Source organism: Actinoplanes sp. CA-142083 (assembly GCF_050942195.1).
In the GTDB taxonomy this organism is placed as follows: Bacteria; Actinomycetota; Actinomycetes; order Mycobacteriales; family Micromonosporaceae; genus Actinoplanes.
Genome location: NZ_CP192076.1, coordinates 563,219 through 1,469,932, shown reverse-complemented (window position 1 = coordinate 1,469,932; position 906,714 = coordinate 563,219). Strand labels below are relative to the sequence as shown.

Annotated in this window: 858 protein-coding genes, 10 tRNA genes, 1 other RNA gene, 14 pseudogenes and 4 riboswitches (1 of these 887 running past the window's edge); of the genes and pseudogenes, 369 read left to right on the top strand and 514 right to left on the bottom strand. The window is 70.3% G+C overall.

Features of this window, described 5'->3' with window-relative positions; translation table 11 throughout:
* Window positions 1–79: 79 nt before the first annotated feature.
* Together ACQPZX_RS07055 and serA are read left to right on the top strand one after the other, a co-directional pair.
* The gene (locus ACQPZX_RS07055) at window positions 80–994 is read left to right on the top strand and encodes an aminoglycoside phosphotransferase family protein (protein ID WP_433376022.1); all 915 of its coding nucleotides are present in this window, start codon (window positions 80–82) and stop codon (window positions 992–994) included.
* Window positions 995–1,165: 171 nt separating this feature from the next.
* The gene (serA, locus tag ACQPZX_RS07050) at window positions 1,166–2,380 is read left to right on the top strand and encodes a phosphoglycerate dehydrogenase (RefSeq protein WP_433376019.1); all 1,215 of its coding nucleotides are present in this window, start codon (window positions 1,166–1,168) and stop codon (window positions 2,378–2,380) included.
* Between the two features lie 3 nt (window positions 2,381–2,383).
* Here serA and ACQPZX_RS07045 read toward each other — a convergent pair whose 3' ends face one another.
* Window positions 2,384–3,574, bottom strand: coding sequence for a hypothetical protein (locus ACQPZX_RS07045; RefSeq protein WP_433376016.1), 1,191 nt, complete (start codon window positions 3,572–3,574; stop codon window positions 2,384–2,386).
* Between the two features lie 135 nt (window positions 3,575–3,709).
* On the bottom strand, window positions 3,710–4,366 hold the full coding sequence (locus ACQPZX_RS07040; RefSeq protein WP_378970946.1) for a response regulator: 657 nt from the start codon (window positions 4,364–4,366) through the stop codon (window positions 3,710–3,712).
* Between the two features lie 220 nt (window positions 4,367–4,586).
* Here ACQPZX_RS07040 and ACQPZX_RS07035 point away from each other — a divergent pair, with 220 nt between their 5' ends.
* From ACQPZX_RS07035 to ACQPZX_RS07015, 5 genes are all read left to right on the top strand, one after another.
* Entirely contained in the window at window positions 4,587–5,081 is a 495-nt protein-coding gene (locus tag ACQPZX_RS07035) for a hypothetical protein (RefSeq protein WP_433376013.1), read from the top strand.
* A gap of 36 nt (window positions 5,082–5,117) precedes the next feature.
* The gene (locus ACQPZX_RS07030; RefSeq protein ID WP_433376010.1) at window positions 5,118–5,708 is read left to right on the top strand and encodes a class I SAM-dependent methyltransferase; all 591 of its coding nucleotides are present in this window, start codon (window positions 5,118–5,120) and stop codon (window positions 5,706–5,708) included.
* A gap of 93 nt (window positions 5,709–5,801) precedes the next feature.
* Window positions 5,802–6,278: a MarR family winged helix-turn-helix transcriptional regulator gene (locus ACQPZX_RS07025; protein ID WP_433376007.1), complete on the top strand. Its 477-nt coding sequence runs from the start codon at window positions 5,802–5,804 to the stop codon at window positions 6,276–6,278.
* On the top strand, window positions 6,275–7,978 hold the full coding sequence (locus ACQPZX_RS07020) for an MDR family MFS transporter (protein WP_433376004.1): 1,704 nt from the start codon (window positions 6,275–6,277) through the stop codon (window positions 7,976–7,978). Before ACQPZX_RS07025 ends, ACQPZX_RS07020 begins: the two co-directional genes overlap by 4 nt.
* Before the next feature lie 55 nt (window positions 7,979–8,033).
* Window positions 8,034–8,339 (top strand): antibiotic biosynthesis monooxygenase family protein, encoded by a 306-nt coding sequence (locus ACQPZX_RS07015; RefSeq protein ID WP_433376001.1) that lies wholly within the window; start codon window positions 8,034–8,036, stop codon window positions 8,337–8,339.
* Here the strand turns inward: ACQPZX_RS07015 and ACQPZX_RS07010 are convergent.
* The 4 genes and pseudogenes from ACQPZX_RS07010 to ACQPZX_RS06995 form a co-directional block, all read right to left on the bottom strand.
* Entirely contained in the window at window positions 8,336–9,112 is a 777-nt protein-coding gene (locus ACQPZX_RS07010; protein WP_433375998.1) for an ANTAR domain-containing protein, read from the bottom strand. The genes ACQPZX_RS07015 and ACQPZX_RS07010 overlap by 4 nt on opposite strands.
* Window positions 9,113–9,160: 48 nt before the next feature.
* Window positions 9,161–9,349 carry a hypothetical protein gene (locus ACQPZX_RS07005; RefSeq protein WP_433375995.1) on the bottom strand — a complete coding sequence of 63 codons (189 nt, stop codon included), beginning with the start codon at window positions 9,347–9,349 and terminating at the stop codon, window positions 9,161–9,163.
* Window positions 9,350–9,589: 240 nt separating this feature from the next.
* Window positions 9,590–10,110 (bottom strand): annotated as a pseudogene (locus ACQPZX_RS07000) (DUF1360 domain-containing protein).
* 9 nt (window positions 10,111–10,119) lie between these two features.
* Window positions 10,120–10,347: a DUF6158 family protein gene (locus ACQPZX_RS06995; RefSeq protein WP_433375992.1), complete on the bottom strand. Its 228-nt coding sequence runs from the start codon at window positions 10,345–10,347 to the stop codon at window positions 10,120–10,122.
* A gap of 85 nt (window positions 10,348–10,432) precedes the next feature.
* Between ACQPZX_RS06995 and ACQPZX_RS06990 the strand changes: the two genes are divergently transcribed.
* From ACQPZX_RS06990 to ACQPZX_RS06980, 3 genes are all read left to right on the top strand, one after another.
* Entirely contained in the window at window positions 10,433–10,843 is a 411-nt protein-coding gene (locus ACQPZX_RS06990; protein ID WP_433375989.1) for a hypothetical protein, read from the top strand.
* Between the two features lie 14 nt (window positions 10,844–10,857).
* Entirely contained in the window at window positions 10,858–11,175 is a 318-nt protein-coding gene (locus ACQPZX_RS06985; RefSeq protein WP_433375986.1) for a DUF3817 domain-containing protein, read from the top strand.
* 210 nt (window positions 11,176–11,385) lie between these two features.
* Window positions 11,386–11,512: riboswitch (cyclic di-AMP (ydaO/yuaA leader) on the top strand.
* Between the two features lie 14 nt (window positions 11,513–11,526).
* Entirely contained in the window at window positions 11,527–12,498 is a 972-nt protein-coding gene (locus ACQPZX_RS06980; RefSeq protein ID WP_433375983.1) for an NlpC/P60 family protein, read from the top strand.
* 63 nt (window positions 12,499–12,561) lie between these two features.
* Here ACQPZX_RS06980 and ACQPZX_RS06975 read toward each other — a convergent pair whose 3' ends face one another.
* On the bottom strand, window positions 12,562–13,566 hold the full coding sequence (locus tag ACQPZX_RS06975) for a sigma-70 family RNA polymerase sigma factor (RefSeq protein ID WP_433375980.1): 1,005 nt from the start codon (window positions 13,564–13,566) through the stop codon (window positions 12,562–12,564).
* Between the two features lie 564 nt (window positions 13,567–14,130).
* Between ACQPZX_RS06975 and ACQPZX_RS06970 the strand changes: the two genes are divergently transcribed.
* Window positions 14,131–14,826, top strand: a complete 696-nt coding sequence (locus ACQPZX_RS06970) for an SDR family NAD(P)-dependent oxidoreductase (protein WP_433375977.1) — start codon at window positions 14,131–14,133, stop codon at window positions 14,824–14,826.
* Here the strand turns inward: ACQPZX_RS06970 and ACQPZX_RS06965 are convergent.
* A complete protein-coding gene (locus tag ACQPZX_RS06965) occupies window positions 14,823–15,533 on the bottom strand; it encodes a dTMP kinase (protein WP_433375974.1) in 711 nt (236 codons plus the stop codon). The genes ACQPZX_RS06970 and ACQPZX_RS06965 overlap by 4 nt on opposite strands.
* A 229-nt stretch (window positions 15,534–15,762) precedes the next feature.
* Between ACQPZX_RS06965 and ACQPZX_RS06960 the strand changes: the two genes are divergently transcribed.
* From ACQPZX_RS06960 to ACQPZX_RS06920, 9 genes are all read left to right on the top strand, one after another.
* Window positions 15,763–16,347 (top strand): nucleotidyltransferase, encoded by a 585-nt coding sequence (locus tag ACQPZX_RS06960; RefSeq protein ID WP_433375971.1) that lies wholly within the window; start codon window positions 15,763–15,765, stop codon window positions 16,345–16,347.
* A 1-nt stretch (window position 16,348) separates the two neighbouring features.
* Window positions 16,349–16,600 carry a hypothetical protein gene (locus ACQPZX_RS06955; RefSeq protein ID WP_433375969.1) on the top strand — a complete coding sequence of 84 codons (252 nt, stop codon included), beginning with the start codon at window positions 16,349–16,351 and terminating at the stop codon, window positions 16,598–16,600.
* On the top strand, window positions 16,597–17,340 hold the full coding sequence (locus ACQPZX_RS06950) for a metallophosphoesterase family protein (RefSeq protein ID WP_433375966.1): 744 nt from the start codon (window positions 16,597–16,599) through the stop codon (window positions 17,338–17,340). Before ACQPZX_RS06955 ends, ACQPZX_RS06950 begins: the two co-directional genes overlap by 4 nt.
* 39 nt (window positions 17,341–17,379) lie before the next feature.
* Entirely contained in the window at window positions 17,380–17,523 is a 144-nt protein-coding gene (locus ACQPZX_RS06945) for a GPGG-motif small membrane protein (protein WP_396030235.1), read from the top strand.
* Window positions 17,524–17,649: 126 nt separating this feature from the next.
* The gene (locus tag ACQPZX_RS06940) at window positions 17,650–18,528 is read left to right on the top strand and encodes an MHYT domain-containing protein (RefSeq protein WP_433375963.1); all 879 of its coding nucleotides are present in this window, start codon (window positions 17,650–17,652) and stop codon (window positions 18,526–18,528) included.
* Between the two features lie 16 nt (window positions 18,529–18,544).
* Window positions 18,545–19,261 carry an HD domain-containing protein gene (locus tag ACQPZX_RS06935; RefSeq protein ID WP_433375961.1) on the top strand — a complete coding sequence of 239 codons (717 nt, stop codon included), beginning with the start codon at window positions 18,545–18,547 and terminating at the stop codon, window positions 19,259–19,261.
* An 81-nt stretch (window positions 19,262–19,342) separates the two neighbouring features.
* Complete coding sequence (locus ACQPZX_RS06930) at window positions 19,343–20,407, top strand: hypothetical protein (protein WP_433375958.1); 1,065 nt, start codon at window positions 19,343–19,345, stop codon at window positions 20,405–20,407.
* Window positions 20,408–20,484: 77 nt separating this feature from the next.
* Window positions 20,485–23,136, top strand: coding sequence for an ATP-binding protein (locus ACQPZX_RS06925; RefSeq protein WP_433375955.1), 2,652 nt, complete (start codon window positions 20,485–20,487; stop codon window positions 23,134–23,136).
* Window positions 23,114–24,790, top strand: coding sequence for a glycoside hydrolase family 13 protein (locus tag ACQPZX_RS06920; RefSeq protein ID WP_433375952.1), 1,677 nt, complete (start codon window positions 23,114–23,116; stop codon window positions 24,788–24,790). Before ACQPZX_RS06925 ends, ACQPZX_RS06920 begins: the two co-directional genes overlap by 23 nt.
* On the opposite strand, the gene ACQPZX_RS06915 is transcribed toward ACQPZX_RS06920, so the two are convergent.
* The 3 genes from ACQPZX_RS06915 to xylA are packed head-to-tail and all read right to left on the bottom strand — an operon-like array spanning window position 24,719 to window position 28,802.
* On the bottom strand, window positions 24,719–26,161 hold the full coding sequence (locus ACQPZX_RS06915; RefSeq protein WP_433385063.1) for an MFS transporter: 1,443 nt from the start codon (window positions 26,159–26,161) through the stop codon (window positions 24,719–24,721). The genes ACQPZX_RS06920 and ACQPZX_RS06915 overlap by 72 nt on opposite strands.
* 27 nt (window positions 26,162–26,188) lie before the next feature.
* The gene (gene xylB / locus ACQPZX_RS06910) at window positions 26,189–27,613 is read right to left on the bottom strand and encodes a xylulokinase (RefSeq protein ID WP_433375950.1); all 1,425 of its coding nucleotides are present in this window, start codon (window positions 27,611–27,613) and stop codon (window positions 26,189–26,191) included.
* Window position 27,614: 1 nt separating this feature from the next.
* Window positions 27,615–28,802 (bottom strand): xylose isomerase, encoded by a 1,188-nt coding sequence (gene xylA, locus ACQPZX_RS06905; RefSeq protein WP_433375947.1) that lies wholly within the window; start codon window positions 28,800–28,802, stop codon window positions 27,615–27,617.
* 89 nt (window positions 28,803–28,891) lie between these two features.
* Between xylA and ACQPZX_RS06900 the strand changes: the two genes are divergently transcribed.
* Window positions 28,892–29,986: an ROK family protein gene (locus tag ACQPZX_RS06900; protein WP_433375944.1), complete on the top strand. Its 1,095-nt coding sequence runs from the start codon at window positions 28,892–28,894 to the stop codon at window positions 29,984–29,986.
* A gap of 3 nt (window positions 29,987–29,989) precedes the next feature.
* Here ACQPZX_RS06900 and ACQPZX_RS06895 read toward each other — a convergent pair whose 3' ends face one another.
* The 5 genes from ACQPZX_RS06895 to ACQPZX_RS06875 form a co-directional block, all read right to left on the bottom strand.
* Window positions 29,990–30,463 carry a MarR family winged helix-turn-helix transcriptional regulator gene (locus ACQPZX_RS06895; RefSeq protein WP_433375941.1) on the bottom strand — a complete coding sequence of 158 codons (474 nt, stop codon included), beginning with the start codon at window positions 30,461–30,463 and terminating at the stop codon, window positions 29,990–29,992.
* Between the two features lie 106 nt (window positions 30,464–30,569).
* A complete protein-coding gene (locus ACQPZX_RS06890; protein ID WP_433375938.1) occupies window positions 30,570–32,276 on the bottom strand; it encodes a VWA domain-containing protein in 1,707 nt (568 codons plus the stop codon).
* A gap of 240 nt (window positions 32,277–32,516) precedes the next feature.
* Window positions 32,517–33,569 carry a lactonase family protein gene (locus ACQPZX_RS06885; protein WP_433375936.1) on the bottom strand — a complete coding sequence of 351 codons (1,053 nt, stop codon included), beginning with the start codon at window positions 33,567–33,569 and terminating at the stop codon, window positions 32,517–32,519.
* A 45-nt stretch (window positions 33,570–33,614) separates the two neighbouring features.
* Entirely contained in the window at window positions 33,615–34,229 is a 615-nt protein-coding gene (locus tag ACQPZX_RS06880; RefSeq protein ID WP_433375933.1) for a hypothetical protein, read from the bottom strand.
* Window positions 34,230–34,304: 75 nt separating this feature from the next.
* Window positions 34,305–35,105, bottom strand: coding sequence for a hypothetical protein (locus ACQPZX_RS06875; RefSeq protein ID WP_433375930.1), 801 nt, complete (start codon window positions 35,103–35,105; stop codon window positions 34,305–34,307).
* 162 nt (window positions 35,106–35,267) lie between these two features.
* Here ACQPZX_RS06875 and ACQPZX_RS06870 point away from each other — a divergent pair, with 162 nt between their 5' ends.
* The gene (locus ACQPZX_RS06870; RefSeq protein WP_433375927.1) at window positions 35,268–36,791 is read left to right on the top strand and encodes a BTAD domain-containing putative transcriptional regulator; all 1,524 of its coding nucleotides are present in this window, start codon (window positions 35,268–35,270) and stop codon (window positions 36,789–36,791) included.
* Here ACQPZX_RS06870 and ACQPZX_RS06865 read toward each other — a convergent pair.
* From ACQPZX_RS06865 to ACQPZX_RS06850, 4 genes are read right to left on the bottom strand one after another with little or no spacing between them, the layout of a single operon-like run.
* On the bottom strand, window positions 36,764–37,363 hold the full coding sequence (locus ACQPZX_RS06865) for a GTP-binding protein (RefSeq protein WP_433375924.1): 600 nt from the start codon (window positions 37,361–37,363) through the stop codon (window positions 36,764–36,766). The genes ACQPZX_RS06870 and ACQPZX_RS06865 overlap by 28 nt on opposite strands.
* Window positions 37,344–37,730 carry a DUF742 domain-containing protein gene (locus ACQPZX_RS06860; RefSeq protein WP_433375921.1) on the bottom strand — a complete coding sequence of 129 codons (387 nt, stop codon included), beginning with the start codon at window positions 37,728–37,730 and terminating at the stop codon, window positions 37,344–37,346. The genes ACQPZX_RS06865 and ACQPZX_RS06860 overlap by 20 nt, the downstream gene beginning before the upstream one ends.
* A complete protein-coding gene (locus tag ACQPZX_RS06855; RefSeq protein ID WP_433375918.1) occupies window positions 37,720–38,142 on the bottom strand; it encodes a roadblock/LC7 domain-containing protein in 423 nt (140 codons plus the stop codon). Before ACQPZX_RS06855 ends, ACQPZX_RS06860 begins: the two co-directional genes overlap by 11 nt.
* Window positions 38,142–41,159, bottom strand: coding sequence for a sensor histidine kinase (locus ACQPZX_RS06850; protein ID WP_433375915.1), 3,018 nt, complete (start codon window positions 41,157–41,159; stop codon window positions 38,142–38,144). Before ACQPZX_RS06850 ends, ACQPZX_RS06855 begins: the two co-directional genes overlap by 1 nt.
* A 270-nt stretch (window positions 41,160–41,429) precedes the next feature.
* On the opposite strand from ACQPZX_RS06850, the gene ACQPZX_RS06845 reads away from it, so the two are divergent.
* From ACQPZX_RS06845 to ACQPZX_RS06835, 3 genes are all read left to right on the top strand, one after another.
* On the top strand, window positions 41,430–42,092 hold the full coding sequence (locus ACQPZX_RS06845) for a hypothetical protein (RefSeq protein ID WP_433375913.1): 663 nt from the start codon (window positions 41,430–41,432) through the stop codon (window positions 42,090–42,092).
* Window positions 42,093–42,106: 14 nt separating this feature from the next.
* Complete coding sequence (locus ACQPZX_RS06840; protein ID WP_433375910.1) at window positions 42,107–43,120, top strand: hypothetical protein; 1,014 nt, start codon at window positions 42,107–42,109, stop codon at window positions 43,118–43,120.
* A 66-nt stretch (window positions 43,121–43,186) separates the two neighbouring features.
* Entirely contained in the window at window positions 43,187–44,185 is a 999-nt protein-coding gene (locus ACQPZX_RS06835; protein ID WP_433375907.1) for a helix-turn-helix transcriptional regulator, read from the top strand.
* A gap of 328 nt (window positions 44,186–44,513) precedes the next feature.
* Here ACQPZX_RS06835 and ACQPZX_RS06830 read toward each other — a convergent pair whose 3' ends face one another.
* Window positions 44,514–45,047, bottom strand: a complete 534-nt coding sequence (locus ACQPZX_RS06830; RefSeq protein ID WP_433375904.1) for a hypothetical protein — start codon at window positions 45,045–45,047, stop codon at window positions 44,514–44,516.
* Between the two features lie 263 nt (window positions 45,048–45,310).
* Window positions 45,311–47,761 carry a peptidase gene (locus tag ACQPZX_RS06825; protein WP_433375901.1) on the bottom strand — a complete coding sequence of 817 codons (2,451 nt, stop codon included), beginning with the start codon at window positions 47,759–47,761 and terminating at the stop codon, window positions 45,311–45,313.
* A 144-nt stretch (window positions 47,762–47,905) separates the two neighbouring features.
* Between ACQPZX_RS06825 and ACQPZX_RS06820 the strand changes: the two genes are divergently transcribed.
* Window positions 47,906–49,114: a cytochrome P450 gene (locus ACQPZX_RS06820; protein WP_433375899.1), complete on the top strand. Its 1,209-nt coding sequence runs from the start codon at window positions 47,906–47,908 to the stop codon at window positions 49,112–49,114.
* On the opposite strand, the gene ACQPZX_RS06815 is transcribed toward ACQPZX_RS06820, so the two are convergent.
* Window positions 49,111–50,604, bottom strand: a complete 1,494-nt coding sequence (locus tag ACQPZX_RS06815; RefSeq protein ID WP_433375896.1) for a beta-N-acetylhexosaminidase — start codon at window positions 50,602–50,604, stop codon at window positions 49,111–49,113. The two genes, ACQPZX_RS06820 and ACQPZX_RS06815, sit on opposite strands and share 4 nt — an antisense overlap.
* On the opposite strand from ACQPZX_RS06815, the gene ACQPZX_RS06810 reads away from it, so the two are divergent.
* On the top strand, window positions 50,603–51,139 hold the full coding sequence (locus ACQPZX_RS06810; protein ID WP_433375893.1) for a GNAT family N-acetyltransferase: 537 nt from the start codon (window positions 50,603–50,605) through the stop codon (window positions 51,137–51,139). The genes ACQPZX_RS06815 and ACQPZX_RS06810 overlap by 2 nt on opposite strands.
* On the opposite strand, the gene ACQPZX_RS06805 is transcribed toward ACQPZX_RS06810, so the two are convergent.
* The 5 genes from ACQPZX_RS06805 to ACQPZX_RS06785 form a co-directional block, all read right to left on the bottom strand.
* Window positions 51,136–51,891, bottom strand: a complete 756-nt coding sequence (locus ACQPZX_RS06805; RefSeq protein ID WP_433375890.1) for an SGNH/GDSL hydrolase family protein — start codon at window positions 51,889–51,891, stop codon at window positions 51,136–51,138. The genes ACQPZX_RS06810 and ACQPZX_RS06805 overlap by 4 nt on opposite strands.
* Before the next feature lie 38 nt (window positions 51,892–51,929).
* A complete protein-coding gene (locus ACQPZX_RS06800; protein WP_433375887.1) occupies window positions 51,930–52,448 on the bottom strand; it encodes an NUDIX hydrolase in 519 nt (172 codons plus the stop codon).
* A gap of 19 nt (window positions 52,449–52,467) precedes the next feature.
* Window positions 52,468–53,307: an LLM class flavin-dependent oxidoreductase gene (locus ACQPZX_RS06795; protein WP_433375884.1), complete on the bottom strand. Its 840-nt coding sequence runs from the start codon at window positions 53,305–53,307 to the stop codon at window positions 52,468–52,470.
* On the bottom strand, window positions 53,304–53,870 hold the full coding sequence (locus ACQPZX_RS06790) for an NADAR family protein (protein ID WP_433375882.1): 567 nt from the start codon (window positions 53,868–53,870) through the stop codon (window positions 53,304–53,306). The genes ACQPZX_RS06795 and ACQPZX_RS06790 overlap by 4 nt, the downstream gene beginning before the upstream one ends.
* A 200-nt stretch (window positions 53,871–54,070) precedes the next feature.
* Window positions 54,071–55,180 carry a helix-turn-helix transcriptional regulator gene (locus tag ACQPZX_RS06785; RefSeq protein ID WP_433375880.1) on the bottom strand — a complete coding sequence of 370 codons (1,110 nt, stop codon included), beginning with the start codon at window positions 55,178–55,180 and terminating at the stop codon, window positions 54,071–54,073.
* Window positions 55,181–55,242: 62 nt separating this feature from the next.
* Between ACQPZX_RS06785 and ACQPZX_RS06780 the strand changes: the two genes are divergently transcribed.
* From ACQPZX_RS06780 to ACQPZX_RS06770, 3 genes are read left to right on the top strand one after another with little or no spacing between them, the layout of a single operon-like run.
* Window positions 55,243–56,214 carry an ABC transporter ATP-binding protein gene (locus tag ACQPZX_RS06780; protein WP_433375877.1) on the top strand — a complete coding sequence of 324 codons (972 nt, stop codon included), beginning with the start codon at window positions 55,243–55,245 and terminating at the stop codon, window positions 56,212–56,214.
* Window positions 56,215–56,216: 2 nt separating this feature from the next.
* Window positions 56,217–56,960 carry an ABC transporter permease gene (locus tag ACQPZX_RS06775; protein WP_433375875.1) on the top strand — a complete coding sequence of 248 codons (744 nt, stop codon included), beginning with the start codon at window positions 56,217–56,219 and terminating at the stop codon, window positions 56,958–56,960.
* Between the two features lie 49 nt (window positions 56,961–57,009).
* The gene (locus ACQPZX_RS06770; RefSeq protein ID WP_433375872.1) at window positions 57,010–58,128 is read left to right on the top strand and encodes a magnesium and cobalt transport protein CorA; all 1,119 of its coding nucleotides are present in this window, start codon (window positions 57,010–57,012) and stop codon (window positions 58,126–58,128) included.
* A gap of 460 nt (window positions 58,129–58,588) precedes the next feature.
* On the opposite strand, the gene ACQPZX_RS06765 is transcribed toward ACQPZX_RS06770, so the two are convergent.
* Window positions 58,589–59,575 carry a hypothetical protein gene (locus tag ACQPZX_RS06765; RefSeq protein WP_433375869.1) on the bottom strand — a complete coding sequence of 329 codons (987 nt, stop codon included), beginning with the start codon at window positions 59,573–59,575 and terminating at the stop codon, window positions 58,589–58,591.
* A 236-nt stretch (window positions 59,576–59,811) separates the two neighbouring features.
* On the opposite strand from ACQPZX_RS06765, the gene ACQPZX_RS06760 reads away from it, so the two are divergent.
* The 3 genes from ACQPZX_RS06760 (at window position 59,812) to ACQPZX_RS06750 (ending at window position 61,305) form a co-directional block, all read left to right on the top strand.
* Window positions 59,812–60,204, top strand: a complete 393-nt coding sequence (locus tag ACQPZX_RS06760; protein WP_433375866.1) for a DUF2750 domain-containing protein — start codon at window positions 59,812–59,814, stop codon at window positions 60,202–60,204.
* A 54-nt stretch (window positions 60,205–60,258) separates the two neighbouring features.
* Complete coding sequence (locus ACQPZX_RS06755; RefSeq protein WP_433375863.1) at window positions 60,259–60,693, top strand: response regulator; 435 nt, start codon at window positions 60,259–60,261, stop codon at window positions 60,691–60,693.
* Between the two features lie 258 nt (window positions 60,694–60,951).
* Window positions 60,952–61,305 (top strand): PRC-barrel domain-containing protein, encoded by a 354-nt coding sequence (locus ACQPZX_RS06750; RefSeq protein WP_433375860.1) that lies wholly within the window; start codon window positions 60,952–60,954, stop codon window positions 61,303–61,305.
* A 127-nt stretch (window positions 61,306–61,432) separates the two neighbouring features.
* On the opposite strand, the gene ACQPZX_RS06745 is transcribed toward ACQPZX_RS06750, so the two are convergent.
* From ACQPZX_RS06745 to ACQPZX_RS06730, 4 genes are all read right to left on the bottom strand, one after another.
* Window positions 61,433–62,320 (bottom strand): MHYT domain-containing protein, encoded by an 888-nt coding sequence (locus tag ACQPZX_RS06745; protein WP_433375857.1) that lies wholly within the window; start codon window positions 62,318–62,320, stop codon window positions 61,433–61,435.
* Window positions 62,321–62,489: 169 nt separating this feature from the next.
* A complete protein-coding gene (locus tag ACQPZX_RS06740) occupies window positions 62,490–62,873 on the bottom strand; it encodes a hypothetical protein (protein ID WP_433375854.1) in 384 nt (127 codons plus the stop codon).
* Between the two features lie 85 nt (window positions 62,874–62,958).
* Complete coding sequence (locus tag ACQPZX_RS06735; protein ID WP_433375851.1) at window positions 62,959–64,200, bottom strand: Ig-like domain-containing protein; 1,242 nt, start codon at window positions 64,198–64,200, stop codon at window positions 62,959–62,961.
* A gap of 197 nt (window positions 64,201–64,397) precedes the next feature.
* Complete coding sequence (locus ACQPZX_RS06730; RefSeq protein WP_433385061.1) at window positions 64,398–65,636, bottom strand: Ig-like domain-containing protein; 1,239 nt, start codon at window positions 65,634–65,636, stop codon at window positions 64,398–64,400.
* Window positions 65,637–65,795: 159 nt separating this feature from the next.
* Between ACQPZX_RS06730 and ACQPZX_RS06725 the strand changes: the two genes are divergently transcribed.
* Window positions 65,796–65,868 (top strand) — tRNA-Lys (locus tag ACQPZX_RS06725).
* 65 nt (window positions 65,869–65,933) lie between these two features.
* Here the strand turns inward: ACQPZX_RS06725 and ACQPZX_RS06720 are convergent.
* The 3 genes from ACQPZX_RS06720 to ACQPZX_RS06710 form a co-directional block, all read right to left on the bottom strand.
* A complete protein-coding gene (locus ACQPZX_RS06720; protein ID WP_433375848.1) occupies window positions 65,934–67,007 on the bottom strand; it encodes a hypothetical protein in 1,074 nt (357 codons plus the stop codon).
* 222 nt (window positions 67,008–67,229) lie between these two features.
* The gene (locus ACQPZX_RS06715) at window positions 67,230–68,144 is read right to left on the bottom strand and encodes an IS3 family transposase (RefSeq protein ID WP_433375845.1); all 915 of its coding nucleotides are present in this window, start codon (window positions 68,142–68,144) and stop codon (window positions 67,230–67,232) included.
* Window positions 68,141–68,452: a transposase gene (locus ACQPZX_RS06710; RefSeq protein ID WP_433375842.1), complete on the bottom strand. Its 312-nt coding sequence runs from the start codon at window positions 68,450–68,452 to the stop codon at window positions 68,141–68,143. Before ACQPZX_RS06710 ends, ACQPZX_RS06715 begins: the two co-directional genes overlap by 4 nt.
* A 101-nt stretch (window positions 68,453–68,553) precedes the next feature.
* Here ACQPZX_RS06710 and ACQPZX_RS06705 point away from each other — a divergent pair, with 101 nt between their 5' ends.
* The 3 genes from ACQPZX_RS06705 to ACQPZX_RS06695 all read left to right on the top strand — a co-directional run bounded on the left by ACQPZX_RS06705 (window position 68,554) and on the right by ACQPZX_RS06695 (window position 69,803).
* Window positions 68,554–68,718: a hypothetical protein gene (locus ACQPZX_RS06705; RefSeq protein WP_433375839.1), complete on the top strand. Its 165-nt coding sequence runs from the start codon at window positions 68,554–68,556 to the stop codon at window positions 68,716–68,718.
* Between the two features lie 251 nt (window positions 68,719–68,969).
* Window positions 68,970–69,113: a hypothetical protein gene (locus tag ACQPZX_RS06700; RefSeq protein ID WP_433375836.1), complete on the top strand. Its 144-nt coding sequence runs from the start codon at window positions 68,970–68,972 to the stop codon at window positions 69,111–69,113.
* Between the two features lie 426 nt (window positions 69,114–69,539).
* Entirely contained in the window at window positions 69,540–69,803 is a 264-nt protein-coding gene (locus tag ACQPZX_RS06695) for a GlsB/YeaQ/YmgE family stress response membrane protein (RefSeq protein WP_433375833.1), read from the top strand.
* 165 nt (window positions 69,804–69,968) lie between these two features.
* Here the strand turns inward: ACQPZX_RS06695 and ACQPZX_RS06690 are convergent, their stop codons facing one another.
* The gene (locus ACQPZX_RS06690) at window positions 69,969–70,091 is read right to left on the bottom strand and encodes a hypothetical protein (protein WP_433375830.1); all 123 of its coding nucleotides are present in this window, start codon (window positions 70,089–70,091) and stop codon (window positions 69,969–69,971) included.
* A gap of 636 nt (window positions 70,092–70,727) precedes the next feature.
* Here ACQPZX_RS06690 and ACQPZX_RS06685 point away from each other — a divergent pair.
* Window positions 70,728–71,840, top strand: coding sequence for an acyltransferase family protein (locus ACQPZX_RS06685; protein ID WP_433375827.1), 1,113 nt, complete (start codon window positions 70,728–70,730; stop codon window positions 71,838–71,840).
* Between the two features lie 123 nt (window positions 71,841–71,963).
* Entirely contained in the window at window positions 71,964–72,881 is a 918-nt protein-coding gene (locus ACQPZX_RS06680) for a cation diffusion facilitator family transporter (protein ID WP_433375824.1), read from the top strand.
* A gap of 16 nt (window positions 72,882–72,897) precedes the next feature.
* Here the strand turns inward: ACQPZX_RS06680 and ACQPZX_RS06675 are convergent, their stop codons facing one another.
* Entirely contained in the window at window positions 72,898–73,290 is a 393-nt protein-coding gene (locus tag ACQPZX_RS06675) for a hypothetical protein (RefSeq protein ID WP_433375821.1), read from the bottom strand.
* Window positions 73,291–73,336: 46 nt separating this feature from the next.
* Here ACQPZX_RS06675 and ACQPZX_RS06670 point away from each other — a divergent pair, with 46 nt between their 5' ends.
* The 3 genes from ACQPZX_RS06670 (at window position 73,337) to ACQPZX_RS06660 (ending at window position 75,661) form a co-directional block, all read left to right on the top strand.
* Window positions 73,337–73,837: a Chromate resistance protein ChrB gene (locus ACQPZX_RS06670; RefSeq protein ID WP_433375818.1), complete on the top strand. Its 501-nt coding sequence runs from the start codon at window positions 73,337–73,339 to the stop codon at window positions 73,835–73,837.
* On the top strand, window positions 73,834–74,265 hold the full coding sequence (locus ACQPZX_RS06665; protein WP_433375815.1) for a chromate resistance protein ChrB domain-containing protein: 432 nt from the start codon (window positions 73,834–73,836) through the stop codon (window positions 74,263–74,265). Before ACQPZX_RS06670 ends, ACQPZX_RS06665 begins: the two co-directional genes overlap by 4 nt.
* Window positions 74,266–74,359: 94 nt before the next feature.
* Window positions 74,360–75,661 carry a hemolysin family protein gene (locus tag ACQPZX_RS06660; RefSeq protein WP_433375812.1) on the top strand — a complete coding sequence of 434 codons (1,302 nt, stop codon included), beginning with the start codon at window positions 74,360–74,362 and terminating at the stop codon, window positions 75,659–75,661.
* On the opposite strand, the gene ACQPZX_RS06655 is transcribed toward ACQPZX_RS06660, so the two are convergent.
* Complete coding sequence (locus ACQPZX_RS06655) at window positions 75,641–75,874, bottom strand: hypothetical protein (protein WP_433375809.1); 234 nt, start codon at window positions 75,872–75,874, stop codon at window positions 75,641–75,643. The genes ACQPZX_RS06660 and ACQPZX_RS06655 overlap by 21 nt on opposite strands.
* 173 nt (window positions 75,875–76,047) lie before the next feature.
* On the opposite strand from ACQPZX_RS06655, the gene ACQPZX_RS06650 reads away from it, so the two are divergent.
* Window positions 76,048–76,692, top strand: a complete 645-nt coding sequence (locus tag ACQPZX_RS06650; protein WP_433375806.1) for a HupE/UreJ family protein — start codon at window positions 76,048–76,050, stop codon at window positions 76,690–76,692.
* A 1-nt stretch (window position 76,693) separates the two neighbouring features.
* Here the strand turns inward: ACQPZX_RS06650 and ACQPZX_RS06645 are convergent, their stop codons facing one another.
* The 3 genes from ACQPZX_RS06645 to ACQPZX_RS06635 all read right to left on the bottom strand — a co-directional run bounded on the left by ACQPZX_RS06645 (window position 76,694) and on the right by ACQPZX_RS06635 (window position 78,864).
* Window positions 76,694–77,287: an alpha/beta fold hydrolase gene (locus ACQPZX_RS06645; RefSeq protein WP_433375803.1), complete on the bottom strand. Its 594-nt coding sequence runs from the start codon at window positions 77,285–77,287 to the stop codon at window positions 76,694–76,696.
* A 156-nt stretch (window positions 77,288–77,443) separates the two neighbouring features.
* Window positions 77,444–77,845, bottom strand: a complete 402-nt coding sequence (locus tag ACQPZX_RS06640; RefSeq protein ID WP_433375800.1) for a hypothetical protein — start codon at window positions 77,843–77,845, stop codon at window positions 77,444–77,446.
* Between the two features lie 110 nt (window positions 77,846–77,955).
* Complete coding sequence (locus ACQPZX_RS06635; RefSeq protein ID WP_433375797.1) at window positions 77,956–78,864, bottom strand: HupE/UreJ family protein; 909 nt, start codon at window positions 78,862–78,864, stop codon at window positions 77,956–77,958.
* 84 nt (window positions 78,865–78,948) lie between these two features.
* Between ACQPZX_RS06635 and ACQPZX_RS06630 the strand changes: the two genes are divergently transcribed.
* From ACQPZX_RS06630 to ACQPZX_RS06595, 8 genes are all read left to right on the top strand, one after another.
* Window positions 78,949–79,518, top strand: a complete 570-nt coding sequence (locus ACQPZX_RS06630) for a copper resistance CopC family protein (protein ID WP_433375795.1) — start codon at window positions 78,949–78,951, stop codon at window positions 79,516–79,518.
* A gap of 13 nt (window positions 79,519–79,531) precedes the next feature.
* Window positions 79,532–81,520 (top strand): cytochrome c oxidase assembly protein, encoded by a 1,989-nt coding sequence (locus ACQPZX_RS06625; RefSeq protein WP_433375792.1) that lies wholly within the window; start codon window positions 79,532–79,534, stop codon window positions 81,518–81,520.
* A 163-nt stretch (window positions 81,521–81,683) separates the two neighbouring features.
* Window positions 81,684–83,570: a glycoside hydrolase family 9 protein gene (locus tag ACQPZX_RS06620; protein WP_433375789.1), complete on the top strand. Its 1,887-nt coding sequence runs from the start codon at window positions 81,684–81,686 to the stop codon at window positions 83,568–83,570.
* Complete coding sequence (locus ACQPZX_RS06615) at window positions 83,567–84,151, top strand: HupE/UreJ family protein (protein ID WP_433375786.1); 585 nt, start codon at window positions 83,567–83,569, stop codon at window positions 84,149–84,151. Before ACQPZX_RS06620 ends, ACQPZX_RS06615 begins: the two co-directional genes overlap by 4 nt.
* A 68-nt stretch (window positions 84,152–84,219) precedes the next feature.
* Complete coding sequence (locus ACQPZX_RS06610) at window positions 84,220–85,275, top strand: HupE/UreJ family protein (RefSeq protein WP_433375783.1); 1,056 nt, start codon at window positions 84,220–84,222, stop codon at window positions 85,273–85,275.
* A gap of 75 nt (window positions 85,276–85,350) precedes the next feature.
* Window positions 85,351–85,887, top strand: a complete 537-nt coding sequence (locus ACQPZX_RS06605) for a copper chaperone PCu(A)C (protein ID WP_433375780.1) — start codon at window positions 85,351–85,353, stop codon at window positions 85,885–85,887.
* A 2-nt stretch (window positions 85,888–85,889) separates the two neighbouring features.
* The gene (locus ACQPZX_RS06600) at window positions 85,890–87,065 is read left to right on the top strand and encodes a Dyp-type peroxidase (protein ID WP_433385058.1); all 1,176 of its coding nucleotides are present in this window, start codon (window positions 85,890–85,892) and stop codon (window positions 87,063–87,065) included.
* On the top strand, window positions 87,062–87,592 hold the full coding sequence (locus ACQPZX_RS06595) for a copper resistance CopC family protein (RefSeq protein ID WP_433375777.1): 531 nt from the start codon (window positions 87,062–87,064) through the stop codon (window positions 87,590–87,592). The genes ACQPZX_RS06600 and ACQPZX_RS06595 overlap by 4 nt, the downstream gene beginning before the upstream one ends.
* On the opposite strand, the gene ACQPZX_RS06590 is transcribed toward ACQPZX_RS06595, so the two are convergent.
* On the bottom strand, window positions 87,585–88,310 hold the full coding sequence (locus ACQPZX_RS06590) for a hypothetical protein (RefSeq protein ID WP_433375774.1): 726 nt from the start codon (window positions 88,308–88,310) through the stop codon (window positions 87,585–87,587). The genes ACQPZX_RS06595 and ACQPZX_RS06590 overlap by 8 nt on opposite strands.
* Entirely contained in the window at window positions 88,307–89,008 is a 702-nt protein-coding gene (locus ACQPZX_RS06585; protein ID WP_433375771.1) for an ABC transporter ATP-binding protein, read from the bottom strand. The genes ACQPZX_RS06590 and ACQPZX_RS06585 overlap by 4 nt, the downstream gene beginning before the upstream one ends.
* 112 nt (window positions 89,009–89,120) lie before the next feature.
* Between ACQPZX_RS06585 and ACQPZX_RS06580 the strand changes: the two genes are divergently transcribed.
* Together ACQPZX_RS06580 and ACQPZX_RS06575 are read left to right on the top strand one after the other, a co-directional pair.
* Window positions 89,121–90,245, top strand: coding sequence for a sensor histidine kinase (locus ACQPZX_RS06580; RefSeq protein WP_433375768.1), 1,125 nt, complete (start codon window positions 89,121–89,123; stop codon window positions 90,243–90,245).
* Window positions 90,242–90,922, top strand: coding sequence for a response regulator transcription factor (locus ACQPZX_RS06575; RefSeq protein WP_433375765.1), 681 nt, complete (start codon window positions 90,242–90,244; stop codon window positions 90,920–90,922). Before ACQPZX_RS06580 ends, ACQPZX_RS06575 begins: the two co-directional genes overlap by 4 nt.
* 568 nt (window positions 90,923–91,490) lie before the next feature.
* On the opposite strand, the gene ACQPZX_RS06570 is transcribed toward ACQPZX_RS06575, so the two are convergent.
* A complete protein-coding gene (locus ACQPZX_RS06570; RefSeq protein ID WP_433375762.1) occupies window positions 91,491–91,931 on the bottom strand; it encodes a hypothetical protein in 441 nt (146 codons plus the stop codon).
* Between the two features lie 143 nt (window positions 91,932–92,074).
* On the opposite strand from ACQPZX_RS06570, the gene ACQPZX_RS06565 reads away from it, so the two are divergent.
* Entirely contained in the window at window positions 92,075–95,119 is a 3,045-nt protein-coding gene (locus tag ACQPZX_RS06565) for an ExeM/NucH family extracellular endonuclease (RefSeq protein ID WP_433375760.1), read from the top strand.
* A gap of 59 nt (window positions 95,120–95,178) precedes the next feature.
* On the opposite strand, the gene ACQPZX_RS06560 is transcribed toward ACQPZX_RS06565, so the two are convergent.
* From ACQPZX_RS06560 to ACQPZX_RS06505, 12 genes are all read right to left on the bottom strand, one after another.
* Window positions 95,179–95,952: an ABC transporter permease gene (locus ACQPZX_RS06560; protein ID WP_433375758.1), complete on the bottom strand. Its 774-nt coding sequence runs from the start codon at window positions 95,950–95,952 to the stop codon at window positions 95,179–95,181.
* Window positions 95,949–96,953, bottom strand: coding sequence for an ATP-binding cassette domain-containing protein (locus ACQPZX_RS06555; RefSeq protein WP_433375756.1), 1,005 nt, complete (start codon window positions 96,951–96,953; stop codon window positions 95,949–95,951). The genes ACQPZX_RS06560 and ACQPZX_RS06555 overlap by 4 nt, the downstream gene beginning before the upstream one ends.
* Window positions 96,954–97,084: 131 nt before the next feature.
* The gene (locus ACQPZX_RS06550) at window positions 97,085–97,960 is read right to left on the bottom strand and encodes a permease prefix domain 1-containing protein (protein ID WP_433375755.1); all 876 of its coding nucleotides are present in this window, start codon (window positions 97,958–97,960) and stop codon (window positions 97,085–97,087) included.
* A complete protein-coding gene (locus ACQPZX_RS06545; RefSeq protein WP_433375753.1) occupies window positions 97,957–98,331 on the bottom strand; it encodes a PadR family transcriptional regulator in 375 nt (124 codons plus the stop codon). Before ACQPZX_RS06545 ends, ACQPZX_RS06550 begins: the two co-directional genes overlap by 4 nt.
* A gap of 52 nt (window positions 98,332–98,383) precedes the next feature.
* Entirely contained in the window at window positions 98,384–98,578 is a 195-nt protein-coding gene (locus ACQPZX_RS06540) for a sigma factor-like helix-turn-helix DNA-binding protein (RefSeq protein WP_433375750.1), read from the bottom strand.
* A gap of 63 nt (window positions 98,579–98,641) precedes the next feature.
* Window positions 98,642–99,442, bottom strand: coding sequence for a class I SAM-dependent methyltransferase (locus tag ACQPZX_RS06535; protein ID WP_433375747.1), 801 nt, complete (start codon window positions 99,440–99,442; stop codon window positions 98,642–98,644).
* Between the two features lie 64 nt (window positions 99,443–99,506).
* Window positions 99,507–100,493, bottom strand: coding sequence for a helix-turn-helix domain-containing protein (locus tag ACQPZX_RS06530; protein WP_433375744.1), 987 nt, complete (start codon window positions 100,491–100,493; stop codon window positions 99,507–99,509).
* A 280-nt stretch (window positions 100,494–100,773) separates the two neighbouring features.
* Window positions 100,774–102,075 (bottom strand): hypothetical protein, encoded by a 1,302-nt coding sequence (locus tag ACQPZX_RS06525; RefSeq protein ID WP_433375742.1) that lies wholly within the window; start codon window positions 102,073–102,075, stop codon window positions 100,774–100,776.
* 69 nt (window positions 102,076–102,144) lie between these two features.
* The gene (locus ACQPZX_RS06520) at window positions 102,145–102,822 is read right to left on the bottom strand and encodes an anti-sigma factor family protein (RefSeq protein ID WP_433375739.1); all 678 of its coding nucleotides are present in this window, start codon (window positions 102,820–102,822) and stop codon (window positions 102,145–102,147) included.
* Window positions 102,819–103,235: a sigma factor-like helix-turn-helix DNA-binding protein gene (locus tag ACQPZX_RS06515; RefSeq protein ID WP_433375737.1), complete on the bottom strand. Its 417-nt coding sequence runs from the start codon at window positions 103,233–103,235 to the stop codon at window positions 102,819–102,821. Before ACQPZX_RS06515 ends, ACQPZX_RS06520 begins: the two co-directional genes overlap by 4 nt.
* Window positions 103,232–104,956 carry a beta-propeller fold lactonase family protein gene (locus ACQPZX_RS06510; RefSeq protein WP_433375734.1) on the bottom strand — a complete coding sequence of 575 codons (1,725 nt, stop codon included), beginning with the start codon at window positions 104,954–104,956 and terminating at the stop codon, window positions 103,232–103,234. Before ACQPZX_RS06510 ends, ACQPZX_RS06515 begins: the two co-directional genes overlap by 4 nt.
* Window positions 104,957–104,999: 43 nt before the next feature.
* Entirely contained in the window at window positions 105,000–105,743 is a 744-nt protein-coding gene (locus ACQPZX_RS06505; protein WP_433375732.1) for a TetR/AcrR family transcriptional regulator, read from the bottom strand.
* A 63-nt stretch (window positions 105,744–105,806) separates the two neighbouring features.
* On the opposite strand from ACQPZX_RS06505, the gene ACQPZX_RS06500 reads away from it, so the two are divergent.
* From ACQPZX_RS06500 to ACQPZX_RS06470, 7 genes are all read left to right on the top strand, one after another.
* Window positions 105,807–106,733 (top strand): ATP-binding cassette domain-containing protein, encoded by a 927-nt coding sequence (locus ACQPZX_RS06500; protein WP_433375729.1) that lies wholly within the window; start codon window positions 105,807–105,809, stop codon window positions 106,731–106,733.
* Window positions 106,730–107,494, top strand: a complete 765-nt coding sequence (locus ACQPZX_RS06495) for an ABC transporter permease (RefSeq protein ID WP_433375726.1) — start codon at window positions 106,730–106,732, stop codon at window positions 107,492–107,494. Before ACQPZX_RS06500 ends, ACQPZX_RS06495 begins: the two co-directional genes overlap by 4 nt.
* 80 nt (window positions 107,495–107,574) lie before the next feature.
* Window positions 107,575–108,441, top strand: a complete 867-nt coding sequence (locus tag ACQPZX_RS06490; RefSeq protein ID WP_433375723.1) for a S1C family serine protease — start codon at window positions 107,575–107,577, stop codon at window positions 108,439–108,441.
* A gap of 15 nt (window positions 108,442–108,456) precedes the next feature.
* A complete protein-coding gene (locus ACQPZX_RS06485; RefSeq protein ID WP_433375720.1) occupies window positions 108,457–109,455 on the top strand; it encodes an AAA family ATPase in 999 nt (332 codons plus the stop codon).
* Between the two features lie 2 nt (window positions 109,456–109,457).
* Entirely contained in the window at window positions 109,458–110,339 is an 882-nt protein-coding gene (locus ACQPZX_RS06480; protein ID WP_433375717.1) for a DUF58 domain-containing protein, read from the top strand.
* Window positions 110,336–111,310, top strand: a complete 975-nt coding sequence (locus ACQPZX_RS06475; protein WP_433375715.1) for a vWA domain-containing protein — start codon at window positions 110,336–110,338, stop codon at window positions 111,308–111,310. Before ACQPZX_RS06480 ends, ACQPZX_RS06475 begins: the two co-directional genes overlap by 4 nt.
* Complete coding sequence (locus ACQPZX_RS06470) at window positions 111,310–112,398, top strand: VWA domain-containing protein (RefSeq protein WP_433375712.1); 1,089 nt, start codon at window positions 111,310–111,312, stop codon at window positions 112,396–112,398. The genes ACQPZX_RS06475 and ACQPZX_RS06470 overlap by 1 nt, the downstream gene beginning before the upstream one ends.
* Here the strand turns inward: ACQPZX_RS06470 and ACQPZX_RS06465 are convergent.
* Window positions 112,334–113,800, bottom strand: a complete 1,467-nt coding sequence (locus tag ACQPZX_RS06465) for a UbiD family decarboxylase (protein ID WP_433375709.1) — start codon at window positions 113,798–113,800, stop codon at window positions 112,334–112,336. The genes ACQPZX_RS06470 and ACQPZX_RS06465 overlap by 65 nt on opposite strands.
* A gap of 107 nt (window positions 113,801–113,907) precedes the next feature.
* Here ACQPZX_RS06465 and ACQPZX_RS06460 point away from each other — a divergent pair, with 107 nt between their 5' ends.
* Complete coding sequence (locus ACQPZX_RS06460) at window positions 113,908–114,882, top strand: ABC transporter substrate-binding protein (protein WP_433375706.1); 975 nt, start codon at window positions 113,908–113,910, stop codon at window positions 114,880–114,882.
* A gap of 6 nt (window positions 114,883–114,888) precedes the next feature.
* Here ACQPZX_RS06460 and ACQPZX_RS06455 read toward each other — a convergent pair whose 3' ends face one another.
* Entirely contained in the window at window positions 114,889–117,627 is a 2,739-nt protein-coding gene (locus ACQPZX_RS06455; protein ID WP_433375703.1) for an ATP-binding protein, read from the bottom strand.
* Between the two features lie 90 nt (window positions 117,628–117,717).
* On the opposite strand from ACQPZX_RS06455, the gene ACQPZX_RS06450 reads away from it, so the two are divergent.
* Entirely contained in the window at window positions 117,718–118,539 is an 822-nt protein-coding gene (locus ACQPZX_RS06450) for a class I SAM-dependent methyltransferase (protein WP_433375701.1), read from the top strand.
* Between the two features lie 13 nt (window positions 118,540–118,552).
* On the top strand, window positions 118,553–119,881 hold the full coding sequence (locus tag ACQPZX_RS06445) for an aminotransferase class V-fold PLP-dependent enzyme (protein WP_433375698.1): 1,329 nt from the start codon (window positions 118,553–118,555) through the stop codon (window positions 119,879–119,881).
* Here the strand turns inward: ACQPZX_RS06445 and ACQPZX_RS06440 are convergent.
* Entirely contained in the window at window positions 119,878–120,612 is a 735-nt protein-coding gene (locus tag ACQPZX_RS06440) for a Type 1 glutamine amidotransferase-like domain-containing protein (RefSeq protein WP_433375695.1), read from the bottom strand. The genes ACQPZX_RS06445 and ACQPZX_RS06440 overlap by 4 nt on opposite strands.
* A 62-nt stretch (window positions 120,613–120,674) precedes the next feature.
* Complete coding sequence (locus ACQPZX_RS06435) at window positions 120,675–122,825, bottom strand: bifunctional polysaccharide deacetylase/glycosyltransferase family 2 protein (protein ID WP_433375692.1); 2,151 nt, start codon at window positions 122,823–122,825, stop codon at window positions 120,675–120,677.
* Window positions 122,826–122,959: 134 nt separating this feature from the next.
* Between ACQPZX_RS06435 and ACQPZX_RS06430 the strand changes: the two genes are divergently transcribed.
* Window positions 122,960–123,925 carry a glycosyl hydrolase gene (locus ACQPZX_RS06430; protein WP_433375689.1) on the top strand — a complete coding sequence of 322 codons (966 nt, stop codon included), beginning with the start codon at window positions 122,960–122,962 and terminating at the stop codon, window positions 123,923–123,925.
* Here the strand turns inward: ACQPZX_RS06430 and ACQPZX_RS06425 are convergent, their stop codons facing one another.
* A complete protein-coding gene (locus ACQPZX_RS06425) occupies window positions 123,926–124,153 on the bottom strand; it encodes a hypothetical protein (RefSeq protein WP_433375686.1) in 228 nt (75 codons plus the stop codon). It lies immediately after the preceding gene.
* Window positions 124,154–124,380: 227 nt separating this feature from the next.
* Here ACQPZX_RS06425 and ACQPZX_RS06420 point away from each other — a divergent pair, with 227 nt between their 5' ends.
* On the top strand, window positions 124,381–125,598 hold the full coding sequence (locus tag ACQPZX_RS06420) for a putative acyl-CoA thioester hydrolase (protein ID WP_433375683.1): 1,218 nt from the start codon (window positions 124,381–124,383) through the stop codon (window positions 125,596–125,598).
* 142 nt (window positions 125,599–125,740) lie between these two features.
* Here ACQPZX_RS06420 and ACQPZX_RS06415 read toward each other — a convergent pair whose 3' ends face one another.
* Window positions 125,741–126,130 carry a RidA family protein gene (locus ACQPZX_RS06415; protein WP_433375680.1) on the bottom strand — a complete coding sequence of 130 codons (390 nt, stop codon included), beginning with the start codon at window positions 126,128–126,130 and terminating at the stop codon, window positions 125,741–125,743.
* A 64-nt stretch (window positions 126,131–126,194) separates the two neighbouring features.
* On the opposite strand from ACQPZX_RS06415, the gene ACQPZX_RS06410 reads away from it, so the two are divergent.
* Window positions 126,195–126,794, top strand: coding sequence for a CGNR zinc finger domain-containing protein (locus ACQPZX_RS06410; protein ID WP_433375678.1), 600 nt, complete (start codon window positions 126,195–126,197; stop codon window positions 126,792–126,794).
* A gap of 113 nt (window positions 126,795–126,907) precedes the next feature.
* Here ACQPZX_RS06410 and ACQPZX_RS06405 read toward each other — a convergent pair whose 3' ends face one another.
* Together ACQPZX_RS06405 and ACQPZX_RS06400 are read right to left on the bottom strand one after the other, a co-directional pair.
* Window positions 126,908–127,132, bottom strand: coding sequence for a hypothetical protein (locus ACQPZX_RS06405; protein WP_433386097.1), 225 nt, complete (start codon window positions 127,130–127,132; stop codon window positions 126,908–126,910).
* 166 nt (window positions 127,133–127,298) lie between these two features.
* Window positions 127,299–127,484, bottom strand: a pseudogene (locus ACQPZX_RS06400) (hypothetical protein); the annotation flags it as partial.
* A 286-nt stretch (window positions 127,485–127,770) separates the two neighbouring features.
* On the opposite strand from ACQPZX_RS06400, the gene ACQPZX_RS06395 reads away from it, so the two are divergent.
* Window positions 127,771–128,637: a ricin-type beta-trefoil lectin domain protein gene (locus ACQPZX_RS06395; protein WP_433375675.1), complete on the top strand. Its 867-nt coding sequence runs from the start codon at window positions 127,771–127,773 to the stop codon at window positions 128,635–128,637.
* A 4-nt stretch (window positions 128,638–128,641) separates the two neighbouring features.
* On the opposite strand, the gene ACQPZX_RS06390 is transcribed toward ACQPZX_RS06395, so the two are convergent.
* Together ACQPZX_RS06390 and ACQPZX_RS06385 are read right to left on the bottom strand one after the other, a co-directional pair.
* Window positions 128,642–129,049 carry a hypothetical protein gene (locus tag ACQPZX_RS06390; protein ID WP_433385055.1) on the bottom strand — a complete coding sequence of 136 codons (408 nt, stop codon included), beginning with the start codon at window positions 129,047–129,049 and terminating at the stop codon, window positions 128,642–128,644.
* Window positions 129,050–129,103: 54 nt separating this feature from the next.
* Window positions 129,104–129,439: an ArsR/SmtB family transcription factor gene (locus ACQPZX_RS06385; protein ID WP_433375673.1), complete on the bottom strand. Its 336-nt coding sequence runs from the start codon at window positions 129,437–129,439 to the stop codon at window positions 129,104–129,106.
* 222 nt (window positions 129,440–129,661) lie between these two features.
* Between ACQPZX_RS06385 and ACQPZX_RS06380 the strand changes: the two genes are divergently transcribed.
* Window positions 129,662–130,033, top strand: a complete 372-nt coding sequence (locus ACQPZX_RS06380; RefSeq protein WP_433375670.1) for a hypothetical protein — start codon at window positions 129,662–129,664, stop codon at window positions 130,031–130,033.
* Here the strand turns inward: ACQPZX_RS06380 and ACQPZX_RS06375 are convergent.
* Genes ACQPZX_RS06375 through ACQPZX_RS06365 form a run of 3 tightly spaced genes read right to left on the bottom strand, consistent with a single transcriptional unit; the run spans window position 130,030 to window position 133,233 of the window.
* Entirely contained in the window at window positions 130,030–131,001 is a 972-nt protein-coding gene (locus ACQPZX_RS06375) for a pectinesterase family protein (RefSeq protein WP_433375667.1), read from the bottom strand. The genes ACQPZX_RS06380 and ACQPZX_RS06375 overlap by 4 nt on opposite strands.
* A gap of 58 nt (window positions 131,002–131,059) precedes the next feature.
* Window positions 131,060–132,103 (bottom strand): glycoside hydrolase family 43 protein, encoded by a 1,044-nt coding sequence (locus ACQPZX_RS06370; protein WP_433375664.1) that lies wholly within the window; start codon window positions 132,101–132,103, stop codon window positions 131,060–131,062.
* A gap of 53 nt (window positions 132,104–132,156) precedes the next feature.
* Entirely contained in the window at window positions 132,157–133,233 is a 1,077-nt protein-coding gene (locus tag ACQPZX_RS06365) for a DNA glycosylase AlkZ-like family protein (protein ID WP_433375662.1), read from the bottom strand.
* 163 nt (window positions 133,234–133,396) lie between these two features.
* Here ACQPZX_RS06365 and ACQPZX_RS06360 point away from each other — a divergent pair, with 163 nt between their 5' ends.
* Together ACQPZX_RS06360 and ACQPZX_RS06355 are read left to right on the top strand one after the other, a co-directional pair.
* Window positions 133,397–134,341 (top strand): helix-turn-helix domain-containing protein, encoded by a 945-nt coding sequence (locus ACQPZX_RS06360; protein WP_433375659.1) that lies wholly within the window; start codon window positions 133,397–133,399, stop codon window positions 134,339–134,341.
* A gap of 308 nt (window positions 134,342–134,649) precedes the next feature.
* Window positions 134,650–135,288 (top strand): DinB family protein, encoded by a 639-nt coding sequence (locus tag ACQPZX_RS06355; protein WP_433375656.1) that lies wholly within the window; start codon window positions 134,650–134,652, stop codon window positions 135,286–135,288.
* On the opposite strand, the gene ACQPZX_RS06350 is transcribed toward ACQPZX_RS06355, so the two are convergent.
* Entirely contained in the window at window positions 135,269–135,685 is a 417-nt protein-coding gene (locus ACQPZX_RS06350; RefSeq protein ID WP_433375654.1) for a hypothetical protein, read from the bottom strand. The two genes, ACQPZX_RS06355 and ACQPZX_RS06350, sit on opposite strands and share 20 nt — an antisense overlap.
* Between ACQPZX_RS06350 and ACQPZX_RS06345 the strand changes: the two genes are divergently transcribed.
* Together ACQPZX_RS06345 and ACQPZX_RS06340 are read left to right on the top strand one after the other, a co-directional pair.
* On the top strand, window positions 135,672–136,511 hold the full coding sequence (locus tag ACQPZX_RS06345; RefSeq protein WP_433375651.1) for a helix-turn-helix domain-containing protein: 840 nt from the start codon (window positions 135,672–135,674) through the stop codon (window positions 136,509–136,511). The two genes, ACQPZX_RS06350 and ACQPZX_RS06345, sit on opposite strands and share 14 nt — an antisense overlap.
* A 9-nt stretch (window positions 136,512–136,520) precedes the next feature.
* Window positions 136,521–136,715, top strand: coding sequence for a DUF397 domain-containing protein (locus tag ACQPZX_RS06340; RefSeq protein WP_433375648.1), 195 nt, complete (start codon window positions 136,521–136,523; stop codon window positions 136,713–136,715).
* Here ACQPZX_RS06340 and ACQPZX_RS06335 read toward each other — a convergent pair.
* The 3 genes from ACQPZX_RS06335 to ACQPZX_RS06325 form a co-directional block, all read right to left on the bottom strand.
* Complete coding sequence (locus ACQPZX_RS06335; protein WP_433375646.1) at window positions 136,706–137,158, bottom strand: DUF6232 family protein; 453 nt, start codon at window positions 137,156–137,158, stop codon at window positions 136,706–136,708. The genes ACQPZX_RS06340 and ACQPZX_RS06335 overlap by 10 nt on opposite strands.
* A gap of 381 nt (window positions 137,159–137,539) precedes the next feature.
* Entirely contained in the window at window positions 137,540–137,749 is a 210-nt protein-coding gene (locus ACQPZX_RS06330) for a DUF397 domain-containing protein (protein WP_433375643.1), read from the bottom strand.
* Between the two features lie 7 nt (window positions 137,750–137,756).
* Complete coding sequence (locus ACQPZX_RS06325; protein WP_433375640.1) at window positions 137,757–137,960, bottom strand: DUF397 domain-containing protein; 204 nt, start codon at window positions 137,958–137,960, stop codon at window positions 137,757–137,759.
* A 219-nt stretch (window positions 137,961–138,179) separates the two neighbouring features.
* On the opposite strand from ACQPZX_RS06325, the gene ACQPZX_RS06320 reads away from it, so the two are divergent.
* The 3 genes from ACQPZX_RS06320 (at window position 138,180) to ACQPZX_RS06310 (ending at window position 141,048) form a co-directional block, all read left to right on the top strand.
* Window positions 138,180–139,052, top strand: a complete 873-nt coding sequence (locus tag ACQPZX_RS06320) for a helix-turn-helix domain-containing protein (protein WP_433375637.1) — start codon at window positions 138,180–138,182, stop codon at window positions 139,050–139,052.
* Between the two features lie 192 nt (window positions 139,053–139,244).
* Window positions 139,245–140,105: a helix-turn-helix domain-containing protein gene (locus tag ACQPZX_RS06315; protein ID WP_433375634.1), complete on the top strand. Its 861-nt coding sequence runs from the start codon at window positions 139,245–139,247 to the stop codon at window positions 140,103–140,105.
* 91 nt (window positions 140,106–140,196) lie between these two features.
* Entirely contained in the window at window positions 140,197–141,048 is an 852-nt protein-coding gene (locus ACQPZX_RS06310) for a helix-turn-helix domain-containing protein (protein ID WP_433375631.1), read from the top strand.
* A 29-nt stretch (window positions 141,049–141,077) separates the two neighbouring features.
* Here ACQPZX_RS06310 and ACQPZX_RS06305 read toward each other — a convergent pair whose 3' ends face one another.
* Together ACQPZX_RS06305 and ACQPZX_RS06300 are read right to left on the bottom strand one after the other, a co-directional pair.
* Window positions 141,078–142,175, bottom strand: coding sequence for a type III PLP-dependent enzyme (locus tag ACQPZX_RS06305; RefSeq protein WP_433375628.1), 1,098 nt, complete (start codon window positions 142,173–142,175; stop codon window positions 141,078–141,080).
* Window positions 142,175–142,711: a helix-turn-helix domain-containing protein gene (locus ACQPZX_RS06300; protein WP_433375626.1), complete on the bottom strand. Its 537-nt coding sequence runs from the start codon at window positions 142,709–142,711 to the stop codon at window positions 142,175–142,177. Before ACQPZX_RS06300 ends, ACQPZX_RS06305 begins: the two co-directional genes overlap by 1 nt.
* An 85-nt stretch (window positions 142,712–142,796) precedes the next feature.
* Between ACQPZX_RS06300 and ACQPZX_RS06295 the strand changes: the two genes are divergently transcribed.
* Both ACQPZX_RS06295 and ACQPZX_RS06290 read left to right on the top strand, forming a co-directional pair.
* Window positions 142,797–143,768 (top strand): hydrogenase expression protein HypE, encoded by a 972-nt coding sequence (locus tag ACQPZX_RS06295; protein WP_433375623.1) that lies wholly within the window; start codon window positions 142,797–142,799, stop codon window positions 143,766–143,768.
* Between the two features lie 303 nt (window positions 143,769–144,071).
* Window positions 144,072–144,542 carry a hypothetical protein gene (locus ACQPZX_RS06290; RefSeq protein WP_433375621.1) on the top strand — a complete coding sequence of 157 codons (471 nt, stop codon included), beginning with the start codon at window positions 144,072–144,074 and terminating at the stop codon, window positions 144,540–144,542.
* On the opposite strand, the gene hypB is transcribed toward ACQPZX_RS06290, so the two are convergent.
* Both hypB and ACQPZX_RS06280 read right to left on the bottom strand, forming a co-directional pair.
* Complete coding sequence (gene hypB / locus ACQPZX_RS06285; protein WP_433375618.1) at window positions 144,535–145,143, bottom strand: hydrogenase nickel incorporation protein HypB; 609 nt, start codon at window positions 145,141–145,143, stop codon at window positions 144,535–144,537. The two genes, ACQPZX_RS06290 and hypB, sit on opposite strands and share 8 nt — an antisense overlap.
* 68 nt (window positions 145,144–145,211) lie before the next feature.
* The gene (locus tag ACQPZX_RS06280) at window positions 145,212–145,541 is read right to left on the bottom strand and encodes a hydrogenase maturation nickel metallochaperone HypA (protein WP_433375615.1); all 330 of its coding nucleotides are present in this window, start codon (window positions 145,539–145,541) and stop codon (window positions 145,212–145,214) included.
* A gap of 141 nt (window positions 145,542–145,682) precedes the next feature.
* On the opposite strand from ACQPZX_RS06280, the gene ACQPZX_RS06275 reads away from it, so the two are divergent.
* From ACQPZX_RS06275 to ACQPZX_RS06210, 14 genes are read left to right on the top strand one after another with little or no spacing between them, the layout of a single operon-like run.
* Window positions 145,683–146,693 carry a hydrogenase expression protein HypE gene (locus tag ACQPZX_RS06275; protein WP_433375613.1) on the top strand — a complete coding sequence of 337 codons (1,011 nt, stop codon included), beginning with the start codon at window positions 145,683–145,685 and terminating at the stop codon, window positions 146,691–146,693.
* Window positions 146,690–148,441 (top strand): nickel-dependent hydrogenase large subunit, encoded by a 1,752-nt coding sequence (locus ACQPZX_RS06270; RefSeq protein ID WP_433375611.1) that lies wholly within the window; start codon window positions 146,690–146,692, stop codon window positions 148,439–148,441. Before ACQPZX_RS06275 ends, ACQPZX_RS06270 begins: the two co-directional genes overlap by 4 nt.
* Before the next feature lie 2 nt (window positions 148,442–148,443).
* A complete protein-coding gene (locus ACQPZX_RS06265; protein WP_433375608.1) occupies window positions 148,444–148,893 on the top strand; it encodes a hypothetical protein in 450 nt (149 codons plus the stop codon).
* On the top strand, window positions 148,890–149,456 hold the full coding sequence (locus ACQPZX_RS06260; RefSeq protein WP_433375605.1) for a DUF5947 family protein: 567 nt from the start codon (window positions 148,890–148,892) through the stop codon (window positions 149,454–149,456). Before ACQPZX_RS06265 ends, ACQPZX_RS06260 begins: the two co-directional genes overlap by 4 nt.
* Complete coding sequence (locus ACQPZX_RS06255) at window positions 149,453–150,106, top strand: DUF6084 family protein (protein WP_433375603.1); 654 nt, start codon at window positions 149,453–149,455, stop codon at window positions 150,104–150,106. Before ACQPZX_RS06260 ends, ACQPZX_RS06255 begins: the two co-directional genes overlap by 4 nt.
* Window positions 150,103–151,347 (top strand): hypothetical protein, encoded by a 1,245-nt coding sequence (locus ACQPZX_RS06250; RefSeq protein ID WP_433375600.1) that lies wholly within the window; start codon window positions 150,103–150,105, stop codon window positions 151,345–151,347. Before ACQPZX_RS06255 ends, ACQPZX_RS06250 begins: the two co-directional genes overlap by 4 nt.
* On the top strand, window positions 151,347–151,469 hold the full coding sequence (locus ACQPZX_RS06245; RefSeq protein WP_433301497.1) for a DUF6893 family small protein: 123 nt from the start codon (window positions 151,347–151,349) through the stop codon (window positions 151,467–151,469). The genes ACQPZX_RS06250 and ACQPZX_RS06245 overlap by 1 nt, the downstream gene beginning before the upstream one ends.
* Window positions 151,466–152,059: a hydrogenase maturation protease gene (locus ACQPZX_RS06240; protein ID WP_433375597.1), complete on the top strand. Its 594-nt coding sequence runs from the start codon at window positions 151,466–151,468 to the stop codon at window positions 152,057–152,059. The genes ACQPZX_RS06245 and ACQPZX_RS06240 overlap by 4 nt, the downstream gene beginning before the upstream one ends.
* A 2-nt stretch (window positions 152,060–152,061) precedes the next feature.
* Entirely contained in the window at window positions 152,062–154,614 is a 2,553-nt protein-coding gene (hypF, locus tag ACQPZX_RS06235) for a carbamoyltransferase HypF (protein ID WP_433375594.1), read from the top strand.
* Window positions 154,615–154,636: 22 nt separating this feature from the next.
* Window positions 154,637–154,891 (top strand): HypC/HybG/HupF family hydrogenase formation chaperone, encoded by a 255-nt coding sequence (locus ACQPZX_RS06230; RefSeq protein WP_433375592.1) that lies wholly within the window; start codon window positions 154,637–154,639, stop codon window positions 154,889–154,891.
* Window positions 154,875–155,978 (top strand): hydrogenase formation protein HypD, encoded by a 1,104-nt coding sequence (hypD, locus tag ACQPZX_RS06225; protein WP_433375590.1) that lies wholly within the window; start codon window positions 154,875–154,877, stop codon window positions 155,976–155,978. The genes ACQPZX_RS06230 and hypD overlap by 17 nt, the downstream gene beginning before the upstream one ends.
* Window positions 155,975–157,018: a hydrogenase expression/formation protein HypE gene (gene hypE, locus ACQPZX_RS06220; protein ID WP_433375587.1), complete on the top strand. Its 1,044-nt coding sequence runs from the start codon at window positions 155,975–155,977 to the stop codon at window positions 157,016–157,018. The genes hypD and hypE overlap by 4 nt, the downstream gene beginning before the upstream one ends.
* A 6-nt stretch (window positions 157,019–157,024) precedes the next feature.
* Window positions 157,025–157,762 (top strand): DUF6390 family protein, encoded by a 738-nt coding sequence (locus ACQPZX_RS06215; protein ID WP_433375584.1) that lies wholly within the window; start codon window positions 157,025–157,027, stop codon window positions 157,760–157,762.
* Window positions 157,759–158,316, top strand: a complete 558-nt coding sequence (locus tag ACQPZX_RS06210) for an isochorismatase family protein (RefSeq protein WP_433375581.1) — start codon at window positions 157,759–157,761, stop codon at window positions 158,314–158,316. Before ACQPZX_RS06215 ends, ACQPZX_RS06210 begins: the two co-directional genes overlap by 4 nt.
* Window positions 158,317–158,323: 7 nt before the next feature.
* On the opposite strand, the gene ACQPZX_RS06205 is transcribed toward ACQPZX_RS06210, so the two are convergent.
* Window positions 158,324–158,755 (bottom strand): cupin domain-containing protein, encoded by a 432-nt coding sequence (locus ACQPZX_RS06205; protein WP_433375578.1) that lies wholly within the window; start codon window positions 158,753–158,755, stop codon window positions 158,324–158,326.
* Window positions 158,756–158,881: 126 nt separating this feature from the next.
* Between ACQPZX_RS06205 and ACQPZX_RS06200 the strand changes: the two genes are divergently transcribed.
* Window positions 158,882–159,739 carry a WXG100 family type VII secretion target gene (locus tag ACQPZX_RS06200; RefSeq protein ID WP_433375575.1) on the top strand — a complete coding sequence of 286 codons (858 nt, stop codon included), beginning with the start codon at window positions 158,882–158,884 and terminating at the stop codon, window positions 159,737–159,739.
* A 137-nt stretch (window positions 159,740–159,876) separates the two neighbouring features.
* Window positions 159,877–161,730, top strand: a complete 1,854-nt coding sequence (locus ACQPZX_RS06195; protein WP_433375572.1) for an L-lactate permease — start codon at window positions 159,877–159,879, stop codon at window positions 161,728–161,730.
* On the opposite strand, the gene ACQPZX_RS06190 is transcribed toward ACQPZX_RS06195, so the two are convergent.
* From ACQPZX_RS06190 to ACQPZX_RS06165, 6 genes are all read right to left on the bottom strand, one after another.
* Window positions 161,727–164,474 (bottom strand): beta-galactosidase, encoded by a 2,748-nt coding sequence (locus ACQPZX_RS06190; protein ID WP_433375569.1) that lies wholly within the window; start codon window positions 164,472–164,474, stop codon window positions 161,727–161,729. The two genes, ACQPZX_RS06195 and ACQPZX_RS06190, sit on opposite strands and share 4 nt — an antisense overlap.
* Window positions 164,475–165,115: 641 nt before the next feature.
* Complete coding sequence (locus tag ACQPZX_RS06185) at window positions 165,116–166,360, bottom strand: IS256 family transposase (protein WP_433375567.1); 1,245 nt, start codon at window positions 166,358–166,360, stop codon at window positions 165,116–165,118.
* A 187-nt stretch (window positions 166,361–166,547) separates the two neighbouring features.
* Entirely contained in the window at window positions 166,548–168,431 is a 1,884-nt protein-coding gene (locus tag ACQPZX_RS06180; RefSeq protein WP_433375564.1) for a response regulator, read from the bottom strand.
* 5 nt (window positions 168,432–168,436) lie between these two features.
* Entirely contained in the window at window positions 168,437–168,871 is a 435-nt protein-coding gene (locus ACQPZX_RS06175; protein ID WP_433375561.1) for a response regulator, read from the bottom strand.
* Window positions 168,868–170,019 carry a sensor histidine kinase gene (locus tag ACQPZX_RS06170; RefSeq protein WP_433375558.1) on the bottom strand — a complete coding sequence of 384 codons (1,152 nt, stop codon included), beginning with the start codon at window positions 170,017–170,019 and terminating at the stop codon, window positions 168,868–168,870. Before ACQPZX_RS06170 ends, ACQPZX_RS06175 begins: the two co-directional genes overlap by 4 nt.
* Window positions 170,020–170,039: 20 nt before the next feature.
* Window positions 170,040–171,278, bottom strand: a complete 1,239-nt coding sequence (locus ACQPZX_RS06165) for a hypothetical protein (protein WP_433375555.1) — start codon at window positions 171,276–171,278, stop codon at window positions 170,040–170,042.
* A gap of 219 nt (window positions 171,279–171,497) precedes the next feature.
* On the opposite strand from ACQPZX_RS06165, the gene ACQPZX_RS06160 reads away from it, so the two are divergent.
* The 4 genes from ACQPZX_RS06160 (at window position 171,498) to ACQPZX_RS06145 (ending at window position 175,776) form a co-directional block, all read left to right on the top strand.
* On the top strand, window positions 171,498–172,328 hold the full coding sequence (locus ACQPZX_RS06160; RefSeq protein ID WP_433375552.1) for a S1 family peptidase: 831 nt from the start codon (window positions 171,498–171,500) through the stop codon (window positions 172,326–172,328).
* 182 nt (window positions 172,329–172,510) lie between these two features.
* Window positions 172,511–172,915 (top strand): hypothetical protein, encoded by a 405-nt coding sequence (locus ACQPZX_RS06155; RefSeq protein WP_433375549.1) that lies wholly within the window; start codon window positions 172,511–172,513, stop codon window positions 172,913–172,915.
* A gap of 191 nt (window positions 172,916–173,106) precedes the next feature.
* Complete coding sequence (locus ACQPZX_RS06150; protein ID WP_433375547.1) at window positions 173,107–175,137, top strand: cellulose binding domain-containing protein; 2,031 nt, start codon at window positions 173,107–173,109, stop codon at window positions 175,135–175,137.
* Between the two features lie 30 nt (window positions 175,138–175,167).
* Window positions 175,168–175,776 (top strand): CPBP family glutamic-type intramembrane protease, encoded by a 609-nt coding sequence (locus tag ACQPZX_RS06145; protein ID WP_433375544.1) that lies wholly within the window; start codon window positions 175,168–175,170, stop codon window positions 175,774–175,776.
* On the opposite strand, the gene ACQPZX_RS06140 is transcribed toward ACQPZX_RS06145, so the two are convergent.
* The 3 genes from ACQPZX_RS06140 to ACQPZX_RS06130 form a co-directional block, all read right to left on the bottom strand.
* On the bottom strand, window positions 175,696–176,661 hold the full coding sequence (locus ACQPZX_RS06140) for a fatty acid desaturase family protein (RefSeq protein ID WP_433375542.1): 966 nt from the start codon (window positions 176,659–176,661) through the stop codon (window positions 175,696–175,698). The genes ACQPZX_RS06145 and ACQPZX_RS06140 overlap by 81 nt on opposite strands.
* 124 nt (window positions 176,662–176,785) lie before the next feature.
* Window positions 176,786–178,198 (bottom strand): RICIN domain-containing protein, encoded by a 1,413-nt coding sequence (locus ACQPZX_RS06135; RefSeq protein WP_433375539.1) that lies wholly within the window; start codon window positions 178,196–178,198, stop codon window positions 176,786–176,788.
* Window positions 178,195–179,586 (bottom strand): pectinesterase family protein, encoded by a 1,392-nt coding sequence (locus tag ACQPZX_RS06130; RefSeq protein WP_433375537.1) that lies wholly within the window; start codon window positions 179,584–179,586, stop codon window positions 178,195–178,197. The genes ACQPZX_RS06135 and ACQPZX_RS06130 overlap by 4 nt, the downstream gene beginning before the upstream one ends.
* A gap of 231 nt (window positions 179,587–179,817) precedes the next feature.
* On the opposite strand from ACQPZX_RS06130, the gene ACQPZX_RS06125 reads away from it, so the two are divergent.
* Window positions 179,818–181,803, top strand: a complete 1,986-nt coding sequence (locus ACQPZX_RS06125; protein WP_433375534.1) for a sigma-70 family RNA polymerase sigma factor — start codon at window positions 179,818–179,820, stop codon at window positions 181,801–181,803.
* 1 nt (window position 181,804) lies between these two features.
* On the opposite strand, the gene ACQPZX_RS06120 is transcribed toward ACQPZX_RS06125, so the two are convergent.
* The 7 genes from ACQPZX_RS06120 to ACQPZX_RS06090 form a co-directional block, all read right to left on the bottom strand.
* Window positions 181,805–183,310 (bottom strand): TROVE domain-containing protein, encoded by a 1,506-nt coding sequence (locus ACQPZX_RS06120; RefSeq protein ID WP_433375531.1) that lies wholly within the window; start codon window positions 183,308–183,310, stop codon window positions 181,805–181,807.
* A 143-nt stretch (window positions 183,311–183,453) separates the two neighbouring features.
* On the bottom strand, window positions 183,454–184,494 hold the full coding sequence (locus ACQPZX_RS06115; protein ID WP_433375528.1) for a hypothetical protein: 1,041 nt from the start codon (window positions 184,492–184,494) through the stop codon (window positions 183,454–183,456).
* A 39-nt stretch (window positions 184,495–184,533) separates the two neighbouring features.
* Window positions 184,534–185,232, bottom strand: coding sequence for an alpha/beta hydrolase (locus ACQPZX_RS06110; protein WP_433375525.1), 699 nt, complete (start codon window positions 185,230–185,232; stop codon window positions 184,534–184,536).
* Between the two features lie 107 nt (window positions 185,233–185,339).
* Window positions 185,340–185,415, bottom strand: a tRNA-His gene (locus tag ACQPZX_RS06105).
* Between the two features lie 104 nt (window positions 185,416–185,519).
* Window positions 185,520–186,077: an oligoribonuclease gene (gene orn, locus ACQPZX_RS06100; protein WP_433385052.1), complete on the bottom strand. Its 558-nt coding sequence runs from the start codon at window positions 186,075–186,077 to the stop codon at window positions 185,520–185,522.
* A 293-nt stretch (window positions 186,078–186,370) separates the two neighbouring features.
* On the bottom strand, window positions 186,371–190,756 hold the full coding sequence (locus ACQPZX_RS06095) for a hypothetical protein (protein WP_433375522.1): 4,386 nt from the start codon (window positions 190,754–190,756) through the stop codon (window positions 186,371–186,373).
* Window positions 190,757–190,898: 142 nt separating this feature from the next.
* On the bottom strand, window positions 190,899–192,560 hold the full coding sequence (locus ACQPZX_RS06090; RefSeq protein ID WP_433375519.1) for a copper resistance CopC/CopD family protein: 1,662 nt from the start codon (window positions 192,558–192,560) through the stop codon (window positions 190,899–190,901).
* A 104-nt stretch (window positions 192,561–192,664) separates the two neighbouring features.
* Here ACQPZX_RS06090 and ACQPZX_RS06085 point away from each other — a divergent pair, with 104 nt between their 5' ends.
* The 14 genes from ACQPZX_RS06085 (at window position 192,665) to ACQPZX_RS06020 (ending at window position 203,983) form a co-directional block, all read left to right on the top strand.
* Window positions 192,665–193,201: a sigma-70 family RNA polymerase sigma factor gene (locus tag ACQPZX_RS06085; protein WP_433375516.1), complete on the top strand. Its 537-nt coding sequence runs from the start codon at window positions 192,665–192,667 to the stop codon at window positions 193,199–193,201.
* Window positions 193,202–193,303: 102 nt separating this feature from the next.
* The gene (locus ACQPZX_RS06080) at window positions 193,304–193,771 is read left to right on the top strand and encodes a MauE/DoxX family redox-associated membrane protein (protein ID WP_433375513.1); all 468 of its coding nucleotides are present in this window, start codon (window positions 193,304–193,306) and stop codon (window positions 193,769–193,771) included.
* Window positions 193,768–194,517, top strand: coding sequence for a DsbA family protein (locus ACQPZX_RS06075; RefSeq protein WP_433375510.1), 750 nt, complete (start codon window positions 193,768–193,770; stop codon window positions 194,515–194,517). The genes ACQPZX_RS06080 and ACQPZX_RS06075 overlap by 4 nt, the downstream gene beginning before the upstream one ends.
* Window positions 194,514–195,491 (top strand): hypothetical protein, encoded by a 978-nt coding sequence (locus tag ACQPZX_RS06070; RefSeq protein ID WP_433375508.1) that lies wholly within the window; start codon window positions 194,514–194,516, stop codon window positions 195,489–195,491. The genes ACQPZX_RS06075 and ACQPZX_RS06070 overlap by 4 nt, the downstream gene beginning before the upstream one ends.
* Complete coding sequence (bcp, locus tag ACQPZX_RS06065) at window positions 195,488–195,964, top strand: thioredoxin-dependent thiol peroxidase (RefSeq protein ID WP_433375505.1); 477 nt, start codon at window positions 195,488–195,490, stop codon at window positions 195,962–195,964. Before ACQPZX_RS06070 ends, bcp begins: the two co-directional genes overlap by 4 nt.
* A gap of 173 nt (window positions 195,965–196,137) precedes the next feature.
* A complete protein-coding gene (locus ACQPZX_RS06060) occupies window positions 196,138–196,587 on the top strand; it encodes an HNH endonuclease signature motif containing protein (protein WP_433375503.1) in 450 nt (149 codons plus the stop codon).
* A gap of 27 nt (window positions 196,588–196,614) precedes the next feature.
* On the top strand, window positions 196,615–197,037 hold the full coding sequence (locus tag ACQPZX_RS06055; RefSeq protein ID WP_433375500.1) for a helix-turn-helix domain-containing protein: 423 nt from the start codon (window positions 196,615–196,617) through the stop codon (window positions 197,035–197,037).
* Window positions 197,038–197,089: 52 nt separating this feature from the next.
* Window positions 197,090–197,176, top strand: a tRNA-Leu gene (locus tag ACQPZX_RS06050).
* 154 nt (window positions 197,177–197,330) lie between these two features.
* Window positions 197,331–198,824 carry an FGGY-family carbohydrate kinase gene (locus ACQPZX_RS06045; protein ID WP_433375497.1) on the top strand — a complete coding sequence of 498 codons (1,494 nt, stop codon included), beginning with the start codon at window positions 197,331–197,333 and terminating at the stop codon, window positions 198,822–198,824.
* The gene (locus ACQPZX_RS06040; protein ID WP_433375495.1) at window positions 198,821–199,432 is read left to right on the top strand and encodes a histidine phosphatase family protein; all 612 of its coding nucleotides are present in this window, start codon (window positions 198,821–198,823) and stop codon (window positions 199,430–199,432) included. The genes ACQPZX_RS06045 and ACQPZX_RS06040 overlap by 4 nt, the downstream gene beginning before the upstream one ends.
* Window positions 199,429–200,214 (top strand): DeoR/GlpR family DNA-binding transcription regulator, encoded by a 786-nt coding sequence (locus ACQPZX_RS06035; protein ID WP_433375492.1) that lies wholly within the window; start codon window positions 199,429–199,431, stop codon window positions 200,212–200,214. The genes ACQPZX_RS06040 and ACQPZX_RS06035 overlap by 4 nt, the downstream gene beginning before the upstream one ends.
* Window positions 200,211–201,611, top strand: a complete 1,401-nt coding sequence (locus ACQPZX_RS06030; RefSeq protein WP_433375489.1) for an FGGY family carbohydrate kinase — start codon at window positions 200,211–200,213, stop codon at window positions 201,609–201,611. Before ACQPZX_RS06035 ends, ACQPZX_RS06030 begins: the two co-directional genes overlap by 4 nt.
* A complete protein-coding gene (locus ACQPZX_RS06025; RefSeq protein ID WP_433375487.1) occupies window positions 201,608–202,609 on the top strand; it encodes a 2-hydroxyacid dehydrogenase in 1,002 nt (333 codons plus the stop codon). The genes ACQPZX_RS06030 and ACQPZX_RS06025 overlap by 4 nt, the downstream gene beginning before the upstream one ends.
* A gap of 33 nt (window positions 202,610–202,642) precedes the next feature.
* Window positions 202,643–203,983: a hypothetical protein gene (locus tag ACQPZX_RS06020; protein ID WP_433375484.1), complete on the top strand. Its 1,341-nt coding sequence runs from the start codon at window positions 202,643–202,645 to the stop codon at window positions 203,981–203,983.
* Here ACQPZX_RS06020 and ACQPZX_RS06015 read toward each other — a convergent pair.
* From ACQPZX_RS06015 to ACQPZX_RS06000, 4 genes are all read right to left on the bottom strand, one after another.
* Window positions 203,910–207,428, bottom strand: coding sequence for a hypothetical protein (locus ACQPZX_RS06015; RefSeq protein WP_433375481.1), 3,519 nt, complete (start codon window positions 207,426–207,428; stop codon window positions 203,910–203,912). The genes ACQPZX_RS06020 and ACQPZX_RS06015 overlap by 74 nt on opposite strands.
* Window positions 207,425–208,249: a carbohydrate ABC transporter permease gene (locus tag ACQPZX_RS06010; RefSeq protein WP_433375478.1), complete on the bottom strand. Its 825-nt coding sequence runs from the start codon at window positions 208,247–208,249 to the stop codon at window positions 207,425–207,427. The genes ACQPZX_RS06015 and ACQPZX_RS06010 overlap by 4 nt, the downstream gene beginning before the upstream one ends.
* Window positions 208,246–209,121, bottom strand: a complete 876-nt coding sequence (locus tag ACQPZX_RS06005; RefSeq protein WP_433375475.1) for a carbohydrate ABC transporter permease — start codon at window positions 209,119–209,121, stop codon at window positions 208,246–208,248. The genes ACQPZX_RS06010 and ACQPZX_RS06005 overlap by 4 nt, the downstream gene beginning before the upstream one ends.
* Window positions 209,122–209,200: 79 nt before the next feature.
* Window positions 209,201–210,493 carry an ABC transporter substrate-binding protein gene (locus ACQPZX_RS06000; protein WP_433375472.1) on the bottom strand — a complete coding sequence of 431 codons (1,293 nt, stop codon included), beginning with the start codon at window positions 210,491–210,493 and terminating at the stop codon, window positions 209,201–209,203.
* A 201-nt stretch (window positions 210,494–210,694) separates the two neighbouring features.
* Here ACQPZX_RS06000 and ACQPZX_RS05995 point away from each other — a divergent pair, with 201 nt between their 5' ends.
* Window positions 210,695–212,110, top strand: a complete 1,416-nt coding sequence (locus ACQPZX_RS05995) for an arabinose isomerase (RefSeq protein ID WP_433375469.1) — start codon at window positions 210,695–210,697, stop codon at window positions 212,108–212,110.
* On the opposite strand, the gene ACQPZX_RS05990 is transcribed toward ACQPZX_RS05995, so the two are convergent.
* Window positions 212,084–212,785, bottom strand: coding sequence for a TetR/AcrR family transcriptional regulator C-terminal domain-containing protein (locus ACQPZX_RS05990; RefSeq protein WP_433375466.1), 702 nt, complete (start codon window positions 212,783–212,785; stop codon window positions 212,084–212,086). The genes ACQPZX_RS05995 and ACQPZX_RS05990 overlap by 27 nt on opposite strands.
* Window positions 212,786–212,848: 63 nt before the next feature.
* On the opposite strand from ACQPZX_RS05990, the gene ACQPZX_RS05985 reads away from it, so the two are divergent.
* Window positions 212,849–214,177, top strand: a complete 1,329-nt coding sequence (locus tag ACQPZX_RS05985) for an MDR family MFS transporter (protein ID WP_433375463.1) — start codon at window positions 212,849–212,851, stop codon at window positions 214,175–214,177.
* Here ACQPZX_RS05985 and ACQPZX_RS05980 read toward each other — a convergent pair.
* Window positions 214,149–214,661 (bottom strand): TetR/AcrR family transcriptional regulator, encoded by a 513-nt coding sequence (locus tag ACQPZX_RS05980; protein WP_433375460.1) that lies wholly within the window; start codon window positions 214,659–214,661, stop codon window positions 214,149–214,151. The two genes, ACQPZX_RS05985 and ACQPZX_RS05980, sit on opposite strands and share 29 nt — an antisense overlap.
* Window positions 214,662–214,684: 23 nt before the next feature.
* On the opposite strand from ACQPZX_RS05980, the gene ACQPZX_RS05975 reads away from it, so the two are divergent.
* Window positions 214,685–215,113: an SRPBCC family protein gene (locus ACQPZX_RS05975; protein ID WP_433375458.1), complete on the top strand. Its 429-nt coding sequence runs from the start codon at window positions 214,685–214,687 to the stop codon at window positions 215,111–215,113.
* A gap of 182 nt (window positions 215,114–215,295) precedes the next feature.
* Window positions 215,296–215,817, top strand: coding sequence for an N-acetyltransferase family protein (locus ACQPZX_RS05970; RefSeq protein WP_433375455.1), 522 nt, complete (start codon window positions 215,296–215,298; stop codon window positions 215,815–215,817).
* Between the two features lie 129 nt (window positions 215,818–215,946).
* Here the strand turns inward: ACQPZX_RS05970 and ACQPZX_RS05965 are convergent, their stop codons facing one another.
* Window positions 215,947–216,861 carry an expansin EXLX1 family cellulose-binding protein gene (locus ACQPZX_RS05965; RefSeq protein WP_433375452.1) on the bottom strand — a complete coding sequence of 305 codons (915 nt, stop codon included), beginning with the start codon at window positions 216,859–216,861 and terminating at the stop codon, window positions 215,947–215,949.
* A 63-nt stretch (window positions 216,862–216,924) separates the two neighbouring features.
* Complete coding sequence (locus ACQPZX_RS05960; RefSeq protein ID WP_433375449.1) at window positions 216,925–217,719, bottom strand: MOSC domain-containing protein; 795 nt, start codon at window positions 217,717–217,719, stop codon at window positions 216,925–216,927.
* Window positions 217,720–217,846: 127 nt separating this feature from the next.
* Here ACQPZX_RS05960 and ACQPZX_RS05955 point away from each other — a divergent pair, with 127 nt between their 5' ends.
* Window positions 217,847–218,812 (top strand): alpha/beta hydrolase, encoded by a 966-nt coding sequence (locus ACQPZX_RS05955; RefSeq protein WP_433375446.1) that lies wholly within the window; start codon window positions 217,847–217,849, stop codon window positions 218,810–218,812.
* On the opposite strand, the gene ACQPZX_RS05950 is transcribed toward ACQPZX_RS05955, so the two are convergent.
* Window positions 218,763–221,723, bottom strand: a complete 2,961-nt coding sequence (locus tag ACQPZX_RS05950) for a LodA/GoxA family CTQ-dependent oxidase (protein WP_433375443.1) — start codon at window positions 221,721–221,723, stop codon at window positions 218,763–218,765. The two genes, ACQPZX_RS05955 and ACQPZX_RS05950, sit on opposite strands and share 50 nt — an antisense overlap.
* A gap of 48 nt (window positions 221,724–221,771) precedes the next feature.
* Window positions 221,772–223,379, bottom strand: a complete 1,608-nt coding sequence (locus tag ACQPZX_RS05945) for a S8 family peptidase (RefSeq protein WP_433375441.1) — start codon at window positions 223,377–223,379, stop codon at window positions 221,772–221,774.
* A gap of 83 nt (window positions 223,380–223,462) precedes the next feature.
* Here ACQPZX_RS05945 and ACQPZX_RS05940 point away from each other — a divergent pair, with 83 nt between their 5' ends.
* On the top strand, window positions 223,463–224,488 hold the full coding sequence (locus ACQPZX_RS05940) for an FAD-dependent monooxygenase (RefSeq protein ID WP_433375438.1): 1,026 nt from the start codon (window positions 223,463–223,465) through the stop codon (window positions 224,486–224,488).
* Here ACQPZX_RS05940 and ACQPZX_RS05935 read toward each other — a convergent pair.
* A complete protein-coding gene (locus tag ACQPZX_RS05935) occupies window positions 224,474–227,455 on the bottom strand; it encodes a helix-turn-helix transcriptional regulator (protein WP_433375435.1) in 2,982 nt (993 codons plus the stop codon). The genes ACQPZX_RS05940 and ACQPZX_RS05935 overlap by 15 nt on opposite strands.
* Before the next feature lie 152 nt (window positions 227,456–227,607).
* On the opposite strand from ACQPZX_RS05935, the gene ACQPZX_RS05930 reads away from it, so the two are divergent.
* The 10 genes from ACQPZX_RS05930 to ACQPZX_RS05885 all read left to right on the top strand — a co-directional run bounded on the left by ACQPZX_RS05930 (window position 227,608) and on the right by ACQPZX_RS05885 (window position 241,101).
* Window positions 227,608–228,294, top strand: a complete 687-nt coding sequence (locus ACQPZX_RS05930) for an adenylate/guanylate cyclase domain-containing protein (protein WP_433375432.1) — start codon at window positions 227,608–227,610, stop codon at window positions 228,292–228,294.
* Between the two features lie 368 nt (window positions 228,295–228,662).
* Window positions 228,663–230,360: a hypothetical protein gene (locus ACQPZX_RS05925; protein WP_433375429.1), complete on the top strand. Its 1,698-nt coding sequence runs from the start codon at window positions 228,663–228,665 to the stop codon at window positions 230,358–230,360.
* Window positions 230,361–230,509: 149 nt separating this feature from the next.
* Complete coding sequence (locus ACQPZX_RS05920; RefSeq protein WP_433375426.1) at window positions 230,510–231,346, top strand: MurR/RpiR family transcriptional regulator; 837 nt, start codon at window positions 230,510–230,512, stop codon at window positions 231,344–231,346.
* Window positions 231,347–231,359: 13 nt separating this feature from the next.
* Window positions 231,360–232,991 carry a urocanate hydratase gene (gene hutU / locus ACQPZX_RS05915; protein ID WP_433375423.1) on the top strand — a complete coding sequence of 544 codons (1,632 nt, stop codon included), beginning with the start codon at window positions 231,360–231,362 and terminating at the stop codon, window positions 232,989–232,991.
* Window positions 232,988–234,166: an allantoate amidohydrolase gene (locus ACQPZX_RS05910; protein ID WP_433375420.1), complete on the top strand. Its 1,179-nt coding sequence runs from the start codon at window positions 232,988–232,990 to the stop codon at window positions 234,164–234,166. The genes hutU and ACQPZX_RS05910 overlap by 4 nt, the downstream gene beginning before the upstream one ends.
* The gene (locus ACQPZX_RS05905) at window positions 234,163–235,461 is read left to right on the top strand and encodes a formimidoylglutamate deiminase (RefSeq protein ID WP_433375417.1); all 1,299 of its coding nucleotides are present in this window, start codon (window positions 234,163–234,165) and stop codon (window positions 235,459–235,461) included. The genes ACQPZX_RS05910 and ACQPZX_RS05905 overlap by 4 nt, the downstream gene beginning before the upstream one ends.
* Window positions 235,458–236,594 (top strand): imidazolonepropionase, encoded by a 1,137-nt coding sequence (hutI, locus tag ACQPZX_RS05900; protein WP_433375414.1) that lies wholly within the window; start codon window positions 235,458–235,460, stop codon window positions 236,592–236,594. Before ACQPZX_RS05905 ends, hutI begins: the two co-directional genes overlap by 4 nt.
* Window positions 236,591–238,126, top strand: a complete 1,536-nt coding sequence (hutH, locus tag ACQPZX_RS05895; protein WP_433375411.1) for a histidine ammonia-lyase — start codon at window positions 236,591–236,593, stop codon at window positions 238,124–238,126. Before hutI ends, hutH begins: the two co-directional genes overlap by 4 nt.
* 13 nt (window positions 238,127–238,139) lie before the next feature.
* Window positions 238,140–239,459 (top strand): NAD(P)/FAD-dependent oxidoreductase, encoded by a 1,320-nt coding sequence (locus tag ACQPZX_RS05890; protein ID WP_433375408.1) that lies wholly within the window; start codon window positions 238,140–238,142, stop codon window positions 239,457–239,459.
* Window positions 239,449–241,101: a class I tRNA ligase family protein gene (locus ACQPZX_RS05885; RefSeq protein WP_433375405.1), complete on the top strand. Its 1,653-nt coding sequence runs from the start codon at window positions 239,449–239,451 to the stop codon at window positions 241,099–241,101. Before ACQPZX_RS05890 ends, ACQPZX_RS05885 begins: the two co-directional genes overlap by 11 nt.
* A gap of 104 nt (window positions 241,102–241,205) precedes the next feature.
* Here the strand turns inward: ACQPZX_RS05885 and rdgB are convergent, their stop codons facing one another.
* The 4 genes from rdgB to ACQPZX_RS05865 form a co-directional block, all read right to left on the bottom strand.
* Window positions 241,206–241,820: an RdgB/HAM1 family non-canonical purine NTP pyrophosphatase gene (gene rdgB, locus ACQPZX_RS05880; protein WP_433375403.1), complete on the bottom strand. Its 615-nt coding sequence runs from the start codon at window positions 241,818–241,820 to the stop codon at window positions 241,206–241,208.
* Window positions 241,817–242,545 (bottom strand): ribonuclease PH, encoded by a 729-nt coding sequence (gene rph, locus ACQPZX_RS05875; RefSeq protein WP_433375401.1) that lies wholly within the window; start codon window positions 242,543–242,545, stop codon window positions 241,817–241,819. Before rph ends, rdgB begins: the two co-directional genes overlap by 4 nt.
* Window positions 242,546–242,579: 34 nt before the next feature.
* Window positions 242,580–243,776 carry a glycosyltransferase gene (locus ACQPZX_RS05870; protein ID WP_433375398.1) on the bottom strand — a complete coding sequence of 399 codons (1,197 nt, stop codon included), beginning with the start codon at window positions 243,774–243,776 and terminating at the stop codon, window positions 242,580–242,582.
* A 69-nt stretch (window positions 243,777–243,845) separates the two neighbouring features.
* On the bottom strand, window positions 243,846–244,595 hold the full coding sequence (locus tag ACQPZX_RS05865; RefSeq protein ID WP_433375395.1) for an MBL fold metallo-hydrolase: 750 nt from the start codon (window positions 244,593–244,595) through the stop codon (window positions 243,846–243,848).
* A 261-nt stretch (window positions 244,596–244,856) separates the two neighbouring features.
* Between ACQPZX_RS05865 and ACQPZX_RS05860 the strand changes: the two genes are divergently transcribed.
* Window positions 244,857–245,267: a hypothetical protein gene (locus ACQPZX_RS05860; RefSeq protein ID WP_433375392.1), complete on the top strand. Its 411-nt coding sequence runs from the start codon at window positions 244,857–244,859 to the stop codon at window positions 245,265–245,267.
* Here ACQPZX_RS05860 and ACQPZX_RS05855 read toward each other — a convergent pair.
* From ACQPZX_RS05855 to clpS, 5 genes and pseudogenes are all read right to left on the bottom strand, one after another.
* Window positions 245,264–246,229: a PLP-dependent cysteine synthase family protein gene (locus tag ACQPZX_RS05855; protein ID WP_433375389.1), complete on the bottom strand. Its 966-nt coding sequence runs from the start codon at window positions 246,227–246,229 to the stop codon at window positions 245,264–245,266. The two genes, ACQPZX_RS05860 and ACQPZX_RS05855, sit on opposite strands and share 4 nt — an antisense overlap.
* 4 nt (window positions 246,230–246,233) lie before the next feature.
* On the bottom strand, window positions 246,234–246,548 hold the full coding sequence (locus ACQPZX_RS05850) for a MoaD/ThiS family protein (protein WP_433375386.1): 315 nt from the start codon (window positions 246,546–246,548) through the stop codon (window positions 246,234–246,236).
* A 58-nt stretch (window positions 246,549–246,606) separates the two neighbouring features.
* Window positions 246,607–247,097: pseudogene (locus tag ACQPZX_RS05845) on the bottom strand (Mov34/MPN/PAD-1 family protein).
* 78 nt (window positions 247,098–247,175) lie between these two features.
* Window positions 247,176–247,718, bottom strand: coding sequence for a DUF2017 domain-containing protein (locus ACQPZX_RS05840; RefSeq protein ID WP_433385049.1), 543 nt, complete (start codon window positions 247,716–247,718; stop codon window positions 247,176–247,178).
* Window positions 247,694–247,984 (bottom strand): ATP-dependent Clp protease adapter ClpS, encoded by a 291-nt coding sequence (gene clpS, locus ACQPZX_RS05835; protein WP_378975276.1) that lies wholly within the window; start codon window positions 247,982–247,984, stop codon window positions 247,694–247,696. Before clpS ends, ACQPZX_RS05840 begins: the two co-directional genes overlap by 25 nt.
* A 129-nt stretch (window positions 247,985–248,113) precedes the next feature.
* On the opposite strand from clpS, the gene ACQPZX_RS05830 reads away from it, so the two are divergent.
* The 6 genes and pseudogenes from ACQPZX_RS05830 to ACQPZX_RS05805 form a co-directional block, all read left to right on the top strand.
* The gene (locus tag ACQPZX_RS05830) at window positions 248,114–249,376 is read left to right on the top strand and encodes a nicotinate phosphoribosyltransferase (protein ID WP_433385046.1); all 1,263 of its coding nucleotides are present in this window, start codon (window positions 248,114–248,116) and stop codon (window positions 249,374–249,376) included.
* A 10-nt stretch (window positions 249,377–249,386) separates the two neighbouring features.
* Window positions 249,387–249,962 carry an isochorismatase family protein gene (locus tag ACQPZX_RS05825; protein ID WP_433375383.1) on the top strand — a complete coding sequence of 192 codons (576 nt, stop codon included), beginning with the start codon at window positions 249,387–249,389 and terminating at the stop codon, window positions 249,960–249,962.
* A gap of 127 nt (window positions 249,963–250,089) precedes the next feature.
* Window positions 250,090–251,433, top strand: coding sequence for an MFS transporter (locus tag ACQPZX_RS05820; protein ID WP_433375380.1), 1,344 nt, complete (start codon window positions 250,090–250,092; stop codon window positions 251,431–251,433).
* A 261-nt stretch (window positions 251,434–251,694) separates the two neighbouring features.
* Complete coding sequence (locus ACQPZX_RS05815; protein ID WP_433375377.1) at window positions 251,695–252,015, top strand: DMT family transporter; 321 nt, start codon at window positions 251,695–251,697, stop codon at window positions 252,013–252,015.
* Window positions 252,012–252,593, top strand: a complete 582-nt coding sequence (locus ACQPZX_RS05810; protein ID WP_433375374.1) for a TetR/AcrR family transcriptional regulator — start codon at window positions 252,012–252,014, stop codon at window positions 252,591–252,593. The genes ACQPZX_RS05815 and ACQPZX_RS05810 overlap by 4 nt, the downstream gene beginning before the upstream one ends.
* Before the next feature lie 305 nt (window positions 252,594–252,898).
* Window positions 252,899–253,297: pseudogene (locus tag ACQPZX_RS05805) on the top strand (IS30 family transposase); the annotation flags it as partial.
* A 94-nt stretch (window positions 253,298–253,391) separates the two neighbouring features.
* On the opposite strand, the gene ctaD reads toward ACQPZX_RS05805, so the two are convergent.
* Window positions 253,392–255,134, bottom strand: coding sequence for an aa3-type cytochrome oxidase subunit I (gene ctaD, locus ACQPZX_RS05800; protein ID WP_433375371.1), 1,743 nt, complete (start codon window positions 255,132–255,134; stop codon window positions 253,392–253,394).
* A 123-nt stretch (window positions 255,135–255,257) separates the two neighbouring features.
* Complete coding sequence (locus ACQPZX_RS05795) at window positions 255,258–256,364, bottom strand: FAD-dependent monooxygenase (RefSeq protein WP_433375368.1); 1,107 nt, start codon at window positions 256,362–256,364, stop codon at window positions 255,258–255,260.
* 138 nt (window positions 256,365–256,502) lie between these two features.
* On the opposite strand from ACQPZX_RS05795, the gene ACQPZX_RS05790 reads away from it, so the two are divergent.
* A complete protein-coding gene (locus tag ACQPZX_RS05790) occupies window positions 256,503–256,901 on the top strand; it encodes a VOC family protein (protein WP_433375365.1) in 399 nt (132 codons plus the stop codon).
* Here ACQPZX_RS05790 and ACQPZX_RS05785 read toward each other — a convergent pair.
* Window positions 256,891–257,559: a helix-turn-helix domain-containing protein gene (locus ACQPZX_RS05785; protein WP_433375363.1), complete on the bottom strand. Its 669-nt coding sequence runs from the start codon at window positions 257,557–257,559 to the stop codon at window positions 256,891–256,893. The two genes, ACQPZX_RS05790 and ACQPZX_RS05785, sit on opposite strands and share 11 nt — an antisense overlap.
* Window positions 257,560–257,598: 39 nt before the next feature.
* On the opposite strand from ACQPZX_RS05785, the gene ACQPZX_RS05780 reads away from it, so the two are divergent.
* Together ACQPZX_RS05780 and ACQPZX_RS05775 are read left to right on the top strand one after the other, a co-directional pair.
* Window positions 257,599–258,630: a DNA polymerase ligase N-terminal domain-containing protein gene (locus ACQPZX_RS05780; RefSeq protein WP_433375360.1), complete on the top strand. Its 1,032-nt coding sequence runs from the start codon at window positions 257,599–257,601 to the stop codon at window positions 258,628–258,630.
* 110 nt (window positions 258,631–258,740) lie between these two features.
* On the top strand, window positions 258,741–260,096 hold the full coding sequence (locus ACQPZX_RS05775; protein WP_433375357.1) for an MGH1-like glycoside hydrolase domain-containing protein: 1,356 nt from the start codon (window positions 258,741–258,743) through the stop codon (window positions 260,094–260,096).
* Here ACQPZX_RS05775 and ACQPZX_RS05770 read toward each other — a convergent pair.
* The 4 genes from ACQPZX_RS05770 to ACQPZX_RS05755 all read right to left on the bottom strand — a co-directional run bounded on the left by ACQPZX_RS05770 (window position 260,093) and on the right by ACQPZX_RS05755 (window position 263,986).
* Complete coding sequence (locus ACQPZX_RS05770) at window positions 260,093–261,178, bottom strand: S-(hydroxymethyl)mycothiol dehydrogenase (protein WP_433375354.1); 1,086 nt, start codon at window positions 261,176–261,178, stop codon at window positions 260,093–260,095. The genes ACQPZX_RS05775 and ACQPZX_RS05770 overlap by 4 nt on opposite strands.
* Before the next feature lie 41 nt (window positions 261,179–261,219).
* Window positions 261,220–261,693, bottom strand: a complete 474-nt coding sequence (locus ACQPZX_RS05765; RefSeq protein WP_433375352.1) for a MarR family winged helix-turn-helix transcriptional regulator — start codon at window positions 261,691–261,693, stop codon at window positions 261,220–261,222.
* 177 nt (window positions 261,694–261,870) lie between these two features.
* Window positions 261,871–262,272 carry a cupin domain-containing protein gene (locus ACQPZX_RS05760; protein ID WP_433375349.1) on the bottom strand — a complete coding sequence of 134 codons (402 nt, stop codon included), beginning with the start codon at window positions 262,270–262,272 and terminating at the stop codon, window positions 261,871–261,873.
* Between the two features lie 19 nt (window positions 262,273–262,291).
* Window positions 262,292–263,986: a sensor domain-containing phosphodiesterase gene (locus ACQPZX_RS05755; RefSeq protein WP_433375346.1), complete on the bottom strand. Its 1,695-nt coding sequence runs from the start codon at window positions 263,984–263,986 to the stop codon at window positions 262,292–262,294.
* 367 nt (window positions 263,987–264,353) lie between these two features.
* Between ACQPZX_RS05755 and ACQPZX_RS05750 the strand changes: the two genes are divergently transcribed.
* Complete coding sequence (locus ACQPZX_RS05750; protein ID WP_433375343.1) at window positions 264,354–265,952, top strand: restriction endonuclease; 1,599 nt, start codon at window positions 264,354–264,356, stop codon at window positions 265,950–265,952.
* A gap of 147 nt (window positions 265,953–266,099) precedes the next feature.
* Here ACQPZX_RS05750 and ACQPZX_RS05745 read toward each other — a convergent pair whose 3' ends face one another.
* On the bottom strand, window positions 266,100–266,609 hold the full coding sequence (locus ACQPZX_RS05745) for an N-acetyltransferase family protein (RefSeq protein ID WP_433375340.1): 510 nt from the start codon (window positions 266,607–266,609) through the stop codon (window positions 266,100–266,102).
* Between the two features lie 99 nt (window positions 266,610–266,708).
* On the opposite strand from ACQPZX_RS05745, the gene ACQPZX_RS05740 reads away from it, so the two are divergent.
* On the top strand, window positions 266,709–267,716 hold the full coding sequence (locus ACQPZX_RS05740) for a septum formation family protein (protein WP_433375337.1): 1,008 nt from the start codon (window positions 266,709–266,711) through the stop codon (window positions 267,714–267,716).
* On the opposite strand, the gene ACQPZX_RS05735 is transcribed toward ACQPZX_RS05740, so the two are convergent.
* Window positions 267,702–272,771: an arginase family protein gene (locus ACQPZX_RS05735; protein ID WP_433375334.1), complete on the bottom strand. Its 5,070-nt coding sequence runs from the start codon at window positions 272,769–272,771 to the stop codon at window positions 267,702–267,704. The two genes, ACQPZX_RS05740 and ACQPZX_RS05735, sit on opposite strands and share 15 nt — an antisense overlap.
* A gap of 114 nt (window positions 272,772–272,885) precedes the next feature.
* On the opposite strand from ACQPZX_RS05735, the gene ACQPZX_RS05730 reads away from it, so the two are divergent.
* The gene (locus tag ACQPZX_RS05730; RefSeq protein WP_433375331.1) at window positions 272,886–274,289 is read left to right on the top strand and encodes a hypothetical protein; all 1,404 of its coding nucleotides are present in this window, start codon (window positions 272,886–272,888) and stop codon (window positions 274,287–274,289) included.
* Here ACQPZX_RS05730 and ACQPZX_RS05725 read toward each other — a convergent pair.
* The 7 genes from ACQPZX_RS05725 to ACQPZX_RS05695 form a co-directional block, all read right to left on the bottom strand.
* Complete coding sequence (locus ACQPZX_RS05725; protein WP_433375328.1) at window positions 274,272–274,484, bottom strand: helix-turn-helix transcriptional regulator; 213 nt, start codon at window positions 274,482–274,484, stop codon at window positions 274,272–274,274. The genes ACQPZX_RS05730 and ACQPZX_RS05725 overlap by 18 nt on opposite strands.
* 66 nt (window positions 274,485–274,550) lie before the next feature.
* The gene (locus tag ACQPZX_RS05720) at window positions 274,551–275,321 is read right to left on the bottom strand and encodes an SDR family NAD(P)-dependent oxidoreductase (protein WP_433375325.1); all 771 of its coding nucleotides are present in this window, start codon (window positions 275,319–275,321) and stop codon (window positions 274,551–274,553) included.
* Window positions 275,318–275,671 carry a DUF2795 domain-containing protein gene (locus ACQPZX_RS05715; RefSeq protein ID WP_433375322.1) on the bottom strand — a complete coding sequence of 118 codons (354 nt, stop codon included), beginning with the start codon at window positions 275,669–275,671 and terminating at the stop codon, window positions 275,318–275,320. The genes ACQPZX_RS05720 and ACQPZX_RS05715 overlap by 4 nt, the downstream gene beginning before the upstream one ends.
* Before the next feature lie 97 nt (window positions 275,672–275,768).
* A complete protein-coding gene (locus ACQPZX_RS05710; RefSeq protein ID WP_433375319.1) occupies window positions 275,769–276,437 on the bottom strand; it encodes a hypothetical protein in 669 nt (222 codons plus the stop codon).
* Window positions 276,438–277,032: 595 nt separating this feature from the next.
* Window positions 277,033–277,338 (bottom strand): hypothetical protein, encoded by a 306-nt coding sequence (locus tag ACQPZX_RS05705; protein ID WP_433375316.1) that lies wholly within the window; start codon window positions 277,336–277,338, stop codon window positions 277,033–277,035.
* Complete coding sequence (locus tag ACQPZX_RS05700) at window positions 277,338–278,519, bottom strand: WXG100 family type VII secretion target (protein WP_433375313.1); 1,182 nt, start codon at window positions 278,517–278,519, stop codon at window positions 277,338–277,340. The genes ACQPZX_RS05705 and ACQPZX_RS05700 overlap by 1 nt, the downstream gene beginning before the upstream one ends.
* On the bottom strand, window positions 278,516–278,830 hold the full coding sequence (locus tag ACQPZX_RS05695; protein ID WP_433375310.1) for a type VII secretion target: 315 nt from the start codon (window positions 278,828–278,830) through the stop codon (window positions 278,516–278,518). Before ACQPZX_RS05695 ends, ACQPZX_RS05700 begins: the two co-directional genes overlap by 4 nt.
* Window positions 278,831–278,939: 109 nt before the next feature.
* Between ACQPZX_RS05695 and ACQPZX_RS05690 the strand changes: the two genes are divergently transcribed.
* The 5 genes from ACQPZX_RS05690 (at window position 278,940) to ACQPZX_RS05670 (ending at window position 285,508) form a co-directional block, all read left to right on the top strand.
* On the top strand, window positions 278,940–280,241 hold the full coding sequence (locus ACQPZX_RS05690) for an AAA family ATPase (RefSeq protein ID WP_433375307.1): 1,302 nt from the start codon (window positions 278,940–278,942) through the stop codon (window positions 280,239–280,241).
* Window positions 280,242–280,278: 37 nt separating this feature from the next.
* Window positions 280,279–281,316 carry a beta family protein gene (locus ACQPZX_RS05685; RefSeq protein ID WP_433375305.1) on the top strand — a complete coding sequence of 346 codons (1,038 nt, stop codon included), beginning with the start codon at window positions 280,279–280,281 and terminating at the stop codon, window positions 281,314–281,316.
* Window positions 281,317–281,336: 20 nt separating this feature from the next.
* On the top strand, window positions 281,337–282,404 hold the full coding sequence (locus ACQPZX_RS05680) for a bifunctional DNA primase/polymerase (protein WP_433375302.1): 1,068 nt from the start codon (window positions 281,337–281,339) through the stop codon (window positions 282,402–282,404).
* A 27-nt stretch (window positions 282,405–282,431) separates the two neighbouring features.
* Entirely contained in the window at window positions 282,432–283,106 is a 675-nt protein-coding gene (locus ACQPZX_RS05675; RefSeq protein WP_433375300.1) for an activator of HSP90 ATPase, read from the top strand.
* Between the two features lie 596 nt (window positions 283,107–283,702).
* Window positions 283,703–285,508 (top strand): SpoIIE family protein phosphatase, encoded by a 1,806-nt coding sequence (locus tag ACQPZX_RS05670; RefSeq protein ID WP_433375297.1) that lies wholly within the window; start codon window positions 283,703–283,705, stop codon window positions 285,506–285,508.
* A gap of 23 nt (window positions 285,509–285,531) precedes the next feature.
* Here the strand turns inward: ACQPZX_RS05670 and ACQPZX_RS05665 are convergent, their stop codons facing one another.
* The 3 genes from ACQPZX_RS05665 to ACQPZX_RS05655 are packed head-to-tail and all read right to left on the bottom strand — an operon-like array spanning window position 285,532 to window position 288,511.
* Entirely contained in the window at window positions 285,532–286,941 is a 1,410-nt protein-coding gene (locus ACQPZX_RS05665; protein ID WP_433375294.1) for a hypothetical protein, read from the bottom strand.
* On the bottom strand, window positions 286,938–287,963 hold the full coding sequence (locus tag ACQPZX_RS05660) for a hypothetical protein (protein ID WP_433375291.1): 1,026 nt from the start codon (window positions 287,961–287,963) through the stop codon (window positions 286,938–286,940). The genes ACQPZX_RS05665 and ACQPZX_RS05660 overlap by 4 nt, the downstream gene beginning before the upstream one ends.
* Entirely contained in the window at window positions 287,960–288,511 is a 552-nt protein-coding gene (locus ACQPZX_RS05655; RefSeq protein WP_433375290.1) for a hypothetical protein, read from the bottom strand. Before ACQPZX_RS05655 ends, ACQPZX_RS05660 begins: the two co-directional genes overlap by 4 nt.
* Before the next feature lie 154 nt (window positions 288,512–288,665).
* Between ACQPZX_RS05655 and ACQPZX_RS05650 the strand changes: the two genes are divergently transcribed.
* Window positions 288,666–288,950, top strand: coding sequence for a DUF427 domain-containing protein (locus tag ACQPZX_RS05650; RefSeq protein ID WP_433375287.1), 285 nt, complete (start codon window positions 288,666–288,668; stop codon window positions 288,948–288,950).
* A gap of 17 nt (window positions 288,951–288,967) precedes the next feature.
* On the opposite strand, the gene ACQPZX_RS05645 is transcribed toward ACQPZX_RS05650, so the two are convergent.
* Entirely contained in the window at window positions 288,968–289,372 is a 405-nt protein-coding gene (locus tag ACQPZX_RS05645) for a hypothetical protein (RefSeq protein WP_433375284.1), read from the bottom strand.
* 352 nt (window positions 289,373–289,724) lie between these two features.
* On the opposite strand from ACQPZX_RS05645, the gene fxsA reads away from it, so the two are divergent.
* From fxsA to ACQPZX_RS05630, 3 genes are read left to right on the top strand one after another with little or no spacing between them, the layout of a single operon-like run.
* On the top strand, window positions 289,725–289,910 hold the full coding sequence (gene fxsA, locus ACQPZX_RS05640) for an FxSxx-COOH cyclophane-containing RiPP peptide (protein WP_433375283.1): 186 nt from the start codon (window positions 289,725–289,727) through the stop codon (window positions 289,908–289,910).
* A gap of 25 nt (window positions 289,911–289,935) precedes the next feature.
* Window positions 289,936–291,369, top strand: a complete 1,434-nt coding sequence (locus tag ACQPZX_RS05635) for an aKG-HExxH-type peptide beta-hydroxylase (RefSeq protein ID WP_433375280.1) — start codon at window positions 289,936–289,938, stop codon at window positions 291,367–291,369.
* A gap of 25 nt (window positions 291,370–291,394) precedes the next feature.
* The gene (locus tag ACQPZX_RS05630) at window positions 291,395–293,071 is read left to right on the top strand and encodes a putative bifunctional diguanylate cyclase/phosphodiesterase (protein ID WP_433375277.1); all 1,677 of its coding nucleotides are present in this window, start codon (window positions 291,395–291,397) and stop codon (window positions 293,069–293,071) included.
* On the opposite strand, the gene fxsT is transcribed toward ACQPZX_RS05630, so the two are convergent.
* Window positions 293,068–295,491: an FxSxx-COOH system tetratricopeptide repeat protein gene (gene fxsT, locus ACQPZX_RS05625; RefSeq protein WP_433375274.1), complete on the bottom strand. Its 2,424-nt coding sequence runs from the start codon at window positions 295,489–295,491 to the stop codon at window positions 293,068–293,070. The genes ACQPZX_RS05630 and fxsT overlap by 4 nt on opposite strands.
* A gap of 66 nt (window positions 295,492–295,557) precedes the next feature.
* Here fxsT and ACQPZX_RS05620 point away from each other — a divergent pair, with 66 nt between their 5' ends.
* Complete coding sequence (locus ACQPZX_RS05620) at window positions 295,558–295,860, top strand: STAS domain-containing protein (protein WP_433375271.1); 303 nt, start codon at window positions 295,558–295,560, stop codon at window positions 295,858–295,860.
* Here ACQPZX_RS05620 and ACQPZX_RS05615 read toward each other — a convergent pair.
* From ACQPZX_RS05615 to ACQPZX_RS05605, 3 genes are all read right to left on the bottom strand, one after another.
* Window positions 295,850–296,221 carry an NUDIX domain-containing protein gene (locus ACQPZX_RS05615; RefSeq protein ID WP_433375268.1) on the bottom strand — a complete coding sequence of 124 codons (372 nt, stop codon included), beginning with the start codon at window positions 296,219–296,221 and terminating at the stop codon, window positions 295,850–295,852. The two genes, ACQPZX_RS05620 and ACQPZX_RS05615, sit on opposite strands and share 11 nt — an antisense overlap.
* 295 nt (window positions 296,222–296,516) lie before the next feature.
* A complete protein-coding gene (locus ACQPZX_RS05610; protein WP_433375266.1) occupies window positions 296,517–297,692 on the bottom strand; it encodes an acyltransferase family protein in 1,176 nt (391 codons plus the stop codon).
* A gap of 32 nt (window positions 297,693–297,724) precedes the next feature.
* Window positions 297,725–298,909 (bottom strand): MFS transporter, encoded by a 1,185-nt coding sequence (locus ACQPZX_RS05605; protein ID WP_433375263.1) that lies wholly within the window; start codon window positions 298,907–298,909, stop codon window positions 297,725–297,727.
* 170 nt (window positions 298,910–299,079) lie between these two features.
* Here ACQPZX_RS05605 and ACQPZX_RS05600 point away from each other — a divergent pair, with 170 nt between their 5' ends.
* The 9 genes from ACQPZX_RS05600 to pilO all read left to right on the top strand — a co-directional run bounded on the left by ACQPZX_RS05600 (window position 299,080) and on the right by pilO (window position 307,930).
* Window positions 299,080–300,054: a GlxA family transcriptional regulator gene (locus ACQPZX_RS05600; RefSeq protein ID WP_433375261.1), complete on the top strand. Its 975-nt coding sequence runs from the start codon at window positions 299,080–299,082 to the stop codon at window positions 300,052–300,054.
* A 39-nt stretch (window positions 300,055–300,093) separates the two neighbouring features.
* Entirely contained in the window at window positions 300,094–301,761 is a 1,668-nt protein-coding gene (locus tag ACQPZX_RS05595) for a GspE/PulE family protein (protein ID WP_433375258.1), read from the top strand.
* Window positions 301,762–301,808: 47 nt separating this feature from the next.
* Window positions 301,809–302,945 (top strand): type IV pilus twitching motility protein PilT, encoded by a 1,137-nt coding sequence (locus ACQPZX_RS05590; protein WP_433375255.1) that lies wholly within the window; start codon window positions 301,809–301,811, stop codon window positions 302,943–302,945.
* A 4-nt stretch (window positions 302,946–302,949) separates the two neighbouring features.
* Window positions 302,950–304,182 (top strand): type II secretion system F family protein, encoded by a 1,233-nt coding sequence (locus ACQPZX_RS05585; protein WP_433375252.1) that lies wholly within the window; start codon window positions 302,950–302,952, stop codon window positions 304,180–304,182.
* 90 nt (window positions 304,183–304,272) lie between these two features.
* Window positions 304,273–304,761, top strand: coding sequence for a type II secretion system protein (locus tag ACQPZX_RS05580; protein WP_433375249.1), 489 nt, complete (start codon window positions 304,273–304,275; stop codon window positions 304,759–304,761).
* A 77-nt stretch (window positions 304,762–304,838) separates the two neighbouring features.
* Entirely contained in the window at window positions 304,839–305,627 is a 789-nt protein-coding gene (locus tag ACQPZX_RS05575; RefSeq protein WP_433375246.1) for a prepilin peptidase, read from the top strand.
* Window positions 305,628–305,643: 16 nt separating this feature from the next.
* A complete protein-coding gene (gene pilM, locus ACQPZX_RS05570) occupies window positions 305,644–306,669 on the top strand; it encodes a type IV pilus assembly protein PilM (protein ID WP_433375243.1) in 1,026 nt (341 codons plus the stop codon).
* Window positions 306,669–307,361 (top strand): PilN domain-containing protein, encoded by a 693-nt coding sequence (locus tag ACQPZX_RS05565; RefSeq protein WP_433375240.1) that lies wholly within the window; start codon window positions 306,669–306,671, stop codon window positions 307,359–307,361. Before pilM ends, ACQPZX_RS05565 begins: the two co-directional genes overlap by 1 nt.
* The gene (gene pilO / locus ACQPZX_RS05560) at window positions 307,361–307,930 is read left to right on the top strand and encodes a type 4a pilus biogenesis protein PilO (protein ID WP_433375238.1); all 570 of its coding nucleotides are present in this window, start codon (window positions 307,361–307,363) and stop codon (window positions 307,928–307,930) included. The genes ACQPZX_RS05565 and pilO overlap by 1 nt, the downstream gene beginning before the upstream one ends.
* 18 nt (window positions 307,931–307,948) lie before the next feature.
* Here pilO and ACQPZX_RS05555 read toward each other — a convergent pair whose 3' ends face one another.
* Window positions 307,949–309,205, bottom strand: coding sequence for a PQQ-binding-like beta-propeller repeat protein (locus ACQPZX_RS05555; protein ID WP_433375236.1), 1,257 nt, complete (start codon window positions 309,203–309,205; stop codon window positions 307,949–307,951).
* Between the two features lie 62 nt (window positions 309,206–309,267).
* On the opposite strand from ACQPZX_RS05555, the gene ACQPZX_RS05550 reads away from it, so the two are divergent.
* Entirely contained in the window at window positions 309,268–309,921 is a 654-nt protein-coding gene (locus tag ACQPZX_RS05550; protein ID WP_433375233.1) for a GntR family transcriptional regulator, read from the top strand.
* On the opposite strand, the gene ACQPZX_RS05545 is transcribed toward ACQPZX_RS05550, so the two are convergent.
* Window positions 309,918–310,760, bottom strand: coding sequence for an LLM class flavin-dependent oxidoreductase (locus ACQPZX_RS05545; RefSeq protein WP_433375231.1), 843 nt, complete (start codon window positions 310,758–310,760; stop codon window positions 309,918–309,920). The genes ACQPZX_RS05550 and ACQPZX_RS05545 overlap by 4 nt on opposite strands.
* A 144-nt stretch (window positions 310,761–310,904) precedes the next feature.
* Between ACQPZX_RS05545 and ACQPZX_RS05540 the strand changes: the two genes are divergently transcribed.
* Complete coding sequence (locus ACQPZX_RS05540) at window positions 310,905–311,291, top strand: response regulator transcription factor (RefSeq protein ID WP_433375228.1); 387 nt, start codon at window positions 310,905–310,907, stop codon at window positions 311,289–311,291.
* Between the two features lie 12 nt (window positions 311,292–311,303).
* Window positions 311,304–311,732, top strand: coding sequence for a response regulator (locus tag ACQPZX_RS05535; RefSeq protein ID WP_433375226.1), 429 nt, complete (start codon window positions 311,304–311,306; stop codon window positions 311,730–311,732).
* On the opposite strand, the gene ACQPZX_RS05530 is transcribed toward ACQPZX_RS05535, so the two are convergent.
* On the bottom strand, window positions 311,713–312,681 hold the full coding sequence (locus ACQPZX_RS05530) for a helix-turn-helix transcriptional regulator (RefSeq protein ID WP_433375223.1): 969 nt from the start codon (window positions 312,679–312,681) through the stop codon (window positions 311,713–311,715). The genes ACQPZX_RS05535 and ACQPZX_RS05530 overlap by 20 nt on opposite strands.
* 63 nt (window positions 312,682–312,744) lie before the next feature.
* On the opposite strand from ACQPZX_RS05530, the gene ACQPZX_RS05525 reads away from it, so the two are divergent.
* Both ACQPZX_RS05525 and ACQPZX_RS05520 read left to right on the top strand, forming a co-directional pair.
* A complete protein-coding gene (locus ACQPZX_RS05525; protein ID WP_433375220.1) occupies window positions 312,745–313,917 on the top strand; it encodes an epoxide hydrolase family protein in 1,173 nt (390 codons plus the stop codon).
* Window positions 313,917–314,993, top strand: a complete 1,077-nt coding sequence (locus tag ACQPZX_RS05520; protein ID WP_433375218.1) for a winged helix DNA-binding domain-containing protein — start codon at window positions 313,917–313,919, stop codon at window positions 314,991–314,993. Before ACQPZX_RS05525 ends, ACQPZX_RS05520 begins: the two co-directional genes overlap by 1 nt.
* A gap of 28 nt (window positions 314,994–315,021) precedes the next feature.
* Here ACQPZX_RS05520 and ACQPZX_RS05515 read toward each other — a convergent pair whose 3' ends face one another.
* From ACQPZX_RS05515 to ACQPZX_RS05505, 3 genes are all read right to left on the bottom strand, one after another.
* Window positions 315,022–315,393 carry a VOC family protein gene (locus ACQPZX_RS05515; protein ID WP_433375215.1) on the bottom strand — a complete coding sequence of 124 codons (372 nt, stop codon included), beginning with the start codon at window positions 315,391–315,393 and terminating at the stop codon, window positions 315,022–315,024.
* Window positions 315,394–315,842: 449 nt separating this feature from the next.
* A tRNA-Ala gene (locus ACQPZX_RS05510) sits at window positions 315,843–315,915 on the bottom strand.
* A 51-nt stretch (window positions 315,916–315,966) separates the two neighbouring features.
* On the bottom strand, window positions 315,967–316,524 hold the full coding sequence (locus ACQPZX_RS05505; RefSeq protein ID WP_433375212.1) for a YqgE/AlgH family protein: 558 nt from the start codon (window positions 316,522–316,524) through the stop codon (window positions 315,967–315,969).
* A 128-nt stretch (window positions 316,525–316,652) separates the two neighbouring features.
* Between ACQPZX_RS05505 and ACQPZX_RS05500 the strand changes: the two genes are divergently transcribed.
* The 4 genes from ACQPZX_RS05500 to ACQPZX_RS05485 all read left to right on the top strand — a co-directional run bounded on the left by ACQPZX_RS05500 (window position 316,653) and on the right by ACQPZX_RS05485 (window position 321,105).
* The gene (locus tag ACQPZX_RS05500; RefSeq protein ID WP_433375209.1) at window positions 316,653–317,444 is read left to right on the top strand and encodes an S-methyl-5'-thioadenosine phosphorylase; all 792 of its coding nucleotides are present in this window, start codon (window positions 316,653–316,655) and stop codon (window positions 317,442–317,444) included.
* A 69-nt stretch (window positions 317,445–317,513) separates the two neighbouring features.
* Window positions 317,514–318,890 carry a polyprenol phosphomannose-dependent alpha 1,6 mannosyltransferase MptB gene (gene mptB / locus ACQPZX_RS05495; RefSeq protein ID WP_433375206.1) on the top strand — a complete coding sequence of 459 codons (1,377 nt, stop codon included), beginning with the start codon at window positions 317,514–317,516 and terminating at the stop codon, window positions 318,888–318,890.
* The gene (locus ACQPZX_RS05490) at window positions 318,887–320,035 is read left to right on the top strand and encodes a glycosyltransferase 87 family protein (protein ID WP_433375203.1); all 1,149 of its coding nucleotides are present in this window, start codon (window positions 318,887–318,889) and stop codon (window positions 320,033–320,035) included. The genes mptB and ACQPZX_RS05490 overlap by 4 nt, the downstream gene beginning before the upstream one ends.
* Before the next feature lie 44 nt (window positions 320,036–320,079).
* A complete protein-coding gene (locus tag ACQPZX_RS05485; RefSeq protein WP_433375201.1) occupies window positions 320,080–321,105 on the top strand; it encodes an LCP family protein in 1,026 nt (341 codons plus the stop codon).
* On the opposite strand, the gene ACQPZX_RS05480 is transcribed toward ACQPZX_RS05485, so the two are convergent.
* Complete coding sequence (locus tag ACQPZX_RS05480) at window positions 321,092–321,646, bottom strand: hypothetical protein (RefSeq protein WP_433375198.1); 555 nt, start codon at window positions 321,644–321,646, stop codon at window positions 321,092–321,094. The genes ACQPZX_RS05485 and ACQPZX_RS05480 overlap by 14 nt on opposite strands.
* 74 nt (window positions 321,647–321,720) lie before the next feature.
* Window positions 321,721–322,116 (bottom strand): helix-turn-helix domain-containing protein, encoded by a 396-nt coding sequence (locus ACQPZX_RS05475; protein WP_433375195.1) that lies wholly within the window; start codon window positions 322,114–322,116, stop codon window positions 321,721–321,723.
* Between the two features lie 135 nt (window positions 322,117–322,251).
* Between ACQPZX_RS05475 and ACQPZX_RS05470 the strand changes: the two genes are divergently transcribed.
* From ACQPZX_RS05470 to ACQPZX_RS05460, 3 genes are read left to right on the top strand one after another with little or no spacing between them, the layout of a single operon-like run.
* Window positions 322,252–322,509, top strand: a complete 258-nt coding sequence (locus ACQPZX_RS05470) for a hypothetical protein (RefSeq protein ID WP_433375192.1) — start codon at window positions 322,252–322,254, stop codon at window positions 322,507–322,509.
* A gap of 44 nt (window positions 322,510–322,553) precedes the next feature.
* Window positions 322,554–323,516, top strand: coding sequence for an ATP-binding cassette domain-containing protein (locus ACQPZX_RS05465; RefSeq protein WP_433375190.1), 963 nt, complete (start codon window positions 322,554–322,556; stop codon window positions 323,514–323,516).
* A complete protein-coding gene (locus ACQPZX_RS05460; RefSeq protein ID WP_433375187.1) occupies window positions 323,513–324,355 on the top strand; it encodes an ABC transporter permease in 843 nt (280 codons plus the stop codon). Before ACQPZX_RS05465 ends, ACQPZX_RS05460 begins: the two co-directional genes overlap by 4 nt.
* Here ACQPZX_RS05460 and ACQPZX_RS05455 read toward each other — a convergent pair.
* The 4 genes from ACQPZX_RS05455 to ACQPZX_RS05440 form a co-directional block, all read right to left on the bottom strand.
* Window positions 324,302–325,222: an AraC family transcriptional regulator gene (locus tag ACQPZX_RS05455; RefSeq protein WP_433375184.1), complete on the bottom strand. Its 921-nt coding sequence runs from the start codon at window positions 325,220–325,222 to the stop codon at window positions 324,302–324,304. The two genes, ACQPZX_RS05460 and ACQPZX_RS05455, sit on opposite strands and share 54 nt — an antisense overlap.
* A 101-nt stretch (window positions 325,223–325,323) precedes the next feature.
* Window positions 325,324–326,424, bottom strand: a complete 1,101-nt coding sequence (locus tag ACQPZX_RS05450) for a CU044_5270 family protein (RefSeq protein ID WP_433375181.1) — start codon at window positions 326,422–326,424, stop codon at window positions 325,324–325,326.
* Window positions 326,414–326,998: an RNA polymerase sigma factor gene (locus ACQPZX_RS05445; RefSeq protein ID WP_433375178.1), complete on the bottom strand. Its 585-nt coding sequence runs from the start codon at window positions 326,996–326,998 to the stop codon at window positions 326,414–326,416. Before ACQPZX_RS05445 ends, ACQPZX_RS05450 begins: the two co-directional genes overlap by 11 nt.
* A gap of 60 nt (window positions 326,999–327,058) precedes the next feature.
* The gene (locus ACQPZX_RS05440; protein WP_433375175.1) at window positions 327,059–327,883 is read right to left on the bottom strand and encodes an MBL fold metallo-hydrolase; all 825 of its coding nucleotides are present in this window, start codon (window positions 327,881–327,883) and stop codon (window positions 327,059–327,061) included.
* 95 nt (window positions 327,884–327,978) lie between these two features.
* Here ACQPZX_RS05440 and ACQPZX_RS05435 point away from each other — a divergent pair, with 95 nt between their 5' ends.
* Complete coding sequence (locus ACQPZX_RS05435) at window positions 327,979–329,118, top strand: glycoside hydrolase family 88 protein (protein ID WP_433375173.1); 1,140 nt, start codon at window positions 327,979–327,981, stop codon at window positions 329,116–329,118.
* A 14-nt stretch (window positions 329,119–329,132) separates the two neighbouring features.
* Here ACQPZX_RS05435 and ACQPZX_RS05430 read toward each other — a convergent pair whose 3' ends face one another.
* Both ACQPZX_RS05430 and ACQPZX_RS05425 read right to left on the bottom strand, forming a co-directional pair.
* On the bottom strand, window positions 329,133–329,909 hold the full coding sequence (locus ACQPZX_RS05430; RefSeq protein WP_433375170.1) for a maleylpyruvate isomerase family mycothiol-dependent enzyme: 777 nt from the start codon (window positions 329,907–329,909) through the stop codon (window positions 329,133–329,135).
* A 74-nt stretch (window positions 329,910–329,983) separates the two neighbouring features.
* Entirely contained in the window at window positions 329,984–330,586 is a 603-nt protein-coding gene (locus ACQPZX_RS05425; RefSeq protein ID WP_433375167.1) for a TetR/AcrR family transcriptional regulator, read from the bottom strand.
* A gap of 31 nt (window positions 330,587–330,617) precedes the next feature.
* Between ACQPZX_RS05425 and ACQPZX_RS05420 the strand changes: the two genes are divergently transcribed.
* A complete protein-coding gene (locus tag ACQPZX_RS05420; protein ID WP_433375164.1) occupies window positions 330,618–331,505 on the top strand; it encodes an SDR family oxidoreductase in 888 nt (295 codons plus the stop codon).
* On the opposite strand, the gene ACQPZX_RS05415 is transcribed toward ACQPZX_RS05420, so the two are convergent.
* Complete coding sequence (locus ACQPZX_RS05415) at window positions 331,499–332,023, bottom strand: SRPBCC family protein (RefSeq protein ID WP_433375161.1); 525 nt, start codon at window positions 332,021–332,023, stop codon at window positions 331,499–331,501. The genes ACQPZX_RS05420 and ACQPZX_RS05415 overlap by 7 nt on opposite strands.
* On the bottom strand, window positions 332,020–332,337 hold the full coding sequence (locus tag ACQPZX_RS05410) for an ArsR/SmtB family transcription factor (protein ID WP_433375158.1): 318 nt from the start codon (window positions 332,335–332,337) through the stop codon (window positions 332,020–332,022). Before ACQPZX_RS05410 ends, ACQPZX_RS05415 begins: the two co-directional genes overlap by 4 nt.
* 53 nt (window positions 332,338–332,390) lie before the next feature.
* On the opposite strand from ACQPZX_RS05410, the gene ACQPZX_RS05405 reads away from it, so the two are divergent.
* The 4 genes from ACQPZX_RS05405 (at window position 332,391) to ACQPZX_RS05390 (ending at window position 336,740) form a co-directional block, all read left to right on the top strand.
* A complete protein-coding gene (locus ACQPZX_RS05405) occupies window positions 332,391–333,653 on the top strand; it encodes an FIST signal transduction protein (RefSeq protein ID WP_433375155.1) in 1,263 nt (420 codons plus the stop codon).
* A complete protein-coding gene (locus ACQPZX_RS05400) occupies window positions 333,640–335,916 on the top strand; it encodes a putative bifunctional diguanylate cyclase/phosphodiesterase (RefSeq protein ID WP_433375149.1) in 2,277 nt (758 codons plus the stop codon). Before ACQPZX_RS05405 ends, ACQPZX_RS05400 begins: the two co-directional genes overlap by 14 nt.
* 201 nt (window positions 335,917–336,117) lie before the next feature.
* A complete protein-coding gene (locus ACQPZX_RS05395) occupies window positions 336,118–336,369 on the top strand; it encodes a type II toxin-antitoxin system Phd/YefM family antitoxin (RefSeq protein WP_433375147.1) in 252 nt (83 codons plus the stop codon).
* Window positions 336,369–336,740, top strand: a complete 372-nt coding sequence (locus ACQPZX_RS05390) for a type II toxin-antitoxin system VapC family toxin (protein WP_433375144.1) — start codon at window positions 336,369–336,371, stop codon at window positions 336,738–336,740. The genes ACQPZX_RS05395 and ACQPZX_RS05390 overlap by 1 nt, the downstream gene beginning before the upstream one ends.
* Window positions 336,741–337,857: 1,117 nt before the next feature.
* On the opposite strand, the gene ACQPZX_RS05385 is transcribed toward ACQPZX_RS05390, so the two are convergent.
* The 8 genes from ACQPZX_RS05385 to ACQPZX_RS05350 form a co-directional block, all read right to left on the bottom strand.
* Entirely contained in the window at window positions 337,858–339,360 is a 1,503-nt protein-coding gene (locus ACQPZX_RS05385; protein WP_433375141.1) for an ATP-binding protein, read from the bottom strand.
* Between the two features lies 1 nt (window position 339,361).
* Complete coding sequence (locus ACQPZX_RS05380; RefSeq protein WP_433375139.1) at window positions 339,362–339,937, bottom strand: hypothetical protein; 576 nt, start codon at window positions 339,935–339,937, stop codon at window positions 339,362–339,364.
* Between the two features lie 224 nt (window positions 339,938–340,161).
* Window positions 340,162–341,364: a DEAD/DEAH box helicase gene (locus ACQPZX_RS05375; protein ID WP_433375136.1), complete on the bottom strand. Its 1,203-nt coding sequence runs from the start codon at window positions 341,362–341,364 to the stop codon at window positions 340,162–340,164.
* Window positions 341,365–341,442: 78 nt separating this feature from the next.
* A complete protein-coding gene (locus ACQPZX_RS05370) occupies window positions 341,443–342,444 on the bottom strand; it encodes a DNA-methyltransferase (protein WP_433375133.1) in 1,002 nt (333 codons plus the stop codon).
* Window positions 342,445–342,729: 285 nt separating this feature from the next.
* Entirely contained in the window at window positions 342,730–343,980 is a 1,251-nt protein-coding gene (locus ACQPZX_RS05365; RefSeq protein WP_433385043.1) for a DNA methyltransferase, read from the bottom strand.
* Between the two features lie 131 nt (window positions 343,981–344,111).
* On the bottom strand, window positions 344,112–345,146 hold the full coding sequence (locus ACQPZX_RS05360) for a ParB/RepB/Spo0J family partition protein (RefSeq protein ID WP_433375130.1): 1,035 nt from the start codon (window positions 345,144–345,146) through the stop codon (window positions 344,112–344,114).
* A gap of 5 nt (window positions 345,147–345,151) precedes the next feature.
* A complete protein-coding gene (locus ACQPZX_RS05355; protein ID WP_433375127.1) occupies window positions 345,152–346,036 on the bottom strand; it encodes a ParB/RepB/Spo0J family partition protein in 885 nt (294 codons plus the stop codon).
* 639 nt (window positions 346,037–346,675) lie between these two features.
* On the bottom strand, window positions 346,676–347,425 hold the full coding sequence (locus tag ACQPZX_RS05350) for an XRE family transcriptional regulator (RefSeq protein ID WP_433375124.1): 750 nt from the start codon (window positions 347,423–347,425) through the stop codon (window positions 346,676–346,678).
* A 167-nt stretch (window positions 347,426–347,592) separates the two neighbouring features.
* Between ACQPZX_RS05350 and ACQPZX_RS05345 the strand changes: the two genes are divergently transcribed.
* Both ACQPZX_RS05345 and ACQPZX_RS05340 read left to right on the top strand, forming a co-directional pair.
* Window positions 347,593–347,832, top strand: a complete 240-nt coding sequence (locus ACQPZX_RS05345; protein ID WP_433375121.1) for a hypothetical protein — start codon at window positions 347,593–347,595, stop codon at window positions 347,830–347,832.
* A 42-nt stretch (window positions 347,833–347,874) separates the two neighbouring features.
* Window positions 347,875–348,423 carry an HD domain-containing protein gene (locus ACQPZX_RS05340; protein WP_433375119.1) on the top strand — a complete coding sequence of 183 codons (549 nt, stop codon included), beginning with the start codon at window positions 347,875–347,877 and terminating at the stop codon, window positions 348,421–348,423.
* On the opposite strand, the gene ACQPZX_RS05335 is transcribed toward ACQPZX_RS05340, so the two are convergent.
* From ACQPZX_RS05335 to ACQPZX_RS05325, 3 genes are read right to left on the bottom strand one after another with little or no spacing between them, the layout of a single operon-like run.
* Window positions 348,420–348,878 (bottom strand): hypothetical protein, encoded by a 459-nt coding sequence (locus ACQPZX_RS05335; RefSeq protein ID WP_433375116.1) that lies wholly within the window; start codon window positions 348,876–348,878, stop codon window positions 348,420–348,422. The two genes, ACQPZX_RS05340 and ACQPZX_RS05335, sit on opposite strands and share 4 nt — an antisense overlap.
* A complete protein-coding gene (locus ACQPZX_RS05330) occupies window positions 348,871–349,347 on the bottom strand; it encodes an NUDIX hydrolase (protein WP_433375114.1) in 477 nt (158 codons plus the stop codon). Before ACQPZX_RS05330 ends, ACQPZX_RS05335 begins: the two co-directional genes overlap by 8 nt.
* Window positions 349,348–349,355: 8 nt before the next feature.
* Window positions 349,356–350,063 carry a DUF5919 domain-containing protein gene (locus tag ACQPZX_RS05325; protein WP_433375111.1) on the bottom strand — a complete coding sequence of 236 codons (708 nt, stop codon included), beginning with the start codon at window positions 350,061–350,063 and terminating at the stop codon, window positions 349,356–349,358.
* Between the two features lie 383 nt (window positions 350,064–350,446).
* Here ACQPZX_RS05325 and ACQPZX_RS05320 point away from each other — a divergent pair, with 383 nt between their 5' ends.
* From ACQPZX_RS05320 to ACQPZX_RS05295, 6 genes and pseudogenes are all read left to right on the top strand, one after another.
* Window positions 350,447–350,641: a hypothetical protein gene (locus ACQPZX_RS05320; protein ID WP_433375108.1), complete on the top strand. Its 195-nt coding sequence runs from the start codon at window positions 350,447–350,449 to the stop codon at window positions 350,639–350,641.
* A pseudogene (locus ACQPZX_RS05315) lies at window positions 350,595–350,813 on the top strand (DUF2637 domain-containing protein); the annotation flags it as partial. The gene ACQPZX_RS05320 and the pseudogene ACQPZX_RS05315, both read left to right, overlap by 47 nt.
* On the top strand, window positions 350,783–351,322 hold the full coding sequence (locus tag ACQPZX_RS05310) for a hypothetical protein (RefSeq protein WP_433386094.1): 540 nt from the start codon (window positions 350,783–350,785) through the stop codon (window positions 351,320–351,322). The pseudogene ACQPZX_RS05315 and the gene ACQPZX_RS05310, both read left to right, overlap by 31 nt.
* Window positions 351,319–351,642 (top strand): hypothetical protein, encoded by a 324-nt coding sequence (locus ACQPZX_RS05305; RefSeq protein ID WP_433386091.1) that lies wholly within the window; start codon window positions 351,319–351,321, stop codon window positions 351,640–351,642. The genes ACQPZX_RS05310 and ACQPZX_RS05305 overlap by 4 nt, the downstream gene beginning before the upstream one ends.
* A gap of 59 nt (window positions 351,643–351,701) precedes the next feature.
* A complete protein-coding gene (locus ACQPZX_RS05300; protein WP_433375105.1) occupies window positions 351,702–353,381 on the top strand; it encodes an FtsK/SpoIIIE domain-containing protein in 1,680 nt (559 codons plus the stop codon).
* A 431-nt stretch (window positions 353,382–353,812) separates the two neighbouring features.
* A pseudogene (locus ACQPZX_RS05295) lies at window positions 353,813–354,835 on the top strand (recombinase family protein); the annotation flags it as partial.
* 592 nt (window positions 354,836–355,427) lie between these two features.
* Here the strand turns inward: ACQPZX_RS05295 and ssrA are convergent.
* Window positions 355,428–355,802, bottom strand: a transfer-messenger RNA (tmRNA) gene (gene ssrA / locus ACQPZX_RS05290).
* A gap of 25 nt (window positions 355,803–355,827) precedes the next feature.
* The gene (locus ACQPZX_RS05285; RefSeq protein ID WP_433375102.1) at window positions 355,828–356,124 is read right to left on the bottom strand and encodes a cellulose binding domain-containing protein; all 297 of its coding nucleotides are present in this window, start codon (window positions 356,122–356,124) and stop codon (window positions 355,828–355,830) included.
* A gap of 1 nt (window position 356,125) precedes the next feature.
* Between ACQPZX_RS05285 and ACQPZX_RS05280 the strand changes: the two genes are divergently transcribed.
* Complete coding sequence (locus ACQPZX_RS05280) at window positions 356,126–356,524, top strand: hypothetical protein (protein WP_433375100.1); 399 nt, start codon at window positions 356,126–356,128, stop codon at window positions 356,522–356,524.
* 22 nt (window positions 356,525–356,546) lie between these two features.
* On the opposite strand, the gene smpB is transcribed toward ACQPZX_RS05280, so the two are convergent.
* The 7 genes from smpB to pruA all read right to left on the bottom strand — a co-directional run bounded on the left by smpB (window position 356,547) and on the right by pruA (window position 363,802).
* A complete protein-coding gene (gene smpB / locus ACQPZX_RS05275; protein ID WP_433375097.1) occupies window positions 356,547–357,023 on the bottom strand; it encodes an SsrA-binding protein SmpB in 477 nt (158 codons plus the stop codon).
* 41 nt (window positions 357,024–357,064) lie between these two features.
* Complete coding sequence (locus tag ACQPZX_RS05270; protein WP_433375095.1) at window positions 357,065–358,252, bottom strand: M23 family metallopeptidase; 1,188 nt, start codon at window positions 358,250–358,252, stop codon at window positions 357,065–357,067.
* Window positions 358,253–358,452: 200 nt separating this feature from the next.
* The gene (ftsX, locus tag ACQPZX_RS05265; protein ID WP_433375093.1) at window positions 358,453–359,328 is read right to left on the bottom strand and encodes a permease-like cell division protein FtsX; all 876 of its coding nucleotides are present in this window, start codon (window positions 359,326–359,328) and stop codon (window positions 358,453–358,455) included.
* A gap of 75 nt (window positions 359,329–359,403) precedes the next feature.
* Window positions 359,404–360,084, bottom strand: a complete 681-nt coding sequence (ftsE, locus tag ACQPZX_RS05260; protein ID WP_378971737.1) for a cell division ATP-binding protein FtsE — start codon at window positions 360,082–360,084, stop codon at window positions 359,404–359,406.
* Window positions 360,085–360,227: 143 nt separating this feature from the next.
* Complete coding sequence (prfB, locus tag ACQPZX_RS05255) at window positions 360,228–361,340, bottom strand: peptide chain release factor 2 (protein WP_433375090.1); 1,113 nt, start codon at window positions 361,338–361,340, stop codon at window positions 360,228–360,230.
* Window positions 361,341–361,397: 57 nt separating this feature from the next.
* On the bottom strand, window positions 361,398–361,913 hold the full coding sequence (locus ACQPZX_RS05250) for a PadR family transcriptional regulator (protein ID WP_433375087.1): 516 nt from the start codon (window positions 361,911–361,913) through the stop codon (window positions 361,398–361,400).
* 257 nt (window positions 361,914–362,170) lie between these two features.
* Entirely contained in the window at window positions 362,171–363,802 is a 1,632-nt protein-coding gene (gene pruA / locus ACQPZX_RS05245) for an L-glutamate gamma-semialdehyde dehydrogenase (protein WP_433375084.1), read from the bottom strand.
* Between the two features lie 98 nt (window positions 363,803–363,900).
* Here pruA and ACQPZX_RS05240 point away from each other — a divergent pair, with 98 nt between their 5' ends.
* Entirely contained in the window at window positions 363,901–365,043 is a 1,143-nt protein-coding gene (locus ACQPZX_RS05240; protein WP_433375082.1) for a hypothetical protein, read from the top strand.
* Between the two features lie 26 nt (window positions 365,044–365,069).
* On the opposite strand, the gene ACQPZX_RS05235 is transcribed toward ACQPZX_RS05240, so the two are convergent.
* Both ACQPZX_RS05235 and ACQPZX_RS05230 read right to left on the bottom strand, forming a co-directional pair.
* Complete coding sequence (locus ACQPZX_RS05235; RefSeq protein WP_433385041.1) at window positions 365,070–365,531, bottom strand: DUF6912 family protein; 462 nt, start codon at window positions 365,529–365,531, stop codon at window positions 365,070–365,072.
* A 149-nt stretch (window positions 365,532–365,680) separates the two neighbouring features.
* A complete protein-coding gene (locus ACQPZX_RS05230; protein WP_433375079.1) occupies window positions 365,681–366,205 on the bottom strand; it encodes a rhodanese-like domain-containing protein in 525 nt (174 codons plus the stop codon).
* A 93-nt stretch (window positions 366,206–366,298) separates the two neighbouring features.
* Between ACQPZX_RS05230 and ACQPZX_RS05225 the strand changes: the two genes are divergently transcribed.
* Window positions 366,299–366,781, top strand: a complete 483-nt coding sequence (locus ACQPZX_RS05225) for an Lrp/AsnC family transcriptional regulator (RefSeq protein ID WP_433375076.1) — start codon at window positions 366,299–366,301, stop codon at window positions 366,779–366,781.
* 86 nt (window positions 366,782–366,867) lie between these two features.
* Here the strand turns inward: ACQPZX_RS05225 and ACQPZX_RS05220 are convergent, their stop codons facing one another.
* The 4 genes and pseudogenes from ACQPZX_RS05220 to secA all read right to left on the bottom strand — a co-directional run.
* On the bottom strand, window positions 366,868–367,452 hold the full coding sequence (locus tag ACQPZX_RS05220; RefSeq protein ID WP_433375073.1) for an Rv3235 family protein: 585 nt from the start codon (window positions 367,450–367,452) through the stop codon (window positions 366,868–366,870).
* Window positions 367,453–367,601: 149 nt separating this feature from the next.
* Complete coding sequence (locus ACQPZX_RS05215) at window positions 367,602–367,829, bottom strand: helix-turn-helix transcriptional regulator (RefSeq protein ID WP_433375070.1); 228 nt, start codon at window positions 367,827–367,829, stop codon at window positions 367,602–367,604.
* A gap of 88 nt (window positions 367,830–367,917) precedes the next feature.
* Window positions 367,918–368,229: pseudogene (locus ACQPZX_RS05210) on the bottom strand (SEC-C metal-binding domain-containing protein); the annotation flags it as partial.
* Between the two features lie 159 nt (window positions 368,230–368,388).
* Window positions 368,389–370,788 (bottom strand): annotated as a pseudogene (gene secA / locus ACQPZX_RS05205) (preprotein translocase subunit SecA); the annotation flags it as partial.
* Window positions 370,789–371,087: 299 nt separating this feature from the next.
* Between secA and ACQPZX_RS05200 the strand changes: the two are divergent.
* Window positions 371,088–372,221 (top strand): GNAT family N-acetyltransferase, encoded by a 1,134-nt coding sequence (locus tag ACQPZX_RS05200; RefSeq protein WP_433375067.1) that lies wholly within the window; start codon window positions 371,088–371,090, stop codon window positions 372,219–372,221.
* A 167-nt stretch (window positions 372,222–372,388) separates the two neighbouring features.
* Here ACQPZX_RS05200 and hpf read toward each other — a convergent pair whose 3' ends face one another.
* The 16 genes from hpf to ACQPZX_RS05120 all read right to left on the bottom strand — a co-directional run bounded on the left by hpf (window position 372,389) and on the right by ACQPZX_RS05120 (window position 390,280).
* Window positions 372,389–373,009, bottom strand: a complete 621-nt coding sequence (gene hpf, locus ACQPZX_RS05195; protein WP_433375064.1) for a ribosome hibernation-promoting factor, HPF/YfiA family — start codon at window positions 373,007–373,009, stop codon at window positions 372,389–372,391.
* Window positions 373,010–373,231: 222 nt separating this feature from the next.
* A complete protein-coding gene (locus ACQPZX_RS05190) occupies window positions 373,232–374,032 on the bottom strand; it encodes a ComF family protein (protein ID WP_433375061.1) in 801 nt (266 codons plus the stop codon).
* 3 nt (window positions 374,033–374,035) lie between these two features.
* Entirely contained in the window at window positions 374,036–375,865 is a 1,830-nt protein-coding gene (locus ACQPZX_RS05185; protein WP_433375058.1) for an LpqB family beta-propeller domain-containing protein, read from the bottom strand.
* Window positions 375,865–377,556 (bottom strand): MtrAB system histidine kinase MtrB, encoded by a 1,692-nt coding sequence (gene mtrB, locus ACQPZX_RS05180; RefSeq protein WP_433375055.1) that lies wholly within the window; start codon window positions 377,554–377,556, stop codon window positions 375,865–375,867. The genes ACQPZX_RS05185 and mtrB overlap by 1 nt, the downstream gene beginning before the upstream one ends.
* A 30-nt stretch (window positions 377,557–377,586) precedes the next feature.
* Window positions 377,587–378,276: an MtrAB system response regulator MtrA gene (gene mtrA / locus ACQPZX_RS05175; RefSeq protein WP_433375052.1), complete on the bottom strand. Its 690-nt coding sequence runs from the start codon at window positions 378,274–378,276 to the stop codon at window positions 377,587–377,589.
* Window positions 378,277–378,343: 67 nt separating this feature from the next.
* Complete coding sequence (gene efeB / locus ACQPZX_RS05170; protein ID WP_433375049.1) at window positions 378,344–379,624, bottom strand: iron uptake transporter deferrochelatase/peroxidase subunit; 1,281 nt, start codon at window positions 379,622–379,624, stop codon at window positions 378,344–378,346.
* Window positions 379,625–379,626: 2 nt separating this feature from the next.
* Window positions 379,627–380,751 carry an iron uptake system protein EfeO gene (efeO, locus tag ACQPZX_RS05165; RefSeq protein WP_433375046.1) on the bottom strand — a complete coding sequence of 375 codons (1,125 nt, stop codon included), beginning with the start codon at window positions 380,749–380,751 and terminating at the stop codon, window positions 379,627–379,629.
* Between the two features lie 9 nt (window positions 380,752–380,760).
* Window positions 380,761–381,591, bottom strand: coding sequence for an iron uptake transporter permease EfeU (gene efeU, locus ACQPZX_RS05160; protein WP_433375043.1), 831 nt, complete (start codon window positions 381,589–381,591; stop codon window positions 380,761–380,763).
* A 137-nt stretch (window positions 381,592–381,728) separates the two neighbouring features.
* Window positions 381,729–381,929: a DUF397 domain-containing protein gene (locus ACQPZX_RS05155; RefSeq protein WP_378971696.1), complete on the bottom strand. Its 201-nt coding sequence runs from the start codon at window positions 381,927–381,929 to the stop codon at window positions 381,729–381,731.
* 39 nt (window positions 381,930–381,968) lie between these two features.
* On the bottom strand, window positions 381,969–382,829 hold the full coding sequence (locus ACQPZX_RS05150) for a helix-turn-helix domain-containing protein (protein WP_433375040.1): 861 nt from the start codon (window positions 382,827–382,829) through the stop codon (window positions 381,969–381,971).
* A gap of 178 nt (window positions 382,830–383,007) precedes the next feature.
* Window positions 383,008–384,474 (bottom strand): adenosylhomocysteinase, encoded by a 1,467-nt coding sequence (gene ahcY, locus ACQPZX_RS05145; protein ID WP_433375037.1) that lies wholly within the window; start codon window positions 384,472–384,474, stop codon window positions 383,008–383,010.
* Between the two features lie 857 nt (window positions 384,475–385,331).
* Window positions 385,332–386,486, bottom strand: a complete 1,155-nt coding sequence (manA, locus tag ACQPZX_RS05140) for a mannose-6-phosphate isomerase, class I (protein WP_433375034.1) — start codon at window positions 386,484–386,486, stop codon at window positions 385,332–385,334.
* Window positions 386,487–386,503: 17 nt separating this feature from the next.
* Window positions 386,504–387,466 (bottom strand): cation diffusion facilitator family transporter, encoded by a 963-nt coding sequence (locus tag ACQPZX_RS05135; protein ID WP_433375031.1) that lies wholly within the window; start codon window positions 387,464–387,466, stop codon window positions 386,504–386,506.
* Window positions 387,463–388,671 (bottom strand): SIS domain-containing protein, encoded by a 1,209-nt coding sequence (locus ACQPZX_RS05130; protein WP_433375028.1) that lies wholly within the window; start codon window positions 388,669–388,671, stop codon window positions 387,463–387,465. Before ACQPZX_RS05130 ends, ACQPZX_RS05135 begins: the two co-directional genes overlap by 4 nt.
* Window positions 388,671–388,856: a Trm112 family protein gene (locus ACQPZX_RS05125; RefSeq protein ID WP_433375025.1), complete on the bottom strand. Its 186-nt coding sequence runs from the start codon at window positions 388,854–388,856 to the stop codon at window positions 388,671–388,673. The genes ACQPZX_RS05130 and ACQPZX_RS05125 overlap by 1 nt, the downstream gene beginning before the upstream one ends.
* 44 nt (window positions 388,857–388,900) lie before the next feature.
* Complete coding sequence (locus tag ACQPZX_RS05120; protein WP_433375022.1) at window positions 388,901–390,280, bottom strand: phosphomannomutase/phosphoglucomutase; 1,380 nt, start codon at window positions 390,278–390,280, stop codon at window positions 388,901–388,903.
* Between the two features lie 143 nt (window positions 390,281–390,423).
* Here ACQPZX_RS05120 and ACQPZX_RS05115 point away from each other — a divergent pair, with 143 nt between their 5' ends.
* The 3 genes from ACQPZX_RS05115 (at window position 390,424) to ACQPZX_RS05105 (ending at window position 393,766) form a co-directional block, all read left to right on the top strand.
* Window positions 390,424–391,719 (top strand): GAF domain-containing protein, encoded by a 1,296-nt coding sequence (locus tag ACQPZX_RS05115; RefSeq protein ID WP_433375020.1) that lies wholly within the window; start codon window positions 390,424–390,426, stop codon window positions 391,717–391,719.
* 149 nt (window positions 391,720–391,868) lie between these two features.
* On the top strand, window positions 391,869–393,392 hold the full coding sequence (gene adh / locus ACQPZX_RS05110; protein ID WP_433375017.1) for an aldehyde dehydrogenase: 1,524 nt from the start codon (window positions 391,869–391,871) through the stop codon (window positions 393,390–393,392).
* A 2-nt stretch (window positions 393,393–393,394) separates the two neighbouring features.
* Window positions 393,395–393,766, top strand: a complete 372-nt coding sequence (locus ACQPZX_RS05105) for a DUF779 domain-containing protein (protein ID WP_433375014.1) — start codon at window positions 393,395–393,397, stop codon at window positions 393,764–393,766.
* A gap of 32 nt (window positions 393,767–393,798) precedes the next feature.
* Here the strand turns inward: ACQPZX_RS05105 and ACQPZX_RS05100 are convergent, their stop codons facing one another.
* Window positions 393,799–394,314: a GNAT family N-acetyltransferase gene (locus ACQPZX_RS05100; protein ID WP_433375011.1), complete on the bottom strand. Its 516-nt coding sequence runs from the start codon at window positions 394,312–394,314 to the stop codon at window positions 393,799–393,801.
* Between the two features lie 241 nt (window positions 394,315–394,555).
* Here ACQPZX_RS05100 and ACQPZX_RS05095 point away from each other — a divergent pair, with 241 nt between their 5' ends.
* On the top strand, window positions 394,556–395,374 hold the full coding sequence (locus ACQPZX_RS05095; protein ID WP_433375008.1) for a polysaccharide deacetylase family protein: 819 nt from the start codon (window positions 394,556–394,558) through the stop codon (window positions 395,372–395,374).
* Here the strand turns inward: ACQPZX_RS05095 and ACQPZX_RS05090 are convergent.
* On the bottom strand, window positions 395,371–395,736 hold the full coding sequence (locus ACQPZX_RS05090) for a DUF3499 domain-containing protein (RefSeq protein ID WP_433375005.1): 366 nt from the start codon (window positions 395,734–395,736) through the stop codon (window positions 395,371–395,373). The two genes, ACQPZX_RS05095 and ACQPZX_RS05090, sit on opposite strands and share 4 nt — an antisense overlap.
* A gap of 185 nt (window positions 395,737–395,921) precedes the next feature.
* Here ACQPZX_RS05090 and ACQPZX_RS05085 point away from each other — a divergent pair, with 185 nt between their 5' ends.
* On the top strand, window positions 395,922–396,395 hold the full coding sequence (locus ACQPZX_RS05085; protein ID WP_433375002.1) for a metallopeptidase family protein: 474 nt from the start codon (window positions 395,922–395,924) through the stop codon (window positions 396,393–396,395).
* A 6-nt stretch (window positions 396,396–396,401) separates the two neighbouring features.
* Here ACQPZX_RS05085 and ACQPZX_RS05080 read toward each other — a convergent pair whose 3' ends face one another.
* The 3 genes from ACQPZX_RS05080 to ACQPZX_RS05070 form a co-directional block, all read right to left on the bottom strand.
* Entirely contained in the window at window positions 396,402–396,659 is a 258-nt protein-coding gene (locus tag ACQPZX_RS05080; protein ID WP_015619224.1) for a WhiB family transcriptional regulator, read from the bottom strand.
* A 281-nt stretch (window positions 396,660–396,940) separates the two neighbouring features.
* Complete coding sequence (locus tag ACQPZX_RS05075) at window positions 396,941–399,451, bottom strand: bifunctional FO biosynthesis protein CofGH (RefSeq protein WP_433385038.1); 2,511 nt, start codon at window positions 399,449–399,451, stop codon at window positions 396,941–396,943.
* Between the two features lie 137 nt (window positions 399,452–399,588).
* A complete protein-coding gene (locus ACQPZX_RS05070) occupies window positions 399,589–400,575 on the bottom strand; it encodes a hypothetical protein (protein ID WP_433375000.1) in 987 nt (328 codons plus the stop codon).
* A 112-nt stretch (window positions 400,576–400,687) separates the two neighbouring features.
* Between ACQPZX_RS05070 and cofD the strand changes: the two genes are divergently transcribed.
* The 3 genes from cofD to ACQPZX_RS05055 all read left to right on the top strand — a co-directional run bounded on the left by cofD (window position 400,688) and on the right by ACQPZX_RS05055 (window position 403,627).
* Window positions 400,688–401,644: a 2-phospho-L-lactate transferase gene (cofD, locus tag ACQPZX_RS05065; protein WP_433374997.1), complete on the top strand. Its 957-nt coding sequence runs from the start codon at window positions 400,688–400,690 to the stop codon at window positions 401,642–401,644.
* Entirely contained in the window at window positions 401,641–402,966 is a 1,326-nt protein-coding gene (locus ACQPZX_RS05060) for a coenzyme F420-0:L-glutamate ligase (protein WP_433374994.1), read from the top strand. The genes cofD and ACQPZX_RS05060 overlap by 4 nt, the downstream gene beginning before the upstream one ends.
* Before the next feature lie 100 nt (window positions 402,967–403,066).
* A complete protein-coding gene (locus ACQPZX_RS05055; protein WP_433374991.1) occupies window positions 403,067–403,627 on the top strand; it encodes an NUDIX hydrolase in 561 nt (186 codons plus the stop codon).
* Window positions 403,628–403,657: 30 nt separating this feature from the next.
* On the opposite strand, the gene ACQPZX_RS05050 is transcribed toward ACQPZX_RS05055, so the two are convergent.
* Window positions 403,658–405,757 carry a hypothetical protein gene (locus ACQPZX_RS05050; protein WP_433374988.1) on the bottom strand — a complete coding sequence of 700 codons (2,100 nt, stop codon included), beginning with the start codon at window positions 405,755–405,757 and terminating at the stop codon, window positions 403,658–403,660.
* Window positions 405,758–406,039: 282 nt separating this feature from the next.
* On the opposite strand from ACQPZX_RS05050, the gene ACQPZX_RS05045 reads away from it, so the two are divergent.
* Entirely contained in the window at window positions 406,040–407,980 is a 1,941-nt protein-coding gene (locus ACQPZX_RS05045; RefSeq protein WP_433374985.1) for an acetoacetate--CoA ligase, read from the top strand.
* Here the strand turns inward: ACQPZX_RS05045 and ACQPZX_RS05040 are convergent.
* On the bottom strand, window positions 407,958–408,689 hold the full coding sequence (locus ACQPZX_RS05040) for a TIGR03089 family protein (RefSeq protein ID WP_433374982.1): 732 nt from the start codon (window positions 408,687–408,689) through the stop codon (window positions 407,958–407,960). The genes ACQPZX_RS05045 and ACQPZX_RS05040 overlap by 23 nt on opposite strands.
* Window positions 408,690–408,849: 160 nt before the next feature.
* Between ACQPZX_RS05040 and ACQPZX_RS05035 the strand changes: the two genes are divergently transcribed.
* Both ACQPZX_RS05035 and ACQPZX_RS05030 read left to right on the top strand, forming a co-directional pair.
* Window positions 408,850–409,998: a glycosyltransferase family 4 protein gene (locus ACQPZX_RS05035; RefSeq protein WP_433374979.1), complete on the top strand. Its 1,149-nt coding sequence runs from the start codon at window positions 408,850–408,852 to the stop codon at window positions 409,996–409,998.
* Between the two features lie 19 nt (window positions 409,999–410,017).
* Window positions 410,018–411,133, top strand: coding sequence for a mannose-1-phosphate guanylyltransferase (locus tag ACQPZX_RS05030; RefSeq protein WP_433374976.1), 1,116 nt, complete (start codon window positions 410,018–410,020; stop codon window positions 411,131–411,133).
* 62 nt (window positions 411,134–411,195) lie between these two features.
* On the opposite strand, the gene ACQPZX_RS05025 is transcribed toward ACQPZX_RS05030, so the two are convergent.
* Window positions 411,196–412,389, bottom strand: a complete 1,194-nt coding sequence (locus ACQPZX_RS05025) for a M20 metallopeptidase family protein (RefSeq protein WP_433374973.1) — start codon at window positions 412,387–412,389, stop codon at window positions 411,196–411,198.
* A 77-nt stretch (window positions 412,390–412,466) separates the two neighbouring features.
* On the opposite strand from ACQPZX_RS05025, the gene lexA reads away from it, so the two are divergent.
* From lexA to ACQPZX_RS05010, 3 genes are all read left to right on the top strand, one after another.
* Window positions 412,467–413,090 (top strand): transcriptional repressor LexA, encoded by a 624-nt coding sequence (lexA, locus tag ACQPZX_RS05020; protein ID WP_433374970.1) that lies wholly within the window; start codon window positions 412,467–412,469, stop codon window positions 413,088–413,090.
* An 88-nt stretch (window positions 413,091–413,178) separates the two neighbouring features.
* A complete protein-coding gene (locus tag ACQPZX_RS05015) occupies window positions 413,179–414,669 on the top strand; it encodes a PstS family phosphate ABC transporter substrate-binding protein (protein ID WP_433374968.1) in 1,491 nt (496 codons plus the stop codon).
* A gap of 235 nt (window positions 414,670–414,904) precedes the next feature.
* Window positions 414,905–416,266: a peroxidase family protein gene (locus ACQPZX_RS05010; RefSeq protein WP_433374965.1), complete on the top strand. Its 1,362-nt coding sequence runs from the start codon at window positions 414,905–414,907 to the stop codon at window positions 416,264–416,266.
* Here the strand turns inward: ACQPZX_RS05010 and ACQPZX_RS05005 are convergent.
* Genes ACQPZX_RS05005 through ACQPZX_RS04995 form a run of 3 tightly spaced genes read right to left on the bottom strand, consistent with a single transcriptional unit; the run spans window position 416,247 to window position 419,057 of the window.
* The gene (locus ACQPZX_RS05005; RefSeq protein WP_433374962.1) at window positions 416,247–416,633 is read right to left on the bottom strand and encodes a YbaB/EbfC family nucleoid-associated protein; all 387 of its coding nucleotides are present in this window, start codon (window positions 416,631–416,633) and stop codon (window positions 416,247–416,249) included. The genes ACQPZX_RS05010 and ACQPZX_RS05005 overlap by 20 nt on opposite strands.
* 31 nt (window positions 416,634–416,664) lie before the next feature.
* Window positions 416,665–418,245, bottom strand: a complete 1,581-nt coding sequence (locus tag ACQPZX_RS05000; RefSeq protein ID WP_433374959.1) for a putative bifunctional diguanylate cyclase/phosphodiesterase — start codon at window positions 418,243–418,245, stop codon at window positions 416,665–416,667.
* Window positions 418,242–419,057, bottom strand: coding sequence for an SAM-dependent methyltransferase (locus tag ACQPZX_RS04995; protein WP_433374956.1), 816 nt, complete (start codon window positions 419,055–419,057; stop codon window positions 418,242–418,244). Before ACQPZX_RS04995 ends, ACQPZX_RS05000 begins: the two co-directional genes overlap by 4 nt.
* 107 nt (window positions 419,058–419,164) lie before the next feature.
* Between ACQPZX_RS04995 and ACQPZX_RS04990 the strand changes: the two genes are divergently transcribed.
* Both ACQPZX_RS04990 and ACQPZX_RS04985 read left to right on the top strand, forming a co-directional pair.
* The gene (locus tag ACQPZX_RS04990) at window positions 419,165–419,833 is read left to right on the top strand and encodes a Bax inhibitor-1/YccA family protein (RefSeq protein ID WP_433374953.1); all 669 of its coding nucleotides are present in this window, start codon (window positions 419,165–419,167) and stop codon (window positions 419,831–419,833) included.
* A 79-nt stretch (window positions 419,834–419,912) separates the two neighbouring features.
* Entirely contained in the window at window positions 419,913–420,647 is a 735-nt protein-coding gene (locus tag ACQPZX_RS04985) for a DUF3152 domain-containing protein (RefSeq protein ID WP_433374950.1), read from the top strand.
* Here the strand turns inward: ACQPZX_RS04985 and ACQPZX_RS04980 are convergent.
* The gene (locus ACQPZX_RS04980) at window positions 420,644–421,447 is read right to left on the bottom strand and encodes an SAM-dependent methyltransferase (protein ID WP_433374948.1); all 804 of its coding nucleotides are present in this window, start codon (window positions 421,445–421,447) and stop codon (window positions 420,644–420,646) included. The genes ACQPZX_RS04985 and ACQPZX_RS04980 overlap by 4 nt on opposite strands.
* Before the next feature lie 39 nt (window positions 421,448–421,486).
* Between ACQPZX_RS04980 and ACQPZX_RS04975 the strand changes: the two genes are divergently transcribed.
* Entirely contained in the window at window positions 421,487–422,269 is a 783-nt protein-coding gene (locus ACQPZX_RS04975; RefSeq protein WP_433374946.1) for a helix-turn-helix domain-containing protein, read from the top strand.
* Window positions 422,270–422,324: 55 nt separating this feature from the next.
* Here the strand turns inward: ACQPZX_RS04975 and ACQPZX_RS04970 are convergent, their stop codons facing one another.
* Both ACQPZX_RS04970 and ACQPZX_RS04965 read right to left on the bottom strand, forming a co-directional pair.
* Window positions 422,325–422,864 (bottom strand): Uma2 family endonuclease, encoded by a 540-nt coding sequence (locus tag ACQPZX_RS04970; RefSeq protein ID WP_433374942.1) that lies wholly within the window; start codon window positions 422,862–422,864, stop codon window positions 422,325–422,327.
* Between the two features lie 26 nt (window positions 422,865–422,890).
* Window positions 422,891–424,045 carry an acyl-CoA dehydrogenase family protein gene (locus ACQPZX_RS04965; protein WP_433374939.1) on the bottom strand — a complete coding sequence of 385 codons (1,155 nt, stop codon included), beginning with the start codon at window positions 424,043–424,045 and terminating at the stop codon, window positions 422,891–422,893.
* 90 nt (window positions 424,046–424,135) lie between these two features.
* Here ACQPZX_RS04965 and ACQPZX_RS04960 point away from each other — a divergent pair, with 90 nt between their 5' ends.
* Both ACQPZX_RS04960 and ACQPZX_RS04955 read left to right on the top strand, forming a co-directional pair.
* Window positions 424,136–425,503, top strand: a complete 1,368-nt coding sequence (locus ACQPZX_RS04960) for a UDP-glucose dehydrogenase family protein (RefSeq protein ID WP_433374936.1) — start codon at window positions 424,136–424,138, stop codon at window positions 425,501–425,503.
* Between the two features lie 146 nt (window positions 425,504–425,649).
* A complete protein-coding gene (locus ACQPZX_RS04955; protein ID WP_433374933.1) occupies window positions 425,650–431,034 on the top strand; it encodes an SCO7613 C-terminal domain-containing membrane protein in 5,385 nt (1,794 codons plus the stop codon).
* Between the two features lie 504 nt (window positions 431,035–431,538).
* Here the strand turns inward: ACQPZX_RS04955 and ACQPZX_RS04950 are convergent.
* The 8 genes from ACQPZX_RS04950 to mca all read right to left on the bottom strand — a co-directional run bounded on the left by ACQPZX_RS04950 (window position 431,539) and on the right by mca (window position 440,240).
* Window positions 431,539–431,970 (bottom strand): glutaredoxin domain-containing protein, encoded by a 432-nt coding sequence (locus ACQPZX_RS04950; RefSeq protein WP_433374931.1) that lies wholly within the window; start codon window positions 431,968–431,970, stop codon window positions 431,539–431,541.
* A 10-nt stretch (window positions 431,971–431,980) separates the two neighbouring features.
* Window positions 431,981–432,382, bottom strand: a complete 402-nt coding sequence (locus tag ACQPZX_RS04945) for a glutaredoxin domain-containing protein (protein WP_433374929.1) — start codon at window positions 432,380–432,382, stop codon at window positions 431,981–431,983.
* A 4-nt stretch (window positions 432,383–432,386) separates the two neighbouring features.
* Window positions 432,387–432,884, bottom strand: coding sequence for a 5-(carboxyamino)imidazole ribonucleotide mutase (purE, locus tag ACQPZX_RS04940; RefSeq protein ID WP_433374926.1), 498 nt, complete (start codon window positions 432,882–432,884; stop codon window positions 432,387–432,389).
* Window positions 432,884–434,026 carry a 5-(carboxyamino)imidazole ribonucleotide synthase gene (locus tag ACQPZX_RS04935; protein ID WP_433374923.1) on the bottom strand — a complete coding sequence of 381 codons (1,143 nt, stop codon included), beginning with the start codon at window positions 434,024–434,026 and terminating at the stop codon, window positions 432,884–432,886. Before ACQPZX_RS04935 ends, purE begins: the two co-directional genes overlap by 1 nt.
* A gap of 28 nt (window positions 434,027–434,054) precedes the next feature.
* The gene (locus ACQPZX_RS04930; protein ID WP_433374920.1) at window positions 434,055–436,058 is read right to left on the bottom strand and encodes a thioredoxin domain-containing protein; all 2,004 of its coding nucleotides are present in this window, start codon (window positions 436,056–436,058) and stop codon (window positions 434,055–434,057) included.
* 24 nt (window positions 436,059–436,082) lie between these two features.
* The gene (locus ACQPZX_RS04925; protein ID WP_433374917.1) at window positions 436,083–438,626 is read right to left on the bottom strand and encodes an EAL domain-containing protein; all 2,544 of its coding nucleotides are present in this window, start codon (window positions 438,624–438,626) and stop codon (window positions 436,083–436,085) included.
* Between the two features lie 249 nt (window positions 438,627–438,875).
* Entirely contained in the window at window positions 438,876–439,232 is a 357-nt protein-coding gene (locus ACQPZX_RS04920) for a hypothetical protein (protein ID WP_433374914.1), read from the bottom strand.
* Window positions 439,233–439,361: 129 nt separating this feature from the next.
* Window positions 439,362–440,240, bottom strand: a complete 879-nt coding sequence (gene mca / locus ACQPZX_RS04915) for a mycothiol conjugate amidase Mca (protein WP_433374911.1) — start codon at window positions 440,238–440,240, stop codon at window positions 439,362–439,364.
* Between the two features lie 32 nt (window positions 440,241–440,272).
* Between mca and ACQPZX_RS04910 the strand changes: the two genes are divergently transcribed.
* Both ACQPZX_RS04910 and greA read left to right on the top strand, forming a co-directional pair.
* Window positions 440,273–440,752, top strand: a complete 480-nt coding sequence (locus ACQPZX_RS04910) for a DUF4307 domain-containing protein (RefSeq protein WP_433374908.1) — start codon at window positions 440,273–440,275, stop codon at window positions 440,750–440,752.
* Between the two features lie 139 nt (window positions 440,753–440,891).
* Window positions 440,892–441,386: a transcription elongation factor GreA gene (gene greA / locus ACQPZX_RS04905; protein WP_433374905.1), complete on the top strand. Its 495-nt coding sequence runs from the start codon at window positions 440,892–440,894 to the stop codon at window positions 441,384–441,386.
* Window positions 441,387–441,568: 182 nt separating this feature from the next.
* On the opposite strand, the gene ilvA is transcribed toward greA, so the two are convergent.
* The 3 genes from ilvA to ACQPZX_RS04890 are packed head-to-tail and all read right to left on the bottom strand — an operon-like array spanning window position 441,569 to window position 445,367.
* Complete coding sequence (gene ilvA / locus ACQPZX_RS04900; protein WP_433374902.1) at window positions 441,569–442,807, bottom strand: threonine ammonia-lyase; 1,239 nt, start codon at window positions 442,805–442,807, stop codon at window positions 441,569–441,571.
* Window positions 442,808–442,828: 21 nt separating this feature from the next.
* Window positions 442,829–444,193 (bottom strand): amidase, encoded by a 1,365-nt coding sequence (locus ACQPZX_RS04895; protein ID WP_433374899.1) that lies wholly within the window; start codon window positions 444,191–444,193, stop codon window positions 442,829–442,831.
* 22 nt (window positions 444,194–444,215) lie between these two features.
* The gene (locus ACQPZX_RS04890) at window positions 444,216–445,367 is read right to left on the bottom strand and encodes a cystathionine gamma-synthase (RefSeq protein WP_433374896.1); all 1,152 of its coding nucleotides are present in this window, start codon (window positions 445,365–445,367) and stop codon (window positions 444,216–444,218) included.
* A gap of 24 nt (window positions 445,368–445,391) precedes the next feature.
* On the opposite strand from ACQPZX_RS04890, the gene ACQPZX_RS04885 reads away from it, so the two are divergent.
* Both ACQPZX_RS04885 and msrA read left to right on the top strand, forming a co-directional pair.
* The gene (locus tag ACQPZX_RS04885) at window positions 445,392–445,805 is read left to right on the top strand and encodes an HIT family protein (protein WP_433374893.1); all 414 of its coding nucleotides are present in this window, start codon (window positions 445,392–445,394) and stop codon (window positions 445,803–445,805) included.
* Between the two features lie 48 nt (window positions 445,806–445,853).
* Window positions 445,854–446,513 carry a peptide-methionine (S)-S-oxide reductase MsrA gene (gene msrA, locus ACQPZX_RS04880; protein ID WP_433374891.1) on the top strand — a complete coding sequence of 220 codons (660 nt, stop codon included), beginning with the start codon at window positions 445,854–445,856 and terminating at the stop codon, window positions 446,511–446,513.
* A gap of 207 nt (window positions 446,514–446,720) precedes the next feature.
* Here the strand turns inward: msrA and ACQPZX_RS04875 are convergent, their stop codons facing one another.
* Complete coding sequence (locus ACQPZX_RS04875) at window positions 446,721–446,849, bottom strand: hypothetical protein (RefSeq protein WP_433374889.1); 129 nt, start codon at window positions 446,847–446,849, stop codon at window positions 446,721–446,723.
* Window positions 446,850–447,033: 184 nt separating this feature from the next.
* On the opposite strand from ACQPZX_RS04875, the gene ACQPZX_RS04870 reads away from it, so the two are divergent.
* Window positions 447,034–447,354 (top strand): hypothetical protein, encoded by a 321-nt coding sequence (locus ACQPZX_RS04870; protein ID WP_433374886.1) that lies wholly within the window; start codon window positions 447,034–447,036, stop codon window positions 447,352–447,354.
* Here ACQPZX_RS04870 and ACQPZX_RS04865 read toward each other — a convergent pair.
* On the bottom strand, window positions 447,351–447,575 hold the full coding sequence (locus ACQPZX_RS04865) for a hypothetical protein (protein ID WP_433374883.1): 225 nt from the start codon (window positions 447,573–447,575) through the stop codon (window positions 447,351–447,353). The two genes, ACQPZX_RS04870 and ACQPZX_RS04865, sit on opposite strands and share 4 nt — an antisense overlap.
* Before the next feature lie 125 nt (window positions 447,576–447,700).
* On the opposite strand from ACQPZX_RS04865, the gene ACQPZX_RS04860 reads away from it, so the two are divergent.
* The 3 genes from ACQPZX_RS04860 to ACQPZX_RS04850 all read left to right on the top strand — a co-directional run bounded on the left by ACQPZX_RS04860 (window position 447,701) and on the right by ACQPZX_RS04850 (window position 451,290).
* Entirely contained in the window at window positions 447,701–449,122 is a 1,422-nt protein-coding gene (locus ACQPZX_RS04860) for a CHAD domain-containing protein (RefSeq protein ID WP_433374880.1), read from the top strand.
* A gap of 30 nt (window positions 449,123–449,152) precedes the next feature.
* Window positions 449,153–450,103 carry a polyphosphate kinase 2 gene (gene ppk2, locus ACQPZX_RS04855; protein ID WP_433374877.1) on the top strand — a complete coding sequence of 317 codons (951 nt, stop codon included), beginning with the start codon at window positions 449,153–449,155 and terminating at the stop codon, window positions 450,101–450,103.
* A gap of 293 nt (window positions 450,104–450,396) precedes the next feature.
* Window positions 450,397–451,290 carry a ribonuclease Z gene (locus ACQPZX_RS04850; protein WP_433374874.1) on the top strand — a complete coding sequence of 298 codons (894 nt, stop codon included), beginning with the start codon at window positions 450,397–450,399 and terminating at the stop codon, window positions 451,288–451,290.
* Here ACQPZX_RS04850 and ACQPZX_RS04845 read toward each other — a convergent pair.
* Complete coding sequence (locus ACQPZX_RS04845) at window positions 451,271–451,780, bottom strand: pyridoxamine 5'-phosphate oxidase family protein (RefSeq protein WP_433374872.1); 510 nt, start codon at window positions 451,778–451,780, stop codon at window positions 451,271–451,273. The genes ACQPZX_RS04850 and ACQPZX_RS04845 overlap by 20 nt on opposite strands.
* Window positions 451,777–452,664: an RNA polymerase subunit sigma-70 gene (locus tag ACQPZX_RS04840; protein ID WP_433374869.1), complete on the bottom strand. Its 888-nt coding sequence runs from the start codon at window positions 452,662–452,664 to the stop codon at window positions 451,777–451,779. Before ACQPZX_RS04840 ends, ACQPZX_RS04845 begins: the two co-directional genes overlap by 4 nt.
* 90 nt (window positions 452,665–452,754) lie before the next feature.
* On the opposite strand from ACQPZX_RS04840, the gene ACQPZX_RS04835 reads away from it, so the two are divergent.
* Together ACQPZX_RS04835 and ACQPZX_RS04830 are read left to right on the top strand one after the other, a co-directional pair.
* Window positions 452,755–453,312, top strand: a complete 558-nt coding sequence (locus ACQPZX_RS04835; RefSeq protein WP_433374866.1) for a dihydrofolate reductase family protein — start codon at window positions 452,755–452,757, stop codon at window positions 453,310–453,312.
* Between the two features lie 24 nt (window positions 453,313–453,336).
* Window positions 453,337–453,837 (top strand): N-acetyltransferase family protein, encoded by a 501-nt coding sequence (locus ACQPZX_RS04830; RefSeq protein ID WP_433374863.1) that lies wholly within the window; start codon window positions 453,337–453,339, stop codon window positions 453,835–453,837.
* A gap of 113 nt (window positions 453,838–453,950) precedes the next feature.
* Here the strand turns inward: ACQPZX_RS04830 and ACQPZX_RS04825 are convergent, their stop codons facing one another.
* Complete coding sequence (locus tag ACQPZX_RS04825; RefSeq protein WP_433374861.1) at window positions 453,951–456,116, bottom strand: tetratricopeptide repeat protein; 2,166 nt, start codon at window positions 456,114–456,116, stop codon at window positions 453,951–453,953.
* Window positions 456,117–456,474: 358 nt separating this feature from the next.
* Window positions 456,475–456,792 (bottom strand): hypothetical protein, encoded by a 318-nt coding sequence (locus ACQPZX_RS04820; RefSeq protein ID WP_433374859.1) that lies wholly within the window; start codon window positions 456,790–456,792, stop codon window positions 456,475–456,477.
* A 176-nt stretch (window positions 456,793–456,968) separates the two neighbouring features.
* Between ACQPZX_RS04820 and ACQPZX_RS04815 the strand changes: the two genes are divergently transcribed.
* On the top strand, window positions 456,969–457,913 hold the full coding sequence (locus ACQPZX_RS04815) for a S1C family serine protease (protein WP_433374856.1): 945 nt from the start codon (window positions 456,969–456,971) through the stop codon (window positions 457,911–457,913).
* A gap of 69 nt (window positions 457,914–457,982) precedes the next feature.
* Here the strand turns inward: ACQPZX_RS04815 and ACQPZX_RS04810 are convergent, their stop codons facing one another.
* Together ACQPZX_RS04810 and ACQPZX_RS04805 are read right to left on the bottom strand one after the other, a co-directional pair.
* A complete protein-coding gene (locus ACQPZX_RS04810; RefSeq protein WP_433374853.1) occupies window positions 457,983–459,344 on the bottom strand; it encodes a cystathionine beta-synthase in 1,362 nt (453 codons plus the stop codon).
* A 3-nt stretch (window positions 459,345–459,347) separates the two neighbouring features.
* The gene (locus ACQPZX_RS04805) at window positions 459,348–459,692 is read right to left on the bottom strand and encodes a YkvA family protein (RefSeq protein WP_433385035.1); all 345 of its coding nucleotides are present in this window, start codon (window positions 459,690–459,692) and stop codon (window positions 459,348–459,350) included.
* A gap of 109 nt (window positions 459,693–459,801) precedes the next feature.
* Here ACQPZX_RS04805 and ACQPZX_RS04800 point away from each other — a divergent pair, with 109 nt between their 5' ends.
* From ACQPZX_RS04800 to ACQPZX_RS04790, 3 genes are read left to right on the top strand one after another with little or no spacing between them, the layout of a single operon-like run.
* Entirely contained in the window at window positions 459,802–460,914 is a 1,113-nt protein-coding gene (locus tag ACQPZX_RS04800) for an SGNH/GDSL hydrolase family protein (RefSeq protein ID WP_433374850.1), read from the top strand.
* Window positions 460,915–460,942: 28 nt separating this feature from the next.
* Window positions 460,943–461,731: an SGNH/GDSL hydrolase family protein gene (locus ACQPZX_RS04795; protein WP_433374848.1), complete on the top strand. Its 789-nt coding sequence runs from the start codon at window positions 460,943–460,945 to the stop codon at window positions 461,729–461,731.
* A gap of 47 nt (window positions 461,732–461,778) precedes the next feature.
* Window positions 461,779–463,023 (top strand): acetyl-CoA C-acetyltransferase, encoded by a 1,245-nt coding sequence (locus tag ACQPZX_RS04790; protein WP_433374845.1) that lies wholly within the window; start codon window positions 461,779–461,781, stop codon window positions 463,021–463,023.
* A gap of 65 nt (window positions 463,024–463,088) precedes the next feature.
* On the opposite strand, the gene ACQPZX_RS04785 is transcribed toward ACQPZX_RS04790, so the two are convergent.
* From ACQPZX_RS04785 to ACQPZX_RS04760, 6 genes are all read right to left on the bottom strand, one after another.
* Window positions 463,089–464,225, bottom strand: coding sequence for an alpha/beta hydrolase family protein (locus ACQPZX_RS04785; RefSeq protein ID WP_433374843.1), 1,137 nt, complete (start codon window positions 464,223–464,225; stop codon window positions 463,089–463,091).
* The gene (locus ACQPZX_RS04780; protein ID WP_433374841.1) at window positions 464,222–464,572 is read right to left on the bottom strand and encodes a winged helix-turn-helix domain-containing protein; all 351 of its coding nucleotides are present in this window, start codon (window positions 464,570–464,572) and stop codon (window positions 464,222–464,224) included. Before ACQPZX_RS04780 ends, ACQPZX_RS04785 begins: the two co-directional genes overlap by 4 nt.
* Window positions 464,572–465,255: a hypothetical protein gene (locus ACQPZX_RS04775; RefSeq protein ID WP_433374838.1), complete on the bottom strand. Its 684-nt coding sequence runs from the start codon at window positions 465,253–465,255 to the stop codon at window positions 464,572–464,574. Before ACQPZX_RS04775 ends, ACQPZX_RS04780 begins: the two co-directional genes overlap by 1 nt.
* Before the next feature lie 124 nt (window positions 465,256–465,379).
* Window positions 465,380–465,670: a hypothetical protein gene (locus ACQPZX_RS04770; protein WP_433374835.1), complete on the bottom strand. Its 291-nt coding sequence runs from the start codon at window positions 465,668–465,670 to the stop codon at window positions 465,380–465,382.
* Between the two features lie 94 nt (window positions 465,671–465,764).
* Window positions 465,765–466,556 (bottom strand): Bax inhibitor-1/YccA family protein, encoded by a 792-nt coding sequence (locus tag ACQPZX_RS04765; RefSeq protein ID WP_433374832.1) that lies wholly within the window; start codon window positions 466,554–466,556, stop codon window positions 465,765–465,767.
* A 109-nt stretch (window positions 466,557–466,665) separates the two neighbouring features.
* Complete coding sequence (locus ACQPZX_RS04760; RefSeq protein ID WP_433385032.1) at window positions 466,666–469,074, bottom strand: transglycosylase domain-containing protein; 2,409 nt, start codon at window positions 469,072–469,074, stop codon at window positions 466,666–466,668.
* Window positions 469,075–469,224: 150 nt separating this feature from the next.
* On the opposite strand from ACQPZX_RS04760, the gene ACQPZX_RS04755 reads away from it, so the two are divergent.
* From ACQPZX_RS04755 to ACQPZX_RS04740, 4 genes are read left to right on the top strand one after another with little or no spacing between them, the layout of a single operon-like run.
* Window positions 469,225–469,953 carry an ABC transporter ATP-binding protein gene (locus tag ACQPZX_RS04755; RefSeq protein ID WP_433374829.1) on the top strand — a complete coding sequence of 243 codons (729 nt, stop codon included), beginning with the start codon at window positions 469,225–469,227 and terminating at the stop codon, window positions 469,951–469,953.
* Window positions 469,950–472,367 carry an FtsX-like permease family protein gene (locus tag ACQPZX_RS04750; RefSeq protein ID WP_433374827.1) on the top strand — a complete coding sequence of 806 codons (2,418 nt, stop codon included), beginning with the start codon at window positions 469,950–469,952 and terminating at the stop codon, window positions 472,365–472,367. The genes ACQPZX_RS04755 and ACQPZX_RS04750 overlap by 4 nt, the downstream gene beginning before the upstream one ends.
* A 19-nt stretch (window positions 472,368–472,386) precedes the next feature.
* Window positions 472,387–473,610 carry a sensor histidine kinase gene (locus tag ACQPZX_RS04745; protein ID WP_433374824.1) on the top strand — a complete coding sequence of 408 codons (1,224 nt, stop codon included), beginning with the start codon at window positions 472,387–472,389 and terminating at the stop codon, window positions 473,608–473,610.
* Complete coding sequence (locus tag ACQPZX_RS04740) at window positions 473,598–474,233, top strand: response regulator transcription factor (protein WP_433374821.1); 636 nt, start codon at window positions 473,598–473,600, stop codon at window positions 474,231–474,233. Before ACQPZX_RS04745 ends, ACQPZX_RS04740 begins: the two co-directional genes overlap by 13 nt.
* On the opposite strand, the gene ACQPZX_RS04735 is transcribed toward ACQPZX_RS04740, so the two are convergent.
* A complete protein-coding gene (locus ACQPZX_RS04735) occupies window positions 474,223–475,176 on the bottom strand; it encodes an ArsR/SmtB family transcription factor (protein WP_433374818.1) in 954 nt (317 codons plus the stop codon). The two genes, ACQPZX_RS04740 and ACQPZX_RS04735, sit on opposite strands and share 11 nt — an antisense overlap.
* Before the next feature lie 52 nt (window positions 475,177–475,228).
* Here ACQPZX_RS04735 and ACQPZX_RS04730 point away from each other — a divergent pair, with 52 nt between their 5' ends.
* Window positions 475,229–476,191, top strand: coding sequence for an aldo/keto reductase (locus tag ACQPZX_RS04730; RefSeq protein WP_433374815.1), 963 nt, complete (start codon window positions 475,229–475,231; stop codon window positions 476,189–476,191).
* 3 nt (window positions 476,192–476,194) lie between these two features.
* Here the strand turns inward: ACQPZX_RS04730 and ACQPZX_RS04725 are convergent, their stop codons facing one another.
* The 10 genes from ACQPZX_RS04725 to ACQPZX_RS04680 form a co-directional block, all read right to left on the bottom strand.
* Window positions 476,195–476,722, bottom strand: a complete 528-nt coding sequence (locus ACQPZX_RS04725) for a hypothetical protein (protein WP_433374812.1) — start codon at window positions 476,720–476,722, stop codon at window positions 476,195–476,197.
* A gap of 13 nt (window positions 476,723–476,735) precedes the next feature.
* Entirely contained in the window at window positions 476,736–478,121 is a 1,386-nt protein-coding gene (locus ACQPZX_RS04720) for a glutamate decarboxylase (RefSeq protein WP_433374810.1), read from the bottom strand.
* 224 nt (window positions 478,122–478,345) lie between these two features.
* Window positions 478,346–478,430: transfer RNA gene (locus ACQPZX_RS04715), tRNA-Leu, on the bottom strand.
* A gap of 45 nt (window positions 478,431–478,475) precedes the next feature.
* Entirely contained in the window at window positions 478,476–479,870 is a 1,395-nt protein-coding gene (locus ACQPZX_RS04710) for an NAD(P)/FAD-dependent oxidoreductase (RefSeq protein ID WP_433374807.1), read from the bottom strand.
* Window positions 479,871–479,968: 98 nt separating this feature from the next.
* Entirely contained in the window at window positions 479,969–480,526 is a 558-nt protein-coding gene (locus ACQPZX_RS04705) for a hypothetical protein (RefSeq protein WP_433374805.1), read from the bottom strand.
* Window positions 480,526–481,893: a DUF58 domain-containing protein gene (locus ACQPZX_RS04700; protein ID WP_433374802.1), complete on the bottom strand. Its 1,368-nt coding sequence runs from the start codon at window positions 481,891–481,893 to the stop codon at window positions 480,526–480,528. The genes ACQPZX_RS04705 and ACQPZX_RS04700 overlap by 1 nt, the downstream gene beginning before the upstream one ends.
* A complete protein-coding gene (locus ACQPZX_RS04695; protein WP_433374799.1) occupies window positions 481,886–482,884 on the bottom strand; it encodes an AAA family ATPase in 999 nt (332 codons plus the stop codon). Before ACQPZX_RS04695 ends, ACQPZX_RS04700 begins: the two co-directional genes overlap by 8 nt.
* 7 nt (window positions 482,885–482,891) lie before the next feature.
* Window positions 482,892–483,467, bottom strand: coding sequence for a hypothetical protein (locus tag ACQPZX_RS04690; protein ID WP_433374796.1), 576 nt, complete (start codon window positions 483,465–483,467; stop codon window positions 482,892–482,894).
* Complete coding sequence (locus tag ACQPZX_RS04685; RefSeq protein ID WP_433374793.1) at window positions 483,464–484,159, bottom strand: DUF4129 domain-containing protein; 696 nt, start codon at window positions 484,157–484,159, stop codon at window positions 483,464–483,466. The genes ACQPZX_RS04690 and ACQPZX_RS04685 overlap by 4 nt, the downstream gene beginning before the upstream one ends.
* A 31-nt stretch (window positions 484,160–484,190) precedes the next feature.
* Window positions 484,191–484,943, bottom strand: coding sequence for a uracil-DNA glycosylase (locus tag ACQPZX_RS04680; RefSeq protein ID WP_433374790.1), 753 nt, complete (start codon window positions 484,941–484,943; stop codon window positions 484,191–484,193).
* A 50-nt stretch (window positions 484,944–484,993) separates the two neighbouring features.
* On the opposite strand from ACQPZX_RS04680, the gene ACQPZX_RS04675 reads away from it, so the two are divergent.
* Window positions 484,994–485,689, top strand: a complete 696-nt coding sequence (locus tag ACQPZX_RS04675; protein ID WP_433374788.1) for a GNAT family N-acetyltransferase — start codon at window positions 484,994–484,996, stop codon at window positions 485,687–485,689.
* A 390-nt stretch (window positions 485,690–486,079) separates the two neighbouring features.
* Here ACQPZX_RS04675 and ACQPZX_RS04670 read toward each other — a convergent pair whose 3' ends face one another.
* Entirely contained in the window at window positions 486,080–487,051 is a 972-nt protein-coding gene (locus ACQPZX_RS04670; RefSeq protein WP_433374785.1) for an HAAS signaling domain-containing protein, read from the bottom strand.
* Window positions 487,048–487,377, bottom strand: coding sequence for a PadR family transcriptional regulator (locus ACQPZX_RS04665; RefSeq protein ID WP_433374782.1), 330 nt, complete (start codon window positions 487,375–487,377; stop codon window positions 487,048–487,050). The genes ACQPZX_RS04670 and ACQPZX_RS04665 overlap by 4 nt, the downstream gene beginning before the upstream one ends.
* 60 nt (window positions 487,378–487,437) lie before the next feature.
* On the opposite strand from ACQPZX_RS04665, the gene ACQPZX_RS04660 reads away from it, so the two are divergent.
* Window positions 487,438–488,409: an NAD-dependent epimerase/dehydratase family protein gene (locus tag ACQPZX_RS04660; protein ID WP_433374779.1), complete on the top strand. Its 972-nt coding sequence runs from the start codon at window positions 487,438–487,440 to the stop codon at window positions 488,407–488,409.
* Here the strand turns inward: ACQPZX_RS04660 and ACQPZX_RS04655 are convergent.
* The 5 genes from ACQPZX_RS04655 to eno form a co-directional block, all read right to left on the bottom strand.
* Window positions 488,406–489,314, bottom strand: a complete 909-nt coding sequence (locus ACQPZX_RS04655; protein WP_433374776.1) for an exopolyphosphatase — start codon at window positions 489,312–489,314, stop codon at window positions 488,406–488,408. The two genes, ACQPZX_RS04660 and ACQPZX_RS04655, sit on opposite strands and share 4 nt — an antisense overlap.
* Window positions 489,311–489,805 carry an amino-acid N-acetyltransferase gene (locus ACQPZX_RS04650; RefSeq protein WP_433374773.1) on the bottom strand — a complete coding sequence of 165 codons (495 nt, stop codon included), beginning with the start codon at window positions 489,803–489,805 and terminating at the stop codon, window positions 489,311–489,313. Before ACQPZX_RS04650 ends, ACQPZX_RS04655 begins: the two co-directional genes overlap by 4 nt.
* Window positions 489,805–490,308, bottom strand: coding sequence for a DUF501 domain-containing protein (locus ACQPZX_RS04645; RefSeq protein WP_433374770.1), 504 nt, complete (start codon window positions 490,306–490,308; stop codon window positions 489,805–489,807). Before ACQPZX_RS04645 ends, ACQPZX_RS04650 begins: the two co-directional genes overlap by 1 nt.
* A 2-nt stretch (window positions 490,309–490,310) precedes the next feature.
* Window positions 490,311–490,865 (bottom strand): FtsB family cell division protein, encoded by a 555-nt coding sequence (locus tag ACQPZX_RS04640; protein ID WP_433374767.1) that lies wholly within the window; start codon window positions 490,863–490,865, stop codon window positions 490,311–490,313.
* Window positions 490,866–490,949: 84 nt separating this feature from the next.
* The gene (gene eno / locus ACQPZX_RS04635) at window positions 490,950–492,233 is read right to left on the bottom strand and encodes a phosphopyruvate hydratase (protein ID WP_433374764.1); all 1,284 of its coding nucleotides are present in this window, start codon (window positions 492,231–492,233) and stop codon (window positions 490,950–490,952) included.
* A gap of 166 nt (window positions 492,234–492,399) precedes the next feature.
* Here eno and ACQPZX_RS04630 point away from each other — a divergent pair, with 166 nt between their 5' ends.
* On the top strand, window positions 492,400–493,029 hold the full coding sequence (locus ACQPZX_RS04630; protein WP_433374761.1) for a hypothetical protein: 630 nt from the start codon (window positions 492,400–492,402) through the stop codon (window positions 493,027–493,029).
* Between the two features lie 52 nt (window positions 493,030–493,081).
* Entirely contained in the window at window positions 493,082–493,756 is a 675-nt protein-coding gene (locus ACQPZX_RS04625; protein WP_433374759.1) for a hypothetical protein, read from the top strand.
* A gap of 3 nt (window positions 493,757–493,759) precedes the next feature.
* Here the strand turns inward: ACQPZX_RS04625 and ACQPZX_RS04620 are convergent, their stop codons facing one another.
* From ACQPZX_RS04620 to mfd, 6 genes are all read right to left on the bottom strand, one after another.
* Window positions 493,760–494,575 (bottom strand): DUF1206 domain-containing protein, encoded by an 816-nt coding sequence (locus tag ACQPZX_RS04620; RefSeq protein WP_433374756.1) that lies wholly within the window; start codon window positions 494,573–494,575, stop codon window positions 493,760–493,762.
* Between the two features lie 45 nt (window positions 494,576–494,620).
* Window positions 494,621–496,237 (bottom strand): DUF885 domain-containing protein, encoded by a 1,617-nt coding sequence (locus ACQPZX_RS04615; RefSeq protein WP_433374753.1) that lies wholly within the window; start codon window positions 496,235–496,237, stop codon window positions 494,621–494,623.
* 10 nt (window positions 496,238–496,247) lie between these two features.
* Complete coding sequence (locus ACQPZX_RS04610) at window positions 496,248–497,213, bottom strand: MazG family protein (RefSeq protein ID WP_433374750.1); 966 nt, start codon at window positions 497,211–497,213, stop codon at window positions 496,248–496,250.
* Between the two features lie 5 nt (window positions 497,214–497,218).
* Window positions 497,219–497,917 carry a hypothetical protein gene (locus ACQPZX_RS04605; RefSeq protein ID WP_433374747.1) on the bottom strand — a complete coding sequence of 233 codons (699 nt, stop codon included), beginning with the start codon at window positions 497,915–497,917 and terminating at the stop codon, window positions 497,219–497,221.
* A gap of 78 nt (window positions 497,918–497,995) precedes the next feature.
* Window positions 497,996–498,802, bottom strand: a complete 807-nt coding sequence (locus tag ACQPZX_RS04600) for a rhomboid family intramembrane serine protease (RefSeq protein ID WP_433374744.1) — start codon at window positions 498,800–498,802, stop codon at window positions 497,996–497,998.
* Window positions 498,803–499,891: 1,089 nt separating this feature from the next.
* Entirely contained in the window at window positions 499,892–503,512 is a 3,621-nt protein-coding gene (gene mfd / locus ACQPZX_RS04595; RefSeq protein WP_433374742.1) for a transcription-repair coupling factor, read from the bottom strand.
* A 176-nt stretch (window positions 503,513–503,688) separates the two neighbouring features.
* Here mfd and ACQPZX_RS04590 point away from each other — a divergent pair, with 176 nt between their 5' ends.
* The 3 genes from ACQPZX_RS04590 to ACQPZX_RS04580 all read left to right on the top strand — a co-directional run bounded on the left by ACQPZX_RS04590 (window position 503,689) and on the right by ACQPZX_RS04580 (window position 509,642).
* Complete coding sequence (locus ACQPZX_RS04590) at window positions 503,689–505,419, top strand: hydrogenase maturation protein (RefSeq protein WP_433374740.1); 1,731 nt, start codon at window positions 503,689–503,691, stop codon at window positions 505,417–505,419.
* A gap of 122 nt (window positions 505,420–505,541) precedes the next feature.
* Window positions 505,542–508,337, top strand: coding sequence for a phosphoenolpyruvate carboxylase (ppc, locus tag ACQPZX_RS04585; protein WP_433374737.1), 2,796 nt, complete (start codon window positions 505,542–505,544; stop codon window positions 508,335–508,337).
* A gap of 159 nt (window positions 508,338–508,496) precedes the next feature.
* Entirely contained in the window at window positions 508,497–509,642 is a 1,146-nt protein-coding gene (locus ACQPZX_RS04580) for a glycoside hydrolase family 5 protein (protein ID WP_433374735.1), read from the top strand.
* Here ACQPZX_RS04580 and ACQPZX_RS04575 read toward each other — a convergent pair.
* On the bottom strand, window positions 509,626–510,213 hold the full coding sequence (locus tag ACQPZX_RS04575; protein ID WP_433374732.1) for a hypothetical protein: 588 nt from the start codon (window positions 510,211–510,213) through the stop codon (window positions 509,626–509,628). The genes ACQPZX_RS04580 and ACQPZX_RS04575 overlap by 17 nt on opposite strands.
* A complete protein-coding gene (locus tag ACQPZX_RS04570; RefSeq protein ID WP_433374729.1) occupies window positions 510,210–510,653 on the bottom strand; it encodes a hypothetical protein in 444 nt (147 codons plus the stop codon). The genes ACQPZX_RS04575 and ACQPZX_RS04570 overlap by 4 nt, the downstream gene beginning before the upstream one ends.
* Window positions 510,654–510,797: 144 nt before the next feature.
* On the opposite strand from ACQPZX_RS04570, the gene ACQPZX_RS04565 reads away from it, so the two are divergent.
* From ACQPZX_RS04565 to ACQPZX_RS04550, 4 genes are read left to right on the top strand one after another with little or no spacing between them, the layout of a single operon-like run.
* On the top strand, window positions 510,798–511,712 hold the full coding sequence (locus tag ACQPZX_RS04565; protein WP_433374726.1) for an ABC transporter ATP-binding protein: 915 nt from the start codon (window positions 510,798–510,800) through the stop codon (window positions 511,710–511,712).
* Window positions 511,705–512,568, top strand: a complete 864-nt coding sequence (locus ACQPZX_RS04560; RefSeq protein ID WP_433374723.1) for an ABC transporter permease — start codon at window positions 511,705–511,707, stop codon at window positions 512,566–512,568. Before ACQPZX_RS04565 ends, ACQPZX_RS04560 begins: the two co-directional genes overlap by 8 nt.
* 52 nt (window positions 512,569–512,620) lie before the next feature.
* The gene (locus tag ACQPZX_RS04555; RefSeq protein ID WP_433374720.1) at window positions 512,621–513,532 is read left to right on the top strand and encodes an ABC transporter ATP-binding protein; all 912 of its coding nucleotides are present in this window, start codon (window positions 512,621–512,623) and stop codon (window positions 513,530–513,532) included.
* Window positions 513,532–514,242 carry an ABC transporter permease gene (locus tag ACQPZX_RS04550; RefSeq protein ID WP_433374718.1) on the top strand — a complete coding sequence of 237 codons (711 nt, stop codon included), beginning with the start codon at window positions 513,532–513,534 and terminating at the stop codon, window positions 514,240–514,242. The genes ACQPZX_RS04555 and ACQPZX_RS04550 overlap by 1 nt, the downstream gene beginning before the upstream one ends.
* Before the next feature lie 459 nt (window positions 514,243–514,701).
* Here the strand turns inward: ACQPZX_RS04550 and ACQPZX_RS04545 are convergent, their stop codons facing one another.
* Window positions 514,702–515,133, bottom strand: coding sequence for an NUDIX domain-containing protein (locus ACQPZX_RS04545; RefSeq protein WP_433374715.1), 432 nt, complete (start codon window positions 515,131–515,133; stop codon window positions 514,702–514,704).
* A 10-nt stretch (window positions 515,134–515,143) separates the two neighbouring features.
* Window positions 515,144–516,133 carry a glycosyl hydrolase gene (locus ACQPZX_RS04540; protein ID WP_433374712.1) on the bottom strand — a complete coding sequence of 330 codons (990 nt, stop codon included), beginning with the start codon at window positions 516,131–516,133 and terminating at the stop codon, window positions 515,144–515,146.
* Between the two features lie 457 nt (window positions 516,134–516,590).
* Between ACQPZX_RS04540 and cysC the strand changes: the two genes are divergently transcribed.
* The 8 genes from cysC to ACQPZX_RS04500 all read left to right on the top strand — a co-directional run bounded on the left by cysC (window position 516,591) and on the right by ACQPZX_RS04500 (window position 526,664).
* Window positions 516,591–518,111 carry an adenylyl-sulfate kinase gene (gene cysC, locus ACQPZX_RS04535; protein WP_433374709.1) on the top strand — a complete coding sequence of 507 codons (1,521 nt, stop codon included), beginning with the start codon at window positions 516,591–516,593 and terminating at the stop codon, window positions 518,109–518,111.
* 86 nt (window positions 518,112–518,197) lie between these two features.
* Window positions 518,198–519,940, top strand: a complete 1,743-nt coding sequence (locus ACQPZX_RS04530; protein ID WP_433374706.1) for a Wzz/FepE/Etk N-terminal domain-containing protein — start codon at window positions 518,198–518,200, stop codon at window positions 519,938–519,940.
* Window positions 519,937–521,316 carry a hypothetical protein gene (locus ACQPZX_RS04525; protein ID WP_433374704.1) on the top strand — a complete coding sequence of 460 codons (1,380 nt, stop codon included), beginning with the start codon at window positions 519,937–519,939 and terminating at the stop codon, window positions 521,314–521,316. The genes ACQPZX_RS04530 and ACQPZX_RS04525 overlap by 4 nt, the downstream gene beginning before the upstream one ends.
* Complete coding sequence (locus ACQPZX_RS04520; protein WP_433374701.1) at window positions 521,313–522,542, top strand: hypothetical protein; 1,230 nt, start codon at window positions 521,313–521,315, stop codon at window positions 522,540–522,542. The genes ACQPZX_RS04525 and ACQPZX_RS04520 overlap by 4 nt, the downstream gene beginning before the upstream one ends.
* A gap of 10 nt (window positions 522,543–522,552) precedes the next feature.
* Entirely contained in the window at window positions 522,553–523,431 is an 879-nt protein-coding gene (locus ACQPZX_RS04515) for a sulfotransferase (RefSeq protein ID WP_433374698.1), read from the top strand.
* A 65-nt stretch (window positions 523,432–523,496) separates the two neighbouring features.
* Window positions 523,497–524,951: an MATE family efflux transporter gene (locus ACQPZX_RS04510; RefSeq protein ID WP_433374695.1), complete on the top strand. Its 1,455-nt coding sequence runs from the start codon at window positions 523,497–523,499 to the stop codon at window positions 524,949–524,951.
* Window positions 524,948–525,676 carry a methyltransferase domain-containing protein gene (locus ACQPZX_RS04505; protein ID WP_433374692.1) on the top strand — a complete coding sequence of 243 codons (729 nt, stop codon included), beginning with the start codon at window positions 524,948–524,950 and terminating at the stop codon, window positions 525,674–525,676. The genes ACQPZX_RS04510 and ACQPZX_RS04505 overlap by 4 nt, the downstream gene beginning before the upstream one ends.
* Window positions 525,669–526,664: a glycosyl hydrolase gene (locus ACQPZX_RS04500; protein ID WP_433374689.1), complete on the top strand. Its 996-nt coding sequence runs from the start codon at window positions 525,669–525,671 to the stop codon at window positions 526,662–526,664. The genes ACQPZX_RS04505 and ACQPZX_RS04500 overlap by 8 nt, the downstream gene beginning before the upstream one ends.
* Here the strand turns inward: ACQPZX_RS04500 and ACQPZX_RS04495 are convergent.
* Together ACQPZX_RS04495 and ACQPZX_RS04490 are read right to left on the bottom strand one after the other, a co-directional pair.
* Window positions 526,654–527,028 carry a VOC family protein gene (locus tag ACQPZX_RS04495; RefSeq protein WP_433374686.1) on the bottom strand — a complete coding sequence of 125 codons (375 nt, stop codon included), beginning with the start codon at window positions 527,026–527,028 and terminating at the stop codon, window positions 526,654–526,656. The two genes, ACQPZX_RS04500 and ACQPZX_RS04495, sit on opposite strands and share 11 nt — an antisense overlap.
* A gap of 681 nt (window positions 527,029–527,709) precedes the next feature.
* A complete protein-coding gene (locus ACQPZX_RS04490) occupies window positions 527,710–528,495 on the bottom strand; it encodes a WecB/TagA/CpsF family glycosyltransferase (protein ID WP_433374683.1) in 786 nt (261 codons plus the stop codon).
* Window positions 528,496–528,557: 62 nt separating this feature from the next.
* Here ACQPZX_RS04490 and ACQPZX_RS04485 point away from each other — a divergent pair, with 62 nt between their 5' ends.
* From ACQPZX_RS04485 to ACQPZX_RS04465, 5 genes are all read left to right on the top strand, one after another.
* A complete protein-coding gene (locus tag ACQPZX_RS04485; RefSeq protein WP_433374681.1) occupies window positions 528,558–529,493 on the top strand; it encodes a sulfotransferase in 936 nt (311 codons plus the stop codon).
* Window positions 529,490–530,404, top strand: a complete 915-nt coding sequence (locus tag ACQPZX_RS04480) for a glycosyltransferase family A protein (RefSeq protein WP_433374678.1) — start codon at window positions 529,490–529,492, stop codon at window positions 530,402–530,404. The genes ACQPZX_RS04485 and ACQPZX_RS04480 overlap by 4 nt, the downstream gene beginning before the upstream one ends.
* Window positions 530,405–530,474: 70 nt before the next feature.
* Window positions 530,475–531,251: a DeoR/GlpR family DNA-binding transcription regulator gene (locus ACQPZX_RS04475; RefSeq protein WP_433374675.1), complete on the top strand. Its 777-nt coding sequence runs from the start codon at window positions 530,475–530,477 to the stop codon at window positions 531,249–531,251.
* Window positions 531,248–532,336 carry a galactose-1-phosphate uridylyltransferase gene (galT, locus tag ACQPZX_RS04470; RefSeq protein WP_433374673.1) on the top strand — a complete coding sequence of 363 codons (1,089 nt, stop codon included), beginning with the start codon at window positions 531,248–531,250 and terminating at the stop codon, window positions 532,334–532,336. The genes ACQPZX_RS04475 and galT overlap by 4 nt, the downstream gene beginning before the upstream one ends.
* Before the next feature lie 43 nt (window positions 532,337–532,379).
* Complete coding sequence (locus tag ACQPZX_RS04465) at window positions 532,380–532,913, top strand: DinB family protein (RefSeq protein ID WP_433374670.1); 534 nt, start codon at window positions 532,380–532,382, stop codon at window positions 532,911–532,913.
* A 202-nt stretch (window positions 532,914–533,115) separates the two neighbouring features.
* On the opposite strand, the gene ACQPZX_RS04460 is transcribed toward ACQPZX_RS04465, so the two are convergent.
* From ACQPZX_RS04460 to ACQPZX_RS04450, 3 genes are read right to left on the bottom strand one after another with little or no spacing between them, the layout of a single operon-like run.
* Complete coding sequence (locus tag ACQPZX_RS04460; protein ID WP_433374667.1) at window positions 533,116–533,748, bottom strand: DJ-1/PfpI family protein; 633 nt, start codon at window positions 533,746–533,748, stop codon at window positions 533,116–533,118.
* Window positions 533,749–533,759: 11 nt separating this feature from the next.
* Window positions 533,760–534,677 carry a GlxA family transcriptional regulator gene (locus tag ACQPZX_RS04455; RefSeq protein ID WP_433374664.1) on the bottom strand — a complete coding sequence of 306 codons (918 nt, stop codon included), beginning with the start codon at window positions 534,675–534,677 and terminating at the stop codon, window positions 533,760–533,762.
* Between the two features lie 54 nt (window positions 534,678–534,731).
* Window positions 534,732–535,946 carry an NADP-dependent isocitrate dehydrogenase gene (locus ACQPZX_RS04450; RefSeq protein WP_433374661.1) on the bottom strand — a complete coding sequence of 405 codons (1,215 nt, stop codon included), beginning with the start codon at window positions 535,944–535,946 and terminating at the stop codon, window positions 534,732–534,734.
* A gap of 161 nt (window positions 535,947–536,107) precedes the next feature.
* Here ACQPZX_RS04450 and ACQPZX_RS04445 point away from each other — a divergent pair, with 161 nt between their 5' ends.
* Together ACQPZX_RS04445 and ACQPZX_RS04440 are read left to right on the top strand one after the other, a co-directional pair.
* Window positions 536,108–537,655, top strand: a complete 1,548-nt coding sequence (locus tag ACQPZX_RS04445; protein ID WP_433374658.1) for an alkaline phosphatase D family protein — start codon at window positions 536,108–536,110, stop codon at window positions 537,653–537,655.
* Between the two features lie 62 nt (window positions 537,656–537,717).
* Window positions 537,718–538,518 (top strand): MBL fold metallo-hydrolase, encoded by an 801-nt coding sequence (locus ACQPZX_RS04440; RefSeq protein WP_433374655.1) that lies wholly within the window; start codon window positions 537,718–537,720, stop codon window positions 538,516–538,518.
* Here the strand turns inward: ACQPZX_RS04440 and ACQPZX_RS04435 are convergent.
* The 11 genes from ACQPZX_RS04435 to ACQPZX_RS04385 all read right to left on the bottom strand — a co-directional run bounded on the left by ACQPZX_RS04435 (window position 538,513) and on the right by ACQPZX_RS04385 (window position 553,878).
* A complete protein-coding gene (locus ACQPZX_RS04435; RefSeq protein ID WP_433374652.1) occupies window positions 538,513–539,520 on the bottom strand; it encodes a hypothetical protein in 1,008 nt (335 codons plus the stop codon). The two genes, ACQPZX_RS04440 and ACQPZX_RS04435, sit on opposite strands and share 6 nt — an antisense overlap.
* A gap of 10 nt (window positions 539,521–539,530) precedes the next feature.
* Entirely contained in the window at window positions 539,531–544,303 is a 4,773-nt protein-coding gene (locus tag ACQPZX_RS04430) for a ricin-type beta-trefoil lectin domain protein (protein ID WP_433374649.1), read from the bottom strand.
* Window positions 544,304–544,439: 136 nt separating this feature from the next.
* The gene (gene mdh / locus ACQPZX_RS04425; protein ID WP_433374647.1) at window positions 544,440–545,390 is read right to left on the bottom strand and encodes a malate dehydrogenase; all 951 of its coding nucleotides are present in this window, start codon (window positions 545,388–545,390) and stop codon (window positions 544,440–544,442) included.
* A 78-nt stretch (window positions 545,391–545,468) separates the two neighbouring features.
* Complete coding sequence (locus tag ACQPZX_RS04420) at window positions 545,469–546,332, bottom strand: bifunctional methylenetetrahydrofolate dehydrogenase/methenyltetrahydrofolate cyclohydrolase (protein WP_433374644.1); 864 nt, start codon at window positions 546,330–546,332, stop codon at window positions 545,469–545,471.
* Between the two features lie 14 nt (window positions 546,333–546,346).
* On the bottom strand, window positions 546,347–546,937 hold the full coding sequence (locus tag ACQPZX_RS04415) for a pentapeptide repeat-containing protein (RefSeq protein ID WP_433374641.1): 591 nt from the start codon (window positions 546,935–546,937) through the stop codon (window positions 546,347–546,349).
* Complete coding sequence (gene purH / locus ACQPZX_RS04410) at window positions 546,934–548,496, bottom strand: bifunctional phosphoribosylaminoimidazolecarboxamide formyltransferase/IMP cyclohydrolase (RefSeq protein ID WP_433374638.1); 1,563 nt, start codon at window positions 548,494–548,496, stop codon at window positions 546,934–546,936. The genes ACQPZX_RS04415 and purH overlap by 4 nt, the downstream gene beginning before the upstream one ends.
* Complete coding sequence (gene purN / locus ACQPZX_RS04405) at window positions 548,493–549,110, bottom strand: phosphoribosylglycinamide formyltransferase (RefSeq protein WP_433374636.1); 618 nt, start codon at window positions 549,108–549,110, stop codon at window positions 548,493–548,495. The genes purH and purN overlap by 4 nt, the downstream gene beginning before the upstream one ends.
* A 296-nt stretch (window positions 549,111–549,406) precedes the next feature.
* The gene (locus ACQPZX_RS04400) at window positions 549,407–550,855 is read right to left on the bottom strand and encodes a cell division protein PerM (RefSeq protein WP_433374633.1); all 1,449 of its coding nucleotides are present in this window, start codon (window positions 550,853–550,855) and stop codon (window positions 549,407–549,409) included.
* A gap of 98 nt (window positions 550,856–550,953) precedes the next feature.
* A complete protein-coding gene (gene sucD / locus ACQPZX_RS04395; protein ID WP_433374630.1) occupies window positions 550,954–551,835 on the bottom strand; it encodes a succinate--CoA ligase subunit alpha in 882 nt (293 codons plus the stop codon).
* Between the two features lie 4 nt (window positions 551,836–551,839).
* Window positions 551,840–553,018 carry an ADP-forming succinate--CoA ligase subunit beta gene (gene sucC, locus ACQPZX_RS04390; RefSeq protein ID WP_433374627.1) on the bottom strand — a complete coding sequence of 393 codons (1,179 nt, stop codon included), beginning with the start codon at window positions 553,016–553,018 and terminating at the stop codon, window positions 551,840–551,842.
* A 455-nt stretch (window positions 553,019–553,473) separates the two neighbouring features.
* A complete protein-coding gene (locus tag ACQPZX_RS04385; RefSeq protein ID WP_433374625.1) occupies window positions 553,474–553,878 on the bottom strand; it encodes a cobalamin B12-binding domain-containing protein in 405 nt (134 codons plus the stop codon).
* A 333-nt stretch (window positions 553,879–554,211) separates the two neighbouring features.
* Between ACQPZX_RS04385 and ACQPZX_RS04380 the strand changes: the two genes are divergently transcribed.
* On the top strand, window positions 554,212–554,949 hold the full coding sequence (locus ACQPZX_RS04380) for a M23 family metallopeptidase (protein ID WP_433374622.1): 738 nt from the start codon (window positions 554,212–554,214) through the stop codon (window positions 554,947–554,949).
* A 258-nt stretch (window positions 554,950–555,207) separates the two neighbouring features.
* Window positions 555,208–556,200, top strand: a complete 993-nt coding sequence (locus tag ACQPZX_RS04375) for a M23 family metallopeptidase (RefSeq protein WP_433374619.1) — start codon at window positions 555,208–555,210, stop codon at window positions 556,198–556,200.
* Here the strand turns inward: ACQPZX_RS04375 and pcrA are convergent.
* On the bottom strand, window positions 556,197–558,599 hold the full coding sequence (pcrA, locus tag ACQPZX_RS04370; protein WP_433385029.1) for a DNA helicase PcrA: 2,403 nt from the start codon (window positions 558,597–558,599) through the stop codon (window positions 556,197–556,199). The genes ACQPZX_RS04375 and pcrA overlap by 4 nt on opposite strands.
* A gap of 169 nt (window positions 558,600–558,768) precedes the next feature.
* Between pcrA and ACQPZX_RS04365 the strand changes: the two genes are divergently transcribed.
* Together ACQPZX_RS04365 and ACQPZX_RS04360 are read left to right on the top strand one after the other, a co-directional pair.
* A complete protein-coding gene (locus ACQPZX_RS04365) occupies window positions 558,769–559,974 on the top strand; it encodes a hypothetical protein (RefSeq protein ID WP_433374616.1) in 1,206 nt (401 codons plus the stop codon).
* 66 nt (window positions 559,975–560,040) lie between these two features.
* Window positions 560,041–561,888 carry a bifunctional metallophosphatase/5'-nucleotidase gene (locus ACQPZX_RS04360; protein ID WP_433374613.1) on the top strand — a complete coding sequence of 616 codons (1,848 nt, stop codon included), beginning with the start codon at window positions 560,041–560,043 and terminating at the stop codon, window positions 561,886–561,888.
* 89 nt (window positions 561,889–561,977) lie between these two features.
* On the opposite strand, the gene ACQPZX_RS04355 is transcribed toward ACQPZX_RS04360, so the two are convergent.
* Window positions 561,978–563,630: a 2-isopropylmalate synthase gene (locus ACQPZX_RS04355; RefSeq protein WP_433374612.1), complete on the bottom strand. Its 1,653-nt coding sequence runs from the start codon at window positions 563,628–563,630 to the stop codon at window positions 561,978–561,980.
* A gap of 10 nt (window positions 563,631–563,640) precedes the next feature.
* On the opposite strand from ACQPZX_RS04355, the gene ACQPZX_RS04350 reads away from it, so the two are divergent.
* A complete protein-coding gene (locus ACQPZX_RS04350; protein WP_433374609.1) occupies window positions 563,641–564,081 on the top strand; it encodes a FadR/GntR family transcriptional regulator in 441 nt (146 codons plus the stop codon).
* Here ACQPZX_RS04350 and ACQPZX_RS04345 read toward each other — a convergent pair.
* Window positions 564,038–564,943 (bottom strand): TetR/AcrR family transcriptional regulator C-terminal domain-containing protein, encoded by a 906-nt coding sequence (locus ACQPZX_RS04345; RefSeq protein WP_433374607.1) that lies wholly within the window; start codon window positions 564,941–564,943, stop codon window positions 564,038–564,040. The genes ACQPZX_RS04350 and ACQPZX_RS04345 overlap by 44 nt on opposite strands.
* Before the next feature lie 126 nt (window positions 564,944–565,069).
* Here ACQPZX_RS04345 and ACQPZX_RS04340 point away from each other — a divergent pair, with 126 nt between their 5' ends.
* The 3 genes from ACQPZX_RS04340 to ACQPZX_RS04330 all read left to right on the top strand — a co-directional run bounded on the left by ACQPZX_RS04340 (window position 565,070) and on the right by ACQPZX_RS04330 (window position 567,638).
* On the top strand, window positions 565,070–565,810 hold the full coding sequence (locus tag ACQPZX_RS04340; RefSeq protein WP_433374604.1) for an ABC transporter ATP-binding protein: 741 nt from the start codon (window positions 565,070–565,072) through the stop codon (window positions 565,808–565,810).
* Window positions 565,807–567,126 (top strand): FtsX-like permease family protein, encoded by a 1,320-nt coding sequence (locus tag ACQPZX_RS04335; RefSeq protein WP_433374601.1) that lies wholly within the window; start codon window positions 565,807–565,809, stop codon window positions 567,124–567,126. The genes ACQPZX_RS04340 and ACQPZX_RS04335 overlap by 4 nt, the downstream gene beginning before the upstream one ends.
* A 221-nt stretch (window positions 567,127–567,347) precedes the next feature.
* Window positions 567,348–567,638: a chorismate mutase gene (locus tag ACQPZX_RS04330; RefSeq protein ID WP_030436599.1), complete on the top strand. Its 291-nt coding sequence runs from the start codon at window positions 567,348–567,350 to the stop codon at window positions 567,636–567,638.
* 631 nt (window positions 567,639–568,269) lie between these two features.
* Here the strand turns inward: ACQPZX_RS04330 and ACQPZX_RS04325 are convergent.
* From ACQPZX_RS04325 to ACQPZX_RS04295, 7 genes are all read right to left on the bottom strand, one after another.
* A complete protein-coding gene (locus ACQPZX_RS04325; RefSeq protein ID WP_433385026.1) occupies window positions 568,270–569,277 on the bottom strand; it encodes an ABC transporter ATP-binding protein in 1,008 nt (335 codons plus the stop codon).
* A gap of 1 nt (window position 569,278) precedes the next feature.
* Entirely contained in the window at window positions 569,279–570,286 is a 1,008-nt protein-coding gene (locus ACQPZX_RS04320) for an ABC transporter ATP-binding protein (RefSeq protein WP_433385023.1), read from the bottom strand.
* Between the two features lie 26 nt (window positions 570,287–570,312).
* Window positions 570,313–571,233: an ABC transporter permease gene (locus ACQPZX_RS04315; protein ID WP_433385020.1), complete on the bottom strand. Its 921-nt coding sequence runs from the start codon at window positions 571,231–571,233 to the stop codon at window positions 570,313–570,315.
* Window position 571,234: 1 nt separating this feature from the next.
* On the bottom strand, window positions 571,235–572,161 hold the full coding sequence (locus tag ACQPZX_RS04310; protein ID WP_433374597.1) for an ABC transporter permease: 927 nt from the start codon (window positions 572,159–572,161) through the stop codon (window positions 571,235–571,237).
* Window positions 572,162–572,247: 86 nt separating this feature from the next.
* Entirely contained in the window at window positions 572,248–573,885 is a 1,638-nt protein-coding gene (locus tag ACQPZX_RS04305; protein ID WP_433374594.1) for a peptide ABC transporter substrate-binding protein, read from the bottom strand.
* Between the two features lie 183 nt (window positions 573,886–574,068).
* Window positions 574,069–574,722 (bottom strand): response regulator, encoded by a 654-nt coding sequence (locus tag ACQPZX_RS04300; RefSeq protein WP_433374592.1) that lies wholly within the window; start codon window positions 574,720–574,722, stop codon window positions 574,069–574,071.
* Window positions 574,719–575,981 (bottom strand): PspC domain-containing protein, encoded by a 1,263-nt coding sequence (locus ACQPZX_RS04295; RefSeq protein ID WP_433385017.1) that lies wholly within the window; start codon window positions 575,979–575,981, stop codon window positions 574,719–574,721. The genes ACQPZX_RS04300 and ACQPZX_RS04295 overlap by 4 nt, the downstream gene beginning before the upstream one ends.
* Before the next feature lie 153 nt (window positions 575,982–576,134).
* Here ACQPZX_RS04295 and ACQPZX_RS04290 point away from each other — a divergent pair, with 153 nt between their 5' ends.
* The 3 genes from ACQPZX_RS04290 to ACQPZX_RS04280 are packed head-to-tail and all read left to right on the top strand — an operon-like array spanning window position 576,135 to window position 579,123.
* Window positions 576,135–577,484, top strand: coding sequence for a PspC domain-containing protein (locus ACQPZX_RS04290; RefSeq protein ID WP_433374589.1), 1,350 nt, complete (start codon window positions 576,135–576,137; stop codon window positions 577,482–577,484).
* Entirely contained in the window at window positions 577,481–577,840 is a 360-nt protein-coding gene (locus tag ACQPZX_RS04285; protein WP_433374586.1) for a phage holin family protein, read from the top strand. The genes ACQPZX_RS04290 and ACQPZX_RS04285 overlap by 4 nt, the downstream gene beginning before the upstream one ends.
* Window positions 577,841–577,878: 38 nt before the next feature.
* A complete protein-coding gene (locus ACQPZX_RS04280) occupies window positions 577,879–579,123 on the top strand; it encodes a phosphatidylserine decarboxylase (protein ID WP_433374583.1) in 1,245 nt (414 codons plus the stop codon).
* Here ACQPZX_RS04280 and ACQPZX_RS04275 read toward each other — a convergent pair.
* Complete coding sequence (locus ACQPZX_RS04275; protein ID WP_433374580.1) at window positions 579,120–579,971, bottom strand: helix-turn-helix transcriptional regulator; 852 nt, start codon at window positions 579,969–579,971, stop codon at window positions 579,120–579,122. The genes ACQPZX_RS04280 and ACQPZX_RS04275 overlap by 4 nt on opposite strands.
* Window positions 579,972–580,056: 85 nt before the next feature.
* On the opposite strand from ACQPZX_RS04275, the gene ACQPZX_RS04270 reads away from it, so the two are divergent.
* Window positions 580,057–580,803, top strand: a complete 747-nt coding sequence (locus tag ACQPZX_RS04270; protein ID WP_433374577.1) for an SDR family NAD(P)-dependent oxidoreductase — start codon at window positions 580,057–580,059, stop codon at window positions 580,801–580,803.
* A 53-nt stretch (window positions 580,804–580,856) separates the two neighbouring features.
* Here ACQPZX_RS04270 and ACQPZX_RS04265 read toward each other — a convergent pair whose 3' ends face one another.
* The 3 genes from ACQPZX_RS04265 to ACQPZX_RS04255 form a co-directional block, all read right to left on the bottom strand.
* Entirely contained in the window at window positions 580,857–581,741 is an 885-nt protein-coding gene (locus ACQPZX_RS04265; protein ID WP_433374574.1) for a CDP-alcohol phosphatidyltransferase family protein, read from the bottom strand.
* Window positions 581,742–582,018: 277 nt separating this feature from the next.
* Entirely contained in the window at window positions 582,019–582,912 is an 894-nt protein-coding gene (locus ACQPZX_RS04260; RefSeq protein ID WP_433374572.1) for an NUDIX hydrolase, read from the bottom strand.
* 4 nt (window positions 582,913–582,916) lie between these two features.
* A complete protein-coding gene (locus ACQPZX_RS04255; protein WP_433374569.1) occupies window positions 582,917–583,867 on the bottom strand; it encodes an NUDIX hydrolase in 951 nt (316 codons plus the stop codon).
* A 205-nt stretch (window positions 583,868–584,072) separates the two neighbouring features.
* On the opposite strand from ACQPZX_RS04255, the gene ACQPZX_RS04250 reads away from it, so the two are divergent.
* Window positions 584,073–584,309, top strand: a complete 237-nt coding sequence (locus ACQPZX_RS04250) for a PspC domain-containing protein (protein ID WP_433374566.1) — start codon at window positions 584,073–584,075, stop codon at window positions 584,307–584,309.
* 164 nt (window positions 584,310–584,473) lie between these two features.
* Here ACQPZX_RS04250 and guaA read toward each other — a convergent pair whose 3' ends face one another.
* From guaA to ACQPZX_RS04235, 3 genes are all read right to left on the bottom strand, one after another.
* Window positions 584,474–586,021 (bottom strand): glutamine-hydrolyzing GMP synthase, encoded by a 1,548-nt coding sequence (guaA, locus tag ACQPZX_RS04245; protein WP_433374563.1) that lies wholly within the window; start codon window positions 586,019–586,021, stop codon window positions 584,474–584,476.
* Window positions 586,022–586,031: 10 nt separating this feature from the next.
* A complete protein-coding gene (locus ACQPZX_RS04240; RefSeq protein ID WP_433374560.1) occupies window positions 586,032–587,396 on the bottom strand; it encodes a S8 family serine peptidase in 1,365 nt (454 codons plus the stop codon).
* 108 nt (window positions 587,397–587,504) lie between these two features.
* Entirely contained in the window at window positions 587,505–589,205 is a 1,701-nt protein-coding gene (locus ACQPZX_RS04235; RefSeq protein WP_433374557.1) for a S8 family serine peptidase, read from the bottom strand.
* A 97-nt stretch (window positions 589,206–589,302) separates the two neighbouring features.
* On the opposite strand from ACQPZX_RS04235, the gene ACQPZX_RS04230 reads away from it, so the two are divergent.
* Complete coding sequence (locus ACQPZX_RS04230) at window positions 589,303–590,406, top strand: LCP family protein (RefSeq protein ID WP_433374555.1); 1,104 nt, start codon at window positions 589,303–589,305, stop codon at window positions 590,404–590,406.
* Here the strand turns inward: ACQPZX_RS04230 and ACQPZX_RS04225 are convergent.
* From ACQPZX_RS04225 to guaB, 3 genes are read right to left on the bottom strand one after another with little or no spacing between them, the layout of a single operon-like run.
* Window positions 590,396–591,793: a M1 family aminopeptidase gene (locus tag ACQPZX_RS04225; protein WP_433374552.1), complete on the bottom strand. Its 1,398-nt coding sequence runs from the start codon at window positions 591,791–591,793 to the stop codon at window positions 590,396–590,398. The two genes, ACQPZX_RS04230 and ACQPZX_RS04225, sit on opposite strands and share 11 nt — an antisense overlap.
* A 21-nt stretch (window positions 591,794–591,814) precedes the next feature.
* Complete coding sequence (locus tag ACQPZX_RS04220) at window positions 591,815–592,933, bottom strand: GuaB3 family IMP dehydrogenase-related protein (RefSeq protein ID WP_433374549.1); 1,119 nt, start codon at window positions 592,931–592,933, stop codon at window positions 591,815–591,817.
* 13 nt (window positions 592,934–592,946) lie between these two features.
* The gene (gene guaB, locus ACQPZX_RS04215; RefSeq protein ID WP_433374546.1) at window positions 592,947–594,434 is read right to left on the bottom strand and encodes an IMP dehydrogenase; all 1,488 of its coding nucleotides are present in this window, start codon (window positions 594,432–594,434) and stop codon (window positions 592,947–592,949) included.
* A 122-nt stretch (window positions 594,435–594,556) separates the two neighbouring features.
* Between guaB and ACQPZX_RS04210 the strand changes: the two genes are divergently transcribed.
* Window positions 594,557–594,955 (top strand): DUF5319 domain-containing protein, encoded by a 399-nt coding sequence (locus tag ACQPZX_RS04210; protein ID WP_433374543.1) that lies wholly within the window; start codon window positions 594,557–594,559, stop codon window positions 594,953–594,955.
* A gap of 136 nt (window positions 594,956–595,091) precedes the next feature.
* Here ACQPZX_RS04210 and ACQPZX_RS04205 read toward each other — a convergent pair whose 3' ends face one another.
* On the bottom strand, window positions 595,092–595,943 hold the full coding sequence (locus ACQPZX_RS04205) for a response regulator transcription factor (protein ID WP_433374540.1): 852 nt from the start codon (window positions 595,941–595,943) through the stop codon (window positions 595,092–595,094).
* Window positions 595,944–596,153: 210 nt separating this feature from the next.
* On the opposite strand from ACQPZX_RS04205, the gene ACQPZX_RS04200 reads away from it, so the two are divergent.
* The gene (locus ACQPZX_RS04200) at window positions 596,154–596,543 is read left to right on the top strand and encodes a WhiB family transcriptional regulator (RefSeq protein ID WP_097322711.1); all 390 of its coding nucleotides are present in this window, start codon (window positions 596,154–596,156) and stop codon (window positions 596,541–596,543) included.
* Window positions 596,544–596,716: 173 nt separating this feature from the next.
* On the opposite strand, the gene ACQPZX_RS04195 is transcribed toward ACQPZX_RS04200, so the two are convergent.
* The 11 genes from ACQPZX_RS04195 to ACQPZX_RS04145 form a co-directional block, all read right to left on the bottom strand.
* Entirely contained in the window at window positions 596,717–598,324 is a 1,608-nt protein-coding gene (locus ACQPZX_RS04195) for a molybdopterin-dependent oxidoreductase (protein WP_433385014.1), read from the bottom strand.
* Between the two features lie 100 nt (window positions 598,325–598,424).
* Window positions 598,425–600,113, bottom strand: coding sequence for a M16 family metallopeptidase (locus ACQPZX_RS04190; protein WP_433374537.1), 1,689 nt, complete (start codon window positions 600,111–600,113; stop codon window positions 598,425–598,427).
* On the bottom strand, window positions 600,110–601,054 hold the full coding sequence (locus ACQPZX_RS04185; protein ID WP_433374535.1) for a hypothetical protein: 945 nt from the start codon (window positions 601,052–601,054) through the stop codon (window positions 600,110–600,112). The genes ACQPZX_RS04190 and ACQPZX_RS04185 overlap by 4 nt, the downstream gene beginning before the upstream one ends.
* 58 nt (window positions 601,055–601,112) lie before the next feature.
* Complete coding sequence (locus tag ACQPZX_RS04180; protein ID WP_433374532.1) at window positions 601,113–602,828, bottom strand: M16 family metallopeptidase; 1,716 nt, start codon at window positions 602,826–602,828, stop codon at window positions 601,113–601,115.
* Window positions 602,825–603,781, bottom strand: coding sequence for a hypothetical protein (locus ACQPZX_RS04175; protein WP_433374530.1), 957 nt, complete (start codon window positions 603,779–603,781; stop codon window positions 602,825–602,827). The genes ACQPZX_RS04180 and ACQPZX_RS04175 overlap by 4 nt, the downstream gene beginning before the upstream one ends.
* A gap of 44 nt (window positions 603,782–603,825) precedes the next feature.
* Window positions 603,826–605,007 (bottom strand): ROK family protein, encoded by a 1,182-nt coding sequence (locus tag ACQPZX_RS04170; RefSeq protein WP_433374527.1) that lies wholly within the window; start codon window positions 605,005–605,007, stop codon window positions 603,826–603,828.
* A gap of 31 nt (window positions 605,008–605,038) precedes the next feature.
* Window positions 605,039–606,295 carry a sugar ABC transporter permease gene (locus tag ACQPZX_RS04165; RefSeq protein ID WP_433374525.1) on the bottom strand — a complete coding sequence of 419 codons (1,257 nt, stop codon included), beginning with the start codon at window positions 606,293–606,295 and terminating at the stop codon, window positions 605,039–605,041.
* Window positions 606,292–607,113 (bottom strand): ATP-binding cassette domain-containing protein, encoded by an 822-nt coding sequence (locus ACQPZX_RS04160; RefSeq protein ID WP_433374522.1) that lies wholly within the window; start codon window positions 607,111–607,113, stop codon window positions 606,292–606,294. The genes ACQPZX_RS04165 and ACQPZX_RS04160 overlap by 4 nt, the downstream gene beginning before the upstream one ends.
* Window positions 607,114–607,276: 163 nt before the next feature.
* Window positions 607,277–608,377, bottom strand: coding sequence for a sugar ABC transporter substrate-binding protein (locus ACQPZX_RS04155; RefSeq protein ID WP_433374519.1), 1,101 nt, complete (start codon window positions 608,375–608,377; stop codon window positions 607,277–607,279).
* 367 nt (window positions 608,378–608,744) lie between these two features.
* Window positions 608,745–609,230 carry a Cys-tRNA(Pro) deacylase gene (gene ybaK / locus ACQPZX_RS04150; RefSeq protein ID WP_433374516.1) on the bottom strand — a complete coding sequence of 162 codons (486 nt, stop codon included), beginning with the start codon at window positions 609,228–609,230 and terminating at the stop codon, window positions 608,745–608,747.
* Between the two features lie 75 nt (window positions 609,231–609,305).
* Window positions 609,306–610,481 carry a THUMP-like domain-containing protein gene (locus tag ACQPZX_RS04145; protein ID WP_433374513.1) on the bottom strand — a complete coding sequence of 392 codons (1,176 nt, stop codon included), beginning with the start codon at window positions 610,479–610,481 and terminating at the stop codon, window positions 609,306–609,308.
* A gap of 227 nt (window positions 610,482–610,708) precedes the next feature.
* On the opposite strand from ACQPZX_RS04145, the gene groES reads away from it, so the two are divergent.
* From groES to ACQPZX_RS04130, 3 genes are all read left to right on the top strand, one after another.
* Window positions 610,709–611,023, top strand: coding sequence for a co-chaperone GroES (groES, locus tag ACQPZX_RS04140; RefSeq protein WP_084297906.1), 315 nt, complete (start codon window positions 610,709–610,711; stop codon window positions 611,021–611,023).
* 71 nt (window positions 611,024–611,094) lie between these two features.
* On the top strand, window positions 611,095–612,744 hold the full coding sequence (gene groL, locus ACQPZX_RS04135; protein ID WP_433374510.1) for a chaperonin GroEL: 1,650 nt from the start codon (window positions 611,095–611,097) through the stop codon (window positions 612,742–612,744).
* A gap of 175 nt (window positions 612,745–612,919) precedes the next feature.
* Window positions 612,920–613,702: a helix-turn-helix transcriptional regulator gene (locus tag ACQPZX_RS04130; RefSeq protein ID WP_433374507.1), complete on the top strand. Its 783-nt coding sequence runs from the start codon at window positions 612,920–612,922 to the stop codon at window positions 613,700–613,702.
* 212 nt (window positions 613,703–613,914) lie between these two features.
* On the opposite strand, the gene ACQPZX_RS04125 is transcribed toward ACQPZX_RS04130, so the two are convergent.
* The 12 genes from ACQPZX_RS04125 to ACQPZX_RS04070 all read right to left on the bottom strand — a co-directional run bounded on the left by ACQPZX_RS04125 (window position 613,915) and on the right by ACQPZX_RS04070 (window position 625,248).
* Complete coding sequence (locus ACQPZX_RS04125; RefSeq protein WP_433374504.1) at window positions 613,915–615,717, bottom strand: ABC transporter ATP-binding protein; 1,803 nt, start codon at window positions 615,715–615,717, stop codon at window positions 613,915–613,917.
* The gene (locus ACQPZX_RS04120; protein WP_433374501.1) at window positions 615,714–617,408 is read right to left on the bottom strand and encodes an ABC transporter ATP-binding protein; all 1,695 of its coding nucleotides are present in this window, start codon (window positions 617,406–617,408) and stop codon (window positions 615,714–615,716) included. The genes ACQPZX_RS04125 and ACQPZX_RS04120 overlap by 4 nt, the downstream gene beginning before the upstream one ends.
* Before the next feature lie 48 nt (window positions 617,409–617,456).
* On the bottom strand, window positions 617,457–617,711 hold the full coding sequence (locus ACQPZX_RS04115; protein WP_433374498.1) for a hypothetical protein: 255 nt from the start codon (window positions 617,709–617,711) through the stop codon (window positions 617,457–617,459).
* A gap of 9 nt (window positions 617,712–617,720) precedes the next feature.
* Complete coding sequence (gene tsaD / locus ACQPZX_RS04110; protein WP_433374495.1) at window positions 617,721–618,773, bottom strand: tRNA (adenosine(37)-N6)-threonylcarbamoyltransferase complex transferase subunit TsaD; 1,053 nt, start codon at window positions 618,771–618,773, stop codon at window positions 617,721–617,723.
* A complete protein-coding gene (rimI, locus tag ACQPZX_RS04105) occupies window positions 618,766–619,203 on the bottom strand; it encodes a ribosomal protein S18-alanine N-acetyltransferase (protein WP_433374492.1) in 438 nt (145 codons plus the stop codon). Before rimI ends, tsaD begins: the two co-directional genes overlap by 8 nt.
* Window positions 619,200–619,856, bottom strand: a complete 657-nt coding sequence (tsaB, locus tag ACQPZX_RS04100) for a tRNA (adenosine(37)-N6)-threonylcarbamoyltransferase complex dimerization subunit type 1 TsaB (RefSeq protein WP_433374490.1) — start codon at window positions 619,854–619,856, stop codon at window positions 619,200–619,202. The genes rimI and tsaB overlap by 4 nt, the downstream gene beginning before the upstream one ends.
* A 9-nt stretch (window positions 619,857–619,865) precedes the next feature.
* Window positions 619,866–620,540, bottom strand: a complete 675-nt coding sequence (gene ung, locus ACQPZX_RS04095; RefSeq protein WP_433374487.1) for a uracil-DNA glycosylase — start codon at window positions 620,538–620,540, stop codon at window positions 619,866–619,868.
* Complete coding sequence (tsaE, locus tag ACQPZX_RS04090; RefSeq protein ID WP_433374484.1) at window positions 620,541–620,996, bottom strand: tRNA (adenosine(37)-N6)-threonylcarbamoyltransferase complex ATPase subunit type 1 TsaE; 456 nt, start codon at window positions 620,994–620,996, stop codon at window positions 620,541–620,543.
* On the bottom strand, window positions 620,996–622,072 hold the full coding sequence (locus ACQPZX_RS04085; RefSeq protein WP_433374481.1) for an alpha/beta fold hydrolase: 1,077 nt from the start codon (window positions 622,070–622,072) through the stop codon (window positions 620,996–620,998). The genes tsaE and ACQPZX_RS04085 overlap by 1 nt, the downstream gene beginning before the upstream one ends.
* On the bottom strand, window positions 622,069–623,202 hold the full coding sequence (alr, locus tag ACQPZX_RS04080) for an alanine racemase (protein WP_433374478.1): 1,134 nt from the start codon (window positions 623,200–623,202) through the stop codon (window positions 622,069–622,071). The genes ACQPZX_RS04085 and alr overlap by 4 nt, the downstream gene beginning before the upstream one ends.
* Window positions 623,203–623,340: 138 nt before the next feature.
* Window positions 623,341–624,792, bottom strand: coding sequence for an NAD(P)H-hydrate dehydratase (locus ACQPZX_RS04075; protein WP_433374475.1), 1,452 nt, complete (start codon window positions 624,790–624,792; stop codon window positions 623,341–623,343).
* Window positions 624,793–624,879: 87 nt separating this feature from the next.
* Entirely contained in the window at window positions 624,880–625,248 is a 369-nt protein-coding gene (locus ACQPZX_RS04070) for a holo-ACP synthase (RefSeq protein ID WP_433374472.1), read from the bottom strand.
* Between the two features lie 179 nt (window positions 625,249–625,427).
* Here ACQPZX_RS04070 and ACQPZX_RS04065 point away from each other — a divergent pair, with 179 nt between their 5' ends.
* Window positions 625,428–625,715 carry a hypothetical protein gene (locus tag ACQPZX_RS04065; RefSeq protein WP_433374469.1) on the top strand — a complete coding sequence of 96 codons (288 nt, stop codon included), beginning with the start codon at window positions 625,428–625,430 and terminating at the stop codon, window positions 625,713–625,715.
* Entirely contained in the window at window positions 625,712–627,319 is a 1,608-nt protein-coding gene (locus ACQPZX_RS04060; RefSeq protein ID WP_433374466.1) for an alpha/beta hydrolase, read from the top strand. Before ACQPZX_RS04065 ends, ACQPZX_RS04060 begins: the two co-directional genes overlap by 4 nt.
* Before the next feature lie 480 nt (window positions 627,320–627,799).
* Here ACQPZX_RS04060 and glmS read toward each other — a convergent pair whose 3' ends face one another.
* Entirely contained in the window at window positions 627,800–629,686 is a 1,887-nt protein-coding gene (gene glmS / locus ACQPZX_RS04055; protein ID WP_433374463.1) for a glutamine--fructose-6-phosphate transaminase (isomerizing), read from the bottom strand.
* A gap of 142 nt (window positions 629,687–629,828) precedes the next feature.
* Between glmS and ACQPZX_RS04050 the strand changes: the two genes are divergently transcribed.
* Window positions 629,829–630,653 (top strand): MmpS family transport accessory protein, encoded by an 825-nt coding sequence (locus ACQPZX_RS04050; protein WP_433374460.1) that lies wholly within the window; start codon window positions 629,829–629,831, stop codon window positions 630,651–630,653.
* A gap of 1 nt (window position 630,654) precedes the next feature.
* Window positions 630,655–631,827, top strand: coding sequence for a pyridoxal phosphate-dependent aminotransferase (locus ACQPZX_RS04045; RefSeq protein WP_433374457.1), 1,173 nt, complete (start codon window positions 630,655–630,657; stop codon window positions 631,825–631,827).
* Here the strand turns inward: ACQPZX_RS04045 and glmM are convergent.
* The 3 genes from glmM to rplM all read right to left on the bottom strand — a co-directional run bounded on the left by glmM (window position 631,824) and on the right by rplM (window position 634,207).
* A complete protein-coding gene (glmM, locus tag ACQPZX_RS04040) occupies window positions 631,824–633,164 on the bottom strand; it encodes a phosphoglucosamine mutase (protein WP_433374454.1) in 1,341 nt (446 codons plus the stop codon). The two genes, ACQPZX_RS04045 and glmM, sit on opposite strands and share 4 nt — an antisense overlap.
* Window positions 633,165–633,245: 81 nt before the next feature.
* Window positions 633,246–633,743, bottom strand: coding sequence for a 30S ribosomal protein S9 (gene rpsI, locus ACQPZX_RS04035; protein WP_433374451.1), 498 nt, complete (start codon window positions 633,741–633,743; stop codon window positions 633,246–633,248).
* 20 nt (window positions 633,744–633,763) lie between these two features.
* On the bottom strand, window positions 633,764–634,207 hold the full coding sequence (gene rplM, locus ACQPZX_RS04030; RefSeq protein ID WP_133873190.1) for a 50S ribosomal protein L13: 444 nt from the start codon (window positions 634,205–634,207) through the stop codon (window positions 633,764–633,766).
* A gap of 535 nt (window positions 634,208–634,742) precedes the next feature.
* On the opposite strand from rplM, the gene ACQPZX_RS04025 reads away from it, so the two are divergent.
* Entirely contained in the window at window positions 634,743–635,846 is a 1,104-nt protein-coding gene (locus ACQPZX_RS04025) for a uroporphyrinogen-III synthase (RefSeq protein WP_433374448.1), read from the top strand.
* A gap of 10 nt (window positions 635,847–635,856) precedes the next feature.
* Here ACQPZX_RS04025 and ACQPZX_RS04020 read toward each other — a convergent pair whose 3' ends face one another.
* From ACQPZX_RS04020 to ACQPZX_RS04005, 4 genes are read right to left on the bottom strand one after another with little or no spacing between them, the layout of a single operon-like run.
* Window positions 635,857–636,477, bottom strand: a complete 621-nt coding sequence (locus ACQPZX_RS04020) for a GTP-binding protein (RefSeq protein ID WP_433374445.1) — start codon at window positions 636,475–636,477, stop codon at window positions 635,857–635,859.
* Complete coding sequence (locus tag ACQPZX_RS04015; protein ID WP_433374443.1) at window positions 636,458–636,820, bottom strand: DUF742 domain-containing protein; 363 nt, start codon at window positions 636,818–636,820, stop codon at window positions 636,458–636,460. The genes ACQPZX_RS04020 and ACQPZX_RS04015 overlap by 20 nt, the downstream gene beginning before the upstream one ends.
* A 32-nt stretch (window positions 636,821–636,852) precedes the next feature.
* Window positions 636,853–637,260 (bottom strand): roadblock/LC7 domain-containing protein, encoded by a 408-nt coding sequence (locus tag ACQPZX_RS04010; RefSeq protein ID WP_378965230.1) that lies wholly within the window; start codon window positions 637,258–637,260, stop codon window positions 636,853–636,855.
* Window positions 637,257–640,193, bottom strand: coding sequence for a nitrate- and nitrite sensing domain-containing protein (locus ACQPZX_RS04005; RefSeq protein ID WP_433374440.1), 2,937 nt, complete (start codon window positions 640,191–640,193; stop codon window positions 637,257–637,259). Before ACQPZX_RS04005 ends, ACQPZX_RS04010 begins: the two co-directional genes overlap by 4 nt.
* Window positions 640,194–640,572: 379 nt before the next feature.
* Between ACQPZX_RS04005 and ACQPZX_RS04000 the strand changes: the two genes are divergently transcribed.
* From ACQPZX_RS04000 to ACQPZX_RS03990, 3 genes are all read left to right on the top strand, one after another.
* Window positions 640,573–641,706 carry an ABC transporter substrate-binding protein gene (locus tag ACQPZX_RS04000; RefSeq protein ID WP_433374437.1) on the top strand — a complete coding sequence of 378 codons (1,134 nt, stop codon included), beginning with the start codon at window positions 640,573–640,575 and terminating at the stop codon, window positions 641,704–641,706.
* Window positions 641,707–641,783: 77 nt separating this feature from the next.
* Complete coding sequence (locus ACQPZX_RS03995) at window positions 641,784–642,929, top strand: hypothetical protein (RefSeq protein WP_433374434.1); 1,146 nt, start codon at window positions 641,784–641,786, stop codon at window positions 642,927–642,929.
* Window positions 642,930–643,030: 101 nt separating this feature from the next.
* Window positions 643,031–643,471: a ribonuclease domain-containing protein gene (locus tag ACQPZX_RS03990; protein WP_433374432.1), complete on the top strand. Its 441-nt coding sequence runs from the start codon at window positions 643,031–643,033 to the stop codon at window positions 643,469–643,471.
* Here the strand turns inward: ACQPZX_RS03990 and thiC are convergent.
* The 9 genes from thiC to ACQPZX_RS03945 all read right to left on the bottom strand — a co-directional run bounded on the left by thiC (window position 643,459) and on the right by ACQPZX_RS03945 (window position 651,576).
* Entirely contained in the window at window positions 643,459–644,982 is a 1,524-nt protein-coding gene (gene thiC, locus ACQPZX_RS03985) for a phosphomethylpyrimidine synthase ThiC (protein ID WP_433374429.1), read from the bottom strand. The genes ACQPZX_RS03990 and thiC overlap by 13 nt on opposite strands.
* Before the next feature lie 71 nt (window positions 644,983–645,053).
* Window positions 645,054–645,812 (bottom strand): bifunctional hydroxymethylpyrimidine kinase/phosphomethylpyrimidine kinase, encoded by a 759-nt coding sequence (gene thiD, locus ACQPZX_RS03980; RefSeq protein WP_433374426.1) that lies wholly within the window; start codon window positions 645,810–645,812, stop codon window positions 645,054–645,056.
* Complete coding sequence (locus ACQPZX_RS03975; RefSeq protein WP_433374423.1) at window positions 645,809–646,444, bottom strand: thiamine phosphate synthase; 636 nt, start codon at window positions 646,442–646,444, stop codon at window positions 645,809–645,811. The genes thiD and ACQPZX_RS03975 overlap by 4 nt, the downstream gene beginning before the upstream one ends.
* A complete protein-coding gene (locus tag ACQPZX_RS03970) occupies window positions 646,438–647,187 on the bottom strand; it encodes a thiazole synthase (protein ID WP_433374420.1) in 750 nt (249 codons plus the stop codon). Before ACQPZX_RS03970 ends, ACQPZX_RS03975 begins: the two co-directional genes overlap by 7 nt.
* Window positions 647,184–647,384: a sulfur carrier protein ThiS gene (gene thiS / locus ACQPZX_RS03965; protein ID WP_433374418.1), complete on the bottom strand. Its 201-nt coding sequence runs from the start codon at window positions 647,382–647,384 to the stop codon at window positions 647,184–647,186. The genes ACQPZX_RS03970 and thiS overlap by 4 nt, the downstream gene beginning before the upstream one ends.
* Complete coding sequence (thiO, locus tag ACQPZX_RS03960) at window positions 647,384–648,445, bottom strand: glycine oxidase ThiO (protein ID WP_433374415.1); 1,062 nt, start codon at window positions 648,443–648,445, stop codon at window positions 647,384–647,386. The genes thiS and thiO overlap by 1 nt, the downstream gene beginning before the upstream one ends.
* On the bottom strand, window positions 648,442–649,020 hold the full coding sequence (locus ACQPZX_RS03955) for a thiamine phosphate synthase (protein ID WP_433374412.1): 579 nt from the start codon (window positions 649,018–649,020) through the stop codon (window positions 648,442–648,444). Before ACQPZX_RS03955 ends, thiO begins: the two co-directional genes overlap by 4 nt.
* Window positions 649,014–649,125: riboswitch (TPP riboswitch) on the bottom strand. (Overlaps the previous gene by 7 nt.)
* A 160-nt stretch (window positions 649,126–649,285) precedes the next feature.
* Complete coding sequence (locus tag ACQPZX_RS03950; protein ID WP_433374409.1) at window positions 649,286–650,932, bottom strand: ABC-F family ATP-binding cassette domain-containing protein; 1,647 nt, start codon at window positions 650,930–650,932, stop codon at window positions 649,286–649,288.
* A gap of 32 nt (window positions 650,933–650,964) precedes the next feature.
* Window positions 650,965–651,576 (bottom strand): class I SAM-dependent methyltransferase, encoded by a 612-nt coding sequence (locus ACQPZX_RS03945; RefSeq protein ID WP_433374406.1) that lies wholly within the window; start codon window positions 651,574–651,576, stop codon window positions 650,965–650,967.
* A 95-nt stretch (window positions 651,577–651,671) separates the two neighbouring features.
* On the opposite strand from ACQPZX_RS03945, the gene ACQPZX_RS03940 reads away from it, so the two are divergent.
* A complete protein-coding gene (locus ACQPZX_RS03940; RefSeq protein WP_433374404.1) occupies window positions 651,672–652,652 on the top strand; it encodes a hypothetical protein in 981 nt (326 codons plus the stop codon).
* Here the strand turns inward: ACQPZX_RS03940 and truA are convergent.
* The 57 genes from truA to ACQPZX_RS03655 all read right to left on the bottom strand — a co-directional run bounded on the left by truA (window position 652,649) and on the right by ACQPZX_RS03655 (window position 694,892).
* Window positions 652,649–653,455: a tRNA pseudouridine(38-40) synthase TruA gene (gene truA / locus ACQPZX_RS03935; RefSeq protein ID WP_433374401.1), complete on the bottom strand. Its 807-nt coding sequence runs from the start codon at window positions 653,453–653,455 to the stop codon at window positions 652,649–652,651. The genes ACQPZX_RS03940 and truA overlap by 4 nt on opposite strands.
* A gap of 61 nt (window positions 653,456–653,516) precedes the next feature.
* A complete protein-coding gene (gene rplQ / locus ACQPZX_RS03930; protein ID WP_433374398.1) occupies window positions 653,517–654,083 on the bottom strand; it encodes a 50S ribosomal protein L17 in 567 nt (188 codons plus the stop codon).
* 35 nt (window positions 654,084–654,118) lie between these two features.
* Entirely contained in the window at window positions 654,119–655,141 is a 1,023-nt protein-coding gene (locus tag ACQPZX_RS03925) for a DNA-directed RNA polymerase subunit alpha (protein ID WP_020513615.1), read from the bottom strand.
* An 88-nt stretch (window positions 655,142–655,229) separates the two neighbouring features.
* Window positions 655,230–655,856: a 30S ribosomal protein S4 gene (gene rpsD, locus ACQPZX_RS03920; RefSeq protein ID WP_030436525.1), complete on the bottom strand. Its 627-nt coding sequence runs from the start codon at window positions 655,854–655,856 to the stop codon at window positions 655,230–655,232.
* 16 nt (window positions 655,857–655,872) lie between these two features.
* Window positions 655,873–656,280: a 30S ribosomal protein S11 gene (gene rpsK / locus ACQPZX_RS03915; RefSeq protein WP_020513613.1), complete on the bottom strand. Its 408-nt coding sequence runs from the start codon at window positions 656,278–656,280 to the stop codon at window positions 655,873–655,875.
* An 81-nt stretch (window positions 656,281–656,361) separates the two neighbouring features.
* Window positions 656,362–656,742, bottom strand: coding sequence for a 30S ribosomal protein S13 (gene rpsM, locus ACQPZX_RS03910; protein WP_433374393.1), 381 nt, complete (start codon window positions 656,740–656,742; stop codon window positions 656,362–656,364).
* A gap of 142 nt (window positions 656,743–656,884) precedes the next feature.
* Complete coding sequence (rpmJ, locus tag ACQPZX_RS03905) at window positions 656,885–657,001, bottom strand: 50S ribosomal protein L36 (protein WP_015619018.1); 117 nt, start codon at window positions 656,999–657,001, stop codon at window positions 656,885–656,887.
* Window positions 657,002–657,043: 42 nt separating this feature from the next.
* Window positions 657,044–657,265, bottom strand: coding sequence for a translation initiation factor IF-1 (infA, locus tag ACQPZX_RS03900; protein WP_007073013.1), 222 nt, complete (start codon window positions 657,263–657,265; stop codon window positions 657,044–657,046).
* 220 nt (window positions 657,266–657,485) lie between these two features.
* Window positions 657,486–658,133 (bottom strand): DUF1707 SHOCT-like domain-containing protein, encoded by a 648-nt coding sequence (locus ACQPZX_RS03895; RefSeq protein WP_433374390.1) that lies wholly within the window; start codon window positions 658,131–658,133, stop codon window positions 657,486–657,488.
* A gap of 11 nt (window positions 658,134–658,144) precedes the next feature.
* The gene (locus tag ACQPZX_RS03890) at window positions 658,145–658,603 is read right to left on the bottom strand and encodes a DUF1707 SHOCT-like domain-containing protein (protein WP_433374387.1); all 459 of its coding nucleotides are present in this window, start codon (window positions 658,601–658,603) and stop codon (window positions 658,145–658,147) included.
* A gap of 45 nt (window positions 658,604–658,648) precedes the next feature.
* Window positions 658,649–659,482, bottom strand: coding sequence for a type I methionyl aminopeptidase (gene map, locus ACQPZX_RS03885; protein WP_433374385.1), 834 nt, complete (start codon window positions 659,480–659,482; stop codon window positions 658,649–658,651).
* A 1-nt stretch (window position 659,483) separates the two neighbouring features.
* Window positions 659,484–660,137, bottom strand: coding sequence for an adenylate kinase (locus ACQPZX_RS03880; RefSeq protein WP_020513606.1), 654 nt, complete (start codon window positions 660,135–660,137; stop codon window positions 659,484–659,486).
* Window positions 660,138–660,202: 65 nt separating this feature from the next.
* On the bottom strand, window positions 660,203–661,549 hold the full coding sequence (gene secY, locus ACQPZX_RS03875; protein ID WP_433374382.1) for a preprotein translocase subunit SecY: 1,347 nt from the start codon (window positions 661,547–661,549) through the stop codon (window positions 660,203–660,205).
* Window positions 661,550–661,791: 242 nt separating this feature from the next.
* On the bottom strand, window positions 661,792–662,241 hold the full coding sequence (gene rplO / locus ACQPZX_RS03870) for a 50S ribosomal protein L15 (protein ID WP_433374380.1): 450 nt from the start codon (window positions 662,239–662,241) through the stop codon (window positions 661,792–661,794).
* On the bottom strand, window positions 662,241–662,423 hold the full coding sequence (gene rpmD, locus ACQPZX_RS03865) for a 50S ribosomal protein L30 (protein WP_378965204.1): 183 nt from the start codon (window positions 662,421–662,423) through the stop codon (window positions 662,241–662,243). Before rpmD ends, rplO begins: the two co-directional genes overlap by 1 nt.
* Complete coding sequence (rpsE, locus tag ACQPZX_RS03860; RefSeq protein ID WP_433374377.1) at window positions 662,423–663,046, bottom strand: 30S ribosomal protein S5; 624 nt, start codon at window positions 663,044–663,046, stop codon at window positions 662,423–662,425. The genes rpmD and rpsE overlap by 1 nt, the downstream gene beginning before the upstream one ends.
* A gap of 13 nt (window positions 663,047–663,059) precedes the next feature.
* Window positions 663,060–663,455, bottom strand: a complete 396-nt coding sequence (gene rplR, locus ACQPZX_RS03855) for a 50S ribosomal protein L18 (protein ID WP_433374375.1) — start codon at window positions 663,453–663,455, stop codon at window positions 663,060–663,062.
* Window positions 663,452–663,991: a 50S ribosomal protein L6 gene (gene rplF, locus ACQPZX_RS03850; protein ID WP_433374372.1), complete on the bottom strand. Its 540-nt coding sequence runs from the start codon at window positions 663,989–663,991 to the stop codon at window positions 663,452–663,454. The genes rplR and rplF overlap by 4 nt, the downstream gene beginning before the upstream one ends.
* A 14-nt stretch (window positions 663,992–664,005) precedes the next feature.
* Window positions 664,006–664,413 (bottom strand): 30S ribosomal protein S8, encoded by a 408-nt coding sequence (gene rpsH, locus ACQPZX_RS03845; protein WP_433374369.1) that lies wholly within the window; start codon window positions 664,411–664,413, stop codon window positions 664,006–664,008.
* Window positions 664,414–664,528: 115 nt separating this feature from the next.
* The gene (locus ACQPZX_RS03840; protein WP_020513598.1) at window positions 664,529–664,714 is read right to left on the bottom strand and encodes a type Z 30S ribosomal protein S14; all 186 of its coding nucleotides are present in this window, start codon (window positions 664,712–664,714) and stop codon (window positions 664,529–664,531) included.
* A 2-nt stretch (window positions 664,715–664,716) separates the two neighbouring features.
* Window positions 664,717–665,286, bottom strand: a complete 570-nt coding sequence (gene rplE, locus ACQPZX_RS03835; RefSeq protein WP_433374366.1) for a 50S ribosomal protein L5 — start codon at window positions 665,284–665,286, stop codon at window positions 664,717–664,719.
* On the bottom strand, window positions 665,286–665,606 hold the full coding sequence (gene rplX / locus ACQPZX_RS03830) for a 50S ribosomal protein L24 (protein WP_433385011.1): 321 nt from the start codon (window positions 665,604–665,606) through the stop codon (window positions 665,286–665,288). The genes rplE and rplX overlap by 1 nt, the downstream gene beginning before the upstream one ends.
* Window positions 665,603–665,971, bottom strand: a complete 369-nt coding sequence (gene rplN, locus ACQPZX_RS03825; RefSeq protein WP_014687766.1) for a 50S ribosomal protein L14 — start codon at window positions 665,969–665,971, stop codon at window positions 665,603–665,605. The genes rplX and rplN overlap by 4 nt, the downstream gene beginning before the upstream one ends.
* Window positions 665,972–666,066: 95 nt before the next feature.
* Complete coding sequence (gene rpsQ / locus ACQPZX_RS03820; RefSeq protein WP_030436513.1) at window positions 666,067–666,342, bottom strand: 30S ribosomal protein S17; 276 nt, start codon at window positions 666,340–666,342, stop codon at window positions 666,067–666,069.
* Window positions 666,339–666,572, bottom strand: a complete 234-nt coding sequence (gene rpmC / locus ACQPZX_RS03815) for a 50S ribosomal protein L29 (protein WP_433374362.1) — start codon at window positions 666,570–666,572, stop codon at window positions 666,339–666,341. The genes rpsQ and rpmC overlap by 4 nt, the downstream gene beginning before the upstream one ends.
* Window positions 666,572–666,997, bottom strand: coding sequence for a 50S ribosomal protein L16 (rplP, locus tag ACQPZX_RS03810; RefSeq protein WP_020513593.1), 426 nt, complete (start codon window positions 666,995–666,997; stop codon window positions 666,572–666,574). The genes rpmC and rplP overlap by 1 nt, the downstream gene beginning before the upstream one ends.
* 3 nt (window positions 666,998–667,000) lie before the next feature.
* Window positions 667,001–667,861, bottom strand: coding sequence for a 30S ribosomal protein S3 (gene rpsC / locus ACQPZX_RS03805; protein WP_433374359.1), 861 nt, complete (start codon window positions 667,859–667,861; stop codon window positions 667,001–667,003).
* Window positions 667,861–668,325: a 50S ribosomal protein L22 gene (gene rplV, locus ACQPZX_RS03800; protein WP_433374356.1), complete on the bottom strand. Its 465-nt coding sequence runs from the start codon at window positions 668,323–668,325 to the stop codon at window positions 667,861–667,863. The genes rpsC and rplV overlap by 1 nt, the downstream gene beginning before the upstream one ends.
* Before the next feature lie 36 nt (window positions 668,326–668,361).
* The gene (gene rpsS, locus ACQPZX_RS03795; RefSeq protein WP_020513590.1) at window positions 668,362–668,643 is read right to left on the bottom strand and encodes a 30S ribosomal protein S19; all 282 of its coding nucleotides are present in this window, start codon (window positions 668,641–668,643) and stop codon (window positions 668,362–668,364) included.
* A gap of 15 nt (window positions 668,644–668,658) precedes the next feature.
* The gene (gene rplB / locus ACQPZX_RS03790) at window positions 668,659–669,498 is read right to left on the bottom strand and encodes a 50S ribosomal protein L2 (RefSeq protein ID WP_020513589.1); all 840 of its coding nucleotides are present in this window, start codon (window positions 669,496–669,498) and stop codon (window positions 668,659–668,661) included.
* Window positions 669,499–669,512: 14 nt separating this feature from the next.
* Complete coding sequence (rplW, locus tag ACQPZX_RS03785) at window positions 669,513–669,815, bottom strand: 50S ribosomal protein L23 (protein ID WP_433374353.1); 303 nt, start codon at window positions 669,813–669,815, stop codon at window positions 669,513–669,515.
* Window positions 669,812–670,462, bottom strand: a complete 651-nt coding sequence (gene rplD, locus ACQPZX_RS03780; RefSeq protein WP_433374350.1) for a 50S ribosomal protein L4 — start codon at window positions 670,460–670,462, stop codon at window positions 669,812–669,814. The genes rplW and rplD overlap by 4 nt, the downstream gene beginning before the upstream one ends.
* On the bottom strand, window positions 670,459–671,109 hold the full coding sequence (gene rplC / locus ACQPZX_RS03775; protein WP_433374347.1) for a 50S ribosomal protein L3: 651 nt from the start codon (window positions 671,107–671,109) through the stop codon (window positions 670,459–670,461). Before rplC ends, rplD begins: the two co-directional genes overlap by 4 nt.
* A gap of 12 nt (window positions 671,110–671,121) precedes the next feature.
* On the bottom strand, window positions 671,122–671,430 hold the full coding sequence (gene rpsJ, locus ACQPZX_RS03770) for a 30S ribosomal protein S10 (RefSeq protein ID WP_007073037.1): 309 nt from the start codon (window positions 671,428–671,430) through the stop codon (window positions 671,122–671,124).
* Between the two features lie 299 nt (window positions 671,431–671,729).
* Window positions 671,730–672,923, bottom strand: a complete 1,194-nt coding sequence (gene tuf, locus ACQPZX_RS03765; RefSeq protein WP_433374344.1) for an elongation factor Tu — start codon at window positions 672,921–672,923, stop codon at window positions 671,730–671,732.
* A gap of 209 nt (window positions 672,924–673,132) precedes the next feature.
* Window positions 673,133–675,229 (bottom strand): elongation factor G, encoded by a 2,097-nt coding sequence (gene fusA / locus ACQPZX_RS03760; protein ID WP_433374341.1) that lies wholly within the window; start codon window positions 675,227–675,229, stop codon window positions 673,133–673,135.
* A gap of 87 nt (window positions 675,230–675,316) precedes the next feature.
* On the bottom strand, window positions 675,317–675,787 hold the full coding sequence (gene rpsG, locus ACQPZX_RS03755; RefSeq protein WP_020513583.1) for a 30S ribosomal protein S7: 471 nt from the start codon (window positions 675,785–675,787) through the stop codon (window positions 675,317–675,319).
* Window position 675,788: 1 nt separating this feature from the next.
* Window positions 675,789–676,163 (bottom strand): 30S ribosomal protein S12, encoded by a 375-nt coding sequence (rpsL, locus tag ACQPZX_RS03750; protein ID WP_014440718.1) that lies wholly within the window; start codon window positions 676,161–676,163, stop codon window positions 675,789–675,791.
* Window positions 676,164–676,537: 374 nt separating this feature from the next.
* Window positions 676,538–677,005: a hypothetical protein gene (locus tag ACQPZX_RS03745; RefSeq protein ID WP_433374338.1), complete on the bottom strand. Its 468-nt coding sequence runs from the start codon at window positions 677,003–677,005 to the stop codon at window positions 676,538–676,540.
* 41 nt (window positions 677,006–677,046) lie between these two features.
* On the bottom strand, window positions 677,047–677,409 hold the full coding sequence (locus ACQPZX_RS03740; protein WP_433374335.1) for a hypothetical protein: 363 nt from the start codon (window positions 677,407–677,409) through the stop codon (window positions 677,047–677,049).
* Window positions 677,410–677,472: 63 nt separating this feature from the next.
* On the bottom strand, window positions 677,473–681,363 hold the full coding sequence (locus tag ACQPZX_RS03735; protein ID WP_433374333.1) for a DNA-directed RNA polymerase subunit beta': 3,891 nt from the start codon (window positions 681,361–681,363) through the stop codon (window positions 677,473–677,475).
* 92 nt (window positions 681,364–681,455) lie between these two features.
* Window positions 681,456–684,896, bottom strand: a complete 3,441-nt coding sequence (locus ACQPZX_RS03730) for a DNA-directed RNA polymerase subunit beta (protein ID WP_433374330.1) — start codon at window positions 684,894–684,896, stop codon at window positions 681,456–681,458.
* A gap of 620 nt (window positions 684,897–685,516) precedes the next feature.
* The gene (rplL, locus tag ACQPZX_RS03725) at window positions 685,517–685,900 is read right to left on the bottom strand and encodes a 50S ribosomal protein L7/L12 (RefSeq protein ID WP_433374327.1); all 384 of its coding nucleotides are present in this window, start codon (window positions 685,898–685,900) and stop codon (window positions 685,517–685,519) included.
* A 53-nt stretch (window positions 685,901–685,953) separates the two neighbouring features.
* Window positions 685,954–686,499: a 50S ribosomal protein L10 gene (gene rplJ, locus ACQPZX_RS03720; RefSeq protein ID WP_433374324.1), complete on the bottom strand. Its 546-nt coding sequence runs from the start codon at window positions 686,497–686,499 to the stop codon at window positions 685,954–685,956.
* A 517-nt stretch (window positions 686,500–687,016) separates the two neighbouring features.
* Window positions 687,017–687,697 carry a hypothetical protein gene (locus ACQPZX_RS03715; protein WP_433374321.1) on the bottom strand — a complete coding sequence of 227 codons (681 nt, stop codon included), beginning with the start codon at window positions 687,695–687,697 and terminating at the stop codon, window positions 687,017–687,019.
* Window positions 687,694–688,458 (bottom strand): ATP-binding cassette domain-containing protein, encoded by a 765-nt coding sequence (locus ACQPZX_RS03710; RefSeq protein ID WP_433374318.1) that lies wholly within the window; start codon window positions 688,456–688,458, stop codon window positions 687,694–687,696. The genes ACQPZX_RS03715 and ACQPZX_RS03710 overlap by 4 nt, the downstream gene beginning before the upstream one ends.
* 63 nt (window positions 688,459–688,521) lie before the next feature.
* On the bottom strand, window positions 688,522–689,229 hold the full coding sequence (rplA, locus tag ACQPZX_RS03705) for a 50S ribosomal protein L1 (protein ID WP_378965175.1): 708 nt from the start codon (window positions 689,227–689,229) through the stop codon (window positions 688,522–688,524).
* 65 nt (window positions 689,230–689,294) lie between these two features.
* Window positions 689,295–690,044, bottom strand: coding sequence for a transcription termination/antitermination protein NusG (gene nusG, locus ACQPZX_RS03700; protein WP_433374315.1), 750 nt, complete (start codon window positions 690,042–690,044; stop codon window positions 689,295–689,297).
* A 32-nt stretch (window positions 690,045–690,076) separates the two neighbouring features.
* Window positions 690,077–690,457, bottom strand: a complete 381-nt coding sequence (gene secE, locus ACQPZX_RS03695; RefSeq protein ID WP_433374313.1) for a preprotein translocase subunit SecE — start codon at window positions 690,455–690,457, stop codon at window positions 690,077–690,079.
* A gap of 106 nt (window positions 690,458–690,563) precedes the next feature.
* Window positions 690,564–690,636, bottom strand: a tRNA-Trp gene (locus ACQPZX_RS03690).
* A 102-nt stretch (window positions 690,637–690,738) separates the two neighbouring features.
* Window positions 690,739–691,128, bottom strand: a complete 390-nt coding sequence (locus ACQPZX_RS03685; protein WP_433374311.1) for a MaoC family dehydratase — start codon at window positions 691,126–691,128, stop codon at window positions 690,739–690,741.
* A gap of 2 nt (window positions 691,129–691,130) precedes the next feature.
* The gene (locus ACQPZX_RS03680; RefSeq protein WP_433374308.1) at window positions 691,131–691,580 is read right to left on the bottom strand and encodes a MaoC family dehydratase N-terminal domain-containing protein; all 450 of its coding nucleotides are present in this window, start codon (window positions 691,578–691,580) and stop codon (window positions 691,131–691,133) included.
* Between the two features lie 63 nt (window positions 691,581–691,643).
* On the bottom strand, window positions 691,644–691,811 hold the full coding sequence (gene rpmG, locus ACQPZX_RS03675) for a 50S ribosomal protein L33 (RefSeq protein ID WP_203803251.1): 168 nt from the start codon (window positions 691,809–691,811) through the stop codon (window positions 691,644–691,646).
* An 83-nt stretch (window positions 691,812–691,894) separates the two neighbouring features.
* A tRNA-Met gene (locus ACQPZX_RS03670) sits at window positions 691,895–691,967 on the bottom strand.
* Between the two features lie 49 nt (window positions 691,968–692,016).
* Window positions 692,017–692,089 (bottom strand) — tRNA-Thr (locus tag ACQPZX_RS03665).
* Window positions 692,090–692,159: 70 nt separating this feature from the next.
* On the bottom strand, window positions 692,160–694,694 hold the full coding sequence (locus tag ACQPZX_RS03660; protein ID WP_433374304.1) for a putative bifunctional diguanylate cyclase/phosphodiesterase: 2,535 nt from the start codon (window positions 694,692–694,694) through the stop codon (window positions 692,160–692,162).
* A 54-nt stretch (window positions 694,695–694,748) separates the two neighbouring features.
* Entirely contained in the window at window positions 694,749–694,892 is a 144-nt protein-coding gene (locus tag ACQPZX_RS03655) for a hypothetical protein (protein WP_433374301.1), read from the bottom strand.
* Window positions 694,893–695,166: 274 nt separating this feature from the next.
* Between ACQPZX_RS03655 and ACQPZX_RS03650 the strand changes: the two genes are divergently transcribed.
* Window positions 695,167–695,580 (top strand): hypothetical protein, encoded by a 414-nt coding sequence (locus ACQPZX_RS03650; RefSeq protein WP_433374299.1) that lies wholly within the window; start codon window positions 695,167–695,169, stop codon window positions 695,578–695,580.
* Here the strand turns inward: ACQPZX_RS03650 and ACQPZX_RS03645 are convergent.
* The 4 genes from ACQPZX_RS03645 to ACQPZX_RS03630 are packed head-to-tail and all read right to left on the bottom strand — an operon-like array spanning window position 695,577 to window position 697,712.
* Window positions 695,577–696,383, bottom strand: coding sequence for a sulfurtransferase (locus tag ACQPZX_RS03645; protein WP_433374296.1), 807 nt, complete (start codon window positions 696,381–696,383; stop codon window positions 695,577–695,579). The genes ACQPZX_RS03650 and ACQPZX_RS03645 overlap by 4 nt on opposite strands.
* A gap of 19 nt (window positions 696,384–696,402) precedes the next feature.
* Window positions 696,403–696,867, bottom strand: a complete 465-nt coding sequence (locus ACQPZX_RS03640; RefSeq protein WP_433374293.1) for a LysE family translocator — start codon at window positions 696,865–696,867, stop codon at window positions 696,403–696,405.
* A 20-nt stretch (window positions 696,868–696,887) separates the two neighbouring features.
* On the bottom strand, window positions 696,888–697,187 hold the full coding sequence (locus tag ACQPZX_RS03635) for a hypothetical protein (protein ID WP_433374290.1): 300 nt from the start codon (window positions 697,185–697,187) through the stop codon (window positions 696,888–696,890).
* Window positions 697,188–697,217: 30 nt separating this feature from the next.
* Window positions 697,218–697,712: a YajQ family cyclic di-GMP-binding protein gene (locus tag ACQPZX_RS03630; protein WP_433374289.1), complete on the bottom strand. Its 495-nt coding sequence runs from the start codon at window positions 697,710–697,712 to the stop codon at window positions 697,218–697,220.
* 149 nt (window positions 697,713–697,861) lie between these two features.
* On the opposite strand from ACQPZX_RS03630, the gene ACQPZX_RS03625 reads away from it, so the two are divergent.
* Window positions 697,862–697,945 (top strand) — tRNA-Tyr (locus ACQPZX_RS03625).
* A gap of 205 nt (window positions 697,946–698,150) precedes the next feature.
* Here the strand turns inward: ACQPZX_RS03625 and ACQPZX_RS03620 are convergent.
* Window positions 698,151–699,362, bottom strand: a complete 1,212-nt coding sequence (locus ACQPZX_RS03620; protein ID WP_433374286.1) for a Shedu anti-phage system protein SduA domain-containing protein — start codon at window positions 699,360–699,362, stop codon at window positions 698,151–698,153.
* A gap of 38 nt (window positions 699,363–699,400) precedes the next feature.
* Window positions 699,401–699,727: pseudogene (locus ACQPZX_RS03615) on the bottom strand (integrase); the annotation flags it as partial.
* Window positions 699,728–699,855: 128 nt separating this feature from the next.
* On the opposite strand from ACQPZX_RS03615, the gene ACQPZX_RS03610 reads away from it, so the two are divergent.
* Window positions 699,856–701,097 carry an IS256 family transposase gene (locus tag ACQPZX_RS03610; RefSeq protein ID WP_433374283.1) on the top strand — a complete coding sequence of 414 codons (1,242 nt, stop codon included), beginning with the start codon at window positions 699,856–699,858 and terminating at the stop codon, window positions 701,095–701,097.
* Window positions 701,098–701,134: 37 nt separating this feature from the next.
* On the opposite strand, the gene ACQPZX_RS03605 is transcribed toward ACQPZX_RS03610, so the two are convergent.
* Window positions 701,135–701,260: a DUF6284 family protein gene (locus tag ACQPZX_RS03605; protein ID WP_433374281.1), complete on the bottom strand. Its 126-nt coding sequence runs from the start codon at window positions 701,258–701,260 to the stop codon at window positions 701,135–701,137.
* A 415-nt stretch (window positions 701,261–701,675) separates the two neighbouring features.
* Here ACQPZX_RS03605 and ACQPZX_RS03600 point away from each other — a divergent pair, with 415 nt between their 5' ends.
* Both ACQPZX_RS03600 and ACQPZX_RS03595 read left to right on the top strand, forming a co-directional pair.
* Window positions 701,676–702,542, top strand: coding sequence for a GntR family transcriptional regulator (locus tag ACQPZX_RS03600; RefSeq protein ID WP_433374278.1), 867 nt, complete (start codon window positions 701,676–701,678; stop codon window positions 702,540–702,542).
* Entirely contained in the window at window positions 702,539–703,234 is a 696-nt protein-coding gene (locus ACQPZX_RS03595) for an HAD family hydrolase (RefSeq protein ID WP_433374276.1), read from the top strand. The genes ACQPZX_RS03600 and ACQPZX_RS03595 overlap by 4 nt, the downstream gene beginning before the upstream one ends.
* 15 nt (window positions 703,235–703,249) lie before the next feature.
* On the opposite strand, the gene ACQPZX_RS03590 is transcribed toward ACQPZX_RS03595, so the two are convergent.
* The gene (locus ACQPZX_RS03590) at window positions 703,250–703,480 is read right to left on the bottom strand and encodes a winged helix-turn-helix domain-containing protein (RefSeq protein ID WP_433374273.1); all 231 of its coding nucleotides are present in this window, start codon (window positions 703,478–703,480) and stop codon (window positions 703,250–703,252) included.
* A 393-nt stretch (window positions 703,481–703,873) separates the two neighbouring features.
* Between ACQPZX_RS03590 and ACQPZX_RS03585 the strand changes: the two genes are divergently transcribed.
* Window positions 703,874–704,653 (top strand): hypothetical protein, encoded by a 780-nt coding sequence (locus tag ACQPZX_RS03585; protein ID WP_433374271.1) that lies wholly within the window; start codon window positions 703,874–703,876, stop codon window positions 704,651–704,653.
* A gap of 479 nt (window positions 704,654–705,132) precedes the next feature.
* Window positions 705,133–707,943 (top strand): DEAD/DEAH box helicase, encoded by a 2,811-nt coding sequence (locus tag ACQPZX_RS03580; protein WP_433374268.1) that lies wholly within the window; start codon window positions 705,133–705,135, stop codon window positions 707,941–707,943.
* A gap of 222 nt (window positions 707,944–708,165) precedes the next feature.
* On the opposite strand, the gene ACQPZX_RS03575 is transcribed toward ACQPZX_RS03580, so the two are convergent.
* On the bottom strand, window positions 708,166–708,642 hold the full coding sequence (locus ACQPZX_RS03575; RefSeq protein ID WP_433374265.1) for a GNAT family N-acetyltransferase: 477 nt from the start codon (window positions 708,640–708,642) through the stop codon (window positions 708,166–708,168).
* 114 nt (window positions 708,643–708,756) lie between these two features.
* On the opposite strand from ACQPZX_RS03575, the gene htpX reads away from it, so the two are divergent.
* The 7 genes from htpX (at window position 708,757) to ACQPZX_RS03540 (ending at window position 716,251) form a co-directional block, all read left to right on the top strand.
* A complete protein-coding gene (htpX, locus tag ACQPZX_RS03570; protein WP_433374262.1) occupies window positions 708,757–709,629 on the top strand; it encodes a zinc metalloprotease HtpX in 873 nt (290 codons plus the stop codon).
* Between the two features lie 115 nt (window positions 709,630–709,744).
* Entirely contained in the window at window positions 709,745–710,947 is a 1,203-nt protein-coding gene (locus ACQPZX_RS03565) for an MFS transporter (protein ID WP_433374259.1), read from the top strand.
* Between the two features lie 49 nt (window positions 710,948–710,996).
* Window positions 710,997–711,443 (top strand): DUF1707 SHOCT-like domain-containing protein, encoded by a 447-nt coding sequence (locus tag ACQPZX_RS03560; RefSeq protein ID WP_433374256.1) that lies wholly within the window; start codon window positions 710,997–710,999, stop codon window positions 711,441–711,443.
* A gap of 9 nt (window positions 711,444–711,452) precedes the next feature.
* Window positions 711,453–712,472 (top strand): LLM class flavin-dependent oxidoreductase, encoded by a 1,020-nt coding sequence (locus ACQPZX_RS03555; protein ID WP_433374253.1) that lies wholly within the window; start codon window positions 711,453–711,455, stop codon window positions 712,470–712,472.
* A 66-nt stretch (window positions 712,473–712,538) separates the two neighbouring features.
* Window positions 712,539–713,372, top strand: a complete 834-nt coding sequence (locus ACQPZX_RS03550) for a GNAT family N-acetyltransferase (protein WP_433374250.1) — start codon at window positions 712,539–712,541, stop codon at window positions 713,370–713,372.
* Window positions 713,369–714,034 (top strand): MOSC domain-containing protein, encoded by a 666-nt coding sequence (locus tag ACQPZX_RS03545; protein ID WP_433374247.1) that lies wholly within the window; start codon window positions 713,369–713,371, stop codon window positions 714,032–714,034. The genes ACQPZX_RS03550 and ACQPZX_RS03545 overlap by 4 nt, the downstream gene beginning before the upstream one ends.
* Window positions 714,035–714,046: 12 nt before the next feature.
* The gene (locus tag ACQPZX_RS03540) at window positions 714,047–716,251 is read left to right on the top strand and encodes a tetratricopeptide repeat protein (RefSeq protein WP_433374244.1); all 2,205 of its coding nucleotides are present in this window, start codon (window positions 714,047–714,049) and stop codon (window positions 716,249–716,251) included.
* A 42-nt stretch (window positions 716,252–716,293) separates the two neighbouring features.
* Here ACQPZX_RS03540 and ACQPZX_RS03535 read toward each other — a convergent pair whose 3' ends face one another.
* The 6 genes and pseudogenes from ACQPZX_RS03535 to ACQPZX_RS03510 form a co-directional block, all read right to left on the bottom strand.
* Complete coding sequence (locus tag ACQPZX_RS03535; RefSeq protein ID WP_433374242.1) at window positions 716,294–717,742, bottom strand: NADH-quinone oxidoreductase subunit N; 1,449 nt, start codon at window positions 717,740–717,742, stop codon at window positions 716,294–716,296.
* Window positions 717,739–719,190 (bottom strand): complex I subunit 4 family protein, encoded by a 1,452-nt coding sequence (locus ACQPZX_RS03530; RefSeq protein WP_433385008.1) that lies wholly within the window; start codon window positions 719,188–719,190, stop codon window positions 717,739–717,741. The genes ACQPZX_RS03535 and ACQPZX_RS03530 overlap by 4 nt, the downstream gene beginning before the upstream one ends.
* Window positions 719,191–719,204: 14 nt before the next feature.
* Complete coding sequence (locus tag ACQPZX_RS03525; RefSeq protein ID WP_433374240.1) at window positions 719,205–721,106, bottom strand: NADH-quinone oxidoreductase subunit 5 family protein; 1,902 nt, start codon at window positions 721,104–721,106, stop codon at window positions 719,205–719,207.
* Window positions 721,103–721,474, bottom strand: coding sequence for an NADH-quinone oxidoreductase subunit NuoK (gene nuoK, locus ACQPZX_RS03520; RefSeq protein WP_433374237.1), 372 nt, complete (start codon window positions 721,472–721,474; stop codon window positions 721,103–721,105). Before nuoK ends, ACQPZX_RS03525 begins: the two co-directional genes overlap by 4 nt.
* 299 nt (window positions 721,475–721,773) lie before the next feature.
* Window positions 721,774–722,337, bottom strand: a pseudogene (locus ACQPZX_RS03515) (NADH-quinone oxidoreductase subunit J family protein); the annotation flags it as partial.
* On the bottom strand, window positions 722,334–723,023 hold the full coding sequence (locus ACQPZX_RS03510) for a 4Fe-4S binding protein (protein WP_433374234.1): 690 nt from the start codon (window positions 723,021–723,023) through the stop codon (window positions 722,334–722,336). The gene ACQPZX_RS03510 and the pseudogene ACQPZX_RS03515, both read right to left, overlap by 4 nt.
* Window positions 723,024–723,142: 119 nt before the next feature.
* Here ACQPZX_RS03510 and ACQPZX_RS03505 point away from each other — a divergent pair, with 119 nt between their 5' ends.
* Window positions 723,143–723,700: a Uma2 family endonuclease gene (locus tag ACQPZX_RS03505; protein ID WP_433374231.1), complete on the top strand. Its 558-nt coding sequence runs from the start codon at window positions 723,143–723,145 to the stop codon at window positions 723,698–723,700.
* Here the strand turns inward: ACQPZX_RS03505 and ACQPZX_RS03500 are convergent, their stop codons facing one another.
* The 6 genes from ACQPZX_RS03500 to ACQPZX_RS03475 all read right to left on the bottom strand — a co-directional run bounded on the left by ACQPZX_RS03500 (window position 723,701) and on the right by ACQPZX_RS03475 (window position 730,142).
* Window positions 723,701–724,660: a complex I subunit 1/NuoH family protein gene (locus ACQPZX_RS03500; protein WP_433374229.1), complete on the bottom strand. Its 960-nt coding sequence runs from the start codon at window positions 724,658–724,660 to the stop codon at window positions 723,701–723,703.
* Window positions 724,660–725,259, bottom strand: coding sequence for an NADH-quinone oxidoreductase subunit C (locus ACQPZX_RS03495; protein ID WP_433374227.1), 600 nt, complete (start codon window positions 725,257–725,259; stop codon window positions 724,660–724,662). Before ACQPZX_RS03495 ends, ACQPZX_RS03500 begins: the two co-directional genes overlap by 1 nt.
* 28 nt (window positions 725,260–725,287) lie before the next feature.
* The gene (locus tag ACQPZX_RS03490) at window positions 725,288–726,586 is read right to left on the bottom strand and encodes a DUF2252 domain-containing protein (protein ID WP_433374224.1); all 1,299 of its coding nucleotides are present in this window, start codon (window positions 726,584–726,586) and stop codon (window positions 725,288–725,290) included.
* 10 nt (window positions 726,587–726,596) lie between these two features.
* Window positions 726,597–727,145: an NADH-quinone oxidoreductase subunit B gene (locus ACQPZX_RS03485; RefSeq protein WP_433374222.1), complete on the bottom strand. Its 549-nt coding sequence runs from the start codon at window positions 727,143–727,145 to the stop codon at window positions 726,597–726,599.
* A 9-nt stretch (window positions 727,146–727,154) separates the two neighbouring features.
* Complete coding sequence (locus ACQPZX_RS03480; protein WP_433374219.1) at window positions 727,155–728,693, bottom strand: pyridoxal phosphate-dependent decarboxylase family protein; 1,539 nt, start codon at window positions 728,691–728,693, stop codon at window positions 727,155–727,157.
* Between the two features lie 120 nt (window positions 728,694–728,813).
* The gene (locus ACQPZX_RS03475; RefSeq protein WP_433374216.1) at window positions 728,814–730,142 is read right to left on the bottom strand and encodes an MFS transporter; all 1,329 of its coding nucleotides are present in this window, start codon (window positions 730,140–730,142) and stop codon (window positions 728,814–728,816) included.
* Between the two features lie 49 nt (window positions 730,143–730,191).
* Between ACQPZX_RS03475 and ACQPZX_RS03470 the strand changes: the two genes are divergently transcribed.
* The gene (locus ACQPZX_RS03470; RefSeq protein ID WP_433374214.1) at window positions 730,192–731,583 is read left to right on the top strand and encodes a gamma-glutamyltransferase; all 1,392 of its coding nucleotides are present in this window, start codon (window positions 730,192–730,194) and stop codon (window positions 731,581–731,583) included.
* Between the two features lie 2 nt (window positions 731,584–731,585).
* Here the strand turns inward: ACQPZX_RS03470 and ACQPZX_RS03465 are convergent, their stop codons facing one another.
* Entirely contained in the window at window positions 731,586–732,518 is a 933-nt protein-coding gene (locus ACQPZX_RS03465; protein WP_433374211.1) for an NAD(P)H-binding protein, read from the bottom strand.
* 102 nt (window positions 732,519–732,620) lie between these two features.
* Here ACQPZX_RS03465 and ACQPZX_RS03460 point away from each other — a divergent pair, with 102 nt between their 5' ends.
* Entirely contained in the window at window positions 732,621–733,307 is a 687-nt protein-coding gene (locus tag ACQPZX_RS03460) for a TetR/AcrR family transcriptional regulator (protein WP_433374209.1), read from the top strand.
* Here ACQPZX_RS03460 and ACQPZX_RS03455 read toward each other — a convergent pair.
* A complete protein-coding gene (locus ACQPZX_RS03455) occupies window positions 733,300–734,103 on the bottom strand; it encodes a class I SAM-dependent methyltransferase (RefSeq protein ID WP_433374206.1) in 804 nt (267 codons plus the stop codon). The two genes, ACQPZX_RS03460 and ACQPZX_RS03455, sit on opposite strands and share 8 nt — an antisense overlap.
* Window positions 734,103–734,405 carry an MGMT family protein gene (locus tag ACQPZX_RS03450; protein WP_433374204.1) on the bottom strand — a complete coding sequence of 101 codons (303 nt, stop codon included), beginning with the start codon at window positions 734,403–734,405 and terminating at the stop codon, window positions 734,103–734,105. Before ACQPZX_RS03450 ends, ACQPZX_RS03455 begins: the two co-directional genes overlap by 1 nt.
* Before the next feature lie 61 nt (window positions 734,406–734,466).
* Between ACQPZX_RS03450 and proB the strand changes: the two genes are divergently transcribed.
* Both proB and ACQPZX_RS03440 read left to right on the top strand, forming a co-directional pair.
* Window positions 734,467–735,576, top strand: coding sequence for a glutamate 5-kinase (proB, locus tag ACQPZX_RS03445; protein WP_433374201.1), 1,110 nt, complete (start codon window positions 734,467–734,469; stop codon window positions 735,574–735,576).
* 11 nt (window positions 735,577–735,587) lie between these two features.
* Complete coding sequence (locus ACQPZX_RS03440) at window positions 735,588–736,832, top strand: glutamate-5-semialdehyde dehydrogenase (RefSeq protein WP_433374198.1); 1,245 nt, start codon at window positions 735,588–735,590, stop codon at window positions 736,830–736,832.
* Here the strand turns inward: ACQPZX_RS03440 and ACQPZX_RS03435 are convergent.
* The 6 genes from ACQPZX_RS03435 to ACQPZX_RS03410 form a co-directional block, all read right to left on the bottom strand.
* A complete protein-coding gene (locus ACQPZX_RS03435) occupies window positions 736,829–737,635 on the bottom strand; it encodes a prenyltransferase/squalene oxidase repeat-containing protein (protein ID WP_433374195.1) in 807 nt (268 codons plus the stop codon). The two genes, ACQPZX_RS03440 and ACQPZX_RS03435, sit on opposite strands and share 4 nt — an antisense overlap.
* An 82-nt stretch (window positions 737,636–737,717) precedes the next feature.
* Window positions 737,718–738,899: an adenylyltransferase/sulfurtransferase MoeZ gene (moeZ, locus tag ACQPZX_RS03430; RefSeq protein WP_433374193.1), complete on the bottom strand. Its 1,182-nt coding sequence runs from the start codon at window positions 738,897–738,899 to the stop codon at window positions 737,718–737,720.
* 110 nt (window positions 738,900–739,009) lie between these two features.
* On the bottom strand, window positions 739,010–739,807 hold the full coding sequence (locus tag ACQPZX_RS03425; protein ID WP_433374190.1) for a DUF3152 domain-containing protein: 798 nt from the start codon (window positions 739,805–739,807) through the stop codon (window positions 739,010–739,012).
* A gap of 112 nt (window positions 739,808–739,919) precedes the next feature.
* Window positions 739,920–740,750, bottom strand: coding sequence for a DUF3152 domain-containing protein (locus ACQPZX_RS03420; RefSeq protein WP_433374187.1), 831 nt, complete (start codon window positions 740,748–740,750; stop codon window positions 739,920–739,922).
* A gap of 67 nt (window positions 740,751–740,817) precedes the next feature.
* On the bottom strand, window positions 740,818–741,765 hold the full coding sequence (locus ACQPZX_RS03415; protein ID WP_433374184.1) for an alpha/beta fold hydrolase: 948 nt from the start codon (window positions 741,763–741,765) through the stop codon (window positions 740,818–740,820).
* On the bottom strand, window positions 741,762–743,693 hold the full coding sequence (locus tag ACQPZX_RS03410) for a Daple (RefSeq protein WP_433374181.1): 1,932 nt from the start codon (window positions 743,691–743,693) through the stop codon (window positions 741,762–741,764). Before ACQPZX_RS03410 ends, ACQPZX_RS03415 begins: the two co-directional genes overlap by 4 nt.
* Window positions 743,694–744,196: 503 nt before the next feature.
* Between ACQPZX_RS03410 and ACQPZX_RS03405 the strand changes: the two genes are divergently transcribed.
* From ACQPZX_RS03405 to ACQPZX_RS03395, 3 genes are all read left to right on the top strand, one after another.
* Window positions 744,197–744,856, top strand: coding sequence for a TetR/AcrR family transcriptional regulator (locus ACQPZX_RS03405; protein ID WP_433374178.1), 660 nt, complete (start codon window positions 744,197–744,199; stop codon window positions 744,854–744,856).
* Window positions 744,857–744,893: 37 nt separating this feature from the next.
* Window positions 744,894–745,118 carry a DUF3107 domain-containing protein gene (locus ACQPZX_RS03400; protein ID WP_433374175.1) on the top strand — a complete coding sequence of 75 codons (225 nt, stop codon included), beginning with the start codon at window positions 744,894–744,896 and terminating at the stop codon, window positions 745,116–745,118.
* A 262-nt stretch (window positions 745,119–745,380) separates the two neighbouring features.
* On the top strand, window positions 745,381–747,237 hold the full coding sequence (locus tag ACQPZX_RS03395; protein WP_433374172.1) for a DEAD/DEAH box helicase: 1,857 nt from the start codon (window positions 745,381–745,383) through the stop codon (window positions 747,235–747,237).
* 285 nt (window positions 747,238–747,522) lie between these two features.
* On the opposite strand, the gene ACQPZX_RS03390 is transcribed toward ACQPZX_RS03395, so the two are convergent.
* The gene (locus tag ACQPZX_RS03390; protein ID WP_433374170.1) at window positions 747,523–748,179 is read right to left on the bottom strand and encodes a heme oxygenase (biliverdin-producing); all 657 of its coding nucleotides are present in this window, start codon (window positions 748,177–748,179) and stop codon (window positions 747,523–747,525) included.
* Between the two features lie 137 nt (window positions 748,180–748,316).
* Here ACQPZX_RS03390 and ACQPZX_RS03385 point away from each other — a divergent pair, with 137 nt between their 5' ends.
* A complete protein-coding gene (locus ACQPZX_RS03385; protein ID WP_433374167.1) occupies window positions 748,317–749,468 on the top strand; it encodes a class I SAM-dependent methyltransferase in 1,152 nt (383 codons plus the stop codon).
* Here the strand turns inward: ACQPZX_RS03385 and ACQPZX_RS03380 are convergent.
* From ACQPZX_RS03380 to ACQPZX_RS03365, 4 genes are all read right to left on the bottom strand, one after another.
* Window positions 749,465–750,931, bottom strand: coding sequence for a hypothetical protein (locus ACQPZX_RS03380; protein WP_433374164.1), 1,467 nt, complete (start codon window positions 750,929–750,931; stop codon window positions 749,465–749,467). The two genes, ACQPZX_RS03385 and ACQPZX_RS03380, sit on opposite strands and share 4 nt — an antisense overlap.
* Window positions 750,924–751,136, bottom strand: a complete 213-nt coding sequence (locus ACQPZX_RS03375; RefSeq protein ID WP_433374162.1) for a heavy-metal-associated domain-containing protein — start codon at window positions 751,134–751,136, stop codon at window positions 750,924–750,926. The genes ACQPZX_RS03380 and ACQPZX_RS03375 overlap by 8 nt, the downstream gene beginning before the upstream one ends.
* Window positions 751,137–751,159: 23 nt before the next feature.
* Window positions 751,160–751,465 (bottom strand): metal-sensitive transcriptional regulator, encoded by a 306-nt coding sequence (locus ACQPZX_RS03370; RefSeq protein ID WP_396029568.1) that lies wholly within the window; start codon window positions 751,463–751,465, stop codon window positions 751,160–751,162.
* A 344-nt stretch (window positions 751,466–751,809) separates the two neighbouring features.
* The gene (locus ACQPZX_RS03365) at window positions 751,810–753,957 is read right to left on the bottom strand and encodes a DEAD/DEAH box helicase (RefSeq protein WP_433385005.1); all 2,148 of its coding nucleotides are present in this window, start codon (window positions 753,955–753,957) and stop codon (window positions 751,810–751,812) included.
* 456 nt (window positions 753,958–754,413) lie between these two features.
* Here ACQPZX_RS03365 and ACQPZX_RS03360 point away from each other — a divergent pair, with 456 nt between their 5' ends.
* On the top strand, window positions 754,414–754,812 hold the full coding sequence (locus tag ACQPZX_RS03360; protein ID WP_433374158.1) for a hypothetical protein: 399 nt from the start codon (window positions 754,414–754,416) through the stop codon (window positions 754,810–754,812).
* 26 nt (window positions 754,813–754,838) lie between these two features.
* Here ACQPZX_RS03360 and ACQPZX_RS03355 read toward each other — a convergent pair whose 3' ends face one another.
* The 10 genes from ACQPZX_RS03355 to ACQPZX_RS03310 all read right to left on the bottom strand — a co-directional run bounded on the left by ACQPZX_RS03355 (window position 754,839) and on the right by ACQPZX_RS03310 (window position 765,480).
* Window positions 754,839–755,564 carry an SDR family NAD(P)-dependent oxidoreductase gene (locus tag ACQPZX_RS03355; protein ID WP_433374156.1) on the bottom strand — a complete coding sequence of 242 codons (726 nt, stop codon included), beginning with the start codon at window positions 755,562–755,564 and terminating at the stop codon, window positions 754,839–754,841.
* An 84-nt stretch (window positions 755,565–755,648) separates the two neighbouring features.
* Entirely contained in the window at window positions 755,649–757,625 is a 1,977-nt protein-coding gene (locus tag ACQPZX_RS03350; protein WP_433374153.1) for a protein kinase domain-containing protein, read from the bottom strand.
* 59 nt (window positions 757,626–757,684) lie between these two features.
* Window positions 757,685–759,154 carry a fused MFS/spermidine synthase gene (locus tag ACQPZX_RS03345; protein WP_433374151.1) on the bottom strand — a complete coding sequence of 490 codons (1,470 nt, stop codon included), beginning with the start codon at window positions 759,152–759,154 and terminating at the stop codon, window positions 757,685–757,687.
* Window positions 759,151–760,152: a coiled-coil domain-containing protein gene (locus tag ACQPZX_RS03340; RefSeq protein ID WP_433374149.1), complete on the bottom strand. Its 1,002-nt coding sequence runs from the start codon at window positions 760,150–760,152 to the stop codon at window positions 759,151–759,153. The genes ACQPZX_RS03345 and ACQPZX_RS03340 overlap by 4 nt, the downstream gene beginning before the upstream one ends.
* 63 nt (window positions 760,153–760,215) lie before the next feature.
* On the bottom strand, window positions 760,216–760,989 hold the full coding sequence (locus ACQPZX_RS03335) for an SDR family NAD(P)-dependent oxidoreductase (RefSeq protein WP_433374147.1): 774 nt from the start codon (window positions 760,987–760,989) through the stop codon (window positions 760,216–760,218).
* Window positions 760,990–760,996: 7 nt separating this feature from the next.
* Window positions 760,997–761,806, bottom strand: coding sequence for an inositol monophosphatase family protein (locus ACQPZX_RS03330; protein WP_433374146.1), 810 nt, complete (start codon window positions 761,804–761,806; stop codon window positions 760,997–760,999).
* Window positions 761,799–762,254 carry a response regulator gene (locus tag ACQPZX_RS03325; RefSeq protein WP_433374144.1) on the bottom strand — a complete coding sequence of 152 codons (456 nt, stop codon included), beginning with the start codon at window positions 762,252–762,254 and terminating at the stop codon, window positions 761,799–761,801. The genes ACQPZX_RS03330 and ACQPZX_RS03325 overlap by 8 nt, the downstream gene beginning before the upstream one ends.
* Window positions 762,251–763,849 carry a sensor histidine kinase gene (locus ACQPZX_RS03320; protein ID WP_433374143.1) on the bottom strand — a complete coding sequence of 533 codons (1,599 nt, stop codon included), beginning with the start codon at window positions 763,847–763,849 and terminating at the stop codon, window positions 762,251–762,253. The genes ACQPZX_RS03325 and ACQPZX_RS03320 overlap by 4 nt, the downstream gene beginning before the upstream one ends.
* Window positions 763,846–765,048 carry a PP2C family protein-serine/threonine phosphatase gene (locus ACQPZX_RS03315; RefSeq protein WP_433374140.1) on the bottom strand — a complete coding sequence of 401 codons (1,203 nt, stop codon included), beginning with the start codon at window positions 765,046–765,048 and terminating at the stop codon, window positions 763,846–763,848. The genes ACQPZX_RS03320 and ACQPZX_RS03315 overlap by 4 nt, the downstream gene beginning before the upstream one ends.
* Before the next feature lie 78 nt (window positions 765,049–765,126).
* Complete coding sequence (locus ACQPZX_RS03310; RefSeq protein WP_433374137.1) at window positions 765,127–765,480, bottom strand: hypothetical protein; 354 nt, start codon at window positions 765,478–765,480, stop codon at window positions 765,127–765,129.
* Between the two features lie 75 nt (window positions 765,481–765,555).
* Here ACQPZX_RS03310 and ACQPZX_RS03305 point away from each other — a divergent pair, with 75 nt between their 5' ends.
* The 3 genes from ACQPZX_RS03305 to ACQPZX_RS03295 are packed head-to-tail and all read left to right on the top strand — an operon-like array spanning window position 765,556 to window position 768,950.
* On the top strand, window positions 765,556–767,919 hold the full coding sequence (locus ACQPZX_RS03305) for a M28 family peptidase (RefSeq protein WP_433374134.1): 2,364 nt from the start codon (window positions 765,556–765,558) through the stop codon (window positions 767,917–767,919).
* 3 nt (window positions 767,920–767,922) lie between these two features.
* Window positions 767,923–768,465 (top strand): dihydrofolate reductase family protein, encoded by a 543-nt coding sequence (locus ACQPZX_RS03300; RefSeq protein ID WP_433374131.1) that lies wholly within the window; start codon window positions 767,923–767,925, stop codon window positions 768,463–768,465.
* Window positions 768,462–768,950, top strand: coding sequence for a GNAT family N-acetyltransferase (locus tag ACQPZX_RS03295; RefSeq protein ID WP_433374128.1), 489 nt, complete (start codon window positions 768,462–768,464; stop codon window positions 768,948–768,950). The genes ACQPZX_RS03300 and ACQPZX_RS03295 overlap by 4 nt, the downstream gene beginning before the upstream one ends.
* A 49-nt stretch (window positions 768,951–768,999) precedes the next feature.
* Here ACQPZX_RS03295 and ACQPZX_RS03290 read toward each other — a convergent pair whose 3' ends face one another.
* On the bottom strand, window positions 769,000–769,287 hold the full coding sequence (locus ACQPZX_RS03290) for a Smr/MutS family protein (RefSeq protein ID WP_030436430.1): 288 nt from the start codon (window positions 769,285–769,287) through the stop codon (window positions 769,000–769,002).
* Window positions 769,284–769,661, bottom strand: coding sequence for a tetratricopeptide repeat protein (locus tag ACQPZX_RS03285; protein WP_433385002.1), 378 nt, complete (start codon window positions 769,659–769,661; stop codon window positions 769,284–769,286). The genes ACQPZX_RS03290 and ACQPZX_RS03285 overlap by 4 nt, the downstream gene beginning before the upstream one ends.
* Window positions 769,662–769,878: 217 nt before the next feature.
* On the opposite strand from ACQPZX_RS03285, the gene ACQPZX_RS03280 reads away from it, so the two are divergent.
* Window positions 769,879–771,957 carry a hypothetical protein gene (locus ACQPZX_RS03280; RefSeq protein ID WP_433374124.1) on the top strand — a complete coding sequence of 693 codons (2,079 nt, stop codon included), beginning with the start codon at window positions 769,879–769,881 and terminating at the stop codon, window positions 771,955–771,957.
* Here ACQPZX_RS03280 and ACQPZX_RS03275 read toward each other — a convergent pair.
* Window positions 771,902–772,249: a hypothetical protein gene (locus tag ACQPZX_RS03275; protein WP_433374122.1), complete on the bottom strand. Its 348-nt coding sequence runs from the start codon at window positions 772,247–772,249 to the stop codon at window positions 771,902–771,904. The genes ACQPZX_RS03280 and ACQPZX_RS03275 overlap by 56 nt on opposite strands.
* A gap of 47 nt (window positions 772,250–772,296) precedes the next feature.
* Window positions 772,297–772,512, bottom strand: coding sequence for a hypothetical protein (locus ACQPZX_RS03270; RefSeq protein WP_433374119.1), 216 nt, complete (start codon window positions 772,510–772,512; stop codon window positions 772,297–772,299).
* Between the two features lie 253 nt (window positions 772,513–772,765).
* Here ACQPZX_RS03270 and ACQPZX_RS03265 point away from each other — a divergent pair, with 253 nt between their 5' ends.
* The 5 genes from ACQPZX_RS03265 to ACQPZX_RS03245 all read left to right on the top strand — a co-directional run bounded on the left by ACQPZX_RS03265 (window position 772,766) and on the right by ACQPZX_RS03245 (window position 779,758).
* The gene (locus ACQPZX_RS03265; protein WP_433374117.1) at window positions 772,766–773,503 is read left to right on the top strand and encodes a response regulator transcription factor; all 738 of its coding nucleotides are present in this window, start codon (window positions 772,766–772,768) and stop codon (window positions 773,501–773,503) included.
* Complete coding sequence (locus ACQPZX_RS03260) at window positions 773,481–775,058, top strand: ATP-binding protein (protein WP_433374114.1); 1,578 nt, start codon at window positions 773,481–773,483, stop codon at window positions 775,056–775,058. Before ACQPZX_RS03265 ends, ACQPZX_RS03260 begins: the two co-directional genes overlap by 23 nt.
* 246 nt (window positions 775,059–775,304) lie before the next feature.
* A complete protein-coding gene (locus tag ACQPZX_RS03255; RefSeq protein ID WP_433385001.1) occupies window positions 775,305–776,315 on the top strand; it encodes a 3-deoxy-7-phosphoheptulonate synthase in 1,011 nt (336 codons plus the stop codon).
* A 33-nt stretch (window positions 776,316–776,348) separates the two neighbouring features.
* Window positions 776,349–778,433 carry a glycosyltransferase family 39 protein gene (locus ACQPZX_RS03250; protein ID WP_433374111.1) on the top strand — a complete coding sequence of 695 codons (2,085 nt, stop codon included), beginning with the start codon at window positions 776,349–776,351 and terminating at the stop codon, window positions 778,431–778,433.
* A gap of 80 nt (window positions 778,434–778,513) precedes the next feature.
* Entirely contained in the window at window positions 778,514–779,758 is a 1,245-nt protein-coding gene (locus tag ACQPZX_RS03245; protein ID WP_433374109.1) for a glycosyltransferase, read from the top strand.
* 195 nt (window positions 779,759–779,953) lie between these two features.
* Here ACQPZX_RS03245 and ACQPZX_RS03240 read toward each other — a convergent pair whose 3' ends face one another.
* The 3 genes from ACQPZX_RS03240 to ACQPZX_RS03230 all read right to left on the bottom strand — a co-directional run bounded on the left by ACQPZX_RS03240 (window position 779,954) and on the right by ACQPZX_RS03230 (window position 782,616).
* Complete coding sequence (locus ACQPZX_RS03240) at window positions 779,954–780,292, bottom strand: DUF3040 domain-containing protein (protein WP_433374106.1); 339 nt, start codon at window positions 780,290–780,292, stop codon at window positions 779,954–779,956.
* 566 nt (window positions 780,293–780,858) lie between these two features.
* Window positions 780,859–781,956, bottom strand: coding sequence for a DNA glycosylase AlkZ-like family protein (locus tag ACQPZX_RS03235; RefSeq protein ID WP_433374103.1), 1,098 nt, complete (start codon window positions 781,954–781,956; stop codon window positions 780,859–780,861).
* A gap of 51 nt (window positions 781,957–782,007) precedes the next feature.
* Entirely contained in the window at window positions 782,008–782,616 is a 609-nt protein-coding gene (locus ACQPZX_RS03230) for a GNAT family N-acetyltransferase (RefSeq protein ID WP_433374101.1), read from the bottom strand.
* A 120-nt stretch (window positions 782,617–782,736) separates the two neighbouring features.
* On the opposite strand from ACQPZX_RS03230, the gene ACQPZX_RS03225 reads away from it, so the two are divergent.
* On the top strand, window positions 782,737–783,375 hold the full coding sequence (locus tag ACQPZX_RS03225) for a TetR/AcrR family transcriptional regulator (protein WP_433374098.1): 639 nt from the start codon (window positions 782,737–782,739) through the stop codon (window positions 783,373–783,375).
* Here ACQPZX_RS03225 and ACQPZX_RS03220 read toward each other — a convergent pair.
* The gene (locus ACQPZX_RS03220) at window positions 783,372–784,598 is read right to left on the bottom strand and encodes a saccharopine dehydrogenase family protein (protein WP_433374095.1); all 1,227 of its coding nucleotides are present in this window, start codon (window positions 784,596–784,598) and stop codon (window positions 783,372–783,374) included. The two genes, ACQPZX_RS03225 and ACQPZX_RS03220, sit on opposite strands and share 4 nt — an antisense overlap.
* Window positions 784,599–784,823: 225 nt before the next feature.
* Window positions 784,824–784,982: riboswitch (cyclic di-AMP (ydaO/yuaA leader) on the top strand.
* A gap of 1 nt (window position 784,983) precedes the next feature.
* On the opposite strand from ACQPZX_RS03220, the gene ACQPZX_RS03215 reads away from it, so the two are divergent.
* Entirely contained in the window at window positions 784,984–785,679 is a 696-nt protein-coding gene (locus tag ACQPZX_RS03215) for a transglycosylase family protein (RefSeq protein ID WP_433374092.1), read from the top strand.
* Window positions 785,680–785,795: 116 nt separating this feature from the next.
* Window positions 785,796–786,431 carry a cysteine hydrolase family protein gene (locus ACQPZX_RS03210; protein WP_433374089.1) on the top strand — a complete coding sequence of 212 codons (636 nt, stop codon included), beginning with the start codon at window positions 785,796–785,798 and terminating at the stop codon, window positions 786,429–786,431.
* Window positions 786,432–786,712: 281 nt separating this feature from the next.
* Here ACQPZX_RS03210 and ACQPZX_RS03205 read toward each other — a convergent pair whose 3' ends face one another.
* Complete coding sequence (locus ACQPZX_RS03205) at window positions 786,713–787,078, bottom strand: YybH family protein (RefSeq protein ID WP_433374086.1); 366 nt, start codon at window positions 787,076–787,078, stop codon at window positions 786,713–786,715.
* A gap of 70 nt (window positions 787,079–787,148) precedes the next feature.
* Between ACQPZX_RS03205 and ACQPZX_RS03200 the strand changes: the two genes are divergently transcribed.
* Window positions 787,149–788,027 carry a LysR family transcriptional regulator gene (locus ACQPZX_RS03200; RefSeq protein WP_433374084.1) on the top strand — a complete coding sequence of 293 codons (879 nt, stop codon included), beginning with the start codon at window positions 787,149–787,151 and terminating at the stop codon, window positions 788,025–788,027.
* A gap of 348 nt (window positions 788,028–788,375) precedes the next feature.
* Window positions 788,376–788,762, top strand: coding sequence for a hypothetical protein (locus ACQPZX_RS03195; protein ID WP_433374082.1), 387 nt, complete (start codon window positions 788,376–788,378; stop codon window positions 788,760–788,762).
* Here ACQPZX_RS03195 and ACQPZX_RS03190 read toward each other — a convergent pair.
* On the bottom strand, window positions 788,748–789,389 hold the full coding sequence (locus ACQPZX_RS03190; RefSeq protein ID WP_433374079.1) for an SDR family oxidoreductase: 642 nt from the start codon (window positions 789,387–789,389) through the stop codon (window positions 788,748–788,750). The two genes, ACQPZX_RS03195 and ACQPZX_RS03190, sit on opposite strands and share 15 nt — an antisense overlap.
* Before the next feature lie 77 nt (window positions 789,390–789,466).
* On the opposite strand from ACQPZX_RS03190, the gene ACQPZX_RS03185 reads away from it, so the two are divergent.
* The 3 genes from ACQPZX_RS03185 to ACQPZX_RS03175 are packed head-to-tail and all read left to right on the top strand — an operon-like array spanning window position 789,467 to window position 793,407.
* A complete protein-coding gene (locus ACQPZX_RS03185; protein WP_433374077.1) occupies window positions 789,467–790,900 on the top strand; it encodes a DedA family protein in 1,434 nt (477 codons plus the stop codon).
* Window positions 790,901–790,935: 35 nt separating this feature from the next.
* The gene (locus tag ACQPZX_RS03180; RefSeq protein WP_433374074.1) at window positions 790,936–792,570 is read left to right on the top strand and encodes a diguanylate cyclase; all 1,635 of its coding nucleotides are present in this window, start codon (window positions 790,936–790,938) and stop codon (window positions 792,568–792,570) included.
* Between the two features lie 36 nt (window positions 792,571–792,606).
* Window positions 792,607–793,407, top strand: coding sequence for a tyrosine-protein phosphatase (locus tag ACQPZX_RS03175; RefSeq protein WP_433374071.1), 801 nt, complete (start codon window positions 792,607–792,609; stop codon window positions 793,405–793,407).
* Here the strand turns inward: ACQPZX_RS03175 and ACQPZX_RS03170 are convergent.
* Together ACQPZX_RS03170 and ACQPZX_RS03165 are read right to left on the bottom strand one after the other, a co-directional pair.
* Window positions 793,404–794,171, bottom strand: coding sequence for an SAM-dependent methyltransferase (locus ACQPZX_RS03170; protein WP_433374068.1), 768 nt, complete (start codon window positions 794,169–794,171; stop codon window positions 793,404–793,406). The two genes, ACQPZX_RS03175 and ACQPZX_RS03170, sit on opposite strands and share 4 nt — an antisense overlap.
* A 30-nt stretch (window positions 794,172–794,201) precedes the next feature.
* Window positions 794,202–794,759, bottom strand: a complete 558-nt coding sequence (locus tag ACQPZX_RS03165; RefSeq protein ID WP_433374066.1) for a TetR/AcrR family transcriptional regulator — start codon at window positions 794,757–794,759, stop codon at window positions 794,202–794,204.
* A gap of 55 nt (window positions 794,760–794,814) precedes the next feature.
* On the opposite strand from ACQPZX_RS03165, the gene ACQPZX_RS03160 reads away from it, so the two are divergent.
* The gene (locus ACQPZX_RS03160) at window positions 794,815–795,822 is read left to right on the top strand and encodes an FAD-dependent monooxygenase (RefSeq protein WP_433374063.1); all 1,008 of its coding nucleotides are present in this window, start codon (window positions 794,815–794,817) and stop codon (window positions 795,820–795,822) included.
* Here the strand turns inward: ACQPZX_RS03160 and ACQPZX_RS03155 are convergent.
* The 7 genes from ACQPZX_RS03155 to ACQPZX_RS03125 form a co-directional block, all read right to left on the bottom strand.
* Window positions 795,805–797,004 (bottom strand): NAD(P)/FAD-dependent oxidoreductase, encoded by a 1,200-nt coding sequence (locus ACQPZX_RS03155; RefSeq protein WP_433374061.1) that lies wholly within the window; start codon window positions 797,002–797,004, stop codon window positions 795,805–795,807. The genes ACQPZX_RS03160 and ACQPZX_RS03155 overlap by 18 nt on opposite strands.
* A gap of 4 nt (window positions 797,005–797,008) precedes the next feature.
* A complete protein-coding gene (locus ACQPZX_RS03150) occupies window positions 797,009–798,634 on the bottom strand; it encodes a lipopolysaccharide biosynthesis protein (protein ID WP_433374058.1) in 1,626 nt (541 codons plus the stop codon).
* Window positions 798,634–800,652: a hypothetical protein gene (locus tag ACQPZX_RS03145; RefSeq protein WP_433374055.1), complete on the bottom strand. Its 2,019-nt coding sequence runs from the start codon at window positions 800,650–800,652 to the stop codon at window positions 798,634–798,636. Before ACQPZX_RS03145 ends, ACQPZX_RS03150 begins: the two co-directional genes overlap by 1 nt.
* On the bottom strand, window positions 800,649–803,618 hold the full coding sequence (locus ACQPZX_RS03140) for a glycosyltransferase (protein WP_433374052.1): 2,970 nt from the start codon (window positions 803,616–803,618) through the stop codon (window positions 800,649–800,651). Before ACQPZX_RS03140 ends, ACQPZX_RS03145 begins: the two co-directional genes overlap by 4 nt.
* Window positions 803,619–803,749: 131 nt before the next feature.
* Window positions 803,750–804,706, bottom strand: coding sequence for a glycosyltransferase family 2 protein (locus tag ACQPZX_RS03135; RefSeq protein ID WP_433374049.1), 957 nt, complete (start codon window positions 804,704–804,706; stop codon window positions 803,750–803,752).
* Between the two features lie 39 nt (window positions 804,707–804,745).
* Window positions 804,746–805,348: a mycothiol-dependent nitroreductase Rv2466c family protein gene (locus tag ACQPZX_RS03130; RefSeq protein ID WP_433374046.1), complete on the bottom strand. Its 603-nt coding sequence runs from the start codon at window positions 805,346–805,348 to the stop codon at window positions 804,746–804,748.
* Between the two features lie 9 nt (window positions 805,349–805,357).
* Entirely contained in the window at window positions 805,358–806,056 is a 699-nt protein-coding gene (locus ACQPZX_RS03125) for a TetR/AcrR family transcriptional regulator (protein WP_433374044.1), read from the bottom strand.
* Between the two features lie 78 nt (window positions 806,057–806,134).
* Between ACQPZX_RS03125 and ACQPZX_RS03120 the strand changes: the two genes are divergently transcribed.
* The gene (locus ACQPZX_RS03120; RefSeq protein WP_433374041.1) at window positions 806,135–807,553 is read left to right on the top strand and encodes an MFS transporter; all 1,419 of its coding nucleotides are present in this window, start codon (window positions 806,135–806,137) and stop codon (window positions 807,551–807,553) included.
* Window positions 807,554–807,555: 2 nt separating this feature from the next.
* On the opposite strand, the gene ACQPZX_RS03115 is transcribed toward ACQPZX_RS03120, so the two are convergent.
* From ACQPZX_RS03115 to ACQPZX_RS03100, 4 genes are read right to left on the bottom strand one after another with little or no spacing between them, the layout of a single operon-like run.
* Window positions 807,556–810,480: an ATP-binding protein gene (locus tag ACQPZX_RS03115; RefSeq protein WP_433374038.1), complete on the bottom strand. Its 2,925-nt coding sequence runs from the start codon at window positions 810,478–810,480 to the stop codon at window positions 807,556–807,558.
* A 56-nt stretch (window positions 810,481–810,536) separates the two neighbouring features.
* Window positions 810,537–811,307, bottom strand: coding sequence for a prolyl oligopeptidase family serine peptidase (locus ACQPZX_RS03110; protein WP_433374035.1), 771 nt, complete (start codon window positions 811,305–811,307; stop codon window positions 810,537–810,539).
* Complete coding sequence (locus tag ACQPZX_RS03105; RefSeq protein ID WP_433374032.1) at window positions 811,304–811,519, bottom strand: hypothetical protein; 216 nt, start codon at window positions 811,517–811,519, stop codon at window positions 811,304–811,306. Before ACQPZX_RS03105 ends, ACQPZX_RS03110 begins: the two co-directional genes overlap by 4 nt.
* A gap of 25 nt (window positions 811,520–811,544) precedes the next feature.
* Complete coding sequence (locus ACQPZX_RS03100) at window positions 811,545–812,075, bottom strand: DUF305 domain-containing protein (protein ID WP_433374029.1); 531 nt, start codon at window positions 812,073–812,075, stop codon at window positions 811,545–811,547.
* 194 nt (window positions 812,076–812,269) lie between these two features.
* Between ACQPZX_RS03100 and ACQPZX_RS03095 the strand changes: the two genes are divergently transcribed.
* The 3 genes from ACQPZX_RS03095 to ACQPZX_RS03085 all read left to right on the top strand — a co-directional run bounded on the left by ACQPZX_RS03095 (window position 812,270) and on the right by ACQPZX_RS03085 (window position 815,022).
* Entirely contained in the window at window positions 812,270–813,649 is a 1,380-nt protein-coding gene (locus tag ACQPZX_RS03095; RefSeq protein ID WP_433384998.1) for an LVIVD repeat-containing protein, read from the top strand.
* A 162-nt stretch (window positions 813,650–813,811) separates the two neighbouring features.
* The gene (locus ACQPZX_RS03090) at window positions 813,812–814,639 is read left to right on the top strand and encodes a DDE-type integrase/transposase/recombinase (RefSeq protein ID WP_433374026.1); all 828 of its coding nucleotides are present in this window, start codon (window positions 813,812–813,814) and stop codon (window positions 814,637–814,639) included.
* Between the two features lie 245 nt (window positions 814,640–814,884).
* Window positions 814,885–815,022 carry a hypothetical protein gene (locus ACQPZX_RS03085; RefSeq protein ID WP_433374024.1) on the top strand — a complete coding sequence of 46 codons (138 nt, stop codon included), beginning with the start codon at window positions 814,885–814,887 and terminating at the stop codon, window positions 815,020–815,022.
* Window positions 815,023–815,072: 50 nt separating this feature from the next.
* On the opposite strand, the gene ACQPZX_RS03080 is transcribed toward ACQPZX_RS03085, so the two are convergent.
* From ACQPZX_RS03080 to ACQPZX_RS03070, 3 genes are all read right to left on the bottom strand, one after another.
* Window positions 815,073–815,145, bottom strand: a tRNA-Arg gene (locus ACQPZX_RS03080).
* 180 nt (window positions 815,146–815,325) lie between these two features.
* Entirely contained in the window at window positions 815,326–816,042 is a 717-nt protein-coding gene (locus tag ACQPZX_RS03075) for a phosphotransferase (protein ID WP_433374021.1), read from the bottom strand.
* A gap of 141 nt (window positions 816,043–816,183) precedes the next feature.
* Complete coding sequence (locus ACQPZX_RS03070; protein WP_433374018.1) at window positions 816,184–816,663, bottom strand: glycine-rich domain-containing protein; 480 nt, start codon at window positions 816,661–816,663, stop codon at window positions 816,184–816,186.
* Here ACQPZX_RS03070 and ACQPZX_RS03065 point away from each other — a divergent pair.
* The 3 genes from ACQPZX_RS03065 to ACQPZX_RS03055 all read left to right on the top strand — a co-directional run bounded on the left by ACQPZX_RS03065 (window position 816,656) and on the right by ACQPZX_RS03055 (window position 818,592).
* On the top strand, window positions 816,656–817,027 hold the full coding sequence (locus tag ACQPZX_RS03065; RefSeq protein WP_433374015.1) for a hypothetical protein: 372 nt from the start codon (window positions 816,656–816,658) through the stop codon (window positions 817,025–817,027). The two genes, ACQPZX_RS03070 and ACQPZX_RS03065, sit on opposite strands and share 8 nt — an antisense overlap.
* Before the next feature lie 179 nt (window positions 817,028–817,206).
* Complete coding sequence (locus ACQPZX_RS03060; RefSeq protein WP_433374013.1) at window positions 817,207–818,064, top strand: hypothetical protein; 858 nt, start codon at window positions 817,207–817,209, stop codon at window positions 818,062–818,064.
* A gap of 42 nt (window positions 818,065–818,106) precedes the next feature.
* Window positions 818,107–818,592 carry a hypothetical protein gene (locus tag ACQPZX_RS03055; RefSeq protein WP_433374011.1) on the top strand — a complete coding sequence of 162 codons (486 nt, stop codon included), beginning with the start codon at window positions 818,107–818,109 and terminating at the stop codon, window positions 818,590–818,592.
* Between the two features lie 67 nt (window positions 818,593–818,659).
* Here the strand turns inward: ACQPZX_RS03055 and ACQPZX_RS03050 are convergent, their stop codons facing one another.
* Complete coding sequence (locus ACQPZX_RS03050; protein ID WP_433374008.1) at window positions 818,660–819,880, bottom strand: HAMP domain-containing protein; 1,221 nt, start codon at window positions 819,878–819,880, stop codon at window positions 818,660–818,662.
* Entirely contained in the window at window positions 819,877–820,554 is a 678-nt protein-coding gene (locus ACQPZX_RS03045; RefSeq protein ID WP_433374005.1) for a response regulator transcription factor, read from the bottom strand. The genes ACQPZX_RS03050 and ACQPZX_RS03045 overlap by 4 nt, the downstream gene beginning before the upstream one ends.
* 102 nt (window positions 820,555–820,656) lie before the next feature.
* On the opposite strand from ACQPZX_RS03045, the gene ACQPZX_RS03040 reads away from it, so the two are divergent.
* Window positions 820,657–821,091 carry a hypothetical protein gene (locus ACQPZX_RS03040; RefSeq protein WP_433374003.1) on the top strand — a complete coding sequence of 145 codons (435 nt, stop codon included), beginning with the start codon at window positions 820,657–820,659 and terminating at the stop codon, window positions 821,089–821,091.
* Here the strand turns inward: ACQPZX_RS03040 and ACQPZX_RS03035 are convergent.
* On the bottom strand, window positions 821,088–821,933 hold the full coding sequence (locus ACQPZX_RS03035) for an alpha/beta fold hydrolase (protein ID WP_433374000.1): 846 nt from the start codon (window positions 821,931–821,933) through the stop codon (window positions 821,088–821,090). The two genes, ACQPZX_RS03040 and ACQPZX_RS03035, sit on opposite strands and share 4 nt — an antisense overlap.
* A gap of 98 nt (window positions 821,934–822,031) precedes the next feature.
* Here ACQPZX_RS03035 and ACQPZX_RS03030 point away from each other — a divergent pair, with 98 nt between their 5' ends.
* Entirely contained in the window at window positions 822,032–822,616 is a 585-nt protein-coding gene (locus tag ACQPZX_RS03030) for a TetR/AcrR family transcriptional regulator (protein WP_433373997.1), read from the top strand.
* Between the two features lie 313 nt (window positions 822,617–822,929).
* Here the strand turns inward: ACQPZX_RS03030 and ACQPZX_RS03025 are convergent, their stop codons facing one another.
* Both ACQPZX_RS03025 and ACQPZX_RS03020 read right to left on the bottom strand, forming a co-directional pair.
* Window positions 822,930–823,922: a pectate lyase family protein gene (locus tag ACQPZX_RS03025; protein ID WP_433373994.1), complete on the bottom strand. Its 993-nt coding sequence runs from the start codon at window positions 823,920–823,922 to the stop codon at window positions 822,930–822,932.
* A gap of 120 nt (window positions 823,923–824,042) precedes the next feature.
* Complete coding sequence (locus ACQPZX_RS03020; RefSeq protein ID WP_433373992.1) at window positions 824,043–824,531, bottom strand: Gfo/Idh/MocA family oxidoreductase; 489 nt, start codon at window positions 824,529–824,531, stop codon at window positions 824,043–824,045.
* Between the two features lie 220 nt (window positions 824,532–824,751).
* Here ACQPZX_RS03020 and ACQPZX_RS03015 point away from each other — a divergent pair, with 220 nt between their 5' ends.
* Entirely contained in the window at window positions 824,752–825,996 is a 1,245-nt protein-coding gene (locus ACQPZX_RS03015) for an IS110 family transposase (RefSeq protein ID WP_433359721.1), read from the top strand.
* 7 nt (window positions 825,997–826,003) lie between these two features.
* On the opposite strand, the gene ACQPZX_RS03010 is transcribed toward ACQPZX_RS03015, so the two are convergent.
* From ACQPZX_RS03010 to ACQPZX_RS02985, 6 genes and pseudogenes are all read right to left on the bottom strand, one after another.
* The gene (locus tag ACQPZX_RS03010; RefSeq protein WP_433373989.1) at window positions 826,004–826,675 is read right to left on the bottom strand and encodes a Gfo/Idh/MocA family protein; all 672 of its coding nucleotides are present in this window, start codon (window positions 826,673–826,675) and stop codon (window positions 826,004–826,006) included.
* A 16-nt stretch (window positions 826,676–826,691) separates the two neighbouring features.
* On the bottom strand, window positions 826,692–828,665 hold the full coding sequence (locus tag ACQPZX_RS03005; protein ID WP_433373986.1) for an ABC1 kinase family protein: 1,974 nt from the start codon (window positions 828,663–828,665) through the stop codon (window positions 826,692–826,694).
* 67 nt (window positions 828,666–828,732) lie between these two features.
* Window positions 828,733–829,113 (bottom strand): annotated as a pseudogene (locus ACQPZX_RS03000) (DUF4143 domain-containing protein); the annotation flags it as partial.
* A gap of 155 nt (window positions 829,114–829,268) precedes the next feature.
* The gene (locus ACQPZX_RS02995; RefSeq protein WP_433373984.1) at window positions 829,269–830,447 is read right to left on the bottom strand and encodes an MFS transporter; all 1,179 of its coding nucleotides are present in this window, start codon (window positions 830,445–830,447) and stop codon (window positions 829,269–829,271) included.
* 40 nt (window positions 830,448–830,487) lie between these two features.
* A complete protein-coding gene (locus tag ACQPZX_RS02990; RefSeq protein WP_433373981.1) occupies window positions 830,488–831,390 on the bottom strand; it encodes an NAD-dependent epimerase/dehydratase family protein in 903 nt (300 codons plus the stop codon).
* Window positions 831,391–831,484: 94 nt separating this feature from the next.
* Complete coding sequence (locus ACQPZX_RS02985; protein ID WP_433373978.1) at window positions 831,485–833,449, bottom strand: glycosyl hydrolase family 28-related protein; 1,965 nt, start codon at window positions 833,447–833,449, stop codon at window positions 831,485–831,487.
* A gap of 164 nt (window positions 833,450–833,613) precedes the next feature.
* Between ACQPZX_RS02985 and ACQPZX_RS02980 the strand changes: the two genes are divergently transcribed.
* From ACQPZX_RS02980 to ACQPZX_RS02965, 4 genes are all read left to right on the top strand, one after another.
* A complete protein-coding gene (locus tag ACQPZX_RS02980; RefSeq protein WP_433373976.1) occupies window positions 833,614–834,588 on the top strand; it encodes a hypothetical protein in 975 nt (324 codons plus the stop codon).
* Window positions 834,589–834,636: 48 nt separating this feature from the next.
* Window positions 834,637–835,860 carry an EAL and HDOD domain-containing protein gene (locus ACQPZX_RS02975; protein WP_433373973.1) on the top strand — a complete coding sequence of 408 codons (1,224 nt, stop codon included), beginning with the start codon at window positions 834,637–834,639 and terminating at the stop codon, window positions 835,858–835,860.
* An 84-nt stretch (window positions 835,861–835,944) separates the two neighbouring features.
* Complete coding sequence (locus tag ACQPZX_RS02970) at window positions 835,945–836,595, top strand: hypothetical protein (protein WP_433373970.1); 651 nt, start codon at window positions 835,945–835,947, stop codon at window positions 836,593–836,595.
* Window positions 836,595–838,946 carry an AAA family ATPase gene (locus ACQPZX_RS02965; protein ID WP_433373967.1) on the top strand — a complete coding sequence of 784 codons (2,352 nt, stop codon included), beginning with the start codon at window positions 836,595–836,597 and terminating at the stop codon, window positions 838,944–838,946. Before ACQPZX_RS02970 ends, ACQPZX_RS02965 begins: the two co-directional genes overlap by 1 nt.
* Here the strand turns inward: ACQPZX_RS02965 and ACQPZX_RS02960 are convergent.
* From ACQPZX_RS02960 to ACQPZX_RS02945, 4 genes are read right to left on the bottom strand one after another with little or no spacing between them, the layout of a single operon-like run.
* On the bottom strand, window positions 838,940–839,242 hold the full coding sequence (locus ACQPZX_RS02960) for a hypothetical protein (RefSeq protein ID WP_433373964.1): 303 nt from the start codon (window positions 839,240–839,242) through the stop codon (window positions 838,940–838,942). The genes ACQPZX_RS02965 and ACQPZX_RS02960 overlap by 7 nt on opposite strands.
* 31 nt (window positions 839,243–839,273) lie before the next feature.
* Window positions 839,274–840,539: a hypothetical protein gene (locus tag ACQPZX_RS02955; RefSeq protein WP_433373961.1), complete on the bottom strand. Its 1,266-nt coding sequence runs from the start codon at window positions 840,537–840,539 to the stop codon at window positions 839,274–839,276.
* The gene (locus tag ACQPZX_RS02950; protein ID WP_433373959.1) at window positions 840,536–840,865 is read right to left on the bottom strand and encodes a type VII secretion target; all 330 of its coding nucleotides are present in this window, start codon (window positions 840,863–840,865) and stop codon (window positions 840,536–840,538) included. The genes ACQPZX_RS02955 and ACQPZX_RS02950 overlap by 4 nt, the downstream gene beginning before the upstream one ends.
* Window positions 840,862–841,251, bottom strand: coding sequence for a YbaB/EbfC family nucleoid-associated protein (locus ACQPZX_RS02945; RefSeq protein WP_433384995.1), 390 nt, complete (start codon window positions 841,249–841,251; stop codon window positions 840,862–840,864). The genes ACQPZX_RS02950 and ACQPZX_RS02945 overlap by 4 nt, the downstream gene beginning before the upstream one ends.
* Before the next feature lie 266 nt (window positions 841,252–841,517).
* Between ACQPZX_RS02945 and ACQPZX_RS02940 the strand changes: the two genes are divergently transcribed.
* Window positions 841,518–843,422, top strand: a complete 1,905-nt coding sequence (locus tag ACQPZX_RS02940) for a LamG-like jellyroll fold domain-containing protein (RefSeq protein ID WP_433373956.1) — start codon at window positions 841,518–841,520, stop codon at window positions 843,420–843,422.
* Between the two features lie 86 nt (window positions 843,423–843,508).
* On the top strand, window positions 843,509–843,805 hold the full coding sequence (locus tag ACQPZX_RS02935) for a hypothetical protein (protein WP_433373954.1): 297 nt from the start codon (window positions 843,509–843,511) through the stop codon (window positions 843,803–843,805).
* Window positions 843,806–843,822: 17 nt separating this feature from the next.
* On the opposite strand, the gene ACQPZX_RS02930 is transcribed toward ACQPZX_RS02935, so the two are convergent.
* Both ACQPZX_RS02930 and ahcY (ACQPZX_RS02925) read right to left on the bottom strand, forming a co-directional pair.
* Window positions 843,823–845,448 carry a Na+/H+ antiporter gene (locus tag ACQPZX_RS02930; RefSeq protein WP_433373951.1) on the bottom strand — a complete coding sequence of 542 codons (1,626 nt, stop codon included), beginning with the start codon at window positions 845,446–845,448 and terminating at the stop codon, window positions 843,823–843,825.
* A 132-nt stretch (window positions 845,449–845,580) separates the two neighbouring features.
* Complete coding sequence (gene ahcY / locus ACQPZX_RS02925; RefSeq protein WP_433384992.1) at window positions 845,581–847,083, bottom strand: adenosylhomocysteinase; 1,503 nt, start codon at window positions 847,081–847,083, stop codon at window positions 845,581–845,583.
* Window positions 847,059–847,142: riboswitch (S-adenosyl-L-homocysteine riboswitch) on the bottom strand. Its footprint overlaps the gene before it by 25 nt.
* 114 nt (window positions 847,143–847,256) lie before the next feature.
* Between ahcY (ACQPZX_RS02925) and ACQPZX_RS02920 the strand changes: the two genes are divergently transcribed.
* From ACQPZX_RS02920 to ACQPZX_RS02905, 4 genes are all read left to right on the top strand, one after another.
* Entirely contained in the window at window positions 847,257–848,135 is an 879-nt protein-coding gene (locus ACQPZX_RS02920) for a HAMP domain-containing protein (RefSeq protein WP_433373948.1), read from the top strand.
* Window positions 848,136–848,194: 59 nt separating this feature from the next.
* Window positions 848,195–849,130, top strand: coding sequence for a LacI family DNA-binding transcriptional regulator (locus tag ACQPZX_RS02915; protein WP_433373945.1), 936 nt, complete (start codon window positions 848,195–848,197; stop codon window positions 849,128–849,130).
* Window positions 849,131–849,196: 66 nt separating this feature from the next.
* Window positions 849,197–849,526: a YciI family protein gene (locus ACQPZX_RS02910; protein ID WP_433373942.1), complete on the top strand. Its 330-nt coding sequence runs from the start codon at window positions 849,197–849,199 to the stop codon at window positions 849,524–849,526.
* Window positions 849,527–850,723: an RNA polymerase sigma factor gene (locus ACQPZX_RS02905; RefSeq protein WP_433373940.1), complete on the top strand. Its 1,197-nt coding sequence runs from the start codon at window positions 849,527–849,529 to the stop codon at window positions 850,721–850,723.
* A gap of 186 nt (window positions 850,724–850,909) precedes the next feature.
* Here the strand turns inward: ACQPZX_RS02905 and ACQPZX_RS02900 are convergent, their stop codons facing one another.
* From ACQPZX_RS02900 to ACQPZX_RS02870, 7 genes are all read right to left on the bottom strand, one after another.
* On the bottom strand, window positions 850,910–852,487 hold the full coding sequence (locus ACQPZX_RS02900) for an ABC transporter permease (protein WP_433373938.1): 1,578 nt from the start codon (window positions 852,485–852,487) through the stop codon (window positions 850,910–850,912).
* A complete protein-coding gene (locus ACQPZX_RS02895) occupies window positions 852,484–853,377 on the bottom strand; it encodes an ABC transporter ATP-binding protein (RefSeq protein WP_433373935.1) in 894 nt (297 codons plus the stop codon). The genes ACQPZX_RS02900 and ACQPZX_RS02895 overlap by 4 nt, the downstream gene beginning before the upstream one ends.
* 2 nt (window positions 853,378–853,379) lie before the next feature.
* Window positions 853,380–853,985: a TetR/AcrR family transcriptional regulator gene (locus tag ACQPZX_RS02890; RefSeq protein WP_433373932.1), complete on the bottom strand. Its 606-nt coding sequence runs from the start codon at window positions 853,983–853,985 to the stop codon at window positions 853,380–853,382.
* A 28-nt stretch (window positions 853,986–854,013) separates the two neighbouring features.
* Window positions 854,014–854,889 carry an ABC transporter substrate-binding protein gene (locus ACQPZX_RS02885; RefSeq protein WP_433373929.1) on the bottom strand — a complete coding sequence of 292 codons (876 nt, stop codon included), beginning with the start codon at window positions 854,887–854,889 and terminating at the stop codon, window positions 854,014–854,016.
* The gene (locus ACQPZX_RS02880; protein ID WP_433373926.1) at window positions 854,886–856,760 is read right to left on the bottom strand and encodes a putative bifunctional diguanylate cyclase/phosphodiesterase; all 1,875 of its coding nucleotides are present in this window, start codon (window positions 856,758–856,760) and stop codon (window positions 854,886–854,888) included. The genes ACQPZX_RS02885 and ACQPZX_RS02880 overlap by 4 nt, the downstream gene beginning before the upstream one ends.
* Window positions 856,761–857,068: 308 nt before the next feature.
* Window positions 857,069–858,142, bottom strand: a complete 1,074-nt coding sequence (gene nhaA / locus ACQPZX_RS02875) for a Na+/H+ antiporter NhaA (protein ID WP_433384989.1) — start codon at window positions 858,140–858,142, stop codon at window positions 857,069–857,071.
* Window positions 858,143–858,306: 164 nt separating this feature from the next.
* Window positions 858,307–861,264: a WD40 repeat domain-containing serine/threonine protein kinase gene (locus tag ACQPZX_RS02870; RefSeq protein ID WP_433373924.1), complete on the bottom strand. Its 2,958-nt coding sequence runs from the start codon at window positions 861,262–861,264 to the stop codon at window positions 858,307–858,309.
* A gap of 139 nt (window positions 861,265–861,403) precedes the next feature.
* On the opposite strand from ACQPZX_RS02870, the gene ACQPZX_RS02865 reads away from it, so the two are divergent.
* Genes ACQPZX_RS02865 through ACQPZX_RS02830 form a run of 8 tightly spaced genes read left to right on the top strand, consistent with a single transcriptional unit; the run spans window position 861,404 to window position 870,612 of the window.
* Window positions 861,404–861,580, top strand: coding sequence for a hypothetical protein (locus ACQPZX_RS02865; RefSeq protein ID WP_433373921.1), 177 nt, complete (start codon window positions 861,404–861,406; stop codon window positions 861,578–861,580).
* Entirely contained in the window at window positions 861,577–861,666 is a 90-nt protein-coding gene (gene kdpF / locus ACQPZX_RS02860; protein WP_396037179.1) for a K(+)-transporting ATPase subunit F, read from the top strand. The genes ACQPZX_RS02865 and kdpF overlap by 4 nt, the downstream gene beginning before the upstream one ends.
* Window position 861,667: 1 nt before the next feature.
* The gene (gene kdpA / locus ACQPZX_RS02855; protein ID WP_433373918.1) at window positions 861,668–863,314 is read left to right on the top strand and encodes a potassium-transporting ATPase subunit KdpA; all 1,647 of its coding nucleotides are present in this window, start codon (window positions 861,668–861,670) and stop codon (window positions 863,312–863,314) included.
* A complete protein-coding gene (kdpB, locus tag ACQPZX_RS02850) occupies window positions 863,311–865,431 on the top strand; it encodes a potassium-transporting ATPase subunit KdpB (RefSeq protein WP_433373915.1) in 2,121 nt (706 codons plus the stop codon). The genes kdpA and kdpB overlap by 4 nt, the downstream gene beginning before the upstream one ends.
* Before the next feature lies 1 nt (window position 865,432).
* Entirely contained in the window at window positions 865,433–866,263 is an 831-nt protein-coding gene (locus ACQPZX_RS02845; protein WP_433373913.1) for a potassium-transporting ATPase subunit C, read from the top strand.
* A gap of 1 nt (window position 866,264) precedes the next feature.
* Window positions 866,265–868,721, top strand: coding sequence for a DUF4118 domain-containing protein (locus tag ACQPZX_RS02840; RefSeq protein ID WP_433373910.1), 2,457 nt, complete (start codon window positions 866,265–866,267; stop codon window positions 868,719–868,721).
* A 38-nt stretch (window positions 868,722–868,759) separates the two neighbouring features.
* Window positions 868,760–869,902 (top strand): hypothetical protein, encoded by a 1,143-nt coding sequence (locus tag ACQPZX_RS02835; protein ID WP_433373907.1) that lies wholly within the window; start codon window positions 868,760–868,762, stop codon window positions 869,900–869,902.
* Window positions 869,902–870,612: a LamG-like jellyroll fold domain-containing protein gene (locus tag ACQPZX_RS02830; RefSeq protein WP_433373904.1), complete on the top strand. Its 711-nt coding sequence runs from the start codon at window positions 869,902–869,904 to the stop codon at window positions 870,610–870,612. Before ACQPZX_RS02835 ends, ACQPZX_RS02830 begins: the two co-directional genes overlap by 1 nt.
* Here ACQPZX_RS02830 and ACQPZX_RS02825 read toward each other — a convergent pair.
* From ACQPZX_RS02825 to ACQPZX_RS02795, 7 genes are all read right to left on the bottom strand, one after another.
* A complete protein-coding gene (locus tag ACQPZX_RS02825; RefSeq protein ID WP_433373901.1) occupies window positions 870,598–871,161 on the bottom strand; it encodes a DUF1707 SHOCT-like domain-containing protein in 564 nt (187 codons plus the stop codon). The two genes, ACQPZX_RS02830 and ACQPZX_RS02825, sit on opposite strands and share 15 nt — an antisense overlap.
* A 9-nt stretch (window positions 871,162–871,170) precedes the next feature.
* Window positions 871,171–871,773: a LutC/YkgG family protein gene (locus tag ACQPZX_RS02820; protein WP_433373899.1), complete on the bottom strand. Its 603-nt coding sequence runs from the start codon at window positions 871,771–871,773 to the stop codon at window positions 871,171–871,173.
* Entirely contained in the window at window positions 871,770–873,179 is a 1,410-nt protein-coding gene (locus ACQPZX_RS02815) for a lactate utilization protein B (RefSeq protein WP_433384986.1), read from the bottom strand. Before ACQPZX_RS02815 ends, ACQPZX_RS02820 begins: the two co-directional genes overlap by 4 nt.
* 11 nt (window positions 873,180–873,190) lie before the next feature.
* A complete protein-coding gene (locus ACQPZX_RS02810; RefSeq protein WP_433373896.1) occupies window positions 873,191–873,922 on the bottom strand; it encodes a (Fe-S)-binding protein in 732 nt (243 codons plus the stop codon).
* A gap of 64 nt (window positions 873,923–873,986) precedes the next feature.
* Window positions 873,987–875,396 carry a rhamnulokinase gene (locus ACQPZX_RS02805; protein ID WP_433373894.1) on the bottom strand — a complete coding sequence of 470 codons (1,410 nt, stop codon included), beginning with the start codon at window positions 875,394–875,396 and terminating at the stop codon, window positions 873,987–873,989.
* On the bottom strand, window positions 875,393–877,423 hold the full coding sequence (locus tag ACQPZX_RS02800; protein WP_433373891.1) for a bifunctional aldolase/short-chain dehydrogenase: 2,031 nt from the start codon (window positions 877,421–877,423) through the stop codon (window positions 875,393–875,395). Before ACQPZX_RS02800 ends, ACQPZX_RS02805 begins: the two co-directional genes overlap by 4 nt.
* Window positions 877,424–877,485: 62 nt before the next feature.
* Window positions 877,486–878,508, bottom strand: coding sequence for a LacI family DNA-binding transcriptional regulator (locus ACQPZX_RS02795; RefSeq protein ID WP_433373888.1), 1,023 nt, complete (start codon window positions 878,506–878,508; stop codon window positions 877,486–877,488).
* 158 nt (window positions 878,509–878,666) lie between these two features.
* Between ACQPZX_RS02795 and ACQPZX_RS02790 the strand changes: the two genes are divergently transcribed.
* From ACQPZX_RS02790 to rhaI, 6 genes are read left to right on the top strand one after another with little or no spacing between them, the layout of a single operon-like run.
* Window positions 878,667–880,172 carry a sugar ABC transporter ATP-binding protein gene (locus ACQPZX_RS02790; protein WP_433373885.1) on the top strand — a complete coding sequence of 502 codons (1,506 nt, stop codon included), beginning with the start codon at window positions 878,667–878,669 and terminating at the stop codon, window positions 880,170–880,172.
* Window positions 880,169–881,173: an ABC transporter permease gene (locus ACQPZX_RS02785; RefSeq protein WP_433373882.1), complete on the top strand. Its 1,005-nt coding sequence runs from the start codon at window positions 880,169–880,171 to the stop codon at window positions 881,171–881,173. Before ACQPZX_RS02790 ends, ACQPZX_RS02785 begins: the two co-directional genes overlap by 4 nt.
* Entirely contained in the window at window positions 881,166–882,173 is a 1,008-nt protein-coding gene (locus ACQPZX_RS02780; RefSeq protein ID WP_433373879.1) for an ABC transporter permease, read from the top strand. The genes ACQPZX_RS02785 and ACQPZX_RS02780 overlap by 8 nt, the downstream gene beginning before the upstream one ends.
* 20 nt (window positions 882,174–882,193) lie before the next feature.
* Complete coding sequence (gene rhaS, locus ACQPZX_RS02775) at window positions 882,194–883,267, top strand: rhamnose ABC transporter substrate-binding protein (RefSeq protein ID WP_433373876.1); 1,074 nt, start codon at window positions 882,194–882,196, stop codon at window positions 883,265–883,267.
* Window positions 883,268–883,276: 9 nt separating this feature from the next.
* Window positions 883,277–883,606 (top strand): L-rhamnose mutarotase, encoded by a 330-nt coding sequence (locus ACQPZX_RS02770; protein WP_433373873.1) that lies wholly within the window; start codon window positions 883,277–883,279, stop codon window positions 883,604–883,606.
* 6 nt (window positions 883,607–883,612) lie between these two features.
* Entirely contained in the window at window positions 883,613–884,779 is a 1,167-nt protein-coding gene (gene rhaI, locus ACQPZX_RS02765) for an L-rhamnose isomerase (RefSeq protein WP_433384983.1), read from the top strand.
* A 217-nt stretch (window positions 884,780–884,996) separates the two neighbouring features.
* On the opposite strand, the gene ACQPZX_RS02760 is transcribed toward rhaI, so the two are convergent.
* Window positions 884,997–885,248: a hypothetical protein gene (locus tag ACQPZX_RS02760; RefSeq protein WP_433373870.1), complete on the bottom strand. Its 252-nt coding sequence runs from the start codon at window positions 885,246–885,248 to the stop codon at window positions 884,997–884,999.
* A 2-nt stretch (window positions 885,249–885,250) separates the two neighbouring features.
* Between ACQPZX_RS02760 and ACQPZX_RS02755 the strand changes: the two genes are divergently transcribed.
* The 3 genes from ACQPZX_RS02755 to ACQPZX_RS02745 all read left to right on the top strand — a co-directional run bounded on the left by ACQPZX_RS02755 (window position 885,251) and on the right by ACQPZX_RS02745 (window position 889,555).
* Entirely contained in the window at window positions 885,251–888,058 is a 2,808-nt protein-coding gene (locus ACQPZX_RS02755; RefSeq protein WP_433373868.1) for a LuxR C-terminal-related transcriptional regulator, read from the top strand.
* Window positions 888,059–888,128: 70 nt separating this feature from the next.
* The gene (locus ACQPZX_RS02750; RefSeq protein ID WP_433373866.1) at window positions 888,129–889,022 is read left to right on the top strand and encodes a hypothetical protein; all 894 of its coding nucleotides are present in this window, start codon (window positions 888,129–888,131) and stop codon (window positions 889,020–889,022) included.
* A gap of 95 nt (window positions 889,023–889,117) precedes the next feature.
* Entirely contained in the window at window positions 889,118–889,555 is a 438-nt protein-coding gene (locus ACQPZX_RS02745; RefSeq protein WP_433373863.1) for a nitroreductase family deazaflavin-dependent oxidoreductase, read from the top strand.
* Here ACQPZX_RS02745 and ACQPZX_RS02740 read toward each other — a convergent pair.
* Window positions 889,552–889,716 (bottom strand): annotated as a pseudogene (locus ACQPZX_RS02740) (YfcE family phosphodiesterase); the annotation flags it as partial. The gene ACQPZX_RS02745 and the pseudogene ACQPZX_RS02740 sit on opposite strands and share 4 nt — an antisense overlap.
* Window positions 889,717–889,748: 32 nt before the next feature.
* Between ACQPZX_RS02740 and ACQPZX_RS02735 the strand changes: the two are divergent.
* The 5 genes and pseudogenes from ACQPZX_RS02735 to ACQPZX_RS02715 all read left to right on the top strand — a co-directional run.
* On the top strand, window positions 889,749–891,404 hold the full coding sequence (locus ACQPZX_RS02735; protein WP_433373861.1) for a recombinase family protein: 1,656 nt from the start codon (window positions 889,749–889,751) through the stop codon (window positions 891,402–891,404).
* Window positions 891,405–892,433: 1,029 nt separating this feature from the next.
* Complete coding sequence (locus tag ACQPZX_RS02730; protein WP_433373858.1) at window positions 892,434–892,796, top strand: hypothetical protein; 363 nt, start codon at window positions 892,434–892,436, stop codon at window positions 892,794–892,796.
* A 293-nt stretch (window positions 892,797–893,089) separates the two neighbouring features.
* Window positions 893,090–894,163, top strand: a complete 1,074-nt coding sequence (locus tag ACQPZX_RS02725; RefSeq protein WP_433373855.1) for a hypothetical protein — start codon at window positions 893,090–893,092, stop codon at window positions 894,161–894,163.
* Between the two features lie 201 nt (window positions 894,164–894,364).
* On the top strand, window positions 894,365–895,270 hold the full coding sequence (locus tag ACQPZX_RS02720) for a hypothetical protein (protein ID WP_433373853.1): 906 nt from the start codon (window positions 894,365–894,367) through the stop codon (window positions 895,268–895,270).
* A gap of 1 nt (window position 895,271) precedes the next feature.
* Window positions 895,272–895,589, top strand: a pseudogene (locus ACQPZX_RS02715) (hypothetical protein); the annotation flags it as partial.
* 3 nt (window positions 895,590–895,592) lie between these two features.
* Here the strand turns inward: ACQPZX_RS02715 and ACQPZX_RS02710 are convergent.
* From ACQPZX_RS02710 to ACQPZX_RS02670, 9 genes and pseudogenes are all read right to left on the bottom strand, one after another.
* The gene (locus tag ACQPZX_RS02710) at window positions 895,593–895,751 is read right to left on the bottom strand and encodes a hypothetical protein (RefSeq protein ID WP_433386088.1); all 159 of its coding nucleotides are present in this window, start codon (window positions 895,749–895,751) and stop codon (window positions 895,593–895,595) included.
* A 375-nt stretch (window positions 895,752–896,126) separates the two neighbouring features.
* Window positions 896,127–898,388, bottom strand: a complete 2,262-nt coding sequence (locus tag ACQPZX_RS02705; RefSeq protein WP_433373850.1) for a restriction endonuclease — start codon at window positions 898,386–898,388, stop codon at window positions 896,127–896,129.
* A gap of 71 nt (window positions 898,389–898,459) precedes the next feature.
* On the bottom strand, window positions 898,460–898,801 hold the full coding sequence (locus ACQPZX_RS02700; RefSeq protein WP_433373847.1) for a hypothetical protein: 342 nt from the start codon (window positions 898,799–898,801) through the stop codon (window positions 898,460–898,462).
* A gap of 161 nt (window positions 898,802–898,962) precedes the next feature.
* Complete coding sequence (locus tag ACQPZX_RS02695; RefSeq protein ID WP_433373844.1) at window positions 898,963–900,726, bottom strand: type IV secretory system conjugative DNA transfer family protein; 1,764 nt, start codon at window positions 900,724–900,726, stop codon at window positions 898,963–898,965.
* Window positions 900,723–901,493, bottom strand: a complete 771-nt coding sequence (locus ACQPZX_RS02690) for an ABC transporter permease (RefSeq protein WP_433373842.1) — start codon at window positions 901,491–901,493, stop codon at window positions 900,723–900,725. Before ACQPZX_RS02690 ends, ACQPZX_RS02695 begins: the two co-directional genes overlap by 4 nt.
* On the bottom strand, window positions 901,490–901,639 hold the full coding sequence (locus ACQPZX_RS02685; RefSeq protein ID WP_433373839.1) for a hypothetical protein: 150 nt from the start codon (window positions 901,637–901,639) through the stop codon (window positions 901,490–901,492). Before ACQPZX_RS02685 ends, ACQPZX_RS02690 begins: the two co-directional genes overlap by 4 nt.
* Window positions 901,636–902,307 (bottom strand): helix-turn-helix domain-containing protein, encoded by a 672-nt coding sequence (locus ACQPZX_RS02680; protein WP_433373836.1) that lies wholly within the window; start codon window positions 902,305–902,307, stop codon window positions 901,636–901,638. Before ACQPZX_RS02680 ends, ACQPZX_RS02685 begins: the two co-directional genes overlap by 4 nt.
* Window positions 902,308–902,442: 135 nt before the next feature.
* A pseudogene (locus tag ACQPZX_RS02675) lies at window positions 902,443–902,802 on the bottom strand (metallophosphoesterase family protein); the annotation flags it as partial.
* A gap of 19 nt (window positions 902,803–902,821) precedes the next feature.
* Window positions 902,822–903,628, bottom strand: coding sequence for an SDR family oxidoreductase (locus ACQPZX_RS02670; RefSeq protein ID WP_433373833.1), 807 nt, complete (start codon window positions 903,626–903,628; stop codon window positions 902,822–902,824).
* 66 nt (window positions 903,629–903,694) lie between these two features.
* On the opposite strand from ACQPZX_RS02670, the gene ACQPZX_RS02665 reads away from it, so the two are divergent.
* Window positions 903,695–904,477, top strand: coding sequence for a helix-turn-helix domain-containing protein (locus tag ACQPZX_RS02665; protein ID WP_433373830.1), 783 nt, complete (start codon window positions 903,695–903,697; stop codon window positions 904,475–904,477).
* Window positions 904,478–904,540: 63 nt separating this feature from the next.
* A complete protein-coding gene (locus tag ACQPZX_RS02660) occupies window positions 904,541–904,780 on the top strand; it encodes a hypothetical protein (protein WP_433373827.1) in 240 nt (79 codons plus the stop codon).
* Window positions 904,781–904,822: 42 nt separating this feature from the next.
* On the opposite strand, the gene ACQPZX_RS02655 is transcribed toward ACQPZX_RS02660, so the two are convergent.
* The 3 genes in view from ACQPZX_RS02655 to ACQPZX_RS02645 are tightly spaced (at most 3 nt apart) and all read right to left on the bottom strand, a layout consistent with a single transcriptional unit that may run on beyond the window.
* Entirely contained in the window at window positions 904,823–905,593 is a 771-nt protein-coding gene (locus ACQPZX_RS02655) for an ATP-binding cassette domain-containing protein (protein WP_433373824.1), read from the bottom strand.
* Window positions 905,590–906,606 (bottom strand): ABC transporter permease, encoded by a 1,017-nt coding sequence (locus ACQPZX_RS02650; protein WP_433373821.1) that lies wholly within the window; start codon window positions 906,604–906,606, stop codon window positions 905,590–905,592. The genes ACQPZX_RS02655 and ACQPZX_RS02650 overlap by 4 nt, the downstream gene beginning before the upstream one ends.
* A 3-nt stretch (window positions 906,607–906,609) precedes the next feature.
* Window positions 906,610–906,714: the 3' portion of a sugar ABC transporter substrate-binding protein gene (locus ACQPZX_RS02645; protein ID WP_433373818.1), read on the bottom strand. Its footprint extends 930 nt past the window's final position; 105 of the gene's 1,035 nt are visible here — the last part of the coding sequence; its start codon lies beyond the right edge, outside the window — the gene reads right to left on this strand; the stop codon is at window positions 906,610–906,612.

Here is a 906,714-nt window from a genome sequence, read left to right as displayed (position 1 = left end):
TGTAGTACCGCATCCGGCCGAGCGGTGCCACGGGAAATTCGGGTCGCCGATCTCCGGGGCCTCTGCCACGATCAGGCCCATGACGCAGGCGGCGAGGGTCCGGATCGGCTGGAGCGACCTGCCCGAGACCGTGCGCTCCCGGTCCGAGCAGATCATCGGCGGCCGGGTCGTGGCCGCGCGCTCCCAGCCGGGTGGGTTCTCGGCCGGCAGTGCCGACCGCGTGGTCACCGACTCCGGGCGCCGCGCCTTCGTCAAGGCCGTCACCCCGGCGGTCAACGCGCGCTCGGCCGAGCTCGCCCGGCAGGAGATGCGGATCACCTCGGCGATGCCCGGCCACGCCCCGGTGCCCCGCATGCTGGGCGGCTTCGACGACGGCGACTGGGTCGTGCTGATCCTCGAGGACATCGACGGTCTCCACCCCCGGACCCCGTGGGTGGAGAGCGAGATCGACGCGGCCGTGACCGCTCTCGCCGAGCTCGCCGCGGCCGTCACCCCTTCGCCGGTCCCGGGCGTGCCGTCGGCGGCCGACAACCTGGCCGACGACTTCACCGCGTGGGAGAGGATCGCCGCCGATCCCCCGGCCGACCTCGACCCCTGGGTCGCCCGGCGCCTGGGCGACCTACGGTCCGCGTCCGAGCGGGCGCTGGCCGCGATCGCGACCGGCGAGACGCTGGTGCACTGCGACATCCGCGCCGACAACCTGCTGATCCGGCGCGACGGCCGCATGATGGTCGTCGACTGGCCGTGGGGCTGCGTCGGGCCGGAGTGGTTCGACCGGCTGCTGCTCGGGCTCGACGTGCTGACGAACGGCGGCGATCCGTCGCGGGTCTTCGAGGGCATCGACGAGGGCACGGTGACCGACATCATCGCGGCCATCGCCGGCATGTTCGAGCACATCCACCGCCTTCCCCCGCCGCCCGGCATCCCCACCGTGCGCGCCTTCCAGAAGTCCCAGGCGGAGGCGATCCGCCCGTGGCTGCGCGAGCGTCTCTGATCTGAGCGCGCCCCCGAGCCGTATTCCACGGCGGGTGGTTACGGCCATCGCACCAGATGGGAGGTCCGGCACACCCGGCCGGACCGGGCCCGGCCGCGCACTAGGCTGGGAGATCTGGGCTTCGGCGTGGCGGCCCGACCGGCCAACAAAAGTCTCACGGAACGGAACAAGATGATCGACCAGGCCAAGGTACGAGTCCTTCTGCTGGAGAGCATTCACCGCGACGCGGTGTCCCGGCTCGAGGCCGAGGGGTACCACGTCGAGTCCGTCCGCAATGCTCTGGACGAGGCCGAGCTCATCGAGCGCATCCAGGGCGTCCACCTGCTCGGGATCCGGTCCAAGACCAAGGTGACCGCCAAGGTGATCGAGTCGGCGGACAGCCTGGTCGCGGTGGGCGCGTTCTGCATCGGCACCGACCAGATCGACCTGACCGCGGCGACCGCGGCCGGTGTCGCGGTGTTCAACGCGCCGTTCTCCAACACGCGCTCGGTGGTCGAGCTCGCGATCGCCGAGATCATCTCGATGACGCGCCGGCTCACCGAGAAGAACGCGCTGATGCACCAGGGCGTCTGGGACAAGTCGGCCGAGGGCGCGCACGAGATCCGCGGCCGTCGCCTCGGCATCGTCGGGTACGGCAACATCGGCACCCAGCTCTCGGTGCTCGCCGAAAACCTGGGCATGCATGTGTCCTTCTACGACACCGCCGACAAGCTGGCGCTGAGCAACGCGCACCGCTGCGCCTCGCTGGAGGAACTGCTCGAGACCAGCGACTTCGTCACCCTGCATGTGGACGGCCGGCCCGGAAACGCCGGTTTCTTCGGCGCCGAGCAGTTCAAGCGGATGAAGCCGGGCGCGCTGTTCCTCAACCTGTCCCGCGGCATCGTCGTCGACCACGTGGCGCTGCGGGAGGCGCTGGAGAGCGGCCACCTGGCCGGCGCCGCCGTCGACGTCTTCCCCACCGAGCCCAAGGGCCGGGGCGACGAGTTCGTCTCCGAGCTGCGCGGCCTGCCGAACGTCATCCTCACCCCGCACATCGGCGGCTCCACCGAGGAGGCGCAGTCGGACATCGGTGACTTCGTCGCCAACAAGCTGACCCACTTCGTGAAGGACGGCAACACGACGCTGAGCGTGAACCTGCCGTCGGTGGCGCTGCCCGAGCAGTCCGGGATGAGCCGGATCGTGCACGTCCACATGAACACGCCCGGGGTCCTCGCCAAGGTCAACAGCATCCTGGCCCAGCACCATGTGAACGTGGAGGGTCAGCTGCTGAGCACCCGCGGCGAGTACGGATATCTGATCACCGACATCAGCGGCGGGTACAGCGACGAGGTGCTCGAGCAGCTGCGCGGCATGGAGCAGACGGTCCGCCTGCGCGTTCTCTCGTAAGACCTAAGCGTTCTCGATGGTCAGCGCCGTGATCCGGGCGCCGGCCGTGACGTCGTAGCGGTCGGCTGTGTCCCAGCCCTTCGGGGTGAGGGTCGAGCCGGCCGCCACGTCTTTCAGGGTCTTGGTCCCGGCCACCACCGTCTGCGCGCCACCGCCCACCTTGATGCGCACCGGGTTGTCGGCCGGGGACTTGAGGGTCAGCTTGTCCACCGCGCCATTGATCTTCAGGGGCACGGTGCCGGACGGCTTGGCCAGCGTGACCTCGGCCTGCTTCATCGCGGCGACCATTTCGATCCCGCTGACCTGGCCGCCGCTGAGGTCGATGATCTGCTTCTCGGCGTACCCGGAGAAGCGCAGCTGCCAGCGCACCTTCGCGGCCAGCACCACCTCGATCTCGCCGCCGGTGCCGTCGCCGTCCTTGCTGACCTGCAGCTTCACGTCGTCGTTGCGGATCGTCGGGTTGGGCACGAAGCCCGCGTCGTCCGGTGTGGAGATTCGGTAGAGGTCGTCGCCGAGCTCACCGATGGTCACGCGTACGGAGTTGGCACCGGCCAGCAGCTCGAAGCTCGCCTTGGCGCGGTTGTCGAGCGGGGCGCTGACCGTACGCCCGGTGGTGCTGCTCCCGTTGCCGAGCGGCAGCACCGGATCGGAGCCGGAGAAGTACATGACGCCGGCGATCGATCCGAGCACCAGGACGATCGCCGTGAGCAGGCCGAGGCCGACGGTGACCACGCGTGACTGCCGCGGGGGAGGCGGCGGTGCCGGGGTGGGCGGGGTGTCACGCCGGGCGACCCGGCGCTCACCGGTGTCAGTGCGCCAGGCGTTGTGTTCTCCCGATGGGGAGCGGAGGGCGCCGGAGACCCGCTCGAGCGGCTCGGGGTCGAGCCGGGGCGGCGGCGGCCAGCCGGATGACGCCGGCGCGGCGGGCGAGAAGCTGGTAGACGCCGGCGTGGCGGCCGGCCAGGGGGAAGACATGGGCGCCGGCGGCGCCGAGGTCGGTCCTTGCCGCACCGGGGAGATCGGCTCGTCCGTGAAGCCGAACGAGGCGCGCGAATTGGCGGCCGGGGAGGAGGCCGCCGGAGGGGCGGCGGGGATCTCGGTACCCTCGGTGAACCAGGAGCCACCGGTAGTGGTCTCGGCCGGCGGATGAGCGATCGGCCGGCGATAAAGTGTGTCCCCACGCGAGTCGGCCACAGCCACATCGGACGACAAGTCGTCAGCTGCTCGGTCCACGAGTCTCCCCTGTCGCAATGCCGGCTACCCGGCGTCCCCGACAGAGGTACGTATTTGAAGTTCTCCCGGATGAGTGCTGGCAGGAACTACTTACCGTTACTGCCGGCCGGGCCGGATGAGCCCCCGCCGGGTCGCGATCGCGACCGCTTCGAGCTGGCTGTGCGCGCCGAGTTTCGCCAGCACAGCCTTCACATAGCCACGACACGTGTGCAGGCTGATGCCGAGCCGGCGGGCGATCGCGCGAGCGTCCAATCCGGCCGCCATCAAATGCAGCACTTCGTCTTCCCGTACGGTGAGGCCGCTGCTACGCGGCGCGACGACCGGGGACTGGCTGCGCAGCAGCCGCGCGAGGATGTCGGTCGAGACGGTCATGCCGCCACCGTGGGCGGTGCGCAACGCGTTCAGCACGTCACCGAGCGCGCCGTTCTTGGAGAGGAAGCCGGCCGCGCCGGCCGCGGTGGCCCGCCCGACGAGCGCGCCCTCATCGCTGGCAGTGAGGATCACCACACGAGTGTCCGGTTGGCGCACCCGGATCAGCTCGGCGATCGCAATACCGTCCGCATCGGACAGATCGGGGTCGAGCAGGATCACGTCGGGCTGCAGCTGCTGCGCGAGCTGTAGGGCCTCGGCGCCGGTGCGCGCGTGCCCCACGTACTCGAGGTCGGGCTGACCTGCCAGAGCGTGTCCGAGCAGCTCGGCGAACGTCTGGTGGCCGTCGACGACGAGGACGCTGATCGCTTCGCCGTGTTTCATGCGCCACCTTTCAAACCGAACGGACCTCGGAAGTCTAAGGAGTATCCGCACCTATCTTTGCCCTACCAACAGCCTGCCGGGGCGACGGGCCGGATCCGTTCCGCCGGTACGCCCGGAAGCAGGATGAGGCCAAGCGGTCGCGATCACCAGTCTTTCGGGTGATGAGACCCCTAGCATTGGGCCTTGCCGGTCAACTTTGCCAGACGCAGAGTTTCCATTCATGTTCGACATCCAGCTCTTCGGTCGCATCGAGGTCCGTACCCGGGGCGAGTGCCTCTCGGGCGCCGACTTCGGCGGTGACCGGCCACGCCACCTGCTCGCGCTGCTCGCGCTGCGTGGCGAGGCGTCCATCTCGGAGCTGGCCGACGCACTGGGTACGGGCAAGAAGTCCGTCGAGGCCGACTTGTCGGTTCTTCGGGCGCACCTGGAACCTGGCATCAATCCGCGCGATTCGGTCATCGTCGCGCACCGCGGGCGCCTGCGCTTCGACCCCGACCGGGTCCGGATCGACGTGGCCCGCTTCGACGAGCTCATCGCCCTCGCGGCCGGCCGCGCCCCGGGGCGCGCCGTGAAACCGCTCACCGCGGCCGCCTTTCTCGCCACCCGCCCGCTGCTCGAGGACGAGGACGAGCCGTGGGCCGCCGAGCTGCGCAACGAGTACCGCGCGAAGCTGATGATGGCCCGACGGCCATCGGCCGAAGTATCGGTTAATTAGCGCGCGCCACCCCGGCCGGGAGAGCAGAATCGCCGGGTGCTGACCACGCTGCTGCCGGTGCCGCTCGCGCCGGAGATCTCGCTGCATCTCGCGGGCGGCGACGTCGGCCTGTTCGATCTGACCGGCGGCGAGTTCCGCAGCGACCAGCCACCACCGTTCTGGGCGTTCGTCTGGGCCGGCGGCCAGGCCCTGGCCCGCTACGTGCTCGACCACCCGGCAACGGTCGCCGGCCGCACGGTCCTGGATCTCGCCACCGGCTCCGGCGTGGCCGCGATCGCCGCGGCGAAGGCGGGGGCCGCGAGCGTGGGGATAGCCGACATCGACGCCGACGCGATCGCCGCCGCCCACCGCAACGCCGAGGCCAATCACGTCACGTTGAGTGACGACGTAACCCAACCGGCCGTGATCCTGGCCGGCGACGTCTTCTACAGCTCCCCGGTCGCCGACCAGATGATCCAGCGGCTCCGGGCGGAGCGGCGAAAAGACCGGCAGGTCCTGGTTGGCGACCCCGGTCGCGGGTATTTCCCGGAGCGGCTCTTCGAGCCCCTGGCGGAGTACACCGTGCCGGTCCCCGCCGCGCTCGAGGAGACCGAGGCGCTCGCCACGACGGTCTGGCGCATGCGATAAGCGTCACGTTCCGTCGTACGCAATAAGAATGCTTTCACCAAGCAACAAGTTGTAGGCTGCACGCATCAATCGAAGGCTGCAGGGAAAATCACCATGCACGACAGAGCCGAAGCGCGGCTGGCCGACGAGATCATGCGATTCTTCCGGCTCGGCGCGCGAGCCAAGGGCATGCTCAACAACGGAGACCTGGGTGCGGAGTTCTCCGCGCTGATGTTGCTCTTCCCGCTGCGGTTCCTCGGACCGATGCGCGTGACCGACCTCGCCGAGGCCAAACAGGCCGACCCCTCCACGGTCAGCCGGCAGGCGGCCCAGCTGGTGAAGGCGGGCCTGGCCCGCCGCGAGGCCGACCCCGGCGACGGGCGGGCATCGCGCCTGGCGATCACCGACGCCGGGCTGTCCGCCTGCCGCAAGCTGCACGACGCCCGCGAGGCCTTCCTCGCCGAGGTGCTGAGCAGCTGGCCGGCCGAGCGTGTCGACGCCTTCGTCGAGCTTTTCATCGAATTCAACACCGCGGTCGAAGCCCATCTGCGCAACGAGCCGGCCGCGCCACCTCTACGGGAGAACGCGTGAGCAACCCCAAGACCACCTCGCCGCCCGCCGCCGGCTCCGCGGACTTCACCCATCGCCAGATCCTCACGGTTCTCGCCGGCCTGATGATGGGCATGTTCCTGGCCGCCCTGGACCAGACGATCATGGCGACCGCCACCCGGACGATCGCCGACGACCTGCACGGCTTCAACCTGCAGGCGTGGGCCACCACGGCGTTCCTGATCACCTCGACGATCTCGACGCCGCTCTACGGCAAGCTCTCCGACATCTACGGCCGGCGGCCCTTCTTCCTGTTCGCGATCGGCATCTTCGTGGTCGGCTCGATGCTCTGCGGCCTTTCGCAGAACATGTACGAGCTGGCCGCGTTCCGCGCGATCCAGGGCATCGGCGCCGGCGGCCTGATGTCGATGGCGCTGGCGATCATCGGCGACATCGTCCCGCCCCGCGAGCGGGCCCGCTACCAGGGCTTCTTCCTCGCGGTGTTCGGCACGGCCAGCGTCATCGGCCCGCTGCTCGGCGGCTTCTTCGCCGGCCAGGACTCGATCGTCGGCATCACCGGCTGGCGCTGGATCTTCTACCTGAACGTGCCGATCGGCATCGCCGCGATGGCCGTGGTGGCCCGCGTCCTGCACCTGCCGCACCACCGCACCGACCACCGGATCGACTGGCCCGGCGCGGTCGCCCTGATCGTCGGCCTGGTGCCGCTGCTGACCGTCGCCGAGCAGGGCCGCGAATGGGGCTGGGACTCGCCCCGCGCGTTCGCCTGCTACATCGTCGGCGCGCTCGGCATCGCCGCGTTCATCATCGCCGAGCGGGCGTACGGCCACGAGGCGCTGCTGCCCCTGCGCCTGTTCCGCAACAAGACGGTCGCGGTCGGCTCGATCTCCAGCACGATCATCGGTATGGCCATGTTCGGCGGCCTGCTGACCGTGCCGCTGTACCTCCAGATCGTGAAGGGCTCCTCGGCCACCGAGGCCGGCCTCCAGATGATCCCGTTCGTGATCGGCATCATGGCCGGCTCGATCGCCGCCGGTCAGCTCATCGCCCGTACCGGCCGCTACCGGATCTTCCCGATCATCGGCAGCATCCTGATGGTCTCGGCCCTGGTGCTGTTCTCGCTGATCGGCGCCGACACCCCGCTCTGGAAGACCATGCTGATCATGGTGCTGATGGGCCTCGGCCTCGGCGGCAACATGCAGCCGATGATCACCGCGGTGCAGAACGCGGTCTCGCCCCGGGAGATCGGCGTGGCCACCAGCTCGGTCACGTTCTTCCGCTCGATGGGCGGCACGCTCGGCACGGCGATCTTCCTGTCGGTGCTGTTCAACGTGGTCGGCGGCAAGATCGCGTCGGCCTACCAGAAGGCGCAGGCCACCCCGGCCTTCCAGCAGTCGGTGGCCGCCGACCCGAGCCAGATGCAGACGCTGCAGCAGGCGCAGGGCAGCAGCGCGCTGAACGACACGTCGTTCCTCGAGAAGCTCTCGGCCGTCGTCTCGCACCCGTTCAAGGTCGGTTTCTCGGACGGCATCCAGGTCGTCTTCATCTTGGCCGCCGCGGTCATGGTGGTCGGCCTGATCGTGGTGTTCTTCCTGCCCGAGGTCCCGCTCGCCCAGCGGTCGGCCCAGGCGCAGCGCGAGGCCGACATCCTGGCGGCGGAGAACAGCGACGGCGTGCCCGGCGAGGTCGGCGCCGGTCCCCTCCCCGACAAAGTCATCCATTAGAAACCCAAAATTGGAGCCGGGACGCCCACGCGTCCCGGCTCTGTAGTTTTGGCGCATGTCTGTCGTGAAGATCAACGCCATCGAGGTGCCCGAGGGCGCCGGCCCCGAGCTGGAGAAGCGCTTCGCCGCCCGGCAGGGCGCCGTCGAGAACGCACCCGGCTTCCTCGCGTTCGAGCTGCTGCGCCCGGTCAACGGCGAGAACCGTTACTTCGTCTACACCCGCTGGGAGTCCGAGGAGGCGTTCCAGGCCTGGTCCTCGGGTTCCGCCCGGGAGGCGCACTCGGGCGAGCGGGCCAAGCCCGTCGCCACCGGCGCGTCACTGCTGGAGTTCGAGGTGGTCCAGCACGTCGAGAAGGCTTAACCGCGGCGGGCCGCCGCGGCGGCGATCAGGCGATCCGCCACCGCGCGGCGGTCCAGGCCGAGGCGCTGGGCGGTCTCGCCGAGCACGTCGTAGGCCTCGCGGACGCCGCACCCGCGCTGGGCGATGATCACACCGACCGCCCGGTCGACGGCGGCGTCGGTGCTGGTCTCGTCGCGGCGGCGCAGCTCGCCCAGCAGCACCTCGGCGTGGTTGACCAGCGCCATCGCGGTCAGCAGGAGATCGGGCCCGAGGTTGCCGGGCCCGTCCAGATAGAGGCTGACCGCGCCCACCTCGGCCCGGGGCACGTCCAGCGGCACGGCCACCACCGCGCGGACGCCCTCGGCGCGCGCGGGCTCGGCCAGCTCGGGCCAGCGCTCGTCGGTGGTCAGGTCGTTCACGGTGACCAGAGCGCGGGTGCGGGCCGCGTGCAGCCCGGGGCCGGTGCTCAACGCGTACTGGAGCTCATCGACGCCCTCGCCGGACGGCCCGGCGGCGGTGCAGGTGAGTGGCCCGCCCTCGCCGATCAGAGCGACCGAGCAACGCACCACGCCCGGCACCGCGCCGATCGCCAGTGCCGCAAGGCGCTCGAGCGCCGAGGCGAAGCTCTCGGCGCCGAGCAGACGCACCGAGAGCTCGTGCAGCAACCCGGCCAGTTCGACCGCGTGCGGGCCGCTCAGGGCGGCGGAGCGCGCGCTGCGGGTGCGCGCGGGACGGCTCAGTAAACGAGCGGGGCCGCGCGTCGGCGCAGAAATCCGGCGATTCGGGACAGACACGCGGGGAATATTGCCATGACCATCGACGAACACGGAAGTTCGGTGCCCCTACCGGGTGGTGTCGCCGGGCGCGGCGGCCTGGTCGGAGCGGCGATTCTCCACCGCTTCGGGGTCGTCCTCGCGCCGGTCGGAGTCCGCCAGGATCGCTTCGGCCTGTGCCCGCGGGTCGGCGCTGCCGGCCACACGTTCCTCCGGCAGCAGCTCGGCCGCGCGTTGCTCGATCCGGTCATCGCTCATAGATGATCAAATACCCCGGCCGGCAAGCCCCTGAAACACGTCGCCGCCCCCGGGCGAACCCGGGGGCGGCGTACGAGATGTCGGTGTGCATGTCGCCTCGCGGCGAAAGGCACAACACGGCTCCAGCCGAACGGTATTCCGTGAAGGCAAAGTGGTGAGGCCCGGGGACACTGGACACACCGACATCTGTTCTCAACGGTCGGCCCTCGACCATGATTCCGTTAGCAACTGTGACGCCGGTCACCCCTCCGTGGCCTGCTTGGCGCGGTCGTAGGCCATCTGGAGGAAGTCGGAGGCGGCCGTCGCGGTCAGGGCGGTGGCGACCAGGCGGGTCAGGCGCGGCGCGAGGACCAGGCCGCCGGTGAGGCCGGTGGCGACCCACACGGCCAGGCAGAACGGGCAGGTGACCAGCTCGCCGAGCCCGTGCCGGATGGAGTTGCCCTCGTCGCGCACCTCCTCGTTGAGCTCGCCGAGCCGGCCGGCTCGGCGTAGCGGGCGAGCGGCGCCCGCAGCGGGCTCGCCACCGCGTCCTTGGCGAGCAGGCGGCTCAGCTTGTGGGTGGCTATCGAGATCAGCAGCACGTCGGCGGCCGCGGGCCGGTCGGGTACGCGCTTCCCGGTGACCTTCGCGGCGGCGGCCAGTCCGGCGGCGAGCGCGCCGAACGCGCCCATCGCCACGGCGTACCCGGCGAGAGGCCGGTGCTCGTGCGGCGCGTACGCCTGACCGACGCGCTCCACCCGGTCACGCAGCGACTCAGTCACACGGCCTCCTCAGAAGTCCTGGGTGAGACGGGACGGGTCGACCTCGCGGCCCGGGTAGCGGGTCATGTACTCGGTCTCCAGCTCAGCCGTGCGCCGGAAGTGGTTGTCGAGGGCCGCGTCCGGGCCGTGCCGCAGCGTGGACATCCGGGCGCGGTAGAGGCTGGACAATTCCCGGAACAGGTCCTCGTCGTCGAGCGTGGCCGGGTCCACGCCGATCTCGGTCTCGGCGTCCGTCATCGTGCACCTCCGTGTGGGTCATCACCTGGCAGGACGGTTGCCCGCGCCGACGAAGGGCAAACGTGCCGCCGGTACGCTCGTGTGCATGAAGGGGCTCTGGACGCCGGCGTGGATCGCGCGGCACGTCCTGGCGCTCGTCGCGATCGCGGGCTGCCTCGGGCTGGGCTGGTGGCAGTTCAGCCGGGCCAGCGGGGGAAACACGCTCAGCTGGGGCTACACGTTCGAGTGGCCGGTCTTCGCGGCCTTCTTCGCCTTCCTCTGGTACCGCGAGGTCCAGCTCGCCCGCAAGCCGCCCGAGCCCGCGGAAGAAAAGGACGAAGAGCCCGAGAAGCTTCCAGGTTCGCCTGTTACGGTCGGCCGGCCCGTGCGTGTCGCGGTCGACCGGGCGCCCGCCGCGGACGACCCCGAGCTGGTGGCTTACAACGACTACCTCGCCTGGCTGGCCGAGCACCCCGGCGCCGGGGCGATGGATTACCCCGGATACTCCAAGAAATAAAGGGACGTGGCACTGTGCAGGGAGCGCTCACCCGCTATCGGATCATCGCGTGGATCGTGGGCGTCTGCCTGCTCACGATCGTCCTGGTCGGCATGCCGCTGAAGTACCTCGGCGACAACGACACCGTGGTGGCGATCGTCGGCCCCGCGCACGGCTTCCTCTTCATGGTCTACCTGGTGCTGACCTTCGACCTGGCACGCCGGGCGGGGTGGCCGTTCCTCCGGATGATCATCGTCATGGCCGCCGGAACCATCCCCTTCCTCTCCTTCTGGGCGGAGCGTAAGGTCAGCCACGCGTGGGTTCCCGCCGACCTGGCGAAAAGTCCGGTTTAAGCGGTCGAATAACCCGCAGTCTTCGTCGAATGACAATGCGTTATCGGGATCAATGGCGCATATCTGGCCTTTTCCTTAAATCCCGCGTAGAGACCTTGATTTTGATTCGCGCATCGATAAGTTAATGCGGTTGGTTCGGTCCGCAGCCACACCCCTCCGTGGCGCCGGCCAACGCCGCCCAATCGACGCGGTGTCCCGTCACGCCCTCCCCCAGGGCGGACGCGGTAGTCGCGCCGAACCGGGGAACCGCGTTTCTGGGGTGAATCCGCGAGAGCGGTAGGGCCTTCTTCCCGCCCGAATCCGACAGCTAACCCGGTCGGCGGCCAGCAGCGGAAGAAAGGTCAGCAACCGGTGCCAACCCCCCGCACCAGGCTTCGGGCACTCGCGGTCGCGGCGATGGCGATCGCGATCACCGGATCCATGGCGACCGCGGCACACGCGGCGCCGTCCGAGACCGAGCTCAAGAAGCAGATCGAGACCGCGTCGAACCAGCTCGAGGACATCACCGAGTCGTACAACAAGCTCAAGATCGACCTGAACAAGACGGCGACCGACCAGAAGACCCTCCAGGCCTCGCTGGCGCCCGCGAAGGCGAAGCTCGTGGTCGCCGAGGCTCAGGTCAGCAGCATCGCCGCTACGGCCTACAAGCAGGGCCGGGTCGGGCCGATGAGCGCGATCCTGGGCAACCAGCAGGGCGGCCTCGTCGAGAAGATGAGCTACCTCGAGATGATCAACCGCGCCAACCAGCGGGACATCGACGACTACACCGCGACCACGCAGAACTTCGCCGACCGGCAGGCCGCCCTGAAGACCACGCAGGCCAAGCAGGCGGCGCAGCTCAAGGCGATGGACACGCGCAAGAAGACGATCGAGGCGAACATCAAGAAGCTGCGCGCCATGCGGGAGCAGGCGTACGGCAGCGCGACCGAGACCGGTGTCGCGGGAGCGGCCGGCCCGGCGCCGTCCATCTCCGGCAAGGCCGGCGTCGCCGTCGACTTCGCGTACACGCAGGCGAACAAGCCGGCCTACTACGGCTACGGCGACGCCGGACCCAACACGTTCGACTGCTCGGGCCTGACGATGGCCGCGTGGGCGAAGGCCGGCAAGTCGCTGCCGCACAACGCCGCCGCGCAGTACAGCGCCACCGCCCGCATCAGCAAGTCCCAGCTCCAGCCGGGCGACCTGGTGTTCTATCGCAGCCTCGGCCACGTCGGCCTGTACGTCGGCGGCGGAATGATCATCGACGCGTCCCGCGAGGGCGAGCCGATCAAGAAGAGGTCGATCAACATCATGACCCCGTACGGCTACGGACGCGTGAAGTAACCCCGGACGCAATGAAGGCCGGTACCCGAGGGGGTACCGGCCTTTCGCGTCGCGGAAGGGGGATCAGGCGGCCTGCAGGCCCTCGGCCCGGGCCAGCTCGCGCAGCCGGCCGAGCGCCTGGATCTCGAGCTGGCGGATGCGCTCGCGGCTGAGCGAGAAGCGCGAGGCCACCTCGGTCAGCGAGTGCTCCCGGCCGTCCTCGAGGCCGTAGCGCGCCCGCATGATGCCGGCCGAACGGTCGTCGAGGTGGTTGAGCAGACCCTCGATGCGCTGGCGCTCCAGGGCCGTCAGCACGATCTCCTCGGGCGAGGGTGCGTCGCTGTCGGCCACCAGGTCGCCGAGGTTGGTGTCGCCGTCGTCGCCGACCGGGGTGTCCAGGGACACGGTGTCCTGGGCCCAGCGGGTGAGCTCGTTGACCCGCTCGACCGTCACGCCGAGAGCCTTCGCGATCTGCTCGGGCTCGGGGTCGGCGCCGAGCTCGCGGACGAGCTGGCGGGTCACGTTGCGCATCCGGTTGACGTCCTCCACCAGGTGCACGGGGAGGCGGACGGTGCGCTCCTGCTGGGCGATGGCCCGGCTGATCGCCTGCCGCACCCACCAGGTGGCGTACGTCGAGAACTTGTAGCCGCGCTCGTAGTCGAACTTCTCGACCGCGCGCACCAGGCCGGTGTTGCCCTCCTGGATCAGGTCGAGCATCGGCATGCCGGAGCGCACGTAGCGCCGGGCGATCGACACGACCAGTCGCAGGTTGGCCCGGATGAACAGATCCTTCGCCCGCTGACCCTCGTAGACGATCCGCTCCAGCTCCTCGCGGCTCACGCCTCGCGGCGTCTCGCCCTCGTCGAGCAGGAACTCCGCGTAGAGGCCCGCCTCGATCTGCTTGGAGAGGTCGACTTCCTCGGCTGCGCTCAGCAGTGGCGTCCTGGAGATCTCGTGCAGGTAGACGCCGACAAGGTCACGCTCCTCGGCGACCTGGTCGGTCCGCATCACGGTGTTCTTCTCCACGTTGCCCACGGTCCCCTCATTGCGTTCACTACTTACCCCGTTACGGGCAAACCCTGTGTTCATCAGTTCCTCCCCGTAACGTCCGCAGTTCGTACTTTGCGGTTACTGGCATCTACACAACAAATGACTGCTCGCACTGATTCCGGCTGGTGGGTCGAAAGTGTCACGAATGCCTGGGTGATTGCTGAGAGCCGCGTGCGATGTTCCTGAAGAGGGCTCTTGGCACAGCATTCGCGCGCCGCAGCCGCGGTCGGTCACGCAGCAGAACGCTTACCCGCGTCGGTCTCCATGACACCATCGGCCCCCCACCTGTCGCAGCGACGGGCATCACCACCGACCTTGGGATGTCCATCACTACCCAGTACGGCCGTTCGGCTTCCTGGGTTCACGTGCAGCATCGACAGCTTCGCGACCGGCTTGAACCAAAAATCTCATCAAAAAGATCCCGGGGCGCGGTGCCGAACGGGACCACCTGCCACAATGCGGCACGGCGCGCCATAGTTCACTCGCCCGCAAGGGTGACGCCCGTGCAGGTGACGGCCTATTTCGTAACTGTGCGCGACCACCAGGCCATCCTCCGCCGAGCGTGACGAGAACCACACCGTCCCGGGCGGATGAACGGGCAACATGATCCCCATGGGCAATGGGCGGACGGTCTTCGTCACTGGCGGCGCCGGCGGGCTGGGAACGGCCACGGTGAGGGCCTTCCTGGCCGACGGGTGGCGGGTCGTCGCGCCCGTGCGGCCGGGCCGGAAAGGGCTTCCGGAGGGCGCGATCACGGTCGAGGCCGACCTCGCCGATGAGACGGAAGTCACTGCCGCGATGGCCGTCGCGGCGGGCGATCCGGAGGCGCCGTTGCGCGCCGTCGTCAATCTGGCCGGCGCGTACGGCGGCAGCGGGCTCGTCGCGGAAGCGCCCGTGGCGGAGTTCGAAGGGTTGCTGGCGCGCAACCTCCGGCCGACCTATCTGGTCACCCGGGCGGCGCTGCCGCATCTGGTGGCGGCCGGCGGCGGCGGGATCGTGTGCGTGTCGTCGCGGGCCGCGGTGGCGCCGTGGCCGGGCGCGGCCGGATACATCACCGCGAAGGCGGCGGTGCTGGCGTTCGCGGGCGCGGTGGCCGTCGAGTACAAGAAGCAGAAGGTCCGCTGCAACACGATCCTGCCCAGCGTCATCGACACCCCCGCCAACCGGCGCGACATGGCCGGCGCCGACTTCTCGAAGTGGGTGAAGCCGGAAGAGATCGCGCCCACGATCCTCTTCCTGGCCTCCGACGCGTCGGCGCCGACCACGGGCGCGCAGATCCCGGTGTACGGGCAGAGTTAGAGCACCTCCGCGAGCTGGTATCCGAGGGCGGTCGCGCCGGCCAGCAGCGGGGCGCCGGCCAGGATCAGCGCGCGGACCCGGGAGCGGGCCGGGGTGACCGGGGCGGGCAGCGGCAGGCGGGCGCGGATCTCGGCGGCGACCTGGCCGGGAGTGCCGTTCGCGTCGATCACGACGAAGCTGTCGTACTCGGGGAGCGAGCGGTAGGCGGCCGCGGCGGCCGCGAGGTAGTCGGTGCTCTCGTGGTCGTAGCCGCGGGCCTCGATCCGGTCGTGTGCCACCTGGGGGTCGACCACCAGCAGGAAGGTCACGTCGGGCCTCGGGAACAGGCGGTAGGCCCAGCGGGCGCGGCGCTCGGCGGCGGGGCGGGCGGCCCGGGCGCGCAGGCTCGCGTACTGGCAGACGGCGTACCGGTCCATCACGGTGATCTCGCCGGTCAGCGCGCGGCGCAGCAGGGTACGCAGAATGGCGAGCCAGCGCAGGACCGACTCGACGAACAGCATCGTTCGCCGGCCCAGCAGGTCCTCGGCGTCGTCACCGCGACCGAGCCGGGCGGCGAGCCGGCCGAACCAGCGGCGGCCGCCCGCGTTCCGGCGGTAGGCCGCGTTCAGCCCCTCGGCGGCCAGGTCATCGGCGAGCCGGTGGGCCTGCGTCGTCTTGCCACTTCCGTCGATCCCGACGAGGGCAATCGTGCGTGGCTGCGGGGTCATGCTGAGCGGTCCTTGGCATGCCCTTCTGGCCCTACGGGCACTGCGCTGACTCCGGTGCAGTCGGTCATGCCCACCAACGGTAACTGGCGGTGCCCAGAGGGTTTCACAGGAAACGGTGCTCAGTCCGTACCAAAATGGGGTTAAGCAGTTGATTCTGCTTGTGGTTCAGAGCGGGTCGGGTCGGGTACGGGTTACCGGCACGGACCGGAGTCGAACAGGGAGAACGCCCATGCCGCACCACGTGGACGCCGGCCTGGCCACCACGCTCAAGCGGGTGGCCTCCACGCTCAAGACGGCCGACATCCCCTTCGCGCTCGGCGGCAGTTTCGCCGTGTACGCGCACGGCGGCCACTCCAGCGACCACGACGTCGACTTCCTGCTCCGCGAGCAGGACAAGGAGCAGGCGCTCAAGGCGCTCGCCGCGGTCGGCTTCCGCACGGAGCAACCACCCGAGGACTGGCTGGTCAAGGTCTACGACGAGGACCGGATGGTGGACCTGATCCATCGCCCGGTCGAGACGCCGGTGACCGACGAGACGCTGCGCGACACCGAGGTGATCTCGGTCGAGGCGATCAGCATGCCGGTGATCTCGGCGACCCAACTGATGATCCACAAGCTGCTCAGCTACAGCCAGCACTACTGCGACTTCGCCACCGGCTTCCCGGTGGCGCGCTCGCTGCGCGAGCAGATCGACTGGCAGCGCGTGCGGCGGGAGACCGCCGGATCCCCGTACGCGGAGGCCTTCCTGATCCTGCTCGACCGGTTGGACGTCGTCCCCGCCGATAGGGACGAGCCGGATGGGGAAGGGGGATGAGATGAGCACCCAACTCGACGAATACCTGGAAGCCGAGATCCAGAGCCTGCTCACCGACGGGCGGGTCGCCGAGCTCGGCATCACCGTGCACCGCCGCGAGCACACGCTCGTGCTCGGCGGCGAGGTGGAGAGCCCGCATCGGCGGGACGAGATCTGCCGTCAGATCAACGAGCGCTTCCCCGACGTGGAGCTCGTCTGCGACATCGGCATCATCCGGGCCCAGGCGCCCAGCGAGGTGGAGGAGATTTCATGATCCGGATCGCCGCCGTGGGCGACGTCCACGTGGACGAGGACGTTCTCGGCCGGTTCCGGCCCGCCCTCGATGAGCTGCCGGAACACGCCGACGTGCTGCTGGTGGCCGGCGACCTGACCCGGCACGGCACCGTCGAGGAGGCTCGCTGCTTCGCGCAGGAGTTCGGCGGGCTGGCCGTGCCGGTGATCGCGGTGCTCGGCAACCACGACCACCAGAGCGACCAGCAGTCGCGGGTCACCGAGGTGCTCATCGAGTCGGGCATCACCGTGCTCGAGGGCGAGGCGACCGTGCTCGAGCTGCACGGGCACCGGCTCGGCGTGGCCGGGGTGAAGGGGTTCGGCGGCGGCTTCGCGGGCGCGTGCGCGAGCAACTTCGGCGAGCGGGAGATGAAGGACTTCGTGGGGACCACCGAGGTCGTCTCGCATCGGCTCGAGGAAGCGCTCAGCTCGGTGCAGGTGGACGCGCTGGTGGCGCTCACGCACTACTCCCCCGTGCCGGACACGCTGCTGGGCGAGCCGCTGGAGATCTACCCGTTCCTCGGCTGCTACCAGCTCGGGCGGGCGATCGACTCGGCGCCGACCGCACTCGCCCTGCACGGGCACGCTCACCACGGCTCCGAGCGCGGGCGCACGCCGGGCGGGGTGCCGGTGCGCAACGTGGCGCATCCGGTCATCAAGCAGGCGTACAACGTCTACCAGCTGCTTTCCGAGGATGTCGATCTTCAATTGGTCGCTACATAACCGTGTTTTGCTTTTGCGGGCCCCGGGTAATCGGACTGCATGGACGTTCTCCTCTGGATCCTCGCAGTCATCCTGGTGGTCGCCGGCATCCTCGCGCTGTTCCGGCGGCAGCTCCTCTGGGGCATCGTGCTGATCATCATTGGCCTGCTGGTTGGCCCGGGTGGCGTCAGCATCTTCACCTGATCCATCTCTCTCCCCCCGAACCTCTTACGAACCGGGGTCACCGAAATCGGTGGCCCCGGTTCTCTTTGTGATGGGCCCGCACACACGGTGCGATGAATGTCCGCAGATGTCCGCGACCTTTGCGCAGTGACAGAGGTCCATCACTTCACGTACGGCGTCTTCAATCCCATCGCCGCGTACCTGCTCGCGTTCCTCGGCTCGTTCTTCGGGCTGCTCTGCACGGCGCGGGCCCGTAACGCCCGCACCCGCGGCCGGCGCAACCGCTGGCTCGGCATCGCCGCGTTCTCGATCGGCGGCGGCGCGATCTGGCTGATGCACTTCGCCGCCATGCTCGGCTTCGACGTGCCGGCCAGCCCGGTGCGCTTCGACATCGCGATGACCGTGGCCAGCCTGGTCTCGGCGGTGATCGCGGTCGGGCTGGGCCTGATGATCGTCGGGCACGGCAAGCGCAGCTTTCCCAAGGTGCTGGCGGCCGGCCTGCTGACCGGCGGCGGCGTGCTGGCCATGCATTACTCGGGCATGGAGGGCATGCACGTGGCGGGGGCCATGCACTACAACCTCTCGCTCGTCATCGCCTCGGCGATCATCGCGGTGGTGGCGTCCACGGTCGCCCACTGGTTCGCCATCTCGGTGCGGGGCTGGGCCCGGGTCAGCATCGCCGCCGGGATCATGGCGGTGGCGGTGTGCGGCATGCACTACACCGGGATGGCGGCGATGTCAGTGCACCTCGACCCCGACATGATCGAGCAGGTGCACGGCATCCGGCCGCTCACGATGATCGTGCCGATCACGCTGATCACCGCGGCCACGATCGTGGGGGTGGCGCTGAGCGCGCTCCAGGCGATGACCGAGGAGGAGTTCACCGACGGCGCCGGCACCCCGAAGCGGGGCGTGCACGCCGAGAACGCCAACCCGTGGTCCCTCAAACAGGCGTCCCTCGCCCCCACCACCGCGCGCCGGCCGTCCCCCCGTCCCGTTCCGATGAGGTCGACAAGCAACAACTGATCGCTACAGTGTGCGCATGGCCGCGCGGATGCTCCTGTCGATGCCACTGCATGCGATCACCGAGGTCTACGGCGAGGAGGGGCTGCGCGACCGGTTCCTTCTCGAGGTCGACTCCTTCCCGCCGGAGGAGGCGGCGCGGCTGTGCGAGGCGCTCGACCTCGCCGCCCGGCTGCACGCCGGCGACCGGCGGGTCCGCGAGCCCTACCTCAACCACCTGCTGCGCGTCGCGATCCGCATCGTCAAGTACTACGGGGTCCGCGACGTCGACGTGCTCACCGCCGCGCTGCTGCACGACGCCGTCGAGGACCATCCGGCCGAGCTGGGCATGCTCGCCACCGGCACCCACCAGGAGCTCACCGACGCGGCCATCGCCGAGCTGGCGCGCCGCTTCAACCCGCGGGTGGCCGAGCTGGTCCGCTCGGTGACCAACCCGGAGTACGACCCCGAGCGCGACCGGCACGAGCAGTACCGCGAGCACGTGGCGGCCAGCCTCGACCGCGACCCCTGGGCACGGGTGATCAAGGTTTCCGACTTCACCGACAACGGGGTGGGCGTCATCCACACCACGGCCGACAAAGCCTTCTCCTCGGCGACGAAGTACCGCCCGCTCGTGCCCAAGCTGCGCGAGCTGGTCGGCCGCCCGGACACGCCGCTGTCGCTGGAGGCCAAGGAGCACATCCTCGACCAGCTCGACCTGGCCGAGGAGCGGTTCGCCGCCATCCTGGACGACTGACATCCGTGCCCGCCACGTAACCGGCGGGTCGGGTAGTCGGCACGGATGTGCCGGGCGGGGGCGCGGGCCGACCCTCGGCCCATGACGAATTTCCTGATCACGCCGCTCGCGATGCTGGCGGCCGCCGCCGGGGTGGCGCTGGGCCCCGCTCTACCGCCGGCGGCCGAGGCCCAGTCCACGGCCGTCGCCGACGTCTACTACGTGCAGAACGCCTCCCACCGGCTGTGGCGGCTGGGGCCCGACTACGTCCCGCACGACACCACCTTCACCGTCGCCGCCGACACCAGCCCGGCCTCCGTGCAGGTGGGCACCCGCACCGCGGTGGTGTTCAAGCGCGACGCCGACGGGCTGCTCTGGGAGCTGCGGAACGGCCGCGCGCCGCAGCGGCTCGGCAACGGCCTCGGCCTGGCCCCGGGCACCCGGCCGGCCAGTGCGGCGGTCGGGGACTACGTGGTCACCGCCTTCGCCGGCGACTCGGGCGGAAGCCTGTGGTGGGTCAGCGACGCGGAGCCGTTCGGGCACTTCACCGGGATCACCATGCTGCCGGGCACCAGCCCCGCGATCGCCGCGACGAACAGCGGCGCCGGCTTCGAGATCGTCTTCACCCGGGCCTCCGACGGCCTGCTCTGGCAGTACAACACCCTGACCGGCCCCCACCGCGTCGGCAACGGCCTCGGCGTCGCGACCGGCACCAGCCCGGCGGTGGCCTCCGCGAACGCCGGCGCCGTCGAGATCGCCTTCCAGGCGCCGAACACCGGCGAGCTCTGGTACGTCGACGAGCACGGCACGCCGTTCAACACCCAGCTCCTGGTGGCGCCCGGCACCAGCCCGGCGATCGCCCCCAAGACGGACGGCTCGAACTACGAGATCGTCTTCAAGAACAAGGCCGACGGCCTGCTGTGGCGGCTGGACCCCGGTTTCGACCTGCGCTACGCCGCCAACGGCCTCGGGGTCGCCCCCAACACCAGCCCGTCGATCGCCCGGATGACCGACGGCACGTTCGCGATCGCCTTCAACGCCGCCGGATTCGGCGACCTGTGGGTGGTCGACGCCAACAACGTGGGCCACGACACCGGCGTCTCGATGCAGCCGGGCACGACCCCGGCGATCGCCGCGAACTGCGAGAACTGCGTCGTGCCCCGCTGAGCGGGGTCCGCGGCACGACTCGGTCGCGGTCGTGCCGCGGACAGAAGCCCGCCCCGGCCGCCGCCACAATGGGCCGGGTGACGGCTGTGTCTGCGCGCGAGGCCGAGGTGCTCGCCGGCATCGGGGATCACCTGACCAACGCCGAGATCGCCGCCCGGCTGGGCATCTCGGTGCGCACCGTGGAGACCCACGTCTCCTCGCTGCTGCGCAAGGCCGGCGCCGAGGACCGGCGCGCGCTGGCCGGCCTGGCCGGTCCCGTCGTCGCCGCCGCCGGCCTGGCCGGTCCCGCCGCCGCCCCGCGCCGGCCGTCCACGCTGCCGGCCGCGCTGACCCCGCTCGTCGGGCGGGTCGCCGAGCAGGCGGCGCTGACCGCCGCGATCGGTGCGAGCCGGCTGGTCACCGCGGTCGGGCCGGGCGGCACCGGCAAGACCCGGCTGGCGCTGGCGGCGGCCTCGTCGCTGACCGGCGCTGTCTACGGCGACCTGGCCCCGATCACGGACGAGGCCATGGTCGTGCCGGTCGTGGCCGCCGCCGTGGGCTGTGCGCCGGTCCTCGAGACGGTGCTGGCCCGGCTGGGCGGCCGGGAGGCGGTGCTCGTGCTCGACAACTGCGAGCACCTGGTCGAGCCGGTGGTGGCGCTGATCGAGCGGGTGCTGACGACGTGCCCGCGGGTGCGCGTGCTCGCGGTCAGCCGGCGCCGGCTGTTGCTGCCGTACGAGACGGTCTTTGCCGTGCCCGGCATGACGAGCGGGGACGCGGCCGAGCTCTTCCGGGCCCGGGTCGAGGCGAGCGGCGGCGCCGGCATGATCGAGGACTGGACCCGGGTGGCCGGGATCTGTCGGCGCCTGGACGGCATGCCGCTGGCGATCGAGCTGGCCGCGGCGCGACTGCCGGCGCTGGGCCTCGACGGGCTCGAGGCCGGCCTCACCGACCGGCTGCGGCTGCTGACCGGCGGGCCGCGCGCCGACCGGCGGCACCGCTCGCTGCGCTCGACGCTGGACTGGAGCCACGCCCTGCTGACCGAGGGGCAGCGGGTGGTGCTGCGCCGCGTCTCGGTTTTCGCCTCGCCTTTCACCGCGCGGGATGCCGCTGACCTGCTCGCCGGCGAGTGGGCGGCCGGGGCGGCCGAGGTCGCGGCCGCCCTGGCCGCGCTCACCGAGCAGAGCCTGCTCAGCGCCGTGCCGGGCCCGGCCGGCACCCGCTACCGGGTCCAGGAGACGATCCGGCAGTACGGCGCCGAGCGGCTGGCCGAGGCCGGCGAGGCGGCCGAGGCGCAGGCCCGGCACCTGCGCTGGTGCCTGGAGCTCGCCGACGCGATCGGCGCCACGCCGCAGGAGGCCGGCTGGGCGGCCCGCTACGACGGCGCCGCCGACGAGTTGCGCGCGGCGCAGGCCTGGGCGGCCGGCAGCGCCGAGCGGTTCCGCCTGGCCGTGCGCCTGGCCGAGCTCAGCTTCGTCCGCGGCCTGCCCGGCGAGACCCAGCGGCAGTACGAGCAGGCCGCCGCGCTCACCACCGACGATCGGGAGGCGGTCCGGGTGCTGCGGGGCGCCGCCGAGGCGGCCAAGGTCCGGCACGACGGGGTCGCCGCGATGCGCCTGCACCGGGCCGCGGCCGACGCCGCCCTGCGCGCCGGCAACCGCCCGCGGGCCGCGTACGAGCTGGCCCAGAGCGCCGAGATGGTCAACCGCAGCTCCGGCTTCCTGCCCGGTCCGGTGCCGGCCGGCGAGGTCGACCGGCTGATCGCCGAGGCGGAAGGGCTCGCCGGTGACGACCCGGCGGCGCGGGCGCGGGTGCTGGTCGCGCGGGCCTGCACCCGGTCGCTGCCCGACCCGGCGGTGCCCGGGCTGCTGGAGCGGGCGATCGTGCTGAGCCGCGAGGCCGGCGATCCGCTGGCCGAGAGCGCCGCCCTGGATCAGATGACCTCGGTCCACCTGGTCGATCACCGGCTGCGGGACGCCGCCCGGTCGGTGCTGGACCGCCTCGAGCTGCTGGACGCCGGGCCGGGCGGGCCGGAGCTGTCCGACGCGTACTTCATGGCGACCGACACCGCGATCGCGACCGGCGACCTGGCCGCGGGGCGCCGGCTCGCCGAGCGGATCCGGGATCTGCCCTTCCACCGGGAGGAGGGACACGTGGCCACCGACCGGCTGCTGGTCGTGACGGCGCTGGCCGGGGACTGGGCGGAGACGGCCGCGCTGGGCCGGCGGTTCCTCGCGGGCTGGGAGCGGGCCGGGCGACCGCGGGCCGCCGCCCTGGCCCGGGGTCCCTACGCCGCGGCGGCCGTGTGCGGGCTGCTCGGCGACGACGAGGGCCGGGCCGGCTGGCTGCGGGTGGCGGCCGAGCTGACCGGGCCCGACTATCGCTGCGTGACACAGGTGGCCGCGTTCTTCGAGGCGCTCCTGCTGCTGCATCGCGGGCGGGCGCGCCGGGCGGTGGCGGTGCTGGCCGTCCCGCCGGAGCAGCTGCGCTCGTGGAGCGACGCGCTCTGGATGCCGTGGTACGCGGCCGTGTGGGCGGAGGCGGCGGTGCTCGCGGGACTGCCCGAGGCGGACGAGCGCACCGGACGAGCGATGGCCGCCACCGTCGACAACCCCATCGCCCGGGCGATGGTCGAGCGGGCGGTGGCCCTCGCCGCCGGCGACCACGGCGGGCTGCTCGCCGCCGCGGAGAGGCTGCGCGCTTCCGGCTGCGGCCTAACCTTGGCGCATGCTCAACGAGTGGTGGCGTGACGCCGTCATCTATCAGGTCTATCCGCGCTCGTTCGCCGACAGCGACGGCGACGGCATGGGTGACCTGCCCGGGATCACCGGGCGCCTCCCCCGCCTCAAGGAGCTCGGCATCGACGCCGTGTGGCTCTCACCCTTCTACCCGTCGCCGCAGAACGACGCCGGGTACGACGTGGCCGACTACCGCGGCGTGGACGCGCGCTTCGGCGACCTCAGCGACGCCGACAAGCTGATCGGCGAGGCGCACAACCTCGGGCTGAAGGTCATCGTCGACCTGGTGCCGAACCACACTTCCAGCCAGCACGAGTGGTTCCAGGCCGCGCTGGCGTCGCCGCCGGGCAGCGCGGAGCGGGAGCGCTACATCTTCCGGGAGGGGCGCGGGCCCGACGGGGCGCTCCCGCCCAACTCGTGGACGAGCATGTTCGGCGGCAGCGCGTGGCAGCGGGTCCCCGACGGCCAGTGGTACCTGCACCTGTTCGACATCTCGCAGCCCGACCTCGACTGGGGCAACCCGGAGGTGCGCGCCGAGTTCGTCAGCATCCTGCGGTTCTGGCTCGATCGGGGTGTGGACGGCTTCCGGGTCGACGTGGCGCACGGGCTGGTCAAGGAGGACAACCTCGCCGACTGGGACGTGCCCTCGGCCATCTTGGGCGGGCTCGAGCCGGTGGGCCCGCCGCCTCCCATGTGGGACCAGGAGGGCGTGCACGAGATCTACCGGGAGTGGCGGCAGGTCCTCGACGAGTACGAGGGCGGCCGGATCCTGGTGGCCGAGGCGTGGGTGCAGCCCGCCGAGCGGCTCGCCCGGTACGTACGGCCGGACGAGATGCACCAGGCGTTCAACTTCATGTACCTGAGCGCGCCCTGGCGTCCGGCCGACCTGCGCACGGTGATCAACACCTCGCTCGCGGCGAACGACGAGGTCGGCGCGCCCACCACCTGGGTGCTGTCCAACCACGACGTCATCCGGCACGCCACCCGGCTCGGCTTCCCGGTGGGCGGGACCCGGCTGCACGGCATCGGGCCGGACGACCCGCAGCCCGACACGGCGCTCGGGCTGCGCCGGGCCCGCGCGGCCACGCTGCAGATGCTGGCCCTGCCCGGCTCGGCCTACCTCTACCAGGGCGAGGAGCTGGGCCTGCCGGAGCACACCACGATGCCGCACGAGCACCGTCAGGACCCGGCCCGGCCGCGCTCGGGGCACACCGTGGTGGGCCGGGACGGCTGCCGGGTGCCGATCCCGTGGGAGGCGGACGCTCCCTCGTACGGTTTCGGCCCGTCGGACAGCAGCTGGCTGCCGCAGCCGGCGATCTGGGCCGAGTACGCGCTGGACCGCCAGCAGGGTGTGCCCGGCTCGACGTGGGAGCTGTACCGGTCGGCGCTGGCGGCGCGCAAGGAGCACGGGCTGGGCGGCGGGACGATCTCGTGGCTGGCCCCGCAGGGGCCCGGGTTCTCCGCGCCGTCCGTAGGACCAGGCGCCGGCATTGACAGAGCGCCCGACGAGGCCTTGGCGTTCCGCAACGGCGACGTGCTGGTGCTGACGAACTTCGGCGCCTCGCCCGTGCCGCTGCCGGCCGGCGCGCGGGTCCTACTCGCGAGCGAGCCCCTCGACGCCGACGGCGGCGTCCCCACCGACGTCACCGTCTGGGCGGTGCTCTGACTCCGAGGCGGCCACCAGCAGGGCGGAGTGGGTATCGGCCATGTCTTTCGCCACCGTCCTGCTGGCCAGCCAGAACATGACGCCGGTCGGCACCCAGAAGAGCTGGAAGCCGGCCAGCCCGAGCGCGTAGTTCAGCGGTGGCGGGAAGGCGCCGGCCAGCCCGCGGAAGGCCACCGCCACCATCGCGTTGCCGCCGGCCCGGCCGAAGCCGTTCACCAGGTTGCCGAGGCTGTAGACGGTGCCGCGGTGCTCGGGCGGGTTGACGTCGGCGATCAGCGCGAACCAGTTCGGCGAGTTGGCCGAGGTGAGCATCAGCGCGAAGACCGCCGTGGCCAGGCAGAACCCCACCGTCGGCTCGGTGAAGACGTCGGCGAGCACGGCCCGGATCACCGTGCCGGCGCCGGCCCCATCGGGCACGTCGATGGTCATCGGCACGAAGAACAAAACCAGATAGAAGGGTACGGCGGCCAGCACGCCGACCGCGGCCACGAGCGCACGACCCCGCGGCGTACGGCGTTGCAGACGGTCCCCGACCAGCCCGCCGAGGATGCTCAGCGCGCCGCCCAGCTGGAACAGCGTCGCGAAGACGCTGCCGACCAGCACCGCCGTGCTCGCGGAGTAACCCTGGTCCTCGGCCCGGGACCGGAACAGGATCGGCAGCCAGACCAGCGAGCCCAGCGCGATCTGCGCCGTGAAGCCCTGGAAGATCAGCCAGATGTTGGTGCGCCGGCCGAGGATCACCGGCAGGTCGCCGGCGTGGATCCGCTCGTCGTACTCGACGCCGGCCAACTCGGGCTGGCTGTCCCCGCGGGGCACGTTGTAGGTGAACAGGTACGCCACCGTGGCGATCACGCCGGCGCTCGCGGCGACCAGGAACGGCTCCCGCCAGTCCGAGTGGCCGAGCAGGCCGCCCAGCAGGGTGCCGGCGAGCGTGCCGACACCCTGGGAGAGGCCCCAGAAGCTCATCACCAGCCCGCGGCGTTTGGGCGAGATGAGGTCGCTGACCACCGCGAAGCTCACCGAGGCGACGGCGCCCAGGCCGAACGCCGCGACCACCTGGGCGAGCAGGAACGACCCGTAGCCCTGGGAGAGGCCGGACCAGGCGGTGCCGGCGACCCAGATCGCGGTGCCGAGGATCAGCACCGGCTTGCGGTCGGTGCGGTCGCCGGCGTACGCGAACCCGATCGCCGCCACCGCGCTGATCAGGAACATGATCGTGGTGGCCAGGGCGATGTGGCCCTCGCCGACCCCGAAGGTGTCGCCGATGCTGCCGTAGAGGGGCGGCACCAGGCCGATCGCCACGTTGTCCAGCGACGCGAGGATCACGAAGACCACGACGCTGTAGACGCGATGCGCGGTGCCGCCCTTCATCACGCGGAAAGAATAGTTGGGCCGGACTCAATTAGCCCGCGGCGGAAAACCCATGTCAAATCGGTCAAGGACCGCGTCCTGAGCAGCCTTGTACTGCTCCCTGATGAGAGGAACGGGCGTGGCCTCGTACGTGTCAGGGGTCTCGGCCGACCACTGAGGCGGCTCCGCGGCACCCAGGGCGACCCACGCGGCCTGGCGCGCCGCGCCGTCGGCGACGTACTCCCCCGGCGGGGGCACGATCACCGGCAGGCCGAACAGCTCGGGCGCGATGCGGCGGACGGCCTCGCTGCGGGCGCCACCGCCGACCAGGACGATGCGGTTGGCGGTCGCGCCGTGCCGCACCAGCGCGTCGAGCCCGTCGGCCAGCGCGCAGAGCATGCCCTCGACCGACGCCCGGGCCAGGTGAGCCGGGTCGGAGGTCTTGAGCGTGAGGCCGTGGATGGCGCCGGTGGCGTCCGGCCGGTTCGGGGTGCGCTCGCCCTCGAGATACGGCACGAGAACGAGGCCGTCGGCGCCGGCCGGGGCCTGCAGCGCCAGCCTGGAGAGCTCGTCGTGGTCGACGCTCAGCAGCTTGGCCGCCGCGTCGAGCACCCGGGCCGCGTTGAGCGTCACGACGATCGGCAGGAACCGACCGGTGACGTCGGCGAAGCCGGCCACCGTGCCGCTCGGGTCGTCGGGCGAGACGTCGGAGCTGACGAAGACCGTGCCGGAGGTGCCGATCGAGACGACCACATCGCCGGGGCCCGCGCCGGTGCCGAAGGCGGCCGCCGCGTTGTCGCCGGCGCCCGGGCCGAGCGGGGCGCCGTTGGCCAGGTGACCGGCGATACCGGTCGGGCCGAGCACCTCGGGGGTCTGAATGATCCGGCCGAAGCCGAGCTCCAACAGGTCTGTGCGGTACTGGTTGGTCTTGGCCGACCAGTACAGCGTGCCGCTGGCGTCGCTGCGGTCGGTCTTGATCGTGCCGATGTCGGTGGACCCCGAGAGCTTCCAGGTCAGCCAGTCGTGCGGCAGGCAGACCGCGGCCACCCGGGCCGCGTTCTCCGGCTCGTTGCGAGCCAGCCAGCGCAGTTTGGTGAGCGTGAAGCTGGCGACCGGGACGATGCCCACGGCCTCGGCCCATTTTTCCCCACCGCCCAGCTCGGCGATGAGGTCGGCGGCCGCGCCGGCGCTGCGCGTGTCGTTCCACAGCAGCGCCGGGCGGACCACCTCGCCGTTCTCGTCCAGCACCACCATGCCGTGCTGCTGGCCCGCGACCGAGGCCGCAGCCACGTCGTCCAGGCCGCCGGCCTGGGCGATCGCCTCTTGCAGCGCGGCCCACCAGGCGTCCGGATGCACCTCGGTGCCGTCCGGATGAGTCGCCCGGCCCTGGCGGACCAGCTTGCCGGTCTCCGCGTCGCGGATGACCACCTTGCAGGACTGAGTGGAGCTGTCGATCCCGGCGACAAGCGTCATGTCAGTTGGCCTTCAATACGTGGTCGATGGCGAGCTGGTGCAGCTTGACGAAACCGTAGCCCCTCTCGCCGGCGGCGTCCGGGTTGAAGTCCTCGAACGCGCTGCGGTCGGCCAGGAGGTCCTGGTAGGTCTCGCCCTCGTTCAGCGTCGGCGCGTTGAGCTCGGCCACGCCGCTGGCGGCGAGCGCCTCCTGCACGGCCGGGTCGGCCCGGAACGCTGCCGCCCGCTCCTTGAGCAGCAGGTACATACGGATGTTGGCGCGCGCCGACTCCCAGACACCCTCGTAGTCCTCGGTGCGCGAGGGCTTGTAGTCGAAGTGGCGGGGGCCGTCGTAGGCCGGTGCGCCGTTCGGGCCGCCGAACTCCAGCAGGTCGACCAGCGCGAACGCGTTGAGCAGGTCGCCGTGGCCGAAGACCAGGTCCTGGTCGAACTTGGGGCCGTGCTGACCGTTCAGGTCGATGTGGAACAGCTTCTTGTGCCACAGGGCCTGGGCGATGCCCTGGGCGAAGTTGAGGTTCGACATCTGCTCGTGGCCGACCTCGGGGTTGATCCCGAACAGCTCGGGGCGCTCCAGATCGTTCACGAACGCGATGGCGTGGCCGGCGGTCGGGAGCAGGATGTCGCCGCGGGGCTCGTTGGGCTTGGGCTCGATCGCGAAGCGCAGGCCGTAGCCGCGGTCCTCGGAGTACTGCGCCAGCAGGTTGAGGCCCTCGGCGTAGCGGTCGAGCGCGGCGCGGATGTCCTTGGCCACGTCGTACTCGGCGCCCTCGCGGCCGCCCCAGAGCACCAGGGTCTTGGCGCCCAGCTCGGCGCCAAGGTCCATCTGGCGCATGACCTTGCGCAGCGCGTAGCGCCGGACCGAGCGGTCGTTGCTGGTGAAGCCGCCGTCCTTGAACACCGGGTGGGTGAACAGGTTGGTGGTGACCATCGGGACGATCAGGCCGGTCTCGTCGAGCGCCTTCTTGAAGTTGGCGATGATGCCGTCGCGGGTGTGCGCGTCGGCGCCGAACGGGACGAGATCGTCGTCGTGGAACGTGATGCCGTAGGCGCCGACCTCGGCGAGCTTGTGCACGGCCTCGATCGGGTCGAGCGCGGCACGGGTCGCGTCACCGAACGGGTCGCGCGCCTGCCACCCGACGGTCCAAAGGCCGAAGGAGAACTTGTCTTCGCGTGTGGGCTGGACCGGCACGGTTACCTCCTGGTAACAGCTCGGATTTGTTTATTGGTTGAATTATTTGGAGCCGGTGTGGCAATGTCAAGGGCGTGACGGCCCGGATCATGACTGCCTCCCACGCTCCCGTGCGGCAATCGAGCGTGCGCGCTCATAATCTCGCGCTGGTGCTGCAAACCGTGGCGAACAGCACAGATCGGCCATCCCGGGCGGCGATCGCGTCTCACACCGGCCTGACCCGTGCCACGGTGTCCGCCTTGGTGGACGACCTGATCGCGGGCGGCCTGCTGACCGAGCACGACCCGGCGCCACGCACCGGGGCCGGACGGCCCGCCGCCGGGCTGGCCCTGAGCGCGGCCGGGCCGGCCGGCCTGGGCCTTGAGATCAACGTCGACTACCTGGCGGCCTGCGTGGTCTCGCTCACCGGTGAGGTGCGCCACCAGATCGTCCAGCACGGCGATCAACGGCCGCTCTCGGCGGGCGAGGCGCTCTCGGCGCTCGACGCGCTCGCTTCGCAAGCTCGCGCGGCGGCCGCTGCCGAGGGGCTGACGCTCGCGGGGGCGGCGCTGGCGGTGCCAGGCCTGGTCGCGGCGGACGGGCTGGTGCGGGTGGCGCCCAACCTCGGCTGGCAGGACGTGGACGTGCCGGCGCTGCTGCCGGGGCTGGCCGACCTGCCGCTGATCGTCGACAACGAGGCCAACCTGGCCGCGCTGGCGTCGGCCGAGGGCGAGCAGACCTTTCTGTACGTGTCGGGCGAGATCGGCATCGGCGCCGGGATCGTGCTCGACGGCGAGCTCTACCGCGGTGGCCGGGGCTGGAGCGGCGAGATCGGGCATGTGACGGTCTACCCCGACGGGCGGCCCTGCCGCTGCGGGGCGAACGGGTGCCTCGAGCAGTACGCGGGCCAGGAGCAGGTCGTGGCGGACGCGGCGCTGGCCGCCTCGGCGCTGGGCATCGCGCTGGCGGCGGTGGTCAATCTGCTCGACATCGGGGTGATCGTGCTGGGTGGCGCCTACGCGCCGGAGTTCGACCAGCTGCGGGCCGGGATCGAGGCCGAGCTGGGGCGCCGCGTGCTGACCTCGGGGCTGGCGCCGGTCACGCTGCGGGCGGCCACGCTGGGCCCGGACGCCGCGATGAGGGGCGCCGCCGACGCCGTCATCCAGTCGGTGCGCGACAACCCGGCGGCGTGGCTGAGCCGCTGACCGCTACGCCGAGCGGGCCGGGGCCGCGCCACTGCCGGCGTCGTCGGTCGCCGCGGCGAACTCGGTCAGGCCCCGCAGCAGCGCCGCCCGGCCGGCCGGAGACATCCGCTCCAGCGTCTCGGTCAGCGCCCGCCGGCGGATCCACCGCAGCTCGGCCAGCAGCGCCCGCGACGACGGCGTCAGGTAGAGCGCGATCTCACGGCGGTCGGCCCGCCCGGGGACGCGCTCGACCATGCCGTTGGCGACCAGCCGGTCGCACAGCCGGCTCGCCGAGGAGAGCAGCATGCTGAGCTCGGCGGCGAGGCCGCCCAGATTGACGCCCTCGGCTCGCTCGACGGCGAGCAGGGCGTTCAGCTGAGGCCAGGAGAGTCGCGGCGTCACCTGCTCGCGCGCCTGGTCCCAGGCGAACAGCAGGGCTTGCGCGGCGTCGTCGATCGCCGCGGTCTGCATCGGGTCCGGCCCATCGTGAACCGCCATGGTGCAGCAGAGACTACCTTGCGCCGCTCCGGCGTTCGGTATCTTGGCGCGCCGACGGCCGCCACCCTGATCGGTGACGGCCGTCGGTTCGTACGATATGAGGGTTTTAGTTCGCCCCGGTGCGGGTGGCGATCGCCTCGAGGAAGATGTCGCCGATCTTCGCCGGGTCCGGCGCGATGAACACGCCGCCCGCGGCCGTCGGCTTCACGATCGTCTCGAGCTCCTGCCGGTTGACGCCGGTGCCGATACCGACGATCACCACGCGGACCGGGCGCTTCGGGTCGTTGAGCGCCTTCAGCTTGGCGACCAGCGTCTGCTGGCTGATGCCGTCGGGGTTCTCGTTCACACCGTCGGTGAACAGGATGACCGAGTTGATCTTGCCCGGCTGCCACGAGTTCTGCACGTTCTGGTACGCGGCGAGCAGGGTGTCGTAGAGGCCCGTGTCACCGGTCTTCTTCGGCACGATCTTGTTGATCGAGTCCTGGAGCTTCTGCCGCGACGCCGAGAGCGGACTGATCGGGACGATCTGTTTGTACGGCTTCTTCCCGTCCATCTCGGTCGAGAACAGCCACACGCCGACGGCCCACTTGTCGTCGAAGAGCGCCAGACCACCCCGCGCCGCGCCTCGGGTGACCGTGGCCCGGTCGACACCGGCCGCGGTCGGCACCGGCTCGAGCATCGAGCCGGACACGTCGAAGACGGCGAGCACCCGGCCCGGCAGCGTGACCGCCGCCCAGCTGCCCAGCGCCTGGGCGAGCACGCTGGCGTCCAGCCCGGCCGCGGCCGAACCGCCGGCCGACTTGCCGTCCTTGCCGCTGGCGGAGACCGCCGGGGAGGCGTCCGGAGCGCCGAGCGGGGCCGCGAAGCCCGAGCCCGCCGAGCCGTCCGGCGACCGCAGGCCGGCCGTGGCCAGGGCGTTCTTGAACGACGCGCTCTGCAGCTGCTGGCGCAGCCCGGTGGCGGCGGCCGACTTCTGCAGGTCGACCTCCGGCATGATCGCGTACGGGTAATCCAGTGGCATCGGGGTCGGGTCGAGGTAGAGCGCCACGAGCGGCACCGGCGGCTTCTCCGCGTTGTACGCGACCACGTCCTCCTCCGACAGCGGCGCCGCGCTCAGGCTGGTCGCGATGTCGTTGGCGTCGGCCGAGTGCGGGAACTTCTGCAGGAGGTCGTCCCGCAGCGCCGAGGCGCTGTTGGCCAGCGCCTTGATCGCGCCGACCTTCGCCGCCTGGGCCTGCTGGCCGGTGCCGGCGGCCTGACCGAGGGCGAGCAGGCCGGACAGGCCCGCGGCGTCCCGGGTCGGGTCGACCATGCCGGTCCGCAGCTGCGTGCTGGTGGTCAGCTGCGCAAGCAAGTCTTTCCAGCCGAGCTTCTTGTTGGGCCAGCCGACACTCTCGGCAACCGGCTGGGGCATCGCCACCACGACGGGGCTCTGCGCGATCGGTTTGCCGTCGGTGGGCACGAAGCCGGGCGCCTCCTGCTTGAGGCGCAGCAGCCAGGTCGACGAGTCGGCGACCCAGACGTCGGGCACCTTCACCGACTCGGGAGCGACGCCGAGCCCGGCCAGCGTGACCTTGTGCTCGCTGGCCACCGCGGCGGCCATGGTCGCCGGGTTCACCGAGCTGACGGCGACGGCTACACAGGTCCCGTTGACGTTCGCACCGTCCTGGATCCAGCGTTGCGCGGTCTGCTCGATGGCAGGCGCTATCTCCGTCGCGGCAGCGACGGTCAACCGGATCGAGCCGGTGCACTTGGAGTCGGACAGTCGTTGGTAGCCCACGTAGGACCCGGCGAACACGACGACAACTGCCATCGCGGCTCCGACGACGCCCGCTCCCCGGAAATTGAAGTTTCGACGATGGCGGCCTGACACGCGCTCTATAGTGCGCATCACAGAAGCCGAATGCCATATACGTTCGGCGGAAAGTTACTCGGATTAGGTCATCTGGCCGACAATGTCACCTTGCGTGATGTCTCGATCTCGATCAGTGCGGGGCGATGTCCGGGTTGACGGCATTTTTCAGACCTGTCGTGATCTGCCCCATCTCGCGCATCATCTGACCATCATCGATGTCCAGCGCAACAAGCAGGTGGGGCTGGCCTCGGCGCTTGCCTCCCCCTCCGCCGTGGGGACGCCGGTCTCGTGATCGATCCTGAACGCTGTAACGCTGTGTGACAGTTGATTGGCTACGTAGAGGTGATCCCCGAGCAGGGACATGTGCCGCGGCCAGTCACCGCCGGTGGGCACCTCGGCGACCGGGGTGGCCCGGTCACCGTCCCACGCGAACGTCGAGATGGTGTTGGGCCCGCGGTTGGCCACGTAGATGAAGCGCCCGTCCCGGCCGCAGGTGATCTCGGAGGGGAAGTTCGGCCCGTCCTGGGTGCTGGTGGTCACCTCGCCGGCCAGCTCCAGCGAGCCGTCGGCGGCCGGGCGGTACCAGCTCAGGTCGGCCGCCAGCTCGCCGACCAGCAGCAGCGTGCCGTCGGGGGCGAGGCGCAGGTGACGCGGGCCGGTGCCGGGCTTGGCGGTGACCGCGGGCGCCAGCAGGGTGAGCCGGCCGCTCACCGGGTCGAGCCGGCACCGCCACACCCGGTCGGCGCCCAGGTCGGCGACGAGCACGCTGCCCCGGTCGGCGATCACCATGTGCGCGTGCGAGCCCCGCTGGCGCTCCGCGTCGGGCCCGCTGCCCTCGAGGTCGAGCAGGTCGGTCCGCTCCCCGGGTGCGCCCTCCGGGTCGAGCGGGTGCACCGCGACCGAGCCGCTCGAATAGTTCGCGACCAGCAGGAACCGCCCGTCCGGGGTGACCGAGAGGTGGGCCGGGTCGGAGCCGCCGGTCGGCTGGACCGCCAGCGGGGTCAGCTCGCCGTCCTCGGCCACGCGGAACGCGCTGACCGTGCCGTCGGACTCGAGCTCGTTGACCGCGTAGAGGATCGGCAGCGCCGGATGCTGCGCGAGGAACGAGGGCGAGGGGGTGCGGGCCGCGACGCCGAGGCGGGTCAGCACACCCGAGGCCGGGTCGCGCCGCAGCAGGGCGATGCCCTCGGCCTCACCGCCCTTGTCACCCGTGTAGCCACCTACGTAGACCAGCTCACCGTTCGCACCCATTCCCAAATCCCACCACATCCGGGGCACGCGGTGGTGGCCGCTCTGCTACCAGGGAGTTCGCATCAGGTTATCGGCGGCGCGGCGGCAGGACGGCGGCAGCGGGAGCGGGTGGCGGGCGGTCACGACGTCGGCCGCGTCGGGGCCTTCGCCCCGCAGTTCGCGGGTCACCGTTCCGGACAGCCGCGGATAGCGGTCATTCAGATCAAGGGCGGTGATGACGTACGCGAGGGGCACGCTCACGCCTTCCGCGTCGGTGCCCATGGCCGCCAGCAGGGTCGCCGCGTGCGCCGTGCCGATCTCGGCCAGGTCGGTGGTCAGGCGCACCGGGCCGCCGTTCAGGACCTCGTACGGGAAGGAGCTCAGCCGCCCGTCGGACCGCCACAGGTGGAACTGCCGCGCCGAGCGGCTGCTGTGCAGGCGCCAATGGACGCCGGCGTCCACCCCGGCCAGCCAGAGAGGCCAGCGCTTGCAGTGGTACGCCTCGACCGACTCCGCCCAGGCGCCCGCGCACTCCCGATCGGCGAGGCAGCGGACGTGGCACGGCCCGGGAAGCACTCCCGAGCCGGGGGCCACCATCCAGGGCAGCACCGACCAGTCGTGTCCGGCCAGGCCCAGCACCAGCCGGTCGCACAGGGTGCACCGGCTCGTCGTGTCGTGCATCAAGAGTGGGTCCCGTCCTCGGACATGCGGGGGCGGCCGCGCGGACCCCCGTAGACCCGCGCGACCGCCGGTTGATCAGCCCGCCAGCATCTCGTAGATGACGCTCGCGGCCTTCTGCTGCTCACCCGCGGCCGGCGCGGCCGGGGTGGAGGTCGTGCCGAAGCCGTCGTACTTGACCGCGTACGTCTTGGCCTTGGCCTTGCCTGCGGCCGGGATCTTCGCGACCAGGCTGGTCAGGTTGCCGTCGGCGTCGACGACCGCCTCGAACGGCACCTTCTTGGCCTTCTCGCCCAGCGCCTTGAGGGTCTTCTCGTCGACGATCTCGGCCTCGGTCGACTGGGTCAGGTCGGTCGTGCCGGCGAAGTGCCCGGGGCTGGTCTCCTTGATCCCGGACGCCTTCTGCACGAGCACCTTCGTGTAACCGGGGTCCAGCGACCCGTCGTACCCGATGAGGTCCTTGTCCTTGATCTTGGATTTGTCCAGGAGCTGCCAGTTCTTCGGGATCTTGGGGAGGCCGGGGATGGTCGCCGGGCTGAGGGCCATCTTCACCCAGGTCTGCTCGCCGATCATGCGGGTGGTCATGGTGAGCGTGAAGCCGGCGTCCGGCTCGGTCTGGACCGCCTTGATCTCGGCGGCCTTCTTCGGCGCGTCCAGCACGCCGGAGGTCGGCACCTCGGCGCCCTTCACATCGAAGTGGTAGGCGCCGTCGTCGTCGCTCGGAACCGCGTCGATGAGCACGAGCTGCGGGTCGGCGGGCTTGGTCGACGTCGGCGCGGCGACGGGGGCGTCGGCCGCGTCATCGAGCGCACCGCAGCCGGCGGTGGAGAGGGCCAGGATGGCAGCGAGTCCAGCGAGTTGCGCCTTACGTGCGGTCATCGTCATCGTCTTTCTCAGATGGGAAACGGAACGTGCCTGACGAGGCTGTCGCCATCGACAGATCGAAGACTGCGGACCTCCGCCGTCGTAGCGCTGCGGTTATGCTGCTGCCCGCTGCCGTTTCGCTGCGGTTCCAGATAAGTGCTGCTCAGGGGGTGTCTGGTGGCGGTCGACGACCGCTTGAGGTTCGAGGTCCTCGGCGAGGTGCGGGCGTTCCGCGCGGGCCTTCCGGTCGATCTCGGCCCGGCGAAGCAACGCGCGGTTCTCGCCGTGCTGCTGGTGCAGGCCGGCCGCCCGGTGCCGACCCACCAGATCGTCGACGCGGTGTGGGGCGACGAGCCTCCCGAGAACGGCGCCAACGTCGTGCAGAAATACGTCGCCGGCCTGCGCCGGGCTCTCGATCCGGACCGGGCGCCACGCACGCCCGGCGAGTTGCTCGCGCTCACCGGCAGCGGGTACGTCCTACGCACGGCCGACGCGGTGGTGGACGCCGACGAGTTCCAGGCGGCGGTCAAGCGGGCCGCGGCCGAGCGGGCCGCCAACCACCCGCTCGAGGCGGCGAGCACGCTGCGGGGCGCGTTGGCGCTCTGGCGCGGCGACGCGCTGGCCGGGCTGGGCGGATCGGTCTTCGAGGCGGCGCGCATCCGGCTGGCCGACGCGCGCGCCTCGGCCTGGGAGACGTGGGCCGAGATCGGCCTGGCGCAGGGGCGCGCGGCCATGATCATTCCCGAGCTGACCCAGCTCGTCGCGGAGTTCCCACTGCGCGAGGGGCTGCGGGCGCAGCTCATGCTCGCGCTGCACCAGGCCGGGCGGCAGGCCGAGGCGCTGGCGGTGTTCCGCGACGCCCGGGAGTACTTCCTGGACGAGTTCGGCGCCGAGCCGGGCGAGAAGATGCAGGAGGCGCACCGCAGGATCCTGCGGAGCGAGCCGGCGCCGCCGCCCGACGCCCCCGCGCCCTCGATTCCCGTGCAAGCCCAGGTCTCACCGACGGCGCCCCCACCCGCTCGCCTGCCCCCTGTCTACTGGCGGCCGTCCAACCAGCGCGCCTCGATCGTCGAGGTGCTGTTCGCGGCGATCGTGCCGCTGGCGACGTGCACGATGGCCAGCTGGAGCTACTTCCTGTACGCGGCCGTCCGCCGCCGGGACCGGGCCCAGTTCATCACCGCGGCCGTCTACTTCGTGCTGCTCGTCTTCGGCGTGTCCCTGTTCGTCATCGACCCGACCGGCATCGACGAGGAGGCGAGCGCCGCCGAGACGCTCGGGGTCTTCATCCTGCTTCCGCTGGCGATCAGCGCGGCCGTCCACGGCGCGGTGGTGGCGGTGCGCACCGGCGACTACGAGCGGGCCAAGACGCTGCGCGAGCAGGCTCGGCAATTCGCGACGTTCGACCCGGCCCGGGCCGTCGAGGTCGGCGTCGGGCGGCCCGACATCCTGAGCCGGCCCTTCGACGACGGCGGGCTGGTCGACGTCAACCACCTGGGCCCGTACGAGCTGTCCCAGGCCCTCAAGCTGCCGCTCGCCCAGGCCCAGCAGATCGTGTTCGATCGGGAGCGGCGCGGGCCGTTCGTGCAGCCGGGCGAGCTGGTCAGCCGCGAGCTGCTGAGCGAGCGGGTGGTGAAGCGGAACGCCTATCGACTGATCTGCATCCCGCTCACGTCTCAGCGGGAGCCGGCGGCCAACAGCTGACGGCGGGCCACATACTCCACCAGTTCGATCAGGACGTTGCGGGCGCCCAGCGGCTCGCGCGCGTCGAACAGCACGACCGGGACGCCGGGGTCGAGGTCGAGCGCCCGGCCCACCGCGTCGGAGGCGAAGCGCTGCTCGGCCTCGAAGCAGTTCACCGCGACCACGAACGGGGTGCCGCGCTGCTCGAAGTAGTCGATCGACGGGAAGCAGTCGGCGAGGCGGCGGGTGTCGGCGAGCACCACGGCGCCCAGCGCGCCCTGGGAGAGCTCGTCCCAGAGGAACCAGAAGCGGTCCTGGCCCGGGGTGCCGAACAGGTACAGCTGCAGGTCCTCGGTGATCGTGATGCGGCCGAAGTCCATCGTCACGGTCGTGGTGGTCTTGCCCTCCACGCCGTCCACCTCGTCGGCGCCCTCGACGCCCGTGAGGATCTCCTCGGTCTGCAGCGGGCGAATCTCGCTGACCGACCCGACCATCGTGGTCTTGCCGGCGCCGAAGCCGCCCGCGATCAGGATCTTGAGCGCGACCGGGATGCGCGACGACGCGCCGTTGCGGTCAGAGCGCACGGAGTCCATTGACAACCGCCTTGAGTACGTCGACGTCGTGCGACCTGGAGGCCGCCGGGGGTTCGTACATCGAGATGAGACCTGCCGAGCGTAGATCACCGAGCAAAACCCGGACCACACCGATGGACAGGTCGAGGCTGGAGGCGAGCTCCACCACGGGGATCGGCTCCCGCGCGTTCGCGACGATCGCGTGGTGCTCCGGCTGGAGGCGGCCAGCCGGTTGCGCCTCGGCGGGAGTCGCCACGACGAACGCCATCATGTCGATCTCACCGCCCGTCGGGGCCACTCGGCCCTGCGTCATCGCGTAGGGACGAACGACCGGACCGGCGTCGTGGTCGAGCCAGTCGTGCGCGACGCCCATCGGGTCAGCCGGCATCGGAGGGAGTCACCGCGGGGCGTTCCGGGGCGCTCATGTTCTGGCCCACCCGGGTGACGAGCATTGCCATCTCGTACGCGATCAGGCCCAGGTCGGCGTCGCTGGAGGCGAGGACCGCGAGGCAGGCGCCCTGCCCGGCGGCGGTCACGAAGAGGAAGGCCGATTCCATCTCGACCACCGTCTGCCGAACCGGGCCGGCCTTGAAGTGCCGGCTCGCCCCCTTGGCCAGACTCTGGAAGCCGGCCGCCATGGCCGACAGGTGTTCCGCGTCCTCCCGCTTGAGCCCGGCCGAGGAGCCCATCATCAGCCCGTCGGCCGACAGCACCACGGCCTGGCGCGCGGTGGGCACCCGCTCGACGAGGTCGTCGAGCAGCCAGGTGAGGTTCGCGCTCTGGTTGGTCGTCTGGGTCACTATGCGTCCTTTTCCGGCCTGGTGTTTTTCTTGCCCGTGGGCTCGGTCCCGTTGCCGTTGCCGGCGACCGTGTCGTCTCCCGTCGTGTTGTCGGCGACCGCGACGATCGCCGGGAAACTGACGGTAGCCGCATCCGCGAAGGACGCGCCCCCGGGTGATCCCCCGTTGCCGTTTTTCTCCGGCTTCGGGCGATCTTCAGATGGAGAGCCGTTGCGCTGCTTCGGGATACCCAGCCGGGCCGCGTCGATGCGGCCGCGGGTGGTGCCCGACTGAAGCGCGCTCATGATGCTGCGCACCTGCTCGGGCGAGCGTAGCGGGACGGTCGGCTCGTCCGGCAACGCGCCCGCGGGGCGGCGCAGCTGGGGCGCCAGGTTGGCCTGGCGGACCCGCTTGGGCAGACCGTCCTCAGTGGTCTGCGCGATGACGCCTTCCACGACTTCCGCGGTGACGACTTCCACGGTGACGGCTTCCGCCGTGACGGCTTCCGCGTTGACGGCTTTCGCGGTGACGTCTTCCGCGAGGTGCGCGGCTGCACCCGCCGCGGGGGGCGCGGAAGTGGGCGACGCGAACATCGGCGCGGCGGACGTGGGCGCGTTCCCCGGCGTCACGTCCCCGGCCCAGCTCCTCGACTTCCGCGACCGTGCCCGGGTCGGCAACGCCGGCTTCTCCGGCGTGGCCTTCTCCGGCGCGGCCTTCTCGGGCGTGACCTGTTGCGGCGCGACCGTCAGGGCCTGCGTGATCTCCGCCGTGGGCAGCGGAATGGGATCCGCGGTCGCGAGGTCGATCGGGCGGCGCTTGCGCCGGCGCTGCACCAGGCCGTCCTCGGTGAGCCCGTCCGCGATCGAGGAGGGCACCGGCCCACCGAACGCCGGCTCGATCTGCCCAGCCCCTGCTTCCTGGACGGCGGCTTCCTTCCCGGCCTCGGCCTCCTCCTCGGCGGAGGTGGTGATCTCGATCTCGGGGTGCGTGAGGATCACCGGGCGGCCGGTCACCGTGATCTCGCGCAGCTTCTCGGCGCCCTGCCACTGCAGCGACGCGAGCGAGCGCCGGTCCTCGGTGCCGGAGCCGACCAGCGGGCGCTCCCACGACTTGTCCGGTGCGGACCCGCCGGGCAGGGCGGCCTGATCCGGACCGGCCACCACCAGCTCGCCCGGGACCAGCACGATCGCGGTGATGCCGGCGTACGCGGACTGGCGCAACGAGACCCGGATGCCGTGCCGGTTGGCGAGCTGGGCCACCACGAACAGGCCGAGGCGGGCGCTGTCGGCCGGGTCGAAGTCGGGCGGCTCGACCAGGCGGCGGTTGGCCACGTCGATCGCCTCGTGGGTCATGCCGAGGCCGCGGTCCTCGATCTCGATCGCGTACCCGTTCGGCAGCACCTGGCCCGAGACCTGCACCCGGGTGTGCGGCGGGGAGAACGAGGTCGCGTTCTCGAGCAGCTCGGCGAGCAGGTGGATCACGTCGCCGACCGCGCGGCCGAGGATCGCCGACGACTCGATCCCCCGGATGTCGATGCGCTTGTAGTCCTCGACCTCGCTGATCGCGCCGCGGATCACGTCGACCACCGGGACCGGGTTGCGCCAGCCGCGGCCGGGCGCGGCGCCGGCGAGGATCACCAGGTCTTCCGCGTGCCGCCGCATGCGGGTGGCGAGGTGGTCGACGCGGTAGAGGTCCTCGAGCTCCTGCGGCTCGGTCTCGCGACGCTCCATCCGGTCGAGCAGGGCGAGCTGGCGGTGCAGCAGCGTCTGGCTGCGCCGGGCGATGTTGAGGAACACCTCGTTGAGGCCGCGCCGGACGTTGGCCTCCTCGACCGCCGACTGCACGGCCGTGCGCTGCACGTCGTTGAACGCGTGGCCGAGCTGGCCGATCTCGTCCTTGCCGTACCGCAGCGGCGGCGTCTCGACCTCGACGTCCACGGTCTCGCCGCGCTGCAGGCGGCGTACCACGTTGGGCAGTCGCTCGGTGGCCATCTCGAGGGCCTCGGCGCGCAGGCGGCGCAGCCGGCCGACCATCGAGCGGCCCACCTTGACCGAGATGGCGACCGAGACCCCGAACGCGATCAGGCCGAGGATCGCGGCGAGGGCCAGGCGCAGCAGGATCGTGACGGCCAGCGACTGGCCGCGGTCGGCGAGGCCGTCGATCGCGACGTTCTCGAAGTCGCGCAGCTGCTGCGCGGACTGGGTGTAGGGCCCGTGCCAGCTGTCGGCGCCGACCGGCGAGATCTGCCCGGAGCGGCTCTGCGCGATCAGCCTGTCCATCATGCTGTTGATCTGGACGAACGGCGGGGTGCGGCTGAGCTGCTGGTAAGCCGCCCGGCTCCCGGCGGGCATCTCGTCGACACCGGTGGCGAGCAGGAACCGGGCCGTGCCGACGTCCTGCACCAACGCCGAGCGCAGGTCGTCGGTGAACTTGCCGGCCACCGTGGCGCCGGCCAGCAGCGAGTCCACGCGGCTCAGGTACTCCTGGCCGCGGCCCAGGGTGGCCAGCGCGCGGACCTGCCGGTCGATCTCGTCGTCGGGGAAGGTGGCGGTGGCCGCGAACATGTCGAAGCCGGCCGTGACCATGCCGTTGTAGATGTTCTGCGCGCCGATCGCGTCGAGCTCGCGGCGGTCGATGTGCGCGCGCTGCGACGGGAGCACGTTGAGCTCGGTGAAGAACTGGCCGATGCGGCCGCGGAGGTTGTCGCTGGCCGAGCGCCACGCGTCGCCGCCCTGGGCCGCCTTGCGGAAGTCGTCGATGGCCCGGTCGGTGGCCGCGCGCTGCTCGGTGAGCAGGCCCAGGGTCGCGCTCGTGTCCGAAAGGTACTGAACCGAGAGGCGGCGCTCACGCTGGAGCTCGCCGACCACGACCTCGCCCGGGTTGCCCACGTTGTCGGCGAGCGTGCGCGCCGACAGCAGGCTGAGCGCCGGACCCGCGGTCAGCGCGGTCGCGAACAGCCACACCGCGAGCAGGGCCGCGAGCGGCACCGTGACCATGGTGATGATTTTGGAACGGATCGACCAGTTGCGCGTTCTCATCAGGCTCCCCCCGGAGACGACCGCCGGCTTGCGCTGGGCCGTCACCGTCCGCGTACGCCTCAGGGAGGATACGTAAAACCTTCAAGCAGAGCCACCGTCCAACCGTACGATATATGTGTTGTCTGTCCTTTTTGTCCTGCGGATTGGCATGCGGGAGAGCGCGCTCCCGGAGTCGACCTTGCGACAGACCCCTTTTGGACCGTTATCGGCGAAGGGGATTGACGACTACCGGTGAGTGGGAATAACCGGGGGTGAAGAAGGAGGAGGCCGATGTCCCCCGTTATCACCATCGTCCTGATCATCGTCGTCCTGGTGGTCATCGCCGCGATCGTGTACGGCGTGCAGGCTGGGCGGCGCAAGAAGCTTCAAAGCACCTTCGGGCCCGAGTACGACCGCGTGGTGGCCGACACCGGGAACCGCACCGAGGCCGAGAAGGAGCTGCGCGACCGCGAGAAGCGGCACGCGGAGCTGGAGCTCAAGGAGCTGTCCCCCGAGTCCCAGCAGCGCTACAGCGCCGCCTGGGAAGAAGTGCAGATCCAGTTCGTGGACAACCCGTCCGAGGCCGTCGGCACCGCCGACGAGCTGGTCACCCGCCTGATCGCCGAGCGGGGCTACCCCACCGACGGCGAGTACGACGAGCGGCTCGCCAACCTGTCCGTGGCGCACGCGAACACGCTCCAGCACTACCGCGACGCGCACGAGATCAGCGAGCGCAACACGGCCGGGTCCGCCACCACCGAGGACCTGCGCCAGGCGCTCGTGCACTACCGGGCTCTCTTCGCGGATCTGCTGGGCACCGACCCGGTGTCGACACCGCCGTCGACGACTCCTGGTACTACTACTTCCAGTCCCGACGATGAGCCGGCGCCCGCCCCCCGCAGGGACGCCGACACCGACGCAGCCACCGACGCAGCCACCGACAACCGCCGCTGAGGGAGCCATCGACCATGAAGTTCTTCTCCAACGAAGCCAAAGAGAACGCCGACGAGCCCGACTACGGCCGGGACCAGCACGGCGACGTGGTGACCTCCGACCCGGTCGCGGTGCCGCAGCAGCGGGCCGGGTCGCCGTGGAACGACGCGCCGGGCACCGAGACGGCTCCCCAGTCCACCGGCACCCTCCCGGACACCGACTCCTCATATACGGAGACGGATCGTCCGTCCACTGACGCCGATGACCGGACCACCGACGACGAGGCTGGTAGCCCCGACGACGAGCTGGCCGAGCAGGAGCGACGGGACGACGACACCGAGGAGGAGCCGGCGGCGCGGCGGGACGACACCGTGACGACGTACGGGCCGGACGGCACCGTGACCGAGCGGTCCGCGGACGACGACGTCGACCTGAGCCTGGACCCCGAGCGCGCCTCGCATCGCGCCGATGACGACGAGACTCGCGACGAGGACGACGCGGTCAAGGACGAGGGCACCTTCGACAGCCCGCAGGCCGTCGAGCCGTCGACCGGCGAACCGCTGGACGATGAATCCGACAAGTCCGAGAAGTCGGATGAACCGGTCGCGGTGACCGAGGCCGGCGAGGACAACGCCCGCGACCGGGCCGAGGCCGAGGCGGAAGCCGAGGAGACCGTCGACGAGGACCGGGCCGACGAGCGCCGCGCCGAAATCGACGGCGAGCCCGTCGCGGTCGTGCCCGAGCCGGTCCCCGTGGCCGCCGGCGCCGACTCGACTCCCGGCAGCGCCCCCGCCACCGCCCTCGACCGGCTCTTCACCGACGGCGACTCGTTCGCCGACCGGTTCCGCGACATCCAACTCCGCTTCGTGGACAGCCCCAAGGAGGCGACCGCCGACGCCGCCGCCCTGGTCGGCGAGGCGGTCGACAAGCTGACCGACGCGCTGAAGGCACAGAAGGACTCCCTCGGCGGCGACTCGGACGACACCGAGCAGCTTCGCGTCCAGCTGCGCAGCTACCGCGACCTGCTCAACCGCCTGTCGGCGCTCTGATCCTTTCCCGAAGGGGGAGCCGTTCTCGGCTCCCCCTTTGTCATACCCGCCGGTTAACGTGCGGGGGTGCGCGCCGGCCGACTCGTGTCCCTCCTCCTGCTGCTGCAGACCCGGGGGCGGATGACCGCGCGCGAGCTGGCCGACGAGCTGGAGGTCTCGGTCCGCACGGTGTATAGGGACGTGGAGTCGCTCGGCTCGGCCGGCGTGCCGATCTACGCCGATCGCGGCCCGGCCGGCGGCTATCAGCTGCTCGACGGCTATCGCACCCGGTTGACCGGCTTGACCGGCGACGAGGCCGGGACCCTGTTCCTGGCCGGGATGCCCGGGCCGGCCGCCGAGCTGGGGCTCGGATCGGTGCTGGCGGCGGCCGAGCTCAAGCTGCGTGCGTCGCTGCCGGGTGAGTTGGCCGACAGAGCAGATCGCGTACGGGAACGCTTCCACCTGGATGCTCCCGGCTGGTTCCGCGGCGACGAGCCGACGCCGCACCTCTCCACGGTGGCGGAGGCGGTGTGGAGCTCCCGGCTGCTGGAGATCCGCTACCGGCGGTGGAAGGCGCCGCGCGAGGTGACCCGCACGCTGAACCCGTTGGGCGTCGTCCTGAAGGCCGGCCGGTGGTACCTGGTGGCGGCCGCCCGCGAGCGCACCACGGGCTACCGGGTGTCGAACATCCTCGAGGCCGAGGTGCTCGACGCGCCGGCCGCGCGCCCCGAGGGCTTCGACCTGGCGGCGTTCTGGCGGGAGTGGGCCGAGCGCTACGAGCAGAGCGTCTACCGCATGACGGCGACGGTCCGGATGACCGAGGCAGCGCTACGGATGATGGCGTTCGTCTTCCCGCCCGAGATGTCCCGGACGGCCCGCGACCTGGCCGGCGAGCCCGGCGAGGACGGCTGGCTGCTCACCACCGTCCCCATCGAGTCGATCAAGCAGGGCCACATCGAGCTGCTCAAACTCGGCGCCGAGGCCGAGGTCCTGGCGCCCCCCGAGCTACGAGAACGCTTGGCCGAGACGGCCCGCGCCATGGCCCGGACATATCTGTCCGCCGAAGCGGTAACAGGCTCCGCCTGAACGGCGGCCAAGGGTCACCGCCCACGCGCGCCGCCACCCACCCACGCGCGCCGCCACCCACCCACGCGCGCCGCCACCCACCCACGCGCGCCGCCACCCACACGTGCCGCCGCCACCCATGCGCGCCGCCGCCATGCGCGCCGGTGTGCCGCTGGGCGCGGGCACCACCAGCCCAAACGCGGCGTAAGGCGGGACCAGCCGCCACGCGGAACCAGCCGCCACGCGGAACCAGCCGCCACGCGGAACCAGCCGCCACGCGGAACCAGCCGCCACGCGGAACCAGCCGCCGCGCAGAACCAGCCGGCGTGCGAACTCGCCGGCTGGGTTGTCAGTGGCCCCGGTGGTTGCCGACCGGGCCGCCGGCGGCGATGCCTCCGGTGCCGGGCTGGAGGTTGCTGGGGTCGGTGGGGGCGCCGGTGGTTTCGGTGGGCGGGTCGGGCGGCTGGGTCGGGTCGGTGGTCTCGCCGGTCGGCGGAGTGGTGGGGTCCGTCGTCGACTCGGTGGGCGGGGTGGACGAGTCGCCGGGGTCGGTGGGCGTCGGGGAAGCGCTCGGCGACTCGGACGAGGCGGTGGGCGTGGGCGAGGTCGTCGGGGTGGCGGACGGCGTGGGGGACGTCGAAGTGGTCAACCGCAGGACCTTGCCGCGCGGCGTGGCGCGCGCGGTCGGGTCGCTCCCGAGCGGGCTGTCGCCGGCGCCCGAGCCGCCGACCAGCTGTTCCGGGCCGGCCGTGCGCTCGCCGACGACCGCCGGCGGACCCGCCGGCGTGACCTCGACTGCTCCGAGCCGCACCCCCAACCACATGGCCGGACCCAATCCGACCGCGACGATCGCCCCGAAGAGCGCCGCAGGCCCCCGATCCATGAGTGACCTCCCCCGTATTAGCCGATCATCCGACCGCGCCCCCGCACTGCACTACCCATTTCGGGAAACGCCAAGCGAACAACCACTGAGGCTATTGTGACCCAAGGTGATCAGCTGATTGCTCATTCGTCGCGGATGAGACGCACCTGCAACCGGTCACGGATCCGCAGGTCAGGAAGTTCACAGTCGGTCATGCCGGTTTCCGCGCAGTGTGCATGCTCGTCCCGTTCGGGACCGCTGCGAAGACTCCCGGGACGGCTGGGTCAGCGGGTGCTTGTGAGGAACGACACCGCGTCATCGAGGGCCGTCCATCCGCCGGGAAGCTCGTCCGAGTCGAGCGCCGTCCGCACGCTCAGCGTCCCGCCGTCACGCAGGCTCATCTCCCACGACCGCCGCCCGTTGCGGCTCGCCGAAGCCCCCGCCACATCAGCGAACGGAATGAACCGGCTCCCCCCGAGCCACGCGGCCATCTCGCCATCCAGCCCCGCGCCCGAGGTCTGAGGGCCGCCCGAGCCGTGAGCGGCACCCGCCGGATGAGGGGCGCCCGCCGGGTAAGCGACGCCCGCCGGGTAAGCGACGCCCGCCGGGTCAGCGACGCCCGCCGGGTAAGCGACGCCCGCCGGGTCAGCGACGCCCGCCGGGTCAGCGACGCCCGCCGGGTCAGCGACGCCCGCCGGGTCAGCAGCGCCCGCCGGGTCAGCAGCGCCCGCCGGGTCAGCAGCGCCCGCCGGGTCAGCAGCGCCCGCCGGGTCAGCAGCGTCCGCCGGGTGAGCGGCGCCCGCCGGGTAAGCGGCCACTCCGGCCGGGGCCGCCGCATCGTCGGTTGGCTGCTCGGGTGACGACGAGCTGTCGGGCAGCCGCGCCGCCAGTGACGCGCTGTCGGCGGGTCGCTGGGACGGCGGGCCGGCGGGCGGTCGCGCGGCCGGTGACGAGGTGCCAGCGAGCCGCTGGGACGGCGGCGGGCCGGCGGGCGGTCGCTCGGCGGGAGGCGCGGCGACCGGAGGCGCGGCAACGGGAGGCGCGGCGACGGGAGGCGCGGCGGCGGCACGCAAGGCGGCGGGGGTGCCGTCGGCGAGGACGCCGTCGGCGGCCAGGCGGGTCAGGCGGCGTTTGGCCTCAGCGGTGCGGGAGCGGGGCAGGCCGGGCATCAGGAACAGACCCGTCTCGACCACCAGCAGGTCGGTGCGCACGCCGTCGACCAGCACGTTTACCACCCCGCCGATTACCGGGACGCGGGCCGGCGCGGGGGCGGCGGCGGGCGCGGTGAGGTCGATGCCGATGGTGGCCAGGCGCTCGCGGGCCTCGCCGACCGTGGCGGGATCGGCGGCCAGCTCGGCCGGGCCCACCAGGTCGAGGTGGGCGCCGTCGATCGCGACGAGCTCGGCCGTGCCCGTCCAGCTGTGCCGCCAGCGGGCCGAGCCGCCGTGCAGCGCGGCCAGCGCGAGCAGCAGCGCGATCAGGTCGACGATGCGGCCGGCCACCTCGTCGGCGGGCAGGTCGTCGAAGACGGTCTCGGCGGCCTTGCGCAGGCGGCCGTCGGCGGCGAGGTCGAGCACGTCGGCCGCGCCGGTGACCGGCGAGCCGGCGACCCGGGAGATCGCCCGCAGCGACGCGTCGGCCTCGCGTTCCATCTCGCCGGCCCGGGCCGCGTCGAAGAACTCCTCCCAGGACAGCGTCGTGCGCCCGGCCGGCGGGAACGCCACCGCCTGCAGCGCGCGGCCGAGGGCCGGCAGGTCGGGCACGAGATCGGCGGCGGCCGGGCGGAGCGCGATCTCGGGGCCCTCGTCGGTCAGGGCCACCAGGGCGGCAATCCGCTCGACGAACGGCGGGTGCGGATCCCACTCCCCCGGCGGCTCGGGCTCGCGGGCCCGCAGCAGCGCCATGTCGTCGGGGCGGGCGGCCAGCACCCGCAGGAACCCGCCGAACACGTCGTCGGGCACGTGGCCGGCCTGCCAGCCGGGGCTCAGGTATTCGGCGTGGAACAGCTGCTGCATGCCCTCGATCGCGGGCGCGTCGCGCAGCACCTCGGCGGCGGGCCGCCCACCGCCGAACTCGGCCGCGACCCGGTCGGCGGCCAGCTCCTGCTCACGGGCGAACGGGGCGTCGGCCCGCCTGTACCACGCCGCGTAGGCGCGCAGCACCGGGCCGGCGGGGCTGCGCCGCGGGATGCGCGGCACGATGCGGGACAGCGCGACCCGGCCGCGATGCGCCATCGGGGCGAAGCGGCCCAGCTTGGGGGTGCCGTGGGCGAGCTCGTGCGCCACGGCGGCGCGCAGGCGCGGCTGATCCCACGCCAGCAGCAGCGGCAGGCCGAGGAACAGCTCGCGCCGGCCGCCGCGCAGGCCGGTCAGCCGCACGCGCTCGGCGAGCGTGACGAAGGCGCCGGCGACCACGGTCACCGCGTCGGGCGGGCGCACGCCGGCCGCGGCCGCGGCGTCGTCGGTCATCTGCCAGAGGGCCGGGGCATCCTGCCTGGTCACGGGGACCCCGGCGGGTGACGGGCGAGGCAGGCGGAGGGCCCGGACGGTGGCCCACCAGAGCAGGCCGGCGGTGGCGATCACGAGCGGGACCGCGACGCGGACGGCGGCCGAGCCGGGCAGCACCGACAACACCAGCGCGACGGCCAGCAGCGCCGCGATCACCTGGAACCAGGCGACCAGCAGGAAACCGGCGAATCTGGCGGCGGAGAGCGCAGCGCGGTTGCCGTGGCGCACCCGGACCTCCGTATCCGAGGGGAACAGGACGGGCACAGCCTAGAGCGGGCCACCGACAGAAAACCCAGACGCCGAGTCCGGCGGCGGCAAGAATTAAGGAAGTCTTGTTGCGGCGGTGCCGGGCAGTCACGGGAGGGAATACGGATGGCCATGGATCGGCTCGATCAGACCCTCGCCATCCCGATCAAGGGTTATGCCTGGCTGCCCGACCTGCGGCGGCGCAGCCACGGGCAGCCGGTGACGATGCGCCTGCTCGGCCGGCCGGCGGTCGCGATCGGCGGGCCGACCGCGGCGAAGTTCTTCTACGACGCCGGCGACCTCGAGCGGCACACGGCGATCCCGGGCCCGGTGATCGACACGCTGTCCGGCCGGCGCGCGGTGCACACGCTCGACGGGCGCGAGCACGAGCTGCGCAAGGCGCTGTTCGTGGCGCTGCTGATGGGTGACGGGGTGGAGACGCTGGCCAAGCTCGTCGGCGTGGCGTTCGACGAGGCGGCCGATCGGTGGCGGGGCGCCGGGGAGATCTCGCTCTTCGACGAGACGGCCCGGGTCATCAGCGACGCGGTGAGCCGCTGGTGCGGCGTACGGGAGAATGATCTTGATCGGGCTGATCTGGTCTTGGATCTGATCGCCATGGTCGACGGGTTCGCGGCGGCGGGCCCACGCCACGTGTGGGCCAGGCTGGCGCGACGGCGGCAGGAGCATCGCCTGGCGGCGCTGATCGAGGAGGTACGCCGGGAGGAGCCGTCGCCGACCGCGGTGTCCGCGATCGCGCACCACACGGCCGGCGGCGAGCTGATGGACGCCCGCACCGCCGCGGTCGAGCTGATCAACATTCTCCGCCCGGCGACGGCGGTGACCTGGCTGGTCGCCTTCGCGGCGCATGCCCTGGAGCGATGGCCGCGGATGCGCCCGAAGATCGCCGACTCCGACGAGTACACGGCGGCGTTCACCCACGAGGTGCGCCGGTTCTATCCGTTCACCCCGTTCCTCGGCGGCCGCGCCCGGCGTGACCTGCTGTTCCAGCGGGTCGCCATCCCGCGCGGCGCGCTGGTCCTGCTCGACGTCTACGGGCAGCACCACGATCCGCGGGTGTGGCCGGAGCCGTACGAGTTCCGGCCCGAGCGGTTCCTGCGGCGGCCGATCGGCGAGTTCGAGCTGATCCCGCAGGGCGGCGGCGACCCGCGCACCGGGCACCGCTGCCCGGGCGAGCAGATCACCGTCGCGGTGCTCGGCACGCTCGCGCAGCGGCTGGCCCGGCTCGAGTACTACCTGCCGCCGCAGGACCTGACGATCGACCTCGCCCGGATTCCCGCCCGGGTGCGCAGCGGCCCGCGGATAGTGGTCCCCTAAGCCCAGTCGATCTCCGGTGATCGGTGGAAGTTGATGCCCTGGGCGGTCCAGCGTGGGCCGAGCGCGCCGAGCCGGCGGCGGAACGAGCGCCACTCGCGGTCGGCGCGCGGGGTCCAGCCGATCTCGGCGATCGCGGCGAGCCGCGGGAACGCCAGGAACTGCACGTCGGCGAGGGAGCGCACGGTCTCGGACCAGAGCGGCGCCTCGACGCCGAGCAGGGACTCCTCGCCGACGCCGGGCAGCCGGTCGGCCGGATCCCAGTCGTAGGAGCGCTCGACGCCGACCACCCCGGCCCAGTCGAGGCCGAGCGGGCTGTCCTTGTCGTACTTCATGTCCAGGTAGCTGCGGTCGGCCGGCGACATGATCACCTGATGTCCGGCCAGAGCCGCGCGGGCCACGCCGTCGTCGGCCGGCTCGATCCGCCAGTACTGCGGGACCGCGCTGGGGGGCAGCTCGACGGCGGCGATCTCGTGCCAGCCGATCGCGCGCTTGCCGTACTTGCCGGCCAGCGGCAGCACCCGGCGCAGGAAGGCGCGGTAGTCCTCGGGCGGCGTCGAGAACGCCTCGTCGCCGCCGATGTGCAGGTAGGGCCCGGGCGTGAGGGCGGCGACCTCGCGGATGACGTCCTCGACGAACGCGTACGTCTGCTCCTTGCCGGCCACCAGCGAGCTGTAGCCGACCTCGGCGTCGGTGCGCGGCTGCACCGGCTGCCCGTCGGCGGTGAGCTCGGGGTAGGCGACCTGCGCGGCGTTCACGTGCCCGGGCATGTCGATCTCGGGAACGATCGTGACGTAGCGCGCGGCCGCGTAGGCGACCAGGTCGGAGTACTCGGCGGCGGTGAGGAAGCCCGGTCCGGCGCCGTCCACGCCGGTGCCGGGCCCGGCGCCGATCTCGGTGAGCAGCGGCCAGCCGGGGATCTCGAGGCGCCAGCCCTGGTCGTCGGTGAGGTGCAGATGCAGATGATTGATCTTGAGCTGGGCGATCGCGTCGATGTGCGACTTGATGTCTGCCGGGCTGAAGAAGTGCCGCGCGACGTCGAGCATCGTGCCGCGGTAGGCGAAGCGGGGCTCGTCCTCGATCCGGCCGCCGGGCAGGATGATCTCGCCTTCCGGCGCCTCCGGCAGGAGCTGCCGCAGCGTTTGCAACGCCGCGAAGAGACCTTGGTTGCTCGGGGCGCGGAGGGTCACGCTTTCCGGCGTGATTTCCAATCCGTACGCCTCGGGAGGCTTGCCGTTCGTGTCGGCGCCCTCGAGGACGACTCGGAACGAGCCGCCGTCCCCGAGCGGGACCGGGTGGCCCGTCGCGCGCCGCAGCAGCTGGGCCAGCCGCTCGGCGATGTCCGCGGTCTCCGGGGAGGCGCTCACGGACAGATCAGACGAGATGCGGAAATTGGCGGCCGGATCGGGCCGCACCGATACCGGAAGGGGGATCACATCGCCGAGTTGCCTGGTGAGTGCCTGCACCCGAGAAACCTTAAACTGTCTTTCCATGTCGATCACGACCCGTCGCGCCGATCTTTCCGACGCCGCCCTCCTGCACGATCTGGCGGCTCGTACGTTCGGGCTGGCCTGCCCGCCCGGGACGCTCCAGGCCGACATCGACGCGTTCATCGCGCGGCACCTGTCGCTGGAGGCCTTCCGCCAGTACCTCGCCGATCCGCGGCGGATCCTGCCGATCGCGGAGGAGGACGGGGTGGCGCTGGGCTACTCGATGCTGGTCGAGGGCCCGATCTCCGACCCGGCGGTGGCGGCGGTGGTCGACTCGGCGACGAGCATCGAGCTGAGCAAGTTCTACCTGGCGCCGGACCGGCACGGGTCGGGTGTGGCCGCCACTCTCATGGCCGACACGCTGGCCGAGGCGGCCGAGACCGGGGCGAAGTTCTGCTGGCTGGGCGTCAACCAGCAGAACGAGCGGGCCGGCAAGTTCTATGCGAAGCAGGGCTTCGAGGTGGTGGGGGTCAAGCGCTTCCTGGTCGGGGACGTCTGGCACGACGACCACGTACGGATGCGGCCGTTGATCTTCTAGACGGCGGGGATCGGCACCCAGCTGAGGTACTTGCCGGTGCGGGCGTCGCCGGACGACTGGCCGCGGAGACGGCGGTTGAGCCACGGCAGCACGTGCTCGCGGTAGTAGCGGGCCTCGGACAGCACCCGGCGCGGCTCCTCGGGGCCGGGGTCGATCACGTGCGCCTCGGTCTCGTGGCCCAGCGCGGTCAGCACCAGGCCGGCGACCCGGCGGTGCCCGGCCGCGTTGAGGTGCAGGCGGTCGGCCGACCAGTAGCCGGCCCGGCGGATCTCACGGTCGTGGAAGACGTCGACGAACGTGAGGTCGAAGCGGCCGGCGAACGGCCGGATGGCCTCGGTGAGCACCTCGCCGCGGCGGCGCATCATGCCGCCGAACGGCAGCCGCTCCGACGGGTCGGCGCCGCTGAGCAGCAGCACCCGCACGCCCGCGTCGGCGCACCGGCGCAGCGCCCGCTCGGTCAGGCCGACCAGGCTCGACATGTCGCTGCCGGGACGCATCATGTCGTTGCCGCCGCCGTTCAAGGACAGGAGCGTCGGCAACGGATCCAGAGCCAGGGCCGCGTCGAGCTGCTCGGTCACGATCGGCTCGAGCAGGCGTCCGCGGATGGCAAGGTTCGCGTACTGGATGGTCTGTTTCTCCGCCGCCGCCAAGCCGGCGGCGACAAGATCGGCCCAGCCACGCTGCGACCCGTCCGGCAGCGTGTCGCCGAGGCCCTCCGTGAAGCTGTCCCCGATGGCCACGTACCGCGTCACTGATGGTCCTTCCCGCTTCGATCCGTTCTCGCGCGAGATTACCGAACGGTTCCGGTCGGGAACGCGGGGTCGTGACGGATGTCGCCCGGTGGCGCGAACCACGCCGCGTCGCCGGGCGAGACGGCCAGCTCGATGCGGTGCCGCATCGTTTCCGAGATCGGCGGCAGGGCGTCCAGGCCGAACCAGCCCACGCTCAGCGACTCGTCGTCGTTGACCCGCGCCTCGCCGCCGACCGCCCGGCAGCGGAACGAGATGTCCACGAACTCGCACTCGTCGCCGTTCGGGTACGTGTACGGCAACTCGGTGAAGACGCTGGTCACCCGCTCGGCGACGGCGTGCACGGCGGTCTCCTCGTAGATTTCGCGGACCGCCGTCTCGGCCGGCTGCTCCCCCGGGTCCATCACCCCGGAGATCAGCGCCCACTCGTGGTTGTCGGAGCGCTGGGCCAGCAGCAGCCGGCCCCGATCGTCGAAGACGACCGCGCTGACCCCGGGCAGCAGCAGGCACCGCCGGCCGAGGTCCGCGCGAAGGCTCTTGAGGTACGGGGAAATCGGCATATCGGACAAGATAGCCCGATCAGTCGATCAACGGACGGATCTCCTCCGCGACCGAGCGGACGAACGCCACCGGGTCGGGGTCGTCGGTCGTCGGCTGCAGGATCAGGCTCGTGGCGCCGGCGTCGACGAACTCGCGCAGGCCGGCGGCCATCTCCTCGGGGGTGCCGAAGACGCCGGGGTGGTCGTTGCCGTAATTCTCCTGCTGGGCGCGCAGGCGGTCGGCGGCGCCAGCGCCAAAGGCGGCCGGGACAAAAACAACCATTTCGTGTACGTCTGCGTGAATGTGACCCAGGGCGGCGACCACACCGGCCGGGGAGGTGCCGCCGGTGAGGATCGTGCCGTCGCCGACCTCGCCGCCGAGCGCCAGCGTCTTGGGACCGGTGGAGCCGACATACAAGGGCGGGACCGTGGTGGGCGGCCAGTCCAGCTTGACGGCATCGAGGTTGACGTAGCGGCCCTTGGTGGTGACCTCCTCGCCGTTGAGCAGGGCGCGCAGCGCGGTCCCGTACTCCCGGAGAAGCGTGAGCGGCGACGCCGCGCGGTTGCCCACCTGGCCCATCCACTCCTGGACGCCGTGGCCGATGCCCGGCAGGGCGCGGCCGCCGGACAGGCGGCTCAACGTCGCGATCTCCATGGCGGCCAGCGCGACGTTGCGGAACGGCAGCGGCATGATGCCGATGCCGACCTTGAGGTTCTCGGTCCAGGCCAGGGCGGCCGCGGCGGCCGAGACGCCGCCGCTGAGGAAGCAGTCCTCCCACAGCCACAGCTCCTCGAGGCCGGCCTCGTCGGCGGCGCGGGCGATGGCGCGCAGGTTCTCGGGCGGGTTCTGCGGCAGCGAGATGGCACCGATGATCGTCATGGGTGCTCACTCTGCCATTCGGCGCGCGCCCGCATCAGGGCGAAACCGAGGAGGTTGAGCCCGCGCCATCGTGCCGGGTCGGTGGCACGCTCGTCGGCGGCGGCCAGGCCGATGCCCCAGACGCGGTCGGTCGGGCTCGCCTCGACCAGCACCCGGTCGCCGGTGCCGACGAGCCAGGCGCGCAGGTCGTCGTGCTGCCCGAACTTGTGGCGACTCGCGTCGGTGACGATCTCGAACCGGTGCTCGGCCCAGATGGCGTCGTCGAAGTTCTGCACTCCCCGGCCGAGCATCTTGGCGTCGCGCGGGTGGATGGCAGCGACGACGCGCTCGGCCATGTCGTGGTCGCCGAAGAGCTGGGCCTTGCGCCACATCATGTAGTGCTCGGCGGAGCGGAAGAGGACGCCGTCCACCGTGAACTCGACCGGCCACCACTGGCTCAGGCAGCCGGCGCCGACGCTGCCGTCCCGCTGCGGTCGATGACCCCAGAAGAGCAGGTACTTGGGGGGTGTGGGCAGGGCCAGAAGGTCGGCCACCGAGCGGGGAGGCGTGGTCACGGCGTCCATTCTGCGGCGGCCGTGCATATCCAGCAATTCTTATATAAGTGAGGGCTTCTGGATAGCCGGAAAATGTCGGAGGGCGCCGATAGCTTTCTCTCGCGGATCGGCGCCACGGGGGCGCCGATCCGTCCAAAGGGTCGCGGACCGGCTCGGGAGACGCCGGCCAGGGAGACCGCGACCTGGGCTTTGCGCGGCGCAGGGAGACGTCAGGCGGCGCCGCGCAGCAGGGTTTCGCCGGTGGCGCGGACGCGGTCGCGGAGCTCGGGCGGGGACTCGATCGTGAAGGGGACGCCCATCACGCCGAGGACCCAGATCGGCCAGGAGAGGTCGTCCACGTTCATCCGCAGCCGGCACGCGACGGCCGCCGCCTCGGCCGACGCGGCCGGCGCGGCCGACGCGGGCGGCGCGGCCGGCGCGGCCGACGCGGGCGGCGCGGCCGACGCGGGCGGCGCGGCCGACGCGGGCGGCGTCGGCACGGCCGGCGCGGACGTGGGGATGAGTGCCGGACTTGTGCCCGGCGGGATGGGCTCGACCGTGCCCCAGTGGCCGACCACGGCCTGGAGCTGGGCGGGTGGGGCCTGGAGCACGACCGAGACGTCGTGGCGGGTGGGGATGGCGGCAATCCGGGAGCGGAGCCACGCGACCGGGTCGCCGCCGGGGATGTCGCGTGGGCGGAAGCGGGCGTTGGTGGCCGTGGGATCCGAGAGGCGGTCCAGGCGGAAGCTGCGCCAGTCGGCGCGGTCCAAATCCCAGGCGATCAGGTACCAGCGGCGGCCCAGCGGGACCAGGCGGTGGGGCTCGACGTGGCGGGAGGAGGTGTCGCCTTCGCGAGGCGAGTAGGTGAAACGCAGGCGCTCCTCGCCTCGGCAGGCCAGGGCGACCGTCGTCAGGGCGGTGGGGTCGAGGGTCGGGCCGCCGCCGAAGACGCCGGGGGTGGTCACGGCGCGCAGAGCGTCGATGCGCTTGCGCAGGCGAGGCGGGAGGAGCTGGATGACCTTGGCGAGGGCGCGCACCGACGTCTCCTCGAAGCCGGCCACCGCGCCGGCCGCGGCGGTGCGCAGGCCCACGGCGATGGCCACGGCCTCGTCGTCGTCCAGCAGCAGCGGAGGCACGGCGGCGCCCGCCTGCAACTGGTAGCCGCCGGCGGCGCCTCGGTTGGCGTCGACCGGGTAGCCGAGGTCGCGCAGGCGGTCGACGTCGCGGCGCAGGGTGCGCGGGCTGACCTCCAGGCGGTCGGCCAGCTCCGAGCCGGGCCAGTAGCGATGTGTCTGCAGGAGGGAGAGCAGCCGCAGCATCCGAGCACTCGTGTTCGCCATGAATCCAGACTCCGCCGCATTGAGGTCAGAAACTGTCCGCAACGCACCCTAGCGTCGAAGACATGATTGAGACGCGAGGACTGACGAAGCACTTCAAAGACGTGCGGGCCGTCGACGGCATCGATCTCACGGTGGCGCGGGGCGAGCTCGTGGCGCTGCTCGGGCCGAACGGGGCCGGCAAGTCGACCACGCTGCGGATGCTGACCACGCTGATCCCGCCCACCTCCGGCACCGCGAGCGTGGCCGGCTTCGACGTGGTCCGCCAGCAGCGGGAGGTGCGGCTGCGGATCGGCTACATCGGGCAGGGCAACGGCGCCGGGCACAGCCAGCGGGGGCGTGACGAACTGACAAGCCAGGGCCGGGCGTACGGGATGAGCGTGCGCGCCGCCCGGCAGCGGGCCACCGAGCTGATCGAGTCGCTCGGGCTGGCGGAGGTCGCCGACCGGACCGTGGCGACCCTCTCCGGCGGGCAGCGGCGGCGGCTCGACATCGCGATGGGCCTGATCCACGCGCCCGACCTGCTCTTCCTCGACGAGCCGTCGACCGGTCTCGACCCGCAGAACAGGGCCAACCTGCAGGAGCACATCCTGCGGCTGCGCGCCGAGCACGGCACCACGATCCTGCTGACCACGCACTACCTCGACGAGGCCGACTCGATGGCCGAGCGGGTGATCGTCGTCGACCACGGGCGGATCATCGCGGACGACTCGCCGGCGCGGCTCAAGGCCGAGCACGTCGGCGACACCATCCTCTTCGGGTTCGAGTCCGAGCACGAGACGGCCCGAGCGGCCGAGGTGCTGCGGGGGCGCGAGCTCATCGCGTACGGGAAAGAAGTGAAGATCCGCACGCAGGGTGGGCCGCGGCAGGTGCCCGGGATGCTCGAAGATCTGCGCTCCGCCGGCGTGCCGGCGGCCTCGGTCGAGGTCGCCCGGCCGACGCTCGACGACGTGTTTCTGCAGCTCACCGGCCGCAGCCTGCGCGAAGGCGGCGCCGGCCGCGACGAGGAGCCCACCCGAGAGCTCGTGGAGGTCTGATCATGCTCACCAACACCGTGCTCACCGACACCGCCGTGGTGTTCAGCCGCGAGCTGCGGCCGACCCTGCGCAACCCGTTCACGATCATCATCTCGATGGTGCAGCCGCTGGTGTTCCTGGCGCTGTTCGCGCCGCTGCTGCCCGGCTCCGACTCGCTGCGCTGGTTCGTGCCCGGCATCGTCGTCATGTCGTGCCTGTTCGCGGCCTCGATGACCGGGTCCAACCTGCTCTTCGAGATCCAGACCGGCTCGCACGAGCGGATGCTGGTCACCCCGCTGCGCCGCCCGGCCCTGCTGATCGGCCGCGCGCTCAAGGAGATCGTCCCGATGATCGCGCAGGCCGCCGTGATCGTGGTGGTCTGCCTGCCGTTCGGCTACCGGCTCGACGTCGGCGGCGCGGTGATCGGGCTGGTCATCCTGGCCGGCTTCTGCGTCGGCATCGGCGCGCTCTCCTACACGCTCGCGCTCGCCTCGAAGCACCAGGAGTGGCTGTTCTGGACCGTGCAGCAGACGCTGCTCTTCCCGATCCTGCTGCTCGCGGGCGTGCTGCTGCCGCTGGACGGCGGACCCGGATGGCTGCGCGCGCTGGCCGCGTGGAACCCGCTGCGGTACGTGGTGGACGCCGAACGGGCGCTGTTCACCGGCGACATCTGGGCATCGACCACGGTGGCCGGGCTCGCGGCGGCGGCGATCGTGGCGGCGCTCGGGTTGTTCGTCGGCGTGCGTGCGATGCGACGTTCCGCCTGACCGCTACCGTCGGTCCGGCAAACGTTCAGGTGCGGACAGGGGTCGACGGATGTTCGGGTTGCGCAGGCGCGGGACCGCGCTCGTCTCGGAGCGCCTACCGCGGGCGCTCGGGCGGCTCATCGAAGGTCTCGCGCCGCGCCCCGCACCGGCGGTCCCGCAGCAACGCGGGCACAACCCCGACGCCGTCGTCGACTGCGCGATCTACGCGGCCGGCGTCCGGCGGCCCGGCGCCGTCCACTACACGGAAGCGGCCCGGGCTGCCCGGCGCCGCCGCGGCACGTACGTCTGGCTGGGGCTGCACGAGCCCGACCGGGCCACGATGCGGTCGATCGCCGAGGCCTTCGGCCTGCACGAACTGGTCGTCGAGCAGGCGGTCGAGGGCGGCCACCGCCCGGCCCTGGAGACCATCGGCGACGTGACCCGGCTGGTGCTGCGCACGGCGCGGTACGTCGAGCACGAGGAGCTCACGGCCACCTCGGAGGTCGTCGACACCGGCGACGTCACGGTGCTGATCGCCCCCTGGTTCGTGATCAGCATCCGGCACGGCGCGGCCGGCGCCCTCTGGCAGGTGCGCCGCGAGCTGGAGAAACGCCAGCCGGTGCTGCGGCAGGGCCCGTGGGCGGTGGCGTACGCCATCGGCAGCCGCCTGGTCGACGAGTACCTGAACGTCGCCGCGGCCGTGGAGCGTGACCTGGAACGCCTCGAGGAGGAGACGTTCTCGGCGCAGGTCTCCCCCGAGATCGCCCACTTCTACCAGCTGAAGCGCGAGATGGTGGAGTTCAAGCGGGCGGTGCTGCCGCTGCAGGAGCCGCTCGACATCCTGATCGAGCAGTCCGGGCTGCCCGCCGGCCTGCGTCCCTACTTCGTCGACGTGCGCGGCCGCCTGGCGAGGGCGGTCGACCGGGTGGCCGGCTTCGACGACCTGCTCAACTCGATCCTGCAGGCGCGCCTGGCCCAGGTCTCGATGGTGCAGAACAACGACATGCGCATGATCGCCGCCTGGGCCGCGATCGCCGCGGTTCCCACGGTCATCGCCGGGATCTACGGCATGAACTTCACCTGGATGCCGTTCCTGGACGCGCACTACGGCTTCCACGGGGTGGTCGCCTTGATAGTCCTGATCTGCGCCGGGCTGTACTGGCGGTTCAAGCGCGCCGGCTGGCTGTGACCGCATCAACTTCCCCACCGGCAACAAAGATCATCCGAACGGCTACCCGGCGCCGCCGCCCGCTGGCACGTCCACTCCGGACAGCACCACCCGGGTCGCCCGCTCTCCCGTAGCCGCCATAACACCGGATCACTAGCTTGTTTCCATCGACGCCTGCACGTCGACGCGAGGACCTGCGCCCGGCCGGTACTGCCCCCCAGCCGGCCGGGCGCATCCCTTTTATATGTTCGGCGAACGGGGTTCGCCGTGTACTGACGCGTCGCAGGCCCCGAGGCCTCTCCAGACACTAGAAGCCGGACCGAGCAAACATGCCGATTCCGGCGTTTTCACCAGATTTTAGGCGTGCTCCTGGACGGCGAGGCGGGGCCAACAGGCGGCGGACCCGGGCCGCCCGTTGACCCCTTCACATCTCCCCGGCCATCGCCCCCGCAACTAGGACGACGCTCCGGCGAGAGCGCGATCAGTGGTTGCTGTGCGAGTTACCCCAGCCGTTCCCCTGCCCATTGCCGCCGCCCTGCTGACCCTGGCCGTTGCCCTGCTGGCCGTTGCCCTGCTGGCTGCCGCCCTGCTGGCCGTTGCCCTGCTGGCCCTGGCCGTTGCCCTGCTGACCGTTGCCCTGCTGACCGCCGCCCTGCTGGCCGTTGCCCTGCTGGCCCTGGCCGTTGCCCTGCTGGCTGCCGCCCTGCTGCCCATTGCCCTGCTGGCCCTGACCGTTGCCCTGCTGGCCGTTGCCCTGCTGACCGCCGCCCTGCTGGCCACTGCCCTGCTGCCCATTGCCCTGCTGGCCCTGGCCGTTGCCCTGCTGACCGCCGCCCTGCTGACCGCCGCCCTGCTGGCCACTGCCCTGCTGCCCATTGCCCTGCTGGCCCTGGCCGTTGCCCTGCTGACCGCCGCCCTGCTGGCCGTTGCCGTGCTGGCCGTTGCCGTGCTGGCCGTGGTCGTTGCCGGGACCACCCGGGCCACCGGGGAAGCCGGGGATGCCGTGGCCCGGCCAGCTCGGGTTCCGGAGGACCGGGAGCGCCAGCGAGAAGATCCGGCGCTCGGTGCGGGACTTGAAGCCGCAGCTGTCGTAGGAGATGACCGCGCGCAGCTTCGCGATGCCGCCGCGCGCGACGTCGGCCCGCACCTCGATCGGGGTGGCGGCGGCCCGTCCCGGCCGGAGGCTGTCGCCGCGGAGGAAGGTCGCGTAGTTGCGACGGCCGAGGTAGTCGACGTCGACGTCGCGGCCGCCGATGACGCGGACCTCGACGTCGCAGATGCGCCGGTCGGTACGCCAGTTGATGTTGACCCAGCTGTCGGTGTGGGCGCGCACCGCGCGCAGCAGGCTGGAGACCGGCTGCGGGCCACGAGCGGCGGCCGCGGCGGGTGCGGCCGTGGTCATGGCGGCCATGCCGACGGTCGCGGTCGCCATGGCGACGATCGCTCCGATACGCCGACTGTTGTTCATCCCAATTCCTCCGGAGGCTGTTCCGACAACCGCCGCACGGACGTCGCGGCGGGCAAACCGGACACTATGGGCAATCGGTCGCTAGGGGTCGCTTTTAAGGCGTGTTTCGGACTTATCTACTCTTTCCTGTACAAAATGTTTAGTGGCGCCTCGGCCGAAAAGATGATGTTGGAAGAGTGCCTGGCAGGGCGCGCCGATCGGCCACGATGGAAGGCGTACGCCAGAAGGGAGACGGCATGTCGCTCAGCGGTGCCCACAAAGCGGCGTTCCGCCGGGAGGTGACGCAGGAGGGCCAGGTCTTCGCGATCCGGGACGCGACCGGATTCCCAGCCCCCGCCGACGACGAAGGCCGGCGCGCGGTGCCCTTCTGGTCGAAGCCGACCCGTGCCCAGTTGGTCGTCAAGCACGTCACGGCCTACAGCGGATTCGAAGTGGTGCCGATCTCGATCGACGAGTGGCTCTCGCACTGGATGGTGGGTCTCGAGCACGACAACTTGCTCGTCGGGGTCAACTGGTCCGGGGCGCGCGCCACCGGGTACGACCTCAGCCCGGGACAGGTGCTGCGCTGGTTCGCTGAGCTCGAGTCGAAGGCCGCCGCCGAGGAGCGAATTCATTCGACCCAGCGGTAGTTGGAATCGAGACCTGCCCCTATGCTTGCGGCACTGCAAATAAAGGGGGACGTCGTGCGGAGCCTGCAGATCCTCGTCGTCGACGACGACGATGCGGACGCCCTCATGATCGAGGAGGCGCTCGCCGCGGCCGAGACGCAGGCCACGGTCGATCGGGTGACCGACGGCCGCGAGGCGCTCGACTACTTGCGGCAGGAGGGCTCCTACCCCGAAGCGCGGCGCCCCGACCTGATCCTGCTGGACCTCAACATGCCCCGCATGGACGGGCGCGAGACGCTCGCCGCCATCAAGACCGACGACCGCCTCAAGGCGATCCCGGTAGTCATCCTGACCACCTCGGGCGCGGCGCCCGACATCGTGTCGAGCTACCAGCAGCGGGCCAACGCATACGTCACCAAGCCCTTCGGCCTCGACGACTTCGAGTCCACGGTGCGCCAGATAGACCGCTTCTACCGCGAAGTCGCAAGCCTGCCCGACGTGCGCCCCTGACAGAGACCCGGCAGCCAGGCAGAGACACGTGGCCGGCGGAGACGCGCGCCCTGATGGTGACGCGCGGCCTGACGGAGACGCGCGGCCCCACGCAGACGTGCGGCCTGACGCAGACGTGCGGCCTGACGCAGACGTGCGGCCTGACGCAGACGTGCGGCCTGACGCAGACGTGCGGCCTGACGCAGACGTGCGGCCTGACGCAGACGTGCGGCGGGACAATTCTGTGTACTGGCGAGGCGCTCGGGGTAACCCCGGTGCATGACTGACAAGGAAGCTCCCGAGGACCTCGGTGCGCCGGTGTCCTACCTCGTGCTCGCGGACGGCACGCCCGTCTTTGACCGCTCGGGTGACCGGGTCGGCGAGGTCGAGCACGTGCTCGCCGACGAGGGCGCCGACGTCTTTCACGGGCTGCTGGTGAAGACCGCGGCGGGCCACCGCTTTGCCCGCGCGAGCCTGGTCGACGGCCTTTACGAACACGGCGCGATCATCGCCGCGCCGGCCGCCGAGCTGCCCGAGCCGAGCGCGGACCCGTCGGCCCGCCTCGCGGAGGAGGACGAGGGCCTCGGCCACAGCCTGAAGAAGGCGTGGGACTGGCTGGTGCAGCCGCGCTGACTGGCACATGGAGACCTCCTCGTGACGGCGTGGCCGACACGAGGAAGCCTGGTGCCTCCCCTTGGGGGAGAGTCAAGCCGGAAGACTCAGCGGAGAGACCCGGCGGGGAAGCTAGCGGCCCAGCTGGTCAGCGGGAGCGGTCGCGGTAGGTCCAGGATCCGCCGCCCAGGGCTGAGGCGCCTCGGGACGGCTGCTGCTGCTCGGCCATCGGCGCGGCCGGCTGCCGCGGGATGGTGCCCGTGTGGGCGCCCTCGCGGCGGGCCGCCAGGTAGGCCGCCGCGGCGCGGTCCTCCTCGGTGGGGGCGGCCATCAGGGCGTACGCGAGGCCGAGGATGCCGAAGATGACCGTGGCGCCGATCGGGACGATCATGCTGGTTGCGGTGGCGCCGGAGAGGGTGCCCGGCGCGTCCGTGTGTACCGACATGGCGGACATGCCGGTGAAGTGCATGGCGTTGACGGCGATGCCCATCACCAGGGCCGAGATGAAGATGGCCAGCGGCTTGTGCACCGTGACCGCCAGCCAGAGCGCGACCGAGGCGGCTACCACGGCGATGCCGATCGACATGCCGACCCGGGTGACCGAGTACGAGATCTCGCCGTTGAGGTGCATCGCGGCCATGCCGGTGTAGTGCATCGCGGCTACGCCCAGGCCGGCGAGGATGCCGCCGACGACGATGCGGACGTTCTGGGCCCGCTGCCCGAACAACGCGATCGAGAGGCCGATCCCGACCGCGACGATCGCCAGGATGGCGCTGGCCGTGGTGATGCCGACGTCGTACCGGATCGGCGTGCCGGTGACGCTGAAGCCCATCATGGCGACGAAGTGCATGCTCCAGATCGCGGTGCCGCCGATCGCGACCGACGCGAGGATCAGCCACCAGACACGCTCGCCGTTCGAGCGGGCCGAGCGGAACCGGGCCGCGAGCGTGAGACCGAGGAGCGAACCCAACACGGACAGTGTGTAACTGATCGTGGGCGTGATCCACCCGTGGTCGAAGTGATGGATCTGCGCCATTGCCGTTCCTTCCCGAAGCCCCGAGTTCGCGGTGCATATTGCCTGCTTGATCGCCAACTTGTGAAGGAGTGTGACGCAGGTTGCGTCACGTTCCGGCTACAGATGTCGAAACAACGCGCGAAGCTCTCCTAGGCGGCATACCTGCTGCTCAGAACGGCATTGATCTCGATCAACCGGCAGTTCGGAGACCGCTGGCAACGCAAACGTCGGACATATCGGATGCAGCGGCACCAACTGCCGCGACTTTGTCCGGCTCGTCCGCTTTGCCGCTCGCGGCGATCGCCGCCCGATACGCGTCGCCCAGCCGGCCCGCCGCGTCGGCGAGCGGAGCGTCGGCGTCGGCGGTCCCCGCGACGATCTCGTCGACGACCCCGGCCGTCAGGAACGAGCCGGCGTCCATGGCGGCGGAGAGCCGTGCACAAGCGAGCGATCCGGGCGGGTCACCAGCCGGCGAGGAGACCGCCGGGGAGGCCGAGAGGACCACGCTCGGTGACACGCCAGCGGGTCCGCACCCGGCGAGCAGCAGGCAGGCGAGGACGAGCACAAGTCGCATATGTCCAGATTAGGTGTGCTCACGACGTACGATATGAAAAAGCGCGGTCGTCGCCGACCGCGCCCTTTCCGCCAAGCTTTACCCATTACTTGAGATAGCTGAGCTTCTTCCACTCGCCATAGCTCACGTTGAAGTCGGTCCAGCCGTTGCCCTGCTTCAGCTTCTCCTCGGTGCCGCTCACCGTGATGGGGTCGCCCATCATCGTGCGGCTGAACAGCCAGGCGCCCATCGCCTCGGAGACATTGACGCAGCCGTGCGAGACGTTCGTGTGGCCCTGCTTGCCCTCGGACCACGGCGCGGCGTGGATGAACTGGCCGCTCCAGGTGATGCGCTGGGCGAAGTCGATCGGCGTCTTGTAGCCGTTGACCGGGTCGGTGTCGGTGGTGTCGAAGACGGTGTGCTTCGCCTTCTCCATCACGATCATCGTGCCGCTCGACGACGGCGTGCTCGGCTTGCCGAGGCTGACCGGGAGCGTCTTGATGACCTTGCCGTCCTGCTTGACCGTCATCTGCTTGGTCTTGTTGGAGACCGTCATGACGAACGAGCGGCCGATCTTGACGTCGACGGTGAGGTCGGTCTTGCCGTAGTAGCCGTTGCCCAGCGGGACGCCGCCCAGCCGCACGTTGGCGAAGACCTTGGAGTTGCCCTTCCAGAACACCTTGGGCCGGTAGTGCACCTCGGTCGGGCTGATCCAGCCCCAGGAGCCCTCCTGCGCCGGCGTCGCGGTGACCGTCATGCGGCGCTCGACGTCGTCGCGGTAGCTCGCCGGGATGGCCCGGCTGAACTTGATGATCAGCGGCATGCCCACGCCGACGGTCTGCCCGTCGGCGAGGAAGCTCGTCACCCGGATGATCTTGGACGGCTTGGCCATCGTGGTGAACGTGCTCGAGGTCGAGCCGCCCTTGCCCTCCGACGCCGTGCCGTTGACGGTCACCGTGTACTTGGTGCCGTAGTCGAGCGCCTTCTCGGCCCGCCAGACCTTGTCGTCCTTGTCGAGGGTGCCCTTGACCTCTTCGCCCTTGGCGTCGGTCACGGTGACGGAGGTGTTCTCCGGGTCCTCGCTGGTGTACTTGACCTCGGTGATCGCGGTCACGTTGGTCGCGTCGGCGGCCGGCGAGACGACCGCGACGGTGCTCAGCGTCGGCGACGGGGACGGCGAGGCGCCATCGGTGCCGGAGCCACCGTCAGCCGCCTGGGTCTGGTCGGCGCCGCCCTGCCAGGTCGGCGACTTGTCGCCGTGACCGCAGCCAGAGCTGAGCAGGACGGTGCCTGCGATCAGCCCGACCGCGGCAATCCGCCACGGCCGGCGAACTCGACTGATGTTCATGGTCCCCTCACGGCGTCGTTCGTCCCCGGCGCCCAATCTTGCTCTATGAAAGCCGGGAGACCAATCCCGGATTCGTGCCGCGGCGCAGCCGTCACACCGGTCAAAGGGGCAAGTTGCCCGATTCGGGCACGCGTGCCGGGGGGCCTCCGCGTTTCCCTACCCATCAGACGCAACGGGACCGCTCCTTCGTTGCTTTTTCACTTCAAAGATTCGGGTACGGGGAGAGCACTGCCCTTGACGAACTCGGTCCAACTCACGTTCCACGGCGTCCAGCCGTCCCCGTAATCGGCCTTGACGCCGGTGCCCTTCACCGTCACCGGGTCGCCGATCAGCGTCTTGTCGAACAGCCACCGCGCATTCGACGGGGAGACGTTGACACAGCCGTGCGAGACGTTGGTGTGGCCCTGCGAGCCCACCGACCAGGGCGCCGAGTGGATGTACTGGCCGCTCCAGGTGATCCGCTGGGCGAACTCGATCTCGGTGCGGTAACCGGAGGCGCCGTCGGTGTCGGTGGTGTCGAACACGGTCTCCGGCAGCTTGTCCATCACCACGAGGGTGCCGCTCACCGAGGGCTTGCTCGGCCGGCCCAGGCTCACCGGCGCGGTCCTGACCACCTTGCCGCCCTGGGTGACCGTCATCTTCTTGGTCTTGTTGTCGACGGTCATCTGGAAGTCGCGGCCGATCTTGGCGGTCGCCCCGCGGTCCCGGTCGCCGTAGCGGCCACCGCCGGTCGGCACCCCGCCCACCGCGATGCGCACGGTCAGCGTCGTGCCCGGCTGCCAGTACTCTTTGCCGCGGTAGTACGCCTGGGTGCCGCTGGACGTCCACGACCACACACCCGGCTGGGCCGGCGAGGTCTGCACGAACATGCGCTTCTCCACCGCGGCGCGGTCGGCCTTCTTGATACCCGGGTTGAACTCGACGACGACCGGCATGGCCACGCCGTACGTGTGGTCGTCGAACAGGTAGAGGCCGGTGCCGGTCTTGCGGGCCGGCGTGCTCATCGTGGTGAAGCTGGTGGTGACGGTCTTGGTGAGGCCGCTGTCGGAGGTGGCGACGACGCTCGCCGCGTACGTCTGCTTGGGCTTGAGGGTCTGGCCCGGCACCCAGCTGGAGGCGTCGTCGCGGAGCTTGCCCGAGACGGCCTTGCCCTTGCCGTCGGTGAGCGTGACCGACGTGACCTTGGCGCCCGCGACCTTGAGGCCGAGCTCGGCGCTGAGGGGCACGTCCTTCTTGCCCGCGGCGGGAGTGATGGAGAGCTCGATCGGGACGGCGGCGGCCTCGGTCGGTGGCGCGCTCACCTGGGCGCTCGCGCTGGGCGCTTCCTTGAAGGAGGCGGCGGCCGGCTTCTTGTTGTCACCACATGCGGACAGCGCGAGGGGCGCGATCACCGCCGCCACCACTGCCGTCACCAGCGAGCGCCGCATGCCGACCATCCCTTGGATCACGTTCTGAAGTTTGCGGGCACATCCTGCCCCATGGATGCAAGGTCGCGGGACCTCCCTGAGGTTGATTCACGCTGTGAAGGTCATGTGAGGTGGGTCGATTTCAAGGATCATGGGAGTGCGTGCTAACGTTTCCGTCGTTGCCGGAGAGCGCCGCTAGCTCAACTGGCAGAGCAGCGGACTCTTAATCCGCGGGTTGTAGGTTCGAGTCCTACGCGGCGCACAATACTTCACCAGGGCGTATAGCTATCCAGCTATACGCCCTTGATCGTTGGTGCAGGCGGTCGCCTACTGGTCGAGCGCAAACCTTTGGGCCAAAGTCTTCAAAGTGAAGCTATTGCGCAACTTGCAGGCGGAGTGTTGATTGGCGAACAAGCCTTTCTCACGGACAGCACTGCCCCGATCCAGCGTCTTGACCCACTCGATCGGGACGATGTACTCGGCCTGATCGGATCCACTGCCCGCGTGCCGGTACCCGGCGTCAAGGTCAAGCTCGGTCATCTTGCGTGGCTCGCCATCCACCGTGAGGACCGCGTCATCAAACGGCACGGCTTGGCCGGCGACCATGCCTACCGCCACATATCCGGTTTTCGGAAGGTAGACGAACACTCGGCCGCCGACCGGCAGCGCGCGCAGGGAGCGGCTGTACCATTCGCCGCCGCCGGCGGAGACGAAGCCATAGCGACGGGCATCGTCCCAGGATCGGATGCCGGATTCTTCGCCGAAGGTGACGTACCAGTCCTGGCCGTTCCAGGGTTCCTTGGCGCCTGAGCGTCGCGGCACGGCAGTGTCGGCCGCGTCCGTGTCCGGCAGCAGCCAGGTGCGGGCCAGGTAAGCCCGATCTCCGTCCTTGAAGTAACGAAACAGCGCAACGTTGATGGGTACCTCGTATCCGGCGAGATAGGCGATGATCCGCTCAGTTGCCGGGTCGAGGTCGCTGGCGACGATAGTGAGCCGATGGGAGGTATTGATCTCCTCGGGAGGTGCTACGCCGAACCGATCGGCGAACGCTTGCTCGAAGGTCTCGCCGGGGCGATATTGGCCAAACAAGTCGAGAATGTCTTCGTGGGCGAGTGTCTGGGCCCATGAGCCGTAGTCGAGTGCCTGGGCGGTCGCCTCTCGTGGCGTCCTGTCTCGCTTGAGCTCAATGGCATGCAGGACACCGTCGCCGTCCACCGCGAGGAGATCGACGATCTTCCCATGGGACGTCGGTACCTGCCGACCGATGATCATCAACGGTTCGCCGAGAATGTCCGGGTCGTGTTCGATCAGGTCTTCGAGTGCCTTCTCCAGCGGCGCGCCGACCGGGCTGAGCCGGACCGGTTGGCTATCGACCCGCCACAGTCCCAGTTCCATCGGCATAGTCGGCTGCCTCTCCGTCGCTGTGGGGTTGGGCTGCATCATGCCGGAGGGTTCAACAGGTCGCTGGCCGCGCCCAGCCTTCCTTCATCAAGTTCTGGACATCCTCCTCCGACCAGACGAGTACTCGCGGTCCTGGACGGTTTGCCAGAGTCTGCGCGAACCGTCGGCTTGATTCAACGTTGTCACCGTCGCTGAGTTCCCCCCGTTTCGACGGAGCGGTGGTTACCTGCTTCCGGTCGGGGCAGGGGTGAGGTTATCTGGCTGAGTCTGGGCTTGCCAGGCGGTCTCGTATTCGTCGGGGCTGAGGTAGCCGAGTTCCTTCTGGATGCGGCGGGTGTTGTACCAGGCGTCGATGTAGGTGAAGATCGCGTTTTCGGCCTTGTCGCGGGTCCGCCAGCTCGTGCGATACACGAGTTCGATCTTCAGCGTGGACCAGAAGTTCTCCATCAACGCGTTGTCATAGGAGTCGCCGACAGACCCCATGGACGGCCGGATTCCGTTGTCCTGCAAGCGTTGCGAGAAGCGGAAGCTCGTATAGTTCGAGCCCCTGTCCGAGTGGTGGATCAACTGGCCGTCACGGACGGCGCGGGACCAGATGCCGTACTCGAGCGCGGCCAGGATCAGATCGGTGTCACACCGGTCCGAGGTCTTCCACCCGACGATCCGGCGGGAGAACACGTCGCGGACGGCGGCCAGCCAGAACACACCCTCACTGCACGGAATCCCGGTGGCGTCAGCGACCCAGAGCCGGTTCGGGCCGGCCGCGGTGAAGTTCCGGTTGACCAGATCCGGCGCCGGCGTGTGCCGCGGATCCTGTTTCGTGGAGCCGCCGCGCCAGCCGCGGCGCAGGAACGCCCCCTGCCAGCCCTGGCCGGCCATCAGCCGCTCGACGCGTTTGCGACCGACCCGGATACCGTCGCGGCGCAGCTGCCGATGCACCCGGTCAGCGCCGTAGGTGAAGCCGCAGGCCTCCCAGATCTCATGAATGTTGGAGATCAGGCCGAGGCCGACCAGGTCCCGGTCACACGGCTGCTCGGCCTGTTTCACCCACTGGTAGTAGGTCGACTCGGCGATCTGAAGGACCCGCAGCAGGAACGCGACCGCGAAGCGGTCACGGTGTTCGTCGACGAACCTCATGACCGTCGCCGGGTCGGGCCGAGCTCCGACGCGAAATAGCTGCTCGCAGCGCGCAGGACCTCATTCACCCGGCGCAGCTCAGCGACCTCCTCCCGCAGCCGGCGGTTCTCCTCGGCCATCTCGGTGGTGGGCCGGTCAGTGCGTTCGCCCGCGTCGGCCTCGGCCTGCCGGATCCAGTTCCTGAGCGCCTCGTGATGCACGTTCAGCTGCTCCGCCAGACGCCGGATCGTCGGCTTCGGGTCAGACTCGCGATACAGACGAACAGCACGCGCCCTCAGCTCGTCGGGGTATTTCTTCGGTGCGGCCACGGATACTTCCTCCCCATGATCAGTCGATCATGCTTGGGAGGCTCCGCCAACCCGGGGGGAACTCAATCCGGGAACACCACCTGCACCAGCGGTTGAGCGACGTGGGCGTCCGCTACGCCATCGCGACGGCTGCCCGCGACGCCGCCACCAGCGACAACGCCGGCCCTGCCGACGCCGTCTGGCGGGTCCAGGGCCTCGCCGCTGGTCCGCGTCGCCTGCCGGAGCTCACGACGCTTGTCATCGATCCCAACTACCCCAAGACGTGACACCCGCCGCCGGCACCTGGCCGGGCGGAACGACCCGATAAGGAGAGAATCATGCTCATCACGATCAACTGCCCTCGGCGTACGTGTTACACACGAGGAGGGCGATGGTTCAACGCCGTCCCGAGCAGCGGCTGACACCACACGCGCCTTCGGCCCAGTCCGGAGGCGAAGGGTGGGCCGAGGATCGCCCCCCGCCGGACAACCCGTACGCGGACACCCCCGGCCATCCCCGGGCGCACGGCACCCTGCCGATGGCCAAACTCCTGACAGATCCTGCGATCGAGGATGAGATTCAAACGCTTGCCGCCGAAGCAGCACTGCCAACATCGGACCAGGCCGCCCGTCTCGCCCGGCTGCTGCGGCTCGGCCACGGTCGCCGTCGGGAGGCCGCCTGAGCGTCTGGAGCGCCGTGGCGCACCACCGAGTGCGCCGACGGGACGCTGACCGTCTACCCGTTCGGCATACGCCGCTCGGCCCACCAATGGCAACCTGCCCCGGACGCCGAAGCCCACCAGCCATCGCTGAAACCCGGTCGGCCGGCTCTGCGCCCACCTCGCCGAACAACCATCGTCCTCAATAACAGCACGTCGGCGCCGACTGGACGCCCCGGCACGGTTACCACGGCCATGGCATCGCCGTCGCTGAACATGGCACGGCCGGGTGCGCTTGTTCGCTCGAGTCTTTCCCCGCGGCCGCATCCGGGACTTCCCCGGATGCGGCAACCGCGTTGGGCACGGGAGATTTGGGGTGTCCCTGCGGACTGTTTGACGCGACGGCCTCCGGGAAATGCCGGCCGCGAGACATCAACTCGAGGAGTAGACGTGGAAATCTCCGGGATCATCACCGCGATCGTCGTAGGGCTGATCATCGGTGCCCTCGGACGACTGGTAGTCCCCGGCAAGCAGAACATCCCGATCTGGCTGACCATCCTGATCGGCATCCTGGCCGCTCTGGTCGGCACCTTCATCGCCGCCGCCATCGGCGTCGACGACACCGGCGGCATCGACTGGATCGAACTGATCATCCAGGTCGCGCTTGCCGCACTCGGAGTCAGCCTGGTCGCCGGCATCCGCGCCCGACGCTGATTCAGAAGTTCAGACCGAGGCAGCGTCGTCCGGCGGACGCTGCCTCGGTCGGCCCGCCTCGTTGACGAACAACACGCCCGACCGCGCCGCGGACGGCCGACTTCGCTCCCGCGAAAGCCGTCGTCGGGCGATGAGGGAAGTGCCACACCGGCGACGCCGGCCTTGCTAGCCGATGCTGATCCAGGCGTCGTCGAGAAAGCCCTGGTACTGGTCGCTGTTGTCGCTGAGCCCTTTGCCGCCGAGGGTGAGCGGGGCCGGGTTGTCGATCGACAGACCGGCGGGCACCACCGCCGCGCCGCCGGCATCCGCCTTCCGCAGGCGGCCCTCGACGTCTGCCCAAAGCCGACCGTGGTTTTGCTCGGCCTCAGCGGGATGCTCATCGCGGCGGAGACCACGAAACGCAGCCGGACCACCTCGCCTGGTCAGCGAGGATCGCGTACTCACACCCGTCCGGGCGGCCAAGTAGCCGACATGCAGGCGAATTTGATCATGCCGGTGGATACCATGAGTTCTGCGACACAGGGGGGCGTGGCATGGTGCGGATATTGATCTCCGCCGACGGTTCTACGAGCGGCGACAGCTGGCGGGTCATCGGCGGCCTCGCAGTCGCTCTCATCGGCGTCCTCGCCGGGCTGGCGGGATGGCGTCGCCGACGGTCGCCTCAGCCGATGAACACCGACGGTGATGTGGTCGGCGAAGGATCCGGGAGAATCAACGCGAGGTCTTGATCGGTTAGGTGTCTCGTTTCATCGGCGCTCTCGACCCGCTGCTGCGGCTTGACATCCTGGTGCGGACGGTCGTGTTGCGGGGAGGCGGACGTTGGCGATTCCGAGCGAGTCCGGGTCGGCGTCGTCGGTCGCTTCGCCGCCGGTGACGCGGCGACCGGAGCTTGACGCGATTCGCCTGTTCGTTGTGCTCGGTTTGGTGTTCTTTCATGCCGCGCTGGTCTTCGACACGCGCGACGACTTCTACGTCAAGAACGCGCAGACCACCGAGGCGGTCACCTGGCTGGCCGGGCTCGGTGTGGTGTGGGCCATGCCGGCGCTGTTCCTGATAGCCGGTCTCGGGGCGTGGCACTCGATCCGCCACCGCGGGGCCGGCCGCTTCGCCGTCGAACGGCTGTCGCGGCTCGGCGTGCCGCTGGTCGTCGCGACGCTGACGATCCTCCCTCTGCCGCAATGGCTGCGCCTGAAGGCGGCCGATCCCGGCTATCAGGAGTCCTACCCTCGGTTCCTCCTGCGCTTCTTCGACGTCCACTTGGGATTGTCCGACTTCCCGTTCGTAGTGCAAGGTGAGCACTTCGAAAGCGGGCACCTGTGGTTTGTCGTACTGCTGCTGGCGTTCTCGCTGATGCTGGCGCCGCTGGTGGCATGGCTGCCGGCCGCCCGGGCCGCACGAGTCCGCGACTCGCTGGCCGGGGCCGCCGCGCGGCGCGGCGCCGTGTTGGTTCCCGCGATCGGTGTTGCGGTGATCGGCGCCGTCCTCGGTATGGAGGAGCCGTTCGCCGGTTGGAGCCGCTGGGCGTACCTGATGTTCTTCCTGTGCGGATTCGTGCTGGCCTCCGACGACCGGTTCCGGGCGGCGATGCGTCGCGACGCCGTCGCGGCGGCGATCCTGGGTGTGTTGCTTTTCTGCGGTGCGGGCCTGGCCTTGAGCACAGCCGGCGGAGACCCATTCGCCGACATGACCGTTCACGCGGTCGCTGCGCGTGGGCTGTTCGGGCTGGCCGGCTGGTGCTGGCTGGTGGCGATCCTCGGCCTGCTCGACCGGACCCCGGGCGGAGCCTCGACGATCGGCCCACGGCGTCAACGAGGGCGGCGGGCGTACGCGTATCTCGGCGCCGCCGCGCTGCCGTTGTACATCCTGCACCAGCCGATCGTGGTGGCGGTCGCCTACGTGGTGGTGGGCTGGCACCTGCCGATGCCGATCAAGTACATCGCGATCGTCGCGGCCTCGTTCACGGTCATGTTCGCCGTCTACGACATCGGTGTGCGACGCACCCGGGTAACCCGCCTGCTGTTCGGTATGCGCGGCTGAGCGAGTCGGAAGCAGGGACCGCGGCGGGGATGTGTCCTGTCCGACTGAGATGCCACATCCGGGGAATCCGTCACGCAGGGCCTGAGACGATGGGGGTCGGGGAAATCTCGGGGAGAGGCGGAGATGGCGAGCGAAGGCAGCACCAAGGCCGTGGTGACGGCGCTGAGCGCGAACCTGGCGATCGGGGTGTCGAAGTTCGTCGCCGCCGCGATCACCGGGTCGGCGTCGATGCTGGCCGAGGGTGTGCACTCGGTGGCCGACTCAGCTAATCAGGTGCTGCTGCTGATCGGCGGCCGGCGGGCGAAGCGCCCGGCCTCGGCCCTGCACCCGTTCGGCTACGCCCGGGAACGGTATGTGTACGCCTTCCTGGTCGCGATCATCCTGTTCAGCCTCGGTGGCCTGTACGCCGTCTACGAGGGCTACCACAAGATCATCGATCCGCATCCGCTGGAATCGCCGCTCGTCGCGGTCATCGTGCTGGTGATCGCGGCTGGGCTGGAGGGCTACGCGCTGCGCACCGCGGTCGGCGAGGCGAACCGCACCCGCGGCAAGCGCGACTGGCTCGCCTTCATCCGCCGCACCCGCAACCCGGAACTGCCGGTCATCCTGCTCGAGGACAGCGGCGCCCTGATCGGCCTGCTGTTCGCGCTGCTCGGCGTCGGCCTGAGCGTGCTAACCGGCAACGGGATCTTCGACGGCATCGCCACCCTGTGCATCGGCCTGCTGCTGGTCACGGTCGCGGTGCTGCTGGCCACCGAGACCAAGAGCCTGATCATCGGCGAGTCGGCCGTGCCCGAGCAACTGGCCGCGATCGAACACGCCCTGCTGGCCTCACCCGGCGTCGACCGGGTGATCCACCTGCGCACCATGCACCTGGGCCCGGACGAGCTGCTGCTGGCCGCGAAGATCGGGGTCGACCCGCAGGACGAGGGACGCGACATCGCCGCCACGATCGACGACGCCGAGGCCCGGGTCCGCACCGCGGTCCCGTCCGCGAAAGTGATCTACCTGGAGCCGGACATCTACCGCCCGGTTTCCTGAGCGCGGCTCGGCGCTCTCAGTACAGATAGACGTCGACGAGGAACGCGGCCAGACCGGCGAGGGTGGCCGTCATGGCAAGGCGGCGGCCGGGCCCGGCCGCCAGGGGGCCGAAGCCGAGGAGCAGCGCGGTCGCGGCGATGGCGAAAACGCCGCTGCCGGTGTCCTGCCAGGAGGCGGGCAGGACGGCGATGGGGGCGTCGGTGAAGAACTGGGTGCCGTGGGCGGCGCGCAGGATCGCGTTCCAGGCGAGCGGGCCAAGCAGGGCGCCCGCGGCCGCGGTGGCGATGACGGCCGCCCGGCGAGGCGGAACGGCCGCGACGAGAACGGCAGCCAGCAGCGCGGACAGCGCCGCGCCGTACAGCATGGTGCCCCAGCTGAGCATGGCGTCCTCCCCCACCCCGTTGCCCACGTTACTGTAACCGTGGTTACAGTACCCTGGTTGAGGGAGGCGGGCGATGGAGTCCGACCGGAGGCCAGGTCAATGGGTGTTGCTTGCCTACCGTCTGCCGCGTGAGCCATCCCGGCCGCGTATCGCGGTGTGGCGCAGGCTAGAACGCCTCGGCGTCGCCCGCCTCGGCGACGGCCTGGTCGCGCTACCCGCCGACGCGCGCACCCGGGAACAGATCGACTGGATCGCCGACGAGGTGCTCGAGGGCGGCGGCACCGCAACTGTCTGGTTGTCGGTGCCTTCCACGCTCGCGCAGGAGCGTGACATCGCCTCGGGGATGCGCGCCGCCCGCGCCGCCGAGTACCGGCAGGTGATCACCGAAGCCGCCGCCACCGCGACTGGGGAGGCGGAACGGGCCCGAGCGGTGCGCCGGCTGCGCGGCGAATTGCGCCGCATCTCCCGCCGCGACTACTTCCCCCCGCTCGAACGCGACACCGCACGTGCCGCTGTGCAAGCTCTCGCCGATGGCCACCTCACCGACATGACGCAAGCTGGGGAGCCGACATGAGGTGGGCCACCCGCGCTGGTGTGCACATCGACCGGGCCCCCTGCGCCTGGCTGATCCGCCGCCATCTCGACCCGCGCGCGGAGTTCGTGTTCGTCACCAAACCCGCCGATGTGCCCGCCGACGCCACCCCGTTCGACATGCGCGGCGTCGGGCTGGGCCACCACGGTGACGACTGCACCTTCGAAACCATCCTGCGCCGCTACGAACTGATCGACCCGGTGCTGTGGAAGATCGCCGAGATCGTCCACGAGGCCGACCTGGACGACGAACGCTACGACGCCCCCGAGGCGCGGGGGTTCGATGTGATTCTGCGAGGCCTGTCCATGATCTGCGACGACGAGCGGATCCTCGACCTCACTGGGCCGATCTTCGACGGCCTGTACGAGTACCACCGCCGTGGCCTGCTGCTCGACCGCCCACCCGCCTGAACTGCGAGCCGGACCTACGCGAGTCCTCCTTCGGGGCGGTCCCAGCTTCGCCCGATAGGGTTTCGGCTCCGGACTCGAGGGGAGTGGTTCCGCTGTGGGCGGCTACGGGTGGCAGCTCGTACTGGTCGTTGTCCTGGTCCTGCTGAACGCCGTGTTCGCCGGCAGCGAGCTCGCGCTGATCTCGCTGCGCGACAGCCAGCTCCAGCGCCTCGAGCGCCGCTCGCGCACCGGTGCGACCCTGGCGAAGCTCGCGCGCGACCCCAACCGGTTCCTCGCCACGATCCAGATCGGCATCACGCTGGCCGGCTTTCTGGCGTCTGCCGCGGCCGCCGTCTCGCTCGCGCAGCCGCTGGTCGCGCCGCTGAGCTTCCTCGGCGGCGCCGCCGAGCCGGCCGCGATCGTGCTGGTCACCATCGTGCTGACCTTCTTCACCCTGGTCGTGGGCGAGCTGGCGCCCAAGCGCATCGCGCTGCAGCGCGCCGAGGGCTGGGCAATGCTGGTGGCCCGCCCACTCGACATGCTGGCGACGCTGTCGCGCCCCGTGGTCTGGCTGCTCGGCAAATCCACCGACCTTCTCGTACGCGTAGCCGGGGTTGACCCGAACGCCGGGCGCGAGGAGGTCTCGGCCGAGGAGATTCGCGATCTGGTCACCCAGCAGCGGGAGTTCACGGCCGAGCAGCGCACCATAATCAGCGGCGCTTTCGAGATCGCCGACCGCGTGCTGCGCGAGATCCTGGTTCCGCGCCGCGACGTGCTGACCGTGCCGGCCGACCTGCCCGCCCGCGAGGCCCTGTCCCGCCTGGTCGCCGGCGGCCACTCCCGCGCGCCGGTGACCGGGCCGCTGGGCCTCGACGACGTGCTCGGTGTGACCCACCTGCGTGACCTGATCGACGCCGAAGGCCCGGTCCGCGACCACATGTTCGAGGCGCTGTTCCTCCCCGAGAGCCTGAAAGTGGCCGATGCGATGCTGCAGCTGCGCGGCCGTCGGCAGCAGCTCGCCCTGGTCGTCGACGAGCGCGGCTCGATCGACGGCATCGTGACCATGGAAGACCTGGTGGAGGAGGTGGTCGGTGAGATCTACGACGAGACCGACCGCGACGTCCAGTCGGTGATCCGCGAGCCGGACGGCGCGATGCTGTTGCCCGGGCTCTTCCCCATTCACGACCTGCCGGACATCGGCTTCGACATCGAGCGCCTGGACGACAGCGACTACACGACGGTCGCCGGGCTGGTGCTGGCCCAGCTGGGCCATATCCCCACCGCGCCCGGCGAGATCGTCACGTTGGATGGTCATACCGCCGAGGTCACCGAGATCACCGGCCGGGCTATCACCCAGATCCGTCTGCGCCGCCTGGAGGAGACGCCCGCCGAGGGGTCAGGGGTCCGGCGGTCGTGAGTCGTCGTCCCCGGGTAAGCGGCGGACCTCGATCAGCCGCAGACCCATGCCGTGCATCCGTGCGATCAGGCCGAACAACGCGGACTGGTCGGGCAGCTCACCGTAGAGCACGGTCTCGGGCGGCTCCACCGAGATCGTCAAGTCCGACAGCTCGGCCAGCAGCTCGCCCGGGATCGTCCCGGACACCCGTACCTGATAGTTGGTCGAGGTCATGACCATCCTCTCCAGGGCATCCCCGACCAGGTCCCGCGCGTGCGCACGCCGAGGCCGGCCGCGTTTGACTGGAACCTCAACACTTGACCCGCCCGCGGCCTGCGTCGTCACCCCAGACGAATGACCGCCACGATTCCGCGATGCGCTGCAGCCTGACCTTCTAGCCTCGGGATATGCGGGCACCACACGCCATCGCCGCTACCTTGACTGCCGCGGCGGCGCTCGGTGCGGCGGCTCCGGCCCAGGCGCACGGGGTGCGGGCGAAGGGTGACGAGAGCGTCCTCGACTTCCTTGGCCTGGGCTTCACCCACATGCTCACCGGCTGGGACCACCTGCTGTTCATCGCCGCGGTCGTCCTTCTCGCCTGGCACCCGCGCCGCGCCGCGGGTCTGCTCTCGTTGTTCGCTCTCGGCCACAGCGCAACGCTGATCGCCGCCACCCTGGCCGGGTGGCGGCTGTCGCCCGCGCTGGTCGACCTGATCATCGCGGTCAGCGTCGGTTTCGTCGGGGTGGTCGGCGTCAAGGGCCGCCCGCGCAGCTTCCGATGGTTCGGCGCGGCGGTGCTGGCCTTCGGGCTGGTACACGGGCTCGGCCTGGCCACCCGGTTCCAGGCGCTGTCCATCCCGCCGGGTGGCCTGCTGAGCCGGCTGCTGGCGTTCAACCTCGGCGTCGAACTAGGCCAGATCCTGTGTCTCTACCTCCTGTACCTGTTCGGCGAGGTGCTGGTCTCGACGCGGCGATGGCCGAGCATCGAGCCCAAACTGTTCACTGCCCTCTACCTCGTGTCCTTCGTTCTGATGCTCGCCGCCGGACGGTGAATCACAGCAGGCCCCGTAGCACGGCGGCGAAGCCCTCCGGGTCGGCCAGATGCAGGAAGGCCGCGTCCGGCACCCCCGGACTGCTTCGCGGCGGGCCGGCCATCGCCGGTTCGTTGCGGCGGGTGGGTGGTTGCGCGGCCCAGCTCTCGTACGCGCGAAGCAGCGCTGGGTCGCGGCTGGGCTCGGCGTAGCAGCGGTAGATGTCGGGTATCTGGTCGAGGCCGTCGGTGACGGCCATTTCCTCGATTCGGCGGGCGTCGGGTGACGGCTCGTCCAGCATGACGACTTCGTGCGTGGCGTAGGCGTCGGCGAACACGGCCGCGAGCAGCGCTGAGGCGCCGTGCCCGACCAGCAGCGGCGCGCGGCGCAGGCCGAGATTGTCGACCAGGCCGGCCAGATCACGGGCGACGCGCTCGAGGCGATAGTCGTCGCGCGGCGGGCTCTGCCCGTGGCCGGGGAGGTCGGGCGCGACGATGGTGCAGCCGGCCGAGGCGAGCTCGGCGGCGACCGGCCACCACATCGTGCGGTCGAACAGCAGGCCATGCAGCAGCACGACGGGGCGGCCGAACTCGCCCCAGCGGTCGTAGACGAGCATGTTTCTCGGGCTTCCGGTTGCATGTGTGGTGCGGCGGGGTGGTTGCGGGCGCATGGGGCATCGTCTTTCCTGCGCGGGAGGACAGGGACAGACGCGCCGGTCCTGCCGCGGGTGCGGGAGACGGGCGCGGGTAGAGCTGCCGGGACAGGCCGGCTGCTATACCCGCAGGACGCCCAGTGCGGAGAGATCGTTACTGGCGTGAGACGGCAGGACGGGCGTCCGGCCCACGGCCAAGGCCTGGGCAGCCGGGCGCACCGGGAGGAAGCCGAGCAGCGTGGTGGTGGCTGCCGGTCGTACGCGTTTGCCGAGGGTCGGCACCCACTCGTTGCCGTGCTCGTGCTCGTGCGCGGCCGGCTGCGCCGAGGCGCCGCCGGATTCGACGTCGACCGCGGCGCTTGCGACGGCGTGGGTGTGCGCGTCGCGCTCGTGATGGGGGCTGCCGGCGGAAACCAGCATGCTCGCGCCCAGCGCCAGCAGCAGCATGAACGCTGCCGCGAGCGCGGAGATCCGGTGGTCACGCACAGCGCGCCAGGCGCGCGGGTGGCCGGTCCGGGTCATGCCGCAAGCGTACGTGCTCAGGGCCTGGTCGCGGCAAGCCGCTCGCGATGCGCACAACCTGATGCGCAGCCTCTGATTCTGGCTGCCTCGCAAGGGCCGCCCCGGCGCGGTCAGCGCGCCGGGACCGGCTGCCGTGAGTCGAGCCAGTCGGCCACGAAGTGCCGCAATGCGTCCTCGTCGAATGCGGTGCAGGTCAGCCTGCGCTCCCCGGCGCTCGCGACGATGACCGCCGGCTGCGAAGCCGGCTCCGCAGTGACCCGGTCGGCGCCGGCGTCATCGATCCAGGCCCGCAGCCGTTGCAGCTCGGCGCGGCCGAGGGTGGGCTGATAGCGGACGACGACGAGGCCCTGGGCGAGCTCCGGCCCGGCGTCGGAGGCGGGGTGGTCGTAGACGGTGCACACGGTGCTGCGGCCTGGGGCGAACGGGAGCTCGCCGGTGGCGGTGAGCGGCACCATGATGGCTGCGGCCAGCCCGCCGGCGACCAGAATCGCAGCCGCGACGCGCGGCAGCGGCCGCCACGAGATCCGGTCCCGCACGGCCATGCCGATGAGGAAGACGACTGTGACCGCGGCAAGCTGGCCGAGCTCGACGCCGAGGTTGAAGGCGAGGACTCGGGGGATCAGGCCGTCCTCCGGCAGGCCGAGCGCCTGCAAGCGGGTGGCCAGGCCGAGCCCGTGCGCCAAGCCGAATGCGAACACCAGCGCCGCGAACCAGGTCCAATCGCGCGGCCGCCCGACGATCGCGATCGCGCCGACCACCACCACGCTGAGCGCGATCATCACGTCCACGAGCTCCGGATCGACGTGCCAACCGGAGACGCTGGCGGTGAACAGGGTGGCGCTGTGCCCGAGCGCGAACAGCGACAGCATGGCCGCGGCGCGCCGGAGACGGCCGGCGAGCAGGACCACACCGCCGATGAACAGCAGATGGTCCCAGCCGCGGAGCATGTGCGTGAAGCCGAGCCACACGAAGCCGGGCACGGTGTCCGCGGCCGCGTCGAGGCCGTGCGCGAGCAGCACCCGTCGTCCTTCCTGTCGGTCGCCGGGAACTCTACGGGCTCGTGGGTCGACCAACCTCGAAACACCGGATGGGAGGACGACATCGTGAGCGTGCGCAGAATCATGGCGCCGGCGGCGGTGGTGGCGGGCGTTCTTGCCGCGGCAGGTCTGGCCACACCGGCGTTCGCGGATGCCGCCCTGCGCGAGACGACACCGAGGGACGGGGCGACGGTGGCCGAGGCACCCGGTGAAGTGCGCTTCACGTTCAACGAGGATTTGCAGGAGCGGTTCACCACGGTGAAAGTGACCCGGCCCGGCGGCACCGCGGTCGTGGTCGACAAGGCGGTTACCGATGGGCCGACAGTGACCCAGCCGCTGCCCGGCACGCTTGAGCCCGGCCAGTACACCGTCGCGTTCCGGATCGTTTCGGCCGACGGACACCCGGTCTCTGGAAAGACCACCTTCCGGGTCCAGGTGCCGCCGGCCTCGCCGAGCGCCACAGCCCAGCCCAGCGAGCCGGCGCCGGCCACCACCGCCACCTCGGCGGCCGCGATCCCGGCCGAGGACGACGGCGGCGCCGGCGTCTGGCTGTGGGTGATCGGCGGCGTGATTCTGGCCGCCGTCGTGGGAGTGCTCGTGGCGGGACGCCGCCGTCGGCCATCGAACAGCGTCTAGAGTCGTGCGCCTGATGAGCGAAGCACCAGTAATCACCCGTCGCACGCTCGGCGGCGTCGGTGCGGCCGCCGCGGCCGCCGCTGCAGCGGCGGCGGCGTGGTCACTGTCCGCCGGCGGCGGGGTCTCCAGGATCACCGCCGGATTCGGCGACGGCGGCGCGGTCGTGGCCTGGGGCCTGCCCGCGGCGCGTTTGGTGGCCGAGCTGGCCGCCGTGCTCACTCTCGGACTTCTCGTGGGTGGCGTGCTGTTCAGCCCGCAGGGCGACGGCGGCGCGCTCTCGGCGGCGGCCGCCCGGTTTGCCAGGCTCGCCGCGATCGCCGGCCTGGGGTGGGCGGTGGCGAGCGCCACCCAGATCGTGTTCGTGGCCGCCGACCTGAGCGGCCGGTCGCTGGCTGCGGTGGACGCCGAGCTGGTGGGCAACACCGCGTTGTTCGTGCCGCAAGGCCGGGCGCAGCTGATCGCCGCCGCGTCCGGGTTGATCGTCTTCGGTTGCTGCTGGCTCGCGACACGGCCGGCCCTACTTGTGGCCGCGCTGCCGGTCACGGTCGCGGGGATCGTTCCGGTGGCGTTCGCTGGGCACGCCGCCTCCTCGCTCGACCACAACACCGCGACGATCAGCCTGGCCGGGCACATTCTCTTCGCCGCACTGTGGGTCGGCGGCCTGGTTGCGCTGTTGCTGCTCGCCCGCTGGGATCGGGAGGCGTTGCCGGTCGCCGCCGGCCGCTTCAGCCGGCTGGCGCTGGCCTGCTGCGTGGCGGTCGCCGGGTCCGGGCTGCTCAACCTGTGGCTGCGGGTCGGCTCGCTCGACCGGCTCACCGGCACCGGCTACGAGGTCTTGATCCAGGCGAAGCTGTTCGCGCTGGCCGGGCTCGGCACGTTCGGCTGGTGGCACCGCAAGACCACCCTGCCAGCTCTGCGCGACACCGGTGACCGGTCCGGGTTCCTCAGGTTCGCGGTCGCCGAGGTCATTCTGATGGCGGCCACGGTCGGCGTCGCCGTCGGGCTCGGCCGGGCGCAGGCGCCGGGCCGGCTGGACATCACAGGGCTCACCCGTGCCGATGTGCTGCTCGGCTTCCCGATGCCCGACGCGCCCACCGCGGCCGCGTTCCTGCTCGACTGGCGACCTGATCTGTTCTTCACCACCGTCTGTCTCGCCGCGGCCGGGTGCTATCTGCTCGGCGTACGGGAAATGCGGCGCAAGAAAATCGCCTGGCCGCACCATCGCACCGCTTGTTGGCTCGGCGGCCTGCTGCTGGTGTTGGTCGCCACCGGCAGCGGCCTGGCGCGGTACGCGCCGGTCCTGTTCAGCGCGCACATGGTGGCGCACATGCTCACCGCCATGCTCGCTCCGATCCTGCTCGTGCTCGGCGCCCCGATCACTCTCGCCCTGCGCGCGCTGCCGGCCGGCGGTGACTCGCGCTTTCCCGGCCCGCGCGCCTGGCTCACCGCCGCCATGCATTCGCGGGTCACTCGTGTGTTGACGCATCCGATCGTGGCCGCCGTCCTGTGGATCGGCGGCCTGTACGTCATGTACTTCTCCGGCGCCTACGAGTACGCGCTACGCAACCACCCCGCCCACCTGGCGATGTACGCGCATTTCATCTTCTCCGGTTACCTGTTCTTCGCCATCCTCATCGGCCCTGACCCACTGCCGCGCCGGCTGAACTACCCCGTCCGCATGGTCTTGCTGCTCGGCGCGCTGGTGTTCCACGCGTTCTTCGGCGTCGCCCTGATGAACACCGGCACGGTCATCGCCGCTGACTGGTTCGCCGAGATCGCCCGGCCGTGGGGGCCCGATCCGCTCATCGACCAGCGCACCGGCGGCGGCATCGCCTGGGCGATCGGCGAGGCCCCGGCCGTCCTGGTGGCGATCATCCTGTTCCGCCAGTGGGTCCGCGACGACGAACGCGAACAGCGGCGCCTCGACCGAGCCGCCGACCGCGACGGCGACGCCGCCCTCGCGGCCTACAACGCGTGGCTCCAGCAGCAACCACGACGCTGACCGCTGAGGCTGGTGGCCGCACCCCGGAGACCCTGCGCGCCGTCGTCAACCGTATTGCGCAAGACGGCACGTACTCGCCACGGTGCTGTCTACGAAGCGGTGCCTCGGGCGCCGGACAGCCGGTCCGTCTGAATAGGCGGGGGCGCCGACAGACTTTGGTCCCGTGACGACACCGGCCGCCGCTGTTCGACGTCGACTTTTCGCGCCGTTCGCCGTAGGACTTCTGCTGCTGTCCGGTGCGTGCACGGACTCACCGGCCGCGCCGGACGGTTACGTCCGAGTCGACCAGCTCGGCTATGCATTCGGCGAGGCGAAGATCGCGGTACTGCTCGCGCCGCGCGACGCCGCCGGTGCCCGCGCCACCGTCGTCGGGCCGGACGGCAAGAAGGTGCTGTCCACGACCGTCGGCGCGAGCCGGGGTGCCTGGAACACGAATTTCCGGGACGTGCGGCCGGTCGACCTGACCGCGCTCGCCAAGCCGGGAACCTATCGGCTGCGGATCGACGGACCGGTCCGCGCGGAGTCGCCGCCCTTCCACATCGGCGACGCGGACGAGCTGTTCGGGCCCCTCGCACGGGACTCGGTCGAATACTTCCAGGCACACCGCGACGGCGCCAACCAGGTGAGCACCCTCTGGCGGCGGCAGCCCTCGCACCTCGCCGACCGGGCGGCGACCGTCTACGAGACGCCGGCGTTCGACAACCGCGGCCGGCTGAGCCGCGACCTGGCCGCCGCGGATGGACCGGTCGACGTCGAGGGCGGCTGGTTCGACGCCGGCGACTTCCTGAAATTCACCCACACCACCGCGTACGCCCTCATCGCGATGCTGATCGCGCAGCGCGACGGCATGGCCGTCGACGGTCTCGCCGCGGAAACCCGGCACGGCCTGGATTGGCTCGCCAAGATGTGGGACCCGGACAGCGGCACGCTGCACACCCAGGTCGGCATCGGCAGCGGCGGACAGAACATCCTCGGCGATCACGACACCTGGCGGCTCCCGGAGACCGACGACCGGCTAGCGGTTGAGCCCGGCGATCAGCGCTACTACCAGCGGTACCGGCCCGTGTTCCGGGCGGCCGCGCCCGGCGAGCCGCTCAGCCCCAACCTCGCCGGCCGGGTCGCCGCCGCGTTCGCCCTCGCCGCCCAGGTCGAGGCCGCCGGCGACCCGGACCGGGCACAGGAGCATCTCGACACCGCGGCTCAGATTCTCGACCTCGCCCGCACCGACGACCCCGGCGAGCTCGTCACGGCCGAGCCGCGTTCGTTCTACCCGGAGGACAGCTGGACCGACGACATCGCCCTTGGCGCCACTGAGCTCGCCCGAGCCGGGGACCTGCTGCGGGACACCCGCGCAGACGGCTGGCTGCGAACGGCCGCCCGATGGGCCAAGACCAACGTCGAACGCGGCGGCGACGCGAGCCTGAGCGTGTACGACGTCAGCGCGCTGGCCGACGCGGAACTGGCCCGCACGCTCGTCACCACCAGGGTCACCGGCACCGCGATCGACGCCGCCACGCTGCGACGCGACATGCAACGCCGACTCGACGCCGGCGTCATCGCGGCCTCCCGGAACGCGATGCGGGCCGCCGCCGGGAACGGAGGTTACGACTACGCGGCCCGGCAACTCGGCTTCACCGCCGTCGCCGAGCTGTATGAGCACACCTTCGCCGACGGCCGGTACGCCGGCTTCGCCACCGCCCAGCGGGGTGTCGTGCTCGGCGTCAACGGCTGGGGCACCTCGATGGTGGTCGGCGTGGGAACCACATACCCGCGTTGCCCGCACGACCAGATCGCCACCCTGACCGCCGGCCCGGCCACCCCGCTCGGCATGCTCGGCGCCGTGGTCAACGGCCCGAACAGCGCCGACCGCGTCCACGAACTACTAGCCGACCCACAATCCAGCCCCTGCGCGACCGACGAGTTCGCGCGGTTCGACCGCGACGATGTCCACTACGTCGACGACATGCGGGTGTCGGCCAACAACGAGCCCTCGATCGACTTCACCGCCACCGGGCTGCTCGCCTTCGCGCTGATGGCGAAACAACATTGATCTTCGCCCACGGGGTCGACGCGACCGGCCAGGAGAGCTTGCTCGCCTTTGTCGAGCTCGGCCTCACCCACATGCTCACCGGCTGGGACCATCTGCTGTTCATCGCCGGTGTCGTCCTGCTGGCCTGGCACCCACGCCGGGCCGCCGGCCTGCTGTCGTTGTTCGCGCTCGGGCACTCCACCACCCTGATCACCGCCACCCTCGCCGGCTGGCGGCTCGACGCCGGCCTGGTCGACATCGTCATCGCCGACAGCGTCGCCTTCGTCGGCGTCGCCGGGCTGCTCGGACGACCCGCCCGATTCCGCTGGTTCGGCGCCGCGGTGCTCGCCTTCGGCCTGGTCCACGGCCTCGGCCTGGCCACCCGCTTCCAAGCGCTGCCGATCCCGGCCGGTGGCAGCATCCCCCGGCTGCTCGCTTTCAACGTCGGTGTCGAGCTCGGGCAGGTCCTGGCCCTCTACCTGCTCTACGTCCTCGGTGAGCTCGCCGTCCGAGCATCGTCCTGGCCGCGCGCCGAGCGGGCCATCTTCGCCGGGTTGACCGCCGTCGGCCTCGCCACCGGTATCGGCCTGGCCCTGCCGTAATCCCGGGAACTCCCGCCCGCCCGGCGACGACCAATGGGACGTACCAGTCGCCTGGGAAAGGACCACCGATGCCACCGATCGCGCGCCGCGCCGCCGTCGTCGCCGCAGCCGTGACCGCCTGCCTGCTGGCCGCCCCCGACGCGGCGCACGCCCACGGCATCGGCGGCACCAGCGAAACCTGGTACGGCTTCATCTGGCTCGGCGTCAAACACATGCTGCTCGGCTGGGACCATCTGCTGTTCGTCGGCGGCGTCGCGCTGATCGCCGCCGATCGCCGCCGCGCCGCCCAGATGATCAGCCTGTTCGCGCTCGGCCACAGCATCACCCTGTTCACTGCCACCGTCGCCGGCTGGCACGTCAATCCGGTGCTCGTCGACGTCGTGGTCGCCCTCAGCCTGGTCTTCGTCGGCGTCATCGGCGTGCTCGGCCGGCCCGTGCGGTGGCGCTGGTTCGGCGCGGCCGTGTTCGGTTTCGGCCTCATCCACGGCGTGGGCCTGGCCACCCGCCTGCAAGACCTCGGCCTGCCCTCCGACGGGGTCATTCCCCGCGTGCTCGCCTTCAACCTCGGCGTCGAGATCGGCCAGCTCACCGCCCTGCTCGTCATGGTGCTGCTCGTCGCGGCGGTCGTCCGCTATCTGCCCGGCAAGCTCCAGCCTCGCGTCGCGCTCGCCGCACTGGCCGTCGTGGGTGTCGCCGCCGCCGGCCTGCTCACCGTCACCGCTATAACCGAACCGGCGCCCGCCGCGGAAGCAGTCGGCCAAAACTGCCAGGTCCAGAAACGTACCGACACCTACCCGGCCGGCGGCGGCCACCCCGCCAAGGACTTCTTCGAACCCGCCGAACAGCCTCCGGCCAAGTCCTTCGGCCACGTCGTCGGTGACGGCTACGTCATCGTGCACTACGCCCCCAACCTGCCCGCCGAGCAGCTCGACCAGCTCCGCGCGTTCGTCACCGACCCGGCCTCCGGCCGGGTCGTCGGTGGTCCCGCTGCCGGCCAGACCCAGCCCGTCAAGGCCGTGCACGCCTTCCAGACGCAACTAGCCTGCACGAGCTTCGACCTGGCCGCGCTGCGCCAGTTCGCGGCGGACTGGTTCGCCGACCCGCGCTCGAAGCCGGCCGAGTAGCGCGGGAACTGAAACGAGGCACGAACCGACTACCGGAATGACAGCTTCAGCCCGGAAGTCACCAGAAAGAGAATAATGCGAACTCTCTCCCGTCAGACGCTCGTTGCCCTGGCCGCGGCATTCGCCGTCGGCAGCCTCGCCGCGTGCGGTGCGGACACCTCTGAGGCCACTACCGCCCCGCCTGCGTCGTCCGCCCCCGCCGCCACGCTCACGGTCAAGGACCCATGGGTCAAGGCCGTCGACTCCGACATGACCGCGGCGTTCGGCACGCTGGTCAACAACACCGGCAAGGAGATCACCGTGGTCGGCGCGTCGTCGCCGGCCTCGCCGATGGAGTTGCACGAGATGGCGATGGACGGCGGCAAGATGGTGATGCGGCCGAAGGAGGGCGGCTTTGTCATCCCGGCCAACGGCACCCACGAGCTGTCGCCAGGCGGCGACCACCTCATGCTCATGAAGCCGTCCGCGCCGATCAAACCGGGTGACCAGCTTCAGTTCACGCTCATCCTGGGCGACGGCGCCACGGTGGCGTTCAACGCCGTCGCGAAGCCGTTCGCGGGCGCCGGTGAGAGCTACGCGCCGAGCGCGGCGCCGTCGATGGCGGGCATGTGACGATCCCACGGCGGTCCCTGATCACCGGCGGCACCCTCGCGGGCGCGGGTCTAGTCGTCGGCGCGGCGGCCGGCGCCGGCACGGTGGCCGCGAGCCGCGACGCGCCGCCGGTCGCGGCCGGCCCGGCCGCTCCCGACATCGGCACCGGGACAATCCCGTTCCACGGACCGCGGCAAGCCGGGGTCACCACCGAGCCGCCCGCCCACGCGGCGTTCGTCGCCTTCACCCTGCCCGCCGGCACCGACCGGCGGGCGCTGGGCCGGATGATGCGGCTGCTCACCGACGACGCGCGCCGGCTCACCCGCGGCGAGCCGGCGCTCGGCGACACCGACGCCACCCTCGCCGTGCTCCCGGCCCGCCTGACCATCACCTTCGGCTTCGGCCCCGGCCTCTACACCGCGGCCGGGGTCAGGCCGCCGATCGCCGACCTGCCCGCCTTCCGCACGGACCGGCTCGAAAGGCGCTGGTCCGGCGGCGACCTGCTGCTGCAGATCTGCGCCGACGACCCGCTCACCGTCGCCCACGCGCAGCGCATGCTGATCAAGGACACACGTCCGTTCGCGGCGGTCCGCTGGGTGCAGACCGGCTTCCGGCGCAGCCCCGGTGCGCAGCCCGCCGGCTTCACCCAGCGCAACGTCCTCGGCCAGCTCGACGGCACCGCCAACCCCACCGGCACGGTCATGGACACCGCCGTCTGGCGGCCGGACGGCAGCACCACGCTGGTGGTCCGCCGGATCCGCGCCGAGATCGAGAAGTGGGATCTGCTCAGCGTCGCCGACAAGGAGAACGCCGTCGGCCGCCGTCTCGACAGCGGCGCGCCGTTGAGCGGCACCCGGGAGCATGACGAGCCCGACTTCACCGCGCTGAACGACGGCGGCCTTCCGGTGATGCCCGACTACGCCCACGTCACCCGGGCCCACGTCACCGACCCGGCATTGAAGATCCTGCGCCGGCCGTACAACTACGACGGCGCACCCAACGCCGCCGGGCAGCCCGACAGCGGCCTGATCTTCGCCGCCTTCCAGGCCGACATCCCCCGGCAGTACCTGCCCATCCAGCAACGCCTCGCCGAGAAGGACCTCCTCAACGAATGGATCACCCCGATCGGGTCGGCCGTCTTCGCGGTCCCGGCCGGCTGCGCCCCGGACGGCTGGGTCGGCGAGCAGGTTCTGGCATGAGGCGCCTGCTCACCGTGCTCGCGGTTCTGCTCGCCGTGCTGCTGCCCGGCGCGCCGGCCTGGGCCCACAACTCCCTTGCCGAGTCCACCCCGGCCGCCGACGCCACCCTGAGCGCCGCGCCGCGAGAGGTGCGGCTGCGCTTCCTGCAAAAGCTCAACCCCGAATTCACCACCATCGTCGTCTCGAGCGCGAGCAAGCAACGCGTGCCCATAAGCAGTCCCGCCATCGACGGGGCGACCGGCACCGTCGCCATCGCCGGGCCGTTGGCCAACGGCGCCTACACGGTCGCCTACCGAACCGTCTCGGTGGACGGCCACGCCGTGCAAGGCTCGTACAGGTTCACCGTCGCTGACCCGGCCCAGGCCCCCGCTGCCGCCGTGACCACCGCGGCCGCCCCGCCGGCCGCGACGGAATCCGCGGGCGGCGTGTCCGGGCTGGTCGTCGTCGGGCTTGCCGGGCTCGCCGTCCTTGCCGGGCTCGCCGTGGCCCTTTCCCGGCGTTTGCGCTCTCGCTCCGGTGTCACGTGACGTCCCGCCGCACCGTCGTCAACATGGCCGCTGCCGCGAACGCCACGGCGTACGCCGCAAGCGCGAGACCGGCAGCCCATTGGGTTGGGCCACTGTCGGCGGTGGGCAGATTGTCGAGAGCCGAGCCGAGGGCGAAGGGCAGCCAGTCTCGGGCGTCGCCGACGAGTTGCCCGACTATGCCCTCGATCAGGGCGATCCACGCGAGGGCGGCCGCGATCGCGCCCATCAGGTTGGTGATCAGGGCGCCGACGCCGACGCCGATGGCGCCGAACAGCGCGTTCCAGAGGACGCCGCCGACGATGGTCTGCCAGAGGTCGCCGGAGCCGATGGCCAGCGACTCTCCCTTGGCGGTCAGCCAGATGGCGGCGGCGGCCAGGGCGGTCACGGCGGCGCCGCCGCCGAAGACCAGCCCGGCGATCGAGTAGACGCCGAGCTTGGCCAGAACGACGCGGGCACGCCCCGGGGTGGTGAGGTAGGTGTCGCTGATGGTGCGATGCCGGTATTCGCCGGCGACGGCCATGATGCCGAGAACGAGGGCGAACAGCGATACCAGGCCGATGTGCGAAACAGCGGCGCGCTGGGTCTCGGTGGCGGCGATGTCGTCACGCTTGGCCATGACTCCGGAGATGCCGGCGACCACGAGCAGCTGCGCCGCGGCGAACAACAGCAGCGGCGTACGGGTGGTGAGCAGTTTGCGGATCTCGGCGCGGACCGTCATCGCTGCGCCTCCTCGGTGAGTCGCAGGAACGCGGCCTCGAGGCCGTCGGCGGTCAGCCCGTCGAGCGGCCCGGAGTAGCGGAGCCGGCCGCCGCTGATCACAATGGCCCGGTCGACGGTCTGGGCGACTTCGGCCAGGACGTGGCTGGAGATCAGCACGGTACGGCCGTCGTCCGCCAGCTGCCGCAGCAGCCCGCGGAGCCAGGCCATCCCGGCCGGGTCGAGGCCGTTGGCGGGTTCGTCGAGGATCAGCACGCCGGGGTCGCCGAGCAGCGCGCCGGCCAGTCCGAGCCGCTGGCGCATGCCCAGGGAGAAGCCACCGACGCGACGATCGGCGGCGTCGGCCAGGCCGACCTGGTCGAGGACCTCGCCGACGCGAGCGGCGGGCAGTCCCGCCCCGGTGGTGAGGACCAGCAGGTGCTGTCGGGCCGTGCGGCCGGGGTGGAAGCCGGTCGCTTCGAGCACCGCCCCGACCGTCCGGCGGGGATGAGCCAGGGCGGCGTAGGGCTTGCCGTCGATGGTCGCGGTGCCGGCGGTCGGATGGATCAGGCCGAGCAGGATGCGCAGGGTCGTGGTCTTGCCGGCGCCGTTCGGGCCGAGGAACGCGGTGATGCCGGGCGCCACTTGGAAATCGAGGTCGTGGACGGCTTCGACCGCCCCGAATCGTTTTGTCAGTCCGGTCGCTGTCACAAGGGTCATGGCCCGACTCTGTCCGAACGGGATGGTCATTCTCGTCACCCGGCGGCGGCATCTTCGGCGTACAGCATCGGCGGTATCGTGCCGGACCGCCCGCACGCCTACGGTGGGGTTCATGAAGGGCCTCGCGGACGGCGCCGTCGCCGGCGCGGTTTTCCTCGCCACCCTGCTCGGCCGGGCCGACGGCGACCACCTGCGGGACGGTCTGTCCGTACTGCTCGCCGCGGCGGCCGCGGCGCCGCTGCTGCTACGTCACCGCTTCCCGTACGCCGTCCTCGTGGTCACCACGATCGCGGCCGAGGTGTACATGTTCCGGTATCGCGGCGAGAACGGGATCCTGGCGTTGAGCGCGCCGCTGGTGGCGCTCTACACCGTCGCCGAGCATTCCGACCGCCGCCGGTCGCTGCTGCTCGGCGGCGCGGTCGTGCTGGCCATCGGCGCCTTCCACACCCTCGGCGCACCGCACCGCGTACTGGGACCGGAGAACCTGACGCTGGTCGCCCTGGGCGCGCTGGCGGTGGCGGCCGGCACCGCGGCCCGGCATCACCGGCACTACCTGGCCGAGGTCGTACGCCGCGTCGAGGAGACCGAACACAGCCGCGAGCTGGACGCCCAGCGGCGGGTCGCGGAGGAGCGGCTGCGCATCGCCCGCGACCTGCACGACAGCGTGGGCCACCAGCTCGCCCTGATCAACGTGCAGGCCGGGGTGGCGGCCCACCTGCTGACCGACCCGGCGCCCGCGGTACGCGACGCCTTGCGGCACGTCCGCGACGGCAGCCGGGCGGCGCTAGAGGACCTGCGCGACTCTGTCGGCCTGTTGCGCCAGCCCGGCGAGCCCACCGCCCCGACCGAACCCACCACCGGTCTGGACGGGCTCGACGACCTGCTCGCCTCCTTCCGTCGCACCGGCCTTCAGGTCGACGTCCGCCACGAAGGTGCTCCGCTCGCTCTCACCCGGCCGGTCGACCTCACCGCCTACCGAGTGATCCAGGAGGCCCTCACCAATGCCTGCAAGCACGCCCCGGGCGAGCCGGTGCGGATCACCATGCACTCGGGACCGGATGCGCTGACCGTCGAGGTCGAGAACGGCGGCCCTTTCGTACGCCCGGCGAGCGGCCACGGCATCATCGGCATGCGGGAACGCGTCGCGGCGGTGGGCGGCTCACTGCGAGCCGCTCCCCGGCCGGCCGGCGGTTTCCAGGTCACCGTGACGCTCCCGGCCTCGGCGGGTACGGCGTGATCCGGGTCGTGATCGCCGACGACCAGCCGGTGGTCCGTGCCGGCTTCGCCACCCTGGTGAGTTCCGCGGCCGACCTTGCGGTCGTCGGCGAGGCCCGGACCGGCGCCGAAGCCGTCACCCTGGCCCGCACGCAGTGCGCCGACGTCGTGTTGATGGACATCCGGATGCCCGAACTCGACGGCCTCGGCGCTACCCGCCAGATCACCGCGGACGACGACCTGGCCGGCGTTCACGTGCTCATCCTGACCACGTTCGAGATCGACGAGTACGTCTTCGCGGCCCTGCGCAGCGGCGCCAGCGGCTTCCTCGGCAAGAGCGCGGAGCCGGAACAACTCCTCGACGCCATCCGCATAGTCCACCGCGGCGACGCCTTGCTCACCCCGGCCGCCACCCGCAGCCTCATCGCCCGCTTCCTCGCCCGCCCCGAGCCGGCCCTGCTGGTGCAGCCGGCCCGGCTCGCCGATCTGACCCTCCGCGAACGCGAGATCCTGGCCCTGGTCGGCCGTGGCCTGTCCAACGACGAAATCGCCGAGCACCTGACGGTCAGCCCGCACACGGTCAAGACCCACGTCAACCGGACCATGGCCAAGCTCGGCGCGCACGACCGCGCGCAGCTGGTGGTCATCGCCTACGAGACCGGTCTGATCGCGCCGCCGCCCACGGACAGGGCACGTTGACCTCTGCCGAGCCGGCCGACCGTGTGATGAGCCGGGCGACGTGGTCCTGGCTTCGGCGAAGGCAGGCGGCTTGTCGGTGGGCGCAACGCCGACAACCGCGGCTCCTGGGTCGCGGACGCCCCGGCCGGCGTGGCCGGGGGGAGAGAAGGACGGCCGGACCGGGACCACCGGGGACTACCGGAGACGGCTGTCGGGTTCGATGCGAGCGTGCATACCGTTGACAAGATCGGTCTGGTGGAGCGTGTGGGTGGCCGGTCGACCGGCCTCGGCCACGGGGGAAGGGGCCTGGCGAGAGTCGAGGTGCGCCCAGCATGGCCCGAGCCCGTACCGACAGGTTCCATCCGGTCAATGTGCTCGCCGCCATCGAGCGGCTGACCGAGGTCGACCAACAGGTGTTGCGGCTGGTCGCCGAGCACGAGGCAATGAGCACCGAACAACTGGCCGCTACGTGCTTCCCGAACCCGGCTCGCGTCGGCGACGCGGCCATCCGGTTGCGCTATCTGGCGACTCGGGCGCTGCTGGCCGGCTTCCCGCATCCTGGAACCCATCCGGCGGGGCTGGCCGCAGATCACCTCAACGATCGGCTGCCCGCCGGGCTGCCGAGCCCGGTACCCGCGCGCTGGGGCGAGCCGGCGGCGACCGCGGGCGTCATGTGGTGGGCGCCGCCCCGGACCGTGACGCCGCCCCAGAGCGACATCATCGAGCCGGCCATGCAGGGCGGCCACCACTCGCGGACCAGCTCGGGTGCGGCGTCCGGGTCGTCGGCCGGCTCGACCGCGACGATCTCGTGGAAGAACGGGTGAAATGCGTCGGCCCGTGGAACGACGCCCCCGATCGCGGTGATGAACCGGCGGTAGTCGGCGGGCGGGAGCGGGCGGCGCTCCGCCGACGGCTGTGACGAGACGACCAGCAACTCGGCGGCGCGGCTGATGGCGTAGAGCTCCCCACCGGCGTACTCCCGCGTGGCCTGAACCAGCCCGCGGGTCCACGCGTCCTCGGGAAAGATCATGGCTCGCTCCTGACGCCGTACGCGAAGGTCTTTTGATTTTGGCCGGTCTTCCGCAAAGCTGCGTTCAGGTCTTGTCCGCCCGCGGTCGGGCGTGGACGCCTAGCGTCCGAGTGTTGATCCGCGGAAGCTTTTGGAGGTCGGGAGTGTCCCGTGCCCTATTCCGGCGCGGCGCCATCGGGGCGTTGTCGCTGTCCATAGTGGGTGTTGCCTGTTCGATCAACGGCACGCCCGCGCTCGCCAACCCGGCCGGCACCGGCCTGGTGATCAGCGAGGCCTACGTCAACGGTGGCTCGGCCGGTGCCAGCTACACCAACAAGTTCATCGAGCTCTACAACCCCACGGACGCGGCGATCTCGCTGTCCGGGGACACGTTGCAGTACCGGGCGCCGGCCAGCACGGTCGTGCCCAGCGGGTCGCAGGTGTTCGCGCTGACCGGGTCGGTGGCGGCACATGACCACTTCCTGATCCAGCTGCCGAGCAACGGGGCGAACGGCGCGGCCCTGCCGCCCGCCGACCTCAGCACCGGCAGCAGCGTCAACCCGGGCGCGGCGGGCGGGACGCTGTTCCTCGCCGCCAGCGCGACGGGCGTGCTGCCGACCGACGCCGCGGTCATCGACAAGATCGGCTGGGGCACGAGCAACTCGCCGGAGGGGACCGCGCCCAGCGGGAACTCGGTCGTGCTGAGCTACCAGCGTTCGGCTGCCGGCGCTGACACCGACAACAACGCCGCTGACTTCCAGGTCGCCGCTCCGACGCCGACCGCTGCCGACAAATCGGGCGTTGTCGTGGTAAATCCAGGCACGCAGAACGCGACCGCTGGGACCGCGATCGCACCGTTGACCTTGAGCGCGAGCGGCGGAACGGCACCCTATGCCTGGGCCGCAACCGGATTGCCGATCGGTCTGGATATTTCCGAATCGGGGGTCATTTCGGGCACCCCGACCGCCGCCGGCACATCCACGGTGAGTGTCACGGCTACTGACGCGAGCGGGGTCAGCGGCGACGCAACCTTCAGCTTCGTCGTCGCCGCGGCTGCCGTGGTCCTGCCGATCGCCGAGATCCAGGGCACAAACACCGATATTTCACCGTACGTGAACCAGAACGTGATCACCGAGGGCGTCGTCACCGCGGCCTACCCCACCGGCGGCTTCAGCGGATTCTTCGTGGAGACCGGCGGCGCCGACACCACGCCCGGCGCGTCGGACGGCGTGTTCGTCTTCGGCTCGATCTCGGCCGCGCAGGTCGCGATCGGCGACAGCGTCCGGGTGGCCGGCAAGGTCGCCGAGTTCCAGGGCGAAACCGAGATCACCAGCCCGTCGGTGACCAAGCTGGACACCGCGCTGCCGGCCGTCCAGCCGCGCGCGCTCCCGTGGTCCGAGCTGGACACCAATGCCGAGAAGGAGGCCCACGAGGGCGAGCTGGTCACGCCGCAGGGCACGTTCACCGTCTCGGACAACTACGACACCAACTGGTACGGGTCGTTCACGCTCGCCGCCGGTGACACGCCGCTGCGGCAGCCGACCGACGCCGCCGGGGCCGGCAGTTCCGCCGCGTACGCGGTGGCCGCCGACAACGCGGCCCGCATGGTCACCCTCGACGACGGCTCGAGCACCAACTACTCGAGCGCCGCCAACACGGGCAAGCCGCTGCCGTGGCTGACCCCGGACAACCCGGCCAGCGTCGGCTCGAAGGTGAGCTTCCACCAGCCGGTGGTCCTCGAGTACCGCTTCTCGCTCTGGAACTTCCAGCCACGCCAGCAGGTCACCGACGACGGCTCGGCGGTCGCGACGTTCAGCGACACCCGCACCGGCAACCAGCACCCGCGCTCGTTCGCCGGCGCCAGCCTCGCCACGTTCAACGTGGAGAACTACTTCCCGATGACCGGGGAGAAGTACGAGGCGGCGGGCTTCGGCACCTGCACCTACTACAACGACCGCGAGGGCAACCACATCGGTGTCAACACCTGCACCGGTAGTGGGCCGCGCGGCGCCGCGAACGACGTCAGCTTCGCCCGCCAGCAGGCGAAGATCGTCACCGGGATCAACCGGCTGAACGCCGGCGTGGTGTCGCTGGAGGAGGTCGAGAACTCGGCCTGGTTCAACCAGCCGCGGGACACCGCCCTGGCCGGCCTGGTCGACGCGCTCAACGCCGCGGCGGGTTCCGCGATCTGGGCGTACGTCCCCTCGCCGTCCGCCGACAAGCTGCCGCCGCTCGCCGACCAGGACGTGATCCGTACGGCGTTCATCTACAAGCCGGCCGAGGTCGCCCTGGTCGGGTCGTCGCAGGTGCTCACCACCGCGTCGGGTCCCGGGCAGTCGTTCTCGATCGCGCGTGAGCCGCTGGCGCAGGGCTTCAAGAAGGTGGGCGCGACGGACGCCGACGCGTTCGTGGTCGTGGCCAACCACTGGAAGTCGAAGGGCTCCGGCACCCCGCTGTACCCCGGCGACGAGGAGGACACGTCGTCTCCCGCCGTCGACCAGGGCGCGTTCAACGCCACCCGGGTGCACGAGGCGCAGGACACCATCGCGTTCGCGTCGTCGGTCGCCGCCGGTCTCAAGACGAATCGCATCTTCATGGTGGGTGACTTCAACTCGTACACCCACGAGGACCCGATGGAGACCCTCTACGCGGCGGGCTACTCCGACCTGGGCAGCGTCTACGACCCGGCGGAGCAGACCTACTCGTTCAACGGCCTAGAGGGCTCGCTCGACCACATCGTCGCGAACGCCGGCGCCCGCGCCATGGTGACCGGGGCGGATGTCTGGCAGATCAACGCCCAAGAGGCCATCGCGTACGCCTACAGCCGCTACAACTACAACGCAACGTTGCTCTTCAACGGCAGCGACCCGTTCGCCGCCTCCGACCACGACCCGGTGATCGCCGGCCTGACCCTCCCGTCGGCCCCCGCCTGGAACAAGGCGAAGATCTACAACACCGGCGACCTGGTCTACTACAACGGTTCCACCTGGCGCGCCCTGTGGTGGACCCTCAACCAGAAGCCCGGCGACCCGTGGGGCCCGTGGGAGGAGATCCTCACCACCCAGGACGGCACCGCGGTCTGGACGGCGTCCCGCATCTTCCAGGCCGGTGACGTGGTGTCCTACCAGGGCAAGAAGTACAAGGCCCAGTGGTGGACCCGCAACCAGAAGCCAGGGGACCCCTGGGGCCCCTGGAAGCTGATCGGCTAAGGGTTCTGACACAAAGAGGGGCCGCCCCGGCGACTGGGTGGCCCCTCTTTTATGTGGTCCTAGAGCGACCGCTGGTGGGTGCGGTAGGCGCGAGCGGCCAGCCAGGCCATCAGCAGCGCCAGGGCCGTCAGCAGTGCCACCCGGTTGAGGACCAGTCCCCAATCCGGGGTGGTGCTCAGTGCCTCGCGGCTGGCCACCGCCGCCCAGTCGACGGGGTTGAAGCGGGCCGCCTGGGCCACCCAGTCGGGCATGAGGGCGGGGGCGATCATGATGGAGGACAGGAACGCCAGCGGCAGCACCAGGAACTGGGAGACGGCGATGAGTGCCTCCTGCTGGTGCACCAGCAGCGCGATGGCGTTGGACAAGCCCGCGAAGATGGTGGCGATCAGGACCGCGCAGGCCAGCATGACCAGCAGGCCGGGGGCGCCGCCGGGGTAGCGGGCGCCGGCCGCGAGGCCGGCGCCGAACATGATCAGCGACTGGACGACGGTGACCAGCGCCTGGTGGGTCAGGCCCGCGGTGACCAGGGCGGAGCGGCGGATCGGGGAGGTCAGGGTGCGGTCCATGACGCCGCGCTCCATGTCCTGCACGATCGCCGTGCCGCTCCAGCCGGCGGACATCATGGCGGTCATGACGACCACGCCGGGAGTGAGGTAGTCGAGGTAGTTGCCGCCGAAGCCGGGCAGTTCGGCGACGCGGCGGAAGAGCTGGCCGAACAGCAGCAGCCAGACCAGCGGCTGGACCAGGGTGAACATCAGGTACGCGGGCTGACGGGACAGGGTGCGCAGCGAGCGGCCGGTCAGCAGGCGGGCGTGGGTCAGCGCGAGCGTCACAGCAGCACCGCCTCGCGGCCGGCGCCGATGCGGTCGGCCTCACCGAAGCTGCGGCCGGCGTGATGCAGGTACACGTCGTCGAGTGACGGGCGGGCGACGCCGACCGAGGCCAGCTCGATGCCGGCGGCGTCCAAGTTGGCCAGCACCCCGGGCAGCACGGCCGCGCCGTTCGAGACGCGAGCCTGCAGCGCCCCGCCCTCGGCGACGACGGCGCCCACCCCGGGGATCGAGCCGAGGACGCCGCGCGCGCGGTCGGCGTCGGACTGGCGTACCAGGGCCGCTCGGATGGTGTCGCCACCCAGGGCGGTTTTGAGCTGGTCGGGGGTGCCGGCCGCGACCACCCGGCCGGCGTCCACGATGGCCAGTCGCGCGGCCAGGTGGTCGGCCTCCTCCAGGTAGTGGGTGGTCAGCAGCACGGTCAGCCCGTCCTGACGGGCCAGCCGGGCGATCTCGTCCCACAGCTCCCGGCGCGCTTCCGGGTCGAGGCCGGTGGTGGGCTCGTCGAGGAAGAGCACCCGCGGCCGGTGCATGAGGCCCATGGCCACGTCGAGCTTGCGTTGCATGCCGCCGGACCAGGTGCCGGCCAGCCGGCGGCCGGGCTCGGTCAGGTCGAACCGCTCCAGCAGGCCGGCCGCACGCGACCGGGCGTCCCGCGCCGAAGCACCGTGGATGCGACCCTGGAGGACCAGGTTCTCGAGGCCGGTGGCGACCGGATCGAAGCCCGGCTTCTGCGACACGTACCCGATCAGTTGCCGGACTTTCTCCGGCTGCTGTACCACGTCGATGCCGTGTACGCGGGCCTGACCGGTGTCCGGCCGGCTGAGTGTGGTGAGGATCCGCACGGTGGTCGACTTTCCGGCGCCGTTGGGGCCGAGCAGGCCGAAGACGGTGCCGGGTTCGACGGTGAAGCTCAGGTCGGTCAGGGCATGGACCGCTTTCGCGGCCTTGCCGTACGTCTTTCCCAACTCCACCGCCTCGATGGCGGGCGCCGAGATGGGCATGGTGCTCTCCTTCCGTGGAACGGCCGGTGAGCTACCGTGTTGGCTGCAGGGCACTGACGGCAGGCCGGCCGAGGTCGACTGGTCCGGGGTGTCGATCCGTGGTCGTGGTGTTGGCGCACCACGACCACGGTCTATTTGTCGGTCACGAACAGCATGCGGGCGACCGTGATCATCATGACCACGACGCCGCCGACGATGGCGAGCCACGACCACAGCCAGCCCACGGTCAGGGTCAGCAGGACGAACACGGCGATCGCGATCAGCCAGATCACCAGGGTGTAGATGCCGAACCGGGCGGCGGCCGAGGGGTCCTCGGTGAAGCGGTTGCCGACGTCGGCGTGCGACTCCGCCATGCGCATCACCCACTGCTTGTGCCGGTTGGTCTGGGTGGCGCCGAGGTAGCTCAGGATCCCGACACCCGCGACCAGCGGCACCGCGCCGGCGAAGACCCACGCGAGATCGGCCCCGCGCAGGTAGAGCCAGCCGCAGCCGAGGCCCGCCAGGACCAGCAGCGTCCCCACGCCGTAGCCGGCGGCGCGGCCGGTGGGCATCGGGTGGTTGCTCGTGGTCTCCTGGCGCAGGGCGTCGGCGGTGATCGCGCCGCCGGCCACGGCGACGGCAAGCGCCGCGACGGCCTCGCCGGCCAGGGGGACGCCGCCGGCCGTGGCGGCGAGCGCGAGTACGGCGAGGCCGGTGACGCCGACCGCCGACAGGATCACCGTGCGCAGGACGAAGACCGGACGAGGGCGGACCCGGAGCACTGTGCTCGTGGCGTACGCGGAAGTCTTTGTCTCGTCGATGAGCGTGCGAATGTCACCAAGCTCTTCCATCGCGCGGCGCGCGGCGGCGCTGCCGGAAACTCCCTCGGCGTGCAGCTCGGCCGTGCGGGCGACCAGATTGGCGCGGACCTCCTCCTTCAGATCCTGCCGCTCGGGGGTCATCTCGATGCCGGCGAACGCCTCGTCGAGCAGGCGGTGGACGTCGGCGATGTCGCTGGGATTGGTCACGATGATCGCCCTCCGGGGGCCGAGTCCAGGTCGAGAAGGGTGTCGATGAGGTCGCGGGTGAGCGCCCAGGCCGCGACGTTGCGGCGGTAGACGGCGCGGCCGGCGTCGGTGATCCGGTAGTACTTGCGCCGGCCGCCCTGGCTCTCGTCACCCCAGTAGGCCTCGATGAGGCCGTCCTTCACCAGGCGGCGATACGTGGCGTACAGGGTGGCCTCTTTGATCTCGTGCCGGCCACCCGTGGCGTCCCGGATCCGTTTGAAGATCTCGAATCCGTAGCGGTCGTCGTCGCGCAGCACCGCCAGCACGATCGTGTCGGTGTGGCCACGCAGCAGGTCGGCCGCGAGGACGTCTTCGGACGTTTCCTCAATCACGACAGCTACTGTATCAGGAACAGTACCTGACGCGGTATAGCCGCCCGGCGTCTTACGGCAGCGGGGCGAGCATCAGCGAGAGATCGCGCATCGCCTCATAGAGGCGGGCCTTGGCCACAGCAGGGGCGAGGCCGAGCTCTTGCGCGGCCTCGCCCATCGTCCGGCGACGGAAGTACGTCGCGACGAGAATCTCCCGGTGCTGAGCCGGGAGGCTTTGCAGCATCAGTTCCGTCGGCGAGGTCGGCATCCTTGGCACTCTGGCCAGGGCCGCCTCGCAACTCCAGTGCGCACCTGCGGCGTATTCGCCCGATTACCGACGGATGGTCGCCCAGGCTCCGAACATCGGCGGCCCCAGCACGCAGCCGTCCGCGGCGAGCGTCTCGCCCAGCAGCCGGTCGGCCAGGGTGGGTGGGTCGACTTCGGCGCGGGTGGCCACGCCGTGCAACTCCATCAGCGGCACCGTCGCCGCGATCACGTTGGCCCAGGCCCACGCCGGCGCCGCCGGCCCGCCCGCGACGAACAGCTCGACCAGGAGCTCCGGGTCCGGCAGCCCGGCGACCCGGAACATGGTGAACAACGCCGGCCCCAGCCGCCGTTCGATGCCGGCCTTCTCCAGCGCGGCCAGGAAGTAGCCGTGAGCCTGCGCCCAGGTCGGGGTCAGCGGGCCGGCCGGCGCATACGTCAGATCGGCTTCGTGGACGCAGATCAGCCCGCCGGGTCGCAGCCGCGACGCGGCCCGGCGCAGCGCCTCGACCGGATCGGGCAGATACATCAGCACCAGCCGGCCGACCACCGCGTCGAAGTCGCTCTCGATCCCGTCCAGCGTTTGCACGTCGCCGACCCGATACTCCACGTTGGCCGCGTCGGTCCGCCGCCGGGCCAACTCGACCGCCGCCGGGTCACGTTCCACACCGACCACCGCGCCGCCCGGGCCGACCAGGTCGGCGGCCAGTCGGGCCACGTTGCCGGCGCCGCTTCCCAGATCGAGCACCCGCATGCCCGCCACCAGCCCGGCCCGCTCGAGCAGTCGTCGCGTGAGCGGATCGAACACCTGGCCCTGGGCGACGAGCCGCTGGTCCTCGGCAACCCGGTCCTCGAATGGATAGATCATCGCCATCACCCTCTTCTCCGGTTTCAAGCCAGGGTGAGGGCGGCCGGCGCCCGGTGTCGTTGGGTCAGCGCGCAGACGTGTTCACAACCCGTGCGAACCTGCGGTACTCCGCCGGTGGCACGCCATGCGCGGTGCGGAAGGCCCGGCTGAAGTCGGCGGCGCTGGCGAAGCCCCACCGGGTCGCGATGGCCGCCACCGGGTGGGCGTCCAGGCCCGGATCGGCCAGGTCGCGCCGGCACCGCTCCAGGCGCCGCGACCGGATCCAGCCGGCCACGGTCATTCCCTCGTCGTGGAACAGCTGGTGCAACGACCGCAACGACATGTGGTGGTGCGCGGCGACGCCGGCCGGGCTTAGCTGCGGATCGCCGAGGTGCTGCTGGATGAAGCCCTGAACGGTGACCAGCAGGGCGTGCCGGCGGGCCTCGGGCGTGCCCCAGTCGCTGACCTCCAACTCCCGGGCCAGCCGGGTGGCGAGGATCTCGAGCGCGGCGGTGGACAGCCGGGCGGCCTCCGCCGGGGTGCAGTACTCGACGTTGCGGGCCAGCTGGAGCAGGAACTGGGCGGTCAGGTCGCCCATGCCCGCGGTCGCCGGGATCCGCACCGCGGTCAGATGTTTGCGGCCGCTCGGCGACAGCGGCAACAACGACGGCGGAAACATGAAGGTCATCACCCGGGTCGGCCGCTCGTCGACACCACAGGAGACCTCGTACGGCCGGCGGGTGTCATAGAAGGCGAACTCCCCGACCGACAACCGCGCCTGCCGGCCACCCTGATCGACCACCGAGGCGCCGCCGCCACAGACGAGGAAGAGCTTGAGCATGTTGGGATCGGTGTGCGAGATCAGCTCGGTGGTCCGGCGCACCGTGATCGGCATGATGTCGAGCACCACGACCTGCATCGGGCCGAGGCCGCTGGCCCGGAACTCGCCGCGGTAGTCGGGCGGGCAGCGGCCGCCGCACTCCATCGGCACCCACAACGTGCTGGTCAACCCCTGGATGAAGTCGAACCGGTCGGCGGGCGGCACTTCGGTGGTTGTGACAAGCGTGCTCATGGCTCCTCCACCACGGAGAAGGCTCTGAGCGTACGCCGATGAGGCGCCCGGAAAGGACGCCTACCGGACAGCACCTGACGGCGCCAAGCAAAGCATGAGCCTGAGACCAGCGAAGACAGGGTACGGCGAGCTTGGCGACGACTGCGGTTTTGCAGGAGCGAGGGCGTGATCAGCGGGCGTGGCGCCGGCGGTCACGAACAGCGCGGTGACGGACATCAGCCTTGGCCCAGGCCACGCCCTGGTCGATGCCGCGCGTCAACTGCTGCGGATGGGTCAGCGGTCAGAGGTCGTGCCAGGGGTGCGGGCGGGCGGGCTCGGCGACGAGGGGCGCGTCGAAGGCCTCGAACGGGTCGGCGGCGAAGATCGGGGTTGCGGTGGTGTCGTCGGCGAAGACGGGGGTTGCGGTGGTGTCGCCGGCGACTACCGGGATGGCGTCGGAGTCGGCTGGGCGGGGCTGGGCCCAGAGCGGCTGGCGGGAAGGTGGGGCCCACGTGAGTGAGGGCTGGGCGCCGCCGGCGAGCGCGTGGCGGGCGCGCTGCGGCGGCACCCAGATCGGGGGCGGGCCCCACCAGATGATCCGCTCGGCGTGGCTGGCGGGGGCCAGCGGCGGCAGGGGTGAACGGGGGACGGCGCGAGGAGCGGCGGGGCGGGCCGCGGCGGGACGAGCCGCCGCGGGGGTGGGGGCGGCGGGGAGTTGGGGGCGGGTCGCGGGGGCGGGCAGGGCCTGCTGGGCCAGCTCGGCGGCCTCGACGGCGGCTTTGTTGGCGGGGGCGGTGGCCAGGATGACGGCCATGACGATGGTGGTGGCGCCGGCGGCGAGGGCGACCATGCTCCACCCGGGACGAATGGCGTCGCCCAGGAAGAGGAAGGCCACGGCGGAGGGCGCGGTCACCTCGGCGATCCAGTGGACCGCGGTGACCGGGCCGACCTGGCCGCCGCGGAGAGCGTTCGCATACAGCATCATGCCGCTCACGCCGAAGATGACCAGGGCGGCGATCAGCGGGTCGGTGAGGATGGTGAGGACGGCCGAGCGGACGCTCGACATCATGTCGTCGGGGAAGGCCAGGGCCCGGCCGACCAGGGCGGCGCCGCCCAGGCAGAGGCCCGCGAAGCAGGCGACCACGCCGGGCGGGCCCCACTTGGTGGCGCCCCAGCCGAGCAGGGCGACCGAGACGGCGGCGCCGCAGAGCCACAGGCGCAGGCCGGTGGAGGGCGGGACGTCCTCTTGCGGGCCGGCCGACATGGCCAGCGCGGTGAGGGCGGCGATCGAGATGGCGACCGCGACGACGTCGACCGCGCGCAGGCGGGACTTGAGCACGACCCGGGCGGCCACGACGGTGATCGCGAGGGAGCCGGCCAGCACCGACTCGACCAGGTAGACCGCGAGCTGGCTGAGCGCGACCATCGCGCAGGACCAGGCGACCAGATCGAGCAGCACACCGACCACATAGATGGGCTGGCCGAACGACTTGACCGTGCTGGCGGCCCGGCGCGCGCCGACGGCCTGGAGGATCGACGCCGTCCCGTAGCAGAACGCGCCGAAGATCGTGATTGCCAACATGACCCAGCCCGTGGTGGTCATGAGAGCCACCCGGCTTCATAACTCTGGGTATATTGAGCAATCACGCTCTGATGATATGCATCGAATCCCCTAGATCGGAACAGCTACGAGGATCTGACCCGCATAGGTTTCCGCCTGCACCGCCGTCACGTCGGCGGGCGGCATCAGCGCGGCGCCGTCCAGGGTGGTCGAACCGGACTCCGACGCGAGCCAGCTGCCGGCCGGCTCGCGGGCGCCGTCGGCGGCCACGACGAAGAGCCGGCACTGCTCCCCCGCCGGCACGCCGGTCACCGTCGCGTTGACCCGCACCCAGCCGGCCGCCGGCTTGACCGTCGCGCGCATCGACACCCCGGTCGCGATGTTGGTGGCCGCGCCGGTGCGCGCGCCGGGCGCGGCCGAGGTGGCGGCCACGACGGGCGACTCCGACGAAGTGATGCGGCCGATCACCGCGCCCGCACCGAGCGCCACGGCCGCGAAGGCGATCACCACGGCCGCGACCAGGAGGCGGGTGCGCCGGACCTCGCGGCGGCCGAGCCGGCGCACCTCGTGCAGCGTGCGCTGCAGCAACAGGTCGCCGTCGGGCGGCGGGCCCTCGAGGAACGCCTCCGGCGGGATCTCGCCCAGCCCCGCCTCCATCCCGCGCAGGTCGTCGACCTCGCGCCGGCACACCGGGCAGCCGTCGAGATGCGACTGCACCACGGCCTGCTCGTCGCGGTCGAGGACGCCGAGGACGTACGCCCCGAGCAGGTCGGTCTCGTGCTCGCTCACCCCGCCACCGCCTCCCGGAGCCGCCGCAGCGCGTGGTAGCTGCGGGCCTTCACCTGCCCGGCCGGCACGCCGAGCGACTCGGAGGCCTCGGCGACGTCGCAGCCCTGGAAGTAGAGCGCCCGCAGCACGTCGCGGTGCTCGGGCTCGAGCGCCTCCATCGCGCCGAGCAGGGCCATGGCGTCGGGTTCCCCCAAAACGCCGGCGAGGTCGCGCACGATCGCGAACAGCCGCGCGCGGGCCGGACCGTCGAGGACAGTGGGGTCGCGCCAGGCGGCCAGGAGCGCTTGCCGCGCCACGGCCTCGCCGCGGACGCGATCGCCGGCCAGCCGGGACGCGTACGCCAGCAGCGCCGCACCGTGCTCCTCGTAGATCCGCCGGACCAGCACCTCGTCGGCGCGACCCCGGCGGCTCACTCCCCCACCCGCAGCACCGAGATGGTGTCGTCGGCGCCGTTGGAGACGAAGGCGAGCCGTCCGTCCGGCGACACCGCGACCGTACGAGGGCTGTGCCCGACCTTGACCGTGGCGGTGAGCTGACCGGTGCGGCCGTTCAGCACGGAGATCGTGTCATCGCCCTCGTTCACCACGTACGCGTGCTCGCCGTCGGCCGCGAACGCCACGCTCTGCGGCTGCCTGCCGACCTTGAACGGCCCGGTCTCCTTGAGCGTCACCGTGTCGATCAGGTTGGCCGCGTTCGCCTCGTAGCCGGCGACCAGCACCCGCCGCCCGTCCGGCGAGACGGCGAGGCTGTGCGGCGCCTTGCTGACCGGGATCGCCTTGAGGAACTTGTCGGACTTCGTGTCGACGACCGCGACCGCGTTGGACTCGTGGTTGGCCGTGAACGCCCGCTGCTGGTCGCTGGAGAAGCCGACAGCGTGCGGGTTGCGTGGCAGGTTGATCCGCTTTTCCTCGACCCCACCGGTGGACGAGTAGATCTCGACCCGGCCGCTGGAGTGGATGGGCACCCAGAGCTTGCCGGTCGGCCCGACCGCCAGGGCGTAGGGCTGCTTTCCGGTGTCGAGGTAGTGGTGGATCTCGCCGGCGGCGTCGAGCACGGCCACGCCGCTGCCGGAAAGGTCGTTCTCGTACATCGACGCGAAGACCAGGCGGCCGTCGCGGGAGACGGCGACGAACCGCGGGGTGTTGCGCAGCTTCATGCTCGTCGCCTTGCGGCTGGCCGCGTCCACCACGGACAACGCCTTCTCGCCCTGGTTGGCCACGTACACGGTTTTGCTGTCGGGCGAGACCGCGATGCCCTCGGGCTCGTTGCCGACCTTGATCGTGCCGATCACGGCGGGCTTGGCGACGCTGGATATCCGGTTGGCGAGCGCCTCGCGGGTGATCGTGGTGGCCGGCGCGGGGGCGTCGCCGGTGGCGGCGGTCGCGGCTTCCAGGGCCGGCGCCGAGGTGGGCGGCGGCTGGGCGATCGCGTTCTGCGCGCCGCCGCCTTCCCGGTCGCTGACCAGCGCCCAGGCGACGCCGACGCCGCCCAGCAGCACCAGCGCGGTGAGCCCGGCGACCAGCGCCACGGCGCCGGCCGGGCTGCGGCGCTCGCGCGGCGGTGGCAGCACGGTGACCCGCGGCGGCCCGTACGTCGACAGGCCGTCGACCGCTCGCATCTGCGCCTCGACGCCAGTCCGGGTCATCGGCGCCGCGGCCATCAGCACCTGGCCGGTGACCCGCACCTCGCCCCAGCCCGCGGGCCCGCGCACGGTGACCGACCCGTCGAGCCACTCGGACCGCGGCTGCCAGAGGATGCGCAGCTGCTGGCCGGCGAGCATGGCCCGCAACCCCGGACCCGAGACGGTCACGGTGGCGGTCGCGGTGGCCAGCGGCGGCCCGTCGACCAGCACGTCGGCGACCACGCGCGGGGTGCCCGGCGCGATCTGTCCGAAGTCGACCCGGTCGGGGCGCAGGCGGATGGCGGTGCGCTCGAGAGCGGTGGCGGCCGCGGCCGAGACGCTGCGGCTGTCGTCCTGGGTGAGACCCTCGAGGGCGCGGCGCGCGGCAGAGGCCATGCCGAGATCGGCGCCGGCCGCGATCCGGGCCAGCTCGTCCACCGCCGTGAGACGAGCCTCCCGGATCGGGCTGTCGATCTCGGTCAACACATGCGTCGGCAGGCCTAGATCACTCATAGTGTCCCCGCGATCATCATGTAGTGATGGGGATCAGCGTAATCTATTTCATCAGCGCCGCGACCCCGTCGAGGAGCCGGGCCAACCCGAACTCGAAGGCCCGCGCCGGATCGCTCGCCGCGTTGTACTCGGCGCCGGCCGCCGAGCCGACCCGGGACGCGGTCGGCGTCGCGGCCGGGTCGATCACTTTCTCGAGGGCCGGGGCGGCCTGCTCCCACCACTGTTCGTCGCTGAGCCCGGTGCGCTGCTCGACGAGGGTCGCCGCCACCGCGGTCCGCGCTGCCCCGTGCACGTAGTCGGCGACCATCTGCACAACCAGGTCCATCTCGATGTCGCCGAGCCCGATCCCGTCGACGGCCCGCAGGTCGCGGTCGTACTTCGCGATCACGTTGGGACCGAGCGGCGGGCGGGCGGGCGCAACCTGCAGCAGCCACGGATGGCGCAGGTAGAGGGCGAAGTTGTCCCGGGCAACCCGCTCGAGTCGTTCACGCCAGTCGTCGCCGCCCACCTCACCGGAGGCCTGAACCGTGTCGAACATCAGGTCGATGAGCTCGGCCTTGCCCGGCACGTAGGTATAGAGCGACATCGGGCTCACGCCGAGCCGATCGGCGACCTTGCGCATGGAGAGCGCACCGAGCCCGTCGGCGTCGGCGATCGCGATGGCGGCGAGAGCCACCTCGGCGACGGTGAAGCGGGGCTTGGGGCCGGGGCGTGCGGCGTCTCGCACGCCCCAGAGCAGCTCGATCGTGCGTCGCGGGTCGCCGCCACCGGTGAAGTCGGTCGTCACCCTTTACAGCGTACGGAGTCGGGCTATACTCAACGAACTCCGTACGCCGTAAGGAGATAGGTAATGATCTTCGCCGAGGCACTCACCAGGCGATTCGGCTCCACCACGGCCCTCGACGGGTTCGATCTCGAGGTGCCGGCCGGCACGATCCACGGACTGCTCGGGCCCAACGGCGCCGGCAAGACCACCGCCGTCCGCATCCTCACCACGCTGCTGCGACCCGACTCCGGCCGGGCCGAGGTCGGCGGGCACGACGTCGTGCGCGAGTCCGACCGGGTGCGCGCCCGGATCGGGCTGGTCGGCCAGCAGGCCGCGGTCGACGAGCAGCTGTCCGGCCGGCAGAACCTCGAGATGTTCGGCCGGCTGCACCACCTGGGCGGCGCCAAGGCCCGCGCCCGCGCCACCCACCTGCTGGAGCGCTTCGACCTCACCGACGCCGCCGACCGGTCCGCCGGGAAGTACTCGGGCGGCATGCGCCGGCGGCTCGACCTCGCGACCGGCCTGATCACCGACCCGGCCGTGCTCTTCCTCGACGAGCCCACCGCCGGCCTCGACCCGCGCGCCCGCAACGAGGTGTGGCGCACCATCCGCGCGCTGGCCGCCGACGGCACCACCGTGCTGCTCACCACGCAGTACCTGGAGGAGGCCGACCAGCTCGCCGACGCGCTCGCCGTGATCGACCACGGCCGGGTCGTGGCGGCCGGCACGTCCGACGAGCTCAAGGGCCGGCTCGGCGAGGACCACCTGGACGTCGTGGTGCGCGATCCGGCACAACTCGACGAGTTAATCATGATCGTGCAAAGAATGGGCGCGCCGAAGACGGACCCCGACCGGCGGCTGGTCAGCGTCCCGGTGCGCGACCGGGTCGCGGCCCTGACCGCGGTCGCCCAGCAACTCCGGGAGAGCGGGATCGACGCCGAGGACATCGGCGTGCGCCGCCCCACCCTCGACGAGGTGTTTCTTTCGCTGACAGAAAAGAGTGCGACGTGACGGCGTACTGGATGATCTCGGACAGCTGGACCCTCACCCGCCGCACGCTGCTGCACTGGCGCAACCAACCGGGGCTTTTGGCCTTGGATCTGGTCTTCCCCGTGATGGTGCTGCTGATGTTCGCCTACCTGTTCGGCGGCGCCATGATCGTGCCGGGCGGCGGCGACTACCGCGAGTTCCTGCTGCCCGGGATGTTCACGCTGACCATGGCTTTCGGGCTGGAGGGCACCTACACCGCGGTGGCCGCCGACGCGCAGCGCGGGGTCACCGACCGCTTCCGCACGATGCCGATCTCGGCGGCCTCGGTGGTGACCGGGCGCAGCGTGGCCGACATGATCAACGCCGCGGTGGGCCTGGTGGCGCTGATCGCCTGCGGGCTCGCGATCGGCTGGCGCTGGCACAACGGCGCCGTCGACGCGCTGCTCGCGGTGGGCCTGTTGCTGCTGCTGCGGTTCGCGCTGCTGTGGCTGGGCATCTGGCTGGCGCTGGCGGCCGGCAAGCCCGAGACGCTGATGGCCCTGCAGATCCTGGTGTGGCCGCTCGGCTTCCTCTCCAGCGTTTTCACCTCGCCCGACACGATGCCCGGCTGGCTCGGCACGATCGCCGAGTGGAATCCGCTGTCGGCCACCGCCGACGCGACCCGGCAACTCTTCGGCAATCCGGGATCGGAGGGGCCGATCTGGCCGGCGGCGGTGTGGCCGCTCGTCCTGCTCGCCGTGTTCGTGCCATTGGCGATACGTCGTTACCGGCGTCTGACCTGACCGTATTGCCAAGTCTCGCGGACCGGGAACCTTGAGGCGGCTCTCAACCTATTTTGAGAATCCGCTCCTACAGTCGAAAGATGCAGAGCGTCGGCGATCGTCCGGTGATGGCGGTGCTCCCGGCGGAGGGTGCCGACAAACCGGAAGAAAAGCCCCAAAAACCGGATCTGCGCCGAAAGCTGCTGATCGCCGCGGTCCTCGTCTGGGCCGTGGCGATCACCGCTGTAGTGATCTTCCGAGGCGGCGACAGTGCTCCGGCCCCCGCGGCAAACAGGCCGAGTGCCGCGCCGTCCCCATCGGACGCGCCACTCACGACCGGTCAGGTCTACCAGACCGTGCTGCCCTCGCTGGTCTCCATCCGCTCGACCGGCAAGACCACGTCGAACTCGCCGGCCAAGAGCATGGCCGAGTCCGCGACCGGCACCGGCGTGATCGCGAACGCGGACGGCACCATCCTCACGGCCAACCACGTGATCGAGGGCGCCGTGGCTATCCAGGTGACCTACACCGACGGCACCACGTCGGCGGCCGAGGTCAAGAGCGCCGACCCCAAGCAGGACATCGCCACGCTGACCCCGGCCAAGCTGCCCGAGACGCTGGTGCCGGCCACCCTCGGCGGCGGGCTGACCGTGGGCGACGACGTGGTGGCGATGGGCAACCCGCTCGGGCTGACCGCGAGCACCACCAGCGGCGTCGTCTCCGGCCTCGACCGCGTGATGTCCCGCGAGGAGGGCGGCGACATCAGCGGGCTCATCCAGTTCGACGCGGCGGTCAACCCGGGCTCCTCGGGCGGGCCGCTGATCAACGACCGCGGGCAGGTGGCCGGGATCGTGGTGGCGCTGGCCAACCCGACCGACGCGGGCACCTTCATCGGCATCGGCTTCGCCGTTCCCATCGGCGCGGCCCTCGGCGGCGGCCAAGGGGACGGCCGCACGCCTCCCCTGTAGCGAAGGACGGACTGCATGAACTGGAGTGACCAGGCGGCCCCGGCCGCCTCGGCCGGCCCGATCGAGAAGGTGCTCTACGAGGTCAAGAAGACCATCGTGGGGCAGGACCTGCTGCTCGAGCGGCTGATCGTGGCGCTGCTGGCCCGCGGCCACATCCTGGTCGAGGGCGTGCCCGGCCTGGCCAAGACGCTCGCCGTGAAGTCGCTCGCGCAGGCCATCGGCGGCGACTTCCACCGGGTGCAGTTCACCCCCGACCTGGTGCCGGCCGACATCGTGGGCACCCGCGTCTACCACCAGCCGACCGGCGAGTTCCAGGTGCAGCTCGGCCCGGTCTTCACCAACCTGCTGCTGGCCGACGAGATCAACCGGGCGCCGGCCAAGGTGCAGAGCGCGCTGCTCGAGGTCATGCAGGAGCGGCAGGTCACGATCGGCCGCGAGACCCACAAGGTGCCCAACCCGTTCCTGGTCATGGCCACCCAGAACCCGATCGAGAACGAGGGCGTCTATCCGCTCCCGGAAGCGCAGGTCGACCGCTTCATGATGAAGGTGCTGGTCGGCTACCCGAGCGCGACCGAGGAGTTCGTCGTGGTCGAGCGGGCGCTGATGCCGCCCGCGATCATTCAGCGCATCATCGACCCGGAGACGTTGGTGGGGCTTCAGCAGGCGGCGGATCAGGTGTACGTCGACCCGTCGCTGATCGAGTTCGCCGTGCAGCTCGCCCACGCCAGCCGCGAGCCGGCCCGGGTCGGCCTCAGCGACCTCGCCCGCTACGTCACCTTCGGCGCGAGCCCCCGCTCGTCGATCAGCCTGGTGCTGGCCGCCCGGGCGCTGGCCTACATCCGCGGTAGGGAATACGTGGTGCCCGAGGACCTCAGCGACCTGGCCCTCGACGTGCTGCGGCACCGGCTGGTGCTCTCCTACGAGGCGCTCTCCGACGAGGTCACCCCCGACATGGTCCTCTCCAAGATCCTGGCGAACCTGCCGGTCCCCGAGCCGGCCGGCAGGGGCCGCTAGCCATGGTCACCGCACCCGAGAAGCTGCTGCGCCGCCTGGAGTGGAGGCTCGGGCGGCGCCTCGACGGGCGGCTGCAGGGCGCTTACCGGACGGTGTGGCACGGCGCCGGCATAGACTTCACCGACCTGCGGGTGTATTTGCCCGAGGACGACGTGCGGCACATCGACTGGAACGTCACGGCCCGCGTCGACGAGCCGTACGTGCGGCTGTACACCGAGGACCGCGAGCTGACCTGCTGGCTGGTGATCGACCGATCAGCGTCGATGCGCTTCGGCGCTCAAGGCAAGGAGTCGGTCGCCGCCGAGCTGGCGATCGGCCTCGGCCGGCTGGTGTCGCAGGGCGGCAACCGGGTCGGGGCGATCCTCTTCGACAACGACGCGCAGCAGGTGATCCCGCCACGCACCGGTCGCGATCAGATCTTGCGGATCACTCGGGAGCTGACTCGGCCTTTTAACGGGACAAAGGGCAAGACAACTGATTTATCCAAAATGTTCCGCCTGGCCGCCTCCACAACGACGAAAAGGCGCAGCCTCGTCTTCGTCATGTCCGACTTCATCGGCGACCCGGGCTGGGACAGGGACCTGGCCAGGCTCACCCACCGGCACGAGGTCGTGGTGATCCGGGTGGTCGACCCGGCCGAGCTCGACCTCCCCGACCTCGGCCTGATCCTGGTCGAGGACGCCGAGACCGGCGAGCAGCTGCTGGTCGACACCAGCGATCCCCTGCTGCGCGGCCGGCTCGCCACCCAGGTCGGCCTGCGCGAGGACGCGGTCGCCGAGGGCATGCGCAAGGCCGGCGTCGACGCGCACCGCATCACCACCGACCAGGATCTCCTCGCCGCCCTCGTCGGCATGGTCCAGCAGTCCGGGCGGGGGCGCCGATGAGCTTCCTCTACCCCACCCTGCTCGCGGTCGCCGTCCTGGCGACGGCCGCGGCGGTGGCTGCGTACGTCGCCGTGCAGCGGAGACGCACCGCCGCCATGACGGCGGCGGGCTTCGCCCCGATCAAGTCGCGCCGGGCGTCGATCAGGCGCCATTTGCCGTACGCGTTGCTGCTCGCGGCCCTGCCGATCCTCATCGCCGGCCTGGCCCGTCCCGAGGCGAAGCTCTCGGTGCCGCGGGTCTCCGGCACCGTGCTGCTCGCCTTCGACGTCTCCAACAGCATGAAGGCCACCGACGTCGCGCCGTCCCGGCTGGCCGCCGCCCAGCAGGCCGCGGCCGGCTTCGTCGAGCAGCAGCCCGACACGGTCGACGTGGGCGTCATCGTCTTCGGCGAGCAGGCGCTGCTCACCCAGGCGCCGACCGACGACCACGGCCTCGCGCTCAACGCGATCAAGCGGGCCACCGCCAGCGGCGGCACCTCGCTCGGGCAGGCCATCCTGGTCGGGCTCGGCACGATCACCGGCAAGCCGGTCACGCTGCCGCAGGACGGCGCCGCGCCGGACACGTCCGCGCTCGGCTACTGGCCCTCGGCGACGATCGTGGTCTTCTCCGACGGGCAGGACACCGGCGGGCCGGACGCCGAGGCCGCGGCCGAGCTGGCGGCCGCCGCCGGGGTGCGCATCCAGACCGTGGGGGTGGGCACCGAGAAGGGCGGCGTGGTCGAGGTCGACGGCTATCAGCTCGGCACCGCGCTCGACGAGACGCTGCTCACCGGCGTCGCGCAGGTGACCGGCGGCTCGTACCACCGGGCCGGCGACGCCGGGGCGCTCGCCGACACGACCAAGTCGATCGACCTGCGGCTGACCACCAAGAAGGAGCCGGTCGAGCTGACCGCGCCGTTCGCCGGCGCCGCGCTCCTGCTGCTCGCGGTCGGCGCGTTCCTGAGCACCCGCTGGCACGGAAGGATCGTCTGATGTCGCTCAGCTGGCCGTGGGCGCTGCTCGCGCTGCTCGTCGTTCCGCTGCTGCTGGTGGCGCGCTGGTGGATGAACCGGCGACGCAAGCGCTCGGCGGTGACCGTGTCGAGCGTGGCGCTGATCCGGGCCGCGCTGCCCGGCCGCAGCTCGTGGAAGAGGCGGGTGCCGGTCTGGCTGTTCCTGGCCGGCCTGCTCGCGCTCGGCGCCGGCGTGACCCGGCCGGAGGCGACCGTCCAGGTGCCCTCCAACAACACCTCGATCCTGCTGGCCATCGACGTCTCCGGCTCGATGTGCAGCACCGACGTCGACCCCAACCGGCTCACCGTGGCGACCGAGGCGGCCCGCAACTTCATCAAGCAGCAGACCGACGGCACCCGGATCGGGCTGGTCGCGTTCTCCGGCATCGCCGGGCTGCTGGTGCCGCCGACCACCGACAAGGACCAGCTGATCGACGCGATCGACACGCTCAAGACCGCCCGCGGCACCGCGATCGGCCAGGCGATCCTCACCTCGATCGACGCGATCGCCGAGCACAACCCGAACGTCGCGAAGACCGGGGTCGACCTCGGTGACGCCGCGCCGGGCACCTTGGGCGAGTACCAGCCCGACACGATCGTCGTGCTCACCGACGGGTCGAACACCACCGGCGTCGACCCGGTGACCGCCGCCGAGCAGGCCGCGGCCCGCCGGGTGCGGGTCTTCACGATCGGTTTCGGCACCACCGAGCCGGCCCCGATGGTCTGCACCGCCGAGCAGGTCGGCGCCGACCAGTTCGGGATGGGCCGGGGTGGCTTCCCGGGCGGCGGCGGCTTCGGCGGGCGCGGCGCCGGCGGCCGCTACCAGGAGATCGACGAGGACGCCCTGCAGAAGGTCGCGGACACCACGGGCGGGCGCTACTTCCGGGCCGAGGACTCCGACCAGCTCGTCGACGTGCTCAACGACCTGCCCCGCGAGATCGGCCTGCACAAGCAGAAGGTCGAGGTCACGGTCTGGTTCGTGCTGGCCGGCGTGCTGCTGGCCTTCACGGGCGTGTTCCTGTCGCTGTGGTGGAACCGAGGCCCACGACGTCTCCCCAGCGCTCGCTGACCCGCGCGAGATACGCCGGATCCGACGAAGCGACGCGGGGGAACGAGCGCAGCCGCTCCCACGGGCGGCAGGCGTCGATCACCGCGCGGCTGTTGAACGGCGCCGCGCCCTCGGCGAGCATCGGGTCGAGCCGGCTGCCGCGGGTGCGGCGCTGGATCTCGATGTCCTCGGCCGGGTCGGTGCGGGTGGAGATCGCCCAGATCAGCTGGTCGAGGTCGGCCGGGTCGATGTCGTCGTCGACCACCACGACGTACCGGTTCATGTAGGACGCGGCCGGCAGCTGCGCGGCCAGGTGGCCTACCTGCCGGGCGTGGCCGGCGTAGCGCTGCTCGATGGCCACGCCCACGAAGAGGCGGCCGCCGCCGGCCTCGTGCGCCCAGGCCTTCACGATGCCCGGCACCCCGGTCGCGACGAGCTCGTCGTGGATCATCGCGGACTTCATCACGGTGCGCATGTACGAGTAGTCGTGCGGCGGGCGGCCGGGCGGGGCGCCGAGCAGGATCGGGTCGTCCCGGTGGTAGAGCCGGGTGATCTCCACGGCCAGGTCGGCGCGGCGGCTGCCCGAGTAGTAGCCGGTCCACTCGCCGAACGGGCCCTCCTCGCGGGTGTGGCCGGGCCGTAGCCAGCCCTCGATGGCGAGCTCGCTGCCGGCCGGGATCGGCAGACCGGTGTCCGGGCCGAGGACCACCGGGATGCGGTTGCCGAGCACCGCTCCCGCGTACGCGAGCTCGGAAATGCCCGCCGGAACCTCCGTCCCACCCAGCGCGAGCAGCAACGGGTCGTGTCCGAAGGACACGGTGACCGGCGCTCGGCCGTGCCGCTCGAACCAGGCGGCGATGTGCTGGGCGCCGTGCTTGCCGGGAACGGCGGCGATCGTGACCGACCGGCCCTCGTCCTGCACTTCCATCCGGTAGCAGCCGCCGTTGTGCACGCCGGTCTCCGGATCGCTGGTCACCACGAGGCAGCCGGTGCCGATGAAGCGGCCGCCGTCGTGCTCGTGCCAGCGCGGCACCGGGAACTCCAGCAGGTTGATGTCGCCGGCGACCTGGTTGGCCAGCAATGGCGCCTCGGTGACCGGCAGAACTGGGAAGTCGCGCGCCGCGGCGGCCCAGGCCGACGGCTTGCCGCGCAACGCGTCGACCAGCGACTCGTCGGTGTGATCGGAGCCCAGTCCCAGGGTGAGGCCCAGCCGGCGGGCCGAGCCGGTGCTGCCGGTCAGCACCCGGCCCTGGGGATAGCCCTCGATCTCCGAGAAGAGCAAGGCTTTCGGGTACGGCGAACGGTAGCTGAGCTCGGCGATCGCGCCGATCTCCAGATCCCAGTGTGCGCCGCGCACCTCGCGCAGCTCGCCGGTCGCTTCCACTTCGGACAGGAAGGTGCGCAGGCTCAGGAGCGGCTCCATGAGGCCCACCATATTCGCACCAGCCGATGCGATCGGCCGGACGGGGTCGCGGTCTTGGGCGACGCGGCGGAGTATGCGCCAGAGACTCACGTCGATCGGGGGACGAGATGAGGAAACGGTTTGCCGCGGCGCTGGCCGTGGTGCTGATCGTGGGCGGGTGCGGGGCGGACAACAGCGAGTCGGCGGCCGAGCCGCCCGACCATGTCACCTATGCGACCGGCTTCGGCGCGGTCGGCCGGGACGCGTTCATCTGGGTGGCCCGCGACAAGGGCTACTTCCAGGACGCCAACATCGAGATCGACATCCAGAAGGGCGCGGGCAACGTCCCCAACCTCACGATGCTCAAGTCCGGGCAGGCGCAGTTCGCCGCGATGGACTTCTCGGGGGCGGAAGTCCTCGCCGGAACCGACAAGTTCACCGACTGGCGCGCGGTCGCGGCCGTGCACCAGCAAACCCTCGTCTCGATCATGACGACCGCCGGTACCGGCATCACCAAGCCCACCGATCTCACCGGCAAGACCATCGCCACGGCGAAGGGCTCGGTGAGCGAGTTGCTGTTCCCCGCGTACGCGAAGAAGGCCGGCTTCGACGCGGCCAAGGTGAAGATCCAGGGGACGCAGCCGACGGCGCTGAACGGCTTGATGGCCACCGGCCAGGTCGACGCCGTCAGCACGTTCCTGCTGAGCAAGAAGGCCCTCGAGTCGGCGTCGAAGAAACCGGTCACGGTCATGCCGTACAGCGACTACCTGAAGAACCTCTACGGCAACGTCATCGTCACCCGGGCCCAGCTGCTCAACGCCGACCGCGATCTGGTGCGCCGGTTCACCGAAGCGGCGCTCAAGGGCCTGGCGTACAGCCTCGAGCACCCGGACGAGGCCGCCGCGATCCTCAACAAGGCCGAGCCGACCGCCGCGATCCCGGCGGCCGTGGGCGAGATCCAGGCGATGAAGCCGTACTCGGAGCCGCTGGGCAAGCTCAACCAGCAGCGCGTCGCCGACGGCATCGCCGAGCTGAGCAGCGCGGGCCTGATGCCGCCCGGCCTGACCCCCGACAAGGTGGCCGACTTCAGCTTCGTGCCCTGACGCTGCTCAGAGGTGGGTAACCAGCTGGGCGCGGGCGTCGCAGCCCAGCTTCTGGAAGACGTGCGTCAGGTGGGTCTCGACGGTGCGGCGGGTGACGTAGAGCTGCTGGGCGATCTCCCGGTTGCTCAGCCCGCTCGCGGCCATCGTCGCCACGCGGTGCTCGGCCGGGGTCAGCGAAACCGCCGTCCCTCTTGGACGCGCGCCCAAGGCCCGCAGCTCGTCGTGGCAGCGCCGGGCCAGCAGCCGCATCCCGCACCGCTCGGCCAGCACCACCGCTCGCCCGAGCTGGGCGCGGGCGGCCGCCCGGTGGTTGGCGCGGCGTAGCGTCGCGCCGAGGTCGACCAGCGCGCGAACGTGGTCGAGGCGGAACGGTGTGTCGGCGAGCAGGGCGACCGCCTCCTCCAGCGGGGCGATCGCCGCCTCGTGGTCGAGCGTTGCCGCCAGCGCCCGCAGGCCGGCCGCGCGCGGGACCGGCAGGCCCAGCCGGGTGGCCAGCGCCAGGTGTTCCGTCGCGAGCGATCGGGCGGCCGGGATGTCGCCCAGGGCGACCAGCGCCCGGCAGTCGTCGACGCGCCAGGCGGCCAGGCCGGGGTGCTGCGCGTCCATTTGCTTCCACGTCTCGGCGGCGGCGGTCAGGTCGGCGTGCGCGTCCGCCGGGCGGTGCTGGGCCAACCGCAGGCGAGCGCGGCGCTCCAGCGTCAGGCCGGTCATGATCGTGCTTTCGAGCAGGTCGCCGGCGGTATCCAGGACCGCCGCCGCCTCGTCCAGCTCGTCGAGCTCGATGAGCGCCTCGGCCAGCGGGAAGATCGACCACAGCAGGGCCGGCGTGGGGCTGTTGATGCGCTTGAAGTCGTAGGCGAGGCGCGCGTCGGCCTCGGCGTCGCGGATGCGGCCGGCCGCCAGGTGGGCCATCGCCCGCAGGAAGCTGCCGTGGGCGAGCGCTATCCGCCAGCCGCGCGGACGGGCGAGGTCGATCAGCTCCGTGCATCTCTCCCGAGCCACGTCGATCTCGCCGTAGACCATCAGGATGAACTTGGCGAACGTGGTCAGGATCGAGTCGGCGTCCTCGGCCGGGAACTCGGTGGTCAGCAGCGGCACGACCTCGCCCGCGGGCCGGACGTCGCAGAGCGCCTCCCACGCGCCGCAGACCCGCCAGAGCGGGAGATCGGAGGCGTGCAGCGACAGCGCGCGGGCCTCGGCCATCCCGTCCGCCCGCATGCAGGCGAGCCCCACCAGCTCGGCCTCGAGCCGGCTCACCAGCGCGGGGTCGGACGACGAGGCACAGTCGAGGCCGCGCCGGCAGACCCGCATGGCGTCCTCGAAGTACCCGGCCAGGCCGAGCGCCCGCGCGCAGGAGAGCGCGATGCGCGACCGCTGCCCGGGGTCGACGGCCATCTCGACCGCCGAGTCGAGCAGACCGAGCGCGCCCGGCCCGACCTGCGCGGCGACCACCAGCCCGAGCCGGCAGCGCACCTCGGCCTCGTCGGCGGGGTCGGGCGGTGGCTCGGCGAGCGCCCGCCGCAGGAAGGCGGCCGCGCTTTCCGGCGCCCCACGCCGGCCGGCGCCCTCGGCCGCGGCGCGCAGCGTTCGCACGGTCTCGCCGTCGCGGGCCGGCTCGCTGTGCAGCAGGTGCAGCGCCACCGCCTCGCAGTCGGCGCGCTCGCGGGTCAGGATCGCCGCGGCGCGGCCGTGCCACAGCGCGCGTTCGCTGGGCGGCAGTCCCTGGTAGAGCGCGGCGGCCACCAGCGGATGGGTCAGCTCGCGGTAGTTGAGCAGCCCGGCCGAGCGCAGCCGGTCGGCGAGCCGCGCGGCCTCGGCCGTCTCGAGCCCGGCGAGCTCGGCGGCGTGCCGCAGCGGCGCGCCCCGGCCGAGCACGGCGAACGCGCGGGCCAGCGTGGCGGCCCCGGACGGCAGGCGGGACAGTTGCCGTTCGATGGCCCGGCCGACCTGCTCGGGGCCGAATGAGCTGAGCCGGGTCGCGGTCTCGAGCGAGAGCGGGACCCGCTCGGCGTACAGGTGGTCGATCAGCGCGCCGAGCAGGAACGGGTTGCCGGCGGTGGCCGCGTGGCAGGCCTGGGCGAAGCCGGGCGCGGCGGCGGGCAGCCGCGACTCGACCACCGACTCCACCGCGGACGGGCCGAGCGGCGCGGGCCGCACCGGCGGCTCGGCGGCCGCGGCGAGCAGGTCGGCCAGCAGGCCCGGCGACCCGGGTGGCTCGCCGGTCCGCACCGCGCAGAGGATGCCGAGGCGCAGGTCGGCGATCTGCCGCACGAGCTGCAGGAGCCAGCGCAGCGAGGGCGCGTCGGCCCAGTGCACGTCGTCGACGACCAGCAGCGCGGGCCCGCGCTCGGCCAGCCCGCAGGCGAGCCACACCAGACCGTGCGCCGCGGCGTGCATCGCGTCGCCGTCGAGCGCCGGCTCGAGCCCGTCGGCGTCCAGCGCCCGGCGGGACAGCGCGGCCGCGCCCACGGCCAGCGCGTCCCACTCGGCGCTCCCGCGCAGCGGCGCGAAAAGTTGCCGGGCGATGCCCCAGCCGGCGTCGTGCTCGAGCGGACCGCCCCACGCCCGCAGCACCCGCACCCCGGACGCGGCCGCCGCCTGCGCCGCCGCCGCGAGCAGGCTCGACTTGCCGATGCCCGCCGGGCCCTCGACCAGGATCAGCCGCCCGGTGCCGGCGCGCACGGAACCGAGCCGCGCGTCGAGGGCGGCCATCTCGGCGTCGCGCTGGAGCAGCACGCGAGGCATGACCTGACGGTAGGCCCGCGCGGCCTGCCACGAAACCTCGTGGTCGGATCCACGATTCAGCTTCGGTCCGTCCGGCCGAGCATCGATGCCATGACATCCTCGACCTCTGCCGAATACGCCCTCCTCCGGACGCCGGAGGAGTACGAGCGACTGCGGGCGCAGGCCCGCGTGTGGGAGACCGCGACCGGCCGCCTGCTGGACCGGATCGGGCTCGCCGCCGGGGCCCGATGCCTGGACGCCGGGTGTGGTCCGGGCGAGACGATGCGGCTGATGGCGCTGCGGGTCGGCCCGGCCGGGCGGGTCACCGGGATCGACGTGGACGCCGGGCTGGCCGCCCGCGCCCAGGAGACGCTGCACGAGGCCGGGCACCGGCAGTGCCGGACCGTCGCGCACGACCTGAGCGCGTACGAGTCGGTGCCCGGCGGCCCGTACGACCTGGTCTTCGCCCGTCTTCTGCTGTTCCACCTGCCCGAGCGGGTCGCGGTGCTGCGCCGCCTGTGGAACGCGGTCGCGCCCGGCGGCCATCTGCTGGTGCAGGACTACGACCTGAGCGTGGTCACCACGCTGCCGTCGTCGCCGGCTTTCGACGAGGCCGGCCGGCTGATCCTGGGCACGTTCGGGGCGGTCGGCTGCGACGTCCGGGCCGGCACCGCCCTGCCGACGCTGTTCGCCCAGGCCGGGGTGGGCGCGCCGGACGGCACCGACGTGGCCGGCCGGGTCGAGGCGTACGGGTCGGGCCGCCGGATGGTCGACAGCGTGCTGCGCAGCCTGCTGCCGGCCGCCCTCGGGCACGGCGTCGCGAGCGCCCGCGAGATGGAGTCGGCGATGGCGGACCTGGAGGCCGACGCCACCCGCAACCCCGACCGCCCGATGCTGTGGCCGCTGATGATCGGCGCCTGGAAAAAGAAGTGAGCGGGAAGAAGAAATGAACGCCCTCGACGCCACCCGGATCCGGTCGCATTTCGACTTTCCCGCGGCCGGGCGGGTGGTCACCAACAACGCGGCGAGCACCCAGCCGCCGCGCGAGCTGATCGGCCTGCTGCGCAACCTCACCCCGTGGTACGAGAACGTCCACCGGGGTCAGTCCGCCGCCTCCCGCCGCACCACCGCGATGTTCGAGGCGTCCTTCGACACGATCGCGACCTGGCTCAACGCGCCCGGCCGCCGCTGCGTGGCGACGTACCGCAACACCACCGAGGCGATCAACGCGGTGATGTACTCGCTGCTCACCGACTTCCGCGACGGCGACAACGTGGTCACCACCATGCTCGAGCACAATTCCAACTACGTACCGTGGCACGCCCTCTGCCGCGAGATCCTGCCGAGACTCGGCCGCCGGGTGGAGTGCCGCCTGGCCCGCTTCGACGCCGACGGCCGGCTCGACCTCGACCACCTCGCGTCGCTTGTGGACAGTCGCACCAAGCTCGTCTGCTGCACCGGCGCCTCCAACTTCTTCGGCACCAAGCCCGATCTGCCCCGGGTGCGCGCGATCGCCGACGCGAGCGGCTATCCGCAGCCCACCGGCGAGCGCCGTTCGTTGCTGCTGGTCGACGCCGCGCAGCTGGCGCCCACCAGCGCCCTCGACGTCCAGGCCCTCGACGTCGACTACCTGGCCTTCTCCTTCCACAAGATGCTGGCGCCCTTCGGCGTCGGCGTGCTCTACGCCAAGCAGCACCTCCTCGACCATTCGCTCCCGTTCCTCTACGGCGGCGACATGGTCGCGGAGGGCGGCGTCACCCCCGAGTCCGTCGCCTGGAACGACCTGCCCTGGAAGTACACCGCCGGCACCCCCGGCATCCTCGGCGTGATCCTCTCGGCTCAGGCCCTGCGCCTGCTGCTGGACCTGGTCATGCCCACCTCCTTCTTCGGCGGCACCGGCCCGATCCCGCGCGTCGCGATCGAGGAGGTCATGTCCCGGGTGGGCCGGCACACCGCGAACCTGACGGCTCGCTGCATGGCCGGGCTTTCCGAGATCAAAGGCCTGCGGGTGTACGGGCCGGAGCACCGCACGCCGCTCGTCGCCTTCAACCTGGCGGGGGTCAGCCCGTTCGCCGTCGCGGAGGCACTCGACCGCCGCGGCGTCGAGGCCCGCGCCGGCTGCCACTGCGCCACCCTGGCCCACCACGCGCTCGGCCTCGACCCGCCGGCGAGCTGCCGGCTGAGCTTCGCCCTCTACAACACCACCGACGACGTCGACCGCGCGATCGACGCGGTCCGCGAGTTCGCCGCCAGCCGCCCGCTGGTCTCGAATTAGGACGGGAAGAGTCTCCATTCCCCCTCGGAGACGACGTCGACCTTGCCGTCGACCACCCTGATGGCGCTTGCGTCGTCGATCGCGTAGGTCGGCGCGGGGATCCGGGCCGCCCACTTCTCCGCGTTGGCCAGCGAGGCGTCCTGGTGGTGCGGGTGCTCCAGGTGCGGGATCACGCCGAAGTCGACGAGTCCCGCACCCTGCGCCGTGACCAGGATCCGGTCGAGGTCGCCCTCCGGCGTGGCGAAGACGACCTCCTCGGTCTTCAGCGGCCCGTCGCTTCCGCGGGGCGGGTCGACGTAGGTCTCGACGAACGTGGTGGTGGCCGCGATGCTCCCGGCGCTCACTCCCACGTAGACCGCCTCGGAGCGCAGCGACGGCAGGAGATCGGCCAGGCCCGAGCGCCGCATCCAGCCGGCCAGGAAGAGCGGATCGCCGCCGCACACCAGCAGCGCGTCGGCCTCCCGGACCGTCGGCACCCAGGCCGACTCGTCGATGCTCGGCAGCGCCGTCAGCTCCAGGATCCCCAGCGACTTCCAGCCCAGCTTGGTCAACGACGAGGGGCTGTCGCCGAAGATCGTCCGGTAGGCGAAGCCGGCGCCGCCGGGGAACGGGTAGAGGGCTGTCGGGATGACCAGCGCGTCGGACTCGGCGATCGGCTTGCCCAGCAGGCCGGTCAGCGCGTCCCGGATGGTGGCGTTCGTGACCCCGGAGGAGGTCAGGAGAGCTCTCATGGCTCTTACCCCTACTCCACAGTGACCGATTTCGCCAGGTTGCGGCTCTTGCGGATTCACTGTCAGGCGTTCGGCAGCTTCTGGCCGATCAGGGCGTTCAGGCCGCCGGTGCGGCGCAGCTTCTGCCAGCCGAGGCGGATGCCGCCCAACGCGGCGAGGACCGACTGGATCAGCACGAGGTACATGAGCTGGCGGTAGACGAATTGCTGCAACGGCAGCCGCCAGAGCGGGCGCAACGATTCCTTGTCGAGGCGGAAGGCGTAGATGGTGCTGAGCAGCTGGACCAGCAGCATGCCGAACCAGGCGGCGAGGGTTTGGAGGGGGTTGAGGAAGAGCAGGCCGTAGATCAGGAAGACGTCGATCAGTGGGGAGAGCAGGGGTAGCACGGTTTGGAAGAGGGCGAGGTTGATCAGGCCGCGGCGGCCGAAGCGGCCGCCGGCGCCGCGTTCGAGCAGGGCGCGGCGGTGCTTCCACATGGCCTGCATCGTTCCGTACGACCAGCGGTAGCGTTGCCGCCACAGCTGCGACATCGTCGACGGGGCTTCGGTCCAGGCGCGGGCTTGCTCTTCGTAGACGACACGCCACCCCGCCCGGATGACGGCGATGGTCAGGTCGGTGTCTTCGGCGAGGGTGTCGTCGCTGAGGCCGTTGACCTGGCGCAGGGCTTGAGTGCGGAAGGCGCCGATCGCGCCGGGGACGGTGGCCATGCAGTGCATGACGTCGTAGGCGCGGCGGTCGATGGAGAAGCCGACCACGTATTCGATGTGCTGCCAGAGGGCGACCATGCCGGTGCGGTTGGCCACTTTCGCGTTGCCGGCCACCGCGCCCACCGACGAGTCGGCGAAGGGCTGCACGAGCAGGCGTACGGTGTCGGGCTCGAAGACGGTGTCGCCGTCCATCATCACGACCACCTCGGTGGTCGCGTGGGTGATGCCGTTGTTGAGCGCCGCCGACTTGCCGGCGTTCGGCTGCCGCAGGACGGTCACGTCGGGATAGCCGAGGGCGTCGGCGATGTCCGCGGTGCCGTCGGTCGAGCCGTCGTCGACCAGCACGATCCGGATCGGGTGCGTGCTCGCGACCAGCGATCTCAGCGTGTCGGCGATGATCTCCTTCTCGTTGTAAGCGGGCACCACGACCGTCGCCGGCTCGGTGTAGGGCGGCCCCCACACGCCGGGGCCTCGGCGGCTGCGCTTGGCGTGCCTGCGACCCAGGACCAGCACCAGAATCAGCCGGGCAATGGTCAGCACCCCGAGCACCAGCAGCAGCCAGGCGAAGAAGACGGTCACGCCCTTGGCGAACCGCACCGCGCCGACCAGGCCGAGGCCGAGCGCCCGGTCCTTGCCGCTCGCCGCCGGGTTGACGGTGTCCATGCCGGTCAGCGCGGCGACCGTGGTGAACGTGTAGCCCTCGTTCTGGAGCGCGGGGATGACCGTCTCGAGCGCGGTGGCCGTCTTGGCCCGGTTGCCGCCGCCGTCGTGGAACAGCAGGATCGCGCCCTCGTCGTTCTCCGGCGTCACCGCCTCGACGATGTCGGCGACGGTCGTGTCGGGCTCCCAGTCGCGGCTGTCCAGATTGTTGACCACGGTGAGGTAGCCACGACGGCCCATGTCGGCCATCACCGACCAAGTGTTGTCGTCGAGCGCCTTGACCGTCGACGAGTACGGCGGCCGGAAGATCACGCTGGTCGTGTCGGTCGCGCCGGCCAGCGCGAACTGGGTCTCCTGCATCTCCACCTCGCGCCGCCACTCGTTCTTGGTGGACAGGTCGGGGTGGGTGAACGTGTGGATGCCGATCTCGTGGCCGGCGTCGCGCACGTCGCGCACCACCGACGGGTACTGGCTGATCTGCGAGCCGATCATGAAGAAGGTGGCCGGGACGTCGTACTTCGCGAGGACCTTCAAGATCTCGGGGGTGTAGGCCGGGCTCGGCCCGTCGTCGAAGGTCAGCACGATCTGGTTGTCCGGCGCGCTGACCGTCTTGGTGGTGGTGCCGTCGGTCTGGATGATCGGGCCGCCGGAGAGGGCGGCGGCGGGCACCTTGCCGGTGTCGTTCGTCGACTCGACCGCGCCGTCCTGGGTGAACTCGCCCTGGACCAGGCCGTTCACCAGCAGAATGGCGGCGAACAGGACGAGCACGACGGCGAGCAGGATCCATCGGGGCCGCGGCACCGGGAGGCGCCGCCGAGACGACTTCTTGACCGTGTCGACGGACACCGATATCCCCTTGCGGCAGGCTCTGGCTCATCGTCCTGATCGGCCGCATTCTCTTGCTTCTGAGCGTTTGTGACATTCCGCATATATAGGACAGCGGTCGAGCGGGCACGCCTGGGGGCGGGAAGGCTGCGAAGATGCGCGCCCGCCTCGCTGCCGTGTCGGCCGTCCTACTGCTGGCCGCGTGCGGGGGCAACTCCGACTCGGCTTCGACTTCCGCCCCGACCGACGCGGGCTCGCCGGCGGTAGCGCCGTACCTGGATATCGTGAGCGGCAGTGCCAACATTTCCGATATTTACTCTAAAACGGGACAAGCGTCCTTCGCGGCGGCCTTCGTGGTGGCGGACAGCGCCGGGAGCTGCACGCCGACGTGGGGCGGCACGACGGCCATCGACGACAGCACGATCAAGGCGACAATCTCCGCCATCACCGGGAACGGCGGGAAGGTGATCGTCGCGACCGGCGGCGAGACCGGGACCTACCTGGAGACCGCCTGCTCGGCGTCGGAGCTGGCCGCCGCGTACGAGAAAGCCCTCGACGCGGCCGGAAGCAACTCTCTCGACGTGGACATCGAGCAGACGGTGACCGCCGCGATCGTGACCTCCGCGCTCGCCACCCTGCAGAAGGCCCGCGGGACCGCGATCACGCTGACCCTGCCGGTCGGCGGCGAGGAGGTCGGCCTCACCGACACCGCGATCGCGCTGCTGACCAGCGCCAAGAACGCCGGCGTCGACGTGACCGTGAACGCGATGACGATGAACTTCACCGCGACCGGCGACTGGGGCACCGGGCTGACCGCGGCCACCGAGGCGGTCAAGGACGACGTGGCGAGCGTCTGGCCGGACCTGACCGACGCCCAGGTGTACGACATGCTCGGCGTCACCCCGATGATCGGCGTCAACGACACCGGCGGGACGACCACGCTCGCGAACGCCAAGACGCTGCTGAGCTGGGCCGAGTCCAAGGGGCTGGGCTTCGTCCGGTTCTGGTCGGTCAACCGCGACAACGGCGGCTGCACGGACGGCTCGGTGAACGCCGCGTGCAGCGGGATCGCCCAGGACGACTACGCCTTCACCTCGCTGTTCAAGGGCTTCACGACGTAGCTACTTCGTCGCCGACGCCGACGCGGTCGCCGTGGTCGAGACCGTCGCCTTGGTGGTGAGGCCCGAGTCGGAGGCCTGCACGACGCTCGCGCCGACGATCCCGATGTAGAGGGCCGCGAAGATCGCCACCAGGAAGCCGAAGATCGCGAGAAGGCGCTTGCGCCGGCCGGTCGAGTCGACGAAGACCTGCGGGGTGGCTTCCTGGGGCATTACGGCGCTTCGCATCATGGCGGCCACGTTAGGAACGCAGTCTAGGACGTCTCTTTGCGAATCCTGCGCACTCTCTGTGACGACATTTCCGACCACCCTCCGTGATCGCCCGCACGACGCGCCGCCACCCGGGACGGCGGTCATCACTCTCCGCATTTGCCGCATTTGGGGTGCTGCTATTGACGCAAATCGATCGTATGATACGCGAAAACCGCTGGGGTAAGCGCATTCCTGAGGAGCCCTCGATGAGCATCGCGCGACTGGTGACGGCAACGGCGGCGACCGCGCTCGTGCTGTCGATGGCCACCCCGGCGAGGGCGGGCGAGCAACAGACCGCCACCCGCCCGATCCTCACCGCTACCGAGGCCCGCCCCTACGTCCCGCACAACTACCTGGGCTTCTCCGGCGAGTACGCCGCGCCGGTGGCCGACCCCTGGCGTCCCGCCCCGATCACCCCACCGCGCCGGCCCGACCTGATCGTCGGCGGCCCCGGCTTCGCCTCCGTGCAGGACGCTGTCGACGCCGCCTACCGCGCCGGCGGGTCGAAGCGGCGCTACATCGGCATCCTCCCCGGCGTCTACCAGGGCACGGTCTTCATTCCCGCCGGCGGTCCGCCGCTCACCCTCTACGGCCTCGGCCGCCCCGCCGACGTGCGCCTGGAGTTCACCGTCGACGCCACCATCGCGCCCGCCGCGTGGGCCGCCCTGGTCAACCCCGACGGCCGCTACGCCGAGGGCGACCCCGCCTGGCCGATGTTCCAGTCGTGCGCCACCAAGACCAGCGCCACCGCCGGCCTGTGCGCGACGGTGGTCTGGGCGCAGAGCGCCGGCCTGCAGCTCAAGGGCCTGACCATCACCAACACGCTGCTCGACACCGTGGACCGCGGGACGCATCAGGCCTTGGCGCTGCGCACCGACGCCGACCGCACCCAGCTCGAGGGCATGCGCCTGATCAGCCGCCAGGACACGTTCCTCGCCAACGCCGACGACGTGGCCCGCATCGCCCGGGTGTCCGTCCGCGACTCGTACATCGAGGGCGACACCGACTTCGTCTTCGGCCGCGCCGCCGCGGTCTTCACCGGCACCCGCTTCCACCTGGTCTCGTCCCGCAAGGCCTCGGGCGGCGTCATCTTCGCCCCGAACACCGCGCCGAACCATCCCTACGGCTTCCTGGTCACGCACTGCCTGATCACGGCCGACGAGGGTTACGCCGCCGCGCCCACGGGCTATCTCGGCCGCGCCTGGGACCAGGGCGCGAGCACCACCGGATATCTTCCCGGCATCACTCCGAACGGCCAGCTGCTGATCCGCGACACCCTCATCGGCCCCGGCTTCAACACGGTCACGCCCTGGGCGCCGGCGGCCACCACGGCCCGCCCCTTCGCCGCCCGCATCGACGAGGGGCGCGACCTCAACGACATCAACTTCAACCGACTTTTCGAGTACGCGAACCGCACACTCTGACGCCGCGCGGCTCCCTCACGCCTCACGCGGCCGCGCGTCGCACGCCCTCGCGTCGCACGGCCTTGTCTCACACGGCCTTGTCTCAGATGGCCTTGTCTCAGATGGCCTTGTCTCAGATGGCCTTGTCTCAGATGGCCTTGTCTCAGATGGCGGCGACCGCGTCGATCTCGACCAGGAAGCCCGGGGCCAGGCCGGCCACGACATGGACGGTGATGGCCGGCGGCGGGTCGGCCGGGTTCCACACTTTCTGAAAGGCGGCCACGCCCTCGTCGAAACTCTGCCCCGCCGGCGTGGCGATGCGCCAATGCACAACGTTGGCCAGGGTCGCGCCCTCACTCTCCAGAATGGTCGCGATGTTGCGGAACGCCTGCTCAGCCTGCTCACCGAGCGAAGGCCCGACGATCTTGCCATCAGGCCCGACACCGTTCTGCCCGCCGATGTAGATCGTCTTGGCCGGCTGCTCGACCACCACGGCCTGGCTGAACGCCGGGCTGCGGTGAAGTCCCTCGGGGTTGATGTGCCGCACGGACATGTTGCCCTCCGATCTCGGTGACACCGGTTATAGGGGTTCACTCAACACCAGTTATAGTGGTGTCATGCGAGCGAGCGCAACCGGACGGCTCCTGATCGACCCCAAGGGAGGGTCGTTCTGGTTCGACGCGGGCGCCCTCTGCCTCGACTTCGCCCACACCGGCGGCGAGGGGCAATATGCGAAGTTCGAAACCCTCCACGAGCCGCACGCCCTAGCTTCGTGGCTGGCCGAGCCCCCGCTGTCGGCCGTCATGACAGTCCCGATCAAGGCCCGCGATCTGCTGGAGGCCAAGGCTCTCCGCCAGGCGATCTGGGAGGCAGCCCACGCGGCGGCGGCGACGCAGCCCATGTCGGCCGCTGCGGTCGAGACCATCAATCAGGCCGCGGCCGCGTCGCCGCTTGTCCCCGAGCTCATCGACGGAGCCGGTGCGCGATGGGCGGGGCCGGTGCGGGTGTCGCAGGCGATGTCGACGATCGCCCGGGAAATGATCGAGTTGCTGTCCGGGCCGCTGGCCGGCCGCATCCGGGAGTGCGCGGGCGACAACTGCCCGCTGGTCTTCGTCGACTCGTCGCGGCCCGGGGCCCGGCGCTGGTGCTCGATGGAGCGCTGCGGCAATCGACACAAGCTCCGGGCCCTCCGCGAGCGACGAGCCGCGGAATCGTGAGGGTCGTCAGGGGGCCCTCGGCGGGGGCGATCGCCAGCAGCGAGATGATGGCCAAGCCACGCTGGGCGAAGTCGGCCGTGGTGGGGATTTCCTGGACCGGCCCGGCAACCGACTCACCCGACACCGTTACCGGGGCGGGCCAGGGGCGGCCGGCCGGGTCGTTGGTGAACTGGTCCCAGCCCCAGGGCGTACCAGTCGGGGCCGATGCGCACGCGGGTCGGCGCCAGCGTCCGCGGCGGCAGCACCTTGCGCAGCGGCTCGACGGTCAGCAGGGTGCGGTCGGCCTTGAGCGACGAGCGGATCAGGTCGCCGAGCAGATCCAGGTCGTAGGTGTGCATGACGTCGCCGTAGTTCCAGAAGCCGTACCACTCGCGCTGGTCGGCCTGGCCCGCGTAGAAGGCGATCTCGTTGTCGAGCGCGGCCTCCAGCGTGGCCCGCGCCGGAGTGCTGCGGTCGGGCGTCCCAGGTGAAGCTGTGCACGAGCCGGATCGCCTCGCCGCCCGCCGCCAGGTAGACCCGCAGTGTCCAGGGCAGGATCCGGCGGTTGCCGCGGCGGTAGGCGCCGGTGAGCTTGACGACCGCCCGCACCGGGCCGGAGCGCTCGACCTCGGCCCGCTCGACGCTGGCCCGGTAGGCGGCCCGGCTCGGGGCGCCGTTGTCGTCGTCGGGCCGGGCCTGCAGGTCGAGCACCAGGCGGCCGCCGGTGGCGGTGACCCGGCCGGCCCCGCTGCGTCGGTGGTGGTGAGCGCGAGCTTCGCGCCGCGGCGGCCAGCGCGCCGGTGAGCAGGGTGCGGCGGGTCAGCGGTGGTGTCATGAGGCTTACCGGTACGCGGTCGCGGTGATCCATGTCAATCGATGTCAAGGGGATCGCGCGGCATCTGAGGAAAGCGCTTACCCAGACCTCGTTGATCCATTCGGACCGATCCTGCGTATGGTCACCTACCTGCCCCGTCCCCCGCGAAGCCCAGGCGCACACATGACCGACCCGCACGACGACGCCGCCGACCGGCCCGACCCCGTCCTGGTCCGGCCCTACATCGGCCCCGTCCCCGACCAGCCCGCCCGCGACCCCGCCGACGCGCCGACCGTGGTGGTGCCGGTGATCGTCGACGAGCCCGCGCCCGACCCCGTCCCGCCGCCGCGAGGCTCCCGCCGCGGCCGCGCCCTGGCGCTGCGCCTGCTGACGCTGGCCGGCGGCGTGGTGGTGGCGCTCGCGGTGGCCGGCTGGCTGATCTTCGCGCCGCCGAAGGACGACACCCAGCCCGGCGCCGCCCTCCCCCACTTCAAGGCGACGCTGCCGGCCGACCCCACCGAGGCTTCGGCCCGCGCTTCGCAGAGCGCGTCGGCCTCGCCCAGCCCGTCGCTGTCGGCCTCGGCCTCCGCCTCGGCATCGGTGTCCGCGTCGGTCTCGGCCCCGGTCAGCGCCGCGGCCACCGGGCCGTCCGCCGCCGCGAGCGCGACGCTGGCCCCGCCGCCCGCCGCCGACCGCACCGGCTCGGTGCAGGCCGCGAGCGGCCGATGCCTGGCGATGGGCGGCCTGCTCGGCCTGGACGGCAGCCCGGTCCAGGTGACCGGCTGCGCCGACCTGCCGGTGCAGAAGTTCACCCTGGCCACCGACGGCACCCTGCGAGTCTCGGGGCGCTGCGCCCAGACCAGCGGCGACGGCACCGTCCACATCCAGCAGTGCGGCGACGCGACGTCGGCGCAGTGGCGATCCGGCCCCGGCAGCTCCCTGGTCAACCCGTCGACGGGCCAGTGCCTCACCGACCCCGGCCAGGCGGGCGCGACCACCCGGGTGACGTCCTGCACCGGCGCCTCCGACCAGAGCTGGTCGCTTCCCTGAATCCTCAGAGGGCCATCCAGCAGAACAGCGACTCGTCGTTGTCCCGCGCGCGGCCGGCCAGCGCGACGATGCGCTCGATGACGTCGCCTGTGCCGGCCCATTGCGCGGCCAGCTCCGCGAACCGCGACGCGGGGATGGCGGCGAGCGTGTCGCGGGCCTCGTCGCCGAGGACGGTGACCCACGGGCCCTCGTGCTCGGCCGGGTCGGCCGGCCAGATCAGGCTGTCGCCCACCAGTGTCGTGCTCCACGGCTGCCCGGTGGCGACGGCGACCAGCTCGCCGAGCACCACCGACGGGTCCATGCTCTTGAAGTCGTCGCCGTCGAAGGCCGGCAGGGGGCTGCTGCTGTCGGCGTCCATCCGTTGCCGCACCGCGTCGACCGTGGGAGCGCGGAAGTAGTCGTACAGAGGCATGCCGGTCACTTTCTCATGATCGGCGCGCACCCGGGGTCGGACGCCGGCGGGAAGTCAGCGGTTCCCGCGGGCGCGCAGCTCGGCGAGCAGGCCGTCCCTGTCGGTGAGCACCTCGCCGAGGATGCGGCGGCCGGCCGCGAGGAGGTCGGCGACGGCGGGGGTGCTCAGGGCGTACATGACCAGGCCGCCCTCCCGGAACGTGACCACGACGCCCGCCCGGCGCAGGACCGCGAGCTGCTGCGACAGGTTCGACGGCTCCACGTCGATCTCGGCGAGCAGGTCGCGCACGGGACGTGGCCCGGCCTGCAGCAGTTCGAGGACGCGGATGCGCACGGGATGGCCGAGGGTACGGAACATCTCGGCCTTCGCCTGGTACAGCGGCACCGACATGCGACGTGTCCCCCAGCGTGATGCGTGTGAATGAAACGTCAACGACGCGCACGACGAGCCGTTACGCGACCTGAAGCGATGCGTAACTGCAGAAATCTTCAATTCGGCGACCCTTGTGAAAACCATCTCAGGCGACATCGGGATGGCGTCGGACATCGTGTGCGGCCCGTCGTGGCGGGGAGCGGCGAAGGTCTACGCACATTCCGAGGAGGGCGAGAGAACATGGCTGAGATGGACGTGGCACTCAAGGACGCGATGCAGATCAGCGGCGCGATCGGTGCGGCGCTCGTCGACCACACCAGCGGCATGGCGCTGGGCACCGTCGGCGGCGGCAAGGACTTCGACCTGACCACCGCCGCGGCGGCGAACACCGACGTGATCCGGGCCAAGCTGCGCACGATGGAGATGCTCGGCCTGCGCGAGACCATCGAGGACGTGCTGGTCACGCTGGGCTCGCAGTACCACCTGATCCGCCCGCTGAAGGCGCGCTCGGGCCGCGGGCTGTTCCTCTACCTGGCGCTCAGCCGGGACCGGGCCAACCTCGCGATGGCCCGGCACCAGCTGCGCAACATCGAAGCGGCATTGGAGATTTAGGGTTGGACCGGGTTCCATCCGTCGGCGCCGGCCAGGTATCGCTGCGGTGTGTAATTGGCGGCCGTCGACGCGCTCATCTGTGGCCGATCCGACGTGCCCTGCGTCGCGCCGGCGCCCGAGTTGTGGTACTCGGTGAACCGGCACGTCTTCCAGGAGAAGCCGCTCATGTCCTGCCAGGCCCCGGCCTGCCGGATGTGCCCGCCTAGCGCGGAGTCGCGGACCAGCACCTGGCCGATCGCGTCGGCGGCGCCGCCCGCGTGCCAGCACCGTCCGAGCGCGACCGTCTGCGACGCGGCGCTCGACGACAGGGTCGAGCGCGTGATCAAGATCCCGTACGCGTTGGAAGCGTTGGTCGCGGCGGCCGTGATGTACCCGTTGTTGCTGCTCCCGCGGTCGAGCGACCGGATCGTCGAGCTGTCGATCACCAGGGCGCCGTTGCCGTAGATGAAGTCGACGGCGCCCTCGATGTAGCTCTTGTAGACGTACTGCCGGACCTGCTTGCTGCCGGTGCCGCCCCACGAGAGGAAGGTGTCCTGATACCCGAGCAGCCGCACGTTGCGATAGACCTGCCGGTCGCCGCCGGCATAGAGGGCCAGGGCCTGGATCCCTGATCCGTACGTGTTGGCGATGGTCACCCCGGTGATCGTGGTGTTGGCCGCCAGGTTGAGCACGGTGGCGCTGCCGGACGCGCCGCTCGACCCCTGCGGCGTGTTCCCGGTGATCACGATGTCGGTGGCCGTGCCGGTGGCGCCCTTGATGGTGATGCCGGCCTTGGACGCGGGGATGGAGACCTGCCCGCGGTAGGTGCCGGCCTTCACCGAGATGGTGTCGCCGGCGGCGGCGACCGCGAGGGCGGCCTGGATGGTGGTGTAGTTGCCCGACCCGTCGGCGGCCACCGTGATGGTGGTGGCCGCCAACGCGGGGGACGGCGAGCCTAGGAGCAGGAGAACAGCGAGCAGGGGACGCATGGGAACTCCTTTCGAAGGGGCGTTCCCACGTCACCCAATCAATCGATGTGTGTGAATGTTACTCAAAAAACTTCAGGCCGAAACCGGTGTTCGTGTTGGCGCCCGGCACGTTCGCCCGGCTGTAAGTCACGTTGCCCCACCAGCAGAACGTGCCCGTGTACCAGTAGCGGTTGGACCACGAGTAGGGCGTGCCCTTCGGCACCGCGTGGAACATCAGCGGGAACCGCGGACCGGCCGGCGGCGACGTCGCGATGTCGCCGTTGAGCAGCACGAAGCTGTGGCTGCCGGGCCCGTTCACGTACAGCGTCGGATCCCAGCCGGCCATCATCGTGGCCCGGTTCGAGCCGAACAGGCAGCCGTTCGACTTGTACCAGTCCCAGACGTAGGTGGGGTCGCCGCCGGCCCGCAGCCGCACCTCGCCCAGGCAGTACTGGTCGCTCCACGAGCCGTTCGCCGAGTACACGATGTGCAGCTGGCCGTTGGGGTCCTTGATCGGCGCCGGCGCCTCGTTGATGAACGGGTTGCCGACCACCCGTTCCCAGCCCTCGCGCGGCTGGCTGATGACGTAGCGCGCGCCGGTCGGCGTGGTCGGCGAGCTCATCCGGGCGAGGTAGAGGTTCTGCTCGACGTTGGTGTCGCCGGCCCAGCCCGACCACACGAACCAGCGCTGCCCGTTGAAGGTGAACATGGTTCCGTCGATGGCCCACTTGTTGTCCGGGAGGGCCAGCTGCGTCTCGGCGGTGTAGCCGCTGTCCGCCGTCGCCGAGCTGATCACGAACATCCGGTGGGCGTTGCCGGCGCCGGCCGAGAAGTAGATGTAGTAGCGGCCCGAGTCGTACACGATCTCGGGCGCCCAGACCTCGCCGCGGCCGCGGCTGTCGGCCCAGACCTGCCGGGCGGTGGCGCTCGCCAGGGCGCCGGTGGAAGCCGCCTTGCGTACGGAGATGCCGCCGCCGGTCGACTGCGCGGAGATGTAGGTGCTCCCGATCCGCAGGACGCTGGGATCGGCGGCGCGCAGGCTCGTCTGGGCCGCGTCGGCGTGGCCGGCGACGGCGACCGTGCCGGTCAGCGCCAGCAGGAGTGCGAGGAGAAACCGTCTCATCCGTCGAGGGTTTCTCTGAAGAAAGATAACCGTCAATGTCCCAAGGGGCAGAGTCAGGCGGCGATCGAACCGACCGGCGTCAGCCCGAGCCAGTCCGCGAGCTCGGCGATCTCGGCCGCCACCGCGCCCTCGTCGAAGGCGACGTCCTCGTGGATCGCGTCGACGCGCAGCACGCGCTCCTTGCGGTCGGCGGTCGCGTCGACCTTGCCCACCAGCTGGTCGTCCACCACGATCGGCAGCGCCCAGTAGCCCCATTTCCGCTGCGCGACCGGCTTGTACATCTCCAGCTGGTAGTCGAACCCGAACAGGTCGGTCATCCGCTTCCGGTCGTAGACGAGCCGGTCCAGCGGGGACAGCAGCGCCACCCGCCCCTCGAACGGCTGGTCCAGCTGGGCCGGATCGACCCGCCACTTCCCCCGTACGCCCTCGACGGTTGCCTCTTCGCCGACGAACGGCTCGATCTGCGTGGACCGGCCGCGCACCAGACCCATCGCGTTCAGCTCGCGCTCGTCGCGGCGGCGCAGCGCCTCCCCGAGCGGCACCTCCGGGACGGCCGGGTAGACGCGTTCGGCCAGATCCCAGAGCCGGTCGCCGCGGCGCCGGGCGGCGAGGGCGATCTCGCCGCGCTGCACCATCAGGTCGAGCAGGCGATCGAGGTTGCGGTTGTTGTTCCAGCCGCTCGACCGCCACGGGCGCACGCAGGTGTCGGGCAGCTCCCGGGTGGTCAACGGTCCCTCGGCGTCGAGCCGCGCCAGCACGTCGCGGCGGCACGCGTCGTTGGCGCGTACCCAATCCCGGAGATTCTCCTGCCAGCCGTTGAGCTTGCCGGGGCCCGGCCACGCCCGCATCTCGGCCTGGTAGAGGGCGATGTCCTCGGCCGGGCGGATCATGCCGCGCAGCTCGATCAGCGTGCGGTCCTCGAGCGCCTTGCTGAGGTCGGCGGGAGAGTAGCCCGAGCCGAGCCGGCTCCAGGCGACCAGGTGGGCGCTGGGCGCGACCGCCGCGGTCTGGTCGTGCTGCAGCAGGGTCAGGCCGTGGACCAGGTCGAACAGGTTGTCGGGACGCGCCGCGTCGAGCAGCTGGGCCCGGATCGCGATGCGCCGCGCCTCCGCCCGGGAGAGCTTGTGCATGGGAACCGACACTAGCTCCCGGAGATCGCGGGAAGGGCCAGGCCGAGAGCGCGATCCGGGGGCCGCGTGTCCGGCGCGGCCCGCTTTCTTTCCCGGGGTTGCACGGCGAACCGGTGGCATTGGTCTCATAGCCGGGACTTGGACCGGTTCGTACAGTGGGCGCGTGGTTGAGCGGCTTGATCTGCTGCCCGCCTCCGAGGAGCACGCCTACCGGCTGCTCGTGCGGATGGCGGGAGCCGGCGCGGACGAGTTCGCCGAGCAGGCCGGGTTGGGGCCGGGCGAGGCGGCCGCGCTGCTGGAGCGACTGCAGCGCAGGGGCCTGGTCACCGCCGGGCCGATGTTCCACGCGCTGCCACCCGACGTCGCCCTCGGCGAGGTGCTGCTGCGCGAGCAGGAGTCCCTCGAGTCGGCCCGCCAGCTGGTGGCCGCGCTCAGCGAGGAGTACCGCAGCAACACCCGGCGGCGCAGCGCCGGCCACCTCGTCGAGATCGTGGTGGGCGCCGAGACGCTGCGGGACAGGCTGCGCGAGATGCAGGACGCGGCGCACGACGAGATCCTCTGGTTCTGCCGGGCCAACCCGCTAGCCATGCAGGGCCCGGACAACGCCGAGGAGACCGGCGCGCTGAAACGCGGCGTGAGCTACCGGGCGATCTACGAGCGGGCGCTGCTGGAAAAGCCGGGCGAGCTGGCCAGCATCATCGAGGCCGTGGGGATGGGCGAGCAGGCGCGGGCGTTGCCGGCCCTGCCGGTACGCCTCGCGATCGCCGACCGGGCGCTGGCGATCTGCCCGCTCGTGCCCGACGCCGAGTGGGGCGTGGCCGAGCCGACCGCCGCCGTGATCCGCTCCGGCGAGCTGCTGGGCGCGATGATGGCGTTGTTCGAGAGCTACTGGGAGCGGGCGACGCCGGTGCTCGGCGAGGCGTCCGAGGAGCCCGACCGGCTGCTGCTCTCGCTGGTCGTGGCGGGCATGCCGGACAAGTCGATCGCCACCCACCTGGGCGTGAGCAAGCGGACCGTGCAGCGCCGTCTCGACCGGCTGATGGCGGTGGCCGGCGTCGACAGCCGGGCCGGTCTGGCGTTCCAGGCGGCCAAGCGAGGGTGGCTGTAGAAAGGCTCCTTGTCGGGGCCCGGCCGCACCGGCGCCACACACCCGGCGTCGCCCGCGGGGGCGTGCGGGATGACGTCGTCGGTGCGAAGCGTTGTCGCCGGCGCTGCTGGGGTGGTGGCGCGGGCGGGTGCGGCCGGGGTCCTCGGCGGCCCCGCCACGACCGGCACAGTCACGCCGGGCATGATGGGTCTCCATTCGCGGTGGGGCAGCGGTACAAATTTTCAGTACGCGTGCTGCTTTCCCAAAAGGGCAAACCCGTGCCGCACAAGCGCCATGGCACGATGTGGACACCACATAGGGTGTATTGAATGAATGCCGACGAGGTCCGCCGGGCGGTTTCGCTCGCCCGGGAAACCCTGTCCGTCGCCACCGAGCGCGACTGGCGAACGGTTCCCGCCGCCGGGCTCGAGTGGACCTGCTGGGAGACCCTCGAGCACGTGAGCGACGCCCTCTTCGGCTACGCCGCTCAGCTCGGTCCCGCGAAGCCCAGCGTCACGACGTACGTGCCGTTCGGCTGGCGGCAGAACCGTCCCGGCGGCCCGTACCTGACCATCTACGGCGACCACGAGCAGGGCGGGCAGGCCGGCTTGCTCGAGGTCTTCGAGACGTGCGGGGCCCTGCTCGCCGCGATGGTCCAGGCCGTGCCGGCCGGCACGATGTCGTTCCACAACTACGGCGCGTCCGACCCGGGCGGCTTCGCGGCCATGGGCGTGGTCGAGGTGCTCGTGCACACCCACGACGTGGCCGGCGGGCTGGGCCTGCCCTGGGCGCCGCCGGACGACCTTGTTGCCGGCGCGCTCGACCGGCTGTTCCCGTCGGCCCCGGGCGGCTTCGAGCCGTGGCCGACCCTGCTCTGGTGCACCGGCCGCGCCGGCCTGCCCGGCCGGCCCGCCCCCGAGTCCTGGAAATGGGACGGCCGCCCGCGGGTCAGTGGGTCCAGCGGATGAACCGTTCGAACAGCTCGGTCGGCGGCCCTATCGGGAGGTCGCGGGCGGCGTGTTCGAGCCGCTCCCACATGTGCACGACGAGCGCGACGCGGTCCATCCGCGCCGACAGTTGGTGCCGTGCCGGGTCGCACGGCCAAGGGGCGGCACAACAGTGGCAGCGCCACGACGGGCGCTCGGGCTCATGATCGGGCATGGCCATGATCTCCCTGGCGGGGAGCGAAGGCAGGCGTCGATCTTTCTCGGCTGGGGCGGCGGCGGCTGCCGGGTCCGCCGCCACCCCCGTGGCGCCAGTTTGCGCGCGCATTTTTGGCTGGTCAATTACGGACGTGCATGCCGTCACCACAACGGGTGAACCTTCGGCATCGATCGGGCACAATGCGGCGGTGGACAGTCCCACGTTCGTGAGGTTCCAGCTCGGCGCCCAGCTGCGCCGGCTGCGCGACGAGGCCAAGGTGCCGACCGAGCGGGCCGCCGACGTCATCGAGGTGTCCGCCAGCACCCTGCGGCGCATCGAGTCGGGGCGGGTGGGCATCAAGGGCCCGGCGCTCACCGCGCTGCTCAACGAGTACGGCGTGACCGACGCCGAGCTGCGCGAGACGCTGCTGTCCATGGCCCGCGAGGGCAAGCAGCGCGGCTGGTGGGCGAAGTTCGGCGACCTGCCGCAGGCGTACCGGCAGTACATCGGCCTCGAGTCGGCGGCCGACCAGATGCAGAACTTCGAGACCATCGTGGTGCCCGGCCTGCTGCAGACCGAGGCGTACGCGAGGGCGGTGACCTGCTCCGACGCGTTCAAGCCCACGCCCGAGTGGATCGAGCAGCGGGTGACGGTGCGGATGGAGCGGCAGAAGCTCTTCCGGCAGGGCCGGCTCAACCTCGTCGCGGTGATGGACGAGGCGGTGCTGCATCGGCAGATCGGCGGCCCCGATGTGATGCACGATCAGCTCACCGGGCTGCTCGACGCGGCCGACCAGTGGAACGTGACGCTTCAGGTGATTCCGTTCCGCGAGGGCGCGTACGCGTCGATGCTCTCCTCCTTCGCGATCCTCAACTTTCCCGACCACGCAGGAGTGGTTTACATCGAAGGTCTTACCGGGGACCTTTACGCTGAGGGAACGGACGTCGAGCGCTGCACGACCGTCTTCAACGACCTTCGATCGTCAGCGTTGTCGCCGTCCGAGTCGGCCGCGATCATCAGGCGGATCCGCGATGCGGAGCAGTCTTAGGAGTTCAGCATGCTCGATCAGGGTTGGCGTAAGAGCACGCGCAGCGGCAGCAACGGCCAGTGCGTCGAGGCGCGGCGGTGGGGAGACACCGTCCAGGTGCGCGACAGCAAGAACAGGTCGGGCCCGGTCCTTTCCTTCACGCTGGCCGAGTGGGCGGCGTTCACGACCGGCGTGAAGGGCGACGAGTTCGACAGTCAGTCGTAGGGATACAGGTCGCGGTTGGCCTCGACCGCGCGGATGAGCGCGCGCCAGACGAAGCCGAACTGCTGGTGGTCGCGGGTGCCGTAGAGGACGACCCGCTGGCCCCGGATGACGGCGTGGATCTCCTGGTAGCGCGGGTTGCGCTGGGCGTCCCCGATGACGCCGAACGCCACGCCGCAGGCCGAGACCAGCCCCGCGCACACCATCAGCGCGGAGCCGTAGGCGACCGCGAACGGCGCCGCGATCGCCAGCTCCAGGCCGGCGGTGACGGCGGCGACCTTCACCATCGGGTACCGGTAGGTGAGGCAGCGGGTCATCCCGCGCAGCTCCGGTATCGCGATCCGGAGCCCATCCACTTCGACATGCCAGGTCGTAACCGTGATCTCCGCGCCCTCGTAGAGGACACGCCACAGCGGCTTGCTGCGGCTTGCGCTGCTTGTGGACATCTGTGACCCCTTCGTTACCCCGTGCCTCCATTAGAAGGGGCGAACGCTACTTGCAGGTAGCGAGAGGCTGTCCGCGAATCACGATGTGCGAAATCCCATCTGCAAAGTGCAGATAGCCGTGTGCTGAGTCTCCGCCGATCGTGACTATCCGCCACAAACCAGCAAAACCCTTATCCCGTACGCGGCGACGACCGCCCAAGACGCAGCAGCGCGGTCCCCGCCTACGAGCCCGGGCCAGCTGCAACGCAAGCCATTGCCGGGGCTGCCGGGCTGAGCTGCCCACCCAACTCCGCCCGGCGGCAACCCATCAACGATGAGTTCGCGCTCGCTCCGAGCGGCAATTCATCAAGATCGAGCAGACGGCAACCGTGGGCGGCTGCGCTACAGGTCGAACTCGCCGTCCTTGGCGCCGCCGACGAAGGCCGCCCACTCGCGCAGGTTGAAGACCAGGGCGGGGCCGTCAGGGTTGCGGGAGTCGCGGACGGCGACGATGCCGGGCAGGTTGTCGGCGACCTCGACGAAGTCGTCGTCGCCCTCGGCCTGCCTGCTGCGTCGCCAGACCGCGCCGGAGAGATCCGTTGCGGAGGTCATCGCGCGCTCAGGGGCGCAGGTCGAACTCGCCCCGCGTCACGCCGTCGATGAAGGCGGCGAACACGGACCGGTCGAAGCTGAGGATCGCGCCCTCGGGGTCCTTGGAGTCGCGGACCAGGATGGTCTCGCGTCGAGGGGCCACCTCGACACAGGCGCCGCTGCTGCTGCGCGTGCTCTTCCGCCAGGCCGGAGCGCTCTCACGACCGTCCACGGTCCGTCACCACCTATCTAGACCGGCCGGAGGCCACGTTGCACGGCCGGGAGAAGTATATGCCTTTTTCGCCCGATTTCGGACGAACTCAGCCCAGGAACCTTCCGGAGCCTAGCGGAACCGAGCGCCTGCGGCAATTTCCTAACTGCACTTTGCAGGTCACCTAAGCTAACGTTAGGCACGATCGTCGAGCCGCGAGGGCCGAAAGGAGGAACCCGCATGTCGGAGCCCATCGGTCCGGCCATCGCGCGTGTTCGCCTCTCCACCCACCTGCGCCTGCTGCGCGGCGAGAAGCCGGCCGCGGCGGTGGCCAAGGCGATGCACTGGTCGCTCTCGAAGCTGAACCGCATCGAGAACAACAAGGTGACGATCCAGCCGGTCGAGGTGGAGGCGCTGGCACACCACTACGGCGTGGCCGACCAGGCCGAGGTCCGCAAGCTGGTCGACCTGTCGCTGGTCTCGCGACGGCGCATGTGGTGGCGCGACGAGCACGAGTACCTCGACGAGGACTTCATCAACTTCATCGCGTTCGAGAACGACGCCTCCCACATCTACGGCTACCACGCGTCGCTGCTCCCCTGGCTGTTGCAGACGCCGGAGTACGCGCTCGCGATGACGTCGTCGATCCTGCGCAAGCCGATCGACGACCCCGATGTCCGCAAGATCGTCGACGTGCGCCTGAAGCGGCAGGAGACCCTGCGCGACCGCCTCGACGGCGACTTCCCGCCGCGGATCAGCCTGGCCCTCGACGAGGCGGTCCTGCTGCGCCCGGTCGGCGGCGACGAGGTGATGGCCGCTCAGATCGATCACCTGGTCGAGCTGACGGCTCGCCCCGAGGTCGAGGTCGTCGTGCTGCCGTTCCGGCTCGGCGTCCACCCCGGACTCGGCGGCACCTTCGAGATGCTCACCTTCTCGGAGGACGAAGACCTCGACGTGGTCTTCATCGAGACGCCGGCCACCGGCTTCCTGCTGACCGACGCCGCCGACACGACGCCGTTCCGTGAGATCATGAGCGAGCTGCTCGCCACCGATCCCGACGGCGAGAGCCTCGACAAGGCCCTGGCCGGAGCGATAAAGGCCTTACGGCCGTAAGAGCCGAATTCACGGATCCCGAAACCCGTCATGGTCCATTTCCGACCAGGACAGCCGCTCGTCTCTCCACGATCGAAACGTTGTCGGTATCGTTGACGTCACTCTCCACCGCGCTCTCCACCGAGAGGAGACCCCTCCTACCCACCTCAGGACGACGCCGAAGTCGGACCTCCCACCCAAGAGAGGCTCGTCATGCCAGAGACCATCGGACCGGCGATCGCCCGCGATCGGCTCAGCGCACGCCTGCGCGAGCTGCGCGCGTCCCAGGGCCTCTCACCCGCCGAGGTGGCGGAGCGGCTCCACTGGCCGGAATCGGCCATCGAGGAGATGGAGTCGGGCCGGAGCCTGCCCTCACCGCGCAAGCTGGAAGACCTTCTGGGCCTCTACGGCGTCGAGGGCCTGGCGGCCGAAAATCTCTTCCTGCTCGACCACATCGCCCGGTCGCGCTTCTGGTGGGCACGGCACGGCATGTCGGAGGCCTATCAGGACTTCGTGGCGTACGAGGCGGAGGCCGGCCGGATCTGCATCTACCAGCCGCTGGTGGTACCGGGCCTGCTGCAGACCCGCCGGTACGCGGTGGCCGCGGCCGCGACGATCCTGGGCGTGGCCGAGGACGACCCGGCCATCGTCGCGCGCGCCGACGTGCGCCTCGAGCGGCAGGGCCGGGTCGCCGACCGGGTCGCGTCCGGCGAGCGGGTGGAGTTCGTCGCCATCGTGGACGAGGTCGTGCTCCGCCGCCGCATCGGCGGTGACGACGTCATGCGGGAGCAGCTCGGCCATCTCGCCGAGCAGGCCGGCCTGCCGCACGTGACGCTGGTGGTCCTGCCGACCGCGCTCGGCGGCCACCCCGGGCTCGGCGGGGTGTTCGAGTTGCTCGAGCACGAGAGCGACCCCGGCCTGTCGACGGTCTTCATCGAGTCGGCCACCGACGACCAGATCCTGCGTGGCGCCGCGGTCGGCACCTATCGGCAGATCGTGACGAAACTGCGGTCCACGGGCCTCGCCGGCGACGACGCCGTCGCGCTGGTGCGGGAGATCCACGCCGAGATCTGAAGTTAACAGCGCAGCGCGGGGCCGGGGGATGGACCGCGGGGTAACGTGGATCGAACCGGAAGCGTCGCGCTGTTCCCTGTCGGAGGTGGCCATGCCGGAGCAGGTCGGCCAGGCCGTCGCCCGCGAGCGGCTGCGCGCGCGGCTCGTCGAGCTGCGGCGGACGAGTGGGCTCAGCCCCGAGGCGGTCACCTCGCGCACGCACTGGTCACTGTCCAAGTTGAACAGGATCGAGACCGGCGCCGTCACGGTCCAGCCGCTGGACGCGCAGGCGCTGCTGCAGATCTACGGCCTGCACGACCCGGGCGAGGTCGCCAAGCTCACCGACCTCGCGATCACGGCGCGGCGCCGGCAGTGGTGGAGCGGGTTCCAGCTGGAGCCCGAGGTTCGCGACTTCGTGGCGTACGAGAGCACCGCCTCGCGCATCACGACCTATCAGGCGCTGCACATCCCCGACCTGCTGCAGACCGAGGCGTACGCGCGGATGGCGCTCACCGCCGCGGCCGGCAAGAAGGCCGACGACCCCGGCGTGCAGGGCGCGCTCGATCTTCTCCAGCGCCGCCAGGCCGAGGTCGCCGCCCGCGCCCCCGAGATCCAGGCGGTGCTCGACGGCGCGGTGCTGGCGCGGCGGGTCGGCGGCGGTCAGGTGATGCGCGCCCAGCTCGACCGGCTGGTCGAGGCCATCGGCGAGGGCCTGATGCGGATCGTCGTTGTGCCGCTGCGGCACGGCCTGATCCCCGGCCCGGGCGGCGGCTTCGAGCTGCTCGGCTTCCCCGGCGTGGAGGACCCCGACGTGGTCTTCGTCGAGTCCCCCGTGCGCAACCTGCTGGTCCGCGACAAGGACGTGATCGCGGGCTACCACGACGCCGCCGATACCCTGATCGATTCCGGACTCACCCGCGACGCCGCGATCAAGGAGATCCGCCGGGTGCGCAACGAGGTCTAGGCGCCTCGGACGATCGTGCGCAGCGAGGTCTAGGCGCCTCGGACGATGGTGCGCAGCGGCGGGAAACCGTTGAAGCCGACCGAGGCGTAGGTGGCCGTATAGGCGCCCGTGCCGTGGATCCGCAGCTTGTCGCCGGGGCGCAGCGCCAGCGGCAGGTCGTAGGTCGTGTTCTGGTAGAGGACGTCGACGCTGTCGCAGGTCGGGCCGGCCAGGATGACCGGGCCGGTGCGCGTTCCGTCGTACGGCGTGGTCATCCGGTATTGAATGGCCTCGTCCTCGGTCTCGGCGAGCCCGCCGAAGCGCCCGACGTCGAGATAGACCCAGCGCGGCTCATCCGCATAGGACTTGCGGGAGACGAGCACTACCTCGGTGTGCAGCACGCCGCATGGGGCCGCGATGTAGCGTCCCGGCTCGATCATCAGATCTGGACGGATATTTCCGAAGTGTCGGTTGACGGATTCCGCGATCGCGGAAGCGTAGGCGGTGATCGGCGGGCAGGGCGCCAGGTAGTCGACCGGAAAGCCGCCGCCGCAGTCGAGCAGCCGCAACACGATCCCCTCCGAGCGCAGCTTCGCGTACAGCAGCGCGGCCTCGGCGATGCTCGGCTCCCAGCGGCCCGGGTCGAGCTGCTGCGATCCGACGTGGAAGCAGACGCCCGCCGGGTCGAGCCCGTGCCGCGCCGCCCACCGGATCAGGTCGATCGCCATCTCCGGCGCGCACCCGAACTTGCGGCTCAGCGGCCATCGCGCGCCCTGGCTGGAGGCCAGCACCCGGCAGATCACGGTCGCTCCGGGCGCGTGCTCGGCCAGCTTCTCCACCTCGCCGAGGCTGTCGAAGGCGAAAATCCGGACACCCTTCGCGTACGCGTACGCGATGTCCTCGGATTTTTTGATGGTGTTGCCGAACGACAGGGTGGACGCGGGCGCGCCCGCGGACAGGCAGAGGTCGACCTCGTTGCGGCTGGCCACATCGAAGTGGCAGCCGGCCGCCACCAGCTCGCGGACCAGCATCGGCTCGGGATTGGCCTTGACCGCGTAGTAGACCGGCGTGCCCGGGAAGGCGGCCGCGATCCGGTGGTACTGCGCGACCGCGACCGGGATGTCGATCAGCAGAAACGGGGTGTCCATCAGTGGAAGGGCTCGCCGAAGGTTTCCCGGATCCGGTAGAGATCGCGTAACCGGGGTTCGGTGCTGCCGGCCACCCATCGGCTGATCGTCTTGGTGGAGACGTCGAGCTTGCGGGCGGCGGCCTCCATGGTGAGTCCCTCCTCGCGCAGGCGGCCGGCCAGCCAGAGCGCGAACGTGGTGCGCTCGACCGGAACCGGCGAGAGCGGGGCGATCGGTGCGCGCGGCGCCGGCACCTGAGCGGCGGCGGGCGCGGCGACCGCCGGGACCCGGATCGGCGCGGTGTCGGGCGCGAACAGCACGTCCACCTCGGCGCCGTCGGGGAAGATGCGCAGCGAGACCTGGATCGTGCCGGCCTCGCCGGCGGCGTCGAGCAGGACCTCGGCGACCCGCTCGCAGAGGATCCGGATGTCGTCGTCGGAAACGGGGCTGCCGGTCAGCTGGCGGCGGACGAAGTCGCGCACATCGGGCAGCGCGGCCGGTCGCGCGGGAAACGCCTGCGCGACCACCTCGATCGGGAGGATCTCGATGTTCTCCACTCTCGCGAGCTTACGGTGACCGGAGGTACCCGATCGAGTGATGGGAGTCTTTCGTGTTCGCGCCGACGCGCATAGCATCCCCCGGATGGACGGGGATGAGTCCGTGCTGCACATCCTCTGGATGAACGGCGGCCTGAGCTGCGACGGCGAGTCGGTGGCGCTGACCGCCGCGACCCAGCCCAGCATCGAGGAGATCGTCGCCGGCGCCCTGCCCGGGGTGCCGCCGATCGCCCTGCACTGGCCGTACTTCGACTTCGACAGCGGGCCCGACGGCGGCCCCGGCAGCTTCATCGAGTGGTGGCACCGGGCCGACCGGGGTGAGCTCGACCCGTTCATCCTCATCGTCGAGGGCTCGGTGCCCGACGAGGGGAACAAGGCCGAGGGCTACTGGAGCGGGTTCGGAACCGATCCCGAGACCGGGCAGCCGATCCCGGCCGCCGAGTGGCTGACCCGGCTGGCGTCCAAGGCCACGGCCGTGATGGCGGTCGGCACCTGCGCGGCGTACGGCGGCGTGCACGCCATGGCCGGCAACCCGACCGGCGCCCGCGGTGTGCCCGACTTCCTGGGCTGGGACTGGACGTCGAAGGCCGGGCTGCCGATCGTCTGCGTGCCCGGCTGCCCGACACATCCCGACAATCTCGCCGAGACCATCCTGCATCTGCTCTACCAGGTCTCCGGCCAGGGCGGGGAGATGTCGCTGGACGAGTCGCTGCGGCCGCGCTGGCTGTTCGAGTCGACCGTGCACTCCGGCTGCGACCGGGCGTCCTACTACGACCAGAGCGACTTCGCGACCGGATACGGCTCGACGAACTGCCTGGTGAAGGTGGGCTGCTGGGGCCAGGTGGTGCGCTGCAACGTGGCCAAGCGCGGCTGGATCAACGGCGTCGGCGGCTGCCCGAACGTGGGCGGCATCTGCATCGCGTGCACGATGCCCGGCTTCCCCGACAAGTTCATGCCGTTCATGGAGTCGGCCACGCCCGAACCCGAGACAACGGCCGGATACGCCCCTCTCATCCGTACGCTGCGGGGCTTCACGTTGCGGGTGGCGACCCACTGACTCGGGGGATGGCAAGTGACTAGGAGGCCGGACACTTGTGTCCGGCCTCCGCTCTGACCAGGGAAAACACGGGATCGGACAGTAGGGGATCCGAACCACATCTGGGTGGACATCACTGGGGCTGGTGCCGTCCGCGAGCCGTCGGGCAGCCTGGTGACCAGCCGGACACCCCCGGCTACCCGGCGTGACGACGACCTAAGAGGTGGGACAGCCTTGCTCTGGCAACGATGGACAGCGCGGCGCGCGCTGACGGCGATACCGGTGGAATGCACCCGCGGCTCCTCTGCCCGGTCGCACGTCCCCATGGTCTTCCGCGAGCCCGAGGCCGGCTGGTGGGAGGCGCAGACCCGGGCCACGGTGACCGTCGCCGCGATCCGCGAGGGCGACGCCGCCTGGCACCCCGAGATGGTGCTGTCCCGCCTCGCCGAGATCGCCACCGACGAGGCCCTGCTCGTCGTCTTCGGGTCCAACGCCCGGTCGGCACAGCACGCGATGGTCGCCGACCTGCGGTGCCGGCTCCCCCGGCACGAGGTCGTCGCCATGCGGGTACGGCACCGGCACGGCGACCTGCTCCGGGACGCGGCCACCGTGGAGCAGTTGCTCGACACCGGCACCGTGCCGGTGGTGGTCACGCCGGTCTCCGCGATGCACGACGTGACCGCCGAGATCGCCAGTTACCTCCGGGCCGACCGGGTGCTGCGGGTGCTGCGCACGCTCGCGGGGGCCGAGCTCCGGCAGGTGTGGGGGCGGAACCCCGCGCCCAGCCTCAGTTAGCGAGCCATTCGTACCAGGCGTCGAGGTTCTCCCCCTTGGTCGCGGACAGCGCCAGGACCTCGGCCTTCGGATTCACCGAGGCGACATGCGAGCGGCAGGCGTCGAGGTCGAAATCCACGTACGGCAGGAGATCCACTTTGTTCACCACAACCAGATCGGCAGCAGCGAACATGTATGGATACTTAAGGGGCTTGTCGGTCCCCTCGGTCACCGAGATGACGACGACCCTTCCCCGCTCCCCCAAGTCGAACAACGCCGGACAGACCAGGTTCCCCACGTTCTCCACGAAGAGCAGAGCGCCGCGCTCCGGCGCCAAGCGGTCGATGGCGTCGCGCAACATGGCCGCGTCGAGGTGGCAGCCGGCGCCCGTGTTGACCTGCACCACCGGGCAGCCGGTGCGGCGGATGCGCTCGGCGTCGATCCGCGTCTCCTGATCGCCCTCCACCACCGCGACCGGCCGGTGCCTGATCTCGCTGATGGTTCGCTCGAGCAGGGTGGTCTTTCCTGACCCGGGCGAGCTCATCAGGTTGATGGCCGTAATCCCGCGGGACGCCAGGAGTGCCCGGTTCTCGTCGGCCAGCCGATCGTTCTTGGCCAGCACCTTCTCCTCGAGCGTGATCTCGTCGTGCGAGTGCGTGTGGCCGCATCCACAGGTCGCGCACATCCTTCTCAGCCCACCTCCATCGAGACGACCTGCAACTCGCGCCCGGCCGTGACGGCCAGATCGGCGCTGCCGCAGGGGCACAGCAGGATCGGATCGGTCAGCTCCACGTCGGCCCCGCAGGAACGGCATCGCGCCGCCCCCGCGCGCTCCTCGATCTCGAGTCGAGCGCCCTCCGCGATCGTCCCCTCGGTGGCCAGATCGAAGCAGAAGAGCATCGCCTGGGGCACCACGGCGGTCAGCTTTCCAATGCGGACGGTCACGCGTCGCACAGGACGTCCGTCGGCACGTTCGCATACAAGGTCCACGATGTTTTCCGCGATCGCGAGCTCGTGCATGGCAGGGGACCTCGATGTACTGAACGGATTGACATTGTCACACACCGCAGGACTACTGTGTTACCTGCCTCACACGTACGGGCCGAGCGTCGACCCCACTGCCGCAGGGGTCAGGGACGACCCCGGAGAGATGGGTCTTCCATGCCAGACGATCCCCTCATCCATGTCCTGTGGATCAATGCGGGCCTGAGCTGCGACGGAGACTCGGTGGCGCTGACCGCCGCCACCCAGCCCAGCGTCGAGGAGATCGCGCTCGGCGCGCTGCCCGGCCTCCCGCGCATCGCGGTGCACTGGCCGCTGATCGACTTCGAGTGCGGACCGCGGGGCGGCGCCGACGACTTCCTGGAGTGGTTCTTCAAGGCGGACCGCGGCGAGCTCGAGCCGTTCGTGCTGGTCGTCGAGGGATCGATTCCGGACGAGTCGCTGCACGAGGACGGGTACTGGTGCGGGTTCGGCAACAATCCGGAGACCGACCAGCCGATGACTACGAGTGAGTGGCTGGACCGGTTGGTGCCCAAGGCGACGGCCGTGGTGGCGGTGGGCACCTGCGCGACGTACGGCGGGATCCACGCCATGGCCGGCAACCCGACCGGCGCCATGGGCGTCCCCGATTACCTCGGCTGGGAGTGGAAGTCCAAGGCGGGCATCCCGATCGTCTGCGTGCCGGGCTGCCCGATCCAGCCGGACAACCTCGCCGAGACGATCACCTACCTGCTGTATCAGGCCACCGGCCAGGCCCCGATGATCCCGCTGGACGACGCGCTGCGCCCGTCCTGGCTGTTCGGCGCCACCGTGCACGAGGGCTGCGACCGCGCCGGCTACTACGAGCAGGCCGACTTCGCCACCGAGTACGGCTCCCCCAAGTGCATCGTCAAGATGGGCTGCTGGGGCCCGGTCGTGAAGTGCAACGTGCCCAAGCGCGGCTGGCTCAACGGCGTCGGCGGCTGCCCCAACGTGGGCGGCATCTGCATCGGCTGCACGATGCCCGGCTTCCCCGACAAGTTCATGCCGTTCATGGACGAGCCGCCCGGCGGCCGGTTCTCCACCACCGCCGTCGGCTGGTACGGCACCACGATCAAGCGCCTGCGAGCCATCACCACGCACACCCTCGACCAGGAGCCCAAGTGGCGGCGCGGAAAGGTCCGGACATGACCGATTTAGTGGAGATGTCATGGGACCCGATCACGCGGATCGTCGGCAGCTTGGGTATCTACACGAAGATCGACTTCGCCAACAAGGTCGTGGCCGAGTGCAAGAGCACCAGCTCGATCTTCCGCGGTTACTCCATCTTCATGAAGGGCAAGGACCCGCGGGACGCCCACTTCATCACGAGCCGCATCTGCGGCATCTGCGGCGACAACCACGCCACCTGCTCCTGTTACGCGCAGAACATGGCGTACGGCGTGAAGCCCCCGCACCTGGGTGAGTGGATCGTGAACCTCGGCGAGGCGGCCGAGTACATGTTCGACCACAACATCTTCCAGGAGAACCTGGTCGGGGTGGACTACTGCGAGAAGATGGTCGCCGAGACCAACCCGGGCGTGCTGGAGCTGGCCAACCGCACCGAGGCGCCGCACGCCGGCATGCACGGCTACCGCACCGTCGGCGACATCATGCGCTCGCTGAACCCGTTCACCGGCGAGTTCTACCGCGAGGCGCTGCAGGTCAGCCGCATGACGCGGGAGATGTTCTGCCTGATGGAGGGCCGGCATGTCCACCCGTCGACGCTCTACCCGGGCGGGGTCGGCACGGTCGCCACGGTCCAGCTGATGACCGACTACCTGACCCGGCTGATGCGGTACGTGGAGTTCATGAAGAAGGTCGTCCCGATGCACGACGACCTGTTCGACTTCTTCTACGAGGCGCTGCCCGGGTACGAGCAGGTCGGCAACCGCCGCATCCTGCTCGGCTGCTGGGGCTCCTTCCAGGACCCGGAGTCGTGCAACTTCAAGTACGCGGACATGACCGACTGGGGTCGCAAGATGTACGTGACCCCGGGCATCGTCGTCGACGGCAACCTGATCACCACCGACCTCGTCGAGATCAACCTGGGCATCCGCATCCTGCTCGGCTCCTCCTACTACGAGGACTGGACCGACCAGGAGATGTTCGTGACGCGCGACCCGCTGGGCAACCCGGTCGACCGGCGCCACCCGTGGAACCAGCACACCAACCCGCGCCCGCAGAAGCGCGACCTCGACGGCAAGTACAGCTGGGTGATGTCGCCGCGCTGGTACGACGGTCAGAACTACCTGGCGCTGGACACCGGCGGCGGCCCGCTCGCCCGGCTGTGGGCGACCGCGCTGGCCGGCCTGGTGGACATCGGGTACGTCCAGTCCACCGGCTCCTCTGTAAAGATCAACTTGCCGAAGACCGCTTTGAAGGGCCCGGTCGAGTTCGAGTGGAAGATCCCGCAGTGGAGCAACACGATCGAGCGGAACCGCGCGAGGACCTACTTCCAGGCGTACGCGGCGGGATGTGCTCTTCATTTCGCCGAGAAGGCGCTCGCCGAGATCCGGGCCGGGCGCACCAAGACCTGGGAGCCGTTCGAGGTCCCCGACGAGGGCATCGGCTGCGGGTTCACCGAGGCCGTGCGGGGCGTGCTGTCACACCACATGGTCATCCGCGACGGCAAGATCGCCAATTACCACCCGTATCCGCCGACGCCGTGGAACGCGAACCCGCGCGACAGCTACGGCACGCCGGGACCGTATGAGGACGCCGTCCAGGGCCAGCCGATCTTCGAGGAGAACGACCGGGAGCACTTCAAAGGCATCGACATCATGCGTACGGTGCGCAGCTTCGACCCCTGTCTGCCGTGCGGCGTGCACATGTACCTGGGCGGCGGCAAGAAGCTGGAGTTGCTGCACAGCCCGACCCAGTCCGCCGGAGCTTCGTAGGCGTGGCCGCGACGGATTGGCGGGAGTCCGCCGCTCGGATCGACATGCTCCTCGCCGGGGTGGGCGAGGGCGGCGAGGAACTGGTGCGCACGGTCGCCGACCTGTACGGCGCCGGGCTGGAACGCGTGCTCGAGCTGCTGCACGAGCACGGCGCGCTGACCGACGGGGCGCTCGATGCGCTGGCGGCCGACGACCTGGTCGCCGGCCTGCTGCTGGTGCACGGGCTGCACCCGCACGACGCGGCGACCCGGATCAACCTCGCGCTGCGCGGCACCGGGGTCTCGCTGATCGAGGTCACCGACGACGGCGTGTGCCGCTTGCGGGCGCAGCACCGGCCGCACGACATCGAGCAGCTGATCTCGTCGGTGGCGCCCGAGGTCGACCGGGTGGTGGTGGAGACCCTCAAGCCGCTGATTCCGGTGTCGTCCCTGTTCACGCGGCCGGCGACATGACGGACTCCCTGGCTACGCTGCGGCGGGTCGTCCGCAACCGCCCGGCCGCCGATCGGCCGGAGCGCTGCGAGATGTGCTCCGTCACGATCGGCCCCGCGCACGGGCACGTCGTCGACCTGCAGTCGCGGCAGCTGCTCTGCGCGTGCCGGCCGTGCTATCTGCTGTTCACCGACGACGCCGCGCACCTGCGCTACCGGGCGGTCCCCGACCGCTACGCGCCGGTGGGCGCTTTCCTGGACGAGCGGGCCTGGGACGAGCTGCAGATCCCGGTCGGGCTGGCGTTCCTGTTCCACAACTCGGCGCTGGGGCGGATGGTCGCCCTCTACCCCGGTCCGGCCGGCGCCACCGAGTCCGAGTTGGACATGCCGGTGGTCGCGGACTTGCGGCCGGACGTCGAGGCGCTGCTGCTCCGGCGCGGCAGCGACGGCTACCTGGTGCCGATCGACGTCTGCTACGAGCTGGTCGGGCGGCTGCGGACGCTGTGGCGAGGATTCGACGGCGGCCAGGAGGCGCATGCCGCGGTCGACGAGCTCTTCGAACGCGTACGGGCACGGGCGTCATGAGCGCCTACACCTTCACCGTGCTGGACGTGGCGGCCGAGCCGTACGCGGCGTCCCCGCAGCTCACCTGCCGTCTGCGCATCGCGGAGTCGACCGGCCGCCGGGTGCACGCGATCGCGCTGCGCTGCCAGGTGCGCATCGAGCCGCAGCGCCGCCGCTACGACCCCGCCGAGCAGGACGCGCTGCGCGGGCTGTTCGGCGAGCGGGAGCGCTGGGCCGACACCCTCAAGCCGTTCCAGTGGATGCAGGCGAACGCGACAGTGCAGGGCTTCACCGGCGACATCGAGACCGACCTGGCGCTGCCGTGCACCTACGACCTCGAGGTGATCGGCACCCGCTACCTGCACGCGCTCGACGCCGGCGACGTGCCTCTCAACCTGCTGTTCTCCGGCACGATCTTCACGAAGGGCACGACCGGCTTCGAGGTCGAGCAGGTCCCGTGGGCGTGCGAGGCGCGCTGGGCGCTCCCGGTCGCGGTCTGGCGCAACATGATCGACGCCTTCTTCCCGAACAGCGGGTACGTGCTGGTCAGCGCCGACATGCTCAAGGAGCTCGCCGCGTTCCGCGCCCGCCACGACCTGATCAGCTGGGACGAGACGATGCGGCGCCTGCTCGACGCTTCCTCGTCGCCCGATTCTCCGGAGCGGCGGTGACCGTCGAGGCGGCCCGGGCGGTCGCCGACGCCGTGCTCTACGAGGGATACCTGCTCTATCCCTACCGGGCGAGCGCGGCCAAAAATCGGTCACGCTGGCAGTTCGGCGTGCTCGGCCCGCCGGCGGCGGCCTCGCCGGCCTTCGCGGAGCCGCCGGCGATGGGGCTGTCTTTTCTCGTACGCCCGGCCGACGGTGCCCCGGCGGTGACCATCCATCTGCGCTTCCTTCAGTTGCAGACTCGGCAGGTGCTGGACGCCGCCGGGCAGCCCGTGCCCTCACTGCAAGTCGGCGACGAGACCGTGCTCACCTGGGACGAGGCAGTCGAGCAGGAGCTCACCTTCGACGTCCCTCTCGGTAGCAAATCCGACTTTCCGGTTTTGGTCGAGGGCGGCGTCGAAGAGGAGTCGCTCGGCACGGCCGGGCGGGTCGTGCGCCGGCGGTGGCCCCTCACCGCGCGTCTTCGGGCGCACGCCGAGCCCGACGGCGACTTTCTCCGTCTCAGCGTGGCGGTCACGAACGAACACCCCTCCCCTGCCACGGACAAGGACGAGGCGATCCGCCACTCGCTGCTCGGCGCCCACCTCCTGATCGAGGCGCGCGACGCCACCTTCGTCTCGATGCAGGACCCGCCGCCCGCGGCCGCCGACGCCGTCGCGCGCTGCCGTCAGGAACGCTGCTGGCCGGTGCTGGCCGGCTCGGACAGGCTGCTGCTCGGCGCGCCGATCATCCTGTACGACCACCCGGCCGTCGCGCCGCAGAGCCCGGGCGCCCTCTTCGACGCCACCGAGATCGACGAGATCCTCACCTTGCGGGTCATGACGATGACCGACGACGAGAAGGCCGAGGCCCGCGCGACCGACCCGCGCGCCCGTACGATCGTGGACCGCTGCGACTCGCTCAGCCCGGCCGGCCTGCAGAGCCTGCACGGCACCCGGCTCGACGACACACCCTGGTGGGACCCCGCGACCGACGAGCCCGGCCCCGACTCGGTGCTGATCGCCGGCGTCCGCGTCGGCAAGGGCAGCCTCGTGCGCGTGCACCCGTCGCGGCGGGCGGACGCGCAAGACCTCTTCTTCGCCGGCCAGCAGGCCCGGGTGACCGCCGTCGTCTCCGATGTGGACGGTGGCACGCACGTGGCCCTGGTTCTGGTCGACGACCCGGCGGCCGACCTGCACGACTGGTACGGCCGGTACCTCTATTTCGCCCCCGACGAGCTCGAACCCATTCCCGAGGGGAACTGATGCTGAAACTCATAGGCGCCCTGACCACCATCGCGGCCGCCGCGGCGGCCGCCTATGCGGCGACCCTCGTGGTCGCGTCGCTGCCCGACATCCAGCGCTACCTCAAGATCAGGTCGATGTGAACATTCTGGTCGCCGGTATCGGCAACATCTTCTTCGGCGATGACGGCTTCGGCCCCGAGGTCGTGCGGCGGCTGCTCGCCGAGGGCCCGCCGCCGCCTCAGGTGCGCATCGTCGACTACGGCATCCGCGGCATGTTCCTCGCCTTCGACCTGCTCGGCGTCGACCGGCTCATCCTGATCGACGCGCTGCCGGGCGAGGAGACGCCGGGCGAGCTGGTCGTGTTCGAGATCGGGCCGGACGACGTCGAGCCCACCGGCTTCGACGCGCACATGATGAGCCCCGGCCGGGTGCTCGGCGCCGTGCGGAAGCTCGGCGAGGCGCTGCCTCCGACTTACCTGGTCGGCTGTCGGATCGACACGGCGTTCGAGGACATCAGCCTCACCCCGCGGGTGGAGAAGGCGATCCCGGGGGCGATGGAGGCCGTGCACGCGCTCATCGACCGCATGCTGGCCGAGCCGGACGACAGCGATCCCGCGAAGTCCGGCGTCTACTCACCGGTCGCCCAGATCATGCGGGAGGTGCGCGCCGAGCCCAAGGGCGCGGTCCGCCCCCTCAAGGCCGAGACCCCTGACGTCTGGGGAGGAGGCTGACCATGTGCCTGGGCATTCCGGGTCAGGTCGTCGAGATCGTGGAGGGCTACGCGGGGCAGCTCGCACTCGTCGACGTCGAGGGGGCCAAGCGGCGCGTCAACATCGGCATGCTCGACTCGCCGCCGGACCCGGGCGCCTGGGTGCTGATCCACCTCGGCTTCGCCGTCGAGCTCATCGACGCGCGGGAGGCCGCCCGGGCGATGAGCGGGCTCGAGCTGGTCGGCCAGGCCCGGCGCCTGCGCCGCCGATACACGGTGTCGGGGCTGGTGCAGGGCGTGGGTTTCCGGCCTTTCGCGTACGCGATGGCGTCGGCTCTCGCCCTCTCCGGCTCGGTCGCCAACACCGCCGACGGCGTGGTGGTCGAGGTCGAGGGTGAGGCCGACGCCGTCCACGCGTACGGCCGGCGCCTGCGATCCGACGCGCCGCCGCTGGCCATGGTGATCGGCGTGGGGTCGGAGGACCTGCCGCTCGAAGGTGGCACCGGCTTCACGATCTCGTCGTCGCAGGCCGGCGCGACCCGCACGCTGGCCTCGCCGGACGTGGCGATCTGCGCCGACTGCCAGCGCGAGCTGCGCGACCCCGGCGATCGCCGCTACCGGCACCCCTTCATCACCTGCACCAACTGCGGTCCCCGATTCACCATCATCAAATCCCTCCCGTACGACCGCGCGCAGACCACCATGGCCGGATTCCCGATGTGTGCGGCCTGCGAGGCGGAGTACTCGGATCCGGCCGATCGGCGCTTCCACGCCCAGCCGATCGCTTGCCCGTCGTGCGGGCCCACCCTGGAGCTGGTCGACCCGGCCGCCCCGCCGACCACCGCCTCCCCCGGCGCGGCCCCGGTCGCCCTCTCCCCCGGCGATGATCCTCTTGCTGCATGCCGGCGGCTGCTCGCGGAGGGGCGGATCGTCGCGATCAAAGGGCTCGGCGGCTACCACCTCGCCTGCGACGCGCGGAACGCGGCGGCCGTTGCCGAGCTGCGGCGGCGCAAGCAGCGCGGGGGCAAGCCGTTCGCGGTGATGGTGGCCGACCTCGACACCGCCCGGAAACTCGCCGTGCTCACCGACGGCGACGAGGAACTGCTCGACGACATCCGGCGGCCCATCGTGCTGGTGCCCCGGCGGCCTGATGCCGAAGTCGCGGAGGAGGTCGCGCCGGACAACCCGGATCTCGGGATCATGCTGCCCTACACGCCGCTGCACGTGCTGCTGTTCGGGCTGCCCGGGGACCCGCCCGGCCCGGATGTGCTGGTGATGACCTCGGGCAACCTCTCGGGCGAGCCGATCGTCACCGACGACGACGCGGCACTGGACCGGCTCGGGTCGCTGGCCGACGCGTGGTTGCGGCACGACCGGGAGATCCGGGTGCCCTGCGACGACTCGGTGAGCCGGCACGTCGCCGGCGCCGAGCTGCCGATCCGGCGGTCCCGCGGGTACGCGCCGCTGCCGCTCGCGTTGCCGTTCGAGGTGGGGCCGATCCTGGCCACCGGCGCGGATCTCAAGAACACGTGCGCGGTGGCAAACGGCCGCTACGCGTGGCTCAGCCAGCACATCGGCGACATGGACGACCTGTCCACGATCGAGGCGCTCACCCGGACCGAGCGCCATCTCGAGGAGCTCACCGGCGTGCGGCCGGAGACCGTGGTGGCCGATCTGCATCCGGGATACCGGTCGAGCGACTGGGCCAAGCGGCACGCGGACGGGCGGCCGGTGCGGCGGGTGCAGCACCATCACGCGCACGTCGCCTCGGTGATGGCGGAACACGGGCTGGGACCGGACGAGCAGGTCATCGGCATCGCGTTCGACGGCACCGGGTACGGCCCGGACGGGGCGGTGTGGGGCGGCGAGATGCTGATCGCCGACTACAAGGACTATCGGCGCGCGGCCCGGCTCGGGTACGTGCCGCTCGCGGGCGGGGACGCGAGCGTGCTGCGCCCGTACCGGATGGCCCTCGCCCACCTGCACGCGGCCGGCGTGCACTGGCACCCGGATCTGCCCGCGGTGCGGGCCTGCCCCCCGGCCGAGCGCGACCTGCTCGCCCGGCAGTTCGGCAGCGGCGCGGACTGCGTGCCGACGTCGAGCATGGGCCGGCTGTTCGATGCGGTGTCGTCGCTGGCCGGTATCCGGCACACCGTCGAATACGAGGCGGAGGCGGCGATCCTCCTCGAAGGAAACGCGCGTTCGCTTTCGGCGGAGCGCGGTACCCCGTACGCGTTCGAATGGTGCGTGAGTCAAGACGGCCCGGATGTCGCCGACGCCGGTCCGGTGATTCGCCAGATCGCGTTCGACGTTGTGAATGGCGTGGCGGCACCAGTGGTGGCGGCCCGGTTCCACGCGGCGGTGGCGGCGCTGATCGGGGAAATGGCCGAACGCGGACGGGAACGGTTCGGCATCGATGTGGTGGTGCTTGGCGGCGGAGTTTTCCAGAACGCGCTGCTCGTCGAGGCCACCCTGCTCGAACTGGGGGAACGTGGTTTCACGACGCTGCGGCCGCGGCTGCTGCCGCCGAACGACGGCGGCATCGCGCTGGGGCAACTGGTAGTTGGCTCCGGTTGAGTCAGCTCTGTTAGGAGGTCTTATGTGCCTGGCGGTTCCCGGACGCATTCTGAGCATCGCCGAGGCCGACGGCGTGCCGATGGCCGAGGTCGATTTCGGGGGCGTGCGCAAAAGCGTCTGCCTGCAATACGTGCCGGACGCGGTGGTCGGCGAGTACGTGGTGGTGCATGTCGGCTTCGCCATTCAGCTGCTCGACGAGGAGTCCGCGCGGCAGACGCTGGTCAATTTCGAGAAGATGGGCATCCTCGAGGAGGAGTTCGGTGAAATACCTCGATGAGTTCGGCAACCCCGCACTGGCCAAGAAGCTGGTCGAGGAGATTCACGCGGCGACGACCCGCCCGTGGGCGATGATGGAGGTCTGCGGCGGGCAGACGCATTCCATCATCCGGCACGGAATCGACCAGTTGCTGCCGGCCGGGGTCGAGATGATTCACGGTCCGGGATGCCCGGTGTGCGTGACGCCGCTGGAGGTCATCGACAAGGCGCTCGCCATCGCGGCGCGGCCGGGCGTCATTTTCTGCTCGTTCGGCGACATGCTGCGCGTGCCCGGCAGCGGCCAGGATCTGTTCGGCGTGAAAAGCGCGGGCGGGGACGTGCGGGTGGTGTATTCGCCGCTCGACGCGCTGAAGATCGCCCGCGAGAATCCGGACCGGCAGGTGGTGTTCTTCGGCATCGGGTTCGAGACCACGGCGCCGGCCAATGCGATGACGGTCTATCAGGCGCGCCGGCTCGGTGTCACGAACTTCTCGCTGCTCGTCTCGCACGTGCTGGTGCCGCCGGCGATCGCGGCCATCATGGAGTCGCCGACCTGCCGGGTGCAGGCGTTCCTCGCGGCCGGGCACGTGTGCAGCGTGATGGGCACGCGGGAGTACCCGCCGCTGGCCGAGCGCTACGGCGTGCCGATCGTGGTGACCGGCTTCGAGCCGCTCGACATCCTCGAAGGGATCCGGCGCACGGTCGTGCAATTGGAGGCCGGGCGGCACGAGGTGGAGAACGCGTATCCGCGGGCGGTGCGGGACGAGGGAAACCCGGCGGCGATGGAAATGCTGCAGGACGTCTTCGAGGTGACCGACCGGACGTGGCGAGGGATCGGCATGATCCCGGGCAGCGGATGGCGGCTCTCCGCGCGTTACCAGGAGTTCGACGCCGAGCAGCGCTTCTCGGTGACCGGCATCAAGACGTCGGAGTCGCCGCTGTGCCGGTCGGGCGAGGTGCTTCAGGGGCTCATCAAGCCCCACGAATGCTCGGCGTTCGGAAAGCAGTGCACGCCGAGGAACCCGCTCGGGGCGACGATGGTGTCGTCCGAGGGCGCGTGCGCGGCCTATTACGCCTATCGGCGACTCGATCTGGTGCAGATCTCATGATCGATTTCGACAACTGGAGCTGCCCGGTACCGCTACGGGACACGCCGCAGGTGGTGATGGGGCACGGCGGCGGCGGGGCGATGTCGGGCGAGCTGGTCGAACATCTCTTCCTGCCGGCGTACGGGTCGGCGGTGTCGCTTGCCGACAGTGCGGTGGTGCCGTTGCTGGGCGGGCGGATAGCGCTGTCCACCGACTCGTACGTCGTGAAGCCCATGTTCTTCCCGGGCGGCTCGATCGGCGACCTGGCCGTGAACGGGACGATCAACGATCTCGCCATGTCGGGGGCCTCGCCGCTCTATCTGTCGATCGCCTTCATCCTGCAGGAGGGGACGCCGCTCGCGACGGTGGGCAAGATCGCGGCGGCGGTGGGCGCGGCGGCCTCGGCGGCGGGGGTGCAGGTCGTCACGGGCGACACGAAGGTGGTGGACAACGGGAGCGGGGACGGGGTCTTCCTGAATACCGCGGGTGTGGGGGTGGTGGACGCCGGGGTGACGATCGGGCCGACGCTCGCCGCGCCCGGCGATGTGGTGATCATCAGCGGCGACATCGGCGTGCACGGGGTCGCGGTGATGAGCGTGCGGTCCGGGCTCGAGTTCGAGACGACGGTGTCGAGCGACACGGCGCCGCTGCACGGGCTGGTGGCGGCGATGCTGGCGACCGGGGCCGACGTGCACGTGCTGCGCGATCCGACCCGGGGCGGGGTCTCGGCGTCGCTGAACGAGATCGCCCGGTCGGCCAAGGTGGGGGTGGCGCTGGACGAGACGTCGCTGCCGATCCCGGCGTCGGTGGCGGATGCGTGCAGCCTGCTCGGGCTCGATCCGCTGCAGGTGGCCAACGAGGGGAAGCTGCTGGCTTTCGTGCCTGCTGCCTCCTCGGAAATGGTGCTCGAAGCGATGCGGGCACATCCGTATGGCGCCGGCGCCCGGGTGATCGGGCGGTGCGTGGAGGAGCACCCGGGGATGGTGGTGGCGCGGACCGCGCTCGGCGGGACCCGGGTGGTCACCATGCCGATCGGCGAGCAACTGCCGCGGATCTGCTGAGTAGTCATGTCGGATTCGGGGGCTCTGCTGTTCGCCCGGTATGCGTATCCGCCCAACGAGCTGGGCTATTGCGGGCCGTCCGGGGCCTCGGCCCTGTTGCGCTCCGACCTGCCGGGGGAGATCGCTCGGCGTGCTCGAGGGTTCGAGGGGGCCTGGGCGTATCTCGAGTACCTGAGCCGGGCTTCTGGTGATCCTCTGGATCCGGTTGCGGTTTCTGCTTACTGGGTCGGTGATTCCCTGCCGGTAGAGTCCGATTTCTCGGATTTATTGCCATATCTGCGGGCGCGGTTCGCCGGGCAGCTCGGTGGGACCTGGGAATCGGCGGCGGGGCGGGCCATTCCGCATCACAGCTTCCACGTCTTCGAGGTCTATCCCTGGGCCGCGCTGCTGCGGCGGACCGGCAACCCGACGGCCGTGTCCGTGCTGGACCGCTGCCGGATCCGTACGGGAAAGGTCGTCGCCGTGCGTGGCGAAACGGCCAGGGTGACCTCACGCCCGCTGGTCTGGGATGGGTCGACGCTCTCGGCCGGGGCGCCGTGCGAGGAGGAAGTGGCCTGGTCGGCGGGCGGGCGATCGCTGCTGGACGGCCTCTCCCCCGGCGATCGGGTGGCGCTGCACTGGGACTGGGTCTGCGACGTGATCACGCCGGAACAGGCGTCCCGGATCGAGTCGCTGGAGGAGCGGCAGAGGCGGGCGCTGTTCCCGGAAAAGTGTCATACCCCCGGTCTAGCGTCAGCCCCATGACAACACTCGAAGGCCGTTCCCAGTCCGCCCTCCTCGTCATCGACGTGCAAAAGTCGGTGGTCGCCGCGGCACACGACCGCGACGCGATCATCGCCAACATCGCCACCGTGATCGACAAGGCGCGCGCCGCCGACGTCCCCGTCGTGTGGGTCCAGCACAGCGACGACGGCAACATGCCGTTGCACAGCGACGGCTGGCAGCTGGCCCCCGAGCTCAGTCGCGCCGACGACGAGCCCGTCGTGCACAAACGCTACGGCGACTCCTTCGAGGACACCGACCTCGAGTCCGTGCTCGCCGGCGCCCAGATCGGCCACCTGTTCGTCTCCGGCGCCCAGAGCGACGCCTGCGTCCGCTCCACGCTGCACGGCGCGATCACCCGCGGCTACGACACCACCCTGATCTCCGACGCCCACACGACGGAAGATCTCAGCGCCTACGGCGCGCCCACCCCCGACAAGGTGATCGCCCACACCAACCTGTATTGGCAGTACCACGCCGCCCCCGGCCGCACCGCCGGCACCGTGACGACGGCCGACATCGACTTCCAGCCCTGACCCTCAGCTATCCAAAGCTGCAGCCCGGGTTGGCGGCGTCCTCGGAGAGAGGGCTGCCCGAGGGGAGGACGTAAAGCACCTTGAGCACCACCTCGACCTTCCCGAGGTTGCGCCCGGTGTGGACGTGGTCGCGCCCGCTGCGCTCGAAAAGGAGCCGACCCGTGCGATAGACGCCGTCCGGGTTGCAGGTCGCGTCGTAGTGGGTGAGCGTGCCCTCCTTCACCCACGCGTAGAGCGGCCCGTCGTGGTAGTGCCAGCCGTTGTCCGCGCCCGGCGGGATGTGGATCTCGCGCAGGATCAGATCCCGGTCGCCCACCGTCCGCTGCCACAGCACCTTGCCGGTGACCCCCGGATCCGGCGGCGTCGCCAGGGCCGGGGTAGCCAGCAGCAGGGAGGCGGTGGTCGCGATACCGGCCCAGCGTGCGTAGTTCAATGCCATATGCCCTGTTTACGGCACCAGGCCCGGGCAGATCGGCGTTTCCGCCGCATGGCCCACTGAACCCGTCCGGCCTCCGCCGTCGTGTGAGAAACGACCCTCATTCGTCAGGCGAAGGGCAGGGCGACAATGACCAGCCCCAACGCGCTGCTGGCCCCGACCGTGGAAGGCCCGGTCAGCTCCTGGGCCGGCTTGGCGCTGGCCGAGGACGTCGACCAGGTCCTCTCCGGCGTCCGCGGCGGCAGCTGGGTCGACGCCTCGATCGGCGGCGTCTCCGCCGGCCTCGACGCGCTCGCCTTCGTGGCCGACCCCGTGGGCGCCCTCCTCCAATACGGCGTCGCGTGGCTGATCGAGCACGTCAAGCCCCTCTCCGAGGCCCTCGACTGGCTGGCCGGCGACCCCGCCGCGATCGCCGCCCAGTCCCGCAGCTGGCACAACATCGCCGAGGCCCTGCGCCTCGAGACCGACGAGCTGATCCGCTCGATCCACTGGGACACTTCCGAGTGGCTCGGCGAGGCCGGCAACGCCTACCGCGACTGGTCCACCAACCAGCACCACGCGGTGACCGCCCTCTCCTCCGCCGCCGACACGATGTCCACCGCGGTCGAGGTGGCCGGCGAGCTGATAGCCGGCGTCCGCATCATGGTCCGCGACGCGATCGCCACCGTCGTCGCGCGACTCATCTCCTACGCCATCGAGGAACTCGCGACTCTCGGCCTGGCCACCCCGCTCGTCGTGACCCAGGTGACCACCCTCTGCGCGACCTGGTCCGCCCGCATCGCCCGCTGGCTGCGCGCCCTCGTGTCGAGCCTGCACCGCCTCGGCATCCTGGCCGACCAGCTGACCGACGCGTCCGAAGCCGTGACCAGGCTGTTCGGCCGCCTCGGCGCAGCCCAGACCACCCTGCGAGGCGACGGCTACGCCATCGAGTCGGTCCCACTCCCTCAGGGCGACACCAACGCGGAGGAACAGGCGCCTTCCGCCTGAGGGCAGGCTGCCCAAGATTCCGGACTTCAGGCCGGTCGATGGCCCGATGAAGTGATCAACTCCGGTCGAGGCCTTACCTATGACGCCGGTCACAGGCTAGGTTCATGGAAAATGATCGATTCTTCTGGGTGGCTGACATGGCTGATCAGTTCCAGATCGTGACCGACCCGGTGGCCGACTCGGTGGCGGCGTCCGCCATCTTCGCGGTGTTGCCGCTGCTCACGCTCTTCATCCTGCTCGGGGTGCTGCGGATGCGGGCCTGGCTCGCGGGCGTCATCTCGCTGGTGGTGGCCCTCATCGTGGCGATCATCGTGTACTCGATGCCGGTGGGGACGGCGCTGCTGTCCGCCTCGGAAGGGGCGGCGTTCGGGTTCTTCCCGATTCTGTGGATCGTGCTGAACGCGATCTGGGTCTACAACCTGACGGTGGTGAGCGGGCACTTCGACGTGCTGCGGCGGTCCATGGCTCGGGTCAGCCCGGACATGCGGATCCAGGCGATCATCGTGGCGTTCTGCTTCGGGGCGCTGCTGGAGGCGCTGGCGGGGTTCGGCACGCCGGTGGCGGTGACCGTGGTCATGCTGATGGCGCTGGGGTTCCCGCCGATCCGGGCGGCGGCGGTGGCGCTGATCGCGAACACGGCGCCGGTGGCGTTCGGGGCGCTGGCAACGCCGATCGTGACGCTCGGGACGGTGACGTCGGGGGCCGTGGACGATCCCCGGCTCAACACGGACACGCTCGGGGCGATGGTGGGGCGGCAGACGCCGCTGCTCGCGCTGATCGTTCCGCTGATTCTGGTCGCGGTGATCGACGGCCGGCGGGGGATCCGGCAGACGTGGCCGGCGGCGATCGTGGCGGGCGCGGTGTTCGCGGTGGGGCAGTTCGTGGCGGCCAACTATGTGTCGGTGCCGCTTACGGACATCATCGCGTCGCTCGCGGCCGCGGCGGCCGTGGTGCTGCTGCTGCGCGTCTGGCAGCCGGCCGAGATACCGCCGCTGCACGAAGGGGCCGAAGCGGTGATCGTCGGTGCGGGTACATCCGGCCGGGCCGTGGACGCTGCCAACGGCGGATCGGCAACGGCGACCGGTGAAGGGCCGGGCGACGGAAGCGACGCCGGGCGCCAGGACGGGACAGCGGCCGGTGGAAGCGCGGGGAGCAGATCAGGCGAGAACGGGGACGACGCGACCAGGGGCAGCGGACGCGAGGCGTACGGGCAAAGGGGCGCAAGCATCGACCAGCGTGACTCGGCCGCCGAGATCGCCCGCGCCTACGCCCCGTATTTGATCATTATTGCGATCTTCTCGATCGCCAACATCGGGCCGATCAAGGACGCCCTCGCCAAGGAACCCTGGACCGTCGTCTTCGCCTGGCCGGGCCTGCACGTGCTGAGCGCGAGCGGCAAGCCGGTCTCGTCGACCAACTTCACGCTGGGCTGGCTGCCGGCGGCGGGCACGCTGATGATCTTCGCGGGCATCCTCACGGCGATCGTGCTGCGGGTGAGCGCGAAGAAGGCGATCCGCGCCTACGGCGAGACCTACGTGACGCTGCGGCACGCGATCGTGACGGTGATGGCGGTGCTGGCGCTCGCCTACGTCATGAACCAGTCGGGGCAGACCAACACCCTGGGCGAGTTCCTGGCGCAGGCGGGCGGCTTCTTCGTCTTCCTCTCGTCGATCCTCGGCTGGATCGGGGTGGCCGTGACCGGGTCGGACACCTCGTCCAACGCGCTGTTCGGCGCGCTGCAGGTGCAGACCGCGACCAAGGCCGGCCTCGATCCACTCCTGCTGGCGGCGGCCAACTCGTCGGGCGGGGTGCTCGGCAAGATGATCAGCCCGCAGAACCTCGCGATCGCCGCGGCGGCCGTGGGGATGGCCGGCCGGGAAGGCGACATCTTCCGCAAGGTGGTCCTGTGGAGCGTGGTTCTGCTGGCCGTCATGTGTGTGCTGGTGACCCTGCAGGGCACCCCGGTCCTCGACTGGATGATTCCCTCCTAGCGGCGCGCGACCCCCAGGGTCGTCAACCGCACGTCTTCGAGGCCGGACGAGCCATCGCCGGTCACCGCGAGGGCGATGGTGTTGCGGCCGTGCGGGTCGAGCACGCCGGTGGGCAGCGCGAACGTGTGCTGCGGTCCGACGTCGGCGATGTACTGGCCCATGTTCCAGCCGTTCACGAAGATCAGCACCCGGTAGTGCCGGTCCGACCGCGGCACTGCCGGGTCGCCGATCGTCAGGCCCAGCGAGGCATCGACGTCGGCGGGGATCCTCAGGTTGAAGCTGGTCCGGTACCACGAGGTCCCGGGCGCGGCCGCCGCGAAGGGCTGGCTGACCGGCGACCATGAGCGGTCCTTGAAGCCGGGCAGCGACCAGCCGTTCCGCTCGCCGTAGAGGCCGCCGTTGTTGAGCGGCCCACGCACCGGATCGACGCCGGCCGTGCCCTGGATACGCCAGGTCACGCCGCTGGGCACGACGCCGTCGAAGGTCGCGCCGATCACGCCGCGCCCCTCCTTGTGGGCGTCGTTCACGCCACCGTCCTCATTGTGCGAGTTGTTCCGCACCATGATCGAGAGCACGTGCGGCCCGTCGGTCTGCAGATCCGAAGAGATCGGGAAGGTGTCGTTGTTCCGGGTCGGCGGCGACGCCACCCCGCTCGGGATCGTCCGCTGCCCGAGATGGACGCCGTCCAGCCAGGCCTGCGCCAGCCCCGCGCCGCCACCACCCCAGTCGAGCGTCACCGAAGCCGGCGCCGGCCCGTCGAAATGTCCGCGATACCAGATGTCGCCGTGATGGAAGCCGTAGTCGTCGGCGGTGAGCACAACCTGCCCAGCCGGCGGCTTCGTGGTGCTGTTGGTCGCGGTCAGGTCGGCGGTCCGCCACGCGGCGTCGTCGAAGCCGGGCTTCGCCTCCGGCGATTCCGCGGCATAACGCCATGCGGTCAGGTCCGGCAGGGCGATGTCCCGAGGTCCAGGCAGATTTCGTACGGCGAGAAGCGCGCCGTTGTCCGGTCGGGTCGCCACCGGTTTCCCGTTCCAGGTGAGGGTCCGAGCCGGCGCCCAGACCTCGAGCGGGGAGGATGCCTTGGTGTCGCCGGTGAGCGCGAGCCGGCCGTTGTGGACGTGGGCGCTCCGCACCAGCTGCGGCCCTCGGACGAGCATGTCATCCACCCGCCAGAAGGTCGCCGCCGCGTCCTCGTCGGCGATCAGCAGCGTCAGGCTCGGGCGGTCGGGTGCGGTGACCCGTACGCGAATGATCCCGTGATGAGAGTAAGTGAGCCGCAAATCGCCCGTTGCCGCGTCGTAGGCGGCTTCGGCCGCCCCTTCGAGAACCTGGACCCGGGGCTCGGACGGATAGCGCAACACGGTCTCGCCCGCCTCGCCGTCGCGGCCGTGCAGCAGCGCCACCCCGCGCAGGTGGGTCATGATCTCCGAGGTGGAGTAGACGAGGTGGTTGCCCTCGAGGTCGTAGTTCGCGACCAGCGTCTTCGCGTCCTGCCCGTTGAGCCGCAGCGGCACGGTGTACGTCCCGTCCGCCGTCGTGACCGGGAAGGTGAAGCTGTCGTCGGTGGTCGCGCTGGACGGGTTGTGCACGGCGAAGTAGAAGTTCGTGCCGGTCTCGGCGTTGACCGTGTGCTCGATCTTCGTGGCGGCCGATGACGTCGGCACGGCGTCGCCCTTGTCGACCCTGGTCAGCGGCGCCACGGACTGCACGAAGTAGCCGAGCGTCTTGAGCGTCTGCGCCTTGGGCCGCAGCTGGCGACCCTCGTCGATGGCCGCGCCGTAGTCGTAGGAGGTGTAGACCACCGGCGCCGGCAGCCAGCCCCACGAAGTGCCGCCGGAGACCATGTAGAAGTTCTGCACGGTGAGCCGGTTGGCGATGTTGGTGCCGTAGAAGACCCGCTCGTAGCCGGGGCCCTGACGGATCGCGGTGCACGGGTACGTGCCGACGCTGCCCCAGTAGTCGAACCAGCCGCCGCCGAACTCGGCGGTGAAGCCGGGCGTCTTGTCCGAGGCGGTGGCGCCGCCCTTCGCCCCGCCGGCGCCCTGGATGCCCCAGTCGGGCGCGGCGTTCGGCGATCCCACCGAGCCGTCGGTGTGGCAGGTGCCGCCCGGGTAGCCGTCGAAGGCGTACAGGTCGACGGGCCCGGGGAGGGTGCCCGGGACGGTCGAGGAGGGCGGCACCCAGTAGCCGTTGCGGCCCTTGTCGTTATGGAAGATCGGCACCCGGATGCCGTCGGCGCGCGCCTTGTCGTACAGGTGCTGGAGGTAGTTGCGCTGCGAGGTCCCGGTCGCGGCCAGCTCGTTCTCGATCTGGTACAGGACGACCGAGCCGGTGCCGTCGGTGAACTGGTGGCGGGCGATGATCGCGTCGATGGCGCTCTGCCACTCGTCGGTGGCGGCCAGGTAGTCCGGGGCGTCGCTGCGGGCGCGGCCGGCCTGGGTGGCGAGCCAGGCGGGGAAGCCGCCGCCGTCGGTCTCGGCGTTGATGTAGGGGCCGGGGCGGGCGATCACGTACAGGCCGACCTGGTCGGCGATCGTGAGCAGGCGGTCCATGTCGCGCACGCCGGTGAAGTCGTAGACGCCGGGCGCCGGAGAATGAAAGCCCCAGTCGAAGTAGAAGGAGACGGTGTTGAAGCCGATCGCCTTCATCTTCTCGAGGACGTCGCGCCAGAGATCCGGGCTGGGCACCCGGAAGGGATGCATCTCGCCGGACCAGAGGAAGGTCCGCTGCCCATCGAGGATCATCGAGTACTGATCGAAGCCGACTGTGTGTTGCGTCGGCGTCGTTGCTGTCTTTGCCGGCGCCGCTGCTGTCTTTGCCGGCGCCGCTGCTGTCTTTGCCGGCGTCGCTGCTCCCGCTGCCGGCGGCGCGGCGAAGCCCAACCCTAGGATCGCGATCGCTGCGGCCGCTAGGAAAGCCCCTACCTTGTCGAAGCGCATCGATACATGCTGATGCGCTTTGCGGCCGGTCGTCAAGCGCCCTTGACTCGCGCCCTCTGATGGCGTGCGACTGGCCTTGATGAACTGCCGCACGCAGCGCGCAGCAACTCATCATTGATGAACTGCTGTGCGGGGGCGCCTCGCCATCGTTGATGAACTGCCGTGCGGGGGCGCCTCGCCATCGTTGATGAACTGCCGCACCCAGCGAACCGCAACTCATCATTGATGACTTGCCGCTCCCACACGAAGGGGCGCGCGCTACACGGGCGGCGCGGGCGAGTCACGGGCGGAGCGGGCGAGCGCGGGCGAGTCACGGGCGACGCGGGCGAGTCACGGGCGGCGCGGCGAGTCACGGGCGGCGCGGGCGAGCGGGGCCAGGGCGGGCGAGGGTCACGTCCACGGGCGTGGTGTAAGAGGCGGCCAGCGCTGATCCGTTGGTGTTGATGTTAGGCGGCGATCTCGGCTGGCGGGGTGGCGGGTTCGGGGTTTTGGCTGGTGGTGATGGGTGTGAGGCGGGCTTTGCGGAGAATCTCGAGGCCCATGTAGCGGCGCCCTTCGGTCCATTCGTCGGTTTGTTCGGCGAGCACGGCGCCGACGAGGCGGATGATCGCGGCCCGGTTCGGGAAGATCCCGACGACGTCGGTGCGGCGGCGGATCTCTTTGTTCAGGCGTTCTTGCGGGTTGTTCGAGCGGATCTGCCGCCAGAGCTCAGTCGGGAACGCGGTGAAGGCGAGGATGTCCTCGCGGGCGTCGTCGAGGTGTTCGGCGGCGTCGGGGAACTTCTCGCTGATCATGTCGAGCACCCGGGTGAACTGGGCGGCGACGGCGTCGGTGTCGGGCTGGTCGAAGATCGTGCGCACGAGGGTGGCCACCCATGGCTGCGCGGATTTCGGGACCTTGGCGAGCAGGTTGCGCAGGTAGTGGGTGCGGCAGCGTTGCCAGCCGGCGCCGGGCAGTGCGGCGCCGATCGCGCTCACGAGCCCGCGGTGGGCGTCGGAGATCACGAGCCGGACCCCGGCCAGGCCGCGGGCGGTCAGCGAGCGCAGGAAGGCCAGCCAGCCGGCGCCGTCCTCGTCGCTGGAGATCTCCAGGCCCAGGACCTCCCGGCCGCCGTCATTGTTGACGCCGACCGCGACCAGGGCGTGGACGTTGATCGTGCGGCCGTGTTCACGGACCTTGATCACGAGGGCGTCGACCCACACGAACGTGTAAGGCCCGGCATCGAGTGGCCGGTTGCGGAACGCTTCGACCTGCGCGTCCAGATGGCGGGCCATCTCCGAGACCTGGGACTTGGACAGTTGCTTGATCCCGAGCTGCTCTACCAGTTTTTCGACGCGCCGCGTGGAGACGCCGAGCAGATACGAGGTGGCGACGACTGAGACGAGGGCTTGTTCGGCCCGGCGGCGGTGCTGCAGCAGCCAGTCCGGGAAATACGAGCCCTGTCGCAGCTTGGGAATGGCCAGCTCGACGGTGCCGGCCCGGGTGTCCCACTCCCGAGCTCGGTAGCCGTTGCGTGAGTTCGTGCGCTCAGGGCTGCGTTCGCCGTACTCGGCGCCGCACAGGGCGTCGGCCTCGGCGGACATCAGCAGGTCGGCGAAGGTTTTCACCATCTCCCGCAGCAGATCAGGGCTCGCCGATTCCAGATGCTCGCGCAACAACGACGCAACGTTCAGACTTTGTTCTGCGGCCATCGCAGGCTTCCTCCTTCGTGATCTTTAGACAATCCGAAGGATCTGCGATGGCCGCCTCTCATCGACCCAAAAGACCAGGTCATACACCACTTCGGTGGACGTGACCCGGGCGAGTGGAGGCGGCGCGGGAGGGCGGGCGAGTGGAGGCGGCGCGGGAGGGCGCGGGGTGGGCGGGGTGGGTGGGGTGTCAGTCGGTGGGGGTGCCTCGGTTCAGGAGTTGGCTCATTGCTTGGAGCAGCTGGTCGTTCTGGAAGGGCTTGTGCAGCAGCGGCGCGTCCGCGGGGAGCTCCTGGCCTCCCGGGGCGGGGCCGCTCGTGTAGCCCGACATGAACAGCACCGGCAGCTCGGGGCGGGTCTGTCGTAGCTCGGCCGCCAGCTGGGTGCCCGACATGCCGGGCATGATGACGTCGCTGAGCAGGGCGTCCACGTGCAACCTACCGTCCAGACAAAGCTTCAGCGCCTCCTGCGGGTCCCCGGCCGCGTGCACGTCGTAGCCGGCCTTGGTGAGGATGCGGCAGACGATGTCGCGTACGCCGTCCTCGTCCTCGACCACCAGGATGCGCCGGCCCGCGCCGCCCGCGGGGGACGAGCGCGCGGGCACCACCGCGCCGGACGGCGTCTCGGTGCTGACCGGCAGTCGCACCCGGACCGTGGTTCCCTGGCCGGGCTGCGAGTCCAGCGTGATCGTCCCGCCCACGTCGGTGACCACCCCGTACGCCGTGGCCAGACCCAGGCCGGTGCCTTTGCCCCGGCCCTTGGTGGTGAAGAACGGCTCGAACGCGCGGGCCGCCACCTCGGGGGCCATGCCGACGCCGGTGTCGGTGATGCTGAGGCCGACGAACCGGCCGCCCTCTTCCACGCCGGTGGCGATGGTGAGCCGGCCGCCCGTCGGCATCGCGGCGCGGGAGTTCATCACCGCGTTCATCAGGACCTGTTCGAGTTTGCTGCGGTCCATGGTGATCGCCGGCAGGTCGGGCGAGAGCATCGTGCTCAGCTCGATGTCCTCGCCCAGCGTGCGGGCCAGCAGGCGCTGCATGTCGGCGGCGACCGTGTTGAGATCGAGGGTCTCGGGGCGGGACGGCTCCAGGCGACTGAAGATCAGCAGTTGGCGGGTGAGGCCGCTGCCGCGGGCGGCGGCCTGCTCGATGGCCTGCACGTCGGGGCGTACGGGATGGTCGGCCAGCTCCTCGGCGAGGATGTCGGCGTATCCGGAGATCACCGCGAGGATGTTGTTGAAGTCGTGGGCGATGCCGCCGGCGAGCTGGCCCAGGGAGTCGAGCCGTTCGGCCTGGCGCAGTTGCTGCTCGAGGCGGGTCCGCTCGGTGATGTCGCGCAGGATCCCCTCGACCGCGACGACCCGGCCGGTCTTGTCGGTGACCGAGCTGGCCCGCTGCTCGACCCACGCGGCGCCGCCGGAGTGGTGCCGGAAGTGGATGGTGAGCGTGCCCGGCTCGACCGAGCGCCAGGACGCCTCGAGCGTGCCCCGGTCCTCGGCGTCGACGGTGCGGAAGATCAGGTCGGGGTCGGCGTAGAACTGCTCGGGCTTGTACCCGGTGATCTCCTCGACCGCGGGGCTGAGGTATTCCATGGCCGGCGTCGGGTGCAGCCGGTAGCGGAAGATGACGTCCTGGGCGTGCTCGGCGATCAGCCGGAACCGCTCCTCGCTCTCCCGCAGGGCGTCCTCGGCCCGGCGTCGCTGCCGGCGCTCGGCCGCCTCGTGCAGTTCCCGCTGCACGGCGGGGGCGAGCCGGGCCAGCCGGTCCTTGAGGACGAAGTCGCGCACGCCGGCGCGCATCATGGCGGCCGCCGCCTCCTCGCCGACCTGGCCGCTGACCAGGAGGAACGGGATGTCGGCGTCGTGTTCGCGCACCTGCTCGAGGGCTTCCTCGGCCCGGAAGACCGGCATGTTGTAGTCGCAGATCACCACGTCGGGCGAGCGCTGCGAGAGCGCGCCGGCCACGCCGCCGGGGGTGTCGGCCCGGACGTGGCTGACGTCGAGCCCGGCCCGGGTCAGCTGCCGCACGATGAGCACGGCATCGTCGTCGCTGTCATCGATGATCAGCAAGTGCATGGCGCTCACCCGACCGGTCCTGAAGGTGCGGGCTCGTTCACGATCAGCCAGTAGATGCCGAGGGCGTTGACGGCGGAGACGAACTCCTCGAAGACGACCGGTTTGCGGACGAAGCTGTTGGCGCCGAGCTTGTAGCTGGTGAAGATGTCGCGCTCCTCGTTGGAGGTGGTCAGCACCACCACTGGCAGGTTCTCGGTGCGTTCGTCTTCGCGGATGGTCCGCAGCACCTCGAGCCCGTCGATCTTCGGGAGCTTGATGTCGAGCAGGACCAAGGCAGGCCGCAGTCCTTCGCCTTCCGGCGGCAGCAGCGTGCGCAGGGCCTGCTCGCCGTCGGTGGCCACCACCATCTCGTTGCTGATCCGGTTCTTCTTGAAGGCCCGGACGGTCAGCAGCGCGTCGTCGGGGTTGTCCTCGACCAGGAGGATCGGCCGCTCGGTCATCGCAGCTCCCAGTCGGCCGGGGCGGGGGTGAGGTTGAACCGGAACGCGGCGCCCTCGCCGACCACGCCCTCGGCGAGGATCCGTCCGCCGTGCCGGGTGATGATCCGGTGCACGATCGCGAGCCCGATCCCGGTGCCCTCGAACTCGCCGGCCGAATGCAACCGCTGGAACGGATCAAACATTTTATCCGCATATTTCATGTCGAAACCCGCGCCGTTGTCCCGGATCTCGAAGACGTCGACCCCGGACTGCGGATGCACGGTCACCGAGATGACCGGATCGGCCGCGTGCGCCGTGAACTTCCAGGCGTTGCCCAGCAGGTTCTGCAGGACGAGCCGGACCAGGTGCGGGTCGCCCTGGGCGGTCATGCCGTCGGCGATGTCCCAGGTCACGGACCTGGACGGGTCGCCGACCTCGGACGCGACCTCCTGGGCGAGCGCGCTCAGGTCGAACGCGTCCCGCCGCAGCTGCGACCGCGTGGCCCGGGACAGGTGCAGCAGGTCGTCGATCATCTGGGCCATCCGCCCGACGTTCGCCTGGATCCGCTTGAGGTAGCCCTGCGCCTCGTCGTCCAGGTCCCCGGCGTAGTCCTCGAGCAGAACCTGGCTGAACCCCTCGAGCGAGCGCAACGGCGCCCGCAGGTCGTGCGAGACGGAGTACGCGAACGAGTCCAGTTCCCGGGTCGACGCCTCCAGCTCGGCCGTCCGCTGCCGGACCCGCAGCTCGAGCTCGTCGTTGAGGCGGCGCACCTCCTCCTCGGCCCGCTTGCGCGCGGTGATGTCGGTGGAGATGCCGCAGATCGCGTACGCGTGGCCGTGCTCGTCGTGCAGCGGGAACTTCACCGTCACGTACGTGTGCATGCCGTCCTCACCCGGCGCCTGCTCCTCCACCTGGAGCGGCACGCCGCGGGCGATGGCCGCCAGGTCGTTCGCCCGGAAGTCGTCGGCGATCGGGCCCTCGAACAGGTCATGGTCGGTCAGCCCGACGATCTCGTCGCGGTGCAGGTTGAACAGCCGCTCGTACTCCCGGTTGACCAGCAGGTAGTGCCCGTCGACGTCGCGCATGTAGATGACGGCCGAGGTGTGGTCGATCAGCGACATCAACTGCTCGTGCCCGACCCGCACCGGGGGCCGGGTGCCGGTGCTCACGACAGACTCCTGTTCACCCGTCACCCCACCAGCGCGACCGAGACCGATGCGGCCGACGGTACCTCCGGTTCGGCCGTCTTTTCGGCGGTTTCGGCGGAGAGGGCCGCACGCAGTGGCGCGAGCGTGTGCTCCTGCCGGGCGCGGGTGAGCCGCTCCAGGTACGTCTCGTTCATGCCCGTCGTGCCGGCCCGGTTGGACACCAGCGGCCGGTCGCCCTGCCCGGCCAGATCACGTCGTCTCTGGGGTTTGAACAGGAACTTCTTGCTCAGCATGAGGTGTGCGCCGGCGGCCCGGGCGTGCGTGGTGAGCAGCCGGTACCAGTCGACCAGGCAGGGGTGGCGGCCGAGCACCGCGCCGGCCGCCTCCCGCAGCTCGTCCGGTTTGACGCACAGCTCGTTCAGCAGCCGCTCGGGCAGCGTCGGCTGGGCCATCAGCTCCTCCAGCGCGTGCCGCTCCTCGTCCAGCAGCGCCGGGAACAGCTTGCGTACGTGCTGGTCGTAGCCGGTCAGACCGATGCCGAGCAGGAAGTCGCGCTTGAGCGACTCGGGGTCGAGCGCGCCGCTGGGCGGGATGTCGTCGCGGGTCCAGTGCACCGCGAACTGCCGGAAGACGTCGAGGAAGTGCTCGTCCGGCATGCTCAGGCCGGGCGGTAGCGACGCGAACTCGAGGAACAGGCGGCGCATGGCCTCGATGAGGCTGGTGGCCACCCGTACGCGTTCGAGCGTCTCGTCGGTGACCAGCCCGATCCCGCTGCCGCTCAGCGGCGCGAGCAGCTCGTTGACGGCGAGCTCGATCGCCTCGCTCTTCTTGATCAGCAGGAAGAACCGCTCCTCGCCGGGCGTGCCGGTGTAGCTGCGGATCCGGCCGTCGTCGAAGACGCCGGGCAGCACGGACATCAGCTCGTGCCCGCGGCGCACCTCGAGCGTGCCCACGTTCCACCGCACCAGCGACGCGTAGCTGTCCCGGCCGTAGTGCCCGCGCCCGGTGCGCCCGGCCAGCCCGGCGAAGTACTCGCGGAACGGTCGCTCGTCGACCTCCAGGCCGTCGAACGCCCGCTCCGGGGTTTCCTTGCCGCCCGGATTCCACTCCTGATAGTGGCGGGCCACCGAGGCGCCGACGAAGCCGAGACGCACGACCAGCCGCTGCGCCTCCTCCGCGGTCAGCCCGTCAACCGCCGGGAGCTGCGGAAAGAGCACGTCGCGTGCCTGGTCGGCGAGCATGCCGGGCGGGATGTCCCGCGCCAGGATCGCCCTGTTCAACCGGGGTAGCTCATCGTCCACCCAATGGCCCACTTGCCGCACTGCCAATCGAGACACCCCTTCGCGGGAGGCCTTTTCCGACCTATCGACCGGACGGTCGGTTTTCTTAGCGGCATTGACAGTCATAGATGCCGATGCGAAGGTTCGGGCGTCCGGTACCCCCGGTCGGCCAACGGCGGCGGGCGACCCCCTGCCGCCACGTAGCAGAAGGGATCCCCCATGCGTCTTCGACGCGTCCTCGCCCTCGGCGCAGCCGTTCTCGCCACCGCCACCGGCATCGTCGCCGGTCCGGCGCCGGCCCAGGCCGTAGCGGCCACCACGCTCGCCTCGACGATCGCGCTCAGCAACTGCTCGGCGTCGCTCGTGCGCTACCCCAGCTCGGTCAGCAGCGACCGGGCCATGATGCTCACCAACGGGCACTGCTACGAGGGCGGCTTCCTCAGCGCCGGCCAGGTGCTGCAGAACCGGACCAGCAGCCGGTCGGGCTCGCTGCTGAACGCGAGCGGGCGCGCGGTCGCGACGGTCCGCGCCGACCGCGTGCTGTACGCGACGATGACCGGCACCGACGTCACGCTCTACCGGCTCACCTCGACCTACGCCACCCTGTCGAGCCGGTACGCCGCCACCGCGCTGACCATCTCGGCGAGCCACCCCGCCGCCGGGGCCGGCATCGCGATCCCGTCCAGCTACTGGAAGCGGATCTGGAACTGCAAGATCGACAGCTTCGTGGGCACGCTGCGCGAGGATGTGTGGACCTGGCGCGACTCGATCCGGTACGACGTCAACTGCGACACGATCCACGGCACGTCGGGCTCGCCGATCGTGGACGCCTCCTCCGGGCAGATCGTCGGAATCAACAACACCGGAAACGACGACGGCCAGATGTGCACGCTCAACAACCCGTGCGAGGTCGATGCGAACGGGACCACGCACGCTTATCAGGGACAGAGCTACGGCGAACAGACGTACTGGTTCACCACATGTCTGACATCGAGCCGTACGATCGATTTGTCCATCTCGGGTTGTCTTCTGACCAAACCGGCAAGCTGACTCATCCGTTCGGACGAATCACCGCAGGTCCGGCGGCTATTTGCCGCCGGACCACATTTTTGACAATCGAATTGTCGCGACGCCCTTTTCACCTAATCGTGTTTGCGTTTTCGGCCGGACAAATGCCGCAATTTGCCTATGATCATCACATCGGCAATAACCTGACACGAAGAGGTGAATCGATGAATAAAGCAACCCGCATGCTGGTGATGACCGGAATGGCAATCGTCGCGGGCGCGACGTTCAGCGCCGGCCCCGCGGCCGCCGCCTCGGCCTCGCCGGCCTCGTCGGACAGCAAGGCCGCCACCCAGTCCAAGGCCCACGGTGACCGCTCCAAGATCGTCGGCGTTTATCGCGACCCGTTCACCTGCAACAAGATCGGCCGCATCGGCGAGTTCCGCAACCGGTGGGACGACTACCGCTGCATCCGCGTGCCCGGCGGCTTCCACCGCAGCAAGTGGGCGCTGCGGGTGAGCTGGGACCGCTTCGGCGGCTGGGGTGGCAACCACAACGGCTGGGGTGACCACAACGGCCACAACGGCTGGGGCAACGACCACGACGGCCCCGGCGGCTGGAACAAGCACTGATCCGACCCTCGCAAGCGGGGCCGTCACCCTCCCCGGGGTGGCGGCCCCGCCGCATTTCGCGGCGATTTCGGCGATATCACCGTCAATACCCAGTAAATCGCCCCGGCGAAGCGCGCGCATTGACACACTTCGTTATCGGCCGCAAACTTGGGAGCGCTCCCATTCCCCTTTGAATCGCTCTTTGGAGAGCCATGCAGACCGCGATCCCCCGTCGCGTCGCGCTGGGCGCAGCCCTGCTCGCCGCAACAGCCTTGGCGGCACCCGCCCAGGTCGCCCAAGCCGCCGACACCCCCGTCAAGGTCACCGTCAACGCTCGAGCCGGGCAGGCCACCGTCCCGGCCACCGCACTCGGGGTCAACGACGCCATCTGGGACACCACGCTCGGCACCGACGCCGTCGCCGACCTGCTCGGCGCGGCCGGCGTCAAGATGATCCGCTACCCCGGCGGCTCCTACGCCGACATCTACCACTGGGAGACGCACACCGCGCCCGGCGGTTATGTCGCCCCGAACACCGACTTCGACACGTTCATGGCCTCGGCCCGCCGGACGGGCGCCGAGCCCATGATCATCGCCAACTACGGCACCGGCAGCGCCGAGGAGGCGGCCGGCTGGGTCCGGTACGCCAACGTCACCAAGAAGTACGGCGCCAAGTACTGGACGATCGGCAACGAGAACTACGGCAACGGCCACTACGGCTCCGAGTGGGAGGCCGACGACCACGCCGACAAGAGCCCGGCCCAGTACGCGGCCGAGGTGGTCGCCTACGCCGACGCGATGAAGGCCGTCGACCCGACGATCAAAGTCGGCGCGGTGCTCACCATGCCCGCGAACTGGCCGGACGCGCTGGTCGGCGGCGGCGACGCGGCCAGCTGGAACCAGGTGGTCCTGCAGGCGGCCGGCCCGCACATCGACTTCGTCGACGTGCACTGGTACCCCGGCGGCGGCACCGCGGCCGAGGCGATCGGCAAGACCCAGTACCTGGACGACTCGATCTATCTGCTCCGGAATCAGATCAACAAGTACGGCGGCACGAACGCGAGCAAGATCGGAATCAGCCTGACCGAGCTGAACGTGGGCGTCGGGCAGAACACCCAGCCGGGTGCGATCTTCCTGGCCGACGCGTACAGCAGCCTGATCGCCAACGGCGTCTTCACCGTCCAATGGTGGAACGTCCACAACGGCATCGGCACGCCGTCGACCGTGGCCGGGCAGACCGACTACAACGACTTCGGCTTGCTCTCCAGCGGCACCTGCACCGCCGACAACACGGTCTGCGAGCCGCCGCTGAACACGCCGTTCGCGCCGTATCACGCGCTCAAGCTGATGTCGTCGTTCGTGCACCCGGGCGACCAGATGGTGCGCGCCGCCACCGACAACGCGCTGGTCACCGCCCACGCGGCGCGCCGGCCCAACGGCGACCTCGCGGTCCTGCTGATCAACAAGGACCCGGACGCCGCCCACGACGTGGCGCTCGACTACCGCGGGTACACCCCGTCGGCGGCCGCCCCGACCGCGGTCACCTACGGCAACGGCGACACGAGCATCCACGCCGGCAGCGCGAGCTCGCTCCCGCCGTACTCGATCACGCTTTTGACCTTGCACCCCAGCGCGAGCAATGCCGCGGCGCCGAATGCCCCCGGCGTCCCGACGGCCTCGGCCGTCACCGACCGCACCGCGACGATCTCGTGGCCGGCCGTCGCCCGCGCCGCGAAGTACGAGATCCACCGGGCCAACGGGGCGATCAGCGAGCAGCTCGGCGAGACCACCGGCACGTCGTTCACCGTGAGCAACCTCCAGCCGGGCAAGCGCTACACGGTCAACGTGCTGGCGCGCGACAGCAAGGGCAACCTGTCCTGGTCGTCGCCGCCGCTGACGTTCACCACCGGCGCGCCCGCCACCAGCACGTGCACGGTGAAGTTCGCCGACACCAACGACTGGGGCAACGGCTACATCGGGCAGATCGACATCACCAACACCGGCGCGGCCCCGCTCAACGGCTGGACGCTCAACTTCACCTGGCCGGCCACGTGGCAGAGCGTGAGCAGCGGGTGGAACGCGACCTGGACGCAGAGCGGCACCGATGTACGGGTGACCAGCGACGCCACGCTGGCGGCGAGCGGCGGGGCGACCTCGGTCGGCTTCGTCGGCGCCTACAGCGGTCCGAATGTCTTGCCAGTGGCGTTCACCCTCAACGGAACGCTCTGCTCGACGTCATCTTGATATCACCATCGGCCCGTACCGTTCCGTCGAATGAGGCTCGTCGAGTACCTGCTGATCTTCTTCGGGCTGGTCGGCGTCTACATCGCCGTCCACGTGCCGGGCGGGCCGATCCCGGTCCTGCTGGTGGCCGCCGTCGCGATCGTGTTCTACCTGCGGCGCGCCACCGGCTTCGACCGGGCGAACTTCTGGCGGCGGGGCTCGCTGCGGGGCGTGCTCCTGTTGTGGGCCGCCGTCACGGTTCTCACCGTGGCGGCGGTCGCCATCTTCGACCGGGACATGCTCTTCGACCTGCCGCGCCGGGAGCCGCTGCTCTGGCTCGCGATCATCGTCTTCTACCCGCTGGTGTCGGTGTACCCGCAGGAGCTGCTCTTCCGGGCCTTCCTGCTGCACCGCTACTCGCCGGTCTTCGGCTTTCATCGAGCGGCCGCCGCGGCGAGCGCGGCGGCCTTCGGCTTTGCCCATCTGCTGTTCGGCAACGTGATCGCGGTGGTGGCCACGGTTGTGGGCGGGTGGCTGTTCGCGCGCCGCTACCAGCGCACGCAATCGCTGCTCGTGGTGTCAATTGAGCATGCGCTCTACGGCATCACGATCTTCACGGTCGGCCTGGGGCAGTACTTCTACCACGGAAGCAGCCTTTAGCGGGCCTCTGAGCTGCCGGGCCACCGCCCGCCACCAGCCCATGTCGAAGCGCCCGCCGTCGGCCAGGAAGGCGCCGCGCAGGGAATGCCAGGCCAGGCCCGGATATTTGTGGTGGACGCCGTGCAGGTTGAAGGCGAGCACGAACGACTCGAGCAGGCGGGGCAGTTTCAGGTTCATGGCCTCGAGCGGCTCGTCCAGGGCCGTGCCGTAGTGGTATGCGTTGTCGGCGATCGACACGAGGAAGGCGCGGCCGGCGAGCAACGCCAGTAGCATCCACCAGTCCGGGCCGTACGCGAAAAACGCCCCGGCGTAGAGGATCACAATCAGCACGGCGTCGAGGCGGAACTGGCCCAGGCGGCGGCCGGTGATCGCGTCGAAGAGCAGCGCGGTCACGGTGTCGGGAGTGTCCAGCAGGTGGCGCAGCCGATGCCACGCCCGGCGAGGGGCGACCGCGAGCACGACCGAGGCGACCTCGGCGAGATACAGCCCGCCGAAAAGCCGGAAGTAGTAGACGGGCGCGTGCGATGACCAGGATCCCTCGTCGTAGACCTCGGTGCGCTCGCGCGGGGTGCGGCTGAAGCGGTGGTGCAGCAGATGGCCGGACTTGAGAAGGATGAAGGGCGCGCCGTAGCCGACGGCGAGGGCGCGGCCGAGACGGTCGTTCCAGGTGCGGTCGCGCAGCAGGGAGCCGTGGATCGACTCGTGCAGGATCGACCAGAGATGGGTGCTGGTCAGCGCCAAGGGGACCAGCAGCCAGCCGGGAAGCGGCGTCAGTGGGATCACGAAGAGCTGCAGGGACAGAGAGCCGAGAGCGCCGGCGACCAGCATCGTGGAGGTCGCCGTGGAGCCGTAGGTCCGCGCCGGGCCCGAGTTCACGGATGGCACGTTTCCGCAGATTAAACGCGATAAAAGACCATGACGTGTACGGGAAACGCACGGTGATCGTCGTTTGTGGAGCCTTTGGTGGAGCCGGCCGGGGCCCCTCGCCCCGGCCGGCCTATTTCCCCCTTCAGACCCCGATGGAGGCTTGCGGTCCGGAGTAGGTCTTGACCAGCGACGGCACGTTGGCCGCACTGTCGAGGGTGTAGGAGTAGAAGCTGCTCGGGGTGAACGCGCTGCCGCTTGTTTCCTGGCGGCCGGTGCAGCTGACGACCACGCTTCCGGTCTGCTTCAACTGGGCGGTGGAGTCGGGGTAGTACGGGTTGTTCACGTGATCGAAGTAGCTGTTCTCGATCACCATCTTGGTCGCGCCGCGCGAGTAGTTGCCGTACGAGCTGATGTTCTGCAGGTAGTTGTTGTACAGATGCGCGTACGCCAGGTTGTCGGCGCTGGGGTTGCGCTGGTTGGTGTCGTGCAGCCAGTTGTGATGGATCGTCATCCGGGCCGTCACGTTCTCGGTCCAGCCGATCCCGAAGGTCTTGTTGTGGTTGCCCAGCTGGTTCCACGACACCGTCACGAACGACGTGTCCTTACGGGAGTCGATGTAGCCGTCGTTGATGTTGGTGAACGTGTTGTGGTCGATCCACACGTGATCGGCGGTGTCCATCTGGATACCGTCGTAGTCGAAGTCCTTGTCATCCGGATCATCCGAGGCCACCGCGGTGTCCCCGATGGTCAGGTTCCGGATGATCACGTTGTGGATCCCGGTGCCGAGGAAGAACCCACCGCCCTTGATCCGCCCCGAGGCCCCGACCCCGATGATCGTCTTGTTCGACGCGACCGGGATCTCGTAGCCGTAGGTGGGCACGGTGATCGTCCCGCTCACCTTCACGGTGTAGGCGGCACTCGACGTCGCATATTTCAGCAGATCGGCGTACGTGGTGACCGTGACCGTCGTGCCGCCGGCGCCGCCGGTCGTGCCCTGCGCGAACCCGTCGGCCGTCGAAGACCACGTGCGACCACCCACAGCATTGAACGCCCACTGCTTGTTGCTGTTGGCCGTGCACGTCTCCTGGATGATGGCCGCGCCGGAGGCCGTGGACGCGCCCTGGTCCGACAGGCACAGCCCGCTGTTGACGTTGATGATCTGGAACGTGTTGGTCCCGCTCGCGGTCAGCGTGAACAACTGGTTGGTCTGCGAGCTCGCGCACCCCCACTGCTGCACCTGCACGCCGGAGGTCTTCGACGAGCCCGGCACGTCGATGCAGCGGCCACTGTTGACGTTGACCAGCTGATACTGCGTCGACGTGATCGCGGTCAGCTTGAACTGCTGCCACGTCGCGCCGCTGGTGCAGCCCCACTGCTGGAGCAACGCGCCGTTGTCCTTCGACCCCGACGTCACGTCGATGCACTTGCCGCTCTTGGTGACGGCGAGCTGGTAGGTGCCGCCGGCGGCGGGCAACGTCGCTGCCTCCGAGGGCAAGGCGGACAGACCGATGAGCGCCAGCGGAACGACCAGCGCGAGAACGGCGAGTTTCTTCATAGCGGGTTCCATCCATCCGTGCCGGCGAGGTATTTCTGCGGGGTGTAGTTGGCGGCGGTCGAGTCGCTCATCTGCGGCCGGTTGCCGTTCGTGCCCGCGCCCGAGCCGGTGTTCTTGTACTCGAAGAACCGGGCGTTCTTCCATGAGTTGCCCGACATGTCGATCCACGGCTGGGCGGTGGCCATCGTGGCGCTCAGCGACGACTCGCGGTACAGCACCTGCGCGTCCGGACCCCACGGCCGGCCGAGCTGGGTGGTGTTGTTGGTGGCGCCGGTGATCGTGCACTTGTAGAACAGGAAGCCGTACGCGTTGGCCGCGTCCGTCTTGGCCGCGGTGATCGGGCCGCCGGTGCTACGCCGCTCGTAGATGCTGCTGGCGTTGAAGACCGCGATGCCGCCGCCGAAGATGAAGTCGACGGTGCCCTCGACGTACGAGTTGGTGTAGTAGGACCGGTAGCCGTTGACCAGCAGCGTGTCCTGGTTGCCGAGGAACCGGACGTTGCTGAAGGCCGACCGGTCCGCGTTCACGTTGGCGGCCACCGCCTGGCTGCCCTCGCCGTAGTCGTTGGACATGGTGAGGTTGGTGGCGGCGAAGTCGTGCCCGCTGACGAAGACGGTGGCGCTGCCCGAGGTGCCATATCCGCCGGCCGAGCTGTGGTTGTTCACGATCACGGTCTGCGAGGCGGACGAGCCGAGGCCCTGCAGCGTGACGTACGGCTTGTTGGACGGGATCGTGACGATCTCGCGGTAAGTGCCGGCCTTGATGGTGATCGTCCGCCGGGTCGTGTTGTTCGCCGGGACGGCGTCGATCGCGGCCTGGACCGTCGTGTACTGCCCGGTACCGTCCTTGGCCACGGTGGCGGCCTGGCTGGAGCCGACGGGGTTGAACGCCCACTGCTTGTTGGAGTTCGCCGTGCACGTCTCCTGGATGATCGCCGCCCCGGACGCGGTGGACGCGCCCTGGTCCGACAGGCACAGCCCGCTGTTGACATTGATGATCTGGAACGTGTTGGTCCCGCTCGCGGTCAAGGTGAACAGCTGGTTGGTCTGCGAGCTGGCGCAGCCCCACTGCTGCAGCTGGACGCCGGAGGTCTTGGACGCGCCCGGCACGTCGATGCAGCGGCCGCTGTTGACGTTGACCAGCTGATACTGCGTGCTCGTGATCGCGGTCAGCTTGAACTGCTGCCACGTCGCGCCGCTCGTGCAGCCCCATTGCTGGAGCAGCGCGCCGTTGTCCTTGGATCCGGCGGTCACGTCGATGCACTTGCCGCTCTTGGTGACGGCGAGCTGATAGGTGCCGCCGGCGGCGGGCAGCGTGGCGGCCTCGGACGGCAGGACGGCGACGGCGACCGCGGTGATGGGGATGCCGATCGCCAGGGCGGCCACCATGATCTTTCTTCGTGCTCGGGACACATCTCGTCCTCTCGCTCGGACGGTGACGGAGAGTTCGGGAGCGCTCCCATTTCGTCACCCTGAGTGATACCGCCCGGGGGAAGGCGGCACTTTCGTAGACACACGCGAGCCTGGACGACAACAAAAACTCGTGACAGGATTCGAATCCGCAGTTCAGGCCACTCCCCGGACAGCAGTGCCTGCGAAGATCATCGATGGGGTCAGGCAGTGACGCAGAGTCAGATCGCGCCCGAGGTCGCCCGGCTCGTGCGGGCCGCCCAGGCGGGCGACACCGACGCCCTCGAGGAGCTGGTCGCCGGGCACCTCCCCCTCGTCTACAACATCATCGGGCGGGCGCTCGCCGGTCACCCCGATGTGGACGACGTCGTGCAGGACACCATGCTGCGGGCCATCCGCGGCCTCCCCGGCCTGCGCGAGCCCGACCGGTTCCGGTCCTGGCTGATCGCGATCGCGTACCGCCAGATTCAGCTCTATCTGCGATCCCGCCGCGCCAACCAGCAGCGGCGGGTGCCCGAGCCGATCGAGCTGGCCGAGCCCGACTTCGCGGACGACGCGGCCGCCGAGATCGTCGTCGCCGACCAGCGCCGGGAGCTGGTCGAGGCGGCCCGCTGGCTCGACGACGGCGACCGGCGGTTGCTCGGGCTCTGGTGGCAGGAGGCGAGCGGCGAGCTGACCCGCAGCGAGCTGGCGTCGGCGCTGGAGGTGCAGCCCAAGCACGCCGCGGTGCGGGTGCAGCGGATGAAAGCCCAGCTCGACGCGGCCCGCGGAGTGGTGCGGGCGCTGCGGGCCCGGCCGCGCTGCCCCGAGCTGGCCGAGCAGGTGCGCCGGTGGAACGGGGTGGCGGATCCACTGTGGCGCAAGCGGCTGGTGCGGCACGTCCGCGAGTGCCCGGCCTGCGAGCCGCGCCGGCGAGGGCTGGTCGCGCCGGAGGAGCTGCTGCTGGGCATGGCGGCGTTACCCGTGCCGGCCGGCCTGCTGACCGGCCTCCACGCGGCGCCCGCGAAGGTCTCGCTGCTCGGGCTGCTTCAGCACAAGACGGTGGCGGTGGCCGCGGCCACGACTTTCGCGGTCGGCGGCGGGATCGCGTACGCGGTCTATCACGAAACTCTCCCGCCCGGCGCCGAGGCGATCACCGTGACCCCGACGCTCGTCCCTCGCTCCACCGCACCCGCCGTCGCCGGACGCGTCTCGCCCTCGCCGTCCTTCTCCCCCACTACCGTTGCGGTGGTCTACATCTCGCCGACTGGCTCCGACAGCGGAGACGGCTCCTCCTCCCGGCCCTTCGCCACCCTCGGGAAGGCCGCCTCGGTCGTCGAGCCCGGACAGACGATCATGATGCGCGGCGGCACCTACAAGCTCACCTCGCCCATCTCGATCACCACGAGCGGCACCGAGGACGAGCCGATCGTGCTGCGCGGCTACCGCGACGAGCGGCCGGTCCTCGATGCCGCCGGCGTCGCCGCCGACAAATGGGCGATCACGCAGCATTCCTCCTGGTGGACGATCAAAGGCCTCGAGATCAAAAACTCCAGGAGTCACGCGTACGTCTGCAGCGCCTGCACCCACATGGTCTTCCGTGACCTCGTCATGCACGACAACGCCCGTTCCGGCCTCATGCTGCGCGACCCCGGCACGACCGGCAACCAGGTGCTGAACAACGACTTCCACGACAACGGCACCGGGCTGTCGGTGCAGTTCGGCGACGGCGACGGCAACCTCGTGCGCGGCAACCGCTCGTGGGCCAACGACGCGTCCGGCTACGACCTCGGCGGTTTCTCCTCCCCGGTGACGGTCGAGTACAACTGGGCCTACCGCAACGCGGGCAGCGGTTTCGTCCTCGCCGGCGCGCCGTCCACCGAGGCGCCCGCGCACAAGCTGCGGCACTGCGTGGCCTGGGACAACGGCGGCAACGGCTTCACCGACGACGGGGCCGGCGGCTCGCCCACGATCGTCAACAGCACGGCGTTCCGCAACGGCGGCGCCGGTTACGCCTTCCCGGGCGGCTCACCGGTGCTGCGCATGGACGTGGCCGTGGACAACGAGAAGGCCGACAGCCCCTCCGGCGCCGAGAAGTCCCCCTTCCGCTCCACCGACCCGGCCTCGGCCGAGGGCCCACGCGGCGCCGACGGCTCGGTGCCGCGCACCGACTTCCTGGTGACCGGCAACGGCAGGGGCGCCTCGATGGGTGGCTGACTCAGAACGGCCAGCGCTGCTCCGCGCCGGCCTCCAGGAGCGGGATCATCGCGAAGCCGGCATCCGACAAGCCGCCGAACGTGTGCCGGTTGCCCTCGTCGGGTGCGTGGCCGAGGCGGTAGCCCGCCAGGTTCCACGTGTAGACCGGGATCTGCGGCGGGATCGCGCGGGTGACGTCCTCGTCGGCGTAGTAGTGGGCCTGCTCGTCGGTCAGGATGACCACCCGGTCGTGGCCGTCGTAGTGGGTCTCGACGGCCGCGCCCGTGTCGGTGCCCATCCCCATGAAGTAGCCGCCCTCCTTGAAGCGGCGCACGCCGGCCAGCACCGACTCGCCGCGGGCCGGCGGGAAGACCATGCTCTCGTTCGAGAAGGCCACCGTGGTCGCGGCCTCCGCGCGGGCCGCGAGGGCCAGGCCGAACACGACGGCCGCGTCCCAGCAGCGCAGCGAGCCGTCGCGGCTGAACTCGGCGCGCATCGATCCGGAGGTGTCGATGAGGATCAGCGTGCGGCCGGCCAGGGCCGGCACGTGCGCGAGCGCCGCCTGCAGGGCTTTCTCCAACGGGTACGCCCAGCGCAGGCTCGGCGCCGCGTTGAACGCCGACAGGTAGCGCATCGGCAGCACGCGCGACCGGGCCACCTCGGCCGGGTCGGTCAGCCGTCGCGCCACCGCCTCGGCCGCCTCGTCGCTCACCCCGGCCGCGTCGAAATTGCGCAGGTTGCGGAGCAGGGCGAAGTAACCCATCGAGGGGATGATGGACTCCCACGCGGCCGCGTCGAGCGGGCCCTGTCGCCAACCCGCGAGGGACTCCCACGTCATGCCGGCCTCGGCCAGCACCGCGGCGTCGGTCACCTCGCGGCGCCGCGCCACCGGCAGGGCCATCAGCTCGCGCCGGCGGGTCAGCGTGGTCAGCGACTCGGGGATCGGGTTGTCCCGCTGGTGACGCCGGTCGAGCGCGTGCCGGAAGAGGTCGGCCTGCCGCGGGTCGCGCGCGACTGGGTGGGTCAGGTCGAGCACGTCGGCGAAGCGCACGGCCCGCTCCGCGTCGTACTTGAGCAGGCTGCGCTGGTCGTAGAGGCGCACCGCGGCGTCGGCGATGCCGCGCTTGACCGGCTTGGGCATCGCGCGGCCGTAGCGGCCCAGCCAGTAGGCGACGGCCTCGCCCGGCTCGTCGGCCCGCTGCAGCGCGGCGTCGACGGTCGCGCGGGAGCCGGGAATGCCGGCCGCGACCTGAGCGCGGGCGCCCTCGAGCGCGGCCACCACCGAGGCGGTGCGCAGCATCGCGCCCGTGCGCAGCCACGGCACGAACCGGCCGAACCACTCGGGATCGGTGACGGCGGCGAGCGTGATCAGCTCGCGGAAGCGGGCATCGCGCGCCTCGGCACACTCATAGAACGTCTGCTGGCCGACCATATTGGACACGGCGAGCAGGAAGAGCTCGTTGCGCGGGTCGCGGGCGAAGCCGGTGGCGCCCTCGGCCGTACGCAATGTGGCATTGAATCTGGACATGGTGCGCTCCCGAGATCAAAGGTCGGCGACGGAAGGTCCCTTCACCGGGTGCCCTTTCAGGCCCCTCCAGATGTAACCGTCACCTGCGCACCGGAAGTCGCGTCTGGAACGATAGCGGCGCTTTCCCCTGCCGGGCAAGGGAATTAAGGGAGGCGCGCCAGCCAGGCCGCCGCTTCGTCCGCCGGGAGCGCGCGGTCGACGGTGAGCTCGGGGACCATCAGCGGGTACAGCCGGCCGACGTTGTAGGCGCGGCTGTACGACGGGCGATTGAGGACGATCACGCGGCGGCCCTCGACGACCGGGATGTCGGCGGGGCGGCCCTCGGCCCAGATCGGGGCGCCGGACGCGTCGGTCAGGTCGAACTGCGTGCGTACGCCGCCCTCGGGCATCATCATGCCGTCGGTCGCCGCGGCGACCCAGGACGGGTCGGGGCGCTCGCCCGGGATGCGATCGTCGCCGATCAGCGCGGCCGCCAGCAGGACGTGCAGCTGGATGTTGTCGCCGACGCCACTCATCGTCAGCTCGAAGACCCGGCCGCTCTCCCGATGCGCCACCACCAGGCCCTCGTCGTCGAGGACCCGCAGCAGCCCGAGCAGCCACGGCGCGTCCTCGGCGTGCTCGCTCATCGCGATCGTCGCGGCGGTCAGCCGGTCGCGCTGGGGCAGCGCCAGGCGGCCGCGCTTCTGCTGCAACGGCAGCAGCAGGCTGGGGATCCAGTCGTTCACCGAGAACCACGCCTGGGTGATCTGCCCAGCCTCCTCGACGCTGAGCCCGGCCGCCGGCGCCGCGTCGACGATCCGGTCGCGTAGCGCGCGGTACTCGTCGGCGCTCGTCGGCGCGGACACGTCGCCCAGCTTGTCGGCGAACAGGCCGAACTGCGCCGCCGACTCGAGCCCGCCGGCGACCCGGTCGACCAGCACGCCGAGCACCGGCAAGGGGTCGGCGCCCATCTCGATCAGGCCGGCCGCGAGCGTGGCGAGGAAGCCGCCGTTGCCGAGCGCCACCTCGTCGAGGGCCGGGCCGAGCTTGCGCAGGCCGGCGCTGAGCTCGGCCTCGTCGGCCAGCGGAACCCGGTCGACGACGGCGCGCTGGTTGCGGGTGGACTCGGGGCCGTCGAGCCGGAGCACGGCGTCGGCCAGGTCCGCGCAGATCTCGGGGAGCGTGTGCGAGCGGTGTCCGATCACCGACGCATCGTAAACGTTAAATCGTCGTTGCGCGGACCCCTAAATCATCGTTGCGCGGACCAGATCGACCGCGCGCTGGATCGCGGCCCGGGAAGCGTCGTCGTCATCGAGGTAGTCGAACCCGTGCCGGCCGTGCGGCACCTCGACGATGTCGGGCCGGGTCTTCGCGGCGGCCACGAAGGCTCGAACGCCCTCGGCGATCCCCGGATCCTCGCGGCCCACGCGGGTGAGCACGATCGGCAGATCACCCGCCCCCGCCACCACGTCGACCGGGCGGAACCGCTCCGGCACCGGCCAACCCGGGAAAGGCATGAGCACCGGGTACGTCAGAGCGACGCACCGCAGCCATGACGGCGGCTCGCGCAGCCAGTCGGCGCAGAGCAGGCCGCTCGCGGAGAAGAACCAGAGCGCCATCCGCTCGCCGTCGACCCGAGGATCCGCCCGCAAGGTCTCGACCGCGTCCCGCACATCGTCCGCGGCTGCCTCGTACGCGGCAGGATTGTGCAGTCGGTGATCGAGCGTCGCGCCGAACACGCCGCGGGACGACACCAATGACGCGTACGCCTGGAAGATCGGCCATTCGCGCGGGGTGGGCGCCTCGGCCGCAACCAGGCCGTGCAGGAAGAGGACGGCCGGGCGGGGGCGGGAGAGGTCGTCCGGCGGATAGAGGTCGACCCGGCCATGCCGCTCGGCCGTGCGGGTCGCGACCGGGAGGACGAAGGGCTTGAGGGAGTCCATGCTCCGGACGCTAGCCATATCGATATCACCGCGCCGTCGGGAAAGCGTCTCGTTGATGCCCGACAAACGCCGAGAGCCCGGCCCATACGGACCAGGCTCTCGCTGCATGGGGTGGTCGACGGGACTTGAACCCGCGGCCACCGGGACCACAACCCGGTGCTCTACCAGCTGAGCTACGACCACCATCGCCGCGCGGGAAGCTCTCCCCGCGGTGCCGGCCAATCATAGCCGCATCCTCGCGGGGGTCGTCGAGCGGGTTACCCGCGCGGTCGAGTGACCCTCGACTCCTACAACTCCGCGGCGATCGCCTTGGCCTGCTCGACGTCCGGGCCCGGCAGCGGGACGAAGACGGTGCGGCGGTAGTACTCCAGCTCGCGGATGCTCTCGCGGATGTCGGCGAGGGCGCGGTGGGCGAGGCCCTTGGGCGGCTGGCCGAAGTACACCCGCGGGTACCAGCGGCGGCAGAGCTCCTTGATCGAGGAGACGTCGATCATGCGGTAGTGCAGGAAGGAGTCGAGCGCCGGCATGTCGCGGGCGAGAAAACCCCGGTCGGTGGCGATCGAGTTGCCGCAGAGGGGCGCCGTGCGGGGGTTAGGGACAAATTCCCTCACGTACGCGAGGACCTGCTCCTCCGCCTCGGCCATGGTGATCACCGAGCGGCGGACCTCCTCGGTGAGCCCCGATTTCGCGTGCATGTCGCGCACCACCGGAGGCATCGCGTCCAGCGCCGCGTCATCGGCGTGGATCACCAGGTCGACGCCCTCGCCCAGCACGTTGAGCTCGGGATCGGTGACCAGCGCCGCGACCTCGATGAGCTTGTCCTTGCCCAGGTCGAGACCGGTCATCTCACAGTCGATCCACACCAGAAGATCAGCCACGCCGACAGCCTACGCCCGCGTACGGCGTGTCGCTGTCACGTCCTGACCGGCCACCCGTCCGGGCATGACCCACCCGGGGACGCGTTTTGTCCGCTTTCGGGCAGGGACTTCCCAGTTGGTCGCTTCGCGGGATAAAGTGGTCTTAACGGACGAAGCCCCCCTTCGGTTACTCCGTTCCCCCGGTAAAGGGCCCTCCGCGTCGGCAGCGCGGAGGGCCCTTTCGTGCGACAAGGCGGCTTCTGTACGGCTCTGATCGAGGCTCAGTCGTCATCCGGCCGCGCCGGGGCGGCCCGGCGACGACGAACGGGCTCAGGCGCCGCCGGCTCAACCGACGCCGGGTTGGTAACGGTTCGGCGGCGACGGCGCTGCGCGGAGGCGGCGAAGAGCTCGGCGGCCTCCTTCTGATAGCTCGAAAGCCGAGACGCAAGCTCGGCAGCGGCCGGTCCGGCCGTCTTGTCAGCCGCCGCCGGGCTGGGTTTGGCAGCGCTTGCAGCCGTCGCGGCGGGTCGGGCGGCGGTCCCGGGGGGCTGAGAAGCCGTCGCGGCGGGTCGGGCGGCGGTCCCGGCGGGCTGAGAAGCCGTCGCGGCGGGTCGGGCGGTCGCGGCTGACCGCGCGGTGGCCGACTTGGCCGGGGCCTTGGCCGCCGGCGTTGCCTTGGCCGCCTTGCCCGGGCCCCCGCTGGTCGGAGCCGCCGACTTGGCCGCGCTTCGGGTCGCCGAGGTCGCTGCCGCCTTGGCGGCCCGGTTCGTCGCGGCGGTTTCGGCAGTCTTCGCCCTCGCGGCACGGGCCCTGGTCGTCTTGGGCTTGGCCGCCGCGCTCTCGCTCCCCTCGCTCCCCTCGGCCGGCTCGGCACGGTCGGCCGGCTCGGCACGGTCGGCCGGCTCGGCACGGTCGGCCGGCTCGGCACGGTCGGCCGGCTCGGCACGGTCGGCCGGCTCGGCACGGTCGGCCGGCTCGGCACGGTCGGCCGGCTCGGCGCGGTCGGCCACTGGCTCGGACTCGGCCCTGGCCGCGGCCGCGGCGGCGCGGGCGGCCACGGTCTCCGCAGCCTTGCGCCAGGCGGCGGGCGCCGGGCGCCTGCCCAGCCCCGGCAGCCGGCCGGCAAGACCCGTGGCCGCGCCCTCCTGAGACTGGTCGCCGCTCGGATCGGCGGGCTTCCGCACGCCACCGGAAGCAGGCATCGGGCGCTGCGCCAGCGGGAAGTCCACCGTCGGCGCCGACCGCTTCACCCCCGACTCAGCCGGTCCGGCCGCCTGGCCGGGCTCGGCATCGTCGCCAGCGGACCCGATCGAAGTCCCGCCTGCGGACCCGGTCGCGGTCGCTCCGCCGATGCGCTCGCCGCGGGCCATCGCATGCATCACTGCGGAGACCTCGGGCGTACTCGACACCATCCGCATCGACGAGGTCGCGGCCGATGGAACTCCCGTCACCGGTGGCGCGGAGGTCGATTCGGCAGCATTGGTGGAAGCCTCGGTCTTGGGGTGCTCGTCGACGGAGGCCGTCGCGGGTTGCTCTGCCAAGGTTGCCGCCGGCGTATCGGCCACGGGTGTTGCGGGCGCTGATGACGAGGAGGCGTTCGCGGCTGCCTGTGCCTGCGGTGAGGCGTGGGAGCCGACAGCAGTTCGCGTCGGGCCGGAAGGCTGAGCGGGAGCGGCCGTCCGTGCAGGCGCCTGAGCTGCCGGTCGGGTCGTGGCCGAAGACGGCCTTGGCGACGGGCGTCTCGCGGCATCCTTCGCGCCGCCGTCTTCGGTCGCAGCGGCCTCTCGGGTGGCGTCGTCTCGGGCTGCGTCCTCGGCGGTGGTTGTCGCGTCGGGGGCGGCGCCGGAGGCCGCGATGATGGAGTTCGGCTTGGGAGCGGACACCGGATCTCGGTCTTCGCGACCTGGGCCGGTGTCCGCTCCCGCGGCCTGCCGCGCCCTACTGGCGGTTAGGGGCGGCTCGGCGCCGGCGCTCGCGGTCGCCGCGGAAGCGGACGACACAGCGGAGGCGGCCGGCGTGGCGGGCTGTACCTTTCCCGAGCCGGCGGAGATGAGGGGCGGGCCGGTCACGGGGGTCGTGGGCGAAGAAGCTTCCGTGGTTGACGAAAATTCTTCGCGTTGCACGCTAGTCCTTGCCCGGGCCGCCATCCCAACGGACGGAGCGAGTTCTGCGTCACCCGGCGCGCGCTCCTCCGCCGCGATGGATGCCCGGCCCAAACCCAGAACCTTCGGGAACGGCGCGGGCGGCTCGCCACCCGACCGCGGGGAACCCGCCGACCGCGCACCCCGCGAACCCGGACCGGCCCCGTTGGCCGAGGCCGCGCCCCGGGTCTCCGAGACCGGCCGGCTGGAGCCCGGCCGCCCCGCCGCCGGCCGCTCGCTCCCGGACCGGCCGGCCTCAGGCTCCGATTTGTCCGGCGTGGCCGCGGAGGCGCCAACCGACGAACCGGTCGCCCCCTTGACGCCGGAGCCGATCGTGACGCCCGCATCGGTCCCGATGGCCGCCACGGCCCGGGTCGCCTCGACAGACTGCTCCGCTGCAACGGAATCGACAGCCGCGGAAGGCGTAGCGGCCGCGGAAGGCGTAGCGGCCGCGGAAGGCGTAGCGGCCGCGGAAGGCGTAGCGGCCGCGGAAGGCGTAGCGGCCGCGGAAGGCGTAGCGGCCGCGGAAGGCGTAGCGGCCGCGGAAGGCGTAGCGGCCGCGGGAGACGTCGCGGTCACGGACGGCGTCGCAGCGGCAGCGGGCTTCGAGGCGGCGCCGGTGTCGCGGGACTGGGTCGGAGAAGGCGCTGGGAACCGGGACGGGGGCGTCTGGCCTCCGCCGGGGGCCGGCTGGCGGCCGACTCTGCGGGCGTCTGCCTTTGTCAAGCCGGTGGCGGCCCAATCGGTTGCCTTGGGGCCGGTGACCATGGAAACGCGCTGGCCGGCCGTACGGGAATCGGGCATGCGCCTGGCGGGAGTTGCGCCGGCGGGCTCGAAATCGCCTCTTGCTGCTCGGGCGTCTGCGGCGCCTGCCTCGTAGGCGGCGGCCATCGCGCCGTCGCCGGACGGCATCGGACGGGCGCCGCCGGAACCCCGCCGCGGGCTGCGGTCGTCGGTGGGGGTGGGCTGCCCGCCATCGTTCGGGGTGGGGGGCGGCGGCTCCTCGTCGCCTTCGGACTTCTTGCGGGCCACCTCGGCCATGCGCGCGGCTGCGGTTGCTTCGGTCTCGCGGGCTCGCTCGGCGGCCGTTTCCGCTACCCAGGCGTCTACCGCCGAGGCGTGGAACATCGGCAGGTCGCTTGGCCCGGGGTTGCGGCGGCGGCTGCGTTCGCCGCGGCGGCCGAAGATGGGGTCGGATCCGGATGGTGGGTCGCCCAGTGGCAGCGACATCGGGCCGCTCGGTGAGGACGGCTGGATGAAACTGAGGGGCTCGCCGGGTCTTGGCGACCGAAGGGCCGACAGCTCGCCGTCGGAAGAGCTTCCGGAAGCAACCGGCTGCGCTGCGGAAGCGGCAGAAGCGGAAACGCCGGTGGAAGCGGAAGCGGAAGCGGAAGTGGAAGCGGAAGCGGAAGTGGAAGTGGAAGTGGAAGTGGAAATGGAAGCGGAAGTGGAAGCGGAAGTGGAAGCACCGGCGGGGACCGGCGAGGGCTTGCGGTCGGTGCCGGTCTCGGTGGATGCGCCGGAGACCGACGCGGCGGAGGCGTCGGCGAATCCGGCGGCGAAAGCCTCGGCGGCGTCCCCGACCGAAGAGCCGACGGCAGTGCCGGGGATGGCCGTGGCGGCCGCGTACGCCGCGGCGTTGGGGGCGGCGCGCATCGCGACCGCCTCGGGACCGGAGAGGGCCGGCGCCCCGGCCGGCGGCCAGACGAACTGCGGGGTGGCCGGTGGCAGCGCGGCCAGCTTCTGGGCGTCGGCCAGGGTCCGCGGGCGGTGTGCGCCTCCGGGGCGGCCGGCGGTGAGCGCCAGCGGCAACGGCGCCCCGATGGCGGCCATCAGGTCGGGCACCTGGCTGGGCTCGACCACGTAGACCACGTCGCGCCGCCGGCCGGGCCAGGCCAGGACGATCAGGCCGCTCATCACGAACAGCGTGCCGAGGGTGATCAGGCCCCACGTGCTGGAGTTCAGCCAGCCGGGGCGGATCTCCGCGTTGGCGGTCAGGCGCAGGCCGGGCTTGGCGCCGGGATTCATGATGACCAGGCTGTACGGGCCGCCGGTCACGTCGCTGGGCGTCCAGGCGACCGAGCCGTCGCCGGTGCGCAGCCAGAACGTCGCGCGAGCGGGGATCGACTCGGGGGCGCGGCGGCCGCCGAGGATGGTGCTGGCAACCGGGAGGGAGCCCGTGCCGATGTCGACCCGGTCGACCGTGCTGTGGGGGACGCCGTAGAGGTACTGGTCGACCTCCGCGGTGGGGGCGATGCCGAGGAAGGCGGGACCGTCCTGGGTGCCGGCCGTGATGCGGAGCTGGGTGTCGCCGATTCTCGTGAAGGGGGCGTCGGAGCGCAGCAGGTGGTCGACGTCGGGGACGACGACGGCGTACCCGGGGGTGATCAGCCGCTGGAGGTCGCCGCTGAACGCGCCGCCCTGGTCGCGGTGCTGCATGGCCGCCCACAGCCCGGCGCCGGCGAGCAGCGACGGCAGGCCGATGGTCAGCAGCAGCATTCCGAGGATGGTGCGGAGCACCCGCATCAGCTTCTCCCCCTTCTCAGGCCATACTCGCCGACCATACAGATCCAAATAACCCCAAAGTGGTCAAATAGCCGCGAAATCGCTGATAGATATGAGAACGGCCCGACCCTGGAAGAGGGCCGGGCCGTGCTGTCCGGAAAAATCAGGAGATGTTGGCGGTCATCGTGAGCGTCTGCTGATCGATGTCGCTCGTTCGGGCCGTGAACTTGAAGGTCCACTGGCCGGCCTGCGGGAGCGCGATGTCACCCACGGCGTGGAAGTCGGTGATCCGCAGCAGCGGGATCTCGATCGGCTCGATCCCCTTGGCGGGCAGCGCCGCCGTGCCCGTCCACTCGACGACCGTCAGCGGCTTGTTGTCGGGTGTGTAGGCGTACAGGTGAATGGAATTGTTGCCCACCGTGGCCGGGAAGATGTCGATCTGCATGGCCATCGTGCTGCTCGTCAGCGTCTGACTCACCGTCGACGAGGTCGATCCCGTCTCGGCCGCCTCGGCGGTGCGCGGCGGCGCGATCTGCACGAGCGCGGCCGTCACGCCCAGCACCACCGCGGTGATCGCGAGCTCGGCCGCGACCACCCGGCGCAGCCGGCGCGGCGAGGACTCGGCCTGCCGGGAGCGCACCAGCCGCCGCGAGAACCAGGCCACGCCGAGCACGCATGCGGCCAGCGCCACCTTGACCAGGATGAGCCGCCCGTACGTGCTGTCGACCAGCCCGCTGAGCGTGGACACCTCGATCAGCGCCTGCACCACGCCGGCCAGGATCAGCGCGCTCACCGCCGTCGCCGCCCAGCGCGACCAGATCGGCAGGATCGCCTCCAGCTCGCGCTCGTTGGCCTGGCGCAGCAGGAAGCCGACCAGCATCACGAGCCCGCCCAGCCACACCGACATCGCGGCCAGATGGATCGCGTCGATCACCACCGAGACGCCGGCCACCGGGGAGGCCGTCGGGTGGCCGGTGAGCGGCCAGGTGGCCAGGGCCGCGACGCCGAGCACGCCGAGCAGCGCCAGGTCGGTCTTGGACTCCCCCGACCCGTTGCCGCGCAACAGCGGCCGCAACAGGAAGGCCGCCGCGGCGAGCACGCCCAGCCGCACCAGCATCACCGCGCCGAAGGTGCTGCCGAGCACGTCGCGCAGATCGCCGACGCGTACGTCGAACAGACCCGTCCCCAGTGAATACGGCACCTGGAGCCAGATCGCCATCAGCGTGCTGAACGTGACCAGGCCCATGCCCGTCCAGATCAAGCGGGACGGCCCGCGGCGGCTCAGCCGGTGCGGCCAGAGCAGGGCGAGCACCAGCGCCGGCCCGATGAGGAACACCAGCCCCGCGTACCCGAGGTATTTGCCGACCGGAATCAGCGCCCGGACCACCGGATCGACCTTGGTGTCGTCGATCGCCGCCGACGGCGGCGTCGACGCGGCGCCCACCGAATAGGTGATGCTGCCACCGACCGGGTGACTGTCGGCGGAGATCACCCGGAAGCTCACCAGATAGGTCCCCCGGCCGCCGCCGGAGCGCAGCGGGATCGTGACGGTGTCGCCGTTCACCGTCGGGGCGCCCTGGTCGGCGCGGGAGCCGTCCGGACCCAAAACCTGGATCTTGCCGCTGACCAGCTGAACCGACTCGCTGAACGTCAGCGTGACCTTGTTGGGCGCGTCGGGCACGATCGTGCCGTTGCCGGGGTCGGTGGCCACCAGCGCGGCGTGCGCGCTGGCCGGCGAGGCCCCGAGCAGCACGCAGAAGAGCCCGATCAACAGGCCGGCGGCGCCCGCCAGCGCCCGGCGACGATCAAAGGTCATGCGCGCCATGCTCCACGATCCGGTCGGAAGTACCCACCGGCGGGTAGTCGCCGATGCGCCCCACATGGTTCCAGAAGCCCCCGACATTTCCGCTTCCCGTACCATCTCCGACCATGACCGAGGGTGAGAACACCACGGACCTGGCCCGGAAGGCCGGGGCGGGCGACGCCGACGCCCTGGCCGCGTTCGTCCGGGCCACCCAGTCCGAGGTGTGGCGCTTCACCGCCGCCCTGGTCGACCCCGGCGCCGCCGACGACCTCACCCAGGAGACGTTCCTGCGGGCGTTCAAAGCCCTGCCGAGCTTCGAGGGCCGCTCCTCCGCCCGTACGTGGCTGTTGGGAATTGCCCGCCGCACCTGCGCCGACCACCTCCGCGCCGTCGTCCGCCGCAGGCGGCTCGACGCGCGCCTCGCCGCGCAGGCCGTCACCGACCTCCCGGTCCCCGATCCCGCCCACCGGCTCAGCACCGCCGACCTGCTCGCCCGCCTGAGCGAGGAGCGGCGCACCGCGTTCGTGCTCACCCAGGTGCTCGGCCTCTCCTACGCCGAGGCCGCCGACGTCGAGGAAGTGCCGGTGGGCACCATCCGGTCGAGAGTGGCCCGCGCGCGGGACGAGCTAGTGACCGCCGTCGCACAAGCGCGCGCTGTCTAGAGGGTTCCCAGACAAACCACAGGAGACTGAGGGAACCTCGGGAGTGAGGACTTCGACTAACAGGGCGTGACGACGATGGAAACGAGGCAGCTGTCTGCCCGGATGACGGCTGTCTGGCCGTGGATCTCCACGGTGGCCCGGCTCGGCCTCGCCGCGGTTTTCCTGACGGCGGGCCTGCTCAAGGTGGGCGACCTGGCCGCCTCGGGGCGCGCGGTGAACGCCTACCGGCTGTTCTCGTACGACACCGCCAAGGTCATCGGCGCGGTCCAGCCGTTCCTGGAGATCGCGCTCGGCCTGCTCCTGCTGATCGGCCTCGCCGTCCGGCTCAGCGCGGCCATCGCCGCCCTGCTCCTGGTGATTTTCATCGCCGGGATCGTGTCGGCGTGGGCCCGCGGGCTGCAGATCGACTGCGGCTGCTTCAGCAAGGGCGGCGACCTGGCCGCCGGGCGCACCGCACAGTACGGCCTGGAGATCCTGCGCGACGTCGGTTTCCTGGTCCTCGCCGGGATTCTGCTGGCCAAACCGCGTACCCGGTTCTCGCTGGACGGTCTTTTGATGGGAGAACGATGAGCAAGGGCAATCGGGGGCGGGATCGAGCGGCCGCCCGGCGGATCGTCGAGCAGCAGAAGGCGGCGGCCAAGCGCCGGCAGGTGACGATCTGGACCTCCGTGGCCGTGGTGGCGGTGCTGGTGATCGCGGGCCTGATCGGCTGGGGCGTCTACGCCAACCAGTCCAAGGACGACGCCGGCAACGTCGTCACCCCGAGCGTCGCGGTCGACGACGGCACCGCGTTCGCGATCGGCACCGGCCCGGTCACGATCGACCTCTACGAGGACTTCATGTGCCCGATCTGCCACCAGTTCGAGGACGCCTCCGGTGACACGATCACCCAGCTGGTCGCGGACAAGAAGGTCACCGTCCGGTACCACACCGTCGCGATCCTCGACCCCGCGTCGAACGGCACGAAGTACTCCACCCGGTCGGCCGGGGCGGCGGCCGCGGCGGCCGAGGGCGGCAAGTTCAAGGAGTACCACGACGCCCTCTACGACAATCAGCCCGAGGAGAACAGCGACGGCCTCACCGACGCCAAGCTGATCGAGCTGGGCAAGGGCGTCGGGCTCGGCGACGACTTCGCCAAGGCGGTGACCGACAAGACGTACGACGCGTGGGTCGGCAAGGTCACCGACACGTTCTCGTCCCGCGGCTTCACCGGCACGCCGACCGTCGTGGTCAACGGCAAGCAGGTGACCGGCGCCAACGGCGCTGTGCCCACGGCCGACGACCTGACCAAGGCCGTGGAGGCGGCCGCGGGGTGAGACGGCTCGCCCTCGCGGTGATCGTGGCCGGCGCGTTCCTCGTGCCGGCCACGCCCGCGTTCGCACACGGCGGCGACGCACCCGACGCGACCGCTTACCGCACGACGGTCACCGGGATCAGCACCCCCGAGAAGGGCCTGAGCGTCCGCACGGTCGAGGCCGGGGCACGGCTCGAGCTCACCAACAAGACCGGGCATTCCGTCGAGGTCCTCGGCTACTCCGGCGAGCCGTACCTGGACATCCGCCCCGACGGCACCTGGCAGAACATCAATTCACCAGCGGCGTACGTGAATGAGACCTTGACCGGCGACCCCACCGCACCACCGACCTGGCGCAAGCTCTCGTCCTCGACGACGGTCCGCTGGCACGACCAGCGCACCCACTGGCTGAGCCCGGGCCTCCCACCGCAGGCCGCCGCCGATCCCTCGCGCGCGCATCGCCTCCGCTCGTGGACGGTTCCGTTGCGCGAGCAGGTGCGCACGTTCGAGATCAGGGGCACGCTCGACTGGGAGCCGCCGCCGCGCGCCTGGCTCTGGTGGGGCATCGCGGCCCTCACCGGCCTGATGGCATTCGGCCTGCTCAGGCGGTGGTCATGGGCCGTGCGGCCGGTCGCGCTCCTGGGGGCTTTCACACCTTTCGCGTACGCCGTGAGCACCGCCCTCGACGGCGGCGCCCCGTCCCTCGTCCTCGTGCTGGCCGGCCTGCTCCCGCTCGCGGCCGCGTTCCGCCATCCGCCGTTCTACCTGGCCCTCTCCGGCGCCTGCCTCGCCCTGTTCGCCGGCTTCACCCAGGCCGGCGCCTTCGACGCGGCCGTGCTGCCGACCGCCGGCCCCGCCTGGCTGTCCCGCGCCCTGGTGACGACGGCCCTCGGCGTGGGCGTGGCGATGGCCCTGACCGGCGTCCTCCGCCTGCGCGCGGCCCTGCCTCCGGGGAAGCCGGAAGTGTCGGAGGACCGGACTATCGTCATCGCATGACTGAGACCGCCCGACTCTCCGCCGGCGACGCCGCGCCCGAGTTCTCGCTGCCCACCGACAACGGCGACCGGCTCACGCTCAAGGACCTGCGCGGCCGCAAGGTGATCCTGTACGCGTACCCCGCCGCGATGACCCCCGGCTGCACCACCCAGGCGTGCGACTTCCGCGACAACCTGGCCTCGCTGCGGGCCGAGGGCTACGAGGTGGTCGGCATCTCCCCCGACGCCCCCGCCAAGCTGGCGAAGTTCCGCGAGCGCGACGCCATCACGTTCCCGCTGGTCAGCGACGAGGACAAGAGCGTCCTGACGGCGTACGGCGCGTTCGGCGAGAAGCAGAACTACGGCCGCACGGTCATGGGCGTGATCCGCTCCACCTTCGTGATCGACGAGAACGGCGTGATCGAGAAGGCGCTCTACAACGTCAAGGCCACCGGCCACGTCGCCAAGCTGCGCCGCGACCTGGGAATCGACTGAGTTTCTCAGGGGCGGCTTTCCCGCAGATCGGCCTCCCGCCTGCCGATCATTCGGGCAAGTCACACCGACCGACAGGTCCCCCGTCCCACGGCGGCCGTCATGCGGCACAGACCCGCAAGGCGGCCGCCGTGCCGGGCGGGGACTCCCTGTTATTCTGTTGGTACATTCCGACCGTGGCGTACGTGAAATACACCCGCGCAATGCTCGCCGAGGCGGTTGCCGCCTCGACCACCATGGCCGGCGTCCTCCGGTTCCTGGGCATTCCCATCACCGGCGGCGCCCACGCCCACCTGCGCCGGCGCATCACCCACTGGGACATCAACACCGCGCACTTTCTCGGCAGCGGCCACAACCGGGGCGCGGTCAGCCCGCGCCGCCGCACTGCGGCCGAGATTCTGGTGCTGCGACCGCACGAGGCCAAACGCCAGCAGCCCGCAGTTCTACGCCGGGCCCTGGAGGAGTCCGGCCGCCCTTACCGCTGTGCCGACTGCGGCGTAGGCAACATGTGGAACGGGCGCGCCCTGACCTTGCAGATCGACCACATCGACGGCTGCTTCCGGGACTGTCGAGCGGAGAACCTCCGCTTCCTCTGCCCGAATTGCCACACCCAGACGGCGAACTAAGCGGGTCGCAACCGCCCGCGCCACCGCGTGTCGCTCACCCGCGTCGACCAGCGTGGCGATCCCGTCGCCGCGGCCGCCTTCGCTCCGCTGTCCGACGGCGCGAAGACCGACATCCTGGAACGGGTGGGGCGGCGCGAGATGACGGTCGCCGACGCGGCGCGGACAATCGGCTGCAGCACCGGGCATGTGTACGAGCTACGCCGCCGCCTCGCTGAACGCGGCACGCTCGAGCCGGAGCCGCGGCGCCCACGCCCGCGCGCTATCAACCGTGCCGAGGTCGTTGCCGTCGCATTGGCCCATCCGCTTTTCGGCTCGCGCAAGATCGCGGCCGCGCTGCGTGGGCGAGCCGAGCCGGTGGCCGTCTCGGCCAGCACGATCAGTGTGATCCTTCGGGAGGCCGGCCTGTCCACCCAGCGGGAACGGATCGCCGCGGCCGAGACCGTGGAGTGACCTGGGACCGTCTAGACTCTCTTCAACGTTTGGCCTTGTGGGGCCAGATGTGGCGGGAGTGGCGAAATTGGCAGCCGCGCGGGTTTTAGGTGCCCGTGTCCGAGAGGACGTAGGGGTTCGAGTCCCCTCTTCCGCACCAATGTCAGTTGCAGGGCGGGCCCGGTCTCACGACCGGGCCTTCGGTGTTTCCGGGGTAGCAAACCACACTCGCGCTTGCAGAATTAACATCCTGGCCTGTTATATTCGTCGTGAAATCGCGGTAACAGTATCGGCAGCGGGGAGTCCGACAGCCCATGGTTCAGTCGTCAACCAGCGCCGGTGAGCCGCTCTGGGCCGGGATCGATGTGGGTACGCAGAGCCTGCGCGTCGCCGTGGTGGATGGGGACGGCGGGCTGGTGGGGCAAGGGGCCGCCAAGCTGTCCAGCCACCGGGCGCCGGGGCGCATCCACGAGCAGGATCCGGCTTCCTGGTGGCGGGCGCTGGGCGCGGCCAGCCGGGCGGCTCTCGCGGGACTGCCGAGTGAGCGGCTGCGCGGTGTGGCGCTCTGCAGCACCTCGGGAACGGTGCTGCTCACCGATGGCGCGGGGGCGGCTCTCACGCCGGCGCTGATGTATGACGACGCCCGGGCCGAGGCCGAGGAGCGGCGAGCCGCCGAGGCCGGCGGGGAGCTGTGGGCGGCGCTGGGGCTGCCGATGCAGCGATCGTGGGCGCTGCCCAAAGCCTTGTGGCTGCTGGGGCAGGCCGACGCGGCGACGCGGCAGGCGGCCGAGCGCGGCGGGGTGCGGCTCGCGCACTCCGCCGACTATCTCGCGGGGCGCCTGGTGGGTGCGCCGGTGGCGACCGATTTCAGTCACGCTCTCAAGACGGGATACGACCTGAGCGCGCACCGCTGGCCGACCGAGGTGCTCGACCGGCTGGCGGTGCCGCTGTCGATGCTCCCGGACGTGGTGCGTCCGGGCAGCGCCCTCGGCGAGGTGAGCCCGCGGGCGGCCGCGGAGACCGGCTTCCCGGCCGGCACCCCGGTGCTCGCCGGCATGACCGACGGCTGTGCGGCGCAGGTGGCGGCGGGCGCGCTGAGCCCGGGCGACTGGAATTCGGTGCTCGGCACCACGCTGGTGCTCAAGGGCGTCACCACCGAGCGGCTCAGCGACCCGGGCGGCGCGGTCTATTCGCACCGGCATCCGGACGGCGGCTGGCTGCCGGGCGGCGCGTCCAATGTGGGGGCCGGCTCGATCCCGGCGGAGTTCCGGGACGATCCGTCGGCGTTCGATGCGGCGGCCGAGGCGTTCGAGCCGGCCGGGGCGGTCGCCTACCCGCTGGTGTCGCGGGGTGAGCGGTTCCCGTTCGTGCGGCCGGACGCCCAGGGGTTCCTGCTCGGCCGCCCGCGGTCCCGCGCCGACCGCTACGCGGCCGTCCTGCAGGGGGTCGCGTTCGTCGAGAGGCTTTGTTACGCGTACGTGGAGACGCTGGGCGCCAAGATCGACGGGCGGGTGATGGTGACCGGCGGGGGCAGCCGCAGCGCGTACTGGACGCAGCTGCGCGCCGACGTGCTGGGCCGGCCGCTGCACCGGCCGGCGCAGGCCGAGCCCGCGTTCGGCATGGCCGTGCTGGCCGCGGCCGGCAACGGTTCGCTGACCATCACCGCCCGGCGCATGGTGCGGCTGGCCGGCGTGGTCGAGCCCCGGGCCGAGGCCGCGGAGCGTTTCGCAGAGCCCTATGCGAAGTTCCTGGGCGAGCTCGCCCTGCTGGGTTACATCGACGAGCGGCTGGCACGGTGTGCGGCATGACGATCGTCCATCTGGCCCGGCACGGGCAGACGCCGTGGCACCGGCCCAACCGGTACACGGGCAGCTCCGACATCGGCCTCGACGAGACCGGCGAGCGGCAGGCCGGGGAGCTGGCCGACTGGGCCGGCCGGGCCGGGCTGACGGCGCTGGCCTGCTCCGACCTGATCCGCGCGGTGCGTACCGCGGCGCCTGCGGCGGACCGCACGGGACTCACCCCGATCGTCGACAAGCGGCTGCGCGAGCTCGACTTCGGCTCGGCCGAGGGCCGCCTGCTGTCCGAGATGCCGCCAGACGTGACGGAGCGCTTCGTCGCCGACCCGGCGGAGAACCATTTCCCGGGCGGGGAGCACCCGCGGGAGGCTGTCGAGCGGGCATTGGCCGCTCTCGGTGCGCTCACGGAGGCGTACGCGGGAGGAAAGATCTTGATCGTCGCCCACAGCACCCTGATCCGCCTGGTCGTGTGTGCGGTGCTGGGGATCCCGCTCGGGGAGTACCGCCGGAAGCTGCCGGGGCTGAGCCCGGCCTCGCGCACCGATCTGCGATTCGAGAACGGGTCGGCCGCGCTGCTGGCCTACAACGTGGGCATCACTCCAGGATGTGCGGCATGACGACCCCGTCCGCCGAGCGCAGCCGGCCAGCCCAGCGCCAGACCGAGATCGCCGAGTTCGTGGTGAGCCACGGATCGGTCTCCGCCACCGACCTCGCCGAGCAGTTCGGCGTGAGCCTCATGACGATCCACCGCGACCTCGACGAGCTGGAACGCCAGGGCGTCGTGCGCAAGCACCGCGGCGGGGTCAGCGCGCAGCCGTCGAGCGTGTTCGAGAGCAACGTCTCCTACCGCCTGCAGGCCGCGCTGGCCGAGAAGCAGGCGCTCGCCCGGCGGGCCCGCGAGCTGATCGAGCCGGGCATGGCGGTGATGGTCGACGACTCCACCTCGACGCTGGAGCTGGCCCGGCTGCTCGAAGACATCACCCCGCTGACCGTGGTGACGAATTTCCTCGAGACCATCAAGCTGCTCGCCGGCCGCCCCGGGATCCGCCTGCTCGCCCTCGGCGGCGAGTACCACCCGACCCACGACAGCTTCCTCGGCGTGCCGTGCATCGAGGCGATCGAGGCGCTGCGGGTCGACCTGCTCTTCGCCTCGACATCGGCGATCGCGGACGGGTACGCGTACCACCAGGAGCAGGAGATCGTGCTGGTCAAGCGGGCGATGATGCGGGCCGCGCAGCGGTCGGTGCTGATGGTCGACCACACCAAGCTGGGCCGGGCGGCGCTGCACCGGCTCGCCCCGCTGCGCGACTTCGAGCTCGTGCTCACCGACGCCCAGGCCAGCAAGGAGTCGCTCGCCGAGATGCGCGAGCACGGGATACGCCACGAGGTGATTACATGATCATCGGGCTGGACGCGGGCACCACCGTCATCAAGGCCGTCGCGTTCGACGACGACGGCGTCCCGATCGCCCGCGCGGCCGAGCGGGCCCGGCTGGAGCGGACCGGCCCCGGCCGCTACGAGCAGGACCCCGACGAGGTGTTCGCGGCCGCCCGGACCGTCCTCGAGCGGCTGTCCGAGCACGGCCCGGTGGACGCGATCGGGGTGACCGGGCAGGGCGACGGCGTGTGGTTGTCCGACAGTTCCGGCCGGCCGGTGCGGCCCGCCGTCTCCTGGCTGGACGCGCGGGCCGGCGACATCCTGACCCGCTGGGAGTCCGACGGCGTTCTCGAGGCGCTGTTCCGGCGTACCGGATCATTGCTCTTTCCCGGCGCCGCGGCGCCGATCCTCGCCGCTCTCGCCGACGAAGAGCCGGCCGCGCTCGCGGCCGCCACCACCGCCGGCTACTGCAAGGACATGGTGGTGCAGCGGCTCACCGGCCTGCGCGCCACCGACCCCTCGGACGCGTCGGTGCCGTTCCTCGACCCGCGCACCGGCGACTACGCCGACGACCTCCTCGAGATGTGCGGCCTGGCCGACCATCGGCGGCTGCTGGCCCCCGTGCGACGTCCGCCGATGGCGTCGCGCGCCGATGGCACGCCCGTGGTGGCCGCGCCCTACGACCTGCCCGCGTGCGCGTGGGGCGGCGGGGTGACCGAGGTCGGCGACGGCCTGCTCATCGTCGGCACCACGCTCGCCTGCCAGGTGCTCGCCGACAAGGTGGACACCAGCGGCGAGCCGTGCGGCCTGACGCTGGCCACCTGGACCGAGGGCCGCTGGCTGCGGGCCATGCCGGCGATGGTCGGCGCCGCCGCGCTCGACTGGGTGCTCGCGCTGGTCGGCGCGGGCGTCGGCGACGTTCCGGAGCTGCTCGCGGCGAGCCCGTCCGGGGCGAACGGGGTGACCGCGCTGCCGTTCTTCGCCGAGGCCGGCGAGCGTGCCCCGTTCGTCGCGCCGCACGCGCGGGCCCGGCTCGACGGCCTGCACGTCGGGGTGGATCGGGCCGATGTGGTGCGGGCGGTGGCCGAGGGGATCGCGTACGCGGCGCGGCACTGCCTCTCCGCGGCCGGCCTGTCCGGTGAGCTGGTCGTGTGCGGTGGCGGCGCGGCCAGCCGGCCGTGGCTGCAGATCTTCGCGGACGTGCTGGGCCGCCCGCTGCGCGCCCTCCCCGGCGACGAGGTGGGCGCCCGGGGCGCGGCCCTCGCCGCCGGCCAGGCCATCGGGCGGCCCGGGTGGCCCGCGCCGGCCGGGGTGCTCGTCGAGCCCGGCCCCGACGCGGCCCGCTACGCCGACGGATACGAGCGCTACCTGCGGGCGGTGTCGCACGCACGGGACTGGTGGAGGGAAGACAAAGCATGAGGATCCTCGTCGCGGGCGACCACTTCGTCACGCCCGGGCTGGTGGAGGCCGCGCTGCGGGCTCGGCTCGGTGATGAGCTTGTCGTCACCACGCTCACCTCGGCCTGGCCGTACCAGCCGTTCGGGAAGATCGGCGAGGTCGACGAGGCGTGCGGCGACGAGGACGAGCTGATCGCGGCCCTGGCCGGCGTCGAGGTCGCGGTCACCCAGATGGCGCCGTTCACGGCCCGGGTGCTGGAGGCCGCCGACGCGCTGCGCCTGATCGTGTGCACCCGCGGCGGCCCGGTCAACGTCAATGTGGCGGCGGCCGCCGAGCGCGGCATCGAGGTGCGCTCGACGCCGGGCCGCAACGCGCCGGCCGCGGCCGAGCACACTCTCGCGCTGATGCTGGCCGCCCTGCGCCGCATCCCCGACGTGCACCCCACGGTGCGGGGCGGCGAGTGGCGCAGCGACCTGTACGCCCTGGACGCCGCGGGTCGTGAGCTCTCCGGCGCGACCGTGGGCCTGGTCGGCTACGGCGCGATCGGGGCGCGGGTGGCTCGGATCCTGGCCGCCTTCGACGCGTCGGTGGTCGTCTACGACCCCTATGCGGCGGGCGTCGACACGGTGTCCACACTGGACGAACTGCTTTCCCGGGCCGACGTGGTGAGCCTGCACGCCCGCCTCACGGCCGAGACCCATCACATGATCGACGCGGCGGCGCTGGGCCGGATGCCGCGCGGCGCGGTTCTGGTGAACACGGCGCGCGGCGGGCTGGTCGACTACGACGCCGTGGTCGACGCCCTCGAATCGGGACAGTTGGGGGCCGCCGCCTTCGACGTGTTCGAGGCAGAGCCGATCCCGGCCGGCAGCCGCATCCTGACGGCGCGCAACGTCGTGCTGACCCCGCACCTGGCGGGCGCGACGGTGCAGACCGCCGAGCGGGCCGCCACGATGGCAGCCGAGGCCGTGGCCGACTACGGTCTGCGGGTTCGGTCTTGTCCACCCGATCGGTCGTAGCCGCTCCGCACGTTGATCGTGCATGGTCCAGATATGTCGACCGCCACCCGTGTCGTCTCCGTCTACAACCTCACCCCTCAACTCGCGCCCCCCGGCGACGGAAAGTCGATCGGGAGCATCATCGACATCGGTACGCGTCAACGATTCGTCGAGCAGGCGGCGCATCTCCTCCCGAGCGTCGTTTCGACCCAGCGCATCGCACCCGATGAATACTGCGGTCAACTGGGCGCCCTGTTCTCCGAGGTGCTCCTGATCGTGCTCCAGACGGTCCGCGGAGACACGCTGATCCTGATCGAGGCGACGGCGGCCCCCTCGACCAGCACCGCACAGCTGCGCGACTACCTGACCTTCATGGATGCGTCCCGGGATCACATCACCATCGGGGACCAGCGACTGACCGAGCGGATCGCGGACGTGCTGGACGTCCCTTCGTCCGCGTCGATCTCGGTCGGCTACTTTCACGAGCTGGTCTTCGCCGGGGGCGCGCTGGCCGACGAGATCCTCGCGCAGCCCACGCTCGCCACCGCCACCCTGGTCGTCGACCGCGAGCTGCGCGGGCCGGCGAACCATCCCTCGATCTTCGACACCCGCACGCCGGAGGTGCTGAACCTCCCCGGCGAGGCGGTGACCGTGCACAGCCGGCGGGTCACCGTCACCGCGGGCTGGGACCGCAGCGTCCAGGACGCGCTCACCCTGGTGGTCCTGATGGTCATCGGCGCGTTCGGCGTCATGCGCCGATCCCGTGACCGCGCCTTTCGTGCCCTCAAGTTCCAGGCCGCCGCGGACACGCCGTCGATCGCCGAGGCCCGGAGTGTCCTTGCTCGCCTGGCCGAAGAGCTCAGCGAGGTGCAACTCGACCTGAGCTTCGGCGTCGAGGCCTACATCGACAGCGTGCTGCTCCCGGGTGGGCGCATGCAGGGATACCGCCACTCGCTGCATGACGTCGTCGGTATCGACGCTGCCCTGGTCAACACCACCCGCATGGTCGACCGCCTCGTCACGGTCATCCAGGCGCGCAGCGCCGTCCTGGACGCGGCCGAGCAGGAGGCTCGCGAGCGGCGCGATCGCATCCTTTCCGTGTTGCTGGGAGTCGGCTCGACCATCGCCGTCCCGGCCACGCTGCTGCTGGCGTTCTTCAGCGTCAACAGCAGCGATGTCGATGACCAGGCCTCGATCCTGGATCTGAGCCGGTACTGGCCCGCCTACGCGCTCGCCTGGATACCGTTCTTGACCCTGTTGACCGTGGCGATGTTTCTCCGCAACCGCGTACGAACGAGGATGCCGGCGCAAACTCCCTGGGTCACCACCGGAGGCGGACCGGGCCGAACAAGCCGGACACCTTCTGGCCGTGGAACACGAAATGGGTGGGGCTGACCGCGTCCAGGTACGGCGCCAGGGTGTTGTACACCAGCACCTCGAGCTCATTCGCACCCGGCCGCAGCGCGTCGCCAACCTCGAACGTGTACGGCGCGCAGACCCGCACCCCCAGCGACCGCCCGTTCAGGATGACTTCGGCGGTCCCGCGCACCCGGCCCAGGTCCACGATGGACGCCGCCGGAGCCTGAAAACGCTGCCGGTAGCGGACACCCCCGCTGTACTCGGGCAGCCCCACCTCCTGCCAGTCACCCAGCGCGATCGTGCCGGCGCCCACCTCGAAGGTGACCGGCCCGGCCAGGATCGCGCCGTGCGAGAAGCCGGGCCGGGTCACCACCCGCAGCGTGCACTCGCGCGGCCCACCCGAGCCGTCCAGGTCGACGGTGAGAGCGACCGGGTCGCCGGCGCCCTTGGCCAGCTCGACGCCGTCCACGTGCACGACCACCTCGCCGTACGCCGACAGGGTCAGCGAGGTGGCGCCGGGCGGGACCACGAACGAGAGCCACTGCACCGCCGCCTGTTCGGGATCGGCCAGCACCACCGGCAGCACGGTGCCGTCGGCCGGGCTGTCCTCCAGCCAGGCGGTCCCCGGCAACGGGTGCGGGCGGCGCGGCAGGTGCAGGGCGGCCGGGTCGCCGTACTGGCGGCGGCGCACGATCGTCGGCACGGGATGGCCGTCGCGGGTGGCCGTCCATTGCCCGTCGCTGCGAGCCGCGCCGTCGACGAGGATGGCGCCCTCGCCCAGCTCCACCGACAGCGTCCCGGCCGGGACCTGGTAGCGGCGGACCCGGGGCGTCTCCTGCTCGGCGTACGGCTCGAAGCCGCCCTGCCGGCCGATCTCGACGCCGTCGACCCGCACCACGCACCGGTCGCGGGCGGCCACCTGGATGGTTCCCGCCGCGGTCGGCGCCTCGAAGACGACCCGGTTGCCCTTGCCCCCGGCCGCGATCCACTCCGGCCGGGCGAAGCGCTCGACGTCGCCGACCACCGCCACGTACGCCCGCAGGTCGAGATCCTCGTCCGGGGTCAGCACCAGGTCCAGCGCATGCCGCCCGGCGGTCAGGCGCACCGGCGCGAACGCCAGATAGCCGTTGTCGTCGAAGGCGAGCGGCGATCCGTCGAGCGTGCCCTTCTTGGCGGCCGCGGCGCCCACCGCAAGCCATCCCTCGGTGCCGGCCGCGACGATGAGGTCGGTGCGCAGCCGGGCGGGCCGGCGACGAGGAACAAACCCGAGCGCCAGGAACTCCTCGGGCACATGTCCCTTGGGGCCTAACGTCTCCCGGTGGATCGGATCCTTGCGGATGCCGCGCGAGGTGGAGTAGCTCAGCCCGGAAGCATGGGGGCCGAAAGTGGCGTAAGCCGGCGCCCATTCCTCCTCAAAGCGATGCCGCATCTCCCAGCGCTCCACCGGCACCGGCGCCCCGGCCGGCCGGGCGAAGTCGCCCCAGGTGTTGTCCAATGTGGGCACCAGCTCCATCGCCCATTCCCCGTCGAGCTCCTGCGCAGCCGTGAGCGGCTTTTCAAAAAGCGGGACCGAGACCGGCGGAAAGACCAACAGCGCCGCCGGCCCACGATCGAAGGGCACCCGCACGTCGACCGCATCGCCGACCTGAGTGCACGGCAAGGCTTGCTGCCGCCCACTGAAGGGATCGACCAGCACCGCGTACGGGGAGACGCCCCGAACCCGCACCGGCATGTCGGAATGGTAGCGCCCCGGATCGAACGAGTACGAAGCGTCGAGCCACCCCAGCGAGATCCCACGCTCCTCCGGCGCCCCCACCGAGACGTCGCTGGCACGCGGCGCGGCCGCCGGCAGGAACACCACCCGCGTGCCGTCCACGTCCCGCACCAGCGAGGGCACCGGCGCCTCCACCGGCGGCGGCACGGCGGCCAGCACCGCGCCCAGGTCCTCGGCGCTGCGCAGCAGATGAGCCCGTCCCGCCTCGAAATGGCCCCGAAGCTGAGCCGGCGCCACCCCGACCGCGATCAGCAGCCCGCCCGCGGTCACGAAAGCGTCGAGCCGCTCGGCCACCCGCGCGTCGAGAACCGTGCAAGCGGGCAGCACCACCACCCGGTACGCCTCGTCGGCCACCCGGACCACCGCGTCGGTGACGGAGGCACGCGCGAGGGAGTCGTCGTCGATGACGTCGGCCTCGCGCCGCAGCCGGTCGAGCACCCCCGGCACGGTGCGGAACCAGGTCATGTCCCCGACGAGCTCCTGATAGACCCGCTGGGCCTCGCGCGCGGCGGCGCCGGTCGCCGCCTCCGCCCCGCCCAGCACCGGAACCCCGGTCGCGGACTGCACGGTCGTCGTCGGCATCAGCACCGCCACGTCGCACACGTGCCGTCCCCGCGACAGCGTCTCGCACAGCCGCGCCACCGCCTGGGCGAAGACGGCGTGGTGCGCCCAGTACGGCTGCCGCCAGTCGGTGGCCGGCGGCGCCCACTCCCACCACCCGCCCTTGGTCGAGTAGTAGGTGGCGTGCGGGTCGTAGAGCGTGGCGCCCGCCCGCAGGAAGGGCAGCAGCCAGTCGTACGTCTCCTCCAGCGTGCCGCCCCACCCGCTGGAGTGGAACGCCTCCAGCCAGACCCGCGGATGCCCGTACAGGTGGGCCAGCGACGAGTGCAGCCGCATGTCCCCGTGGTGGTCGGCGCCGGGCGCGCTGAACCAGCGGTGGGTGCGGGCGTAGTCGGCGTACAGCCGCACGCCGCCCGCCGGATCGCCGTTGCGTGCCGGGTCCTGCTGGTCGCAGCCGGAGAGCAGCCCATGCTTCTCGTGGAACGAAGCGTGCGGGCGGAAGAAGGCCTCCTCGGCCAACTCGGCCCGGGTCAGGTGATAGTCGCGCCGGACGGCGTCACCGGCCGGGTTGTCGACGTCGTCCAGCAGATGGGGAGAAAGCGCATAGCCGCGCCGCCTCTCGAATTCGAAAAGGAACGACGACGACCACGTCGGAATGGCCGGCAACTCGTCCTGGAACGACCCGACGATCACGTTCCCCAGCAGACGCCCCACCCGCCGCTCGAACTCGCCGTGGACGGCGTCGAGCAGCGCGGCACACGCATCGACCGACAGGTAGTCGAAGCCGCTCGTGGTCACGCTGCCGTCGGGCATCAGCCACTGCCCGGCGAACGACGGGTTCTGCTCCACGAGGCGGGCCGGCAGGTCGGCCCCGGAGAACCCGATCTGGTCGTAGAACCAGATCGAGATGCCGAGCTCGGCCGCGCACGCGCAGACGTACTCGAAAACGCCCCACCAGTCGTCGGAGAAGAACGCCGGCGAATCCGGGTCGCTGCCGAACAGCGGCCCCGACGCGGCCAGGTTGATGACGACGAGGTTGTGCACACCGCCCTCGCGATAGCGCACCATCTGCCACCGCAGCCGGTCGCGGTCCAGAGGCTCGCCGCTCCACCACCACAGGGCCGCCGGGGAGAACGACGAGTTCATCCCTTGAGCCCGCTCGCGAAGCCCTTGATGACGTACCGCTGCAGCACCAGGAAGATCACCAGGATCGGGATGGCGCCGAGCACCAGCCCGGCGAAGACGAGGCCGTAGTCGGAGACGTACTGGCCGACGAAGGCGAAGATGCGCACCGGCACCGTCTCATGGTCGGAGCCGGCCAGGTAGAGCAACGGCGTGAAGAAGTCGTTCCAGATGAAGACCGCGTTCAGGATCAGCACGGTTCCGGTGATCGGGCGCAACAGCGGAAAGACGATCCTGGTGTACGCCTGCCAGTGCGATGCGCCGTCGACGAGCGCGGCCGACGCGTACTCCGCCGGCAGCGCCCGGATGAAGCCGGTGTAGAGAAAGATCGTGAACGGCAGCTGGATCCCGGTGTAGAACAGGATGATCGACTGATAGCTGCCGATCAGGTCGAGCCGGGAAAACAAGTTGTACAGCGGGATCATGCCGAGCTGGAACGGCAGCACGATGCCGAGCAGGAACAGCACGTACATCCCGTACCCGAGCCGGGTGTTGGTGCGGGCCAGGAAGTAGGCCGCGCACGAGCCGATGGCGATCAGCAGCACCAGGCTGACGACGGTGACCACGGTGCTGCTCAGCAGCGCGCCCCCGAGGGACGCGGACGACCACGCCTCGGAGTAGTTGCTCAGCGTGGGCGGACTGGGCAGGCCGAGCGGGCTGCTCGAGATCTGGCCGGCGTCCTTGAGCGAGAGCGTGATGAGCGCGTAGACGGGGAAGAGGAACGCCACGCCGACCGCCACCATGAGCAGTTCGAGCGCGAAGGTCCGCGGACGGTACCGGTTCACGTCTGGTCCTCCCGGGCGCGCAGGTAACGGATCTGTACGAGCGACACGGCCGCCACGAACAGGGCCAGCACGAGCGCCACGGCGGTGCTGTAGCCGAACCGCCCGAAGACGAACGCCTGTTTGTAGAGCACCGTCGACAGGGTCTCGGTCGCGTACCCGGGGCCGCCGTTGGTCGCCGCGAAGATCTGGTCGAACAGCTTGAGCCCACCGATGGTGGAGAGCATCAGGTTGATGGTGGTGGCCGGGGCGAGCAGCGGCCAGGTGACGTACCGGAAGCGGCTGAACCGGCCGGCGCCGTCGATGGTGGCCGCCTCGTGCAGGTCGGCGGGCACGCCCTCGAGCCCGGCCAGGAAGATCACCATGGAGTACCCGGCGCACTGCCAGACCACCATGGCGGCCACCGACCACAGCGCCAGCGACGGGTTGCCGAGCCAGTCCTGCCGCAGCGAGTCCAGCCCGACCGCGCCGAGCAGCCCGTTGAGGCCGGCGTCCGGCGCGGGGTTGTAGACGTACTTCCACAGGAACGCCACCATCACCGGGCTGACCACGACCGGCGCGAAGAAGACGGCGCGCAGCACGATCCGGCTCTTGATGCGGCTGTGCACGCCGAGCGCGAGCGCCAGGCCGATGCCGTTCTGCACCACCACGATCGCGATGGTGAGCAGCAGCGTGTTCTTCAGCGCGCCGAGCGCCTGCTCGTCGTGGAAGAGCGTGTCGAAGTTCTTCAGCCCGACGAACGACCAGTCGCCGAGGCCGGACCAGTCGGTGAACGCGTACACGATGCCGGAGATGCTGGGGTAGAGCACTATCGCCGCGTACACGATCAGCCCCGGCAGCACGAAGAGCCAGGGCGGGCCCAGACGGCTGGTCACTCTCCGGCGTGCCGGTCGCGCTTCCGGGGGAGCAGGAGCCTCATCCCGTACGGCGTCCGTGACGCTCGATGTGCTCACGTCATGCGTCCTTCTTGTAGACCTCGTCCATCTTCTTCAGGGCGTCCTCGACCGTCGTCTTCTTGCCGAGCAGCTCCTGGATGACCGAGAAGTGGGTGGGCTGGACCTCGGCGTTCGGCCAGCGCTGGCCGACCGGCGCGACCCGGCCCGCGTCCAGCAGCGGCAGGAACGACTCGAGGGCCGGGTCGAGCTTGGTGCTGGCGTCGCGCTTGAGCGGGATGGCCGCGACCGCGTCGCACCACTTGTTGAGGTTCTCCTGCTGCCCCAGGAACTCGATGAACTTGAGCGCCGCGTCCTTGTCCTTGCTCTTCTCGTGCACGCCCACCCCGACGTTGGCGCCGGCCCACATGTAGACCTGGTCGGCCGAGTCCGCGGTCGGGAACGGGAACATGGAGATGTCGTCCTTGTTCTTCGCCGCGTCCCGGAAGGCCGGCAGCAGCGGGGTGACCTGCACGGCCATGGCCGCCTGCCCGTTCGCCACCATCGAGGTGGACTGCTCGAGCGTGGTGCCGTTCGGATTGTCGTTGAAGAAGCCGCGGTCGCGCAGGTCCATGTACTGCGTCATCGACTGCTTCCAACCCGAGTCCAGGAACGTCGCCTTGCCGGCCAGCATCTGGTCGTCGAAGTCCGGGGCGTCCCGGTAGACGTTGGAGGCCACGAAGGCGTACGTGATGAGCTGGGTGACCCATGGCGTCTGCGCGCCGAGCGCGATCGGCACCTTGCCGGCCTTCTTCAGTTTCTCGCACGCGGTGATCAGCTCGTTGTAGGTCTTCGGAACCTCGACCCCAGCCGCCGCGAACACGCTCTTGTTGTAGATAGCGCCGATGCCGGCCACCCCGGAGGAGAACAGGTAGACCTTGCCGTCGTAGGAGAACGACGACTTGAGGTTGGCCGGGATGTTGGCGGCCCACGGCTGGCTGCTCAGGTCGGCGAGCAGCCCGGTCTTGGCGATGTCGGTGGTCGACATCGCGCTGCCGCTGCCCGGGTAGAGCACGTGGATGTCGGGGGCGTTGCCGCCGTTGAGCTGGGTGCGCAGCGAGGTCTGCACCTGGTCGGTCGGCGCGTAGGAGGTCTTGAAGGTGACCTTGGCGCCGCCGTCGGTGTACGCCTTGGTCAGCAGGTCGAGCGGCGCTTTCTCGTCGGCGACCCCGACCACCGTGAGCGAGGCCGGCCCGTCGCCGGACGACCCGTCGCCGCACGCGGAGAGCAGGCCCGCCGCGCCCGCGCCGGCCGCCAGCCCGCCGATCATCCGCAGGAACTGGGCCCGGCTGAGCCCGTCTGATATCGCTGCCATACGTTCCTCATCCCGGTCGCGATGTGATGTGTCTTGTTAAAACTACGGAAAATCTTGTTAGCGGGAGCGTATGAGTGCGAGATCAGCGTGTCAAGGACGAGAAATATGCTACTCAGAACCGTCAGCAAGGCGCTGCAATGCGGGCAAATCCGGCGCTACAACCCTGGTGATATCTACGCCCGGTGGTGTTAAATCGCTCCCGTGACACTCATCCCCAAGCACCGGCGGAAGGTCAGGATCGGGCTCGTGGCGGGCGGGCTCGGCACCTACTGGCCCCAGTTCCCGCACCTGCTTCCCCAGCTCCAGGAGTCCGCGCGGTACGTCTCCGAGCGGTTCCAGGAGATGGACGCCGAGGTCACCGACGTCGGCTTCATCTCGGACGCGCAGGAGGGCGCGGTCGCGGCCGAGAAGCTGCGGCAGGCCGACTGCGATCTGATCGTGTTGTTCCTGACCACGTACCTGACGTCGTCGATGGTGCTGCCGATCGCGCAGCGGGCGAACACGCCGGTGCTGGTCATCGATCTGCAGCCGACCGAGAAGATGGATCACGCCACCTTCGACACCGGCGCCTGGCTGGCCTACTGCGGGCAGTGCCCGGTGCCCGAGGTGGGCAACCTGTTCCGCCGCGCCGGGATCGAGTTCCGGTCGGTGACCGGCTGGCTGCGGCAGGAGTCGGCCTGGCGGCGGATCGCCCAGTGGACCACCGCCGCCCGCATCCGCGCCGCCCTGCGCACGGCCCGGCACGGGCTGATGGGTCACCTCTACCCCGGCATGCTCGACGTCTCCACCGACCTCACCCTGCTGCCGACCACGTTCGGCTCGCACGTCGAGGTGCTCGAGTTCGACGACCTGCGCGAGCGGGTGCTGGCGGTGACCGACGGCGAGGTCGCCGACCGGATGGAGCTGGCCCGCACGATCTTCACGCTGGACGAGTCGGTCAACGATGACGACTTCGCCTGGGGCGCCCAGGTCTCGGTCGGCCTCGACCGCCTCGCCGACGACTTCGACCTCGACAGCCTGGCCTACTACCACCGCGGCCTGAACGGCGAGCAACACGAGCGCCTCGGCGCCGGCATGATCCTCGGCGCGTCCCTGCTCACCGCCCGCGGCATCCCCGCCACCGGCGAGTACGAGCTGCGCACCACCGTCGCCCAGCTCGCGACCCAGGTGGCCGGGGCGGGTGGCTCGTTCTGCGAGATCCAAGCCCTGAACTTCGAGGACGACGTCGTCGAGATGGGCCACGACGGGCCGGCCCACCTGGCCGTCAGCGCGAAACAGCCACTGCTCCGCGGCCTCGGCGTCTACCACGGCAAACGCGGCTGGGGAGTCAGCGTCGAGTTCGACGTGCGGCCCGGCCCGGTCACGTTGCTCGGCCTCGGCCAGGACCGTGACGGCTCGCTGTCGTTCATCGCGGCCGAGGGCACCGTCGTGGACGGGCCGCTGCTCGCGATCGGCAACACCACCAGCCGCGTCGACTTCGGCCGCGACCCCGGCGAATGGGTCGACGACTGGAGCGCCTCCGGCGTCGGCCACCACTGGTCGCTCTCGCTCGACCACCGGGCCGCCGACTACAAGGCCGCCGCCAGCCTGCTAGGCATCGACTTCCGGCAGGTCTGACAGGAAGCCGGCCAGCAACCAGCGCAGCCCGCGCTCGAAGTTGTCGTCTTCCGGGCGGCCGGTCTCCAGCATCCGGGCCAGGTGCGGGTACTCCCCGCCCGCGACCAGCTGCGACAGGTACGGCTCGAGCAGCTCGCCCTGGCCGGTGCGGGCCTGCTCGTGCTCGCGGGACTCGCGGACGGCGAAACCGGTGCTGTAGTCGGCCACCGCGGTCAGCAGGCGCCACTTCCACGCGTCGTCGGCGTCCAGCCCGTCCAGTGCGGCGATCGACTCCTCGCTGTGGCGCAGCATGTTGGGGCCGACGTGGCCCAGCACCGAGCGGCGGGTGACCAGCTCGACCAGCCACGGGTGCCGCAGGGTCGTCGCGCGCTCGCGGCGGGCGATCGCGATCGTCGCCTCGCGCCAGTCGGCCGGCAGCTCGCCGGGCGGCAGCGTCTCGGTGGCGATCTCGTCGGCCATCAGGTCGAGCAGATCTTCCTTGCTGTCGATGTACGTATACAGGCTCATCGCGCGCGCGCTGAGATCGGCGGCCACGCGGCGGATCGACACCGCGTCGAGCCCCTCGGCGTCGGCGATCGCGACCGCGGCGCGGACGATCGCGTCGCGGCTCAGCGTGGTGCGCCGGCGGCTGTCCTCGCGCGCCCACACCGGAACCCGGCCCTGCTGCTCGCCCATCACGCTCACCATACACCGTACAAAAAATGATACGGCGTACGGCGAAGCGCTACGCTGTACGACATGGCCACGACGAAGTTCGACCCCGCCCTGCGGAACACGTCCGTGGTGGTCGCGCTCGGTGCGATCATGACGCTGATCGACTCCACGATCGTCAATGTCGCGGTGCACGTGCTCGGCCGGGACCTCGGCGCGCCGCTGGCGACGATCCAGTGGGTCCTCACCGGCTACCTGCTGGCCCTCGCGATGACCGTCCCGGTCACCGGCTGGGCGATCCTGCGCTACGGCGCCCAGCCGGTCTGGCTGACCGCCCTGTCTCTGTTCCTCGCCGGCTCGGTGCTGTGCGGCGCGGCGTGGTCGGCGGGCAGCCTCATCGCGTTCCGCGTGATCCAGGGCGTCGGCGGCGGCCTGCTCGTCCCGGCCGCGCAGACGATGCTCGCCCGCCAGGCCGGGCCGCAGCGGATGGCCCGCGCGATGGCCGTCGTCTCGATCCCGGCGATGCTGGCGCCCGCGCTGGGACCGGTCTTCGGTGGACTGCTGCTCGATCACCTGTCCTGGCGCTGGATGTTCCTGATCAATGTGCCGATCTGCGCGGTGGCGCTGCTGGCCGCCGTACGATTGCTGCCGCCCGAAACCGGTGAGCGTGAGCGGACCGACCTGGATCTCCTCGGCCTCGCCCTGCTCTCCCCCGCGGTGGCCCTGCTGATCTACGGCCGCGTCGAAGGCGTTGTCCTGCTCGCGGCGTTCGTCGTGCACGCGCTGCGCCGGCGCGAGCGCGCCCTGATCGACCTGCGGCTGTTCACCGACCGGCCGCTGACGACCGCGGTGGTCGTGCTGTTCTGCTACTCGCTCGCGATGTCCGGCGTGCTGCTGCTCATCCCGCTGTACGCGCAGGTCGTGGGCGGGCGCGACGTGCTGGGCGCGGGGCTGCTGGTGGCGCCGCTGGGCGCGGGGGCGATCGTCACGATGGCCCTGGCCGGGCGTCTCGCCGACCGGTTCGGCTCGCGGCGGCCGGCCGTCGCCGGCATCGCGCTCGTGCTGGCCGGGATGCTGCCGTGGACCCGGGTGGACGCCGGCACGGGGTGGCCGGTGCTGGTCGCGGCCGCCTTCGTGATGGGCCTCGGCCACGGCGCCGTCACGCCGGCGGTGCTGGCCAGCGCCTACCCGTCGCTGCCGAAGCCGGCGATCCCGCACGCCACCGTCGCGTCGACCATCCTGATCCGCATCGGTTCCACCCTCGGCGCCGCGCTCCTCGCCACCGTCCTGCAGTCGTCGCTGCGCCGCGTCGTGCCGGCGACGGCGTTCGCGCACAGTTTCGGGTGGGCGCTCGGCATCACCGCCGTCGCGCTGCTGCCGGCCCTGTTCATCCGCGAGCCTCGTAAAGGCGCATGAAGACCGCGTAGGCCTCGTCGACCTCTTCCTTGGGCGCGCCGGCCAGCAGGTCCAGCAGCAGGCCCCGGGTCACCGCCACGCCGAGGCGCAGGGCGGCCCGGTCGGGCTCCACACCCAGCCTCCCGGCCACCGCCGCCGCCTCGTCCAGCCAGGGGGAAGTGAGCGAGTCGCCGCGGCTCGTCAACGCGAAGACCTCGAAGAACAGGCGCACGAAGGGGCGCACCTCGGGGCTGGAGACCCGCTCCCACAGCGAGGCCATGACCTCGTGCGGATCGTCGCCGGTCATGGCCGCCCGCTGCTGGGCCTCCATCGCCTCGACGATCGCCCGGAGCAGGCCCTCGCGGGACCCGAAGTGGTAAATCAGCATGCGGTGGCTGGTGCCGGCGCTCGCGGCGATCTCGCGGAGGCTGCGGTCGGCGAGGCCGTCCTTCGCGGCGGCTTCCATGACCTTGGCCAGCAGGGCTTCGCGGGATTCAGAGGGCATGTACCAAATGGTACAGTCACCGTATGCATCGAGAGCACAGCACCGTCATCAACGCGCCGGCGTCGGTCGTCTGGCGCCTCACAACCGACGTCGCGAACTGGCCGACGTTCATGCCGACCGTCCAGCACGTCGAGGTCCTGACGCCGGGCGAGCTGCGGGTCGGCAGCTCGGCGCGGGTCAAGCAGCCCGGCCAGACCGCCGCCGTCTGGACCGTGACGCGGATCGAGCCGCTGACCGAGTTCACCTGGGAGACCCGGCGGATGGGCCTGCGCATGATCGGCCGGCACGTGCTGGCGCCGACCGGCGACGGCACTCGGAACACCCTGTCCATCGAGGTCGTCGGCCGCGGCGCCGGGCTGTTCGCGGCGTTCTTCGGCGGCATGATCGCCCGGGTGATCAAGCAGGAGAACGCGGCCTTCGAGAAGGCCGCGAGCCAGATCAGCGCGAGCTGAGCGCCCTGACGAAGCCGGTGGCCACGCTGACGTCGAGAACCGCCAGGACCAGCGCGACCATCGAGCCGTCGACGAAGGTCAGCTCCACCCGGCCCAGCTCGAGCACCAGCCCGCGACTGCACGGCCTGCCAGGTGCGCCGCCCCCCGCCGGGTCCGCTCGGACCCGGGGCATCATGGGCCGCATGCCTGTGGAGTTCGTGCTGGATCCCGACCTGACCGATGACCTGCGCGCCCGGATCGTGACGCTCTGGGTGGAGGTCACCAACGCCGGCGGGGCCGTGGGGTTCGTCGCCCCGGTCACGGCCGAAGAGGTGTGGCCGGTGGCCGAGGCGACGTTCGCCGGGGTGACCGACGGCCCCGACCGGCTGCTCGTCGGCCTTGACGGGGACGAGGTCGTCGCACTGCTGTTCGTCGTCGACAACCGGTTCGCGCTCAAGGACCACTGGCGGGTGCTCAAGCGGGTCATGGTGACGCCGAAGGCCCAGGGCAAGGGCTACGGCGCGGCGCTCATGCGCGCGGCCGAGGCGCTCGGCCGCGAGCTGGGGCTGGCGGCGCTGCAGGTGACAGTGCGGGGCGGCGCGGGGATCGAGGACTTCTACGCGAAGCTCGGCTATCGCGAGGTGGGCCGGCTTCCGGGGGCGCTGCGCCTCCGGCCCGGCGACGACCGGGACGAGACATACATGTGGCTCGATCTGAGCCGGTAAAGCCGCGGGCCGCCGGGTCGGCGACGCCCTGGGGGCGATGGCGTCGCCGCCGGCGGCCGGCGGTCCGCGCGCAGCCGGGTGGGGCCCGGTGCGCGGCGGGAGTGGGGCGCGGAAGCTTGGGGAGAGAGGTCAGCCGCAGGACTGGGCGGAGCCGGCGGCCAGGTCCACCGCCTGCTCGGCGGGCGGCACCTCGACGTCCTCGGCAGGAGCGGCGGCCTCGGTCGACTCGAGCGCGGGAGCGGCCGACGACACCGTCGGCGAGGCGGTCGACGGCGTGGGCGAGGCGCTCGCCTTCTTCTTGGCCGGCGACGGCGACGTCTTGGTGGTGCTGACACCACCGCCGGACAGGCGAGCCGAGGTCTTCTGCGTCGCGCCCGGCGACAGCTTCACGCCACTGGCGACCGTGCTGTGGCCGTACGCGTCAACGACCTTGATCTTGAATGGACCGCTGCCCGCGCCGCCGTCGATGACCCAGTAGTTGTAGTCCTCGCGGTGCGTGGATTTGCCGTTGACCGTGACGGACTTCAGCTGGTTACCGTGGTTGTCGATCAGGATGGCGAGCCAGTACCGCGACGAGCCCTCCTTGACCCGCACGCTGATCGGCCCGGCGCCGACGCCGGTGACGGTCTTGTAGGTGATCGGGATGATCCCGTCGACCTCGGCGCCGATCTTCTTGAACGCGGTGCGGCTCAGGTCGAGGTGGCCGGCCGGGCATTCGGGACACGAGTCGATGACCTTGACCCGCACCTTGCCCTTGGGCCCGGTGACGTCGAGATACGTGCCGCAGGCCGCGCCCGCCGAATACTGCTCGGGTCCGAGCGCCACGAAGAGGTCATCGGCCGGCGCCGACGGGAACGAGCAGTTGCCGGTGCCGCCGCCGAGGTCGTAGAAGGTCGCCTTGCCCGATTTTGCCGACGTGGACGGGGGCGCCGCGCAGGCCGAGCCGGAGTTCGTCAGCAGCAGCGCCACGCCGATCACCGCGGCGAGGATCACGGCGCCGCCGGCGGCGAGCCAGCGGGGCGAAAGCAGACGAGATCCGGTCACGCTGAGGGATCCTTCGCGGCGCGGCCGCGCCGGGCAACCTTCCTAAGACAGACCTAAGGCTGTTCACTCGATCAGCCGAATCTCGTCACCCACCGCGAGTGACCCGAGCGACAACGGCACCATGTTGATCGCGAAGAGCAACCCCTTGCCCACCCGCCGGAACTGCCCCAGCGTGCGCAGCGGCTCCTTGCCCTTCGCGCCGGTCTCCTGATCCACGGTCGTGACCACGCAGCGTGGGCAGCCCGGCCCGGCCCGCAACACGACGTCACCGATCTCGAGCTTCGCTTCCCGCGCGGACCAGTCATCTTCGGCCCACGGCGCGGCCCCTTCCACGACGAGATTCGGACGGAATCGAGTCATCGGGATCTCCTCGGGCAGCCACCCGTTGAGCGCGTCGAGGGACGCTTCGTTGGCGAGCAGCAGCGGCCACCCATCGGCGAAGGTGACCGGCTCACCCACCTCGTCCAGGCCACCGATCGCGCGGGACCCGGCGTCCGCCTGCCACACCAGCCGCGCCGGCCGGCCGAGGAACGCGGTGGTCCACTCGCTCTCCGCGATCCGCGCCGGGGTTGGCAGATGGCTGCGGAAGACCCGGACGAACTCCTTGGGCCCGTCCATGGGCTCGTTGATGGACAATTCCGGCATTCCCGGCGCCGCGAGCAGCAGACCGTCGGGCCGCGGCGTCACCCGCAGCTGAGTGAGCAGCGGAAGGTCACGCTGGGTGATCGCGACGCCGTCGGCGTCGACCATCGCCCACCGCCGATCACCGGTGAGACCCCACTGCTCCACTTGCGCCACGTCGTGGTCGATCCGGTGACAGCCCTTGACCGGGTACGTGTGAAGCGAGGCGATCCGCATGCTCAAAGCCTCGCACGTCGTCGGCCATCTCTCGCGCGTCGGCGATCCGGAGTCCACCCCGTGACTCGACGGCCCGAAGGAGTCGATCGACCCATGCTGAACGCGCGGACCGGGCCACGATGGGGAGATGACCCGGATCGTGCTCGAGCCCGCCGCGCGGGAGCTAGCCGGCCGCACAACTGAGCCACCCCATGGGTACGAGGCCGCCCGTCGCGGCTACCTCGAGCTGCAGTCCATGCCGGTGGACAAGCCGCCGGTGGACGCAGAGTGGATCACCGTGGGCGACAGTGTGCGGGTCCGCCTCGTGCGTCCGGCCGGCGCGACGGGCACCTTGCCGGTCGTGCTCTACCTGCACGGTGGCGGCTGGGTCCTCGGCGACGCCACGACCCACGACCGGCTCGTCCGCGAGCTGGCGGTCGGCGCCACCGCCGCGGTCGCCTTCGTCGAGTACGACCGCGCGCCGGAGGCGAAATACCCGGTCGCGCTCGAGCAGGCGTACGCGGTCGCCTTGTGGATCGTCAATGAGGGCGCAGCGCGGGGACTGGATGCGTCACTGCTGGCCGTCGCGGGCGACTCCTCCGGCGGGACCATGGCCGCGGCGCTGACGATGATGGCCAAGGACCGCGGCGATGTCACCTTCGTTCATCAGTCGCTGTACTACCCGGCGACCAGCGCGGCCCGGGACACTCTGTCCTACTCGCTGTTCGCCGACGGCCCGTTTCTGACCGCCAAGATGATGGCGTGGTTCTGGGACGCCTACACCGTGGACCCGGTCGAGCGGGCCCACCGGTATGCCGCCCCGCTCAACGCCACCCTCGGCGAGCTGACCGGGCTGCCGCCGGCGTTCGTGGTGGTCGACGAGGCGGACGTGCTGCGGGACGAGGGCGAGCTCTACGCCGCCCAGCTGCGCGAGGCCGGCGTCGCGGTGACCACCGTCCGCTACGACGGCATCCACCACGACTTCATGACGTTGCACGCGCTCGCCCGGACCCACGCCGCACGCGCGGCGGTGGCCCAGGCGACAGCGATGCTCCGGCTGGCCTTCAGTGTGCCGCGCCGTGGCCCAGCAGGGTCCGGCGGGGATGCTTGCTGACCTCCTCGGCCGACGATGAGTACAGCAGGTGCGGCACGTCCCCGACCGGCTCGGCGGGCTGCTCGCCCTGGCCGGTCGGTTTCGCCGCGGCCGCGAACGGGCTGGGCGCGGCGCGGTCGGCGGCCGCCGGCTCGGCCAGGCTTCGGATCCAGTCGGCCCAGGCCTGCTGCTCCTCGTCGGTGAAGACCTTGTACATCCGGCCGCCGAACGCCATCTGCTGCAGGAACGGGCTGTCCTCGGGGTTGCCGGGAATCACCTGCCCGCCGCGCTGCAGCGTCTCCAGCAGCTGCGACGGGTCGTCGAACAGGTTGTTGGTCATCCCGGCGCCGGCCCCGCCGTGGTTGAGGGCGCCGTACTTCTTCTTGTTCTCGATCATCTCGAGGATGCGGGCGCGGGCCCGGGACGGCTCGAGGAGCTTGTCGATGAGGTCCTGGCCGAGGGTGCCGGTGATCCGGAAGGCGACATAGCCGTTCCAGATGCGCTGCCACTGCTTTTCCCGTACGTCTTCGTCGCTGAACCGGGAGAGGTACCGCTTCACCGCGCGCTTGGCGATCGCGCCGTGCCCCACGTCGGCGTTGTCGATCGCCACGTGCAGCCGGTAGTACGTCGAATCGATCTTGAAATGCTCCAGCAGCCGGGCCGTGGTGTCCAGCTCCACCGACTCCCACTCGAACATCATGGTCATGCCCAGCAGCTCGGGCAGGAACTGGTCGGTGAACTGGGAGACGACCAGCTGGAACAGCGGCAGCGTGAACGACGAGTCGAGCAGGGTGGTGTCCTGCGCGTACTCCTTGCTCGTGATCGGCGCGGTGTTGATGCCGACGCTGGAGAGCGTCTGGGTGAAGATGTTCGCGTGGTTCTGCGCCGGGTTGCCGGCGCCTACCTCGTCCACCCAGATCTGGGTGAGGAAGCCGGTGAGGTCGTCGATCGGCCCGATGGTGGCGACGTTGCGCAGCCACACGCCGTCGGTCTGGTTGAGCGGCCCGGACTGCCGCACCCGGTCGACCGCGTCGGCGTACGTGCGGAACGCCCGGTCACGCGCCGGGTCGTACGCGGCCACCCGGTCCACCAGATCCTGATAGATGCTGTCCAGGCGGGCGTCGAGAGCGCGCTCCTCGTACTTGAACGGCTTGAGCTCCGAGTCGATCAGCGGGTCGTGCTGATAGGCCGCCGCCGTGTCGAGGAACTCGCGGGCCAGCTTCCAGGCCGTCGGCAGGAAGTCCGGGTACTGGTGCAGGTTGAGCATGATGTGGAAGTAGTCGCGATGCCGCAGGCCCGCGTACGGCGCCCGCTCGGTCTCCACGAACACCCCGGTGTCGTTCCCGGCCGGCGTGACGAAGCCGAGCTGGGACCACTCGTTGACCATCTCGCGGTGCCTCCTGTCGTACCGTAGCCCCTCGCCCAGCGTGGTGGCGGGCGCGTCGCCGATGCCGCGGTCCCAGCGCCAGCGCGGGAAAGCGGTCGTGTTGATCGGCCGGCTCGCGGAGTTCCCCTCGGGGAACAGCACGTCGATCACGGCCTCGTAGTCCTGGTCGACGATCACGTCGTCGGGGCGCTGCGCCGGCCACCAGAAGTGCCGGCAATCGGTGAAGTCGGCCTGCCACGGCACGGCCATGTTCTCGGTCATGCAGCCCGGCGCCTGGTCGGGGCGGAACCGGAAGGGCGCGATGTAGCGGTCGGCCTCGCGGGCACGCCGGCTCATCTCGATGCCGGGGAAGAACGGGCCGCCGACGCACGCCTCGAGCGCGGCCCGGTCGAGCTGAGCCCCCGCGTCCTCGTCGGCCGCGATGGAGTCCACGGTGAACTGGCCGTCGGCCCACAGGGCGAGGCGGCGGTACTGCAGCGGGGTGACCGTGAACCAGGTGCCCGGCTTGCCGGGCGTCGCGGTGCCGTTGTCGCCGGACAGCTGTGGCATGAAGGCGGGAGTGGCCTGCCGCTTCTGCGTCGCTTCGTCCGCGTCGTCGTGCGGCTGGCGGATCACCGCGAAGACCCGGCGCCGCGCCTTGACGCCGCGCTCGCCGGGATCGCGGAGCATGGCGAGGTGGTCGGCCTCGAAGAAGTCGCCGACCCGCTCGGCGCCCTTGCCCATGTCGACGGCGCGGCGGTGGCCGCGGGTCGCGGACTGGTTGACCCACTGATACCCCATCGCGCGGGCGAGCACCGGCACGATGTCACGCTCGAAGGAGACCTCCTTGCGCTCGGGCAACAGGCCACGCTCGACGGCCACGTTCTCGGCCACGTCGTGGAGGGTGACCAGGTTGCCGATCCCGGGCGCGAAGTCGGGCGGCGCGACCACGACCCACGCCGGCCGGACCTCGACCTCGGCGCCGTCCACGTGCACGACGGCGGTGACCGGGCCGTCCGAGGTGTCGTCGTGCCAGCCCTCGTTGTCGGCGAAGCTCGGCAGATCCTGGTCCTCGGGGACCGAGGCGGAACGGCCGAAGCCGCCGAGCACGATCAGCCGGCCCTCGTCGTCGGTGCGCAGCTCGCCCAGCGGCACCGGGGCGCCGAGGAAGGTGCCGGTGTCGAAGGGGTCGCTGCGGGCCTCGCGGCCGGTGACCGTTCGCGGGCCGGGGTCGATGACGAGCGAGTCGCGATCGGCGACGCCGGCGTTCCGCTTGCCGCTGCCGGTGAAACGATCGGCGGCGCCCTTGCGGTTGACCAGGTGCACGGCCCACTCGATGGTGGCGTCGGCGGCGGTCAGCTCTTGGACGAGGACGTCGCGGTCGTCGTACGCGAAAATGCGGAACCTCACCGCCTGGCGCTTCACCCGCCCGTTCTCGTCCTTGTAGGACGCGGGTGACTCCTCGCCGCCCGGCTGTTCGGGGCCGAGGAAGTACTCGTCGGGGCTGTCGCCCACCCGGGCCACGCCGATGGCCGGGTGGATGGCGCAGTAGGCGATCCGGCTCATGTCTCACACCTCAGTCGAAGGTACTGGCCGTACGGGCTGAGAGATCTCTCAGTTCTGCGCGACGAAAACACTTAGAGCGCGCTTGTCGCGAGCCGCCCGCACGGCCGCGGCCGCGTTCACCCGGCCGTAGCCGTACCGCGTGCTGTGCCCGTCCTCGTCGTACTCGTTCGGATTGTCGTCGATGCGGTCGGCCGACTCGCGCAGCACGTCCTTGACCTCGTCCCAGCGCAGCTCGGGGTTGGCCGCGAGGATCAGCGCCACCACCCCGGCCACCCCCGGGCACGCGCTGGACGTGCCGCCGAACGAGTTGGTGTAGTCGCCCGCGGCGTCACCGGCCGAGTCGTCGCCGATGTTGTATCCCTCGCGGCCGCGCCGGTCGGTGGTCCAGATCCCCGGCGTCCGCGACGGGGAGCCGTTGCTGCTCGGGAAGCTGCACCAGATCGCCTTGCCGTGGTCGCTGTACCGGCTCTGCCGACCCTGATCGTTGCAGGCCGCCACCGCGATCACCTTGTCGCAGCTGGCGTACCCGTCGTTGTCGACGCTCTCGGCGCCGTTGCCGGCCGCCCAGGTGATCACGCAGCCCTTGCCGCCACGGCCGCGCTCGATCGCGTACTCGATCGCCAGCCGCGTGTTGTCCTGCAGCAGCACCACCTGGTTGTGCACCGGGTCGGTCGGATCCCACCAATCCCCGTCGGCCGGTCCCCAGCTGCACGAGATGACGTCGGCGCCGTGGTCGACGGCCCACTTGAACGCGTCGGCCTCGTCCTGCGAGCCCAGCCCCGACACCAGCCGGATCGGCATGAGCCGCGCCGCGGGCGCCACGCCGGACGCGTGGTCGACGCCGTCCGCGCAGGCCACGCCCGCGCAGGCGGTGCCGTGGTTGTCGCCGTCGCCGGGCCGCGGGTCGCCGCCGCGCGGCCGGCTCGCCGAGAAGGGCGCGACCAGCTTGCCGGCCGACGCGAACTCGGGGTGCGTCACGTCCATCCCGTCGTCGATCACGCAGACGACCACACCCTCGCCGCGGGTGTCGGCCCAGGCCTCCACCACGTTGGCGTGTTCGGACACGTCCTGCCCGTCGATCACGGCCGGGCCCAGGTGCCACTGCTGCGGCGCCATCGCCCGGCGGCTCACCTCGCGCACCAGCTCGGGGTGGCACAGGTCGACGTCGTCGCGGTCGAGCAGCCGCTCGGCCAGCGGGAAGACCTCCCGCCCGGTGCCGGCGGGCGCGCCGGTGAAGTACGCGTTGGCGGCGGTGCCGACCGCGCGCTTGACGGTCAGCCCGGCCTCGGCCAGCACCGCCGCGCACTGCGCGGCGGACAGGTCGTCGCGGAACTTCACGAACACGTTCTCGGTGTAGACGACCGGGGCGCCGAACTGGTCGCGCAGGCCGCGGCCGGCGAACTCGATCTCCGGATCCTCGTTGAGCACCACGGCGATGTTGGGGGCGTCGCCGACCGGGGACGCGTACACGCCCACGCCGGCCTCGGGGAAGCCGAACAACGGGGTGAGCCTGTCCTGGGCGGTGCGGCTGGGGGACGACAGCGGAGAGACGTCGTGCCGGGCGCCCCGGCGTACCGACCGGACGACCACCAGGTCCTCGTTGTCCTCCAGCTCCAGGCGGAACCCGGAGCTGCCCCCGAATCGGCAGCTGAGCATGGCACGCACTCCTCTTCTCGTAGGGCTCTCATGTGAACACCCCGCTGTGGAACTGACAGCCTGGTTCGCGACAGACTGGCGCAGTGAAACCTGACCGGGTCGTTGTGCTCGGCTGCGGTCCGGCCGGCGCGGCGGCCGCGATCACGCTCGCGTCCCACGGCATTTCGCCGGTCGTGATCGACCCACGCCCGTCCGTCGAGTGGGAGCCGGGCGAGGGTTTGCCGTCGGCGGCCAACGCCCTGTTGCGCCGGCTGGGCGTGTGGCCGTCCTTCCAGGCCAGCGGCCACCTCCGGAGCAGCGGGTTCCTCTCCTGCTGGGGTTCGGACGAGCCGTTCTTCCGCCCCGCGATGCTCGATCCGCGCGGGGCGTCGTGGCAGCTCGACCGGCCCGCGTTCAACGCCGTCCTCCGTGACGCCGCCGGGACCCTTCTCACCCGGCAGGTGCATGGCGTCCGCCGCGACGGTCCTCGTTGGACCGTTGATCACCTCGAGGCCGACTTCCTGATCGACGCCACCGGACGGTCGAGCGCGCTGGCCCGGATGCTCGGCGTGCCCCGGCGGGTGGACAGCCGGCTGGTCGGCATGGTCGCGCTGCTGCCCGACCCGTCGCCCGCGGAGGCGGCGAGCATCGTCGAGGCGGTGGCCGACGGTTGGTGGTACGCCTCCCGGGTGCCCGGAGATCGCCTGGTGGTGGCGTTGTTCACCGATGCGGCGGCCGCTCGCAGCATTTCGGTTGATAGGTGGAATTATCTCCTCAAGTCGACGCTTTTTGTCGGACCGCGTGCCGTGTTGTCCACGCCGCCGAAGATCAAGACCGTGGTAGCCGGGAGCTCAGCCCTGTCGCGCTGCGCCGGTCCCGGCTGGCTCGCCGTCGGGGACGCGGCCTGCGCCCACGATCCGCTCTCCTCCCGCGGTCTCCACGACGCGCTGTCCGGGGGGATCGCCGCGGCCGAGGCCGTCGCGCTGGGCGATCTTTCGGCAATTGACGCGTACGCCTCCCGTGTGGCCGCCGAATACCGCGCCTACCTCGACGACCTGGCCTGGTTCTACCGCCAGGAGAACAGATTCACCGAATCGGAGTTCTGGAAGGCGCGCTCAGGCCAGGTGTAGCCGGTGCGCGATCGCCGCCGCCTCGACCCGGTTGGCCGCGTTCAGCTTGGCCAGGATGTTCGAGACGTGGACGCTCGCCGTGCTCTCGCTGATGAACAGCGTGCGGGCGATCTCGCGGTTGCGCCGCCCCTCCTTGAGCAGCGCCAGCACCTGGATCTCGCGCTCGGTGAGATGGAACGGGTGGTCGGGCTCCGCGGACGGCGCGTCGGGCTGCGCCCCCAGGTCGAGCCGCGCCCGGTCGGCCAGCGCGGTGATCTCGCGCAGCAGGGCACGGGCGTCGAGCTGCTCGGCGGCCTCGCCGGCCTGCCGGAGCACCTCGGCGGCCCGCTGGTCACGCTTGCGCACCAGCTCCTCGGCCTCCCGCCAGCGCGCGTACGCCGCCTGGTAGGGGCGGGCGAGCCGGTCCCAGCCGGCCGCGACCTCGCCCCACGCCTCGGGGTGCGGCTCACCGCCGAGCAACCGGGCGAACTCGGCCTCACCCATCGCGGCGTCGATCGCGGCCTCGGGGAACGACCGCTGGCGTACGCCCATCCCCTGCCACAGCGATCGGGCCCGGTCCCGCAGGGCCGTGCCGTGCCGCAGCACGTCCTCGGAGGCGCCGGCCCGGCCCCGGGCCCGGCGGCGCTCCGCCTCGTCGGCCTCGATCCGCAGGCCCAGCACGCAGAGCGCCACCGCCTGCTGGTCGTCGCCGTGCGCGCCGACCACCTCGAGCCCCGCCTCGACCTCGGCGTGCGCCGTCTCGTAGTCCTCCTGCCACATCGCGAACGCCGCCGCGGCCGCGTGCACCAGGCCGTGGTCGAGCGGGTCCTCGTCGTTCTTCAGCTGCTCCTGCGCCTGCTTGACCTGCTGGGCCGCCTCCTCGGGCCGGCCCCGCGCGGTGCCGAGCTCGCCCAGCACCACGAAGGTCATCAGGGCGCGCGCGGCCGCGTGGTGGCTGGCCAGCAGCCGGTCGGCGACCTCCTCGGCCTGCCGCCAGCGGCCGTTGCGGTACAGCACCAGCACGATCGAGTCGAGCATGTCGATCATCGGCGGGAACATCAGCCCGAGATCCACGCTCCAGCGCAGCGCCTCCTCGGCCGTGGCCACCGCGTCGGCCGACCAGCCGATGAAGTCGAGCGCCAGGCTCAGGTGGTTGTACGTCAGACAGATGCTCTCGACGTCGTCCTCGTCGCGGGCGACCCGCAGCGCCTCCCGCATGCGGCCGATGCCGGTCTCGGGCTCGCCGTGCATCGCGAAGTGCCAGCCCGAGGTCTTGAGGCCGAGCACCTCCTCGCGCTTGCGGCCGGCCCGGCGAGCCAGCGTCAGCGTCTCCTCCCAGAGCGGCGCCGAATCGGGATAGAGACCCCGGATCGACAGCGAGTTGGCCAGCGCGGCGGTGACCCGGGCCCGCTCGGCCAGCGCGTCGCTGGTCGCGAGCAGGTGATAGGCCTTGGTGAAGGCGCGCAGCGCGCGAGCGCCGTCCACCCTGTCCATGTACGTGCCGAGCGCCTCGTGCAGCAGCGCCCGGGCCACGACGTCCTGGCGCGGCGTCGCCGTGAGGGCGTCCTCCACCAGGCGTACGGCGGTCTCGTGCTCGCCGGCGTCGTGCGCGCAGCGGGCCGCGGCCGCGAGCAGGTCGGCCCGGGTCACGCCGGCGTCGGCCGCGTCGTCGTCGCCGACCTCCTCCCACAGGTGGAGCGCGCGGGTGAAGTAGGTGAGGCCCTCGCGGAACGCGCGCACCTCGGCGGCGGCCCGGCCGGCGGCGATCACGGCCGCCAGGGCCCTGGGCAGGTCGCCGGTGGCCTCCCAGTGGTGGGCGACCACGGCGGTGGCGGTCGAGCGCGGCCGGTCGCCGAGCTGCGGGCGCTCGGAGAGGGCGGCGGCGACCCGGGCGTGCAGGCGGGCGCGCTCGCCGGGGAGCAGATCGGAGTAGACGGCCTCCTGCGCGAGCGCGTGGCGGAAGCGGTAGGCGTTGCCGGTGTCGGCCTGCAGCACCCGGTTGGCGGCCAGCTCGCGCAGGGCGGCCAGCAGCGGCTTCTCCGGCAGCTCGGCGACCGTCGCGAGCAGCGGGTACCCGATGCGGCGGCCGATCACCGCGCAGACCTGCAGCACCGCCTGGGCGTCGGCGGAGAACGTGCCGACCCGGAGGAGCACCACATCCCGTACGCGTGCCGGCACCTCGGTTTTTTGATCTGGTCTTTCGAGCCCCCGCGCCTCGAAGAGCTCCTCGGCGAAATAGGCGTTGCCACCCGAGCGATCGGCGATCTCGTCGATCATCGCGGCGGGCAGCGGGTTGCCGGCCAGCTGGGTGAGCAGCAGGCCGAGGTCGCCGGCGCCGAACGGGTCGAGCGGCAGATGCGCCATGAAGACGCCGCGCAGCAGCTCGACCAGCGCGGCGGGCAGCGGACCGGCGGCCGGCTCGTCGTCGCGGTAGGTCACCACCAGCAGCACCCGCTCGCGGCGCAGCGCCACGGTGAGGAAGCTCAGAAGATCGAGAGTGGACTGCTCGGCCCAGTGCACGTCCTCGACCACGAGCAGCACCGGCGCCTGCTCGGCGAGCTGGCCGAGCAGCGCGAGGAAGACGTCGAACAGCCGGGCCTGGCGCAGGCTCGCGTCGCCGTCCGGCGCCTCGGGCGCGTCGGCGGCCTCCGGCCAGAACGTCCGGTCGAGCATGGTGAAGCGCGGGCCGGCGAGCTCGGCGAGAGACCCGGCGGAACGGTCACGCAGGAGACGGCGCAGGGCATCGAGGATCGGACCGTACGGCAGGCCGCCCGAGCTGATGCGGAACGACGAGCCGGCCAGCACCTGACCGCCACGCGCGAGCACCCGCTCGATGCATTCCTGCACGAGACGCGTCTTGCCGACGCCGGCCTCACCGGAGATCAAGAAGCCGGCGGCCTGGCCCTGGCAGACGTCGTCCCAAACCGCGCTGATCTCAGCCAGCTCAGCATGCCGTCCGACCAAGGGGGAGAGTCTTCTCCGCCGCACGCCGTGGAGTATGCCAGCGCGTGCCAAATCCGGACATCGACTTTCCCGGCGGGTGTAAGGGTGCGAGTCGGCGAATTCTAAGGGTTTGACGGACCTCTTTTCCGCTGAGACGAGTCACTCTCGTTGTCGGAAACCCAACAGGGAGGTCCGTCATGATCGACCACATCGGACAAACCGGTCCGCGCCGGCAGCAGGTGGCCGTGCTCTTCGCCGACATCTGTGGCTTCACCCGGCTGGTCGAGAGCGTCGAGCCGGAGGCGGTCTACCGGATCATGCGTCCGCTGCTCGACGACCTGGTCGCCTGCGTACACGAGCACGGCGGCGAGATCCAGCAGGTGCTCGGCGACGGGTTCATGGCCGTGTTCGGCCTGCGCCGCGCGGGCGAGGCCTCGTTCGGGGGCGCGACATCGTTCGGGGGCGAGGCCTCGTTCGGGGGCGCGACATCGTTCGGGGGCGCGACCTCGTTCGGCGGCCATACCTCTTTCGGCGACGAGACCGAGCGGGCGACCGCCGCGGCTTACGCGATGCTGCGCGGCGTGCGACCCGGCCGGCCCGACATCCACGTGGGCATCGAGTGCGGTGAGGTATTGGTCACACGATCGTGGGAACCGGCCGGTTTCGGCGTCTGGGGGCGCGCGGTGAACCTGGCCCAGCGCATGTGCGGCGTGGCCGGCCCCGGCGAGCTGATGCTCGGCCCGGCCGCTTACGCCCGCTCGGAGCACCTGGCCGCCCCGGCGACGGCGGCCACGGTCCGGGTCCGCGGGGTGGCGGATCCCGTGGCGGCCCACCGGGTCGTGGTGCTGCCCGCCAGGGCGGCCGGCCTTCCGGTCGCCGCATAGGCCGGATGGGCCGCCCTCCCCGCCGACCCGGGGGCGCCGACGGGCGGGCGGCCCATCCTCCGTCACAGCCGACAGGATTTTCCGGACAAATCGCGTTTTGGCCGTCACGGAACTGGGCAGAGAAAAGCCGGGCCGGCCGCCCACGCCCGGGCGGCAACGCAGGTAGCGAACCGGTCAACTCGATCGCCGCTAGCACGGGTCGCCCGCCCGATTGACGCCTACCTGCACCCGGCACACCCAGTCGTGCCCTTAAATACCCGTAAGTCAGTTCTTTCGCGAACTCGCGTGGCAGATACAAGCGCGCATGCCGCACTTCTCACGGATGGTCTGCTCAGGCCGTAACCGGACTTATTCAGAGAAGGTGTGACATGAACCGACTTATGGGAAAGCTGCTCATGGCCGGCATCGGCCTGGTAACGGGTGCTGGTTTTGCTTCCGGACCCGCCGCGGCCAGCGCCCCACAGGCACAGAATTCAGCAGGAACCAACACGACCGCGTCCGCGGCCGGCCCGCACGGCGACCACAAGGTGGGGTACTTCAAGAGCGGCCCGATCTGCCTCCGCGTCGGCAACAAAGGCGAAGCCAAGGGCTGGTGGGAAGACTTCGACTGCGTGCCGATCAAGAACGGCAAGTTCAAGAACAAATACCTGCTTGTGGTGAGCTACAGCGACTGGGGTCACGGCTGGTCAGGACTGCTCGACTCATGGGTCGGGCCGTGGATGCCCGGCAACGGCGGCGGCAACAACACGACCATCAACAACAACAATACCAACAACACGAACAACAACAATAACAGCAACAACGGCAATAACAACGGCAATAACAACGGAAACAACAACGGCAACAACTCGGGCAACAACTCCGGGAACAACAACGGAAACAACAACGGCAACGGCTCGGGCAACAACTCCGGCAACGGAAACGGAAACAACAACGGGAACAACTCGGGGAACAACTCCGGCAACGGAAACGGAAACAACAACGGCAACAACTCAGGCAACAACTCCGGCAACGGAAACGGGAACAACAACGGGAACGGTTCGGGCAACAACTCGGGCAACGGCAACGGGAACAACAACGGCAACAACTCGGGCAACGGCTCGGGGAACAACAACGGAAACGGCAACGGCAACAACTCCGGCAACGGCTCCGGGAACAACAACGGAAACGGCAACGGCAACAACTCCGGCGACAACTCCGGGAACAACAACGGAAACGGCAACGGCAACAACTCCGGCAACGGCTCCGGGAACAACAACGGAAACGGCAACGGCAACAACTCCGGCGACAACTCCGGGAACAACAACGGAAACGGCAACGGCAACAACTCCGGCGACAACTCCGGGAACAACAACGGAAACGGCAACGGCAACAACTCCGGCGACAACTCCGGGAACAACAACGGAAACGGCAACGGCAACAACTCCGGCGACAACTCCGGGAACAACAACGGAAACGGCAACGGCAACAACTCCGGCGACAACTCCGGCAACGGCAACGGGAACAACAACGGCAACGACTCGGGCGACAACTCGGGCAATGGAAACGGCAACCTCAACGGCAACGGATCGGGCGACGACTCCGGGAACCTGAACGGCAACGGAAACGGCAACGACTCCGGCGACGACTCCGGCAACGGAAACGGCAACCTCAACGGCAACGGATCCGGCGACGACTCCGGCAACGGAAACGGCAACCTCAACGGCAACGGATCCGGCGACGACTCCGGGAACTTCAACGGCAACGGAAACGGCAACGACTCCGGTGACAACTCCGGCAACGGAAACGGCAACCTCAACGGCAACGGATCCGGCGACGACTCCGGGAACTTCAACGGCAACGGAAACGGCAACGACTCCGGCGACAACTCCGGCAATGGGAACGGCAACGGGAACGGCAACGGCAACAGCAACAACAGCCTGGCGCCGAACGACGACAGCGGCATGTTCGTCGACAACTTCAACACCGGTGCCACCTCCGACGACGGGTCGACCGACACGGCCGGCGACGACTCGGGCAGCGGTGACGGCCCGATGTTCAGCGTTCAGTTCCTGCGCGCGCTCTGACCCCCACTGATCTCGACGATGTGAACCCCTAGCAGGACCGGAAAGCGCCGCCCCGAGGCCGGGGCGGCGCTTCTGGTTGCCGGGGCGGCCCCGAAAGTGGCATCAGCCGCCCCTGGCGCTCTGAAAGTTTTCATGCATAAGCTGCTCGGGTGAATGGAGACGCGGCCAGGACCGTTCTCGACCTCTTCCACGGTGCGCGGCTGACGCCCACGCAGCGGCGCATCGCGCACAGTCTGGTCGAGCACGCGGCGAAGGCTGCCTACCTCTCGGCGGCCGAGGTGGCCGACCTCGCGGGGGTGAGCCAGCCGTCCGTCACCCGGTTCGCGATGGCGCTGGGCTACGAGGGCTATCCGGCGCTGCGCCGCCGGCTGCGCGAGCTCACCGGCGACGCGCCGGAGGCCGCGGCCGAGGGCAACGCGATGCAGCTCGCGGTGCGCGCCGAGACCGAGCATCTGTCCCGGCTGCACGACCAGCTGGCCCGCCTCGACGACGTGGAGCGGGCCGCCCAGCTGCTGATCAACAGCCGGCCGCTGCCGGTGCTGGGGCTGCGGGCGGCGGCGCCCCTGGCCGGATATTTCGGCTATTTCGCGGCCAAGGTCCACCCGGATGTCCGGGTGCTCGACTCCGGCGGCACGCCGCTGCTCGACCGGATCGACCAGGCGCGTGCGGCGGGCGCCGACGCCCTGCTCGCGGTGGTGCTCCCCCGCTATCCGCGGGAGTCGCTCGAGGCGATCGCGGAGGCCAAGCGCGCGGGGTACGCGGTGGTCGCGATCACCGATTCGGCGGTGAGCCCGGTCGCCGACCGGGCCGACGTGGTGCTGCCCGCCGCGGTCGGCACGCAGCTCGTCTTCGACCTGCACACCGGCCCGATGGCGATGGCCATGGTGCTGCTGCAGGCGATGTGCGACGCGGCGCCCGAGCCGGTGCAGCGCCGGCTGGAGGAGTTCGAAGCTACGGCCGCCCGGCGGCACATTTTCATGGCATAGGGAGGCGACGACGATGTCCGAGATCCGGGCCGCGCGCGGCACGACGTACACATCACTGGGTTGGCCGCAGGAAGCCGCCAAGCGGATGTTGATGAACAACCTCGACCCCGACGTGGCCGAAAGGCCGCAAGATCTTGTCGTGTACGGGGGGACCGGCCGGGCGGCACGCGACTGGCCCTCCTTCCACGCGATCGTGCGCGAGCTGGACACGCTCAAGAACGACGAGACGCTGCTGGTGCAGTCGGGCAAACCGGTCGGCGTGTTCCGCACCCACGAGTGGGCGCCGCGCGTGCTGATCGCGAACTCGAACCTGGTGGGCGATTGGGCGACCTGGCCCGAGTTCCGCCGGCTCGAGAAGCTGGGCCTGACCATGTACGGGCAGATGACGGCCGGCTCGTGGATCTACATCGGCACCCAGGGGATCCTGCAGGGGACGTACGAGACGTTTGCCGCGGTGGCCGCGAAGCGCTTCGGCGGCACCCTGGCCGGCACGCTCACGCTGACCGCGGGTTGTGGCGGCATGGGTGGCGCGCAGCCGCTCGCGGTGACCATGAACGGCGGCGTCTGCCTGGTCGTCGACGTCGACCGCACCCGCCTGCAGCGCCGGGTCGACACCCGCTATCTCGACGTCATCGCCGACACCCTCGATGACGCCATCAATCAGGCGATGACCGCCAAAGCCGAGAGGCGACCGCTGTCGATCGGCGTCGTCGGCAACGCCGCCGTGATCTTCCCCGAGCTCAAGCTCAAGGACGTGGAGATCGACATCGTCACCGACCAGACGAGCGCCCACGACCCGCTGAGCTACGTCCCGATCGGCGTCGAGCTCGAGGACGCCGCCGAGTTCGCGCGCACCAAGCCGGAGGAGTTCACCGACAGGGCGCGGGCCTCCATGGCACGGCACGTGGCCGCGATGGTGGCGTTCATGGACGACGGCGCGGAGGTCTTCGACTACGGCAACTCGATCCGCGGCGAGGCCAAGCTCGGCGGCTTCGAGCGCGCCTTCGACTTCCCCGGCTTCGTCCCGGCCTACATCCGGCCGCTGTTCGCCGAGGGCAAGGGCCCGTTCCGCTGGGCCGCGCTCTCCGGCGACCCCAAGGACATCGCCGCGACCGACAAAGCCGTCCTCGATTTGTTCCCCGAGAACGAGGCCCTCGCCCGCTGGATCAAGATGGCCGGCGAGCGGGTCGCCTTCCAAGGGCTGCCCGCCCGCATCTGCTGGCTCGGCTACGGCGAGCGCGACAAGGCCGGCGTCCGCTTCAACGACATGGTCGGCCGCGGCGAGATCAGCGCGCCCATCGTGATCGGCCGCGACCACCTCGACGCGGGCTCGGTGGCCTCGCCGTACCGGGAGACCGAGTCGATGCTCGACGGCTCCGACGCGATCGCCGACTGGCCGTTGCTCAACGCGCTGGTCAACACGGCGAGCGGCGCCTCCTGGGTGTCGATCCACCACGGCGGCGGCGTCGGCATCGGCCGCTCGATCCACGCGGGCCAGGTCTGCGTCGCCGACGGCACGCCGCTGGCGGGCGAGAAGATCGAGCGGGTCCTCACCAACGATCCCGGCATGGGCGTGATCCGGCACGTGGATGCCGGGTACCAGTCCGCGGCGGCGGCCGGCGTGCACATCCCGATGAAGCGATGAGCGAGAAGGTCTTCTCGGCCCTGTGGGCCGAAATCGAGTCCATCGGCCGGGTGTCGAGCGGCGGCTACATGCGGTACGCCCTGGACACCCCCGAGCTCGTGCTGCGTGACTGGTTCCGCAATCAGGCGGACCGGCGGGACATGCCGGTCACCGACGACGGCAACGGCAACCTGTTCGCCTGGTGGGGCGAGTCCTGGGGCCGCGGCGCCGTGCTGACCGGATCGCATTTCGACTCGGTTCCGCACGGCGGCGGCTTCGACGGCCCGCTCGGCATCGTCAGCGCGTTCCTCGCCGTCGACCAGTTGCGGGCGGCCGGGCACAAGCCATCGACGCCCCTCGCTGTGGTCGCTTTCGTCGAGGAGGAGGGCGGCCGATTCGGGCTGCCCTGCCTCGGCTCGCGGCTGCTGACCGGCGCCATCGACCCGGCCAAAGCGGCCGCACTCACCGACCGTGACGGGGTCACGTTCGGGGAGGCACTCGGAGCGACGCCGGCCGGTCCGCTGCCGGGGCTCACCAACCGGATCGGCGCGCTGGTCGAGCTTCACATAGAGCAAGGACGGCAACTCGAGGTGCCGGTGGGGGTGGCCAGCGCGATCTGGCCGCACGGCCGCTGGCGGTTCGACTTCACCGGGCACGGCGACCACGCGGGCACGACCCGGATGGCCGACCGGCGCGACCCGATGCTGACGTTCGCGTACACGGTGCTCGCGGCGAACAAGGAAGCCCGGCTGAACGGGGCGCACGCGACGATGGCCCGGGTCGAGGTCGAGCCGAACGCCACCAACGCGATCCCCTCGGTGGTGCGGGGCTGGCTGGACGCGCGGGCCGCGGACACCGGCACGATGGACGCGGTGGTCGAGGCGGTGGTGAAGCGGGCGACCGAGCGGGCCGGCCGGGACGGCACCGAGGTGGCGGTGACGGCCGAGTCGCTGAGCGCGGAGGTCACCTTCGACACCGCGCTGGCGTCGCGCCTGTCGGCGATGCTGGGCGACGCGCCGATCCTGCCGACCGGCGCGGGCCACGACGCGGGCGTGCTGTCGGCGCAGGTGCCGACGGCGATGCTGTTCGTGCGCAACCCGACCGGGATCTCACATTCGCCGGCCGAGCACGCCGACCACGCGGACTGCGCGGCCGGTGTGGACGCCCTGGCCACGGTCCTGCGAGAGCTGACATGACGGCCTACCAAGCGGAGTACGCCTGGGTCGGCGGCGCGGTGGCCCGCGACGTTCGCATCGAGGTTGAGCGCGGGATTTTCACCGCCGTGAGCCGTGGCGAATCGGAAGCGGATATCCGGCTCCCCGGGCTGGTGCTGCCGGGGATGGCCAATGCGCACTCGCACGCCTTCCACCGGGCGCTTCGTGGGCGTACGCACGGCGAGCGCGGCACCTTCTGGACCTGGCGGAACCAGATGTACGCCGCCGCCGAGCGCCTCGACCCCGACAGCTACCGTGACCTGGCCCGAGCCGTCTTCGCCGAGATGGCCATGGCCGGGTACACCGCCGTCGGCGAGTTCCACTACCTGCACCACGGCCCGGACGGCCGCCCCTACGCGGACCCCAACGCCATGGGCCACGCGCTGATCGAGGCCGCCGCCGAGGCCGGCATCCGGATCACCCTGCTCGACACCCTCTACCTCCAGTCCAGTGTGGATGGCAAGCCGCTCGAGGGTGTGCAGCGCCGCTTCGGCGACGGCGACCTCGACCGGTATTCGGAGCGCGTCGCCCTGCTGCGCCCCCAGCGGCACGCGCGGATCGGCGCGGCACTGCACTCGGTGCGGGCCGTGCCGGCCGAGTCGATGGCCGCGTTCGCCGAGCGCCACGGAGAGATCGCGCATGTCCACCTCTCCGAGCAGCGCGCCGAGAACGAGCAGTGCCGCGCGGTGCACGGCCGCACCCCGGCCGAGCTCCTCGACGACTCCGGTTTCTGGCACGGCGGCAGCACCGCGGTCCACGCCACTCACCTGTCGGAGCAGGACATCCGAATCCTCGGCGGCAAGAGCAGCTCCGTCTGCTTCTGCCCCACCACCGAACGCGACCTCGCCGACGGCATCGGCCCGGCGCGACGGCTCGCCGACGCCGGCGCCCGCCTCTGCCTCGGCAGCGACAGCCATGCCGTGATCGACCCCTTCGAGGAGGCCCGCGGTTTGGAGATGAACGAGCGGCTCGCCACCGAGCAACGCGGCCATTTCTCCCCCGCCGAGCTGGTGGCGGCCTCGGCCGGGCACGCGTCGATCGGCTGGGACGACGCCGGCGAGATCGCCGTCGGCAAGCGGGCCGACCTGGTCTGCGTACGCCTCGATTCGGTACGCACGGCGGGCAGCGACCCGGAAGGCGCCATCCTCGCGGCCACCGCCGCCGACGTCTCCGACGTGATCGTGGACGGCCGCCACATCGTCGCCGACGGTCGGCACACCACCATCGACGTTCGCCGCGCGCTCGCCGAGGCCATCCCCCGGGGGCAGAGACGATGAGCCTCCTGATCGACAACATCGGCGAGCTGCTCACCAACGACGGACCGCCGCTCACCGATGCCGCCGTGGTCGTCGACGGCGACCGGATCGCCTGGATCGGCCCGGCCGCGCAGGCCCCGGCGGCCGACCGGCGGGTGGGCGTCGACGGCGCGGCGGTGCTGCCCGGCTTCGTCGACAGCCACGCCCACCTGGTGTTCGCCGGCGACCGGGCGCCCGAGTTCGCGGCCCGGATGGCCGGCGAGCCGTACACCGGCGGCGGCATCCGCACCACCGTGGAGGCCACCCGCGCGGCGACCGACGACGAGCTGCGCGCCAAGGCGAAGAAACTGGTCGTCGAAGCCCGGCGGCAGGGCACCACCACCATCGAGATCAAGAGCGGGTACGGGCTGAGCGTCGACGACGAGGCCCGGTCGCTGCGGATCGCCCGGGAGCTGACCGAGGAGACGACCTTCCTCGGCGCGCACGTGGTGCCGGCCGGGGTCGACCCGGACGCCTACGTCGACCTGGTGCGCGGACCGATGTTGGCCGCTTGTGCCCCGTACGCGAAATGGGTTGATGTTTTCATAGAGCGTGGCGCGTTCGACGGTGAGCAGGCCCGGGAGATCCTCGTCGCCGGCGCCAAGCGGGGGCTGGGGCTGCGCGTGCACGCCAACCAGCTCACCGAGGGGCCGGGTGTGCGGCTCGCGGTGGAGCTCGGGGCCGCGAGCGCCGACCACTGCACGCACCTGAGCGATTCCGATGTGGACGCTCTGGCCGGCTCGGAGACCGTCGCGACGCTGTTGCCGGGCGCCGAGTTCTCGACGCGGTCGCCCTACCCGGACGCGCGGCGGCTGCTCGACGCCGGTGTGACCGTCGCGCTGGCCACCGACTGCAACCCGGGTTCGTCGTACACGTCGTCGATGGCGTTCTGCATCGCTCTCGCCGTACGCGAAATGAGAATGACCCCCGCCGAGGCCGTGCATGCCGCCACGGCGGGCGGAGCACGCGCGCTGCGCCGCGACGACGTCGGGGTGCTGCGTGCCGGGGCGCGAGCCGACCTGATCGTCCTGGACGCGCCCTCTCACCTGCACCTGGCCTACCGGCCGGGAGTCCCCCTGGTCAAAACTGTTCTGCACGACGGAGTGCTTCAATGATCGTTACCGTTCAACCTTCCGGCGTCACCCCCGCCGAGGTCGTCACGGTCGCCCGCGGCGACGCCCGGGTCGAGCTCGCCCCCGCCACCATCGAGGCGATGGCCACCAGCCGGGCCATCGTCGACCGCATCGAGGAGTCCGGCCGCCCGGTCTACGGCGTCACCACCGGATTCGGCGCGCTCGCCGGCACGTTCGTCGCGCCGGCCCGGCGGGCCGAGCTGCAGCACGCGCTGATCCGCTCGCACGCGGCCGGGGTCGGCGCGCCGATGCCGCGCGAGGTCGTGCGGGCCATGATGCTGCTGCGCCTGCGCTCGCTGGCGCTCGGCCACTCGGGCGTGCGACCGGCGCTCGCGCAGGGGCTGGCCGACCTGCTCAACCACGACATCACGCCGTGGGTGCCGGAGCACGGCTCGCTCGGCGCCTCCGGGGATCTCGCGCCGCTCGCGCATTGCGCGCTGGTGCTGCTCGGCGAGGGCTGGGTGGTCGGCAAGGACGGCGAGCGGGTGGCCGCGGCCGAGGCGCTGCGGAGCGCCGGGCTGGCCCCGCTCGACCTGGCCGCCAAGGAGGGCCTCGCGCTGATCAACGGCACCGACGGCATGCTCGGCATGCTGCTGCTCGCGATCGAGGACGCCCGGCACCTGTTCGCGATGGCCGACGTCACCGCGGCGCTGGCCATCGAGGCGATGCTCGGCTCGGAGCGGCCGTTCCTGCCGGAGCTGCACGCGATCCGGCCGCACCCGGGCCAGGCCGCCTCGGCCGCGAACATCTACCAGCTGCTGCAGAACTCGGCGGTGATGGACTCGCACCGCGACGATCTAGCGCACGCGGTGCAGGACGCGTATTCGATGCGCTGCGCCCCGCAGGTGGCCGGCGCGGCCCGGGACACCCTCGCGTTCGTCGCGACCACGGCCGGGCGGGAGCTCGTCTCGGTCGTGGACAACCCGGTCGTGCTGCCGGACGGGCGGGTCGAGTCGACCGGCAACTTCCACGGCGAGCCGCTCGCCTTCGCCGCCGACTTCCTGGCCATCGCGGCCGCCGAGGTCGGCTCGATCGCCGAGCGCCGGGTCGACCGGCTGCTCGACGTCACCCGCTCGCGGGACCTGCCGCCGTTCCTGTCGCCCGACGCCGGCGTCAACTCGGGCCTGATGATCGCCCAGTACACGGCGGCCGGGATCGTCGCCGAGAACCGGCGGCTGGCCGTGCCCGCGTCGGCCGACTCGCTGCCGACCAGCGGCATGCAGGAGGACCACGTCTCGATGGGCTGGGCCGCCACCAAGAAGCTGCGCACGGTGCTGGACAACCTGACCAGCCTGCTCGCGGTCGAGCTGCTCAGCGCCGTGCGCGGGCTTCAGCTGCGCGCGCCGCTCGAGCCGTCGCCGGCCGGGCGGCTCGCGATCGCGGCGGTCGCGCCGTTCGCCGGGCAGCCGGGGCCGGACATCTTCCTCGCGCCGGTCCTCGAGCAGGCCCGCGCGGTCGTCGCCGGGCGCGAGCTGCGCGGCGCGATCGAGGCAGAAATCGGGTCGCTCTTGTAGTTAACTACCCACCGTGGACGACAGAGCCATAGTGATCGGGGCCGGTGTCGCCGGGCTCGCCGCCGCCCGCGTGCTCAGCCGCCGGTACGCGAGCGTCACCGTGCTCGACCGGGACACGTTGCCGTACGGGCCCGTGCCCCGGCGCGGTGTGCCGCAGAGCGAACACCCGCACATCCTGCTCGTCGCGGGGGTGCGGGAGTTCTCGATGCTCTTCCCGGCCTTCGAGCGGGAGCTGGTGTCGCTGGGCGGCACAGTCCTCGACACGGGCGCGGACATCTGCTCGTACCGTCTCGGCGGCCGCTGGCCCGCGACGCCGACCGGCCTGACGCTGATCTCGGTGAGCCGCCCGCAGCTGGAGGCGGTGCTGCGGGCCCGGGTGACGGCCCTGCCCGGGGTGGCGGTCCACGACCAGGTCGCGGTGGCCGGGCTGGCCGGGCGGGGCGACCTGGTCACCGGCGTGGTGCTCGACAGCGGCGAGACCCTCGCCGCGTCGCTGGTGGTGGACTGCTCGGGGCGCGGATCGCGGTCGGACCGGTGGCTGGGCTCGCTCGGGCTGCCGCCGCCGGAGCAGGTCGAGGTCAAGGTCGGGGTCAGCTACTCGACCCGCCTCTACCGCCGCCGGCCGGGAGACCTCGGGCCGTGGCAGGCCGCGGTCTCGTTGCCGGCCGGGCCCTACGAGTGGATGTCCGCGGTGGCCATGCCGATCGAGGGCGACCGGTGGATGATCGGGCTGGGCGGGTGGCATCTGGCCGATCCGCCCGCTTCGGCGGAGGCCTTCGAGGCGTACGCCAAGCAGCTGCCCGATCCGCTGTTCGCCGACCTGATCTCGCGGTCCGAGCCGTTGAGCGACGTGCTGGTGGCCCGCTTCCCGTCCAGCCGGCGGCGGCTGTTCGAGCAGGCTGCGCAACTGCCGGGCGGGTACGTCGCGCTCGGCGACGCGGTGTGCAGCTTCAACCCGATCTACGGGCAGGGCATGACGTGCGCGGCGCGGCAGGCGACGGCGCTCGGGGACGTGCTCGACCGGCACAAGCGGGTGCCGGACCCGGCGATGGTGCGGGAGTACTACGCCGCCGTCGCGAAGATCAACGAGACGCCGTGGCGCTTCGCGGTGGGCGGGGACTTCGCGTTCCCGGGGACCACCGGGCCGCGCCCGCGGGGTATCGCCTTGCGGAACTGGTACGCGCGACAGGTCACGTACGCGTCGCAATTGGACCCCGACGTGTATCGCGTCGCCACGGGGGTGCAACACCTGGTCACGCCGCCCTCGGAGCTCTTCCGGCCGGGCTTCGCGGCGAAGGTGATCCGGCTCGCGAGAAAACGCCATGACCGCTGAGGAGAGGTGGCTGCCCGTCTGGGACGGGCTGTTCGAGCCGGCCTCCCCCACGCGGTACGTCGTGTCGATGTTCGCCTACCCGTCGGGCGACCTGCACATGGGTCACGCGGAGGCGTACGCGATCGGCGACGCCATTGCCCGCTACTGGCGGCTGCGCGGGCATCAGGTGCTGCATCCGGTCGGCTGGGATTCGTTCGGGCTGCCGGCCGAGAACGCGGCCATCAAGCGGGGGCTGCACCCGGCCACGTGGACTTACGACAACATCGAGACGCAGGCGGCGTCGTTCCGGCGATACGCGGTCTCGGCCGACTGGCGCACCCGGCTGCACACCAGCGATCCGTCGTACTACCGCTGGACGCAGTGGCTGTTCCTGCGATTCTTCGAGCGCGGGCTGGCCTATCGGGCGCGGGCGGCGGTCAACTGGTGCCCGGCCGATCGCACCGTGCTGGCCAACGAGCAGGTCATCGACGGCCGGTGCGAGCGGTGCGGCAGCGTCGCGACCTCCCGGTCACTGACCCAATGGTTCTTCAAGATCACATCGTACGCGGACCGCCTGCTGAACGACATGGACCAGCTCGCCGGCACCTGGCCGCCGCACATCCTGACCATGCAGCGCAACTGGATCGGCGGCCTGCACGACTGGCTGATCTCCCGCCAGCGGTACTGGGGATGTCCGATCCCGATCGTGCACTGCGCCTCCTGCGGCCCGGTGCCGGTGCCCGACGATCAGCTGCCGGTTTCGCTGCCGCCCGACGCCGCGCCGCTGTCCTCCGCGACGGCGTGGTTGCCGGTCGACTGCCCGTCGTGCGGCGGTCCTGCCACCCGCGACTCCGACACGATGGACACGTTCGTCGACTCGTCGTGGTACTTCCTGCGCTACCCCAACGTGTCCTATGCGGACGGTCCCTTCGATCCCGCGCTGGCCCGCCCGGTGGACCACTACGTGGGCGGCAGCGAACACGCGGTGTCCCACCTGCTGTACGCCCGCTTCTTCACCAAGGCCCTGCACGACATGGGTCTGGTGGATTTCGTCGAGCCGTTCCGGGCCTTGACGACGCAGGGTCACGTGCTGCTGGACGGCGCCGCCATGAGCAAGTCCAAGGGCAACCTGGTCACCTTGGGCGAGCAGATGGACGCACACGGCGTGGACGCGGTCCGCGTGGCGATACTCTTCGCCGGCCCGCCCTCGGCCAACATCGACTGGTCCGACGTCTCCCCACGCGGCGCGAACCGCTTCCTGTCGCGGGCCCTGTCGCTGACCGCCCGCATCACCGACGCCCCAGCGCCCGACCACAGCCCGGCAGGCGACAGCTCAGCGCCGCGCGCAAGCTCAGCGGCCGGCGCAAGCCCAGCGGCCCGCCACAGCCCGGCAGCCGGCGACAGCTCGCTGCGGGAGGCCTCGCGCCGCCTGCTCAGCGAGATCACCAGGGCGGTCGAGGCCTGCCGGCTGAACGTCGCGCTGGCCCGCACCATGGAGCTGGTCAACGCCGCCCGCGCCGCGCCACCCGACGACCCGGCCCTGCGCGAAACCGTCGAGGCGACCGCGATCGTGCTGTCGGTCTTCGCCCCATACACCGCCGAGGAGATGTGGCATCGCCTCGGCCACCCACCCAGCGTGGCCCTCGCCCGCTGGCCGGCCTGACCCGCCCAGCTCGGCGCCCGCCGGCATGATCGGCCCGCGCCCAACTCAGCGCCCGCCGGTCCGACCAGCCCGCCCCCGCTTCAGCTCGGCGCCCGCCGGCCCGATCAGCGGGGCAGTTCCTTGGCGATCACCTTGGCCAGCTCGCGGAAAGCCTTGCCCCGGTGGCTGATCGCGTCCTTCTCCGCCGGGCTCAGCTCGGCGTTGGTGCGGGTCTGACCGTCGCCCAGGAAGATCGGGTCGTAGCCGAACCCGCCCTCGCCACGCCGCGCCCGCAGGATGCGCCCGCGCTGCTTGCCCTCGACGAGGTGCTCACGGCCGTTCGGCAGGACCAGGGCCGCCGCGCACACGAACGCACCACCCCGGTGTTCCTCCGACACGTCGGAGATCTGCGCCAGCACCAGGTCGAGGTTGGCCGCGTCGTCGCCGTGCTTGCCGGACCAGCGGGCGCTGAACACGCCGGGCATCCCGTTGAGCGCGTCGATCGCGATGCCCGAGTCGTCGGCCACCGTGGGCAGGCCGGTGCGCTTCGCGCCCTCGCGGGCCTTGATCAGCGCGTTTTCCCCGAAGGTCAGGCCGGTCTCGGGAACGTCCGGATAGCCCTCGAAGTCGGCCAGCCCGACCAGCGCGATCCGCTCGGCGCCGAGCGCCAGGTCGAGGATGCGCTGAAGCTCGACCAGCTTTTTCTTGTTCGCCGTGGCGAGCAGCAACTTCGCGCTCATGAGGACAACGCCTTCTGCTGGGCGGCCGCGAGATCGGCGCAGCCGGCAACGGCCAGGTCGAGCAGGAGGTCCATCTGGTCGCGGCGGAAAACGCCGTTCTCCCCCGTGCCCTGCACCTCGACGAAATCGCCGTCACCGGTGCATACCACGTTCATGTCGACCTCGGCGGCTACGTCCTCGAGATACATCAGGTCGAGGCGGGGCTCGCCGTCGATGATGCCGACGCTGACCGCCTGGATCGAGCGGTGCATCACCTTGTCGACCTTGCCCGCCAGTGACTTGCGGTCGGCCAGCCAGGTGACCGCGTCCGTCAGCGCCACATAGGCCCCCGTGATGGCGGCCGTGCGGGTGCCGCCGTCGGCCTGCAGCACGTCGCAGTCGAGAACTATCGAATTCTCACCCAGCGCCTTCAGGTCGATGCAGGCCCGCAGGCTGCGCCCGATCAGGCGGGAGATCTCCTGCGTACGCCCGCCGACCTTGCCCTTGACGCTTTCCCGGTCGCCGCGGGTGTTGGTGGCGCGGGGAAGCATCGCGTACTCCGCTGTCACCCAGCCCAGGCCGGAGCCCTTGCGCCAGCGCGGGACGCCCTCGGTGACGCTGGCGGTGCAGAGCACCCGGGTGTCGCCGAACTCGACGAGCACCGAGCCCTCGGGGTGGATGCTCCACTTCCGCGTGAGGGTCACGGGTCGTAGCTGATCGGCCGCTCGGCCGTCGGGTCGCGCCATGCCCCAAACCTTATTGGTTCGGCGCCGAACCCGCTCAGCCCGCCCCGCCGCCTGTGGACAACCCGTCCGGCACGGCGGGCCGGAGCACCGCCTGCGGTCGTTGCCGCGTGATCGTCACAGCGGCCGCGACGGGGACGGCACCGTGTGCCTGGAGAAACCCGTCCACCGCCTGCTGCCACCCGAAACGCTCCGCGCGCTCGCGGGCCGCCAGTCGCCGTTCCGGCTCGGGGCGGGCCATGAGCTCCTGCACCCCGTCGGCGAAGGCCTCCGGCGTCCCGGGGACGGCCACACCCGCGTCGCCCACCACCTCGGGCAGCGCGCTGCTCTCGTTGACCACCACGGGCGTCCCGCAGGCCAGGGCCTCCAACGCGGCCAGCCCGAATGTCTCCACCGGGCCCGGCGCCACCACCACATCGGCGCTGGCCAGCAGCGCGGCGACCGCGGAGCGGTCGGCGATGTGGCCGGCGAACCGCACCGGAAGCCGCGCCGCGCGATAGGCCAACGACGTACGCCTTGTGCCGTCGCCCGCCAGCACCAGCACCGCCGGCACCTTGGCGTTGCGCAGGGCCGCGACCGCGTCGACCGCGAGCTCGGGCCGCTTGGCCGCCGACAGCCGGCTGCAGAACACGACGAGCATCTCGTCGGGGCGGGCGTACCGCGCCCGCACGGCCGCGTCGGCGCGCCGCGGGTGGAACTCCTCGAGGTCGACCCCGAGCGGGACCTCGACCAGGTTGGGCACGCCCAGGCGGCGGAACTCGGCGGCCGCGAACGCCGTGGTGCAGACGATCGTGTCGAAGTTCTGCGCGGTCTTGAGGTTGAGCCGGTCGGCCAGCGAGTCGCGTTTCGGCATGCCCCAGACGCCGAGCAGGCCGGCCAGGCTCTCGTGGGAGACCATCATCGACCCGACGCCGCGCTGCCGCGCCCACGTGCCCGTCCAGCGCAGGGTGGCCCGGTCGGAGACCTCGATGCGGTCGGGCTCGAGCTCGTCGAGCAGCCGGGTCAGCTCGCGCCGGCCGGCCATCACCCGATAGCCGCCGGTGCGGGGCAGCGGGGAGCTGGGCAGCGTGATGACGCGGCCCTGGGAGGTGGTCGTGTCGGAGCGCTCGCGACCGGGAACGATCAGCACGGCCTCGTGGCCCGCGCGCTGGTATCCCTCGCCGAGTTGGCGTAGTGCCGTCCGTAGGCCGCCGGAATGAGTCGTCACGAAGTTGGCCAGGCGAACGATGCGCATGCAGCAACTCCAAGATCACGATCCGGTGGTGCAACGGTGCAGTCTGGCCCCAAGCCCCCCGGTCCGGGCCTAGAGATCGTACCGGGCGCCCGGGCGAACCACCTCAACCGGTCCCGCATAGGCGGCAGAGGCCGCATCCACAATAGATGCCTCAGAGAACCACGCAGGTATCAAATGGGTCAGCAATAACCGGCCGACGTCGGCCTTGGTGGCGGCCTCTCCCGCCTCGCCGCCGGTCAGGTGCAGGCCGGGCGGGTTCTCCACGCCGTCGAGGTAACTGGCCTCACAGAGGAAGATGTCGGCGCCGGCGGCCAGGCGCAGCAGGGCCTCGCACGGAGCGGTGTCGGCCGAGTACGCGATGACGTGGCCGCCGTGCTCGATCCGTACGCCATAGGTCTCGATCGGATGGTTGACCCGGTCCACGGTGATCGTGAACGGCCCGATCGGAAACGTGCCCGGCTGCAGGCCGTAGAAGGTGTAGACGTCGTCGACCTGCTCGTTGTCCGAGCTGTACGCCGCCGAGATGCGCTCGGCCGCACCCAGCGGCGCGTAGACGGGAACGGGCGGCCGGGCCCCGGCCGGGTCGTAGCGGCGAACGATCACATACAGGCAGGCGTCGAGCATGTGGTCGCTGTGCAGATGGGTCAGGATGATCGCGTCGATCGCGTTCATGTCGGCGGTGTACCGCTGCAGAGCGGACAGAGAGCCGGAACCGAAATCGATCAGCAGACGGAAGCCATCGGCCTCGACAAGATAGGCGGAGCACGCCGACTCGGGGCCGGGAAAACTGCCGGCACAGCCGAGAACGGTCAGTCGCATGCGGGTCCCTTTGGCTCACGCTGGGTCGTCGACGCCCCGCTGGACCGGTCCGTGGCAGAGCTGTCAGACCAGTCAATCACGGTGCGAAGCGTATCCCCGGACCTGCGCACCATGTAAACGTCTGATCGATTTGTCGCTAAATCGACAACGTACATCACACCGCCCGTGACCTCGGTCATTCACGCAATTCCCGTTACGTCCGGTGAGTCGTTTGCGTTGCACAAAGTGAGGACTTCTACGGACGGAACAGACGGAGGCAGCGTGACCACGGTCGAGAAGAGCCGCAGCACGCGGACCGAGGCGGCGGAGATCATGCCGTTCGGTGGCTGGGAGAATACCCCGGCACCCGCCGGTTTCGGTGACCGCGAGACGCTTTTCCGCTTTCCGGCGGCTGACGACCCGGCACCCTCTCCGGCACGCCTTCTGCTGATGGCGCTTTATGCCGCGGCGCTCGGACTCGCGGGCGTCGGGGTCGGGGTGCGCGCAATGGTCACGATTTTCGGCGGCACGGCGTTCTGGTACGTCCCGACGCTGTCCCTTTTCGGACTCGCAAGCGTGGCGCTGGTGGTCGGATCGTTCCTGTCGATCCACCGCCCGCTGTTGCCGTGGCTGCTTTTGACGGCAGCCACGGTCCCACTAGCGGTCGACGTGCTGATCGCGGCGCTCTATTAGGCCCACAACTGCCCTTCGAGGGCTTCTTCCGCGTCGTTGAGCGTGCCGCCGTAAGCGCCGGTCGACAGGTACTTCCAGCCGCCGTCGGCGATCACGAACGCGACGTCGGCCCGGCGGCCGTCGCGGACCGCCTCGTGTGCCACGGCGAGCGCCGCGTGCAGGATCGCGCCGCTGGAGAAGCCCGCGAAGATGCCCTCGACCTCGACCAGCTGGCGGGTGCGCAGCACGGCGTCCCGGGTACCTACCGAGAAGCGGCGGTCCAGCACGGACGAGTCGTACAGCTCGGGCACAAAGCCCTCGTCGATGTTGCGCAAGCCGTACACCAGCTCGCCGTAACGCGGCTCGGCCGCGACGATCTGGATGCCCTCGGCCTTTTCCTTGAGGAAGCGGCCGGTGCCCATCAGCGTGCCGGTGGTGCCCAGGCCCGCCACGAAATGGGTGATCGTGGGCAGGTCGTGCAGCAGCTCGGGGCCGGTGGTCTCGTAGTGGGCGCGCGCGTTCGCCGGATTGCCGTACTGGTACAGCATCTTCCAGTCGGGGTGCTCGGCGGCGATCTGCTTGGCGGTGGCGACGGCCTGGTTGGACCCGCCCGCGGCCGGCGAGAAGATGATCTCCGCGCCGTACATGCGGAGCAGCTGGACCCGCTCGGCCGAGACGTTCTCGGGCATCACGCAGACGATGCGGTAACCCCGCAGCTTGGCCACCATGGCCAGCGCGATGCCGGTGTTGCCACTGGTCGGCTCGAGGATCGTGTCGCCCGGGCGCAGGTGGCCGGACTCCTCGGCCTCGCGCACCATGAACAGCGCCGGCCGGTCCTTGATGCTGCCGGTCGGGTTGCGGTCCTCGAGCTTGGCCCACAGCCGCACCGGCGGCGCCCCCTCGGGCACCGACGGCGAGAGGCGGGGCAGGCCGACGAGCGGCGTGCCCCCACAAGCGTCCAGCAGGCTCTCGTAGCGAGCCATCGGATTAGCGCCCGAGGAGAGCGGCGGCGGCCGCGAAGCCCAGGGCGCCACCGGCGACGGCCGGGAGGATGGTGATCGAGTCGCCGTCCTTGACCTTGGCGTCGAGCGCGCCGAGGAAGCGCACGTCCTCGTCGTTGATGTAGATGTTGACGAAGCGGTGCAGGCCACCCTCGGGCGTGATCAGCCGGCCCTTGAGGCCGCTGTGCTTGGCGTCGAGATCGTCGATCAGCGCGGTGAGCGTGTCGCCGGCGCCCTCGACGACCTTCGAGCCGCCGGTGTAGCTGCGCAGGATGGTGGGAACGCGAACTTCGATAGCCATGACTGAATTGCTCCTGGGTAAGGGTCGAAACAAGGGACGGGGATCTACGCGAGTGTCGTCAGCGACACTCGTAGACCACCGACACCGGGCTCTGCCCGAACATGTACGACTGCACCGAACCCACGATCACACCTCTATGGTCGCATCCACGATGTTGATCTCTTCCTCGGTCACCACGCCGTCCACAATGCGGAACGACCGGATCTCCTCGGACTCCGGCTCGCGGGTCGAGACGAGCAGGTAGTGCGCGTCCGGCCAGCCGGCGATGTCCGCGTCGGTGCGAGACGGATACGCCTCCGTCGCCGTGTGCGAGTGGTAGATCACGACGGCTTCCTCGTCGTTGTCGTCCATCTCGCGCCAGACCTGGAGATACTCCATCGAGTCGAACTCGTAGAACGTCATCGACCGCGCCGCGTTGTCCATCGGGATGTGCCGGGTCGGCAGGTCGCTGCCGATCGGGCCCGCGACCACGCCACAGGCCTCGTCGGGGTGGTCCCGGCGGGCGTGGGCGACGATCGCGTCGACGATCGCGCTGTCGATGGTCAGCACGCCGTTCACATTACCGTGAGATTTCCGCGCGCCCGCTATGGCCGTGACCACACGAGGGCCTGTCCGACCGGACAGGCCCTAGTCGATCTCCGGCAACGCGTTCAGCAGGGACTCCTGGAGGTAGCCGAGGTAGGCGTAGACGCTGAGCTGGAAGACGCGGCTCGACCCCGGATCGTGCACGACGGCCGACTCGAGCTCCTCGCTCAGGTCGGTGTCGGCGTGGATCTCCAGCCGGGTGCCCATGGCCAGCCGGGCGTCGTTGATCGCGCGCAGCCAGGCCTCGGCCGCCTCGCCGTCCAGGCGTACCTCGCCCTCGCCCTCGTCGGGCAGGGCCGCGAGGATCGCGCCGGCCTGGTCGATCTTGCCGGTCTTGAGCTCCCCCTCGGTGTAGAGGCGGAACTCGGCGGAGTCGTCGGGGCGGTCCGGATAGATGTCCGGGAAGAGCCGCGAGACCACCGGGTCGGTGTGGTCCATGCCGTCGGTCAGCAGCCCGACCACCTCGCCGGCGACCTTGCGCAGCACGCGCACCTCGTCGACCGCGAACGTGGCCACGCATTGGCTGCCGTTGCGTCGGAACATCTGCTCTCTCCCGCGTTTCAGGCCCGGTCGACCGTCGCCCAGAGACCGTAGCCATGCAGCTGGTTGGCGTCCATCTCCATGCGCTCGCGGGCGCCGGAGGAGACGACTGCCTTGCCCTTGTGGTGCACGTCCAGCATCAGCGCTTCGGCCTTCTCGCGGCTGTAGCCGAAGAGCTTCTGAAAAACCCAGGTCACGTACGACATGAGGTTGACCGGATCGTCCCAGACGACGGTCACCCAGGGGCGATCATCGGCGGGTGCTTCCTCGATCTCCGGTGCCTCGACGGGAGCGACCTGTGGCAACGCCATGCCCCCCATGTTGCCACCGGATTTGCCGCATCGGTGAACCGGAACGCCGAACCGCAGGTCAACGCACCCTTCGTAAGGCGCGTCCGCGCGCAATAGGGTGATGGGGTGAACTCCTTCGCCCCCGCGCTGATGACCGACCAGTACGAGCTGACCATGGTCAGCGCCGCGCTCAAGGACGGCACCGCCGACCGGCGCTGCGTGTTCGAGGTCTTCGCGCGCCGCCTGCCCACCGGCCGTCGCTACGGCGTGGTGGCCGGCAACGGCCGGCTGGCCGAGCTGATCAGGGACTTCCGCTTCACCGAGGAGGACATCGACTTCCTGCGGGGGGCGGGGATCGTCGACGAGAGCACGGCGGCCTGGCTCGCGGCTTATCGATTCAAGGGCGACATCGACGGGTACGCCGAGGGCGAGCTCTTCTTTCCCGGCTCGCCGATCATGACCGTGTCCGGCACGTTCGCCGAGTGCGTCGTGCTCGAGACGCTGATCCTGTCGGTGCTCAACCACGACTGCGCGATCGCGACGGGTGCGGCCCGCATGGTCACCGCCGCGAGGGGCCGGCCGATCATCGAGATGGGCTCCCGCCGTACGCATGAGGATGCTGCCATCGCCGCAGCTCGCGCGGCCTATCTCGCGGGTTTTGCCTCGACCTCGAACCTTGCCGCCGGCAAGAAGTACGGCATTCCCACCACCGGTACCTCGGCGCACGCGTTCACGCTGCTGCACGACGACGAGCCGGCCGCGTTCGCCTCCCAGGTGTCCGCGCTGGGCAAGAACACGACGCTGCTGGTCGACACCTACGACATCGCCCAGGGCATCCGGAACGCGATCGCGGTGGCCGGCCCCGACCTGCGCGCGATCCGCATCGACTCCGGCGACCTGTCGGTGCTGGCCCAGCACTCGCGCGAGCTGCTCGACTCGCTCGGCGCCACCGAGACAAAGATCATCGTTTCGGGTGACATGGACGAGTACGCGATCGCCACGCTCGCCGCCGAGCCGGTCGACATGTACGGCGCCGGCACCGCGGTGGTCACCGGCTCCGGCGCGCCCACCGCCGGCCTGGTCTACAAGCTGGTCGAGGTCGACGGCCGACCGGTGGTGAAGCGCTCGGAAAACAAGGCGACCGTGGGCGGCCGCAAGACCGCGGTCCGCCGGCACAAGCCCACCGGCACCGCCACCGAGGAGATCATCGTCTCGATGGGCGTGCCCGACCACGCCGCGAACGACCGGCTGCTCCAGCGCCCGTTCGTCACCAAGGGCCAGATCGTCGACGGCCCGACCCTGCACGAGTCGCGAGAGCACCTCCGCGAGTGCCTGATCTCGATACCGTGGGAGGGTCTCAAGCTCTCGGCCGGCGACCCGGCCATTCCCGTCACCATCGTCCCGACCGCATAGGGGATTCGCTGTGGCACGAGCGCTGATCATCGTCGACGTTCAGAACGACTTCTGCGAGGGCGGCTCCCTGCCCGTGACTGGGGGCGCGGCCGTGGCCGCCGGCATCTCGCTCGTCCTGGAGAGGGGCGGCGACCGCTGGGACCACGTGGTCGCCACCAAGGACTGGCACATCGACCCCGGCAACCACTTCAGCGATCACCCGGACTACCTCGACACCTGGCCGGCGCACTGCGTCGTCGGCTCCGGGGGCGCCGACTTCCACCCCTCGCTGGTCACCGACCGCATCGAGGCGGTCTTCCACAAGGGCGAGCACAAGGCGGCGTACTCGGGTTTCGAGGGGCACGCCGAGGACGGGTCCGCCCTGGCCGCGTGGCTCCGCGAGCGCGACGTCACCGAGGTCGAGGTCGTAGGAATAGCAACAGATCATTGCGTACGAGCGACCGCGCTCGATTCCCGGCGCGAGGGCTTCGACACGACGGTGCTGCTCAACCTCACCGCCGGGGTGGCGCAGGGCACCACCGACGCGGCTCTCGAGGAGTTCCGTACGGCGTCGGTCGCCACCAGCGGCTCGCCCATCGTCGCCTGAGATATTTGTGTGACGCCGCTTTCCCCGAGGTCGTCTTTCTGAGCTTTCGTCCGCTTTAGGCCCGGGAAAGCCGTTGGTTTTCTGTCATACCCCCGAGGCAGGATGTCGGGCGGAGGTCAGGAACCACATGCTGCTCAAGCCTTACCGAGAAACGCTCGCGCTGCCCGGGATCAAATCGCTGCTGGCGGTGGCGACGCTGGCGCGCATACCCATCGCGGCCGGCGCCGTGGTCCTGACCCTGCACGTCGTCACCGATCTCGACCGCGGCTACGGCGCCGCCGGCCTGGTCGGCGCCGCCCTGACCGTGGGCGGCTCGGTGGGCGCGCCCGTGATGGGCCGCCTGATCGACCGCCGCGGCTTGCGCCCCGTGCTGGTGCTCACCACGGTCGCCGAGGTCATCTTCTGGACGGTCGCCCAGGCTCTGCCGTATTGGCCGCTTCTGGTCGTGGCCCTGTTCGGCGGCTTCCTGGCGCTGCCCGCCTTCTCGGTCGCCCGCCAGTCGATCGCCGCGCTCACGCCCGAGGCCCAGCGCCTGCCCGCGTTCGCCCTCGACTCGATCACCACCGAGATCTCGTTCATGGCCGGCCCCGCCCTGGGCGCCTACATAGCCACCGCGCACGGCGGTCGCCCCGCCATGCTCGCGATCGCGGCCGGCATTCTGGTCTCGGGCCTGGGCCTGTGGCTGCTTAACCCGCCGATCCGAGCCGACCACGAGGCCCCCATCGAGGCCGGCGAGCGCATCGCCCGCCGCACCTGGCTGCGCCCCCGGCTGGTCGCCATCCTGGCCGTAACGCTGGCGGCGACGCTGGTCCTCTCCGGCACCGACGTGACCATCGTGGCCGTGCTGCGGGAAAACGGCGAGCTCTCCTACGCCGGCTTCGTCATGTCCCTGTGGGCCTTCTACTCCCTGCTGGGCGGCTTCGCCTACGGCACGATGCACCGCCGCCTGCCCGCGGTCGTCCTGCTGACCCCGATGGCCATCCTCACGGTCGCCGTCGCCCTGGGCGCCTCGCACTGGTGGCTCCTGGCGGCCCTGCTCATCCCGTGCGGCGCCCTGTGCGCCCCCACCATCACCGCCAGCGCCGACGCCGTGAGCCGCATGACCCCCGCCGCGGCCCGGGGCGAGGCCATGGGCCTGCACAACTCATCTCTGACGGTCGGCGTGGCCCTGGGCGGCCCGCTGGCCGGTCTGGCCGCAGACACCATTTCCCCGGCGTGGGGCTTCATCGCCGTCGGCGGCGTAGGGACCCTGATAGCCCTCGCGGTGATCCCGGCGGAGCTCCTGCACCGCCGCACCCGCCTCGAGGACCCCACGCTGAAGGAGCCGGCGCTCACGGACCCGGCGCTGACAGAGCCAAGCCTCGCCGTGCCCGCGCAGGCCGCCGCTGACCAGCCGTTCGCCGACGACGCCCTTGCATCCGGCACAGCGGGCCCGGCCGAGGCTTTCCCGAGCCCAGCGGGCCGCCCCTGACGCCGGAGGGCACCCGCGAGGTTCGGCACGGCAGATCCACGCGATTCGAGGCGCCCAAGCCCGGGGCGGCCCGCCCCGCCTGCGCCGCCCTTATTCACCGTTCGGCCGTCGTCGTGGAGGTTGCCCTCCGCGGAGGCGGCCGTTTCTCGTTCCCCGCCGCGGGGTGAAGCTCTCCTATCGGCAGCCGGAAGGAGGATGTGAGGCTTTCTCAAAGTTCTTGTACGATCGTACTTGTACGGACGTACAAGAAGAGGTGTGGCAGTGGCCTACGTGTATCTGCTCGGCGCCATAGCGGCTGAGATCCTGGCGACAAGCCTGATGAAGTCCACCGAGGGCTTCACGCGCTTATGGCCCACGGTCGTGTGCTTGACGGGCTACGCGGTCTCGCTGGCGGCGCTTTCCCAGGCGGTCAAGGGAGTCGAGGTGGGCGTCGCCTATGCGCTGTGGTCGGCCCTCGGCACGGCCGCCATCGTGGCCATTGGCGCTGCTTTCCTGGGTGAGCCCATTACCGTCGTCAAGGTGGCCGGCATCAGTCTGATCATCGCGGGAGTAGTCACCTTGAACCTGGGCGGTTCGCATTGAGCAACCCCGCGCCCGCCGAGGCGGTCGAGCGGGCCGGTGGGCGACGTTCCCGTGATCCGCAAGCCCGGCGGGAAGCGCTGGCAGCAGCGACCATCGAGATCATCGCCGAGGCCGGCATCGGTCGCACCACGCATCGGGCGGTGGCCGCCCGCGCGGGGCTGCCGCTGGGCGCGACCACCTATTACTTCCCCACGCTGGACGCCCTGATCGCCGCCGCCCTCCAGAAGGCGGCCGCCGACCAGGAGTCGGACCTCGAGCTCTGGGCCGCCCGCCTCCGCGACGCCCCCGACCTGGCGGTGGCCCTGGTGGAGCTGGTCGACGAATACATGGGCGACCGCCGCACGGTCCGCATCGAGTTCGAGCTCTGCGTCGCCGCCGCCCGCGACGCGGCCCTGCGCCCGCTGGCCGAGGCCTGGCTGCACGGCCTGCACGAGCTGCTCCGCCCCCACGTGGGCGAAGACGCCGCCCACGACATCTCGGCCCTGCTCGACGGCACGATGCTGCACCTCCTGGTAACGGGCGCCCCCTTGAACACCCCCGCGCTGACGGCAGCGATCCGCGCCCTGGCCACCCGCTGACCAACCGCACCAGCAAGACAAAACCACCCTTTTGGGGCGACAGCCCGCGCCGGACAGAGCGACAGCCCGCGCCGGACAAAGCGACAGCCCGCGCCGGACAGAGCGACAGCCCGCGCCGAGCAGAGCGGCAGCCCGCGGCGAGGGGCAGCCGGTCACCGTCGGCGAGTGGGCGCCCCGGGTTGCCACGGCCCGGGCAGTGCATGGTCACGCCAAGCGTGACCCGCAACGCTCGGCGAGCAGCCCGCCGCTCGACCTTGATGACTTGCCGCGCGCAACTTGGACTCAACCGGTGGTTGCAACACCTGCGTATCGTGATTCTGGTCCGGCTGCCGAACGGGCGGCTGTCCGGACACGTCGCCGCCCAGCCGGCCGACGCGATGGCCTGGCTCCCGCAGCGGTTACGCGCCTCGCTGAGCTGGGACCAGGGCACCGAGATGGCCGCCCACCGCCAGTTCAGCGTCGCCGCCGGCTGCCCGGTCTACTTCTGCGACCCGCACAGCCCCTGGCAGCGCGGCTCGAACGAGAACACCAACGGGCTGCTCCGCCAGTACTTCCCGAAAGGCCACACCGACTTCACCACGATCAGCCAACCCGAACTCGACCACGTCGCCGACGAACTCAACGGCCGACCCCGGCAAACCTTGGCCTGGACCACCCCTGCAGAGAAAATGGCCGAACTACTCGGTGTTGCAACCACACCTTGAGACCGCCCAGCTAAGGCGAACTCATCAACATCACCCCGCGACAGACAAAGCGGCCCGGCCCCGGGGAAGGGGCGGGCCGCTTTGAAACGAGACCTCAGTGGTCGGTGTCCTCGCGATACGTCGCGCCGCCGTCGGACTCGGCGGTCAGGACCTTGGCGCCGCCCTCGGGCGGGCCGGCCAGCGACTGGCCGGCGGCGAGCTCCGGGAACTTCGCGTCGAAGGCCGGGCGCTCCGAGCGGATGCGCGGCATGCGGTCGAAGTTGCGCAGCGGCGGCGGCGACGACGTGGCCCACTCAAGGGAGTTGCCGTGGCCCCACGGGTCGTCGACGGTCACGAGCTGGCCGACCTTGTAGGACTTCCACACGTTGTAGATGAACGGCAGCGTCGACAGGCCGAGCACGAACGAGCCGATCGTCGAGAACGTGTTCAGGAACGTGAAGCCGTCGGACGGCAGGTAGTCCGCGTACCGGCGGGGCATGCCCTCGGTGCCGAGCCAGTGCTGCACCAGGAACGTGGCGTGGAAGCCGAGGAAGGTCAGCCAGAAGTGGACCTTGCCGAGGCGGTCGTCGAGCATGCGGCCGAACATCTTGGGGAACCAGAAATAGATGCCGGCGAACACCGCGAACACGATCGTGCCGAACAGCACGTAGTGGAAATGCGCGATCACGAAGTACGAGTCGGACACGTGGAAGTCGATGGGCGGCGCGGCGAGCAGCACACCGGACAGACCGCCGAAGAGGAAGGTCACGAGGAAGCCGATCGCGAACATCATCGGTGTCTCGAAGCTGATCTGCCCGCGCCACATCGTGCCGATCCACACGAAGAACTTCATGCCCGTCGGCACCGCGATCAGGAACGACAGGAAGCTGAAGAACGGCAGCAGCACCTGGCCGGTCACGAACATGTGGTGCGCCCACACCGACATCGACAGCGCGCCGATCAGCAGGGTCGCGGAGACCAGGCCCTTGTAGCCGAACACCGGCTTACGGCTGAACACCGGGATGACCTCGGTGATGATGCCGAAGAACGGCAGCGCCACGATGTACACCTCGGGGTGGCCGAAGAACCAGAACAGATGCTGCCACAGCATCGGGCCGCCGGTATCGACGTCGAAGACGTGGGCGCCGAGGATGCGGTCGGCGGCGAGGGCGAACAGCGCGGCGGCCAGGAACGGGAAGACCAGGATCACCAGGAGGCTGGTGACCAGGATGTTCCACGTCATGATCGGCATGCGGAACATGGTCATGCCGGGAGCGCGCAGGGTCAGGATCGTAGTGATCATGTTGACACCACCGAGGATGGTGCCCAGACCGGACAGCGCCAGGCCGACGATCCACATGTTGCCGCCGATGCCGGGCGAGTGCAGCGAGTCGCTCAGCGGCGTGTAGGCGAACCAGCCGAAGTCGGCCGCGCCACCCGGGGTGAGGAAGCCACCGACGGCGATCGTGCCGCCGAAGAGGTACAGCCAGTACGCGAACGCGTTGAGCCGCGGGAACGACACATCGGGCGCGCCGATCTGGATCGGGACCACGAAGTTCGCGAAGGCGAACACGATCGGCGTCGCGAAGAACAGCAGCATGATCGTGCCGTGCATGGTGAACAGCTGGTTGTACTGCTCGGGCGAGAGGATCTGCATGCCCGGCCGGGCGAGCTCGGCCCGCATCAGCAGGGCCATCAGGCCGCCCAGCATGAAGAACACGAAGGCGGTGATCATGTACATGATCCCGATCTGCTTCGCGTCCGTCGTGCGCAGGATCCGGGCAAACGCCGAACCCTTGACCTGCCGCCGAACCGGGTAGGGCCGGGTCACGATCGGCTTGGGCGCAACGGTCGTCACGAATAGCCTCCGTTGTCTCGTTCGTCCCGCTCAGTACGTCCCAAGGTTGAAAGGCGTACCTCGCTGGCAGAATAGTCCCCCACCCGCCCCACGCACCTCGGGGGTGTCTCCGACGTGATCGAGTCAGGCGGGGGGCACGAGTGGACGGTAGTGCTCGGCGAAGATCCGCAGGCCGCGGCGGCGAAGCATGGGGTCGCGCAGGGCCGGCGGCACGTCGCGGGTGCGGTCGCGCTCCCGGGTACGGTCACGCACCGCGCCGCACCGGGGACGACGGCGGATCTCGTACGCCCGCAGCGCGGCCGCGACGTCCTCACCGGAACGTTTCAGTTCCTCGCCGAGGACCACCGCGTCCTCGAAAGACATCGCCGCGCCCTGGGCCAAGGTGGGCGCGGTGGCATGCGCGGCGTCGCCGACCAGCAGGACCGGGCCGCGGGACCAACTGTCCAGCACGACCTCGTCGGTGCGGGCGACCGACACCTTTTCCATCGCGGCGAGGATCGCCGGCACCGGACCGCCGAAAGAGCCGAAGACATTGCGCAGGTGGGCCCGGGGGTCCGACGGGTTGGGCGAGTCGGGCGCGGTCTCGTCGATGTAGCAGTAGAGCCGGCGCCCGCCCATCGGCATGGCCACGAAGGAGGATCGGCGGCCGAGCAGCGCCGTCCAGTCGCTGAGCGGCGGCCCGCCGCCGACCACCGCGCGGTAGACGATCTGCCCGGTCGGGATCGCGGCGCCACCCAGCCCGGCCTTGGCCCGGATCGTGGACCGGCGGCCGTCGGCGCCGATGACCAGGTCGTACTCCGCGACGCTGCCGTCGCCGAACTCGACCTTGGCGGTGGAGTCGAAGATCTCGAGCTCGCGGACGGACGTGTCGTAGCGCACCTCGCCGCCGACGCCGGTGAGCAGGACCTGCTGGAGGTCGGCCCGGGACAGGGCGCGGGACTCGCCGACGCCGGCCCAGAGCCCGGCCACGTCCATCTCGAACAGCGAGCGGCCGCGGGCGTCGAGGAAGACCTGCCGGAAGATGAGGTCGCCGAGCGGGCGCAGCGGCGCGTCGAGGCCGAGCTGGCGCAGCGCGCGGGACGCGTTTCCCGGGAGATAGATGCCGGCACCGGGCAGCATGGTGGCCGGAAGCTCCTCCACCACATCGGGACGGTGCCCGGCGAGCCGCAGCGCCCGGGCGGTGGCCAAACCGGCAATTCCGGCGCCCACCACGAGGATGCGCAAGGTCATCGCGGCACTGCCTCCCGGTGGTCGGACACGCGTCGGAGCCAGAACACTACCCCTAGCCACCGGGTGGGGAAACCCTCGATCATCCCGACGTCCGATTTGTTCAAGACAGCTCCGGTAAGCACCCGTAGCGTCGGCGACATGGCACCGACACTCAACGGAATCGGCCTCGCGGTGGCCGACATGGCAACCTCCCTCACGTTCTACCGACGTCTCGGTCTTGAATTCCCGGATGGGGCCGAGAACGAACCGCACGCCGAGGCGGAACTGCCCGGTGGCCTCCGGCTGATGCTGGACACGCACGCCTCCATCTCGTCGTTCGACCCCAGCCACACCCCGGGCGGGCCGGTGAAGGACGGCGCGAGCCTCGCCTTCCTCTGCGCCGACGCGCCCGAGGTGGACAGTCAGCACGCCGGCCTGGTCGCGGCGGGGCACCACAGCGTCAAGGAGCCGTGGGACGCGCCGTGGGGTCAGCGCTACGCGATCCTCCGCGACCCCGACGGATACCAGGTCGAGCTTTTCGCGTGGCTCAAGAACTGATCAGCGAACTGAGCGGAACGCCGGCCATGGCCCGCACCTCCCGGGAGAGGTGCGCCTGGTCGGCGTAGCCCACGGTGGCCGAGACCGCGGCGAACGGCGAACCGCGGCGGGCCAGCGCCACCGCCCGCTGCATGCGGAAGATCCGTTCCAGCGTCTTGGGGCCGTAGCCGAACGCGGCGTTGCTGCGCCGCTGCAGCTGCCGGGGGCTCAGCCCACACCGCGAGGCGATCAGCGAGACCGGATCGCCGGCCCGGGCGGCGGCGGCCAGCGCCAGCATCGACCGGTCGGGCGAGACCCAGCGCCGGGCGGCCTCCTCGGTCAGCGCGGCCAGCGGATCGTCGGCGGACGACAACCGGCGCACCACCGACGCCGGCCAGAGAGCGTCGAGCGGCACCTGCTGGTCGACCAGCTCGGACGCCGGCAACCCCAGCACGCCCGGCCCGGTGCCCGACCCGAAGCGCAACGCGAACAGCCGGCTGCCCGGCTCGGGCCGGCCCAGCTGGGCGGTCGTGTCGGGGCCGGCCACGAAGACCGTGCCGTCCCGCCAGATGATGTCGAGGCAGCCGTCGGGAAGGATGCGTTTCGGTGGCGCGCCGGCCGGGGTGACGCTCCACCAGGCGACCACGTGCGGCAACGATGACGCCCGTTCCGAGTACATAGGAACACCCTCGCACGCGGGTACGACAAGAATGAGGGCATGACCGACCGGCTCGGCGAGTACCGCCGCAAACGGGATGCGAAGAAGACCCCCGAGCCCATCCCGGCGAAACATCCGGATGAAACCGGAAACAACCGGTTCGTCATCCAGCAGCATCACGCTCGCGCGCTGCACTGGGACGTACGCCTCGAGCGCGACGGCGTCCTGGTCAGCTTCGCTGTCCCGCGCGGCCTGCCCCGCGACCGCACCAAGAACCACCTGGCCAAGCACACCGAGGACCACCCCCTGGAGTACCTCGATTTCCACGGCGAGATCCCGGCCGGCGAGTACGGCGGCGGCCAGATGAAGATCTTCGATCGGGGCGCCTACGAGACCCGCAAGTGGCGCGACGACGAGATCGAGGTCGTCTTCCATGGCGAGCGCGCGACCGGCCGGTACATCTTCTTCCAGACCGACGGCAAGGACTGGATGGTCCGCCGGATGGACCCGCCCGAGCCCGGCTGGGAGCCCATGCCCGACGAGGTGCTCCCGATGCTGGCGACCAAGGGTACGGTCCCGGCCGGCGATGACGCTCAATGGGCGTACGAGATGAACTGGGGTGGATTGCGGGCCGTCGCGTTTGTCGATGGCGGACGCGTGCGCCTGCACGGAGAAGAGGACATCACCGCGTGGTTTCCGGAGGTCAGGGCGCTCGGCCCGGCGCTCGCACCGATCGAGGCCGTGCTGGACGGCGAGCTCGTGGCCTTCGAAGGACCGCGGCCGGAGACACGGCTGGGCAAGAAGCCCGGCAACAAGCGGAACAACATCCAATACCTCGTGTACGACCTGCTGTGGCTGGAGGGACACGGGACCACCGAGAACATCGGGTACGCGCAGCGCCGTGAGCTGCTGGAGGGCCTGTCGATCGCCGGCGACCACTGGCAGACGCCACCGTATTTCCCCGGCAACGGAGCGATCGCGCTCGAGACGGCCCGCTCCCAGGGCATCGACGGGCTGGTGGCCAAACGGCTCGACTCGCCCTATCTTCCAGGTCGTCGTAGCAACCTCTGGCGGGAAATTCCGGCGGGCTGAGCGGACCGGCAGTCCGTGCCCGTGCCGCGGCGCAACGGTTCTCTCAGCGGAGCCTCCGGCAAGCCGATCAGGGGTTTGCCGGTGAACGCAGCGGAAAGGGTTCTCCTCAGATGCACCACGAGCTCTCTGCCGAACTGTGGAACTCCGCGGCCCGCGTCCTCGAGACCAACTGGTCCGGCGACCACATGGTCCCCTCCCGCAAGCTCTATCCCCACCAGTGGAGCTGGGACGCCGCCTTCATCGCCATCGGCCTGGCCTACGTGAACCCGACCCGCGCGTGGCGGGACCTGCGGAGCCTGTTCGAGGCGCAGTGGCCCGACGGCCGGGTGCCGCACATCGTCTTCGACCCGGCGACCGCCGAGGCCGACTATTTCCCAGGCCCCGGGTTCTGGGACGTGCCGGCGTACGCGAACCGCCCGGCCCGCGGCAGCACCGGCATCGTGCAGCCGCCCATGCACGCGATCGCCGCCTGGGAGGTCTACCGCCACGCCGCCGCGCACGGCGCGAACTGCGCGCAGGAGGCCCGCACCGAGCTGGAGTGGCTCTACCCCCGCCTGGTCGCGCAGCAGGAGTACCTGACCGGCCGGCGCGACCTGGGCGGCGGCGGCCTGGCCGGCATCGTGCACCCCTGGGAGTCGGGTCTGGACAACAGCCCCGCCTGGGACGAGGCGACGGCCAACGTGCCGGCCGACCTGGCGCTCCTGGCGACGTACAAGCGTCGTGACCTGGACGTCTCGGACGCCGCGCACCGGCCCACCGACGTCGACTACGCCCGGTACGTGGGCCTCGTGCTCACCTACCGCGCCGAGGGATACGACGATCACGACCTGCTCGACCGGCACGCGTTCGCGGTCGAGTGCCCGAGCTTCAACTCGATCCTGGCCTGCGCCGAGCTCTCCCTCTGCCAGATCGCCGGGGTGCTGGGCCGGGCCGCCGAGGCCGCCGCGCACCGGGAGAGGGCGCAGCGGATCACCTCGGCGATCGTGAAGCGACTGTGGAATCCGCAGACCCGCGCCTTCCACGCCCTCGACGTGAAGACCGGCAAGCTCAGCGCGGCGCACTGCGTGAGCGGCCTGATGCCGCTGATGCTGCCCGACCTCCCGGCTTTCGCCGTCGAAGCGACCGTAGAAGCTGCTAAATCTGACAAATTTGGGATATCGGAGATGCCGGCTCCCAGCTACGACCGCACCGCGCCCGACTTCGACACCAAGCGCTACTGGCGCGGCCCACTCTGGATCAATGTGAACTGGCTGCTGCGCCGCGGCCTGCTCGTGCACGGCTTCCGCGACGAGGCCGAGGACCTGCGCACGGCGATGGTGCGGCTCGTGCACCGCAACGGCCACTTCGAGTACTTCCACCCGATCACCGGGGAGGGCCTCGGCGCGCCGGCCTTCAGCTGGACCGCGGCCCTCTCCCTGGATCTGCTGGCCGACCGTTCGGTGCCGGCCTACGCTCGCGCGGCCTAGAAAAGGACCACCGATCGGAGCACGCCGCCGGTGTGCATCTTGGCGAAGGCCTCCTCGACCTGGTCCAGCGCGATCTCCTCGGAGACGAACGCGTCCAGGTCGAGGCGGCCCTGCCGGTAGAGCGCGGTCAGCATCGGGAAGTCGCGGGTCGGCAGGCAGTCGCCGTACCAGCTGGACTTGAGCGCGCCCCCGCGCCCGAACACGTCGAGCAGCGGCAGCTCGATCGTCATCTCGGGCGTCGGAACCCCCACCAGCACCAGCGTCCCCGCAAGATCACGAGCATAGAAGCCTTGCTTGTACGTCTCGGGCCGGCCGACCGCCTCGATCACGACATCGGCACCGAACCCGCCGGTCAAATCGCGAATCGCATCGACGACGTCGGCATTGCGGGCATTCACGGTATGCGTCGCCCCGAAGCCCCGGGCCCATTCCAGCTTCTGATCATCCGTGTCGACGGCGATGATCGTGGTCGCGCCCGCCAAAGCCGCCCCGGCGATCGCGCCGTCACCCACCCCGCCGCAGCCGATCACCGCCACCGAGTCGCCACGGGTCACCCCACCCGTGTTGATCGCCGCCCCGATCCCGGCCATGACACCGCAACCGAGCAGCCCCACCGCGGCAGCGCGGGCCGACGGGTCGACCTTGGTGCACTGCCCCGCCGCCACCAGCGTCTTCTCGACGAACGCGCCGATGCCGAGCGCGGGAGAAAGAACAGTGCCGTCCGCCAGGGTCATCTTCTGCGTCGCGTTGTGGGTGGCGAAGCAGTACCACGGCTTGCCCCGCAGGCAGGCCCGGCAGTTCCCGCACACCGCCCGCCAGTTGAGCACCACGAAATCCCCCGGCGCCACGTCGGTCACCCCGTCGCCGACCGACTCGACCACGCCCGCGGCCTCGTGGCCGAGCAGGAACGGGAAGTCGTCGTTGATGCCGCCCTCGCGATAGTGCAGGTCGGTGTGGCACACCCCGCACGCCTTGATCGCGACGACCGCCTCGCCCGGCCCCGGATCGGGAACGACGATCGTCGTCGTCTCGACCGGCGCGCCCTTGGCCCGGGCGATAACGCCCCGCACCTGCTGACTCATCCGCGCAGCTCCTCCGTGAGTTGGATCACACGGATGCCAGCCTATTCGCCCGGTGGGCGGACCTCGACCGGACTTTCCAGGAGAGCGTCGGCGAGCTTGACGATCTGTTTCACCTGGCTCGGCGTGAGCCGGTCGAAGACCAGTTGCTGGACGGCCTCGGCATGGCCGGGAGCGGACTCGACCACCTTGGCGAAGCCGGTGTCGGTGAGCACGGCGATCTGCACACGCCCGTCCTCGGGGTCGCGCTCACGGCGCACCCAGCCCTGCGCCTCGAGCCGGGCCACCACGTGCGACAGCCGGGAGAGGGAGGCGGAGACGAGCTTGGCGAGCCGACTCATCGACAACCGGCGGTCGGGACGCTCCGACAGCGTGAACAACACGATGTAGCCCATGTGAGTGAGGCCGGAATCGCGCTGCAGCTGGGCCTCCAGGGCCGCCGGGACCTTCACCAGCACCTCGACGAAGCGGCGCCACGCCTGCTGCTGCTCGTCGGTCAGCCACCGGGGGTCGTCCATGGTGGAAGGTTAGTGGTTCGGCGGGCGAAGTATCTCATTGGGGCAACGGGACGGTGACCAAACGGGCACGCCGATCGATGGGGGTGGCAAGCCCCGAGTAGTGTGCCGCCCGGGGTTACGCCCCGCACGGCGCCGGGACCGGCTGGCTGGGGGGCCTCGGCCGGTCCCGGCGACGTGTCACGGCTTCGCCGCGGACGCCGGCGGCTCGTCCTTGCCGGCCTCCTCGAGCCGGTCCGCCTCTGCCTTCGTCTTGTGCACCGCGCCGTCGGAGTGCTCCGGCGGGCCGTACACGGTGTAGAGGACCAGCGGGTTGGGGCCCGCGTTGACGAAGTTGTGCTTGTGACCGGCCGGCACGACGACCAGGTCGCCCTGGACGACGTTGCGCTGCTGGCCCGAGACGGTGGCCTTACCGACGCCGCTGACAAAGGTGAGGATCTGGTCCACCTCGTGGACCTCCTCGCCGATCTCGCCGCCCGGCGGGATCGTCATCACGACGAGCTGGGTGTGCTTGCCGGTCCAGAGGACCCGGCGGAAATCGGGGTTCTTCTCCGCGACAGTGGCGATCGTGAAGTGCTCCATGCACGGTCGGATACCCAGGTCAGGGACTCGGCAACCGTCCCGCCGGCAGCGGCGCGGGCCGGCCGATGAGGTAACCCTGGACGTAGTCGACGCCCAGCTCGCGCAGCAGCCGCAGGGTGGGCTCGTCCTGCACGAACTCGGCGACGGTGTGGATCCCGTACGCCTGGCAGACCTGCACCAGCGCCCGCACCAGCACCTGGTCCTGCGGGTTCTCGACGAGGTCCACCACGTACTCCCCGTCGATCTTGACCAGGTCGATCGGGAAGATCCGCAGGTAGCGGAACGACGCGTAGCCCGACCCGAAGTCGTCGAGGGCCAGCTCGCAGCCCAGGTCGCGGACCCGGTCGGCGAAGCGGCGGGCCTCGCTCAGGTTGCCGATCAGCGCGGTCTCGGTGATCTCGAAGGTGAGCTGGGCGGGGTTGACGTCGTACCGGTCGATCAGCCGCTCCACCTCGTCGGTGAGCCGCGGGTCGCCGACCGAGCGGCCGGACAGGTTGATCTGCAGGCACCGGCCGGGCTCCTCGGCGGCGAGCTGCATGGCCCGCTCGACCACCCACAGGTCGATGTCGTAGACGGCGTCGAGCCGCTCGGCGGTGTCCAGCACCTGGATCGGCGACTGCGGGCCCTCGGACTCGTCGAGCACCCGCAGCAGCAGCTCGTGCCGGGTGACCGCGTTGCTCTGCAGGTCGAGGATCGGCTGGGCGTACAGGGTGAACCGGTCGGTGCCGAGCGCGTCGGCGACCCGCGTGCGGTAGGAGCCGCGCCGGTCGCGGCGCGGCACCGGGTGCGCGACCACGGTGAGCGGGCGGTCGTCGTCGCGGGACTCCCGCCAGGCGTGCTCGGCGTCGATCAGCACCTCGTGGCTGCCGGCCTCGGCGTCCGGCGTGAACCGCACGAGCCCGCCCCACGCGCTCGCCCGCAGCCAGCTGTCGGGGAGCACGAAGGTCTGCGAGCGCAGCGCGTCGACCAGCACCTCGGCCTCGCGCCGGGCCATCGGCCAGGAGGTGCCGGGCAGCAGCAGGCCGATCTCGCTGGGCCCGACCCGGCCGAGCAGCGCGCCGTCCTGCACCACGCCCTCGAGCACCCGGGCGGCCCGGTGCAGCAGGTCGGCGCCCAGCTCGGGCCGCAGCTCGGGACGCAGCCCGCCACCGCCGTCGCCCCGCGACGGCTGCACCCGGATGATCAGGATGGCCCCGCCGCCGCGGCGCTGGGCCCGGTCGATCTCGTCGACGAACCGGGCCCGGGTCAGCAGGCCGGTGGCCGGGTCGGGGTCGACCAGGGAGGCCTGGACGGTCTCGCCCCGGCGGGCCAGGCGGGCGAGCTCGCGGCGCTCGCGCTCGCGGACCGAGACATCGGTCACCGTCCCGCGGATGCCGCGGACGGTGCCGTCCGGGCTCTTCACCGGCTCGAGCCGGCAGTCCACGTCGAACCATCCGCCGTCGGCGCGCATCAGCCGCACGGTGGTGCGCACCGGCACCCGGGACGTCCACGCCTGAGTGATCGCACCGAGCGCCTTGGCATGGTCGTCGCGGTGCACGTAGCGGGTGAGGACCTTGCGGCTGATCTCGTTCTGGGTGGGCGGCTGGCCGAGCATGTCGAGCAGCGGCTTCGACCAGGCGATGTGGTCACCCGTAGCGGTGTACGAGAACCAGGCGCTCCCGGTCAGGTCGTCGGCGGGCGGGCGCGGCGAAGGCGGGACAGACGGCATCGCCATGCGTCGTCCACCTCCCCCCTCGGCCCCGACCTATTACCACCCGTCACGTGCAGCGGATAACAGGGCCCAGTCGCGTCAATGTTTTGCCTGACCGCCGAACAACGCCCCCAACTGCAGGTCTTAGCCCGATCAGAGTAGGGATTCAACCGATCGGATGACCACAGCGCTGCGTAATTCTGGCCCCAGATCACGGTCGACACCATGACGGACAGTTACTGGTCGTGCTGACTATGGAACCATGTGCGATTCCCTACCCCGCCTCGGCGAGGACCATGCACGCACAGCTCCACAGAGCACGCGGCGCGTAACGGAGATCCGGAAACGCCGGATATGGTGGGTTGGACCCGACGCGGAGCGAGGACGAGGCATGGGCATCATCCGGGACATGCAGCGGGCGCGCGCCACGCAGGTGGCCGCCGACCAGCGGGCGAACACCGCCGCCGCGCAGCAGCGCGATCTGATCAGGCGCAACGCCGATCACGCGATCGCGGCGGCGCAGCAGGCGGCGTCCGACGCGGAGCGGCAGCGTGAGCGCCAGCGGCTGTACGTCGAGGCGCGCAACGCGGACGCGGCCGCCGCCAACGCCGAGGTGCGCGCGCGGCTGAGCGATCTGGACGCGCTGCTGCTCTCCACCCTGGACGTGGACGATCACATCGATCTCGACCAGTTCAAGAAGCCGCTCAAGGTGCCACCGTTCGACCCGGGCCCGCTGGGCCGCCCGCTGCCCGAGCCGAGCTGGCAGAGCTACGTGCCGCCGCAGCCGCGCGGGGTGGGCAAGCTGCTCGGCGGACCGTTGCACCAGCAGCAGACGGCGAACGCGCGGCGCGCCTACGAGCAGGCGCGAGCCCGGTGGGTCGAGACCGAGGCGCGGCGCAAACAGCAGTTGCAGGCGCGCAAGAGGGCGTACGACGAGAGCAAGCGCAAATATGAGGCCAAGATGACGGCCTACAACGCGGAGGTCGACCGCTTCGCGGCGGCGGTGGCCGACGCCGACCCGTCGTCGGTGGTCGAGTACTTCGCGATGGTGCTGGGCAACTCGGTCTACCCCGACGACTTCCCGCAGCACTTCCGCCTGGCGTACCTGCCCAAGCAGAGGCACCTCCTGATCGAGTACCACCTGCCCCCGATCGAGGTCGTGCCGATCGTGAAGGAGTACCGCTACGACCGGCTCCGCAACGACCTGACCGCGATCCCGCGCGACGAGGACGAGATCCGCCGCCGCTACGTGGACATCATCGCCCGGGTCACGCTGCGGACCATCCACGAGATCATCGAGGCGGACCGCGGCGGCCTGGTCCGGCAGGCGTCGTTCAACGGCATCGTCGACGCGATCGACCGGCGCACCGGCCGCTTCGTACGCCCCTGCCTGGTGTCGGTGCGGACCGACCGGGACACTTTCGCCGCGATCAAGCTGCGCCGGGTCGACCCGGTCGCCTGCCTGCGGCACCTGCAGGGCGCGCTCTCCGCCACCCCCGACGAGCTGACCGGCGTCACTCCGAAGGTCGACTTCGAGCGGGACGCCGACCGCGACTTCACCGAGGAGTTCAACGTGCTCGCCGACATCGACGAGCGCCCCAACCTGGTCACGCTGACCGACGCGGCTTGGGAAAAGCAGCTGACCGACCTGTTCGGCGTGATGGGCCTCGACATGGGACTGGCCGAGCGCGCCGACGACGGCTCGCACTGGCTGGCCACCGACCCGCGCCCGATCTTCGGCGGCCGGGTCGTGGTGCACGCGGGCCGCGGCGCCCCGGCCGGCGCGCCCGACGTGCACGCCCTGGCGGGCGCGGTGACGGCGGCGGGCGCGACCAAGGGCATCCTGGTCTCGCTGAGAGGCATCGAGCCCGACGCGTACGACGCGCTGGCCGGCCGTCCGCTCGAGCTGATCGACGGCCCGGCCCTGGTGACGCTGCTGGCCAGCCACTGCCGCATCAAGGCCCGCATCGAGCTAGGTCCTGTTTCGTAACCCGACCAGGGCTGCGGCGTGGCCCAGGCGCCGCCTGACGGCACCCGCAGAACGGCCACATCCAACACCGGGATGCGACCGCCCTGCGGGCGACGCCAGCCGACCCCTGGGCCTCGCCTCGCACATGGCCGGGTTACGAAACAGGACCTAGTCGGCTAGCCGCAGGGCGTAGAACAGCTTGTCCCAGCGCTGGTCGCCGACCGCGACGAAGCGCTCCAAACGTCCGTATTGACGGAAGCCGAGGGATTCGTAGAGCGCGGCGGCGCGGAGGTTGTCGCCGCGCTGGTCGAGGGTGAGCACCTCGACGCCGGCCTCGCGGGCCGCCGCGATGAGCTCGATCATGATCCGGCGGCCGAGTCCGCGCCCCTGGTGGGCGGGGTCGACGGCGACCTTCTCGACGTCGGCGTGCGGCCGGTGGGTGGGCCGGTCGTAGCGCCGCCAGTAGCCGAGACCGTGCAGGCGGCCCTGTTCACCGGCGACGACCAGCACCGCGTCGTCGTCCTCGGCCAGCCCGGTGAGCAGGTCGCGGACCTCGCCGGCCGGCGGCGGGTCGACCCAGCCCAGCGCGGCCCCACCGGCGACCAGACGCTCCAGCAGGCCGGCGGCGTCGTAGAGCTCCCGCTCGGTGAGGTCGTGCGCGACCCGGCGGACCAGCATGATCGGCAGTCAACGCGGCCGGCCGCCGGCGGTCAAGCCGACACCGCGTCTGACGCGGCCGGGACAGTGCCGAGAAAACCTCATGTGTACCGTCCTGACGTGCCCGATGAACCCACGTCGGCCCCGCCGCCCGACCCCACGGCGTCGCCGGCCGCAGAGGCCCCGCCGACCGCGCAGACACAGCCGGCTGCGCAGGCCCCGCCGGCCGTGCCGCCGCAGGCCCAGCCAGCCGTGCAGCCTCCCTCGGCCGCGCCGTCCCCCTGGGCCGCGCCGACTCCGCCGTCCGACCCCACCGGTCTGCCCGTGGCCCCGCCCGTCGCGCCTTACCCCGCCGCATATCCCCCGCCGCCGCCCGGCTACGCGATCGCCTACCCGGCGCCGCCCGGCTATCCCCCGCCTGCCTATCCCGCTTATCCGGCGCCACCGGGCTATCTCCCCGCGCCCGGCTACCTGGTCGCGCCCTACGGCCAGCCGCCACCACCCCCGCCGGACCCGGACGGCAGCTGGAACGGCTTCGCCATCGCCTCGCTGGTCTTCGGCTTCATCGGCGGCGTCCTGTTCAGCGTCGCCTTCGGCATCACCGCGCTCATCCAGCTGCGCCAGAGCCGGCAACGCGGCCGCGGCCTGGCGATCGGCGGCCTGGCCCTCTCCGGCGTCTGGGTGCTGGTCGTCATCTCGCTGATCGCCGTCGCCGTCGTGCGCGGCGCGAGCTCGGACACCACGGCCGGCAGCAGCACCGGCGGCGGCAGCACCAGCACCGGCGGCAGCGACCCCGCCGCCATCGCCGCGACCGGTTACTCCCCCGGCGACTGCGTCGACGACATCGACGACTACGACACGATGCGGAAGGTGAGCTGCACGCCCGCGCACGACGGCGAGGTCTTCGCCGTCTTCGACCTGCCGAACCGCCCGTGGCCGGGCGAGTCCGAGGTCAGCGACGAGGCCGACGACCGGTGCAACACCTACCTCGGGCACTACGTGGAGCAGCCGTACGCCTTCGAGTACTTCTCCTACTACCCGTCCGAGGACATGTGGCCGGGCGATCGCAGCGTCATCTGCATCGCCTACGACCAGGAAGGCCCGCTCTTCGGTTCAATCCACCACTGAGAAAAGCGAAGGCACCAGCTCCGCCAGGACCGCCCGGTCGGCCGGGCGGTCCGGCTCGTATTCGGTGATCCCGATCCCCGCGATGGGGAAACGCGCGCTCAACTCCCGGACGGCCGCGGTCAGCTGCGAAGGCGTGATCCCTTCCGGCTCGGGCGCGCCCACCGACGCGAACACCTCGGGGTCCAGCACGTCCAGGTCGATGTGGAGGTAGACGGCCCGCGCGCCCAGCCCCTCCACGACGGAGGCGAGCGTCGCGATCGCGGCCGGCTCGACGTGCGCGATGCCGGCCTCCTCGACGTACTCCTTCTCGCCCGGGTCGAGCGCCCGCACCCCCGCGAGCACCACCCGCGACGGCCGAAGAACCTGCGATGGTGAAATTTCGGGATATCCGGATCCGAGCAGGGTTCGCAACACCATCCCGTGGAACGCTCCGGACGGCGACGACTCGGGCGTGTTCAGATCGCCGTGGGCGTCGAACCACACGACCACCAGCCCATCGCCATGATCGGCCAGCGCCGCCTCGATCGGCCCGACTTCGACGCCGCAGTCCCCGCCGACGATCACCTCGGGCCGTTCGGCCAGGGCCGACCGGATGGCGGCCAGGTTGGCGGCGAGCAGCTCCACCGAGGGCGGTTCGTCGGAGACGGCGACCCGCACGCGCCGGTCCGACGGCACCATCGAGGCGAGCGAAGCGGCCCCGGCGACCAGCCGGCGAGCCGTGGACGAGCCCGACCCCTGCCACTGCCCGATCTCCACGACGGTCCGCCGCGGCACTGTCATGATCTCCAGCTCCTCGATCCGCTGCCACACCGGCCACATCGCGACCTCGGGCGCCCGCGCGAAAATGCTCCCCCGGATCCGCACGAAGACGCAGTTGCCCACGCGCTCGAGCACCGCCTGCCGGCGCATGTCGCTCTCCCACTGCTCCGGCCCGTGGTAGGTGTCGCCGTCGCATTCGATCGCGAGCCGCCGCCCGTCCGGCGCGTTGAGCACGAAATCGATCCGATAGGCGCCGATCCGGAACTGCGGAATCGGCCGGAACCCTCGCGCGACCAGGCGCTTGAACACGTCCCGCTCAAAATCGCTTTCGCACAGCGCGAGGTCCGCCGGGCTTTCCAGATCAAAGACATTGTTCGCGTACGTCAACAGCAGAGCCCTCGCGTCATCGGCGAGAAGCGAGCCGGCCCGTACCGAATGGAAGATCCAGAGCTGGTCGCGGGCCCGGGACGCGGCCACGTTGATCCGCCGGTGATATTCGCGCTTGGTGAACGCCGCGACCCGGGGATCGTTGTCCGACACCACCATCGACACCAGCACGACGTCCCGCTCGTCGCCCTGGAACGTGTACGCGTCGCCCACCCGCATCCGCCGCGCCTGGATCTCGTCCTCGCCGATCTCCTCGCGCAGCAGATGCAGGAGGTATCCGGCCTGCCCGCTGGTGCTCAGCAGCGAGATCACTCCGAGCGTCTTCCCGTCGTAGGACGGATTTTTCACGATCTCGGCGACCTGCCGGACCAGCGCCTCCGCCTCGGCCACGTTGACGTCGCCGAACCCGCTCAGCGGCTGCCGCACACCGTCGGGCAGGAAGACGGCCTTCAGCGGCGACAGCGACGGCCGGTCCGCCCGCAACGGCATGATCTTGCCGTCGTAGTAGTGCCGCGAGGAGAACTCGATGATCTGCGGCACGCAGCGGAAATGCTCGGTCAGCAGGATCCGCTCCGGCGACCGGCGCACCGCGTGGTCGTAGAGCGACGACTCCGGGTCGAAGTGCTCGGCCGACGGCACGTCCCCGAGATGACTGTGGATCAGCCCCGACACCGAGCCGACGAACCCGAGCTGCGGCCCGATCTGCTGGTCGTCGCCGACCACCACGGCCCGCTCGGCCAGCGACAACACCGGCAGCGCGAACAGGTCGGCCTGCGACGCCTCGTCCACGATCACGACGTCGAAGTGGGCGCCGCCGGCGAACTGCTCGATCGCCCGGTCGACCGACATGACCCAGACCGGCACCGCCTCGACCGCCGACTCCATGTGCCGCTGCGCGTGCGCCTGCCACGCCGCCGCCGTGCGACCGGTCCCCTTGCCGATCTTGCGAAGGGCGGTCGTCCAGTCGGCGAGCGCCGCCTTGCGCCGGTCGTCGAGGCTGCGCGCCACCTCCAGCCACGCACTCGCCACGACAAGGTCGGCGGTGCGGCGCCGGATCTTCTCGCGCGCGTTCTCCACCCGCTTGGCCAGCACCGCCGGGTCGACGCTGCCGATCACCTCGTCGAACCAGGTCTGCGCGCTACGCCAGGCCCAAGCGTCCAGGCAGGCGTTGCCGGAGACCGCGGGCACCTGTCCCGCCTCGATCATCGCCGCCCACTCGGGCGCCTCGCGGGCGAGCCGATTGCGCAGCTCGACGTACTTCTCCACGCGCGGACGCAAGCCCTGCAGGCGGCGCACCTCGGCCACCCGCTCGTCCCAGCCCTCCAGCGTGGACCATGCCTCGGCCAGCGCCGGCCAGGGCCGCAGCCGCTCGGCGATCTCGCGCTCCGCCCTCAGCAGATCATCAAGTTCCAGAACCGCGGGCGCCTCGTCCAAAAGCGCCTCGACCTCGGCCAGGGCCGCAGGATCAAGATCAAGATCATTCTGGGGTACGAGCACAGCCAGGCGCTCGGCAAGCGCCGGCCAATGGCGTACGTCCCAATCGAGAGACTGACCCGCGTCGGACAGCAACGCGCCCGCCCAGATCTCCACGTCCCCGGGCGGGGTTTCGATCGCCAGGCGCTCGATCCACTCCTGCCAGTGACCACCCAGCCGCCCCCGGGCCTGGATGCGGCGCACCCAGGCCACCACGACATCGACGTCCTCGGTGGTGCGCAGCGGCTCCCCGTCGACCCGCACGTCGTCGGCCAGCTTGAAGAGCCCCGCCTGCAACAGCCGGCTCAGCCCACGCCCGGTGGCGAACCGCTGATGAATCTCGGCAAGCTGCGCGAGCAGGCGTTTCGGCTCCTTCGCGTACGCCTCCGGCACCGTCACCCGATGCCCCGCCAACGCCCGGGTCAGCGCCGCCATCTCGGCCAGCAGCGCCTCGGTCGCCGCCACGTGGTCACCCCAGACGGCACGCCAATGCGGATCGTTGAGCAGCCGCCCCAGCCGGTCGGTCCACGCCCCTTCCCGCCGCCGCAGCCAGGTCAAGGCGTCCCGCAAGTCCTTACGCACGGCAGCCAGGTCGTCTTGCGTATCGGGGCCGCCGGCCGCGCGTACGGAATCGAGGTCTAGACCTTGAGACGCCAAGCGTGCGACGCGCTCCTCGAGCTTGGACCGCTCGGCCCGCGTCTTCGCCGCCTCGGCGGCGTCCGGGAGATCGCCGGTCTCGGGCAGCCGGCGCAGCGCCGCCACCCGGTCGTCGGGGGCCAGGCTGTGCGCGAACGCGAGCAGCGCGCCGAACTCCTCGGCGGTCAGCGGCGGCGCGGACGACACCGGATCCGGGATGCCGCTCTGCGTGGCGGCGCGTTCCCGCAGCCAGGCGCCCACCTCGACGGGCGTCTGCGGCACGCCGTCGATCGGATAGGTGACCGCCTCGTTCTCGGCGATCGCCCGCAGGCCGCCCAGGGCCGTCGCCAGCTCGCGCTCGGCGTCCTCGAGCAGGCCCGTCAGGCGCTCCACCCGGCGGGCCTCGGCTTCCTTGTCCAGCGTGGCCGCCCGGTCGGCCAGCTCGCGGGCCGCCAGCTGAAGCTGCACCAGCTGGTCGGTCGTGCGGCCCAGCACGGCGAGGCACAGCGCGCGGATCCCCTCCGGCAGGCCGTCGCGCAGCACCCGCAGCGGATCTTCCTTCTGGGCGACCACCAGGACCCGCTTGCCGTTCGCCATCAGGTGGCAGATCAGGTTGCGGATCGTGTGGGTCTTGCCGGTGCCCGGCGGCCCCTGCACGGCGACGTTGCGGTGCTGCGCCAGCCGGCGGGCGATCGACTCCTGCGCTTCGTTGGTCGGCAGCGGCATGAGCAGGCGATCCCCGACCCGCCGCCAGTCCTCCGGGCGGTCGTCGGGCATGCGGAGCTTCGACGGCTCGTGCGCGACGATCGCCGCCAGCGCGCCGACGCTGGTGGTGTCGCCGGCCAGCAGGCGGTCGCGCAGGCTCTCCAGGAAGCCCCGGAGCAGCCGCTGCTTGGGCCGGGCGAAGAGGACGCCGACATCCTCGATGTGCGGCCTGGCGGTCTCGGTCGTGCCGTCGGTGATCAGCCGGTCGTAGCCGAGGCGGCCCATCGCCCGCTCGAACAGCTCACGCCGGTCGAGGTCGTTCCACAGGTCCACCTCGAGCGTTCCCGCCGGCCCGGCCAGGGCGAGAAGCTGCGCGAGATAGCGCTCGTCGAGCCCGGTCAGCGCGTCGGTCTGCAGCCGGCTCGGCCCCGCCGGCGAGACGGTGACCAGGGAACTGTCCGGTTCGTACTCGATCAGCACCGGCGTCGCGACCAGCGGGTAGCGGACCCGCTCGCCGTTGATGGTCGTATCGAGCAGGCCGTGCCCCCAGACAAGCTCGGTGGTGGCGGCGGACATGTCGAGCTGATGCATGAGGTCGAAGAGCTGCCGGTGCAGCACACGGGTCTTCTCCGCCTCGGCGGTGGCATGGGCCCAGGGTCGCCAGGCGCGATCACGCCAGTCCGCGAAGTCGTCGGCGGGAGCTTTGGCTTCGTCCTCGCTTGCCGGCTCTCCGCGCTCTCCGGGCGAGGTGTCAGCGTGAGCTGCGGCGGACGGCAGGGTGGGCTTGGCAGACGCGGGCGTGTCGGCGGTGGGCTCGGCGGACGCGGTGATGTCGCCGCGCAGGCGGCGGCGCAGGGCGGCCGGCACGGCGACCGGCGGCGGCAGGTCGGGGAGGCCGACCCGCAGCCAGGAGGTGCCGTCGGCGGCCGGACCGATCTGGCAGGCCGGATGGTCGGGCAGCGCATCGAGCCGGTGGGCGTCGGCCGGGACGGTGCGCGCGGGACGCTCCATCTGGGCTCGGACGGCGAGCAGATAGTCGGCGACCGCGACGGCCCGATCCCGGATCGTCGTGGGCGATTCCAGCTGCTCGGACATCCTCCCGATTCTAGGCCGCGCTGTCCTCCCCCGCCGTCGGCGCGACCGGGGCCATGCTGCGGCCGGGCCGTAACCTGAAGTCCCGGCCGCCCCGATAGGGTGTCGACGCTGATCTTGGACGAGAGCAGGCTGACGTTGACCGAGAACCCCGGCACCTCCGACGACGACCGCCGTCCGGCCCCGGGCGACCACCCCGACCCGGCCAGCCGACCACCGTCCGACCCCTACGCCGAGGCACCGTCCGACCCGCTGGCGCAGCCGCCGTCCGACCCCTACGCCCGGCCGCCGTCCGACCCCTACGCCCAGCCCTCGGCCGATCCCTACTCCCGGCCGCCAGCCGATCCCTTCGCGCAGCCGCCAGCCGATCCGTATGGCCAGCCGCCGGCCGATCCCTTTGCCCAGCCGCCTGCCGCCGGGGGCCCGCCGTCGCCATTCGGACCCTCGCAGCCGCTGCCCGGATACGGCACCCCGCCGCCGCCCACCGGCCCTCCCGCCTATGGCCCGCCCGGCTACGGTCCCCCACCCGGATACGGCCAGCCCAGCGGTCCCCCACCCGGATACGGCCAGCCCAGCAGTCCCCCACCCGGATACGGCCAGCCCAGCGGTCCGCCCGGCTACGGCCCGCCCGGATACCCGCCGCCCTACGGCCAGCCCGGCGCCCCCTACGGCCAGCCCGGCCCTTCCTACGGCGCCCCCACCACGCTGCCGCCCGAGTACTACGCCGGCCCCGACGACGCCCTGGTCAGCCCCGATTTCGCCGGCTGGTGGGCGCGCAGCTTCCGCCTGCTCCGCCTGGCCTGGCGTCCGATGGTCATCATCCAGCTGATCGCCGTGGTACCCACCACATTGCTGCTGGCCTGGCTGGACGTAGCCAGCGGCGACCGCCTCCGCAGCGCCGACACCACCGACGTGACGATGGACGAGCTCGTCGACCTGATCGTGCCGTTCCTCGCGTTCATCGCGGTTGTCGCCCTGCTCGGCCTCACCGTCAGCCTGGCGACGCAGCGCATTCTCGTGCAGACCGCGACCGCCCGCCCCCACTCGATCGGCGCCGCCCTGCTCGACGGCCTTCGCCGTACGCCGGCCCTGATCGGCTGGGGCCTCCTGGCCGGCCTGATGATCCTGGTCGGCCTGGTCTTCTGCATCATCCCCGGGATCTACCTCGCGGCTGTCTTCTCGATCCTGCCCGTCGTGGTCCTGCTCGAGCGGGGCAACGTCATCGGCCGCGTGTTCCAGCTGTTCCACGCCAACTTCGGCGCCGCGCTGGGCCGGATCGCCGTGTTCCTCGGCCTGAACGTCGCCTTCTTCCTGGTCGAGAGCACGTTCACCAATGCGCTGTTCCCCGGCGCGTCCTCCGGCGACATCTCCACCGGCGGCACGGTCGCCTCCGAGCTGGTCTCGGCGCTCTTCTCAGTGGCGAGCGCGGTCGTGCTGGCGCCGATGCTGCTCACCGCTTACGCCGACATGCGCGCCCGCCACGAGCCGTTCTCGACCGCCTATCTAGCCCACCCCGAGTAGGGCTTCCGCACGCGGCCGCCGATGGTCGGCGAGCCATTGCTCGATTTCGTCGATCGACCAGACTTTGCCCTGGGCCAGGATCGCGACGGGATCCGGGAAGTCCGCCCGCGCGGCGAGCTGATAAACCCGCTGCCGGCTCACTCCGAGCAGGTCACGAACCTCATGCGCGCCGGCGAGGCGCAACGCCTTTTCCATGCACACGACAATAGTCACATGACTACCACCGTACGCGTTTCGCGACGTGCCAACCCGCCGCGGATCTCAGGCTTCTTCCGGGTCGCGCCCGACCGCCGATCGGCCGCCGTCGACCGGGATGATCGCGCCGTTCACGAACGCGGCCTGCCCGGAGAGAAGAAAGGCCACCACCTCCGCGACCTCACCCGGTTTGCCCATCCGGCCGAGCGGCTGCAACAGGCCGATCTCGCGGTCGAATCGCTCCCGCTCTTCGCCGCCGAGGGCCGCGACGTAGGCGTCCGACCTCTCGGTCGAGATCGATCCAAGAGCAACCGCATTGACGCGTACGCCTGAAGGCCCGTAATCAACCGCAAGCGCGCGTGTCACGCCCTCGATGGCCGCCTTCGCCGTCGCGTACGCGAAGGCGCCTCGAACCGCCCGCTGAGCCTGATGCGACGAGACGTTGACGATGGCGCCGCCATCGCCGCGGAGAAAGTGCTGGATCGCGGCGGCGCAACCCACCACCACGGGGTCGAGGTTGAGCCCGACCAGCGCGAGCACCTCGCGCGCCGGCCGCTCGTGCAGCCAGGCATCGCGGAAGATCGCCGCATTGTTGACCCACCCGCGCAGCGGCGCCGCGGCCGCCGCCTCATCGGCCGCCCGCGCCGCGACCGCCTCGTCCGACGCGTCACCGATGATCGGCAGCAGCCGCCCTTCCGCCGGGTGATCGTCGATCCACTTCAGCGCCTCCGGATCCCGCTCGACGATCGCCACGATGTTGTCGGCGCCCGCGAGCCGCTCGACGATCGCCCGGCCGATGCCGCGTCCGCCGCCGGTCACCACATATGACGCCGTCACTCCGCGAGCGCCCTCCACACCTCCGCGAGGTTCTGGAAGGTCTGCCCCTCGGGCAGCCGGTCGAGGTCATCGAGGATGTCGTCGGGCGCCTGCAGGTCCTGCGCGCTGCGCCGCAATGCGTCCCGGTCGCCGGGCAGCGCCGACAGTCCGACGTATCGGCCGAACCGGCTGAACCGCTCGGATTCCGCGTCGTCGAGCACCTCGGTCGTCCCGGGCTGGTCCTCGCCCGGCGGCTCGGTCGTGCGCCACTCCTCGGCGCGGCCGCCCGGAATTCCCTGGACTTCGCCGCGAACCTCGTCGCTCATCCGGTCGTCGACGCGGGCCGCGTGTTTGCTGCTACCTCGTTCCATGACCGTTGCCTTCCCCCGGAGGGTGTGACCAAACGCGTCGCCGCACGTGATGCCACCGAGGGCGGCTACGCGCGGCGATGCGGGTCAGAGGCCGGGTTCAGGGGAACTGCATGCGGCGGGGGCGGGGGATCACGGGAGGTGGCAGCGGCAGGTCGTCGAGGTGGCTCCAGTTGAGGTGCCCGTTGTCGCTGGACTTGATCTCGCCGAGGCATGCCCGCAGCAGTCCCAGGTGCGCGTCACCGGCGAACCCGGCGATGACGACCTCGGGCTTCGGCTCGATCGTCGCGATCGCCGCACAGATCTTGGCGACCTCGCGCTCGTCGACGGCGTCCAGCGGGAGCGGCGCCTCGGCCTGCGACCGCCGCCAGGGCGGTCCGAAGCGGCGCAGCAGCTCCCGGGCGAGCCGGCCGAACGAGCGCCCGACCTCGACATCACGCATCGACGTCAGCGCGGATTGCCCGTAGCACCACGGCACGACCACGTGCCCGTTGATCACGACGAGCTGGTAGACGGACTTGGGAACACTGATGATCTCGGCGCCGGGGAGCGTGCCGAGGAAGAGCACGAGCTCCTCGTACGGAAGCGGCCATCGCGGATTCGCGAGCACTCGTTCCTGTGTCTGCGTCATAGCGGGGTGAGCGTTGACCTCACGGTCGATCGCGGTGCTCAACGCTTCCGGAACCCGGGTCCACAGTTCGCCGGCAACCTTGTCGCCGAACTGCTCGACCACCCACTCGCTCGGACCGACCAGAACGTCTGGGCGCATTCGTTACCACCACCGTCCGTGTCGCGGGCGTTACTGCTGGCTTAGAAGAGTTCCACTTCCGGTGATCGACTGGAAGGGTTCGCTTCCCACATCGCAGAAACGCTCATGAATGAAATACCGCGAGACGATCAAAACTCAGCCACGACGACGGAGCAGCAGGTCGAGACGCTGCGAAACATGCAACTTGCACGGCGAACCGCACGTGCAAGTTGCATGCCGGCTTCGCTTTTCCACCCGCATCCACAGTGAATCACTGCGATATTTCAGGGCGGTGACCACCGTGCAAACATCAACTCTCAGTGACGGCACACGCCCTCACCAGCACTTGCGGATCCATCGATGCCCCACACGGCCGACCCGGGAGATCCACATAGGCCGGACCACCCCGAATCTGTTCCGCATTCCCCGCCGGAGCACCGTCAAGCGCCCACCACCCCAACTGTCGGATACCCGTCACAACCCAGGCGACCGGGGTGTCCTCACGGCTTTTGCCACTTACGCCGGTTTCCCCGCATCCTCCGGAACCCCCAAAACCGCCGCACACGGTCCCCGTCCAAATCCGAGAATCCTGGCTCTCCGGCAAATATCCCCATTGTCAGACGCTGGCGGCCAGCTCCCGGAGGTGGCCGAGCACAGCCTCCCGGTCGGCCAGGTCGGCGCCGAAGGTCAGGTCCGCGGCTTCGACGACCCCGGCACGCAACAGCCCGCGCATCTCACGCTCGCGATCCGGTCCGAAGTCTCCGAGTCCGAGCCACCCCAGGTTCTCGTCGACGATCTCCTGAAGCGAGGCTCGCAGCTCGGGCTCGGCCACGCGCCCGGCGAGGAACTCGACCGTCCAGTCGAAGAGCCAGCCCGCAACCGACCATCGCTCTTGCGGACTCAGGCTGATGGTTCCGGCCATCACTCTCCTAGGAGAAACACTTTCGGACCCCATTGATGGGCGTCCACGAACTCGCGGACAAGTCGCTTCTGCTCGGGCGTGAACCGCGCGACGTACACCGGGACGCGGTCGGCCTTCTCGACGTGGTCCAGGATCCTGGTTTGCAGATTCGGCCATTCGCGATCGAAGAACCGAGCGTCGAAGTTCCCGACCGCATCGTAGGTGTAGCCGTCCGAGCCGACCCAGTCGACGTCGCCCTTGGTTGCCCGTTCCAGCTCGATTCCGAGCTCTTCCTCGAGACGAACGGCGATCTCCTCTTCGCGCGGGCGGTGCCTGCCGGTCGCCGGATCGAATCCGAGGGCGTGGCGACGCTGAGCCTCGGTCTCCGGGTCTCGTCCCTCAGGCGGCGGGTCCTTCTTGCCCGTTCCACCGCCGCCCGGGAACACCTCGGAATGCAGACGCTTGAGTTCCTCGATCGCCTTGCCGAGCCAGTCGCCGCGAGTGAGGAGATTGCGGATGCTCGCGATCAGATCCCGCAGCCAACGCGCGATCTTCGCGCCCCAGGACGCGCACAGCGTGGTCACCTGCTCGACCACCCAAGGCCCGGCCGCGCCCAGCGACGCCAGCAATTCCCCCGCGTACGCGATCAGCCTCGACACCACCGTCGCGACCGCGTCGCGGACCATCAGGCGGACCGTTCCGATCAGGACGCCGGCGCCCTCGGTCATCATGGCCATCGTGTCCGCCGCCTGGGACAACGCTCGCAGCGACTGCTCGCGATCGCTCGCCCACCCGCGATACGCGTCGCCCGCCGAGCCGGTCCACTCCACTGTGTCCCAGCGGGTCGCCCGGGTCAGCGCGTCCGCGTCCGTGGTCAGCGCCGCGGCGGCGTTTCGCCAGGTCTGGGCGTGGGCGGCGATCTGTGCCGGGTCGCCCGCCAGCCAGTCCAGCGCCTCGGAGAGCGGCTTCACGTGCTCGATCAGCCACGCGATGCCGTACTGAAGCAACGCCCCCACCGGATCCGACACCAGCGCCAGCCCGTCCAAGGCGGCGCCGGCCACGCCGAGGCCGCCCGACACCCAGTCGCCGTTCTTGACGCCGGTGGCGATCTGCTCGATGTCCTCGGCGATCCAGACCCCGGCCCACGGGCGCGGCGAATCGGCGGCGGCCGGCGCCACCAGCGGGTTCGCCGTGAGGGTCACCCGCCGGACCGGATCGCGTCGAACACCTCGGCTCGCCGCTGGTCGGTGGCCTCATAGCTCTGCGCGGTCGTGCGGAGCCGCGCCGACGTCTCGCGCAGCGATTCCGCCGCCGATTCGATGCCGCCGACCAGCACGTCCTGCAACGCACCGAGCATCGTGGGGACCATCAAACACAATTTTCCGTACGCGTCGGGGCCCGGCCGCACCGCACGACCGGCCTGCGCGGCGGTCGTGACCTGGTCGCCGATGGCCGAGACGGTCGCGGCATGCGTGATCAGGTCGGGATGGCGCACCGACACCTGCTCCAACATGGGGGGACCCGCTTTCATCCACAGTAATCGCCTGAGCACACACAGTAGTTCCGTCAGGCAAGCCCGCAGCCTCCGAAAAGTTGTCGGTGGCCCGCGCTACGGTGCCCGGGTGATTGCGAATCCGCCGGTCAGCCCGGCCGCCGAGGCGGCGCGCGTCGTCGACGCCGTGCTGCGTGACCTGCGCATCGGCGACCATCGCGGTGTCGTGGTCGACTCGCCGCCGGGCGCCGGCAAGTCGACGCTGGTGGTGCGGGCGGCGGGCGAGCTCGCCGCGGCGGGGCAGCCGCTGATGATCGTGGCGCAGACCAACGAGCAGGTCGACGATCTGATCGAGCGACTGGGGGCGCGATCCCCGCAGATCCTGGTGGGCCGCTTGTCGGCCGTCGACTACCAACCCACCGATCGCGTACGGGATCATCCAGCGTGCCGCGTCGGGGCGAAGGTGGCCGATCTCGGTTCGCCGGCGGTCACCATCGGCACCGCCGCGAAATGGGCGACCGTCGCCGAGGGCACGTGGCCCTGGGCGATCGTCGACGAGGCGTACCAGATGCGCTCCGACGCCCTGCTCCGCGTCGCGCCCCGGTTCCAGCGGGCGCTGTTCGTGGGCGATCCGGGCCAGCTCGATCCGTTCTCGACCGTCGAGGTCGACCGCTGGACGGGCCTGTCGTGGGACCCGATGCAGAGCGCGGTCGCCGTGCTGCTGCGGCACAATCCCGACCTGCCCGTGCATCGCCTGCCGGTGTCGTGGCGCCTGCCGCACTCGGCCGCGTCCGTGGTCGCCGAGGCCTTCTACCCGTTCACCGGTTTCCGGTCCGGCACAGGACAAGGCGAAAGAACACTGCTATTCCGTACGCCTCCGTCAGACCCCTTGGACGAGGCGCTGGACGCGGCCGCGGCCACCGGCTGGGGGCTGCACGAGCTTCCGCCGCGGTTCACCATCCGCACCGACGCCGAGGCGGCGGCCGCCTGCGCGACGCTGGCCGGGCGAGCCCTCTCCCGCGAGGGGCTTGCCTCCTCCGAGTCGGGCGAGCAGCCGCTGACCCCCGCGCGCATCGCGATCGGGGCCGCTCACCGCGACCAGGCGGCCGCGATCCGGGCGCTGCTCCCACCCGAGGCGGCCGGCGTCACGGTCGACACCGCCAATCGACTGCAGGGCCGGGAGTACGACCTGACCATCGTGCTGCACCCGCTCTCGGGCCGGCGCGACGCGACCGCGTTCCACTTGGAGTCGGGCCGGCTCTGCGTGCTGACCTCGCGCCACCGCCACGCCTGCGTCGTGGTGGCCCGGGCCGGCATCGCCGAGCTGCTCGACGCGCACCCCTCGACCGAGCCGGTGCACCTCAATGTGCCGGTCAAGTTCCCCGACGGCTGGGAGGCAAATCAGTCGATACTTGCACATTTAAGTCGATGAGTGTCGCTTATCCGACACGAGCCGCTACCGTAAGTAAATGGCGGTCTTCACGACGGCGGGCTCCATCCGGGACAACGTCTACCGTCCCATCCTGCGCCCGCGCCGCGGCGAGCTCACGGCACTCAGCCACCTCACGCCGGCGGACTCGGGCCGGGTCACGCCGATCCTCGAGCTCGAGCCGGGCCCGAGCATCGCGCCGCTGATCCGGCAGCTCCCGCCGCGCACGGGCGCCATCGCGATCGACTTCGGCGGCGTGCCGGACCCGGAAGACCCGCTGGTGCTGCCGTCGCTCGACCTGGCCGAGGAGCTGGCCGGCCTGGGCGTGGCCATGTTGCCGGTGCTCCGGGCGTACGAGAATGGCCGTCGCCTGGCTGCCCACGGCCTGGCCGCACGGATGCACCTGCGGCGGGCGGTGCTGCGGCTTCAGCCGCATGTCGACGCCGGGAATCCGGCGGAGGCGAACGCGGTCACCCGGCGGCTGCTGGCCGGCGCCGGGCTGGAGGTGGAGGAGGTCGACCTGCTGATCGACCTGGCCGAGACCGCCTGCGTGGCGCACGCCGACGTGGTCGAGGAGCAGTGCCGCCGGGTGCTGCGCTGGGCACGCGGCATGCCGTGGCGCTCGGTGAGCGTGGCCTCGGGAGCGATGCCGGCCAACCTCGACGACCTGCCCACCGATCAGCCGGTCACGGTGGGCCGGCTCGACGCGCGGGTCTGGACGCGGCTCAGCGAGCCCGGAGTGGGCTATTCGGACTACGGCGTGACCTCGCCCGTGCGGCGGCACGGCGTGCAGCGGCACCGGCAGCTGCCCACGCTGCGCTACACGGCCGAGCACAACTGGTGGATCTACCGCTGGGCGAGGCGCGGCGGCCGCAGCGACGACCGCTGCCACGACCTGTGCCGCACGCTGGTGCGCTCGCCGCACTGGCCGGCCACCGGCGCGCGCTTCTCGTGGGGCGACGCCGAGATCGCCCGCCGCTCCCGCACCGCGCACGGCGCCGGCAGCTCGGCCAGCTGGATCTCGTGGAGCACATCGCACCATATCGCCCATGTCCTGGAATCTCTGGCGGGCGCCTAGACTGTCGTACGCTTGTTCTAATGTTGCTGACAGCCGCGTTGGCTTACGCCCGGCACGGGATCCCGGTCCTGCCGGTGCACACGCCTGACCCGCGCGGCGGCTGTTCCTGCGACAGAGGAGTCCGATGCGACCGACCCGGCAAGCATCCCCGGCTGCGACACGGCCTCACCGAGGCAACCACCGACCCCCGCCTGATCGACGTGTGGTGGTCCCGCTGGCCCGAGGCAAATGTCGGGCTGCGCACCGGCACAGCGATGGATGTGGCCGACATCGACTCGGCCGAGGGCTGGCACGGCCTGACCCACCTCCTCGGCGGCGAGCTGCCGCCCGGCCCCCGGGTCCGCACCGGCAGCGGCGGCTGGCACCTCTGGTTCCACCCGATGGGCTTCGGCAACCGGGTGGGCCTGCTCCCGGGCCTGGATTGGCGCGGTGTCGGCGGCTACGTGGTGGCCCCACCGTCCCGCCACATGCGCGGCGACTACCGCTGGGTGCGCCGCCCGGGTGACGACCTGCCGGTCGGCCCGGCCATCCTGCGCGATCTGGTCGAGGGCCCGACGATGCACGACCTGGTCGAGGGGTTGACCGTCCGCGACCTGATCGAGGGCCCGGCCGTGCGCGACCAGGTCAACGGCCAGGCCGTGGGCTCGGACGCGCTCGGTGACCTGGCGGTCGGCTCGGACGCGCTCGGCGACCTGGCGGTCGGCTCGGGCGCGTTGCGTGGGCTGCCGGTCGGTCCGGCCGCTCTGCGCGAGCTGATCGAAGGGCCGGTGGCCGCCGCCGGGCCTCGCGTCCGGCGGGCGATCAGGTATCCCGATCGGTATGGGCGGGCCGCGTTGGCTGCCGAGTCCGATCGGGTGGCGTCGGCGCCGGTGGGCACGCGCAACGACACGCTGAACCGGGCCGCGTTCGCGCTCGGACGGCTCGTCGGCGCCGGTCTGCTCGACGCGGGCGAAGTGGTGCGTGAGCTCGACGCGGCGGCCCGGCAGGCCGGCCTGGGGCGGGCCGAAGTGCGGCGCACGATCCGGTCCGGGCTCACGGCGGGTCGACGGTCACCGATTGATCCCGAAGCAGGTCGACGCGTGGCGTGATCCGTGTTTTGCCCCAATGATGGGGGCATGACCGATCAACGCGGGCTGAAGCCGTACGACGTGGATGTCACCGTGGACGCAGGCCGGGACGAGGTCTGGGAGGCCGTGACCCAACCCGCCGTGCTGCATCAATGGTTCGGTTGGGACTACGACGGGCTGGACGCGGAGATCAAGCAGATCTTCGTCGACGAGGCGTCGCTGCTGGCGCCCGAGCGCATGGGCTGGGCCGACGGGTCCTACCTGGACGTGAGCGGCGACGACGACCGGGCTCGGGTGCGCGTGTCCCGCGAGGGTGCGGGCCCTTCGAGCCCCGAGCGCTACGACGCGATCGAGGAGGGATGGCGAGCGTTCCTGCTTCAACTGAGATACCTGCTGAGCGCCCGCCCGACGGGCCGCCGCCGCACGCTGTACCTGACCGGCGAGACGACGGGCTGGCAGGCGTTGTCGCTGGCCGAGGGCGGCTGGGAGCGGTTCGGCCCCCGCGTGGCCTCCACCGTGAACGCCGACGGCCATCTGATCGTGGTGGCGGGCCGCGTCCCGCTCGACGACCCCGACGCGGCGCGCACGGAGGTGACGGTGTCCACGTTCGGCCTGGACGACGCGGCCTTCGAGGGCTTGCGCGAGGAGTGGACGAAGCGCTGGGCCCCTCTGGCCGCGACCGCCGAGGTAACGACGGCCACCGACCCGTCACCCGACAACTGACCCGGTCACGGAAAGCGCGGTCGCAGATGGCGCGGACCAGGCCGACGCGAACCCGCCCGGCGCGGTGAGAGCGGCGTGGTGATGGCGAGCCGCGGGCGACCGGCACGGGAACAGCAGCTCGGTGCGACCCGTCGCGGCGACGACAACGCGGCGGCAGCAGGGCGGTGCCGCCAGTCGCGGTGACTGCGGCGCGGTGACTGCTGCGCGGGGTGAGGGTGGTCACGCCGACGGCGTTGGTAAGAGGGGGCGGGAAGGTGACGGCCGGCGGGGAGACGGAGTGTCCGGCTAGGACCTCGACGCCGGTGGGTGACCGGGGTCAGCTTGAGGCGGGACAGGCGGTCGGGAGCCGGGCCGAACCGCGGGCGGACCAGGAGCGGAGCGGACTCTGGGGCCGGGGCGAGACCGGAGCGAGGCCGGGGCGAGGCCAGGGCCGGGCCGGGGCCGAGCCGAGGGCGCGGTGGTGTGGATCGACGGCTGGGTGGGGGCCGGGGGCGGGTCTGATCGGGCCCGTTTCGGGGTGGGGATGGGATGAACGGAGGGTCGATAGCGGGTTGCCGGGCCGGTAGCCTGTCAGGTCTGGGCGGCCGGGGGGCGACGTGCTGCGGGGAGACTTGGTCGAGACAGCGGGAGGCGTTCTCGTTGATCCGGAGCGCCTGCGGGCGGTTCGGCGGCTTGGGCTGGGTGCCCGGGGGGACACCGCGTTCGACCGGATCGCGTTGCTGGTCGAGCGGCTTGTCGACGTGCCCGTCGCGCTGGTGACGGTGCTCGAGGACGATCGTCAGTACCTTCCGGGGCAGGTGGGGCTGCCGGAGCAGCTCGCGAAAGCGCGCGAGATGCCGCTGAGCCACTCACTGAGCCGACATGTGGTCGAGGCGGGGCAGATGCTCGTCGTGCCGGACACGCAGGCCGACCCGCTGATGCGGGATCACCTCGCGGTGCACGAGCTGGGGGCGCGGGCGTTCGCGGGAGTGCCGCTCACCGACTCCGACGGGCACGTGCTCGGGACGCTCGCGGTGATGGACCGGGAGCCGCGCGACTGGACGCGCAGCGAGATCGCGGTGCTGGTCGAGCTGGGTGAGGTCTGCTCGTCCGAGCTTCGGCTGCGGATCGCGCGGGAGATCGCGGACGAGGCCCGCCGGCGCGCGGAGTCGGCGCACGACCAGCTCAGCCTGCTCGGCGAGCTCACCGAGACACTTTCGGCCACGATGGACATCGACGAGGCCCTGGGGCGGCTCGGGCAGATGGTCGCGGGCCGGCTCGCCGACTGGTGCGTGGTCGCGCTCGCCGAGCCCTCCGGGACCGTGCGGCACGTGTCCGCGGCGCACCACGACCCGGCGTACCGGAAAGAGACCGAACGCCTCGCGCAGCTTGCCGCCGCCGTGCCCCGCGAGATGAAATCGCTGGTCGCGGCCGTGCAGCGCACGGCGCTGCCGATCCGGGAGGACGCTGCCGACCCGCGGTCGCTGCGGGCGCGCATCAGCCCGGGCGAGATTGTCGAGATCGCCGAGCGGATCGGGCTGGGCGCCTACCTCGTCGCGCCGATCACCGCGCCCGTCGGCCGGCGCATCGTCGGCGTCGTCATGCTCGTCAACGGTCCGGAGCGGGGACCGTTCGGGGAGGCCGAGGAGCAGACCGCCGTCGAGATCGGGCGCCGGGCGGGGCTCGCGGTCGACAACAGCCGGCTCTACGGGCGGCAGCGGCACGTCGCCGAGGTGCTGCAGCACAGCATGCTGCCCCAACTGCCCGAGATCGCGGGCGTCGAGCTGCACGCCCGCTACCTGCCGGCCCAGGTCGGCACGGCCGTGGGCGGCGACTGGTACGACGCGTTCGTCCAGCCCGACGGCAGTGTCATGCTCGCGGTCGGCGACGTCTCCGGCCACGACATCGAGGCGGCCGCCACCATGGGCCAGGTCCGCAACCTGGTGCGCGGCGACGCCTACGGCCGCGACGACGAGCCCGGCCCGCTTCTGGCCCAGCTCGACCGCGCCCTGCACGGCCTCAGCATGCCGGCCGCCGCGACCGCCGTCCTGGCCCGGCTGCGGCGCGACGGCGACGGGTACGACCTGACCTTCGCGAACGCCGGGCATCCCCCGCCGGTGCTGCTCCGCCCGGACGGCGACGTCGAGGTCTGGTGGGAGGCGCCGGAGCCGCTGCTCGGCCTGCTCCCCCGCACCGAGCGCAGCACCCACCGCCGCCGGGTCGAGCCCGGCTCGACGCTGCTGCTCTACACCGACGGCCTGGTCGAGCACCCCGCCCAGCTCATCGACGACGGCGTCGGCCGCCTCCTGCGGGAGCTTCAGGGCAGCGGGACCGTCCCGATCGACGACCTGTGCACCCGGCTGCTCAACACGGCCACCCGCCGCGACGACGACATCGCGCTACTGGTGATCCGCCTGCACTGAAAGAGACACGGCAAACGGGCCGCCTACGCAGAGAGCGAAGGCGAAGGCGGCCCGCCGTGTGTCCAGGGAGTCTCGGACGGGTCGGGGAAGGACGCGCCCGGCCGGTACGCCTCGCTCAAGGTCGTCAGTAGAAGACTCTCGCCGACCGCGGGGACGCTGCCGGGCTCGGCAACCAGCTTGCGCCCCATCCCGCCGGAGAGCTCCAGCAGCACGTCGGAGCCGGTGACGGTCGGCGCGACCGAGATGACCTTGGCCTTCTGGCCCGGTCGCGCCGGAGACGTCAGGGTCGCGCCCGCTTCCACCCGGACTGTCTCGGTGGTGGCGACCATGATCCGCGGGCGGAGGACGGGCCGTTTGCCCGAGTCGTCGACGCGGTCCGGGTTGGCCAGCGTCACGACGCCGCCGAAAGCCGCGCCGGCCAGCCGATACTCCGCCATCACCAGCGGGTCGTCGAAGGCGCGCTGCACCGCGTACCGGGCGGCCGCGTTCTCCAAGCGCTGCAGCCGGGCGGCGGCGGCCACCGCGCCGTCCCGGCGGGGCTGGGGAGCGCCGTCCTCGAGCAGGTGCTGCACGTATGCCGAGTACGTGTCCCGGTCACCGTCCCAGCGGGAGGCGACCCGATCGCCGGGCGGCAGGGCGCGCAGCAGGTCGAGCGAGCGCCACATCCGCTCCCACGTCGGCAGCAGCAGGTCGTGCAGGACCGACGGCAGCGCCGGGTCCGAATCGGCGATCAGCGGCGCCAGCACGTGGTTGTCGAACTCGGGGTCGGTCGCCGGCCCGGCCACCGGTCCTCGTTCGGCTTCTCGGGCGGCTGAAGCTCCCGACTCGATCCATGCGACCAGCGATCCCAGGTGGTTGTCCTCCGCGCCGCTCTGCCCGGTCGCCCAGTGCAGCCCCAGTGCCTGCACCGCGTTGAGCAGCAGCGCCGACCCCGGCATCTCGGACGCCCCGGCCAGGAAGGTCAGCCACCGCCCGAGCAGCGGCACCGACGGCGGCACCGGGTGATCGCCGTCGACCTGGCGGAAGCGGGTCGACCGCCCGAACAGCCGCAGGAAGTCGACGCCGCCGGTGTTCGGCACCCAGACCTGCGGCGCGTCGACGAAGCGGTACCGCACGTCGCGCCCGCGGTCGACGGCGATCGCCTCGGTCTCCACGGCGAAGGACGTCAGGTACGGGACCAGGTGGGACGCCAGCGAGGCCGCGAAGGCGAACCGCTCGTCCCGGTTGCGCGGCTGCGACACCACCAGCAGCTGCGGCTCACCGAAAGAGGTCCCGAGCATGGCGGCGAGCGGCGCGTTGGCCTCGCCCGCCATGGCCAGTGGGATCAAGACCAAGGGCTGCTCATGTACGTGCAGGTGGCGCACCGTGGCGATGGGTTGCGCCTGCCCCGCGGCGAAGGCCTGCGCCCGGGCCAGCGCGACCATCGTGCTCAAGAAAGCGCCTCATCCCGCAGCCGAGCCGCCTGCCGCAACAGCGCCGCCGCCTCCGCCTGTGAAGGCTCGGCCGCCGCCCCGCCCGCCAGCGCGAGCACCGCAGAGATCTCCTCGACCCCGCCCAGCGCTTCCCGCACCGACCGCCCCAGCGCCGCCGTCGACCCCGAAGCTTCGTCCCGGCAATATACCGACATTTCACAAGAAGATAGGCACTCGGGAACATATCGGGCAGCAATAGCACCGAGCGAGTCGACCAGAGCGGCAGGAGGCAGCGCCACGTCGAAGGACACCGAAGGAGGCAACGACGCGACCAGATCGGAAACCGACGACAACCGCGACAACTGCCGTCGCAAGGTGGAGAGCTGCTTCCGCACGTCCAAAACCACCGCGACCGGCTGCAGCGAGAAATTGACCGGGCTGACCAGCACGACCTCGTGACTGACCCGATCCTCCCCGAGCAATTCGCGCAGCGCCAGAACGTAGACCGCCGCCTGCACCGCGGCCGCCGAGACCGCCGCCGCGTCGGCCTGGCCGTCCACGATCGCGAACGACTTGATCTCGACGACCCGCAGCCGTCCCTCGCTCTGGAAAGCGATCAGATCGGGCTCGAGATAAACCGTCTGCCCCGCCACCGAAAGCGTCAGCAGCGGATGGTCGATCAGCGCCGAGCGCTCCGAAGCCAGCAGCTCACGGGTGCGCCCATGCCGCGCGCCCAGCGTGTCGTCCGCGTCCTCGCCGAGGTCGTGATAACCCACGACACCTACGTCGAGAACCGACCGCAACAACGCGCAATCGTCCGCCTTCAGCATCGCCTCGAAGGCATTTCCGCGCGCCAGCGCGAACCGCGACTGCCCGAAACTGCCCGGGAATCCGATTCGTTCGGCGAGCCGCACCTTGTCCACTCCGGCGGCGTCCAGTACCGACCGCCGCGCACATCCCGGATTGCCGGTGAGCGCCGCGATGGTCCGCGCGTTGTGCCGTTTGGCCGGCGTGGATCCGCGCAGCCGATCCAGGTGACTCACCCTTGTCCTCGCTGATGCGGCACCGCCGGCACGCCGTACAACTGCTGCTTCTCCGCCAGCGCCGACGCCCGCGCGACCAATTCCTCGCGGGCCGGCGCCTCCGCCGCGATCCGGGCGACGAGCTCGGGGTCGGTCAGCGCGGCCCGCGCCGCGTCCGCAAGATCAAAAGCTTCGGGCCCATGGGGTACGCGCTCGGCCAGCTCCCGCAGCAGCTTCAGCGGGGACCGCCCGGGGGTGATCGCGGCGAACTCCGCCACCCGCACGATCATGGCCAGCTCGTCGGCCCGCCGAGCCGCAGGAGTGACTATTCGCCGTGAAAGCGGCCATTCCGCCAGCGCGATGAGCCCCGGCGCCGCGCTCAGATCCGCCCGCAGGGCCGCGCACAGCCCCGGCACCCTCTCCCGGGCGAGCGCCGGCACCGACAGGTCGCCGTCGAACAGCGCCGCGTGCACGTCCACCACGAGCCGGGCGCTCGCGGGCGCGCCGAGCAGCAGCAGCGCGTGTCGTGCCTGCTCTCCGGTGGTCGGTAGCGTGCTCAGATGATTCACCGGGCCGCATCTCGTCGGGGGATCTCAGCGGGTCGACTCTAGATCTTCATACACCGACGGGGCAATGTGGGGACGAGTCACCACGTTTCACCCACCATAGCGATTAATGTTCGCATATCGGACGACCGTCGCGTTCCGCGCTACCTTCGACCGTATGCCGAAGGCCATCTGGAACGACGAAGTTATCGCCGAGAGCGACGACACCGTGGTTGTCGAGGGCAACTACTACTTCCCCCGAGCCTCAGTGCGCGAGGAAGTGCTGGTGCCCTCCGACACCCACACCGTCTGCCCGTGGAAGGGCAAGGCGTCCTATTACACCCTGTCATCGAACGGGCACACCGCTCCGGACGCGGTCTGGTATTACCCGGAGCCGAAGCCGGACGCCAAGGCCGTCCGCGACCGGGTCGCCTTCCGCAAAGACGTGCACGTAGAGGCCTGACCAACCGTGAGGCCCGCTCACGCGATGCGCGGGTGGGCCTCCTCGATCGCCGAGACCTCCAGATAGTCGAGCATGTCCCGCTGCTCCTCCGGCTCGAGCGCGCCGAACGCCTCGTAGGCCGACGCCCGGGCATGCGCCGTCTCCGCCGCGAGCAGCGCGATGATCGCCGACCAGGCCAGCGAGACCCGGTCGAAGAGCCGCGCCCGCCGCAGCGAGCTCAGCCGGCTCAGCATCGCCACCTTCGTCGCCGCGTCGTCGTCGTGCGGAATCCGATCGGACAGCTCGAAGAGCGCCTTGCCCCGGTACGGGTGCTCGGACTCGACCATCCGCGCCAGCTCCGCGTTGCTCATCCGGTCGACCGCGGGGGCCGGCCCGCGCCGGGGCAGCTGGGGAACGTCACCGGGCACGGCTGTCCCTTCCACTCTCGTATCCATTGCCGGGCAGCTGCTGCGGCAGCGTGGGCACGTTTTCAAAGGTCGGGAAGGGCATAACGGGCATCGTCGGCTCGGCCGACTCGGCTTCGGCCGCCCCCTCGGAGCCGTCGTCACCGGTCGCGGACGCGTCGAGCGCCGCGAGCCGATCCGCGAGATTTCCACCCGGCACAGTTTTGTCCTCCGTTGCCGACTTTCATGCTGTTGGCGTCCTATGAGATCACGGACGCGCAACGACATCATGCGCACCCGCCAGCTCCGCCCGGGCACCACCCACCCCAGCGACCACCGTAGCCTTGCCGCAATACATTGATTGTTACCGCCGAGTCGGAGAGGGGGTGTCGTGGACCGGACGACCGTGAACGACGTCGCGGAGTGGCAGTCACCGATGGTCGACGTGTCCGGCATGTCCCTCGAGGAACTGGCCTCCCTCGACGGCGACACCGCCCTGGCCCACTGCCTGCGCCGCCTGCACGCCGAGCTCGACGACCCGGGCGAGCCCACGGCCGGCTTCAACTCGGCCCTCTGAGCGACGCCGGCCGAGACGAGTGCCCGTGCGCACCTTCCGCCTGACCGACGAGGCCTTCGCCGCGCTGGCTGCCGGCCGCCCGAGCCCCGCCACCGTCGAGGACCTGCGCCGTTCCCAGATCAGCCGCCATCTCCTGCTGCTGACCGAGACCCTCAAAAACCCCACGATCAAAATCCCCATCTGGTACGCCGGGGCGCGCGCGGACGCCCTGGCCGATCCCCTCCTCGCCCTGCACACCGCCGCCACGCTGGCCGCCCTGCGCACCGGCGCCGACCTCCCGCCCGATCCGGTCGCCTCCGCGCGCCACCTGACCGCCACCCATGACGGCCTGACCCTGCGCGTCCGCCTCGAGGACACCGATCCCCTGCGCTCCCGCCTGGGGCTGACACCTTCCCGACAGCTGACCGACGCCGAGGCCGCCCGCTGGCAGCGCCTCTTCGCCGGCGCCTGGCGGATTCTGGTCACCCGCCACCGCCCGGCCGCCGAGATCCTGGCCGCCGTCGTCCGCGTGATCGTCCCGATCGAGCCCGACCCCGGCGCGGCCGGCCTGAGCGCCACCTCGTCTGAGGCCTTCGGCGCCGTCGCCCTCTCCCCGCCCGCCGACGCGACGTCCTTCGCCGTTGGCCTGATCCACGAGACCCAGCACAGCCTCCTGAACGCCACCCGGACCCTGTTCGACCTGGTCGGCACGGGCGCGCCCGCCACCTACTCCCCCTGGCGGGAAGACCCGCGCCCGCCCTTCGGCCTGCTCCACGGCGCCTACGCCTACCTGGCGGTGACCCGCTTCTGGCGCGCCGAGGCCGGCCCGCTGGCCCGCTTCGAGTTCGCCCGCTGGCGGGCCGCCGTGGCCGGCGCCGCGGATGCCCTGCTCGCGGACGGTTCGTTGACCCCGGCCGGCGTCCGCTTCGTCGAGGCGATGCGCGACGAGGCCGGCGGCTGGCTGGGCGAGCCGGTCGACGCCGACGTCGCCCGACTGGCCGAAGGGGCCAACCTCGAGCACCGGGTCCGGTGGCGGCTGCGGAATCTCAGCGTGGATGTCGGCGGGCTGGTCGCGGACTGGGAAGCGGGCCGGCCGGCACGGCTCCCCGAGCCGACCCTTCGGAGTGGCGGCGGGCGGGCCCTCGAGCGCAGCACCCGGCTCGATCTCGTGCATCGGGCGCTCCGCGAGCGGGAGCGTGACCAAGGTCTTCCGCCCGCAGGCCGCCAACGGCCCGGTGACGACGCCTACCTGCGTGGTGAATCGGGGGCCGCTCTCGACGCGTACGTGAAAGGTCTGGAAAAGCCCGGCCACGACGCGGCGGAAGCGGAGCTCTGGGCCGGAGTCGCCCTGGTCGGCCCGTGGGAATGCGTGCGGCAGCGCCCCGAAGCCGTGCGCGACATGCACGGATATTTCCGGACGATCCCCGTCGCGATTGTCGCGGAGTGGCTGGAAGGAAGCCTCAAGTCGCCACCGGCCTGACCGATGGAAGGCCCGGAGGTGAGTGATGAGTTCCAGCAAGGCACTGGATCGGGTGCGTCGCGTCATCGACGAGGCCATGATCTTCGCGTCCTTGATGGTGCTGGCCTGGCCGCTGGTGTTCGAACGGCTGCACGACGAGGACCGCGGGGTGCTCGATTGGCTGCTGCCGGTCGGCATCGTCGTGGTGGTCAGCGTCGTGATCTCCAAGCTGGCCGACCGCTGGCCGCTCGCCCAGTACGCGCCGGTCGGCGCGGCCGTTGTCGTGGCAGCCATGATCAACATCGGCGACCGGAACACGCTCACCTGGCTGATCATCGCGGTCGCCGGGACCATCCTGGTGCGGCAGTTCCTCGGCGCCCGCACCAACCAGGGACTCATGCGCGACCTCACCCGGCAGCGGGCCCAGCTCGCCCGGCAGGCGTTCCGGGACCCGCTGACCGGCCTCGGCAACCGGACCATGTTCATGGACCACGCCCGGGACGCGCTCGCCGACGCCGACGACACCATGACCGCCGTGATCCTGCTGGACCTCGACGGGTTCAAGGGCGTCAACGACACCTACGGCCACGCGGCCGGCGACGAGCTGCTGCGGGTCACCGCCGAGCGGCTCAACGCGAACGTGCGCACCAACGACACCGTCTCCCGCCTCGGCGGCGACGAGTTCGTGGTGCTGCTGCCGCGGCTCACCGACGACCAGATCGCCGACACCGTGGCCAACCGGATCCTGCGCGACCTGCTCCAGCCGCTCGTGGTCGGCGACGTCGTGCTGACGATCCGGGCGAGCGCGGGCATCGCGTTCACCCGCGGCACCGGCCACGACGTCGACGCGATCCTGCGCGAGGCCGACGCCGCCCTCTACCAGGCCAAGGACGACGGCAAGGGCGTCGCCCGCCGGTTCGACCCGGCCCGCTTCGCCCAGGCGGAGCAGCGCCGGCACGACGAGGACGACCTGCGCCGGGCGCTCGCCGAGCACCAGTTCGAAGTGCACTACCAGCCGATCGTCGACCTGGCCGGCGAGCACACCGTGGGCGTCGAGGCGCTGGTCCGCTGGCAGCACCCGTCGCGCGGGCTGCTTCCGCCGGCGGCGTTCCTGGAGCTCGCCGAGGAGATCGGGCTGATGCCGGAGCTGGGCATCTGGGTGCTCGACCAGGCGTGCCGGCAGGCCGTCGAGTGGCAGCGCGACAACCCGGACTTCGAGCTGAACGTCAACCTGTCCGCCTCCCAGCTGGGCAGCCCGCACCTGACCGAGGACATCCGCGCGGTGCTGGAGCAGACCGGCATCCCGCCGCGGCTGCTGGTGCTGGAGCTGACCGAGTCGGTGGCGCTGACCGACCTGGCCGAGTCGGCGCGGGTGCTCGGCTCGCTCAAGACGCTGGGCGTCCGGATAGCGCTGGACGACTTCGGCACCGGCTTCTCGTCGCTGAGCCACCTGGGCGCCCTGCCGGTGGACGTGGTGAAGATCGACCGATCGTTCGTCCAGGCCATGCCGGAGTCCGCGACGGGCGCGTCGGTGGCCGAGGCGGTCCTGCAGATCGCCCGCACCTTCGGGCTGTCGCCGGTCGCCGAGGGCGTCGAGGACGCCGGCCAGGCGGAGCGGCTGCGCGGCCTGGAATGCGCGCACGCCCAGGGATACCACTTCGCCAAGCCGATGCCGGCCGACGGCATCACCGCCCTGCTGGGCACGCAAACGGCCGTCGCTTAAAGGGGCGGCAGGTCGACCTCGGTCTCGAGCCGCTCCCCCGCGGCGACCCGGGACAGCAGCGGATGGCCCTCGCCATAGACCTTGGCGAGGGCCGCGGTCACCTGGAGCCGGGCCTCCTCGTCGCCGCCGTCGAGCACCGCGTTCCATGCGCAGGCCAGCGTGTCGGGGTGCTCGGCGCCGCGCAGCAGGTGCGAGCGCTGCCAGGTGTCGGCGGCGATCTGCTGGGCCTCCTGCCGCTCGCCCAGCCCGAACAGGTCGGTGGCGTAGCCGTTGGCGCAGGCCAGCGTGAACGGGTGATCGGCGCCGACGCTGCGCCGCAGGCCGTGCAACGCCTCCTGGTCGATCCGGCGGGCCTCGACGTGGCCGCCGCCGGTGCGCACCACGCCGGCCAGCGCCGCCGAGGCCGACAGCGTGAACGGATGATCGTCGCCGAGCAGCGAGTGGTACCGCACCACCGCGCGTTCCAGCAGGTCCTGCGCGTGGCCGAGATCGCCGGTCGCGGTCGCCGCGTGCGCCAGCGTGACGATCGCGGCGAGCGTCTCGACGTGCAGGTCGCCGAACCGGCGCCGGCACAGGTCGACGGTCGTCTCGGCCGTCTCCCGCGCGTCGGGCAGGCAGCGGCGCCGGGCCGCCATCGCCGCGACCCGGGCGGCCCAGAGCGCGAACGGGTGGTCGTCCGGGATCGCGCCGGCCCGGATGGCGGCCAGCACCTCGGCCGCGCCCGCGTAGTCGCCCAGCCCGAACAGGTCGAACGCCAGCCCCGCGCGGGACGAGATGATCTCGGGATGCCCCTCGGCCAGCGTCGCCTGCCGCTGCCGCAGCACCTGCTCGTCGAGCGCGCGGGCCCCCCGGAAGTCGCCGAGCAGGCGCAGGTCGGCGGCGAGGTTGTTGGCGCAACGCAGCGCGGTCGGGAAGCCGTCGCCGAGAACGCGCCGGTACCGCAGCATGTTGTCGTTGTCGAGCTGGCGGGCCTGCCCGAAGTGGCCGCGAATGCGCAGGTCGGCGCCGACGCTGTTGGCCGTGGCCAGGGTGGTCTCGTCGTCGCCGCCGAGCGCGACCCGCTGCGAGCGCAGGGTCTGCTCGTTGAGCACCCGGGCCTCGGCGCTGCGGCCCAGCGCGCGCAGGGCGTTGGCCAGGTGGAACGACGCGAGCAAAGTCTGCTCGTCGTCCTCGCCCAGGGTGTCGCGCCAGCGGGCCACGGCCGAGGCGGCCAGGTCACGGCTGGAGTCGTAGTCGCCGGCCGCGTAGTGGAACCGCACGCAGTTGATCACCAGCTGCCGGATCTCCTCGGCGCCGGCGCCCAGCACATCCGAGTGGATCAGGTGCGGGGTGAGCTCGGAATACCGGGGCCGCCCGGCCGGGTCGTCGGGGTCGCCCGGGTCGGCGGCGGCGAGCATGGCCCGCACGGTGGCCTGCAGCGCCGCGTGCCGATCGGAGCTGAGGCTCTGGCCGAGCATGCTGCGCGACAACGGGTGCACGAGCAGGTGCTCGCCCGGCGGGTCCAGCTCGGCGAGACCGTAACGGCCGATCAGGCGCAGCGCGGCCTTCAACCGCCGTTCGATCCGTACGGCCGGGGCCAGCTCGGCCGGGAGCGGCAGCATGCGGGCGCCCCACAGCAACCGCCAGGACACCGGCGCGCTGCCCAGGAACGCGCCCAGCTCGAGCAGCTGATACGCGGCCGGCGAGTCGACCCGCAGCGCGTCGGCCGCGAGCCCCCACGCCACCCGGATCGGGGTGGGGAACGCCAGGGATTCCCCCTGCGCCTCGAACCGCGACAGATACTCCTCGACCGGCCATCCCGTCATCGCGCGCGTCGCGGCGGCGAGATCCAACGCCATCGGCACGTCATCGAGGCGCTCCGCCAGCCGCTCGGCATCGGCCGCCGAGACCTCCGGCCCGCGCCGGCGCAACAGGTCGACGCTGTCGGCCCGCTCGAACACCTCCACCGGCAACGACTGCGCCACCTCGGCCGGCCAGCGCGGATTGCGGCTGGTGATCAGCACATGCCCCGCACCGCTGGGCAGATAGGCCTTGATCTCCTCGGGCCGGTTGGCGTCCTCGAAGACCACGAGCCAGTTCCGATACGGCTCGCCCCGGCTCAGCGCGTCGCGCACCGCCGCCAAAGTGCGGTTGATGTCGCCCGCCTCCGGCAGCGCCAGCTCCTGCGCCAGACCGATCAGCGCCTGCCGCGCCCCGGAAGACTGCTCCGACGGGATCCACCACACCAGATCGTACGTTTCGGCATAGCGGTAGACATATTCCACCGCCAGCTGGGTACGTCCGGTCCCGCCCAGCGGATGCTCCTCGCCGGGCAGCAACACCACCGGCCCCGCGGTCAGCAGGCCGTGCAGACGGGAGAGGAGATCCTCGCGACCCACGAAACCGGGGTTACGTGGCGGGAGGCCGCCCAGGATCGGCATGCCGATTACCGTACGTGGAAACGTGACCACAGCGAAAGAAGGACGGCTCTGTTGCCTGATGAGATCGTGACCAGTGTCGACACAGACCGTGACGCCACCAGGGTTTCCCTGCGCGGCGAAGTGGACGTCCTCACCGTCGACCAGGTGCGGGTGGCACTGGAGGAAGCGCTGGCCGCCCACACCCGAGAAATCGTGGTCGACCTGCGGGAACTGTCCTTCATCGACTCCACCGGCCTGGGCGCCCTGATCTACGGCTTCCAGCGCGCGAGAGAAAAAGGAATCCGCTTCCGCCTGGCCGGCCCGACTCGCTCGGTCCACCAGATCCTGGCCTTGAGCGGCCTCCTGGAGGTAGTCGAGGTCACCCCGTAGCCCGAAGGTGCCCCTCCGACGCCAGGTGGTCGAAGAGCGCCCGGTTGTAGGAGTTCATCTCCGGCAGCCCGAGCGGGTCGCAGAACCGGAGGTCCACGGTCTCCGGGTCCGCAACGTCAAGCTCCCCCGCCCACGACTCGGCCCGATAGGTCAGCGAGATCACCTGACACTGGTCCCCGTTCGGGTAGACCAGAAGGCATTCCGGACCGGCCCGCGCCGAGAGCAGAGTCAGCTCCCCAGCGACCAGCCCCGTCTCTTCCCGAAGCTCCCGACGAGCAGCCTCTTCAAGCCGCTCCCCCGGCTCCACCGCCCCACCCGGGATACACCAGGACCCATCGTCGGAGCGCTGTTGAAGCAGCACCCGCCCCTGCCCATCCCAAACGAGCACACCCGCAGCCGCAACCACCAGCGGTTCCTGCCCAACCAGCGCCCTCATGCGCTCCACATAGGACCGCCCGCCACCCTCACCCATCCCCGCAGGATAAGCGGCCGGCCAGAGCGAGCTTCGCCCCGCTGTCACACCACCCGCATTCCGATCTTGATAACTTCCGGCGCGCTCCGAACACCAATTCCCCACTCCCCCACCGCAACCAATACGCGGCCGATCTCCGAGCGATGGCCGGGGTCTGGGGCAGAGCCCCAGGATCTTCCACGCTTCAGCCATCCGCCGGTTGCCGGACGGCATCGACCAGCGCCGCCGGCTTCGGCACGCTCGCCGCCGGTTGGGCCGCCTGACCACCAACGGCCCGGACGGCGTTCTTGAGCTCCCCCCAAGACCGATACCGCTGAAACGGAAACTCGAACAGCTTGGCCAAAACCCAGGCCACGACAAGCGAGAGCCCACCCGCCACCAGAGTAGTAACGGTGAACGAGTCAACCCCCCGCCCCAACCGCGGTATGACCACCTTCAGCGTCACCACAACCACGATCGGCAGGTGAATCAGATAGAGGCTGTACGACAACGACCCCAGCCGCTTCAGAGCCCGCGACTCAAGCAGCCGAACCAAAATCGCAGGCCGCCCGTCCACCACCGCAAGAAGCAGCATCGTCATCGCCGGCGCGACCGCCAGGTCGACCCAGTAGTAGTTGTCGACCATCCAGCCCGCGCCCCGATGCAGGACCAGAACCCCGACCGGCACCGCCGCCACCACCGACAGCACCGCCCACGGCACCCGGCGAAACCAGCCGGCCGCGACCACGCCGGCCGCCATTACACCGGCCGCGAAGGCCGGCAGTAGATGCGGGGCCAGCCAGTTGTCGCCCTGCGGCGGCGACCCGCCGTAAACAACGAACCCGATCACGAGCACCGGCAGCGTGACGACGGCCAGCATCGCCGCCGGTCCGACCCGCCGGCACAGCAACACGAGCAGCGGAAGCACGGCATACAGCAGCGCCTCGACGCTGATCGACCAGAACGCGCCGTTCGGGGTGGGCGCCGCGATCAGGTCCTGCAGCAGCAGGGCGTAGACCACCACCGACTCCGAAGTCGGCTCCGCCGAGTGCGGCTGGCGCACCACGGTCCAGGCGATGACCAGGCTGAACGCCAGCGCCGCCCAATACGCCGGCAGGATCCGCCAGGCCCGGCGCCGGGCGTACCGGCGCAGGCTGCCGAGGCGCCAGCCGTTCCGCGCGGCCGCCATCGCCAGCGAGAACCCCGACAGCACCAGGAACATCACCACGGCGAGGCGCCCGAATCCGAGCCAGCTCAACCACTCCGGCCCGCGATAGCGGGGGAAGCCCCGGAACGTGTACGCCCAACAGTGGAACAAAAGCACATATAGGGCGCATAAGCCGCGCAGACCGTCCAGCCCCGATACCCGTCCCCCGCTCACTTCACAGTTCACGGACGGCGGAGCGGAAACGTTCAGGCGACGGGCGCCAGGCCGATCCCGGGCGCGACCGGCTTGAGCCGCTTGCCGGCGAAGAGCATCAGACTCAGCAGGCTGGCCAGGATCGCGAGCGCCCCGGCGCCGTACCAGGCGGCGTTGTAGGTGCCCAACTGGTCGCGCAGCAGGCCGGCCGAGCTGGCCGCGATCGCCGCGCCGAACTGGTGCGAGGCGAACACCCAGCCGAAGACGACCGGGCCGCTGGCGCCGAAGTACTCGCGGCACAGGGTCACGGTCGGCGGCACGGTGGCGACCCAGTCGAGGCCGTAGAAGAGGATGAACACGACCATGCTCGGGTGGGCGCTCGCCGCGAACAGCGACGGCAGGACCAGCAGCGACAGGCCGCGGCCGAAGTAGTAGACGCCGAGCAGCACCCGGGAGTCGACCCGGTCGGTGAGCCAGCCCGAGATGATCGTGCCGGCGATGTCGAAGAAGCCGACCAGGGCCAGCAGGCTCGCGGCCGCGGTCTCGGCCATGCCGTGGTCGTGCGCGGCGGGGATGAAGTGGGTGCCGACCAGGCCGTTCGTGGTGGCCCCGCAGATCGCGAAACCGCCGGCCAGCAACCAGAACGGGCGGGTGCGGGCGGCTTGGCCGAGGGCGCGCAGCGCGGTGCGGGCGGCGCCGGCGGGGGCGATCGGTTTCGGCTCTTCATAGGAACCGCCGAGCGGACCGAGGCCCAGCGAGGACGGGTGGTCGCGCAGCCGCCACCAGACCAGCGGCACGACGAGCAGCGCCACGCCGGCGACGGTCAGGGCCGCGAAGCGCCAGCCCTGGTGCTCGGTGAGCGAGGCCAGCACCGGCAGGAAGACCAGGTTGCCGGCCGCGCCGCCGGCGGTGAGCACGCCGGTGACCAGTCCGCGGTGCTTGACGAACCAGCGGTTGGCGATGACCGCGACGAAGCCGAGGGCCATCGAGCCGGTGCCGAGCCCGACCAGCACACCCCAGCAGAGGATGAGCTGCCAGCTCTGCTGCATGAAGACGGTCAGGCCCGACCCGGCCGCGACCAGCAGCAGCGCGCCCATGACGACCCGCCGGATGCCGAAGCGCTCCATGAGGGCCGCCGCGAACGGGGCGGTGAGGCCGTAGAGCAGCAGGTTGACCGAGACGGCGGCGGAGATGGTGCCGAGCGACCAGCCGAACTCCTCGTGCAGCGGACGAAGCATGACCGAGGGTGTCGCCCGGAAACCGGCGGCGCCCACCAACGCGACAAAGGCAATAAGAGCCACAAACCAAGCAGGATGGATCCTGTACGTCTTCTGCACGTGATCAATACTCGGCGTCCGCACCCGATCAGACGAGTGGCCGGAAGGCCATCATGCGCAAGAATTGGGCCATGCGCAAACATGTGGTCGCCATCCTGGTGCTGGAACATGTCGTCCCGTTCGACCTCGGCACCGCGACCCAGATCTTCCGGGCCGCCCGCGATGCCGGCGAGCAGCGCCTCTACGACGTACGCGTCTGCGGTCCCGGCCCGGTCCGCAGCACCTCGGGCTTCACCGTCGTGCCCGACCACGGCCTCGAGGAGCTGGCGACCGCCGACACCATCGTCGTGCCGGGCGTCGACGGCGGAAGCACGGTGACCGACGGCACGCTGCGGCCGGATGTCAGGGCGGCCCTGCTCGATGCCGCCGAGCGCGGCGCCCGGATCGTCTCGATCTGCACCGGCGCGTCGGTGCTGGCCGCGGCGGGCCTGCTCGACGGCCGCCCGGCCGCCACCCACTGGGCCTGGGCCGATTGCATCCCGGCGCTGTATCCGCAGGTCAAGTGGAACCTCGACGTGCTGTTCGTGGACGACGGCAGCATCCTCACCTCGGCCGGGGTCGGCGCCGGCATCGACCTCTGCCTGCACATCGTGCGCAGCGACCACGGCGCCGAGGTGGCCAACCGGGCGGCCCGCCGCTGCGTGGTGCCGCCGTTCCGGGAGGGCGGCCAGGCGCAGTACATCGAGCGCCCGGTGCCGCACAGCGCGGGCTCGGGCACCGAGCCGACCCGGGCCTGGACGCTCGACCGCCTGGCCGAGCCGGTCTCCCTGGAAGACATGGCGGCGCACGCCCGGATGAGCGTGCGCACATTCACCCGGCGCTTCCGGGAGGAGACCGGGATGAGCCCGCGGCAGTGGCTGCTGCGCCAGCGGGTCACGCACGCTCAACTTCTGCTGGAGTCGACCGATCTGGGGGTCGACACGGTGGCCCGGCGCTCGGGCCTGGGCAGCGCCACGGCGCTACGGCAGCACCTCCAGGCCACGATCGGCGTCGCGCCGAGCGCGTACCGGAAGACATTCCGGCAGCCGCTGCAATCTGTCTCATAGCCCCTCAGCTCGGCGGACGTTTGTCCGATCGTCTGGGTCATGGACCAGACCTTCCGCCCGTTGCTCGACGCGCTCAAGCAGATCGGCGTCGATGCGCATGCCGTGGACGCGGCGGCGGACGAGGCCCAGCGCAGTGGCCGGTCGGTGCGCGCCGTCCTGATCAACGACAATGTCGTCACCGAGGAGCAGCTGACCGCCGCGGCCGCGAAGGCCTTCGGCATCAACACGCTCGACCTGGCCGGTTTCACCCCCGACCCGCAGGCGCTCAAGCGCATCCCGCTGCCGGTGGTGCTGCGGCACCGCGTGCTCGGCCTGTCGATGGCCGACGGCGAGCTCACGGTCGGCGTGACCGACCCGGGCGACGTGGTCGCGCTCGACGACGTCCGCGCGGCAACCGGCATGACCGTACGCCCGGTGGTGGTGGCCCGCTCCGAGGTCCGCCGGATCATCGAGAAGCTCCAGCGCGAGTCCAGCGATCTCGGCGAGCTCGCCGAGGGCGAGCAGGACGACCAGGCCGGGATGGCCGCCCAGGCCACCAGCGTCGACGACGCGCCGATCGTGCGCTACGTGAACAACCTGATCGAGCAGGCCGTCCAGAACCGCGCCTCCGACCTGCACCTCGAGCCGACCGAGGACGACATGCGGGTGCGCTACCGGATCGACGGCGTGCTGCACGAGGTCGACGTGGTGCCGCGCGGTGTCATGGCGGCCCTCACCTCCCGCATCAAGATCATGTCGGGCGTCGACATCACCGAGAAGCGCGTGCCGCAGAACGGCCGCATCACGGCGCTGATCCGCGACCGCCCGGTCGACCTGCGTACCGCCACGCTGCCGACGGTGTGGGGCGAGAAGATCGTGCTCCGGGTGCTCGACACCGGCGGCATCGACCTCGACATGAACAAGCTGGGCTTCACCCAGCACAACCTCGACCGCTTCGCCGAGTCGTTCACCAAGCCGCACGGAATGGTCCTGGTCACCGGCCCCACCGGGTCCGGAAAATCCACGACCCTGTACGCGACGCTGGGCCGGATCAGCAAGCCGGAGATCAACGTGATCACGGTCGAGGACCCGGTCGAGTACCGCCTGCGCGGAGTCAACCAGGTGCAGGTCAACGCGAAGGCCGGCCTGACCTTCGCGGCGGTGCTGCCGGCCATCCTGCGGTCCGACCCCGACGTGGTGCTGATCGGTGAGATCCGGGACTCGAACACCGCCCAGATCGCGGTCGAGGCGTCGCTCACCGGCCACCTCGTGCTCTCCACGCTGCACACCAACGACGCGCCCGGCGCGGTCACCCGTCTCACCGAGATGGGCATCGAGCCGTTCCTGGTCGGGTCGTCGCTGGACTGCGTGCTGGCCCAGCGGCTCTCCCGGCGGCTGTGCGACTGGTGCAAGGAGGCGTACCGGCCGACCGAGGAGGAGCTGGTCGGCGCCCGGTGGCCGTTCGACGACCTGACCGTGCCGGAGGCGCTCTACCGGCCGGTGGGCTGCCGGAACTGCGCCAACACCGGCTATCGCGGCCGGCTGGCGATCCACGAGGTCATGCCGATCTCGCCGGAGATCGAGTCGCTGACCATCCGCCGGGCCTCCTCCAACGAGATCCGCGAGGTGGCCCTCGACCAGGGCATGTACGACCTGCGGGCGGACGGGCTGGCCAAGGCGGCGGGCGGCCTCACATCCGTGCGCGAGATCTCCCGCGTCGCCATCTAAGGCAGGCCCAGCTAAGCAAATCCCGAAATCGTCCGATAGGGGAGCTGATGTACACGACCGACCAGCAGGTGCCGCACCAGACGGCGCCGGTCGAGCCGCCCGCGTCCGCGCAGGGCGACCTCGCCGTGCTCAACCAGATGCTCGTCACGCTCGTCGAGTCGGGCGGCTCCGACCTGCACCTGACCGTCGGCACCCCGCCGATGATCCGGGTGAACGGCTCGCTGCGGCAGCTGCCGGGATACGGCAACCTCAACTCGGCCGACACCGCGCTGCTGGCCCGCGCGGCGGTCTCGCCGGCGCAGTGGCAGACCTTCCAGGACTGCCAGGAGCTGGACTTCGCGCACAGCATCGTGGGCGTCTCCCGCTTCCGCGGCAACCTGTACGTGCAGCGCAACTCGTGCGGCGCGGTCTTCCGGGCCATCCCCCACAAGATCAAGCCGCTGGACGAGCTGGGCATGCCGGCCTCGGTGGCCCGTTTCGCCCACCTCCCCCGCGGCCTGGTGCTGGTCACCGGCCCCACCGGCTCCGGCAAGACCACGACGCTCGCGTCGATCCTGGACCTCGCCAACCGCAGCCGCGCCTCGCACATCATCACCATCGAGGACCCCATCGAGTTCCTCCACCCGCACAAGCGCAGCGTGGTGAACCAGCGCGAGGTCGGCTCGGACACCGAGGACTTCGCCAGCGCGCTCAAGCACGCGCTGCGGCAGGACCCGGACATCATCCTGGTCGGCGAGCTCCGCGACCTGGAGACCACGGCGACCGCGCTGACCGCGGCCGAGACCGGTCACCTGGTGCTGGCCACCCTGCACACGCAGAGCGCCACCCAGACCATCGACCGCGTCATCGACATCTTCCCGCCGCATCAGCAGCTCCAGATCCGCGCGCAGCTGGCCGCCTCGCTGCAGGGTGTGGTCACGCAGGCGCTGGCGCCCACCGCGGACGGCAAGGGCCGGGCGGTGATCGCCGAGATCCTCACCGCCACCCCGGCCATCAGGAGCCTGATCCGGGAGGGCAAGTCGCACCAGATCCCCTCGTTCATGCAGGCCGGTGGCTCCGAGGGCATGCTCGCCTTCGACCAGGACCTGGCCGAGAAGGTCCGGGAGGGGAAGGTCGCCCTCCAGGTCGCTCTCGAGCTCTGCCACTCGCAGGAGGAACTCAAGCGATTGATCGGCCGGATGTGATGCCATGCCCGTGACCAAGACGTTCCACTACAGCAGCATCGACGCCACCGGACGCAAGTCCAAGGGCACGGTGGAGGCGCCCAACGAGGCGGCCGCCACCCAGATGCTGCGGCAACGTGGCGAGGTGCCGCTCGAGGTGAGCGGCGCCGGCCAGGGTCTCAACAAGGAGTTGAAGATCCCGGGCCTGGGCGGCCGGACGAAGATGAAGGACCTCGCCATCTTCGCCCGGCAGTTCGCGACGATGACCTCGTCCGGCATGTCGCTGCTGCGGTCGCTGGCGATCCTCGAGGAGCAGACCTCGGCGGCGTCGCTCAAAGTGGCGATCGGCGAGACGCGTACGGATGTGGCCGGTGGTCTCTCGCTCTCGGCCGCGATGGCCAAGCACGACAAGATCTTCCCGCGCCTGATGATCGCGATGGTCCGGGCCGGCGAGACCGGCGGCATGATCGACCGCGCGCTCGAGCAGATCGCGGACAGCCTGGAGAAGGACACCGCGCTCCGCGGCAAGATCAAGAGCGCGCTCACCTATCCGGCGATCGTGCTCGGCTTCACGTTCGTGCTGATCGCGGCCGTCCTGATCTTCATCGTCCCGATCTTCGAGTCGATGTTCAAAAGCCTCGGCGGCGAGCTGCCGGCGATCACCCAGTTCCTCGTCGACGCCAGCCACAACATGTGGTGGATCGGCCCGCTGATCGTGATCCTGATGGTCGGCGGCTCGGTCGGCTACAAGCGGCAGATGCGGGCGAGCGCCGACTTCCGGCTCGCCGTCGACAAACTGAAGATCCGCATGCCGGTCTTCGGCCCGCTGCTCCAGAAACTCGCGATCGCCCGGTTCTCCCGCAACCTCGGCCTGCTGCTCAACGTCGGCGTGCCGGTGATGCAGGCGCTCGCCGTGGTCGGCGAGACCACCGGCAACGAGGTCATCAACATCGCGATGAAGGACGTCCAGGGCGCCGTACGCGACGGCCAGCCCATGTCGTCCGCCATGCGGCACCACAAGATCTTTCCCGAGATGGTCACCCAGATGATCGAAGTCGGGGAAGAAAGCGGTCAGATCAGTCAGATGCTCGACAAAGTTGCCGATTTCTACGACAGGGAAGTCGACAGCGCCGCCGAATCCCTGACCGCTTCCATCGAACCGATCATGGTGCTCGTCATGGGCGCCGTGGTCGGCGGGATGGTGGTCTGTCTGTACCTCCCGATGTTCACCATCTACCAGAACATCCAGAGCAACTGAAGCTCAAGTACCGCCGCGGACGACCGATCTGAGGTCGACCCTGCAACACCCCTTCCCTGCCCCACCCCCACAGCCTCGGAGGCACCCCCAATGCACGAGACCATCAACCGGCTCCGCGCCAAGAAGGGCGACGAGGGCTTCACCCTCATCGAGCTCCTCGTCGTCGTCGTCATCATCGGCGTCCTGGTCGCGATCGCCGTCCCGGTCTACCTGAACTACCGCAAGGGCGCGGCCGACAAGTCGGCCCAGAGCGACGTGCGCGGCGCGGTCAGCGCGATCGAGCAGTTCTACACGGACAACGGCAACACCTACCCGGCGCCGACCGCCGCCAACGTCAAGAAGGTGGCCAAGAGCTTCAGCCTCAAGGACGGCTCGACCACCGCGTCGACCGACCAGAGCGGCTGGGTCACCCTGTCCGACAAGACCACGATGACCTACGTCCTCGAGCCCACGAAGAAGCTCTCCTACCTCGTCTGCGCCACCAACGACGGCGGCAGCGACAAGGTCTATGTGTACGACAGCGCCAAGGGCGGCTCCGTCACGGCGGTGGCCGGCGCCAGCATGGACACCTGTCAGTGACGATCGGCTGAAGCATGACCCGGGCGGCGCTCCACCGCGCCACCCGGACAGCCCACCACCAGCCCGAGGAGGTCGAAATGCCGCAGCCCATGCTGCTCGGTGTGATCGCCCTGCTCGGGCTGGCGGTCGGTTCGTTCCTGAACGTCGTGATCTACCGGCTGCCGCGTAACGAGTCGCTGTCGCGGCCGGGCTCGCACTGTCCGCACTGCGGCAACGCGGTCCGCAACCGGCACAACGTCCCGGTCCTCGGCTGGCTGATCCTGCGCGGCAAGTGCGCGGACTGCGCGGCGCCGATCAGCGCGCGTTATCCCCTGGTCGAGGCCGGCACCGCCGTCCTGTTCGTGGCGGTGGCCGCGAAGTTCGGCTGGTCCTGGGAGCTCCCGGCCTACCTCTACCTGGCCGCCATCGCGATCGCGCTGGCCGCTATCGACATCGACCTCAAGCGCCTGCCCGACAAGATCGTCCTCCCCTCGTACGCGATCGCCCCGCTCCTGCTGATCCCGGCGGTGATCGCCGAGCACAGCTGGGGCGCCGTCGTCCGCGGCCTGATCGCGGCCGTCCTGCTCTACGCCGGCTACTGGGTCCTCGCGGTGCTGCCCAAGGGCATGGGCTGGGGCGACGTGAAGCTCGCCCCGCTGCTCGGCTTCTACCTCGGCTGGCTCGGCTGGGGCTCGGTGATCGTCGGCGCGTTCGCGGGCTTCCTGCTCGGCGGCCTCGTCGGCGTACTGCTCCTGGCCGCGCGTGCGGCCACTCGTAAGAGCCGCATCCCGTTCGGCCCGTACATGCTGGCCGGCGCCTTCCTCGCGGTCTTCGCGGCGGCGCCGATCGTCAGCTGGTACACGGGCCTGATCACACCCACCGCCTGAACGAAGGGACGCGCAGATGGCCGGAGTCATCCCGATCGGGCTGGACATCGGCTCGTCCTCGATCCGCGCCGTCGAGGTCCGCCGCAACAAGGACGGGTTCGCGCTCAACAACTTCGGCCAGATGCCGCTGCCGCCGGGCACCGTGACCGGCGGGGTGGTGCAGGACCCGGTGGCGATCACCGGACTGCTCAAGCAGCTTTGGGCGGCGTGCAAGTTCGGCACCAAGCGGGTCAGCATCGGCGTCACCCACCCGCAGCTGGTGGTGCGCGAGATGTCGGTCGCCAACCTGCCGGCCAAGGAGCTGAAGCAGGCGCTGCCGTTCCAGGTCAAGGACGCGCTGCCGCTCGCGGTCGAGAAGGCGGTGCTCGACTTCTACCCGCTCGAGGAGCCGGGCAGCAACCCGACGGTGCGCGGGCTCCTGATCGCCATGCCGAAGGAGGCCGTGCTCACCGCGGTCGAGGCCGCGCAGAAGGCCGGGCTGCACGTGGTCGGGGTCGACCTCGCGTCGTTTGCTCTGCTGCGCTCCGCCTCCCGGCTCGACGCCCAGGTCGAGGCCATCGTCGACATCGGCTCGGACGTCACCAGCGTGGTCGTGCACGCCGACGGCGAACCACTCATCGTCCGGACCGTGCCGCGCGGCGGCACCGAGATCACCAGCTCGATCGCCACCCGGCTGGGCGTTCCGCAGCAGGAGGCCGAGGCGATCAAATGCCACTACGGCCTGCACGGCGACGGCGACCCGGTCACCGTCGACGCCGCCACCGAGGCGGTCCGGCCGCTGGCCAGCGAGCTGCGCAGCTCGTTCACGTACCTCGCCTCGGGCGAGCGGCAGAAACAGGTCACGCGGCTCGCGCTCTGCGGCGGCAGCGCGCTGATGCCCGGCCTCGCCGAGCACCTGCAGCAGCAGTTGGGCATCACCGTGATGTACGCCGACAGCGCCAGCCGGCTGCGTGACACCCGCAAGGGCCGCGAGCGCGGGTTCGACAGTTTCGTGCCGTCGGCCGCCGTGTCGATCGGCCTGACCCTGGGAGCGGCAGCCTGATGAGCAACAGCACCACGGCCCTCATGCCGCTCGATCCCGCGGTCTCCCCGGAGCACGTCAACCGGGTCCTGCCGATCCGGGCGAACCTGCTGCCCCCGGAGATCATGGCCGGCCGCAATGCCCGCCGCACCCGGGTCGTGCTCGCCGGCGCGGTCGCCGTGGTCGCCGTGCTCCTCGGCGGGTGGTACTGGCACGCCGACAAGCAGCGCGATCTGGTCAACGACGATCTCGCCTCGGTCACCGGGCAGGTCGACGTGATCCGCAAGGAGACGCGCTCGCAGAAATACACGAAGGTCACCGACGCGATCGAGACCCGGGACCAGATCGCCGCCGATCTCAAGAGCGCGCTCGCCAAGGACCTGCCCTGGCAGACGCTGCTGGATTCGCTGCGCAGCACGGCCGCCGCCAAGGGTGTGACCCTCTCGACCCTCTCCGGCGCACTGGACGCGGACAACTCCGGCGCCACCAGCACCGACACGGTCGGCACGCTGACGATCACGGGCGATGCCAAGGACAAACCCACCATTGCCGGTTTCGTCGACGCGGTCGCCAAGGTGAACGGCATGACCGACGTCTACCTCACCTCGGCGACCCAGAAGGATGGGACCAGCTGGACGTACACCCTCACCGCGAGCATCAAGACCACCTTCCTTTGCGGCCGGTACAGCGCCAAGACCTGCGGAGGTAAATGATGGGTATCCGTCGCACCGACCGACTGTGGATGCTCGGCGGCCTGGCCGGGATCATCGTTATCGTCGTGGTCGCGTACCTCCTGGCGATCAAACCGATCAACGCCGACCGGGACGACAAACAGGCTCAGATCGACGACCAGGAGCTGGCCCTGGTCACCCTCAAACATCAGCTCACCGACCTGCAGGCCAAGGCGAAGAACCTCCCGTCCTACACGGCGCAGCTCAACGCCAAGACGGCGGCCATGCCCGCCTCGTACGACATTCCCAACTATTTGCGCGCGCTGCAGACCTCGGGCACCGCCGCGGGCGTCGTGGTCAGCGGCGTCAGCGTCGGCGTCCCGGCGAAGGTCGATGGCACGGACGGTGTCATCTCGGTGCCGATCACGCTCATCGCCACCGGCCCGCCGGCCGACCTCAGCAAGTTCTTCAACCGCCTGCAGAACGTGCAGAGCCGCGCCGTCCTGGTCAATTCGATCAACCTCAGCAGCGGCGACGCGACCGACATGGCGGCCACGGTGGCACTCCTCGCCTTCTGCCGCTCGAGTGCCACCTGCACGGCGGCCTACTAGGCCTCTTCCGGGCTCCCGTCAGCTGACGCGCCAGACCGTGGTGTCTCCGGTCAGGGTGGGGCAGACCAGATAGCCGCCGTCCTGCTGGCAGCGGAACGAGGCCACGTGCGTCATCGAGCCGGCCGTGCGCAGGTCGCCGGTCGCCTCGTCGGGGATCGACACCCAGGTGCGGATGCCCTCGGTGCGCAGGATCAAGCGACCCAGCTGGCGGCTGTGCCCGAGCGGGTGCAGGACCCGGCCGGTGCCGGCGTCGATCAGGGCCGCCTTGGCGTCCTCCTGGTTGTCGTACGCGAACAAGCGCCCGGCGTCGTACCGGTAGGCGATCCCCCACGACGGCTGCTCCCACCGCACTCCGCCGCCGGCCGGGTCCACCGCCGTCACCCAGCGGGTGTCCGCCACGCAGAGCACGGCCCCGCAGTCCGACACGATGCCGACCGGGCCGCCCTCGGTGCGCCACAGGGCGGTCAGCGGCCGCACCGAATACGCGGTCAGCGACGCCCGCCCGCGCACCCGCCGCGACAGGTAGAGGCGGTCGCCGACCACGCTGACCGAGGTCGCGTTGGCCGGCACCGACCGGTCGCCGCCCTGCTCGTAGATCAGGCCGAGGTCGCCGCGGGAGAGCACGCTGCCGTCCGCGTACGAGAGCACGACCACGTCGCCGGAGTTGCCCACCGCGACGATCCACGACGAGCCGCCGTGGTATAGCTCGTCCGGGCCCAGGAAGCCCGCCGGCTCGACCTCCCGGGTCCAGACCGTGCGGCCCGTGACGGAGTCGATCAGGCGCAACGCGCTCGTGCCGTTCACCCCCGACTGGGTGAGCACGCCGCCCCGGCCCAGCGCCAGCACGGCCGTGTCGGGGGAATCCTGGAACCACAGCTGACGGCCCGAAGCGGCGTCCAGGGCGGTCAGCCGCTGCTGCTCGGCGCCGGACAGCACGAGCACGATCCGGCCGGCGTCGTCGGTCCACAGGGTCTGCACGGCCTGGTCGAACGGCCGCGTCCAGCGGGTGTCGCCGGCGGGCAGGTCGTAACGGCGTACGAAAGTGGGGGTCGACAGAAACAGCGACCCGGCACCCAGCTCGACCGCCGTGACCGGCTCGGACACCGACAGCACGGGCGTCAGCCCGGGTGGCGGCACGACCGAGCCGCCCAACGCGAGCAGCGCGACGACCAGCACCGCGAGCACTCTCGCCCGGCGCGGCCGCAGGGCGGCTCCGGTCGTCTCGCCACCCGGGGGCGGGCGGTCGAGATCGATCAGCGGGACCTCGGCGACCATGGGTTCAGCATGCACGGCGAGTGCCCGCGTCGGCATCCGGTAACCGTGAGTACTCTGCCCGTATGTCTTATGCGGTCCCACCGACCCGCACCGCGGCCGTGGTCCGGCAACTGCGCAACGAGATAGTGACCGGCGAGCTCCCTCCGGGCACGCTGATCAAGGACGCCGAGCTGGCGTCGCGGCTCGGTGTCAGCATCACCCCGGTGCGCGAGGCCATCGCCCAGCTCTCCGTCGAGGGCCTGATCGACATCGCGCCCAACCGCACCCGCCACGTCACGCGCGTGACGCAGAAGAACGCGCTCGAGCTGATCGACGTGATGAGCGTGCTGGCCTGCGCCGGTTTCGAGTGGGGCGTGGACAACCTCACCGAGACCCACATCGACCTGCTGCGCCAGCGGCAGAAGGAGTTCGTCGAGGCCCTGCGCGCCGGCAACGTGCTCGCCGCCGGTGCGGCCGGCGCCGACTTCAGCACCATCGTGATCCTCGCCAGCGGCAACCGCGAGCTCCAGTCCATGGTGGACCTCGTGGTCGCGCGCACCATGCGGATCCTCGCGATGACCGCCGAGAGCGGCCTGTGGGACATCTGGATCGAGGGGCACGACGCGATCATCGACCTCCTCGAAGCCGGAAACACCCAGGGCGCGCTGGCGCGGTACCGGCAGATCTACGTCGATTACCGGGACCGGGTCGAGCGGGAGCTCTTCGACGACCTCTAGCGCTTGATGATCTGCTCCACCCCCTCGATCGCCGGGGTGCGCACGGCGAAATGCGTGATGCCCCAGCGGCGCTCGATCTCGCCGAGCTTGGCGACGATCTCGTCGAGCGTGCCGGCGAAGACGTAGGGCGCCGCGATCAGGTCGGACTCGTCCTCTTTCATCTCCTCCGCCCATTTCGCGTAGGCGGCGCCCGCGTCGTCGGTCACCTCGAAGCGCTGCACCAGCGCCTCGGCCGGGGTGTCGCCGCAGATCTCGACCTGCGCGTCGATCTGGTCCTGACGCCAGCGCGTCTCGTGCATGTGACCGTCCTCGAGGGTGCGGCCGAGGCCGGAGAGCCCGATGCGGTCGACGTTGCCCGCGGCGGCCCAGCGCAGCAGCCGGGTGTTGCCGCCGCCGAACAGGATCGGGACGTGCTCCTGGACCGGGCGCGGCTTTTCCAGCTCGCGGTCGAGCAGCGCCCGCGTGCGCTCGGTGACCTCGATGCAGTGCTCGACCCGGCCGCGCACATCGGGACGCTCGCGGCCGACCGCCGCCCACTCGGCGGGGGTGTGCCCGGCGCCGATGCCGAGGAACGCCCGGCCGCCGGAGACGACGTCGAGCGTGGCGACATCGGAGGCGAGCAGGATCGGCTCGCGAACGCCGGCGTTCGACACGTACGACCCTAGTTTGATCTTTGTGGTCACGGCGGCCGCCGCGGCGAGCGCCACGAAGGGCGAGGCGCACGCGCCGGGGTGGTCGGCCGCCTGGATGGCCTCGAAGCCGATCGCCTCGGCCCGGCGGGCGAGATCGAGCCACTCGGCGGCGGTGGTCGGCTGGGCTTGGAGCGAGAACGTCACCATCGGCCGATCCTCGCCGATGCCGCTCGCCCGGGCCCAGCTCTTCTGCCATCAGCAGATGACGCACCCGGGCCGCAACCAAGATCTCGTTCATCGGCACCCGTCCGCGGTCGATCAGCCGGACAGCCGACCGAGAGGAATCCCCGGATGAACCAGAATTTGATCCTGATCGCCGAGGACGACGCGGACATCCGCGACATGCTCACCTTCGCGCTCGAGGGGGTCGGCTACCGGACCGTCGCGGCCAAGGACGGAAACACCGCGGCCCGCATCCTCACGGTGGCCAAGCCGGTCGGGCTGATCACCGACGTGCGCATGCCGGCCCTCAACGGCATGGAGCTCTGCCGGCTCGCCCGCGGCAACCCGGACGTCCGGGACACCGCGATCCTGATGATCTCGGCGAACGCCCACGCCTACGACGTGGACGCCGGGCTCGGCGCCGGCGCCGACCGGTACCTGCCGAAGCCGCTCTCGCCGCGCCGGCTGGTCGGCGAGCTCCAGGAACTGATCACCAACCGACACCCTTCCCTCTAAGGCGGCCCCCGGATGACCACGGACTTCGTCTCGGCTCTCACCTCGGCGCCCATCTCCGCGCCGCCCAGCCCGACCATCCTCATCGCCGACGACGATGACGACGTGCGCGACGTCATCGCGTTCAAGCTCCAGGTCGCCGGCTACCGCACGCTGAGCGCCGACAACGGCCGCACGGCGCTCAGCCTCGCCGTCGAGGCGCGGCCCCGGGTCGTCATCCTCGACGTGACCATGCCGCAGCTGGACGGCCTCCGCGTCTGCCAGGAGCTGCACGCCCGGCCGGAGACCGCGCGGATCCCGGTCCTCATGATCAGCGGGAACAGCCGCCCGAGCGACCTCGACCTCGGCTTCTCGGCCGGCGCCGACGACTACCTGCCCAAGCCGTTCAGCCAGCGCGAGATGCTGCGCCGGGTGAACTCGCTGCTCATGTCCTCGGGTCGCTGACCGCGCCCCGGTAGCGGCCGGCCAGCAGCCGGATGTGCTCGACCAGCTCGGGCGGCCCGGTCACGGTGAAGTCGTGGCCGAGCAGGCCGAGGTGGACGGCGAGCGTCTCGACGCTCTCGGCGCCGGTGTCCAGCAGGCAGCTGGTGTCGTCGATCGCGGTGATGGTCCCGACGGCGGCGGTGATCCGCTCGGCGAGAACACCGGCCGGCGTGTGCACGACGACCCGGGCCCGGTACCGCCACGCGGCCGAGGACGCGCCCCGGCGCACCTGATCGACGGCCTCCTCGGGAAGCTCGCGCGGGGTGAACCGGGGACCGGTCGGCGTGCGCGGGCTCAGCCGGTCGACCCGGAACGTCCGCCAGTCGTCGCGCTCGATGTCGAAGGCGACCAGGTACCACCGCCGACCCCAGTTGACCAGCCGGTACGGCTCGGCCTCGCGCCGGCTCTCGCTCCCGTCGTGGCGGCGGTAGTCGAATCGCAGCCGCTCGTGGTCGCGGCAGACGGCGGCGAGGGCGCTGAGCGTGCCGGCGTCCACCCGCGGGCCCTGGTCGTCGCGGGGCACCGTCTCGGCGTACGTCTGCAGGGCGTTGACCCTCCGCCGGAGGCGGGCCGGCAGGACCTGCTCGAGCTTGGCCAGGGCGCGCAGCGACGTCTCCTCGACCCCGGTTATGGTGCCGCCCGCCGCGGTGCGCAGCCCGATCGCCACCGCCACCGCCTCCTCGTCGTCGAGCAGCAGCGGCGGCAACGCGGCCCCGGCGCCGAGCCGGTAGCCGCCCACCGCGCCCCGGCTGCCGTGCACCGGATAGCCCAGCGTGCGCAGGCGTTCCACGTCGTTGCGCACCGTGCGAGGGCTTACCGACAGCCGCTCGGCCAGCTCGGCGCCGGTCCACTCCCGCGGCGTCTGCAGCAACGACAGCAGGCGCAGCAGCCGCGCCGAGGTCTCCAACATTCCCGGAAGTCTGCCATTCCATTAGGAACGAAGCTTGCCTAAATGGCTCCTACGCTTCGGGCCATGACAATCACTCCGTTCCGCATCGACATCCCGCAGGCCGACCTCGACGACCTCCAGGAGCGGCTGGCCCGCACCCGATGGGCCGAGGAGCTGCCCGCGCCCGAGGCGGCGGCGCCCGGCCCGGTCCCGCCCGGCTGGGAGTACGGCGTGCCCGTGGGTTACGTGCGACAGCTCGTCGAGCGGTGGCGCACCGGCTACGACTGGCGGGCCTGGGAGGCGAGGCTCAACGCGTACCCGCAGTTCACGACCGAGATCGACGGGCAGACCGTGCACTTCCTGCACGTCCGCTCGCCGGAGCCGGAGGCGACCCCGCTGATCCTGACCCACGGCTGGCCCACCACGGTGGTCGAGTGGCTCGACGTGATCGGCCCGCTCACCGACCCGCGCCGCCACGGCGGCGACCCGGCCGACGCGTTCCATCTGGTCATCCCGTCGGTGCCCGGCTTCGGCTTCTCCGGGCCCACCCGCGAGCGGGGCTGGGACCGCTATCGGGTGGGTCGCGCCTGGGCCGAGCTGATGCGCCGCCTGGGGTACGAGCGTTACGGCGCGGCCGGCAACGACGGCGGCTCGCTGGTCTCGCCCGAGGTGGGCCGGGCCGACCCGGCGCATGTCCGCGGCGTGCACGTCACGCAGGTCTTCTCGTTCCCCGCCGGCGACCCCGCCGAGCTCGAGGGCCTCACTGAGGAGGAGCGCGGCCGACTCGCCTTCGCCGACTGGTTCGTCAACAACCGGGGTGCGTACGACAAGCTCCAGTCCACCGAGCCGCAAAACCTGGCTCACGCCCTCGCCGATTCACCGGCCGGGCTGCTGGGCTGGCACGCGCAATTGCTCGGCCCGACGCTCGACCCCGACTTCGTGCTCACCAACGTGGCCATCTTCTGGCTGACCAACACGGCCGCCTCCGCCGCCCGGTTCTACTACGAGGACGCGGCGACCGCTCCCGCCCGGCAGAAGTCGAACGGTCGCGGCACCGAGATCCCCGAGCCGACCACCGTTCCGCTGGGGCTGGCCAATTTCGCTTTCGACTTCCAGTCCATCCGTACGTTTGCCGAGCGCGACCACCGCAACATCGTGTCCTGGAACGTGTACGACCGGGGCAGCCACTTCTCCTCGCAGGACGCCCCCGATCTGCTGGTCGACGATCTCCGCCAGTTCTTCCGTAAAGTTCGCTGATGCGAACCCTGGGGCGACGGGAGCTGGGCCGGGCCCTCCTGGCCCGCCAGATGCTGCTGGAGCGTGCTTCCACCACACCCGAGGCGGCGGTCTCGCACCTGGTCGGCATGCAGGCCCAGTCCCCGTACGCCCCCTATTACGGCCTCTGGTGCCGCCTGCAGACCTTCGACCCCGCCGCCCTGTCGGCGGCGCTGACCGCCCGCCGCCTCCTCCGGGTTGCTCTGATCCGCAGCACCATCCACCTGGTCACCGTGGCCGACTATGCCGCGCTGCGACCGTGGTCCCAGCCCGCCCTCGACCGCGAGCTGAACACCGCCTTCAAGACGCCGTTGGCCGACCTCGACCTCGCCGCCGTCGCAGCCTTCGGACGGGACCTCCTTGCCACCCGGCACCTCACCCCCAAGGAGCTCGGAACAGCCCTGCACGACCACTGGCCCGACCGCGACCCCCACGCGCTGACCACCGTCGTACGCAATCTCGTGCCCCTGGTCCAGGTGCCCCCACGCGCCATCTGGGGCGTCGGCGGCACCACCCGCTACGCGACGGCGGCCGACTGGACCGGCGTCGAGCCCGCCGGCACCTTCGACGCCGAGCGGATCGTCCTGCGCTACCTCGCCGCCTTCGGCCCCGCCTCGATCAACGACTGCCAGACCTGGTCGGGCCGCACCCGCCTGCGCCCCGTCTTCGAGTCCCTGCGCCCGTCGCTGGCGGTCTTCCGCGACGAGCACGGCGTCGAGTTGTTCGACCTCCCCGACGCCCCACGGCCCGGCGCCGATGTCCCGGCGCCGGTCCGCTTCCTGCCCGAGTTCGACAACCTGCTGGCCTCCCACGCCGACCGCACCCGGGTCATGTCGGAGGAGGCCCGCAAGCGGGTGGCGACCCGCAACGGCATGTACGCGACGCTCCTGGTGGACGGCGAGGTGACCGGCGTGTGGCAGCTTCGCGAGGGCAATCTCGTGATCGACCCGTTCCGGAACCTGACCGCGGCCGAACGCGCCGAGGTCGACGCCGAGGCCGCCCGCCTGCTCACCCTGGCCGCCCCCGGCACCAACCATGACCTGCGCATCCGCCGCTAGCCGCCGGGTGGGCTGCGCAACACCGAAGTCAGCCGCCGAGACCGTTGTCCGCCATCCACCGCGGGTCCGGCGCGACCATCTGCAGGACCTCGACAAGCAGCCCGTCCGGCCCGGTCACCTGGAACCTCCGCTGCCCCCACGGCTCGGTCACCAGCGGCATGACCACCGTCAGACCCGCGTTCGACAGGCGCGCGTACTCGGCGTCGACGTCCTCAACCAGGAATGCCAGAAGGGTTCCGACCACGTCCTTGCCCCGAGTCGCCGCCGGCCACGCCGCATGGTCCCTCTGCACGAAGTCCAGGCTGAGGTTCGGATGGTCGGCATGCTGCGTGTTGACATACCACCCCAGATCGATTCCCACCGCAAACCCGAAATGCTCCCCGAACCAGGCAGCGCTCACCGTCGGGTTATGACGGCTCGTCAGCCTGGCCGGTCGGCCGGGCGGAGGAGCAGCGCCCGGGTGCAGCGGCAGGGCGCCGGAGGGGTCCATAAGACCGAGCCGGCGGGGCTGAGCACCTTCACCTGCGCGGCGTCCCGAGCCTTGCCGTCGACGCCGAGGCCGCGTTGCGGCGCGACCGGGCCGCAGGCGAAGTGACCACTGGGCCACCAGCAAGGTCGGCACGATTTCGAATGCTGTCTTGGGCATCGTCGCCGGCCTGGCCGCAGCCTATGCAGAGCACCAGCAGGCATCCGGCACGGCCGCCCAGCGCGGGCAGCCACCCAGCGCGGGCAGCCACCCAGAGCAACCATCGCACCGTGGGGTTTCAGGGGGCTCGGCCCCCTGAGCAGAAATGACGAGGGCGACCCGGTCCGCGCTTTCCGCGGACACAGATCGCCCAATCGCACTCGTGGAGCTGAGGGGACTCGAACCCCTGACCCCCACACTGCCAGTGTGGTGCGCTACCAGCTGCGCCACAGCCCCTTACCGCCCCGGTCACCCGGGCACGGAGGAAATACTACACACCTCGGCGGGTCAGTTGAGGAGGGGGTCCGGAGGGAAGTGGGCCACGGCCGCCAAAATGTCGCCCTGCCTGCGGAGAACCATTGCCCAGAGATCATCCGGGCGGTTCACGAAGGCGTCTCCGGGGAGGGCGTCCAGCACGAACCACGAGCCGGCCGCTATCTCCTCCTCCAGCTGGCCCGACGACCACCCTGAGTAACCCGCGAAGACGCGGATGCCGGCCACGCTGTCGCGGATGCGATCGGGGTCGGCGGACAGGTCGACCGTGCCGAGGGCGCCGGCGACCTGGTGGAAGCCGTTGACGCGCCTTTTCACGTCCGGGCGGGTACGGGCCAGGCAGATGGCCGACTCGGGCTGCACCGGGCCGCCCTCGAAGAGCACGGCGGGGTCGCCGGCCAGCTCGCCCCACGGGCCCAGAACGTCGGACACGGGGACCTCGGTCGCCCGGTTGAGCACGACGCCCAGGGCGCCGCCGGACTCGTGGGCCACCAGCAGCACGACCGTACGGTCGAAGTTCGGATCTTTCAGGGTCGGGGTCGCCACCAGCAACCTGCCGGTCATCGACTCCATCGACCGGCCTCCGATCCGCTGACCCTCGCTATACACGGGCTGCCCACAGCGCCCGGGGGTAGTCGTCTTCCACCAACGCCATGCTCAGCACATTAGCCCGTGATTCCGGGCCTCGATAAGGTCTGCCCATGAACGCAGCGGCGGAGATCGGTGTCATCGGCGGCTCGGGGCTGTACTCGCTTTTGACAAAAAGCGAGGAGGTGGAGGTGTCCACCCCCTACGGTCCGCCGTCGGATCCGATCACGGTGGCCGAGGTGGGTGGCCGCCGGGTGGCGTTCCTGCCGCGGCACGGGCGTGACCATCGTTTCCCGCCGCACAAGATCCCCTATCGGGCCAACATCTGGGCGCTCCGCGCTTTGGGCGTACGGCAGATCGTCGCCCCCTGCGCCGTGGGTGGCCTGCGCCCGGAGCTGGGTCCGGGCACGTTCGTGGTCCCCGATCAGCTGATCGACCGCACGAGCGGGCGGGTGCAGACCTTCTACGACGAGGGCGCCGTTCACGTGAACTTCGCCGATCCGTACTGCCCGAACGGCCGGCGTGTCCTTCTGGAGAGTGAAGTCGGTCCGGTGGACGGCGGCGCCATGGTGGTGGTCGAGGGGCCGCGCTTCTCGACCCGGGCCGAGTCGCGGTGGTTCACCTCGATCGGTGGCGCCGTGGTGAACATGACCGGCCACCCGGAGGCGGTGCTGGCCCGCGAGCTGGCCGTCTGCTACACGACGATCGCCCTGGTCACCGATCTGGACGCCGGCGTGGAGGGCGAGCACGGGGTGACCCAGGAGGAGGTGTTCCGGGTGTTCGGGGAGAACACGGAACGGTTGCGCGGGGTGCTCCTCGACGCGGTGACGAAGCTTCCCGCCGTACGCGATTGCGTCTGCTCTTCTGTTCTTGACGGGATCAAGATCCCGTTCGAGTTGCCCTGACATCGATCGGTCACATCGACGACGTTGGTACGTCCACGGCTCGACACCCGTCATTGAGAAGGTGCTGCCGTGCGGAGAGATCTTGCCTCGTCGCGCGCCGTCGGGTTCGCCGGCTCGGCTCTGATCGCGGTCGGCGGTCTGGGCGCGGGGGCGTTACCGATCGGCGTCCCGATGTTCACCGGTGGGCGACATGCCCGGCTCGGTCTGGTCTGTGTCTACAGCGGACTGTTGCTGCTGTTGCTCGCCTGGTGGTGGTACGGCCGGGTGGCCCGCCGCTCCGAGGACGACAACGGCTGGTGGCACACGCTCGCGTTGTGGGTTGCGCCGCTGCTGCTCGCGCCGCCGATGTTCAGCCGGGACGTGTACAGCTATCTCGCCCAGGGTCTGATGATCGACTCGGGGATGGATGTGTACCGGCACGGGCCGGCGCTGCTCGGCGGTGAGATCGCCGATCAGGTGCCGGCGATCTGGCAGCACACGCCCAGCCCGTACGGTCCGGTCTTCCTGATTGTCGCCAAGATGGTCGCCGGCCCGCATCTGATGCTCGGCATCGTCGCGATGCGGCTGGTCGCGCTGGGCGGGCTGGTTCTGCTGGCCATTGCCGTACGGATGCTGGCGCGATCGGCCGGGGTGAGCCCGTCGGCGGCGATCTGGCTGGCCGTGCTGAACCCGCTGGTGCTGATTCACCTGATCGGCGGCGCGCACAACGACGCGCTGATGGTGGGCCTGCTGGCCGCGGGCCTGGCCGCCGCGGTCCGCCGTCACCCGATCGTGGCCACTTTGCTGGTCGTCGCGGCGGCGCTGGTCAAGGTGCCGGCGGCGCTGGGCCTGATCGCGGTGGCGGCGATCTGGGCGACACATCTGGCCGGCCGGTGGCCGTGGCTGCGGGCGGCCGGCGCCGTGTGCGCGACCGCGGTGGCCGCGACGGTGGTGATCACCCAGGTGGCGGGGACCGGGTACGGCTGGATCAGCGCCCTGAGCACCCCGATCTCGTCGCAGAACTGGTCGTTGACCGGCCTGCTGGGCCGCTGGACGTCCGGGATGCTGGGCACGGCCGCCGCGGCGGACGTGTGGCGCTGGTTCGGCATGCTGGCCGTGGTGATCGTGGCCGCGGTGGTCTGGACCTACCGCGCCCGCCTCGGCCCGGTCTATGGCCTCGGCATCGTGCTGGTCGCGGTGGTCGTCTTCGGCCCGGCCATCCGGCCCTGGTACGTGGTGTGGGGCCTGGCGCCGATCGCCGCCGCGGCCGTGCACCACCGGGTGCGGCGGCTGCTGGCCGGGTTCTGCGCGGCGCTGGTGCTGGTGGTGCTGCCGGACGGGTTCGGCGCCGACGCCGAGCGGGTGCTGCTGGCCGTGATCGGCGGGCTGATCGGGGTCGCCGCGTTCCTGGCCGTCCACCTGGCGGTTTCCTACACACCGCAGCGCCTCGCCTGGACCCGCCGATGAGCCGCAAGGCCCAGGTCACACTGGTGACGCTGGCGGCCGTAGCCGTCGCCGTCTTCCTCGTGACCATCCCGACTTTCCGGCACTTCTTCGATCTGGGCGTCTATCGCGGCGCGGTGCGCTACTGGCTGATCGACGGCGGCGACCTCTACGACTTCCGCTACCAGGACACCGAGTACGGGTTCACCTATCCCCCGTTCGCGGCGCTGACGCTGAGCCCGCTCGCGATCACCTCCTGGCCGGTGGCGGTCGCGGCCGCGGCGCTGCTCAACGCGGGCGCGGTGGCGCTGCTGATCCGCTGGTACTTCGTGCCGATCCTGCGGCGGCGCGGGTGGCCGGTGTGGACGCCGTGCGCCCTGATGTTCCTGGGTTTCCTGGTCTTCGAGCCGTCCCGGGACACCTTCAGCTACGGCCAGGTCAACCTGCTACTGCTGGTGCTGGTGTGCAGCGATCTCCGCAATCGGCGGATGAGTGGCGTCGGCATCGGGCTCGCCGCCGCGATCAAGCTGACACCTGTCGTTTTCATCGGATATCTGATCCTGTCCCGGCAGTACCGCCAGGCGGCCACGGCGATCGCGACGGCGGCCACCGCCACCGTGCTGGCGCTGCTGATCGCGCCGGACGCGTCGATCAGGTTCTGGACCGACGCGGTCTGGGACACCAACCGGATCGGCAAGCTGTACTACGTCTCCAACCAATCGCTGCGCGGCGTGGTGGCCCGGCTGGACGCGCCCGGGACGCTGTGGCTGGCGGCCGTCGCGCTGGTCGTCGCGTACTGGTGCTGGTGGGTGCGCACCCGCCGGCCCGATCCGGTGACCGGGTTCGCGGTCACCGGCGTGATCGCCTGCCTGGTCAGCCCGATCACCTGGGTGCACCACCTGGTGTGGGTGATCCCGGGCGTGTTCCTGCTGCTCGATCGGGCGGTGGGGATTCCGGCGCGCCTCGCGGTGCTCGCTGCCGGGTTCGTCGTGATGAGCAGCAGCCTGGTATGGGCCTGGTGGGCGCATCCGATGGGCTGGGACGCGTTCGCGGGCAGCAACGCGTACGTGTGGATCAGTCTTGTGATTCTCGCCGCGCTCACCAACGAGGCTTGGGTCACCGCGAACGCCCCGGCTCACGGGATTCCCGCGGGGGCCGATAGGTCCTAGGAGCGTCCGCCGCCCGGGGCGACGCCGGGACCGAAGGTGGCGCGGTGGCGCGGTGGGCGAAAGTCGTCGTGGTGACCCTTGCCGTCCTGATCGGCCTGGCCGGTGCGGGTTTCGGCGCCGCTGCCCTGTATGCCGAGCACTTCGAGAGCGAGGTCGCGCGCGACGACATCCTCGGCCGGGCCTCCGCGCTTCCGAAAATCACCGAGGCCCCCGAGTACGTGATAGTCACCGGCCCTTCCGGGGCGCTGCGGGAATCCGGCACCAACTACCTGGTCCTCGGCGTCGACACCCGCGCCACCTGGACGCAGGCCCAGTCCCGCAGCGACACGATCATGCTGATCCACGTCGACGCGTCCCACCGGCACGCGAGCGTCGTCTCGTTCCCCCGGGATTCCTACGTCTACATCCCGCCGGTGCCCGGCCGATGGGCCGGAGGCAAGACCAAGATCAATGCCGCGTACGCCTGGGGCGGCGCGCCCCTGGTGCTGCAGGTGGTGAGCCACCTGACCGGCCTGGACATCGACCACGTCGTGCGGGTCGACTTCGCCGCCGTCCGAAAGATCACCGACATCGTCGGCGGGGTCGACGTGAACGTCCGCAAGGCGGTCACCGACGGACGCACCGGCTACCGGTTCCGCGCCGGCGTGAACCACCTCGACGGCAAGCGCGCCGAGATCTACGTCCGGCAGCGGTACGGCCTGGCCCAGGGCGACTTCGACCGGGTCAAGCGCCAGCAGCAGTACCTGCACGCGCTCGGCGACAAGATCCTATCGATGGGCGTGCTCACCAACCCGATGCGGCTGAGCTCGCTGCTCTCCGAGGTGGCGAAGTCCCTGGTGGTGGACTCGGGGCTCGACCTGACCGCAACCGCGCGCCAGCTCTCCGGCCTGCGCACCGACGACCTCGACTTCACCACGATCCCGTCCACCGGCTTCGTGCGCAGCGCCGCCGGCACCGCGAACCGGCTGGACAAGGCCGGGTGCCGCGATCTCTTCCTCGCGCTGCGAACGGACACGATGGACACGTACTTCCGCCGCCATCCGGGCTACGCGGCGGTCACTGGGTCCTAGGTCGCAGCGAGCGGACGTTCTCCGACGGGGGCTCGCCGGTCGTGGCCGTACGCATGCCGCTCAAATAGCCGTCGGTCTCGCGTCTCTCACCGTACTCGGAAGTCACCTCGGCCATCCGCTCGGCCAGAGTTTGCAAATCGCGCTCGCGGTCGCTCGCGATCTCCGCACGGAGATCGCCGAGCGCCGCCGTCAGGTCGTCGCCCGACACGCCCGGGGGCGTCGGCGCGGCCTGCTGCCGGAGATGGCGCAGTACCTGGTCGCGGGCGAAGATGACCAGCACCGCGAGCCAGGACAGCACGAAGAACCCGGTCACGATCGAGACGACGGCCAGCGGGCGCAGGTTGGGCGGCGGCGGAGGCAGGCCACCCGGCGGCGGGGGCGGCGGCGTCTGCCCCGACGGCATCTGGGTCAGCACCGTGACGATGAGCGCGCCGGTGGCTGCCGTGGCCACGATGACCGCGACCACGAGCAGCTTGCTGACCTGGAGGTGCCATCCCCCCAGCGCGGAGTGGTGATTGTCGGTCCGGGCCCGCTCGGTCACGCGTCGAGGCTAGTGCTCCGCGGCGCTCAGCGCGACATCGACCAGCGGCAACGTCCCCTTGAGACGCGAATCTGTCACCCGGATTTGCGACGCCGCAGCACTCGCCGGTAGGGCTCCAGCATCCGATCGAGGACCGTTTCCAGGGCCTGGCGGTCGGCGCGCGGGATCGGCGAATCGTCGGCAAGCATCCGGGCCAGCTCGTGGACCAGCGGATGAGCGGCGGGCAGGGTCGCCGGCGCCGGGCCGTGCAACCGATCCGGGTACGCCGCGAGGACCAGCTCGTTGATGCTCTTGCCCAAGATGGGGGCGATGCGCTCGATCGACCTGATCGTGGGCCGCTGCTCCTCGCTCAGCCAGCGCAGCACCACCGAGGGATCGGTGCCCGCGGCCCGGGCGAAGTGCGTGGGCGTCGGAAACCGGGCGGCCAGGATCGCTTCCTTGAGATAGACCCCGAAGCCGGTCGCCGCCATCGGCACAGCATAGGCGCGGTTCCGGGCGATGGCCGTAGTCCGAGCGACTGATTGGCTACAGGGTCGCGCGCTGCTACCGTCATTGTCTCGATAACCAACGGGCTCTTCGACCTTCGACGCAGAGGCGGTGGCACGATGATGATCTTCGCAATCGTCGTCCTGTGCGCGGCGCTCGTCCTCCTGCCGATCCGCCTGGTCCTGGCACGCCGGCGCAAGCCGGGGGCCCTCCCCGAGCCCGTCGCCTCAGCGGCACCGGGTGCTCCCGTGGCGGCGAGAGCACCCGGTGCGGACCTCCCCGCGCCGCGACGCCGCCGGCATGACAACAGCGGCCTCGGCCACTTCGCCGGCCACGGGACAAACGAGGCGCGCCGCACGTCGCGCAGTTCCCGCTGACCTTGTTTCGAAAAATGTCGTACCAGTAGGGGACCATCGGTCCCATGAACCCACCGGCTATCGAGACCACGGGTCTCGTCAAGACATTCGGAGACAACCGCGCGGTCGACGGCGTCGACCTGACCGTTCCCGCCGGCACGGTCTACGGCCTGCTGGGCCCCAACGGCGCCGGCAAGACCACCGTCGTGCGCATGCTGGCCACGCTCCTGCGCCCCGACGGCGGGACGGCCAGCGTGTTCGGCCACGACATCGTGCGCGAGGCCGACGCCGTCCGCAGCCGGGTCAGCCTCACCGGACAATACGCATCAGTCGACGAGGACTTGACCGGCACCGAAAACCTGGTCCTGCTGGCGCGCCTGCTCGGCCAGTCGAAATCGCAGGCCCGCGGCCGCGCCGCCCAGCTGCTCGAGGCGTTCGGCCTCACCGACGCCGCCGACCGCCAGGTGAAGAAGTACTCCGGCGGCATGCGCCGCCGCATCGACATCGCGGCCAGCATCCTCAACACACCCGACCTGCTGTTCCTCGACGAGCCCACGACCGGCCTCGACCCGCGCAGCCGCAACCAGGTGTGGGACATCGTGCGGGTCGTGGTGGCCAACGGCACGACGGTCCTGCTCACGACGCAATATCTGGACGAGGCCGACCAGCTGGCCCAGCGCATCGCGGTGATCGACCACGGCCGCATGATCGCCGAGGGCACGCCCGGCGAGCTCAAGTCGTCGATCGGCGCCGGCACGGTCCACGTCCGCCTGCGCGACGCGTCGCAGCGCAACGCCGCATCCGACGTCCTGACCTCGGCGCTGGGCACGACGGTCCAGCTGGAGGCCGATCCGGTCGCGTTGACCGCCCGCGCCTCCGGGTCCGACGCCCTGGCCGCCGCGCAGGCGTCGCGTGCCCTGGCGCTGCTCGCCGACGCCGGCATCATCGTCGACGACTTCTCACTGGGTCAGCCGAGTCTCGACGAGGTCTTCCTGGCACTTACCGACCGCGAGGGGGCGGCCGCATGAGCACCACATCCGAGCAGGCCACGGCCTACACCCCGTCGCCCGAGACGCTGGCCGCGGTCCTGTCCCGCGGTGACCGCCCCCGTCGCCCGAGCGCGTGGTCCGCCTCGATGACCTTCGGCTGGCGAGCGGTCCTGAAGATCAAGCACGTCCCCGAGCAGCTGTTCGACGTGACGGCTTTCCCGATCATCATGACCCTGATGTTCACGTACCTCTTCGGTGGCGCCCTCGCCGGTTCCACCAAGGAGTACCTGCAGTTCTTCCTCCCCGGCATCATGGTCACGAGCGTCGTCATGATCACGATGTACACCGGCGTGGGCCTCAACACCGACATCGAGAAGGGCGTCTTCGACCGCTTCCGCACGCTGCCGGTCTGGCGCCCCGCCGCCCTGGTCGGCATGATCTTCGGCGACGTCCTCCGCTACATCCTGGCCGCCACCACCATCATGCTGGTGGGCCTGGCCCTGGGCTTCCGCCCCGGCGGCGGCGTGGTCGGGGTGGTGGGCGGCGTGGCCCTGCTGGTCGTCTTCTCCTTCGCCTTCTCCTGGATCTGGACGATGTTCGGCCTGCTCCTGCGCTCGGAGAAATCGGTGATGGGCGTGAGCATGCTGGTGCTGTTCCCGTTGACGTTCCTCAGCAACGTCTTCGTCGAGCCCTCGACGATGCCGGGGTGGCTGCAGGCCTTCGTCGCGGTCAACCCGATCACCCACCTGGTGACGGCCATCCGCCACATCATGGCGGGCACCCTGCACATGCCGTCGCTGATGTGGACCCTGCTGGCCAGCGCCCTACTGGTGATCGTTTTCGGCACCCTGACGATGCGCCTCTACAACCGCAAGTGAGTCCGGCTCGATCGGCAGCCACAGCTCGCAGGTCGCGGTGCTGAAGTCGTCCGCGCGCTCGAGCACCGCGACGATCTCCGGACCGGGACGCAGGCGCCACGGATTGGAGGGAAACCACTCGGTCGCGGTGGCGGCCCACGCCGATTGCAGGGCCTGCGGGTACGGCCCGGCGGTGCGGAAGACCGCCCATCGGCCGGCCGGCACGTCGATGGCGTCCAGGTCGCCGGGCGCCGGGGTGCCCTCGGCGACGGCGACGCCGTACAGGTAGGTCAGCTCGCTGCCCTCGGCGCGGTCGGGGTCGAGGTCGTCGCTGACCTGCAGCAGGCCGGGCGGCTCGGTGTTGCTCAGGGCCTTCAGCCGGGCGTGCTCCTCCGGCGGTATGGCGGTCACGATCTGCTGGATGTGCGGATTGACGCCCTGGTGGATCAGCGGCACGCGGGCTGCGTGCCCGACGAGCCGGAACGCGGGACGGGCGACGACGCGGGTGTCCATGGGGATGCTCCCTTCGACGGTCAGGTGAAACCTGAGCTGCGGTTGTGTGCGAAGGGGGCCTCCATCCCGGCGTACGTCACCGGGGCCGGCGCCGTGGACCGCCCGGAACGCACGCCCGAACGCCTCGGCCGAGCCGTAGCCGTGCCGGACCGCGATGCCGAGCAGATCGTCCTCACCCCGGACGACGGCGGCGGCCGCGACGGTCATGCGACGCCGGCGCACGTACTCCGACAGCGGCATGCCGGCCAGCGACGAGAACATCCGGCGCAGGTGGTACTCGGTCGTGCCGAGCGACGTGGCCAGCTCGCCGAGGTCGAGCTCCTCCGTGAGGTGCTCCTCCACGAGGTCGACCAGCCGGTTGAGTGCCGAGATCACGAGGCCTCCTTTCCCCGTCAACCCTGGCCGATGGCGCCTCGTTCGCGCCCGATCGCCGCGGACCGGTCCGATCAAGGCCGAGATGCGCGCCGCGACACGCGCTACGGGCGCTGGCCGGCCTTGTCCACGATGGCGACCTTCAACAGCGCGGACTTGTAGATCACCGAACCCGGCTTCGGAGGCGGGCCCAGCCGCAACTCGGCCGTCCCCTTGCCGATGCCGGGCGAGCGGACCACCTTCGCGCCGGCCTCGTCGAACTCCGCCGCGATGATGTTCTGCCCGAGATACCGGTAGGTGGCCGGGTCGAAGACCAGCTCCTGACGAGAGCCCGCCTCGGTGCGCGTCACCGCCACGCCGACCCGCCCGGCGGCGTCGGCCACATTGCGGCGCACCTGCACGCCGGCGATCCGCCCGGCGGCCAGGAAGGCGGCCTCCTGCACGGCCGGCAGATGGTTCTTGTAGAGGATCTCGGTGATCTCGGTGAACGCACGCTGGTCGTCGGAGAGCCGGACGAATCCGCGGGGCATGCGGTCCGGCCCGGCGCCGACGGACACCCACGACGGTTCGGCGGCGGCAACCGCGTACACGTACGCCAGCAGGCCGTCCGCATCGGTCGGGATGCGGCCGGGCGAGTAGGCCGGTTCGGGTGTGCAGGCGATCTCCGGCGTGGTGTCCGGCCGGTCGATCGTCTCGGCCTGCTTGCCGTTCGTGCAGCCGTCGAGCCGCTGCGGCTTCGTTCCCTGGATCACCAGTCCGTCGTGGGTGCCGTCCACCGACAGCCAGGTCCGCGTGCGCACCGGCTTGGCGGCCCTCGAATCCACCTCGACGGAGTCGATGAACAGGAACTGGTCTTTTCGGGCCTCCATCGCCGGGGTGGCGGCGGCGTGCTGGGCCGCCAGCAGCAGCACCTGCTCGGCGCCCGCCGGGGATGGTGGTGCGGCGCCGACCCCGGATCGGCCGCCCGCTCCCGGATCGGGCGGCGTGGGCCGGCCACCTGTGACGTCGGTCAGCTGTCCCGCCACCAGCGCGGCGGCGATGGCCGCGGCCAATCCGATCTTCCAGGCCAGGCGCACTCCGCGTGGGCGGCGGTCCGCATGCAGCATGCCGTTCATCACCCGATGCCGGACCTCAGCGGGCGGGTGGTCCTCGGCCGGGGCCAGGCTCGCCCCAAATTCCTCCAAAATAGACAAATCAGATTTCATCGTACGCCTCCAGCGCCTTCCGAACTTTTCGCCTGGCCCGACTGAGCCGGGAACCCACGGTGCCCTGGGGGATGTTCAAGGCGTCGGCCACTTCGTCGTAGCTGAGCTGCCCCCACGCCACCAGCAGCAGCACGTCGCGATCGCGGGGATCCAGGCCGGCCAGCGCGGCGGCCAGCGGCCCCCGCGCCGCGCCGGCGACCACCCGGGCCGTCACCTGATCGTCCGGGCTGTCCTGCACGGTCTCGTGCGTCGAGCGGGCCATGGCCCGGTAGCGCGCCTTTTCCCGCCGCTGGTGAGCGGCCATCTCCCGGGTGAGGATGCCGAACAGCCAGGGCCGGGCGTCCTGCCGGCCGAGGTCGTACGATGCTCGCCCGCGGAACGCCGCGAGAAACGCCTCCGCCACCACGTCGTCGGCGATCCCGGGACCCATTCGCTGATACGCGTAGCGGTACAGCATCGCGGCGTACCGGTCGTAGATCACCGCGAACCGATCCGGATCCGCCAGCGACGCGCGAATGACCGCGGCGTCAGTGTCGGCGCCGGCCTCGGCCGCTGCCTGCGTCGCCGCAGCCATGCGAGCTCCTGTCGTCGGTCTGCCTCCTACACGTATCTATGCGCGAAGGCCGATCCGTCTTCATCCTCCAGCGCCGGCCCGCCCGCTTATTTGGGCGTATTGCCGCTCGTGCACCCCGGCCACCCACTCCCAGCCCTCCTTGGCCGACGGGCCGATCCGCGGGTCATCGGCGGCGCCGGCGTCACGCAGGGCGTACACGTACGCCCGATCCTGGTTGATCCGCGCGCGCACTTGGCCGCCTTCGCCGACCGCCCCATGACCGGGAATGACGACATCGACGTCGCCCGCCATCTCCTCGAGCAACCGCAGCGCGGCCAGGTAGTCCTCGATCGGATCGGCGGCGCCGCTCAGGTCGAGCATCGGAATCAGCACATCGGACAGCATGTCGCCCGCGATGAGCACTCCGCGTTCCTCGATCAACAGCGCCGCATGCCCCGAGGCATGCGCTTGATGCTCGACAATCCGAACCTCAGGCCCGTCCCACGGGACCCGCGCCGTCCCGGCCGGCAGACCGGCAATGAGCCCGAGCAGCTCCAACGGCACCCGCTCGACGATCTCCGGCGGCATCACCCGGACGACGCGAGCCTTCGCACCCGCGTCCGAAAGCCGATCCCGGACAACAGCCGCACAGCGGGCCGTGCCATAGCGTGGCCCCGCGCCGAGCCCCGGATGCCACAGCAGGTGATCCCAATGAGGATGCGTCGAGAACCCCGCCACAACGGCCTGCCCCATCTCGGACAGGTCGTCGGCGAGGCAAGCCATTTCGTCGCCGAGCACCCCGGGGTCGACGAGCAACACGCCGGCCCCGCCTTGCACCACAACGGCGTTGCTCTGGCAGAACTCGCTCTCGTGGACCAGCACACCATCCGCGACTTGTCTCAGCACCCGGCGCTCCCCTGCTCGTGCTCTTCCGGTCCCATCACATTCATGTTTGTATATCCGCAGCTTCTCTCAGGGCTTGAATTAACCAGGAGTGAATCGTGAGCGAGATCAACCGCCGCCAGCTGCTGGCCGGCATTGCCGGTGCGACGATACTGCCGGCGACGGGTGCGCTACTCCGCGCCGCACCGGCCAAGGCCGCGCCTCCGGCCTCAGTCCTGCCGCCCCGGACCGACGTGCTCGCCGTCGCGCGCAGGGTCAACGACCAGTGGATCGGCGCGCACGGCGACCCGGGAAACAATCAGTGGGCGCGGGCGACCTACTTCAGCGGCAACATGGCCCTCTATCGCGCCACCGGCGAGGCGCGCTACCTGACGTACACCCGCCAGTGGGCGGAGCAGAACAACTACGCGATCAACAACGGGGTGGCCACGCGGCACGCGGACGACCACACCGCCGGGCAGGTCTACTACGACCTCAACGACTTCGAGCCCGCGGCCGGCAAGATCGCGGCGATCAACGAGTCGATCCGCCGGATGGTTCACGGCACGAGCCAGCAGACCAAAGTGGACGACTGGTGGTGGGTCGACGCCCTGCACATGGCGATGCCGGTGTTCGTCCGGGTGGCCCGCCAGACCGGCGACGACGCCTACCTGCAGAAGATGTTCGCGCTCTACACCCACACCAAGCGCACCCGCGTGCTCTACGACTACACCAACGAGCTGTGGTGGCGCGACGAGGGCGCCAAGGCGGCCCGCTCCCCCGCCGGCAAGCTGGTCTTCTGGTCCCGCGGCAACGGCTGGGCGCTGGCCGCACATGCCAAGATCCTCAATCAAAACCCCGATTTGGGTACGAGGTGGCCAGAGTTCCGCTACAACATCCAGGGTTTGGCGCGCTCGCTGGCGAAGGCTCAACGCGCCGACGGCCTCTTCAACGTCAACCTGATCGACCCGGCCCACTTCGGCGGCCCGGAGACGAGCGGCACCGCGTTCTTCGCGTTCGGCCTGGCCTACGGCATCCGCGCCGGCATCATCGACCGGGCAACCTACCTGCCCGTGGTAGCTCGCGCCTGGAACGGCATGGTCGCCACCTCCGTACACGCGGACGGTTTCCTCGGCTACGTCCAGGGCGTCGGCTACGCCCCCGAGTCCAGCCAGCCGGTGACGACAAACTCAACCGCCGACTTCGGCGTCGGCGGCTTCCTGCTGGCCGCCTCGGAGGTAGCGAAGCTGACCACCTGACCAACCAACCGAGATCAGGCGCTTGGATCCCAGTCGACGAGCTGGTCGAAGATGCGTCGGTCGCCTTCCAGCTCCAGCGAATCCAGCGGAATACGACCGTAGAAGACCAGAACCAGGTCATTGGCCGTGCCCCGGGCAGAGACGTCGGGTGTGCCCGCCTCGTCGGCAGCCGTGGACGAGACTCTTGCCCCGTCCGGAGAGAGCCGCAGGCGCCACGAGCGCCCCTCGGTCGCGTGGTAATCGACGACCGCGGGTTCGTGCGGCCAGGGGACGGTAGTCGCGCAGCAGGTGAACTGAAACTCCTCGACCCCATCGAGGGCGACGTCGTCCGGCAGCGGCTGCGGGGCGCCGAGGGCAAGTTGGGCGTCGTACGTATGCACCGCGACCTCTTGAACTTGGTGCCGGGCCACCGCACCAGAGGTCTGCGGCGACTGCGAATCACCCCACCAGGTCCAGCAGCCGCGATCCGGACCGGCCTCGCGCAGCGTCCTCCCCAGGAGCTCGATGGACTGGCGCAACCACCCCAGCAGCGCCGCGCGCTCCCGAGGCGCGCCCGAGCCGTCATCCCACGCGGATTTGTCCGGCGGAGCGTCGCCCGCCCCCGCGGCAACGATCGCGGCGGCCTTGCGGCGCCCCATGCCCACATGCTGCGCCAGATCGAACAGCGTCCATCCAGGACAGGTCGCCACCGGCACCTCAAGGCTGGGCGCAGACGCGATGGCGGCGCAAAAGACCGCCGACCGTTCGTCGATCAGGCGCAGCAGCTCAGAAAACCCCAGGCTCGTCTCCACCGCCGATGTCTACCACCAAGATCACCACTTGAAAACGAGTTTTCAACTCCCGAACGCACCCGCTTCGCCGGCGACTACCAGTCCGTGTTCGCTTGTCGGCGTCGGCTCGCGGCCTCGATCAAACGCACCTGGGTGGTGATGAGCTCCTCGGCGGTGGTGCCCCATTTCTCGCCGGCGAGGTGGCCGGCCACCTCCATCCCGACGATCCCGTGGGCGCTGGTGAGCAACAGCGCGCCGTAGTGCCGGGCGTCGCGGTCGCCGACCAGTTCGCCGATGATCGCCAGGAACTCGTCCTGGTTGCGGCCCGCCGCCTGCAACAGCGCCGCCGGGTCGCCGGCCGGGGCGGTGAACATCAGCTGGTACAGATGCGGCCGGCCACGTCCGACCGCGATCAGGCCGGTCACCGCGGCGTGCAGCCGCTCGGAGGGAGTGAGAGCCGCATCCGTCCGCAGATCGCGGGTCTCGTCGGTGAGCCGATCCCAGGCCTCGGCTGCGACGGCGGTCAACAGGCTGTCCTTGTCGGCGAAATGCCGGTACGGCGCGCCGCGGCTCACCCCCGCCCGCGCACCCACCTCCCGCAAGGTCACGGCCTCGGGGCCGCCCTCGTCGAGCAGGTCGGCCGCCGCATCCAGCAGGGCGCGCCGGGTGGCGGCGGCTGACTCGACGCGGCTGACCATGGCGACAGCGTACCGAGGCCTTCAGTTGACAATGTCATCTGAAGGCAGGATAGTAGTTCAGGTGACAACGTCATCTGAAACTCGTGAGTGCGTCATCGTGACGGGCGCGTCGGTCGGCATGGGTGCGGCCACCGCGCGGGAATTGGCTCGCCGCGGCTTCCACGTGCTGGCCGGGGTACGCCGCGACAGCGATGGCGACGCCATCCGCGACACCGGCATCGAACCGGTCATCCTCGACATCACCGACCAAGACCAGATCAGGAACCTGGCCGACCGGTTCCGAGGCACGCTGCGTGCCGTGATCAACAACGCCGGCGTCGCCGCCAACGCCCCGGTCGAGACTCTGCCGCTCAGCGAATGGCGGCGCTCCTTCGAGGTGAACCTCTTCGGCCATGTGGCCGTCATCCAGGCATTTCTGCCCGCCCTGCTCCGGAGCAAAGGGCGGATCGTCAACATCAGCTCGGTGGGCGGAAAGGTAGCGATGGCCAGCTACGGGGCATACGCGGGGAGCAAGTTCGCGCTGGAGGCGATGAGCGATGCCCTGCGCCGGGAGCTGGCGCCGCATGGCGTCCAAGTGGTCGTCGTGGAGCCCGGCGGCGTCAAGACCGAGATGTCGGATCGCGGTATCGCCACCGCCAACCGGCTGGCCGCCGAGATGACTTCGGAACAGCGGGAACGCTACGGCCCGATGATGCAGGCGATCGTGTCCCACACACGAGCCTTCACCGAGGCCGGCCTGCCCGCCGACCGGGCGGCTCGGGTCATCGCCGACGCCGTCACCGACCGGCGACCCCGAACTCGTTACACGATAGGCCGGGACGCCGCGACATTGACCCGCCTCACCCGGATCCTTCCCGACCGGCTGTTGGACCGCGTCGTAGCCGCCAACCTCCGCCCCCACTACCCCGGACGTCAATGAAGCCCTCTCTGCTGGTACGTCGGGGTGAGCTCCGCCCAGCGCGCACGCCAGGTCGGCTCCGGCGCCTGTTCGCTCCACGGCTCGGGACCGGCCGCCCCCTCGCCCCCGAGCGACCGCGCGAGATCCTCGAGGTGGGCCTGCCATCCGGCGCCGTAGAAGTGGAGGCGTTCCTCGGGAAGGCCGCGCTCCTCGACTACCAGGCGTGTCCTGGGGCCTTCCTCGGTCAGCCACGCCTCGATCTGGGTCTCGTCCTCGGTGCCCGGCTCCGCGGTGAGCATCAAATGGTGGGGCTTCTCGCAGACGTCGATGCGACCAGGACCCGTCCAGGTGCTGGTGAAGACGGCGTGGAACGAGCCACCGACCCGCAGGTCACCGGTGACCTTGGCGATCCAGCGGGCGAGCCGCTCCGGATTCGTGCACGCCTCCCACAGGTCGTCGATGTCGGTGTCATAGATGTCCTCGACGCGCACCGCACCGCGCCCTCCGTCGAGCGACCGCATATTTCCGACGATCTTCACTTCCGCTCCTTCTTTCCTCGGGCGATCTCCGTGTGCAGGGCGTCGAGTCGGTTCTGCCAGAGCGCTCGGTACGGCTCCAGCCACTGATCCACCTCGACCAGGGCCTCCGGCCGAAGGGTGTAGATGCGGCGCTGCGCGTCCTGCCGGACGTCGACCAGCCCGACCTCCCGCAGCACTCGCAGGTGCCGGGACACCCCTGGGCGGGCGATCGGAAGCGCCGCCGCAAGCTCGCCGGCTGTCGCCGGCTGACTGCGGAGGATCTCGAGCACTGTGCGCCGGCTCGGGTCGGCCAGCGCCTGCAATAACTCATCCATGATGCTCAAGAGCGTAACCTGATGGGTACGTAACAGCAAGGGTACATAACAGGGTGACGGCGAGGGAGGCGACTTCTCAGAATTTCCGCACGGCGGCCGATCGGAACAACATGTCCCATGGCTCGCTCACGACGGCCCCGGACGGCCGATGGTTCGGCGCCGGCCGCAGCATCGCCGCCGACGGGTTCACGGCCGGAGCCGAAGCGACCGCCAACGCCGTCGCCGGCCGGCCGGACCCCGGCCTCATCCTGGTCTTCGCCCGGGACCGTGCCGACATGCAGCCGCTGCTCGACGGGGTCAGGTCACGTTCCGGGGGAAACGCCAAGATCGCCGGGTGCTCGACCATCGAGCCGATGGCCGCCTCGGACGATCCGGCCACTTTCGCGGTGTCGGTCGTGGCGTTCGGCGGTAACGGATTCGGCTACGAGATCGAAGTGGCGCGTGATGTCGAGGGCAACGAACGTTCCGCCGGCAGTCTCGCCGCGGCCGGGCTGGCCCGGCTGGATCACCCGCACAAGGTCCTCCTTCTGTTCATCGACGCCACGCTGAACGGCAACGTGGAGATCGTGCGCGGCGCCTACGGGACCGCCGGCGCGGCCGTGCCCTTGGTCGGCGGCCTGGCCAGCGACGACTGGCAGTTCGACCGGACCTGTCAGTTCGCCGGCGACAGCAACGGCGTAGAGGTGTTCAAGGACGTTGTGGTCGGCGTTGCCATCGGGTCGCCGCAGCCGGTCGGGCTGGGCGTGGCGCACGGCTGGCGACGCTCGGGCGACCCCATGGTGGTCACCGACAGCGACGGCCTCAAGGTGTACGAGTTCGACAACGAGCCGGCCCTGGACGTGTTCCTCGCTCGGGTCGGCCTGGACGAGTCGGTGCTCGCCGGGTCGGATTCGTTCCGTCTGGCGGCGCTGGAGTATCCGCTGGGCGTGGCCACCCGGTCCGGCGAGGAGATCCGCGTCATCCAGGGCGTGGACCTCACCGACCGCTCGGTGTTGTGCTCGGCCGGCATCCCGCAGGGTGGCCTGGCCTGGCTGATGGAGGGCGACCCCGACTCGCTCGTGGCCGGCGGCACGGATTCCTGCCAGCAGGCGGTGCGGACGCTCGGCGACGCCACGCCGATCGGCTTGCTGACCTTCGACTGCGCCGTACGCCGTCGCGAGCTCGGCCCCGCCGGGGTGCGCCGCGAGTTCGCCGAGATCGAACGGATCTTCCCCGGCGTACCCTTCGGCGGCTTCTACTCGTACGGCGAGATCGCCCGATTCCGTGGTGCCACCGGCATGCATCACCTGACGATGGTCTCCCTTGCACTCGCCTGATCCGAGCCCGTCGCATCATTGGTCGACGCTGCAGCTCACCGAGTTCTGCACCGTCCTGACCGGCAGCACCGACGAGGACCAGGTTCTTCAACTGGCCGCCGAACGGGCGAGTGAGGCTCTCGAGGCGGAGATCGCCGCGGTGGTCATCGATGGCAAGGTGCGGGCCCACTGGGGCTTGGCCGACGAGGTGGCCGCGAGCCCGGCGCTGCTGGGCATCGGATCGGCGCGGTCGATGCACCTGCCCGGGCTGGGCGAGACGCACGCGTTCGCCGCTCGCCTCGGCCGCGGCACCCGGGATTTCCTGCTCGTCGGCCGACTCGACCTGGCCCTGGCCGGCCCGGAACGCCAGACCGTGCAGGCCATGGCCCAACTGCTGAGCCTGATACTGCGAAACTTGCGGGCGCTGACCGCGGAGCGGTCGCTGCGCGAGCAGGAACAGGTCCTGCTTCGCGACAAGGAACGCGAGGCCGCGGAGCGGCTCCGGCTTCTGGATGAGGTACGCACCCGGCAGCGCCTGCTCGAAGAACTGCTCACCATCCAGCGGGCGGTGTCGGCCCGGCGCCCGCTCGCCGAGGTGCTCGACGCTGTGACCGCGGGCGCGGCCGAACTGCTGGACCACCGTCCGGTGCTGCTGGTGCTGGCCGAGTCCTCGGCGGCACAGGTGCTGACGATCGTCTCCGGCGACGACTCGCGCGCGCCGCAAGATCACGAAGCCGTCCTGCAGGTCGCCGGCCAGTCGATCGCCACCGGATCGCACGCCTCCGCCAATGCGGTCGTGGACACTCCGACGGGACGGATCCGGCTCACCGCCGCACCCGTGTCGGTCGGCCGCGAGATCGCGGGGAGCCTGGTCGCCGTGCTCGACGACGACGCCGGGACGGAGGAGCACGACCTGCTCGTCGCGTTTGCCCAGCAGGCCAGCCTCGCGCTCACCGATGCCCGGACCGTCGAGGCGGTCACGCAGGCGCACCACGATCCGGTGACCGGCCTGCCCAACCGGACGCTGTTCCTGGAACGGCTCCGCGGGGCCCTGAACGAGCGCCGCGACGACGTCGTGCTGTTCATCGACCTCGACCGGTTCAAGGCAGTGAACGACAGCCTCGGCCACAGCGCCGGCGACGCCCTGCTGGCGGCCGTGTCACGCCGTATCGCCCAGAGTCTGCGGCCCACCGACATAGCCGCCCGGATCGGCGGTGACGAGTTCGCCGTACTGCTGCGGGATATCACCCTGATCGACGCGGTCGCGGTCGCCGAAGGCCTCATCGACTCGCTCCGCCAGCCGTTCCGCATCGCCTCCCGCGACGCCCTCATCGGCGCCAGCGTGGGGGTGGCCGCTCGCCAGCCGGCTGGCGACACCGCCGAGGACCTGCTCAGCAACGCTGATGTCGCGATGTACATCGCCAAGAAGCGCGGCGCCTCGCAGGCCGTGGTCTTCGAGCCACAGATGCTCGCGGAGACCGTCGCCCGGGTCGACCTCATCTCCGACCTGCAACGCGCCCTGCACCAGGGCGATCTGCGCCTGCACTACCAACCGCTGATGGACCTTCGCACGTTGCAGCCGGTCGGCGTCGAGGCGCTCATGCGGTGGACCTGCCCGCGCCGCGGAGTCGTTCCGCCGGCCGAGTTCATCGGGATCGCCGAGGAGAGCGACCTCATCGTGGACATGGGGCTCTGGGCGCTCCGTGAGGGAATCCGCCGGCTCGCACGTTGGAGGGATGACTTCCCGGCGCTCAGATTGAACCTGAACATCGCACCCCGGCAGCTCCTCGATCGGGACTTCGTCGCCCACGTGACCGAAACCCTGCTCATCGAGGGAGTTCCGGCCGACGCGCTGACGCTCGAGCTCACCGAGACGGCGATGATCAGGGATCCCGAGAAGGCCGGACACCAGATCACCCGCCTCAAGGAGCTGGGTTTGAAGGTCGCGGTGGACGATTTCGGTACGGGCTATTCGTCGTTGTCCTACCTGCGAAGGTTCCCGGTGGACGAACTGAAGATCGACCGATCGTTCATCAGCTCCATGAACCACAGCGCCGAGGACCTCTCGGTGGTGCGCGCGGTGATCGACCTGGCCGAGGCGTTACGGCTGCAGACAGTCGCCGAGGGAATCGAAGACGACGAGCAGCTGGCAACGCTGCGCCGGCTGGGTTGCCGCATCGGCCAGGGCTACCTCCTGGGCCGCCCACTCCCCACGGACGAGGCCCACGCCCACCTACACGCCGCTGGTTCTCCCCAAACGCTGACCGCACCCACCGCGCAGTGACCGCAACCGGCGCACCCCGGCTCGCGCTTCCGCGAGCAGGGGGCCGCAATGCCGTGGAGGTCCTTACTGCTTACTTGAACCCCGCCGACGACCTGACGAGGCTGCGCGAGTGCCTCTCCGAGTTCATGCTTCCACCGCATCCTCGACTGCACTGGCCTACCGGCCGAGCACTGGACTAACCTCTTAGCTAAGGAGGTCGTCATGCCCGAGGCAGCCGCGCAGTTCAACATCCACGATGCGAAGACCAACCTCTCGCGGATCATCGATCGCGTGGAGCACGGCGAAGAGATCATCATCAGCCGCGCCGGCAAACCGGTCGCCAAGGTGATCCCGCTGAATCGCAGGGTCGACCGGGCCGGCCGAGGCAGCCTCGCCGGCCAACTCACGATGGCCGACGACTGGGACTCTCCCGACGTGAACGAGGCCATTGCGCGAGACTTCGGGCTCGCTTGATGGGCCTGCTCCTCGATACCCACGTCGTGCTGTGGTGGCTGTCCGACGATCCCACGCTCGCCGCTGAGCTCAAGGACCGACTTGACCACGAACCAGACGTCCACGTCAGCGCCGTAACGATCTGGGAGGTAGCGATCAAACAGTCGATCGGCAAACTCAAGCCGGACGACCTCCCCGAGCATGTACGCGACAGCGGCTTCCGCCATTTGGACATCACCGCTGAGCACGGCATCGCAGCGGCCCGGCTACCCCTGCTGCACCGCGACCCGTTCGATCGAATGCTGATAGCCCAGGCAAGAACAGAAAACCTGACACTGGTCACCCGCGACGCCGAGATCGCAAAATACGACCTGGACATTCTGACGGCATAGCGCCGACATGAAAGGCGCGGCCCCGAGGCCACCACACCGACCGCACCACACCGACCGCACCACCGCGACGCGGGGCGTCCGGGGGCTCGGCCCCCGGAGCAGGAATACCGAAACGGCCCCCGGCTCGCGCTTTCCGCGAGCAGGGGGCCGCAATGCCGTGGAGGTGCTGTTGGCTTACTTGAACTCCGCCGGGGACCTTGCAAGGCTCCGCGCCGCTTCCAAAGAGCTGTGACGTGCCGGGCCGGACAGACCCATGGGGAACATACGTCCCCGCGGTTCCTGCAAATCCTCGGTAGCGGCGCTCAAGCCGGGTCGCCCGTTCTAGGATGCAGACGCCTCCCCGAAGGTGGCGGAGAGCATGTGCCGCCACGGTCGCCCTGCGGGGCCTCCGCCAAGCGACCGCGATGCCCGGGCTATTCTCGGCATACCAGAGAGGAACGCCAACTTGTCCGTCCTTTGTGCGATCCTATGCAGCCCGCCCACTACGACAGGAATGCGCACAATGCGACAATTGCAGGTGGCGGCAGAGCTGCTTCATTGTGAAGAAATTGCTGTGGCTAACGTGTTCGGTCTACAAACCACAGATCTGCCGTCAATCAACATTCTCGGACAGTCAGTAGATGGATGGCTTAAAGCCAGACCGCTCCTCATGGCCAGCATCGAGCAGTCAACGGAGGTTTTGGCCGGGTGGGGTGTAAGTCCACTTCAAGGGGCAGCGAAGCGCAACCACCAGGCCCAAGTCGCGTGGATAGCCGAGCACCTCTTCTTCAATAACAAAAAACGAGTTTGGTGCATAGGTGGACGCCCTCGTCATCCGTCACGCTGGCATCAGTACGTGAGCGACAAGCACGGTCGAACGGCCGGCGGCAGCTTTCAGGATCGAATCCGCCAAGTTCTACTCCCCACGCCCATATCAGCGGATGGCCGAATTGTCTGGGACGAAAGCTCCCTCAGTAGTCAACGCTTGACACAAAGGGTATAGCGCTGGACTGAGCATGCCCAACTATCCCGTTCGCCTCAAAGAGAATCAGACTCGAGAGCCACGCTTCCTATATCCCCAGACCGCCGCCGCCGAAAATCGTTAATGCAACCGCGTGACCCGATTGAGAGCCTCGCATTAGCTCTCGTCATGCATTTCGATGTCGAAGCCAAGCCGCAGAAACCCATCCTTGAGTCGGTTTATAGTGCCGGGATCGAGAGGCGCCACCTGGTTTCGGGCTCTCCACTCGGCCAACGCATCGTAAATGCAGTGGCGGAAGTAATTCACCAATCCATTCTCATCAATCGAAGCGACATGCGGGTGATTTAGGTTGATCACAACCAGCACACGATCAGGCTGGGCAGACTCACTAACCATGTACGGATCATTATGACTCTTATTGCTGTCAAGTACGCCACGCACGCTTATCTCTCGCTCACGGAACATCAGCGTCGCCACGATGTCAGCGTCCGAGGTTTCGGTTTCCGAGAGAAGCGCTTGATCATCGGCTGCAATCTCCTCGGGAGACGGAAGGTCATCCTCGATCAAGTCTGCCATCTCAGGCGACTTCAGCTCCGTCTCGACGGCCTTAGCCGCGACCTGGATAGCAGCTTGCGCAAGCTGCTTCCTCTTTCGAGTTCTTTTCGCCACGTCACGATACTCGCCGCAAATCTCTCGCAGCTTGTCCTGAACCTGGTCCTCTTCATCGCCGGCCCAGTGAATATCGTCCTTTGTATGGCTAACTTCGAACTCGTCCAGATGGATCTCTCCCACTAGTCGCTGATTAACCAGGTCGTTAGAGCCCTGCGTCTGGCCATACAGCGACTCCGGATGCCAGGCGTCTGGCCACGTCTGCACCATCCTGCCTTGATGAATCATCGCGAAGCCGGCTTTAGGCCGACCGCCGGTGTCGAGAACTCCCGTCCAGCCCCACACGCGCTTGCCATCAACCGTGAACTCGAAGTCCTTTCGGTACTCCGTGCCGCCGGAGTCCTTTAGAAAGGTCCAATCAATATGCCATTGGAGAGCAACGTTCTGCCATTCGAGAACCATGATCTTGCGGTCGATATCAAGCCGATACATACCAGTGAGAAACTCTTTGATCTTGCCAAGTGTACGCCCCTGAGGCTTGCGGTTAAGTCTGGTGATCTCTATCCGGGTATAGTGCGCTGCCGGATCCAGATCGCTGACATGGCTCTCTTCGAGCTCGTCGCGGCCTTCGGCGACAGCCTCGACGTCAACCTTAACCGTAAACTCAACAGTTTCGCCCAGCTTCTTCGTTACAATACTCCAGTTGTTTCCATACCAACAAGCAGCCATCTTCATACCTAGCCCATAACGCGACCGACCAGAGGGGTCCTCAGGCGGAACTCCCACCCTGAGCGCCCGTGCGAGCTCATCCCGACTCATTCCCATCGCGTTATCACTGATTCTGATTAATCCGTCGTCCTCGCGATCATAGACGATACTTACGACTAACCCAGTACCCTCCTCTTTGTAGACCTTGTCCAGGGCAGCCTTATTGTTAAAGTACGATTGGGTAGAATTGTCAACGAACTCACCCAAGGCATGCCAGGCGCTGTACGGCAAACGCTTGTAGGATCGAAGGACATCCAAGCCAAGCTGGAGTTTGATTGACATCTCAACGCCTTCCGATAGAGATAAAAGCTAGGGTACCGTCGTCTCTCACAACTAAATCAGCCGACGTTAGTTCGGCGAGCACATCACCTTTTTGCGCCTGCAGCATGACAGCGTCATTCAGTTGAATCTTCTTCCAGACACTCACGTTGCCTAGGTAAGATATCTGCAATGGCTCGTCCACCGCGCCGGGAAGCGCCGCTGGGCTGTGAACACGCCACAGGCGACGGAGCTTGTGTCGGCTACATCTCGTAAGAATTTCCCCAGGCGGCTCAGGCTGGTAGCCGTTCAGCCGAAGCAGCAGTCGAGCATTTGGGTCACGGAACGGCTCCACAATTGCCAGCCGCACGTCGATAGCGGCGAGTGGCTCCCCCCATGCAGTGGACGGCGTATCAACGACGACCAGTACCCCTGGGGAAACTCCACGCATCATCGCTTCAAGTCGATCCGCGTCGAGGTCTGTCGAGGTTCGAGCCAGCGCGGCCGCATGGTACGCACCGTAGTTTGCAGTGCGGAACACTTCGACTTGGGGGATAACGTGATGACGAAGGTCATGATGGGAGAGCTCGATTTCAACCACCCACCACTGACGGTACCGAAAGTCGATTAGCGCCAAGTCGGGGCGCTTCGTCGTGCCGTCCTCTCCAGTGACGTCGGCCCTAAAAGGAACGACCTTCCAGCGTGGATATATTAATGGCGCCCGATCAACAACGACCGCCTCATAGTCGCGTTCGTACCAACTCCGCGAGTTGACAGATTCAAACCAAGTCGAGTCAAGAACTACGCGAGCCAATGATCGAACCCCTAATTCCCCAGCCAACGTATATCGTCGGCGCCCTCAAGGTTTACCTCTTCCGCACGTAGACGAACAGCTTCCGGCTCACTCGCATAAATCGTATAGATGGATGATCGAGACTTATTGGGCGCAGGCCGAAGAACTCGACCGAGCCGTTGAATCCTCTGCCGAGTACTGGCAGTGGATGCCGCAATAACCGCCATGCTGGCATTTGGAACATTGATACCTTCGTCCAGAGCCCGGCACGTCACAAGAACATCGATTTCGCCACGTCGGAACATCCGGAGGTTATGCTGCCGAATCGCGGGACCGAGGCCACTATGGTAGGCAGCGGCCCGGTGGCCCCGGTTGAGGAGAGCTTGCGTCAAAATATTGGCCGCATCGATTTGCTCATGAAAGACGATAGACCGCTCTCGGCGATGCTTGCCAACGAGCGTGACTGCGGCCGGCAGCCGGAGTTCTGCACTATTGCTGACTCGAGCGCGATCCCGGAGTAGCCGATGTAGACGATCGTCTACATCGGCACCGGCTTCTCGCTTTTTCAACAGCGGAATGAGCCGCCGCGTGAGCTGGTTGTACTTTTCTTGCTCATCGGGCTTCATGGGAACTGAAACGTTGACTAGCTCGAACGGAGTGATGACACCGTCCGCCCGGGCTTGATTGTAGTCGTACTTATAGATCACCGGTCCGAGCGCTGGCACGACGACCTCTTTGAATAGGTCATCGAAGTCTCGGTCCGGAGTAGCAGACAAACCTAGCGTAGCCTGATGCCTGCCGGCGAGTGCTCGCGCATTTTCGGGACTGGCCGAACGGTGGCATTCGTCGACAATCAGCAGTGTTTTGCAGGAATCCGAAATGCTTTCGACAAGAGATCGCGCCGTATTTATGACCATAACGTTTACTGCTCTCGGCCTGCTGGCGCGTCGCCCCCCGCCATACGTCGCAATCTCACTTGGCAAGACGCCAAGGTCATCAACCAAGCCGACCACCCACTGATCGAGCAGCGCCACCGTTGGAACCACGATAATGGTTACAACGTCGGGATTCCGTCGGCGCGCTTCAACCATGCAGGCGAAAGCGAAAAAAGTCTTGCCGCCACCTGTGACAACAGCAGTCACACCTCGGCATCCGTCGTTGACCCACGCCATCAAGGCTTCCTGCTGCCATGGCCTCAGGTCGGCCTTCAGACTCCAGTGCCCCGAGGTCGGCATTTGACCCCCTCTTGCCGATGTCCCGATCGGTTAGTCACACAGTTGGGAAGAGCTACGAAGGAATTTCTCAAAGCTTCGCTAGAAGAGGGTCAATTCTCCGTCGCCCTCCTCGCCGAGTATAGGGGGCATAACCAACCCCGCAGCAACTCCTTCGTCGGTCAAGGCGATCTGGTCGCCACTGAAGCGGCCGACCGATCCGCGGATGTAGTCGATATCCAGATCGCACGACAGCCAGTTCCTGCCCAATCCATCTGCAACCTCGCCAGTTACATTACTCCCACCAAATGGGTCAACGATAAGGTCGCCGTCGTCGGTGAGGAACCTTACGAAAAAGTCCGGGACAGCTTTTGGAAACCGAGCCGGATGGCGTCGAATATTGTTTGTACGACAGAAGTCGTGGTAGGGGTCAGTCGAGTTAGTGTTCCCCAGATCGAGCATGTTATCGAGCGCCCCAAACGATTCGACACTCTCGGCCGCCTCAATGACATTAGGCGGTATGGCGCCACCCAAATCCCGAGCCCAATTTTTGCCGATCTTGTGCTCCGACGGGCGTTCTCCGTCGTTGTAAGTACCGCGCTTGATCATCTTCTGCATTGCAGTACTGTACGGCTTGAGCACCTTACGGTTATCCGCTTTCGGACGCTCGGTTTTACTCAGCCACCAAATGTTGTTTACGGCGTCCTTCACCCGATTCCGCTCTATGGTCGCCCATTGGCGAGGTCCGGGCAGCTTCGCGCGGTTGAACCAGTAAAAGTCCTCAGCGAGGTGGAAACCGAACTTGTCGTGAAGGTTGATTAGAAGTCGGTATTGATACAAGGACCGCGTTGGTGAACCCGGTAGCCAGGCACCACCGAGGTCGATGACGAAGCTGCCGTCGTGACGTAGAACCCGCTTAACTTCCTCTGCGAATGGCGCAAACCATTCTATATACTCATCTTCGGGTTGGTTTCCGTAGCTTTTCTTCCGAGTTAGGGCGAAAGGGGGTGATGTTAAGACTAGGTTGACGGTCTCGTTGCCTATGCCAGCCAACATGTCGAGCGCGTCGCCCTGCCACATTGAACCCAGAGACGTCTGGTACATCCGTACCACCGGCGCGCGCACTAGTTGTCCGCCTCCTACCAGCGAATCACCGGCGGCTCGGGCCGGTACTCAGGGGCAACTGCGTGCCAGATGCTACCTCCCTGGCACTTCTGCCCGGTGGGCGCGTCCCCTCCCCAGATCCGCGTCGCCATCGTTTGACTGTTGCCAGGGACGGCGACGCTGCGCAGGTCCTCTTCTAGAACGTTCTGGCAGGCCAGCGCCTTGGTTGAGGTAATGATCTTGGTGCGTCACCCTTGGCGGTTCGTGTCTGCGCGCCGGGGAGTTTCAGGAGGAACCCTGTGCTCGCTTCGCCGAGGCAAGCCGTATGAGATTCGCCCGTTGATGTGCGGCGTCAGGTCCGCCGTCCTTATAAGGCTCATCCCAGTCCACTCTCTTAGTCCTGGGAGGTTGAGGCGCATCGTTCCGGGCCAGAACTAACGCGCAATCGCGTGACGTGGCTTGTCCCTTGGTATCGCCCCAAATCCTGCTGACCTTATTCTGAACCGGCAGATGGTCCTCAATCATTTCAACCAACTGTAGACCCGTTTCGGGACCTACATCCTTCCAGATTTGAGCAGCCAGGGGTAGGGGCTCCTTGCCACGGTCGGCAACATCACCGATGACAAATACCGCAATTCCTTCCGGCTTCAGTACGCGACGAGCGCTGGAAAGCGTCTTCTGCAGGAAGACCTTGTAGTTCTGGTACGTATGTCCATGGTCCAGCTTGGAGTCGAGCGTTTTCCGGCCAGCACCTCGCTCTCTCCCGACCTCCTCGACTCCAAGTAGCCACAACCGAATCCAGTTTGCGGTTCCGTAGTTGACGACCTGGAGATACGGCGGAGAGGTAACTATGAGATCCACTGATTTCTCGCCGACGCGCCTGCCAGCCATTAGGTTCACAGCATCCGCGTGGTACGCGCGACCCGGGATGCCCTCGATATCGTCGAGATATAGCCGAGCAATCTTGTCGCGTAGACATTCGAAGACGTCTTGGTCGGGCGCCGACAGGCCATTTTCTATGATGTATTTCTGCACGTACGACGGCGACATACTGAAAGTGTTCGGCATACTGATACTCAGATACTGCGACGTTCCGTCCCGTCGAAACGACCCGTGCATTATGCCCGCGAGGGCTCCGCCGATCATGTATTTTTCGAGATCCCACTTTGTGAGGGCGTTACTCAAGAGATAGTCGCGGAGATAGCTGATTTGACGTAGGGTATTGGGATGGTACAGCATTCGAATATCGTCAGGAGCATCAACTTCTCGGACAAGGCCAGAGCGATACTTTCCCTGTAAGTCCTCGATACGCGACAAGACCGAACGCCACGAAGGAGGATTAGACTTCGCGCGTGACAAAACGTATGCCAGCGGATTCAGGTCGTTGCAGATCGCACGACGTCCCTCCACCCGGGCCTGAAGCGGCACCGTGCCACGACCGCTAAATGGGTCTAGGACCAGATCGCCGGGCCGAGAATGGCGCTGGATGAAGTAGTGGGCGACCTTCGCGGGGAACATCCCGTGGTATGAGCACATTGGATGCATCGAGTGGCCCCATCGCGGACTGACGCTGTGCCAAAGGGCGCCAGCGCTGGTGCTACCGCCGTCGATAGACTCCCGCTCTGGCGCGTCGAAGAAGGCCTTCGCGTGCCAATCGCCAGCTATTGTCATCCGAGATACTCCTGCAAGGATTTGGCCACACTTCTGAGCACGGGCTCCCGGGAGTAGCGGTAGATCTTGGCGAGGTTCTTCAACTCGTCGCTACTCGTGTGATCGATCGGGCCGGCCACTGCTCCGACCGAACCGTGGGCTGTCGCCGCTGTTGCCTCGCTTATAGCAGAGGCGTTTACCGGATAAGTAGCGGGAAGCGGAGTCGCTGAGCTAGCGATGGGAGAGATCTTTGAACCGCCGAGTGAGCGAGATGCTGCTGGTGAGCCGGCAGCAGCCGGTGGGGCGAAATAGTTGGCCGCACGGCGTAATCCTAGGTCCCGTTTGATCGTGCGGACCTCTTCCCCGACACGATACATCTCGGCAGGTAAAGCGTCGGTGACTGATTCCACCATCTTGATGGGGTATTTCGTCGTGGCTCCTTGCTGATATTGAGCTGCAACATGAGCCATCCACTTCTCCGCCGACTGCCCGTCACTGAAGTGCTCTTCAATCACGTGGCGCAGACCCGCTGCGGTCAAGCGCAGCCAAGCGTACGGATTTGATGATGGAAAAACATCAACATCCATGAGCGTAACTAAACTTCGGAACAGACCTCCCCTTTGCAAGAGTCGCCACACGCCGGTGTAGTTGCGGAGTGTGGCGGGAGAAACTCCAATGTATCGAGCGATATCTGTCTTCTTTACATGCTCAGCCTTGTGGAGATGTTCTACAAGTCCCGCGAGCTGGCTCGGAAGCAGATCTTGATATACGTCGGTCTGATAGCGAATTTCGAACCTTCGCTCAAAACTAACTACGTACGACGTAACAGTCTTAAAGCGATCCTGATTCCGCTTTCGGATGGAGCGTATGGCGTTTAGGCGAATGATCCCATCAACTACTAAGTACCCGCCTTCCGGCAACGGAGCTACCTTGATTGGTTCCGCCAGGCCGATCTCCTCGATCGACGACCTAAGTCGCTCCTCGAACTGCTTTGCACTTCCAGATCGGCTTAACTCGGGGCTTACGAAAAGGTCATCTATTGCGATTTCCACAAGCTTCATTCTGCGGCCACACCCACTCTTATGCCGTCTCTATTGGTAAACGACCTTGGTAGCCGAGCCGCTAGTTGACGTAGACGGTCTTTCGTGGGAGCAGCTGGCAGATCGTTCAGAACGCTGCATGCCCAGGCGATTATCAACGTCCGCTTATCTCTGTATTCGTCCCCAAGGGCCACGAGGCGGCTCCACCCGATAGCCACGAAGAGCTCGTCTAGGTCCCTCGCGGAAATCGTGTACTCGGATACGGCCGAAACTACCGCGGCGCGATCCTCAATACATACGTGGCGGGCTATGACGGCATGCAATGCGAGGTTGACCTTGCCCGATTTTAGTGCAGCGACTTCACTATTGCTCGCTCCCTCCAACTGCGCTTCCAACCGGCGAACTGTAGAGGGCCTGACCCCGAAACGCTTAGCGACGTCTGCGGTTTCTTCTCCCGCTTGGCGTGCTCGCGCGATTAATAGGGCCCTGTCGACGGGCCGCATCTTAAGGCGAGCAACATTTTCAACGAGGAATTGCTGTACCTTTTGAGTTTCCGCGTACGCCTGATCTACAACGACCGCTGGGATCCGCGGAATCCCCAGTAGGCGACAAGCAAGAGTCCTTCCTTGGCCCTTGATTAGCAAGTAGTCGTTTGAACCATCTTCCGCTAATCGGACCGTTATCGGAGTCAATACGCCGAACTGCTCGATTGAGCGCTGTAGATCTAAGTGACCGTCCCGATCACGCTTGCGGCCGAGGCCGTCCTCCGGGCGGATACGCGCTACGTCTACCTCTTGGACTCTCAATCTAAGAGCAGACGACGTTTCCGTGGTTGTCGCCTCTCGACTACTCAGCCCGGCCGGCGCCGCGGCCCTGCCGGTCCTGATTGGCGTCTCGCCCACAGTAATCGACCCCCTAAATTACACCGGTGTGATGATGCCACACGCGCGTTCAACGGCACGCACCGTAGGCGTCTTGGTCGAAGTTCGTCACAAGTTGTCACTCCGCTGGGCACGTTGCGTGGCCAATCTGAACACCCACGTGTTCCTGGTCTTGCGACGGTCTAGCTCGGGAGCCGAACGCAAACTCCAAGGAGTCATCGGTGGCAAGACCCTCGACGAACGTAACCACGGCACCAAGGTCGCCGCGCCGCTGCCGGGCGTTCGCCAGCCGCTGCGCTCAGTGTTTTCAAGGCTCGTATGGCCAACCAGATCGCCGACACATCTGGCCACTGGCGGACCAGCCAGCCCTCCGCGCGGCGCGCCGACGTTCCGAACGGCGATGCCGGCCTGGATCGCGATCGCTTGCTGGTTCCTCGACACCAAGCGATTGTCCGCCCCACCATCGATCGCTGTAGCGCCCTGTGGATAACCGGGCCTGTCACCTTCTGCTGCGTGATCTCGAACGAGCGCGCTAGCGACTTGCGGGACGGATAGACGTGACCGGACGTCTTGGCGGTCGCGGTGGTCCGAGGCCCTCCGCATGCACAGGCTTAGAAGAAGCCGGTATCCAGATCGCGAAAGCATTGGGACACCGGCGTCTCAAGGCCCGGTCGCATGCGTGGTCAGAGCCGCGTGCGACCGGGCTGTCTGCCTCGCCGGCTCAAGGCGAGCCTCACGGCTTGTCGACCAGACCCGCTCAAATGAGTCGAGATATGTAGTCGCCATGCCCTGGCCGCTTCGCTGCCGCAGGTGGAAAACCGGGGCGTGGGACGCTGGGTGCCCGTACACGTGCGCGTTTACGAGGATCTCGTCGTCGGCCCGATAGATCGAGTTGTAGAGCACCGTGTCATGGAGCCGCAGTTCGGCGCCGGCCTCGACGACGGGACGGAATCCGACGAACGCGGTGCGGATGCGGGCGCTCATGCCGTCGTCGATGCCCTCCTCGGATCCTCGGCCGGCGACCTGGAGGCCGCTTGGTTGCCCGAGGGCGATTCGTACCCGCACGCCCGCCTTGACCTGATCGCGGAGGATTGCAGACACGCCGGGGTCCTCGGCCAGGAAGAGCGCGCTGTACGCGAGGATTCCGATCTCCCGCTCAGCGCCCGTGAACAGGTGCAGCCACGCGTCCGCCGGAACGGCGGCCCGATGAGGATGGATAGTCCGAATCTCATCCGGCCGGGCGGCCGGCTCGATGGGCTGAGGCATGTTGGGCCAGAGATCACGTGTCGACCAACCTGTCAGCCGGGCGAGGGCGTTGCGATGTCGCGGATGGGGCTTACGGCCGCTTATCCAGCACCTGACGGTCTTCGGGTCGACGCCGAGTTGGACGGCTACGTCGACATCGTTCATGCCTGCGGCTCGCAGAGCTCGGGCTAGAGGCTCGTTCACGCAACGACTCCGATCGCTGGCGATAAGTCCGAGTGTAGCGAAGACGTCCCCAGACGTCCTAACGCCATGGTTCACAGACCGTTACCCGAAGTGAAGACTCGGGCCGAGCATCCACGGCGGGAGAGAGCATGGCGGACGACGAGGTTCAGGCGCGGAGAGCGGCTGACCATCTCGCGCTTGCGCTCGAAGAAGTCGGCTTTGACGTGGGCCAGGACTTTCCCTCGCTACAGGACACGCTCGGCCGGCGCGGATTGCCGGTGGTGCGCGTCGGCGACATCTCGCCGGAGATCGCGGATCGGCTCGCCGTCGCCCTAGTCAGCGGAGCGACCGGAGACGTCACCCGAACGTGGGAGGGTAACGACAGCTAAGACTTCGACGATCATCACAGGGACGTTCGCTAGCCTGGCCACGTGGATCAGGTTGAACGAGCCCGTGACCTCGCACGTCTGCTGCTGGCCGAGCCGATTCCTCGCCGCTGGTTCCACAGCCAAGGTGTGGGGCGCAAGGCCGAGTCAGTCGCCCATCTCGTCGGCGAGGATGCCGAGGCGCTGGTTTGCGCGGCCTGGCTCCACGACGTCGGATACTCGCCGGACCTCGTCAAGACCGGTATGCATCAGCTCGATGGCGCCCGCTATCTGCGCGACGTCGCGGACGCCGACGAGTTGGTGTGCCGGCTGGTTGCCCACCACTCCTGCTCGATCATCGAGGCCCGCAATAGAGGGCTCCTGGACCAACTTGAGGACGAGTTTCCGGCGGTTGGCGGCGTGGCCTCGGACGCGATCACCTACGCGGACATGACAACAAGCCCGGTCGGCAAGCCGGTTGACGTGGAGGATCGTCTCGCCGAGATCATTGCCCGTTATGGCGACGGCGACCTCGTGGCGGAGTCAATCCGTGAGGCGAGTCCGCGGATCATCGCCTCGGTTCGGGCGATCGTGACTCTGAACGGGGCGGGTTAGGCATCCTCGGCGCGCGCCAGAGCGCCTTGTTCGTCTCGGTTCCAGCGCAGGCCGGCGCTGTCGAGAAACTCGATCTGAACCGGCTCCGGTTCGATGTAGGAGCGGTACCAGTCGGACGGCGCGGGCCGTTTGACGGTCTGCCCGGGCGGCACCAGGCCGACGAACTCGACGCGCGCTTCCTCGTCTGCGCGGGCGGGTAGTGGTAGTTCCACCTCGTAGATGGGCATGCTGCTCGCGTTGTGGATATGGAATGCGAGCTCGCGGCCTCCGTCAATCTTGGCGACCATTTCGACCCACGCACTGATGCGCGCAGCCTGTGAGCGTCGCTCGTCCTCGGCGCGGTCAGCTTCGCGGTGGTGCTCTCGGCGCAAGAGGAAGAATCCGAGGAGGAAGGCGCCTACCGTTCCGACAGCGGAAAACACGTCGGCGAAGGCGCTGAGCCAGTCGCTATCCAAGGTGCACATCCCGCGGCGCGGTCATGAAGTGGTCCAGCCGCAGGCGCATTGAGCGGTCCATCGGCAACGAGTCGATCTCCCGCGTCGGCACCCAGCGGACCTCGGTCGTTTCGGCGCTCGCTGTGGGTGTGCCGCTGATCGGGCGGGCCGTGAAGACGACGGAGAACTCCTGTCGCACCTCGCCGTTGCTGGTGTAGAGGATGACGTGGCGAGGGTCAGTGAAGATGCCGACCAGGCCGGTGATCTCGACGTTGATCCCGGTTTCCTCGGCTGTCTCACGTACGGCCGCGTCGGGCAGGGACTCGCCGATGTCCATGGCGCCACCGGGAAGCGCCCAGTTGCCGTTGTCTGAGCGACGGACTATCAGGATTTCGCCGTCGTTGTTGACGACCACCACATTGGCAGCCGGAACCAGAGACGTGGCGGTAGGCGCCTCGGGGTCGTCGTAGAAGTCGATGCGCTGTCCCACGCTTGGCCTCACCCCAGCGGGGCGGCGTCGTCCCACACGCGCTCGAAGCTGTCGAGGTAGGTCGACACCATGCCGCCGCCCGCTACTCGACGCAGGTGGAGCACTGGCGCCTGCGCGGCGGTGAAGCTGTAGATGTGGGTGTTGACCAGCAGTTGGTCATCGGCGCGGTAGATCGAGTTGTAGAGCACCGTGCGATGCTGCCGGAACTCGATGCCGTCGACCTCGCGAAGCGGCCGGTACATGACGATCGCATTCTTGATCTTCGCGGCCTGGCTGTCGTCCACACCCTCATCGGTGCCACGCTGGGCAATGGCCTCGCTGTCGGGGTCGCCCAGCAGGATGCGCACTCTCGCGCCGCTGTCGGCCTTCTTCTGGAAGATGCGCCTGATCCCCGCGTCCTCGGACAGAAACAGCCCGCTGTAGACCAGGACGCCGATCTCGCTCTCAGCCCTCTCGAAGAAGTTCCGCCAAAGATCCGAGGGCACAGTCCAACGGTGCGGGAAGACGTTGATGATCTCGCTCTCACTTGCGCTCGCGACCTGATCAGGGGTCAGAGCATCGGGCCAGAGATAGGCCTCATCGACACCCAGCCGCGCGGCGACGGCGTAGCGGTGCCGACGGTACGGCGTACGGCCACCGATCCACCGCTCGACGCTCTTCGGATCGACCTTCGCCGCATCGGCGAGGTCTTCCTCGGTGATCCCACGCTCCAACATCGCGGAGCGTAGTCGATCATTCGCCATCGTCTCCCCAAACAGGACGTCCCGGCAGCCTGCCCACCTTAGGCGAGACATCTTGAACACGTCCAGCCATGACCTGATCACGTCCCGTCCTCAGATCGCACTCTCGATGGCACGCCGATGCGGAACACGCATCGCCCATCCGAGAGGAGCTCAGCCATCAATACTCATCTCTCCACCTCCGACGTCCCGACCTGCCCGTGCGGCGCCCAGCTCAGCGCCGGACATCCCACGATGTGCCGCAAGTGCCTCGCCCGGATTCGCTGGAATCGTCGGCACCAGCCGCGCGGCGGACACGGCGGCGTCGACCGGGCCATCCGAACGCGCCGCACTCGACGCAGCCGCGACGGCGGTGACGCATGACGATCGCCGTCTCCGCCGTCATCCTGCTCGGCGTACTCGTCTTCCTGCTCTGGCGGTACGCCCGGTTGCCGCTCTGGCAGGCGGCCGTCTGCGCAGCGTTCGGCTACTACCTCGCGTCCTCGTCTGTCGGTCCGCAGATCGGCAATGGACTCCACGCTCTGGCCCGGTTCATCGCCGGCCTGGAGCTGTGACGTGGACCCTGTCGCAGCCTCAGCGCAGCGCGATCGGTGGGTGATCGTCGGTATGACTGTTGCCGCGATCTCCGCCGCGGTGGCGAGCTTCGCCGGCCTTCGCGGCCTCGCCCAGCTCGCCGGGTGGCCCGACCGGCTCGCTTGGCTCCTGCCGGTCACCATCGACGGCTACGCCATGACGTCCGCTCGCGTCTGGCTCGCCGGAACCCTTGGCAGCAGCGCGCCCGCGGCTTCGCGCAAGCCAACGCGATCGGCGCCATCGCCACCAGCATCATCGGCAACGCCGGCTACCACCTCATCGCCACCGGCATCGTCGCGATCTCCTGGCCGATCGTCGTCCTCGTCGGCGCCGTACCGGCGGCCGTCCTCGGACTCACCGCGCACCTGCACGCGCTCACCACCGTCGCGGCATCCGGCCCGGACCCAGCGCCGGCCGCAACGGGCCGTCCCAAGGTCCGTACCCGGGTCCGGACCGGGCAGGCCAAGCGCCGCACCGATGCTGCACTGCTCAAAGCCGCCCAGGAGGCCGACGCGCGGCACCGCGCCGAACACGACGGGCGTCCGATCAGCCGCGACGGATTGCGCTTGGCGCTGCGTATCGCAGGACCCAAGGCAACCGAGCTCCGGCGGCGCCTCGCCGCCGAGAGCACCGATCGAAAGGAGGCTTCACCCCACTCATGACCAACGACCCGCGCATCCCGCGCCCGACAGTCGACCAGGAGGCCGTTCTCACCCATCTCCACGCCGCCCATCGCGGGCCAACGCCTCAATCCATCTGGACGGCCATCGCCGACATCCCCATCCTGCTTACCGAAATCGGCCGCCTCGCCCAACTGCTCAGCCGCGCCCGATGGGACTTCGCCAACCTGCTCGCCGCCGCACGCGCCGCCGTCGCCGCGGACCATGACGGCGAACCCGACGACGCCCTGGGATACCTCCGTGACGCGGTCGCCGAGCACACGACGTGGACGCCGCCTGACGACGGCGAACAGGCCCGATGAGGGCCTACGGACGCCGGCACCGTCGATGGAGCCGCCGCAACCCGCAACCGCTCCTGCTCGTGCCCGACGAGCCGCTCATCATCATCTGCCTGGCCGCGTTGGGGCGCGTCTTGTTTCGGTGCCGGTCGGAACTCGCCCCGTCCGTCGTCGGCGTCGCGCTCGCCGTTGCCGGACTCGTCCTGCATCGCAGGCACCCAGGCGCATGGCCGGTGATCGCAGTCGGCACGGCCGCCGCAGCATTGGCAGCCGGGCTGCGCGGACTTCCTTGGGGTACCGAACGCTCCGAGGAACGCTGGTACGCCGCAACCACTACTGCCTTCGCTGGAGCCTGGCTCACTGCTGCAACGGCGCTCGGTCCCGGCCGAACCCCGTTGCCCGCTGTCCTCGTCGTGGCAGTGGTCGCGTTCGGCGTGCCGTGGTGGGTGCATCGGCGTCGTCGAGCCCGCGTCCGCGTGGATCGCGTCATCCACGCCTGGCCCGACCTCGCCGACACGATCGGACTCGACGGCTCGCGCATCATGTCCGCGGTCGTGGACACCTGGGGCTGGCGCGCCCGGATGAAGCTGCGCCCCGGGCAGAGCGTCACCGATGTCGTCGCACGGGTTTCTGCCATTGAATCGGCCTTGGGCACGCGACCCGGCGCAGTCCGTGTCGAGCAGGACCCCGCCCACGCCGGCCGCTGCACGATGCGCGTCGTGGCCGTCGACCCACACGCCGGCGCCATCCTCTGGCCCGGCCCAACCGCGCGGTCCGTTGCCGATCCGATCGATCTAGGCGTCTTCGAGGACGCCGCAACCGTCAGGGTGCCGCTGCTGCGCCGACACGCCCTCATCGGCGGCACGACCGACTCCGGTAAGAGCGGAGTTCTGAACGTGGTCCTCGGCAACCTCGCGGCGTGCTCCGACGTCGTCCTCTGGGGCATCGACCTCAAAGGCGGCATGGAACTCCGGCCGTGGGCGCCATGCCTCGCCCGGCTCGCTACGACCCCGGACGAGGCTGTCGAACTGCTCGCGGATGCCGTCGCGGTCCTCGACGCCCGCGCGCAGGCATCCAGCCGGGACAACACCCGTGTGTGGGAATCGACGCCTGACGCGCCAGCTCTGGTCATCGTCATCGACGAGTACGCCGAGCTCGCCGACACGGCGCGCGCTGCCGTCCCCTACGCGGAATCGGTTGCCCGACGCGGCCGCGCCCTCGCCGTCGACCTGCTCGCCGCAACTCAACGGCCAACGCAGAAGGCCATGGGAGGCGGGGCGCTGCGCTCGCAGATGAGCGTCCGAGTCTGCCTACGTGTCCGCGAACGGCGCGACGTCGATCTCATCCTGGACAAGGGCATGCTCGCCGCCGGCTGGCACGCTCACACCCTCGACGCGCCAGGCAAGTTCTACATCCTCGCCGACGGGCACAATCAACCTCGCCGCGCCCGCGCCTACCTCGTCACTGACGAGCACGTGCGTGAGACGGTCGCCCGGTACGCGGACCAACGGCCCGACCTCGATCCGCTATCCCGAACCGCGATCGATCAGCAGCCTCGAGCCCTCGAACCACCGGCAAGGGGTGCCGACGACCCCGAGCGGACCCTCTTGACGGCCCTCGGCACGGCTCCAGACGAGGGCCTCACCATCCCAGAACTCATCGACGCCACCGGTATGCGACGCACCTGGGTCTACGACCGGCTCCAGGCGCTCGCCGCAGCCGGCCGCGCCCTGCAAGTAGCCCGCGGGCGCTGGCGCGCTTAACCCGATCGTCCGCGCGAACGTCCGTCCGCTCGCGCGCGTCTGCGCATATCAGCGCGCGGACGGACAACGGACGGACAACCGCGCGGACGCCATCACCGCGACGAAAGGAGGCCCGACGATCACGACCAAGGACCAGCCCGACGAGAGGAGAAATCGCAGCATACGAACTTGCACCACGCCGAAAACGGAAGCTGAGCAGCTCAGGACGTCCCTAGACGTCCGCCAGCGAGGCGAGGGTCATCGACGCTCGGTGGCATGTCGCCAGCCTCCCTCGGAAGAATCGAACGGACTAGCGCCCGCTGCCCAGAAACGGCGCCGCCGGAAGCGCAAGAAGCGCGAGCTGAATGTCAGCGAAGACCTCCTCGCCCGCGCCTTGGCCATCATGGCGGCCGACCTGACGAGGGAACGAGCGCAGCGGAAGGAGCGACCGAATGACTGAAACGGGAGCCGACCCGGCGGCCAGACGACGGAAGCGCGCCTTCATCTACCTGCGAGTCTCGTCGGCTGGTCAGGTCAACACGGATTACGACCCGGAGGGCATCTCGCTCCCGGCACAGCGATCCGCTATCCAGCGTCGCGCCCTGGAGCTGGACGCTGAGATCGTCGCGGAGTTCGTCGAGCCCGGCCGGTCTGCGACGACGGTCGACGGCCGGCCCATCTTCCGGGAGATGATGGCTCGCCTGAGGGCCGAGCCCGACATCGACTACGTGATCGTCTACGCCCGCTCCCGGCTCCACCGCAACAGCATCGACGCCGCGATCACCAAGCGCGACCTCCGCAAGGCTGGCGTCACGCTGATCTCGATCATGGATTACACCGAGGACAACGCGATCGGCGACCTGGTCGCGACCGTCCTGGACGGCGTCAACGAATACCAGTCACGCGCCTCGGGCGCCGACATCGCGTACAAGATGGGCCAGAAGATCATTCGGGGCGGCTCGGTCGGCCGCGCAAAGATCGGCTATTCGAACGTCCGCGAAACCTTCGAGGGCCGCGAGGTCCGCACTATCGCCGTCGATCCTGTGCGCGGCCCTCTGATCACGATGGCTTTCGAGCTGTACGCCTCTGGCAGCTACGGCTTCCACGCCCTTATCCAGACCCTCACCGACGCCGGCCTCCGCACCCAGCCGACCCGCCGCTACCCCATCGGCCTGCCGATCTCGATCAACTCGCTCGGGAACCTCCTACGGGACCGCTACTACCTCGGGCTCGTCGAATACCGCGGCCACGAGTACCAAGGCCGGCACGAACCTCTGGTCACGCCGGAGGTGTTTGAGCGGGCGCAGCGCATGCTGGAGTCTCGCCGCGCAGGTGGGGTACGCGAACGCGTCCACAACCATTACCTCAAGGGCGCCGTCTGGTGCAGCCGCTGCCAGCGCCGCCTGATGATCATGCGGGGCAAGAGCAAGACCGGTGATCTGCACTTCTACTACTTCTGCCGAGGGCGACAGCAGCACGTCTGCGACCTGCCCTACCTGCCGGTGGCGCGGGTCGAGCTGGCCGTGCTGGACAACTACGCGACGGTCGCCCTGCCGGACGAGCTGCGAAAGCGGATCATGAGCCGAGCAGACGAGGCACTCAGCGACTCGGCGAGCACGCGAGCCGAAGTGCGGACCCACGTCACGACCCAATTGGCCGACCTGAGCGCGAAGGAAGATCGCTTCCTGGACCTGGTCGGTGACCCCGACTGGCCGCAAGACAAGATCGCCGCGAGGCTGCGGACGATCCGCGATGACCGGGAGCGGCTTCGCCGACAGCTTGCGGACGACGACACGCCCAAGCTCGACGCCGCACGGGAGACACTCGGCTACCTGCTGAGCCTGCTTGAAGATCCGCAGCAGCTGTACCGGCAGGCGAGCACGAGCGCACGCCGCGTCCTCAACCAGGCGTTCTTCGCCAAGCTCTGGTTCGACGCCGACGACGCCGGCCCGTACGTCGCGTCAGATGACCTTGCCGGACTAATCGAACCGCTGGTCAACCACGCCAGAAACGAAAGCGGCGCCGCCCACCTGGGCGGCGCCGCGACGAGTTCGAGTAAGAACCCTCTCGTGGAGGTGCCGGGAATCGAACCCGGGTCCTTCGTTGTTTTGTCAGGGCTTCTCCGAGCGCAGCTCACTATGCCTCTACTCGCCCCTACCGATCATGTGAGCAAGTCGGTATGACGGGGCCAGTCGTGTTTGATCTCGTCGCGCGGTCCTCACGACTGGGACCGGTTGACCAACCTCCTAGCTGATGCCGGAGATCTGGGACGGAGGTGCTCCCAGCCCGACAGACTCGCTACTTACCTCAGGCGGCAAGAGCGAAGTCAGCGCGATTGTTATCGGCGCTTATAGTTTTCCGACGACCGATTCTCGAGACGACGTCGGCTTCCTCGGCTCGCTTCCCCTGTCTCCACGTACGAAGTCGAAACCAGTCACCCCCTGGGAAAAACAGCAACCTTGGAATCTTAGCTCACGGCACACTTGCCGCCCACGACGGAGCAACCCGACGGGCGGGCGTTGCCGCGGCCGCTCTTGCTGACCTGGTAGCCGAAGGTGGCCGACGCGCCCGGGGCCAGCTGGCCGCCGGTGAAGGTCAAAGTGTCGCCGCTCTGTGAGCCGCGGGCGTTCCACGTGCCGAGCAGGCGCAGGTTGCTCTGGCCGGAGTGGCCGACGGTCACGTTCCACGAGCCCGCGGCGTTTCCGGTGTTCTGGACGCGCACGGCCGCCACGTACCCCTGCTCCCAGCTCGCCCCGAGACTCACCGTGACCGAAAAGGCCGCGGACGGCGACGGCGGCGCGGGCGGACGCGAAGTCGCGGTAGGCCGGGCGGAAGCACGCGAGGGCGAAGCGGACTTACGCGAAGGCGAAGCGGACCGGCGTGACGGCGATGCGGAGGGGGAAGACGACGCGGACGAAGAGAGCGAAGGCGAAGGCGTTGGCGACGGCGTAGCGGAGAAGGACGGCGAGATCGGCACCTGCGGCATCGACGGCAGCACGACCTTGGGCTGCACGGTCGCCTCGGCCGGCCCGACGGCCCGCACGGCGATCCAGACCACCAGCAGGACGAGGACGGCGGCGGCCGCGCTCAGAAAGATCCGGGCGGGACCGAGCGGACGCGCGGAATGCTTTGCGGGCAAGCGGGCCACCCCTTCGGTGATCTAGGGCCGCCCGGCACAGTACCTGATCAGGACACACCTTTGTTACGTCGGCCCAACGCGCGGGTGATCTCCCGCTGGGCGTCGCGGGTCGCCAGGTCCTGACGCTTGTCGTAGCTCTTCTTGCCCCGCGCGAGGGCCAGCTCGACCTTCGCGTACCCGTTGTGGAAGTAGACCTGGAGCGGCACCAAGGTGATGCCCTCGTCGCGCAGCTTGCCCTGGATTTTCCGGATCTCGTCGCGGTGCAGGAGCAGCTTGCGGATGCGCCGCGGCTCGTGGTTGGTCCAGGTGCCCTGGGTGTACTCGGGGATGTGCAGGGCGTGCAGGAAGATCTCGCCGTCGCTCTCCTGGCCGAACGCGTCGGTCAGCGACGCACGGCCCGCCCGCAGTGACTTGACCTCGGTGCCGGTGAGAGCCATGCCGGCTTCGTAGGTGTCGAGGATGGCGTAGTCGTGGCGGGCCTTGCGGTTGGAAGCGACGACCTTACGCCCCTGTTCGCGTGGCATTGCTCCCCTTGAAAGGTTGAGTGGACAACCCTACAAGAGTACTAGCAGAGACACGCGGGCAGATATCGCAGCGGATTGCGCGGCACCCCGTCGAAGCGGGTCTCGAAGTGCAGGTGGTTGCCGGTGGACGCGCCGGTCGTCCCGACCCGCCCGATCACCTCGCCGCGCCGCACGTACTCCCCGACGTGCACGAGGATCGCCGACTGGTGGCCGTAGCAGGTCTGGAAGCCGTAGCCGCCGATCCGCCCGTGGCTGACGCAGGTGTAGTTGCCGTACCCACCGTTCCAGCCGGCCCGGATCACGTGCCCGGACGCCGCCACGTGGATCGGCGCGCCGCCGGGCGCCGCGAAGTCCGTCCCCGCGTGCAACTGCCAGACCCGATAGTAGGGGTCATATCGGTTGCCGAAGTTGCTCGTTTTCCAGCCGCGCACCGGCATCAGCAGCCGCCCGCCGCCGTACCGGCCGTCCCCGCCCGATTTGATCGAGTACCCCCGCAGGGCGGCACGGATCCGCTGCTCCTCGGCCAGCGCCGCCCGGTAGCGCGCGAGCACGGCATCGCGCTGCGAGTTGGCCAGGCGCACCGCGGCCTGCCGGAGCACCATCAGATGCACCAGCTCCTGCTGGGCCCGCACCGCCGCGGTCTGGGCGTCCTTGGCCGCCATCAGCTTGCCCTGGGCGATCGCCTCGGCGTCCTCGGCCTCCCGCTTGGCGAGCCCGGCCCGGTCCTGGGCGCTGCGCGCATCGCGGCGGGCGACGATCAGCCGGTCGACGTCCTGCTGCTGGGTGCGCATGAGCTGGTCGACGAGGCTGAGCCGGTCCATGATGTCGGCCGGCCCGGTGGCCTCGACGAGCACGTTGATCCGCGAGAACGTGCTGCCCATGTAGGTGGCCTGGGCGATCTGGTCGACCCGGTCGCGCGCGTCGGAGAACTCGGCCTGCGCCTGCTCGAAGTCCCCGGCGACCTGCGCGTAGGCGGCACGGGCGGCGTTGGCGCGGCGGCCGGCGGTGTTGGCCGCGGTGATGGCGGCGGCGACGGCGCCGCGGGAGGTGGCGACGCGCCGCTGAGCGGCGGGCATCGCCGCGGTGGCTGCCTCGAGGCGGATTGCGGCGGCTCGCGCCCGGTCGGTGGCATTTTCGAGTACGGCGGAAGCACGGTCCACGGCCCGGGCAGCGCTTGCGGCGTCACCGGCGTCGGCGACGGCCGGGGACGGAGCGACCGTCAGGCTCACTAAGCACGCACATATCGCCAGAACGGTCTTATGTCGGCATTTGGACCACACGGGGAGTCAACCTACCCCCATCAACCGGGGATAACTGCCCAAATCGCCCAACGGCCGCGTCCCCGTGATGGGAACGCGGCCAAGAGGGTGCTTCAGTCCGGTTAGGGGTGGCGGGTGGGGCGGTTGGAAGGGTGATCAGCTTTTGGGCGTCAAACCTTGAGGTAGAAGCGGAGCGTGATCCAGGCGGTGACCGCGCTGACCACCGCGCCGACGCCGGCCAGCAGCGGCAACATCAGCCACACATTGCCGTTGTGCACCGGTGTCAGGATGCTCGTCAGCGCCTGCAGCTTGTGATCCAGCAGCACCACCTTGCCGACGAACAGCACGATGAAGCCGAGGATCGCGCCGATGACGCCGGCCACGACCGCCTCGAGCACGAACGGCGCCTGGATGAACCAGTTGGACGCGCCGACCAGCTTCATGACCGCGACTTCTCTTCGCTTGCTGTACGCCGCCACCTGGATCGTGTTACCGACCAGGAGCAGCGCCGCGACAGCCATGAAGGCCGCCACCCCCAGCGCGCCGAATTGGAAGCCGTTGAAGATGTTGAACACCTTGTCGAGCAGTGTGCGCTGGTCGATGATGTCCTGAATGCCCTGCAGAGGCGCCATCTGGTCGGAGAATTCCTTGTACTTCTCCGGGTCCTTGAGCTTGACGCGGAACGACTCCGGCAGGCTGTTCGGGCCGACCGACTTCACGAAGTCGGGCGAGTCCGCCCAGAGCGCCTGGAAGCGCTCGAACGCCTGCTTCTGCGTCTCGTACGTCTTGTCGGCGACCAGCGGGTTGCTGGAGATGGCCTGGTCGATGGCTTGCCGCTGCGCGTCGGTGACATCCGGGCGCAGGAAGATGGAAACCTCGATTTCGCCGTAGTAGTAGTTCTTCATCTGGTCGACCTGCATGTACAGCAGCACACTGGCGCCCAGCATGAACAGCGAGACCGACATGGTGATGATCATGGCGACCGTCATCGTGACGTTCCGCCACAGGCCCACCAGGACCTCGTTGAGGACGTACTTCAAGCGCATCGGGGGGTTCCTTCCGGGACTCCGCGTCCCGCGATTTCGGGGGTCGGGGATTCGGCAACGGAGCCGCGGGCAGCCTCAGCCGTAGACGCCACGGGCCTGGTCGCGGACGATCCGTCCGCTCTCGATCTCGATGACTCGGCGGCGCATCTGGTTGACGATGTTGGAGTCGTGCGTGACCATCACGACCGTCGTGCCGGTCCGGTTGATCCGGTCCAGCAGACGCATGATCTCGATGGACGTGTCCGGGTCGAGGTTTCCGGTGGGCTCGTCAGCCAGCAGGATCAGGGGACGGTTGACGAAGGCCCGGGCCACGGCCACCCGCTGCTGCTCACCACCGGAGAGCTCGTGCGGGTAGCGGTGCTCCTTGCCGCCGAGGCCGACCAGCTCGAGAACCTCGGGCACGACCCGGCGGGCCACGGCCTTGGTCTTGCCGATCACCTCGAGGGCAAAGGCGACGTTCTCGTACGCGGTGCGGTTGGGGAGCAGGCGGAAGTCCTGGAACACGCACCCGATCGAGCGGCGGAAGTGTGGCACCTTCCACGACCTGAGCGTCGTCACGTCCTTGGCGTTCACCACGACCTTGCCGCGCGTAGGGGTTACCTCGTGCAGCAGCAGCTTGATGATCGTCGACTTGCCGGAACCGGAGGGGCCGATGAAGAAGACGAACTCACCCTTCTCAATGCCCACGCTCACGTCGTCCAGCGACGGGCGAGACGCCTTGGGGTACGTCTTCGTCACGTTCTCGAGCTGAATCACGGGAACGCAGTCTACGCGGTGTAACGAAAACGCCAACCCCGGCGGGTGCGTCAATCTGCACCGGCCATGCGGGAACAGGCGTTTCGGGGGCCGACGCCTGACCGAACGTTCAGGCGTCGTTGCCGTCCGTGGTGGATCTCCGGTCAGCCCGCGACCTCGGTCTGCTTGCGCCAACGGATCCCGGCCTCGATGAACTCGTCCAATTCACCGTCGAACACCGCAGACGGGTTACCCGTCTCCTGCTCGGTACGCAGATCCTTCACCATCTGATACGGGTGGAGGACGTACGAGCGCATCTGGTCGCCCCAGGAACCGGTCGTGTCGTGCTTGAGGCCAGCGAGTTTGGCCTCTTCTTCCTGGCGCTTGCGCTCCAGCAACCGAGCCTGCAGAACTCGCATAGCGGACGCTTTGTTCTGCAACTGGGACTTCTCGTTCTGACACGTCACCACGATGCCGGTCGGGATGTGGGTGAGTCGGACAGCACTGTCCGTAGTGTTGACGCTCTGTCCACCCGGCCCCGACGAGCGGTAGACGTCCGTGCGGATCTCGTTTTCCGGGATGTCGATGTGGTCGGTCTGCTCGACCACCGGCATCACCTCGACGCCCGCGAAGCTCGTCTGCCGCCGGCCCTGGTTGTCGAACGGGCTGATCCGCACGAGGCGGTGGGTGCCGGACTCGACGCTGAGCGTGCCGTACGCGTACGGCACCTTGACGGCGAAGGTCGCGGACTTGAGGCCGGCCTCCTCGGCGTACGACGTGTCGTAGACCTCGGTCGGGTAGCCGTGCCGCTCGGCCCAGCGCAGGTACATCCGCATGAGCATCTCGGCGAAGTCGGCCGCGTCCACCCCGCCGGCGCCGGCCCGGATGGCCACCACGGCCTCGCGGGAGTCGTACTCACCGGAGAGAAGGGTGCGGACCTCCATCTCCTCGATGGCCTTGCCGAGCGCCGCGATCTCGTCGCCGACCTCGGTGATCGACCCCTCGTCGCTCTCGGCCTCGGCGAGCTCGAGCAGCACCTCGGCGTCGTCCAGCCGGGAGCGCAGCCGCTCCAGCCGGCCGATCTCACCGGAGATGTACGACAGCCGGCTGTTGACCTCCTGCGCGCGCGCCTGGTCGTCCCACAGGTCGGGCGCGGAGGCCTGCTCCTCGAGCTCGGCCTTGTCCCGGCGCAGCTTGTCGACGTCCAGGACGTTCTCGATGTTGCGCAGGGTGGCGTCTAACGCCTTGAGTTGCTCAGGAAAGTCGGCAGCGGTCACGACACTCAAGACTACGCCGCCCGGCCGGCGTTCCGGCCGGGCGGTGTGCTTCGCTCATCAATTCGCCGGCGCGGTCTTCAGCCAGCTCAGCGCGGCCTTGTGATAGGCGACGGCGAACTCGAGGGCGGCCGAGCCGTACGAGTCGCCGTTCTTCTTCGCCTCCTTCGCCTGCTCCTTGGCCATCGCAAGCGCCTCCGAGTGATACTCGCTGGCTTCGGTGTAGAGCGACTTCAGCTGGCCGCCGACGTGCTGCTCGCCGAAGGCGACACGAAGGGCGACGGGGTTGCGCAGTGCGTCGCGGCCGGGGGCCTCGGCGAGCCACCGGCTGAACGCGCGTTTGCCGGAGGCGGTGATGGCATAGGGCTGGCTGGAACGGGGTCCGGGCTTGCCGAGGCGGACGTACCCCATATCGGCAAGAACCGGCAATTCGCGGTAGACCTGGCTCCGCGTCATCGACCAGTAGGGCCCGAGGCGGCGTTCGGCAGCCGCCATGAGCTGTCCGCCGGTCATCGGCCCCTCGTGAAGCAGGCCGAGCAGAGCGGCAGCCGTGGGATTGATTTGAGTGTCGGGCATGCCTTCTAAGCTGCCACTTTGTCGCGCCCACGTCCAGGATTTCGCCCGATCCGTCCAGTTTGCGTCTCCACAAACGACTGTCCCGCACAGACAGTCCGACCACGAGGGTCGAGACGGCGCGTTTAACCGGCGAGCAGCAGTCTGACCAGCTAAAATGGCCCTAGCAAACCGGTCAGACGGCGATGCCGGGCAGCAACCACCCGAAAAAGGACGAGCCGCCGCGCCCAAAGGGCACGACGACTCCTAAATGCACACCATCACCCCATGTGGGGGTAGCGCCACGAGACCGGCGGCTCGAAGGTCTCCTTGATCGTGCGGGGCGAGACCCATCGCACGAGGTTCAGCGCCGAGCCGGCCTTGTCGTTGGTGCCGCTGCCGCGGGCCCCGCCGAACGGCTGCTGGCCGACGACCGCGCCGGTCGGTTTGTCGTTGATGTAGAAGTTGCCCGCCGTGAAGCGCAGCGCCTCCTGAGCCCGGTCGATCACGGCCCGGTCGGTGGCGAAGATCGACCCGGTGAGCGCGTATTCCGACACGGCGTCCGCCTGCGCCATGACCGACGCGAAGTCGTCGTCGGCGTAGACGTGCACGGCCAGGATCGGTCCGAAGAACTCGGTGCGGAACACCTCATGGGACGGATCCGTGCACTCGACCAGCGTCGGCGACACGAACCAGCCCTCGGAGTCGTCGGCCGTCCCGCCGGCCAGGACGGTGCAGGAGGCGCTGTTCTTGATCCGGTCGAGCGCGCCCGCCAGCTTCGCGAACGACCGGCCGTCGATCACGGCCCCGCCGAACACGGAAAGGTCGCTCACGTCGCCGTACGAGATGGAAGTGACGGAAGCCGCAAGCCGGTCGCGAAGGCCGCCACCCTCCCAGAGACTCCGCGGGACATAGGCCCGCGACGCCGCGCTGCACTTCTGGCCCTGGTACTCGTAGGCGCCGCGCAGCAGCGCGGCGTGCAGCGCCTCGACGTCGGCGCTGGCGTGCGCGAAGACGAAGTCCTTGCCGCCGGTCTCGCCGACCAGCCTCGGGTACGACCGGTAGCGGTCCACGTTCGCGCCGACCTCGCGCCAGAGGTGGCGGAAGGTAGCCGTCGACCCGGTGAAGTGGATGCCGGCCAGATCCCGGTCGGCCAGCGCCACCTCGGAGACCGCGAGGCCGTCGCCGGTCACCATGTTGATCACACCGGGCGGCAGGCCGGCCGCCTCGAACAGCCGCATCGTGAAATGCGCGGCGAACTGCTGCGTCGGCGACGGCTTCCACACCACGGTGTTGCCCATGAGCGCCGGCGCCGACGGGAGGTTGCCGGCGATCGCGGTGAAGTTGAACGGGGTGATCGCGTAGACGAAGCCCTCGAGCGGGCGGTGGTCGAACCGGTTCCACACGCCCGGCGACGACTGCGGCTGCTCGGCCAGCAGGCGCTCGCCGAAGGCCACGTTGAACCGCAGGAAGTCGATCAGCTCGCAGGCAGCGTCGATCTCCGCCTGGTAGCAGGACTTCGACTGGCCGAGGACCGTCGCGGCGTTGAGGGTGTCGCGCCAACTGCCGGCAAGCAGTTCCGCCGCGCGCAGAAAAACGGCCGCTCGCTCCGAAAAGGGCAGCGCCCGCCAGGCCGGGGCCGCTCGTTTCGCGGCTTCGACGGCTTTTGCCGCGTCTTCACGGGTGGCGTTCCCGGTCGTTCCCAGCACCGACGAGCGGCGATGCGGCTGGACCACGTCGATCCCCGGGCCCGACGCCATCCGCTGCGCGCCGCCGATCGTCATGGTCAGGTCGGGCCGGGCGTCACGCAGGTCGGCGATCCGGGCCTCCAGCGAGGCCCGCTCCGGACTGCCGGGACGGTACTCGCGGACGGGTTCGTTACGCGGGGCGGGCACGGCGATCTGGGCGTCCATCAGGGGCACTCCTCGACATGGTGGTCTGCTGAGTAGAACCGCGTCCCGGGGTCACCGGGGCCGGAATCCCCATCCTCGCACCGCGTACCCTGTGCCTCATGAGTGCTCAGGACACGACTCCGGACGCCGAGCGCCCCTCGTCGAACGGTCTGCTCCTCGCGCTCGCCGCGTTGATCTGGATGGCCGCGATGCTCTGGTCGGCGCGCGTCACCATCACCGGCCGGGCCGACGCCGAGATGGAGGTGACGTCGACGGCCTACGCGCTGCCGGGCGCGGTCACCGCGTCGCTGGCCACCGGCGCCGCCGTCGCGCTCGCCGTGATCACGCTGATCACGCGCCGCCGCGACCTGGGCTCCACGTTGCGCTTCGCCGTGACCACCGGCACCGGCCTGGTGCTCGGCCTGCTCGGCGCCCTCACCATCATCACGATCAACACCGAGGGCTGGATCTACGCGGTGGTCGGCGGCACGATCGCCGCGGCCGCCACCATCGGCGGGGCGCTGGCCGGCTTCCGCCAGCCGCGGGTGCTGACCGCGGTGTGCTGGGCCGCGGTCGGGGTGTTCCTGGTCGGCTTCCTGCTCAACATCTTCCAGAACCCGGTGCTGCGCGCGCTCGGCTCCGGCGACTCCCAGTCATCGCAGGCAAATGCCGCGCAATGGTTCACCTTCCTCCAGTCGTTCCTGTCCGGCTTGGCGGCCGGTTTCATCGCGTACGGGGTATTGCGCCGCACCCGCCGCCGCACGGGCGGCGACGTGTCCTGGCCGCTGTACGCGCTGGCCGGCGCCGGCCCCGGCCTGTTGCTGGTCGTCGGCGAGGGCCTGACCCGCACGGCGGGGTCGCGCGTGCTGGAGTTGGCCGGCAAGGTCAGCGAGCTCGAGCTGACGGTCCAGCAGATGCTGAGCGGCGCCCGCTTCAACAGCGCGCTGATCGTCCTGTTCGTCGGCGCCATCAGCGCGACGATCGCGGTGGGCCGCACCATCCGCCCGTCCACCGCCGACGAGCCCACCCCGGTCAAGCCCGCCCCAGCCAAGCCCGCCGCGGCAAAGGCGAAGCCCGCCACCAAGCCCGCCGCGAAGCCCGCCTACGACTCGGCCGCCGCCAACGCGGCCGCCTTCGACGCGGCCACGACGGAAACCACGCCGGCGGCGCCCAAGGCAAAGCCCGCAACCAAGCCCGCGGCAAAGGCGAAGGCCGACGACAGCGAAGCGTCCGCCAGTGCCACCTCGGCCGCCGGCGAGTAGGCGGCGCGGCTCAATCGGCCGGGTCGTCAGGCCAGGTCGTCGAGTTCGGAGACCGCGTACCACTCCAGCTCGTGGTCCTCGGCGCCGTCGACGGTGAACTGCGCGTCGGGGTCGCCGGCCAGGGCCTCCTCGACCATGTCGGCCGCCGCGGCCACCTGCTCGGCCGCCTCCGCGCTGTCCACGTGGATCGACGCCACCTCGGTCAGCGACACCGGCTGCGGCAGCCGCACCGTGCTGGACCCCAGCTCGACGTCCTCGCGGACCAGCAGGGTGGCCGGCACGTCGGCCGAGACCACGACCCGCCGGCGCGGCGCCTCCGGATCATGCCGCAGCAGGTGGAGCGCGCCCTGCGCGGCCCGGGTGAACGCGACGTACTCCAGCTCCTCCTCGTCACCCTCCGCATACCACTCGCGGAGCGCCGGGGTGACCGCGTGCGCCACCATCCCGTCGCCGCCGAGCTTTCCGGAGGCGCGCAGGGCCGCGAGCATCGGCACGGTGGCCGGCACGTAGACCCGGACCAGCTCGGTGATCGGCACGTCTCCTCCTGCGGTTCAGACCGTCCCCGTAGTACACCGCCGCGGCGGCGCTAGGAAGGCCCATTCCACCAGTCGTGTCCGGATCGTGCCGCGCCGGGGTTTCAGCAGCCGCAGGCCGGTCCGTTCGCGCCGGCCACCGAGATCAACCGCGCGCCCGCCGGCGAAGACCCCGCGACCGGCACGGTGAGCGGGTCGGCGTCGGCCACCACGTCACCCTCGGGCGTACGCAGCGGCAGCCCCTCCCGAACCCAGTACTCGACCCCGCCGATCATCTCCTTCACCGAGTACCCGGCCAGCGCGAGGACGAGCGCCGCCCGCGTCGACCCGTTGCACCCCGGCCCCCAGCAGTAGGTGACCACCGGCGTCCCCGGGTCGAGCACCTCCGCCGCCCGCGCCGCGATCTCGGCCGTCGGCAGGTGCACCGCCCCCGGGATGTGCCCCTGTTCCCACGCCGCCCGGCTCCGCGTGTCGATCAGCACGAAACCCGCGTCCGGAAGCCCCGCGTGCACGTCCGACACGTCGGTCTGGAATTCCAGCCGGGCCGCGAAGAAGGCCGCCGCCCGCGCGGGCTCGTTCGGCGTCCCGGGACCGATGTTTTCGCTGGTGAGAGTGGATGTGATCGGCATGCCGAAGACGCTACGGCCGCGTCACGGTGCGGAACATGCACATTCCACGGCAGCGCCAAGGGTTTACCGAGGAAAGCCCGGTACATTGCCGCCATGACCGTGGACTTCCCCCTGGACCGCACGGATTGGCGACTCCTCGCCGAGCTGCAGCGTGACGGTCGCGCCTCGTTCGCCGAGCTGGCCCGGGCCGTCTCCATGTCCGCGAGCGCCGTCGCCGAGCGCATCCGCCGCCTCGAGGAGTCCGGCGTGATCGCCGGGTACCAGGCCACCATCAACCCCGAGCGGATCGGCCTGACCGTCATGGCCTTCGTCCGCCTGCGCTACCCCACCGGCAACTACCGGCCGTTCCACGCCATGCTCGGCACCACCCCCGAGATCGTCGAGGCGCACCACGTCACCGGCGAGGACTGCTTCGTGCTCAAGGTCCTGGCCCGCTCGATGCGCCACCTCGAGGAGGTGACCGGCCGCATCGCCGGCCTCGGCCCGGTCACGACGAGCGTCGTCTACTCCAGCCCGCTCGCCGCCCGCTCGATAGCCGAGCCCACCCAGCTGCAATCGGAGCCCAGCCCGAACTAGGGCCTGTGTCGAAGTAGTGGCCGTAGAGGAAGGCCCGGGACGCCCGCCGCCTCGAATGCCGAGCGGGCGCCCCGGGGTCCGCGGTGCTAGATCAGGCGCAGGATCGTCGCGCACCAGGCCTGCTGGTGCAGCTCCATCCGCAGCGCCATCGCCCACGTGCGCTCCCCCGTCACCAGCGCCACCGCGGCCTCCACCACCCCGGGCCGCGGCTGGCACATCCGGAGCTTTATCACCGCGACCGGCGATGGCCGCCGCGCGCTCCGGCGGCCCGGGCCGGCGCGGCGCAGCTGGGCCACCCGCCGCGCGCCGACCAGCCCCTGCGCCACCACCGCCGACGCCTCGGCGGGGACGGCGAGTTTCCGCAGGTGCGCCGGCGGCCGGTGCCCGCTGAGCACCTCGACGCAGGCGCGGACGAAATGGTGCACCGCGAGCTTGGCCTCGCGCGAAGCCTCCGGCACCAGGGCCGGCGGGCCGGCCGGGGTCGTCGCGGCGGCCTGCTCGGCCGCCACCCGCAGGAGCGCCGGCGGCGACCAGTCGAGCGCGAGCTGGTGGGCGGAGGCCCACATCAGGGGCTCGATCTCGTCGTCGAAGGGCGGCTCGCACGGCGGAACCGGGCGAAGGCTGATCGAGGGCCGCGGCCCGTCCGGAGCGATCTCAACAATCCGCCTCATCACGCACCCCGTCCCATCCCGGCCAACCGAATCCTTGCGTTTACCTACGTTTGCCTTCGACAGCCATTGTCCCGAGGGCGTGACGGAGCGTCAACGCGCGGCGCCAAGAGCACCACCGATGCGGGAAGAGGCCCAAACCGGGCGCTAGATCAGTCGGGCTCGCGGTCGGTGAGCGGGTTTCCGCGGACCCACTCGGCGGTCTCCGCATACTTCTGCTGGATGTACTCCTCCAGCTTGGAGCGCTCCACCCGCCACTGACCGCGCCCGCCGACCTTGATCGCCGGGAGCTCGCCGCTGCGGACCATGTGGTAGACCTGCGAATCGGACACGTTCAGCTCGGTCGCCACGTCCGACAGAAGCAAGAATCTGGGCTCCACCGCTTCAGCTTGCCACCGTTTGCCTTCGAAAGCCGCAAACGAAACGGCCCGCCGGGCAAGCCGGCGGGCCGTACGCGGAAAACCGGGATCAGGCCGCCCCGGGCGCGCCGTGGCAGCGCTTGTACTTCTTGCCCGAGCCGCAGTAGCAGGGCGCGTTCCGCGAGGGACCGCCCGACTCGCCGCCCTGCGCGGCCCCGCGGCCGCCCCGGCGGTTGGCCGGCGTGTGGGCCGGGGAGGCCGGGACCGGCGACCCGCCGGGCCCGATGCCCAGCGCCGGCGCCTGCTGCTGCTGGATCGTCGGCGACCCGTCGCCCGCCTCGCCGTCGATGGCCGGCGCGGTGTACTGGAGGTTCTGCGGGCGACGACCGCCGCCCAGCCCCTTGGCACGCACCTCGACGCGGTCCGAGTCGGTCATGTTGTCGTCGTCGACGGCGCCGACGGCCGACAGCGGCATCGCCTTGCTCGGGTCGACCGTGACGGTGGGGGCCTCCTCGACCTGGACCTCGAGGTTGAAGACGAAACCGGCCGCCTCCTCCTTGATGCCCTCCATCATCTGGTTGAACATGTCGAAGCCCTCGCGCTGGTACTCCACCACCGGGTCGCGCTGGGCGTACGCCCGCAGGCTGATGCCCTCCTGGAGGTAGTCCATCTCGTAGAGGTGCTCGCGCCACTTCCGGTCGATGACGGCGAGCAGCACCTGACGCTCGAGCTCGCGCACCGCTTCGGAGCCGAGCTCCTCCTCGCGGGCTACGTACGCCGCGGCCGCGTCGTCCTTGAGCTGCTGGGTCAGGAACTCCTGGTCGATCGTGTTCCGCTCGCCGCCGGACTCCTCGACGATGTCGTCGATCGTGATGCCGACCGGGTACAGGCGGCGCAGGTTGGTCCAGAGCTGCTCGAGATCCCAGTCCTCGGCGTAGCCGTTGGCGGTGGCGGACAGCACGTAGTCGCCGACCACGTCGTCGATCATGTTCTTGATCTGGTCGTGCATGTCCTCGCCGTCGAGCACGCGCCGGCGCTCGGCGTAGATGACCTGGCGCTGCTTGTTGAGGACCTCGTCGTACTTCAGGACGTTCTTGCGGATCTCGGCGTTCTGACCCTCGATCTGGGTCTGGGCGCTGCGGATCTGCCGGGTCACCATCTTGGACTCGATCGGCACGTCCTCGGGAATGTTGAAGCGCTCCATGACCGCCTCGACCGCGCCGGCCCGGAACCGCTTCATCAGGTCGTCCTGCAGCGACAGGTAGAACCGGGACTCGCCCGGGTCGCCCTGCCGGCCGGAACGACCGCGCAGCTGGTTGTCGATGCGGCGGGAGTCGTGCCGCTCGGTGCCGAGCACGTAGAGCCCGCCGGCCGCGATCACTTCCTCGGCCTCGGTGTCGCAGGCGTCCTTCCACGCCGGGAGGACCTCCTCGAGCGCCTTCGCGTACTCGTCGGGGCTCTCCGCCGGGTCGAGCCCGCGCTGGTGCAGCTCGGCCGAGGCGAGGAACTCGGGGTTGCCGCCGAGCAGGATGTCGGTGCCGCGGCCGGCCATGTTCGTCGCGACCGTGACGCCGCCCTTGCGGCCCGCCTGCGCGATGATCGTGGCTTCCTGGGCGTGGAACTTCGCGTTCAGCACGCTGTGCGGGATGCCGCGGCGGCGCAGCAGCTGGGACAGGATTTCGGAGTTTTCCACGCTCACCGTGCCGACCAGGACCGGCTGGCCGGTGGCGTGCCGCTCGGCGATGTCCTCGATGACGGCGTTGAACTTCGCCTTCTCGGTCTTGTAGATGACGTCCGGGTGGTCGATCCGGATCATCGGCCGGTGGGTCGGGATACTCACGACGCCGACCTTGTAGACCTTGTTGAACTCGCCGGCCTCGGTCTGGGCCGTACCCGTCATGCCGCCGAGCTTCTCGTACAGCCGGAAGTAGTTCTGCAGGGTGATGGTCGCCAAGGTCTGGTTCTCCTGCTTGACCTCGACGCCTTCCTTTGCCTCGATGGCCTGGTGCATGCCCTCGTTGTAGCGGCGGCCGTGCAGGATGCGGCCGGTGAACTCGTCGACGATCAGGACCTCGCCACCCTCGTTGACGATGTAGTCCTTGTCGCGCTTGTAGAGCTCCTTGGCCTTGATGGCGTTGTTGAGGTAGCCGACCAGCGGGGTGTTCACCGACTCGTACAGGTTGTCGATGCCCAGGCGGTCCTCGACCCGCGAGACGCCGCGCTCGGTGACCGCGATCGTGCGCTTGGCCTCGTCGACCTCGTAGTCACCCTCGCCGTCCTTGCCCTTCTGCAGGCGGCTGACGATGCCGGCGAACTCCGAGTACCACCTCGCGGAGTGCTCGGCCGGGCCGGAGATGATCAGCGGGGTACGCGCCTCGTCGATCAGGATCGAGTCGACCTCGTCGACGATCGCGAAGTTGTGACCGCGCTGGACCAGCTCATCCTTCGACCACGCCATGTTGTCGCGCAGGTAGTCGAAGCCGAACTCGTTGTTCGTCCCGTACGTGATGTCGCACTGGTACGCCTCGCGGTGCTCGGCGGACGGCCGGTTGGGCAGGATCACCCCGACGGTGAGGCCGAGGAACACGTGCACCCGGCCGACCCACTCGGCGTCGCGCTGGGCGAGGTAGTCGTTGACCGTGATGATGTGCACGCCCTTGCCGCTCAACGCGTTGAGGTAGGCCGGGAACACGCCGGTCAGGGTCTTGCCCTCACCGGTCTTCATCTCCGGGATGTTGCCGAAGTGCAGGGCGGCGCCGCCCATGAGCTGCACGTCGTACGCCCGCTGGCCGAGCACCCGCTTGGCGCCTTCCCGAGCCACCGCGAAGGCCTCGGGGAGCAGGGAGTCGAGGGACTCGCCGTCCGCGTAGCGCTCCTTGAACTGGTCGGTGCACTCGCGCAACTCGTCGTCGGTCAGATCGACGTAGTCTTCCTCGATCGAGTTGACCGCGTCCGCGATCGCTTTGAGCCGGCGCACCATGCGGCCTTCGCCGGCGCGTAGGACCTTTTCCATAATCGACACGGGTCAGCGCTCCCCTAGACAGTCTGCCGAACCATCGTAGGCACCCTCCCGCGGAACCTGTGACCCGAGCCTCGGGTTAACCGCACAAATGGTACGAAAGACGGCATCACGTTCGCTCATGGCGAAGCCGTTCCGGCAGGATCGAGGGTTGTTCGGGGCAAACCTCGAGTTGCACCTCGCCGCACATCAGTGACTTGGTCTCCACCGCCCCGAACAACCCTCGTCGGCGGGGAACGGCAACATCAACAGGAGGATTCTTGAGTCCCGCGGAGATCAACGGTACCGGGGTGCGTCTTAGGGCATATCGCCCGGACGACGCCGAGGCGGTCGCCGCCGGATACGACGACCCGCTCAGCCACCGCTTCCTGCCACCGCTGCCGTCGCCGTTCACGCTGGCGCACGCCGAGCGTTTCCTCAGCGAGGGCGTGGCCGCCATCTTCGCGGAAGGCGGCGTGGTCTACGCGATCGCCGACCCGGAGACCGGCGATCTGCTCGGCGGGATCGGATTCGACAAGGTCGTGCCGAGTCGTGGACAGGCCGAGATCGGTTATTGGGTAGGGCCGTGGGCACGCGGCCGGGGTGTCGCCACGGCCGCCGTGCGCGCGCTGAGCGCGCACGCGCTCGGCGCCGGCCTGCAGCGCCTCGAACTGCTCACGCACTGGGACAATCCGGCGAGCATGAGGGTCGCGCTCGCCGCCGGGTTCCAGCGGGAGGGCGTACGCCGGCAGGCGCTCCCCAACCGCGACGGCGGCCGCGACGATCTCGTCGCCTTCGTCCGCCTCGCGGGTGACGACGACCTGCCGACGCCGCGCGTCCTGCCCGACCTTCCAGGCGGAGAGCTCACCGACGGCGTCGTCACGCTGCGCGCCCTCGGGCCCGAGGATCAGCGCTTCCTGCAGGAGCTGCGCGGCCAGCCCGACGTTTGGCGCACCAGCGTGCCGGCCGAGCCGCCGACCGCCGAGCAGATCCGCCGGCGCTGCACGCGCGCGGCCGCGCACTGGCTCGAGGGCACCCGGGCCGACCTGGTCATCGCCGACGCCGCGACCGGCGCGCCGGCCGGCGAGATCGGCCTGTTCTACCAGGAGCCGGCCACCGGCCAGGGCATGATCGGTTACAGCATGCTGCCGGCCTTCCGCGGGCGCGGCTTCGCCACCCGGGCGGCCCAGCTGCTGTCCTTGTGGGCGTTCGCCGAGACCGACATCGCCCGCCTCATCGCGGGCGCGCTGCCGACGAACCTGGGTTCCCAGCGGGTGCTGGAGAAGGCGGGATTCCACCGGGAGGCGTACCTGAAATCGCGTCTGCCCGGCCCGGACGGCACCCGAACGGATGACGTCCAGTTCGTGCTCCTCGCCGAGGACCTCCTGGACGAAGGTCCTCGGCTGGATGGCTAGGGCCTGTGTCGAGGTGGGGGCCGGAGCGAGGCGAGGTCCAGGCGTCGTCTGGGTGCGCGCCGCGGGCGCCCGGATACCGGCGTTGTATCCGGGTGTTCGCGGCGTGCGGCCAGGCGGCGGCTGGGCCACGCCGCAGCCCGTCTCCCACCTCGACACAGGCCCTGGGGTCAGGCGGTCCCCTCTAGCGACAGGATTCCGTAGTCGTAGCCGCGGCGCCGGTAGACGACGCTGGGCCGGCCGCTCTCCTTGTCGAGGAAGAGGTAGAAGTCGTGGCCGACGAGCTCCATCTGGAAGAGGGCGTCGTCGACGGTCATCGGGTCGGCGGGATGTTCCTTTTCCCGCACGATGCGCCACGGCTGGTCGCCATCGTGTTCGGCGAGCGCGGTGGCTACGGATGACTCCTCGGCCGATTCGGCGGCTCGGGTGAGGTCGGTCGGCAGGCCGGCGGTGGCGGCGGCTACCGAGACGGGCGCGTGCCGCCCGCGGTGGACCCGGCGGCGGTCGGCCGAGCGGCGCAACCGTCCGTCGAGCTTGGTGATGGCGCAGTCCAGGGCTGCGTAGAAGTCCTTGGCGCAGGCCTCGGCACGAACGACCGGGCCTCTCGTCATGACGGTGATCTCGACCCGCTGGCACTTGTCGGACTGGCGAGGGTTGCGTTCGTGGAAAAGCTCCACATCGGCCCTGATCAGCTTCTGGTCGTAACGCTCGACCTTGCTCAGCTTGTCGGCGACGTGCTCCCGGTAATGGTCGGGAACCTCTACGTTGCGGCCCTTGACGACAATGTCCACTCGTGACCTCCCCCAACGTTGGTGCTGTGCGGGCGCCCTTCGACCGGTGCCGGGGGCGCCGAACTGCGACGCGGTGTGCTGGCTTTTGGTTACGGCGACGCCGGCGCCTTGAGCACCATGCGTGACCGTTCGCGAATGAGACGACTCCTTTCCGGTGGCGGGTACCACTGCGCTCTCCCGGTGGGCGGGTAAGCGATGACGCTTACCCTCGTCACCAAGACGCTAACGTGCCGATGCTCCCGCGTCACCCCTCGTTTCGGATAGCTGATCGTTGACCTTCCGCCCTTTGGGTACCACCGGGCGGTAATCATGCGAAACCGCTCTTCGCAGTTGCGTGGCGGCCAGCACCGCAGCCCCTGCGACCTGCATGTCCGCCTCCTCGAGACGACATCTCACCGCGGCCAGCGTGGCTCCGGTCGTGACGATGTCGTCCACCACCACCAGCGTGCCTTCGATCGGCCTCGCGTGCCGGGAAAACCCGATTCGCCGGGAGCGGATTCGCAGCGAACTCTCAGCCGCCGTCCGGCGTTCGATGACACTCAGTGACGCGGAGTCCGGGCGCGGTAACGCCTCGAGCGGCCGGGCCACATCAGCCTTCCAACCCGCGGCGCGCAGCCGGCGCACCGCCTGTGCGGCGAGGCGTGCCATGTGGTCGCCGTGCCGCTCGCGGACCGCCGCGGCGGTCGACGGCACCGGGATCAGCGTGACCGGGCGCCGGGCCGGGGCGAGCGCCGCCACCGCCGTGGCGAGCAGCGTCCCGAGCGGCGGGGCGAGCCGGTGCCGGCCCTTCTCCTTGTAGGCGAGCAGGACGCCCCGCAGAGGCCCCTGATAGGCCCCTACGGCAACGCAGGGCGGCAACCCCGGTGGAGGTGGGGTCGGCGCCGTCCGGAACGGCCGCAGGGCTTCCAGGGCCGTCGCGCAGCCGGCGCACACCCCGTGCCGCAGCGGCGTCCGCTCGGCGTCACACCCGGCGCAGGCGGCCGGCAGCACGAGGTCGGCGAGATCGCCGAGCAGGCCAGGCATCGGTCACTCGAGGAAGAAGGGCGCCGTCGGCACCGCCCCGCCCTGGGGCGAGGGGCTCGGGCCGACCAGGCTTTCGGTGCCGATCGTCTCGGCCGCGGTGAGCACGTCCCACGCGACGCCGGCCGTCTCGTACGACTCGATGTCGGCGTTCTCGAGCTTGGTGACCGGGTTCGCCGGGTACGCGGTGAGGTACGTGATCGCGCTCTTGCCGACGTCGTCGAGGCGGGTGTACCGCACCGCGCCGTCCACTGTCACGTCGACCACCGAGTACCGCGGCGAGTCCCGCGGCGAGTCGTCGCGCACGCCCGCCACCGCGAAGTAGGTCTCGCTGCTCCAGGCCACCGCCGCGACCTTCGCGAACCCCGGCGCCAGGACCTGCTCGCCCTTGCTCATGCTGGGCGCGTCCCCGCCGGTGTCGAGAGTCGCGCGGTAGAGCTGGCCGCCGGAGACCAGGGCGACCCGGTAACCGTCGGGAGCGACCGAGATCGCGGAGATCGGGCCCGGAGCGCTCTCCCACGCGACCGGCACGGCCGGCGACCCGCCGGCCCCGAAGCTGTAGAGCTTGCCGTTCACCGTGATCAGGCCGACCGCGCCGGCCGGGTCGTTGTCGGCCGCTACCGCCCAGACCGGGCGGCCGAGCGAACCGGAGGTGCCGACCTCCTTGAGGGCGGCCTGCTGGCCGGTGCGGGCGACGGCGACCTTGAGCTTGGCGTTCTTGCCGCTGCCGACGACCACCGCCGCGTACGTGTGCGTGCTGGAGGTGCTCATCGCGGCCACGGAGATGTTCTTGTTCTCCTCCGGCTTGAGCACCGGGATCGGGGCGTCGGGCTGGGCCGACTTGGTGATCCGGCGGATCACGCCGGCGTACACCACGAACCGCTCCGGCTGACTGACCAGCCGGTACGCCGGGTTGCTGCTCCGGTAGTCGACGTCGGAGTACCGTCCCGCGTCCTGATGGCCGATCTTGAGCTCGAGCGTGAACGGATCGGCGCCCTCCCGCAGCGACCACTGCAGCTGCCGGCGCAACCTGTCCAGCGCCCGGGCGTCGCCGGTCGGCACCGCCTGCGCGTTCAGGGTCACCGTGAGCGTCCCGTTGGTGGGCGCCGGCACGTTGTCGGGCGCGATGGTGCCGCTCGGCAGACCGTGCGCCACGTCGCCGAGCCACGCCGCCGGGCCCTCCACCAGCCAGCTCAGGATGGTCGTCGGCCGCTGGTCGCTGGGCACGTCGAGCGGCATGTAGCGCAGGTCGGGGACCAGCGAGGTGTTCTCGTTGTTCCAGAAGTAGATCGTGCGGCGCTCGTAGAAGTTGGCCAGCGCGGTGTCGGAGAGCAGCAGCACGTTCTTCGGCGGGTCCAGCACGAAGAAGCCCTGCTGCCCGGAGACCGGGCCGACGCGCACCTTGTACTCCTTGGCGGCCTCGACGCTCGGCTCGAGAACGCCGTTCTTCCGGAGCTGGCCGACCTGCTGGGCGATGAAGGAGATCTCCGGGTCGCCCGGGGTGACCAGCGGAGTGCCCTTCAGCCGGACAACCATCACCCGCATGTCGGGACCGGCCTGGAAGTCCGCCTTCGCATCCTCCGACAGGAAGGCCTTGACCCGGTTCACCGCGCCGTCGGGATCGCCGGCCGCGGCCTCGAGGTAGTAACTGAGCAGCTGCAGCGGGGTGTTGGCGGAGATGCGGGTGTTGCGCACCGCGGGGACCGAGTTGTCGCGGCCCCCGGGTCCCCCGGTGGGGCCGGGACCGACGACGGTCACGTTCGTCTCGTCGGGGATGCCGCATCCGCCCAGCAACAGAGCGGCCACCGCCACGACGGCCAGCAGGCCACGGCGCATCACACCACCTCCGCGGGGGCGTCGGTCTCGGGCGCGACGGGCGTGGCCTCGATCGCCGGCGCCCGGTCGCGGGGAATCAGCGGCAGCGGCGCGGACAGCAGCCGGTCGCCGGACCGGACCGGCAGGGTGAGCCGGAACTGAGCGCCCTCGCCCGGCGCGCCCCACGCCTCGAGCCACCCGCCGTGCAGCCGGGCGTCCTCGGCGCTGATCGACAGGCCGAGGCCGGTGCCGCCGGTCTGCCGGGCCCGGGACGGGTCGGCGCGCCAGAACCGGTTGAACACCAGGCGCTCCTCCCCCGCCTTGAGGCCGATGCCGTGGTCGCGCACGGTGACCGCCACGGCGCCGTCGTCGGAGGCCAGCGTGACCTGCACCGGCCGGCCCTCGCCGTGCTCGACCGCGTTGCCCACCAGGTTGCGCAGCACCCGCTCGACCCGGCGCGGGTCGACCTCGGCGATCACCGGCGCCTCCGGCACGCGCAGCTCGATCGTCACGCCGACCCGGTCGGCCAGCCCGGTGAGCCGGTCGGTCACCCGCTGCACGATCGGGACCAGGTCGGTGTGCTCGGCGTCGAGCGCGGCGAAGCCGGCGTCGAAGCGGCTGATCTCGAGCAGGTCGGTGAGCAGGCTCTCGAACCGGTCCAGCTCGGCCTGCAGCAGCTCGGCGCTGCGCGCCACCGCCGGGTCGAACTCCTCGCGCTCGGAGAAGATCAGGTCGGCCGCCATCCGCACCGTGGTGAGCGGGGTGCGCAGCTCGTGCGACACGTCGGAGGTGAAGCGGCGCTGGAGGCGGGACATCTCCTCGAGGCGGACGATCTGCCGCTGCAGGTTGGCCGCCATCTGGTTGAACGAGGCGGCCAGCAGGGCCAGGTCGTCCTCGCCGTCCACCTTCATCCGCTGGTCGAGCAGGCCGGCCGAGAGCCGCTGGGCGGTACGGGCGGCGCCGCGCACGGGCAGCACCACCAGCCGGGTGACCAGGCCGGCCACCACGCCCAGCAGGATGACCAGGGCCAGGCCGGTGACCAGCACCGTGGTGCGGATCTGGTTGGCCGCGCTGTCCTCGGTGGTCAGCGGCACGAGGTAGTACAGCTCGACGTGGCCGAAGCGGACCGGCACGGTCGTCCCGTACACCAGGTATTTGACCCTGCTGCCGCCGACCTCGGCGGTGCGGACCTGCTCGGCGACCTTGCCGTCGCTCGAGACGGCCCGCCGGAGGTCCTCGGTGATCAGCTCGTCGGTGCTCATCTTGGCCGAGGTGACCGGCACGATCCCGGGGAAGTTGTCGGCGCGCAGCGAGACGATCGAGCCGCCGGACTCGGCCGGGTCACCGTCGGCCAGGTTGCTGACCGTGGTGTTGATGGTCCGCCCGAGCGTGGGGTCGTCGGCCGTCACGTAGACGCTCAGCTGGGACTGTGCGTACTTCACCTTGCTGTTCATCGACGAGGCGACCTCGTCATGGGCGCGGTTGAGCAGGATCCGGGCGCTGTTCTGCGCCACGAAGTAGCCGAATGCGCCGACCAGCACGCTGGAGGCGACCAGGGTCAGCGCCACGATGCGCAGCTGCAGCGACCTGCGCCACTGCCGGCGGGCCGGCGCCGACCAGTGCTCGAACCGGCGCCCGAGCACGCGCGAATACCGCCGGAGCACCCTCAGGGTGCGGCGGACGGGCATCGGGAGCCAGGCGGGAGCGCGCATCTCAGCGGCAAGGTTAGCCGCTCGGGACGCCTAGGCGGTGCCTGCCTTGTAGCCGACCCCCCGCACGGTCAGGATGATCTCGGGGCGCTCGGGGTCGGGCTCGATCTTTGCCCGCAGCCGCTGGACGTGCACGTTGACCAGCCGGGTGTCGGCCGCGTGCCGGTAACCCCAGACCTGCTCGAGCAGCACCTCGCGGGTGAACACCTGACGCGGCTTGCGGGCGAGCGCGACCAGCAGGTCGAACTCGAGCGGGGTCAGCTTGACCTCCTCGTCGTCGCGGCTCACCGTGTGCGCCGGGACGTCGATGGTGATCTGGTTGCCGGGCGGGCCGATGGTGAGCAGCTCCGGCGCGGCGTCCTCACCGCGGCGCAGCCGGGCGCGCATGCGCGCCACCAGTTCCTTGGGCTTGAACGGCTTGACCACGTAGTCGTCAGCGCCGGACTCGAGGCCCAGCACGACGTCCACCGTGTCGCTCTTGGCGGTGAGCATGACGATCGGGATGCCCGACTCGGCGCGGATCGCACGGGCCACGTCGATGCCGCTCATGCCGGGCAGCATCAGATCGAGCAGGACGATGTCCGGCCGGCTTTCGCGGAACGCGGCCAGGGCGCGCTCGCCGTCGGCGACGAACGAGGGCAGGAATCCCTCGCTACGCAGGACGATGCCGAGCATCTCGGCCAACGCTGGGTCGTCATCGACGACGAGTACCCGGGCTCTCATGCGGTCCAATATTGCACTGTCCTCCCAGACCCCGCGTACCCTGGTGCCGATCTTGCTTGCCGGCAGCCTACGCGAAGAGCGCCCGTCCCCAGAAGTCGTCGGGTCCGGACACCCCCGGCGGGCAGGCGAACAGGCCGCTGGAGACGTGCCGGACGTACTCGTTCATGGCGTCGTGACGGGCCAGATTGAGCTGGATCGGCACGAAATGCGTGCGGGGATCCCGCTGGTACGCCATGAAGAACAACCCGGCGTTGAGCCGCCCGAGCCCGTCCGAACCGTCCACGAAGTTGTATCCGCGCCGCAGCAGCCGCGCGCCCTTGTTCGTCTCCGGATGCGCGAGCCGGATGTGCGCGTCCACCGGCACCTGCGGATCGCCGGCGCCGTTCAAACCCTGCAGGTCGATCTCGTCGAACTCCTTGGCCTGCCCGAGCGCGGCGCCCTCGCCCTTGGTGCGCCCGATGATGGTCTCCTGCTCACCGAGCGAGGTGCGGTCCCACGTCTCGACCATCATTCGGATCTTCCGGGTGACCAGGTACGACCCGCCCGTCATCCACTCCGGCCCGTCGCCCGGCGCCACCCAGAGGTGCTCCTTGAGCAGGTCGGCCTCCTCGGCCTTGAGGTTGGCGGTGCCGTCCTTGAAGCCGAACAGGTTGCGCGGCGTCGCCTGGCTGGTGGACGTCGACGACGTACGCCCGAAGCCCAGCTGCGACCAGCGCACGGTGACCACGCCCATGCCGATCCGGGCCAGGTTGCGGATCGCGTGCACCGCCACCTGCGGGTCGTTGGCGCAGGCCTGCACGCACAGGTCGCCGCCGGAGATGTCCGGGTCGATGGTGTCGCCCGGGAAGTGCGGCAGGTCGGCAAGCGCGGCCGGCTTGCGGGCCGCCAGCCCGAAACGGTCCTTGCCGGACGCGTCGCGGAACAGGGTGGGCCCGAAGCCGACGGTCAGCGTGAGGCCGGAGGCCGGCAGCCCGATCGCCTCGCCGGTGTCGTCCGGCGGCGCCTCGAGGATGCCCGCGGTGGCCCCGACCGGTCCGGCGTCCTGCCCGGCGGTCATCCGGGCGGCCGCCGCGGTCCAGTCCTTGAGGAGCTGGATCAGTTGCGACCGGTCCTTGGTGACCACGTCGAACGCCACGAAGTGCAGCCGGTCCTGTGCGGGAGTGACGATGCCGGACTGCACAGCGCCATGGAAGCCCACCGAATCCGACGAAACCGGCACTCCCGTTTCCTCGGATGAGGAGGCGGAGGTCAGCAACGCGCCGCCCACGGCGGACAGGCCGGCTATCCCGGCCACCCCGGCGCCGGCGAGCCCGATGGCCCGCCGGCGGGAAACCCTGTTCTCGGCCATGGCTACTTCTCGGCAATCACGCCGGCGACCTTGCTGATCGGCTCGGCGACGGCGTTGATGACGTCGGAAAGGCCCTTGAGCTCAGCCTCGCTCAGCTCGGTCTGCAGCTTCCACCCGTCGCCGGAGCGGTACTTCTCCAGCTCCTTGTCGACGTTGGCGAACCCGGTGTCGATCTGCTTGACCAGCTCGGGGTCACGCTGCTCGAGCGCGGGCCGCAGCGCCGCGACGGCGGCCTGCGAGCCGTCCACGTTGGCCGCGAAGTCCCACAGGTCGGTGTGCGAGTAGCGGTCCTCCTCACCGGTGATCTTGCTGGTCGCGACCTCGTCGAGGAGCTCCTTGGCGCCGTTGGCCAGCTGCAGCGGGGACAGCTTCTCGGCCTTGGCCTTGGCGGCGATGTCCTTGACGTCGGTCAGCAGCTGGTCGGCGATCGCGCCGTCCTTGCTGATGTCCTTGGTCTCCCACAGGTCCTTCTCCAGCTTGTGGAAGCCGGTGAAGGGCAGCTCGGCGGTGGCGTCGTCCTCGCGGCCGTCGATCTTCGGGTCGAGGTCGCCGAAGATCTCCGCGACCGGCTCGATCCGCTCGTAGTACGTGCGGGCCACCGGGTACAGCTGCTTCGACTTCTCGACGTCGCCGGCCTTCACCGCGGTCACGAAGTCGGTGGTCTTCTCGACCAGCGCCTCACTCTGCGAGGTGATGTACCGGGTGTAGCTGTCGGTCGCCTGGGAGAGCAGCGCGTCCTCGGTGAGCGCCGCCGCCGAGCCGGAGACGGTCAGGTCGTTGCGGATGCCCGCGCCGACCATGCCCGGCTTGCAGGCGGTCTGGTACGTGCCGGCCGGCAGCTCGACCCGCAGCTCGCGGGAGAGGCCGGGGGTGATGTTCTCGACCTCGCCCATCACCCGGTCCCCGGCGGCGTACACGTAGAACTCGGTGACCTTGGAGCCCGAGTTCGAGACCGCGAAGACGTGGGTGCCGGCGTCGAGCTGGCTCTTGGCCACCTCGCATGCCGAGTCGGAGGCCTTCACCGTGATCGGGCCGCCCGCGGCCGTCGTAGAGGAATCCGATTTGTCACCGCAGGCGGCGACGGCGCTGACCGCCACCAGCGAAATGATCAAAGGGGTGCGACGCACGAGGGTCTCCTATGCGGGGGTGGTAGCCGGGGCAGGCTTGCGCACCGGCCAGAGGAAGAGCACGAGGACGGGGATCACGTACGCGAACCAGGCGACCACCTCGAGCACCGTCGGCTCGGGGGTGATGTTGAACATCCCGGCGAGCAGGGTGGCGTACCAGGTGGACGGGTCGAGCCAGCTCGCCGCGTGGTAGGCGATGTCGTTGCCGCCGGGCAGGACGGTGGCCTCCTGCAGCGAGTGCACGCCGTACTTGAAGATGCCGGCCGCGACCAGGATCAGCAGCACGCCGGTCCACTTGAAGAAGACGGTCAGGTTGATCCGCACCGCGGTCGCGTACATCAGGTAGCCGATCGCGATCGAGGTGGCGACGCCGCCCAGCAGCGCGACCAGGGGACCGCCGTCCAGGTTGGCGCCCCGCACCGCGGCGTAGAAGATCAGCGAGGTCTCGAGGCCCTCGCGGACCACCGCGAGGAAGGCCATGAAGCCGACCGCCAGCGAGCCGACGGCCAGCGCGTCCTGCAGCTTGTTGCGCAGCTCGCCGGCGATGCCGCGAGCGGCCCGCCGCATCCAGAAGATCATCCAGGTGACGAAGCAGACCGCCGCGATCGAGGTGATCGCCTCGAACATCTCCTGCTGCTTGAAGTCCTGCAGAAGAGTCGTCTCGGTGTAGTTGAGCAGCCAGCCGAACAGGACGGAGACCGCCACCGCGGCCCCCACGCCGATCCAGACCAGCTTGAGCTTGTCCTTGCGCTCCGACTTGACCAGGAACGCGATGAGGATGCTGACCACCAGGGTGGCCTCCAACCCCTCGCGCAGTCCGATGAGGTAGGTGGCAAGCATGGCTCTCCGATTTAGCTAAGGCGACCCTAAGTTAGGTTGGCCATACCTTAGCAAGGGTGTCCTACGTTTTGTAGGGACCCCCCCACGCAAGAAGGGCGGCCCCGCGAGGGACCGCCCGTTCCGGTGATGCGAGAGCCTCAGGCTCCGGGACGGTCGAACTCCCCCGCCCGGATCCCGGCGATGAACCCCGTCCACTCCGTGGCGGCGAAGGTGAGTACGGGACCGTCGACGTCCTTCGAGTCGCGCACCAGCACGGCCGACGGAACGTTCGCCACCTCGACGCAGTGGCCGGCGGCCGCGCTTCGAGTGCTCTTACGCCAGGTGAGAGTGGCGTGCATGGCTGTCCCCTTCCAGGATGCAATCGCCTCCATTTCAGCTCACGGAGCCGCCGCGCAGCCGAGCGCTTCCTCCCTTTCAGCGATAACCGTTCGGCTCTCTTCTGCCGACAAAGAGCGTTCCCGCAGGTCATCGAGGGCGTCCCGGTAGACCTCGACCTCGTCGGGCTTCACCCGGAAGAGACCGCCGATCAATCCCTCGCTGTGCACGATCGGGCCGCGGGTGCCCGATGTGAACTCCAGCACCATGAACGACTCGGCCTGGCCGGCGTGCGCGCCCGCCGAGAACGGCAGGATCCGGATCTCGAGGCCCGGCCGGCGGCCCATGTCCAGCAGTTTCGCCAGCTGGCGGCGCAGCACGCCGGGCCCGCCCACCTCGCGGTACAGCACCGCCTCGTCGAGGACCATCAGCAGCGTCGGCGGCGGCTCCCGGGTCAGCACCGCCTGCCGGGCCATCCGCAGCGCGAGCCGGCGGTGGATCACGGCCTCGTCGCCGACGTCGGCGCCGACCTCGATCACGGCGCGGGCGTACTCGTCGGTCTGGAGCAGGCCGGGGACGACCTGGTTCTCCCACTCGCTGATCCAGACCGCCTCGGCCTCGAGGGCGACGAACTCGTCGTACGGATCCGGGACGGACGAACGGTAGGGCGTCCACCAGGCGCGGGTGCGGCCACGGCGGGCCAGGTCGCGCAGGCGGTCACGGTCCTCCGCCCGTACGTCATAGATCGCCAGCAACCGGTCGAGGTCGTCCTCGGTGATCGAGGTGTGCGCGGTCTCGATCCGGGAGAGTTTCGACTCGGACCAGCCGAGCGCGGCGGCGACCCCGGCCGCGCGCCGATCGGCGCGCAGCCGGCGCAACTCGTTGCCCAGCTCGCGGCGTGCGGTGGAAGTCGGCCTCGGCACGCCAGCCACCATAGCCAAACATGAGTAGCGCTCTGCAACTTGCACCGCACACTATGCACTTGCACGCAGGTCAGCGGGCATGCCGTAATGGACGTGAACGACGGGATCACGGCGGCGGCAACCGTCGTGCGCCCGGAGAAATCGAGCCCCCGTCCGCGGGCGACGGGGGCTCGATGCCTCAATAGCGATAGTGATCCGGTTTGTACGGACCCTCGACCGCCACGCCGAGATAGGCGGCCTGCTCCTTGGTGAGCTCGGTCAGGTGCACGCCGAGCGCGGCCAGATGCAGGCGGGCGACCTTCTCGTCCAGGTGCTTCGGCAGCACGTAGACGCCCACCGGGTACTCCGACGTCTTCGTGAACAGCTCGATCTGCGCGATCGTCTGGTTCGAGAAGCTGTTGCTCATCACGAACGACGGGTGGCCGGTCGCGTTGCCGAGATTCAGCAGGCGCCCCTCGGACAGCACGATGATCGAGTGCCCGTCGGCGAAGCGCCACTCGTCGACCTGCGGCTTGATGTTGACCTTCGTGACATCGCCGCGCCGGCTCAACCCGGCCATGTCGATCTCATTGTCGAAGTGACCGATGTTTCCGACGATGGCTTGATGCTTCATCTTCGCCATGTGCTCGTGGGTGATGACGTTGAAGCATCCCGTGGCGGTCACGAAGATGTCGGCCGACGAAACGACGTCGTCGAGCGTCGCGACCTGGTAACCGTCCATCGCGGCCTGCAGCGCGCAGATCGGGTCCACCTCGGTCACGATCACCCGGGCGCCCTGCCCGCGCAGCGACTCGGCGCAGCCCTTGCCCACGTCGCCGTACCCGAACACGACCGCCACCTTGCCGCCGATCAGCACGTCGGTGCCCCGGTTGATGCCGTCGATCAGCGAGTGCCGGCAGCCGTACTTGTTGTCGAACTTCGACTTGGTGACCGAGTCGTTCACGTTGATCGCCGGGAACAGCAGCGTGCCGTTCTGCTGCATCTCGTACAGCCGGTGCACACCGGTCGTCGTCTCCTCGGTGACGCCCTTGATGCCGGCCGCCACCCGCGTCCACCGCCGGTCGTCCTCGCCGAGGCTGCGCGCCAGCAGCCCGAGGATCACCGCATACTCCTCGGAGTCGGCGGTGTCGGCCGGGGGCACCGCCCCGAGCTTCTCGAACTCGGCGCCCTTGTGCACCAGCAGCGTGGCGTCACCGCCGTCGTCGAGGATCATGTTGGGCCCCTCGCCGTCCGGCCACAGCAACACCTGCTCGGTGCACCACCAGTACTCGTCGAGCGACTCGCCCTTCCACGCGTAGACCGGCACACCCCGCGGCTTCTCCGCCGTGCCTTCCGCGCCCACCACGATCGCCGCCGCCGCGTGGTCCTGCGTCGAGAAGATGTTGCACGAGGCCCACCGCACCTGCGCGCCGAGCGCCGTCAGCGTCTCGATCAGCACGGCGGTCTGGATCGTCATGTGCAGCGACCCCGTGATCCGGGCGCCTTGCAGCGGCTGGCTCGGCCCGTACTCCCCGCGCAACGACATCAGGCCGGGCATCTCGTGCTCCGCCAGCTCGATCTCCTTGCGCCCGAACCCCGCAAGCGAGAGATCGGCAACCTTGAAATCGCCCTCGGCAACACTCAGCGGCCGGTTCGACGCGCTCATCCCTGCTCCCGGTTCGTGAGATCGGTCGTCCGGCGGCGTGAATGCCGGGTCACCCTCAATCTGCCACTCACGCTTCGTGCGGACGCGAAATTCCATCGGATACGAGGTACCGGCCGTCCGCAACCGCAGCAGCGCCGCCCCCGCCGCGCAACGCGAGCCCTCTGCAACACCGGCGTGTGCCGCGACCGCCGGGCTGACCTGCCTCGAAAGGGCCAAACCATAGCGAACGGGGCGACAGGCCTAAGCCCGCCGCCCCGTTCATCCCCCCGGTTTGGTACCGCGCGCGTCCGTGGGACCCCCCGATCACCAATGACGCTGCGTGGTTATAGATTCACACTCCGCATTCACCATGTCAAGCAAATCCGGAAATTTCATATTCTGTCCCTCCACCAAGCGTGACCAGAGTGATGAAGAGTGCCAAAGCTCCCCCTGCGATCACGCAGCGCGACACGCCCAGCCGACACGCCGAATGCGCGCGTCGGCCCGCCTGTTCGCAGATCTTGATGACCTGGTGTCTGGCGCGAACAGCAACTCACCATCCTTCGGCCCGCTCGATCGCCTCCTGGCCGACTTAACGGAAATGTCGGTCTTGAGCCGGGCGTTTCGCGCAGCGCGTGCGAGGGCGAGGGCGAGGGCGCGTGCGAGGGCGAGGGCGCGTGCGAGGGCGAGGGCGAGGGCGACGCCACACGCCGCGGCCCGCAGCCGCCCGGGTCTGCCACCGAGCTCAGCCCGGCGGTCGCGGCACTGGCGCGAGTGGCGCCTGGGTCGCGTGGCGCGCCGGGCCGGTGGCTGCTGCGGTTGGGTTCGGGCCGAGGCACGTATCGGATAAGGAGCGTGACCCGAACGCCCAGCGCAAGTCAGGCGGGTACGGCGGCGACGAAAGCTTGACCCGTGCCCGCGAGCTTGATTTTGCCGGCGCTGGCGGGGGCGAAGGCGGCCTCGCCACCGCTCAGCTCGATCGGGGTGCCGTCGACGGACTCGCCGGCGAAGAGGTCGCCCGACGTGGCCAGGATGATGCGCGGGCCGCCGGCGGGGATCTCGAGTGGGGGGCGGGTGCCGTCGAGGTCGACGCGGTACAGGACGAAGTCGGGGATCGGGACCTGCCAGGTCTGGACGCCGGGGGCCACCTCGGTCGACCGCAGGATCGGGTCGTCGAGGACCTCGAAGCGCAGGACCTTGAGCAGCTCGTCCACGTCGACGCGCTTGGGGGTGAGGCCCCCGCGCAGGACGTTGTCGCTGGCGGCCATCAGCTCGACGCCGAGGCCCTTGAGGTAGGCGTGGAGGTTGCCGGCGGGCATCCAGATCGCCTCGCCGGGCTGCAGGCGCACGTGGTTGAGCAGCAGCGCGACCAGGACGCCGGGGTCGCCGGGATAGCGGCCGGCCAGGTCGGCGGCCAGCTCGGAGACGCCGGAATCGCGAACGGACGCGGTCAGCGCCTCGCGGTCGTCCGGCGGCCAGGTCAGCAGGGTCTCCACGGCGGAGCGCAGGTCGCCGTCGCGGAGGGACTTGATCACTGGGTCCAGCGACGGGACGGCGAGGGAATCGAGGGTGTCGGCGGCCGCGTCAGGGGCCCGGAAGCCGCAGAGCGCCTCGAACGGGGTCAGCGCGACCAGCATCTCGGGCTTGTGGTTGGCGTCCGTGTAGTTCTTGGGAAGAGCCGGGTCGGCCTGCTGGCGGGCGAACGCCTCGCGGGCGTAGTCGCGGTCGGGGTGGGCCTGCAACGAGAGCGGCGCGCCGGCGGCGAGGACCTTGAGCAGGAAGGGCAGGCGCGGGCCGAACTCGGCCGTCACCTGCTCTCCCAGCTGGTCCTTCGGGCTGCCGGCGATGAGCGTGTCGAGACTGACGTCGCCCGCGGAACCGCCGACGAGGGACGGGTCGTCGGGGTGGGCGCCCAGCCACAGCTCGGCCTCGGGGGCCTCGGTGGGGCTGGGACGGCCCTGGAGGTCGGCGATCGCGGTGTGGGAGCCCCACGCGTAGGGGCGGATGACACCGGTCAGCGGATACACGGTCATAAGCGGCAAACTAGCATTTAAGTCGCCGTGGCGGGGGTGCCCTCGGCGGCGGCCGACTGCGGCTTGCGCTCGTGGTAGATGTCGGGCTCGATGTAGATCACACGCGCGATCGGGATGGCCTCGCGGATGCGGCTCTCGGTCTCGTCGATGTGCTTGGCCAGGTCGTCGGCGCGCTCGGTGCGCGGCACCGCGATCTTGACGGCGACCAGCAGTTCCTCGGGGCCGAGGTGCAGGGTCTTCATGTGGATGATCCGCTCGATGCCGTCGCCGGCCAGGATCGCGGCCTCGATCTTCCGGACGTCCTCGGGGTTCGCCCCCTCGCCGATGAGCAGGCTCTTCGTCTCGATCGCCAGGACCACCGCGATCGCGACCAGCAGGACGCCGATGGCCGCGGTGCCGATGCCGTCCCACACGCCGTCGCCGGTGATCAGCGTGAGCGCCACGCCAAACAGGGCCAGGACCAGGCCGATCAGGGCGCCGGTGTCCTCGAGCAGCACCACCGGGAGCTCGGGCGCCTTGGCGCGGCGCACGAAGTTGACCCAGGTGGTCTTGCCGCGGGTGTGATTGGACTCCTTGATCGCGGTCATGAACGAGTAGCTCTCGAGGCCGATCGCGATGACCAGCACGACGACCGGCACCCACTGCCACGAGTGGATCGGCTCGGGGTGCTGGATCTTGTGCCACGCCTCGTAGAGCGCGAACAGGCCACCGACGCTGAACAGCACGATCGACACGATGAACGCGTAGATGTAGCGCTCCCGGCCGTAGCCGAAGGGGTGCTCGGGGGTGGCCTTGCGCTGCGACTGCTTGCCGCCGATCAGCAGCAGGAGCTGGTTGCCGGAGTCGGCGACCGAGTGGATCGCCTCGGCCAGCATCGACGACGAGCCGGTCAGCAGCCAGGCGATGAACTTGGTGACCGCGATGCCGAGGTTCGCCGCCAAGGCGGCGATGATCGCGCGGGTGCCGCCCTCTGTGCTCACTGGATTCCCTCGGGCATGGGGTTGGACAGCTCCTTCATCTCGCTGATCGCGGGAACGGCCATCGGGTCGAGCCCATGGGCCAGGGCGAGGTACAGGGAGGCGAAGTCGGGCACGGCGGTCAGCGAGGCGAGCCGCTCCAGCGCCGAGCCGCCCTCGGCGGTGAGCACGTCGCAGCGCACGCCGCGCCGCTCGGCGAGGGTCTGCACCGCGTCGGCGCGGCGCTCCTCGACGGCGATCGGCTCGTCGGCGTCGTCCTCGGGGTTGAGGCCGCCGTCGCGGAAGACCACCAGCCGCAGGCGGGTGGTGGCGGCGGCGTCGTCCTCGTCGCCGGGGTCGGCGAAGATGTCGCGCGACGACTCGGCGAGCCCGCCGAAGACGCCGTCGAGCAGGCCGACCCGGCCGCGACCGGCCTCGCCGAGCGCGCCGGCCATCACCGGATAGCGCGCGTTCGCCGCGAGCGTGTCGGCGAAGCGGCGGGCCGCGACGGTGGCCAGCGGGGACGAGCCCCAGACGATCGGGATCGAGCCGGCCAGGCCGAGCGCGAGGGCCTTGGCCGGGTTGACGAACGAGTCGGCGCCGGGGCGGCAGCGCTCGGCGTCGGCGTCCAGCCGGGTCGCGGTCTCGGCCAGGTCGGCCTCGTTGACCTTGACCAGGCCGAGGGCGCGGCCGGCCAGCAGCACCGGGACGGCGAGGCCCCAGAGGCTGGCGCGTGCGGGAGCGCGGCGGGGCACCGGGATGAACGGCGCGCGGGCCCGCTCGGCCATCGCCTGCAGCTCGGTGTCGGGGTTGCCGATCGCGACCAGGCGGGCGCCCCGGCGGATGGCCGCCTCGGCGGCGGCGAGGGCCTCGGGGCTGCGCCCGGAGGCGCTGACCGCGAAGACCACGTCGGCCGCGCCGACCCAGCCGGGGATGCCGGCGCTGCGGTGCCCGATGATCGGCACGGGGCACCGGTGGCCGGCCACGGTGGCCAGGATGTTGCCGGTCAGGCCGGCGGTGCCGATGCCGGCGACGACGACCGCGCGGGGGCGGCCCTCGTCGGCCAGCATGGTCAGATCGGTCTCGGCGGCCAGCGCCGCCGACTCGCGCACCTGGGCGCCGGCCGACGCGGTGGCACGGAGCATGCCGCCCGGGTCGTTGTCGAGCATCGACTTCTCGTCGTCGAGCAGCGACTCGTCGGCGACCCGGTGCCCGTTGACCCCCGCCATCAGGCCTTCTCTCCACTCGGCTGACGCGCCTCGTCGAGCAGGAGCACCGGGATGTCGTCGCGGATCTCGAAGATCCGTCCGCACTCCGTGCAGGTCAGGGTCTGCGCACCGGCGTCGTAGGTCAACGGCGCGTGGTGCGTGTCCGGGCAGGCCAGGATGTCCAATAACTGTGGATCGAGGGCCACCGAACGACTCCTAACGGTGTTACGGAAGGGTAAGCCCCCTGATCCTAACCGCGCACGATCGCGAGCACTTCGTCCCGTAGCGATGCCATGCGGTCGGGCTTGGGGGCCTCCACGTTGAGCCGCAGCAAGGGCTCGGTGTTCGAGGCGCGCAGGTTGAACCAGGCGCCGTCGGGCAGCGTCGCGGTCATGCCGTCCAGCTCGTCGATGGTCGCGTCGGGGAAGGCCGCGCGGACCTCGGCGACCTTGGTCTTCGCGTCGGCCACCGTGGAGTTGATCTCGCCGGAGGCGGTGTAGCGCTCGTACTCGGCGCCCAGCTCGGACAGCGGCCGCTCCTGGCCGCCGAGCGCGGCCAGCACGTGCATGGCGGCCAGCATGCCGGTGTCGGCGAACCAGAAGTCGCGGAAGTAGTAGTGGGCCGAGTGCTCGCCGCCGAAGACCGCGTTGGTGCGGGCCATCTCGGCCTTGATGAACGAGTGGCCGACCCGGCTGCGGACCGGCTTGCCGCCGTTCTCGGTGATGATCTCGGGCACCGCGGCCGAGGTGATCAGGTTGTGGATGACCGTGCTGCCCGGGAACTTGCCCAGCTCGCGCACGGCGACCAGCGCGGTGATCGCGGACGGCGAGACCGGGTCGCCGTTCTCGTCGATGATGAAGCACCGGTCGGCGTCGCCGTCGAACGCGATGCCCAGGTCGGCGCCCTGCTCACGGATGGCTTGCTGCAGGTCGGCCAGGTTGGCCGGGTCGAGCGGGTTGGCCTCGTGGTTGGGGAACGAGCCGTCGAGCTCGAAGTACATCGGGACGATCGTGAGCGGCAGGGCCGGCAGCACCTGGTCGCCGAGGACGGCGGGCACCGTGTAGCCGCCCATGCCGTTGCCGGCGTCCACGATGACCTTGAGCGGCCGGATGCCGGCGAGGTCGACCAGCGAGCGCAGGTGCGCGGCGTAGTCGCGCAGCAGGTCGCGGGTCTCCACCCGGTACGGGCCGTCCGCCTCCGCGTTGAGGTCGCGCAGCAGCTCCTCGGCGCGGCGGCGGACGACGGCGAGGCCGCTGTCCTGGCCGACCGGCTTGGCGCCGGAACGGCACAGCTTGATGCCGTTGTACTGCGCCGGGTTGTGGCTGGCGGTGAACATCGCGCCGGGCAGGCCGAGCGCGCCGGAGGCGTAGTAGAGCTCGTCGGTCGAGGCCAGGCCGATGCTGAGCACGGCGGCGCCGGCCGCGTTGGCGCCACGGCCGAACGCGGCGGACAGGCCCGGGCCGGACTCCCGCATGTCGTGGGCGATGACTATCTGATCCGCGTTGTCGCCGGACTCGCGCAACATCTCGACGAAGGCAGTGCCGAGCGCGCGGGCCACCGACTCGTTGAACTGGTCGGGCACCGTGCCGCGCACATCGTAGGCCTTCACGATCTTGGACAGATCGGACAACTCTCCCCCTAAGCCAGGTAACTCCCGCCGAGAGTAACGGAGCATCGGAAACGTTCGGGGGGCATTCCGGCAGCGCCACTGTTACGCGTGACCTTGTCGAGACAGGTGATGCGGGTCACGATGGTGGGACTGGAGGTGCCCTCTTGGCCAACCCATGGCTCGCCCTCGATCACGGCGCCGATCCCGCCGAGCGGATCCGCCAGGTCGGGCGGGCTCATGAGCGGTTTTTGTCCGGAGATTTCGCAGTTCCGCAGATCCGCCCGGTGGTCGCGGAGTCCTGGAAGAGGTCGGCCGACACGCTGCGCGACCCGGACGGCACCGCGCCGATCGAGCTGAGCGACGGGGAGCTCGAGGAGTACCGGGCGGCGCACCCGCTGGCGCGGGCACTGCCGATCCTTCGCGATCTGCTCGGTGGGATGGCCGAGGACGGCGACCACTTGATGGCGGTCTGTGACGCGTACGGGCGGCTGCTGTGGGTCGAGGGGGCCGGCTCGGCGCTGCGCGGGGCCGAGCGGATGAACTTCGTGCCCGGCGCGCGCTGGGACGAGGAGCACGCCGGGACGAACGCGCCGGGCACCGCGATCGCGCTCGACCACTCGGTGCAGATCTTCGCGACCGAGCATTTCAGCCGGTCGGTGCAGCGCTGGACCTGCGCGGCGGCCCCGATCCACGACCCGGGCACCGGGCGACTGCTGGGCGCGATCGACGTGACCGGCGGCGACCACCTGGCCAACCCGCACAGCCTGGCGCTGGTCCGGGCCACGGCGCTGGCGGCGGAGGCTTACCTGGGCAGCCACCGGCCCCCGCCGGCGGCCGCGGGGCGGGTGACGGCGCTCGGCCGCAACGAGGCGACGCTCACCTTCGGCGGGGTGCGGCAGCGGCTCGGCCGGCGGCACTCGGAACTGGTCGTCCTGCTCCTGGCGCACCCGCAAGGGCGTACGGGAGAGGAACTTGGATTTGATCTTTATGGCGACGCCGCAAGCCCGGTGACCGTGCGCGCCGAGCTGTCCCGACTGCGCCGGACGCTGGGGCCGGAGCTGCTCGAGTCGCGCCCCTACCGGTTGCGCGCCTCGCTGGACGCCGATTTCCACACGGTGACCCGCCTGCTGGAGCAGGGCCGGGTCGCGGAGGCTTTGGATGAGTACGCGGGACCGCTGCTTCCCTTCTCGGACGCGCCCGGCGTGACCCGGATGCGCCGGATGATCGACGGCCACCTGCGCGCGGCGGTGCTCTCCTGCGGCGACCGCACGCTGATGCACACCTGGCTGCACTCCCCCTCGGGCGCCGACGACCTGGAGATGTGGGAGTCGTACACGAAGCTCCTCCCGCACGGCTCCCCCGCCCGCCCTCTCGCCGTCAGCCGAGTCCGTGAACTGGCCGTTGAATACGGACTGCGCCCGCCGATGCCGGGGGCTCCGAAAATGACGAGGCGGAGCTGATGTCATTTTCGGCGCCCCCGGCATCGGCCCCGAAGGGCGCAGTCCCCGCGAGCCGGAGGCGACGCCGGTCCGCGCTGCCTTGCAACCAGGTTGCAACGTCCGCGTAACTAGCTTCGGCAGCACCTACCCCCAAAGGTGCGGAGGCTGCCATGACCACCTACTCAGCGCCCGGTTCCGACGGCTCGATCGTCAGCTACCAGTCGCGGTACGACAACTACATCGGCGGCGAGTACGTCCCGCCGGCCAAGGGGCAGTACTTCGAGAATCCGTCGCCGGTCACGGGCGAGGCCTTCACCGAGATCGCCCGGGGCACCGCCGACGACGTGGAGAAGGCGCTCGACGCGGCGCACGGCGCCGCCGACGCGTGGGGCCGCACCTCGGTGGCCGAGCGGGCGAACATCCTCAACAAGATCGCCGACCGGATCGAGGCGAACCTCGAGAAGATCGCCGTCGCCGAGGCCTGGGAGAACGGCAAGCCGGTCCGCGAGACCCTGGCCGCCGACATCCCGCTCGCGATCGACCACTTCCGCTACTTCGCCGGCGCGATCCGCGCCCAGGAGGGCACGGTCGGCGAGATCGACGACGACACCATCGCCTACCACTTCCACGAGCCGCTCGGCGTGGTCGCCCAGATCATCCCGTGGAACTTCCCGATCCTGATGGCGACCTGGAAGCTGGCGCCCGCGCTGGCGGCCGGCAACGCGGTCGTGCTCAAGCCGGCGGAGCAGACCCCGGCCTCGATCCACTACCTGATGTCGCTGATCGGCGACCTGCTCCCGCCGGGCGTCGTCAACATCGTCAACGGCTTCGGCGTGGAGGCCGGCAAGCCGCTCGCCTCCTCCAACCGGGTCGCCAAGGTCGCGTTCACCGGCGAGACCACGACCGGGCGCCTGATCATGCAGTACGCCTCGGAGAACCTGATCCCGGTCACGCTGGAGCTGGGCGGCAAGAGCCCGAACATCTTCTTCGAGGACGTCAGCCGCGAGGACGACGACTTCCTCGACAAGTCGCTCGAGGGCTTCTCGATGTTCGCGCTCAACCAGGGCGAGGTCTGCACCTGCCCGTCACGCGCGCTCATCCAGCAGTCGATCTACCAGGACTTCCTGGCCGCCGGTGTGAAGCGGGTCGAGAACCTCAAGCAGGGCAACCCGCTCGACACCGACACCCAGGTCGGCGCGCAGGCCTCCAACGACCAGCTCGAGAAGATCCTGTCGTACATGGACATCGGCCGGCAGGAGGGCGCCAAGGTGCTCACCGGCGGCGGCCGGGCCGACCTCGGCGGCAACCTCTCCGGCGGCTACTACGTCCAGCCGACGATCTTCGAGGGCAACAACGCCATGCGGATCTTCCAGGAGGAGATCTTCGGGCCGGTCGTGTCGGTGGCCTCGTTCGCCGACTACGCCGACGCCGTCAAGATCGCCAACGACACGCTGTACGGCCTCGGCGCCGGCGTGTGGACGCGCGACATCAACCTCGCCTACCGGGCCGGCCGCGCGATCAAGGCCGGGCGGGTCTGGACGAACTCGTACCACCTGTACCCGGCGCACGCCGCGTTCGGTGGCTACAAGCAGTCCGGCATCGGCCGGGAGAACCACAAGATGATGCTGGACCACTACCAGCAGACGAAGAACCTGCTGGTGTCGTACAGCCCGAAGGCGATGGGCTTCTTCTAGAGATGGCCACCCGAGTTGACGTGACCCCGGCGGCCGCCGACATGATGCGGCGGCTGCGGGGGCAACACGGTCCGCTGATGTTCCACCAGTCCGGCGGGTGCTGCGACGGCAGTTCACCGATGTGCTACCTCGAGGGCGAGTTCCGCACCGGCCAGTCCGATGTGCTCCTCGAGTCCCTGAAGATCGACGGGGTGGACGAGCCGATCACGTTCTGGATGTCCGCCTCGCAGTTCGAGCTGTGGAAGCACACCCACTTGACGGTGGACGTGGTCCCGGGCCGCGGCGCCGGCTTCTCCCTCGAAGCTCCCGAAGGTGTTCGATTCCTCATCCGTTCCCGCCTGCTGAGCGAACAAGAGTTGGCGGAGCTGAGCTAGCTGGCTCCGCTTCGCTCCGCGGGCGATCGTGCCTAATACTCCGGGGGAGGGTCGTGGCGTAGGCGGCTGTACAGCAGGCCGTCACGCCACGCTCCGGAGCGCCACTCGGCCGCCCGGATTACGCCTTCCCGGGTGAAACCCGCCTTGAGCAGCGCTTTCTGCTCGGCGATGTTCTCCGGCTGGGTGCCGGCCTGGACCCGCTCGATCGGCAGGTGCTCGAAGAGGTAGTCGGTCAGCATCGCCTGCGCCCGCCAGCCGATCCCCCGCCCGCGGAACTCGGGCAGCAGCGCAATCCCGATCTCGCACCACTCGCCCTGGACGCCGTAGAGGCCCTTCCAGTACGCGACGAAGCCCGCCGCCGACCCGTCGGCCTCGACGATCAGCCGTCCCTTGCCGTCCTCGAGGAAGCCGGACTCGGCGAACTCCTTGTCGATCTTGTTGACGCTGCGGAAGCCGACCCATGTCGTGGGCGCGAACGCCGGATCCTGCGCGAACGTCCGCAGAATGTCCAGTTCGTCCGCTCGGACGGGGCGCAACCTGAGATCCATCCGACCAGGATGGCCGATTTCATCCGATCGTGCGCGCCCGTACGTACTGCCTGCCGTGAAACCAAGCATCGCCCGGCTGACCGAAATAACCCGAAAAATTGGGATTGGTGGATACCGTTCGCGTGACTTGGATCCCGAAAGCGTGCCGAGACGCGCATGGCGGCTGGCATTGGAGCGCTCCCGGCAGGCAGTGTCGTGGTTCGAGCCACCGATGGCACTCGAACCGCCCGGGGAGGGTTTGATGCGGTTGTCGCAATCCAAGAAGCTGGTCCTGTTCGGCGTCGCCCTGCTGATGGTGGGACTCGCCGGGCGCGCTTTCGCGGACACGACGCCGGCGGACACCCGTACGGAAGCAAAACCAGTCGTCTCGGCACCCAGCGCGACCAAGAAACCGAAGCCCAAGCCTTCGCCTTCGAAGAAGGCGGTCGCCAAGAAGGTGTCGGCGAAGAAGGGCGTGGGACCGGGCGGCAGCAAGATGACCACGGGTACGAAGGCAGTGGCGCTCACCTTCGACGACGGGCCCGATCCGCGGCAGACGCCGCAGATCCTCAAGCTGCTGGCGAAGAACAAGGTGCACGCGACCTTCTGCCTGGTGGGCCGCAACGTGCAGAAGCACCCGGAGTTGGTGCGGCAGATCGTGGCCGGCGGTCACACCCTGTGCAACCACACGTGGAGTCACGACCTCAAGCTCGGCAAGAAGACGACCGCGCAGATCAAGGCCGACATGGCGCGCACCAACGCGGCGATCCGCAAGGCCGCGCCCGGCGCGAAGATCAAGTACTTCCGGGCGCCCGGCGGCAACTTCACGCCCGCCGTCGTCTCGATCGCCAAGTCGATGGGGATGGGCTCGCTGTACTGGAAGGTCGACCCGCGCGACTGGGACCACCCGAAGGGCGAGACGCACGCGCAGCACCGGACCAAGGTGATCTGGCGGGTCGAGCACAACACCCACGCCGGGGCGATCGTGCTCTCGCACGATTACGCCCAGCCGGACACGATCGCGGCCTACCGCACGCTGGTGCCGTGGCTGAAGAAGAGGTACTCCCTGACCGGCCTCTAGTGGGTCGGCGGGATCACGCGGAGGTGGCCGCGGCGGCCGGTCTGGTGACCGGGGAGGTGCTGCTCGTCGGTGCGCGGCGGCGGGGCCGGCGGCCGGGCGGCCTCGCGGACGGCGTCGGCGAGCGCGACCAGGTCGTCGGTGGTGGGGGGCGGGGGCGCGAAATCGCCGTCGTGCCGGACGAGCTCCCAGCCTCGGGGGGCGGTGAGGCTGCGGGCGTGCGGCTCGCAAAGGTCGTACGTGTGGGGCTCGGCGAACGCCGCCAGGGGGCCGACGACGGCGGTCGAGTCGCTGTAGACGTAGGTCAGTGTGGCGACCGCCTGTCGGGGACAGCCGTTCCGGGAGCAGCGCCGTGGGGACCTCACGGCGGCACGTTATCGCCCCGCGGGCTCGCGTGGGGGGCGATGCCCCGCGACACGCCGACCCCCACTGCATCACGATTCGGCCATGGCCGTCCGACACGCCAACTCGATCAGACGACATTGGTCGAGGACACGCGGCGGAAGCATGCTGCCACCGTGTGCCGCCGCCGGAGGACTAGGCTTGCGAGGTGACCACGAGCCCCGAGCGCCGCCGCAGCGATAGGGCGGCGCACAAAGCCGGTCCCGGACACCCGGCCCGGCGCGATCGGCACGGGCGAGGGCTGCGCGGCCGGCTGGTCCCGGCGACCGTCCCGCTCGCCCGCACCAAGGCCGAGATCTTCGACGATCTGGTGCTAGACACGGTCGAGAGCCTCGAGCGGCGCTATGCGAAAGAGCTGGCCGGCGTCGAGTTCGCGGTGGAGGACGTGCCCCCCGACCTCAACGTCTACGACTCCGACGTGCTCGAGGACGGCGAGGTGCCGCTGGCCCGACTACTGCCCGGGCGTCCCGGCCGGCAGGAGCTTCCCCCTCGGATCGTGCTCTACCGGCGGCCGCTGGAGTTCCGGGCGATGGACCGTGAGGACCTCGCCGACCTCGTCCACGATGTGATCATCGAGCAGGTCGCCAACCTGCTCGGGGTGGATCCCGACGAGCTTTCCTAGGCCTTCTCAGGCGACCCGTCGCTTCAGCTTGCGTCGTTCACGCTCGGACAGCCCACCCCAGATGCCGAAGCGTTCGTCGTGACCCAGCGCGTACTCGAGGCACTCGGCCTTGACGTCGCAGCGACCGCAGATCCGCTTCGCCTCGCGGGTCGATCCGCCCTTCTCCGGAAAGAAGGCCTCCGGATCGGTCTGCGAACACAGCGCCCGCTCCTGCCACTCGGGCGCGTCCCCGAGCAGGTCTACCCCTTCAACCTGCGCTTCCATCGGCGTGCCTCCCAATTTCCGCGCCGGCATCGCTGCCGGCGCTGACCCCCCACGCACGCGGCGTGTTTTTTGCGGGCCTTGAACCCCTCCTGCCCGCAACCCCACCGAAATTACACGCGTGTAAGACGTGCGTCGTCAAGCCGAACCTGATAAATAGGCCCGTTTCCCCGGCGCGCCTTCGGCGCGTCGTGGTCCCGTTCCTGCCCTATCTCTCAGGGGCCGCACAGGGTTACGCCGCCTAGGCGCGTCGCGTCCAATTTAACCCGATTTGTGATGTGAGGTCAGCGGCGGCCATACACTGTGGTGCGCTCCACTGCCGGGCGGCCCGCCGAGGCGGCCAGCTCCTTCAGCTCGGCGACCGTGCGGGCTGAGCCGTGCTCCGAGCCGGCCATGCGGGAGATGGTCTCCTCCATCAGCGTGCCACCAAGATCATTGCAGCCGCCGTTGAGCATCGCGCGCGTGCCCTCGTCGCCGAGCTTCACCCAGGAGCACTGGATGTTGTCGATGCGGCCGTGCAGGAGGATGCGGGCCATCGCGTGCACGACCCTGTTCTCCCGCCAGGTCGGGCCCGGGCGGGCGATCCCGGCCAGGTAGATCGGGGCGTTCGTGTGGATGAACGGCAGCGCCACGAACTCGGTGAAGCCGCCCGTCCGGTCCTGCACCCCGGCCAGCACCCGGAAGTGGCCCAGCCACTGGCGCGGGTGGTCGACGTGTCCGTACATCATGGTCGAGCTCGACCGGATGCCGGCCTCGTGCGCCGCGGTGACGACCTCGACCCACGTGCTGGTCGGCAGCTTGCCCTTGGTGAGCACCCAGCGCACGTCGTCGTCGAGGATCTCGGCGGCCGTGCCCGGGATCGTGTCCAGGCCCGCCTCGCGCAGCTCGGCCAGCCAGTCCCGGATCGGCACGCCGGCCTTCGAGGCGCCGGTGACGATCTCCATCGGGGAGTACGCGTGGACGTGCATCCCGGGGACCCGCTGCTTCACGGCGCGCACCAGATCGGCGTACGCGGTCACCGGCATTTTGGGGTCGATGCCACCCTGCATGCAGACCTCGGAAGCGCCGTCCTGCCACGCCTGCTCGGCCCGGTCGGCGACCTGCCCGACGGAGAGGCGGTACGCGTCGGCATCCTGCTCACGCTGGGCGAACGCGCAGAAGCGACAGCCGACGTAGCAGACGTTGGTGAAGTTGATGTTCCGGTTGACGACGTAGGTGATGTCCTCGCCGTTGACCTCCTTGCGCAGGTCGTCGGCTATCCGGGCCAGTTCGTCGAGCGCGCTGCCGTCGGCGTTGAACAGCGCCATCGCCTTGTCCTCGTGCTTCGGCTCGAGGAGGGCGGCGGGGTTCTCCGACGCCAGCTTGAGACCGGCGAGGACGTCGGTGGGGGTGCTGCTGTCGTGGCCCTGCTTGACGTGGGCCGCGACCTCTTTCCAGTCGCCGTAGACGTCGTCGAAGTCGGATCGCCGGTCGCTGGTCCGGCCGGCGGTGTCGATGCTGGCGAACAGGTCAACTCGCCCGCTGCCCATCGCGTCGTCGGGCTCCTGCCAGGGCTTTCCGGACGGCATCGCGGTCTCGTCGGCCAGGCCGTCCTCGCCCGCCAGGGCGGTCACGTGAGCCGCCAGCCGGGGATCCAGCCAGCCCTCGTTGGCGCGCTTGACGTACTCGGGGTAGATCGTGAGCCGCTCCCGCAGAACAAATCCGGCTTCGGCCGATTTTTCGCGCAAAAGCTCGATCTGTGGCCACGGGCGCTCGGGATTGACGTGGTCGGGAGTCACCGGCGAGACGCCGCCCCAGTCGTCGATGCCCGCCCTCAGGAGAAGCGCGAACTCGGCGTCGATCAGATTGGGCGGGGCCTGGATGCGGGCCCGCGGGCCCATGATGACCCGGGCCACCGCCACCGTCGCGGCCAGCTCACGCAGCTCGGCGTCGGGCATGCCGCGCATCGCCGTGTCGGGCTTCGCCCGGAAGTTCTGGATGATGACCTCTTGGACGTGGCCGAACTCGCGGCCCGTGCGCCGCATCGCGAAGATCGCGTCGATCCGCTCGGCCCGGGTCTCGCCGATCCCGATCAGGATGCCGGTGGTGAACGGGACACCCACCCGGCCGGCGTCGTCGAGCACCCGCAGCCGCACCGCCGGCTCCTTGTCGGGCGAGCCGAAATGCGGGCCACCCGGCTCCGACCACAGCCGGGTCGCGGTGGTCTCCAGCATCATGCCCATGCTCGGCGCCACCGGCTTCAGCCGCTGCAGGTCGGCCCAGCTCATCACGCCGGGGTTCAGATGCGGCAGCAGGCCGGTCTCCTCCAGGACGGCGATCGCGCAGGCGCGGACGTAGTCGAGGGTGGAGTCGTAGCCGCGCTCGTCCAGCCACTGCCGGGCGGCCGGCCAGCGCTCCTCCGGGCGGTCGCCGAGCGTGAACAGCGCCTCCTTGCAGCCCTGCGCGGCGCCCTGGCGGGCGATCTCGAGGACTTCCTCGCGCTCCAGGAAGGCGGCGGGCAGGCGGTGCGGCACCGTGGCGAACGTGCAGTAGTGACACCGGTCGCGGCAGAGCCGGGTCAGCGGGATGAAGACCTTTTTCGAGTACGTCACGACGCCCGGTCGCCCGGCCTCGCGCAGGCCCGCGTCCCGGATGCCGCCGGCGATCGCCAGCAGATCGTCGAGCCGGTCGCCGGTCGCGGCCAGTAGAGCGACCGCCTCATCGGTGTTCAGCGCCTTGCCGTCGGCGGCGCGGCGCAGAGCGCGCCGGATGCTCGCGTCGGTCGGAACCGGTTCCACCCCGTCCGACCGCCCCACCGCCACCCTTGAAGGGACTGAAGACTCATTGGCTGCTACCACGCAGTGCAGCCTAGGCCGGAAAGTCGCCGGTTGCGCCGGTCGTGCCCGGGCGCACGCAGTGGAATAGGACACGGCGGCGCCCGGGGGCACGGTGGTTACTGGCGGGGCGGGTCCTGGTCGGCTGGGCCGAAACCGGGACGCTCTTCACCCAGCTTCTGGGTGCGGTCGTCGGTCTCCTGGGATTGGGGGACCACCTGCGTGGGCTCGGCGGGCGGGGCCGACGCCGGATACGTCGCGCCTGCCGGGGCCGCGGGCGGGGCTGACGCCGGGGCCGCTGACGTGGGAGACGCAGGCGGCGGGGCGAACGGGCCCGGCGGGACCGGCTGGGTGGACGCGGCCGGGTTCGGCATCGGCACGGCCGGCTGGTTCCAGGAGGGCGCCGGCTGGCCGTACACCCCCGGGCCGTAGGCCTGCTGGCCCGGTGCCGGCGGGTAACCACCGGGCGGCGGGGCCGGCGGGTATCCCGGCTGGCCGGGATGCATCGGCTGGCCCGGCTGACCCGGAGGCGGGCCGTAGCCGGGCTGACCCGGGTAGGTGCCCGGCTGGTTGTAGGCGGGCTGGCCGTACATGCCCGGCTGAGACTGCGGCTGCTTCGGGCGCGGCGTGTAGAACATGTTGCGCCAGATCTGGAAGACGGCGTACGCCGCGACGGCGAACACCGCGAGCCAGGCGACCCGGGCGAGCAGGCCCTCCAGCGCGCTGCGGGCGCCGTTGTGGTCGGCCTCGTTGATCAGGCCGAACAGCACGCCGAAGAAGATGCCGAAGAGCGCCATCAACCCGTACTCGATGACGGCGACCAGCACGATCAGCTGCGCCTTCGGATGCCGCGGCTGCACCAGCAACGCCAGCAGCACCGCGGCGAGCGGGAACCCGATCGTCTCGAGGTTGATGAAGGCGCCGAAGCTGGCCTGCGTGCGGAAGCTGAACTGGCCCTGCCCATCCGGGATCAGATCGAGCAGCGCCAGGAAAATGAAGACGGCGGCGGCACCGACCAGGGCGTACACCGCGAGGTCGCGGAGCGGGCGAAGGTACTGGCCGGCCGACTTGACCTCGCCCGGCACGGGCTGCGGTTGGCTGGTCACGGTTTCTCCCTGACGTGACGATTTGTGGTCGGCCCAGCGTAGACCGCCCCCGCATCGGCCACCCGATACCCGGCGAACGGTTCTGTCATACCCGTGCGGGAGGATGGCTGACATGCGGATCGTGGTCCTCACCGGTGGCATCGGCGGCGCGAAGTTCCTCGTCGGCGTGCGGGCTCATGCGCGGGCGATCGGCGCCGACGTCACGGCGGTGGTCAACGTGGGCGATGACGTGCGCATGCACGGCCTGCAGATCTGCCCCGACCTCGACAGCGTGATGTACACGCTGGGTGGCGCGCACGACCCCGAGCGGGGCTGGGGCCGCGTCGGCGAGACCTGGGTGGTCAAGGAGGAACTCGCCGCCTATGGCGTCGAGCCGTCGTGGTTCGGCCTGGGTGACAAAGACACGGCCACCCATCTCGTACGGACGCAGATGCTCACCGCCGGCTATCCCCTGTCCCAGGTCACGGCCGCCCTGTGCGAGCGCTGGAAACCCGGGCTCACCATGCTGCCGGCCACCGACGACCGGCTCGAGACGCACGTCGTGGTCGACGTCGAGGGCGAGCGCAAGGCGATCCACTTCCAGGAGTGGTGGGTCCGCTACCGCGGCGACCTGCCCACCCACCGTTTCGTCTTCGTCGGCGCCGACGCGGCCAAGCCGGCTCCCGGCGTGATCGACGCGATCACCGGGGCCGACGTGGTGCTGCTCGCCCCGAGCAACCCGGTCGTCAGCATCGCCCCGATCCTCGCGGTCGACCCGATCCGCGACGCGATCGCCACCGGCCCGGCGCCCGTCGTCGGCGTCTCCCCCATCATCGGCGCGTCCCCCGTGCGCGGCATGGCCGACAAGTGCCTGGCCACCCTGGGCGTCGAGGTGAGCGCCTCCGGCGTCGGCGCGCTGTACGGCGCCCGTGGCGACAACGGCCTGCTCGACGGCTGGCTGGTCGACACCACCGACGCGGCTACGGCGGTCCCCGGCGTGCCGACCCGGGCCGTGCCGCTCTGGATGAGCTCCGAGGAGGCCACCGCCCAAATGGTCGCCGACGCCCTGTCCCTGGCCGGTGTGGCATGACCATCACCGATGGCCTGGAGATCCTGCCCGTCCGCGGCATGGGCGACATCACCCCCGGCGACGACCTGGTCGAGCTCATCGCCACGGCCGCGCCCTGGCTGACCGACGGCGACATCTTGGTAGTGACCAGCAAAATCGTCTCGAAGTCCGAGGGCCGCCTGGTCGAGGTCCCCGCCGACGGCCCCGAGCGCGACGCGGCCCGCGCCGCCACCCTGACCGCCGAGACCCGCCGCGTGGTCGCCCGGCGCGGCCCCACCACCATCGTCCAGACCCACCACGGCTTCGTGATGGCCGCCGCCGGCATCGACGCGTCCAACGTCGACAAGACCCACCTGGTCCTGCTCCCCGCCGACCCCGACGCCTCGGCCCGCCACCTGCGCGACGGTTTCCGCGCCCGCGGCCTGGAGGTGGCCATCATCGTCTCCGACACGATGGGCCGAGCTTGGCGCAACGGCCTCACCGACGTCGCCCTGGGCGCCGCCGGCATAGCGCCGTTCCGCGACCACCGAGGCGAGACCGACCCGTACGGCAACGAGCTCCAGATCACCCAGATGGCCGTCATCGACGAGCTGGCCGCCGCCGGCGAGCTGGTCAAGGGCAAGTGCGATCAGGTCCCGGTAGCGGTAATCAGAGGCTTCTTCCGCCCGTCGACGGCCGAGGCCCCCAGCGCCGCCCCCGCCGCTCACACCGCAAGCCGCCCCACCGCGCCGGAGGATCACGCCCCCAACAGCCCAGCCGACGCCCCCAGCTCTCCCGACATCTCCGGCTCCCCCGCCGCTAGCCGCCCCACCGCGCCGGAGGACCACGCCTCTAGCGGCCCTGCCGACGCCCACGCGACGACGGACCCGTCGAGCGCGTCCAGTCGCCCGGCCGCCGGCCACTCGACCGCTTCGGCGGATGCCGATCTCGGCGCCGCGGCCCTCTTGCGCGACGCGGCGACCGACATGTTCAGCCTGGGCACGGCCGAGGCGCGAGCGGCCGGCCTGCTCGACGCCGCGCTGCTGCCCGACGGCGGCGGCACCGCGCTGCCCGGCTTCCCCGTCGACGGCGAGGCGGTGCAGCGCGCGCTGACCGCGGTCGCCGACGTCCTGGCCCACGGCACGACCGTCACCATGGCCGAGGTGATGCCCCACAACGGCGCGACCGCCGCGCTACACCTGACAACCCGTGACACCGGCCCGTCGGGACTGATGCGCTTGGGCGCCGACGCGCACCGCGTGCGGGCAGCCTTGGCCGCCGAGTCCATCGCGACGATCGCCCTCCCCCACGAGGACGGCATCCGGCTGGATCTCTCCGCCCTCACCCCCGAGACCGACCGATGAGCGCGGCGCAACACGCGGACGCCGCGCCGACGCCGACGCCGACCGATTGTCAAGCCGGTGCCTTCCGTGAATGCCGGGCCACCGCCGAGCGGTCCCACCAATGAGCGCGGCGCTGCACGCGGACGCGATGCGGGTGCTCACCGCGTGGCGAGCCACCACCGAGGAGGGCGACCTCGCCCGCAAGCGCGCACTCGAGCTGCTGGCGCAGGGACCCGAGACGGTGACCCGCGCTCACCGGGCCGGGCACCTCACGGCCAGCGCCCTGGTGGTGGACGTAGACGGCCGCGTGCTGCTCTGCCTGCACGCCCGCCTGGGCAAGTGGATGCAGCTGGGCGGCCACTGCGAGCCCGCCGACGTCACTCTGGCCGAGGCGGCCCTGCGCGAGGCCACCGAGGAGTCCGGCATAGAGGGCCTGACCCTCGACCCCGACCCGATCGACGTAGACGTCCACGACGTCCGCTGCGGCGCCGGCGACGGCACGCCCGCGACCGCTTCCACGCACTACGACGTGCGCTTCCTGGTCCACGCCCCAGCCGGCGCCACCGAAGAGATCAGCGACGAGTCCTCCGCGCTGGGCTGGTTCGACCCCGACGCGCTGCCGTCACCGCTCGCCTCCGCCACGGCCCGCCAGATCCCGCCGGCCCTGTCTCGCCTGCGCTGACCGGGTCTCGCCTGGGCTGATCCGGCCGTGTCAGTCGTTGTCGTGGGGGCGGCGTTGGGTGGGGATTTCCAGGGCGCGGGTTGGCTCGTCGGCGAGTTCGTCCTGGGGGCGTTCCATGTTCATGACTGTCATCGAGCGCTTGCTGGGGCGGGTCGCCTCCTCGTACTCGTCGGCGGAGGGCGGGACGATCGGGCTGGTGGGGTCCTCGGCGAAGTTCGGGGCCTCGGCGTCGGCGATCGAGTTGGGGACCGGGGCGTCATTGCGCGGGACCGGCGGGCGGAACTTGAGGACATCCGTCGTCTCGCCCGGGCGGGACACCAGGGCCGGGCGGATCACCTGGGTCTTCTCGTCGTCGACGGTCTTGTCCGCCAGGCGGATCACCTGGGTTTCGTCGCCGCCTACGTCCCTGGTGGCGCGGTTGGACAGGTCGCGGGTGCGCTGACCAGGCTCCGCCCCGGGGGAACGCACGGGGAACTGCAGCACCTGGGTGGTATCGCCCGGCTTCGGGAGCTTGATGACCTGGGTCTTCTCGTCCTGGTCCACCGAGGGAAACGGCACCACGTGCGTCCGGGAATCGCCGTCGCCCACGGGCAGCTGCACCACCTCGGCCGACTCGCCGACCGGGAGACGCACGACCTGGGTCCGCTCGGCGGCGTCGCCCACCGGGAGGCGAACCACCTGGGTCCGCTCGGACTGGTCCTTCACCGGAAGCCGCACGACCTGAGTGCGCTCCGCGACATCGCCCACCGGCAGCGGGATGACGTCGGACTTGTCCGCGACCGCCGCGAAAGCCACGACCGTCGTCTCGTCCGCCGGCTCTTCGTCGACAATCACCGCTTCGGCTTCATCGTCGACCACATCCGCCGCCGACTCACCCTCGACCTGGGCAACGGTCTCGGGATCACCCTCGGCCAGGGCCACAGCTTCGGAGATCACGGGCTCGGCCTGGGCCACGGCCTCGGAGATCTCGGACTCCTCCTCGACGGCCGGTTCAGCGTCTTGTTCCGCGTCTGGCTCAGCGACCACCTCCGCTCCCGCCTCCGCGGTGTCGTCCTCGGCCAACGCCACCGACTCCGTGGCCTCGTCGGCATCTTCGATCGGCGTGGCGGGCGGCTCGTCGTCTTCCACGGCGGCCGTCGGCTCCTCGCCGTCAGATGAATCGGTCGGCTCCTCGCCGTCAGATGAATCGGTCGGCTCCTCGTCGGCGTCGGAATCGGTCGCCGCCTCCGGCTCTGGCACCACGATGGCCTCGAACACAGCGACCGTCTCGCCTTCGGTGGCCGTGCGGTTCGTCGTGGGCGTCTTGCTCTCGGCGATCGTTTCAGGCTCGGTGGTCGCCTCGCCTTCCAAGGCCGCCTCGCGCTCGAGGAGCTGCTCGGACTTGGCGCGATTCGTCACGACGGTTTCTTCGTCCGCCGGCGAGACGCTCGCGGGAAGGGCACTGACAGGAAGGGCAGTCGCAAGGGCGATGGTGAGTTCGTCGTCGAGGGTGAGGGGTGTTGCGTTGGGAGCGGGGTTGGGGAGGTCGGTCGTTGTCTCGTCGGCGGGTATGGGCGCTGAGTCGGCGGTGGGCGGGGGTAGGCGCAGCACCGTCGTGGGGTCGGCGTCCAACGACGGGAACGCGGGCGGCGCACCGATGACCGTGGTCTGGACGACGGCCAGGGGGATGCCCTGGGCGGGCGCGGCGCCTCGGGCGCGGCCTATCTGGCCGATCAAGGGGAGGACGGGCGGCTCGTACTTTGCCCAGCGGCGCGCGCTCAACGCCGTACAGATCAAAGGGACCGCGAGCAACGCCGCCAGGCCGTAACCAGGGCGTGAGAGGTCGAAGCCGTCCTTGGCCACTGAAGGTGGCCAGACGTCGGCGTATGACGACGGGGACATCAAGGACCACACAGCGATCGCCAGGTAGACGACGCCGGCGAGCAGCGGGCCGGCGGGTGAGATGGGCCCGAGCACGAGGATGCCGTAGGCGGCGCCGGCCAGCAGCAGCAACAGCAAGCCGGTGAAGCTTTCCACGGCGAAGCCGTCGCGGCCGCGGGCGGTCAGGTCGCCGGTGAGCCCTACGCCGGTCAGCACCCAGGCGGCCGGCGCCAGGACGAGCGAATAGAGGATCGACCTGATGTGGCGCAACGTTCTCTCCCCGGGTGGCCCTGCTCCAGGACGCTACCCGCGCCGGGCAAGTCCCGGGTCGGGCCGTTTACGTAGCCGTCAAGACCGACTGCACCAGCACAAGCGCCGAAATTGTCTCGGGCGGCCGGGCATAGTTGATGACCGATCAGCCACCCGTCGATGTGGCTGGGCACCCCTGCCGGGGCCGGCCTGTGTTGCCGTCAGACATGGACGGGCGGGCGCCGGTTCCGGGAGGCTCGGTGATTCAGAAGGCGTGAGCTGAAGGATAGTTAAGGTGTGTGCATGACGGGCACAGTGCTGTGGGAACCGCCGGCTGACGTTCGCGAGACCACCCGCATCGGGGACTATTTGCGGTGGCTCAGCGGGCGAGGCCACGACTTCGCGACCTACGAGCGCCTGTGGGAGTGGTCCGTCACCGACCTGCCCGGCTTCTGGCAGTCGATCTGGGACTACTTCGAGGTCATCAGCCACGACCCGCCGACGGCGGTGCTCGCCGACGCGAGCATGCCGGGGGCGAAATGGTTCCCCGGCGCGACGCTCAACTATGCCGAGCACGTGCTGCGCATGCCCGGACGCGACGACGAGGACACGGTCGTCATCGCGTACTCGCAAAGTCGCCAGCCGATCAGGCTGACCGCGCGGCAGTTGCGTGACCAGGTGCGGCGCGTGCGTGCGGGGCTGAAGGCCCGCGGGGTCGGCAAGGGTGACCGGGTTGCCGCCTATGCCCCGAACATCCCCGAGACCTACGTGCTGATGCTGGCCACCACGAGTCTCGGCGCGATCTTCTCGTCGTGCGCGCCGGAGTTCGGCAGCCGCAGCGTGATCGACCGGTGGAGTCAGATCGAGCCCAAGGTGCTGGTCGCGGTCGACGGCTACATGTACGGCGACAAGGCGATCTCCCGCACGGCCGAGGTAGCCGCGATCACGGACGCCATCCCGTCGATCGCGCACCTCGTGACGATTGGTTATCTAGACCCATCAAAAGACGATTTTTCCGATCTGTACGGCGAGGGCCCGCTCGCCTTCGAGCCGGTCCCCTTCGACCACCCGCTCTACGTGCTCTACAGCTCGGGCACGACGGGGCTACCGAAGCCGATCGTCCACGGCCACGGCGGCATCCTCCTCGAACACCTCAAAATCCTGGCGCTCCACCACGATCTGGGCCCGGAAGACAGGTTCTTCTGGTTCACCACGACCGGGTGGATGATGTGGAACTTCCTGGTCAGCGCCCCAGCCGTCGGCGCCTCGATCGTCATGTTCGACGGAAACCCCGGCTTTCCCGACATGTCCGCTTTATGGAATCTGGTTGATGAAGCCGACATTTCGTACTTCGGGACAAGCGCGCCCTTCCTCATGGCCTGCCGCAAGGCCGGACTGCGCCCGGACAAGCCCAGCCTCAAGGCGATCGGCTCGACCGGCGCACCCCTGCCCCCGGAAGGCTTCGACTGGGTCTACGAGGCGGTGGGCACGCAGCTGCAATTGCAGTCGCTGTCCGGGGGTACGGACGTGTGCACCGGCTTCGTCGGCGCCAGCCCCCTGCATCCGGTGCGCGAGGGTGTGATCGCCTGCCGCTGCCTGGGCGCCCGGGTCGAGGCGTTCGACCCGTCGGGCAACCCGGTCGTCGACCAGCTCGGCGAACTGGTGATCACCGCGCCGATGCCGAGCATGCCGGTCGGCTTCTGGAACGACCCCGACGGCAAGCGCTACCGCGAGGCCTACTTCGACGTCTTCCCGGGCGTCTGGCGGCACGGCGACTGGATCACGATCGGTGAGGACGGCAGCTGCGTGATCACCGGCCGTTCCGACGCGACCCTCAACCGCGGCGGCGTCCGCCTGGGCACGGCCGAGTTCTACTCGGTGGTCGAGGCGCTGCCGGAGGTCGTCGACTCGGTTGTGGTGCACCTCGAGCAGGACGACAACCCCAATGGCGAGCTGCTGCTCTTCGTGGTGCTCCCGGACGGCGTCGAGCTGGGCGACGAGCTCACTGCCAAGATCCGCCGCGAGCTGCGGACCGCGTTGTCGCCACGCCACATTCCCGACGAGATTCATCAGGTACGGGCGGTGCCCCGCACCCTGTCGGCGAAGAAGCTCGAGGTCCCCGTGAAGCGGATCCTCACCGGCACCCCGGTCGAGTCGGCCGCCGCCAAGGGCGCGCTGGCCAACCCGGACTCGCTGGTCGCCTTCGAGGAGCTGGCGGTGGTCAGGCGGAAAGAACGACCGTGACCTTCTCGGCGGTGGTGCGCGCGTCGAGCTTGGCCGGGTGCAGGTTGGCGCAGAGCACCACCGACGCGCCCACGGCGAGCGGCGCGAAGAGCCAGTCGGCCGGGGCGGGATAGGCGCGGGTGTCGATCAGCACGCGGTCACCGGCGGTGATGCCGAGCTCGGCGGCCCGCTCGGTGGCCGTGCGCATCACCGCGAGGTGGCTCAGCTCGACCGGGCCGGCCAGCGCGCGGTCGTCGGGCGAGACGGGCGCGCCCCGGAAATGGTCGCCGTAGTTACGCACCTCTGTCACATAGTCGACAAAACCTGGGGGCACCTCGCGCAGCGGCATGGCGAGCGGGAGCAGGCCGGTCGCGAATCGGTCGGTGGCGGGCCACTCGGCCGCCGCCTCGACGCCGGCGGGAGCCCCGGCGAACAGGGCATCCACCGGCTGCGGACGGCCGGGGAAGGCCACCGCGAGGCCGGCCGCCGACACGCCCAGCGCGATCGCGGCGGTCTGCCAGTGCGGCGGCAACAGCACCGCGGCGGTGTCGCCAGCGCCCAGCCCGAGGCCGTCGACCACGAGGTTCGCCGTCTTGGAGACCCAGTTGTCCAGGGTCGCGCCGGACAGCTCGGTGCGGTCGCCGGTGGCATCGTCGTACCAGGTCAGCAGCGGGGTGGTCGGATCTTGCCGGACGGCTGACGCGAGCGCCTGCGTGATCGTCGTGTGCACCACTCACACGATAATCGGGTCACCCTGCGTAACCATTCCTGAACGGGCGATGAGTTCCGGGAAACGGTTCGAAACAGGCGGTGTCGCGGTCACATGCCCGATGCATTCCGGGCGTAGGCTTGCCAGTGGTCTGAATTACAACCTCTTTGGGAGTTGCCTCGTGACCGCCGGTCGCCCCCCGCGAGTGCTAGTCGACGCCACCAGCGTCCCCGCTGATCGGGGAGGCGTCGGCAGATACGTCGACGGCCTTCTCGGCGCCCTCGGCCGGCTGGATCCCGACCGGGTCGACCTGGCCGTCGTGGCGCAGCGTTCGGATGCGGAGCGTTACAGCCGCATGCTCGGCGACGCCGAGGTGATCGCCGGCCCCGCCGCCGTCGCCCACCGGCCCGCCCGCCTCGCCTGGGAGCAGACCGGCCTGCCGCTGCTCGCCCAGCAGGTCGGCGCCAAGGTGCTGCACTCGCCGTTCTACACGTGCCCGCTGCGGGCCGGCTGCCCGGTGACGGTGACCGTGCACGACGCCACCTTCTTCACCGAGCCCGAGCACTACGACAACACCAAGCGCACCTTCTTCCGCAGCGCGATCAAGACGTCGCTGCGCCGGGCCGCGCGGGTGATCGTGCCGAGCAAGGCGACCCGAGACGAGCTCATCCGCCTGCTGGACGCCGACCCGACCCGCATCGACGTGGCGTATCACGGCGTCGACCAGGCCGCCTTCCACGCCCCGGCCGACGAGGAGAAGGCTCGCGTCCGCGCCCGCCTCGGCCTCGGCGACGCCGGTTACGTGGCGTTCCTCGGCGCCAAGGAGCCGCGGAAGAACGTACCCAACCTGATCCGCGGCTGGGCTCGCGCGGTGGCCGACTGGCCGCACCCGCCGGCGCTGGTGCTCGCCGGCGGCCAGGGCCACGACGACGAGATCGACCGCGCGGTCGCCGAGGTCCCGTCGCACCTGCGCCTGCTGCGCCCGGGCTATCTGCGCTACGCCGACCTGCCCGGCTTCCTCGGTGGCGCGCTGGTGGCCTGCTATCCGTCGTTCGGCGAGGGCTTCGGCCTGCCGATCCTCGAGGCGATGGCCTGCGCGACTCCGGTGCTGACCACGCCGCGCCTGTCGCTGCCCGAGGTGGGCGGCGACGCGGTGGCCTACACGACGGAGGACCCCGACCGGATCGCCTCCGACCTGGCCGATCTGCTGCACGACGAGCAGCGCCGGATCACGCTGGCCAAGGCCGGATTCGACCGGGCGAAAGAATTCACCTGGGCGTCAAGCGCGGAAGTGCATGTCACAACCTGGAAACGAGTCGCGAATTCGTGAGCCACTACACTCTGTGCCCATGATTGAGCAACGGGGTGCGCTGTACGGCGTTGTGCTGGCCGGTGGCACCGGAACACGTCTCTGGCCCCTCTCGCGGGCCGGTCACCCGAAGTTCCTCCACCCGCTGACCGGCACGGATGCGTCCCTGCTGCAGGCCACGGTGGACCGCCTCGACGAGCTGACCGACGCCGACCGGATCCTCGTGGTGACCGGCGTGGCGCACGCCGCGGCCGTGTCGCGCCAGCTCGCCGACGTCCCCGAGGAAAATGTCCTGGTCGAGCCCTCCCCCCGGGATTCGTGCGCCGCGATCGCCCTGGCCGCCGCCGTGATCGCGCGCCGCGACCCCGAGGCGATCATGGGCTCGTTCGCCTCCGACCACCTGATCTCCGACAAGGCGGAGTTCACCGAGGTCATCAAGCGGGCGATGGACGGCGCCCGGCAGGGCCTGCTCATGACGCTGGGCATCACCCCGACCCGCCCCGAGACGGGGTACGGCTACCTGGAGTGCGGCGGCGCGATCGGCGACGGCCCGGTGCTGGCGGTCGAGGAGTTCAAGGAGAAGCCGTCGTACGACGTGGCCGAGAGCTACGTGAAGTCCGGCAACTACCTGTGGAACGCCGGCATGTTCGTGTGGCGGGTCGACGTCTTCCTGGCCGAGCTCTCCCGTCAGCAGCCGCAGCTCGCGGCCGGTATCTCCCGGATCGCCCAGGCGTGGGACTCCCCGGCCCGCGAGGAGGTGCTCGGCGAGGTCTGGCCGACCCTGCCGCGCATCTCGGTGGACTACGCGGTGATGGAGGGCGCGGCGACGGTCGGCCGGGTCGGCACGGTCCCCGGCGACTTCGGCTGGAACGACGTGGGCGACTTCCACACGCTGGGTGAGGTGCTCGCCTCCGACCAGTCCGGCAACGTCGTGGTCGGGCACACCGGCGAGGACAAGCCGGGCGTGCTGCTGCGCGAGACCGAGGGCCTGGTGGTCGTGCCGACGACCGGCCGGCTGGTGGCCGCGATGGGCGTCCGCGATCTGGTCATCGTGGACACCCCCGACGCGGTGCTGGTCTGCCCGCGCGACCGGGCGCAGGAGGTCAAGCAGCTGGTCGACCAGCTCCGGGACGCGGGCGAGATCAGCTACATCTGATCGGCGACGCCGAGACCAAAAGGCGGCCCGACGGTCAGGCCGAGGCCAGCCGGCGGGCAGGGTCAGGCCGACGCCAGCCGGCGGCCCGCCAGCTCGGCGAGCAGCACCGCGCCGAGCGGGACGGCGCCGTCGTCGAAGATCGCCTTCGGCGAGTGGTTGATGGCGGCCGCCGCCGGGTCGAGGCCGGGCGGCACCGCGGCCACGTTCACATAGGCGCCCGGCACCCGTTCCAGCACGAAGGCGAAGTCGTCCGACGCGGACAGCGGGCGCGGCATCTCGATCGCCCGCTCCGCCCCGGCCAGCCCGGACGCGACCTCCAGGGCGAAGGCGGCCTCGGCGGTGTCGTTCGTGCCGGCCGGGTACTGCTCGCGGTAGTCGACCTCAGCCTCCACGCCGTGCGCCGCCGCGATGCCGCGGACCACCCGGACGAAGCCTTCGCGGATCGCCTTGTGGGTGGCGGCCGAGTAGGAGCGGATCGTCGCATTGAACTGGCCCGAGCCCGGGATGACGTTGCCGGCCGAGCCCGCGTGGATCGAGCCCACCGAGATCACCGCCGGGTCGAAGATGTCGATCGAGCGGGTGACCATGGTCTGCAGCGCGGTGACCATCTCGCACATCGCCGGGATCGGGTCGGCGGCCATGTGCGGCATCGAGCCGTGCCCACCCTTGCCGGTGACGGTCACGGTCGCGGCGTCGCAGGCCGAGAGGATGGCGCCGGCCCGGGTGGCGATGACTCCCCGCGGGAATCCGGCGGAGGCCACATGCATCGCGTACGCCGCGACGACCCGCTCGCCGGCGGCGTCCAGCACCCCTTCGTCGATCATGATGCGCGCGCCGCCCTGCCCCTCCTCCCCCGGCTGGAACATGAACACGACGTCGCCGGCCAGCTCGTCGCGGCGTCCGGCAAGCAGGTGGGCGGCCCCGGCCAGCGCGGCGGTGTGGAGGTCGTGGCCGCAGGCGTGCATGCGGCCGGGCACCCGCGACGCGTACTCGATCTCGCTCTCCTCCCGCAGCGGAAGCGCGTCCATGTCGCCGCGCAGCAGCACCGCCGGCCCGGGCCGGCCGCCGCGCAGGACCGCGGTCACCGAGGTGAGCGCGTTGCCGGTCTTGATCTCCAGCGGCAGGCCGTCGAGCGCGGTCAGCACCTTGGCCTGGGTCAGCGGTGTGTCCAGCCCCAGCTCGGGCTCGCGGTGCAGCGCGTGGCGGAGATCGATCAGGCGGTCGGCCAGCCGCTGGCCGTCATCGAGCGTGAACATGACTGCCATCCTGCACTGCCGTCACCCGGAAGCTGTTCATTAGCACAAATGATCGAGAAATGTAGTATCGTCACGGCATGGCTTCCCCTGCGCCGGAGCTCACACCACGACAGCGACAGATCCTCACGATGATCCGCGACTGGGTCGACGTGCACGGCTATCCGCCGACCATGCGCGAGATCGGGGCCGCCGTGGGCCTCGCCTCGCCGTCCTCGGTCGCCCACCAGCTCAAGGTCCTCGAGGAGCACGGCCACATCCGCCGCGACGCGCGCGGCTCGCGGGCCGTGGCCCTCTCCGCCGACAAACCCGACTCGGTGGTCCGGAGCGACGACGTCCGCGTCCCGCTGGTCGGCCAGATCGCGGCCGGCACCCCGATCCTCGCCGACGAGCACGTCGAGGACGAGTACACGTTGCCGCAGAGCCTGGTCGGCCACGGCACCCTGTTCGCCCTGCGCGTCAAGGGGGACTCGATGATCGAGGCCGCCATCTGCGACGGCGACGTGGTCGTGGTCCGCCAGCAGCAGACCGCGGAAAACGGCGACATCGTGGCCGCCCTGATCGACGAGGAGGCCACGGTCAAGGTGCTGCGCACCGACGGGCGCAACGTCGACCTGCTCCCCCGCAACCCGGCCTATTCGGTGATCCCCGGCAACAACGCGGTGATCCTCGGCAAGGTGGTGAGCGTGTTGCGGCGCGTATGAGAGTTGAACGTTCCCTGAACCCTTCTCACGACCCGCGTCCACCGCACGGCGTCGCTAGATAATCAAGGGCATAGAGTTCTGGTGGAGTGTGGCGCTCGCGACCCTGGGTGTGGTCGTGCCCGGGATCGCGGCGTTCTACGAGTTCGTCGTCAAGGGGCGCAAGCGCCTCGGCTATCGGGTCCAGATGGACACCACAGCCACCAATGTGGTCGAGACGGATGATCCCGGCGTCTTCGACCAGCTGCGCGAGCCGCTCATCGATCCCACGCTGGTGCTGCTGCGGATCGAGAACAACGGCCAGACCCACATCGACGAGGACGATTACGCCGTCCTGCACGACAAGAAGGCCGGCGTCACCATCAGCTTCCCGGACCGCAAGGTCGTCGGCATGGTGGTGACCGAGCTCAGCGACGACGGCATGCGCTCGAGCTTCGAGGACGGCGGCGGCCTGGCCGTACAGGGCAGCCGGATCCTGCTGCCGAAGGTGCCGATGAACCGCGGCGCCCACTACAAGGTCCTCGCCGCGCTCGACACCATGAACGGCAAGATGGACCAGTACCCGCCGCCGAAGGTCGCCTGCACGATCAAGGGCGGCGTCACCGGCGGCAAGATTCAAGAGACAAAGAGTCGCACGGGTACGCCCAAGCGCGTGATCGCCCTGATCGTCTTCCTCGTCGCGATCGTCGTGGCGCAGCTGGTCGTCTTCACGCAGAGCAACAACGGCGCCCCGCTGGACTGCGCGCGCGGCCGCCTCAACATCACCGGCTCGACGGCGTTCGCCCCGATCGCGCGCGAGGCCGCGAAGTCCTATCAGGACCTCTGCCCCGATGCGACGTTCAGCTTCGACATGCGCGGCAGCGGCGAGGGCCTGCAGTTCCTCGACCAGGCCGGCCGCGACGGCAAGGCTGACGGCCAGCTCGCCTTCTCGGACGGCGAGAAGCCCGACGACATGCCCGGCCTGCTGCCCCGCCCGATCGCGTTCTTCCTGTTCACACTCGTGGTCAACAAGGACGCCGGAGTCGCCGACCTGACCGGCGAGCAGATCAAGCAGATCTACCAGGGCAAGATCAGTAACTGGCACGAGGTCGGCGGCAACGACCTGGCGATCCGCCTGATCAGCCGCAACCCCGGCTCGGGCACCCGCAACGCTTTCCAGCGCCGGGTCCTCGGTGGCGTCCGCGAGCCCGGCACCAACTCCGACGACTGCCGCAACCGCGACCCCGGTTCCCCGCCCGGCGTGGTCCGCTGCGCCCGCGACTCCACCGACGCGGTGCTGCGCGCCGCCGAGTCGACGCCGGGCGCGATGGGCTACAGCGAGCTTGGCGCCGCGACGGACCGCACGGGCCTGACGGCGATCCGCATCGACGGCCACCCGGCCACGGTCGACGAGGCCGACCACGGCGCGTACCCGTTCTGGGAGACCGAGTTCGGCTACACGGCCGGCGAGCCCGCGGCGAACTCCCTCGCCGCGAGCTTCCTCCGCTACCTGACCAACCAGGTGGGCGCCGACATCATCCGCTCACACGGCGATCGGCCCTGCGCCGAGCTGGCGAATCCCCAGCTCTGCCGGCCCACCTAGGTTTTCACCACGCACGCAGAATGAAGGCCCAGGGCCAGCTCTGCTGGGCCCCGGGCCGGCCTCGGCGGGAGCGACGGTCTGTACGCACCACCCAGGCACGACATCCTGTATTTGATTTTTTATATCCGGCCCAGCGCCTTCGGCTCGTCGCTGGCGCGCGATATGTGACATGGGCGCTGTCACAAACCCGGGAACTGCGCTGTCATGGCTGGGGTAGCCGAACCACGGAGGAAGAATGACCATCTCGCACGGCAGCCACCTGGCGGCCCGGGACCACTGCCTCAGCCTGGTGCGGTCGGTCGACCGGCCGACGGGGGCGGCGCGGTACGGGCGGATGTTCCCGGATGTGGAGCCGCTCGGCACCGACCCGCATCTGCTGATCAGGGCCGGCGACACCGGGGGGATCTGCGACGCGGCGCCGGCGCTGGACGCGCTGGCGCCGGGCGGGGACGACGCGACCGGGGCGGCGGGGTGGCCGTTCTTCGGGCAGCTGATCGCGCACGACATCACGGCCGACCGGTCGGCGATCGGCGGCGGCACCGATCCGGCGTCGTTGCGCAACGCGCGGGCGCCGAAGCTGAACCTGGAGATGCTCTACTCGGACGGGCCGGTGGGATCGCCGTTCCTGTACGACGTGGGCGACCCGGCGAAGTTCCTGCTCGGGCCGGACGGCGGTGACGTGCCCCGCAACCAGCAAGGCACGGCGCTGATCGGGGACCCGCGCAACGATGTGCACCTGTTCTCGCTGAGCCTGCATGTGGCGCTGTTGCGGGCGCACAACCGGATCGTCGACTGGCTGCGGGATTCGGGGGTGCCTGCGGCGGAGGTGTTCGATCGGGCTCGGATCATGCTGACCTGGCACTACCAGTGGGTGGTCGTGCACGATTTCCTGCCGCGGCTGGTGGGCTCGGATCTGGTCGCGGATGTGCTCTCCTCGGGTGGGCGGTGGTTCGCGCCTACCGAAGCGTTCATTCCGCTCGAGTTCGCGGATGCCGCTTACCGGTACGGGCATGGGCAGATTCGGCACTCGTATCGGCTCGTAGCCGACGGTCCGCTGTTCCCACTTTTTCCAGATTTAGTGGGTTTTGGACCGCTGCCTCGTGATCGGCGGCTGGATCTCGCGCAGGTCTTCGACGTGCCGGGGTATCCGCCGGCGCAGCGGGCCAAGCGGCTGGACGGCCGGCTGGCGGCCAGCCTGATCGGGCTGCCGGAACAGGTGACGGGCGCCGTGGAGACCGACGCGTACCGGTCGCTGGCGGTGCGCGACCTGCTGCGCGGCGAGACCACGAAGCTGCCGAGCGGGGAGACCGTCGCCCAGGTGATGGGAGTTACGCCGCTGACGGCGGAGGAGCTGGGGCACCCGTGGCCACAAGGGACGCCGCTGTGGTTCTACATCCTCAAGGAGGCGGAGAGCCGGGGAGACAACGGGGACCGGCTGGGACCGGTCGGCGGGCGAATCGTGGCGGAGGTGCTGATCGGGCTGTTGCGAGCCGATCCGGCCAGCTATCTGAGTCTGGAGCCGGACTGGACGCCGACGCTGCCCGCGCGGGAGGCGGAGTTCGCCCTGACCGACCTGATCATCCCGCCGGCAGGGTAGTTCCCAGCAGCTGCCGCTCGACCCGCTCGGCGATGGTGCGGGCCGCCGCCGACTCGCTGCCCACCGTCTCGGTGATGATCTGGCGGGTCTGGTCGGCCGCCCGCACCCGGGCCGCCCGCACCGCACTCATGAGCGCGCGGGACACCACTTCCGGCGCGGCCCGCTGAATCCGCTGGTCGAACCGCACGTCCAGCAGGACGCCGGTGGAGTCGATCGTCACCTCGACCAGATCGTCGTCGTCGGACGCGGTCACCCGCAGGTCGGCGAGGCGGTCGCTCATCGCCTTCGTGTCGGCGGCCATCCGGTCGATCCGGGCCTTCCAGCCCCGCAGATAGGTGTCGGCCGCATCCGGGTCAAGGAATGTCATCATCATTCACCCCCGTGAATTGCCCGGGAGTTTAGCAGCGACCCACCACAGTGTCCGGATTGCCCGACGGACGACCGAAATAGTAGCCCTGACCGATGTCGCAGCCCAGCGACCGCAACAGCTGCTCCTGGTCGGGCGTCTCGATGCCCTCGGCCGTCACGGTCAGATCCAGCGCGTGGCACAGCGCGATCGTGTGCCGCAGGACCGCGGGCTCGGCCAGGAACTCGGCCGCCAGCTTCACGGTCGAGACCGGTAGCTTGGACAGGATGGCCAGGCTCGAATATCCGGTGCCGAAATCGTCGAGGGCCAGGCGTACGCCGAGATCGGCGAGGCGCCTCAGCGCGCCGTACCCGTGATCCAGCGCCACGCTCTCGGTGATTTCCAGTTGGAGGTTGGCGGCCGGCAGGCCGGCGCGGTGCAGGATGTCGGCCACGTCGGCCGGCAGCGTCGGCTCGCTCAGCTGCAGCGGCGACAGGTTGACGCTGACCAGCAGGTCATGACCGGCCCGTCGCCACCGCGCGCCCTGCCGGCAGGCCTGTTCGAGCACGTAGCGGCCGAGCGGGCGGATCAGGCCGGTGTGCTCGGCGAGCGTGATGAAGTCGGGCGGTCCGAGCAGCGGCCCGCCGGGGCGCTGCCAGCGGGCGAGCGCCTCGGCGCCGACGACGGTGCGGTCGGCGAGGCGGTAGAGCGGCTGGTAGTGGGCGACGATCTCGCCGTTGTCCAAAGCGGACGGAAGATCGGCGGCCAGGCGGTGCCGGCGGCGGTCGGCCTCGGCCCGGGACGGCTCGAAGACGGCGTGGTCGCGGCGATCCTGCCGGGCCCAGCCGAGCGCGAGCCGCGCGTCGCGCAGGCATTCGTCGGGAGCCCGGCCGTCGACGTTCTCGACCAGACCCGCCCGGACGTCGACGCGCAGCGGGAGCAGCACCCGCCGGGCCTCGTCGGCGGCCTTGGGCAGGTCGGCGGCGGCCAGGGCGAACTGGTCGTTCCCGAGATGGGCGAGAAAGACTCCGCCGACCTGCCGCAGCATCGCGGCGACCGCGGTGAGCAGGGTGTCGCGGCCGAGCGTGTCGGCCAGCTCGGCGAACCGGTCGATGCCGAGCAGGCAGAGTCCGATCTCCCCGCCGGCCGCGAGGTGCTGCCGCAGTTGCTGCTCGTTGGGCAGGCCGGTCACCGGGTCGTGCTGGAGGCGCTGCTGCAGGCTGGTCTGCACCCGCCGCCAGTGGATCTTCTCGGACCGGTTCATCTGCTCGGCCGCGCCGACCGCCGCGTCGCGCTGGGCCGCGACAAATCCGGTGGTGACATGCTCGAGCAATTCAAAGACCCGGACGCGTACGACCGCGGGATCGCCCTCGATCAGCGGGGGCAGCTCCGCCGCGAGCAGGCGCACGGTCATGCCGATCACCGGCGGAGCGGACATCCGCAGGTCGACGAGCTCGGCGCCGATCCGGATTCCGACGGCGGCGTCGAACGGCTCGGCGCGGACGGCGGCGACCAACTCTTCGAGCAGTTCCTGGAGGGCCGCGCGGGCGCGGGCGCGCACGCCGGGGACGAAGCCGGCGCGGGTGATGCCGCGCAGCCACTCCTCGGCCAGAACGGCCCTCGTCGGCTTCATCGTTTGCGGGCCACCGCAACGAGCGCCGTCGGCTGCGGCGGATCGTCCGCCTCGTCGGGGTCGGGGTGCCAGTCGGTGGCGCTCGCCACCCCGGGCGGCACGAGCTCGAAGTCGCCGCCGATCAAAGCCGCGATCTCCTCCGGTCCGCGAATGATCACCGGGGTCGGCGTCCGCTCGTAGAGCTTGCGCGCCCGCTCCTGCGCCTCCCGCCCTTCGGGGGTCACCTCCGGCCCGGCGTGCGACATCACCAGGTAGCTGCCGGACACCAGCGACTCGCCGAGCCGCTTGAGGATCCCGGCCGGGTCGGCCGCGTCGGGCACGAAATGCAGGACCGCGACGGTCAGCACCGCCACCGGCTCGGAGAAGTCGATCAGGCGCAGCACGTCGGGGTGGTAGAGGATGCCCTCGGGGTCGCGCAGATCACCCTCGATCACGTGGGCGTACGGGTTGCCGTCGAGCAGGCCGCGGCTCTGCTGCACGGCGATCGGGTCGATGTCGACGTACATGACCCGGGCGTCCGGGCTGGCCTCCTGCGCGACCTCGTGCACGTTGCCCAGCGTCGGGATGCCCGACCCGATGTCCAGGAACTGGCGCACCCCCGCGTCGGCGAGCCAGCGCACGGCCCGGCCGAGGAATGCCCTGTTCGCCCGCGCGATCAGGGCCGCGCCGGGGAACGCCTCCTCCGCGCGGTGCCAGAACTCCCGGTCCACCGTGAAGTTGTGCACCCCGCCGAGCGCGTAGTCATAAACCCGCGACGCGTCCGGCACGGTGATGTCCACGCCGTCCGGCACCCACCCATAGTCCTCGGCCATCCGGTCATTCAAGTACGTAAATCGATCGAGGGCCAGTACCCCCGTGCCCGGGTAACCAGGGACACTTACCGGTTCGGCGCGCCACCCCGACGGGCAACGGTGGAGCCATGACCGAACCGTACCCGTACCTGTATCCGCAGGCCGGGGTGCAGACCCGCGACCGTACCCACACGCTTTTCGCCCAGACGATGCTCTTCGTCGCGGGCACGGCGGCGCTGTTCGCCCTCGGCGCCTATCTCGGTCGCGATTTCAGCGGCGGCGCCGGGATCCTGTTCTACATCCTCGGCTTCGCCTCGCTGATCGGCATGCAGTTCGCGGCCCGCCGCTCGCGCGAGCTGACGATCGGCCTGCTCGCCGTGTTCGGCCTGTTCATCGGCCTGGCCCTGGCGCCGACGCTGGCCTTCTACGCCGAGCAGGACCCGCAGGCGCTGTGGCAGTCGGGCGGCGCGACGGCGCTGTTCATCGCGGGCTTCGGGATCGCCGGCTACGCGACCAAGCGCGATCTCTCGGCGCTCGCCCGCATCTCGTTCTGGGCGCTGATCGGCCTGATCGCCTTCAGCATCGTGCTGATCTTCGTGAACGTCCCGAACGGCGCCCTCATCTACGCGATCCTCGGCCTGGTCATCTTCGCCGGGCTCACGATGGTCGACTTCCAGCGGCTGCGGCGCTCGACCGACATCGCCTCGGCGCCGCTGATGGCCGCGTCGATCTTCCTCGACATCCTCAATGTCTTCCTCTTCTTCCTGCAGATCTTCAGCCGCGGCGACGACCGGTGACCCTGTTCACCCCTTCGCGAAGCAACCTCACGTCACCGCGCATACGTCAGGTGCGCAGTGACGCTCGAAGGGGAGACGCATGGCCAGCCTTGCGCGTTTGTGGATCGCCGCCGTTCTGACCCTCGGGGCCTGCAGCACCGCCACCGCTACTCCCCCCGTCGTCGCACCCTCTCGAAACTTCGACAAAACGGTCGCAGCAAAGCCTCCGCCGATCAGCTATCCCGCGCACGGCCACGAGGCCTGGCTGATCGCCCCGGCCCAGAGCGACCCGCCGGCGGGCCACGACGGCCGCCTGTTCCGCTATCGGGTGGCCGTCGAGAAGGACATCAAGGGCCTCGCGCCCGCCGACTTCGCAAGAACGGTGGAGACGACGCTGGCCAACCCGCAAGGCTGGACCGCCGGCGGCCGCTTCCGCTTCCAGCGGGTCGGCCCCGGCCGGCCGTACGACTTCATCGTCTACCTCGCCACCCCCGGCACCCGCGACCGCCTCTGCGACGACAACGGCGACGGCTACACCTCCTGCCGCAACGGCAAGAGCGTCGTCCTCAACGTCGCCCGCTGGGTCAAGGGCGTCCCCGGGTTCGCCGCCGCCGGCCTCCCCGTCTACCGGCAGTACATGGTCAACCACGAGGTCGGCCACCGCCTCGGCAACGGGCACGAGCTCTGCCCCGGCCCCGGCGACCTCGCCCCCGTGATGCAGCAGCAGACGCTGGGCCTGCACGGCTGCCGGCCCAACCCGTGGCCGTACCCGGACGGGCACGCCTACCACGGCCGGTCCGGGGTGTACGACGACCACGCGCCGGCCGGGCGCTAGGGGAGCTTCGCGACCGCCGCGTAACACATCGCGTCGGCCACGCTGGCCTGTGGCGGCTTGGCCGGATCGGGCCGCCACTCGACGCTCGAGACGACGCCCGGCTCGCGCAGCTCGAGGCCCTCGACGAACCGCTCGATCTCCGCACGGGAACGCGCCTTGTAGGAGCCGTGTTTGCCGGTGGCGAGCAGGCGCCGCACCGCCTGGCGGGTCTCCTCGGGCAGCGTGTCGAAGGTGCCGTGCACGATCACCAGATAACTGCCCGGCGGGAGCAGCTCGCGCAGGCGACGGACCGACGCGTACGCCACATCGTCGTCCTCGATCAGGTGCAGCACGCTGGCCAGCAGCACCGCGACCGGCCGCCCGAGGTCGAACACCTCCTTGACCTGGTCGCCGGTGAACAGCTCGTCGACGTTCAGCAGGTCGCCGTCCTGGAACTCGGCCCGCCCCTCCGGCCGGCTCATCACGGTCCCGCGGTGGTGGACCGCCACCAGCGGATCGTTGTCGACATAGACCACCCGGCAGGACGGATCGATCCGCTGGGCGACCTCGTGCACGTTGGGCTTCATCGGCTGCCCGGCGCCGACGTCGAGAATCTGCCGGATCCCGCACTCCGCCACCAGATCGCCGACGGCGCGCATCACGACGGCCCGGCCCTCCTTGGCCGCCGCCAGCATGTTGGGCAGCACGGTCAGGACCGTCTTGGTGGACTCGCGCTCGACGCTGGTGTGGTCTTTCCCGCCGACCCACTCGTTGTAGCGACGCGAGGTGTTCAGAGCGGAGACGTCGCGCGACTCTGACATGCGGCCACTGTAGTCAGTCGAACGACATAGAGTTGCCCCGTGGACTGGTCGGCGGTCGACGTTCGCGTCCCGCATCCCTCGGCCCGGCTGCCGGGAGTCAGCATGGCCGGGTTCACCCAGCGCGCCCCCGGTTCGTTCGACATCTCGATGGTCGTGCACCCGTCGGTGACCCTGCTGATCGACCTGAGCGACGGCGAGGGCGCGATCTATGACGCGTACGGGTCGCACGAGCGCGGCAGCGTCGCGGTGGGCCTGCTGCCTCGCGATTTCCGCGCCGCCGGCCGCCAGGTCGACTGTCTGCAGATCCGCCTGTCACCGGTCGCTCTGCCCGACCTGCGCGGTTTGGTGGTCCCGCTGGCGGAGGTCTGGGACTGCAAAGATCTCGAAGACCGGCTTCGCGCCACGACGTCGTGGGATGCCCGCTTCGCGATAGCCGCCGCGGCGCTGGCCCGCCGCCTCGATGTCACCCCTTCGGTGGATCCCGAGGTGGCCCACATCTGGCGCCGGACGCGGCGGGGCCGGGGCCGGGTGCGCGTGGAGGGTCTGGCCGAGGAGGTCGGCTGGAGCCGCAAGCGGTTGTGGTCGCGCTTCCGCGCCCAGGTGGGCGTCTCCCCCAAGCGGGCGGCCGGCCTGGTGCGCTTCGACCACGCCGTTCACCTGCTGGCCGCGGGCCACCCGCCGGCCGAGGTAGCCGCCGTGGCCGGCTACGTGGACCAGTCCCACCTGCACCGCGAGGTGAGGTCCTTCGCCGGCCTGACGCCGACCGCCGTGGCCGCCGCCCCCTGGCTCGAAATCGACGACGTGGCGTGGCCCGCAAGCTGAAAAACGGAAGTAAGGACCCTGCAAATGCGGAAAACCCGCCGGCCGGGGCCGTCTCTCAGGAGGCCGCGAGGTGGTGGTCGGCGGGCGTTGTCTGCAGCAGCCACGCGAGCGGCATCTTCGCTGCCACCTCGTAGACCTTGTCGGCGCCGAGGACGTGCAGGGTCACCGTCTGGGCGGCGTCCCGCTCGACCATCCAGTAGCGCGGGATGCCGGCCTCGGCGTACTCCCGCACCTTGACCACCTCGTCGGTCGCGGCCGAGCCGGGCGAGACGATCTCGACGACCAGCAGCAGGTCGGCCAGGGCAAGCCACACGCTGCGCGGCTGCGGAGCGGACCAGAGCGTCAGATCCGGAATCCGCCCACCGTCGCCGTCCGAGCCGGGAATCCTGACGCCGACTGCCTGAAGGATCTGGTCGGCCGGCCAGCCGTCCGTCGCCAGCCACGCAACGAGGCGGCTGGCGACGACGGCATGTTCCGAGTCGGCCATCGGCGTGATCGAGAGCGTTCCGTCCGGGCTCAACTCGTATCGGCGGCCGTGCCTGTCGCCGGCATTCATCGCCGCAAGGTCGTCGAGCGTGTGGGCGGAGGCGCTCATCGCCTCAAGGTATCCCGGCGGCGGCGTCAGTCCTTGAGGAGCTGGCGTGCCATCACGATGCGCTGCACCTGATTCGTACCCTCGTAGATCTGGGTGATTTTGGCGTCGCGCATCATGCGCTCGACCGGGTAGTCGCGCGTGTACCCGTACCCCCCGAGGAGCTGGACCGCGTCGGTCGTGATCTCCATGGCGGCGTCGGAGGCGAAGCATTTCGCCGCCGCGCCGAAGTACGTCAGGTCGGCGTCGCCGCGCTCGCTCTTGCCGGCCGCTGCGTAGGTCAGCTGGCGGGCCGCCTCGAGCTTCATGCCCATGTCGGCCAGCATGAATTGGACGCCCTGGAAGTCGCCGATCGGCTTGCCGAACTGCTTGCGCTCCTTCACGTACCCGCGCGCGAAGTCCAGCGCCCCCTGGGCGATGCCGAGGGCCTGGGCCGCGATGGTCACCCGGGTGTGGTCGAGCGTCTGCATGGCCGTGGCGAAACCCGTGCCCTCCGCCCCGATCATGCGGGAGGCGGGGATGCGCACGTTGTCCATGTAGACCTCGCGGGTCGGCGACCCCTTGATCCCCAGCTTCTTCTCCGGTGCCCCGAAAGACACCCCTTCATCCGACTTTTCCACGACAAAGGCGGAAATGCCGCGCGACCGGGCAGCGGGGTCGGTGACCGCGAAGACGGTGTAGAACTCCGACACCCCGGCATTGGTGATCCACCGCTTCACGCCGTTGAGGACATAAAAATCCCCATCCCGTACGGCTCGCGTGGTCATCGAGGCCGCGTCGGAACCCGCCTCGGGCTCGGAAAGGCAGTAAGAGAACATCGCCTCCCCGGAGGCAACCTTGGGCAGGTACTGCTCTTTGAGCGCCGAGGAAGCCGACAACAGCAGCGGCATCGTCCCGAGCTTGTTGACCGCCGGGATCAGCGACGAAGAGGCACACGCCCGCGCCACCTCCTCGATCACGATCGCCGTCGCCAGCGCGTCCGCGCCGGCGCCCCCGTACTCGACGGGAATGTGCGGCGCGTGGAAGTCCGACGACCGCAGCGCGTCGTACGAAGCCTTGGGAAACTCTCCGGTCTCGTCCGCCTCGGCGGCGTTGGGCGCCACCCGCGCGTCACAGACCTCGCGCACCGCCGCGCGGATGGTCTCGTGATCCTCCGGCAGCCGGTAGACGTCGAACTCAGACATGGACGTGGCCTTTCCACGAGAGGGCGAACCAACCGCTATGTTACTGGCGCGTAGCGCTCGCCCACCAGGGGCTCGATCGTTATGCCGAGCGTGACACTTCCCCGCCTGTCGTTCCTGGGTACCGGCTATCTGGGCGCCACCTACGCCATCTGCTTCGCCGAGCTCGGCTACGAGGTGGTCGGCGTGGACGTGGACGAGACCAAGATCGACGCGCTCCGGAACGGCCGGGTGCCGTTCCACGAGCCGGGCCTGGACGATCTGCTGCGCCGCAACCTGGCGAAGGGAAGGCTGCATTTCAGCACCGGCTACGCCGACGCCGCGGACCGGGCCGACGTGCATTTCATCTGCGTGGGCACGCCGCAGCGCGCCGACGGGATGAGCGCCGATCTCACGTACGTGGAACAGGCCGTGACCAATCTCGCGCCGCTGCTGAAACGCCGCGCCTTGATCGTCGGGAAGTCCACCGTGCCGGTGGGCACGGCCTCGTGGGTGGAACAGCTGGTCGCGAAGCTCGCCGACCCCGCACTCGGCGTCGAGGTGGCCTGGTCCCCCGAGTTCCTCCAGGAGGGTTTCGCGGTCGAGGACGTGCTGCGCCCGAACCGGATCGTCGCGGGCGTGCGCTCGGAATGGGCGAACGATCTGCTCGCGGCCGCGCACAAGGGCGTCTTCGATCTGGCCGCGACCGAGGACCGCGACGTGCCGCTGGTGACGACCGACTTCGCGACGGCCGAGCTGGTGAAGGTCGCCGCCAACGCGTTCCTGGCCACGAAGATCAGCTTCATCAACGCGATGGCCGAGGTGTGCGAGGTGGCCGGCGCGGACGTCACCCAGCTGGCCCGGGCGATCGGCTACGACCCGCGGATCGGCAACAAGTTCCTGCAGGCCGGGCTGGGTTTCGGCGGTGGTTGCCTGCCCAAGGACATCCGCGCGTTCCAGGCGCGGGCGCAGGAGCTGGGCGCGGGCGAGGCGTTGCGCTTCCTGCACGAGGTCGACCTGATCAACACGCGGCGGCGGGGCCGGGTGCTCCACCTCGCGGCGGAGCTGCTCGACCGGCCGGTCGGCCCGGCCGGGCCGGACCTTTCCGGCACGAGGGTGGCCGTGCTGGGCGCGGCGTTCAAGCCCAATTCCGATGACGTACGCGACGCGCCCAGTCTCGCCGCCGCGGCAGCATTGGCCGCGGCCGGGGCGAACGTCCAGGTCTACGACCCGCAGGCGATGGAGAACGCGCGCCGGGCACAGCCCGCTCTCACCTACGCGCCGACGATGACCGCCGCGGTGAGCGGCGTCGCCCTCGTGGTGATCGCCACCGAGTGGGCGGAGTTCCGCAACGCCGACCCGACCCTGCTGGGCGAGCTGGTCGCGGCCCGCCGGGTCATCGACGGCCGGAACTGCCTGGACCCGGCCCAGTGGGCGCGCGCCGGGTGGACCTATCGGGGGATGGGTCGCCCGCCCGCGTGACAACGTCCGCGGCGTTTCGCGTCCGTTTCCATAGATCTTCGCCCCGGTGAGCCTGTTCTAATGAGGTGTCATACCGGCATGCTCTAGTTGTCCCCGGCTGGGTCTTTCGATCTGGCCAGGACTGCCGGCAGGGTCGAGGAGGTGCCGTGGCGCAGGCGGGAAAGTCCGACAGCTACGACGAGGAGCTGGCCCGGATCGAGGCCTCGATAGCGGAACTCAAGATCCGCGACATGGCCGCCGCGAAGGAGCGCACGCAGATCGCCGCCAAGATCCAGGCGGCGCAGTTCCAGCGGGACATCCTGTCGCACGCGAACCAACAGTCAAAGGCCAAAAAAGCCACCAAATCCCGACGCGTACGGCGTAAGCCCGCCGAAGAATTCGCGCCGCCGCCCGAGCCCTCGGGTCACCAGGGCGAGACCCCTCCGCCCCCGCCCTCGGGTCATCGCGGCGAGGCGCCCCCGCCGCCGCCCGGCGCCCGCCCGTCCGGGGCGCCACCTCCGCCCGGCTCGGTGCCGATGACCGAGACGCCGCCGCCTCCGCCGGGAGCCCGGCCGCCCGGTTCCTCGACCGCCCCACCCACCATGGCAACCGACCCGTCGGCCGGCACCGCGCCAACCGGCCCAGCGTCGACCGGCACCGCCTCGACCGGCCCTGCCTCGGCCAACCGGGCCTCGACCGGCACCGCCTCGACGGGCACCGCGTCGAGAGCCCGCACGCGCGGCGGCGCCACCGGCCCGCGTCCCGAGTGGGCCCCGCCGGGCTCGCCGCACACCGGGCCGCCCGGCGTCGCCACCGACGGCGTGACCGCGCTGGTCGACGACCCGCCGCCCACCGAGCGGGTCGCCCCGCCCCCGCGCCGGGCCGGGTTCACCGGCGGCGAGCAGCATCCGCCCGAGGCCTCCACCCAGTCGGTGCAGAACATCCTGCTCGCCCTCGGCGCGCTGCTCATCGGCGTGGCCGCGGTGGTCTTCGCCGGCGTCGCGGTGAGCAACCCGCTCGCCCGCGCCCTGATCCTGGCCATCTTCACCGCGATCGCGCTGGTCGCCGCGCCCGGCATCGCCCAGCGCGGCCTGAGCTCGACCGCCGAGACGATCGCCGCGGTCGGCCTCGCGCTGCTGCCGATGACGCTGTACGTGCTGCACGGCAGCAGTCTGGCCGGCGGCCCCCGCGTCTCCCTGCAGATCTATCTGGGCGTCACCTTCGCGATCACGTCCGTAGCCGCTTTCCTGTACGCCACGCGCCTGAAGCCGGTGCCGCTGCTGCTCGCGTACCCGTCGATCCAGAGCCCGGCCGGCTGGGGCATGGCCCTGACCGTGGTGGCCGTGCTCGACCTGCTGCTGCTCACCACCGTGATCCGCAGCGGCCGGCTGGTGCCGCAGTGGCCGATCGGGCGCCCGGTCGGGGCCGACCGCGAGACGCTCGCCGCGGCCGACGCCGGCGCGGCCGACTACCTGCGCCGGGGCGATCCGGCCGACCCGGGCTCGTACGCGGCGGACGCCCCGCCGCGCCCGGAGTCGATGCCCGAGGAGCCGGACCTGATCATCTCGGGGATGACCGGCCAGCGGCGCCGCTGGCTGCGTACCCGGATCTTCCCCGGCCCCCGCCCGGCCGGCGCCCCGCCCGCCGGATCGGTCCCGCTCGCGCCGCCGGCCACCCCGCCCTCGGCCGACTGGCTGCGCGAGCTCACGTTCGCGCTGCTCTGTGTGGCCAGCGCGGGCGCCCTGCTCTACTCGTCGGTGGCGCTGCTGCAGGCCCAGGTGGTGCCCGACGCGATGCGCTCGGGCCTGCTGCTGGTGCTGGCCGCGCTCACCGCCGTGGCCGCCGCGAGCCTGCTCAAAAACCTTTTGGCCCGCAACATCACCGGCGGCGTGCTCACTCTGGCCGTGATCGGCTCGGCAGCCCGGATAGCCGACGTGGTCGACCCGCGCTGGACGCTGGTCGTGGCGGCCGCCACCGTGGCGGTCACCGGCGCGGTCGTCGGCCTGCTGCCTCCGATGATCCGGGTCGGCCCGGAGATCGCGTCGGCGTGCGCCCTGGTCATCCTCGGCGTCTTCCTCACCATCGACGGCCTGCGGGCGGCGCTCGCGCCACTGTCGGCGGCCCGCCCGATCTGGCACGCCGACACGGCCGCGTACGCGCAGAAGATCGCCGACGCGGCTGGCCCGTCCGGTTGGCTGCTCGCGTTCAGCGCGTTGCTGCTCACCATCGCCGCCGCGCTGGCCCTGCCGCGCAACTGGCGGCACGAGGGCGCCGTGATCGGCGTGGCGCTGACCGCGCTGGCCGTGCCCGCCTCGCTCGGCCTGCGCTGGTCGGAGGCGCCCTGGCCGCTGGTGCTGGCGGCCATCGCGATCGGCGGCGCGGGCCTCGCGGCCGGCACCCGCCGCGTCGCCGTCACGCACGTCGCCGCGGCCGGCACGGTCGGCCTGTTCGGCGCGGGCGCCGCGCTCAGTGCCTCCTGGCTCACCGCGGCCGTGCTGACCGCGCTGGCCGGGGCCGGCGTGATGATCGCCGTGGCGGCCCGGCAGATCCCGATCCGGCTGTACGCGTGGCTGGTCGGCGACTGGGCGTCCGGCGCGGCCGCGCTCGCCCTGCCCGGCGCGGTGGTCACCGGCGCGCTCGCCGTCTCCGACAAGGGCGGCGGCCCGCCGCCCACCGAGGCGGTCACCGTGCCCGCCCTGGCCGTCGGCTTCCTGGCCGTGGCCGCGACGCTCAGCTACGCGGCCGTCTTCCAGGTCGCCCGCCGCGAGATCAGCCTGCCGCTGACCGCCGGCGCCGGCCTCGGCGCGGTCTCGCTGGCGCTGGCCGCGCTGCTCGCCCCCGGCGCGACCGCGCCCGACATCTGGGTGGGCGCGCTGCTGCTGGTCGCGGCCGGTCTGCTGTTCTTCGCCAAGTCGATCGACAACGGCCGGCGCAGCGACCGGGTGCTCGACGGCCCCGACATCGCCGCGGCCGCCGCGACGGTCGCGATCTGCGGCGCGCTGGCCCGGGTGTTCGCCCTGGCCTTCCCGGAGGCGCCGCTCGCCGTCGCCGGCGTGGTGGTGCTGATCGTCGCGCTCGGCGTGGCCGCCCTGCCCGACGACTGGCGGCGCGGCCCGGTGCGCGGTCTCGCGCTCGCCGGCGTCGTGGTCGGCGCGATCGCCGGCTGGCAGGCGCTCGCCGGCGGCGTCAAGATCCTCGGCCTGCACGGCGCGGTCTGGGCGGCCGACCTCACGCAGTACCCGACGGCCGCCCAGGCGGGCGCCTGGCAGGCGCCGTTCGCGCTGGTCGTGGTGGCCATCGCGGCCGCGTTCGCGGCGCCCCGGCCGTGGTCCTACGCGATCTCGGCGACGGCCGGCGCGCTCGCGGCGATCGGCACGCCGTTCGCGATCGGGCTGCCCTGGTGGTCGCCGCTGCTGGTCGGGGGCGCGGTCGGCGTCGCGTACGCGATGGCCGCGGTCGCCGCCGCCGACCCTCGCGCCGCCCTCTGCCGCGCCGGCGCCGCGGCCGCCGTGCTCCTGCACGCGGCCGGAGCCGGCCTCGCCCGCCCGTGGTCCACCGGCGTCGCCCTGCTGATCATCGCCGCGGTCGGCGCGCTCACCGCGGTGATGGCCCGCACCCCGGTCGCCTACACGGTCGCCCCCGAGGACGTGCCCCTCGACTCCGGCGGCTTCTGGTCACCGGTCATCACCGAGGCCGACCTGGCCCGCGACGACACGGGCATGCCCCGGCACCGCGCCCAGATCGGCGGCGCCGCCACCGGCTCGATGCTGCTCGTGCTGCCCGGCATCTTCGCCGCGCTCGCCGCCGAGCAGGGCAACGGCGCCCAGGTCGTGCTGACCGCGGCGCTGGCCGCCTCGAGCCTCAGCCTCGCCCTGCTCGCGCTGATCGGCCGCTGGATTCCGCAGTACCTGCCCTGGGCCACCGTCGGCCTGGTCCTCGGCGCGACCATCACCGCGTTCGCGTCGATCCCCACCGACTACTCGACCGCGCTCTACGCCGCCGCCGCGGCCCTGCTAGGCGTCCTGGCCGAGCTGCTGCGCGGCGCGATCCCCGCGCCCGGCCTCACCGTCGCGCGCACCCGGTCGTGGTCGGGCTCGCGCTACACGGCCCGCTGGACCAGCCTGCGCCCGAGCGGCCTCAGCAACCGCTGGCTGGTCGACCCGGCCACCAGCGCCGTGGTGCTGGCCCTGGTCCCGACGGTGCTGGCGATCTTCTCGATCACGCCCGCCCTCCGGGCCGCGCTGGTCGACCCGCTGCAGCAGATGCGCCACATCTGGGAAGGCCCGATCCCGGCGCTGTCCCAGCCCGCGTCCGGCTACGTCGACGCCACCAGCGTCCTGGCGATCGTCCTGCTCACCGGCGCCGCCGCGCTGGCCGCGATCGGCTTCGGCGGCAAGACGTCCGAGGCCGTACCGGTCATCCTTCCCGGCGTGGCGATCACCATCCTGATCGCCCCGATCGCGCTGCACGCGCCCTTCCCCGCGGCCACCACCGCCGGCCTGGTCGTCTTCACGATCGTCATGCTCGGCCTGGCCCTCACCCCGCCCCCCGCGGGCGGGCACGCCGGCCTGCTGCGCACCACCCGCACGATCGTCTTCGTGGTCGGCCTGCTCGCGGGCAACGCCGGCCTGGCCGGCAGTCTCGCCCGCCAGGACCTCACCCTCTTCACGCTGGGCTCGGCCGTGGGCGTCGGCCTGGTCGCCGCCCTGGCCGGCCGCACCCAGACGGCCCGCATCCTGGGCTGGCTGTTCGCCGCCGTGATGGCCCAGCTGTTCGTCCTGGCCGCCGCCATCGCCGGCGGGGTGGCCCGCGAGTGGGCCGCCTTCGGCGTCCTCGGCGTCGGGGCCGGCCTGCTGATCATCGAGGCCACAGTCCCCCGCCTGGGCCTCCCCCAGTACCGATCCGAGGCCACCACGGTCGAATGGGCCGGCTACACCTCCGCGGTGCTGGCCGGCGCGCTGGCCTTCGACTCACCCGCCCACCTGGCCGCCTTGCTGGCCGCGTGGGGCGCCGTTCTCGGCCTGGCCGCCTCCCGGACGGGCCGCTCCCCCAGCCAGCGCCGTCTGCTGTTCTGGCTGGCCGTAGGCTTCGAGATCGTCGGCTGGTGGCTGTTCATCGCGCTCGCCGATGTAGCGCTCCCCGAGGCGTACACGCTGCCCTTCGCCGCCCTGGCCCTGGCCGTGGGCGTGGTCGAGTCCCGCACCCGCACCGACCTGAGCAGCTGGGCCGCCTACGGCCCGGCGCTGCTGGCCGCTTTCGTCCCCACAATCGGCATAGTGCTGGCCGGCAACGGCGGCGAACTGCGCGAGGTCCTCCTCCTGCTGGCCGCCGTAGCCACGCTGATCGTCGGCTCGATCTACCGCCAGCAGGCCCCCGTGGTCGTAGGCGCCGTAGCCACAGCCTTCGCCGCGATCCACTTCGCGGTCACCCTGGTCGGCCCGTGGCTGGTCCTGCTGCCCCTCGGCATAGTCCTGCTGATCTTCGGAGCCACGAACGAAAACCGCCGGCGCACCCGAGAGGGCCTACGAGACGCCTTGGTAAAGATGCGCTGAAACGGGCCCAGCCGAGCCCGCCGCCCGCCGCCCGCCGCCCGCCGCCCGCCGCCCGCCGAAGGCTCAACCCGCGGCGCAGCGCCCACTCACGCCCGCCCACACCCGCGCCCGACGCACGCACGCCACCCGAAATATCGTCATTTTTCCGGTAGTGGCTCGTGGCCAGTGGCGCAGGTTGATGAGTTCCCGCGCGCCACGAACGGCATTTCATCAAGATCTCACGGCGAAGGCGAAGGCGACGACTCGACCAGCGCGGCAGGGGGCGGCAGGGGCGACGACGCGACCAGAGCGCAACGAGCGCGGCGCGACGAAAGCGGCGGCGCGACGAAAGCGGCGGCGCGACGAAAGCGGCGGCGCGACGAAAGCGGCGGCACGGCGAGAGCGGCGGCACGGCGAGAGCGGCGGCGCGACGAAAGCGGCGGCGCGACGAAAGCGGCGGCGCGACGAAAGCGGCTGACGGTGGGACACGGGCGACGGCGGTGGGAGATGGGTGCCTGGCGGCGATCAGGTGCGCACGAGGTCGCGTACGCGATCTGGCTTGGGGTTGACCATCGCCTCGCCGCCCGCGATCACTGTCGGCACGGTCTCGTTGCCGTCGGCCACCGCGCGCACCGACGCCGCGCCCTCCGGGTCGGCCCAGATGTCCACCCAGTGCAGACGACGCGCGTCGCGGCCCATCGAGGCCCGCAGCCGCATGCAGTACGGGCACCCCGGCCGCCAATAGACGATCGGCCGCCCATCGGCCGCGGTCAGCGCACGCGCCTCGGCGTCCGTCACCGATTTCGGGAAGGCGCGCGGCGACACCAGCACCGCGACTGCCGCGAAGAGCAGGAACAGCCCCACGGCCACGCCGGCCGACCCGGTGGCGAGCTCGAGCGCGCCGAAAACCAGCGCCAGCACCACCATCGCAATCGACAGACCCCAACGGCGCATCATGGCCGTGACGCTACCGCACCAGCTCCCGCACGGCCGCCGCCGTGGGATTGATCAGCTTCGTCCCGTGCAACTCGACGGTGGGAACGGCGTCCACCGACGCCGACGGGTCCTTCCAGACGTCGACCCAGTGCAGCCGCCGCGCCTCTCCGCGCAGCGCCCACCGCAGCCGCAAACACCACGGGCAGCGCAGTCGCCAGTAGACGATCGGCCGCCCGTCCGCCGCGCTCAGCCGCGTGGCCTCGGCCGCGCTGACCGACCGCGGGAACATCCACGGCGAGACCACGAAGCCGATCCCGGCGAAGAAGCCGAACAGCAGCACCGCCCCGATCAGCCGGTCGTCGAGCAGCCGCGACCCGCCGTACGTGACCGCGAGCGCGAACAGAACCCCCGACAGCCCCCAGCGCCGCAGCATCGGCTCAGCCGAGCAGGCGCTGCCGCAGCGCCGTGTCCTTCTCCTCCACCAGCTTTTCCAGGCTTGCCTGGAAGGCCGCCATCCGGGTCCGCAGCACCGGATCCGAAGCGCCGAGGATGCGCACGGCCAGCAGTCCCGCGTTCCGCGCACCGCCGATCGAGACCGTCGCCACCGGCACGCCGGCCGGCATCTGCACGATCGACAGCAGCGAGTCCATCCCGTCGAGGTGCTTGAGCGGCACCGGCACCCCGATCACCGGCAGCGGGGTCAGCGCCGCCACCATGCCGGGCAGGTGGGCCGCCCCGCCGGCGCCGGCGATGATCGCCTTGATGCCGCGGTCGGCCGCCGACTCGGCGTAGTCGACCATCTTGCGGACGGTGCGGTGGGCGGAGACCACACCGACCTCGAACGGCACCTCGAACTCGGCGAGGGCCAGCGCCGCCGCCTCCATCGTGGGCCAGTCCGAGTCGCTGCCCATGATGATCCCGACGACCGGCGCCATTACGAACCCTCCTGAAGCCACTTGGCGGCCCGGGCCGCGCGGGCCCGCACCGAGGTCATGTCGTCGCCCAGCACGGTCACGTGCCCGATCTTGCGGCCGGGCCGGACCTGCTTGCCGTACAGGTGGACGCGCGCGCCGGGGTCGGTCGCGAACAGGTGGTGCAGCCGCTCGTCGATGGAGATGCCGCCGGGCTCGCCACCCAGCACGTTCGCCATCACGACGGCGGGCGCGGTCAGCGTGGTCGCGCCCATCGGGTAGTCGAGGACCGCCCGCAGGTGTTGCTCGAACTGCGAGGTGCGGGCGCCCTCGATCGTCCAGTGGCCGGAGTTGTGCGGGCGCATCGCGAGCTCGTTGACGACGATGCCGTCGTCGGTCTCGAATAGCTCGACCGCGAGCAGCCCGACCACGCCAAGGGAGTGAGCCAGGTCGATGGCGAGCTGCTGCGCCTCGATCGCGCGCGACTCGGAGAGGCCGGGGGCGGGCGCCAGCACCTCGACGCAGATGCCGTCCTTCTGCACGGTCTCGACCACGGGATAGGCCGCCACCTGCCCGAACGGCGACCGCGCCACCAGCGCGGCGAGCTCACGCCGAAGCGGCACCCGCTCCTCGACGATCAACTTCGTGCCGCTTTTCAGTAGCGAGGCGGCCTCGGTAAGCGACGACAACATCCACACGCCGCGCCCGTCGTACCCCCCTCGGACCGCCTTGGCCACGACGGGCCAGGAGCCGGCCGCGAAGCTCTCGATCTCCTCGGCGGTGGAAACGCGCCGCCAGCGCGGCCCCGGCGCGCCCAGCGCCGCCAGCCGCTCCCGCATCTGGCCCTTGTCCTGCGCGAACACCAGCGCCTTCGACCCCGGGAAGATCTTGACGCCGTCGGCCTCGAGCGCCTCGATGTGCTCGGTCGGCACATGCTCGTGATCGAACGTGACGGCCTCGCACCCCTTCGCGAAGTCACGCAGCGCAGCGAGATCGGTGTGCGTGCCGATGCGCACATCAGCCGCCACCAGCGCGGCGCTGTCGTCGGGCGAGACACTGAGCACGCGCAGTGACTGGCCGAGGGAAATGGCGGCCTGGTGGGTCATCCGGGCCAGCTGGCCGCCGCCCACCATGCCGACTACGGGCAGACCGGTTCGGGTATCCATCGCCTGGCAAGCCTAGCGACACCCCAGCTCAAGCGTCTTTCGGCCCCAACTGGGCCACCAGCGCGCCGGCATCGTTCACCGGGCGTTCGCAGACAAAACCGCGGCAAACGTACGCCGTCGGCAGTCCCCCCAGCAGCGGACGATCCGCCAGCAGGGGCACGCCCGGCCGATCCGGCTCCCCCACGACGATCACGGCTCCGGCCGGGGCATGCCGGCGCGCCACCGCGGCCAGCTCACCGTCGTCGTCTTTTTCCAGGACCAGGGCGATCTCGTACGGCCCGGAGAGCGCCGCCTCGGCCACCGCACCCGAGTAGCCCGCGAACCGCGGATGCCCCCCGATCAGCGGCGCGACCTTCTCCAGCGCGACGTCGGCCGCCTCGCGATAGCTCGTCTCCCCCGACAGCGCCGTGTAGGCGACCAGCGCCGCGCAGATCGACGAGAAGCCGGACGGTGTCGCGTTGTCGGTCGGGTCGGCCGGCCGCGTCACCAACCGCTCGGCGTCGTCGGCCGTGTCGTAGAACCCGCCCTCGCCGGTGCCGAAGTGGGCGAGCGCCACGTCGAGCAGCACCTTCGCGCTTTCCAGCCAGCGCCCGTCGGCCGTGATCTGGTGCACCGCGAGGAACGCTTCGGCCACGCAGCCGTAGTCCTCGAGCACCCCCACCGGCTCGCCGGCCACTCCGTCCCGCGAGACGCGCCGCAGCCGCCCGTCCACGAGGTGGCGCGTCGCCAGCACCTCGGCCAGCGCGATCGCCGCGTCACGGGACCCGGCGTTGCCCGTCAGCACCCCGTGCTCGGCCAGGGCGGTGATCGCGAGCCCGTTCCAGGAGGCCACAACCTTGTCGTCGCGCGCCGGCTGGGGACGGCTTGCCCTCGCTTCGAGCAACTTTTCCCGTACGCGTTGCCATCGCTCGACCAACGACGGCTCGGCCGCGTCGATGTCCCGGGCGAGCACCAGCACGCTGCTGCCATGCTCGAAGGTGCCCTGCTCGGTGACCCGGAACAGATCGGCCGCCCACGCGCCGTCCTCGTCGCCGAGCACCTCGGCGAGCTGGGCCGGCGTCCACGCGTACGTCAGCCCCTCCACCCCCGCGGCGTCCGCGTCCAGCGCCGACGCCAGCCCGCCCTCGTGCGTGCCGAGATCGCGCAGCATGAACGCCGCCGTCTCGTCGGCGATCCGCTTGGCGAACGGGTCGTCGGTCAGCCGCCACAGTTGGGTATATGCCCGCAGGAGCAACGCGTTGTCGTAGAGCATTTTCTCGAAGTGCGGCACCGTCCAATGCGCGTCCACCGAGTAGCGCGCGAACCCGCCCGCAAGCTGGTCATAGATGCCGCCCCGGCCCATCCGTTCGGCGGTTTCCCGCACCACTTCGAGCACCTCGGCGTCGCCCGTCCGCTGATGGTGGCGCAGCAGGAAAAACATCCCCATGTGCGGCGGAAACTTGGGCGCCCCGCCGAACCCGCCGTACGTCCTGTCCCGGTCTTTCAAAAGATTGCCCACCGCCGCCGCCAGCAGTTCCGCCGAGATCGGCGCCGTCGGCCCACCCACCAGCTGAGCACCGCCGATCGCCTGCACCACCGCCGCGCCCTGCTTGACGACCTCGTCGCGCTTGTCCCGCCAGGCCTCGGTCACCGACTCGAGCAGCCGGCCGAAATGCGCTTTCGGAAAATAGGTCCCGCAGAAGAACGGATCCCCTTCCGGCGTGGCAAAGACGGTCATCGGCCACCCGCCCTGCCCCGTCATGGCCTGCGTAGCGGTCATGTAAACCGCGTCGACATCGGGCCGTTCCTCGCGGTCGACCTTGATCGCCACGAAGCCGTCGTTCATGGCCTTGGCAACGCCGTCGTCTTCGAACGATTCGTGAGCCATCACATGACACCAGTGACAGGCCGCGTAGCCCACCGAGATGAGCACCGGCACATCTCGCCGCCGCGCCTCAGCAAACGCTTCAGCAGACCATTCCCACCAGTCGACGGGGTTGTCCTTGTGCTGAAGCAGATAGGGCGAGGTAGCACCCGCAAGGCGATTGGCCATACCCCAACCCTCTCACGCTCCGGGTCAGGAGGCGTCGTCGGCGCGGAGAGGGCGGATGTTGTTGGGGGCGGCCTCGGTGAGCTGCGTCAACGCCTGCACGATGCGGTCTGCCGGCATCGGCTTGCAGAAGTGGTAGCCCTGGGCGTTCGGGCAGCCCAGCTCGATCAGCGCCGCGCGCTGTTCGGTGGTCTCGACGCCCTCGGCCACCACTCGGACGCCCAGGCGGGCGCCCAGCTCGACCGCGCTGCGGACGACCGCCTCGGCGGCTGACGAGTCGATCATGTCGTCCACGAAGGAGCGGTCAATTTTGATCTCGTCGACCGGGGCTCGGGTGACCATCGACAGCGAGGAGAAGCCGGTGCCGAAGTCGTCCAGGGAGAGCTGGACGCCGGCGTCGCGGAGCTCGGCCAGGATGTCGTCGACGACGGCCTGGTCGCTCACCGCCACCGACTCGGTGATCTCGAGGACCAGGCTGGACGCCGGCGTGCGGTGCTTGCGCAGCGCGTCGGTGACCTGCGCCGGGAAGCCGGGGTCGAGCAGGCTTCGAGCCGAGACGTTGACCGAGACGGGGAGCTCGACGCCGGCCGCGTTCCAGCCGGCGGCGGCCGCGAGCGCCAGGTCGAGCACCCGGCGGGTGAACGGGGTGAGCAGCTCGGTGTGCTCGACCGTGCGGATGAAGTCGCCCGGGGAGAGCTGGCCGCGGCGCGGATGACGCCAGCGGACCAGGGCCTCGACGCCGGTGGGGGCCGCGGTGATCAGGTCGACCGAGGGCTGCAGGTGCAGGACGATCTGGTCGTCGGCGGCGAGCGCGTCCTGCAGCTCGGCGAGCAGCGCCAGCTCGTCGGTGGTCACCGCGTCCCGGCTGGAGTCGTACGTGGCGACCGCCAGCTCCTGCTGTTTCGCCTGGTCGAGCGCGAGTGAGGCGCGCCGCACCAGCTCGCCCAGCTCGACCCGGCCGGCCCGGGCCACGGCCACGCCGACGGCGATCTCGACGGCCAGGCGTACGCCGGACACCTCCATCGGCAACGCGATCTGCTCGACGAGCTCGCGGGCGCGCCGCACCGCCATCGGCATCGGGCTCGGGGTGTCGTGCAGCGGGGTCGCCGAGTCGGCGAGCGCGGTGATCGCCGGAACGAGGATCGCGAACTCGTCGTCGCCGGTGCGCGCGACCAGGTCGTTGTCGCGGGACAGGTCGGTGAGCCGCTCGGCGACCTGCTTGAGCACCTCGTCGCCGCAGCGGTGGCCGAGGGTGCCGTTGACCTCGCGGAAGCCCTTGATGTCGAGCAGCAGCAGTCCGATGTGGCGGTCGCGCTGGACGCCGCGTACGAGATCGTCGCCGTCGGCGAGCAGACTGGCCCGGTTGCGCAGGCCGGTGAGCTGGTCGTGCACGCCGTCGTGGTCGACGCGCCGGCGCAGCTCGGTGAGCTGCTCCTGCACGGACGCATCATGCAGCGCGGCCGCGAGCGCGTCGCCGTAGGCGGAGATCGCGGCCTCGTCGCGCGGCGCGGGCAGGGTCGGGTCGGCGAGCCAGACGGTGATCTCGCCGATCGCCTCGCCGCCGACCGCCATCGACCGGGTGATCGCCGGTCCGGGCAGTCCGGAGAGGAAGTTGTCCTGGCCTGGCCCGTCCTCCGCGTACCGGTGCTCGCCGCCGGGGCCGCGCACCTCGATCTCCACGCGCCGGGCGCCGAACACGTCGAGCGCGCCGCGGAGACCGGCGGCGGCCACGTCGGACTCGCTGCCGGCGGGCATGGCGGCGGTGGCCGCGGCGAACGCCTCCCACATCCGGCGCTCCTCCTCGGCGCGCAGGTGGAAGCGGTAGGTGCGCTGCAGCAGCCAGAGCCCGGGCACGAAGGCGAGCAGCCAGAGGGGGCCGCGCACGAGCGCGAACACGGCGCCGAGTCCAACGAGGACGTTTCCGACAAACATCGGGATCTTCGCGTACGGGATCCGCGCGAAGATCTGTGCGGTGGGCGCGTCGCGGTGCACCGTCAGCGTCAGCGCCGCCAGGCCGAAGGTGATCAGCAGATAGGCGAGCGCGCCGGCCACCAGGGCACCCTGGGTCCGCACGCTGAGCACCGGGGCGTCGCCGCCGATGACGCGGGCCACGGTCGCCGCGCCGGCCGCGCCGAGCGACAACGAGGCGGCCAGGTGGGCGACCTCGGCGATGTTGCGGTGCTCGTCCAGCCAGGACAGCAGCGCCCAGGCCACGGTCGCACCCACGAGGGTCGCCAGCGGCAGCCAGCCGGGCGGCGCCACGACGTATCCGATGATGAAAGCGGCCTCGCCCCACGAGACGGAGACGACGCCGCGCCCGAGCCGGAACCGGAGGCGCGCGAGTTGCCCGGCGGCCACGAGCAGTGCTGCCAGACCCACCCCGGCCATTACCGAGAGTGGACGATCGTCGGGTCGCTCGACGGGCAGAAGGACCCCGGCGACGGCCACCAGAATGGCCGTGGCGACCACGGCGGCGGTGAGGGTACGCACCCCTCGGGACCGGCCCGCGAGGCCTGCCGCGGCTATCCACGAACGACGGACGCCCGCCCCGGCGACGGGTGGGGCGGTCATGAGTTGTCCCTGTTCACGAGCGGCACTCGCGAATGCACGTGCATCTGCAGGAGCGAAATGCGGGGGCGGAGGATGGTCATTTTCGGCGCCCCCTTCCGCGCAGGGTCGAGGGTCGTTGAGACCCCCGGCGGAAGGCTAAATCAATCCCGATGAACACAACAAGGGTTGACGTACGACCCGTGTTTGGCTTTCGTCTGACCAATACGGAGGGTAGTGGCGGTTTCGTTTACCAAACCACCGCTCACGTGGTCAAACGCGGCCCTGGTCGCCTTCCGCGTGAGTTGCGTCACTCTGAGTAGTAACGCCTTTGACCTCGGATTCCGCAGAGGGCTGATCGGCCCCCGATCGATCCTGGTCGACATCGTGGCGAAGCGATTCGACACCGGACCGCTCCGCGTCCGCATTGAGTCGCGCGATCTCAGCCTCACGCTCTGTCTGCTGACCGTCAGGGAAACTGTCGGGAAGCCGACGCAAGCGCTTGTTCATATTGCGGATCAGCAGAACAGTTGCTATGGACATCAACACGATCACAAACAGGCCCATGGGGCCGGCCAGCCCGCCCGAGCGGGTATCGCCGAAGTTGTTGACCGAGAGAATGACATCCACCCCTTGAGAGTACTGCTCCTATCAGGGGCTGGACGACAAGGTGGGGGGCCGCGGTACCTCCCTCGCGCAAACTCCCGGACCTGCCCGCTAAAGGGCCTACGCACCTTGCGCAAGCCCTTTGCCGGCCGGTTAGGCGTCTGCGTGCTCGTGTATTCCTGCGAACAGGTCCGACTCGGGGATGGGGCTGTCTACCAGGGAGCGGGCCAGCTCGAAATCCTCGGTGGGCCAGACCTTCTGCTGGAGCTCCAGCGGGATGCGGAACCAGAAGCCGTCGGGGTCGACCTGGGTGGCGTGGGCGCGCAGGGCGTCGTCGCGGACGCTGAAGTACTCGCCGCACTCGACGCGGGTGGTGATCTTGTCGCCGCGGTCGTCGCGGTCGGACCACTTCTCGAGCCACTCCGAGTACGGCGACTCCAGGCCGGCCGCGAGCATGCCCTCGTGCAGGGCCAGCATGCGGGCCCGGGTCCAGCCGGAGTTGTAGTACAGCTTCAGCGGCTGCCAGGGCTCGCCCAGCTCGGGGTATTTCTCCGGGTCGCCGGCCGCATCGAACGCCACCACCGAGATCTTGTGGCACATGATGTGGTCGGGGTGGGGGTAGCCGCCGTTCTCGTCGTACGTCGTCATGACGTGCGGCCGGAACTCGCGGATGAGCTTGATCAGCGGCTTGGCCGCTTCCTCGGGGTCCTGCAGACCGAAGCAACCCTCGGGCAGCGGGGGCAGCGGGTCGCCCTCGGGCAGGCCCGAGTCGACGAAGCCGAGCCACGCCTGGTCGACGCCGAGGATCTCGCGTGCCCGGGTCATCTCGGCGCGGCGGATGTTGGCGATGTCGGCCAGCACCTCGGGACGGTCCATCTTCGGGTTGAGCACGCTGCCACGCTCGCCGCCGGTACACGTGGCGACCAGCACCTTTACGCCGTCGTCGACGTATTTGGCCATGGTCGCGGCGCCCTTGCTCGACTCGTCGTCGGGGTGGGCGTGCACCGTCATGAGGCGCAGCTGCTCGGTCACCGAAGAACTCCTCTAATTAACGGAGTGCGAAGATGGACCCTGCCATTCTGGCCGATCCCACCGACAAGAAACGCACGAGAGGTGGTCAGGTGAGCGAGACGCACACCACAAACCCGGTTTTCCCGCCGGGACGCTACGGGCACCGGCGCGAGGGCCGCCGGCGGCCGGTCGTGCCGATCCTCATCCTGATGCTGGTGGTCGCCGCGTCGGTGCTGATCTCCCTCAAGCTCTACCAGCGGTACGGGCAGACCGACTACCAGCCGCAGATCGTCGGCTGGCAGGACCCGACGGACACGACCATGACGATCAAGTTCACGGTCCAGGTGCCGGCCGGCGGCAAGGCCGAGTGTGTCCTGCGCGCCCGCGACTACGGCGGCAACGAGGTGGGCCGTCGCACGGTCGTCGTGAAAGCGGCGGACGCAGGCGCCACGACGATCGAAGCCGAGGAGCCGGTGACGACGAGCAAACGAGGCTCGGTCGGGGACGTTCTGAGTTGTCAACCGGCCGGTTAACCTAGTCCCCGCCCCCGTTGAATAGGGCAAGATCGAGCAATCCAGGCGCTGAGCGTACCGCTGGTAAGCTTAGTGATTCGCTCCGTTCAGCATGCAACGGCGATGTTGAGCGTTCCCCGTCCCAGCAAGGAGATCGACCGTGTCCAGTTCAGAGACGCCCAAGACTTGGCTTTCTCAGGACGCTCACGACCGGCTGCAGGCCGAGCTTGACGAGCTGATCGCCGGGCGGCCCGCGGTCGCCGCGGAGATCAACGCCCGTCGCGAGGAAGGCGACTTGCGGGAGAACGGCGGTTACCACGCGGCGCGCGAGGAGCAGAGCAAGCAGGAAGGCCGCATTCAATATCTGAAGGAGTTCCTGCGCAACGCCGAGGTCGGCGAGGTGCAGAAGGCGACTTCGGTGCAGCCCGGCTCGGTTGTCACGATCTACTTCGACGACGACAAGACCGACACCGAGACGTTCCTGCTCGGCTCGCGCGAGATCGCCTCCACCACCGACCTGACCGTGTACAGCCCGGAGTCGGCGCTCGGCAAGGCGATCCTCGGCGCCAACAACGGCCAGACCGTGACCTACACGGCCCCCAGCGGCGCCGACATCAAGGTCACCGTCGTGGAGTTCGGCCCGTTCGAGGGCTGAACTCGACGGCATGAGTTAGCCGACTGAGCTAGCTGGCTCCGCTTCGCTCCGCGGGCGATCGCCCCGCAGTTGAGGAGGCAGGCGGCTTTCCGGCGCCGCAAACCCCGCGGCGACGAAAAGCCGACTGCCTCCTCAACTGCGGGGCGATCGCGGGAGTCCCCGGGTACGGGGCGCCCCGGGAGTCAGGGGGTGGCGTCGGCCAGCAGCGCGACTCGGTAACCGGAGTCGCGCAGGTCGGCGATCAGGGCCGATGAATGGTCGGGGCCGCGGGTCTCGACCGACAGGGCCACCTCGACCTCGCCGAAATTCAGGCGCGGGCTTTCCCGTACGTGTGCGACGTCCACGACGTTTGCCCGCTGGCCGGCGATGCGTCCGAGCAGGCGGGCCAGCTCTCCCGGGCGGTCGTCGCAGCGCACGGCCAGGCGCAGGAAGCGGCCGGCCGACGCGAGACCGTGCTCGATCACCCGCAGCAGCAGCATGGGGTCGATGTTGCCGCCGGAAAGTATGGCCACCACCGGGCCGTCCGCCGGCACGACCGCCCCGGTCATCAGGGCCGCCACGCCTGCGGCGCCGGCCGGCTCCACCACCATCTTGTGGCGCTCGACCAGCATCAGCAGCGCCGCCGACAGGTCGTCGTCGGTCACCGTGACGACGTCGTCGACCAGCTTGCTGACGTGCGCGAACGTCAGATCCCCCGGGCGCAGGACGGCGATGCCGTCCGCGATCGTCCGGCCCCGCGCCAGCTTCTGCGGGGATCCGGCGGCCAGCGAGGGCGGGTACGCCGCCGCGCCCGCCGCCTGCACGCCGACGATCCGGACGTCCGGCCGCAGCGCCTTGACCGCGACCGAGAGACCCGAGACGAGGCCGCCGCCGCCGACCGCGGTGACGATCGTGGCCGTTTCCGGCAGCTGCTCGAGGATCTCCAGGCCGACCGTGCCCTGCCCAGCGATGATGTCGGGGTGGTCGAAGGGGTGGATGAAGATCGCGCCGGTCGCGTCCGCGAAATGCCGGGCGGCCTCGAGAGCATCGTCGACGCTGGTCCCCGCGTACTCGATGGCCGCGCCGTAACCCCTGGTGGCCGTGACCTTCGGCAGCGGCGCGCCCTCCGGCATGAAGACGGTGGCGCTCGCGCCCAGCAACTCCGCCGCCAGGGCGACGCCCTGGGCGTGATTTCCGGCGCTGGCGGCCACGACGCCCCGCTTGCGCTCCTCGGCCGAGAGACGGGCGATTCTCGTGTACGCCCCCCGCACCTTGTACGAGCCCGCACGCTGCTGGTTCTCACACTTGAGCCAGGACGGCGCCCCGGTGATGTCCGACAGCGGGCGCGAATGGATCAGCGGAGTCGGCTCGACGACCCCGGTGAGCAGCTCCCGCGCCGCCTCGATGTCGGACAGGGACAGCAGGTCAAGCGGATGGCTCATGGGATGAATCGTGCCACTTGATCACCCGAAGGCGTGACGCTGCCAGGGGTTGGCCACCTCGAGCTGCCCGGCGATCGAGAGAAGCAGCAGCTCGGAGTCCGGCGGGCCGACGATCTGCACGCCCAGCGGCAGCCCGTCCGGGCGCGTCCCGACCGGCACGACGATCGCCGGGAGACCGGCCACGTTCCAGGGTGCGGCGTACGGCGCGTACCTCATGCTCACCGACATGTTGTGCCGCCACGAGCCGGAGGAATAGCTCTCGGCGAGCGGCGGCGCCGCCGCCAGCGCCGGCGTCAGCAGCACGTCGATGTTGCGATCGGCGAAGAACTTGATCGACTGCTCGCGCCAGGCGTCCCGGTGCGCCTGCTTCACCATGCCGCTGCGCCACGCCCACTTTCCGAGCCGGATGTGCCGGCGGGTACGCGGCTGCAACTTTCTGACGTCGAGGTTCTGCGACTCGCGGTACGCCGACGCGAACCAGGTGGCCAGCACGCGCAGGCCCAGCGCGGTCGGGTAGCGCGGCTCCGCGACCACCGTGTCGTGCCCGGCCTTGGTCATGATGGTCGCGGCCGTGGCCACCGCGCCGAGGTTCGGCTCGTCCGGCCGGATGCCGACCACCGGCGACCGGGTCGAGACGCCGATCCGGAGCTTGTCCGGCTCGACCAGCCTGACCGGGTCACGGCCGGCGAGCACCGAGAAGCCGAGCGCGGCGTCGGCCACGGTGGTGGTGAGCACGCCGTTCTCCACCAGGCCGAACCAGCCGTCGCCGTCGACGCCCAGCTCGGCCGGGATCACCCCGCGGCCCGGCTTGAGGCCGACCAGCCCGCAGCAGGCCGCCGGGATGCGGATCGAGCCCAGCCCGTCGTTGCCCTGGGCGATCGGCACCAGCCCGGCCGCGACCGCCGCCGCCGAGCCGCCGGACGAGCCGCCCGGCGTGCGGTCGCGGTCCCACGGGTTGCGGGTCGGGGCGTCCTCGTCGTCGGTGACCGCCCACAGTCCCATCTCCGGCATGCGGGTCACCCCGACCACGATCGCGCCCGCGCCCCGCAGCCGGCGGACGACCTCGTGGTCGTGCTCGGCGACCGGCTGGCGGGCGGCGGCCGAGCCGCTCCAGGTGGGCAGCCCGGCCACGGCCGTGTTCTCCTTCACCGCGACCGGCACGCCGGCGAGCGGGAGGTTGCCGAGGTCTTCCTGGTCGTCGACCTTTTCCGCCTCGGAGAGCGCCTCGCCCGCCCGGATCACCCGGAACGCGTCCAGCGACGGGTCGGAGATGGAGATCTGCTCGATCGTGTCGGCGACGACCTGGGTGGCCGACACGTCACCGCGCCGCACCGCCCGGGAGATCTGTTTCGCGGTGGCGCCCACCCAGCTCGTGACGTCCGACATCCCATGCTCCGTAACTTAAGTGTCAGCCGAGCGCCTGCTCGAGGTCGGCGAGCAGATCGTCAACGCTTTCGATGCCGACAGACAGTCGCACGAGATCCGCGGGGACTTCAAGCGGTGAGCCCGCAGCTGACAGGTGTGTCATCTGTCCCGGGTGCTCGATCAGCGATTCGACTCCGCCGAGCGACTCGGCCAGCACGAACAGTTTCGTCCGGTTGCAGATCTGGAGCGCCGCCTCGGGGCCGCCGGCCGCGCGGAACGACACCATTCCGCCGAAGCGCTTCATCTGCTTGGCCGCGGTCTCGTGCCCCGGGTGCGACTCGAGACCCGGGTAGAGCACGCTCTCCACGGCGGTGTGCTCGCGGAGATAGCCGACGATGCGCTCGGCGTTGTCGCAATGACGATCCATCCGTACGCCGAGGGTCTTGATCCCCCGCAGCGTCAGCCACGCGTCGAACGGGCCGTTGACCCCGCCCATCGCGTTCTGGTGGAAGGCGAGCATCTCGCCCAGGTCGTCGGTCGCCGTGATCAGCGCGCCGCCGACCACGTCGGAGTGTCCACCCAGGTACTTCGTGGTCGAGTGCACGACCACGTCGGCGCCCAGGGCGAGCGGCTGCTGCAGGTACGGCGAGGCGAAGGTGTTGTCGACGACCAGCATCGCGTCGTACTCGTGGGCGAGGGCGGCCAGCGCGGCGATGTCGGCGACGTTGAGCAGCGGGTTGGTCGGGGTCTCCGCCCAGATCAGCCGGGTGTGGCCGGGCCGGAACGCGGCCCGCACCTGGTCGAGGTCGTCGAGCGGGACGGCGGTCCAGTCCAGGCCCCAGTTCTCGGCGACCTTCGCGAAGAGCCGGTACGTGCCGCCGTACGCGTCACCGGGAATGACCACGTGGTCGCCGGGCCGGCAGACGGCCCGCAGCAGGGTGTCCTCGGCGGCCAGTCCGCTCGCGAAGGCCAGACCGCGACGCCCGCCCTCGATCGCCGCGAGGCACTCCTGGAGAGCGTCGCGGGTCGGGTTGCTGGAGCGGCTGTATTCGTAGCCCAGCCGGGGCGCGCCGACGGCATCCTGGGCGTAGGTGCTCGTCTGGTAGATCGGCGGCACCACCGCGCCCGTCCGCGGATCCGGCTCTTGACCGGCGTGGATGGCAAGGGTGTCGAAGCCGTAGCTGTTAGCGGTCATGCTCCGCAAGGCTAGTCTCGCATCGTGGCCGAGTGCGTGTTCTGTGCGATCGTGGCGGGGACTGTACCCGCCTTCAAGGTCATCGACGTGCCGGAAGGCGTCGGCTTCCTCGACACCCGGCCGGTCTTCAAGGGGCATGTGCTGGTCGTTCCCCGGCAGCATGTGGTGACGCTGCCCGATTTGCCGCCGTCCGACTTGCCGGGATATTTCGGACTGGTGCAACGGATCGCGGCGGCGGTGCCGCCCGCGCTGGGATCGCAGGGAACCTTTGTCGCGATAAATAATGTTGTATCGCAGTCGGTCGCGCATTTGCATACACATGTGGTGCCCCGGACAAAAGGGGACGGCCTGAGGGGCTTCTTCTGGCCGCGCACGAAATACGCGAGCGACGAGGAGGCCGCCGACTACGCCGCCAAAATCGCCTCCGAGCTCGGGTAAGGGTTACCTAACCTCCGGCGTTGCACAGACCGGATGAAGGGAGTGACCGTGTTCCTGCGGCACAAGAAGCTCGAGCTACCCACCCCCGACCAGGCCCTGCCGGGCCGCCCCCTGCAGATGCCGGTGGCCGACAAGCACGTCGTGCTCGGCACCCCGATGAGGGGCCCGTGGCCCGAGGGCCTCGAGGTCGCGGTCTTCGGAATGGGCTGTTTCTGGGGCGCGGAGCGCATTTTCTGGCGCCTCCCCGGCGTGTACTCGACCGCGGCCGGCTACGCCGGCGGGTTCACCAGCAACCCCACCTACGAGGAGGCCTGCTCCGGCTCGACCGGGCACGCCGAGGTGGTCCAGGTCGTGTACGACCCCAGCAAGATCACGTTTGAGGACCTGCTGAAGGCCTTCTGGGAGAACCACGACCCGACCCAGGGCATGCGCCAGGGCAACGACGTCGGCACGCAGTACCGCTCCGCGATCTACACGACCACGGACGACCAGCTGCGGGCCGCGCGCAAGTCCGAGGAGCTGTTCCAGCCGGTGGTCACCGCGGCCCGCCGCGGCCGGATCACCACCGAGATCAAGCCGCTGACGACGTTCTTCTACGCCGAGGACTACCACCAGCAGTACCTGTCCGACGCCAAGAACCCGTACGGCTACTGCAACCACGGCCCGAACGGCATGACCTGCCCGGTCGGCGTGGCGAAGACCGCCTGAAGATGAGGCAACCGTCTCAGCCGGGTGCGCCCGGCTGAGAGGTCACTGCTACTCGCCGCCCACGAGCACATCCCGCCGATCAGGTCTTCGACCCCGGGCCGGTGGCCGTACGTCGCGGCGAACCCCGAGTATCGCAACGGCATCACCAGCTTCACCCGGAACGAGCCGGGCAGCCGCGACGCGTTGATGGACGCGACGAAATCCCGGCTATCGCGCCAGTGCCGACGCCCGCGGTGGCGGGTCGGCGGACGCCGGAATGACGTTGAGCGCCGCCACGACGGCGACGACGGCCAGCAGGCCACGGCGCCGGCGGCGGATGCCCCTGCCCCGAGCCATCGCCTGCTGGGCGAGGTCAAATGTCGGGGAACACCGGCTCGTCGTCGAGCGCCCGGTCGAACAGGTTCCTCAGATCTTCCGGCATGGGGCGAGGATCGGTCACACGCCCGGTGGAAAAAGATCGACATATCCCGACATGCTCCGCACACTGGGAATCGATGGGCTACCACCCGGGAGGTGCACGATGCCAGCCTTCAACAGCGAGGAGGAGCGAGCCGCCTGGGCTCTCGCCGAATCCCTCACCGAGCAGGCGCGCACGATGATGCGCCAGGCCGAGGCCGCGCTCGAGACCTGGAAGACGGGCAAAGAGATGAACCGGCTGCGCTGCGAGCGCAAGGGGATCAGCGCCTCGGACGCGGAGATCCGGTGGGCGGCGTCGGCCAACTCGAAGAACGCGCTGACCGACAACAGCTTTCACGTCGGCCTCGCGACGATGTATTACGGCGCCGCCACGGCGAGCTACTCGCGGGCGCTCTACCTACGCAGCCAGGGAAGGTACCGCTAGTCCTGCTCGGCCTCGCGCGAAGAGCCGGGCGAAGTGCCGGGCGTAGAGCCAGGCGTCGAGTCGGGCGACTCGACGACCGGGGAAGCCGGCGGCCGCGGCGGGCGGGAGTTGTCGGGCGTCGCGGCGGACGCGGGGGTGGCGAGCGCGATGCCGAGGACGGCGCCCGCGCCGATCAGGCCGAGCCCGGCGAGCGAGACCTTCCGCGTCTCGGGCTTCTCCATGAGCTACCTCCAAGGCCATGACGGAAGCAAGAACAACAGTGCCAGCCGTTGCTGAGACGAAGCTGTGCACAACCTGCCAATCGATTGGTCTGTGTAGGAGGCCCTCCGTCGGGCAACATGAACAGATGGAGATCGCCAGCGAAACTGAACGTAAATATGACGTACCTGAGAACTTCGTGTTGCCTTCGCTGGACGGCGTCGCCCGGACGGCCGCGGCGAAGACGCACGATCTCGACGCCACGTACTTCGACACCGAAGAGCTGACCTTGATGAAGAACCGCCGGACTTTGCGGCGGCGGACCGGCGGCGGCGACGCGGGCTGGCATCTGAAGACCCCCGGCAGCGGCAGCAGTCGCACCGAGCACCGCCTCCCCCTCAACGGCGGCGACAAGGACAAGGTCCCCTCCGAGCTCAGCGGTCAGGTCCGCGCGATCATCCGCCGGGAGCAGCTCCGGCCGATCGCCCGCCTGCGCACCCACCGGATCGAGACGCCGCTGGTCGACGGCGAGGGCCACACGCTCGCGCTGATCGCCCAGGACAGCGTGCGGGCCGAGGCCGACGGCGCCGAGCAGCGCTGGCAGGAGGTCGAGGTCGAGCTGGTCGAGGGCGATCCCGCGGTGCTGGAGGCGGTCGAGCGCCGGCTGGTCGACGCGGGCGCCACGCCCGCCGCGGGCCCGTCCAAGGTCGCTCGCGCGCTGAACGGGCGTCTCACGAAAAAGACGGACAAACAGACAAAAACTAAAAATCCGGTCTTCCGGTACGCGCGGGAGCAGCGCGACGCCCTCGCCGAATACGACCCGGGGGCGCGGCAGGCCGACCCCGAGTCCATTCACAAGATGCGGGTCGCCACCCGGCGGCTGCGCAGCACCCTCAAGACCTTCAAGCGCTCCTTCCCCGGCTTCGAGGAGGTCGGCCCCGAGCTGAAATGGCTCGCCGACCTGCTCGGTCAGGTGCGCGACGGCCAGGTGCAGAAGGGCAAACTGCTGGCCGGGGTGGAGCAGGCCGGCCCCGACTTCGCCGAGGCCGCCACCCGCATCCGGGAGTACCTCGACCACCAGATCGAGGACGGCAAGACCGCGGTCGCCGAGGCTCTGGAGAGCGAGCGCTACCTCGCCCTGCTCGACCAGGTCGACAGCCTGGCCGCGCTGACCGGCCGCGGCGAGAAGGACCAGCTCGGCCGCGCCCGCAAGAGCCTGCGCAAGGCCGACAGTCTGCTCGACACCGCGCTCGCCGACGGGGTGGACGCGGAATTGCATGAGGCGCGCAAGGCGTACAAGAAAGCTCGTTATGCCGTTGAAGTTTTCGCCCCGGCCGCGGGCAAGGACGGCAAACGCCTGGTCAACGCTCTGACCGACCTCCAGGATGTGCTCGGCGCCCACCAGGACTCGGTGGTCGCCCGCGAGCTGCTGCACGAGCTCGGGCCGGACAGCTTCTGGTTCGGCGTGCTCTGGGGACGTCAGGAGCAGGTGGGCCGCGAGACCTACGCCGAGTTGCCCGTCGTGGTGGAAGCTTCACGAAAGAAGAACCTTCGTCGCCGGCTCGGCTGAGGTTCATCTGTTCGGGGTAAGAATCTCGGTATGCAGGCGGAGGCGGAGTTCCAGGACGACCAGATGACCGAGCCCTACGACGGGCCGATCACGACCCTGGGCGGCTATCGGGTCGCGGACGATGACGACGACGACCCGGTGCTGCTCAACGCGGACGGCAGCCCGGTCGACACGTGGCGCGAGGACTATCCGTACGACGAGCGGATGCCCCGCCAGGAGTACGACCACCACAAGCGGCTGCTCCAGATCGAGCTGCTCAAGCTGCAGAACTGGTGCAAGGAGAGCGGCGAGCGGCTGGTGATCCTCTTCGAGGGGCGGGACGCGGCCGGCAAGGGCGGCACGATCAAGCGCTTCATGGAGCACCTGAACCCGCGCGGCGCCGGCGTCGTGGCGCTGGAAAAGCCCAGCGAGCGCGAGAGCAAGCAGTGGTACTACCAGCGCTACATCAAGCATCTGCCGGCCGCCGGCGAGATCGTGCTCTTCGACCGCTCCTGGTACAACCGGGCCGGCGTCGAGCGGGTCATGGGCTTCTGCACCCGGGCGGAATACCTGGAGTTCATGCGCCAGACCCCCGAGCTCGAGCGCATGCTGGTGCGCTCCGGCGTCCACCTCGTCAAGTTCTGGTTCTCGGTCACCCAGGGCGAGCAGCGCACCCGCTTCGCGATCCGCCAGGTCGATCCCGTACGCCAATGGAAGCTCTCGCCGATGGACCTCGCCTCCCTCGACAAGTGGGGTGACTACACCGAGGCCAAGGAGGCGATGTTCTTCTACACCGACACCGCCGACGCGCCGTGGACGGTCGTGAAGAGCAACGACAAGAAACGGGCCCGCTTGGAGGCGATCCGGCACGTGCTCAGCCGCTTCGACTACGAGAACAAGGACGAGGAAGTCGTCGGGCAGCCCGATCCGCTGATCGTCGGGCCGGCCTCGCTGGTGGTGGAGAGCACGGAAATGTCACCGCGGGTATTCCCGCGCCTTTAGTGATTCAAAACCGTTGGCGCTGGGTCGCCTCCCTCGATAACGTGGCCGTACACGTGAAGGGAGGTGGTCCGAAGTTGTATACCAACGGGACTCGTGAGGTGGCTGTCCGCTAGCCGCTGTCCTCGACAGCTTCGTTCTGTTTGAAGTGCCAAAGTCGAGACCGTGTGGCAGCGGTTCGGCGAATTTAAGGCAGCCACCCGACCCCCGGGGATCCGGCCTTGTCCGACCGGACCACGCGTGTACGCACGTGTGGAAGTCCCCGGGGGTCGCTTCATATCCACGGGGAGCCTCCGATGCGCGAGCTGGCCGTGCTCGGCACCGCCAGCCAGGTGCCCACGCGACATCGCAACCACAACGGCTACCTGCTGCGCTTCGACGACGAGGTGATCCTCTTCGACCCGGGCGAGGGCACCCAGCGCCAGATGCTCCTGGCCGGCCTCGCGGTCAGCCCGATCACCCGCATCTGCATCACGCACTTCCACGGCGACCACAGCCTCGGCCTGCCCGGCATCCTCCAGCGGATCTCCCTCGACAAGGTCCCGCACCCGGTCACCGTGCACTATCCCGCGCAGGGCCAGGAGTACTACGACCGCCTGCGGCACGCCACGAGCTACTGGGACAACGCGGAGATCGTCGCGGCCCCGGTCAGCGGCGCCGCCTTCTCGTCGGGGCAGATCAGCGCGCTGCCGTTGTGGCATTCCCTTCCGACGTACGGGTACCGGCTGACCGAGCCCGACGGCCGCCGCATGGTCCCCGGCCTGCTGGCCGCCCACGGCATCAGCGGGCCCGCCGTCGGCGAGTTGCAGCGCACCGGCCGCCTCGGCGACGTCACCCTCGATCAGGTCAGCACCGCCCGGCCCGGGCAGAGCTTCGCCTTCATCATGGACACCGGCCTGTGCGACAACGTCTTCGCGCTGGCCGAGGGCGTCGACATGCTGGTCATCGAGTCGACGTTCCTCGAGGAGGACGCCGAGATGGCGCGCATGGTCGGCCACCTGACCGCCCGGCAGGCCGCGGCGGTCGCGCGCGAGTCACGCGTACGTGTGCTGGTGTTGACGCATTTCTCGCAGCGTTACCAGGACGCCTCGCTGTACCTGCGGGAAGCCCGCCTCGAATTCGACGGCGAGATCGTCCTGGCCGAGGATCTGATGCGGATCCCGTTCCCGGCTAGAACCGCCACCGGGTAGCGCCGTACGGCTCCTCGGTCGCCACCCCCACCACCTGGTGGAACGTGAACCGGTAGACCTGCCACGGCGGCGGCCCCGCGCTGGGCGCGCTGAACGGCGCGGTCAGCGCGTCCCCGTCGACCTCGGCCGGCCACCCGCCGTCCCGGTATCCCTGGGCGAGCCGCTCGAGCGTGCCTGCGTCGGTGATCCGCTCGGCGGTCCCGTCCAGCACGAGGTCGATCCGCGGCAGCCGCGCCGAGATCGTGCAGCGCGGGTTGACCGCCAGGTCGCGGGACTTGCGGGTGCTGGGGTTGCTGGTGAAGTAGAGGAAGCCGTCCAGCCACTGCGGCCCGATGCCGGCGGAGTGCGGCGTGCCGTCCGGGCGGCAGGTGCCGAGGAAGTACGTGTTCTCCTTGGCCGGCGGCGCCGACAGCGCCTCCTCGGCGCGGCTCCAGGGCATCTCGGGGTCGCCGTACCGGTCGATGTTCTTGGTTTCTCGCGGTTCGCTCATGCCGGGATAGACCTCCGATCGGCCCCGAACTCATCGTTCCTCTCGAAGCGGGTCATGGCGCTGATCTTCCCTCCATTCAGCGTGAGGACATAGAGGCCGACCGCTTGCCCGGTCCGGAGATACGCGACGAACGCGGGCTGGCCGTTGGCGCGGGTCGGCAGGAGGCTGAACCGTCGGCCGCCCCGGAAGAGGGCGGCGCAGAACCCGGCGACGGCTTCGCGGCCGACGTACTCGTACGGCATCGGCGGCATCGCGATGAAGACGTCGTCGGTCAGGAGCTCGACCAGCGCATCCACGTCGGCGGCCTCCCACGCCTCGACGAACCTCGTGACGATCTCCCCCTCGTCGGCCGCCCTGCTCGGCGGCTGGGGAAGGCCGGCGCGCGCCCTCTTGAGGGCGCTCTTGACCGAGTCCGCCGTGGTGTCGAGCATGCCCGCCACCTCGTCGGTGTGAAAGCCCAGCACGTCCCGCAGGATCAGCACGGCGACCTGCCGGGGCGGCAGCGTCTGCAGCGCGGTCACGAAGGCCAGCGAGATCGACTCGCGCCGCTCGTAGCTCTCCTCCGGCAGCAACGCGTCCGGGAACGGCTCGAGCCAGAGCACCTCGCCGAGCCGCGTCGGCTCCGGCAGCTCGACACCCGGGATGTCCCACTCCTTCGCCCGGCGCGACCGGCGCTTGTTGAGGCACCGGTTGGTGGCGATCCGATACAGCCAGGTGCGCATCGAGGCGCGCCCTTCGAACCCCGCGATCCCCTGCCAGGCCGCGAGCAGCGTCTCCTGCAGCACGTCCTCGGCGTCGTGCAGGTTCCCGAGCATGCGGTAGCAGTGCACCCGCAGTTCGCCGCGGTACGGCTCGGTCAGCTCCCGGAAGGCGTCCCCGTCCATGGCTGCTCCCTTCTGTCTTTGCCCGTACTGACACTTCCGGGCTCCCCCGCGTGTCAGTACCGCCGACAAGCACACCGATGGGAGAACGCCATGGCAAGGATCGTCATCAGCCAGAACATCACGCTCGACGGCGTCGTGCAGGACCCGACCGGCGAGGAGGGCCTGCCCGGCGGCGGCTGGTTCAACCGGATCACCGCCGGCGACCGGGAGGCGTGGGCCGCGCAGGAGACCGCCGAGGCGATGAACGCCGAGGCCCTGCTGATGGGCCGCCGCAGCTACGAGTACTTCGCGGCCCGCTGGCCGTCCCGCACCGGCGCGTGGGCGGACCGCCTGACCAGCATGCCGAAGTACGTGGTGACCTCCACCCTCGACGACCTGAAGTGGGCCAACTCGACGCCGATCACCGCCGACGCCGTCGCCGGGCTGAAGCGCGACCTCGACGGCGACCTCGTCGTCAACGGCAGCGCCCAGCTGGCACTCACGCTGGCCCAAAACGGCCTGGTCGACGAGCTACGCCTGATCATCTTCCCCGCGCTGGCCGGCGAGGGCACCCGCCTCTTCCCCTCGCCGGGCCCCGCCCATTCCCTGCGCCTGCTCACCGCCAAAACCATCGGCGACAGCCTGATCGCCGTGACCTACGAGCCCTAGCCAGGTGCGGGGTACGGTCGGGCCATGACGGCCTCGCTGCGTATCGGAAATGATGCTGATCTTCCGCCGGTGGGGGCCCTGCATTTCCGGTCGCGGGCCGACGCCTACGCGCACATCCTCCCCGCCGAGACGCTGGCCGCGCCGCCCGCCGCGGCGCTCGCGGCCTGGTGGGCCGAGCGCTGGAAGTGGGAGCGCGACACCCACCGCCTGACCGTCGCCGAGGATTTCGACCGGATCGTCGGCTTCACCTATGTCGGGCCCAGTGAGATCGAGGGCGCCGCCGAGCTCTACGCCATCCATGTCGACCCGGTGGTGGTCGGCACCGGCGTCGGGCGGCTGCTCATGGAGAACGCGCTGGAGCAGTTCGGCGAGATCGGCGACCACGCGGTGCTCTGGGTGCTGGAGGCGAACGAGCGCGCCCGCCGCTTCTACGAGCGCGGCGGGTGGAAGGCCGACGGCGAGACGCGCGTCGAGGCGATCAGCGGGCAACCGGTGCCGCAGATGCGTTACCGCCGGGAGTTGTAGGAGCAGCCCCGGGCGGCCGAGCCGAGTTCGGCCACCCGGGCGCTCCCCCGTGTGTGTTCCAGGGCTTCATCGTCGCCCGGCGGCGGGACCCGGCACAGGAAAGCGACCGGCAATCAACCGGCAATCAGCTCGTGGAAGCGTTCGCGCTCCTCGCCCTCGAGCCCGAAGGCGTCGGCGAGCAGGCGCGTCGTCTCGGGGCGGGGGCGGCCGGCGCGGCCCGATTCGAGGTAGCGGATCGTGCGCACGCTCAAGCCGGTGCGCTCGGCGAGATCCTCCTGGGACATGCCGCGCCGCAAACGGTGCCCCCGGATGCCGGGCAGGCCTGAGGCACTGACGGGCGCGAGCTTGCCGCGCAATGCTGCGGCTTGCGGATGGCCCAGGTCCACGAGGATTCCGTACGCCTCGCGCCAGCGCTCGACAGCGGTCTCGGCATCCCCAAGAGACTCGTAGAGGTCGCCTAGATGGGCGAGGATCTGCGCCTCGACCGCGGGGTTGCCGGTGCGCCGGGACAGCCGCAGCCCCTCCTCGAAGTGCCGGGCCGCCTCGTCGTGCGCAGCGGTGAACAGGTGGAGCAGGCCGAGGCTGTCGCGGGTGATCGACTCGTTCTCCCAGTCGCCGGTGCGCTGCTGCAGGGCGAGCGCCTCGGTGAAGTAGGGCAACGCGGTCTGCGGCTCGCCGCGCTGGGCGTGGTACCAGCCGACGGCCAGGGCCGCCTTGCCCTCCCAGACCGGGTCGTCGAGGGTGCGGAAGATGTCGAGCGCCGTGCCGGCCTCGTCGAGCGCCGCCTTCTGGTCGCCCTGCAGCCACCACAGGTAGGACAGGATGAACCGGCACTCGGCGACGCCGGCGCGGTCGCCGTCGGCCTCGACCAGGGCGAGGGCCCGGGCCATGTTGGCTTGCGCTTGGTCGAACCGCTGGCGGCGGCCGTCGGCGACGGCGAGGAACGAATACGCGTACGCCAGGGCAGGCCCGTCGGCGAGCTTGGCGGCCGCGTCGAGGGCGACCGCCCAGGCCGCGCCCTCGTCGTCCCAGCGGCGCTCCTCGTGCAGGAACGAGTCGAGCGCCCAGCTCAGCTGCCACGCCTGGGTGTCGAGGCCCTCGTCCCGGGCCTGCCGGACGGCGGCGAGCAGCGTCTCGCGTTCGCCGGTGAGCCAGGCGAGCGCGGCCTTCATGTCGACCAGCGGGCTGGGCCGGGAGTCGTCGGCGGGTGCGCTCAGCGTCATCGGGATCGGCGCGCGGGTCGGGTTGAGCACCAGGTCGGCCTGGTAGGCGGTGTGCGTGTAGTGGTCCATGAGCCGGGTCAGGGCGGCGCGGCGCTCGGCGGCCGGGTCGGTGGCCCGGGCCAGCTCGGCGGCGTAGGCGCGGATCAGGTCGGTCATCGCGTACCGGCCCGGGGCCGGCTCGGTGACCATGGCCGACTCGGTGAGCTCGCGGAGCAGCCGCCGTGTCTCCGCGGGCCCGCGACCGGCGACGGCGGCCGCGGCGGCGAGCGCGATGTCGGGGCCGCTGGCCAGGCCGATCAGCCGGAACAGGCGGGCCGCGGGCGGGGTGAGCCCGTGGTACGACCACGAGAAGACGGCCCGCAGGTCGTCGAGGGCCTCGAGCCGGCCGGCGGGGCGGCGCAGCTCGGCGGTGAGGGCGGCGAGCGCGGCGAGGGGGTGGCCGGCGGTGCGGACCCGGGCGGCGGCGAGGGTCACCGCGAGCGGGAGGCCGCCACACGCCCGTACGATATCCGCCGCTCCTGCTTGGGGGGCGCCCAGGCGCTGGTGGAACAGCGTGATCGCCTCGGGTTCGGGCAGCGGGCCGAGGTCGATCGGGTGGGCGCCGACCGCGGCGATCAGGCCGGTGAGCCGCCGGCGGCTGGTGATCACGGCGCGGGCGGCGTCGCCGGCCGGCAGCAGAGGGAGCGCCTGGTCGTCGTCGCGGGCGTTGTCGAGGATCACGAGCAGGCGCAGCGGCTCGGTGCGGGCGCGGTAGAGGGACTGCCGGGCGTCGAGGTCGGCGGGCATCCGGCCGGGCTCGACGCCGAGCGACTCGAGCAGCAGGCGCAGCGCGTCGGCCGGGTCGCGCGGGTCGGCCTCGGCGAAGCCGCGCAGGTCGACGTGGAGACGGCCGTCGGGGAACTCCCGCTCTCTACCCCGGGCCCAGTGGGCGGCCAGGGCGCTCTTGCCGACGCCGGGCGGCCCGGAGATGACCGTGACGGCCGGCCCGGGGGCGTCGAGGAGGGACATCTCGGGCTCGCGGCCGGTGAAGCCCGCGATCGGGGGTGGGATGGACATGCGATCGCGGCACCTCCACTGTGGATCAGCCCCAACTATAGGGTCTGTCCTGCCTGTCACGCGGGAGGACAGACCCTAGGTGGGCGGGAGCGCGCGACCGAGTTGTTGCGGGGGAACCTGTGGTCACGCGCTCCCGCCTACCGCCCCGCCCAAACCGGGGGTCGCGCCTGGCCGGAGGCGCTGGACCAGCGGAGGCGTGCCGGTCCTGTCCAGTTCAAGGGCGGGTCCTGTTGCGGGATGCCGCGGCGCTGGCGGGGCGCTGCGGCTTCACCGCCGGGAGACGTCGGCCGGGCTGGTGAGCCGTGGCCTGCCGGGGGAGGTCAAGCTGTCGGCGACGTCGGAGCCTGATTCAGTTGTGTCACTCGAAGTAGCCGCGGTTACGGACGGTCCGGGCGTATCCGTGCCGGTCCTGGTTGTCCTCCATGCCGGCCCGCAGGCCCGGCATGGCCCGGATGCTGTTGAGGTCGTGGCGTACGGTCCACGCCTCCCGCCAGGGCCGCCGGGAAGCGGCGTCGGCCCGCTCGGCCAGGCGGCGCGGCGCGCACGGCCAACGCCATCCACACCAGACACAGTTCCCGTCGTGATCCGGCTCCGCGTGCCGCCCGAGCATCTGCTGGGCGTCGCGCCAGAGCATGCGGTCGACGATGTCGGGCGGTGCTTGGTCGGCGATGACCATCCGTCACTCTCCGTCGGGACGTGCTGCAACCTCCGGTACGACTCATACAACCGCGCCGGGCCACCCGCCCGCCGGACTTTCTGTGCGATTGCCATTGCGGACCGTTACCGTTCCTGTTCGCCGTGGGCGGACGGCCGGGCGGCATCGACCCGCGCCACGGTGTTGTTGAGGCGGTCATGGATACCGAACACACGAGTGTCGAACCTGAGGCGCTCGATGCCTACAGCCGCATCGTGACCGGTGTCGCCTCCAGCCTGCTCCCCTCGGTCGCCGCGCTCTCGGTGCGCACCAGCCGCGGGGCGGGCGCCGGTTCGGCGGTCACCTTCACCGACGACGGCTTCCTTCTCACCAACGCCCACGTCGTCGCCGGCGCCACCAGCGGCACGGCCGCGTTCGCCGACGGCACCGAGACGAAATTCGACGTGGTCGGCGCCGACCCGCTCTCCGACCTCGCCGTGGTCCGCGTGCAGAACTCGGGCGCGCCGGCGGCGCCGCTCGGCGACGCGGACACTCTCAAGATCGGCCAGCTGGTCGTGGCGGTCGGCAACCCGATGGGCCTGGCCGGCTCGGTCACCGCCGGGGTGGTCTCCGGCCTCGGCCGCTCGCTCCCGGCCCGGGACGGCCGGCGGATCCGCATCATCGACAGCGTCATCCAGACCGACGCGGCGCTCAACCCCGGCAACTCGGGCGGCGCGCTGGCCGACTCCACCGGCACGGTGGTCGGCATCAACACGGCGGTCGCCGGCTACGGCCTCGGCCTGGCCGTGCCCATCAACAGCACCACCCGCACCATCATCGGCGAGCTGGTCGCCTCGGGTCGCGTCCGCCGGGCGTGGCTGGGCGTGGCCGGCGTACCGGCCCCGCTGCCCCCGCAGCTGGCGGCACGCCTGGGCCAGAAGCTGGGCCTGCGGGTGGTCGAGGTCGTCCCGGGCAGCCCGGCCGGCACGGCCGGGATCTACCTGGGCGACGTGCTGATCTCGGCCGGCGGCCAGCCGCTGCAGACCGTGCAGGCCCTGCAGCGGCTGATGCTCGGACCGGCGATCGGCCAGAACCTGCCGATCACCCTGCTCCGCAAGAACGCCCTCGTGGACGTGATCGCCGTCCCCGCCGAGCTCAGCTGACCGCTCCGCGCCACTTTGCTCTGCTCACCGTTACGCGCGGCGCGTATCGGTGAGCAGAGCAAAGGCGGCTCAGACCAGGTGGGCGAGCAGGTCCTGCCTCGTCAGCACGCCGGCCGGCTTGCCGTCGATCAGGACCATGGCGGCGTCCGCCTTCTCCAGCAGGGCCACCGCCTCGCCCACGGGCTGGCCGCCGCCGATCAGCGGCAGGGGGTCGCCCATGTGGCGCTCTATCGTGTCGTACAGGTGGGCCTGACCGGTGAACAAGGCGTCCAGCAGTGCCTTCTCCGCTATCGAGCCGGCCACCTCGCCGGTCACCACCGGCGGCTCGGCCTTGAGCACCGGGAGTTGGCTCACGCCGTACTCCCGCATGTAGTCGATCGCGTCGCGCACGGTCTCGGTCGGGTGCACGTGGATCAGCGGCGGCATCCGGCCGTCCTTGCCCTCGAGCGCGTCGGCCACCGTCGGCGCGTCGCCGGACTCGGTGCGCAGGAAGCCGTACCGGGCCATCCAGTCGTCGTTGAAGATCTTCGACAGGTAACCGCGGCCGCCGTCGGGCAGCAGCACCACCACGACGTCGTCGGGGCCGGCCTTGCGGGCCACCTCGAGCGCCGCCACCACGGCCATCCCGCACGAGCCGCCGACCAGCAGGCCCTCCTCGCGGGCCAGTCGGCGGGTCATCTCGAACGAGTCGGAGTCGGAGACCTCGATGACCTCGTCGGCGATGTCCCGGTCGTACGCGGCCGGCCAGAAGTCTTCCCCGACGCCCTCCACCAGGTAGGGCCGGCCGGAGCCGCCGGAGTAGACGGAGCCCTCGGGGTCGGCGCCGATCACTTGGACCGGACCCTGCTCCTTGAGGTACCGCCCGACGCCGGTGATCGTGCCGCCGGTGCCGACGCCCGCCACGAAATGGGTGATCCGGCCGGTGGTCTGCTTCCAGATCTCGGGCCCGGTCTCCTCGTAGTGGGAGCGCGGGTTGGCCGGGTTGCTGTACTGGTCGGGCTTCCACGCGCCGGGCACCTCGCGGGCCAGCCGGTCGGAGACGTTGTAGTAGGAACGCGGGTCCTCGGGGGCCACCGCTGTCGGACATACGACGACCTCGGCGCCGTACGCCCGGAGGACGTTCTGCTTGTCCTCGCTGACCTTGTCGGGGCAGACGAAGATGCATTTGTAGCCGCGCTGCTGCGCGACCAGGGCCAGGCCGACACCGGTGTTTCCGCTGGTCGGCTCGACTATGGTGCCGCCCGGGCCGAGCAGCCCGGCCTTCTCGGCGTCGAGCACCATCCGCATGGCGATCCGGTCCTTGACCGAACCGCCCGGATTGAAGTACTCGACTTTGGCCAGCACCGTGGCTTCGATGCCCTCGGTGACGCTGTTCAGCTTTACCAAGGGTGTGTCACCGATGATCTCGACGACGTTGTCGTAGTAACGCACGCTTTAGATTACGACGACACGGTCCCGCTGCTTCTCCCACTCCAGGAAGCGCTCGGTTTCGGCGAGCACGGCGCCGGCCAGCCAGGTGATCATCACGGCGTCGTCGGCCAGGCCGACGACCAGCAGAAACGCTTCCGGGATGAGGTCGATCGGCGAGACGACGTACGCCGTCGCGGCCGCCATGACGGCCACCCGGACGCCGCCGTCGTACTGGCCTTTCGCCGTCGCCTTCAGCATGCGGGGCAGGGCCGACAGTCGCTTGCTCAACGACGGGCCGCCGCGCGCTCCGGACATCAGTTGCTTGGCCAGCGCGGTGAACGCCGCCGTACGTCTCAGCGTTTTCGCCATCATTTCCCCTCTCTGCCACTCCAGCATGACCTGAACGCGCCATGATTGCCTCTCGCGGGAACGAGTTAGCCTCGAAATCCAAGCTCCACGCCGGATGGGAGGGGGACCCGTGAGCGGCATCGAGTTCACCCCGCAGGACTGGCGCCGGATCAAGGTGGCCGGCCAGGTCCTCGGCGGTCTGACGGGCGCGCTGGCCGTCGTGACCGCGGGTTCGGCGGGGCTGCTGCTGAGGCAGGCGGCCGACGCGCGCCGGATCATCCCGCTGGCCGAGGCGCCCCCGCCGCGCGGCGACGGCCTGTACGGCCCGAAGTTCGGCGGCAAGCCCCTCACCATGGTCATCCTCGGTGACTCCTCGGCCGCCGGGTACGGCGTGCACCGTCCCCGCGAGACACCCGGCGCGCTGCTGGCCACCGGCGTGTCCCGCCGACTGCGCCGGCCCGTACGGCTTTACCGCGTGGCCGTGGTCGGCGCGATGTCGTCGGGTTTGCCGTACCAGGTGGACGCCGCCCTCGAGTACGAGCCCGACGTCGCGGTGATCCTCATCGGCGGCAACGACGTCACCCACGTGTCGGCCCGCGACCAGGCGGTGCGCTACCTCGGCGACGCGGTGGGCCGGCTGCGCGCGGCGGGCTGCAAGGTCGTGGTCGGCACCTGCCCCGACATCGGCGCGATCCAGCCGATCAAGCCGCCGCTGCGCTGGCTCGCCCGCAAGTGGAGCCGCGACCTGGCCGCCGCGCAGACGGTCGCCGTGGTCGAGGCGGGCGGCCGCACGGTGTCGCTGGGCAACCTGCTGGGCCCGATGTTCGAGGCCGATCCGGTGCGCATGTTCAGCTCCGACCACTTCCACCCGTCGGCCGAGGGCTACGCCCGCGCGGCGGCCGTGGTGCTGCCGACGTTGCTGGCCTCGCTCGGCGAGGACGCGCGCCCGGCGGCCGCGGTCGGCGTCAGCAACCTGGAGGTCGCGGCGCAGGAGGCGGTCCGCGCGGCCGGCACCGAGGTGAGCCCGGCCAAGGCGGGCGGGCGGCGGGTGCTGTTGCGCCGGCATCCGTGGTTCGGCGAGGCGCGCACGTGGTTCGGACACAAGGCCGCGGCGCCGGCGCCGGAGGGCACCGGCGGCGCCGACGGCGCGGTGTTGCAACCGGCGCCCGGGGGTACGCACGGGGCGGAGAATATGGGCCCCTCCGGGAGCGGGGCCGTAGGGTGGACCCCAGCGGATCATTAGGGCCGCGGGTGTGGCGAGGAGGCGAGAGATGGCGGGGCTGAACGCACGGATCGGCAAGGCGGCCGCCACCGGCCTGCTCGCCGGCGCGGTGGGCGGGGTCGCCCTGCTCGCCGGCGAAGTGCTCGCCGCCAAGGCCCGGCGCTACGCGAAACCGACGATGGGCCTGGCCCTGCGCACGTCGATGGGCAAGATCTCGTCGCCGACGCTGCGCCTGGTGCTGCTCGGCGACTCGGCCGCGATCGGCGTGGGCGTCGAGTGGCTCTCCGAGACGGTCGGCGGCCAGCTGGCCCGGCTGCTCGCCGAGGGCACGTCCGACACCGGCGAGCGGCACGTGCTGCTCTCCAGCGTGGGCGTGGCCGGCTCGCGGGCGGCCGATCTGGGCACCCAAGTGGCGCGGGCGCTGCTGGGCGACCGGCCCGACGTGGCCGTGGTCCTGATCGGCGCGCACGACGCGACCAGCATGCGCAGCCCCGACGAGGCGGCCGAGCTGCTCGGCCAGGCCGTGCGGCGGCTGCGCGACGCCGGGGTCCGGGTGGTCGTGGGCACCTGCCCCGACCTGGGCGCGCTGCGGGCGATCGCGCCGCCGCTGCGCCAGGTGGCCGGCCTGCTCGGCCGGCGTATGGCGAAGGCGCAGGCCAAGGCGGTGCAGGCGGCCGGCGGCGCGGTGGTCGACCTGGCCGAGGAGACCGGCGCGGTGTTCCGGGCCGACGCGGGGACGTTCTGTTACGACGGCTTCCACCCCTCCGCCGACGGCTATCGGGTGTGGGCGCACGCGCTGTACCCGGCTGTAGCAAAAGCGGCGCTCTCCCCTCTGTGATAAATCTGCACTCGCAGAGGTTGTTACCGACCAGTTAACGTGGGCACATGCCGGAAGCTGTCATCGTCGCCACCGCGCGCTCCCCGATCGGCCGGGCCGTCAAGGGATCGCTGAAGGATCTGCGTCCCGACGACCTCACCGCCACGATCGTCGACGCCGCGCTGAACAAGGTGCCCCAGCTCGACCGCGCCCTCATCGAGGACCTCTACCTCGGCTGCGGCCTGCCCGGCGGCGAGCAGGGCTTCAACATGGCCCGCGTGGTCGCCACCAAGCTCGGCCTCGACGGCCTGCCCGGCGCCACCGTCACGCGCTACTGCTCATCGTCGCTCCAGACCACCCGGATGGCGTTCCACGCGATCAAGGCGGGCGAGGGCGACATCTTCGTCTCGGCCGGCGTCGAGACCGTCTCCCGCTTCGCCCGGGGCAGCTCCGACGGCCTCCCGCCCGAGGCCGCCGCACTCGTCGGCGGCGGCTGGGACAACCCGTACTTCGCCGATGCCCGGGCCCGCACCCGGGAGTTCGCCCAGGGCGGCAAGGTCTGGCACGACCCGCGCGAGGACGGCGCGGTTCCGGACATCTACATCGCGATGGGACAGACGGCCGAGAACCTCGCCCAGATCAAGGGCATCTCCCGCGAGGAGATGGACGAGTTCGGCGTGCGCAGTCAGAACCTCGCCGAGAAGGCGATCGCCGACGGCTTCTGGGAGCGGGAGATCATCCCCGTCACGCTGCCGGACGGCACGGTCGTGTCCAAGGACGACGGCCCCCGCCCGGGCGTGACCGTCGAGGGCGTGTCCGGCCTCAAGCCGGTGTTCCGCCCCGACGGCCGGGTCACCGCCGGCAACTGCTGCCCGCTCAACGACGGCGCCGCCGCGGTGGTCATCATGAGCGACACGAAGGCCCGCGAGCTGGGCATCACCCCGCTGGCCCGGATCGTGTCGACCGGCGTCACCGCCCTCTCCCCCGAGATCATGGGCCTCGGCCCGGTCGAGGCGTCGAAGCAGGCGCTCAAGCGGGCCGGCATGACCGTCGACGACGTCGACCTGGTCGAGATCAACGAGGCGTTCGCGGCCCAGGTGATCCCGTCGTACCAGGACCTGGGCATCCCCATCGACAAGCTGAACGTGAACGGCGGCGCGATCGCGGTCGGACACCCCTTCGGCATGACCGGCGCCCGCATCACCGGCACATTGCTCAACTCGCTCGACTGGCACGACAAGACGATCGGCCTGGAGACGATGTGCGTCGGTGGCGGCCAGGGCATGGCCCTCGTCGTGGAGCGCCTGAGCTAAGAGATCGCCCGAGTTTCCGCCGGGTTCGGTCTGCCACGAGCGGCCGGGCTCGGCGGCTTTCATTTTCACGGCAGGTACCGCACCTCAGGGAAGGCTCGGCTCGGCCCGTCGAGCAGGTGACCACCGCGGTGGCGTAGGTGCTGGTCGAAGAAGGCCAGTGGGTACGCCTGCTGGATCCGGGTCGCCCGGGCCGGGTCCAAGGTGCCGATCCAGCCGGCGAGCTCCTCGTCGCTCATGCCGGTGAGCCCGGCCAGCTGCGGGAGCAGCATCTGGTGGTCGCAGTAGGCGCCGTGGAGCGCGCCGTCGGCCTGGACGTTGCGGCGCCAGCCGTGCAGCAGGCTCCAGAAGTCCGCGACGGCGGGCTCGGCGGCCCGGGTGAACTCGGCGGTCATCAGCAGGAACGGGCGGTCGAGGGCGGCGACCGGCGGCTGCGACTCCATCGGGCCGTCCAGGCTCAGACCGGCCCGGACGCGCCGGTCCACGTTCATGACCAGGGCGGTCGCGGTCCCGCCCTTCGACCAGCCGAACATGCCGATGCGATGGAGGTCGAGGGCGGCGCCCAGGCCCGCGGGCAACGGGCGGCGGTCGGCGTCGGGGTTGCGGCCGGCGGCGAGGTCCTCGAGGCGGTCGAGGACGAAGCGGACGTCGTGCGCGTGGTCCCACGGGGTGACCGGGACATCCTCGCCGGGGACGACGAGCCGGCCGTCGGGGAACTCGCCGTACGCGTCGCCAGTGTGATCCACGGTGACCACGACGTAGCCGTGGCCGGCCAGCTCCTGGACCGCGATCGTGGTCTCGGACCGGTGACCGCCGGCGCCGTGGGAGTAGACGACCACGGGCAACCGGCCGGACGTCCGAAGGACGGGCGCGCCCTCGTGGCCCGCCGTGCGGGGCGCCGCCGCCACCTCGGGGTCGAATCCGTTGGCGGCGAGCAGCTCGCGCATCGGCGCGGCCGGCATCCACGGCGCCACCGGATGACGCCGGGCCTCCCGGGCGGCGGGGTACCAGACACTGATCATCAGCTCACGACCACGCCCGGCCAGATGCAGCGGGACAGTGCCGATCAGATGCGGCCCGGTCGGCCGGGGCAGGCGGAGCGCTGCCGGGGCGGCCCGCGCGCGGCCGGCGCCGGCGAGCGGGACGGCGGCCCCGGTGACAAGCGCGGCGGTGAGCAGACGTCGGCGGGTCAGGGCGACGGTCATCGGTCCTCCGGAGGGTCGGTGGTCTCGACGCGGGTGATGAGCTGCTTCAGTCGTTCGATCTCCTCGGCCAGCGCGGCGCTGCCGGCCGGGGTGAGGGCGATCCAGGTGCGGCCGCGGCGGCCCTCGTAGCCCTTCTCGACCTCGACCAGGCCGGCCGCCTCCAGGACGCTCATGTGCTTGGAGAGGTTGCCGGCGGTCAGGTCGAGCTGGGTGCGCAGGTAGCCGAACTCGACGCGGCGGGCCTCGTGGGTGATGGTGAGGATGCCCAGGCGGACGCGCTGGTGGACGACATCGTCCAGGCCGGTGACGGGATGGGCCTGCGGGTCCGGGTTGCCGGTCTCGGTCATCACCGCTGCCGCCGCCGGGCCATCGCGAAGCCGATCCCGCCGAGCAGCAGAACCGTGCCGTTGATGACCTGCTGCGGCACCCACTCGGTGCGGACGGTCACGTTCATGTGCCAGCCGAAGTCGACCGGCACCAGGACCACGGTCAGGTAGACGAGGGTGAACAGGAACAGGGCGACGTTGCGCTCCAGCCGGGCCAGGACCAGCAGCGCGACCCCGATCGTGCCCCAGGGGGCGATCAGGCGGTCGAAGACCAGCGCCCACTGCGGGAACGTGACCGGGTGGTCGGGGAAATACAGGCGGGCGGCGATCCAGGCGGCGGTGAACAGCACGGTCAGGGCAATGCCGGTGATCGCGTACGGCAGGACCCGGGTGCCCAGTCCGCGCGACCGGGCGACGCGCACGTAGCAGAAGGCGATCGCGGCGTACGCCAGCAGCAGGGCCGGTGGCCAGTAGATCAGCACGCCCGTGCGCGCGAACTGGCACGCGGAACCGTCGGCGACGGCGGTGCAGTGCACCTCCATCCCGGCCCAGTCGATCGGGATGCCGACGAACGTCACCCCGGCCAGGATCATCAGCGCGACCCAGGTGACCCGCTGGTCACGGCGCACCCGGTGGGCAAGGGCGCGCGCGTCGGAGAGCAGCCGGCGGGGGTCGCCGCCGGCGGATACCGGTTCGGTGGTCATGCCGACAGGTTTCCATTGCCAACCATTTGGCGCAAGTGCCGACAGTGGATTTGCCCTGAGGAATTGACGCGCGCCGCGAACGCCGCCTCATCAAGATCTGCGGCCGCCCACGACGGGGAGCGCGTCAGGCGAGCGAATCGCGCAGGGCGCCCACCGCTTGGGCGGCCTCGGCCATGACCGGCGGGGACGGCTCGGCGGCGAGCAGGTCGTCGGCCATCACGCGGATCTGGTCGGGCAGCACCATGTCGTGCTCGCGGGGGACCGGCCGGCGCGGGCGGCCCTCGGCGTCGGCGGCCAGGTCGGCGAGGCGCTGAACCAACTCGTGGGCGCCCCGCGCGTGCGAGCGCCAGCGGGGCTGCTCCCAGTGACGCACCTGGTTGAGCAGCCGGTCGATCGCGGTGGCGAAGTCGGTCACGGCAGCGAGCGTAGCCCGGGCGGCGACCCCCGGGGACGCGACGGCGCCCGGACCGTGGGAGGACGATCCGGGCGCCGCGCTGTGGAGGACCGGGTCAGTCTCTGCTGCCACCCTGCAGGTAGCTGAGCAGCTGGAGGATCTCCAGGTACAGCCAGATCAGGCCGACCAGGATGCCGAACGCGCAGGTCCACGAGTACCGCTGCGGCAGGCCCATGCGGACGCCCTGCTCGATCTGGTCGAAGTCGAGCACGAAGCTCAGCGCCGCGACGACGATGCAGACCAGGCTGAAGCCGATGCCGATCACGCCGCCGTCGCGCAGGCCGGTGTGCACACCGAACAGCGAGAGCACGAAGTTGATCAGCATGACCATGAAGAGGCCGCCGATGGCGCCGATCATGATCTTGCGGAAGCGCGGCGACGAGCGGATCACGCGGTTCGTGTAGAGCACCGCCATCAGCCCGAAGACGCCGAACGTCGCGACCACGGCCTGCAGGACGATGCCGTTGTAGAACGACTCGAACGTCTTGCTGACCATGCCGACGAAGACGCCCTCGATGATCGCGTACGCCACGACCAGCGCGGGGTTGGCCATCCGCGAGAACGAGATGACGAAGCCCAGGATCAAACCGACGATCGCGGCGCCGATCCAGACCGGGCCGGTGAGCGAGTCGGGAATGAGATTCCATGCGGCGATCGCCGAGATGGCGGTGATGCCGAGCAGGACCACGGTCTTGACGACCACGTCGTCGATCGACATGGCCCGCGCGACCGGCGGGGCTGCGTACCCCGGCTGGGTCGGGTACGGCTCACCATATCCGTACCCGGCGGTCCGCTGCTGCTCGGCGGCCTGGCCGAGCCGCGACAGTACCGGGTTCGAAGATTTCACTGTGTCCAGCCTCCCTGAGGTTGAGCACTGTCATGTGCTGCCATTCCAGGGTACGGGTTGCCCGTACCCGATGCCTTCGCGTAAAGCTGTGAGCAGGCTGGGAAGATGTTCATCTACGCCCTGGCGGCCTGGTCGGAGGGGTCGGCAGGCCGGGTATTCCGGGTGGCAGGGCGCCCTTGCCGTTGCTCACCTCGATCACGACCACGCCACCCTTGATCGTGCGCCCGCTGGGGTTGGTGCCGGCCGCCGTGCCCGCCGGGCACTTCGAGTCGACGTCCTGGCCCACCGAGACCGAGAAACCGGCGCCCGAGAGGCGGCTGCGGGCACTCGAGATCGAGTCGCACTCCACGTCGGGGATCCGGCGCTGGTCGCCGTACGCGATCTTGGAGCTTTGGGGTTTCTTGAACTGGACCTTGGGTTTGCCCTTCATGTAATCGGCCAAGGTGTTCCAGACCGCGGGGTTGGAGATGTGGTGCGACATGTGGTCGGGATGGTTCTGATAGTCGGGGTTGACCATGTAGCCCGCGACGACCAGTGAGGTGGTGCCGGCGATCAGCGCGGCCGTCTTGTCGCGGTCGGTGGTGCCCGTCTTGCCGAACACCGGGTGACCGACGATGCCGCGGGTGGCCGGCGCGGTGGCGCCGGCGCAGTGCCCGAGCTGGGACGAGTCGCCGACCGGGCAGCGGGTCGCGTCGAGCGCGGCCCGGGCGACGTCCTTGCTGGTGGCCCGGGTGCAGTGGGACTTGCCGACGTCGAGCTTCTCGCCGGCCTTCGTCAGGATCCGCTCGATCGGCGTCGGCTCGCAGTACATGCCGTCGCCGGCCAGCGTCGCGTACGCGTTCGCCATGTCCAGCGGCGTCGTGGCGGAGACGCCGAGGGTGAAGGCGCCCCACTGGTGCGAGTTGCCCGGCTGGGCCAGCACGGCGTCGCTGGAGGCACGGAACTGGATGCCGAAGCGCTTGGCCACGCTGACCACGTTCTCGGCGCCGACGCGCTCCTCGAGCGGGACGAAGAACGTGTTGATCGACTTACCGAAGCCGGTCCACATGTTGTAGACGCCCTCGCCGCCGCCACCGGAGTTCTGCGGGCACCAGAAATGCGTGCCCGGACAGGCCGAATCGTTGCCACTATCGATGATATAGCTGGATTTATATTGTTTTTCCGCTTTGATGGTGTACGCGAGCGGATAGCCCTTTTCCAGCGCGGCCACCATCGTGAACATCTTCATCGTCGAGCCGGCTTGGTACCCGGTGATGTCGCCGCCCCCGCTCAGCAGCGGGTTCGTCGTGTTGGGGTAGGTGCCCCGGACGCCCTTCTTCGCCTTCCTCGGATCGGACGAGATGTAGTTCGCCGGGTGCGCCTTGTCGTCGAGCTTGTAGCGGCGGTTGGCCTGCAACAGGCGGACCTTGCCGTCACCGGGCTCGATGCCGGCCAGCAGCATCGCGTTCTTGTTCTTGTCCGAGATCAGGTCGTTGATGTTCTTCCGGGAGTCGGCCTGCGCCTTGACGTCCATCGTCGTGGTGATGCGGTAACCGCCGCTCTTCAGGCGACGCTCCCGGTCGTACGGCGTCGCTCCGAACTCCTCGCGGCTCATCCACCACCGGTAGAAGTAGTCGCAGAAGAAGCCCCAGATGTTCTTGGCCACCGAGACGCAGCCGTTGGCCACCGGCCGGACCTGCCGCGGGATCGGCTCCTTGATCGCCTTGTCGGCCTGGGCCTGGGTGATCGCGCCCATCTCGACCATGCCGGGGATCACGTAGTTGTTGCGGCGCTGGAGGATCTCCTTGTAGCCCTCGCTGCTGGCCGGGTTGTAGAAGGTCGGCGCCTTCACCACGCCGGCCAGCATCGCGGCCTGCCCGATCGTGAGGTCCTTCGGCTTCTTGTTGAAGTAGACCTGGCTGGCGGCGAACACCCCGTAGGCCTGGGCGCCGAACGGCGCGATGTTGAGATACCGCTCCAGGATCTGGTCCTTGGACAGCTCCTTCTCCACCTGCAGCGCGTACTTCATCTCGGTGACCTTGCGCTTCGGGGTGTCGGTCGTCGCGTCGACCACTTCCTGCGGGTTGGTCGCCGAGTACGCCAGCGACATGCGCACCCACTGCATGGTGATCGTCGACGCGCCCTGCTTGGACTTGCCGTTGTTGTTGTTCACCAGGGCGCGCGCGACGCCCTTCAGGTCGACGCCCCGATGGTGGTAGAACTCGCGGTCCTCGGCGGCGATCATCGCGTTCCGCATGTTCGGCGAGATGTCCTTCAGCGGCACGTCGCTGCGGAACTCGTCGTAGAACTGCGAGATCTGCGTCTTGTTGTCGGACGCGTAGATCCGGCTGATCTGCGGGGAGCTGAAGGCCTTGAGCTCACCGGGCAGATTGGCGAAGGTCTCGCCGCCGGCCTTGGCGGCCAGCCCGGACATGGCGGCGGCCGGGAAAACCCCGGCCGCCACGACAACACCCGCGAGCGCTCCGCAAACCAGGAGATTCGTCGCGTTCAGGAATATGTTGTGATCATGTCGGCGCATCCAGGACGTCACCGCACCACCATCCGGGACTGGAGTGAGAGGAGTCAATAACAGCGCACGATGTCAAGAGGCGGAGTATGGCCTGCCATACCCCCAGGACGGCGGCCCGCCGTGTGTTTTCGGGGTCCGCCGTGCCGAAGGCTCAAGGGCATGGCAAACACGGTGGTCGACCTGGTCGGCGTGACGAAGACCTATCCCGGTGGCGGCGGCGTGCGCGCACTGGACGGGGTGACGGCAGGGTTCGAGGCGGGGACGTTCACGGCGGTGATGGGCCCCTCCGGATCCGGCAAGTCGACGCTCCTGCACTGCGCGGCCGGCCTGGACCGGCCGGACGGCGGGCGGGTGCTGCTGGCCGGGCGGGACATCGGGAAACTGCGCGAGCCGAAGCTCACCGAGACGCGGCGCGGCCTGGTCGGCTTCGTCTTCCAGTCGTACAACCTGCTCGACTCGCTGTCGCTCTGGCACAACGTGCTTCTCCCGCAGCGGCTCGCCGGCGTGCGCGCCGACAAGGCATGGGCGCGCGAGGTGCTGCGCCGGGTCGGGCTGACCGGGCGCGAGAACGACCGGCCGAGCCAGCTCTCCGGCGGTCAGCGGCAGCGGGTGGCGCTGGCCCGCGCGCTCGCCGCCCGCCCGCAGGTGATCTTCGCGGACGAGCCGACCGGCGCCCTCGACCTGGCCACCGGCCGCGAGGTGCTCGGCCTGCTGCGCGAGGCGGTCGACGACCTGGGCACCACGATCGTGATGGTGACCCACGACCCGGCCGCGGCCGGCTGGGCCGACCGGGCGGTGTTCCTGGCCGACGGCCGGGTCGTGACCGAGCTGGCCGGGCCGTCGGCCGAGAAGGTCGCGGCGGAGATGACGGCGGTGAGCGCCCGATGATGCGGCTGGCGCTCGGCACCCTGCGGCGGCATCGCGGGGCGTACGCCGGAACCCTGATCGCGGCGATGCTCGCCGTCGCCCTGCTCGCCGGGGGCGGGCTGCTGCTGTACTCGGTGCTCACCGCGAAGCCGCCGGCCGACCGGTTCGCCGCGGCCACGCTGGTCGTCCCGGGCGCGCGGGAGGTCAGCGTGACGACCGAGACCACCAAGCACAAGAAGGAGGGCAAGGCCAAGGTCAAGCGGAAGACCAAGACCGAGCGGCTGACCGGCGCGGGCACGCTGCCGACGGATCTGGCCGGGCGGATCGCGGCGCTGCCGGGCGTCACCCGGGTGGTGCCGGACGCGGCCTTCCCGGTCCAGGTCACCGGCGCGAGCGGCCGGCCGCTGCGCGGCGCCGACAAGGCTCCGGTGATCGGTCACGGCTGGGCGTCGGCGGTGCTGACCCCGTACGGGATGAAGGACGGCCAACCGCCCACCCAGGGTGAGGTGGTGATCGACGCCGACCTGGCCGCTCGCGGCCGGGTGGCGATCGGCGACATCCTGAAAGTCACCAGCCGGACCGGGGAAAGGTCGCTACGGGTCAGCGGGATCGCGGCGCCACCCGGACGCGACGGGCTGCCGGCGCAGGGCGCGCTTTTCGTGGCCGACCGGGAAGTCGCCGCGGTGTCGGGGCTGGACGGTCCCACCGCCCTCGGGGTGTTCGGCACGCCGAAGACGGGCCTGGACGGCCTGACCGGCGACGACAAGGTTCGCGCCGACCTCCCCGGCGCGCTGCCCGACTACATCGGACCGATCTCCATCTTCGGGTTCGTCATCGGCATCACGGCGTTCGCGGCGGTCTTCGTGCTCACCGGCACGGTCACCCTGAGCGTGCGGCAGCGGCTGCGCGAGCTGGCCCTGCTGCGGACCGCCGGCGCCACGCCGCGGCAACTCCGGCGCCTGCTCGGGCTGGAGAGCGTCGTGCTGGCCGCGCTCGCGGCGCTACCCGCGCTGCCGCTGGGCATCGTGTCCGCCCGGCTCGTCGCGGCCCGCTTCCAGACGCTGGGCGTCGTCCCGGCCCAGTTCGCGGTGCGGGTGAACGTGCCGGTGCTGTTGCTGGCGGCGCTCGCGGGCTTGCTGGTCACCTTCGTCGCCGCGCGGATCGCGGCACGCCGGGCGGTGCGGATCGCGCCGACCCAGGCGCTCGCCGAGACCGCCGCCGCGCCGGCCGGGACGCTGTTCCCCCGGCTCCTGCTCGCGCTGGTCACCGCGGGCGGGGCGGCGGCGGTGCTGACGTTCGTGCCGCTGGGCGGGCCGCTGGGGATGGGCATGAGCTTCGTGTCGTCGGCGCTGCTGCTCTGCGCGGTCGCCGCGGTGGGGCCGTGGCTGGTGCGGCCGCTCACCCTGCTCGCCCGCCCGCTCGGGTTGGCCGGGCTGCTGGCCCGCACCGAGTTCCGCCGGGTCGCGGCGGTGGCGGTGCCGCTGGTGCTGATGTTCGGGATCAACGCGCCGATGCTGCTGAACAGCACGCTGCTGAGCCGGCTGGCCTCTCAGCAGCAAGCCGAGCGCAACGCCTCGGCTACGGAGGTGGTCGCCTCTCGTGTGCCGCTGACCACCGCCCGCCGGATCGCCGGGACGCCGGGCGTGACCGGCATGGCCGCGCTGCTGCCGACCCGGGTGATCGCGGTGCGGGGTGGAAAGCCCGAGGACTACCCGGCGCAGGGTTTGCTTGCCACCGGTTCGGGCGCCCTTGACCTCGACATCCGGGCCGGGGCATACACCGCAGACGGCGTCGGCGCGAGTGAGGCGCTGGCGCGACAGTTCGGCTGGAGAGTCGGAAATATCGTGCCTTTGTGGCTTGCGGATGGCACGCGGGTCGAGCTGCCACTGACCATGGTGTACGCCCGGGACCGCGGCTTCGGTGACGTGGTGCTGCCCGCTGCCCTGGTCGCCGCGCACGACCCTTCCGGCCTGGTCAGCACCATCAACGTGCGTAAACAAGGCGCGGAGGCACACGCACCGGCCGCGTGGGCCGCGGAAGATGCCCCCGAGCAGCAGGGCGCCTGGGAGCTGCTGGTCGTGATCTCCCTCGGGTTCACCGCGATCGCCGTGGTCAACACCTCGGCGATCGCTGCCGCCGGCCGCCGCCGGGAGTACGCCGACCTGCGGCTCGCCGGCGCCACGGCGGGGCAGCTGCACCGGCTCGCCGGGGCCGAGGCGCTGGTGACGGTGCTGGCCGGGCTGGTGCTCGGCGCAGCCGTCACCGGGGTGGTGGTCGGCGCCTTCAGCACCGCCCAGGACGGCACGCTGCGGTGGATCGTGGACCCGGCCACGTACGCGACGATGGCCGGCGGTGTCGCGGCCCTGGGCCTGATCGCCGGCGTCCTGCCCACGAGGCTGCTGGTGCGGCGCCGCACGCCGGCATCCGCGGTCTAGGCTCGCCAGGATGCGCCAGGTGATCACACGGACCGGACGGGCCCTGGCCTACCTGGTCACGGGCCTGCCGGCCGGGATCCTCGGGCTCGCGTGGAGCGTCGCCGCCGCCCTCGTCACCGCGCTGACCTCCGTCACGCACCTCGGCGGGCACGCCTTCCTCGGGGCGGCGTGGGTCACCCGGCGGCTGGCCGGGGTCGAGCGGCGCCGGGCCGGCTGGGTGCTCGGCGCGCCGATCGGGTCGCCCTACCTGCCGGTCACCGGCGACCGGCTGCGCGAGCGGGTCGCCTCGGTGGCCCGGCAGCCGGCCTCGTGGCGCGACCTGGCCTGGCTGGTCCTGAGCTTCCCGGCCTGCCTGGTCACCGGGGTGGCCGGCATCGTGGTGGCGGTGGTCGGCCTGGCCGCGGTGGTCGCGCCGGCCTGGGCCTGGGCGGTGCCCAACCCGCACGCGCCGTTCCCGATGAAGCCGCTGTTGACCACCGTGCCGGGCCGGTTCGGGCTCACCCTGATCGGGCTGGCGCTGCTGCCGGTGACGCTGTGGCTGGTGCGTGCCCTCGCGGCCGCCTCGGCCCGGCTCGCCGCCGCGCTGCTCTCCCCCGGCGAGCACCGCCGGCTGGTGGAGGAGACGGCCCGGCTCGCCGAGACCCGGCGGCGGGTGGTCGACGCGCAGGCGGCCGAGCTGCGCCGGATCGAGCGCGACCTGCACGACGGCGCTCAGGCGCGGATCGTGGCGGCCGGGATGACGCTGGCGCTGGCCGCCCGCAAGCTTCGCACCGACGGCGACCCGGCGCCCGATGTCGACCTGGCCCGGCGCCAGCTCGACGACGCGCTCGGCGAGCTGCGCCGGCTGGTCCGCGGCATCCACCCGCCGATCCTCACCGACCGCGGCCTGCACGCGGCGCTGGCCGCGCTGGCCGGCGACTGCCCGTTCCCGGTGACTCTGCGCGGCGACGCCGGCGCGCGGTATCCGGCGGCGGTCGAGTCGGCGGCCTACTTCGTCGTCGCCGAGGGCCTCACCAACGCGGCCAAACACGCGGACGCCACCGCCGGGACGGTCTCGTTTGCCCGCGCCGGCGGTGTTGTGCACGTTGCGGTGACGGACAACGGCCGGGGTGGCGCCGATCCCGGCGGAGCCGGGCTCGACGGGCTGCGCCGCCGGGTCGAGGCGCTCGACGGCACGCTGACCCTGACCAGCCCGCCCGGCGGGCCGACCGTTCTGCTCGCGGAGTTGCCATGCGCATCGTGATCGCCGAGGACCTGCTGCTGCTCCGCGAGGGGATGGTGCGGCTGCTCACCGAGACCGGGCACACCGTGGTCGCGGCCGTGGACAACGCCGACGACCTGGTCACGGCCGTCGCGTCGCACCGCCCCGACCTGTCGGTGGTGGATGTCCGGCTCCCGCCCGGCTTCCGGGACGAGGGCTTGCGCGCGGCGCTGCGGATCCGGGCGGCCGACCCGGAGGCGCGGGTGCTCATCGTCTCGCAGTACGTCGAGCGGGCGTACGCCGCCGACCTGCTGGCCGACGGGCGAGGCGGGGTCGGCTACCTGCTCAAGGACCGGGTCACCGCGCTCGACGACTTCCTCGACGCGGTCGAGCGGGTGGCGGCGGGTGGCACCGCCATGGATCCGGAGGTGGTCCGGCAGCTCTTCAACCGCGGCGGCGGGCTGGAGACGCTTACGCCGCGGGAGCGCGAGGTGCTCGGGCTCATGGCCCAGGGCATGTCCAACGCGGCGATCGGCGCCGCGCTCGTGCTCGCCCCGGTGTCGGTGGAGAAGCACATCGGCAACATCTTCGCCAAGCTGCAGCTGCCGCCCGCGGAGGACGCCCACCGGCGGGTCCGGGCTGTCCTCGCGTACCTCAACGGCTGACCAGCTCGTCGCCCAAGCGCGTGCGCTGGTAGATCAACCGTCGCCCGGCCCGCTCGGCGGCCACGAGACCGGCGTCGCGCAGGGTGGTGAGATGGTGCGAGGCGGTGGCCGGGGCCAATCCAAGGCGGCCGGCGACCTCGCCGGTGCTGCCCGGCGCGGCCAGCAGGGTCAGGACGGCGGCCCGGGTCGGGCCGAGCAGCGCGGACAACGCGGCCTTCGTCGCCGGGGCCCAGACGTTGCCGAAGCCGCTCGGGGCGTACCAGAGCGCGCGGCCGGTGGGCGCGTCCGGCATCGCGTAGACCTCGCCGCCGGCGAAACCGGTGGGCAGCAGGGTGAGGTCGTGGCCGTCGAGGGACCACCGCCCGTGCTTGTGGGGATAGCGGATCTGCAGGGCCGCGCCGTCCCAGCGCAGCTTGGGGTGCAGCCCGTCGAGCAGGCTGCGGGGGCTGTGCTCGGCGGCGGCCCGCGCCCGGGTGGCGATCTCCGCGTCGGCGGCGGCTCGCAGCCCCGCCCAGAGCGGCGCGATCGCGAAGGAGAAATATTGACGCAGCTCATCCGTCAGGGCCTCGACGGCGGCCTGTGGATCCCGCGCGAAATCGGATATTTCGGGCGGCTGGGTCCGGCCTTCCCACCCCGCCAGCACCTGCTCCACGACTTGATCCGGCGGAGTCGCCGCGATGAGCGCGAGCTCCTCGGCCAGCGTCGGCCGGGAGGTGCGGGGCACGGGCGTGAGGAAGTCGGGCGCGTAGCCGTGCGGGCCGAGCACGACCGCGCTGAACACCGGCCACGCCTCGACCGCCGCCGCGACCCGCGATCGCCAGGCCGGCGGCACCCAGGGGTTGTCCTGCCCGAGCGCGAAAGCACTGGCCACGACCTCGGCCATCGGCGAATGGGCGAACCTCAGCCCGGCCAGGTCGGCGGCCCCGAACTCCCATGCGATCACCGGGCCATTCGAGCACGGTCGAACGGCTTCCGGCCACCGCTAGCTTCCGGGCATGCGATACACGAACCTGGGCCGGACCGGCCTGACCGTCAGCCGCCTCTGCGTCGGCACCATGAACTTCGGCTGGCAGATCGGCGAGGAGCAGAGCCACGCGATCCTGGATCGGGCAGTTTCCCTCGGCCTGAACTTCGTGGACACCGCCAACATGTACGGCCGCGAGGACGGCGACGGCCTGAGCGAGCGGATCATCGGATCCTGGCTGGACAAATCGGGTATGCGGGATGCCATCGTGCTGGCCACCAAGGTCTACGCGCCGATGAGCGACCGGCCCAACGACCGCGGCCTCTCCGCCCGCAACATCATCGCCTCCTGCGAGGCCTCCCTGCGCCGGCTGCGCACCGACTGGATCGACCTGTTCCAGATGCACCACGTCGACCGGAAAACCCCGTGGGAGGAGATCTGGCAGGCGATGGAGACGCTGGTGGGTCAGGGCAAGATTCGGTACGCCGGTTCGTCGAACTTCGCGGGGTGGCACCTGGCCCGCGCGCAGGCGTCCGCCGACCGCCGCAACTTCCTGGGCCTGGTCTCCGAACAGTGCAAGTACAACCTGCTCACCCGCCAGGCCGAGCTGGAGGTGCTGCCCGCGGCGGCCGAGCTCGGCATCGGCATCCTGCCCTACTCCCCGCTGCATTTCGGCGCCCTCTCGGGAGCGCTGCGCAAGCAGACAGCCGGCCGCACCCTGCTGCACTTCTCCGAGCGCGCCGAGCCGCACCGCGCGGCCCTCGAGCGCTACGAGGCGCTGTGCGACGAGCTGGGCCGCGAACCAACGGCGGTGGCGATCGGCTGGCTACTGGCCCGGCCCGAGGTGACCGCCCCGGTGCTGGGCCCCCGCACCCCGGAGCAGCTCGACCTGCCGGCGGCGGTCCTCGACGACCCGCTGCCGGACGAAGCCATGCGCGCGCTGGACGAGATCTTCCCGCCGGTCGGCCCGGCTCCCGAGGCCTGGGCCTGGTGACTCTTACTTCACTTTGAGCACCCCGATAGCGCAGGCGAGGAAGCACGCCGCCCCGGCGCTGGTGGTCACGTTGGCGATCGTCTCGTCGACCGACGTTCCGGTGTCCGGCAGGACGAAGGCGGTGATCGCGGAGACGCCGAAGAGCACGCAGCCGAGAAGGTTGACCGCGGCCGACCACCGGCCGTCGCGGGGCGAGGCTCGATATGCGACCACGCCCGAGACGAGGAAGCAGATCGAGCCGTACAGGTCCGGGCGCCACACCAGCCGGTCGTAGCCGGGGCTGGACAGGGCGGTGTGCAGCGCCCGGAAGGTCGAGACGTTGAAGAACAGCGTGCCGGCCGACTGGATCACGGCTGCCCACCACGCGGCCCGCCCGGTGGCGGTCCAGACCTGCAACGCGCCACCGGTGGTGAACAGCACCGACCCGACGAAGAACGTGACCGCGTCGGCGGTGGCGCCGACGAGGCCGGCGTAGCCCGGGAACGGGCCCACCACGAAGCAGGCCGATCCCAGGGCGAACGCCAGGCCCATCCACCGTTCGCGGCTAATGGTGGAATCCCGACGCGGTCGACCCGTCGTGAGCCGGCGCCGGCTGCTTCTCCAGGCGCGGCAACTGCCGTTTCAACTCGTCGATCAGCATGTCGCCCAGGTCGTGGGTGAAGCCGCGCCGCACGACCACCCGGAGCACCGCGAGGTCCTCCCGGTTCTTCGGGAACGTGTACGCGGGGACCTGCCAGCCGCCCGTACGCAACGCCTGGGAGACGTCGAAGACGGTGAAGTTCGGGATCTCGGCGCGCACCTTGAAGGCGAAGACCGGAAGCTCGTCGCCGCGGGTGACCAGCTCGAACGGCCCGAGCTCGGCGATCCGGCCGGACAGCCGCGTCGCCACCTCCCGGGCGTAGCCCTGCACCCGCGCGTAGCCGTCGAAGCCGAGGCGCAGGAAGTTGTAGTACTGGGCCGCGACCTGGGCGCCGGGACGGGAGAAGTTCAGGGCGAACGTGGGCATGTTGTCGCCGAGGTAGTTGACCCAGAAGATCAGATCCTCGGGCAGCGCCTCGGCGTCGCGCCACACGATCCAGCCGACACCCGGATAGACCAGGCCGTACTTGTGCCCCGAGGCGTTGATCGAGGCGACGCGCGGCAGCCGGAAGTCCCACGCCAGGTCCGGGTCGAGGAACGGCGCGACGAAGGCGCCCGACGCGCCGTCGACATGCACCGGGACGTCGATGCCGGTGCGGGCCTGGAAGGCGTCGAGAGCGTCGCAGATCTCCTGGACCGGCTCGTAGGAGCCGTCGAAGGTCGACCCGAGGACCGCCACGACCCCGATCGTGTTCTCGTCGCAGAGCGCGACCGCCTCGTCGGCGGTCAGGTGCAGCCGGTCGCCCTCCACCGGGACCAGCCGCATGTCGACGTCCCAGTAGTTGGCGAACTTCTCCCAGCACACCTGGACGTTGATACCCATCACCAGGTTGGGCCGGCCGGTGCCCTTCTGCCGGTGCTGCCAGCGGCGTTTGAGGGCGAGCCCGGCGAGCATCGCCGCCTCGCTCGACCCGGTCGTCGAGCAGCCGGTCGCGGTGTCGGGGTCGGGCGCGTGCCACAGCCGGCTCAGGATCTGCACGCATCGGTTCTCGAGCTCCGCGGTCCGCGGGTACTCGTCCTTGTCGATCATGTTCTTGTCGAGGCATTCCGCCATCAACCGGTCGGCCTGCGGCTCCATCCACGTCGTGACGAACGTGGCGGTGTTGAGCCGGGCGTTCCCGTCGAGCATCAGCTCGTCGTGCACGATCTGATACGCCACCTCGGCGGGAAGCTCCCCCGCCTTCAGTTCATGCCGCGGAATAGCCAGGTTCTCGATACCGAACCGCGGCCCGATCGCCAGCTCGCTCGATTCCGCCGCCCGGCCCGCCTTGGGGTGCTTGAGCATCGCCATCTCCCACTCTTCAGACAGAGTCGGAAACACCGTGTCGCTCAGAACGCAGCAGGGGCATCACCCTGCATGGATGACCGCGACCAAAGTCGCGATCGCCCCGCTGATGAGGAGCCGGACGATTTTTCGTCGCCGCGGGGTTTGCGGCGCCGGAAAATTGCCCGGCTCCTCATCAGCCCCGAAGGGGCGATCGCCCGCGGCGCCGGAGGCGACGCCAGCCGGCTCAGTGCCCGGGGCGGGTCTCGAACCCGCACGCCCTTTCAAGGGCAGCCGCTTTTAAGGCGGCCGTGTCTGCCATTCCACCACCCGGGCGGGCAGGAACACCGTATCGGGTGCCGCCCGGGCGGTGGAATCGGACTAGCGGGCCCCCGCGCCCACCGTTTCGCGCTCCTTGGGGAGGTCGACCCGCGGAGTCACGTGGGTGAACTCCTCGCGCGGGGTGTGCAGCTGGCCGAGTGCGATCGTCTCGCGGCGCAGCACGAACGCCAGGGTCCAGTCGGCGACGACCCGGACCTTGCGGTTGAACGACGGGATACGGCTCATGTGGTACGTCCGGTGCATGAACCACGCGGGCAGGCCCTTGACCTTGATGCCGTAGACGTGCGCCACGCCCTTGTACAGGCCGAGGCCGGCAACGCTGCCGACGTACTTGTGGCGGTACTCCTTGGGGAGGCCGCCGAGGATGACCGTGCGGATGTTGTCCGCCAAGACGCGAGCCTGGCGGACGGCGTGCTGCGCGCTGGGCGAGCAGTACGCGCCGGGGTTGGTCAGGTCGGGCACCTGGGCGCAGTCGCCGGCGCTCCACGCGCCGTCGAGCACCTTGTCGCCGTCGACGACCTGCAGCGTGGGCAGGCAGGTGACGTGACCGCGCGGGCCGCGCGGCAGGTCGGTGCGGTCCAGCATCGGCGAAGGCTTCACGCCGGCCGTCCACACCAATGTCTCGGCCTGGAAGCGCTCGCCGTCATCGGGGTTATTCTGGGGTTTTCCGCCGCGGGTGGACTCAGCGAGCACGATCTCGCCGTCGACGCAGGACTCGAGCCGGGTGTCGAGGCGCAGCTCGATGCCGCGGGCGTCGAGCGCGCGGGCCGCGTACGCGCCCATCTTGGCGCCGACCTCGGGCAGGATCCGCTTGGTCGCCTCGACCAGCACGAACCGGAGCTCGGACGGGTCCAGGTCGGGGTAGTACTTCAGCGCGTCGCGGACGACGTCCTCCATCTCGGCGAGCGCCTCGATGCCGGCGAAGCCGCCGCCGACGAACACGAAGGTGAGCGATGCCTTGCGCACCGCCGGGTCGGGGGTGACCGCCGCGACGTCGAGTCGGTCCAGGATGTGGTTGCGCAGGTAGATGGCCTCGCCGATGGTCTTGAACCCGATGCCGCGTTCCCGGAGGCCGGGGATGGGCAGGGTCCGCGACACCGAGCCGGGCGCCACGATGATGTGGTCGTACGTCATCTCCGTGGACGGGCCGTCGATCGGCTGGATCGTGACCGTCTTGCGCGCGTGCTCGATCTTCGTGACCTCACCGGACACGATGCGGCACTTCTTGAGCTCTCGCCGGAGCGGAACCACCGAGTGCCGCGGGCTGATGTTGCCGGCCGCTGCCTCGGGGAGGAACGGCTGGTACGTCATGTGCGGCTGCGGGTCGATGACGACCACCTCGGCGCGGCGCCGGTTGAGCTTCTTGGACAGGCGCAGGGCCGCGTACAGCCCGACGTGACCTGCCCCTACGACAACGATGCGCTGCGGATTCACATGAATATTGTCGCGCGTGACGCCCGATCGCGCCTCGTTCTGTGATCTATCACAAAGCCGTTTGTCAAGTGCCGTGAGGCACATATTTCCAACAGATTTCACGCTCTCTGCAAAAGGCGTGCTATGAGCACCGTGGCGCCGACCGCGCAGGCGATCCCGGCGATCGTGGCCAGCACAAACGCGCCGCCGGCAAGATCGGCGGAGAGTCCCAGCGACACCACGGTGAGTACCGCGGAGATCAGCACGACCGCCCCGGCGCGGGCCAGCCAGCCGCCGACCATGTCCAACGTCACGACCGCGTCGTACGGGAGGACGGCGGCCAGCGCGGTCAGCGAGTGTCCGAGGTAGAGCAGGGTGGCGATGGTGAGCACCCGCCACAGCGGGATCCGCGACTCGAACCCGGCCGTGTCGGCGATCCAGCCGGCCACCACGAGCAGGGCCGCGAAGGTGGCGCCCCGGCCGCGCGGCGCCACCGACGGATAGACGGCGACCAGCACGAGCGCCACGTACCACTCGCTGGCCACGATCGCCTGGGGCCAGGCCACGGTCATCGCGATCAGGCCGCACAGCGCGATGCCGAAGCGGACCATGAACGGGATCGCGGTGGCCCGCGACGCCGCCGTCCGGGCCGCGGCGATCTGCTTGTCGAGAAGCATCAGTGCCCCCTGGGCGCCGAGGCGAGGCGGGCCACGTCGCGCAGCACCAGGTCGAGGCTGCCGGCGCCGGCCCAGGACACCACCGGCACGCCGTGCTCGCGCAGGCGGCCCAGGACGTTCTCCCGCTCGATCCGCCACAGCCGGGTGGCGAGCGGGGTCCACTGGTCGCGGTTGGTGGGCGCGGCGCCGGCGGGCAGCGTGTCGACCGCGACGACGTAGCGGCCGGACTGGGTGAGCTGGGCCAGCATGTCGGCCGAGCGAGGGTCGACGAGCGGGGTGAGCACCATGACCAGCGCGTCCGAGGAGACGTGGTGCATGCCGAAGACGTTCTGGTAGTCGTCCTCGTTGACCTCGACCGGGTCGGGGCGCACGTCCAGCAACCATTCGAGCACGGTCAGATACTGACGCCTTCCGGTGGCCGGGCGCAGGCGGCGGGCGGTCGCGCCGTACTCCAGCAGCGACACCCGGTCGCCGCGCTGCAGGTAGTGCTCGGCGATCGCCGCGGCGGCCCGGACGGTCGTGTCGAGGACGGACGCGCTGCCGGCCACGCCGCCGGACAGACCCACCTCGCCCAGCACGTCGAGCAGGAGCAGGACCTCGGCGTCACGGTCCGACAGGGTGGAGGCGACGTGCAGGTCGCGGGTCCGCAGCGAAACCCGCCAGTCGATGCGCCGCAGCCGATCGCCCGGCGCGAACGGCCGTACGCCGGCCAGCTCTCCACCCTCGCCGGGACGCCGCGACCGATGGTTACCCACCAGGCCGGCCGCGGCCGGCATCGCCTCGGTGGCGTTGAACGGATCCGTGTTCGGGTACACCCGGACGCCCCGGCCGGACACCACCACCGGACGGCAGGCCAGCAGCCCACCGCAGGCCGCGACCCGGGCGGCCGCGGGACCGACGTCCTGGCGGCCCCAGCGCAGCGCGTCGCCGGGCAGCTCCACCGAATACCAGCCGTCGCGCGGCACGGTGATCGCGAACGGGCGGTCGGCCTGCTCCAGCTTGAGCCAGGGCGACGTACGGGTACGCAGCACCACCAGGTCGTACGGGATCACGTCGGGGTTGCTCACGGTCACCGCGGCGTCGACGTGGCCGCCCTCGACGATGTGCTCCTCGTCGGCGGTGATCGTCAGCTCGGGCGCCGAGCGGGGCATCCGGCGCAGGCCGACCGCGGCGCCGATCGCGAACGGCGCGGCCAGCAGCACCAGGTCGACCCGGCCCAGCGCCACGCCGAGCAGCAGAAGCAGCCCGGTGAGCAGCACCGACCGGCCCAGCGCGCGGGTCGGCACCCAGGCGGGCGCCGACCACGACTCCCCGTCGGCGGACGCCGACTGCGGAATCGCGTGGCGAAGGGTCAGGCGGTCAGTCATGCCGCGCGTACGTCGGGAGCGCGCCGCTCGCCGGCGCCGGCACGTTGGTCAGCACCTCCTGCACCACGAAGGCGGGGTCGACGCGGCGCAGCCACATCTCGGGCCGCAACGTGATGCGGTGGGCGAGCGCGGGCACGGCGACGTCCTTGACATCCTCGGGCACCACGAAGTCACGGCCGGCCATCGCGGCCCGCGCCCGGGCCAGCAGCAGCAGCGCCAGCGAGCCACGCGGCGACGAGCCGACCAGCACCGAGGCGTGCTCGCGGGTGGCCGCGGTCAGCGCCACGATGTAGCGGCCGATCGAGTCCTCCACGGTGATCGACTCGAGGGCGGCCTGCATCGCCTGCAGCATCCGGGCGTCGACCACGGGCTGCAGGAACGCCTCCTCCTGGCGGCGGGACATGCGGCGGCGCAGCACGTCCCACTCCTCCTCGGCGGTCGGGTAGCCGAACGAGACCCGGATCAGGAAGCGGTCGAGCTGCGCCTCGGGGAGCGGGTACGTCCCCTCGTACTCGATCGGGTTGGCCGTGGCCAGCACGTGGAACGGCGGGTCCAGGCGATAGGTCACGCCCTCGACCGACACCTGCTTCTCCTGCATGGCCTCGAGCAGGGCGGCCTGGGTCTTCGGCGGCGTCCGGTTGATCTCGTCGGCCAGCAGCATGTTGGTGAAGACCGGACCGGCCCGGAAGGCGAAGTCGCCCTTGCGCTGGTCGTACAGGAAGGAACCGGTCACGTCCGCCGGGAGCAGGTCGGGCGTGAACTGCAGGCGGCGGAAGTCGAGACCCAGGGACTGCGCGAAGCAGCGGGCCGTCAACGTCTTGCCCAGGCCCGGCAGGTCCTCCAGCAGCACGTGCCCGCCGGCCAGGATGCCGGCCAGCACCAGCTCCAGCGACTCGCGCTTGCCCACCACGACGCTGCCGACCGACTCCAGGACGGCACCGGCCAACCTGCCCACCTCGTACGGGGGAAGGGCGTTCTCGGTCACCGGCACACCTTTCTCACAGTCGTTCCAACGCGGTCACGTAGGTCTCGAGCTCGACCGCCTTGGCGGTGTGCCGCCCCCGGTCGTGCAGGGCCGCCCACAGCGGGTCGCCGAGCAGCTCACGGGCCCGGCGCGGATCGGAGGACCGGGTGATCCCGTGGCGCAGCCGCAGCCGCTCGTCGGCGAGCTCCGCGAGTGCGGGCAAAACGTTACGCGCATAGAGATCCGCGTCGGAGTGGGCCCGGTCGAGGCTGCGCTCCCAGCGGCGCACAGTGGCGCGCAGCGCGTCACCCTGGTTGCGGCCCGACTCGGAGCTCGACGACCGCCGCTTGGGCAGGGCGGGCGGAGCCACCTCGGAGACCGCGAACAGCACGAGCCGCAGGCCGACGAAGAACGCGATGATCAAAAGCAGCGAGATGTGGATGTTCGCCGCGCGCAGCGCCGCCACGGTCACCACCGTCGCCGCCACGATCAGCAGCGCGTTGCGCAGGATCCACAGGCCGGTGGAGCGCCGCTTCGCCACCGGCTCGGCAGCCTCCTCGACCGGCTCGTCGCGGAAGCTGAAAAGGTCGTCGAGCCCGCCGTCGCTCATGCCGGGACACCTGCCCCCAGCTCGGCGCGCAGCCGCTCGAGGGCACTGCGGGCCTGCCGGCGCATCTGGTCGTCGACCGTGTGGGTGGCGTACCGGGCCTCGCGGTAGACCTCGAGCAGGGCGGCGAGCACCTGCGCGTCGACCTGGTGCTCGCGCAGCAACCGGCCCACCAGGTCGGTCGGGCTGTCACCCGGGCTGCGCGGGGTGCCGGCGGCCGCGGCGGCCTGCTCGAGACGCACCCAGCAGGCGATGACGGCGCGGCGGGGGTCGCGGTCGGTGTCGGAGAGCTCCTCCAGGCCGGCGTCGAGCGCGGCCGCGATCTCGTCGGCCGTACGCGCGCCCTGCTTGCTCTCGGTGACGCCGCTGCGGCCCTTGCGGGCGCGGCGGCGGGCCTGGTCGCGCACGATCGCCCAGATCACGATGACGATCACGACCAGCGCGATGAGCAGGATCAGGTAGAGCGCGGCCGTGCCCAGCCACTCCGGCAGGCCACGGGCGGCCTCGGGCGGCTGCTGGACGCCGGTGGTCGCGCTCGGCTGGGTCTTGGGCAACAGCGGCGGGGGCGTCGGCGTCGCATCCGGATGGATCTGGTCGAGCTGCGGCGACGACCGTGTCGCCGCCAGCGCCGTCACGAAGAGCAGCACAAGGACGGCGGCCAGTGGCCACCAGCGGCGCAGTACGGCGAGATCCATGTCGTGCGGCTTTCCCTTCGGCTGTGCCGAATCATGCCAGGCCCGCGAGACTCTTCGCACGGGCGAACACGTCGTCGAGCATCGCCGGGGTGAGTCGTCCGGTGAAGGTGTTCTGCTGGCTGACGTGGAAACACCCGAGCAGGTCGGGCACCCCCGGCAGGCTCACGAGCGCGCCGTGCCCGAACTTAGGCCGAGGCACGGGCGCTTTTGTGCCATAAACCGCGGCCATCGCCGGCCACCACGCCGCCCAGGCGAACGCGCCGAGCGCCACCACCACCCGCAACGTGGGACGAATCAGACCGATCTCGCGATGCACCCATGGCGCGCAGGTGTCCCGCTCCTCCGGGGTCGGCTTGTTGTCCGGCGGCGCGCACCGGACCGCGGCGAAGATCCGCGTGTGCCGCAGCTCCAGCCCGTCGTCGGCCGACACGCTGGTGGGCTGATTGGCCAGGCCCGCACGATGCAGCGCGGCGAACAGCACGTCACCCGACCGATCGCCCGTGAAGATCCGCCCGGTCCGGTTTCCGCCGTGTGCCGCCGGCGCCAGCCCCAAGATCCCGATCTCGGCATCGTCGTTGCCCCACCCCGGGACCGGGCGCGCCCAGTAGTCCCACTCCCGGAACGAAGCCCGCTTGACCCGCGCGACCTCTTCCCGCCACGAGACAAGCCGCGGGCAGGCAAAACAATCCGCGACCGAGGCGTCCAGCACCCTGAGCGACGCGGCGCCGGCCGCGTGCTTGATCACATCATCACGCGTACGGGACCGCGCCTCACCCGAGCTCATTTCGTGAGCACGATATCAACCCCGCGCCCGGCGGCGGATCTAATGGACCCATGGGACAAGCACTCGGGGAGATTCTGGACGCGGCGGCCGAGGGAAGGTTCCCGCCCGACGACGGGGAGACGATCGTCGTGCCGCAGCCGAGCTGGCGGGACGCCGGGGTGGTGGCGTTCACCGGGCATTCCGTGGTGTTTGTCGACGAGGATCCGGCGTGGGTCAAGGCCGCGCTGGACGATGTGGAGACCGATCCGCTGGCGGCGGCGATGAACGCGCGGTTCCTCAACGCGCTCCTGGAGCGGACGGGCCGGCGGATGGACACGATCGATCTGCTGACCGTCGCTCAGCCGCTGGCCGGGCCGCCCCCGGTGGAGCTGGCGGAGATCCGGGATCCATCGCATCCGCGGGTCCGGCGCGCGTTGCTGCACCGCGACGACGTGCGGGTCTGGGCGACTGCGGCGGGCGCCGCCTACGTGCCGGTGGACGCGGACGACCCCGAGGAGCGCGCCGGCGGCGGCCTGCTGGTGCTGGGGCGCGGGGTGGCCGGGCGCTGGGAGGCGGCCATCGAGGTGGAGTCGGCGGCGCGGCATCGGGGCTTGGGCAAGGCGCTGGCGCTGGCCGCCCGCCACCTGGTGCCGGGCGGGCTGCCGGTGTGGTCGCAGCAGGCGGCGGGCAACGCGCGCAGCATCCGGGCCTTCCAGGCGGCCGGCTACCGCCCGGTCGGCGGCGAGGCGCTGATGGTCCCGCGCTAGCGATCCCGCGATGTGGCAGCGCCCGTTCGGAGGATGAGACCGCGTCCCACATCCCGGCGGGCAGTCCCGGATGGCTGGACGCGCAGCCCACATCCCGAGACCCGTCGACCCCTCCTCCCAAAATATCCGGATTTTTCCGGTGACCGCTTCTCGCCGCCGGCGCAAGATGATGAGTTACCGCACGCACCGAACGCCCGTTCATCAAGATCGCCCCGGCCAACGTCGATTGGCGGCTTATGCGCCTTCGGCGAGCTCCGGACACCCCCGCAACCAACGACGACGGCGCGACCGGCCGCCCCCACCGCCACCTGGCACACCCCGGGCCATGGCAAGCCCAGCCCAACCAACGATCACCGCAACGCGCCCGCGCCGCCCTTGCCGCCCGCGCCGTCAGCGGGAAGCGCTAGGTGACGCCGAGCGGCTGGGTACGGCGGTCGGCGCCGGCTGGGATGCCGCCGACGCGGTGGGCGAAACGGACGGCGACGGATCGTCGGTTGGCGCCTGGACTCCGAACGGCGCGAACTGCGGGCAGTACGGATAGGCGATGTTGCGGGAGCGCGTCTCCTCCCCCGTCGTCGGGTCGGTGCAGATGTTGGTGCCCAGCTGGATCGAGGATCCGTCCTGGTCGTAGAGGCGCGCGTTCGGCACCAGGCGGCCCTGGCTGTCGTACACGTAGACGTCGTTGACGTTGCTGTAGGGGTTCTGGTCGGTGTACTGGTAGTTCGCGTCGCTGTAGCCGGGGTCGCGGGCCTTGTCGTCGGCGCTGACGAAACCGGCCAGGGCGAAGATGACCAGCACGACGGTGCTGGAGCGCAGGGCCAGGCGGGGCAGGCGGGACAGGGACGCCGTGCGGTGGCCGAGGACGATCGAGACGATCACGCAGCCGGCCAGCAGGACCAGGGCGACCACCTCGTTGTTGCCGATCCGCGGGAGCAGGCCCAGGCGGGTGCCGTCCGAGAGGACGTAGGCCAGGGCCATCGCGAGCAGGTAACCGCGCAGCACCCACCAGCCGGGGCGCAGGAGAACCAGGAACTGGCTGGCTTTCTCGTACCCGATGACGGGTCCGACTTTGACGTCGGCACGATCGAGCAGAGCCATGGTCTGGTCGCGGAGGGCATAAAGCTCCGCCAGGCGGGCGGGTGGTGGCTCCGGGAAACCGCCGACCAGGCCGGCGGATGCCAGCAATTCCGACGCGTACGCCTCGGGGGCGCCCAATCGCTCGCGGAGCGTGCCCGTGCCCTCGGCCTGGACCTCCGCCAGGTGCTCGGGAAGATCCTCGAGCAGCTCGGCGCGGGTCGGGTTGGCGATGCCGGCCAGGGATCGCTCGACCGCCTCGACATAGGCGTTGATCTCGTCGTTCACGCCGCCCCCCGCTCGCGCAGCAGATCGTCCATCGTGGTCGCGAAGCCTTGCCAGATCTTGCCGTTGCGCTGCAACTCGGTGCGGCCGGCCGGGTTCAGGCTGTAGTACTTCCGATGTGGACCCTCGTCGCTGGGCACCACGTAGGTGTTGAGGAAGCCGGCGTTGAAGAGCCGGCGCAGCGTGCCGTAGACCGAGGCGTCGCCGACCTCGTGCAGGCCGCCGGCGCGGAGGCGGCGCAGGATGTCGTATCCATAGCCGTCGTCGTCGCGCAGGACGGCCAGCACCGCCAGGTCGAGCACGCCCTTGAGAAGTTGGGTCGTGTCCACGCGGTGCAAAGTACTGTGCAATGCGAAGTACCGTCAAGTGGACAGTAGTAACCTGAGCCCATGCGAATCGTCGTCGTCGGTGGCAGCGGGCACATCGGAACGTTCCTGATCCCAAGGCTGGTCCGCGCCGGGCACGAGGTGGTCGGCATCAGTCGCGGGCAGCGATCCAGCTACGCCGACGACCCGGCCTGGCAGCAGGTGCGCCAGGTGACCGCCGACCGCGAGGCCGAGGACCGCGCGGGCACCTTCGGCGACCGGGTCGCCGGCCTGCGGCCCGACGTCGTCGTCGACCTCATCTGCTTCACCCTCGACTCCGCCACCGCGCTGGTCGAGCGGCTGCGCGGCGAGACCGGGCACCTGCTGCACTGCGGTTCGATCTGGCGCGTGGGCGCGAGCCGGCGGGCGCCGATCACCGAGGAGGACGCGACTCCGCCCTTCGGCGAGTACGGCATCGCGAAAGCGGCCATCGCCCGGATGCTGAAGGACGAGACGAGGTCGGGCGGGCTGGTCACCACGTCGGTGCACCCGGGCCACATCGTCGGCCCCGGCTGGCACCCGATCGGCCCGCTGGGCAACCTCGATCCCGCGGTCTGGCGCAAGCTCTCGGCCGGCGAGCCGCTCGACGTTCCCGGGATCGGCGCGGAGTTCATGCACCACGTCCACGCCGACGACGTGGCGCAGGCCTTCGAGGCCGCCATCGACCACCGCGACGCGGCCGCCGGTGAGGACTTCAGCGTCGTGGCGCCCTCGGCCCTCAACGTGCGCGGCTACGCCCAGATCGGCGCGTCGTGGTTCGGCCAGACCGCGGAGCTGCGGCCGGTGAGCTGGGACGAGTTCCGCGCCGGCAACGACGCTGAGGCCGCCCAGGCAAGCTGGGAGCATCTGGTCCGCAGCCACTGCTTCAGCATCGACAAGGCCCGCACGCTGCTGGGGTACGCCCCGCGCTACCAGCCGGACGAGGCGGTGCTGGAGTCGGTGCGCTGGCTCATCGAGCACGACCAGCTCGAGGTGGCCGGCCCGCTGAAGGTCTAGGCAGCGATCGAGAGGGCGATCCCGTCGAGGATGTCGTGCTCGGAAGCGATCACGAAGTCGTGGCCGGAACGCTCCAGGATGATCGAGAGGATGAGCGCGCCGCCGCCGATCACGTCGGCCCGGCCGGGGTGCATCACCGGGAGGGCCCGGCGATCGGCGACCGTCATCGCCAGCAGATCGGCGGTCACCTTCGCCACCGCCGCGCGGGAGACGCGGGCGTGGTGGATGCGTGAGGCGTCGTACGCGTCGAGCTCCAAAGCCAGCGCGGTCACGGTCGTGACCGTCCCGGCCAGCCCGACCACCGTCTTCGCGGAGCGGCCGGGCACGGCCGACAGCGCCGTGTCCACCGCGGCCGTGATGTCGCGGGTCGCCGCCTCGATCTGCGCCGGCGTCGGCGGGTCGTCGTGCAGGTGCCGTTCGGTCATCCGCACGCAGCCGATGTCCACCGAGATCGCGTGCTCGACGCCCGCGCTGCCGGTCACGAACTCGGTCGACCCACCACCGATGTCAAATATCAAATATGGCGGCTCGGCCGACAGGCCCGCGACCGCGCCGGCGAACGACAGCCGCGCCTCCTCGTCCCCGGTGATCACCTCGGGGTCGACGCCGAGCACACCGCGGACCATCGTGCGGAAGTCGGCGGCGTTCGACGCGTCCCGCGAGGCCGACGTCGCGCACATCCGCACCCGCGTGATGCCCAGTTCGGCGATCTCCGCGGCGTACCCGATCAGGGCCTTTCGCGTGCGCGCCAGGGCCGCGTCGGAAAGCCGGCCGGTGCGGTCGACGCCCTCGCCCAGACGCACGATCTCCATGCGCCGCGACACGTCGATGACGCGGCCGTCCACCACATCCGCGATCAACAGACGGATCGAGTTGGTCCCGCAGTCGATCGCCGCGACTCTCATAGGTGCAGCAGCATTCTCGTGTTCCCCAGGGTGTTGGGCTTGACCCGTTCCAGGTCGAGGAATTCGGCGACGCCCTCGTCGTACGATCGCAGCAATTGCTCGTAGACCGCATGCGGCACCGGAGCGCCGTCGATCTCGGTGAAGCCGAACGAGCCGAAGAACCGGGTCTCGAAGGTCAGGCAGAAGACGCGGGCGACGCCCAGCTCACGGGCGACATCGAGCAAGCGGGACACCAGCTTGTGCCCGATCTTGCGGCCGCGGCACGCAGGATCGACAGCCACCGTACGGATCTCCGCGAGGTCTTCCCACATCACGTGGAGAGCGCCGCACCCGAGCACGCGGTCCTGCTCGTCGACGGCGACCCAGAACTCCTGCACCGACTCGAAGAGCGTGACCGTGGCCTTGCTGAGCAGGCGGCGGTCGGCCGTGTAGGCATCGACGAGAGTCCGGATGGCCTTGATGTCCTTCGTCCGCGCCCGCCGGATCTCCACTACTCGTCCTTCTTCAGCGAGACGCACGGGCCTTCCGTCCACCACGGCTCGACCGCGTCGCGCACCTCGTCCCCGAAGGGGTTCACCCCGCGCCCGGCCGCGAGCGCGTGCCCGAGGTGGACGTGCAGGCACTTCACGCGGTCGGGCATGCCACCCGCCGCCACATGCGAGATCTCCGGCACGTCCTCGATCGCCTTGCGCCGGGCCAGGTAGTCCTCGGCCGCCTTCGCGTAGCGCTCGGCCAGCTCGGGATCGGTCGACAGCCGCTCCTGCATGTCGCGCATCACGCCGGCCGACTCCAGCCGGCTGCACGCCGCCGTCGCGTGCGGACACGTCAGATAGAAGAGCGTGGGGAACGGGGTGCCGTCGGGCAGGCGCGGCGCGGTCTCGACCACGTCGGGGTTGCCGCACGGGCAGCGGTGCGCGATCGAGCGGGTCGCCCGGGGGGCACGGCCCAGCTGGGCCGCCACTATCTCGAGGTCGGCTTCGGTAGGTGTTTCCATGGTCAGTTCGGTGACTCCGCGTCGGCGGCTTGCACGCTGTTCCACAGCGTGTCGTACCAGCGGTCAGGGGCGGCCGCCGGCTGGTTTCCGGTGGTGCTCGCGGCGGTGCCGGAGCCCGGCAGCAGCACCAGGGTCTTGTCGCCCGGGCGCACGTAGTTGAGCCGCTCGCGGGCCTGGGCACGGAGATACTCCGGGTCCTGCCATTTCTGGAGCTGCTGCTGCTTGTCGGCGATCGCCTTGCGCTGGGCGGCCTGACCGGCCTCCAGCTGGGCGATCTGCGACTCCTGGGCGAGATAGACGCGCAAGGGATATGTGTACGCCAGGGCCAGCGCCACGAACACGACGATCAGGACGGTCGCGCGGCCGGTCAGGGCGCGGGGCCTCGGCGCGGCCGTGCGTTTCGCCGGGCCGGTGCCGACGTTGACCGTGCGGCGGGTCGGGGCGGGACGCGCCCGGGTGCGGGTCTGCACCCTCGTGGAGCCGGTGGTGCGGGCACGCGACGAGGTCGGGCGGCGGGACGGGCCCTGTCCGCTCGGCGCTCGGCGCTGTGTCGTCACCCTTTACTACTCCCCGGTAGACCGGTCAGGAATTGTGGCACCCGGTACGAGAGTGCCACAACTCCATGATCTTCGGCCGGAGCGTTACGCGACGCGGTAACGCGGGAAAGCGCCCGCACCGGCGTACCGGGCCGCGCTCTCCAGCTGCTCCTCGATGCGCAGGAGCTGGTTGTACTTGGCGACCCGGTCGGACCGGGCGGGCGCGCCGGTCTTGATCTGGCCGCTGCCGACCGCGACCGCGAGGTCGGCGATCGTGGTGTCCTCGGTCTCACCTGAACGGTGCGACATCATCGTCTTGAACCCGGCCCGGTGGGCCAGGTCGACGGCGTCGAGGGTCTCGGTGAGCGATCCGATCTGGTTGACCTTGACGAGTACGGCGTTGGCCGCGCTCTCGGCGATGCCCCGGCCGATGCGGGTCGGGTTGGTCACGAACAGGTCGTCGCCGACGATCTGGACCTTGTTGCCGAGCTGAGCGGTCATCGCGCTCCAGCCGGCCCAGTCCTCCTCGGCCAGCGGGTCCTCGATCGAGACGATCGGGTACTCGTCGGCGAGCTTGGCGTAGTACGTGATCATCTCGTCGGTCGACTTCGGCGCGCCCTCGAAGACGTACGACCCGTCCTTGTAGAACTCGGTCGCGGCCACGTCCATGGCCAGCACGATGTCGGTGCCCAGGGTGAAGCCGGCGGCCTTGACGGCCTCCGCGATCAGGTCGAGGGCCGCGGCGTTGGCCGGCAGGCTGGGGGCGAAGCCGCCCTCGTCGCCCAGGCCGGTCGAGAGGCCCTTCTTCTTCAGCACCGACTTGAGCGCGTGGTAGACCTCGGCGCCGGTCCGCAGCGCCTCGCGGAAGGTCGGCGCGCCGATCGGGGCGATCATGAACTCCTGGACGTCGACGTTCGAGTCGGCGTGGGCCCCACCGTTCAGGATGTTCATCATCGGCACGGGCAGGACGGCCGCGTTGGGGCCGCCCACGTACCGGAAGAGGGGGAGCTCGGCGGAGAGCGCGGCGGCCTTGGCGACGGCCAGCGACACGCCGAGAATCGCGTTGGCGCCCAGCTCGGACTTGTCGGCGGTGCCGTCCAGGTCGAGCATCTTCTGGTCGATCAGGCGCTGCTCGCTCGCCTCGTAGCCGACGAGCTCGTCGGCGATCTTGTCCTCGACGTTGGCGACGGCCTTCTCCACGCCCTTGCCGAGGTACCGCCCCTTGTCGCCGTCGCGCAGCTCGAGCGCCTCGAAAGCGCCGGTCGAGGCGCCCGAGGGCACCGCGGCGCGGCCGACCGTGCCGTCGTCGAGCCCGACCTCGACCTCGACGGTCGGGTTGCCCCGGGAGTCGAGAATCTCGCGGGCGACGATCGCTTCGATGGTGGCCATGTGTCGTGTCGCTCCTTCTGATAAAGGCTGCAGTCTTCGACCGCGACCCTGCGGCCGACCACGGGCTGAGCGTATCGGGGCGGTGTGGCGGGCGTACGCGCGGCCGGTGAACTTCCGCCGCCGTACGCCTCAACCGCGCCGCGCGGGTGCCGATCACCCAGGCACTATGAGTGCTTCCATGCTCCCGCCGGACGGGTCGTTCATCGAGATGACCTCGTATGGCGAAACGCTCCCCGAGGTGCGGGTCGTACACGCCTCCGGAACCGTGATCACTCTCTCCCTCGCGCTCGCGCAGGTGCCGCCGGCCAACTCGACGGTCGAGCTGCGCTGGGCGGCCGCCCCACGCGGGCGGTACGCGCAGGAGGGGTACGTGATCGCGGTCGACGGCAACCGGGTGGAGGTCCGCTTCACCGGGAAGCCGCTGGTCCTGCAGAGCAGGTCGTACGTGCGCGGCGGCGGCGGGGAGTCGATCGTGATGATCCGGCCGGACCGCGAGCCGGCCGAGGGTGTGGTGCACGACATGAGCGAGCGGGCCGTGCGGGCGCACTTCACCGACATCGACCTCGAAAGCGGCGAGGAGATGGTGCTGCGCATCCTCCTCGACGACGAGGAGGTCGCCTTCCCGGCGACGGCGCTGAAGGTGAGCTCCATGCGGCAGCAGGTGCCGGTGCGCGGGCCGCTTTCGGTGGAGATGGTGGCAATCTTCGACGACCAGGACGAGTCGCAGGCCACGGTCATCCGCCGCTACATCATGCGGCACCAGCTGCTGGCCCGGCAGCGCGGCAGCGCGGTGTAGGGCCCTGGTTACTCGTTTGCGCGGGTTGCGCCCCTAGGCCAAGGTGTCAGTCGTGCGATCCCGTCCGCGCCTTACCGTGATCAACTTTGCCGCCGCGGCGGCGTTGCTGCTGGGTGCGACCGCGTGCACGGATCTCGACACGGCCAACGCGGCCGGCATCACCCGCGACGATCTGGTCTCCGAGATGGCGATCCAGCTGGCCCGTGTGACCGGTCTCACATACACGGCGAAATATCAGCTCGCCGGCGGCGACACGGCCAGCGTCACGCAGGCGCAGAAGCCGACCCGGACGGCGTACCTGCACCCGGCCGGCCGCCTGCTCGAAACCGTGACCGGGACGGTCCGCTGCGACAAGGCCCTGAACTGCACCGAGACCGACCCCGCGCCGGCGACCGCCGCGCCGCTGGCCGGCAGCAAGCTGATCACCCCCGAGGCCGCGCTGGCGATGCTCAACGCGGCCGCGCTCGACCAGGAGCTCGAGGCCACCCAGCACGACACCACCATCGCCGGCCGGCACGCGACCTGTCTCGACCTGAAAGGCGTCGACGGGACCCCGACCGACAAATTCAGCCTGTGCGTCACCAACGAGGGCGCTCTGGGCAGTTTCACCGGCACGATCGCGGGCGAGCGTTTCGACCAGGCGCTGACGACGTACGAGGAGAAGGCCGACCTCGCGGCGCTCGACCTCCCCGCCTCGGCGAAACTCACCGACAAGCGCTCGAAGTAGCGGTCACACCTTGCGGTACCGGGCCTGCACGATCGAGAACAGCCCGTAGGCGGCGATACCCAGCGCCGTCAGCGTGAGCAGCCACGTCCCGTACGGCTGCGTGGCCATCGCCCGCAGCGCCGCGTCGAGGCCGCGCGCCTTGTCCGGGTCGTACTGCACCGCGGCCAGCACCAGCAGAATGCCGGCGACCGCGTAGGCCGCGCCCTTCGCGGCATAGCCGGTGATGCCCAGGCGGCGGCACGTCACGCGGGCCGGCGTGGTCATCCGGCCCGTGCGCAGGTGCTTCTCGAACTTGCGGGTCACCCCGTAGATCGCCAGCCCGGCCCCGATCGCCGCGACCGCGACACCGGCCAGCGCCACCGTGAGCCGGCCGCCGCTCGAGACCATCAGATCCTGGCTGGCCTGCTCCTGGGTGTCGGCGCTCGACTTGCTCTTGCCCCGGAGCACCTTCACCCCGGTCCACGCGACGTAGGCGTAGAACGCGGCCCGGCCGGCCGAGGCCACCCGCTCGTAGACGCGGTGCCGCCCCCGCTCGTCCCGATGACCGATGGCCGCCTCGAAGCCCTGCCAGACCGTCATGGCGACCAGCCCCACGACGATCAGCCCGATGACGAACGCGCCGAGCGGCTTGCCCGCCAGCGTGTGCAGCGCGCCCGACTGGTCGCCGTCGGCCGGCGGCGAGCCGAAGGCGATCCGCACGATCACCCAGGCGAACAGCAGATGGACGGCGCCGTAGCCCACGAACCCGGCTCGGGCGAGACGCTCGAGCCAGGGGTGGTTGGCAGCGCGGGCGGCGGCTCTCGTGGCAGTGGAGGACATGCGTCGTCCTTCACCGATCGATCACCCGGCGAAACCTTCCCCCGCTCAGACGCCGAGGAGGGTACGCAGGTGGCGCGGGGGCGGTGAGCCGTGGGCGAGCATCTTGTCGTGCCAGGCCTTGGGGGTCGCGCCGAACGGCCGGGCGGCGGCGATCGCGGCCACCTCGGTGTAACCGACGAAGTAGGTGCTCAGCTGGGTCGAGGTGAGCAGGGCGCGGCGCCACTTGCCGGCGGCCTCGCCCTCCTCCTGGAAGCCGGGGCCGGTCATCAGGGCCATGGCCTCGGCCTCGGGCATCTCCTCACAGTGGACCAGCTGGTCGATGATCGCGTTGAGACTCATCCGCAGCTGCATCTTGAGCTGCTGCAGGCGCACGGGCAGGCCGCCGAAGCCCAGGCCGGCCATTAGCTCCTCGGCGTAGACCGCCCAGCCCTCGACGAACGGGCCCGACCAGCCGAGCGCGCGCACCCGGGTCTCGGCGCGGAACCGGCGCGAGTGGGCGAGCTGCAGGAAGTGACCGGGCATCGCCTCGTGGACGGTGAGGTCGCGGAGCATGTGGTCGTTGTACTCCCGGTAGAACGACTCGACGCGCTCGGGCGACCAGCCCGCCGGGGTCGGCGAGATGCAGTAGAACGTGGGCACGTCGGCGGTCTCGAGCGGGCCCGGTGGGTCGCAATAGGCCACCGCCACACCGCGGGCGAACTCGGGCATCTCCTCGATGACACACGGGTCGTCGAGCAGCGTGAGGATGTCGTGCTTGCGGACGAACTCGGTCGCCTCGTCCATCGTGACGCGGGCCAGGCCGACGATGGTGGCGTCGTCGGGGTGGTCGGCGGCGAGCGTGCCGAGGGCGCGGCGAACCGTCTCGTCGGTCTCGGGGCCGCCGACCAGCTCGGCCGCGGCCGCGCGCAGCTCGGCGCCGACCCGGTCGAAACGCTCGCGGGCGCGGGACAGCACCTCGGCGGCCGGCAGCTCGGTGTCGAGCGTGTGCCACAGCCGCGCCTCCCACAGCGGGCGGCCCAGGCGCGGGTCGCGGCCGTGCTCGCCGCCGTCGAGCCGGGCGCGCAGCCAGCCGTCGAACTCGCCGAGCGCGGCCAGCGCCGCCGACGCCGACGGCTCGACCGCGGCCCGCATGCCCGGCTCCTGGGCGAGCAGCGCGGGCACCTCGTCGCGGATCAGGGCGGCCGTGCCGGCGAACTGGCCGATCGCCGTCTCGGCGTGGATGCGCGGCACGTCGCGCAGCACCGCCCGGGCCGTGGCCAGCGCGTCGGGGATCGCGGCGAGCCGGCCGCCGAGGCTGGCCAGGCGCTCCTCGGCCGGGGCGAACTGGCGGGAGATCAGCGCGTGCAGGAGCGGGCCGGGGTTGTGGTTGAGCGGGTTCCACTCGTGTTCCCGTACGTCGACCAGCTCGAAAAGCCCTCGCTCGACGACGGCCGAGAGAATCGCATGGTCTGCCTGATCCTCGGGGCCGAAGGCCTCGGGATCGATGCCGGAGAGCGCGTCGGCCGCGTCGCGGAGCATGGCCACCCGCTCGGAGACGGCGCCCGGGGAAAGGTCGGGCATGCGGTCGTCGAAACGGTGGTCACCGGTGAAGGTGGCCAGACCAGGATCACTGCGCAGAATGGCGTCGACGATGCTCTCGGCGAGCGGAACGAACTCCGGCATGCCGTGAAACCTACTCGGCGGGTCCGACAATTCTCTGCTCGGCGCTCCGCACTTCTTCCGCGTAGTCGAGCGTCGCCCGGCGTACCTCCGCCTCGGCGTCCGCGCCGGCGGCGCGAGCCTCGGCAACCAGCCGCAGCAACGCCGGGCCGAGCTCGTCACCGGCCGACAGCGGCACGTCGAGGCCGGCGCGCTCCACCCGCTGCAGGATCTTGGCCGCCAGCGCCAGCGCGGGCTGGCTGAGCGCGATGCCGTCGAGGACCGAGTCGCGGGACTTCTCGGCCTTCTTGATGCGCTCCCAGTTGTCGGTGATCTCCTCGAGGTCGGCCACCTCGGCGCCCGCGAAGACGTGCGGGTTGCGCCGCACCATCTTCTCCACCAGGCCGCCGGCCACCTCGTCGATGCCCCAGGCCGCGCCGTCCGGCAGCTCCTCGGCCAGGCGCGCGTGCAGCACGATCTGCAGCAGCACGTCGCCCAGCTCCTCGCGCAGCGCCGCCATGTCGCCGGCCTCGAGCGCGTCGTAGGCCTCGTACGCCTCCTCGAGCATGTACGGCGCGAGCGTGCGGTGGTTCTGCGCGCGCTTCCACGGGTCGCCGCCGGGCGAGACCAGCCGGTCCATCACCGCGACCGCGTCGAGCAGGCGCGCGCCGGGCGGGTCCCACGAGCCGTACATCAGCTCCAGCTCGGCCAGCTCGGGCTCGCGAGTCAGGCGCAGGCCCAGCTGACGGGCGAAATCCTGGTCACCGGCCGGGCCGGCGAGCCAGACGACGGCCTCGCGACCCTTGACCGCCGCCAGCACGAGCTCGGCGTCGGGCTCGACGATCGTGACCGGCACGCCCGACTGCCGCAGCACGGCGGCCTGTTCGGACTCGGCCGAGGCAAACACCGGGTACGCCCTCAGCGCGTCCCACGCCGCGGCCGTGAGCAGACCGGCGGGCAGCCGCGGCGAGGTGACCAGCAGGATGATCCGCGCGGTCATCGGCCTCAGGAGACGGCGCTGACCGGCGCGGTGTCGTCAGCGCCGAGCGGGGCCGTCACCAGCGGGCGAACCGCGCCGTTCTGCGTCTGGAACTCGAGCACCGAGATCGAGGCCGGCTGGTAGCGCGGGTTGACCCGGACCCGCAGCGGGCCGGTCACCTCGTTGATCTGGTCGCGGACCGCGGCGGCGCTGACGACGAGCTGCTTGTTCTGCGCGGGGAGCTGGCTCTGGAACTGCGCGAACTGGCTGGCGTCGGCCTCGCCGTTGGCCACCAGCACGTCGAAGACCTGGCGCAGGTCGGCCTCGGTGGGCTCGCCGGTCGCCGCCGCGCCCTGCTTGAGCAGCGTCACGTAGGCCTTCACCGTCGCGTAAAGCTGGACGTACTCCGCGTCGGGGCGAAGGTGCAGCGTGGAAGCGGCGTCGGCCTGGCCGATGTCGGCCGGGAGCGTCACGTTGTGCTGCTTGCCGACCTGGGCCAGCACGTCGGCGCCGATGATCGCGCGGGCCACGTCGGCGCGGGTCGGCGCGGGCACGGGCTGCTCGCCCTCCTTGGGCGGGATCACGGCCGCGCGCGTCTCGTCGAAGACGGCGTCCACCCGATCCTCAGTGATCTTGGTGTCGCCGATGTAGGCGGCCACCGTCGGCTCGGACCGGCAGGCGGAAAGCCCGGCCACGGCCAGGGACGCGACAACGGCGACGGACACGAATCGGCGAGCACGTTGCATGGCCATGACTCTCTCACGTCTGCTGTGACACACGTCGCCGACCCCCGGAATGTCGGCTCAACCGGCGGCCTTCGCCGCTATGGCGGCGATCAACACCAGCGTCACCAGGGCCAGGACCGCGGCTTGCGCTATTTCGCGTTTCTGACGAGGCGCGTACGCGAGACCGAGCGCGACAACCGCACCTGTGAGCAGCCCGCCGAGGTGGCCCTGCCAGGACGTGAACCCCGCGGCGAGCACGAGCCAGATCACGAAGGTGAGCAACAGCCGGTTCCGGTCGATCGGATACTCGTGCAGCTTCCGGGTGATCACGAAGTAGGCGGCGGCGATCCCGAACCCCGCTCCCGACGCCCCGATCGCCCCCTGATGCGGATCGATGATCACCACGAACGCCGAGCTACCCAGCGCGGAGATCAGGTAGAGCGCGAGAAACCGCCCGCGTCCCAGCTGCCGCTCGAGGAAAACGCCGAGCGTGGCGATCCACATCATGTTGAAGATGATGTGCGTGAGGCCGAACCCGCTGCTCCCCGGAAGCTGGTGCAGGAAGGCCCCGGTGAACAGCCGCCACACCTCCCCGTGCAGCACGCCGATCTGCTGATAGCCCGGCGCGGGCACCCCGTCGTCGACGTAGTACTGCCCCGCCGCGTCGACCAGCCCCGTCCCGAACACGTCGAACCGGTTGATCACCGCCGGGTGCACCAGCTCCACGACGTACGCGATGACATTCAAAGCGATGATCGTGTACGTGACGTAGGCCGTCCCGCCGTGGCTGACCGCCGCCCCGAAGATCGTGCGAGCCTGCCGGACCGTCTTGTTCTCGCCCTTGACGCAGTCCGGGCACCGCTGCCCGACCGGCGCTTCCCGCATGCAGTCCGAGCAGATGAACCGATCACACCGGCTGCACCGGACAAACGTCTCCCGCCGCGGATGGCGATAACAGGTGGTCTCCGCACCCACGGTCCCCACGAGACACTCCAAGGCTCAGCACTGATCGGGCCCGGAGATTCTGCACGCTCGATGCCTGCCCCCGCACTCCCGATGCACACCTGCAACCGACACCGACCCGCCCGCCCCTCCCGAACCTTGATGACTTCCCGCGCCCCCAACGCCGAAATTCATCATGATCCGCCCGGCACCAACGAGCCTCGATGAGCTGGCGCACGCAGCGCACACCAGCTCATCAAGATCGAGCAAGCAGGCGCGCCAAAGGCTCGCCGCGACCACAGAAGCTGCGCAGCGCACGGGCCGGGCGCGCAGGCTCGGCAGGCGCGCAGGCTCGGCAGGCGCGCAGGCTCGGCAGGCGCGCAGGCTCAGCGGGGCGCAAGCCGGGGCGCGGGCGCAAGCCGGGGCGCGGGCGCAAGCCGGGGCGCGGGCGCAAGCCGCGGCGCAGCGCAGGCCGGGCGCGCGGGCGCAGCGCAGGCCGGGCGCGCGGGCGCAGCGCAGGCCGGGCGCGCGGGCGCAGCGCAGGCCGGGCGCGCGGGCGCAGCGCAGGCCGGGCGCGCGGGCGCAGCGCAGGCCGGGCGCGCGGGCGCAGCGCAGGCCGGGCGCGCGGGCGCAGCGCAGGGCGGAGCCGAGAGCGGAGCGCGCGGGCGCAAGCCGGGGCGCGGGCGCATCCGGCGCACCCGCCTGATCCGGACCTCGGCGTGGGCCGGAGCCGAGCGCGGTGCGCGGACGGAGCCGAGGGCGCAGGAAGGGCCAGGCGCGCGGGCACGGCTGAGGCCGGCGTGCGAGCGCGAGCGGCGTCGGGCGCACAGGCACAGCGGGCCGGGCGCCCGAGGCCGCGTGGGCCGGGCGCGGATGGAGCCGGCGCCCGGGGCGCGGGGCCGGGCGCGGGCTGGAGCCGGCGCCCGGGGCGCGGGGCCGGGCGCGGGCTGGGGCCGGCGCGCGAGGCGCGAGTGGGGGCGGGAGCGCGGGCGCGGCGGGGGCGGGAGCGCGGGCGCGGCGGGGGCGGGCTCGTCAGGCGGGGGTCTTGGCCGGCACCTCCCCGAGTACGTCCTTCAGGAGCTGGGCGCACCACTGCAGCAAGGCCAGGTCACGCAGTGGCTCGCCGCCGAGGCGGCGGGTGGCGGGGCGCGGGACGCTCACCTGGTCGGTTGCCTGCTTGTAGACGGCGTCGGGGTGGTAGCGCTTCAGGCGTAGCTGCTTCGAATCCGGCAGGGGGAGCGGGGAGAAGCGGATGTGCTTGCCCTGCATGGAGACGTCGGTCAAGCCGTAGGCGCGGGCCGTCTGGCGGAAGCGGGCTACGGCGATCAGGTTGGCTACCTGCTCGGGGGGCTCGCCGTAGCGGTCGGTCATCTCGGCGACGACCTCGTCCAGCTGCTTGTTGTCTCGGGCCTCGGCCAGCTTGCGGTACATCTCCAGGCGGAGGCGCTCGACGGCGATGTAGTCGACCGGGAGGTGGGCGTCGACCGGGAGGTCGATCTTCACCTCGGGCTCCTCCTCGGGGCGCTCGCCCTTGAAGGCCTGCACGGCCTCGCCGACCATGCGGACGTACAGGTCGAAGCCGACGCCCTCGATGTGGCCGGACTGCTCGCCGCCCAGCAGGTTGCCGGCGCCGCGGATCTCGAGGTCCTTCATGGCCACGTACATGCCGGCGCCCAGCTCGGTGTGCTGGGCGATGGTGGCCAGACGCTCGTGGGCGTGCTCGGTCAGGGGCTTCTCCCGCGGGTAGAGGAAGTACGCGTACGCGCGCTCGCGGCCCCGGCCGACGCGGCCGCGGATCTGGTGCAGCTGGGCGAGGCCGAGCAGGTCGGCGCGCTCGACGATGAGGGTGTTGGCGTTCGGGATGTCGATGCCGGACTCGACGATCGTGGTGCAGACCAGGACGTCGAACTCCTTCTCCCAGAAGCCGACCATCACCTTTTCGAGCTGGTCCTCGCTCATCTGGCCGTGCGCCACCGCGACCCGGGCCTCGGGGACCAGCTCGCGCAGCTTGCGGGCGGCGCGGTCGATCGACTCGACCCGGTTGTGCAGGTAGAAGACCTGGCCGTCGCGGAGCAGCTCGCGGTGGATGGCGGCGGCCACCTGCTTGTCGTCCTGGGCGCCGACGAAGGTGAGCACCGGATGGCGCTCCTCGGGCGGGGTGGCGATGGTGGACATCTCGCGGATGCCGGTGATCGCCATCTCGAGCGTGCGCGGAATCGGGGTGGCCGACATGGTGAGCACGTCGACCGAGGCGCGCAGGGCTTTGAGCTGCTCCTTGTGCTCGACGCCGAAGCGCTGCTCCTCATCCACGATGATTAGGCCCAGGTTTTTGAACCGCGTCGAGTTGGCCAGCAGGCGGTGGGTGCCGATCACGATGTCGGCGGTGCCGTCGGCGGCCTGCTCGAGGGTCAGCTTGGCCTCGGTCGGGGTCTGGAACCGGGACAGCTGCTTGATCTGCACCGGGAACTGGCCCATGCGGTCGGTGAACGTGTTGAAGTGCTGCTGGACGAGCAGCGTGGTGGGCACCAGGATGGCGACCTGCTTGCCGTCCTGCACGGCCTTGAAGGCGGCCCGCACGGCGATCTCGGTCTTGCCGTAGCCGACGTCGCCGCAGATCAGCCGGTCCATGGGAACTGCCAATTCCATGTCGTTCTTGACCTCGCTGATCGCGGCCAGCTGGTCGGGGGTCTCCGTGTACGGGAACGCGTCCTCCAGCTCGCGCTGCCACGGCGTGTCCGGCCCGAACGCGTGACCACGGGAGGCCTGACGGGCCGCGTACAGCTGGATCAGCTGGGCGGCGATCTCGCGCACCGCCTTGCGGGCCCGCGCCTTGCTCTTCTGCCAGTCGGAGCCGCCCATCTTGTGCAGTGTGGGCTGCTCGCCGCCGACGTAGCGGGACAACTGGTCGAGCTGGTCGGTGGGCACGTAGAGCCGGTCACCGGGCTGGCCGCGCTTGGACGGCGCGTACTCGATCACGAGGTATTCCCGGTCGGCGCCGTTGACCGTGCGCTGCACCAGCTCGACGTACTTGCCGATGCCGTGCTGCTCGTGGACCACGTGGTCGCCGGGCTTGAGCTCGAGCGGGTCGATCGTGTTGCGCCGGCGGGACGGCATGCGGCGCATGTCCTTTGTGGAGGCGCCGCGCCCGCCGCTGATGTCGTTGCCGGTGATGACCGCGAGCTGGGAGGCCGCGTCGACGAAGCCGTGGTTGAGCCCGCCGCAGGTGACCAGCAGCTGGCCGGGCTCGATGACGGTCGGGATCGACTCGACCGGGGTCACGCCGAGGCCGGAGTCGCGCAGCACCTCGGTGGCACGCTCGGCCGTGCCGTGACCCTCGAAGACGAGCGCGATCGCCCACCCCGCGCCCGACCATTCGGAAATGTCGGAAACGAGCCGGGCGGTGTCGCCGTGATACAGCGCCACCGGCTGCGCGGCGAGCGCAATGGCATCCCCAAGATCCGGGCTAACGGCAACCGAAGCCGGCGCCTCGAGCCAGGGCTGGTCATCGGAGGCGGGGGCGGGCTCGGATTCGGCCAGGCCGAAGGGAGAGACCGTCCACCACGGCTGCGACAGGGTCGCCGCGTGTGCCCGTACGTCGGCAAGGGTTTTGAAAGCGGCGGCCCCGACATCGATCGGCGCCTGACCGCCGACGGCCGCGGCGGCCCACGACGCCTCGAGGAACTCGTCGGACGTGCGGGTCAGGTCGTGCGCCCGGGTGCGGATGCGCTCGGGATCGCAGAGCAGCACGTGCGTGCCCGCCGGCATGCAGTCGAGCAGCAGCTCCATGCTGTCGGTCCCGTGCAGCAGCGCCGGGGCCAGCGACTCCATCCCCTCGACCGGGATCCCCTCGGCCAATTTGTCGAGAATCTCGCCCAGTTCCGGGTGCGCCTCGGAAAGCGCAGCCGCACGCTCGCGAACGGAAGGGGTCAACAGCAGCTCACGACACGGCGGCGCCCATAGCCGGTCAACCGGGTCGATCGTGCGCTGGTCGGCGACGGCGAAGGTGCGGATCTCCTCGACCTCGTCGCCCCAGAACTCCACCCGGGACGGGTGCTCGTCGGTCGGCGGGAAGACGTCGAGGATGCCGCCGCGCACCGCGAACTCGCCACGCTTGGTCACCAGGTCGACCCGCGCATAGGCCATGTCGGTCAGCCGGCGCGCGACCTCCTCCAGCTCGGCCTCGCCACCGGTCACCAGCTCGACCGGCTCGAGATCGCCCAGGCCCTTGAGCTGCGGCTGCAGCACGCTGCGCACCGGCGCCACGACCACCTGGATCGGCTGCCCCTCGGGGTGGGCGAGCCGCCGCAGCACCGCCAGCCGCCGCCCCACCGTGTCGGAGCGCGGGGAGAGCCGCTCGTGGGGCAGCGTCTCCCACGAGGGGAAGACCGCCACCCGCGCGGAGTCGATCAGGCAGCCCAGCGCGTCGGCGAGGTCGTCGGCCTCGCGGCTGGTGGCGGTGACGGCGAGCACCGGGCGCGCCGCGCCGCCGAGATCGTTGCCACCCGCGACCGTGGCCACCACGAACGGGCGCAGCGAGGCCGGCGCGGTGAGATCAAGAGAGTCCGAGTCGACGAAGCCCTTGCGAGCGAGGTCGCGGGCACGCGCGAGCCCCCGGTCGCGGAGGGCGGCGGGAATCAGGCCGGAGAGTTGCATTACACCCACATCCGAACACGTCAAACAACCCCAAGCGCCCAGACGGGCGGGGGTATGCGATGAAGTCTAGTCCGGCCCTCCGACAATTTCGGGCCGCACAACATGTCCGACATGGCGGTCGATAACCGGAGAAAACTCCCGCTTCGTTGTCGGTGTGGCTCCCAGGGAGGGACAACGTGCGGATCCTGCTGCTCGTTACGGCGTTCAACGGATTGAGCCAGCGGGCGTGGTGCGCCCTGCGCGAGGCCGGTCACGAGGTCGGCGTCCTGCTCGCGACCAGCGAGCCGGACATGATCGACGGGGTCCGGAGCGCGGGCCCCGACCTGATCATCTGCCCGTTCCTCAAGGACCGGGTGCCGCAAGAGGTCTGGCAGCAGTGGCGCACGGTGATCATCCATCCCGGCCCGGCCGGCGACCGCGGGCCGTCCTCATTGGACTGGGCGATCGCCGACGGCGCCCGCACCTGGGGCGTCACCGCGCTGCAGGCCGTCGAGGAGATGGACGCCGGGCCGATCTGGGCCACCCGCACCTTCTCCCTGCCGGCCACCGCGCCGCGCAAGTCCTCGCTCTACAACGGCCCGGTCGCCGACGCCGCCATGGAGTGCATCGCCGAGGTGGTCCGCAAGGCGCAGGACCCCGGCTTCTCCCCCGCCGAGGCCCCCGAAGCGGCCCCGCGCCCGCTGATGCGGCAGGACGACCGCGCCTTCGACTGGGGCGACGCGACCGAGCACATCCTGCGGAAGATCCGGGCCGCCGACGGCGCCCCGGGGGTGCGGACCGAGCTGGGTGGGCTGCCGGTTTTCGCGTACGACGCGTTGCCCGGCCTGCCTCGCGGCGGGCGCCCGGGTCAGCTGCTCAGCCGCCGGCAGGGTGCGGTGCTGGTCGGCACCGGCGACGGCGCCATCTGGCTCGGCCACCTGCGCGCCGCCGACCCCGGCCACGGCCGCGCGGGCATCAAGCTGCCGGCCACCACGCTGCTCGGCACCCGGCTGCGCGGCGTGCCGCACTCGCCCCTGCCGCCCGGCAGCGAGCCCGAGCACCCCGGCTCCTACCGGCAGGTCCGCTATCGGCGCAACGGCGCGGTCGGCTGGCTCAGTTTCGACTTCTACAACGGCGCGATGGCGCCCGGTCACTCGCGCCGCCTGCTCGCCGCCCTGCGCCACGCGGCCGGCCAGGACACCGAGGTGCTGGTGCTGCGGGGCGGGACCGACGCGTTCAGCAACGGCATCCACCTCAACGTCATCGAGGCCTCCCCCGACCCGGCCAGCGCGGCGTGGGCGAGCATCCGGGCGATCAACGAGGTGTGCCGCGAGATCATCATGTGCACCCGGCAGGTGGTGATCGCCGCGTACGCGGGCAGCGCCGGCGCCGGTGGCGTGATGCTCGGCCTCGGCGCCGACATCGTGGCCGCCCGCGACGGGATCGTCCTCAACCCCTATTACGACATGGGGCTGTACGGGTCCGAGCTGCACACCTTCACGCTGCCCCGCCGGGTCGGCGCCGACCGGGCGCAGCAGCTGATCGACGACAAGCTCCCGGTGAGCGCGGGCCGGGCGCGATCGATCGGCCTGGTGGACGAGGTCGGGCCGCGGCATCCCGACGCGTACGGTGAATGGCTCGCGGCCCTGGCCGACCGCGAGAGTGACGGCCGGACGGCGCGCAACCGGCGCCAGGGAAAGGCTCGGCGGCTCGCCGCCGAAAGGGTGCCGCTGGAGGTCTACGAGGCGCGGGAGCTGGCCGAGATGAGCCGCGACATGTACGCGGACCGGTCCGGTTTCGCGGCGGCCCGGCACACCTTCGTCCGCAAGCTCAAGCCGTCGGAGACCCCGGACCGCCTCCTGCTCGGCGGCGCCAAACTGCGCCCCCGCACCACCGTGCTGCGCCCGGCGGTGCCGGTGTCCGCGTGAGTCATTCCCCGGCCCGGGGTGAGACTTGCCTCAATTCACCCGGTCCGTGAGCCGCGCCGATACCATCGGCGGAGTCGGGACAGCGCCGTCCTGGGACACCGAAAGGTTAAGGAGCGCCCCCGATGACCGACCAGCACGGCCACCTCGACCCCGACGGCCCCGACGCGGCGCTACGTGCCGACATCCGGCGCATCGGCACGCTGCTCGGCCAGACCCTGGCCCGGCAGGAGGGCCGTCCCCTGCTCGACCTCGTCGAGGAGGTGCGGGCCCTGGTGCGCCAGGACGCGCCGGCCGCCGCCGAGCGCCTGGCCGCCATGGACGTCACGACCGGCACCAAGCTGGCCCGCGCGTTCTCCACCTACTTCCACCTCGCGAACATCACCGAGCAGGTGCACCGCGCCCGCGACCTGCGCCGGCGCCGGGCCCGCGACGGCGGCTGGCTCGACCAGGCCGCCAAGCGGATCGCCGAGCGCGGCGTGCCGGCCGACGAGATCGCCGCGGCCGCCCGCCGGCTCGCGGTGCGCCCGGTCTTCACCGCGCACCCGACCGAGGCCTCCCGCCGCTCGATCCTCTCCAAGCTGCGTCAGGTCGCCGACGAGCTGGACAACGAGGCCGCCGCCGCGGTCCTGTACGGCGCCTCCGACACGACCGCTTCGAGCCGGCGCTTCGCCGAGCTCATCGACCTGCTCTGGCAGACCGACGAGCTGCGCCTGGACCGGCCGGAGCCGACCGACGAGGCCCGCAACGCCGTCTACTACCTGCGCGACCTGTACGCGGAGGCCGCGCCGCAGGTGCTCAGCGACCTCGCCGAGACCCTGCGCCACCTGGGCGTCGAGACCGCGCCCACGGCCCGGCCGCTCACCTTCGGCTCGTGGATCGGCGGCGACCGCGACGGCAACCCGTTCGTCACGCCGGCGGTCACCCGGGACGTCCTGATGATCCAGCACGAGCAGGGCATCCAGGCCACCGAGCAGGCCATGGACAAGCTGATCGACGAGCTGTCGGTCTCCCGGCGGCTGCGCGGCGTCTCGCTCGACCTGTCCGCCTCGCTCGCCAAGGACCTGGACAGCCTGCCCGAGGTCGCGCCGCGGTTCCGCAAGACCAACGCCGAGGAGCCGTACCGGCTCAAGGTGCGGGCGATCAAGGCGAAGCTCGCGAACACCCGGGAGCGGCTGCGGCAGAACACGCCGCACGTGGCCGGCCGCGACTACCTCGGCAACGACGAGCTGATCAGCGACCTCGAGCTGATGCGCGCCTCGCTGGCCCGCAACTCCGGCCAGCTCACCGCCGTCGGCGTGGTCGCCAGCGCGATCCGTACGGTCTCCGCCTTCGGCCTGCAGCTGGCCACGCTCGACGTGCGCGAGCACGCCGAGAAGCACCACGAGGTGCTCCAGCAGATGTACACGCAGGTCGGCGAGGTCGACGACTACGCGGCGCTGGACCGGACCGAGCGCACCAAGCTGCTCGCCGCCGAGCTCTCCGGGCGCCGGCCGCTGTCCGCCGCCGACACCCCGCTCACCGACTCGGCCCGCAAGACGTTCGACGTCTTCAACACGATCCGCCAGGTGCAGGAGCGCTTCGGGGCGGACGTCATCGAGACGTACATCATCTCGATGACCCTGGGCGTCGACGACGTGCTCGCGGCGGCCGTGCTGGCCCGCGAGGCCGGCCTGATCGACATCCACACCGGCCGCGCGCGGGTCAACATCGTGCCGCTGCTGGAGACGCCGGCCGAGCTCGACGCGGGCGGCGAGCTGCTCGACGAGATGCTGTCGCTGCCGGCCTACCGCGAGATCGTGCGGGCCCGCGGGGATGTGCAGGAGGTCATGCTCGGCTACTCCGACTCCAACAAGGAGGGGGGTATCACGACCAGCCAGTGGGGCATCCACAAGGCACAGCGCAAGCTGCGGGACGTGGCGGCCCGGCACGGCGTACGCCTGCGGCTCTTCCACGGCCGCGGCGGCACCGTCGGCCGGGGTGGCGGCCCCACCCACGAGGCGATCCTGGCGCAGCCGTACGGCACGCTCGACGGCGCGATCAAGGTGACCGAGCAGGGCGAGGTCATCTCCGACAAGTACACGCTGCCGGCCCTGGCCCGGGAAAACCTGGAGTTGACGGTCGCGGCCGTGCTGCAGGCGACGCTGCTGCACACCTCGCCGTCGGTCGACCTCGAGCGGCTCGAGCGCTGGGACGCCACGATGGACACGGCGTCGGACGCGGCCTTCGCGGCGTACCGGTCGCTGGTGGAGAACCCCGACCTGCCCGCCTACTTCTGGGCGGCCACCCCGACCGAGCTGCTCGGCCAGCTCAACATCGGCTCCCGTCCGGCGAAGCGGCCCAACGCGGACGCCGGGCTGGGCGGCCTGCGGGCGATCCCGTGGGTCTTCGGCTGGACGCAGACCCGGCAGATCGTTCCGGGCTGGTTCGGCGTGGGCTCCGGGCTCGCGGCGGCCCGGGCGGCCGGCAAGACTGAGGTTCTGCAGGAGATGTACGCCAACTGGCAGTTCTTCAAGACGTTCCTCTCCAACGTCGAGATGATGCTGAACAAGACCGACCTCGAGATCGCCCGCCGCTACGTGGAGACGCTGGTCCCCGCCGAGCTGCACCCGATCTTCGAGACGATCGTGGCGGAGTACGACCTGACCGTCCGCGAGGTCCTGGCGATCACCGGCGGGGACGACCTGCTGGCGTCGCAGCCGGAGCTCAAGCGGACCCTGGGGGTGCGCGACACCTACCTGCTGCCGCTGCACCACCTGCAGGTGGCGCTGCTGCGGCAGTACCGCGAGCTGGGTGACGCGGATCGGCAGCTGGCGACCGCGCCGGGGGCGCGGCGCGCGCCGTCAGATTCCACGGCCTTGGAGCGGGCGCTGCTGACATCGGTCAACGGCATCGCCGCCGGCATGCGCAACACCGGCTGAGATTTTCCCGTACGGGGGCCGGGCAGCGCATCGCTGCCCGGCCTCTTTCGTTCTCCTTAAATGAAGCTTTAGCGCCTCGCCCTCGCGTTTCTGCCCGCCTAACGTCGCTGTCCCGGGAGCGCTCCCATCGCTCTCCCGACTTGGCGGGGCGGTGTTTCCATGGGCAGATGGCGACTGATCGCGGCCGCGGCTGCCACCGTCGTGGCGATTTCCGCGGTGACGGTCGCCGCGCTCTCGACCACGACGTTCGGCTCCGACACGGTGGCCGCCGTCTCGACACCCCCGCCACCCTCGCTACCTGTTTCTTCGTCGCCCACTTCTTCGCCTTCCCCGTCGTCTTTTTTCAAGGCACGGCCGAGCGCCACCACCGTCGCCTCAACCCCCGTGGCGATCAATGGGCAGCTGCGGGTCTGCGGCGTCCACCTCTGCAACCAGCGCGGCAAGGTCATCCAGCTGCGCGGCGTGAGCACCCACGGGCTGCAGTTCGCGCCGGACTGCTACCCGAACGCCTCCCTCGACGCCCTCGCCGGGGACTGGCGGAGCGATCTGCTGCGGATCGCCATGTACGTCCAGGAAGGCGGCCTGGAAACCGACCCGGCCGGCTTCACCGCGAAGGTCAACACGCTGGTCGACAAGGCCACCGCCCGCGGGATGTACGCGATCGTCGACTTCCACGTGCTCAACCCCGGCGACCCGACGGTCAACCTGGAACGGGCCAAGACCTTCTTCGCCGCGGTGGCCAAACGCAACGCCGGCCGGAAGAACATCATCTACGAGATCGCCAACGAGCCCAACGGAGTCCCGTGGACGGTCGTCAAGGCGTACGCGGAAAAGGTCATCCCCGTCATCCGCGCGCAAGATCCGGACGGCCTGGTGATCGTCGGGAGCCGGGGATTCTCGTCCCTCGGCATCGCCGAGGGTTCGAGCGCGGCCGAGACCATCGCCGACCCGGTCCGATTCCCCAACGTCATGTACGCGTTCCACTTCTACGCGGCGTCGCACAAGGACAACTACCGCGCGGAGCTGACCCGGGCCGCGACCAAGCTGCCGATGTTCGTCACCGAGTTCGGCACGGTGACCTTCACCGGCAACGGCGACTTCGACGCCGCGAGCACGACGACCTGGCTGAACCTGCTCGACCGTCTGAAGATCAGCTACGCCAACTGGACCTTCTCCGACATCGACGAGTCGAGCGCGGCTCTCAAGCCCGGCACGTGCGCAAGCGGCCGCTTCGCCGGCACGGGCGTCCTCACCCCGTCGGGCAAACTGATCCGCGGCCGATTGCGCACTACGGATCGGTTCTGAGCAGGCCGTCCAGCAGGTCTTCGGGGCGGCCGAGATCCCATGCCAGGTCCACCATCGCCTGGTAGGCCACCACCGAGAAGACCATGTAGTACTGCGCGCAGAGCGCCAGGTAGAGCCGGAACGCCAGGTCGGCGTGGCGGCCGGCGAGCCGCCCGAGCAGGGCGAGCACAGCCGTCTCGTCGCCCTCGAACGCGTGGTCGGGATGCCGGGTGAACAGACCGATCTGTTCACGAACTCGGGCGATCACCTCGGGGTCGTCACCTTTCCAGACAAACCGGTCTGCCTGGGTGGAATCGCCGCCCCGGGACCGCGCGGTCGCCCGGACCAGAGCGATCCACTCGCGACCGTCCATCGTCATCCGATGGTCGCCGCCGCTCAGCGCGAACCAGAGTCGCGCCAGCTCGTCGCCGGTCAGATCGGAGGACAGCAGGGAGTCGGCGTCGTGCACGTACCAGTCGGCCGGCCACCGACCCCCGGCCGCGACGTACATCTCCAGGACGGTCCGGAGATCGCCGGGGTAGTTCCACAGCCCCGACGGAAGGTCTCCGATGCCGACCAGGCCGTTCCTCACTCGGCACCCACCCGGAGCGAGCCGGCGAAGACGCCGCCGCGCCAGGCCTGGATCGTCACCGGACCGCCCGTCAGGGTGAGCACCAGCCCGGCCAGGTGACCGTCGTCCGCCTCGGCTTTCTCGATCAGATACACGTTGTTCACGGGGTCGACGTTGACCACGACGCCCTTGTCGCAGTCCTGGCTGACCTCGAGGTACTCGTCCACGCGGTTAGGCGGGTTGAAGTCCCACGGAGGCTTGGGCGGCAGGATGTCGCGGGTCGGCCCGTGCCCGCCGTCGGGCGCCGGGCCGGGCATCCGCAGCCGGTCCGGGACGGGCACAGCGGGCGGCGTGTCGATGGTCGTGCCGCAGAACTCCAGGAAGCCCTTCCCGTTGTCGGCGAAGGTGCAGCCGGCGACCAGCACCAGCGGAAGACCGATCGCGGCGAGTTTACGGAGCACATCCCGTACTCTCCGATGCTCCCGCCAACTCGGGGTGACATTGTGATCACGGTTGCGATGCTGAGAGCCGGCTGAGAGACCCCGAGAGGGTCCTCAGGGATTCTCCGGATCCGCCGAGGTGCGCTCAGTTCCTAGGCTGAGCCCGTGACCATCATCGCGACTCAGGCGCTGACCAAGACCTACGGCGGCGGGGTGACGGCGCTCGCCGACCTCACCGTCGAGGTCGACGCGGGCGTCATCGGGCTCGTCGGCGCCAACGGCGCCGGCAAGAGCACCTTTATCAAGATCATGCTGGGGCTCCTCGCGCCCAGCTCGGGTGGCGTACGGGTGTTCGACCTCGACCCGGTGACCCAGACCGACAAGGTGCGGGCCCGGGTCGGCTACATGCCCGAGAACGACTGCCTTCCGCCCGACGTCTCGGCCTCCGAGTTCGTCACCCACGTCGGCCGGCTCAGCGGGCTGCCCAAGGTCGCGGCGCGCGAGCGTGCCTCCGAGGCGCTGCGCCACGTCGGCCTCTACGAGGAGCGGTACCGCCAGATCGGCGGGTACTCGACCGGCATGAAGCAGCGGGTCAAGCTGGCCCAGGCGCTCGTGCACGACCCCGACCTGCTGCTGCTCGACGAGCCGACCAACGGCCTCGACCCGGCCGGCCGCGACGCCATGCTGACGCTGGTCCACCGGATCGGCAACGAGTTCGGCATCTCGGTGGTGGTCTGCTCGCACCTGCTCGGCGAGGTCGAGCGCATCTGCGACTCGCTGATCGCCATCGAGGGCGGCCGCCTGCTGCGCGCCGACCGCATCTCGTCGATGACCGCGGCGTCCGACGTGCTCTCCGTCGAGGTCAGCGAGGGCACCGACGAGCTGGCCGCGGCCCTGCGCGAGCTCGGCTACGAGGTCACCCCCGAGGGACGGTCGCTGCTGGTCCCGCTGGACTCCGACGCCGCGTACGACGGGATCCTGCGCGCCGTCGCCGAGCTCGACCTCCCCCTGCATCGGCTCGACCAGCGCCGCCACCGCGTCGCCGAGCTCTTCACCACGAAGGAGACCGCCGATGTCTGAGGCCGGCGTCATCCATGACATCGGGTACCAGCGGTACGAAGGTCCCCGCCTGGGCCGGGCCGCCCTGCTCGGCGCGCTCTACACCCACGGGCTGCGGGCCGCGTTCGGCCTGGGCCGCAGCGCCAAATCCAAGATCTTCCCGTGGGGCGTGGCGGGCATCGTCATGCTCGTCGCGGTGATCAACGCGGGCGTACGCTCGCAGACCGGCACCTGGCTCTTCGACTACTACCAGCTCGACGACACGATGAGCTGGCTGGTCATCTTCTTCGCCGCGATCGTCGCGCCCGAGCTGGTCTCCCGCGACATCCGCTCCGGTGTCCTGCCGCTGTACTTCAGCCGCCCGCTGCGGGCCGCCGACTACGTGACGGCCAAGGTCGGCGCGCTGGTCACCTCGGTGTTCCTGCTGCTCGGCGTGCCGCAGTTCATCATGTTCCTCACCGGCGCCTTCACCACCAAGACCGGCATGAAGGGCGTGTGGCACGAGCTCGGCCTGCTCATCCCCGGCTGGGGGTACAGCCTGCTCTGGGCCTTCGTCTTCGCGAGCATCAGCCTGCTGATCGCCTCGCTCACCGGCAAGCGCGCCTTCGCGGCCGGCGGCATCGTCGCCGTGTTCCTGATGACCGCGCCGATCGTCGGCGTGCTCAACGTGCTGCCGTCCGAGACCGCCCATCACCTCTCCGGCCTCGCCAGCCCGATCTCCCTGATCAGCGGTGTCGAGATCTGGCTGCGCGACCGCAACGACCTGGGTCTCGACATCGGCAACCTCGGCCCGATCTACGGGATCGAGGCGGTCTGCCTGATCGCCGCCTGCCTGCTGCTGTTGCTGGCCCGCTACCGGAAGGTGGCCTCGCTGTGAGTGCGAGGAGAGAGCTTTTCGGAGCCCCGCAGCACGAACGAAAGGTGGCACAGTGAGCGTCGTCGAATTGCAGAACGTCTCCCGCTGGTACGGCAACGTCGTGGCGGTCAACGACATCAGCATGACCCTGCAGCCCGGCGTGACCGGCCTGCTCGGCCCCAACGGCGCCGGCAAGACCACGGTGCTGCACATGATGGCCGGCTTCCTCTCCCCGTCGCGGGGCGCGGTCACCATCGACGGGGCGCCGACCTGGCGCAACCCCTCGATCTACCGCACCCTCGGCCTGGTCGCCGAGCGCGAGGCGGTGCACGGCTTCCTCACCGCCCGGCAGTTCGTCGAGGCCTGCGCCAAGATGCAGAAACTGCCCAACCCTCAGGCCGCCGCGGCGCGGGCCCTCGAGATGGTCGAGATGACCGACGCGCAGGACCGCCGCATCGAGACGTTCTCGAAGGGCATGCGGCAGCGCGCCCGGGTGGCGGGCGCTCTCGTGCACGAGCCGCAGGTGCTGCTGCTCGACGAGCCGTTCAACGGCATGGACCCGCGGCAGCGGATGCACATGATGGACCTGCTGCACCGGCTCGGCGACGAGGGCCACACGATCCTGTTCAGCTCGCACATCCTGGAGGAGGTCGAGCAGCTCTCCGGCCTGGTCCAGGTGATCGTGGCCGGGCGCCTGGCGGCCTCCGGCGACTACCGCCGCATCCGCCGCCTGATGACCAACCGCCCGCACGTGTTCGCCGTGCAGAGCTCCGACGACCGCCGCCTGGCCGTCGCGCTGATCGGGGAGAAATCGGTGAGCGGCGTCGAGATCGAGGCCGGCGGCTTGACCGTCCGCGCCTCCGACTACGGCAGCTTCACCCGCGCGCTGCCGCGCATCGCCCTGGGCGAGGGCATCCGCTTGCGGCGCCTGCTGCCGTCCGACGAGTCGCTGGAGAGCGTCTTCTCCTACCTGCTGGAGGCATGATGTCCACGGTCGCCTACATCACCGCCCGCGGCCTGTTCGGCCGCCGCCGGGTGCTTCTGCTGCTGCCGTTGCCGGTGCTGCTCGTCGGGCTCGCGCTGATCTGCCGGGCGTACGACGTCGACCCCACCCAGTGGGGCCAGGCCGTCGTCGTCGGTCTCGGCCTGGCCGTGGTCCTGCCCGTGACCGCCCTGATCGTCGGCACCGGCGTGCTGGGTTCCGAGGTCGACGACGGCACGATCGTCCACATCCTCACGAAGCCGCTCCCGCGCCGCGACATCATCCTGGCCAAGCTCCTGGTCGCCGCCGGCGTCTCGGCCGTGGCCTCGGCGGTCCCGCTGTTCATCGCCGGCATCCTGGCCGACGGCTCGCGCTTCGGCCTGGCTCTCGCGGCCGCCGCGGTGGTGGGCGCGGTCGCGTACTCGTCGCTGTTCCTGCTGCTCAGCCTGCTGACGCGCCGCCCGGTCCTGCTCGGGCTGGTCTACATCCTGGTGTGGGAGGGCCTGCTGGGCCGCTTCGTGAGCGGCACCCGAGTCCTATCGATCGAGCAGTACGTCATCACGATCGCCGACAAGATCGCCCCCACCGACATGCTCCCCGGCAAGGTCAACCTGACGGTCGCCATCATCATGAGTGCGATCTTCGCGATCGGGGGCACCCTGTACGCCATCAATCGCCTGGGCTCCTTCAGCATGGCCGGCGAGACCAGCTGACCGAGCCCGCCGCAAAGCCGGCCGAGGGCTCCCGTCCGCCACGGGAGCTCTCGGCCTCGCTTTTTGGCGGCGGCTTCCGCTTGATGGCGCCGTTCCCGCGTTTCGGCCACGGGTCCCGCTCTCCGGCCGCACCGTCCACATTGCAGGCTGCGCCTTACCACGACATTTCCGTTATTTCGCCCAGCTGGCCACCCGCAGCGACCGGACTTGATGACCTGCTGTTCGCTCCTAACGGCCCGTCATCAAGATCGAGCAATCCGGCGCGAGGAGCAGACATCGCGAGGCAGGGGTGGCGGCGCGGGGCGGCGCGGGCGGGGCCGGCGCGGCGCGGGCGCGGGCGCGGGCGGCGCGGGCGGCGCGGGCGGCGGGAGCGCGGGCGCGGGCGGCGCGGGCGCGACTGCGGCAGAGCGGACGCGGCAAGGCGACGACGCGGCGCAAGGCCAACGGGATGCCGGGAGGTCAGCGGCGGTGGACGCCCTGTTCCAAGTAGCGGGTCTGGCCGGGCACGATGGCCCGCAAGCGGCGCGCCAAACGGGCGACCGTGTAGTCCTCCAGGTCGTCGGGGGCTACGAACGCCCACTCGGTGATCTCGCCGTCGACGAAGCGGATGGCGGACAAGTCGGTGGCCGACAAGGTGCCGCCGTCGAAGACGAACAGGAGCTTGTCGCCCTGGGTGGGGTGGGGCGCCCAGTCGACGACCAGGGCCGGGCCGACCGTGATTTTCAGGCCTAATTCTTCGGCCACCTCGCGGGCGCATGCCTCGGACGGCGTCTCGTCCACCTCGACCATGCCGCCGGGGATGTCCCACTCCGGTTTGTAGTGGGGCTTCACCAGCATGATCCGCTCGCCGGCGTCGCGGAACAGCGCGCCGGCGGCGACGAGCAGGGCCATACGGGCCAGCCTAAGGGGTCACGGCCACCTGGAAGATCGGGAGTTTGCCCAGCTTCCGGTAGGCCTGAAGGGCAGCGGGCGTGCTGTCCACCGAGGAGTCCTGGCCCTTCTGGTTGTGCGGGGTCTCGAACTGGACCATGGCGTGGATCTTGGGGAAGTGACGTATCTCGTTGCCCAGCTCGCGGTAGAAGTCGACCTTGTAGGAGGTGTTGCGCTTGGAGGACCACACGCCCCACTCGGCGATCATCAGCGGCTTGCCGGGGTGGCGGGTGAGGGCCCAGGTGTAGAAGCCGGGCCAGCTTCGCTTGCCGGAGATTTCGATCTTGCGGTTGAAGATCTCGGCGAAATCGCCGTGGCCGTAGCCGGGATCGCTGTACGCGTACGTGTCGAACCCGATCCAGTCGACGTAGTTGTCGCCCGGATACATGTCGTTGAACCAGCTCTGGGTCGCGTGCGGCACGTACGCCATGTGCACCAGCACGGTGACCATGTTGGTCACGCCGTGCGCCCGTAGCCGCGCCACCACGTGCCGGAACATCGCCGCGTAGTCGCGGGCGGTGTACCCGGATCCGGCTTTGGCGCGCACGTCGTTCTCGCCCTCGTGGTGCACGGCCAGGAAGAACTGCTCGGGGAAGTTCTTCTTGATGTGCACGGCGAGCCGGTCGAGGAACACATCGGTGCGCTTGTCGCCGCGCGCGATCGCCGCCCACGACGCCGACTCGGGCTTCCAGTTGAGGAACAGGATGCGGTTGCGGCCGTGCTGGCGGGCGATCGCGATCTCCTGCGGCGTCGGGAAGAGCTGCCGGATGCCGCCGTGATAGGCGTGGTAGATCGCCTGCGTACGCCCGGTCTTGCGCTCGAACTCGGCGAGCGCCGACGCGCCGCGGCTCTCGGTGTGCGCGCCCGGCGCGACGCCCCAGAGGACCCCGCAGGTGGGCACCAGCTTGCGCCCGGTGCGGCAGCCGCCACGCCGGGCGGCCGGGACCACAGCCGGCGGCATCGGCGCCACAAAAGCTGGCAAAGCGGACGCGGACGAAGGCGCGACCGAGGATGGCGGCAAAGCCGAGGACGGCGACGCCGACGCGGAGGCCGAGGGGGAGGACGAAAAACGGCGGCCGTGGAGGACCGGCGAATCCGGCGAGGCGAGAACCGGCAACGACACTGTCGGATCACCCACCGGTCCGAGGGGTAAACCGATCTGATCCACTCCGCCGGTCCAGGCCCACGCGAGCGTGGTGACCACGGAAAGGACGAAGGCCGCCGGAACGGCGGCGACGTGGATAAGCCGGAAGCGGCGCGGGCGTCGACTCACGAGGTGCCAGTATTGTGACGAAGATCCGGTTTGTCCAATACCCGACGCGGATTAAACAGACAAAAAGAGGGGATGGATACCCGTCTCGACCGCGATCGGCGGGACTGAGAAACTGTCCCCTAATCGGCCGCAGGGGGATACGAAGGTGAATGGTTCGGTGCTTCCCGAGGACGTCCTGCGTGACGCGCCGTCGTACACGCCGCACGCGCACGAGCTCGCGGACCTCGAGCTGCTGCTCTCGGGGGCGTATGCGCCGCTCACCGGCTTCCTGGGCCGCGCCGACCTGAACTCGTTGCGCCGCCGCGGGCAGCTCGCCGACGGCACGCCGTGGCCGGTCGCGGTGACGCTCGAGGTGCCGGCCGAGATCGCGAGCGACCTGGTCCTCGAGGACCCGCTGCACCGCACGATCATCCTCACCGACCCGGAGGGCGCGCCGGTCGCGGCGCTCGAGGTCACCGACGCGTGGCCGGCCAAGGAACGCGCCTACGGTGTCGGCGGCACGGTACGCCGGATGGGTGACGGCGGGCACGGGCCGTTCCAGCGGCTGCGGCGCACGCCCGGCGAGGTCCGGGCCCTGCTGCCACCCGGACGGGTGCTCGGCGTGATCGCCGACCGGCCGCTGCACCGCCCGCAGCTCGCCCAGATCGCGCACGCGGCCCGCACCCTCGCCGCCCACCTGCTGATCCTCATCCCGGTGAGCGGCCCGGGCCCGGACGGCCTGCCCCCCGAGGCGCTGGTCCGGGCGATCTTCGCCGCCCGCGACCGGATGCCCCCGGCCACGATCGTCGCCGTCCCGCTGCTGAACCGCGGCGACGAGATGCGCGACGCGCTGCTGCGGGCGCGCGTGGCCGCCGCGTACGGTGTCACCCACGTCCTCTCCACCGGCGAGATGCTCTCCGGCGGCGGGTTGCGCGTGCTGGTCCCCCGCGAGCTCGCCTACGACAACCGCGACGGCCAGTGGCGCTGGCGCGACGACATCCCGCCGCGCAACCGCCGCCTCGCGATGACTCCCGCCGAGATCGACGACGTGCTCGACCGCGGCTTCCCGCTGCCCGAGTGGCACACCCCGCCCGCGGTGGCCAAGGAGCTGGTCCGGGCCCGCCCGCCGCGCCGGCACCGGGGTCTGGTGGTGTTCTTCACCGGCTTCTCCGGCTCGGGCAAGTCGACCATCGCCCGCGGCCTCGCCGACTCGCTGCGCGAGTCCGGCGATCGCACGATCACCCTGCTCGACGGCGATGTGGTGCGGCGCGAGCTCTCGGCGGGGCTGGGCTTCTCCAAAGCAGATCGCGACCGCAACGTACGCCGGATCGGCTGGGTCGCCGCCGAGGTGGGCCGCCATCGCGGGGTGGCCGTCGCCTGCCCGATCGCGCCCTACGAGTCGGCCCGCGCGGCGGTCCGCCGGATGGCGCAGGACGCCGGCGCCGGCTTCGTGCTGGTCCACGTGAACACCCCGCTCGAGGTCTGCGAGCAGCGCGACCGCAAGGGCCTGTACGCGCGGGCCCGGGCCGGCCAGCTGCGCGGCATGACCGGCATCGACGACCCGTACGAGGAGCCGGCCGACGCCGAGCTGACCATCGACACCACCACGATCACCGTGCCCGAGGGCATCGAGCTGGTCCTCGCGTACCTGGTCGAGAACGGCTGGGTGGAGCCGAAACTGAGCTGACCCCATCACGTCGGCGGGAGTGAGCCGTTTACCCCTCGGGGGCAAAACGCCCGAACTCACTCCACCCCCGAAAGGGCCGCCAACCGATGGAAGCGTCTCGCCCCGCGGATGTCTCGCACTACCTCGGCATCTTCCGCCGTCACTGGTGGATCGCGCTGGCCGCGACGGCCGCGGGCCTGGGCGCGGGTGCGGCGCTGACCAGCGCGCTGCCCAAGGTGTACGAGTCGTCGACCGCGGTCCTGGTGCAGTCTCTCGACCAGGACACGAACGCGCAGGGCGGCCGCACCAAGGGCACGGTCAACCTGGACACCGAGGCACAGCTGGTCGGCTCGGGCGCGGTGGCCACCAAGGCCGCGGCCCTGCTGCGTTCGCCGCGCTCGCCGATCGACCTGGCCCGGGATGTCTCCGTCGAGGTGCCGGCGAACACCACCGTCCTGATGATCACGTTCAAGGCGGGGTCGCCGCAGGAGGCGCAGTCCGGGTCGCACGCGTTCGCCGAGGCGTACCTGCGCAACCGTGAGGAGACCGCGCAGAGCGGCCTCGACCAGCAGATCAAGACGCTGACCGCGAAGATCAAGCAGCTCACCACGACGCTGACCGGGATCAACGGGCGGCTCGCCCGGGCGGTGAAGGGCAGCCCGGACGAGGGCAACCTGCTGAGCCTGCGCAGCAACTCGCAGAACCAGCTGAACGGGCTGACCGGCCGGCTCAACGAGCTGACCACGACCACGGTCGGGGCCGGCAGCATCATCAGCGACGCGCGCCTGCCGGAGACCCCGACCAGCCCCAACCCGATGGTCAATGTGGCCACCGGCGGCATGATCGGGCTGCTGCTCGGGGTGGCGCTGGCGTTCGTGCGGGAAAGGTTCGACCGGCGGCTGCGCTCGGCGGCCGACGTGCGCGACCGGGGCCGGGTCAACGTGCTGGCCGCGCTGGACGAGCGCACCACGCCGCATTTCGACGACGTGCTGCAGCCGTACGGCGCCGGCGGCCGGGTCTTCAACCGGCTGCGCAACGAGATCCTCGCGACGCTGAACCCCAGCGACCAGGTGATCGTGGTGACGGGCACGAGCCGCGGGTCGGCCGCGACCCTGGTGGCCGCGAACCTCGCCGCCGCGCTGGCCCGTACCGGCAGCGACGTCGTGCTGATCGGCGCGCACCTGCCGGACAGCGTGGTCGACGCCGCGCCGCTGGCCCGGATGCTCGGCGTCGCGGCCGTGCCCGGCCTCTCCGACCTGCTGGCCGGCCGGGTCGGTCTGGCCCGCGCGCTGCAGCGCACCCCGCGCATCCCGTCCCTGCGGGTGATCACCACCGGCGGCGCGGCCACGGCGGCCGGCCTCATGCAGTCGCAGCGCCTCAAGGACACCCTCGAGACGCTGCGCCGGCAGGGCGGATACGTGGTCATCGAGGCGCCCTCGACCAGCAGCAGCGCCGACGCGCAGGGCCTGGCGAGCCTGGCCGACGCCGCCCTGCTCGCGGTCGAGCTGCGCAAGTCGCGCCGCCCCGCCCTGCTGGACGCGGCCGAGCAGCTCCAGCGGGTCGGCACCCCGCTGCTGGGCGCGGTGGTCCTCCCCCGCCTGTCGAACCTGCCGTCGCCCGAGGTCAACGTGCCCGCGGTGACCCTGTCGCCGAACGACAAGATCTCCGACGGGGACCTCACCCAGCCGATGCGCTTCCCGACCAACACCATGTCGGCCGCCGAGAAGGCCAAGATGGCCGAGAAGACCCAGGAGAAGCCGCAGGTCCGGCCCCGGACGGCGGAAGCGGCCGACGAGATCACCGCGGTGATCGACATGTCCGGGATGGCCAAGGACGGCGACGGGAAGTGACGCCGGCTGCCCCGGCCACCGCGGATACCCAACGGACCGGCGGCCCCGCACACGGCGCGCGCAAGCCACTGAACCTGCCGGCCTGGCCGGTGGCGAGCATCCTCGCGCTCTATCCGCTGTGGTGGGCGCTCGGGCTCGGCGTATTGATCTTCGCGCTCATGGCCGTACCCATGCTGATTTTGCTCCTGCGACGCCGGGCCGCCGGCCGGCCGCTGCGCCTGCCACCCGGTTTCGCCTGGTGGGCTTTGTTTCTGGTGGCCGTGGTGGTCAGCATCGGCGCGCTCGGCGCCGATCCGGCCGGCACCATCGCCGAGCACGCGAGCGACCGGCTGCCGGGTGCGGCCTACAAGCTGATCATGTACGTGGCGCTGACCGTGCTGCTGGTCTACGCCGGCAACCTGACCGAGGCCGAGCTGCCCAAGCGCCGCCTGGTCAAGCTGCTGGGCTGGCTCTTCGTGGTGACGGTGGCGGGCGGACTCCTCGGCATGGTCGCCGGGAACTTCCAGTTCACGTCGCCGGTCGAGCTGCTGCTGCCGCACGGCGTGCGCAACAAGGGCTTCGTGCAGTCGCTGGTGCACCCCTACGCCGCGCAGATCATGGATATCGTCGGCGGGGACAAGCCGCGCCCGGCCGCGCCCTGGGGGTACACCAACACCTGGGGCAACAACTTCTGCCTGCTGGCGGGCTGGCTGGTCGTCGCGGCCTGGCAGACCGGCCGGCCGCGGAACAAGTTCTGGGCGGTCGTCTGCCTGCTGGTGTCGATCGCTCCGGCCGTCTTCTCGCTCAACCGCGGCCTGTGGATCGGCCTGGGCGTGCTGATCGTCTACGTGGCCGCCCGCTACGTGCTGGCCGGCAAGCTCTGGATCATCGGCCTGCTCACGGTCGCCACCGCGATGCTCGGCGTCGCGCTGATCGCCACCCCGCTCGGCACGGTGGTCACCGCCCGGCTCGACAACGGCAAGTCCAACGGCGTGCGCTCGTTCCTGATCGACCGGGCGCTGGACGGCTTCACCGGCTCGCCGGTGGTCGGGTACGGCGGCACCCGGAACACCGCCGGCGGCCGCCAGTCGATCACGGTCGGCGAGAGCGCCGGCTGCGAGCGCTGCGGCAACTTCACCGTGGGCGGCAACGGCCAGCTGTGGCAGCTGCTCTTCGCGCACGGCATCGCCGGCACGGCCGGTTACCTCGGCTTCTTCTCCTACGGCCTGTGGCGCTTCCGCCGGGACCGCAGCGCGATCGGGGTGGCCGGCAGCGCCGCGCTGGTCACGTCGTTCTCCGCGATGCTCTGGTACAACTCGCTGGTCACCCCTCTGGCCTTCATGGTTCTGGCCTTCGCGCTGCTCTGGCGCAACTCAACCGAGGGGGATACCACATGAGCCCGGTGAAGACGGCTCCGGCCGAGCTGACCGCGGGCGATGCCGCGCTGCGTACGCAGTACCTGACCGAGGTGCTCGACCTCCTCTACCCGTGGCCGTGCCGCACCGACGGCTCGCCCGGCACCCCGATCGCCGAATACCTCGTCGTGCCGGACGCCCGCCGGCCCAAGCTGCTGGTCCCGTCCGGCTCGCGCCGGGTGGCGGCCGCGGCGGTCCGCCGCTACGCCGAGCCGCAGTCGCGCTCGGCGAAACTCAAGCGCGACGCCGTGATCGCCGCTATGCGGACCGGCGCGTCGGCCGTGCTGCTGCGCGATCGCGTACGGGTGACCGGCCCGTTCTCCTCGAGCATCGACGGCTACCTCAGCGAGCAACTGAGCCGTGAGCTCTCGGTCAGCGTCCACATCGGTCCGGCGCGGGCCAACCGCAAGCCCGTGCTCCAGCTGATCAGCCCCGATGGCGACACGTTCGGCTTCGGCAAGCTCGGCACCGGCGCTCTCACCAAGCAGCTGGTCAAGGCGGAGACCGCGGCGCTGACCGCGCTGGCCGGCACCGGCCTCACCCGGCTGACCGTGCCCCGGGTGCTGCACGCCGGAGAGTGGCGCGGCCTCGAGGTGCTGGTCCAGTCGGCGCTGCCGGTCTGGCTGCCGCGCGCGCCGCTGACCCAGCGCCGGCTGGTCGCCGCGATGCTCGACATCGCCGGGTGCTGCGGCTACACGTCGGGGCCGCTGGACGAGAGCGCGTACTGGGGCGAGCTGCGCGGCCGGCTCACGGCGGTGGGCGACCGCTCCGAGGGCGCGGGGCTGGGCTCGGCGGCGGAGCTGCTGGTCAAGCACGCCGGCGACACCGTCTTCCGGTACGGCGCGTGGCACGGCGACTGGGCGCCCTGGAACATGGCGAACCTCGCCGACGCGCTGCTGGTCTGGGACTGGGAGCGGTTCGCGACCGGCGTGCCGATGGGCTTCGACGCGATCCACCACGAGCTGCAGAAGCGGATCCAGTCGACCGGCGACGCCAAGGACGCGGTCGAGCAGACCGTGCGCCGGGCCGGCGAGTTGCTCGCGCCGTTCGGCGTGCCGGCGACCGGCCGCGAGGTCACCGCGCTGCTGTACCTGGTGGACCTCGCGGTCCGCTATCTGACCGACCGTCAGGCCGAGGCGGGCGCCCGCCTGGGCGTGCTCGGCACCTGGCTGCTGCCGGTGCTGATCCGCCGGGTCGAGGAGCTCTGAGGAGAGCGCGATGGACGTACGCAAGATGCCCGCGCCCATGAAGCGGGTCGTGCACCTGGGCTCCCGCTCGTACGGGCGGCTGACCAGCCCCGGCCGGATGACCCCGTCGTTCCTGATCTGCGGCGGCCAGCGCTGCGGGACGACCTCGATGTACCGGGCGCTGGCCGCGCACCCGGTGGTGCTCAAGGCCGTGCTGCACAAGGGCGTGCACTACTTCGACACCTCGTACGACCGCGGGCTCGGCTGGTACAAGGCGCATTTCCCGCTGCACCGCAGCGGCGACAAGATCGCGGAACGTTACGGCGTGCCGGCGCAGACCTTCGAGTCGAGCCCGTACTACATGTACCACCCGCAGGCGGCCGCCCGGATCGCCCACGACCTGCCCGAGGCGCGGCTGCTGGTGCTGGTGCGCGACCCGGTCGAGCGGGCGTACTCGCAGCACCACCACGAGGTGGCGCGCGGCTTCGAGACCGAGCGGGACTTCGGGGCGGCGCTGGCGCTCGAGCCGGCCCGGCTGCACCGGCAGGAGGAGCGGCTGGCCGAGGATCCGTCGTACTACAGCTTCGCCCACCAGCACCACGCGTACCGGGGGCGCGGCGAGTACGCCCGCTACCTGAGCGTGATGGCGCAGCACGTGGGCCGGGAGCGGATCCACGTGGTGGAGAGCGAGCGGTTCTTCACCGATCCGGAGGACGTCTACGACGAGGTCTGCGACTTCCTCGGGCTGCCGTCCTATCTGGAGCGTCCGCCGTTCGAGCGGCACAACGCCCGCCCCCGGCAGGCCGACATGGATCCGGGGCTGCGCCGCGAGCTCACCGACTACTACCTCGCCCACGACGACGCGCTGGCCCGATGGCTGGGCCGGATGCCCATCTGGCGCCGCACATGACGGATTTAAAAGAAAAATCTGGCTTTCAGGGTACGCGCGGCGTCGCGCGCGGCGGTCTGGCCAACATGGTCGGTTCCGCGCTCGCGGGAGGCACCGGATTCGCGGTCACCTGGATTGTCGCCCGATCGCTCGGCCCCGATCAGGCCGGCGCCTTCTTCGCCTCCACGGCGGCGTTCGTGCTGGCCGGCGGCCTGGCCAAGCTGGGCACCCAGACCGGCCTGGTCTACTGGCCGTCCCGGCTGCGCGCCACCGGGCGGCCCGAGCTCCTCGGCGCCTGCCTGCGCGCCGGCCTCACCCCCGTCATCGCGATGTCCCTGGTGCTGGCGGTCGTGATGTGGCTCGCCGCCCCGGCGATCGCCCGCACGACCGCGCACGAAGCGGCCGACGTCGTCGGAGCGCACACCGCGGGCCTGCGGGTGCTGGCCTTGTTCCTGCCTCTCCAGGCGATGACCGACGCCCTGCTCACGGCGACTCGCGGCTACCGCGCGATGCGGCCGACCGTGGCCTTCGACCGGATTGTCCGCAGCACGCTGCAGTTGCTGCTGGTCAGCGCGGTCGGCGTGGTAGCACTGTGGACGGCGGGGTCACTGCCCGCCTTCGCCCTGGCGTGGGCGCTGCCGTATCTGCCGGTGACGGTGCTCTCGGCGTACGCGCTCAAAAAGCTCTATAGGGCGAGCAAGCCGCCCGGAGCGACCACCCGCCGGTCCGAAAGGCGCGCCTTGCGCCGCGACTTCTGGCGCTTCACCGGCCCGCGCGCGCTCGCCAGCGTCGCCCAGCTCGCGCTGCAGCGGGTGGACGTGCTGCTGGTGGCGGCCCTGGGTGGTCTCGCGCCGGCCGCCGTCTACGCGGTAGCCGGGCGATTTGTCGTGCTTATCCAGTTCGCCAACCAGGGGATCTCCCAATCGGTGCAGCCGCGGCTGGCCGAGGCGCTGGCCACCGGCGACCGCGCGGGCGCCAACCACCTCTACCAGACCGCGACCGGCTGGCTCGTCATGGTGACCTGGCCGATCAACCTGCTGGTGATCCAGCTGGCGCCGCTCTACCTGCGGCTCTTCGGCGACAACTACACCGCCGGGCAGAACGTCGTGGTGGTGCTGGCGAGCGCGATGCTGGTGGCGACCGGCTGCGGCATGGTCGACATGGTGCTCGCGATGGCCGGGCGCACCTCGTGGAACCTCGTCAACGTGCTGATCGCGCTGGCCGTGACGATCGGCCTCGACGTGCTGCTGATCCCCCGGTTCGGAGCGCTCGGCGCGGCGATCGGCCTGGCCTGCGCCATGGTCGCCAACAACGTGCTGCCGCTGGTACAGGTCGGGCGCGCGGTCGGCCTGCACCCCTTCGGCAAGGGCACCCGGGCCGCCGCGCTGCTGTCGATCGCCTGCTTCGGCGCGCTGCCCCTGGCCGGCGGTCCCGTCGGCCTCGCGATCTCGGTACCAGCCTTCCTGGCGGGGGTCTGGCTGCTGCGCGGCCCCCTCGCGCTGGACGCGTTCACATTTCGACCTCGGAGGAGGACCCGTTGAGCACGGATTACACCAAGGTGTTTCAGGACACCGAGGCCGTCGAGAAGTACGAGAACATCACGTACGCGCCGGAGAGCTACGCGTCGCAGATCAACCAGCGGCAACGCGACTACCTGCGCACGCTGGTACGCCGCGAGTTCGGCCCCCGCGCGCCGGTGCAGCACGACTTCGCCTGCGGCACCGGCCGGGCCATCCGCACCCTGCACGGGCTGGTCCGCGAGGCGCACGGCTACGACACGTCGGCCGAGATGATGGCGAAGGCGGCCGAGGTGGGCTCGCACGCGCACTGGCACCAGGTGCCGACGGACGGGCCGGTGCCCGAGCCGGTGGCGGCCGGCACCCCGGCGATCGTGACGATGTTCCGCCTGCTGCTCAATGTGGACGAGGCGATCCGCGACCGGGCGCTCGCGTTCGCGGCCAAGGCACTGCCGGACTCGAACGCGGGTGTGCTGGTGGTGGAGAACCACGGCAACGCCGAGTCGCTGCGGCACCTGCGGGCGCGCCGGCACCGCGGGGACCGCTGGTTCGCCGAGCTCTCCCACGAGCAGGTGGAGAAGCTGCTGGACCGGCACGGCTTCGAGATCGTCGAGCGGCGCGGCTTCTCGATGATCACGCCGTCGCTGCATGGGAATCCGCTGGCCCGGGCGGCCGACGCGGCGATGCGGCGGCTTCCGGGGACCGATGGGTATGCGGTGAATGTCCTTTACACCGCTCGTCGTGCGTAAGTGGTTCTTGTCCCTATCAGCCGTGGTGCTCCTGCTGGCGGGCTGCACCGGCGGCGGGGACAAAAAGGACTCTCCAACGCCGACGCCCGATTTGTCGGGAAAGCCCGCCGCCGTCGCTGTCAACCGCGGGCCCTTCCTGAGTGGACCGGTCCGGGCACCCAAGAAGGGCGCGCTGGTCGGGGCGTGGATCAAACCGGACGAGCTGACCCACGTGGGCCGGCTCGCCGCGGTCGACACGCTCGAGAACGACCTCGGCCGCAAGCTCAGCATCATCAACACGTACCGCCGCTTCGAGCAGATGGTCGGCACGTCCTCGGACAAGGAGTTCCTGGCCCAGGGCGCGACGCTGATGGTCAGCTGGGCCACCGGCGACAACCGGTCCATCCTGGACGGCGAGCACGACGACCTGATCCGCAAGCAGGCCCGGGCCATCCGCAAGATCCACCGGCCGGTGCTGCTGCGGATGCGCTGGGAGATGGACCGGCCCAACCTGCGGGCGACGATGTGGTCCGGCGGCGACTACATCGCGGCCTGGAAGTACGTGCGCGCGATCTTCAAGCAGGAACGGGCGAACAACGTCTCCTGGGTGTGGTGCCCGACCGCCGAGGGCTTCATCCGCGGCGACGCGGCCGACTTCTACCCCGGCGACGACCAGGTCGACTGGACCTGCGTGGACGTCTACGCCGGCGAGGTCTTCCAGCCGATCGGCAAGCTCATGGGCCCGTTCCTGACCTGGGCCGCGCAGCACCCCAAGCCGATCGTCATCGGCGAGTTCGGGGTGGCCAAGGCGTGGGGCTCGGCCGGGCGGGCGGCCTGGCTCAAGGACGCCGAGCGGACCTTCAAGGCCAACCCGCAGATCAAGGCCGTCGCCTACTTCGAGTCCGATCCCGAGGGCAACGGCCCGACCAAGCAGTTCCAGCTCACCGGCGACAAGGCGGCGTTCCGGGCCTTCCACGCGCTGGCGAAGGACCCGTACTTCAATCCCTGATCGGCTCCAGGAACTCGAGCCGGTTGCCGTGCGCGTCCCGCGCGTAGAGCCGCCGGTGACCCGGGAAGTGTGGATCCCACTCGACCGGGTGACCGGCGGCTTCGAGCCGCTCCGCCAAAAGATCAAGACCATGGACGAGTACGCCCGGATGGGCCTTCTTCTCGGGGATGAAGGCCGCCACCGGGCTCACGTGCACTTCCCAACCCCCGGCCCGGAACCAGCACCCGCCCCGGGCCGCCAGCACCGGGGGCTTCGCCAGCTCGGTCATGCCGAGCACGCCGGCGTAGAAGGCGCGGGCGGCCTCCTCGCCGCCGGGCGGGCACAGCAGCTGGACGTGGTGCAGGTCTTCAAATGCGAACGCCATGCCGTAACAGTACGCTCGTACTGTTAGATTCGCCGCCTCACCTGTGGACGTCCGCGGATTCTTGTCGTACCCAGGTGCTTCGCTTGGCCCCTCCCAACCCGGGTGGGGGCGGTCTGCGGGACGCGTGGAAGGTCAAGTTCGCGAGGCCTCCGCCCCGTTCCCCCGGCCATCGCTTCGGAGATCTCCCTGGCGATGGTTGCGGTGGGGCGTGGGTGCGAGCGGCCCTACAAAGCGGGAGAACGGGTGGCCGCAGTGGCGCGGCCCATCGAGCCGGGCCTGGAATGGTCCCACGGTGTGACGCTCGTTCTCGATTGTCGGGACGCCCGTCTGCATGCCGGCGGCGCGTCTCGACCTCTGGGCGAATGGGTCCACCTCGTGAGAACGATGCGCGAATTTGCGGCCATATCGGACAGCAGTCGGTCGAGCGAGGCTGACGATGATGAATACGTGTCGGCCTCGAACAGCAACTCATCAGCATCGGCGCGGGGCGCGCCCGTGGCCCGGCTGTGGCGAGCGCCCACGCACCCCGCGCAACAGGCGGCACTCACCGCGGCCAGGCAAGCGCCGCCCGGGCCATGGCAGGCCCCGCTCGACAACCGCCACGCCGCGAGCGGCCCCACCTGCCGCAACCCGGCAACCAGCGCATCGCGGCGACCGGTGGGTAGCGGCGGCCGGTGCGGGTCAGTCGCGGGCGCGCACCCGCTGGGCTGGCGCCTGCGCGAGCAGCTTCAGCGCGTACGGCGCGTCGTGCCGCAGGTAGCGACCGGCCAGCCGGCGCGGCTCGACACCCAGGCGATGGGCCCACTCCAGGCCGGTGCGCTGCATCCAGCGCGGCGCCCGGGCCACGTCGCCGGCCACGAAGTTGACCGCCGCCCCGCAGCCGATGAACCACGCCTGCGGCAGTTCGGGGCGCAGCCGGGCGATCATCCGCTCCTGCTTGGGGAAGCCGAGCCCGACGAAGACCAGATCCGGGCGGGCGTCGATCACCTTCGCGCAGAACTGCTCGTACGCGATGGGATCGTGCTCGAAGCCGAAGTCCGGGCAGAGCGTGCCGGCCACCCGCAGCCCGGCGCATTTCTCTTCCAGTTTGTCGGCGGCGCGGGCCGCGCCGTCGTTCTCCGGCGCGCCGCCGATCACGAAGATCGACCTCTTGTCGCGGGCCAGCCCCTCGGAGAGGGACCAGATCAGGCTGCTGCCGGCCACCCGCTCCGGCAGTGGGGTGCCGCCCAGCCTGCTCGCCCAGATCAGCGGCATGCCGTCCGCCACGATCAGGTCGGCGTCGTCGAGATGCTCGCGGGCCTCCTCGTCGACCTGCGCCCGGCGCAGGATGTCGATGTTCGGGGTGATGATCCGACCGCCCCGGCCACGGTTCAGCGCGTCCCGTACCACCGCCACAACCTCGGCCTCGGTGATCCGGTCGATGCCCGTGCCGTCCAGGTCAACCCGGTCGAAAGCCTCGATGGTCACCTGTCGCCTCCTTCACGGTGTTTGCCTCGTTATAGGAGCGAAACGAGCGAAGGTGGGCCAAAGTGGCACGGGTGTTATTTCTGGGTGGATTAGGACGTAGCGGGACAACGCTCGTCGAACGTCTGCTCGGCGAGCTTCCCGGGGTGTGCGCGCTCGGCGAGGTGGTCCACCTCTGGCAGCGCGACCTCCGCGACGACGAGCGCTGCGGCTGCGGCGCGCGCTTCTCGGCCTGCCAGTTCTGGCGGCGGGTCGGCGCGCTCGCGTTCGGTGGCTGGCACAACGTCGACGTCGACCGGGTGCACTACCTGCGGGCGGCGGTCGAGCGCACCCGGCACATCCCGCGGCTGGCCACCGCCGTCGAGGCGCCGGAGGAGGTGCACGAATACGCCGAGTACTACTCCCGGGTGTACGCGGCGGCGGCCGAGGTCTCCGGCGCGCGGATCGTCGTCGACTCCTCCAAGCACTCGGCGCTGGCCCACGTGCTGCGCTGGGCGGGCGACCTGAACCTGCGGGTGGTGCACGTGGTGCGGGACGCGCGCGGGGTCGCGTACTCCTGGACCAAGACGGTCTCCCGGCCGGAGACCGACGGCGCCGCCGAGATGACGCGCTACTCCCCCGGCCGGTCGGCGCTGCTGTGGAACGCGCACAACGCGGCGTTCGGGCTGCTCGCCCGGCGCGGGGTGCCGGTGCGCCGGATCCGCTACGAGGAGTTCGTGTCCGACCCGCTGGTTGCCCTGGCCGACCTGGCGTCGTTCGCCGGCATCGTGCTCGGGCCGTCCGATTTATCCTTTGTGGAGGACGGACACGCCGACCTGAAGGTGGGCCACAGCGCGGCCGGCAACCCCATGCGCTTCACCGTCGGGCGGGTGGCGCTGCGCCGGGACGACGCCTGGGTCTCGGCGCTGCCGAGCCGGCAACGGCGCCTGGTCGGCGCCGTCTGCGCGCCCATGCTGCGGGCGTACGGATATCCGCTGTCTCCTTCGGAGGTCTCTAGGTGAACTGGCCCTCGGTCGGAGTCGTCATCCCCACCCGCAACCGGCCCGAGCTGGTCCGCCGGGCGATCGCGTCGGTGCGCGACCAGCGCTACCCCGGCGATTTGAAGATCCTTGTCGTGTACGACCAGACCGAGCCCGACTATCTGCTCGCCTCCACCGAGGGGGTGCAGGTGCTGGTGCTCACCAACTGGCGCACGTCCGGCCTGGCCGGGGCCCGCAACACCGGCATCCTCGCGCTGGACACCGAGTTCGTGGCGTTCTGCGACGACGACGACCGCTGGCTGCCGGACAAGCTGCGCCGCCAGGTCGCCGCGCTGCTCGCCGACCCGGACGCCGAGATGGCGACGTGTGCGATCGAGGTCGAGTACGAGGGTCGGTGCACGCCGCGGCTGGCCGGGCGCAGCCGGGTGACCGTCGACGAGCTGGCCCGCTCCAGGATGGCGATGCTGCACTCGTCGTCGTTCCTGCTCCGGCGGGAGGCGCTCGCCGAGGACGCGATCGGTCTCGTGGCCGAGGACGCGCCGGGCAGCCAGAACGAGGACTGGGACCTGCTGCTGCGGGCCGCCCGCCGGGCGCCGATCGTGCACCTCGACGAGCCGCTGGTGCGGGTGCTGTGGGGGCGGACGTCGCATTACGCGTACGAGTACGCCACCAAGATCTCCTCGCTGCGGTGGATGATGCAGCGCCACCCCGAGATCAGCGGGTGCAAGCCCGGCGCGGCGCGGGTATACGGTCAGCTGGCGTGCTGGTCGGCGGCCTCGGGCAACCGCGGTCAGGCCTGGCAGTTCAGCAAGGAGGCGGTGCGGGCCAACTGGAGGGAGCCGCGGACGGCGATCGCGCTGGCGGCGATGACCGGTGCGGTCAAGGTCGAGAATGTTCTCTCGGCGCTGCACAAACGCGGGCGGGGTATCTGAACTCACTCTTTCCACCACACCAACCCACACTGTAGTGTTCGGGTGTGTTCGAATTAGTGCGGATGCTTTAATGCTCGCCCAACAGCGCCAGGCCGCCATCCTCGACCGGGTCCGGGCCGCCGGCGGCGTCCGGGTCAGTGAGCTGGCCACCGAGTACGGCGTCTCCGACATGACGATCCGCCGCGACCTGGAGTCGCTGGCCGATCGCGGCCTTCTGGCGAAGGTACACGGCGGCGCCACCACGGTGAGCCCCGGCTCGGCGCACGAGCCCGGCTTCGCCGCCAAGTCCGTCCGCCAGCGCGCGGAAAAGGCGGCCATGGCCATGCACGCCGCCGGCCTCGTCTCCCCCGGCGACGCGATCGCGCTCTCCGCCGGCACCACCACGGCCGGCCTCGCGCAACGGCTGGTCGACGTCCCCTCGCTGACCGTGGTGACCAACTCGATTCCGGTCGCCGACGTCTTCTACCGCGCCGGGCGCCCCGACCAGACGGTGGTGCTCACCGGCGGCACGCGCACCCCCTCCGACGCGCTCGTCGGCCCGGTGGCGGTCGCCGCGATCGGCACGCTGCACCTCGACATGCTCTTCCTCGGCGTGCACGGCATGAGCGAGCGCGCCGGATACACGACCCCCAACCTGATGGAGGCCGACGTCAACCGGGCCCTGGTGGAGGCGGCCGAGCGCCTGGTCGTGCTCGCCGACCACACCAAGTGGGGCACGGTCGGCATCTCCTCGATCGTCCCGCTCGAGCGCGCCGACGTGCTGATCACCGACGACGGCCTCGATCAGCAGGCACGCACGCTGCTGGAGGAAACCGTGCCCGAGCTTGTAGTGGTGAGCGGACAGTGACTTTCAAGAACCGTACGGCCATCCGCCTCTCGGACGGCCGGGAGCTGATCTACTTCAACGAGGAGCCGCACACGCACCGGGCCGAGTACCCGGACACGCGGCACCTCCCGACCCCGCCGCCGGCCTCCCAGCTGCGCTACGACCCGCTGGTCGACGAGTGGGTGGCGGTCGCGGCGCACCGGCAGACGCGTACGTTCCTGCCGCCCAGCGACGCGTGCCCGCTCTGCCCGTCGACGCCGTCGTTCGCCAGCGAGATCCCGGCGCCCGACTACGACGTGGTGGTCTTCGAGAACCAGTTCCCGTCGTTCAGCGACCGCATCAAGCCCGACGAGATCACGTCTTTGACCGACCTGGTGCCGGTGCGGCCGGGCATCGGGCGCTGCGAGGTCATCTGCTTCACCAGCGACCACAACGGCTCGTTCGGCAAGCTCTCGCCGTCGCGGGTGCGCACGGTGGTCGACGTGCTCGCCGACCGCACCCTGGAGATGTCGCAGATCACGGGCGTGGCTCAGGTCTTCCCGTTCGAGAACCGGGGCGTCGAGATCGGCGTGACGCTGCACCACCCGCACGGGCAGATCTACGCCTACCCCACGGTGCCGCCGCGCACCCAGCAGATGCTGCGGGCCGCTGACCGCTACCGCACGCGGACGGGTGGCGACCTCTACACCGACGTGCTCGCGGCCGAGCGCGCTTCGGGCGTACGCGTCGTGGCCTCTAACGAGCATTGGACGGCCTACGTGCCGGCGGCGTCCCGCTGGCCGTACGAGGTGCAGCTGGCCCCGCACCGCAAGGTGCCCGACCTGCCCGCCCTCTCGGACGAGGAGCGCGATGCGTTCGGCCCGCTCTACCTGGACGTGCTGCGCCGCTTCGACGCGCTGTTCGGCAAGCCGATGCCGTACATCTCCGGCTGGCACCAGGCGGTCGTGGGCGAGGGGCGCGAGCTGGGCTACCTGCACCTGCAGCTGTTCAGCATCCGCCGGGCCGCCGACAAGCTGAAGTTCCTGGCCGGCTCGGAGTCCGCGATGGGCGCCTTCATCAACGACATCGTCCCCGAGAAGGCGGCCGAGACCCTGCGCTCTCTGTGAGATCACAGTTGCTTTGCGCGCTCGGCTGACAGAGGGTCTAACTATGGGATTTGCCTGGTCCAACATGTTCGTCCACCCCGATGACGACCCCCGCACCGAGGGCGGCTTCACCGGTGAGCGCGAGACCCTGATCGGGTACCTACGCGATCAGCGGATCACGTTGGAGCTCAAGTGCGCTGATCTGGACGCCGCGCAGCTCGCGGCGCGCTCGGTCGAGCCGTCGAACATGTCGCTGCTCGGCCTGGTGCGGCACATGGCCGGCGTCGAGCAGAACTGGTTCCGGGTGCACCTGGCCGGTTTCGACGTCAAGCGGCACTACCGCACCGAAGAGGACCGCGACCTGGACTTCAACGGCGCGGTGGCCGACCCCGAGGTGGTGACCGACGCCTTCCAGACCTGGAAGAACGAGATCGCGTTCGCCGAGGACTACGTCGACTCCATCGAAGACCTCGGCTACGTGGGCGAGGGCGACCTGGCGCTGCGCGAGGTCCTGGTCCACATGATCGAGGAGTACGCCCGGCACAACGGCCACGCCGACTTCCTGCGCGAGCGCATCGACGGCCGCATCGGGCAGTAGCGATTTTAGGGGCGGGGGGCCCGGGACAAGGCCCCCCGCAGGGAAGGGACAGGTCGCGCTCAATGCCGAGGGAACCGAAAGGCGCCCGGGACAAGGCAGCCATCGGCGGGCGAACCCTCAGCCGCGCGACCGTCTTTCGCCCTGAAAAACGAGGGCCTTATCCACCGGTTACGGAAGTAAACATGCAATTTGCAGCATAGGTTTAAAGCTGCACCACCATGTCCCGGTTCTCCCGCAGGAACGTGACGATCGGGTCCGGCGCCTTCGCCGGGGAGCCGGCCTGGAAAGGCGGCTGCGGGTCGTACTCGATGCCCAGTTGGACGACCATCGCCGCCTCCGGGCCGAAGATCTTGCCGAGCAGCGCCAGGCCCATGTCGATGCCGGACGACACGCCGGCGGCAGTGGCGTATTTGCCGTCGAAGACGACGCGGTCGGCGGTGGGCTCGGCGCCGTAGTCGCGCAGGTGGTCCAGCGCCATCCAGTGCGAGGTGGCCCGGCGGCCCTCGAGCAGCCCGGCGACGCCGAGGATCAGCGAGCCGACGCAGACCGACGTGGTCCAGGTCGAGGTGGAGTCGGCGGCGCGCAGCCACTCGTGGATCGGGCCGGGCGTCAACGGCGGCGCGTAGCCGCCGGGGACCAGCACGATGTCGGCCGGGGGCGCCTCGTCGAGGGACGCGTCGGCGATCAGTGTCAGAAACCCGGTGTCGGTGCGGATCGGGCCCGCCTTCTCGGCCACGAACAGGACCTCGTTGCCGGGGAAACGGCTGAGCGCCTCATAGGGTCCCACCGCGTCGAGGGCGGTCATCCGGTCGTACAGGAGGATGTTGATCTGCATGGTCTTCTCCTTCAGAAGCGTCGGCGGTATTCGGCCGGGGACACGTCGAGGGCCTGGAGGAAGGCGCGGCGCATCGCCTCGGGGGTGCCGTAGCCGGCCTTGCGCGAGACCTCGGCCACGCCGTCGGAGGTGTCCTCGAGCAGGCGGCGAGCGGTCTCCAGGCGTACGCGATCGACGTAGCGACCCGGCGGGACACCGATCTCGGCGGTGAACGCCCGGCTGAACTGCCGGGGTGAGAGGTTGGCGGCGGCCGCGAGGGCCGGCACCGACAGATCGCGCTCGGGGTGCTCGGCGATCAGGCGCTGCACCTCGCGCAGCGGCTCGCGGTGCGCGACCTGGCCGGCGAGCTGGGCGCTGAACTGGCTCTGGCTGCCCGGCCGGCGCAGGAACATGACCAGGCCGCGGGCGATGGCAAGCGCCACGTCGCGGCCGAGGTCCTCCTCGACCAGCGCGAGCGCGAGGTCGATGCCGGTGGTCACGCCGGCCGAGGTGGCGATCCGGCCGTCGCGGACGTAAATGGGCTCGGCGTCGACGTCGACCTTGGGGTGGCGCGTCCGCAGCGATTCGCAGTACTGCCAATGGGTGGTGGCTCGCTTGTCGTCGAGCAGACCCGCCGCCGCGAGCAGGAACGCGCCCGTGCAGACCGACATGATCCGCTGCGACGCGGCGCCCTGCGACCGCAGCCAGGCGACGACGTCAGGCGGCGGCTCGCGGGTGCCCTCGCCGCCGGGCACGACCAGGGTGTCCGGGGGTTCTTCCAGGGGCGAATCGGGCGTCAACCGCAGCCCGCTCGAGGTGCGGACCGCAGCGCCACCGACGCTCGCGGTCGTGACGCTATACGCCCCGGCGTAGGTGAAGACCTCCAACGGGCCGGTCACGTCGAGGCTCTGCACGCCGTCGAAGAGCACGATCTGCACGTGGTGGGTCATAAAACAATCGTTGCGGCCGCCCGAGGGCGACCGCAACGACGAGCTTCCAACCTTTTAGGCCACCTTGCGGGCGAGGTTCTCGTCCAGAGCGTTCATGAACTCGTCCGTCGTCAGCCAAGGGGCATCGCGGCCGATGAGCAGCGCGAGGTCCTTGGTCATCTGGCCGCCCTCGACGGTCTCGACGCAGACCTTCTCGAGGGTCTCGGCGAACTCGGTGACCGCCGGGGTGCCGTCGAGCACGCCGCGGTGCTTGAGGCCGCCGGTCCACGCGAAGATCGAGGCGATCGGGTTGGTCGAGGTCTTCTCGCCCTTCTGCCACTGCCGGTAGTGCCGGGTGACCGTGCCGTGCGCGGCCTCGGCCTCGACGGTCTTGCCGTCCGGCGTCATCAGCACCGACGTCATCAGGCCGAGCGAGCCGAAGCCCTGCGCCACCGTGTCGGACTGCACGTCACCGTCGTAGTTCTTGCAGGCCCAGACGTAACCGCCCTCCCACTTGAGCGCGGCGGCGACCATGTCGTCGATGAGCCGGTGCTCGTAGGTGAGGCCGGCCTTGGCGAACTGGTCGGCGAACTCGCTCTCGAAGATCTCGGCGAACAGGTCCTTGAACCGGCCGTCGTACGCCTTGAGGATCGTGTTCTTCGTGGAGAGGTAGACCGGGTAGTTGCGGGCCAGGCCGTACCGGAACGAGGCGCGCGCGAAGTCGCGGATCGACTCGTCGTAGTTGTACATGCCCATGCCGACGCCGCCGGCCGGGAAGTCGGCCACGTGGAACTCGATCGGCTCGGAGCCGTCCGAAGGCGTGAAGGTCATCGTGAACTTGCCGGCGCTCGGCGCGACGAAGTCGGTGGCCTTGTACTGGTCGCCGTGGGCGTGGCGGCCGATGATGATCGGCTTGGTCCAGCCCGGTACGAGCCGGGGCACGTTCTGCATGATGATCGGCTCGCGGAAGACGACGCCGCCGAGGATGTTGCGAATCGTGCCGTTCGGCGAGCGCCACATCTTCTTGAGGCCGAACTCCTCGACCCGGGCCTCGTCGGGCGTGATGGTGGCGCACTTGACGCCGACGCCGTGCCGCTTGATGGCGTTGGCCGCGTCGATCGTCACCTGGTCGTCGGTCTCGTCGCGGTGCTGGATCGACAGGTCGTAGTACTCGAGGGGGACATCGAGGTAGGGCAGGATCAGCTGCTCCCGGATCTGCTTCCAGATGATCCGGGTCATCTCGTCGCCGTCGAGCTCCACGACCGGGTTTGTGACCTTGATTTTCGCCATCGGCCGGCGCTCCTCTCCCGAAAACCATGCTTTAGCAGTACGAGCGTACTGCCCAGGGGGTGAAGATCGTCGACCGCCCCCGACCTGGTGTTATCCATATCGCTATTGCCCGTTTTACCTTAAGTTGGGCGATCGTGGCCTCACCTGGGTGCCATCGAGGCATGTCGCTATCCGAGAAGCTCAACCAGCCGCTCAGCCGACGACTGCTCCTCTCCGGAAGCGCCGCGGTGGCGACCGGGCCACTGTTGGTCCGGCCGGCCGCGGCGTACGCGAACACATCGCACGACGTGCCGGCCGACGTCTTCACGCTCGGCGTCGCCTCCGGCGATCCCCTGCCCGACGGTGTCGTGCTCTGGACGCGAGCCCTTGGCCTTCCGGACCGCTCTTTCCCCGTACGGTGGGAAATTGCCCTTGATTCTCGCTTTGCCCGGGGCCGCCGATCCGGGACCGCGATCGCCCGACCGGAGCTCGGACATTCCGTTCACGTCGACGTCCGCGGGTTGCGGCCCGACACGGTCTACTACTACCGATTCCGCCTCTCGGGACAAATCACACCAATTGGCCGTACGCGTACCGCACCGGCGCCCACTGCTCATCCACGCGGGCTGCGCTTCGCTTTCGCATCGTGCCAGGACTTCCAGGCCGGCTTCTACAACGCCTACACGCACATGGCGGCCGAAGATCTGGCGTTCGTCGCGTTCCTCGGCGACTACATCTACGAGGGCCCGCGCAACGCGGCCGCCATCCGGCAACACGAGGGCACGGACGAGCCGTACACGTTGGACCAATATCGCGCCCGGCACGCGACCTACAAGAGCGACCCCCACCTGCAGGCCGCGCATGCGGCCTTCCCCTGGATCGTGACCTTCGACGATCACGAGATCGACAACAACTGGGCCGACGAGATCCCGCAGGACCCCGCCGCGCAGACCCCTGAATCCTTCCGGGCCCGGCGGATCGCCGCGTTCCAGGCCTACTACGAGCACATGCCGCTGCGCCGGTCGTCGCTGCCGCGCGGGCTCGACATGCAGGTCTACCGGCGGCTGCGATTCGGCTCGCTGGCCGGGGTGCACGTGCTCGACACCCGGCAGTACCGAAGCGATCAGCCCGCCACTCTGGCCGACGCGTCGTCGGAGTCCCTGACGATGACCGGCCCCGAGCAGGAGCGCTGGCTCGTGGACGGGCTGCGGCACAGCGGGGTGCGCTGGAACCTGCTCGCCAACCAGGTGATGTGGGCGCAGAACGACCGCACGGCCGGCCCGACGCAGACCTTCGACTTCGACAACTGGGACGGTTACCGGGCGCAGCGCAAGCGGCTGCTGACGTACTTCGGCAGCGGGCACGTGGACAACCCCGTGATCCTCACCGGCGACCGGCACTGCACCTGGGTCAGCGACCTGCGCCCCGATTTCGACGACCCGTCCACCCCGATCGTCGGCGCCGAGATCACCGGCACCTCCATCACCTCGGGCGGCAACCCGAACGTCGCCGCCTTCCACGCGACCTACGACCCGATCATGGCGGAGAGCCCGCACTGGCGCTACATCGACAACCAGCGCGGGTACGTGGTCTGCGACGTCACGCCGTCGGAGTTGACCGCGAGCCTGCGACTGGTCGACACGGTCCTGGCGCCCACCGCCTCGGTGCGCACGGCCGCGCGGTTCACCATCGAGGCCGGCCGCCCCGGCATCGCCGACGTCGCGGCGTAGTTATCCACAGATCCCCCGAACGGGCGCGCGGGCCGACCCGCGCGCCCGGCAGAATCCATCCCATGCCGCTCACCCACACCGTCGGCCACCTGACGGTCACCGCGCTCGTGGACGCCGCGGGCCCGTATTTCATGCCGCGCGACCGGGCGTTTCCCGACGCGACGGCGGAGCAGTGGGCCGCGGCCGACGCCGCCGACCCCGCCGCGGTCACCGGCGCGGGCGACTGGTGGCTTCACTTCACCAGTTACGCGATCCGCCTCGGCGACGGCCCGGTGACCCTGGTCGACGCCGGCATCGGGCCGGCCGGCGCGCTGGCAGCGGACTGGGCTCCCGTTCCCGGCCACCTGCCCGACGAGGTGGTCACGGCGGGCATCGATCCCGCCGAGGTGTCCGCCATCGTCCTCACCCACCTGCACAACGACCACATGGGCTGGGCCGTCCCGGGCGACTCGCCGTTCACCTCGGCCCGGGTGGTGGTCCAGCAGGCCGACGTGGACGCCTACAAGGCCAACCGCGACAAGGCCGGCCAGTTCGACCTTCTGATCGAGCCGCTGCTGGCCCAGGGCCGCCTCCACGTGCTCGCCGGCGACGCGCCGCTCACCCCGGGCGTCCGCATCGTCGCGACGCCCGGACACACTCCCGGCCACCAGTCCGTGCTGGTGGAGGACGGCGACGAGGCCCTCCTGATCACCGGCGACCTGGTGGTCCACATGCTTCAGCTGCTGGATCCCGAGCTGCCTTATTGGGGTGACATGGACCCCGAGCTCGCCCGGGCGAGCCGTCGACGCCTGCTGAGGGAAGTGACCGATCGACAAGCGATCCTGGCCGTCTCCCACCTCGGCGAGCCCTTCCGCCGGCTATAGCTCGAGCTGCCGCCACTCGTGGTGGCCGCGCCAGTCGTCGCCGGTGCGGAAGCGCTGCAGGAAGAGCACGGCCGCGTCCTGGTCGGTGGTGTCGGCGCGGAGGTGTTCGCCCTCCGGGCCGGCGCGGTGCTCCAGGGCGTAGGAGCCGGGGGCGCTGCCCGTCTTGAGGCCGATGCCGACCTGGGCGTAGACGCCGTCGGAGCGCTGCAGCACCGTGTAGTGCCGGTCCTCGGTGAGGTTGCGCACGACCCGCTCGATCTGGTCGGGGCCGGGGTTGGGGACCGGGATCCCCAGCAGCGAGTTGGCGGTCGTCAGTTCGAAGGTGAGGACGGGCGCGGCGGAAGCCGGCGGCGCTTGAGCGTCGGGGGCGAGCTCGCGGGCGACCGTGAACGCCTCGGCGTACTCGGCGCGGCCGGGGGTGCCGGCCGGATACGCCCGCTCCAGCGTGGCCAGCGCCTTCGCCGGCTCGCCCAGCGTGAGCTCGCCGGCCGCCACGACGACCGGGAACCGGCTGGGGCGGGCGGGGTCCTCGGCGGCCAGCCACTCGGCGCGCTTCGCCTCGGTGAAGGCCGCCACGGTGGCGCGGGCGTCCAGATAGGACACCATCGGATCGAGCAGGTAGCCGTCGACCTGCGGCGCCAGGGCCGCCAGACCCTCCGGCGACGAGAACACCCACATCGGGGCGCTCGCCTCCAGGGTGTCGAGCAGTCCCATGTCAACGATGTTGGACTTGCCGAAGGCGCCCGCCCTCGAGCCCAGCAGCCGGATCGCCAGTTTCGCCACCGACGCGTACGCGACCGTGGCGCGCAGCGACAACTGGAACTCGCCGGAGCGGGCGGACAGGTCGAGGACGAGCTGCTGGCGCCCGCCGTCGGCGACCTTGCGAGTGTAGGCCAGGGCGCCGGCCGAGCGGGTGAAGTCCCGCTCGGCCAGCGTCTTGTCCCACCGGCCGGCGGCCACGTCGCGCACCCACGACGCGGCCGTCGCTCGGTCAGTTGTCATCGGAAGAACCTCACGGCACCTTGATCTCGCGTACGTCGACGACCTTGTACTGGCCAGCGTATCGACCCACCGTATCGGGGTGGTTCCCCGCCAGGATCCAGTTGTCGAAGTCGCGCTGCGCGGCCGTACGCGTGGCTGATCCGCTCTTGACCTCGACCCCGATGATGTTGCCGCCGCCGAGGTCGATCGCGCAGTCGTAGTAGCGCAGCTGGTCGCCGTTGCCGCGGACCGCCACCTGGGTACGGATGACGTTGTAGCCCTGAGCGGCGAGGTCGTCCATGACCGCCTTCTCGGCCGCCGCGCCGACCCGGGCGGTGCCGCTGCTGGAGACGAACTTGCCGGCCGCGTCCCGGATCGAGCCGTCCGGGTACTGGTACAGGCCGTTCCCGAGCGGGATCGCCTTGCAGCTGACGTTGTGCACCAGCACCGACTCGTCGCCGGCGAACACGTAGAACGTGTGCGCGCCCTCGACCGTCAGGTCGTACATGTAGTCGCCGCCGGGGATCACCCGGACGTCGGCGACGGTGACCGGCGAGCCGTCGTCGCCGCGCAGCGCCGTCCCCGGCACGAGCGACGCCGCGTCGATCCACCGGTCGTCCGACCCGCTCCAGAACGGGTGCTTGCTGGTGGTGTGGATGACGGCGCCACCCGAGACCACCACGTCGACCAGATCCGTGTCGTACGTGCGATAGGTCTTGCTGACCACCCCGCCGGCCACCCGGTCGCCCACCGCGACCTCGGCGATCGGGCGGCGCCCGCCGTCGGCCATCAGCACCGGGGTGGCGGCGTCGAAGCTCTGCGTGAGGCAGGCCCGCGTGATGTCCTCGTTGATCTCGGTCTCGAGCTTGATGGCCGTGTTCAGATCGACGTCGACCCGGTGAAGGTCGTCGAACGCCTCGGCCAGCCCCTCGCCCGTCCGCGCCGCGTTCTTGAGCCCGACGACCGCCTTGGCCCAGGCGAACAGCTTCTCGTACGGGATGAAGTTGGCCGCGGCCCAGGCGCAGTCGCCGTTGACGCCATGCTGCTGCCAGATGTACTTGCCGCAGCCGATGAAGTCGCCGACGGCCAGGTCGACCAGGTTTCGCAGCGACGCCTGCATGACCTCGCGGACGTCGAGGTGCACCCGCTTGGTCCGGTCCACGGCGAACGGCTTGGTGCCGAGCTCGAGACGCTCGCAGATCGCGCTGGTCGTCCCCTGGTACTGGCAGACCACCACGTTGTAGACGAGCGTGCCGGTCATGTGCACCGGTACGTCGACGTCGCAGGTCGGCTTGGCGTTGCACACCAGGTCGCCGGTCGTGACGTTGATGTCGCCGACCGGGGCGATCTCCAGGAACATGAAGCCGCCGTCGTAGCTGGCGATCAGCTGCCGCTGGTCCTCCTGATCCTGGGCGGCCTTCTCGGCGTCGCTGGCCGCCTTCTCGGCGGCAGCCGCGTCGGCCTGCGCCCGGGCGGCGGCCGCCTCCGCGTCGTCGGCGTACTTGTCCGCCTCGTCGGCGGCCTTCTGCGCGGCGTCGGCGTCCACCCGCGCCTGGGCCGCGGCGGACCGGGCCGAGGCGGCGTCCCGCTCGGCGGCGTCGGCGGCGGCGTCGGCCGCGTTTGCGTCGCCGGCGGCCGCGGTGGCCGCGGCGTGTGCCGCCGCGGCGTCCCGTTCCGCCTGCGCGTTCAGGGTCGAGGTGGCGGCCGCGGCCTGGGCTGCCGCCGCGGCGTCGCTCGCCGCTGCCGCCGCCGAGGCGCGGGCGTCCCGGGCCGACTTGGCCGCTGCCGCCGCGCTCGTGGCGGCGTCGGCGGCGGCCTGTGCGGCGATCTTGGCGTCGCCGGTGGCCGCGGCGGCCAGCGCGGCCGCGTTGGCGGCGGCGGCGTTGGCCTCGTCGGCACGAGCCTGCGCCGCGGCGGTCTGCTGCTGGGCGACGGTCAGCGCGCCCTGCCCGACCAGCACCGCGAGGGCCGCGGCCGAGTCCTTGTCGACGAAGGGCGCGCCGAGCCCGACCGCCTCGTTGGCCGGGGCGGCCACCTCGGCGGCGGAGTCACGCGCGGCCACCGCGGCCTGTGCCGTCGCGTACGCCCGGCCGGCCGTGATCGCGCTCTGCGCCACCGCCGCGTCGGCCGCCGCTTTGGCCTCGCCGGCCTGCCGCGCTGCCTCCTGCATGTCGGCCGCCGCGGCGGCCGCGTCGGCGTCCGCGTTGTCGGCGTGCTGCTTGGCGTCCTTGGCAGCGGCGAGCGCGTCGGCGGCCGCCGAGTGCGCGGTCATCATCGCCGACCGGGTGATCGCGACCTGCTTGTCGGCCTCGTTCGCCGCGGCCAGGGACCGCGCCGCCGCGGCGTGGGCCCGGGTGGCCGCCTCGCGGGCCGCCTGGGCCGCCGCGGTGGCCACGTCGGCGTCGTGCTGGGCACGGTCGGCCGCCGTGTCGGCCCGGTCGGCCGCGGCCTGGGCGTCGTTGGCCGCCGCCCGGGAGGCGGCCGCCTCGGTGCTGCCCTCGTCGGCGTTGGCCCGCGACTGCATGGCCGCGGCGCGGGAGGCCAGGGCGTCGCGCTGCCGGGCCGCGTTCTCGGCGGTCTCCCGGTAGATCCGGGCCTGGTTGGCGGAGCTCTGCGCGTCGAAGTCGCGGTCGGCCGCGGTCTGCGCGTCGGCCTCGGCCTGGGCCCGGGCGGACGCGGCTATCCCCTGCTGGCGTTGGGCGTCCGCGTTGGCGGCGGACGCCTCGGCGTGCTTCTGCTCGGCGATCGCCCGCTGCTGGGCGGCGACCTGGCGCTGCTGCTCGGCGATCTGACGCTGCTGGGCGGCCTTGTTCGCGGCGACCTGGGCGGTGGCCTTGGCCTGCTCGGCGACCTGCCGCTTGGCCTTGGCGGTGGCGGCGTCGGCGGCCGCCGCGGCGGCCTCGCGGGCGGCCGAATTGGCGGCCGCCTTGGCCTGGCGGGCAGCCTCCTGCGCGGCGTTCTTGGCGTACTCCGCCTGCATCGCCTTGGCCTGCGTCTGGGCCAGCGAGATCAGCGTGGCGCTGTCGGCGACCGCGGCCTTGGTGGCCTGCACGGCCGTGGCTGTGGCCTTCGCCGCTGCCGCGGCGCCGGCGGCGGAGGCCTTGGTGACCTGGGCGGACTGCTGCGCGTACGCGAGACCGCGCCCCACCGGATAGTTGTTGTTCGTCGCGATCGTGGTCGCGGCGTTCTGCGCGTTGGTGACCGCGGTCGCCTGCGTCTGGGCGTCGGCCGAGGCGTTGTTCGCGATCGTGAGCTGCGCGGCCGCCCGGGTCTGCGCGTTTTTGATCTCGTTGGTGGCGTAGGTGAAGTCGGCGGTGGTCGGCCAGAACATCGTGTCGTGGCCGGTGCCGGTGTTCGAGTTGTCCTGCGAGGACACGAACTGCTGGGTGGTGCCGCCGCTGCAGGCCTGGACCGTCGCCTGCAGGCCGCTGGTCGCCGTGGCGAAGTTCAGGCACTTGTTGGCGCCGACGTTGTAGAGCCGGGTGTTGCCGACCGTGCTCTGCCACTGCCAGTGCTGGCTCGCCTTGCCGCTGGTGCAGGCGTTGAGGACGACGTTGGTGCCGTTCAGGTCGAGGCACCGGTTGGTCCCCGTGTTGATCAGCGTGCCGTCCAGGTAGTTGGCCATGACCCCGGGGCGGAACTTCTGCGCGGTGCTGTTGTTGCAGGCGTACAGCTCGATCTTGTTGTTGTTCGCCGTCGAACTGCCGGTGTTGTCCAGACATAGCGTGGTGGCCGACTTGTACTTGAAGGTGATCGGTCCCGAGCCGGCCCAGCAGTACCCGCCGGCGGTGTAGCAGGACTGCCACTTGGTGAGCTGCCCGGCGATCCAGGACTGGCCGACCGCCTCACCCATCGCGATGGCCGAGGTCTCCAGGTCGCTGTACGCCTTGACCTGCGCGTTGACGATCGCGCTGCGCTGCGCGGACTGCGAGTCGAGCTCGGTCCGCCACTCGGCCGCCGCGTCCTTCACGACGTTCGCGAGCACGTGGTTGGGGTCGAGCGGGTTCTCCGCGTCGCACGACGAGAAGCGCTGCTTGAGGGCCTCGACCTCGAAGCGGTACTCGGCCGTGCCCGGGGTCAGCGCGGTCTTGGGGAAGCCGCCGAACTGGAGGAACTCGCGCAGGTCGTCGGCGTGGTGGTTGCCGTCGAAGATGGTGCCGTCGCCGAAGACGTCCTGGTCGCCGACCTCGCCCCAGGAGATCTCCTCCTGTACCGAGTGCGGCGCGTCGTCGTCGCCGTTGTACAGGTGCTGCTGGTCGGCGAGCTGGTTGCCCTTGGTCACGGCCTCGTCGGAGGCGATCGGCGCGAGGTCCTCGTAGAGCTTGTCCTCGCCCTTGAAGAACTGGTCCACATAGAACCCGGTGATCCCGAGGTCGCCGTAGAAGTTCGGCGCCCACTGGAACCCCGTCACCGTCTCGGTGGGGATGGTGAAGTTGTTCGGGATCGAGTCGCTCCACACGTCCTTGCGGTCGTAGAGCGTGTCCCACATGGCCGACCGGCTGGCCTGGTCCTTGTCGTAGGCGACCGACAGCGCGGTGGTGTTCCAGTACTGCGGGTCGGCCGCCGTGTGCATCTGCGCGTCGGTGCCGGCCAGCGCGGGCTGGGCGACCTTCTTGATCTCCGGCCCGCCGGCCTGCAGCACGAAGCCGAGGCGGCAGCGGTCCAATCGCGACGCGGTCTGGCCGTCGTCGAGCCGGTTCGGATAGACCCAGGTGTCGCCGGTGTCGGCATGCGCGGCCGAAGCCGGCGCCACCAGGATGACCGGAATCGCGGCCAATGCCGCCAGCAAGCGCGCAGCCTTCATGGCAGTCGCCTTCCCCCGTGAAAGACAGAACGAGGGAACCCTAGGGCGGCCGTGCGATGTAGGTCAATACATCTATCTACTCGCGAGTAAGAAAGGCCGGGGTTTGAAGAAACCCCGGCCTTCCGGTGCGAACGGATCAGAGGTTCGCGACGTCCGCCTGCTTGGCGCGCACGGCCTCGGCGGCCTCCTTGAGACCGGCGATCTCGGAGTCGGTCAGCTTCTCCTCGACGACCTTCTTGATGCCCTCGCGGCCGATCTGGGCCTCGACGCCCAGGTACACGCCGGAGATGCCGTACTCGCCGTCGACCCAGGCGCAGACCGGAAGGGTCTCGCCGGAGTCCTCGATGACGGCCTTGGCCATGCGGGCCGCGGCGGCCGACGGAGCGTAGTACGCCGAGCCGGTCTTGAGCAGCGCGACGACCTCGGCGCCACCGTTGCGGGTGCGCACCACGAGCTCCTCGATCTTGTCGGCCGGGAGCAGGTCGGACAGCGGCTTGCCGTCGACGGTGCAGCGCGACGGGACCGGCACCATGGTGTCGCCGTGCGAGCCGAGGGTGAGCGCCTTGACGGTCTTGACCGGCACCGCGAGGGTCTCGGCGATCGAGTTGGTGAAGCGGGCGGTGTCGAGCACGCCGGCCTGGCCGAAGACCCGGTTCTTGGGGAACTGGGTGGCGATCTGGGCCAGCGCGGTCATCTCGTCGACCGGGTTGGAGACCACGATCACGACGGCGTTCGGCGCGTACTTCGCGATGTTCTCGGCGACCTGACGCACGATCTTGGCGTTGACCTCGAGCAGGTCCATCCGGCTCATGCCCGGCTTACGCGGCAGGCCGGCGGTGACGACCACGACGTCCGAGCCCTCGATCGCCTCGTAGCCCTCGCCGTTCGGGCCGGTGGTGACGCCGACGATCTTGGTCTCGAAGCCCTCGATCGGCCGGGACTGGTTCATGTCGAGAGCGAGACCGGCCGGCTTGCCATCGATGATGTCAGTGAGCACCACGGTGTCGAAGATGTCGTACTCGGCCAGACGCTGTGCGGTCGTCGACCCGTAGAAACCGGCGCCTACGACGGTTACCTTCTTGCCCATAGCTGTCCACTCCCAGTCTCCGGGACGATTTTTCCGGACCGTATCAGTCGGTTAACGCGGTATTTCCCGCTGGTCGGGCTAACGAGAACTAAGCCACTCGGCACGCTCGACCACGTTCGTGAGCAGCATCGCCCGGGTCATCGGTCCGACGCCGCCGGGCACCGGCACGAGGGCGCCGGCCACCTCCCGTACGCCGGGGTCGACGTCGCCGGTGTAACGGCCCCTGCCGTCCGCGCCGACCACCCGGGTGATGCCGACGTCCACCACCGTCGCGCCCGGCTTGACCATCTCCGCCGTGATCAGCCCCGGGACGCCGACGGCGGCCACGACGATGTCGGCCCGGCGGGTGTGCGCCGCGAGGTCGACGGTGCCGGTGTGGCAGAGGGTGACGGTCGCGTTCTCGGTGCGGCGGGTCAGCAGCAGGCCGAGCGGGCGGCCCACGGTGGTCCCGCGCCCGACCACGGTGACCTCGGCGCCCTTGAGCGGCACGTCGGCCAGGCGCAGCAGGTGCACGATGCCGCGCGGGGTGCAGGGCAGCGGCCCGCCGAAGCCGAGCACGAGCCGGCCCAGGTTGACCGGGTGCAGGCCGTCGGCGTCCTTCTCCGGGTCGATCAGCTCGAGGATCCGGCCGGTGTCCAGATGCTTCGGCAGCGGAAGCTGGACGATGTAGCCGTGGCAGGCGTCGTCCTGGTTGAGCTCGGCGACGACCGCTTCGACGTGCTCCTGGGTGGCGCCTGCCGGCAGGTCGCGGCGGATCGAGGCGATGCCGACCTCGGCGCAGTCGCGGTGCTTGCCCTCGACGTACGCCCGGGAGCCCGGGTCGTCGCCGACCAGGATCGTGCCGAGCCCGGGCACGATGCCGCGCTCGCCGAGCGCCTTGACGCGCGCCCGCAGGTCGTCCTTCACCGCCGCGGCGGCGGCCTTGCCGTCCAGGATCCTCATCAAATCCCCTTTTTTCAGGAAACGATGGCCCCATAGGCCCGCGCGAAGGCCGCGGCCTGCGCCAGGTCGATCTTCGCGCCGGACACGTCCACCCCGCGCAACTCCACCCGGTCGAGGTCGGCGCCGCGCAGGTCAGCGCCCTTGAGCACGGCGTCCTTGAGCCGTGCCCCGGCGAGATCGGCGCCGCGCAGATCGGCTCGGGTCAGGTCGGCGCCCATCAGGTCCGCCTCCCGCAACCGTAGGCCGCCGAGCTTCGCCGCGGTCAGGTTCTGCCCACGCAGCGACACGAAACCCCAGTCGCCGCCGTCCACCGACAGCGGCCGCAGCCCGCAGTCGAGGAACTGGCTGCCGGTCAGCTTGCAGCCGGTCAGCGTGGCGTCGAAGAAGTTGCAGCGCTCCAGCGTCGACTGCAGGATCGCCACCCGGTCGAGCGTGGCGGCGTTGAAGCGGACGTTGCCGAACGTGCAGTGGGTGAAGACGCAGCCCGTGAGCCGCGCCTCCGACCAGTCGACATCGTGGAACGCGCAGTCCTCATAGCGGGCACCATCGATCTCTTCCAGCGCCCAGTCCTCGCCGGAAAACACGGTGTCCTGAATGAGGGTCATCCGTGATAAAAGTGCCGCGTGCCGGTCAGGTAGACGGTCATCCCGGCCTTGGCGGCCGCCTCGATCACCAGGTTGTCGCGGATCGAGCCGCCCGGCTGCACCACCGCGGTGATGCCGGCCGCGATCAGCACCTCGAGCCCGTCGGGGAACGGGAAGAACGCGTCGGAGGCCGCCACGCTGCCCTTGGCCCGCTCGGCGCCGGCCCGGTCGACCGCCAGCCGCGCCGAGTCGACCCGGTTGACCTGGCCCATCCCGACCCCGACGGTCGCGCCGTCGTGCGCCAGCAGGATCGCGTTGCTCTTCACGCTGCGGATCGCCCGCCAGGCGAACTCGAGGTCCTGGAGAGTCTCGGGCGACGCCGGCTCGCCGGTGGCGAGCTCCCAGTTGGCCGGGTCGTCGCCGGGGGCGTCGACCCGGTCGGCCATCTGCACCAGCACGCCGCCGCCGACCTGCTTGATCTCGGCGGGCGGCGGGTTCCACGCCGGCGCGACCAGCACGCGCAGGTTCTTCTTGGCCTTGAAGAGGTCGAGGGCGGCCGGCTCGTAGGACGGCGCGACGATGACCTCGGTGAAGATCTCTTCCAGCTGCTTGGCCATGGCCTCGGTGACCGCGCGGTTGACCGCGATCACGCCGCCGAACGCCGACACCGGGTCGCACTCGTGCGCCTTGCGGTGCGCCTCGGCCACGTCCTTGCCGACCGCGATGCCGCACGGGTTGGCGTGCTTGATGATCGCCACGCACGGCTCGGCGAAGTCGTTGGCGCTGCGCCAGGCCGCGTCCGCGTCGACGTAGTTGTTGTAGGACATCTCCTTGCCGTGCAGCTGCTCGGCCTGGGCGAGCCCGGCCGGCGCGTTCGGGTCGACATAGAGAGCGGCCTGCTGGTGCGGGTTCTCCCCGTAGCGCAGCGTGCTCTCCCGCGCGAGCCCGATCCCCGCGAACTCGGGCCACTCGTGGGGGTCCAGCGTGGTCGCACACCAGTTGGCCACCGCGATGTCGTACTCCGCGATGTTTATGAAGGCCTTCGCCGCCAGCGCCTTGCGCTGCGTCAGCGTGAAACCGCCCTCTTTCAAGGCATTCAAGATCATCTCGTACGCCGTCACGGCGGTGACCACGGCGACGGACGGGTGGTTCTTGGCCGCCGCGCGCACCATCGCCGGACCGCCGATGTCGATCTGCTCGACGCACTCGTCGACGCTCGCGCCGCTGGCCACCGTCTCGGTGAACGGGTACAGATTGCTCACCAGCAGGTCGAACGGCTCGATCCCGAGGTCGGCCAGCTGCTGCTCGTGGGCCGGCAGGCGCAGGTCGGCGAGCAGGCCCGCGTGGACCCGGGGGTGCAGCGTCTTGACCCGGCCGTCGAGGCACTCGGGGAAGCCGGTCAGCTCCTCCACCCGGGTGACCGGCACGCCGGCGCCCTCGATCGTGGACGCGGTCGAGCCGGTCGAGACGATCTGGACCCCGGCGCCGTGCAGCGCCTGGGCGAGCTCGACGAGGCCGGTCTTGTCGTACACGCTCAGCAGCGCCCGCTTCAGGGGGCGACGGCCATCGTCGGTGCTCACGGAATACGAACCTTCCTGTTCTCGATGGTCCAGCCCTCGCGCACCAGGCGGCCGACGAAGTCGACCAGCTGGGCGCGCTCGGCCACCTTGATGCGCTCGGTCAGCGTCTCCTCCGTGTCGTCGTCGAGCACGGGGACGGCCACCTGGGCGATGATCGGGCCGGTGTCGACGCCGGCGTCGACGAAGAAGAGGGTCGCGCCGGCGATCTTCACGCCGTACGCGAGGGCGTCGCGCGGGCCGTGGATGCCCGGGAAGGACGGCAGCAGCGCGTTGTGGGTGTTGATGTACCGATCGCCGAAGGCCGCCAGGAACGCCGGGCCGACCAGCTTGAGGAAGCCGGCCGAGACCACCAGGTCGGGCTTGAACTCGGCGACGTGGGCGGCGAGGGCCGCATCCCAGTCGTCGCGCGTCTCATACGCCTTCACCGAGTCGACGAACGTCGGCACACCGGCGGCGGCCGCACGGTCGAGGCCGGCGATGCCGTCACGGTCGGCGCCGACGGCGACCACCTGGGCGCCGTAGGCCGCGTCGGCGGACGCGTCGAGCAGGGCCTGGAGGTTGCTGCCCGATCCGGAGACGAGGACGACCAGGCGGGCGGGCGCGGGGTCGGTCACCCCAGCACCCTATCTCCGTGGGCCCGATCACTACGCCTTGGGTCGCGGGCGCCGCAGCCCTTGGGACGCGTCCCCGCACCGCGTTGAGACGCGGCCCCACACCGCGTTGAGACGCGGCCCCACACCGCGTTGAGACGCGGCGCCACACCGCGTTGAGACGCGGCGCCACAGCCCTTGGGGCGCGGCCCCTCGGCCTCGGGCGCGGGCGCTCAGCCCTCGGGCGCGGGCGCTCAGCCCTCGGGCGCGGGCGCTCAGCCCTCGGGCGCTCAGCCCTCGGGCGCTCAGCCCTCGGGCGCTCAGCTCTTGGGGCGCGGGCCGAACGTGCGGGCGGCGGCCGCGCCGATGGCGGCCGAGACGCCGATGACGGCGGTCGCGATCAGGGCGACCTGCCACGGGTCGGGGCCGATCGTGGCGAGCCGCCCGTCGCCCAGCGGGCCGCCGGAGGCCCGGCACAGCGCGCCGAGCACCAGGCCGGCCGCGGGACCGGCGAGCAGGCCGCCGCCCACCACGAGTGACCACGGCGGATCCGCCCGGTCACCCTCCCGGTTGAACCGCAGGACCAGCAGCCAGCCGGCCGCCATCCCGGCCAGCACCGGCACGGTCAGCAGCACGGCGCCGGCCGCGCCCATCGGACCGTCAGGCAGGCCGGCCAGCAGCGGCAGCGTCGGCAGTGGGCCGGCGGTCACCTCGGTGAGCCGGATCGCCGAGCCGGTGCCCAGCGCGAAGCCCGGCCCGAGCAGGTAGGCCGCCGCCCACACCGCAGCGTTCGCCCCGTAGGCCAGGCTGAGCAGGGTGATCCCGGCCTGACCGGCGACACCGGTGCGGTAGGCGGAGATGGTGTCGGCCGCCTGGCCGCCGCCGACCGCGACCGACAGCCCGGTGACCGCGGCGCCCGCGGCGAGCACGAACAGCGCGGCCATGACGCCGGTGCGCAAGCCGGCCCGCAACGGCGCCGGGGTGCGGCGGGCCAGCGCGCTCAGCGCGTCGGTGCCGCGCAGCGACCCGGCGAGCGCGCCGATCAGGCCCAGCACGAAGAAGTTGATGGCGGCGCGGGCCGGCGTGACCTCGGTGCCCTTGCCGTCGACGGCGAGCGCGGCGACCGAGCCGAGCAGCGAATACACCAGGGCGATGCCGAAGCCCACCAGCAGCGTGTCGCCCACCCGGCCGGAGCGGCGGGCGCCGATCGCCCTGGTCACGTGCAGGCCGGCCCGGTTGAGCCGCCAGACGATCAGGAAGGTGAGCAGCAGCGGCGGCAGGCCGAGCGGGCCGATCGAGGTGCCGATCGGCACGCCGTGGCCGAGCAGCCAGCCGGCCAGGCCGGCGTGCGCGGCGCCGCCGAGGCCGCCCTGGCCCTCGAGGGTGCGGGCGAGACCGATGACGGCAGCGACCGGCAGATAGCAGAGGACGGCCGCCCAGAGCGTGGCGAAAGCGACCGCGACCGGCAGCGGCGCGCGGCGGGGCGGGCCGGGCGGGCGGCGCTGGCCGGGAACTTTGACCGTGGGGCGCTCGCCGAGAACCTTGTCGTCGACCATGACGGTCGGCTTGTCCTCGACCTGGACCGCCTCGGTGGGCCGGTCCACGGCCTCGGTGGGCCGGTCTCTCCCGACCGCCTCGGTGGGCCGGTCTCTCCCGACCGGCTCGGTGGGCCGCTCGACCGGGACCGTCTCGCGCGCGGACACCTGCGCCGCCTCGACGACCGCGAAGGGGTCGTCCGAGTCGCTGGGGCGGTCGGCTGGGGTCGGCATCGCCGACTACTTTTCCACGCCGGGTGGCACCCGGCGACGCAGATACGACGGCGCGCCGCCAAACGAGTGGCGGCGCGCCGACCGGAGACGTACCAAAATCAGCTCATGACCTCGCGCATGAGGCGCGCGGTCTCGCTCGGGGTCTTGCCGACCTTGACGCCGACGGCCTCGAGCGCCGCTTTCTTGGCGTCGGCGGTGCCGGCCGAGCCCGAGATGATCGCGCCGGCGTGACCCATGGTCTTGCCGGGCGGGGCCGTGAAGCCGGCGATGTAGCCGACCACCGGCTTGGTGACGTTCGCCTTGATGAACTCGGCGGCCCGCTCCTCGGCGTCGCCGCCGATCTCACCGATCATCACGATCGCGTCGGTGTCCGGGTCGTCCTGGAACGCCTTCAGCGCGTCGATGTGGGTGGTGCCGATGATCGGGTCGCCGCCGATGCCGACGCACGTCGAGAAGCCGATGTCCCGCAGCTCGTACATCATCTGGTAGGTCAGCGTGCCGCTCTTGCTGACCAGGCCGATGCGGCCGGCCGGAGTGATGTCGGCCGGGATGATGCCGGCGTTGGACGCGCCCGGCGAGGCGATGCCCGGGCAGTTCGGCCCGATGATGCGCGTCTTCTGCCCACGGTCGATGTTGTACGCCCAGAAGGCGGCCGAGTCCTGCACCGGCACGCCCTCGGTGATCACCACGGCCAGCGGGATCTCGGCGTCGATCGCCTCGACCACCGCGGACTTGGTGAACGCCGGCGGGACGAAGATGACCGACACGTCCGCGCCGGTCTCCTTGATCGCCTCGGCCACGGTCGCGAAGACCGGGAGCGCGGCGCCGTCGAACTCGACGGTCGTGCCGGCCTTGCGCGGGTTCACGCCGCCGACCACGTTGGTGCCCGCGGCGAGCATCCGGCGGGTGTGCTTGGAGCCCTCCGAGCCGGTGATGCCCTGGACGATGACCTTGGAGTCCTTGGTGAGCCAGATAGCCATTACGTCACTTCCCCGCAGCCGCGAGCTCGGCGGCGCGCTCGGCCGCTCCGTCCATCGTGTCCACCCGCTCGACCAGCGGGTTGTTCGCGCTGTCGAGGATGGCGCGGCCTTCCTCGGCGTTGTTGCCGTCGAGGCGCACCACGAGCGGCTTGGTGACGGTCTCGCCGCGCTCGGTGAGCAGGGCGAGCGCCTGGATGATGCCGTTGGCGACCGCGTCGCAGGCGGTGATGCCGCCGAAGACGTTCACGAAGATCGACTTGACCGCTGGGTCGCCGAGCACGATCTCCAGGCCGTTCGCCATCACCTGGGCGCTGGCGCCACCGCCGATGTCGAGGAAGTTGGCCGGCTTGACGCCGCCGTGGTTCTCACCCGCGTAGGCCACCACGTCGAGCGTGGACATGACCAGGCCGGCGCCGTTGCCGATGATGCCGACCTCGCCGTCCAGCTTCACGTAGTTGAGGTTCTTGGCCTTGGCCGCCTGCTCCAGCGGGTCCACCGCGGACTGGTCGACCAGCGCCTCGTGGTCGGGGTGCCGGAACGACGCGTTCTCGTCCAGCGTGATCTTGGCGTCCAGCAGCAGCACCCGGCCGTCGCCGACCTTGGCCAGCGGGTTGACCTCGACCAGCGTGGCGTCCTCGGCCACGAAGGCCTGCCACAGCTTCACGGCGATGTCGACGATCTGCTCGGTGACCTCGGCGGGGTACTGCGCCGCCGCGACGATCTCGCGCGCCTTCGCCTCGTCGACACCCTTGCTGGCGTCGATGGCGATCTTGGCGACCCGGTCGGGCTGTTCCTCGGCCACCGTCTCGATCTCCATGCCGCCGGCGACGCTGGCGATGCAGAGGAAGGTGCGGTTGGCGCGGTCGAGCAGGTAGGAGAAGTAGTACTCCTCCTTGATGTCGGCCGTCTCGGCCAGCATCACCTTGCCGACCGTGTGGCCCTTGATGTCCATGCCCAGAATGTCGGTCGCGCGGGCCTCGGCCTCGTCGGCGCCGTCGGCCAGCTTCACGCCGCCGGCCTTGCCCCGGCCGCCGACCTTCACCTGCGCCTTGACGACGACCTTGCCGCCGAGCCGCTCCGCGATCGCGCGGGCCTCCTGCGGGGTCTCGGCGACGCCGCCGCCCAGCACGGGCAGCCCGTGCCGTTCGAACAGGTCACGCCCCTGATACTCGAACAGGTCCACGTGTCTCCTTTCGCTCGCGACGCCAAGCGCCGGCAAGCCGCACCGTTGCGTCCCGACCTGTGTGCGCGGCGGCAGCTCATGGCGTCGCCGGCGGAAAGAATGTCCGGCCCCGACTTTGCGCCTTCAGTCAGCTTATGGGCGGTGGGTGGGGCGGTTGGATGGCTTCATTCGCAGACTAGCGACCTGCGCAGGCCCCCTGTAGTCGCGGGTGCGCGGTGTGCAAGACCGCACACCACCCGCCCCACCGACCCCGCCCGCGAGCGGGCGAAAAAGTCGGACGACTCCGCGTAACCGGGCTCGTAGGGCGTCGTTGAGTGTGGTGTCGGAGCGCTACGGCGGGCCGAATGCGAAACGGCCGATGCCCTGTCGGTCGAGGGGTGGCGGCGGGGCATCGTGCATAGAGAGGCCGGACGTGTGAGGGGTGCGTCCGGCCTCTCCCCTTGCCATTTGTGCTGCTAGGACACCGGGGTCGTCACATTGGCGCGTACCCATTCGATGATGGATGCGGTGGTCGCGCCCGGAGTGAAAATCTTCGCGACGCCGAGGCCTTCCAATTCGGCAATGTCGTCGGCCGGAATGATGCCGCCGCCGAATACCACGATGTCGCTTGCGTCACGCTCCGCCAGCAGTTCGATTACGCGGCGGAACAGTGTCATGTGCGCCCCGGACAGAACGGACAAACCGATCGCGTCGGCGTCTTCCTGAATAGCCGTCTCGACGATCTGCTCCGGCGTCTGGTGCAGGCCGGTGTAGACGACCTCCATACCCGCGTCACGCAGCGCGCGGGCCACCACCTTGGCGCCGCGGTCGTGCCCGTCCAGCCCGGGTTTCGCGACGACGACCCTGATCCGTGCCTGCATACCGACCCTCCGTGTCCGGCGAACCCCGTTGTCCTGAACGAACGGTAACCTGCCGCGCGGTACCGGGGTAGCCGGCTCCGGGTAACTGAGATCACCTTCGGTGACGGAAAATGTATTCAGAGTGACTTGACTTTGCGTTTCTCTGCCAATCACACAGCGTGTGCGACGTGGTACCAAATTCGGACATTAGCCGTGCAATACGGACCGGGAACTGTCAGCGAATTGGCGCTGCGACTTGTGACACGCGAGCCGTTTCGTTACCGTGGCTCCCGGCTGTCATCCGGTTAACCCCGATCCGGCAGCTCGGAATTGCCATCGACGGAGGGTTTGTTCGTGCGCCAGCGCTTGTCGTCTGAGCCCGACCGGTATCGCGGCCGACGTCGCGTACCCACCCCTCCCCGCAGCCGTTACGCGGTTGTCACCACCGCCGCCTTCATCGGCGCCGGCGTGGTCGCCATCGGTGCCGGCAACCTGCCGGATCACAAGGACATCAACCCCGAGGTTCTGCAGGGTCTCGAGAGCGCGCACGTCGCCGGCGACGCCCTGGCCGCCCGCGACGACAACAACAAGGCCTCCCGTAGCGAGGACCGCGGCGCGGTCAGCAAGACCAAGGTGAGCGCGGACGAGGCCGCGGCCGACGTCTGGCTGCTCCCCCTCGAGGACTTCACCTACACCTCGCCGTTCGGGGTCCGCTGGGGCAAGCTGCACGCCGGCATCGACCTGGCCGCCCCCGAGGGCATGCCGTACAAGGCAGTGCACGCCGGCAAGGTGATCCAGGCCGGGTACTACGGCGGCTACGGATACGCGGTCACCGTGCAGAACACGGACGGCACCGAGGTCATCTACGCGCACTCGCGGCGGGTTCTGGTGCAGGTCGGCCAGCAGGTCAAGGCCGGCCAGGTGCTCGGCGAGGTCGGCAGCACGGGCAACTCGTACGGCACCCATCTCCACCTCGAGGTGCACGTCAAGGGCCAGCCCATCGACCCCATCCCGTTCCTGCGGGACCGCGGCGTCGACATCAAGCTCCAGGTCGAGTCGGTGTACGCCGGCATGGCCGCCGCCGCTTCCTGATCCACCCGCCGCCGTCACGGTTGCGGTTGGGTTGACAGTCTTCCCTCCCGTTCAGGCACCCGCACAGCGGGCCGACTGGCCATAGGTCAGTCCGTTTCGCCTGCCTGGGGGTCCCGCCGCGTGCCGCACTCCGCTCCGCGCCGCCCACACGGCCGCCACCGCCGCGAAACGTCGCCCCGCCACCGCGCCGAAACCGCGCCTCGCCACCGCGCCCCACGCGCTGCCGTCACTCTCCCCGCGGCCCTCCCCGCAGCCACGGTGGGCCTCACCCGTCCCAATGGCCACACCAGTCTCACCCGTCCCACCGGCCACACCGGGCCCACCGGCCCCACCAGTCTCACCGGGCCCACCGGCCCCACCAGTCTCACCGGGCCCACCGGTCCCACCGGCCACACCGGGCCAACGGGCCTCACCCGACTCACCACCCTCACCGGCGAACGCGGCCGAACCATCGCCCTGACCGCCACCCTCGGTGCTGCGCTGCTCGCCGGAGTCGCCGGAGGCACCGCCGCTGCTGCCGCCACCCATCACGCGGCGCCGAACCTGCCGTCGACGGCTTCGCGCGAGGCCGCCGGCCTCAATGCGCCGGGCAAGACGGCCGGCCTCACCGCGCCGGGCAAGACGGCCGGCCTCACCGCGCCAGGCGAGCCCGCCGACCTCGCCGTATCCGGCGGGTCCGCCGACCTCGCCGAGCCCGCCGGCACCTCGCGCATCGTGGACTCCGACGTATCGGGCGCCAACCAACCCGTTGCGGCCGCGTGGGCCCCCGCCATGCCCCCGGCCGTGGGTGCCGCTGACGCCGTACGGGAAAAAAGACGGCCGCAAGCAATCACCCACCAGGCCGCCGCCGCGTGGGTCGACCCGAACCCGAGTGCCCGCGTGACCTCCTGTTTCGGGCAGCGCTGGGGCCGGATGCACGACGGCGTCGACCTGGCCGCCCCGGACGGCACCCCGATCGTCGCCGCCGGCGCGGGTGTCGTGGTGCGGGCCGGCGTGGCCGAGGGGTACGGCAACGCCGTGCTGATCGACCACGGCAACGGGTATCTCACCCATTACGGGCACCTGTCGGCGATCACCGTGACCGCCGGGCAGCGTGTGACCGCCGGTCAGCAGATCGGCAACGAGGGCTCGACCGGCCACTCCACCGGGCCGCACCTGCACTTCGAGGTGCACGCGGGCTTCTATCAGAACCCGATCGAGCCCACCGCCTGGATGCGCGCCCACGGGGTGGACATCCCGGGGTGCGTCTAGATCTTCTCGATCGGGGCGTGCCGGAGGATCAGCCACATCACCTGGTCGCCGAAGTCGATCTGAGCGCGCGCGCCCGGCCCCTGGCCCTCGACCGCGACGACCCGGCCCAGGCCGTACCGCTGATGGTTGACCCGCTCGCCCACCGCGACCTTCGGCGCCTGCGGCAGCTCGCTCGCCGTCGCGAGCTTGCTCGCGTCGATGCCCAACCGGCTCGCCAGCTGCTGCGCCTTGGGCGTGCCCCCGGCGAAGCCGCCGCCGCGGCCCCGATCGCCGCCGGCACGACCACCCACGCCGCCGCCGGTGCCCGACCAAGACGTGTATGACCCCGCCGTGCGCTCCCAGCGGATCAGCTCGGGCGGCAGCTCGTCGGTGAAGCGGGAGGGCGGGTTGTACTGCGGCTGGCCCCACGCGCCGCGGGTGACCGCCCGGGAGAGGTACAGGCGCTGGCGGGCGCGGGTGATCCCCACGTACGCCAGGCGGCGCTCCTCTTCCAGCTCGGTGTTGTCGCCGAGGGCGCGCATGTGCGGGAAGACGCCGTCCTCGAGCCCGGTCAGGAACACCACCGGGAACTCGAGACCCTTCGCCGTGTGCAGCGTCATCAGCGTGACCACGCCCTGGTTGTCGGGGTCGTCGTCGGGCAGCTGATCGGCGTCGGCGACCAGCGCGACTTGCTCGAGGAAGCCGGCCAGAGTAGCCGCTGTGCCTCCACCCAAGCCTGGACTATCAGTCGGCGGAGCCTCTTCCCCCTCCTCCGCCTGGGCCTCGACCCGTTCCGTGTACTCCCGGGCCACGCTCACCAGCTCCTGAAGGTTTTCCACCCGGCCCTGGTCCTGCGGGTCGAGGCTTTCCTCCAGCTCGCTGAGCAGGCCCGACCGCTGCAACACCGCCTCGAGCACCTCCTCGGGCGGCGCGGTGCGGGCGAGCTCGCGCAGGTCGTCGAGCAACTGCACGAAGTCGGCGATCGCGTTGGCCGAGCGGGCGGCGATGCCGGGCGCGTCTTTCGCATGCCGCAGCGCCTGGCCGAACGACATGCGGTCGCGCGACGCCAGCGCCTCGACGCACGCCTCGGCCCGCTCGCCGATGCCGCGTTTCGGGGTGTTGAGCACCCGGCGGATGCTGACGGTGTCGTCGTCGTTGATCACCGCGCGGAGGTAGCCCAGCGCGTCACGGACCTCTTTGCGCTCGTAGAAGCGGACGCCGCCGACGACCTTGTAGGGCAGGCCGACCCGGATGAACACTTCCTCGAAGACGCGGGACTGCGCGTTGGTGCGGTAGAACACCGCCACGTCGCCGGGGCGGATCTCCTCCCGGTCGTGCAGCCGGTCGATCTCGCGGGCCACCCAGTCGGCCTCGGCGTGCTCGGTGTCGGCCACGTACCCGACGATCTGCTCGCCCGGGCCCTGGTCGCTCCAGAGCCGCTTGGGCTTGCGCGACGGGTTCCGCTCGATCACCGCGTTGGCCGCCGACAGGATCGTCTGGGTCGAGCGGTAATTCTGCTCGAGCAGGATGGTGCGGGCGTCGGGGTAGTCGCGCTCGAACTCGAGGATGTTGCGGATCGTGGCGCCACGGAACGCGTAGATCGACTGGTCGGCGTCGCCCACCACGCACAGCTCGCCCGGCTCGACCTCGCCGCCCTTCTCCCCAACCAGTTCCTTGACCAGCGTGTACTGCGCGTGGTTGGTGTCCTGGTATTCGTCCACCAGCACGTGCCGGAAGCGGCGGCGGTAGGCCTCGGCGACGTGCGGGTGCGACTGGAACAGGTGCACCGTCGCCATGATGATGTCGTCGAAGTCGAGCGCGTGCGCCTCCCGCAGGCGGCGCTGATACATCTCGTACGCCTCGGCGAGCGCCCGCTCGTTGGGGCCTTTGGCCTTGTTTTTGAAGTCGTCGGGCTCGACCAGCTCGTTCTTCAGGTTCGACACCTGGGCCGCCAGGCCGCGCGCGGTGTACCGCTTGGGATCCAGGTCGAGCTCGCGGATCACCAGCTGCATGAGGCGCCGCGAATCGTCGGCGTCGTAGATCGAGAACGTGCTCTTGAGCCCGGCGTGATCGTGCTCGGCCCGCAGGATGCGCACGCACGCGGAGTGGAACGTCGACACCCACATGAGCCGCGCCCGCGGGCCCACCAGGTGGGCGACCCGCTCCTTCATCTCGCCGGCGGCCTTGTTGGTGAAGGTGATCGCGATGATCTGCCCGGGGTGCACGTTGCGCTCGGCCAGCAGATAGGCGATCCGGTGGGTGAGCACACGTGTCTTGCCCGACCCCGCGCCGGCCACGATCAACAGCGGCGACCCGGCATGGGTCACCGCGTCACGCTGAGGACCATTCAGCCCCGTGAGCAGCGACTCCGGATCGAGCCTGCGTTTCTTGGGGGCCTCGCCCTCCCGCACGGCGGGCATGGTGAAGAGGGCATTGGACTGGGGTTCAGAGGAAGCTCGCATCGCGCTGGCAAGTCTAGGCCCACCCACCGACAAGAATTCCGCCGTCACTCCTCCGTCAGAGGTGGTGCGGCGGAAACGAGCGTCTGTTTCAATCAGCCCACAACGGCGGTCCGGCCGAGGAGGCGCGGTGCGGGACTTCACGGGCCCGCGCTATCGGGCGCGGCACGTCGGTGGGGCGATCCTGGCCATCGTCGCGGCGATCTCGCTCGGCGGCATGGTCAGCTCGCGGGCGGAACCCGTCCGGGTGATCCCGGCGGTCGCCGCGCCCGCACCCGCGCCTGCGTCTGCTCCGAAGAAGGCCTCGGCCCAGGAGATTCTGAGCAAGCAGGCGGCGGCGCTCAACCGCGGCGATCTGGGCGGTTGGCTGGCGCCCGTCGCGCCGGCACTGCGCCAGCGTTATCAGAACCTTTTCCGTACGCTCCGCGCGCTGGACGCCACAGTGGACTACCGGGCCGGCGAGGGCGGCGACGTGCTGCTCACCTACTGTTTCGCCGGGCCGCGATGCCCCGCCGACGCGCCCCGCATAGCGCAGCGGCCGCTTATCAAAAACGGTCAGATCACCGCGCTGGGCAAACCGGCCAAGCCCACCGCCCTGCAGCCCGCGCCCTGGGAGCAGGGCGATCTCGTCTTCGCCCGGGGCCGACGCGTCACGGTCGGCGCGCCCAAGGCCCTGAAGAATCGGCTGAAGGAAGTGGTCGCGCTGGCCGATCAGGCCGCGGCCGTCGATGACAGATTCGCCGCGTACGCCGGCAACCGTCAGCCGAGATACCGGGTCTTCCTGGCCACCGACAAGCTCTGGCGCACCTGGTACGGCGGAAAGGCCACCACCTGGGCGGTCGGCTACATGCAACCACTCGGTCCGGCCGGCGCCGACGTCGTGATCAATCCCCGTCGACTGACCAGCCGGACGGCGCTCAAAGAGGTCATCCAGCACGAGCTGGGACATGTCGCGACAATCGGCGGCGTATCCACCCGGCACGAGGACATGTGGCTGGTCGAAGGGGTGGCCGAGTATGTCGGCATGCAACCGTCGCGCGCTGATGACACGTACAGCAAAGGGGCCTTGCGCCGGATCACCCGGCTGAACCCACCACCGCTCCGGGACGGAGCGGGCGAAAAGGAGGTCTCCGCCTTCTACGCACAGGGTCACTTCGCGGTGGACTGCCTGGTCACGAAGTTCGGAGAAGCCCGCGCCATGGAGTTTGTCCGGCTTAGGCTGCGACTGGGGAATTCGCTCGATATGGCGTCCCGCAGCGTGTTCGGTATGCCATTCAGAAAGGTCGACGCGACCTGCGTCGATTGGATAAGCAATCTAGTTGTCACCCGGCGGTAGTAGCGCTCACCAGCATCGATGCAGCAGGCTGTCCGGAACCACAACATGATCGGGAGACCGAACACCATGGACAGACGCCGAGTGCTGCGCCACCTCGCCGCACCCGCTCTTGCCTTCGCCGTTGTCACCACGCTGCCCGCGGCCCGGCCGGCCGTCGCTCCGGCCGCTCCGCCGTCGGAGTTCAAGCCGGTCACGGTCTCGTACCAGACCAACCACGGCGGCCAGAACAGCGTGGTCAAGGGTCAATTCCTCAGCTACAACGACTTCCACGGCGCGATCGACCCGCCCGGCGGCAGCGGCGCGGTCGTCAACGCGTCGGGCACCTCGACCCCCGCCGGCGGCGTCGAGTACCTGGCCACCTACCTCAAGAAGCTGCGCGCCGAGGCGAAGTCGGACGGCCGCCAGACGCTCACCGTCGGCGCCGGCGACCTGATCGGCGCGACCCCGCTGGTCAGCGCCGCGTTCCACGACGAGCCGACGATCGAGCTGATGAACGAGGTCGGCCTGCAGGTCAGCTCGGTGGGCAACCACGAGTTCGACGAGGGCGTGGACGAGCTGATCCGCATCCAGCGCGGCGGCTGCCACCCGGTCGACGGCTGCCAGGACGGCGACCCGTACCGCGGCGCGAAGTTCAAGTACCTCGCCGCGAACACGATCAACAACAAGACCGGCCTGCCGATCCTCCCGCCGATCGAGATCAAGTTCGTCGGCGGCGTGCCGGTCGGCTTCATCGGCCTGACGCTCGAGGGCACGGCCGGCATCGTGAACCCGGCCGGCATCAAGAACGTCCACTTCGCCGACGAGATCGAGACGGCGAACAAGTGGAGCAACGTGCTCAAGCTGTTCGGCATCAAGGCGCAGGTGCTGCTGGTGCACGAGGGCGGTGCGCAGGGCTCGGCCACCCCGACTCCGGGCGTGTCCGACTGCTACAACTTCTCGGGCCCGATCGTCAACATCGTCAAGGGCCTCAACCCCGAGATCGGCCTGGTCGTTTCCGGTCACACGCACCGCTTCTACTCGTGCTCGCTGCCGAACTCGAAGGGCACCTCGGTGGTGACCAGCGCCGGCACCAACGGCCAGCTGATCACCGACATCGACTACTCGATCGAGAAGCGCAGCGGCCGGTTCAGCGAGATCACCGCGCGCAACGTGATCGTCGAGAACGGCGTGACGGATGGCAAGGGCGGCTGGCTGAAGGACGCGGCCGGCGTGTACCTGAAGAACCCCGACACCGTCGACCAAGGCGCCAAGAAGATCGCCGACAAGTACCGCACGGCGGTGGCCCCGATCGCGAACAAGGTCGTCGGCAGCATCACCGGCGACATCACCCGCACCAACACGCCGGCCGGCGAGTCCCCGCTCGGCGACGTGATCGCCGACGCCCAGCTGGCCCGCACCGCCGGCGACGGCGCGCAGCTCGCACTGATGAATCCGGGTGGCATCCGCTCCGACTTCGACGCCGAGGCCTCCGCGGGCGGCGAGGCGGTAGGCCAGGTCACTTACGGCGAGGCGTTCACCGTCCAGCCGTTCAACAACCTGGTGGTAACCCAGACCCTCACCGGCGCCCAGATCAAGGACGTCCTGGAGCAGCAGTTCATCGGTTACCAGGGCCAGACCTCCACGAAGATCCTGCAGGTCTCCAACGGCGTCACCTACACCTGGAGCGCCTCCGCCGCCCTGGGCTCGAAGATCAGCAACCTGTCCCTGAACGGCACGCCCATCGACCCCGCCACCACCTACCGAGTCACCACAAACGACTTCCTGGCCAACGGCGGCGACGGCTTCACCCTCCTGACCGGCGGTTCCAACCGCACCACGGCCCCCGGCTTCGACATCGACGCGCTGACCGCCTACCTCGGCAGCAACTCGCCGGTCGCTCCCGGCCCCGCCAACCGCATCAGCACCACCGCCTGAGATTTGCTGGGTCAAGGCCCGCCGGAGCGTCACGCTCCGGCGGGCCTTGCCTTGTCCGTCGCAGCCGGCCTCAGGTGGTCCCGGTCGTCTCAGGCGGTCGCCGCCCTGATGACTGCCCGCAAGCTGGCCTCCAGGACGCTGCGGCTTCGACCGGCCGCCCACCGCGTCGCCTCGCCGTCGCGATACTCCACAAGGGTCAGCGCCTCGCTGTCGTTGCCGGCCCCCGCGCTGGTCTGGTGCAGGCTCAGCACGTCGACCACGATTCCGTGCTCTGCCAGCGCCGCGGTCAGTGCCTCCACCGGCCCGACGTCGAAGTGCTTGCTGGTGAAATCGTCGTTGCCCACGCGGATCGTGATGACGACGTGCGCCTCGGTGGACTCGTACCCGATCAGCTCTGCGCCTTTCCCCGCCGCCAGGTATGACTGCTCGAACAGGGCCCACAACTCGCCCGCGCTCATCTCGGCGCCGGTCTCGTCGGTGCGCGCCTGCACGTGCCGCGCGAAGTCGATCTGCAGCCGCCGGGGCAGCTCGATGCCGTACTCCGCCTCGAGCAGGTAGGCGATCCCGCCCTTGCCCGACTGCGAATTCACCCGGATCACCGCGTCGTAGTCGCGGCCCAGGTCGGCGGGGTCGATCGGGAGATACGGAACCCGCCACTCGATCTCGCTCTCCGGCCGCCCCTCGGCCATCGCCCGGGCGCGGTGCTCGGCGAAACCCTTCTTGATCGCGTCCAGATGGGTGCCGCTGAACGCGGTGTGCACCAGATCGCCGACGTACGGATGGCGGGCGTGGATCTCGAGCCGGTTGGCATGCTCGACGGTCCGGCGGATCTCGTCGATGTCCGAGAAGTCGATCATCGGGTCGACGCCCTGAGCGTGGAGGTTGAGCGCCAGCGTGGCGATGTCGACGTTGCCGGTGCGCTCGCCGTTGCCGAAGATGCACCCCTCCACCCGCTGCGCCCCGGCCAGCACCGCCAGCTCGGCGCAGGCGATGCCGGTGCCGCGGTCGTTGTGCGGGTGCACCGAGAGGATCACGCTGTCGCGGCCGGCGAGGTTTCGGTGCATGTACTCGATCTGGTCGGCATACACATTCGGCGTCGCGACCTCGACGGTGGCCGGCAGATTGAGGATTACCGGGCGCTCGGGCGTCGCCTCCCACAGCGAGGTCATGGCGTCACAGATCTCGAGCGCGTAGTCGGGCTCGGTCAGGTTGAACACCTCGGGCGAGAACTCGAACCGCACCCGCGGCCGGTCGCCGGCCAGCTCGAGCACGTCGCGCCCGCCGGCCAGGATCATCTCCTTGTGCGCCGCGCGAGCCTGCCCCAGCACCACGTCGCGCCAGATCGGGGCGGTCGCCGCATACATATGGATCACGACCTCGTTGCGGATGCCGGCGATCGACTCGACCGTGCGCTCGATCAGCTCGCGCCGGGCCGGGGTGAACACGACGACCGTCACGTCGTCGGGCGCGAGGTCGCTCTGGGCCAGCAGCCGCACGAAGTCGAAGTCGGTCTGCGAGGCCGAGGGATAGCCCACCTCGATCTCCTTGTAGCCCATCGCGACCATGAGCTCGAAGAACCGGCGTTTGCGTGCCGGATCCATCGGCTCGGCGAGGGCCTGGTTCGTCGGGAGCCCTTGGCCGATCAGGCCGCCGAGCTGCTGCTGCAGCGCATCCGGTCGGGCGAGTGGGGCCTGGGCGAGAAGCTGCCCGGCCTCCCGCCAGGGCGCCGGCGTCTTCGTCACCGCTCTCGACGTGCCCGACGAGTGGGATGTCGTGGTCCGCCGGGCCGGCATCGTCGAGGTGATCGAGGCCCGCATCGCGATCGAGGTCGAGGCCGCCGCGCTGGCCGCCGAGCGCCGCACCCCCGCCGAGCTGCGGGCGATGCGGCGCGCGCTGGCCGACCGCCTGGCCAAGCGGTCGACGGTCGAGGAGCACGTCGACGCCGACTGGGTCTTCCACCGCCGTGTCGTCGAGGCCGCGCACAACCCGATCCTCACCGAGCTGTTCGACGGCTTCGTGCCGCGCAACCGGCAGGCGATGATCGAGATGCTGCGCATCCACGGCTCCTACGGCGGCGAGGCCGACCAGGAGCTGCACGCCCGCATCGTCGACCTGGTCGCCGCGGGTGACGGCCGGGCAGCGGCCGAGCTCAGCCGCGACCACCTGATGGCGATGAAGCAGCTCCTGGGCTGACCAGCGGCTCGAGCCCGTCCAAAATCCGCTGCAGTCCGAAATCGAGCAGCAGGTCCAGGTCGAAGCGCTCGTCGGAGGCGACGAACCGGGCGATCATCGGCAACCGCCCGGTGGCGAGCACGGCCTCGAGCTGGTCAAACCGTGCTCGCATCCAGGCGGCGTCGTCCATGCCGGTCTCCTGCTCGGCCTGCGCCTCCTCCTCCAGGTTGACGGCCGTCCCCCGCACGTAATTCGCCACCATCGCGGCGGCGACAAACTGCAAAGAAGGGCTCATCCCGTACGCGTCGAGCGCGCGCATCGCCCATTCGGTGTGGGCCATCGCGTTCGGCGCGAGCAACGGCCGGGTGAAGGAGATGGCCTGCGCGAGCCACTTGTGCCGCCGGTACATCTCCCACTGCAGCCGGGCGAGCGCCTCGAGACAGGCCCGCCAGCCCACGACGGCCGGGTCGAGATCGGGTGGCGGGGTCGCGCCCATCGCCTCGTCCATCATCAGCAGGACGAGCTCCTCCTTGTCGGCGAAGTGGCGATAGATCGACATGGTCGGGATGCCCAGCTCCGCCGCGAGCCGCCGCATCGACAGCCCGGTCAGCCCCTCGGCGTCGGCGATCGTGATGGCCGTGCGCACGACGCGATCACGATCGGGCGCGGCCTCGGGCGTCTCCTGCGCCACCACGGTCCCCAGCCCCGGCCGGGCCTGCACCAGCCCCTGCTCGCGCAGCGCCGCGATGACCCGGGTGGCGGTCGCCATCGCGACCCCGTGCTCGGCCATGATCTGCCGCGTCGACGGGATCCGCTCCCCGGGCGCCAGCTCGCCGCTCGCGATCCGCGCCGCGATCAGATCGGCGATCTTCCGGTACGCCATCGCTCCCCCTAGTGCACTAGTGCACCCACTGTAGACCCCTACCTCGAATAGGGGGGCTAGCACTACCGACCGAGTTGCTAGTGCATTTGTACGGTGTACCAAACGTACACGGGAGGATAGAGAATCATGACTGATGCGGTCCGCCTGGAATCGCTCTACAAGACCTATGACGACACCGTGACCGCGCTCGACGGGGTCACCGCTTCCTTCGCCGCCGGCAGCTTCACCGCGGTGATGGGCCCGTCCGGCTCCGGCAAGAGCACGCTGCTGCAGTGCGCCGCCGGCCTCGACCGGCCCACGGCCGGCCGGGTGTTCATCGGCGGCACCGAGCTCACCGCCACCGACGACACCACCATGACGAAGTTCCGCCGCCTGCAGGTCGGCTTCGTCTTCCAGGACTACAACCTGCTGCCCTCGCTCACCGTCGAGCAGAACGTGGTGCTCCCGCTGCGCCTCGCCGGCCGGCGGGCCGACCGCCGCCGGGTCCGGTCGGTGCTCGAGCAGCTGGGCCTCGGGGACCGGCTCGACGACAGCCCCGAGAAGCTTTCCGGAGGGCAGCGCCAGCGGGTCGCCGTGGCCCGGGCGCTGGTCACCGAGCCGGCCGTCATCTTCGCCGACGAGCCGACGGGCGCGCTCGACATGCGCAGCGCGCGCGAAGTCCTCGCCCTACTCCGGGCGGTCGTGCACGAGCACGGCGGCACCGTGGTCATGGTGACGCACGATCCGGTCGCGTCGGCGTACGCGGACTCGGTGCTCTTCTTGGCCGACGGCCGCCTGGCCGGATCACTCACCGCTCCCACCGCCGACGCCGTGGCGGAAAGGCTTGCGCACCTGGGTGAGATCCGCGGGATCGAGGCGGCGGCATGATCTCCGTGGCCCTGCGCAACCTGCGCCATCGTCCCGGCGGCTTCATCGCCACGTTCCTCACCGCGTTCCTGGGCGCGACGCTGCTCATGGCGTTCGCGTCGCTGCTCGACACCGCCCAGGCGGCCGATTCGGCGAGCGCCGAGTCGCTGAGCACCACCGCGAGCGTCGGCGGCGGCTGGTGCCTGGTCATCGTCGCCTTCGCGGTGACCTCGACCCTGAGCCTGGCCGTCCGCCAGCGCGCCGGCCAGATCACCCTGCTCCGCCGGGTCGGCGCCACCGGCCGGCAGCTTCGCCGCATGATCGTCGGCGAGGCGGCCGCCGTCGCCCTGGTCGCCGCCACCGTCGCCATCCCGTTCGGCCTGGCGCTCGGTCGCGTGCTCCTCGAGCTGCTGCGCAACACCGGCCAGGCCGCTTCATCGGTCGACTACGTCTTCGGCCCGATCGCGTTCGGTGTCGGCTTCGGCGTCACCCTGCTCGGCTCGGTCATCGCCGGCGTCGCCACCGCCCGGCGCACCGCCGCGCCCCTCGGCGCTCGCCCGGCCCGCCCGCGCCTGCGCCGCATCGCCGCGGTCCTCTTCCTCGCGATCGGCGCGAACTGCTCGGTGCTCACCGCGACACTGATGGACGGCAAGGGCATCGACGCCATGCAGACCGCCGGGCAGGCCGGCATCTGGGCGGCGATCGGCCTGGCGCTGCTCGCTCCCGAGCTGCTGCGCCTGGTCACCGCCGTGCTGGGCGCTCCGGTCCGGGCCCTGGGCGTGGCCGGCGAGCTGGCGGTGCTGACCGTGCACTCCCGCGCCCGCCAGCTGGCCGGCACCGTGATGCCCGTCCTGATCTTCACGGGCGTCGCCACCGGCACGGTCTACATGCAGGCCATCGAGAACGCGGCCTCGGCCGGCCAGGTCGAGCCCGACTATGCCCAGGACGTCAAGACCCTCAACTACGTGGTGGTCGGCATGATCACGCTGTTCGTGGCAATCATGCTGATCAACACCCTGATCGCCGCCACGGTTCGCCGCCGCCAGGAGTTCGCCCAGCAGCGTCTGGCCGGCGCCACCCGCGGCCAGTTGTTCGCCATGGTGGGGATCGAGGGCCTGCTGGTCACGGTGACCGGGGCGCTCGGCGGCACCGCGGCCGCGATGTTCACGATCCTGCCGTTCGGCTCGGCCCGCGCCGACCGCATCTGGCCCGACGAAAGCCCCGCCGCATACGTGCTGATCCTGGCGGTGGCGGTCGCCCTCACGGCCGCCGCGATGCTGGGCGCCACCCGCCGATCGGTCCAAGGCCCGGCCACCGAGGTGGTTCGCGCCGCCTGACGTCCCACGCATCGGACCGATTCCTTGCGGATCGGTTCGAGGCAGGGGCATACTCGGCTCGTGATCCAGCAGGCGCGATTTTTTTACTACGGCACCGGAGGTCCGGCGACCGTAGGCCGCGTCTGAACGACAGACCTACATCAAGCCCCGGGCTTCACCGCCCGGGGCTTGATGCTGCCCGGGCCGGGTCGACCGGGGCGCGAGCACCCGAGGAGCACGACATGACCGCCGACTTGGTGGACCAGACGACCGGCGCGGGCGAGCCGTTGGCCGCCGACGAGATCCGCGCCATGCGCGAGCGCATCGACGAGATCGACCAGGCCATCATCGACCTGTGGCTGGAGCGCGCCCGCCTCTCCCAGGCGGTCGGCAAGACCCGCATGGCCAGCGGCGGCACCCGCTTGGTGCTCTCCCGCGAGCGCGAGATCGTCGATCGCTTCCGCGCCGCCCTGGGCCCCGACGGTACCCAGATCGCCCTGATGATCCTGCGCGCCGGCCGCGGACCCCTCTGACCGACGCTCATCGGGTCGGCCGCGCCTGACATTCCGGTTAAATCCGGCGGGCAGCGGGGGCTCGCGCTGCCCTGATGATTCGCCGTTCGCCGCGAACGCGAACTCATCAAGATCGCGGTGAAAGCGGGCGACGCGAGGGCGGGAGCGAGCAAAGAGCGGACGCCGCAGAACGCGAGCGCGGCAGGAGTGCGGGCGCGGCAGGAGTGCGGGCGCCGCAGAGCGCGGGCGCCGCAGAGCGCGGGCGCCGCAGAGCGCGGGCGCGGCACAGCGCGGGCGCGGCACAGCGCGGCGGGCGCGGGAATGCAGGAGTGCCGACGCCGCGGAGAGCGAGCGGCGCGGAGAGCGACAACCGCGCGGCGCGAGTGCCACGCGGCGCGAGTGCCGCAGAGAGCGGCAGCCCGCGCAGGGCGAGCGGCGCGCAGGGCGAGCGGCGCGCAGGGCGAGCGGCGGGCAGGGCGAGCGGCGCGCAGGGCGAGCGGCGCGCAGGGCGAGCGACGTGGAGCGCGAACGGCGTGGAGCGCGAGCGGTGGGTTTGGGTGGTCGCCGGGCCGGGCGTTGGCGGACGGCCCGGTGTTGCAGGCAGCCGGGGCCCCGCGAAGGGGACTTTCCCGACTCGTACGATATAGGGCTTTTAATAGCGGTGAATGACGTCCCGGATCTCCGCGTAGTGGCACGCCGAAGGGTGGGTCGAGCGCTGCCGGATCTGCAGCAACGGCTCGTGGTCGGCGCAGTAGGGCTGTGCCTTCCAGCAACGCGTGCGGAAACGGCAACCCGACGGCGGATCGGCCGGAGACGGCACGTCGCCCTCCAGGACGATGTGGTCGCGGCGGCCTCGTAGGCGCGGGTCGGGGACGGGCACCGCAGAGAGCAGGGCCTGCGTGTACGGGTGGGTGGGCTGCTCGTAGATGGCCATGTGGTAGCCGGTTTCCACGATTTTGCCCAGGTACATCACGGCCACCCGGTCGGAGATGTGGCGGACCACCGAGAGATCGTGTGCGATGAAGATGTAGGACAGGCCCAGCTCGCGCTGCAGGCGCTCGAGCAGGTTGATCACCTGGGCCTGGATGGAGACGTCGAGGGCCGACACCGGCTCGTCGCAGACGATGATCTCGGGGCGGAGGGCCAGGGCGCGGGCGATGCCGATGCGCTGGCGCTGGCCGCCGGAGAACTGGTGGGGATAGCGGTTGATGTGGTCGGGGTTGAGCCCGACCAGGTCCAGCAGCTCCTGGACGGCTCGGGCGCGCCCGGAAGGCGGGACCGCGTCGGGGTGGATCGCGAAGGGCTCGCCGATGATGTCGCCGACCGTCATGCGGGGATTGAGCGACGTGTACGGGTCCTGCAGCACCATCTGGATGTTGCGGCGCGCGCGGCGCAGGGCGTGACCGGACAGCCTGGTCATGTCCTCGCCCCGCACCACGACCTCGCCGGAGGTCGGCTTCTCGAGGCCGACCAGCAGCTTGGCCAGGGTCGACTTGCCGCAGCCCGACTCGCCGACGATGCCGAGGGTCTCGCCGCGCCGCAGCTGGATGTCGACGCCGTCGACCGCGCGGACGGCGCCGACCTTCGTCCTGAAGACGATGCCCTGCGTGATCGGGAAGTGCTTGACCAGGTTGCGGGTCTCGAGCACGAGGTCGGACACGTCAGACACCGAGGACCTCCCGGATGAAGTGGCAGCGGGCGATGCGCTGCTGGGCGATCCGGTACGCCGGCGGTTCGTCCTGCTTGCAGACCGGGCGGGCGTATCCGCAGCGCGGGTGGAAGGCGCAGCCGGCCGGGATGTCGGTGAGCGCCGGCGGCAGGCCGTGAATGACGTTGAGCTGCCGGCCCTTGAGGTCCAGTCGCGGGATCGACTCCAAGAGCGCTTTCGTGTACGGATGAGCAGGCCGCCCATAGATCTCGTGGACCGGCGCCTCCTCCACGACCTTGCCCGCGTACATGACCGAGATCCGGTCGGCGACGTCCGCCACCACGCCCATGTCATGCGTGATGAGGATCAGGCCCATGTTGCGCTGGCGCTGGAGCTCGGCGAGCAGGCCCATGATCTGCGCCTGGACCGTGACGTCGAGCGCGGTGGTCGGCTCGTCCGCGATCAGCACCTCGGGGTCGAGCGCCAGCGCCATGGCGATCATGACGCGCTGCCGCATGCCGCCGGAGAACTGGTGCGGGTAGTCGTTGATCCGCTCGCGGGCGGCGGGGATGCGCACCTGGTCGAGCAGTTCGATGCTCCGCTCCTTGGCGTCCTTGCGGGACATGCCGCGGTGCTTGCGGAACAGCTCGGCCATCTGGAAGCCGACCGAGTAGACCGGGTTCAGCGCGGACAGCGCGTCCTGGAAGATCATCGCGATGCGGTTGGCCCGCACCTTGCGGCGGTCCTCCTCGGACAGGCGCAGCAGGTCGACGCCGCGGTAGAGCACCCGGCCCCCGGTGATGTGCGCGGGCGGCGTGTCCAGGATGCCCATGATCGCCTGCGCGGTGACCGACTTGCCGCAGCCGGACTCGCCGAGCAGCGCGAGCGTCTCGCCGGGGTTGACGTACAGCTCGGCGCCGTTGACCGCCTTGGCCACCCCGTCGCGGGTGCGGAACTCGACGTGCAGGTCGTCGACGTGCAGCAGGGGCGCCCGCGGGTCGAGGCCGGGCAGCGCGTCCATCTGCGCCTGAATGTCAGTCACCACGATCACCGCAGCTTCGGGTCGAAGGCGTCGCGGACGGCGTCGCCGAGCATGATGAAGGCCAGCACGGTCGCGGCCAGGAACACCGACGGCCAGATCAGCGGGCCGGCGGCGACGCGGACGTACCCGGTCGCCTCGGAGATCGAGATGCCCCAGCTCACCGCGTCGCCTTTGAGGCCGATGCCGAGGAACGACAGCGTGGCCTCGCTGGCGATGTTGATGCCGAGCAGGATGGTCAGCACCACGACGTAGGGCGCGACCGCGTTCGGCAGGATGTGCCGGAAGACGAGCCGGCCCGATCCGGCGCCGAGCATCCGGGCTGCCGCCACGTAGTCCTGGTTCTTCGCCTGGATCACCGAGGAGCGCATGACCCGGGCCGCCGTGGTCCAGCCGAGCACGCCCAGGGTGACGGTCACCGCCAGCACGCCGTCGTTGCCGGCGCCCGAGCCCAGCCGCTTGGCCAGCACGATCGCGCCGAGCAGGAACGGGATGGCCAGCATGACGTCGACGAAGCGGGACAGCAGCGCGTCGAGCCAGCCGCCGAAGAAGCCGGCCGCGAGGCCCACCGCCATGCCGATGACGCCGGCGATCAGGGTGGCGAAGACGCCCACGACGATCGAGTAGCGGGCGCCGTAGATGGTCTTGGCGTAGACGTCGCAGCCCTGGAAGTCGTACCCGAAGATCGCGCCGCCGCTCGCGCCGGCGTGCTTGCGGCTGAGCGCGCAGTCGTGCGGATCGGCCGAGGTGAACAGCGACGGCCACGCCGCCATCAGCAGGACCGCGACGATGATCACCAGCGCGGCCCAGAAGATCTTGCTGCGCCGCAGGTCGTGCCAGGCGTCGGCGGCCAGGCTGCGCGACTTGCCGGCGCCCCGGTCGCCGCCGGGAGCCGGGATGACCGGCGTCTCCGTGGTCAGGGCGTTCATGTCACTCATAGCGGATCCTGGGGTCGAGGGCGGCGTAGAGCAGGTCGACGATCAGGTTCACGACCAGGAAGACGATCACCAGAACGCTGACGAAACCGACCACCAGCGGGCCGTCCTCGGTGCGGATGCCACGCCAGAGGTTGAAGCCGACCCCGGGGATGTTGAAGACCTTCTCGGTGATGATGGCGCCGGACATCAGGGCGCCGATGTCGACGCCGATCAGCGTGATCACCGGGATGAGCGAGTTGCGCAGGACGTGCACGCCGATCACCCGCTTGCCGGTGAGCCCCTTCGCCCGGGCGGTGCGCACGTAGTCGGCGCGCAGGTTCTCGGCGACCGAGGCCCGGGTCACCCGCAGCTCGGTGGCGACGACCAGGCTGCCCAGCACGACCGCGGGTAACAGCAGTTCCCACAGCGAGGCGTCCTTGCCGGCCGTGGCCGGGAACCAGCCGAGCTTGACGCCGAACACCAGCTGGGCCAGCGGCGCGAGCACCACGATCGGCATGGCCAGCACGACCAGCGTGAGGAACAGCGTGGTGTTGTCGAAGATGCTGCCCCGCCGGATGCCGGAGACGACGCCGGCGACGATCGCGACGGTGGCCGCGATCAGGATCGCCAGCAGCGAGAGCCGCAGGGTGACCGGCCACGCGTCGGCCAGCATGTCGGAGATCTTGCGGCCGGTCAGCGAGGTGCCGAAGTCGCCGGTCAGCAGGCCCTTGACGTAGTACCAGTACTGCTGCAGGAAGCTGTCGTCCAGGTGGTAGCGGGCGGTGAGCGCCGCTCGCTGGCTCTCGGTGAGGGGACGTTCGCCGACCAGCGCCTGCAGCGGGTCGTCCGTCGCCGCGAACATCAGCGCGTACACGACGAAGGTGGCGCCGAAGAAGGTGAGGACCATCTGAAGCAGGCGCCGCACGATGAAGCGGAACATGGAAAGGCCTTTTGTGCCAGAGCGTAAGTGCGGTGGCGCCACGGTTTCAGATCACCCGCGGCGCCACCACTGACCGAGCGGTCAGACTAATCCGCTACTTCGATCTTGTAGATGTCGACCTTCTGGAAGAGGTCCATCGATACGCTGGTGACCTTCTCGGAGTGGCCGAACACGTTCTGGCCGTACCGCAGCGGAAGGACCGGCATGTCCTGCGCGAGGATGTCCTCGGCCGCCTGCCACTTCTTCTCGGCGGCGGCCGTGGTCGTGGCCTCGGAGCCCTCGCGGACCAGGCTGTCGAACGCCGGGTTGCTGTACCCGTAGTAGTTCGAGGAGCCGTCGGTCGTGAACAGCGGACCGAGGTAGTTCTCCATCAGCGGGTAGTCCATCAGCCAGCTCAGACGGATCAGGCCGACCGGCTCCTTCTTCTCGACCTTCTTGAGCATGTCGGCGAACTTCGGCTCCGGCGTGCCCGTGCAGTTGACACCCAGCGACGACTTGATCTGGTTGCACATGGCGTCGACCCAGGCCTTGTGGCCGCCGTCCTGGTTGTACGAGATCTTGATGTCGGACGGCCCGCCGGCCTGCGCGTACAGCTGCTTGGCCTTGGTCGGGTTGTACTCGCAGTTCTCCTTGCAGGTGTCCGGCCGGTAACCGGCGACCACCGGGGAGACGAACGAGAACGCGGCGGTCTCGGAGCCCAGGAAGATCTGCTCGGCCATCTCGTCACGGTCGATCGCCATGGAGATCGCCCGGCGGACGTCCTTGTTCTGGAATTCCTTCTCGTAGATCGGGAAGCCCACGAACGCGAAGGCCGAGCTCGGGCTCTTCTGCAGGCGGTCGCCGAGGTCGCCGGAGGCGGCGGCGAGGCTCTCGATCGGGATCTTCGTCTCGACGTCGAGGTTGCCCGCGACCAGGTCGGCGTACTGCGCGCCCAGGTCCTGGTAGATCTTCCAGGTGATGCCGTCGACCTTGGGGATCGTGCCCTGGAAGTCGGCGACCTTCTCGACCTGGATCTGCGAGTCGTGCTGCCACTTGCCCTTCATCTTGAAGGGTCCGTTGCCGATCGGCGCCTCGCCGAAGCCCTCGGCGATCGCGCTGCCGTCGGGGGTGAAGGCGGCCTTGGGCAGCGGGTAGAACGCGTCGTAGCCCATCACGGACTCCCAGCCCGCGAAGCCGGCCGAGAGCGTCACCCGGAAGGTCGTGTTGTTGATCTTCTGGAGGCCGGTCAGCTTCTTCGCCTTCGGCTCCGGGGCCTTCTCGGGGCCCTTGCCGTCGGGGTCGACCGACTGCATCTGCGCGTAGCCGTCGATGCGGCTGAAGAAGTACGAGGCCAGCTGGGCGTTCGGGCCGTAGGCGCCGTAGTTCCACGCGTTGATGTAGTTGTCCGCGGTCACCGGCTCGCCGTTGCTGAAGGTGAACCCGGGGCGAAGCTTGATCGTCCAGACCTTGTTGGCCTTGTCGTGCGTGATCGCCTCGGCCGCCACCAGGTACGGCTCACTCTTCTCGTCGAAGCGGACGAGCGGATAGAACAGGGACGACAACACCTGCGAGCCGTTGGATTCCGTCGTGTTCGTCGGAACCAGGCTTTCCGGCTCGACGATACCGATGCTGATCGAGTTCGACAGGGTCTCGTCGTCGTCCGAGGAGCCGCTGGAGCAGCCGGCCGCCAACAAGGCGATGGCGGCCGCTCCGGCCGCCACCTTCCATGGGCCATTCCCACGCATGTGGAGGATGCCTCCTTCAGGGCGCTCACGGGGGTAGTGTGAGTCGGCAGCAACTGTGACACAGCGAAACGGAAGCCCGAGGGCCCGTTACCAAGCCGATACTAGCCACAGCCACTTTTGGCACCCTCAAGAGGCACCCTGAGCAGCGATTATGCCCTTCCGTACACGCCCTGCGACGGAGCGTCAGACCAGGCGGCGATCGGCCGCCCATCGTGACAATTCGTAACGGTTGCTCATTTGGAGCTTGCGCAGGACGTTGGAGACGTGGGTCTCGACCGTCTTGATCGAGATGTACAGCTCCTTGGCGATCTCCTTGTACGCGTAACCGCGCGCGAGCAGGCGCAGCACCTCGCGCTCGCGGTTGGTGAGCTGGTCGAGCTCGGGGTCGGCGACCGGCACGTCGGGCCGGGAGGCGAACGCGTCGAGCACGAACCCGGCCAGCCGCGGGCTGAACACCGCGTCGCCGTCGGCCACCCGCTTGATCGCGGCGGCCAGCTCGTCGGGCGAGATGGTCTTGGTGACGTAGCCCCGGGCGCCGGCCCGGATCAGCCCGATCACGTCCTCGGCGGCGTCGGACACCGACAGGGCCAGGAAGCGGACGTGCGGGTGGCTGCGGCGCATCGCGTCGAGCACGGCCCGGCCGCCGCCGTCCGGCATGTGCACGTCGAGCAGCACCACGTCGGGCTCGCTGGCGGCGATCTTGCTCACCGCCTCGGCCACCGTGCTGGCCTCGCCGATCACGTCCACGTGCGCGCCCAGCTCGGCGCGCACGCCGGCCCGGAACATCGCGTGGTCGTCGACCAGGAACACCCTGAGCCGTCCCTCGGTGTCGGTCATCGTGCTGACTCCTTCCCCGCCGTCATGCTCTCTCGAGTGACGGGCAGCATGAGGCGGACCTCGGTGCCTTCGCCGGTCGCGCTGCGGATCTCGGCGCGCCCGCCGTGTCGTTTCATCCGCCCGATGATCGACCCTCGGACGCCGTGCCGCGAATCCTCCACGCCGTCGATGTCGAAACCCGCGCCGCGGTCGCGGACGAAGACGCTGAGCTCGTCGGCCTCGACCTCGGCGTACAGCGAGATCGTCTGCACGCCGGCGTGCCGGGCGGCGTTGACCAGCGCCTCGCGGGCCGCCGCGACCAGCGCGGCCACCCGCTCGTCGCACTCGGTGTCGCCGACCACGACGGTCTCGACGCTGATCGCGTAGGTGTCCTCGACCTCGGCGGCGGCCTGCTCGAGGGCGGCCGCGAAGCGCTCGGTGGGCGAGGCGGTCGGCTTGTAGAGCCAGTTGCGCAGGCTGCGCTCCTGGCCGCGGGCCAGCCGCTGCACCTCTTTGATGTCGGCCGAGTTGCGCTGGATCAGGGCCAGCGTGTGCAGCACCTGGTCGTGGATCATCGCGGCGACCTCGGCCCGCTCCTGCTCGCGGATGCGGCCCTCGCGCTCGGCGCGCAACTGGTTGAACATGCGCCAGAGCAGCGGCGCGGCGACCACGCCGACGCCGAGCAGGCCGACCAGCGCGAAGATCACACCGTTGATCACCGAGGAGAGGGAGCCGGCCGGGGCGTACACCGCGACGACACCGATGATGCCGGTGGCGACCAGCACGCCGCCGCCCACGAAGCGGAACAGGAAGAAGCGCCGGTCGCTTTCCGCCACCACGGCGGCCAGCCAGGGCGTCTGCGGCAGGTTGTTGCCCACCCAGTGGCCGCGGCGGGACGGGTCGGACTGGTGCCAGATGATGCCGGCGCCGACCGCGACCACCGCGATCAGCCAGCCGACCGTGCCGGCCACACTGTTTTTGAAGACCAGGGCCTGCAGCAGCACGACGCCCAGGCCGATCGCCGCGAACGGCAGAAGCATGGCGAGATCACGTCGCGCCGGCGGCTGGCCGGTGGGAACCTGTTGCGGCAGGACGGCCCAGAAGGCGGCGTAGAGCAGAAGGCCCAGGCCGCTGAACCCGAGGAGCACGACCAGAGCGATGCGGACCGCCAGCAGCGGGACACCCAGATGCTCCGCCAGGCCGGCGGCGACCCCGGCGATGATCCGGTGGTCGCGTGGCCGGTACAGCCGGCGTGTGGGTGGGGTGACGGCGGTGGTGATGACTCCTCCTTGGTCTGGTCATCCGATCGTCACACGTCGCGGCGTCGCGGGCCACGGGGAATGTCCCCCGGTATCGGGCGCCCAGGATCTCAGGGTGGCCTCAGGGTCGGCGCCTGAAGCATCTCAGGCCGCCTCCAGGACAGGATCGATGGCATGACCGACGAAGCCGACACCACTGCTTCCTCCACGCCCGGCGCACCGCCTTCGTCGGGCCCCACTTTTCCCGGCCCTTCCTTCACCCGAGAGCATCTCGTACGCCCGCGGCAGGGCCGATACGTCGCCGGCGTCTGCGCGGCGCTGGCCCGGGCCACCAACACCGACCCGGTTCTGTGGCGGGTGCTCGTCGCCGTGCTGGGCATTCTCAGCGGCGTCGGCGTCCTTCTCTACCTGATCGGGTGGCTGATCATCCCGGCCGAGGGCGACAGCGCGTCGCCGATCGAGTCGCTGCTGGGCAAGGGGCGCTCGGGGATGGCGCCGCTCTCGGTGGTGCTGCTCGGCGCGGCCGCGGTGGTCTCCTTCGGGTTCATCGTCCACGACGGGATGCGGGCCAGCCTGCTCGCCGCGGCCGTCATCGTGGGCGCGGTGCTGCTGATCAAGCGCAGCAACAACGGCAGCGGCCCCGGCGCCACGCCCCCACCGCCGAATGCGACATTTCCCCCACCGGCCGACTTCCCGCCGCCGGCGGATGTTCCGCCGACCACGGCTTTCAGCGCGCCGCCCCCGGCCGCACCGGCCACGGAACCGGTGACCGCTCCCCTGCCGCCGCAGCCGCCTTTCGCACCCCCGGCTACCGGATATCGCCCGCCGTTCGCGCCGCACGGCCCGTGGGGCAGCACCCCGCCGGCCTACCAGCCGCCGCAGCCCCCGCGCCCGCCCAAGCCGCCGAAGCCGCCGAAGCCGCCGCGTGAGCGCTCCAAGCTCGGCCGCCTCACGTTCTTCGCGGTGGTCATGGTGATCGGGCTGATGGCCGTGATCGACATGGCCGGCGCCAGCATCGCGGTCTCCGCCTACTTCGCGGCCGCCCTGGTCACGGTCGCGCTCGGCCTGATCGTCGGCGCCTGGCTCGGCCGGGCCCGCGGGCTGATCGCGCTGGCCATCCTGATCTCGATCGGCCTGGGCATCTCGACCGGCGTCGAGCGCTGGGGCGGCGAGGTCGGCAACAGCGTCTACCACCCGCGCACCGTCGCCGAGATCGCCGACCGGTACGACTTCACCGCCGGCAACGCCACGCTCGACCTGCGCGACGTCGCCTTCACCGACCAGCAGGCCGTCACCACGCTGACCATGAAGGTCGGCCAGCTGCGGGTGCTGCTCCCGCCCACCGTCGACACGACCGCCACGTTCTCGCTCGACACCGGCCGGGCAGTGATCTTCGGCAAGGAGTACACCGACAAGAGCGTCAGCAACGAGTCGGCGACCGACCTGGGCGCCGACGGCGACGGCGGCGGCTCGCTCAAGCTCGACCTGCAGATGGACACCGGCAACGTGGAGGTCATCCGATGAAGCCGCACCGCACCGACGGGGTTTCCCTGAGCTTCGGGCTGATCTTCCTGCTGGTCGCGCTCTGGTGGGCGCTCTCCCGGGTGGTCAACATCCACCTGCCGGCCGTCGGCTGGCTGGTGGCGGGCGGTCTGATCATGTTCGGCGTGGTCGGGCTGTTCGGGGCGATCCGCTCCGGCCGCACCCCGGCCCCGCAGCCGGCGCCGGGCGCGCAGCCCGCGGTCACCGAGCCCGAGATCCCCGGCGGCCTGCCGCCCGAAGTGCACGCCTCGATCGTGCGGGAGCTCCTCGAGGAGCCCGGCGAGCGCTTCCGCAAGGAGCACCCCGAGGACGAGAAGGACAAGCCTCACCAGGACTGACGGCGATGGTCATGAGGCCGGGCAATATGCTCGGCCTCATGACGCCGTTCCCCACCGTGTCCAAGGCACCCATCGTCGGCATCGGCAGCACGGCCGCCCGCGCCCTGACCGCCGAGTTCGCCCGGCACAACGCGGCCACCTCGGCGCTGGTCGTCGGCGCCGACCACGCGTCGCTCGTGGTGGCCTCGGCGGTCGAGGCGCTCCTGCCCGGCGACCAGCTCACTCTCGTCGCCGGCGAGCGCAGCACCGCCGACCTGCTCCGCGACCACATCGCCGGCCTGGGCAGCTGGATCGCCGACCGGGTCAAGGTGGTGGACACCCTCGACGAGGCCTCCCCCGCCGACGTGGTGATCGTCGGGGAGCCGGTCACCGGCACCGCGCAGGAGGTGCGGGGGCTGCTCGACCGCCTCGGGAAATACCTGAACGAGGGGGCCGTGGTCACGCTCGCGACGCCCGCGGTGCCCGGGCGCACCGGCGGGGCGGCGGCCGAGCTGTTCCGGCAGGGCGCGCTGTTCGGTGTCGGGTCCGGCCTGGTGGTGCGCAACTCGCCACCGCTGCGGGTGCACAAGCTGCGGTTCACGGCGGCCGACCCCAAGGTCGCGGCGACGCTGGCCCCGGCGTACCGGCCGTCCAGCGTGCCGGTCACCCGGACGATGCACATCGACTCCAACGGGGTGGCGGCCGCCGGCATCGCCCTCGGCCTGGCGGCGCTGGCCCGCAGCGCGCGGCCGAAGTCGAAGCTGTGGCTGATCCCGGCGCTGGCGGCGGCGCCGGTGGCGGCGTTCTTCCGCGACCCGGAGCGCGAGGCGCCCACCGATCCGGCGGCGATCGTCGCGTCCGCCGACGGCCGGGTGCTGTCGGTCGAGCGGATGGCCGATCCCCGGTTCGGCGACGGCGAGTTCCTGCGGATCGCGGTGTTCCTGTCGGTGCTGGACGTGCACGTCAACCGGGTGCCGGTGGCGGGCCGGGTCGCCGACTACTTCGTCGAGGACGGCGGGTACGCGAACGCGATGACGGCCGCCGCCGAGCACAACGTCGCGGCGTACACGGTGCTCGACACCGAGCACGGCACGGTGGTGGTCGCGCAGCGGACCGGGCTGATCGCGCGGCGGATCGTGCAGCGCACGCCGGTGGGGACCCTGGTGGCCCGCGGCGAGCGGATGGGCCTGATCCGGTTCGGCTCCCGCACCGACGTCTACCTCCCGGCCGACAAGGCCGAGCCGCTGGTCACGGTCAACGAGAAGGTGGTCGGGGGCGCCTCGGTCATCGCCCGCTGGCTCTAGCCCGGCACGTCCATCCGCTGGGTGCCGATCACCGAGAGCAACCGCAGGGCCTCTTCCGATGAAGAGCCCGGGACGGCGGTGTAGAGGACCAGGCGCTGGTCACGGTCGGTGATGTCCAGGACGTCGCAGTTGACCGTGATCGGGCCGACGACCGGGTGGTCGAAGGTCTTGCGGAGGGTCGGCTCGGCCTCGACGTCGTGGGAGGCCCATAACGTACGGAACTGGGCGCTCCCGGCCCGCAGATCGCGGATCAGCTCGGCGATCCCGGGGTCGTCGGGGTACCGGGCCGAGACGGCGCGCAGGCGCTGGGTGGCGTTGCGGGCGAACTCGTCGGCGTCCGAGACGCCGTAGAGGCGGCGCCCGTCCCGGTCGGGGCCCAGGAAGACCCGGCGGATCAGGCAGCGGTCGCGGCGGTCGACGGCGGAGAAGTCCTCCATGAGGGCGGCCGCCAGATCGTTCCAGGCGATCACCTCGAAGCTCGCGGAGATCACGGTGGCCGCGGTGTTCGGCAGCCGGGCGATCAGGTCCAGGACGCTCGGCCGCACCTCGCGCGACGGTCCCGGGGACGGCGCGGGCGGGGCGCCGGCCAGGTGATGCAGGTGAGCCCGCTCGGCGTCGGAGAGCCGCAGCGCCCGGGCCAGGCCGGCCAGGACCTCGCTCGACGGGCGGGGCGCGCGGGCCTGCTCGAGCCGGGTGTAGTACTCGGTCGACATGTGGGCCAGCTGGGCGATCTCCTCGCGGCGCAGCCCGGGCGTGCGGCGTCGCCGGCCGGTGGGGAGGCCCACGTCGGCCGGGGTGATGCGCTCGCGGCGGGTGCGGAGGAAAAGGGCCAGCTCCTGTCGATCCACCCTCCCAGTGTCCGCCGGACCGGCCCGGTTACCCAGGTATCGGCGGTGCCTGGATGGGCGCGGGGGCCGGTCGGAGGCTGGCCGCATGACATATCTGCTCGACAACAAGATCGCGTTCGTCAGCGGAGCGGGGCGGGGCATCGGCGCCGCCGCGGCCCGGCTGTTCGCCCGGGAAGGGGCGAAGGTCCTGCTGGCGGCGCGGACGGAGGACCAGCTGAAGGCGGTCACCGAGGAGATCCGGTCGGCCGGCGGCGCCGCCGAATACGTGCCGTGCGACCTGGCCGATCCGGAGAGCGTGCGGGCCGCCGTCGACCGGGCCGTCGCGGTGTACGGGCGGCTCGACGTGGCCTTCAACAACGGCGCGACGATCACCCCTCCCGCGCCCGTCGACCAGGTCACGCCGGCCGACTTCGACCGGCTCTACGAGGTGAACCTGCGTGGGGTGTGGGTCGCCATGGTCGCCCAGGTGGCGGCGGGTGCGAAGTCGATCGTCAACAACTCGAGCGTGGGCAGCCTGACGGGCAACCCGCGGCTGCCGGCCTACGGCGCGATGAAGCGGGCGGTGAACAGCCTGACCGAGTCGGCGGCGATCAACTTCGGGCCGGACGGGATCCGGGTCAACGCGATCGCCCCGGGAAACACCCGGACGGAGATGATCTCCACGTGGGAACAGTGGTCGCCGGGGCTCGTGGAACGGCTGGTGGCGCAGACGCCGCTCCGGCGGCAGGCGATGCCCGAGGAGATCGCGGAGGCGGCGGCGTGGCTGCTCAGCGACCGGGCGTCGTTCGTGACCGGCGTGGTGTTGCGGGTCGACGGCGGCGCCCGGGCCTAGCCTGCCACTCAGAAAAGGGCCGCCCGAGGGCGGCCCTTTCGACTCGGCTTGCGTCAGGCGCGCTTGGCGCGGGCCCACATGACCGGGCCGCTCAGCAGGTACGCCATGACCACCACGGCGAACGTGAGCCGCGGGTCGACCAGGGCGCCGACCACCGGGACCAGCCAGATCCAGGGCGGGAGCTTCAGCAGGCGGGCCAGCTTGGCGTACGGGAAGCTCGAGACCATGGCGAAGGCCAGGACCGCGACGCCGCCCAGCAGGACGGTGCCGGGCACCGGCAGGTCGATCAGCACCGACACGGCCAGTACCGCCGCGGCCATGGTGGTGGGCACGCCGCAGAAGAACTTTCCGTCCTTCGGCGAGACGTTGAAGCGGGCCAGGCGGATGGCGGCGCAACCGGCCACCAGGACGCAGGCCACCGCCGCCGCGGCGGTGGGCACGGTGTGCGCCAGCGAGGCGTAGACCACCACCGGGGCGGCCAGGCCGAACGAGCACATGTCGGCCAGCGAGTCCATCTGGGCGCCGAAGGGGCTCGCCACGCCCAGCTTCCGCGCGAGGGCGCCGTCGATGCCGTCGAAGGCGACGCAAGCGACCAGGCAGGCCGCGGCCGGCCGCACGTCACCCTGCATGGCCAGGAAGATGGCCAGCAGGCCCAGGCTCAGGCTCGCCAGGGTGCAGGCGTTGACCAGGGCGAAGCGCAGGCGGCGGGACGTGGTCTGCGCGCCGGGAAGCAGCGGGACGGTCGTGGCGACCGGCTGACCGGGCTCCACGAGGACCGTGGGCGGCGCAACGGGAAGGGCGCGAAGCGCGGGAGTGGGGTCGGGGCCGGTGTAGATGACCTCAGCCCTGGTGGCGGTGGCGGCGCGACCCGCGTCTGCGGACCGGCGGCCCACCCGCACCAGCAGCGCCTGGCGGGCCAGGGTGCCGCCGCGGCGCAAACGGCCTGCCCAACGACGACCGGCGGGACGGGGACTATCCGTCGAACGACGCCGGCGCCAAGGGGTACTCGGCACGTGTCTCCTCCATGGATCGGTATGCCCACCTGCAACTCTTGCGGTGGGTCGTGGCCCCCTAACCCGCCGCACTCTCCGTCGCCGGAAATGCGGGGGTTACACCATTGCACAGCCGAGCGACCTTGGCGAGAGATCGACCGGCACCCTCAAGTACGAGCGCACGGGCGGGATCGGGTGCTTCTTCCCGCTCCCTGTGAGGATTTTAACTCGCCCGTTCCCCATCGATCCGGTCTACAGCTTCGCGGGCCAGCTCGGTGAGCGTCAGGCCGTCGACCTCGGACCGCGTGAACCAGGACGCCTCGGCGGTGGAGCCGCCGGCCGCCTCGGTCACCACGGGTTCTGTCGGCACGTCCACCAGGACCCTGAACAGGACCCGGATGACATGCCAGTCGATCGCGACCCCCTCCGGTCCAACGGCGGTGGGGTCATATCGGTGCGAAATGCCCAGAAGGCCGGTCACCCGGCCGTGTTGCGACGTCTCTTCGAACAACTCGCGGGCCAGCGCCTGTTCCGGGGTCTCGCCGTGATCGGTGCCACCGCCGGGCAGGTGCCAGAGGCCGGCCCCGGGATAACCCTCGGAGATCCGGGCGAGCAGGATCCGGCCGTCCGGGTCGGTCGCGGCCGCGTACGCCCCGAAGCGCTGCACCCGCTGCGGCCGGAAGATTTCCTCGGGTTTCTCCGGAATGTCCGGGAAATCGGCCGGAAGGCCGAGTTGAACGGCCGTGAACGGCATCAGCGGCAGACCGGCCGGCGTGGCCCACTCGACCAGGTCCGTCGTGCCGTCGGCCTCGGCGCGCAGGGCGCCACCCACGATCGTCACGTCGTAGATGATCCGGTCGGTGTGCTCGAGGTTGCCGCTCGGCAGGCGGAAGACGTCGGCCGTCACGGCGCGTAGCGCGCCGCGGCGCACCTCGAAGCCGGTCTCCTCGGCGAACTCGCGCACGACTGCCTCGCCGGGGTGCTCGCCCTGCTCGACGCCGCCGCCGGGCAGCGTCCACAGGCCGGGGAACTCGCTGGCCGACGAGTTCCGGGCGAGCAGCACCCGCCCGGACTCGTCGCGACAGATGCCGTACGCCCCGACCCGTCTGATCTTCACCCGATCACATTAGTCGGGCTTTGCGCAGCGCCTCGGCGGTGACCTCGGTCAGCAGGTCGTCGCCGAGCGCGGTGACCTCCTCGAGCGGCATCCAGCGCGCCTCGGAGGTCGAGCCGCCGACGTCGTGGATGGTCACCTCGGTCGGCGCGTCGACAATCACCCGGTAGAAGGCGCGGACACCGTGCCAGTCGATCGGGTAGCCCTCGGGGCCCAGCGACGCCGCGTCCCGGTGGCTCGCCACGCCCAGCAGCTCGATCAGCCGGCCCTGCTGGCCGGTCTCCTCGACCAGCTCGCGGATCAGCGCGGTGCCGGGCTGCTCGCCGTAGTCGGTGCCGCCGCCGGGCAGGTGCCAGCGGCCCTCCCCCGGGTAGCCGGGGGCGATGCGGGTGAGCAGCAGGCTGGTCTCCTTGGCGTCGGTGGCGATCGCGTACGCCGCGAAGCGCTGCGCCCGGTGCAGGCCGTCGGGGCCGGGGTAGGCGTAGAACGACGGGAACTCCGGCGCCGGCTCGGGCCGCAGGTCGGCGCTCGCGGCGCCCAGGCCGAGCGCGTCGGCGGTGAACTGGCGGAGCTTGAGCTTGGCCAGCTCGTCACGGGTGTGCCAGCGGGCCAGGTCGGTGGGGTGGCCGACCCGGTCGAGCAGCGTGCCACCGCGGATCGAGACCGAGTAGATGAGGCGGTCGGTGTGGATGGTGACGCCACGGTGCGGCAGCGAGCGCATGTCGGCCAGCACGTCACGCAGCCCGGTGACGGCGACGGACAGGCCGGTCTCGGCCGCGGTCTCGCGGACGACGGTGTGGTTGGGATCTTCACCATGGTCGACTGCGCCGCCGGGGAGCGACCAGACGCCGGGGGTGCCGGAGCGGCTCGATGCTCGGACGAGCAGCACGCGGCCGTCGTCGTCGGTGGCGACGGCGTACGCGGCGATTCGCCGGAGTGGTTCCAGTGCGGGGGTCACGGGCGGCAATTCTGCCCGGAATATGTTACCTACAGAAAACGTCTGTCAGATTCCTGACAGGGGGATGGCGGTGCGTAACCGCAGGTTACGGGGTTGTCGCCTACTTTTGGCTGTTGGTCCACTACGCGCCGTACCGGGGATTTCAGGGTCGTTCTCGGGGCTGTCACCGAGGTCGTGAGGGCCCGGAACCGGCCAGCATGGTGGCATGACTGACGCACCCTACCGCCAACTCCTCCGCCCCCAGGACGACCGCATCGTGGCCGGCGTCTGCAGCGGCATCGGACGCTACTTCGGCGTCGACCCGGTGCTGATCCGGGTCGCGTTCGCCATCTTCGCCGTGGTGACCTGGGGCGTGGCCCTGATCGCCTACCCGGTCTGCTGGTTCCTCATCCCCGAGGCCCCCGCGCCGACGCCGGCCGCGCCCACCTGGCCCACCACCTGACCCGCAGCCACCGCCCGCGCTGCTCGACGTGGTCGATGTCGATCGCGTAGGGCCAGAACCCGAAGATCTCCTCCAGTGCGGCGCTCAGGCGCGCCTCGGTGTCGCTCGACATGGCCGGGCCTCCCTTCACTCCGGGAGACACACCGGCCACGTACGGAGGTTGCCTACTCCCACTCGATCGTGCCCGGCGGCTTGCTCGTGACGTCGAGGACCACCCGGTTGATCTCGCGCACCTCGTTGGTGATGCGGGTCGAGATGCGGGCAATCAAGTCGTACGGCAAGCGGGACCAGTCCGCGGTCATCGCGTCCTCGCTGGAGACCGGGCGCAGCACCACCGGGTGGCCGTAGGTGCGGCCGTCGCCCTGGACGCCGACGCTGCGCACGTCGGCCAGCAGCACCACCGGGAACTGCCACACCTCGCGGTCGAGGCCCGATGCCGCGAGCTCCTCGCGGGCGATCAGGTCGGCCGCGCGCAGGATGTCGAGCCGGTCGCGGTCGACCGCGCCGATGATGCGGATCGCCAGGCCGGGACCGGGGAACGGGTGCCGGTTGACCATCTCGTCGGGCAGGCCCAACTCGCGGCCGAGCGCGCGCACCTCGTCCTTGAAGAGGGTGCGCAGCGGCTCGATCAGCGCGAACTGCAGGTCGTCGGGCAGGCCGCCGACGTTGTGGTGCGACTTGATGTTGGCGGTGCCGGTGCCGCCGCCGGACTCGACCACGTCGGGGTAGAGCGTGCCCTGGACCAGGAACTCGATATGACGCTCGGCGTCCAGCTCGCGGGCCGCGGCCTCGAACGTCCGGATGAACTCCCGGCCGATGATCTTGCGTTTCTGCTCGGGGTCGGTCACGCCGTCGAGGTGGCCCAGGAACACGTCGGCCGCGTCCACCACCTTGAGCCGGATGCCGGTGGCGGCGACATAGTCCTTCTCCACCTGCTCGGCCTCGCCCGCGCGCAACAGGCCGTGGTCGACGAAGACGCAGGTCAGCTGGTCGCCGATGGCCTTGTGCACGAGGGCCGCGGCGACCGCCGAGTCGACGCCGCCGGAGAGGCCGCAGATGACCTGCTTGTCGCCCACCTGGGCGCGGATGGCGGCCACCTGGTCGTCGATGATGTTGCCGGGCGTCCAGGTGGGCTCGATGCCGGCGATGTCGTACAGGAAGCGCTCGAGCATTTTTTGGCCCTGCTCGGTGTGCGCCACCTCGGGGTGGAACTGCACGCCGGCGCGCTTGGCGGTGAGGTCCTCGAAGGCCGCGACGGGCGCGCCGGGCGAGGAGGCGATGACCGCGAAGCCCTCGGGGGCCACCGCGACGCTGTCGCCGTGACTCATCCAGACCGGGAGGTCGGCCGGGAGGTCGCGCAGCAGAGTGCCGCCCTGGGCGGTCAGGTGGGTACGGCCGTACTCCCGGGCGCCGGTGTGCGCCACCGTGCCGCCCAGCGCCTGGGCCATCGCCTGGAAGCCGTAGCAGATGCCGAAGACCGGCACCTCGTTGTCGAACAGGGTGGCGTCGAGCGTGGGGGCGCCGGCCTCGTACACGCTGGACGGGCCGCCGGACAGGATGATGGCGGCGGGGTTCTTGGCGAGCATCTCGGCGACCGGCATCGAGTGCGGCACGATCTCGGAATAGACGCGCGCCTCGCGGACGCGGCGGGCGATCAACTGGGCGTACTGGGCGCCGAAGTCGACGACGAGCACGGGACGCGGGGTACTCACCCCGGAAAGCTTACCGACGGACGGTGACCGCCCTGACGTTGCCCGCCTTGTCGTAGGCGCGCACCACAACGGTCTTGGCCTTCTTCGGGATGCCGAACCAGCGCAGGTAACCGGCGTAGCGCGAGGTGACCTTGCCGTTGACGACCAGCTCGAGGCGGGCGATGCCCGAGGCGTCGGTGGCACGCGCGGTCACCGAGGCGGCCCGCGGATAGATCTTCAGCGCCGGCAGCGTGTTGTCGGTACGGACATAGCGGCGGACCAGCGTCATGTTGCCGGCGCGGTCGTAGGCGCGCAGGTCCAGCGGGACGTTGCCGGTGGTCGGCGCGGAGTTCCAGCGGAACGCGTAAGGGGCCGACGTGTCGGTGCCGATGAGCTTGCCCCCGGCGTACAGCTGAACCCGCTGAACCCCATGTTGATCCGAGGCCGCCGCGGTGACCGCGACCACTCCCCTGGCTCGCGCCGGGGTGGCGCCGAAAGCGACGGCGGGCTTCGTCTTGTCGCCGGTGTACGGCAGCGCCGCCAGCGAGCGCAGGGCGTCGACCCGGCCGCCGGTCAGCGCCTTGCGGATCACCGCGGCCGACGGCTGGGGGTCGGTCGAGGCGAGCAGGCCCGCGACGCCGGCGACGAACGGGGTCGCGGACGAGGTGCCGCAGTACTGGCCGATCTTGCCGTCCGGCTGCTGGGCGGCGTTGCAGCCGGGAGCGGTGACGTCGACCCAGCCGGTGCCGTAGTTGGACCAGGAGTAGCGGTGGTCCTGCTCGTCGACGCCGCCGACGGCGAGCACCGACGGGATCGCCGCCGGATAGTGCGGCTGCGAGGAGCCCTGGTTGCCGGCCGCGGCCACGACGAGCGAGCCCTTCGCGTCGGCATAGGTGACCGCGTCGCGCAGCAGCTCGCTGTCGTCGGCGCCGCCGAGGGAGAGGCTGATGACCGTGGCGCCCTGGTCGGCGGCGTAGCGGATGCCCTCGGCGATCTTGTCGTAGCCACCGTTGCCCTTGGCGTCGAGGACCTTGACCGGGAGGATCCGGCAGTACCAGCAGACGCCGGCGACGCCGGTCTTGTTGTAGCCGGAGGCGGCGGCCACCCCGGCGGCCATCGTGCCGTGGCCGTTGTCGTCGGCCGGGTTGTCGTCGTTGTTGACGAAGTCGTGGCCGGTCAGCATGCGCGGGGCCAGGTCCGGCAGGCGGGTGACGCCGGTGTCGACGATCGCGATGGTGACCCGGGCGTTGCCGCGGCCGGCCGACCAGGCGTCGTTGACGTGCGTGCGGACGATGCCCCACTGGCTTGCGTACCCGGGGTCGTCGGGGCGGATCGCGTCGGCGTGCGCGGCGGGGGTCCCGCCGATGGCGAGAAGAAGACCCAGAAGTACGCGCATCGACCCGCCCCCGTGACGTGAAAGGAGCCGGCCACGATGGCCGGCTCCCTCACGTTCGGTTCGCGGTCAGATCTTTACGGTTCTTCGCGGTTGCAACGAGGTTGCCCCTCAGCGGTGGTAGACGAGGGTGCTCGTCGTCCGCACGTTGCCGGCCAAGTCGTACGCCCGGACCTGGACCCTGATGTTGGTCTTGGGGTATTTCGAGGCCACGAAGGTGAACGGGTACTTGGTGGTCTGGTGCGTCTGCACGGCCTTGCCGTTGACCAGCAGCTGGTAACGGGAGATGCCGTACTTGTCGGAACCGGTGTAGTAGACCTTGACGGTGCCACTGATCTTCGACTTGTTCGCCGGCGCCTTCGTGATCCGCACCGCCGGGGCGGTGTTGTCGGCGATGACCCAGCGGCCGAGCACGCGGATGTTGCCGGCCTTGTCGTAGATCCGCATGCTCAGCAGGACCGGGCCGTTGCGACCGGCCGAGTTCCACCGCACGCCGTAGGGCGCCGTCTTCGTCCAGCCCTTGTTCACACCGTCCACATAGAGGATGACGCTGCGGATTCCGGACCAGTTGTCGGTGAGCTTCCCGGCTGTGACGGTGACCGTGCCGTGCACCCTCGTGCCCTGCGCCGGCGTCATGCCCGGCGAGGAGGGCGGGGTGGTGTCGGTGCCGATGGTGAGCGCCCGGGCCGCGTCGACCTTGCCGTAGTAGACCCACGACCCGATCGGCGTCGCGCTGCGCTGCACGGCGTTCATCAGCGACCAGTTCGTGTACGACGGGTGGGCCGTCTTGACCAGGCCGGCGATGCCGGAGACGATCGGCGCCGAGAACGACGTGCCGGGCTCCTGCGCGTAGTACTTGCCGTCCGGGCCCATCGCGGTCACGATGCCAGGCGCGGCAACGTCGACCCACGTGTTGGTGCCGTAGTTGTAGTTGGAGAACCAGGCGCGGGTGTTTCCGCTGCTGGTGGCCCCGACCGCCACCACGTCGACGTACGCGGCCGGGTAGGAGCGGACATTCGAGTTCTCGTTGCCGGCCGCCGCGACGACGAGCGCCCCGGCGTCGTTGGCGTAGGCGACCGCGTCGGAGAGCACCTTGCTGTTGCCGGGACCGCCGAGCGAGAGGTTGATGACCTTCGCGCCCTGCCGGGCGGCCCAGACGATGCCGTTGGCGACGTCGGTGTCCCAGCCGTCGCCATTGGAGTCGAGGACCTTGACCGGCAGCACCTGGCACTGCCAGCAGGCGCCGGCCATGCCCGCGCCGTCGTTGCCGCGGGCGGCGATCAGCGAGGCCACCATGGTGCCGTGGCCGGCGTCGTCGCTCGGGTCGGCGTCGCCGTTGACGAAGTCGTAGCCGGGCAGCACCGCGCCGCTCAGGTCGCCGACCTGGGTGACGCCGGTGTCCACCACCGCGACCTTGACGGCCGAGCCGGTGGTGACCTCCCAGGCCGCCGGAAAGTTGACCTCGTTGATCTCGGGCTGGCGGCCCGCGGCGTACTCGGGGTCGTTCGGCGTCACGTCGGACGCCTTGCGACGCTGGTCGACCTCGACGTACGAGACGCTGGGGTCGTTGCGGAGCTGCGCGATGAGCGAGGCGCTGCGCTTGGACGGCACCCGCACCCGGGTGGCGGACAGCGCGTCCAGGACACCGGCGTACCGCTTGGCGCCGAACGAGTCGATGTGGTGCAGGGCGTCGGCGTTCTTGTACCCGACGACGAGCTGGGTGGTGGCGTTGTCGTCGGCGAGCGCCGGGGTCGGGATGGCCGCTACGCCGGCGACCAGAGTGGTTGCGATGAGAATTGGTCTGAGCTGCATCGAAGCTCGATCCTCCCCGTTGATGGCCGCGACAGCGTAGCGGTAGACCGATCTTGATGCCATTGAGCAGTTGGATAGTGTCCTCTACTGTTCCGCTGTGCGGAACCGGAAGTTACTTTGGTGGATCGTCGGTGCGGTCGTGGTCGTGCTCCTGGGCGGTGGTGGGATCGCGCTGGCGGTGTCAAACAAGCCGGCGCACACCGAGCCACAAGCGGCACCATCGTCGTCGCCTCCCCCGTCCGCCAGCGCCTCCCCGGAGCCGACGGTTGTCCAGAGCCCGGGCGCCGACATCACCGGGCCGCTCGACCTCGTGCTGCTGGGCGTCGACACCCGGGTGAGCGTCGCCGACTGGGAGCCGCACTCCGACACGATCATGCTGCTGCACGTCGAGCCCGGGCTGAAAAAGGCCTATCTCTACTCGCTGCCCCGCGACCTGCGCGTGAAGATGCCGGCGTTCCCCAAGGCCGGGTTCGGCGGCGGGACGTACAAGCTGACCGAGGCGATGGGCCGGGGCTCGCGGGTGCCGGGGACCAAGAAGCACAGCGTGAAGCAGGGCTACGAGTTGCTCACCAAGACGCTCACCGCGTACACCGGGATCAAGCAGTTCCAGGCGGGGGCGATCCTCAACTTCGGCGGGCTCGACAAGCTGGTCAACGAGCTCGGCGGCATCGACATGGTCGTCGACCAGAAGGTGAAGTCGCACCATCGCAAGCCGGACGGGTCGCTGCGGCCGCTCAAGCCGGGCGGCGGGGACTACCTCGGGCCGCAGGCCGTCTACCAGCCGGGCAAGCGGCACTTCGTGGGCTGGCAGGCGATCGACTACGCGCGCCAGCGGTACGGCCTGCCCGACGGCGACTACGACCGCACCCGCCACCAGCGGCAGCTCGTGCGGGCGATCCTCGACAAGGCGCTCGCCCAGGGCCTCGCAGAGAGCCCCGACAAATTGGACAAAGTCATCGGCGCCCTCGGTGACGCGCTGGTCTACGTCGGTGGGCGGAGGCCGCTGGAGTACGCGTACGCGTTGCGCTCCCTGGAGCCGAGCGCGCTGACCCTCGTCGGGCTGCCGGGCAACGGCGTCGGCAGCGGCGGCTCCTACCTCGGCGAGCAGTTGACCGCGGAGGGGAAGGGCTTCCTTCAGGCCGCCGCCAAGGGGCAGATCGCTCCCTATCTGGCGAAGCACCCCAAGCTGATCAATAAGTAGGTGCCTTCTTGCCGTACAGCCAGGACTGGAAGAACGCGCCGAGGTCCTTGCCGGAGATCTTCTCGGCCATCGCGATCAGGTCGGCGGTCTCGACGTTGCCGTCGCGATGCTCGCTGGTCCAGGTGGTGAGCAGCTTGCCGAAGGCCTCGTCGCCGATCTTCAGCCGCAGCGCGTAGACGGTCATGCCGCCGCGGTCGTAGACGGCGCTGCCGAACAGGTGCGCGACGCCGGGGTCGCCGGGCGTCTGGGACCAGTCGAAGCCGGCGTACGTCCGCTCGAAGTTGCCCTTGATGGACTCGGTGCCCTCGTGCTCCTGCCACAGCCACTCGGCGTAGGTGGCGAAGCCCTCGTTGAGCCAGATGTCCTGCCAGCGCTCGAGCGCGACGCTGTCGCCGAACCACTGATGGGCCAGCTCGTGCGCGACGACGGTGGGGTTGGCCTCGCCGGCGAAGAATCCCTCGCCGTAGGTGGGCCGGGACTGGGTCTCCAGCGCGTACCGGATCCGGCTGTCGTCGACGACGATCCCGCCGTACGAATCGAACGGGTACGGGCCGAACTTGGTGGCCAGGAAGTCGGCGATCTCGCCGGTGCGGGCCATCGACTTCGCGGCCGGCCCGTTCGCCGGCAGCGACTCGGGCACCGCGATGACCATCGGCTTGCCGTTGTGCGTGGTCGTGGTGACCCGGTACTTGCCGATGACCACAGTGGAGAGATAGCTGGCCAGCGGCGAGCTCTCGGTCCAGCGCCAAGTGGTCCAGCCGTCGGCGCTGGTCCGCGGGCCCGGCACGCCGACGCTGAGCGCGGTCAGGCCGTCGGGGACGGTGATCGCCAGGGTGAAGGTGGCCTTGTCGGAGGGGTGGTCGTTGACCGGGAACCAGGTGCTCGCCGACTCGGGCTGCCCCAGGGCGAGCGCGCCCTTGCCGGCGCTGGACAGCCAGCCGCCGTCGCCGAGAGTCTTGTTTGCCAGCTGTCCCGGGGTGCCGCCGTAGTCGATCACAACGGTGAACGCTTTGCCGCGCCGGACGCCCACCGCAGGGGTGATCACGAGTTCGTTGCCGGCGGCGGCCGATGTGGCTTCGGCGTCGTTGACGGTGACCTTGGAGGCGGTCAGATGCACCAGGTCCAGGTCAAATTGGGACAGATCCTGCGTTGCGGTCGCGGTGATCGTTGCCGTGCCGGTGAGCTTGCCGTCGGTCGGGTTGTATCGGACATTGAGGTTATATCCGGAAACGTCGTAGCCGCCGTTGCCGTAGGTCGGGAAGTACGGGTCGCCCGCCCCCGGCGCGCCGGGAGAGAAACGCACGCTGGGCGGGGCGGCGGGCGAAGGATGGCCCGCCGAGCACCCGCCCAGCAAAAGCACAGCAACCAGACATCCGGCACGCCTCATGCGACCGAGAGTATCCAGTGATTACCGGTCGAGGACCAACGCCACCTTCTGGAACTCCTTGACGTCGCGGTACCCGCACTTGGCCATCGCCCGTTTGAGACCACCGAAGAGATTCAGCTGGCCGTCGGGGCGGTCGGCCGGGCCGTACAGCAGCTCTTCCAGCGTGCCGTCCGGCTCGCCGGCGATGCAGAAGCCGCCGCGCGGCAGCGACGGGTGGCTCGCCGAGGAGTGCCACCAGGCGCCCCCCGCCGGCGCGCCCTCGGCCAGCGACAGCGGCTCGCCGAGCATCACCGCGTCGGCGCCGCAGCCGATCGCCTTCGCGATGTCACCCGATGTGCTGATCCCGCCGTCAGCGATCAGGTGAACGTAACGGCCGCCGGTCTCGTCCAGGTAGTCGCGGCGGGCGGCCGCGGCGTCGGCGATCGCGGTGGCCATCGGCACCCGGATGCCGAGGACCGTGTCGGTGGTCGACCACTCGTCGGCGCCCACGCCCACGATCACGCCGGCCGCGCCGGTGCGCATCAGGTGCAGCGCCGTCTTGTAGTCGGTGCAACCGCCGACGATGACCGGCAGGTCGAGGTCGGCGATGAACTCCTTGAGGTTGAGCGGCTCGTCGGTCGTCGAGACGTGCTCGGCGCTGACCAGCGTGCCCTGGATGACCAGCAGGTCGACGCCGGCGTCCAGCACGACCGGGGCGAGCGCGAGCGTGTGCTGCGGCGACACCCGGACCGCGACCGTGACGCCGCCCTCCCGGATCGCCCGGACCCGCTCGGCGATCAGCTCCGGCTTGATCGGCTCGGCGTACACCTCCTGGAGGCGCTTGGTGGCGTCGGCGTCCTCGCCGAGCGACGCCAGCTCCTCCAGGATCTTGGTGGGGTCTTCGTACCGCGTCCACAGGCCCTCGGCGTTGAGCACGCCCAGGCCGCCGAGGCGGCCCAGGGCGACAGCCGATTCCGGGCTCATCGTGGCGTCGGACGGATGCGCGACGCAGGGGATCTTGAAGGGGTACGCGTCGACGCGCCACTCGGTGGACACGTCGTCCACGTCGCGGGTGCGCCGGCTCGGGACGATGGCGATGTCGTCCAGGTGGTAACCGCGCTGAGCGGTCTTGCCGAGACCGATCTCCACGACGTCACGCATGCCTATGTCCTTTTTAGCGGGAGTGATAGTTCGGAGCTTCGACCGTCATCTGGATGTCGTGCGGGTGGCTCTCCTTCAGACCGGCAGCGGTAATCCTGATGAGCTGCCCACGCTCCTGCAAGTCGGTGACGGTCTCGGCGCCCGAGTAACCCATCGCCAGCCGCAGGCCGCCGACGAGCTGGGCGAGCACCCGCGACAGCGGCCCGCGGTACGGAACCTGGCCCTCGACGCCCTCGGGCACGAGCTTCTCCTCGGCCACGTCGTGCTGGAAGTAGCGGTCCTTCGAGTACGACTTGGCCTGGCCACGGGTCTGCATCGCGCCGAGCGAGCCCATCCCCCGGTACGACTTGTACTGCTTGCCGTTCACGAAGATCAGGTCGCCGGGGCTCTCCTCCGAGCCGGCCAGCAGGCCACCGAGCATCACGCTCTCGGCGCCGGCCACGATCGCCTTCGCGATGTCGCCGGAGTACTGGATGCCGCCGTCGGCGATCACCGGCACGCCGGCCGCGCGACAGGCGCGGGCCGCCTCCATCACCGCGGTGATCTGCGGTACGCCGACGCCGGCCACGATGCGCGTGGTGCAGATGGCGCCCGGGCCCACGCCGACCTTCACCGCGTCGGCGCCGGCCTCGACCATCGCCTTGGCGCCGGCGAAGGTCGCCACGTTGCCGCCGATGATGTCGGTGACGGTGTCCCGCTTGAGGCGGGCGATCATGTCGAGCACCTGACGCTGGTGACCGTGCGAGGTGTCCACAATGATCGCGTCGACGCCGGCCTCGATCAGGCCACGGGCCCGCTTGTACGACTCGTCGCCGACGCCGATCGCGGCCGCGACCCGCAGCCGGCCCTGCTCGTCCTTGGTGGCCAGCGGGTACTGCTCGGATTTCGTGAAGTCCTTCACCGTGATCAGGCCGCGGAGCCGGCCGGTCTCGTCGACCAAGGGGAGCTTTTCGACCTTGTGCCGCTGCAGCAGCGCGATCGCGTCGTCCTTGCTGACCCCGACCGGCGCGGTGAACAGCGGCGACTTCGTCATCACCTCGCGCACCTTGACACCGTGGTCGGTGACGAAGCGCATGTCGCGGTTGGTCACGATGCCGACCAGGGTGCCGTCGCCGTCCACCACCGGGACGCCGGAGATGCGGTAGCGGGCGCAGAGCGCGTCGACCTCGCGCAGGGTGTCGTCGGGGCTGCAGGTGATCGGGTTGGTGATCATGCCGGACTCGGAGCGCTTCACGAGATCGACCTGGGCCGCCTGGTCCTCGGCCGAGAGATTGCGGTGCAGCACGCCGATGCCGCCCTCGCGGGCCATGGCGATCGCCATGCGGGCCTCGGTCACGGTGTCCATCGCGGCGGAGAGCACCGGGATGGTCAGTCCGATGTTCCGGGTGAGGCGCGTGTCGGTGTTGACCCGGCTCGGCACGATGTCCGATTCGACGGGTTGGAGCAGCACGTCATCGAAGGTCAGACCGAGTGGAACCGTACGGGCCGAGTCGCTTTCCACGGAGCATCCCTAACTGCCGGAAGACGGATGGTTCATCGTACCCATCCACCCGGTGCGCCCCCGTGCGACGGACAGGACGTGCGGGCCAGCACACATCCGTCCGAGGTGAGTACGGTATGGGGGTGCAGGATGAGCCCATCGACCCGTTCAACGGCGACCCCACCGACCCGGCGGCCGAGCTCGAGGACCTCGGCGACGACGCCGAGACCGAGCCGCTGACCGACGCCGAGCGGCAGGATGTCCTCGAGGACCTCTCCGACCTGGAGATCTACCAGGCGCTGCTGAGTCCCACGGGCATCCGCGGGCTGGTCATCGAGTGCGAGGACTGCCACGAGCCACACTACTTCGACTGGGACCTGCTCCGGGGCAACCTGCGGCATCTGCTGTCGAGCGGGCGGCCGCGCGTGCACGAGCCGGCGTACGACCCGGACCCCGATCACTACGTGACATGGGAGTACGCCCGCGGTTACGCCGACGGCGTACACGACACCCTCACAGAAGGAACCGACGACGCTGAGTAGGCCGGCTCCGCTTCGCTCCGCGGGCAATCGCCCCTTCGGGGCCGATGAGCGGGCAGGCGATTTCCCGACACCGCAAAACCCCGCGGCGACGGCAAATCGACTGCCCGCTCATCGGCGGGACGATCGCAGTATCGAGTTAAGCGACTAATCCGGCCCGGAAGCCGGCCGCGACGGCGTGCGCGCGGTCGCGAGCGCCCAGCTTGCGGAACAAGCGCCGGGCGTGGGTCTTGACGGTGTCCTCCGAGACGAAGAGCTCGCGCCCGATCTCGGCGTTGCTCTTGCCGTCGGCCATCCCCCGCAGCACCTGCAGCTCGCGCTCGGTGAGCGTGAGCCGCCGGCCGGTCGGGGCCGGGTCGGCGACGCCGACCTGGGTCTCGTTGCCCGGCCAGGCCACCATCGGCCGCCCGGTGGCCGGGTCGATCGGCGCGTCGCCACGCTGGGCGGGCACCATCGGCGAGTTCGGGAGCATGGCCGGCACGGCCGCCGCGTTCGGCGACCCCATCGGCATGCCGTTCTGATAGGCGGCGGCCCGCGCCGCCGGCGAGTTGTTGTTCCGCGCGCCGCCGGCGACCCCCGCCGGCTGCGCGTTGGTGCCGTTGATCGGCATGCCCTGCGGCCGCACCGGCAGCAGGAGCAGCAGCAACGCCTTGGCGACGACGCTGACCAGGTCGTGCTCGACGCCGCGGATGACGCCACGGGCGCCGGCCGCGACGGCCGCTGCGGCGACCCGCGGATCTTCGGCGCCGAAGAGCACCACCTGCGCCTGCGGGGCGCGGGCGAGGACGCGCCGGGTGAAGCCGACGCTGTCGGGACGGGTCACGGCGGTGTCGGCGAGGACCACTTCGGCCGGCCGTTCAGCCAGTCGGATCATGGCCTCGGTCTCGCTGACCGCGGTCCGGACGACGCCGGTCATGCCGAGCCGGGCCGCGGTGGACGCGACGGTCTGGGCCGCCAGCGGGGTACGGACGCACACGAGGACGGTACGCACAGTGATCCTCCTTCTCTCTCAGAGGAGATCACGCGAGGGCCGCAGCATTACGCGCTTTAGATGGAAAAAATGGGAAAGATCGGTATGAGTTGCTCTACCGATGTCATGCGGCTCGCGAACACATCGAAGATCGGTGTGTGAGCCGGGGATCACCGGGGTAACACCCGGCCAGGCCTGAGCAAGGCCCCTCATGACCGAGGAGGGTGTTTGATGTCGAACGTTCGCAGACTGCCCGGGCCGATCGCCGACCTCTGGGACTGGCAGCGACTCGGCCTCTGCCGTGGCCGGGACAGCGCACAGTTCTTTCACCCCGACGGCGAGCGCGGGTCGTCCCGCAACCGCCGCGAAGCCAAGGCCAAGGCCATGTGCGGCGCCTGCCCGGTGCGGGCGGAATGCGCCGCTCACGCCCTTGCGGTACGCGAGCCGTATGGGGTCTGGGGAGGCTTCAGCGAAGCGGAGCGGCTGCGGCTGCTCGCCGTCGGCTGGGAAGACCTCGCCGACCGTCATCACGGACGGGTCGACCTTGCTCGTCTCGAGGCCCGCCTCGGCCGGCCCCACAAGTCGGCCGTGCCGGCGCAGCGGCAGGCCCCGGCGGCCTGAGACCGCCCGGCGCGGGGCATCACCCCCACAACCCGGTCCCCCGATGGGGGCCGGGTTCCGTTGTATGACGGTTCTTCAACCGCATCGGTGGACATGCAAGCCACCGTATGAGCGACTTGCGCGCCGGAGCCGCACTAGTAGTGCGGCTTTCAAGCAACGGCGCGCCAATGGCACTAGCCCACGTTGACCTGCACGGAATGCCATCCGGCGGCGCCGTCCGGGGCCGGGTCGGCGGGCGTCGAGGTCTGGGTGTACCCCGAGTTGTCGGTTGCGCGTACCCGGATCGTGTGCTTTCCCCCGGTCGCCTGCCAGGAGTAACTCCACTGCCGCCAGGTGTCGCTCGAGACGGTGGCGGCGAGCGTCGCCTCCGCCCACGCGCCGCCGTCGATCTGCACCTCGACCATCTTGATCCCGATGTGCTGCGCCCACGCCACGCCCGCGATCACCACGGTCCCCGGTGAGCGCTGCGCGCCGTCACGCGGCGTGTCGATCCGCGACTCGGTCTTGATCGGCGCCTGCTGCGCCCACCCGCGCGGCACCCAGTAGGCGTCGAAGTCCGCGAACCGCGACAACTCGATCTCGGTGATCCACTTGCAGGCGCTGACGTAGCCGTACAGGCCGGGCACCACCATCCGCACCGGAAAACCGTGGTTGACCGGCAACGGCTCGCCGTTCATCCCGATCGCGAGCAGCGCGTCCCGGCCGTCACGCAGCGTCGCGGTCGGGGTGCCGCAGGTCCAGCCGTCCACCGACCGCTGCACGACCTGGTCGGCGCCGGGCAGCGGGTCGGCCTCGTCGAGCAGTTCCTTGATCGGCGTGCCGAGCCACAGCGCGTTGCCGATGAGATCACCGCCGACCTCGTTGGACACGCAGGTCAGCGTCACGTACCGCTCGATCATCGGCCGCTGCAGCAGCTGTTCCCAGGTGATCGTGATCGGGTTGCGCACCATCCCGTGGATCCGCAGCTGCCACGTCGCCGGATCCACCTGCGGCGGATATAGCGCGGTGTCGATCCGGTAGAAGTCCTTGTTGGGCGAGATGTAGGGGGTCGCGCCCGGCGCCTGCACGCCGGCCGGCAGCGGCGGCGGGGTCTGCCGCGGCGCCGGGAGGACGACCGCCTTGCGCGCCGAGGTCACGGCCTTGCGCGAGGTGAGCAGGCGTCCGCCGATCCCGGCGACAAGAGCGACGCCGGCCGTGATCCCCAGAGCTTTGAGGAAGCGCCGCCGGCTTTCCGCATTGATCATTTCGTACGGGTCGGGAGAAGCACCCCGGTTCGAGGCGACGGCGCCGTCGTGGCCCGGGCCGTCTCCCGCCGCCGGGCCGGCGGCGACCACCGGGCCGGCGGTGACGGCCACGGGCGTCGCGACCCGCGGCGCCGAGGCGAGCTCCGCGCCCGCCAGTTCCAGCAGATAGTGCAGCACCCATACCGCTACCCCGGCGCCGACCAGCGTCGGCACGGCCGCCAGCACGCCCGCGTCGTGCCGGGTCACCGCCGAGGCCACCCCGATCGCCGCGAACAGCCCGATCCCGCCCAGCGCCAGCCGCCACGAGCGCAGGGCCACCACGCCCAGCCCGTACGCGTAGATCGCCAGCAGTATCGACGTGCCGGTGAGCAACGCGGTCTTGTCGTGCACGCCGAAGACCTGCACGCCGAAGTCCTTGACCGGCCCCGGCACGTGATCGACCACGACCCCGCCGACCGCCAGCAGCGGCGCCGACAGCGGCCCGGTCCAGACCGCCACCACCTCGGCGACGCCCACGGCCGCCCCGGCCGCCGCCACGCCGGACAGGCCGGCGCGCACCGAAAGATTCACCCTCACATCGTGCTCCGCGAACGGCCGGGGCGACGACCTCCGTAAGCGGTCGGTAAGAACGACCGCGTCACAACGGCCGGCCGCGCACCCTTCTCGTCGAGGCCCGGATGCCGAAGCCGGCGCTGATCGCCACCGCGACGCAGAGCACCATCGGGATGATCAGGTCGGCCCGGTCATCGGTCTCGGTGAACATCGAGATCAGCATCAGCCCGCCGACGACGCCGAAGAAGATCGCCGCCGGCCACAGCACGACCAGGAAGACGATGTTGATCGCGCGAGTCGCCCCCGAGGCGCCCCGCGGCCGGGAGTCACGAGGCTGCGGCTTCGGGATTTCGTCGGGGTCGCGCGGCGGCTGGAATACCCGCACCGGCCCGGTCGCGGCGTCGATGGCGGCGACCGCCCGGTGCCCGTCGGCGAAGAGCGTCGGCTCCACCCGCACCACGATCCCGTCCCCGCCGACCAGCTGCCGGCCGCCGTCCGGCCAGGCCCGCGCGATCGAGCAGTCGGCGTAGCGGACGGTCGCCGTGTTGCCGCCATCCACGACGCTGACGCCGTCCTGGGCCACGATCAGGGTCTCGCCGCCGCCCTCCAGCGACGGGTGGGCGTAGCCGTGCACCGCCGCCTCGGACTGGCTCGGCGCGTCGGCGAAGCCGAGGTGGCCGGCCCGCACCGGCGACATGAGCAGCCCGGAGCTCCAGGCCGCGGCGGCCACCTCGGCCACGCCGGCCGCGGTCACCGCCCGGGCCTGCTCGATGACCTGCTCCACGTCCTCCACCTGCCGGCCGACCAGCAGGTTGAGCGCCTGCCCGGGCAGCCGGCCGGCGACGCTGTCGGCCTGCCGGAGCTGCTCCACCCGCTTGTCGACCACCGCCGTCACGTCGGCCGGGTCGACCCGGCCCACCCGCAGCGTGGCGAGCACGTCGGCGAGCGCGCCGAGCACCGCGCCCTGGTTCTCCGGCAGCCCGTCGGCGACCGCCATGATCCGCGCCGTGTCCCGCCCCAGCGGCTGGTAGTCGGTCTGCGCCGTGTACGACAGGCCGGTCTCCTGGCGCAGCTCGCGGAACATGATCCGCTCCAGCACATCGGCGAAGACCGCGGCCTCGGCCGAGCGGGGCACCACCGCGTCCCAGACGACGATGCCCGGCGAGCCCGGGAAGGAGGCGGGCGTGGCCGGCAGTGCCGACGAGGGCGTGGGCGCCGGATGGCGTACCCCGGAGGGCAGGTCCAGGGCCAGCCCGGCCGGCACCGCCTCCCCGGCCACCCAGAGCACGGCGTTCTCCCTGGTGAAGTAGCGGGACACCCAGGCGCGCAGGTCGTCCGGGGTGAGCGCGGGCAGCCCCCACTCGGGGTACGCGTGCGTCCCGTAGTCGCGCGCGCCGTGCCGCCAGAGCGCCATCGGCTCGGCCACGTTCGCGCCGCGGCCGCCCGCCTCGGCCTGGAGCACGTCCTTCTCGACGGCCAGCCGCTGCATCGGCAGGTCGCGCAGCGCGGCGCAGACGCCGTTGAGGAAGGAGACGATCTTGGCCTCGTCGCCCTGCATGTGGAAGTAGGTGAACTCCACGCCGGTGGCGCCGTTGTAGTGGTAGTCGGTGACGCCCATCGCGTGCAGCGCCAGATGCTCGATCAGGTGGGTGATGCCCCGGCGGGACAGCGGCTCGTCGGCGAAGCCGACCCGGAAGGCGAGCCCGGCGTGGGCGGGCCCGGTCGTCGGCGCGAGCAGGACCGGCACGCCACCGACCTCGGTCTGCTTGATCATCGCGACCCCCCGTTCGCCAGCGCCCACTTGCGGTTGCGGCGGATCCGGTCGCTGACCTCGCCGGCGCCGAAGTAGTGCCACGGGTGCTCGGTGCCGAGGTCGCCGAGCAGGCGGAACGCCGCGGCCGCGGCCTTCGCGTCGTCGAACAGGACGAACAGCATCGCGAACGTGCTGGCCGCCTCGACCCAGCCGTAGTCACGGCGGAACTCGGGATGGAAGATCGACCGCTGCGCCGCCTCGTAGACGTCGGCCCGGACCGGCGGCGACTCGAGATAGCGGGCGTCCGCGCCGTCGTCGAGGTCGAGCCAGTGCTCGATGTGCGCCTGCGCGACCAGCATGCCCTGGACGGCGCCGGGCGGCGCGGCCGACATCGCCTCGCGGCACCAGGGGTGCAACATCTCCCAGCTGCCGCTCCACTTCGGGCACAGCCGCTGGAGGTACGGGATCTGCCCGGGCAGGTGATGCGGGTCGATCGCGGCCAGCTTCTGGTAGCGGCGGCGGGTCTCGGCCAGGCCCAGCTCGAGGCCGCGGGCCGAGGTCAGCCGCGCGACCCAGAGCGCCGGGTCGGCCGGGTTGCGGGCCACGCCGTCGAGCAGCACCACCTCGGCCCGGCGCAGCCACTCGTGGAAGTCCGCGAACTGCTCGCTCGACACGTACTGCGCGCGGGCGCCGGACCGGATGTCCCAGCCGACCTTGGTCAGGTGCATGCCGAGCATCGCCACGGCCGCAGTGTCGTCCGGGTCGGTGGCCACCACGTACCGGAGGAAGTCCTCGAGGTTGTCGCCGTCGGCGGCCTGTTTGAGCAGCAGGCTCCGGCCGGACGGCGGCGCCGCGTCGAGCACCGCCCGCGCGGCGCTCCAATCGCGGGCCGCGACGGCGCTACGGACCCTCGTCAGCTCGGGATAGGCGTCCGCTGCGTCGAGCAGCACACGGTCGGACATGACCGGGGAGCATAAATGACCGTGATCATTTTCGGAGTCCCACTTCCGGTCGTCCGGCTCAGAAGCCGCGTGTCCGGCGGAAGTAGGGCCGCGCGACCCAGTAACCGCCGGCGGTCAGCAGGACCATGAGGGCCAGGAATCCGACGGTGAGCGCCGGACCGGGGGCGAACCTGCCGACGGCCTCGCCGACCAGCAACACGACGGCCAGGATCGGGAAGAGGACGATCCCCAGCAGCCCGCACGCCTCGTCGGTCGTGGCGTTCCGGACGCGGCGGTAGGACTTCGCGGTCAGCGCCCACCAGCGGGCCGACCAGATCGGCGGGACCGCCCCGAAGGGTGGCGGGATCCGGTCGCGACCCGGCAGCAGCACCCGCACCTGCTCGGGGACCCTCTGGTCGAGGTCGCGGATGGCGTTGCCGGCGCCCCAGTAGTGGGTCGGCTCCGCACTGACGGTGATCCCGTCCGCGCCGATCAGGCGCCGGCCGCCGTCCGGCCAGACCAGCATGGCCTCGCACTCGGCGAACCGGATGGTGGCCGGGCCGTCCGGTCCGGTCAGGCTGACTCCCTCGGCGCCGATCACAAGCCGGGTCGAGGCGGCATCGCGGGCGAGGTAGGACCGGCCGGTCACCACCGAGTCGGAGACGACCGGCGCCTCGTCGTAACCCGCCCAGTCGGCGCCGGCGCCGGCCGGCGTGATCAGCAGACCGGCGCCGCAAGCCGCCGCGGCGACCTCGGCCACCTGCTCGGAGGTGACCGCTCGCAGCTCCGAGCGCGCCTCCTCGAGGCTCTGCACCGGCCGGCCGACGAGCAGGCCCATCGCCTGGCCCGGCAGCCGCCCGCCGCGCTCCTCGGCATGGGCCAGATCGTCGCAGGCCTGGTCGACCACCGACTGGACCTCCGGCGGGGTGATGCGGCCGGCCTCCATCGCGGCGAGCACGTCGACCATCCCGCCGAGCACGGCGTGCCGGTTCTCCGGCAGCGCGTCGGCGGCCGCGGTGATCAGCGCCGTTCCGTCGGCGCGCCCTTCATAGCTCGCCTGCACCGAGTACGAGAGGCCGCCCTCCTGGCGCAGCTCCCGGAACATGCGGCGCTCCAGAACGCTCGCGAAGACCGCGGCCCGCGGCTCCCGGCGCACGACGGCGTCCCAGACCACCGCGGTGGACGAGCCGCGGGCGAAGGCCGGCGTCCGGGGCAGCGCCGACGAGGCGGCCGGCGGCCGGCGGCGCTCGCCCGGCGGCAGGACCAGCCGCAGCCCGGCGGGCACCTCGTCACCGGCGATCCACAGTGCCGCGTTCTCTCGCGTGAAGTAGCGCGCGGTCCAGGCGTACAGGTCGTTCTCGGTCAGCGCCGGCAGTCCCCACTCGGGATAGCTGGACAGGCCGAAGTCGCGGGCCCCGTGCCGCCAGAGCGGGAGAGGGTCGGCCACCCCGGGCCGCCGGCCCGCCGCCTCGGTGCGCAGGATCTCCTTCTCGACCGCGAGCCGGTGCATCGGCAGCGAGGACAGCGCCGCGCACACCCCGTTCAGGAACTCGGCGATCTCCGGACCGGTCCCCTGCAGGTGGAAGTAGGTGTACTCCACGCCGGTGGCGCCGTTGTAGTGGAGGTCGGAGGCGCCGGACGCGTGCAGGGCGAGGTGCTCGACCAGGTGGGTGACGCCGCGCCGGGCCAGCGTCTCGTCCGCGAGCCCGACCCGGAAGACCAGGCCGGCGTGCATCGGCCCCCGGGTCGGCGCGATCAGCGCGGGGATGCCGTCGATCTCGAGCTGCTCGGTCATCGGGACGCCTCCCAGGCCCGCATGGCGCCCGCGCGGCGACTGCGGAGAGCTCGGCCGGGGCTACCGAGATAGCTCCACGGCCGCTCGTCGGCGAAGGGGCCGAGCACGGCGAACAAGGACCCGGCCGCTCGATGGTCGCCGAGCAGGCTGAACACCATGGCGAAGGTGCTCATCACCCGCACCCAGCCGACGGTGCGGCGGAAGTCGGGATGCCACACCGAGCGCTGCGCGGCCTCGTAGATCTCGCCCGACACGCGGCTCAGATGCCCCGGGCCGTGCGCGCCGTAGGCCACCGGGGCCTGGTTGTCCACCCACTGTTCGATGTGCCCCTCGGCGACCACCACCGCGCTGTGGGCGCCGGGCGGCGCGGCGTGCATCGCCTCCCGGGTGAACGTGTGCAGCTGCGCCCAGTCACCACCCCACTTCGGACATAGCTGCTGCACGAGGCCCAACTGGCCGGGCAGGTGATGCGGGTGATGGGCCGAGAGCCGGTCGTACCTCCGCCGGGTCTCGGGGATGCTGAGCTCCAGCCCGCGCGACGTGACGATGCGGCAGACCCAGACGGCCGGGTCGTACGGGTTGCGGGCCGCCGCCTTGACCAGCACCCGCTCGGCCTGCCGCAGCCGGTCGTGGAAGCCGGCCCACTGCTTGCGGCTGACCGACGTGGCGGGGCCCGTGGTGCGGATGCGCCAGGCCTCCCGGGTGAGGAAGCTGCCCAGCATGGCGGCCGCCCCGCTGTCGGACGGGTCGCCCTGCCACGCCTCGCGGAGGAACTCCTCGAGATCGCGCTCCTCGCCGCAGATCAGCACCAGCTCGGAACGGGCGGCCGGCTCGGCGGCATCGAGAATCCGCCGGCAGGCCGGCCAGTCTCGCGCTGCGAGCGCCGATCGGAGGGCCGCGACCTCGGGGTAGGCGGCGCCGGGATCGAAGCTGAGGACTGCGGGGCCGGACACGAGCGGGAGTGTAGGTGATCCCGCCCACGCGCGATACGCATCGATCAGACGAGAAGCGGATCTTCCAGCAGGTGCTCGAAAGCGAGTTCGGCGGCGCCGATCAGGGCCGCGTCGTAGCCGAGCTCCGGGGTGCGCAGGCGGATGTGCTCGCGGCAGGCCGGCAGGGCGATCGCGTTCAGGCGGCTGCGGATCTGCGCGGCCGCCACCAGGTAGACGTCCCGGAGCGTGCCGCCGAAGATGACGGCCTCCGGGTTGAAGATGTTCATGAGGTTGCCGACGCCGAAGCCGATCCACTCGCCGACCTGGCGCACGGCGAACTGGGCCTGGCTGTCGCCGCGCATGGCGGCGTCGACCACGCCGAGCACCGCCTCCCGGCCGGTCTGCTCGCCGCGGCCGGCGTGCTTGAGCAGCGCGTACTCGCCGATCTCGGTCTCCCAGCAGCCGCGCGAGCCGCAGCTGCACTCCCGGCCGTACGGGTTGACGACCATGTGGCCGACCTCGCCGCCGTACCCGCCGTGGCCGGCCACCCGGCGGCCGTCGGCGATGATGCCGGCGCCGACGCCGACGTCGCCGTACAGATAGACAACGTTGTCGCAGCCGGCCGCGGCGCCCCGGCTGTGCTCGACCAGGGCCGACACGTCGGCGTGGTTGCCGACCGTGAGCTTGCCGGCGTCGCCGATCTCGGAGCGCAGCGCGGCGCCGACCGGCTCCTCCACCCAGCCGATCGTGGGCGCGAGCCGGACCATGCCGTCCTGGCGCCGGACCATGCCGGCGACCGCCACGCCGGTGCCGACGTAGCGGGCGTCGTCGGGGACCGCGACACGCATCTCGTGGACGAAGCTCGCCAGCGGCTGCACCGCGTCGAGCACCTGCATGCCGCGCGGCCGGTCGGTCTCCCGGCGGTCCAGGATCTGGCCGCCGAGGCCGACCCGGGCCGCGCGCAGGCGGTCGACCTCGATGCTCAGGGCGTACGCGTAGACCTTGGACGACTCGGGCCGAACGACCAGCGAGGGTCGCCCGGCCCGGCCGACGGTCTCCCGCGGCGCCGCCTCGCTGACCAGCCCTGCGGTGGTCAGCTCGGCGGTCAGGGCCCCGATCGTGCTGCGGTTGAGGCCGAGCCGGCTGGTGAGCTCCGCCCGGGAGGTCGCGCCGTGCACGTGCACGTAGCGCAGCAGGGTCCCGAGGTTGTGCCGGCGAACTTCCTCCTGGCTGGGGCCGGCCCGCATCAGCGTGCCGTCCCCGCACCCAGGATGTCGCTCATCGGTTTCCGGTTGACGCCGCTCTGCGCCGGGCGAGAGCGTCGACGCTCGCGGCGACCAGCAGGATCAGACCGGTCACGATGTATTTCGTGCCCGACGTGTAACCCAGCAGGCCCATGCCGTTGTCGATCACGGTGATCACCGCGCCACCGATGACCGCGTTGATCGCCTTGCCCTTGCCGCCGAAGAGGCTCGTGCCGCCGATGACCGCCGCGCCCACCGAGTACAACAGGATGTTGCTGCCGCCGGTGTTCGGGTCGACCGAGTTGGCCCGGCTGACGGCGAGGATGCCGCCGATCGAGGCCATGAAGGAACAGATCACGAAGACCGAGATGCGGATCCGGTCGACCGGGATACCGGCCCGGCGGGCCGCCTCGGTATTGCCGCCGACCGCGTAGACATGCCGGCCGTAGGTGGTGCGGCCGAGGACGAAGGTCCAGACGACCAGGAAGACCGCGATGATCGGGGCGACGATCGGCACGCCCTTCACCGAGTTGAGCACCGGGTTGATCGAGCGCTCCTGGGTGAGCAGGGCGGTCGCGACCAGCAGCACGATCGCGAGGCCGGCGATACGCAGGATCACAACCCCGATCGGGTCGTTGACCAGGTTTCGGGCGGCGCGGCTGCGGACCTGGTTGAGCTGGGCCGCCGCATAGCCGACGATCGCGACGATCGTGAGGATCCAGCTGACGGCGACCGACAGGTTGCCGTTGGCGAGCTTGAGCACGAAGGTGTCGTTGATCGAGATGTTCTTGCCGCCGCCGAGCAGCTTCAGCAGGATGCCCTGGAAGGCCAGGAACGCGGCGAGGGTGACCACGAACGATGGGATGCCGAACTTCGCGACCAGGAAGCCGAGCACGAAGCCGATCACGATGCCGGTGACCATGGCCGCGGGGATGGCGCCGTACCAGGGCCAGCCGTGGTTGGTCAGCAGGATCGCCATGATCGCGCCACAGACGCCGGAGGCGAAGCCGGCGGAGAGGTCGATCTCGCCCAGCAGCAGGACGAAGACGAGGCCCATCGCGATGAAGATGTACTGGGCGCCCTGCGAGAACAGGTTCGCGAAGTTCAGCGCGCTGAAGAACGTGTCACGCGTGACGCCGAAGATCAGGCTCAGGATGATCAGGCCGATGACGGCGGGCAGGCTGCCGAGGTCGCCCCCGCGGACCCGGCCCCAGTAATCGTGGAAGTAGCTGCCGAGGGAGGGCTGGGCGACCTTGACGCCGCCGGCGGTGGTGGTCGTTGCGGTGCTCACTGGTCGCCTCCGGGCGTGGGCGTGATGTCGACGACATCGCCGTTGAAGTCGGACGGCTTCTCCGGGGGCAGGCCGATGTTGCCGCTGCGCCCGGCGGTGATCAGCTCCACGACCTGGGAGTGCGTCACCTCGGTGGCCTTGACCTGGGCGGCCAGCCGGCCGAGGTAGAGCGCTGCGATCCGGTCGGAGACAGCGAAGACGTCGTTCATGTTGTGCGAGATCAGCACGACCCCGAGGCCGTTGTCCGCGAGGCGGCGGACCAGCTCCAGCACCTGCGCGGTCTGCGCGACACCGAGCGCGGCGGTCGGCTCGTCGAGGATCACGACGCGGCTGTTCCAGAGCACCGCCTTGGCGATCGCCACGGTCTGCCGCTGGCCGCCGGAGAGGCTGGCCACGAGCTGACGGAGGGACTTCACCGTGCGGACCGAGAGGCTCGCGAGCGTGTCGCCGGCCATCTGCTCCATGGTCGGCTCGTCGAGGACGATGCCGCGCTTCTTCTCCCGGCCGAGGAACATGTTCTGGACGATGTCCAGGTTGTCGCAGAGCGCGAGGTCCTGGTACACGACCTCGATGCCGAGCGCGGACGCGTCACGCGGACTGTGGATCGCCACCGGGTTGCCCTCGAAGGTGATCGTGCCCGAGTCGATCGTGTAGATACCGCTGACGCACTTGACCAGCGTTGACTTGCCGGCGCCGTTGTCGCCGACGAGAGCCGTGACCTCGCCGGGGTAGACGCTCAGACCGACGTCATGCAGGACCTGAACGGGACCGAAGCTCTTGTCGATCCCGCTGAGCTCCAGAAGGGGTGTCGCGGCCACGGTGGTTCTCCTTCGATTGGTGACCGGGTTTCGTCGTCGTGGCTCCGCCACAGGCGAGAAGGGTGGGGGGGTGATGACCCAACTCCGGCGCCGCCCACGCCCCATGGCCGGGGGTGAGCGGCGCCGTCGTCAGCCGTCCGGGACTAGCCCGTCACAACTCGGGTCAGCTGATGCCCGCGTCCGTGCAAGCCTTGGCGAAGTCGGCGGTGCAGAGCTCCGCCTTCGTGACGAAGCCGTCGGCGACGACGTCCTTCACGTTGTCCTTGGTGATCGACTGGGGGGTCAGCAGCACCGAGGGAACGTCCTTCTTCGACTCCGGGTCGGTGACCTTGCCGGTGGCCGTGGTCGGCTTCTGGCCCTTGGCGATCGCGATGGCGAGCTCGGAGGCCGCGTCGGCCTCCTTCTTGATCGCCTTGTAGACCGTCATGCACTGGTCGCCGACGAGGATGTTCTGCAGACCCTGAACGGTGGCGTCCTGGCCGGTGACCGGGACCTGGCCGTTGAGCTTGTTCTTCTTCAGGACCGCGATGGCCGCGTTGCCGAGGCCGTCGTTCGCCGCGAGAACGCCCTTGATGTCCTTGTTCTGGGTCAGCATCTGCTCGAAGATGGTGCCGCCCTGGGCGTTGTCCCAGTCCGGAACGGACTGGTTCGGGCCCTTGGTCAGGGTGCCGTCGGTGTACAGCGGGTTCAGCACCGAGTCGTAGCCCTGGGCGAACAGGGTGGCGTTGTTGTCGGTCGGGGAGCCGTTGAGCTCGGCGACGACCGGCTTGGTGAGGTTCTTGGCCTTGAGGCAGTCGACCAGACCCTGGCCCTGCAGCTCGCCGACCTTCACGTTGTCGAACGACACGTAGTAGTCCGCGCCACCGTTCAGCGTGAGACGGTCGTAGTCGATCGTGGCGATACCGGCGGCCTTGGCCTTGTCCAGCACGGCCTTGCCGGTGCCGGAGTCCAGGTTGACGATGATCAGGACCTTGACGCCGCTCGAGATCATGCCGTCGGCGATGGTCTGGAACTGCGTCTTGTCACCCTGCGCGTTCTGGATGTCGGCCGTTACGCCGGCCGCCTTGAAGGCGTCCGTCAGGTACTTCAAATCCGCGGTGGCCCACCGGGCCGAGCTCTTGGTGTCGGGGAGGATAACGCCAACCTTGCCGGTGCTCGAGCCGCTGCTGCTGCCGGAGTCGCTGCCGCTGTCGTCGCCACAGGCAGCGATGCTGCCGGTGGCCAGCAGGCCGACCGTGGCAAGGGCGAACAGTCCCTTACGCATTCCTTGTGTCCTTTCGGGTAATCCGGGCCTTCGATCGGATTCGATGGTGTGCGCTGCGGGAGTGTCGCTCCCCGAGACGCCGAGTGATCAGGAGCTAGTTTGTTGTGCCCGGCAACGTATTCCCGTTGCGGCCCGTCGCACAAGCGGTGCGCCCCGGCGATCTCGTAACCCGGCATAACAATCCGGCAACACGGCGGTTATCCGGAGATGAGGGCCCTGGCGACAGCCAGGGACCGGCCCCGGACGATCGCCTAAGGTCGCTCACAGGGTGACGCTAAGTCACTCCCGTGCCCGATCTTGTCCGATCTCGGGATAAAGATCCCCTCGGTCCGTAACGTTGTCGTAACGGCTTGCCACCGATCGGGTTTTATGTCCTGATCATGGCGGTAACGGCATCGGTCAACCGAATCAGATCACCCGGCGCGAGCCCCACCTGAAGGCCGCGGCGACCCGCCGAGATGAACATCCGGTCAAGGGCGAGCGCCGACGAGTCCACCACCGTCGGCAGCTTCTTCCGCTGACCGAGCGGGCTGATGCCACCCCGGACGTAACCGCTGCTGCGCTCGGCCGCGGCCCGCTCGGCGAGGACCGCCCGCTTGCCGCCGGCCGCCCCGGCCAGGGCCTTGAGATCAAGGTCACCGGTGACCGGCACGACCCCGACGACCAGCCTGCCGTCGACCTCGGCGATGAGGGTCTTGAAGACCCGGTCGGGCCCGATCCCCAGCGCCCGCGCCACGAGCGCGCCGTAGTTCGGCGCGTCGGGGGACACGTCGTACGGATGCAGGGTGTGCTCGACCTGCTGGTCGGTCAGCACGGCGGTCGCGGGGGTGCCGGCCGCGGGCTTCTTTGCCATGGCAAAAACCGTACTCGTCGAATCTTTGGGCTACCCGTGTGATTTTTGCCCTTTTGCCCAGGTGAATCTGCCCCTTCAGAGCGGGCGGCACAGCAGGGCCGTAGGCGCGCCGGCCACCCGGGTCAGCACCAGCGAGGCGGCCTCGGGGCCGGACAGGCGCAGGTCGCGGCGAAGTTGATCGGGCTCGAGGGCGGAGCCGCGCTTACGGATCTCGAGGCGGCCGACGCCGCGCTCGCGCAGCAGCGCTCGCAGCCGTTTCAGAGAGAAATGCAGCACATCGGTTATCTCCAGGCGGCGGCCGAAGGGAGTGCCGGCGGGCTCGTCGGCGTACACGTAGGCGATGTCGGGGTCGGCGAGGCGGCCGCCGACGCTCGCCGCGAACTCGGCGACCAGGTGCGAGCGGACGACGGCCGGGTCCGGGTCGTAGACGTAGGCGCCGACCGGGCCGACCGGGGCCTTCGCCGTGCCGCTGCCGGTGAGCTCGGCCGCCTGGGAGCGCAACAGCGTGGCGCGACGCGGGACCTCGGCGAGCGGGCCGCACCAGAACGCGGCCTCGACCAGGTCGCCGTCGACGCTCACCCACTCGCCCTCGGCGCCCGGCGGCAGCAGGGCGTGGTCGATGCCGGGCGCCAGCTTGAGCACCGTCCTCGGCACCCGTTCGGTGAGGCCGGCAACAAACCCCCACGGCGGCGAGTACGAGTTGGGATCGAACACCCGGCCGCGACCCGCACGGCGGCGGGCCGGATCGGCGAAGACCGCGTCGTAGTCCTCGACCCGGACGGTGGTGGCATCCGCGCAGTCGACCTTGACCCGATCGTCGAGGCCGAGCGCGCTCACGTTCGCCGCGGCGATCTGGGCGGTCAGCGGGTCGGCCTCCACGGCGTACACGAAAATCCCGGCACTCGCCGCCGCCAGCGCGTCGGAGCCCAGCCCGCACCCCAGATCGGCCATGGTTCCGACCCCGGCCGCCGCGAGGCGCGCCGCCCGGCGATCCGCCACCGCCGCTCGCGTCGCCTGCTCCAGCCCGGGGCGGGTGAAGAACATCCGCGCGGCCCGCTCGCCGAACTTCGCGGCCGCCTTACGACGTAGCTCCACCTGAGTGAGCGCCGCGGCGGCGAGCTCCGGATCGACGCCCGTCGACCTCAGGGCCGAGGCGGCCGCGAGCGGATCTCCATGATCCACAGCGGCGGCGTTGGCCAGGGCGTTCACCCCTTCGGGGGTACGGAGGCGGGCGAGGAGGTCGGGAGTCACGAAGGCATTCTCCCCGGCGTGACGACACTGGCACTCTGGTTGACGGAGTGCTAGTTCCGGCATAACCTCGCGATTAGCACTCTCAACATGAGGGTGCCAACCGGAAGCCCGCACGGGCGGACGGTTAGGCACCAGGCGGACCGGCACCCGCGACGACGGCCCCGCCCGGTGGCATGAGGCATGAGACCGGCCTGGTTCATGGCCGGCAAACCTGTACCCAGGAGGGTATGCCCGTGACTACCGCGACCAAGGTTGCGATCAAGCCGCTCGAGGACCGCATCGTGGTCCAGGCGAACGAGGCTGAGACCACCACGGCGTCGGGCATCGTGATCCCCGACACCGCCAAGGAGAAGCCGCAGGAGGGCACCGTCCTCGCCGTCGGCCCGGGCCGCATCGACGACAAGGGCAACCGCGTCCCGATCGACGTCCAGGTGGGCGACACGGTCCTCTACTCGAAGTACGGCGGCACCGAGGTCAAGTACGCCGGCGAGGAGTACCTGGTGCTCTCCGCCCGCGACGTCCTCGCGGTCATCGAGAAGTGACCTACTGACAGTGCTCACCGCCCTGGCCCGGCACCTCGGGTCAGGGCGGTGGCGCGTGAAGGGACCTATACATGGCGAAGATTCTCAGCTTCTCTGACGACGCGCGGCACCTGCTGGAGCACGGCGTCAACACGCTCGCCGACACGGTCAAGGTCACGCTCGGCCCGCGCGGGCGCAACGTCGTCCTGGACAAGAAGTTCGGCGCGCCCACGATCACCAACGACGGTGTCACCATCGCCAAGGAGATCGAGCTCTCCGACCCGTACCAGAACCTCGGCGCCCAGCTGGTCAAGGAGGTGGCGACCAAGACCAACGACGTCGCCGGCGACGGGACCACGACGGCGACCGTTCTCGCCCAGGCGCTGGTCCGCGAGGGCCTGCGCAACGTGACCGCCGGCGCCAACCCGCTCGGCCTCAAGCGCGGCATGGACAAGGCGGCCGAGGCCGTCTCCAAGGCGCTGCTGGCCAAGGCGGTCGACGTCGACGACCACAAGGCGATCGCCAACGTCGCCACCATCTCGGCCCAGGACGCCACCATCGGCGAGCTGATCGCCGAGGCGATGGACCGGGTCGGCCGCGACGGCGTCATCACCGTCGAGGAGGGCTCGGCGATGCTGACCGAGCTCGAGGTCACCGAGGGTCTGCAGTTCGACAAGGGCTTCATCTCGCCGAACTTCGTGACCGACGCCGAGTCGCAGGAGGCCGTCCTCGAGGACGCGTACATCCTGATCACCACGCAGAAGATCGCCAGCATCGAGGAGCTCCTCCCGCTGCTCGAGCAGGTGCTGCAGACCAGCAAGCCGCTGCTGATCATCGCGGAGGACGTCGAGGGCCAGGCCCTGTCCACCCTGGTGGTCAACTCGATCCGCAAGACCGTCAAGGTCGCCGCGGTGAAGGCGCCCGGCTTCGGCGACCGCCGCAAGGCGATGCTGCAGGACATGGCGATCGCCACCGGCGGCGAGCTGATCGCGCCGGAGCTCGGCTACAAGCTCGACCAGGTCACCCTCGACATGCTGGGCAGCGCCCGGCGCATCGTGGTCGACAAGGAGAACACCACCATCGTCGACGGTGGCGGCAAGACGTCCGAGGTCACCGACCGGGTCGCGCAGATCCGCAAGGAGATCGAGGCGTCCGACTCCGACTGGGACAAGGAGAAGCTGGCCGAGCGTCTGGCCAAGCTCTCCGGCGGAATCGCGGTGATCAAGGTCGGCGCGGTCACCGAGGTCGAGATGAAGGAGCGCAAGCACCGCATCGAGGACGCCATCGCGGCGACCCGGGCGGCCGTCGAGGAGGGCACCGTCCCCGGCGGCGGCGCCGCCCTCGCGCAGGTCGCCAAGGAGCTCGACGGCGGCCTCGGCCTCACCGGCGAGGAGGCGATCGGCGTCAGCATCGTGCGCAAGGCACTGGTGGAGCCGCTGCGCTGGATCGCGCAGAACGCCGGCCACGACGGCTACGTCGTGGTGGGCAAGGTCGACGAGCTGGGCTGGGGCCACGGCCTCAACGCGGCCACCGACGAGTACGTCGACCTCGCCGCGTCCGGCATCATCGACCCGGTGAAGGTGACCCGCAACGCGGTCTCCAACGCCGTGTCGATCGCGGGCCTGCTGCTGACCACGGAAAGCCTCGTGGTCGACAAGCCGGCCGAGCCGGAGCCGGCCGCCGGCGGCGGCCACGGGCACAGCCACGGTGGCCACGGCCACCAGCACGGCCCGGGCTTCTGATCGGGTTCATCGTTTACCGGAAGGGCGCGCCAGGTGGCGCGCCCTTCCGCGTCTCCGCCCACGGATCTACCCTCTGATCCGGGGGGATCATGACTGCGGAGCTGCGCGACAGACATGCCGAGCGCACCGCGCCGCCGGCTTCCGGGTGGCCCGGGCGGCGGGCGTCGAATCCGAGATGGAGCTGGCGTACGCGGGCCTGCACCAGCTGTGTGCGCCGCTGCTGGATCTGCGCGACCGCCGGCCACCCCTGCAGAGCGAGGCGCTGGCGGTGGCGTTCGGCGATCGGGCCGGCAGTCCCCCCGACCGGTTCCTGGTCGGCATGGCGGTGCTGAACCTGCTCGCCGAGGCGGCCGAGGAACAGCCGGTCCTGTGTGTGATCGACGATGGACAGTGGCTGGACCAGGCTTCGGTGCAGACCCTGACGTTCGCCTCCCGCCGGCTGGTCGCCGAGCGGGTCGGCGTCTTCTTCGCGGTCCGCGATCCGGAGTCCACGCCGGCCTGGCGCGGACCGGCGGAGCTGCCGGTCGCCGGCCTCGCCGACGAGGACGCCCGCGCGCTGCTGGACGCCACCGTGCCGGGACGGCTCGACGAGCGGGTCCGTGACCGGATCGTGTCCGAGACGCGCGGCAATCCCCTGGCCTGCCGGCCACCGGGGGCGCGCCGGCCGAGGCCGCCGGGCTGGTCGGCTCGGCCGGCCGGGCGCAGGGTCGCGGTGGGGTCGCGGCCGCAGCTGGCCGCCACCGGCGAGGTCACGGCCGACCGCGCCACCAGGGCGCACGACAGCCTGACCCCGCAGGAGGCGAACATCGCGGGCCTGGCCGGCAGCGGACTCACGAACGCCGGGATCGGCGCACGGCTCTTCCTCAGCCCGCACACCGTCGAGTGGCATATGCGCAAGATCTTCACCAAGCTGGCCATCACCTCACGCCGCCAGCTCCGCCCCGCCGACGGAACCTGACCCCAAGCCGCTCCCCCGCAGCCCAGACGTCCGCCGCGCGCCCGCCTTTCTTCGCCCGCCCTTCTTCGCGCGCCCCTGCCCTCCTTCGCGCGCCCCCGCCCTCCTTCGCGCGCCCCCGCCCTCCTTCGCGCGCCCCCGCCCTCCTTCGCGCGCCCCCGCCCTCCTTCGCGCGCCGGCCGGCGGCCACGCGACTCAGCCGGCGGCCATGCGACTCAGCGGGTGGCGCCGGCGGCATCCGTGTCCGCCAAGGGCTCGTCGGTGTCCTCCGGGGTGCGCTCGCCGTGCCAGGAGCGCCACAGCGACGCATACGGACCGTTGGCCGCGACCAGCTCGTCGTGGGAGCCGAGCTCGGTGATCCGGCCGTCCTCGACGACGGCGACGCGGTCGGCGTCGTGGGCCGAGAAGAGCCGGTGCGCGATCGCCACCACCGTGCGGCCGTGCAGCACCGCCCCGAGCGACCGTTCCAGGTCGCGCGCCGCCCGCGGGTCGAGCAGGGACGTCGCCTCGTCGAGCACCAGCGTGTGCGGGTCGGCCAGGACGAGCCGGGCCAGCGCGATCTGCTGCGCCTGCGCCGCCGACAGCGAATGACCGCCGGCGCCGACCGTGGTGGCCATCCCCGCGGGCAGCGCCAACGCCCAGTCGAGTGCGTGCACCGCCGCCAGCGCCGACCGCACCTCCGCCTCGCCGGCCTCCGGGCGCACCATCGCCACGTTGTCCCACACCGAGCCGATGAAGACGTGATGCTCCTGGCTGACCAGCGCCACCTCGGTGCGCAGCTTGTCGAGCGGCAGGTCGCCGATCGGCGTCCCGCCCACCGTGATCGTCCCGGTGGTGGGCTGGTGCACACCGGCCAGCAGCCGGCCGAGCGTCGACTTGCCCGCCCCGGACGGCCCGACGATCGCGAGCCGCTCTCCCGGCTCGAGGGTCAGGTCGATCCCGTGCAGGACCTCGCGCCCCGGCACGTACGAGAAATGCACGTCGCGGACCTCGATGCGAGTCCCTTGCGGTTCCCCCATCGCCTCGGCCGCCGCCGGCGGCTCGTCCTCGGCGACGCCGAGCAGGCGGGCCAGCGACGCCGTGCCGACCTGGAGCTCGTCGAGCCAGCCGAGCAGCCGGTCGAGCGGATCGATCAGCAGCTGCACATAGACCACCGCGGCGGTGAGCTGGCCGAGGGTGACCGAGCCGCTCAGATAGAGCAGACCGCCGACCAGCAGCGTCGACACCACCGGCAGCACGTAGCCGACCTCGACCACCGGGAACCAGACCGTGCGCAGGAACAGCGTGTATTTCTCGGCCAGCCAGGTGCGCTGCAGGTCGGCGTCGGTGCGCTCGACCCGGCGGCGATGGCGGCGCAGCGCGTCGACCGTGCGGGCGCCGTCGACGGTCTCGGCGAGGCCGTCGGTCACGCCCGAGTACTCGGCGTTCTGCTTCAGGTATGCCGCCGGGGAACGACGCAGGTACCACCGGGTGCCGACCCACAGGATCGGCACCGCGATCAGCAGGGGTAGCGCCAGCAACGGGGTGACCACGACGAGCGCGCCCACCACCAGCACGATCGTGATGACCGCGATCATCGTCTCGGGCACGGCGAGCCGCACGCACCGCGACAGCGCGTCCACGTCCCGCGTCGTACGAGTCAGCAGGTCACCGCTGCCGGCTCGCTCCACGGTGGACAACGGCAGGGCGAGCACCCGCTCGACGAACTCCTCCCGCAGGCCGGCGAGCACCCGCTCGCCGAGCTGGGCACTCGCCAGATAGGCGAACCTCGTCAAGACCGCCTGGAGCACCACGAACCCGGCGATCAGCGCGGCGAGCCGGTCGACGAGACCCGCGCCCCGGCCGTGCTGGATGCCCTCGACGAGGTCGCCGAGCAGGCGCGGCCCGACCAGGCCGGCGATCGCGGCGAGGACATGCAGCGTGACCGCGCCCCAGAGCACCCGCGGATAGCGCCGGAACAGCTCGCGCACGTACCGCCGCACCTGGGCGTTGTCGGCGATCGGCAACAACCCGGTCATCCCGGCTCCTGCTCTCGGAGCACGGTGCGGGCGTAGCGCGGCTCGTGGTCGAGCAGCCCGTGGTGGGAGCCGGTCGCGACCAGCCGGCCCTCCTCGACGAAACACACCCGGTCGACCCGGTCGAGGACCAGCGGGCTGGACGTGCAGATCACCGTCGTGCGGCCGGCCCGGGCGGTGATCAGCCGCTCGGCGATGCGCGCCTCGGTGTGCGCGTCGACCGCGCTGGTCGGCTCGACCAGGATCAGCGTGTCGGGGTCGGCGACCAGCGCCCGGGCCAGGCGCAACCGCTGCTGCTGCCCGCCGGAGAACGACCGGCCGCGCTCGGCGACCTCGCTGTCGAGCCCGTCGGGCAGCGCCTCGACGATGTCGGTCGCGGCCGCCGTGTGCAGCGCGGCCGGCAGCGAGCCGCGGTCGTGCGGGTCGAGGTCGTCGTGCAGCCGGCCGGTGAACAGGCGGGCGTCGTTGTCGGCCACCAGGATCCCCTCACGGACCGTGGCCATCGCGAACCCGTCGAGCGGCCGGCCGCCGACCGTGCCGCCCTCGGCGTAGCGACCGAGGCGATCGGCGATCTCCGCGGCCTCGGCGGGCGCGGTCGCCACGATCGCGGTGATCTCGCCGGGATGGATGACCACACCGGACCGTGGGTCGGCGAGGTCGCCGGCGAGGTGCCCGGCCGGCAGCGGCGCGGGCGGGTCGGGCAGGTCGGTGACGGCCCCGAGCATGGTGACGACCCGGCGGCTCGCCACGTGGCCACGAGTGAGCTTGTCGAGCGTCTCGGTGAGCTGCCGCAGCGGCGCGACGAGAAACGCCGCGTACGCATAGAAGGAGACCAGCTGCCCGACGGTGATCTTGCCGTTCAGCGCGAAATGGGCGCCCAGCCAGGTGACCAGCACCAGGAAGATGCCGGGCAGCAGCACCTGGGCGGCCTCGAGCAGCGACTCGACCCGGGCGGTGCGGACGCCGGCCACGCGCAGCGACTGCGACTCGGTGCGGTAGCGCTCGGCCATCACCGCCTCGCCGCCCACGCCGCGCAGCACGCGCAGGCCGCCCACCAGGTCGGCGGCCCGGCCGGTGAGCAGGCCCTGCTGCTCGCGGGTGACCTGCTGCCGGTGGTGCAGCGGCTTGATCAACAGGCCCACGACGGCCATCAGGATCGGCACGCCGAGCACCACGACCAGGCCGAGCGGCACCGAGGTGAACAGCAGGATGACGGTCACGGTGACGACCGCGACGAGCGAGCCGGTGCCGCGGGCGGTGATGTCGATGGCGGCGCCGATCGCCCGGATGTCGGCGGTGCCGATGGCCACCACCTCGCCGGTGTCGAGCCGCCGGGACAGCGCCGAGCCGAGCCGGGCGGCCTGCCGCACGGTGATCTGGACCGTGACGAACATGGCGCTCAAGTAGTTGACCACCGCGAACCGGTGGCGGGACACGCCGGTGATCGCCTGGCCGGCGCCGACGGCGAGCAGGACGAGGCACCAGATCAGCAGGCCGTGGTCGTCGCGCCGGGTCGCGGCGTCGATGGCACGTCCGATGAGCGCGGGCACGACGGCCTGACACAGCATCCAGACGACGGCCAGCAGGATTGCGGGGACGACGGTCAGCTTGTAGCGCCGGACCAGCCAGCCCAGGTAACGGGTGGCGGACCGGCCGTCGGGTACGCCGGGGTCGGCGTCGGGCAGCGTTCGCATCAGGTCCCCGACGTTACGGGCGGGGTCTGACGTTTTGCGACCCGTTTCCTACCGGTCTACCGGACTGAAATCCCACACGTGCGGCGCGCGGGCGACCAGCTTGGCCGGCGGGGCGGGCAGGCTCTCCGGCGTGTTGCGCCACTTCGAGATGACCACGATGCGGTGGTCGGTCGACGAGTACACCTCGCTCGACACATGCTGCGGCAGCACCTCGATCCGGGGCACCGCCACGTCGCAGACCCAGGTCAGCAGCTCGTCGAAGCCGCTCGCCAGGGCCCGCACCTCCCACATCCGCGCGATCATGCTGGCTTCCTACCCCGCCACGCTGACCGAGGTCAATGCCATTGAGGAATCGGCGGGCAGATCGAGACGCGACGGTGCGACGCCGGCCGCCACGAGCCGCGAGCCGAGGGCGGCGACCATCGCGCCGTTGTCCGTGCACAGTTGAGGGCGCGGAACGCGTACGCGAATCTGGTGTTTGCCTGCTTTTTGCTCGGCCAGAACGCGCAGCCGGGAATTGGCCGCGACCCCACCCCCGATGATCAGGGTGTCCACGCCGTTGGCCAGGCAGGCGTCGATCGCCTTGGCGGTGAGCACATCGCAGACCGCCTCCTGGAAGCTCGCCGACACGTCGGCCACCGGCACCGGCTCGCCATCCCGCTCGCGGGCCTCGACCCAGCGCGCGACCGCGGTCTTGAGGCCCGAGAAGGAGAAGTCGAAGCGGTGCGCCGCAAGGTCTTTGGGGGCGGTCAGTCCACGCGGGAAAGCGATCGCGGCCGGATCGCCCTCGCGTGCCCGCCGGTCGATCACCGGCCCGCCCGGGAAACCCAGCCCGAGCAGGCGCGCGACCTTGTCGAACGCCTCACCGGCCGCATCGTCGATCGTGGCGCCGAGCGGAGTGACGCCGTTGGTCAGGTCGTCGACCAGCAGCAGCGACGAATGGCCGCCGGAAACCAGCATCGCCACCGCGGGCTCGGGCAGCGGGCCGTGCTCCAAGGTGTCCACCGCCACGTGCGCCGCGAGGTGGTTGACGCCGTAGAGAGGCTTTTCGGCCGCCAGCGCGTACCCCTTGGCGGCGGCGACCCCCACCAGCAGCGCGCCCGCGAGACCGGGACCGCTGGTCACGGCGATCGCGTCGATGTCGGCCAGGGTGACCCCGGCCTCGTCGAGCGCGCGCTGCATGGTCGGCACGATCGCCTCGAGGTGGGCGCGGCTGGCCACCTCCGGCACCACCCCGCCGAACCGGGCGTGCTGGTCCACACTGGACGCCAGCGCGTCGGCGAGCAGGGTGTGGCCGCGCACGATGCCCACGCCGGTCTCGTCGCAGGAGGTCTCGATCCCGAGGACCAGGGGCTCGTCAGGCATTGCGCATCATCACCAGGGCGTCCGTATTGCTCGGTTGGTAGTAGCCGCGCCGGATCCCGACCGGCTCGAAATCGTAAGTGGCGTACAACCGCTGGGCCGGCGCGTTGTCGACCGCGACCTCGAGCAGCGTCTGCTTGATGTCGCGCCGCGCGGCCTCGGCGAGCAGCGCCTCCAGCATGGCGCGGCCGACACCGCCACGCTGCGCGGTGCGGCGGACCGCGATGTTCTGCACCCAGGCCTCGTCACCGGTCGCCGCGAGGCCGGCGTAACCCAGCAGCTCGTCGCCGTCGAGCGCGACGATGTAGAAGTTACGCTGGGCCAGCTCGTTCCAGAACATCGCCGACGACCACTTCTCGGCGCCGAACAGGTCCTCCTCGATCGGCAGCACGTCGGCGATGTGCCACCACCGGAAGCGCTCGATCTCCGTCACGTGAGCACGGACTTGCGGGTGGTCGGCTCGACGGCGTCGGGACGCCGCAGGTAGAGCGGCGTAAGCGGTTCGCTCGGCGCGGCCTCGCGAATCCGCTCGGCCGCGAGGGCCACGAGGGCGGCGCCGGGTGGATAGAGGAGATGCTCTTCCACGGGTACGCCGAAAGTGTCCCCATATTTGAGGCCGCCCTCGCCGCACACGCGGTCGTACTCCTCATTGACATCGGCCGGCTTGGCCACCTCGGGGCCGGTGACGCGCACACCGTCCACATAGGTCGCGTAGTAAACCTCGCGCCGGCGCGCGTCGGTGGCGACCAGCACCCGGCCCGGCCCGGCGGCGCGGCCGAGCCCGTCGAGCGAGCACACGCCGTAGGTCGGGATGCCGAGCGCCTGCGCCATGCTCGCGGCGGTGGCCAGCCCGACCCGCAGACCGGTGAACGGCCCCGGCCCGAGACCCGCCACGATCGCCGTCAGGTCTTGGGGCCGGACGTTGTTGTCCGCCAGCGCCGCCGCGATCTCGGGCGCCAGTCGCTCCCCGTGGGCACGCGGGTCGACGGCACGGCGCTCGGCGACCCCGCGCAGGCCGTCGGCGGTGACCTCCACCAGCGCGGCCGTCGACGCGGGGGTCGCGGTGTCCAGAGCTAGAACGAGCACGTGCCGACCCTAACGCGGATCCCAGTCGATCAGCGGGCGACCGCCGTCGGCCAGGGCCTTGTTGGCCGCGCTGAACGGGCGGACGCCCAGGAAGCCCTCGCGGTTGAGCGGGCTCGGGTGGCCGGCCTCGAGCACGGCGTGCGCGGGGTTGGTGATCAGGGCGGCCTTCTTGCGGGCGTACCCGCCCCAGAGCAGGAACACGACCCGCTCGCTGCGGGCGTCGAGCGCCCGGATGGTGGCGTCGGTGAAGGCCTCCCAGCCCTTGCCGCCGTGCGACGCGGCGGCCCCGCCCCGCACGGTCAGCACCGCGTTGAGCAGCAGCACGCCCTGCCGGGCCCAGCCCGTGAGATCGCCGGACTTCGGCGGCGCGATGCCGACGTCCGCGGCGAGCTCCTTGAAGACGTTGCGCAGCGACGGCGGGATCCGGACCCCGTCGCGGACGCTGAAGCTGAGCCCGTGCGCCTGCCCCGGACCGTGGTACGGGTCCTGGCCGAGGATCAGCACCCGGGTCTCGACCGGCGGGCACAGCCGGTACGCCGCGAACAAATCCTCGATCGGGGGATAGATGGTGTGCGCCGCGTACTCGGCGGCCACGAACTCGCCGAGCTTCGCGGTGCCCTCGGCGTCCAGGAAGGGGGTCAGCTCGTCCCGCCACTCGGCCGGCAGCAGGTCAGGGAGATTCAACTAGCTCTCCAGTCGTGTCAAGCGGGTGGCCCAGTCACCGCCGTGCGGCACCAGCTCCACCACCCGGGTGTCGTCGTCCAGGCGGTCGATCCGGACCTGGAGGTATTCGTCGTTGAGCTGCTCGACCAGTCCCGCGCCCCACTCGACGACGGTGACCGCGTCCTCGGCCGAGGCGTCCAGGTCGAGGTCGTCGATCTCGGCGCGCGGGTCGGGCCGGTCGCCGAGACGGTACGCGTCCGCGTGCACGAGCGGGACGGGACCCCGGTGCGCGCGGGCGATCACGAAGGTCGGCGAGGTGATCGCGCCCTCGACCCCGAGCCCGGCGCCGATGCCCTGCACGAGCGCGGTCTTGCCGGCCCCCAGCGGACCGGTGAGCAGCACCAAGTCGCCGGGACGCAAGATTGTCGCGAGCCCCTGTCCGAAGGCCCGGGTGTCGTCGACGGTCGCGAGCTTCATCACGAGATCTTCTCGACGAAGGGCAGCATGGCGGCGTTGACCTCGTCGGACTTCTCCAGCATCACCACGTGCCCGCTGTTCTCGATCGTCACGAGCCGAGCGTCGGGCAGCCGCTTGATGATCTCCTGCGAATGCGCGACCGGCGTCAGATAGTCCCGATCGCCGACGACGACCAGCACCGGCACCCCGCGCAACGCCGCCAGCGCCGGATAGCGGTTGTGGTTGTACAAGGTGGTCAGATACTTGGTCAGCGTCTCGACCGAGGTCTTGGCGTTCATCCCCTCCACGAACGAGACCAACGACGGGCTCGGCTTGGCGTCGCCGAAGCCGTACCGCCGGGTGAGCAGCCAAGCCAGGTCGGAGGAGGCGAAGCGGGCCCGCTCGATCACGTTGCCGCCCAGGTGGGCGGCGGTGCCCCAGAGCGGGAAGAACGGCGCGCTGGCCCGCGCGACCAGCGACGGCAGGGCCAGCTTGGCGCGGTCGATCAGCCGGGCCGAGGTGGAGATCAGCACCACGCCGGTGACCCGGTTGCCGAACCACTCCTGGTACTTCTCCGCGAATGACATGATGGTCATGCCGCCCATCGAGTGGCCGACCAGGATGATGTGGCCGTCCGGCACGGTCGCGTTCAGGACCGCGGCGAGCGACTCGCCGAGCGTGGCGATGTCGTAGTTGCCGGACTTGAGCTTGCTGGACTTGCCGTGGCCGGGCTGGTCGTAGAAGACCAGGCGGTGGTCGCCGCGCTCGGTGAACAGCTTGCGCTGGAAGTAGAACGTGCCCATGTCGAGCGCGAAGCCGTGCACGAAGACCATCGTCGGCTTGTCGGTCGGCGCCTTCGGCTCGACGACCTCGACATGCAGGTCGGTGCCGTCGGCGGCGGTGACGGTGAACTCGGCATCGAACGGCTGGTCGGCGAAGTCCTCGTCGGCATGCGGGTCGCCGGGGGCGTTGACCGAGCGGCGGACCAGCGTGCGCTCGACCGCGAACGCCGTGGCCAGGCCGGCCGCCACCACGCCGAGCGCGGCGCCGGCGATGCCGACCTGTTTGGCCCGCCGCCGCGGAATCTTGGGGCTCACGCGGACGTCACCGTCCCCGCGGTGCCGTCGTACACCCGCGGGATCCGCGAACTGCCGAACCGGGTGACGATCTCGTAGTTGATGGTGCCGACCACCTCGGCCCAGTCGTCGGCGGTCGGACCACCGTCGTCGCCCGGCCCGAAGAGCGTGGCGACGTCGCCGGCCGCCACCTCGTCGTCGCCGACGTCGAGAACGATCTGATCCATGCAGACCCGGCCGGCCACCGTGCGGCGCTTGCCGCCCAGCTGCACCGGCCCCGAGTTCGAGGCGGCGCGCGGCACGCCGTCCGCGTAGCCGAGCGGCACCAGCGCCAGGGTGGTCTCGCGCTTGGTGAAGTAGATGTGGCCGTAGGAGACACCCTGACCGGCCGGGACCCGCTTGGTCTGGGCGACCCGGGCACGCGCGGTCATCGCCGGGCGCAGGCCGAACGTCTCCCCCGGCACCGGCGACAGGCCGTAGACGGCGATGCCGGGCCGGACCAGGTCGTAGTGGGCGTCGGGGCGGGTCAGCGTGGCGGCCGAGTTGGCGATGTGCCGGTAGCGCGGGGCTATCCCGAACCGCTCGGCCACGGCCAGCCCGTCGGCGAACGCGGCCAGCTGACGATCGGTGATCTCATCGCTCGGCGCGTCGGCGCTGACGAAGTGACTCCACACCCCGACCACGTCGATGTCGCCGTCGGCTTGCGCTTTTGCGGCCGCCTCCAGCACCGCCGGCCATTCGGCCGCCGTCGCGCCGCCCCGCGACAGGCCGGTGTCGAGCTTCAGGTGTACGCGTGCCTGCCGCTCCGCGCGGCGTGCCGCCTCAACAAGCTCACCGACCAGCTGCAGCGAGCTCGCGGACAGGTCGATGCCGGCCGCGACGCCGTCGTGCAGCGGCATGCCCGGCGAGTGCAGCCAGGCCAGCACCGGCACGTCGACTCCGGCCTGGCGCAGCGCCAGGCCTTCGCCGAGGGTCGCCACGCCGAGCCAGGTCGCTCCGCCGGCCAGCGCCGCCCGGGCGGACGGCAGCATGCCGTGCCCGTAGCCGTCGCCCTTCACGACCGCCATCACCTCGGCGGTCGTGCCGGCGCGCATCAGCGCCACGTTGTCCCGGATGGCGTCCAGATCGATCCGGACCTCGGCCTGCCACATGATTCCCAGCCTACTGATCGGTATGACGGTTTCCGTTACGGCAACTCAGCGGAGTCACCCCGCAGCGCTCCTCCCTCTCGGGCGGCCCTCCCACTCGGGCGGCCCTCCCACTCGGGCGGCCCTCCCACTCGGGCGGCCTCATTCCAGGAGCGCCGCCAGCGTCGGGCGGAGCGCGGCCGCGACATCGGGTGAGGTCACCGGGCCGTCGTCGGCCGCCCATCGCCCGGCCAGGCCGTGCACGTAGGCGGCTGCGACCGCGGCCCGCTCGGGCGCGAGCCCCCCGGCCAGCAGCGAGCCGAGCAGCCCGGCGAGCACGTCGCCGCTGCCCGCGGTGGCCAGCGCGGAACTGCCGGTCGGATTGGCCCAGACCTCGCCGCCCGGGGTCGCCACGATCGTCCGGTCGCCCTTGAGCAGCACCACCGCGTTGATCCAGGTCGCCAGCCGGCACGCGGCGCCCACCCGATCGGCGCCCGGCGCCTCGCCCGCCAGCCGCTTGAACTCCCCGTCGTGCGGCGTGATCACCAGCGGCGCGTCGCGCCGCAGGTCTTCCGCGTGCGAGCCGTCCACCAGCAGCGTCAGCGCGTCCGCGTCGAGCACCACCGGCACCGAGGTGGCCAGCACCGTGCGCAACGTCGTGCGGGCCTCGTTGTCGGTGCCCAGGCCGGAGCCGCACACCCAGGCCTGCACCCGGCCGGCGTCGCCCACCCGGCTCACCGCGACCACCGACGGATGCGCCCGGACCACCTCGTGGTGGGCACTCCCCGCGTAGCGCACCATGCCGGTCGGCCCGGCCAGCGCGCCGCTCGTCGACAGCAGCGCGGCCCCCGGATATTTCGCCGAGCCGGTCGCGATGCCGACCACGCCCCGCGTGTATTTGTCGGAAGTCGGGCCCGGAGCCGGCCACCACTCGGCGATGTCATCGGCGTCCGGCACCCGCACGGCCGAGTCGGCCCGCAGCACCGGGCCCAGCCCGATGTCGACCAGCTCCACCTGCCCGCAGCGCACCGCCGCCGGGCCCACCACGTGGGCCGGCTTGAGACAGCCGAAGGTCACCGTGACGTCGGCCGTGACCGCGTCGCCCGGCACGTCGCCGGTGTCGACCGCCACCCCGCTCGGCACGTCGACCGCAACGACCGGCGGCCGCGCGCCGGACCGCCCCCGCAGATCGCTCAGGCGGGCGACATGACCCGCCGCGGGCGCTCGCAGGCCGCCGCTCGCCCCGATGCCGACGATGCCGTCCAGCACGAGATCGGCCCGGTCGGGCATCTCACGCACCGTGAAGCCGCCGGCTGCCCGCAGCGCCGCGAGACCCGCCAGGTGAACCCGGTCGGGCCGCAGCAGCAACGCCCGCACCTGGGCGCCGCGACGGGCCAGCGTGGCGCCCGCATAGAGCGTGTCGCCGCCGTTGTCGCCGCTGCCGACCAGCAACAGCACCCGGGCGCCGTAGACACCGCCGTCGTCCTCCAGGAGCAGCGCGCATCGCCGGGCCAGGCCGGCCGCGGCCCGCTGCATGAGCGTGCCCTCCGGCAATGTAGCCATCAGCGCCTTTTCGGCCGCCCGCACGTCGGCGACCCGCCATGCCTGCCGCATCTGCCCAGTCCTCCCAGCCGTTCGTGATGCCGTCGGTTTTAGGCCCCGGGTACGACAGTTTCGCGTTCGCGCTGGCCGGGCCCTTGATCAGGACTCGGCGACGACCATCGCCGACGCGATGCCACCGTCGTGCGAGAGCGACAGGTGCCACCGCGCGATGCCACGCTCCGCCGCAGCCGCGGCGACCGTACCGGACACGGTCAACCAGGGCCGCCCGTCCGGGTCGGCGACGATTTCGCAGTCGTGCCAGAGCAGGCCGGCCGGCGCCCCCAGCGCCTTCGCCACCGCCTCTTTCGCCGCGAACCGGGCGGCGAGCGACTCGGCCGAGCGCGGATTGCCCGAGCCGCTCAGCCGCTCACCCTCGGTGAACAGCCGGGTCCCCAGCAGCGGGGTCCGTTCGAGGGCGCGGGCGAAGCGGTCCACCAGGACTACATCGATGCCGACAGCCACAATCACGGCCCAACCCTATCGGTCGCCCTGGGGTCGTGCTGCGAGCTAACGCACGGCCGCCGGCGGCGCAAGACCTGTGGACAACCTCGGCATATGCGGCAACGTGGTTGTCCACAGGCACCTCCGGAGCCGGTCCCCGGCCCCTAAGGTCGGCGCATCCCGTTGCCCCCGCATGGAGGTTGAAGATGAATCCCGATCTCGAGGCCGACACCGAGGACCTGCGTCGCGCCGCCTCCGCCCTGACCACGACCGCGGCCGAGACATCGGCAGCGGCGACAGCACCGCCGCCAGTCCCCCGCACGCCGCGTTGGCAGACGACCGATGCCGCGTCCCTGGCCACGGAAGCCGCCCGCCAGCAGCTACAACACCTGGGCGCTCACATGGCCCAGACAGCCCGCCGCATAACGGCCGCCGCCGCGGCCTACGAGGAGGCCGACGCCCGCGCCGCGACCCGCCTGCGGCTGTCCCGATGACTGCCGCCGTCTACGCCCGGTTACGCGTCGCCGACCCGGCCCGCTGGCGCGCGTTCGCGCACGCCTGGCGGCGCTGGGCCGCCCAAGCCGGCCGTCTGACCGCCCAGCTCACAACCGATCTCGTACGCCTCAGCGCGGCCTGGACCGGCACGGCAGCAACCGCGGCCGCGGCCCGGGTGAGCGCAATGCGCCGCAGCCTGGCCCTCTTCCGGATCCTGTGTTGGCAGGCCGACCAGGCCGCAAGCGAGTTCGCGACCGCCGTAACCCGCGCCAAGCAACTGCTGGCTCGGGCCTTGTCCGCCGCCCACCGTCTCGGCCTCACCATCGACGACGAGGGCACCATCCGCGGCAGCCTCATTACCCCCGCGGCCTGGGTGGGCGACCCGCGCGCCGCGCAAGCAGCCGTGGCCGAGGTCGCCGACGATCTGAACGCGGCCATCACGATCGCGGCGGCGGCCGACGAGATGGCGGCCGAGCGTCTGGAGCGGATCGAGGCCGCCTTCCGCCGCGCGGCCGTGCCCGCCGGCTCGCCCGTGCCCGCCAGCTCGGCACGGCCGGCCTGCATGGCGTCGCCGGCCGAGGTGCGGCGCTGGTGGGACGGGCTCGACCCGGCCGAGCGGCAATGGCTGCTGGCGACCGAGCCGGCCTGGCTCGCGCCGCTCGACGGCATTCCCGTCGCCGACCGCGACACGGCCAACCGTCTGCTCCTCGACGAGCGCCGGGCCGAGGTCGAGCGGGCGCTCATCGCAGCGCACGGCCACGACCGCCGGAGGTTGCAAGACCTCCGGCATGGGCTCGACGCTCTCGCCGACCGGCTGGCCGATGACGAGGGCCCCCGGGCCTACCTGCTGCGTCTCGACCTGAGCGAAGAGGGCCGCGTCGTGGTGGCGCTGGGCGATCCCGACCGATCCGACAACGTGGTCACCCACGTGCCCGGGATGACGGCGGAGCTGGCGTCCTTCGGCGGCGAGCTGTCCCGGGCCGAACGCGTGGCCGGCCGGTCGGCGGAGCTGTCCCCGGCGGCGTCGACCAGTGCCGTTCTCTGGCTCGACTACGACGCTCCCGACTTCGTCGACGAGGCCGCGAGCGCCCGCCGGGCCGAAGCCGGGGCGCCCGCGCTGCGCCGCTTCCAGGAGGGTCTGCGAGCCACCTCCGACGGCCCGCCCGCCCGGCAGACCGTCGTCGGCCACAGCTACGGCTCGCTGGTGGTCGGCAAGGCCGCCGCCGGCAGCGGAATGCCCGCCGACAACGTGGTCTTCGTCGGCTCCCCGGGCGTCGGCGTGGACTCGGCCCGCGACCTGGCCACCCCGCCCGGCCACGTCTGGTCGACCACGTCGAGGAGCGACATCATCCAGTACGCGGCGCCCGCCCCCGCCGCCCTGGCCCACGATCTGGCGACGTCGCGCTTGGTGCCCGTCCTGGGCCCGGCGATCGCCTTCGGAACCCCGGAGCGCGACCTGTGGTTCGGCCACAACCCGAGCGACCCGGCCTTCGGCGCCCGCACCTTCGCGAGCGCCCCGGAGGCGGGCCACCTCGGCTACTGGGACCGCGACAGCCCGTCCCTGGACACGCTCGCCGCCATCACGCTCGGCACGGCCCGATGACGCCCACCCGCGAAACGCCCCGAGCGACCGAGCGTCGGCATCACGAAACGCCCCAGCAAGCGAGACGCGCGAGGCCCAAGGCAGGAGGGACCCGCGGGCCTCCGGCCGAGCGGGGCGCGTAGGCCCCGCCCGCGCGGGCCGCAGGACGCGCGGCTCCAGGACAGGCAGGTCCAGAGCGTGCGGATCGCCTGCGGCGCGGATCGCCGCAGGCCGCGGGGATCGCCGCGCCGCGCGGGACACCGCGCCGCGCGGGACGCGGGACACCCGCCGCCGGCGGAGAGCAGGACCGGCGGCGGCCGACAGCCAGCGTGGCCCGAGGCGCCCACCCGAGGAGCCCGCGAGGCACCCGCCGCACTGGGCGGTCCCGCACTGGGCGGTCCCGCACTGGGCGGTCCCGCGGTGGACGGCCCGAGGCGGACGGCCCGAGGCGGGCGGCCCGAGGCGGGCGGCCCGAGGCGGGCGGCCCGAGGTTTGGTCAGGTCACTCGACGGTGACGGACTTGGCGAGGTTTCGTGGCTGGTCCACGTCGAGGCCTCGGGCTGCGGCGATCTCGCAGGCGAGGATCTGCAGCGGGACGGTGGTCATCAGGGGGGCCAGCAGGGTGGGCGTGTGCGGGACGGCGATGAGGTGGTCGGCGTAGGCCTTGACGCCCTCGTCGCCCTCCTCGGCGATGACGATGGTGCGGGCGCCGCGGGCGCGGACCTCCTGGATGTTGGAGACGACCTTGTCGCGCATCACGCCCCGGCCGGCCGGCGAGGGCACTACGCAGACGACCGGCGTGCCCTCGTCGATCAGGGCGATCGGGCCGTGCTTGAGCTCGCCCGCGGCGAAGCCCTCGGCGTGCATGTAGGCGAGCTCCTTGAGCTTCAGCGCGCCCTCCAGCGCCACCGGATAGCCGACGTGCCGGCCGATGAACAGCACCGTGGACGCCGTCTTGAGGTCGCGGGCCAGGGCGCGCACGTCCTCCATCTGGCCGAGCAGCCGCGTCAGCGCCTCGGGGGTGCTGCTGAGCTTCTCGACCACGGCCGCGACCTCGTCGGCGTACATCACGCCGCGGATCTGGGCCAGGTGCAGGCCGATCAGGTAGCACGCGACCAGCTGGGTGAGGAACGCCTTGGTGGACGCCACCGCGATCTCGGGGCCGCCGTGGGTGTAGAGCACCGCGTCGGACTCGCGCGGGATCGTCGAGCCGTTGGTGTTGCAGATCGCGAGGACGCGGGCCTTCTGCTCCTTGGCGTGCCGCAGCGCCATCAGCGTGTCCATCGTCTCGCCGGACTGGCTGATCACGATCACCAGCGTCGAGCGGTCCAGGATGGGGTCGCGGTAGCGGAACTCGCTGGCCAGCTCCACCTCGCACGGGATGCGCACCCAGTGCTCGATCGCGTACTTGGCGACCATGCCGGCGTTGTACGAGGTGCCGCAGGCGACGATGAAGATCTTGTCGACGTCGCGGAGGTCCTGGTCGGTGAGGCGGACCTCGTCGAGCAGGATGTCGCCGCGGTCGGAGAGGCGGCCGACCAGGGTGTCGGCGATCGCGCGCGGCTGCTCGGCGATCTCCTTGAGCATGAAGTAGTCGTAGCCGCCCTTCTCGGCGGCGGCCGCGTCCCAGTCGATGTGGAACTCGACACCGTCGGCCGGCTCGCCGTCGAAGCCGGTGATCTCGATGCCGGACGGGGTGATCAGCACGACCTGGTCCTGGCCCAGCTCGATCGCCTCGCGGGTGTGCTCGATGAACGCGGACACGTCGCTGGCCAGGAAGTTTTCTCCCTCGCCGCGGCCGACCACGAGCGGCGAGTTGCGCCGGGCCGCGACCACGGCGTCGGGCACGTCGACGTCGACGGCCAGCAGTGTGAAGGCGCCCTCGAGCCGGCGCACCGTGCGGCGCATGGCCTCGGCGAGCAGCGCCGGCCCGGTCAATGCCGTCGAAGAAGAGCGAAGCGCGCGCATCTCGGCCGCCATCAAATGGGCGGCGCACTCGGTGTCGGTGTCGCTGGCGAACTCGACGCCGGTCGCCTCGAGCTCGGCGCGCAAGCGGGCGAAGTTCTCGATGATGCCGTTGTGGATGACCGCGACCCGGCCGTCGGCGGAGAGGTGCGGGTGGGCGTTCCGGTCGGTCGGGCCGCCGTGCGTGGCCCACCGGGTGTGCCCGATCGCCGTGCTGCCGGTGGCGATGCTGTCGCCGGCCCGCTCGGTGAGCGCCTTCTCCAGGTTGGCCAGCTTGCCGGCCTTCTTCTCGGTCAGGACGGTGTCGCCGTCGACCACCGCGACCCCCGCGGAGTCGTACCCGCGGTATTCGAGCCGGCGAAGGCCGTCGAGAACGATGCTGAGTGCCGGCCGACCGCCGACGTAACCCACGATGCCACACATGCGGGGCACTGTAGCCGACGATCGCTCATCTCGCATGCTCGAGAAGTACCCTTTCGAGCACCCGAGTTGCTCGAAAGGGTGTTGACCCACCGATGGCGTTCTTCGCGTACCGTCAGCCGCAGGACCGCACCGGGAGAGACGCTTGACCAACCAGCACGACACCCCGCAGCCGGAGGAGCCGACGCCGCCCGGCGGGAACGCGCCGATCTCCGGGCAGCCCTGGTCGACACCCTCCGGCGACACGCTCTCCCCGGAGCCCTACCAGCGACCGAGGCCGACCTACACGCCCGGGTCAGCGCCCATCCCCGAGCCCGACTACCCGCCGACGTCCCAATTTCCCCCAGTCAACTACGCCCCACCCGGCTACGCGCCCGACTACGGCGGCGGCTACGCGCCCCAACCGGGCGGGTACGCGCCCCCACCGGCCTACGCGCCCCAACCTCCCGGCTACGGCCCACCGCCCGGCTATCCACCGCGCAAGAGCAACGCCCCACTCGTCGCGGTCATCCTGGCCGTAGCGCTACTGCTCTGCGGCGGCGTAGTAACCGCCGGCGTCCTGGTCGCGCGCGGCGTAGCCAACAAGGCCAAGGAGGTGGCCGCGCCCTTCGACGTGCCCACCGAGGCGCCCACCTTCCCGGGCCTGCCCACCGAGCTGCCGACCGACGCCGCCGGCAGCGGCCGCAAGATCAGCGTGACCTACGAGGTCACCGGCGACGGCCCGGTCTCGATCGTCTACCTCGAGAAGGTCGGCGACACCCCGGTCCGGCTCAGCGACGTGAAGCTCCCCTGGAAGTTCACCACCCAGATGGAGACCCCCGCCCTGCTCTCCGTGGTCGTCCTGCGGGTCGGCGCCAGCACCGGCACGGTCAGCTGCAAGGCCTCGGTCGACGGCGACGAGGTCAAGTCCAACACGTCCGACGATGCGAACTTCGCGACGGTCACCTGCACCCACCTGGCCCTGGATTGAGATGACGAACGATCCCCTGGTCGAGCGCATGCGCGCGTTCGGCACCACGATCTTCACCGAGATGTCCGCGCTGGCCCTCAGCACCGGCTCGATCAACCTGGGCCAGGGCTTCCCGGACACCGACGGCCCTCAGGAGATGCTCGACGCGGTAGCCAGGAGCGGGCAAGCCAACCAGTACCCGCCGCTGTACGGCATCCCCGCCCTGCGCAGTGCGATCACCGATCACGAGCGGCGTTTCTGGGGCCTCGACCGCGACCCCGACGGCGAGGTCGTCGTCACCGCGGGCGCCACCGAGGCGGTCGCGGCCGCGATCCTCGGCCTGTGCGAGTACGGCGACGAGGTCGTGTGCTTCGAGCCGTACTACGACTCGTACGCGGCCTCCATCACCCTGGCGGGAGCGACACGACGGCCCGTCACCCTGCGCCCGGGCCCCGACGGCCGCTACCGGTTCGACGAGGGCGAGTTGCGCGCCGCTTTCGGCCCGCGCACCCGCCTGGTGCTGCTCAACTCGCCGCACAACCCGACCGGCAAGGTCTTCACCCGCGCCGAGCTCACCCTGATCGCCGAGCTCTGCCAGGAGCACGACGCCTACGCGGTCACCGACGAGGTCTACGAGCACCTTGTCTTCGACGACGCGCCGGAGCAGCACGCGCCGCTGGCCACCCTGCCCGGCATGCGGGAGCGCACCCTGCGCATCTCCTCGGCCGGCAAGACCTTCTCGTGTACGGGTTGGAAGGTCGGCTGGGCGACGGGGCCGGCGGCGCTGGTGTCGACGGTGGCGCGGGTCAAGCAGTTCCTGACCTTCGTCAACGCCGGCCCGCTCCAGCCCGCCGTCGCGGTGGCCCTCGGCCTGCCCGACGCCTACTTCACCGAGTTCCGGGCCGGCCTGCAGGCCCGCCGCGACCGCTTGGTGACCGGCCTCGCCGAGGCCGGCTTCACCGTGCTGCCGTCCGAGGGCACCTACTTCGTCACCGCCGACATCACGCCGATAACCAGCAAGGACGGCGCCGACTTCTGCCGCGAGCTACCCGCGCGGTGCGGGGTGGTGGCCGTGCCCACCCAGGTCTTCTACGACCACCAGGAGGAGGGCCGCCACCTGATCCGCTTCGCCTTCTGCAAGCGCGAAGAGGTCATCGAAGAGGCGGCCCAGCGCCTGTCGAAGCTGAAAGGCTAGAACGCCCTGACCTCGTCGGCGATCCGAGTGGCGACCGCGCTGGCCTGCTCCTCGGTGGCCGCTTCGACCATGACGCGTACGAGAGGCTCGGTGCCCGAAGGACGCAGCAGCACCCGCCCGGTCTCGCCCAGCTCGGCCTCCGCCGCCGCCACGGCGGCCAGGACGGCCGGTGCCGAGGCGCCGGCCTCCCGGTCGCTCACCCGCACGTTGATCAGCACCTGCGGCAGCTTGTGCACCACCGCGGCCAGGTCGGCCAGCGATTTGCCGGAGGCTGCCAGCTGGGCCATCAGGTGCAGGCCGGTCAGCACGCCGTCGCCGGTGGTCGCGTAGGCCGGCATCACGATGTGCCCGCTCTGCTCGCCGCCGAGGGCCAGCCCGCCCGCGTTGAGCTCCTCCAGCACGTAGCGGTCGCCGACCTTGGCCTCGATCAGCTTGATGCCGGACTGCTTCATCGCTATCCGCAGGCCCAGGTTGCTCATCACGGTCGCGACCAGCGTGCCGTCGGTGAGCGTGCCGGCGTCGCGCATGGCCAGCGCCAGGATCGCCATGATCTGGTCGCCGTCGACGATGTCACCCGATGCGGTGACGGCGAGGCAGCGGTCGGCGTCGCCGTCGTGCGCGATGCCCAGGTCGGCGCCCTCGGCGAGGACCCGCTCGCGCACCTTGTCCATGTGCGTCGAGCCGCAGTCGTCGTTGATGTTGAGGCCGTCCGGCTCGGCGTGGATCGCGATGACCTCGGCGCCGGCCTCCTCGTACGCGGTGGGCCCCACCTCGCTGGCCGCGCCGTTCGCGCAGTCCACCACGACCTTGATGCCGTTGAGCGGGTGCGGCGTCGAGCCGACCAGGTGCTTCACGTAGTGCTCGGCGCCGTCCAGCAGGTCGTGCACCCGCCCGATCGCGCCGCCGGTGGGCCGGCCGATCAGCCCGTGGCCGTCCTCGATCGCCTGCTCGATCCGGGCCTCGAGCTCGTCGGGCAGCTTGGTGCCGCCGGGCGCGAACAGCTTGATCCCGTTGTCGGGCATCGGGTTGTGCGAGGCGGAGAGCATCACGCCGAGATCGGCGTTGGTCTGGGCGACCAGGTACGCGACGGCCGGCGTGGGCAGCACCCCGACCCGTACGACGTTGGCGCCGGCGCTGGTCAGCCCGGCGACCACGGCGGCCTCGAGCATCTCGCCGCTGGCCCGCGGGTCACGCCCGACGATCGCCATCGGCTGGTGGCTGCTGTCGCTCTCGACGAGGACCCGGGCCGCCGCGACCGCGACGGAGAGGGCCAGTTCCGGGGTCAGGTCGCCGTTGGCGAGCCCGCGCACGCCGTCGGTACCGAACAGTCGCCCCATGGGCAGTCCTTTCAGTGGAAAGCAAGACGGCCGGGCCCGCCCCCGATGTGGAGGGGGCGAACCCGGCCGCCTGTCAAGCGATCAGCGCTTCGAGTACTGCGGAGCCTTACGGGCCTTCTTGAGGCCGTACTTCTTGCTCTCCTTGACCCGGGCGTCACGGGTGAGGAAGCCGGCCTTCTTGAGGGCCGGGCGGTCGTCCGGGTCGTTGGTGATCAGCGCGCGGGCGATGCCGAGGCGGAGGGCGCCGGCCTGGCCGGTGATGCCGCCGCCACGCAGGTTCGCGATCACGTCGAACTGCTCGGCCTTCTCGGCGGTGCTCAGCGGCTCACGGATGAGCTGCTGGTGCACCTTGCTCGGGAAGTAGGCCTCGAGGTCGCGACCGTTGCAGGTGATCTTGCCGGTGCCGGGGACGAGACGCACCCGGACGATGGCCTCCTTGCGGCGGCCCACGGTCTGGATCGGACGGTCACCGGGACGCGGGGCGCGGACCGGGGCCGGCGCGGGCGTCTCGACCACGACGACCGTCTCAGCGGGCTCCTCGACGGTCTCGACGACCTCGGGCTCGATGATGTCGGACATGCTGCTGCCTTCTCCCGCGCTCACTGCGCGATCTGGGTGATTTCGAAGGGCTGGGGCTGCTGAGCGGCGTGCGGGTGCTCGGCGCCCGGGTAGACCTTCAGCTTCTTGATGATCTGCCGCGCGAGCTTGTTGTGCGGGAGCATGCCCTTGACGGCCAGCTCGATCGCCTTCTCGGGGCGCTTGGACAGCAGCTCCTCGTAGCCGACCTGCTTGAGACCGCCCGGGTAGCCCGAGTGGCGGTAAGCGACCTTGGTCTGCCGCTTGTTGCCGGTGAGAGCCACCTTGCCCGCGTTGATGATCACCACGAAGTCGCCGGTGTCGACGTGCGGCGCGAAGGTCGGCTTGTGCTTGCCACGCAGAAGGTTGGCCGTGTGGGTAGCCAGGCGGCCCAGGACGACGTCAGAAGCGTCGATAATGTGCCACTGACGCTCGATCTCACCCGGCTTCGGGCTGTACGTACGCACAGAATTACCTTGTCTTGTCGTCGGTCTGGGGCTGCGCGCTGGTCGCCCCGAGCACAAGATGTCTCGAGCGCGAACGGCTGTCACACAACAGCAGGCAACAATACCCGGCCGCGCGGCGCGTGGTCAAAACGACGGTCCTGCCGGACCCCCAACAATATGCCGGTCAAGCATACTCCGCTGCCACGACGCACCCGACCCCGGGATCCGGAGGACGGCGAGGATGGCTCTTAGCAGGCTCGAAACAAACGGGACGCCGTGGTGAAATCCGCCACCGGCAGGCTTCGGAGATGGCCAATGGTGCACACGTGCGGGGACGGAGCACTATTGATAGGCCACCGTCAGGGTTGAGGACGGACCTGACGGTGACTGCCGAGCCGGTTCCCCGGCTCGGCGAGGAGGAGTCGCGGTGTGCGCCGGACGGAGGTACGGCGGAGAACGCAGGCGTGACATGGGAGCGGGTCGACGCTGAGGACGGCGAGCTCCGAGCGTGCCCTTCGGTGGACCGTACGGCCACGCCGCGACTTCTCGAAGAACGATGACCAGCCTGGCGAGGCCGACAGCGTCATTGTCGGGCTACACGGTCGGGGTGACCGCCGACCGGCGGCGTGACGAGCTGGCCAACCTGCTCGAGAGCCGGGGCGCCCGGGTGGTGCTGGCCCCCGCGCTGCGCATCGTCCCGATCGCCGACGACGCCCAGCTGCGCGCCGCGACCCGTGCCTGCCTCGACCAACCGCCGGACATCGTGCTGGTCAACACCGGCATCGGCCTGCGCGGCTGGCTGGAGGCCGCGGAGGGCTGGGGGCTGGCCGAGCCGCTGCGGGCGACGCTGGCCCGGGCGTACCTGATCGGCCGGGGCCCGAAGGCGCGCGCCGCGATCCGCTCGGCCGGCCTGCACGACAAGTGGTCCCCCGAGGGCGAGAGCTACGAGGAGGTCGTCGACCACCTCCGGGCCCGGGGCCTGCGGGGCCTGACCGTGGCGCTCCAGCTGCACGGCGAGAGCCAGCCGGAGTACACCGAGGCGCTCCAGGCGGCCGGTGCCCGGGTGATCGAGGTGCCGGTCTACCGCTGGGGGCCGCCCACCGACCCCGCGCCGCTGCACCGCCTGGTCGACCTGGTCACCGGCCGGCTGGTCGACGCCGTCACGTTCACCAGCGCCGCGGCCGTGAACGCGCTGCTGCGCGCGGCCGGCCCGATGAGCGACAACCTGCTCGACGCGCTGCGCGCCGACGTGCTCGTGGCCTGCGTGGGTCCGGTGACCGCGGCGCCGCTGCGCCGGCACGACGTGCCGATCGTGGCGCCGCCCCGGGCCCGGATCAGCGCCCTGGTCCGTACGATCGTCGAGGAATTGCCGAAGAGGGCGGTCACGCTCGAGGTGGCCGGTCACTCGCTGACCCTGCGGGGACACGCCGCGATCGTCGACGGCGACCTGCGGCCGCTCGCCCCGGCCCCGATGGCCGTGCTGCGCACGCTGGCGGCCAGGCCCGGCCGGGTGCTCTCCCGGGCCGCCCTGCTGCACGCGCTCCCCCGTGGGGCCGACGAGCACGCGGTCGAGATGGCGGTGGCCCGGCTCCGGGCGGGCCTGGGCGCGCCCGGAGTGGTCCAAACGGTGGTAAAACGCGGCTACCGACTGCCAAATTAAGACAAACCGGTCAGCCGACGACGGCCGGGTATCCCCCACTCTGCTCGGCCACCAGCGTGGCCATCGCGTGCTCGACGACCTGCACGAGCACGCCCTTCACCGAGTCCCGGTGGCGGGCGTCGCACAGCACCAGCGGCACGTGCGGCGGGATCGCCAGGGCCTCGCGCACCTCGTCCGGCTCGTAGCGCGGCGCGCCGTCGAAGCAGTTGAGGGCCACGATGTACGGCAGATGCCGGTTCTCGAAGTAGTCGAGCGGCGCGAAAGCGTCCGCGATCCGACGTGTGTCGACCAGCACGGCGGCGCCCACGGCGCCCCGGATGAGCTCGTCCCACATGAACCAGAAGCGGGTCTGCCCGGGGGTGCCGAAGAGGTAGAGGATCAGGTCGTCGGCCATGGTGATACGGCCGAAGTCCATCGCCACCGTGGTGGTCTCCTTGCCAGGCACCTTGGACGCGTCGTCGACGCCCTGGCCGGCCGAGGTCATCAGCGCCTCGGTGGTCAGCGGCTCGATCTCGGAGACCGATCCGACGAGCGTCGTCTTGCCGACGCCGAAGCCGCCCGCAATGACGATCTTCGCGGAGGTGATCTCCCTGGGTTGCGCCCCCGCCCGCTCAGAGCTTGCGAAGTCCACTCAACACCCTTTCCAGCAGATCCATCCGCTCCGTGAAGCCCTTCTTGGGAGCGGCGCTGTGCAATGACAGCAGTCCGTCGGCGACCATGTCCGCGACCAGGACCCGGGCGATACCCAGCGGAAACCGGGTGAGCGCCGAGAGCTCGGCCAGGGACTGCGGCTTCGCCTCGCAGAGCACCGCGATGCGGTACTTGTCGTGCCCGGCGAACCGGGCCTCTTGCACGCCGGCCTGGCTGGCTACCAGGACCGCTTCGATCGGAATGTCACGGCGTGGCTCGGTCCGTCCGCGGGTGACCGCGTACGGGCGTACCAGGTTGCCCCGTGGGTCCTGTGGCTGCCCCATGATGCGATCACCCCCTTCCGGCCGTTCGCCTGCTAATGACTGACGGCCTCACGCGGCGCGGGCGTCAGCGCGGCGCCGACCCGCTCCACGAGCAGGGCCATCTCGTAGCCGACCTGGCCGACGTCGCAGCTGCGCGCCGCGAGCACGGCCATCGACGAGCCATCGCTGACGGACATGAGGAACAGATATCCGCTGTCCATCTCGATGATCGTCTGCTGGACCGCGCCGGCGCTGAACATGCGGGACGCGCCCTCGGTGAGGCTCACCACGCCGGAGGCGATGGCGGCCAGCTGATCGGCGCGGTCCGTCGGGAGGTCGCGTGACGACGCCAACAGCAGGCCGTCCGCGGACACGGCCACGACGTGGGCGATGCCGGCGACGCTGTTGGCGAAGTTGTTGAGCAGCCAGCCCATGTCGTGCATGGTGGGGGGCCTGGTCACTGGTCCTTCTCCTTAGCCTGGGGGGTGGCGGCTTCGGCAGTGCCGTCCGTACGCCCTCGTTGCACACCACGGTGGTACGCGGACAGGAGTCCACGGACCTCGTCCGGGCTGCGACGGTTCTGGTGGCGCGGTCCGGCCTGTACGCCGCCGGGCACAAGCTGTGCCTGCGGTACACGCTTCGGCAGACCGGACCGGGTGGTGCCGGCGTCGACGGGCTCCGCCGCCGCCATCGCCAGCTTCCAGCCATCGTCGGCAGCCGTCTTCCACCGGTCCTCCGCCGCCGGTCGCGGCCGCGGAACCGATGATCCATTGTGCCCGGTGGTCTCGGGAGCCGGCGCGGGCGGGGGCGCCGGCGAGGCCGGAGCCGGAGCCGGAGCTGGCGCAGGCGCAGGCGCAGCAGGAGGCGCCGGAGGCGGCGAGGCCGGTTGAGAGGAAGAGTTCGGCGGCGGCGCGTATCCGGCGGTCGGCATCCCCCACTCCTCCGTGGCCGCCTCGTGGTTGCGGAACCAGCTCTGCTGCATCTGCACGAAGATCGGAGCGTCGTTCCGCTCCTCGGCCGGCGTGGGCGCCGGCGTGGCCGGCACCGGCGGCATCGCGGCCAGGGCAGCCCCCCAGCTGCCCGAGTCCGGTTGAGCCGGCGCCGGGGTCGGCGACATCGGCGTCGGGGTGAAGCCGTTCATGGTCGTCGCGGTCTCCGCGGTGACCGGCTTGGCCACGCGGGTGGGCAGCGGCGGCCGGTCAGGGGTCGGCGCGGCCGGGCGCTGCGAGGGGAACATCGGCAGCGACGGATGGGCCGGCTGGTCCGGCCAGGACTCGGCGGCGGGCGAGATGGCCGGCAGGGTCGCCGTCGCGGCCCGCGAGGACCAGCCGCCGGCCGACGCCGGGAGCTCCGGCGTCTGCCCGCCGCTGGGCAGCGCCCCGCCGCCGCGGTGCGGGAGCACCACGATGCTGCTCGGCAGGATCACCTGGGCGACCGTGCCGCCCTCGATGTTGGCGCGCAGCTCGACCCGGATGCCGTAGCGGCTGGCGAGCCGGCTGACCACGGCGAGACCCATCAGCCGGAACGCCGCCACGTCCACGTCGGGCGTCTCGGCGAGCCGGCGGTTGAGCTGATCCATCTGCTCCTCGGACATGCCGAGGCCGCGGTCCTCCACCTGGATCACCACGTAGTCGCGGATGCGCCGGGCGTCGGCGACCACGGTGGTGGTGGGCGGGGAGAACCGGGTGGCGTTGTCGAGCAGCTCGGCGACCAGGCGGACGACGTCGTTGACGGCGAGCGCGGCGATCGCGATGTCGGTGTCGACCGTGCCGAACTCGATCCGGTTGTACAGCTCGACCTCGGACTGGCTGGCCCGCAGCGCGTCGACCAGCAGCGCGTCCTCGCGGCGCGGCGCGCTGGAGTCGGCGCCCGCCAGGACCAGCAGGTTCTCGTCGTTGCGGCGCATCCGGGTGGCGAGGTGGTCGAGCTCGAAGAGCCGGGCGAGGCGCTTCGGGTCCTCCTCGGTGCGCTCGATGCTGTCCAGCTCGCCGATCATGCGGTCGACCAGGGACTGCGAGCGGCGGGCGAGGTTGAGGAACATCGCCGAGACGGTGGTGCGCAGCGCCGCCTGCTCGGCCGCGATCCGGACCGCCTCGCGGTGGACCACGTTGAACGCCTGGGCGACCTGGCCGATCTCGTCGCGGTTGGTGAGCCGGATCGGGTCGCGCAGCTGGCCGACGATCTCGTCGGCGCCGCTCTCGCCGAGCGTCCGGGCGTCGCGCAGCCGGGCCACGGCGTCGGGCAGGTCGCGGTTGGCCACCGCGAGCGCGCCCTCCCGCAGCCTGCGCAGCGACAGGTTGAGCGAGCGGGCCAGGATCACCGCGAGGGCGATCGCGACGATCAGCACGAGCAGCACCAGCGCGGCCTCGAGCGCCGCCTGCCGTACGACCGAGGCGCTCTCGTCCGCGGCCAGCGTGACGTTCCGGTTCTCCAGCTCCTGCTCGGCCCAGCGCATCAGGTCGACGACGGCGCCGAAGGAATTGATGACCTCGGCGGCCGGCACGGCCACACCGCGGCCGAGCTGGATCGAGATCTGGTCGGAGAGGTTGACCGCGTCGCCGGTGACCACGTTGTCCACCAGCGACTGCTGCTCGGGCGAGGCGAACGCGGCGAAGGTCAGCAGACCCTCCTGCTGGCTGGTCTGCGACGCGATGAACGAGGCGCGCTGCTCGTTGCTGAGGTCCTTGGAGACCAGCGCCGAGTACGCGGTCGACTCCAGGTCGGCGGCGCCGGACTTGGCCTTGGAGAACGCGCTGGTGGCCCGCAGGCTGTCGCCGACCTCGTCGTCGCCGGCGTACTGGCTCACCGCGTCGCCGTAGCCGAGCAGGTCGGTCAGGACCACGCCGTACCGCGACATGGCCTCGGCAACGCCGAGGCCATCCTTCTTGCTCACCTGGTTGCGGGTGGAGTCCAGCGCGTTCAGGTTGTCGTCGATCTGTACGAGGCGGCTCTGCACGGCCGCCGGCGGATCGTCGAGAGCTTGCCGGTTGTCCCGGTAGACCTTGATCTCGGCGTCGGTCTTCTTGACCGCGTCGGCGTAGGCCGCGACCGGCGCGCCCGGCGTCGCCAGGTACGTGGCGGCCTGCATCCGCTCGTTGTGCAGGAGCTGGGTCAGGGTGGAGACGTCGGTTCCGAGCTGGGTGAGCTTCTCGACCTGGCCGGCCTCGGTGGCCCGCTGACTCACGTCGACCAGACGGGCGGTCGCCAGCACGATCACCGCGGCGAGCGGAACGAACAGGATGAGGGCCAGTTTGGCCCGGATCCGTGCGTCCCTCAGCCGGGGGAAGACACCACGGCGCGTCACCTGGGTCGAAGATCCGGTGCTCACGACTTCTCCTCCGTGGTCATCCCCGTATCTCTTCGCCCGCCAGAGGCTGCGGCTCGGCGATTTCATCAGAGAGAGTTGCCGTTTGGGAAGTCGAAGTCCGCCCGGAAACAAACTTGTTGTCCGATGAGTAACTGCCCTTTCGGTTCCACAATCGACACCGAACGCGTGTTGACGTGCACGAATGTCCCACTGGCCACTGATTGTGATTTTCCGGTTACGGAACACCGTCAAGATTCCAACCAATATGTGAGACAACTGTCTCGCGCCCGCGATCGGCACCGGCTTGACCAGCCGCCTTCACGTTGGCAAGGTTTGGCGCGATCAGACGGACATGTTGTCCGTGCAGGCGCGCCCGCGGCCGGTCACCGTTGCCGCCCGTGTCCCGCGTTTCGCCCCTCGAGGAGGCACCGCAGTGAGGCTCCCCCGCCTCGCCACGGCATCCGTCGTGGCCTCGACGCTTCTCGTCGCCGGACTTGCCGGCTGCACATCGGACGACGAAGGCTCCGGCGGTGACGGCGACACCATTGTGATCGGCGCCGACCTGAACAATTCGTCCAGCGTGGATCTCGCGTACGGCCGCGCCCTGCAGCTGCGGATCGACCAGATCAACGCGTCCGGCCGGCTCGGCAACCGCAAACTGGTGCTCCGCACCCAGGACAACCGCTCCGACCCGAAGGCGTCGCTGAGCAACCTCACCAAGTTCGCCGACGACCCGTCGGTGGCCGCGGTCGTGACCGGCTCGTGCGAGCAGTGCGTGCTCGACAACGTCAAGACGATCAACGACCGGAAGCTGCCGACGATCTCGCTGGCCGCCGCCGACGAGGTCGCCCAGCCGGTCGGCGAGCGGCCGTACATCTTCAAGATCGGCCCCAACTCGGCCGACAGCGCCGCCGCCCTGGTGGGCGAGCTCAACCGGATCAAGGTGCCGAACGTCGCGGTGCTCTACGCCGACGACTACTACGGCCGGGGCGCCGACAAGGCGCTGGACGCCGAGCTCGGCAAGGCCGGCATCGACCAGGCCGCCACCCGCTCGGTGAAGCCGGCCGCCACCGACATCACCCAGGCGGTCGGCACGCTCACCGACACCAAGCCGGGCGCGCTGATCGTGCTGGCCTCGCCCGACCAGGCCGCGCTCGCCGCCTCCGGCGCCCGGAGCGCCGGCTTCAAGGGCCGCATCTACTTCGACGCGGCCGCCGCGAGCGACATGTTCATCCCGATCTCCGCGGCCGCCGCCACCAACAGCACCACGATGGTGTTCACCCAGATCCTGGCGATCGACGACGTGATCGCCACGACGCCGGCCAAGGCCTCGCGCAAGCAATGGTTCCGCGACTACGTGTCGCGCTACGGCAGCTACTCGGGTGTCGCCTCGTTCGCGGCCGACGCCGCCGACCTGATCGCCGCCGGCGCCGCCCGGGTAGGCGCCAACCGCGACCAGATCCGGCAGATCATCGAGACCTCACAGGTGGACGGCATCTCGGGCCCGATCCGCCTCACCCCGGCCAACCATTCCGGCCTCATGCCGCAGGCGCTGACCCTCCTGGTGGCTCGAGCGGGCCGATGGAGACTAGCTTCGTAAGAACACTGAGAGTGATCCCCCAAAAGCTTTCCTTAGAAAGTGGCGTCGCGGGGCACGGATTCCGTAACGTGCCCCGCATGGCACTTCGGACCTCGGCCAAACTGTTGGGGGTCGCGCTCGGCGTTGCCGCGCTGGCCGGCGCAAGTCAGCTCGGACTGGCGTACGGCCTCGGCATAGTGGGCCTCACCCGCACGCTTGACATCACCATGCGTGACCACTGGACAGCCCAACTGGCCTGGGTCGCCTGGTTCGCCATGACCGCGGCGGTGGCCGGCGCCATGGCCGCCCGGCACCGCCTGCCGAAGGGGTCCGGCGCGGGCACCCGGCTCGTCTCGGCGGTCGCCGCCGCCGTCGGCGCGGGGGTGATCGTGCCGCTGACGATGCAGCCGGCCCGCAACACCCACGTGGCCGGGGTGCAGCCGGTTCTGGTGATCGGCATCTGCGCCGCGCTGGGCGTGGCGGCCGGCATCTTCGCCGCCTACGCGGCGCTGAGCCGCGAGGTCGCTCGCTGGAGCTTCGCGACCGTCGGCATCGCCGTCTGGGTGATCGCGGTGGTCTCGGTGGCGCCGTCCATGGCGCCGGGCAAAAACCTTCCTTCCGTACGCCTCGGCGTGCTCGACCCCGAATTCCTCCCCGCCGACGTCACCAAGCGGACGGCGCTGTTCACGATGCCCGTGCTGGCCCTGATCTGCGGCATCGCGCTGGGCTGGGCGGCACGCCGCCGCGGCCTGCCCACGCTGACCATCGCGCTCGCCGGCCTGGCCGGCCCGGCCCTGCTCACCCTGGCCTACCTGATCGCCGGCCCGGGTTCGACCGACTACCAGACCGTCCCGTACTGGGCGGCGATGACCGCGGCCGGCGCCGGCGTGCTCGGCTCGGTCCTGGCGGCCGTCGTCCGCCGCTCCCCCGCGACGACCGGCGACGCGGCGTCCGCCGCCGAGGCACCGCAGCGCCCGCCGCTGCCCAAGCGCGACGCCCAGCCCGACTCGGCCATCGCCCAGGCCGCGGCCACCGCTGCGCAGCGCCCCGAGGAGCAGCTGCGCCCGTCCGACACCGGGGTCCTCACCGCGCCGTTCGACGGCTTCAAGCCCGTGAAGTCGGCCCCCACGCCCGTCCCGCAACAGCCGGCCAAAGGCCGGGGCCGCCGCGGCCGTCAGCAGCCCGAGCAGCAGCAACAGCAGTCCGACAACGTCGCCGAGTGGGTCAGCGGCCTGGGTAACTGATAGACGAACATATATGGAATGACCCGTCGGAGATGTACCGGCGGGCGGCTCCGGGCCACAGGATGGGCGAGACAACCCCCCGATGGCATCGGAGTCCGATCATGATCGTTGACCGGCAACCCCGCACCCGTCTCGGCCGGTTCCTCGCCGGCCTCGCCCTCGTCTTCGCCATCTCCGGCACCGGCCTGGTGGCGCCGGCCGTGGTGGCGCCGACGCACACCGACGCCGCCCAGGCCGCGGTCTACTCGAGCTGCACGATCTCGCGCTGCTCCGCGGCCCGGACGGCCCGCACCGGCTGGTCGTCGCTCGGCTGGCCGCTCGGCGCCGGCTGGTACTCCTGGCCGTACGGCCAGTACAACTACACCGGCGGCACCTTCCAGAACCGGGAGGGCCAGCTGCCGTCGGGCGCGAGCTACAACGAGTACGACGTCTACTCGCGCGCCCGCGGCGCCTCGCGCGACGCGTACCGGATCGTGGTGAACCGGTCCACGAAGGAAACCTGGTTCACCCCCGACCACTACGTGACGTTCTACAAGCTCTGAAGCGGCACGTAGACCTTCGAGCCGGTGGCGCGGAATTCTTCGGATTTGTCCCGCATTCCGCGCTGCCGTATCTCGTGCGAGATCTTCATCGAGCAGAACTTCGGCCCGCACATCGAGCAGAAGTGCGCCGTCTTGGCGGGCGCCGCCGGCAGCGTCTCGTCGTGATACGACCGGGCCGTCTCCGGATCAAGGGCCAGCTCGAACTGGTCCTCCCAGCGGAACTCGAAGCGGGCCTTCGACAGCGCGTCGTCCCACGCTTGCGCCCCCGCGTGCCCCTTGGCCAGGTCGGCCGCGTGCGCCGCGATCTTGTAGGCGATCATCCCGGCCTTCACGTCGTCCCGGTTCGGCAGCCCGAGGTGCTCCTTCGGGGTCACGTAGCAGAGCATCGCCGTCCCGAACATCCCGATCATCGCGGCCCCGATCGCCGAGGTGATGTGGTCGTACGCCGGCGCGATGTCCGTGGTCAGCGGCCCGAGCGTGTAGAACGGCGCCCCGCCGCACAGCTCGACCTGCAGGTCCACGTTCTCCTTGATCTTGTGCATCGGCACGTGGCCCGGCCCCTCGACCATCACCTGCACGCCGTACTCCCAGGCCCGATGGGTCAGCTCGCCCAGTGTCCGCAGCTCCGCGAACTGCGCCTCGTCGTTGGCGTCCGCGATCGATCCCGGCCGCAGCCCGTCCCCGAGCGAGAACGTAATGTCGTATTCCGCAAATATCTGACACAGCTCGTCGAAATTCGTATAGAGGAAATTCTCCTCATGGTGCGCGAGGCACCAGGCCGCCATGATCGACCCGCCCCGCGACACGATCCCGGTCACCCGGTCGGCGGTCAGCGGCACATAGGGCATCAGCACGCCCGCGTGGATCGTCATGTAGTCCACGCCCTGCGCCGCCTGCTCGAGAACCGTCTCGCGGAACACCTCCCACGACAGCCGCGACGGCTCGCCCTTGACCTTCTCCAGGGCCTGGTACAACGGCACGGTCCCGATCGGCACCGGCGAGTTCCGGATGATCGCCTCGCGCGTCTCGTGGATCCGGGGCCCGGTCGACAGGTCCATGACCGTGTCCGCCCCCCACCGCGTCGCCCAGGTCATCTTCTCGACCTCTTCGTCCACCGACGAGGTCACCGCCGACGTGCCGATGTTCGCGTTGACCTTCACCAGGAACCGCGACCCGATCACCATCGGCTCCGACTCCGGGTGGTTGTGGTTGGCCGGCAGCACCGCCCGTCCGGCCGCGATCTCCTCGCGCACCACCGACGCGTCAACATCCTCCCGGATCGCCGCGAACTCCATCTCCGGCGTGATCACTCCGGCGCGCGCCGCCGCAAGTTGCGTGCCGAAAGAAACGCGCCAGGGCGCCCGCAGCGGCGGCAGCCCCACCGACGGATCACTGCCCGGCCCCGACGTGTCGTACAGCCGCACCGGCTCGTTCCCGTCGCTCAGCGGCACCTCGCTGAACGGCACGCGCATGTCCGGACGCGTTCCCTCGACGTAGACCTTCCGCCTCATTTTTGCTCCTAAATAGGTAGATAACGGACGTCAGACGGCAGCAAGAATCCCGCCTACCGGGCCGATGGTGCTCAGGCGAAGTGGTTCAGCGGTCCGGGCCCGGCGCCCAGCCGCCAATCGCACCCACCTCGCAGCGCGGCCGTCACGAACTCCTTCGCCGCGCGAGCCGCCGAGGGCACCGAGTCGCCGAACGCCAGCCGCACCGCCAGCGCCGACGAGAAGGTGCATCCCGACCCGTGGTTGTTGATCGTCGCGACCGGCTCGCCGCGCAGCGTCGTGGTCACCCCGTCGTGCCACAACACGTCCGTCGCCAGCTCGCTGCCGGTCACCACCACCGCGCGCGCCCCACCTTCGGCGAGCCGGGCGGCCGCCAAAACCATTTCCTCGGCCGTTTCCACCGAGCTTTGCGTGAGGGCGCCGGCTTCCTGCCGATTAGGCGTCAAGATGCTTTCGTACGCGATGAGCGGCGCGACAGCCGCAGCAGCGGAGAGCCGTGCTCCTGAGGTCGCGACCAGAACCGGATCGACCACCAGGTTGGGCAGTTGCCGCCCACGGGCTCGGATGAGCTCGGCCACCGCCTTGTCGCCGATCATCCCGACCTTCACCGCCGCCACGTCGAAATCGGAAAGCACCGCGTCGAGCTGCGCCTCCACGATCTCGATCGGCACCGGATGAATGGCCGTGACCCCCACGGTGTTCTGCGCCGTGATCGCCGTGATGACCGAGGTCCCGTACGCTCCCAGCGCCGCGAACGTCTTGAGGTCGGCCTGAATCCCCGCTCCCCCACCGGAATCCGACCCGGCAATCGTCAGCACGACCGGAGGCGTCATCGCGGCACCACCAGGTCGTCCTCCAGATCGGACGACGTCGACCCTTGTGCCCCGCGAGCCACGCGGGCGGCGCCGAAGGCAGCGGCCAGCTCCCGCGACACCTGCTCCGGGTCGTCGGCGCGCATCACCGCGCCCATGACCGCGATGCCCCGCGCCCCCGCCGCCGCGCAGGCCGCCGCCCGTGCCGGGGTGTCGATCCCGCCCAGCGCCAGCCACGGCGCCTCGCCCGCGAACCCGGCCGCCCGCGCCGGCGCCAAGGCCGGCCCGTATCCCGGCTTGGACCGCGTCGGGTAGATCGGCGACAGCGTCACGTAGTCCTCGATGGACAGACGTGGGGTGTCGTGGCAGGAGCGCCCGATCAGCGCGACTCCGGCGGCCGGAAGCGGGTCGGCCTCGGCCAGGTGCACGGCGTCCGCGCCGAGCGGGTCGGGCCCGGCCACGATCAGCCGTCCGGGCGGCAGGAGATCCCTCAACGCGACCGCGAGTGCTCGCCTGTCGGCGTACGGCAAATCTCGCTCGCGGAGAATGACCCACGCGACGCCGCCGCGGACCGCCCGCTTGACCACCGTCAGGAGCGAGCCGGAGGCGAGCCGTCGATCGGTCAGCAGGACCAGACCGCTTGGCGTCACCATTGCGCCAGACCCTCGTCCGAAGTGGACGCGACCGCGTGGAAGCGCTTGGGAATCCGCCCCGACGCGTAGGCGAGCCGGCCGGCCGCCACCGCGTGCCGCATAGCCGCCGCCATCCCCGCCGGATCGTCGGCCCGGGTGATCGCGCTCGCGATGAGCACCGCGTCGCAGCCCAGCTCCATCGCCAGCGCCGCGTCCGAGGCCGTGCCGATGCCCGCGTCCAGCACCACCGGGATCTCCACCGACTGCCGGATCAACCGGATGTGGTGCGGGTTGGAGATGCCCAGGCCGGAACCGATCGGCGACCCGGCCGGCATCACCGCCGCGCACCCCACGTCGGCCAGCCGGCGGGCCAGGATCGGGTCGTCGCTCGTGTACGGCAGCACCGTGAACCCGTCGGCCACCAGTTGCTCGGCCGCCTTCAGCAACTCCACGCCGTCGGGCAGCAGCGTCCGCTCGTCGCCGATCACCTCGAGCTTGATGAGATCGGTCTCGAACGCGTCCCGCGCCAGGTGCGCCGTCTTGATCGCGTCGCCGGCCGTGTAGCAGCCGGCCGTGTTCGGCAGCACCCGCACCCCGAGCCGGTCGAGCATCGGCAGCAGCCCCGGCCCGGCGGCGTCGACACGCCGCAGAGCCACCGTGACCAGCTCGGTCTCCGACGCCCGGATCGCCTCTTCAAGGGCCGCGAGACTGTTGGCGCCGCCGGTCCCGAGGATGAGCCGCGATTCCCCGAACAGCATCGTCATCCCCCTTGCGCCGCGGTGAGCACCTCGACCGCGTCCCCGTCGGCAAGCCGGCTCGTCTCCCAGGTCGAGCGCGGCACGACGGTCCCGTTGACCGCCACCGCGACCCCGCGCCGCGCCTCGGTCAAGCGCTCGACCAGGTCGGCCACCGAAAGGGCGTCACCCTCCACGAGCTCCCGCCCGTTGACCGTCAACCGCATCAGAACCTCCCCGGCGCGAAGTGCTCGAGCAACGGATCGTGCTCACCGTCAACCAGCCCAGCGATCAGATCGGCCGTGATCGGCGCCAGCAGCACCCCGTTCCGGTGATGCCCCGCCGCGACGATGACTTGCCTGCCGCTCCCCACCCGCGACCCGCTCCCGACCTGCGACCCGCTTCCCGCGTGCGGCGCGTCGTCGGCCAGCCGGCCCAGCAGCGGCGCGTTGTCCGGCGTGCCCGGCCGGTGGCCCACGGTCGTCTCGACCAGCTCCCATTCGGCCAGCCCGGGCACCAGCTCGATCGCCGCGTGCAGCAGGTCATGCACCCCGCCCGCCGTGACGGTCCAATCGGTTCGTTCCTCCTGGGTGGCGCCGACCACGATCTCGCCATCGGCTCGCGGCACCAGATAGACGTGCCGCCCATCGACGGTCGCGTCGAGCACATGCCGCAACAGCCCCGGCTCCCCGCGCAGCCGCAGCACCTGCCCTTTCACCGGCCGCACCGGCAGCCCCGTCAACGCGGCGGTCCCACACCCGGCCGCGACCACGACCGTCTCCGCGTCCACTTCAGACAGGGCGTTGATCCGTTTTGCGACGATCCGCCCAGCGAGCCGCTCCCGCAGCGCCGCCACCACCTTGCGCGGATCCACCTGCCGCTCGGCCGGCGCGAACACTCCCGCCCGCACTCGCGGCGACAGTGCCGGCTCAAGCTCACGCAGCTCCGAGGGCCGCAACAGCGGAAGCTTCTGCCGAGTCCAGACCCGAGCCGCGTCGGCGAGATCGTCCGCCGTCATCGCCAGCCCGAGCGTCCCCGCGTCGTCATAGCCCACATCCACCCCGAGCTCCGCGGCAAAGGCCGGCCACCGCTCGTTGGACTCCTCAAGCAGCCGCGCAAGCGCCGGCTGCTCGAACGCCGACTCCCCGCCGGGCGCCAGCATCCCCGCCGCGACCTGCCAGGCCCCCGGCTCCCCGCTGTCCAGCACCGTGACGTCGAAGCCCCGCTCCACCAGCCGCCACGCAATGGAAAGCCCGATGATCCCCGCTCCCACCACGGTGACGTTCATCGCGCGAGCACTTTCAGCAGCTCGATCGTGGCCCCGGCCGGATCGGCCGCGATCGCCGAGATCGCAGCCACCCCGTATCCCGGCAGCTCAGCGGCCCTCGAAGCGGTGATCCCACCGATAGCGATCACCGGCGTCCCCGGCACCGCGTCGACCACCGCCCCGATCCCCGCCGCCCCGAGCGGCGGCGGCAACCCGTCCTTGCTGGACGTCGCGAACGCCGGCCCCACCCCGAGATAACTCGCGCCTTCGGCAACCGCAGCCCGCGCCGCCACCGGGTTCCGGCAGGTAGCACCCACGATCATCGTCGGCCCCACCACCCGCCGCACCGCTTCGACGGGCAGGTCTTCCGCCCCCACGTGCACGCCATCCGCGCCGGCCGCGAGCGCCACCCCCACCCGGTCATCGACCAGGCACAGCGCCCCCGCGGACCGGCACACTTCGAGCGCGGCGACAGTCAGCTCGTACGCGAGCCGATCTGATGTTTTGACCCGCACCTGGATCGCGACCGGCCCGTGTCCCACGGCTCCGCGCACCACATCGAGCGAGTCGGTGACGATTTGCAAACGAGGAAACAACGAACGCTCCTCCCTGCGCCGGCATGATCCGGATCAGGTTCGACGGTCGGGGGCCGCATCAGCCCCCCTCTCAGCCCGGTGCACCGGACTCCCGTGGGGTTGTCTTCTCCCGGACGCTAACCGTCCAACGACCAAAAATCCAGCGATCGCCGCCGGTGAGATGGCACTCGGTTTTCGACGCCGCGGGGTTTGCGGCGACGGAAATCGCGTGCCATCTCACCGGTTACCAGGCGATCGCCCGCGGAGCGAAGCGCAGCCAGCCAGCTCAGCGCACGTCCCAAACCGGCTCGGGGGTCTCGATCACTTCCCCGTCGCCCTGGAACAGCACGAAGCGGTCGAAGGACCGGGTGAACCATCGGTCGTGAGTGACCGCGATCACCGTCCCCTCGAACTGCTTCAACCCCTCCTCCAGCGCCTCCGCCGAGGCCAGGTCCAAGTTGTCCGTTGGCTCATCCAGCAGCAGAACCGTCGCCCCCGACAGCTCCAGCAGCAGCACCAGGAACCGCGCCTGCTGCCCGCCGGACAGGGTGCCGAACAGCTGATCGCCCTGCCCCGCCAGCTCGTACCGATTGAGGGCCTTCATCGCCCCCGCCCGATCCATCCCGGAGCGATGATCGTCACCCCGCCACAGGATCTCGACGAGCGTCCGCTCGAGCAGTTCCGGCCGGTCGTGGGTCTGCGAGAAGTGCCCGGGCCGCACCCGCGCGCCGAGCCGGGCCACCCCGGAATGCGCCACGTGCGCGAGCGGCGCCCCGTCGACCGGCTTGTTCTCGGATTCCGGGTCGCTGCCGCCGGCCGCCAGCAACCGCAGGAAATGCGACTTGCCGGTGCCGTTCGCGCCGAGCACCGCGACCCGGTCGCCGTACCAGATCTCCAGGTCGAACGGGAATGTCAGATCGTCCATCTCGAGCTGTTCGCAGATCACCGCCCGCTTGCCGGTGCGGCCGCCGCGCAGTTTCATCCGCAGCGACTGATCCTTGGGCGGCAGCGGCGGCGGGCCCGCTTCCTCGAACTTGCGCAGCCGTGTCTGGGCGGACTGATACCGAGAGGCCATATCGGAGTTGTAGGCGGCCTTCTGCTTGTACATCAGCATCAGCTCGCGCAGCTTCTGATGCTCCTCATCCCAGCGCCGGCGGTTTTCCTCGAGCTTCTCGTGCCGGTGCACCCGGGCCTCGTGCCACGATGCGAACCCGCCCGGATGCGTCCACGCGCTCCCGCCCTCGACCGCCACCACGCGATCGGCGGTCTGGGCCAGCAGTTCGCGGTCATGCGAGACGAACAGCACCGATTTGGACGACTCCTTCAGCCGCTGCTCGAGCCAGCGCTTGCCGGGCACGTCGAGGAAGTTGTCGGGCTCGTCGAGCAGCAGCACCTCGTCGCGGCCGCGCAGCAGCAGGTCGAGCGCGAAGCGTTTCTGCTGGCCGCCGGAGAGCGTGCGGACCGGCCGGCGCCGCACCTCGTCCCACGGCTTGGCGAGGATCGCGACGGCCACGGTGTCGAAGAGCACCTCGGCGTCGTACCCGCCCACCTCACCCCAGTGGGCGAGGGCATTGGCGTAGGCGATCTGGCTGCGCTCGGTCTCGTCCAGTGTGGCGGCGGCGGAGGCGAGCCGTTCACCCGCGGCGCCCAGTGCGGGCTCGACCAACGACAAGGCAAGATCTTCCAGCGTACGGTCGTCGCCGATCATCCCGATGAACTGGCGCATGACGCCCAGCCCACCGGAGCGCGCGATGCTCCCGGCCTGGGTCGGCAGGTCGCCGGCGACCATCCGCAGCAGCGTGGTCTTGCCCGCGCCGTTCGGCCCGACCAGCGCGACCTTGGCCCCCTCGCCGACCCGGAACGACACGTCGGCGAGAAGCTCCCGGCCGTCGGGCAGCACGAAGCCCACCCCGGCGACATCCACGTAACCCATGGCCGGCATTCTCCCGGGTACGCGCCCGGAGGTCAGCCGGTTTTCCGCGCCACCCGCAGCACCCGGAAGCCTTTCTGACTGGCCATTCGCTCGACCAGCCAGCCGTGCTCGACGAGCCAGGCGTGCAGCGAGTCGCCGCCGAGATGCCGGTTGATCACCAGCCAGGCCACCGCGTCCGGCGCGAGCCGGGGCAGCCAGCGCTCCATCAGAGCATGCAGCTCGGCCTTGCCCACGTGGGTCGGCGGGTTGCTCCAGATCTCGTCGAAAACGACGTCGCCCGGCACCTCGTCGGGCGCCGCCACCTTGACGTTCGGCAGGCCGAGCGTCGCCGCGTTCTCCGCGGTGAGCTCGCGGGCCCGCGAGTTCACGTCCACCGCCCACACGGTGACCTGCGGCGACTCGGTGGCCAGCACCGCGGCGATCGGGCCGTAGCCGCAGCCCAGGTCGAGGAAGACCCCGGTCCGCCCGGCGGTGGGCAGGTCACCCTTGCGCAGGAGCACGGCGGTGCCGGGGTCGAGCCGCCCGGCCGAGAAGACGCCGGACGCCACGGCCAGCCGGTAGTCGCGCCCCGCGACGTTGAACTCGATCTCGCCACGCTGGGCGGGCGTCGTGGGCTCGGCGCTGAAGTAATGCTCGGCGGTCACCCCGCAAGTCTGCCGCGACCCGGCCCGCCACCTGCGCCGGGGTGCCGCACATGGTGTGCGGCCATCGATCACCGTGCGCTTCTAGCGTGAAATGCATGCTGTACGGCACCCCTCAACGCCGCGAGCATCGCGCGCCCGGCGGCGCGCTGGCCCTGTTCGGCAGCGTCCTCGCCGCGGCCCGTCCCCTGGGACGGCGCGGCAACGGCGCCGGTCAGCACCGTTCGCCGGCCCGGCAACGCTCGCGCGCGGCTCCCGCGCCCACCCGACAAAGCACTTCCACCCGGCAAAGCACGCCCACTCGGCAGAGCACGCCCGCCCGGCAGAGCACGCCCGCACGGCGAAGCGCCCCGCCAAGCGCGCCCGCCCGCCAAGCCCCGCGGGCCGTCCGTGAGCCGCAGTGGGCCGCGCAGTTCATGGTCCGCGGCCTGGCCGGGCTGATCCTGCTCGCGCTGATCTCGATGACCCTCTTCTTCGTGCTGGCCGGCGACCACGGCGGCGGCGACCCGACGGCCGGCCCCGACCCGATCGCGGCCGGCATGCTCGCCTCCCGCACGGTCGACGCCGATCCGCTCACCGTCGAGGAGATCTTCCCGGACAGCGGCACCGTCCGGCCGACGGGCGCCAACCCGTACCGGATCACACTCACCCACATCGACACCGACTGCCGCACGGCGACCACCGGCGAACTGGGCGGCCTGCTCGCCGGGCACGGCTGCAGCCAGGTGGTGCGGGCCGGCCTGGTCGCGCCGTACGGCGACTACCGAGTGACCGCCGGCATGTTCAACCTGGCCGACGCGTCCGGCGCCGTCGAGGTGGACGACGTGCTCCGTCACCTGGTGGAGACCGGCGACGGCGGCTTCGCGACCCTGCCCGCCGCGAGATCCGACCCGGAGGCGCTGCCCACCGCGCAGGTCGGCTGGCGCACCCGCGGCCACTACCTGCTCTACTGCGTGATCAACCGGCCCGACGACAGCGTGGTCGCGGCCGACGACCCGTACGCGGCCCGCATCACCGACGACCTCGTCGACAGCTACCTGGGGACCACCGTCCTGGGCCGGCGCGCCGCGGGTTTCTAGGCTCGCATCCGCCGGGTGGCGTCCGCCCGCGCCGCGTACTCGGCCTCTTCCGGATAGCCCACCGCGATCAGCGTCAGCCCGTTCGCCGGCGCCACGGTGACCTCGCTCGACCGTTCACGCAGCGTCAGCAGTTTCCGCGGCCACGACGGCTCGCGGCGGCCATCGCCCACGGTCAGCATGGCGCCCACGAGGCTGCGCACCATCGACTGGCAGAACGCGTCGGCCTGCACGGTCGCCACGCACACGCCATCCGGGTCACGCCGCCAGTCGAGCCGGGTGATCGCCCGCACGGTGGTGGCGTGCTCCTTCCGCTTGCAGTAGGCCGCGTAGTCGTTCTCCCCCACCAGCCCGGCCGCGGCGGCGTTGAGCCGCTCCAGCTCGAGCGGCCGCACCCAGCCCAGGGTGTCGTGGCGTCGCAGCGGCTCCGGCCCCCACGGCGTGTCCGCGACGCGGTACTCGTACCGCCGGAAGGTCGCCGAGAAGCGCGCGTCGAACGACGCCGGCACCGGCGTGATCGCCCGGACCCGCGCGTCCGGCGGCATCAGCGCGGCCAGTCGCCGCAGCAGCGACCCCTCGAGGTCGGCCCACGACTCGAGCGGCAGGTCGACATGGCAGACCTGCCCGGTGGCGTGCACCCCCGTGTCGGTACGCCCGGCCACCGTGAGCCCGAGCGGCGCGTCGACGAGACGCCCGAACGCCTCGGTGAGCACCCCGGCGACCGTGCGCCTCCCCGGCTGCGCGGCCCATCCGGAGAAGTCGGCGCCGTCGTACGACACATCCAGCCGTAAGCGGATCGTCTCCATCGCACTCCCATGAGAAAGGCCCGGCACCCCCTGAAGGGTGCCGGGCCTCCGTACGCGAAAGCTAGGCCTTCTCGTCTTCGCCTTCGGCCTTGTCGCCGGGGCCCTCGGCGCCCTTGTCACCGGAAGCGTTCTCCGGCGCCTCGGCGTCCTGGTCCGCCTCGGTCGCGGCGGCGGGCGCCTCGTCCTCGCGGGCCAGCGCCTCGACCTTGTCCTGCTGCGCCGCGGCCTTGCGGGCCGTCTTCTTGGCCGGCGCCGTGGTGGCCGCGACCTCGAGCTCCTCGACCAGCTCGATGACGGCCATCGGAGCGGCGTCACCCTTGCGCGGGCCGGTCTTGGTGATGCGGGTGTAGCCGCCCGGGCGGTTGCCGTACCGCGGAGCGATCTGCTCGAACAGGGCGTACACGACGTCCTTGTCCTTCACGACGGTCAGGACCCGGCGGCGGGAGTGCAGGTCGCCGCGCTTGGCCTTCGTGATGAGCTGCTCAGCCAGCGGGCGCAGGCGCTTGGCCTTCGTCTCGGTGGTCTTGATCTTCCCGTGCCGGAAGAGCTCCGTGGCCAGGTTGGCCAGGATCAGCTTCTCGTGCGCCGGGCTGCCGCCGAGGCGGGGTCCCTTGGTGGGCGTGGGCATTTCCGATGCTCCTTGTTAAGGCAAGGTGGCCGAGCTTACAGCTGCTCGGTCTCGCGGTAGTCGTCGGTGTCGTAGTCCACGTCGCCGAACGAATCCACGACGTGCGCCGGGTCGAAGGACGGCGCGCTGTCCTTGAGGCCCAGGCCCATTCCGGCGAGCTTCATCTTGACCTCGTCGATGGACTTCTGACCGAAATTCCTTATATCGAGAAGATCGGCTTCCGTACGCCCTATCAACTCGCCCACGCTGTTGATGCCCTCGCGCTTGAGGCAGTTGTACGACCGGACGGTGAGGTCCAGCTCCTCGATCGGCAGGGCCAGGTCGGCAGCGAGCTGCGCGTCCTGCGGCGACGGGCCGATGTCGATGCCCTCGGCGGTCTCGTCCAGCTCGCGGCAGAGGCCGAACAGCTCGACGAGGGTCGAGCCGGCCGACGCCAGCGCGGTGCGGGGCGAGATGGACGCCTTCGACTCGACGTCGATGATCAGGCGGTCGAAGTCGGTGCGCTGCTCGACACGGGTCGCCTCGACGCGGTACGTCACCTTCATGACCGGCGAGTAGATCGAGTCGACCGGGATGCGGCCGATCTCGGCGCCGGTGTTCTTGTTCTGCGCCGCCGTGACGTAGCCACGGCCCCGCTCGACGGTGAGCTCCATGTCGAGCCGGCCCTTGCTGTTCAGCGTGGCCAGCTTGAGGTCGGGGTTGTGCACGGAGACGCCGGCCGGGGGCTGGATGTCACCGGCGGTGACGTCGCCCGGGCCCTGCTTGCGCAGGTACATGCTGACCGGCTCGTCGTGCTCGGAGCTGACGGTGAGCTCCTTGACGTTCATGACCAGCTCGACCACGTCCTCCTTGACACCGGGGATCGTGGTGAACTCGTGCAGGACGCCGTCGATCTTGATGCTGGTCACCGCCGCGCCCGGGATGGACGACAGCAGGGTCCGGCGGAGGGAGTTGCCGAGGGTGTAGCCGAAGCCCGGCTCCAGAGGCTCGATGGTGAACCGGGAGCGGGTTTCCGAGAGCGACTCCTCCGAGAGGGTCGGCCGCTGGCTGATGAGCACGCGTTTCTTCTTTCTGTCGGGCCACCCACTATTTGATGGCCGTCCGGTGATGCACCGGGGGCGCCGTAGCGGCGCCCCCGGCTGAGCGCTACTTGGAGTAGAGCTCGACGATCAGCTGCTCCTGGACCTGCGTGTCGATGACCGCGCGGGACGGGAGCGAGTGCACGAGAATCTTCATCTCGCTGGGGATGGGCTCGAGCCACGCCGGCACCGGCCGGGACCCGGCCTGAGCCTGGGCGACGACGAAGGGGGTCATCTCCTTCGACTTCTCCCGGGTGGTGACGATGTCGTGCTCCTTGACGCGGTAGGACGGGATGTCCACCTTCACGCCGTTGACCAGGAAGTGGCCGTGCTTGACCAGCTGCCGGGCCATGTCCCGGGACTGCGCGAGGCCGGCCCGGTAGACGACGTTGTCGAGACGCGACTCGAGGATCTGCAGGAGCACCTCACCGGTCTTGCCGGGCTTGGTGACAGCCTCCTCGTAGTAACCGCGGAACTGCTTCTCGAGCACGCCGTAGACGCGGCGGGCCTTCTGCTTCTCGCGGTGCTGGAGCAGGTACTCGGTCTCCTTCGTGCGACCGCGGCCGTGCTGGCCGGGCGGGAAGGGACGCGACTCGAACGGGCACTTCGGCCCGTCGCACTTGCTGCCCTTGAGGAACAGCTTCATCTTCTCGCGGCGGCAGCGCTTGCAGTCCGCACCTGTATAACGAGCCATTGTTCCTAGATCTCCCTCAGACCCGGCGGCGCTTCGGCGGACGGCAACCGTTGTGCGGCTGCGGGGTGACGTCGGCGATCTGCCCGACCTCGAGGCCGGCGGCCTGGAGCGAGCGGATCGCGGTCTCGCGGCCGGAGCCGGGACCCTTCACGAAGACGTCGACCTTGCGCATGCCGTGCTCCATCGCCCGGCGAGCGGCGGCCTCGGCGGCCAGCTGCGCGGCGAACGGAGTCGACTTGCGGGAGCCCTTGAAGCCCACCTGGCCGGACGAGGCCCAGGAGATGACCGCACCAGTCGGGTCGGTGATCGACACGATGGTGTTGTTGAAGGTGCTCTTGATGTGCGCCTGCCCGTGGGCGACGTTCTTGCGTTCCTTGCGCCGGACCTTCTTGACGGCGGCCCCAGCGCGTGCCTTCGGTGGCATTAAGTCTCCTGCGCTTCTTGGTATCGCTTGGAGTAGTGGCGAGTCCGCACGGACCGCAACCACTAATTCCGTTTAGGCTTGTTACTTCCGACCCGGCTTCTTCTTACCAGCGACCGTGCGCTTCGGACCCTTGCGCGTACGCGCGTTGGTCCGGGTGCGCTGACCCCGCACGGGGAGGCCCCGGCGGTGGCGGATGCCGGCGTAGCAGCCGATTTCGACCTTGCGTCGGATGTCCGCGGCGACCTCGCGGCGAAGGTCACCTTCAACCTTGAAATTGGCCTCGATGTAGTCGCGGAGCTGGACCAGCTCCTCGTCCGTGAGGTCCTTGGCGCGCTTGTTCAGGTCAATGGCGGTAGCGGTCAGTGCCTCAGCGGCACGAGTACGACCGATCCCGTAGATGTAAGTGAGCGCGATCTCCATCCGCTTCTCGCGGGGAAGATCCACGCCGACGAGACGTGCCATAAGTGGGCGTACTCCTCGGATTCATTCGGAGGTCTGTGCCCCTCCCACCCCGTCTGCCCGGACGGGCCCTGGCCTCCGACCAGGGGTGAAGTCACATGTGACTCGGGACGAGCTTTGGTAATACGGATCTGGCAGCGAGGGCTCAGCCCTGGCGCTGCTTGTGGCGCGCGTCGGTCTTGCAGATGACCATGACGCGACCGTGCCGCCGGATGACCCGGCAGTTGTTGCAGATCCGCTTGACGCTCGGCTTGACCTTCACGGTTTGCCTTAACTCTCAGAACGGACGGGACTCCCCGCCCAGCTACTTGTAGCGGTAGACGATGCGTCCCCGGGTCAGGTCGTACGGCGACAGCTCGACGACGACTCGGTCCTCGGGAAGGATGCGGATGTAGTGCTGCCGCATCTTGCCTGAGATATGTGCAAGCACCTTGTGACCATTGGCGAGCTCCACGCGGAACATTGCGTTCGGCAGGGGCTCGATCACTCGGCCCTCGATCTCGATGGCTCCGTCTTTCTTAGGCATGTCCTCCGCTACCTGACACTGGGGTTCGGGGCTAGCATGCAACGTCATACCCGAGCGAGCTCGGACCAGCCGCGGCACCCGCCGCCCTCGAAGCGCTGAGGACATGCGGGAGTGGACGCTGCGCGCCAGCTAGCCAGTGTACGCGTGCGCTATCTCCACGCCAAACCGAGGTCGCCCTGACCCGAGGTCGGGTGTGTCGCCGGTCCGCAAACCGGACGAATCAGCCCTCGTCGGCAGGTTTCCTCGGCTTCGGCGCCAGGTCGCCCCGGGCCACCGCCTCCGCGATGAACGCCTTCCGCTGCTGCTTGCTCGGGTTCATCGGCAGCTCGCCGGTCGCGATCGCCTGCCGGTACAGCATCTTGCGCTCGTACCGGTGCTCCCGCAGTCGCCGGCGGTGCTCCGCCTCGAGCGCGTGCTTGCGCGGCTCGCCGGAGCCCAGGCCGCCGACGGTGCGCACCAGCAGCACCACGCCCCACGGCCCGAGGATCCAGACCGGCCAGTAGAACACCACCGGCTCGCTCGAGAAGATCCAGCCGAGCGCCCAGATCAGCGTGAAGAACGCGAGCGCCTTGCTCCAGGGCCCCCAGACGTGCCCGAGCCAGGCCCGGGTGAGCCCGTCGCGCTGCCCGATCGCTTCCAGCGAGGCCGCCTGCGGCGGTGCGGGGACGACAGGTGCGGCGTTCGGCAGGTCGGTCAGCAAACGGTCGAGATCGCCATAGGTCTTCGCCGCGTACGCGTCCCGCAGCCGCTCGTCGAATTCGGCGAGATCGAGCCGGCCCTCCTCCAGAGCCGCGCGCAGCTGGTCGGCGACCTGCTGACGGTCGGCGTCCGCGGCCCGCATCTGCTCCCGGCCCATGTCCTCAACCATGACAGCTCGCCTCAACGACGGCGACGACGATCTCTCTTGCCGCCGTCGCCGAACCACTGCCCGAATACGCCGAGGATCAGCGGGATCAACATCCAGACCGGCCAGAAGTACTGAAGGTGCCCCGAGCTGATGCTGGTGATCAGCCAGATCAGGGTGCAGACGAAGATGACGCCGGCGTACGGACCCACCCAGTTGGCCATCTGACGGCCCGTGGGACCTGGGGGGTTGACCGGTACACCGACGGGCGCCGCGGGGGCGGCAGGCTGGATCTGAGAATGCTGAACGGGCACCGTGCCGGGGAGGTCGTCCAGCAGACCGTCCAGATCGGCATAGGTCTTCGCCGCGTACGTCCGCTGCAGCCGCTCGTCGTACTCGCTGAGATCGAGCCGTCCCTCGTCGAGCGCCGCCTTGAGCTGTTCCGCGACCGCCTTGCGATCACTGTCGCCGGCCCGCATGTCCTCCCGCCCCATGCGTCACAGCATGCCTGACGGGCACCACCGAGACCAGGTTGGGTGTCACGCTTGCTTGGCGGTTACCAGATCTCCCAGGCGAGCGCGGCCGCCATCGACCGCGGTGGTCACCCAGACGCCGTCCTCGAGCAGGCACATGGTGTGCTCGACGTGCGCGGCCATCGACCGGTCCCGGGTGATCACGGTCCAGCCGTCGGAGAGCTCCACCGTCCGCGGCGAGCCCATCGTGATCATCGGCTCGATCGCGAGGCACAGGCCGGGCACCAGCTTGACGCCCTTGCCGGGCTTGCCGTGGTTGAGCACGTGCGGGTCCTGGTGCATCTCGGTGCCGATGCCGTGCCCGCCGTAACCGTCCACGATGCCGTACCGGCCGGCCTTGCGGACCGCCTTCTCCACGTTGAAGGAGATGTCGGTCAGCCGGCCCCGCCCGTTGGCGGCGCCGCGCGCGGCCGCCGCGATACCGGCCCACATCGCGTCCTCGGCCACCTCGGCCATCTTGAGCAGCGCCGGGTCGGTCTCGCCGACGCCCACCGTGATCGCCGAGTCGCCGTGCCAGCCCTCCAGGATGGCGCCGCAGTCCAGCGAGATCAGGTCGCCCTCGGCGAGCACCTGCTCGGGCCGCGGGATGCCGTGCACGACCTGCTCGTTGACCGAGGCACAGATCGAGGCCGGGAAGCCGTGGTAGCCCTTGAACGACGGAACGGCCCCGGCGTCGCGGATCACCTTTTCCGCGATGGCGTCGAGGTCGGCGGTGGAGACGCCGGGCGCGACCGCGTCCCGCATGGCGTCCAGCGCGGCGGCGACGACCAGGCCGGCGCCGCGCATCTTCTCGATCTGCTCGGGGGTCTTCAGCTGAATGTCCAGCTGGGGGCGGCGCATGTCAGCCCCCGTACGACCGCAGGGCGTCGATGGCGCGCACCGTGACGTCCTCGACCGGGCCGGTCGCGTCGATACCGACCAGCTTGCCCTGCGCACCGAAGAAGTCGACCAGCGGCGCCGTCTTCTCGGCGTACTCGACCAGCCGGTTGGCGATCGTCTCGGCCTTGTCGTCGTCCCGCTGGAACAGCTCCGACCCGCAGCGGTCGCAGATGTTCTCCTTGCTGGTCGGGTCGAACTCGACGTGCCAGATCTTGCCGCAGCCGCGGCAGGTCCGGCGGCCCGAGAGCCGCCGGATGACCTCGTCGTCGTCGACCACGAGCTCCATCACCAGGTCGAGCGCGGTGCCCAGGTCGGCCAGCAGCTTGTCCAGCGCGGACGCCTGCGGCACCGTGCGCGGGAAACCGTCGAGCAGGAAGCCGTCGCCGGCGTCGGGCTCGGCGAGCCGGTCCCGGACCATGTTGATGGTCACCTCGTCCGGAACCAGCTGCCCAGCGTCCATGTACCGCTTGGCCTCCACGCCCAGCGGCGTGCCCTGCGAGACGTTCGCCCGGAAGATGTCACCGGTCGAGATCTTCGGTACGGCCAGGTGCGCGGCGATGAACTCAGCCTGGGTCCCTTTGCCGGCCCCTGGAGGGCCCACCAGCACCAGCCGCACCTACATCGCCTCGCTTTGGTGAGTTGAGATCCCCGACGCGCGAGCCCCCCGGCTCCGCGTCGCCACTACCGGAGGAACCCTTCGTAGTTGCGCTGCATCAGCTGGCTCTCGATCTGCTTCACGGTCTCCAGACCCACACCGACCATGATCAGCACCGCCGTACCACCGAACGGGAAGTTCTGGTACTGCTGCTGGTTCAGCCAGATGAAGAAGAAGTTCGGCAGAACCGAGATGATGCCCAGGTACAGCGCGCCCGCGAGGGTGATCCGGCTGAGGATGAAGTCCAGGTAGTCGGCGGTCGGCCGACCGGGGCGGATGCCCGGCACGAAACCACCGTACTTCTTCATGTTGTCCGCGACCTCGGTCGGGTTGAACGTGATCGAGACGTAGAAGTACGTGAAGAAGATGATCAGCAGGAAGTAGACGCCGATGTAGAGCGTGCTCGTCGGGTCGGCGAGCCACTTCTGGATCCAGACCTGGTAACCCTTGAGGTTGTTCTGGTCGAAGAACTGCAGGTACAGCTGCGGCAGGTAGAGCAGCGAGGAGCCGAAGATCACCGGGACGACACCGGCCTGGTTGACCTTCAGCGGGATGTAGGTCGAGGTGCCGCCGTACATCCGGCGGCCGATCATGCGCTTCGCGTACTGCACGGGGATCCGGCGCTGCGCCTGCTCGATGAAGACCACGAGGCAGATGATGACCAGGACCAGGCCGATGACGAGCAGGAACTTGCCGACGCCGCTCGACTCCTTGATCGTCCAGCCCTCGCCGGGAAGGCGGGCCGCGATCGAGGTGAAGATCAGCACCGACATGCCGTTGCCGACACCGCGGTCGGTGATCAGCTCGCCGAGCCACATCACCACGCCGGTACCGGCGGTCATGGTCAGCACCAGGATGCTGAGCGTCAGCCACATCGGCAGCCCGGTGTTCTCCGGGATGATCTGCATCGTCGGGTCGCTCTGGTCACAGGCGTTGCCGAACAGCTGGCCGGTACGCGCCAGCGCCACGAACGCCGAGGACTGGAGGACCGCGAGGCCGAGCGTCAGGTAACGGGTGTACTGCGTGATCTTCGCCTGGCCGGACTGACCCTCCTTGCGGAGCTGCTCGAGCCGGGGGATCACGACCGTGAGCAGCTGCAGGATGATCGACGCGGTGATGTACGGCATGATGCCGAGCGCGAAGACCGACAGGTGGAGCAGCGCTCCACCGGAGAAGAGGTTCAGCAGGTTCAAGACACCGCCGCCGGCGTTGGCGTCGTTCACTGCCTTCAAACACGTCTGCACGTTGGTGTAGGAAACACCAGGGCTGGGCAAGGTGGCACCCAGCCGGTACAGCGCGATGATCGCGACTGTGAACAGCAGTTTCTTGCGCAGGTCAGGCGTCCGGAACGCACTGGTAAAGGCGGAGAGCAACTTCTTCCTCCTGCGCGAGGTTACCGCCGTGTCCGGCGGATGGGGGACGGCATCGGTCCGGACGACCGATATCCCTAGCTGGGAACGGACTCTAACAGTCTTGGAGCGGTGCAGTGAGTCACGGTAGGGCCCACTGCGGGTAGGCATCAACCGGCCGGGAGAAATGCCAGGTCAGACGCCACAAAGGGGATGCTGCCCGGGCGACGCGTTTCTCGGCGCCCGGGCGAGCACCCCCACAAGCCTCACAGCTCGGTGGCGGAACCACCGGCGGCTGCGATCTTCTCCTTGGCCGACTCGCTGAACGCGTGCGCCGAAATGGTCAGCGACACGCCACCCAGCTCGCCGGAGCCGAGAACCTTGACCGGCTGGCCCTTGCGGACCGCGCCGGCCTCGGCCAGCTCCACCGGACCGACCTCGCCGCCGTTGGGGAACAGCTCGGCGAGACGGTCCAGGTTCACGACCTGGAAGACGACCTTGTTGCGGGGCTTGTTCTTCAGCCCCTTGACCTTCGGCAGCCGCATGTGGATGGGCATCTGCCCACCCTCGAACGCCGCGCTGACGTTCTTGCGGGCGCCGGTGCCCTTGGTTCCGCGACCGGCGGTCTTGCCCTTCGAGCCCTCACCGCGACCCACACGGGTCTTCGCGGTCTTGGCTCCGGGCGCCGGGCGGAGGTGGTGGACCTTGATCGCCATTACTCGACCTCCTCAACACTCACGAGGTGGTTCACGGCGAAGATCATGCCCCGAATCTCGGGGCGGTCCTCCTTGACCACCACATCGTTGATCCGCTTCAGCCCGAGCGACCGCAGGGAGTCCCGCTGGTTCTGCTTACGGCCGATACCGGACCGGATCTGGGTGACCTTCAAGCGAGCCATCAGTGCACCGCCGCTTCCGCCCGCGCCGCCAGCATTGCCGCCGGCGCCACGTCCTCGACCGGCAGGCCACGGCGGGCCGCGACCTGCTCCGGCGACTCGAGGCCCTTCAGCGCGGCCACGGTCGCGTGCACGATGTTGATCGGGTTCGACGAACCGAGGCTCTTGGAGAGCACGTCGTGGATGCCCGCGCACTCCAGCACGGCACGCACCGGGCCACCGGCGATGACGCCGGTACCGGCGGAGGCCGGCTTGAGCAGCACGACGCCCGCCGCGGCCTCACCGGTGATCGGGTGCGGAATGGTCGCACCGATCCGCGGAACCTTGAAGAAGTGCTTCTTGGCCTCCTCGACGCCCTTGGCGATGGCCGCGGGCACCTCCTTGGCCTTTCCGTAGCCGATGCCGACGGTGCCGTCGCCGTCGCCCACGATCACCAGAGCGGTGAAGCTGAAGCGACGACCACCCTTGACGACCTTGGCGACACGGTTGATCGCGACGACCCGCTCGAGATGCGGGGTCTTCTCGACGGGCGCGTTGCCGCGGCCGCCCTCACGGCGGTTGTCCCTGCGGTTGCCACCCTCGGTGTTACCGCCGGACCCGCCGCCTCGGCGCTGCTGACCAGGCATTGGTCAATTCCTCCTAGAACTCGAGTCCGGCTTCGCGGGCGGCGGCAGCCAGCGCGGCGATCCGCCCCGCGTACTTGTTGCCACCGCGGTCGAAGACGACCTTGGACACGCCCGCGGACTTGGCCCGCTCGGCGAGGAGCGCGCCGACCTTGCCGGCCAGGGCGCTCTTGTCACCCTCGGTGCCACGCACGGAGGCGTCGAGGGTGGAGGCCGAAACCAGCGTGTGGCCCTTGAGGTCGTCGATGATCTGCGCGGAGATGTGCCGCGAGGACCGGGTGACGACCAGACGGGGACGCTCGGCGGTGCCGCGGACGTTCTTGCGGACCCGGAAGTGCCGACGCGCCTTCCCCACGGCACGCTTGGCGGCGACACCGCCGCCGTTGCGGCGCTTGAGCAGCGTGGCGGTCACTTCTTACCTGCCTTTCCAGCCTTGCGGCGGATGACCTCGCCCTGGTACTTGACGCCCTTGCCCTTGTACGGCTCCGGCGGGCGGATCTTCCGGATGTTGGCGGCGACCTCACCGACCAGCTGCTTGTCGATGCCGGCGACCGTGAACTGCGTCGGCCGCTCCACCGAGAAGGTGATGCCGGCCGGCGGGACCACGTTGACCGGGTGCGAGAAGCCCAGGGCGAACTCGAGGTCCTTGCCCTTGGCGGTCACGCGGTAACCGGTGCCGTTGATCTCGAGCGTCTTCTTGTAGCCCTCGGTGACGCCGACGATCATGTTGGCGACCAGGGTACGCGAGAGACCGTGCAGCTCTTTGGCCTTGCGCTCGTCGTTGGGGCGGTTGACGTGCAACTCGGCACCCTCGCGCTCGACCGTGATCGGCGCGGCGACGGTGTGCGAGAGCTCGCCCTTGGGGCCCTTGACCTTGACGGTCTGGCCCGTGATGGTGACGTCGACGCCGGCCGGGACCGGGATCGACTTACGTCCGATTCGCGACATGTCTGAGTCTCCAGTTACCAGACGAAGGCGAGGACTTCCCCGCCAACGCTCCGCTTGCGGGCCTGCTTGTCGGTCAGCAGCCCCTGGGACGTCGAAATGATCGCGACGCCCAGGCCGCCGAGCACCCGGGGGAGCCCGTCGGACTTGGCGTAAACCCGGAGGCCGGGCTTGGACACGCGCTTGATGCCGGCGAGGCTGCGCTCGCGGTTCTGGCCGTACTTGAGCTCAACGACCAGACGCCTGCCGACGGCGCCTTCCTCGGGCTCCTCAGCCGACCAGGAGGCGATGTAACCCTCGGCCTTGAGGACCTCGGCGATGTTCGCCTTGATCTTCGAGAAGGGCATGGTCACCTTGTCGTGGTACGCCTGGTTGGCGTTACGCAGACGCGTGAGCATGTCTGCGATCGGGTCCGTCATCGTCATGGGTATTCGTCAACCTTTCTCGCCGGGGTTCCCGTTGGCCGGGCCTACGGCGAAGCGGTGAAGCAACTCCGCCTTTAGTCCGCTTTTGGGCGGCGGGCGGGGCGGTTGGATGGGGTTACCAGGAGGCCTTGGACACGCCGGGCAGCTCACCGCGGTGAGCCATGTCCCGCACGCAAACCCGGCACAGGCCGAACTTGCGGTAGACCGAGTGCGGGCGACCGCACTTCTGGCAGCGGGTGTAAGCACGCACAGCGAACTTCGGCTTCGCGGCAGCCTTCAGGATCAGCGCCTTCTTAGCCATACTCAGTTCTCCTTGAACGGGAAGCCCAGGAGCTTCAGCAGCGCCCGGCCCTCGTCGTCGGTGTCGGCCGTGGTGACCACCGTGATGTCCATGCCTCGCGGCCGGTCGATCCGATCCTGATCGATCTCGTGGAACACCGACTGCTCGGTCAGGCCGAACGTGTAGTTGCCGTGGCCGTCCAGCTTCTTGCCGTCCAGGCCGCGGAAGTCACGGATACGCGGCAGCGCGATGGACAGCAGCCGGTCCAGGAACTCCCACATCCGGTCGTTGCGCAGGGTGACCTTCGCGCCGATCGGCATGCCCTCACGCAGCTTGAACTGCGCGATGGACTTGGTCGCACGCCGCACCAGCGGCTTCTGACCGGTGATGGTGGTCAGGTCACGGACGGCGCCGTCGATCAGCTTGGCGTCCCGGGCGGCCTCGCCCACACCCATGTTCACGACGACCTTGACCAGGCCGGGAACCTGCATGGGGTTGCCGTACTTGTACTGCTCCTGAAGCGCGGCAATCACCTCGCCGCGGTACTTCTGCTTCAGGCGCGGCAGCGTCTTGGTCTCGGTAGCGGCGGTCATCAGAGTTCCTTACCGGTCGTACGTGCGATGCGGACCTTCTGGCCGTTCTCGTCGATCCGGTAGCCGATCCGGGTCGGCTTGCCCTGGTCATCCAAGATCTGCACGTTGGAGATGTGGATCGCGGCTTCCTGGGTCACGATGCCGCCGGTCTTGGACCCGCGCTGCGTCGTGCGGATGCGCTCGTGCTTCTTGACGCGGTTGACGCCCTCGACGAGGATCTTGTCCTGCCGCGGGTAGGCCGCGATGACCTTGCCCTTGGCGCCCTTGTCCTTGCCGGCGATGACGACGACCGTGTCGCCCTTCTTGATCTTCACGGTCAGAGCACCTCCGGCGCCAGGCTGATGATCTTCATGAACCGCTTGTCACGCAGCTCGCGGCCGACCGGGCCGAAGATGCGGGTACCGCGGGGGTCCCCACCGTCCTTGATGATGACGGCGGCGTTCTCGTCGAAGCGGATGTACGAGCCGTCCGGGCGCCGCCGCTCCTTGCTGGTGCGAACGATGACCGCCTTGACGACGTCACCCTTCTTCACACCGGCGCCGGGGATGGCGTCCTTGACGGTGGCCACGATGACGTCGCCGATGCTCGCGTAACGGCGGCCGGAGCCACCGAGCACCCGGATGCACAGAATCTCACGCGCACCCGTGTTGTCGGCGACACGCAGTCGCGACTCCTGCTGGATCACTGGGGTCTCCTATGTCTGCCAGTTCTTCGTCATCATTCGGCGAAGCTTGGCGGAACGATGGTCCGTCGGGCCGGCCGGAGACCGGCCCGACGCACTCACTTGGCCTTTTCGAGGATCTCCACGACCCGCCACCGCTTGGTGGCGGAGAGCGGACGGGTCTCCATCAGGAGGACCCGGTCGCCGATACCGCACGCGTTCTGCTCGTCGTGCACCTTGAGCTTGCGGGTGCGCCGCAGAACCTTGCCGTAGAGGGCGTGCTTGACGCGGTCCTCGACCTCGACGACGACCGTCTTGTCCATCTTGTCGCTGACCACCAGGCCCTCGCGAACCTTGCGGGTCGCGCGAACCGGGGTCGTGCTCTCGTCACTCATGCGGTCACCTCATCCGGCGCAACCGAGAGCCCCAGCTCGCGTTCACGCATGATCGTGTAGATCTTCGCGATGTCCTTGCGGACGACCTGGAGCCGACGGTGATTGTCGAGCTGCCCGGTCGCGCCCTGCACGCGAAGGTTGAACAGCTCCGCCTTGGCCTCCCGCAGACGCGAAACCAGCTCCTCTTCGGAGAGTTCGCGCAGCTCGGCTGCCTTAACGCCCGCTGCCATCAGCTTTCACCCACTTCGCGCGTAACGATGCGGCACTTCATCGGGAGCTTGTGGATCGCACGGCGCATCGCCTCGCGCGCGATCGTCTCGTTCGGGAACGACATCTCGAAGAGAATGCGTCCCGGCTTGACGTTCGCCACCCACCACTCGGGAGAGCCCTTGCCGGAACCCATCCGGGTCTCGGCCGGCTTCTTGGTCAGGGCCTGGTCCGGGAAGACCGAGATCCAGACCTTGCCGCCACGCTTGATGTGACGGGTCATCGCGATACGAGCCGACTCGATCTGCCGGTTGGTCACGTACGCGGGCTCCAGCGCCTGAATACCGAACTCGCCGAAGACGACCCGGTTGCCGCCCTTGGACGCGCCGTGGCGGTCCGGGTGGTGCGGCTTGCGGAAGCCCTTCGGGGGCTTACGCGGCATCAGCATGGGTCAGCCCTCCTGCTGCGTTTCGGCCGCGGCCGGAGCAGCGGCGCCATCGTTCTGGGGCGCGGTGTTCTGCGGGGCGGCGTTCGCCGCGGCGGCCTGCTGCTGGGCAGCGCGGCCGGCCTCGGTCCCACCGGCGGTCGTGCCGGACGAGCCGGAACGGCCACGGCGCGGACGCTCGGGGCGGTCCCCGCGGTCCCGGCGCGGACGCGCGGGAGCCTCGGTGACGGCCTCGCGACCCGGCACAGCGTCGCCCTTGTAGATCCAGACCTTCACGCCGATGCGGCCGAACGTGGTACGGGCCTCGAAGAAGCCGTACTCGATGTTGGCCCGCAGCGTGTGCAGCGGAACGCGACCCTCACGGTAGAACTCCGTGCGGCTCATCTCCGCGCCGCCGAGACGGCCGGAGACCTGCACCCGGATGCCCTTGCAGATCGGGTTCTTCATGGCCGACTGCATGGCCTTGCGCATCGCGCGCCGGAAGCTGACCCGGGAGGACAGCTGCTCGGCGACACCCTGCGCGACCAGCTGAGCGTCCGACTCGGGGCTCTTCACCTCGAGGATGTTCAGCTGGACCTGCTTGCCGGTGAGCTTCTCGAGCTCGCCGCGGATGCGGTCCGCCTCGGCGCCCTTGCGGCCGATCACGATGCCCGGACGGGCGGTGTGGATGTCCACGCGGACCCGGTCACGGGTGCGCTCGATGTCGACCTTGGAGATGCCGGCGCGCTCGAGGCCCTTGGACATCATGCGGCGGATCTTGACGTCCTCGCCGATGTAGTCCTTGTAGAGCTTGTCCGCGAACCAGCGGCTCTTCCAATCGGTGGAGATACCGAGCCGGAATCCGGTGGGGTGAACTTTCTGGCCCATTACTCGGACTCCTCCGTGTTCTCGGGCTCAACGGCCGGCGCAGCCTTCTTGGCCGGCGCGGCCTTCTTCGCGGCGGCCGCCTTCTTGGCGGGCCGTGCGACCTGGACCGCCTCGACGGCGATCGTGATGTGGCAGGTGCGCTTGCGGATCCGGTACGCCCGGCCCTGCGCCCGCGGACGGAACCGCTTGAGCGTCGGGCCCTCGTCGACGAACGCCTCGCTGACGAGGAGGGCGTCGGGGTCCAGCCGCTCGTTGTTCTCGGCGTTCGCGATCGCGCTGGCCAGCACCTTGTAGACCTGCTCGCTGGCGGCCTGCGGCGCGAACTGCAGGACGGTGAGCGCCTCCTTCGCGGGCAGACCGCGGACGAGGTTGACCACCCGGCGCGCCTTGTTCGGCGAGATGCGCACGTGCCGCGCAACCGCCCGCGCGCCCGGAAGCACCGGAGCGTCGCCCTTCGTTGGCATCGCTGTAGCTCCTAAATCCTCTGATCCGTGAATCTGTTAGCGGCGGCGGCTCTTGCGGTCGTCCTTCTCGTGACCCTTGAACGTGCGGGTCAGAGCGAACTCACCGAGCTTGTGCCCGACCATGGCCTCGGTGATGAACACCGGGACGTGCTTGCGTCCGTCGTGCACGGCGATCGTGTGCCCGAGCATGTCGGGGATGATCGTCGAGCGCCGCGACCAGGTCTTGATGACGTTCTTCGAGTTCTTCTCGTTCTGGACTTCCACCTTCTTGAGCAGGTGGTCGTCGACGAACGGGCCCTTCTTCAGGCTACGAGGCATCTTCTTCTACTCCCGTTACCCGCGCTTGCGGGTGGCGTAGCGGCGGCGAACGATCAGCTTGTCGCTCTCCTGGCCCTTGCGGCGGGTACGGCCCTCCGGCTTACCAGCCGGGTTGACCGGGTGGCGACCACCGGAGGTCTTGCCCTCACCACCACCGTGCGGGTGGTCGATCGGGTTCATGGCGACACCGCGGACGGTCGGGCGCTTGCCCTTCCAGCGCATCCGGCCGGCCTTGCCCCAGTTGATGTTCGACTGCTCGGCATTGCCGATCTCGCCGACCGTGGCACGGCAGCGGATGTCGACCCGGCGGATCTCACCGGAGGGCATACGCAGCGTGGCGTACGCGCCCTCACGGCCGAGCAGCTGGATACCGACACCGGCCGAGCGGGCCAGCTTGGCGCCACCGCCGGGACGAAGCTCCACACCGTGGACCGTCGTACCGACCGGGATGTTGCGCAGGGGCAGGTTGTTCCCCGGCTTGATGTCCGCGCCCGGGCCCGACTCCACCGCGTCGCCCTGGTTCAGGTCCTTGGGGGCGAGGATGTAGCGCTTCTCGCCGTCCGCGTAGTGCAGCAGCGCGATGCGGGAGGTGCGGTTCGGGTCGTATTCGATGTGCGCGACCTTGGCCGGCACGCCGTCCTTGTCCACCCGCTTGAAGTCGATCAGCCGGTACTGCCGCTTGTGACCGCCGCCCTGGTGCCGGGTGGTGATCCGGCCGTGGACGTTGCGGCCGCCCTTCTTGGGCAGCGGAACCAGCAGAGACTTCTCCGGCGTGGACCGGGTGATCTCGGCGAAGTCGGCGACGCTGGAGCCGCGACGGCCCGGCGTGGTCGGCTTGTACTTACGGATAGCCATTGTTTTACAACCCCTTAGCTGACCGGGCCGCCGAAGGCCTCGATACGGTCACCGTCAGCCAGCTTGACCATCGCGCGCTTGGTCGCCTTGCGCTGACCGAAGCCCGTCCGGGTGCGCTTGCGCTTGCCCTCGCGGTTCGCGGTGTTCACCGTCAGCACGCGCACGTTGAAGATCTGCTGGATCGCGATCTTGATCTGGGTCTTGTTCGCGTCCGGGTCGACGAGGAACGTGTACCAGTTCTGGTCGAGAACGCTGTAGCTCTTCTCGGAGACGACGGGCGCGATGATGACGTCGCGCGGGTCGGAGATCGTGGTCACTTGTCGCCCTCCTCGGAGGCCTCGGCCGGCACGCCCAGGAACTCGTCGAGAGCGTCCTTGGTGAAGACCACCTCATCGGCGACCAGCACGTCGTACGTGTTCAGCTGACCGGCCTCGATCAGGTGCACGGTGACCTCGTTGCGCAGCGAGAGCCAGTTCAGCTCGTCGGTGCTGCTGAGGACGACCAGGACCTTCTTCGACTCGGTCGCCTTGCGCAGGGTCGCGATCGCGGCCTTGGTCGACGGCTTCTCGCCGGCGACGAACGCCTCGACCACGTGCACGCGGCCGTCGCGGGCCCGGTCGGAGAGGGCGCCACGCAGGGCGGCGGCCTTCATCTTCTTGGGGGTCCGCTGGGAGTAGTCGCGCGGCACTGGACCGTGCACGACGCCACCACCGGTGAACTGCGGCGCGCGGATCGAGCCCTGGCGGGCGCGACCGGTGCCCTTCTGCTTGTAGGGCTTCTTGCCGCCACCGGCGACCTCGCCCCGGGTCTTGGCCTTCGCCGTGCCCTGACGCGCGGCCGCGAGCTGGGCCACGACGACCTGGTGCATCAGCGGGATGTTCGCCTGCACGTCGAAGATGTCGCCGGGCAGCTCGACCGAGCCGGCCTTGTTGCCCTCGGCGTTGATCACGTCAACCGAGCTCACTTGGCACCGCCCTTCTTGGCCGCGGTACGGACCAGGATCAGCGCGCCCTTGGGACCGGGCACAGCACCCTTGACCAGCAGCAGGTTGTTCTCGGTGTCCACCGCCTGCACCGTCAGGTTCTGCACGGTGAAGCGCTTGCTGCCCATGCGGCCCGCCATCCGGACGCCCTTGAAGACGCGGCCCGGGGTGGCGCAGGCGCCGATCGAGCCGGGCGAGCGGTGCTTGCGCTCGACACCGTGGCTCGACTTGAGGCCGTGGAAGCCGTGCCGCTTCATGACACCGGCATAGCCCTTGCCCTTGGTCTTGCCGGTCACGTCGACCGGGGCGCCGACCGGGAAGGAGTCGACGGTGACCTCCTGGCCGAGCTCGTACTCGCCGGCGTCGGTGGTGCGCAGCTCCACGAGGTGGCGCCGCGGCGACACACCGGCCTTGGCGTAGTGACCGCTCTCCGGCTTGTTGACCTTGCGCGGGTCAATCTTGCCGAACGCCAGCTGGACGGCGCTGTAGCCATCCTTGTCATCGGTACGGACCTGGGTCACGACACAAGGGCCGGCCTGCACCACGGTCACCGGGACGACTTTGTTGTTGTCCCAGACCTGGGTCATGCCGAGCTTGGCGCCCAGGATCCCCTTAACTTGCCTGTCCATTAGTCCGGATCCCTACAGCTTGATCTCGATGTCGACGCCAGCCGGAAGGTCGAGGCGCATGAGCGAGTCGACCGTCTTCGGAGTCGGGTCGATGATGTCGATCAGACGCTTGTGCGTGCGCATCTCGAAGTGCTCGCGCGAGTCCTTGTACTTGTGCGGCGAACGGATCACGCAGAAACGGTTGATCTCCGTGGGCAGCGGCACCGGGCCAGCAACCTGCGCCCCGGTACGCGTCACCGTCTCCACGATCTTCCGCGCCGAGGAGTCGACGACCTCGTGGTCGTAGGCCTTGAGCCGGATGCGGATCTTCTGTCCCGCCATGGTGGCTTCTGTTTCCTTCTCTCGATGCCGCTACGTACGAAAGCGGTGGCTCTCGTATGCCCGCAGGACCCTTGATCCTGCGTTGTCCGACCCCCGCGGTCGGGCGTGTCGCGCCTGCTGTCGCTATGCAGCCTTTATCAAACAACTCGATCACGGGGATCTGAGGTGCCGGGCGGGCCAAAAACACCCCCGGACACCCGGCGAGGGTGGCTGGCAACCTAACGGCACCAACCACCCCGCGCGGACGCAACCTGACTAGTATGCCGGATTGTCTCCGACAACGCTAATCGGGGTACTGATCAGGCGTTGATCTTCGTGACCGTGCCGGCGCCGACGGTGCGGCCACCCTCACGGATCGCGAACTTCAGGCCCTGCTCCATGGCGATCGGCTGGATCAGCTTGACCGACATGGTGGTGGAGTCGCCGGGCATGACCATCTCGGTGCCCTCGGGCAGCGTGACGACGCCGGTGACGTCCGTGGTGCGGAAGTAGAACTGCGGGCGGTAGTTCTGGAAGAACGGGGTGTGCCGGCCGCCCTCCTCCTTGGAGAGGATGTAGACCTGGCCCTCGAACTCCGTGTGCGGGGTCGTGGTGCCCGGCTTGATGACGACCATGCCGCGCTCGACGTCCTCGCGCTTGATGCCACGCAGCAGCAGACCGACGTTCTCACCCGCGCGGGCCTCGTCGAGCAGCTTGCGGAACATCTCGATGCCGGTGCAAACGGTCTTGGTCGACTTCTCGCGGATACCCACGATCTCGACCTCCTCGTTCGGCTTGAGGATGCCGCGCTCGGCCCGGCCGGTGACGACCGTGCCACGACCGGTGATCGTGAACACGTCCTCGATCGGCATGAGGAACGGCTTGTCGGTGTCGCGCTCCGGCTGCGGAATCGCGGTGTCGACCGCGTTCATCAGCTCGAGCAGACGCTCGGTCCACTCCTTGTCGCCCTCGAGAGCCTTGAGCGCCGAGACGCGCACGACCGGCACGTCGTCGCCCGGGAACTCGTAGGTGCTGAGCAGCTCGCGAACCTCGAGCTCGACGAGCTCCAGGAGCTCCTCGTCCTCGACCATGTCCGACTTGTTCAGCGCCACGACGATGTACGGAACGCCGACCTGGCGGGCCAGGAGCACGTGCTCCTTGGTCTGCGGCATCGGGCCGTCGGTCGCGGCGACCACCAGGATCGCGCCGTCCATCTGGGCGGCACCGGTGATCATGTTCTTGATGTAGTCGGCGTGGCCGGGGCAGTCCACGTGCGCGTAGTGGCGCGCCGCGGTCTGGTACTCGACGTGCGCGATCGAGATCGTGATGCCGCGGGCCTTCTCCTCCGGCGCCTTGTCGATCTCGTCGAACGGGGTGTACGGGTTGAGGTCCGGGTACTGGTCGTGCAGGACCTTGGTGATGGCCGCAGTCAGCGTCGTCTTACCGTGGTCGATGTGACCAATGGTGCCGATGTTGACGTGCGGCTTAGTCCGCTCGAACTTCGCCTTCGCCACTGGTGTCCTCCTGTGGACTGATCATTACTTTGCCCGGCACGCCCGATAAGGCGACTGGGACTCTGTCGACTGCTCGCGCGCGTGCGGATCTCGACGACCCGCACGCGCCTCAACGCTAAAGACTGAGGAACGCGCCGGTGGCCTTCACTGCGCCACCTTTGCTCACCTCCGGGTGCCCTCCGCGCCGCGCTTCATACTTCGCGCGATGCTCAGGCACCCGTCGCTTTCGCGATGATCTCCTTCGCGACGTTCTGCGGAACCTCGGCGTAGGAGTCGAACTGCATGCTGTAGCTGGCCCGGCCGGCAGTCTTCGACCGGAGGTCGCCGACGTAGCCGAACATCTCGGACAGCGGGACCAGCGCCTTGACCACCCGGGCCCCGGAGCGCTCCTCCATCGACTGGATGATGCCACGGCGGGAGTTGAGGTCGCCGATCACGTCGCCCATGTTGTCCTCGGGGGTGGTGACCTCCACGGACATCATCGGCTCCAGCAGCGCGGGGTCGGCCTTGCGGGCCACTTCCTTCATTGCCATGGAGCCGGCGATCTTGAACGCCATCTCGGACGAGTCGACCTCGTGGTACTGGCCGTCGACGAGCGTGAACTTGACGCCGACCAGGGGGTAACCGGCGAGGACGCCGTACTGCATGGAGTCCTGCGCGCCCGCGTCCACCGAGGGGATGAACTCCTTGGGGATGCGGCCACCGCTTACCGCGTTGACGAACTCGTACGTCGGGCCGTCCGCCGCGAGCGGCAGCGGCTCGACGTTGACGACGACCTTCGCGTACTGGCCCGAACCACCGGTCTGCTTCTTGTGGACGTACGTGTGCTTCTCCACGCTTCCGCGGATCGTCTCGCGGTACGCCACCTGCGGCTTGCCGATGTTGGCCTCGACGTTGAACTCGCGGCGCATGCGGTCCACCAGGATGTCCAGGTGGAGCTCGCCCATGCCGGCGATGATCGTCTGACCGGTCTCCTCGTCGTTGAAGACCCGGAACGTCGGGTCCTCCTCGGCGAGGCGCTGGATCGCGGTGCCCAGCTTCTCCTGGTCCGACTTGGTCTTCGGCTCGATGGCGACCTGGATGACCGGCTCCGGGAAGGTCATCGACTCCAGGATGACCGGGTTGGCCGGGTCGCTGAGCGTGTCGCCGGTGGTGGTCTGCTTGAGACCCTGCACGGCGATGATGTCGCCGGCCTGCGCGGCGGCGCGCTCCTCACGCTTGTTCGCGTGCATCTGGTAGATCTTGCCGATCCGCTCCTTGCGGTCCTTGGTGGAGTTGACCACCTGGGAGCCGGACTCGAGCGTGCCGGAGTAGACCCGCACGTAGGTGAGCTTGCCGAGGTGCTTGTCGGTCTGGATCTTGAAGGCCAGCGCCGAGAACGGCTCGGTGTTGGAGGGCTTGCGCTGCAGCGGCGTCTCGCCGTCGGTCGCGGTGCCCTCGATGGCCGGGATGTCCAGCGGCGACGGCAGGTAGTCGATCACGGCGTCGAGCATGGGCTGAACGCCCTTGTTCTTGAACGCCGAACCGCACAGCACCGGGTTCGCCTTGCTCGCGATCGTGGCGCGCCGGATGGCGGCCTTGATCTCGTCCTGCGAGAGCTCCTCGCCCTCGAGGTACTTCAGCATGACGTCGTCATCCACGTCGGCGAGCGTCTCGATGAGCTTCTCGCGCCACTCGGTGGCGGAGGCGACCAGGTCGGCCGGGATCTCCTCGACCGCGTAGTCGTCGCCCTTCTGGGTCTCGCCGCGCCAGGTGAGCGCGCGCATGCCGATCAGGTCGACGACGCCGATGTGGTTGCCCTCGAGGCCGATCGGGATCTGCAGGACGAGCGGCGTGGCGTTCAGCCGGTCGATCATCATCTGCACGCAGCGGAAGAAGTCCGCGCCGGTCCGGTCGAGCTTGTTGACGAAGCACATCCGGGGAACGTGGTACTTGTCCGCCTGCCGCCAGACGTTCTCGGTCTGCGGCTCCACGCCGGCCACACCGTCGTAGACCGCGACCGCGCCGTCGAGCACGCGCAGCGACCGCTCGACCTCGACCGTGAAGTCGACGTGGCCGGGCGTGTCGATGATCTGGATCGTGTGACCCTTCCACTCGCACTTGGTGGCGGCGGAAGTGATCGTGATACCGCGCTCCTGCTCCTGCTCCATCCAGTCCATGACGGCAGCGCCCTCGTGGACCTCACCGATCTTGTACGTGATACCGGTGTAGAACAGGATTCGCTCGGTGGTCGTGGTCTTACCAGCATCGATGTGCGCCATGATGCCGATGTTGCGTACGTTGGCGAGCGCGTCTGCGGCGGCCACTTCAATCCCTACTTTTCTTCGTCGTCGTCTCGTGAACCGGCACGACTTGCCGTGTGGCCCGGCGATCGCCGGGCCGGCGGCGGGGTCTTACCAGCGGTAGTGCGCGAAGGCCTTGTTGGACTCCGCCATCTTGTGGGTGTCCTCACGCCGCTTGACGGCGGCGCCGAGGCCGTTGCTGGCGTCGAGCAGCTCGTTCTGGAGGCGCTCGATCATGGTCTTCTCACGGCGGGCCTTGGAGTACTGGACCAGCCAGCGCAGACCGAGCGTGGTCTGCCGCGGGGTGCGAACCTCGACCGGCACCTGGTAGGTCGCGCCACCGACGCGGCGGCTGCGGACCTCGAGGGTCGGCTTGACGTTGTCCATCGCGCGCTTGAGCGTCACGACCGGGTCGGTGCCGCTCTTCTCCCGGCAACCCTCGAGCGCGCCGTACACGATGCGCTCGGCCAGCTGGCGCTTGCCACCGATCAGGATCTTGTTGATCAGCTGCGTGACCAGCGGGGAGTTGTAAACCGGGTCCGCGACCACTGGGTGGCGCGGAGCGGGGCCCTTACGCGGCATGTCAGCTCTTCTCCTTCTTCGCGCCGTAACGGCTGCGGGCCTGCTTGCGGTTGCGGACACCCTGGGTGTCCAGCGAACCGCGGACGATCTTGTAGCGGACGCCGGGGAGGTCCTTCACACGGCCGCCGCGCACGAGCACGATCGAGTGCTCCTGCAGGTTGTGGCCGACACCCGGGATGTACGCCGTCACCTCGATCTGGCTGCTGAGCTTCACACGAGCGACCTTGCGCAGCGCAGAGTTCGGCTTCTTGGGGGTGGTGGTGTACACGCGCGTGCACACGCCGCGCCGCTGGGGACTTCCCTTCAGCGCCGGCGTCTTGGTCTTGCTCGTCTTCGCCTGGCGGCCCTTGCGGACCAGCTGCTGGATCGTGGGCACCGGGTTTCTCCGCTCCCTTCGGCCGCGTCTTCTCGCGGCCGCACCGTCTCGTTATGCCTCTGTGTGCCGGATGCTCCGGCACCCGCGGTCGGGCGTGTCGTCCGGCTCACGGTCCCGCCACGCGTGGTTACGCGCACCGGGTCTTGTCTGTGTCGTCGTCCCGTCAAAGCGGAACGGCGATCCTCGGCGTGCTTATTACCCCGTCCTTGTTGTCGACTCGGGCGCACGCACGAGTTGCCCGGGCAAGCCCGGGCACGGAGGGAAAGAGTACCCACCACAAGCAGCCAGGTCAAAATCGACGAGGTCTAGCGACGGATATCTCCGATACAAGTGTACCGGGTGTCCTGGGACGGCACTGCGGCGGTGCCGGATACTCAGGCTCCGGAAGATGAGAACTGCAACACCAGTGACAACGCGAGACCCGCGAGGGCAATTCCCGCGCCCGCGGATCCACACGAGATCCCCGCCGTCGCGATGCCCCGGCCGGTGAAGCGCACCTGACCCGTACGGCCGGAATTGCGGATCTGTCTACGGGCGACCAGGCCCACGATGATCGCGCCGACGCCCGCGATCACGCTGAGCAGTGTGAACGCGCCGGCGACCAGCGCGCCCCAGCCGCCGTTCGCCCCCGCCAGGCCGAAGCAGAAGACGATCAGCGACACCAGGATCGCCGCGATGCCCGCCACCAGGGATCCGATCGCCATGCCCGAGGTGATCGGCTCGACCCGCAGCTGCACCAGCCCGAACTCGGTGCCCGGCACCACGTCGACCCGCTCGGGCTGCCAGCGGCCGTTGGGCGGCGGGGGCGGCACGGGCGCCATCGGATACGGCTGCTGGCTCATGAGACGAGGATGTCACCCGTACGAGGCAAGGCGCGACCCGCCTAGTCGGTGCCGGGCGCGAAGTCGGGGCCGGACGGCGACGAGGCCAGATGCAGCAGGCCGGCGATGGTGGCCACGACGAGCGTCGCCAGGGCCAGCACGATGCCCGCCCAGGCCAGCCTGCGCCCGCGGCGGATCCACGCCGACCCGGTGAGGTACCCCTTGGCCGCGTACGCGTCACGGGCCGCCTGGCGGGCCAGCAGCAGGGCCACGGTGGCTGGAATCACACCACCTACGAAAGCCCCGCTCAGAAAGCCCACGAGGCCCAGGGCGAAGACCGCCCGCGCCTTCGTCGAGGGCGCCGGATCGGGATCCAGGGGGTGGCGCGCGGGCGGCGCGTCGGCGGCGGCGGGGACGGTCACCACCCCATCTTAGGAACGAGAATGGGCGGCCGCGCAGCGCGCGACCGCCCATACCTCATGCAACCGTCAGCGGTACGACCCGAAGTCGAAGTCGTCCAGCGGCACAGCCTGCCCGCTGGCCGGCCCGAAGCCGTAGTCCGTCTCCGGGTACCCGGTCATCGAGTACACCTTGGCCTTGGCCTCCTCGGTCGGCTCGACCCGGATGTTGCGGTACTTGCTGATGCCCGTACCGGCCGGGATGAGCTTGCCGATGATGACGTTCTCCTTGAGGCCGACGAGCGAGTCGCTGCGCGAGTTGATCGCCGCGTCGGTCAGCACCCGGGTGGTCTCCTGGAAGGAGGCCGCCGAGAGCCAGGAGTCGGTGGCCAGCGAGGCCTTGGTGATACCCATCAGCACGGGACGACCGGCGGCGGGCTCGCCGCCCTCGCCGACGAGCCGGCGGTTCTCCGACTCGAACAGCGCCCGGTCGACCAGCACGCCCGGCAGGAACTCCGCCGCGCCCGAGTCGATGACCGTCACGCGCTTGAGCATCTGGCGAATGATGATCTCGATGTGCTTGTCGTGGATGAGCACGCCCTGCGAGCGGTAGACCTCCTGGACCTCCTGGGTCAGGTGGACCTGGACCGCCCGCGGACCCATGATCCGCAGAAGCTCGTGCGGGTCGATGGTGCCCTCGGTCAGCTTCTCGCCGACGCCGACGTGGTCGCCGTCGTGGGCGCGGAGCTTGACGCGCTTGGAGATCTTGTCGTACACGATCTCCTCGCTGCCGTCGTCCGGCACCACGATGATCTTCCGCGAGCGCTCGCCGTCCTCGATGCGGATGCGTCCCGGGGTGTCGGCGATGGGCGCCTTGCCCTTGGGCACGCGGGCCTCGAAGATCTCCTGCACACGCGGCAGACCCTGAGTGATGTCCTCACCCGCGACACCACCGGTGTGGAAGGTACGCATCGTCAGCTGCGTGCCCGGCTCACCGATGGACTGGGCCGCGATGATGCCGACCGCCTCGCCGATGTCGACGCCCTTGCCGGTCGGCAGCGAGCGGCCGTAGCAGGCCGCGCACACGCCGAGCTTCGACTCACAGGTCAGCACGCTGCGCACCCGGACGTTCTCGACGCCCGCGGCGACCAGCTGGTCGACCAGGATCGAGTTGAGGTCCGAGCCACGCGGCACGACCATGTTGCCGTTGGCGTCCTTGATGTCGTCCGCCAGCGTACGGGCGTGCACGCCGGTCTCGGCGTGCACGTGCACGACCAGAGAGCCGTCGGCCTCGCGGTCCGCCACCTGCATCGGGATCGCGCGGTCGGTGCCGCAGTCCTCCTCGCGGATGATGACGTCCTGCGAGACGTCCACCAGACGCCGGGTCAGGTAACCCGAGTCGGCGGTACGCAGCGCGGTGTCGGCCAGACCCTTCCGGGCGCCGTGCGTGGAGATGAAGTACTCCAGCACGGTGAGACCCTCGCGGTACGACGACGTGATCGGCCGCGGGATGATCTCACCCTTGGGGTTGGCCACCAGGCCACGGATCGCGGCGATCTGCCGGAGCTGCAGCAGGTTACCGCGGGCGCCCGAGTTGATCATCACCCAGAGCGGGTTCTCCTGCGGGAGAGCCGTCGACATCTCGGCGGCGATCTCGTTGGTCGCCTTGGTCCAGATCTCGATGAGCTCGCCGCGACGCTCCTCGGCGGTCATGAGACCACGCTGGTACTGCTTGTCGATCCGGTCCGCCTCGACCTGGTAGCGCTGCAGGATCTCCGGCTTGCGCGGGGGGCCGATGACGTCGCCCATGCCGATCGTCACACCGGACCAGGTGGCCCAGTGGAAGCCGGCCTCCTTGAGCGCGTCCAGGGTCGCCGCGAGGGCGACCTTGGGGAAGCGCTCGGCGAGGTCGTTGACGATCGCCGACAGCTGACCCTTGCGGATCTCGTAGTTGACGAACCGGTACCCCGGCGGGAGCGTCTCGTTGAACAGGACGCGGCCCAGCGTGGTCTCGACGAGAAGCGGCTCGCCCTCGGTCCAGTCCTCCGGCGCCTCCCACTTCGCGCCCTTGGCACCGTTGTCGACGCCGACCACCTCGCGAAGACGGATCTTCACGTTGGCCTGCAGGTGCAGCTCGCCATTGTCGAAGGCCATCCGCGCCTCGGCGTCCGACGAGAACACCCGGCCCTCACCCTTCGCGCCCGCGGTCTGGTGCGTCAGGTAGTAGAGACCGATGACCATGTCCTGGGTAGGCATGGTGACCGGCTTGCCGTCGGCCGGCTTGAGGATGTTGTTGGACGAGAGCATCAGGATCCGGGCCTCGGCCTGCGCCTCGGCCGACAGCGGCACGTGCACCGCCATCTGGTCACCGTCGAAGTCGGCGTTGAACGCCGTGCAGACGAGCGGGTGGATCTGGATCGCCTTGCCCTCGACCAGCTGCGGCTCGAAGGCCTGGATGCCCAGCCGGTGCAGGGTCGGCGCGCGGTTCAGCAGCACGGGGTGCTCGCTGATGACCTCCTCCAGGACGTCCCACACGACCGGCCGCTGACGCTCGACCATCCGCTTGGCCGACTTGATGTTCTGCGCGTGGTTCAGGTCGACCAGGCGCTTCATCACGAACGGCTTGAACAGCTCCAGCGCCATCTGCTTGGGCAGGCCGCACTGGTGCAGCTTGAGCCGCGGGCCGACGACGATGACCGAACGGCCGGAGTAGTCGACGCGCTTGCCCAGCAGGTTCTGACGGAACCGGCCCTGCTTGCCCTTGAGCATGTCGGACAGCGACTTGAGCGGGCGGTTACCCGGGCCGGTGACCGGCCGGCCGCGGCGGCCGTTGTCGAACAGCGCGTCGACGGCCTCCTGCAGCATCCGCTTCTCGTTGTTGACGATGATCTCGGGCGCACCCAGGTCGATCAGGCGCTTGAGACGGTTGTTCCGGTTGATGACCCGGCGGTACAGGTCGTTCAGGTCGCTGGTCGCGAAGCGGCCACCGTCGAGCTGCACCATCGGGCGCAGGTCCGGCGGGATGACCGGGACGCAGTCGAGCACCATGCCCAGCGGCGAGTTCCGGGTGTTGAGGAACGCGGCGACGACCTTGAGCCGCTTGAGAGCACGGATCTTCCGCTGGCCCTTACCGCTGCGGATGATCTCCCGCAGGTTCTCGGCCTCGGCGTCCAGGTCCATGTTCTGCAGCAGGGCCTTGATCGCCTCGGCGCCCATGCCACCGGTGAAGTACTCACCGAAGCGGTCCCGCAGCTCGCGGTAGAGCAGCTCGTCGGTGACCAGCTGCTTGGAGTCGAGCTTGCGGAAGGTGTCGAGCACCTCGTCCAGGCGGTCGATCTCGCGCTGCGCCTTGTCGCGGATCTGGCGCATCTCGCGCTCGCCGGCCTCCTTGACCTTGCGGCGCACGTCCGCCTTGGCGCCCTCGGCCTCGAGCTCCGAGAGGTCCTGCTCGAGCTTCGCGGCCCGCTTCTCGATCTCCGAGTCACGGCCGTTCTCGGACTGGCGCTTCTCGGCGAAGATCTCGTTCTCGATCGTGCTCATGTCACGGTGACGCGACTCGGCGTCAACGCTCGTGATCACGTACGAGGCGAAGTAAATGATCTTCTCGAGGTCCTTCGGTGCCAGGTCGAGCAGGTAACCCAGCCGGCTCGGCACACCCTTGAAGTACCAGATGTGCGTGACCGACGCGGCCAGCTCGATGTGGCCCATGCGCTCACGGCGGACCTTGGACCGGGTCACCTCGACGCCGCAGCGCTCACAGATGATGCCCTTGAACCGGACCCGCTTGTACTTGCCGCAGTAGCACTCCCAGTCCCGCTGCGGACCGAAGATCTTCTCGCAGAAGAGTCCGTCCTTCTCGGGCTTGAGGGTGCGGTAGTTGATCGTCTCGGGCTTCTTGACCTCGCCGTGCGACCACTGCCGGATGTCGTCGGCGGTCGCCAGGCCGATACGCAACTCGTCGAAGAAGTTGACGTCGAGCACTTGGACTATCCCTCGTGTTTCGTTGCTCGGGTGAATTCAAGGCCGGCGGGGGGTGGCCCCGATTTCTGCTTCAAAGCCGGGGCCACCATCCGTCAGATCTCTTCGACGCTGCTGACGCCCTCGTTCGGGCGCCGGGACAGGTCGATACCGAGTTCCTCCGCGGCCCGGAAGACCTCGTCGTCCGTCTCGCGCATCTCCAGGGCCACGCCGTCGCTGGAAAGCACCTCGACGTTCAGGCACAGCGACTGCAGCTCCTTGAGCAGCACCTTGAAGGACTCCGGGATGCCCGGCTCCGGGATGTTCTCGCCCTTGACGATGGCCTCGTAGACCTTCACGCGGCCGAGCACGTCGTCGGACTTGATGGTGAGCAGCTCCTGCAGCGCGTAGGCCGCGCCGTAGGCCTGCATGGCCCAGCACTCCATCTCGCCGAACCGCTGGCCACCGAACTGCGCCTTACCACCCAGCGGCTGCTGCGTGATCATCGAGTACGGGCCGGTCGACCGCGCGTGGATCTTGTCGTCGACCAGGTGGTTCAGCTTCAGGATGTAGACGTAGCCGACCGAGATCGGGTCCGGCAGCGGCTCACCGGAGCGGCCGTCGAACAACTGCGCCTTGCCGTCGCCGTTGACCAGCCGCTTCCCGTCGCGGTTGACCAGCGTCGACTCGAGGAGGCCCTTGATCTCCTCCTCCTGCGCGCCGTCGAAGACGGGGGTCGCGACGTTCGAGTCCTTGGGGGACTCGTGCGCCTCGATCGCCCGCAGCTGGCGCTTCCAGTCGGCGTCCTCGCCCTCGACCGACCAGCCGGTCTTGGCGATCCACCCGAGGTGGGTCTCCAGCACCTGGCCGATGTTCATACGCGAGGGCACACCGAGCGGGTTGAGCACGATGTCGACGGGCGTGCCGTCCTCGAGGAACGGCATGTCCTCGACCGGAAGGATCTTGGAGATGACGCCCTTGTTGCCGTGCCGGCCGGCGAGCTTGTCGCCGTCCTGGATCTTCCGCTTCTGCGCGACGTAGACGCGGACCAGCTCGTTCACGCCCGGGGGAAGCTCGTCGCCGTCCTCGCGGGAGAAGGTGCGAACGCCGATGACCGTGCCGGTCTCGCCGTGCGGCACCTTCAGCGAGGTGTCACGGACCTCGCGCGCCTTCTCACCGAAGATCGCGCGGAGCAGCCGCTCCTCGGGGGTGAGCTCGGTCTCGCCCTTGGGCGTGACCTTGCCGACCAGGATGTCGCCGGGGACGACCTCGGCGCCGATCCGGATGATGCCCCGCTCGTCCAGGTCCGCCAGCATCTCCTCGGAGACGTTGGGGATGTCGCGGGTGATCTCCTCCGGGCCGAGCTTGGTGTCCCGGGCGTCGACCTCGTGCTCCTCGATGTGGATCGAGGTGAGCACGTCCTGCTGCACGAGGCGCTGCGACAGGATGATCGCGTCCTCGTAGTTGTGGCCCTCCCAGCACATGAACGCGACGAGGAGGTTGCGGCCCAGGGCCATCTCACCCTCGTCGGTGCACGGACCGTCGGCGATGACCTGGCCGGCCTCGACCCGGTCACCCTCGAACACGACCGGCTTCTGGTTGACGCAGGAGCCGGCGTTCGAGCGGCGGAACTTGTGCAGCAGGTAGGTACGGCGGTGACCGTCGTCCTGGTGAACCGTGACGTAGTCGGCGCAGAGGTCCTCGACCACACCGCCGACCTCGGCCACGACCACGTCGCCGGCGTCGACCGCGGCACGGTACTCCATGCCGGTGCCGACCAGCGGCGCCTCGGCCTTGACCAGCGGCACGGCCTGACGCTGCATGTTCGCGCCCATGAGCGCGCGGTTGGCGTCGTCGTGCTCGAGGAACGGGATCATCGCGGTCGCGACGGAGGTCATCTGCCGCGGCGAGACGTCCATGTAGTCGACCTGCGCGCCGGGCACGTAGTCGACCTCACCGCCCTTACGGCGGACCAGGACGCGGTCCTCGGCGAACGTGCCGTCACTGCTCAGCACGGCGTTCGCCTGGGCCTTGATGTACCTGTCCTCCTCGTCGGCGGTCAGGTAGTGAACCTCGTCGGTGACGGTGCCGTCCTCGACCTTCCGGTACGGCGTCTCGATGAAGCCGAACGGGTTCACCCGCGCGAACGTCGAGAGCGCGCCGATCAGACCGATGTTCGGACCCTCGGGCGTCTCGATCGGGCACATCCGGCCGTAGTGGGACGGGTGCACGTCGCGAACCTCGAAGCCGGCCCGCTCACGCGACAGACCACCCGGGCCGAGCGCGCTCAGCCGGCGCCGGTGGGTCAGGCCCGCCAGCGGGTTGGTCTGGTCCATGAACTGGGACAGCTGAGAGGTGCCGAAGAACTCCTTGATCGCCGCCACCACCGGGCGGATGTTGATCAGGGTCTGCGGCGTGATCGCCTCGACATCCTGGGTCGTCATGCGCTCACGGACGACGCGCTCCATCCGGGACAGGCCGACACGGACCTGGTTCTGGATGAGCTCGCCGACGGTGCGCAGGCGACGGTTGCCGAAGTGGTCGATGTCGTCGGCCTCGTAGCCCTCCTCACCGGCGTGCAGCCGGCAGAGGTACTCGACGGTCTTGACGACGTCCTCTTCGGTGAGAACGCCCCGGTCGATCGGGACGTCGATCTCGAGCTTCTTGTTGAACTTGTAGCGCCCGACCTTGGCGACGTCGTACCGCTTCGGGTTGAAGAAGAGGTTGTCGAGCAGGGTCTGCGCGTTCTCCCGGGTCGGGGGCTCACCCGGGCGGAGCTTGCGGTAGATGTCGAGCAGGGCCTCGTCCTGCCCGGCGATGTGGTCCTTCTCGAGGGTGGTCATGAGCAGCTCGGACCAGCCGAACCGCTCGCGGATCTGGTCGGCCGACCAGCCGATCGCCTTGAGCAGGACGGTGACGGCCTGCCGGCGCTTGCGGTCGATCCGGACACCCACGGTGTCGCGCTTGTCGATGTCGAACTCCAGCCAGGCACCCCGGCTCGGGATGACCTTGACGCTGGAGAGGTCGCGGTCGGAGGTCTTGTCCGGCTCCTTGGTGAAGTACACGCCCGGCGAGCGGACGAGCTGGCTCACCACGACCCGCTCGGTGCCGTTGATGACGAACGTCCCCTTGGGGGTCATCATCGGGAAGTCACCCATGAACACGGTCTGGCTCTTGATCTCACCAGTCGTGTTGTTGGTGAACTCCGCGGTCACGAACAGCGGCGCGCAGTAAGTCAGGTCCTTCTCCTTGCACTCCTCGATCGAGGCCTTGACCTCGTCGAATCGGGGAGACGAGAAGGACAGCGACATAGTGCCGGAGAAGTCCTCAATGGGACTGATCTCTTCGAGGATCTCTGCGAGGCCCGACTGGGCATGCGGGTCGTCCGTCGACCGGGCCTGCCAAGCCTCGTTGCCCACCAGCCAGTCGAAAGACTCGGTCTGGAGTGCGAGGAGGTTGGGGACCTCTAGTTGCTCGGTGATCCTGCCGAAAGAGACACGGCGGGGTGCGTAAGCGCTCGACGTACGGCTGGTCTTCGCAGGGCGGGAAGCTGCCAAGATGCGTCCTTCCGAGGACCGGTGCTGCTGATGCGGCTGCAGCTGCGGTATGCAACTGTTTGCGTTGCCCTCGACCGGCGGGCACCGTAAGGAGCCCCCAGGAATTCATCCTCACGGATGTTCCTGGCAGGGCTCAAGACAGAAGGCAGCGCAAACTAGCAGTGTAGCCGCTCGGCTAACCGCTGTCCAGCCCACACCAGAGGGGGCCTGCGGAACATGCCCCACAGCCTCTCTGACCTGCGCCTCCGTGGTCAGGGCCGAACGTGGGGCCGCTCGGAACGCGGCATATCTCCCTCGGGTGCCGTCTGTAGATGACCCGTTAGAAAGCCGGGCCACCCGCAGGGCGGCTGTCGCAAGCGCGGAGAACTTGCTGATGTCAGCGTGCCTGTCAGCGGACACTCAGTCAAGGGCTGCGCCGCGGGTCGGACACGTGCCGCCTCCCGGCGGGCGCGTCCTAGCGACCATAGCCCATGGATTGCCCGATTAAACCGACTTTGCCGGTCGGGTGGCCGACAGCCACGCGCAACGCCGCTAGCTGGGACAATGCGCCCAAAAGAGGAAAGGCGGAGACCCGAGCACGGGTCTCCGCCATTCGCAAGAGAAAGCTGTGGAGCGTTAGATCACTTGAGGGTGACCTTGGCGCCCTCGCCCTCGAGCTTGGCCTTGGCGGCCTCGGCCTTCTCCTTGTTGACACCCTCGAGGATCGCCTTGGGGGCGCTCTCGACGGCGTCCTTGGCCTCCTTGAGGCCCAGGCCGGTCAGCTCGCGCACGACCTTGATGACCTGGATCTTCTTGCCGCCGTCGCCCTCGAGGACGACGTCGAACGAGTCCTTCTCCGCCTCGGCCTCGGCCGGAGCGGCAGCAGCCGCGACGCCCGCGACGGCGACCGGAGCAGCCGCGGTGACCTCGAAGGTCTCCTCGAACTGCTTCACGAACTCGGACAGCTCGATCAGCGTCATCTCCTTGAACGCGTCGAGCAGCTCGTCGGTGCTGAGCTTCGCCATGTGTGGCAACCTTTCCTAGCTTCTGATCAAAAGTCGTACTGGTTCGCGGTGGCTCAGGCCTCCGCGGGACCGTCCTTCTCGCGCTTCTCCTGCAGGGCGGCCGCGAGGCGAGCCACCTGCGAAAGCGGGGCCTGGAACAGGCCGGCCGCCTTGGACAGGTTGCCCTTCATGGCGCCGGCCAGCTTGGCCAGCAGAACCTCACGAGACTCGAGGTCAGCGATCTTGTTGACGTCGTCAGCCGTGATCGCGCGACCCTCGAACACACCGCCCTTGATGATCAGGACGGGGTGGGCCTTGGCGAAGGCCCGAAGGCCCTTGGCCGCCTCGACCGGGTCGCCGTTGATGAAGGCGAGCGCGGTAGGACCGGTGAACAGCTCGTCGAGGCCATCGATACCCGCGTCGGTCGCCGCACGCTTCGCCAGCGTGTTCTTCGAAACGGAGTACTTGGTCTCATTGCCCAGCGAGCGCCGCAGCTCGGTGAGCTGCTTGACCGTGAGGCCGCGGTACTCGGTCAACACGGTGGCCGACGAGTTACGGAAGTTCTCCGTCAGCTCGGCGACGGCACTGGCCTTGTCGGCCCGGACCGGCTTGTCCGCCATGTCCCTCCTCTCTCAGTGCTCAAAACCACTGGTCAGGGAGAAGGAACCACGAAAAATGAGAAACGCCCCGGCGCAAGGGCACGGGGCGGGATCAGGCTGGAGCCTGGAAATCGCTGACCGTTCTCCCCTGCGCGGGTCGCCCGCATTCTGCGGGACCTTCGGCCGCGGCCTCCGTCGTTGACGACGGCAGCTGCGGCAACCAGCGGTCTATGGGTGGAACTCCGAGAAGAAAGAGTACGCGGTCCCGCCGCCCCCGCCAAATCAGCGCCGTTCCGCCGCGCCCCGCCTCCTCCCCCACCCTCGTGGGTGGGCCCACTGAAGCAGCCGGGTATGACAGTTCCGCCGCCTCTTCCACAGCGACGACCGCGATCATGATGAGTTGCGGCTTCCGGCGAACAGCAACTCATCAGCCCTGTGATCCGCGGCTGGTCCAGGCAGGTGAGTCCGATGAGTTGGCGTCCACGCCGTGCGGGACATCATCAAGATCTGCGAAGGGACGGGGTGGTGGCGCGCCGGGTCAGGAGCGGGCGCGGCGCAACCAGCCGTAGCCGGCGTAGGCGGCGGCGCACCACGCGGCTGCCCACGCGATCAGCAGGGCGAGAGTGCCGGTAGGGGGCACGGCGGGGTCGTTGAGGGCCCGGGCGGTGGCCATGACCGGCGGGACCAGCCACGGGGCGAACGAGCCGCTCAGGCCCAGCACGACCACCAGCACCGCGGACACCACCAGCACCGTCACGCCCAGGCGCACGCTGCCGGTGACGGCACGGCTGGACAGGGCTCCGAGCGCCACCGCCGGTGGCACGGCCAGCAGGTGGGCCAGGACGCCCAGGGCGATGCCGCTGCCCAGCGCCTGGCTCGTGTCGATGCCGCCGAACAGCCAAGGTGCGGCCATGGCGGCCACGCAGACCGCCAGGGAGAGCACGACGGCGGCGAGGACGCCGGAGGTCGCCTCGCGGGCCGGGCCGACCGCCAGGCGGGCCAGGCGGCGCTGCACGTCGGGCTCGGTGTCGAGCAGGAGCTTGGTGAGCCAGGCGAGCACGGGGAACAGGGCGGCGGCGGAATAGCCGTAGGCGACCGCGGCGGGGCTGGCTCCCCCGCCGTAGATGACGCCGAGCACGACCAGGACGGCGATCAGCGGGGGCAGGGCCCGGCCGCCGCGCACGAAGCCGGCGATGCGCATGCGGACGAGCGCGCTCATTCCCGTACGCCCAGGACACGGTGACCGGCGGCACGCAGCGCGACCACCGCTCGGTCGGCCTCGGAACGACGGACGGCGACCTCCACGATCACCTCTTCTTCGTCGGAGACCGCCGTCGGCGAAGCGGGGGCCGCCGTCGGCGAAGCGGGGGCCGCAAGTGGCGAAGCGGTGTCCACGACGCCCTCGGCGACCGTCCAGTGGATCGCGCCGGGCAACGCGGTGATCTCCCCACGATGGTCGCTGACCAGCACGGAACCACCGCCCGCGGTCACCTCGGCGACGATCTCGGGGATCAGGGTGCGGGCGACCGAGTCGAGGCCCTCCCAGGGCTCGTCGAGCACGAGCAGGCCGGGCGGGACGAGCAGGGCCTGGGCGAGGCCCACCTTCTGCGCGGTGCCCTTGGAGAGGTCGGCCAGGCGGGTGCCGGCGTGCTCGGTGAGCAGCAGCCGGTCGATCCAGCGGTCGACCGATCGCGGGGCGGCGGCGCGCACCGAGGCCATGCGGAGCAGGTACTCCCGGGCGGTGAACGGCTGGTCGGCGGGGAAGCGCTCGGGAACCCAGCCGATCACCGCGGGGCGGTCGTGGATCGTGCCGCGGCCCGGACTCAGGACGCCGGCGGCCAGTTGGAGCAGCGTGGACTTGCCGGCGCCGTTACGGCCCAGGATGACGACCGTGGCGCCGGGCTCGACGGTGGCGTTCAGCTCGCGCAGGGTCCAGCCGGCCCGCCGGGCGTACCGGAACCACACCTGCTCGAAACGCACGGCCGCAAGCCTGCCACAAAGAAAGCCCCCGGGGTGTCCCCGGGGGCTTCCGTTGATCGAGGATCAGGCCTCGGCCTTGAGACCCTTCACCACGTTCGGGTCGACCGGCACGCCGGGGCCCATGGTGGTGGTGACGGTGACCTTCTTGAGGTACTTGCCCTTGGCCGCGGACGGCTTGACGCGGAGAACCTCGTCGAGCACGGCCGCGTAGTTGTCGACCAGCTGGTCCTCGCTGAACGAGGCCTTGCCGATGATCAGGTGCAGGTTCGAGTGCTTGTCCACCCGGAAGGTGATCTTGCCGCCCTTGATCTCGTTGACCGCCTTGGTCACGTCCATGGTGACCGTGCCGGTCTTCGGGTTCGGCATCAGGCCGCGGGGGCCGAGGATGCGGGCGATCCGGCCGATCTTGGCCATCTGGTCCGGCGTCGCGATCGCGGCGTCGAACTCCAGCCAGCCACCCTGGATGCGGGCGACGAGCTCGTCGGTGCCGACCTCGTCGGCGCCGGCCGCCACGGCCTCCTCGGCCTTGGCGCCCTGGGCGAAGACGATCACGCGGGCCGTCTTGCCGGTGCCGTGCGGCAGGTTGACCGTGCCGCGGACCATCTGGTCGGCCTTACGCGGGTCGACGCCCAGACGCATCGCGACCTCGACGGTGGCGTCGAACTTGGTCGGGCTCGACTCCTTGGCCAGCTTGATCGCGTCGGCCGGCTCGTACAGCTTGTTGGGGTCGATGCTCTCGGCCGCCTTGCGGTAGCCCTTGCTGCGCTGCATGTTTCTTACTCCTGTGGTAGATGGCGGGGCTCCTCGGAACGAAGCCCCTCCCACTGACTTACTTGTCAGATCTTGGTGACCTGGTTGAAGTTCAGCTCCACCGGCGTCTCGCGGCCGAAGATGGAGACCAGAACCTTCAACTTCTGCTGGTCGGCATTGATTTCACTGATCGAGGCCGGCAGCGAGGCGAACGCGCCGTCGGTGACCGTGACCGAGTCGCCCACCTCGAAATCGAGGACCTTGATCTCGGGCTTGGCCTTCTTCTCCTCCTGCTCGACGGCCGGGGCGAGCCACTTGAGCACCTCGTCCAGCGAGAGGGGGGCGGGCCGGTCGACCCGGTCGGTGGCGCCCACGAAGCCGGTCACGCCGGGCGTGTTGCGCACGCAGGAGTACGACTCGGGGGTCAGATCCATCCGGACCAGGATGTAGCCGGGGAAGACCTTGTTGTTGACCTGCTGGCGCTTGCCGTTCTTGACCTCGACCTCTTCGCGGGTCGGCACCTCGACCTGGAAGATGAAGTCCTCCATGTCGAGGCTCGTGATCCGGGTCTCGAGGTTGGTCTTGACCTTGTTCTCGTAGCCCGCGTAGGAGTGCACGACGTACCACTCACCGGGGGCGTAGCGCAGCTTCTGCCGCAGCTCCTGCACCGGGTCGAAGTCCTCGTCCTGCTCCGGCTCCTCGGCTCCGCTGGCGACGCTGCCGGCCTCGACCGACTCGTCCTCGGTGGCGGCCTCGACCGACTCGTCGGTTTCCGCCGTGGCCACCGACGAGAGCTCGTCGGCGGACTGCGCGGTCTCGTCGTCGTACTCAGGCACGCTCGCTCACTTCCAAAGAATTTTCTAGGTCACTAGCCGCCGAAGGCCCACAGGATGCCCTTGCCGAACCCGTAGTCCAAGACAGCGACGATGGCAGTCATGACCGTCACGAAGGCGATCACGATCGTCGTGTAGGTCAGCAGCTCCTTGCGGGTCGGCCAAATGACCTTACGCAGCTCGCTGACGACCTCACGGAAGAAACCACCGATGCGGCCGAAGAAGCCGGAACGACGAGCTTCCTTCTTCTTTTTCGGCGCGTCGTCCTTGGTGCGCTCGGCGACGGCGGTGCCGCCGCGGCCGACCGGCTCGGCCTCGAGGTCGTCATCGGACTCCGCGTCATCGGCGACGGCGTCGTCAAACACCTCGTCGTCGGCCGGGTCGCCGGCGTCACCGGGTCGATTCCTCTCGGCCATGGCGCCCTACTTCCGTCATCGGTGATGGTGGACCCCATCGGCACCCGTTCCGGGGCCGGGGTCGTGCGGACCGCTGTCCCGGGCGGGCACGTCTGGGAGAGTTGCGCAGGGGTGACAGGACTTGAACCTGCAGCCTGCGGTTTTGGAGACCGCTGCTCTGCCAATTGAGCTACACCCCTGTGCGAGGCCGCTGATCCCCGACCTCGCGCAGGCAAGTTCGGGGGGTCACTGCCCCACGGCGGACCAGTGTACGGGTAGACCGGGCGTTCGCCCAACCCGCCCTACCGTTTCCGCACAACCGCCTGTGCCATGGACAAAACTTTCTCCCCTTGACAGGTCGCGGTGAGCGTCAGCTTGGTGTGGCCCTCCTCGGTCTCGCCCTTCACGACGGCGGAGACCACGACCTCGGTTCCCTCGTCCGTGTCGGGCACCGGGACCGGCCGGGAGAAGCGCACGCTGAACTCGACGACCGCGTCGGGGGCGCCGGCCCAGCCGGTGACGGCGCGGCCCACCAGGGCCATGGTGAACATGCCGTGGGCGATCACGCCGGGCAGGCCCACCGAGTTGGCGAAGCGCTCGCTCCAGTGGATCGGGTTGAAGTCGCCGGAGGCGCCGGCATAGCGGACCAGATCGGCCCGGGTGACCCGGAAAGTCTGAGGCTCGAAGGTCACGGTCACTCCTCCCCGCGCTGCACGAGCTTGGCCCAGACGGTGACGACGGGCTCGCCCGCCTCGGTGGCGACGTCGCTGCGGGTGGTCATGAAGTCGTGGCCGCCCCGGGAGGTGATCTCCTCGACCGTGTTCACACAGACCAGGGCGTCGCCGGCGACGATCGGCCGGGCGTACGCGAAACGCTGGTCGCCGTGCACCACGCGGCTGTAGTCGATGCCCAGCACCGGGTCCTCGACGATCTGCGCGTGGCTCGAGGCCATCGTGAAGATGATCGGGAAGGTCGGCGGGGCGATCACGTCGGCGTAGCCGAGCGCTCGGGCCGCCTCGGGGTCCTGATACTCCCGCTCGGGGGCGCCGATCGCGCGGGCGAACTCGCGGATCTTCTCGCGGCCGACGATGTACGGCTCGGTGGGCGGGTACGTACGTCCCACGAATGACTGGTCCAGGGGCATGCCCACAAACTACTCTGCGCCGTCCGGAAGCCTCCGGACGGCGCAGGTGAAGCCTTGGATCCCTTAGCGGGTCTCGCGGTGCAGGGTGTGGCGGCCGTCCCGCGGGCAGAACTTCTTCAGCTCGACGCGGTCGGGGTCGTTACGCCGGTTCTTCCGGGTGATGTAGTTCCGCTCCTTGCACTCCGTACACGCCAGGGTGATCTTCGGACGGACGTCGGTCGCCTTGGCCACGGCAAGGTGCCTTCCTACTAACAGGGGTAACTAACGACCTACCAGCTTAGAGACCGATACGCCGATCTGCAAAATAGTGCTAGTAGCGGTGGCCGGACTTGAACCGGCGACACAGCGATTATGAGCCGCTTGCTCTGCCAACTGAGCTACACCGCCGAGCCAGGCTCTTTGTCCTGCGCCTGTGGCGGGGAGACGAACCCGGTAGAGCCCCCTTACGGAATCGAACCGTAGACCTTCTCCTTACCATGGAGACGCTCTGCCGACTGAGCTAAGGGGGCTTGCGCGCGATCTCTCGCTTGCTGCGCAGACAAGACAATACACGGCCCCGAGGCGGGGGTGAAATCGGGGTCAGATCACCGCGCGGAGCCGGCGGACCTCGCCCGTGGGGGTTGATTCGGGCTCGGTCTGGGCGCTGAACCAGGCCTCCAGCCGCTCGTACGGCAGCGGGCGGGAGAACAGATAACCCTGGCCGATCTCGCAGCCCATCTCCTCCAGCAGGTCGAGGGTCAGCTCGCTCTCGACCCCCTCGGCCACCACCGTGAGACCGAACTCACGGGACAGGCTGATCACCGCCCGCACGATCGCCAGGTCGCCCGAGTCGGTCGCCATCCCCTGCACGAAGCTGTCGTCGATCTTGACCTCGTGCACCGGCCACTGCCGCAGGTACGACAATGAGGACGCGCCCGTGCCGAAGTCGTCGACGCTGAGCCGTACGCCGAGGTCGCGCAGGCGGTAGAGGGTGGGCAGCACCCGCTCGATGTCGCCGAGCATGCCCGGCTCGGAGATCTCGAAGGTCACCTGGGCCGGCGCCACCGCGTAGTGCTCCAGCAGCTCCTCGACGTGGTCGGGGAAGCGGGAGTCGAGCAGGGTGCGGACCGAAAGGTTCACCGCGATGGAGAGCGGCCGGTCGGCCTCGGCCCACTCGCGGCAGCGGCGCAGGCCCTCGCTCAGCACCCGCTCGGTGAGCCGGGAGAGCTGGCCGGTGTGCTCGGCGACCGCCACGAAGTCCTCGGGGGCGACCTCGCCGTGCGCCGCGTGCGTCCAGCGGGCCAGGCACTCGACGCCGACCAGGTGACGGTCGGCGAGGGTGACCTTGGGCTGGTAGTAGACGTCGAGCTCGTCGTTGTCGAGGGCCTTGCGCAGGTCGGCGGCGATGCCCAGGCGGCGCACCGCGCGGGACTCGAGGGCCGGGTGGAACAGCTGCACGCCGTACGGGAGGACCTTGGCCGCGTTGGCGGCCAGCTCGGCCCGCTGGATCAGCGTCTCCGGGTCGTCGCCGTGATCGGGGTAGACGGCCACGCCGACCGCGGTGTCGACGTCGAGGGTGAGCGTGCCGACCGTCATCGGGCCGCGGAGCTGCTCGCGCATCTCGGTCGCCAGCCGCACCGTGACGTCGGTGCTCTCGGCGCGCAGGGTCACCACGAACTCGTCGCCGCCGATCCGCCCGACCAGGGCGCCCGGGCCGGCGATGCCGCGCAGCCGCTCGGCCACCTCGGCGAGCAGCTTGTCGCCGGCGGCGTGACCCATCGACTCGTTCACGTCGCGCTGGCCGTCGACGTCGAACAGCAGCGTGGCGACGACCTCCTTCTCCGCGCGCACCCGCACGGCCTCTGCGAGCGCGTCGGTGATCCGGCGCCGGTTGGGGAGGCCGGTGAGGCGATCGTGGTACGCGTCGTGGCGCAGCCGCTCGACCAGCCGGGAGTTTTCCACCGCCGCCGCCGCGTGCGCCGCGATCGTCTCGAGCACCTGCACGTCGGCGGCCCGGAACGATCGGGTGTCGCCGAGCCGGTTGACCACCTCGAGGCTGCCGATGGTCGTCTGGCCGGAGCGCAGCGGAACGATCACCGCATCTTTGATCTTGAAGGCCCGGAGCTCCTTGCGCCACTCCTGGGTCTTGCCGAACTGGGGGCCGATGGCGAGCGTCTGGCCGTCGGTGATGGCCCTTTCCCGGATCGTGGCCGGCGTCGGCGAGAGATCGAGCAGGCCCTTGTTCTCCACGCGGGCGGTGAGCAGCACCTCGGGATGCCGGCCCTGCGAGGGCAGCCAGAGCGTCGCGTACTCGGCGCGCATCAGGGCGCGGACCCGGCCGAGCAGGACGTCGGGCAGGCTCACGTCGGCGCCCTCCTCGCGGACCGCCTTGGTGAGCTCGTAGACGTCGGTGAGCGTGCGGTGCTGCCGGAAGAACTCGGCGAACGACCGGAGCATCAGGACCAGCGCGGCGACGAGAACCGCCAGCAGGAGCGCCGACCAGCGGTTGGCCACGAGGGTGACCAGGAAGACCAGGCCGATCACGATGTTGACGGAGGAGATCGCGATGGCGGGCGGCAGGCCGCGCAGCACCTCCTGACCCGCGCGGGGACCCTGGACGACGCCCATGACCCCGGCGAGGCAGATCAGGTCGACGATGGTGTTGACCAGCAGGGCGATGGTGATGACGACCCAGGTCGCGGGGCCGGCGCCGTCGAAGTCGGGCAGCGCGGCCACGACCAGCGAGGCGGCCGAGATGGTTGCCGCGCCCTTGGCGACGTTGAACCACATCTTGGCCGGAATGACCACGGCGGAGCGCGCCACCTGGGTGATGATCGTGGCCGCCGTGACCACCAGGGTGATCATCGCGGGCGGCAGGTAGTACAGCGCCAGGACAAGCGGAACCTCGGTCAGGATGATGCTGTAGGTGCTGCGGCGGATGACGACGTTGAAGACCCCGACGTACGCCATGCAGACGCCGGCGAGCGCGACGAGGCCGCCGGGCCACGATTTGTACCAGGTCGGCTCGGCCGCCCAGAAGGCCGCGAAACAGACGGCGGCGAACAGCGCAAGCGGGCCGGTGATCAGCCATGCGTATTGCGTGGAATGCTGGCGTGCCCGCGGACGCCTGCCCATAACGCTCCCTTGTCAGTCAGCGTCGCAATCGCGGGGTGGCCGAGTGGACGATCGTCAGTCCCACTCCGCGACAAGAGTGCTGACCTGAATAGCGCTGGTGCCCTCGCCCGCGTTCGCAGCGGCGACGCCCACGCCACCAAAGACGACGGCAAGCGCGAGAACCAAGCCGGCGAGACGGCCTAGCTTTCTTGCAGACATCTGGACTCCTGCGACGTGTACGCGAACCAAAGTGTTACGCAAACCGGTGGGGGTCACATGATGGTGCCACACCAGGTGTGCGACAGGGAGTCTCCGTCGGCGGGTCGAAGCCGCACATGCCGAAATCCTGACCGAACGGCTGAGGTGTTCACGCGAAGTGGATGCGAAAAATTGGGGCTTTTACAGCTGATTTAGCAGTAGAAATATGCCCAATTCGCGCAGGCGGCGTCAAGATCACTTGACGTCAGGATGGCCTGACGGGCACGCTTTCCGGATGACTGCCTCACCGGACGAACTGGAGCGAGAGCACACACTCTCCACCGCTACAACGCGGTACGACGAGCTCCGGATGCGGGACGCGCTGGCCTCGATGGCCGGCCAGGCCCCCGGCGAGGGCAGCGCGACGCCGCTGAGCCGCGACGAGGCCCTGGAGATGCTGGCGCTCAGCGAGGTGGTCATCCGCAAGGCCGGGTACGGCCGGCAGGCGATGGTGCGGGCGGCGCGCGGCGCCGGGGCGTCGTGGACCCAGATCGGGTCGGCGCTGGGCAGCAGCAAGCAGGCCGCTTGGGAGGCGCACACCCGCTGGATCGAGGATCAGGGCCGCCAGCACGAGCGCACCGGATACGAAGGACTCGGGCCCGACGACATCGCCTCGGCGCGCGATCTGGCCGGCGGACCGGACTCCTAGGATCCCGTCGCGGCCGGGCGGTCGGTGGCGCTGTATTGCGACCACGAGCCCGGGTACAACCGTCCCGGCGCGAACCCGGCCCGCTCGAGGGCCAGCAGGTTGTGGCAGGCGGTCACGCCCGAGCCGCAGTAGGAGACGACCGTCGCGTCGTCGGTCACGCCCACCGCGACGAAGCGTTCCCGCAGCTCGGCCGGCGTCAGGAACATCCCGGCACCGTCCACGTTCTCCCGGCAGGGGAGGCTGCGCGCGCCCGGGATGTGCCCGGCCCGCGGGTCGATCGTCTCGTTGTCGCCGCGGAACCGCTCGGCCTGACGAGCGTCGATGACCACGTTCCGCGCGTCGGCGGCGTCATCGATGCCGGCGAGCTTCTCGCTCGGCCAGGGCCTCGCCTCGAAGCTTCCCGGGGCGCGCTGGGGCGTTCCGGTTTCGAGCATTTTCCCGTACGCGTCGAGCCCGCCGTCCAGCAGCGCGGCGTCCCGGCCCGTGGCCCGCAGCATCCAGACCAGCCGGGCGGCCATCACCCCGCCCGCGTCGTCGTACCCGATCACCAGGTCGTCATCGCTCACGCCCAGCGCCGCCATCTGCTCGGCGAACGCCTCCGGCGAGGGCAGCGGGTGCCGCCCGCCGTCCGGTCCCGCGTGCGCGGCGAGCACGGTGTCCATGTCCACAAAGATCGCGCCGGGCAGGTGACCACCCTCGTACGCCGCCCGGCCCGAGCGCCCGTCCAGGTAGTAGCGGACATCGGCGAACACCACCCGGGGAAGGGCCTCGATCTCCTCGATGCGGACGACCGGATCGATCATGGTCTGCGTTCCTTTCTTACTACCTGCTGCCGAGACCCAGCTTCAGCCCGAACCCGGGCAGGACAGCGCCCGTGCCGCCGTCGACCGCCCGCCGTACCGACCGACGGGCCAGCTGCCGGCGGAGGGCGCCGGCCCCGACAATGATCGCGCTGAACCACAGGATGCCCTCGAGGTCGTGGACGAGCGCAAGCAGCACCCCCACCGCCGGCGGCGACGACCCGTCCGGGATGAACTGCGGCAGCACCGCGACGTAGAAGGCGCCGACCTTGGGATTGAGCAGGTTGGTGAGCAGCGCCGACACGCCCACCGCGGCGGCCGCGCCCCAGGCGAGCGCACCCGCGCCGACGCCCAGCGCGGTCGCGAAGGCGGGCCCGCGGCCCATGCTGACCGCGGCCCGCAGCACCAGCGCCGAGTCGAGGCCCGGGGTGATGGTCAGCAGGGCGCCGAGCACGGCGAACGACAGAACGGCATGGGTCAGGTCCACATCACCGTTCTACCGGGTGGTCAATGGTTCACGCGACGGTGCCCACGCGGGCGGAAACGGACCACCGCCACCGCGACCAGGACGATCGCCACGATGGTGGTCACCAGCGTCACGATGCCCGCGTCGAGGGCCGTGCCCAGCACCACCAGCGCCAGACCCAGCCCGAACAGCAGGTGGTAGCAGCCGGCGTCCCGCACGCTGCGGAACGCCCGCGTGGTCGCGTCCGGCGCCCGCCCGGTGACCAGCATCCCCGCCCCGAACATCGCCAGGGCGAGCCCGGCCGCCCCGCCGACCAGCATGGTCCACGTACCGGTGCTCATAGCCCCAGTCTGCCGCCGGGCGGCCCCGCGTCAGCGGTAATTCGTGAACTGCAGGGCGACGCCGAAGTCCTCGGCCTTGAGCAGGGCGATCACGGCCTGCAGATCGTCCCGCTTCTTGCCGGTGACGCGCAGCTGGTCGCCCTGGATCTGCGCCTGCACGCCCTTCGGGCCCTCGTCGCGGATCTTCTTGCTGATCGCCTTGGCCTTGTCGGTCTCGATGCCCTCGACGACCTTGCAGTCGATCTTGTACGTCTTGCCGGACTGCCGCGGCTCGCCCGCGTCCAGCGACTTGAGCGAGATGTTCCGCTTGACCAGCTTCTCCTTGAACACGTCGAGCGCGGCGGAGGCCCGCTCCTCGGTCTCGGAGGTGATGGTGAAGCCGTTCTCACCCGACTTGGCGACGCCGGTGCCCGTCCCCCGGAAGTCGAACCGGGTGCCGAGCTCCTTTTCCGCCTGGTGGAAAGCGTTGTCGACCTCCTGACTGTCGACCTTGCTGACGATGTCGAAAGACGGGCTGGCTGCCATGATCAGACTCCTGCGGGCTGGCGTACGTCGATGTATGCGGAGGACCGCGTCGGGGCCCTCGACATGCCGACGGTACCCGGTTGCGTTCCATGGCAGCGGTACGGCTATCCTGTTGTCCGCTGCTGCGCGAGAGCGCGGAAGCATGCCCAGGCGGGTTGCCCGAGCGGCCAATGGGAGCGGACTGTAAATCCGTCGCGAAAGCTACGAAGGTTCGAATCCTTCACCCGCCACCACCGGGACAAAGAGGCCCGTGACCAGCGCTAACGCTGATCACGGGCCTCTTTCGTGTATCTCACACAATCTCGCTGCGACCGGCTCGATCTCGCTGGTCGTGTCGCATACGTGTCGGCGGGAGGAACTTCTTTCTTGGCTCTGGCCCTCACTCCGGCAAGGCCCGGGTGCCGTGCCGGTTGAGACTGAGCCTGCCGCGCAAGGGCGTCAGAAGATCCCGTCCAGCAGGTTGTCGCTAGGAAGGCCGAAGCGGTAGGACTCCCGTCCCGCCAACCTCTCTTCCGTCATCCGGGCCACCCAGTCGTACGTTCTGATTTCAACATCAACGGTTGCCCGACTGCGCTCCCGCATCACATTTCCGCGTGTCGTAAAGTTTTCACGGGAAACTAGCACGAGCCCCTCGGAGTCCGTACGAATTCCCGGCAGGCCCAGACCTAGGGCCGCCTTAGGCTTCCTTGCATAGTCGAGATTTTCCGACAGCCATTCGCGCCATGACTCAATCTGAGCCACGCCCTTACGCACCTGCTTAACCCCTTGTCCGTCCCTGATCACAATGTCAGCGGCAGGGCTTTCAAGTTCCACAAGCAGCCATCTAAATCCGAGCGAAGTTACACCGCCAACGAGGAAGTCAGGTACATACTCGGCGCCGAGGCTTTTTTGAGGGATTACGAAGACCCCGTGATGACCCAGCATCAATTGCGCCAAGAGCTCGGGGAACTTTTCCAACACCTGCTGCATCGGACGTTCGTCGGTTGCGGTGGACAAAGCTTCCTCAAAGGCTACGAGGGCTTCCGACGTGGGACCTCCTTGAATCCTAAATTCGGAGAGCTCGCCCATACGCGCGTATCCCGTATCGAGATCTTGCCTCGCCTTGGCCGTAGCTTGCTCCCCCGCATACTTCTTAATGTCATAGTCAGGGGCGCCTAGCCTTGCGCTCAGCTGCACTTGGTGCGGTCGCGCACGGCGTCCTAGTCCACCACGGAAGTAGATTTGCCCGTCCTTACCAACGCTCGAGACCTCCATCTGAACGTCCGGGTCCATTATCAGACTCAGGATGTCACCAGGACGAGGCTGCAAATCCCGCAACCCTCGAATAGTCCGCTGGTCATACCTAACATGGATCCATGCACTAACCTCGGATTGGTCAGGCAGGTCGGCGGCTGCTGTTCGCGGCAACCCGAGCTGGTCCTCTAATTGGTAAAGCAGCTCCAAAGATGGCGGCGATACCGGCTTCGGGGTAGCCAACTGAAGTGGTTTTTGAAGTTCCCGATTCAAGCGCGCGAGAGCAACTGCGGTCGGTGTCTTATCGTCGATGCTCGTTAGACCGAGGTCCTTCGCCAGTTTCAATTGCTCACTGGCGGGGCCAGTGACTAACTGTTCCAGGAACTCAGCGGCTTCTTGCCAGCTCTCCTTCGACACCGAAGATCTCCCTCGCATGGTAACCAACTTTGGCCTCCTCAAAGTAAAGCAGCCTCGACCCGCTGACGTGAGGCTTCGTCCTGCCCATAAATGCATTTCGCGTACACACGCATGAGGACGTGAACGCTGTGCCCAGCCCACTCCGCGACCTGAGTCGCTGGGACGCCTGCGTTCAGCCACAGCGACACGGCGGCGTGCCGAAGGTCGTATGGGCGCCGCGCCAACGGCGACCGAACCTGTGTCGGCAGGAGAGCCGCCTCGCGGGCATCGCGCCATGCCTTGCCATATGAGTTGCTGGGAATCGGTTGCCCGGCGGTCGGAACGTAGCGACCGCCCGGTCCTCGCCGGGTGACGAACATACGGCCATCAGTGGCGGCCTTGTACTCGGGGTCACGTCCACCGAAGTGGTGTATGACCTGCACTTTTGCAGCGAATGGAGGCGGCCACCGCAGATCCTTCGGATTGCTTGAAGATCACGAAGGAGAGACCTGCGATGGCCGCAGAATCGAGTTTGAACGTCGCCGGGCTGCTGCGCGAGCATCTGGAATCGGCGAGCCCTGATCTGCTGCGGGAGATGGTGAAAACCTTCGCTGACCTGCTGATGTCCGCCGAGGCCGACGCCTTGTGCGGCGCCGAGTACGGCGAACGCAGCTCAGAGCGGACCAACTCACGTAACGGCTACCGGGCCCGGGAGTGGGACACCCGGGCCGGCACCGTCGAGCTCGCGATCCCGAAACTACGCTCCGGCTCCTACTTTCCGGACTGGTTGTTGCAGCACCGCCGCCGCGCCGAACAAGCCCTGGTCAGCGTGGTCGCCACCTCATATCTGCTCGGGGTCTCCACGCGGCGCGTCGAAAAGCTGGTCGAGCAGCTCGGCATCAAACAACTCTCGAAGTCACAGGTCTCCGAGATGGCCCGGCACCTGGACGCGCAGGTCGAAGCGTTCCGCAACCGGCCCCTGGACGCCGGCCCCTACACGTTCGTGTGGGTCGACGCCCTGGCCATCAAGGTCCGTGAACACGGCCGCACGATCAACGTTCACGCCCTGGTCGCGGTCGCCGTGAATGCCGACGGCGGCCGCGAAGTCCTCGGCCTGGAGATCTCCAGCGACGAGGACGGCGCCGGCTGGCTGGCGTTCCTGCGCTCACTGACCGCCCGCGGCCTGTCCGGGGTGCGGCTGGTCATCTCCGACGCCCACCGCGGCCTGGTCTGCGCGATCGGCGCCGCGCTGCCCGGCGCCGGCTGGCAGCGCTGCCGCACCCACTACCTGCGCAACCTACTCGCCAAGGTCCCCAAACCCGCGCAACCATGGGTGGCCACCCTGGTCCGCACCATTTTCGACCAGCCCGACACCGACGCCGTCCGGCAGCAGTTCACCCGCGTGCTCGACATGATCAGCGAGAAGTTCCCCGACGCCGCCGAACACCTCGACGCCGCCCAAGAGGACATCCTGGCGTTCACCGCGTTCCCCACCGAACTCTGGCGCCAGATCCGCTCGAACAACCCGCAGGAGCGCCTGAACAAGGAAATCCGCCGCCGCACCGACGTCGTCGGGATCTTCCCGAACCGCGCCGCGATCATCCGCCTGGTCGGCGCCGTGCTCGCCGAACAGACCGACGAATGGGTCGAAGGACGCCGCTACATGGGCCTCGACATCCTCCGCAAAGCCCGCCTCACACCCATCACCACCAGCAACAACACCGAACACGACCAGACCGCCGAGATCGCCGCCTAGCTACCATCAACACACACGGATCAGCGCTGGCCACCTCTTACACCACGCCAGCGGACGTGACCTCGAGCACGTCCAGGTCGGCGGCGATCAGCGGCCACTCGGCCTCGATCGCGTCCAGCTCGGCAGCCGACGGTTCGTCGATGTCCAGGTGCAGCTTTCTCACGGGATTCCTCCGGAGACAAGGCCAGCAAGGAAGGCGCGGCCTGAGGGAAGGGTGAGGAGTGCGAGGCGGCTTGCGCCGATCGGCGCAAGCCCGCGACCTGAGGGGTACGGCTTGAAGCGCTGCCAGTCGCCTCACGTTGAGCTGACGGGTGGACAGGTCTGGACGGCCGGACAGGTCAACGGCCGAACACCCGAGCAACCCCTCAGGTCACGTATCCAGTTTCTCAATGAGCAATGAGGACTCGGCGGTGTCTCGGCGTACGGCAACCAGGTGCCGCCGTTCCGGTCCTTGCCGACCTCTTGGCTCGCCTGGCTAGTCAGGTTTGCCGCGATCAATGTACGCATCCTTGGCTAGCCAGGTCAATACCTTTCGATGGAACTTCCCTTACTTGGCTAGTCAGCGCTAGCGTGAGCAGGTGACTGACAACCTCGAATTCCTGGGCCAACTAGACCCAGACGATCCGAAACAGGCTTCACACCAGATCGCCAACAAGCTCCGCGCCGCGATCCTCACGCGCCGTCTAGAGCCAGGCGACAAACTCCCCTCGCAACCCGATCTCGCGAGCCGCTACGGCGTAGCCCGCGAAACCGTCAAGCGAGCGCTCGAAATCCTGCGCACCGAACGGCTGATCGTCACCCGCCAGGGCAGCGGAGCCTTTGTCCGCGCCCAGACCCAGCGCGCGGTCGAGCTACGCCCCCACATCGAGGCCGCGTTCGAGCGTTCGCACGTCTCCATCGACTTCGCCGGCTTCTCCGGCGAGACCCTGCGAGACGCACTCGCCGAGGCACTCGACAAGGTCCGTGTCGGCCGGCTGACGCCGGAGTCAATCGCCGTACGCGTCCTGATCTCCGACATGAACGCACCCATGGCCTTACCGGCACGCGCCGAGACACAGTCCGACGATCCGGCCATCCGGGAACGCGCCGAACGCATCACCCGCCGAGCCGCAGACGGCATCCTCGACCAGGTCGCCGAGCTCGGCGACCTCGGCCTCGTGCACTCCACCACCGTCGAGGTACGGATGCACCGAGCCTCGCCGCTGTTCAAGCTCTACATCCTCAACAACGAAGAAGTCTTCTACGGCTTCTACCCCGTGGTCGAGCGGACCGTCTCAATCAAGGGCGAGCCCACGGCCATCTACGACTTGATGGGCAAAGACGTCCCGCTGTTCCACTACGCCGTCACCGACGACGACGCGTCGCACGGCACCCAATTCGTCGAAGCGTCCCGCCAATGGTTCGACTCGCTGTGGTCGACGATCGCCTACCGGTACGAAGGATGAACACCGACCTCACTCGGTTCCTGGCCGAGACAGACGCCATCCTGCTCGACTTCGACGGCCCAGTATGTAGCATCTTCGCCGGCTACCCAGCCCCGAAGATCGCCGCGGAGTTGGTCGAGTTGCTTCAGCGCCAGGGCGTGGCGCTCCCGCAGCAGTTGTCCTCCGAGACCGACCCGCTCGAGGTGCTCCGCTGGGCGGGAACGACCGGCAACAAGGCGACCACACGCGCTGTAGACGATGCCTTGTGCGCGGCCGAACTGCGTGCCGCCGAGAGTGCTACGCCCACCCCATACAGCCGGGAGGTCATCGTCGCTGCCCGACAGGCCGGCTTGCCGGTCGCGGTGGTGAGCAACAACTCGGCCGGCGCCGTCACGGCCTACCTTGCGTCCCATCGCCTCGCCGGCTATGTCTCGCCGATCGTCGGTCGGGCGTACGCCGAGCCCGAGCGGATGAAGCCCAACCCCGAGCCCGTCCTACGGGCCGTCAACGACCTAGGCATCCAGGCGTCCAGGGCTGTTCTGGTCGGCGACTCGCTCTCAGACATCGAGGCCGGCCGAGCCGCTGGCGTTCGAACGATCGGCTACGCCAACAGGCCGGCGAAGGTCGACGCCTTCCGCAAGGCAGGGGCAGACGCGGTATTCGAGAGCATGGGTCCGCTCGCCGAAGGACTGATCGCCGATGCGAACGACTGAGCCGGACGGGCGCGTCTACGCGTCGCCAGGTGAGTCGCGGACGAACACGCCGACACCGGCGAGGGTCTCCGTGACGCCCAGGACCCGAAGGATCTGCATCGCCCGATCGATGACGGGTTCCGACACGTCGTAGTGGGCAGTCAATTCCCGCCGACTCGGCAGCCGTGACCCAGGCGGAAACTCCCCCGCCTCGATCCGCTTCCGCAGGTCATCGGCAATCTCTTCATATCGGTAACGCGGCGGCACGAAGTCTCCTCGGTTGGCACCCCGAGTAGACCACCTATAACTAGCCCTTGGCTACCCAACGCTAGCTGTTGGTGGTTGCTTCTGGGTCTCCTCGGTTGGCGCTACGGCGACCCAGACAGCGAGGCGGACTCTCCAGCGGTCCACCCGTGGTCAAGACGAAGGCCCGGAGCAGTCGTAGTGCTCCGGGCCTTCATCTTCTGAGCCTACGCACCTAACAATCGGCTACCTCGTCCCGCCTCTTCTAGAGGTGACAACTGCCGCCAGGACGGGGAACAGCTTCAACGCTGCGATTGAGCTGGATCAACCTTTCGACCATTGCTTTCCGTGACTCCACGCCTGCATGCTGTAGTCCAAAGTCGACCAACGGTACTGCTGGACGCAGGAGGACAACGCGTGGGTTTCGCGATCGCCTACGAGATCGAGAACGGACCAGTACCTGCTGCGGGTTACCTTCTGTCGGAGGACGGCCTTGAACACCTGACAGATGCCGTTCGCAAGATCCTTCGCGACGACACAGGCGTCGCTGAGGCCTGGGAAGCACTGCGGGACCTACCTAAGACCAGCTTCGCCGAGGGCGCGCTACGTCGCGTCCTAGCAGCGCCTGAAAGCTTCGATGAGTGGCGAGTCGGCGAGGCCTTGGCCGAACATCACCTCACCGAGGTCCGAGGATGCATGTTCCCATGGCCCGATAGTCGATCAGCTCGGAATCCAAACAGTAGCAGCGGCGGAGTAGACATCCTCGGGTTTCATAATAGCGATCGCGTGCGATTCGTCTTCGGAGAGGTAAAGACGAGTCATGAGGAGAAATGGCCGCCGCAGGTTGTTACCAGCCGAAGCCACGGCCTACAAACACAGCTCTCCGGGATCGGCGCAAGCGATGACCGCAGCAGATGGGGAATTAGGTACCTGGGCATGAATAGCCTAGGTAAGCCGTGGCATGAAAATTTTCGTTCTGCGATGCAGACCTACCTTGAAAACGCCAAAGATGTTATGATATTCGGCGTGCTGGTCCATGTCACTAAGCCGAATATGAAAGACCTCAAGGCGCTTTCCGAGGCCCTCGTGGAGCTTCCGACTGCCGGCACAACGATGGAACTAATATGTCTTTACGTTGGGGCAGAGTCGCTTAAGACGATTGCGGGCGGCTCGATATTGGTGGAGACAGTGCTATGACCATCTCTAGGGCTGCACTCGATAACCTGAATGAGCATTGGGCTGTCATAGCCGCAGGGCCGGCGAGAGTGAGCGCCGCCCACGCTGCAGCCTCTCGTCTTTACATAGAGAAAAATCTTGGACATCAGCTCCGTTCAGAGCATCCAGTGTCAACGGGAGAGTCCGAAGCGCTGGTTCGCGATGTCGCTTTTGCGTACGAGATCGCGGCCGGCGAAGGCGTCGATGAGTTGGCACGCCCTGCCAGCGCTCGAAGCACAGACGCAGCAGAGTTGGCAGAGGCTGCAGCATACAGGGCATTTGAACTACTCAGAGCCCTTCCGCTCGAACTCGATTCGGTTGAGTCTCTTGTCCGCCAAGTTCTCCAACTAGGCGCGTTGGCATACTGTTCTGACAGGTGGGCGGAATTTCGCGGTTGGATCCGCGATCGAGCCGTCACCCCTGAGATGTTCGTTCAGGACGAGCAGTGGGATTCTCGTGTCTTGAGCGACTTGGGACAGATATGGCTACGCCTGTTGCGTAAAAACGGATGGGAAGACCTCGAAGAAGTTGCCCGGATCGTCGCGCGCCTCCGGCAGGAGCAAACAGAGAACGAGGAACTCCTCTTCGCAGCAGCCGCTCATCCCGATCAGCTTAAAGCAACCAGTTGGAGACTTGTCGCTCTGTACCACTGGGCCAAGCTCTCCGAGCTTGTAGCGACTTATTTAATGCAAGGAAGCCCTGGCGACATCTTGAGTCAGCTGGACTTCCACTTCGACCGAGCGTTTGCTGGTGCGCAGCAATCAGCCGATGCCGCTTTTGCAGTTATTCTTCAGTGGCAACGCGCGATGGCCCATCGGATGATTTCCGGATCTCTATGGACTATTACTCGGATCGGTCCGGAGATTCGAAATGTCGTCGAGACCGCAACCCGGCAACGGTCCATGTTCGAGATGCTTCCTCCGCAAAGGGTCGCTGTTCAGGAACAGGGTTTGCTGGACCCTGCAAGTGCAGCCGTAGTAGTTGATCTTCCCACAAGCTCCGGCAAGACCATCCTTGCCGAGTTCAAGATCGTACAAGCCATCAACCAGTTCAAGCAGGATCAGGGTTGGGTGGCATATGTCGCACCCACTAGAGCGCTCGTATCACAGATCACTCGCCGGCTAAGGAAAGATCTAGGTCCAGCCGCGGTGCGCGTGGAAGAGCTCACAGCAGCCGTGGAGGTGGACGAGATCGAGGGTTCGTTGTTGGGCGAGCAAACTACGCCCTTCGACGTTCTCGTCGCCACACCAGAGAAGTTGGGCTTGGTGATCCGTAACAGCCTAGTTTCTAGGCCACTTGCGCTACTCGTGCTGGACGAAGCACACAATTTGGAAGATGAAGACCGTGGAATCCGCATTGAACTTCTACTTGCAACCATTAAGCGCGATTGCCCGCAGGCGAACTTCCTGCTCCTGATGCCGAACGTTCCCAACGGGGAAGACCTAGCCCGTTGGCTAGCGCCGCAGAGCGGTAAGAGCATAAGTCTCTCGACTACGCCATGGCAGCCCAATGACCGCCTAGTTGGCCTGGTCTCCGTAACGGCCCCCGCCAGCGGACGAGGCCGGCAATGGAACCTTCAGTTCGAGCCACTCATCACTACTGCACCGTCTATGCACGTAGATGGCTCATTCCTTCTCGGCGATGGTCCACAATTTGACGAGACCTACTCGGCCATGCGAACCAATCTGGGTAAGATCGCAGGTGCAGCCTCATTAACTCTGTCTAGTCGCGGGACCTCAATCGTCATTTGCAACACGCTTCCTTCCGTTTGGTCTGTCGCGGGCGAACTCGCGGCAGAGCTACCAGACTCTCCCGACTCGGATATTGCACTAGTGCAGCGATTCCTTGCGAGCGAGATCAGCCCAGAATTTTCTCTCATAGAGCTCCTGAGCAAAAGAGTAGGAGTTCATCATTCTGGGCTGTCAGATGAAACTAAGTCGCTAATGGAATGGCTGGCTGAATCAGGAAAGTTGCGCGTTCTGGTTGCAACAACGGGACTGTCGCAGGGTCTTAATTTTCCGGTGTCATCGATTCTGCTCGCAAGCAGAAACCTGCCTTCACGTCGCATTAGTCGACCCATGAATGCGAGAGAATTTTGGAACCTCGCCGGCCGAGCCGGGCGTGTGGACCAAGACAGCATCGGCGTTGTGGCGCTCTCTTGCAAGACTGGGGACAGGGAAAATCTCGCAAAATTTGTATCTGACAAGGTTGGCGCCTTGGCATCCAGACTCGTTGTCTTACTTGACGAGCTGGAAAATGCAGGGATGCTACTCCAGCTCGAAAGATCGATCTACAACGACCAATGGGCGGACTTTCGAAGCTACGTTGCGCACCTCTTCGCCCAGAAGAAGAATCTAGACGCCGTACTTGCCGAGACCGAGCTACTGCTTCGCAACACCTTTGGATACTCCACGCTGGCCGAAGCCAGCCCACGGAAAAGAAATCAGGGCGTCAAGCTGCTCGAAGCAACGCGGGCATACGCAGCAGAACTCGCTGCTCGCGTCGAGACCACCACGCTCGCGGACAGCACTGGATTTACACCCGAAGGCATCCGCGCAGCAATGCAGGGGATGCGTTCAATGCCGGCCGAATTGAACGCTGAAGACTGGCAACCTGATAGCCTTTTCGGCGATATTTCGTCGAGCTCCCTACCGGAGTTAATGAAAGTAATGCTTCAGTTGCCCCAGATACGCGAGAGCATCAGCGAGCTGACGGGCTTCGGGGAAGGCATCGGCGATAGAGCTGCCCGCATTGCAATCGACTGGGTCGACGGCGCGACCTTGCAGGAGATAGCCGTGCGTTACTTCAGCAACGAAAAAGGCCTAACTGCTTCGATTACGGACGCTACCCGCGCCATCTACCGGAACCTCGCCTACGCGGGCACCTGGGGGATCAGCGCTTTGTCGAAGCTTCCGACCAGCGGCATCGATTTCGAGGCATTGGACCCGTCCGAAGTCCGCAAGATTAATCTTCTTGGCGCGATGCTTTATCATGGAGTGAATACCGAGGCCGGCGTAGTCATGAGAATGAGTTCTGTCCCGCGCAGCGTCGCGAACTCTCTTGGCGCCGAGTTCGCGAGCCAACATCCAGCGGAGGACATGCGGCCCGACCGCGCACGTGATTTTCTCAGGACGTTGGACGCCGACGCATGGCAGCGTCACGTTCAAAACGATGCGGTAGTTACTGGAAGCGACCTACGTAAGGTATGGCAGGTGCTCTCGGGCGAGTCGGGATCTTCTGCTGTGGGGGAGAGCCAGCCCTCGTCCGTCTAGCGGCTCGGGGCATCACTCATCGAACAAGTGCTGAACAGCTGGATGGCAGGAAGCGCGTGGCAAGTCGAATGCGTGTCGCTTCCAGCGACACCATCGACGTAAGACCAGGTCAGGCTGTTGAGCAGGGCGGACTGTAAATCCGTCGCGAAAGCTACGAAGGTTCGAATCCTTCACCCGCCACCACCGGCACGGCAAGGCCCCTCGTTCGAGGGGCCTTTTTCGTTAGGCGTCCAGCCGCAGGATCGTCTCCTCGATCTCGGTTCCGCGCGCGTTGGCGTACCCGATGTCGGTCCCTTGATCTTGGAAACCCGCCTTGCGCAAGATTTGCAGCGAGCCCTTGTTGTCGCTGGCCGCCCGTGCGTGCAGCGGGCGCACGGGCTCCACCTCGAGGAACATGGCCAGGGCCCGGCTGGCGATGCCCTGGCCCCAGAGGGCACGGTCGATCCAGTAGGTGATCTCGGTGTCGCCCTCCATGACGAAGCTGGCGATGCTCCCGGCGATGACGCCGTCGCAGGTGATCACCCGGTAGGTGCCGGTCGGGTCGGTGCGGATGCGGGCCATCTGGGCGTCGAAACGCGCCCGGTCGGCGGGATCGGCGGGGGTGAAGGCGGCCATCCGGACCGACTCGGGGTCCTGCATCATGCGGAACAGGGCGTCCAGGTCGTCGTCGACCAGGGGGCGCAGGGCGATCACAGTCATGCCCGGCACGCTAACCGGCCTTCAGCGAACTCACAGCCCCGGACGGATGAAAGCGCAGGCCAGGGGTGTTGAAGGGGGTGCGAGCCCGAGAGGGCCGCAGACCAAGGAGCTCTAGTGCACAGCCATCACAACGGCCTCAAGACGGCCGCCCTGCTGGGTCTGCTGACCGCCATCATCCTGGCCGTCGGTTACTGGCTCGGTGGCAGCGCCGGGCTGGTGTTCGCGGTGATCATCTCGCTCGGCATGAACGCCTTCAGCTACTTCTACTCCGACAAGCTCGCGCTGCGGGCGATGCGGGCCCGGCCGGTCAGCGAGGCCGAGTTCCCGGCGCTGCACCAGATGGTGCGGGAGCTGTCGCAGACCGCGGGGCAGCCGATGCCGCGCCTGTACGTGTCGCCGGCTATGCAGCCGAACGCGTTCGCCACGGGGCGTAACCCGCAGCACGCGGCGGTGGCGGTGACCGTGGGCATCACGCAGCTGCTCGACCGGCGCGAGCTGCGGGCGGTGATCGGGCACGAGCTGTCGCACGTCTACAACCGCGACATCCTGATCTCCAGCGTGGCCGCGGCCCTGGCCGGCATCATCACCGCGTTCGCGCAGCTGGCGATCTTCCTGCCGCTGGGCGGCGGGTCGGACGACGACGACAGCCCCAACCCGGCGGCGCTGCTGCTGATGCTGATCCTCGGCCCGCTGGCCGCGACGATCATCCAGCTGGCGATCAGCCGGAACCGCGAGTTCCAGGCGGACGCCTCCGGCGCCGAGCTGACCCGCGACCCGCTGGCCCTCGCCAGCGCGCTGGAGAAGATCCAGTACGGCGCGCAGCGCCTGCCGCTGCCGGCCGATGGACAGCTGACCAGCGCCGCCCACCTGATGATCGCCAACCCGTTCCGGAGCGGCGGCATCTCGGCCCTGTTCTCCACCCACCCGCCGATGGAGCAGCGGATCGCCCGCCTGCGCGCGCAGGCCGGCGCCATCCAGGTCCGCTGAGTTCCTCGTCACCAAAGGCCGCCCCCGGAGATCGGGGGCGGCCTTTCCCGTGTTGGGTTCCCGACGTGCGTCACTATCTCGGCGTCTGGCGGATGCCGGGCGGAAAGTTCTGCTGATGGTGGGCATCCTGGCCCGCCTCGGCATCGGGATGACCCCGCTGGCTCTCCTGCTGCTCGTCCAGCAGACCACCGGCCACTACTCCTCGGCGGGCCTCGCCGGCGGCCTCTACGCGCTGGCCGGCGCGGCCGTGAGCCCGATCGCCGGCCGCCTGGCCGACCGGATCGGCCCGGCCCCGATCCTGCTCGCCACCTCGGTGCTGCACCCGGTCGCGCTGATCGCGCTGGTGCTGGTCAGCCGGGGCGGCGAGCCGGCCCTGCCGTGGATCTTCGCGGCGTCGGCGATCGCGGGCGCCACCTATCCCCCGCTGACCGCGGCGATCCGGCGCGGCTGGAACGGCATGACCGAGGTCGGCGGCGGGCAGCACCACCTGCGGAGCGCCGCGCTGGCCGCCGAGACCTCGCTGTTCGAGCTGGTCTTCGTGCTCGGCCCGATGCTCGTCTCGGCGCTGGTCGTCCTCACCCACCGGCCGGAGACCGCGCTGATCGCGGCGGCGGGCGCCACCTTCGCCGGCACGGCGTGGATCTCCCGGCTGCCGGTGATGCGCCGCTGGCACCGGCAGCGCGCCGAGCATGCGGCCAAGGGGCTCGGCCCGCTCCGGTCCGGCGGCTTCCCGGCCCTGCTGGCCTGCGTGGTCGCGTTGGGCATGGCGTTCGGCGCGGCCGGCGTGATCGTCCCGGCGTACGCGAACCAGCACGGCGGCGGCGACGGGCTGGGCGGCGTCCTGCTCGGCGTTTGGGGCGTGGGCAGCGCGATCGGCGGCATCTGGTTCGGCACCCGGCGTCCGGCGATGCCGTTGTCGAAGCAGTTCGCCTGGCTGCTCGGCGCGGTCGGAGTCAGCTTCCTGATCCTCACCCTCATGCCGAGCCCGCTCTGGCTGGGCATGGCGCTGGTGCTCGGCGGCGCGACCATCGCCCCGGCGCTGACGGTGGAGAACACGCTGGTGGGCCGGCTCGCCCCGGCCGCGCAGCTGAACGAGGCGTACACCTGGATGGTGACCGTCTCGGTGGGCGGCAGCGCGGCGGGCGGCGCGGTGGCGGGCGCCATCGTCGACCAGCCGGGCGGGCTGCCCTGGTCGTTCGTGTTCGCCGGCGGCGTGCTGGTGATCGCGGCGCTGGTGGCGGCGGTGCCGCGCGGGTCGATCGCGCGGGCCGACCGGCACGCGGAGGAACGGCTGCGCGCGGCGCTCGAAGCGGTCTAGGGGTATTTCCCCCTCCCCCGATCACGCTGCGGATGGGTAGCCTGACGGCGTGAAAGAGACCCGTGCCGATGTCGAGCAGATGCGGGCCGCCGATGCCGACCGGCAGAAGGTCGCCGACCAGCTCAAGATTGCCCTCGACGAGGGCCGGCTCTCCCTGCAGGAGTACGACGATCGCGTCCGCTTGGCGTACGCGTCGAAGACGTACCAGGAGCTCTTGCTGCTCGTCACCGACCTGCCCCGGCCGGGGTTGAACGCGACCGAGGTAACCGCCCGCCGTCAGGCCGAGAAGCGCAAGGCGGCCCGCCGGCTGCCGACCGCGCTGCTCGTGTTGTGGACCATCTGGGCGGCTTTCACGGTGGTCAACCTGGTGGTCTTCGGGCTGGTCTCGGCGACCACCGACGGTGGGATCTATCCGTGGCCGATCTGGCTGGTGGTGCCGGGTGCGGCCCTGGGCGTGGTCACCGTCGGAGTGCAGGCGATCCGGAGCCGGCGTTAAAGTCGGAGCGTGACAAGCTCCGCCCGTGTCCCGCTCTCCGTGCTCGACCTGGCAACGGTTCGCGAGGGGCACACCAGCGCCGACGCGCTGCGCGGCACCATCGAGATCGCCAGGACCGCCGACGAGCTGGGCTACGCCCGCTTCTGGGTGGCCGAGCACCACAACATGCCGGCGGTGGCGTCGACCTCCCCGCCGGTGCTGATCGCCTCGGTGGCGGCGCAGACCGGGCGCATCCGGGTCGGCTCGGGCGGCGTGATGCTGCCCAACCACATGCCGTTCGTGGTGGCCGAGCAGTTCGCGATCCTCGAGGCCCTCTATCCCGACCGCATCGACCTGGGCATCGGCCGGGCGCCGGGCACCGACCAGGCGACCGCGGCGGCGTTGCGCGGCGTCTCGCCCTATCTCACGGTCGAGCAGTTCCCCGAGCATCTGCAGACGCTGCTGGCGATGCTGGGCGACGAGCGGATCGACGCGGGCGACGCGGCCCGGCTGCACGCCACGCCGGCCGCCACGAGCTTCCCCGAGGTGTGGATGCTGGGCTCGTCGACGTACGGGGCTCAGGTCGCCGCCGCGCTCGGGCTGCCGTTCTGCTATGCGTACCACTTCGCGATGAGCTCCGATGTGGAGGGCGCGCTCCACCTCTACCGGTCCGGGTTCAAGCCCTCGCCGCGCTTCCCGTCGCCGCACGTGATGGTCAGCGCATCGGTGATCGCGGCGGAGACCACCGAGGAGGCTCGATATCTCGCCGGGCCGAGCCGCATCATGGCGCTCAGCCTGCGCACCGGCCGGCTCGGCCCGATCGTCTCGCCGGCGCAGGCCGCCGCGGTGGATTTGTCGGATCTCGATCGGGCGATGCTCGACGCGCTGCCGGGCACCCAGTTCGCGGGCACCGGCGACGAGGTGGCGGCGGCCCTCGACGATCTGGTCGCGCGCACCGGCGCCGGCGAGTTGATCCTGGCGGGGACGGTCTTCGACCCCGCGACCCGGCAGGACACGCTGATCCGCGTGGCCAAGGCGTGGGGCCTTTGATCGGGTGCGACCGGGCCGGCGCCTTAATCGGGTGCGTCCGGGCCCGGCGGCGACGAGGATGACGGCATGTCGTGGCAGCTGACCGACGACGTCGAGGCCTTCGCCTCGACGTCCGATGACTTCCTGAGGTCGCGTCCCGTCGAGCACACCGTCTTTCTCACGCTGGTCGACACGTTGCGCCGCCGAGGCCTGCACGCGTACGGGTCGGGAGCGCCGATCTTCGGCCGTTGGCGCACCGGCGAGGGCGCCGTCGAGGGTGTGCTGCTGCAGACCCCGCCGCACCCGATGATGTTCTCCCGCCTGCCCGCCGGCGCCGTCGCCGCGGCCCTCGACACGCTCGCCGGCCGCCCCCTGTCGGCGGTCAACATGCTGGTCGACGACGCGGCGGAGTTCGTGGCCGGCTGGCCCGCGCCGTCGGCAACCGAAAGGCTGCGCGTCCGCCTCTACCGCCTCGAAGACCTGGCGCCCCCGTCCCCGCCCGCCGGCCGGGCTCGCGTCGCCGGCGTGGCCGACCGCGACCTGCTGGTGCGGTGGACCTCGGCGTTCCACGACGAGATCGGCGAGGTGCGCGAGGACGGCTACGGCCCGGTCGTCGACGATCGGTTGTCCTACGGGGGCATCACCCTCTGGGAGGTCGACGGCGCGCCCGTGTCGATGGCGACCCGCTCCCGGCCCGACGCCGGCATGGTCCGGGTCCAGCAGGTCTACACACCGCTCTCCCACCGCGGGCAGGGCTACGGGGGCGCGGCCACCTCCGCGGTCACCCGCGAGGCATTGGATCTCGGCGCCTCCGACGTCGTGCTCTTCACCGACTTGTCCAATCCGACCAGCAACGGGCTGTACCAGCGACTCGGCTACCGCCCGGTGCTCGACCGCGTGGTGATGGAGTTCGCGTCATGACCGATGGCAAAGTTCTGCAGGTGAACGTCGGGGTGCCCCGCTCCAACCCGGCCAAGAAGCTGGGGATGACCGGCATCGACAAGCGGCCGGTCGACCACCCGGTCCACGTGCGCGCGCCCGGCCCCAAGACGACCGGGTTGCACAGCGGCCTGGTGGGCGACCCGATCGGCGACATCAAGCACCACGGCGGGGACGACCAGGCGGTCTACGCGTACGCCCGGGAGGACTACGACTGGTGGGAGGAGGAGCTCGGCCGTCAGCTGGCCGGCGGCGCCTTCGGCGAAAACCTGACCACCGCCGGCATCGACGTGAACGGCGCGCTGATCGGCGAGGTCTGGCGGATCGGCGAAGAGCTGGAGCTGCAGCCCACCTTCGGGCGCATTCCGTGCGCCACGTTCCAGGCCCGGATGGGCGAGCGGCAGTGGCTGAAGAGGTTCACCAAGGAAAACCGCACGGGGGCGTACCTGCGGGTGATCACCCCCGGCCACGTGCAGGCCGGCGACGGCATCACCGTGGTCTACCGCCCGGCCAAGAGCGTGAGCATCGCCGAGGCGTTCGGCATCTACACGCTGGATCCGGCTTCGCTCGCCCGCCTGCTCGATGCCGAGAGCCTGCCCGATGATCTGCGCCAAGAGGTGGAGGATCGGGTCGCCCGCATGTGACATCGTGCTGGCATGGGCGCGGCGGGCGAGCGGTCGGTCAGCGTCGGCGTCAACCTGGGGATCATCCAGACCGGAGACCGTGCGCGCGCCTTTCTGGGGCCGCCGGTTCCGCTGGGACGGCCACAGGAGGCGCCGGCGCCGGTTCCCGCGCTGGTCGGACTGCCCCGGCGTCCTATGCGGACATTCGTGGGCCGGGCGGACGAGCTGGCGGCGCTCGGGTCCGGTGCGCGGTCGCACGCGGTGCACGGGCTCGGCGGCGTCGGCAAGAGCGAGCTGGCGCTGCAGTTCGCGCATGCGCGGCGCGACGCGTATTCGCTGATCTGGTGGGTGACGGCGGACGGGCCCGAGGCCATCGAGTCGGGATTGGCCGAGCTGACCTACCGGCTGCACCCGGACGGGCAGATCGTCGCCACCGACCAGGAGGCGGCCGGCTGGGCGATGACCTGGCTGCAAACGCATCCGGGCTGGCTGCTCGTACTGGACAATGTGGAGCGTCGCGGCGACGTCGAGCCCCTTCTCGGCGGGCTCACCACCGGGAGCATCATCGTCACCACCCGCCGCGACGTCGGCTGGGACGAGATCACCGACGAGACTCTGCGCCTTGACATCCTGCCTCCGCGGGCCGCCGCCGGCCTCCTGCTGAAGCTGGGCAACCAGGAAGACGCGGCGACAGCCGAGGTGTTGGCGGCGGAGCTGGGCCACCTGCCGCTGGCGCTGCAGCAGGCCGGCGCCTACCTCCGCGAGACCCGGACCGACTTGGCCACCTATGTGGAGGATCTGCGGGCCGATCCCGCCGGCACGCTCGAGACCGTCGCGGCCGACGACACCGCGGAACGGGCGGTGGCCCGGGTGTGGTCGATGACGCTGACCCGGATCACCGCGCTGGAGCCGCTCGCCATCCGGCTGCTGGCCGCGCTGTCCTGCCTCGCGCCGGACGACCTGCCCCGCGACGTGCTGCACCACCTCGGCGAGGCGCGGCCGCGGGTGGACCGGGCCCTCGGCGTGCTGGCGTCGTACCACATGATCACGCTGACCGGCACGACCGTGGCGGTCCACCGCCTGGTGCAGTCGGTCGTCGCCGCCGGGCAGCGCGAGGATGCCGAGACCTGGCACGAGACGTTGCGCGCGGTCATGCGGGCGCTGGCCGAGACCCGGCCGGCCGGCGACGCGAGCGTGCAGCCCGAGACGTGGCCGCGGTGGGCGGCGCTGAGCCCGCACATCAACGCCCTGGCCCGCGCCTGCCCGGACGACGCCGGCGGCGCCGAGCTCGCCGCGCTCCTCGGCGAGCACGCCCTGTTCGACCAGTCGCAGGGCCGCTATCGCGCGAAGTTCGACGCGGAGATCCGCGCCCTGCGCATCGAGGAGGCGACGTTCGGCCCCGATCACCCCTTCGTCGCCGTGCGGCTCAACAATCTCGCGAACACCGTGGGCACCCTCGGGCACGCGGCCGAGGCCGAGCCGCTGCTGCGCCGGTCGCTGGCCATCACCGAGGCGGCGTTCGGCCCCGACCATCCCGACGTCGGCATCCGGCTCAACAACCTGGCTCTCACGCTGATCGACCTGGGCCGGCCGGCGGAGGCCGAACCGCTGCAACGCCGGGCCCTGGCCCTCACCGAGCGCTCCCTGGGCCCGGACCATCCGGCGGTGGCCATCCGCCTGGGCAACCTGGCCATCACCCTCACCAATCTCGGCCGGCCGGCGGAGGCCGAGCCGTTGCAGCGGCGTGCGCTGGAGGTCGCCGAGAACGCGCTCGGCCCCGGCCATCCCAACGTCGCGATCCGGCTGACCAACCTCGCCGCCTGTCTGGACACGATGAACCGGCCCGCCGAATCGGAGCCGCTGCTGCGCCGGGCGGTCGGCATCGTGGAAACGGCGTTCGGCCCGGAGCACCCGCACGTCTCGATCACCATGAGCAGTCTCGGGGTCGTCCTGCTGCGCCTGGACCGCCCCGCCGAGGCCGAGCCGCTGCTGCGCCGGGCGCTCGCGATCGGCGAGGCGGCGTTCGGCCCCGCGCACCCGGAGACGGCCACCCAGCTGGCCAACCTCGCGGCCGCGGTCGAGGCGCGCGGCGAGCTGGCGGAGGCCGAAGCCCTGCTGCGGCGGGCCATCACCGTCGCACAGGCGACGCGCGGGGCGGCGCACCCCGACCTCCGCCGCCTGGCCCTTCACCTGGCGGCCATCGTCGGCTCTTCGCCCGGCGGCGATCGCCAGCTCTAGCTGAAGGCGATCACCGGCGCTAGCTGAAGGCGATCACCGGCGCTAGCTGAGGGCGTCGAAGAGCAGCTGCGGGGCGAAGCCCAGGACGACGGCCGCCGCGGCGGCGACGATCAGGGCAGCGGCGACCGGGCGGGCCACCGGGAGGCGCGGGTGGGTGGCGGCCTCCAGCAGCGTCGGGTCCACGACCTGGATGCCGGGCTTGGGCGCAGTGGCGTAGAGGTTGGCGGTGGCCCGCACGTAGTAGGCCAGGCCGATCACGGCGTTCAGGGCGACCACGCCGGCCAGCCAGCCCCAGCCGTCGTCGATCAGCGCGTCGACGATGGTGACCTTGGCGAACAGGCCCGCCAGGCCGGGCGGCAGGCCCGCGAGGCCGGCGAAGGCGAGCACCAGGGCCGCGCCGAGCCACGGCGAGCGTCGGCCGGCGCCGCGGTAGGCGAGCATGTCGCCGCCATCGGACGCCACCGGGCGCAGGGCCACGACCGCGGCGAAGGCGATGAACTCCAGGATCATGAAGAAGACCGCGTAGACGATCGCCGCTTGCACGCCCGCCCCGCCGAGGGCCAGGGCCGCGAGGACGTAGCCGGCCTGGGCGATCGAGGACCAGGCGAGCAGGCGCACCATCCGGGTCTGGCGGAGGGCGACCAGGTTGCCGACCGTCATCGTCAGCACGGCCAGGGCCGCCGTGATCGCGGAGGCGTCCAGGCGGGACACGATCGCGGCCAGGGCCAGCACGCCGCCCAGCTTCGAGGCGGTCGACAGGTAGGCCGCGATCGGGAGCGGCGCGCCCTCGTACGTCGGCGGCGCCCACGCGTGCAGCGGCACCGCCGCGACCTTGAACGCGAAGCCGATCACCAGCAGCGCGACGCCGACCTGCGCGACCGAGGTCGCCGGGCCGAAGCCGTCGACGAGCCGGTCGAGGTGGACGGCGCCGGTGGCGGCGTAGTTGAGCGCGGCGCCGAGCAGCGCGATCGCCGTCGACACCACGCTGATCAGGAAGAATGTGATCGACGCGGAGGCGCCGGCGGTGGTGACCTGCTCGCGCGGGGCGAAGCGGCGCAGTCCGACCAGGACGTACAGCGGCAGCGTGAGCGTCTCGAGCCCGACGATCAGCGAGATCAGGTCGCCCGAGTAGCCGATCACGACGCCGCCGGTCATCGAGGCGGCCAGCAGGAAGCAGAACTCCCCCGGCGGCGCGGCGCCCTCGCGCAGCGCGGGGATCGAGAGCGCCAGCACGCCGACGGTCAGGGCGGCGAACAGCACCGCGGTGACCACGGCGACCGGGCTGGGTAGCCACGAGCACTCCTCGCCGGCGCAGAAGGTCGGCGGGCGGGTGCCGACCACGACGGCGCAGACGGCGGTGGCGAGGCCGCCGAGAGCCAACGCGCCGGACGTGACCGCGCGCCGGGCGACAAGCAGATCGGCGAGCAGCACGAGGATCGCGGTGCCGGAAGCGGCGTACAGCGGCAGCAGTGTCACCTGGTCGATGGTCATCGGATCAGCGCCTCCACCGGCAGCGACGTCGCGGCGAGCACCAGGGCCGGCACGAGCCCGACGGCCAGGGTGAGCGCCACCAGCGGCGACCAGGCCAACCACTCCGCGCCGGCGATGCCCGCCGTCACCGGCGTTCCGATCGGCCCGTGCGTGACCTTGCGCAACAACCTCAGGAAGTACGCCGCCGTGAGCGCGCCGCCGATCGCGGCCAGCACCGCGAGCGTGGTCCACAGCCCGCCGCCGCGCTCGACCGCCGCGATCACCGCGAACGCCTCGCCCCAGAACCCGGCCAGGCCGGGCAGCCCGAGCGACGCGATCGCCGCGAACCCGAGGATGCCGGCCAGCCGCGGCGCGGTCTCCCGCAGCCCGCCGAGGTCGGCGAGGTCGCCGGTGTGTGCCCGGTCCTTGATCGCGCCGGCCAGGAAGAACAGCAGACCGGTGATCAGGCCGTGCGCGACGTTCCCGATCAGCGCCGCCTGGATGCCGGTCGCGGTGAGCGTGGCGATGCCGAGCAGCACGAAGCCCATGTGGCCGACGCTGGAGTAGGCGATCAGCCGCTTGAGCTCGGTCTGCCGCAGGCAGATCAGCGCGCCGGCGAGGATCGCGGCGACGGCGAGGACGCCGAGCACCGGGGCGGCCCAGTGCGCGCCCAGCGGGGCGACGCCGACGCCGACCCGGATCAGGCCGTAGGTGCCCATCTTCAGCAGCACGCCGGCCAGGATCACCGAACCGACCGTGGGCGCCTGGGTGTGCGCGTCGGGCAGCCAGGTGTGCAGGGGCCAGAGCGGGGCCTTCACCGCGAACGCGACGGCGAACAGCGCGAACGCCGCGTACTGGGTGTTGCGGCTGAGGCCGGCGCCGCCGGTGAGGGCAACCATGTCGCCGGTGCCCGCGGCGACGGTGACCGTGATGACGCCCAGCAGCAGGAGCACCGAGCCGAACAGGGTGTAGAGCACGAACTTGCGGGCCGCCGCGCGCCGCTGGTCGCCGCCCCAACCGGCGATCACCGCGTACATCGGAAGCAGAACGACCTCGAAGAACAGGAAGAACAGGACCAGGTCGAGGGCGAGGAAGGTGCCGAGGATGCCGGCTTCCAGGACCAGGAGCAGGGCCAGCAGCGTACGGTCGGCGCCCTTCCACATCGTGTAGGCGCAGCAGAGCAGAGTGAGCAGCCCGGTCAGCGCCACCAGGGGGTAGGAGACGCCGTCGACGCCGAGGTGGAAGTCGAGGTGCAGGGCCGGAACCCAGGAGACGTCGAGCTCGGCCCAGGGATGTCCCGCCTCGTGGCTCGCTTCTTGGCCCGCTCCTTGGCTCGCGAAGGGCAGCACGACGATCGGCACGAGCGTGACCGCCGCGACCGCGATGGCGACAAGCGCGGCCATACGGGCGGGAATCAGCGCGAGAGCGGCGGCGCCGAGGGCCGGCAGCGCGAGGGTCGCGACGAGCATCACCTGGTACGCGGTCACGAGGCGGCTCCGAACCAGAGGGTCAGCACCAGCGCGCCGCCGAGGACCAGCGTCGCGGCCCAGGGCAACGGGATCCGGTGGGCGGCGGCGAGCAGCTCGCCGAGCCGGCTCGTGGTGGTGCCGGCGCCCTCGACGGTGCCGTCGACCACCCGCTCGTCGGCGGTCCTGACCAGGCCGGCGAACGCGCGGACCGGCCGGACGACCAGCCTCTCCTGCACGTCGTCGAAACGGAAGCCGGCGGCCAGGAACGGGCGGGCCCGGCCGAGCGCGGCGGCCGGGTCGGCCTCGGGCGTCTCGCGCCACAGCCACCAGGCGCCGCCCGCGCCGAGCGCGAGCAGCACCAGCGGCAGCACGATCGCGACGCTCAGGTGCGGCTCCTCCAGCTCGAGCGCGGTACGGAAGCCCGGGGCGTACGCGGCGAAGCCGAGCAGCGCGGCCGGGATGGCCAGCAGAACGATCGGCCAGCGCATCGCGCCGGGCGGGTCGTGCGCGGTCAGCGGGCGCGTGTACCGGGCGTCGTCGAAGCCGATCTCCCAGTCCGGGCCGTCGGGGCCGTGCTCGCGGGAGACACCGAAGAACGCGCAGAGCAGCAGACGCGTCGCATACCAGGCGGTGACCGCCACCGCGAAGAGCGCGGCCAGCCAGACCACCCAGCCCACCCAGACCGGCGCCGGGCCGCCGCCGTCGGTGGCGTGGGCGGCGGCGGTCAGAATGTTCTCCTTCGACCAGAAGCCGGCCAGCGGGGGCAGGCCGGCCAGCGCGCCGAGGCCGACCACGAACGACCAGAACGTCACCGGCATGTGCTCGCGCAGGCCGCCCATCCGGGACAGGTAGTTGGTGCCGACCGCGTGGATCACCGCGCCGGCCGCAAGGAACAGCAGCGCCTTGAACGCGGCGTGGGTGAGCAGGTGGAACAGCGCGGCGGCCGGCGAGCCGACGGCCAGCGCCCCGGTCATGTAGCCGATCTGGCTCACCGTCGACCAGGCGAGCACCCGCTTCAGGTCGTCCTGGGCGGTCGCGCTCAAGGCGCCGAGCAGGATCGTGATCGAGGCGATGACGCCGAGCACCGCGAGCGCGGCCGGGGACTGCTCGTAGAGCGGATACATCCGGAACACCACATACACGCCCGCCGCGACCATGGTGGCGGCGTGGATCAGCGCGGAGATCGGGGTGGGACCGGCCATCGCGTCGGGCAGCCAGGTGTGCAGCGGGAACTGGGCGCTCTTGCCGGCCACCCCGGCGAGCAACAGCAGCAGCGCGGCGGTGAGCGTGCCGGTCGAATAGTCGTGGGCCAGCACGTCGGCGATGCGGGAGGTGCCGGCGTCGACGACCAGCAGCGCGATGCCGAGCAGGAAGCCGACGTCGCCGACCCGGGTGACCAGGAACGCCTTCACCGCGGCGGCGGGCGCCTCGGGCAGCCGGCGGTCGTGGCCGATCAGCAGGTAGGAGCAGGCGCCCATCACCTCCCAGCCGACCAGCATGCCGATGAGGTCACCGGACGTCACGACCAGCAGCATCGCGCCGGTGAACAGGCTCACCTGGGCCGCGTACGGCGCGTAGCGGGGGTCGTCGTGCAGGTAGGCGGTCGAGTAGATCTGCACGAACAGCGCGACCACGCAGACGGCGAGGGCAATGTAGAGGGCCGCGTCGCCGGCCGAGATGCCGAGCGTGATGTCGATGCCGCCGAAGCTGACCCACTGCCGGCTCGCCTCGACCGGCTTGTCGGCGAAGATCAACAACGCGAGGGTCACGGCGAGCGAGATGGCCGCGCCGGCGATGCCGAGCGCGGCCGCGGACCGGCGAGGCGTGTGGTCACCCTGATCGTCCCCGGCACGCAGGGTGAGACCGGCAAGACCGAGCAGCAGGGGTACGCCCGGAATCAGGGCCCCGGCGATCACCCGGCCACCCTCTCGTGTTCGTGCTCGTGCAACGCCACCTCGTCGAGAACGACGTTCCGGCGCAGTCGGTAGTACTGCAGGATGATCGCGAGGCCGACACCCACCTCGGCGGCGGCCAGCACGATGACGAAGAGCGCGAAGATCGCCCCGGACCGCGGCTCGGGCACCGGATGCGCCCACGCCTCGGGCTGCACGCCGGTCAGCGTGGCCTTCATCGTCGAGTCGGCGGCCACCAGGATCAGGTTGACCGCGTTGAGCATGAGCTCGACGGCCATCAGCACCAGGATCGCGTTACGCCGGCGCAGGACGCCGTAGACGCCGAGACCGAAGAGCAGGGCGGCGATGACGTACGGGATGATCGCGTGCATCACTCCTCCCCTTCCTTCTTCGGCGCCTCGATCGCGCGGCTGTCGTCGACGATGTAGCTCTCGGCGTCGATGACATCGGGCTCGGCCGGCTTGGTCTCGGGCTCGTTGTGCTCGCCGACCCGGGGGCGGGCCTCGTGGGCGCCGAAGATGATGTCGCGGGCACGCTCGCGCAGCGGGTCGGGCTCGGGCTCGGCCACGGCGACCGGGCTTTCCGCCTCCTGTTGCGCGGCGTGCGCCTTGCGAACCCTGTCCTGGGCGGCGGCCTGGCGGGCGGCGATCCGCTCGAGACGGGCGACCACCTCGGCGGACTCGTCGACCGGGTCGGGCGGCGGCCCGGCCGGGACGGCGGCCGCGTCAGGGTCGGGGCGGGCGCCCAGATCGGGGCGGGACAGGACGATCGCGCCGACCAGGGCGGCCAGCAGCAGGATCGAGAGCACCTCGAACGGCAGCACCCAGGCGCCGAAGACCTGCTCGCCGACCCGCTGGGCGGTGCCCGGCGGCGGCAGCTCGAACCTGCTCCAGCGGAACGCGTCGGCCAGCAGGGCGGCGAGTCCGAACCCGACACCAGCGCCGATGATCGCGGCCGGCAGGGCCGGGCGGTCCAGGTCAGGCGACGGGCCGATCGGGGCGCGGGTCAGCATGACGGCGAAGAGAAGCAGCACCACGACGGCGCCGACGTAGACGAGCACCTGCACCCAGGCCACCAGCTCGGCGCCCATCACCAGGTAGAGGCCGGCGATCGCGCCCAGGCTCACCACCAGGAAGAAGCCGGCCCGCACGAGGTGGGTCGAGGTCACGACGAGGGCGCCGGCGCCGACCGCGATCACGCCGAGAGCCAGCATGAGCGCGTCAACGACGGTCACCGCTCTTGCTCCGGAGGTCCGTCGGGTTTTACGTCAGGCCCCGCAGGGGCTGGGGGACTGCCCGCATCGGGCTGCTCCGCCTTTGGTGCACGTGGGGCTGGGCGCTCTGCGGTTGTGGACTCCGATCGCCGTACGTTAGTCCTCGCCTGCGTCGCCGCCCCCGGACCCGCAGCTTTACGCGCGGCCGTCGCTTCTTCTTTCGAAGGCTCGCCGAGCACGTCGTGAGCCGGCGGCGGAGGCACGGTGCGCATCCACTCACCCAGCCGATTTTTGTCGTGCAGCAGGTCGAGCACGTCGGTCTCGGCGTACTCGAACTCGGGCGTCCAGTGCAGCGCGTCGAACGGGCAGACCTCGATGCAGATCCCGCAGTACATGCAGAGGGAGAAGTCGATGTCGAAGCGGTCGAGCACGTTGCGCTGCCGAGCCCGCGCGGCGCCCGGGACGACGACCTCTTCCTTGTGCGAGTCGATGTAGATGCACCAGTCGGGGCACTCGCGGGCGCACAGCATGCAGACCGTGCAGTTTTCCTCGAGAAGCGCGATCACGCCCCGGCTGCGCGGCGGAAGCTCGGGCTCGACATCCGGATATTGCCTCGTCGTCGACCGCTTGGTCATCGTCTTGAGCGTGACGGCAAGCCCTTGCACCAGCCCCTTGCCGGGCGCGCCACGCTCCCCGTCGTCACTCACAAACGCACATCCTGCCCCCTCGCCCGTCCCGACGCGAGCACACCCCCGCCGGATCTTCCGGTACGGTGAGTCATGGGTGAGCCACCCTGCTACCTGGAGGCCCCGAAATGACCGCTGCGATGAGCGACCTGCCGCCCGCAGACGGCTGGACCGTAGATGATCTTGACGCAATGCCCGATGACGGCGTGCGCCGCGAGTTGCTCGATGGAGTGCTCCTCGTGTCCCCCTCCCCCACGGACATCCACCAAATAATCGCCGGACGACTCATGGTCGCCCTTGAAGAGTCGTGCCCGGCCGAGTTCCAGGTCACCCAGGGCGTCGAGATCCGGATGAACTCGCGTAAGGCCTTCATCCCGGATGTTCTGGTCGCGACCGACCAGGCCGCGCGACGCCGCACGCGGACCTATCTTCCACACGAAGTGGTTCTCGCCATCGAGATCGTTTCCCCGACGTCGATCAGCATGGACCGCATCACCAAGCCGGCGCTCTATGCCGCCGCGGGCATCCCGTTCTACTGGCGGATCGAGACCGGCGACGGCCTGATTGTGCACGCCTACAAGATCGACCCGGAGCACGAGGTCTATCGGCCGGACGGCACGTTCCAGGACAAGATCGTCGCGACGGAGCCCTGGAAGATCGACCTTCCGATTGCCCGGATCACACCGCGCTACCTGTGATCACATCGCGAGCTTGACGCCGGCGGTCAGGATCAACTGCGCCAGGGCCAGCGGAACCAGGACCAGCCAGCAGAGGCGCTGGAGTTGGTCCTCGCGCAGGCGCGGATAGGTGACGCGGAGCCAGATGATGACGAAGGACAAGGCGAAGATCTTCACCAGGGTCCACAGCCAGCCGAGCTGATCCGCGAACGGGCCGTGCCAGCCGCCGAGGAACAGGACGGTGGTGAGGGCGGCGATGACGATGATGCCGACGTACTCGGCGAGCAGGAAGAACGCGAAGCGCAAGCCCGTGTACTCGGTCATGTAGCCGAAGACCAGCTCGGAGTCGGCGATCGGCATGTCGAACGGGGGGCGGCGGATCTCGGCGAGGCCGGCCACGAAGAAGATGAGCGCGGCGGGCGCCTGCCAGAGCAGCCACCAGGGCTTCCACGCCTCGACGATGCCGGGCAGGCTGAGCGTGCCGGCGGCCATGGCTACGCTGGCGGCGGCCAGCACCAGGGGAAGCTCGTAGCCGAGCAGCTGGGCGGCGCCGCGCAGGCCGCCGAGGAGGCTGTACTTGTTGGCGCTCGCCCACGCGGACATGAGCACGGCCAGCACGCCCACGCCGAGAACGGCGAGGACGAAGAACAAACCGATGTCCAAGGGCTGGGCGACAAGGCTTCCGGGTCCGAGCGGGATGGCCAGGAGCACCAGCAGGTACGGGAAGAGGGCGACGATCGGCGCCAGCCGGAAGACCCCGCGGTCGGCTTCGCGCGGAGTGATGTCCTCCTTCTGCACGAACTTCACGCCGTCGGCGACCAGCTGCGCCCAGCCGTGGTAGGCGCCCGCGTACATGGGCCCGAGGCGGCCCTGCATGTGCGCCATGACCTTGTGCTCGGCCTGCCCGACCAACAGCGGGAGCACGAGGAAGCCGACGACGACCGCGACGACCCGGATGAGCAGCTCGAGCCAGACTGGCATCACTTCTGCGGCCCCCATTCACCCGGTGCGGGAACGCCGGGCGGGCGCATCGGGGCGCGCTTGGCGGGGGCGTGCTCGGACTCGCCGGGCTCCTTGGCGCCGGGCCAGGCCTTGGCGACGCGGGCGGCGAGGATGAACTCCTTGCGCAGGGGGTGGCCCTCGAAGCCGGGCGGGAGCAGCAGCGGCTTGAGATCGGGGTGGCGGGCGAAGACGATGCCGAACATCTCGTACGTCTCGCGCTCGTGCCACGCGGCGCCGGGGAACAGCTCCACCACGGACTCGACGGTCGGGTCCTCCCTCGGGATCCGGGTGCGGATCAGGAGCGAGTGCTTGCGGCGCGTCGAATAGAGGTGGCAGACGACGGAGAACCCCTCGTCGAGCTCGTCGACGGCGGAGAGCCAGTCGAAGAAGTCGCAGCCCAGGGCGCCGTTGTGTTTCGCGGTGCCGACCGCCTCCCACCAGCGGGCGACCGGCACGTCGACGACGGCGCGCTCGTGACCGTCGCCGCCGCCGGAGACGCTCGCCTCGACCTGCGGCGCGTCCTCGGCGTCGGCGGCCATGAGGGCCACCATGCGCTCGCCGACCTCTTCGGGAGTCATGGCAGCCATCCTATGGTCCGGCGTTGCTTTACAGGCCGGGGAGCCGACCGTTGCGGAAGAGGTCGACGAAGTCCTGGTGGTCCTCGCGGGCCTGGTCGCCGTAGCGGTGGGCGAAGTCGACCAGGTGCTGCACGAAACCGGCCTCGTCCTTGTCGACGGCCGCGACGATCGCCTCCTCGGTGGAGAAGTCGACGAGGTCGTGGCTGGACTCGTCGTCGGCGACCGAGTGCATGCGGGCGACGGCGCGGCCCAGGTCGGTGATGACGCCGTTGAGCTCGTCGGGCTCGTTGACGTCGGACCAGTCGAGGTCGGCCGCGTACGGCGAGACCTCGGCGACGAGCTGGCCGATCCCGTTGAGCGAGGTGTAGCCCAACCACGGGTCGGCGTGCGCCTGCAAGGCCCGCTGCGACTCGGCGGTGCGGTGGCCCTGGTGCAGGAAGTAGGACTTGACCCGCTCGTCGTCGATCCAGCGGGCGACGGCCGGCACCTGCGCCTGCTTCATGTAGATGATCACGTCGTTCTCCAGGGCCTGGGTGTGGCCCTCGAGCAGCAGGTTGTACGACGGCAGGCCGGCCGAGCCGATGCCGACGCCCTTGCGCAGCTTGATGTCCTTGATGTTGGCGGCCGTTCTGGTCACCTCGGGCAGCGTGCCCAGGTATTGCTCGAACGCCGCGGTCACCTGTGCCTTGGTCGGCTCGTCGACCTCGTAGACGCCGTCGAGCAGCGAGAAGCGCCGCTCGTAGTCGTCGATCGCGGTCTGGCCGGCGAGCAGGTCGACCCGCGTGTTGAGCCGCGCCTCCTGCAGCACCCGGCGCAGCACGCCGTCCGCGTTTTCCAAAGTGATCGAGCCGATGGCGTCGTCGCCGCCGGCTGCGATGGCGCGCAGCTCGGTCAGGTAGGACCGCGCGAAAGCCGTCACGAGCGCCGAGATGTTGTCGTCGGAGAGCGCCTTCTGGTACCCGATCAGGGCGACGCTGGCCGCGAACCGCTTGAGATCCCAAGAGAAGGGGCCGACGTACGCCTCGTCGAAGTCGTTGACGTTGAAGACCAGGACGCCCGACGAGTTCATATAAGTGCCGAAGTTTTCCGCGTGCAGGTCGCCGTGGATCCACACCCGGCTGGTGCGCTCGTCGAGGAAGCTGTCGTCGCGGTAGGCCCCGGTCTGGTCGGCGTAGAACACCGACGCGCTGCCCCGGTAGAACGCGAACGGCGACGCCGCCATCTTGCGGAACTTGCGCCGGAACGCGGCCGGGTCAAGCGCCATCAACTCGCCGAATTCCCTGGTCAAGACGTCGATGATGAAATCCGCGCGAGGCTGTTCACTCATAAGGCGGAGATTAGCCGCCCGTAGCCACCGGTGGGGTGACCATCGGTGCAGTCAGAGAGGAAGCGTCGCGCAGCGGGTCGGGGCGGCTGACCCCGCCGGGACCGGCCTGCTCGGCGGCGATCTTTTCCTGCAGGCGCAGGATGCCGTGCAGCAGGGCCTCGGGGCGCGGCGGGCAACCCGGCACATAAACGTCGACGGGGATGAGCTGGTCGACACCCTTGGTGACCGAGTAGGAATCCCAATACGGCCCGCCGCAATTCGAGCAGGAGCCGAACGAGATCACGTATTTCGGCTCGGGCATCTGGTCATAGAGCCGCTTGATGGCGGGAGCCATCTTGTCGGTGACCGTGCCGGAGACGACCATCAGGTCGGCCTGCCGCGGGCCATGCGCGAACGGGATGACCCCGAGCCGCATGAAGTCGTGCCGGCTCATGCTGGACGCGATGAACTCGATCGCGCAGCACGCCAGCCCGAAGTTGAAGACCCAGAGCGAATAGCGCCTCCCCCAGTTCAGCACGAACCGGATGGGCTCCCCGAGAACTCCTGGCAGACCGGCCACGACGTCAACCTACTCCGTCGCCGTCACGGGCCGCTGCAGCAGGCTGAGGAACCCGGTCAGCAACGCCTCGCGCAGCGCGGGCGGCGTGACGTCGAGCAGCGAGTTGACGGCGGCCATCCGGGTGAAGTCGCCGCCGCCGAGCCCGAGGCCCTCGGCCAGCCCGGCGACCAGCTCGGGCGTGACCATCTCGGGGGTGAGCGCCCCGGCCGCCGCGACGAGCGCCTCGGGGAGCAGCACCGGCCCGCGGGCGCGGGTCGCCGCCACGGCGTCGGCCAGATCGGCCGCGAAGTCGTCGGCGGTCGCCCGGACCGCCGCGGTCACGGTGAGATGGATGGTCGCGGGCAGGCCGCCGAACGACATCTGCGGCTGGGTGTGCCACCCGCGCGCCGCCAATTCGTCCGCGAGAACGAAGAGGTCAACGGCTGTCTGGCCGGCGAGGGCCGCGCTCTCCGCCGGGGCGGTGCTGTCCGCCGGGGCAGCGCTCTCCGCCGGGGCAGCGCTGCCGGGCGGCGTGGGGCTGCCGGCCGCCAGGCAGACGACGGTGGTCTCGGGTGGGGCGTAGAGGCGGACGCCGTCAGTGGCTGTCACGGCGGCGGCGAGGATGGCGACCGCCTCGCGGGTGCGGTCGGCCAGCTCGAGGTAGCCGGCGTCGCCGATGCCGCGCAGGGTGGCGACGGCCGCGGCGATCGGGCCGCCCGAGCGGGTGGAGGAGACGATCGGGTTGATCATCGTGTAGCCCGGCCAGCCGGCGTAGGCAAAGTACTGCGGGAGGCGCAGCGCCTCGTCGCGGTGCAGCAGGATCGAGACGCCCTTGGGGGCGTAGGCGTACTTGTGCAGGTCGACCGAGATGCTGGTGACGCCGGGCACGGCGAAGTCGAACTCGGGCAGGCCGGCGCCGAGGCGTCGCAGGTAGGGCAGCACCCACCCGCCGAAGCAGGCGTCCACATGGAAGCGGACGCCGCGCTCGGCCGCCACCGCGGCGATCTCGGGGATCGGGTCGACGACGCCATGCGCATACGACGGCGCAGAAGCCGCCACGAGCACGGTGTCGGGGGTGATGGCGGCCGCCATGGCGCCCGGGTCGGCTCGCAGGTCGTCGCCGACCGGCACGACGTCGAGCGCGACGCGCAGGTAGTGGGCCGCCTTGGCGAAAGCCGCGTGCCCGGTCGACGGGATCACCAGGCGCGGGGTCGCCAGGTCGGGCCGGCTGTCGCGGGCCGCCTTGACCGCCAGGATCAGCGACTCCGTGCCGCCGCTGGTGACGCTGCCGACCGCCTCGGGGCCGCCGTGCAACAGCTTGGCCGCGGCGCCGACCAGCGCGTTTTCCATGGCGAGCAGGGACGGAAACGCGGTCGGGTCGAGCCCGTTGACGTGGGCGGAGATCGCGTGCGCCGCCCGGGCCAGGTCGTCGAGCCCGTCCAGCGCGGGGTCGTAGACGTAGGCGAACAGGCGGCCGCCGTGCGTCGGCAGATCGGCCCGCCGGAGCTCGCGGAGCTCGTCGAGGATCTGCTCGCCGGGAACGCCCTTGTCAGGCAGCGCTTCGAACATGCGACGACGCTATCGGACCGGCGCGGTGGCGGGCAGCCTACGAAAGTCGGCGAATCTCATCGACCAAAGTCGGCTACCGCGGCCGGTCGCGGTGGGTGTCTGATGGCGGGGCAGCGCCGGTCAGCGCGAGACGTCGCGATAGGCCCGGAGCAGCAGCACCGCACCGCCGACCAGCGCGGCCGGCACCAGGGTGAAGCCGAGGAGCACGCCCAAGCGGGCCGTGTCGTCCTGGGCCGCCGCCTCGCCGGTCGACGAGGAGACGTAACCGAAGACCTGGAGGATCAATGCGTAGATGCCCGGCCCGAGGGCCAGACCGAGGGTCTCCCCCGCCGTCCACACCCCCGTGAAGACGCCGGCCTGACGCCGGCCGGTCCGCTCGGTGTCGTAGGCGATGCAGTCCGGCAGCATCGCCATGGCGAAGACCTGCTGGCCCGCGTAACCGCAGCCGATGAGCGCCACCACCAGGTAGATCGGCGCCGCGGGCAGGGCGGGCGCGGCGAGCAGCGCCAGCGCGCCGGCGGCGAAGAGCAGCGACGCCGCGACGAGGGAGCGCGGCTTGCCGAACCGGGCGCCCACCCGGCTCCAGAGCGGCATGACCAGCAGGGCCGGGCCGACGAAGGCGGCGAAGAGGAAGGTGGCGCCCGACGAGGCGCCGACCACGTGGTCGGCGAAGTACTGGACGCCGGCCAGCATCGTGCCGATGCCGACGGCCTGCAACACCCAGCAGAGAAGGAGGGCACGGAAGGGACGGTTGGCGGCGGCGACGCGCAATTGGGTACGCAGGTCGGGCTCGGACTCGCCGGCGGTATGGGTTTCCGCGTGGCGGGTACCTATGTAGACGCCGAGGGTGCCCACCACGATGAGCGCCCCGACGAAGACGCCGGCCCACCGATGGCCGGTGATGCCGCCGCCGGTCTGGTCGACCACCAGCGGGGCGAGCGCGCCGGAGATGAGGATCGCCAGCGCGAGCACGGCGACCCGCCAGGTCATCAGCCGGGTGCGCTCGTCGTATCCGTCGGTGAGCTCGGCCGGCATGGCGACGTAGGGCACCTGGAAGAACGCGTACGCGGTGGCGGCCGCCAGGAAGGCGAACGCCACGTACGCCCCGGCGCCCCCGCCGCTGCGGATCGGGCCCGCGAAGATGGCGGCGAAGAGAACGCCCAGCGTGAGGCCCGCGCCGAGCAGGAACGGACGCCGGTCACCGCGGCGGTCGGAGACCCGGCCGGCGAAGGGATTCACCAGGACGTCCCACGCCTTCGGCAACAACACCAGCAATCCCGCCACACCCGCCGCAACACCTAACGTATCGGTCAGATAAGGCAGCAGGAGCAAACCGGGCACGGTGCCGAACGCGCCCGTGACCAGCGAACCCAGCGAGTAACCGGCAAGGACCCGGCGCGGCAGAACGCCGGCCGGCCGTACTTCCGGAGAGGGACCGGCGGTCGTCATGGACGCGCATGCTAACCACGATCATGCCCGTACGCCTACGCTTCGCCGCATGAAAAGCGTTGCGGCCGGGGTTGCCGCAAGCCATCCGGCGACCGCACGGGCCGGCCTGCGGGTGCTGCGCGACGGCGGCACCGCGGCGGACGCGGCGGTGGCCGCCGCACTGGCCTGCTGCGTCGCCGAGACGATCTTCACCGGGCTGGGCGGCGGCGGGTTCGCCACCTACTTCGAGGCGGCGACCGGCGAGGTGACGTGCCTCGACTTCTTCGTGGCGGTGCCGGGCACCGACGGTGACCGCGAGCCGGGCCCGATGATCAAGATCGACGTGTTCTTCGGCGGACTGCCGCAGGTGTACTCGATCGGCGGGGCGAGCGTGGCGGTGCCGGGCGTGCCGGCCGGCTGCGGCGAGGTGCACCGGCGCTGGGGGCGGCTGCCCTGGGCCGACGTGGTGGCGCCGGCGATCGAGCTGGCCAAGACCGGGGTGCCGATCCCCGGCGCGCACGCCCGCACGCTCGACTCCTGCGCGCCGGCGCTGGCGTGGGGCGAGGGCGCCGCGATCTACACGCCGGGCGGGCGCAACCTGCTCGACGGCGAGCTGCTCTTCCATCCCGGGCTGGCGACCGCCCTGGACGCGCTGGCCGTGGTCGGTCCGTCGATCTTCTACACCGGGGACTTCGCCCCGATCCTGGTCGACTCGGTACGCGCCGCGGGCGGCTCGCTCGGGCCGCGCGACCTGGCCGATTACCGGGTGCTGGAGACCCACGTCGACCGGGCCAAGCTGGCCGGATACGAAGTGCGCGCCCGGCACGACCTGAACCGGGTGGTCGACACGATCGGCCGGCTGCCCGCCGACCTGTCCCGGCCGGGCCGGGCCACCGGGGTGGCGCATGCGCTGCGCGACCAGGGACGGCAGAAGATCGGCGACACGACGAACGTCTCCGTGGTGGACACCGAGGGCAACGCCTGCGTCATCACCACGACGCTCGGGCTGGGCGCCGGCGTCTGGCTGCCCGGCCTGGGCATCAACCTCAACTCGATGCTCGGCGAGGGCGAGCTGATCACCGATGACCTGGCGCCGGGCCGCCGGATGTCGTCCAACATGTGCCCGCTGGTGGTGATCGACCCCGATGGCCAGCTGGCGGTGGCGGCCGGGTCGGCGGGCGCCTCCCGGATCCGTACGGCCCTGATCGACACCCTGCTCGGCGTCCTGGTCGACGGCGTCGACATGGCCACCGCGCTCGCCCGCCCCCGCTTCCACATCGTCGACGACACGGTGCACGTCGAGCCCGGCTACCCGCGGGACGAGCTGGCCGCGCTGGCCGGCGCCGGGTACCACATCAAGCAGTGGCCCGACCTCAACCACTACTTCGGCGGCGCGAACGCCGTGGGCCAGGCCGGCGCGGCCGGCGACCCCCGCCGGGCGGGGGTCGGGCTGCTGCTCTGACGTCAGCTCATGCGCCGGGCGAGGGTGGCGTTCACCGAGGCCGCGGTCTCGCGCAGGGGGACGTCCAAGGGCGTGGGCTCGAGGCCGAAGGTCCGCTCGGTCAGCGAGCTGTCGAGGTGGAACGGCGCGTAGAACTGGTAGTCCATCTCGGCCAGCTCGCGGGCCATCGGGACGACCAGGCCGGCCGTGCGCATCACGAAGCGGGGCAGGGCGCGCACCTTGACGCGGGGCTGACCGGTCATGTCGGTGTAGCGGTCGGCCAGCTCGCGGATGGTGATGGCGGGCTGGGTGGGCGCGTGCCAGGCCTTGCCGTGGGCGCGCTCGTCGTGGGCCAGGGCGACCATCGTGCGGGCCATGTCGCCGGTGTAGGTGAAGCTGTGCGGCAGGTCGGGGTTGCCGGGGGCCCAGGCGGTGCGGCCCTTCTGGATGGCGGGCAGCAGCACCGAGGAGAAGATGCCCACCGCGCCCGAGCCGATGTAGTCCGAGCCGCGGACCTCTACCGTGCGGACGCCGCTGTTCAGGGCGTCCTGCCACATCTTGACGCGGACCTTGCCCTTGCGGCCCACGGCGGCCATCGGGGTGTTCTCGTTCATGCGGCCGCCGGGCTGCGGGCCGTACACGTAAAGATTTCCGGTGATGACGTAGGCCGCGTCCGCCGCCTTGGCCGCGGCGATCATCGCGTCGTTCATCGGGAACCAGAGTTTCGTCCACTCCGTGTACTTCGGATTCGCGCAGTTGAACACCGTGGCGGCGCCCTCGGCCAGGGTGGTCAGGCGGCGCGCGTCGGCGGCGTCGGCGGCCACCAGCTTGATCTGCGGATGCGAAGGGCCGCGGCCGCTGCGCGTGACCATCGTGACCGTGTCGCCGCGGTCCACCAGGAGGTCGGCGACCGCGCTGCCGATGGGACCCGAGCCGATGATGACGTGGTTCGACATTGCTGTTCTCCTTCGCGAGCAGTGCTCTCTGTTGGGAACAACGATTACACGAAGACCGCTCGAATGCAAGAGCAGTGCTCTCGATGTGGCACACTGGTCCGTATGAGCGCCTCAGGAGTACGCGCCCGAGTGCGGGCCGAGATGACGGAAGAGATCAAGGCGGTGGCCCGCCGGCACCTCGCCACCGACGGGGCCAACCTGTCGCTGCGCGCGGTCGCGCGGGACATAGGGATGGCCTCGTCCGCCGTCTACCGGTACTTCGCGAGCCGGGACGACCTGCTCACGGCGCTGATCATCGAGGCGTACGACTCGGTGGGCGACGCCGCCGAGCGGGCGGCCACCGCGGCCGGGGACGCCGGCTTCGCCGATCAACTGGTGGCCGTCGGGCACGCCGTACGCGAATGGGCCCTTGCTGAGCCGCATCAGTGGGCACTGATCTACGGAAGCCCAGTGCCCGGCTATCAGGCGCCGCAGGACACGGTCGGGCCGGCCACCCGGGTGATCTTCCAGATCGCGGGGATCGTGCGCGACGCCTATGCGGCCGGGCGGATCGGCCCGCAGCCGGAGATCAGCGGACGGTACAGCGAGGAGCTCGCCGCGGTCGCCGAGCACTTCGGGCCGGACATCCCGGCGCGGCTGGTCGGCACGGCGATGTCGGCGTTCATCCAGCTCTGCGGCGCGGTCAGCGCGGAGCTCTTCGGCCAGCTGAACAAGTCGGTCGACGAGGACCGCCGCGGCTTCCTGGAGTTCCAGATGCGCGGCGCGGCGGCCTTCATCGGGCTTACCTGACGGCTCGCAGGAGGTGGCCGCCCGGAGTGTCGGGCGGCAGGTCGTGGCGGTTGAAGAAACGGGCCGCGAGCTGGGCCGGCCCGAGGTCCTCGACCTCGCCGAAACCCATCCCGGCAAGCAGGCCCGCGATCTCGTCCGGCTCGAAGTAGGTCAGCCAGGGCTCGCCGATCTTCGCCACCCGCGCGGCGCGCTCCTCCAGCGCGGCCCGGCGCGCCGCCGGCATGTTCGCCGGCGACTGGGCGTAGTCGAAGACGACCTCATTGCCCGGCAGATCGGAAATATACGAAAGGGTGGCCGTGAAGCCGTCGAGCGTCAGGTAGGGCACCACGCCGAGCCAGACGAAGAAGGCCGGGCCGTCGAGCTTGAGCGAGCCGGCGAGCGTGGCGGTCTCGAAGTCGACCCCCACATACGACACGGACGAGGGAATCTCGATGCCGGTCGCCGCGAGCCGCTCCCGCTTCCAGGCCTGCGTGTCGGGGTGGTCCACCTCGATGACCCGCACGCCCTCGAAGCCGTTGCGGTAGGCGAACGTGTCCAGCCCCGCGCCCAGCACCACGACCTGCCGAACCCCGCGCGACACGGCCGCGGCCAGCGCGTCCTCCGCGAACCGGTGACGGGCCGCGATGAAGACACGCATCGCCCGCCGCGGCGCGTCGGCCACCAGTTCGTCCGGAGGGACGCCCAATATCCGTACGGCGAAATCGTCTTGAAAGATCGCACCGTGCTCGATGAGCTGGTGCGCCGCTCGATAACGCGCCGCACTCCACGCCGTGCGGCTCGGCTGCCCGGTCTCCATCACGGCTGCCAGGAGGCGCGCGACATGTCCACGTGTTCGCCCTTCAGGGGGACGCCCTCGCTCAGCAACCGCTGGCGGGCTTCCTGCTCATGGCCGGGCGGCATGCGTCCGGAACTGGTCACCACGCGATGCCACGGTACGCCGCCACCGTGCCGCGCCATGATCGTGCCGACCTGACGCGCCGAGTTGCGCCCGGAGAGATCGGCGAGCGAGTCGGCGATCGCGCCGTAGGACATGACCTTGCCCTCCGGGATGCGCTCGACGAGCGAGAGCACCTCTTCGACGTACTCCTGGGGTGTCACCCGGGCCACGATATGGGATCTCGGCGCGGTCCGGACGCCCCACCCGAGCAGAATGGGCCGGGTGCGCGAAGTGGTGACCGACGCCCGCCGCATCGTGGTCAAGGTGGGCTCGTCCTCGCTGACCACCGCGGCCGGCGGCATCGACGAGCAGCGCGTCGACTCCCTCGTCGACGTGCTTGGCGGCCTGGCGACATCCGGGCGTGAGGTGGTGCTGGTCTCCAGCGGCGCGATCGCCGCCGGTCTCGCGCCGTTGCGGCTGCGCCGCCGGCCGCGCGATCTGGCCACCCAGCAGGCGGCGGCGTCGGTGGGGCAAGGGCTTCTGATCCAGCGGTACGCGACGGGCTTCGCGCGCCATGGCCTCACGGTGGGCCAGGTGCTGCTGACCGTCGACGACGTGACCCGGCGCGCGCACTACCGCAACGCCTATCGGACCTTGCGCAAGCTGCTTGATTTCGGGGCCCTGCCGATCGTGAACGAGAACGACACCGTCGCCACCGAGGAGATCCGCTTCGGCGACAACGACCGGCTGGCGGCACTGGTGGCCGCGCTGGTCGACGCCGATCTGCTGGTCTTGTTGTCCGACGTGGATGCCCTCTACACCGGGAGCCCTTCCGACCCTTCCTCGCGGAAGATCGCCCACGTCCGTGACGAGTCTGATCTGTCCGACGTGAATCTGGTTACTCCCGGCAAATCGGGCATCGGCACGGGCGGCATGGTCACCAAGGTCGAGGCGGCCCGCATCGCCACCGGCTTCGGCATCTCCGTGGTGCTGACCGCCGCGCCGCTCGCCGGAGCCGCGCTCGCCGGCGACGAGGTCGGCACGCTGTTCCGCGCGGCCGAGAAAAGGCCGGCCGCCCGCCTCTTCTGGCTCGCCCACGCCACCGCCCCGCGCGGCCGCCTCCACCTCGACCCCGGCGCCGTCACCGCCGTCGTGGCCCGGCGCAAATCGCTGCTGCCGGCCGGCATCACCGCGGTGGACGGCTCGTTCGCCGCCGGCGACCCGGTCGACCTGGTCGACAGCGACGGCGCTCCGGTCGCCCGCGGCCTGGTCAATTACGATGCGGTGGAGCTGCCCGCGCTGCTCGGACGCTCCACACCCGAGTTGGCCGCGGCTCTCGGCCCGGGATATGAACGAGAGGTCGTCCACCGGGACGATCTGGTCCTTCTCTAAGAGGTGCATCGATGACGACCGTCCTGCAGCAGGCCGCCGACGCTCGCGGCGCCTCGATCGACCTGGCCGCGGCCACCCGCGCCGAGAAGGACCGGGCGCTGCTGCTGATGGCCGACCGCCTGGTCGAGCGCACCGAGGACATCGTCGCCGCGAACGCCGTGGATGTGAACAACGCCCGCGACGCCGGCCAGAGCGAGGCGATGATCGACCGGCTCACGCTGACCCCGTCCCGGATCGAGGGGATGGCCGACGGCCTGCGCCAGCTCGCCGCGCTGCCCGACCCGGTCGGCGATGTCGTGCGCGGCTCCACCCTGGCCAACGGGCTCGAGCTGCGCCAGGTGCGGGTGCCGTTCGGCGTGGTCGGCATCGTCTACGAGGGCCGGCCCAACGTGACGGCCGACGCCGCCGGCATCTGCCTGAAGTCGGGAAACGCGGCGGTGCTGCGGGGCTCGGGCTCGGCCTTCAGCTCGAACGCGGCGATCGTCTCGGTGCTGCGCAAGGCGATCGCCGACGCGGGCCTGCCGGCCGACTCGCTCCAGCTGCTCGACGCCACGACGCGCGACTCGGTGAAGGAGTTGATGCGCGCCCGCGGCCTGGTCGACGTGCTGATCCCGCGCGGCGGCGCCTCCCTGATCAAGACGGTCGTCGAGGAGTCCACGGTCCCGGTGATCGAGACCGGGGTGGGCAACTGCCACGTGTACGTGGATCAGGCGGCCGACCTCGAGAAAGCGCTGGCCGTCACGATCAACTCGAAGACCCAGCGGCTGTCCACCTGCAACACCGCCGAGTCGCTGCTGGTGCACATCGACATCGCCGACTCGTTCCTGCCGCTGGTGATCGAGGAGCTGGTCTCGGCCGGGGTGACCGTGCACGGCGACCCGCGGGTGGCCGCGTACAGCAACGACGTGGTCCCGGCCATCTACGAGGACTGGAGCAAGGAGTACCTGTCGGCCGACATCGCGGTGGCGATAGTCGACTCGATGGACGACGCCCTCGACCACATCCGCCGCTACGGCACCGGCCACACCGAGGCCATCGTCAGCGAGTCGGTGACGGCGACCCGCCGTTTCGCGGCCCGCGTCGACGCGGCCGCCGTCATGATCAACGCGTCGACCCGCTTCACCGACGGCGGCGAGTTCGGCTTCGGCGCCGAGATCGGCATCAGCACCCAGAAGCTGCACGCCCGCGGCCCGATGGGCCTGCCCGAGCTGACCTCGACGAAGTACATCGTGAGCGGCAACGGCCACACCCGTTAGCGGCAGGCGCGCAGCACCGTCAGGGTGGTGTTGACGTCGAAGATGGGGCCCTCGGCGCTGTCCCAGCCGCCGTCGGTGCGCTGGGTCGCGGCCAGCCGCTTCCGCGCGGCCTGCAGCAGCCAGTCGTCGCCGAGGTTGACGCGGCGCAGGGCGGCGGCCATCGACGCGACGTCGGCCGGGGACATGTCGTGCAACCGGTCGCCGAGCACGAGCTGCACCCGGGCGGACTCGTAGAAGTACTGCTGGGCGTGCAGCAGGCCGGCCGCGTGCCAGCCGGCGGCGAGGAACGACGGCCAGGTGCCGTCGGGGCGCAGCTGCGAGTTGACGAAACCGGCCGCGGTGGCGAGCGTCTGCGCGTATCGGGCCGGGAGGTCGAGGTGCGGGTGCAGCTCCACCTCGGCGACCGTGAACCAGAAGCCGGCCAGCGCGGTCAGGTACAGCGTGGCCTCGGGGTCGCCGGGCATCGCCCAGGCGGGGGCCTCGGCGGAGAGCGACTCGTTCTCCTGCCAGGTGCCGTCGGGGCGCTGCACCGAGGCGAGCCAGCCGAGCGCCCGGTCGACGACGTCGCCGTGCAGGCCGCCCAGGTCGTCGAGCTCGTTGAGCCGGAAACAGGTCGCGTCGATCGATGGAATCACCCCATCGGTGGACGCCGGCCAGCCACCCGCGGCGGTCTGCCCGGCCGCGATGCGGTCGATCACCTCCGACGGCGGGGGCTGGCCCGTACGCAGGTACGACAGTCGCGCGCGCTCGACGGCATCGCCGTGCGCGACGACGTACCCGATCGCAGCGTCAATATCGACCACGACGGTGACGCTACCGCCCCCGGAAGCAAATCGCTCCCACGTCTCAACGCTGGGGAGCCATATCGGCTCCCCAGCGTGACGGTCAGTACGACGGAAGAGACGGGTCGACCGTGTTGACCCAGGAGACGATGCCGCCCTGGACGTGCACGGCGTCCTTGAAGCCGGCCGCCTTGAGGGCCGCCAGCGCCTCGGCCGAGCGCACGCCCGACTTGCAGTGCAGCACGATCTGCCTGTCCTGCGGGAAGCGGGACAGCGCCTCGCCCGAAAGGATCTCGCCCTTGGGGATCAGCGTCGCGCCGGGGATGCGGTTGATCTCCCACTCGGCGGGCTCGCGCACGTCGACGAGGAAGACGTCCTTGCCGGCGTCCTGCCAGTCCTTGAGCTCACGGGCGGTGATCGTCGAGTTGGCGGTCGCCTCCTCGGCCTCCGCGGAGATCGCGCCGCAGAAGTCGTCGTAGTCCTCCATGAGCTCGGTGAGCGTCGGGTTCTCACCGCAGAGCACGCAGTTCGGGTCCTTCCGGACCTTGATCTTGCGGTACTCCATCTCCAGGGCGTCGTAGACCATCAGCCGGCCGACGAGCGGCTCGCCGATGCCGGTGATCAGCTTGATCGCCTCGTTGACCTGGATCGAGCCGATCGACGCGCAGAGCACGCCGAGGACGCCGCCCTCGGCGCAGCTCGGGACCATGCCGGGCGGCGGAGGCTCGGGGTAGAGGCAGCGGTAGCAGGGACCGTGCTCCTCCCAGAACACCGACGCCTGGCCGTCGAAGCGGTAGATCGAGCCCCACACGTACGGCTTGCCGAGCAGCACCGCGGCGTCGTTGACCATGTAGCGCGTCGCGAAGTTGTCGGTGCCGTCGACGATCAGGTCGTACTGGCTGAAGATCTCCATGACGTTGTCGCGGTCCAGCGCGGTGTTGTGGATGACCACGTTCACCAGCGGGTTGATCTCCCGGATGCTGTCCGCCGCGGACTCGGCCTTGGGCCGGCCGACGTCGGAGACGCCGTGGATGACCTGGCGCTGAAGGTTGGACTCGTCGACCGTGTCGAAGTCGATGATGCCGAGCGTGCCCACCCCGGCGGCAGCCAGGTAGAGCAGGGCCGGCGAGCCCAGGCCGCCCGCACCGACGGCGAGCACCTTGGCGTTCTTCAGCCGCTTCTGCCCGTCCATCCCGACGTCCGGGATGATCAAGTGGCGAGAATAGCGGCGGATCTCGTCGATGGACAGCTCGGCGGCCGGCTCGACGAGCGGGGGCAATGCCACGGTTCACTCCCCGGGTTGGTGGTAAGGATCGCCTGCCATTGTTGCTCGTTCACCGTCGTCGTAGCCATGACGTTGCCCACCGGTCCGACATCCGGGACGAGGGAATTTTCTCACGGGTACGGCCACGCGTTGGCGACGCAGCCCTTCAGGCCGAAGGTCTGCTGCATCATCACCGGCGCGCGGCGCCCCTTACCCGGGCACAGCTCGTGCCCGTGGCCGAGCTGGTGACCGACCTCGTGATTGATCGCGTAGGCACGGTAGGTGGTCAGCGGCGCGCCGTAGCCGCGCACCGAGCCCTCCCAGCGATCGTCGTTGATGATCACCTTCCCGGGCAGGCGGCAGGAGGTGTACGCCCCGGTCTCCAGCCCGCCCTCGCGGCACATCCGCTCGGAGGTGCGCGCCGAGGCCAGGTAGATCGTGAACTCGGCGCGGGCGGCCTGCGGAACGCGCTGCAGGCGGAACCGGCGGGCGGCGACCCAGCTGCGGCGGTCGCCGAGCGTGCGGTCGGCCACGGCGGCGAACGCGGCGGGGGTCAGGGGCGCGGCCGGCTTCTCGACGGCGACGTGGAACCGGCGGATCGGGCCGGCGCCGCCGAGGACCTGGCCGAAACCGGTGACGTAGGCGAAGGCGCCGCTGGCGCCCACGGGCCGGGCCGTCCCGGTGGTCTTCACCGGCGCCGGGGAAGCAGCAGCAGACGGCCGAGCCGCGACCACCGGGACCACGAGGCGATCGGCGCCGTCGTCGCGCAGGTAGCGACCGAGAAACACCACGGCGGCGGCGAGCAGCAGGTAGGCGAGCACGGTCAAGGTTCGGCGGCGGCGCCGCGCGGGGCGCGGCTCCTCGTCGAAGTCCGGGAAGAGGTCCGGTGGCGGCGGGGGCGCGGGCCGGGCGAGCGGGGCCCGGCTCATCGCCGGCGGGTTCCGGGAGGGATCCCAGACGGGCGTACGGGGTCCGGCCTGGTGCGTCATGACATAGCCGAGACTGCCACGCCCCGACCGGCGACATGCGATGTTTCCGCAGCTACAGGGCGGGGCCGGTGAGGAAACCGTTGCCCCGGCGTGGCCACGGGTAGGGCGTGCAGCCGCGGGTCGTGAGCGTCTGCTGCACCATCACCGGCGCCGGGCCGCCCGCCCGCGGGCAGCCCTCGTGCCGATGGCCCAGCTCGTGCCCGACCTCATGGTTGATCACGTACTCGCGGTAGGTGGCGAGCGGGATCTTGGCGTACAGGTACGGCTTCGCCGAGAGCCGCCAGCGGTCCAGGTTGATGATCGCCCTGCCGGTGGTCCGGCAGGACGTGTACGGGAGGCCGTTGATCCGGATGTTCGTGCCGCCCCGCTCGCACAGCTTCCCGGCCGTGTCCCGGGTGGCCAGGTAGACGGTGAAGTCGGCCGGCTCGCCGCCGGGCACCATCTGCAGGCGCACCTGACCGCCGCCGATCCAGCTGCGCGCGTCGCCGAGCGTCGACACCACCTGCTGGGCGAACTCGGTCAGGTCTTCGTTGCTGCCGTTCTCGACGGCCACGCGGAAACGGCGCAGCGGGCCCTTGCTGCCGAGGACCGGGCCGCGCGTGGTCGCGTACGCGAAAACGCCGGAACCATGCGCCGGAACCGCACCCGGGAGAATCAGCTGATCGGGGCTTTTGGTCGGGGTGCTCTCCAGGACCGGTTCGGGGCTCTCCGACGGACTCGGCAAGATCATCGAGGAAGGGGATGCGGACGGCGCCGGCACCAAGGCGGCATCCGACTTGATCGTACGGCCGAGCAGCAGCCCCGACGGCACGACGACGGTCAGCGCGAGCAGCACCAGCCACCAGCGCCGCCAGGTATCGCGCGACTTGACTTCCTCGATCATCGATCGCCAGCGTCCCATACGCCACGATCGCTGTCTGCCCGGGAGGATCTTGGGGTGAGCCCGGTCGCTACCGCTTCTCGTCGAGCATGCCGACGATGCCCCGCGCCACCAGCCGCGGCACCTCCATCTGCGCCACGTGGCCCACGCCCGGCAGGATCAGCAGGCGGCTGTCCGGCACCGCCCGGGCCACCTGCGCGTTCACCCGCGGATCGACGAGCTTGTCGTTCAGGCCGCCGATGACCAGCGTCGGCGCGGTGATCTCGGTGGCCAGCCGCCACTGCGAGTTACGGCCGGGCAGGTACGCCCGCAGGAAGCTGGAGACCAGGCCGCGCAGCGTGCCCAGATAGGCGCGCGGGTAGTGCGACACCGTGTAGCGCAGGCGGATCTCCTCGAGCGCCTCGGCCCGGCGCTGGTCGCTGGCCTTGCGGATGTCGCCGAAGCAGGCCTCGAGGACCTGGTCGGCCATCTCCTCGACGGTCAGCCGGGACATCCCCCACGCGAAGATCCGGTCGGCGCGGGGCAGCGCCAAGATCGGCAGATAGGGTCCGTGGGCCGTCCGGCGCGGATCGAGGAAAGGCATCGCGGGCGAGATCAGCGTGAGGGTGCGGATCAGGTCGGGGCGCAGGGCAGCCACGCGTACGGCGATCGAGCCGCCCAACGAATTGCCCACGAGGTGGACCGCCCCGCGGCCGGCGTGCTCGAGGTAACCGATCAGGGTCGCCGCGAACGACGCGATCGAGTAGCGCGGGCTCGGGTCGCTGTACCCGAAGCCGGGCAGGTCGACCGCCTGACCGTCGAAGCGGTCGGCGAGCAGGCCCGCGACATCGGTGAAGTTCTGCGAGGAGCCGCCGAGGCCGTGCACGTAGACGGCCGGCGCGGCGCCCGGCGCGGTGGCCGGGGTGTCGCGGACATGCAGCATCGCCCCGCCGATCACGACCTGGCGTGCGGGCCACGGGGGTGGAGCTTCGCCGTCCGGCAGCAGAACGCCGTCGTCGGCCAGGAGGGCACCTTTCATCGAGACAAGAGTGCCTCAAGACGCCGGTTGACCGCCGCCAGTGTGGCCCGGACCATCGCATGCCGGTCGTCGCCGGTCACCACGGCCGAGCCGGCCAGCTGCTCCACCCAGCCGTTGCACGACAGCAGCAGCACAACGACCGCGACTTGCGAGTTTCCGAACGGGACGGCGGCCGCGTGCTCGACGAAGCAGCGGGCCGGGCCGTCGGGATGCTGGGAGGTGGCGAGCAGCTCGTCGACCGCGCCGGCGGTGGCCTGCGCGCACAGGCGCAGCAGATAGCCGTCGACGGACGGGCCGCTGGCGTTGCCCGAGGCGGACCGGCCGCCGACGCCGAGGCGCACCTCGACCGTGGCGTCCGTGCCGAACGTGTTGACGTGCACGTTCTCGATGACGATCCGGGGGTACGGATGGTCGCCGGGGTAGAGCGGGCGGGGCGGGCCGGGCTCGTCGACCGGGACGACCTCGCCGATGTGCTCGGTCTCGTCCTTCGGGCGCTCGTTGCGGCGATCGGCCTCGGCCGGGCGGGTCGGCGCGGCCGCGCGGACATACTCGGCCGGGCGCGCGGGCTCGGCCGGCCGGATGGGGTCGGCCGGGCGCGACTCCGCTGGGCGCGACTCGACTGGGCGCGACTCCACTGGGCGCGACTCCACTGGGCGCGACTCCACTGGGCGCGACTCCACTGGGCGCGACTCGACAGGGCGGGCGGCGGGCTCAGCTGGGCGGGACTCGATCGGGCGGGACTCGATCGGGCCGGACTCGTATGGGCGGGCGGGCCCGGGCTGCGGCGGGATGACCGGCGCCGGCTCGGCGACGCGCTCGACGTCGGGGACGGCGCGGTGACGGTCTGCCAGCGGCGACGGAGAGATGGGCGCCGGGGCCGGGCTCTGCGGCCGGGCGAGGGCCGGGGGCGCGCTCTGGGGCCGCGGCGGGGGCGGCGGGAGGCTCTGCGGCCGGGCGGGCGACACCGGCAGGGGTGCGGGCGGCGCGATCGGGGCGTCGCCCTTCATCGCCGCGTCCAGGCCCATCCGATCCTGGAGCAACCGGGCCACGCGCCGGCTCACCTCGGCCGGGTCGGCGCCCTCGGCGAGATCCAGCCGCAGGCTGTGCGCGCCGGACGGGGTCGAGCGCAGCGACGCGTCGCGCACGCCGTCCACGCCTCGCACCGCCGCCAGGATCGCCTGCACGTCGAAGCCCTCCTGCCGCTCGCGCGGCTGCACGTCACCGCGGCGCAGGTGCGTCGCGATCCGGGCCAGCGCCGGCGTCTCCGCCGTGGGCTCGGTCAACGGAGGCTCCGGAACTCTCGGCACGTCCGGCTGGGCCGGCACACGCTGCGGCAGCACCCGCGGGCCGGGGTCGGCCGGTCCACTCGTCCCGCCACCGGCCGGTGGCCGATTGCCGAAGGCCGCGTACGCCGCGGGCGGGGTGTAGCCGGGCGGATCGGCGGGCGCCGGCTGCTCGTAGGAGACGCGGCGCGGGAAGCTCGACGGATCGTACGACGGGCGGGCCGCCTTCGGTTCATCCGCGGCGGAGGGCTCGGGCGCGGCCCAGTCGGCGCGGGGCGTGGCCGGGCGGACGAGCGGGACCGCGGCGCGCTGCTGCACGGGCGGCGGCTCCTCGAGGTCGCCCTCGTACGGGTACGGCGGCGCCGAGCTCGGCGTCGGCAGGTCGTAGCCGCGCATGCCGGGGCTGGTCGGCTCGACCGGGCGCAGGCTGATCGGGTCGACCGAGCGCAGGCTGGTGGGGCGGTCGGCGCGCGAGGTCAGCCCGGCCTCGCGGGCGATCGCTCCGGTGGTCTCGCCGAGACCCGAGCCCGAGCCCGGATCGGCGATGCGCGGGGCCGGCGGGCGGGCCTGCTCGGCGCCCGGCGGGGTCAGGTGGGCCAGCAGGTCGGAGTAGCGCGGGCGGGCGTCGGGCCAGCGGGAAGTCACTTCGTCCCCGGACGGGGGAATTTCCGCAGATGGCCGGGCCTCCGCCAAGCCGGGCTGCTTGTCGCCGATGAAGCCGGGCGGGGCGGGCGCGGGCACCGGCGGGCCCGACGCGGGCTGGGTCGTCAGGGGGTGAGCCGGGGCGGGCTGGACCGGGCCGTACGGGCGCTCGACGGGGGGATATGCCTGATTACGCGGAAACGGGGTGGGCCGCCGCCACGCCGGGATGTCGGTGTCCGTATCGAGCGCTGCGCCGGAGTTGGACCACGGACTGTCCTGCGTCGCCCAGCCGTTCACCCGAGCGCGCTCACGCGAATCGGCACTGTTGCCACCCTCGGCAGCCCCAGTGTCTCCGGAATGCCCTGATTCATCCACCGCGTGCTCCTCGCTCGCCCGTGCTGAGGCTACCGTGTGGGTGCAGTGGCGATAAGTTGCAGCGTCGCGACAATTGATTGAGCGGCTGCGAGACCGCGGGGACAGACCGACCCCCTGGAGGGTAGAGAGACATGACCGCTGCGTCCGGTGGGGCACAGACCACCCGGCCCACCCGCCTGCCCCGCTCCGCGCGCCGTAAGCAGTTGCTCGCGGCGGCCCAGCAGATCTTCGTGGCACACGGCTATCACGCCGCCGCCATGGACGACATCGCCGAGCGGGCCGGCGTCTCCAAGCCGGTTCTTTATCAACATTTCCCCGGCAAGCTCGAGCTCTACCTGGCTCTGCTGGACACGCACTGCGACGCGATAATCGCCAAGGTTCGCGACGCGATGCTGGCCACGCACGACAACAAGGAACGGGTCAAGGGCGCCGTCCAGGCCTACTTCGACTTCATGGACCACGAGAGCGAGGCGTTCCGGCTCGTCTTCGAGTCCGACCTGCGCAACGACCCGCAGGTGCGCCAGCGCGTCGAGCGGGTCGAGCAGGGCTGCATCGCCGCGGTCACCGACACCATCATCTCGGACACGGCGCTCGGCAGCGAGGCCGCCCAACTGCTCGCCTCGGGCCTCGTCGGGGCGGCCGGACAGTCCGCCCAGTTCTGGCTGGCGAACGGCCGGCGTACGCCTAAAGCTGAAGCCGAAGCGCTCGTAGCTGCGCTGATCTGGCGCGGGATCGCCAGCTTCCCCCTCCAGGACGGCGCAACCAGCGGTTCGACGACCGAAATCGGATAACCTTGCCCGCGTAAGACCCGTACAGAGGGAGGGCCCCGTGGAGGTCAAGATCGGCGTGCAGCACACGCCGCGCGAGCTGGTGCTCGAGAGCGCTCAGACCCCGGCGGAGGTCGAGCAGGCCGTTACCGAGGCGATGGCCAAGGACAGCGTGCTGTCGCTGCAGGACGAGAAGGGCCGCAAGGTGATCATCCCGATCGCCAAGGTCGCGTACGTGGAGATCGCCGAGTCGTCCAACCGGCCGTTCGGCTTCACCACTCGCTGAGGTTCCTTTTCGGGAGGGCGCCGTCGCATCGATGGTGCCCTCCTGTAACTCTGCTCTGAGGTGCACGATCTCTCAGTCGGGTAGACTGGGCTCTGTCGCCCGTCGACGTCGATTCGGTTCGCCGTTTTTCACCCCGCGAATCCGTTTCGCCGCGGGCGACCCGCGCGCGTGCGGCCCGCTCTTCAGCGTGTGGCCCGCGCCCTACCCACAGCGCGCCCCAGCACCACGACGGGCGCACCACGAGAGGCACCCGTAAAACTTCATGACAGACATCGAAAACTCCGAACCCGCACTCGTACCAGTCGTGAATCGCGCCCCCGTCCGTCCGGACAGCCCCACCTTTGCCGAGCTGGGTGTCCGCGCCGAGACCGTCGAGGCGCTGGCGAAAGCCGGGATCACCCGGGCCTTCGCGATCCAGGAGTACGCGCTGCCCATCGCGCTGCGCGGCACCGACCTCATCGGCCAGGCCCCGACCGGCACCGGCAAGACCCTCGGCTTCGGCCTCCCGCTGCTCGAGCGGGTCATCGCCCCCTCCGAGGGCGCCGACGGCAAGCCCCAGGCGCTGATCGTCGTTCCCACCCGTGAGCTGGGCCTGCAGGTCGCGCGCGACCTCGCCGCGGCCGGCAGCACGCGCGGGGTCCGGGTGCTGCCGATCTACGGCGGCGTCGCGTACGAGCCGCAGGTCGACGCCCTCAAGAAGGGCATCGAGATCCTCGTCGGCACCCCCGGCCGCCTGCTCGACCTGGCCAAGCAGAAGCAGCTCAAGCTCAACTCGATCAAGGCGCTCGTGCTCGACGAGGCCGACCGCATGCTCGACCTGGGCTTCCTCGACGACGTCGAGAAGATCCTGGCGATGCTCCCCGAGCAGCGGCAGACCATGCTGTTCTCGGCGACCATGCCCGACCCGATCGTGGCCCTCTCCCGCCGGTTCCTGAGCCACCCGGTCACGATCCACGCCGGCCACACCGCCGAGAGCGGCCCGTCGCCGCTCACCAAGCAGGTCGTCTACCGCACCCACCCGCTCAACAAGCTCGAGATGGTGGCGCGCATCCTGCAGGCCCGCGGCCGCGGCCTCACCATGATCTTCTGCCGCACCAAGCGGGCCGCCGACCGCGTCGCCGAAGACCTCGACTTCCGTGGCTTCGCGGTCGCCGCGGTGCACGGTGACCTGGGCCAGGGCGCGCGCGAGCGGGCCTTGCGGGCCTTCCGCACCGGCAAGATCGACGTGCTGGTCGCCACCGACGTCGCCGCCCGCGGCCTGGACGTCTCCGGCGTCACCCACGTGATCAACTACGACTGCCCCGAGGACCCCGACACCTACACGCACCGCATCGGCCGCACCGGCCGGGCGGGCGCGACCGGTGTCGCGGTGACCTTCGTCGACTGGGAGGACATGCCCCGCTGGGTCCTCATCGACAAGTCGATGGGCCTGAGCATGCCGCAGCCCCCGGAGACGTACCACACGAGCCCCGCGCTCTACTCCGACCTGGACATCCCGACCGACGTTTCGGGCACGCTGCCGACGGCCGAGCGCAACCGGGCCGGCCTGGCCGCCGAGGTCGAGGAGGACCTGGGTGGCGGGCGTCGCCGTCGCGAGACCGGGCCGCGCGGGCGCGGACGTCGCACCCGTGGCGGAGCTCCGGGCGCCGACTCGCCCGCCGCCGACGCTTCCGAAGAGGGAGCTGAGCGGCCCAAACGCCAGCGTCGCCGGCGCCGGGTCGAGGGTGAGGATGCAGACCTTTCCCGTACGCCTTCGTCAGACGAGCCCGCGTCCTCGCCGTCCGTGGACGCCGACGCTTCGGATGACGCGGCGCCGGTCGAGGCCGCGCCGAAGCGCGCTCGTACCCGTCGCCGGGCGGCCGCGCCCGCCACGACGCTGCTCTTCTCGACCGGCTCCGACGGGGCGCCCATCGACGTCGACGGGCCGTCCGACGCCGATTCCCCGGTCACCGATTCCGCCGTCGCCGACTCCGCCGGCCCTTCCGACGCCGACTCGGATGACGATGGCGACAAGCCTCGCCGGCGTCGCCGTCGCGGCGGCCGGGGCAGCCGCGGATCCGGCAGCTCGTCGTCCTCGGATGCTGAGGTCGAGGCCCCGGCCGACGGCACCACCGTCTGACCCTTCTTCCGCAGCGCCCGGTCTTTCGCAGCGCCCGGTCTTTCACAGCGCCCGGTCTTTCACAGCGCCCGGTCTTTCACAGCGCCCGGTCTTTCACAGCGCCCGGTCTTTCACAGCGCCCGGTCTTTCACAGCGCCCGGTCTTTCGCAGCGCCCGGCCGGCCAGGCCGGGCGCGATGGCCCGGCGGCCGCCGACGGCCTCGTCATGCACCCGGCCGTGGCGCCGCGGCGGTTACTGTTCGTTCCTCGTACTCGAAAATGTGCGTGACTCAATCACGCAGCGTGATCAAACCCAGCGTCGGGCGAGATCGTCCAGTACCGCGGCGCTCAACCGATTCGCCTCGATCACCTCGGCCACGAATTCGTCCTGTTCCTCCGCCGACCACGGGAGTGTGTCGAGGAGGCGGCCGTAATAGCCTTTGAAGGCTTCGATGTCGATGCCCGGGAAGATGTAGAAGCGATTGCCGTCGCCGTTCAGGCCATAGACGCGAGCCACCGCCTCACCCAGGTATTGGCCGCCCGAGAGGTCGCCCAGATAACGCGCGTAATGGTGGGCGATGAAGCCGACCGGATGCGAGTTCGCGGCGTAGCGGACCCGGGTGCAGTACGTGGTCGTGGCCGGGAGCGCGGCAATGCGCTCCGCCCACCGCGGGCCGTGCAGGAATCGCAGATCGGCCTCGATCGAGGGCAGCCGCACCAGTTCGGGAAAGACGAACGCGCGCGCGACCGGATCGTCGGCCATGGTGTGCCCCGCCAGTTCCAGGGCCTCATAGAGAAACCAATGCTGGGCGGCCAGCTCGGCGTAGGCGACCCAGGAAAGGCGACCGGCGGCGAGAGCATTCAGGAATGCGCTTGTCCGGCCGGCATCGTGCGCAGCGCGGGCGTCCCGCCGCAGCCGGGCGGAGAGCCGGTCGGCCCCTGGTGGGTCGGCCATCAACGACATCGGTGGCGCACCTCGCTTCTCGCGCCGACAGCGTAACTATAGATCCACTTCTCGGCCCAGAGTTTGCGTGGAGTGTGTTGGGCCACCGGTCGAATCCGTGCGCCGGTCGGTCGAGCGGCGCGCGGCACAATTGAGGGATGCCACAGCCGCTCGCCGACGTCCTCGCCGAGGTCCGCACCCTTCTGCTCGATCCCGGCCTGACCCGGGCCGTCGCCGCCGGCCGCCGCCGGGGTCAGACACCCACGGTGACCAGGGCGGAGTTACGGCCGGTGGCGCTGAAGGGCGGCACGCACCTACAGATCGTGACCGACGACGGCGCCCGCCCTTTCACCCGGAATGTCGCACCCGGCGCGCAGGCGGAGGCGGCGGTCGACGCGCTGCTCGCCGAGCCGTTCGGCAACTGGCATGTCGAGACCGCCACGGCGACGGTGCAGGTGCGAATCACCAAGAAGGGTGACGCCCAGGTGCACCGCGGCGCCCCGCGGTCCGCCGCCCCTGACGCCGCCGCCCCTGACGCCGCCGCTCATGATCGGGAGAAGCAGTGGCTGCTCGATCCGGGCGATCCCCTGTTCCAGGTCGTCGGGGGCACGGCGGCCAAGCGGCGGCAGGTGGATGCTTTCCTGCGCGCGCTGGCCGCGACGTTGCCGTCCTCGTTGCCGTCGCCGATGCGCGTGGTCGATCTGGGCTGCGGCAACGCCTATCTGACCTTCGCCGCGTACCGGTATCTGTCCGCGCGAGGCGTCCAGGTCCAGGTCGTGGGCGTCGACGTCCGAGAGGATCAACGCGTACGCAACACCGCGGTCGCCGCATCGCTGGGCTGCGCCGGCGACGTGACCTTCGTGGCCGGCACGATCTCGTCGGCCGAGCTGCCCTTCGACCCGGATCTGGTGCTGGCCCTGCACGCCTGCGACACGGCCACCGACGAGGCCCTGGCGCGGGCCGTGCAGTGGTCGGCCCGCTGGGTGCTGGCCGCGCCGTGCTGCCACCACGACATCGCCGCCCAGCTCAAGGGCACCGCGGCGCCGGCGCCGTTCGCCGAGCTGACCCGCCACGCCATCATGCGCGAGCGCTTCGCGGACGTCCTGACCGACACCTTGCGGGCGTCGCTGCTGCGCCTGAACGGCTACAAAGTGGACGTGGTCGAGTTCATCGACTCGGCACACACCCCGCGCAACCTGCTGCTTCGCGCCCGCCGCACGCACGCCGCGCCCACCCCCGCCCAGCGCGAGGAGTACGAAACCCTGACGACCCAGTGGTCGGTCACTCCCGCGTTGGAGAAGCTTCTCTAGCGCACTTCAACTGTCCAGGCGGCGGTGTGCACCTGACCGGCGACCTGGAAGTCGAAGAACATGCGGTAGGTGCCGCTACTGGGAACGGAAAGCCAGAACTTCACCTTGCCGTCGGCCAGCGTGGTCTCGGGATGGACGTGCACGTAGGCAAGGTCACCGTCGCGGAGCACGACCAGGTGACCGTAGGCGCCGAGGTAGGGCTCGAGCATGGCCGGCCGCCGGTCGGGCCCCGCCACGCTGACCAGGATCGGCTGGGTGGACTGGACGTCAGGTGTGCCCTCATACCCCACCGCGAACCCGTCCGCCGCCACCGCATGGGCCGGCGCCGGCAGAGCCGTAGGCGCGTAATCGCCCGCCACCGTGAGGTCACTGCCCAACGTGGTCGCCACAGGTTTGCCGCCGACGAGCGCCGTGAAGTCCGCGATCATCCGGTAGATCCCCGGCTGCGCGAGCATGAGGTCGATCCCCCAGCTACCGTCCGCGCCCATCGACGGGTGCAGGTGCTGGAACCCGCTCAGGTCCCGCCGGATGACGATGAGGTGCAGAAGCTTGTCGTGCACCACCGCGTAGGTCGTGATCGGCGCCCCGCCCGCCCCCGTGATCCGGAACGAGAGCCGCTGCCGCCGCCCGGCCACGAAGTTCGTCTGCGTAGGCACCAGCGTGAGCCCGCCCGAGCTCAGCGAGAGCCCACCGACGGACGCCCCCACCGAGGTCGTAGCCCCTCCGCCCTGCGCAACCGTCCCGTCGTTGTTGTGCGTGTGCGGCTGATTCTCATCCATGACCATGCCCGGCATGGCCCCGCCGCCGTCCGCAGTTCCGCCGTTCGCAGTTCCGCTGTTCGTCGTTCCCGTGGCCGCGCCGGCCGGTGGCGCCGAGGCCGAGGTGGTCGCGTTGTTGAGACGCCCGATCCCATACCCCGCAAAGAGCACCACAACAAGCAACGCCCCGAAGGCAGCCAGCCGGAACCCCGCCCGGTCCCCCGCCGTGATGGTCTCGCTCGCGCCGTCCTGCTCCCGCCCTGCGGTGACGTCGTCCTCGTTCGCCCCGGCCGTTGGCTCGCGTGTCCCCGTCCCAGCTGCCGGCTTGCCCACCCCTGCGCCGGCAGTCGGCTCGCTTGTCCCGGCGCTCTTCTCGGTGCCTGGGGTCGGCTCGCTCTTTCCCTCGCCGGCGCTCGGCCCGCTCTTCCCGGAACCGGCGCTCGGCCCGCTCTTCCCGGAACCGGCGCTCGGCCCGCTCTTCCCGGCACCGGCGCTCGGCCCGCTCTTCCCGGCGCCAGCGCTTCCGCCAAAGGTCGGCCCTGGCCGTTGCTCGCCGCCGCCCGGGTCGTGCCGGTCCCGGAGGGTCCAGCCTCCGCCGGCCCGGCTGGCTGATGCCGCCGCCGGCCGGTTCCACAGGCGGTTGAGCTCGGTGGTCGGCTGGTCCGGAGCGGACGCCGAGCCGTCGGGCGGGGAGCCGTCAGGCATTCGCGAGCTCGTAGCCGGCCTCGTCGACCGCCGCACGCACATCGTCGTCGGCGAGCGGCGCCTCGCTGGTCACCGTCACCGCGCCGGACGCGAGGTCCACCGCCACGTCCGCCACACCCGGCAGCGCGGTGAGCTCTCCCGTCACGGCCTGGACGCAGTGCGAGCAGGTCATCCCGGTCACGGTGTAGGTGCTGGTCACAGCCATGAATAGCCTTTCAGAACCGTCAGTCAGGACTTGACGAGCCGGGCAATCGCGTCGGAGGCCTCTTTGACCTTGGCAGTCGGATCCCCCGCACGCGCCGCGTCAACGACACAGTGGGCCAGATGGTCCTCGAGAAGACCGACGGCTACCGCCTGCAACGCGCTCTTGGCCGCAGAGATCTGCGTCAGAACGTCAATGCAGTAGGTGTCCTCGTCGACCATCCGCTGAAGCCCACGGATCTGCCCCTCAATACGACGCAGTCGCCCAAGCAGGGCAGCCTTGTCACCGGAATACCCATGCGGACCATGCTGCGGCGTCGACTCTTCGGACATGACGCCAGCATACCCCCTCCCCGTATCGAACTCTCCGGCCGGGTGACCAAGGTCCCCGCACCCATCCTGTCCGTTACCTGCACTTTTGTCACCACCATGTACCCGCCAGCGCGACCCACCCACCCCACGCCCGCGTCCCGCAGCCACCCGACCTCGCCAATGCGGAGCGGAGCGCACGGGACGCAGCTCTTGAGCGCGGGTGCCCGCGAACGCGCGGGCTCGCGGCGTGGCGCGGGCTCGCGGCGTGGCGCGGGCTCGCGGCGTGGCGCGGGCTCGCGGCGTGGCGCGGGCTCGCGGCGTGGCGCGGGCTCGGGCTCGCGGCGTGGCGCGGCGAAGCGCGGCGTTTACGCGGAGACTGCCAAGGCCAGCGGCAACACCCCCTCGGCGCCGGCCTGGCGGAGGGCTCGGCCGGCCAGCGACATCGTCCAGCCGGAGTCGACCAGGTCGTCGACCAGCAGGACCGGACCGTTCAGGGTGGACAGCGCCTCGGCCAGCTCGGGCGGCACCTGGAACGTGTCGTGCAGCGCGCGCACGCGCTGGGCGCTGTTGCCGCGCGACGTGGCTTCCGTCGAACCGGACGAGGTCACAGTGCCCAGCAAGGGCAGTCGGCCGACTCGGGCGATGTGCTCGGCGAGGGAGTGGATGAGCTGTGGATGGCGGCGGGAGCCGACCTCGACCACGGCGGACGGGCGCTGCGGCCAGGCGTCGTCGCCGTGTGCCCAAGCCTTGAGGATCTCGACCACGGCGCCGGCCAAGTCGTCGGAGATCGGGCCGTCGGGTGACTCCGGGGAGACCACGGCTCGCAGGCGCCCGCCCCAGCCGAGGTCGGAGAGGCGGCCGACCGCGCGGCCGGCGGCGATCTGCTCGGAGGGGCCGATTTTGCCCTTCAGGGAGATGCCGACGGCTGCCATGCCGGTGGGCCACATCTTCTTCGGGGCGATCTCGACACCGGGCCGGCCGAGGAACGCATCGGCGGCGGCCAGGGCGGCGGGCGACACCTCGGCGTCAAACAGTGGCTCGGCGCAGTTGTCGCAGCGCCCACACCGGGTCGCCTCGGGGTCGTCCAGGCAGCGGCGAAGGAACTCCATGCGGCAGGAGCTGCTTTCCGCGTACTCAATCATGGTCTTTTGCTCGGTCGAACGTGCCTCGGCGACTCGACGGAGGCGGGCGGTGTCATATGTCCACGGCTCGCCGGTGGCCAGCCAGCCGCCGCGGGCGCGCCGGACCGCGCCGTCGACGTCGAGGACCTTGAGCATCATCTCGAGCCGGGTGCGGCGCAGGTCGACGAGCGGCTCGAGCGCCTGTGTCGACATCGGACGGTCGGGCGAGAGGTTGGCCAGCACCGAGCGCACCTGGTCCTCGGGCGGGAAGGCCAGGGAGGCGAAATATCGCCAGATTGCCGCGTCCTCACGGCCGGGCAGCAGGACCACCTCGGCGTGCTCGACCGCGCGACCGGCCCGGCCGACCTGCTGGTAATACGCGATCGGCGAGGGCGGGGCGCCCAGGTGGACGACGAAACCGAGGTCGGGCTTGTCGAAGCCCATGCCGAGCGCCGATGTGGCGACCAGCGCCTTGATCTTGTTGTCCTGCAGGGCCTGCTCGGCGGCGCGACGGTCGGCATCCTCGACCTGGCCGGTGTAGGACGCGACCGGATAGCCCCGGGACCTCAGGAAATCGGCGGTCTCGGTGGCCCCGGCGACGGTGAGCGTATAGATGATCCCCGAGCCTGGGAGCCGGTCGAGATGGTCGGCGAGCCATGCCAGGCGATGCGCGGGATTGGGCAGGTCGAGCACGGCCAGGCGCAGCGAGTCACGGTCGAGCGGGCCGCGCAGGACCAGCGCGTCGCCGAGCTGCTCGGCGACATCGGCGGTTACCCTGGCATTGGCGGTTGCGGTGGTGGCCAACACCGGAGTACGCCCCGGGAGGCCGGCCAGGAAAGTGCGGAGCCGGCGGTAGTCGGGGCGGAAGTCGTGGCCCCAGTCGGAGACGCAGTGCGCCTCGTCGACCACGAGCAGCCCGGTGCTCGCGGCGAGGCCGGGCAGCACGTTGTCACGGAAGTCGGGGTTGTTGAGCCGCTCGGGGCTGATCAGCAGCACGTCGACCGCGCCGGCTCGGATCTCGGCCTCGATCTCGGACCACTCGTCGAGGTTGGCCGAATTGATCGTGCGCGCGGAGATGCCGGCTCGGGCGGCCGCCTCCACCTGGTTACGCATGAGCGCGAGCAGCGGCGACACGATGACGGTCGGACCGGCCGGCGGGTCGCTCGGACCGGCGGTGACACCGCCCCGCAACAGAGCGGTGGCGACAAAGTAGACCGCCGACTTTCCCCACCCGGTGCGTTGCACGCAGAGCACCCGCCGCCGGTCGACGGTGAGCGCCTCGATCGCTCGCCACTGGTCGTCGCGCAGGGTCGCGTGGTCGCCGGCGAGCCGGCGCAGCACCCCCTCGGCGTGCTCGCGCACAGTCGCCCGCTCGGCCTCGTCGGCCCTCATCCGCGTCGTCTCGGTCACCCGGCATGTCTATCAGCCCGCACCGACAAAACCCGGAGTTATCCACAGGGCGACGGTTATCCACAGGCGGCCAAAAAAGTTGCGCACGGCCCGGGCGCCCGGGTCCAGAATCGGGGTCTCTCGACGGCGGAAGGAGCCGGTGATGTCGCTTCAGCCCAGGTCAACGCCTCGGCAGTCGCACGATCAGAGCACCCGCGCGCGGCCGGCCGGGCCGCCGCGCCGCCTGCGGCTCTGCCACCACCCCGACGACGGGGATCCGCCGGCAGGGGCCTGCGCCGCCGAGACGGTGTTCCGGGCCGGCCTCGCCGCCACGCGGGGCTTTGCCGCCGGCGAGATGCGAAAACGTCGCCGTTGAGACCAGGCCGGCGCGCTTTCCCGACCCTCTGCGGTGTCGGCAAGTTCCTTGACAACTTTATTTGTCGGTGACAGGCTCGAGTCATGTCGAAGACGATTGCCGAGAAGCTCCTGATCAAGCCCAACTCCACCGTGTGGCTGTCCGACCCGGCTCGGCTGCCGCTGTTGACCCCCATGCCCGAGGGGGTGCGCGAGGTGGAGACGCTTGCCACCGCGAGCACCGCCGTGATCTTCGCGGAGGACGGCGCAAGCGCCCGCAAGCTGCTCGAGGAGCACAGCGATGACCTGGCCAAGCCCGGGGTGTTCTGGGTGGCATATCCGAAGGGCAACAAGGCCGACATCAACCGGGACACCCTGTGGCCGATCGTCGCCGACTTCGACATGCGCCCGTGCGGTCAGGTCGCGATCGACGACCGGTGGTCAGGGCTGCGGTTCCGCGCCAACCGCGAGGGCGAGGGCCGCTTCACGGGCGGCACGAAGTAGCCCATGCTCACACGCCGGGACAGGGGTCAGCGGCCGAGGACTGAGCCGCCGTTGACGTTGATTATCTGGGCGGTTACGTAGACGCCGCCGGGGCCGGCCAGCCAGCGGACCGCCTCGGCTATGTCCTGGGGCTCGCCGGGGCGTTTGAGCAGCGTGGCGTCCACGCGGGTCTGGTGGCCCTCGGGGGTCATGCGATCGGCGAAGAATTCGCTGTCGGTCACGTAGCCGGGCGAGATGACGTTGACCGTGATGCCCTGCTCGCCCAGGTCAACGGCCAGATCCAAGGCGTAGCCATGCAGGGCCGCCTTGGCTGCGGAATAGGGGCCGCCGCCACCCTTCTGGGCCGCTATCGAGCTGGTCAAGATGATCCGGCCGCCGGGGCGGCGCATGGTCGGGAGCAGGGCCGTCGTCAGGAGCACGGCGGTCAGCACGTTGGAGTCGAAGTTGGCGCGCCAGTGGTCGGCCACGCGGTCGAGTGTGGAGTCAGCGCCGGGTACGTAGGCGCCGGCGTTGTTGACCAGGACGTCCACGGGGCGGGGGCCCACCGCCTCGACCACGGCGGGGATCTGCGCGGGGTCGGAGACGTCCGCGGTGACTGCCGAGGCCTGGGGGCCGATCCATTTCACGGCATCCTCGAGAACGTCGGCCCGCCGGCCCACGATGACGACGTCGTATCCCTCGCCGGCGAGCATGCCCGCTGTCGACCGGCCGATGCCGGTTCCGCCACCACTGACTACAGCAAGCCTCGACATGCCCCGACCATAACGACGAGGGCGGAGGCTCGCAGCCCACTTCGCCGTCGAAGGGCCGCCCGCCGGAGCTCCCGCGACGGGGCGTCAGAGTGAGAAGCCGGGAGCCCTGCGGGACTTGGGCGGGGGCGGTAGCGAGGGCTCGACGGGCGCGGTGCTGGTGGGCTTGGCGCGGTGGAGGCGCTTCTGAGGGGAGCTGCTCTTGCGGGGCGGGCGGTCTTGCTTTGCGTCCTGGCCGCTGACGCTTCGGGCGGGAGGATCCGTGGGGGCGGCGTCGCTGATGGGCTCGCTGCCCGACTCGGTGACCGTGCTGCCCAGGACCTCGGCTCGGCATTTGCGGCCGTCGAGGGTGAAGGAGAGGGGTAACGGGTTGTAGCCGCGGTAGGCGCCGTGCAGGGTGAAGGTCTTTCGGGTGCCGTGGCCCTTGGCGACGACCTTCCGGCCACTCTGGGAGACCGCCTTGGGGGCGCCAGTCAGGCGTTGGGAACCGGGGTAGGCGAACATCACCCGCCAAGCGGAGCGGCCGACCTCGCCGGTGGTCGCCACGGTCAGCAGGGCCTCGTATTCGCGGCCGGAGTCGCGTCGCAGCTGGTAGCGGACGGCGCAGACGGTGCTTGCCGGGCCTACGGCGCCGGGGCCGGTGCCCGCGGCCTGGGCCTGCTCGACATCCGGGGACTCGCGGGTCGTGGCCCAGCCGACGCCGGCCACGGCCAACAGGGCCGCGGTGACCAGGGCGGCCTGCAGACGGTGCCGGCCGATCAGGGCGCCTCGGATCAGGCCGCCGCTGGTGAAAAGGCCGCCGCCCAGCGGGCGCACGCTGCCCAGCCGCAGCCAGCCGGCCAGCTTCAAGCCCGCCCGCAACCGGAGCGCGGCCAAAGCAGGCCCGCCGCGAGAAAGGCGCGGCCCGGCAGGATCCAGGCCGGGCGGGCGCAAGCCGGCTGAGATCGGCACGGCTGCGCGGTGCGGCCCTGAAGAGGCATCGCCGAGAGAAGCCGAAGCCGACACGGCCTCGGCGTCGAAAGCCGACGAGGGGCCGCCACCATGCGTCGAGGGCGCAGCAGAAGCCGCAGCGGAAGGTGCGGCGGGAGACGCAGCGGAAGGTGGGGCGGGAGCTACCGGGGTGATCAGGCACCGACGGCCGGGAGGGGGCACCGTCGCACGCACCGGTGGCGGCGCGTCGTCCGGCAGCTCCCGCAGGGGTGGCAGGATCGGCTGGATTCCTACCGCCTCGGCCAAGGACCGGGCCACCGAAGCGGCGTCGGGACGATCCTCCGGAGCCTTGGCCAGGCAGCGCCGGCACAGGTCGGCCACCTCGGACGGCATCGACGGCTGGGGCGGGAGCGGGTCGGGGTCCGCGTACAGGTGGGCCCGCAACGCCTCGGCGGTGGTCTCAGCCGGCCAGGGCAGACGACCGGTCAGCAGGCGAAAGAGGAGCAGGCCCAGCGCGTATACGTCAGTGGCGGCCGAGACCTGGGCGCCCGCCAGGCGTTCGGGGGCCAGGTAGGCCGGCGTCCCGAGCAGGCTTCCGTCGGGGGCGGCGTCGCGCTCGCCGATGATCGCCGAGATGCCGAAGTCGACCACCTTCGCGCCGGCGGCGGTCAGCATCACGTTGGCGGGGGTGACGTCGCGGTGCACGACGCCCCTCGCGTGGGCGGTGGCCAGGGCCGACGCCACCTCCGTCGCGGCCGTCACCGCCTCGCGCCACGCGAGCGGGCCGCGGCGGGTCAGGCGGGCCGCCACCGACTCGCCGTCGTTGAGTTCCATCACCACGTACGGGACGGTCAGGTGCTCGTTGAGCGGGGACTCGCCGAAGTCGAAGATGCCGGTGATGTGCGGATGACTCAACCGGGCCGCGGCCAGCGCCTCCTGCCTCAGCCGGTCCCGGAAGCTCTGGTCGTCGGCCAGCCGGGGCGACAGCACCTTGACGGCCACCGAGCGGCCCAGAGTCTCGTCATAACCGCGCCAGACGACCGACATGCCGCCGGTGCCGAGCTTCTCGACGAGGCGATACCGTCCCGCGATCCGAGGCGACGCATGCTGACCGGTTTGCTCCGTCCGCCCCATGTGCCGATTGTGACCCGAGGTGCGGCCCGCCCGACGGCGCACGGGGAAACCCGGGAGAATCAACGGGACAAAAGCTGATCCACCGGGGCAAAGTCGTCGGTAAGGACACGGGCGCCCGCGCCGAAGGACGCGTCGGGTTGCAGCGTCACCGGCTCGGGCAGGGCGGCCAGGCGCGAGCGGATCGCGTCCAGCGGCAGCGGCGCGTGCGAGGCGACGATCACGAAGTTCGAGCCCACCTCGCCCGACAGGGCGTCGGGCGGGGCGATCAGCGCCACGTACGGGAAAACCGACGCGACCGTGGCCAGCTCGGCCCGGATGAAGCGGTCCGGCGGATAGTCGATCACGTTCTGGGCGTAGATGCCGCCCGGACGCAGTACCCGCGAGATGTCCGCGGCCATCTCCTTCGTGGCCAGGTGCCAGGGCACCACGAGATACCCGAAGGCGTCCCCCACGACCAGGTCATACGCGGCGGTCGGCTGCGCCGCCAGCCCCACCCGCGCGTCGCCCACCCGCACCCGCAGGTCGGGCCCGGTCACCAGCCCCAGCCGGCGCTTGTCGAGCTCGACCAGACCGCCGTCGAGCTCGACGACCTGCTGCCGGCTCCCGGGCCGGGTGGATCGCAGATAGCCCGGCAGGGTGAAGCCTCCCCCGCCCAGGTGCAGCGCGTCGATCGCGCCGACCGGGAGCGAGTCGGCCACCGCGCCGATCCATTGCACGTAGGCGAACTCGAGGTGCCGCGGATCGTCAAGGTCGACATACGAGTGCCGGGCCGAGTTCAGGATGAGTGTGCGCCCGCCGCCCGAAGAAGAATCCACCCGCGCGCAGTGATAGGCGGTCTCGACGTCGCACGGGTTCGGCCCGACCGCGCCCAGCCCGGCGCCGACCATCCCCAGCGCCGCCAACGCCGCCCGGGTTTTGGGTTGCCCCGGCAGGGCGGGCCGCCGCAGCCAGAGGTGCAGCGCTATCCCGCCCGCTGCCAGCAGCCCGGCCAGCGTGATCACGATCCAGCTGGTCGGCACGGCCGCCACGAAGACGAAGCCGGTCGCGAGCGTCGCCGTGATCGCGCCGAGCGTGCCGATGCTGGACAGGCGCCCCACCACCGAGCCGGTGCGCTCCAGGTCGCTGAGCTGGAGCTTCACCACCATCGGGGTGATCGTGGAGAGCAGGAACGCCGGCAGGAAGACGGCCATGGCGGCCAGCAGCAGCACGGCCGGTGCGGCGCCACCGCGCAGCAGCGAACCGCCGTAGCGGACCAGCGGCAGGGTCACGGCCGTGCCGACCGCCCCGAGCAGCAGCGCCGGCGCGAGCAGCAGGCGCGGGTTGAATTTGTCCGCAAGGCGGCCGCCCAGCCACGCCCCGTACGCGATGGCCGCCAGCGAGATCCCGATGACCGAGCTGCTCACCTGGAGGGTCACGCCGACGTACGGCCCGACCAGGCGCAGCGCCACGATCTCCAGAACCAGGACGGCGCCGCTGGCGGAGAAGACCAGCGCGGTGGCGAGGCCCGACGGCAGAGCGCGTGGGGTCACAGCATCGAGAGATGTACGTGGTTCGTGTGCACTACCGACGGTCCTCCACTGGCGCTGTACGCCTTCCACCCATCGCCCGGCATCCAGATCTGGCGATACCAGATTACGTACATCACGCCGAGCCGATCCGCGTTCTTGACCAGGAACGCCGCCAGGTTGTTGCCGTACGTCTTGTCGGAGCCGCTGGCCGCGACGTTCTGGAAGCCGGATTTGTTGGCCGAGAAGTCGCAGGCGCGGCCCTTGGGGTGCTCGCCGGAGGAGCGCTCGCTGAAGCAGGACGTGTAGTGGGTGAAGCCGGCCGCCCGCGCCTCTTGATAGGCGTGCAGGAGGCGCGGCGTGATGCACCCGCCCGTGGTCGGGTCGTCGACCGTGCACGACTCCTTGGGCCACGAGCCGTCCGAGTTGCGCGGCGCGGGCTTGGCGAGCGGCGAGTTCACGCTGACGAAGCCGCCGGCCGCGCCTCCGCCGCCGACGCTGCCGAGGGCGAGCTCGGCTTCCTTCTTCTTCTTGGTGAGCGCGGTGACCTGCTTCTGCTGCTCGACGATCTCCTTGTCCACGGCGACCTTGGCGGCCTTGGCCTTGGCCAGGTCGGCCTGGTACTGCGCCAGGATCTGGCCGTCGAGCTGGGCCAGCATGTCGATCTGCTGGATGCGCTCGAGGAACGTGTCGGGCGAGGTCGAGTTGAGCAGCAGCGACATCGTGCTGGTGCGGCCGAGCCGGTAGGAGCGGTTGGCGATCTCGCCGACCGAACCGGCGAGGACCTTGGCCTCGGCCTCGGACTGCTTGACGGTGATCTGCAACTGCGCCTGGCGCTTCTTGGACGCGTTGAGCTTCTGGATCGCGTCGGCCTGGCCCTTGGCCGAGGACTCGAGCGCGTCGCGCAGCGTCTTGCTGCCACCCTCGTCGGGGTCGGCCATCGCCGGTGTCGCCCAGAGCACGGACACGGCGATGAGCAGCGCCAAGACAGCGCTGAGCCGCCGCAGGAAAACCGCCGCCACGGATACCTCCCAAGAGTCAGCGCGGGAGACTTTACCGCGCCGCCCCGGAGGTTGGCAGATCGATCAAGTTGCCGAGTATCCGCCGTCGACGAAGAGTGTCTGGCCCGTCACCGCGACGGCAGCGTCGCTGGCCAGAAAGACCGCACAAGCACCAAAATCATCCGGTACGCCGTTTCTGCCGATCATCGTGCGCGCGGCGTGCGCGGCCACCTTGGCCTGGTCGGCGAACACCGCCTCGGTCAGCGGGGTGTGCACGACGCCGGGCGCGATGGCATTGCAGCAGACGCCGTGCCGCGACCACGCCTCGGCCTGCGATCGGGTGAGCCCGACCAGTCCCGCCTTCGCTGCGCCGTATGCCCCACTGTTCCCATATGCCCGGAAGGCCTGCTGGGAGACCACATTGATGATCCGGCCCCAGCCGCGGGCGGCCATCCGCGGGCCGAACGCCTGCCCGAGCAGGAAGGGCGCGGTGAGGTTGGCCGCGAGCGTCGCGTTCCAGTCGTCCTCGGTGAGCTCGTCCATCGGCGGCCGGCGGTTGATCCCGGCCGAGTTCACGAGCACGTCGGGTTCGCCGTACGCGTCAAGAATGTGATCGATGACCTGCGCGACGGCCGCGCGATCAGCGAGATCCGCGGCGATCGCGTGCCCCTCGACGCCGTGTTTCTCCAGCTCCGCGACCACCTCGGCCATCGGCGCCTCGCGCCGGGCCACCAGCAGGACCCGCGCGCCCGCGCGGCCGAGAGCGATCGCCATGGCGCGGCCGATGCCCGAGCTTCCCCCGGTCACCAACGCGGTGCGGCCGTCAAGACCGAAGATGTCATTGAGGTACGACGACACTGCGCCCCTAGAGAATCGACGGATCGGGGAACAGCGTGTCGCGGACGGTGCGCCACACCTCGTCGTTGGGCGCCACGAGCAGGCCGCGCTCGCTGTCGGTGGGACGGTAGGGCGTTCCGTCGAGATGCAGCACGGTGCCGCCCGCCTCGCGGATGATCAGCGCGCCGGGTGCGTGGTCCCACGGCAGGATCCGCCAGAACAGCGCGAACTGCTGCTCGTCGGTGGCGACGGCGGGGTATTCGTACCCGGCGCAGTGATGCCCGTTGGTGACCTCGCCGAGCTTGCCGGCGTTCGCGTTGGCGACCTCCCGCAGGTGCTGCGGCAGGTAATTCCGCGCGACAACGCCGCGCAGCTGGGTCGCGCCGGGATCATCGGTGCGGGTCTTGACGCGTACGCCGTCGCGATAAGCGCCCGCGCCCGCCTCCGCCACCGTCAGGTGGTCCCCGGGGACGTCGAGGATCCACGACGCCGCCGGCTCGCCGCTCTGCACCAGCGCCACCATCACGGCGAACGGCGTCTTGCCGGCGGCGAAGTTGTTGGTGCCGTCGACCGGGTCGACGATCCACACCGCGCCGTCGTCGCCGACCCGGTCGAGCACGCGGGGATCGGCGGCGACCGCCTCCTCGCCCACCACGGCCGAGCCGGGCAGCAGCGCGGTCAGCCCGCGGGTCAGCGCCCGCTCGGACTCCTGGTCGGCGATCGTGACGACGTCGCCCGGCGACTTCTGGTGGATGTCGCCGGAGGAGAGGTGGCGGAAGCGCGGCATTACGATGGTCGCCGCGACCTCCCGGATGAGATCCGCGACCTGATCAAGCACGCGGCGGCAACTTCACGACGCTGACGAAGAACTCGTCGATCTGCCGGATCACCGCGATGAACCGCTCGAAGTCGACCGGCTTGGTCACGTACGCGTTCGCGTGCAGCTGGTAGCTGCGCAGGATGTCCTCGTCGGCGGCCGAGGTGGTGAGCACGACGACCGGGATGCGGCCCAGGTCGGGGTCCTTCTTGACCTCCTCGAGCACCTCGCGGCCGTCCCGCTTCGGGAGATTCAGGTCCAACAAGATCAGATCCGGGCGTACGGCGTCCGCATACTGACCCTCGCGACGCAGGTAGGCCAGCGCCTCGGCCCCGTCCGAAACGACGTTGAGCCGGTTGCGGACCTTGTGCTCCTCGAAGGCTTCCTGCGTCATCAGCACATCGCCGGGATCGTCCTCGACCAGCAGGACCTCGATCGGCGTGCCGTCGGCACGTATCGGGTCGGTCACGCGTTGACCTCCGTCTTCTCGGCCTTCTCCGGCTCGGTGGCGGCGGGCTCGGAAGCGCCCGGCAGCACCGGAAGGGTGAAGTTGATCGAAGTGCCTTCCTCGACGTCGAGGTCCAGCCAGATCCGACCGCCATGGTATTCGACGATCTTTTTCACGATAGCGAGTCCGATGCCGGTGCCCTCGTAGGCGTCGCGGGCGTGCAGCCGCTGGAAGATCACGAAGACCTTGTCGGCGAACTCGGCCTCGATGCCGATGCCGTTGTCCCGCACGTTGATCACCCACTCGTCGTCGTCGCGGTGGGCGCTCACCCGGACCACCGCCGGCACATCGGGCCGGCGGAACTTGAGCGAGTTGCCGATCAGGTTGACGAACAGGGTGGTGAGCAGCGGCTCCTCGCCCTCGACCAGGGGCAGGTCGGCCCAGCTGATCTCGGCGTCCTCCCCGGCCCGGGCCTCGAGCTGGGAACTGACGTCGGTGAGGACCCGGCCGAGGTCGACCTCGGTGAAGCCGGCGGTGATCCGCCCGATCCGGGAGAACGCGAGCAGGTCGTTGATCAGCCGCTGCATGCGCTGGGCGCCGTCGACCGCGAAGGCGATGTACTGGTCGGCGCGCTCGTCGAGCTGGCCGGCGTAGCGCCGCTGCAGCAGCTGGCAGAAGCTGGCCACCTTGCGCAGCGGCTCCTGCAGGTCGTGCGAGGCGACGTAGGCGAACTGCTCGAGGTCGCGGTTGGATCGGGTGAGCTCCTCGGCCTGGGCCTTGAGCTGCTCGTTCACCCACTCGATCTGGCCGCGGGCCTCGCGCACCTCGGACAGCTCGGACGCGATCTTCCGCCGCATGCCGTCGACGTCGGCCGCGAGGCTTGTCAGCTCGGGCGAGCCGGTGCTCTCGATGTGCTTGTCGTAGTCGCCGTCGGCGACCTCGCGCACCTGTTCGGCCAGCTCGACCACCGGGCGGCTGACCAGCCGGTCCAGCAGCAGGAGCAGGCCGGCCCCGGCCAGGATGATGATCGCGGCGGCGGCGATCTGGATCGCCACCATGGTCTGGCTCGAGTCGCGCGCCGCGGTCGCCGACCGGGTGCGCAGCACCTGGATGTCGTCCTGCATGGTGGCGATGGCCTGGCGCAGCGCGTCGAACTCGGTGGTCGAGCCCGCGATGATCAGCTGCTGGGCGGCCGCGGTGCCCTTCGTGTCCACCGCTTCGATCACCGGTTGGGCCACCTTGTCCTGCCAGACCCGCGCGCGCTCCTGGACCTGCTGGAGCGACGCCCGGATGTCGGTGTCGCCGGGGTGCAGCAGCGCGTTGATCCGGGTGACCATCGCCTGCTCGTCGGCGAGCCCCTGGTTGTACGGGCCGAGCGAACCCTGTTGGCCGGTGATCGCGTAGCCCCGGATGCCGGTCTCCTGGTCGACGTACGCCGTGTTCAACGACTCGCCGGCGGCCCGCATCGGGCTGGCCCGGTTGAGCACGTCGTCGAGATGCCGGTTGTTGCGCGCCGCGGTGAGCGCCGCGAAGACCGCCAGCCCGCTCAGGATCACGCCGGTGATGATGCAGAGCGCGATGATCCGGTTGCGAAGGGTCCAGCCGCGCAGACTCATCGTCCTCCTCCGCGCGAGATCAACAACATGGCCACGTCGTCGGCGAGCGGGCCGCCGTTGGCCTGCTCGGCCTGCCCGACCAGCCAGGCCGGCAGCGCCGGCAGCGGCACGCCCCGGGCGACCGGCCCGTCGAGCAGCGAACACAGCCCGTTGACGTCGAGGCGCTCGGCGCCCACGCCGGTGTGCCCCTCGATCAGCCCGTCGGTGTACATCAGCAGGGACCAGTCGTCGCCGGCCAGCTCCAGCTCGGTCGGCGGCGCCGGCTTGGGCCGCACGCCCAGCACGATGCCGGGCCGCGCGTCGACCGGCTGGACACGGCCGCCGGAGAGCAGCACCGGCGGCGGGTGGCCGGCCAGGCGCACGGTCGCGCGGTTGCCGGGGATGTCGAGCACGACCGAGGCAACGGTGGCGAAGACCTCACGGGCCCGGCGCTCGCTCATCAGCACCTGCTCGAGCGAGCCGAGCACCTGATCTTCCGGCACGCCGGCCAGCACCAGCGCCCGCCAGGCGACTCGGAGCTCGACGCCGAGAGCCGCCTCGTCGACGCCGTGGCCGCAGACGTCGCCGACGATCACGTGCAGCCGGTCGTCGCCGATCTGGACGACGTCGAAGAAGTCGCCGCCGAGCAGGCCCATCGCCCGGCCCGAGCGGTAGAACGTGTGCACCTGCACGGCCTCGGTCGACATCAGCGGCTGGGGCAGCAGGCCGCGCTCGAGGCGGGCCGACTCGGCCTGGCGCAGCTCGACCTCGCGCAGCCGCTGCGCGTTCTCGTCGGCGCGCTTGCGCTCGACCGCGTACCGCAGCGAGCGGGTCAGCAGCACCCCGTCGACCTGACCCTTGACCAGGTAGTCCTGGGCGCCCTCGGCGACCGCGGCGACGCCCAGGTGCTCGTCGGAGCGGCCGGTGAGCACGCAGACCGCGGCGCTGCCGGCCACCGCGAGCAGCTTGCGCAGCCCGTCGATGCCCTCGGCGTCGGGCAGGCCCAGGTCGAGCAGGATGCACTGGACGCCGCGCATCTTGGTCTTGGCCTCGCGCAGCGTGGTCGCCACCGCGAGGTCGAACGGCGCCTCGGCCTCGGTCAGCAGCTCGCGGACGAGGAAGGCGTCGCCCTCGTCGTCCTCGACGAGCAGGACGCGCAGCCGCTCCTGGGCAACCGCGGAAGTCGTGCGGGCGCGGGGCGCGACCGACCGCTCAGTCATGCCTGACCCCACTCGCCTTCACCCGACCGGACGGAACGATCGTGTACCACTCCCGTCCGGCGCACAACTCCGCGAACATCACCTGTGATCCTCAGCCAGCTCAGAATCCTCAGCAGCTACGCGGCGGGCGTGCTCGGCGATGACCTGGCCGAGGATGCCGTGCAGGCGCCCGCAGTCGGGACAGTGCAGGTTCTCGTCGAGGCGGCGGCTGCCGCACTCCGCGCAGGTGCCGCGGTCTTCCGGATCGTGGTACTGCTCCAGCGCCCGGCACAGCGCGCGGATCACGTGGTCGCTGACCGCGAAGACGCCCTCGCCCAGGGCGGTGCGCACGCCGACCATGGCGACCGGGTCGGCCTCGGGATTCGGGTCAAAAGGGGCAACGTTGTCGATGAACTTCGCGATCACGGCGGCGGGATCGAACGGCGTGCTCACGGCGACAACGCTATGCCACGCCGAAAACGATCTTTGGCCTACCCGGCGTCATACCCCTCCGCTTAGATGTCATCCATGAGTGATGCAGCTCTCGTGCGCGGGACGAACAGGGTGGTCGCGGCCGTGGCCATCGTGATCGTCCTGGCCCTGGTCGGGTTCGCGGCGATCTGGTCGGTGCGCCCGCCGGCCGCGCGCGACGCGGGGGCTTCCGGCTTCAGCGCGCAGCGCGCGTTCGAGCAGGTCGAGGCGATCGCCACCGAGCCGCATCCGGTGGGCAGCGCGGCGCAGGACCGGGTGCGCGAGCACCTGGTGAGCGAGCTGCGCGGCCTCGGGCTGTCGCCCGAGATCCAGGACACGGTGTCGATCGAGGGCGGCGAGCTGTCGTCGAGCGCGGGCGGGGCCGGGCTGGCACACGTACGCAATGTGGTGACGCTCATCCCCGGCAGCGCCTCCACCGGCCGGATCTTCCTGGTGGCGCACACCGACTCGGTGCAGGTCGGCCCGGGCGGCAACGACGACGCGGCCGGCACCGCGGCCATCCTCGAGATCGCCCGCGCGCTGACCGGCGGCTCCCGCCTGCGCAACGACGTGGTGCTGGTGCTCACCGACGGCGAGGAGGCCTGCCTCTGCGGCGCCAAGGCGTTCGTCGACCAGCACCCGCTGGCCAAGGACGGCGGCATCGCGCTCAACCTCGAAGCCCGCGGCAGCAGCGGCCCGGCGATCATGTTCGAGACCGCGGCCGGCAACCGCGCGCTCGTCGACGTGTACGCGCACGCCCCCAAGCCGGTCGGCACCTCGTTCGCGGTCGAGATCTACCGCCTGCTCCCCAACGACACCGACTTCACCGCGTTCCGCGAGGCCGGCTTCACGGGGCTCAACACGGCGTACATCGACGGCGCGGCGATCTACCACGCCCCCACCGACCTGCCCTCGGCGATGAATCTCGACAGCCTCCAGCACCACGGCGACAACGCGCTGGCCGTGACCCGCGACCTCGGCGGCCGTGACCTGTCCGCGCTGCGCTCCTCCGACGACGCCACCTACTTCCCCGCGCCCGGCCTGCTGGTGCGCTACCCGGGCGGGCTGGTCTGGCCGCTGGCCGGGCTCGCGCTGGTCGCGGTGATCGTCTTCGGCTGGCTGGCGCGGCGGCAGGGCATCACCACCGGGCGCAAGCTCGTCGGCGCGTCGATCGTCACGCTGCTGCCGATCATCGTGGCGCCGGTGCTGGCCCAGTTGCTCTGGGCCTTGCTCAAGGTGATCCGCCCGGAGTACGCCGAGCTCCCCATCGACCCGTACCACCCGGGTTGGTACCGCCTCGCCGTCCTCGCGCTGACCGCCACCGTGCTGTTCGCCTGGTACTCCTGGTTCCACCGCTGGCGCCGGGCCGGCCCGGCCGCGCTCGCCATCGCCGGGCTGGGCTGGCTGGCCGTGCTCGGCCTGGCCCTGGCGGCCACCATGCCCGGCGGCTCCTACCTGGGCGCCCTGCCCGCCCTGGCCGGCGCGGTCGCCGGCATCGTGGCGCTGCTCGTGCGGGGCTGGTGGTCGGCGCTCGCGATCGCGGCCGGCGGGGCGGTCGCGGTGATCATCCTGCTGCCCACGGTGATCATGCTGTTCCCGGCGCTCGGCATGCCGATGGCGGGCGTCGGCGCGTTCCTGGCCGTGCTGCTCGGGCTCGCCCTGCTCCCGGTGATCGAGATGATCCATCCGGTGGCCGGGGGCCAGCGTGGGCTCGACGCGCTGCGCGCCCGCCGCCGGGGGGCCGCGCCCACGCTGGCGGCGCTGTTCGCGACGGTCCTCTGCACGGTGGTGGGCCTCTCCGTCGACCGCTTCGACGCCGGCCACCCGGCGCTCACCCAGCTGATGTACGCGCTCGACACCGACAACAACACCGCCCAGTGGCTCAGCGACGAGCCGCGCGTGCAGAGCTGGACCTCGCAGTACGTCTCGGGCGACCCGCACACGGTCGACGCGACGCTGCCCGCCTTCGGCCCGGAGAAGATGCGCAGCGGCCAGGCTCAGGCCGCCTCGCTCCCGGCGCCGAAACTCACTCTGGAGTCGGACATCCGGTCGGGTGACAGCCGGGTGCTGAAGCTGCGGCTGCAACCGCAGCGGCAGGTCCGGCTCACCACGCTGCACGTCGAGTCCGGCGCCACGGTCACCGCGGCCACCGTCGGCGGGCGCGAGCTGCCCGCCGACAAGCTGGAGGTGAAGGAGAAGGACGGCCCGTGGGGTTTCGGGATCGTCTTCCACGGGCCCCCGGCCGAGGGCGTCGAGATCACGCTGACCGTGCAGGCGAGCGGCCCGGTGAAGTTCCGTGCCATGGACGGCAGCGATGGCCTGACCGCGCTGCCCGGCTTCCAGGGCCGCCCGTCCGGCGTCGGCATCGTCGGCTCGCACACCAGCGAGTTGCTGGCGGTCGCCAAGACCTACACGCTGTAAGCCATGGCAAAGGTGCTGTACTCCGCGACCATGTCGCTCGACGGCTTCATCGCCGGCCCGAGCGGCGACATGTCCTGGCTGGCCGACTACCTGGGGCCGAACGAGACGGCCGAGCGCCTGGTCGACCAGATCGGCGCGCTGCTGGTGGGGCGGCGCACCTTCGAGGGTGACGACCCCAACCGGGGCACCGACAAGGAGGGCGCGCTCGAGGGCGCGTGGCAGGGCCCGCAGTTCGTGGTCACCCACCACCCGACCGTGCCGCCGCCCCCGGGCACGGCCTTCGTCACCGACGTGGCGAGCGGCATCGCGGCGGCGAGCGCGGCGGCCGGCGAGAAGTACGTGAACATCCTCGGCGCCGACGTGGCCCGCCAGGCCCTGGACGAGGGCCTGGTCGACGAGATCCTGGTCTTCGTCGCCCCGGTGCTGCTCGGCGACGGCACCCGCCTGTTCGCCTGGCCCGGCGGCTCCACGGTCAAGCTGGAAAGGCTGAGCCAGTCGGAGTCCCCGCTGGCCACCGGCATCTGGTACCGCGTGATCCGCCCATGAGGATCGGCCTGGAGAGCGCCGGCGAGCTGGAGACGATCTACGCCGCCGCGTTCGGCTCAGCGTCCGAAGCCGCCGCCTGGCGCGTCGACACCCTGCCGAAACACGCGGCCCGCGAGGGGTTCCGGCTGGTCGGGGCGAGCGACGCCGATCGTCTGGTGGCTTTCGGGTACGGCTACACGGGCGAGCCCGGCCAGTGGTGGACCGACCAGATCGCCGCTCGTGTCCCGCCCGCGATCAGCGCCGAGTGGGTGGGCGGCCACTTCGAGCTCGTCGAGCTGGCGGTCCTGCCCTCGCACGGCGGCCGCGGCCTCGGCGCCGCCCTGCACGACGAGCTGCTCGACGGCCTGCCCCACCGCGTGGCGCTGCTGACCGCCACTCTTGACGAGAACGACCCGGCCCGCCGCCTCTACCGCCGCAAGGGCTGGCTGCTGCTGGCCCATCAGGTCTTCGACGACGCCGACCTGCTGGGCAAGCGCCTCAGGTAGTGCGGTATTTCGGGTCACTCCGTAGTCGTGGACGGTCCGCAATCGCCAGCTAGCTCCGCCCTCGGCCTCGGCGGCCGGTGGGGGCGTCGTGGCGGAAGTGCACGAAGAGGCGGCCCCAGTTGTCGCCGTCTTTCTCGACGCGGTGGTACAGCTGCTTGATCTCGCGCTGGTCGAGGAAGCGCAGCACCTTCTTCTTCAGGGCGCCGCTGCCCTTGCCCGGGATGATCTCGACCATGGCGGCCTTCTTCTCGATGGCCTCGTCGATGATCCCGCGCAGGGCCCGGTCGATCTCGTGGCCCTTGTTGAAGATGTCGTGCAGGTCGAGCTTGAGTTTCACGTGAGATGTCCCTCGGATTTGCCGAGCCATTCCTCGACGCGGTGGACGGCTTCGGTGTAGTCGGCGTGCTGCTTCATCGCGGCGGCGAGCCGCAGGTGCGGCAGCGCCTCACGAAAGCGGCCGGCCCGTTCGAGGGTCCGGCCGAGCACGTGGTGCGCGTAGTGATCCGACGGATCATGCTCGATCAGCGCTCTGAGCTGCGCCTCGGCGCCCGCTAACTGGGCCGAGTTGAAGTACGCGCGGGCCAGCAACTGACGGACGGCGGCGTTGTGCGGCTCGGCCTCGACGATCGGCTCGAGCAGACGGGCCGCGCCGAGCGGGTCGCCGGACTCGAAGAAGAAGGTGGCCCTGCGGTACTCCTCGAGAAGATCCACGAACACGCTCCCCACGTTCAGCGCCGCCGACGGCGAGGCTTGTTCGCGACGGTGGAGATCCACTGCCGCAACTTGCGCAGATTGCAACTCACCGTTGGTCGCGAACAAGCCTCGACACAACGCTGGCACAACAACGGGCCAACGGCGAGTGTTCCGATGATCCAAGCTTCCCGACAAATCACCGCATACGGCAACTTCCGCGACGGAGAATGCCTGCGTGGGGGACTTTCCGAGTCATCTGGTGTCCGTTCCGGCCCGTCCACGATTCGGGCGAGCCCGTGCCGGCGCGATCGGGGCGTTCACCCTCGTGCTGTGCCTGATGATGGCGGGCGGCAGCACGCTGCCGGCGACGCGCTCGCCGGCCTTCCTGATCGCGGGGATGAAGGACATCCCGTCCGCGCCCTCGGGCCAACCGTGGACGCCGGCGCCGATCGACGCGAACGGCCTGAAGATGGTGGCCGGCGCCGACGGACAGCGGTTCGTGCTGCACACCGCGGCCGGCGACCAGACCTTCCTGCCGGGAGTCGATCTCGGCGACACCACGCCGGGGCACGTGCCGGGCGGCTCGTCGATCTCGGCGGCGCAGTACCGGGCCTGGTTCGCGGCGATGAGCATGCTCGGCATCCGGGTGGTGCGGACGTACACGGTCCACCGGCCGGCGTTCTATCAGCAGCTGGCTCAGTACAACGGGGAGAACCCGGATCGGCCGCTCTATCTGGTGCAGGGCGTCGCGTTGCCGACCGACGCCTACATCACCCGGCGGAACCTGTACGACAAGCAGGTGACCGGCGCCTTCACCGACGAGCTGCGGGACGCGGCGAACGCGGTCTCGGGCAAGCTCACCACCACCGACGGGAACTGGGACGCCGACGTCACGCCCTGGCTCGCCGGGTGGATCATCGGCGCCGAGCTCGACCCGTACGCGTCAAAAGCCTCCGACCTGCGCAACAAAGACGCCAAGCCGGTGTCCGGCAAGTTCTTTCGCAGCGTCGAGGGGGCCACGCCGACGGAGAAATGGCTGGCGGCGCGGATGAACGAGCTCGCCGGCTATCAGGCGCAGAAGGGGCTGAGCGAGCCGATCGCGTTCGTGAACTGGCCGACCACCGACCCGCTGCGGCACCCGCAGGAGCCGCTCGCGCAGGAGGACATGTACCAGCTCGACGCGAACCATGTGATGCCGACCGCGAACTGGCCGGCCGGCACGTTCGCCAGCTATCACGCCTTCCCCTACTACCCCGACTTCCTGCGGCGGGAGCCGGGACTGCAGAAGACCGGCGATCCGTACGCGTCGTATCTCGCCGCCCTGCACAAGCACCACGCCACGATGCCCACAATGATCACCGAGTTCGGCGTGCCCTCGTCGGTCGGCTCGGCGCACGCCGGTCCGATCGGCCGCGACCAGGGCGGGCACAGCGAGACCGAGGCGATGCGGATCGACGCCGACCTGCTGCGGGTGATCAAGGAGCAGGGGCTGGCCGGCGGGTTCCTCTTCGAGTGGGCCGACGAGTGGTACCGGCTCGCCTGGAACACGATCACCCACCAGGACGCGAGCCGCCGTCAGCTCTGGCACGACCCGCTCACCAACGAGCAGCACTTCGGCCTGCTCGCGACCGATCCGGCCGGTGCCACCGAGCCGAAGTCCCTGATCGACGCCGAGGGCGGGTGGCCGGCCCGCAGCGTCACGGCGCACACCGACGAGGCCTACCTGCATCTGGAGGTCCGGCTGGGCGATTCGCCGCCGGGCACGCTGCAGCTGGGATTCGACGTGCTGCCGAGCCTGACCGGCACCCCCATGTCGGGCAGCGCCGACCGGCGGCCGGACGCGGTGTTCGCGCTGAACCTGGTGGGAAAGACCGGGCAGGCGTACGTGCGGCAGCAGCTCGACCCGGTGCCGCTGGACCAGGACGTCCCCGACGCGCAGCGCGGGCCGGCGCCGAGCGGGTGGCGGGCGTACGAGCTGCTGGTCGACCGGGTGAAGCCGGTCGCGCTGCAGAACGCGGGCCTGCTGCAGGAGGGCGTGCTGTGGCGACTGAACAAGAACCGGCTCACCGTGAGCGTGCCGTGGGCGATGATCGGCTTCGCCGACCCGTCGTCGCACGAGGTGGGGGTGCCCCGGTCCGGAAAGCTGACCTTCCAGACCAGCCCGGGGGTGGGCGTCTCGATGACGGCGTCCGGCCGGGATCAGGCGATCGGGCAGGTCACCTGGGCGGGGTGGACCACGCCGTCGTACACCGAGCGGATCAAGCAGGGGGCTTCGGCGTTTCGGGACGCGGCCTTGTCGGTGACGGGCGGGTGAGCATCACCAGGGTGGCGCCGCCGGCGACGAGCAGGGCGCCGATCGTGATCAGCAGCAGGGGGTTGCGGCCCGGCGCGTACGGGTCCGGATAGCCCGCGCCCCAGCAGTAGACGTCGCCGTCCTCGGTGAGCGCGCAGGTGCTCTCCCCGTCGGCGACCAGCTGGACGACCCGGCCCTCGAGGCTGACCCGGCAGAAGCCCTCGCAGCCGTCGGCCCGGGCCGGTGCGGGCCCCACCAGGGCGAACATGGCGATCACGGCCAAGATCGCCATTACCCGACGCGTGATCCACATGCAACCATTATGGGCGTTTTGTACGCTTTAGGGGCTTCGACACGCTTTCAGGCGGAGGCCACGCCCTCCAAAATCCCGTGGCGGGTGATCGTGTCGGCCGCGGTCACCGTCGCATAGCCCGACAGATCGCTGGTCGCGCCGAGCCGGGTCGTCGCCAGGGTTTCCGGTCCCATGATCGCCGCCACCGCGACGACGGCGCCGAGCACCGCCAGGCCGCTGCGCCGCCGCCAACCGAGCATCTGGTGCTTCATCGTCTGCGTCATGACCACCACATTCGGGGCGTACGGTGTCATCCGGCTGTGCGAACTCAATGAGGTTGCTGTGCGTGGATCCGCGATCGCCGCCGGTGAGATGGCAACTGGTTTTCCGACGCAGCGGGGTTTGCTGGGGCGGAAAACCAGCTGCCATCTCACCGGTTACAAGGCGATCGCCCGCGTAGCGAAGCGAAGCCAGGTGCACAGCTGGTACACAGGGATCGGAAAGGCGGCGCAAAGCGTGACCCGTGACAGTAGGGGCATGACGATGGCGAACCAAGAATCCGGCACCGAGCTCCGCCGCCCCGACGGTGGCCCGGTTCGAGTCCTCGTGGTCGACGACGAGCCGACGCTGGCCGAGCTGCTCTCGATGGCCCTGCGGTACGAGGGCTGGGACGTGAAGAGCGCCGGCGACGGCCAGACCGCCGTGCGCACGGCCCGCGACTTCCGGCCCGACGCCGTCGTCCTCGACATGATGCTGCCCGACTTCGACGGGCTCGAGGTGCTGCGCCGGCTGCGCGGCGAGTCGCCCGAGGTGCCGGTGCTGTTCCTGACCGCCAAGGACTCGGTGGAGGACCGGATCACCGGGCTCACGGCCGGCGGCGACGACTACGTCACCAAGCCGTTCAGCCTGGAAGAGGTCGTGGCCCGGCTGCGGGGGCTGATGCGGCGGATGGGGCACTCGCCGATGCGTACGGAATCGCAATTGATCGTCGGTGATCTGTCGCTCGACGAGGACAGCCACGAAGTGCGCCGCGGGGGCGACCTGATCACGCTCACCGCGACCGAGTTCGAGCTGTTGCGCTACCTGATGCGCAACCCGCGCCGGGTGCTCAGCAAGAGCCAGATCCTCGACCGGGTGTGGAACTACGACTTCGGCGGCCAGGCCAACGTCGTCGAGCTCTACATCTCGTACCTGCGCAAGAAGATCGACGCGGGGCGCGCACCGATGATCCACACCATGCGCGGGGCCGGCTATGTCCTCAAGCCCGCTGACTGACACCCCCGCCGACCGTCCCGCCCGCTGGCGCAGCCCGGCGGGCTGGCCGCTGCGCACGCGCATCGTGGCGACCATGATCGTCCTGCTGACCGTGCTCGGCCTCGCGGTCGGCGGCACCGCCGAGATCTTCCTGCGCAAGCAGCTGTACGACCAGATCGACTCCAAGCTCAGCGACGCCCAGCGCCGCTCCCACGGCTACCTCTCCGACCAGGGCCAGCAGGGCAACGGCGGCCCGCTCGGCCCGGGTGGGGGCAACCTGGCCGGCGACGGCCCCCCGGGCATCCCCAATACGGTCATCGGCCAGCTGAACCCGACCGACCAATCGGTCAAATGGGCGAGCGTCCTCCGGGACTCGGGCGACTACAAGCTGACCGCCGAATCCTTGCCGACCGACGCGCAGAACGCGCTGACGACCGTGTCCGTCAACGGGCGCGCCCAAGATCTCGACCTCGGCTCGCTCGGCGAATATCGGGTAGTGGCCAGCGTCGACACCAAGGACGGCCTGATCGTCGTGACCGGCCTGCCGCTCGCCGACCTGCACTCCACGCTGCTGCGGGTCGCCCTCGTCACCGGCGGCGCGACCCTGATCGCGCTGGTCATCGCCGGCTGGGCCGGCGCGCTGACCGTACGCGGCACGCTGCGCCCGCTCGGCCGGGTCGCGTCCACCGCCACCCGGGTCTCCGAGCTGCGGCTCGACCGCGGCGAGGTGCAGCTGGCCCAACGTGTGCCCGAGGCCGACACCGACCCGCGCACCGAGGTCGGCCAGGTCGGCGCGGCCCTCAACCGGATGCTCGACCACGTCGGCAACGCGCTCGAGGCCCGGCACGCCAGCGAGATGCAGGTACGCCAGTTCGTCGCCGACGCCAGCCACGAGCTGCGCACCCCGCTGGCCGCCATCCGCGGGTACGCCGAGCTCAGCCGCCGCAGCCGCGCGCCGATCTCGGAGGAGATCGCGCACGTGCTCAACCGGGTCGAGTCCGAGGCGAAGCGGATGACACTGCTCGTCGAGGACCTGCTGCTGCTCGCCCGCCTCGACGCCGGGCGGCCGCTCGCCCACGACCCGGTCGACCTGACGATGCTGGTCGTCGACGCGGTCAGCGACGCGCACGCGGCCGGCCCGCGCCACTACTGGCAGCTCGACCTGCCCGAGGAGCCGGTCACCGTGATCGGCGACGGGGCACGGCTGCACCAGGTGCTCGCCAACCTGCTGGCCAACGCGCGCACGCATACGCCCGACGGCACCGCGGTCACCGTCTCGGTGCGCGCCGACGAAGAGGCCGCGGTGGTGCACGTCATCGACGGCGGGCCGGGCATCCCGGCCGAGCTGCAGCCGCACATCTTCGAGCGGTTCGCCCGGGGCGACAGCTCGCGCTCGCGGGCGGCCGGCAGCACCGGCCTCGGCCTGTCGATCGTGCACGCCGTGGTCACCGCCCACCGGGGGAACGTCTCGGTGCAAAGCGTCCCCGGTCAGACCGTGTTCACCGTGGTCCTGCCGTTGATGCCACCGGGCCTCGTCCCAACAGCTGGTCCGCAACTGGCTGAGCGGGCCCGGTGAGGCGCTATGCTTGCCGACGTGTCCAGGAGCTATCTGCGGTTTACCGGGCCGGCTTTCGCCGGTGCCTCGGTTGTCGCCGCATGACCTGAGACACCAGCCAGAGCCGGCCCGAGGCAGCGACGACGTCGCTGCCTTTTTGTTTGCCGGCTCTCGCCCGGGGCGCCGGCCCGACGAAGAGGAACGATCGTGACCATCCCCGAGGTACAGCGCGTCCGCGACCAGCGCATCGCCGCCGTCGTCCCGCTGATGAGCCCCGCGCTGCTGCACCACGAGCTGCCGCTGACCGCCGACCTGCACGACAACGTGCTCGACGGCCGCCGCCAGGTCGAGGACGTGCTCAACGCCCGAGATCCCCGGCTGCTCGTCGTGGTCGGCCCGTGCTCGGTGCACGATCCGGCCGCCGCCGGCGAGTACGCGGGACTGCTGCGCGAGCAGGCCGACCGGCTCGCCGACGACCTGCTGATCGTGATGCGGGTGTACTTCGAGAAGCCGCGCTCCACGGTCGGCTGGAAGGGCCTGATCAACGACCCGCAGCTGGACGGCACCGGCGACGTCGGCACCGGGCTGCGCATCGCCCGCAAACTTCTCCTCGAGATCGTGGGTAAAGGCCTCCCGACGGCGGTGGAGTTCCTCGACCCGATCACGCCGCAGTACATCGCCGACACCGTGGCGTGGGGCGCGATCGGCGCCCGTACGGTGGAATCGCAGGTCCATCGGCAGCTGGCCTCCGGCCTTTCCATGCCGATCGGCATGAAGAACCGGCCCGACGGGAGCATCAGCACGGCGGTCGACGCCATTCAGGCGGCCGCGGTGCCGCACGTCTTCCCGGGCATCGACTACTCGGGGACGCCGGCGATCCTGCACACCACCGGCAACCCCGACACGCACCTGGTGCTGCGCGGCGGCGGTGGCCGGCCGAACTACAGCGCCGCAGACGTCGAGAACGCGCTGCAGCTGCTGCGCAAGGCGGAGCTGCCGGAGCGGCTGGTGATCGACTGCTCGCACGGCAACAGCAACAAGGACCACCTGCGCCAGCCGCTGGTCGCCGACGACGTGGCCGGGCAGGTCGCCGACGGGCAGCGCGGGATCAGCGGGGTGATGCTGGAGAGCTTCCTGGTGCCGGGGCGGCAGGACCTCGGTGGGGCGCTGACCTACGGGCAGTCGGTCACCGACGCCTGCATGGGCTGGGACACGACGGTCGACGTGCTTTCCAAGCTCGCGTCGGCCGCTCACAGCAGGCGCACAGTCGGGGCATAAAGGCGCGACAGCGGGCGCGTCGATGGTTGTGGCATGACCTCGACGCTGCCCGCGCCACTGGTAGTGGCTGAACCACCTCCGCCACCGCCGTCGGCCTCCCCGCCTCGTTCCCGCTGGCGCCGGCTTCTCCTCGGCAGCCCTCAGGACCCGGCCTGGGCCCGCCCGTCGATCTACGCGCTGTTGATCCTCACCGGGGTCCTCTACATCTGGGGACTGGACAAATCGGGCTGGGCGAACGCGTTCTACTCCGCCGCCGCCCAGGCCGGCTCGGCGAGCTGGAAGGCCTTCTTCTACGGCTCCTCCGACGCCGCCAACGCGATCACAGTGGACAAGACGCCCGCCTCACTGTGGTTCATGGCACTCTCCGCGCGGATCTTCGGGGTCAACTCGTGGAGCATCCTCGTGCCGCAGGCGCTCATGGGCGTGGCCAGCGTGGGGCTGCTCTACACCACGGTCAAGCGCTGGTTCGGCCCGGCCGCCGGCCTGATCGCGGGCGCGACGCTGGCGCTCACCCCGATCGCGGTGCTGATGTTCCGCTTCAACAACCCGGACGCGCTGCTCGTGCTGATGATGGTGGCGGGCGCGTGGGCGACCACGAAGGCCATCGAGAACGGCTCGACCAAGTGGCTCGCGCTGGCCGGGGCGTTCGTCGGGTTCGGCTTCCTCGCCAAGATGCTGCAGGCGCTGCTGGTGGTGCCGGCCTTCGCGCTGGCGTACCTGATCGCCGGGCCGCCGAAGCTCGGCAAGCGGATCGTGCAGCTGCTGATCGCCGGGGTCGCGCTGGTCGTCTCGGCCGGGTGGTACATCGCGATCGTCGAGCTGGTGCCGGCCTCGATGCGGCCGTACATCGGCGGATCGCAGAACAACAGCATTCTCGAGCTGGCCCTCGGCTACAACGGGCTCGGCCGGCTCTCCGGCGACGAGACCGGCAGCGTCGGCGGTGGTGGCGGAGGCGGCGGCTGGGGCGAGACCGGGCTGCTGCGGATGTTCGACAGCTCGCAGGGCGGGCAGATCTCCTGGCTTCTTCCGGGCGCGTTGATCGTGCTGGTCGCCGGGCTGATCCTGACGGCACCCCGGATCCGGACCGACCGGGCCCGGGCGGCGCTGGTGCTGTGGGGCGGCTGGCTGGTCGGGACCGGGCTGGTCTTCAGCTATATGCAGGGCATCTTCCACGCGTACTACACGGTGGCGCTGGCGCCGGCGATCGGCGCGGTGGTGGGCATCGGGTCGGTGCTCCTGTGGCGTCGACGGGACAACATCGTGGCGGCGTCGACGCTGGCGGTGGCGATCGCGGCCACCTCCTGGTGGAGCTATCGCCTGCTGGGGCGTAGCGCCGACTTCCTGCCGTGGCTGCGCTGGGTGGTGCTGATTCTCGGGCTGGTCGCGGCGGTCGCGGTGGTGGCGACGCAGCGCCTGGCGGCGCGGCTCGCGGTGGCTTCGGCGGGGGTTGCGCTGGTCGCGGTGCTTGCGGGTCCTTCCGCGTACGCCGTGCAGACCGCGTCCGAGGCGCACACGGGGTCCATCCCGTCGGCGGGGCCGGCTACCAGTGGCGGGTTCGGCGGCGGGCCGGGCGGCGGGCGTGGTGGTGGGGGCTTCCCCGGCGGCGGCTTCCCGGGCGGCGGGTTCGGCAATCAGAACGGCACCACTTCCCAAAACGGCGGCACCTCCCCGAACGGCACCACCTCCCAGAACGGGGGCTTCCCCGGCGGCGGCGGTGGCTTCGGCGGCGGGATGCGTGGCGGTGGGGGTGGCATGGGCGGTCTCCTCGACGGCACGACGGTCAGCGACGAGATGAAGGCGCTGCTGCAGGCCGACGCCGGCAAGTACACCTGGGTCGCGGCCACGGTCGGCTCGCAGAACGCCTCGAGCTACCAGCTGGCGACCGAGGATCCGGTGATGGCGATCGGCGGCTTCAACGGCACCGACCCCTCCCCCACGCTCGCCCAGTTCAAGGAGTACGTGGCGGCCGGAAAGATCCATTACTTCGTCGGCGGTGGCAGCGTCGGCGGCAGCAACACGGGCGGCAGCAACGCCAGCTCGGAGATCGCCCAGTGGGTGGCCGACAACTTCACCGCCACGACGGTGGGCAACACCACGGTCTACGACCTGACCTCGTAAGTCTTCGTCCGTTCGCGTTCACAGGAGGGGCACAGGGCCGCCTTATGCATCCCCCAGTTGCAGGATCGACCTTTGACGACATGAGTCTTGAGACGCTGCCATCGCACGCCGCCGACCCGTCCCGGATCGACGCTCCGGTGCTCGACGTGGTCGTCCCCGTCTACAACGAGGAAATCGACCTCGAGCCGTGCGTGAAGCGCCTGCACACGTACCTGTCGGCGCATTTTCCCTATCGGTTCCGGATCACGATCGCCGACAACGCGAGCACCGACTCCACCGCCGAGGTGGCCCGCCGGCTCACCGGGGAACTGCCTGGCGTCGCGTCGGTGCACCTGAGCGAGAAGGGCCGGGGCCGCGCCCTCAAGCACGTCTGGACCCACTCCGACGCGGCGATCCTCGCCTACATGGACGTGGACCTCTCCACCGACCTGGGCGCCCTGCTCCCCCTGGTCGCGCCCTTGATCTCGGGCCACTCCGACCTCGCGATCGGCTCCCGCCTGGCCCGCGGCTCGCGGGTGGTGCGCGGCGCGAAGCGCGAGTTCATCTCCCGCAGCTACAACTTGATCCTGCGTGGCACCCTGTCGGCCCGCTTCTCGGATGCCCAGTGCGGTTTCAAGGCGATCCGCGCGGACGTGGCGGAGCGCCTGCTGCCGATGGTCGAGGACACGGGCTGGTTCTTCGACACCGAGATGCTGGTGCTGGCCGAGCGGGCCGGCCTGCGCATCCACGAGGTGCCGGTCGACTGGGTGGACGACCCCGACAGCCGCGTCGACATCGTCGCGACCGCCATCGCGGACCTCAAGGGAATCGCCCGCTTGCTGCGTGCGCTCGGCTCCGGCCGCCTGCCGCTGGCCACCCTGCGCGAGCAGCTGGGCCGCGACCCGCTGCCGATGGCCGGCGTTCCCGCCGGCCTGACCGGCCAGCTGATCCGTTTCGCCGCCGTCGGGGTGGCCAGCACGCTGGCCTATCTGATTCTGTACGCCCTGCTGCGCACCGCCGTGACCCCGCAGTGGGCCAACCTGGTGGCGTTGCTGGCCACCGCGATCGCCAACACGGCCGTGAACCGCCGCGTAACCTTCGGCGTCCGTGGCAACGACAGTGCCGTCCGTCACCAGGCCCAGGGTTTGATCGTCTTCGGCATCGGCCTCGCCCTGACCAGCGGCTCCCTGGCCGTACTCGACAGCATCAGCACCACCCCCGCGAAGCACGTGGAACTGGTGGTCCTGATCCTGGCCAACCTGCTGGCCACCGCCGTCCGCTTCCTCATGCTGCGCATCTGGGTCTTCCGCTCCCGCTCTCGCAGGGGCTCCCACACCCGGGTTTGACGAGTGCTGCCCGCGATGCGGGGGCGCTTCGCGGGAAATCCCCGGCACAACTCAACCCGAAGAAAGGCGGCGCCGAGTCCCCCTCGGCGTCGCCTTTCGCTGTGCCGGCACTCGCGCGCTCAGGTCGCGATGCCGGCCTTCGCGCGTCGCTTTTCCGGCCTCCGCGCGATCAAGTCGCGACGCCGGCCTTCGCGATCAGGCGGAGTCGGCGCGGCGCCGGATCAGGCGGTAGGTCAATGTGGACGCCACCGTCGTGGCACAAAGCGCGGCGATCACGGCGGCGATCCACCAGCCGAGCACCGCCAGAATGATCGCGGCCGTCCAGATGACGATCGCGGTGAGAATCAACGACACGATCGCGCCGCGCCGGTGCGCCGGCCGGCCAACGAGTCCGCCACTCATGCGAACGCAGAACTCCGGGTCATCCCGCCGAAGCTGCCGCTCCAACTCCGCCAGCCGACGGCTGTCTTCCCTGCTCAGCATGTCGTCACCTCCGGTCGGCGCCGCGCCTGCCCTGGACCGAGCAAAAGCCATCTCGATCTATCTCATTGTTACTCGCAAGTTGCGTTCGTGATACCTCCGGAGATGCCAGTTCCCGCCAACCGTCCGATTTACGCCGTCCCCTCGCCCTCCTCCAATTCGGTCACCCGCCGCCGACCGCTTCCCGCGCACCAGCCGCAGTCGCCCCGCGGCAGGCGGGGCAGCGCGCCACGACAGGCAGGGCAGCGCGCCAGGACAGGCGAGACCTGGCCCACGGATGCAAGCCAGCAGGCCACCTCGAGCAAGGCAGCACGCGACGGCGAGCGAGGCGATGCGCGAGGCGATGAGCCGCCGAGGCGAGGCAGCGCGCCACCCCAGGCAGCGCGGCGGACCGCCCGGGGCGACGGGGCGGGTCACGGCGGGCGAGGCGGCCCGCCGGCGGCAAGCAGCAAGCGATGTGCGGCGCGCGGGTGCGGCGCGCGCGGGTGCGGCGCGCGCGGGTGCGGCGCGCGGGTGCGGCGCGCGGGTGCGGCGCGCGGGTGCGGCGCGCGGGTGCGGCGCGCGGGTGCGGCGCGCGGGTGCGGCGCGCGGGTGCGGCGTCAGGCGGCGGGATGTGGGTGTCAGTCGAAGGTGACTGTGGCCTCGGGGACTGCTCGGGCTCGGGCGACCTCGGCGGCCTCGGCCTCGATCTGTTTGCGGCGGGTGGCGGGGAGGGGGACGAAGGCCTTGACGGTCAGGTCGACGCGTTTGCGGCCGGACATCTTGGCTCGCCAAGTGCCCAGGATTTCGCCGTCCAGGAGGAGGACGCCGGGGTTGCCGAGGATGCGCCACACCTCTTTCTGCTGTGGGCGGTCGGGGACCAACAAGTCGCGGTCTCGTGCCTGGAGCAAGGGATCCATGCCGGGGAGCAGGCGCACGCCGTCGGGCTGCTCGGCGGTGGACAGGGACTTGAGCGCGGACTTGGGGAGCCATGCCTTGCGGCCGTCGACCTTGACCTCGGCCAGGGCCTCGGTGGGCCAGACCCGCTTCATCTCGGCGGTGGTGCTGCCGAGGTATTTGCCCAGCTCGGCGGGGGTTGCGGGGCCCAGGAAGCGGAGGTAGGTGGCGATCAGGTCGGCTATGCCCTCGTTTTGGGTGGGCTGGGGCGGGGCGTCGGGGATGGGAGCCAGGGTGGCGTCGCGGCCGCGGGACTCGACCTCTATGCCGCCGGGCAGGCCGGAGTGCTGCCAGACGTTGCCGGCGATGTGCTGGGCGCCGCAGCTGCGGCAGTAATAGGTGAGCTCGCTCGGCACCCGCTTGCTGACCTGGGTGCTCACCTCGCCGCGCGGCATCGAGTCGTGCACGACCTCGCGGAAGGCGGCCGCGGTCGCGGTGAAGGCGGCGATGCCCAGGCGCATGCCGTCGGGGATCTGGCCGCTCTTGATGCGTGAGGTGGCGTCGGCGTCGCTGACCGGCCACAACTGTTTGACCAGGGTGGCCAGGTCGGCGCGGCGGTGCAGGTGTGGGGCGCCGCGGGCGGCCCAGACGGTGATCAGGCGCTCGTCGTCGAGGTCGGCCGACGTGCGGGCGGCCAGGGCGACCTGCTGGGAACCGGGCGAATACTCCTGCACGCCCAGATCGAGCAGGGGCAGGTCGGCGGGGCGCTGGTCGGAGCGCTCGGCCAGGCCGAGCGCGGCCACGCGGTAGGCCATCACCTGTGCACGATCGACGTTGACCATGACACCTCCCCAGGGGTCCGGAGGCCGCCCCGGCGGGAGGAGCGGCTTTCTTCAGGTGCGACGACCGTACCGCCGGGCTGCGACATTTTTCAGACGATCAAGGCGGCTGCCGGGGTGGCCGGTCATCATCTCCCAGGTGTCGAGGCTGCTCGGGCCGTCCGGGCCGACCTGGAGAATCGGCGCCTCGCCGGTCAGGGAGTAGCCGCAACGACGCGCCACCGCGGCGCTCGCCGTGTTCGCGGGATCGATCCGCAGCAGCAGGCGACTCAGTTTGAGTGTGCTTCCGGCGTACGAGGAAAGCAGTGAGAGTGACCCCGACGCGAGCCCGCGGTGACGATGGCGCGCGCCCACCAGATAGCCCAGTTCGGCCTCTTTGAGGCCGGCGTCGATGCCGAAGAGCAGGACCTCGCCGACCGGACGGCCGCCGCGCTCGGTGATCGCGAGCTGAATGCGCTGACCGCTGATGCGGCCCTGATGGGCGCGTTTGAGGTAGGCGACGCCGGCCTCGGTGTCGAAGGGCGAGGGCATCGGCGTCCAGCGGGCGATGTCGGGATCGTCGAGGAGGCCGATCAGGTCGCCGAGATCGTCGGAGCGCCACTCGCGCAGGACTATGCCGTCGCCCGTCAGCGTGATCGGGAAGGGAAGACGGGTGGCGGCCACGCCTTGATCCTGCCCGAATGAACCCGGTTCAAGCCAGTCCGTCATGATGCCACCCCTCGATCAATCGACGATGCCCGAGGTGTGCGTCGCGCGGCTCGGCGTGGGCCTACCGTTGATCTCGTGGACGAGCGGACTGCGTTGGTGACGCGGCGGGGCGAGAACTACGGCGGGCGTTCCCGCCAGGAGCGCGCGACGGATCGGCGCGACCGGATCCTCGCGTCGGCGCTGCACCTGTTCGGGACGCACGACTACGACGACGTCACGGTCGCGGAGGTCTGCGCCGGCGCGAAGGTCTCGAAAAGGTACTTCTACGAGCATTTCGTCGACCGGGAGGATCTGGTGCGGGCGCTGCACCGGCAGCAGAACGAATGGCTGCTCGCCGGCGTCTCGGCGGCCACGCCGGATGCGCCGGGCAGTCTCGAGGAGATGCTGCGTCCGGCGGTGCGGCGCCTGCTGGGGATGCTGCAGGCAAACCCGGAGCGGGCGCAGGTCATCTACATCAACGCGCCGCGCATGGAGACGCGGCGGCGTGGCGTCCTTCGCGAGGACGCACAATTCCTGGCGGGCATGTTGCGGCGGGTGGGTGGTCGCCCTACCACCGAGATTCGGTACGAGCGGATGCTGCTCGCCCTGGTCGCGGGGCTGAGTGAGGTCATCATCGACTGGCTGTCGCGCGGCATGACGGACGACGTCGACGCTCTGGCGGACCATTTGACCGATTTCTGCACGGCCGTGCTGGGCCGCTTGGAACGCTCTTAGCTTTTACCCGCGGTGATCTCCACTCCGGCGCCGCGCAGGCGGGCCACCAGGGCGTCGCCCAAGGCGGTGGCGGGGGTCAGGACGCCGCCCTCGGAGGCGGGCAGCGCGTCGCGGTCGTGGGCGAGGGCCAGCGCCGACTCGCCGAGCATGACGGCGGTGGCCGCGTAGCCGGGGTCGCCCTTGGCCCGGAACCGGGCCGTGTAGCGCGCGCCGGACGTCGTGGTGGCGAACAGGTCCATCGTGAAGTGGCCGCTCTCACGGGACTCCGCGCTCGGGCCCTCGCCCGGTTTGGGCAGGATCCGGTCGAGGACGTAGCGGGTCGGCGGCAGCGACAGGCCGACCATCAGCGCGCCGAGGCCGAGCCGGGTGCCGTGAGCCATCACCGGGGAGAGCGGGGAGGAGCCGACGCTCATCGCCTCGCGGTAACGGAACGCCCGGCCGTACTCCCAGCCGCGCAGCGCGTTGCTCCGGCGCACCACCCGGGTGTTGTAGGAGGCCATGAAGAACGGCGCGAGCGTGCCGCGCAGCCGAGGGTGCACGGCCGGACCCGAGACGACGGCCGTGTCGTCCTGGCGGCCGAGGTCGGGCTCGGCGGATCGGTCGGGGCTCAGCGAGTACGGGCTGGCGGCGACCCGGCGCAGCTTGCGGTCGTTCTTGACCACGTCGAGCTGGTGCCGCATCGAGTCGATCGTGCCGCCGCTGATCCCGCCGCGCAGGCTGGTGACGACCAGCGTGGTGTCGGTGAGCTCGCCGGCGCCGCCGGCCTTGGCCTGCTGGGCGAGCACGTGCACGCCGATGTCGGACGGAATCGAGTCGAAGCCGCAGGAGTGCACGATGCGGGCGCCGGTCGAGCGGGCCAGCTCGTGGTTGTCGTCGATGCTCTCCCGGGCGAACAGCACCTCCCCGGTGAGGTCGACGTAGTCGGTGCCGGCGGCGGCGCAGGCCCGGACGAGCGGTTTGCCGTATTTCGCATATGGCCCGACGGTGGTGACGACGACCCGCGTCGCCGCGGCGATCCGCTCGAGGGCCGCGACGTCGGCGGCATCGGCCACGAGAATCGGCCAGTCGACGCCGAGACGCTGCTTGACCTGGGCGATCTTGACCTCGGAGCGGCCCGCGAGAGCGACCCGCGTGCCGGCTGGAGCGTGCTCGGCCAGATACTGCGCCACCAACGCTCCGACGAAGCCGGATGCGCCGTGGACGACGATGTCGTGATCGCTCATGGCAGCCGATTCTGCACCAGGTTTCGAGCAGCAGCCGGACAAGTTACCGATCAGTAATGCCAGAACCGCATCAATCGGTTATTCTCGACATAAAGCAAGATCAAATAGGGCAATAGCTGAGAACAACGTCACCATTCACGCTTCGAGCTTGGGCGATTTCGCGGAGCCGTGGTTACCGTCGGCCGGTCCCGCGATGCGGGCACCGCGGGTGGAACGCCGAGTCCCTGCCACCGCCCGCCGGACATCGAACTCGTGGCAGGGAGCGGGGGACCCAACGTTCCTCGGCGCGCGGTGCGCGCGCCTCGGGGTGAAGCCGCACGATGGCGGCCGGGCACCTCAGCCCGAACCCGACAGCTGACCTCGTAGGCGTGGAGGGTTCTCTGTCATGGCACAGATCCGCAAGCATGCCCGCACGTCGCGGGCGCGCAAGCACGCCCGTTTCGCGCTGGGCCTCACGGCCATCGGCGTGGCGGGCACGGCCGCCCTGCTCGGCCCCGCTTCCCCCGCACAGGCGTCCAGTGTGAACTGGGACGCGATCGCGCAGTGCGAGTCGGGCGGCAACTGGAGCATCAACACCGGCAACGGCTTCTACGGCGGGCTGCAGTTCACCCGCGGCACGTGGAAGGCCTACGGCGGCACGAAGTACGCCAGCACCGCGAACAAGGCGAGCAAGGCGGAGCAGATCCGCATCGCCGAGAAGGTGCTGGACGGCCAGGGCATCGGCGCGTGGCCGGTGTGCGGCAAGAAGGCCGGCTCGTCGAAGCACTACAAGGGCACCAACACGAGCGGCTCCAAGTCGACGACTTCGTCGCACAAGTCGAAGTCCACGCACAAGTCGAAGTCGACCACGCACAAGGCCACCAAGAAGGCCACCAAGAAGTCGACTTCGTCGCACAAGGTGACCCGCGCCACGACCGCGAAGGCCACCGGCAAGACCTACGTCGTCCGCTCCGGCGACACGCTGTCGGCAATCGCCACCCGCAACCACATCGCGGGCGGCTGGCACACCCTCTACCAGCTGAACGGCAACACCATCAGCAACCCGAACCTGATCTTCCCCGGTCAGCGGATCGCGCTCTGATCCACCCCTAGCGATCCGGCCGCTCATCCCCCAGGGCGGCCGGATCGCATCCCCACCGCCGGCGGCGAACGCATCGTCGAGGGCCGCCCTGGCCGCGTTTGTGCCACAGTGGCGGCATGGCCACCGACCCCCATCTCGAACCGCACTGGGACAGCGCGGCGCTGATCACCATCGACATGCAGCGCGACTTCCTTTCCGACGGTCCCTTCGGGTTGGCGGGCACGACCGAGATCCTCCCCAACCTCACCAAGCTCACCGAGGCCTTCCGGGCAACCGGACGCCCGATCGTCCACGTTGTCCGCCTCTATCCGGCCGACGGCCAGGACGTCGACCGCGTGCGGCGCACACTCGTGCAGAGCGGCGCGGAATTCGCCCGCCCCGGCACACCCGGCCGCCTGCTGGCGCCGGGCCTGGCACCCACCGACGACCTGGACGACGAGGCCCTTCTCCGCGGCGAGCCGCAGCAGTTGGGACCCGCCGAATACGCGCTCTACAAGCCGCGTTGGGGCGCCTTCTATCGCACGCGGCTCGAGGAACTCCTCGCCGCGCACAACGTCGACACCCTCGTCTTCGCCGGCTGCAACCTGCCGAACTGCCCCCGAGCCAGCATCATCGAGGCCCACGAGCGCGACTACCGCGTCGTGCTGGTAACCGACGCCGTGTCACAGGCCAGCGACCAGGGTTTCCGCGAGATCGCCGGCCTGGGCACCGTGCTCCGCACCACCACCGAGATCATCACGCCCACGGCTTGACACCGCTCGATACGTCTCGGCCAAGCGGCGGGACCGAGCCGGTGCGCAGCCAAGCGGCAGGACCGAGGCGGTGCAGCCGAGCGATGCGCGGCCAGGCGATGCGCGGCCAGGCGATGCGCGGCCAGGCGATGCGCGGCCAGGCGATGCGCGGCCAGGCGATGCGCGGCCAGGCGATGCGCGGCCAGGCGATGCGCGGCCAGGCGATGCGCGGCCAGGCGATGCGCGGCCGAGCGGCGCGGGCGATGCGGGGCCGGAAGGGCTCGGCCAGGTGGCCGGGCCGGTCAGGGTTTGGGGGTTGCGAACTCGGGCTGGTCGAGGACTCGCAGCCAAGTGCCGTCGGGCTGGCGGCGGACCACCTGGGCTCGGGCGCCGGCGCCGTCCTTGGGTGGGGTCGAGGTGAGGGCGAGGTCGCCGCTGATCAGGGTCGGCAGCGGCTGCTCCGGCTCGAAGGAGGGCATGTGGGGCAGCGCCTCCTCCCAGAGCTTCTGGATCGCTGCCCGGCCGACCGTCTGCTGGCCTGGCGGGTAGGCCATCACCGCATCTTCCTCATAGAGCTGGGCCAGGCCCTCCGCATCCTTCGCGTTGGCGCGCTCGACGAACAGGCGGGTCAGGTCTTCTGGCTTGCGAGCCTTTTCGCGTTCGGTCATGACTCCACCCTCGTCCGGTGGGGGACAGAAGTCCAACGCATAGTTTTTCTGCGAACTAGAATCTGTGGTTATGGAACTGCGGCAGCTCGAGTACTTCGTGGCGGTGGCTGAGGAGGCCGGGTTCACTCGGGCCGCCCAGCGTGTGCACATCAGCCAGTCGGGTGTAAGTGCGCAGGTCAAGGCGCTGGAAAGCGAGCTGGCGGCCGAGCTCTTCGACCGGTCGGGGCGGGTTGCGCGGCTCACCGAGGCGGGGCGGGTGGCGCTCGGGTACGCCAAGGTCGCGCTGAACGCCGCCGCCGAACTGCGTCAGGCGATCGACGAGGTGAAGGGGCTCGTCCGCGGCCATCTGACGATCGGGATGGTTACCGGGTGCGAGATCACTCCCCTGTTCGCCGCGCTGGCCGCCTTTCACCGTGAGCACCCGGGGATCGAGCTCGAGCTGCTCGAGGACGACTCGCGGATGCTCGTCAACTCCGTGCGGACCGGCTTGGCGGACGTCGCCCTCGTCGGGGTGGCCGGCTCGCCGCCCGAGCACCTGTCCGCGCAGGTGATTGCCAGCGAAGGACTTGTCGCGCTGGTCCCGCCCGACCATCCACAGGCGAGCGAACGCGGGCTGCCGCTGATGGAGCTGATGGCCTACTCTCTTGTCACCCTTCCCGAGGGGACCGGCATCCGCGCCGCCTTTGATGAGGCATGCGTGTCGGCGAGCCTGATACCCGACGTGGTGCTGGTCGCGTCGGCGCCCGCGGCGGTCGCTGACATGGCGGCTCGCGGGCTGGGCGTCGCGGTGCTGAGCGAGTCGATGGGAAAGCTGCACCCCGGGCTCGTGGCCGTGCCGATCACCGGGGTGACGATCCCGGCGTTGCTCGCGCTGGTGTGGCGGCCACGGACGAGCCCGGCGTTGGCCGCGCTGCTGCCGCACCTCCGGCGGGAGTTCGGCGACCGCTGACAGACGACGGCGCGGGGCACGCGGGGACACGGCGAGAACGGCAGCGCGGGATGCGGCGCGGCGGCACGCAATCCGGCGTGGCGGCGCGAAGTGTGGGGCGGCCGGCGTGCGGCGCGGGGGTGCAGCGCGGGTGGTGCAGCGCGGGCGGCGCGGGGTGCGGCGCGAGAGGCGCGGGGTGCGGCGCGAGAGGCGCGGGGTGCGGCGCGAGAGGCGCGGGGTGCGGCGCGAGAGGCGCGGGGTGCGGCGCGAGAGGCGCGGGGTGCGGCGCGAGAGGCGCGGGATGCCGGGCGGCGCGGCGGCGCGAGGGTGCGGCGTGGGGTGGGGGCTGGGCGCGATAGCGTCGCCGTCATGACGGAGATCTCTCTGCGGCAGCGGCTTCGGGCGGCGCTACCGATCGCTATGAAGTCGCGGGATCGGGCAGCGACGGCGGCCTTGCGCGCCACCCTGGCGGCGATCGACAACGCCGAGGCGGTTGCGCCGGACGCCGAGGCGGTTGCGCCGGACGCGGAGGCGTCCGGCACCAGCCTGGCGATCGAGCACATCGCTCTGGGCGTGGGGGCGACCGAGGTCGCCCGCCGGGCGCTGACGGAGGATGAGGTCGAGCAGATCGTCCGGGATGAGGTGGCTGAGCGGGAGACGGCCGCCGACGAGTACGAGCGGAGCGGGTACGCCGATCGGGCCGAGCAGCTTCGGAGCGAAGCCCGCGCGCTGGCGGCGCACCTAGCTGAGGTCTGACAGGGCCGAAGCGATGGGGGTGTCGCCCGCGAAGAGCTCGAAGGTGACGCCGATCGTCGCGGGGGCCTGGAGGCAGGCGGCCAGCACGGCGGCCACGTCGTCGCGCGGGATCGGGCCCCTGTTTCCCAGGGTGCGGGTGACTTGGACCAGGCCGGTGCCGGGGTCGTCGGTGAGGTGGCCGGGGCGGACGATCGTGTAGTCGAGGCCGCTCGCCACGACGTACGCGTCGGCCTCTGCTTTTGCCTCCAGGTAGGGCTGCATGGCGCCGGCCGCCGCCGGATTTTCGGCCCCGATCGACGAGACCATCACGTAGCGCGACACGGACTCGGCCATCGCGGCGTCGGCCAGCTTGACCGCGCCGCCCAGGTCGACGGTGCGCTTGCGGGCGGGACCACTCCCGGGGCCGGCGCCGGCGGCGAAGACCACAGCGTCGGCGCCCGAAACGTAGGGGGCCAGCGTCGGGTCGTTCTCCAGGTCGCCGATGACCGGCACGGCGCCGACCGCGCGCAAGTCGTCGGCCTGCGCGGGCTTGCGGATCAGGCCTCTCGCGGTGTGGCCCTCGGCGGCAAGCAGCTTCAACAGGCGGAGGGCGACCTGGCCGTGGCCGCCGGCAACGAGAATGTCCATCCATCAGTCATACCCCGAGTTGCCCTAGGGGCGATCACCGATTGAGGGTCGCGAATCGGCTGCATAGCGTCACGAAGGTGCTCAACGACCTGCTCGGCGGCCTGCCTCCGATCCTCGTGTACGTCGTCGTCGGCGTGGTCGTCGCGGCCGAGTCGGCCGTCGTTGCGGGGCTGGTGTTGCCGGCCGCGACCGCGCTGATCGCCCTCGGGCTGCTTGCCAACGCGGGTACGGTGCCGATCGTGCCGGCCCTCGCCGTCGCGGTCGCGGCGGGTGTTCTGGGCGGGACGGGGGCCTTCTATTCGGGGCGGCGGCGCGGGCCGAAGCTGCGCACCGGCAAGCTCGGGCGCCGGGTGGGCGAGAAGCGGTGGGACCGGGCCGAGCGGCTGTTCGCGCGGCACGGCGGCCGGGCCATCTTCCTCGGGCAGTGGATCGTGGGGGCGCGCACGCTGATCCCGCGGCTGGCCGCGATGAACGGGGTGCCGTATCGGCGGTTCGCCCTGTGGCACACGCCGGCCGCTGTGCTCTGGGCACTGTGGATGGTCGGCGCGAGCTATCTGGCCGGCGCCTCCTATGACCTGCTCGTGGCGCGGGCCGGGCGGGCCGGCGGGGCGGTCGCCGTGGTCGCCGCGCTGATTGTCGGGCTGGTGCTGCTCGGTCGATGGCTGGGACGCCATCCGCGGCCGTTCTATTCGCTCGCCGGCCCTCGCGTCCGAGGGTTGTGGCGACCGACAACCGCGCGGCTGTGGAACGGGCGCGACGCCGGCCCGGCGGTCGAGCTGGGGCTGGGCGCCGCCCTGCTCTTCGGCCTGGCCGCTCTGCTCCTCGTCGTGGTGCCGGCGGTCGTGCGGCTCAGCGGGCTAGCGGACGCCGACACCGCCGTCACCAACTGGGCCCGGGGCCAGTGGACCTCGGACGGCTACCTCTTCGCGCTCGACACCGCGACCTTCGCCGACCCGGGTGTGCTTCTGGGGCTCGCCGCGGCCGTCTCGCTCGGCCGGTGGTGGTTCCGGCGGGGGCTCGGCGCGCGGGAAGGCCTGATCACCGCCATCGGCCCGGTGCTGCCGATCGCCGTCCTGGCCGCGGCCTTCGAGCTGACCACGCAGCCGGCGTGGGAGAGCTGGGAAGCGCCCAGCTCGGTCGTGTTCCCGGCGGTGAGCGAGTTCGACGGCTACATCCCGTTCGACCTGGCCGGCCCGATGGCGACCATGGCCGCCGGGCACACCGCGCAGCTTGCGGGAGCGGTCGGCCTGCTCGCCTGGATGCTCGCCGGGCACCTGCCCTGGAAGTGGCGGGTCACAGTCTGGACGGCCGCCGCCATCTACGTCGTCGTGTTCGCCGGATCATGGGTCTACCTGGGGTGGAGCCGCATCAGCGAGACCGTCGCGGCGGTGTTGATCGGCGCGGCGTGGGCGGCGCTCAACGCCGCGATCTGGTCGGGCCCGCGGGCGGCGACGGATGACGGTCAAGCCGCGCTGGTTGAAGACTCAAGTAGCGTTCTGGCCGGGCGATAGGGGGCACCGAAGCGCGGCGACCCAGGAGGCACGGCATGAGCGGCACAGGCCTCGCAGCACCTGCCTCACCGACCGTGGACGAACTGCTCGATCTGGCCGAACGCCACCGGGTCGCCGGCGACTACCGGGCCGGGTCGGCGATCGCCCGGCAGGCGGCGGCCAGCGCCGCCGAGCACGGGGACGGCCGGGTGCAGGCGGGGGCCCTGCGCTCGCTGGCCAATCAGCTGCTGCGGCTGGGCGAGCTGGAGGAGGCCATCACCGCCTGCCGGGAGGCCGTGGCCGTCCTGGAGACGCTGGGCGACGAGACGGGCATCTGCCAGGTGCTCACCGTCCAGGCCATGCCCCTCAACGAGCTCGGCATGCATCAGGAGGCCCTGGACGCGCTGGCCCACGCCCGGGAGATCGCGCAGCGGCTCGGCGACCGCGACCTTCTCTACTGGGTGCACAACCGCACGGGCGTAGTGCACAGCAGCATGGGCGATCGCGACCTCAGCACCGAATATCTGATGCGTGCGCTCACCATGGTCGAGGGCATGGACGCCGAGGCCCGCTTCTGCATCCTCAACAACGTCGGCGACAACGCCGTCTATCAGGTGCCGCACCTGCGCGCGACCAACAAACCAGATGAGGCCCTCAAAACCCTCAAAAATGCCATCGAGTACGTGCAAGAAGCGTTGCGCTTGGCCCGAGAGGCGAACAACCCTTTCCGCGTTTCGATCAGTCTCGACAACTACGGCATGCTGCTGGCCCTCGACGGTGATCTCGACGAAGCGGCCCAGCTCATCGAGCGCGCCCGGGAGATCGCCGCCGAGCACGGCTACCGCAGCCTCGAGTCGTCGGCGCTGCAGCATCAGGCGCGGATCCGCCTGATGCGAGGTGATTCCGCGGCGGCGATCGGCGGGTTGCTGGCCGCCCTCGAAAGAGCCGGAGCGGCCGGCGAGAAACCCATGGAGATGGAAATCCATCGGGAGCTTTCCGACGCGTACGAGAAAATGGGCGATGCCACCGCGGCGCTGAAACATTATCGGGCCTTTCACGCGCTCGAGCGCGAGGCGCACAACGAGGTCGCCGCGGTGCGGGCGCGGATGGCGGTGCACGCCTACGAGCTGGACAACGCGCGGCAGGAGGCGCAGCTGCACCTCGAGCGCAGCGTCGAGCTGGAACGGCAGGCCACCGAGGACGCGCTGACCGGGCTGCCGAACAGGCGGTTCGCCGATCGCGTGCTGCCCGAGCTGGCGAAGGGGCCGCTGTGCGTGGCGGTGGCCGATGTGGACCTGTTCAAGGGGGTCAACGACCGGTTCGGGCATTTCGTGGGGGACGAGGTGCTGCGGCGGATCGCAACGATCCTGCGCGACAACGTGCGCGACAACGACCTGATCGCACGCTTCGGCGGCGAGGAATTTCTGATCGCCTTCGGCGCGGCCGGGATCGAGGACGCCCGGGCCCGCTGCGAGGTTCTTCGGGCGCACGTGGCGGCGTACCCGTGGGAACAGATCGAGAAGGATCTGCGCGTGACCATCAGTCTGGGTGTGGCGAATGTCGCCGAAGGCGACGAGCTCTCGGCCGTCATGACCCTGGCCGACCAGCGGCTTTACGCGGCGAAGCGGGCCGGGCGCAACCGCGTGGAGGCGGGCGGACGCGAGACCGACACCTCGATGTGGAGCGATTGATAGACAAGCGTCACTCGGCTGCGGCTGGATGGCGTCATGAGAATGACCCGCCGGGCCGCGCTGGCCCTCGCCACCGCGGTGCTTGCCGCCACCGCGGTCGCCACCCCCGCCCACGCGGCCGAGCGATCGCTCGGCCTCGCCAACGCCACCAACTTCCGTGACGTCGGCGGCTACACCACGGCCGACGGGCACACCGTCCGCACCGGGATCGTCTTCCGCTCCAACAAGCTGAGCAACCTGACCGCGGCCGAGTGGCAGGTGGTCATCGCGCACGGCATCAACCGCGACGTCGACCTGCGCAACGCGGTCGAGCGCGGCGACGAGCCGGACAACGCGCCGGCCGGCATCACCTACCAGGTCGCCGACGTGGCCTCGCTCAGCCACGGCATCCGCTTCCACGACAACGCGATCATGACGATCGTGACGGCGCTGGCGGCGGGCCTGCTCTCCGGGTCGTCGGACCTCGGGCAGTCGATCGGCTACCCGTTCATGGTGAATTTCGTCGGGGCGGACTACGCGTTCCGCGACACCCTGCTCGCGGTCGGCCGGAACACCTCGGGCGGCGTCGTCTATCACTGCAGCGCCGGCAAAGACCGGACCGGCTGGGCCACGGCGGTGCTGCTCACGCTGCTCGGCGTGCCGATGTCCACGGTGGAGGCCGACTTCCTGGCCAGCAACACCTATCTCGGGCGGCCGGACGCGGTGCAGGTGGCCTGGCTGCGGGCGGCCTTCGCGGAGATGAACAAGATCTACGGCAGCTTCGACGCCTACCTGCACCGGGGGCTGATGCTGACCGACGCCGACATCGCGGCCGTCAAGGCGCGTCTGCTGGTCTAGGGTTTCCGGCCGACCGCGCCATAGATGGCAACGTCTTGGGCGGTCGGCCGCTCCTCCGCGACCGGACGCCAGTCGCTGACGGCGACGATTCCCGGCGGGACAAGATCAAGCGACCCGAAGAATCGGGCAAATTCGGATTTGTCGCGAGGGTGGGCGTCGGTGCGGCCCGAGGCCAGCAGTTCCTCGTGCATCGCCACCTGCGCGGGCGGCGCGTAGTCCAGCGTCAGGTTGCTGGCGACCAGATAGCTCCCCGCCGGCAACGCGTCGAGCAACTGCCGCACGACGGCAACCGCCTGCTCGTCGTCGTGGATGAAGTGCAGGACCGCGACCAGCAGCAAGCCCACCGGTTCGCGCAGATCGAGCACCGCCCGCAACTCGGGATGATCGAGGATCGCCGACGGTGAGCGCAGGTCGGCCTCGACATAGCCGGTACGCCCCTGCGGCGTCCCGACGGTCAGCGCCCGCGAATGCGTCATCACGATCGGGTCGTTGTCCACATAGAGCACCCGCGACTCGGGCGCGACCCGCTGCGCGATCTCGTGCGTGTTGTCCGGCACCGGCAGCCCGGTCCCGATGTCCAAAAATTGGCGAATGCCGCTGGAAGCAAGAAATTTCACGCTACGTCGGAGAAAGTCGCGGTTTTCGCGGGCGGCGATGCGCGCGGTGGGAAACGCCTTCGCCAGTAGATCGCCGGACTCCCGGTCGGCAGCGAAGTGATCCTTGCCGCCCAGCCAGTAGTTGTACCGCCGCGCCGGGTGCGCCACCGACGTGTTCATCCGATCCACAAGGGAACTCTACGACCCAAGATTTCCGCGCACCATGGCCAGCAGCCGGGCCTCGAGGTCGCCGGTGAGGTCGGGGTAGGCCAGGTGGTGCAGGATCAGCCCGTCCACCGCGTCGAGCAGCAGCTCGCAGGCCAGCTCGGGGTCGGCGGCGCCGACCTCGCGCAGCCAGTCGGCGCCCCACCGGCGGATCTCGCGGGCCGACTCGGTGATCTGCGCGCGCGAGTCGGGGCGCAGGGCCGCCTCGAGGAAGACGCCGTAGCGGGCGAGCGTCACGACCCGATCGGGGCCGACGGCCCGCCGCACGTAGGCCGCCAGCGCCGCCGCCAGCTCGCCGGGCGTGTGCGGCGTGACCATGCCGGAGAGCGCCTCCCAGGACGCCCGCTCGCGGTCGGCGAACCGCACGATCATCGCGTTGACCAGCGCCTCCCGGGTCTTGAAGTAGTTGGAGGCGGAGCCGGCGGGCAGACCGGCCTCGGCGTCGACCGCGCGGTGGGTCAGCTGCCGGATGCCCTGGCTGCCCAGCACGGTGATGGCGGCGTCGAGCAGCTGCTCCGGACGGGATGGCATGTCGGGAATACTACAGCAGTAGTTTTCTAACTACATCTGTAGTAGCGTCGGCGGCATGACGAAGACGGCGGGAATCATCGGCGGCGGCATCGGCGGTCTCGCGGCCGCGATCGCGCTGCACAAGAGCGGCTGGCAGGTCACCGTCCACGAGCGACAGACGACGACCCCGGCGGTCGGCACCGCGCTCGGCATGTGGCCGGCCGCGCTGCGGGCGCTGGATGAGCTCGGCGTCGGCGATCGCGTGCGGGAGCAGGGCGTTCCGCAGCGCGCCGGCGAGCTGCGCCGGCCAGACGGCCGCCGCATCGTGGCCATGGACATGGACCGGATGGAGCGCCGCCTCGGCGACCGGATCCACCTGATCTCCCGGCCGGCGCTGCTGACGATCCTGCGCGAGGCCGCCGCGGAGGTCTGCGACCTGCGCTTCGGCACGGCGGTCGAGGGTCCCGAGCTGCTGCAGGACCTGGTGGTGGCCGCCGACGGCGTGTTCAGCCGCACGCGGGAAGACCTCTTCGGCGAGAAGGCGCGCTATGCGGGCAGCACCGCCTGGCGCGGCACCCTCGACTTCCCGACCGAGACGTTCGCCGAGATCTGGGGCGCGGGCGTGAAGTTCGGCGTCACGCCGCAGGAGGGCGGACGCACCAACTGGTTCGCGTCGGCCGGCGCGCCCGAGGGCGACTTCCACCCGGGCGCCGAGCTGGCCGCGCTGCACGAGATCTTCGGCGGCTGGCGCGATCCCGCGGTGGCGCGGGTGCTCGGCGCGATCCGCGAGGACGGCATCCTGCGGCACGACATCTACGTGACGCCGAAGCTGCCGTCCTACCTGTCGGGCAATGTGGTGCTCATCGGCGACGCCGCCCACGCCATGACGCCCGACCTGGGCCGCGGCGCCTGCGAGGCGCTCATCGACGCGGTCAGCCTCGGAAAGGACGGCGCGATCGGCTACGACCAGGACCGTCGCCGCACCACGCAGCGGCTGGCCCGGATGGCCGGCGCCGCCGCCTGGATGACCAGGCAGCGGCACGCCGTGCCGCTGCGGAACGCGGTGTTACGCGCTGCTTTGTGAAAGGGCCGTTCCGGGGTCGGCCAGCCGATCGCGGTCGATCACGCGGCCCGAGCGGATCAACCCCTCGATCTGGTCGGTCACGTCCCACACGTTGACGTTCATCCCGGCCGCGACCTTGCCGTCGACCAGCCAGAACGCGATGAACTCGCGGGTCGCGAGGTCGCCGCGGACGACCACCTCGGCCTTGGCGCCGGGCGGCACCCAGCCGGTGTACTCCATGCCGAGGTCGAACTGGTCGGTGTAGAAGTACGGAAGCTTGTCGTAGGAGACGTCCTGGCCGAGCATCGCCTTGGCCGCCACCGGGCCGCTGTTGAGCGCGGTCGCCCAGTGCTCGACGCGGACGCGCTGCCGCAGATACGGATGGTCGACGTTCGCGATGTCGCCGGCCGCGAAGATGTCGGGGTCGCTGGTGGCCAGGCGGCGGTCGACGAGCACGCCGTTGTCGACCTCCAGGCCCGCGTCGGCGGCGAGCCCCACGTTCGGCGTGACGCCGATGCCGGCGATCACCACGTCGGCCGCGAGCGTGGTGCCGTCGGCCAGGCGCACCGAGCCCTCCTCGACCGCCTCGACCTGGGCGCCCAGGTGCAGGGTGACGCCGTTGGCCCGGTGCAGGCCGGCGAAGACCTCGGCGATCTCCGGGCCCAGCACGTTCACCAGTGGAAGGTCGGCGACCTCGACGACGTCCACGGTCGCGCCGCGGCTGCGCGCGGCCGCCGCGACCTCGAGGCCGATCCAGCCGGCGCCGACCACCACGACCCGGCTGCTGCCGGTGACGGCGTCGGAGATCCGCTGCGAGTCGCCGAGCGTGCGCAGCAGCAGCGCGCGGTGGCCGCCGGGGACCGGAAGGGGCCGGGGCGACGAACCGGTGGCGAGCAGCAGCTTCTCGTACGCGATCTCCTCGCCGCCGTCGAGCCGCAGCAGCTTGGCCGCCCGGTCGATGGAGGTCACGGTCGTCCCGCCGCGCAGCGTGACATTGTGCTCCGGATACCACTCCGCGGTGTGGACGTAGGTGCTGTCCACCGAATCCGAGCCGAGCAGGAGCCCCTTGGAGAGCGGCGGTCGCTCGTACGGAATCTCGGTTTCCGTCCCGAGGAGCGTGACCTGACCCTCGAAGCCCTCGTCGCGCAGGGTTTCCACCGCCTTGGCGCCGGCCAGGCCGCCGCCCACCACGACATACGTCATGGCCCTATCTTGGCCCTTCGAAAGGGTCTTCGCCCCTCGGGGAGCGCGCCCAATGCTTGCCGGTCAGGCGACGATCGTCGACGCGACGCTCGTCCGCCCGCTCCCGCGCGGGTGACCGGCGCCGCTCGCCGACCCGGCGGTCGGGGATGATCCCGGACATCTCGATCGTCGCGGCGACCATGAGGACCTCGGCGTGGATCGGCTGGGTGCGCTCCTCGGTCTCCCGGTTCTCGACGCCGATCGTGCGCAGCACCCGGACGAACCAGACGAGCGTCGCGGCGCCGGCGATCGTGCGCAGGGTGAGGGTGAGGGCGTTCTCGGTCACCCAGGCGGAGGCCAGGGCCAGCACGGCCGCGCCGGCGAGCTGCGATTTCAAGAGCCGGGGAGATGGCGGCACCGCGGCGCTCCGGCCGATCGCCTCCAGGGCGACGTAGAGGAACACGTACGCGGCAAGGGTCGCGAAAGCGCACCCCTCGAGCCCGAACCGAGGCACGAGCGCCAGGTTGAGCCCCACGTTGAGGACCGCGGCGAGCAGCGTCGCGACCGCCGAGGCGCCGGTCCGGCCGTCGGCCATCAGCGTCCGCGTGACGGCGAGCTGTCCCGCGTACGGAATGGCGGTTATCAGGACGATGCACACGACGAAGTGCAGCTGCGAAGGGTGGTAGGAGCTCGGCGCCCAGACCCGGAGCACCAAGGGCGCGCCGCAGGCGAAGCCGACCACGACCGGAAGCATCAGGCGGTACAGCGCGTCCCGGCTCGAAGCCAGCACGCCGCGCCGCTCCGACTCGTCGGCGATGCCGAAGAACCGCGGCATCCAGGCCGAGTTCAGCACCGACAGCAGCAGCATCGGCATCGACGCCACGTTGTACGCGACCTGGTAGCGCGCCACCGCCTCGCTGCCCAGCTGCGCCTCGACGATGAGCCGGTCGGAGACCGACAGCACGAACGTGCTCAGCGCGGCCGGCACCAGCGGCAGGGCGAAGCGCAGCGCGCGGTCGAGCACCTGCCGGTCCCGCCAGAGCAACAGGGCCGGCGGCGCCACCACCAGGCCGAGGAACGCCGCCACGAACTGCGCGACCACCTGCCCGCCGAGAAACACCTCGGCGGTCGGCCGGTAGAACTTCACCAGGCCCAGCGCGAGCGCCTCGGCGACCACCGACTGCAGGAAGCTGACCGCGCTGAACATCAGCAGCTTGTCGAGGCTGCGCAGCAGGCCCAGCGAGATCGTGGTCATCGCCGACGACCCGGCCCACAGCACCGCCCAGCGCAGCGCCGTCTGCTGGTCGCCCATCTCGAGCGCGCCCGCCCAGAGCGGCACGGTGACCCAGGCCAGCGCCGAGATGCCGACGGTGATCAGCAGCGCGGCGAGGATCAGCTGGCGGGCGCCGCGCGGGTTCTCGAACGTCGAGTACTCGCGCTGCACCGCGGTCTGCAGGCCGAGGCCGGCGAAGACGAACAGCACCTGCATGACCGCGTTCGCCGAGGTGATCGTGCCGAACTCGGACAGGCCCAGCACCCGTGTGGTGATCGGGGTGAGCAGCGCCGCGCAGATGATCTGCACGGCCCACATCAGCATGTAGAGCGAGTCGCGCCCGAAGAGCTGGGCGACGTGACGGTTCTCCGTGGTCATCAGTCGCCCGTGTATTCGAACAGGACCGAGCCGCCCTCGGAGAAGACGACCTTCCAGAGCGGCGAGTTGCTGAAGGCGTCCCGCAGCGCGGCGAACCGGGCCGGCGTGTGCAGGCCGTACTCCCAGCCGTAGTAGGAGGAGGTCGGCGACCAGAAGGCGAAGATGCGGCCGGTCGGGTCATTGGAGCCGGAGTAGTCGATGAGCGCCTGGGTCATCGTCTCGACCATGCCGGAGGTGGGAGTGGTGGCGATCGTGAAGCCGTCGGTGGTGTCGATGTCGCTGCGGTAGACGGAGAGGTGGGTGAGCGGCCCGGCGATCGGCCCGCTCGGCACGTCGCCAGGCCCGATGATCAGGCAGTAGTTGACCGCGCCCTCGGTCGGCGTCTTCGCGTAGACCTGGAACGCGTCGCGGTCGCCCACGCGCATGACGTTCGACGCGTCGAGGGCGAACGCGCCGACCAGGAAGGCGGCGGTGAGCGCGGCGACGACGGCGAGCTCGGCGATTCTCGGAAGGCTCTGGGCGGCGAGCACGGCCAGCCACGGAATCGCGAACAACACCGCACGATAAAGACCCTCTTTCCCGTACGGGTGAGCCACGACGATCGCCAGCCCCGCGCCCGGGCACGCGGCCAATGCCCAGGTGCTCAGACTCCGGCGCTGCCGCCACAGCACGACCAGGGTCAGCGCGCCCAGGATCAGCAGGCTGAGCGCCAGCGCCGCCTCGGTGGCGAGGAAGACCGGCAGCCGGCTCAGCCCGCTCGAGGTGGTGGGCGTCGGCGTGGTCAGGTTGCCCGAGCTGCCGAGGTCGCTGAGGCTGACGAACCCGCTGAGGTCCTTCCAGTTGACGCCGGCCCAGAGCGCGGCCGTGCCGAGCACGGTGACCGGCAGCCACCACGGCCGCAGCCGGCGCAGCACGGCCAGCAGGCAGAGCGCGCCGCCGACGATGTACGGGCTGAGCTGGTGGGTGATCGCGATCGTCACGCCGGTCACGGCCATCGCCGGCGCCTTGTGGCGCAGCGGCAGATCGGAGAGCGCAAAGCCGAAGACCAGGATGCCGAGGACGTATCCGACCGACTGCGGCGAGAAGTAGTCCTGCCCGATCGTGTTGGGCAGCACGCAGAACACCACGGCCAGCCAGCCCTTGTCGGTCACCTGGCCGGCGAAGAAACGCGCGGCGGCGATGCCGTACAGGCCGATCAGCAGCTGCCAGGCGGTCGCCAGGTGGATCGCGTCGCGGATGCCGGCCGCGTCGGAGGTCCACGCCATCGCCGAGAAGAAGCCCGGCCAGCCGTTGTAGACGTCGACGGTCGACACGAGGACGTGCTGGTGGCGGATCTGCTCGACGAGCTCGACGTGTTTGGCGGCGGACTGGATCCGCGGCATGTCGTAGACGATCGCCGGGGTGCCGGTCAGCACCAGCACCAGCGCGACCACCGCGACGGCGTGCCATCGGGAGATCACCAGCGACAGCACGACGAGGGCCAGCCCGACGTACCAGAGCGGGCCGATCTGGACCAGGAAGCCCCACAGCCCGGGGTCGGTGTGCCGGTGGGCGAGCGCCGGAATCAGGCACATCAGCGCGCCGGTGCCGGCCACGAGCACGCCCGGCTCGACCGCGGGAGGGCTCGGCGACAGGCGCTCGCGGCGGATCCGGAGCAGGCCGGCGATGTGCAGCGGCACCGTGACGGCGCAGATCAGGGCGGTGGCGACGAAGGTCTGCCAGAGGCCGGTCTCGAGCATCACGGTCGAGACGATCACCAGCGTGGCGAACGCGGTGCCGATGCTCAGGGCGAGCCGCAGCGGCAGCTCGATCCGCGGGAACAGCGCCCAGGGCGCGGCGCCGATGCCGAACAGGAAGTACGCGACGAAGCCGATGACCCGGGGGCCGTGCAGGCCGAGAAGGACGCCGACGAGGCCGAGGGCGAACGCGAACAGGCTCAGCGCCGAGATGACGAGCCGGGCCTGAGCCGTGCCCGACCCGGCCCGATACGTAGCGGGCCGGTCCCGGACCGCTGTCACCTCGGTCGTTCCAGGGCGCGCCGGGCGCGCAGGTAGAGCAGGGGGCCGGCGAGGAATCCGGTGAGCTCGCGGCGCATCGCACCGGCCGGGGCGGCCACCGCGTCGCCGAGCCGCGCGTTGGTCTGGGTGCGGATCTGGGCGATCTTCAGCAGGCCGGCCGGCACCCGCTTGAGCAGTTGGGTACGCGTCGACGGGTCGAGCAGGAGCTTGGTGAGATACGCGGTCAGGCCGGTGCCGTAGCCGTACATCTGCTTGAGCAGCGACGCCTCGTCGGCCCGGTGGTGGTGCCAGACGACGGCGGACGGCTCGTACGCGATCGCCCCGCCGTCGAGCAGCATCCGGACGAAGATGTCGAGGTCCTCGCCGCCGCGGGTGAGCGTGCCGGCGCCCAGCGCCTCGTCGAAGCCGCCCGCCCGGATCAGCCGTTCCCGCTGGAAGGCGAAGCTCGCGCCGGTGCCGAAGATGCCGGCCGAGAACGGGTAGAGCACGCCGTACCGGTCCCCCATCGACATGTCGAAGAACTGCGGCCGGCAGCGGGCCGACCAGGAGGCGAGCCGCGCGTCGAAGTACGCCTCCGAGCCGTTGCTGATCGCGGCGGTGCAGACCAGCCCGGTCACGCAGGTCACGTCGTCGCGTCGCTGGAAACCGCGGATCAGCCCGTGGATCCAGCCGCTGTCGACCGCCACGTCGTCGTCGGTGTAGGCCAGGTAGCAGCCGCGGGCGGCGGCGAGCCCGGCGTTGCGCGCGCGGGACAGCCCGGGGCGCGGCTCGCGGACGTAGCGGAACCGGTCGTCGGCCGCCGCGTACCGCTCGACCACTTCCCGGGTGGAGTCGTCGCTGGGCGCGTTGTCGACGATGAGGAACTCGACCGGCCGGTAGGTGACCGCGGCGAGCCGGTCGAGGCAGTCGGGCAGCGACTCGCTGCGGTTGCGGGTGCAGACCACGACCGAGACGAGCGCGTCGGAGACCACGTGGTTGGGGCAGTTGCGGGTCTGGCCGGCCGGGCGCCACCCGTCCCGCTCGTTCTCCTCGGGGATCGCGGCGCCCTCCTCGATGAGGTGCGCCACCAGCGGGTCACCGAGCTCGCGCCAGGCGGCGGCCCGGATCTCGCCGAGGTCGCGCGGGGTGCCGGTGCGCGGCAGGGTCACGTAGCCGAGCGGCTCGCCGTGCAGGCGGACCAGCACCCGCATGGTGGTCTCGTCGCGCGGCGGCACCATCGACGACGTCGCGTCGCCGGCCAGATCGAAGTCGCAGCACCAGATGGCGGTGACCGGGCTGGACAGAGGCCGCGCGACCGGGCGCTTGGCCGCGGCAAGAACGCCGCCGACGATGCCCAGCACCTCGCGCCGCACGACCTCGCGCGGATCGAGCCGGGCCGGGTGAGCGAGGGCGTGCAGCAGCTCGACCGGGGTGGTCTCGCGGCCCACCTCGACCCGGGGCAACGCGTACCGGTTGCCCCGCGCGGGATGGGCGCGGGCCGTGGACAGCGCGAACGCGGCCGAGTAGCCGGCCCGGCGGGTGCGGGCGCGGACCCGGCGGTCGTGTTCGCCGTACGGGTAGGCGAGGAAGCGGGCCTCGCCGTGCCCGAGCGCGGTCACCGCGGCCCGCGACCCGGCCAGGTCGGCGCGCAGGTCGTCGTCGCGCAGCGTGGTGAGGTGGGCGTGCCGCCGGCTGTGCGAGGCCGGCTCCCAGCCGCGGCCGTGCATCTCGCCCAGTTGCTCGGCGGTCAGCAGCGGCAGCTTGCCCGCGCCGTGCGCGACGTCCCACGCGTTGTAGCCGCCGATCTCGTCGCTGACGACGCAGACCACCGCGGGGATGCCGTGCTTCTCGAGGACCGGCGCCGCGTGGGTGAGCATGCTCTCGTACGCGTCGTCGAAGGTCAGCAGCACGCTGCGCGGCTTGAGCGGCCGCCCCTCCAGATGCTCCAGCAGATCGTCGCCGTCGATGAAGGTGTACCCGGCCTCGACCAGCGCCGAGATCTGCGCCGCGAACCGCTCGGGAGTGACGCTGTACCGCGCGACCTTCGGATCGTCGATCTCCTCGATCGCGTGGTAGGCGAGGATGCTCACCCCGGTGGCCGCGCTCCGGACGAGCCCGCCGCGCGTCCGCGCCCCGTTCCAGTAGGCGATGTCGCGCACCTTGGCGAAGACGAACTCGGTCGCCAGGTCCATCCGGCCGCGGTCGACCCGCTCGACGACCCGGCTGCTGAGTGCCCGGACCGGCGCCTGCGGCAGCGTGGAGAGCGCCTGGGCGAGGCGGCCTTCGATGGTGTCGCCGCGGTGCCCGGCGCTGAGCACCGCACCGAGGCCGGGATGCTTGCGGGAGAGCATGGCGTCGGACTGGCCGGCCTGCGCCCACTGGCGGATGTTCTGCTCGGCCGAGACCACGTACCGCTGGTAGGAGACGGCGTTCGGGGCGAACCGGGCCCGCGCGCCCTCCTGCAGCAGCCGGTAGACGAGGTCGGTGTCCTCGCCGCCGAACGTGCCGTGCGCGGTGAGGGCACGGTCGAACCCGCCGACCCTGGTGAACCATTCCGTACGCACCGAGAGCTGCCCGGTGAGGAAGTCCTCGACGCCGAGCCGGCCGCCGGACAGGTCGAGCCGGACGCGCCGCTCGAACGCCCACCGTTCCGCGCCCCGGGTCAGGATGTTCACCGGCGAGCGCTCGTCGATCTGGATGTGCCCGACCACCGCGTCGGCGCCGGCGAGCAGGGTCTTGTCGTGCTCGATGATCAGATCCGGCTCGACCACCATGTCGTCGTCGAGGAAGAGCAGGAACCGGCCGCGGGCGGCGGCGGCGCCGGCGTTGCGGGCCGCGGCGGCGCCCCGGTTCGGCTGGTCGAGCACCTTGATCGGCAGCGGCAGCACCAGCCGGCCCAGTGCCTCGGCGGTGCCGTCGGTGGAGCCGTCGACCACCACGATCAGCTCGCACGGCCACGGACGCACGGTCGCCGCTATCGACGCCACGGTGTCCAGCAGAATGTCCCGCCGGTTATAGGTGGGAACTATGATGCTGAAGCGAAATGGTGTTGCGTTCACGGCTGTTTTCCCCGATCGCTCGTGCGATCAGGATCTGACGCTTTCGCCGCCGATCGGGCCTATTCCCGAAATTGAGTCACCGGCCCGCGCCGGAACGACTCGACGACATATCCCGCCACCGTGCTGCCGAGGCCGATCAGCACCACGCCCGCCTGCAGCAGGCCCTCCGGGCGACGCGCCGCGCCGGCGACGCCCTTGAGCACCGCCGAGGGCAGCGTGACCCGCACGTAACGGCGCTCGGTCGACAGGGCGGCGCCGGCGCCCTGCAGCAGCGAGACGATCCGCTTCGACCGCCCCTCGTGGTAGCAGCGGCTCAGGAAGTAGCTCATGGTCTGCCGGGCCGCCGGCACGTAGTGGTCGACGGCGGTCAGCGGGTCGAAGACGACCTTGTTGTTCGCGTCGTGCGCCGCCACCCGGATGCAGAACTCGGTCTCCTCGCAGCCGACCGGCTTGGCGCCGACCCGGCCGATCGCGTCGGAGAAGCCGCCCACCTGGGTGAAGACCGAGCGGCGCACCGCCATCGACGCGCCGATCGGGTTGCGCACCGCGCTCTTGACCTCGGGCAGGCCGCGGTAGCTGCACCCGACCACCCAGCCGAACTCGTCGGGGAACCAGCGCGGCGATTGCCCGCCCTCCCAGTTCGGCCGCACGGCGGTGCCGGCCACCGCCACGTCGTCGCTCGCGAACGCCTCGCGCAGGCCGGCCATCCAGCCGGGGGCGGCGACCGCGTCGTCGTCGAGGAACCCCACCACGTCGCCGCGGGCGGTCTCGACGCCGGTGTTGCGCGCGTCCGACAGGCCCTGGCGGCCGCCGTTGGCGACCACCCGGGCCCGCGGGAACTCCGTGCGCGCCCGCTCGAGCAGCGCGTCGTTGTGGTCGATCACGAGGATGAGCTCGTCACGCTCGCCCAGCTGCGCCTCGACCGAGGCGCAGGCGCGGCGAAGATCTCCCCAGCGCCAGTCGGCGTAGCTGCAGATCACGACGCTGATCGAGGCGTGCAGACCGACCTTGTGCATGGCGGCCAATACGGCCGCCGATCACGGGTCTTGAGGAAATCAGTCGAAGTTCAAGCCGCCTGTCCGGGTTCGCTTCAGCTCGAAGAAATCGGGGTACGACGCCAGCGCCACGGCGCCGTCGAAGACCCTCAGCGCGTCGTCGCCGCGCGGGATGCTCGACAGCACCGGCCCGAAGAACGCGACCCCGTCGATGTGAATGGTCGGGGTGCCCACGTCGTCGCCGACCGGGTCCATCCCCTCGTGGTGGCTGCGGCGCAGTTCCTCGTCGTAGTCGGTGCTGGTGGCCGCCTCGGCGAGCTCCGCGGGCAGGCCGACCTCGGCCAGCGCCTCGCGCACCACCACGTCGAAGTCCTTGTTGCCCTGGTTGTGGATGCGGGTGCCGAGCGCCGTGTAGAGCGGGGCGAGCACCTCGTCGCCGTGCTTCTCCTTGGCGGCGGTCACCACCCGGACGGTGCCGAGCGAGCGGTCGATGAGCTGGCGGTAGGACTCGGGGAGGTCACGGCCCTCGTTGAGCACGTACAGGCTCATCACGTGGAAGCGGAGGTCGAGGTCCTCACGGAGGCTCTTGACCTCGAGTATCCAGCGGGAGGTGATCCAGGCGAACGGGCAGGCCGGGTCGAAATAGAAGTCGACTGTTGTCACGCCTCGAACCTACGCCGCGCCGCGGCCGTTCGTCTGATCCAATTTCGCGGAGATCGAGTGGGCCATCGCCTCGACCCCGGCCATCACCAGGTCGACGCCGAACGCGTAGTAGTGCTCGGTGTCGGGCGCCCGTGAGTAGGTTGCGGCGAAGGCGACCACCATGGGGTATTTGTCGGCCGGGAGGCTCTCCATCGAGAGCCTCTTCTGCCGGCGCCACTCGCCCGCCTGGTCGGCCGGAACGTTCATCGGGCAGTCGGGCTGCGCGTGCACCAGGCCGATCGCGGCGTGCAACAGGTACGACGCCACCCAGTACGCCTCCTCGATGCCGAACCCGGCCGCGGTGAGCAGGGCGAGCGCGTCGTTCGTGGCGCGGGTGAAGCTCTCGCCCTCGGTCTTGTCGACCGCGTGCATGAGGTCGGCCAGGCTGGGGTGCTCGCGCATCACTGTGACGAGCGCCTCCACCATCGCGCGCAACTGCTTCTGCCAGGGATCGGTGGCGGCACGGCCGGCCCGGACCGTGGACAGCGCGTGGTCGACGATGCCGAGCAGCAGCTCGTCCTTGTTCTTGAAATGCCAGTACAGAGCCATGGGCGTGACGCCCAGCTCCTGCGCGAGACGGCGGATGGTGACCGCCTCCACGCCCTGCTCGTCGCCGAGCCGCAACGCCCGCTCGGCGACCGCCGCCTTGCTCAATTTCTCGCCTGCCACTTGACAACCATACAACGTATAGGTCTCATGTACCTAGTACATGTACGCCGTACAAGGACGCTGTACAGGGGGAGACCAATGGGAAAGAACCGCAGGTGGTGGGCGCTCGTCGCGGTGGCGCTCGGCACCTTCATGACGTATCTCGACAACAACGTGGTCAACGTGGCCCTCCCGTCCATCCAGCGGGACCTCGAGCTGAGCATCTCCGGCCTCGAGTGGATCGCCAGCGCGTACGTGCTGGTCTTCGCCGGCCTGCTGCTGGCCGGTGGTCGGATCGCCGACGTGCTCGGCACCCGCACGGCGTTCTTCGCCGGCCTCGCCGTCTTCACCGCCGCCTCGGTCGCGGCCGGGCTCGCGCAGAGCCAGGAGATGCTGATCGGCGCCCGCGCGGTGCAGGGCATCGGCGCGGCGCTGCTCACCCCGGCCTCGCTGGCCCTGCTCCCGCAACTGTTCCCCGACCCGCGCGAGCGCGGCACGGCGGTCGGCATCTGGGGCGCGGTCGGCGCGCTGGCCCTCGCGATCGGCCCGTTCACCGGCGGCTGGCTCAGCCAGCACGCGTCCTGGGGCTGGATCTTCCTGATCAACGCGCCGATCGGCGTGGCCACCGCCGCGCTGACCGCGTGGAGCGTCCCGGCCGCCAAGCGCGGCGCCACCCGCGGCTTCGACATCCCCGGCGTGCTCACCTCGTCGATCGCGCTGTTCGCCCTGACGTACGCGCTCATCGAGGGTGAGTCGCGCGGCTGGACCTCCGGCGTCATCCTGGCGTCGTTCGCCGTCGCCGCGGCGGCGGCCATCGCCTTCGTGGTGGTCGAGCTTCGGTCCGCCAACCCGATGATGGACCTCGGGTTCCTGCGGCAGCGGGTGTTCAGCGGCGGCCTGCTCGCCATGGGCCTGTGGGCGTTCGGCGTCTTCGGCATCTACTTCTACACCGCCATCTACCTGCAGAACGTGCTCGGCTTCTCGCCGACCGAGGCCGGGGCGGCCTTCGTCCCGATGGCGCTGGTCATGGCGGTCACGGCGACCATCGCGCCGCGGCTCGAGGTGCGCTTCGGCGCCGGCCGTACGGTGGCGCTCGGTCTCGGTTTGATGGCGGTCGCGATCTTCGGGATCTCCGGCTACGGCGAGGGCACCACCTACGGCGACCTGCTCCCCTGGTTCCTGCTCTACGGCGTCGGCGGCGGCATGCTGGTCCCGCTGAACAACGTGATCGTCGGGGCGCTGCCGGCCGAGCGGGCGGGCGTCGGCTCGGGCATGCTCAACGTCTCCCGCGAGGTCTTCGGCCTGCTCGGCATCACGATCCTCGGCGCGATCCTCACCAACCGCTCCAACGCGGCCAGCGGCGCCGAGCTGCACCGCTACCTGTCCGGCTATCAGTTCTCGCTGGTGGTGGCGGCGATCCTGGTGGCGGTGGGCGTGCCGGTCGCGCTCTGGTCGCTGCGCTCCGTCAAGCCGGCGCCGGCCGTCGAGACGGCGGAGCCCCAACTCGAGCTGGTCTGAGCTCAGGACGCGGCGGCGAGCTCCACCTGAAGCGGCAACGTGACGCTGAAGGTGGTGCCGCCGCCGTCGCCGGGCCGGGCGCTGAGGGCGCCGTCGTGAGCGTCCACAATGGCCTTGGTCACCGCGAGCCCCAGCCCGGTGCCCTTGATGCCGTCGCGGGTGGCGTTGCTGGCCCGGAAGAACCGGCTGAACAGGTGCTGGTACTGCTCCGGCGGAATGCCGATGCCGGTGTCCGAGATCTCGATGACCACCTCGTGCTCCCGCCGATGCGCCGCCACCGTGATCGTCCCGCCCTCCGGCGTGTACTTGATCGCGTTGGAGAGCAGGTTGTCGAGGGCCTGCCGGAGCCGCTGCGCGTCTCCGAAGACCGGCAGATGCGGATCCAGCGTCTCGGTCACGGTCAAATTCTTCCCGTACGCCCCCGGGCGGTGATTGTCGACGACATCGCGCAACAGCTTGCCGGCCGACATCGGGCGCGGATCGATGCTGATGTGTCCCGCGTCGAGGCGTGCCAGGTCGAGCAGGTCGTCGACGAGCCGTTGAAGGTGCAGCACCGTGCGGTCGACGACGGCCGCGTGCCGCCGGGCCATCTCGTCCAGCTGCGGGTTGTCCAGCAGCATCTCGCTGTAGCCGCGGATCACCCCGACCGGGTTGCGTAGCTCGTGGATGACGACGGCGACCAGCTCGTCCTTCATCCGGTCCAGCTCGCGCAGCTGCTCGACCTGCCGCTCGCGCTGCTCGGCGACCTCCCGGCGGTCGCTCACATCAGTGCTGATCCCGTCCACGAACAGCCGGCCGCCCTCCCGGCGGGCCGCGGCCCGGGTCCAGATCCAGCGGGTGACGCCGTCGAAGCCGACGATCCGGCACTCGATCTCACCGGACCGGCCGGCGGCGAGGACCTCGTGGAAGGCCGCGAACCCGGCCCGGTCCTCGTCGTGCACCCGGCCGAGGATCGTGGTGCTCATGTCGCCGCCGGTGGGCAGCGCGCCGCCGAAGACGCCGTGCGCGTTCGGGCTCGCGTACACGGATCGGGCCTTGCCGTTCCGCGTGATCTCCACCGTCCAGACGTAGTCGTTGAGCTGCCCGATCACCCGGTCGAAGTCGCGGCGGGCGGCGGCCAGCGCGAGCGTGAGGTCCTCGGCGCGGCGACGCTCGACGAAGCGGCCGAGGTGGGCGCCGACGGCGTCGAGCATCTCCGCGACGTGCGGGTCGTGCGCCACGTCGGTGTCGGTGAAGAACGCGAGCACGCCGACGACGCGGCGGCCGGAGCGCACCGGCAGCGCCACCGCGGTGCGCAGGCCGGCCCGCCGGGCGGGCTCGATCCGGCTGCCCGCGAGGAGACCGCCGACCTCCACATCGGACCAGACCTCGGCGCCCCGCTGCCACGCCTGCCCGGCCAGCCCCTCACCGCGGCGGAAGCTCATCGGCTCGTCGCCGGTGAACTCGGACAGGTCGCGGTCGCCGGCGGTGTGCGAGCTGACCCGGTCGATGTGCCGGCGGCCCTCGGCGACCTGCCAGTACTCGCCGCAGACCCAGCCGAGCGCGTCGGTGATCGCCGCGACCACGCGGATGGCGGCCTGCTCGGCGTTCGTCGCCTCGGAGAGCACCTGTGCCACCGTGTGCCGGGCGCGGCGCAACTCCTCGGCCTTGTGCGCCTCGGTGATGTCGTGCATGGCGGCCACCGCGCCCAGACGGCGGCCGCCGGCGGCGTCGATCGGCCGCGCGTTGCTGACGAACCGGCGCGGGCCGCTCGCGGTCTGCACGACCAGCTGCTGACCGCGTACGGCCTCGCCGGCGTAGGCGCGAGCCAGCGGGATCTCGTCGGGGGCGAGCGGGGTGCGCCCGTCCGGCGCGTACAAGTCGTACGCGTCGGCCCATGTCTCCCCGGTCTCACCGCGAGTCGCCTCACGGCCGTGCACGTCGCGCAGCGCGCGGTTGAAGAACGTCAGCCGCCCGCTGCTGTCGCAGGCCGCCACCCCGGTGTCGAGGCTGTCCAGCAGCGCCTGGAGGAAGGTGTGCTCGTCGTCGAGCTCCTGGCGCTGGCGCTCCAGCTCGGCGAGCGCCACCATCCGGTCGGTGATGTCGTGCAGGAACGCGTGGAAGACCGGCTCGTCCCGCTCCCGGCCGACCTGCACCGTCATCTCGGCCGGGAACTCACGCCCGTTCCGGTCGATCGCGGCCAGCTGCAGGCGCTGCCCGGCGAGGTGCGACCGGCCGGTGTCGCGCACCCGGGCCAGCCCCGCAAGGTGCATCTCGTGGTAGCGCGCCGGAATGATCAGCCCGGTCACCTGCCGGCCGACGGCCTCGGCGGCCGGGTAGCCGAACAAACGCTCCGCGGACGCGTTCCAGGCGATCACGTTGCCCTCGCCGTCGATGGACACGTACGCGTCGTGAGCGCTATCCAGGACGGCCTGCATCCGGGCCGCGGCCCGCTGCTGCTCGCCGTGCGCCAGCCGCAGCGCGATCTCGGCCTCGGCCGCGGCGGCGAGGTCGGACAGGGTCGCGATCTCGTCCTCGGTCCAGTCCCGGGGCTTGTCGTCGACCACGCAGAACGAGCCGAGAACGTGGCCGTCCGCGGAGCGCAGCGGGAAGCCGGCGTACGCGATCGCCTGGTACTCGGCGATGGCCGGGTTGTCGCGCAGACGCTCGTCCAGGCGGGCGTCGGCCACGATCAGCGGGGCGTCATCCTCGACGACATAGCGGCAGTACGAGTGGGACAGAGGCGTCTCACGGGTCTCGTCGAGCTCGCCGGTGAGGCCGCAGGCGCTGGGGAAACGCTGGCGGTCGGCATCGACGAGCGACACCAGCGCGGCCGGCGCCCCGACAACGCGGGCGGCGAGGCTGGTCAGCCGGTCCAGCGACGGCACCGGGCCCTCGTCGAGCAGGCCGGTGGCCCGCAGAACACTCAGCCGCTGGGAATCCCGCATGATTCTTCCCATCGGCCGCGGGAAGCCCCATCTGAGTCAGTGCCGGGTTTGCGACTTTATGCTGGGTTTGTGAGCTTCGCTGCGAACCATTCGGACGCGAGGCTGTCCACTCGTGCCGCCTGCGAGGTCACGGCGTGCGCCATCTCCGGAACGACCTGCCAGTCGACCGTGGCGCCGGCCGTCTCCAGCGCCGGCACGGCCCTGGAGACCGGCTCGATGATGGCGTCGACCATGTCGTCCGCGCCGGTGATGAACCGGATCGCGGCCCCGCGCAGGTCGGCGGCCCGGCGCACGAAGTCGAGCCGATCGGCGACCGCGTCGGTCTCGGCCGACCAGGCATATGGCTGACCATGCCTCCTCGACAGCGCGTCGATCGAGTTCCGGAACTGGACCACCGGATTGATGAGGACGGCGGCGGTGATGTCGACCCCGCCCTCGGCCAGCACCAGCTGGGCGACCGCGCCGCCCATCGAGCCGCCCATGACCCCGACCCTCGTGGCGTCGCGGATGCCCAGTTGCTCCTTCGCCGCCGCGAACGCCGCGGGGAACTCCTCGAGCGCGCCCAGGGTCACGTGCCGGTGAACGTTCCGGACGGCGTCTTCCATGATCAGCTCTTCGAGGCCGCCCCGCGGTAGCCGCTTGCCGCTCATCGGGAGTCCGAAGTAGAGCCGCCACGCGTTGAGCCCCGTCAGCGGCACCGCGTCGGCGAAGGCCTCCTCGGTCTGCGGGTCGCCGAGAAGGTGATAGGCGACAACGACCGTGTCATGCCCGGACGCGTCGGCCGGGGGCAGAGCCACGTAGGGCACTCCGGCGGCGGTGCCGTTCACCTTCTCCGCCTCCTCTTGCGCGCCCGCAGCAGTTTGAGCAGGGCCGGACCCTGCAGGCCGGCGCCTATCCCGGCGAGGAGACCGCCCGGGACGTACGTGTCGGCCTGGGCCGGAATCGCATAGACCAGCAACCCGACGCCGGTCAGATAGACGGCCCCACCCACGATCGCCCGGGCCATGGTCCGCCCTCGGCGGGGCGCGGCGTAGCTCACCCCGGAGAGTCAACCAGGCAGTCGATCACGCTGCCAGGTCTATCTGCTGAATTCGCCGGATCTCGCTGCCCTGCTCGACCGCCATCTCGCCGGCCACCTCCCGCAGGCGCTCGTCGGCGCCGCCGCCCACCAGGTCGCCGGCCATCTCGAGGGCGCCCTCGTGGTGAGCGATCATCATGGCCGCGAACTTCCGGTCGAAGGCCGCGCCGTGCAGCCCCGCGAGGGCCGCCAGGTCGGCCGGGCTCTGCATGCCCGGCATCGTGCCGTGGTCGTGGCCCGGGTCGCTCTCGGACAGCTTCCGGTCGTGCAGCCAGGCCCGTAGCCAGGCCACCTCGGGCGCCTGCGCCGCGCCGATCCGGGCCGCCAGCGCGCGAATCTGCTTGTCGCCGGCCCGGTCGGGGGCGAGCTCGGCCATGTCGATCGCTTGTCCGTGATGGACGATCATCATCTGTACGAAGGTGGTGTCGATCGTGTTGTAGGTGTCGACGCCCGGCGCCATGACGTGCTCCTGGTCGGTCACCCGGGGCTGGTCGCCGGGTTTGCCGGGCAGGACCACGCGTACGTCACTTTTGGGTTGGCTTTTTTCTTGGGGGCTTGCCGTGATCACGAGCCCGCCCGCTACCACGATGGCCAAACCGGCGGCGGCATACATCGATGAACGTCTAACCATTCCGCTACTGTAGCCACTCAGATGGACACGTACGGTATTCGGAAGGGAGCTTCATGAAGCAGCCTGCCTCACGAGGGTGGATGCTCGGGTGCGCGGCCCTGGTCGTCGCCGTCACCGCTTCGCTCGCCGGCACCGCCGCCAACGCCGCGCCACCGGCCATCCCCGGCGTCGACGAGATCGTCAGCAGCCCCAACCTCACACAGATCGCCCACCTGGACAAGACCGGCCCGTTCGCCACCTCCACCAACTCCGACTGGGCCTTCCAGGGCCACTACGCCTTCGGCGGGAACTACAACGGCTTCGCCGTCTACGACATCCGCAACCCGTCCGCGCCGGCGGTCGCCGCCCAGGTGGTCTGCCCCGGCTCGCAGAACGACGTCTCGGTCAGCGGCCGCCTGCTCTTCCTCGGCACCGACAGCCAGCGCACCAACGACACGTGCGAGAACGCGGCGTCGACCACGGCCGAGCCCGGCGACCGCTGGGAAGGCATCAAGATCTTCGACATCAGCGACCCCACCACCCCGCGGTACCTCAAGTCGGTGAAGACGGACTGCGGCTCGCACACCCAGACACTGGTGCCCGGCAAACGCCACGACCCCAACGTCTACCTGTACATCTCGTCGTACAACCTGGCCGGCGTCGACCAGCCGAACTGCGCCCTCCCGCACGACAAGATCTCCATCGTCAAGGTCCCGCTCCGCAACCCGGCGGCCGCCACCGTCGTCGCGGCGCCGATCGTCTTCCCCGACGGCGGCTACGAGGGCAGCCCCGGCCACTACGAGACCACCGGCTGCCACGACATCACCGCGTACGCCGAGAAGGACATCGCCGCCGGCGCGTGCATGGGCGACGGCGTGCTCTTCGACATCTCCCGCCGCACCGCGCCGCGCGTCATCACCACCGTCCGCGACACCGTGAACTTCGCCTTCTGGCATTCCGCGACGTTCAACAACAGCGGCACCAAGCTCGTCTTCACCGACGAGCTGGGCGGCGGCGGCCAGGCAACATGCAACCCCACCATCGGCCCCAACCGCGGCGCGGACGCCATCTACGACATCGTCGGCGGTCGGAAGCTGCAGTTCCGCAGCTACTTCAAAATCCCCAGGACGAACGCCGACACCGAGAACTGCGTCGCCCACAACGGCTCGCTGATCCCGGTTCCCGGCCGCGACATCATGGTGCAGGCCTGGTACCAGGGCGGCATCTCGGTCTGGGACTTCACCGACTCGCGGCGGCCGCGGGAGATCGCCTTCTGGGAGCGCGGCCCCATCTCGGCCACCGAGCTCATCGGCGGCGGCTCATGGTCGGCGTACTGGTACAACGGCAACATCTACTCGAACGACATCGCCAAGGGCATCGACGTGCTGTCGTTGAAGGATCCACGTACGGCGGCGGCGCGCTTCTTCCGCACGGATGAGTTCAACGCCCAGACGCAGAACAACTTCTTGCGCTGGCGATAGACCCTTTTTGAGACGGCCCGGGGTTGCATCGCGCAACGCCGGGCCGTTCGAAGGGTGCCCCCGGTAGTGTGCTGGTTCAGGACATAGGAAACCCATGTCTCGGGTCATCGGAAACGGTGTGTCGGGACATCGGAAACTCTGGATGCTGGTGATCGTCGGCGGGTGTCCAAAGCCCGTCTCGTGATCACCGCTGTCATCGTCGAAGGCCGCTCGCAGGCCGAGACCGCCCGCGCCTACGGCGTCTCCAAAGGCTGGGTGTCCAAGCTGATCGCCCGCTACCAGGCTGAGGGCGAGGCCGCGTTCGAACCACACTCGCGGCGGCCCCGCTCGTCACCGTCCGCGATCAGCCCGCAGGTCGTCGCGTTGATCGTGGCGACCCGCAAACAGCTCGCCGAGCGGGGCCTGGACGCCGGCCCGGACACGATCCGCTGGCACCTGCAGCACCGCCACGGCATCACCGTCTCGAGGGCCACCATCGCCCGGCACCTGGCCGCCCAAGGCCTGATCACCCCTGAGCCGGCCAAACGGCCGAAGTCGTCCTACATCCGCTTCCAAGCTGAGCAGCCCAACGAATGCTGGCAGGCCGACTTCACCCACTACCGGCTCACCCGCCCCGACGGCCGGCCCGGCCCCGACGCCGAAATCCTCTCCTGGATCGACGACCATTCCCGCTACGCGCTCTCGGTCACCGCCCATCTGCGGGTCACCGGCCCGATCGTGGTGCACGCCTTCCGTGACGCCGTGACCAGGCATGGTGTTCCCGCGTCCACGCTGACCGACAACGGCATGGTGTTCACCACCCGCCTGTCCGGCGGCCGCGGCCGCAACGGCCTCGAACACGACCTGCACCGCTACGGCGTGAAACAGAAGAACTCACGCCCGAACCACCCGACCACCTGCGGCAAAGTCGAACGCTTCCAGCAAACCCTCAAAAATGGCTCCGCGGCCAGCCCACCCAACCCGCCGACATCGGCCAACTACAGACCCTGATCGACGCGTTCGTCGACGAGTACAACCACCGCCGGCCACACCGATCCCTGCCGCACCAAGCCACCCCGGCCACCGCCTACCAGGCCCGGCCCAAAGCCAGCCCCACTGGCCAGAGCAGCACCGAGTCCCACGACCGGCTCCGCCGCGACCGTATCGACAAAGCCGGGAAAATCACCCTGCGCTACAACGGCACGCTTTACTCCATCGGCGTCGGGCGAACCCACACCGGAACCCACGTCCTCGTCTTGGTCCAGGACCTCAACATCCGCATCATCAACGCCACCACCGGCGAACTCCTACGCGAACTCGTCCTCGACCCCAGCCAGCGCTACCAGCGCCTCAACAAACCACCCGGACCGGCACCAAGAAAGAAGAACCCCTGAACCTGCGACCGCGGGTTCAGGGGTTTCCGATGTCCTGAGACATCACAGGGTGCCCCCGGTAGGAATCGAACCTACGACACACGGTTTAGGAAACCGATGCTCTATCCCCTGAGCTACGAGGGCCTGCGCCCCATATCGTACCTACCAGGTGATACGCACGAGTGGTCGGGCGCGCCTTCCGGTGCCCGCGGGGTGATTCCGGGCCGTTTCCGGCCCTGGTGGAGGACGTGCGGAGCGAATACGGCCTCCTGCGGCAGCGTGGCTGGGCATCCGGCGCACGGGGTACCCGGCGCGTGGGATCGGCTACCCGGTGCGGTGGCGGTTCCAGCGGGCAGCAGCATCGGCGAGCGGGCCGAGATGAGTGGCAGACGGCCTTTGCTGTGCGCGCTCGCGGCTCAGTTCGGTAATGCCAGCAGCAAACGCGCTGACTGCTTCTGGTGAAGCGGTCGACCACACCGGGATCTGGCCGGCCCAAGCCTCGGCTTGCTCCGGACCATGCCCAGCCCGGACCAATCGGATCACCATGAGAGCGGTGTCGATCCAAGCGGCGCCGCGGCATGGCATCGACCAATCCACGATCGTGACTACGCCCTCATAGATAAGGAAGTTGTACCGGGTTACGTCGGTGTGGATCAACGTGTTGCCGTCGACCACCTCGGGTGGAACGTAGCCGGACCATCGCGCAGCGGCGCTCTGCACCTTGTCAGCCGGGCACGGCGTGAGTGTCGTGGCCATCGCACCGAGCGCCCCAGCCATGGCGGGTAGATCGGGTGAGTCTGGTCCGAGGTCAGGATGCCGGCCGGGAACGTACTCAAATCCCAGCAACAGCCAGCCCTCGCGTTCAACTTGCCAGAGCAAGCGGGGCATCTGCGGCGGAAGTGAAGCGTTGATCCGGGCCTCGTTGCGGTGCATCCAAGCCATCGGGTTGCCGGCAGCTGCACCTTTACAGAAAATACGGCCGGCATCGGTCTCCAGCACGGCCACGACGTCGGAGATCACCCCCGTCTCGACCTGCGCCACCCGAGCGATCGGGCCGGTGCGGCTCTCGACCTCTGCTCGGACAGTGGGCGGAAGTTCGTGCCATGGGTATCGAGGCACGGTTGCGGGCTCCTCAGGTTCGCGGCTGGGAAGAGCCTACGTCCCCAGCCGCGAACCGCCGGCTTATCGAGTCGGACTGTCGTGGCACCCGGCATGGCATTGAGTGCAGTCGGCGGAGGTGGTCATCGACCAGAGCTTCGCGTCTACCATGTACCCGGCCCGGCGAATCGCCGCGACCGTGACGGCCAAATTCGCCTTTGGCACCGTCGGCCACTCGTCCCCGGTCGGTTCGTCGTCGGGTACGTGATGGATGAACCGGCCGGCGATTCGCTCGCAGAACTCGGCGTATTCGCGGGTGTAGAGGATGAACGTGTGCCAGCCGATGTCGACTAGCTCGCTCGGCCCAATCGGCTCGGTTGCCGTCACGCAGGCTTTCAGAAACGCGAGCGTCTGATCCAGGATGCGTTCGGGCACACCCGCGGACAGCTCTGGGTGCTCCGCGGAGATCCGGGCAACGAGCCGGTCCGCCAGATCGGCGGGCAGCTGCCGCCGATGTTCGTTGAGGTGACCGACAGCTCGATCGGAAGGCTCCTCAGTGACCACAGAAGCCGGCAAGATCTTCCGCGAGGCTTGGATCGCAGGGGTCAACAAGCACTACCCCGGCGAGCCGAAGGCGGGTTACGTCACGCCATGGGATGAGACCCCAGAGTGGGAGCGCCAGAGCGCGGCCGCGGTCTACGGACTCGTCGCCGACCTACTCCGCATCAGCGAAGGCGCTGCTCGGCGTCTCACTCGAGTACAGAAAAGCCAGTTCGTCGCGGCCAGCTGGGCGGCCCAGATATTTCTGCGATTCGAGAGCCCCAAGCCGTCCTACGTAGCGCCGTGGGAGACATTGCCGGCCTGGCAGCAAGACGTCGACGCGGACATCTTCGAAGCCATCGAACTTAACGAGAATCAGGCAGGCTGACGCTCTACGTCCTTCGTGCGGGGAACCAAAAGCTGCGCACGCACGACTCCTGGCATGGGTCGCCGTCTCAGCACCGCCACGCTGCGATGCGGCGGCCAACACAGAACGGCAGCACGCAGAGTGTCTGATCAGTGACTCAAGGTATTGAAGCTCGAAAATCAACTTTCTAGCCTCGAAGGATGTCGATTCCTGCGGTAGGGCGCGTCGCTCGAGCCGGTATAGCTGAGCCCCAAGGGCTCGCGCTCTTCGGCCTGCCGAACGGGTCGCCGACTCTCTCCATCCGACCGGCAGACAGCCTCAGATCAGCCCTTCAGGCCGGCTACCCCTTGGAGCGGTATCGCCGCCTGTGGCGGTTCGGCCGAACCCGCGAGTTGGACGGATGCATCCGCGGACACCTCGGGTACGAGCGCGAGAAGAACGCCACGCTTTGGGACCGCACCAAGCAGGACTTCGCCAAGGCGCCAGTACCTAACGGCTCCGCTGCGCCATTCATGATCCGGCTGTCGGACCTCACCGTCGTCTTCCAGCCAAAGCCGGATCTTCGACTCGACTCCTTCATCGGGGCCCTGCAGGCGATGATCCGCACTCAGACACGCGAAACTGGGTGGCGCGTTGCATCACTAACCGGCGAGGTGTCGTTCGATGAGTGGCGTAGCCGGGTCGATCTTGTCACGCGCATTCGCTTCCGTATGAGGAAGTCAGGATCGAGACAGACGCAGAGCCGGCTCATCGCGTTGCTGACAGAGCCCGGATCCGACCTCGCAACCGTCGAACTGCGAGCCGCAGAAGGCCTCGAGACTTCTGCGCCCCTGGTAGTTGAGTTGGCGAATCTTGCGGAGAGCGGCTACGGCGAGTTCGCCGCCAAGGGCGTCACCGGTGACGCCTCCGGAACCACGCGCGAGTGGACCAGCACTTTGCGCGGCGAAAGCATCATGACCGAAGTTGAACTTGAGCCGGAGACCGGCGAAGCACCGTGGAATGCTCTGGACGAGCAACTCGCCGGGATCAGCTCAGCCCCACCGTCCGATGCGGCCTGACCGCCGGCAACCAACAGAAGGCCGCCAACGTCGCGACGAGATGTGTCGCTGGCGGTCGACGAGTTGCTCGCGGGCTTTAGCCGGCGCTTAACGCTGGTGCAGCGTGCCCATAGCCGGCCTCCGGCGATCGTTTCCGGCAACGGAATCGACTGGGAGGTCAACCGCATGAACAGGAAGCGTCTTGTTGCCGTGGTGGTCGCGGGGAGTCTGGCCGCTCTGGGGCTGGCGGGGACTGCCATGGCCGCCGGGCAGGATGACCCGGGTGTTGCGCCTACGGCGACAGTGACGGCGAAGGCGGGGCCCGCGCCGAGCCCGAGCACGACCACGCCCGCCACCCGCCGCACCAGCGACGACCACGGCCGGCGGGCCGAGCCGGGCGACGACCACGGCCGCCACGCCGAGCCCGGCGACGACCACGGCGGTGACCGGAAAGAGCGGAAGGAGCGGAAGGACCGGAGCGACCGCAGCGGCAAGGGCCGGGAAGCCGGTGACGATCACGGCAGCGGCGGCCACGGCTCTGACGACTGACCGCACACGCGAAGCGCGCCCTTCGGCCGACAGCGGAGGGCGCGCTTGTCCACCCGTACCCGAAAAATCAGGAAATCTCGAGCCGGACCACCGCGCCGCCGGAGGCGGAGGTTTTGACGTCGAAGACTTCGGCCACCTGCCGTGCGATGTCGAGCCCGAGACCCGTCGACCCGCCCGCCGACGAACCCCGGGAAGCTGCCGAAGCAGAGAAGCCCGGCCCTTCGTCCGCGACCTCGAGCACCGCTCCCCCACCCGGCCGAGCCGTCAGCGACACCGCAAAAGCAGTCCCGTCCGGCGTATGCGCGAAGACGTTCTCGAGAAGCGCATCCAACGCCGCCGCCAATTCGTCCGCGGCGACAGCAACCGGCAGCGGCGAGGAAGGCAGCGACCGCGTCATCGTCCGCCCGGTGTCCTCGGCCAGCACCGCCCAGAACGCGACCCGATCGGCGACGACCACAGCCGCGTCACAGGGCGAAGGAACGGCGCGCGCCTGTTGGATCACCACCGTCACCGCGCGCGCCAACGCGTCCGCCGCGGCCGAGACTCGCTCCGACTCGGCCGGGTCGCGCAACGATTCCGCCTCCAGCCGCAGCGCCGTCAGCGGCGTCCGCAACCGATGCGACAAGTCGGCAACCCTCTCGCGCTCCGCCGCCAGCAGATCCTGAATCCGCCCGGCCAGCTGGTTGAGCGCCCCCGCCACCTCGCGAACCTCCGCCGGACCATTCGGCAGCGCCCGCGCCGTCAGATCCCCCGAAGCCAGCCGATGCGACACCCCCGACAGCTGCGTGATCGGCGCGATCAGGGTCCGCGCCAGGCGATCCGCCACCAGCAGACCGAGCAGGACCAGCGCGGCCCCCAGCGCGAACAGCACAAGCCAGGCCCGATGCACCCCGCGGTTGAGCGACGCGTCGGAGACCACCGTGCGCACGACCGAGGTCCCGCCGACGCCGACGACCGGGACCACCAGCTCCTGACCGTCCGGGGTGTCCACCGTCAGCGCCTGGCCGCGCAGGACGGCCAGGCGAACCGCCGCGGTGGTCGCGGCCGGCGCACCGATCACGCTCCCGTCGGGGAGAAAAACCGTGACGGGTACGGGTTGAACCGTTACCGCCAAGCGAAGCGCCTCCTGGTCGCCGACCAGCGGCACGATCGTCTGCACCACGTCGTCGGCCCGGCTCAGCGCACGATCGGCCGCGACCTGCCGTACGAGAAGAGCCACCGGCACCAGAAAGGCCAGCAGAACCAGCACCGTGGTCGCCGCGACCAGAAGGGTCAGTCGCGCCCTCATGACGGCTCGCTCAGCCGTACGCCAACTCCTCGGACGGTATGCAGATAGCGCGGCACCTGCGCGGTTTCGCCCAGCTTGCGTCGCAGCCAGGACAGGTGGACGTCGACCGTCTTGTCGGTGCTGCCGTAGGGCACCTGCCACACCTCGGTGAGCAGCTCCCGCTTGCTGACCACCTGCCCGGCCTTGCCCGCGAGATGGTGCAGCAGGTCGAACTCGCGCGGCGTCAGCTCCACCTCGACGCCGTCCAGGAACACCGTGCGGGCCGCCGCATCGATCCGCAGTCCACCGATGACCAGCTCCGAAGCCACCGTCGAGCCCACCCGCCGCAACACCGCCCGGATCCGGGCGTCGAGCTGCGCGGCCGTGTACGGCTTGACCACGTAGTCGTCGGCCCCGGCGTCGAGCAGCTGGACCATCGACGCCTCCTCGTCCCGGGCGGTCGCGACGATCACCGGCACCGTGCTCACCGCGCGAAGCATCCGCAGCAGCTCGCGGCCGTCGAGGTCGGGCAGGCCGAGGTCGAGGACGATCAGGTCGGGCCGTTCGGCCAGCGCGGTCTGCAGGCCCTCCATCGCCGCCGGCGCCGCCGCCACGGCGTGGCCGCGCTCGCGCAGGGCACGCAGCAGCGTCTGCCGGATCGCCGGGTCGTCCTCGATGAGCAGGAGTCTCGCCACGGCTGCACGCTAGCCGCTGCGAACGCGGGCGTGCCGGGTCCTTAACCGTCCTTTATCCCTACCGGGTGCCCGCCTTAGGGCGCGAGGGCGCATAGTCGCGGCATGGGGTTCTTGGATCGGCTGGGGCGCAAGCCCATGGTCATCGTCGCCGGGTGGATCCTGGCGGCGGTGCTCGCCATCCTCGTCGGCGTCGTCGGGGTCGGCGTCGTGGGCGCGGGCCTGACCTCCCGGCAGGGCACGCCGATCAGCCAGGAGGAGGTGCTGCGCGCCCTCGGCGAGTCCTCCCCCACGCCGCACGTTTCCGAGATGTCGTCCGCGCCCATCGCCTCGAAACAGTCTTTCAGCACTCGCGGCGGCACGGTCGTCGCCACCTGCGAACGGATCCTCACGATGGCACCCGCGCAGGGCTTCGCGATCCACGAGCAGAACGACCGCGAAGGCGAGTTCCGCGGCGTCAGCGACAACCACGACCGCGTCAAGGTCGAGCTCTCCTGCGCCGCCGGCACTCCCCAACTGCGGATCCGCTCCGAGGACTAGCTTGGGCCTAGCCCTTTCCAGAAGCGCAGCAGCGGCTCCGCGAGATCCGCCGGCCTTTCGGCCGGAAAGAACAGCTTGGCGTCCGGCACCTCGACCACCTCACGCACGCCGGGGATCAAATTCCTCAGCTCGTACGCCCGATCGAGCGCGAAAAACGCATCACCGGTGCCCCAGACGAGCTGGGTAGGCACGTCGAGCCGGGCCAGCGCCGGCTTTTCCGCCACGAGGTCCCGCTCCCGGATCGCGGCCAGCCAGCGCTCCATCTCGCGAGCCCGCTTGCTGGAGAGCGGCGCCAGCCATTGCCGGACGGTCGCCATCGGCAGCGCCTCGACATCCTGCAGGCCGGGCCCGTAGAGCACGCGCCGCGCCCGCTGGGGATCGCGCAGGAACAAGCGCTGCAGCGGGGCGAGCAGCCGCGCCCGGGCCAGCCACACCGCCGGAGCGAACAGCCGTGGCGGCAGGTTGCCGATCGTGTCGCAGTTGGTGAGCGTGATCGACCGCAGCAGCTCCGGGTGGCGGGCCGCGAAGATCTGCGCGATCGCCCCACCGGTGTCGTTGGCGACCAGGTCGATGCCGGTGAGGCCCAGCGCGTCGCAGAAGGCGGCCACGAAGTCGGCGGTCTCGCCGAGCTCGTAGGAGGCGGCCGGCGGCGTGCGCCCGTGCAGCGGCAGGTCGACGGCGACGCAGCGCCGCTCGCTGCCGATCAGGTCGATGACGCCGCTCCAGAGGCTGCTGCCGGTGCCGGCCCCGTGGATGAACAGCGCGGCCTCGCCCGGCCCGTCCCCCGTGTCGAGATAGCCGGCCGGGCCCCTCGACGTCGTCGCGATCAGTGGTTGTGCCATGTTCGTTCCTCCCCGGACTGCGGGTTGGTACGGTCAGAAACCGACTGTCGGTCTACATCTTCTAGACCGACGGTCGGTCTGTCAATGAGAGGGAGCACGTGAACAGGAACGTGGCACGCGGCCGCGAGACCCGCGAGCATCTGGTCCGGGTCGCCACCCGGCTCTTCGCGACGCAGGGCTACGAGGGCACGTCGATCGAGGCGGTGCTCCAGGAGACCGGCGTGAGTCGCGGCTCGCTCTACCACCACTTCCCCGGCAAGGAGGCGCTCTTTCTCGCCGTCTTCCAGGAGCTGGAGGTGCGCGTGGTCGCCGAGATCGCCGGCTCGGTGGCGGGCCTCTCTGACCCGGTCGAGGCGATCGGCGTGGCCTGCCTGGCCTGGATCCGCATGGCCGGCGACCCCGAGGTCCAGCAGATCGTCCTGACCGACGCCCCCGCCGTGCTCGGCTGGCAACGCTGGCGCGAGCTGGACGAGGAAAACGTCCTCGGCCAGTTCCGCATGGCGATCGCCGCCGCGGCGGACGCGGGCCGCGTCGACCCTCGGCACGTGGACGTCTTCGCCCACTTGGTCGTGGCCGCGGTGAACGAGGCCGCGATCCTGGTGGCCCGCTCGCCCGACCCGGCTGCCGCTTTGCCTGGCGCTCAGGACGCTTTCAAGGAGTTCCTCCGCCGCCTGCTCGGCTGACCCGCCGCCGAGCTTTGATGAGCCGCCGCTCGTAACGCACGCCGCTTCATCAACGCCGGCTCGACCCAGACCCCGCTCGCCGCACGGCCCCAACGTCCGCATGCCGCTTGCGGCGCGGCCTCGATCCGCGTGCCGCTCGCGGCGCGAGTCCGATCTTGTGGCCGGGCGCTGCCACCCCACCCGCTGTTGGGTGGGGTGGATTCAAGCATGAGGTTCTGACACTTTTCGGCGGTTGTCCACAGGCCTCGGGCAGGGCGAAGCCGGGAGGTGCGGTGGCTGCCTCCCGGCTTCGCTTTTCTCAGGGGACGGGGGATCAGATCTTGCCGGTGCCCGCGCTCGCGGTGACGATCGACTTCACGCTGCTGTTCGCGTCGACCGTGTACGAGTACGGGATCGCGGCCACGCTCGCGCCGTTGCGGGTGGCGGGCGTGCCCGAGTTCACCAGGTAGTTGTTGAGCAGCTTGACGTTGCCGGCCGGCGAGGAACCCGTCGAGGTGACCACTGTGTTCGGGGTGTTCTCGAAGTAGTTGCGCTCGACGTACACGCCCGCGTTGCAGGTGGTGGCGACGCCGTACGTGCCGCTGTTGTAGTAGTAGTTGTTGTAGACGTGCACCGGGTTGCCGAAACGCACGCGGGGACCGCGCTGGTCACAGTTGCGGAAGTAATTGTGGTGATAGGTGACCCGCAGGTGGCCGGTGTCCTCGGAGGCGTTGTCGTCGGAGTGCCCGAGCAGGTTGCACTTGATGTGGTCGTGCTCGTAGTTCCAGGACACGGTGATGTAGTCGGCGGCGTGCGTGATGTCGACCAGGCCGTCGTAGTAGTCGGTGCCGCTGCTGGTGTCGCTGGACAGGTCGTTGTGGTCGACCCAGACGTGCGTGGCGCCGTCGATGTGGATCGCGTCGCCGTTGCCGTTGCCGGCCTTCACCTTCGCGATGCGGAGGTTGCGGATGACGACGTTGTTGACGTCGTTGATTTTGAAGCCGCAGCCGGTGAGGCCGGAGCTCGAGCCGACCCCGATGATCGTCTTGTTGGACGCGACGGTGACGTCGGCCGAGCAGCTGAAGTTGCCGCTGACCCGGACGGTCTGCGAGGTGCCGGCCTTCGCCGCGGTGGTCAGCGCCGACAGGCTGGTGACGGTGACCGTGGTGCCGGCCGAGCCGCCGCTGGTGCCGCCGCCCTGGGTCGACCAGCCCTCCTGGTTGAAGGTGGCGGCCGAGGCGGCGGGGGCGTAGGACAGCAGGGCGACCGCGGTGGCTGCGGCCACGCCGGCGGCGAGGAGCGGAGTGCGCCAGGAACGGGTGGACATCAGATACCTCCGATGTGGTTGTTCACCCAGACCGGGGGAGCGGCCCGCTTGGGGACGGGGCAGGTAAGCGCTTTCCTGACTCGGCACCGTATCGACTTGTGTCGATGTAGTCAAGGCGCATCAAGCCCGGGGAAGGGTGACCCAACCGCCCGACGCGACCGATTTCTCCATGGCGTCGAGCGTCTCGGCGCTGCGGATCGCGTCGTCCAGCGTCGCACCGTACGGGCGGCCGTCGGCGATCGAGCGCAGGAAGCGGTACGCCTCGATGACCTTGAGATCGTCGTAGCCCATCGCGATGCCGGCGCCCGGCTGGAACGCCCCGAACTCCCCGTCGGCGGGGCCGGCGAAAAGGGTGCGCACGGGTTCGTCCTGATAGGACGAGCCGATGCTCAGCCCCAGCTCACCCATCCGCCGGAAGTCCCAGAAGAGAGCGCCGGCCGTGCCGTGGATCTCGAAGCCGTAGTTGTTCTGCTCGCCCACCGCAATCCGGCTCGCCTCGAGCGTGACGCGGGCGCCGTTCGTCATGCGCAGCATCGCGCCGAGCCAGTCGTCGTTCTCGACGGGACCGGGCTCGCCACTCCCCCGCTCATTGGTGCACCCTTGTTCCACTCGAGCTGATGTTGGTTCGAGTGCACCGGTGACCCTCGGGCCATCGCCCTGCTCGCTCGACCTTCGAGGTCCAGCATGAGTTCTGCGAGGCCCGACGGCCCGGGACACCCCGATCGGCCACAGGGCTATGCGTCTGCGAACGCCGCTCAATGAGCAACCGGCTGCGGTGTCCCGGAACCGCCAGGTGCTTCCCCACTGGTAGCGCAGCGGAGAGGCAACAATGAGTGTGCAGGACACCCCCGGCGTGAGGCGAGCGGTCACGGCCGGTATCGACTGGGCGAAGGACAACCACGCCGTCTGCATCATCGACAGTGACGGCGAGCCGATCGAACGATTCACCGTGGCTCACAGCAAGGCCGGCCTGGCCCGGCTCAACGCGGTCCTGGACCGCCATGGTGTGGACGCGATCGGTATCGAACGCGGTGACGGACCCGTGGTCGACGCGTTGCTCGCTGCCGGCCGCACCGTCTTCGTGGTCCCGCCGTCGCAGGTCAAGGCCTTGCGGCAGCGTTACGGCTCGGCCGGTAACAAGGACGACCGGTTCGACGCCTACGTCCTGGCCGACACCGTGCGCACCGACCAGCGCCGGTTGACACCACTGCTGCTCGACAGCCCGGCCACGACCACGCTGCGCAAACTGGTCCGGACACGCAAAGACCTCGTCGCCCACCGCGTCGCCGTCACCAACCAGCTGCGCGCCCATCTGCAGACCGCGCTGCCCGCGGTCATCGACCTGTTCCGCGACCTCGACTCCGCGATCAGCCTGCAGTTCGTGACCCGCTTCGACACCCAGGACGCCCTCGACTGGCTCTCGCCGAAACGCCTGACCGCCTGGCTGAGCAGCGTCGGCTACTGCGGACGCGTCGATCCCGCCGTGCTGCACCAGCGCATCACCGCCGCGCCGGCCGGCGTCGCCGGTGAGCACGGCCGCGCCCTGGCCGGCATCACCCACGCCTACCTCAGCACGCTGCACACGATCACTACTCAGATCGAGGCCCTGGCGCAGCAGATCAGCGAAGCCCTCGCCCTGCACCCCGACCGGCGAATCTTCACCAGCCTGCCCCGCTCGGGCACGGTCCGCGCCGCCCGGCTGCTCGCCGAGATCGGTGACGCCCGCGGCAGATTCCCCACCGCGGCCTCGCTGGCCTGCCTCGCCGGAGTCGCACCCTCCACCCGGCAATCCGGCAAAGCCCGCGTCGTCGCGTTCCGCTGGGCTGTCGACAAACAACTGCGCGACGCCGTCTGCGACTTCGCCGGCGACAGCCGCCGCGCCAACCCCTGGGCCGCCGACCTCTACAACCGCGCCCGCAACCGCGGCCACGACCATCCCCACGCCGTCCGCATCCTGGCCAAAGCCTGGCTCGACATCATCTGGAAATGCTGGACCACCAACACCACCTACGACCCCGACCAGCACCGAGCCCTCCAACGCCTCCTCAACCAAGACCAAACCGCGACGGGTTGACACAGGGCTACTCATGCCCGGCGGTGGCGGCCGACGGGCGCGGGCGCGTGGGCACGAAGATCGCGGTGTCGGCGAAGACGGCGTCGATCTCGCCGAGCAGGTAGCGGATCAGGTCGACGCCGTGCGAGCCGAGGTCACCCAGGACGCCGTTGCCGCCGCGCTCCCGCTCGAACCGCCAGCTCAGCGCGCCATCGGGGTGGGCGGCGTAGTCGCTGAGCAGCCGCACGCGCGCATGAGTAACATTTCCGATTTGTCCCTCGCGGAGAATTTCTCGTGCTTTTTCCACGGCGGGCGCGTTCCGGTAATTGAAGCCCACGGCGACCTGGCCCGGGCCCGCGACCGCTCGTGCGTCATCCGCGGAGATGCCGACCGGCTTCTCGATCCAGATGTGCTTGCCGGCGGCGGCGAAGGCGGCGCCCACCTCGCGGTGCAGGAAGTTGGGCAGTGTGATGCTGACCGCCTGGATGCGTGGATCGTCGAGCAAGTCATGCCAGTCAAGGGTGGACCCGGCAACGCCGTAGCGCTCGGCGGCGGCCGCGGCCCGGCCGGGCACATCGTCGGCGACGGCCACGAGGGTGACCGGCGGCGCATCGGAGTAGTGGTGCGGGACCCGAAGGTACGACCGCGTGTGCACCTGACCCATCCAGCCGAACCCGACAACGCCGACTCCGATCGTCATCGAAAGAGCCTAACGCTCAATCACGCCGGAAGATCACGACAAGAACGCGGAGTACGAGTACGACGGCGACGACCAGCAGCCCGTAGCCGATCAGCGGGAAGAGAGCGACGCCCTCGCTGATCCGTGGGCCGTTGCCCGCGCCGAGCAGCAGGGTGGCCATCACGCCACAGGTCGCGCCGATGATGGTCAGCAGCGCCTGGTGGAGCAGGCCGGTCACGAGCAGCCGGTCCCGGTCGTCGGCGAACAGGCGGACGTTGAAGCGGAGCCGGCCGTGCTCGACGGCCTCGCCGATCCGGTCGATCCGGCGCGGGAGGCCGCGCAGCATCGGCAGCAGCGCGGCGAGCTCCTCCTCGAAGGTTCCCCGCAGGCGGTCCGGCGCGAGGGTTTCCGCGATCCGCCGGGCGCCGGCGACCCGGGCCTGGCCGATCAGGTCGAAGCCCGGCCGGAGGAGTCCGAGTGTGCCTTCGAGCGTCGCGAAGGCCCGGAACACCGCCGCGACCGGGGCCGGCACGCCCAGGCCGTACGACGTGAAGGTCCTCAGCAATGCACCCACCGCGGCCATGCCGGCGGTGCTGCCCGGGGTGGCATACCGGACGATGAGGATGCCGACCGTGCGCTGCAGCTCGCGCTCATCCACCTCCTCGGGATGGTCGACCAGCCGCAGCAGCGCGTCGCTGGCCGCCACCGAGTCGCCCCGGCCGACGGCCGCGAGGAGGTGCCCGATCGCATTTCTGGTCACGGCGTCGAGGCGGCCGACCGAGCCGAGGTCGAGCATGCCGAGCGAGCCGTCGTCGTCCACGAGCAGGTTGCCGGGGTGCAGGTCGACGTGGAAGTTTCCGTACACGAGCATCTGGTCGAGCATGCTGTCGAGCAGGTTCGCCGCGATCGTGTCGCGCCGCTCGTCGCCCAGCCGCGCCAGCTGCGGCCCGGCCGCACCCAAAGGAGTTCCCGGCAGGCGACGCATCACCAGCACGCGTTCAGAGCTGATTGACACGTACGGCGTGGGCACGCGCACCCCGCGGTCCGGGGAGGTTTCGAGCGCAGCGGCCATGGTCTGCAGGTTGTCCCGCTCGATCGTGAAGTCGAGCTCCTCGCGCAGGGCCTCGGCGAAGCCCAGCGCGAGACCGCGGGCACCGAAGGAACGGCCCCAGGAGGTGCGATCTTCGAGCGTGCCGGCGAGCCGCAGCAGGATGTCCAGATCGCGCTCGACGATCACGGCGATGCCCGGCCGCTGCACCTTGACCACCACCGGCGTGCCGTCCGGCAGCCGGGCCGCGTGCACCTGCGCCACCGAGGCCGCCGCGATCGGCTCATGGTCGATCTCGGCGAAGGCCTCGCCGACCGGCCGCCCGAGCTCGGCCGCGAGCACCGCGGCGATGTCGTCCCACGGCACCGGCGCCGCCCGGTCCTGAAGCACCGTCAACTCTTCGACGAACTCGACGGGCAGCAGCTCGCCGCGGGTGGAGAGCAGCTGGCCGAGCTTCACGAAGGTCACGCCGGCCTCGTCCAGCGCCTCCCGCAACGACCGGGCCAGACGTCGCCGGGCCGCCGCCGACTTCGGCCCGGAACCAGGCCGCCCCCGCAGGAAACGGCCGAGGCCGTGCCGCAGCACGATGCGCACGATCGTGGAGTACCTGCGGCCGCGCGCCACCCGCCGCCGGGTGCCGCGCCACATCTCCACCGGGCCCGGCAGCGACCCGGTCGGTAGCAGCACCTCGAGGATCACCAGCGCCGACATGGCCAGCAAGGCGGCCACGACCACCGACGTCGCGGCCAGCAGAACCGCTTCCCCGCCGCTGACCGACGCCGGATCCTCGGGCGCGAGCGCCGCCAGGATCGGCGCGGTGATCACCAGCGCCAGCACGGACGCCAGCAGCGTCCGCAGCCACCCGACACGCACGCCGAGCAGCCGCCGGATCACGGCGGCGAAGGCCAGCACCGTCCCGACGATGAAGGGCACGAACAGCAGAACCGCGACAGCCTGACCCACAACGCCCGACCATATCGGCGCCCACGCATTCCGGCCGCCCCGCGCCCGGGCCCGAGAAGACTCGCCGTCAGTCTCGCGCCGGGGCGGGCACCTGCCACAACGCGCTGACCGGCATGGCGCGCAGTTTGTCGCCGAACGGCAGGGTGGAGGTTCCGGGGTAGAGCACGATTCCGGCAACAAAGTCGTCACCGAGGCGCTCAGCCAGTCGGCGCAGTCCACGGAAGTCGTCCGGACCGACAGTTGAGGCCGCTTTGATCTCGATGCCGACGACGCGGCCGGATCTGTTCTCGAGGACCGCGTCGACCTCGTACCTGGCCTGGTCGCGGTAATGAGACAGGTCGGCGAGCTCCGCGGACCAGGTCAGCTGGCGAGATAGCTCGGACAGGACGAATGATTCGAGCAACGGGCCGAATGACGAGCCCGGACGAAGCAGCGCCCGCGCATCGGTGCCAGAGCTCCACGGTCTCCATCCGGCCGGGCAGCGCGTCCGGGGCGGCGACCATGCCGAACAGCCGCGATGATCCGGTGAGCAGGTAGTTGGCTTTCGATCTGCGCGGGGGTTGACTTTCGATTTGCAGCATCCCGGGGTTTCGATCCGCGACGTCAGCTGTTGGCCGCCTCGCGCACCGGGAGGGTCGCGCGCCACCGCCCAACCGCCCACACCGTGAAGCCGGCCAGGGCCAGCGTGGCGGCCAGGACGCACGCGCCGGTCCAGCCGTAGCGGTGGTGCAGCAAACCGGTCAGGGCCGAGGACAGTGCGCCGACGGTGAAGATGGTGGTCATGAAGACGGTGTTTACTCGGGCTCGGGCGTCGGGACGTAGCGCGTAGATCTCGTGCTGGCTCATGACGGCGTGGGACTGCACCGCGAAGTCGAGCAGGACGCCGGCCACGCCTAGCAGGATCACGCTGCGATGGCCGGCCGCGGCCAGCGCCGCCATCAGCACCGCGAGCAGCAGAGCGCCGCCGCTCCCCCACGACCCGTACCCGTGGTCGGCCAGCTTGCCGGCGATCGGCGCCGCCGCCGCGCCGCCCGCGCCGACCAGGGCGAAGATCGCGATCTGGGACTGGGAGAAACCGTGCTCGCCGATCAGCTCGTAGGCGATCGCTGTCCAATATGCGCTGAATGCCCCGAAGAGCAGGCCCTGGCAGAGCGCCCGCCGCCGCAGCGCCGGCTCCGAGACGGCGAGATCCCAAACCGTGCGCAGCAGCGAAAGGTAGCCCGCGTCATGCGACGGCGGCCGCGAGGGCAGCATCCGGCGTAGCGCCACCGCGAGCAGGACCATCAGCACCGCGGAAATAAAATATATGGCCCGCCATCCCCACAGGCCGCCGACGAAGCTCGACACCGTGCGGGCCAGCAGGATCCCGAGCAGCAGGCCGCCCATCACCTTGCCGACGATCGCGCCGCGCTCGCGCTCGGGCGCCAGGTGCGCGGCGAACGGGACCAGAATCTGCGCCACCACCGAGGTCACGCCGATCAAGACCGAGAAAATCAAAAATATTGTGTACGCCGGGGAGAGCGCCGCCAGGAGCAACGAGGCAGCCGTCCCGGCCAGGAGCAGGGAGGTCAGTTTCCGGTTCTCGACGAGATCACCGAGCGGCAGCAAGAGAAGCAGGCCCAGCGCGTACCCGATCTGGGTGAGCGTGACCACGACGGTGGCCGCGCCCTCGCTCACGCCGAAGGCGTCGGCGATGAGGTCGAGCAGGGGTTGCGAGTAGTAGAGGTTGGCCACGGTGAGACCGCAGGCCAGGGCGAGCAGCGGGATCAGGGCACGGCGCACTCGCGCCAGTCAACCCGGTCGCGCCGGGCCGCGTCCCCTCTTAGTGAGCCAGCTCTCCGGCCTGGTGGCGGGCGATGAACGAGCCGATGTACTCGTCGAGGTGGCGGGTCGGGCGCCAGCCCAGCTCGCCGGCCTTGGTGGTGTCGGCCTGGCCGCGCACCCGCTCGCCGCGCAGGGCCGGGATCATCTTGTACTCGCTGCGGAAGAGTTTCGCCACCTCGATCAGCGGCCACTCGTGGCCGGCGCCGAGCAGGTAACCGTCGCCGGTGCCCTTCTGCGCGACCAGCACGATGCCCCGGACGATGTCGTCGACGTGGGTGAAGTCGCGGGTCTGGGTGCCGGGCGAGACCACCGGCAGCGGCTCGCCGCGCAGGTAGTGGTCCTCGAAGATGCCGATCACGGTGGCGTACCGGCCGCTGGTGATCTGGCCGGGGCCGTACACGTTGTAGAAGTACGTGATCGCGTAGTCCAGGCCGTACCACGACGAGTAGTTCGTGATGTACTCGATGTTCTTCGCCTTGGTCCAGGCGTACGGATTGAGGTTTTCGTCCTGTCCGTCGTTGCCGAACTTCGAGCTCGAGCCCGCGTAGATCAGTTTCGACCCGTTGGCGGACGCGAACTTGACCACCTCCATCGTGCCGAGGAGGTTGAACTCCCACGTCAGGTCGTGGTCGTCGAAGCTCTGCACGATGCGCGAGTACTCACCCAGGTGGAAGACGATCTCGGGGCTGGGGTAGCCGCGCTCGGCCCAGATCTTCGCGATGTCGACGGTCGAGCCATCGAGATAGGTCACCCGGGGATCGTTGACGTGATTCTCCGGTACGCCCGTGAAGTAGTTGTCGACCGAGACGATCGCGGCGGACGGAAAGTCCGTGAGCAGGGCCTTGATGAGGTTGGTGCCGACAAATCCGGCGCCCCCGGTCACCAGCAGGGTTTGGCTCACGAAAAATCCTCCGACTCCGGTCTTCGGCCGCCAAGGCTACAACAGCAAGCGGCCCCACTCGAATCAACGAGCAGGGCCGCGAACTGGGGATGAGTTACCAGGTGGTGGGGGCGGGGGGCGCGACGACCGGTGGGCGGTCGTCGCAGGTGATCGTGTTGGGCAGCATCCACGGCGCGAGCCAGCCGCCGTCGTTGCCGCCCAGGTCGGTCACCGAGAACTCGGAGCCGGTGGCGGGGAAGTTGAACCGGCCGCAGTTGTTGATGCCGACCGCGCCGACGTTGCGGGCGTCGACGTTCTCGAAGCTGGCGGACCCGCCGACGCGGGCGCTCAGCACACTCGTACCCGTGCCATCGATCTTGATGTCCTTGAAGTGCACGTTCGTGATCGAGTACAGGTCCTTCACCGGCCAGTCCGCGACCTCCATGATCGCGTTGTACGTGCTGTCCAGGAAGTTGTCGCCGACGACCTGGATGTCGGCGTCGATGTTCTTCTCGAGCGCGTAGAGCCAGATCGCCCCGAGCCCGATGTTCCAGTTGAGCTCGTAGGTGCCGGAGCGAACCGTGGTGTTGCCGGTGAACCAGAGGTGCCCGGCGAACGGCTCGGCGCCGAAGCGGGAGCCGGCGTGCAGCGCGCTGCCCTCGCGGATCGGGTCGGCGATCAGGTTGTTGGAGACGGTGTTGTCGGTGCCGCCATAGATCGCGATGCCGTTGGCGAGCACCGGCGTCTGGATCGTGTTGTGGTCGAAGGTGTTCCGCGCGTTGGCCGTCTTCTCCGACCACATCGCCAGCGCGTCGTCGCCGGTGTTGCGCAGGAAGTTGTTCTTGACCAGCGAGTCGGTGACCCCGATGTGGAAGTTGAGGCCGTCGGCGATCTGGTCGGCGATCACGTTGTTGGTGACCTTGACGTTGCTCATCGGGCCGTCGAACCAGAGGCCGACCTTGGTGTGGTGGATGTAGAGGCCGTCGATCGTCGAGTCGCTCATCGCGCCGCCGATGCCGTTGACCTGGTCGGTGTCGATGCGCTCCCGGACATCGCCCTCGATCGCGAAGTCCTTCAAAACGACATTCCGCGAGTTTTCCCCATAAAAACCGACGCCGGTGTGGATCGAGCCGTCTGGGGCCGGCGCCGGCAGGGTGACCTGCGAGCCCTTGATGATCGTGTACCAGTTGCCGGCGCCCTCGATCGTCACGTTGTCGACGATGATGTGCCGGTTGACCTGGTACGTGCCCGGCGGCACGTACACCTTGAGCTTGGTCTTCTTGGCGAAGGCGATCGCCTTGTCGAACGCCGGAGCCGAGTCGCGCCGGCCGGTCGGGTCGGCGCCGAACAGCAGCACGTTCGCGGCCAGCAGGTTGACCTTGGGCGCGCCGACCAGCTCGGTGTCGAGCAGGTCGATCACGGTCCAGGCCGCTGCCGAAGACGCGGTCAGGCGGATCTTCTCGCCGGCCTGGTAGGTCTTCCCCAGGAGCAGCCGCTGCTCGTCGTAGAAGTGGTTGGGCCGGAACGGCGTGGTGATCACCGGGGCCGGGGTGGTTGCGGCCGGCACGCACGCGCACTCGGTGATCCACCAGTCCGGGTGCAGCAGTCCCGCGTTCGGGTCGTTGCTGAACGGATATTGGTTGTAGAGCCAGGAGAACTGCGAGGTCAGCGTCATGGTCCGGCTGGTCTTGCCGACCTTGACGGCGAGCGGCGCGGTGATCCCGCCGCCGGTCGGCGCGTCCGGGATGCTGTACCGCACCGTGATCGCATTGGTGGCCTTGGGCAGGGTGAACTCGACCCACTGGCCGGGGGCGAGCTTGACCGCGGAGCGGCCGGAGGCCTCGGCGGGCAGGGTGTAGGCGGTGCGGTCGGGCCCGATCACGGCGCCATTGGTGGCGGCGGTCTCGGCCTCCTGCTCGGTGAAGGCGACGCTGGCGCCGCGACCGGCGACGAGCGCCGGGTCGAGGGCGGCTCGGGTGCCTTTGATGGTCACGGGCGTTTTCGCGTACGCGGCGCCGGTCGCACCGACCGCAAGGGCGACGCCGGCGGCTATGGCGGCTGTTAAGGCGGCTCTCGACATCGACAGTTCTTTCTTCCGGGGAGCGATGCTCCAAGCGGGACGGACGCTCGAAGGTGGAGTGACCATAAGATTGCTGTGACGCAGTCCACAAGGCTTCGTCTCGAATTTTCGGCAGATTGCTCGGTGGTTGCGTGAGGCCATTGGTTTCTTGCGGCGCTGTTGCCGTGCTGGCGGTGCTATCGGTCAGCGCTTGCAGCAAGCCCTCGTCGCCCAAGTGGCACGAGATCGCCCTGCCCGGGCCGGCCGTGCTGCGGGACGTGGCCGACTGCGGCGACCGGTGGTGGGCGGTCGGCGGGGCCGGGAGCGGGCCGGGCGCCTGGACCAGCGCCGACGGGGTCGCGTGGTCGGCGGTGCCGTTCGCGCCGCTGCCGGCCAGCTACTACGGGCCGCGTGAGGTGATCAACTCGATTGCGTGCGCCGGCGACCGGGTGGCGATGATCGGGGCGGTGCCGGGTGGCGCGCACGGCAATCCCCGGGTGAGCACGTGGCGCCTGGTCGACGGCCGCATGGTCGAGAACGCCGCGCCGTTCGAGACCTACGGCGGCGACCGGGCGGTCGACGTGGGGCCGCTGGCCGGGGGCGCATCCGGTTTCGCCATCGCCGGGAATCGGTCTTCCGGGGCTGCCGTGTGGCTTTCCAGTGATAACCGGACTTTCACAATTTTTGAGGATGCTCCCGGGCTGGCCGGCGAAACCGTGGCCCGGGACGTGGTGGCCCTGCCGGACGGGAGCTGGGTTGTGGTCGGCGGGGCCGGTGGCGTGCTCGACCAGCGGGCCACGGCCTGGGTCTCCCGGGACGGCCGGTGGGCCCGCCAGGATCCGCCGGCTTCGGGCGGCTTCAACGAGATGCAGCGGGTTGTCCGGGACGGGGACGATCTGCTGGCGGCCGGGGTGCGCGGTACCAAGCTGGGGCTCTGGCGGTGGCACGACGGCGCCTGGACGGCCGGCGACACGTTCGGGGACGGTGCTCCGGGCGTACGATCTCTGGCTGTTGTTGATGGAAAGCCCGCTGTTGTTGCCGATGGCCTGTATATCGACGGGGTTTTGACGGAGGCGCCCGCGCCTCCGACCGCGGTTGCCGGGCGTGGCGGCTCGCTGCTGCTGGCGGCCGGCGACCGGTTGTGGATGGCAGAGCGGTAACTCAGAGGATTTCGTCAGGTCGGGCCCGCGGCGACCGATAGCAGCGGTGTGAAATCAACGGCGGCTGCTGCGGACGGCACCCAGCTCGTTCACGTCGGACGACAGCCCATCTTCGACGTGCACGGCGGCGTGGTCGCCTATGAGTTGCTCTTCCGCGGAAGCATGGACGCGGTCGCGGCGGGACGCCAGGACACGTACGCGACCAGCACCGTCATGGTGAACGCGTTCACCGAGTTCGGCATCCGCGAGGTCGCCGGCGACCGGTTGTGCTTCATCAACCTGACCCGGGAGTTCCTGGTCGGCGACATCGCATTGCCGTTCGGCCCCGAGCAGGTGGTCCTCGAGGTCCTCGAGACCGTGCAGATGGACGAGCAGGTCGTCGCCGGGATCACCGCGCTCAGCGAGGCCGGCTACCGGTTCGCGCTCGACGACTTCGTCTGGGGATCCGGGCACGAGGTGCTGTTCGGCCTCGCCTCGTACGTGAAGCTCGACCTCCTCGACGGCGACCTGTCCCGCCTCGACGAGATCGTCGCCGCGTGCCGCGAGTACCCCAACATCCAGATCGTGGCCGAGCGCCTCGAGACCCCCGAGCAGCTCGCCATCGCCGACCGGTACGCCATGGAGCTGCGGCAGGGCTACGCGCTCAGCCACCCCCAGGTGCTGACCGTCGCCAGCCTCTCGCCCTCCCGGCTGCGCCGGCTCGAGCTGGTCGGCGCGCTCAGCGCCGGCGACCCCGACCTGCAGAAGATCGTCAGCATCATCGCCAGCGACCCGCCGCTGTCCCTGCGCGTGCTGCGGGCCAGCAACTCGGTCGCGGCCGGCCACGCCAACCGGGTCTCCTCGGTGCGCCAGGCCGTCGTCATGGTCGGCCTGCCGCACATCCGGCAGTGGGCGCTGCTGATGATGCTCGACGAGATCGGCGACGGCACCGAGGAGCAGATGCTCGGCGTGCTCACCCGCGCCCGGCTCTGCGAGAACATCGCCACCTGGTTCGGCGCGTCGCCGGACGCCGCCTTCATGGCCGGCGTGATCAGCGGCGTCGGCCACCTGCTCGACGTCGCGCCGGAGGGCATGGCCGACCAGTTCCCGCTGGCCCCGGCCCTGGTCGCGGCGCTCACCGAGGGCACCGGGCGGCTCGGCCGGGTGCTGCGCGCGGTCGACGCGTACGAGAACGGCGAGTTCGGCAGCTTCGACCTGGCCGGTCAGTACATGGACGCGGTGCGCTGGTCGACGCGGGCCCTGGACGCCTCCAACAAGCTCACGGCGGCGTAGGACATCAACCGTTCGCACACTACGATCGCGAAACTCACTCAGAGATACTGCGAGGACGACAGCCCGTAAGAGCGGGGGTCCTCGATGCGAAAGCTCCTCGTGGTCGGCGCGATCCTGCTTGCCGCGTCCTGTGGCGCGCCGGAGTTCACGTATGTGAAGAACTCCGGGCAGAAGACGTATTTCAAGGTTCCGCACGACTGGCACGAGACCGGCACCAACTCGGTCGACGACATGCTCAGCGGCACCAATCCCGACTCGGCGGGAGCGGCCGTGCGCCAGCAGTCGTGGTGGTCGGTCGCCTACGACGCCGACATCCACCCCGACGCCCAGCACCTGCTGACCCAGGCCGTCACCGACGTGCCCATCGTGTACGCCCGGGTCGCCCAGCTCAACGAGTCCCAGCAGAACATCGTCTCGCTGGACATGCTGCGCAACGTCTTCCTGCCGGTCACCGACGACGCCCGCGAGGCCGCCGCGACCAGCATCGACCTGACCGGCTTCGAGCTCGTCCACGACGAGGTGCTGAACCCCGCCAGCGGCCTGCACGGCGTGCGGGTCATCTACGACTACGAGCTGTCCAGCGGCGTGCTGCACACCTTCGACGAGACCGCGCTGGTCAACAACGACGGCAGCAAGCTCTACCTGCTGCTCATCCGCTGCTCCACGGCGTGCTACCGGGCGCGGGCCGCCGAGCTCGACACGATCGCCACGTCCTTCACGGTGAGGAGCTCGTGATGACGGCCATGGAAGGGCTCCCCTCGCCGGACGAGATGCCGCACGTCGCCGCCCGGGAGCGCACGACCCGCAAGAAGCTCCCGATCTGGGACCGGATCAAGTTCCTGCTGCTGTTCACGATCGCGTGGTTCGCGCTGGTGTGGAGCTCCATGGCGGACAACCCGATCCTGCCGTTCCCGGACGCGATGCGCGAAATGGCGCGCAGCGGCAAGGGCATCACGATCATGGTGCTCTTCGGGATCGAGGTGCTGCGCCAGCTCCACTTCCTGATCAGCGAGCACTGGTCGTGGTACCACCGCCTGTGGACCCAGGGGATCTTCGGCGGGATCGAGCGCCTCAGCCATCGGATGTTCTCCGACTGGACCCGCTTCCGGCTGATCCGCGTGTTCAAGTGGCTGGTGTTCATCGCGGTGCTGTCGCTGGTCCTCGGCTCGGTGCTGGACACCACGCCGGCCCTGGCCCTCTTCCAGATCCCCGCGCTGCTCTGGTCGGCCGCGCCGATGTTCATCCAGGTCATCTTCATCCTGTTCATCGCGGTCGGGCAGTTCGCGGCGATCTTCTGGTTCCTGTCCCGGGGCGGCGTCGAGGTCTACTACCCCGACGACGTGAAGACCCGGTTCTCCGACGTATGGGGTCAGGACCACGTGCTCAAGCGCGTGCGGGAGAACATCGTCCACCTGGAGAACCCCGAGGCGATCGAGGCCAAAGGCGGGTACGTGCCCGGCGGCATCCTGCTGTGGGGCCCGCCCGGCACCGGCAAGACGCTGATGGCCGAGGCCGTCGCCGGCGAGACCGGCAAGCCGTACGTCTTCGTCGACCCCGGCGCCTTCATCAACATGTTCTTCGGCGTCGGCGTCCTCAAGGTCAAAGGACTGTTCCGCAAGCTGCGCAAGCTCGCCCTGCGCTACGGCGGCGTCATCGTCTTCTTCGACGAAGCCGACTCGCTGGGCAACCGCGGCGCGCTCGCCCAGGGCGGTCCCGGCTTCCCCCGCGGCATGTCCTGCCGCGGCTTCTCCTACATGTCGAACGACTCCCAGCTGCTCCTGACCCGGCAGTCCATGGTGTACGGCGGCGGGATGGGCGGTGGCGGCGGCATGGGCACGCTCGAGGCCCTGCTCACCGAGCTCTCCGGCCTCAAGAAGCCGCGCGGCTTCGTCAACCGGCACGTGCGCCGGACCCTCGGCATGCGCCCCAAGCCGCCGCCCAAATACCGCATTCTCGTGATGATGGCGACGAACCTGCCCGAGGCCCTCGACGAGGCATTGCTGCGGCCGGGCCGGATCGACCGCATCTACAAGGTCGGCTACCCCAGCAAACCCGGCCGGGTCCGCACCTACCAGGGCTACCTCGACAAGGTGAAACACGAGCTCACCGACGAGGACATCGACAAGCTGGCCGTCATCACCCCGTACGCGACCGGCGCGAGCATGAAGGACATGGTGAACGAGGCGCTGATCACCGCGGTCCGCGACGGTCGCGACACCATCACGTGGCGGGACATCATCCAGGCCAAGCACCTCAAGGAGCTGGGCCCGGCGGAGGACGTCGAGTACATCGAGCGCGAGCGGCACGCGGTCGCGGTGCACGAGGCGTGCCACGCGGTGGCCGCCTACCACACCCAGCACCACCTGGCCATCGACATCGCGACGATCGAGAAGGGCAGCGGCTACCTGGGCATGGTCAGCAACGTCCCGCCGGAAGACCAGTTCACCACCTGGCGCAGCCACTTCGAGTCGGACATCTACGTCTCGCTCGCGTCCCTCGCCGGCGAGCGCATGTTCTTCGACGGGGACAGCTCATCCGGGGTGTCCAGCGACCTGGAGCAGGCGACGGCGGTGGCGACCAACATGGAGGGTGTCTGGGGCATGGGCTCGACGGTGTCCTCGTACGCGACCTCCAGCCGTCTCGGCGTCGGCTCCCCCGGCGGCGCCGCCAAGGGCGAGAAGAACGACGTGAGCGCCCGGCGCGCCCTGGCCGACCGCATCGAGGACAACCTGGCCGAGATGCTCGAGCGGGTCGCCGCGATCCTCAAGGAGAACCGGCGCCAGGTGCTGGCGCTCGCCCACGCTCTCGAGACCCACAAGACCCTGACCGGCGAGGACGTGATCGCCGTGGTGGAGGCCCGGCCGGGCTCCCTGGTCGACGGCTCGCTGTACGCCGACGACGCCTTCATCGCCGAGCTGGAGGCCTACCACCGCGCGGCGCTGACCGCCCACCGCGGCCACGCCAAGCTGGCGGTGGCGCTGCCGGCCCGCCCCGAGCCGATCCCGGTGACGGTCAACGGCGCCGAGCCGGTCCCTTCCGACCTGGACATCTGGCGGCGGCCGGCGCCCCCGCCGAGCGATCAGTAGTAGTAGGCGTGCGCGGTCGCCGGCGCCTTCCCGTCCCGGCGATACGCGCGCATGATGGCGACCACGACCTGATTGAACAGCCGCCGGTTCACCCCGTCCGCGCCCCCGGAGGGTTCGCCCACCGCGGGATCGAAAACCAGATCTCCGATCGGCTGACCTCCACCGTGTGCCGGACGGATGCGCTGCGTCGAGACCTCGAGCGTCACGAACCCGGTTTCCTGATCGGCCTCCCATCGGTAGAGCACGACCTCACCGTCCGAGTCGCCCTGCGCCCAGATACCGATCGAGGCGGTCATCGTCGCCACCCTTCAACCTGACCGAACACCCTCAATACCTCCGCTGGTAGCCGACGCCATCCGAGGCCGCAGCCTCAGGATCCCACGTATAGCCTGCGTCGATCGTGGCAGTGTGGGCACGTCCGTAGCTGGGATCGCCGGTGCTGGCCATGTGCTGCGCCTCGAATCGTTCGTGGCGCAGCAGGTCGATATCAGCCGGGTGCGGATTGCCGTCGGCGAGCCGCTGCCAAGCTTCGGCCATCCGCGGGTTGGCGTCGAAACGGCCCACTATGTCGTCGCCGTACATATCGAGCAGATGTTCCTCGCGGAACACGTGATTCTTGATCAGCGAGATGTCCTCACTGCTGAAGCCGTATTCCTGTGCGGTCGCCGCGACGGCCGGTAGCTCGTCATCGGTGGCACGGAACGTGTCATAAGCCTGATTCGCCCAGTCCTCTTCGAAGTCGATGTCGCCGCGCGGACGCCGCAGTTCGCCGCCGGTCTGCCGCACCGCGGACGTCGCGTCGGACGCGGCTTCGGTCGGGTCGGAACGGCTGAGTTTGTGGAGGGTGGTCTTCAGGTCGTCGAGGACGCCGGTCAGGTCGGTGAGCTTGCCGCTGAGGCGGCGCAGGCTGTTCAGCAACGCCCGGACGAAGCCCTGGATCCGGTCGACCCACTTGGCGACCAAGGTGGCCACTTGACCGACAACGACGGGAGTGCCCAAGCCGAGGGTCAGGCCCGCCTCGGCCAGCCATTGCGGCAGGCGGGCGGCGAGCGTCGCCACGAACTGGGCGATCAGGTCGCGGACGATGCCGCGGACCAGGCCGACGAGCATGCCCGCGCCCTCGACGGCGTACGAGATTCCCTCGGATGCCTTGGCCATGCCGCCGAGCACGTCGAGGTGCTGGGCCGCGTGCCGGCGGTAGGCGTCGCCGGAGGCGCCCGACCAGCCGGCGATCTGCGACGAGATCGCGTCGGCGAAACGCTGCTGCGTGGCGGCGGTCGCCGCGGCGACATTGCGCCAGGTCGCGGCGTGTGCGGCGATCTCGTCGGGCTGACCGGCCAGCCAGTCCAGGGCTTCCTTCAACGGCCGTACGTGTTCCATCAGCCAGCCGACGCCCCAGGCCACGAGCGTGCCGAGCGGGTCGATGACCGTCCCGAGCAGATCGAGGGCGCCACCGACGCCGCCCAGCGTCCCATCCACCCAGCTGTCGTTCTGGATGCCGTTGCTGATCTGCGCGGCGTCCTCGGCCAGCCCGAGCCCGGTGTACCAGGTGGTCGAGCTCTGCGCCTGGGCGACCAGGGGGTTGCCGGTCACAGCGGAAGGTCGATGCCCGGGCCGGCGGCCGCCTCGAGCCGTCCGGCGCTGCCGGCATCGGCGGTCGTCATGGCCGACGCGGTTGTGCGCAGCTTCCGCGCCGTCTCACCGAGCGCTTCCACCGCGTCGTTCATGACGCCGGTGGCAGTACCGAACAGCGGGCTGAGCAGGGCCGGCAGAAATTGGCAGAGCTGCCCGTACGCCTGGCTGTCCATCACCACCTCGCCCACGGCCGACCTGGCCGTCGCCAACTCGTCGGATGCTCCGCGCACGGAGTCCGAGTGCCGCAACACCGCCTCGGCCGGGAATTCCACAGTGGGGCTCACTTGTCCTCCTCCCGCTCGGCTGCCGGGAATCGGGTGTCGAACGAATGAATCACCGCTCGACCGGTCTCGGTGTCCGCACCGACCGTGGCCTGCACCTCCTCGGCGACCCGGCCGGACAGGGACGCCTGCGCCCGGCGCATCACCGTCATGATTTCGTCGGCGAGCCGCGGGCCGGACAACTCGTGTACCCGGTCGTCGAGCTCGAGCCGCTCCACCTGCCCCGCGGATCCGACCGTCACCCGGATCGCGCCGTCACGGCCTTCCGCTTTACCGGTCAGCTCGGCCACCCGCCGCGACAGCTCGACGCTGAGCGCCGCCTGAGCGTTCGCCTGCCGGGCCCACGAATCCAGCCATTCCTCGGAAGCGTCGATGCCATCCAAGGTCATCACCCCCGTCGATACCTTCTGGACACGCTATCGAGCCGCCGCCAACCCGATCTTCGGGAAAGCAACAAGGCGCGAGCAATCCGCCCCCGCCCGGCTGCCGAATACTCGTTGACCCAATCCGCACTATCGCCCGTCGATGCCATCGGCGTTGATCAGTCATGCCCGCGGGCGGATGATCGGCTGGTGGTCATCTGATGGTCTCTCCCCGGACGAGGTTCGCCCGTAACGTCCGGTTCGCTGGATTTCCGAACGTCGGAAGGGACTCGATGCTCGAGCACAGTCAGACGCCGATCGGACCGAGCCGGCGCGAGCTTCTGCGGTCCGCGGCGGTGGCGGGCGCCGGCGCGGCCACCTTCGGGCTGCTGAGCGGCAGCGGAACAGTGAACGCCGACGGGACGAGCCGGTGGGAGCCGGACCCGGCCGGGCCGCAGTTCACGCTGGCGATCATGCCGGACACCCAGTTCCTGTACTGGGGCAGCCAGAACAGCATCAACCCGGCGCCGCAGGAGGAGTCCTTCCGGTACATCATCGACAGCAAGGACGACAACATCGTCTTCATGGCGCACCTGGGCGACCTGACCCAGGACGCCGAGGCCAGCTCCTTCAAGGCGGTCGGCAAGGCGTTCGATCTGCTCGACTCGCACGGCGTCGGGTACAGCGTGCTGGCCGGCAACCACGATGTGTCCGGTGACGACACCCGCGGTTCCACGCCGTACCTCAAGACCATGGGCCCGCAGCGGTTCCGGCGTTCGAAGACGTTCGCCGGAGCCGACGCGAGCGGCTACAACACCGCGCACATCTTTCGCGCCGGCGGCCGGGAGTGGCTGCTGCTCGCGCTGGACTGGCGGATGTCGGCGCAGGGTTTCGCCTGGGCCAACAAGGTCATCAAGGACTACCCGAGGCTGCCGGTGATCGTGACGACCCACGAACTGGTCGGTTCGCCGTACGACGACAACGTCTACCCGTACGAGTCGGGCGACCCGGAGAACAACGCGGTCCTCTCCGGCTACGGCCAGCAGCTGTGGGATGGACTGATCGACAACAACGATCAGATCTTCCTGACCATCAACGGTCACCACTGGCCGCCGGGACGCACGACCCGCAAGAACGCCGCCGGCAACGACGTGCACCTGCACATCACGAACTACCAGAACCGCTACTTCGGCGGCGCCGCGATGCTGCGTCTCTACCACTTCGACCTGGCCCGCAACGTCATCGACGTGGAGACGGTGGCGCCGTACTTCTTGGCCCAGGACCCGGAGCGGCGCAGTCCGCTGGCCGCCCAGCATCTGCGGCTGACCACACCGGTGGACCAGTTCTCGGTGCCGCTCGATCTGGAGCGGCGCTTCCCGGCAGCGGTGCGGCCGGCGCGTCCGGCCGGCGAGCTCGTGGTGCGGGGGACGCTGGCGTACTGGCGCTTCGACAACGGCGGTGTGAGCGGCAGTCCGGTGCGGCCCGGGCAGACCGTCCGGGACCTGTCCGGATGCGGCAACGATCTGACCGTCGCCGCCGTGGCGGGCAGCGCCGCCGACGCCCTGACCTGGTCGAGCCACCACCATCCCGACCAGCCGGCCCACGCCGCCCTGCGTTTCGAGGGCGGCCGCGATCCGCTGCGCGGCGCCTACCTGACGACCGGGGCCGACGCGCCGCTGAACGCGGAGACGTTCAACCGCGGCTACACCATCGAGGCGTTCCTGAAGATCCCGCTGGACTGGGACCCGACCGACAACGCCTGGATGTCGGTGCTCACCCGCCGGGGCCGGGCGGACGACGCCGGCAAGAGCGGCAAGAACACCGACCCGAGGGACCCGCTGGCCGGCCTCAACATCTCCAACAACGGCCGCGAGCCGCAGTTCAACTTCTACCCGCTGAGCCAGACCTCCCCGACGACCAACTGGGGTCACGGGCTCTTCGAAGAGGTCTGGTGGCACGTCGCGATCGTCAACGACGGCAAGCGGACCATCATGTACGTCGAGGGCAGCCCCGTCATCGACAATCCGTCGACGCTGTCGGTGGGCATCGCGTCGCTGGGCCTGCCCTGGCTGTTCGGCGGCCACGAGTACGGCGGCGTGGTGGACAACGTCTTCCACGGCTGGATCGGCGACGTGCGGATCGTGAACCGCGCCCTTCCCGTCGATCAGTTCATGAACGCCGACAAATCCGGTCAATAGGTAGGGCCAAATGGCCACTTACCCGGGCGTTCCCGGCGACGCATGATGGCTGCATAGGACGTGTTGGAGCCAAAGGAGGCGACATCATGTTGTTGCAAGGAAGTCGGCCGGAGCCGGCCCGTACCGAGCAGCCGGCGCCGCGCCGGGTGGCCGCGCCGGAGCCCATGCCCACCGTGAGCGTCCGGGCCCGGAACTACCCGCCGATCACCTGGGATCACCCCAGCCTGGGCAAGACGGTGGCGACGGGCCTGGGCGGGAAGTCCAAGACCACGGCGTTGCTCATCCTGCTCGGCGCGGTCTTCGTCGGCGCGGCGATGGCCATCGCGATCGTGGTGACCAGCATCGTGTCGGCTTTCGGGATCGACGCCTCGTCCGGATATTGAAAAACGAAGCTGCGGGTTCAGGAGCGTTCGGCCAGCCTCTCCTCGTGGTCGAGCTCCCGCTCCAGGACCCGCAGCCCTTCGTCGGTCAGCATGCCGCTGTCCCGCCAGCGCAGCAGCTCCTCGCGCTGCGCCTCGATCACCTCGCGCCGCACCGCCAGGGCCGCCTCGTACTGCGGTGACACCGGCACCTCGTCGGAGTCGGCCTTCTCGATCAGGTCGAGCCGCTTGCGGTAGCGCTCGAGCCGGACCGTCAGCTGCTTGCGCATGGTCTCGATGGCACGGTCCTCGATGTGGTCGTGCTTCTCCTGCTGGATCTCGTCGAGCCGGTCCAGCGCGGCCTGCACCGCCGCCGACCGGGCCTCGTTGCGCTCGCGGGCCAGGTCGGCCTTGTTGGCTTTCAAACCCAGCCACCGTACGAGCGGCGCGAACGTCAGACCCTGCCCGAGCAGGGTGACCAGCACGACGATGAAGGCACAGAACTGCATCAGGTCGCGGTCGGGCACGTTCGGCTTGAGCGTGAAGATCGCGGCGAGCGTGATGACACCCCGGGTGCCGGCCCAGCTGAGCGCCACGACCTCCTTCCTCGTGAGCGCCTTGTCCTCGTGGCCCTGATCGAGGGAACCGCCCAGACGGGAGTGCATCCGCCGGGGCAGGAGCTGGGTCAGCACGAGCCAGAGCGGCCGCAGCAGCAGCACGACGTCGACCGAGACCGCCACCGCCGTCCAGATGGTGGCGGTCGAGTACTCGTGCAGGCGGTCGATGACGGCCGGGAGCTGCTGGCCGATCAGCAGGAAGACGAAGCCCTCCAGGACGAAGTCGATCAGCCGCCAGACGGCGCTGGTCTGCAGCCGGCTCGCGCCCGAGGAATAGCGCGGCGCGTCGTGGCCGATGATCAGGCCGGCCACCACCACGGCGAGCACGCCCGAGACGTGCACGCTCTCCCCCAGCAGGTACGCGGCGAAGGGCGTGACCAGGGAGATGGTGTTCGCGCTGATCGGGTCGTCGCGCAGGTGCCGCAAGAACCGTACGAAATAAGCCACCACCAGGCCGGCGACCACGCCCCCGGCCGCCGACAACACGAACTGCCCCACCGCCGTGGGGAAGGAGAAGCCCTCGCCGTCGACCGACGCCACCGCGACGCTGAGGATGGTCAGCGCGGTCGCGTCGTTGAGCAGGCCCTCGCCCTGGATCAGGGTGATCATGTTGCCGGGCAGGCCGGCCCGGCGGCCCACGGCGAGCGCGGCGACCGGGTCGGGCGGCGCGATGGCCGCGCCCAGCGCCACCCCGGCGGCCAGCGTCGCGCCCGTGACCCACAGGTCGAAACCGACCCCGACCAGCAGCGCGGTGGCGAGCACCAGCAGCACCGAGAGGCTGATGACGGTGCGCAGGTTGTGGCGGATGTCGAGCAGTGAGGAGTCCAGCGCCGCGTTGTACAGCAGCGGCGGGATCACGAAGGTGAGGATGATTTCCGGGTTGAGCTCGATGTTCGGCCCGGGGAGCACGGCGTAGACGATGCCGATGATGGTGAGCAGCGCCGCCGCGGGCAGGCCGGTGCGCCGGGACACCCAGCGGGTCGCCACGATGATCGCGGCGGCGGCCAGGACAAAGAGCAGGATCTCCTCAGCGTGATGCACGAGATCCATTCTCGCGGAAATGGGCCGCGCCGAACGGCGCGGCCCATCTAGACATACTTGAGGATTATTCAGGGCGGTGGGGACCGAGCCCGCCTGGGTGCGGCGAGCTGCAACTCAAGGTGGGCCCTGAATAACCCTCACTCAGTAGCGGTAGTGCTCGGGCTTGTAGGGCCCGTCCACGTCCACGCCGAGGTACTCCGCCTGCTTCTTGGTGAGCGTCGTCAGGCGCACGCCGAGGGCATCGAGGTGCAGCCGGGCGACCTTCTCGTCGAGGTGCTTGGGCAGCACGTAGACCTGCAGCTCGTACTCGCCGGGCTTGGTCCAGAGCTCGATCTGGGCCATGACCTGGTTGGTGAACGAGTTGGACATGACGAAGCTGGGGTGCCCGGTGGCGTTGCCCAGGTTCATCAGCCGGCCCTCGGAGAGCACGATCACGGAGTGGCCGTCCGCGAAGCGCCACTCGTGCACCTGCGGCTTGATCTCGACCTTCTCGATGCCGGGCACCTTGGCCAGGCCGGCCATGTCGATCTCGTCGTCGAAGTGCCCGACGTTGCCGACGATCGCGTTGTGCTTCATCGCCTGCAGGTGCTCGACCCGGATGATGTCGGTGCCACCGGTGGTGGTGATGAAGATGTCCGCCTCGCCGACGACGTCCTCGAGCCGGGCCACCTGCATGCCGTCCATGGAGGCCTGCAGCGCGCAGATCGGGTCGATCTCGGTGACGATGACCCGCGCACCCTGGCCGCGCAGCGTCTCGGCCGCGCCCTTGCCGACGTCGCCGTAGCCGCAGACGACCGCGAGCTTGCCGCCGAGCATGACGTCGGTGGCCCGGTTGAGGCCGTCGACCAGCGAGTGCCGGATGCCGTACTTGTTGTCGAACTTGCTCTTGGTGACCGCGTCGTTGACGTTGATCGCCGGGAAGAGCAGCGTGCCCTCCTTGGCCAGCTTGTACAGCCGGGCCACGCCGGTCGTGGTCTCCTCGGTGACACCGCGGATGTCGGACGCGATCTTGGTGAACCGCTGCTTGTCGCCGGCCAGCGACTCGCGCAGCGTGTCCAGGATGATCGTGTACTCGTGGTTGTCGTCCTCGGTCGCCTGCGGAACCGCGCCGGCCGCCTCGAACTCGGCGCCCTTGTGCACGAGCAGGGTGGCGTCACCGCCGTCGTCGAGGATCATGTTCGGCCCGTTGCCGTTGCCGAAGTCGAACAGGTTCATGGTGGCCCACCAGTACTCCTCCAGCGTCTCGCCCTTCCAGGCGAAGACCGGGACGCCGGCCGGGGCGTCGACCGTGCCGGTGGGGCCGACCACGACCGCGGCGGCCGCGTCGTCCTGGGTCGAGAAGATGTTGCAGGACACCCAGCGGACTTGGGCGCCCAGCGCGACCAGCGTCTCGATCAGCACGGCGGTCTGCACGGTCATGTGCAGCGAGCCGGCGATGCGCGCGCCCTTGAGCGGCTGGGACTCCCCGAACTCCTTGCGGAGCGACATCAGGCCGGGCATCTCGTGCTCGGCGAGGCGCAGCTGGTGGCGGCCGGCCTCGGCCAGTGAGAGATCGGCGACGGCGAACTGCAGACCGTTGACGACCTGGTACTTTTCAGACACGAAGAGGGCTCCTCCCTCATCAGGAGGCGCCCTTGCAGTCAGCAAGTCCTCAGCCGAGCGTGGCGGACCGTCAAAAGTCCGTTGCAGCGCCTCTCGGCCAGGCCTTTACAGGCTACCAAGAGACTGCGATTCTTAGCCGCCCCATGTGATTCGACTGGCAGGGTAGGGACGTGCCAGAGGCGCTACCTCGGGTTTTTCGGCCCAGGACCATTCGCGTGCAGCTCACGCTCGCCATCACGGCCGTCGTCGCCCTCGTGGTGGCGCTCGCCGGGCTGGCCGTCGTGCTGTACGCCGATCGCCGCGACCTCAAGGACGTGGACGACACGCTCGCCGCGCGGGCGGCGGTGGTGCGCACGGCCGCGGCGAAGTCCGGCTCGCTGCCGACGGACGGGACCTATGCCGTACGCCTCGTGCGCGGCACCGAGGTGCGGGCCGAGGCGGGCTCCTCGACAAAATTCTCGATCCCGGTAAAAGACGGCTATTCCACCGTGACGGCCGAGGACGGATCACACTGGCGTTCGTGGGCCGAAACGCTCAAGACCGGGGTTCAGCTCCAGATCTTGGTCGACCTCCGCGACGTAGAGAAGCGACATTCCGGAAATGTCAGGATGATTGACCTCATTGTGTTGCTTGCCGCCGTGGTCGCGGCGGCCGGGACCTGGGTGGTCGGCGGCCTCGTGCTGCGGCCGCTGCTCAAGCTGGCCGAGGGCGCCAAGGCGGTGACCCCCGACGACCCGACCGTGCGGCTGCCGGTCGTGACCAGCCCGCCCGAGGTCGCCGAGCTCGGCACCGCCATCAACACGGCGATCGATCGCTACGCCCACAAAAAGGGCGAAACCCCGGAGCCCGAACCCGAGGCCGCCCTCATCAAGCAGGCCGAGCAGCTGGCCCACCAGATCGCCGCGGAGATCACCAAGGTCACCGCGGACCTGCGCGCGCCGCTCGCGGAGCTCGGCGAAGGCCTCGACCAGCTTCTCGACAACCCCGACATGCCGGCCACCCAGCGCCACCTCTACCTGGCGTCGATCCAGACCGAATACCGGCGCATCGTCACCCTGGTGGACGATCTCGAGACCCGCGCGACGTCACGCTAAGGGCTTGACAAATATCAAGGTCCTTCCATAAAACCTCAAAAACCCCTCATCCTGTACGCGTGAAGCACCCCCACCGGATTCGGGAGATCGCCCATCAGGCCGGCCTCAGCGAGGCCACCGTCGACCGGGTGCTGCACGATCGCGGCGGGGTTCGCGAGAGCACCGCCCGCGAAGTTCACCAGGCCATCGCCGCCCTCGACCGGGAACAGGCCGAAGCCAGGTTGACCGGCCCCGCCGTACCCGTCGATGTCGTGGTCTCGGGTCCGTCCCGCTTCGCCGTGGCGCTCCGGCAGGCCTTCGACGCCGAACTGCCCGATCTGCGCCCGGCCGTCATCAAGCCCCGGTTCCACCTCGGCGACCAGGAGGTGGTGGCAATCCTCGACCGCATCGGCCGCTCCCACTCGCTGGGCGTCATCCTCACCGCGCCGGACACCCCCGAGATCACCGAGGCGGTGGGCCTGATCGGCATGCCGGTGGTCACCCTGGGCGTTGATCTTCCGGAGAGCAAGCGCATCGCGTACGCCGGAATCTCGCACCCCGACGCCGGCGCGACCGCGGCCTACCTGGTCGGGCAATGGCTCGCCGATCGCGCCGGCGACGTGCTGCTCGTTCCCGGTGACGATGACCTCGGCGCCGCCGAACGGGCCGCCGGCTTCCGCGCCGAGATGGTGGCCCGCGCGCCGAACCGCCGCGTCTTCGACAGTCCGGCCTCCTCGGTGCGGGCGATCTACGCTCCCGCGGCCGGCGGCACCACCGCGGTGGTCGAGGAGTTCGCTCACGACGGCCGCAACTACGACGTCTTCGTGGCGCACGGGCTCGACGCCGCCAACGCCGAGCTGCTGCGCGCCCACCAGCTCTCGGCGGTGCTGCATCAGGATCTGCGCGCCGACGTGCGGCACGCCTGCCTCACCATCCTCCGAGCTCAGGGCCTGCTCAGCGGGCCGATCCGCTCGACCCCCTCGGCGATCCGGGTGATCACGCCATTTAATTTCTGAGCGGGCGTCCGGATCCGGTCCGGCCGTTCGTCACCCTGGTGAAGGACCAACCAGAGGGAGATCGAAGTGAAGTACATGATGTTCGTCTGCAACGACACCGAGCCCGAGACCGACGAGTCCCTCGTTCCCGACATCGACGTCTGGGTGGCCGAGAACGACGCGAACGGCCGCCGGGTGACCGGCAACGTGCTGGCCCCGCCGTCCGCGGCGACGACCGTCCGGGTACGCGGCGGCGAGGTGCTCCTCACCGACGGCCCGTTCGCCGAGACCAAGGAGGTCATCGTGGGCTTCGACATCCTCGAGTGCGCCGACCTCGACGAGGCGATCGCGGTGGCCACCGCGCACCCGATGGCGCACAACGGCCGCCTCGAGATCCGGCCCTACGCGGACCTGTAAGTGACCTCTGTCGAAGCGGCCGTCAACGCCGGCTGGGACTCGTACGCAAGGATCGTCGCCTCTTTGATCAGAGTGACCGGCGATTGGACCCTTGCCGAGGACTGCGCCCAGGAGGCGATGGCGGCCGCCCTGGAACGCTGGCCGCGCGACGGAGCGCCCGCGAATCCCGGCGGCTGGTTGCTGACCACCGCCCGGAACCGCGCGATCGACGTGCTCCGCCGCGCCGCCGTGGAGAAGACGAAACTCCAGGAGGTCGCCATGCTCTGGGACCCGACGTCCCGCTCCTTCGAAATCGAGGACGACCGCCTGCGGCTGATCTTCACCTGCTGCCATCCGGCACTGTCCCTGGAGGCGAGGGTCGCCCTGACCCTGCGCACCATCGCCGGCGTGCCGACCCCCGACATCGCCCGCGCCTTCCTGGTCACCGAGTCGACCATGACCAGGCGCATCACCCGCGCCAAGTCGAAGATCGCGGACGCCCGCATCCCCTACCGCGTGCCGACGGGACCGGCGCTCGCCGAGCGCCTGCCCGGGGTCCTGGCCGTCCTCTACCTGCTGTTCACCAGGGGGTACGACGCCGACGGCGAGCCCGCCTTCGCATCGGAGGCCATCCGGCTGGCCCGCTTGCTGGCCACGTTGATGCCGTCATCGCCCGAGGTCGACTCGTTGCTGGCGCTGTTCCTGCTGCAGCACTCGCGGCGCGACGCCCGCCGCGACGCCCTTGGCGACCTGGTAACCCTGGAGAAGCAGGACCGCTCCCGCTGGGACGGCCCGGCGATAGCCGAGGGCGTGGCGATCCTGATGCGCACGCCGGTCGAGGGCCCCTACGGAGTGCAGGCCCGGATCGCCGCGTGCCACGCGACGGCCCACGATTTCGCCGACACCGATTGGGGGACGATAGCCCGTTGGTACGACGAGCTGGGCCACATCCAGCCGTCGCCGGTGGTGGCCCTGAACAGGGCGGTGGCGCACGGCTACGCCTTCGGCCCGGAGGTGGGTCTGGCGCTGCTGGCCGAGGCTCGCGCGGGGGGCGCCCTGAACGACTACGCCGCCGCAACCGCGGTGGAGGCCGACCTGATAGCCCGCACCGGCGACCGCGTGCGCGCGGCCGCCCTGTTCCGCGCGGCGGCCGCCACAGCGCCGTCCGAGGTGGAGCGCCGAGCACTGCTGTCCCGCGCCGCCGAGCTCGGCGCATAGAGATCTTCGACGGCCGATGACCGCCAGCCGAACATCACCGCGGCGCATTTCGAACCAGCGCCGCCGCAAATCGAAAGCGATGTCGTCGCAAATCGAAACCCTGAGGGCCTACTCGGCACGCTCGCAACCGGTCGTGCTCTCTGGCAGATGCCCCCACCTGGCCCCGGGTGAGGGCATCCGGCCGGATCAGTCGGGGATGTTGCGGCGGCGGAGGCCGGCGATGCCCAGCACGCCGAACACGGCCGCCACCGCGATCAGGGTGACCATCGGCGTTGCCGAGACGTCGCCGCCGGGCAGGCGTGGGGTGTGGGTGAACGGGGAGATGTCCAGCAACCACTGGCTGAGCTGCAACGTCTCCCCCACCAGCAGGATCAGCAGGCACGCCGCCGGGGCCGCCCACGCCACCAGCGACCAGCGCGGCAGCAGGCCGAAGAGAAGCACCGTCAAACCGGCCAGCACCCAGACGGCCGGCAGCTGCAGCATCGTGCCGGCCAGGATGTCGCCGAAATCGCCGGGGCTGTAGGTCAGGCCGGCCACCAGGCCCTCGGCGAACAGGGCCAGCGCCGGGCCCAGCAGCGAGAACAGCAGGTGGCTGAAGGCCCACGCGTAGCGCGACACCGACGTGGCCAGTACCGCCTCGGCGTGGCCGGTCGTCTCCTCGTCGCGCAGCCGCAAGGTCGCCTGCACGCCGTAGCAGGCGGCGATCAGGCCGACTATCCCGGCGGTGCCGGCGAAGTAGCTGTCGACCAGCTGCGAGGAGCCGCCGAGGCGGGCGAAGATGTCCGACAAGCCCTTGTTGTCCTGAGCGATGTCGAGGACGCTGCCGCCCACCCCGCCGAAGATCAGCCCGAGCAGGGCCAGCCCGAGCGTCCAGCCGATCAGGAGTCCACGGTGGAGACGCCAGGCCAGCGCCAGCGGGGTGCGGAGCGAGGCCGCGGCCGAGGCACGGCCCAGCCGCGCGGCGAACAGGCCGTCGCCGAGGTCGCGCCGGCCGCGCAAGTAGACCGCTACGGCCACCGCGACCGCACTGAGCAGCACCGACAGGACGACCGGCCACCAGTTCAGCGGGCCGTACGGGAAGATCCGGGTGACCCAGCCGAGCGGCGAGATCCAGGAGAGCCACGACAGGCTGCCGTCGCCCAGCGAGGAGATGTCGCCGCCGACCCGCAGCGCGTAGGAGACGCCCAGCGCCACGATCGCGATCGACCGGGCCGCGCGGGCGCTGCTGGTGAGCTGCGCGGTAATTGCCCCGATTGCCGCGAACAGCCAACCGCTCAACGCGAACTCCGCGCCGAAAGCGAGCGAGCCGGCGACCGAACCCGAACGCCCGGCCATCGAGGCGAAGGTGATCAAGCCCAGCAGCAGCGAGGCGCCGCAGGTGACAAGAAGAGCAGCGCCCAGATTCGCATGCCGCCCGGTCACCGTGGAACCGACCAACTCGGCGCGGCCGGCCTCCTCATCCGTACGCGTATGCCGAATAACCGTGAGCAAGGCGACCAGCCCGATCATCACGGGCACGAAGCCGGCCCGCCAGTTGGTCAGCGCGGCGAACGAATCGCCATGCAAAAGACCGTAGAGCGCGACGAATCCGGCGTTGTCCGCGCTGACCGTTGCGTACTGGATGCGCTCGGCATCGGTGGGGAACAGGCCCTCGAAGGAGGCGTAGTAGCCGGCCGGGAGGAAGCCGAAGATGATCACCCAGATCGGCAGCAGAAAGCGGTCGCGCCGCAGGATCAGCCGGATCAGCTTGCCGACGCCGGTCATCGGTCGCCCCGCTGGTACTGCCGGAGGAACAGCTCCTCGAGCGACGGCGGCTGGCTGACCAGGCTGCGCACCCCGACCTTGACCAGCGACTGCAGCGCCGGCTCGAGGGCGTCGGTGTCCACGTCGAAGCGGATCTTGCCGTTGTCGGTACGGAAGTCGTGCACGCCGGGCATGGTCGCGAGGCCGTCCGGCGAACCGACCAGTTCGGCCTGGATCGACGTACGCGTCAGGTGTCGCAGATCGTCGAGGGTGCCGGTCTCGACCGCCCGGCCGTCGCGAATGATCGTGAGCCGGTCGCAGAGCGCCTCGACCTCGGCCAGGATGTGGCTGGACAGCAGCACCGTGCGGTCGCCGCGCCTCTTCTCCTGGAGGATCACCTCGCGGAAGACCTCCTCCATCAGGGGGTCGAGGCCGCTGGTCGGCTCGTCGAGGATCAACAGCTCCACATCGGATGCCAGCGCCGCGACCAGCGCCACCTTCTGCCGGTTGCCCTTGGAGTAGGTGCGGCCCTTCTTGCGGGGGTCGAGCTCGAAGCGCTCCAGCAGCTCGGCACGGCGGGACGGGTCGAGCCCGCCGCGCAGCCGGCCGAGCAGGTCGATCACCTCGCCGCCGGTCAGGTTGGGCCACAGGGTGACGTCGCCCGGCACGTACGCCAGACGCTTGTGCAGATCGGTGGCCGACGCCCACGGGTCGCCGCCGAGCAGGCTCACCTTGCCGCCGTCGTGGCGCATCAGGCCCAGCAGGATGCGGATGGTGGTGGTCTTGCCGGCGCCGTTGGGGCCCAGGAAGCCGTGCACCTCACCGGTCCGGACCCGCAGGTCGAGCCCGTCCAGGGCGGTGACCTTGCCGAACCGCTTGATCAGTCCCTCGGCATCGATTGCCTCGGCCATGACTACTCCTCGGAGGGGGAAAGGCCGTCCAGCGCCGTCCGCGCGAGATCGGCCTGTGCGCGGGTGACCAGCGGGGTGGAGAAGATCTCGAGGGAGGCGCGCAGCACCCGCGCCCAGCCCTCCGGCTCGCCGGTGTCGACGCCGAGGACTCGAGACAGCTGGTCACGTGACGTGAGCATGGACATCTTCATCACGGAGATCACGGCGATGAACGCCCGCGGGTCCTCGACCTTGAGATCGGTGGCGGCGAACCAGCGCTCGCCGTACTCGATCAAGCGGTCGAACAGGGCCGACCCGGCCGGCGACCCATCCAGCACCGAGCGCGTGATGTAGCGCTGCATGCGCAACATGCCGGGCGTGATGCGGTCGACGACCTGGAACTCGATGAAGCGGTTGCCCAGCGCGGTCAGCTCGTTCAACACGTACTCGTCGCAGGCGTCGCGGAGGCCCTCCTTGGAGCCGAAATGGTGCCGCAACAGCCCGGACGAGACGCCCGCCTTCTGCGCGATGTCGCGGATCGTGGCGCCGTCGATGCCGCGGTCGGCGAACAGCTCGATCGCCGCGTCGCGGATGCGCGCTCGTGCCGTCAGATCCCCAGGGCTACTCACCCGTGTAGCGTACTACACAAGCGTGTAGTCAGACAGCGCCATTTACCACGGCGGATGTGACCGCGCCGTTCGTGAGTCCCCACCGCGCCAGCAGGTCGCCATAGACGCCCGACGCGATCACCTTGTCCAGCGCCGCCTTGACCGCGTCCCTGAGCTGGGTGTTCCCCTTGGCGAACGGGATGCCGATCAGCCCGGGCTCGTACTGCGCGGTCGACGCCAGCTGGTAGTAGTTGCTGGTGCGGTTGTCGGTTGCCAGATAGGCCGCTGCGGGGTAGTCGTTGAGCACCGCCACCGCCCGCCCGGTCCGCAGCTGCAGCAGCGCGTCGGCGTTGGTCTTGTACTCGTTGATCTTCATCGGCCGGTCGCCGCATCCGCTCTGCGACCGGTGCAGCAGGTCGGCCTGCACGGTGCCCTGCTCGATCGCGACGACCTGGCCGCACAGGTTGGTGAGCTCGGCGATCGCGGCCGGGTTGCCGCGCTGCACGATCACCGAGGTGCCGGCCGAGAAGTAGTTGACGAAGTCGGCCTTCTTCTCGCGCTCCTCGGTGTCGGTCATGGCCGACATCACGCCGTCGTAGGTGCCGTCGGCGACCTTGTCCAGCGCCGTCTGGAAGGCCCCGGTCACCATCTGGATCTTTACGCCGAGCACCCGGCCGAGGGCATCAGCAAGATCAGGTTCAAAGCCCACGATCGTACGGCCGTCCGGCGCGAACTGCTCCATGGGCGGGTAGCTCGCGTCGGTGACGAAGCGGATCGTCCCGGTGTTCTGCACCGACAGCGGGAGCATGTCGTGCAGTGACTTGTCGAATTGCAGGCTGTTGTCGACAACCGCCGCGGTGGTCGTGGCCGCACCACAACCAGACACCAGCGCAACTGCGACGAAAGCCGCGACAAGACCCTTCACCGAACCCCCTCCATCATCGGCACCTGAGTCCAGGGCACCGGCTTCGAGTACAGATATCCCTGCGCCTCGTCACACCCGGCCGCCGCGATCCACGCGGCCACCTCGCTCGTCTCCACGCCCTCGGCGGTGACCCGGCAGCCCAGGCCGTGCGCGAGCGCGATCACCGCGCGCACGATCGCCTGGTTCTCCGGCTCCGACAGCACCGTGTCCACGAAGCTGCGATCGATCTTGATCTCGGTCAGCGGCACCCCGCGCAGCCGGGCCAGGCTGGTGTAGCCGGTGCCGAAGTCGTCCACCGAGATGCCGACACCGACCTCGGCCAGCGCCCGCAACGCCTGCTGGGCCGAGGCGATGTCGTCGATCATGGCGGTCTCGGTGATCTCCAGCGTGAGCCGCTCCGGCGCCACACCCGTCTCCGCCAGCAGCGAGGAGACCAACATCGCAAACCCCGGGGACTCCAGGTTGCGGGCCGACACGTTGACCGAGACCGTCCAGTCGCGACCGGCGGCCGTCCAGGCCAGCTGATCGGTGAGCGCGCGGCGCAGCACCCAGGCGGTGAGCGGCTCGATCAGCCCCGACTGCTCGGCGGCCGGCAGGAAGTCCGACGGCGGAACGAGCCCACGCGTCGGGTGCTGCCAGCGCACCAGCGCCTCCACCCCGCACACCACGCCGTCGGCGAGCCGCACCTTGGGCTGGTAGTAGAGCACCAGCTCGTCACGCTCCAGCGCGTGCCGCAGCTCGGCCTGCACGACCAGCCACTGTGTCGGGTGGGCCGCCCGCTCGCCGGCGTACACGACGATGTCCGCCGTGCCGCGCTTGCCCTGGTACATGGCCGCGTCCGCGTGCCGCAGCAGCCGCTCGACGTCCTCGCCGTGGTCGGGGTAGAGCGCCACCCCGAAGCTCGCCTCGATGGTCAGCGGCACGCCGTCGAGCACCACCTCGCGGGTCAGCGACGCCCGCACCCGTTCCAGCAGCCCCAGCACCGCCGGCCCGTCCAACCCGGGCAGGATCAGCGCGAACTCGTCGCCGCCGAGCCGCGCCGCGGTGTCCTCGGCGCGCAGCGAGGTCCGCAGCCGGCCGGTGATCACCCGCAGCAGGTCGTCGCCGGCGTGGTGCCCGAGCGTGTCGTTGACTTCCTTGAACCGGTTGAGGTCGACGACCACCACGGCGCCGCCGGCACGGGAGGCCAGCGCGGCCGTCGCCCGCTGCCGGAACGCCTCCCGGTTGGGCAGGCCGGTGAGCCCGTCGTGCAGCGCCTCGTGCGACTGCTGCGCGGCGTACCGGCGCAGCGAGCGGGTGGTCGACCAGGAGATCAGGGCGGTGGCCAGGTAGAGCAGGCCCAGGCCGATGCCGAGCCGCCGGTAGGTGACGACCATCTGCTCGTGCAGGCGAGCGGCGATCTTGTCGTACGGGAGATAGAGCTCGAGCACCCCGATGGCCTCGCCGGACGCCCGCGCGAAGACCGGTTGCAGCACCCGGATGAGCTGCCCGCCCGGCGCGGCGTCGTCCTTGACCAGGGTGGCCGCGGCCTGCCCGAGCGAGGCCGACCGGAACGCCGGGTCGCCGACCGGCACCCCGCCCGAGGTGGAGCCGTCGTCCGAGAAGACCACCTGGCCGCTGAAGTTGCGCAGTCGCATCCGCAGCACCGAGCCGTGGTACAGCGCCAGGTCGGTGGCCTTCGCGAGGCTGTCCCGCTGGCCGGCGGTGATGCCCCGGCTCAGGTCGGCGTCGTCGAGGGCCGGCGCGATCGCCATCTCGGCGATGACCGCGGCCTGCGCCTTGCCCTGGTCCTGGCCCTGCTTGGTGGCGTCGTCGCGCACGCCGCAGAGCAGGAGCACGCCGAGCGCGCCCACCGGCAGGAGGCTGGCCACGGCATAGGTGGCGAAGAGGCGCGATCCCGACCGCGCCCCTCGCCGTGAACCCCTTTGCCGCCACACGGAACCGCTTATCGACTCGGTTGCCGTTCGGTTGAGGAAAGTCCGTCAACATCCGCCGGCGGACCGTGAACGTCCCGTATCCAGCCCCACGCGGCCCGCCTGGTCGGCCGCGACTCCCGGTCCCCACTGAACCCGATGACCGTGGCCGGCGTTCCGGTAACAGGAGGGCCGCCCGGTTCGGGCGGCCCTTTTCCTACGGCGACGGCTACATGGCGGCGGGTGCGCCTTTGCTGACGGGGTGGCTACGTGTCGGAGGCGAGCAGGCGGCGATAGTGCCGATCCCGTACGCGGAGAATTGCCGCGCCCGCCAGCGCCGCGACCGACGAACCCAGCAGGACCCCCAGCTTCGCCTGTTGGTCCTGGGCGCCGCCGGCGCCGAACGCGAGCTCGCCGATCAGCAGCGACACGGTGAAGCCGACGCCGCCGAGCATGGCCACGCCGGCGACGTCCCACCAGTCGAGGTCGCCGTCGAGCTCGGCCCGGGTGAAACGCTGGACCAGCCAGGTGGCCCCGGTGATCCCGATGGTCTTGCCGGCCACCAGGGCGACGACGACGCCGAGCGTGACCGCGCCGCCCACGCCGGCGCCGCTCACCGAGACGCCGGCGGCGAAGAAGGCGAAGACGGGCACCGCCACCCCGGCGGAGACCGGGCGCCAACGGTGCTCGAAGCGCACGCCCAGCTTGACCGGCACGGTGAAGGCGAGCAGCACCCCGGCGACCGTGGCGTGGATCCCGGACTCGTGCACCAGCAGCCAGGTGGCCGCGGCGAACGGGAGCAGGATCCACCAGGCGCGAACGCCGCGGCGGGTCAGCAGGGCGAAGGCGGCCAGCGGCACGAGGGCCAGCAGCAGGGGCGCGACGTGCAGGGACGACGTGTAGAAGACCGCGATGATCACGATGGCCAAGAGGTCGTCGACTACGGCAAGGGTGAGCAGGAACGTGCGCAGGCCGGCCGGCAGCGACGTATTGACCAGGCCGAGCACGGCCAGCGCGAACGCGATGTCGGTGGCGGTCGGCACCGCCCAGCCGCGCATGGCGCCCCCGGCGTTGATCGCGACGTAGATAAGGGCGGGGGCGATCATCCCGCCGACGGCGGCGGCCACCGGAAGGGCGGCGCGGCGCGGGTCGCGCAGGTCACCGGCGACGAGTTCGCGCTTGAGCTCGAGCCCGGCCACGAAGAAGAAGATCGCGAGCAGGCCGTCGGCGGCCCACTGCGCCGGCGTCAGGCCACCCATGCCCAAACCGGAGATTTCGTGATAAGTCTCGGACCAGGGTGAATTCGCCCACAGCAGCGCCAGCGCGGTGGCGCCGAGCATGAGCAGGCCACCGGTCGTCTCGGTGCGCAGGAGGGCGGCGACGCGGCGGAAGTCGGCGCCGCGGCCGAGCAGGGATGCGGTGGGCAACAAGGACTCCAGGGGTCGGCGGAACCAACGCCGACCAGGCTTCCCGGCACACCACGAGCCAGTTTAGTGCAGGATCGTCAGCAGACCGGCGCGTACGGGAGATCCTTGACGTAGCGCGGCCAATCGGCCGCGGTGAGGCCGCCGCCGAGGCGGCAGGCCTCCGGGACCGGGTCGTGCAGCGTGGCGAGCGTGCGGTCGAGATTCCAGAAATTCACGTACGCCCCATCGCCGGTCGCCAGGATCGGCCGGGTGCGGCTGATCCCGACGCCGTCGAAGTGCCCGCGCAGCACGGCGAGCAGGGCGCCCTGACCGGTCGACGGGACGCTCCACAGCTCGACCCGCTCGGGGGTGCTCAGCGCGAGCATCGACCCGTCCGGCGAGAAGGCCGCGCCCTCGATCCGGGTGCTCCCGCTCATCCCGCGGCGGGACACCTCGGAGACCAGCAGCGAGTCGGCGCCGGCGGCGGGTTGCCAGACGCGTACGCCGTTGGTGGTCCAGTAGGCGATCGAGCTGCCGTCGGCGCTGATCGCGGAGCCGTTCCCGAACCCCGGGTACCGGTGGGCGGCGGCCTGGCGCGGATGGGCCGGATCGCGCAGGTCCCACAGCGCGATGGACTCGTTGTGACCCGCGCCGACAGACATCACGACGAGCTCGCTGCGGCCGGGGACGAACGCGACGTCGATCGGTTGCGGCACCGCGATCGAGGAGATCTTGCGGGGTGCCCGGCCGGTCGCGACGGAGTAGATCGCGAGCGCGTTGCCGGAGTCGGCGGCGGCGAGCCCGGCGGCGGAATCGAGGCCGAGCAGTCCGCCGGGCGTTGCCGCCACCGGCCCGGTCAGGGCGCGGGGATGCTCGGGATCGGCGATGTTCCACCTCGAAGCTCCGACCGCCAGGATGTCGTTCGCCGACACATCCAGCGACCCGACCGGTCCGGGCTGCCGGATCGACGCGACCTTCGCCGGCGCCAGGGCGGGCGTGGCGCGCCAAAGCATCGCCGTGTTGGTGACGCCGAGGCTGGTGGTGAGCAGGGCCCGGCTGTCCGGCGCGAAGGCCACCGAGGTCACCGTGTCGCCGTTCCCGTCGCGGGTGCCGGTCAGGATCGGCATCGACGGGTTGCGGACGTCCCAGAGCGTCACGTGCTTGTCGTCGTCCACGGCGGACAGCAGGCTGCCGTCCGGCGAGAAGGCGACCTTGGCGGCGTGGGTGGCGGCGGGCGGATAGACGAGGCGGCGCGGATCGGCGCGATCGGTCAGGTCGTAGAGCCAGACCGGGTTGTCCTCGGACTCGAGGGCGATCGCCACGAGCGTGCCGGCCGGGTTGATCGCGATGTCCTTGACCGGGCCCGGCTTGTCGTAGTGCGCGACCACCCGGGGCTTGGCCAGCCCGTCGCCCGACCAGACGGCGATGTCGTTGCCGGTCTCCTGCAGGTAGAGCCCGTGTGCGTTCACCGCCACCGAGCCGGCGAAGGAGCCCGGGCCGGTCACCCGCCAGAGCCGCCGGGGGCGCCGCGGATCCTTGACGTCCCACATGGCGAAGCCCGCGCCGGCGCTGGTGATCAGCCGCCCCGGGCCGGCGAACTCGGCCAGCCGCCCGTCGCCGAGCTCGGCCGCGGCCGAGTACAGCGGCCGCGGCGCGGCGAGGTCGTGCACGTCCCAGAGCTGCAGGCGCTTCCCGATCGTCACGAGGGTGCGCCCGTCCGGGCTGAACGCCACGTCGCCGATGAGGTCGTCGCCGCTGTTCGCGACGCCGGCGAGGGCGCCGTTCCGCCACAGTGTCAAAGTCCCGTCGGTGCCGGCCAGGGCGACCGCCTGCCCGTCCGGGCGGTAGCGGGCCACCGAGATCGGCCGGCGGGCCGGGAGCTCGCCGAGGTATCCGGCGGCGATCGCGTCGGTCAGGTTGGCCCTGGTCGCCTCGTCGGGGGTCAGGCCGACGGCGGTGGCCGCCATCCGCAGCGACAGCCCCGGGTCGGTGCGACGCGTGTCCCGGGACTTCGTCACCAGGTTGTCCGCCACGGCCGTACGCGCCACCCGCAAGGCCACCGCTGCGTCCGCGCGATCGGCCGTCCGCTGGTGCATCACGATCCCGGCCGGCACGCCGGCGGCCAGCGCCAGCACGCAGGCGGCCGCCGTCACCCGGATCACCCGCCGCATGGCGCGGCGCGACCGCAGCCGGTCCCGGGCCGCGTACGCCGCCCGGCGCAACTCCGGATCGACCGGCTCGGCGATCAGCAGGCGGTCGAGCAACTCGGCCGCGGACGGCCGGCGCGCCGGGTCCTTCTCCAGCGCCGACGCCACCAGCTCGCGCAGCCCGCCGGTCAGCCCGTCGAGGTCGGGCGGCTGGATCAGGATCTGCCCCACCGTCGCCACCGGCGAGTCGCCCGCGAACGGGAGGTGGCCGGTCGCCGCGTACGTCACGACGACGCCCCACGCGAACACGTCGGCCGCCGGCGTCAGCGGCCGCTGCCGGTCGGTGTCGAAGCGCTCCGGCGCCATGTACGCGATCGTGCCGACGACGTGATCGGGCCGCGTGTGCTGGCTGGTCGGCTCGGTCGGCTGGGCGATGCCGAAGTCGATGACCTTGGGAGTGCCCAGCGTGAACAGCACGTTGGCCGGCTTGAGATCGCGGTGGATGATGCCGGCGCCGTGGATGGCGACCAGCGCGGTGGCCACCCCGATCGCCACGCCGTGCACATTCGCCGCGGTCAGCGGCCCCTGGTCGCGCACCACGTCGGCGAGGCTCGGCCCGTCCACGAACTCGACGACGAGGTACGGCGTCTCGTGATCGGGATCGGCGTCGAGCACCTCGGCGGTGCAGAACGGCGGCACCCGCCGAGCCCGGTCCACTTCGCTCCGAAATCGGGCACGATATTCGGCGTCGCGCGAATTTTCGGGTTTGATGACTTTGATGGCGACCGCCCGGCCGTCGCGCCCCCGGGCGAGGTAAACGGTGCCCATGCCGCCTTCGCCGAGGCGGGCCAGCAATTCGTATCCACCGAGGAGAACCGGGTCGTCTATTCGCAGCGCGCTTGTCGTCACGGCCTGCGTCTTTCATGAAGATCGATATGAGTCGCGCACCAGCACACTACAACCGGCACGCACCCCTAGGGGTTTTCTGTCAAAGCTCCGTCAGCCGGGGCGCGCGTCAAAACGGCGTCAAAAAACGCCGGGGGCCCGTATGCATGGCATCAACACCCCTGTCCGGTCCGCCACGGCCGAGATTCGCTCTCCGTGCAAGCCCGAAAACCCCCACTCTGAGGAGTCGAGTCCCGTGGCCGATCTGCTGTTCGTCGTGCTCACGGTGGCGCTGTTCGCAGCGCTGACCGTGCTGATCCGGGCGGTCGAACGCTGGTGAGCGCCGTCAACCTCATCGGCGGGATCGTCGCCGTCCTGCTGACCGCCTTCATGGTGGCCGCGCTGCTGTTCCCGGAGAAGTTCTGACATGGCCGGCTGGATCTTCGTCAGCACGCTGGTGGTCGCCCTGATCGCGGTCTACCGGCCGTTCGGCGACTACATGTACCGGGTTGTCGCGCACACGAAGCACAACGTCGTCGAGCGCGGCGTCTACAAGCTCGTCGGGGTCGACGCGAGCGCCGAGCAGACCTGGGGCGTGTACGCCCGCAGCGTGCTCGCCTTCTCCGCGATCTCGATCCTCTTCCTCTACCTGTTCCTGCGCGTCCAGGACAAGCTGTGGCTGTCGCTCGGCTTCTCCGGAGTGCCGACGCACATCGCCTGGAACACCGCGGTCAGCTTCGTCACCAACACCAACTGGCAGGCCTACTCGGGTGAGTCGACAATGGGCCACCTGGTGCAGATGGCCGGCCTTGCGGTGCAGAACTTCGTCTCGGCCGGCGTCGGCATCGCCGTGGCGGTCGCCCTGATCAGGGGCTTCGCCGGCCGTAAGACGAAGGCGCTGGGCAACTTCTGGGTGGATCTGACCCGGATCACGCTACGCGTCCTGCTGCCGATCGCCGTCCTGGGAGCGCTGGTCTTCATGATCGCCGGCGTGGTGCAGAACCTCTCCGGCGGCACCGACGTGACCACGCTGACCGGCGCCACCCAGCACATCACCGGCGGCCCGGTGGCCACCCAGGAGGTCATCAAGGAGCTCGGCACCAACGGCGGCGGCTTCTACAACGTCAACTCGGCGCACCCGTTCGAGAACCCGACGTCCTGGACGAACTGGCTGCAGATCTTCCTGATCTGCCTGATCCCGTTCAGCCTGCCCCGGGTGTTCGGCCGGATGGTCGGGCAGAACCGGCAGGGCTACGCGATCGTCGCGGTCATGGCGGTGCTGGCGCTGGCCAGCGTCGCGCTGACGATCGGTTTCGAGGTGCACGGCGCCGGCACGGTGCCGCAGGCGGTCGGCGCGGCGATGGAAGGCAAGGAGGTCCGGTTCGGCATCCCGGACTCGGGCGCCTTCACCGCGGCGACGACGCTGACCTCGACCGGCGCGGTCGACTCGTTCCTCGACTCGTACACGTCCTTCGGCGGCATGATGCCGATGGTCAACATGATGCTCGGCGAGGTGGCGCCCGGCGGCGTCGGCTCGGGCCTCTACGGCCTGCTCATCCTCGCGGTGATCACGGTCTTCGTGGCCGGCCTTATGGTCGGGCGCACGCCCGAGTACCTGGGCAAGAAGATCGGCGCCCGGGAGATGAAGCTCGCCTCGCTGTACTTCCTGATCACCCCGGCCCTGGTGCTGATCGGCGCCGCGGCGGCCTTCGCCACCGGCCACAACAGCACGGCGCTCAACACCGGGCCGCACGGTCTCTCCGAGGTCCTGTACGCCTTCACCAGCGCCGCCAACAACAACGGCTCGGCCTTCGCCGGCATCACGGTCAACACGCCGTGGTGGGACACCGCGCTCGGCCTCGCCATGCTGCTCGGCCGCTTCCTGCCGCTGGTCCTGGTGCTGGCCCTGGCCGGCTCGCTCGCCCGGCAGAAGCCGGTGGCCGAGTCCGAGGGCACGCTGCCCACCCACAAACCCCTGTTCGTCGGAATGGTCGTCGGCGTCACGGTCGTACTCGTCGCCCTGACCTTCCTCCCCGCTCTCGCTCTCGGACCCATCGCGGAGGGCCTGTCATGACCACGCTGGCCGAAAAACCGGCAAACCCTTCAAAGACCAAGCCCGATTCCGTACGCGGTGGGCTGCTCGATCCTCAGCAGTTGCGGAAGTCGCTGCCGGGCGCGCTGCGCAAGCTCGACCCGCGCACCCTGTGGCGCAACCCGGTGATGTTCATCGTCGAGGTCGGCGCGGTCTTCACCACCGTGCTGTCGATCGTGGACCCCAGCACGCTGGCCTGGGTCATCACCGTCTGGCTGTGGCTCACGGTCGTCTTCGCCAACCTGGCCGAGGCGGTCGCCGAGGGCCGCGGCAAGGCGCAGGCCGCCGCGCTGCGCGCCGCCAAGCAGGACACCGTCGCCCGGATGCTGGTGGGCGACCGCGAGGTGGCCATCCCGGCGACCGAGCTGAAGCAGGGCGACGTCGTGGTGGCCGAGGCCGGCGACATCATCCCCGGCGACGGCGACGTCATCGAGGGCATCGCCAGCGTCGACGAGTCGGCGATCACCGGCGAGTCGGCCCCGGTCATCCGGGAGTCGGGCGGCGACCGCTCGGCCGTCACCGGCGGCACCAAGGTGCTCTCCGACCGGATCGTCATCCGGATCACCCAGAAGCCCGGCGAGAGCTTCGTCGACCGGATGATCGCGCTGGTCGAGGGCGCCAACCGGCAGAAGACGCCGAACGAGATCGCGCTGAACATCCTGCTGGCCGCGCTCACGATCATCTTCCTGCTCTCGGTGGTGACGCTGCAGCCGCTGGCGATCTTCTCGAAGGCCTACAACGCGGCGGCGCCGGACACGCTGGCGATCAACCAGCACGGCGTCACCGGCATCGTGCTGGTCTCGCTGATCGTCTGCCTGATCCCGACCACGATCGGCGCGCTGCTCAGCGCCATCGGCATCGCCGGCATGGACCGCCTGGTGCAGCGCAACGTGCTGGCCATGTCGGGCCGCGCGGTCGAGGCCGCCGGCGATGTGAACACCCTGCTGCTCGACAAGACCGGCACGATCACCCTCGGAAACCGGCAGGCGTCCGAGTTCGTCGTCGTGGACGGGGTCGGCGCCAAGGCTCTCGCCGACGCCGCACAACTCTCGAGTCTGGCCGACGAGACGCCCGAGGGGCGGTCGGTGGTGGTTCTGGCCAAGAACGAGTACGGGCTGCGGCAGCGGGAGCCCGGCCTGATGACCGAGGCGACGTTCGTGCCGTTCACCGCGCAGACCCGGATGAGCGGCGTCGACCTCGGCAGCAGGCAGATCCGCAAGGGCGCGGCGGCCGCGGTGATGAAGTGGGTCCGCGAGAACGGCGGGCACCCGACCGAGCAGGTCGGCGAGATCGTGGACATGATCAGCGCGACCGGCGGCACCCCGCTCGTGGTCGCCGAGCACGAGGCCGGCAAACCGGCGCAGGCCCTGGGCGTCATCCACCTCAAGGACGTCGTCAAGGAGGGCATGCGGACGCGCTTCGACGAGATGCGCAAGATGGGCATCCGCACCGTGATGATCACCGGCGACAACCCGCGGACCGCCAAGGCGATCGCGGACGAGGCCGGCGTCGACGACTTCCTCGCCGAGGCCACCCCCGAGGACAAGCTCGCCTACATCCGCAAGGAGCAGGAGGGCGGCCGGCTGGTCGCGATGACCGGCGACGGCACCAACGACGCGCCGGCCCTGGCCCAGGCGGACGTCGGCGTGGCCATGAACACCGGCACGTCGGCCGCCAAGGAGGCCGGCAACATGGTCGACCTCGACTCCGACCCGACCAAGCTGATCGAGATCGTGGAGATCGGCAAGCAGTTGCTGATCACGCGCGGCGCGCTGACCACCTTCTCGATCACCAACGACATCGCCAAGTACTTCGCCATCATCCCGGCGATGTTCGCGGCGGTGTACCCGGGCCTCGACACGCTGAACGTGATGCGGCTGCACTCGCCGGGCTCGGCGATCCTCTCCGCGGTCATCTTCAACGCGCTGGTCATCGTGGCGCTGATCCCGCTGGCGCTGCGCGGCGTGCGGTACCGGCCGTCGAGCGCGAGCGCGCTGCTGCGCCGCAACCTGTGGATCTACGGCCTGGGCGGCGTGATCGCGCCGTTCCTCGGCATCAAGCTCATCGACCTGCTCGTTCAGTTCATTCCAGGGATCTGAGATGCGACTCCCGATCTGGCTTTCCCAGCACCTCGCGGCGCTGCGCGCGCTGCTCGTCCTGACCATCATTCTCGGGCTCGCCTATCCCCTGGCGTTCGTCGCGATCGGCAAGATTCCCGGCCTGTCGGATAAGTCGGGCGGGTCGCTGGTGGCGCACGGCAGCACCCTCATCGGACAGTCCTTCACCGACGCCGACGGCAACCCGGTGCGGAAGTACTTCCAGAGTCGCCCGTCCGCGGCCGGCGACGGATACGACCCGACCGCCACCTCGGCCAGCAACCTCGGCCCGGAGGACGTCGTCGACACCGCCGACCGCAAGAGCCTCCTCACTCAGGTCTGTGAACGCAGCCTGGCGATCGGCAAGCTCGAGGGTGTGGACGGCAGCCGGCCCTACTGCACCCCGGACGGGGTGGGCGCGGTGCTGGCCGTCTTCTTCCGGGACGGGCTGACCGGCCCGATCACCCGGGTCGTGTCGGTCAACCAGACCGGCACGCCGTTCACCGCCGCCTACAAGGGCGTCACGGTCGAGCCGGCCAAGGCCGGCGAGGACTATGTTGCCGAGGGCGGCGTCATCACCCCGATCCGGGGGAACGCGCCGGCTCATCCGGTCGTGCCCGCCGACGCGGTCACCGCCAGCGGCAGCGGCCTCGATCCCGACATTTCCCCTCAGTACGCCCAGCTCCAGGTGCCGCGCGTGGCCCGCGAGAGGGGAATGTCGGAAAAAGGGGTGCAGGACCTCGTCAAGAAGTACACCGATGGGAGGGCACTCGGCTTCATGGGCGAACCCGGAGTCAACGTGCTGGAACTCAACATGGCTCTAGACAAGGGCTGACATGGCGCGCGGGGAACTGAGGATCTATCTGGGCGCGGCGCCCGGTGTCGGCAAGACCTACAGCATGCTCGAGGAAGCGCACCGCCGAGCCGAGCGCGGCACCGACGTGGTCGTGGCGCTGGTCGAGACGCACGGGCGCGAACACACCGCGGCCATGATCGGTGATCTCGAGGTCGTCCCGCGCAAGCGGATCGGCTATCGCGGCGTCGAGCTCGAGGAGATGGATCTCGACGCCGTGCTGGCCCGCAAGCCCGAGGTGGCGGTGGTCGACGAGCTCGCGCACACCAACGTGCCGGGCTCGCGCCACCCCAAGCGCTGGCAGGACGTCCAGGAGTTGCTCGACGCCGGGATCAGCGTGCTGACCACGGTCAACGTGCAGCACCTGGAGTCGCTCAACGACGTGGTCGCCCAGATCACCGGGGTCGAGCAGCGCGAGACCGTACCGGATGCCGTCGTAAGAAAAGCCGAGCAGGTCGAGCTGGTCGACATGACGCCGGAGGCGCTGCGCCGGCGGATGGCGCACGGCAACATCTACCTGCCGGAGAAGATCGACGCGGCGCTCGGGAACTACTTCCGCACCGGCAACCTGACCGCGCTGCGCGAGCTGGCGTTGCTGTGGCTGGCCGACAAGGTGGACGACCAGCTCGACAAATACCGGGCGGACCACCGGATCGACGCGACCTGGGAGACCCGGGAGCGGGTGGTGGTGGCACTGACCGGCGGCCCCGAGGGCGGGACGCTCATCCGGCGGGCCGCGCGAATCGCCGCCCGCAACAAGGGTGCGGATCTGCTGGCCGTACACGTCGCAAGAAACGACGGCCTGGCCGGCGCCGACCCCGCGGAGCTGGCCAAGCAGCGGGTTTTGGTGGAGAGCCTCGGCGGGACCTATCACCAGGTGGTGGGGCCGGATGTGCCGCAGGCGCTGCTCGACTTCGCGCGCGGGGTCAACGCGACGCAGATCGTGCTGGGGGCGAGCAGCCGCGGCCGGTTCGCCCAGATCATCACGGCCGGGGTCGGGGTGACCGTCACGGCCATGTCCGGCACGATCGACGTGCACCTGGTGACGCACGAGCGGGTCCGCGGCGCCTTCTCCCGGCGCGTGCCACCCGCTTTGTCGCTTTCCCGCCGAGTGTCGGGATACGCCCTGGTGCTCCTGGGGCTGCCGGCACTCACCGCACTGCTGCACCTCGCGCCGCCCATCGACCTGACCAATGACCTGTTGATCTTCCTGGCCGCCGTCGTCGGCATCGCGCTGGTCGGCGGCCTCTGGCCCGCCTTGCTGGCCGCGGTCGTCGGCTCGCTGCTGCTGAACTGGTTCTTCACCCCGCCGTTCGGCAAGTTCACGATCGCCGAACGGGACAACCTGCTGGCGCTCGCGATCTTCGTGGTGGTGGCCCTCGCGGTGAGCTGGGTGGTCGACACCGCGGCCCGCAAGACCCGGCAGGCCGCGCGGGCATCGGCCGAGGCCCAGACGCTGTCCACCATCGCCGGCGGCGTGATCCGCGGCGAGCGGCTGCTGGAACGGCTGCGGGAGACGTTCGGCCTCGACTCGGTGACGCTGCTGTCGCACGGGTCGGTGATCAATTGTGTCGGCGACCCGTGCACCGACGCGCAGGCCGCCGACGCCGAGGTGCGGGTCGACGAGGAGTACACACTGCTGCTCAAGGGGCATCCGCTGGAGGCGTCCGACCGGCGCATCGTCGAGGCGTTCGCGGCCCAGGCGGCGCTGGCGCTCAAGCAGGAGCGGCTCAGCGCCGAGGCGGCCGCGGCCAAGCCGCTGGCCGAGGCCGATCGCATGCGGACGGCCCTGCTCGCCGCGGTCAGCCACGATCTGCGTACGCCGCTGGCGTCGGCCAAGGCCGCGGTCGCCGGCCTGCTCAGCGAGGACGTGCACTTCGACGCCGACGACCGCCGGGAACTGCTGGAGACCGCGAACATCTCGCTCGACCGGCTCGACCGCCTGGTCTCGAACCTGCTCGACATGAGCCGCCTGCAGGCCGGCGCGCTCGGCATGACCACCATCGACATCGGACTCGAGGAGATCGTCCCGCGCGCCCTCGACGACCTCGGCGGCGCCGTGGTCACCCGGCTGCCGGCCGACCTGCCCGCCGTCCGCGCCGACCCGGGCCTGCTCGAACGGATCCTGGTCAACGTCATCGGCAACGCGCTGCGCTACAGCCCGCCCGGCCGGCCGCCGCTGGTCACCGGCAGCACCCTCGGCGACGTCGTCGAGCTCCGCGTGATCGACCACGGCCCCGGCATCCCCGAGGAGCGCTGGGACGATGTGTTCCTGCCGTTCCAGCGGCTCGGCGATCAGGACAACCACACCGGCGTCGGCCTGGGGCTGGCACTGTCCCGGGGCCTGACCGAGGCGATGGGCGGCACGCTCACCCCGTCGGCCACCCCCGGCGGAGGCCTCACCATGATCCTTTCGCTGCCGGCCGGAACACCCGCGTGAACTCGCATCCTCCCGAGGGGGACGTGCGTTAGCCCGGCGTGCGTATCTCAAAGCATGTGCGCCGCGCCGCCGTCACCGGCGCCGCGGCCATCGCGGTCTGTGCCGTGGCGCAGCCCGCAGGCGCGGCGGTCGGCACGACCGCGCGCGTCGCGCCGTCCTTCAACGGCTCGGTGTACGCGATCGCGTATCGCGGCGACACCGTCTACGTCGGCGGCTCCTTCACCAGCACCACGATCGGCGGGCGCAGCGTCTCCCGGGAGCGGCTCGCCGCCTTCGACGCGCGTTCCGGCGCCCTCCTCGACTGGGCGCCACGCGCCGACGGCACGATCCGCGCGCTCGCCGTCTCCGGCTCGTCGGTCTATGCGGCCGGCGACTTCGACCACGTCTCCAGGCAGGCCCGCGACTCACTGGCCCGGCTCGACGCCTCGAGCGGCGCGGTCGGCTCGTTCGCGCACGGCATCGACGGCAGCCCGCGGGCCCTCGCGGTCGGCAACGGCCGGCTCTACCTCGGCGGGACGATCAGCCGGGTCGACCGGCGGGACCGGGAGCGGCTGGCCGCGTTCTCGCTGACCACCGGCGCGCTCGACGACGACTGGACGCCGACCGCGGACAACACCGTCTACTCGCTGGCCTACCGCGGCTCGAAGGTCTACCTGGGCGGCAGCTTCCACCGCACCGACGACGTGAGCTCGACGCTCCGGCTCTCCGCGGTCGACGCCACCAGCGGCGAGCTCGACCGCGGCTTCCGGCCGTCGCCACCGGCGGTGGTCTACGGCATCGCGGTCGACGGCAACGGCGTCTACGCCGCGATGGGCGGACCGGGCGGCCGCGCGGCGGCGTTCACCACGGCCGGGCGTACGAGATGGACACGCACCTTCGACGGGGACGCCCAGGCCATCGCGGTGCTCGACGGCACCGCGTACGTCGGCGGGCACTTCGACCGGGCGTGCACCAGCGGCACCACCGGCGCGCACGGCACCTGCAGCGACGGCTCGGTCTCCCGGGTCAAGCTGGCCGCGGTGCGCGGCGACGGCTCGCTCGGCGACTGGGCGCCGCAGGCCAACGGCATCGTCGGGGTCCGCACGATCGCGGTCGACCCGGCACATGGGACGGTGGCGGCCGGCGGCGACTTCACCACGATCGGCGGCCGGGCCCAGAGGCGCTTCGCGTCTTTCGGCTGATGCGGCGCGCGATCCTCTTCGCGGTGGCGCTGGCGTTCGCCGGCGTCACCGGCCCGTCCGCACACGCGTCGGCGCGGCCGGACTACGTGGTCCTCTACAACTTCGACGGTAAAGCGCCGCTCGCCGACGCCACCGGGCACGGGCACGACCTCACGCCGGTGAGCCGGCACGGTGGCTCGTACGCCACGGTTGCCCGCGGCGACGGCCGGGCCCTGATGTTTCCGGAGCCCTGCCACGACGAGCCCTGCCCGCGGATCGCGCTGCGCGCCGTGCCGGTCGACGACCTCAACCCCGGGCGGCGGCCGATCCGCTGGGGCGCCTCGGTACGGCTCGCCGCCGACGAGACCACCAAGGGCGAGAACGTCCTGCAGAAGGGCTACTCGGCCGAGGGCAGCCAGTACAAGCTGCAGATCGACGGCGCGGCCGGCCAGCCCAGCTGCGTGCTGGTCGACGACGAGGAGCCCACGATCCACCTGGCGCTCAGCTCGGTGAGCGTGGCCGACGGCCGCTGGCACGCGCTCGAATGCCGGCGGTCGGGCAGCACCCTGGAGGTCCTGGTCGACGGCGTCCGGCGCGGCGCCGCCACTATTCCGGCCGGCCTGTCGGTGCGCAACCGCATCCCGCTCAGCGTCGGCGGCAAGGGCTCGTTCACCAACAACGACCAGTTCCAGGGCGCGCTCGACGAGGTCTGGGTCTCAATCGGTCAGTGAGTAGGGCTTGCTGACCACCTGCACCTGCCCGAACCAGGTGGCGATGTCGACCCGGACCTCCGGCGTGCCCGGCACCCGCGGCACCGGCGCGAGGTGCAGGCTGTGGTTGCTGAACACCACCGCGCCGGTCAGGTCGACCTCGACCCCTTCCGGCACGATGACGGTGACCTGCCCGAACAGGCACAGCCCGGCGATCTCGATGGTGCCCTGGCTGGTGATCACCTCACGCAGGTCGAGCTCGGTCGAGCCGAAGAACGTGCGCAGCCACACGCGCGGCGAGTTGAGCCGCCACCGCCCGCGCCGCTTGGTCTCGCTGAAAACGGTCAGCACGCTGTCGACGGCCTGCGCCGACCCGACGATGGGCGTCGGCGCCAGCCCGGCGGTGGCCCGCTCGAGCTCTTGCGAGCTCTCGGCCGCCCACACCGCGCCGACCCGGGCGCTGAACTGCTCGAGCGTCAGCCGGCCGTCGCCGCAGGCACGCTGCAGCAGCTCGGCGGCGCGCTCGCGCTCGTGATCGGACGGCGGGTTCGGCACAGGCGAGGTCGTCACCGCGCCAGCTTACGGCCCGGCCTCCCCCAAAAGGATCACGTGCAGATTGCGGGGACCGTGCACCCCCTCGACCCGGTTGAGCTCGATGTCGCTGGTCGCGGACGGCCCGCTGATCCAGGTGAGCGGGCGCGTGGGGTCGAGCCGGGCCACCGCCTCCGGGACCGACGCCACGACCTGCGCCGGCCGCAGCACGCAGATGTGCAGGTCGGGCAGGAGCGAGATGATCCGCCGGCCCTGATCGGGCGAGCCGTCGAGCACGATGGTCCCGGTCTCGACGACAGCAACCGCGGCCCCGGTCACCACGCCGTCGGCCGCCGCGATCTGTGCGGGCACCAAACCCTCGTCGACGATGGCCTCGAGGTCGGGCGGCAGCCACGCCATCGGCAGCCCCGGCGGCACGACGACGGCTCCGCGAGGCAAAATGTCCGAGATGGCCAGGGAAACCGACGAGGCCCGGTGCACGACGGCCTTGTAGTCGGTGAGGCGCTCGACCAGCAGATCGAGGTCGACCTTGGCCTCGCCGCGCCGATAGTCGCGCGGGACAACCGGCGCCTCGACGCCGGAGGCCAGCGCCGCCCGGACCCGGCCGAGGATCACGTCCTTGGCGCTCATCGCGACTCCCACCAGTCACGGAACGTCTGCGACGGTGGCGCCGGGAGGTCACGGCTGGCCGACCACCCGTTCAGCGGCGGCGGCAATCCCCGGCCCTTCCGGCCCACGAGCTTGGCGAGCTTCGCCGCCCGCTGCGCGCGGGCATATAGCTTGGGACGGTCCATGGTGTACGCCGCGGCCGCCATCACCGCCGCCTCCGAGCGCGGGTGCGGCGCCTGATCGCGCAGGTGCACCAGGATCGACGGGATGTCGATCTGCACCGGGCAGGCGTCGAAGCAGGCGCCGCAGAGCGACGACGCATACGGCAGCGTCGGGTTGTCGGCCACCCCGGTGAGTTGCGGCGACAGCACCGCGCCGATCGGGCCCGGATACACCGACCCGTACGCGTGACCGCCCGTCCGCTCGTAGACCGGGCACACATTGAGGCAGGCCGAGCACCGGATGCAATGCAGCGCCTGGCGCCCGACCTCGTCGGCGAGCACCGCGCTGCGGCCGTTGTCGAGCAGCACCAGGTGGAAGCTCTGTGGCCCGTCCCCCGGCGTCACACCGCGCCACATCGACGTGTACGGGTTCATCCGCTCGCCCGTCGACGCCCGCGGCAGCAGCTGCAGGAACACTTCGAGGTCCTGCCAGGTCGGCACCAGCTTCTCGATGCCCATCACGGTGATCAGCGTGTCGGGCAGGGTCAGGCACATCCGCCCGTTCCCCTCCGACTCGACCACGGCCAGCGTCCCGGTGTCGGCGACCGCGAAGTTCGCCCCCGAGATCGCCACCCGGGTGTGCAGGAAGGTCTCGCGCAGGTACTTCCGGGCCGCGCCGGCCAGCTCGGGCGGCTCGTCGGTCAGGCCGGGGTCGACTCCCGGCATCGCCTGCAGGAAGATCTCGCGGATCTCCGACCGGTTGCGGTGGATGGCCGGCACCAGGATGTGGCTGGGCTTGTCGTCGCCGAGCTGCACGATCAGCTCGGCCAGGTCGGTCTCGACCGGCGTGATCCCGGCGGCCTCGAGCGCCTCGTTGAGCCCGATCTCCTGGGTCGCCATCGACTTGACCTTGATGACCCGCTGCTCGCCGGTCTGCCGCACGAGGTCGGTGACGATCCGGTTGGCCTCGTTGGCGTCGGCCGCCCAGTGCACGACCCCGCCGGCGGCGGTCACCTGCTCCTCAAGTTGTTCCAGAAGAGAAGGGAGGTGCGCCATCGTGTACGCCTTCAGCGCCGACCCCGCCGCCCGCAGCTCCTGCCAATCCGGCAGCTCGGCGATGACCCGCCCGGACTTGCCCCGGATCGTCGTAGTCGCGTGCTGCAGGTTGCGCCGCAACTGCGAATCGGCCAGCGCCTCGCGCGCGGCCACCGGGAACGGCTCGTCCCCCCGCAGGTGCCCGACACCGCGCGGGGCCCGGGCGGGCATGCCGAGAAAAGTCACGACGACGCCTCCGTGGATGCCAGGATCTCGGCCAGGTGAACGGTGCGGACCCCGGTGCGCAGCCGGGACAGGCCGCCCCCGATGTGCATCAGGCACGACGCGTCGCCGGCGGTGCAGACATCGGCGCCCGTGCCCAGCACATGGCGCATCTTGTCGGCCAGCATCGCGGTCGACGTGTCGGCGTTCTTCACCGAGAAGGTGCCGCCGAACCCGCAGCACTGCTCGGCCGCCGGCAACTCCACCAGATCGAGCCCGCGCACGTTGCGCAGCAGCCGCATCGGCTTGTCGCCCACCCGCAGCACCCGCAGCGAGTGGCACGTCGGGTGGTAGGTCACCCGATGCGGGAAGTAGGCGCCCACATCCTCGACGCCCAGCACGTCGATGAGCAGCTCGGACAACTCGAACGTCCGGGAGGCGACGGACGTGGCCCGCGCCGCGAGCGCCGGCTCGCCCGCCGCGACCATGGCGTGCTGGTGTCGCACCGAACCCACGCAGCTGCCGGAGGGGGCGACGACCACGTCGAACGCCTCGAAGGTCTGCACATGCCGCCGGACCAGCGGCAAAGCGTCCTTCTGATAGCCCGTGTTGATGTGCATCTGACCGCAGCATGTCTGCCCGGCGGGAAACACGACCTCGTGCCCGAGCCGCTCCAGGAGCAGCACGGTCGCCTTGGCCGCGGCCGGGAACATCGTGTCGGCCAGACATGTCGCGAACAACGCGATCCGCATCGCCCCACCTCCAATCCGACGAGCCGGGCGTGTCACAAGCGTGGTGTCTCCCCCAAGGGGAGAGTCAAGCGATCCGCTTGGCGGCCGCCCGCCACTCCCCGCGATCTCCCCGCGGCGCGTACCGCACGATCTCCTGAGTCGAGCGCAGAACACCCCGCAGCGCCGCGAGATCGCCCTCGATCACCCCGGCCGCGCGCGCCTGCACCAGCACGTTCCCGAGCGCCGTGGCCTCGACCGGCCCGGCCAGCACCGGCAGCCCGCAAGCGTCCGCCGTGAGCTGGCAGAGCAGCGAGTTCCGCGCTCCCCCACCAACGATGTGCACCGCGTCGACGGCCCGCCCGGCCAGCTCCTGCGCCTGCTCGACGGCCCGCCACTGCGCCAGCGCCAGACTGTCCAGAATGCACCGTGCCACCACCGCCGGCGAAGCATCCCGCGGCAGCCCGCCCGCCGACGTGATCCGGCCGATCATGTCGCCCGGCGGCAGGAACACCGGATCATCAAGATCCACGACGTAGCGCAACAACGGCTCCCGCGCCGCCAAGGCCAGCAATTCGGAAATGTCGGAAAAGCTCCAGGCCCGCATGCACTCCTGCAGCGGCCAAAGCCCCATCACATTCCGCAGGTATCGGATCGTCCCGTCGACCCCACCCTCATTGGTGAAGTTCGCCAGCCGCGACGCCTCACTGAGCACCGGCGACGGCAGCTCCAACCCCACCAGAGACCAGGTCCCGCACGAGATGTAGGCGAAGTCCGAAGAGGCGGCCGGCACCCCCACCACGGCCGAAGCGGTGTCATGAGATCCCACCGCCACCACCGGAGTATCGCCATGAACCCCGATCGTCGTCCCCGGCTGTCGCACCGGCGGCAACAACGACGGCCGCAACCCCAAAGCCGAGATCAACGACAGAGACCAATCCCGCGTACGGACATCGAGCAGCTCGGTCGTCGACGCGTTGGTGTACTCCGCCCCCAGCTCCCCGGTCAGCCAGTACGCCAGCAGGTCGGGGATCAGCAGCATCTGCTGAGCCGCTTCGAACTGCGGCGTCCCGAGCGCCGCCACCAGCTGATAGACCGTGTTGAACGGCAGCTTCTGCAGCCCGGTGATCTCGTAGAGCCGCTCGTCCGGCACGACCCCCGCCACCCGCGCGGGCACCCCGTCAGTCCGCGCGTCCCGGTAATGCACCGGGTTGCCGAGCAGCGCCCCCGACGCGTCGAGCAGTCCATAGTCGACCGCCCACGAGTCGATCCCGATGCTGTCCACCGGCCCCGCCGCCCGCAGCCCTTCGAGGACCCCGCGGTACAGCCCCAGGATGTCCCAGTGCAGCGTCCCGCCCGCCTTGACCGGCTCGTTGGCGAACCGGTGCACCTCGGTGAGCGACACCTCGGCGGCGGAGACACGGCCGACCATGACGCGCCCGCTGGACGCGCCGAGGTCGACCGCGGCGAATCGCCTCGGTTCGGAAGGCACAGTCATCGCAGGAAGGCCGCTGCGACACCCGCGTCGACCGGGATGTGCAGGCCCGTGGTGTGGGTGAGATCGCCCCCGGCCAGCGCGAACACCGCGTTCGCCACGTGCTCGGGCAGCACCTCCCGCTTGAGCAGCGTGCGCTGCGCGTAGTACTCGCCCAGCTTCTCCTCCGGCACGCCGTAGACGGCGGCGCGCTGGGCGCCCCAGCCGCCCGCGAAGATCCCCGAGCCACGCACGACGCCGTCCGGGTTGATGCCATTGACGCGTACGCCGTGGGCTCCGAGCTCCGCGGCCAGCAGCCGCACCTGATGCGCCTGGTCGGCCTTGGTCGCCCCGTACGCGACGTTGTTGGGGCCTGCGAAGATCGAGTTTTTGCTGCTGATGTAGACGATGTCGCCGCCCATGCCCTGCGGGATCATCACCCGGGCCGCCTCGCGGGACACCAGGAACGAGCCCTTGGCCATCACGTCGTGCTGCAGGTCCCAGTCGGCCTCGGTGGTGTCGAGCAGCGGCTTCGAGATCGACAGCCCGGCGTTGTTGACCACCAGGTCGACCCCGCCGAACGCCAGCACCGCGTCCCGCAGCGACTCGACGATCGCCTCCGCGCTGGTCACGTCGGCATGCACCGCGATCGCCACGTCGGTGCCGCCGATCTCCTCGGCCACGGTCCGTGCGGCAGCGAAGTCACGGTCGGCCACGATCACGCAGGCGCCCTCGGCCGCGAGCCGCAGCGCGATCGCCCGTCCGATGCCCGACCCGCCGCCGGTCACGTACGCGATCCGGGTGGCCAGCGGCTTCGGCTTCGGCATCCGCTGAAGCTTGGCCTCCTCCAGCGCCCAGTACTCGATGCGGAACTTCTCGCTCTCGTCGATCGGCGCGTAGGTCGACACCGACTCGGCTCCGCGCATCACGTTGATGGCGTTGACGTAGAACTCGCCGGCCACCCGCGCGGTCTGCTTGTTGGCCCCGAACGAGAACATGCCCACGCCGGGGACCAGCACGATCGCCGGGTCGGCGCCGCGCATCGCCGGGGAGTCGGCCGTGGCGTGCCGCTCATAGTAGGCGCGGTAGTCCTCGCGGTACGCCTCGTGCAGCTCCTTGACCCGGGCCACCACCTCGTCGAGAGGCGCGTCCGGCGCGGTGTCGACGACCAGCGGCTTGACCTTGGTACGCAGGAAGTGGTCGGGGCAGGAGGTCCCCAAGGCCGCGAGCGAAGGCATCCGCTCGGAGTTGACGAAGTCGAGCACGACCTCGGCGTCGGTGTAGTGCCCCACCACCGGACGGTCGGTCGACGCCAGCCCGCGAAGAACCGGAAGCAGTTCGGCCGCTCGAACCCGCCGCTCCGGCGACGGCAAGGAGGCGTGCAAGGGAGCCCCGAACGGATCCGGCCGGCCGTGCGCGGCGAGGTACTCCGCGGCGAGCCGGATGATCTCGAGCGAGTTCGCCTCGCACTCGGCGCTGGTCGCGCCCCACGCGGTGATGCCGTGCCCGCCGAGCACCACGCCGATGGCCTGCGGGTTCGCCCGCTGGACGGCGGCGATGTCGAGGCCGAGCTGGAAGCCGGGCCGGCGCCACGGCACCCAGAGCACCCGGTCGCCGAAGATCTCCTTGGTGAGCGCGGGACCGTCGGCGGCGGTGGCGATCGCGATGCCGGAGTCGGGGTGCAGGTGGTCGACGTGCGCGACATCGACGAGGCCGTGCATGGCGGTGTCGATGCTCGGCGCCGCGCCACCGCGGCCGTGCAGGCAGAAGTCGAAGGCCGCGACCATCTCGTCCTCGCGCTCGACGCCGGGGTAGACGCCGGTGAGCGCCCGCAGCCGGTCGAGCCGCAGGACGGCCAGGCCCTTCTCGGTGAGCGTGCCGAGGTCGCCGCCCGAGCCCTTGACCCAGACCAGCTCGGTCGGCTCGCCGGTGACGGGGTCGGTCTCGCTGCCCTTGGCCGAGGTGTTGCCCCCGGCGTAGTTGGTGTTGCGCGGATCGGCGCCGAGCCGGTTGCTGCGGTCCAGGAGCTCACGAACTGCGGGGTTAGTCATCGCGGCCTTCTCGTGAAACGTTTCAGACGTTGCAGGCAGATTACGGCCCGGCCCCGCCGAGGTCAAGAGCGCCGGGTCGACGCCCGGGCCACCAGCTCGGGCGTGAAGAACAGCTGCTGGTGCTCGTGGCCGGGGTTGGTCGCCTCGTCGAGGACCAGCTGCGCGGCCGCCCGGCCCAGCTCCTGCCGGGGCTGGCGCACCGAGGTCAGCGGCACGGCCGCGGCCGCCGCGAACTCGATGTCGTCGAAGCCCACGATCGCCAGGTCGTCGGGGACCCGCAACCCGGCGCCGATGCCCTGCTGCAGCAGGCCGAGCGCGAGCAGGTCGTTGGCGCAGAACGCCGCGGTCGGCCGCCGCCGGGCCGGCAGCCCGGCCAGCCGCTCCCCCGCCGACCGTCCTTCCGCGACGGTCATCGCCTCGGTCGGCAGGTAGACCAGATCGTCGGAGGGCAGGCCGAGCTCCTCCCACACCTCGCGGGCGCCCTGCAGGCGCTCGCGCACCTGGCCGAGCGACTCCGGCCCGCCGATGACCGCCACCCGGGTGTGGCCCTGCTCGGCGAGGTGCTCGATCGCGACCCGGCCGCCGTGCACGTCGTCGACCGCGACCGAGCAGCAGTTCTCATCCACGCGGCGGCGGTCGACGATCACCAGCGGCACGCCGCGGCGGGACAGATCGTCGAGGTACGGCGCGTCCGGGTTGACCGGCGTGATCAGGATGCCCTGCACCCGCTGCTGCAGGAGCCGGTCGAGGTGCGCCTCTTCGCGCTCGGGGCGGCTGTTGCTGTTGCAGATGAACAGCGACAGGTCGGCGTCCTCGGCGGCGAACTCGATGCCCTGGGCCACGTCGTGGAAGAACGGGTTGGTGCCGTCGAGCATCACGTACGCCAAAGTGCGGCTGGTGCCGGCGCGGAGCTGGCGGGCCGACTCGTTGCGCACGAAGCCGAGCTCGGCCATGGCCCGCTCGACCCGCTCCCGGGTGCGGGCGCTGACCACCTCGGGGCGATTCATCACGTTCGAGACGGTGCCGAGCGAGACGCCGGCGGCCGCGGCCACGTCCTTCACGGACGGCGTCCTGCCGTTCAGCACGGGAAATCCTCTCTTGAAACGTTGAAGCAGCATCTTACGGTACCCGCGACCAGGGCAATGCCTATGTTTCACGAACGTTTCCGTCCCGTGCTTGACACGTGTGATCGGGGCCACCTACGTTTGTGAAACATTTCAAGTCCCGACCTGGGAGGTGGCTCGTGGCGGAGGCAACTGCCCTGCTCGAGGTCCACGACGTGACGAAATCATTCGGCGCCGTCGCGGCCGTGCAGGGCGTCAGCTTCCCGCTGTACGGCGGCGAGGCGCACGCCCTCGTCGGCGAGAACGGCGCCGGCAAATCCACGATCGTCAAGATGCTGGCCGGGGTGCACCGCCCCGACACCGGCACCCTGCGGGTGAACGGCGCCGACGCCGACTTCGCCGGCCCGGCCGACGCCAAGGCGGCCGGCATAGCGGTCATCTACCAGGAGCCGACCCTCTTCCCCGACCTGTCCGTCGCCGAGAACATCGCGATGGGCAACCAGCCGCTGACCCGGCTCCGGCAGATCGACCGCAAGGTCATGCACGCCAACGCGGAAAAGCTCTTCCAGCGCCTCGGGGTGCACCTCGACCCGACCCGCCCGGCCCGCGGCCTCTCGATCGCCGACCAGCAGCTGGTCGAGATCGCCAAGGCGCTCTCCAGCGAGGCCCGCGTCCTGATCATGGACGAGCCGACCGCCGCGCTCTCGGCCGTCGAGGTCGAGCGGCTGTTCGCGGTGGTCCGGTCGCTGCGCGACGAGGGCGCCGCGATCCTGTTCATCTCGCACCGCTTCGAGGAGATCACCGCGCTCTGCGAGCGCGTCACGATCATGCGGGACGGCAAGCACGTCGCCACCGAGATGGTCGCCGACATCAGCGTCGACGACATGATCCGGCGGATGGTCGGCCGCGACCTCAGCGCGCTCTTCCCCAAGCAGGAGGTCACCCCCGGCGACGTGATGCTCCAGGTCGAAGGGCTGACCCGGGAGGGCGTCTTCCGCGACATCTCCTTCGAGGTCCGGGCCGGCGAGATCGTCGCGCTGGCCGGCCTCGTGGGCGCCGGGCGCTCCGAGGTGATGCAGGCGGTCTTCGGCGTCGACCCCTACGACTCGGGCGTGGTCCGTATCAAAGGCAAGCGGCTCAAGCCCGGCAACCCACGCGCCGCGATGGCCTCCGGCATGGCGCTGGTTCCGGAGGACAGGCGGCAGCAGGGCCTGGTGATGGAGTTGTCGATCGAGCGCAACATCACCCTCCCCCGCGCGCGCAAGCTGGCCCGGCTCGGCCTGCTCTTCGGCGGGGTGGAAAAGAAGGCGGCGGCCACCTGGGCCGAGAAGCTGCAGACCAAGCTCGGCCGGCTCTCCGACGCGGTCGGCACGCTCTCCGGCGGCAACCAGCAGAAGGTCGTGCTGGCCAAGTGGCTCTCCACCGGTCCGCAGCTGCTGATCGTCGACGAGCCCACCCGCGGCATCGACGTCGGCACCAAGGCCGAGGTGCACCGGCTGATGTCGTCGCTCGCGGCCGACGGTCTCGCGGTCGTCATGGTCTCGTCCGAGCTGCCCGAGGTGCTGGGCATGGCCGACCGCGTGGTGGTGCTGCGCGAGGGCCGCGTCGCCGCCGTCCTCAAGAAATCCGAAATGACAGAAGAATCAGTTATGTACGCCGCGATGGGCCAGGAGGCCGCAGCATGACTCCCATCGCTGCCAGAGTCGGCGGGAGAAACTTCCTCAAGACCCGCGAACTGGGCATCGTCCTCGCCCTTGCCGCACTGGTCCTCTACACGACGATCAGCAACCCGCGCTTCCTCTCGGCCCAGAGCATCCGCGACAACCTGCTGAACACCGCGATCCTCGCGGTCATGGCCACCGGCCAGGCGGTTGTCGTGATCACCCGGAACATCGACCTCAGCGTCGGCTCGATTCTCGGCTTCTCGGCCTTCACTGTCGCGACGATGATGAGCAACAACCGTGGCCTCCCGATGATCGTCGCCCTGCTCGTCGGCCTCGCGGTCGGCGCCGCGGCGGGCCTGCTCAACGGCGTGCTGGTCCGCTACGGCAAAGTCCCGGCGCTGGTCGTCACCCTCGGCACGCTCTACATGTACCGCGGCATCGTCTACCAGTGGGCCGGCGGCTCGCAGGTCAACGCCGACGAGTTGCCCCCGCACTTCCTCAGCTTCGCCAACGACGACATCCTGGGCATCCCCTGGCTGGTGCTGATCGCGGTGATCGTGGTCGGCGGCGTCTCGCTGGTGATGCGCAACTACCGGGTCGGCCGCGAGCTCTACGCCATGGGCTCCAGCCCGCAGGCCGCCGAGCTGGCCGGCATCAAGGTCGCCCGCAACCTGCTGGGCGCGTTCGTCCTCAGTGGCGCGCTGGCCGGCCTGGCCGGGGTGCTCTTCGCCGCCCGCTTCGGCACCGTGGACGCGAGCGCCGGCACCGGCTACGAGCTGAACGTCGTGGCCGCGGTGGTGGTCGGCGGCGTCGCGGTCTTCGGCGGCAGCGGCACGGTCTGGGGCGCGGGCCTCGGCGCCCTGCTGCTCACGGTGATCAGCAGCGCCCTCGCGGTGCTCGACATCAACCAGTTCTGGCAGCAGGCCATCGTCGGCGCCCTGATCATCCTGGCCATCTGCGCCGACCGCCTGGTCGCCGTGCGGATCGCCCGCTCGCTGCGAAAGAGAGACGCCCATGTCTGATATTTCGGCCAAATCGGGCGAGTTGCGCCGCTTCGCCAACTGGGACACGGCGATCATCGTGCTGACCATCGCCGTGCTTCTGGTCGCCTCCCTGGCCGTCGACAACTTCGGCACCAGCCGGAACTTCACCTTCATGGTGCTCGATCTGATGCCGATCATCCTGGTCGCGCTGCCGATGACGTTCATCATCATCACCGGCGAGATCGATCTCTCGGTGGCCAGCACGCTCGGCCTGACCAGCTCGCTGATGGGCTGGTTCTGGAACCACGACCTCTCGATCGAGACGATCATCCCGCTCTGCGTGCTGATCGGCGCGGTCGCCGGCGTCCTCAACGGCTTCCTCGTGACCGGCCTGGGCCTGCCCTCGCTCGCGGTCACGATCGGCACCCTCGCCCTCTACCGCGGCCTCGCCTTCGTGGTGCTCGGCGACGGCGCGGTGGCCGACTTCCCGTGGAACTACACAGGCTGGGTGACCGGCACGATCGGCGATGGCAGCATCCCGAATGTCCTGATCCTGATCGTCGCCATGGCGGTGGTCTTCGGGGTGATCCTGCATGCCACGCCGATCGGCCGGTCGCTCTACGCGATCGGCGCCAACGCGCAGGCCGCCCACTTCTCCGGCATCCGCGTGGCCCGCACCAAGTTCTGGCTGTACGTCGTGAGCGGCGCCGTCGCCGGCCTGGTCGGCGTGCTGTGGACGCTGCGCTACTCCAGCGCCCGGGCCGACAACGGCGCCGGGCTCGAGCTCGCCGTGGTCGCGGCCGTCCTGCTGGGCGGCGTGTCGATCTTCGGCGGAAAGGGCAGCCTGCCCGGCGTCCTCGCCGGCGTGGTGCTGCTGACCGCGCTGCAGAACGCGTTGCGCCTGGAGGACGTCTCCGGGCAGGCGCTGAACATCGTCACGGGCGCCCTGCTCGTGCTGTCCGTTCTCCTTCCCAACATCGTCACCACCGTTCGCGGCAACTGGCAGCGCCGACGGCTACGCCAGTCCGCCATTCAGTAGATCCCCCGTTTGGAGCCAGCATGTTCCGACACCGCTTGGCCGTAACCATCTCGGCCGCCACGGCCCTGACGCTCGCCGTCGCCGGTTGTGGTGGCACCACCAAGGACAGCAACGCCAACTCGGGCGGCGGCACCCAGGCATCGGCGACCGCGGACCCGAACGCCGCGCTCAAAGAGGGCCTGAAGATCGCATACCTGCCCAAGCAGTTGAACAACCCGTACTCCGATGTGGAGACTTCGGGCGGTGAGGAGGCCGTCAAGGAGCTCAAGGGTGAGTACAAGAAGGTCGGCCCGAACGACGCGTCGGCGTCGTCCCAGGTTTCCTACATCAACACGCTGATCCAGCAGCAGCAGGACGTCATCGTGATCGCCGCGAACGACCCGAACGCGGTCTGCCCGTCGCTGAACCAGGCCCGGGCGGCGAAGATCAAGGTCGTCACCTTCGACTCCGACGCGTCGAAGGACTGCCGGGACGCGTTCATCAATCAGGCCACCACCCAGGGCATCGGCGAATCCCTCGCCAAGATGGCCCTCGAGCAGGCCGGCGCCAGCGGTGGCGAGATCGCCGTCCTGTCGGCCACCCCGAACGCGACGAACCAGAACGCCTGGATCGACGTCATGAAGAAGGAACTGGCCAAGCCGGAGTACAGCAAGCTCAAGCTGGTCAAGGTGGCCTACGGCAACGACGACGACCAGAAGTCGTTCCAGGAGGCCCAGGGCCTCATGCAATCGTTCCCCAACCTGAAGGTTATCGTCGCCCCGACCACGGTCGGCATCGCGGCGGGCGCCCGCTACATCGGCTCGTCCTCGTACAAGGGCAAGGTCGCGGTCACCGGCCTCGGCCTGCCGAACCAGATGCGCCAGTACGTCAAGGACGGCACCGTCAAGAAGTTCGCGCTGTGGAACCCGGCCGACATCGGCTACCTGGCCGCCTACGCCGGCGCCGCGCTCGCCTCCGGGAAGATCACCGGCGCCGAGGGCGACAAGTTCTCCGCCGGCAAGCTCGGCGACTACACGATCGGCAAGGACGGCGAGATCGTCCTCGGCCCGCCGACCGAGTTCACCGCCGACAACATCGACAAGTTCAACTTCTAAAAGGTCGTCATGCCTCGTTACTGCTTCCAACTTCAAGTCCGCCCCGAGCGGATGGCGGAGTACGTGGAGCGGCACCAGTCCGTGTGGCCCGAGATGCAGCAGGCACTTCGGGCCACCGGCTGGCGCAACTACTCCCTTTTCCTGCGCTCCGACGGGCTGTTGATCGGCTACGTGGAGGCGGACGACCTCGCGGCGTCCCAGGCGGCAATGGCGGCGCTGGACGTCAACTCCCGGTGGCAGGCGGAGATGGCGCCGTTCTTCGCCGGCACCACGCCGACCGAGGGTTTCCCGCTGCTGACCGAGGTGTTCCACCTCGGCGAAGATCCAGAAGAGAAGTGATCCGTGATGGCTGACCTGGCCGCAGTCAAGCGCGCGCTCGCCGCGCAGCGCATCGAGACCCCGTCCTGGGCGTACGGGAACTCCGGCACCCGATTCAAGGTGTTCGCCCAGCAGGGCGTGCCGCGCAACCCCGAGGAGAAGATCGCCGACGCAGCGGCCGTGCACCGCTTCACCGGCGTCGCCCCCACCGTCGCGCTGCACATCCCGTGGGACAAGGTGGACGACTACGCCGCCCTGACGCGCTACGCCGCCGACCAGGGCGTCGGCATCGGCGCGATCAACACCAACGTCTTCCAGGACGACGACTACAAGCTAGGCTCGGTCACCAACCCGGATCCCGGCATCCGCCGCAAGGCCACCGATCACCTCCTCGAGGCGATCGACATCATGGACCAGACCGGTTCGCAGGACCTCAAGCTCTGGTTCTCCGACGGCATCAACTACCCCGGCCAGGACGACCTGCGCACCCGCCAGGACCGGCTCGCCGCCGCCCTGCGTGAGACCTACGACCGCCTCGGCGAAAACCAACGCATGCTGCTCGAGTACAAGCTCTTCGAGCCGGCCTTCTACGCGACGGACGTCCCCGACTGGGGCACCTCCTATGCCCACTGCATCGAGCTCGGCGAGCGCGCCACCGTCTGCATCGACACCGGCCACCACGCCCCCAGCACGAACATCGAGTTCATCGTCGCGTTCCTGCTCCGCCAGGGAAAACTAGGAGCCTTCGACTTCAACAGCCGCTTCTACGCCGACGACGACCTCATGGTGGGCGCCGCCGACCCGTTCCAGCTGTTCCGCATCATGTACGAGATCGTCCGCGCGGACGCCCTGGATCCCGCGTACGGCATCGCCTTCATGCTCGACCAGTGCCACAACATCGAGCGCAAGATCCCCGCCATCATCCGCTCGGTGATGAACGTCCAGGAGGCCACCGCGAAGGCCCTGCTGGTCGACCGCGACGCCTTGACCGCGGCCCAGAACGCCGGCGACGTCCTGGAGTCCAACGCCGTCTTCATGGACGCCTACAACACCGACGTCCGCCCCCTGCTGGCCGAGGTCCGCGCCGACAACAGCCTGGACCCCGACCCCATCGCCGCCTACAAGCGCTCCGGCTACGACGAGAAAATCATCGCCGACCGCGTAGGCGGCCAGCAGGCCGGCTGGGGAGCCTAACTTCAAGATCAAATTCATGTCGTACCTGGGTGGTGGGTGACAGACCGTCGCTCCCGCCGAGGCCGGCCCGGGGCCCAGCTGCGCTGGCCCTGGGCCTTCATTCTGCGTAAGTGGTCACCCAAACCACCCACTCGCTCCCCGCCCCCGAAAGCCCCACCCTCGCCCCGCCGCCCCCTCCCGCGTTGATGACTTCCCGCGCCCACCGCACACCAACTCATCACGCCTCGCGCAGACCGCTCACCGCCACCGCCACCGCCCACCGCCACCGCCCACCGCCCACCGCCACCGCTCGCCGCCACCCACTGGCCGCACCCGCCGATCTTGATGACTTCCCGCTCGCCGCCCGGTCCTGTCCCGAGGCGTGTGTCGGGCAGGCGGCAACGGTGGTGCTGGCGCGGCGGCCGGCGACGAGGATGGTGCCGTTGGCGGTCACCGGGCAGCGTTGCGGGGTGGATCTCGGCTGATTCACCCTTGAAGCCGCCCGTCCCGCGCGGGAAACTCGGGCTTGTGGCGCTGGCCGGGCGTGCCGACGAGAGCGCCGCGGTGCTCGCCCACCTGGGTGAGGCCGCGGCCGGGCACGCGTCGACGCTGCTGGTGCGGGGCGAGCCCGGCGTCGGCAAGACGTCGCTGGTCGGCGAGGCGTGCCAAGATGCTCGGGTCGAGACGATCTGGGCGTCCTGCCTGCCGCTGACCTCGATGACCACGCCGCTGCTGCCGCTGCGCGGCGCGCTGCGACGGGCCGGCCTCGGCGACGACGTCACGCTCGTCGCGTTCGACTCGTGGCTGGACAGGGCGACCGCCGACCGGCCGCTGGCGCTGGTCGTCGACGACCTGCAGTGGGCCGACCAGAGCACCCTCGACGTCCTGCTCTACGTGATCGCCGGTCGCGCCGATCGGGGACTCGCGGTGACCGCCACCATCCGGGCCGGCGCCGAGGGCGACCGGCTCTCCGGCTGGCTTGCCGACGTGCAACGCCTTCCCCGCGCACGGGAGCTGGTGCTCGACCGGCTCGACCGGGCCGGGACCGGCGAGCAGATCGCGGGCCTGCTCGGGCGCCCGGCCGACGAAGGGCTGGTCGACGAGGTGTTCGCCCGCACCGCCGGCAACCCGTATCTGACCAGCCTGCTCGTCCGCGACCTTGATCCACACGCGACCGCGCTCCCGGCGGCCCGGCCCGCGCGGCTGCGCGACGCGGTGATCCGCCCCTGGCGCGAGATGTCCGCGCCCGCGAGGGAGTTGACCCGGATCCTCGCCGTCGGCGGCCACCCCCAGCACTACGAGGGACTCGCCCGGATCACACCGGCGCTCGGATTCGACGAGCCCGTGCTCCCCGGTCTCCGCGAGGCGGTCGAGGTGGGAGTGCTGCGCGCGGACGGCGACGAGCGCTACTGGTTCACACATCCCCTGCTGGCCGAGATCCTCGACGGCGATCTTCTTCCCGAACAGCGCCGTCAGATGCATGCCCGATACGCCGCGGCGCTCGGCGACGGCGATCCGACCCAGCTGGCCGATCACTACGACCGGGCCGGGATGGCCGAGCCGGCGTTCCGGTGGGCGGTGCGGGCGGCCGAGGTGACCGCGGGCGCCCCCGAACGGCTTCGGCTGCTGCGCCGCGCCCTGGCGCTCTGGCCGGTTGTCGGCGAGCCTCGCGCGAGCCGGATCGACCTGTGGGAACGGGCGCAGGCCGCGTCGCGGGAGGCCGGCTTCGGCCCGGACGAGCTCGAGGCCGTCGAGGCGCTGATCGGGCTGGTGTCGCCGGACCGGGAGCCACTGTGGCACGCCCGCCTGGTGCACCGCCGTCGCGCCATGAGGGAAGGGCTGGGCCTCGACGGGCCCGATGTGGCGGCCTGGCGCGCGGTCGTCGCCCTCACCGCGCCGTACCCGGACAGCGTCGAGCACGCGCGGAGCATGATCGAGCTGGCCGACCAGCTGCTCTCCATGGAGGATCCCGAGGGTGTCGCCCTCGCCGCGACGGCGTTCGAGCTGGCCGAGGCGAGCGGGGACGACGAGACGCTCGCCGAGGCGCTCGTCGTTCGGGTGTACGCCGGGACGTCCACCCGGCGGCCGGGCGCCGAGGAGGATGCCGAGCGGGCTTGGCGGATCGCCGCGAGCCTTCGGCACTTCGGGCTCATCCGGCTCGCCGCCTACGCGTCGGCGAACGCACGCGCCGTTTCCCGGCGGGAGATCGCGGGCATCTACCACCGCGCGGCGGAGGACCTCGTCGCGCTCGGGGCGCCGCACAGCCACGTCGCCGAGATGTGCGCCTGGGAAGCTCGCTGCCTGTTGCTGACGGGCGATGGGGCGGCTTGCCGGCAACGGCTCCGGGTGGCGCTCGGCGCCCGGCCCGGAGCGCGCGGCGATGTGGTCGCCCGGCTGACCGCCGCCACGCTGGCCGCGCTGCAGGGCCGGACGGCCGAGGCCGAGGGGCACTTGGCCCGCGCCGAGGAGATATTCGGCGCCGACCGCGGCGGAGTCCAGAACGTCTACTTCGACGAGATCCGGGCCCTCGTGGCTCTGGAGGCGGGCGACCCCGACCGGGCCTTCGCCATCGCCCTGCACGGGCTCGAGTGCATGCCGTACGTCGAGGAGATGTTGCCGATCGCCACGCGCGCGCTGGCCGACCAGGCCGAGGCCGCCGAGGATCCCGTGCCGATTCTCGCTCGCCTCACCGATTTCCGGCGCCGGTATCCGAGCGTGGTCGCCGATCTGAACGCGACGTCGGCCGAGGCGACCCTGCGGGCGTTCCAGCTCCGGGCGGATGCCGAGACGGCCCGGGCGAACCGCGACCCGGCCGAGCTTCCGCTCTGGCGAGCGGCGGCCGATGCCTGCCATGAGGCCGAGGTGCCGTGGGATGAGGCGTACGGTCGCTGGCGTCTTGCCCAAGCCACCCTGCGTGACCGGAGCACCCACCGTGAGGCGCCCGAAGCCCTTCGCCGGGCCTACAAGCTCGCCGTCGATCTCGGCGCGCGACGACTGATCACCGAGCTGGAGCAGCTGGCGCGCAGCGCCCGCGTCGACCTGACCCCGGCCGAGCGGCCCGTCGTGCCGCCGCCCGAGCTGCCGGGGCTGACCCGCCGCGAACGGGAGGTGCTCGCTCACCTGATGACCGGGCGCACCAACGCCGAGATCGCCAAGGCGCTCGTGCTCAGCGAGAAGACGATTGGCGTCCACATCTCCAACATGCTGCGCAAGACCGGAACGACCAACCGGGTGCAGCTCGCCGAGCTCGCCCGCCGCTCGCGAGGGCGGAAATCTGAAGAGGAGAACGGCGACTTCTGAAGAGCCGCTCCCGATGTGGGTGCGGTCGCCGGGACGGGAGCGTGGGTCCATCCGACAAAGGAGGACTCCGATGCTCATCCAGCTCGCGCTCGCGGCGCTCTCCGCGATGTCGCTGCCCACCGCGATCCCGGCCCCCGAGCCGCGCGATCCGCCCCGGCCGGTCCCGGTGGCCCTCTCGGCGCCCACCCGGCTCGTGCAGACCGCGCACGATCTCTATTGGACGGCCGGCACCACCGTCTACCGCACCTCGAAGAACGCCGATCCGGGTCAGGAGAACGTGCTCTACACCGAGTCCGGCGCCGGCCGGAACTTCGGCGCTCTCGTGTATGCCGATGGCATCTACGTCGTCGTGAACGCCGACGGCGCGTCGCAGATCAAGCGGGTGCCCGGCGGCGAGGTCGTCGCCACCCCGGAGGAGCCGATCGGCGTGCGCGACCTGGTGACCGACGGCCGCCTGCTGATCTGGCCGGACGCCCACGGCGTGCGTGCCGTGCCGATCCGCGGCGGTCCGGTCCACACCCTCGCCCAGGGGTCGGGCATCACCCACCTCGCGCTCGATGGCGGCACCCTCTACTACGCCGAGGGCAAGCGGATCCATCGCATCGGCCTGGAGGGGGAGGCCCTGTTCGCCACCGCCGATCGGGCGGTGACCTCGCTGTACGCGCGCGGCGGCGTCGTCTTCTACGGCTCGGCGGACGGCTCGGTTTGGCGCAAGGCCGAGGGCGAGGCGGCGGTCGTCCTGCGCCCGGCCACCGACGGCCGGACCGTGGCCTCGGTCTTCAGCGACGGCCGGCGGGTGCTTTGGTCGGACTGCTCGACCTCGGCGCCGGAGTGCGCGGTGGGGACGTGGCTCGCCGGTTACGACTGGTCGTTCCTGAGCGGCCCGCGCACCCACGACGTGCTGGCCGACCCGCACGCGACCTACTTCGGCGATGCTTCCGGGGTTTGGCGCTTCTCGCGATGAGACCGGAAGCGAGAGCACTGCTCTTGACAGCGTGCGCCGATCGGTGTTCACTGTTTACAGGAGAGAGCAGTGCTCTCGTTTTGGAGGAGAAGACCATGCGTTACCTGGCCCCGAAGCGCGCCGCCAACATCTTCAACGACCTCGCGAAGTGGCTCACCGCGCGCGGGATCAGCCTCATGGGCAGCCGGGTCCTGGCGGTCCGGGGGCGCAAGTCCGGCGAGGTTCGCACGACGATCGTCAACCTCTTCACGTACGAGGGGGAGCGTTACCTCCTCGCGCCGCGCGGGCACACGCAGTGGGTGCGCAACCTGCGCGCGGCCGGGGAGGGCGAGCTTCGGCTGGGGCGGCGGCGCCAGCGGTTCGTCCCGGTCGATGTCGCCGATGCCGACAAGGAGCCGCTGATCCGGCTCTACCTGAAGAAGTGGGCCTGGGAGACGGGCGCCTTCTTCGACGGGCTCAAGGCCGGCTCGCCGCGGGCCGACATCGAGGACGCCGCGCCGGGCTTCCCGGTCTTCCGCATCGTCGCCGGCTAGAGCTCGTGCAGCACCACCTCGGTGAGCTTGCCGGCCGCGACCGTGGCGGTCATGAACGTGGCGAACGGCTGCCGCCGCCGATCCGTGGGCGAGCCGGGGTTGAGCAGCCGCAGCCCGTTGGCGGCGGTGGTGTCCCAGGGGATGTGCGAGTGAGCGAACATGCCAAAACCTGGGTCACGTGTACGGTAGCACGGTGCCCGATCTCGCTGAACTCCTCGCGATCCCTGGCAAGTCCCTCGACGGGATCACGGTGTCAGGCGATGAGGCCCGAGCCCAGCTAGGTGTCGAACTGTATCCGCAGGCCGTGCGCTCGATGGACAGGCTCCACGTCGCCGTCTACCTGCGGATCTCAGATGACCGGCTGGAGGAGTACCGAGGGGTACGCCGTCAGGCAACAGACACGATCAACTATGTCCTGGCCCGAGGCGCAGCGTCGGTCACGATCTACGAGGAAAACGACACCTCGGCGTTCAAGAAGAAGCGCATCACCGTTGCCGACGAGCAGGGCAATCAATACTTCGCGTGGCGGGTGATCCGGCCTCGGTGGCAGGCGATGCTCGCCGCTCTGCGGTCCAGCATCTGCACGGCCGCATGCGTTTATGACCTCGACCGACTGGCTCGCGACAACCGGGACCTGGAAGACGCCATCGAACTGGCCGAGCACTATCACCGGTTCTTCGATGGCACGACCGGCTCCCTCGACCTGAACACCGACGGCGGTCGGGCGATGGCCCGTGTGCTCACAGCGATGAACAACAAGTCGTCAGCCGACACCTCGCGTCGGCAGAAGCGGAAGCATCAGGAATTGGCAGAGGAGGGGCAGCCCGTCGGCTCGCGCCGTCCGTACGGTTGGAAGGTCGATAAGCGGACGCTCGAGCATGCCGAAGCCAACGAGGTTCGCGAGGCCATCACCAAAATCGTGGCCGGCGTCAATCCGATGGCGGTCGTGGCCGAGTGGAACCGGCGCGGACTGCGGACGACTGTGGGCAACCCGTGGCGTCGCTCGACCTTCATCAACATGCTTCGCAACCCACGCATTGCCGGATACCGGAGCACGTCAGTGCAGGGCGATAGAGCCTTGGGGGAACCGGCGACCCGCTATGTGATTGTCACCAAGGCCGACGGCACGGAGGTCAAGGGCCAGTGGGAGCCGATCGTCGAGCGGTCAGTTTGGGAGTCTCTGGTCGACAAGATCGGCAGGCAGGCACAAAGTCCCAAGAATGACGAGCGAGGCCGACACCACAAGTACCTGCTGTCCGGTCTGGTTCGGTGCGGTCGCTGTCCGCAGCTCCCCAGGATGGCTGGAACCCACACCCTGTCGAGGGGCAAGGACTACTGGCGGTATGGCTGCGAGGGTGGCGAAGAGGGCCGATGCACCAACACCCGACACATGGGCCGCGTCGATGATCTGATCCGCGACCTCGTGTTCAGGGTGCATGACCGCCTCGCCAGCGAGGCCGAACTTGAGCCGGCCCCTGTGCCACCCGAGGTTGACCAGCGGATCGCCGACGTCGAAGGTCTCCTGACCGACCTCTACGACCAGTGGAAGGCCAAGGCGCTGACCTCGCAGGAATACTTCGCGATGCGAAAGGACCTCTCCGGCGAGCGCGAAGAACTGGTCGCGACCCGAGCGGAGATCGAGCAGCGCGAAGCCAGCGTCAGCGCGTCAGCCAGCGTCCGCGATCGGTGGGATGAGTCCACGATGGGCGAGCGGCAAGCGTTCGTCGCGTCTTATCTGGAGGCTGTGATCATCCGGCCGATCGAACCCGAGTGGGACGAGCAGCTCGGCCGGGTGGTCAAGCGCAAGCGGTACTTCAATCCTGATCTGATCGAGCCGGTGTGGCGGTAGCCGGCCCGACCCTCCGCTTGACCAAGATGCCGAGCGCGGCGTTTGCAGCGACCCAGCGCTCCCAAGTTGGCTTCGGTGCCTTTGCGGCCTGGTGCTCAATCCATTGCTCTCGGGTCAGTGCTGGCGTTGCCTGCTCGCGCGAACTCACGCGGCGTACTCCGATCTACCCGGGCGTCACTCGCGCCCGTGCATGAACTCCCCTTCGTCGTGGCTGACCCTGCGAGCAGTGAAGGTGAACGCGGCGCATGGAGCTGGCATTCCGGCGCTGGCCAATTTGGTCAGGCTGGAGGCCAGCCCACCTCGCTCGGATACCTGGAGCGCAAGAAGAGCGGTGAGCCCTGTCACTGACAAACCCTCGGACCTCGCTCGACCCAAGTGATCTCGTGCGCCCGCCATCGCGGCCGATCTAGTGCGTCTGGACAGGCGCGGGGTCGAAGAATCTCCTAGTAGTCGAACTAGCGATGCCTCCGACAAGATCGCGTCGATGATGATCGAGCCGTTCCCCGAATTCGCAGCCTCAGTCCTTCGTTTCTGTCGGCGGTACCGACCTACCGTTGATCACGAGCGGTTCGGCAAGCCGCTCCGATGGACCTGGCAACTCAAGCAGAAGGAGCGCTTGTTGAGGTCGGCCCGACCTCGAACACGAAGGGAGTCCCGCACAGCGTGGAGCAAACGGCCTCCAAGGACACGCGCGCCGACTGGCGTATGTACATCGACCAGATCGTGGAGCAGGCACCGCCTCTGACTCCGGAGATTAAGAGCCGCCTACGGGGGCTGCTGAAGGGAGGTGAGCGGTGAGTGGGCAGCGAGAGGGTGGAAAGCTGCCGCCCCCAGACATGACCAATGCCGAGATCGCCCGGCACTTCCGAGAGGCAGGGCTGAGCATCCTTTGCCTCGCAGCGATCACCCGATGGACGATCCCCGACATCCTCGCGGCATGCATGTCAATGCCGGAGACGTTGGCGGTCGGCTACCGAGACGGACTTGAAGACGCTCTGATCCGGCGCACTACTCATCAAGGTTCGTGACGTGGCGATCAACTTCGGCAGGAACCGGCCGTGGGGCGCGTTGTCCGTCATGGAATGCCAGCGAAGGGCAAAGGATCCCCGTCACCCGCTTGTCTATCGGGTCCATTTCGCCGCAATCGGCTGGGCGAACCAGATCGGACACGCGGAGTTCGGTCCGGGCGAGCTGAGCCAGCATCTCAAAGACGAAGGCGGCAAGCCGCTCAACGCCACCAGTCTCTCGCGCGTTCTCGGAAAGGCACGCGACTTGGATCTGGTGGCACCGAGTTCGCAAGCGCGTTGCCTCGTTCTCGCCCATCACGTGTTCCAGAAGGAGCGCTACGGCAATCGGTACTGCAAGACGCACGGCATCAAGCCAGGCGGCTAGCCGGCCTTTGTCCTGGCGGGGCAACGCTCTTGCCCTCTCGGGTCAAGCCAAAGCCTTCTGACCAGGGAAAACGCAGATTCCTCTTATATCTAAATAAGAGGCGTCGGCGAGTTCACTCGGACGGGGTGAACGACCTAACGAGGTCGCCTCCTAACCCGTCATCTGTTCACCACCATCCCGCTGGCGCTGGCCATCAAGAGCCCGCGGAGCGGGCCGTCATCAGCAACCCCGACAAAGGCGAGGCCATCTCGCCATGTCGTCATGCCCAAACCCAAGAAGGAGTGTCGCCCTCAGTGGCTACCAACAAGAAGTCCACCTCTCCCGTTCAGGCGCTCGCTGACGCTCGCGCTCTGCTCGACCAGCGGGAAGCTGACCAACAAGCCGCAGTCACCGCCAACGAGGAACTCCGCGACCAGCTTTCCGCCGGAGACGACAAGGTCACTGCACTAGAGCTTGCCGCCGCGTACTTCCAGATTCAGCGGGCAGAGCTGCTTGTGCCTGCGGCGAAGAGCGCTGTACAGCGAGCTGAGCGGGCAGTCGAGCTGTTCCAGGCTCAGACCTCGCCAACGCTGGCCGAGTGGCTTCACCAGCTCATCCAGAAAGACCCGTTCGCCTTCGGCCTCCAGGGCATGCCGATCAGCGTGGTGCCGGAGTTGCCTCGAGACGCGGAGGGGCCAGCGGCCTTTTTGTCGCAGCTCAAGCCGACGACGCTTGAGCCGAGCACGGGCGCGATGAGCGGTACGGTTTGGCTTGACCTCGTGCTTCCGGAGTACGTGGAGGCGTGGGACTACACCGTGGTCGACAGGGCCGTGAAGCGGCTGATTGACGACGGCGGTCTCGCTGAGCGGGCGTACGTCAACGCTCGCCAACAACTCCGTGCCCCGAAGCTGGCGATCGACATCGTCAAGCTTCAGCCCGAAATTCCTAGCCTTCCGCTCGAAGCCCCGGAGTCGGCGCTCCGCGACTTCGGTTGGCTCGTCTCTGACTCGATCCACGCCGCTGGCGACAAGATCACTCACAACGCTGATGATCCCCGCTACCGGGTGCCTGGCTCCTCGATCTCCGCCAGTGTAAAGGCATGCGACCTGGTCGACTTGTCCAACGACGCTGGCATCGTCCGCCGTCAGGTCTCCGTAACGCTCCACGTTGCTGGCCGACACACATCGACCGAGTTGGCGGCGAGGATCGCGATGGCCGTGGAGAATCTCCCGGGCAAGATTGCGCCGTGGCTCGGCAGGATCGATAGCGGCTCAGTGGCCAAGTACGAGTGGGCGGAGCAGAAGCGGCCCGATCAGGTAGGGCGCGTCAAGGTTGAGAAGTCCACCGTCCGTGTTGACTTCACGCTTCTTAGTGCCATTCTAGGCTGAGTCGGCCTACAAGAAGTTGTTGATCAATGCGCCGCCCGTGCAGGGTACTGCGTGAACAACCACTAGCCCATTGATGAAGGAGCCGTCCCAAAGTTCTACCGGCTTGGGGGCGGCTCCTCGGCATTTCGTGCCGTTAGCCAGCACGACGGGCGTTAAAGTACAGTGAGGTGGCCTAGGCGGCCAAGGTGATTGTGAGAGCGAATGCGGTGCGTAGTCTCGACCTCCCGGAGTGAGGGGCTGGATGGCCTCCTGCGGATCATCAATGATCATGGCTTCGATCCGATCCTTACTGAAGATATGGGTGCCGGCTCCTCTCTGATGAGCGCTGATTTCAGTGACGTTACTTGCGCCGTCGCAGTGCTCCCCGAGATTGATGAAGCTGAGCACCAGGCGACAGGTTTGCTCGCCATCTATGTTGAGATCGGCATCTTGCTTGGTAAAGGGATTCCCCTTCTAGCCATTACCGGTTCCAGGGGTGGATTGCATCCTGCGCTCTCGTCGGTTGCGTATGCGGCTGTTGATCTTGAGGACGACGACTCGCTTGCCTTTCATCTTAGGATGTTCTTGAAGACCCTCTCAGTAAGAGATGCAACCTCTGCTGAGATCATTTCTCGGGAGCCGGCAGCGCAACGCGTTGACCTAGACGCGACGGCAACCTCTATCTTGGAGACTCTCGATGCCGGCGATCGCGGTTCGGCGCTCCAGTTTGAGAAGCAAGTCGTAAGGCTTCTCTCCGAAGTCTTCGGAGGCGTAGCAGACAACGTCGACCGCGCTGGCGGGCAGGATCTCGGTGTTGATGCGGTCATTGGTGTGGAAGCGAAGCATGGATCCCCGTTCTTCGTCGTTGTCGAGGTGAAGAAGGTCAGGGGAGACCGGTTGACCTTTAGGCGCGCACTGGAACAGTTGGCGTTCTATAGGCAAAGCCTTCACGCTGATCTTGGCTTACTCGTCTTCGATAGCGTAGGCCCTCCTCAGCCGCTGTGGATGGTAGAGCCTGTGGAAGGAATCTTGGCTCTCTCCGCCGTCGAACTGATCCGGATGGTTGCTGAGGGCTCGCTAGAGCAATTTTTGAGGCGCGCCCGCAATCAGGCTGTACACGGAGCCTGACGTGGACCCTTCTGTGATTCGTCAGCATCTCGATACGGCTGCGACTGCACCAAACAGCAACGCGAAAGGGAAAGCCTACGAGGCGCTTGTGGCTTACCTATTCGATTGTGTGCCTGGCTGCATTGTTGAGCCGGACATTACGAACGTCTTTGGGACAGAGCAGATCGATGTTGCCGTCGGGAATTCGAGAGCCAGTGATGGACTGTCTCTTTTGCCTAACGTTCTGTTGGTCGAATGTAAGGACTGGGATGACCCGGTCGACAGTAAAACAGTCGGCTATTTCGCGAACATCTTGACGGGTAGAGCCGTAGAGGTAGGAGTTCTAGTCGCCGCTAATGGAATTACGGGCAATCCGCAAGATCTTACTAATGCGCACGCTATTGGCCTCCATCTCGCCCCGCGAGGAACGAAGATAATCGTTATCACTACGGCGGAGATCGCGGCCCTTGTCTCGGTTGCTGACTTCGTTGAGCTGCTTCATCGTAGACTTCTACGTGCTTACGCAACGGGAGGTATCGGAGCGCCCGTTTAGGTCCCGGGCGAGGAGCTGAGGTTTGTCTGCTCGTGCATCTACTCTCCTCCGCCAAGGGTTGCTGACGCTCCAGCTATGGCAGGGGCAAGGGCCGGTTTGCCCCTCCGAGCGAGCTGACCTGCGCAAACAGCATCGACTCTGAAGCCGTGGCACGGATTTAGGCGCCTGTTTGGGGGTCTATAGGCGCCTGACCTGCACAAACGTTCTTTGAACGGCCTGGAAACCGTGGCAGAATCCGAGCTGCTATCACCGACCGGTCCTCGTTTTGATCCTGAACGGGTCATACCCCCCTTGTATCCATAGGACGGCATTAGTGCTGGGGCGCTAGGAAAGCTCACGGAACATGCCTTCAATTGTGGCTCGGTCCGAGGTTGAGGTTGCTGAGGCGGGCCTTCCGTACCCTGCCCCGGAAGTCGGCATATTGCGGGGATCGTAACCACCTGAGTAGCGCTCAAAAATTGATTCTCGTGCCGACTCAATGTCGGATCTTAGGTCGTCGAGGACACCTATTCTTCTGGCGGTTTGCTCGACGGCGTCAATCCACTGGTGATCCGAGTCTTGATCTTGCTCATTGCCGGAAAGATTCTCTATCTCTTGGCGTAACCCCGAACAGACGCTCTCGTGATACTTCTCGCTAGGGTCGAAATCCTGTTTTAGAATCGATGCGTGAGTATCGTAAAAGTCCTCGAACGAATTTACGTCATCTATGGTGTACAGTACCTCGCCCCAGCTCTCGAAGGCCCACTCCAACTTCTCGCGAAGCTGCTCAGCGCCGTCGGTATAACCCCTCATGATGGCGATGTTAAAGCGCTCCCAGTCGTCGGGTTCCATAAAGTAGGAGGCTGGTCCTTCCACGAGTTCGATGGCTGAAATGAGGAGCCCATCGAACGATTTTCTCATCACCCTGTGCGCCGGAAGAAGTGACTTGATTAGGTGTCCGGCCGATGCCCGGTAGGTATTCCCTGCTCGTTCGGGATCACCATTATTATTGGTAGAAAGCTCCTGCATCTTGCAGGTTATCGCTAGTTGGTGGCGAGTGAAAGCGTCTGCGCTATTTTTGAAACGCAACTCTCCGTCAACCTCGGATGCGGCATACGACAAGAGTGCGCCCACCTGTGACACGCTCTCGGCATCCTCGATGATTGCCATCAAGTAGTCTGGCTCTTCGTTAAGGAAAGCAAGAATGAAGTCGCGCACGCTGGGATTGGCGTAAGCGATCACAGTGCCGCCGCGTACCGGTTTCTCCACGCGAACAAAGGTGCCCTCTAGAACGCGAAGCGCGCCGGTGTAATCCGTCGGCCTGGAATCCTTTTTCACTAAGCGTCTTAGGGTGTCGGGACTGACTCCCGATACGGGAAAAGATGCAAGCGTCAGCGTTATTCGTTGCCCGATGTCGGATAGGCCATTGAATACAATTCTCCAGAGATCGAGGGGGTGATTAAGGGTGTGGTTCAGACTGGTAGCTAATTCCTCTGCTGACGAATGTGGCCTGTCTATGATCAATTCAAGGATACGTGGCGAAAAGTTTTTGTGATTGACGACTGACCAGTAGGAGGAGGCTGCGGCGTAGTCTCGGACTACCTCACGTCGAAGTGACGAGAAATATAAGTGGTTGTATAAGATTCGCGCCCGCTGAACCGCCCCGTAGTCAGCAATCTTCACCACGCACTCAACGATCTGGAAATCTGCGCGTGCGATTGGTTCGCTGATCAGTCTGGTTTGCTGAAGAATTTGCGATCTTGTTGTCATCACGAGTCGCTTATCTGGGTTATTTGCGACGCGACTCATGAAGCGTGTTATCCAACTGTCTTTGGCTCGTCGTTCGCTGAGGTCCGTCTGCCCGAGGAAGTCGTCGTACAGGAATACTTGCCGCTGTCCGGACTTGTAGGCGTCCCAAGCGTCATCGACATCAGTTCCTACTGATACGATCTGCCAACCTTCGTGCCAGTAGCGTAAAGCGAGCATCTCGGCGAGCATGCTTTTGCCGACCCCGGGGGCACCTGTTAAAACGACAACATGCTTCTCATTGAGAAGTTCGTAGGCTGCCATAAAGTTGTGAGTAGGAACGTAGAGTTTGACCCGGTCCCTGATGTCTTCAAGTAAGGCTTCACTGCGGGACCAAATGCCACTTTGTACTATGCGGTCAAGGATGGTTGTTGAGGCAAGCCACAATTTGAAATGCTGTTGCTCTACCACTGGGTGCCGCGTTATGAGGTCGTTGATATCTTTTTGGGTTAGCAGATCGGCGGTGTCGGAAATCCATGGCTTGAGGTCATCTGCGAGAGTGTCCTTCTGGGTCCTATTTAGGTCTTGGGAGGTAACAAAGAGGTAGCGGTCGGGATTCTCGTTGTTCATCTTTGACACCTCGCGGCGCGCCGATGATCGAAGATCTGAAAATGATGACCCTAGGTAGTGCTTGCATTGGACAACGATTTTCCCCGTCGCCGTTCTCGCTCGCAGGTCGATGCCGCCATCGCGGCCATGTCCGAAGGCCTCTAGGTGCCATTCATATTCTGCTTGGAGAAGATCGCGAATGAGTATCTCGAAGTCGCTTGGCGAGAGGGTGCGGAAATCGTAGTCGGCCAAGATCCGTTACTCCAATAGGTACGTGGGTCACCAGCTTGCATGACGGGACGGAGTGCATCAACGGCATCGCGCTAGTCAGGGGTACTTCCAGCCAGCTGGCGCAGCTCAGCGAAGGCTGCTACCAGTTGCTCAGTAGACGGCTTCTCGATGATCGAGTTCTGGCCGTAGAGCCCGACTACCTCGCGCCCGTCGGGTGTCTCACTGTCGAGAGCCCAGCTTCCGTCTTCGTCCTCGGTTGGTGCCCAGCCTCGGGCGTAGAGGTCCCGCATCGCCCTGTTCCAGTCCGCCTCTTGGAGGGACCCACCGGGGCCGGCTGTCCGCAAGTCGTCGTCAGGATTGGGCCGGACCAGCAGGCCAGAGCCGGTCATCGGGTCAAGGTAGGCGGTGTGGCAGGCGTAGGCGATGGTCTCCACGGTGATCCCTTGCTGAGTTTGTTGAGGAGTGGTTCTCTACTTTGCTGTCCGTAGGCTGGCCTTGCCAGCAGGCGTTCGGGCTGTTCGTTGTTAACCTCCTGGCACACAACGCGGAAGGGACCACGGGCTGACCCGCGATCCCTCAACGTCACCGTGCGGTTTCAAGCCGCGCGATCGTTAGCCGCTCCGCCGTCCACCCATGCGGCGAGGTCGGCCCTCGCATACAGGTCGGCATTCCCGCTCCGTCCTCGCGGAGCGGGCACCCGACCGACCCGCCGCTGAAGCCGCTTCTTCGCCGCCTCCAGCTTCCACGGGATCACTCCGGCGTCGATTGCCTGGCGTAGCGTCAGGAAGTCCCCAGCAGCGCTTGATGGGCCGCTGACCTCGGATGTCTCCGGGGACCGGGGACAAGCGAGTTCCCGAGCCTCAGCGTTGGACGGGTAGGCCACCTGAACCTCGGTCGCCTGGCCGCCGATGACCACCTGCCACCGACCGAGCGTGCGCGAAGCGCGCGGCATCGCTGCCTCGGGCACGAGCATCTTCCAGTTGTTCGCCGTGTACCGGGCCAGACAGCGGATGCCGAAGTTCTCCCGCGCCTCCGGACCGCCGATGGCGCGAGCGGTCAGCATCTGCGCGACGGCGAGCACGTTGACCTTGGCGCTTCGGCCCATGAAGAGCAGATCGGCCAGGGCCGACACGGCAGGGGAGCGCTTCGGGTCTCCCTTTCCGCGGAACTCCGCCCAGAAGTTCGTGAGCTGCCCGATCGTGGCGTTAAGTTCCTCGGCGATGACCAGCACGCGCGGACCGGGATCCCTGTCTTCAGCCTCGTGCAGGGCGAGCGTGTTCCGCTCATCGGCCAGAGCGGCGAGGCGAACCAGGGCGTCATGCATCTGCTCTGGCCGCGAGCAGTAGTCGACGCCAGCGAGGCCGAGTGCCCAACGATGCGAGCCCTTGCGGTCGAGAATCACGACCCGACCACCCCGGTTGAGCACCTGCACGGCGACCAGCTCAGCGAGCACGCTCTTACCGGCACCGGTCCCCGCGCTGACCGCGATGTGCGGTGAGTCGTCCCGCAGAGACAGCGTGACCGCAACGTCTCCGGCACCCTGCCCGATGTAGAACTCCCACTCCGCCAGCCGGGGGAGGTGCGCGAGCACCTGGGCGTAGCCGACGCGGGCAGGCGGACGCTTCCGCACGGTCCACGTCGCGGTGACCCGAGGGCCGACCTGGTGCCACGACTCGACCAGGTCGGACACGGGGATCTTGCTGCCGATGATGGCCGAGACGAGTTGCCGTTGCTCACGAGTTAGGTACGGCGTTTCCGCGACCAGCTCGATACGCGGCCCCTGGTCGGGATCCACCGGCCTACGGAACATCGCCAGCCTTGCCGTGATCGGTTCGGCGGCACGCTGCATCGACCATGCGGCCCGCTGAGCACGCTCAGGAAGCCACCGAATGATCGGCTCTGCCCGTTCGCCGTACCACGTGCGCAACGCCGTCTCAGCGGGCGACAGAGGCTTCGCCAGCCGTGGCGTGAGGCTGCCCAAGGTCGGATCGACGTGAAGCCGTACGCCGCCGTTCTGAAGACCGAGAGCGGGCGCGAGAGCGGCCAACGTTGGAGCGACGTACGCTCGGTCGAATCGACGCATCGTCACCTTGCGGCGTAACCGCCAGCCGGTCACTGCGACGGCGGCGGCAAGCGTCCCGCCGGTGGGCGCGGGGTAAGCCGCAGCCACGATCGCCACGGCCGGAACGCCGAGGCGGACAGACTGACGCTGCCAGCCTGCCCATCGGCCATCGCCACGGCTCAGGTACGGATAGCCAGCCCTCCCGGTGAGCGGCCGACCGGACACGTACCGGTAGGCCAAGCGAGAGGCAGTGTGCTTGCGCTGAAGCCGACGGATCGCGCGCTCTACGTCGTTCACTGGTCTCCCCCCTCGCTGACCAGGTGGGCGAGAGCGGCACCCATGCCGAGCACGGCGACCGGCAGGCAGGCAACAAGGGTGGTGATCTGCCACGGCGCAGACGTGATCCCGGCAGAGGTCATCAGGTGATAGGCGACTTGCCCGGCTGCGCCGAGGATCAGCGACGCGACAGCCGACACGGCGGCGAACCGGCGAGCACGCCGAGGAACGCCACCCGACAGCCAGACGCGAAGGGCGTACGCCGCGTATGCCTCAACTCCGATCGGCAGCGTGATCGCTGTGTTCAGGCTCAGCGAGTCCCAGATGCCGGGGAGCGGGTGCACCACACCGAACCCGGTGAGCCCACCGAGTCCGACCCAACCTGACCAGATGGCGACGAAAGCGGGTGCGGCGAGAAAGAACAGGATCAGGGAGTGCGCCCGCTTCCGCGCCCGGGGCTCTCGGATCGCCGTAGCGGCCTCGGCCTCGGTGCCCGGGTGTACGGCAGGGGTGATCTCGGCAGACAGCTCAGCGTTGATTTCAGCCGCTTCAATGATCGGATTCACGTCGGCGCGAGCCGACGGGTAGGCGGAAACCGGATCGGCAAGCGGGCTCACGGTGGGCTCGGCGAGTAGGGCCGATCGCAGCGCTTGGGCCTTCGGCGCGCCGATCCGAAGCTCACGCATCAGCCGGTTCCGGGACGGAACGCCGGACACGGTCTTGGCGAGCGTGCGGGCAGCCGGGAGCAGGTCAGCCAGGTCTCGCGGGTAGGCGCTGGTGACGGTCACGGGCGCGTCCCCTTCCGGGAGATCTGGTCGGCCGTCGCGATGGAGTGAGACTCGACGGCGCGCTGAGCGACTACTGCCATCACGGCAACGATCAGCGACAGGCCGCCGGCGGCGAGGCAGATGGCCCACAAGGCGAGTACGTTCATGCGGCACCGCCCAGAGCCTCGGAGCGGCACACGGCGCACGAGCCGATGGGCTGGCCTACGTGTCCAGGCTTCGGGCAGCGAGCGTCACCCACGTTGGGCGGCAACGCCGCGCCCTTCGGCGGAGTCCAGCCACGACGCGCCGAGGATTGGGGTTGGTCCTTCGGAGAATCAATGGGGTTGCGGGCGGAAGCCGACGACCGGCCAACGCCTTCCGACGCTGCCGCGCCCTCATTTGGTTCTTGATGGTTAAAGGACGGTTTGTAGGAAGCCAGCTTCCGGCCCCTTGGAAGCAGGCTTCCGGCCGTCGTGCGCTGTGCTTCCGCCCGGTCGGCCACCGCCCGGAAGCTGGCTTCCGCCCGGTTATCCACAGGCTCAGGCACCTCGGTTGGACGACCGGAAAGCGGCTCGGCGAACGGGTCGAGCGACGACGGCACCTCTCGGCGACGCTCCAGCGCGAGGTCCCAGACGACCGGGCGACGGTCAGAGGGAATGAACGCTGTGTGCCGCTGGTCGCCGCGACGGATCAGGCCAAGGCGTTCCAACGTCGCCAGGTCGCTGCGGATCGAGCGGGTGGACTTGCGGGAGTAGTGGGCGAGCCGTTCCTGAGACGGGAAGGCTCCGTGTCCGTTCGGATGTGCGTGGTTGGCGAGGCCGATCAGTACGGCCATGCAGGATGGTGGGACGTCGGGCGCATCGCTGAGCGCCCAGCTCACTGCCTCTACACTCACGGAGGGTCGGGGTCCTCTCCCGGCTCAACGGCCCCGGGACAGGCGTTGCACCGCCTACCGGGGCCATCTTCGTGTTGTAGGTTTTGGCATGTTGAGCTGCCCGAAGACCAGCAGGTCCACGTCGGGGAAGCGGGCGGCGCAGCGTTCCTCGCGCCGCTGCGCCGGACCGGTCTCGTGGACGACGACCATCCGGAGGCCGTCCAGGTCGGCGCGGGCGATCTCCGGCAGGCGGGCCCGCAGGCCGGCGCCGTCGTTGTTGCCGTAGCAGCCGATCAGCCGCGCGGCCCGCGCCTCGAGCGCGTCCAAGGTGGCCACGTCGACCCAGTCGCCCGCGTGCACCACGATGTCGGCCTCGTCGATCGCCGCCCACAACGGCGCCGGCAGATCGCGCGCCCGCTTGGGCAGATGGGTGTCACTGGTCAACACGAGCCGCATGTCTGCCCACGATAAGGGACTACGCGGATTCGGCCAGCTCCCGCCACTGCTCCCAGGTGGCGAGGCGATCCCGGTAGGCCTTCTCGGCGACCGGATAGGGATAGCCGCCGAGGAACAGCCGGAGCGGCGGCTCGGGCAGGTCGACCAAGCGGAGGATGACCTCGGCCGTGCCGGCCGGGTCGCGTGGCGCCCGGGCTGTGGCCGACGAGCGCCGCGCCGCGCGCACCGGCTCGTAGGCCTCGAGCGGCGTCGCGTGCACCGCCGAGTCGCCGGACCAGTCGGTGCCGTACGGCCCGGGCTCGACGATCGTCACCCGGATCCCCAGCCCGGCGACCTCCTGGGCGAGCGCCTCGCTCATCGCCTCGAGCCCCCACTTGGAGGCGTTGTACAGCGCCAGCGTCGGGAATGCCGCGACCCCGCCGATGCTGGAGACCTGCAGGAAGTGCCCGCCGCCCTGGGCCCGCATGACCGGCAGGGCGGCCTGGGTGACCCACAGTGGACCGAGCAGGTTGGTGTCGAGCTGCGCCCGGGCTTGCTCCTCGCTGGTCTCCTCGACCATGCCGAACAGGCCGTAGCCGGCGTTGTTGACCACTACATCGAGGCGGCCGAAGGTCGAGGCGGCGTGCCCGACCGCGGCGAACACCGCGGCGCGATCGGTGACGTCGAGGCGGATCGGCAGCAAGCGGTCGCTGTATTTGCCGGCCAGGTCGTCGAGCGTCGACGGGCGGCGGGCGGTTGCCGCGACCCGGTCGCCGCGTTCGAGTGCGGCCTGCGTCCAGATCCGGCCGAACCCCCGCGAAGCTCCAGTGATGAACCATGTCTTCATGTCCTCGACGATGCTCCGGCCGCCCGGCCCGAGCCAGCACCCCGCCGGGGATACCCTCGACGGACGATGACCGCTCTCGGAGAGTTTCTGCAGGCCCGGCGGGCGCGGGTGACCCCCGCCGAGGCCGGCGTGCGGACGTTCGGCCGCCGCCGGGTCCCGGGCCTGCGCCGCGAGGAGCTGGCCCGGCTGGCCGGCGTCTCGGTGCAGTATCTGACGAGGCTGGAGCAGGGCGTCGACCGGCACCCGTCCCCGCAGGTGCTGGATGCCCTCGCGGCCGCCCTGCGCCTGGACCCCGACGCCACCGCCCACCTGCACGCCCTCGCCGCCCCCGGCCCTGGCGCCCCGGCCCGGGCCACGGCGGATGCCGACCTCCAGCAGCTGCTGGACGCGTGGCCCGGCGTCCCCGCGTACGTCCGCGACCGCCACTTCGACGTGCTGCTGGCCAACAAGCCGGCGATGCTGCTCGCGCCGCTGTATCACCCCGGCCGCAACCTCGTCCGCGACATGTTCCTCGACCCGGCCGCCCGCGAGCTGTTTCCCGACTGGCCCGAGGTCGCCGCCCAGTCCGTGGCCGCCCTGCGCGCGACGGCCGACCTCGACGACCCGGCCACCGCCGCCTTGATCGCGGAGCTGCGGGCGGACGACGACTTCCGCCGCTGGTGGGCCCACCACGACGTCCGCCCGACCCGCGACGAGACCAAGCGCTTCCGCCACCCGGATGTGGGCCCGCTGTCCCTGCGCCGCCAGTCGCTGGCGATCGCCGGCTCGGGCTTCGTCATGATCGCGTATCAGCCGGAGCCGGGCAGCGCCTCCGCCGACGCGCTGGCCCGTCTGCTCGGCGGCCGATAAAGCTAAGCCGCACCCGGGTGCCGTCCGATTCTTGGGGCCGACCCGAAGCGAACAGGAGCGGTGATGGATCAGATCATGGACAACGCCTACACCGTGACCAGCAATTTGTTTGGTCCGGAGTCCGGCATTCCCTGGTGGGCGTGGCTGTTCGTGATCGCCGCGATCATGTTCAAGTTCCTGGTGCCCGAGCCGAAGACCGTCCGCGACATAGCGGACGAACGGGACCAGATGCTGCTCAACGAGCTGCTCGGCGGTGGCGAGGGCGGCAAGAAGGGCAAGAAAGACAAAAAGAAGAAGAAGTAGGCGAATCCCCTGAGCCCGATGCGGGCCCAGGGGATCCGTGTCTCAGGCCGCCTCGGGTGGCGGGGCCGCACCCGTCATGATCGCGACAGCCTCGGACATGGAGTGGGACTTCGGGGTGATCACCGTGGCCCGGCGGCCCAGACGCTGGATGTGGATGCGGTCGGCCACCTCGAAGACGTGCGGCATGTTGTGGCTGATCAGGATCACCGGCAGGCCACGGTCGCGGACGTCGCGGATCAGCTGGAGGACGCGGTTGCCCTCCTTGACGCCGAGCGCCGCGGTCGGCTCGTCGAGGATCACCACCTTGCTGCCGAACGCGGCCGACCGGGCCACCGCCACCGCCTGACGCTGGCCGCCGGAGAGCGACTCGACGGCCTGGCCGATGTTCTGCAGGGTGGCGACGCCGAGCTCGCTCATGTGCCTTTTCGCCTCGGAGCGCATGTGGGAGCGGTCGAGCATCCGGAAGACCGAGCCGAGCGGGCCCGCCTTGCGCTCCTCACGGCCGAGGAACAGGTTGTCGGCGATGTCCAGGCCGGGCGCGACGGCCAGGGTCTGGTACACGGTCTCGATCCCGGAATTGCGCGCGTCCATCGGCGTACGGAAATGGACGCGTTGCCCGTCGAGAAAGATCTCGCCCTCGTCGGGGATCAGGGCGCCGGACAGCGCCTTGATCAGGCTGGACTTGCCGGCGCCGTTGTCGCCGATCACCGCCAGGATCTCGCCGGGGTAGAGCTCGAGGTCGCTGCCGTCGATCGCGACCACGCGGCCGTAGCGCTTCACCAAGCCGCGGGCTTCGAGGACTGGAGAGGTCACGTCTTCACCTTCCTGATCCACTGGTCGAGCGACACGGCGACGAGCACCAGCAGGCCGATGGCGAAGCCCTGCCAGACGACCTCGACGCCGGCCAGCTGCAGGCCGTTGCGGAAGACGCCGACGATGAGCGCGCCGATCAGGGTGCCGATCACGCTGCCCCGGCCGCCGAAGAGGCTGGTGCCGCCGAGCACGACCGCGGTGATCGAGTCGAGGTTGTACTCGACGCCGACGTTCGGGCTGGCCGAGGCGAGCCGGCCGATGAGGATCCAGCCGCCGATCGCGTAGAGCAGGCCGGCCACGGTGTAGACCGAGAACAGCACGCGCCCGGTCTGGATGCCGGCCAGCCGCGCGGCCTCGACGTCGTCGCCCGTCGCGTACACATGCTTGCCCCAGGCGGTACGGGAGAGCACATAGAAGAAGTACGCGAAGAGCAGCAGCATGATGATCGACCCGTACGTGAGCCGGAAGTTCCCGATCGGGATCGAGTTGCCGGTCCAGGTCATCAGGCCGGGCATGTCCGAGCCGCGCACGGTCTCCGAGTTGCTGACCACCGAGTTCAGCGAGAAGAAGATGGTCAGCGTGCCGAGCGTGACGATGAACGGCGGCAGTTTGATCCGGGTGACCAGCGCGCCGTTGATCGCGCCCATCGCGGTGCCGCAGGCCAGGCCGAGCACCAGGGCGATCACCCCGGGCATGCCGGCCTTGGTGCAGAACTGCGCCATCAGGACCGAGGAGAAGACCGCGATGGCGCCGGCCGACAGGTCGATGCCGGCGGTCAGGATGATCAGGGTCTGCCCGAGAGCCAGCGTGGCGATGACCGTGACCTGCTGCAGGACGAGCGAGAGGTTGGTCGCGGTCATGAAGCGGGCGTTGACGATCGAGAACGCGATGATGGCGACGATCAGCACGGCCAGCGGCCCGAGGACCGGGTTGCCGTGCAGGAGATGCTGGACGCGCAGGCCGAACGAGTCGTGCCGGCGCACCTCGAAGTCGGAAGCTGTAGCGGTTGCCATGCCTCACCCCCAGCAGTTCTGCTTGCCCCACGCGGAGTCCTTCGCCTCCACGCCGGCCTGCGGGTCGTCGGTGATCAGTTCGACGCCGGTGTCGTAGAAGTCCTTGCC

Coding starts and splice junctions, on each gene's coding strand:
- ACQPZX_RS04840 (WP_433374869.1), bottom strand. CDS start 452,664: ATGGACGGGGACGCCTTCCGGGAGCTGACCGAGCCGTACCGCGGCGAA.
- ACQPZX_RS03405 (WP_433374178.1), top strand. CDS start 744,197: ATGACCGCTGCGTCCGGTGGGGCACAGACCACCCGGCCCACCCGCCTG.
- rplE (WP_433374366.1), bottom strand. CDS start 665,286: ATGACCGCCGCTACCGAGACCAAGACGCTGCCGCGCCTGAAGCAGAAG.
- ACQPZX_RS03395 (WP_433374172.1), top strand. CDS start 745,381: ATGACAGACATCGAAAACTCCGAACCCGCACTCGTACCAGTCGTGAAT.
- ACQPZX_RS04910 (WP_433374908.1), top strand. CDS start 440,273: ATGGACCCTGCCATTCTGGCCGATCCCACCGACAAGAAACGCACGAGA.
- ACQPZX_RS04630 (WP_433374761.1), top strand. CDS start 492,400: ATGAGTGCTTCCATGCTCCCGCCGGACGGGTCGTTCATCGAGATGACC.
- cofD (WP_433374997.1), top strand. CDS start 400,688: ATGCGGATCGTGGTCCTCACCGGTGGCATCGGCGGCGCGAAGTTCCTC.
- ACQPZX_RS05955 (WP_433375446.1), top strand. CDS start 217,847: ATGACCCGGATCGTGCTCGAGCCCGCCGCGCGGGAGCTAGCCGGCCGC.
- ACQPZX_RS05765 (WP_433375352.1), bottom strand. CDS start 261,693: ATGGACGACCCCCGGTGGCTGACCGACGAGCAGCAGCAGGCGTGGCGC.
- ACQPZX_RS04400 (WP_433374633.1), bottom strand. CDS start 550,855: ATGCCGACCCCAGCCGACCGCCCCAGCGACTCGGACGACCCCTTCGCG.
- ACQPZX_RS06390 (WP_433385055.1), bottom strand. CDS start 129,049: ATGCCTCTGTACGACTACTTCCGCGCTCCCACGGTCGACGCGGTGCGG.
- ACQPZX_RS04330 (WP_030436599.1), top strand. CDS start 567,348: ATGACCGCCGACTTGGTGGACCAGACGACCGGCGCGGGCGAGCCGTTG.
- ACQPZX_RS02820 (WP_433373899.1), bottom strand. CDS start 871,773: ATGAGCGCCAAGGACGTGATCCTCGGCCGGGTCCGGGCGGCGCTGGCC.
- ACQPZX_RS04545 (WP_433374715.1), bottom strand. CDS start 515,133: ATGGCCCTGCTCGTCGCCGCCGGCGCGCTGTTCCGCGACGCCGGCGAG.
- ACQPZX_RS03995 (WP_433374434.1), top strand. CDS start 641,784: ATGGCACTTCGGACCTCGGCCAAACTGTTGGGGGTCGCGCTCGGCGTT.
- ACQPZX_RS05865 (WP_433375395.1), bottom strand. CDS start 244,595: ATGCGACTGACCGTTCTCGGCTGTGCCGGCAGTTTTCCCGGCCCCGAG.
- ACQPZX_RS04385 (WP_433374625.1), bottom strand. CDS start 553,878: ATGCAGGCACGGATCAGGGTCGTCGTCGCGAAACCCGGGCTGGACGGG.
- glmS (WP_433374463.1), bottom strand. CDS start 629,686: ATGTGTGGCATCGTGGGTTACGTCGGCGGTCGGCCGGCACTCAGCATC.
- ACQPZX_RS06410 (WP_433375678.1), top strand. CDS start 126,195: ATGCGAGCGAGCGCAACCGGACGGCTCCTGATCGACCCCAAGGGAGGG.
- ACQPZX_RS06570 (WP_433375762.1), bottom strand. CDS start 91,931: ATGATCTTTCCCGAGGACGCGTGGACCCGCGGGCTGGTTCAGGCCACG.
- ACQPZX_RS02770 (WP_433373873.1), top strand. CDS start 883,277: ATGCCTCGTTACTGCTTCCAACTTCAAGTCCGCCCCGAGCGGATGGCG.
- rplB (WP_020513589.1), bottom strand. CDS start 669,498: ATGGCTATCCGTAAGTACAAGCCGACCACGCCGGGCCGTCGCGGCTCC.
- ACQPZX_RS05470 (WP_433375192.1), top strand. CDS start 322,252: ATGATGATCTTCGCAATCGTCGTCCTGTGCGCGGCGCTCGTCCTCCTG.
- ACQPZX_RS04435 (WP_433374652.1), bottom strand. CDS start 539,520: ATGACAACTGACCGAGCGACGGCCGCGTCGTGGGTGCGCGACGTGGCC.
- ACQPZX_RS06405 (WP_433386097.1), bottom strand. CDS start 127,132: ATGCACACCTACGACCTGGATCTGCTCGGCGACCTGATCCGCTCGTCG.
- nhaA (WP_433384989.1), bottom strand. CDS start 858,142: ATGCTCGGCGCCACCGCGCTGGCGCTGCTGTGGGCGAATTCACCCTGG.
- ACQPZX_RS04345 (WP_433374607.1), bottom strand. CDS start 564,943: ATGGCGTACCGGAAGATCGCCGATCTGATCGCGGCGCGGATCGCGAGC.
- ACQPZX_RS06735 (WP_433375851.1), bottom strand. CDS start 64,200: ATGAACATCAGTCGAGTTCGCCGGCCGTGGCGGATTGCCGCGGTCGGG.
- ACQPZX_RS04285 (WP_433374586.1), top strand. CDS start 577,481: ATGAAGCCGCACCGCACCGACGGGGTTTCCCTGAGCTTCGGGCTGATC.
- ACQPZX_RS03630 (WP_433374289.1), bottom strand. CDS start 697,712: ATGGCAGCCAGCCCGTCTTTCGACATCGTCAGCAAGGTCGACAGTCAG.
- secE (WP_433374313.1), bottom strand. CDS start 690,457: ATGGCCGAGAGGAATCGACCCGGTGACGCCGGCGACCCGGCCGACGAC.
- infA (WP_007073013.1), bottom strand. CDS start 657,265: ATGCCTAAGAAAGACGGAGCCATCGAGATCGAGGGCCGAGTGATCGAG.
- rpmC (WP_433374362.1), bottom strand. CDS start 666,572: ATGGCAGCGGGCGTTAAGGCAGCCGAGCTGCGCGAACTCTCCGAAGAG.
- ACQPZX_RS03095 (WP_433384998.1), top strand. CDS start 812,270: ATGCTCGGGTGCGCGGCCCTGGTCGTCGCCGTCACCGCTTCGCTCGCC.
- ACQPZX_RS05185 (WP_433375058.1), bottom strand. CDS start 375,865: ATGCGCCGTGGCCTGCTGGCCGTCGTGGCGGTGGCCGCTCTGTTGCTG.
- ACQPZX_RS06025 (WP_433375487.1), top strand. CDS start 201,608: ATGAGGATCCTCGTCGCGGGCGACCACTTCGTCACGCCCGGGCTGGTG.
- ACQPZX_RS05950 (WP_433375443.1), bottom strand. CDS start 221,723: ATGAGCCGGATCGCCTACTGCGCCATCCACCCGGCCATCGGCGTGGCC.
- ACQPZX_RS03550 (WP_433374250.1), top strand. CDS start 712,539: ATGTCGTGGCAGCTGACCGACGACGTCGAGGCCTTCGCCTCGACGTCC.
- hutH (WP_433375411.1), top strand. CDS start 236,591: ATGATCGTTACCGTTCAACCTTCCGGCGTCACCCCCGCCGAGGTCGTC.
- ACQPZX_RS04235 (WP_433374557.1), bottom strand. CDS start 589,205: ATGCAGCTCAGACCAATTCTCATCGCAACCACTCTGGTCGCCGGCGTA.
- ACQPZX_RS04950 (WP_433374931.1), bottom strand. CDS start 431,970: ATGATGCGCCGTTGGGGTCTGTCGATTGCGATGGTGGTGCTGGCGCTG.
- ACQPZX_RS05925 (WP_433375429.1), top strand. CDS start 228,663: ATGAACCGACTTATGGGAAAGCTGCTCATGGCCGGCATCGGCCTGGTA.
- ACQPZX_RS06680 (WP_433375824.1), top strand. CDS start 71,964: ATGGCGAGCGAAGGCAGCACCAAGGCCGTGGTGACGGCGCTGAGCGCG.
- pruA (WP_433375084.1), bottom strand. CDS start 363,802: ATGGACGCCCAGATCGCCGTGCCCGCCCCGCGTAACGAACCCGTCCGC.
- rpsS (WP_020513590.1), bottom strand. CDS start 668,643: ATGCCTCGTAGCCTGAAGAAGGGCCCGTTCGTCGACGACCACCTGCTC.
- hutU (WP_433375423.1), top strand. CDS start 231,360: ATGTCCGAGATCCGGGCCGCGCGCGGCACGACGTACACATCACTGGGT.
- ACQPZX_RS05905 (WP_433375417.1), top strand. CDS start 234,163: ATGACGGCCTACCAAGCGGAGTACGCCTGGGTCGGCGGCGCGGTGGCC.
- ACQPZX_RS03295 (WP_433374128.1), top strand. CDS start 768,462: ATGAGGATCGGCCTGGAGAGCGCCGGCGAGCTGGAGACGATCTACGCC.
- ACQPZX_RS03035 (WP_433374000.1), bottom strand. CDS start 821,933: ATGGCACAACCACTGATCGCGACGACGTCGAGGGGCCCGGCCGGCTAT.
- ACQPZX_RS03535 (WP_433374242.1), bottom strand. CDS start 717,742: ATGACCATCGACCAGGTGACACTGCTGCCGCTGTACGCCGCTTCCGGC.
- ACQPZX_RS06045 (WP_433375497.1), top strand. CDS start 197,331: ATGGTTCAGTCGTCAACCAGCGCCGGTGAGCCGCTCTGGGCCGGGATC.
- ACQPZX_RS04830 (WP_433374863.1), top strand. CDS start 453,337: ATGACGGCCTCGCTGCGTATCGGAAATGATGCTGATCTTCCGCCGGTG.
- truA (WP_433374401.1), bottom strand. CDS start 653,455: ATGGAGACGATCCGCTTACGGCTGGATGTGTCGTACGACGGCGCCGAC.
- rplF (WP_433374372.1), bottom strand. CDS start 663,991: ATGTCGCGAATCGGACGTAAGTCGATCCCGGTCCCGGCCGGCGTCGAC.
- ACQPZX_RS06590 (WP_433375774.1), bottom strand. CDS start 88,310: ATGACGGTCCGCGCCGAGATCCGCAAACTGCTCACCACCCGTACGCCG.
- ACQPZX_RS03135 (WP_433374049.1), bottom strand. CDS start 804,706: ATGCACAAGGTCGGTCTGCACGCCTCGATCAGCGTCGTGATCTGCAGC.
- ACQPZX_RS06740 (WP_433375854.1), bottom strand. CDS start 62,873: ATGCGACTTGTGCTCGTCCTCGCCTGCCTGCTGCTCGCCGGGTGCGGA.
- ACQPZX_RS05820 (WP_433375380.1), top strand. CDS start 250,090: ATGCTGCTCAAGCCTTACCGAGAAACGCTCGCGCTGCCCGGGATCAAA.
- ACQPZX_RS06525 (WP_433375742.1), bottom strand. CDS start 102,075: ATGACCACCACGGGCTGGGTCATGTTGGCAATCACGATCTTCGGCGCG.
- ACQPZX_RS06175 (WP_433375561.1), bottom strand. CDS start 168,871: ATGACCGAGCGGCCGATCCTCCTGGTCGAGGACAACCCCGACGACGCG.
- ACQPZX_RS03270 (WP_433374119.1), bottom strand. CDS start 772,512: ATGACGCAGACGATGAAGCACCAGATGCTCGGTTGGCGGCGGCGCAGC.
- ACQPZX_RS04895 (WP_433374899.1), bottom strand. CDS start 444,193: ATGTCGGACGTCACGAGCTGGGTGGGCGCCACCGCGAAACAGATCTCC.
- ACQPZX_RS03050 (WP_433374008.1), bottom strand. CDS start 819,880: ATGAGGGCGCGACTGACCCTTCTGGTCGCGGCGACCACGGTGCTGGTT.
- mfd (WP_433374742.1), bottom strand. CDS start 503,512: ATGCAACTCTCCGGCCTGATTCCCGCCGCCCTCCGCGACCGGGGGCTC.
- ACQPZX_RS06375 (WP_433375667.1), bottom strand. CDS start 131,001: ATGCGTCCCCTGCTCGCTGTTCTCCTGCTCCTAGGCTCGCCGTCCCCC.
- ACQPZX_RS06150 (WP_433375547.1), top strand. CDS start 173,107: ATGCAGACCGCGATCCCCCGTCGCGTCGCGCTGGGCGCAGCCCTGCTC.
- ACQPZX_RS02970 (WP_433373970.1), top strand. CDS start 835,945: ATGCGAAAGCTCCTCGTGGTCGGCGCGATCCTGCTTGCCGCGTCCTGT.
- ACQPZX_RS06580 (WP_433375768.1), top strand. CDS start 89,121: ATGAAGGGCCTCGCGGACGGCGCCGTCGCCGGCGCGGTTTTCCTCGCC.
- ACQPZX_RS02680 (WP_433373836.1), bottom strand. CDS start 902,307: ATGGCCGTACTGATCGGCCTCGCCAACCACGCACATCCGAACGGACAC.
- ACQPZX_RS06145 (WP_433375544.1), top strand. CDS start 175,168: ATGAGGCTCGTCGAGTACCTGCTGATCTTCTTCGGGCTGGTCGGCGTC.
- thiO (WP_433374415.1), bottom strand. CDS start 648,445: ATGAACGTCACCGTGGTGGGAGCGGGGATCATCGGGCTTTCCATTGCG.
- ACQPZX_RS04065 (WP_433374469.1), top strand. CDS start 625,428: ATGAATCCCGATCTCGAGGCCGACACCGAGGACCTGCGTCGCGCCGCC.
- ACQPZX_RS06330 (WP_433375643.1), bottom strand. CDS start 137,749: ATGACCTCCGCAACGGATCTCTCCGGCGCGGTCTGGCGACGCAGCAGG.
- ACQPZX_RS03215 (WP_433374092.1), top strand. CDS start 784,984: ATGGCACAGATCCGCAAGCATGCCCGCACGTCGCGGGCGCGCAAGCAC.
- ACQPZX_RS04280 (WP_433374583.1), top strand. CDS start 577,879: ATGACGCCGTTCCCCACCGTGTCCAAGGCACCCATCGTCGGCATCGGC.
- ACQPZX_RS02720 (WP_433373853.1), top strand. CDS start 894,365: ATGCGGTGCGTAGTCTCGACCTCCCGGAGTGAGGGGCTGGATGGCCTC.
- alr (WP_433374478.1), bottom strand. CDS start 623,202: ATGTGGCAGGCCGAGGTCCGGATCGATCTGGACGCCATCCGGGACAAC.
- ACQPZX_RS04875 (WP_433374889.1), bottom strand. CDS start 446,849: ATGGCTCGGGGCAGGGGCATCCGCCGCCGGCGCCGTGGCCTGCTGGCC.
- ACQPZX_RS04115 (WP_433374498.1), bottom strand. CDS start 617,711: ATGATCGCGCGGATGTGGGAGGTGCGGGCCCTGGCGAGCGGCTTCGAC.
- ACQPZX_RS03680 (WP_433374308.1), bottom strand. CDS start 691,580: ATGCCCCTGGACCAGTCATTCGTGGGACGTACGTACCCGCCCACCGAG.
- ACQPZX_RS03715 (WP_433374321.1), bottom strand. CDS start 687,697: ATGAGCGCGCTCGTCCGCATGCGCATCGCCGGCTTCGTGCGCGGCGGC.
- bcp (WP_433375505.1), top strand. CDS start 195,488: ATGACTGAGACCGCCCGACTCTCCGCCGGCGACGCCGCGCCCGAGTTC.
- ACQPZX_RS06085 (WP_433375516.1), top strand. CDS start 192,665: ATGACCGAGGGTGAGAACACCACGGACCTGGCCCGGAAGGCCGGGGCG.
- ACQPZX_RS03175 (WP_433374071.1), top strand. CDS start 792,607: ATGAGAATGACCCGCCGGGCCGCGCTGGCCCTCGCCACCGCGGTGCTT.
- ACQPZX_RS06015 (WP_433375481.1), bottom strand. CDS start 207,428: ATGAACTCGTCGTTCTCCCCGGCGGCCCTGTGGTGGTGGAGCGGCGAG.
- ACQPZX_RS06510 (WP_433375734.1), bottom strand. CDS start 104,956: ATGAGTGATCTAGGCCTGCCGACGCATGTGTTGACCGAGATCGACAGC.
- ACQPZX_RS03180 (WP_433374074.1), top strand. CDS start 790,936: ATGAGCGGCACAGGCCTCGCAGCACCTGCCTCACCGACCGTGGACGAA.
- rhaI (WP_433384983.1), top strand. CDS start 883,613: ATGGCTGACCTGGCCGCAGTCAAGCGCGCGCTCGCCGCGCAGCGCATC.
- adh (WP_433375017.1), top strand. CDS start 391,869: ATGACCACCTACTCAGCGCCCGGTTCCGACGGCTCGATCGTCAGCTAC.
- ACQPZX_RS03250 (WP_433374111.1), top strand. CDS start 776,349: ATGACCTCGACGCTGCCCGCGCCACTGGTAGTGGCTGAACCACCTCCG.
- hutI (WP_433375414.1), top strand. CDS start 235,458: ATGAGCCTCCTGATCGACAACATCGGCGAGCTGCTCACCAACGACGGA.
- ACQPZX_RS06595 (WP_433375777.1), top strand. CDS start 87,062: ATGAGGCGCCTGCTCACCGTGCTCGCGGTTCTGCTCGCCGTGCTGCTG.
- ACQPZX_RS06000 (WP_433375472.1), bottom strand. CDS start 210,493: ATGGCAGCGATATCAGACGGGCTCAGCCGGGCCCAGTTCCTGCGGATG.
- ACQPZX_RS05605 (WP_433375263.1), bottom strand. CDS start 298,909: ATGCTTCGTCCGCTGCACGAGGAGTTCGGCTGGTCGCTCGGCACCATC.
- ACQPZX_RS05475 (WP_433375195.1), bottom strand. CDS start 322,116: ATGGCGGCGACCGGCTTCGGGGTCTATCTCAAGGAAGCGATCCTGGCC.
- ACQPZX_RS03645 (WP_433374296.1), bottom strand. CDS start 696,383: ATGATCGATCCGGTCGTCCGCATCGAGGAGATCGAGGCCCTTCCCCGG.
- ppk2 (WP_433374877.1), top strand. CDS start 449,153: ATGCAGGCGGAGGCGGAGTTCCAGGACGACCAGATGACCGAGCCCTAC.
- ACQPZX_RS02930 (WP_433373951.1), bottom strand. CDS start 845,448: ATGGATCTCGTGCATCACGCTGAGGAGATCCTGCTCTTTGTCCTGGCC.
- ACQPZX_RS06260 (WP_433375605.1), top strand. CDS start 148,890: ATGACGGACTCCCTGGCTACGCTGCGGCGGGTCGTCCGCAACCGCCCG.
- ACQPZX_RS06605 (WP_433375780.1), top strand. CDS start 85,351: ATGCGAACTCTCTCCCGTCAGACGCTCGTTGCCCTGGCCGCGGCATTC.
- ACQPZX_RS03370 (WP_396029568.1), bottom strand. CDS start 751,465: ATGTCCGAAGAGTCGACGCCGCAGCATGGTCCGCATGGGTATTCCGGT.
- ACQPZX_RS06455 (WP_433375703.1), bottom strand. CDS start 117,627: ATGCCTCGCGTGCTGCTCCAGCGCGACGCCGAGATGGCCGCCCTCGAC.
- ACQPZX_RS03975 (WP_433374423.1), bottom strand. CDS start 646,444: ATGGTGACGCCAAGCGGTCTGGTCCTGCTGACCGATCGACGGCTCGCC.
- ACQPZX_RS05555 (WP_433375236.1), bottom strand. CDS start 309,205: ATGGTCGCCGAGGTCCCGCTGATCGATCTCGACCGCCCGCCCCCGGGT.
- ACQPZX_RS06720 (WP_433375848.1), bottom strand. CDS start 67,007: ATGCCGATGGAACTGGGACTGTGGCGGGTCGATAGCCAACCGGTCCGG.
- ACQPZX_RS03500 (WP_433374229.1), bottom strand. CDS start 724,660: ATGCCAGTCTGGCTCGAGCTGCTCATCCGGGTCGTCGCGGTCGTCGTC.
- pilO (WP_433375238.1), top strand. CDS start 307,361: ATGGGTATCCGTCGCACCGACCGACTGTGGATGCTCGGCGGCCTGGCC.
- ACQPZX_RS05715 (WP_433375322.1), bottom strand. CDS start 275,671: ATGGAACGAGGTAGCAGCAAACACGCGGCCCGCGTCGACGACCGGATG.
- ACQPZX_RS05445 (WP_433375178.1), bottom strand. CDS start 326,998: ATGGCTGCGGCGACGCAGGCAGCGGCCGAGGCCGGCGCCGACACTGAC.
- ACQPZX_RS04825 (WP_433374861.1), bottom strand. CDS start 456,116: ATGTCCATCCCACCCCCGATCGCGGGCTTCACCGGCCGCGAGCCCGAG.
- ACQPZX_RS04025 (WP_433374448.1), top strand. CDS start 634,743: ATGACCAGCCTGGCGAGGCCGACAGCGTCATTGTCGGGCTACACGGTC.
- ACQPZX_RS05705 (WP_433375316.1), bottom strand. CDS start 277,338: ATGGCCGGAACCATCAGCCTGAGTCCGCAAGAGCGATGGTCGGTTGCG.
- ACQPZX_RS06555 (WP_433375756.1), bottom strand. CDS start 96,953: ATGCCCATCTCGGCGCCCGCCATCGAGGCGGTGGAGTTGGGAAAGACG.
- ACQPZX_RS04300 (WP_433374592.1), bottom strand. CDS start 574,722: ATGACCGACACCGAGGGACGGCTCAGGGTGTTCCTGGTCGACGACCAC.
- ACQPZX_RS06715 (WP_433375845.1), bottom strand. CDS start 68,144: ATGAGGTTCGTCGACGAACACCGTGACCGCTTCGCGGTCGCGTTCCTG.
- ACQPZX_RS03190 (WP_433374079.1), bottom strand. CDS start 789,389: ATGGACATTCTCGTTGCCGGCGGCCACGGCCAGGTCGCCCTCCGCCTG.
- sucD (WP_433374630.1), bottom strand. CDS start 551,835: ATGGCTATCTGGCTCACCAAGGACTCCAAGGTCATCGTCCAGGGCATC.
- ACQPZX_RS02710 (WP_433386088.1), bottom strand. CDS start 895,751: ATGAAGCAGCTCAACGAAGTCAGCAACCGAGACAAGGGCCGCGATCTC.
- ACQPZX_RS03440 (WP_433374198.1), top strand. CDS start 735,588: ATGACGACCGTCCTGCAGCAGGCCGCCGACGCTCGCGGCGCCTCGATC.
- ACQPZX_RS05030 (WP_433374976.1), top strand. CDS start 410,018: ATGATTGAGCAACGGGGTGCGCTGTACGGCGTTGTGCTGGCCGGTGGC.
- ACQPZX_RS03635 (WP_433374290.1), bottom strand. CDS start 697,187: ATGAGCACCGGTACGTGGACCATGCTGGTCGGCGGGGCGGCCGGGCTC.
- glmM (WP_433374454.1), bottom strand. CDS start 633,164: ATGGGGCGACTGTTCGGTACCGACGGCGTGCGCGGGCTCGCCAACGGC.
- ACQPZX_RS03990 (WP_433374432.1), top strand. CDS start 643,031: ATGATCGTTGACCGGCAACCCCGCACCCGTCTCGGCCGGTTCCTCGCC.
- ACQPZX_RS06785 (WP_433375880.1), bottom strand. CDS start 55,180: ATGGCGAACACGAGTGCTCGGATGCTGCGGCTGCTCTCCCTCCTGCAG.
- ACQPZX_RS04760 (WP_433385032.1), bottom strand. CDS start 469,074: ATGCGCCGACATGATCACAACATATTCCTGAACGCGACGAATCTCCTG.
- ACQPZX_RS04125 (WP_433374504.1), bottom strand. CDS start 615,717: ATGACCGGGTTGTTGCCGATCGCCGACAACGCCCAGGTGCGGCGGTAC.
- manA (WP_433375034.1), bottom strand. CDS start 386,486: ATGACCGTGTATCCGCTGACCGGTGTCATCCGCCCCTACGCGTGGGGC.
- ACQPZX_RS06230 (WP_433375592.1), top strand. CDS start 154,637: ATGTGCCTGGCGGTTCCCGGACGCATTCTGAGCATCGCCGAGGCCGAC.
- ACQPZX_RS02750 (WP_433373866.1), top strand. CDS start 888,129: ATGCTCATCCAGCTCGCGCTCGCGGCGCTCTCCGCGATGTCGCTGCCC.
- ACQPZX_RS04690 (WP_433374796.1), bottom strand. CDS start 483,467: ATGAGCGACGGCGGGCTCGACGACCTTTTCAGCTTCCGCGACGAGCCG.
- ACQPZX_RS05420 (WP_433375164.1), top strand. CDS start 330,618: ATGTCATCTGAAGGCAGGATAGTAGTTCAGGTGACAACGTCATCTGAA.
- ACQPZX_RS06885 (WP_433375936.1), bottom strand. CDS start 33,569: ATGGGTGCGAACGGTGAGCTGGTCTACGTAGGTGGCTACACGGGTGAC.
- ACQPZX_RS04995 (WP_433374956.1), bottom strand. CDS start 419,057: ATGGCCGAGGACTATGGGTGGGTGCCGGACGGCGTGGACATCACCGTG.
- ACQPZX_RS06340 (WP_433375648.1), top strand. CDS start 136,521: ATGCTCGATCAGGGTTGGCGTAAGAGCACGCGCAGCGGCAGCAACGGC.
- ACQPZX_RS06800 (WP_433375887.1), bottom strand. CDS start 52,448: ATGCCGATTTCCCCGTACCTCAAGAGCCTTCGCGCGGACCTCGGCCGG.
- ACQPZX_RS06130 (WP_433375537.1), bottom strand. CDS start 179,586: ATGGTGGCCGCCCTGGCGATCGGCATCCCCATCACCGCGGTCGCCGTC.
- ACQPZX_RS04305 (WP_433374594.1), bottom strand. CDS start 573,885: ATGCGTGGGAATGGCCCATGGAAGGTGGCGGCCGGAGCGGCCGCCATC.
- ACQPZX_RS05745 (WP_433375340.1), bottom strand. CDS start 266,609: ATGCTGGTCCGCCGGGTCGCGCACGACCTCACCGAGCGGGAGCTCTAC.
- ACQPZX_RS04075 (WP_433374475.1), bottom strand. CDS start 624,792: ATGCGGCAGGCATGGCGGGTCGCCGACGTGCGGGCGGCCGAAAAGGCG.
- ACQPZX_RS05130 (WP_433375028.1), bottom strand. CDS start 388,671: ATGGCGGGGGTCAACGGGCACCGGGTCGCCGACGAGTCGCTGCTCGAC.
- ACQPZX_RS02935 (WP_433373954.1), top strand. CDS start 843,509: ATGTTGTTGCAAGGAAGTCGGCCGGAGCCGGCCCGTACCGAGCAGCCG.
- ACQPZX_RS03465 (WP_433374211.1), bottom strand. CDS start 732,518: ATGTCGAACCACGTCATCATCGGCTCGGGTCCCATCGGCAGCGCGGTC.
- ACQPZX_RS05025 (WP_433374973.1), bottom strand. CDS start 412,389: ATGTTCACGCTCGATGACGGCCAGCGGCTGGCCGACCGCCTGATCGAT.
- ACQPZX_RS06075 (WP_433375510.1), top strand. CDS start 193,768: ATGAGCAAGGGCAATCGGGGGCGGGATCGAGCGGCCGCCCGGCGGATC.
- ACQPZX_RS06535 (WP_433375747.1), bottom strand. CDS start 99,442: ATGATCTATCCATTCGAGGACCGGGTTGCCGAGGACCAGCGGCTCGTC.
- ACQPZX_RS06200 (WP_433375575.1), top strand. CDS start 158,882: ATGACCAGCCCCAACGCGCTGCTGGCCCCGACCGTGGAAGGCCCGGTC.
- ACQPZX_RS06770 (WP_433375872.1), top strand. CDS start 57,010: ATGTTCGGGTTGCGCAGGCGCGGGACCGCGCTCGTCTCGGAGCGCCTA.
- ACQPZX_RS02985 (WP_433373978.1), bottom strand. CDS start 833,449: ATGTCGAGAGCCGCCTTAACAGCCGCCATAGCCGCCGGCGTCGCCCTT.
- ACQPZX_RS04335 (WP_433374601.1), top strand. CDS start 565,807: ATGATCTCCGTGGCCCTGCGCAACCTGCGCCATCGTCCCGGCGGCTTC.
- ACQPZX_RS05390 (WP_433375144.1), top strand. CDS start 336,369: ATGGGCCTGCTCCTCGATACCCACGTCGTGCTGTGGTGGCTGTCCGAC.
- ACQPZX_RS06385 (WP_433375673.1), bottom strand. CDS start 129,439: ATGTCGGTGCCGCTGTACCAGGCGAAGGCCGAGATGTTCCGTACCCTC.
- rpsJ (WP_007073037.1), bottom strand. CDS start 671,430: ATGGCGGGACAGAAGATCCGCATCCGGCTCAAGGCCTACGACCACGAG.
- map (WP_433374385.1), bottom strand. CDS start 659,482: ATGCGCCGCCCCCAGCTGGACATTCAGCTGAAGACCCCCGAGCAGATC.
- ACQPZX_RS06395 (WP_433375675.1), top strand. CDS start 127,771: ATGACCGACCCGCACGACGACGCCGCCGACCGGCCCGACCCCGTCCTG.
- ACQPZX_RS04805 (WP_433385035.1), bottom strand. CDS start 459,692: ATGGCGAAAACGCTGAGACGTACGGCGGCGTTCACCGCGCTGGCCAAG.
- eno (WP_433374764.1), bottom strand. CDS start 492,233: ATGGCCACCATCGAAGCGATCGTCGCCCGCGAGATTCTCGACTCCCGG.
- ACQPZX_RS04315 (WP_433385020.1), bottom strand. CDS start 571,233: ATGAACGCCCTGACCACGGAGACGCCGGTCATCCCGGCTCCCGGCGGC.
- ACQPZX_RS06540 (WP_433375750.1), bottom strand. CDS start 98,578: ATGCCGACCTCGCCGACGGAACTGATGCTGCAAAGCCTCCCGGCTCAG.
- ACQPZX_RS06610 (WP_433375783.1), top strand. CDS start 84,220: ATGCCACCGATCGCGCGCCGCGCCGCCGTCGTCGCCGCAGCCGTGACC.
- ACQPZX_RS04220 (WP_433374549.1), bottom strand. CDS start 592,933: ATGCGTGACGTCGTGGAGATCGGTCTCGGCAAGACCGCTCAGCGCGGT.
- ACQPZX_RS06305 (WP_433375628.1), bottom strand. CDS start 142,175: ATGGACACCCCGTTTCTGCTGATCGACATCCCGGTCGCGGTCGCGCAG.
- ACQPZX_RS05750 (WP_433375343.1), top strand. CDS start 264,354: ATGGGCATCATCCGGGACATGCAGCGGGCGCGCGCCACGCAGGTGGCC.
- ACQPZX_RS05235 (WP_433385041.1), bottom strand. CDS start 365,531: ATGCTCGCGGCCCTGCGCGCCTCCGGAAAGCTCGGCGGCGACGGGATG.
- smpB (WP_433375097.1), bottom strand. CDS start 357,023: ATGCCACGCGAACAGGGGCGTAAGGTCGTCGCTTCCAACCGCAAGGCC.
- ACQPZX_RS06530 (WP_433375744.1), bottom strand. CDS start 100,493: ATGAGCACGCTTGTCACAACCACCGAAGTGCCGCCCGCCGACCGGTTC.
- ACQPZX_RS05870 (WP_433375398.1), bottom strand. CDS start 243,776: ATGCGCATCGTTCGCCTGGCCAACTTCGTGACGACTCATTCCGGCGGC.
- ACQPZX_RS04580 (WP_433374735.1), top strand. CDS start 508,497: ATGGGCAGATGGCGACTGATCGCGGCCGCGGCTGCCACCGTCGTGGCG.
- ACQPZX_RS03840 (WP_020513598.1), bottom strand. CDS start 664,714: ATGGCTAAGAAGGCGCTGATCCTGAAGGCTGCCGCGAAGCCGAAGTTC.
- ACQPZX_RS06945 (WP_396030235.1), top strand. CDS start 17,380: ATGGACGTTCTCCTCTGGATCCTCGCAGTCATCCTGGTGGTCGCCGGC.
- ACQPZX_RS05060 (WP_433374994.1), top strand. CDS start 401,641: ATGACCATCACCGATGGCCTGGAGATCCTGCCCGTCCGCGGCATGGGC.
- ACQPZX_RS05045 (WP_433374985.1), top strand. CDS start 406,040: ATGACGGGCACAGTGCTGTGGGAACCGCCGGCTGACGTTCGCGAGACC.
- ACQPZX_RS04780 (WP_433374841.1), bottom strand. CDS start 464,572: ATGACCGAGACCGGCAACCCGGACCCGCAGGCCCATCCCGTCACCGGC.
- ACQPZX_RS04965 (WP_433374939.1), bottom strand. CDS start 424,045: ATGTCTGAGTTCGACGTCTACCGGCTGCCGGAGGATCACGAGACCATC.
- ACQPZX_RS03495 (WP_433374227.1), bottom strand. CDS start 725,259: ATGACTCCCGAAGAGGTCGGCGAGCGCATGGTGGCCCTCATGGCCGCC.
- ACQPZX_RS05425 (WP_433375167.1), bottom strand. CDS start 330,586: ATGGTCAGCCGCGTCGAGTCAGCCGCCGCCACCCGGCGCGCCCTGCTG.
- ACQPZX_RS03650 (WP_433374299.1), top strand. CDS start 695,167: ATGACTGCCTCACCGGACGAACTGGAGCGAGAGCACACACTCTCCACC.
- ACQPZX_RS02815 (WP_433384986.1), bottom strand. CDS start 873,179: ATGCCCGCCCGGGCCCCGCGCGGTGTCGGGCACCTGCGGGGGGACGAG.
- ACQPZX_RS05080 (WP_015619224.1), bottom strand. CDS start 396,659: ATGGAAGCGCAGGTTGAAGGGGTAGACCTGCTCGGGGACGCGCCCGAG.
- ACQPZX_RS05685 (WP_433375305.1), top strand. CDS start 280,279: ATGGCGGTCTTCACGACGGCGGGCTCCATCCGGGACAACGTCTACCGT.
- ACQPZX_RS06040 (WP_433375495.1), top strand. CDS start 198,821: ATGACGATCGTCCATCTGGCCCGGCACGGGCAGACGCCGTGGCACCGG.
- ACQPZX_RS05710 (WP_433375319.1), bottom strand. CDS start 276,437: ATGCGCCCAGACGTTCTGGTCGGTCCGAGCGAGTGGGTGGTCGAGCAG.
- serA (WP_433376019.1), top strand. CDS start 1,166: ATGATCGACCAGGCCAAGGTACGAGTCCTTCTGCTGGAGAGCATTCAC.
- pilM (WP_433375243.1), top strand. CDS start 305,644: ATGGCCGGAGTCATCCCGATCGGGCTGGACATCGGCTCGTCCTCGATC.
- ACQPZX_RS06830 (WP_433375904.1), bottom strand. CDS start 45,047: ATGGATCGGGGGCCTGCGGCGCTCTTCGGGGCGATCGTCGCGGTCGGA.
- ACQPZX_RS06245 (WP_433301497.1), top strand. CDS start 151,347: ATGCTGAAACTCATAGGCGCCCTGACCACCATCGCGGCCGCCGCGGCG.
- ACQPZX_RS03205 (WP_433374086.1), bottom strand. CDS start 787,078: ATGACCGAACGCGAAAAGGCTCGCAAGCCAGAAGACCTGACCCGCCTG.
- ACQPZX_RS03195 (WP_433374082.1), top strand. CDS start 788,376: ATGACGGAGATCTCTCTGCGGCAGCGGCTTCGGGCGGCGCTACCGATC.
- ACQPZX_RS03455 (WP_433374206.1), bottom strand. CDS start 734,103: ATGGAGACCGGGCAGCCGAGCCGCACGGCGTGGAGTGCGGCGCGTTAT.
- ACQPZX_RS06370 (WP_433375664.1), bottom strand. CDS start 132,103: ATGAGACGGTTTCTCCTCGCACTCCTGCTGGCGCTGACCGGCACGGTC.
- ACQPZX_RS06255 (WP_433375603.1), top strand. CDS start 149,453: ATGAGCGCCTACACCTTCACCGTGCTGGACGTGGCGGCCGAGCCGTAC.
- ACQPZX_RS04890 (WP_433374896.1), bottom strand. CDS start 445,367: ATGACCGCTAACAGCTACGGCTTCGACACCCTTGCCATCCACGCCGGT.
- ACQPZX_RS03165 (WP_433374066.1), bottom strand. CDS start 794,759: ATGCCATCCCGTCCGGAGCAGCTGCTCGACGCCGCCATCACCGTGCTG.
- ilvA (WP_433374902.1), bottom strand. CDS start 442,807: ATGAGCCATCCGCTTGACCTGCTGTCCCTGTCCGACATCGAGGCGGCG.
- ACQPZX_RS04700 (WP_433374802.1), bottom strand. CDS start 481,893: ATGACTGACCGCCTGACCCTTCGCCACGCGATTCCGCAGTCGGCGTCC.
- ACQPZX_RS06290 (WP_433375621.1), top strand. CDS start 144,072: ATGGTCTTCCGCGAGCCCGAGGCCGGCTGGTGGGAGGCGCAGACCCGG.
- ACQPZX_RS06490 (WP_433375723.1), top strand. CDS start 107,575: ATGCAGAGCGTCGGCGATCGTCCGGTGATGGCGGTGCTCCCGGCGGAG.
- ACQPZX_RS05770 (WP_433375354.1), bottom strand. CDS start 261,178: ATGAGTCAGCAGGTGCGGGGCGTTATCGCCCGGGCCAAGGGCGCGCCG.
- ACQPZX_RS04225 (WP_433374552.1), bottom strand. CDS start 591,793: ATGAGGCGTGCCGGATGTCTGGTTGCTGTGCTTTTGCTGGGCGGGTGC.
- ACQPZX_RS04060 (WP_433374466.1), top strand. CDS start 625,712: ATGACTGCCGCCGTCTACGCCCGGTTACGCGTCGCCGACCCGGCCCGC.
- ACQPZX_RS05010 (WP_433374965.1), top strand. CDS start 414,905: ATGACCATCTCGCACGGCAGCCACCTGGCGGCCCGGGACCACTGCCTC.
- ACQPZX_RS07025 (WP_433376007.1), top strand. CDS start 5,802: ATGCACGACAGAGCCGAAGCGCGGCTGGCCGACGAGATCATGCGATTC.
- ACQPZX_RS04600 (WP_433374744.1), bottom strand. CDS start 498,802: ATGCGGGAAGCGCCGGTCGGGCAGCGGTGCCCGGACTGCGTCAAGGGC.
- ybaK (WP_433374516.1), bottom strand. CDS start 609,230: ATGGCAAAGAAGCCCGCGGCCGGCACCCCCGCGACCGCCGTGCTGACC.
- ACQPZX_RS03530 (WP_433385008.1), bottom strand. CDS start 719,190: ATGCTCGTCGCGACCCTCGCGCTGCCGGCCCTCGGCGCCGCCGCTCTC.
- ACQPZX_RS06180 (WP_433375564.1), bottom strand. CDS start 168,431: ATGCACTTGCTGATCATCGATGACAGCGACGACGATGCCGTGCTCATC.
- ACQPZX_RS06960 (WP_433375971.1), top strand. CDS start 15,763: ATGCCGCACCACGTGGACGCCGGCCTGGCCACCACGCTCAAGCGGGTG.
- ACQPZX_RS04655 (WP_433374776.1), bottom strand. CDS start 489,314: ATGAGAGTCGCGGCGATCGACTGCGGGACCAACTCGATCCGTCTGTTG.
- ACQPZX_RS05395 (WP_433375147.1), top strand. CDS start 336,118: ATGCCCGAGGCAGCCGCGCAGTTCAACATCCACGATGCGAAGACCAAC.
- ACQPZX_RS04870 (WP_433374886.1), top strand. CDS start 447,034: ATGCCAGCCTTCAACAGCGAGGAGGAGCGAGCCGCCTGGGCTCTCGCC.
- ACQPZX_RS03970 (WP_433374420.1), bottom strand. CDS start 647,187: ATGACGATGCTGTTCGGGGAATCGCGGCTCATCCTCGGGACCGGCGGC.
- ACQPZX_RS06095 (WP_433375522.1), bottom strand. CDS start 190,756: ATGCGGGTGCTCCGCACCATCCTCGGAATGCTGCTGCTGACCATCGGC.
- ACQPZX_RS05590 (WP_433375255.1), top strand. CDS start 301,809: ATGTACACGACCGACCAGCAGGTGCCGCACCAGACGGCGCCGGTCGAG.
- ACQPZX_RS04320 (WP_433385023.1), bottom strand. CDS start 570,286: ATGGACGCGCTGCCCGGCCTCGACCCGCGGGCGCCCCTGCTGCACGTC.
- ACQPZX_RS02780 (WP_433373879.1), top strand. CDS start 881,166: ATGTCTGATATTTCGGCCAAATCGGGCGAGTTGCGCCGCTTCGCCAAC.
- ACQPZX_RS03575 (WP_433374265.1), bottom strand. CDS start 708,642: ATGACTGTGATCGCCCTGCGCCCCCTGGTCGACGACGACCTGGACGCC.
- ACQPZX_RS05885 (WP_433375405.1), top strand. CDS start 239,449: ATGACCGCTGAGGAGAGGTGGCTGCCCGTCTGGGACGGGCTGTTCGAG.
- ACQPZX_RS05790 (WP_433375365.1), top strand. CDS start 256,503: ATGGCACCGACACTCAACGGAATCGGCCTCGCGGTGGCCGACATGGCA.
- hypF (WP_433375594.1), top strand. CDS start 152,062: ATGTGCCTGGGCATTCCGGGTCAGGTCGTCGAGATCGTGGAGGGCTAC.
- ACQPZX_RS04170 (WP_433374527.1), bottom strand. CDS start 605,007: ATGCGGGCCGGCCCCAGCCAGGAGGAAGTTCGCCGGCACAACCTCGGG.
- ACQPZX_RS04705 (WP_433374805.1), bottom strand. CDS start 480,526: ATGCTTCTCGACAAGCAGATCGCCGCGGCCCGGACGGCGGCGTCGCGG.
- ACQPZX_RS06640 (WP_433375800.1), bottom strand. CDS start 77,845: ATGACCCGGACCGGCCACCCGCGCGCCTGGCGCGCTGTGCGTGACCAC.
- ACQPZX_RS06815 (WP_433375896.1), bottom strand. CDS start 50,604: ATGGAAAGACAGTTTAAGGTTTCTCGGGTGCAGGCACTCACCAGGCAA.
- ACQPZX_RS05370 (WP_433375133.1), bottom strand. CDS start 342,444: ATGTACCAGACGTCTCTGGGTTCAATGTGGCAGGGCGACGCGCTCGAC.
- ACQPZX_RS04520 (WP_433374701.1), top strand. CDS start 521,313: ATGAGCCCGGTGAAGACGGCTCCGGCCGAGCTGACCGCGGGCGATGCC.
- ACQPZX_RS07040 (WP_378970946.1), bottom strand. CDS start 4,366: ATGAAACACGGCGAAGCGATCAGCGTCCTCGTCGTCGACGGCCACCAG.
- ACQPZX_RS04790 (WP_433374845.1), top strand. CDS start 461,779: ATGCCGGAAGCTGTCATCGTCGCCACCGCGCGCTCCCCGATCGGCCGG.
- ACQPZX_RS06445 (WP_433375698.1), top strand. CDS start 118,553: ATGAACGCCCTCGACGCCACCCGGATCCGGTCGCATTTCGACTTTCCC.
- ACQPZX_RS04835 (WP_433374866.1), top strand. CDS start 452,755: ATGGCAAGGATCGTCATCAGCCAGAACATCACGCTCGACGGCGTCGTG.
- ACQPZX_RS04530 (WP_433374706.1), top strand. CDS start 518,198: ATGGAAGCGTCTCGCCCCGCGGATGTCTCGCACTACCTCGGCATCTTC.
- ACQPZX_RS05320 (WP_433375108.1), top strand. CDS start 350,447: ATGACGATCGCCGTCTCCGCCGTCATCCTGCTCGGCGTACTCGTCTTC.
- ACQPZX_RS05830 (WP_433385046.1), top strand. CDS start 248,114: ATGACCGACCAGTACGAGCTGACCATGGTCAGCGCCGCGCTCAAGGAC.
- ACQPZX_RS04240 (WP_433374560.1), bottom strand. CDS start 587,396: ATGCGCGTACTTCTGGGTCTTCTTCTCGCCATCGGCGGGACCCCCGCC.
- ACQPZX_RS04495 (WP_433374686.1), bottom strand. CDS start 527,028: ATGGCGTTCGCATTTGAAGACCTGCACCACGTCCAGCTGCTGTGCCCG.
- rpmD (WP_378965204.1), bottom strand. CDS start 662,423: ATGGCTCGCTTGAAGGTCACCCAGATCCGGTCCGGTATCGGCCGTAAG.
- ACQPZX_RS04130 (WP_433374507.1), top strand. CDS start 612,920: ATGGAGCTGGCGTACGCGGGCCTGCACCAGCTGTGTGCGCCGCTGCTG.
- ACQPZX_RS06790 (WP_433375882.1), bottom strand. CDS start 53,870: ATGGACGCCGTGACCACGCCTCCCCGCTCGGTGGCCGACCTTCTGGCC.
- ACQPZX_RS03060 (WP_433374013.1), top strand. CDS start 817,207: ATGTCGATTCCTGCGGTAGGGCGCGTCGCTCGAGCCGGTATAGCTGAG.
- rplA (WP_378965175.1), bottom strand. CDS start 689,229: ATGCAGCGCAGCAAGGGCTACCGCAAGGCGGCCGAGAGCATCGACCCC.
- ACQPZX_RS06110 (WP_433375525.1), bottom strand. CDS start 185,232: ATGGACTCCCTCAAGCCCTTCGTCCTCCCGGTCGCGACCCGCACGGCC.
- ACQPZX_RS05000 (WP_433374959.1), bottom strand. CDS start 418,245: ATGAAGCCGACGAGGGCCGTTCTGGCCGAGGAGTGGCTGCGCGGCATC.
- ACQPZX_RS06415 (WP_433375680.1), bottom strand. CDS start 126,130: ATGTCCGTGCGGCACATCAACCCCGAGGGACTTCACCGCAGCCCGGCG.
- ACQPZX_RS04865 (WP_433374883.1), bottom strand. CDS start 447,575: ATGGAGAAGCCCGAGACGCGGAAGGTCTCGCTCGCCGGGCTCGGCCTG.
- ACQPZX_RS06625 (WP_433375792.1), top strand. CDS start 79,532: ATGAGCGAAGCACCAGTAATCACCCGTCGCACGCTCGGCGGCGTCGGT.
- nuoK (WP_433374237.1), bottom strand. CDS start 721,474: ATGCACGCGATCATCCCGTACGTCATCGCCGCCCTGCTCTTCGGTCTC.
- ACQPZX_RS04185 (WP_433374535.1), bottom strand. CDS start 601,054: ATGTCCGACCGTGTGCTGCTCGACGCAGCGGACGCCTATCCCGAGCTG.
- ACQPZX_RS05910 (WP_433375420.1), top strand. CDS start 232,988: ATGAGCGAGAAGGTCTTCTCGGCCCTGTGGGCCGAAATCGAGTCCATC.
- ACQPZX_RS05945 (WP_433375441.1), bottom strand. CDS start 223,379: ATGCTCAGCTGCCGATTCGGGGGCAGCTCCGGGTTCCGCCTGGAGCTG.
- ACQPZX_RS06950 (WP_433375966.1), top strand. CDS start 16,597: ATGATCCGGATCGCCGCCGTGGGCGACGTCCACGTGGACGAGGACGTT.
- ACQPZX_RS04180 (WP_433374532.1), bottom strand. CDS start 602,828: ATGACCGAGCAGCTCGAGATCGACGGCATCCCCGCGCTGATCGCGCCG.
- ACQPZX_RS03380 (WP_433374164.1), bottom strand. CDS start 750,931: ATGCCTGACGGCTCCCCGCCCGACGGCTCGGCGTCCGCTCCGGACCAG.
- ACQPZX_RS05725 (WP_433375328.1), bottom strand. CDS start 274,484: ATGGAAAAGGCGTTGCGCCTCGCCGGCGCGCATGAGGTTCGTGACCTG.
- ACQPZX_RS04985 (WP_433374950.1), top strand. CDS start 419,913: ATGGCCAGCCTTGCGCGTTTGTGGATCGCCGCCGTTCTGACCCTCGGG.
- ACQPZX_RS02785 (WP_433373882.1), top strand. CDS start 880,169: ATGACTCCCATCGCTGCCAGAGTCGGCGGGAGAAACTTCCTCAAGACC.
- ACQPZX_RS03460 (WP_433374209.1), top strand. CDS start 732,621: ATGAGCGCCTCAGGAGTACGCGCCCGAGTGCGGGCCGAGATGACGGAA.
- ACQPZX_RS06850 (WP_433375915.1), bottom strand. CDS start 41,159: ATGAGAACGCGCAACTGGTCGATCCGTTCCAAAATCATCACCATGGTC.
- ACQPZX_RS05990 (WP_433375466.1), bottom strand. CDS start 212,785: ATGGGCGAGCAGCAGGGCCGGGTTCCGGTGTGGGCGCGCGAGGACAGC.
- ACQPZX_RS05960 (WP_433375449.1), bottom strand. CDS start 217,719: ATGCGGATCGCCTCGCTTCACACGTACCCGGTCAAGGGCTGTCACCGG.
- ACQPZX_RS06665 (WP_433375815.1), top strand. CDS start 73,834: ATGAGGTGGGCCACCCGCGCTGGTGTGCACATCGACCGGGCCCCCTGC.
- ACQPZX_RS06750 (WP_433375860.1), top strand. CDS start 60,952: ATGACTGACAAGGAAGCTCCCGAGGACCTCGGTGCGCCGGTGTCCTAC.
- ACQPZX_RS03385 (WP_433374167.1), top strand. CDS start 748,317: ATGCCACAGCCGCTCGCCGACGTCCTCGCCGAGGTCCGCACCCTTCTG.
- ACQPZX_RS06160 (WP_433375552.1), top strand. CDS start 171,498: ATGCGTCTTCGACGCGTCCTCGCCCTCGGCGCAGCCGTTCTCGCCACC.
- ACQPZX_RS05100 (WP_433375011.1), bottom strand. CDS start 394,314: ATGGATCTCAGGTTGCGCCCCGTCCGAGCGGACGAACTGGACATTCTG.
- ACQPZX_RS06645 (WP_433375803.1), bottom strand. CDS start 77,287: ATGCTCGTCTACGACCGCTGGGGCGAGTTCGGCCGCCCCGTCGTGCTG.
- ACQPZX_RS06585 (WP_433375771.1), bottom strand. CDS start 89,008: ATGACCCTTGTGACAGCGACCGGACTGACAAAACGATTCGGGGCGGTC.
- ACQPZX_RS05345 (WP_433375121.1), top strand. CDS start 347,593: ATGGCGGACGACGAGGTTCAGGCGCGGAGAGCGGCTGACCATCTCGCG.
- ACQPZX_RS05550 (WP_433375233.1), top strand. CDS start 309,268: ATGTCTTATGCGGTCCCACCGACCCGCACCGCGGCCGTGGTCCGGCAA.
- ACQPZX_RS05450 (WP_433375181.1), bottom strand. CDS start 326,424: ATGAAATCTGATTTGTCTATTTTGGAGGAATTTGGGGCGAGCCTGGCC.
- ACQPZX_RS05055 (WP_433374991.1), top strand. CDS start 403,067: ATGAGCGCGGCGCTGCACGCGGACGCGATGCGGGTGCTCACCGCGTGG.
- ACQPZX_RS05520 (WP_433375218.1), top strand. CDS start 313,917: ATGCGAACCCTGGGGCGACGGGAGCTGGGCCGGGCCCTCCTGGCCCGC.
- ACQPZX_RS06865 (WP_433375924.1), bottom strand. CDS start 37,363: ATGGACTCCGTGCGCTCTGACCGCAACGGCGCGTCGTCGCGCATCCCG.
- ACQPZX_RS05985 (WP_433375463.1), top strand. CDS start 212,849: ATGGCCACGACGAAGTTCGACCCCGCCCTGCGGAACACGTCCGTGGTG.
- ACQPZX_RS02865 (WP_433373921.1), top strand. CDS start 861,404: ATGCATGGCATCAACACCCCTGTCCGGTCCGCCACGGCCGAGATTCGC.
- pcrA (WP_433385029.1), bottom strand. CDS start 558,599: ATGCCCGCCGTGCGGGAGGGCGAGGCCCCCAAGAAACGCAGGCTCGAT.
- ACQPZX_RS03505 (WP_433374231.1), top strand. CDS start 723,143: ATGAGCGACCTGCCGCCCGCAGACGGCTGGACCGTAGATGATCTTGAC.
- ACQPZX_RS05930 (WP_433375432.1), top strand. CDS start 227,608: ATGATCGACCACATCGGACAAACCGGTCCGCGCCGGCAGCAGGTGGCC.
- hypE (WP_433375587.1), top strand. CDS start 155,975: ATGATCGATTTCGACAACTGGAGCTGCCCGGTACCGCTACGGGACACG.
- ACQPZX_RS05095 (WP_433375008.1), top strand. CDS start 394,556: ATGCGGTTGTCGCAATCCAAGAAGCTGGTCCTGTTCGGCGTCGCCCTG.
- ACQPZX_RS05980 (WP_433375460.1), bottom strand. CDS start 214,661: ATGCCCTCTGAATCCCGCGAAGCCCTGCTGGCCAAGGTCATGGAAGCC.
- kdpA (WP_433373918.1), top strand. CDS start 861,668: ATGGCCGGCTGGATCTTCGTCAGCACGCTGGTGGTCGCCCTGATCGCG.
- ACQPZX_RS05760 (WP_433375349.1), bottom strand. CDS start 262,272: ATGGAGCACTTCACGATCGCCACTGTCGCGGAGAAGAACCCCGATTTC.
- ACQPZX_RS03115 (WP_433374038.1), bottom strand. CDS start 810,480: ATGCGGGATTCCCAGCGGCTGAGTGTTCTGCGGGCCACCGGCCTGCTC.
- ACQPZX_RS05565 (WP_433375240.1), top strand. CDS start 306,669: ATGAGCAACAGCACCACGGCCCTCATGCCGCTCGATCCCGCGGTCTCC.
- ACQPZX_RS03610 (WP_433374283.1), top strand. CDS start 699,856: ATGGCCGCAGAATCGAGTTTGAACGTCGCCGGGCTGCTGCGCGAGCAT.
- ACQPZX_RS05680 (WP_433375302.1), top strand. CDS start 281,337: ATGTTGCTGACAGCCGCGTTGGCTTACGCCCGGCACGGGATCCCGGTC.
- ACQPZX_RS05365 (WP_433385043.1), bottom strand. CDS start 343,980: ATGTGCTCATACCACGGGATGTTCCCCGCGAAGGTCGCCCACTACTTC.
- ACQPZX_RS06470 (WP_433375712.1), top strand. CDS start 111,310: ATGTCGCTCAGCTGGCCGTGGGCGCTGCTCGCGCTGCTCGTCGTTCCG.
- ACQPZX_RS07005 (WP_433375995.1), bottom strand. CDS start 9,349: ATGAGCGATGACCGGATCGAGCAACGCGCGGCCGAGCTGCTGCCGGAG.
- ACQPZX_RS04415 (WP_433374641.1), bottom strand. CDS start 546,937: ATGACCCTCATTCAGGACACCGTGTTTTCCGGCGAGGACTGGGCGCTG.
- ACQPZX_RS03300 (WP_433374131.1), top strand. CDS start 767,923: ATGGCAAAGGTGCTGTACTCCGCGACCATGTCGCTCGACGGCTTCATC.
- ACQPZX_RS03155 (WP_433374061.1), bottom strand. CDS start 797,004: ATGACGTATGTCGTGGTGGGCGGCGGCCTGGCCGGCGCCAAGGCGGTG.
- rplJ (WP_433374324.1), bottom strand. CDS start 686,499: ATGGCGGACAAGCCGGTCCGGGCCGACAAGGCCAGTGCCGTCGCCGAG.
- ACQPZX_RS04750 (WP_433374827.1), top strand. CDS start 469,950: ATGATGCGGCTGGCGCTCGGCACCCTGCGGCGGCATCGCGGGGCGTAC.
- ACQPZX_RS02940 (WP_433373956.1), top strand. CDS start 841,518: ATGCTCGAGCACAGTCAGACGCCGATCGGACCGAGCCGGCGCGAGCTT.
- ACQPZX_RS04190 (WP_433374537.1), bottom strand. CDS start 600,113: ATGATCAAGCAGACCGAGGTCGGTGGCGTGCCGGTCCTGCTCGCGCCG.
- ACQPZX_RS03200 (WP_433374084.1), top strand. CDS start 787,149: ATGGAACTGCGGCAGCTCGAGTACTTCGTGGCGGTGGCTGAGGAGGCC.
- ACQPZX_RS07055 (WP_433376022.1), top strand. CDS start 80: ATGACGCAGGCGGCGAGGGTCCGGATCGGCTGGAGCGACCTGCCCGAG.
- ACQPZX_RS04980 (WP_433374948.1), bottom strand. CDS start 421,447: ATGTCAGAGTCGCGCGACGTCTCCGCTCTGAACACCTCGCGTCGCTAC.
- ACQPZX_RS06500 (WP_433375729.1), top strand. CDS start 105,807: ATGATCTTCGCCGAGGCACTCACCAGGCGATTCGGCTCCACCACGGCC.
- ACQPZX_RS04680 (WP_433374790.1), bottom strand. CDS start 484,943: ATGAGCTCGGGTGAGGCGCGGTCCCGTACGCGTGATGATGTGATCAAG.
- ACQPZX_RS04850 (WP_433374874.1), top strand. CDS start 450,397: ATGCGCGAGCTGGCCGTGCTCGGCACCGCCAGCCAGGTGCCCACGCGA.
- rpsD (WP_030436525.1), bottom strand. CDS start 655,856: ATGGCTCGTTATACAGGTGCGGACTGCAAGCGCTGCCGCCGCGAGAAG.
- ACQPZX_RS05375 (WP_433375136.1), bottom strand. CDS start 341,364: ATGCCGACCTCGGGGCACTGGAGTCTGAAGGCCGACCTGAGGCCATGG.
- ACQPZX_RS04820 (WP_433374859.1), bottom strand. CDS start 456,792: ATGGTCATCGCCGACCAAGCACCGCCCGACATCGTCGACCGCATGCTC.
- ACQPZX_RS05230 (WP_433375079.1), bottom strand. CDS start 366,205: ATGCCGATCACATCCACTCTCACCAGCGAAAACATCGGTCCCGGGACG.
- ACQPZX_RS05350 (WP_433375124.1), bottom strand. CDS start 347,425: ATGAACGATGTCGACGTAGCCGTCCAACTCGGCGTCGACCCGAAGACC.
- ACQPZX_RS04795 (WP_433374848.1), top strand. CDS start 460,943: ATGGCGGGGCTGAACGCACGGATCGGCAAGGCGGCCGCCACCGGCCTG.
- ACQPZX_RS03150 (WP_433374058.1), bottom strand. CDS start 798,634: ATGACCACGGAGAACCGTCACGTCGCCCAGCTCTTCGGGCGCGACTCG.
- ACQPZX_RS05855 (WP_433375389.1), bottom strand. CDS start 246,229: ATGGCTCGCTACGAGAGCCTGCTGGACGCTTGTGGGGGCACGCCGCTC.
- ACQPZX_RS03360 (WP_433374158.1), top strand. CDS start 754,414: ATGTCGAAGACGATTGCCGAGAAGCTCCTGATCAAGCCCAACTCCACC.
- ahcY (WP_433375037.1), bottom strand. CDS start 384,474: ATGAGCGCGTCGAACCGGCCGCTGAGTGTTGCCGAGGGCGATTTCAAG.
- ACQPZX_RS06975 (WP_433375980.1), bottom strand. CDS start 13,566: ATGAACACAGGGTTTGCCCGTAACGGGGTAAGTAGTGAACGCAATGAG.
- ACQPZX_RS03025 (WP_433373994.1), bottom strand. CDS start 823,922: ATGTCCACCCGTTCCTGGCGCACTCCGCTCCTCGCCGCCGGCGTGGCC.
- ACQPZX_RS05580 (WP_433375249.1), top strand. CDS start 304,273: ATGCACGAGACCATCAACCGGCTCCGCGCCAAGAAGGGCGACGAGGGC.
- ACQPZX_RS03210 (WP_433374089.1), top strand. CDS start 785,796: ATGGCCACCGACCCCCATCTCGAACCGCACTGGGACAGCGCGGCGCTG.
- thiS (WP_433374418.1), bottom strand. CDS start 647,384: ATGCGGTTGACGGTCAACGGGCGGGAGCTCGTGGAGGGTGACGCCCTT.
- ACQPZX_RS06480 (WP_433375717.1), top strand. CDS start 109,458: ATGGTCACCGCACCCGAGAAGCTGCTGCGCCGCCTGGAGTGGAGGCTC.
- rph (WP_433375401.1), bottom strand. CDS start 242,545: ATGGCGCGACCCGACGGCCGAGCGGCCGATCAGCTACGACCCGTGACC.
- ACQPZX_RS03365 (WP_433385005.1), bottom strand. CDS start 753,957: ATGAGGGCCGACGAGGCCGAGCGGGCGACTGTGCGCGAGCACGCCGAG.
- ACQPZX_RS03660 (WP_433374304.1), bottom strand. CDS start 694,694: ATGGGCAGGCGTCCGCGGGCACGCCAGCATTCCACGCAATACGCATGG.
- ACQPZX_RS05530 (WP_433375223.1), bottom strand. CDS start 312,681: ATGTTGGAGACCTCGGCGCGGCTGCTGCGCCTGCTGTCGTTGCTGCAG.
- ACQPZX_RS05795 (WP_433375368.1), bottom strand. CDS start 256,364: ATGACCTTGCGCATCCTCGTGGTGGGCGCCGGAATTGCCGGTTTGGCC.
- ACQPZX_RS02945 (WP_433384995.1), bottom strand. CDS start 841,251: ATGACCTTGGATGGCATCGACGCTTCCGAGGAATGGCTGGATTCGTGG.
- ACQPZX_RS04540 (WP_433374712.1), bottom strand. CDS start 516,133: ATGCCGCCGGCTGTGGTCCCGGCCGCCCGGCGTGGCGGCTGCCGCACC.
- ACQPZX_RS02685 (WP_433373839.1), bottom strand. CDS start 901,639: ATGAACGTACTCGCCTTGTGGGCCATCTGCCTCGCCGCCGGCGGCCTG.
- ACQPZX_RS06745 (WP_433375857.1), bottom strand. CDS start 62,320: ATGGCGCAGATCCATCACTTCGACCACGGGTGGATCACGCCCACGATC.
- ACQPZX_RS04560 (WP_433374723.1), top strand. CDS start 511,705: ATGTCTGAGGCCGGCGTCATCCATGACATCGGGTACCAGCGGTACGAA.
- rhaS (WP_433373876.1), top strand. CDS start 882,194: ATGTTCCGACACCGCTTGGCCGTAACCATCTCGGCCGCCACGGCCCTG.
- ACQPZX_RS04445 (WP_433374658.1), top strand. CDS start 536,108: ATGTCGCTATCCGAGAAGCTCAACCAGCCGCTCAGCCGACGACTGCTC.
- ACQPZX_RS02965 (WP_433373967.1), top strand. CDS start 836,595: ATGACGGCCATGGAAGGGCTCCCCTCGCCGGACGAGATGCCGCACGTC.
- ACQPZX_RS03480 (WP_433374219.1), bottom strand. CDS start 728,693: ATGTTCGAAGCGCTGCCTGACAAGGGCGTTCCCGGCGAGCAGATCCTC.
- ACQPZX_RS06655 (WP_433375809.1), bottom strand. CDS start 75,874: ATGACCTCGACCAACTATCAGGTACGGGTGTCCGGGACGATCCCGGGC.
- ACQPZX_RS04455 (WP_433374664.1), bottom strand. CDS start 534,677: ATGACCCACCACGTGCAGATCGTGCTCTTCGACGGCGTGCAGAGCCTC.
- ACQPZX_RS03010 (WP_433373989.1), bottom strand. CDS start 826,675: ATGACGATCGGAGTCGGCGTTGTCGGGTTCGGCTGGATGGGTCAGGTG.
- ACQPZX_RS04045 (WP_433374457.1), top strand. CDS start 630,655: ATGACGAACGATCCCCTGGTCGAGCGCATGCGCGCGTTCGGCACCACG.
- ACQPZX_RS06485 (WP_433375720.1), top strand. CDS start 108,457: ATGAACTGGAGTGACCAGGCGGCCCCGGCCGCCTCGGCCGGCCCGATC.
- ACQPZX_RS04475 (WP_433374675.1), top strand. CDS start 530,475: ATGCTCGCCCAACAGCGCCAGGCCGCCATCCTCGACCGGGTCCGGGCC.
- ACQPZX_RS06780 (WP_433375877.1), top strand. CDS start 55,243: ATGATTGAGACGCGAGGACTGACGAAGCACTTCAAAGACGTGCGGGCC.
- rplO (WP_433374380.1), bottom strand. CDS start 662,241: ATGGCGATCAAGGTCCACCACCTCCGCCCGGCGCCCGGAGCCAAGACC.
- ACQPZX_RS05305 (WP_433386091.1), top strand. CDS start 351,319: ATGACCAACGACCCGCGCATCCCGCGCCCGACAGTCGACCAGGAGGCC.
- ACQPZX_RS06035 (WP_433375492.1), top strand. CDS start 199,429: ATGACGACCCCGTCCGCCGAGCGCAGCCGGCCAGCCCAGCGCCAGACC.
- ACQPZX_RS05650 (WP_433375287.1), top strand. CDS start 288,666: ATGCCGAAGGCCATCTGGAACGACGAAGTTATCGCCGAGAGCGACGAC.
- ACQPZX_RS04935 (WP_433374923.1), bottom strand. CDS start 434,026: ATGGATACCCGAACCGGTCTGCCCGTAGTCGGCATGGTGGGCGGCGGC.
- groL (WP_433374510.1), top strand. CDS start 611,095: ATGGCGAAGATTCTCAGCTTCTCTGACGACGCGCGGCACCTGCTGGAG.
- ACQPZX_RS06295 (WP_433375623.1), top strand. CDS start 142,797: ATGGACGGGGATGAGTCCGTGCTGCACATCCTCTGGATGAACGGCGGC.
- ACQPZX_RS06440 (WP_433375695.1), bottom strand. CDS start 120,612: ATGAGAGCTCTCCTGACCTCCTCCGGGGTCACGAACGCCACCATCCGG.
- ACQPZX_RS06935 (WP_433375961.1), top strand. CDS start 18,545: ATGGCCGCGCGGATGCTCCTGTCGATGCCACTGCATGCGATCACCGAG.
- ACQPZX_RS05225 (WP_433375076.1), top strand. CDS start 366,299: ATGACCGTGGACTTCCCCCTGGACCGCACGGATTGGCGACTCCTCGCC.
- ACQPZX_RS06310 (WP_433375631.1), top strand. CDS start 140,197: ATGCCGGAGCAGGTCGGCCAGGCCGTCGCCCGCGAGCGGCTGCGCGCG.
- ACQPZX_RS04930 (WP_433374920.1), bottom strand. CDS start 436,058: ATGGCCAATCGCCTTGCGGGTGCTACCTCGCCCTATCTGCTTCAGCAC.
- ACQPZX_RS04290 (WP_433374589.1), top strand. CDS start 576,135: ATGACCGACGAAGCCGACACCACTGCTTCCTCCACGCCCGGCGCACCG.
- ACQPZX_RS03220 (WP_433374095.1), bottom strand. CDS start 784,598: ATGAGCGATCACGACATCGTCGTCCACGGCGCATCCGGCTTCGTCGGA.
- rplP (WP_020513593.1), bottom strand. CDS start 666,997: ATGCTGATGCCGCGTAAGCCCCCGAAGGGCTTCCGCAAGCCGCACCAC.
- ACQPZX_RS06380 (WP_433375670.1), top strand. CDS start 129,662: ATGGCTGAGATGGACGTGGCACTCAAGGACGCGATGCAGATCAGCGGC.
- ACQPZX_RS03415 (WP_433374184.1), bottom strand. CDS start 741,765: ATGAAAGGTGCCCTCCTGGCCGACGACGGCGTTCTGCTGCCGGACGGC.
- ACQPZX_RS05585 (WP_433375252.1), top strand. CDS start 302,950: ATGCCCGTGACCAAGACGTTCCACTACAGCAGCATCGACGCCACCGGA.
- ACQPZX_RS04945 (WP_433374929.1), bottom strand. CDS start 432,382: ATGCTGCGGCGCTGGGGGCTGTCGGGGGTTCTGTTCGCGCTCGCGGTC.
- ACQPZX_RS06775 (WP_433375875.1), top strand. CDS start 56,217: ATGCTCACCAACACCGTGCTCACCGACACCGCCGTGGTGTTCAGCCGC.
- ACQPZX_RS06215 (WP_433375584.1), top strand. CDS start 157,025: ATGTCGGATTCGGGGGCTCTGCTGTTCGCCCGGTATGCGTATCCGCCC.
- ACQPZX_RS05595 (WP_433375258.1), top strand. CDS start 300,094: ATGGACCAGACCTTCCGCCCGTTGCTCGACGCGCTCAAGCAGATCGGC.
- xylB (WP_433375950.1), bottom strand. CDS start 27,613: ATGACGCTTGTCGCCGGGATCGACAGCTCCACTCAGTCCTGCAAGGTG.
- lexA (WP_433374970.1), top strand. CDS start 412,467: ATGGCTTCCCCTGCGCCGGAGCTCACACCACGACAGCGACAGATCCTC.
- ACQPZX_RS06880 (WP_433375933.1), bottom strand. CDS start 34,229: ATGCACGACACGACGAGCCGGTGCACCCTGTGCGACCGGCTGGTGCTG.
- rpsE (WP_433374377.1), bottom strand. CDS start 663,046: ATGCCTGGTCAGCAGCGCCGAGGCGGCGGGTCCGGCGGTAACACCGAG.
- ACQPZX_RS06365 (WP_433375662.1), bottom strand. CDS start 133,233: ATGCACAAGCTCTCCCGGGCGGAGGCGCGGCGCATCGCGATCCGGGCC.
- ACQPZX_RS04645 (WP_433374770.1), bottom strand. CDS start 490,308: ATGGAAACACCTACCGAAGCCGACCTCGAGATAGTGGCGGCCCAGCTG.
- ACQPZX_RS06700 (WP_433375836.1), top strand. CDS start 68,970: ATGGCCAAACTCCTGACAGATCCTGCGATCGAGGATGAGATTCAAACG.
- ACQPZX_RS07015 (WP_433376001.1), top strand. CDS start 8,034: ATGTCTGTCGTGAAGATCAACGCCATCGAGGTGCCCGAGGGCGCCGGC.
- ACQPZX_RS04675 (WP_433374788.1), top strand. CDS start 484,994: ATGGGACAAGCACTCGGGGAGATTCTGGACGCGGCGGCCGAGGGAAGG.
- ACQPZX_RS05545 (WP_433375231.1), bottom strand. CDS start 310,760: ATGGTGACGTTCTCGCTCCAAGCCCAGCCGACCACCGCCGCCGAGTGG.
- ACQPZX_RS02845 (WP_433373913.1), top strand. CDS start 865,433: ATGCGACTCCCGATCTGGCTTTCCCAGCACCTCGCGGCGCTGCGCGCG.
- ACQPZX_RS05575 (WP_433375246.1), top strand. CDS start 304,839: ATGCCGCAGCCCATGCTGCTCGGTGTGATCGCCCTGCTCGGGCTGGCG.
- ACQPZX_RS05250 (WP_433375087.1), bottom strand. CDS start 361,913: ATGCCCGACACTCAAATCAATCCCACGGCTGCCGCTCTGCTCGGCCTG.
- ACQPZX_RS06450 (WP_433375701.1), top strand. CDS start 117,718: ATGACATCCTCGACCTCTGCCGAATACGCCCTCCTCCGGACGCCGGAG.
- ACQPZX_RS04465 (WP_433374670.1), top strand. CDS start 532,380: ATGGGATTTGCCTGGTCCAACATGTTCGTCCACCCCGATGACGACCCC.
- ACQPZX_RS04450 (WP_433374661.1), bottom strand. CDS start 535,946: ATGGCGAAAATCAAGGTCACAAACCCGGTCGTGGAGCTCGACGGCGAC.
- rpsH (WP_433374369.1), bottom strand. CDS start 664,413: ATGACGATGACGGACCCGATCGCAGACATGCTCACGCGTCTGCGTAAC.
- tsaE (WP_433374484.1), bottom strand. CDS start 620,996: ATGAAGCTCGCGACCGTCGACGACACCCGGGCCTTCGGACAGGGGCTC.
- ACQPZX_RS04740 (WP_433374821.1), top strand. CDS start 473,598: ATGCGCATCGTGATCGCCGAGGACCTGCTGCTGCTCCGCGAGGGGATG.
- ACQPZX_RS05735 (WP_433375334.1), bottom strand. CDS start 272,771: ATGTCCGAGCAGCTGGAATCGCCCACGACGATCCGGGATCGGGCCGTC.
- ACQPZX_RS06840 (WP_433375910.1), top strand. CDS start 42,107: ATGAAGTTCTTCTCCAACGAAGCCAAAGAGAACGCCGACGAGCCCGAC.
- ACQPZX_RS04620 (WP_433374756.1), bottom strand. CDS start 494,575: ATGTCCTCCACTGCCACGAGAGCCGCCGCCCGCGCTGCCAACCACCCC.
- ACQPZX_RS04725 (WP_433374812.1), bottom strand. CDS start 476,722: ATGGGCCTGGCGTTCGCCCTGGGATCGGCCTGCTTCGTGGTGGGCCCG.
- ACQPZX_RS02745 (WP_433373863.1), top strand. CDS start 889,118: ATGCGTTACCTGGCCCCGAAGCGCGCCGCCAACATCTTCAACGACCTC.
- ACQPZX_RS06820 (WP_433375899.1), top strand. CDS start 47,906: ATGGCCATGGATCGGCTCGATCAGACCCTCGCCATCCCGATCAAGGGT.
- ACQPZX_RS03745 (WP_433374338.1), bottom strand. CDS start 677,005: ATGAGCCAGCAGCCGTATCCGATGGCGCCCGTGCCGCCCCCGCCGCCC.
- ACQPZX_RS03245 (WP_433374109.1), top strand. CDS start 778,514: ATGAGTCTTGAGACGCTGCCATCGCACGCCGCCGACCCGTCCCGGATC.
- ACQPZX_RS04515 (WP_433374698.1), top strand. CDS start 522,553: ATGGACGTACGCAAGATGCCCGCGCCCATGAAGCGGGTCGTGCACCTG.
- rpsI (WP_433374451.1), bottom strand. CDS start 633,743: ATGTCCGACATCATCGAGCCCGAGGTCGTCGAGACCGTCGAGGAGCCC.
- ACQPZX_RS06210 (WP_433375581.1), top strand. CDS start 157,759: ATGACAACACTCGAAGGCCGTTCCCAGTCCGCCCTCCTCGTCATCGAC.
- ACQPZX_RS04755 (WP_433374829.1), top strand. CDS start 469,225: ATGGCAAACACGGTGGTCGACCTGGTCGGCGTGACGAAGACCTATCCC.
- ACQPZX_RS06760 (WP_433375866.1), top strand. CDS start 59,812: ATGTCGCTCAGCGGTGCCCACAAAGCGGCGTTCCGCCGGGAGGTGACG.
- ACQPZX_RS06205 (WP_433375578.1), bottom strand. CDS start 158,755: ATGGCATTGAACTACGCACGCTGGGCCGGTATCGCGACCACCGCCTCC.
- ACQPZX_RS05695 (WP_433375310.1), bottom strand. CDS start 278,830: ATGTTGGAGCAGGTGTCGGTGCGCCATCCCGACCTGATCACGCATGCC.
- ACQPZX_RS06430 (WP_433375689.1), top strand. CDS start 122,960: ATGCGCGCCCGCCTCGCTGCCGTGTCGGCCGTCCTACTGCTGGCCGCG.
- ACQPZX_RS06930 (WP_433375958.1), top strand. CDS start 19,343: ATGACGAATTTCCTGATCACGCCGCTCGCGATGCTGGCGGCCGCCGCC.
- ACQPZX_RS04815 (WP_433374856.1), top strand. CDS start 456,969: ATGGATACCGAACACACGAGTGTCGAACCTGAGGCGCTCGATGCCTAC.
- ACQPZX_RS06420 (WP_433375683.1), top strand. CDS start 124,381: ATGAGCATCGCGCGACTGGTGACGGCAACGGCGGCGACCGCGCTCGTG.
- ACQPZX_RS03320 (WP_433374143.1), bottom strand. CDS start 763,849: ATGAGTCTGCGCGGCTGGACCCTTCGCAACCGGATCATCGCGCTCTGC.
- ftsX (WP_433375093.1), bottom strand. CDS start 359,328: ATGCGCTTGAAGTACGTCCTCAACGAGGTCCTGGTGGGCCTGTGGCGG.
- ACQPZX_RS03355 (WP_433374156.1), bottom strand. CDS start 755,564: ATGTCGAGGCTTGCTGTAGTCAGTGGTGGCGGAACCGGCATCGGCCGG.
- ACQPZX_RS04420 (WP_433374644.1), bottom strand. CDS start 546,332: ATGAGGATCCTGGACGGCAAGGCCGCCGCCGCGGCGGTGAAGGACGAC.
- ACQPZX_RS05505 (WP_433375212.1), bottom strand. CDS start 316,524: ATGGAGTCGATGACCGGCAGGTTGCTGGTGGCGACCCCGACCCTGAAA.
- rpsK (WP_020513613.1), bottom strand. CDS start 656,280: ATGCCACCGAAGGCACGCGCTGGGGCCGCCGTCAAGAAGGTCCGGCGC.
- ppc (WP_433374737.1), top strand. CDS start 505,542: ATGACCGACCAGCACGGCCACCTCGACCCCGACGGCCCCGACGCGGCG.
- ACQPZX_RS06460 (WP_433375706.1), top strand. CDS start 113,908: ATGAGGAAACGGTTTGCCGCGGCGCTGGCCGTGGTGCTGATCGTGGGC.
- ACQPZX_RS03015 (WP_433359721.1), top strand. CDS start 824,752: ATGAGTGTGCAGGACACCCCCGGCGTGAGGCGAGCGGTCACGGCCGGT.
- ACQPZX_RS06995 (WP_433375992.1), bottom strand. CDS start 10,347: ATGACGGACGCCGAGACCGAGATCGGCGTGGACCCGGCCACGCTCGAC.
- ACQPZX_RS03565 (WP_433374259.1), top strand. CDS start 709,745: ATGGTGGGCATCCTGGCCCGCCTCGGCATCGGGATGACCCCGCTGGCT.
- ACQPZX_RS02670 (WP_433373833.1), bottom strand. CDS start 903,628: ATGAAGACATGGTTCATCACTGGAGCTTCGCGGGGGTTCGGCCGGATC.
- ACQPZX_RS06890 (WP_433375938.1), bottom strand. CDS start 32,276: ATGGCAGTTGTCGTCGTGTTCGCCGGGTCCTACGTGGGCTACCAACGA.
- ACQPZX_RS06030 (WP_433375489.1), top strand. CDS start 200,211: ATGATCATCGGGCTGGACGCGGGCACCACCGTCATCAAGGCCGTCGCG.
- ACQPZX_RS06765 (WP_433375869.1), bottom strand. CDS start 59,575: ATGAACAACAGTCGGCGTATCGGAGCGATCGTCGCCATGGCGACCGCG.
- ACQPZX_RS04430 (WP_433374649.1), bottom strand. CDS start 544,303: ATGAAGGCTGCGCGCTTGCTGGCGGCATTGGCCGCGATTCCGGTCATC.
- ACQPZX_RS05850 (WP_433375386.1), bottom strand. CDS start 246,548: ATGGCTATCGAAGTTCGCGTTCCCACCATCCTGCGCAGCTACACCGGC.
- ACQPZX_RS02810 (WP_433373896.1), bottom strand. CDS start 873,922: ATGCGGATCGCGTTGTTCGCGACATGTCTGGCCGACACGATGTTCCCG.
- ACQPZX_RS02960 (WP_433373964.1), bottom strand. CDS start 839,242: ATGACCGCCTCGATCGGTATCTGGGCGCAGGGCGACTCGGACGGTGAG.
- ACQPZX_RS06090 (WP_433375519.1), bottom strand. CDS start 192,560: ATGGCGCGCATGACCTTTGATCGTCGCCGGGCGCTGGCGGGCGCCGCC.
- ACQPZX_RS04550 (WP_433374718.1), top strand. CDS start 513,532: ATGTCCACGGTCGCCTACATCACCGCCCGCGGCCTGTTCGGCCGCCGC.
- ACQPZX_RS06475 (WP_433375715.1), top strand. CDS start 110,336: ATGAGCTTCCTCTACCCCACCCTGCTCGCGGTCGCCGTCCTGGCGACG.
- ACQPZX_RS04200 (WP_097322711.1), top strand. CDS start 596,154: ATGTCGAACGTTCGCAGACTGCCCGGGCCGATCGCCGACCTCTGGGAC.
- ACQPZX_RS06135 (WP_433375539.1), bottom strand. CDS start 178,198: ATGAAGAAACTCGCCGTTCTCGCGCTGGTCGTTCCGCTGGCGCTCATC.
- ACQPZX_RS04440 (WP_433374655.1), top strand. CDS start 537,718: ATGCCGCTCACCCACACCGTCGGCCACCTGACGGTCACCGCGCTCGTG.
- ACQPZX_RS03420 (WP_433374187.1), bottom strand. CDS start 740,750: ATGATCGAGGAAGTCAAGTCGCGCGATACCTGGCGGCGCTGGTGGCTG.
- ACQPZX_RS05385 (WP_433375141.1), bottom strand. CDS start 339,360: ATGTCAATCAAACTCCAGCTTGGCTTGGATGTCCTTCGATCCTACAAG.
- ACQPZX_RS02665 (WP_433373830.1), top strand. CDS start 903,695: ATGACCGCTCTCGGAGAGTTTCTGCAGGCCCGGCGGGCGCGGGTGACC.
- ACQPZX_RS04615 (WP_433374753.1), bottom strand. CDS start 496,237: ATGCCGGAGTTCGTTCCGCTCGCCGAGAGCATCGTCGACGCCATTCTG.
- ACQPZX_RS04360 (WP_433374613.1), top strand. CDS start 560,041: ATGGACAGACGCCGAGTGCTGCGCCACCTCGCCGCACCCGCTCTTGCC.
- ACQPZX_RS04120 (WP_433374501.1), bottom strand. CDS start 617,408: ATGCGAACGCTGCCCGACGCCGACCCCGGCGTACCCGACGGCCGGTCC.
- ACQPZX_RS05240 (WP_433375082.1), top strand. CDS start 363,901: ATGAGTGCTCAGGACACGACTCCGGACGCCGAGCGCCCCTCGTCGAAC.
- ACQPZX_RS06670 (WP_433375818.1), top strand. CDS start 73,337: ATGGAGTCCGACCGGAGGCCAGGTCAATGGGTGTTGCTTGCCTACCGT.
- ACQPZX_RS06270 (WP_433375611.1), top strand. CDS start 146,690: ATGACCGATTTAGTGGAGATGTCATGGGACCCGATCACGCGGATCGTC.
- ACQPZX_RS03895 (WP_433374390.1), bottom strand. CDS start 658,133: ATGGTTGAGGACATGGGCCGGGAGCAGATGCGGGCCGCGGACGCCGAC.
- ACQPZX_RS06465 (WP_433375709.1), bottom strand. CDS start 113,800: ATGGAGCCGCTCCTGAGCCTGCGCACCTTCCTGTCCGAAGTGGAAGCG.
- ACQPZX_RS04310 (WP_433374597.1), bottom strand. CDS start 572,161: ATGTTCCGCTTCATCGTGCGGCGCCTGCTTCAGATGGTCCTCACCTTC.
- rplL (WP_433374327.1), bottom strand. CDS start 685,900: ATGGCGAAGCTCAGCACCGACGAGCTGCTCGACGCGTTCAAGGAGATG.
- rdgB (WP_433375403.1), bottom strand. CDS start 241,820: ATGAGCGCGAAGTTGCTGCTCGCCACGGCGAACAAGAAAAAGCTGGTC.
- mtrB (WP_433375055.1), bottom strand. CDS start 377,556: ATGCGCGCTCCCGCCTGGCTCCCGATGCCCGTCCGCCGCACCCTGAGG.
- rpsM (WP_433374393.1), bottom strand. CDS start 656,742: ATGGCACGTCTCGTCGGCGTGGATCTTCCCCGCGAGAAGCGGATGGAG.
- ACQPZX_RS04340 (WP_433374604.1), top strand. CDS start 565,070: ATGACTGATGCGGTCCGCCTGGAATCGCTCTACAAGACCTATGACGAC.
- ACQPZX_RS06915 (WP_433385063.1), bottom strand. CDS start 26,161: ATGAAGGGCGGCACCGCGCATCGCGTCTACAGCGTCGTGGTCTTCGTG.
- rplC (WP_433374347.1), bottom strand. CDS start 671,109: ATGGACAGGCAAGTTAAGGGGATCCTGGGCGCCAAGCTCGGCATGACC.
- orn (WP_433385052.1), bottom strand. CDS start 186,077: ATGACCGGTCTCGACCTGGGCAAGGACAAGCTCATCGAGGTCGCGGCG.
- rpsC (WP_433374359.1), bottom strand. CDS start 667,861: ATGGGCCAGAAAGTTCACCCCACCGGATTCCGGCTCGGTATCTCCACC.
- ACQPZX_RS06895 (WP_433375941.1), bottom strand. CDS start 30,463: ATGGCGGTTCACGATGGGCCGGACCCGATGCAGACCGCGGCGATCGAC.
- ACQPZX_RS05780 (WP_433375360.1), top strand. CDS start 257,599: ATGACCGACCGGCTCGGCGAGTACCGCCGCAAACGGGATGCGAAGAAG.
- ACQPZX_RS06425 (WP_433375686.1), bottom strand. CDS start 124,153: ATGATGCGAAGCGCCGTAATGCCCCAGGAAGCCACCCCGCAGGTCTTC.
- ACQPZX_RS06155 (WP_433375549.1), top strand. CDS start 172,511: ATGAATAAAGCAACCCGCATGCTGGTGATGACCGGAATGGCAATCGTC.
- ACQPZX_RS03040 (WP_433374003.1), top strand. CDS start 820,657: ATGGGGTTCTTGGATCGGCTGGGGCGCAAGCCCATGGTCATCGTCGCC.
- ACQPZX_RS03490 (WP_433374224.1), bottom strand. CDS start 726,586: ATGAGTGAACAGCCTCGCGCGGATTTCATCATCGACGTCTTGACCAGG.
- ACQPZX_RS02840 (WP_433373910.1), top strand. CDS start 866,265: ATGGCGCGCGGGGAACTGAGGATCTATCTGGGCGCGGCGCCCGGTGTC.
- ACQPZX_RS06280 (WP_433375615.1), bottom strand. CDS start 145,541: ATGCACGAGCTCGCGATCGCGGAAAACATCGTGGACCTTGTATGCGAA.
- ACQPZX_RS06335 (WP_433375646.1), bottom strand. CDS start 137,158: ATGTCCACAAGCAGCGCAAGCCGCAGCAAGCCGCTGTGGCGTGTCCTC.
- ACQPZX_RS03595 (WP_433374276.1), top strand. CDS start 702,539: ATGAACACCGACCTCACTCGGTTCCTGGCCGAGACAGACGCCATCCTG.
- ACQPZX_RS05465 (WP_433375190.1), top strand. CDS start 322,554: ATGAACCCACCGGCTATCGAGACCACGGGTCTCGTCAAGACATTCGGA.
- ACQPZX_RS05190 (WP_433375061.1), bottom strand. CDS start 374,032: ATGCCTGGCCTGCTCGGCGATCTCGCCGACCTCGTGCTGCCGGCCGCC.
- ACQPZX_RS05525 (WP_433375220.1), top strand. CDS start 312,745: ATGACAATCACTCCGTTCCGCATCGACATCCCGCAGGCCGACCTCGAC.
- mdh (WP_433374647.1), bottom strand. CDS start 545,390: ATGGGCAAGAAGGTAACCGTCGTAGGCGCCGGTTTCTACGGGTCGACG.
- ACQPZX_RS05600 (WP_433375261.1), top strand. CDS start 299,080: ATGCGCAAACATGTGGTCGCCATCCTGGTGCTGGAACATGTCGTCCCG.
- thiD (WP_433374426.1), bottom strand. CDS start 645,812: ATGACGCCTCCGGTCGTGCTGACGATTGCCGGGTCGGATTCCGGTGGG.
- ACQPZX_RS03390 (WP_433374170.1), bottom strand. CDS start 748,179: ATGTCGTTGATGGCCGACCCACCAGGGGCCGACCGGCTCTCCGCCCGG.
- ACQPZX_RS05755 (WP_433375346.1), bottom strand. CDS start 263,986: ATGGCGATGCCGTCTGTCCCGCCTTCGCCGCGCCCGCCCGCCGACGAC.
- ACQPZX_RS05975 (WP_433375458.1), top strand. CDS start 214,685: ATGCATCGAGAGCACAGCACCGTCATCAACGCGCCGGCGTCGGTCGTC.
- ACQPZX_RS04785 (WP_433374843.1), bottom strand. CDS start 464,225: ATGACCGTCGCCCTGACCCGCCGACGTCTGCTCACCGCCGCGCTTGTC.
- thiC (WP_433374429.1), bottom strand. CDS start 644,982: ATGAGGCGGAAGGTCTACGTCGAGGGAACGCGTCCGGACATGCGCGTG.
- ACQPZX_RS06970 (WP_433375977.1), top strand. CDS start 14,131: ATGATCCCCATGGGCAATGGGCGGACGGTCTTCGTCACTGGCGGCGCC.
- ACQPZX_RS05535 (WP_433375226.1), top strand. CDS start 311,304: ATGACCACGGACTTCGTCTCGGCTCTCACCTCGGCGCCCATCTCCGCG.
- ACQPZX_RS06355 (WP_433375656.1), top strand. CDS start 134,650: ATGAATGCCGACGAGGTCCGCCGGGCGGTTTCGCTCGCCCGGGAAACC.
- ACQPZX_RS04990 (WP_433374953.1), top strand. CDS start 419,165: ATGACCGAACCGTACCCGTACCTGTATCCGCAGGCCGGGGTGCAGACC.
- ACQPZX_RS06730 (WP_433385061.1), bottom strand. CDS start 65,636: ATGGTCGGCATGCGGCGCTCGCTGGTGACGGCAGTGGTGGCGGCGGTG.
- ACQPZX_RS07035 (WP_433376013.1), top strand. CDS start 4,587: ATGTTCGACATCCAGCTCTTCGGTCGCATCGAGGTCCGTACCCGGGGC.
- ACQPZX_RS04730 (WP_433374815.1), top strand. CDS start 475,229: ATGCGATACACGAACCTGGGCCGGACCGGCCTGACCGTCAGCCGCCTC.
- fxsT (WP_433375274.1), bottom strand. CDS start 295,491: ATGCCGATCCTGGGCGGCCTCCCGCCACGTAACCCCGGTTTCGTGGGT.
- ACQPZX_RS06315 (WP_433375634.1), top strand. CDS start 139,245: ATGCCAGAGACCATCGGACCGGCGATCGCCCGCGATCGGCTCAGCGCA.
- ACQPZX_RS02805 (WP_433373894.1), bottom strand. CDS start 875,396: ATGACTGTGCCTTCCGAACCGAGGCGATTCGCCGCGGTCGACCTCGGC.
- ACQPZX_RS02895 (WP_433373935.1), bottom strand. CDS start 853,377: ATGGCCGAGGCAATCGATGCCGAGGGACTGATCAAGCGGTTCGGCAAG.
- ACQPZX_RS03120 (WP_433374041.1), top strand. CDS start 806,135: ATGGGAAAGAACCGCAGGTGGTGGGCGCTCGTCGCGGTGGCGCTCGGC.
- ACQPZX_RS04460 (WP_433374667.1), bottom strand. CDS start 533,748: ATGCAGATCAACATCCTCCTGTACGACCGGATGACCGCCCTCGACGCG.
- ACQPZX_RS06275 (WP_433375613.1), top strand. CDS start 145,683: ATGCCAGACGATCCCCTCATCCATGTCCTGTGGATCAATGCGGGCCTG.
- ACQPZX_RS03315 (WP_433374140.1), bottom strand. CDS start 765,048: ATGACTGAGCGGTCGGTCGCGCCCCGCGCCCGCACGACTTCCGCGGTT.
- ACQPZX_RS05970 (WP_433375455.1), top strand. CDS start 215,296: ATGCCTGTGGAGTTCGTGCTGGATCCCGACCTGACCGATGACCTGCGC.
- rplQ (WP_433374398.1), bottom strand. CDS start 654,083: ATGCCCACGCCCACCAAGGGACCCCGCCTCGGCGGCAGCCCGGCGCAC.
- ACQPZX_RS06185 (WP_433375567.1), bottom strand. CDS start 166,360: ATGGCCGCAGAACAAAGTCTGAACGTTGCGTCGTTGTTGCGCGAGCAT.
- ACQPZX_RS04510 (WP_433374695.1), top strand. CDS start 523,497: ATGGTCGGTTCCGCGCTCGCGGGAGGCACCGGATTCGCGGTCACCTGG.
- ACQPZX_RS05220 (WP_433375073.1), bottom strand. CDS start 367,452: ATGAGGCGGATTGTTGAGATCGCTCCGGACGGGCCGCGGCCCTCGATC.
- ACQPZX_RS04155 (WP_433374519.1), bottom strand. CDS start 608,377: ATGCGTAAGGGACTGTTCGCCCTTGCCACGGTCGGCCTGCTGGCCACC.
- ACQPZX_RS03655 (WP_433374301.1), bottom strand. CDS start 694,892: ATGTCTGCAAGAAAGCTAGGCCGTCTCGCCGGCTTGGTTCTCGCGCTT.
- purE (WP_433374926.1), bottom strand. CDS start 432,884: ATGGCGCCGGTCGTCGGGATCATCATGGGCAGCGACTCGGACTGGCCC.
- ACQPZX_RS02650 (WP_433373821.1), bottom strand. CDS start 906,606: ATGGCAACCGCTACAGCTTCCGACTTCGAGGTGCGCCGGCACGACTCG.
- ACQPZX_RS03950 (WP_433374409.1), bottom strand. CDS start 650,932: ATGGGTTACGTGGATGTCGCCGGGGTGGGCTTCGTGCTGCCCGACGGC.
- ACQPZX_RS03475 (WP_433374216.1), bottom strand. CDS start 730,142: ATGACGACCGCCGGTCCCTCTCCGGAAGTACGGCCGGCCGGCGTTCTG.
- ACQPZX_RS03350 (WP_433374153.1), bottom strand. CDS start 757,625: ATGGGGCGGACGGAGCAAACCGGTCAGCATGCGTCGCCTCGGATCGCG.
- ACQPZX_RS04005 (WP_433374440.1), bottom strand. CDS start 640,193: ATGAAATCGCCGAGCCGCAGCCTCTGGCGGGCGAAGAGATACGGGGAT.
- ACQPZX_RS05490 (WP_433375203.1), top strand. CDS start 318,887: ATGAGCCGCAAGGCCCAGGTCACACTGGTGACGCTGGCGGCCGTAGCC.
- ACQPZX_RS05785 (WP_433375363.1), bottom strand. CDS start 257,559: ATGTACTCGGAACGGGCGTCATCGTTGCCGCACGTGGTCGCCTGGTGG.
- efeU (WP_433375043.1), bottom strand. CDS start 381,591: ATGCTTGCCACCTACCTCATCGGACTGCGCGAGGGGTTGGAGGCCACC.
- ACQPZX_RS03890 (WP_433374387.1), bottom strand. CDS start 658,603: ATGGGGCGGGAGGACATGCGGGCCGGCGACAGTGATCGCAAGGCGGTC.
- ACQPZX_RS05500 (WP_433375209.1), top strand. CDS start 316,653: ATGAACGCAGCGGCGGAGATCGGTGTCATCGGCGGCTCGGGGCTGTAC.
- tsaD (WP_433374495.1), bottom strand. CDS start 618,773: ATGCCTGACGAGCCCCTGGTCCTCGGGATCGAGACCTCCTGCGACGAG.
- ACQPZX_RS04685 (WP_433374793.1), bottom strand. CDS start 484,159: ATGGATCTCGCCGTACTGCGCCGCTGGTGGCCACTGGCCGCCGTCCTT.
- ACQPZX_RS05775 (WP_433375357.1), top strand. CDS start 258,741: ATGCACCACGAGCTCTCTGCCGAACTGTGGAACTCCGCGGCCCGCGTC.
- ACQPZX_RS05410 (WP_433375158.1), bottom strand. CDS start 332,337: ATGGATGAGTTATTGCAGGCGCTGGCCGACCCGAGCCGGCGCACAGTG.
- ACQPZX_RS04610 (WP_433374750.1), bottom strand. CDS start 497,213: ATGACCGCGCGGATCATCCTGCTGGTCACCTCGCCGCGGCTGCCCGCC.
- ACQPZX_RS04015 (WP_433374443.1), bottom strand. CDS start 636,820: ATGGGGCAGCCACAGGACCCACGGGGCAACCTGGTACGCCCGTACGCG.
- ACQPZX_RS03275 (WP_433374122.1), bottom strand. CDS start 772,249: ATGTGGATCACGCGTCGGGTAATGGCGATCTTGGCCGTGATCGCCATG.
- ACQPZX_RS05155 (WP_378971696.1), bottom strand. CDS start 381,929: ATGCACGCCACTCTCACCTGGCGTAAGAGCACTCGAAGCGCGGCCGCC.
- ACQPZX_RS03425 (WP_433374190.1), bottom strand. CDS start 739,807: ATGAGCCGGGCCCCGCTCGCCCGGCCCGCGCCCCCGCCGCCACCGGAC.
- ACQPZX_RS06900 (WP_433375944.1), top strand. CDS start 28,892: ATGACTGCCTCCCACGCTCCCGTGCGGCAATCGAGCGTGCGCGCTCAT.
- rpsG (WP_020513583.1), bottom strand. CDS start 675,787: ATGCCGCGTAAGGGCCCCGCTCCGCGCCACCCAGTGGTCGCGGACCCG.
- ACQPZX_RS06920 (WP_433375952.1), top strand. CDS start 23,114: ATGCTCAACGAGTGGTGGCGTGACGCCGTCATCTATCAGGTCTATCCG.
- ACQPZX_RS06875 (WP_433375930.1), bottom strand. CDS start 35,105: ATGACCGCACGTAAGGCGCAACTCGCTGGACTCGCTGCCATCCTGGCC.
- ACQPZX_RS06810 (WP_433375893.1), top strand. CDS start 50,603: ATGTCGATCACGACCCGTCGCGCCGATCTTTCCGACGCCGCCCTCCTG.
- ACQPZX_RS05460 (WP_433375187.1), top strand. CDS start 323,513: ATGAGCACCACATCCGAGCAGGCCACGGCCTACACCCCGTCGCCCGAG.
- ACQPZX_RS04970 (WP_433374942.1), bottom strand. CDS start 422,864: ATGAGCGCCTCCGCCCACACGCTCGACGACCTTGCGGCGATGAATGCC.
- ACQPZX_RS04270 (WP_433374577.1), top strand. CDS start 580,057: ATGACATATCTGCTCGACAACAAGATCGCGTTCGTCAGCGGAGCGGGG.
- ACQPZX_RS04860 (WP_433374880.1), top strand. CDS start 447,701: ATGGAGATCGCCAGCGAAACTGAACGTAAATATGACGTACCTGAGAAC.
- ACQPZX_RS05105 (WP_433375014.1), top strand. CDS start 393,395: ATGGCCACCCGAGTTGACGTGACCCCGGCGGCCGCCGACATGATGCGG.
- ACQPZX_RS06020 (WP_433375484.1), top strand. CDS start 202,643: ATGTCGACCGCCACCCGTGTCGTCTCCGTCTACAACCTCACCCCTCAA.
- ACQPZX_RS02800 (WP_433373891.1), bottom strand. CDS start 877,423: ATGACTAACCCCGCAGTTCGTGAGCTCCTGGACCGCAGCAACCGGCTC.
- ACQPZX_RS03240 (WP_433374106.1), bottom strand. CDS start 780,292: ATGGCTTTTGCTCGGTCCAGGGCAGGCGCGGCGCCGACCGGAGGTGAC.
- kdpB (WP_433373915.1), top strand. CDS start 863,311: ATGACCACGCTGGCCGAAAAACCGGCAAACCCTTCAAAGACCAAGCCC.
- ACQPZX_RS06320 (WP_433375637.1), top strand. CDS start 138,180: ATGTCGGAGCCCATCGGTCCGGCCATCGCGCGTGTTCGCCTCTCCACC.
- clpS (WP_378975276.1), bottom strand. CDS start 247,984: ATGGCGTTGCCACAGGTCGCTCCCGTCGAGGCACCGGAGATCGAGGAA.
- ACQPZX_RS05630 (WP_433375277.1), top strand. CDS start 291,395: ATGAGTTCCAGCAAGGCACTGGATCGGGTGCGTCGCGTCATCGACGAG.
- ACQPZX_RS04775 (WP_433374838.1), bottom strand. CDS start 465,255: ATGACCACCGAACCGGTATCCGCCGGCGGCGACCCCCGCCGGCTGCTC.
- ACQPZX_RS03375 (WP_433374162.1), bottom strand. CDS start 751,136: ATGGCTGTGACCAGCACCTACACCGTGACCGGGATGACCTGCTCGCAC.
- ACQPZX_RS03305 (WP_433374134.1), top strand. CDS start 765,556: ATGAGTGATGCAGCTCTCGTGCGCGGGACGAACAGGGTGGTCGCGGCC.
- ACQPZX_RS02830 (WP_433373904.1), top strand. CDS start 869,902: ATGCGGCGCGCGATCCTCTTCGCGGTGGCGCTGGCGTTCGCCGGCGTC.
- groES (WP_084297906.1), top strand. CDS start 610,709: ATGCCCGTGACTACCGCGACCAAGGTTGCGATCAAGCCGCTCGAGGAC.
- ACQPZX_RS06795 (WP_433375884.1), bottom strand. CDS start 53,307: ATGACGATCATCGGTGCCATCTCGCTGCCGCAGAACCCGCCCGAGAAC.
- ACQPZX_RS06650 (WP_433375806.1), top strand. CDS start 76,048: ATGCGGGCACCACACGCCATCGCCGCTACCTTGACTGCCGCGGCGGCG.
- mtrA (WP_433375052.1), bottom strand. CDS start 378,276: ATGAGAGCCCGGGTACTCGTCGTCGATGACGACCCAGCGTTGGCCGAG.
- ACQPZX_RS06080 (WP_433375513.1), top strand. CDS start 193,304: ATGACGGCTGTCTGGCCGTGGATCTCCACGGTGGCCCGGCTCGGCCTC.
- ACQPZX_RS06955 (WP_433375969.1), top strand. CDS start 16,349: ATGAGCACCCAACTCGACGAATACCTGGAAGCCGAGATCCAGAGCCTG.
- ACQPZX_RS03160 (WP_433374063.1), top strand. CDS start 794,815: ATGACGAAGACGGCGGGAATCATCGGCGGCGGCATCGGCGGTCTCGCG.
- ACQPZX_RS06190 (WP_433375569.1), bottom strand. CDS start 164,474: ATGATCCTCGATGGGCAGCGGACCTTCCTCTGGTCCGGCGAGATGCAT.
- ACQPZX_RS03265 (WP_433374117.1), top strand. CDS start 772,766: ATGACGATGGCGAACCAAGAATCCGGCACCGAGCTCCGCCGCCCCGAC.
- ACQPZX_RS03940 (WP_433374404.1), top strand. CDS start 651,672: ATGCTGTACGGCACCCCTCAACGCCGCGAGCATCGCGCGCCCGGCGGC.
- ACQPZX_RS06195 (WP_433375572.1), top strand. CDS start 159,877: ATGGCTGATCAGTTCCAGATCGTGACCGACCCGGTGGCCGACTCGGTG.
- ACQPZX_RS03255 (WP_433385001.1), top strand. CDS start 775,305: ATGAGCCCCGCGCTGCTGCACCACGAGCTGCCGCTGACCGCCGACCTG.
- ACQPZX_RS04250 (WP_433374566.1), top strand. CDS start 584,073: ATGACTGACGCACCCTACCGCCAACTCCTCCGCCCCCAGGACGACCGC.
- ACQPZX_RS05540 (WP_433375228.1), top strand. CDS start 310,905: ATGAACCAGAATTTGATCCTGATCGCCGAGGACGACGCGGACATCCGC.
- ACQPZX_RS03235 (WP_433374103.1), bottom strand. CDS start 781,956: ATGGTCAACGTCGATCGTGCACAGGTGATGGCCTACCGCGTGGCCGCG.
- ACQPZX_RS05675 (WP_433375300.1), top strand. CDS start 282,432: ATGACCGATCAACGCGGGCTGAAGCCGTACGACGTGGATGTCACCGTG.
- ACQPZX_RS03260 (WP_433374114.1), top strand. CDS start 773,481: ATGTCCTCAAGCCCGCTGACTGACACCCCCGCCGACCGTCCCGCCCGC.
- ACQPZX_RS06965 (WP_433375974.1), bottom strand. CDS start 15,533: ATGACCCCGCAGCCACGCACGATTGCCCTCGTCGGGATCGACGGAAGT.
- ACQPZX_RS06120 (WP_433375531.1), bottom strand. CDS start 183,310: ATGTCCAGATTCAATGCCACATTGCGTACGGCCGAGGGCGCCACCGGC.
- ACQPZX_RS04845 (WP_433374872.1), bottom strand. CDS start 451,780: ATGAGCGAACCGCGAGAAACCAAGAACATCGACCGGTACGGCGACCCC.
- rpsQ (WP_030436513.1), bottom strand. CDS start 666,342: ATGAGTGACGAGAGCACGACCCCGGTTCGCGCGACCCGCAAGGTTCGC.
- ACQPZX_RS02660 (WP_433373827.1), top strand. CDS start 904,541: ATGGATCAGATCATGGACAACGCCTACACCGTGACCAGCAATTTGTTT.
- efeB (WP_433375049.1), bottom strand. CDS start 379,624: ATGGCCGAGAACAGGGTTTCCCGCCGGCGGGCCATCGGGCTCGCCGGC.
- ACQPZX_RS03545 (WP_433374247.1), top strand. CDS start 713,369: ATGACCGATGGCAAAGTTCTGCAGGTGAACGTCGGGGTGCCCCGCTCC.
- ACQPZX_RS04720 (WP_433374810.1), bottom strand. CDS start 478,121: ATGGCGATGCTCAAGCACCCCAAGGCGGGCCGGGCGGCGGAATCGAGC.
- ACQPZX_RS02900 (WP_433373938.1), bottom strand. CDS start 852,487: ATGACCGGCGTCGGCAAGCTGATCCGGCTGATCCTGCGGCGCGACCGC.
- ACQPZX_RS06860 (WP_433375921.1), bottom strand. CDS start 37,730: ATGCCGGCTGACCCGATGGGCGTCGCGCACGACTGGCTCGACCACGAC.
- ACQPZX_RS05005 (WP_433374962.1), bottom strand. CDS start 416,633: ATGACATTCCTTGACCCGGATGCGGCCGACACCTATCTGCGGGGCTGG.
- ACQPZX_RS04925 (WP_433374917.1), bottom strand. CDS start 438,626: ATGACCGCCCCACCCGTCGCCGGGGCGGGCGTCCGTCGTTCGTGGATA.
- ACQPZX_RS06990 (WP_433375989.1), top strand. CDS start 10,433: ATGAAGGGGCTCTGGACGCCGGCGTGGATCGCGCGGCACGTCCTGGCG.
- ACQPZX_RS05325 (WP_433375111.1), bottom strand. CDS start 350,063: ATGTTGGAGCGTGGGATCACCGAGGAAGACCTCGCCGATGCGGCGAAG.
- ACQPZX_RS04660 (WP_433374779.1), top strand. CDS start 487,438: ATGCGAATCGTCGTCGTCGGTGGCAGCGGGCACATCGGAACGTTCCTG.
- ACQPZX_RS03470 (WP_433374214.1), top strand. CDS start 730,192: ATGAAAAGCGTTGCGGCCGGGGTTGCCGCAAGCCATCCGGCGACCGCA.
- rplV (WP_433374356.1), bottom strand. CDS start 668,325: ATGCCAACGAAGGGCGACGCTCCGGTGCTTCCGGGCGCGCGGGCGGTT.
- ACQPZX_RS06845 (WP_433375913.1), top strand. CDS start 41,430: ATGTCCCCCGTTATCACCATCGTCCTGATCATCGTCGTCCTGGTGGTC.
- ACQPZX_RS03540 (WP_433374244.1), top strand. CDS start 714,047: ATGGGCGCGGCGGGCGAGCGGTCGGTCAGCGTCGGCGTCAACCTGGGG.